The 922,746-nt window shown below is 42.4% G+C and carries 733 protein-coding genes, 18 tRNA genes, 3 rRNA genes, 2 other RNA genes and 7 pseudogenes (2 of these 763 running past the window's edge); 283 read left to right on the top strand and 480 right to left on the bottom strand.

Going from position 1 to position 922,746, the window contains the following annotated elements; translation table 11 throughout:
* From AK824_RS05235 to AK824_RS05225, 3 genes are all read left to right on the top strand, one after another.
* Positions 1-109: the end of an ATP-binding protein gene (locus AK824_RS05235; protein ID WP_057759427.1), read on the top strand. Its footprint begins 2,732 nt before the window's first position; 109 of the gene's 2,841 nt are visible here — the last part of the coding sequence; the start codon falls outside the window, past its left edge; it ends in the stop codon at positions 107-109.
* 227 nt (positions 110-336) lie between these two features.
* Positions 337-1,479 carry a helix-turn-helix transcriptional regulator gene (locus tag AK824_RS05230; protein WP_057759425.1) on the top strand — a complete coding sequence of 381 codons (1,143 nt, stop codon included), beginning with the start codon at positions 337-339 and terminating at the stop codon, positions 1,477-1,479.
* Between the two features lie 97 nt (positions 1,480-1,576).
* Positions 1,577-2,224: a TerD family protein gene (locus AK824_RS05225; protein WP_057759423.1), complete on the top strand. Its 648-nt coding sequence runs from the start codon at positions 1,577-1,579 to the stop codon at positions 2,222-2,224.
* A 127-nt stretch (positions 2,225-2,351) separates the two neighbouring features.
* On the opposite strand, the gene AK824_RS05220 is transcribed toward AK824_RS05225, so the two are convergent.
* Positions 2,352-3,335 carry an ion transporter gene (locus AK824_RS05220; protein ID WP_057759421.1) on the bottom strand — a complete coding sequence of 328 codons (984 nt, stop codon included), beginning with the start codon at positions 3,333-3,335 and terminating at the stop codon, positions 2,352-2,354.
* Positions 3,336-4,048: 713 nt separating this feature from the next.
* On the opposite strand from AK824_RS05220, the gene AK824_RS05215 reads away from it, so the two are divergent.
* The gene (locus AK824_RS05215; RefSeq protein ID WP_057759419.1) at positions 4,049-4,675 is read left to right on the top strand and encodes an OmpW/AlkL family protein; all 627 of its coding nucleotides are present in this window, start codon (positions 4,049-4,051) and stop codon (positions 4,673-4,675) included.
* Between the two features lie 196 nt (positions 4,676-4,871).
* Here AK824_RS05215 and AK824_RS05210 read toward each other — a convergent pair whose 3' ends face one another.
* Both AK824_RS05210 and aceE read right to left on the bottom strand, forming a co-directional pair.
* A complete protein-coding gene (locus tag AK824_RS05210; protein WP_057759417.1) occupies positions 4,872-6,599 on the bottom strand; it encodes a 2-oxo acid dehydrogenase subunit E2 in 1,728 nt (575 codons plus the stop codon).
* Positions 6,600-6,627: 28 nt separating this feature from the next.
* On the bottom strand, positions 6,628-9,438 hold the full coding sequence (gene aceE, locus AK824_RS05205; protein ID WP_057759415.1) for a pyruvate dehydrogenase (acetyl-transferring), homodimeric type: 2,811 nt from the start codon (positions 9,436-9,438) through the stop codon (positions 6,628-6,630).
* A gap of 582 nt (positions 9,439-10,020) precedes the next feature.
* Between aceE and AK824_RS05200 the strand changes: the two genes are divergently transcribed.
* From AK824_RS05200 to AK824_RS05180, 5 genes are all read left to right on the top strand, one after another.
* The gene (locus tag AK824_RS05200; RefSeq protein WP_057759413.1) at positions 10,021-12,039 is read left to right on the top strand and encodes a hypothetical protein; all 2,019 of its coding nucleotides are present in this window, start codon (positions 10,021-10,023) and stop codon (positions 12,037-12,039) included.
* Positions 12,040-12,288: 249 nt separating this feature from the next.
* Entirely contained in the window at positions 12,289-12,753 is a 465-nt protein-coding gene (locus AK824_RS05195) for a hypothetical protein (protein ID WP_057759411.1), read from the top strand.
* A gap of 74 nt (positions 12,754-12,827) precedes the next feature.
* Positions 12,828-14,873 carry a hypothetical protein gene (locus AK824_RS05190; RefSeq protein ID WP_057759410.1) on the top strand — a complete coding sequence of 682 codons (2,046 nt, stop codon included), beginning with the start codon at positions 12,828-12,830 and terminating at the stop codon, positions 14,871-14,873.
* A 118-nt stretch (positions 14,874-14,991) separates the two neighbouring features.
* Positions 14,992-20,319 (top strand): SdrD B-like domain-containing protein, encoded by a 5,328-nt coding sequence (locus AK824_RS05185; RefSeq protein WP_057759408.1) that lies wholly within the window; start codon positions 14,992-14,994, stop codon positions 20,317-20,319.
* Between the two features lie 155 nt (positions 20,320-20,474).
* Positions 20,475-21,251 carry a hypothetical protein gene (locus AK824_RS05180; protein ID WP_057759406.1) on the top strand — a complete coding sequence of 259 codons (777 nt, stop codon included), beginning with the start codon at positions 20,475-20,477 and terminating at the stop codon, positions 21,249-21,251.
* Between the two features lie 116 nt (positions 21,252-21,367).
* On the opposite strand, the gene AK824_RS05175 is transcribed toward AK824_RS05180, so the two are convergent.
* From AK824_RS05175 to glpK, 4 genes are all read right to left on the bottom strand, one after another.
* Positions 21,368-22,060 (bottom strand): TetR/AcrR family transcriptional regulator, encoded by a 693-nt coding sequence (locus AK824_RS05175; RefSeq protein WP_057759404.1) that lies wholly within the window; start codon positions 22,058-22,060, stop codon positions 21,368-21,370.
* Between the two features lie 237 nt (positions 22,061-22,297).
* Entirely contained in the window at positions 22,298-23,320 is a 1,023-nt protein-coding gene (locus AK824_RS05170; protein ID WP_057759403.1) for an endonuclease/exonuclease/phosphatase family protein, read from the bottom strand.
* 266 nt (positions 23,321-23,586) lie between these two features.
* Entirely contained in the window at positions 23,587-24,099 is a 513-nt protein-coding gene (locus AK824_RS05165; RefSeq protein WP_057759401.1) for a hypothetical protein, read from the bottom strand.
* Between the two features lie 254 nt (positions 24,100-24,353).
* Positions 24,354-25,964, bottom strand: coding sequence for a glycerol kinase GlpK (gene glpK / locus AK824_RS05160; RefSeq protein WP_057759399.1), 1,611 nt, complete (start codon positions 25,962-25,964; stop codon positions 24,354-24,356).
* Positions 25,965-26,670: 706 nt separating this feature from the next.
* Here glpK and AK824_RS05155 point away from each other — a divergent pair.
* The 5 genes from AK824_RS05155 (at position 26,671) to AK824_RS05135 (ending at position 33,047) form a co-directional block, all read left to right on the top strand.
* Entirely contained in the window at positions 26,671-28,329 is a 1,659-nt protein-coding gene (locus AK824_RS05155; protein WP_057759397.1) for a TolC family protein, read from the top strand.
* Between the two features lie 102 nt (positions 28,330-28,431).
* Entirely contained in the window at positions 28,432-29,298 is an 867-nt protein-coding gene (locus AK824_RS05150) for a YihY/virulence factor BrkB family protein (protein WP_057759396.1), read from the top strand.
* A gap of 48 nt (positions 29,299-29,346) precedes the next feature.
* On the top strand, positions 29,347-30,546 hold the full coding sequence (locus tag AK824_RS05145) for an HlyD family secretion protein (RefSeq protein WP_082624575.1): 1,200 nt from the start codon (positions 29,347-29,349) through the stop codon (positions 30,544-30,546).
* Positions 30,547-30,549: 3 nt separating this feature from the next.
* A complete protein-coding gene (locus AK824_RS05140; RefSeq protein WP_057759394.1) occupies positions 30,550-31,857 on the top strand; it encodes an ABC transporter permease in 1,308 nt (435 codons plus the stop codon).
* Positions 31,857-33,047, top strand: a complete 1,191-nt coding sequence (locus AK824_RS05135; protein ID WP_057759392.1) for an ABC transporter permease — start codon at positions 31,857-31,859, stop codon at positions 33,045-33,047. The genes AK824_RS05140 and AK824_RS05135 overlap by 1 nt, the downstream gene beginning before the upstream one ends.
* A gap of 92 nt (positions 33,048-33,139) precedes the next feature.
* On the opposite strand, the gene sthA is transcribed toward AK824_RS05135, so the two are convergent.
* The 3 genes from sthA to AK824_RS05120 form a co-directional block, all read right to left on the bottom strand.
* Complete coding sequence (gene sthA / locus AK824_RS05130) at positions 33,140-34,789, bottom strand: Si-specific NAD(P)(+) transhydrogenase (RefSeq protein WP_057759390.1); 1,650 nt, start codon at positions 34,787-34,789, stop codon at positions 33,140-33,142.
* Positions 34,790-34,889: 100 nt separating this feature from the next.
* A complete protein-coding gene (locus AK824_RS05125) occupies positions 34,890-35,291 on the bottom strand; it encodes a DUF4377 domain-containing protein (protein ID WP_057759388.1) in 402 nt (133 codons plus the stop codon).
* 129 nt (positions 35,292-35,420) lie between these two features.
* Positions 35,421-36,317: a posphoenolpyruvate synthetase regulatory kinase/phosphorylase PpsR gene (locus tag AK824_RS05120; protein ID WP_057759387.1), complete on the bottom strand. Its 897-nt coding sequence runs from the start codon at positions 36,315-36,317 to the stop codon at positions 35,421-35,423.
* A 714-nt stretch (positions 36,318-37,031) separates the two neighbouring features.
* Between AK824_RS05120 and ppsA the strand changes: the two genes are divergently transcribed.
* The 8 genes from ppsA to AK824_RS05080 all read left to right on the top strand — a co-directional run bounded on the left by ppsA (position 37,032) and on the right by AK824_RS05080 (position 45,651).
* The gene (gene ppsA / locus AK824_RS05115; RefSeq protein ID WP_057759384.1) at positions 37,032-39,416 is read left to right on the top strand and encodes a phosphoenolpyruvate synthase; all 2,385 of its coding nucleotides are present in this window, start codon (positions 37,032-37,034) and stop codon (positions 39,414-39,416) included.
* Positions 39,417-39,530: 114 nt separating this feature from the next.
* Positions 39,531-40,511 carry an RDD family protein gene (locus AK824_RS05110; RefSeq protein WP_057759382.1) on the top strand — a complete coding sequence of 327 codons (981 nt, stop codon included), beginning with the start codon at positions 39,531-39,533 and terminating at the stop codon, positions 40,509-40,511.
* A 291-nt stretch (positions 40,512-40,802) separates the two neighbouring features.
* On the top strand, positions 40,803-41,207 hold the full coding sequence (rpsF, locus tag AK824_RS05105) for a 30S ribosomal protein S6 (protein WP_057759380.1): 405 nt from the start codon (positions 40,803-40,805) through the stop codon (positions 41,205-41,207).
* Positions 41,208-41,223: 16 nt separating this feature from the next.
* Positions 41,224-41,454 (top strand): 30S ribosomal protein S18, encoded by a 231-nt coding sequence (gene rpsR, locus AK824_RS05100; RefSeq protein WP_010198808.1) that lies wholly within the window; start codon positions 41,224-41,226, stop codon positions 41,452-41,454.
* A gap of 20 nt (positions 41,455-41,474) precedes the next feature.
* Positions 41,475-41,981 (top strand): 50S ribosomal protein L9, encoded by a 507-nt coding sequence (gene rplI, locus AK824_RS05095; RefSeq protein WP_057759378.1) that lies wholly within the window; start codon positions 41,475-41,477, stop codon positions 41,979-41,981.
* Between the two features lie 354 nt (positions 41,982-42,335).
* On the top strand, positions 42,336-42,575 hold the full coding sequence (locus AK824_RS05090) for a hypothetical protein (RefSeq protein WP_057759376.1): 240 nt from the start codon (positions 42,336-42,338) through the stop codon (positions 42,573-42,575).
* Positions 42,576-43,046: 471 nt separating this feature from the next.
* Positions 43,047-44,402 carry a GntP family permease gene (locus AK824_RS05085; protein WP_134292465.1) on the top strand — a complete coding sequence of 452 codons (1,356 nt, stop codon included), beginning with the start codon at positions 43,047-43,049 and terminating at the stop codon, positions 44,400-44,402.
* 112 nt (positions 44,403-44,514) lie between these two features.
* Positions 44,515-45,651 (top strand): glycerate kinase, encoded by a 1,137-nt coding sequence (locus AK824_RS05080; RefSeq protein ID WP_057759372.1) that lies wholly within the window; start codon positions 44,515-44,517, stop codon positions 45,649-45,651.
* Between the two features lie 111 nt (positions 45,652-45,762).
* Here the strand turns inward: AK824_RS05080 and AK824_RS05075 are convergent, their stop codons facing one another.
* Positions 45,763-46,632, bottom strand: coding sequence for a LysR family transcriptional regulator (locus tag AK824_RS05075; RefSeq protein ID WP_057759370.1), 870 nt, complete (start codon positions 46,630-46,632; stop codon positions 45,763-45,765).
* Positions 46,633-46,738: 106 nt separating this feature from the next.
* On the opposite strand from AK824_RS05075, the gene AK824_RS05070 reads away from it, so the two are divergent.
* Positions 46,739-47,239 carry a lactoylglutathione lyase family protein gene (locus AK824_RS05070; RefSeq protein WP_057759368.1) on the top strand — a complete coding sequence of 167 codons (501 nt, stop codon included), beginning with the start codon at positions 46,739-46,741 and terminating at the stop codon, positions 47,237-47,239.
* A 210-nt stretch (positions 47,240-47,449) separates the two neighbouring features.
* On the top strand, positions 47,450-48,262 hold the full coding sequence (locus AK824_RS05065) for an enoyl-CoA hydratase (protein ID WP_057759366.1): 813 nt from the start codon (positions 47,450-47,452) through the stop codon (positions 48,260-48,262).
* Positions 48,263-48,449: 187 nt separating this feature from the next.
* On the opposite strand, the gene AK824_RS05060 is transcribed toward AK824_RS05065, so the two are convergent.
* From AK824_RS05060 to AK824_RS05050, 3 genes are all read right to left on the bottom strand, one after another.
* A complete protein-coding gene (locus AK824_RS05060) occupies positions 48,450-48,788 on the bottom strand; it encodes a RidA family protein (protein ID WP_055124581.1) in 339 nt (112 codons plus the stop codon).
* Between the two features lie 163 nt (positions 48,789-48,951).
* Positions 48,952-50,199, bottom strand: a complete 1,248-nt coding sequence (locus tag AK824_RS05055; protein WP_057759364.1) for an NAD(P)/FAD-dependent oxidoreductase — start codon at positions 50,197-50,199, stop codon at positions 48,952-48,954.
* A 343-nt stretch (positions 50,200-50,542) separates the two neighbouring features.
* Positions 50,543-52,747, bottom strand: a complete 2,205-nt coding sequence (locus AK824_RS05050) for an ATP-dependent helicase (protein ID WP_057759362.1) — start codon at positions 52,745-52,747, stop codon at positions 50,543-50,545.
* Between the two features lie 454 nt (positions 52,748-53,201).
* Here AK824_RS05050 and ychF point away from each other — a divergent pair, with 454 nt between their 5' ends.
* From ychF to AK824_RS05030, 4 genes are all read left to right on the top strand, one after another.
* On the top strand, positions 53,202-54,293 hold the full coding sequence (ychF, locus tag AK824_RS05045) for a redox-regulated ATPase YchF (RefSeq protein ID WP_057759361.1): 1,092 nt from the start codon (positions 53,202-53,204) through the stop codon (positions 54,291-54,293).
* Positions 54,294-54,479: 186 nt separating this feature from the next.
* Positions 54,480-55,016: a hypothetical protein gene (locus AK824_RS13625; RefSeq protein WP_057759359.1), complete on the top strand. Its 537-nt coding sequence runs from the start codon at positions 54,480-54,482 to the stop codon at positions 55,014-55,016.
* A gap of 62 nt (positions 55,017-55,078) precedes the next feature.
* A complete protein-coding gene (locus AK824_RS05035) occupies positions 55,079-56,494 on the top strand; it encodes a deoxyguanosinetriphosphate triphosphohydrolase (RefSeq protein ID WP_057759358.1) in 1,416 nt (471 codons plus the stop codon).
* A gap of 104 nt (positions 56,495-56,598) precedes the next feature.
* On the top strand, positions 56,599-57,279 hold the full coding sequence (locus AK824_RS05030; RefSeq protein WP_057759356.1) for a TetR family transcriptional regulator: 681 nt from the start codon (positions 56,599-56,601) through the stop codon (positions 57,277-57,279).
* Between the two features lie 22 nt (positions 57,280-57,301).
* On the opposite strand, the gene gspK is transcribed toward AK824_RS05030, so the two are convergent.
* From gspK to tsaA, 8 genes are all read right to left on the bottom strand, one after another.
* Positions 57,302-58,369 carry a type II secretion system minor pseudopilin GspK gene (gene gspK / locus AK824_RS05025; RefSeq protein WP_057759354.1) on the bottom strand — a complete coding sequence of 356 codons (1,068 nt, stop codon included), beginning with the start codon at positions 58,367-58,369 and terminating at the stop codon, positions 57,302-57,304.
* A 48-nt stretch (positions 58,370-58,417) separates the two neighbouring features.
* Entirely contained in the window at positions 58,418-59,281 is an 864-nt protein-coding gene (gene gspJ / locus AK824_RS05020; protein WP_057759353.1) for a type II secretion system minor pseudopilin GspJ, read from the bottom strand.
* Positions 59,278-59,748, bottom strand: coding sequence for a type II secretion system minor pseudopilin GspI (gene gspI / locus AK824_RS05015; protein ID WP_227511207.1), 471 nt, complete (start codon positions 59,746-59,748; stop codon positions 59,278-59,280). The genes gspJ and gspI overlap by 4 nt, the downstream gene beginning before the upstream one ends.
* Before the next feature lie 38 nt (positions 59,749-59,786).
* Positions 59,787-60,416: a prepilin-type cleavage/methylation domain-containing protein gene (locus tag AK824_RS05010; protein WP_264753498.1), complete on the bottom strand. Its 630-nt coding sequence runs from the start codon at positions 60,414-60,416 to the stop codon at positions 59,787-59,789.
* A 375-nt stretch (positions 60,417-60,791) separates the two neighbouring features.
* Positions 60,792-61,475: a TetR/AcrR family transcriptional regulator gene (locus AK824_RS05005; RefSeq protein WP_057759351.1), complete on the bottom strand. Its 684-nt coding sequence runs from the start codon at positions 61,473-61,475 to the stop codon at positions 60,792-60,794.
* Positions 61,476-61,708: 233 nt separating this feature from the next.
* Positions 61,709-62,497 (bottom strand): TatD family hydrolase, encoded by a 789-nt coding sequence (locus tag AK824_RS05000; RefSeq protein ID WP_057759350.1) that lies wholly within the window; start codon positions 62,495-62,497, stop codon positions 61,709-61,711.
* Between the two features lie 160 nt (positions 62,498-62,657).
* On the bottom strand, positions 62,658-64,445 hold the full coding sequence (locus AK824_RS04995; RefSeq protein WP_057759348.1) for a type IV pilus assembly ATPase TfpB: 1,788 nt from the start codon (positions 64,443-64,445) through the stop codon (positions 62,658-62,660).
* A 59-nt stretch (positions 64,446-64,504) separates the two neighbouring features.
* Positions 64,505-65,362, bottom strand: coding sequence for a tRNA (N6-threonylcarbamoyladenosine(37)-N6)-methyltransferase TrmO (tsaA, locus tag AK824_RS04990; protein WP_057759346.1), 858 nt, complete (start codon positions 65,360-65,362; stop codon positions 64,505-64,507).
* 426 nt (positions 65,363-65,788) lie between these two features.
* On the opposite strand from tsaA, the gene AK824_RS04985 reads away from it, so the two are divergent.
* Both AK824_RS04985 and AK824_RS04980 read left to right on the top strand, forming a co-directional pair.
* A complete protein-coding gene (locus AK824_RS04985; RefSeq protein ID WP_057759345.1) occupies positions 65,789-66,562 on the top strand; it encodes a ferredoxin--NADP reductase in 774 nt (257 codons plus the stop codon).
* A gap of 152 nt (positions 66,563-66,714) precedes the next feature.
* Positions 66,715-66,801: transfer RNA gene (locus AK824_RS04980), tRNA-Leu, on the top strand.
* A gap of 83 nt (positions 66,802-66,884) precedes the next feature.
* Here the strand turns inward: AK824_RS04980 and AK824_RS04975 are convergent.
* Complete coding sequence (locus tag AK824_RS04975) at positions 66,885-67,130, bottom strand: hypothetical protein (protein WP_057759343.1); 246 nt, start codon at positions 67,128-67,130, stop codon at positions 66,885-66,887.
* Between the two features lie 506 nt (positions 67,131-67,636).
* Between AK824_RS04975 and dinB the strand changes: the two genes are divergently transcribed.
* The 7 genes from dinB (at position 67,637) to infA (ending at position 76,153) form a co-directional block, all read left to right on the top strand.
* A complete protein-coding gene (gene dinB / locus AK824_RS04970; RefSeq protein ID WP_057759342.1) occupies positions 67,637-68,722 on the top strand; it encodes a DNA polymerase IV in 1,086 nt (361 codons plus the stop codon).
* Between the two features lie 170 nt (positions 68,723-68,892).
* Positions 68,893-70,095 carry a tRNA preQ1(34) S-adenosylmethionine ribosyltransferase-isomerase QueA gene (gene queA / locus AK824_RS04965; protein ID WP_057759340.1) on the top strand — a complete coding sequence of 401 codons (1,203 nt, stop codon included), beginning with the start codon at positions 68,893-68,895 and terminating at the stop codon, positions 70,093-70,095.
* A gap of 110 nt (positions 70,096-70,205) precedes the next feature.
* Positions 70,206-71,960 carry a type IV pilus assembly protein FimV gene (locus AK824_RS04960; protein WP_057759338.1) on the top strand — a complete coding sequence of 585 codons (1,755 nt, stop codon included), beginning with the start codon at positions 70,206-70,208 and terminating at the stop codon, positions 71,958-71,960.
* Between the two features lie 51 nt (positions 71,961-72,011).
* Positions 72,012-73,670 carry a FimV/HubP family polar landmark protein gene (locus AK824_RS04955; RefSeq protein WP_057759336.1) on the top strand — a complete coding sequence of 553 codons (1,659 nt, stop codon included), beginning with the start codon at positions 72,012-72,014 and terminating at the stop codon, positions 73,668-73,670.
* Positions 73,671-73,833: 163 nt separating this feature from the next.
* On the top strand, positions 73,834-74,934 hold the full coding sequence (locus tag AK824_RS04950) for an asparaginase (RefSeq protein WP_197411818.1): 1,101 nt from the start codon (positions 73,834-73,836) through the stop codon (positions 74,932-74,934).
* 43 nt (positions 74,935-74,977) lie between these two features.
* Positions 74,978-75,811 (top strand): tRNA pseudouridine(38-40) synthase TruA, encoded by an 834-nt coding sequence (gene truA, locus AK824_RS04945; RefSeq protein WP_057759331.1) that lies wholly within the window; start codon positions 74,978-74,980, stop codon positions 75,809-75,811.
* 120 nt (positions 75,812-75,931) lie between these two features.
* Positions 75,932-76,153, top strand: coding sequence for a translation initiation factor IF-1 (gene infA / locus AK824_RS04940; RefSeq protein ID WP_021814850.1), 222 nt, complete (start codon positions 75,932-75,934; stop codon positions 76,151-76,153).
* A gap of 260 nt (positions 76,154-76,413) precedes the next feature.
* Here infA and AK824_RS04935 read toward each other — a convergent pair whose 3' ends face one another.
* The 5 genes from AK824_RS04935 to leuC form a co-directional block, all read right to left on the bottom strand.
* Positions 76,414-77,535: a L,D-transpeptidase family protein gene (locus AK824_RS04935; protein ID WP_057759329.1), complete on the bottom strand. Its 1,122-nt coding sequence runs from the start codon at positions 77,533-77,535 to the stop codon at positions 76,414-76,416.
* Positions 77,536-77,907: 372 nt separating this feature from the next.
* Complete coding sequence (gene leuB / locus AK824_RS04930; RefSeq protein WP_057759326.1) at positions 77,908-79,011, bottom strand: 3-isopropylmalate dehydrogenase; 1,104 nt, start codon at positions 79,009-79,011, stop codon at positions 77,908-77,910.
* 62 nt (positions 79,012-79,073) lie between these two features.
* Positions 79,074-79,793 (bottom strand): hypothetical protein, encoded by a 720-nt coding sequence (locus AK824_RS04925; RefSeq protein ID WP_057759324.1) that lies wholly within the window; start codon positions 79,791-79,793, stop codon positions 79,074-79,076.
* Positions 79,794-79,929: 136 nt separating this feature from the next.
* Positions 79,930-80,580 (bottom strand): 3-isopropylmalate dehydratase small subunit, encoded by a 651-nt coding sequence (gene leuD, locus AK824_RS04920; RefSeq protein WP_057759322.1) that lies wholly within the window; start codon positions 80,578-80,580, stop codon positions 79,930-79,932.
* A gap of 141 nt (positions 80,581-80,721) precedes the next feature.
* Complete coding sequence (gene leuC, locus AK824_RS04915) at positions 80,722-82,140, bottom strand: 3-isopropylmalate dehydratase large subunit (protein ID WP_057759320.1); 1,419 nt, start codon at positions 82,138-82,140, stop codon at positions 80,722-80,724.
* A 375-nt stretch (positions 82,141-82,515) separates the two neighbouring features.
* Between leuC and AK824_RS04910 the strand changes: the two genes are divergently transcribed.
* Complete coding sequence (locus AK824_RS04910) at positions 82,516-83,388, top strand: LysR family transcriptional regulator (protein WP_057759318.1); 873 nt, start codon at positions 82,516-82,518, stop codon at positions 83,386-83,388.
* Between the two features lie 458 nt (positions 83,389-83,846).
* Positions 83,847-85,346, top strand: coding sequence for a sodium/proline symporter PutP (putP, locus tag AK824_RS04905; protein WP_057759315.1), 1,500 nt, complete (start codon positions 83,847-83,849; stop codon positions 85,344-85,346).
* Positions 85,347-85,940: 594 nt separating this feature from the next.
* Here putP and AK824_RS04900 read toward each other — a convergent pair.
* From AK824_RS04900 to AK824_RS04890, 3 genes are all read right to left on the bottom strand, one after another.
* Positions 85,941-87,365 (bottom strand): outer membrane protein transport protein, encoded by a 1,425-nt coding sequence (locus AK824_RS04900; protein ID WP_057759313.1) that lies wholly within the window; start codon positions 87,363-87,365, stop codon positions 85,941-85,943.
* A gap of 375 nt (positions 87,366-87,740) precedes the next feature.
* Positions 87,741-89,240, bottom strand: a complete 1,500-nt coding sequence (locus tag AK824_RS04895) for an outer membrane protein transport protein (protein ID WP_057759311.1) — start codon at positions 89,238-89,240, stop codon at positions 87,741-87,743.
* Positions 89,241-89,459: 219 nt separating this feature from the next.
* Positions 89,460-89,717: a SlyX family protein gene (locus AK824_RS04890; RefSeq protein ID WP_057759309.1), complete on the bottom strand. Its 258-nt coding sequence runs from the start codon at positions 89,715-89,717 to the stop codon at positions 89,460-89,462.
* 240 nt (positions 89,718-89,957) lie between these two features.
* Between AK824_RS04890 and AK824_RS04885 the strand changes: the two genes are divergently transcribed.
* From AK824_RS04885 to AK824_RS04860, 6 genes are all read left to right on the top strand, one after another.
* The gene (locus AK824_RS04885; protein WP_057759307.1) at positions 89,958-91,901 is read left to right on the top strand and encodes an ATP-binding cassette domain-containing protein; all 1,944 of its coding nucleotides are present in this window, start codon (positions 89,958-89,960) and stop codon (positions 91,899-91,901) included.
* Positions 91,902-92,422: 521 nt separating this feature from the next.
* Entirely contained in the window at positions 92,423-93,007 is a 585-nt protein-coding gene (gene petA / locus AK824_RS04880; protein ID WP_057759305.1) for a ubiquinol-cytochrome c reductase iron-sulfur subunit, read from the top strand.
* A gap of 7 nt (positions 93,008-93,014) precedes the next feature.
* Positions 93,015-94,235 (top strand): cytochrome b, encoded by a 1,221-nt coding sequence (locus AK824_RS04875; protein ID WP_371531454.1) that lies wholly within the window; start codon positions 93,015-93,017, stop codon positions 94,233-94,235.
* Positions 94,235-94,948, top strand: coding sequence for a cytochrome c1 (locus tag AK824_RS04870; RefSeq protein ID WP_057759301.1), 714 nt, complete (start codon positions 94,235-94,237; stop codon positions 94,946-94,948). Before AK824_RS04875 ends, AK824_RS04870 begins: the two co-directional genes overlap by 1 nt.
* Before the next feature lie 195 nt (positions 94,949-95,143).
* Positions 95,144-95,758 carry a glutathione S-transferase N-terminal domain-containing protein gene (locus AK824_RS04865; RefSeq protein WP_057759299.1) on the top strand — a complete coding sequence of 205 codons (615 nt, stop codon included), beginning with the start codon at positions 95,144-95,146 and terminating at the stop codon, positions 95,756-95,758.
* Between the two features lie 133 nt (positions 95,759-95,891).
* Complete coding sequence (locus AK824_RS04860) at positions 95,892-96,329, top strand: ClpXP protease specificity-enhancing factor (protein WP_057759297.1); 438 nt, start codon at positions 95,892-95,894, stop codon at positions 96,327-96,329.
* Between the two features lie 149 nt (positions 96,330-96,478).
* Here AK824_RS04860 and dcd read toward each other — a convergent pair whose 3' ends face one another.
* The 6 genes from dcd to AK824_RS04830 form a co-directional block, all read right to left on the bottom strand.
* The gene (gene dcd, locus AK824_RS04855; protein ID WP_057759295.1) at positions 96,479-97,054 is read right to left on the bottom strand and encodes a dCTP deaminase; all 576 of its coding nucleotides are present in this window, start codon (positions 97,052-97,054) and stop codon (positions 96,479-96,481) included.
* A gap of 134 nt (positions 97,055-97,188) precedes the next feature.
* A complete protein-coding gene (apbC, locus tag AK824_RS04850) occupies positions 97,189-98,412 on the bottom strand; it encodes an iron-sulfur cluster carrier protein ApbC (RefSeq protein ID WP_057759293.1) in 1,224 nt (407 codons plus the stop codon).
* A 196-nt stretch (positions 98,413-98,608) separates the two neighbouring features.
* Positions 98,609-99,409 (bottom strand): 3-hydroxybutyrate dehydrogenase, encoded by an 801-nt coding sequence (locus AK824_RS04845; RefSeq protein ID WP_057759291.1) that lies wholly within the window; start codon positions 99,407-99,409, stop codon positions 98,609-98,611.
* 141 nt (positions 99,410-99,550) lie between these two features.
* Positions 99,551-100,180 (bottom strand): 3-oxoacid CoA-transferase subunit B, encoded by a 630-nt coding sequence (locus AK824_RS04840; RefSeq protein WP_057759289.1) that lies wholly within the window; start codon positions 100,178-100,180, stop codon positions 99,551-99,553.
* 141 nt (positions 100,181-100,321) lie between these two features.
* The gene (locus AK824_RS04835) at positions 100,322-101,035 is read right to left on the bottom strand and encodes a CoA transferase subunit A (RefSeq protein ID WP_057759287.1); all 714 of its coding nucleotides are present in this window, start codon (positions 101,033-101,035) and stop codon (positions 100,322-100,324) included.
* A gap of 255 nt (positions 101,036-101,290) precedes the next feature.
* Positions 101,291-102,631 carry a short-chain fatty acid transporter gene (locus AK824_RS04830; RefSeq protein WP_057759285.1) on the bottom strand — a complete coding sequence of 447 codons (1,341 nt, stop codon included), beginning with the start codon at positions 102,629-102,631 and terminating at the stop codon, positions 101,291-101,293.
* A 410-nt stretch (positions 102,632-103,041) separates the two neighbouring features.
* Between AK824_RS04830 and AK824_RS04825 the strand changes: the two genes are divergently transcribed.
* A complete protein-coding gene (locus tag AK824_RS04825; RefSeq protein ID WP_057759283.1) occupies positions 103,042-104,457 on the top strand; it encodes a GntP family permease in 1,416 nt (471 codons plus the stop codon).
* A gap of 346 nt (positions 104,458-104,803) precedes the next feature.
* Positions 104,804-106,903, top strand: a complete 2,100-nt coding sequence (gene metG / locus AK824_RS04820; RefSeq protein ID WP_057759281.1) for a methionine--tRNA ligase — start codon at positions 104,804-104,806, stop codon at positions 106,901-106,903.
* Positions 106,904-106,997: 94 nt separating this feature from the next.
* On the opposite strand, the gene AK824_RS04815 is transcribed toward metG, so the two are convergent.
* Positions 106,998-107,399, bottom strand: a complete 402-nt coding sequence (locus tag AK824_RS04815; protein ID WP_057759279.1) for a hypothetical protein — start codon at positions 107,397-107,399, stop codon at positions 106,998-107,000.
* A 603-nt stretch (positions 107,400-108,002) separates the two neighbouring features.
* Here AK824_RS04815 and AK824_RS04810 point away from each other — a divergent pair.
* From AK824_RS04810 to AK824_RS04770, 10 genes are all read left to right on the top strand, one after another.
* Complete coding sequence (locus AK824_RS04810; protein WP_057759277.1) at positions 108,003-109,052, top strand: ABC transporter substrate-binding protein; 1,050 nt, start codon at positions 108,003-108,005, stop codon at positions 109,050-109,052.
* Positions 109,053-109,129: 77 nt separating this feature from the next.
* Positions 109,130-110,170 carry an ABC transporter substrate-binding protein gene (locus AK824_RS04805; protein WP_057759276.1) on the top strand — a complete coding sequence of 347 codons (1,041 nt, stop codon included), beginning with the start codon at positions 109,130-109,132 and terminating at the stop codon, positions 110,168-110,170.
* 442 nt (positions 110,171-110,612) lie between these two features.
* Positions 110,613-111,512, top strand: a complete 900-nt coding sequence (locus AK824_RS04800) for an ABC transporter permease (RefSeq protein WP_057759273.1) — start codon at positions 110,613-110,615, stop codon at positions 111,510-111,512.
* 64 nt (positions 111,513-111,576) lie between these two features.
* A complete protein-coding gene (locus AK824_RS04795; protein ID WP_057759272.1) occupies positions 111,577-112,371 on the top strand; it encodes an ABC transporter ATP-binding protein in 795 nt (264 codons plus the stop codon).
* Positions 112,372-112,587: 216 nt separating this feature from the next.
* On the top strand, positions 112,588-114,909 hold the full coding sequence (locus AK824_RS04790) for an FdhF/YdeP family oxidoreductase (protein WP_057759270.1): 2,322 nt from the start codon (positions 112,588-112,590) through the stop codon (positions 114,907-114,909).
* A gap of 94 nt (positions 114,910-115,003) precedes the next feature.
* The gene (fdhD, locus tag AK824_RS04785; protein WP_227511206.1) at positions 115,004-116,086 is read left to right on the top strand and encodes a formate dehydrogenase accessory sulfurtransferase FdhD; all 1,083 of its coding nucleotides are present in this window, start codon (positions 115,004-115,006) and stop codon (positions 116,084-116,086) included.
* A 784-nt stretch (positions 116,087-116,870) separates the two neighbouring features.
* Positions 116,871-118,520 (top strand): sodium:solute symporter family protein, encoded by a 1,650-nt coding sequence (locus AK824_RS04780; protein WP_319823146.1) that lies wholly within the window; start codon positions 116,871-116,873, stop codon positions 118,518-118,520.
* Between the two features lie 84 nt (positions 118,521-118,604).
* Complete coding sequence (locus tag AK824_RS13690) at positions 118,605-118,739, top strand: putative transporter small subunit (protein ID WP_211181310.1); 135 nt, start codon at positions 118,605-118,607, stop codon at positions 118,737-118,739.
* Between the two features lie 181 nt (positions 118,740-118,920).
* Positions 118,921-118,994, top strand: a tRNA-Cys gene (locus AK824_RS04775).
* 124 nt (positions 118,995-119,118) lie between these two features.
* Positions 119,119-119,205: transfer RNA gene (locus AK824_RS04770), tRNA-Leu, on the top strand.
* A 281-nt stretch (positions 119,206-119,486) separates the two neighbouring features.
* Here the strand turns inward: AK824_RS04770 and AK824_RS04765 are convergent.
* The 3 genes from AK824_RS04765 to AK824_RS04760 form a co-directional block, all read right to left on the bottom strand.
* On the bottom strand, positions 119,487-121,115 hold the full coding sequence (locus AK824_RS04765; protein ID WP_057759266.1) for a long-chain-fatty-acid--CoA ligase: 1,629 nt from the start codon (positions 121,113-121,115) through the stop codon (positions 119,487-119,489).
* Positions 121,116-121,407: 292 nt separating this feature from the next.
* Positions 121,408-121,766: a transfer-messenger RNA gene (gene ssrA, locus AK824_RS13415) on the bottom strand.
* 85 nt (positions 121,767-121,851) lie between these two features.
* A complete protein-coding gene (locus AK824_RS04760) occupies positions 121,852-122,523 on the bottom strand; it encodes an alpha/beta hydrolase (protein WP_057759264.1) in 672 nt (223 codons plus the stop codon).
* A gap of 412 nt (positions 122,524-122,935) precedes the next feature.
* Here AK824_RS04760 and AK824_RS04755 point away from each other — a divergent pair, with 412 nt between their 5' ends.
* The 4 genes from AK824_RS04755 (at position 122,936) to AK824_RS04740 (ending at position 127,551) form a co-directional block, all read left to right on the top strand.
* Positions 122,936-124,306, top strand: coding sequence for a glycerophosphodiester phosphodiesterase family protein (locus AK824_RS04755; protein WP_057759263.1), 1,371 nt, complete (start codon positions 122,936-122,938; stop codon positions 124,304-124,306).
* A gap of 231 nt (positions 124,307-124,537) precedes the next feature.
* On the top strand, positions 124,538-125,317 hold the full coding sequence (locus tag AK824_RS04750; protein ID WP_057759261.1) for a response regulator: 780 nt from the start codon (positions 124,538-124,540) through the stop codon (positions 125,315-125,317).
* A gap of 16 nt (positions 125,318-125,333) precedes the next feature.
* Entirely contained in the window at positions 125,334-127,115 is a 1,782-nt protein-coding gene (gene creC / locus AK824_RS04745) for a two-component system sensor histidine kinase CreC (RefSeq protein WP_057759259.1), read from the top strand.
* A 235-nt stretch (positions 127,116-127,350) separates the two neighbouring features.
* A complete protein-coding gene (locus tag AK824_RS04740; RefSeq protein WP_057759257.1) occupies positions 127,351-127,551 on the top strand; it encodes a hypothetical protein in 201 nt (66 codons plus the stop codon).
* 134 nt (positions 127,552-127,685) lie between these two features.
* Here AK824_RS04740 and aroC read toward each other — a convergent pair whose 3' ends face one another.
* Together aroC and prmB are read right to left on the bottom strand one after the other, a co-directional pair.
* Complete coding sequence (gene aroC, locus AK824_RS04735) at positions 127,686-128,789, bottom strand: chorismate synthase (protein ID WP_057759255.1); 1,104 nt, start codon at positions 128,787-128,789, stop codon at positions 127,686-127,688.
* A 144-nt stretch (positions 128,790-128,933) separates the two neighbouring features.
* On the bottom strand, positions 128,934-130,106 hold the full coding sequence (prmB, locus tag AK824_RS04730; RefSeq protein WP_057759254.1) for a 50S ribosomal protein L3 N(5)-glutamine methyltransferase: 1,173 nt from the start codon (positions 130,104-130,106) through the stop codon (positions 128,934-128,936).
* Between the two features lie 340 nt (positions 130,107-130,446).
* Between prmB and AK824_RS04720 the strand changes: the two genes are divergently transcribed.
* Positions 130,447-131,850 carry a L,D-transpeptidase family protein gene (locus AK824_RS04720; protein WP_227511205.1) on the top strand — a complete coding sequence of 468 codons (1,404 nt, stop codon included), beginning with the start codon at positions 130,447-130,449 and terminating at the stop codon, positions 131,848-131,850.
* 155 nt (positions 131,851-132,005) lie between these two features.
* Here AK824_RS04720 and AK824_RS04715 read toward each other — a convergent pair whose 3' ends face one another.
* Positions 132,006-132,218 (bottom strand): hypothetical protein, encoded by a 213-nt coding sequence (locus AK824_RS04715; protein WP_057759250.1) that lies wholly within the window; start codon positions 132,216-132,218, stop codon positions 132,006-132,008.
* Between the two features lie 276 nt (positions 132,219-132,494).
* Between AK824_RS04715 and AK824_RS13410 the strand changes: the two genes are divergently transcribed.
* The 5 genes and pseudogenes from AK824_RS13410 (at position 132,495) to AK824_RS04690 (ending at position 139,866) form a co-directional block, all read left to right on the top strand.
* Positions 132,495-134,246 (top strand): DUF389 domain-containing protein, encoded by a 1,752-nt coding sequence (locus AK824_RS13410; protein WP_082624573.1) that lies wholly within the window; start codon positions 132,495-132,497, stop codon positions 134,244-134,246.
* Between the two features lie 154 nt (positions 134,247-134,400).
* Positions 134,401-137,073 (top strand): alanine--tRNA ligase, encoded by a 2,673-nt coding sequence (gene alaS / locus AK824_RS04705; RefSeq protein ID WP_057759248.1) that lies wholly within the window; start codon positions 134,401-134,403, stop codon positions 137,071-137,073.
* A gap of 362 nt (positions 137,074-137,435) precedes the next feature.
* Positions 137,436-138,722, top strand: a complete 1,287-nt coding sequence (locus AK824_RS04700) for an aspartate kinase (RefSeq protein ID WP_057759246.1) — start codon at positions 137,436-137,438, stop codon at positions 138,720-138,722.
* A gap of 422 nt (positions 138,723-139,144) precedes the next feature.
* Positions 139,145-139,312 (top strand): annotated as a pseudogene (csrA, locus tag AK824_RS04695) (carbon storage regulator CsrA); the annotation flags it as partial.
* A gap of 179 nt (positions 139,313-139,491) precedes the next feature.
* A complete protein-coding gene (locus tag AK824_RS04690; RefSeq protein WP_057759243.1) occupies positions 139,492-139,866 on the top strand; it encodes a HopJ type III effector protein in 375 nt (124 codons plus the stop codon).
* Between the two features lie 108 nt (positions 139,867-139,974).
* On the opposite strand, the gene AK824_RS04685 is transcribed toward AK824_RS04690, so the two are convergent.
* Positions 139,975-140,286 (bottom strand): YeaC family protein, encoded by a 312-nt coding sequence (locus tag AK824_RS04685; protein WP_057759241.1) that lies wholly within the window; start codon positions 140,284-140,286, stop codon positions 139,975-139,977.
* Between the two features lie 55 nt (positions 140,287-140,341).
* Positions 140,342-141,250, bottom strand: coding sequence for an NAD(+) kinase (locus tag AK824_RS04680; RefSeq protein ID WP_057762401.1), 909 nt, complete (start codon positions 141,248-141,250; stop codon positions 140,342-140,344).
* Positions 141,251-141,665: 415 nt separating this feature from the next.
* On the opposite strand from AK824_RS04680, the gene AK824_RS04675 reads away from it, so the two are divergent.
* Complete coding sequence (locus tag AK824_RS04675; protein ID WP_057759239.1) at positions 141,666-142,388, top strand: Bax inhibitor-1/YccA family protein; 723 nt, start codon at positions 141,666-141,668, stop codon at positions 142,386-142,388.
* Between the two features lie 119 nt (positions 142,389-142,507).
* Here AK824_RS04675 and AK824_RS04670 read toward each other — a convergent pair whose 3' ends face one another.
* Positions 142,508-145,303 (bottom strand): heavy metal translocating P-type ATPase, encoded by a 2,796-nt coding sequence (locus AK824_RS04670; RefSeq protein ID WP_057759237.1) that lies wholly within the window; start codon positions 145,301-145,303, stop codon positions 142,508-142,510.
* A gap of 437 nt (positions 145,304-145,740) precedes the next feature.
* On the opposite strand from AK824_RS04670, the gene mrcB reads away from it, so the two are divergent.
* The 6 genes from mrcB to purH all read left to right on the top strand — a co-directional run bounded on the left by mrcB (position 145,741) and on the right by purH (position 153,917).
* Positions 145,741-148,245 carry a penicillin-binding protein 1B gene (gene mrcB, locus AK824_RS04665; RefSeq protein WP_057759235.1) on the top strand — a complete coding sequence of 835 codons (2,505 nt, stop codon included), beginning with the start codon at positions 145,741-145,743 and terminating at the stop codon, positions 148,243-148,245.
* Between the two features lie 80 nt (positions 148,246-148,325).
* Complete coding sequence (locus tag AK824_RS04660; protein WP_227511204.1) at positions 148,326-149,138, top strand: tetratricopeptide repeat protein; 813 nt, start codon at positions 148,326-148,328, stop codon at positions 149,136-149,138.
* Positions 149,139-149,272: 134 nt separating this feature from the next.
* The gene (gene prmA / locus AK824_RS04655; protein ID WP_057759233.1) at positions 149,273-150,199 is read left to right on the top strand and encodes a 50S ribosomal protein L11 methyltransferase; all 927 of its coding nucleotides are present in this window, start codon (positions 149,273-149,275) and stop codon (positions 150,197-150,199) included.
* 172 nt (positions 150,200-150,371) lie between these two features.
* A complete protein-coding gene (locus tag AK824_RS04650; protein WP_057759232.1) occupies positions 150,372-151,646 on the top strand; it encodes a DUF3426 domain-containing protein in 1,275 nt (424 codons plus the stop codon).
* Between the two features lie 178 nt (positions 151,647-151,824).
* Positions 151,825-152,187, top strand: coding sequence for a DNA-binding transcriptional regulator Fis (gene fis / locus AK824_RS13800; RefSeq protein ID WP_057759230.1), 363 nt, complete (start codon positions 151,825-151,827; stop codon positions 152,185-152,187).
* Between the two features lie 149 nt (positions 152,188-152,336).
* Complete coding sequence (gene purH / locus AK824_RS04640; RefSeq protein WP_057759228.1) at positions 152,337-153,917, top strand: bifunctional phosphoribosylaminoimidazolecarboxamide formyltransferase/IMP cyclohydrolase; 1,581 nt, start codon at positions 152,337-152,339, stop codon at positions 153,915-153,917.
* A 192-nt stretch (positions 153,918-154,109) separates the two neighbouring features.
* Here purH and AK824_RS04635 read toward each other — a convergent pair whose 3' ends face one another.
* Together AK824_RS04635 and AK824_RS04630 are read right to left on the bottom strand one after the other, a co-directional pair.
* Complete coding sequence (locus AK824_RS04635; protein WP_057759225.1) at positions 154,110-155,984, bottom strand: SurA N-terminal domain-containing protein; 1,875 nt, start codon at positions 155,982-155,984, stop codon at positions 154,110-154,112.
* 351 nt (positions 155,985-156,335) lie between these two features.
* The gene (locus tag AK824_RS04630; protein WP_045445077.1) at positions 156,336-156,608 is read right to left on the bottom strand and encodes an HU family DNA-binding protein; all 273 of its coding nucleotides are present in this window, start codon (positions 156,606-156,608) and stop codon (positions 156,336-156,338) included.
* Positions 156,609-157,132: 524 nt separating this feature from the next.
* Between AK824_RS04630 and AK824_RS04625 the strand changes: the two genes are divergently transcribed.
* The 8 genes from AK824_RS04625 to fdx all read left to right on the top strand — a co-directional run bounded on the left by AK824_RS04625 (position 157,133) and on the right by fdx (position 164,288).
* A complete protein-coding gene (locus AK824_RS04625; RefSeq protein ID WP_057759224.1) occupies positions 157,133-157,777 on the top strand; it encodes a hypothetical protein in 645 nt (214 codons plus the stop codon).
* A gap of 395 nt (positions 157,778-158,172) precedes the next feature.
* Positions 158,173-158,682 (top strand): Rrf2 family transcriptional regulator, encoded by a 510-nt coding sequence (locus tag AK824_RS04620; protein ID WP_057759222.1) that lies wholly within the window; start codon positions 158,173-158,175, stop codon positions 158,680-158,682.
* Positions 158,679-159,905, top strand: coding sequence for an IscS subfamily cysteine desulfurase (locus tag AK824_RS04615; protein ID WP_057759220.1), 1,227 nt, complete (start codon positions 158,679-158,681; stop codon positions 159,903-159,905). The genes AK824_RS04620 and AK824_RS04615 overlap by 4 nt, the downstream gene beginning before the upstream one ends.
* Positions 159,906-160,057: 152 nt before the next feature.
* Entirely contained in the window at positions 160,058-160,468 is a 411-nt protein-coding gene (iscU, locus tag AK824_RS04610) for a Fe-S cluster assembly scaffold IscU (protein ID WP_057759218.1), read from the top strand.
* Between the two features lie 227 nt (positions 160,469-160,695).
* Complete coding sequence (gene iscA, locus AK824_RS04605; protein ID WP_021814983.1) at positions 160,696-161,016, top strand: iron-sulfur cluster assembly protein IscA; 321 nt, start codon at positions 160,696-160,698, stop codon at positions 161,014-161,016.
* A 175-nt stretch (positions 161,017-161,191) separates the two neighbouring features.
* Positions 161,192-161,773, top strand: coding sequence for a Fe-S protein assembly co-chaperone HscB (gene hscB / locus AK824_RS04600; protein WP_057759216.1), 582 nt, complete (start codon positions 161,192-161,194; stop codon positions 161,771-161,773).
* Between the two features lie 209 nt (positions 161,774-161,982).
* Positions 161,983-163,863, top strand: a complete 1,881-nt coding sequence (gene hscA, locus AK824_RS04595; RefSeq protein ID WP_057759214.1) for a Fe-S protein assembly chaperone HscA — start codon at positions 161,983-161,985, stop codon at positions 163,861-163,863.
* An 86-nt stretch (positions 163,864-163,949) separates the two neighbouring features.
* Complete coding sequence (gene fdx, locus AK824_RS04590; protein ID WP_057759211.1) at positions 163,950-164,288, top strand: ISC system 2Fe-2S type ferredoxin; 339 nt, start codon at positions 163,950-163,952, stop codon at positions 164,286-164,288.
* Between the two features lie 97 nt (positions 164,289-164,385).
* Here the strand turns inward: fdx and AK824_RS04585 are convergent, their stop codons facing one another.
* From AK824_RS04585 to AK824_RS04565, 5 genes are all read right to left on the bottom strand, one after another.
* Entirely contained in the window at positions 164,386-165,807 is a 1,422-nt protein-coding gene (locus tag AK824_RS04585; RefSeq protein WP_057759209.1) for an adenylate/guanylate cyclase domain-containing protein, read from the bottom strand.
* Positions 165,808-166,117: 310 nt separating this feature from the next.
* The gene (locus tag AK824_RS04580; protein ID WP_057759208.1) at positions 166,118-166,549 is read right to left on the bottom strand and encodes an HIT domain-containing protein; all 432 of its coding nucleotides are present in this window, start codon (positions 166,547-166,549) and stop codon (positions 166,118-166,120) included.
* 150 nt (positions 166,550-166,699) lie between these two features.
* Positions 166,700-170,410, bottom strand: coding sequence for a transcription-repair coupling factor (gene mfd, locus AK824_RS04575; protein WP_057759206.1), 3,711 nt, complete (start codon positions 170,408-170,410; stop codon positions 166,700-166,702).
* A 217-nt stretch (positions 170,411-170,627) separates the two neighbouring features.
* Positions 170,628-171,164, bottom strand: a complete 537-nt coding sequence (rraA, locus tag AK824_RS04570) for a ribonuclease E activity regulator RraA (RefSeq protein WP_082624572.1) — start codon at positions 171,162-171,164, stop codon at positions 170,628-170,630.
* A gap of 213 nt (positions 171,165-171,377) precedes the next feature.
* Positions 171,378-172,079 (bottom strand): NAD-dependent epimerase/dehydratase family protein, encoded by a 702-nt coding sequence (locus AK824_RS04565; protein ID WP_057759204.1) that lies wholly within the window; start codon positions 172,077-172,079, stop codon positions 171,378-171,380.
* 464 nt (positions 172,080-172,543) lie between these two features.
* Between AK824_RS04565 and rpsT the strand changes: the two genes are divergently transcribed.
* Entirely contained in the window at positions 172,544-172,810 is a 267-nt protein-coding gene (gene rpsT / locus AK824_RS04560; protein ID WP_010200097.1) for a 30S ribosomal protein S20, read from the top strand.
* A 155-nt stretch (positions 172,811-172,965) separates the two neighbouring features.
* On the opposite strand, the gene AK824_RS04555 is transcribed toward rpsT, so the two are convergent.
* The 19 genes from AK824_RS04555 to AK824_RS04465 form a co-directional block, all read right to left on the bottom strand.
* Positions 172,966-173,802: a histidine phosphatase family protein gene (locus AK824_RS04555; RefSeq protein ID WP_057759202.1), complete on the bottom strand. Its 837-nt coding sequence runs from the start codon at positions 173,800-173,802 to the stop codon at positions 172,966-172,968.
* A 156-nt stretch (positions 173,803-173,958) separates the two neighbouring features.
* A complete protein-coding gene (locus AK824_RS04550; RefSeq protein WP_227511203.1) occupies positions 173,959-174,756 on the bottom strand; it encodes a metallophosphoesterase in 798 nt (265 codons plus the stop codon).
* 225 nt (positions 174,757-174,981) lie between these two features.
* Positions 174,982-175,680, bottom strand: coding sequence for an orotidine-5'-phosphate decarboxylase (gene pyrF, locus AK824_RS04545; RefSeq protein WP_057759199.1), 699 nt, complete (start codon positions 175,678-175,680; stop codon positions 174,982-174,984).
* Positions 175,681-175,784: 104 nt separating this feature from the next.
* Entirely contained in the window at positions 175,785-176,192 is a 408-nt protein-coding gene (locus AK824_RS04540; RefSeq protein ID WP_057759197.1) for a lipopolysaccharide assembly protein LapA domain-containing protein, read from the bottom strand.
* A gap of 62 nt (positions 176,193-176,254) precedes the next feature.
* Complete coding sequence (locus AK824_RS04535) at positions 176,255-176,560, bottom strand: integration host factor subunit beta (protein ID WP_057759195.1); 306 nt, start codon at positions 176,558-176,560, stop codon at positions 176,255-176,257.
* A gap of 324 nt (positions 176,561-176,884) precedes the next feature.
* Positions 176,885-178,573: a 30S ribosomal protein S1 gene (rpsA, locus tag AK824_RS04530; RefSeq protein ID WP_057759193.1), complete on the bottom strand. Its 1,689-nt coding sequence runs from the start codon at positions 178,571-178,573 to the stop codon at positions 176,885-176,887.
* Positions 178,574-178,880: 307 nt separating this feature from the next.
* Positions 178,881-179,648, bottom strand: coding sequence for a (d)CMP kinase (gene cmk, locus AK824_RS04525; RefSeq protein ID WP_057759191.1), 768 nt, complete (start codon positions 179,646-179,648; stop codon positions 178,881-178,883).
* A 189-nt stretch (positions 179,649-179,837) separates the two neighbouring features.
* Positions 179,838-180,362 carry a tRNA adenosine(34) deaminase TadA gene (tadA, locus tag AK824_RS04520; RefSeq protein ID WP_057762394.1) on the bottom strand — a complete coding sequence of 175 codons (525 nt, stop codon included), beginning with the start codon at positions 180,360-180,362 and terminating at the stop codon, positions 179,838-179,840.
* A 27-nt stretch (positions 180,363-180,389) separates the two neighbouring features.
* Entirely contained in the window at positions 180,390-181,127 is a 738-nt protein-coding gene (locus tag AK824_RS04515; protein ID WP_057759189.1) for a uracil-DNA glycosylase, read from the bottom strand.
* Positions 181,128-181,306: 179 nt separating this feature from the next.
* A complete protein-coding gene (clpA, locus tag AK824_RS04510) occupies positions 181,307-183,838 on the bottom strand; it encodes an ATP-dependent Clp protease ATP-binding subunit ClpA (RefSeq protein ID WP_057759187.1) in 2,532 nt (843 codons plus the stop codon).
* 636 nt (positions 183,839-184,474) lie between these two features.
* The gene (locus AK824_RS04505) at positions 184,475-184,870 is read right to left on the bottom strand and encodes an ATP-dependent Clp protease adaptor ClpS (RefSeq protein ID WP_101206289.1); all 396 of its coding nucleotides are present in this window, start codon (positions 184,868-184,870) and stop codon (positions 184,475-184,477) included.
* A gap of 163 nt (positions 184,871-185,033) precedes the next feature.
* Positions 185,034-185,915, bottom strand: coding sequence for a hypothetical protein (locus AK824_RS04500; RefSeq protein WP_057759183.1), 882 nt, complete (start codon positions 185,913-185,915; stop codon positions 185,034-185,036).
* Positions 185,916-186,018: 103 nt separating this feature from the next.
* Positions 186,019-187,086 carry an N-acetyl-gamma-glutamyl-phosphate reductase gene (gene argC / locus AK824_RS04495; RefSeq protein WP_057759181.1) on the bottom strand — a complete coding sequence of 356 codons (1,068 nt, stop codon included), beginning with the start codon at positions 187,084-187,086 and terminating at the stop codon, positions 186,019-186,021.
* 120 nt (positions 187,087-187,206) lie between these two features.
* Positions 187,207-188,343 carry a uroporphyrinogen decarboxylase gene (gene hemE / locus AK824_RS04490; RefSeq protein WP_057759179.1) on the bottom strand — a complete coding sequence of 379 codons (1,137 nt, stop codon included), beginning with the start codon at positions 188,341-188,343 and terminating at the stop codon, positions 187,207-187,209.
* 92 nt (positions 188,344-188,435) lie between these two features.
* Positions 188,436-189,608, bottom strand: coding sequence for a glutamate 5-kinase (gene proB, locus AK824_RS04485; protein WP_057759177.1), 1,173 nt, complete (start codon positions 189,606-189,608; stop codon positions 188,436-188,438).
* Positions 189,609-189,686: 78 nt separating this feature from the next.
* On the bottom strand, positions 189,687-190,892 hold the full coding sequence (gene cgtA, locus AK824_RS04480) for an Obg family GTPase CgtA (RefSeq protein ID WP_057759175.1): 1,206 nt from the start codon (positions 190,890-190,892) through the stop codon (positions 189,687-189,689).
* Positions 190,893-191,182: 290 nt separating this feature from the next.
* Complete coding sequence (locus tag AK824_RS04475; RefSeq protein ID WP_057759173.1) at positions 191,183-192,625, bottom strand: glyceraldehyde-3-phosphate dehydrogenase; 1,443 nt, start codon at positions 192,623-192,625, stop codon at positions 191,183-191,185.
* 344 nt (positions 192,626-192,969) lie between these two features.
* A complete protein-coding gene (locus AK824_RS04470; protein WP_057759172.1) occupies positions 192,970-194,202 on the bottom strand; it encodes a lipocalin family protein in 1,233 nt (410 codons plus the stop codon).
* 449 nt (positions 194,203-194,651) lie between these two features.
* A complete protein-coding gene (locus tag AK824_RS04465) occupies positions 194,652-195,797 on the bottom strand; it encodes an NUDIX domain-containing protein (RefSeq protein WP_057759170.1) in 1,146 nt (381 codons plus the stop codon).
* 298 nt (positions 195,798-196,095) lie between these two features.
* Here AK824_RS04465 and hemP point away from each other — a divergent pair, with 298 nt between their 5' ends.
* Positions 196,096-196,254, top strand: a complete 159-nt coding sequence (hemP, locus tag AK824_RS13405; RefSeq protein WP_227672156.1) for a hemin uptake protein HemP — start codon at positions 196,096-196,098, stop codon at positions 196,252-196,254.
* 323 nt (positions 196,255-196,577) lie between these two features.
* Here the strand turns inward: hemP and AK824_RS04460 are convergent, their stop codons facing one another.
* Complete coding sequence (locus AK824_RS04460) at positions 196,578-201,572, bottom strand: translocation/assembly module TamB domain-containing protein (protein WP_057759168.1); 4,995 nt, start codon at positions 201,570-201,572, stop codon at positions 196,578-196,580.
* 102 nt (positions 201,573-201,674) lie between these two features.
* The gene (locus tag AK824_RS04455) at positions 201,675-205,235 is read right to left on the bottom strand and encodes an autotransporter assembly complex protein TamA (RefSeq protein WP_057759166.1); all 3,561 of its coding nucleotides are present in this window, start codon (positions 205,233-205,235) and stop codon (positions 201,675-201,677) included.
* A 483-nt stretch (positions 205,236-205,718) separates the two neighbouring features.
* On the opposite strand from AK824_RS04455, the gene AK824_RS04450 reads away from it, so the two are divergent.
* The 7 genes from AK824_RS04450 to AK824_RS13505 all read left to right on the top strand — a co-directional run bounded on the left by AK824_RS04450 (position 205,719) and on the right by AK824_RS13505 (position 215,272).
* Positions 205,719-207,050: an MFS transporter gene (locus AK824_RS04450; protein ID WP_057759165.1), complete on the top strand. Its 1,332-nt coding sequence runs from the start codon at positions 205,719-205,721 to the stop codon at positions 207,048-207,050.
* Between the two features lie 246 nt (positions 207,051-207,296).
* Positions 207,297-207,941 carry a 2-polyprenyl-3-methyl-6-methoxy-1,4-benzoquinone monooxygenase gene (gene coq7 / locus AK824_RS04445; RefSeq protein WP_057759163.1) on the top strand — a complete coding sequence of 215 codons (645 nt, stop codon included), beginning with the start codon at positions 207,297-207,299 and terminating at the stop codon, positions 207,939-207,941.
* Positions 207,942-208,198: 257 nt separating this feature from the next.
* Positions 208,199-209,323, top strand: coding sequence for a tetratricopeptide repeat protein (locus AK824_RS04440; protein WP_057759161.1), 1,125 nt, complete (start codon positions 208,199-208,201; stop codon positions 209,321-209,323).
* 295 nt (positions 209,324-209,618) lie between these two features.
* Entirely contained in the window at positions 209,619-212,096 is a 2,478-nt protein-coding gene (locus tag AK824_RS04435) for an esterase/lipase family protein (RefSeq protein ID WP_057759159.1), read from the top strand.
* Positions 212,097-212,547: 451 nt separating this feature from the next.
* Entirely contained in the window at positions 212,548-214,044 is a 1,497-nt protein-coding gene (locus AK824_RS04430; RefSeq protein WP_057759158.1) for a cytochrome ubiquinol oxidase subunit I, read from the top strand.
* Positions 214,044-215,060, top strand: coding sequence for a cytochrome d ubiquinol oxidase subunit II (cydB, locus tag AK824_RS04425; RefSeq protein ID WP_057759155.1), 1,017 nt, complete (start codon positions 214,044-214,046; stop codon positions 215,058-215,060). Before AK824_RS04430 ends, cydB begins: the two co-directional genes overlap by 1 nt.
* 95 nt (positions 215,061-215,155) lie before the next feature.
* A complete protein-coding gene (locus AK824_RS13505) occupies positions 215,156-215,272 on the top strand; it encodes a DUF2474 domain-containing protein (RefSeq protein WP_101206161.1) in 117 nt (38 codons plus the stop codon).
* Positions 215,273-215,454: 182 nt separating this feature from the next.
* On the opposite strand, the gene murU is transcribed toward AK824_RS13505, so the two are convergent.
* Both murU and AK824_RS04415 read right to left on the bottom strand, forming a co-directional pair.
* Entirely contained in the window at positions 215,455-216,192 is a 738-nt protein-coding gene (gene murU / locus AK824_RS04420; RefSeq protein WP_057759154.1) for an N-acetylmuramate alpha-1-phosphate uridylyltransferase MurU, read from the bottom strand.
* 46 nt (positions 216,193-216,238) lie between these two features.
* Positions 216,239-217,342, bottom strand: a complete 1,104-nt coding sequence (locus AK824_RS04415) for an aminoglycoside phosphotransferase family protein (RefSeq protein WP_227511202.1) — start codon at positions 217,340-217,342, stop codon at positions 216,239-216,241.
* A gap of 381 nt (positions 217,343-217,723) precedes the next feature.
* On the opposite strand from AK824_RS04415, the gene lptD reads away from it, so the two are divergent.
* Both lptD and AK824_RS04405 read left to right on the top strand, forming a co-directional pair.
* Entirely contained in the window at positions 217,724-220,807 is a 3,084-nt protein-coding gene (gene lptD / locus AK824_RS04410) for an LPS assembly protein LptD (RefSeq protein WP_057759150.1), read from the top strand.
* Positions 220,808-220,963: 156 nt separating this feature from the next.
* Positions 220,964-222,355, top strand: coding sequence for a peptidylprolyl isomerase (locus AK824_RS04405; protein ID WP_057759148.1), 1,392 nt, complete (start codon positions 220,964-220,966; stop codon positions 222,353-222,355).
* 473 nt (positions 222,356-222,828) lie between these two features.
* On the opposite strand, the gene AK824_RS04400 is transcribed toward AK824_RS04405, so the two are convergent.
* A complete protein-coding gene (locus AK824_RS04400) occupies positions 222,829-223,959 on the bottom strand; it encodes an endonuclease/exonuclease/phosphatase family protein (protein WP_057759146.1) in 1,131 nt (376 codons plus the stop codon).
* Positions 223,960-224,372: 413 nt separating this feature from the next.
* Between AK824_RS04400 and asd the strand changes: the two genes are divergently transcribed.
* The gene (gene asd, locus AK824_RS04395) at positions 224,373-225,506 is read left to right on the top strand and encodes an aspartate-semialdehyde dehydrogenase (RefSeq protein WP_057759144.1); all 1,134 of its coding nucleotides are present in this window, start codon (positions 224,373-224,375) and stop codon (positions 225,504-225,506) included.
* A 60-nt stretch (positions 225,507-225,566) separates the two neighbouring features.
* Here the strand turns inward: asd and AK824_RS04390 are convergent, their stop codons facing one another.
* On the bottom strand, positions 225,567-226,220 hold the full coding sequence (locus tag AK824_RS04390; protein ID WP_057759142.1) for an SOUL family heme-binding protein: 654 nt from the start codon (positions 226,218-226,220) through the stop codon (positions 225,567-225,569).
* A 360-nt stretch (positions 226,221-226,580) separates the two neighbouring features.
* On the opposite strand from AK824_RS04390, the gene tgt reads away from it, so the two are divergent.
* On the top strand, positions 226,581-227,732 hold the full coding sequence (tgt, locus tag AK824_RS04385) for a tRNA guanosine(34) transglycosylase Tgt (protein WP_057759140.1): 1,152 nt from the start codon (positions 226,581-226,583) through the stop codon (positions 227,730-227,732).
* 140 nt (positions 227,733-227,872) lie between these two features.
* Here tgt and AK824_RS04380 read toward each other — a convergent pair whose 3' ends face one another.
* The 12 genes from AK824_RS04380 to rimO form a co-directional block, all read right to left on the bottom strand.
* Positions 227,873-229,225, bottom strand: coding sequence for a sodium-dependent transporter (locus tag AK824_RS04380; RefSeq protein WP_057759137.1), 1,353 nt, complete (start codon positions 229,223-229,225; stop codon positions 227,873-227,875).
* Positions 229,226-229,543: 318 nt separating this feature from the next.
* Positions 229,544-230,323 carry an acyl-ACP--UDP-N-acetylglucosamine O-acyltransferase gene (gene lpxA / locus AK824_RS04375; protein WP_057759135.1) on the bottom strand — a complete coding sequence of 260 codons (780 nt, stop codon included), beginning with the start codon at positions 230,321-230,323 and terminating at the stop codon, positions 229,544-229,546.
* Between the two features lie 173 nt (positions 230,324-230,496).
* Complete coding sequence (fabZ, locus tag AK824_RS04370; protein WP_057759133.1) at positions 230,497-231,033, bottom strand: 3-hydroxyacyl-ACP dehydratase FabZ; 537 nt, start codon at positions 231,031-231,033, stop codon at positions 230,497-230,499.
* A 52-nt stretch (positions 231,034-231,085) separates the two neighbouring features.
* A complete protein-coding gene (lpxD, locus tag AK824_RS04365; protein ID WP_057759131.1) occupies positions 231,086-232,102 on the bottom strand; it encodes a UDP-3-O-(3-hydroxymyristoyl)glucosamine N-acyltransferase in 1,017 nt (338 codons plus the stop codon).
* A gap of 146 nt (positions 232,103-232,248) precedes the next feature.
* Positions 232,249-234,648, bottom strand: coding sequence for an outer membrane protein assembly factor BamA (bamA, locus tag AK824_RS04360; RefSeq protein WP_057759129.1), 2,400 nt, complete (start codon positions 234,646-234,648; stop codon positions 232,249-232,251).
* Positions 234,649-234,910: 262 nt separating this feature from the next.
* Positions 234,911-236,287, bottom strand: a complete 1,377-nt coding sequence (gene rseP / locus AK824_RS04355; RefSeq protein ID WP_057759128.1) for an RIP metalloprotease RseP — start codon at positions 236,285-236,287, stop codon at positions 234,911-234,913.
* Positions 236,288-236,383: 96 nt separating this feature from the next.
* Positions 236,384-237,592, bottom strand: a complete 1,209-nt coding sequence (gene ispC, locus AK824_RS04350) for a 1-deoxy-D-xylulose-5-phosphate reductoisomerase (protein ID WP_082624570.1) — start codon at positions 237,590-237,592, stop codon at positions 236,384-236,386.
* 58 nt (positions 237,593-237,650) lie between these two features.
* The gene (locus tag AK824_RS04345; RefSeq protein ID WP_057759126.1) at positions 237,651-238,460 is read right to left on the bottom strand and encodes a phosphatidate cytidylyltransferase; all 810 of its coding nucleotides are present in this window, start codon (positions 238,458-238,460) and stop codon (positions 237,651-237,653) included.
* A 189-nt stretch (positions 238,461-238,649) separates the two neighbouring features.
* The gene (gene uppS / locus AK824_RS04340; protein WP_057759124.1) at positions 238,650-239,408 is read right to left on the bottom strand and encodes a polyprenyl diphosphate synthase; all 759 of its coding nucleotides are present in this window, start codon (positions 239,406-239,408) and stop codon (positions 238,650-238,652) included.
* Between the two features lie 379 nt (positions 239,409-239,787).
* Positions 239,788-240,342 carry a ribosome recycling factor gene (frr, locus tag AK824_RS04335; RefSeq protein WP_057759123.1) on the bottom strand — a complete coding sequence of 185 codons (555 nt, stop codon included), beginning with the start codon at positions 240,340-240,342 and terminating at the stop codon, positions 239,788-239,790.
* 112 nt (positions 240,343-240,454) lie between these two features.
* Positions 240,455-241,180 (bottom strand): UMP kinase, encoded by a 726-nt coding sequence (gene pyrH, locus AK824_RS04330; protein ID WP_057759121.1) that lies wholly within the window; start codon positions 241,178-241,180, stop codon positions 240,455-240,457.
* A gap of 172 nt (positions 241,181-241,352) precedes the next feature.
* On the bottom strand, positions 241,353-242,939 hold the full coding sequence (rimO, locus tag AK824_RS04325; RefSeq protein ID WP_057759118.1) for a 30S ribosomal protein S12 methylthiotransferase RimO: 1,587 nt from the start codon (positions 242,937-242,939) through the stop codon (positions 241,353-241,355).
* Between the two features lie 135 nt (positions 242,940-243,074).
* On the opposite strand from rimO, the gene AK824_RS04320 reads away from it, so the two are divergent.
* The 3 genes from AK824_RS04320 to AK824_RS04310 all read left to right on the top strand — a co-directional run bounded on the left by AK824_RS04320 (position 243,075) and on the right by AK824_RS04310 (position 246,622).
* Positions 243,075-244,439, top strand: a complete 1,365-nt coding sequence (locus AK824_RS04320; RefSeq protein ID WP_057759116.1) for a two-component system sensor histidine kinase NtrB — start codon at positions 243,075-243,077, stop codon at positions 244,437-244,439.
* A 98-nt stretch (positions 244,440-244,537) separates the two neighbouring features.
* Positions 244,538-246,319: a sigma 54-interacting transcriptional regulator gene (locus AK824_RS04315; protein ID WP_057759114.1), complete on the top strand. Its 1,782-nt coding sequence runs from the start codon at positions 244,538-244,540 to the stop codon at positions 246,317-246,319.
* A gap of 218 nt (positions 246,320-246,537) precedes the next feature.
* A tRNA-Leu gene (locus AK824_RS04310) sits at positions 246,538-246,622 on the top strand.
* 213 nt (positions 246,623-246,835) lie between these two features.
* Here the strand turns inward: AK824_RS04310 and AK824_RS04305 are convergent.
* The 3 genes from AK824_RS04305 to AK824_RS04295 form a co-directional block, all read right to left on the bottom strand.
* On the bottom strand, positions 246,836-247,234 hold the full coding sequence (locus tag AK824_RS04305; RefSeq protein WP_057759112.1) for a ribbon-helix-helix domain-containing protein: 399 nt from the start codon (positions 247,232-247,234) through the stop codon (positions 246,836-246,838).
* 59 nt (positions 247,235-247,293) lie between these two features.
* A complete protein-coding gene (locus AK824_RS04300) occupies positions 247,294-247,854 on the bottom strand; it encodes a DJ-1/PfpI family protein (protein WP_277350412.1) in 561 nt (186 codons plus the stop codon).
* 176 nt (positions 247,855-248,030) lie between these two features.
* Complete coding sequence (locus tag AK824_RS04295; protein ID WP_057759108.1) at positions 248,031-249,047, bottom strand: serine/threonine protein kinase; 1,017 nt, start codon at positions 249,045-249,047, stop codon at positions 248,031-248,033.
* Positions 249,048-249,255: 208 nt separating this feature from the next.
* Between AK824_RS04295 and AK824_RS04290 the strand changes: the two genes are divergently transcribed.
* On the top strand, positions 249,256-250,227 hold the full coding sequence (locus AK824_RS04290) for an ATP-binding protein (RefSeq protein ID WP_057759106.1): 972 nt from the start codon (positions 249,256-249,258) through the stop codon (positions 250,225-250,227).
* Positions 250,228-250,267: 40 nt separating this feature from the next.
* On the opposite strand, the gene AK824_RS04285 is transcribed toward AK824_RS04290, so the two are convergent.
* The 7 genes from AK824_RS04285 to AK824_RS13400 form a co-directional block, all read right to left on the bottom strand.
* Positions 250,268-251,392: a ribonuclease Z gene (locus AK824_RS04285; RefSeq protein WP_057759105.1), complete on the bottom strand. Its 1,125-nt coding sequence runs from the start codon at positions 251,390-251,392 to the stop codon at positions 250,268-250,270.
* Between the two features lie 103 nt (positions 251,393-251,495).
* Complete coding sequence (locus AK824_RS04280) at positions 251,496-251,807, bottom strand: hypothetical protein (RefSeq protein WP_057759103.1); 312 nt, start codon at positions 251,805-251,807, stop codon at positions 251,496-251,498.
* 94 nt (positions 251,808-251,901) lie between these two features.
* Positions 251,902-252,570 carry a glutathione S-transferase gene (locus tag AK824_RS04275; RefSeq protein ID WP_057759100.1) on the bottom strand — a complete coding sequence of 223 codons (669 nt, stop codon included), beginning with the start codon at positions 252,568-252,570 and terminating at the stop codon, positions 251,902-251,904.
* Positions 252,571-252,764: 194 nt separating this feature from the next.
* Positions 252,765-253,835 carry an EamA family transporter RarD gene (rarD, locus tag AK824_RS04270; protein ID WP_057759099.1) on the bottom strand — a complete coding sequence of 357 codons (1,071 nt, stop codon included), beginning with the start codon at positions 253,833-253,835 and terminating at the stop codon, positions 252,765-252,767.
* Between the two features lie 240 nt (positions 253,836-254,075).
* Positions 254,076-255,146, bottom strand: a complete 1,071-nt coding sequence (rarD, locus tag AK824_RS04265; RefSeq protein WP_057759097.1) for an EamA family transporter RarD — start codon at positions 255,144-255,146, stop codon at positions 254,076-254,078.
* A gap of 176 nt (positions 255,147-255,322) precedes the next feature.
* Complete coding sequence (gene gyrA / locus AK824_RS04260; protein WP_057759095.1) at positions 255,323-258,115, bottom strand: DNA gyrase subunit A; 2,793 nt, start codon at positions 258,113-258,115, stop codon at positions 255,323-255,325.
* A gap of 292 nt (positions 258,116-258,407) precedes the next feature.
* A complete protein-coding gene (locus AK824_RS13400; RefSeq protein ID WP_082624569.1) occupies positions 258,408-258,587 on the bottom strand; it encodes a YdcA family protein in 180 nt (59 codons plus the stop codon).
* Positions 258,588-259,056: 469 nt separating this feature from the next.
* On the opposite strand from AK824_RS13400, the gene AK824_RS04255 reads away from it, so the two are divergent.
* Positions 259,057-259,338, top strand: a complete 282-nt coding sequence (locus tag AK824_RS04255) for a hypothetical protein (protein ID WP_057759093.1) — start codon at positions 259,057-259,059, stop codon at positions 259,336-259,338.
* 55 nt (positions 259,339-259,393) lie between these two features.
* Entirely contained in the window at positions 259,394-260,239 is an 846-nt protein-coding gene (locus AK824_RS04250) for a methyltransferase domain-containing protein (protein ID WP_057759091.1), read from the top strand.
* Between the two features lie 33 nt (positions 260,240-260,272).
* On the opposite strand, the gene AK824_RS04245 is transcribed toward AK824_RS04250, so the two are convergent.
* The 7 genes from AK824_RS04245 to AK824_RS04215 form a co-directional block, all read right to left on the bottom strand.
* Positions 260,273-261,598, bottom strand: a complete 1,326-nt coding sequence (locus tag AK824_RS04245; protein ID WP_197411817.1) for an ABC transporter ATP-binding protein — start codon at positions 261,596-261,598, stop codon at positions 260,273-260,275.
* A 124-nt stretch (positions 261,599-261,722) separates the two neighbouring features.
* Positions 261,723-263,399, bottom strand: a complete 1,677-nt coding sequence (locus AK824_RS04240; RefSeq protein ID WP_057759089.1) for an ABC transporter permease — start codon at positions 263,397-263,399, stop codon at positions 261,723-261,725.
* Between the two features lie 199 nt (positions 263,400-263,598).
* Entirely contained in the window at positions 263,599-264,723 is a 1,125-nt protein-coding gene (locus AK824_RS04235; protein ID WP_057759087.1) for an extracellular solute-binding protein, read from the bottom strand.
* A gap of 263 nt (positions 264,724-264,986) precedes the next feature.
* The gene (locus AK824_RS04230) at positions 264,987-265,709 is read right to left on the bottom strand and encodes a 16S rRNA (uracil(1498)-N(3))-methyltransferase (protein WP_057759086.1); all 723 of its coding nucleotides are present in this window, start codon (positions 265,707-265,709) and stop codon (positions 264,987-264,989) included.
* Positions 265,706-267,262, bottom strand: a complete 1,557-nt coding sequence (locus AK824_RS04225) for a 3-deoxy-D-manno-octulosonic acid transferase (protein ID WP_057759083.1) — start codon at positions 267,260-267,262, stop codon at positions 265,706-265,708. The genes AK824_RS04230 and AK824_RS04225 overlap by 4 nt, the downstream gene beginning before the upstream one ends.
* A 132-nt stretch (positions 267,263-267,394) precedes the next feature.
* Positions 267,395-268,894: a tetratricopeptide repeat protein gene (locus tag AK824_RS04220; protein WP_057759081.1), complete on the bottom strand. Its 1,500-nt coding sequence runs from the start codon at positions 268,892-268,894 to the stop codon at positions 267,395-267,397.
* A gap of 119 nt (positions 268,895-269,013) precedes the next feature.
* Entirely contained in the window at positions 269,014-270,651 is a 1,638-nt protein-coding gene (locus tag AK824_RS04215) for a cardiolipin synthase (protein WP_057759079.1), read from the bottom strand.
* Positions 270,652-270,934: 283 nt separating this feature from the next.
* Here AK824_RS04215 and AK824_RS04210 point away from each other — a divergent pair.
* From AK824_RS04210 to AK824_RS04195, 3 genes are all read left to right on the top strand, one after another.
* A tRNA-Val gene (locus tag AK824_RS04210) sits at positions 270,935-271,010 on the top strand.
* A 37-nt stretch (positions 271,011-271,047) separates the two neighbouring features.
* Positions 271,048-271,124 (top strand) — tRNA-Asp (locus tag AK824_RS04205).
* 457 nt (positions 271,125-271,581) lie between these two features.
* The gene (locus AK824_RS04195; RefSeq protein WP_057759076.1) at positions 271,582-272,064 is read left to right on the top strand and encodes a hypothetical protein; all 483 of its coding nucleotides are present in this window, start codon (positions 271,582-271,584) and stop codon (positions 272,062-272,064) included.
* Positions 272,065-272,279: 215 nt separating this feature from the next.
* On the opposite strand, the gene modB is transcribed toward AK824_RS04195, so the two are convergent.
* The 12 genes from modB to surE all read right to left on the bottom strand — a co-directional run bounded on the left by modB (position 272,280) and on the right by surE (position 282,863).
* On the bottom strand, positions 272,280-272,981 hold the full coding sequence (gene modB, locus AK824_RS04190) for a molybdate ABC transporter permease subunit (RefSeq protein ID WP_057759074.1): 702 nt from the start codon (positions 272,979-272,981) through the stop codon (positions 272,280-272,282).
* 46 nt (positions 272,982-273,027) lie between these two features.
* Complete coding sequence (modA, locus tag AK824_RS04185; RefSeq protein WP_057759072.1) at positions 273,028-273,900, bottom strand: molybdate ABC transporter substrate-binding protein; 873 nt, start codon at positions 273,898-273,900, stop codon at positions 273,028-273,030.
* On the bottom strand, positions 273,893-274,384 hold the full coding sequence (locus AK824_RS04180; protein ID WP_057759070.1) for a molybdenum cofactor biosynthesis protein MoaE: 492 nt from the start codon (positions 274,382-274,384) through the stop codon (positions 273,893-273,895). Before AK824_RS04180 ends, modA begins: the two co-directional genes overlap by 8 nt.
* 77 nt (positions 274,385-274,461) lie before the next feature.
* Complete coding sequence (locus tag AK824_RS04175) at positions 274,462-274,743, bottom strand: MoaD/ThiS family protein (protein ID WP_057759069.1); 282 nt, start codon at positions 274,741-274,743, stop codon at positions 274,462-274,464.
* Between the two features lie 97 nt (positions 274,744-274,840).
* Complete coding sequence (gene moaC / locus AK824_RS04170; RefSeq protein WP_057759067.1) at positions 274,841-275,347, bottom strand: cyclic pyranopterin monophosphate synthase MoaC; 507 nt, start codon at positions 275,345-275,347, stop codon at positions 274,841-274,843.
* A 30-nt stretch (positions 275,348-275,377) separates the two neighbouring features.
* A complete protein-coding gene (locus tag AK824_RS04165) occupies positions 275,378-276,091 on the bottom strand; it encodes a molybdenum cofactor guanylyltransferase (RefSeq protein WP_057759065.1) in 714 nt (237 codons plus the stop codon).
* A gap of 56 nt (positions 276,092-276,147) precedes the next feature.
* Positions 276,148-276,678, bottom strand: a complete 531-nt coding sequence (gene moaB, locus AK824_RS04160; protein ID WP_057759063.1) for a molybdenum cofactor biosynthesis protein B — start codon at positions 276,676-276,678, stop codon at positions 276,148-276,150.
* Between the two features lie 129 nt (positions 276,679-276,807).
* Entirely contained in the window at positions 276,808-277,920 is a 1,113-nt protein-coding gene (moaA, locus tag AK824_RS04155; protein ID WP_057759061.1) for a GTP 3',8-cyclase MoaA, read from the bottom strand.
* Between the two features lie 130 nt (positions 277,921-278,050).
* Positions 278,051-279,346 (bottom strand): molybdopterin molybdotransferase MoeA, encoded by a 1,296-nt coding sequence (gene glp / locus AK824_RS04150; protein WP_057759059.1) that lies wholly within the window; start codon positions 279,344-279,346, stop codon positions 278,051-278,053.
* Positions 279,347-279,752: 406 nt separating this feature from the next.
* Positions 279,753-281,051: a lytic murein transglycosylase gene (locus AK824_RS04145; protein WP_057759057.1), complete on the bottom strand. Its 1,299-nt coding sequence runs from the start codon at positions 281,049-281,051 to the stop codon at positions 279,753-279,755.
* Positions 281,052-281,120: 69 nt separating this feature from the next.
* Positions 281,121-281,909 carry a peptidoglycan DD-metalloendopeptidase family protein gene (locus tag AK824_RS04140; RefSeq protein ID WP_057759055.1) on the bottom strand — a complete coding sequence of 263 codons (789 nt, stop codon included), beginning with the start codon at positions 281,907-281,909 and terminating at the stop codon, positions 281,121-281,123.
* A 135-nt stretch (positions 281,910-282,044) separates the two neighbouring features.
* A complete protein-coding gene (gene surE / locus AK824_RS04135) occupies positions 282,045-282,863 on the bottom strand; it encodes a 5'/3'-nucleotidase SurE (protein WP_057759053.1) in 819 nt (272 codons plus the stop codon).
* Positions 282,864-283,402: 539 nt separating this feature from the next.
* Between surE and AK824_RS04130 the strand changes: the two genes are divergently transcribed.
* Together AK824_RS04130 and AK824_RS04125 are read left to right on the top strand one after the other, a co-directional pair.
* Positions 283,403-283,837 carry an MCR_0457 family protein gene (locus tag AK824_RS04130; RefSeq protein ID WP_057759051.1) on the top strand — a complete coding sequence of 145 codons (435 nt, stop codon included), beginning with the start codon at positions 283,403-283,405 and terminating at the stop codon, positions 283,835-283,837.
* A 500-nt stretch (positions 283,838-284,337) separates the two neighbouring features.
* Positions 284,338-285,504 (top strand): D-alanyl-D-alanine carboxypeptidase family protein, encoded by a 1,167-nt coding sequence (locus AK824_RS04125; protein ID WP_057759049.1) that lies wholly within the window; start codon positions 284,338-284,340, stop codon positions 285,502-285,504.
* A gap of 191 nt (positions 285,505-285,695) precedes the next feature.
* Here AK824_RS04125 and AK824_RS04120 read toward each other — a convergent pair whose 3' ends face one another.
* The 12 genes from AK824_RS04120 to AK824_RS04065 all read right to left on the bottom strand — a co-directional run bounded on the left by AK824_RS04120 (position 285,696) and on the right by AK824_RS04065 (position 301,667).
* On the bottom strand, positions 285,696-287,660 hold the full coding sequence (locus tag AK824_RS04120) for a sensor histidine kinase (RefSeq protein ID WP_057759048.1): 1,965 nt from the start codon (positions 287,658-287,660) through the stop codon (positions 285,696-285,698).
* Positions 287,661-287,865: 205 nt separating this feature from the next.
* On the bottom strand, positions 287,866-289,287 hold the full coding sequence (der, locus tag AK824_RS04115; protein WP_057759046.1) for a ribosome biogenesis GTPase Der: 1,422 nt from the start codon (positions 289,285-289,287) through the stop codon (positions 287,866-287,868).
* 393 nt (positions 289,288-289,680) lie between these two features.
* The gene (gene bamB / locus AK824_RS04110; protein ID WP_057759044.1) at positions 289,681-290,889 is read right to left on the bottom strand and encodes an outer membrane protein assembly factor BamB; all 1,209 of its coding nucleotides are present in this window, start codon (positions 290,887-290,889) and stop codon (positions 289,681-289,683) included.
* A 146-nt stretch (positions 290,890-291,035) separates the two neighbouring features.
* Complete coding sequence (locus AK824_RS04105; protein WP_057759043.1) at positions 291,036-291,830, bottom strand: YfgM family protein; 795 nt, start codon at positions 291,828-291,830, stop codon at positions 291,036-291,038.
* A gap of 70 nt (positions 291,831-291,900) precedes the next feature.
* Complete coding sequence (hisS, locus tag AK824_RS04100; protein ID WP_057759041.1) at positions 291,901-293,190, bottom strand: histidine--tRNA ligase; 1,290 nt, start codon at positions 293,188-293,190, stop codon at positions 291,901-291,903.
* A gap of 123 nt (positions 293,191-293,313) precedes the next feature.
* The gene (gene ispG, locus AK824_RS04095) at positions 293,314-294,429 is read right to left on the bottom strand and encodes a flavodoxin-dependent (E)-4-hydroxy-3-methylbut-2-enyl-diphosphate synthase (protein WP_057759039.1); all 1,116 of its coding nucleotides are present in this window, start codon (positions 294,427-294,429) and stop codon (positions 293,314-293,316) included.
* Between the two features lie 158 nt (positions 294,430-294,587).
* Positions 294,588-295,400, bottom strand: coding sequence for a helix-turn-helix domain-containing protein (locus AK824_RS04090; RefSeq protein ID WP_057759037.1), 813 nt, complete (start codon positions 295,398-295,400; stop codon positions 294,588-294,590).
* Complete coding sequence (pilW, locus tag AK824_RS04085) at positions 295,397-296,332, bottom strand: type IV pilus biogenesis/stability protein PilW (RefSeq protein ID WP_227511201.1); 936 nt, start codon at positions 296,330-296,332, stop codon at positions 295,397-295,399. Before pilW ends, AK824_RS04090 begins: the two co-directional genes overlap by 4 nt.
* Before the next feature lie 210 nt (positions 296,333-296,542).
* Positions 296,543-297,772 (bottom strand): dual-specificity RNA methyltransferase RlmN, encoded by a 1,230-nt coding sequence (rlmN, locus tag AK824_RS04080; protein ID WP_057759033.1) that lies wholly within the window; start codon positions 297,770-297,772, stop codon positions 296,543-296,545.
* Positions 297,773-298,116: 344 nt separating this feature from the next.
* On the bottom strand, positions 298,117-298,548 hold the full coding sequence (gene ndk, locus AK824_RS04075) for a nucleoside-diphosphate kinase (protein WP_057759031.1): 432 nt from the start codon (positions 298,546-298,548) through the stop codon (positions 298,117-298,119).
* Between the two features lie 331 nt (positions 298,549-298,879).
* Positions 298,880-300,169 (bottom strand): adenylosuccinate synthase, encoded by a 1,290-nt coding sequence (locus AK824_RS04070; RefSeq protein WP_057759029.1) that lies wholly within the window; start codon positions 300,167-300,169, stop codon positions 298,880-298,882.
* A gap of 199 nt (positions 300,170-300,368) precedes the next feature.
* Entirely contained in the window at positions 300,369-301,667 is a 1,299-nt protein-coding gene (locus AK824_RS04065; protein ID WP_057759027.1) for an ATP phosphoribosyltransferase regulatory subunit, read from the bottom strand.
* 488 nt (positions 301,668-302,155) lie between these two features.
* Between AK824_RS04065 and AK824_RS04060 the strand changes: the two genes are divergently transcribed.
* Both AK824_RS04060 and corA read left to right on the top strand, forming a co-directional pair.
* A complete protein-coding gene (locus AK824_RS04060) occupies positions 302,156-302,545 on the top strand; it encodes a DUF2237 family protein (RefSeq protein ID WP_057759025.1) in 390 nt (129 codons plus the stop codon).
* A gap of 145 nt (positions 302,546-302,690) precedes the next feature.
* A complete protein-coding gene (gene corA, locus AK824_RS04055) occupies positions 302,691-303,845 on the top strand; it encodes a magnesium/cobalt transporter CorA (protein ID WP_413772214.1) in 1,155 nt (384 codons plus the stop codon).
* A 79-nt stretch (positions 303,846-303,924) separates the two neighbouring features.
* Here the strand turns inward: corA and AK824_RS04050 are convergent, their stop codons facing one another.
* The 16 genes from AK824_RS04050 to AK824_RS03975 form a co-directional block, all read right to left on the bottom strand.
* Positions 303,925-304,443 carry a phosphate-starvation-inducible protein PsiE gene (locus AK824_RS04050; RefSeq protein WP_057759021.1) on the bottom strand — a complete coding sequence of 173 codons (519 nt, stop codon included), beginning with the start codon at positions 304,441-304,443 and terminating at the stop codon, positions 303,925-303,927.
* Positions 304,444-304,542: 99 nt separating this feature from the next.
* The gene (gene folD / locus AK824_RS04045; RefSeq protein WP_057759018.1) at positions 304,543-305,421 is read right to left on the bottom strand and encodes a bifunctional methylenetetrahydrofolate dehydrogenase/methenyltetrahydrofolate cyclohydrolase FolD; all 879 of its coding nucleotides are present in this window, start codon (positions 305,419-305,421) and stop codon (positions 304,543-304,545) included.
* A 278-nt stretch (positions 305,422-305,699) separates the two neighbouring features.
* Complete coding sequence (locus tag AK824_RS04040; RefSeq protein WP_057759016.1) at positions 305,700-306,899, bottom strand: DegT/DnrJ/EryC1/StrS family aminotransferase; 1,200 nt, start codon at positions 306,897-306,899, stop codon at positions 305,700-305,702.
* A 145-nt stretch (positions 306,900-307,044) separates the two neighbouring features.
* Complete coding sequence (locus AK824_RS04035) at positions 307,045-307,656, bottom strand: sugar transferase (protein ID WP_057759014.1); 612 nt, start codon at positions 307,654-307,656, stop codon at positions 307,045-307,047.
* A gap of 3 nt (positions 307,657-307,659) precedes the next feature.
* Positions 307,660-308,802 (bottom strand): glycosyltransferase, encoded by a 1,143-nt coding sequence (locus AK824_RS04030; protein WP_057759012.1) that lies wholly within the window; start codon positions 308,800-308,802, stop codon positions 307,660-307,662.
* A gap of 32 nt (positions 308,803-308,834) precedes the next feature.
* Entirely contained in the window at positions 308,835-309,698 is an 864-nt protein-coding gene (locus tag AK824_RS04025) for a glycosyltransferase family 2 protein (RefSeq protein WP_057759010.1), read from the bottom strand.
* Positions 309,698-310,738 (bottom strand): EpsG family protein, encoded by a 1,041-nt coding sequence (locus tag AK824_RS04020; RefSeq protein WP_057759008.1) that lies wholly within the window; start codon positions 310,736-310,738, stop codon positions 309,698-309,700. Before AK824_RS04020 ends, AK824_RS04025 begins: the two co-directional genes overlap by 1 nt.
* Positions 310,739-310,777: 39 nt before the next feature.
* Positions 310,778-311,890, bottom strand: a complete 1,113-nt coding sequence (locus tag AK824_RS04015; protein ID WP_227511200.1) for a glycosyltransferase — start codon at positions 311,888-311,890, stop codon at positions 310,778-310,780.
* Between the two features lie 5 nt (positions 311,891-311,895).
* Complete coding sequence (locus AK824_RS04010) at positions 311,896-312,942, bottom strand: glycosyltransferase family 2 protein (RefSeq protein WP_057759006.1); 1,047 nt, start codon at positions 312,940-312,942, stop codon at positions 311,896-311,898.
* Positions 312,939-314,021, bottom strand: a complete 1,083-nt coding sequence (locus AK824_RS04005) for a polysaccharide pyruvyl transferase family protein (protein ID WP_057759004.1) — start codon at positions 314,019-314,021, stop codon at positions 312,939-312,941. The genes AK824_RS04010 and AK824_RS04005 overlap by 4 nt, the downstream gene beginning before the upstream one ends.
* 12 nt (positions 314,022-314,033) lie before the next feature.
* On the bottom strand, positions 314,034-315,224 hold the full coding sequence (locus AK824_RS04000) for a hypothetical protein (RefSeq protein ID WP_057759002.1): 1,191 nt from the start codon (positions 315,222-315,224) through the stop codon (positions 314,034-314,036).
* Positions 315,217-316,233: a glycosyltransferase family 2 protein gene (locus AK824_RS03995; protein ID WP_057759000.1), complete on the bottom strand. Its 1,017-nt coding sequence runs from the start codon at positions 316,231-316,233 to the stop codon at positions 315,217-315,219. The genes AK824_RS04000 and AK824_RS03995 overlap by 8 nt, the downstream gene beginning before the upstream one ends.
* A gap of 69 nt (positions 316,234-316,302) precedes the next feature.
* Complete coding sequence (locus tag AK824_RS03990) at positions 316,303-317,619, bottom strand: lipopolysaccharide biosynthesis protein (RefSeq protein ID WP_057758998.1); 1,317 nt, start codon at positions 317,617-317,619, stop codon at positions 316,303-316,305.
* A 142-nt stretch (positions 317,620-317,761) separates the two neighbouring features.
* On the bottom strand, positions 317,762-319,771 hold the full coding sequence (locus AK824_RS03985; RefSeq protein WP_057758996.1) for a polysaccharide biosynthesis protein: 2,010 nt from the start codon (positions 319,769-319,771) through the stop codon (positions 317,762-317,764).
* Positions 319,772-319,829: 58 nt separating this feature from the next.
* Complete coding sequence (locus tag AK824_RS03980; protein WP_057758994.1) at positions 319,830-322,091, bottom strand: polysaccharide biosynthesis tyrosine autokinase; 2,262 nt, start codon at positions 322,089-322,091, stop codon at positions 319,830-319,832.
* Positions 322,092-322,289: 198 nt separating this feature from the next.
* Entirely contained in the window at positions 322,290-323,336 is a 1,047-nt protein-coding gene (locus tag AK824_RS03975; protein WP_227511199.1) for a polysaccharide biosynthesis/export family protein, read from the bottom strand.
* Positions 323,337-323,965: 629 nt separating this feature from the next.
* Here AK824_RS03975 and rluB point away from each other — a divergent pair.
* A complete protein-coding gene (gene rluB, locus AK824_RS03970) occupies positions 323,966-324,892 on the top strand; it encodes a 23S rRNA pseudouridine(2605) synthase RluB (RefSeq protein WP_057758992.1) in 927 nt (308 codons plus the stop codon).
* Positions 324,893-325,047: 155 nt separating this feature from the next.
* Here rluB and AK824_RS03965 read toward each other — a convergent pair whose 3' ends face one another.
* The 3 genes from AK824_RS03965 to AK824_RS03955 form a co-directional block, all read right to left on the bottom strand.
* The gene (locus tag AK824_RS03965; protein ID WP_057758990.1) at positions 325,048-325,599 is read right to left on the bottom strand and encodes a hypothetical protein; all 552 of its coding nucleotides are present in this window, start codon (positions 325,597-325,599) and stop codon (positions 325,048-325,050) included.
* Positions 325,600-325,639: 40 nt separating this feature from the next.
* Positions 325,640-326,320, bottom strand: coding sequence for a hypothetical protein (locus AK824_RS03960; RefSeq protein ID WP_057758988.1), 681 nt, complete (start codon positions 326,318-326,320; stop codon positions 325,640-325,642).
* Between the two features lie 173 nt (positions 326,321-326,493).
* Positions 326,494-327,243 carry a hypothetical protein gene (locus tag AK824_RS03955; RefSeq protein WP_227511198.1) on the bottom strand — a complete coding sequence of 250 codons (750 nt, stop codon included), beginning with the start codon at positions 327,241-327,243 and terminating at the stop codon, positions 326,494-326,496.
* A gap of 225 nt (positions 327,244-327,468) precedes the next feature.
* Between AK824_RS03955 and AK824_RS13395 the strand changes: the two are divergent.
* A pseudogene (locus AK824_RS13395) lies at positions 327,469-327,944 on the top strand (transposase); the annotation flags it as partial.
* Between the two features lie 348 nt (positions 327,945-328,292).
* On the opposite strand, the gene AK824_RS13795 reads toward AK824_RS13395, so the two are convergent.
* On the bottom strand, positions 328,293-328,616 hold the full coding sequence (locus AK824_RS13795) for a 4-fold beta flower protein (protein ID WP_413772213.1): 324 nt from the start codon (positions 328,614-328,616) through the stop codon (positions 328,293-328,295).
* A 190-nt stretch (positions 328,617-328,806) separates the two neighbouring features.
* A complete protein-coding gene (locus AK824_RS03945) occupies positions 328,807-329,508 on the bottom strand; it encodes a hypothetical protein (protein ID WP_057758982.1) in 702 nt (233 codons plus the stop codon).
* A gap of 110 nt (positions 329,509-329,618) precedes the next feature.
* On the opposite strand from AK824_RS03945, the pseudogene AK824_RS03940 reads away from it, so the two are divergent.
* Positions 329,619-329,804, top strand: a pseudogene (locus AK824_RS03940) (IS110 family transposase); the annotation flags it as partial.
* Between the two features lie 182 nt (positions 329,805-329,986).
* On the opposite strand, the gene AK824_RS03935 reads toward AK824_RS03940, so the two are convergent.
* From AK824_RS03935 to AK824_RS13790, 3 genes are all read right to left on the bottom strand, one after another.
* Positions 329,987-330,766: a hypothetical protein gene (locus AK824_RS03935; protein ID WP_057758978.1), complete on the bottom strand. Its 780-nt coding sequence runs from the start codon at positions 330,764-330,766 to the stop codon at positions 329,987-329,989.
* Positions 330,767-331,182: 416 nt separating this feature from the next.
* Complete coding sequence (locus tag AK824_RS03930; RefSeq protein WP_057758976.1) at positions 331,183-331,533, bottom strand: apurinic/apyrimidinic endonuclease family protein; 351 nt, start codon at positions 331,531-331,533, stop codon at positions 331,183-331,185.
* A complete protein-coding gene (locus AK824_RS13790) occupies positions 331,484-331,645 on the bottom strand; it encodes a mannonate dehydratase (protein ID WP_413772212.1) in 162 nt (53 codons plus the stop codon). Before AK824_RS13790 ends, AK824_RS03930 begins: the two co-directional genes overlap by 50 nt.
* 39 nt (positions 331,646-331,684) lie before the next feature.
* Between AK824_RS13790 and AK824_RS03925 the strand changes: the two genes are divergently transcribed.
* Positions 331,685-332,287: a LysE/ArgO family amino acid transporter gene (locus tag AK824_RS03925; protein WP_057758974.1), complete on the top strand. Its 603-nt coding sequence runs from the start codon at positions 331,685-331,687 to the stop codon at positions 332,285-332,287.
* Between the two features lie 116 nt (positions 332,288-332,403).
* On the opposite strand, the gene AK824_RS03920 is transcribed toward AK824_RS03925, so the two are convergent.
* From AK824_RS03920 to AK824_RS03910, 3 genes are all read right to left on the bottom strand, one after another.
* A complete protein-coding gene (locus AK824_RS03920) occupies positions 332,404-333,045 on the bottom strand; it encodes a MarC family protein (RefSeq protein ID WP_082624565.1) in 642 nt (213 codons plus the stop codon).
* 310 nt (positions 333,046-333,355) lie between these two features.
* Positions 333,356-334,216, bottom strand: a complete 861-nt coding sequence (nadC, locus tag AK824_RS03915; protein WP_057758973.1) for a carboxylating nicotinate-nucleotide diphosphorylase — start codon at positions 334,214-334,216, stop codon at positions 333,356-333,358.
* A 161-nt stretch (positions 334,217-334,377) separates the two neighbouring features.
* The gene (locus tag AK824_RS03910; RefSeq protein ID WP_057758971.1) at positions 334,378-335,409 is read right to left on the bottom strand and encodes an NUDIX hydrolase; all 1,032 of its coding nucleotides are present in this window, start codon (positions 335,407-335,409) and stop codon (positions 334,378-334,380) included.
* A gap of 360 nt (positions 335,410-335,769) precedes the next feature.
* On the opposite strand from AK824_RS03910, the gene nadA reads away from it, so the two are divergent.
* The 3 genes from nadA to AK824_RS03895 all read left to right on the top strand — a co-directional run bounded on the left by nadA (position 335,770) and on the right by AK824_RS03895 (position 339,905).
* On the top strand, positions 335,770-336,909 hold the full coding sequence (gene nadA, locus AK824_RS03905) for a quinolinate synthase NadA (protein ID WP_057758969.1): 1,140 nt from the start codon (positions 335,770-335,772) through the stop codon (positions 336,907-336,909).
* Between the two features lie 70 nt (positions 336,910-336,979).
* Entirely contained in the window at positions 336,980-338,890 is a 1,911-nt protein-coding gene (gene nadB, locus AK824_RS03900) for an L-aspartate oxidase (RefSeq protein ID WP_156410682.1), read from the top strand.
* Positions 338,891-339,011: 121 nt separating this feature from the next.
* On the top strand, positions 339,012-339,905 hold the full coding sequence (locus AK824_RS03895; RefSeq protein ID WP_057758965.1) for a phosphatidate cytidylyltransferase: 894 nt from the start codon (positions 339,012-339,014) through the stop codon (positions 339,903-339,905).
* Positions 339,906-339,940: 35 nt separating this feature from the next.
* Here AK824_RS03895 and AK824_RS03890 read toward each other — a convergent pair whose 3' ends face one another.
* Genes AK824_RS03890 through AK824_RS03880 form a run of 3 tightly spaced genes read right to left on the bottom strand, consistent with a single transcriptional unit; the run spans position 339,941 to position 344,655 of the window.
* Positions 339,941-340,756, bottom strand: coding sequence for an SDR family NAD(P)-dependent oxidoreductase (locus tag AK824_RS03890; RefSeq protein WP_057758963.1), 816 nt, complete (start codon positions 340,754-340,756; stop codon positions 339,941-339,943).
* The gene (locus AK824_RS03885; RefSeq protein WP_057758961.1) at positions 340,753-341,943 is read right to left on the bottom strand and encodes a patatin-like phospholipase family protein; all 1,191 of its coding nucleotides are present in this window, start codon (positions 341,941-341,943) and stop codon (positions 340,753-340,755) included. Before AK824_RS03885 ends, AK824_RS03890 begins: the two co-directional genes overlap by 4 nt.
* A gap of 3 nt (positions 341,944-341,946) precedes the next feature.
* Complete coding sequence (locus AK824_RS03880) at positions 341,947-344,655, bottom strand: alpha/beta fold hydrolase (RefSeq protein ID WP_057758959.1); 2,709 nt, start codon at positions 344,653-344,655, stop codon at positions 341,947-341,949.
* A 265-nt stretch (positions 344,656-344,920) separates the two neighbouring features.
* On the opposite strand from AK824_RS03880, the gene AK824_RS03875 reads away from it, so the two are divergent.
* Entirely contained in the window at positions 344,921-345,832 is a 912-nt protein-coding gene (locus AK824_RS03875; RefSeq protein ID WP_057758957.1) for a LysO family transporter, read from the top strand.
* Between the two features lie 3 nt (positions 345,833-345,835).
* Here the strand turns inward: AK824_RS03875 and AK824_RS03870 are convergent, their stop codons facing one another.
* Together AK824_RS03870 and AK824_RS03865 are read right to left on the bottom strand one after the other, a co-directional pair.
* Positions 345,836-347,119, bottom strand: coding sequence for an FAD-dependent monooxygenase (locus AK824_RS03870; protein ID WP_057758955.1), 1,284 nt, complete (start codon positions 347,117-347,119; stop codon positions 345,836-345,838).
* Between the two features lie 166 nt (positions 347,120-347,285).
* Positions 347,286-348,614 carry a UbiH/UbiF/VisC/COQ6 family ubiquinone biosynthesis hydroxylase gene (locus AK824_RS03865; RefSeq protein WP_082624564.1) on the bottom strand — a complete coding sequence of 443 codons (1,329 nt, stop codon included), beginning with the start codon at positions 348,612-348,614 and terminating at the stop codon, positions 347,286-347,288.
* Positions 348,615-349,231: 617 nt separating this feature from the next.
* Between AK824_RS03865 and AK824_RS03860 the strand changes: the two genes are divergently transcribed.
* Together AK824_RS03860 and ybeY are read left to right on the top strand one after the other, a co-directional pair.
* Complete coding sequence (locus AK824_RS03860) at positions 349,232-350,335, top strand: PhoH family protein (protein ID WP_179798643.1); 1,104 nt, start codon at positions 349,232-349,234, stop codon at positions 350,333-350,335.
* A 316-nt stretch (positions 350,336-350,651) separates the two neighbouring features.
* Complete coding sequence (ybeY, locus tag AK824_RS03855; protein ID WP_057758951.1) at positions 350,652-351,251, top strand: rRNA maturation RNase YbeY; 600 nt, start codon at positions 350,652-350,654, stop codon at positions 351,249-351,251.
* A 161-nt stretch (positions 351,252-351,412) separates the two neighbouring features.
* Here ybeY and AK824_RS03850 read toward each other — a convergent pair whose 3' ends face one another.
* Both AK824_RS03850 and AK824_RS03845 read right to left on the bottom strand, forming a co-directional pair.
* Entirely contained in the window at positions 351,413-352,303 is an 891-nt protein-coding gene (locus AK824_RS03850; protein ID WP_057758949.1) for a mechanosensitive ion channel family protein, read from the bottom strand.
* Positions 352,304-352,482: 179 nt separating this feature from the next.
* Positions 352,483-353,370 (bottom strand): TonB family protein, encoded by an 888-nt coding sequence (locus AK824_RS03845; RefSeq protein WP_057758947.1) that lies wholly within the window; start codon positions 353,368-353,370, stop codon positions 352,483-352,485.
* 581 nt (positions 353,371-353,951) lie between these two features.
* On the opposite strand from AK824_RS03845, the gene AK824_RS03840 reads away from it, so the two are divergent.
* A complete protein-coding gene (locus AK824_RS03840; RefSeq protein ID WP_227511197.1) occupies positions 353,952-354,731 on the top strand; it encodes a hypothetical protein in 780 nt (259 codons plus the stop codon).
* A gap of 108 nt (positions 354,732-354,839) precedes the next feature.
* On the opposite strand, the gene AK824_RS03835 is transcribed toward AK824_RS03840, so the two are convergent.
* The 14 genes from AK824_RS03835 to ndhC form a co-directional block, all read right to left on the bottom strand.
* Positions 354,840-355,670 carry a ferredoxin--NADP reductase gene (locus AK824_RS03835; protein ID WP_413772211.1) on the bottom strand — a complete coding sequence of 277 codons (831 nt, stop codon included), beginning with the start codon at positions 355,668-355,670 and terminating at the stop codon, positions 354,840-354,842.
* Positions 355,671-355,861: 191 nt separating this feature from the next.
* Positions 355,862-357,340, bottom strand: coding sequence for an NADH-quinone oxidoreductase subunit N (locus AK824_RS03830; RefSeq protein WP_057758941.1), 1,479 nt, complete (start codon positions 357,338-357,340; stop codon positions 355,862-355,864).
* Positions 357,341-357,343: 3 nt separating this feature from the next.
* Entirely contained in the window at positions 357,344-358,969 is a 1,626-nt protein-coding gene (gene nuoM, locus AK824_RS03825) for an NADH-quinone oxidoreductase subunit M (protein ID WP_057758939.1), read from the bottom strand.
* A 2-nt stretch (positions 358,970-358,971) separates the two neighbouring features.
* Positions 358,972-360,846, bottom strand: a complete 1,875-nt coding sequence (nuoL, locus tag AK824_RS03820) for an NADH-quinone oxidoreductase subunit L (protein ID WP_057758937.1) — start codon at positions 360,844-360,846, stop codon at positions 358,972-358,974.
* 4 nt (positions 360,847-360,850) lie between these two features.
* A complete protein-coding gene (gene nuoK / locus AK824_RS03815) occupies positions 360,851-361,159 on the bottom strand; it encodes an NADH-quinone oxidoreductase subunit NuoK (protein ID WP_025653102.1) in 309 nt (102 codons plus the stop codon).
* Between the two features lie 98 nt (positions 361,160-361,257).
* Positions 361,258-362,001, bottom strand: coding sequence for an NADH-quinone oxidoreductase subunit J (nuoJ, locus tag AK824_RS03810; protein ID WP_057758935.1), 744 nt, complete (start codon positions 361,999-362,001; stop codon positions 361,258-361,260).
* A complete protein-coding gene (gene nuoI / locus AK824_RS03805; protein ID WP_010198902.1) occupies positions 361,998-362,546 on the bottom strand; it encodes an NADH-quinone oxidoreductase subunit NuoI in 549 nt (182 codons plus the stop codon). Before nuoI ends, nuoJ begins: the two co-directional genes overlap by 4 nt.
* 58 nt (positions 362,547-362,604) lie before the next feature.
* A complete protein-coding gene (gene nuoH / locus AK824_RS03800; protein WP_179798733.1) occupies positions 362,605-363,597 on the bottom strand; it encodes an NADH-quinone oxidoreductase subunit NuoH in 993 nt (330 codons plus the stop codon).
* A 52-nt stretch (positions 363,598-363,649) separates the two neighbouring features.
* Positions 363,650-366,730, bottom strand: a complete 3,081-nt coding sequence (gene nuoG, locus AK824_RS03795; protein ID WP_057758931.1) for an NADH-quinone oxidoreductase subunit NuoG — start codon at positions 366,728-366,730, stop codon at positions 363,650-363,652.
* A gap of 10 nt (positions 366,731-366,740) precedes the next feature.
* Positions 366,741-368,165: an NADH-quinone oxidoreductase subunit NuoF gene (nuoF, locus tag AK824_RS03790; RefSeq protein WP_057758929.1), complete on the bottom strand. Its 1,425-nt coding sequence runs from the start codon at positions 368,163-368,165 to the stop codon at positions 366,741-366,743.
* The gene (nuoE, locus tag AK824_RS03785) at positions 368,162-368,671 is read right to left on the bottom strand and encodes an NADH-quinone oxidoreductase subunit NuoE (RefSeq protein WP_057758927.1); all 510 of its coding nucleotides are present in this window, start codon (positions 368,669-368,671) and stop codon (positions 368,162-368,164) included. Before nuoE ends, nuoF begins: the two co-directional genes overlap by 4 nt.
* Positions 368,672-368,818: 147 nt before the next feature.
* Positions 368,819-370,594 carry an NADH-quinone oxidoreductase subunit C/D gene (gene nuoC, locus AK824_RS03780; RefSeq protein ID WP_057758925.1) on the bottom strand — a complete coding sequence of 592 codons (1,776 nt, stop codon included), beginning with the start codon at positions 370,592-370,594 and terminating at the stop codon, positions 368,819-368,821.
* A 152-nt stretch (positions 370,595-370,746) separates the two neighbouring features.
* On the bottom strand, positions 370,747-371,415 hold the full coding sequence (locus AK824_RS03775) for a NuoB/complex I 20 kDa subunit family protein (protein WP_057758923.1): 669 nt from the start codon (positions 371,413-371,415) through the stop codon (positions 370,747-370,749).
* A 175-nt stretch (positions 371,416-371,590) separates the two neighbouring features.
* Complete coding sequence (gene ndhC / locus AK824_RS03770; RefSeq protein ID WP_057758921.1) at positions 371,591-372,214, bottom strand: NADH-quinone oxidoreductase subunit A; 624 nt, start codon at positions 372,212-372,214, stop codon at positions 371,591-371,593.
* A gap of 828 nt (positions 372,215-373,042) precedes the next feature.
* Between ndhC and AK824_RS03765 the strand changes: the two genes are divergently transcribed.
* The 5 genes from AK824_RS03765 to argB all read left to right on the top strand — a co-directional run bounded on the left by AK824_RS03765 (position 373,043) and on the right by argB (position 380,205).
* The gene (locus AK824_RS03765; protein WP_057758919.1) at positions 373,043-375,076 is read left to right on the top strand and encodes a UvrD-helicase domain-containing protein; all 2,034 of its coding nucleotides are present in this window, start codon (positions 373,043-373,045) and stop codon (positions 375,074-375,076) included.
* A 150-nt stretch (positions 375,077-375,226) separates the two neighbouring features.
* The gene (gene mgtE / locus AK824_RS03760; RefSeq protein ID WP_057758917.1) at positions 375,227-376,630 is read left to right on the top strand and encodes a magnesium transporter; all 1,404 of its coding nucleotides are present in this window, start codon (positions 375,227-375,229) and stop codon (positions 376,628-376,630) included.
* A 190-nt stretch (positions 376,631-376,820) separates the two neighbouring features.
* Positions 376,821-377,285 (top strand): dUTP diphosphatase, encoded by a 465-nt coding sequence (gene dut, locus AK824_RS03755; RefSeq protein ID WP_057758916.1) that lies wholly within the window; start codon positions 376,821-376,823, stop codon positions 377,283-377,285.
* Positions 377,286-377,422: 137 nt separating this feature from the next.
* Complete coding sequence (locus AK824_RS03750) at positions 377,423-379,216, top strand: phosphohexomutase domain-containing protein (RefSeq protein ID WP_057758914.1); 1,794 nt, start codon at positions 377,423-377,425, stop codon at positions 379,214-379,216.
* Between the two features lie 77 nt (positions 379,217-379,293).
* Complete coding sequence (argB, locus tag AK824_RS03745) at positions 379,294-380,205, top strand: acetylglutamate kinase (protein ID WP_057758912.1); 912 nt, start codon at positions 379,294-379,296, stop codon at positions 380,203-380,205.
* Between the two features lie 126 nt (positions 380,206-380,331).
* Here the strand turns inward: argB and AK824_RS03740 are convergent, their stop codons facing one another.
* Positions 380,332-380,703 carry an arsenate reductase gene (locus tag AK824_RS03740; RefSeq protein WP_057758910.1) on the bottom strand — a complete coding sequence of 124 codons (372 nt, stop codon included), beginning with the start codon at positions 380,701-380,703 and terminating at the stop codon, positions 380,332-380,334.
* A 211-nt stretch (positions 380,704-380,914) separates the two neighbouring features.
* Here AK824_RS03740 and leuS point away from each other — a divergent pair, with 211 nt between their 5' ends.
* The 7 genes from leuS (at position 380,915) to AK824_RS03705 (ending at position 390,054) form a co-directional block, all read left to right on the top strand.
* Positions 380,915-383,602 (top strand): leucine--tRNA ligase, encoded by a 2,688-nt coding sequence (gene leuS / locus AK824_RS03735; protein WP_057758908.1) that lies wholly within the window; start codon positions 380,915-380,917, stop codon positions 383,600-383,602.
* A 66-nt stretch (positions 383,603-383,668) separates the two neighbouring features.
* Positions 383,669-384,385 carry an LPS-assembly lipoprotein LptE gene (locus AK824_RS03730; RefSeq protein ID WP_082624563.1) on the top strand — a complete coding sequence of 239 codons (717 nt, stop codon included), beginning with the start codon at positions 383,669-383,671 and terminating at the stop codon, positions 384,383-384,385.
* 153 nt (positions 384,386-384,538) lie between these two features.
* Positions 384,539-385,639: a DNA polymerase III subunit delta gene (locus tag AK824_RS03725; RefSeq protein WP_057758906.1), complete on the top strand. Its 1,101-nt coding sequence runs from the start codon at positions 384,539-384,541 to the stop codon at positions 385,637-385,639.
* A gap of 365 nt (positions 385,640-386,004) precedes the next feature.
* Positions 386,005-387,330, top strand: coding sequence for an efflux RND transporter periplasmic adaptor subunit (locus AK824_RS03720; protein ID WP_057758904.1), 1,326 nt, complete (start codon positions 386,005-386,007; stop codon positions 387,328-387,330).
* A gap of 269 nt (positions 387,331-387,599) precedes the next feature.
* Positions 387,600-389,549, top strand: coding sequence for a MacB family efflux pump subunit (locus tag AK824_RS03715; protein ID WP_057762377.1), 1,950 nt, complete (start codon positions 387,600-387,602; stop codon positions 389,547-389,549).
* Between the two features lie 194 nt (positions 389,550-389,743).
* A tRNA-Lys gene (locus AK824_RS03710) sits at positions 389,744-389,819 on the top strand.
* A gap of 159 nt (positions 389,820-389,978) precedes the next feature.
* Positions 389,979-390,054, top strand: a tRNA-Lys gene (locus AK824_RS03705).
* Positions 390,055-390,156: 102 nt separating this feature from the next.
* Here AK824_RS03705 and AK824_RS03700 read toward each other — a convergent pair.
* Positions 390,157-390,945: an MBL fold metallo-hydrolase gene (locus tag AK824_RS03700; protein WP_057758902.1), complete on the bottom strand. Its 789-nt coding sequence runs from the start codon at positions 390,943-390,945 to the stop codon at positions 390,157-390,159.
* 333 nt (positions 390,946-391,278) lie between these two features.
* On the bottom strand, positions 391,279-393,366 hold the full coding sequence (locus AK824_RS03695; protein WP_057758900.1) for a catalase: 2,088 nt from the start codon (positions 393,364-393,366) through the stop codon (positions 391,279-391,281).
* A gap of 560 nt (positions 393,367-393,926) precedes the next feature.
* On the opposite strand from AK824_RS03695, the gene AK824_RS03690 reads away from it, so the two are divergent.
* Positions 393,927-394,718, top strand: coding sequence for a dienelactone hydrolase family protein (locus AK824_RS03690; RefSeq protein WP_057758898.1), 792 nt, complete (start codon positions 393,927-393,929; stop codon positions 394,716-394,718).
* Between the two features lie 128 nt (positions 394,719-394,846).
* Here the strand turns inward: AK824_RS03690 and AK824_RS03685 are convergent, their stop codons facing one another.
* The 3 genes from AK824_RS03685 to AK824_RS03675 form a co-directional block, all read right to left on the bottom strand.
* Entirely contained in the window at positions 394,847-395,536 is a 690-nt protein-coding gene (locus AK824_RS03685; RefSeq protein ID WP_057758896.1) for a DUF938 domain-containing protein, read from the bottom strand.
* Between the two features lie 99 nt (positions 395,537-395,635).
* Complete coding sequence (locus AK824_RS03680) at positions 395,636-396,100, bottom strand: flavodoxin family protein (protein WP_057758894.1); 465 nt, start codon at positions 396,098-396,100, stop codon at positions 395,636-395,638.
* 1 nt (position 396,101) lies between these two features.
* Positions 396,102-396,515: an OsmC family protein gene (locus AK824_RS03675; protein ID WP_057758892.1), complete on the bottom strand. Its 414-nt coding sequence runs from the start codon at positions 396,513-396,515 to the stop codon at positions 396,102-396,104.
* 121 nt (positions 396,516-396,636) lie between these two features.
* Here AK824_RS03675 and AK824_RS03670 point away from each other — a divergent pair, with 121 nt between their 5' ends.
* Positions 396,637-398,355 (top strand): hypothetical protein, encoded by a 1,719-nt coding sequence (locus AK824_RS03670; RefSeq protein ID WP_057758891.1) that lies wholly within the window; start codon positions 396,637-396,639, stop codon positions 398,353-398,355.
* A gap of 378 nt (positions 398,356-398,733) precedes the next feature.
* Here the strand turns inward: AK824_RS03670 and rrf are convergent.
* The 7 genes from rrf to AK824_RS03635 all read right to left on the bottom strand — a co-directional run bounded on the left by rrf (position 398,734) and on the right by AK824_RS03635 (position 406,614).
* A 5S ribosomal RNA gene (gene rrf, locus AK824_RS03665) occupies positions 398,734-398,847 on the bottom strand.
* A gap of 184 nt (positions 398,848-399,031) precedes the next feature.
* A 23S ribosomal RNA gene (locus tag AK824_RS03660) occupies positions 399,032-401,887 on the bottom strand.
* A 347-nt stretch (positions 401,888-402,234) separates the two neighbouring features.
* A tRNA-Ala gene (locus tag AK824_RS03655) sits at positions 402,235-402,310 on the bottom strand.
* 9 nt (positions 402,311-402,319) lie between these two features.
* Positions 402,320-402,396, bottom strand: a tRNA-Ile gene (locus AK824_RS03650).
* A gap of 75 nt (positions 402,397-402,471) precedes the next feature.
* Positions 402,472-404,010: ribosomal RNA gene (locus tag AK824_RS03645) — 16S ribosomal RNA — on the bottom strand.
* The 16S, 23S and 5S rRNA genes sit together here with 2 tRNA genes alongside, the layout of an rRNA operon.
* Positions 404,011-404,785: 775 nt before the next feature.
* Positions 404,786-405,700 (bottom strand): CDP-diacylglycerol--serine O-phosphatidyltransferase, encoded by a 915-nt coding sequence (pssA, locus tag AK824_RS03640; RefSeq protein ID WP_227511196.1) that lies wholly within the window; start codon positions 405,698-405,700, stop codon positions 404,786-404,788.
* A 26-nt stretch (positions 405,701-405,726) separates the two neighbouring features.
* On the bottom strand, positions 405,727-406,614 hold the full coding sequence (locus AK824_RS03635; RefSeq protein WP_057758888.1) for a 23S rRNA (adenine(2030)-N(6))-methyltransferase RlmJ: 888 nt from the start codon (positions 406,612-406,614) through the stop codon (positions 405,727-405,729).
* A gap of 141 nt (positions 406,615-406,755) precedes the next feature.
* On the opposite strand from AK824_RS03635, the gene AK824_RS03630 reads away from it, so the two are divergent.
* Both AK824_RS03630 and dapE read left to right on the top strand, forming a co-directional pair.
* Entirely contained in the window at positions 406,756-407,511 is a 756-nt protein-coding gene (locus AK824_RS03630) for a 2OG-Fe(II) oxygenase (protein ID WP_057758886.1), read from the top strand.
* A gap of 62 nt (positions 407,512-407,573) precedes the next feature.
* Entirely contained in the window at positions 407,574-408,791 is a 1,218-nt protein-coding gene (gene dapE, locus AK824_RS03625) for a succinyl-diaminopimelate desuccinylase (protein ID WP_057758884.1), read from the top strand.
* 141 nt (positions 408,792-408,932) lie between these two features.
* Here dapE and AK824_RS03620 read toward each other — a convergent pair whose 3' ends face one another.
* From AK824_RS03620 to AK824_RS03595, 6 genes are all read right to left on the bottom strand, one after another.
* Positions 408,933-409,436, bottom strand: a complete 504-nt coding sequence (locus tag AK824_RS03620; RefSeq protein ID WP_057758882.1) for a GyrI-like domain-containing protein — start codon at positions 409,434-409,436, stop codon at positions 408,933-408,935.
* 65 nt (positions 409,437-409,501) lie between these two features.
* Positions 409,502-409,711 carry a Fe-S cluster assembly protein IscX gene (gene iscX / locus AK824_RS03615; protein ID WP_021812734.1) on the bottom strand — a complete coding sequence of 70 codons (210 nt, stop codon included), beginning with the start codon at positions 409,709-409,711 and terminating at the stop codon, positions 409,502-409,504.
* Positions 409,712-409,886: 175 nt separating this feature from the next.
* A complete protein-coding gene (locus AK824_RS03610; RefSeq protein WP_057758881.1) occupies positions 409,887-410,423 on the bottom strand; it encodes an acyl-CoA thioesterase in 537 nt (178 codons plus the stop codon).
* 279 nt (positions 410,424-410,702) lie between these two features.
* Positions 410,703-412,103 carry an NAD(P)(+) transhydrogenase (Re/Si-specific) subunit beta gene (locus AK824_RS03605; RefSeq protein WP_057758879.1) on the bottom strand — a complete coding sequence of 467 codons (1,401 nt, stop codon included), beginning with the start codon at positions 412,101-412,103 and terminating at the stop codon, positions 410,703-410,705.
* A complete protein-coding gene (locus tag AK824_RS03600; protein WP_197411832.1) occupies positions 412,100-412,438 on the bottom strand; it encodes a proton-translocating transhydrogenase family protein in 339 nt (112 codons plus the stop codon). The genes AK824_RS03605 and AK824_RS03600 overlap by 4 nt, the downstream gene beginning before the upstream one ends.
* Positions 412,439-412,553: 115 nt before the next feature.
* A complete protein-coding gene (locus tag AK824_RS03595; protein WP_057758875.1) occupies positions 412,554-413,705 on the bottom strand; it encodes a Re/Si-specific NAD(P)(+) transhydrogenase subunit alpha in 1,152 nt (383 codons plus the stop codon).
* A gap of 497 nt (positions 413,706-414,202) precedes the next feature.
* On the opposite strand from AK824_RS03595, the gene yaaA reads away from it, so the two are divergent.
* On the top strand, positions 414,203-415,015 hold the full coding sequence (gene yaaA, locus AK824_RS03590) for a peroxide stress protein YaaA (protein ID WP_057758873.1): 813 nt from the start codon (positions 414,203-414,205) through the stop codon (positions 415,013-415,015).
* 94 nt (positions 415,016-415,109) lie between these two features.
* On the opposite strand, the gene AK824_RS03585 is transcribed toward yaaA, so the two are convergent.
* From AK824_RS03585 to AK824_RS03570, 4 genes are all read right to left on the bottom strand, one after another.
* A complete protein-coding gene (locus AK824_RS03585; protein WP_057758871.1) occupies positions 415,110-416,723 on the bottom strand; it encodes a glucosamine inositolphosphorylceramide transferase family protein in 1,614 nt (537 codons plus the stop codon).
* A 485-nt stretch (positions 416,724-417,208) separates the two neighbouring features.
* Complete coding sequence (locus AK824_RS03580) at positions 417,209-417,799, bottom strand: glutathione S-transferase family protein (protein WP_057758869.1); 591 nt, start codon at positions 417,797-417,799, stop codon at positions 417,209-417,211.
* A gap of 103 nt (positions 417,800-417,902) precedes the next feature.
* Positions 417,903-419,081, bottom strand: a complete 1,179-nt coding sequence (locus AK824_RS03575) for an aromatic amino acid transaminase (RefSeq protein WP_197411815.1) — start codon at positions 419,079-419,081, stop codon at positions 417,903-417,905.
* An 18-nt stretch (positions 419,082-419,099) separates the two neighbouring features.
* Positions 419,100-420,017 carry a DMT family transporter gene (locus AK824_RS03570; protein ID WP_227511195.1) on the bottom strand — a complete coding sequence of 306 codons (918 nt, stop codon included), beginning with the start codon at positions 420,015-420,017 and terminating at the stop codon, positions 419,100-419,102.
* A 147-nt stretch (positions 420,018-420,164) separates the two neighbouring features.
* Here AK824_RS03570 and AK824_RS03565 point away from each other — a divergent pair, with 147 nt between their 5' ends.
* Positions 420,165-420,620 carry an Lrp/AsnC family transcriptional regulator gene (locus AK824_RS03565; RefSeq protein ID WP_057758867.1) on the top strand — a complete coding sequence of 152 codons (456 nt, stop codon included), beginning with the start codon at positions 420,165-420,167 and terminating at the stop codon, positions 420,618-420,620.
* Positions 420,621-420,901: 281 nt separating this feature from the next.
* Here AK824_RS03565 and AK824_RS03560 read toward each other — a convergent pair whose 3' ends face one another.
* From AK824_RS03560 to groES, 4 genes are all read right to left on the bottom strand, one after another.
* On the bottom strand, positions 420,902-421,273 hold the full coding sequence (locus AK824_RS03560) for a hypothetical protein (RefSeq protein ID WP_057758865.1): 372 nt from the start codon (positions 421,271-421,273) through the stop codon (positions 420,902-420,904).
* Between the two features lie 202 nt (positions 421,274-421,475).
* Positions 421,476-421,715 carry a hypothetical protein gene (locus AK824_RS03555; protein WP_156410680.1) on the bottom strand — a complete coding sequence of 80 codons (240 nt, stop codon included), beginning with the start codon at positions 421,713-421,715 and terminating at the stop codon, positions 421,476-421,478.
* A gap of 596 nt (positions 421,716-422,311) precedes the next feature.
* The gene (gene groL, locus AK824_RS03550; protein ID WP_057758862.1) at positions 422,312-423,961 is read right to left on the bottom strand and encodes a chaperonin GroEL; all 1,650 of its coding nucleotides are present in this window, start codon (positions 423,959-423,961) and stop codon (positions 422,312-422,314) included.
* A gap of 123 nt (positions 423,962-424,084) precedes the next feature.
* Entirely contained in the window at positions 424,085-424,375 is a 291-nt protein-coding gene (groES, locus tag AK824_RS03545) for a co-chaperone GroES (RefSeq protein ID WP_057758860.1), read from the bottom strand.
* Positions 424,376-424,850: 475 nt separating this feature from the next.
* On the opposite strand from groES, the gene AK824_RS03540 reads away from it, so the two are divergent.
* Entirely contained in the window at positions 424,851-425,630 is a 780-nt protein-coding gene (locus AK824_RS03540; RefSeq protein WP_057758858.1) for a DUF3108 domain-containing protein, read from the top strand.
* A 109-nt stretch (positions 425,631-425,739) separates the two neighbouring features.
* On the opposite strand, the gene AK824_RS03535 is transcribed toward AK824_RS03540, so the two are convergent.
* Together AK824_RS03535 and wrbA are read right to left on the bottom strand one after the other, a co-directional pair.
* Complete coding sequence (locus AK824_RS03535) at positions 425,740-426,189, bottom strand: hypothetical protein (protein WP_057758856.1); 450 nt, start codon at positions 426,187-426,189, stop codon at positions 425,740-425,742.
* Between the two features lie 154 nt (positions 426,190-426,343).
* The gene (gene wrbA, locus AK824_RS03530) at positions 426,344-426,961 is read right to left on the bottom strand and encodes an NAD(P)H:quinone oxidoreductase (protein WP_057758854.1); all 618 of its coding nucleotides are present in this window, start codon (positions 426,959-426,961) and stop codon (positions 426,344-426,346) included.
* A 256-nt stretch (positions 426,962-427,217) separates the two neighbouring features.
* Here wrbA and AK824_RS03525 point away from each other — a divergent pair, with 256 nt between their 5' ends.
* From AK824_RS03525 to AK824_RS03515, 3 genes are all read left to right on the top strand, one after another.
* Complete coding sequence (locus tag AK824_RS03525) at positions 427,218-428,801, top strand: YihY/virulence factor BrkB family protein (RefSeq protein ID WP_082624561.1); 1,584 nt, start codon at positions 427,218-427,220, stop codon at positions 428,799-428,801.
* Positions 428,794-430,410 (top strand): DUF2254 domain-containing protein, encoded by a 1,617-nt coding sequence (locus tag AK824_RS03520; RefSeq protein ID WP_057758850.1) that lies wholly within the window; start codon positions 428,794-428,796, stop codon positions 430,408-430,410. Before AK824_RS03525 ends, AK824_RS03520 begins: the two co-directional genes overlap by 8 nt.
* A 154-nt stretch (positions 430,411-430,564) precedes the next feature.
* Positions 430,565-431,839, top strand: a complete 1,275-nt coding sequence (locus tag AK824_RS03515; protein WP_057758849.1) for a cation:proton antiporter — start codon at positions 430,565-430,567, stop codon at positions 431,837-431,839.
* Between the two features lie 78 nt (positions 431,840-431,917).
* Here AK824_RS03515 and AK824_RS03510 read toward each other — a convergent pair whose 3' ends face one another.
* The 3 genes from AK824_RS03510 to AK824_RS03500 are packed head-to-tail and all read right to left on the bottom strand — an operon-like array spanning position 431,918 to position 434,802.
* Positions 431,918-432,403: a DUF2127 domain-containing protein gene (locus tag AK824_RS03510; RefSeq protein ID WP_404693884.1), complete on the bottom strand. Its 486-nt coding sequence runs from the start codon at positions 432,401-432,403 to the stop codon at positions 431,918-431,920.
* Between the two features lie 55 nt (positions 432,404-432,458).
* Positions 432,459-433,670 (bottom strand): dihydroorotase, encoded by a 1,212-nt coding sequence (locus tag AK824_RS03505; protein WP_197411813.1) that lies wholly within the window; start codon positions 433,668-433,670, stop codon positions 432,459-432,461.
* Between the two features lie 58 nt (positions 433,671-433,728).
* The gene (locus tag AK824_RS03500; RefSeq protein WP_057758845.1) at positions 433,729-434,802 is read right to left on the bottom strand and encodes an aspartate carbamoyltransferase catalytic subunit; all 1,074 of its coding nucleotides are present in this window, start codon (positions 434,800-434,802) and stop codon (positions 433,729-433,731) included.
* 389 nt (positions 434,803-435,191) lie between these two features.
* On the opposite strand from AK824_RS03500, the gene AK824_RS03495 reads away from it, so the two are divergent.
* Both AK824_RS03495 and AK824_RS03490 read left to right on the top strand, forming a co-directional pair.
* Complete coding sequence (locus tag AK824_RS03495) at positions 435,192-436,175, top strand: class 1 fructose-bisphosphatase (protein WP_057758843.1); 984 nt, start codon at positions 435,192-435,194, stop codon at positions 436,173-436,175.
* A 102-nt stretch (positions 436,176-436,277) separates the two neighbouring features.
* Positions 436,278-437,072: a TrmH family RNA methyltransferase gene (locus tag AK824_RS03490; protein WP_057758841.1), complete on the top strand. Its 795-nt coding sequence runs from the start codon at positions 436,278-436,280 to the stop codon at positions 437,070-437,072.
* A 206-nt stretch (positions 437,073-437,278) separates the two neighbouring features.
* Here the strand turns inward: AK824_RS03490 and AK824_RS03485 are convergent, their stop codons facing one another.
* The 8 genes from AK824_RS03485 to AK824_RS03450 form a co-directional block, all read right to left on the bottom strand.
* A complete protein-coding gene (locus AK824_RS03485; RefSeq protein ID WP_057758839.1) occupies positions 437,279-438,211 on the bottom strand; it encodes an electron transfer flavoprotein subunit alpha/FixB family protein in 933 nt (310 codons plus the stop codon).
* A 167-nt stretch (positions 438,212-438,378) separates the two neighbouring features.
* Complete coding sequence (locus tag AK824_RS03480; RefSeq protein WP_057758837.1) at positions 438,379-439,128, bottom strand: electron transfer flavoprotein subunit beta/FixA family protein; 750 nt, start codon at positions 439,126-439,128, stop codon at positions 438,379-438,381.
* A 450-nt stretch (positions 439,129-439,578) separates the two neighbouring features.
* Entirely contained in the window at positions 439,579-440,148 is a 570-nt protein-coding gene (locus AK824_RS03475; RefSeq protein WP_057758836.1) for a DUF421 domain-containing protein, read from the bottom strand.
* Between the two features lie 267 nt (positions 440,149-440,415).
* The gene (locus AK824_RS03470) at positions 440,416-440,628 is read right to left on the bottom strand and encodes a cold-shock protein (RefSeq protein WP_057758834.1); all 213 of its coding nucleotides are present in this window, start codon (positions 440,626-440,628) and stop codon (positions 440,416-440,418) included.
* 362 nt (positions 440,629-440,990) lie between these two features.
* A complete protein-coding gene (locus AK824_RS03465; protein ID WP_057758832.1) occupies positions 440,991-441,422 on the bottom strand; it encodes a hypothetical protein in 432 nt (143 codons plus the stop codon).
* Positions 441,423-441,719: 297 nt separating this feature from the next.
* Entirely contained in the window at positions 441,720-442,736 is a 1,017-nt protein-coding gene (ilvC, locus tag AK824_RS03460; RefSeq protein ID WP_057758830.1) for a ketol-acid reductoisomerase, read from the bottom strand.
* 134 nt (positions 442,737-442,870) lie between these two features.
* Positions 442,871-443,368, bottom strand: coding sequence for an acetolactate synthase small subunit (gene ilvN, locus AK824_RS03455; protein ID WP_057758828.1), 498 nt, complete (start codon positions 443,366-443,368; stop codon positions 442,871-442,873).
* Positions 443,368-445,080, bottom strand: coding sequence for an acetolactate synthase 3 large subunit (locus AK824_RS03450; protein ID WP_197411831.1), 1,713 nt, complete (start codon positions 445,078-445,080; stop codon positions 443,368-443,370). Before AK824_RS03450 ends, ilvN begins: the two co-directional genes overlap by 1 nt.
* Before the next feature lie 989 nt (positions 445,081-446,069).
* Between AK824_RS03450 and AK824_RS03445 the strand changes: the two genes are divergently transcribed.
* On the top strand, positions 446,070-446,567 hold the full coding sequence (locus tag AK824_RS03445) for a DUF4124 domain-containing protein (RefSeq protein WP_057758824.1): 498 nt from the start codon (positions 446,070-446,072) through the stop codon (positions 446,565-446,567).
* A gap of 22 nt (positions 446,568-446,589) precedes the next feature.
* Here AK824_RS03445 and AK824_RS03440 read toward each other — a convergent pair whose 3' ends face one another.
* Positions 446,590-448,413, bottom strand: a complete 1,824-nt coding sequence (locus AK824_RS03440; RefSeq protein ID WP_057758822.1) for an NAD(P)H-hydrate dehydratase — start codon at positions 448,411-448,413, stop codon at positions 446,590-446,592.
* Positions 448,414-448,658: 245 nt separating this feature from the next.
* Here AK824_RS03440 and queG point away from each other — a divergent pair, with 245 nt between their 5' ends.
* Positions 448,659-449,816 carry a tRNA epoxyqueuosine(34) reductase QueG gene (gene queG / locus AK824_RS03435; RefSeq protein WP_057758820.1) on the top strand — a complete coding sequence of 386 codons (1,158 nt, stop codon included), beginning with the start codon at positions 448,659-448,661 and terminating at the stop codon, positions 449,814-449,816.
* Positions 449,817-449,961: 145 nt separating this feature from the next.
* Here queG and lysM read toward each other — a convergent pair whose 3' ends face one another.
* The 6 genes from lysM to AK824_RS03405 form a co-directional block, all read right to left on the bottom strand.
* Positions 449,962-450,471, bottom strand: coding sequence for a peptidoglycan-binding protein LysM (gene lysM, locus AK824_RS03430; protein WP_057758817.1), 510 nt, complete (start codon positions 450,469-450,471; stop codon positions 449,962-449,964).
* A gap of 282 nt (positions 450,472-450,753) precedes the next feature.
* Complete coding sequence (acpP, locus tag AK824_RS03425) at positions 450,754-450,990, bottom strand: acyl carrier protein (protein WP_057758815.1); 237 nt, start codon at positions 450,988-450,990, stop codon at positions 450,754-450,756.
* A gap of 271 nt (positions 450,991-451,261) precedes the next feature.
* The gene (fabG, locus tag AK824_RS03420; RefSeq protein ID WP_057758813.1) at positions 451,262-451,990 is read right to left on the bottom strand and encodes a 3-oxoacyl-ACP reductase FabG; all 729 of its coding nucleotides are present in this window, start codon (positions 451,988-451,990) and stop codon (positions 451,262-451,264) included.
* Positions 451,987-452,955, bottom strand: coding sequence for an ACP S-malonyltransferase (gene fabD / locus AK824_RS03415; protein ID WP_057758811.1), 969 nt, complete (start codon positions 452,953-452,955; stop codon positions 451,987-451,989). Before fabD ends, fabG begins: the two co-directional genes overlap by 4 nt.
* Before the next feature lie 425 nt (positions 452,956-453,380).
* Complete coding sequence (gene rpmF, locus AK824_RS03410; protein WP_057758809.1) at positions 453,381-453,563, bottom strand: 50S ribosomal protein L32; 183 nt, start codon at positions 453,561-453,563, stop codon at positions 453,381-453,383.
* 318 nt (positions 453,564-453,881) lie between these two features.
* Positions 453,882-454,475: a YceD family protein gene (locus AK824_RS03405; RefSeq protein WP_057758807.1), complete on the bottom strand. Its 594-nt coding sequence runs from the start codon at positions 454,473-454,475 to the stop codon at positions 453,882-453,884.
* A 182-nt stretch (positions 454,476-454,657) separates the two neighbouring features.
* Here AK824_RS03405 and AK824_RS13785 point away from each other — a divergent pair, with 182 nt between their 5' ends.
* Entirely contained in the window at positions 454,658-455,086 is a 429-nt protein-coding gene (locus AK824_RS13785) for an elongation factor P hydroxylase (RefSeq protein WP_057758805.1), read from the top strand.
* A gap of 751 nt (positions 455,087-455,837) precedes the next feature.
* On the opposite strand, the gene AK824_RS03395 is transcribed toward AK824_RS13785, so the two are convergent.
* Together AK824_RS03395 and AK824_RS03390 are read right to left on the bottom strand one after the other, a co-directional pair.
* A complete protein-coding gene (locus tag AK824_RS03395; RefSeq protein ID WP_057758803.1) occupies positions 455,838-456,086 on the bottom strand; it encodes an antitoxin VbhA family protein in 249 nt (82 codons plus the stop codon).
* A 128-nt stretch (positions 456,087-456,214) separates the two neighbouring features.
* On the bottom strand, positions 456,215-457,507 hold the full coding sequence (locus AK824_RS03390) for a hypothetical protein (protein WP_057758801.1): 1,293 nt from the start codon (positions 457,505-457,507) through the stop codon (positions 456,215-456,217).
* 84 nt (positions 457,508-457,591) lie between these two features.
* On the opposite strand from AK824_RS03390, the gene AK824_RS03385 reads away from it, so the two are divergent.
* Complete coding sequence (locus AK824_RS03385; RefSeq protein ID WP_057758799.1) at positions 457,592-457,801, top strand: helix-turn-helix domain-containing protein; 210 nt, start codon at positions 457,592-457,594, stop codon at positions 457,799-457,801.
* A 37-nt stretch (positions 457,802-457,838) separates the two neighbouring features.
* On the opposite strand, the gene AK824_RS13385 is transcribed toward AK824_RS03385, so the two are convergent.
* The 8 genes from AK824_RS13385 to AK824_RS03350 form a co-directional block, all read right to left on the bottom strand.
* Positions 457,839-457,997 carry a transposase gene (locus AK824_RS13385; RefSeq protein ID WP_224737862.1) on the bottom strand — a complete coding sequence of 53 codons (159 nt, stop codon included), beginning with the start codon at positions 457,995-457,997 and terminating at the stop codon, positions 457,839-457,841.
* Positions 457,998-458,430: 433 nt separating this feature from the next.
* A complete protein-coding gene (locus AK824_RS03380; RefSeq protein ID WP_057758797.1) occupies positions 458,431-459,267 on the bottom strand; it encodes a cation efflux transmembrane domain-containing protein in 837 nt (278 codons plus the stop codon).
* Between the two features lie 233 nt (positions 459,268-459,500).
* Entirely contained in the window at positions 459,501-460,208 is a 708-nt protein-coding gene (lspA, locus tag AK824_RS03375) for a signal peptidase II (protein ID WP_057758795.1), read from the bottom strand.
* A gap of 141 nt (positions 460,209-460,349) precedes the next feature.
* Entirely contained in the window at positions 460,350-461,630 is a 1,281-nt protein-coding gene (gene ccmI / locus AK824_RS03370) for a c-type cytochrome biogenesis protein CcmI (protein ID WP_057758757.1), read from the bottom strand.
* On the bottom strand, positions 461,627-462,109 hold the full coding sequence (locus tag AK824_RS03365) for a cytochrome c-type biogenesis protein (RefSeq protein ID WP_406947853.1): 483 nt from the start codon (positions 462,107-462,109) through the stop codon (positions 461,627-461,629). The genes ccmI (AK824_RS03370) and AK824_RS03365 overlap by 4 nt, the downstream gene beginning before the upstream one ends.
* Before the next feature lie 83 nt (positions 462,110-462,192).
* Positions 462,193-462,855, bottom strand: coding sequence for a DsbE family thiol:disulfide interchange protein (locus tag AK824_RS03360; RefSeq protein WP_082624556.1), 663 nt, complete (start codon positions 462,853-462,855; stop codon positions 462,193-462,195).
* Positions 462,856-464,904, bottom strand: coding sequence for a heme lyase CcmF/NrfE family subunit (locus AK824_RS03355; protein ID WP_057758754.1), 2,049 nt, complete (start codon positions 464,902-464,904; stop codon positions 462,856-462,858).
* A gap of 121 nt (positions 464,905-465,025) precedes the next feature.
* Entirely contained in the window at positions 465,026-467,227 is a 2,202-nt protein-coding gene (locus tag AK824_RS03350; RefSeq protein ID WP_057758752.1) for a heavy metal translocating P-type ATPase, read from the bottom strand.
* Positions 467,228-467,369: 142 nt separating this feature from the next.
* Between AK824_RS03350 and cadR (AK824_RS03345) the strand changes: the two genes are divergently transcribed.
* A complete protein-coding gene (gene cadR / locus AK824_RS03345; RefSeq protein ID WP_007394845.1) occupies positions 467,370-467,780 on the top strand; it encodes a Cd(II)/Pb(II)-responsive transcriptional regulator in 411 nt (136 codons plus the stop codon).
* 147 nt (positions 467,781-467,927) lie between these two features.
* Here cadR (AK824_RS03345) and AK824_RS03340 read toward each other — a convergent pair whose 3' ends face one another.
* Both AK824_RS03340 and AK824_RS03335 read right to left on the bottom strand, forming a co-directional pair.
* On the bottom strand, positions 467,928-468,650 hold the full coding sequence (locus AK824_RS03340) for a CHAP domain-containing protein (RefSeq protein WP_057758750.1): 723 nt from the start codon (positions 468,648-468,650) through the stop codon (positions 467,928-467,930).
* 796 nt (positions 468,651-469,446) lie between these two features.
* Complete coding sequence (locus tag AK824_RS03335) at positions 469,447-470,091, bottom strand: DUF411 domain-containing protein (RefSeq protein ID WP_057758748.1); 645 nt, start codon at positions 470,089-470,091, stop codon at positions 469,447-469,449.
* 239 nt (positions 470,092-470,330) lie between these two features.
* On the opposite strand from AK824_RS03335, the gene lnt (AK824_RS03330) reads away from it, so the two are divergent.
* Positions 470,331-471,899 (top strand): apolipoprotein N-acyltransferase, encoded by a 1,569-nt coding sequence (lnt, locus tag AK824_RS03330; RefSeq protein ID WP_057758793.1) that lies wholly within the window; start codon positions 470,331-470,333, stop codon positions 471,897-471,899.
* Positions 471,900-472,064: 165 nt separating this feature from the next.
* Here the strand turns inward: lnt (AK824_RS03330) and AK824_RS03325 are convergent, their stop codons facing one another.
* From AK824_RS03325 to AK824_RS03310, 5 genes are all read right to left on the bottom strand, one after another.
* Complete coding sequence (locus tag AK824_RS03325; RefSeq protein WP_082624560.1) at positions 472,065-473,012, bottom strand: cation diffusion facilitator family transporter; 948 nt, start codon at positions 473,010-473,012, stop codon at positions 472,065-472,067.
* 1,470 nt (positions 473,013-474,482) lie between these two features.
* On the bottom strand, positions 474,483-475,493 hold the full coding sequence (locus AK824_RS03320) for a DNA-binding protein (protein ID WP_057758791.1): 1,011 nt from the start codon (positions 475,491-475,493) through the stop codon (positions 474,483-474,485).
* A 281-nt stretch (positions 475,494-475,774) separates the two neighbouring features.
* The gene (locus AK824_RS03315; protein ID WP_057758789.1) at positions 475,775-477,013 is read right to left on the bottom strand and encodes a replication initiation protein; all 1,239 of its coding nucleotides are present in this window, start codon (positions 477,011-477,013) and stop codon (positions 475,775-475,777) included.
* 393 nt (positions 477,014-477,406) lie between these two features.
* Positions 477,407-477,571 carry a hypothetical protein gene (locus AK824_RS13500; RefSeq protein WP_156410678.1) on the bottom strand — a complete coding sequence of 55 codons (165 nt, stop codon included), beginning with the start codon at positions 477,569-477,571 and terminating at the stop codon, positions 477,407-477,409.
* A 204-nt stretch (positions 477,572-477,775) separates the two neighbouring features.
* On the bottom strand, positions 477,776-478,117 hold the full coding sequence (locus AK824_RS03310; RefSeq protein WP_057758786.1) for a hypothetical protein: 342 nt from the start codon (positions 478,115-478,117) through the stop codon (positions 477,776-477,778).
* Positions 478,118-478,378: 261 nt separating this feature from the next.
* Here AK824_RS03310 and AK824_RS03305 point away from each other — a divergent pair, with 261 nt between their 5' ends.
* Together AK824_RS03305 and AK824_RS03300 are read left to right on the top strand one after the other, a co-directional pair.
* The gene (locus AK824_RS03305; RefSeq protein ID WP_197411812.1) at positions 478,379-481,015 is read left to right on the top strand and encodes a MobA/MobL family protein; all 2,637 of its coding nucleotides are present in this window, start codon (positions 478,379-478,381) and stop codon (positions 481,013-481,015) included.
* Positions 481,016-481,045: 30 nt separating this feature from the next.
* Entirely contained in the window at positions 481,046-482,002 is a 957-nt protein-coding gene (locus AK824_RS03300; protein WP_057758783.1) for a hypothetical protein, read from the top strand.
* Between the two features lie 187 nt (positions 482,003-482,189).
* Here AK824_RS03300 and AK824_RS03295 read toward each other — a convergent pair whose 3' ends face one another.
* Entirely contained in the window at positions 482,190-482,465 is a 276-nt protein-coding gene (locus AK824_RS03295; RefSeq protein ID WP_057758781.1) for a hypothetical protein, read from the bottom strand.
* Between the two features lie 155 nt (positions 482,466-482,620).
* On the bottom strand, positions 482,621-482,845 hold the full coding sequence (locus AK824_RS03290) for a helix-turn-helix domain-containing protein (protein WP_057758779.1): 225 nt from the start codon (positions 482,843-482,845) through the stop codon (positions 482,621-482,623).
* A 412-nt stretch (positions 482,846-483,257) separates the two neighbouring features.
* Here AK824_RS03290 and parA point away from each other — a divergent pair, with 412 nt between their 5' ends.
* From parA to AK824_RS03255, 7 genes are all read left to right on the top strand, one after another.
* Complete coding sequence (parA, locus tag AK824_RS03285; RefSeq protein ID WP_057758778.1) at positions 483,258-483,896, top strand: ParA family partition ATPase; 639 nt, start codon at positions 483,258-483,260, stop codon at positions 483,894-483,896.
* On the top strand, positions 483,897-484,109 hold the full coding sequence (locus tag AK824_RS03280) for a hypothetical protein (protein WP_156410677.1): 213 nt from the start codon (positions 483,897-483,899) through the stop codon (positions 484,107-484,109).
* Between the two features lie 378 nt (positions 484,110-484,487).
* Positions 484,488-486,077, top strand: a complete 1,590-nt coding sequence (locus AK824_RS03275; protein ID WP_057758774.1) for a class I SAM-dependent DNA methyltransferase — start codon at positions 484,488-484,490, stop codon at positions 486,075-486,077.
* Positions 486,067-487,380, top strand: coding sequence for a restriction endonuclease subunit S (locus AK824_RS03270; protein WP_082624558.1), 1,314 nt, complete (start codon positions 486,067-486,069; stop codon positions 487,378-487,380). The genes AK824_RS03275 and AK824_RS03270 overlap by 11 nt, the downstream gene beginning before the upstream one ends.
* Positions 487,381-487,432: 52 nt before the next feature.
* A complete protein-coding gene (locus AK824_RS03265) occupies positions 487,433-488,281 on the top strand; it encodes a hypothetical protein (RefSeq protein WP_057758772.1) in 849 nt (282 codons plus the stop codon).
* A 77-nt stretch (positions 488,282-488,358) separates the two neighbouring features.
* A complete protein-coding gene (locus AK824_RS03260; protein WP_057758770.1) occupies positions 488,359-491,541 on the top strand; it encodes a type I restriction endonuclease subunit R in 3,183 nt (1,060 codons plus the stop codon).
* A 71-nt stretch (positions 491,542-491,612) separates the two neighbouring features.
* Positions 491,613-493,808, top strand: a complete 2,196-nt coding sequence (locus AK824_RS03255) for an AAA family ATPase (RefSeq protein ID WP_057758768.1) — start codon at positions 491,613-491,615, stop codon at positions 493,806-493,808.
* 106 nt (positions 493,809-493,914) lie between these two features.
* Here the strand turns inward: AK824_RS03255 and AK824_RS13620 are convergent, their stop codons facing one another.
* A complete protein-coding gene (locus AK824_RS13620) occupies positions 493,915-494,151 on the bottom strand; it encodes a recombinase family protein (protein WP_057758766.1) in 237 nt (78 codons plus the stop codon).
* A 275-nt stretch (positions 494,152-494,426) separates the two neighbouring features.
* Here AK824_RS13620 and AK824_RS03245 point away from each other — a divergent pair, with 275 nt between their 5' ends.
* Both AK824_RS03245 and AK824_RS03240 read left to right on the top strand, forming a co-directional pair.
* On the top strand, positions 494,427-495,023 hold the full coding sequence (locus AK824_RS03245; protein ID WP_057758764.1) for a recombinase family protein: 597 nt from the start codon (positions 494,427-494,429) through the stop codon (positions 495,021-495,023).
* A 214-nt stretch (positions 495,024-495,237) separates the two neighbouring features.
* Positions 495,238-496,821, top strand: a complete 1,584-nt coding sequence (locus tag AK824_RS03240; protein ID WP_082624557.1) for a Fic family protein — start codon at positions 495,238-495,240, stop codon at positions 496,819-496,821.
* A gap of 284 nt (positions 496,822-497,105) precedes the next feature.
* Here AK824_RS03240 and AK824_RS03235 read toward each other — a convergent pair.
* The 8 genes and pseudogenes from AK824_RS03235 to AK824_RS03200 all read right to left on the bottom strand — a co-directional run.
* A pseudogene (locus AK824_RS03235) lies at positions 497,106-497,636 on the bottom strand (recombinase family protein); the annotation flags it as partial.
* Positions 497,637-497,987: 351 nt separating this feature from the next.
* Positions 497,988-498,320, bottom strand: coding sequence for a YnfA family protein (locus AK824_RS03230; protein ID WP_057762360.1), 333 nt, complete (start codon positions 498,318-498,320; stop codon positions 497,988-497,990).
* A 781-nt stretch (positions 498,321-499,101) separates the two neighbouring features.
* A complete protein-coding gene (gene lspA / locus AK824_RS03225) occupies positions 499,102-499,809 on the bottom strand; it encodes a signal peptidase II (protein WP_057758759.1) in 708 nt (235 codons plus the stop codon).
* A 141-nt stretch (positions 499,810-499,950) separates the two neighbouring features.
* Positions 499,951-501,231, bottom strand: coding sequence for a c-type cytochrome biogenesis protein CcmI (ccmI, locus tag AK824_RS03220; RefSeq protein ID WP_057758757.1), 1,281 nt, complete (start codon positions 501,229-501,231; stop codon positions 499,951-499,953).
* A complete protein-coding gene (locus AK824_RS03215; protein WP_406947853.1) occupies positions 501,228-501,710 on the bottom strand; it encodes a cytochrome c-type biogenesis protein in 483 nt (160 codons plus the stop codon). Before AK824_RS03215 ends, ccmI (AK824_RS03220) begins: the two co-directional genes overlap by 4 nt.
* Positions 501,711-501,793: 83 nt before the next feature.
* Complete coding sequence (locus AK824_RS03210; RefSeq protein ID WP_082624556.1) at positions 501,794-502,456, bottom strand: DsbE family thiol:disulfide interchange protein; 663 nt, start codon at positions 502,454-502,456, stop codon at positions 501,794-501,796.
* Positions 502,457-504,505, bottom strand: coding sequence for a heme lyase CcmF/NrfE family subunit (locus AK824_RS03205; protein WP_057758754.1), 2,049 nt, complete (start codon positions 504,503-504,505; stop codon positions 502,457-502,459).
* A 121-nt stretch (positions 504,506-504,626) separates the two neighbouring features.
* Complete coding sequence (locus AK824_RS03200; RefSeq protein WP_057758752.1) at positions 504,627-506,828, bottom strand: heavy metal translocating P-type ATPase; 2,202 nt, start codon at positions 506,826-506,828, stop codon at positions 504,627-504,629.
* A gap of 142 nt (positions 506,829-506,970) precedes the next feature.
* Here AK824_RS03200 and cadR (AK824_RS03195) point away from each other — a divergent pair, with 142 nt between their 5' ends.
* On the top strand, positions 506,971-507,381 hold the full coding sequence (gene cadR, locus AK824_RS03195; protein ID WP_007394845.1) for a Cd(II)/Pb(II)-responsive transcriptional regulator: 411 nt from the start codon (positions 506,971-506,973) through the stop codon (positions 507,379-507,381).
* 147 nt (positions 507,382-507,528) lie between these two features.
* Here cadR (AK824_RS03195) and AK824_RS03190 read toward each other — a convergent pair whose 3' ends face one another.
* A complete protein-coding gene (locus AK824_RS03190; protein WP_057758750.1) occupies positions 507,529-508,251 on the bottom strand; it encodes a CHAP domain-containing protein in 723 nt (240 codons plus the stop codon).
* A gap of 796 nt (positions 508,252-509,047) precedes the next feature.
* Entirely contained in the window at positions 509,048-509,692 is a 645-nt protein-coding gene (locus AK824_RS03185; protein ID WP_057758748.1) for a DUF411 domain-containing protein, read from the bottom strand.
* Positions 509,693-509,931: 239 nt separating this feature from the next.
* Between AK824_RS03185 and lnt (AK824_RS03180) the strand changes: the two genes are divergently transcribed.
* Entirely contained in the window at positions 509,932-511,500 is a 1,569-nt protein-coding gene (lnt, locus tag AK824_RS03180) for an apolipoprotein N-acyltransferase (RefSeq protein WP_057758746.1), read from the top strand.
* 140 nt (positions 511,501-511,640) lie between these two features.
* Here lnt (AK824_RS03180) and AK824_RS03175 read toward each other — a convergent pair.
* Positions 511,641-512,865: pseudogene (locus AK824_RS03175) on the bottom strand (IS3 family transposase).
* A gap of 217 nt (positions 512,866-513,082) precedes the next feature.
* On the opposite strand from AK824_RS03175, the gene AK824_RS03165 reads away from it, so the two are divergent.
* Positions 513,083-513,964: an IS982 family transposase gene (locus AK824_RS03165; RefSeq protein ID WP_057758743.1), complete on the top strand. Its 882-nt coding sequence runs from the start codon at positions 513,083-513,085 to the stop codon at positions 513,962-513,964.
* Positions 513,965-514,077: 113 nt separating this feature from the next.
* Positions 514,078-516,237 (top strand): cytochrome c biogenesis protein CcdA, encoded by a 2,160-nt coding sequence (locus tag AK824_RS03160; RefSeq protein ID WP_057758740.1) that lies wholly within the window; start codon positions 514,078-514,080, stop codon positions 516,235-516,237.
* 300 nt (positions 516,238-516,537) lie between these two features.
* On the opposite strand, the pseudogene AK824_RS13375 reads toward AK824_RS03160, so the two are convergent.
* A pseudogene (locus AK824_RS13375) lies at positions 516,538-517,286 on the bottom strand (IS5 family transposase).
* Between the two features lie 106 nt (positions 517,287-517,392).
* On the bottom strand, positions 517,393-518,337 hold the full coding sequence (locus tag AK824_RS03145) for an Arc family DNA-binding protein (RefSeq protein WP_057758737.1): 945 nt from the start codon (positions 518,335-518,337) through the stop codon (positions 517,393-517,395).
* Between the two features lie 267 nt (positions 518,338-518,604).
* On the opposite strand from AK824_RS03145, the gene AK824_RS03140 reads away from it, so the two are divergent.
* The 7 genes and pseudogenes from AK824_RS03140 to AK824_RS03115 all read left to right on the top strand — a co-directional run bounded on the left by AK824_RS03140 (position 518,605) and on the right by AK824_RS03115 (position 526,672).
* Positions 518,605-520,041, top strand: a complete 1,437-nt coding sequence (locus AK824_RS03140) for a tyrosine-type recombinase/integrase (RefSeq protein WP_057758735.1) — start codon at positions 518,605-518,607, stop codon at positions 520,039-520,041.
* Positions 520,034-521,995, top strand: coding sequence for a hypothetical protein (locus AK824_RS03135; RefSeq protein ID WP_057758733.1), 1,962 nt, complete (start codon positions 520,034-520,036; stop codon positions 521,993-521,995). Before AK824_RS03140 ends, AK824_RS03135 begins: the two co-directional genes overlap by 8 nt.
* Positions 521,992-524,031 (top strand): hypothetical protein, encoded by a 2,040-nt coding sequence (locus AK824_RS03130; protein ID WP_057758731.1) that lies wholly within the window; start codon positions 521,992-521,994, stop codon positions 524,029-524,031. The genes AK824_RS03135 and AK824_RS03130 overlap by 4 nt, the downstream gene beginning before the upstream one ends.
* 1 nt (position 524,032) lies before the next feature.
* Positions 524,033-524,452 (top strand): hypothetical protein, encoded by a 420-nt coding sequence (locus AK824_RS03125; RefSeq protein WP_057758729.1) that lies wholly within the window; start codon positions 524,033-524,035, stop codon positions 524,450-524,452.
* A gap of 103 nt (positions 524,453-524,555) precedes the next feature.
* On the top strand, positions 524,556-525,053 hold the full coding sequence (locus AK824_RS03120) for an elongation factor P hydroxylase (protein ID WP_057758727.1): 498 nt from the start codon (positions 524,556-524,558) through the stop codon (positions 525,051-525,053).
* 409 nt (positions 525,054-525,462) lie between these two features.
* Positions 525,463-525,819: pseudogene (locus AK824_RS13370) on the top strand (elongation factor P hydroxylase); the annotation flags it as partial.
* Between the two features lie 232 nt (positions 525,820-526,051).
* Positions 526,052-526,672 carry an L-threonylcarbamoyladenylate synthase gene (locus AK824_RS03115; RefSeq protein ID WP_057758725.1) on the top strand — a complete coding sequence of 207 codons (621 nt, stop codon included), beginning with the start codon at positions 526,052-526,054 and terminating at the stop codon, positions 526,670-526,672.
* 110 nt (positions 526,673-526,782) lie between these two features.
* Here the strand turns inward: AK824_RS03115 and rplQ are convergent, their stop codons facing one another.
* The 33 genes from rplQ to AK824_RS02950 form a co-directional block, all read right to left on the bottom strand.
* Positions 526,783-527,142 (bottom strand): 50S ribosomal protein L17, encoded by a 360-nt coding sequence (rplQ, locus tag AK824_RS03110; RefSeq protein WP_021813387.1) that lies wholly within the window; start codon positions 527,140-527,142, stop codon positions 526,783-526,785.
* A 19-nt stretch (positions 527,143-527,161) separates the two neighbouring features.
* The gene (locus AK824_RS03105) at positions 527,162-528,169 is read right to left on the bottom strand and encodes a DNA-directed RNA polymerase subunit alpha (protein WP_021813386.1); all 1,008 of its coding nucleotides are present in this window, start codon (positions 528,167-528,169) and stop codon (positions 527,162-527,164) included.
* Positions 528,170-528,249: 80 nt separating this feature from the next.
* Positions 528,250-528,891 carry a 30S ribosomal protein S4 gene (rpsD, locus tag AK824_RS03100; protein ID WP_057758723.1) on the bottom strand — a complete coding sequence of 214 codons (642 nt, stop codon included), beginning with the start codon at positions 528,889-528,891 and terminating at the stop codon, positions 528,250-528,252.
* A gap of 48 nt (positions 528,892-528,939) precedes the next feature.
* Complete coding sequence (rpsK, locus tag AK824_RS03095; RefSeq protein WP_010196728.1) at positions 528,940-529,329, bottom strand: 30S ribosomal protein S11; 390 nt, start codon at positions 529,327-529,329, stop codon at positions 528,940-528,942.
* A 20-nt stretch (positions 529,330-529,349) separates the two neighbouring features.
* Positions 529,350-529,706, bottom strand: coding sequence for a 30S ribosomal protein S13 (gene rpsM, locus AK824_RS03090; RefSeq protein WP_021813384.1), 357 nt, complete (start codon positions 529,704-529,706; stop codon positions 529,350-529,352).
* A gap of 247 nt (positions 529,707-529,953) precedes the next feature.
* Complete coding sequence (rpmJ, locus tag AK824_RS03085) at positions 529,954-530,070, bottom strand: 50S ribosomal protein L36 (RefSeq protein WP_010196721.1); 117 nt, start codon at positions 530,068-530,070, stop codon at positions 529,954-529,956.
* Positions 530,071-530,101: 31 nt separating this feature from the next.
* Positions 530,102-531,433, bottom strand: coding sequence for a preprotein translocase subunit SecY (gene secY, locus AK824_RS03080; RefSeq protein WP_166739245.1), 1,332 nt, complete (start codon positions 531,431-531,433; stop codon positions 530,102-530,104).
* A gap of 19 nt (positions 531,434-531,452) precedes the next feature.
* Positions 531,453-531,893 (bottom strand): 50S ribosomal protein L15, encoded by a 441-nt coding sequence (rplO, locus tag AK824_RS03075; RefSeq protein ID WP_057758719.1) that lies wholly within the window; start codon positions 531,891-531,893, stop codon positions 531,453-531,455.
* Positions 531,893-532,072 carry a 50S ribosomal protein L30 gene (gene rpmD / locus AK824_RS03070; RefSeq protein ID WP_057758718.1) on the bottom strand — a complete coding sequence of 60 codons (180 nt, stop codon included), beginning with the start codon at positions 532,070-532,072 and terminating at the stop codon, positions 531,893-531,895. The genes rplO and rpmD overlap by 1 nt, the downstream gene beginning before the upstream one ends.
* A 20-nt stretch (positions 532,073-532,092) precedes the next feature.
* The gene (gene rpsE / locus AK824_RS03065; protein ID WP_057758716.1) at positions 532,093-532,608 is read right to left on the bottom strand and encodes a 30S ribosomal protein S5; all 516 of its coding nucleotides are present in this window, start codon (positions 532,606-532,608) and stop codon (positions 532,093-532,095) included.
* A gap of 2 nt (positions 532,609-532,610) precedes the next feature.
* The gene (gene rplR / locus AK824_RS03060) at positions 532,611-532,961 is read right to left on the bottom strand and encodes a 50S ribosomal protein L18 (RefSeq protein ID WP_057758713.1); all 351 of its coding nucleotides are present in this window, start codon (positions 532,959-532,961) and stop codon (positions 532,611-532,613) included.
* 11 nt (positions 532,962-532,972) lie between these two features.
* Positions 532,973-533,506, bottom strand: a complete 534-nt coding sequence (gene rplF, locus AK824_RS03055) for a 50S ribosomal protein L6 (RefSeq protein WP_057758710.1) — start codon at positions 533,504-533,506, stop codon at positions 532,973-532,975.
* 176 nt (positions 533,507-533,682) lie between these two features.
* Positions 533,683-534,081, bottom strand: coding sequence for a 30S ribosomal protein S8 (gene rpsH / locus AK824_RS03050; RefSeq protein ID WP_057758708.1), 399 nt, complete (start codon positions 534,079-534,081; stop codon positions 533,683-533,685).
* An 11-nt stretch (positions 534,082-534,092) separates the two neighbouring features.
* Positions 534,093-534,398 (bottom strand): 30S ribosomal protein S14, encoded by a 306-nt coding sequence (rpsN, locus tag AK824_RS03045; protein ID WP_010196705.1) that lies wholly within the window; start codon positions 534,396-534,398, stop codon positions 534,093-534,095.
* Positions 534,399-534,410: 12 nt separating this feature from the next.
* Positions 534,411-534,947: a 50S ribosomal protein L5 gene (gene rplE, locus AK824_RS03040; protein WP_057758706.1), complete on the bottom strand. Its 537-nt coding sequence runs from the start codon at positions 534,945-534,947 to the stop codon at positions 534,411-534,413.
* 21 nt (positions 534,948-534,968) lie between these two features.
* Positions 534,969-535,286, bottom strand: a complete 318-nt coding sequence (rplX, locus tag AK824_RS03035; RefSeq protein ID WP_011279796.1) for a 50S ribosomal protein L24 — start codon at positions 535,284-535,286, stop codon at positions 534,969-534,971.
* An 8-nt stretch (positions 535,287-535,294) separates the two neighbouring features.
* Entirely contained in the window at positions 535,295-535,663 is a 369-nt protein-coding gene (gene rplN, locus AK824_RS03030; RefSeq protein ID WP_010196702.1) for a 50S ribosomal protein L14, read from the bottom strand.
* 183 nt (positions 535,664-535,846) lie between these two features.
* Entirely contained in the window at positions 535,847-536,122 is a 276-nt protein-coding gene (gene rpsQ, locus AK824_RS03025) for a 30S ribosomal protein S17 (protein ID WP_021813375.1), read from the bottom strand.
* Entirely contained in the window at positions 536,119-536,316 is a 198-nt protein-coding gene (gene rpmC / locus AK824_RS03020; RefSeq protein WP_025644397.1) for a 50S ribosomal protein L29, read from the bottom strand. Before rpmC ends, rpsQ begins: the two co-directional genes overlap by 4 nt.
* Positions 536,316-536,729, bottom strand: a complete 414-nt coding sequence (gene rplP / locus AK824_RS03015; RefSeq protein WP_025644399.1) for a 50S ribosomal protein L16 — start codon at positions 536,727-536,729, stop codon at positions 536,316-536,318. The genes rpmC and rplP overlap by 1 nt, the downstream gene beginning before the upstream one ends.
* Positions 536,730-536,732: 3 nt before the next feature.
* On the bottom strand, positions 536,733-537,455 hold the full coding sequence (gene rpsC, locus AK824_RS03010; RefSeq protein ID WP_057758704.1) for a 30S ribosomal protein S3: 723 nt from the start codon (positions 537,453-537,455) through the stop codon (positions 536,733-536,735).
* A 3-nt stretch (positions 537,456-537,458) separates the two neighbouring features.
* Positions 537,459-537,788, bottom strand: coding sequence for a 50S ribosomal protein L22 (rplV, locus tag AK824_RS03005; RefSeq protein WP_021813373.1), 330 nt, complete (start codon positions 537,786-537,788; stop codon positions 537,459-537,461).
* A gap of 10 nt (positions 537,789-537,798) precedes the next feature.
* Positions 537,799-538,074 carry a 30S ribosomal protein S19 gene (gene rpsS / locus AK824_RS03000; RefSeq protein ID WP_010196682.1) on the bottom strand — a complete coding sequence of 92 codons (276 nt, stop codon included), beginning with the start codon at positions 538,072-538,074 and terminating at the stop codon, positions 537,799-537,801.
* Between the two features lie 12 nt (positions 538,075-538,086).
* Complete coding sequence (gene rplB / locus AK824_RS02995) at positions 538,087-538,914, bottom strand: 50S ribosomal protein L2 (protein WP_057758702.1); 828 nt, start codon at positions 538,912-538,914, stop codon at positions 538,087-538,089.
* Between the two features lie 11 nt (positions 538,915-538,925).
* Positions 538,926-539,276 (bottom strand): 50S ribosomal protein L23, encoded by a 351-nt coding sequence (gene rplW, locus AK824_RS02990; protein ID WP_057758700.1) that lies wholly within the window; start codon positions 539,274-539,276, stop codon positions 538,926-538,928.
* Positions 539,273-539,875, bottom strand: coding sequence for a 50S ribosomal protein L4 (gene rplD, locus AK824_RS02985; protein WP_057758698.1), 603 nt, complete (start codon positions 539,873-539,875; stop codon positions 539,273-539,275). Before rplD ends, rplW begins: the two co-directional genes overlap by 4 nt.
* Before the next feature lie 14 nt (positions 539,876-539,889).
* Positions 539,890-540,528 (bottom strand): 50S ribosomal protein L3, encoded by a 639-nt coding sequence (gene rplC, locus AK824_RS02980; protein WP_057758696.1) that lies wholly within the window; start codon positions 540,526-540,528, stop codon positions 539,890-539,892.
* Between the two features lie 49 nt (positions 540,529-540,577).
* On the bottom strand, positions 540,578-540,889 hold the full coding sequence (rpsJ, locus tag AK824_RS02975; RefSeq protein ID WP_010196670.1) for a 30S ribosomal protein S10: 312 nt from the start codon (positions 540,887-540,889) through the stop codon (positions 540,578-540,580).
* A gap of 410 nt (positions 540,890-541,299) precedes the next feature.
* Positions 541,300-542,901 carry an Rne/Rng family ribonuclease gene (locus AK824_RS02970; RefSeq protein ID WP_057758694.1) on the bottom strand — a complete coding sequence of 534 codons (1,602 nt, stop codon included), beginning with the start codon at positions 542,899-542,901 and terminating at the stop codon, positions 541,300-541,302.
* Positions 542,902-543,021: 120 nt separating this feature from the next.
* Positions 543,022-543,705: a Maf family protein gene (locus AK824_RS02965; protein ID WP_057758691.1), complete on the bottom strand. Its 684-nt coding sequence runs from the start codon at positions 543,703-543,705 to the stop codon at positions 543,022-543,024.
* Between the two features lie 105 nt (positions 543,706-543,810).
* Positions 543,811-544,296, bottom strand: coding sequence for a rod shape-determining protein MreD (mreD, locus tag AK824_RS02960; protein ID WP_057758689.1), 486 nt, complete (start codon positions 544,294-544,296; stop codon positions 543,811-543,813).
* A gap of 118 nt (positions 544,297-544,414) precedes the next feature.
* Complete coding sequence (gene mreC / locus AK824_RS02955) at positions 544,415-545,275, bottom strand: rod shape-determining protein MreC (RefSeq protein ID WP_057758687.1); 861 nt, start codon at positions 545,273-545,275, stop codon at positions 544,415-544,417.
* A 313-nt stretch (positions 545,276-545,588) separates the two neighbouring features.
* Positions 545,589-546,617 (bottom strand): rod shape-determining protein, encoded by a 1,029-nt coding sequence (locus AK824_RS02950; protein WP_082624553.1) that lies wholly within the window; start codon positions 546,615-546,617, stop codon positions 545,589-545,591.
* Between the two features lie 706 nt (positions 546,618-547,323).
* Here AK824_RS02950 and gatC point away from each other — a divergent pair.
* From gatC to AK824_RS13740, 6 genes are all read left to right on the top strand, one after another.
* On the top strand, positions 547,324-547,638 hold the full coding sequence (gene gatC / locus AK824_RS02945; RefSeq protein ID WP_057758683.1) for an Asp-tRNA(Asn)/Glu-tRNA(Gln) amidotransferase subunit GatC: 315 nt from the start codon (positions 547,324-547,326) through the stop codon (positions 547,636-547,638).
* Between the two features lie 81 nt (positions 547,639-547,719).
* Positions 547,720-549,216: an Asp-tRNA(Asn)/Glu-tRNA(Gln) amidotransferase subunit GatA gene (gene gatA / locus AK824_RS02940; RefSeq protein ID WP_057758680.1), complete on the top strand. Its 1,497-nt coding sequence runs from the start codon at positions 547,720-547,722 to the stop codon at positions 549,214-549,216.
* Positions 549,216-550,742 (top strand): Asp-tRNA(Asn)/Glu-tRNA(Gln) amidotransferase subunit GatB, encoded by a 1,527-nt coding sequence (gene gatB, locus AK824_RS02935; RefSeq protein WP_057758678.1) that lies wholly within the window; start codon positions 549,216-549,218, stop codon positions 550,740-550,742. Before gatA ends, gatB begins: the two co-directional genes overlap by 1 nt.
* A gap of 114 nt (positions 550,743-550,856) precedes the next feature.
* Positions 550,857-550,933, top strand: a tRNA-Pro gene (locus tag AK824_RS02930).
* Positions 550,934-551,090: 157 nt separating this feature from the next.
* Positions 551,091-552,326, top strand: coding sequence for a tyrosine-type recombinase/integrase (locus AK824_RS02925; RefSeq protein WP_057758676.1), 1,236 nt, complete (start codon positions 551,091-551,093; stop codon positions 552,324-552,326).
* Positions 552,327-552,421: 95 nt separating this feature from the next.
* Complete coding sequence (locus AK824_RS13740) at positions 552,422-552,553, top strand: hypothetical protein (RefSeq protein WP_264753490.1); 132 nt, start codon at positions 552,422-552,424, stop codon at positions 552,551-552,553.
* 49 nt (positions 552,554-552,602) lie between these two features.
* Here AK824_RS13740 and AK824_RS02915 read toward each other — a convergent pair whose 3' ends face one another.
* The 8 genes from AK824_RS02915 to AK824_RS02880 form a co-directional block, all read right to left on the bottom strand.
* A complete protein-coding gene (locus tag AK824_RS02915; protein ID WP_057758674.1) occupies positions 552,603-553,091 on the bottom strand; it encodes a DNA phosphorothioation-associated protein 4 in 489 nt (162 codons plus the stop codon).
* A complete protein-coding gene (locus AK824_RS02910) occupies positions 553,088-555,121 on the bottom strand; it encodes an AAA family ATPase (RefSeq protein WP_057758672.1) in 2,034 nt (677 codons plus the stop codon). The genes AK824_RS02915 and AK824_RS02910 overlap by 4 nt, the downstream gene beginning before the upstream one ends.
* Positions 555,122-555,340: a hypothetical protein gene (locus AK824_RS02905; RefSeq protein WP_057758670.1), complete on the bottom strand. Its 219-nt coding sequence runs from the start codon at positions 555,338-555,340 to the stop codon at positions 555,122-555,124.
* Positions 555,333-557,495 (bottom strand): DEAD/DEAH box helicase family protein, encoded by a 2,163-nt coding sequence (locus AK824_RS02900; RefSeq protein ID WP_057758668.1) that lies wholly within the window; start codon positions 557,493-557,495, stop codon positions 555,333-555,335. The genes AK824_RS02905 and AK824_RS02900 overlap by 8 nt, the downstream gene beginning before the upstream one ends.
* Before the next feature lie 64 nt (positions 557,496-557,559).
* Complete coding sequence (locus AK824_RS02895; protein ID WP_057758666.1) at positions 557,560-559,761, bottom strand: DUF262 domain-containing HNH endonuclease family protein; 2,202 nt, start codon at positions 559,759-559,761, stop codon at positions 557,560-557,562.
* Positions 559,762-559,851: 90 nt separating this feature from the next.
* On the bottom strand, positions 559,852-560,688 hold the full coding sequence (locus AK824_RS02890) for a phosphoadenosine phosphosulfate reductase domain-containing protein (protein ID WP_057758664.1): 837 nt from the start codon (positions 560,686-560,688) through the stop codon (positions 559,852-559,854).
* Entirely contained in the window at positions 560,688-564,056 is a 3,369-nt protein-coding gene (locus tag AK824_RS02885; RefSeq protein ID WP_057758662.1) for a hypothetical protein, read from the bottom strand. Before AK824_RS02885 ends, AK824_RS02890 begins: the two co-directional genes overlap by 1 nt.
* A gap of 60 nt (positions 564,057-564,116) precedes the next feature.
* Positions 564,117-565,124 carry a DUF4007 family protein gene (locus AK824_RS02880; RefSeq protein WP_057758660.1) on the bottom strand — a complete coding sequence of 336 codons (1,008 nt, stop codon included), beginning with the start codon at positions 565,122-565,124 and terminating at the stop codon, positions 564,117-564,119.
* Between the two features lie 154 nt (positions 565,125-565,278).
* Between AK824_RS02880 and AK824_RS02875 the strand changes: the two genes are divergently transcribed.
* Positions 565,279-566,436 carry a cysteine desulfurase family protein gene (locus AK824_RS02875; protein ID WP_227511194.1) on the top strand — a complete coding sequence of 386 codons (1,158 nt, stop codon included), beginning with the start codon at positions 565,279-565,281 and terminating at the stop codon, positions 566,434-566,436.
* A gap of 46 nt (positions 566,437-566,482) precedes the next feature.
* Here AK824_RS02875 and AK824_RS02870 read toward each other — a convergent pair whose 3' ends face one another.
* The 4 genes from AK824_RS02870 to AK824_RS02855 all read right to left on the bottom strand — a co-directional run bounded on the left by AK824_RS02870 (position 566,483) and on the right by AK824_RS02855 (position 573,124).
* Positions 566,483-569,734, bottom strand: a complete 3,252-nt coding sequence (locus AK824_RS02870) for a site-specific integrase (RefSeq protein WP_057758657.1) — start codon at positions 569,732-569,734, stop codon at positions 566,483-566,485.
* A complete protein-coding gene (locus tag AK824_RS02865) occupies positions 569,727-572,051 on the bottom strand; it encodes a hypothetical protein (RefSeq protein WP_057758655.1) in 2,325 nt (774 codons plus the stop codon). The genes AK824_RS02870 and AK824_RS02865 overlap by 8 nt, the downstream gene beginning before the upstream one ends.
* On the bottom strand, positions 572,051-572,608 hold the full coding sequence (locus AK824_RS02860) for a hypothetical protein (protein WP_057758653.1): 558 nt from the start codon (positions 572,606-572,608) through the stop codon (positions 572,051-572,053). The genes AK824_RS02865 and AK824_RS02860 overlap by 1 nt, the downstream gene beginning before the upstream one ends.
* Before the next feature lie 204 nt (positions 572,609-572,812).
* The gene (locus AK824_RS02855; RefSeq protein ID WP_057758651.1) at positions 572,813-573,124 is read right to left on the bottom strand and encodes a hypothetical protein; all 312 of its coding nucleotides are present in this window, start codon (positions 573,122-573,124) and stop codon (positions 572,813-572,815) included.
* 129 nt (positions 573,125-573,253) lie between these two features.
* On the opposite strand from AK824_RS02855, the gene AK824_RS02850 reads away from it, so the two are divergent.
* Positions 573,254-574,717, top strand: coding sequence for a hypothetical protein (locus tag AK824_RS02850; RefSeq protein WP_057758649.1), 1,464 nt, complete (start codon positions 573,254-573,256; stop codon positions 574,715-574,717).
* 142 nt (positions 574,718-574,859) lie between these two features.
* On the opposite strand, the gene AK824_RS02845 is transcribed toward AK824_RS02850, so the two are convergent.
* Positions 574,860-575,138, bottom strand: coding sequence for a hypothetical protein (locus AK824_RS02845; protein WP_057758647.1), 279 nt, complete (start codon positions 575,136-575,138; stop codon positions 574,860-574,862).
* A 241-nt stretch (positions 575,139-575,379) separates the two neighbouring features.
* Here AK824_RS02845 and AK824_RS02840 point away from each other — a divergent pair, with 241 nt between their 5' ends.
* The 5 genes from AK824_RS02840 (at position 575,380) to AK824_RS02820 (ending at position 581,130) form a co-directional block, all read left to right on the top strand.
* Complete coding sequence (locus AK824_RS02840; RefSeq protein ID WP_057758645.1) at positions 575,380-575,607, top strand: helix-turn-helix domain-containing protein; 228 nt, start codon at positions 575,380-575,382, stop codon at positions 575,605-575,607.
* Between the two features lie 249 nt (positions 575,608-575,856).
* A complete protein-coding gene (locus AK824_RS02835) occupies positions 575,857-576,702 on the top strand; it encodes a hypothetical protein (RefSeq protein WP_057758643.1) in 846 nt (281 codons plus the stop codon).
* Between the two features lie 119 nt (positions 576,703-576,821).
* Entirely contained in the window at positions 576,822-577,127 is a 306-nt protein-coding gene (locus tag AK824_RS02830; RefSeq protein ID WP_057758641.1) for a helix-turn-helix transcriptional regulator, read from the top strand.
* 1 nt (position 577,128) lies between these two features.
* Positions 577,129-579,888: a hypothetical protein gene (locus AK824_RS02825; RefSeq protein WP_057758639.1), complete on the top strand. Its 2,760-nt coding sequence runs from the start codon at positions 577,129-577,131 to the stop codon at positions 579,886-579,888.
* 639 nt (positions 579,889-580,527) lie between these two features.
* Positions 580,528-581,130: a hypothetical protein gene (locus AK824_RS02820; RefSeq protein WP_057758637.1), complete on the top strand. Its 603-nt coding sequence runs from the start codon at positions 580,528-580,530 to the stop codon at positions 581,128-581,130.
* A gap of 13 nt (positions 581,131-581,143) precedes the next feature.
* Here AK824_RS02820 and AK824_RS13495 read toward each other — a convergent pair whose 3' ends face one another.
* Both AK824_RS13495 and AK824_RS13490 read right to left on the bottom strand, forming a co-directional pair.
* Positions 581,144-581,284, bottom strand: a complete 141-nt coding sequence (locus tag AK824_RS13495) for a hypothetical protein (RefSeq protein ID WP_156410676.1) — start codon at positions 581,282-581,284, stop codon at positions 581,144-581,146.
* Between the two features lie 27 nt (positions 581,285-581,311).
* Positions 581,312-581,467 (bottom strand): hypothetical protein, encoded by a 156-nt coding sequence (locus AK824_RS13490; protein ID WP_156410675.1) that lies wholly within the window; start codon positions 581,465-581,467, stop codon positions 581,312-581,314.
* 575 nt (positions 581,468-582,042) lie between these two features.
* Here AK824_RS13490 and AK824_RS02815 point away from each other — a divergent pair.
* Positions 582,043-582,774: a hypothetical protein gene (locus tag AK824_RS02815; protein WP_057758634.1), complete on the top strand. Its 732-nt coding sequence runs from the start codon at positions 582,043-582,045 to the stop codon at positions 582,772-582,774.
* A 436-nt stretch (positions 582,775-583,210) separates the two neighbouring features.
* The gene (locus AK824_RS02805) at positions 583,211-584,188 is read left to right on the top strand and encodes a DUF1853 family protein (protein ID WP_057758630.1); all 978 of its coding nucleotides are present in this window, start codon (positions 583,211-583,213) and stop codon (positions 584,186-584,188) included.
* Between the two features lie 81 nt (positions 584,189-584,269).
* Here the strand turns inward: AK824_RS02805 and AK824_RS02800 are convergent, their stop codons facing one another.
* The 7 genes from AK824_RS02800 to AK824_RS02770 form a co-directional block, all read right to left on the bottom strand.
* Positions 584,270-584,812, bottom strand: coding sequence for a DUF2726 domain-containing protein (locus tag AK824_RS02800; protein ID WP_057758628.1), 543 nt, complete (start codon positions 584,810-584,812; stop codon positions 584,270-584,272).
* Positions 584,813-585,063: 251 nt separating this feature from the next.
* Positions 585,064-586,269 carry an SPOR and LysM peptidoglycan-binding domain-containing protein gene (locus tag AK824_RS02795; RefSeq protein ID WP_057758625.1) on the bottom strand — a complete coding sequence of 402 codons (1,206 nt, stop codon included), beginning with the start codon at positions 586,267-586,269 and terminating at the stop codon, positions 585,064-585,066.
* Positions 586,270-586,527: 258 nt separating this feature from the next.
* Positions 586,528-587,901 (bottom strand): bifunctional tetrahydrofolate synthase/dihydrofolate synthase, encoded by a 1,374-nt coding sequence (gene folC / locus AK824_RS02790; RefSeq protein WP_057758623.1) that lies wholly within the window; start codon positions 587,899-587,901, stop codon positions 586,528-586,530.
* A gap of 199 nt (positions 587,902-588,100) precedes the next feature.
* Positions 588,101-589,048, bottom strand: coding sequence for an acetyl-CoA carboxylase, carboxyltransferase subunit beta (gene accD, locus AK824_RS02785; RefSeq protein WP_180952657.1), 948 nt, complete (start codon positions 589,046-589,048; stop codon positions 588,101-588,103).
* A 413-nt stretch (positions 589,049-589,461) separates the two neighbouring features.
* Positions 589,462-590,286, bottom strand: coding sequence for a tryptophan synthase subunit alpha (gene trpA / locus AK824_RS02780; protein WP_057758621.1), 825 nt, complete (start codon positions 590,284-590,286; stop codon positions 589,462-589,464).
* A 142-nt stretch (positions 590,287-590,428) separates the two neighbouring features.
* Positions 590,429-591,703, bottom strand: coding sequence for a tryptophan synthase subunit beta (gene trpB, locus AK824_RS02775; protein ID WP_057758619.1), 1,275 nt, complete (start codon positions 591,701-591,703; stop codon positions 590,429-590,431).
* A gap of 160 nt (positions 591,704-591,863) precedes the next feature.
* The gene (locus AK824_RS02770; RefSeq protein ID WP_057758618.1) at positions 591,864-592,535 is read right to left on the bottom strand and encodes a phosphoribosylanthranilate isomerase; all 672 of its coding nucleotides are present in this window, start codon (positions 592,533-592,535) and stop codon (positions 591,864-591,866) included.
* Positions 592,536-592,736: 201 nt separating this feature from the next.
* On the opposite strand from AK824_RS02770, the gene AK824_RS02765 reads away from it, so the two are divergent.
* Complete coding sequence (locus tag AK824_RS02765) at positions 592,737-594,359, top strand: cryptochrome/photolyase family protein (protein WP_057758616.1); 1,623 nt, start codon at positions 592,737-592,739, stop codon at positions 594,357-594,359.
* Between the two features lie 21 nt (positions 594,360-594,380).
* Here AK824_RS02765 and AK824_RS02760 read toward each other — a convergent pair whose 3' ends face one another.
* Positions 594,381-595,121 carry a DUF4230 domain-containing protein gene (locus AK824_RS02760; protein ID WP_057758614.1) on the bottom strand — a complete coding sequence of 247 codons (741 nt, stop codon included), beginning with the start codon at positions 595,119-595,121 and terminating at the stop codon, positions 594,381-594,383.
* Positions 595,122-595,714: 593 nt separating this feature from the next.
* Between AK824_RS02760 and AK824_RS02755 the strand changes: the two genes are divergently transcribed.
* Complete coding sequence (locus AK824_RS02755; protein WP_057758612.1) at positions 595,715-597,433, top strand: proline--tRNA ligase; 1,719 nt, start codon at positions 595,715-595,717, stop codon at positions 597,431-597,433.
* A gap of 98 nt (positions 597,434-597,531) precedes the next feature.
* On the opposite strand, the gene queF is transcribed toward AK824_RS02755, so the two are convergent.
* The 4 genes from queF to AK824_RS02735 all read right to left on the bottom strand — a co-directional run bounded on the left by queF (position 597,532) and on the right by AK824_RS02735 (position 601,225).
* The gene (gene queF, locus AK824_RS02750) at positions 597,532-598,416 is read right to left on the bottom strand and encodes an NADPH-dependent 7-cyano-7-deazaguanine reductase QueF (protein ID WP_057758610.1); all 885 of its coding nucleotides are present in this window, start codon (positions 598,414-598,416) and stop codon (positions 597,532-597,534) included.
* Between the two features lie 65 nt (positions 598,417-598,481).
* Complete coding sequence (locus AK824_RS02745) at positions 598,482-599,255, bottom strand: ABC transporter permease (RefSeq protein WP_057762348.1); 774 nt, start codon at positions 599,253-599,255, stop codon at positions 598,482-598,484.
* 29 nt (positions 599,256-599,284) lie between these two features.
* A complete protein-coding gene (locus AK824_RS02740; RefSeq protein ID WP_057758608.1) occupies positions 599,285-600,247 on the bottom strand; it encodes an ABC transporter ATP-binding protein in 963 nt (320 codons plus the stop codon).
* A gap of 321 nt (positions 600,248-600,568) precedes the next feature.
* A complete protein-coding gene (locus AK824_RS02735) occupies positions 600,569-601,225 on the bottom strand; it encodes a c-type cytochrome (RefSeq protein WP_057758606.1) in 657 nt (218 codons plus the stop codon).
* Between the two features lie 352 nt (positions 601,226-601,577).
* On the opposite strand from AK824_RS02735, the gene AK824_RS02730 reads away from it, so the two are divergent.
* Positions 601,578-601,654 (top strand) — tRNA-Arg (locus tag AK824_RS02730).
* Between the two features lie 418 nt (positions 601,655-602,072).
* Here AK824_RS02730 and AK824_RS02725 read toward each other — a convergent pair.
* Positions 602,073-602,801, bottom strand: coding sequence for a hypothetical protein (locus AK824_RS02725; protein ID WP_156410674.1), 729 nt, complete (start codon positions 602,799-602,801; stop codon positions 602,073-602,075).
* Positions 602,707-609,018, bottom strand: coding sequence for a P-loop domain-containing protein (locus AK824_RS02720; RefSeq protein ID WP_057758602.1), 6,312 nt, complete (start codon positions 609,016-609,018; stop codon positions 602,707-602,709). Before AK824_RS02720 ends, AK824_RS02725 begins: the two co-directional genes overlap by 95 nt.
* Before the next feature lie 266 nt (positions 609,019-609,284).
* Here AK824_RS02720 and AK824_RS02715 point away from each other — a divergent pair, with 266 nt between their 5' ends.
* The 4 genes from AK824_RS02715 to qatD are packed head-to-tail and all read left to right on the top strand — an operon-like array spanning position 609,285 to position 613,817.
* The gene (locus AK824_RS02715; RefSeq protein WP_057758600.1) at positions 609,285-611,042 is read left to right on the top strand and encodes a KAP family P-loop NTPase fold protein; all 1,758 of its coding nucleotides are present in this window, start codon (positions 609,285-609,287) and stop codon (positions 611,040-611,042) included.
* A 2-nt stretch (positions 611,043-611,044) separates the two neighbouring features.
* A complete protein-coding gene (locus AK824_RS02710) occupies positions 611,045-611,794 on the top strand; it encodes a hypothetical protein (RefSeq protein ID WP_057758598.1) in 750 nt (249 codons plus the stop codon).
* Positions 611,791-613,089, top strand: coding sequence for a Qat anti-phage system QueC-like protein QatC (gene qatC / locus AK824_RS02705; RefSeq protein WP_057758596.1), 1,299 nt, complete (start codon positions 611,791-611,793; stop codon positions 613,087-613,089). The genes AK824_RS02710 and qatC overlap by 4 nt, the downstream gene beginning before the upstream one ends.
* Positions 613,086-613,817, top strand: coding sequence for a Qat anti-phage system TatD family nuclease QatD (gene qatD, locus AK824_RS02700; protein WP_057758594.1), 732 nt, complete (start codon positions 613,086-613,088; stop codon positions 613,815-613,817). The genes qatC and qatD overlap by 4 nt, the downstream gene beginning before the upstream one ends.
* 464 nt (positions 613,818-614,281) lie before the next feature.
* Here the strand turns inward: qatD and AK824_RS02690 are convergent, their stop codons facing one another.
* Together AK824_RS02690 and AK824_RS02685 are read right to left on the bottom strand one after the other, a co-directional pair.
* Positions 614,282-614,560, bottom strand: coding sequence for a hypothetical protein (locus tag AK824_RS02690; protein WP_057758591.1), 279 nt, complete (start codon positions 614,558-614,560; stop codon positions 614,282-614,284).
* A 225-nt stretch (positions 614,561-614,785) separates the two neighbouring features.
* Positions 614,786-614,938: a helix-turn-helix domain-containing protein gene (locus tag AK824_RS02685; RefSeq protein WP_244656560.1), complete on the bottom strand. Its 153-nt coding sequence runs from the start codon at positions 614,936-614,938 to the stop codon at positions 614,786-614,788.
* Between the two features lie 193 nt (positions 614,939-615,131).
* Here AK824_RS02685 and AK824_RS02680 point away from each other — a divergent pair, with 193 nt between their 5' ends.
* The 5 genes from AK824_RS02680 to AK824_RS02660 all read left to right on the top strand — a co-directional run bounded on the left by AK824_RS02680 (position 615,132) and on the right by AK824_RS02660 (position 622,836).
* On the top strand, positions 615,132-615,347 hold the full coding sequence (locus AK824_RS02680) for a hypothetical protein (RefSeq protein WP_021813684.1): 216 nt from the start codon (positions 615,132-615,134) through the stop codon (positions 615,345-615,347).
* Between the two features lie 2 nt (positions 615,348-615,349).
* Complete coding sequence (locus tag AK824_RS02675) at positions 615,350-616,525, top strand: site-specific integrase (protein WP_057758589.1); 1,176 nt, start codon at positions 615,350-615,352, stop codon at positions 616,523-616,525.
* Positions 616,526-616,643: 118 nt separating this feature from the next.
* Complete coding sequence (locus AK824_RS02670) at positions 616,644-619,181, top strand: hypothetical protein (protein WP_057758587.1); 2,538 nt, start codon at positions 616,644-616,646, stop codon at positions 619,179-619,181.
* Positions 619,181-622,246, top strand: a complete 3,066-nt coding sequence (locus tag AK824_RS02665) for a site-specific integrase (protein ID WP_057758585.1) — start codon at positions 619,181-619,183, stop codon at positions 622,244-622,246. Before AK824_RS02670 ends, AK824_RS02665 begins: the two co-directional genes overlap by 1 nt.
* On the top strand, positions 622,243-622,836 hold the full coding sequence (locus AK824_RS02660) for a hypothetical protein (RefSeq protein WP_057758583.1): 594 nt from the start codon (positions 622,243-622,245) through the stop codon (positions 622,834-622,836). The genes AK824_RS02665 and AK824_RS02660 overlap by 4 nt, the downstream gene beginning before the upstream one ends.
* A 209-nt stretch (positions 622,837-623,045) precedes the next feature.
* Here AK824_RS02660 and AK824_RS02655 read toward each other — a convergent pair whose 3' ends face one another.
* The gene (locus tag AK824_RS02655; RefSeq protein WP_025652669.1) at positions 623,046-623,435 is read right to left on the bottom strand and encodes a DUF6122 family protein; all 390 of its coding nucleotides are present in this window, start codon (positions 623,433-623,435) and stop codon (positions 623,046-623,048) included.
* Positions 623,436-623,846: 411 nt separating this feature from the next.
* Here AK824_RS02655 and AK824_RS02650 point away from each other — a divergent pair, with 411 nt between their 5' ends.
* Complete coding sequence (locus AK824_RS02650) at positions 623,847-624,182, top strand: hypothetical protein (RefSeq protein ID WP_227511193.1); 336 nt, start codon at positions 623,847-623,849, stop codon at positions 624,180-624,182.
* 40 nt (positions 624,183-624,222) lie between these two features.
* Here the strand turns inward: AK824_RS02650 and AK824_RS02645 are convergent, their stop codons facing one another.
* The 13 genes from AK824_RS02645 to AK824_RS02585 form a co-directional block, all read right to left on the bottom strand.
* On the bottom strand, positions 624,223-625,515 hold the full coding sequence (locus tag AK824_RS02645; RefSeq protein ID WP_057758581.1) for an ATP-grasp domain-containing protein: 1,293 nt from the start codon (positions 625,513-625,515) through the stop codon (positions 624,223-624,225).
* 136 nt (positions 625,516-625,651) lie between these two features.
* Positions 625,652-626,476, bottom strand: coding sequence for a twin-arginine translocase subunit TatC (tatC, locus tag AK824_RS02640; protein ID WP_057758579.1), 825 nt, complete (start codon positions 626,474-626,476; stop codon positions 625,652-625,654).
* On the bottom strand, positions 626,473-626,859 hold the full coding sequence (gene tatB, locus AK824_RS02635; RefSeq protein ID WP_057758577.1) for a Sec-independent protein translocase protein TatB: 387 nt from the start codon (positions 626,857-626,859) through the stop codon (positions 626,473-626,475). Before tatB ends, tatC begins: the two co-directional genes overlap by 4 nt.
* Before the next feature lie 55 nt (positions 626,860-626,914).
* Positions 626,915-627,199 carry a Sec-independent protein translocase subunit TatA gene (tatA, locus tag AK824_RS02630; RefSeq protein WP_057758575.1) on the bottom strand — a complete coding sequence of 95 codons (285 nt, stop codon included), beginning with the start codon at positions 627,197-627,199 and terminating at the stop codon, positions 626,915-626,917.
* A gap of 77 nt (positions 627,200-627,276) precedes the next feature.
* Positions 627,277-629,595 (bottom strand): copper-transporting P-type ATPase, encoded by a 2,319-nt coding sequence (locus AK824_RS02625; RefSeq protein ID WP_227511225.1) that lies wholly within the window; start codon positions 629,593-629,595, stop codon positions 627,277-627,279.
* A gap of 287 nt (positions 629,596-629,882) precedes the next feature.
* A complete protein-coding gene (locus AK824_RS02620; protein ID WP_057758573.1) occupies positions 629,883-630,161 on the bottom strand; it encodes a DUF5676 family membrane protein in 279 nt (92 codons plus the stop codon).
* A gap of 431 nt (positions 630,162-630,592) precedes the next feature.
* Positions 630,593-631,078, bottom strand: coding sequence for a DUF305 domain-containing protein (locus AK824_RS02615; RefSeq protein ID WP_057758571.1), 486 nt, complete (start codon positions 631,076-631,078; stop codon positions 630,593-630,595).
* Positions 631,079-631,105: 27 nt separating this feature from the next.
* Positions 631,106-632,284, bottom strand: a complete 1,179-nt coding sequence (locus AK824_RS02610; protein ID WP_057758568.1) for a copper resistance protein B — start codon at positions 632,282-632,284, stop codon at positions 631,106-631,108.
* Between the two features lie 25 nt (positions 632,285-632,309).
* Complete coding sequence (locus AK824_RS02605; protein ID WP_057758566.1) at positions 632,310-634,010, bottom strand: copper resistance system multicopper oxidase; 1,701 nt, start codon at positions 634,008-634,010, stop codon at positions 632,310-632,312.
* A 98-nt stretch (positions 634,011-634,108) separates the two neighbouring features.
* Positions 634,109-634,756: a DUF411 domain-containing protein gene (locus tag AK824_RS02600; RefSeq protein WP_057758564.1), complete on the bottom strand. Its 648-nt coding sequence runs from the start codon at positions 634,754-634,756 to the stop codon at positions 634,109-634,111.
* A gap of 139 nt (positions 634,757-634,895) precedes the next feature.
* Complete coding sequence (locus AK824_RS02595) at positions 634,896-635,489, bottom strand: c-type cytochrome (RefSeq protein ID WP_057758561.1); 594 nt, start codon at positions 635,487-635,489, stop codon at positions 634,896-634,898.
* A 90-nt stretch (positions 635,490-635,579) separates the two neighbouring features.
* A complete protein-coding gene (locus AK824_RS02590) occupies positions 635,580-635,858 on the bottom strand; it encodes a hypothetical protein (RefSeq protein ID WP_057758559.1) in 279 nt (92 codons plus the stop codon).
* A 176-nt stretch (positions 635,859-636,034) separates the two neighbouring features.
* The gene (locus AK824_RS02585; RefSeq protein WP_057758557.1) at positions 636,035-636,319 is read right to left on the bottom strand and encodes a hypothetical protein; all 285 of its coding nucleotides are present in this window, start codon (positions 636,317-636,319) and stop codon (positions 636,035-636,037) included.
* A gap of 243 nt (positions 636,320-636,562) precedes the next feature.
* Between AK824_RS02585 and AK824_RS02580 the strand changes: the two genes are divergently transcribed.
* Positions 636,563-637,282: a heavy metal response regulator transcription factor gene (locus AK824_RS02580; protein WP_057758555.1), complete on the top strand. Its 720-nt coding sequence runs from the start codon at positions 636,563-636,565 to the stop codon at positions 637,280-637,282.
* Position 637,283: 1 nt separating this feature from the next.
* Positions 637,284-638,753 carry an ATP-binding protein gene (locus AK824_RS02575; protein WP_057758553.1) on the top strand — a complete coding sequence of 490 codons (1,470 nt, stop codon included), beginning with the start codon at positions 637,284-637,286 and terminating at the stop codon, positions 638,751-638,753.
* Positions 638,754-639,378: 625 nt separating this feature from the next.
* Here AK824_RS02575 and AK824_RS02570 read toward each other — a convergent pair.
* Positions 639,379-639,741: a hypothetical protein gene (locus tag AK824_RS02570; RefSeq protein ID WP_057758551.1), complete on the bottom strand. Its 363-nt coding sequence runs from the start codon at positions 639,739-639,741 to the stop codon at positions 639,379-639,381.
* A 35-nt stretch (positions 639,742-639,776) separates the two neighbouring features.
* Here AK824_RS02570 and AK824_RS02565 point away from each other — a divergent pair, with 35 nt between their 5' ends.
* Complete coding sequence (locus tag AK824_RS02565) at positions 639,777-640,577, top strand: NAD-dependent deacylase (RefSeq protein ID WP_057758549.1); 801 nt, start codon at positions 639,777-639,779, stop codon at positions 640,575-640,577.
* 102 nt (positions 640,578-640,679) lie between these two features.
* Here AK824_RS02565 and AK824_RS02560 read toward each other — a convergent pair whose 3' ends face one another.
* The 4 genes from AK824_RS02560 to AK824_RS02545 all read right to left on the bottom strand — a co-directional run bounded on the left by AK824_RS02560 (position 640,680) and on the right by AK824_RS02545 (position 644,417).
* Positions 640,680-641,678 (bottom strand): adenosine deaminase, encoded by a 999-nt coding sequence (locus tag AK824_RS02560; RefSeq protein WP_057758547.1) that lies wholly within the window; start codon positions 641,676-641,678, stop codon positions 640,680-640,682.
* Positions 641,679-641,880: 202 nt separating this feature from the next.
* Positions 641,881-642,405: a TPM domain-containing protein gene (locus AK824_RS02555; RefSeq protein ID WP_057758545.1), complete on the bottom strand. Its 525-nt coding sequence runs from the start codon at positions 642,403-642,405 to the stop codon at positions 641,881-641,883.
* A gap of 71 nt (positions 642,406-642,476) precedes the next feature.
* Positions 642,477-643,661, bottom strand: coding sequence for a TPM domain-containing protein (locus AK824_RS02550; protein ID WP_057758543.1), 1,185 nt, complete (start codon positions 643,659-643,661; stop codon positions 642,477-642,479).
* A 123-nt stretch (positions 643,662-643,784) separates the two neighbouring features.
* On the bottom strand, positions 643,785-644,417 hold the full coding sequence (locus AK824_RS02545) for a LemA family protein (protein ID WP_057758539.1): 633 nt from the start codon (positions 644,415-644,417) through the stop codon (positions 643,785-643,787).
* Positions 644,418-645,373: 956 nt separating this feature from the next.
* On the opposite strand from AK824_RS02545, the gene AK824_RS02540 reads away from it, so the two are divergent.
* Positions 645,374-646,921: an alanine/glycine:cation symporter family protein gene (locus AK824_RS02540; protein ID WP_057758537.1), complete on the top strand. Its 1,548-nt coding sequence runs from the start codon at positions 645,374-645,376 to the stop codon at positions 646,919-646,921.
* Positions 646,922-647,328: 407 nt separating this feature from the next.
* Here the strand turns inward: AK824_RS02540 and AK824_RS02535 are convergent, their stop codons facing one another.
* Together AK824_RS02535 and AK824_RS02530 are read right to left on the bottom strand one after the other, a co-directional pair.
* A complete protein-coding gene (locus AK824_RS02535; protein ID WP_057758535.1) occupies positions 647,329-647,934 on the bottom strand; it encodes a fasciclin domain-containing protein in 606 nt (201 codons plus the stop codon).
* 422 nt (positions 647,935-648,356) lie between these two features.
* The gene (locus tag AK824_RS02530) at positions 648,357-648,911 is read right to left on the bottom strand and encodes a fasciclin domain-containing protein (protein WP_057758533.1); all 555 of its coding nucleotides are present in this window, start codon (positions 648,909-648,911) and stop codon (positions 648,357-648,359) included.
* Positions 648,912-649,483: 572 nt separating this feature from the next.
* Here AK824_RS02530 and metH point away from each other — a divergent pair.
* The 3 genes from metH (at position 649,484) to AK824_RS02515 (ending at position 655,805) form a co-directional block, all read left to right on the top strand.
* Entirely contained in the window at positions 649,484-653,287 is a 3,804-nt protein-coding gene (gene metH, locus AK824_RS02525) for a methionine synthase (protein ID WP_057758531.1), read from the top strand.
* Positions 653,288-653,486: 199 nt separating this feature from the next.
* On the top strand, positions 653,487-654,416 hold the full coding sequence (locus AK824_RS02520; protein WP_057758529.1) for a bile acid:sodium symporter family protein: 930 nt from the start codon (positions 653,487-653,489) through the stop codon (positions 654,414-654,416).
* A gap of 561 nt (positions 654,417-654,977) precedes the next feature.
* Positions 654,978-655,805: an LptM family lipoprotein gene (locus tag AK824_RS02515; protein WP_057758527.1), complete on the top strand. Its 828-nt coding sequence runs from the start codon at positions 654,978-654,980 to the stop codon at positions 655,803-655,805.
* Between the two features lie 247 nt (positions 655,806-656,052).
* Here AK824_RS02515 and AK824_RS13360 read toward each other — a convergent pair whose 3' ends face one another.
* From AK824_RS13360 to AK824_RS02495, 6 genes are all read right to left on the bottom strand, one after another.
* Complete coding sequence (locus AK824_RS13360; RefSeq protein WP_082624552.1) at positions 656,053-656,199, bottom strand: DUF2256 domain-containing protein; 147 nt, start codon at positions 656,197-656,199, stop codon at positions 656,053-656,055.
* 45 nt (positions 656,200-656,244) lie between these two features.
* The gene (locus AK824_RS13355; RefSeq protein ID WP_082624551.1) at positions 656,245-656,406 is read right to left on the bottom strand and encodes a DUF2256 domain-containing protein; all 162 of its coding nucleotides are present in this window, start codon (positions 656,404-656,406) and stop codon (positions 656,245-656,247) included.
* A 68-nt stretch (positions 656,407-656,474) separates the two neighbouring features.
* Positions 656,475-657,437 (bottom strand): Xaa-Pro aminopeptidase, encoded by a 963-nt coding sequence (locus AK824_RS02510; RefSeq protein ID WP_227511192.1) that lies wholly within the window; start codon positions 657,435-657,437, stop codon positions 656,475-656,477.
* A 363-nt stretch (positions 657,438-657,800) separates the two neighbouring features.
* Positions 657,801-658,286, bottom strand: coding sequence for an META domain-containing protein (locus AK824_RS02505; RefSeq protein WP_057758523.1), 486 nt, complete (start codon positions 658,284-658,286; stop codon positions 657,801-657,803).
* A 357-nt stretch (positions 658,287-658,643) separates the two neighbouring features.
* Entirely contained in the window at positions 658,644-659,750 is a 1,107-nt protein-coding gene (locus tag AK824_RS02500; RefSeq protein ID WP_057758521.1) for a lipase secretion chaperone, read from the bottom strand.
* A gap of 46 nt (positions 659,751-659,796) precedes the next feature.
* Positions 659,797-660,873, bottom strand: coding sequence for an esterase/lipase family protein (locus tag AK824_RS02495; protein WP_057758519.1), 1,077 nt, complete (start codon positions 660,871-660,873; stop codon positions 659,797-659,799).
* 298 nt (positions 660,874-661,171) lie between these two features.
* Between AK824_RS02495 and map the strand changes: the two genes are divergently transcribed.
* On the top strand, positions 661,172-661,963 hold the full coding sequence (gene map / locus AK824_RS02490; RefSeq protein ID WP_390178040.1) for a type I methionyl aminopeptidase: 792 nt from the start codon (positions 661,172-661,174) through the stop codon (positions 661,961-661,963).
* A 239-nt stretch (positions 661,964-662,202) separates the two neighbouring features.
* Entirely contained in the window at positions 662,203-664,959 is a 2,757-nt protein-coding gene (glnD, locus tag AK824_RS02485) for a [protein-PII] uridylyltransferase (RefSeq protein ID WP_057758515.1), read from the top strand.
* Positions 664,960-665,040: 81 nt separating this feature from the next.
* Here the strand turns inward: glnD and AK824_RS02480 are convergent, their stop codons facing one another.
* Positions 665,041-665,712, bottom strand: a complete 672-nt coding sequence (locus AK824_RS02480) for a hypothetical protein (RefSeq protein ID WP_057758513.1) — start codon at positions 665,710-665,712, stop codon at positions 665,041-665,043.
* 261 nt (positions 665,713-665,973) lie between these two features.
* On the opposite strand from AK824_RS02480, the gene dapC reads away from it, so the two are divergent.
* From dapC to AK824_RS02440, 8 genes are all read left to right on the top strand, one after another.
* Entirely contained in the window at positions 665,974-667,203 is a 1,230-nt protein-coding gene (gene dapC, locus AK824_RS02475) for a succinyldiaminopimelate transaminase (protein ID WP_057758511.1), read from the top strand.
* A gap of 153 nt (positions 667,204-667,356) precedes the next feature.
* Positions 667,357-669,306, top strand: coding sequence for a DUF294 nucleotidyltransferase-like domain-containing protein (locus tag AK824_RS02470; protein WP_057758508.1), 1,950 nt, complete (start codon positions 667,357-667,359; stop codon positions 669,304-669,306).
* A gap of 82 nt (positions 669,307-669,388) precedes the next feature.
* The gene (locus tag AK824_RS02465) at positions 669,389-669,994 is read left to right on the top strand and encodes a 3'-5' exonuclease (protein WP_197411811.1); all 606 of its coding nucleotides are present in this window, start codon (positions 669,389-669,391) and stop codon (positions 669,992-669,994) included.
* A 323-nt stretch (positions 669,995-670,317) separates the two neighbouring features.
* Positions 670,318-672,360, top strand: a complete 2,043-nt coding sequence (locus tag AK824_RS02460; RefSeq protein WP_082624550.1) for a D-alanyl-D-alanine carboxypeptidase/D-alanyl-D-alanine-endopeptidase — start codon at positions 670,318-670,320, stop codon at positions 672,358-672,360.
* Positions 672,361-672,429: 69 nt separating this feature from the next.
* On the top strand, positions 672,430-672,915 hold the full coding sequence (locus AK824_RS02455) for an ABZJ_00895 family protein (RefSeq protein ID WP_057758504.1): 486 nt from the start codon (positions 672,430-672,432) through the stop codon (positions 672,913-672,915).
* Positions 672,916-673,100: 185 nt separating this feature from the next.
* On the top strand, positions 673,101-673,637 hold the full coding sequence (locus AK824_RS02450; RefSeq protein ID WP_057758503.1) for a DUF421 domain-containing protein: 537 nt from the start codon (positions 673,101-673,103) through the stop codon (positions 673,635-673,637).
* An 85-nt stretch (positions 673,638-673,722) separates the two neighbouring features.
* The gene (gene rlmH, locus AK824_RS02445) at positions 673,723-674,211 is read left to right on the top strand and encodes a 23S rRNA (pseudouridine(1915)-N(3))-methyltransferase RlmH (protein ID WP_057758501.1); all 489 of its coding nucleotides are present in this window, start codon (positions 673,723-673,725) and stop codon (positions 674,209-674,211) included.
* A gap of 83 nt (positions 674,212-674,294) precedes the next feature.
* Complete coding sequence (locus tag AK824_RS02440; protein WP_082624549.1) at positions 674,295-675,185, top strand: DODA-type extradiol aromatic ring-opening family dioxygenase; 891 nt, start codon at positions 674,295-674,297, stop codon at positions 675,183-675,185.
* Positions 675,186-675,220: 35 nt separating this feature from the next.
* On the opposite strand, the gene AK824_RS02435 is transcribed toward AK824_RS02440, so the two are convergent.
* Positions 675,221-676,714, bottom strand: a complete 1,494-nt coding sequence (locus AK824_RS02435) for an amidase (RefSeq protein WP_057758499.1) — start codon at positions 676,712-676,714, stop codon at positions 675,221-675,223.
* Between the two features lie 324 nt (positions 676,715-677,038).
* The gene (locus AK824_RS02430; protein ID WP_197411810.1) at positions 677,039-680,407 is read right to left on the bottom strand and encodes a DNA translocase FtsK; all 3,369 of its coding nucleotides are present in this window, start codon (positions 680,405-680,407) and stop codon (positions 677,039-677,041) included.
* A gap of 547 nt (positions 680,408-680,954) precedes the next feature.
* Here AK824_RS02430 and trxB point away from each other — a divergent pair.
* The 3 genes from trxB to AK824_RS02415 are packed head-to-tail and all read left to right on the top strand — an operon-like array spanning position 680,955 to position 683,249.
* Complete coding sequence (gene trxB, locus AK824_RS02425; RefSeq protein ID WP_057758497.1) at positions 680,955-681,977, top strand: thioredoxin-disulfide reductase; 1,023 nt, start codon at positions 680,955-680,957, stop codon at positions 681,975-681,977.
* Positions 681,978-682,784 (top strand): leucyl/phenylalanyl-tRNA--protein transferase, encoded by an 807-nt coding sequence (gene aat, locus AK824_RS02420; RefSeq protein ID WP_057758495.1) that lies wholly within the window; start codon positions 681,978-681,980, stop codon positions 682,782-682,784. It abuts the gene before it with no gap.
* A gap of 30 nt (positions 682,785-682,814) precedes the next feature.
* Positions 682,815-683,249 (top strand): MerR family transcriptional regulator, encoded by a 435-nt coding sequence (locus AK824_RS02415; protein ID WP_057758493.1) that lies wholly within the window; start codon positions 682,815-682,817, stop codon positions 683,247-683,249.
* A gap of 94 nt (positions 683,250-683,343) precedes the next feature.
* Here the strand turns inward: AK824_RS02415 and rimI are convergent, their stop codons facing one another.
* From rimI to AK824_RS02355, 12 genes are all read right to left on the bottom strand, one after another.
* Positions 683,344-683,838 (bottom strand): ribosomal protein S18-alanine N-acetyltransferase, encoded by a 495-nt coding sequence (rimI, locus tag AK824_RS02410; RefSeq protein ID WP_057758490.1) that lies wholly within the window; start codon positions 683,836-683,838, stop codon positions 683,344-683,346.
* 194 nt (positions 683,839-684,032) lie between these two features.
* On the bottom strand, positions 684,033-685,223 hold the full coding sequence (gene tuf, locus AK824_RS02405; RefSeq protein ID WP_057758488.1) for an elongation factor Tu: 1,191 nt from the start codon (positions 685,221-685,223) through the stop codon (positions 684,033-684,035).
* A gap of 278 nt (positions 685,224-685,501) precedes the next feature.
* Complete coding sequence (locus tag AK824_RS02400; protein ID WP_057758486.1) at positions 685,502-685,819, bottom strand: DUF6122 family protein; 318 nt, start codon at positions 685,817-685,819, stop codon at positions 685,502-685,504.
* Positions 685,820-686,028: 209 nt separating this feature from the next.
* Positions 686,029-686,103 (bottom strand) — tRNA-Thr (locus tag AK824_RS02395).
* Between the two features lie 103 nt (positions 686,104-686,206).
* Positions 686,207-686,280, bottom strand: a tRNA-Gly gene (locus AK824_RS02390).
* An 84-nt stretch (positions 686,281-686,364) separates the two neighbouring features.
* Positions 686,365-686,448: transfer RNA gene (locus AK824_RS02385), tRNA-Tyr, on the bottom strand.
* 67 nt (positions 686,449-686,515) lie between these two features.
* Positions 686,516-686,591: transfer RNA gene (locus AK824_RS02380), tRNA-Thr, on the bottom strand.
* Between the two features lie 192 nt (positions 686,592-686,783).
* Complete coding sequence (gene trpE / locus AK824_RS02375) at positions 686,784-688,280, bottom strand: anthranilate synthase component I (RefSeq protein ID WP_057758483.1); 1,497 nt, start codon at positions 688,278-688,280, stop codon at positions 686,784-686,786.
* A 174-nt stretch (positions 688,281-688,454) separates the two neighbouring features.
* Positions 688,455-689,678: an FHA domain-containing protein gene (locus AK824_RS02370; protein WP_057758480.1), complete on the bottom strand. Its 1,224-nt coding sequence runs from the start codon at positions 689,676-689,678 to the stop codon at positions 688,455-688,457.
* A gap of 157 nt (positions 689,679-689,835) precedes the next feature.
* The gene (locus AK824_RS02365; RefSeq protein ID WP_057758479.1) at positions 689,836-690,687 is read right to left on the bottom strand and encodes a DUF3298 and DUF4163 domain-containing protein; all 852 of its coding nucleotides are present in this window, start codon (positions 690,685-690,687) and stop codon (positions 689,836-689,838) included.
* Positions 690,688-690,889: 202 nt separating this feature from the next.
* Entirely contained in the window at positions 690,890-692,485 is a 1,596-nt protein-coding gene (locus AK824_RS02360; protein ID WP_057758477.1) for a peptide chain release factor 3, read from the bottom strand.
* Between the two features lie 205 nt (positions 692,486-692,690).
* Positions 692,691-693,593, bottom strand: coding sequence for a hypothetical protein (locus AK824_RS02355; protein WP_057758475.1), 903 nt, complete (start codon positions 693,591-693,593; stop codon positions 692,691-692,693).
* Between the two features lie 268 nt (positions 693,594-693,861).
* Here AK824_RS02355 and AK824_RS02350 point away from each other — a divergent pair, with 268 nt between their 5' ends.
* The 4 genes from AK824_RS02350 to AK824_RS02335 all read left to right on the top strand — a co-directional run bounded on the left by AK824_RS02350 (position 693,862) and on the right by AK824_RS02335 (position 699,008).
* Positions 693,862-694,275: an Ohr family peroxiredoxin gene (locus tag AK824_RS02350; protein WP_057758473.1), complete on the top strand. Its 414-nt coding sequence runs from the start codon at positions 693,862-693,864 to the stop codon at positions 694,273-694,275.
* A gap of 267 nt (positions 694,276-694,542) precedes the next feature.
* A complete protein-coding gene (gene polA, locus AK824_RS02345) occupies positions 694,543-697,521 on the top strand; it encodes a DNA polymerase I (RefSeq protein ID WP_057758471.1) in 2,979 nt (992 codons plus the stop codon).
* Between the two features lie 364 nt (positions 697,522-697,885).
* A complete protein-coding gene (locus AK824_RS02340; protein ID WP_227511191.1) occupies positions 697,886-698,344 on the top strand; it encodes a hypothetical protein in 459 nt (152 codons plus the stop codon).
* Positions 698,345-698,633: 289 nt separating this feature from the next.
* Entirely contained in the window at positions 698,634-699,008 is a 375-nt protein-coding gene (locus tag AK824_RS02335) for a hypothetical protein (RefSeq protein ID WP_057758467.1), read from the top strand.
* A gap of 114 nt (positions 699,009-699,122) precedes the next feature.
* Here the strand turns inward: AK824_RS02335 and hemH are convergent, their stop codons facing one another.
* A complete protein-coding gene (gene hemH, locus AK824_RS02330; RefSeq protein WP_057758466.1) occupies positions 699,123-700,142 on the bottom strand; it encodes a ferrochelatase in 1,020 nt (339 codons plus the stop codon).
* A 489-nt stretch (positions 700,143-700,631) separates the two neighbouring features.
* Here hemH and metX point away from each other — a divergent pair, with 489 nt between their 5' ends.
* The 4 genes from metX (at position 700,632) to AK824_RS02310 (ending at position 704,884) form a co-directional block, all read left to right on the top strand.
* Positions 700,632-701,981, top strand: a complete 1,350-nt coding sequence (gene metX, locus AK824_RS02325) for a homoserine O-acetyltransferase MetX (protein ID WP_057762339.1) — start codon at positions 700,632-700,634, stop codon at positions 701,979-701,981.
* Positions 701,978-702,586 (top strand): methionine biosynthesis protein MetW, encoded by a 609-nt coding sequence (metW, locus tag AK824_RS02320; protein WP_057758464.1) that lies wholly within the window; start codon positions 701,978-701,980, stop codon positions 702,584-702,586. The genes metX and metW overlap by 4 nt, the downstream gene beginning before the upstream one ends.
* A 413-nt stretch (positions 702,587-702,999) precedes the next feature.
* Positions 703,000-703,581 (top strand): tetratricopeptide repeat protein, encoded by a 582-nt coding sequence (locus AK824_RS02315; protein ID WP_057758462.1) that lies wholly within the window; start codon positions 703,000-703,002, stop codon positions 703,579-703,581.
* A gap of 304 nt (positions 703,582-703,885) precedes the next feature.
* Positions 703,886-704,884, top strand: coding sequence for an oxygen-dependent tRNA uridine(34) hydroxylase TrhO (locus tag AK824_RS02310; protein ID WP_057762337.1), 999 nt, complete (start codon positions 703,886-703,888; stop codon positions 704,882-704,884).
* A gap of 149 nt (positions 704,885-705,033) precedes the next feature.
* Here AK824_RS02310 and serA read toward each other — a convergent pair whose 3' ends face one another.
* Positions 705,034-706,260 (bottom strand): phosphoglycerate dehydrogenase, encoded by a 1,227-nt coding sequence (gene serA, locus AK824_RS02305; RefSeq protein WP_057758460.1) that lies wholly within the window; start codon positions 706,258-706,260, stop codon positions 705,034-705,036.
* 336 nt (positions 706,261-706,596) lie between these two features.
* On the opposite strand from serA, the gene AK824_RS02300 reads away from it, so the two are divergent.
* Positions 706,597-708,033 carry an FAD-binding oxidoreductase gene (locus AK824_RS02300; protein ID WP_057758458.1) on the top strand — a complete coding sequence of 479 codons (1,437 nt, stop codon included), beginning with the start codon at positions 706,597-706,599 and terminating at the stop codon, positions 708,031-708,033.
* Between the two features lie 91 nt (positions 708,034-708,124).
* On the opposite strand, the gene AK824_RS02295 is transcribed toward AK824_RS02300, so the two are convergent.
* Positions 708,125-708,754, bottom strand: coding sequence for a BLUF domain-containing protein (locus tag AK824_RS02295; RefSeq protein WP_057758456.1), 630 nt, complete (start codon positions 708,752-708,754; stop codon positions 708,125-708,127).
* 537 nt (positions 708,755-709,291) lie between these two features.
* Between AK824_RS02295 and AK824_RS02290 the strand changes: the two genes are divergently transcribed.
* The 4 genes from AK824_RS02290 to lspA (AK824_RS02275) all read left to right on the top strand — a co-directional run bounded on the left by AK824_RS02290 (position 709,292) and on the right by lspA (AK824_RS02275) (position 715,615).
* Positions 709,292-710,929 (top strand): carbon-nitrogen hydrolase family protein, encoded by a 1,638-nt coding sequence (locus tag AK824_RS02290; protein WP_057758454.1) that lies wholly within the window; start codon positions 709,292-709,294, stop codon positions 710,927-710,929.
* A 176-nt stretch (positions 710,930-711,105) separates the two neighbouring features.
* Positions 711,106-711,654, top strand: a complete 549-nt coding sequence (locus tag AK824_RS02285; protein WP_057758452.1) for a protein disulfide oxidoreductase — start codon at positions 711,106-711,108, stop codon at positions 711,652-711,654.
* Between the two features lie 450 nt (positions 711,655-712,104).
* Entirely contained in the window at positions 712,105-714,966 is a 2,862-nt protein-coding gene (ileS, locus tag AK824_RS02280) for an isoleucine--tRNA ligase (protein WP_057758450.1), read from the top strand.
* Entirely contained in the window at positions 714,959-715,615 is a 657-nt protein-coding gene (lspA, locus tag AK824_RS02275) for a signal peptidase II (RefSeq protein WP_082624546.1), read from the top strand. The genes ileS and lspA (AK824_RS02275) overlap by 8 nt, the downstream gene beginning before the upstream one ends.
* A 138-nt stretch (positions 715,616-715,753) precedes the next feature.
* Here the strand turns inward: lspA (AK824_RS02275) and AK824_RS02270 are convergent, their stop codons facing one another.
* Complete coding sequence (locus tag AK824_RS02270) at positions 715,754-716,422, bottom strand: DUF1294 domain-containing protein (protein WP_227511190.1); 669 nt, start codon at positions 716,420-716,422, stop codon at positions 715,754-715,756.
* Between the two features lie 183 nt (positions 716,423-716,605).
* On the opposite strand from AK824_RS02270, the gene AK824_RS02265 reads away from it, so the two are divergent.
* Both AK824_RS02265 and AK824_RS02260 read left to right on the top strand, forming a co-directional pair.
* A complete protein-coding gene (locus AK824_RS02265; RefSeq protein ID WP_057758447.1) occupies positions 716,606-717,103 on the top strand; it encodes an FKBP-type peptidyl-prolyl cis-trans isomerase in 498 nt (165 codons plus the stop codon).
* Between the two features lie 101 nt (positions 717,104-717,204).
* A complete protein-coding gene (locus AK824_RS02260) occupies positions 717,205-718,245 on the top strand; it encodes an aldo/keto reductase (protein ID WP_057758445.1) in 1,041 nt (346 codons plus the stop codon).
* Positions 718,246-718,418: 173 nt separating this feature from the next.
* Here the strand turns inward: AK824_RS02260 and AK824_RS02255 are convergent, their stop codons facing one another.
* On the bottom strand, positions 718,419-719,219 hold the full coding sequence (locus AK824_RS02255; protein ID WP_057758444.1) for a lysophospholipid acyltransferase family protein: 801 nt from the start codon (positions 719,217-719,219) through the stop codon (positions 718,419-718,421).
* A gap of 306 nt (positions 719,220-719,525) precedes the next feature.
* Between AK824_RS02255 and hflX the strand changes: the two genes are divergently transcribed.
* The 4 genes from hflX to AK824_RS02235 all read left to right on the top strand — a co-directional run bounded on the left by hflX (position 719,526) and on the right by AK824_RS02235 (position 723,762).
* On the top strand, positions 719,526-720,953 hold the full coding sequence (gene hflX / locus AK824_RS02250) for a ribosome rescue GTPase HflX (RefSeq protein WP_057758442.1): 1,428 nt from the start codon (positions 719,526-719,528) through the stop codon (positions 720,951-720,953).
* 376 nt (positions 720,954-721,329) lie between these two features.
* Complete coding sequence (locus AK824_RS02245) at positions 721,330-721,764, top strand: hypothetical protein (protein WP_057758440.1); 435 nt, start codon at positions 721,330-721,332, stop codon at positions 721,762-721,764.
* 16 nt (positions 721,765-721,780) lie between these two features.
* Positions 721,781-722,470: an LrgB family protein gene (locus AK824_RS02240; RefSeq protein WP_057758438.1), complete on the top strand. Its 690-nt coding sequence runs from the start codon at positions 721,781-721,783 to the stop codon at positions 722,468-722,470.
* A 485-nt stretch (positions 722,471-722,955) separates the two neighbouring features.
* Positions 722,956-723,762, top strand: a complete 807-nt coding sequence (locus AK824_RS02235; protein ID WP_057758436.1) for a lytic transglycosylase domain-containing protein — start codon at positions 722,956-722,958, stop codon at positions 723,760-723,762.
* Between the two features lie 156 nt (positions 723,763-723,918).
* Here the strand turns inward: AK824_RS02235 and tsf are convergent, their stop codons facing one another.
* The 10 genes from tsf to AK824_RS02185 form a co-directional block, all read right to left on the bottom strand.
* Entirely contained in the window at positions 723,919-724,800 is an 882-nt protein-coding gene (gene tsf, locus AK824_RS02230) for a translation elongation factor Ts (protein ID WP_057758434.1), read from the bottom strand.
* A 360-nt stretch (positions 724,801-725,160) separates the two neighbouring features.
* Positions 725,161-725,952, bottom strand: a complete 792-nt coding sequence (rpsB, locus tag AK824_RS02225; RefSeq protein WP_057758431.1) for a 30S ribosomal protein S2 — start codon at positions 725,950-725,952, stop codon at positions 725,161-725,163.
* Positions 725,953-726,415: 463 nt separating this feature from the next.
* Positions 726,416-726,865, bottom strand: coding sequence for a chemotaxis protein CheX (locus AK824_RS02220; RefSeq protein ID WP_057758429.1), 450 nt, complete (start codon positions 726,863-726,865; stop codon positions 726,416-726,418).
* Between the two features lie 35 nt (positions 726,866-726,900).
* Positions 726,901-727,350, bottom strand: a complete 450-nt coding sequence (locus AK824_RS02215; protein ID WP_057758427.1) for a chemotaxis protein CheX — start codon at positions 727,348-727,350, stop codon at positions 726,901-726,903.
* 30 nt (positions 727,351-727,380) lie between these two features.
* A complete protein-coding gene (locus AK824_RS02210; protein WP_057758425.1) occupies positions 727,381-727,743 on the bottom strand; it encodes a response regulator in 363 nt (120 codons plus the stop codon).
* Positions 727,744-727,804: 61 nt separating this feature from the next.
* Positions 727,805-729,985, bottom strand: a complete 2,181-nt coding sequence (locus tag AK824_RS02205; protein WP_057758423.1) for an ATP-binding protein — start codon at positions 729,983-729,985, stop codon at positions 727,805-727,807.
* A 12-nt stretch (positions 729,986-729,997) separates the two neighbouring features.
* On the bottom strand, positions 729,998-730,867 hold the full coding sequence (locus tag AK824_RS02200) for a transporter substrate-binding domain-containing protein (protein WP_057758421.1): 870 nt from the start codon (positions 730,865-730,867) through the stop codon (positions 729,998-730,000).
* Between the two features lie 359 nt (positions 730,868-731,226).
* On the bottom strand, positions 731,227-732,486 hold the full coding sequence (locus tag AK824_RS02195) for a multidrug effflux MFS transporter (RefSeq protein WP_057758419.1): 1,260 nt from the start codon (positions 732,484-732,486) through the stop codon (positions 731,227-731,229).
* A 355-nt stretch (positions 732,487-732,841) separates the two neighbouring features.
* Positions 732,842-733,654 carry a crotonase/enoyl-CoA hydratase family protein gene (locus AK824_RS02190; protein WP_057758418.1) on the bottom strand — a complete coding sequence of 271 codons (813 nt, stop codon included), beginning with the start codon at positions 733,652-733,654 and terminating at the stop codon, positions 732,842-732,844.
* Positions 733,655-733,877: 223 nt separating this feature from the next.
* A complete protein-coding gene (locus AK824_RS02185; RefSeq protein ID WP_057758416.1) occupies positions 733,878-737,507 on the bottom strand; it encodes an ATP-binding protein in 3,630 nt (1,209 codons plus the stop codon).
* A gap of 592 nt (positions 737,508-738,099) precedes the next feature.
* Between AK824_RS02185 and cysM the strand changes: the two genes are divergently transcribed.
* The 6 genes from cysM (at position 738,100) to AK824_RS02155 (ending at position 746,360) form a co-directional block, all read left to right on the top strand.
* Positions 738,100-739,071 carry a cysteine synthase CysM gene (cysM, locus tag AK824_RS02180; RefSeq protein WP_057758414.1) on the top strand — a complete coding sequence of 324 codons (972 nt, stop codon included), beginning with the start codon at positions 738,100-738,102 and terminating at the stop codon, positions 739,069-739,071.
* 142 nt (positions 739,072-739,213) lie between these two features.
* Positions 739,214-740,038 (top strand): 3'-5' exonuclease, encoded by an 825-nt coding sequence (locus tag AK824_RS02175; protein WP_057758412.1) that lies wholly within the window; start codon positions 739,214-739,216, stop codon positions 740,036-740,038.
* A gap of 61 nt (positions 740,039-740,099) precedes the next feature.
* The gene (gene rlmD, locus AK824_RS02170) at positions 740,100-741,671 is read left to right on the top strand and encodes a 23S rRNA (uracil(1939)-C(5))-methyltransferase RlmD (protein ID WP_413772205.1); all 1,572 of its coding nucleotides are present in this window, start codon (positions 740,100-740,102) and stop codon (positions 741,669-741,671) included.
* 423 nt (positions 741,672-742,094) lie between these two features.
* Positions 742,095-744,632 (top strand): RelA/SpoT family protein, encoded by a 2,538-nt coding sequence (locus AK824_RS02165; RefSeq protein WP_057758410.1) that lies wholly within the window; start codon positions 742,095-742,097, stop codon positions 744,630-744,632.
* 55 nt (positions 744,633-744,687) lie between these two features.
* Positions 744,688-745,629 (top strand): bifunctional DNA-formamidopyrimidine glycosylase/DNA-(apurinic or apyrimidinic site) lyase, encoded by a 942-nt coding sequence (mutM, locus tag AK824_RS02160; RefSeq protein WP_057758408.1) that lies wholly within the window; start codon positions 744,688-744,690, stop codon positions 745,627-745,629.
* A gap of 290 nt (positions 745,630-745,919) precedes the next feature.
* Positions 745,920-746,360 (top strand): hypothetical protein, encoded by a 441-nt coding sequence (locus AK824_RS02155; protein WP_057758406.1) that lies wholly within the window; start codon positions 745,920-745,922, stop codon positions 746,358-746,360.
* Positions 746,361-746,471: 111 nt separating this feature from the next.
* Here AK824_RS02155 and mscL read toward each other — a convergent pair whose 3' ends face one another.
* From mscL to AK824_RS02140, 3 genes are all read right to left on the bottom strand, one after another.
* Positions 746,472-746,927 (bottom strand): large conductance mechanosensitive channel protein MscL, encoded by a 456-nt coding sequence (mscL, locus tag AK824_RS02150; RefSeq protein WP_057758404.1) that lies wholly within the window; start codon positions 746,925-746,927, stop codon positions 746,472-746,474.
* A gap of 280 nt (positions 746,928-747,207) precedes the next feature.
* On the bottom strand, positions 747,208-749,058 hold the full coding sequence (gene typA, locus AK824_RS02145) for a translational GTPase TypA (RefSeq protein WP_057758402.1): 1,851 nt from the start codon (positions 749,056-749,058) through the stop codon (positions 747,208-747,210).
* 349 nt (positions 749,059-749,407) lie between these two features.
* The gene (locus AK824_RS02140) at positions 749,408-750,703 is read right to left on the bottom strand and encodes an OmpA family protein (RefSeq protein WP_057758400.1); all 1,296 of its coding nucleotides are present in this window, start codon (positions 750,701-750,703) and stop codon (positions 749,408-749,410) included.
* 584 nt (positions 750,704-751,287) lie between these two features.
* On the opposite strand from AK824_RS02140, the gene AK824_RS02135 reads away from it, so the two are divergent.
* Positions 751,288-752,016, top strand: coding sequence for a GspH/FimT family pseudopilin (locus tag AK824_RS02135; RefSeq protein ID WP_082624545.1), 729 nt, complete (start codon positions 751,288-751,290; stop codon positions 752,014-752,016).
* Between the two features lie 20 nt (positions 752,017-752,036).
* On the opposite strand, the gene AK824_RS02130 is transcribed toward AK824_RS02135, so the two are convergent.
* The 19 genes from AK824_RS02130 to coaD all read right to left on the bottom strand — a co-directional run bounded on the left by AK824_RS02130 (position 752,037) and on the right by coaD (position 771,840).
* Entirely contained in the window at positions 752,037-752,810 is a 774-nt protein-coding gene (locus tag AK824_RS02130; RefSeq protein WP_057758398.1) for a pyridoxine 5'-phosphate synthase, read from the bottom strand.
* A gap of 67 nt (positions 752,811-752,877) precedes the next feature.
* Positions 752,878-753,669 (bottom strand): DNA repair protein RecO, encoded by a 792-nt coding sequence (gene recO / locus AK824_RS02125; protein ID WP_057758396.1) that lies wholly within the window; start codon positions 753,667-753,669, stop codon positions 752,878-752,880.
* 63 nt (positions 753,670-753,732) lie between these two features.
* Positions 753,733-754,698: a GTPase Era gene (era, locus tag AK824_RS02120; RefSeq protein WP_057762330.1), complete on the bottom strand. Its 966-nt coding sequence runs from the start codon at positions 754,696-754,698 to the stop codon at positions 753,733-753,735.
* A 346-nt stretch (positions 754,699-755,044) separates the two neighbouring features.
* A complete protein-coding gene (rnc, locus tag AK824_RS02115) occupies positions 755,045-755,842 on the bottom strand; it encodes a ribonuclease III (RefSeq protein WP_057758394.1) in 798 nt (265 codons plus the stop codon).
* 102 nt (positions 755,843-755,944) lie between these two features.
* Complete coding sequence (locus tag AK824_RS02110; RefSeq protein WP_227511189.1) at positions 755,945-756,337, bottom strand: DUF4845 domain-containing protein; 393 nt, start codon at positions 756,335-756,337, stop codon at positions 755,945-755,947.
* A gap of 131 nt (positions 756,338-756,468) precedes the next feature.
* A complete protein-coding gene (lepB, locus tag AK824_RS02105; RefSeq protein ID WP_057758390.1) occupies positions 756,469-757,371 on the bottom strand; it encodes a signal peptidase I in 903 nt (300 codons plus the stop codon).
* A gap of 102 nt (positions 757,372-757,473) precedes the next feature.
* Positions 757,474-759,273: a translation elongation factor 4 gene (gene lepA / locus AK824_RS02100; protein ID WP_057758388.1), complete on the bottom strand. Its 1,800-nt coding sequence runs from the start codon at positions 759,271-759,273 to the stop codon at positions 757,474-757,476.
* A 359-nt stretch (positions 759,274-759,632) separates the two neighbouring features.
* Positions 759,633-760,874 carry a capsule biosynthesis protein gene (locus AK824_RS02095; RefSeq protein WP_057758386.1) on the bottom strand — a complete coding sequence of 414 codons (1,242 nt, stop codon included), beginning with the start codon at positions 760,872-760,874 and terminating at the stop codon, positions 759,633-759,635.
* A 145-nt stretch (positions 760,875-761,019) separates the two neighbouring features.
* Positions 761,020-763,506, bottom strand: coding sequence for a capsular polysaccharide biosynthesis protein (locus AK824_RS02090; RefSeq protein WP_057758384.1), 2,487 nt, complete (start codon positions 763,504-763,506; stop codon positions 761,020-761,022).
* A gap of 75 nt (positions 763,507-763,581) precedes the next feature.
* Positions 763,582-765,354: a polysaccharide biosynthesis/export family protein gene (locus AK824_RS02085; protein WP_057758382.1), complete on the bottom strand. Its 1,773-nt coding sequence runs from the start codon at positions 765,352-765,354 to the stop codon at positions 763,582-763,584.
* A gap of 55 nt (positions 765,355-765,409) precedes the next feature.
* Positions 765,410-766,525 carry a KpsE/RkpR family capsule polysaccharide export protein gene (locus tag AK824_RS02080; RefSeq protein ID WP_057758380.1) on the bottom strand — a complete coding sequence of 372 codons (1,116 nt, stop codon included), beginning with the start codon at positions 766,523-766,525 and terminating at the stop codon, positions 765,410-765,412.
* Positions 766,494-767,165 carry an ABC transporter ATP-binding protein gene (locus AK824_RS02075; RefSeq protein ID WP_057758378.1) on the bottom strand — a complete coding sequence of 224 codons (672 nt, stop codon included), beginning with the start codon at positions 767,163-767,165 and terminating at the stop codon, positions 766,494-766,496. Before AK824_RS02075 ends, AK824_RS02080 begins: the two co-directional genes overlap by 32 nt.
* 14 nt (positions 767,166-767,179) lie before the next feature.
* Positions 767,180-767,992 (bottom strand): ABC transporter permease, encoded by an 813-nt coding sequence (locus AK824_RS02070; protein ID WP_057758376.1) that lies wholly within the window; start codon positions 767,990-767,992, stop codon positions 767,180-767,182.
* A 226-nt stretch (positions 767,993-768,218) separates the two neighbouring features.
* Positions 768,219-768,295 (bottom strand) — tRNA-Met (locus AK824_RS02065).
* A gap of 121 nt (positions 768,296-768,416) precedes the next feature.
* Positions 768,417-768,783, bottom strand: an RNA gene (gene rnpB, locus AK824_RS13210) — RNase P RNA component class A.
* A gap of 74 nt (positions 768,784-768,857) precedes the next feature.
* Entirely contained in the window at positions 768,858-769,586 is a 729-nt protein-coding gene (bioD, locus tag AK824_RS02060; protein ID WP_057758374.1) for a dethiobiotin synthase, read from the bottom strand.
* Positions 769,583-770,917: an adenosylmethionine--8-amino-7-oxononanoate transaminase gene (gene bioA / locus AK824_RS02055; RefSeq protein ID WP_057762328.1), complete on the bottom strand. Its 1,335-nt coding sequence runs from the start codon at positions 770,915-770,917 to the stop codon at positions 769,583-769,585. The genes bioD and bioA overlap by 4 nt, the downstream gene beginning before the upstream one ends.
* Before the next feature lie 61 nt (positions 770,918-770,978).
* Positions 770,979-771,227, bottom strand: a complete 249-nt coding sequence (locus tag AK824_RS02050) for a YfhL family 4Fe-4S dicluster ferredoxin (protein WP_045453660.1) — start codon at positions 771,225-771,227, stop codon at positions 770,979-770,981.
* A gap of 94 nt (positions 771,228-771,321) precedes the next feature.
* Positions 771,322-771,840, bottom strand: a complete 519-nt coding sequence (gene coaD, locus AK824_RS02045; RefSeq protein WP_057758372.1) for a pantetheine-phosphate adenylyltransferase — start codon at positions 771,838-771,840, stop codon at positions 771,322-771,324.
* 251 nt (positions 771,841-772,091) lie between these two features.
* Between coaD and smpB the strand changes: the two genes are divergently transcribed.
* A complete protein-coding gene (gene smpB, locus AK824_RS02040) occupies positions 772,092-772,568 on the top strand; it encodes an SsrA-binding protein SmpB (RefSeq protein ID WP_057758370.1) in 477 nt (158 codons plus the stop codon).
* Between the two features lie 140 nt (positions 772,569-772,708).
* Here the strand turns inward: smpB and rarD (AK824_RS02035) are convergent, their stop codons facing one another.
* Entirely contained in the window at positions 772,709-773,731 is a 1,023-nt protein-coding gene (rarD, locus tag AK824_RS02035) for an EamA family transporter RarD (RefSeq protein WP_227511188.1), read from the bottom strand.
* Between the two features lie 242 nt (positions 773,732-773,973).
* Between rarD (AK824_RS02035) and AK824_RS02030 the strand changes: the two genes are divergently transcribed.
* The gene (locus tag AK824_RS02030; RefSeq protein WP_057758367.1) at positions 773,974-774,441 is read left to right on the top strand and encodes an Lrp/AsnC family transcriptional regulator; all 468 of its coding nucleotides are present in this window, start codon (positions 773,974-773,976) and stop codon (positions 774,439-774,441) included.
* A 164-nt stretch (positions 774,442-774,605) separates the two neighbouring features.
* Positions 774,606-775,370, top strand: coding sequence for a YidX family protein (locus AK824_RS02025; protein WP_082624543.1), 765 nt, complete (start codon positions 774,606-774,608; stop codon positions 775,368-775,370).
* Positions 775,371-775,527: 157 nt separating this feature from the next.
* Here the strand turns inward: AK824_RS02025 and AK824_RS02020 are convergent, their stop codons facing one another.
* Both AK824_RS02020 and AK824_RS02015 read right to left on the bottom strand, forming a co-directional pair.
* Positions 775,528-776,160, bottom strand: a complete 633-nt coding sequence (locus AK824_RS02020) for a hypothetical protein (RefSeq protein ID WP_057758365.1) — start codon at positions 776,158-776,160, stop codon at positions 775,528-775,530.
* 10 nt (positions 776,161-776,170) lie between these two features.
* On the bottom strand, positions 776,171-777,457 hold the full coding sequence (locus AK824_RS02015) for an ammonium transporter (RefSeq protein ID WP_057762321.1): 1,287 nt from the start codon (positions 777,455-777,457) through the stop codon (positions 776,171-776,173).
* A 612-nt stretch (positions 777,458-778,069) separates the two neighbouring features.
* Between AK824_RS02015 and AK824_RS02010 the strand changes: the two genes are divergently transcribed.
* The 3 genes from AK824_RS02010 (at position 778,070) to AK824_RS02000 (ending at position 782,254) form a co-directional block, all read left to right on the top strand.
* On the top strand, positions 778,070-780,532 hold the full coding sequence (locus tag AK824_RS02010; RefSeq protein ID WP_057758363.1) for a YgiQ family radical SAM protein: 2,463 nt from the start codon (positions 778,070-778,072) through the stop codon (positions 780,530-780,532).
* A 328-nt stretch (positions 780,533-780,860) separates the two neighbouring features.
* Entirely contained in the window at positions 780,861-781,271 is a 411-nt protein-coding gene (locus tag AK824_RS02005) for a hypothetical protein (protein WP_057758360.1), read from the top strand.
* 419 nt (positions 781,272-781,690) lie between these two features.
* Entirely contained in the window at positions 781,691-782,254 is a 564-nt protein-coding gene (locus tag AK824_RS02000; protein ID WP_227511186.1) for a hypothetical protein, read from the top strand.
* A gap of 109 nt (positions 782,255-782,363) precedes the next feature.
* Here the strand turns inward: AK824_RS02000 and AK824_RS01995 are convergent, their stop codons facing one another.
* The 7 genes from AK824_RS01995 to AK824_RS01965 form a co-directional block, all read right to left on the bottom strand.
* Complete coding sequence (locus tag AK824_RS01995; protein ID WP_057758358.1) at positions 782,364-784,628, bottom strand: DUF2971 domain-containing protein; 2,265 nt, start codon at positions 784,626-784,628, stop codon at positions 782,364-782,366.
* The gene (gene ligA / locus AK824_RS01990; protein WP_057762317.1) at positions 784,618-786,624 is read right to left on the bottom strand and encodes an NAD-dependent DNA ligase LigA; all 2,007 of its coding nucleotides are present in this window, start codon (positions 786,622-786,624) and stop codon (positions 784,618-784,620) included. The genes AK824_RS01995 and ligA overlap by 11 nt, the downstream gene beginning before the upstream one ends.
* A 376-nt stretch (positions 786,625-787,000) precedes the next feature.
* The gene (locus tag AK824_RS01985) at positions 787,001-788,017 is read right to left on the bottom strand and encodes a cell division protein ZipA (protein ID WP_057758356.1); all 1,017 of its coding nucleotides are present in this window, start codon (positions 788,015-788,017) and stop codon (positions 787,001-787,003) included.
* Between the two features lie 215 nt (positions 788,018-788,232).
* On the bottom strand, positions 788,233-792,195 hold the full coding sequence (locus AK824_RS01980; RefSeq protein ID WP_057758354.1) for an AAA family ATPase: 3,963 nt from the start codon (positions 792,193-792,195) through the stop codon (positions 788,233-788,235).
* 66 nt (positions 792,196-792,261) lie between these two features.
* Complete coding sequence (locus AK824_RS01975; protein WP_057758352.1) at positions 792,262-793,203, bottom strand: hypothetical protein; 942 nt, start codon at positions 793,201-793,203, stop codon at positions 792,262-792,264.
* 36 nt (positions 793,204-793,239) lie between these two features.
* A complete protein-coding gene (locus AK824_RS01970; protein WP_057758350.1) occupies positions 793,240-794,181 on the bottom strand; it encodes an STM4504/CBY_0614 family protein in 942 nt (313 codons plus the stop codon).
* Positions 794,182-794,227: 46 nt separating this feature from the next.
* Positions 794,228-795,031 carry a sulfite exporter TauE/SafE family protein gene (locus tag AK824_RS01965; RefSeq protein WP_057762316.1) on the bottom strand — a complete coding sequence of 268 codons (804 nt, stop codon included), beginning with the start codon at positions 795,029-795,031 and terminating at the stop codon, positions 794,228-794,230.
* Between the two features lie 175 nt (positions 795,032-795,206).
* Between AK824_RS01965 and AK824_RS01960 the strand changes: the two genes are divergently transcribed.
* Positions 795,207-796,196 carry a biotin--[acetyl-CoA-carboxylase] ligase gene (locus tag AK824_RS01960; protein ID WP_057758348.1) on the top strand — a complete coding sequence of 330 codons (990 nt, stop codon included), beginning with the start codon at positions 795,207-795,209 and terminating at the stop codon, positions 796,194-796,196.
* Between the two features lie 59 nt (positions 796,197-796,255).
* The gene (locus AK824_RS01955; protein WP_057758347.1) at positions 796,256-796,984 is read left to right on the top strand and encodes a pantothenate kinase; all 729 of its coding nucleotides are present in this window, start codon (positions 796,256-796,258) and stop codon (positions 796,982-796,984) included.
* Positions 796,985-797,095: 111 nt separating this feature from the next.
* Here AK824_RS01955 and AK824_RS01950 read toward each other — a convergent pair whose 3' ends face one another.
* The 12 genes from AK824_RS01950 to AK824_RS01895 all read right to left on the bottom strand — a co-directional run bounded on the left by AK824_RS01950 (position 797,096) and on the right by AK824_RS01895 (position 812,219).
* The gene (locus AK824_RS01950) at positions 797,096-798,283 is read right to left on the bottom strand and encodes an isovaleryl-CoA dehydrogenase (RefSeq protein WP_057758345.1); all 1,188 of its coding nucleotides are present in this window, start codon (positions 798,281-798,283) and stop codon (positions 797,096-797,098) included.
* Between the two features lie 41 nt (positions 798,284-798,324).
* A complete protein-coding gene (locus tag AK824_RS01945; RefSeq protein ID WP_057758343.1) occupies positions 798,325-799,245 on the bottom strand; it encodes a hydroxymethylglutaryl-CoA lyase in 921 nt (306 codons plus the stop codon).
* Positions 799,246-799,304: 59 nt separating this feature from the next.
* Complete coding sequence (locus AK824_RS01940; protein WP_057758341.1) at positions 799,305-801,404, bottom strand: acetyl/propionyl/methylcrotonyl-CoA carboxylase subunit alpha; 2,100 nt, start codon at positions 801,402-801,404, stop codon at positions 799,305-799,307.
* Between the two features lie 77 nt (positions 801,405-801,481).
* Complete coding sequence (locus tag AK824_RS01935; protein WP_057758339.1) at positions 801,482-802,291, bottom strand: enoyl-CoA hydratase/isomerase family protein; 810 nt, start codon at positions 802,289-802,291, stop codon at positions 801,482-801,484.
* Between the two features lie 162 nt (positions 802,292-802,453).
* A complete protein-coding gene (locus AK824_RS01930) occupies positions 802,454-804,064 on the bottom strand; it encodes a carboxyl transferase domain-containing protein (protein WP_057758338.1) in 1,611 nt (536 codons plus the stop codon).
* A gap of 240 nt (positions 804,065-804,304) precedes the next feature.
* Positions 804,305-806,080 (bottom strand): AMP-binding protein, encoded by a 1,776-nt coding sequence (locus tag AK824_RS01925; protein WP_057758336.1) that lies wholly within the window; start codon positions 806,078-806,080, stop codon positions 804,305-804,307.
* Between the two features lie 366 nt (positions 806,081-806,446).
* Positions 806,447-807,703, bottom strand: a complete 1,257-nt coding sequence (locus AK824_RS01920) for an FAD-dependent oxidoreductase (protein ID WP_057758334.1) — start codon at positions 807,701-807,703, stop codon at positions 806,447-806,449.
* A gap of 99 nt (positions 807,704-807,802) precedes the next feature.
* The gene (locus AK824_RS01915; RefSeq protein WP_057758332.1) at positions 807,803-808,411 is read right to left on the bottom strand and encodes a DJ-1/PfpI family protein; all 609 of its coding nucleotides are present in this window, start codon (positions 808,409-808,411) and stop codon (positions 807,803-807,805) included.
* Between the two features lie 403 nt (positions 808,412-808,814).
* Entirely contained in the window at positions 808,815-809,546 is a 732-nt protein-coding gene (locus tag AK824_RS01910; RefSeq protein WP_057762314.1) for an amino acid ABC transporter ATP-binding protein, read from the bottom strand.
* Positions 809,547-809,736: 190 nt separating this feature from the next.
* On the bottom strand, positions 809,737-810,405 hold the full coding sequence (locus tag AK824_RS01905) for an ABC transporter permease subunit (RefSeq protein WP_057758330.1): 669 nt from the start codon (positions 810,403-810,405) through the stop codon (positions 809,737-809,739).
* Positions 810,402-811,148, bottom strand: a complete 747-nt coding sequence (locus tag AK824_RS01900; RefSeq protein WP_057758328.1) for an amino acid ABC transporter permease — start codon at positions 811,146-811,148, stop codon at positions 810,402-810,404. The genes AK824_RS01905 and AK824_RS01900 overlap by 4 nt, the downstream gene beginning before the upstream one ends.
* 96 nt (positions 811,149-811,244) lie before the next feature.
* The gene (locus AK824_RS01895) at positions 811,245-812,219 is read right to left on the bottom strand and encodes a glutamate/aspartate ABC transporter substrate-binding protein (RefSeq protein ID WP_197411808.1); all 975 of its coding nucleotides are present in this window, start codon (positions 812,217-812,219) and stop codon (positions 811,245-811,247) included.
* A 376-nt stretch (positions 812,220-812,595) separates the two neighbouring features.
* Here AK824_RS01895 and AK824_RS01890 point away from each other — a divergent pair, with 376 nt between their 5' ends.
* Complete coding sequence (locus AK824_RS01890; RefSeq protein WP_057758325.1) at positions 812,596-813,576, top strand: Hsp33 family molecular chaperone HslO; 981 nt, start codon at positions 812,596-812,598, stop codon at positions 813,574-813,576.
* 122 nt (positions 813,577-813,698) lie between these two features.
* Here the strand turns inward: AK824_RS01890 and AK824_RS01885 are convergent, their stop codons facing one another.
* The 11 genes from AK824_RS01885 to AK824_RS01835 form a co-directional block, all read right to left on the bottom strand.
* Positions 813,699-814,391 carry a hypothetical protein gene (locus AK824_RS01885; RefSeq protein ID WP_156410673.1) on the bottom strand — a complete coding sequence of 231 codons (693 nt, stop codon included), beginning with the start codon at positions 814,389-814,391 and terminating at the stop codon, positions 813,699-813,701.
* A gap of 18 nt (positions 814,392-814,409) precedes the next feature.
* Entirely contained in the window at positions 814,410-815,903 is a 1,494-nt protein-coding gene (locus tag AK824_RS01880) for a PGAP1-like alpha/beta domain-containing protein (RefSeq protein ID WP_082624539.1), read from the bottom strand.
* Positions 815,904-816,139: 236 nt separating this feature from the next.
* Positions 816,140-818,356, bottom strand: coding sequence for a PhoX family protein (locus AK824_RS01875; RefSeq protein WP_057758320.1), 2,217 nt, complete (start codon positions 818,354-818,356; stop codon positions 816,140-816,142).
* A 295-nt stretch (positions 818,357-818,651) separates the two neighbouring features.
* Positions 818,652-819,281: a fumarylacetoacetate hydrolase family protein gene (locus AK824_RS01870; RefSeq protein ID WP_057762310.1), complete on the bottom strand. Its 630-nt coding sequence runs from the start codon at positions 819,279-819,281 to the stop codon at positions 818,652-818,654.
* A gap of 223 nt (positions 819,282-819,504) precedes the next feature.
* A complete protein-coding gene (locus AK824_RS01865) occupies positions 819,505-820,230 on the bottom strand; it encodes an ABC transporter permease (RefSeq protein WP_057758319.1) in 726 nt (241 codons plus the stop codon).
* 12 nt (positions 820,231-820,242) lie between these two features.
* A complete protein-coding gene (locus tag AK824_RS01860; protein ID WP_057758316.1) occupies positions 820,243-820,977 on the bottom strand; it encodes an ABC transporter permease in 735 nt (244 codons plus the stop codon).
* Between the two features lie 436 nt (positions 820,978-821,413).
* Positions 821,414-822,373 carry an ABC transporter substrate-binding protein gene (locus AK824_RS01855; protein WP_082624537.1) on the bottom strand — a complete coding sequence of 320 codons (960 nt, stop codon included), beginning with the start codon at positions 822,371-822,373 and terminating at the stop codon, positions 821,414-821,416.
* Positions 822,374-822,445: 72 nt separating this feature from the next.
* Positions 822,446-823,342 (bottom strand): transporter substrate-binding domain-containing protein, encoded by an 897-nt coding sequence (locus AK824_RS01850; protein ID WP_057758314.1) that lies wholly within the window; start codon positions 823,340-823,342, stop codon positions 822,446-822,448.
* 152 nt (positions 823,343-823,494) lie between these two features.
* The gene (locus tag AK824_RS01845) at positions 823,495-824,295 is read right to left on the bottom strand and encodes a transporter substrate-binding domain-containing protein (RefSeq protein ID WP_179799075.1); all 801 of its coding nucleotides are present in this window, start codon (positions 824,293-824,295) and stop codon (positions 823,495-823,497) included.
* 330 nt (positions 824,296-824,625) lie between these two features.
* A complete protein-coding gene (locus tag AK824_RS01840; protein WP_057758311.1) occupies positions 824,626-825,423 on the bottom strand; it encodes an ABC transporter ATP-binding protein in 798 nt (265 codons plus the stop codon).
* Positions 825,424-825,771: 348 nt separating this feature from the next.
* Positions 825,772-826,077 carry a hypothetical protein gene (locus tag AK824_RS01835; protein ID WP_057758309.1) on the bottom strand — a complete coding sequence of 102 codons (306 nt, stop codon included), beginning with the start codon at positions 826,075-826,077 and terminating at the stop codon, positions 825,772-825,774.
* 431 nt (positions 826,078-826,508) lie between these two features.
* Here AK824_RS01835 and AK824_RS01830 point away from each other — a divergent pair, with 431 nt between their 5' ends.
* The 4 genes from AK824_RS01830 to gltS all read left to right on the top strand — a co-directional run bounded on the left by AK824_RS01830 (position 826,509) and on the right by gltS (position 830,548).
* Positions 826,509-827,810: a glutamate-5-semialdehyde dehydrogenase gene (locus AK824_RS01830; RefSeq protein ID WP_057758307.1), complete on the top strand. Its 1,302-nt coding sequence runs from the start codon at positions 826,509-826,511 to the stop codon at positions 827,808-827,810.
* A 121-nt stretch (positions 827,811-827,931) separates the two neighbouring features.
* Complete coding sequence (locus AK824_RS13735; RefSeq protein WP_057758305.1) at positions 827,932-828,684, top strand: ribonuclease domain-containing protein; 753 nt, start codon at positions 827,932-827,934, stop codon at positions 828,682-828,684.
* Between the two features lies 1 nt (position 828,685).
* A complete protein-coding gene (locus tag AK824_RS01820) occupies positions 828,686-829,135 on the top strand; it encodes a barstar family protein (RefSeq protein WP_227511185.1) in 450 nt (149 codons plus the stop codon).
* 138 nt (positions 829,136-829,273) lie between these two features.
* On the top strand, positions 829,274-830,548 hold the full coding sequence (gene gltS, locus AK824_RS01815; protein ID WP_057758303.1) for a sodium/glutamate symporter: 1,275 nt from the start codon (positions 829,274-829,276) through the stop codon (positions 830,546-830,548).
* Between the two features lie 115 nt (positions 830,549-830,663).
* Here the strand turns inward: gltS and AK824_RS01810 are convergent, their stop codons facing one another.
* The 6 genes from AK824_RS01810 to AK824_RS01785 form a co-directional block, all read right to left on the bottom strand.
* Positions 830,664-831,749, bottom strand: coding sequence for a helix-turn-helix domain-containing protein (locus AK824_RS01810; RefSeq protein ID WP_057758301.1), 1,086 nt, complete (start codon positions 831,747-831,749; stop codon positions 830,664-830,666).
* A complete protein-coding gene (locus AK824_RS01805; protein ID WP_057758299.1) occupies positions 831,727-832,410 on the bottom strand; it encodes a hypothetical protein in 684 nt (227 codons plus the stop codon). Before AK824_RS01805 ends, AK824_RS01810 begins: the two co-directional genes overlap by 23 nt.
* Positions 832,411-832,737: 327 nt before the next feature.
* On the bottom strand, positions 832,738-834,273 hold the full coding sequence (locus tag AK824_RS01800; protein WP_057758297.1) for an alanine/glycine:cation symporter family protein: 1,536 nt from the start codon (positions 834,271-834,273) through the stop codon (positions 832,738-832,740).
* Positions 834,274-834,683: 410 nt separating this feature from the next.
* Positions 834,684-835,940, bottom strand: a complete 1,257-nt coding sequence (glyA, locus tag AK824_RS01795; RefSeq protein WP_057758295.1) for a serine hydroxymethyltransferase — start codon at positions 835,938-835,940, stop codon at positions 834,684-834,686.
* A gap of 551 nt (positions 835,941-836,491) precedes the next feature.
* Positions 836,492-836,992 (bottom strand): chorismate--pyruvate lyase family protein, encoded by a 501-nt coding sequence (locus AK824_RS01790; protein ID WP_057758294.1) that lies wholly within the window; start codon positions 836,990-836,992, stop codon positions 836,492-836,494.
* Between the two features lie 86 nt (positions 836,993-837,078).
* Complete coding sequence (locus tag AK824_RS01785) at positions 837,079-838,413, bottom strand: GNAT family N-acetyltransferase (protein WP_057758292.1); 1,335 nt, start codon at positions 838,411-838,413, stop codon at positions 837,079-837,081.
* Between the two features lie 607 nt (positions 838,414-839,020).
* Here AK824_RS01785 and AK824_RS01780 point away from each other — a divergent pair.
* Complete coding sequence (locus AK824_RS01780) at positions 839,021-841,240, top strand: NADP-dependent isocitrate dehydrogenase (protein ID WP_057758290.1); 2,220 nt, start codon at positions 839,021-839,023, stop codon at positions 841,238-841,240.
* Between the two features lie 233 nt (positions 841,241-841,473).
* Here the strand turns inward: AK824_RS01780 and icd are convergent, their stop codons facing one another.
* On the bottom strand, positions 841,474-842,733 hold the full coding sequence (icd, locus tag AK824_RS01775; protein WP_057758288.1) for an NADP-dependent isocitrate dehydrogenase: 1,260 nt from the start codon (positions 842,731-842,733) through the stop codon (positions 841,474-841,476).
* A gap of 438 nt (positions 842,734-843,171) precedes the next feature.
* On the opposite strand from icd, the gene AK824_RS01770 reads away from it, so the two are divergent.
* A complete protein-coding gene (locus AK824_RS01770; protein ID WP_057758286.1) occupies positions 843,172-843,786 on the top strand; it encodes a pseudouridine synthase in 615 nt (204 codons plus the stop codon).
* A 213-nt stretch (positions 843,787-843,999) separates the two neighbouring features.
* A complete protein-coding gene (locus tag AK824_RS01765) occupies positions 844,000-844,830 on the top strand; it encodes a CopM family metallochaperone (RefSeq protein WP_057758285.1) in 831 nt (276 codons plus the stop codon).
* A gap of 191 nt (positions 844,831-845,021) precedes the next feature.
* On the opposite strand, the gene AK824_RS01760 is transcribed toward AK824_RS01765, so the two are convergent.
* On the bottom strand, positions 845,022-847,052 hold the full coding sequence (locus tag AK824_RS01760) for a M61 family metallopeptidase (RefSeq protein WP_082624536.1): 2,031 nt from the start codon (positions 847,050-847,052) through the stop codon (positions 845,022-845,024).
* A gap of 324 nt (positions 847,053-847,376) precedes the next feature.
* Between AK824_RS01760 and AK824_RS01755 the strand changes: the two genes are divergently transcribed.
* On the top strand, positions 847,377-847,862 hold the full coding sequence (locus tag AK824_RS01755; protein ID WP_057758283.1) for an FKBP-type peptidyl-prolyl cis-trans isomerase: 486 nt from the start codon (positions 847,377-847,379) through the stop codon (positions 847,860-847,862).
* Positions 847,863-848,368: 506 nt separating this feature from the next.
* Here AK824_RS01755 and AK824_RS01750 read toward each other — a convergent pair.
* On the bottom strand, positions 848,369-850,579 hold the full coding sequence (locus AK824_RS01750) for a carboxy terminal-processing peptidase (RefSeq protein ID WP_057758281.1): 2,211 nt from the start codon (positions 850,577-850,579) through the stop codon (positions 848,369-848,371).
* A 456-nt stretch (positions 850,580-851,035) separates the two neighbouring features.
* On the opposite strand from AK824_RS01750, the gene nagZ reads away from it, so the two are divergent.
* Positions 851,036-852,115, top strand: coding sequence for a beta-N-acetylhexosaminidase (gene nagZ / locus AK824_RS01745; RefSeq protein WP_057758279.1), 1,080 nt, complete (start codon positions 851,036-851,038; stop codon positions 852,113-852,115).
* A 109-nt stretch (positions 852,116-852,224) separates the two neighbouring features.
* Here the strand turns inward: nagZ and AK824_RS01740 are convergent, their stop codons facing one another.
* Both AK824_RS01740 and AK824_RS01735 read right to left on the bottom strand, forming a co-directional pair.
* Positions 852,225-853,823 carry an OmpA family protein gene (locus AK824_RS01740; protein ID WP_057758278.1) on the bottom strand — a complete coding sequence of 533 codons (1,599 nt, stop codon included), beginning with the start codon at positions 853,821-853,823 and terminating at the stop codon, positions 852,225-852,227.
* 301 nt (positions 853,824-854,124) lie between these two features.
* On the bottom strand, positions 854,125-855,768 hold the full coding sequence (locus tag AK824_RS01735; RefSeq protein ID WP_057758275.1) for a hypothetical protein: 1,644 nt from the start codon (positions 855,766-855,768) through the stop codon (positions 854,125-854,127).
* A 415-nt stretch (positions 855,769-856,183) separates the two neighbouring features.
* Between AK824_RS01735 and AK824_RS01730 the strand changes: the two genes are divergently transcribed.
* From AK824_RS01730 to AK824_RS01705, 6 genes are all read left to right on the top strand, one after another.
* Positions 856,184-856,792, top strand: coding sequence for a rhomboid family intramembrane serine protease (locus AK824_RS01730; RefSeq protein WP_057758273.1), 609 nt, complete (start codon positions 856,184-856,186; stop codon positions 856,790-856,792).
* Between the two features lie 103 nt (positions 856,793-856,895).
* The gene (locus tag AK824_RS01725) at positions 856,896-857,852 is read left to right on the top strand and encodes a metallophosphoesterase (protein ID WP_057758271.1); all 957 of its coding nucleotides are present in this window, start codon (positions 856,896-856,898) and stop codon (positions 857,850-857,852) included.
* A gap of 107 nt (positions 857,853-857,959) precedes the next feature.
* A complete protein-coding gene (gene purE, locus AK824_RS01720) occupies positions 857,960-858,511 on the top strand; it encodes a 5-(carboxyamino)imidazole ribonucleotide mutase (protein WP_082624535.1) in 552 nt (183 codons plus the stop codon).
* A gap of 197 nt (positions 858,512-858,708) precedes the next feature.
* Complete coding sequence (locus AK824_RS01715) at positions 858,709-860,085, top strand: 5-(carboxyamino)imidazole ribonucleotide synthase (protein WP_057758269.1); 1,377 nt, start codon at positions 858,709-858,711, stop codon at positions 860,083-860,085.
* On the top strand, positions 860,085-860,534 hold the full coding sequence (locus AK824_RS01710) for a YaiI/YqxD family protein (RefSeq protein ID WP_057758267.1): 450 nt from the start codon (positions 860,085-860,087) through the stop codon (positions 860,532-860,534). The genes AK824_RS01715 and AK824_RS01710 overlap by 1 nt, the downstream gene beginning before the upstream one ends.
* 235 nt (positions 860,535-860,769) lie before the next feature.
* Positions 860,770-861,411: an NAD(P)H-binding protein gene (locus AK824_RS01705; protein ID WP_057758265.1), complete on the top strand. Its 642-nt coding sequence runs from the start codon at positions 860,770-860,772 to the stop codon at positions 861,409-861,411.
* 157 nt (positions 861,412-861,568) lie between these two features.
* Here AK824_RS01705 and epmA read toward each other — a convergent pair whose 3' ends face one another.
* The 3 genes from epmA to AK824_RS01690 form a co-directional block, all read right to left on the bottom strand.
* Positions 861,569-862,597: an EF-P lysine aminoacylase EpmA gene (epmA, locus tag AK824_RS01700; protein ID WP_057758263.1), complete on the bottom strand. Its 1,029-nt coding sequence runs from the start codon at positions 862,595-862,597 to the stop codon at positions 861,569-861,571.
* A 50-nt stretch (positions 862,598-862,647) separates the two neighbouring features.
* Positions 862,648-863,757, bottom strand: coding sequence for a 4-phosphoerythronate dehydrogenase (locus AK824_RS01695; protein WP_057762299.1), 1,110 nt, complete (start codon positions 863,755-863,757; stop codon positions 862,648-862,650).
* A gap of 280 nt (positions 863,758-864,037) precedes the next feature.
* The gene (locus AK824_RS01690) at positions 864,038-865,165 is read right to left on the bottom strand and encodes an AI-2E family transporter (protein ID WP_057758261.1); all 1,128 of its coding nucleotides are present in this window, start codon (positions 865,163-865,165) and stop codon (positions 864,038-864,040) included.
* A gap of 875 nt (positions 865,166-866,040) precedes the next feature.
* Between AK824_RS01690 and AK824_RS01685 the strand changes: the two genes are divergently transcribed.
* Positions 866,041-867,732 (top strand): NAD+ synthase, encoded by a 1,692-nt coding sequence (locus AK824_RS01685; RefSeq protein WP_057758259.1) that lies wholly within the window; start codon positions 866,041-866,043, stop codon positions 867,730-867,732.
* A gap of 213 nt (positions 867,733-867,945) precedes the next feature.
* Complete coding sequence (locus tag AK824_RS01680; protein WP_057758257.1) at positions 867,946-869,220, top strand: polyamine export protein PaeA; 1,275 nt, start codon at positions 867,946-867,948, stop codon at positions 869,218-869,220.
* A gap of 151 nt (positions 869,221-869,371) precedes the next feature.
* Here the strand turns inward: AK824_RS01680 and AK824_RS01675 are convergent, their stop codons facing one another.
* Entirely contained in the window at positions 869,372-870,088 is a 717-nt protein-coding gene (locus AK824_RS01675) for a YggS family pyridoxal phosphate-dependent enzyme (RefSeq protein WP_057758255.1), read from the bottom strand.
* Positions 870,089-870,441: 353 nt separating this feature from the next.
* On the opposite strand from AK824_RS01675, the gene AK824_RS01670 reads away from it, so the two are divergent.
* Complete coding sequence (locus tag AK824_RS01670; protein WP_057758253.1) at positions 870,442-871,497, top strand: type IV pilus twitching motility protein PilT; 1,056 nt, start codon at positions 870,442-870,444, stop codon at positions 871,495-871,497.
* Positions 871,498-871,642: 145 nt separating this feature from the next.
* On the top strand, positions 871,643-872,764 hold the full coding sequence (locus AK824_RS01665) for a PilT/PilU family type 4a pilus ATPase (RefSeq protein WP_057758251.1): 1,122 nt from the start codon (positions 871,643-871,645) through the stop codon (positions 872,762-872,764).
* A 127-nt stretch (positions 872,765-872,891) separates the two neighbouring features.
* Here the strand turns inward: AK824_RS01665 and fur are convergent, their stop codons facing one another.
* Entirely contained in the window at positions 872,892-873,326 is a 435-nt protein-coding gene (gene fur / locus AK824_RS01660) for a ferric iron uptake transcriptional regulator (protein WP_057758249.1), read from the bottom strand.
* A gap of 317 nt (positions 873,327-873,643) precedes the next feature.
* Here fur and AK824_RS01655 point away from each other — a divergent pair, with 317 nt between their 5' ends.
* The gene (locus tag AK824_RS01655) at positions 873,644-874,063 is read left to right on the top strand and encodes an outer membrane protein assembly factor BamE (RefSeq protein ID WP_057758247.1); all 420 of its coding nucleotides are present in this window, start codon (positions 873,644-873,646) and stop codon (positions 874,061-874,063) included.
* A gap of 34 nt (positions 874,064-874,097) precedes the next feature.
* On the opposite strand, the gene AK824_RS01650 is transcribed toward AK824_RS01655, so the two are convergent.
* The 4 genes from AK824_RS01650 to AK824_RS01635 all read right to left on the bottom strand — a co-directional run bounded on the left by AK824_RS01650 (position 874,098) and on the right by AK824_RS01635 (position 877,267).
* Positions 874,098-874,469, bottom strand: coding sequence for an RnfH family protein (locus AK824_RS01650; RefSeq protein WP_227511184.1), 372 nt, complete (start codon positions 874,467-874,469; stop codon positions 874,098-874,100).
* Entirely contained in the window at positions 874,457-875,590 is a 1,134-nt protein-coding gene (locus tag AK824_RS01645; RefSeq protein ID WP_057758243.1) for a hypothetical protein, read from the bottom strand. The genes AK824_RS01650 and AK824_RS01645 overlap by 13 nt, the downstream gene beginning before the upstream one ends.
* Positions 875,591-875,944: 354 nt before the next feature.
* Positions 875,945-876,613, bottom strand: coding sequence for a c-type cytochrome (locus AK824_RS01640; protein WP_057758241.1), 669 nt, complete (start codon positions 876,611-876,613; stop codon positions 875,945-875,947).
* Between the two features lie 318 nt (positions 876,614-876,931).
* A complete protein-coding gene (locus tag AK824_RS01635) occupies positions 876,932-877,267 on the bottom strand; it encodes a c-type cytochrome (RefSeq protein WP_057758239.1) in 336 nt (111 codons plus the stop codon).
* A 404-nt stretch (positions 877,268-877,671) separates the two neighbouring features.
* On the opposite strand from AK824_RS01635, the gene yihA reads away from it, so the two are divergent.
* Entirely contained in the window at positions 877,672-878,457 is a 786-nt protein-coding gene (gene yihA, locus AK824_RS01630) for a ribosome biogenesis GTP-binding protein YihA/YsxC (RefSeq protein ID WP_082624534.1), read from the top strand.
* A gap of 125 nt (positions 878,458-878,582) precedes the next feature.
* Here yihA and AK824_RS01625 read toward each other — a convergent pair whose 3' ends face one another.
* Together AK824_RS01625 and AK824_RS01620 are read right to left on the bottom strand one after the other, a co-directional pair.
* A complete protein-coding gene (locus AK824_RS01625) occupies positions 878,583-879,290 on the bottom strand; it encodes an HAD family hydrolase (RefSeq protein WP_057758237.1) in 708 nt (235 codons plus the stop codon).
* Positions 879,291-879,423: 133 nt separating this feature from the next.
* A complete protein-coding gene (locus AK824_RS01620) occupies positions 879,424-880,434 on the bottom strand; it encodes an RluA family pseudouridine synthase (RefSeq protein ID WP_057758235.1) in 1,011 nt (336 codons plus the stop codon).
* A 1,188-nt stretch (positions 880,435-881,622) separates the two neighbouring features.
* Between AK824_RS01620 and AK824_RS01615 the strand changes: the two genes are divergently transcribed.
* On the top strand, positions 881,623-885,789 hold the full coding sequence (locus AK824_RS01615; RefSeq protein WP_057758233.1) for an Rne/Rng family ribonuclease: 4,167 nt from the start codon (positions 881,623-881,625) through the stop codon (positions 885,787-885,789).
* Between the two features lie 116 nt (positions 885,790-885,905).
* Here AK824_RS01615 and AK824_RS01610 read toward each other — a convergent pair whose 3' ends face one another.
* Positions 885,906-886,847, bottom strand: a complete 942-nt coding sequence (locus tag AK824_RS01610) for a DUF808 domain-containing protein (RefSeq protein WP_057758232.1) — start codon at positions 886,845-886,847, stop codon at positions 885,906-885,908.
* A 405-nt stretch (positions 886,848-887,252) separates the two neighbouring features.
* Between AK824_RS01610 and AK824_RS01605 the strand changes: the two genes are divergently transcribed.
* The 5 genes from AK824_RS01605 (at position 887,253) to AK824_RS01585 (ending at position 893,248) form a co-directional block, all read left to right on the top strand.
* Positions 887,253-888,107 (top strand): DsbC family protein, encoded by an 855-nt coding sequence (locus AK824_RS01605; RefSeq protein ID WP_057758230.1) that lies wholly within the window; start codon positions 887,253-887,255, stop codon positions 888,105-888,107.
* A 448-nt stretch (positions 888,108-888,555) separates the two neighbouring features.
* Entirely contained in the window at positions 888,556-889,896 is a 1,341-nt protein-coding gene (locus AK824_RS01600; RefSeq protein ID WP_057758228.1) for a homoserine dehydrogenase, read from the top strand.
* A gap of 109 nt (positions 889,897-890,005) precedes the next feature.
* Positions 890,006-891,187: a thiolase family protein gene (locus AK824_RS01595; protein WP_057758226.1), complete on the top strand. Its 1,182-nt coding sequence runs from the start codon at positions 890,006-890,008 to the stop codon at positions 891,185-891,187.
* A gap of 398 nt (positions 891,188-891,585) precedes the next feature.
* Positions 891,586-892,434, top strand: coding sequence for a DUF2382 domain-containing protein (locus tag AK824_RS01590; RefSeq protein WP_057758224.1), 849 nt, complete (start codon positions 891,586-891,588; stop codon positions 892,432-892,434).
* A gap of 247 nt (positions 892,435-892,681) precedes the next feature.
* Complete coding sequence (locus AK824_RS01585) at positions 892,682-893,248, top strand: YsnF/AvaK domain-containing protein (RefSeq protein WP_082624533.1); 567 nt, start codon at positions 892,682-892,684, stop codon at positions 893,246-893,248.
* A gap of 124 nt (positions 893,249-893,372) precedes the next feature.
* Here the strand turns inward: AK824_RS01585 and AK824_RS01580 are convergent, their stop codons facing one another.
* Positions 893,373-893,906: a hypothetical protein gene (locus AK824_RS01580; RefSeq protein WP_057758222.1), complete on the bottom strand. Its 534-nt coding sequence runs from the start codon at positions 893,904-893,906 to the stop codon at positions 893,373-893,375.
* A gap of 241 nt (positions 893,907-894,147) precedes the next feature.
* The gene (gene secA / locus AK824_RS01575) at positions 894,148-896,949 is read right to left on the bottom strand and encodes a preprotein translocase subunit SecA (RefSeq protein ID WP_057758220.1); all 2,802 of its coding nucleotides are present in this window, start codon (positions 896,947-896,949) and stop codon (positions 894,148-894,150) included.
* 454 nt (positions 896,950-897,403) lie between these two features.
* On the opposite strand from secA, the gene mutS reads away from it, so the two are divergent.
* Positions 897,404-900,490 (top strand): DNA mismatch repair protein MutS, encoded by a 3,087-nt coding sequence (gene mutS, locus AK824_RS01570; RefSeq protein ID WP_057758218.1) that lies wholly within the window; start codon positions 897,404-897,406, stop codon positions 900,488-900,490.
* 97 nt (positions 900,491-900,587) lie between these two features.
* On the top strand, positions 900,588-900,911 hold the full coding sequence (gene fdxA, locus AK824_RS01565; protein ID WP_057758216.1) for a ferredoxin FdxA: 324 nt from the start codon (positions 900,588-900,590) through the stop codon (positions 900,909-900,911).
* A gap of 140 nt (positions 900,912-901,051) precedes the next feature.
* Here the strand turns inward: fdxA and AK824_RS01560 are convergent, their stop codons facing one another.
* The 19 genes from AK824_RS01560 to AK824_RS01470 form a co-directional block, all read right to left on the bottom strand.
* Positions 901,052-901,564 carry a pilin gene (locus AK824_RS01560; protein ID WP_057758214.1) on the bottom strand — a complete coding sequence of 171 codons (513 nt, stop codon included), beginning with the start codon at positions 901,562-901,564 and terminating at the stop codon, positions 901,052-901,054.
* A 166-nt stretch (positions 901,565-901,730) separates the two neighbouring features.
* Positions 901,731-902,474: a TfpX/TfpZ family type IV pilin accessory protein gene (gene tfpZ / locus AK824_RS01555; RefSeq protein ID WP_057758213.1), complete on the bottom strand. Its 744-nt coding sequence runs from the start codon at positions 902,472-902,474 to the stop codon at positions 901,731-901,733.
* Positions 902,475-902,636: 162 nt separating this feature from the next.
* Complete coding sequence (locus AK824_RS01550) at positions 902,637-903,155, bottom strand: pilin (protein WP_057758210.1); 519 nt, start codon at positions 903,153-903,155, stop codon at positions 902,637-902,639.
* Between the two features lie 351 nt (positions 903,156-903,506).
* Positions 903,507-904,040 (bottom strand): type IV pilin protein, encoded by a 534-nt coding sequence (locus AK824_RS01545; RefSeq protein ID WP_082624532.1) that lies wholly within the window; start codon positions 904,038-904,040, stop codon positions 903,507-903,509.
* Positions 904,034-904,534: a type IV pilin protein gene (locus tag AK824_RS01540; protein WP_057758209.1), complete on the bottom strand. Its 501-nt coding sequence runs from the start codon at positions 904,532-904,534 to the stop codon at positions 904,034-904,036. The genes AK824_RS01545 and AK824_RS01540 overlap by 7 nt, the downstream gene beginning before the upstream one ends.
* Position 904,535: 1 nt before the next feature.
* On the bottom strand, positions 904,536-908,636 hold the full coding sequence (locus AK824_RS01535) for a pilus assembly protein (protein ID WP_057758207.1): 4,101 nt from the start codon (positions 908,634-908,636) through the stop codon (positions 904,536-904,538).
* A gap of 83 nt (positions 908,637-908,719) precedes the next feature.
* Entirely contained in the window at positions 908,720-909,508 is a 789-nt protein-coding gene (locus AK824_RS01530; protein WP_156410672.1) for a pilus assembly PilX family protein, read from the bottom strand.
* A complete protein-coding gene (locus AK824_RS01525; RefSeq protein WP_057758203.1) occupies positions 909,505-910,596 on the bottom strand; it encodes a PilW family protein in 1,092 nt (363 codons plus the stop codon). The genes AK824_RS01530 and AK824_RS01525 overlap by 4 nt, the downstream gene beginning before the upstream one ends.
* A 1-nt stretch (position 910,597) precedes the next feature.
* A complete protein-coding gene (pilV, locus tag AK824_RS01520) occupies positions 910,598-911,188 on the bottom strand; it encodes a type IV pilus modification protein PilV (RefSeq protein ID WP_057758201.1) in 591 nt (196 codons plus the stop codon).
* The gene (locus AK824_RS01515) at positions 911,188-911,703 is read right to left on the bottom strand and encodes a pilus assembly FimT family protein (protein WP_057758199.1); all 516 of its coding nucleotides are present in this window, start codon (positions 911,701-911,703) and stop codon (positions 911,188-911,190) included. Before AK824_RS01515 ends, pilV begins: the two co-directional genes overlap by 1 nt.
* 272 nt (positions 911,704-911,975) lie before the next feature.
* Positions 911,976-912,821, bottom strand: a complete 846-nt coding sequence (locus tag AK824_RS13660; RefSeq protein WP_057758198.1) for a ComF family protein — start codon at positions 912,819-912,821, stop codon at positions 911,976-911,978.
* A 41-nt stretch (positions 912,822-912,862) separates the two neighbouring features.
* Positions 912,863-914,311 carry a phospholipase A gene (locus AK824_RS01505; protein WP_057758196.1) on the bottom strand — a complete coding sequence of 483 codons (1,449 nt, stop codon included), beginning with the start codon at positions 914,309-914,311 and terminating at the stop codon, positions 912,863-912,865.
* 385 nt (positions 914,312-914,696) lie between these two features.
* Positions 914,697-916,826, bottom strand: a complete 2,130-nt coding sequence (dsbD, locus tag AK824_RS01500) for a protein-disulfide reductase DsbD (RefSeq protein ID WP_057758194.1) — start codon at positions 916,824-916,826, stop codon at positions 914,697-914,699.
* A gap of 47 nt (positions 916,827-916,873) precedes the next feature.
* Complete coding sequence (locus AK824_RS01495) at positions 916,874-917,422, bottom strand: protein-disulfide reductase DsbD N-terminal domain-containing protein (protein WP_057758192.1); 549 nt, start codon at positions 917,420-917,422, stop codon at positions 916,874-916,876.
* A 245-nt stretch (positions 917,423-917,667) separates the two neighbouring features.
* Entirely contained in the window at positions 917,668-918,105 is a 438-nt protein-coding gene (gspG, locus tag AK824_RS01490) for a type II secretion system major pseudopilin GspG (protein WP_057762293.1), read from the bottom strand.
* Between the two features lie 540 nt (positions 918,106-918,645).
* Complete coding sequence (gspF, locus tag AK824_RS01485) at positions 918,646-919,848, bottom strand: type II secretion system inner membrane protein GspF (RefSeq protein WP_057758190.1); 1,203 nt, start codon at positions 919,846-919,848, stop codon at positions 918,646-918,648.
* An 83-nt stretch (positions 919,849-919,931) separates the two neighbouring features.
* A complete protein-coding gene (locus AK824_RS01480) occupies positions 919,932-920,993 on the bottom strand; it encodes a hypothetical protein (RefSeq protein WP_057758188.1) in 1,062 nt (353 codons plus the stop codon).
* A gap of 310 nt (positions 920,994-921,303) precedes the next feature.
* Complete coding sequence (locus tag AK824_RS01475) at positions 921,304-922,239, bottom strand: AraC family transcriptional regulator (protein ID WP_057758186.1); 936 nt, start codon at positions 922,237-922,239, stop codon at positions 921,304-921,306.
* A 445-nt stretch (positions 922,240-922,684) separates the two neighbouring features.
* Positions 922,685-922,746 (bottom strand) — tRNA-His (locus AK824_RS01470) (it continues 14 nt past the right edge of the window).

Below are 922,746 nucleotides of genomic sequence, written 5' to 3'. Positions count from 1 at the left end.
AAGTGATAAGAAAGGTAGCGAGGAAAGTAACAAGCAAAGCGATGCTAAGCCTATTGATGACACCCTAAACGATAGCGAGACAACAGCTATCGATGAAGATGGCAATTAAAATTTGAACGGTATTGCTGATACGCACGCACATTGCTGTTCGACTAGATTCATTATTATGTCTATGGCTAGATCGAGCAGCAACCATCGAATAGCAACTATTAAATAAACATAAGCATGCATGAACGTCGCTAGACGCTACGCTGCTTTTCTGCGATGATTAACGGTTCCTGATCGAGCAAAATCATGCCAGAAACCGACTTGTAACTTCATAAAGGGTATCTCTTAATGACTGTACATCCTACTGATGCTGATAACATCCAAGCTCAGTCCAATCCTAGTGAGCAGGCAGGTGCGCTTGCAGCTGTAGACACTGGTACCTCAAAAGAGGCCAATGCCGACAATATTAGTGACAATCGACATGGTGCGGCAACGACTGCTCGGCAATGGCAAGTACTATCACAACTGCAGCGCAATCGCTGGGTAGGTACCACGCATATTTATGAGCAGCTGATGATGGCAGGCTTTGATATCAGTCTACGTACTGTCCAACGCGATTTGAACGCCCTTGCCAAACGCTTCCCTATCGAAAAAAACAATGCCAATCCTCAAGGTTGGCGCTGGAAAGAAGACGCCCCATTACAAAGTTTGCCGCATATGAACTTATCACAAGCGGTTGCTTTTAATATGGTCGAGGCCAATCTGACCCAGCTATTGCCACCTGTTATCTTAGATGAATTATTTCCTTGGTTTGACTTAGCACGACGACAGCTCAAAAACAGCAAAGTGACCCACTCTTGGATAGACAGAGTGCGTATCGAGCCTGCCACGCAGCCGCTTATTGCACCAGATATAGATTTGGACAGTAAAGACAATATTTACCACGCGCTATTTTATCAACTACAGATTCATGCTTGTTATACTCGTAGCAACAAATTACAAGCCAGCGAATATATCCTAAATCCAATCGCAATTATCCAGCGCGGCGTGATTATCTATCTGCTGGCAACTCGTACTGACGACCCAGAAGCCACCATTCGCACCTTTGCCTTACATCGTTTTGATAGTGTTGAGATTCTCGAAACCGCTGCAAAAACGCCAGAAAACTTTCAACTCGATACCTATTTGGATGAAGGCAGCATGGGTTTTAGTCACCCACTGTTTGGCGAATTGGATGAACGTGGCAAGAACACTGCTGTTGAGCTTAGGTTCACTAGGCAAGCAGGTAAAAGTCTGACCGAAAGTAAACTTAATGACGATCAAACCGTGACGCTAAATGAGGATAACACCCTTACTGTAAAAGCCACTGTTAACTTGACCTCACAGCTGGTTTGGTGGCTACGTGGATTTGGTAGTGGGTTATTAGATGCTAAGCCTGAGCTGCTCTATCAAGCAGTATTAGATAAGTCTTCGACAGCAATCAATGAGTGACATCACTGACCTGAGATAGGCTAACATCCGCACGCCTTAAGTAAGCAGACACCAAATCTAGATAACGGTTAGAAACTAAGAATAAAAAAGGAAAGTTATGTCGACCACTGCCCCATCACCACTGTTGTCAGATAGTTTACGAGGACTGGGACTAGACGCAGGAACATTGTTCTTTGCGCTCAATTATGAATTTACCAAAATTGAGCCAAAAGGCATGTTTAAGCGCTTTAAGAAAAATCAAAGCGCGATGGATATTGATTTGGCTTGTGTGTTATATGATGATAACTGCGTCATCAGTGACATCGTTTGGTTTAAACAATTACGAGATAAAGCTGAATCGGTCAAGCATCAAGGTGATAGCTTAAATGGTAAGGATCGCGGTGAACAAGCCATGTATCTTGCCCCACTTGATCAAGAGCAAATCAGATTGGAGCTTGAGAAAATCCCCGCTCATATTACTCATATTGGTTTAATCGCCAATTCATACCACGGTCATTCGTTCTCTAGAGTGAAAAAAGGCGAGATTCATCTGAGTGACGATGAAGGAAACCGTTGTTTTGAAGTCAACCTTAAGCAGCTCCCACGCGACTGCACCACGCTATGGGTAGCACATTTGCGTCGATCTGTTGACGACTGGCACTTAACGTTGCAAAACTTGCCACTTACTGCAGAAGGTCTAGCAGATGCGGCACAAGAAGTGGCTCATGAGTTAGCACGTGCACTGCCCATTCCTCAGGGTATATGAGAGCAACTGGTCATCGAATATAAAAGAGGTCTTGTGCTATGTAAACACAAGACCTCTTTTTATGGTCAAAATATTAACTACGATTAACTGCTAAAAACCTATCTCTCATAAATCATTTAATACTTGCCTATAAAACTTCACCGCAATGCGGACAGAAGTTCTTTTGGCGCGTTTCAACTTCTTTTTCACGTCGTTCAAGCTCTTGCTCTCGCAGTACCTGTAAGACGATATTTTGTGCCTGCTCTTTATCTAAGCCTAGCTCTCGACGAATTTTATCAATCATCATCTGATTCTGTACCAGATCAAAATCGCTATCAATTAACTGCTCACGAAAATGCTGTTCAAGCTCCTCGCGGCGCTGAGCCAACTCATTTGCTAGTCCTGTCGCTAGAATACCAGCCGGTAGGGCTGCAAGACCCACACCCAATATCGTAATGACCGCACCCAATATTTTGCCCGCATTAGTAATTGGCGTGACATCTCCATAGCCTACGGTTGTCAGTGTCACTACAGCCCACCACATCGCTTTAGGTATAGACTCAAACTCGTCTGGCTGTGCATGATTCTCCACCAGATAAATACCGCTAGAGGCAGTCACAATCATAATAATAAGAATAAAGATAACAGCCTGAAATGAGCCTCGCTCCTTGCTAATCACGACTAGCAAGATACGCATTGAGGCAAAATAACGCGTCAATTTTAGGATTCGAAATAAACGTAAAATACGTAAGAAGCGCAAATCAATGTTAACAAAGAAATTTAAAAAGGCGGGCACGATGGCTACTAAATCAATCAATGCGGATGGGCTTCTAAGCCAATCCCATCGCTGTTTCCACGTTGTATTGTCAGGCTTTGCTTCAGCCACACTCCACAGACGCAATAAGTATTCAATAGAGAAAACAACGATAGAGAAGTTTTCGAATAAGGTAAAGTAATCTTGATAAGGGTAATACCACTGATCGACAGACTCTGCTATCACAGCTGCTACGTTAGTCATAATCAGAAAGATAAGAAAATAATCAACGTAACGGCTAAATAACGTGTCATGTTCTTCATTTTGTAAAATATCATAAACAAAATGACGCAAGCGCCGTATAGATTGGAATAACATGCCAGCCCTATGCGGTGAAATACCGATTTGATATTAGTAGAATAAAACAACAGTCAAACAATAAAAACCAAACTTTCATCACAGCACATAGGAGATATTTGCAGCAATCATCCGTGATTTTTATCAGAAACGCTTCATTTGGTACTGACCTGTTCATTATCAGCCATGACTAGCGGCTATACAAAATGCAGATAATAAATATAGACCGATACCAGCAGTATAAACACAATTAGTAGGATAGAGAACCTTAAGAACTGTTCGTCAGCACGAAGCTGCTGGCTAATATCTTGCGCAGGTATCAAAAACAAGTGACATTCAGGACAACAAGAGTCTACCTGATTCAGTATTTTCATCGTACGCGCATTCGTACAGCGTAGAGGAGAGTTACTGCAATAGCCAAGCATAATATATTGCACCTCTTGTTGAATCATAAATAAGAGATACCGACTTACGTCAATGACACTTACTTAAAAAGCAGCTTTTGTTGTGTTTAATTATAGACTGTAGACAATTGAATTACACGTAAATGTAATTTATTGCAGAAATATTGCTAATTTGCATTCAAAACCTTACCAGTAATAATGATTTTCGTATTATAATAGAGATTAAATGTTACAGATTAGACTTTAATCATGACATTATGTATCAGTAGCTAATGCCATCCCTCATTAGCAAACTGCTGATAATTTTTTATTACGTTAAGGAATGAAATGATGAAACTACAATCCCTAGTTTTAGCAACTGCTGCTGCACTTACAATGACAACTGCTTTTGCAGTCCCTGCTGGTACTTGGTCTGTTGCTGCTGGCGCACATTATGTTGATCCTAAAAGCGACAACGGTACTCTAGATAACGGTTTATCTGTTGATGTTGATGGCGATGTACGTCCAACTATCAGTGGTGAGTACTTCATCGCTAACAACGTTGGTGTTGAACTGCTAGCCGCTATTCCATTCCATCATGACATCACTCTAAAAAATGGTGATACTACTATTGATGCAGAAACTCAGCACCTACCACCTACTCTATCTGTACAGTATCACTTCGATGGCTATGATCTGCCTATGAATGTGAAGCCTTTTGTTGGTGTTGGTGTAAACTACACAACATTTTTCAAAGAAAGAATCTACCTTGGTAACGGTAATGATTTAGAGCTTGATGATAGCGTTGGTGTAGCTGGCCATGTTGGTCTTGATATTCCTTTTGCTCCTACCGAAGCTTTCCGTATCGATGCCCGTTATATGGACATCAAAACAGATGCAAGCCTAAACGGTACTGATATTGGTGAAGTTGATATCAGCCCTTGGGTATATGGCGTAGCATTCGTTAAACAGTTCTAAATTAGTAAAGATACCATGCGTAATAAGAGCCAGCTTGATAGCTGGCTTTTTTGTGCCTATTAACTATGGTTACTACTATCTGTCTACACTAGCTACTAGGCAATTATTTATAAAAATAGCTAATAACCTGTAAGAACAAATAATCTCCATAAAAAAAGACCACCCGTGGGCAGTCTTTTTTTATTGCTAGCTAGCTTTAGATCAAAATACGACGTGGGTCTGCTAGTAACGTTGCGATATAACGAGTAAATACAGCAGCATCTGCGCCATTGATCACACGGTGGTCATAAGACAAAGACAGTGGCAGCATCAAACGTGGCTCAAAGCTTTGTTTTTTAGCATCCCAACGTGGCTGCATACTTGCTTCAGAGACACCTAAAATACCAACTTGTGGCCAGTTAACTAATGGCGTAAATGCCGTACCACCCAAGTTACCTTGGCTCGATATGGTAAAGCTCGCCCCTTGCAAATCTTTGGTACTGAGCTTTTTATCACGAGCTTTTACAGCAAGCTCGCCAATTTCAATCGCAATTTGCTTCAGACCTTTATCTTGTACGTTTTTGATAACCGGTACAATAAGACCATCATCAGTTGCCACTGCGATACCCATATTAACACTTTTGCGCAATATAACTTGAGTATTGTCATCGCTCAAATGACTGTTGAATCGTGGGTGCTGGGTCAACGCGTAAGCAGTAGCTTTAACCACGAATGCCAAGATAGTAAAGCCAACACCTTCTGCTTTCATGCTACCTTTTAACTCACCACGTAGTTTTTCAGTCTCAGTGATATCAGACAGATCAAACTGCGTTACTTGCGGTAGCAAAGTATTGTAGTTGAGCTGTGGTATTGAGACTTTCTGTAAGCGGCTGAGGTCTTGTGTTTCTGTCTCACCCCAGATCTCAGCGTTACTCATGTCAGGCAGTTTCGGTAGACCTGAGCTAACAGGATTGCCGCTCACAGGTGCCGCTTTCTGCTTGGTTAGACTGTTTTTAACATGTGCAAACAAGTCTTCTTTTAGAATACGATCGTTTAGAGCTGAACCATTCACTTGTGTGATATCAACACCTAACTGACGGGCTAGTTTGCGAACGGCAGGACCTGCATACACATCAACCAATTTTTCATTGACCTGTGCTTCAGTTAACTTACCCTCTGTTTTGCTAGCAGCTGTATCAGTATTGGTTGGTTTGGCAGCTTGTTTTGGCTCACCAGAGGTTTTAGCAGCTGGTTTATCTTCTGCTTTGGCGGGTTCTGACTCTTGTGGCTTAGGAGCTTCAGATTCACTATCACTAGCATCATCTGTACTACTTGCCATGATGACGATGAAGTCCTGACCATTAGCAACCATATCACCTGCTTCGACCAAGATTTTTTCAATCTTACCAGCAACTGGCGCTGGCACTTCAACCGAAGCTTTGTCTGATTCGATTAACAAAATCGACTGCTCAGCGCTAACAGTATCACCAACGCTCACCATAATTTCAGAAACCTGTGCTTCATCAACACCTAAATCAGGTAATGCATGAGTAGTTGCTTTACCAGCATTAGCGGCTGGCTTGGCAGCAGACTCTGATTGCTTTGACTCAGTTGTAGCAGGCTCAGGTTTTGATTCTGGCTCGGCATCAGTATCGTCTGTGCTGTTTGACTCTTGCTCTTCAGCAGCAGCATTGTCATCATTGCTTTCTGCGCTATCATCTGCGCTTTCAAGCTCAATTAGTACCATACCTTCACTAACTTGATCACCGATAGCAACACTAATCTTAGTCACTTTACCAGCAGCAGAGCTTGGTACTTCAACCGATGCTTTGTCAGATTCTAATAATACGATGTTGTCGTCTTTTGCGATGACATCACCAACTTCTACCATAATCTCGCTGACTTCGGCGCTATCCACACCTAAATCGGGGGCTTCAATGTCCATGATTTATTTCCTCGTCTTATGGTTATTATTATTTGACATCTTTATCATCAAGTACATTTGCATCTGCTTGATCTTCAGCACGACCTTCATTACTGATTTCATCATCGTCTTCAGCGATAAACTCAGGTACAGGATTTGGATTTACATTACCTGGTGCTGGTGCATCTGGAGACTGGTCATAGTAAGACTGCTGTTGCCACGCAGGTGGATGATCCACATCGATACCTAAGCTTGAAATCGCGTCTTTAACCAAACGCATCTCAACTTCGCCTTCATCGGCTAGGCGTTTAAGCGTTGCCACAACGATATGCGCCGCATCGACGTTGAAGAAACTACGTAGGTTTTCGCGCGTATCAGAACGGCCATAACCATCGGTACCCAGAGTCGTGTAAGGACGATTGTCTGGTAACCAAGCACGAATCTGCTCTGAGTAGTTACGCATATAATCTGTCGCTGCAACCACGATACCTTCGTGTGGTGCTAACTGCTCGGTAACCCAAGGCACTTTCTCTTCATCCATTGGATGTAGACGGTTGTAATCGTCACAAACCATACCATCACGAGTCAGCTCATTAAAGCTGGTTACGCTCCAGACGTTAGAAGTAATATTAAACTCGTCTTTTAGTATCTGTGATGCTTTTTGTACTTCGCGTAAGATAACACCAGAACCTAATAGCTGTACTTGTGTTGAGCCATTGTCCTCTAACAAGTACATACCACGTTTGATACCTTCCTCGCTTCCTTCTGGCATAGCAGGTTGCTCGTAGTTTTCATTCATCAACGTCAAGTAATAGTAAACGCGCTCGCCTTCACCATACATACGGCGTAGACCATCATGCATAACCACAGCTAGCTCATAACCAAAGCAAGGATCATAGCTGACACAGTTTGGCACGACATTGAATAGAATCTGTGAATGACCATCTTGATGCTGTAAGCCTTCGCCATTAAGCGTTGTACGACCAGCGGTTGCGCCTAACAAGAAGCCTTGTGCTTGACAATCACCTGCCGCCCAAGCCAAATCACCCACACGTTGGAAGCCGAACATTGAGTAGTAAATATACATCGGAATCATCGGTAGCGCGTTGACAGAATAACTGGTTGCCAATGCAATCCAAGTACTCATTGCGCCTGCTTCGTTGATACCTTCTTCTAACATGTGACCATCGATGGCTTCTTTATAGCCCATCAATGCTTCACTGTCTTCTGGCGTATATTTTTGGCCAACAGCTGAGTAAATGCCCAACTGACGGAACATACCTTCTAGACCGAAAGTACGCGCTTCGTCAGGTACAATTGGTACAACGCGATCTTGAATGTCTTTGTTTTTAAGCATCGCAGATAGTAAGCGTACAAATACCATTGTCGTAGACTGCTCTTTACCATTGCTGCCTTTTAATACCCGATCAAACATTGATAATTCAGGGATATTCAGTGGGATGTGACCACTACGGCGGTTTGGTAGATGACCACCTAACGACTCACGACGACCTTTAAGATACTTCATCTCCGCTGAGCCTTCTTCAGGGCGGTAGAATGGTAGAGTCTCTAGCTGCTCATCAGTAAATGGCAAATCAAAACGATCACGGAAATACATCAATGCTTCTTGATCAAGCTTTTTGACCTGATGCGATTTGTTGACCGCTTGGGTTTGAGCAGACAAACCGTAGCCTTTAACGGTTTTAACCAAGATGACCGTCGGTTGACCTTTGGTTTTCATCGCTTCACTAAAGGCTGCATAAACTTTAACTGGATCATGACCACCACGGTTCAGACGTGAAATCTCTTCATCAGTCAACGCATCTGCCATTTCTTCTAGCTCTGGATATTTACCAAAGAACTCTTTGCGAGTAAATTCAGGCGTACGCGCTTCATATAACTGATACTCACCATCCACCACTTCTTCCATACGTTGTTTAAGTACACCCGTATGGTCTTTACCAAGTAATGAATCCCAGTTGCCACCCCAGATGACTTTGATAACTCGCCAGCCTGCACCGCGGAATACTGACTCTAATTCTTGAATGATTTTGCCGTTACCACGGACTGGACCATCAAGACGCTGCAAGTTACAGTTAACTACCCATATTAGGTTGTCCAACTTCTCACGACCGGCAAGAGAAATTGCGCCTAAGCTTTCTGGCTCATCCGTCTCGCCATCACCTAAGAACGTCCAAATCTTACGGCCTTCTTTTTCTAGCAATCCACGGTTTTCCATATAGCGATGTACATGGGCATGATAGATAGACATAATCGGACCCAAACCCATCGATACCGTTGGGAACTGCCAGTAATCAGGCATGAGATATGGATGCGGATAGCTTGATAGACCTTTACCACCCACTTCTCGACGGAAGTTGTCAAGTTGATCTTCGGTCAAACGACCTTCTAAATAAGAACGGGCATAGATACCTGGTGCTGAGTGACCTTGATAATAGATCATGTCACCACCGAAGTGATCGCTAGCGGCACGGAAGAAATGGTTAAAACCTGTTTCATAAAGTGTCGCACTAGAGGCGAATGTCGCTAAGTGACCACCCAAATCATCGTCGTTTTTATTGGCACGCATAACCATGGCAAGTGCGTTGTAGCGAATTAGCGCACGTATCTTACGCTCCATGCCCAGATCGCCTGGGTACATTGGCTCATCTTCAACAGCGATACTATTGACGTAAGCGGTGTCTAATCTGTTGAACGGGAGACCTTCTTGAACTGCCATATTGTATAAGGCTTTTAGGAGAAACTGAGCACGGTCCTTGTCTGCGTGTTTAACCACAGACTCAAAGGCTGCTAGCCATTCCTGAGTTTCGGTGCTATCAGCATCCTTATAATAATTCATTCTTGTTAATCCTTTTATATCAGTCATACCTACCTAGTGGCAGGGCTTCATTGAAAAATGCATGATGAGAGATTGGTTTACTTATGACATCCTTGCTACGTCCAAGCATTCCATTGTTTTGTGCGATGATATACTGCTCGATTATAAAAATAGTATTACTTTTATCAACGGATGCGTTAAATCAACACATCCGCTAAGTCGTTATAATGCTATGACTATCTATTCAATCATTAATTACTATGACATTCCATTATAAGCGTTTACGCACTAGTTGTTTATGGCTGTAGAGAAATGATGGAATAACAAGTATTTTTTAAATAAATAATGATTAGTTGTTAGGTAAATATTATTAACCATTATTCCATTGATACCAAGATTTTAGTAATAGGTAGACGAAATTTACTTTCCGTAGTAGTAGATATCTGCTTTTCTAATTAATAAAAACACCAATCGAAAATACACTTCTTGTTACTCATACCCCATAAATAGACATTCGTCTCATTTGTGTATATTAATTGTGATTTAAGTATTATTCTTATTATAAGATTATACGTATATTCTATCCTTGTTCTCGGAGCTATTATGAACCCGTCTATTATACCATCGACTCTAAAGTCAAGAGGAACGCGTTGGATAGCTCTACCATCCTTGTTAATACTGTTACCTAATTATTTAGCTTTTGCAGCACTAGCTTGTGATGCTGGCTTTATAGCTGATAACTTTTCTGCTGCTGACTATGAAAGATTAGCTCCTATTTCAGTGACACCTAATCCTAGAATCAATCAAACTATAGACGGTACAGGTACTGAAAGCTACTTGATTGCATCAAATTCACTAGTTACTAATGGGTCCTTAAGTCCAGGATCAACAAATATTTATCAAATATCCCAATCTGATAATGTTCCATTATTTCAGTTCACTCAGGACTACGCTACTAAGGAAACAACACGTACTGTCTCTTATACTTTTAATAATAAATTTACTAACCAATCTCAAGCTTTAGATAAACTCAGCTTAAGCATTTATGATATAGATACTAATCTTTATGGTTATGACTCCCAAAGAAATGCATATTTTAGATGGTTTGATCAAGTGACAATAACTGGAATAACCAGTACAGGAAAAATATCTCCTATTCTGCAATCAAAAGGTAGCGGAATAACTGATTCTGCGCCCTATCGTCAAAAAGTTACAGCAAGCAGTATTGCATGTAGTGGTTTAGACGAGAACTGTAAAGTTTCAGTATCTTTCGATAAACCTGTAATTGGTGTGGAGGTGGTTTATGGAAACAATACTGATCTGAATTACACTAATAATGGAGTTGCTAATAACGACCCTAGCGCGCAAATTGTTAAAATTAAATTTGATAATTACTGTTATCAACCGCAGCCGCGTCTAACATATACAAAAGCACTTTCGACTTCTCGTAAAACGAATACGGATCAATTTACTGTTCAGATTAAAGACAATGCAGATAATTCGGTAGTTACGAGTGGCATTACTTCTGTTACTACAACGGGATCGAATAACACTGTCACGACTGGCACAGGTACTACAGGAACTTTCAAAGTTAATCCTACCAAGACCTATACATTGACAGAAGCAGTCTCAGGATCGACGAATTTAGCAGACTATACTGCCTTATATGCATGTAGAAAATCAGATGGTACATCCGTTAACAGTTTAGACCCAAAAAACCTCAATCTGACTTACGGAGATAACTGGACGTGTACGATCACGAACGGTAGACCTAATTATGTATTCTCAGGTACAGTATTTAACGATAACGGTAAAATCGTAAATCCAAATAAAGACGACGTATCAGACAAATATCTAAATAATAGCCTTTACTTTAACGGTAAGTATGATTCAGGAACCGAATCTGGCATTCCCTTTACTACAGGTCATACTATCACTTTGAATAAATGCGTAAGCGATAGTGGTACGTTTTCAGCTCAGACGGTAAATATTGGTAATAATGGAACCTATAGTTTTAGCTTGACGCCAGCACAAGTAGGTAGCTATACAAGACTCTGCGTTACTCAGAATGAGCCTAGCAACTATGAATATACTGTCGACACTACGAGCAATTTACGACAAATAGATATTACCAATAGTAAATATAATTACCCTAACAATGATTTCGGTGACGTTGTTCAAGAAAATGCTGCATTGGTATTAATCAAAAGTCAGTATGTCCATGACTGTAGTCTAAATAACCTTACCACAATTGGTGTTAATTACGACGGTAGTGCTAGCAGTGCGTACAGTACAAAGCCAATATCTGATATTATCCCAGGACAATGTATCGCCTATAGAATTGAAGCTATAAATCGCGGTAATGTTTCCCTAGCAGATATTATTATCAAAGATATACTACAGAGTAAAAACGACTCTAATAATTCGTTGGTTACCTCTACCCTAGTCAATCCAACACCTATTGGTGAAAATAGTGGCACTCCATCATTTGCAACAAATTCAGTATCTGTTGGTAAAAACGGTACAGTTACCACCAATACTTTTTCTTTAGGTACTACCACCGCCACTCGTCGTGAAGCCATTCGTTTTAATACTAAATATGGTAATACCATTAGTAACTAAACACCTGTTTATCAAATCGACAAACATTCAATCAAGCCCTGTCTAGCTAGACAGGGCTTTTACCGTTTGTATACTCCAAAATGCCAGTTGTCATTTTTGTGATGATTAATTGTATTAATTACGTGAAAATAGAAAAAAGGGAGAGAGGTGCCTTCTAAAAGCCCTACAGGTATTAGATTTCAGGCTACTCAATCACAACTTACAAGCTTAGCTTTTTGCTAAAAGTAATAGTCCAAGAAAGGATTTTATATGAAACGTTTCAAACTTTTACACAGCATTTTATTAGCCACCGTTGCTTCTACTTGTTTGTTGAATGTCGCCCATGCTGATGATGCTTTGAAAATGGAATTGACGGCTGACAAAGTAACCAAAAATGCAGATGGTAAAACTGTTTATTCGGCAGTAAGCACTGCGCCAGCAGGCACTGTAATCCAATACAAAGCGAATTATACAAATACCATCAACAAAGACATTAACGACTTGATGGTGACACTACCTATCCCTGCAAACATGACATTCACTGGTGAGGCATACCCTGCAAGTGCACAGGCCAGCACTGATGGTAAGAACTATGCTGATATGCCTCTCATGCGTAAGGTGAATGGCAAGATGGTTCAAGTTCCATACTCTGATTACCGTACTTTACGCTGGAATATCAAGTTATTACCAGCTAAGAAATCAGCTGCTGTGGCTTTAAACACCACTGTGAACTAATTTAGCAGATATTAAGTAATTTTTAACGTTTCAATTCTTAACTCGACTTTTCACTATCAATCTTGGAGTACTACATGAAATCAAATACCTTTAACCATAGCCTGTTAGCTGTTGGTGTCGCTGCAGTAATGGGCATCTCTACAGGCGCTATGGCCGAAACTAAAACAGCCAAAGGTGCAGTCGTTATTAATAACACTGCAAAAGCCAGCTATAGTGTAGATGGTGTTGCTCAGAACGAAGTTGAATCAAACAAAGTTACGGTCAACGTATCTGAAACTGGTTCTTTCTCATTAATTGCACAAAATGCAGATGGCAATCCTGGTGATGATTTAAACGCTGGCTTAGTAGTGGTTCCTACTGGCGTGGCTCAGTTTACCCATCGCTTAGAAAACTTAGGTAACCTGACTGATACCTATACTATGGCATTAACTAACAAGACTGACGATACGAAAAACTTTGATCTTGCTGCTACTAAAGTAACTTATGTTGTTTATAAAGACAACGGTACCGTGGTTAGAACTGTTGCCGACATAACAGGTACTGCCTTTACTAACACTGCCATTGTTCTAGAAAAAGATGAGTACGCAGTCATTACGGTCAATGGTAAAACAACTGCCAATGTAGGCGGTGATACTCAGAATTTGACCCTAACGGCTAAGAGTACATATCTAGCTAATAAAGGAACAGCTGCTGAAGCTACGGCTACCAATACTGATGAATCAATCACTAAATTACCAGTATTTAGTATTGTAAAATCAGTTTCACAGACGCTAGATATCAATAACCCTGACGCTACTGCAGAGTATACGATTACGGTTAAGAACGATAACTCAGTGACCTATGCTGCTGATGCTGTTGGTATCAAAATTATTGACAACTTACCAGAAGGTTTAAAGCTAGTAACGAGCTCTTTGACAGCAGCTAGCATTACAACTACTGGTTCTGCAACCAAAGGAACTATTGCTCAAAACAATAAAGGCTTTGGTTCAAGTGCTACGATTGATGGTTTCGAGATTACTGGTGTTAACCTTCCAGTAGGTCAGACTATTACGATTAAATTCAAAGTACAAAAAGATGCTGACGAGACACTAGCGAAAAGTACGGTCAACCATGTAAACATCGAAGCACCTTTGGGCGGTGGCAGTAACGTGACTGTTATCGATAGTACTGATGGCACCAATGGTGGCGAAAACACAAACACTTATTATCCAAGCGGCGCTGACACCGAAAACGAGAATGGTACTGCTCCAAGTACACCAGGTGGTGACTCAACTCAGCCATTAACATCTAATCAACGTGCAGTAACGTTAACAGGTCCAACCACTAGAGAAGTGCCAAATACTTCGACGGCAGCTACTCAAGCGGTACATCAAACAGTCATTACCAACACTGGTCGCGAAACTGAAGGCGCTAATGCTGGCGAGCTGAAATTTAAGATCGAAGATGTTGGTCTTAATGCCAATGTAGAACCTTCTAAGACTGGCAATATTACACTCGTTTATGACAAAGACGGTGACCCAGCTACTACTAATGATCGTACGACTGCTACCCTGCCATACAACGAAACTGGTGAATATGATATCAAATCTGCCTTCCCAGCAGGTATAGCACCTAAAGGCACTGTAACCATCAGCTACAACGTTGTATCAACAGCTGCTGTAACTGATACTACTGAAAACACTAAGGTTACTTTGATTCCAGGCGGTACCGATAAGCCTGTAGCTCCTGCTCCTGTTGTTGACACCACCAGTGTTAAAGGTGTGGCATTGGTTAAGAGCCAAGCGCTAGATGCTACTTGTAGCGGCAATGTTGCTGACAGTGCATTCAGTTCTTCTACTACTGCACTAGAAGCAGAGCCTGGACAATGTGTCGTTTATAAAATCGTAGCGACCAACACATTTTCAAGCTATCCCGTTACTAACTTAGTGATCTCGGATTTACTGTCTAACTTCTCAGCAGGTGCTACGGTTCAGACTATTTCTCCAACTACCCTAACTGGTACAGGCAGTACCGTTACTGTTGCAGCTAACAACAATAACACGTCGATTAATACAACAGTAAATCCGCTAGCAGCTACTAATACGGCTACACTAAAATTCTCAATCAAAATCAAACCATAATTAATCTACAAGCATTCTAGAATGCTTGTAGTTATACCCTCTAGCTTGAATTGTGCACATATTATTCAAGCTAGAGACTTATTACTCCCTTTGTGTTTTATTGGATAAGCGACCTATTATGACATCTACTGTAATCAATACGTCTAAAAGCATCACATTGTGTACAGCGAAGATTTCAGCGCTGTCATTTGCAATGTTGCTTATGCAATCAAATACCGCATCTGCTGCAACTGATTCATTGGTCCAGCTGATCAATAATACTGCTCAGGCCAGCTATAATGTTGACAGTGAGACCAGTACGACTATCAGTACTGACTCAAACCAAGTACAAGTAAAAGCTTCAAATTTACCTGAATATGGTATCAGTTTGACTCAACATGCTTTACGCACAGTCATGCCTAATACACAGGTAAGTTGGGTCAACGTACTAAGTAACACCAGCTATAGTGATCAGACTGTCGAGCTGACACTTGCTATATCGCCAACTGTCTCTAATTTAAAGGTCTATCAAGATCTTAATAATAATGGAGAAGTGGATTCAGAAGATCGACAAATCATGCTCGATAACCTGAGCGCTCAGATCAAACTTGGTCAGAGTGAGAGTATTCAGCTTATCGTACAGGCACTATCAGATGCCAATGGTGAAGATGGCGATACTGCCGACGTAAAGATTGGCGCTATCATATTAGAAGATCCATCAATAGCAGCTGTTGAAGCAATTGACAGACTGCTTATCATCGAGCCTGAAATCAAATTTACAACTCCTCAATTTGATGGCACCAAAGTCGACTCGCAAATCGGTGACAACGTTTATATTGATGCCAGTTACGCGCAGTGTAACGTGCAATCTGATAAACCTGATCAAGTATGGATTACTGTTAAGTCGCCGATGACTGGTGATACTTACTCTTTGAAAGGCATCGAGACTGGAAACAACACAGGTAAGTATCACTTATCTGCACCAACACAGAATAATGCCAATGCTATTGACGATAAACTGATTCAGACATTGGTCGACGATACGTTGACTGCTGATTTCACAGCTTGTATCGATCCTTCTGTTGGCACAGGTGCTGATCAGCTACCAAATGGTAGCGATCTTACTGTACGTGTCGATAATCTGAGCTCTCAAGTAAACATCATCGATAATAATGCAAGCCTAGTCGTCACTAAAGAAAGCGATGTCAAAACTGCAGAGCTTGGTGATTATGTCAGCTATACCATCGATATTACCAATAACGGCAAATCTACTGCTTATGATGTACAACTAAAAGATGCCTTACCGCGTGGCTTTGACTACGTTGAGAATAGTGTGCGTGTTAGTCCAACGACTAATACTGATATCAATCAAGCACAGACTACCGAGTTTAAAGCTGATGGTAAATACCAGGTATTGAGCCTAGGAAACATGGCAGTTAACGAAAGTAAAAAAGTTACTTATCGTGTGCTCATCGGTGCGTCATCGCTAGGCGGCGATGGTATTAACCGCGCCACCGCAGTTGCTAGAAATGATCAAGGTCAAAGCGTCGGCTCAAGAGAAGCGCAGTGGAAGATTGATGTAGAGCGCGGCGTGATGAATACTGATGGTATTATCGTCGGTAAGGTCTATCACGATGTCAACCGCGACGGCATTCAGCAAAAAGAAGACGGCGAACTTGGTGTCGCTGGTGTACGTATCTATATGGAGAACGGCAACTTCATCGTGACTGATCCTGAAGGTAAATATAATTTCTATGGTATCAGTGCCAAAACACACGTACTAAAGGTCGATCGTACTACTATTCCTAGAGAAACTGAGCTGGTTACCCAAAGCAATCGCAATGCTGGTGATGCCGGTAGTCGTTTTGTTGATTTGAAATACGGCGAATTACATCGTGCGGATTTTGCAATCGTTGGTGGCATGGCAGATAGCACTGAGCGCTTAAACGCTGAATTAATTGCTCGTAGCAAATTAGTAGAATCTAAAAATGACACGTTAGAGCAAGCGGTAAAAACCGAGCTGACTTTAGATCCTGACTATGATACCGATACTACCGATAATGTAGAGGCTAGTGGTTGTAACATCAATGGTGACTTAGACCTTGGTAATAGCTGTGATTCGGCTATCGTTAATGACATGGTCAATCCAGCAGATAGCCGTGTTGATATGACAGTAACAACTGTTGCTCCGCCAGTAGAAAAAGAGCTTGAAGAATACTTAAAAGAAGTGGCGAGTAATGATGTTGCCTTCATCAACCTAAACGAAGGTCAGCAGCTTAGCACTTATAAACAAATGGTACAGGTTCAGGCACCACTAGGCTCAACTTTCACCTTGTATGCCAATGGCAAGCCAGTATCAGAACAAAAAATAGGTAAAACTGCTGAGCAAGAAAAACAGAATGTAACGGCTTTCGATTACTATGCTGTTGATTTACAGCGCGGCAAGAACACTTTACGCGGTGTTGCGACTGATATAAATGGACAGGTCATCTCTGAGCAGACGATCAAGGTATTAACTCCTGATAGCCTACAAACTATCGACTACCGTACTCAAGCACAGTTAGTTCCAGCTGATGGTATTAGTGAGTACCAAATCGTCATCAGCCTAAAAGATCGTGATGGTCGTCCATATATTGCATCAACTCCGATTACTATCGATACAAATATCGGTCGAGTCAATCTAAAAGATAGCAGTCAAGATAAAGCAGGCACTCAAGTAATCGTATCTGGTGGTGAACTATTAATACCCGTAACTGCACCTAGCGTACCAGGTAAGGGCGAGCTAGTAATTGACACTGGTAGTAGCAAACAAATCATTCCGTTACAGTTCACCGCTCAACTACGTCCACTACTTGCTGTTGGTATTGTAGAAGGTGCTATTTCACTAAAAGACTTTGATGGTAGCAGCATTACCGATGCTCAAGGTGCATTTGAGCAAGAGCTAAATGACTTTGCTGGTAATGATGATTACACAGCTTCTGGTCGTGCCGCGATGTTCCTCAAAGGAAAAGTACGTGGCGACTATCTGCTAACGCTTGCATATGATAGTGATAAAAAAGGCGAGCGTTTGTTCCGTGATATCGAGCCTGGCGAATATTATCCTGTCTATGGTGACTCATCAGCTAAAGGCTTCGATGCACAATCTACTAGCAAGCTTTACGTGCGCCTTGATAAAGGTCGCTCGTTCGCTATGTATGGTGATTTGAAAACGCAAATTGATAACGATGAAGGTATCAAGCTTGGTCAATACAACCGTACATTAACTGGCCTAAAGACTCAATTTGAAGATAGCAATACTCGTGTTACTGCCTTTTTAGCAGAGACCAGTACTAGCCAACGGGTAAATGAGACTCGAGGTTTAGGCATTTCAGGCCCATATCCATTGGCTGAGAACTTCGATGCGGTATTAGAAAACTCTGAAACGGTTGAAGTTATTACTCGTGACGCCAACAACCCTGGGCTTATTATCAATCGTGAGACGCTTACTCGCTTTGCTGATTATGAGATTGACCCCATCAGCCGCAGCTTATTCTTAACTGCACCGATTGCTAGTCAAGATATCGAAGGCAACCCTATCTATATCCGTGTCACTGTAGAAGTTGATGAAGGCGGTGAAGATTACTTCGTCGGTGGTATTGCAGCGAAGCAGCAACTAACGGATAAAGTCGCCATCGGTGGTAGCTATGTGAATAGCGATGACCCATTGAATAAAGAAGAGTTGGCTAGTGTTAATAGTGTTGTTAAATTCAATGATAAGCTAAAGCTGGTCGCAGAATATGCGATGAACAAAGCTGAGAACCCAAATTTTCAGTCAAGTAATCAAATCAACGCGACAGAATTGACTGATAGTGATGTTGAAGGTAACGCACTACGTATTGAGCTTGATTTTGATAATAAGAAAAATACACGAGCTAAAGCTTATTATAATGATGCTGACGAAGGTTTTGTCACTGGTGCATCACCGCTTACGGCTGGACGTACTGAGTCTGGTGTAGAGGTTACTCATACTCTAAATGATAAGCAGACTGCTCTTAAGTTAGAAGGCATACGCACAGAAGAGCATACTACTGACGCTAGCCGCGAAGGTGTGCAAGCAAGCGTTGAGCATCGTTTAAGTGAAAACATCGTTGGTGAAATTGGGGTTCGTTATTACAAACAAGACGCAACTGCTGCCTCACGTAATACTCAAGCCGCGACAGACGTTGTAGATATTACAGATGACACTTTGTTTAATGATGACATCATCAATCAGTCAGCGTTGAGCAGCGTTAGTAACGCTGAAGAAGACATTGAAGGTACGACTGTTCGTGCTCGTATTACCTCTCGTCTACCTAAGTTAAATAACAGCTTGGTATTTGCAGAGTATGAGCAAGATATCGAAAACAGCTCACGTAATGCAACTTCTATCGGTGGTGAGACAGCACTTGGGGACTTAGGTCGTCTATACGCTCGTCATGATTTGATCAACAGCCTATCTGGTACTTATGGTCTGGATGATACAGATGAGCGTCAACGTACCACTGTTGGCTTTGACGCGACTTACATGAAAGATGGTAAGGTTTATAGCGAATACCGCATGCGCGATGCCATTAGTGCACGTGAGGCAGAAGCAGCCATCGGTCTAAAAAACAAGTGGTATATTCAAGAAGGGCTAACCTTAAACACTTTATTTGAGCGTGTCGAGTCTCTGGAAGGTGAAGAAAGTAACACTGCGACAGCAGCAGGTATCGGTGTTGAATATCTTGCCAAAGAGAATTATAAAGCATCAGGACGTTTTGAAAAACGTTGGGGTGAAACAAGTGATACGCTACTTGGTAGTGCTGGTATCGCCTATCGCTATACTGATGAGATTACCTTTTTAGCCAAAGATATCTATTCACGCACTGACTATAGTGATGGCGATCGCACTATCAATCGTTTTCAGCTAGGTGCTGCGTATCGTGACTACGATAGCAATCAGTTAGATATGCTTGCAAAATTCGAATATCGTTTGGATGATAATAATACTGGCGATGACGCTTATCAAAAAGACACCATGATTTGGTCATGGAATGGTAATTACCATCCTACGCGTCCGCTAACCTTGTCTGGACGTTATGCTGGTAAGTATACAGAATACGAAGCAGACAGCTTAACCAGCGATAACACGGCTCACGCTGTTTATGGCCGCGGTCTTTATGACATCAGTGAGCGCTGGGATATTGGATTACAAGCAGGTACTTACTGGAATGATCAGGCAAATGACTTGGCTTATATGCTTGGTGCAGAAGTGGGTTATAGCCCAATGACCAACCTTTGGTTATCACTTGGTTATAACTTCATGGGCTTTGAAGATGAAGATATTGCTTATGACGACAGTACTCAGCAAGGTGCTTACTTTAGATTGCGCTTTAAGTTCGATGAAGACTTATTTGAACGTGAAGACCCACGTAAGAACCAACGTCTGAGCAGCAACTCTGCATTTTAATTGTTTGATACTAATGATACTGTCGTAAGTACAACCTTATGACAGTATCATGATTGTCTTATGACAAATTATTTTGTCATTCAATAAACAATTAGGTCAGCCCTAGTAATGGTAAATAATACCAACGTTTATTACCTTAACATAAGGTTTACACCATGTTTGATTCAGCCATCAAAGCAGCACCTTTCAAGCGCTCAGTATACGTTACACTATCAGCTTTATTCTCGTTAACCTTTATGCAGCCAGCTTTAGCTAAGAGTGAGACTATCCAAGTGGCTAACTCAACTAGCATGGCTAAATACTGCCGTGATGATAGTCAGACTCAAGCACGCTCTTATAGATATCAAAGCGAACAACAACGCCTATTAAATTGTATGGTCACGCAATTAAAACCTTATCAGCAAAAAGGCAAGACAGCAGCTCAACAGTATTTCGCTTATAAAGCGCAAGCGTGGTTGAACTATGCCATTCATCAAGACAGTATGAATAGCCGCTCATCCGCAGGTCAAGTTGCGTTAGAAATGGCAGAGCCTATATTGCAAGCGCTAGATAATGACACGGTACAAGACTTGGGCCTGCATCAAGATATTCCGTCTACCTCTGCCTTGATGCGTCCTGATCTATGGGCAACTTTAAGCGCGCTTAAAGACGGTGATGGCATAGCGTCAGCACCACGTGAGATAGCATTTAGTGAAGTGGCTTTGATTTGGGCTGCGACCAATCAATGCGCACGAGGCTGGCGCGAATCTGGTATGCATTTTCGCATGGCTGATCGCTGGCTTGAACAAGCTCGCGAAGCTTACGTCAATACTAATAACTCACAGACCAATGTAGCGCTAGAGAAGTCAATAGTCAGTTATCATAAGCAGTACTCGCCTTTAGACGCGAGCGATGATACTTGCCGTGGACAAGATTTGACATCTAACCGTTAGAATAATTGCTGTTTTATTAAGAATATGACTTTCTATTACTTCAAATCTTATACTAAAAATTAGACGCGAAAAAGCCGACATATTTGTCGGCTTTTTTATGTTTAAAGTAAGCTCAATTATCGGTTTTTACGTGGCAACTTTTCTGGTAGGTAACAACGTAAATAAGCAATAAATGCTGTATTTGCTTCTTGGATATACTCTTCAGTAATACTCTGATGACGGCGATAAGACAACGTAAAGATAGCATTTACGATGCTATAAGCAATCAACAAGGTATCTTGGATATCATGGAAGTTTGGCATCTCATAACGCTCTGACAAACGCTTATAGACCAGATCAACAATTTGATGATCCATATCTTCACCAAAACTGTCACCTTCAAAATCGGGTGTATTGGTGTCATAGATAAGCTTGGCTTTGGTCTCATCATTATGGAATATCGTAATACAACGATCGATAAGCGCCGTTAAATACCCTTGCCATCTGTCATAGTTGCCAATATCAACCGTCTCTACCATCTCTAATATTTCAATCGCATTCAAAAAACGCAATGCTAAAAATATTGCTTCAATATTAGGGAAGAAATGGTAAGCAGAAGCTCTTGGTATGCCCGCTTCTTCACACACAGCCGCTAACGTAATATCGTTAATAGCATGTGTTTCGCTCAACTTTTTGGCACCAGCCAATAGTTTTTGACGACGTGCACGACCTTGCTGGCTAGTAAACTTAAACTTATTAGGTACAAGCTTCTTTGCCAATTCCGAATCTACCAACACATCTTCGATCTTTTCGTCTTTGTTATCACTCATTGTAAATCTCTTAATGTTACGCCCTATTTTATAAATATAATCTTCATCGAATAGTAATTATCCTCAAATCAAGGATAGTTGCCTGTTGGCTAAAATATAAAGCCTATATGGTCACTACTATATTCAATGCAGAGGCATCATAAACGCTTGCACATTATCAAGCAAGGGACATGAATAGGTTGAAAAATAATACTACGATCAGCAATTTAATAGAGCTAACCGTCTAATTTTATAAAGTTAATCATTGAGTTTTATTTTCGCCCTTATAATACCATGATCAGTGACTCTATCGGCATAGTCCCACTTCAAATGATCATTAAAATAATCGACCCGTTCAACATAACCGAGCGAAAACTTACTATCAGACAAAAACTCTTCTGAGACAAATAACTGGTCGATAACTTCTGGCATGCCTTGATATATATGGGTATAGGCAACATCCTTCATCCAGCCATATCGTGCTTGAATACGAGCAGCATCAAAAAGTGCGACATCACGCATACTTTTATCATAATTAACCTCCCCAGTTTCTGTCATCAACTGAGTAGTCACGCTACCTGTGACATCATTCATATCGCCCAATAGAATCAATGGTTCACGGGTATGTTGCAATCGCTCTATAATAGACATACGGATAGAGGCCGCTTCTGCCGCGCGCATACATAAACTACGAAGCTTGGCGCGAACTCGAATATTCGGATCGTCCATGTCTTCTAATAGGTCACCATTTTCGTCACGTAAGAAAAAAGCACGTTTGCTTTTTAGGTGCGCTGTAATAATTGTAATGGGCTGCCCGTACGCGTCAACACGTAATACTAATGGAGGACGGTTGAAGCGTTGATAAGGACCAATATCAGGTACATCAATAATGGCTTTTGGTGCTATACCTTTTAGCAAACTGGTTTCTAACTGCTCAAATCGGCTGATAATACCGACAGCAGGTGTATTCTGTGCACCCATGCCTTTGGTGTATATACTCGCGCTATCGTTACTGGCAAGTGGAATGACCGCATGTTCGGGCTTGAAACCTAGTGAAACAGCCAGCGCCTCTAATGCATCACTATCCCAAACCTCTTGTACTGCGATAATGTCAGCATGCGCTTTAGCCAATAAATCTGTAAGACCTCGCAGCTTATGTTCATAGGTTTTATCGTTATAAGCTGGCGCATTTTCATAATAAGTTCGATTAGGGTTCGCAAAGTTCAGCAAGTTTGCCGTTGCGATATAAAACTGTTTATTGCCTTCAGTGTTATTACTCATATATTCCCCATCGCTCTCATTATTATAGTACATAATATTCACGTATGTGTATACGCTGCAAATTTTATGCCTAAAAAAACTCCCAAAGTTAAACCTTGGAAGTTTTAAAATAGCATAAATATTAATAAATAGATTTACTAATAGAATTAGGCATACAATTAATCTATTTTAAGTAATGGTATAGCAATCTCTGACATTAGCTAATTACTAAATGCATTGATTGCCGAGCCGTTTGCCTAAACGTCTTATTAGTTACTTAAACTCTCTTATGATACGCGGTTCCATGCATCACGTGATGCTTGACGCGCTTCGTTCCATTCCATACGAGACTCACCTTTTACTTCGTGCCATGAACGCTCTAAATCTGCTTCATGATCTTCAAAACGAGCATCTACTGGATAACGAGCACGGTTCGCATAACCAACTGCATATGCTGGATGCAAATCACGGTCGAAATCGTATTCTTCTCTATGGTAATCGGCGTTTGCATACTCTGCACGCCAGTACGCTTCTTCGTGAGTTGGGTCAATGGCTTCTGCTGCTGCGTGACCTGCACCGCCACCAACGATAGCACCAATAGCACCACCAATTAGCGTACCTAATGGGCCTGCCATTGTGCCGATAGCTGCACCTGCTGCTGCGCCGCCTACACCGCCGATACCTGTACCTACTGGATGCGAGCCTGGCTCACCGGTAATGATGTCTGCGTTTAAATCTTCTTTTGTCTCTTTTGACATATGTTTTACTTCACTGCGATCGATAGCATCATGGTTACTCATAGTATTGTCCTTAAATTATTTATTATTTATTATTTATTGAATTATTTATCTGCTAAAAACTAGCGGTCTTACTAAATCCAATTGAAGTATAAAAATTTATAGGTAAAGACAGATAGGCAGATTTTGTAAACTGTGTCCGTATTGCGATTATCTTGCGTTACAGCCTGTATCTTTATCACACTTGTGTACGGCAGCCTCATACTTTGAGTAATTATAAATGTACGATCACAATAAATTTACTAAGTAAATCAATCTTATAACGGCATCAGGGACCTTTTGATAGCCTGTTGCCATTTAACAAGATGTCGCTCACGAGTATCAGTCGACATACTTGGTTCAAACACGCGATCTACCTGCCATGAAGCTTTCATGGTCGATTCGTCATATAGCCCAGTTTTCAGTCCTGCGAGGAGTGCTGCGCCCTTTGCCGTAATCTCTGTATCTCTAGGACGTAATACTGGAACACCTAACAAATCTGCTTGGAACTGCATGAGTAAATCGTTATTTGCAGCGCCGCCATCTACTCTCAGCTCAGTCAAAGGATGAGGGCTGTCCTTTTGCATAGCGATAAGCACATCATAGGTTTGATAAGCAACGGCCTCCAATGCAGCGCGTGCAATATGTGCCTTAGTAGTGCCACGGCTCATACCAGTGATGCTAGCGCTAATATCCGAACGCCAGTAAGGCGCGCCCAATCCAGTAAAAGCAGGTAATAGAACGACATCTTCGCTACTGTTTACTTGACGGGCTAAGTCTTCGACGTCACTACTCTGCTGAATCATACCCAAATTATCACGCAGCCATTGAACGATAGCCCCTGCCATAAAGACACTGCCCTCTAGGGCATAAGTGACTTCCTTTTTGGGCGGTTGTAGCATGCGTTTGCCTGACTGTACGATTTGGTCAAATGATAAATTGTCCGGACGAATTGGTGACGTTTTACGTTGCCATGCGATGGTGGTTAGCAGCTTATGCTCACTCAATTTTGGCTGTTGGCCAATATTCATTAGCATAAAGCAGCCTGTACCATAAGTGTTTTTGGCCATGCCTGCATCAAGACAACCTTGTCCAAAGAGCGCTGCTTGCTGATCACCCAATACTGCTTGAATGGGTATTTGCTTTGCAAACAGGCCTTTTTTGGTTTTGCCAAAATCGCCGTCGGACGGTAGTACTTTAGGCAATATATGCATAGGTATAGCAAAACGGTCACAAAGTGTCTCTGACCATGCCAGCTTATGGATATCGAATAACAATGTACGAGAAGCATTGGTCACATCAATGACATGTTCACCGCCTGTGAGCTTATAAATCAGCCAACTATCAATCGTGCCGACCGCTATCTCACCTCTGCTGGCTCGTACACTCAGCTTCGAGTTGTTTTCGAGTAACCAAGCAATCTTACTGGCACTAAAATACGGATCTAAACGCAGACCTGTAATACGCTGTACTTCATGTGCCATATTGACGCTATCAATGCTCTGATGCACAGGGTCATTCATGCTATTGGTAGCGCTTTCAGCAGCAAGCGTCTTACAGTAATTTGCGGTACGCCTGTCTTGCCAAATGATGGCAGGAGCCAGTGGCTTGCCAGTTTGCTTATCCCACATCACAATCGACTCACGCTGATTGGTAATCGCGATACTGGTAACGTCAGTGGCAAGCAACCCTGCCCGATTAATAACATCATGTGCACAGCTAATCTGAGTTTGCCAGATCTGCTGTGCATCTTGTTCAACGAATCCAGCTCTTGGTGTTTGCAGCGTCGTTGGCTGTTGTACCATTTTGATAGGACGCGCATGATCATCGTACAATATCGCTCGACTCGATGTGGTCCCTTGATCCAACGCTAAAATATATCCTGCCATGACTCACCCTCTACTGATGTTATTTATTCTATTTGATAGCCATTTAGCGACTATTCATTGACTGCTACTTATTAATTGCTATTGATTGACTGATGCTTATTGAGCGCTTTCTATTCGTTAATTACTGCCTAAATGCTTTAACAATAAAATTAAAAACAAAATCGGTGGTGTTCTAAAAAGTATGCTGGCGATAAAAGTCAATACGAAATCTATGCTAAGTTCTCTGATTCTATAGGGCTTTCAAGGCTTCAAAAATTGTTCAAATTTTAATCAGCATACTTTTTGACACACCATCACAAAATCTATTTAAAAATAAATTGCTTGAATTGAAAACGTCTTGTTGGCTATGTTGTTACTTATAAACAGATATTTAAAAATTAAATCAATCCTCTATCATACCGCTACTGGTCGCACAATAGAAAACGGCAAAATACTGAGCATTGACCCGTCACCATTGTGGCTCTACAGTGTACCTCTTATGACGAATGACCGCTTGTTAGCACTTTTAATATAGACGTATTTTTATATTAGAATATGAATGATTTATTTAAGCATCATTCTTTCGCTAGCTAGCAAATAGTCTATAATAGTTCAGCAACTTTATATGTCCTGAGCTCAGCAACTTTATATCCTGAGCAATGAAACCTATCGGTGCTGTTCCTTATTTTATAATACCTTACATTCTAATTAATGGCTTATGTGACTTATGAAATTCATTTTATCAGCGCTACCGACTGCTATGATGACAGTTGCAGTCATGAGCGTGCCTGTCATGACTTACGCGAGCACTGACGCTGACAGTATAGAAGCGTCAGATGATGTTACACCAGTGGCTGTGACACAAATCATAGATGCTGATAGTCCAACTGAGAATGATAAACCAGCTGTCGCGCCTTTTCTTACAGTACCAAACCCTAATAAGGCTAAATCGCAGGCACTGTCTACGCTTGTGGACCCTATTACACATAAAGCAGTCGATAACAGCTACGCACTAGACGTCTCAAGCTTTTTGAGCTTAGAGCAAGCGCAGAAGCTTCTGGTACAAGTATCACCTAAAATTGCTGCCAATCAAGCAGCGATTGCTGCTAGCGAATACCAAACTGACGCGCTCAGAACCATCGAAAATCCGCTCGTATTTGCTCGAGTATCTGCCAGTGCCTATCATTTAGATGAGGATATAGATTTATCTTCTCTCAGAAGCGGTATCGTCAACGAAGTAAACAACGGGGTAGATAACATAGTCCCTCCGACAGCAGACCTACCAGACTTTGGTGAGCTGGTCGGTGAGCGTATTCCCGACTCCTATAACCTCAAGCGCTCAGGCTCTACGTCGGGTGCAGGACTTGGAGTCGTTTGGCCTATTTATACTGCTGGACGTACAGACGCATTGACTGGTGCCTCGGATGCACGTACGCAAGAAGCGATAGCTGATAGTGTACTGGATAAAAATGAGCTTTATAATACGTTAATTGAGCGTTATTTTAAGGCACAGTTAGCGATTATCGCCGCTTACTTACGAGAAGACGCTTATGATACATTACAGCAGACCGACCATATGGCCGAGCGTCTGTTTGAAGAAGGTTTTATCTCACGTGTCGATAGACTAGAAGCACAGTCTGCGCTTGCGGATGCCAAAAGTGAATCCGTCAATGCCAATAATGACGCGCGCCTAGCTATGATTGCGCTACAGCGTCTACTACGTACCGACTATCGCATCAAGCCAACCACACCGTTGTTTGTCTCTAGTCGCCCTCTACCAGATGTGAGCTACTTTCAGGACTTGGCACTAAACAACCATCCTGGACTGCAAAAAGTCGCAGCCAAGCGGGCACAGGCTCAGCAGTTACATGCGCTATCAGATACGGGCTACAAGCCTACGGTATTGCTATACGGTTATGGTCAGGTGGAGAAAGATCCAAGCTGGGTCGCTGGTATATCTGCCAGTTGGAAGCTATGGGGCGGACTCGATAAAACCGCATCATTAGCATCCAGTAATGCCAAAATTCGTCAGGCCGATCTCTCTGAGATTGAAGTCAGTGACAATTTATTGCTACTGGTAGAAAAAAATTGGCACGATGTCAATAATGCTCAATCACGCTATCAGGCATTGCAAAGCAATGTTGATTTGGCAGCAGAAGTATTACGACTACGACGCTTAGGATTACAAGAAGGTGTAAATACCACCGTTGACGTAGTGCAAGCACAAACGCAATCGCTGAAGGCACGCACCGAGCAAGCACAGGCTGCTAATGACTATGTACAGTCACTGGCTGCCCTTATGCAAAGCTGTGGTACGCCACTTGCTTTTAATGCTTATCTCAATGCCGCTGACATTCAATTGCCTACTTTATATACTGAGCAATGATGTGATATGAGAAACCATAAGTCGTGCTGATAAACGCTTTGTATTACCATAAAGCCGATATCGAAAATACTATTACCAACCCTATTACGAACAGCTGCTTTTATGAAAAAATTGACCTCTAAATCGATAAAAAACTGGCTACAGACGTTACTAGAAACGTGGCGTATTGCCAATAATTCTAACGTTTGGGCGCATTGCGCAAGCGTAGGTTTCTTTGGATTCTTATCAATTTTTCCAGTGATGGCTGTGTTTGTACTGCTTTATGGTCTTGCGTTTTCTCCTGCCGAGATGCAAGAACAAATCGCGCTTTTGAGTCAATTTATACCTGATACAGTATATGAAGTACTCAACTCCCGTCTGAGCGAGTTGGTTTCTACGACTACGTCTGCCCTGACTTTCAGCTTGCTTATATCGTCCTTGCTCGCACTTTATGCGGGCTCCAAAGGTATCAAATCTTTAATTATTCTTATTAATCTTGCGTTTCATATCACTCAGGAGCGTAGTTTTGTACAAAGCACGATTCGCGCAGTTGGTTTGACCTTTGCAGCAGTAGTCGTATTGATTATCGCAGTCTCTTCTATCGCGATTATTCCTTTGGGAGCCGCCTACTTTCCTTTCCCTCAGATAGCTAAGACGATTGCGCTTTGGAGCAGGTGGCCCATATTGACAGGTATCATATTCTTAAGCTTTTTAGGTCTTTATCGTCTAGCCCCAAATCGTGATGCTGTTGCCCTCAAAAAATTGATGCCGGGCGCTGCGTTAGCAACGGTTTTATGGATTATATTGTCCATTTTTTTTTCAATTTATGTGCAAAATTTTAATAATTATAGTGCTGAGTTTGGCGCGCTTTCAGCTGCCGTGGTCATTATGCTATGGCTCTATTATTCAGCATTTATCGTCGCCCTTGGTGCTATTTTTAATGCTGAAACTATAGACAACGCCAAGCCTTATGCGTTTCGAGTGTACTAGTAATAAACCCTTTATTTTCAACTTTGTTGCTTTAGGAATCTCATTGTCATGACAGAATTACCACGCGAATCAGACGACTCAAATAAATCAGCTGATGCAACCGAGTCAGTGACCTCTCAAGATACACAAAATTCAGTCGATCCTGTAGAAGACGTGTCTGATATTAAACCAGAGCAACCGACACCTACTTATAATCGTGACGCCTCTAAAACTGACAAATCTGCACGTATGAAAAAAGGATTACTTGCACTATTCATACTGATTGTCCTTGGTACGATTGCGTACGGCTTATACAAAAGTAACGCGCATAGCGAGCCAGAAGTTATTACGCTGCAAGGACAAATGCAGATGCAGCAAACGTCTATCGCTGCAAAAGTACCAGGGCGTATTGCCCAGATTATGGTAACAGAGGGTGATACGGTAACGGCAGGTCAGCAACTGGTTGAGATGGATTCGCCTGAGATTAATGCCAAGATTAATCAAGCACGTGCTGGTAAGCAAATCGCACAAAGTCAATTAGATAAAGCAGAAAATGGTGCGCGCCCGCAAGAAATCGCCCAAGCAAAAGCCGCTTGGCAAGCTAATAAAGCGGCGTCTGACTTAGCAGAAAACACCTATCAGCGTGTCAATCGCCTTTACGAAGAAGGTTTGATGGCGCGACAAAAGCGCGATGAAGCATATGCGCAATATCTTGCTACTCAAGACCAAACCGAAGCAGCCCGCTTGCAGTATGATTTGGCACTAGAAGGCGCACGTACTGAAGATAAGTCAGCGGCCACTGCACAAGTCGCACAGGTCGATGCAAAACTCGATGAAGCGCTAGTAGCAAAAGAGGAAGCGAACCTAAGAAGTCCTATCGCTGGTATCGTTGACAATGTCATTGTGAGTGCTGGAGAAGTCATCGGTCAAGGGGTTCCGCTTTTGACGTTGGTGGATACCAATGACCAATGGGTAGTACTTAACGTCACTGAGTCTTACTTAAATCAATTTGCTATTGGTCAGACATTTACCGGTACTATCCCAGCGCTGTCATCAGCGGATAAGTCTTATACGAAACAGTTTACCGTCTATGCGACATCGACCTTATCAGACTTTGCCACTTGGCGTCCGACCAATAACGATGATGGTTTTGATGTGCGCACTTTTGAGGTGAAGGCACGACCATCTAAGCCCGATGCTCGTATCCGCTCAGGTATGAGTGTAGTCGTACGTATCAACCCTACTCCTGTCAATCAGAACCAAGAGTAAGCCATGCACTTGACTAAGTTAAGTGAGGCTTTTTTACGCAGTGCAGCCTACGAGCGCCGTTTTTTGGCAAAAAACCATTGGGACTTTAGCATGGTGGTATGGATACCACTGGCAACGGTGCTGCTAATATGGTGGATATTTTCACAGACTCAAATTACCGATTTGCCTATCGGAGTCATCGATCAAGACAATAGCGCTGTTGCCAATACTGCCGTCCGTTACTTAGAGGCCAGTCCTACTTTGACAGTCAGACAGCTGTATTACTCCCAAGCGGATGCAGAGGCTGCGATTTTACAGCGTGACATTTACGCTGTTATCATTATCCCAGAGGACTTTTCTCGTAATATATTATCGAGCCAGCCTGCTCCGTTGACTCTACAAGTCAATGCACAGTACGGTACGCACTCCGGTATTATTCAGGCAGGTGTCCAAGCGGTCGCTAGTACATTATCCGCAGGTGTAGAGATCAAACGATTGGTTAAACAAGGCGTAGCACCATCACAAGCGATGACGGCTTACGCGCCTATCAGTGTGCAGCGTATTAGCTTATTCAATGCTGCGACCAATTATCAGCAGTTTTTGGCATCGACCGTCATACCTGCCTTATTACATATATTGGCGATGGTCATTGGTGCAACTACGATTGGCCGCGAGTTACGTGATAAGAATATCGGTCGCTGGTACCGTTTTATTGATACAGGAAAGCCTAATCTAACGTTACCCAGAGCCTCAGAAACATCATCTTCGCTATCAACCAAACAAAATAGCAGCGATAACAAAGCATCATCGAATGCAAAAATGCCCAATTCGGTCAGCCTATCAGTATTGGTCTTTGGTCTATTGGGTAAATACTTTTGGCCAATACTGGCATATAGCTTGTGGTCAGCGTTGATATTGTGGCTTGTAACGTCGAACCAAAATATAAGCATTGGGTCAATCATCGCAGTATATATCGGCCTATTGTGTTTGATGATACTGTCATTCTGGCTTGGTGCTATTTTTACTTTGAACTCCTTTTCACTGCGTATGGGTTTGTCAACCACTGGTTTTATTTCAGCGCCTTCTTATGCCTTTGCTGGTGTGACCTTTCCATATATTGCGATTAGTGATAGCGCGCAATACTGGTCAAATGCATTGCCACTGACACATTACCTCAAGCTACACATTGCTCAATTGCAAATGCAAGCGCCTATTGCTATCTCTGTGCCTATTGTCTACGGTCTGGCGCTTGCCACTATCATCGCCATGCTACTGACAGCCCTATTGACCAAACGCGCATTGGCGCATCCTGAACGTTGGGGAGCACGCTAATGTCTGCACAATCAAACAATACACACTCAAAAACCAAATCAACGATCACTCCGGCTTCACAAAGCTTTTGGAGCAGCTTTACTCAAACTCTCAAAGACGTCTTTGGCGATAAAGGCGTACTTTTGATGTTGATTATTGCTCCTATTATCTATGGGTTTTTCTATCCTTGGCCTTACTCATCTGAGGTAGTCAACCATGTGCCAGTAGGTATCATTGATTATGACAACAGCAACTTATCGGGTACTCTCGTTCGCTATGCGAGTGCTAGCCCATATTTAGATACTGAACGATTTATCAATGAGCAGGCTGCCAAAGAAGCCATATGGTCAGATCGAATTGCAGGCTATATGGTGATTCCAACTGGTCTTGAAGAACAAGTTCAGTCCGGAGAGCAAGCACACGTCAGTGTACTGGGTAATGGTGGTTATTTTATTTTAAATAAAAACGTCCAATTGGGATTCTCTCAAGCAGTAGGTACGGTATCGGCAGGTATCAAGGTAAAGAAAAGCATTGCGAAAGGCGCTTATGCATCTACCGCAGCGCAGAACACGCAAGCTGTACCGCTACGGATTATGCCATTGTATAACCAAACCGAAGGCTATGGTGCTTATGTCGTACCAGCTGTCTCTGTTATCATTTTACAGCAGACACTTTTAATGGCGACTGCGATGCTGATTGGCACATGGTATGAGCAGCGCCGTCACAGTACCAGTATACGTGGCTGGCTAGGACGTATCGGAGCGCTAAGCTCACTTAGTTTTATCGTTGGCTGCTTTTATTATGGGTGGGCGTTTGAGCTACATCATTATCCACGTGGACAAAACATGCTTGGTACGCTGCTGTTTTTGGCACTATTTTGTCCGACAGTCGCAACGCTCGGCTGCGTGCTCGGATTATGGTTCCGGCAGCGTGAGCGCAGTATGCAGATATTAATTTTTATCTCCTTACCGATATTCTTCTTAAGCGGCTATCCTTGGCCAGCAGACCAATTGCCTCAAGTACTACAAGTCATACGTTGGCTAGTACCGACCACGCCTGCAATCAATACCTCTGTGCAGCTTAACCAAATGGGTGCCAGTGTTTCTCAAGTCGCTGTAGGATTTTATGCGTTGGCTGGCTTATGGTTGCTCTATTTTGTTTTATTGCTATTTTTACGCAAGCGTATTCCGCAAAGAAAAGCCTATTTATAAATCTTCAAATTAATCAAATCTATGAGCATAAAAAAAGCGCCTGCTAATAGTAGTAGGCGCTTTTTTATTTATACGATATAAATAGCGGTGGTTTAAAACACTCGGTTCAAACCATTCAATGCCGCCACACGATACGCTTCTGCCATCGTTGGATAGTTAAAGGTCGTATTTACAAAGTACTCAAGCGTATTGTTGCTCTTACACTTCATCACTGCTTGACCGATGTGGATAATCTCTGAAGCGTGGTTACCGTAGCAATGGATACCTAGAATTTCTAACGTATCACGATGGAACAATATTTTTAATACGCCCGAACGTTCACCAATGATTTGGGCACGTGCCAGATGTTTAAAGAATGCCTGACCCACTTCATACGGAACTTTTTCATCCGTGAGCTCTTGCTCTGTCTTACCGATACAAGAGATTTCAGGAATCGTATAAATACCAGTCGGTACACTAGATACTGGCTCAGCATCACTATCACCAACCATAAAGGCAGCGGCACAGCGACCTTGGTCATAGGCAGCAGAAGCTAGTGATGGCCAACCGATTACGTCACCAGCAGCATAGATATTGTCGACGTCCGTACAGTAAGTGTCATCTACTTTTAACTGACCACGGCCGTTTGCTTTTAGTCCAATGGCTTCTAAGTTTAAGCCTTCGGTGTTACCTGAGCGACCATTTGACCAAAGAATGGCATCAGATTTGATGCGCTTGCCGCTCTTTAGGTGCAAGACTACATAATCATCATGAGTCTCAAGATGATCAATCTCTTCGTTACTACGGATAAGCACACCGAACTGTCTAAAGTCATGCGCGATGGCATCACTGATTTCGCTGTCTAAGTAGTTGAGCAACTGATCTTGGTTATTGATCAAATCAACTTTGTAGCCAAGACCAGTAAAGATAGACGCGTACTCACAACCAATCACCCCTGCACCATAAATGATAATTTTTTTAACCACATAATCCATTTGCAAGATTTTGTCAGAGTCAAAAACGCGTGGATGGTTAAAGTCTAAAATCTCAGGACGGTAAGGACGACTACCGACAGTAATGATGGCTTTATTGAAAGTGATGGTTTCGTAAACATTTTCATCGACTTCAATACGTAGTGTGTGAGCGTCAATGAAACTTGCCCAACCTTGAATGACTTCGATACGGTTGCGCTCATAAAAACGTGTGTGGGTACTGACTTGACGACGGATAACTTGACGCGCCTTAGCCAGTACTTCATTTAGTGGTACTTGCTTATATTCCATCGCCTTGGTAAACATTGGATCGCGGCGGAAATTAATCAAGTTAAATACAGATTGGCGCAGTGCTTTACTTGGAATTGTACCGACGTGAGTAGAGTTACCGCCTACTTGATCACGTGGATCGACAACGACCACTCTTTTACCAGACTTGGTCAGCTTCATAGCAGCGGCTTCACCGGCAGGGCCCGCCCCTAAAACAACGGCATCATACTCATACTCATGATCGTCACTTTTTAGACGACGAGAGTCTTTGGTAAAGCCAGATTTAATATCGATTCGTGTGTCATCGAGCGGATTCACTAGGTCTGGATGATGCATGACATCATCGGTCACTTGCTCGTGGGTCTGCTCTATTTTTTCTTTTTTGTTCTTACCTTCGGTATGTTCAGGGCTTGGCACGTGTCCGCTAGATTTATTTGATACTTCGGTATGAATATCTTTACCAGTATCGTTGGTCTCGTCGCTTGCACTTTTACTTACCATGATGTCCTCTTTATATTTATTTATCGAGTAAATGTTTGAGATATAAATGAATCAATATATAGCTGAGTTAGTATCATGTAGATAAATGAATACCGCCCTACTAAGGCATGCCCACCATACGTTGTGACAATATGTTTTGCAATGTCCAATGACCAGTGGCGCTCTGTTGCCCTTCATCAATCTGCGGGCGGGCGCTAATGATGTACTCTGTACCAAGGGCTGGTTTGAAATCGTCGATCCAGTCATAAGGAATCTGGAATACGCTACCGTCTTTAGACTTAGCAAGTAGGCACTGCATTGGCAGTTCTGAGGCACAGGCCACACGGTTTGGCATGACGGTCAGTGTCTGTGCTTCACCCAATACGATACTTGGAATATAGCGCGGCTCAGATACTGGATCCTTTGCAAATGGTGATGTTTGACAAGCACTCAGTAAAATCGCTGCACTGATTAAACCTGCCAGCAACAACGATGGCTTTATAGATTGATAGGCTGAAATCATAATATTCTCTATATGATAATTATCTAGGATGAAATGATGTATGTTTATTAGTGTTTTTTGCGCATTTATTAAAGCTGCCTGAACACTTATTAATACCGATTGAACAGAGACTGTTTAAGCTGACATTCATTATCCAATACGGCGTTTGAGACCTGTCATCTGCAAAATACGCGTGGCAATCTCTTCAACAGACATCTCTGATACATCTAAGCTTGGGATACCGTGCGTGATATAAATACCCTGAATCGCGCGCTGCTCTTGCTGGCATTGCTGATAGCTAGAATAACGACTGCCTGCACGGCGCTCTTGACGGATTTTTACTAAGCGATCAGTATCGATGAGTAAACCAAACAGCTTGTCTTTGTGCTCACGTAATGCTTTTGGCAACTGATTGTCGTACAAGTCATCTTCGGTTAAAGGATAGTTAGCCGCTCGAATACCGAATTGTAATGCTAAGTATAAAGAAGTCGGCGTCTTACCAGAGCGCGACACACCAACCAAAATAATATCGGCTGCATTATAGTGACGAGTACGCGCGCCATCGTCATTGTCTAAAGCAAAGTGAACTGCATCGATACGCTCTTTATAGGTTTCAGAATCGACATCATCATGTGCATGCCCTGAATGACCATCTGGCTCCACACCAGTCTCTTCTGCAACACGGCCAATCAGACCTTCATACATATCCAAGTTACAGCTGTGTGCTGAGTTGATCTTTTCACGAATCTCAGGATTAACGATCGTATCGAAAACCAATGGCAACGATCCATCGCGCTGATACGCCATATTGATTTGTTCAACCGCATCTTCTGCACGCTCTAAGCTATCGACATATGGCAATACTCTTGTCTCAAAGGGAACTGAGGCAAACTGACTTAAAATAGCGCGTCCAAGTGTCTCAGCCGTAATAGCTGTGCCATCTGAGATAAAAAACGCCGTTCTAATGGCTTGTGAGCTGTCCAAGTTTAGCGCGTGGCGATTTTGGATAGTGGACTTAACTTGTTCAGATAGATTGCTTGAGTACATATCGTTGACACCTCGGTTGAAAACTCAATAGTGACCTTCATTTAGTTTTTGGTATAGATCTTAGTAATAATTCAGACTTGGCAATCGTTTATCAGTTATTGACTATTAATAGTATTGCTTTGACCATCTGACAGCGTGACTTTTACTTGGCTTCTTATAGTCGCCTTTATAACTCGTATAACTAGGCTTTATAACCGCCTTCTTAAAACGAGCCTTTTTCAGTACCTATACTGCACATTTACCATGCAATGTGCATCAACTATCTATGCGCTACATTATACGCATATTAGCCTCTTAATAGAAATCAATGTTACAGGCGTATACTTAGCACCAACATTGTTTTTCATCTTGTCACCATAGTTAATTCACCTTTCATTGAGGTATTTTTTTATGCTTCTTCTATTATGCTTTGTTTATACAGATACATAAGATTGAAACATAAATTATAGAAATACTCTAAATGTGGCTTATTGGAATGTATCTATTTTATGCAGTAATTGGCTTCTGTAAGCGCATAACATCGTCACTAACGATGATGTTTTTCATCTGAGTAAATACGAAACTTGAGAGGACTGGCCCTAATTTATGTAGCAAACCCCACAATTTGTATATTTTTAACAAGTTTTTTGGTGAAAACCCTCGAAATTGTCCTAATATGGCGGTATAATTCACCGTTATAATCTTTACTAAATAACCTTATTTTCTGGAGTTATCATGGCAGCGCAATCTACAGCACTTGTAATCAATCTTGATCAGCTAGGAAAAGACGACATCGAAATGGTTGGTGGTAAGAACGCTTCGCTTGGCGAAATGATCAGCCATCTTTCTGATTTAGGCGTTAGTGTTCCAGGCGGCTTTGCCACCACTTCAAATGCATTCAACCGCTTTTTGACTGAAACAGGCTTGCTTGACAAAATCAACAGCGAGCTAAAAACACTAGACGTAAACGATGTTAATAAGCTTGCGGCGACTGGTAAAAAGATTCGTACTTGGATTATTGAACAAGAACTGCCAAAAGATCTTGAGCAAGAAGTACGTCAATCATTTGAAACCATGAGTGGCGGCGAAGACATCGCTGTTGCTGTACGTTCTTCTGCCACTGCTGAAGATTTGCCAGATGCGTCATTTGCCGGTCAACAAGAAACCTTCTTGAACATTCGCGGTATTGATAACGTCCTAATTGCTATTAAAGAAGTATTTGCCTCTCTATATAACGACCGTGCAATCTCTTACCGTGTACACAAAGGTTTTGAGCACGAAGGCGTTGCACTATCTGCTGCCGTACAACGTATGGTACGTTCAGAGACTGGTGCTGCTGGTGTTATGTTCACGCTAGATACCGAAAGCGGCTTTGATCAAGTGGTATTCATCACCTCAAGCTACGGTCTAGGTGAAATGGTTGTACAGGGTGCGGTTAACCCAGATGAGTTCTATATCTCTAAGAAATTGCTAGCAAACGGTAAGCCATCAGTTATCCGCCGTAACCTAGGTAGCAAGCATAAGAAAATGGTTTATGGTGATGAAGGCAGCACTGCTAAATCAGTTAAAACTGTCGATGTTGAAAAACAAGATCGCATGCAGTTCTCTCTATCGACTGAAGAGCTAACCTCACTTGCCAAGCAAGCGGTAACGATCGAACAGCATTATGGCCAAGCGATGGATATCGAGTGGGCAAAAGACGGCGATACTAACGAAATCTTTATCGTTCAAGCACGTCCTGAGACTGTTAAGAGCCGTCAAGACAGCAACGTAATGGAACGTTATGTCATCGACACGACTGGCGCAAAAGTATTGTGTGAAGGTCGTTCAATCGGTCAACGTATCGGTTCAGGTAAAGTGCGTATCGTTAGCAACCTAAACGAGATGGACAAAGTAGAAGAAGGCGACGTACTCGTATCAGACATGACTGATCCGGATTGGGAACCAGTTATGAAGCGCGCTTCTGCTATCATCACCAACCGTGGTGGTCGTACTTGTCACGCTGCTATTATCGCGCGTGAGCTAGGTGTGCCAGCTATCGTTGGTTGTGGTAACGCAACTGAGCTATTGGTTGATGGTCAAGACGTAACTGCTTCTTGTGCTGAAGGTGACACTGGTTTCATTTATGAAAGCCAGATTGATTTTGAAGTACAGACTAACTCTGTTGAATCTATGCCAGAGCTAGCATTCAAAGTGATGATGAACGTTGGTAACCCAGATCGCGCATTCTCATTTACCCAAATGCCAAACGAAGGTATCGGTCTTGCACGTCTAGAGTTCATCATCAACCGTATGATTGGTGTGCATCCAAAAGCTTTGCTAAACATGAACAGCTTGCCACGTGAAATTGCGCAAGCAATCCAAGAGCGTATCGCAGGCTATGCATCACCTGTTGACTTCTATGTTGATAAATTGGTCGAAGGTATCTCAACGCTAGCTGTTGCCTTTATGGATCAGCCAGTGATCGTTCGTATGTCAGATTTCAAATCAAACGAATACGCTAACCTGCTTGGTGGTAAATTATACGAGCCATCAGAAGAAAACCCAATGCTTGGTTTCCGTGGTGCTAGCCGTTATGTGTCTGATAACTTCCGTGACTGTTTTGAGCTTGAGTGTAAAGCACTAAAACGTGTACGTGATGACATGGGCTTGACCAATGTTGAGATCATGATTCCATTCGTACGTACTACTGACGAAGCAGCACAAGTGATTGAGTTACTTGAAAAGAATGGTCTAAAACGTGGCGAAAATGGTCTACGCGTCATCATGATGTGTGAGTTACCAACCAACGCCCTATTAGCAGAAGAGTTTTTAGAATACTTCGATGGTTTCTCAATCGGTTCTAACGATTTGACTCAGTTGACCCTTGGTCTTGACCGTGACTCAGGTATCGTCTCGCATCTATTTGATGAGCGTGATCCTGCTGTTAAGAAACTATTGTCTATGGCTATCGAAGCTTGCCGTAAGCAAAACAAATACGTCGGTATCTGTGGTCAAGGTCCATCAGACCATCCAGATCTAGCGTTTTGGTTAATGGAGCAAGGTATCAGCTCAGTGTCATTGAACCCTGACTCAGTACTAGATACTTGGTTCTTCTTAGCTGGTGAAGAAGCGAAGTAAACCGCTACGTTTAGTCACAGCGGTCATTCACACAGTCATTAAAGATACCACTATTAGGGTCTATTTGATTTTTTCAAATAGACCCTAATATAATGTCCTAAGACATGACTAACTATGCAGGCAATTATGCAGATTTTCCTTGCTCGAAATAACGTACAAGCTGGCCCATATCAGTTGGAGCAGCTGAATATCATGCTGGCATCTGGTGAAGTGTTGCTTGATGATTTGATGTGGCATGAAGGCTTAGCTCAGTGGCAGCGCGTAGGTGATCTTACCAATAACCAAACGGTTTATCGCCCGACCAGTGCTAATACGCCTGAAGTAAACGACTCTATCATCAATAACGTGACTGTCTTCCTTGAAGATACCAATAAAGCGAAAGATGATAAGTCAGTATCATTAGACAGACTATATGGCAAGCCTGAACGTCCTAAAAACGTGAAAGCCGATATGACGACCAATCGTCATCAAACGCCGCACAACAATGTCTCATTAAACAAGTCTACTCTCAAAAAGGCTGTTGCAGACAATGATAAAGTCGTTGGCAACGTGGTACTTGCGCCAATCATGTCACGCGTATTGGCGACTGCATTGAATGGCCTACTTTATATATTGGCCATACTGCCGCTAGTAATGGCATTGACTAAGATGGATGTGGACTATACCAAGTTCCAAAACATTCAAGATATGGACGCCGCCTATCAATATTCAATGACGCTGATGGAAAGTCTTCCTAGTAGCACATTGATGATGTCACAGGTGATGGTTTTTGGGCTATTTGCCTTGCAATTGGTATTTATTACCATGCGTGGTCAATCGCTAGGCAAGCTGATCACTGGTATTCGTGTTGTGGATCAAACCACGCATCGCCTACCTTCATTTATTAAGCTTATCGGTACACGTACGTTATTGTTATTTATTATCTATAACTTACTGTTTTCGTTTACCAGCTTTTTAGGTTTTGTGATTATTGCTATTCATTACTACATGGCGTCTAAAAGCCCTGAAAATATTGGTTGGCATGACAAGCTTGCCAAAACCTTAGTGGTTAAAGCAGACAGTAGCCAACTGGTAAAAAAGTCAAAATCTGAATAACAGTATTTTGGTTTAGTTAGTGGTTTTATAGCTCGTTATACTCAAAAAAGCTGCGTACTATCGCGGCTTTTTTATTTAGCAAAGCTAATTTAGCCTCTTTTTATATTTTATTGGCAGTAGCTTGGTGATTAACCTTTGTGTTAGTTGCAGAGTACTGTTATAATACGGCGCTTTATAAACTAAGCTTATTCTTGATTGTTTTTTATAAAATATGACTAGAATTGGGCTTACCTTATAAATCTCCTTGCTATTAACATAGGGTTAATAGCTACTAATCCGTAAGGAGTCATAATGCGACATTACGAACTGGTGTTACTTGTACACCCAGACCAAAGCGACCAAGTGGTCGGCATGGTTGAGCGCTACATCAAGTTAGTTCAAGACAACAACGGTGTTATCCATCGTCTAGAAGATTGGGGCCGTCGTCAACTGGCTTATCCAATCAACAAGATTCACAAAGCTCATTACGTTCTTTTCAACATTGAAACTGACGGTGAAACTTTAGCTGAACTTGAAGAATTATTCCGTTATAACGACGCGATCATTCGTAGTCTAGTTATGCGCCGTGACGAAGCTGTCACTGAAGAGTCGCAGTTAGCCAAGAATGCCGATGAAAAACGCGCACGCAAAGCAACTACTCGTCGTCCAGACAATCGTGAAAACGATAGTGACGACAACGACAACAGTGAAGACTAATTAAAGGAGAATACTCATGGCACGTTTCTATCGCCGTCGCAAATTCTGCCGTTTCACTGCTGAAGGCATCACTCACATCGACTATAAAGATGTTGAATTGCTAAAACAGTACATTAGTGATAATGGTAAAATCGTACCAAGCCGTATTACTGGTACATCTACTAAATATCAGCGTCAATTAGCGACTGCTATCAAGCAAGCTCGTTACTTATCGCTACTTCCATACACTGATAACCATCAAGGTTAACCGCTAACTAGGAATGACTCATGCAAATTATTTTGTTACAGCGTATCGTCAACCTTGGTAAACTCGGTGAAACTGTCGATGTAAAACCAGGTTACGGACGTAACTTTCTTATCCCTCAGGGCAAAGCACTACCTGCTACTAAAGCTAACATTGAAAAGTTTGAAGCACGTCGTGCTGAACTTGAAGCTGAAGAAGCAAAAGAGATCGCTGTTGCTCAAGAGCGTGCTGATGCATTGACTGACGTTAATGTTATCATGCGTGCTAAATCAGGTGACGAAGGCAAGCTATTCGGCTCTATCGGTACTCGCGATATCGCTGAAGCATTGACTAACTCAGGTCTAGAAGTAGACCGTGCTGAAATCAAGCTACCTGAAGGCACTCTACGTCAAGTTGGCGAATACAATGTTGATATTCAGCTACACCATGACGTTACTGCTAGCATCTTAGTTACTATTCTTTCTGAAGATGGTAACAACGAAGATTCAGCTGACGAAGAAGCTGCTGAAGAAGACTATTCTGAAGAGTAATCTTCCATGTAGTTAGACTCAGTCTGTAGAAAGCCAGCAACTTAGGTTGCTGGCTTTTTTACGTGCGTCATTTTTGACATTAAAGTCTATGTATTTAGACTATTTATATCGCTAACTTTCACTCCTTTATCTCGATAAATTAGGATTTTATATATTCCTAAACAGCTTAGGATTCTCAAAAAATCTATTGCTATGATAGCGGTGTTATCTATGCAATGTTGTAGTAACTAAATGCAACAACTACTTTAAAAACGCTATACCAAACAACAAGATACTGCCTATATAATCATCTTTATTACTATTAGCAGAATTGATAATCTACTGCTATTTAATATACTAATAGGGCGCAAGAACATGAAAGACAATAATAACATTCATACTAATGACAAGCTTATCTGTACTCAAGGTAATGCATACTACTCTGAAGGTGAGGTGTATACAGTTGGCAGAATAGTCAATGACAAATACTTTCAGCTACTGACCAGTGGCAATGATGATCATTGGTATGCTACGTTGGATGATCAGGGCATTTATGTCAGCTTTGATACTGCAACTGCTACCAATAACAAAGCTTTTTTTGATAAGATTGCCTAACTGTAAATACCGGTACTTCTTAGAATACCTATCTCAAAAATAATTGTTACTCAGGTAGGTAAACATTGCTTAGACAAAAACTGGTCAATTATAAATGGCCAGTTTTTTTTGGTTTGAAGTATTAGCAATTGCTAGTTATAAAAGTATTTCCACACACGTCTTCGACGTTTTATTACTAACTTCTCTCATTTCAAAATTAAGTATCTCTTGATTTTTTGTCAACAGCGCCAACTATTTAACGAATCTATTTCCTAGCGGCGTCTATTTGCTATAAAATATGCCCCTTTAAAATTTCGTATCGTTAGTGATGCAGATAGTTGGTTCGATATCGTTTAAATGTAGACATGGTAAAAGCCTGTGAAAGTACTACGCAAAGTAGACTTAGCACGCTATATACCGTGTTTAATCTCGATATAATTGACTATATTGGCATTGGTAATCAATTAAGATATAAACCATATTGAGACAGTGATGATTGTATTTTGGCTTGTGCTGACCATTCTTTTTATTATTTTCGCTACCGCAAAATTAAAGTGGCATCCCTTTTTAGTGTTGATTTTATCCGCTTTTTTGGTCGCGCTATTTTATCAAGTACCGCTTAATACGGTCGCCAAAACGATTTCTGATGGTTTCGGTGGTATCTTAGGCTATATCGGTCTTGTGATTGTATTTGGTACGATTATTGGCTTAATCCTTGAAAAAACGGGTGCTGCTATCGTAATGGCAGAGTCAGTCATTAAAGTATTGGGGCCACGCTTCCCTACTTTGACCATGTCTATCGTCGGTGCAGTCGTTTCTATACCTGTATTTTGTGACTCTGGCTATATTATCTTGAACTCTCTAAAAGAGTCTTTAGCTGAGCGCTTACATGTATCAAGTGTCGCGATGAGCATTGCCTTGGCCACTGGTCTATACGCTACCCACACCTTTGTCCCGCCTACGCCAGGCCCAATCGCAGCGGCAGGTAACTTAGGTCTAGAGTCAAACCTAGGTTTGGTCATCATGGTCGGTGTGGTCGTGACAGCAGTTGCGGTACTGGCTGGGTGGTGGTGGTCTAATCGCTTTCTTAATGCCACTCCTGACAATATCAATGCGGCAGATGCTCCAGCAGCAATGCCTGAAGGAATGAAAACTCGTGATGATTACAGTCACTTGCCTTCAGCGACAATGGCGTTTTTACCGATTATCGTTCCTATCATATTAATCTGCCTATCTTCGGTTGCTAATTTCCCAAGCGCACCATTTGGCAGTAGCATGGTAGCGGAGATTTTAATATTCATTGGTAACCCATTGACTGCGTTACTTATCGGTTTGTTCTTATCATTTTTCTTAATTAAATCAAGCCAAAAAACACAAGAAATCAGCGACAGTATCTCGCAAGGTTTGGTAGTAGCAGCCCCTATTCTGTTGATCACTGGTGCTGGTGGCGCGTTTGGTGCCATGCTAAAAGTTACGCCAATCGGTGATTACTTAGGTTCGACGCTATCTGCTTTGGGTTTAGGCATTTTCATGCCATTTATCGTCTCTGCTGCGCTAAAAACAGCACAAGGCTCAACCACAGTCGCATTGGTTACGACTTCTGCTATGGTTGCCCCACTATTGAGCCAGATTGGCCTAGACAGCGAGCTTGGGCGCGTGTTCTGCGTGATGGCAATCGGTGCCGGTGCCATGACCATTTCACATGCCAATGACAGCTTCTTTTGGATTGTTAGCCAGTTTAGTCGCATGAGCGTGGCACAAGCGTACAAAGCTCATTCAATGGCCACTGGTATCCAAGGTGTGACTAGCATCGTATTTATCTGGTTGTTGACTCTAGTGTTTATCTAGTTCATGAAATTGGGTATTTCTATATACGTTTATTTGATGATCGTTAAATAAACGTTTTAAAACATGACATTATCGCAATGATCGTGTCATTAAGATATTCAAAGAGAGCCGTATGAAAATTTTGATCGCCCCTGACTCATTTAAAGAAAGTTTAGAAGCACTTGATGTTTGCCACGCCATTCAATCTGGCTTTAGTCAAGTGTTTCCAGATGCTGACTATAAGCTGTTGCCAATGGCCGATGGCGGTGAAGGTACCTCTGCGGTATTGTCTTATGTATTGGGCGGGCGCTGGAAAGAAGTCAGAGTACATGACCCATTGATGAGACCGATTACGGCAAAGTATCTGTTATTGCCCGACGCGACTGCTGTTATCGAAGTGGCTCAAGCGTGCGGATTGCACCTACTGACAGCTGATGAGCGTAATCCTGTTATTGCGAGCAGTTATGGCGTTGGGGAGCTGATCGAAGATGCGTTAGCAGAAGGTGCTAAGCGTATCGTTATCGGTCTAGGTGGTAGCGCAACCAATGATGCAGGCCTTGGCATGCTAATGGCGCTAGGCATAACATTTCATGACATCAATGATAGCCTACTCACTCATGGTGGTGGCGCACTTGCCAGCTTACATAAGCTCGATAATACAAACCTTCATGCAAGGATATCAGACACAGTATTTGAAGTTGCTTGTGATGTGACCAATCCATTATGCGGTCTGCTGGGTGCAAGCGCAGTATTTGGCCCACAAAAAGGCGCTTGTCCAGAGCAAGTAAATACCTTGGACAAGGCACTCAGTCACTTTGCTACCCTATGTGGACAGCATGGCTATGAAGACTGTCAATACGTTGAAGGCGCTGGCGCTGCTGGCGGTCTTGGCTATGCGATGATGACGTTCTTTCAAGCTCAGCTAAAGTCAGGCTTTGATACGGTTGCCGAAGTGGCTCACCTGTCACAGCATATCGCAGAGGCAGATCTTGTCATCACTGGCGAAGGCAAGCTCGATGCACAAACGGCCATGGGTAAAGTGGCAGGCGGTATTAGCCAAATCGCTAAGGCTAGCCGTACACCTGTCATCGCTATCTGCGGCAGTGTCGATGGACTAAAACCTGCTCAGACCAGCCAGTTCGATGTGGTCATGCCAAGTATCCAAAAGGTAGACACGATTGATAACGTGTTAGGCTCTGCTTATAACAATATTGAGACGACTGCTGCTAATATCGCTGCAAGTATCAAACTTGGGCAGACTTTAAAATAGACGCAATCTTTTATAGTCGCAATCTATCAATGAACCTCTCCTGTTAAATACACAGCTATTGAACTTTCAATTAACCCTTCATTAGCTGTGCATTTATCATTCTCAACATATCTATAGCCATTTTTTTACTTCATCGATGACCGTATGCATTCTATTAGAGAGTGTCTGCTGTCTTCTAACTGCTAGATATAGCGTTTCGCTAACGGCAACTGGTAAATGATGACTGCTAATCAGTTCAGGCTTTGGATAAGCAGCCACGGCATGGGCTGGCAAAACAGTAAAACCTATTCCCCTGCTGACGGGCTCTAAGATTAACCCTATCTGATTCGAAAAGCCTTTTTTCTCAAAATCATTGATATGCTGGAATTGTTCATAATTGGCAGTCAGTAGCATGCCTGCATGATGGGCGCCATCTGGATGATCGATAAACCCAAGCTCGATAAGCTGCTCCCAGCTAGGCTCTGCTGTAGCCGCAGGAGTTACTAGTATCAATGCTTCTTGCGCCATAGACTTGCAGCTAACTGTTTCATCGTCTGAGATATCTGTCATAAAGCCGATATCAATCTCGTGATTAGCCAGTGCCTGCTCAATATCAGAATTGGGAGCAAAACGGTAGTCAATCACTAGCTTTGGATGCTGCTGCTGTAGTGTCAAAAGCTGCGGATACAGTTTAAGTCCCACACTACCCGGTGACATCAACCGTACCAATCCTTCGTAAGGTGGATCTTCACCGATACGCTGTTCTAAATTTGATAATCGCTGCAATATCTCGCCTGCTTCTTTATAAAGCTGCTCCCCTGCATTGGTCAATGAAAACTGCTTTCCTTGACGAATCAACAAGTCCGTATCTAGTTGCTCCTCTAACTTACTTATGTGTTGGCTCACACCGGACTGCGTCATATATAGACGTTCAGCTGTGCGCGTAAAGTGTCCAACTTCAGCAAGCGTGCAAAAGGTGCGTAACCATGTGATATTTATCATTACTTTTCATAATTATTTATATAATATTTGATAATTTTACATAATGACGGTGCATTTGTATACTGGCTCCACGTTAAAGAAAACGCACATCAAACAGGAGCACAATATGAACAACGTTTATCCAAGAAGCTTTTCGCACATCGGTCTTTCAGTCCCTGACCTAGATGCAGCCGTAAAATTCTATACTGAAGTGATGGGTTGGTACACCATCATGGAACCAACTGAGATTGTCGAAGATGACAGTGCCATTGGTGAGATGTGTACCGAAGTATTCGGTGCAGGTTGGGGCAGCTTCCGTATCGCTCACCTATCTACTGGTGACCGTATCGGTGTTGAGATTTTTGAATTCAAAAATCAAGAAAACCCTGAAAACAACTTTGAATATTGGAAAACAGGTATCTTTCACTTCTGCGTTCAAGATCCAAATGTTGAAGAGTTGGCTGAGCGTATGGTTGCCGCAGGTGGTAAGAAGCGTATGGAAAAACCACGTTACTACTACCCTGGCGAAAAACCTTATCGCATGATTTATATGGAAGACCCGTTCGGTAACATCGTTGAAATTTATAGCCACAGCTACGAGCTTATCTATAGCGAAGGCGCATACTAGTTTCAGTATAAATACAGCTTAGTATAAATTTAACCTAGTATAGATTTAGCTTATATCTGACTGAAAAACCAATAGCGTACTCATCATCTGAGTGCGCTATTTTTTTGTGCGCTTTCTATGTGTTCCATCTATTGTATAGAATATGAGCCATGCTACTATTTAGTCAGCTATATATAAAACTATAAACCAACCCATTATCAAGGATGATAAATGACTCAATCTGACGTTATTTTAGACATAGATGACCTTTTGGTTATTAGAGAAGACAATAAAGAAAGTGGCGTCGTCACGCTCACCTTAAACCAACCCAAGCAATTTAATGCGTTGTCCGTTGAAGTACTGTCTGCCATGCAAACAGAGCTAGACAGTATCTCTCAAGACGATACAATCAGAGTGGTGGTTATTCAAGCGACAGGCAAGGCGTTTTGTGCTGGTCATAATCTAAAACAAATGCGCGCACACTCAGATGAAGCATTTCATCGTGCGCTATTTCAGCAATGTAGCCAAATGATGCTAACCATTAATCAGATGCCGCAAGTCGTCATCGCAAAAGTACAAGGTATTGCCACAGCAGCAGGATGTCAGCTGGTCGCAGCTTGTGACCTAGCCATTGCCGCTGATGATGCAAAGTTCGCTACCTCTGGAATAAACGTTGGACTTTTCTGCTCTACACCTGCCGTTGCTATCAGTCGCAATCTACCTCGTAAACAAGCGTTTGAGATGCTAATCACAGGTGAGTTCATCGATGCGCATACTGCTTTGCAATATGGATTGATCAATCGAGTCGCAGCAGCAGAGCAACTAAATCAAACACTACAATCATTGATAACGGCAATTACTATCAAGTCTCCGGTGGCAGTAAAAACTGGCAAAGATATGTTTTATAAGCAGCTGGGTATGAACATCGAAGACGCGTATGACTATGCCAGTGAAGTAATGACGGGCAATATGATGGCAGACGATGTGGGTGAAGGGATTGATGCTTTTATTGAGAAGCGCCAAGCGGTATGGAAGGGGTGTTAGTACCTATGACACTAATCACTGTATTGCTTAGCTGACGTCACATAGCGCAGGCTTTATCTAGAAAGTTAACACGCGCTTTTTCGATAATTAAATTTGCTTATTACCAAGCACAAAAAAGGCCACGATATCACTATCATGGCCTTTTTTATTTCTATTTCTACTTGATACAGATACTACGAGCCATTTATTACTCAGCAGCGATAGCGATCATTTCAACCAATAGCTCAGGACGTGCCAATGCTGACTCACCACAAGCGCGAGCCGGTGGCTGAATACCTTCAAACCACTGGTCATAAACTTCATTCATAGCAGCAAAGTCAGCCATGTCTTTGATCCAAACCGTGACTGATAGTAGCTTTGATTTGTCACTGCCTACCTCTTCTAGCAACGTTTGGATTTTTTCTAGACAAGTCAATGTTTGCGCTTTGATATCGTCTTCTGCATTACCTACCTGACCACACAAATAGATAGTTTGGTTATGGATTACGGTTTTGCTCATACGTTGATTGCTGTGTAGCTTCTTAATCATGTCTATACCTTTCATTTATTAATTTAAGTCTGTGCTAACTATAGTCAATCCACTATAAAAGCGTTACAGCGTTAACCTCGCTTGAAGTATGACATATACATCTGCACTCGGTTGCCTTGTACCGCTCTTAAATTGGATCAACTATATATCAGATACGCGCTTAGTTAGAAAAACGCTGGGCACTAAATGGTGCAAGATCGACCAATGTAGGCTTATCGTGGATCATCTCTTCAACCAGACGACCTGTCATTGGCCCTAAAGTGAAGCCTTGATGACTGTGACCAAATGCAAACCATAGTTTGTCATGCTTGTCAGCAGGACCGATTACTGGCTTCATATCAGGCATACAAGGACGAGAGCCCGCCCATGCTTCACTCTCAACCGCATCTTCTAGTGGCAAGATTTTTTTCGCCAGCTTCAATACGGTTTTTAACTGACCAAAGTTCTTTGGCGCATTCATTGTGGTCATCTCAGCACCAGTAGTGATACGGATACCCTGCTGCATCGGCCCCATCACAAAGCCTTTGTCCATATCAAACATACTATGATGAATTGTATTCTTTTCTGTCACTTTGAAATGCTGATGATAGCCGCGCATTGGGAATAGTGGTAAGTTATAGCCAAGTGGTTTAATCAAATCATTAGACCATGGGCCTGCTGCGATAACCAATTTATCACTATAGTAGGTATCGTTATCAGTGATAACTTTCCAACCTTCGGCTTCTTGAACGATTTCTTTTACATCGCTTTCTTTGATCGTACCCTGCATATCTTGGAAGTTTTTCGCATAAGCTTTTACGAGCGAGCTTGGGTTTGATACTTGCCAAGAGTTTTTCCAATGAATCGCGCCAACGAAACCTTCAAAATTGGCACTAGGTTCCATTGCCTTTAGTTCTTCAAGGTTTAGGACGTTATGCTCAACACCTTGATTACGTGCGTCGATAGCTGATACTTGCGCTTCTTTAAACGTCTCTTCTGAGCGATGCAACTGCAACCAACCATCACGAGTAATGAGCTCGTCAGCACCAGAAGCGCTAATCATGGTTTGGTGCTCACTAGTACAATGCTCAATCAGCGTCTGCCACTCTGATTCGATCTTTTTGACTGAAGCTGGCGTAGAGTATTTCCAGTACTGAAGCAGCGCTTGGTGATAACGCAAAATGGCCGGAATACGATAGCGAATATCGGTACCTTGGTTTGGCAACACTCTGATCATTTCTGTCAGCTGACGAGGAAAAGGATGTGTATGAATGGCTTCGCGCTGAATCAATCCTGCATTGCCATATGAGGTCTCTGACCCTGGCAATTTTTTGTCTAACAATAATACATTTGAGTTATTTTTTTGTAGATGCCACGCGATTGACGTGCCAACCATACCTGCACCGATAACGATAACTTCGTAGCGCATAACCTATCCTTTTCTTAGGGTGTTAATACAGAGTATCAAATATAAGGGTCTAACAGAATTAGGTGGTAATAGTAACGCATTAGGATAAATTTGAAACCCTTATCTGATAAATATTTTCGCGTCACATACTTTTGGTTATGGGGTTTTTGAGAAGGTATTTTTGATAGGAATAATACTAGCCTTGAGCAATAATATAGCAACAATTTTAGTGAGAATCGCGGCAAGTTATCTGATGTTTTTAGTTATAAAACGTTCAAGTATTCGGAAGCTCACTTATCTATATTACTGCATAGCCTTATTAGCTTATGTTTAATTGATTGGATAATCAACTAAACTTGAAGTATTACCACCAAATGGGGTCATCATCTTCTATCATGGTCCGTCTTGTCGTTTCAACCGTTACCTCATCCGCAGATAGCTCAGCGATAAAACGTGACGGCTTATCAAAATATCCAGAATAACTAGAAAAGTAGTTTGGTGCTGTCAGATACAACTGTGTCTTTGCACGACTACAGGCAACATAAAACAGCTTACGCTCTTCTTCTAATGCTTCAAAGTCATCCAAAGAACGATGATGTGGCGTGATGCCATCTACTAAAGAATTCACAAATACTACTGGCCACTCAAGCCCTTTAGCACTATGAATGGTCGAGATAGTAACTTTGTCATTGCTACTGTCTTGTCCATTATCCGAATTGCTCATCACGGCAACTGAATCATTAGGTGGGTCTAAAGCGAGATTTTCTAAAAAACTATCAAGGCTTGTGTGCTCTGTCGCTAAGTTCTTTAGCACCCGAAAGTCTTCGGTACGCTCACGCCAATTATCTTCGATAAGCTTTAACACTGGGATATAAAACTCAAGAATATGTTCAATAGCTGTCTCGACCGATTCAGCTTGCTGTGCCTTGGCAAGCGCATGATATAGAGGCTCTAACTGATCGCTCTTTTTTGCAAAGGGTGCGGCCAGTAAGGATTCAAATGCATTATTGTCAGCAGTAATAGCTTGGGTTAAGCGCGTCGCCGTCACTGCACCCACCCCTTTAAACAAGGTTAAAATACGATGCCAAGCAATCGTGTCATTTGGGTTATAGAGTATTTTGACAAAGGCCAACACATCTTTGATATGTCGTCTTTCAATGAACTTGATACCACCCACCACGATAAAGGGAATGTTGCGCGCCATAAATTCTAGCTGTACGTAATTGGACTGAAATGATGTACGGCATAATACCGCAAAGTCGTTGTAGTCATACTCTGGCTTTAGCGCGACGATCTTATCAGTGATATAGCCCGCTTCTTTTGGCTCATCACTGAGTCGTCGAAATACTGGTTTGTGTCCTTCTATCGGCGCATCAGAATACAGCTGCTTTTGATAGCCTAGCGTGATTTGCGCGGACAAAGCATTGATATAATTTAAAACGGACGGTGAGCTGCGATAATTTTGCTCAAGCTTAATAAGTTTGGCATGAGGATAAGTCTCACCGAACAGCAAAATGTTTTCGTAATTGGCACCGCGAAACGCGTAAATACTTTGATTGTCGTCACCAACTACCATCAGCGATACCGACTCAGGCTCACATATTAAGTCAATTAGTTGCTTTTGTGGAATATTGGTGTCTTGATACTCATCAACCATAATATAGCGGTATTGGCTTTGCAGCAGCTGTCGAAAAGTGTCATTGGTCTTCAAATGGCGTACGACTTGGCTAATTATGTCATCAAAATCATATAAGTGATTGGCGCGCTTGTACTCATGAAAGTCAACTGCCAGCTGCTCGATGATAGGAATATGCACGGCGATATCTGGGTAGTTACTTTCGATTAAGTCGCGAATATGTATACGTCTGTTTCTAGACGTCGATATGATATTTTGCAGCGTTTTTTTGCGTGGAAAGGCTTGTGGCTTGGTTTGAGCAGGATACTTTTTTTCTTTATGCACCAAGTCGATAGCATCCTCACTATCGCCAGTATCCAAAATCGTAAACCTTGGATTGATACCGAGCAGCCCTGAATATTGTCGTAGTAACATATTACAAAACGAGTGAAAAGTACCACTAGTGATGCTATTTAATGCTTTATCAGTTGGCAGCTTATCCTCAGCCAGCTCTTCATCTGATAGCTTTTGATTTGAAAGACTGCTTGCTAGCAAGGACTTAGCTCTATCTTTTATCTCATTCGCGGCTTTACGCGTAAAAGTCAGTAGCAAAATCTCTTTAGGCGACACTCCGTTTTCTAATAGATAACTGGTACGATAGGTCAAAGTTTTGGTCTTGCCCGAACCTGCACCAGCAATGACCAATACTTTGCCATCGATCGTAGTCGCTGCCATTAGCTGATCGGGATTTAGCTCACTGGCATAATCGACCTTTAACCCCAACCCGCTATCTAGTCTCTGCTTTAATAACTTAAGGTTTGTCGGCTCAGCCGTATCAATTAAATTTGCCTCTAGTTTTTTAATAGCCTGCTCAAGTCGAGACAGTTTAGGCTTCATCTCAAGAAAGTTTTGCGGGTATTTATAGTGGCGTGTGTCAAAAATCGAGGTTGTCATTATTGGATATTGCCTTACATTGTGTTTTGGAGCGAGCTGATTGTTTGAAAAAAATTAAACCAACCAGCAGATTGCACTTACTGTTTGTGAGCCTGATGCCACTATTTACCTATGATAACTTACTATAGCAAAAAATACTGAATACCAAATCGAACACCGCTTATCTAAATAAAAAGCAACCAATCGTATTCACTTTTCAGCTTTTAACATATCTGACATATCCTAACCTTAGTAGAAACACACCTGCCATCGCTGAGTAAAAACCTAAGCATATACCGTAACAACCTCACCCCTATTCCGGTAAATTTGTTACAATGTGCCCAATTTTGATTTACTATTTGACTAATATTTCAAACAAGCTGAGTTTTAGATGAACTCAGTTTTATTCTGACTAAATATCAAGTCTTATATTAGCTCAGTACCAACTATTTTATTAATACATTGAGAGACTGTTATGGGTTTTAATTGCGGCATCGTCGGCCTACCAAACGTGGGTAAATCCACCTTGTTTAATGCGTTGACCAAAGCGGGTATCGCCGCTGAAAACTTTCCGTTTTGTACCAAAGATCCCAACACCGGTATCGTACCAGTACCTGATCCACGCCTAAAGAAACTGGCTGATATCGTTAATCCTGAACGCGTATTACCAACGACGATGGAGTTTGTAGACATCGCAGGTTTGGTGGCAGGCGCGTCAAAAGGCGAAGGCATGGGCAACCAGTTCCTAGCCAATATTCGTGAGACCGATGCGATTGCTCACGTCGTTCGCTGTTTTGATGATGACAACGTGGTACACGTTGATGGCCGCGTTAGCCCGATTGATGATATTGAAACCATCAATACTGAACTGGCATTGGCAGATTTGGAAGCGGTTGAGCGCGCCATTCTTAACTTGACCAAAAAAGCCAAAGGCGGTGACAAAGACGCGAGCGCCATGCTGGATGTGTTCAAAAAGATTGAGCCATTATTAGCAGAAGGCAAAGCGGCGCGCGCGGCCAACCTAGACGCTGATGAGAAAAAACTCATCCGCAGCTACGGCCTCATCACTCTAAAGCCAACCATGTATATTGCTAACGTTGCTGAAGATGGTTTTGAAAACAATCCATATCTCGACGCTGTTCGTGATTACGCGACTGGCGAAGAATCTATCGTTATTGCCCTATGCAACCAAATCGAAGCTGAAATTGCCCAGCTTGATGAAGAAGACAAAAAAGACTTTTTGGCTGAAATGGACATGGAAGAGGCCGGGCTTGATCAAGTAATCCGCGGTGGTTATGACTTACTTGATATGCAGACTTACTTCACCGCTGGTGTTAAAGAAGTACGTGCATGGACCGTCGCTATTGGCGCTACTGCCCCGCAAGCCGCTGGCGTGATTCACACGGACTTTGAGCGCGGCTTTATTCGTGCCGAAGTCATCGCTTATGATGATTTTATCGAATACAACGGTGAAAAAGGCGCTGCCGCCGCTGGTAAGTCACGCCTAGAAGGCAAAACTTATATCGTTCAAGATGGCGATGTCATGCACTTTAGATTTAACGTGTAGCTTTAGCTAGTCAATACTGCCTGATAGCTAATCAGCCGATGTTGGATATTTTCCAGCATCGGCTTTATTTTATCAGCTTATTGTTATAATATAACATATCTTTATTTTACTTATTTGAGGGCTTATATTTTGACTGACTTTTTCTCTTTTTCCAAATTTGCAAGTGCTGCTATAGTAGGCAGTGTTATGGCAGTTTCGTTGTTAGGATGCCAGCCAAAAACAGACGGTGAGCCAGCAGCATCTGAAGACGTGACAACCGTAGACAGTCATGCAGAGCACGACGAACATGCCCATGAGGGGCATGACCACGAAGCCCATGATGATATGGAACACGATCATGAAGGACATGACCATGAAAGTCATAATGACATGGACGTTCACGAAGGACATGATCATGCGGGTCACGACCATTCTGAGCACGCTAGCAACAGCACACCATTTTCTTGTGAGCCTACTGCTACTATCGGCGTATACTATCATACCGATGCCACACCGCAGACCGCGCACCTACTTATTGACGGTATCGAATACGATTTGACAGCCGCCTCTGGTAGCGACGCCCTTACTGACAAAACCATCTATACGAGTGATATTGGATTAGATGACACTCATGGCATTATATGGCAAGTGGATGGTGACAACGCAACCTTGCTAAACAAAACACTAAATAGTGATGTGTCTATCGAAGAGGAAGACGTTCTTTTTGATTGCCAGAAGTCTTAGTAGCTGTACCAAGGGCGCTATTTTGTTATGCTAGAGGCTCCCTTGGTTTCGGATGTTCCAATATGCTAAGTACACCAACCTCTTTACCGTCCCCTACCACACAATGGTCACATCTCCTCAACTCACAGCGTCTTGGTGCTTCCAAAAAATTTAACGCCAATACCAGTACTCGTTCTCAGTTTCACAAAGACTATGACAGACTGGTATTTTCTCACTCTTTTCGCCAGTTAAATCAGAAAACCCAAGTCCATCCATTGACCAATCAGCTCGGTATTCATACGCGCCTGACTCACTCGCTAGAAGTGTCTTCTATCGGTCGCTCTTTGGGAATGATGTCTGCCGAAAAAATTCATGACGCATTAGGTAGCGGTTTGCCAGCGGGAGTTTCACCAGCAGATGTCGGTGTGATCGTACAAGCGGCTTGTCTCGCTCATGATATTGGAAATCCGCCTTTTGGCCACGCTGGAGAGTATGCGATTCGTGATTGGTTTAGGCAGCCTGAACCGCAAGCGATTTTGCAAAATTTAAGCAGCAACGAGCGACTAGACTTACTGGCATACGAGGGTAATGCTCAAGGGTTTCGCCTATTGGCACGTAATGAGCATCATCCTGACAAGGGTGGTATGCGGCTCACCTGTGCCACGCTAGGCGCATTTATGAAATATCCATGGTTGGCGACTCACAGCAACGATGTCAATGACAACCATTATAACGTGCAGAAATTTGGCTGCTTTTATAGCGAGGCTTCTCAGTTAGAAGAGTTAGCTGCGTGTTTACATTTGCCACGCTCAGAGCAACATGATGGCTTTGCGCGCCATCCATTGGCTTATCTGCTAGAAGCGGCAGATGATATCTGTTATGCGCTAATCGATTTAGAAGATGGCATCAATCTGAATATGCTAACCTATAGCGAAGTCGCTACGATATTTTATGAGCTAATTGGTGAACGTCCGAGCAGTGTAAACCTACCAGCGCATATGTCTGTCAGACAAAGCCTCGCCTCCCTTCGGGCACGAGCCATGATGCGTTTGGTCAATACCGTCACCGATGCCTTTGTAGCCAACAGTGATGCATTACTAGCTGGTACACTTCAAGGCAGTCTGTTTGCGCATTGCGATACCAGCGTACAGAATGGTATCAATCAAGCTAAGCAACTGGCACGAGAAAAAATATTTAATCATCCGAGCAAAGTAAGAATGGAGCTGATGGCCAATCAGTGCTTGCATAGCCTATTGAATGCCTTTATGCCACTCGCTTGGACAGGGTCGCAATCTGCTACTATGCAGCCGCCGATGTCTTTTGAGCAGCAACGTCTGTTAAGATTACTACAGCCCCATCTTGACGAACATCGCCGCATCTTGTCTGACGATATCTATCATAATGTTTTAAATATTTTGGATTTTATTACAGGTATGAATGACCATGAAGCTTATCGACTGGCGCAAGAATTGCAGGGTCATTGGGGCACAGTGGTTTAAAAGACCAGTACAGGTTTAGTAAATTAACACGAATGACGTATTTCAGTCGTATTTATGCGTTGAAATGAGTATGATAAACACCTACCGGACAATTTTGAAATATTATGAGCAGTCGCGAACAAAAAAAACTTCAAACTCGGCACGCCTTTTTTAATGCTGTGCTCGATTTATGTATGACAGGGCAATCTTTTAGCTCTATCAGTCTCAGACAAGTAACACGCGAGGTTGGCGTTGTGCCGACTGCGTTTTATCGCCATTTTGATGATATGGAGTCACTCGGGCGCGCTTTGGTCATTGAGGAATTGGGCGGTACGTTAGCCACGTTAAGTGATAGCCTGCAGATTGGGCGCAAACGTAGCTTTGATCGTCAAATCGCAAAAAGTATTCAGCTATTCTTGTATATGGTCAGCGATCAGCCTTATTACTGGCAGTTCTTGGTCAGTGAGCGTTATGGTGGGTCAGAAGCAGTACGAAAAGCCATCAATGAGTTGATTAAGATACATGCTCAAGGGTTGGCCGACGACTTAGCGTTGCAGCCAGCGTTTACCCATATCAATGCTTATGACCGTCGCCTATTAGCTGAGGCTGGCGTAAATATGTTCTTCTCTTGGATTATTGATTGGCTAGAGCTGACCTATACAGAAGATCATGATGATGAGATTGATCTAAACGAAATCGAAGAAAACAAGCAGCTAATGCTACATAACTGTACTCGTCAAGCACAGATGCTTTTTTACGGGGCTTATAATTGGAAGTCTAGCGAAGAAACACGCCTAAAAGACTAAATGTTGCTCTCAATACCATCCGCTAAAAGCTCGGACGAAATGCCCATAGTCGCTGTGTTACTACTTTGACTTCCTTGGGCATTTTACCGTCTACCCCACTACTATTAGCGGCCTGATTATCATTAGCTGTCTGACTATTATTAACTGCCTGATTATTATCAACGACGGTTTTACTAATCAAAACAGTGGCAAAACGCTCTCTAGCTTGACCGACAGTTGCATTATCAGTCGCTGTGATAAGTGCCATAAATGCTTGGCTATCAACGGCGAGCATGGGTGTTAAAGCCTTTCGCTGCTCATCATTTACACTGCCAAATATCGGTAATTGCCATACTGCATCAATAGACGTCAGCGCCTGCTGTGCGCGCATATCTACCAGTGATTGCATCTGTTGGCTGTTGGCACCATCCATTAGTGCGGCTAACAATACAGGACTGGCAGTATTGATATTAATAGGCACATAATAAGGCACCGCGGTAAGATAAGGCCGTAGTACTGCTAGAGTTTCAGCACTCACCCCTTTCACTTCTAGAAGCTGATCGATACTGACAAAAGGCTGATTTGGCAGAGCATCTGTTGCTACAGCGTTTGACTGCTGCGCATATACCGTACTTTCATCACCACCATCTTGATATACCTCGCCGTCTGCATCTTGCCAATCAAGTATAGCAATAGCGATATCAGGCTCTAGATTTAGTTGCGTGAGTAGTCGTTGGAATACTGCTAAAGCAGTGGTGTTGGCCGTCCCATCTTGATACAAGTTATTAATGTTAAAACGACCAGACTCATCGCGTAGCTCGACGCTGACACTGTGACTAGCCAATGTATAAGGTGGTATAGGCTGCGCCCAGATATCTTGCGCACTATCCGTATCATTGAGGTTGCTATCAGCGCGAATCATCGTCACTGCTAACTGTTGACCTGCATCGATATCTTGCAGCAACTGATTTTGATCGAATAACAGACCACTACGCCTAATTGCAATTTTTTGGCTAGCAAGCATCGACCCTGCAACCACAGTAATACTCACTACCAATAATAAGATAGTCAGCAGTGCAACACCGCGTTGAGAGTTCGCAGTCATCGACATACATAGCCTTTGTTATTGAGCAATTGATGCATTTTAACTACTACCTTCTCAATTATTCGTTCCTAAATTGCTATTATCCGCACTGCTATTATTGTCACTACCATCACTACCGCTGTTGTCATTATTAGCATTATCATTGCTGCTACTATCTGTATTATTGGCTGTGCTTTGACTATTGCTATGCGATATCGGTTGCGGGGCGAGTGCCCATTGCCAAGTGATTGGCATGTCTTGGTATGTAAAGCTAACCGCGACTCCTTTCGGTAATAAAACAGCTGTGGGCTTAGGACTCGCTGTATTCGCTGATTGTCTCACCGCGGTATTTGTACTACTGCCACTGTTAGCGTCATCGCTCGGAAACCTGGTACTTAGCTCTGGTAGATATGCTTGCCAGCTTCCTGCTGTGACACCTTCGAGCAATACGCTGTCTAGGCTGACGCTGTCACGCCCGCCTTCCATACTGGTATACTGGCGACGTATCAAACGCTCATCCGCAAAAATATATTCGATACGTTGGAGGCTATTGCTATTCTGATATCGTGGATCAGGATCGGCGAAGCGTACAAAGCTGATATGCTCGCCATCTAAACTCATAAAGGGCTCAGGCGCTATTTCGTTTATTTGCTCGCTTGATTGAGAACTGTTATTCGCGTTTGTACTGTCGCTTGGACTGTTATTCGCTGCACTGACACTCTGGGTAGTAGCCGCTTGATAAGGGATGATTTGACCCATGTCTTGCTGTAATTGCAAATAGGCGTACTGCAGGACAGCCAGATTGTCAGCATGAAATTGCGCGCGCTCACGAGCACGGTTGACCCCATCAAATACCTGCCAGCCTGCAACGGCTAGCATCGCAAATATTGCCATGGCAACCATTAGCTCAAGTAATGTGAAACCACGCTGATGTCTCACAGACCGCCCCCTGCCTGCTCGCTATTACCTGTTGTGCTTAGACCACTTAAATCCAGACTGCCCGTATCTTGCTCAGCATTACTTAGCATCACAGTGATATCAGTGACCGAGGTGCGAGTCTGTCCATCTATAATAGGCGCAACTGCGATATTTACTTCTTTTAAGGCAGGTGTGATGGCGTCACCGACTGTCATTGCTATTTGCCAATCACGCCCTTGAGCATTAACGGTTTGGGTACGGTTGGCTGTCAGCCACGTCTCTTGAATACGTAAATCAGCGGCGGCATTTTGAGCGACAAAGTGGGCAAGCGTACGAGTACGCAATATATCAACTGAGCTCAGATATGCACTACTGGCACGGCTCGCCGCGACTGCTACCACTGCCAAAATAGCCAGAGCAACCATCACTTCGATAAGGGTAAAGCCGCTCTCGCACCTAGGCTTGAGTGATATAGCTTTTGATGACATAGGCTGGTTTGTCATAGGAGGTTTATATAATTCAGTCACTATAACCCCTGTCCGATTCGCATGCTACCATCTGGCATTATCGTAATCACCTCGCCCACTAAACGCGAATCGTGAAGTACTTCAATGGTGACGGGCGCTGCTTGTCCTGTACCAAACCATAATACTTGGGGTACGTTTTGATCGCTAAACCAAGGCTGTAACGTTTGGGTTCGTCCCGTATTCTGTAAACCGCTAGAATCCAAACTTTGAAATCTAATACTTACGCCACTAGGCAGTTCAGGCAAGCTAACACCTGACTCAACCTCCCAACTTGGCGTTGGTTTTTGCTCATCAGTAGAGCCTGATAGACCAGCAACCTCTGCCGACAGCTCCATAGCATTTTTAGGCTGACTGTCGGCGCTATCTGACATCATCTCTGTTGTCTGGTACGCGACATATGGATTTGATAATGTAACGATGACCGGCTCTACCTGCCCCTGCTTATCTGCCTGCATACGCAAACCCATCGGCTGCATACGTTCAGCCGATAATAGGCGAACGTAACTCAATGAATCGGTCAGATGCTCATAAAAAGCGCGGTTTTTGCGGGATTCACTGCTACCGACAGACAAACTCATTATGCCAGCAAATATAGACAAGATAACCACTACCACCACGATTTCTACCAATGTAAAACCAGTTTGTGTTCGACTATTTATTGATAAAACAGATGATAAGTGACGGGTATCACTTAGTATGGAGGCGCAGCTGCGACAATGGTCTGTAGGTCTTGTATCTAAGCAGCTTGACTGAGACGTTTGACTAATTAGAGTAAAAGAGCAAGTAGCCGCTGAACTGGACTGAGTCTTGACAGTGACCGGCATATTGCACCTATAAGCCCAATTTTAATTGTCGCAGAATAAGAAAGGGTTTTGAAGAATATTAGAAGATACGTGAATTCATACTGCAATTCGTGCTGCAATAGTAAGCATTACAACACGATTTATTAAAACCAAAAAAGGTTCACAACCCAAAAATTACTTGCTACTTTATTAATAACTACTTTAGTAGTTGGTATTACGGTGCTCTTCTGATTCAGTATCGATTTGCTCTACCAGCTCTTGCATATCTTCATCCATGACCTCTTCATCGTCAGCAGGATAATGACTTGGCAACTCTAGCACTTGCTGAACAAAGGCGTAACGCAGCGTATCACGGCGACCTAAATAGCGTTGGTAAAAGCTTGAGTTTAAGAGCCCTGCACCGCCCTGACCAATCGCCCAAATAGACGATAGATAATCACGAGTACTCAAATTACTGTGCTCATCTTTTAGGTATGCGCTAATAATATCAATCAAACGCTTCATGCGCTGGCGACGGATATCATATAACTCACCAAACAAACGATTGAGCCCAGTCACTGATGCTGCCAGACGCTCTTCAATTTGGTTCAATAGCATGGCTTTTTGCGGATTGAATAACTGCTGAAAAATCATACGGGCGACACCTGCCGACGGGCAGTCATCAATACGGTTAATCTCAAACAATTGCTCTTCGTAACGAATAATAATACGCAGATAAAGCTCATCTTTACTGGAGAAATGCTTGTACAGGGTGCCTTTAGCCAAATCGAGCTGATCTGCCAAACTGTCTAAAGTGATATCACCATCGCCTGACTCAAGTAGCAATTGTTCTGCCATCGCTAAGATGTTCTCTTCTCGTGCCTTGAACTGGTGCTGACGACTCATAATCTCTCCTAAAACATGACAAGATTAAGCATATGACCATCAATTATGTGCGTACATTTGGCAATGAGCGTATAAAACTATACAAGAACTGCTGAAATACCATAAAAGGGATATGCTTATATTTACAAATAGTCATTGATAATCATATAGTTACATTTAGCAATTCAAATACTAAAGGGGATTGAACTATAAGACTATCACATAAATGACTGACTGGTCATAGCATAACCATTTTAGCGATACTGTGCCAGTAAATTTTCAAAGTTTTTTGCAGTTAATGCTCCAACCTCGTTACTATCACAACCATACATATCTGCGATAAAGCTCGCGACATAGGGTACGTAGGCGGGCTCATTGGGACGACCACGCTTAGGCACAGGCGCCAAATATGGACTGTCGGTCTCAATCAAGATTCTGTCTCTAGGCATATGCCTTGCAGCATCTTGGATATTTTGGGCACTTTTAAAGCTAACAATGCCTGAGAAGGAGATATAAAACCCCAAATCTAAAGCACGTTTTGCGGTCTCCCAATCTTCAGTGAAGCAATGAATAATACCATGCTCAGCGCCTTCACTCTTTAAGATATCGATCGTATCTTCTTTTGCGTCACGCATGTGTATGACAAGCGGTTTTTTTAGTTGCTGACTTGCATGGATATGACGTGCAAGACTGGCTTGCTGCTCTTTTTTATTTTCTATAGACCAGTAGTAATCTAGCCCTGTCTCGCCTATTGCCCATACATGGTCTTTATCAGCAGTTTCTATTAAACGCTCAACCGTCGCTGATTTCAGTACATCGATATCTTCACAAGGATGGATTCCTACACTCATTCCTAGATTTAGCGTCTCGTCGCCATAGGTGCTAACAATATTAGCAATCTCGTCATATTCTGCAAAATCACACATAATCGCCATCGCACGGGTAACATTAGCAGTTTTCATGGCGTCAATCGCACCAGATAATTTACCATCGTATTTCGTCAAATCTAAACGGTTGAGGTGACAATGAGTATCTGTAAACATAAATAATCTCGTTGTTAAAAACTTTCTCAATTAAAAGTCTGGGAATTAAAAATTTGAATCTTATTTGCATTGATTGCTGTGAAGGAAGCTGTTTTCAAGTGGCATCATATTTCCCACTATTAAAAAGCTATTCACCAATCCATGTCCTAATACCATGAGACTAATTAAGAGGCACGACTCGCATCACCTCTTCTATGGTTGTCACACCTTCACTAATACGTTTTGCACCTGATAAACGTAATGGCTGTAGACCTTCGCGATAGGCTTGTTGTTTGAGTACATCTAAGTTTGTATCGGCTGCGACCAGTTTTTTTAATTCGTTAGACAATGGCATAATCTCGTATAGGCCGACTCGTCCCTGATAACCAGTGTGTCGACAATGCTCGCAGCCTTGAGCCATATAAATTTGTGCTGGGGCAGGCGCGCGCCAAGGCTGTACCAACTCCTGCCATTGGATGGCAACCTCGCTGTCTGGCACAACGTCTACCGCTTTTTTGCAATGCGGGCATAGCGTACGTAACAAGCGCTGTGCCATTACGCCTAAGATAGTCGCTGATGTCAAAAATGGTTGAATACCCAAATCATGCAAACGAGTGATTGAACTTGGCGCATCGTTAGTATGTAGTGTCGAGAGCACCAAATGCCCTGTCAATGAGGCTTGTACTGCCATATTGGCTGTTTCAGCATCGCGAATCTCCCCCACCATAATGATGTCAGGATCTTGACGCATCAAAGAGCGAATGCCGTCAGCAAAGTTTAAATCAACGCCTGGATTTACTTGCATTTGGTTAAATGCAGGTTCAATCATTTCAATAGGATCTTCAATGGTACAGACATTGACTTGTTCAGTCGCTAACTGCTTGAGGGTACTATATAAGGTCGTGGTCTTACCCGAACCTGTAGGCCCAGTGACCAAAATAATCCCGTTTGGATGAGCAGTCAATTCATGCCACGTTTCAAGCTGTTTGCCGGATAGACCAAGCTGAGCGAAGGAGCGCACCAGTACTTCAGGATCGAACACCCGCATGACCAGCTTTTCACCAAAAGCGGTTGGCATAGTCGATAAACGAAGCTCTGTCTCTAACCCCTTCGGCGTTCGCGTCTTCAAACGACCATCTTGTGGTTTGCGCTTTTCTGCAACATTCAGCCGACCTAAAATTTTGATACGGGCAGTCACCGCAACAATGATTGCCAGTGGCATCTCATACACTGTATGCAACACACCATCAATACGAAAACGTACCTTACCTGTCTCACGACGTGGCTCTAAATGGATATCACTAGCTCGTTGCTCAAAGGCATATTGCAACAGCCAATCAACAACTCTAACAATATGCTGGTCATTGGCATCAGGATTAGTATTGTCACCCAATTGCAATAATGCTTCGACATTGGTCACATCGGCAGCTGCACGCTTATGGACACTATTTGCGCCTGCAATCGCTTGGGTGACTTGATAGAACTCTTGACGGTAACGTTTGATCTGCTCAGGATTGATATAGACCGTACGATAGCTTTTTGATTTGATCAATTTTTCAATACTTGAGTGCCAGTCAGTATAAAAAGGCTGATCTGTTCCGATAATCACTTCGTCTACAGCGACCTCAATCGGTAGAATATGCTGTGAACGTGCATATTCAAATGACATCAATTGTGTGACCGCAGGGACATCAACTTTTAGAGGGTCAATACGAACGAGAGTCATATCTGCTTTAGCCGCCAACCACTGGTTGAGCCAAGCCAAAGTTAATTTATTTTCAGCGCTAATGTCCGTCGCATGGCCATTAGGCAAGCCGAATTCACTAATCGTTAGCAAAGGGTGCTGCGCTTTGTCGCGACGGCTAGTAATGACTAGGTTATAGCCGCGTTGGTCAATCACTTTATCTGCCAATAGCTCATCTAGACACCAACGCAAATCAATCACTATCGAGTACTGTTGAGCAGACATATCTATCTTCTTCTATTATTTTAAAATGTGTTGTCAAAAACGATACCAATGCAAGCCAGCTACACCGTAACCACAGCGATTATCTGTAGCTGTCCTGATTCTATCAACTGAAAACTTACATCAACGGATTTATAACGCATAACAAATGGCGTAGCGATCTCTGTCCGTCGATAAGCTGGACGCGGGTCTTGGGCAATTAGCTCTCTGATAATACTCATATCTGAGGCTATCAATTGATTTTGTATACGATGAATCGTAGACGCAACTGTCGCACTGTTCGACCCAGTATTTGCGTCTTTAATACTTGTATCATTGTTATTAGCATCACTAGGCTCGCCTACGCTTACTAGCATCATAAACTGTTCGTTAGCAGCATCGGTCACAGTCACAGTTAATAACTCTGGAGCAGTTGGTGCAAAACCACTCTCTGCCTGAATCAGTGCATCACTATAGGCCACATATGGCTTTATATCGACGATTGGCGTGCCGTCTATCATATCAGCACCTTCGATAATCAATAATACACGACCTTGAACTATTTTGACTTGCTCGAGCTTGACAACAGACAGGCCTAGTCCTGAAGGACGATACATACTGCGACTGGCAAACACCCCTATTCTTTGATTACCACCCAATCTTGGTGGGCGTACTTGAGCGCGAAAACGAGTACTGGTTTCATTGTTATTTTTATATCGATAATTATGATGAAACTGCCAATTCACCCATATATGACTAAACTTATCCAAACCATCAAATGCAGCTGGCGTATCATATGGCGCTAACATCTCAATGACACTAGTCAGAGCAACCAGGTTTGGCTGGCGCGGCGCACCAAATTTTTGTGACAGCGGCGCACGGTGATAGCCAATGACAGGAGCTTGATGGTAGTTATCTAACAGGGGATTCTCATTAAGCATATACCAACTCCAGTAATACAAAACTGTCTTGATAAAGCAGTTTTGCCAAATGATACAAAATTACTCACTAACGATATTCCATTTTATCATGCTAGACAATCACTGCTAGACGGATTTTTATTTTAAAGTTTGGTATTATGAGCAAGAAATTTGATGAGAGTCATTTACATTTGGGCGATATGACCAGTAATGCTGTCATCGTTGACGCAAATTTACTATGTCTAATGACTTAATATTTGGCTATATATAAGCTGATAAACCAGCTGTACTGCGCTTATCCATCATTTACTCGTTCATAAAAATAGCAGTTTCGACAACGATCAAAAGACTGATACGTTTTTATAATGTTCAATTTAACATTGAAAATTCTGATTTAATACTTATTCAAACTTAACACACAAATAACAACTTATTAACGAGGACTTTATGTCAAAACTTCGCACCGAAACGGTCACAGAGGTTCATCACTGGAATGACTCTCTATTTAGTATCAAAACCACTCGTGACGATGGCTTGCGCTTTCGTAATGGCGAATTTGCGATGATTGGACTTGTTGTTGATGGCAAGCCACTATTACGCGCTTATTCAATTGCTAGCCCTAACTATGAAGATCATTTAGAATTCTTTTCTATTAAAGTTCAAGATGGTCCATTAACTTCGCGCTTACAGCATATCAAAGTAGGTGATGAGCTGTTAGTCAGTAAAAAACCAACGGGCACACTAGTATTGGACGATCTGCTACCAGGTAAGAACCTTTACATGCTCTCTACTGGTACTGGCCTTGCTCCTTTCTTGTCACTAGCACGTGATCCTGAAGTGTATGAGCGTTTTGACAAAATCATCTTAGTACATGGCGTACGTCATGTTCATGATTTGGCTTACCGTGAAATGTTTGAAAATGAGCTGCCTAATGATGAAATCTTTGGTGAATGGTATCGCGAAAAATTCATCTATTATCCAACCGTTACGCGTGAAGAGTTTAGAAACCAAGGTCGTGTCACTGATTTGATGAAATCAGGCAAATTGTTTGAAGATATTGGTTTACCGCCAATGAATAAGGATGATGACCGTGTCATGCTTTGTGGCAGTATGCCGTTTAATGCTGAGGTTTCTGCCATTTTAGATAACTTTGGCTTGACTGTTTCACCACGTATGGGTGTGCAAGCAGATTACGCAGTTGAGCGTGCCTTTGTCGGCTAGAATGATGCTATTTAGCATCATTAGAACAAATGAAAAATTGTATAAAATAATACTTGACGCATGTAAATAGGCTGCTATAATACGCAGCCTATACAGTCAACACTGTAGCCCAATTAGATAGTATTTAGTCAATAGCTATTATCACCTAACATGCCAGTGTGATGGAATTGGTAGACATGACGGATTCAAAATCCGTTGCCTTTAAAAGCGTGTCGGTTCGAGTCCGACCACTGGTACCATTATTTAGTACAAATTAGCCTCCTTTATCGGAGGTTTTTTTGTGCTTATTATTTATATTTGTTTTAATAAATTCCTAGCTTGTTTATATCGATACTTCAAATGGCATGACAGCGCTTATCTTAATCGGTACCGCATAACTCCATGGCATGCCAGCACTACAATAAAAATATCCATCATTAAACGATACGATATAAGCGGTAAAATCATTACCACACTGATCCATCATCGCTTGTTCATCGCTTTCATCACACACTGCGCACCATATATTTTCATCACCGCGCGCTAACATTGCTCTTGTCAAATCGCTCCCTTTTAATTCATGACTCATCATCAGCTCCTTAATTATCTTGAACTTTCTCATTACTATTTTTTTAGAAAGTTAATTTACCAGTATTCAATTCATAAGTTTGGTATGAGCTATAAACAATGTCTTATCAGGTAAATACAATTCCTATAAAAGACCATTTATTACTTTCATAACTATTGATTATCGTGGTTAATATATTGTAAAACGATAGCATTAGAACTGTAACATACAACTATAATATTCATGATGGAAGGCGATAATATTCAGACAGGCGGTATGGAAAATCTGAAAAACTTAAGGTATGTACCATACAGAACATCTATTAGTAAACATATGTTAAATAAATTGAATTTATTAGTGTTTTAACGCCATATATCTCTGACTATTAACCTTACACTATATTTAATTATTGATATATAAATTATTCAGATATTGCCATATTTTTATGGTTCTATATTCGAAAAACCCCTTTACCGTTTAATAATCGATACTAAAATAAAAGTATTGAGTGATGTAAAATATTAACCATGAAAACTCCTACAGCGTCCAGTCCACGTAAAATCATTCATATAGATATGGATGCGTTTTATGCCAGTGTAGAACAACGTGACTTCCCAGAATTACGGGGCAAGCCACTAGTGGTTGGTGGAGATCCAAATGGTCGCGGTGTTGTAGCAGCGGCTAGCTATGAGGTACGTCAGTTTGGGGTGCGCTCAGCCATGTCTTGTTATGAGGCTCGCAAACGTTGTCCAGAAGTCATATTTGTCAGACCACGTTTTGAAGTATATCGAGCTGTTAGCAGCGATATTCGCAATATCATGTACAGCTTAACGCCTCATGTTGAGCCATTATCGCTAGATGAAGCTTATCTTGATGTCACTGGTCTTACCGTACATAAAGGCTCAGCAACATTGATGGCCAACTGGTTAAGAGCACAAATATTACAACATACAGAATTGACCGCGTCTGCTGGCGTGTCCTTCAACAAAATGTTGGCCAAGATTGCCTCTGATATCAATAAGCCTAACGGCACCGCTATTATCACGCCAGAAGACGCTGATGCTTTTATCAGCACACTACCTATTGAACGATTTCATGGGATAGGTAAAGCAACGGCAAGACGATTACATGCAATGGGCGTGACTAACGGTGCTGATCTACGCCGTATGTCAGCCGAAGTATTGATTGATGAGTTTGGTAAGCGAGGACAGTTTTATCATGATATCGCTCATGGTCGGGATGAACGCGCTGTCAAATCTGAGCGCTTGCATAAGTCTGTTGGTTCGGAGACTACTTTTAGAGAAAACCTAAACGATGACACGGCGTTACGTGTACAAATCTATGAACAAAACGCGGATGCCTTCGCGCAACTGCACAAAAAAAATCTCGTCGCTCATACTATAACGCTCAAGGTTAAGTATGCTGACTTTACTCAGATTACCCGTACACACACGCTAACCACCGCTTTTAGTAGTGCTGAATCTGCTCATTACTGGTTAGACAAGTTATTCTTAGATATTCCGCGCCAGCTCCCTATCCGATTAGTCGGGGTCACTTTTTCGTCATTGACACCTGCAGCTCAACTATTGCCTCAATTAAATTTATTTGAGTAAAATAAGTGAAAGCTAACGTGATAAACATTAGGACAGTTAAATATTTTTGCTTAGGCTATTTAAGTAATTCAAATATATTTTGTGCACTTTGGCTACTTAGTAAAGCAACCTTTTATAGCAGTATTTCTGCTACAATTATGCCAAAATTTCTATCCATTTAAAGACTGATTATGACCAACGCTCACACTGCATCTTCCGATTCTAATGCCCCGCTTGATACCAATAACAATAGTGACGTCTTAGATTATCTAAGCGTGGAAGATTACGACTATGACCTACCAGATCGTTTGATTGCGCGATATCCATTAGCGCAGCGTTCTGCTTCAAAACTTTTGTACTTGCCTGCTCACACTGACACAAATGCTACGCCTGTAGAAGACTGTTTGTTTTCTGAATTGCCTGAATTATTAAACGCTGGAGACCTTATTGTATTTAATGATACAAAGGTAATGAAGGCACGTCTATTTGGTCAAAAAGATACTGGCGGTAAACTTGAGGTTTTAATTGAGCGATTGGTTACTGTTTCAGACTTAGATATAACAACACTGCATTTAGAAGATTCAGATAATGAGTCAGTCAACCAAGAACATATTGCCCTTTGCCATGTAAAAGCCAGTAAAGCACTAAAACTTGGTCAACGCTTTCAACTTGCCGATCGTCATATGAGTGGCGCGATGATTGGCCGTCAGGACAACTTGTTTATTTTAGCCTTTAATGCACCAATTTTGCCTGATTTAGAAATTTATGGTGAGCTACCTATCCCGCCCTACTTTGAACGTCATGCTGACGATACTGATAATACTCGTTATCAAACGGTGTTTCATGATCCTGCTAAGCTTGCAAGTGTCGCTGCACCGACAGCAAGTTTGCATTTCGATGAATTGGTGCTTAATAAACTTTCAGAAAAAGGCATCAATACTGCTTTTGTGACATTGCATGTTGGCGCTGGTACCTTTGCACCAGTTAAAACAGACAACCTACTCAATCATACTATGCACAGTGAGTATGCACATCTACCACAAGCAACTGCTGAGCTGATTAATAAAACGCATGCAAATGGTAATAAGGTCATCGCGATTGGTACCACAGTGACTCGCGTCCTTGAAACGGCGTATCAAAAAACGGCTATCAATGGGCAAGCACTCTCTAGCTGGTCAGGCGACACGGACATCTTTATTTATCCAGGATTTAAATTTGGTGTCATTGATCGACTGTTAACAAACTTTCATTTACCCAAATCGACGTTGCTAATGTTGGTATCAGCTTTTTCTGGCAAAGCATCGATTGAACATGCCTATCAACATGCTATTAAAAAAGAATATCGATTCTTTAGTTATGGTGATGCTATGTTACTTGACAAGAAAATAAGCTGAACATTAAATAAACATTTATGCATTGGACGCAACAGTTGTGAAATAAACTGGTAAACTAAACCGTACTTTGTTATAACAGCAAAGATAACTTATTTTGTAAAGGACTGCTCATGTCTTGTCATTTATCTCGTCGCTTGACTCCTGTACATCGCGCGGTATCGATGGCATTACTTTATTCTGTAGGTTTGGCCGCTATTATTCCAAGCGCGCAAGCGGCAACTATCGGTAAGACAGTCGTTAGTTCAGCTCAGCATGAACCGTTGAGCGCAAGTATCGTGGTTACTGACATACGAGCGGCTGACTTTTCAGCGAGCTTGGCCAATCCAGTCATCTATCAACAGATGGGATTGACGCCGACTGACTCAATGCAGGTGCGCTTTCAAGCAACTTCAGCGACCAGTGGTCAGGTATTAATCAGCACATCACAGCCTGTATCCAAGCCTTTTGCTGATTTGGTGTTATCGATCAATGACAATGGGCAGCAAAATGTCGTACCAAAAACATTATTAATGCCGTTAAACGATAGTCTACCGATTAATAATGCTTCCAAAAATAGTGTCAAAGGCACTCAGAAACTAAATTTACCAAGTGTTTCTGCAAGCACTGCAAAACCGTTGACCGTAAGAAAAGGTGCACCGCCGCCACTAATATCGGTATCTAACGCTGCTGCAAATAAACCAGCTCTAGCAAACATAGCAGCAGTTGACCCCTCTATTTCTAGATCAGTGTCTAGCATACAGGCACCAACAGTGACAGCTACTTCGCGGACTAGCAACCTTACTTACGCGCCTAGTCGTCTTGATAATGGGCATTTAAATAGCGACTCTAATATAAAAAATTCTAGCAGTAATGCAAAGAAGACTGATAACGGACTTAGTTCAGCGAACCGTTTAGATAGCAGTTTCTTAAATGCAAACAACGCTGAAACTACGAAAGCTGTCATCAATGACAGCGCCAAAGCAAGTATTAAAAACACTCCTATCTTAGATAAAGTATTAATTGATAAACCACTCGACACTCTAGATATTCAAGTCACACGGCAGATACAGCCGAGTCGTAAAAAAACAGACGCTGACGCATCACCCGTATTGACTCCGACTACTAGAATCTTAGCAAGCAGTACTGAGAAAAATGATACTAGCGTCTTGGCTGCTTCTACTGACAATACAACGTTGAAAACTACTAATAACACTATTAATAGTGCGCCTTCAAATGATAGAGCAACAGATAGCTCGACAATCAATCAATACCAAGTACAACGTAACGATAGCCTATGGATTATTGCCCAACAGATCGCGCAAGAAAATAACCTAGATACTTCCATCGTGATGAAGCAAATTCAGTCACAAAACCCTGATGCCTTTATCAATAGAGACGCCGATCAATTAAAAGCAGATGCTAAGCTTATTTTGCCCAGTTATGATGTCATACCATCGCAAAAAAACTTAGAAGCGGCTATCGATGCACAAAGACAATATATTCGCAGAGCAAATACAGCGGCGATGCAAAAAACAGCTCAAAGACCTTTTAAGAAACCCTCTATAAGTACGCAAGCGGTCAAGCGCCCTGAAAAAGCCACGACAACTAAAACACAAACTTTATCAAAAGCACAATTTTCTGTGCTTGCGCCCGGGCGAGACGGTAATGCAGATGGCACTCAAGCAAAAGCAGCATCAAATACAGGGAATGGTTTGAGTACAGATATATTAGCGACACTCCAGGCATCGCGGCAACAAGCAGCATCACAGGCTCAACGATTATCAAGTACGAGTAGCACTCTTAGTAGCTATACTAAAAAAATTCAATTACAAAACCAAAAATTGGCTGAGCTACAGGCTCGTCTCGAAAAATTACGCAATCAATAATTGCCTAACTGACTCATACACTAAATTGTGATCACAGGCGTAGGAATAACTATGGACAATATGCTATATATCATCGCTGGATTGGCGCTTATTCTGTTAGTGGCTGCTTTATTCTTGCGCAAAAACAAGGCGCAGAAATCGTCATCATCATCGCCTATTAGTGCAAGAAAAGGTACGCCTACTCCATCACAAAAAGTAGATTATGGTACTCCTACCCACACTAATGTCAGCAATAGCCATAAATTTGACCATATCACTATTGCACAGCGTTTTATGGATCAGCAGCGCTATGACAAGGCGATCGAAACCATTAAACGTGGTTTAAGTGAGAAACCTCATAACAGTGCATTGTCTCTGAAACTACTCAGCATATACGCGACGATAAACCAGCCAGAAGATTTTAATAATATTTATGAGTCTATAAGAGCCCATAATGATAGTCAGACTATCGCTCAAGCAGACGAGATAAGAAATCTATCTTTTGATGAATTAGAACCTGCCGCTGTGCAAACTCTAGCCCCGGACAATGCCAAAGACGATTTTGGCGCTATCGACTTCGATTTGCCTATTAGTCAGAATGATAGTACTAATACAGTAGATCACCAGTCAATTGAAGAAAGTAATAACGCAAACGATAACGCAATAAATGAGCCTATCGATAGCTTAGAAGTGTCAAACGAAATTGACGATATTAATCCTACTACCGAAACTTCGAATGATAGCTTTGATCTGACCCTCAGCGATTTAGAGAACGATTTCGCTGCGCCTAATGCGACCAGTGAAACGCCAGTCACACCATTGGACAATGTAGATAACGACATTTTAGAGAGCTCTGCTAACGATAATGTTAGTAATAACGAAGATAACGATCTTAGTGACTTTGAGTTTGACTTTGATTCATTTGATTATACTTCGAATGAATCATCTATAGACACTAACCTCTTACATGATAACAATGAAAAAGCACTACCAGAAGAAGATTTCATCTTAGACTTCGATGATTTAGCAGCCGACTCAGACAAAGACAATATCGTCACTAATGACGTATCTATGGATTCAGAACAACACTCTGTTGATACTATTCAAAGCGGGGCAGATGACTTTGCTTTATCTTTGGACAGTCTAGATACATTAGATGACATCGATACTATCTCCAATGATGACCTATCAACGACTGAAAACGACAGTGATTTCGACAATTTTATTCTGGAAAATACTGCTTTTGGAAATAATGCTTCTGAGAGTATGACCCTTGAAGAAGATAACTTTTCAGATATTAATCTTGAGGAACCATTACTCAATGATGATATCGAGGTTAGCGATGTTGAAGAATCGAATATCGCACCTGCTGCACCATTGAGATTTGACGACAATACACTGATAGACGATGATTTCAATATTGACGATGCTGATTCTCTATTTGACGCTCCGTCGACCACTATTCCAGCCTCTACAGCTGCGCCAGTTGAGAGCGACACTCCTGTCGCGCCTCAAGAGACTGAATCGGCAGAAGATTTTTCATCACGTTTCGCAGCAGATTTTGATTTCGTAAAGTCACTAGACAGTAATCAAGTAACGTTAGACTTGGCAGATCAATATCTACAACTGGGTGAATATGACAGTGCAAAGCGTCTACTCAATGAGGTGATAGCTCAAGGTAATAGTGAACAGAAACAGCAAGCACAGTTACTACTTGAACGTACTGCGTAGTTAATCGTCTAGTCTCTTATCAGCAAGTACTTCCTAATCACGGGATGCTTGCTGATTTTTTTTGCATTTAACTCTAATACTATCTATTATTGAACCCTTTAGCCATCGTTGCTCAATTCTCCAGCACCTCTTTTCTTCCATACTTGTTTACTGTGTTGATACTATGCCATCTTCTGTTATGCTCAAAAATCTATCCGATCCTATTCAACTGATTTATGCTGGTGGTACCTTTGGTAGCTATGGCAGACCTTTAGCGCCATTATCAGCAGAAGTGTTTTTGCCTACTATACAAAAACTTTTATCTGCCCAAGACAGTACGAATAACTTACCGACAGTCTCATGGTTAGAAAACACCCTGATCAAAGACAGCAGCCAACTTACTCCTAGCGACTTTACCCATTTCTATCAACTACTCCTGAATGCTTATGCCAAAGGTGATAGACGCTTTGTACTCATTACTGGCACGGATACGTTGAGTTACTTAGGCGCATTTTTAGCAGAAGCGTTTGCAGGTAGTGATATTTGTATTGTTCTGACCGCAAGTATGCGCCCATTATTAGACAGTGAAATATTACACTCCTATAACATCGATGAACATAGCGATGCTTGGGGCAATCTCAACGACTCATTAAAACTAGCCGCTGCTGGTGAGTCAGGCGTGAAGATTAGTTTTGGCGGGGAAGCATGGCCTGCTCAAACGGTACAAAAAATTCACAGTCATGATCTGATGGCATTTACTGGTCATTCTCGCGCCGCTTACCCAGCCAATAGCTATATAAAAAATCTACCTGACACTCGTAGACAGCATTGGCTCGATGACCAACAAGACTTGCTATCCAGTATTAAAACACGCGCTGAAAACGCGAGTGTTCATGCGCTATATTGCCTACCTAACGATGTTTCGATGATAAACAACCAGCTACAAGCTTTATTGTCGCAGCCACCATGTGGCATCATTCTATTAGGGTTTGGCGCCGGTAACATCCCTTATTCAGCTACACTAGCAGAGACACTGACCCTTGCTCATGAGCGTGGACATATGGTGATATCAGCCAGTCAATGTCCGTTTGGCGGCGTCAGCGATAGCTATGCGGCGGGCAGTTGGCAGTACGAGCATCATGTCATTGCTGGTGGACGTTTGACCATACCTGCTATTTATGCCCGATTACTATGGTTGTTACTTCGCTATGATAGTCCTGCCAGACGCAGACAGCGTTGGTTGAATAATGTCAATCAAACCGGCACTACCATCAAAAAGCGATAAGCGACTTTTAATTAATTCCCATTTTATAAGTTTAGAAACCATAATGTCTGAGACTGAAATTATTGAAACTGAACCAACCTATACTTTAGCGATTGCCATTGAGTTCTTAGGAACTCATTATCATGGCTGGCAACGACAACGAGAGGTTTTGGGTGTACAAGAAGCCTTAGAGACAGCTATCGGCAAAGTTGCCAATGAGCCTGTAGAAGTCATCGCAGCTGGGCGTACTGATGCCAGCGTCCATGCGAGTAATATGATTGCCCATTTTACGACTCATGCGTATCGCCCAACTCATAACTGGTTACGCGGTGTGAACAGCCTACTTCCCGATGATATTGCTCTACGCTGGATACAACCTATGCCAGCTGATTTTCACGCGCGTTTTGGTGCTATTGCTCGTCGCTATCGTTATATTACGCTCAACCAAGCACAGCGTCCTGCCATACTAAATCATCAAGTAACTCATATCTACGAACCGCTTGATTTGAAAGCCATGCAGCAAGCAGCAGCTGATATCGTCGGTACACATGATTTTAGCAGTTACCGTGCTGCGGCCTGTCAGTCCAATCAGCCAGTGCGTACGATTAGCCATGCCAACCTTTTTGCTCATGGTCAATTTATCGTTTTCGATATACAAGCAGATGGGTTTTTACATCATATGGTTCGCAATTTGATGGGCACATTGTATGCCATTGGTAGACATGAGCTAGAGCCAGCAGATTTTTTGAAGATTTTGCATAAGAAAGATAGAACGATTGCACCGCCAACTGCTTCAGGTAATGGATTGTATTTTATCAATGCTTATTATCCTGAGCGTTTTCAAAGCTTATTGCCAAATGCACCGTTAACGCCTGTCTGGTTAAATTTGCCTGATTAAGCGTTATAGTTTGGCATACATATCACTTACATGCTGTCAAGTCAAAAGCAGGTTCGTATTGCTTTAATCCGCTAACTTACGTATAATATGGGCTTATTTTTTAATTGATTGATACAAATTATGGCAAAAGACGATATTATTGAATTTGAAGGCGAAGTCATTGATACCCTTCCTAATACTTTGTTCAAAGTTCGTTTAGAAAACGGGCACGAAATCATCGCGCATATCTCTGGTAAGATGCGTAAGCATTATATTCGTATCTTGACAGGTGATAAGGTTAAAGTTGAAATGACGCCTTATGACCTATCTAAAGGACGTATCACCTACCGTGGTAAAAACTAAATACTGACTGACCAATATGGTTATGAAAGTATTAGCATTGGTAAGATACAGCCAATAGCCGAATAGCTACGTTATCGCTGATAGCTGATATGACGCTTGGGTAGTGAAACTGATAATAATAATGAAAATGCTAATCTACTCATTATTGCCTATCAATATTTTAGTTATTTAGTATTGACTGTTTCTACTTACCACAGAAAATACCGCTAGATTTTAGCGGTATTTTTTTGTCCATTTTTTATGATTTAGTACTGCCGTGTCTAACTAAACTCGACAGTTGCGCCATTTTTTATTACTCCAAGCAGACTAAGCGCATCCCAATTGGTCAAACGCACACAACCTGCTGATGCTTGACGACTGATACGAGCAGGATCTGGTGATCCATGAATGCCATAAGTTGGTTTACTAAGCCCAATCCATACCGAGCCTACTGGATTGTTGGGACCTGGTGGAATGATAGACTTGCTACCGTCATTGGCCGTATAAGTATAGTTGGGCTCGTGCACCTTTACCTTAACAGTATGCGTACCTGTTGGTGATGGTGTCGCTATACTACCCACTGTCGTCGGATAGCTAGCAATCAAGTTATTGTTATCATCATAAGCGTAGAGTGTCTCAGTGGCTTTATCAGCGACAACGCGATGCACAGGCTTAGTGTTAGGATTGCCAGGGTTGTATACCGTGATAATTTCACCCGCAGTAAAACTGGCATCAAGATTAAGCGATTTTAAATATTTCTCACTAATATGAAACTTCTCTGCCAATGCCTCAGTAATGCTTTCGTAGTACATTCCCTCAAGCTTAGATTTGGCAACAGAATCAGCAGGTATGGTTGTGGTTTTGACATTCACGTCTGCTTCAGTAAGCTGATAACTGACTAGTACTGGTTGAGTCGTAAGCTTCTCATTCTTGGTCAGCGCTTGCCACGTCTCAGCATTTAGCGTATCGGTTACGTCTAAACCATTTGCTTTTTGAAATGCCTGCATGGCTTTGCGAGTATTTTTGCCCCAGTACCCATCGACAGGCCCTACTCCATTATGATGCCAGTTTAATAGAGCCTGCAGCTTTGTTCCTATATTACGATCGATCTCTGCATCCGCCGTCCAAGTGACATTGTTTACTTTTTTTGCATTGTCAGATAGGTTCTCAGTTGTGTACTTAATCGTAGGTAGTAGCTTATTCAATGAAGTCGCGACTTTACTATCTCCTGTTAACTTTTGACTTACGCCATTAGTAACCGGACTGACTTCTGCCGGAGCTTTGACGCTATTACTTGAGCTCACACTATCTGTTGTCTCTGCTGCGATGCTTTGCCCCATGAATAGTAAGCTAGAGAGACTAACCACTGTCAATGCTTTACTGATTCTTGTTAGTTGATACATGTAACACTCCTCATTTAATAAATTCTATTATTATTTTCAGTTTTCAAATACTACAGTTTTTTGGATTTTTAGAACTTACCTCTGTCATCTAAGTTTTTACTATTATATTTTTGCTAAAAGTAAAAGATTTTAAGTCTTTTACGAGTCATCAATATTGTCATATTACCTTGTGAGCATATAACAGCTTTGTGTTAAAAGGAGCTTTGTTGTACAGCGTCTCTGTTAATAAGGCGCTTATGAATAAGCTTGGCTAACAGATAAACGATAAACGATAAAAAACCCATAAGCCACTTATTAGCTTATGGGTATATAACACGCAAAATGAGACTGTGGAAAATGCTATATAGGAATAGCCTTTCAGCGCAAGTTAACTTATATCAGTTTGGCCAAGACCGCTTGACCCATTTCTTTACAGCCTACCTGCTTAAGTCCAGCTTCACTGCTATCTAGAATATCAAGCGTACGTAAACCATCATCAAGCACATCACTGACTGCCTGTTCAATTGCTTGTGCCGCATCTTCTTGCTTAAAGGTATAACGCAGCATCATAGCAACAGATAAGATAGTCGCTAATGGGTTGGCTTTATCTTGTCCTGCGATATCAGGTGCTGAACCATGACACGGCTCATACATGCCCTTACCTGACTCATCTAAGCTCGCTGATGGCAACATCCCGATTGATCCTGTTAACATCGCAGCTTCATCAGATAGGATATCGCCAAACATATTACCTGTCACCATAACATCGAACTGCTTAGGATCTTTAATCAACTGCATGCAAGCATTGTCAGCATACATATGTGATAACGCCACATCGCTATAGTCAGCTTGCTGCATCTCGATCATCGTCTGTTTCCACAGCTCGGTGACTTCTAATACATTGGCTTTATCAACTGAACATACCTTAGCTGCTGTGCCTGCTGCTTGCGCACGCGTTTTTGCCAATTCAAAGGCAACTTTACCAATGCGCTGAATCTCACTTGTGCTATACACCATCGTGTTATAGCCTTGCTGCTCACCATTTTCTAGTGTGCGGATACCACGAGGCTCACCGAAATAGATACCGCCTGTCAGTTCACGAACGATCAATAGATCTAAACCTGAGATAATTTCAGGTTTGATACTTGAGGCATTAGCCAACTGTGGGTAGAGCTTGGCTACGCGTAGGTTGGCAAATAAACCAAGCTCACCGCGGATTTTCAATAGACCACGCTCAGGACGTTTGCTACGCTCGATCGCATCCCATTTAGGACCACCGACCGCACCTAGCAATACGGCATCTGCGGCGCGAGCACGTGCCAATGTCTCATCTGGCAAAGGCTCACCAGTTGCATCAATAGCCACACCGCCAATCAATCCAGACTCAAGCGTTAAATCAAGTGAAAACTTATCATTGACAGCTTTGAGCACGTCAATGGCTTGGGTCATAATTTCAGGGCCAATACCATCACCCGCTAATGTTAAAATCGTTGCCATACTGATCCTTTTGGAATGTTTTTATTGGTTGGTTATATTTTTGAGCTTTTTATACTCATATTTTATGCTGCCATTTTTTTGGCTTTGGGTGCTGATGTTACTGCTTTGGCCATCCCCGTCTCTACAAACTCGCCTTGATGCTCAGCGTCTAGTTGCTTACAGAATCGGCGCTGTACTTTAGTACCTTGCAATAGCTCAATACATAAAGGCTCAGGTGATGCTGTGTCTAATAGACTGCCTGATTTTTCGCTGTTCTTCTTTTGATAAGCGCGTAGCTGATAAGTACCCGCTTCAGTAAAGTCATGAATCATCGCAAAACGTTCAACATAGCCCATGTTATTTTCTGGATAAAAATTCACATGGACCTCGTGTTTGGCAGGCATGACCCGTGCATAGTAGTTGGTCAATCCTGGCATACTGGAAGGCGCTAACGGCACAACTTTTATGGCATTTTTATTGACGAGTGGTGTCATATCCACATTCATCGATGTTTTTGCTATACCTTCTTGACGTGGTAAAGCTGTCATAATCTGAGGATTGGTTGGCTCGTGACTGTTGGGCGCAATAATGAGTGTTTTATCTATCTGCACAATTTCGCAATGATATGTACCCACACAGGCAATATTTACCTCACCAGCGATAGGTTTAATTTTACCTACCCATGCTTCAGCACTCTCTGCCTCATTTATTTTTTGATAGCCCGTCAATAGCTGACAGCCTGACAATAATAAGCTTGCAGCAACAATTGTACTTGTCCATAGAGCATAACGTTTTGTATTCATAATGGCGGCTACTATTCAAGAGAGATAATAAAATGTAGTGAAAAACTATTCTTCATTTTAGACAGTTCACCGCCATAACTCAACGCTGCGTTGCGACTACTCATATTTTATTAGCAGTAGATTATAGAATGACCTTCTACGCTCTTACGTCGTTAAATATCCACGGTGTTTTTTGCATCATTTGTTGCTCATAATCTTTAATAGCATCACTTTGTTGCAAGGTTAGACCAATATCATCCAGTCCGTTTAACAAGCAATGTTTGCGAAAGGCATCTACTTCAAAAGCATACTCTTCACCAGTTGGTGTAATAACGACTTGACGCTCAAGATCAGCGGTCAATTCATAGCCTTCGTTATCAAAAGTCGCCTTCATTAACGTATCTACAATCGCTTCATCCAACACAATCGGCAACATGCCATTTTTGAAACAGTTATTGTAGAAAATATCTGCAAAGCTAGGCGCAATTACCGTACGGAAACCATACTCTGATAACGCCCAAGGTGCATGCTCACGACTAGAGCCACAGCCAAAGTTTCTACGTGCTAGTAAGATAGTAGCACCTTGATAACGTGGTTTGTTTAATACAAAATCTGGATTGATGACTCGTGTGCTATTGTCTTGACCAGGATAGCCTTCGTCAAGATAGCGCCAATCGTCAAATAGATTCACGCCAAAACCTGTACGTTTAATAGACTTCAAAAACTGTTTTGCGATAATTTGGTCGGTATCGACGTTTGCGCGATCTAACGGGCAAACGATACCTGTTTGGGTGTTATAAGCTTGCATAAAATTTCCTATCAATTATATTTTTGCTGGCTGATGATCTTGATAAGCGTATTAAACAGTAAATAATTTTTACCATCTTTGACACCATGCTCATATATTTATCGTTCATACAAGCATGATGTCAGCTACTTATTATCAGACTTAAAACGTACGAACGTCTACAAAATGACCTGCCAACGCGGCGGCAGCTGCCATTGCTGGGCTTACCAAATGCGTACGACCACCATTACCCTGACGACCTTCAAAATTACGATTCGACGTTGAGGCACAGTGCTCTTGTGGCTCAAGTTTGTCTGCATTCATTGCCAGACACATTGAGCAGCCCGGCTCACGCCATTCAAAACCAGCTTCGGTAAATAACGTATCCAAGCCTTCAGCCTCTGCTTGCAACTTCACCTGTCCAGAACCTGCAACAACGATCGCTTCTTTTACGTTATCAGCAACTTTGCGACCTTTGATTACCGCTGCCGCATCACGTAAATCTTCGATACGTGAATTGGTACATGAACCAATAAATATACGGTCAAGTTGAATATCCGTAATTTTCTGACCAGCTTCTAACCCCATATAAGTATAAGCGCGTAACCAGCCCTCTTCTTGAGCTTCATCAATGGCTTGATCTGGTGTTGGCACAGATTGCGTGATATCTACCACCATTTCAGGCGATGTACCCCAAGACACCTGCGGTGCGATCTGACTACCGTCGATTTCTACCACAGTATCAAATACCGCGTCATCGTCTGAATATAGTGTACGCCAGTAGGCTTCTGCTTGTTCCCATTGTGCTTCGCTTGGCGCATATGGACGACCTTTGACATAATCAATTGTCGTGTCATCAACCGCAACCATACCGACACGCGCGCCTGCCTCAATCGCCATGTTACAGACGGTCATACGACCTTCCATACTCATGTCTTCGAACACTTGACCTGCAAACTCAATCGCGTGTCCTGTTCCACCTGCTGTACCGATCTTTGCAATAATAGCTAACACCACATCTTTTGAAGTGACGCCAGCACCAAGTTGACCAGTGACGCGGATTTGCATATTTTTTGATTTCTTCTGAATCAAACACTGCGTTGCCAATACATGCTCAACTTCAGAGGTTCCGATACCATGAGCCAAGCAACCAAGTGCTCCGTGGGTTGCTGTATGCGAGTCACCGCAAACAACTGTCATACCTGGCAAGACCAAACCTTGCTCAGGACCGACCACGTGCAAAATTCCTTGACGGGCATCATTAATAGTAAATTCAGCAATATCAAACTTGGTGCAGTTATCGTCCAAAGTGACAACCTGCAAGCGTGATACCTTGTCTTTAATCCCAGGCACCCCTTCTAGGCGCTCTTTGGTGACAGTCGGCACATTGTGATCTGGACTGGCAATATTAGCCGATAAACGCCATGGCGCTCTGTTTGCCAACTCCAACCCTTCAAATGCTTGCGGACTCGTCACTTCGTGCAACAGGTGGCGGTCGATATAAATCAGGCTCGAACCATCGTCGCGCTTAGTGACTTCGTGAGCGTTCCAAAGTTTGTCATATAACGTTTGACCAGCCATGTTGCTATCCTTTATAGGTTACTAATTACTTAATTTTTTAATTACTTGCACATTGCCAAGCTAAGATTCTATGTAAATGCTATGTCTATCTATAGTGTTTAATAATTACTGTCGTATCTAAGATTTAAATATTATTTCTTTATGAGACCCGACATATGACTAAAATTAACGCTTAAAATACGTTTTAAAAGGCAAATAGCCAATTTTTTAGAATAAATATGTCACAATATGCCTCGATGTCTTGTGATTATAGCAGGCAAATCCTATAATAATAATTGATGATTTTTAACCAGACGCAAACTTTTATTTCTAATACGTTGTGATTGGGTCAGCCAACTTTTATTTATAGCTCATAAAGTAGCTAAGGACATTCGTTTGAACACCACAAACTTGACGACATTCGTTACCGTTATGCACACTGGCAGTATCTCAGGCGCCGCGGAAAAGCTGTTTATCACGCAGCCTGCTGTCAGTAAACGTATCAAAAACTTAGAAGACGAGTTTAACATTACCTTGTTTGATACGGTAGGACGCGGGATTGTACCTACTCAAGCGGCTAGTGAAATGCTACCTCATGCCAAACGTTGGCTAGAGGACTATGAGAACTTTAAAATCAACTTACAGCATTCTCAGCATATCGTCTCTGGCAAGTTAGTCATTGGTACTAGCCATCATATTGGCCTACATCATTTAGCACCTGTCCTGAAACACTTCATTCAAGCTTATCCAGCTGTTCAGTTAGAAGTACACTTCGTAGATTCTGAAAAAGCGCACAAAGCAGTACTAGATGGTGATTTGTCTTTAGCCTTTGTTACGCTTCCACCTGTCTATGATAAGCGGCTAACCTACCATACGCTATGGTCAGATCCTCTCTACTTCATGACTGGTACGCTATCAGCGTTGGCAACCAAATCGAATGTCACTTTAGAGCAGTTGGCCCGATATCCTGCTATCTTACCGTCTGCCAACACCTTTACCAGTCAAATTACTTTGGCCGAATTTGCCAAGCACAATCTAAAGCCTTATGCCACGATGAGTACCAACCCGCTTGAGTCTATTCGTATGCTGGTGTCTGTCGGTCTTGGCTGGTCAGTGCTACCTCAAACGATGGTCAGCCAAGATTTGGAACGTATTGATATGGCAGACAATATTGAGCTACAGCGTTATCTAGGTGTGGTCATTAATCCGAAGCTTACACAGTCTAGCAGTGTCACTGCGCTCTTAGATTTACTGGCTCCTATTGAATAAGACTCGCTGGATATAATAATATATAAATTCAACCTATTCGCATTTGTATCTCTCATGCGTTATAATACGCTTGACGTTGTTTGTATAACAAAAATTTACCACAAGGACACTGATAGTCATATATTGAATACTTCTAGTAAGATATGATGGTTAACAGTAGGTTTAATGGTTTTGATTGATTGTGTAAGTTGCTAATACTCATATACAAATAGCAGATGCGAGCAATAACAATAGATAAGTGGAATGCGAAATTCCCATTGTTCTCTATCTCTATATGAGTGCTAGCCATAGAACAACATCAATCATATATAACTACAGAAGATACTGAAAAAAGCCATTATGTCTTAATTAATGGCTTTTTTTGTCTTTAAATATTGTTTTGGACATCGCCTTGTAGGACAGAACTTTTATAGTTAAAAAATAATTACAGCCAACCATGTTGGTTAAGGACAATTTATATGAACGGAGTTTCTAGTGGCGTGCTGATATCACTCGGCGCCTATTTCTTAGTGATGATTGGGATTGGTGTTTACGCTTATTTTAAGCAAGCCAATGATACTGAAGGCTATATGTTAGGGGGTCGTAACTTAGGCCCAGCAGTAACCGCACTTTCTGCAGGTGCATCAGACATGTCAGGTTGGTTGCTACTTGGCTTACCTGGTTATATGTTTGCCGATGGTGTGGTTAGTATTTGGATCGCGCTAGGTTTGACATTAGGTGCATTATTAAACTATCTCATCGTAGCACCTCGCCTTCGTGTTTATACCGAAGTGGCTGACAACGCTATTACCCTACCCGATTATTTTGCCAACCGCTTTGAAGACAAGTCGCATATGCTGCGCGTCATCTCAGCATTAGTCATCATTCTATTCTTTACCGTCTATACCGCTGCAAGTCTTGTCGGTGGTGGTAAACTCTTCGAAAGCTCACTCAACCTATCGTATAGTACTGGCCTATGGGTTACTGCTGGTGTAGTTGTGGCTTATACGTTATTCGGTGGTTTCTTAGCGGTATCTATGACCGATTTCGTACAGGGTGTCATCATGCTGTTTGCCATGGTGATCGTACCTGTCGTTGCCTTTACTGATCTTGGTGGTATTTCAGCTACTACAGAAGCGGTTAGAAATATCGACCCTACCCTTTTAGACGTTACTAGCGGTATGAGTGTCATCGGTATTATCTCACTCATGGCATGGGGCTTAGGTTACTTTGGCCAGCCGCATATTATCGTACGTTTTATGGCGATTCGTTCAGTGAGAGATGTACCGACCGCACGTAACATCGGTATGAGCTGGATGGTTGTGAGTCTTGTGGGTTCACTAATGACTGGTTTTGCTGGTCGTGCTTATGTACAAAAAACTGCGATGACACTGGACGATCCTGAGACTATCTTTTTAGTATTCACTCAGTTCTTGTTCCACCCATTGGTTTCAGGTTTCCTATTAGCAGCTATTTTAGCGGCAATTATGAGTACTATCTCATCGCAGTTATTGGTTGTATCAAGCTCTCTAACCAAAGATGTATACAAACTATTCTTTGATAAAGACGCACCAGAAGCTCGTCAGGTATTGGTTGGTCGTATCTCAGTAATCATCGTTGCTATCGTTGCCATTATGCTAGCATCTAACCCAGATAGCTCAGTATTGAACTTGGTTTCTAATGCATGGGCAGGATTTGGTGCTGCGTTTGGTCCATTGGTTATCTTCAGCTTAACATGGCGTGGTATGAACCGTAATGGTGCTGTTGCTGGTATGGTTGTTGGTGCGTTGACTGTTATCCTATGGATTTATGGTCCTTTCCAAGTTGATGGTATGGCACTAAATAGCTGGTTATACGCTATCGTTCCAGGCTTTATCTTAAGTACTATCGCTATCTTTGCCGTTAGTATTATGACTGGTGGTCCAAGACCTTCAGTTTCTGCTAAGTACAAAGAGATGGAGCTAAACTTAAACAAATAAGTTTACATAAAATCTTAAGTTTATCGTTATAAAAAAACCTCGTCACTAGTGGCGAGGTTTTTTTATAAGTAATGATTTAATATATGCAATCTACTACAGTATCAAACCAAGAGAAATTATGGCGAGTGAGATAGGAGTATGGACAAAGATAGTAGTACTTGATAGTCCTGTGATGAGTATATTAAGCCAGATTGCCCTAGCCTACTTAACAGGCCAACTGCTGCCCACTTTTACGAAATAGACTTTATTAATGCAACTACTTCTCTTTAGCATTGTATTTTACTATCTGTTCATACGTATACATCGTTGTACACCTTGAGTATATTATGCTGTTATTAACAGCTTATTTACTAAATATTTGATTAGGTATAAGTGCGTATCTACTCTTAAGCCGAAGAATATGTGTTGTTTATGGACACGAAACTAAACTAGGCAAATAAAATATAGATATGCTATATAAATTAATACTATATAGATAGCCTTTGCTGTTGTACCTATATTTGAGCACTAACAATCAAATATAGATAGAAAGCCCATCAAAAAAGCGACCTATTGTAGGCCGCTTTTTTATTGTTTAGCAGTTATATAGAAAGATTATTTCCCTTGATAAGACAGCTTCACACCAGCGATATAACCATCATTGTCTTCAAAATCAGCGACGATTTTGCCTGTTGGTAATTGACCTTGGGCATCACCGAACCATAGGTATTTACCACCTACAGATACTGCCCAGTTTTCCGTGACATTATATTTGGCACCAAGACCAACACTATAATAGCCTTCGACCGGTCCTAACGAAGTTACAGGGTTACCAGCACCACTATCCCAACCAACGGTACCACTTACTGCCAATGCTGGCGCTAAACGCTTTGCCAATCCCAGCTCTACTTGCCACTGGTCATCTTTGTATTCCACCAAGTTTAATCCATCAGGACCATAACTGATTTTACTAGTATCGTTATAAAGTGGTGGTGTAATAATGAAATCACTCCACGGTACCCAGCGTACTTTTGCTGTTGCTAATGTTGTAGGGTTGATACCTGTTTGGAAATCAAAGTTGACTGATTTAGGAGTAGTAATTTCGTATTTGCTGTTTCTATTTGCTGCTGCAGCCGCTTGTTCTGGAGTAGCTCCTGCTGCTGTAGCTCTAATAGCGACTAACGGATATGACTCAGATATTTGTATATCATGATCGATTTCAGAACGATAAGTTAAAGCAGCTTTTAATGCGATTTCAGGCTTACTATAAGCAATACCTGCTATATAACCATAGTCCATATCAGGATTGCTGTTTGACGTGTAACCGCTAGCAGGGCCATAAGCTAAACCGCGTAATTTGGTTTCAGACTGAGTACGCTGTGCAACTGGACCACCATAAATTTGGAAGTTTTTGTTGGCACCAAACTTCATACCCAAAATCCCTGTTAGGCTTTGGCTACGAACTTCTACATTAGTATTTTCGCCCGCGGTACCTGCTTCAGCTTGTGCTACTGCTACTGCTCCACGCAATCCATCTAACTGAGCCTGCTGTGCCGGAGTTAAAACACCCGCTGTTTCTCCTGCAGCCAGAGCACCAATTCCAGCCTGTGCCGCTGCAAGACTTGGCGCTGCGCCATTAGTAATAGAAGCAATAGAAGCGTCAACATCTCCTTGTGAGACGAAGTTACTTTGAGTATATTCAGCAGCTGCGCCGAAAGGCTCGTCGTATAGAATACCTACACTAAAAGTATCGTTAATGTCTGCTTTTACGCCATAGCGGAAGAAATCGTAAGACTCAGCGATATCACCTGTCTTATCACCACGTACATAATCATTTTGAGAAGGGTTAGTGTTAGCACTATCATAACCACTTACATCAGCATCAATATAAGTATAGACGGCTTCTGCATAGGTACCATCTTGAAAGAAAGCAGTGACATCTTGGCCTGAACGATCAAGACCAGCAGCATTAGTCATGCTAGCGACAGAGAGAGTAGCGATTGCTACTGCAAGGGTTTTCAAGTGAAAGGTAGTGCGCATTGTGTATCTCCAACGGTCCTTGTTGTATTACTACTTCGATAAACAATATATAGCATTGCTGCGCTTAACATTGAAAGTATCAAAGTCGTGTCCTAAGTTGAATACTAATAGCTTTTTGACACTAAAACAACAATTAAAGTGCTTTATTTCTCAATTATGACTGAACAGTACAAATAAGATATAAATGAAACAATTCCGTTTACTTCTACTTTTAGATATGAATTTCTTAAAAAATATTTGTTCACAGGAGAGTTTTTCTTCAGGATAAAACGGGTTCACTATGACTATAATACTGCCTATAAAAAAAGCGACCCTTAAAGGATCGCTTTTTTATCAATAGTATTTAAAATATTTGCTATATAACTAAGCTGTGAATTACTGAGCTTGGTAAGAGACTTTTACACCAAGTACAAATCCGTCGTTACTTTCAAAGTCACTCACAATAGCTTTCGTTGGAATCTGACCTTCTGCATCACCAAACCATAGATACTTACCACCGGCAGATACGGCCCAGTTCTCAGTAACGTTGTATTTAGCGCCTAAGCCTGCACTATAGTAGCCTTCGATAGGACCCAATGAAGTTACAGGGTTGCCAGCACCACTATCCCAACCGACAGTACCACTTACTGCCAATGCTGGCGCTAAGCGTTTAGCCAGACCTAACTCTACTTGCCATTGGTCATCATCATAGCTGACTAAAGATAAACCTTTATCATCATTAGTTGCTTGCTTACTTACTTCATTATAAAGTGGTGGAACGATTGCAAAATCACTCCATGGTACCCAGCGCACTTTTGCAGTCGCTAAGGTTGTAGGGTTGATACCAGTTTGGAAATCGAAGTTAACTGATTTAGGCGTAGTGATATCTAGCGTGTTACCTTGATTCGCTTCACCACCTAGCGCTGCTACTACTGGATATATTTCATCGATATTTGAGCTGTGATCAATTTCAGAACGATAGGTCAAAGCCGCCTTTAGAGCGATTTCAGGCTTACTGTAAGATACACCTGCGATATAGCCATAGTCGGTATCAGAGCTAATATGAGCGGTATAGCCTGTAGCAGCACTGTAAGCACTACCACGAAGACTTACATCAGCTTTGATACGCTGGACAACAGGACCACCGTACACCTGAAATTCTTTGTTTTGACCAAACTTAGCACCTAGGATACCTGTGATGCTTTCGCTACGGACTTCAACATTTGTACCTTCATCATTCGCAAGGCGGCCATCCGCAAAGCCTTCTAATTGCTCAAGTTGATTTAACTGCGCTTGACCTGCTGCTAGCTGCGTTTCGCCAGCGGCGATACCTGCTAAACCAGCATTAATCTGTGGACGCAGTGCAGACTCAAGTGCTGGGTTTTGATTAACAGCTGCTTGAGCTTGTCTTACTTGCTCTCTAACTGCATTTAAACGAGTTTCAGCAGCAGTTAACTGGTTTTGAGTACCTTCAACTAAACCTTTCAACTCTTCTACATTATTAACGCCTAATCCACCTAGACGCGATGCAATAATATTATTAACAGCATCAGTTGGTGCGCCTACAAAGTTATTATTTCCAGTGTAATCAGCGGCAGCACCGAAAGGCTCATCATATAAAATACCAACACTGAATGTATCGTTGATATCTGTTTTTACACCATAACGGAAAAAGTCATAAGATTCTGCGATGTCATCGATTTTATTACCTGAAGTATCTTTACCAGTAACATCAGCATCGATATAAGTGTAGACAGCTTCTGCATACGTGCCATCTTGTAGGAATGCGGTAATATCTTGGCCTGAGCGATCAAGGCCAGCAGCACTAGCGACGCTAACAACAGAAAGAGTAGCAACAGCTACTGCAAGAGTTTTTAAATGAAAGGTGTGGCGCATTTTATATCTCCAAACATCCGCATTGTTTTACTGTTTTACCTAATTTTCATAGATAAGCAGTATCCGAGGTGGAAGATAGTAAAGATTTTTTAACACTAAAACAACTACAAAAACACATTATTTCTATGTTATGACCATATAGTCATCAGAGAGTATCTATATATAAAAGCGCGTATATATTTTCCACTATTAAAGGCTTTTCTTTTCAAATCTTACTTATTAATAATGTGGTGGTCTGTCTGCCATTACATCGAACGGTGCAATACCACTTTCCGTATCCTGACCCTCGATTTGTTTATAAATAAGCTGTAGTTGACGTTGCAACGTATGAATATCTCTGTCTTGTCGCGTAATTACGTCATCCAGTCGTTCGACCGTTACTTCAAGATGCGCGAGGCTCATTTGTAAATCGATTACTTGGGCTTGCAAATCATTTTGAATATCAGAAGTATCATCTGTAATTTTAGGTTGGTTCATATTTTTCTCTAAATTATAGTAAGTATTAAATTGAAAGGATGGATTATTAAAGGGTTTGAAGGGTACCGTAAATTAGCGATAAACCTACAAACATAGTCATGGAATAGGAGCCGTTAGTAAAAGCAATAAATAGTACTGATAAAACTATTTACTCGCACTACAGTAACGCGGTGGCATGTTATACTGCAGGCAATTTTGCAACAACCCCTACCTCACTATTATATAAGCTTAAGATACTCTATGGCACTGATTCATTTAAAAGACATTCACTTAGCCTTTGGCGTCGCGCCTGTTCTTGATGGTATTGATTTTTCTATCAATACAGGCGAGCGTGTGTGCTTGATTGGCCGCAACGGCGAAGGTAAATCCACTTTGTTTAAACTGATCAATGGCTCATTGCAGCCTGACAGTGGCGAGATTATTACCAACAGTAGCATGCGTGTAGCGATGCTAGAGCAAGACGTTCCTGAGACTAGCGGTCGCATATTAGACATCGTTATGGGCGGCAGTCGTCGCACGGCTGATTTGCTCATTAACTATAATAAGCAAGTCGATATGTGCGCGAATGGCGATATGGATGCCTGTGAGCATATGGCGACCCTACAGCATGATATCGATGCGGTACATGGCTGGGACTTAGAACGCGATGCCATGCGTCTGATTACGACCATGGGCCTTAATCCAGAAGACGACTTATCATCCCTATCTGGTGGTCGTAAACGCCGCGTGTTACTTGCTCGTGCGCTAGTTACTAAGCCTGATGTGCTACTACTAGATGAGCCAACCAACCATTTGGATGTCGAAAGTATCGAATGGTTAGAGCGCTTTTTGCTTGATTGGCAAGGTTTGACGTTGTTGTTCGTGACTCATGATAGAGCATTCGTTAATAAACTTTCGACTCGCATTATTGAGCTTGACCGTGGCCAATTGACCAGCTATGACGTGACGCAAGGCGAAGGTGGCTACGCGCGCTATCAAGAGCTAAAAGAGCTACAGTTACAAGCTGAAGAAAAGAACAATGCCAACTTTGATAAAAAACTGGCACAAGAAGAAGTTTGGATTCGCCAAGGTATCAAAGCACGTCGTACCCGTAACGAAGGCCGCGTCCGTGAACTAAAAGCCTTACGTGAAGAGCGTAGCGAGCGCCGTGAGCAAGTGGGCAATGTAAACATCACCATGGGTCAAGGCGAGAAAAGCGGTAAGCTTGTCTGTAAAGTCAAAAACTTACATCTTGAGTATGACGGTAACGTACTAGTAGATGATTTTACGACCACTATTATGCGTGGCGATAAGATTGGTATTGTCGGCCCTAACGGTGCTGGTAAAACTACTCTTATTAAAGCCCTACTCGACATGTCTGATGATGAAGTGACCAAGTCTGGTAGTGTCGAATTAGGTACTAATCTGAAAATCGCATTCTTCGATCAGTTGCGTGATCAATTGGATCTTGAAGCGAGCGTTGCGCAAAACGTTTCGGAAGGCTCTGACTTTGTCGAAGTTGGCGGTCGCAAGACACATATCATGAGCTATTTGCAAGACTTCTTGTTTGCACCAGAGCGTGCACGTACGCCTGTCAAAGCCTTATCAGGTGGTGAGCGTAACCGTGTATTACTGGCCAAGCAGTTATTAAAACCTGCCAACATTTTGGTACTTGATGAGCCAACCAACGACTTGGACATGGCGACACTTGAGCTATTAGAAGAGTCAGTCGCTAGCTTTGGTGGTACGATTTTGCTGATCAGTCATGATCGTTCATTCATGGACAATGTCGTTACCTCTACGTGGGTGTTTGGCGAAGATGAAGATGGTAAAGGAGTGGTCAATGAGTATGTAGGTGGTTATCAAGAGTACCTCGTACAAAAGAACCGCGAAGAAGCATCCCGTGCTGCCAAAGCACCTGCCAACAACGCAGCTAGTAACAAAGCGACAAACAAGTCTGGCACAGCAGCGAAACCAAATAAGGCAGCCAAAAAGCTTAATTATAATGATCAACGCGAACTGGACAACTTGCCGAAAGAAATTGCTGCACTCGAAGCCGAACAAGCTCAATTACAAGAAAAGCTGGCCGATGGCTCTTGGTTCAATACTGACTTTGATGCGGCGACAGCTGCTAGTGAACGTCTTTTAACCATCGAAGATGAGATGATGCACAAGCTTGAACGTTGGAGTGAGCTTGAAGGCTAGTATTGGCAACTCTCTAGCTGAGTTTATTGGAATATCGCATGTGTACTTTGCATTGCGTATTTCGATAAACAAGTTTCTGATAGCCTGACAAAACCTTATTAATTATTATGAAGACATCACCACTTTATTATATAGAGTGGTGATATTTGTTTTACAGCAACTTACAAAGTAGTTAGATGGTGAAAGTTAGTGAACATTACCTTAATTTCAAGTATCATTCGCTATTGCTGAAAATCCTTATTATTTATAAGGTCATCACATCATAATCCTTGTTAAAGCAAAGTTAGCGTTAAGCGTTGATAATCCAACTGTTTTGGTTTGATTGTCATATTCAACCTTCTAATATGTCCTATTGAGGTTGCTTTATTTTTAACGCAATAATTTATTTTATCACCGAAATAGCTTAGAATAGCAACAATTAGCAAAATTAGGCACAGCTAAAGTGGCTTGATATTGTATATTTTCTAAGCCACAAACCCAGTGTGGGATAATCCCATTTCATTCACCTGGAGGAAGTATTAATGAGCCAAGCCGAAGGCGTTAATGTACAACGCCGTAGAGTTCTTATTGCCTCAACTGCCGCGATTGGTGCAGCTGGGGTAGCTGCCGTGGCGACACCTTTTGTCCGTTCTTGGTACCCAAGCGCTAAAGCTGAGGCTGCAGGGGCTGCAGTGACCCAAGATATTGGTTCTATCGAAGATGGACAAATGATCGTCGTCAAATACCGTGGTAAACCTATTTATGTGGTTAAGCGCACCGAAGACATGGTTGCAGGACTAGAGTCAGTCAAACCTCTATTATCTGACCCTGAGTCTGATGCGTCTCTACAACCTGAATATTGCAAAAATCCTACTCGCTCTTTAGATCCAACCGTATTGGTTGTCGAAGGCGTTTGCACACATTTGGGCTGTGCACCAAACTACCGTCCTGATGTGGGCGCGGTGGATTTAGGTGGTAATGATTGGTACGGCGGATTTTTCTGTCCGTGTCACGGGTCAAAATATGACTTAGCAGGTCGCGTGTATAGCGGCGTCCCTGCACCACTTAATTTACCCGTTCCAGAATATGGTATGGATGGTACCATCTTGACGGTTGGGGAGGCTTAATATGAGTATGGGTAAAAAGTTAATGCATTGGGTGGACGCGCGTTTTCCAGCGACCGAAACCTATGAATACCATATGTCAAAGTACTACGCACCAAAGAACTTTAACTTCTGGTACTTCTTTGGCGTGCTATCAATGATTGTATTGGTCAACCAATTGGTGACTGGTATATGGCTTACCATGATGTACAACCCAAGTGCCGAAGGGGCATTTGCGTCTGTTGAATACATCATGCGTGACGTAAAAGGTGGTTGGCTCATTCGCTATATGCACTCAACCGGCGCATCTGCGTTTTTCGTCGTTGTATACCTGCATATGTTTAGAGCCTTGCTATATGGTTCATACCAAAAACCTCGTGAGCTTATCTGGCTCATCGGTATGGGTATCTACCTAGCACTTATGGCAGAAGGTTTCTTCGGTTACCTACTACCTTGGGGCAACATGTCATTCTGGGGTGCTCAGGTTATCTTGAACTTACCTGCAGCGCTACCAGTGATTGGTGATGGGCTTGCTGAATGGGTACGTGGTGACTATATCATCTCTGGTATTACCCTAAACCGTTTCTTTGCTCTACACGTTGTTGCTATTCCATTAGTACTCGTGGGCCTAGTATTTATGCATATTGTGGCGTTGCACCATGTGGGTTCGAACAACCCTGATGGCATCGACATCAAAAAGCTAAAAGACAAAAATGGTGTACCTTTAGACGGTATCGAATTCCATCCGTACTACACCGTGCATGACATGGTTGGTATCGTAGTATTCTTTATCTGTTTCTTTGCAGTGGTATTCTTCTTCCCAGAAGGCGGCGGTTTCTTCCTTGAGCCACCAAACTTTGAGACAGCGAACTCACTGAAAACACCAGCGCATATTGCACCAGTATGGTACTACACGCCTTTCTACGCTATCTTGCGTGCGGTTCCTGATAAGCTTGGTGGTGTTATCGCAATGGGTGCTGCAATTGCTGTATTGTTCTTGATTCCATGGCTTGATAGATCGCCTGTACGCTCTATGCGTTATAAAGGTATCTTGTCTAAAATCGCGCTTACTGTATTTGCTATTAGCTTTGTTGTATTGGGCTACTTAGGTGCGACGCCTGCTACCCCAACGGCAACTATCATGGCTCGTGTATTCACGATTCTATATTTCTTGTTCTTCTTACTGATGCCGTTCTACACTGCTATTGAGAAGTGTAAACAGCCACCAGAACGCGTTACCGGAGGTCACTAATGAGCACGCTAATTAAATCCCTAGCTGGTCTAGGCTTGGGCGCGGCATTGACGTTGACTGCTGGTACTGCAATGGCTGAAGGTAGTGGCTGTGGTACGTTCACTAATGCTGATGGCGTTGTTGAACATCTGGCTTGTAGTACTGCTCCTATTGATTTTACCAATAAGGGCTCGCTACAAAACGGTGCAAAAATCTTTATGAACTATTGCGCTGGGTGTCACTCAGCTAAGTACGTTCGTCACTCACGCATTGCCAAAGATTTAGAGATACCGCCTGAGTTGGTTGAAAAATATTTGATGGTTACTACCGATCAAATCGGTGACCACATTACTGCTGAAATCGATCCTGAAATTCAAGCATCTTGGTTTGGCGCAGCGCCTCCTGATTTATCACTTGAGACACGTCTGCGTGGCGACGACTGGGTATATACTTACTTACTGTCGTTCTATGAAGATCCAAGCCGTCCTTGGGGTGCAAACAACTTAGTACTGGCCAATGCAGCGATGCCTCACGTATTGCATAACATGCAAGAAGAGTTGAGCCAGGAAGAGTTTGAATCTGAAGTTGGTGACTTGGTTAACTTTATGGCGTGGATGGGCGAACCTGCTCGCCATGACCGTCAAGTGATTGGTTTCTTTGTAATTCTATTCTTATTAGTACTGCTCATCCCAGTTTACTTATTGAATAAAGAATTCTGGAAAGATGTTAAATAAGTCATAGTTAGCAGACCGTTCTGAGAATTAAAAAAGGCACTACTCCGGTAGTGCTTTTTTGTGCCTTGATATAGAGCATAAATACTAGATAAGCCGGAAAATAAGTCGCTCAGCGCTAATGTTTACGTACACTACCTTGATAAACGTTGCGAGTTTGTTTACGATGACAACCTTCACTATTAACATTAGGCTTTCATGATTGATGCGAATGACATTCCAAGTAGTCAGCTAATTTTGTATGCTGATGACGGCTACGACAGTCATGTGGTACGCCTATTACTTGAAGAAAAAAAGCTCGCTTACTATTTGTCTCGCTTACATTCTGAGCGCCCTGAAGATTTGACTGAGCTAAACCCCTATCATACCTTGCCTGTATTACAGCAGCGTGAGATTGCGCTTTATGAGATTAATGTCATTTTTGAGTACCTTGAAGAGCGTTATCACACAAATAAATTGCTCCCTGAGACACCGCAAGAGCGTGCACAGTTTCGCCAATTGGCTTGGCGCATTCAACGTGATTGGTTAGTACTAGGCAAGCGCTTGCTGACACATCCAGATAGCTTTAATAAAGCACAAGCTGCCATTGCCAAAAAACAGCTCAGTGACTCGTTGATCACTCTGTCACCGCTGTTCGCTCATAAGCCTTATTTTATGGCTGATGAGTTTGGCTGGTGTGACGTGTTATTAGCACCATTATTATGGCGATTAGATGAGATGGGTATTGAGCTGCCACGTGCCATTAGCCGTCCATTGTTTGAATACCAGACGAGAGTGTTTGAACGCAGTAGCTTCCAAAAAAGTGTGCGTTGATTAGACAAGTATCAAAAGCTGTCCTAAAATAAAGTATAAATAAGATAAACGTTAATTAGGATTTGTCATTTGATAAATTGCTAAACGAGATATTTTTCAATTATTAAAAATTATTAGTATAGGAAATCATTAGATGAGCGAAACTACCTCTATTACACCTACCCGCCCTTATATGGTACGCGCACTATATCAATGGATAGAAGACAACGCTCTGACACCATACTTGATGGTCGATGCTACCGCTGACAATGTGCAAATACCAACCGAACATGTGCAAGACGGTCGTATCGTATTAAATATCGCCAGCCGTGCTACGGGTAACATGAGTATGGAAAATGACTATATTCATTTTAGTGCGCGCTTCGGTGGTGTATCACAAGAAATCTGGGTACCGCTTACTGCGGTGATGGGGATTTATGCTAAAGAGAACTCGCAAGGGATGTTCTTTGATCCAAAAGAGTATGACAACTATCAGCCAGAAGACGACTCAGCGCCAATGTCTAACAACAGCGCTATTAAAACCCCTAAACCAAAGCGCGATAATAAAGCAGGTTTAAAGGTCTTAAAGTAAAAAGCCTTGAAATAAATAGAACCTTAAACCAATTCTATTTAACACAATAAAAAAGCTAGCCATATTTAATATGACTAGCTTTTTTATTAACTATTTAAAGGCTTATTAACTTTCTATAACTGATAAGCTTTTAAATGGACGCTTACTGATTAGGTTCTTGGCAGTGTCACACCGCGTTGACCTTGGTATTTGCCACCGCGGTCTTTGTAGCTGGTCTCACAGACATCATCAGCATCGCTTTGGAAAAACAACATTTGCGCCACACCTTCGCCAGCGTAAATACGTGCTGGTAGATTGGTCGTATTACTAAACTCTAAAGTAACGTGCCCTTCCCACTCAGGCTCAAGCGGCGTTACGTTGACAATAATACCGCAGCGCGCGTAAGTTGACTTACCTAGGCAAATAGTCAATACATCACGTGGAATACGGAAGTACTCCATAGTACGTGCTAAAGCAAACGAGTTAGGTGGAATGATGCACTCATCACCAACGATATCGATAAAGCTTTTATCATCGAAGTTTTTGGGATCAACGACCACTGAGTGTACGTTGGTGAATACTTTAAACTCAGGGGCACAGCGCACGTCATAACCATAGCTTGAGGTGCCGTAGCTCACCAAACGCTCGCCTGCATCGTTGAAGCGCACTTGACCCGCCTCAAATGGTTCAATCATGCCATGCTCTTCGGCCATTTTACGAATCCAGCGGTCAGACTTGATAGACATTGTTGTTCCTTAGCAAATATTTAATAGCGACGATTATACGGAATTGACGGCTGAATTTATAGCGTGATGGCTGTTTTATCCTACATTGGTTTTAGACTAGCTAAGCAACCAGCACCCTATTCAATCATTAGATACTAGAAAATCCGCTTATCATCGACAGGCTTTGCAAATTTATTGATATTGGTTTCGATATTTTTGGCAATATCTAGATAATATTGTGCAAACTCATCATCAGCTAAGACGCTTGGCACACCTTTATCCACTTGTGCACGAATGCCACTGGCAAGTGGTAGCTGACCCAATAGTGGTACCTGATATTGCTCAGCGATAAACTCACCGCCACCCGTACCAAAAATAGCTTCAGTATGATTACAGTTACTACAAGTGTGTAGCGCCATATTTTCAACGACACCAAGCACAGGGATATTGGTTTTGTTAAACATCTCGATGCCTTTTTGAGCATCAAGTAGTGCAACATGCTGCGGCGTTGTGACAACAACAGCGCCCGTGACTGGTATGCGCTGTGCCAAGGTCAGCTGTATATCTCCTGTACCTGGCGGCATATCTATCACTAAATAATCTAGCTGCGGCCAGTTGGTTTGATTATAAAGTTGCATCAATGCACCCGTTGCCTTCGGTCCACGCCATGCAACAGGGGTATTATCTCCATCAAGCAAGCTACCGATAGAGAGCATTGCCATACCATGCGCATCGACCGGTACGAATTGCTCGTTTTCTAGTTGCGGCTTCACATCAGCAACGCCTAGCATCGTTGGCATACTAGGACCATAGATATCGGCATCTAGCACACCAACTCGATTGCCAAGCTTCTGTAGTGCTAAGGCGATATTGACCGTGGTGGTCGATTTACCAACACCGCCTTTACCTGATGCCACAACAATAATATGACGGATACGAGGATGCGCGGCCAACGATGCTTGCGTAGGTGCAGCTTTCGTAATCGGTGGCTCAGCGTTAGTGTTACTAGCATTGTTATTAGCGCCAGATGAAGGCTGAGACTCCATCGCATTGGTTGTCTTTGGCATCTGCTTTGGTAAGCTTGAACCTGAACCTTTTTCTGGCGCAGGCAGACGCACATTCATATGAATCGTGGTAATACCATGCGGATGTAGCAACTGCCCAAGCTCCTGCTGGATAACTTCAAGGTTACTATCTTTTGGCAAACGCAGGTCTAACGTAAGTGCTTCGCCATCACGCTCAAGCCCTGTGACCATCGTGGCAATACTGACAGCACCTATTTCATATCCAAGTAGGACTTTGTCAACGGCGCTATCACGCTCTGCCTGCTGCTGAGGCGTTTCGGTTTTTGTGGTTTTTTTCTTCATAAAGTTAAACATAGCTACTATTATGGCCTATACAAGTGGGTAGATCTGGCAAATTGCTCAAGCCGTCTCGTTGCGCATATTACAACCGATAACGTTAATGAGTATATTAGCCAAACCTTCTATCGTGACAGTGTAGCTGAATTGGACTCATAAAAAAACCACAACGCCAGTAGGTCTGAGGTTGTGGTATATGCAAATTGTACATATATTAATTCATAAACCAACCATGACTGGCAACGATAGATTGTCCAGTGAATACATTGGTTGGGAAAGCCGCCAAAAATAGTGCCAATTGGGCAATGTCTTCTACTGTCGTAAACTCTTTATCTACGGTATTGACCAGCATAATATCGTTAATAACCGACTCTTCACTGATGCCCTTTTCAGCTGCTTGCTCTGGGATTTGTTTTTCGACCAACGGCGTTTTGACAAACCCTGGGCAAATCACATGCGAGCGTACTTTGTGCGCTGCACCTTCTTTGGCCAATACACGGCACAGTCCTAGTAGTCCATGCTTAGCAGTCACGTAAGGGGCTTTATACAATGAAGCTTCATGTGAGTGCGCAGAGCCCATATAAATAACTGTGCCGCCCTTATCACCTTTATACATGTGCTTAATCGCAGCTTTGGTGGTCAAAAAAGCGCCATCTAAGTGGATATTAAGCATTTTTTTCCAATCGCTGAAGGCCATTTTATCAATAGGGTCAATGATCTGAATACCAGCATTAGAGACCAGAATATCAATACTACCAAAGGTATCAACTAGCTGCTGTACACCATCGTTTACCGCCTCTTCTGAGGTAACATCCATGGCAATCGCGAGAGCACGTCCACCAGCAGATTCAATCGCATCAACGGTTTTCTGTGCTGCTTCAAGGTTGATATCGGCAATACCAACCGCTGCGCCTGCTTTTGCATAAGTTTCAGCGATGTCACGTCCGATACCACTTGCAGAGCCAGTGACCAATGCTACTTTGCCTGTCAAATCTTGTTCTAATTGGGTCGCCATACATATTCCTTATCATGATCTAAAATATTATTAGTTTTTATGAAATTGAACTGAACAAATACGCCACTATAATCATAGTGGCGTATTTATTTGCGGGATAAAACATATTAATCTTAGGACAGTCACTTTACTGTACAAAGTTTACTGAATAATACTTACTGGTGTTTTTTCTTGTAGTTCGTCAAAGCTCACACCATCTGCTAATTCAACCAGTTTTAGGCCTTCATCAGTAACGTCTAATACAGCAAGCTCAGTGATGATACGATCAACCACGCCTTTACCCGTCAATGGTAGCTCACAGTTTGCCAAGATTTTTGGATCGCCGTGCTTATTTACCTGCTCCATCAATACAATCACACGCTGTACGCCTGCGACCAAATCCATCGCCCCGCCCATACCTTTGACCATCTTTTTGGGAATCATCCAGTTGGCAAGGTCGCCTTTTTCTGACACTTCCATTGCACCCAATATGGCCAAGTTGACATGACCACCACGAATCATTGAGAAAGACTCTGAGCTACTAAAATAGCTAGCACCAGCTTCTGCGGTTACTGTTTGCTTGCCAGCGTTAATCAAGTCCGCATCAACGTTTTCTGCTGTAGGGAACTCACCAATACCTAGCAGGCCATTCTCTGATTGTAGCCATACGTCCACGCCTTCAGGAATGTAGTTGGCGACCAACGTTGGGAGACCGATGCCTAGGTTCACATAGTAGCCATCTTGTAGCTCTTTTGCAGCGCGTTGCGCCATTTGCTCTCTTGTCCATGCCATGCTGATTTCCTTATTTTTTGCGATATTCTATTTTTATTCATTTAGACAGCCAATTATTTAATCAATTGGCTGTCTAAACTATTATCAATCTAAAGTTAACTATTGATTTCACGTACGATCAAGCGTCGACCACGTTTCTATTTACGCGCCTTCTACAGCTTTAGTCGTGGTCTTTTCGATACGTTTTTCAGGGCTAGCATTCAATACAATACGCTGAACGAAGATACCTGGTAGATGCACTTCGTCTGGATCAAACGTACCGGTTTCGACGATTTCTTCGACTTCAACAATTGTGATTTTACCGGCCATCGCGCAGTCTGGGTTAAAGTTACGAGCGGTTTTATTAAAGATTAGGTTGCCCGCTTTGTCAGCTTTTTGCGCTTTAATTAGAGCGACATCCGCGCGTAAGGAATGCTCTAGCACATAAGTACGACCATCAAAATCACGAGTTTCTTTACCTTCAGCAACTAATGTACCTACGCCTGTTGCGGTATAAAACGCAGGAATACCAGCGCCGCCTGAGCGCAGCTTTTCAGCCAATGTCCCTTGCGGCGTCAATTCAACCTCTAGCTCGCCTGCCAAATATTGGCGCTCAAATTCTTTGTTTTCACCCACATATGACGAAATCATTTTTTTGATTTGGCGTGTCTGTAGCAATAGCCCTAGACCGAAGTCATCGACACCGGCGTTGTTACTGATACAAGTCAGCTCTTTAACTTTGCTGTCACGCAGCGCTTCGATTAATGCTTCTGGAATACCGCATAGTCCGAAGCCACCGATCGCGAGCGTTTGCCCATCACTGACGACGCCTTTTAGCGCTTCTTCGGCACTGTTATATACTTTTGACTGACTCATGCTTGTCTCCTATGACTGTTATTTATATTTTTAATCCGTGCATAAACTAATGCTGAATTAAGTGTCTCAATTATCCGTTTGATTGTTATAAAAATTAAGAACTAATAGCGAAAATGAACCACGCTAATTTTTCTTTTGCGCGTTATAACCTTGTATAGTCAATTCAATTTAAAAATAGTACAAGGCAACCGAGTGTAGATGTATATTAAATACTTCAAGCGAGGTTAACGCAGTAATATTTTTACAGTGGAATGACTATACCAATAGCCAAAACACACTCATGATAATAGCACCCGATACTGCCAGTACGATCAAGCAGTAGCCCATGATAGCGCGTGCATCCAAACCTGCGATACCTAGTAATGGCAAGGCCCAAAACGGCTGAATCATATTGGTCCATGCGTCACCCCATGCTATCGCCATCGCAGTAATGGCTGGACTAACACCTAGCTCAATACCAGCAGGAATCATAACAGGGCCCTGTACCGCAAACTGTCCACCGCCCGACGGTACAAAGACGTTGACCAAGCCAGCACTTAAAAAGGCAAAAATCGGAAAGCTGTCTGCAGAAGCTGAATTGACAAAAAACTCGGTCACTTGCGTACTGATAGAGATGCCATCTGCATTTGCACCTGTCATGATGCCCATGATACCGCCGTAGAACGGGAACAATAGCACAATACCTGTGATGCCACCTATCCCTGAGTGTACGGCGCGATAATAACGCTCTAGCGTGCCATGCGATAGCAAACCTATGAATAAGAATAGCCCAATGACGATGTTTAGCCCTAGATTAAAACCGTTACTACCAAACTCGCTGATATAGTACATCAGTGCTAAGGCCAATAAGATGACAGCGATAATACGGCTATCATCTAGCTTTTGTGCAGGCGTGTCTCTTTGGGGTGCGACGTAGAGCTCTTCTTTGATCAGTTTAGGATCAATAACCGTAGGGTTTTTAGGATGCATAAAGCGATTGACGAGTGGCAAAATAACGATGAGCAAACCTACTAGCAGCATGTTGTAGCCTGCAAATACCGTTTGAGACAAAGGTACCGCTTCCGTCATAGTGTTGCCTGACAACGTCAGGAGCGTATCACCACCCGAGCTAAGTGTCAGCGGTATCGAACCTGAAAAGCCACCATGCCAAATTACAAAACCTGAATAGGCGGCAGCGACCAATAGCGGATAGTCGACGTTAGCGACTTTTCTGGCCAGTGCCTTTGCAAAGATTGCCCCGATGATTAAACCAAAGCCCCAGTTTATCCATGAGCCAACTAGTCCAACCAAGGTTGATACGATAATGGCAGTCGTAGGAGAGTGGACTCTACTAGCAAGACTGTCCAATAAGCGCTGAATAAATGGAGCGCTAGCAAATGCATAACCCGTCACTAAGACCAACGCCATTTGCATGGCAAAGCTATGCAGTGACCATAGTCCGTTGCCCCAGTGCCCAGCCATAGCAATCATGTTTTGACCAGTAGTAGCCAGTCCTACAGCAAACGCGATAAGAGTCAAAACGATCGAAAATACGAATGGGGATGGTAGATAGCGATTGACTAACTGCACGCTCATATTAGTGATGGCACTAAACATATTCACATTCCTTGTAAATTTAATGTTTGGTTTTAAGAATTGTTATTAGCGCCTTGTTGAACGCTTATCAGATCTAAGTGCGGTTATTGCCACCACATCTGATATAGGGCAGGCATTATATTTTATATTGGTATTCATAACAATACATTCTATCTCGCTATATCATGCGTGAAACACTTGTGCTAACTTAACATATTATTTTCGTAGCGACTAGAAAATAACCATCAGCGCATGTGAGTCAACGCTGTGCAGGAGTTAAATTGTCGAAATATTAGTGACTATGAGTGTATAAGTCTAGATTTATGTTTGATAAAACAGACGAAATAGGCTTATTTTGATTAATTTTATTGACCTATATCGACAAGCACGGCATACTCGCTGCCTTATTTTTTTTGCCAAGGAGGGCCGTCATGTTTAGTACACTTGCTATTGTCATTACCCTATTATTACTCATGTTCTTTGCTTATCGCGGTTATTCTGTGCTGATCCTAGCACCCATTATGGCGACACTAGCAGTCTTACTGTCAGGTGACTTCTTAAGCACCATTCCCGCTTATACCGATGTCTTTATGGGCGCGTTGAGTGGATTCTTACTTAAATTCTTCCCGATATTCTTGCTAGGCGCACTATTTGGACGCCTAATGGCAGACTCTGGCGCAGCAACTGCCATTGCCAATACGGTCGTCGAAAAACTCGGTGCTAGCAAAGCCATCCTTGCGGTGATTTTGGTCTGTGCTATTTTGACCTATGGCGGCGTATCGTTGTTCGTTGTGGCTTTTGCCATCTATCCAATTGCCAAAGACTTGTTTAGAGCGGCAGATATTCCAAAGCGTTTGATTCCAGCAGCGATTGCCCTAGGGTCATTTACGTTTACGATGACTGCACTGCCAGGCACGCCAGCTATCCAAAACGCTATTCCAATTCCTTACTACAACACCAACGTATTTGCCGCGCCTATTTTGGGTATCATCGGTGGTACGATCACGTTTGTCTGTGGTTGGATGTGGCTTCAGTCACGCGCCAGAAAAGCTAATGCAGCAGGCGAAGGTTATGGTCAGCATGACGAAGAAGATGTAGGCGGCGTTGGCGCAACGGCAAAAGAAGCTGAGGTATTAAACACTCACCACACTTCTTTTACCATTGCGATGATTCCACTTGTATTGGTCATTGGCTTAAACGCTATATTGACCTATATGGTTTTCCCATCGATAGATTTCAGCAGTCTACAAACTCAGTTCCCAGACTTGAATGTCGCAGGCTCCCTTGGGTTATGGTCAATTATTATCTCATTGGTCGTGGCTTGTGTGGTGTTAATTTTGCTCCGTATCGGACATTGGAATAACCTACAAAAAACCATTAACCGTGGTACTTATGATTCTATGTTGCCGATTTTTAATACCGCATCAGAAGTGGGTTACGGCGCGGTTATCGCGTCGCTCGCAGGCTTCCTGATCATTCGTGATAGCATCCTAAACTTAAACCCTGACAACCCTCTGATCTCAGAAGCAGTCGCTATGACTACGCTTGCTGGTATCACAGGTTCATCGTCTGGCGGTTTGAGTATTGCGCTGTCGACATTAGGTGAAGATTATCTAAGAATGGCGGTCAATGCCGGTATCGACCCTGAGCTAATGCACCGCGTAGCCGTCATGGCGGCAGGTGGTCTCGATACGCTTCCGCACAGTGGCGCTGTCATCACCTTGCTAGCGATTTGTGGTTTGACCCATAAGCAGTCTTATTTGAACTTGGCGATGGTTACGATGGTCATCCCATTGATCGCTGTGGTTGCTGTTATTATTTTAGGTACGATGTTTGGTTCATTTTAAGGTAGCTTAGTCATTCGTTAGTACTAACGACTGCTATCTAAGCGAATAATGGACAAATAAAAAACCCACTTAGCATACTGTTTGGTGGGTTTTTTATGGTTGATTGATACCTAATCTATAACGACCAAATTCAATGTAGGGCTATTGTTTGTGGTTAATAAATGCCTGCCAAATGAGAAGTAATTACCAAGGAATATCACAAAATTATCTGAATTACGGTATCATAGGCGCACTTTTTGATTTTTTATTATTTTTAGAAGTTTTTAGCATTAACGATGTCGCATCTATGAGCGATGAGCCGCTTGAGATGTTCGATAATTAACCCGTTTATATAAAAATATAGGTGATGAAAGTGCGTGAGATTCTAGTAACCAGTGCGCTGCCCTACGCCAATGGCTATATCCATTTGGGGCATCTTGTAGAATATATTCAGACTGACATTTGGGTACGTGCGATGAAAGCGCAAGGCCATCAGGTCACCTATGTCTGCGCGGATGATGCACACGGTACGGCAATCATGCTCAAAGCAGAAGCCAACGGCGTAACACCAGAAGAGCAAATTGCCTCAGTCAAAGCCTCACATGAAGCAGATTTTTCAAAGTTCCTGATCAATTTTGATAATTATCACAGCACCCATTCAGAAGAAAACCAGCAGTTCTCTGAGCTGATTTATCGTCGTCTCAATGATGCTGGTCATATCAGCACAAAAGACGTCGAGCAGCTATTTGATCCTGAAAAGCAACTATTTCTAGCCGATCGTTTTGTCAAAGGTACTTGTCCAGAGTGTGACTCACCAGACCAGTACGGTGATAACTGCGAAGTATGCGGTACCACTTATGACGCAACGGACCTAAAAGACCCGCATTCGACATTGTCTGATGCAACGCCAGTGCTCAAAACCTCTAAGCATTATTTCTTTGATTTGCCAGAGTTTGAGCAGTTCTTACAGGACTGGACGCGCAGTGACAACCGTCTACAAACATCAGTCGCTAACAAACTTCAAGAATGGTTTGAGGCAGGACTTGCCAGCTGGGATATCTCGCGTGATGCACCCTATTTCGGCTTCCAAATTCCAGATACTCCAAGCGATGAGCCAGACAAATACTTTTACGTATGGCTAGATGCACCAGTTGGCTACATGGCAAGCTTTAAAAACCTATGTGATAAGCGTGCAGGGACAGACCAAGCACTTGACTTTGACCGCTACTGGGCACAAGAAAACGAGCATAAAACTGAGGTTTATCACTTTATCGGCAAAGACATCGTTTACTTCCATGCCTTGTTTTGGCCAGCCATGCTAGCTGGTAGCGAATACCGTACACCGACTGGTGTTTTTGCCCATGGCTTCTTGATGGTCAATGGCGAAAAAATGAGTAAGTCACGCGGTACTTTTATCAAGGCCGAGACTTACGCAGAGCATTTACATCCTGAATACCTGCGTTATTACTTCGCCAGCAAACTGTCTGATAAAGTTGAAGACATCAACTTAGATTTAGAAGACTTTATGCAGAAGGTAAACTCTGACTTGGTTGGTAAAGTCGTCAATATCGCCAGTCGTAGTGCAGGGTTCTTGGTTAAGAAGTACGACGGTATGCTGTCAGAAGTTTGCGTCGAGTCAGAGCTATTAGAAGACATCACCAAAACGGGCGATGAGATTGCAGCTGCTTATGAGAATCGTGAATTCTCACGTGCTATGCGTTTAATCATGCAATGTGCGGACAAGGCCAATGAATATATCGATGCCAAAAAACCATGGTCATTAGCAAAATTGGAAGGTACTGAGCAAGAGGTTCAAGACGTCTGCTCGGTCGCTATCAATATTTTCCGTCAATTGATGGTCTATCTTGCGCCAGTATTACCTGAGCTGACTAATAATGCTAAAGAATTTTTGAACCTTGATGATTTAAGTTTTGCCAGTCGTAATGAGTGGTTACTAGGTCATAAAATCAATAAGTTCAAACCACTGATGCAACGTATCGAAGAAAAAGATATTGAAGCAATGGTAGAAGATTCTAAAGCATCCTTAACTCAAGCAGATGCTCCTGCTGTGCCTGACAATAGCAAGCCTGCCGCAAACGAAAAAGCACCTGCAATAAATGCAGATGCTGAGCAAACTGACTATATTGGTATCGAAGACTTTGCCAAAGTCGAGATGAAAGTCGCACACGTTTTAGAGTGTAACCATGTAGAAGGTGCTGATAAGTTACTACAGTTCACGCTAGATGTTGGTGAAGACAAGCCACGTAACGTATTTAGCGGTATTCGTAAGTTCTATGAGCCTGAGCAATTGATTAATAAGAAGGTTATTTGCGTGACCAACCTTGCCCCGCGCAAGATGAAATTTGGCGTATCAGAAGGCATGGTATTGTCAACTGGCGAACCAAAGACAGGCTTAACTGTCGTTACCTTACCGGATGCTTGTGTTGTTGGTGACGTACTGGCATAACGGTTATTTTTAGGATTAAAAAATGAAAAAGATGCCCTAAGTGGCATCTTTTTTTATGGTTGATTTAGCAAATAACTAAAAACCAAGCCGTAACTTATCTGCTCAAAATATCGATAATCTGCAATGTATCATTGATCACCGTCACAATATTATTCTCTGGCGTACGAATACGAACATAACGGTCATCATAACGGTCTAAAACGACAGAACGGTCATAATCCCTTCTATCAATCTTGCCGACTACTCTATAACCGTATCTATCAAGATCACGCTTGAACGAAGCATTCGGGCTAGCATTGCGATAAGCGTTGATACTTGGGTGGGCGTTGCCGCTATGCTTATAGTTTTTACTGATATGGGCAGAGTTGCCTTTGCTATTACCATGTCCATTACCGTGCCCGTTTCCATGACCATCTTTTGCCATAGCAGGCAATCCAATCAAAGAAGTGGCGGTGATACCGGCGATGGTTAATAATTTAAGATTAGCTGTGTTCATAATATTATCCTTAAAATAGTCATTCGAAAAAGTTAGATAAGTTATAGCACTATTTCATATCCACTATGGCAGCACAATGTCATCAAAATGACTGGATTATCTTTAGAATTATCATGTTTCTCGTATAAAAATTAGCTTACGTTAATTATGAAGTGAGTACGTAATAGATGCGTTGCTAGGATGTAAGCGTTTTGCATATGGTTTGAGCAAACAAAAGTACCCTAGCGGCATCCGTTATATTCAGATCTACATAAGAGCTCCAATACATCACGCGTCTTAATAAGATAAAAAGAAGTGATGATTTTTTTATTATCCATCACCATGACCGCTACACATTAATTTCTTATTGCGATAACTTACATTACTGTCATAATATGAACATAATAATCGATGGAACGATTACTTTATTTAATTGTTAGCCTGCTATCTCAGCATCAACATAGCATTGACTTGGCTAATCTGCATTCTTCAATATCATGGCAAAAAACCAAAGTACACCAAACAGATGAGTAAAATGACTACTATATAAATTAGTAGGCTCAGTCAGTCTGGCCGTATTTACTTAGTTTTTGCGATTGATATAACCTATGAGTTAACCTAATAATGACTATCGCTTCTACTCTACGCTTAAGCTTATATGGCGTTGCTCTTAGTGCCATTAGCACACTTGGACTAATCGGCTGCTCAAACTCCTCTACCGAGACCGCAGCGACTGCTGAAAATAGCACGGCTACAGACAAACCTGCCAAATCAATTGCCATTACTCAAATCGTTGAGCATCCATCATTAGATGATATGCGCCGCGGTATTATTGATGAGTTGGCTGATAACGGTTATGTCGAAGGTCAAAACCTAACTGTTAACTTTCAAAGTGCGCAAGGAAACACAGCGACCGCAGGACAGATTGCCAAGCAATTTGCAGGAGACAATCCTGATGCGATCGTAGCAATCTCAACACCTTCTGCGCAGTCAGTGGTAGCCGCGACCACCACTATCCCTATTATCTACACTGCTGTGTCAGATCCGCTAGGTGCCAAACTCATCACAGCAGATGGCAAGCCTTTTCAAAGCAATTTGACTGGACTATCAAGCCAACTACCGCTAGAGCCGCAGTTGGATTTGTTACAGCAGATAAAACCTGACTTAAAGACCATCGGTTATGTCTATAGCCCAGGTGAGGCAAACTCAGTATCATTGCGTGAGAACCTAAAACAAGCTTTGCCAGCAAGAGGTCTGTCCCTATTAGACATTCCTGCCAACCGTCCAACGGATATCGGTATGGCGACGCGCAGTTTGCAAGGACGTGCAGATATCATCTATACCTCATTTGACAACAATGTTGCCTCTGCCTTTGAGGCCATGACCCAAGCAGCAAATGAGCTAAAGTTACCGATTATCGCGTCTGATGAATTCAGTGTAAAACGCGGTGCGACTGCTGCGCTTGGTGTTAATGACTATGATTTTGGTCGTACCACTGGCAAGATGGTATATCGCGTATTAAACGGCGAAGCGGTCAATACTATCAAACCTGAAGTCATGAATGATCTGACTTTATATGTCAGTCCTAAGCACGCCAAAACACAAGGTGTCAGCTTGTCAGCAGAGTTACTAAAAAACGCCATCAATGTTGATATTGATGCCGAAACCAAATAAAAAGTAGTAAGCTATCTATTAGCTTGTCAATTATTTATGTAGTGTACGGACACACTATTATTTTAGGAGTAAGACCCATGTTGTCTCAAAATCGTTTTGGTCGTTTTAATTTCGGTAAGGCTCTATTATTAGGCGGTGTATGTACTGCTATCTTGACTGGTTGTAACCAATCAGCGCAAGATGATGGCTCCACGGATGCTGCCGCTACCGGTGATTCAGCGACAGCTATGAAGACCGTTGCGATTACCGCTATCGTCGAACATCCAGCGCTTGATGATGTACGTAAAGGTGTCATTGACGAGTTAAACGAAGCGGGATTTAAAGACGGTGAAAACTTAACCGTTAACTTCCAAAGCGCGCAAGGAAACACTGCTACTGCTGGTCAGATTGCCAAGCAATTTGTCGCTGATGCACCAGATGTTATCGTCGCTATCGCAACACCGTCTGCGCAGTCTGTTGCCGCTTCTACTAGCAGCATTCCATTGGTATTCTCAGCAGTTACTGACCCAGTAGCAGCAAAACTGGTACCTAAGCTAGATGGCTCTGGCACCAACGTTACAGGCGCATCAGACGCCCTACCATATGAGCCACAGATTGATTTGATGCGTCAAATCATTCCATCATTAAAGAACGTCGGTTATGTCTATAGCCCAGGTGAAGTCAACTCAACGATTATCTTAAAAAATCTAAAAGAGAAGCTAACACCACTAGGTATCAATGTACTAGAAGCGCCTGCACAGCGTAGTAACGACATCGCGATGGCAGCGCGTAGTCTCGAAGGTAAGGTCGATATGATCTACACGTCAACTGACAACAACGTGGTATCAGCGTACGAGTCACTTTATCAAATCGCCAAACAAAGTAAGATTCCTCTAATTGCCTCAGACACTAGCTCAGTTGAGCGCGGTGCTGTTGCTGCTCTAGGCGTGAACTACTATGAGCTTGGCCGTGAAACTGGTAAAATTGTCGTACGTATCTTAAACGGTGAAAAAGCAGGCGCTATCCCTGTTTACACTCCACAAGCCCTTGATCTATACGTCAGTCCAAAACATGCTAAAGAAGAAGGCATCACGCTGCCACAAGCGGTTATCGATAAAGCTAAAGAAGTGGTAGAATAACGCACCTTTATATTTGGCTCAAAATAGCAGGTATAAATAGGATAGCGACACTACTTAATACTGTGTTGTCTACCTTAAAATATACGGCTAATAATTAAACAAGAAACCCAGCTATGAGTCATTAGGCTGGGCTTCTTGTCTAAACAGAGTCTTTTTTGGAAGCATGTTTAATAGTGCTGTATTTGTCTGGTAATTTATCTGATACTTGTTAAGTAGAGGATAGGTCTATTGATTGCATTGCAGTGCCTTTAACCATCGCTTCAAACCAAGGTAGCTTATGATCGTTGTTAATCGTGATATGTTTTGGTTTACCCTAACCGCAGATTGCTTAATCTGTTAAATTCACCGCTTAGCTGTTTAGCAGGTAGATGATTTTGGCAATTGCCATTTACTTATCTTAGTACCATACGCTAGACACTTGGTTATGACTTACTGATCTCTTATGTCTTTAATTGCTTTTTTTGGTGCGCTTGAAAGTGGTCTGATTTATGGCCTAGTAGCACTCGGTGTGCTTATCTCATTTCGTACGCTCGACTTCCCTGATTTGACCGCTGACGGTAGTTTTCCGTTAGGTGGCGCAGTCGCTGGTATTTCTATCATCGCTGGTATCAACCCATGGTTGGCCTGTGCTTTTGGGATGTTAGCAGGTTCAGTCGCTGGTATCGTCACTGCGTGGTTGCATGTCAAACTTGGCATCTTGCAGCTGCTTGCCAGTATTTTGGTCATGGTTGCCTTATATTCTGTCAACCTACGCATCATGGGCGCGCCAAACCTACCTCTTCTTGGTGAAACCACAGTGTTTAGCACCTTAGTGACCGATGGTAATGGTTATTGGATGCGCTGCCTGATTATTGGTGTCGTTATCGCAGCTGCCATGTTATTTTTGAACTGGTTCTATAGCACTGAGACAGGTCTGTCGATGCGTGCTACTGGCTCAAACCTAAGAATGGCACAGGCCCAAGGTATCAATACCTCATGGATGACCATCATCGGTATGGCGATTTCTAACGGTTTGATTGCTCTAGCAGGTGCGCTGTTTGTCCAGACTCAGGGTGGCGCGGACATCTCCATTGGTATCGGTACGATCGTCATTGGTCTAGCAGCAGTCATCATCGGTGAGACAATCATTCCTGCCAAACGTATTTGGCTGATTACCTTTGCCGTTGTTGTCGGCGCGGTATTGTACAAACTGTTTATTCAGGTTGCACTATCAAGCGATACACTACGTAGCATCGGCTTTGGTCCACAGGATTTGAACTTGATTACCGCATTGCTCGTGGTATTAGCCTTGGTATTGCCAAAAGCGAAAACCAAGTTTTTATCACGCAAAGTTCGCGCCTAATGACAGTCAAAGCAGGTATTTATAATACTTGCGATGCTTGAAGAGACAATAAGGAATAACGACTATGATGCAAGCCACCGATTTACGGTTGACCTTTAACCCAGGCACGCCTATCGAAAACCCTGCCCTACGTGGTATCAGTTTAAATATCGCTGATGGTGAATTTGTCACTGTCATCGGTACCAATGGCGCAGGTAAATCTACTTTTTTGAACGCAGTAAGCGGTACGACGCGCGTTGATAGTGGCTCAATCTTGCTAAATGGCATTGATGTGACCAAAAAATCTGCCCATCAACGCGCGCATTGGGTTGCTCGTGTCTTTCAGGATCCGATGGCCGGCACTTGTGAAGCGCTAACGATTGAAGAAAATATGGCTTTGGCCTACAAACGCGGCGGTAATCGCGGTCTAAAATTTGCATTGAACCAGAACAACCGTGATTTGTTCCGAGAAAAACTATCCGTTTTAAAATTAGGTCTAGAAAATCGTCTAACCGACCGTATGGGTCTACTCTCTGGTGGTCAACGTCAAGCGGTAAGTCTGCTAATGGCATCATTGCAGCCCTCTAAAATCTTGTTGCTTGATGAGCATACTGCAGCTCTCGATCCTAAGACTGCGGCATTTGTCTTAGAATTAACTGATAAGATTGTCACGGACAATAAGCTGACTACGATGATGGTTACCCACTCTATGCAACAAGCATTGGCACATGGTACACGCACCGTTATGCTGCACCAAGGTCAAGTCGTGTTGGATGTGGCTGGTGACATTCGCAAAGGCATGACTGTACATGACCTGCTCGATATGTTCGAGCAGACACGTGGTGAAAAAGTTGAAGACGATAGTCTGATTTTAAGCTAAGTTTTTGAGCTAATACCGCTAATGACTTACGATTTATAAATTTGTACCTGTCGGATATAACCATTTTCGACAACCTCAAAAACCTTCAAGAGAATTGATTTTTCTTGGAGGTTTTTTGTTATCTATAGTTAATGATCATATGAACTTTTTACTGACCATTATATAGTTGTCGTCTATCAAAGCTTCGCTGTTGTCACTTACTATATGAGGTCTGTCATGCGCAAAATTCCTATTTATTCCCACCCTGCTGCTGGTTGGCCTGCGCTGATCTCATCTACCCAAAAGCTAATGGACTATAAGACGTTTTTGCGCGGCGGTATAAGTGTATTTAAAAGCAATCAGCCACAAGGCGGATTTGACTGCCCAGGCTGTGCTTGGCCTGACCATAAGTCACACAAAGCCATCGATGTTTGCGAGAACGGTATTAAAGTCATTGCCAGTGAAACCATGACCCATAAAGCAGATGCCGAGTTTTTTGCAAGGCATACTGTTACTGAACTACAGGGCTGGACTGGTTACGAGCTTGAGCACAGTGGTCGTTTATCAGAGCCGATGTATTACGATGCGGCGCAAGATCGCTATGTGCCTATCCCTTGGGAAGCTGCTTATAGCCTGATCGCTGAGCAGTTAGGACAGCTAGATTCACCTGATGAGGCATTATTTTATACGTCAGGCCGTGTGACTAATGAGCCTGCCTTCTTATTTCAGTTATTTGTACGCTGCTTTGGTACCAATAATTTGCCTGATTGCTCAAATATGTGTCACGAGCCAACCTCAGTAATGCTAAGCAGACAGCTAGGTATTGGTAAAGCGACCGTGATGCTAGAAGATTTCGAGCAGGCCAAGCTGATATTGATGTTTGGGCAAAACCCAGCGACTAACCATCCACGTATGCTAGAGATGCTCGCCCATGCGCATGAGCAAGGCTGTCGAATCATCTCAATCAACCCGATGCGTGAGCAAGGCCTGAGTAAATTTAGGAATCCGCAAAAACCAACACACATGGCAGCTGGTCAAAGCGCTGACATGGTCGATGACGTTATTCAAATTCAAATCGGCGGTGATGCAGCGTTATTGACGGGCATTGCCAAATGGTTGATCGAAAACGATAAAATCAATCATGAGTTTATTACCACTCATACTTCAGGATTTGAACCTATAAAACAGTGGCTAACAGAGCAATCATGGTCAGATATCACACTTGGCTGCGGTATTTCTCAGACAGATATTATCAATCTCGCTGAGTTAGTAGCTGATAGTCCAGCAACGATTTGCACTTGGGGCATGGGCATTACTCAGCATGTGCAAGGTGATGACAATGTCGCGATGATTACCAATTTGCTCCTGCTGATGGGTATGATTGGTATCGACGGCGCCGGTGCATCCCCAGTACGTGGACACTCCAACGTACAGGGCGATCGCACCATGGGTATCCATGAGCGTCCTAGCAAAAGCTTACTAGACAGTTTAGAGCGTGTGTTTGAGCATCCTATGCCGCAAGAGCATGGCTACGATGTCGTTACAGGTGCCAAGGCTCTTATCGCAGGTAAATTAAAAGTCTTTATGGGTATGGGCGGTAACTACGCCGTAGCTGCCCCTGATACCAGTGCTATTGAGCAAGCCTTAACCAATACTCAGCTTAATATATTTGTCGGTACCAAGCTTAATGAGACTATGCTATACCCCGGTGCAAACAATTTGATCCTGCCCTGCCTAGGTCGTACCGAACGTATTGTCACCACAAAGGGTGAGCAGTTTGCCACTATCGAAGACTCTATGTGTCAGATCGTACCAACTCAGGGCAAGCTCAAACCTGTTAGTGATACTCTAAAATCTGAAGCTCAAATCGTAGCGGATATTGCGACTCATGTACTCGGCGCCGACTCGTCTATTCCTTGGCTTGCGATGAGTGAAGATTTCGATATTATTCGAGACTATATCGCTCAAGCGATTAATGGATTTGAAGACTTTAATCAGCGTATTCGCACCTCTGAGCGTGGCTTTCATTTGTATCATGCAGCGCGTCATCGTGTATGGAATACCGAAAGCGGCAAAGCCCAGTTTGAAGTGCCACAATATCCGATTACTTTTGTCGCTGCACAAATGGCAGCTGCAAATGATATCGATGACCATGCAGATACAGCACAAAAGATTTGGCAATTGACCAGTGTCCGCAGCCATGACCAATTCAACACTATGATTTTTGGGTTTAAAGATCGCTATCGTCAAACGGATCGTCGTGACGTGCTGTTCATGCATCCCGATGAGATAAGCCGTTTAGGTTGGCAAAAAGGTGACCGTGTTATGGTCACTCGCCAGCGTGCTAAAGATAGCCTAGAGCAACCACGCGTATTAGGCCCATTGGTATTGAGCGAGATGGATATTGCCTCTAACGCTGTTGCCGCTTACTATCCTGAATGCAATGACCTCTTTGATTTAGAGACACATGCGCCAGACTCTCATATCCCAGCGTACAAATCGACCACCGTCGTTTTAGAGCGCGTAGAGGCAAGCACGCCGCTAGCTACGCCTGCGTAAATCATACTGCGAAGAGCCAATGAGAATGATATTTTCATTGGCTCTCCCTCTAGATGACCATAAGCACGCTCATAATTTTAGGCCATGATAAACCGTGATAACCATTGAAAATAATGCTGAGCAAAGTGAGGCTCTTATCGACCCCGCTATGATAGATAATTCAACTAGCACTAAGATAGTTACACCTGAGCTGCCTAACGATGATAGGGTGTCAGAGACACCACTTGCTCGTAGCCACTTAGCACAAAAACATCATTACCCATCAATTAGTAGTGGCCCTAATCATGACTCTCACCTTCAAATCGAGCCTCAGACCACCAGCTTAGTAGTCGAAGCTGTGGTCTCTATCATCATTAATGGGATTCATTATGCTGTGCTGATGGCCAGTCCACATCAGCTAGAGTATTTGGCTGTTGGTTTTTTATTTAGCGAAGGCTTAATTCAATACAGTCACGAGTTACTCGATTGGGAAGTGACTCACCTTGCAGATATCGCTAGCTACCAGCAGTTCGCTCAAGATTCGAATGATGAAAGTCTTGACTCAGTATCAATTGAGCAAAGCTTAGAACAATTTCAAGACTACGATATCTATGTCGTGGAGTTGGTATTGAGCCAACGCTGCCATCAACGTATCCAAGCACAGAAACGTCAGCTAGCAGGGCGTACAGGCTGCGGTATGTGCGGTATTACTGGATTAACACAAGCTTTGCCTGATTTAAGTGCTTACTCTCAAAGCAGTCTACAGTCCGACCATAATCAATCGACAAGCAACGATAGTGCTAAGACGACTGTTCCAAGTCTTGACTACCTATTGGCACTGCGTCAACAAGTGGATGCTGCGCAGCATACACATCAACTGACAGGTGCAGTACACGCCGCAGCAACGATACATAATCAGCAGCTATACTTATTTGAGGATGTAGGCCGCCATAATGCACTCGATAAACTTATCGGTTGGCAATTACGCCAGAAAGCAGACGTTAGCTGTGTGCTTATGACTTCGCGTCTCTCTATTGAGCTGGTTCAAAAGTCCATTCGAAGTCAAATCCCGTGGCTAGTTGGCATGTCAGCACCCACCAGTACAGCGGTGCGCGTGGCTAAGCGTTACGGACTTGGATTGGCTGGATTTTTACGTGATAACCGAGTCACTTACTATACCAAACAAGATAATATATAAAAACTCACTTCTACTTGTTCATTTAGAGCACCCGTCTATCGCCCATCATCTATTTCTTTCTAATGAAAAATTCAGCTAATCATTTGTAGTTATAATTTAGCTCATAGCGATATATCACTCGATACTTTTCATAATAAATCCCTATCTTTCAATGCTTTATTGAACATCTTATTAAATCTCTTTAAATAACTACTTATATGTCATCTGCGGTCATTGTCTGGTAAATCTCGGATAATATTTGAGGTTAATGACATAATAGGTTACTCTTATCCCGCAAATATGTTACAGGCACTTAACAAATATGTAGTTTTATTTATTAATGCCGCTTAGTAACACATCAATCGCAATAGATGAGTAGAGATTTCTCAGCTATTGTTTATTACAGCTGATAAGGCTGTCTAAATCGAGTTCGGGTCATTTTATCATGGCTTAGTGCTTATTCGTAATTCCGCTATAGACACTCATCACATGAGTTTTCTTTAGCATGTAGCTACCTTTGTGTATGCCTATTAATAGCGTGATGGTTTACCCATTAACTGACGCCTATTGAAAGTAGTCCCTGTCTTTTTGATTTGACAGTATCTGTCTCATTAAGATTTGGGCGTAACACTTAGCATTTGCTTACCACTGCAGTTGGTATTTTCGCTATTTATATTAGCCACATACGTTCGGTATGAGGACTGTGTAGGCTATGCTGTATTCCTAATGGTTTGGTATCTTTCATTTTTGCTGAACTTTATTCATCAACTAACAATTGCGAGGTCTGAGTTTGAAAACTGAGTCATTGTTCCAATTTTCATCATTAACGATTATTTTATTATTATTAGCATTTTATGGCGGCACCTATTTACTGTCCTTATTAATCAAAAAAGATAAAGAGACCACTTCTGGATTTATGGTCGCAGGTCACGGTGTTGGCTTTGGTATGGGTGCAGCCAGCATGACCGCCACTTGGATTTGGGCAGCCTCATTTTACGCTGCGGCTACCTCTGGCTATAAGTACGGCGTATCAGGGCCGATACATTATGGCTTTTGGGGTGCATTGATGATTTTATTCATCTACCCTTTTGGTATGCGCTTTCGTGAATTGGCACCAGATGGCCATACACTAGGTGAACTGATTCATGCCCGCCACGGTTCATCAAGCCAATTAATCTTAGCCATATCCAATATTATGGGCAGTTTAATTAGCTTGATGGTCAACTTTACCGCTGCTGGGGCATTGGTGTCAGTCCTGTCGCCATTATCGTTCCAAACAGGGGTAATGATCGCAGGTATCGGTGTCCTGAGTTATACATTGACATCAGGGTTTCGAGCATCTGTCTTTACGGATTTCGCCCAGTTGGTCGCTCTAATGGCCATTGGCATTGTCATTATTCCCGCCGTGTTATTTGGCATGGGTGGCCCTGAGGTTATGGTCAGCGGGCTGTCGAACCTGACGTTAGAGCAGCAGAACTTTTTCTCCTCTGAGGCATTCTTTCAACAAGGTGCGCCCTACTTCGTCGCTGTATTAGCATATGCTATCGGTAATCAAACCATCACTCAGCGCCTATTTGCGATTGATAAAACTAAGATTAAAGCGACGTTTATCACTGCTACAGTCGGCTATGCTGGTATCGTTATTGGTCTTGGAATGATTGGACTAATGGCTGTGACGATTGGCGTGGAGCCACTCGATGGCAATATGAATAACCTCATTCCTCAAATGGTCAGTACTTATCTGCATCCTGTCTTTATCGCCTTATTCTTTATCTTAGTGATTGGGTCGTTGTCCTCGACCGCTGACTCAGATTTATCAGCGCTATCAACCATTATGATGGCGGATGTCTACGGTAAAAATATCGCCAAAAAAGGCCATGTTAAACCTAAAACAATGATGCTAATTGGTCGCGGCACGATGATTGTTGCGACAGCAGCTGGACTAATTTTTGCGAGCTTTAAGCTTGATATTCTCGTCATGCTAGTATTTGTTGGTGCACTATGGGGGGCTATTGTCTTCCCTGTTATCGCCAGTGTGTTTTGGAATCGCGTCACCAACACTGCCTTTACCTCAGCAGTTATCGTCGGACTACTCTTATTTTGCGTTGCCCGTTTCGAATTACTCCCAATCACTGGTGTCACTGCCCTATTCTTTGAAATACTGGCTAGTGTCGGTGCAGCCGTCGTTATTGGTCTAATGGTCTTTGGGTTCTTAGGTCGTAAGATTGGCATGGTCGCCGCAGTTATCACGCTAGTGCTGATGCTTATCTTCGCTACTGGCTTCTTACGTCAATATATGGTCCTGCTAGCCTCTCTAACAGCTTACGGCGCTAGTACCGTCGTCTGTGTGATTATCAGCCTGATGGGAGACGAACACTTCGACTTCGACTTAATTAAGCAGCGTGTGGGCAATTACGATAAAAAGTCGGAAATCCCATCGTCACTTAAATCTTAAATCAAAGTCGCTTTATCCAAGTGCCGATTGGCCAGAAGTATTTGGCTAATCGCTACTTACTTAGCGATATTATAAGGAGATATCATGGACAACGTTTTTATCTACGGCTTATATATCTTAATTTGGCCCGCCATTACTCTTGGCGTACTCGTATTAATTTGCACGGCCACTTATCGTGATGTGAAAAGTGCCAAACGTGACAATAGAGATATTGTTTAGCATATTATATTTTAAACCATCATCATTAAACGCTGGTTTACTGACGGCTTGAAAAAGCCTATTAATAGTATAAACGCTCCTAAATTGGGGTTAAATATAGACAAGATAATAAATAAGCTGTTTTTAACGAAAAAAGGACTTGTAATTTACTATATTTTTGCTAATATAGGCGACCTTGATTGGCTGGATGGCAGAGTGGTCATGCAGCGGACTGCAACTCCGTTAACGCCGGTTCGATTCCGACTCCAGCCTCCAATTATTTATTAACTTTACGTTAATTTTGGCTTGCATTATTATCACAACCGATTATAATAGCGACCACTTATCTAGTAACTAGATGGTCTATCAGCTAGTTTACATCTTAGATAAAACAAGTTTTGCCCGGGTGGTGAAATTGGTAGACACAAGGGATTTAAAATCCCTCGCTAGCAATAGCGTGCCGGTTCAAGTCCGGCTCCGGGTACCATTACATAGTCCTATACTATCTTATAGAACAGCTAAAGCCCCTGATATCAGGGGCTTTGTTGTATCTGGCGTTCTATACTGTCCTGCTCTATCTATCCCAATCTATGCATCTGATGTACATGAATCTCTTAGTGCTCATTTAAAATAATCATGACGAGCGATATAGATGACGAGCATCTCAAACGCCCTACTCACCTATACCACTATTCTTAGAGAAATCTAACTAGACTACAAACTTGATTTTGCAAGTAGCATTGTCAATTTTTGCTTTTAACAGCTAAATCAGCTATCCAACAATACGTTGCCATAGTCATCACGCAAATCCTTTTTGACCATTTTCCCAGCGCCATTTAGCACGATATTATCTACAAATATGACTTTATCGGGTATTTGCCAGCTGGCAATTTTACCTTCGTAAAAGCTCAGTACTTGCGACTCATCAATTTCTGAATCTGGTTCTTTTACCACAATCAATACTGGACGCTCGCTCCATTTTTTATGCTTTGCCGCAATAGCGGCCGCCATTCTTATCTGCGGATGGGCGACTGCGATGTTTTCAAGCTCTACTGACGATATCCACTCTCCACCAGATTTAATCAAATCTTTTGAGCGATCCCGAATATTCATATAGCCATCGGCATCAATAGTTGCAATATCACCTGTGTCGAACCAACCATCTTCAGTTATCGCATCAGGATTTTCTGTGTAATAATCGTTGATGATCCAGTGTCCTTTGATCTGTAGACGACCTTGAGACATACCATCTTCTTCAACTTGCTGTAGCGGCTCATCAGTATCTATGAGACGTAGCTGAACGCCGTAGGGTGGACGACCTTGAGAGTTACGCAACTCATTAATCTCATCTTTACTCAGCGATTTATGCTTGGCTTTTATTTGATTCATCGTTCCAAGTGGGCTGGTTTCTGTCATGCCCCAACCATGCACCGCATCGCAGTTAAAGTCTTCTCTGAACGTTTTGATTACTGATGGTGGGCATGCGGCTCCTCCGACGATAGTACGCGTCATGCTATCAAGCTTACTACCTCTGGCTTTGGCAGCGGTTAATAGGCTTTGCCAGATTGTTGGAACCCCTAGAGCAACCGTAACATGACAATCATCAATGAGAGATACTAGGCTGTCACCATCGAGATTTGGACCAGGAAGTATGAGAGAGCAGCCAGTCAGGGCAGCTGCATAAGGTGTGCCCCACGCATTGACATGGAACATCGGTACTACGGGTAACAAAACGTCTTGTGCAGAGAGCGCGGAGACATCAGGCATGCACAATGCCATCGCATGCAGCACAGAAGAGCGATGCGTATATAAAATTCCTTTAGGGTTACCGGTAGTTCCTGAGGTGTAGCATAAAGAGCTGGCTGTTGCTTCATCGAATTGGGGCCAGTCAAAGTCAGTCGAGTTTTCTGCTAATAGCTCATCAAAGAACAGTACATTAGGCAGCTTTTCGACGATACTATCATCTCGATCACTTAGACAAATGAAGTGTTCAACACCTTTGATATGCTCTTTGATTGCAATAATTAGCGGTAGGAAAGTAGTATCAAAAAACAGTACTCGATCATCAGCGTCATTGATAATGTAGCTAAGCTGCTCGGGGAACAAACGTGGATTGATAGTATGGCAAACCATGCCACTACCTGAAATCGCATACCAAGCTTCTAAGTGCCGACGATTATTCCAAGCCAAAGTTGCTATGCGTTCTGATGATTTAAGTCCCAGTGTAGCCAACGCATTGGCCAATCGTTTTGAGTTATCTGAGACAGTACGCCAATTGGTATGAGTCATCTGTCCGTCGACTTCTTTAGACAAAACTGCCGTATCACCATGATAACGGGCAGCGTGTTCGATTAGACCACTGATCAGCAATGGCTGATACATCATTTTTCCCAACATAATACATTCCCTGTAGTTATTTGAAAGTCCGCTTATTCTTGCTACTGCATCGCCTGATGCGAAGAATAGGCCTCAACTAAGAATAATCAGAATTATTCTTTAAGACAAGTTAATATTATGTTCTCAATAGGCAACAAAAAATTGTGATTCAACTTTAAAGACCTAATAATTACTCTATATAAATATTTTTTATATTCTCATTAAAAGTTCATCAGCATCATGACTCGTTTAATTAACCATAAAATTTAGACAAAAAAAATCCGACCACCTAAGTGATCGGATTTTTAATGTTTGGTGGAGATGGCGGGAGTTGAACCCGCGTCCGCCAGCATTACGCTCATGAATCTACATGTTTAGTTTCTGTCTTTAGTTTTAATCCGCACCGATCCGACAGTCAGGATGGATTGGACGATTCTCTACTTTTGAACCCAAGCAATTGAGACAATCACTTGTGGCGAGCCTACATGCGGACGCTTCAACTTAGTTAACCAACTGTAGGTGATCAGCAACTAAGTAAGCAGGGTTTAAGCTGCTAGAGCGTAAGTTTCGTCGTTTGCGACTATAACAATATATGTTTGATTAACGAGAGGACATACACTCTCGACATGCATCATTGAGTTTCATCACCAGCGTCGAAGCCAGAACATCCCCAATAAGACTGGCTATTATATATGAGATATCGGTTAGGTTTCAACCTATAAGTAGCCTGCATTACATTACGTTACAGCTTAATAATTTACGCCAAAACAGTGTTTAACCATTTGCCGATATTTTGAATCTGCGGCATGCAGACTTGATGTGCCATCGGATACGTATTGTAAGAAACATTATAGTCCTTTGCCGACAATAACTGCTGGGCTTGCTCACCTAGGATGACAGGCACGACTGGATCATGTGAACCATGCTCAATCAAAATCGGCATGTCTTTGTTAGCAGCACTATACTCAATATTGTCATTGGTTGCTAAGTACGTAGAGAGCGTCATCAAGCCAGCCAAACGTTCTGGATAGCCAAGTACCAAATGATACGCAACTGCCCCGCCCTGCGAAAACCCTGCGATGACGATATGCTCTGGTAGCACGCCGCGCTCTATCTCACGACTGATCAAATCTTGTATTTGCTGAGCAGAATCTTCAATCTGAGCCACATCTACTTTACGCTCTAGACTCATCTCTATGATGTCGTACCATGCTGGCATCACCATGCCGCCATTTACTGTGACTGGGCGTTTAGGTGCATGTGGGAAGATAAAACGTACTGCCATATCATCAGCCAACCCAAGCTGCGGTACCACTGGCTCAAAATCATGACCGCTAGCACCTAAGCCATGTAGCCAAATCACTGCGCGATCTATCTTTTTTTGAGAGGGATTGTGCTCAACGACGACTGCATCTAAATAATTACTCATAGTTATCCTTAATAATGTAGTGAGATATGCCTTAAGCATTTCTATATTTTTTGCCAAAATAACGTGTGTGTCATTATATCGTCAATATCATCTGTTAGTTTGAGAGTATGGTCAATAGTGAGGTACTAAATGGACAATAGCAAAAATGTGAACAGTATAAGAAGACACGTATGATTTTACGACCGATAAGCTCAATACTATCAAGCTTAAAACTATAAAGCTCAAATACTGTCAGCTGTCTATTCTTTAGTACATGTGCCTACAATTGTATCCCTATTAATGCTAAGTTCTTACAAGAATGCATGACCCTTAGCTTCTTTTGGCAAGTAGCAACCAATAGTCAAACGTTAATTTTTCAATTCCTATTCATACGTCCGATGGGATTTTTTATAATTTTGCAGGAACATTTTACATGACAATTTCTAATAAATCAGCGCTTGAGCTGAGTAAGCAGACGCCGGCTAAGGTTAATAAGATTAATATCGCCTTACCTTTAACGCTAATCAGCTCATTATTGATAGTAGGCTGCACTACCGATAGCCGCTCAACGCTCACATCAAAAGCCCCTTTATCGACAGCGCAACCGCAATCACAGCCACAATCGCCCTCACCTGTCGCATATACCTATGGAGTGCGTCCGTTTTATCTGATAAATGATATGGATGATGGACCACTAAAAGAAGAGCTACAGGCGTGCAGAGGGCAACTGCCAAGTAAGACCGACTTCTCTATTGCGCATCGAGGTGCGCCATTACAGTTGCCTGAACATACTTATGATAGCTACGTGGCATCAGCACAAATGGGTGCTGGCATCTTGGAATGTGATGTCGCTTTTACCAATGACGGTGAGCTTGTCTGTCGTCACGCCCAGAACGATTTGCACACCACTACTAATATATTAGCCACGCCGCTCGCCAACCAATGCACCGTACCGCCCATATTGGATGCTAAAGGCAAACTTACCAATGCCGATAGTATCGAATGTCGCACCTCAGATATCAGTGCCGCTCAGTTTAAAACCTTGACGGGTAAGATGGATGCTGCCAATAAAAAAGCAACCAGCCTTAATGAATACATGAATGCGACTGCGCCTTGGCGAACGGACTTATACTCGCAAAATGGCAAAGTGTTAACTTTAAAAGAGCATATCGCGTTGGCACGCAAGCTAGGTATGAAGCACACGCCTGAGTTAAAAGCACCCGCCGTGACCATGCCGTTTAATGGCTATCGTTTGAACGACTACCGTCAACAGCTGATAGATACTTATGAGGAAGCGGGCGTGCCTGCAAGCGATATATTTGCCCAGTCATTTAATATAGAAGATCTTGATTACTGGATCAAAAACGAGCCAGCTTATGGGGCTAATGCCGTTTATCTAATCGATGACAGTAATGAGACCGCTGACGATAAAACATTTGATAAAGATGACGCAGCCACATGGAAGCACTCATTGGCTGATATCAAAGCACGCGGCATTAACACCATTGCCCCAGCACTTTGGTTGTTAGTCACTACTGATGGTAAGGGAAATATGCAACCATCAGAATACGCAAAACAAGCCAAAGCCAATGGTCTAAAAATCATTACTTGGTCGATAGAGCGTTCAGGGCCATTAACCGATGGTGGCGATTGGTACTATAGCGGTCTTGGTGATGCTATCAACAATGATGGTGATATAATGAATTATATTGACGTACTAGCGCAAGACGTCGGTGTCCAAGGTATTTTCTCAGATTGGCCCGCTACGGTAAGCTACTATGCCAACTGCAAAGGTCTTAAATAGATTTATGCTTAGTCTATTAATAGATAATTACGCTTAATCTTCGTTACCAAGGCCAGCTTATTTATTGAGCTGGCCTTTTTTTAAATGCATTAAAATAATTACATCGCACACTATCTACTGAGCACCCTACTTTTCCATTAACTTTTCACACCATTCGACTCGTAGCAGCAAGAGCAGTCTGCTGTTTTGTGCTACGATAATTTATTAAGCTTATAAGACGATGTAGAAACTATGACCCATATTTTACTGGTAGAAGATGATCCTGCGATCGCGATGTCACTCAAGGTCACCTGCAAGCGCGAAGGATGGCAGATAACTTGGTTGGATAATGCCAGTAGCGTGTTACCCATGTTGCATAGTTATGAAGCACAAGATCTATCGGCGATCATTATGGATGTCGGTCTGCCAGATGGTGACGGCTTGAGTCTATGTCAGCAAATACGTCATACGCCTGATATCGACGCCTTAAAAGATTTGCCTATCGTGTTTTTAACTGCACGTAGCGATGAAGTCGATCGGATTTTGGGATTAGAGATGGGCGGCGATGATTATTGCGCCAAACCCTTTAGTCCACGTGAATTGGTCGCGCGTTTAAAAGCCATTTGGCGACGTGAACAGCTGATTCAACAGTCAGGCTCTCATACCATAAACTCAGATAACAGTACGGATAATACTTCCTCGAATAACCTATCAGGACAAGCGTTAACGTTTGAGAACCAATCTGGCGTTTGGCATTATCAACCGCTGAACTATTCATTAACGTGGCAAGAGCAAAAGCTTGAACTTAGCAATACAGAACGCAAAATTTTGCTGACACTATTACAAGCGCCGCAGCAAGTCTTTAGCCGTGAGCAATTGCTTAGCGCAGTAAGCGACTATCCTGACCACCGCTTGGCGCGAACTATAGACAGTCATATCAAGTCAATTCGTAAACAGCTTGCTATGGTAGATGCTAATGTCGATGTAATCCATACGCATCGCGGACTGGGTTACGCATTATGTCCCGCTTAACAGTGGCTGCTAGTTTATGAATAATAAAACCAATCCTGCTGAAAATGATATTCATAACGACCAAAGCAATTGGTATGCCAAACTGCATCCTATTGGTACTGCTCAGCAAGCTCCCAAACGCAAACGACTGCTCAATTTAAGTATATTTTTTAGGATTTGGCTTGCAGTCGCTTTGGTACTCATCATATGCGGCGTGGTCGTGTTTACTCAGTTGTTTGGCTACGTCAAGCCAACCGCGCAGCAGGTCATTGAAGACACTCTCCTAGACACTAGCAAACTGTTAGCAGCCAGTCTACAGGTGCCGTTATCTACAGGACAGTTATATGACGAGGAATATCAAGCGCAACTTGATGCTGCATTTATCGGCATGCCAGCGATGGACGAAACGCTAAGTCCTATCGATCAAACCAAAAGCTACAGTAGCTTTCGCGTATATGTGACAGACAGTAGCGGCATAGTCATTTATGACTCATTACCCAAACCTGATAATAATGAAGGGCAAAACTATGGACGCTGGAATGATGTTTATCTCACCTTAAAGGGACAATACGGCGCAAGAAGCACGCTGCGAGATTATCAGCGGCGCGATGGTTCAGTCATGTATGTGGCTCAGCCCATCAAAAATCCGTCTGGAGATATCATCGGTGTGGTCAGTGTCGGTAAGCCTGTCGCTAGCGTATTGCCTTATTTAGATGACACGCGTAACCGCATGCTCATCACCTCACTACTTATCAGTATCGCCGCCCTTATACTGGCAGGTCTAGTAGCATGGTGGCTTAAGCAGAGCATTACCTTGGTGACTCAATATACCAGTGCATTGGCAGAAGACACCAAAAAGCCCTATTTTTATCTGGGTCATGAATTAAATAGCCTGACAGATACCATCGAGACCATGAAGCATCGATTGGAAAATCGTGCTTATGTCACCGATTATGTCCATACTTTGACCCATGAGCTGAAAAGCCCTTTGACCGCCATACGTGCCAGTAGCGAGCTGTTAGAGGACGATGGATTGGATAGCAATAAACTGGATAATGAAGATCGGCAGATGCTTATTGAAACGGTTGGTGAGCAAAGCGTAAAAATGCAACAGCTCATCGACCGACTTCTGTTGCTGGCTAAAGTAGAACAGCCTACCTTTAAGCTCAACCGACAACTGACTCCCCTATTACCGTTATTGCAAAGTTTGATCAGAGATAATACGGCCAAGCAGCAACAGCAGAATCTATACCCTATCGATATATATATTGATAATAAGAATGTGACCAACATTGCAAACTTGCCAGCAGAAATATTGGCAGCGACCAGCGTGTATGCTGACCAGTTTTGGTTAATACAAGTACTGCAAAATGTGCTTGATAATGCGATACACTTTGCAAATCGTACCGTTGAGATTTCATTACATAGCACTGCTCGAACCGTCACTATCGATATATTCAATGATGGTAAGCTACTACCCGAATATGCTGTCGCAAAAGCATTTGAGCGTTACTTTAGCTTATCTCATCAAAGCCAACCCTCAGCTCAAGCAACGGAACAAACAACGAATCGCACAGACAGCAATGATCTATATACAGAGTCGGCAGATCCGACGACTGAGCCGAGGCAGACTGACCATAGTAGTAATACGCTTAAAAAAGGCACTGGCCTTGGTCTAACACTAGTGAAGCAAGTAATTGAACATCATGGTGGTCAGGTAGCCATCAATAATGTCCATGCCAATGATGATAAAGCCGCTGATACTGGTAAAAATCAGCGTTCTGGTGTAATGGTTAGTATTACCCTGCCCTTAGCTTGAGAATAATAACTTATAGTCGATTCAATTTAAGAGTAGTACAAGGCAACCGAGTGCAGATGTATATGTGATACTTCAAGAGAGGTTAACGCTGTAATACTTTTATAGTGGAATGACTATATAATAGTTCATCAACTTTCCATCATGACTACACAGGATTTCTACTTCTTTATTTTACGATAGCACTAGGATCTATTGAACCATCAAATTCGTAAAGCAAATTAGGAGTAGAAAATCTATGTCATATCAATTAACTGATAACCCTATCATCAATAATCTAATCGGCCTTAGCCGTCATCACTGCGCACAAACTTTATTGAGCCAAGGCGTCGATAGTATCGAGTTTGGTCATTGGTTAGCGGTGCCTAGTCAGCGGTTATTGTTGGTGTTTAGGCATCAGCAATGTGTGGCTATCGATGAATATCAACTGGCAGCCTAAAACCTTGCTAGCTCAACGCACTGATTGTATTTAGGTAATGTCTGTATTTTATTGGGACATAAAAAAGCCCTTTATTATTTCTAGTGTTAAATCACTGGAAGCAATAAAGAGCTGATTTCTCTACGACAAAAATACTAAGTAATCGATTGTACTGGCGGCTTTACATCCGCGTTCTGACCACGGTGACGCAGATAGTGATCGAGTACTACAATCGCTAGCATCGCTTCGGCAATGGGCGTAGCACGCACACCCACGCAAGGATCATGACGACCCTTAGTCAGCATATCGACCGCTTCACCTTGGATGTTAATGCTCTTGCCAGCAGTAGTAATACTAGACGTTGGTTTTAGCGCGATACTGACACGGATATCTTGACCTGATGAAATACCGCCCAAGACACCACCAGCATGGTTGGCTGCAAACCCATCTGGGGTCAGCTCATCACGAGCGCTATGTCCGAATTGACCTGCCACTGCCATACCATCACCAATCTCGACCCCTTTAACCGCATTGATACTCATCATTGCATGAGCGATATCGGCATCTAAACGATCAAACACTGGCTCGCCTAAGCCTACTGGCACACCGCTTGCAATGATATCAAGGCGTGCACCGCAACTGGTGCCTTCGCGGCGTAAGTTATCAATCAATGTCTCAAAACGACCAATTGCTTCTTTGTCGGCACAAAAGAACGGATTGCTATTTACAAACTCCCAATCGATTTGGCTTGGGTCTAAGACATTGCTATGCTCATTGCCGATTTGGGTAACGTGACCACGGATTTGTACGCCCAGACGTTCTTGCAAGTATTTCTTGGCGATAGCACCGGCAGCCACTCGCATAGCCGTCTCACGCGCTGACGAGCGACCACCACCACGATAGTCACGGAAGCCATATTTCATACTGTAAGTATAGTCAGCGTGTCCAGGACGGAAGGTATCTTTGATATCGCTATAGTCTTTTGATTTTTGATTGGTATTGCGAATCAATAGACCGATGGATGTCCCTGTGGTTTTGCCTTCAAATACGCCAGAGATAATCTCAACTTCATCAGACTCACGGCGCTGGGTTGAATACTTAGACGTACCTGGTTTACGACGATCCAAATCAACTTGTAAATCGTCTGCAGATAACACCAAACCTGGTGGTACGCCATCAACGATGGCCATAAGACCTGCGCCATGTGACTCACCGCAAGTGGTGACCGTAAAAACCTGCCCAATACTATTGCCTGCCATAACTGTCCTTAAACAAGTAAACGCTACTGATGACTATTTGACCAATCACTCATGGCTGTTGCTTGTATTGCTTGCCATGAGTGATTGTATTGTTGCTCATAGTTTCGGCTAGTGTAGCCGACGCCCATTCAAGCTAATATTTATCTATCTAAGACTATCTAATAGCTGAACATAAGAGGCAAACAATTGACGATTTGAGACTAGCTCATCATAGGTAATAGCAAAGACACCATGCCCGCCATGTGCAAACTTCAACCAATCAAATTGAATTTCAGGATAGGCTTGTTTTAGCGCCCATTCGCTGTCACCCACTTCACAGATCAGCAACCCATCTGGGCTAAGGTAATCTGGCGCTTCAAATAAGATACGATGTACCAAATCTAAGCCATCTTGACCCGCTGCTAGTGCATGCTCAGGCTCATATAAGAACTCAGGCGGCAAATCTGCCATGATAGCGGCGTCCACATATGGTGGATTGGTGACGATAAGCTCATACTGGTTCTCAGCAGGTATCTTGGCAAACAAATCAGACTCGATTACGTTCACTTGATGACCAAGGTCATGATGATCGACGTTGACCATTGCCACTTCTAATGCGCCTTTATCGATATCAACAGCATCGACCAACGCATCAACGAAACGGGTAGCAAGCGCGATAGCGATACAACCAGAGCCAGTACACAAGTCTAAGATACGCTCAGGCTGCGACAACTGCTTCACATCCAAGCCATGGTCATAAAATACCGCTGACTTTTCATTCGGGCTGACACCCAGTGGTTTGGCCAATTCGGTAACTTCAAAGTACGGATGGAACTGCTGACGAATCAACTCTGCAATCGGTGAACGAGGGATAAGAACACGCTCATCAACATAAAAAGGCAAATCGCAGAAGTACGATAAGTTAATCAAATAACTTAGTGGTTTACGCTCAGCGATACGCTCTTCTAACAGCCCTAGTACCAACTGCTTCTCAGACGTGGTCAGACGACAATCTAAAATCTGCTCATTGGCAGACCAATCGAGAGACAAGGAGTGTAAGACAATGGCTGACGCTTCTGCAAACTCATCGGTCGTGCCTTGTGCAACAACGACATCATAATTACGCAGCTGCGTGACTGAAAAACGAATAAAGTCGCGAATACTGACGAGCTGCTCACGTGCTTCGTTTAGCTCTGCATGTAAGTTAGCAAATTCATCGTGCTCACCAAGAAGTCCAGTCTCTAAATCATACTCCATCTCACCGTCTAAGCCCTCAGACTCATCATTGAAGTATTGGTTTTGAAACTCTTCTGCACTCATTGTTTGGTCTTCTGACATATCGCACCTTGTGGATTAACTGCTAGCGGGTTAAATTGCTTTTTGCTAAAAATCGTTATATTAAATAAAATTCAGTCATACATTATAGACGTAAACCTCTAGTAGCGCCAATAACTGTCATTTTTACTTGCACAAAAAATAGTGCGAATAATGAACAGTTTGCGTAAGAATCGAGCACGACGCCATACACACCTTGGTTAAATTATTACCCAACTGTAGCGAATACGTCAGCAGTTGACGTTTGGCAAGTCTTAAATGCAAAAAGATGTGTCAAAAGTTTGCGATGCAATCAAATTATGCGCATAATAGCCGCATTAGTAGCAACCACAAGTGACTCAATATGATGAAAATAAAGCCAATTATTACTGCCATATCTATCGCAGCTGTAAGTGCTAGTGTAGCGGCACTTGCTGCACCTGCCGATAGTACTCGCACATTGCCAGTACGCACGGCTGACGCTACGCCAGGTCTTGCCAAAAAGGTTAGCCTTAATGTGCAAGAGAACCGTAGTCGCTCAGATGGCGCTGCTACTGTACAGTTAAATACAGAGAAAGCGAAACCAGTCGACAGCATGAACCAGCTTATCAATAATAAGCAAGAAGCCAGTCAAAACGTGCCAGCCCCAGCTGCTGACAATATGAGTGCAGCAGAACTGACGCGCAAAGATGAGCAAGCTGACCGCAATGATGACATTAGTGAAGGTCAAGCCGTTGCTGCGCCTAGCGATCTATCATCTATCGACTCTTCTGATCCACTCGCTTTTGAGTTACCAGAGAGTGAGAAGCGTCAAGACTTTAGCGACGATCCAACCATCAAAAACATCGAAGACAAAGATGGTAAGAAACATACAACGCTGAACTTGTCGAACTATGCTAAGCAAGTGAATGGTGCTGTCTGGTCACCTAATATGAAAGTCAACTCAGCGATGACGATCAAGATGCAGGCGCTGCTCGATTGGAACCATGCTTCTCCTGGTCCTATCGATGGCGGTTGGGGTATGAATAGCAAAAAAGCCCTTGTTAACTTCCAAACGATGAAAGGCTTGCCAGCGACTGGTAAAATGGACCAAAAAACTTGGGATGCTTTGGTTAAAAATATCCCTGCGAACAAACCTGTATTGGTCACTTATACGTTGACCGCAGACGATATCAATACCAATTTTGCGACTACCCCTTCTGGTTCAGAAGCGAAGTCAAAAATGAAGGGTCTTTATTATCAAGATATTAAAGAGATGCTAGGTGAACGTTTCCATATGGATGTACGTTACTTAGACAAACTCAACAAAAATAAAAAGTACGCTGTTGGCGAGACTATCACAGTGCTAAATACTCGTGACAAGCTGAACCAACGTATCAATCGCGTGGTTGCCAACAAAGCCGACAAAACGTTGTATGCCTATAATGGTGACAAATTGGTTGCTACTTATCCGACGACCGTTGGTAGCGATGCCACACCGTCTCCAAAAGGTACGTTCAAAATTATCAATAAAGTGAAAATGCCTTGGTATAAATCAACCGTCGGTGAAGGCGCTCAAAAGAAAGTTCATATGATAGCACCAGGACCAAACAACCCAGTCGGTGTCGTTTGGATGGGATTATCTAAGCCATCTTACGGTTTACATGGCTCACCAGTACCTGAAGGTATCAGCCGTCAAGGCTCAGCAGGTTGTGTTCGTTTGACCAACTGGGATGTGTTAGAAGTATATGCCAATATTGAGAATGGCGCAGTTGTCGAACTTCAATAAATAGAACCTTATTAAATGTAGCTTCGCTGCTAGTTAGCAAATAATTTTAATGATGACAAAAAAGACCTCAATATTGAGGTCTTTTTTTGTTTATTGATAGGCGGTTCCACTTCACATCGATAACACTGCTTGTCTTTATGTTTTACTGTTCGCCTTTATGTCTTATAGCCTTCCTCATTCCCAGTAATACTGCCAATTTTTTTGGTAAAGAATAACCCTGCAGGTATCGAAGCTAAAACACCCAATCCAACCGCTATCTGAATATGAAATATCTCATCGAACCCTGTAATGAGAGCACCAATCATAAAAAGTCCGATAGTCACGGTAGCTGTCATTGAGTAAATGACAGAAAATAATGGCCAGTTCATAAGTTATTCCTTATCTTTATTGTGGATATAATATATTTAACCTTAATTCCACAAAAAAAGTAAGTATTTACCGTGAACCCTTGTAGCATCTATATTAAATGACTTTAGAATAAAAACCATGCTATTATTAAGGTTTTCGACTTAATCATAAGAAACATCAGTTCTTACTCCCATCTTCTCTCAATTCTTTTTTATAATTTTTAAGAATCTCCTATATCTTTATCTATTTATCATTACAATAATGACTTTCTCTATCTACTAAGAACGCTATCTGCTATGTCCTCATCTGAAAAAAATACTGCGTCTAACTCAGTGGATCAAAACGATTCACCAAACACTACTGACGCCTCTCACAATCAAGACGCGACAATTGATCCAGTAGTTGATGATGCCGCTGTAGACAATGATGAAAGCGAAGACAATCAACACAAGCAATCGACTGATACAGATGGCGAAATAGACGCCGAAGTAGACACTGAATGTGCGCAGCCGCCTGACGCTGAGATAACGATGGAAACCATCAGTGACGATGTGGTCGTAGCAACATTGGAATCGACAGAACCTGAGTCACAATCAAATACTGAAGCGTCTGAGATTGCAGAGTCAGAAACTATAGAAGCGAAAGAAAAGTCCGATTTCTTCCAGTCGGATACGGCTGAAACAACAGGAAAAGGTGCTCGAGACGATAGTGACGCGGAGGTAACGGTAGAAGCAGAAGACAACTATGCCGATGACCCTGCTGATGGCACAAACATCGCAGCACAGTCATCAGATAACAAAATAGCCAATCAACAAAAAACAAAAAATGAATCTAGTCACGATGATGACAATCAAGAGAATAATTCAGAAGATAAAAGTCAAAGTAAAGACACCGATGTAGAAGACAGCGACGCTCAAAAGTCTCAAGGTGAAAATGACGAAGATGAGGTTCAAGAGGAAAAAGAAGCCAAACTTGAGTCTTATAAGCAGTTTGTCGCCGAGCAATTTAGCAATCAAAAGGTAGATTACCCAGAAGTACGGGTTAGGATTGAGGCGAACGCGCTGCCTAGCAAGATGTACTTCATCATGAACATTTTGTCTGCCATCATTGCCAGTTATGGGCTAGTGACCAATTCAGCAGCCGTAGTCATCGGAGCGATGTTAGTTGCGATGATGCTAGGCCCTATCACTGGTATAGCGCTAGCGATTATCGATCACCGTATGCCCTTACTGCGTAAGTCGCTTTTTACCGTCATTATCGGTGTCTCGCTGGTGGTATTGGTCGGCTTTATCGTTGGTTGGCTACATAAAGACCAACCGCTAACCGCAGAAATCCTATCACGTACCCAGCCCACCTCTATGGACTTAATGATTGCCTTAGCAGGTGGTACGGCTGGTGCTTATGCGATGGTATCTCCGCATCTCTCGGTTGCTGTTGTTGGCGTTGCAGTTGCCACAGCCTTAGTACCACCACTGGCAGCTAGTGGTATCTTACTCGCCAATGGTGAGATGCAACTCGGGCTTGGCGCGCTGTTATTGGCAGCGACTAACATCCTTGCTATCCAGTTTACCAATGCGCTTGTCTTATGGGTCTTAGGGTTTCGTCGTTTGGTCGATGACGATTATAAATCCAATACCTATCTGACTTTTTTGCAGCGTAACGCGGTGACTTTATTACTACTTGGCGGCTTAGGTGCCTATTTGACCATCAATCTACAGACCAATGCCAAGCAGCAAGTATTTGAGAGTAATGTCAAAGAAACCATTAACAACTACTTTATCGACCAAGGCAATGTATTGACCAATACACAGTTTGATACCTCAGAAGAAAACCAAGTGGTGCGGGCAATCGTGCGTGGAGAGACTTTGCCGAGCTCATATGACGTACGCCAGATTGAGACACTCATCACTAATGATATGGCAGAGAATTTCCCAGAGTACTTGCCAATCAAGCTTCAACTACGTTATCTGCCCGTACAAGTAATCGAGTCCAATCCAACGACGCAAGACAAATTGGATGAAACTGATGCGGCAATTTTGACCAATTAGTTTGCATACTCTACACATTAGGCGATGACTAGCACACGTATAATAACCTAGTAGTTGTAACTCTTGTACCAAGAGCTTGGGCGTTTGTGCTAAAATCGCTTGCAAAATTATTTTATGTCATTTACTCAATTCTATCCGTCAGTAAGGAGCCGCTGTGAGCCAGCCATTTCGCTCAGCCGATATTCGCCAAGCCTTTATCGATTTTTTCATAAGCAAGCAGCACACCCAAGTTTCATCGTCTAGCTTGATTCCACACAATGATCCGACATTGCTATTTACCAATGCCGGTATGAATCAGTTTAAAGAGACCTTTTTGGGTATGGAACCACGTGACTATACACGTGCAGTAACCTCTCAAAAGTGTGTACGTGCTGGCGGCAAACATAATGATTTGGATAATGTCGGCTATACCGCCCGTCATCATACTTTCTTTGAAATGCTTGGCAACTTCTCATTTGGTGATTATTTCAAGCAAGCAGGCATCGAGTATATCTGGGAATTTCTAACCTCAGATAAGTGGTTAGCGATTGATAAAGATCGTCTCTACGTTACTATCTATGAAACTGATGACGAAGCTTTTGAGATTTGGAATAAAAACATTGGCATTCCAAGTGAGCGCATCATTCGTATTGGTGATAACAAAGGTGCTCCTTACGCTTCTGATAACTTTTGGACGATGGGTGATACTGGTCCTTGTGGCCCTTGTACCGAGGTCTTTTATGATCATGGTGCCGATATCGAAGGCGGCCTGCCAGGTACCCCAGAAGAAGACGGTGATCGCTATATTGAGATTTGGAACTGCGTATTCATGCAGTTCAATCGTCAAAAAGACGGCACGCTGTTACCACTGCCAGCACCTAGCGTCGATACAGGCATGGGGCTTGAGCGTATTAGCGCCATCATGCAAAACGTTCATGGCAACTACGAGATCGATTTGTTTGTCCATTTGATGGATGCAGCAGCTGACATCTTAGAGATCAATAATGAGCAACAATCATCACTAAAAGTCATCGCCGACCATATTCGTGCGGTAGCATTTTTGATTGCTGATGGTGTCACGCCAAGTAATGAAGGTCGCGGCTATGTATTGCGCCGTGTCATTCGTCGTGCGGTACGTCATGGCAACAAACTTGGCGCTGATAGTGAGTTCTTCTATAAAATGGTTGCGCCACTCGTCGCTGAAATGGGCAGTGCTTATCCTGAGCTACAAGACAAACAAAGCGTCATCGAAAGTGCCATTCAAAAAGAAGAAGCACAGTTTGCTAAAACATTGGCACAAGGCTTACGTTTACTTGCCAGCGAACTTGAAGGCTTACAAGATGGTGATACGCTATCTGGTGAAGCGGCATTTAAGCTTTATGATACCTATGGTTTCCCACTTGACTTGACCGCCGATATCACTCGTGAGCGTGGTATTGCTATTGATGAAGCCGAATTTGATGAGCATATGCAGGCACAACGTGAGCGTGCGCGTGATGCTGGCAAGTTTGACGTCGATTATAGCAGTGTCATCCAAGTAGAAACGCCAACGACATTTATTGGCTATGAGCAGCTTGAAGAAGACGGCGTGACTATTGATGCACTTTATCAAGACGGCAACCCAGCAGACAGCTTAACAGAAGGCATGGAAGGTGTTGTGGTATTGGATCGCACCCCATTTTATGCTGAAGGTGGTGGTCAAGTTGGTGAGCTTGGTGAAATTCGTACAGCATCTGGCGTCTTTGAAGTACAAGATACCAAAAAATCTGGTCAGGCGATTATCCATTATGGTGTCGTAACCATGGGCGATATCAGTACTAAGCAAACCGCTGAAGCGCAAGTACTGTCTAGCATTCGTACAGCCAGTGCCAAAAACCATTCGGCCACTCACCTATTGCATGCAGCGTTAAGAGAAGTGCTAGGCGATGCGGTCACGCAAAAAGGCTCACTAGTTTCAAGCGAAGTACTACGTTTTGACTTTGCTTATGACAAACCTGTTAGCGCCGCTGAAATCATGCGTGTCGAACGTCTCGTTAATGAGCAAATTCAAGCCAACACCCCTGCCCGTATCGAGCACATGTCGATTGACGAAGCGATGAACCAAGGCGCTATGGCACTGTTTGGTGAAAAGTATGGCAGTGACGTTCGAGTCCTAACCATGGGTACAGACCGTATCATCGATGGTCAGCGCAAGCCTTTCTCTATCGAGCTATGCGGTGGCTTGCACGTACAGCGTACGGGCGATATCGGTGTGCTAAAAATCACCAGTGAGTCTGGTATTGCGGCTGGCATCCGCCGAGTTGAAGCTGTCACTGGCATGAACGCGGTCAAAAATATTCAGCAAAGCGAGCAACAACTGAGCGAGTTGGCAAGTCAGCTGAAAGTAAAACGTCCTGAAGTGGCGCAGCGCGTCCGTACTATGGCTGATAAGCAACGTGAACTAGAAAAACAACTAGAGCGCTTGCAGCAAAAAATCGCCAGTGCCCAAGCAGCCAACTTGCTTGATGATGTACAAACGATCGCAGGTACGCCAGTTCTTATCAGTACTTTAAGCGGTATCGATGGTAAATCCATCCGTACGCTGATGGACGATATCAAATCAAAACTGCCTGATAGTGTGATTGTATTGATTGGTGATAAAGACGACCAATTAGCACTCGCAGCAAGCGTCGCAAAATCTGTCACTGCCAAAGTGAAGGCTGGTGATATTATTCGTCATTTGGCAGGTGAGCTTGGTGGTAAAGGTGGCGGTAAGCCTGACTACGCACAAGGCGGCGCACCGAAGTCTGGCAATAGTACAGCGGTTATCAGCGCTCTACCTGCTTGGATTGAAACCCAGCTAAGCTAAGCTAAGCTAGCGAATATTAAACTCGCGAATATACTGGTATAGCGCGTCACAATGTACCTTATATTTATCACATAGCTTTGCTCTACTACGCATAGAATACGTGATTGGTTATAACTACTATAACCAATCGCCATACATCTAAGCGCTCCTGAGGCTTAAAGTTATGCGGTAGATATGGTATAAAGGTCAACGTTTGGGCATATTGTTCATTCCATAAGGTTGATACATACCATTAGAAGAATGAAAGACCTAAAGGCATAACTCTTATCATCTGGCTTTATCTATACAAGCATTGACGAGCATCACATTGACTCTCATCAATGACAATAAAAAGTCATTATTGAATAAATAGGTAGATTTTTATGGCGTTAATAGTACAGAAATACGGCGGCACCTCGATGGGTAGTATCGACCGCATCAAAAACGTCGCCAAACGAGTCAAACGCTGGCATGACAATGGTCACCAAGTGGTCGTCGTGGTCTCAGCCATGAGCGGCGAAACCAACCGTTTGATTGATCTAGCTCGCCAAATTAGCACGCAGCCTGATCCTCGCGAATACGATCAAATGGTCTCAACAGGTGAGCAGGTTTCTATCTCACTCCTCGCTATGGCCATTAAAGAGCTTGGTATTGGTGCCCGTTCAATGACTGGTCGCCAAGTCGCAATTAAAACCGACAATGCCCATAACAAAGCCCGTATCGAAAGCATCGATGACAAAAACATACGCGAGCAATTAGATGCTGGCAATATCGTTATTGTGGCAGGTTTCCAAGGTATCGACGAAGAAGGCAACGCGACCACATTAGGACGCGGCGGTTCTGATACCACAGGTGTGGCGATTGCTGCAGCCTTAGGCGCTGACGAGTGTCAAATTTATACCGATGTCGATGGCGTTTATACCACTGACCCTCGTGTAACCTCAAAAGCCAAAAAACTTGAAAAAATTACGTTTGAAGAAATGCTTGAAATGGCCAGTCTTGGCTCTAAGATTCTACAGATTCGCTCAGTAGAATTCGCTGGCAAGTACGGTGTACCACTACGCGTACTGTCTAGCTTTGATGAAAACACAGACGGTAGCTTTGACCAAGAATTTCAAGACAACGTGGGTACCCTAATTACGATAGACGAAGGAGACAATATGGAACAGGCAATCATCTCAGGTATCGCGTTCAACAGAGACGAAGCAAAAATCTTGGTACGCGGCGTGCCTGACCATCCTGGTATCGCCTCTGCTATCTTAAGCCCAATTGGTCGTGCCAATATCGAAATCGATATGATTGTACAAAATCTTTCGGATAACGGTACTACTGATTTTACTTTCACGGTTAACCGCACTGATTTAGATAAGACACTAAAAGTGCTTAACGAAGAAGTAAAAGATGAAATTGGTGCTAAAGAAATATTAGGCAATAGTGAAGTTGTTAAAGTGTCATTGGTTGGTGTTGGCATGCGCTCACACGCAGGTGTCGCTAGCCTTATGTTCCAAACGCTAGCTGAAAACAACATCAATATCCAAATGATTTCAACCAGCGAAATCAAAGTGTCGGTTTTGATTCAAGATCAACACCTAGAAAAAGCCGTTAAGTCATTGCACACGGCATTTGGTCTAGATCGTGAAGACGGTGAAAGCAAAATCGCTGGGCTATAAGACATAAAAACTGTTAAAATATAGCATTAGCATTGATGGTTATCTATTAACCGCTATTAATGATTTATATAATATGTAAATAAATAGCGTTTGAATTAATAGCGTTTGAATTAATAGTATCTAAATAAAAACAGTACTTAAATAAAATAGGATCTTTTTAGGTCCTATTTTTATTTTTTAGCATAGTTGAAATGAGCATTTACCTAATAGTTTTGTGAAAAACCGTGACAGTATCTGTTATGCCGCCTATAATGGGGCTTTCATTTGGGCTAAATGAGTCTACCTATCATTACCGCTATTGGCACGATATCGAGCATCGTGATAATGGTTATATTGCATGTTTGGTGCTGCGGTGATGTTCTGCAATTGAGAAGTAATCTGATGAGTAATAATTTGTTGATGCGACATAAGGAGTGTGACGCATGTTAATTTTGACACGCCGCGTGGGCGAAACGCTAATGATTGGCGACGAAGTAAGTGTGACGGTTCTAGGCGTCAAAGGCAATCAAGTACGTATCGGTGTAAACGCACCTAAAGATATTGCAGTACACCGCGAAGAGATTTATCAACGTATTCAGCATGAGCGTTCTGTACAGTCGCAAATGCAGCATCTTGAGCAAGGCAACTTTTCGCCTTCGTTTGATGACGAAGACTACTTTAATCGCTAAGCTAGCTAAATTATAATGCTGAACGCTCAACGGCTACTATCATCATTGAGCACACATAAATATTATATTGTTTTTTTAATCTGCTCTGAGGTCATTTATTTATGAGTATCCGCCAATCAGATGTATCGGCATTACTTAATGGTTTGAACAAAAAAGCCATTGGATTCAATGATGTCATCAGCTTTATCGATGATTTTTATCGCTATGCGCCTGCTCCTTTCGTAAATGGAATGGTACATAATGCAGCCGGTGAGAACGAAGGTAGCGCAAAGATTTTTGGTTTTGCTAAACACCATGGCCTGAACCAATTGGACACGCTTAAACTATTTGGCGAACATTATGCCAAGGTACAAGCAACGCCTAACGGTACCGATCATGCCAATATCCGCAATTTTTTACATTGGGGCTGGCAAGGATTTTTGATGCAAAAGAACCCGCTAACGGTCCGTCCTAGTGTCGATACGACTGCTATTTAATCATTTATAATGATTTAATTATTGGTAAAGTAAAAAAAGCCACGCTATATAGCGTGGCTTTTTTATGATAATTTTTTTTATAATAACTATTATAGACTTCTTATAAACCTATTTATCACGGAACTTAACAGGCTGTACCGCGCCTTTAGGATTCGGCATATTAGGGTAGTGATGCTCATGCTCGACATCACATTCAGCACCAACGACAGAGCCATCGTCTTTTACGGGTTTATGAATATAACCTGTACGCTCGGCTGGCGGCAGATGCTCATGTTCCCATACCATTACAGCTTGCATACAAGTCTCACGCTGCTCAGCGGTAATCTTACGACCATCAGGCCATTTACCTAGCTCAATCGCCATACGAAACTTATCAACCACTTCGGGCGTTAGACTTGCTAGTATTGTTTGTTTATCCATCTTGCCTACTCTCCACTACCATTTTTTGTATCATATTTTGGTCTAATAGATACGCTTATTCATCGTCTATAATATCATCATCGACATCAAGACTGAATTCTTCGGCATGTACGTTCCAGTGCAGCTTTGTACGGCAGGCCTCATAAAAGTCAAACCCAGGTGGGTGCAACAAGGTAAGCTTATCAGGATGCTTACGAATATGTAGGCGCTGCTCTTGCTCAAGTGGCACGCTTGGCTTACCATCTGCACTCACCATCGGTTGAGTACGATTGTCTTCGTGGATACGAATACAGACCTCACTATTACCGCTGACCACAATCGGTCTGCTAGATAACGTATGGGGATGCATTGGCACCAGACAAATAGCGTCCATACTCGGATGAATGATTGGACCGCCACCTGATAAGGCGTAAGCGGTAGAGCCAGTCGGTGTTGCCGCTATTAAGCCATCACTATGCTGTCTATAAACGTCATGTCCATCAATTTTCATCTGAAAATCAATCATATGTACGGATTTACCGGCGTGCAGTACGATGTCGTTCAGCGCCATATCTTCATGGATAATTTTTCGCCCTTCTCGTATCTCCATCGTCAATAAGAACCGATGGTCCAGTTGATAGTCTCCCATCAATACTTGGCGTAACTTAAAGGCAGCTTCATCAGGTTTTACATCTGCTAAGAACCCTAAACGACCACGGTTAACCCCTAATACAGGTACACGGTAGCGTGCTAGCGCCTCAGCGGCATGTAGTATCGAACCATCACCGCCAACCACAATAACCAAGTCACAAATCTCACCAATCAAACCTCGTTTGACGATTTTGACTCTTTCTATATCTGTGAGGTCAAGCGTTGGCAAATTGGCCGTTTGTACGTCCATTATTAACGTCAAATTCATATCATTGACGGTTTGGGCAATCTGTACCAAGCTTTGAGTGACACTACGTTTACCAGCACGGCCCATTAGACCAATACGCCTAAAAGCGGGGTTTTTAATAGCGTGGAATAGCTCTGATTCATGTAAGTGTGGCAATCTTGCTGACTGCGCTGAGTTTTCCATAAAACGACTCGGTATAACGGTGAAGTACAAGGTAATGATAGCGATAAATGCGCGCTTAGACTAGCATGTTTATGAATTATCGTTGTTAACTGTCGTAACTGACCCCATATAAAAGCTATCGAATGTTTTACTTAGTCAGATCTCTCTGTTCAGTTTTTCAATTAGCGTATTGAGCGATACTGTAGCCCGATGCGCTAGCCAATGAGCAGCCTGAGGTTGCACCGCAGCAGTTGTCACGCAAACACAGTTGACAATAATGGCGGTTTTGCTAAAGTAACTAACATCACTATTTTTATATTTTATTATTAAGGACTTATGTATGGCCAATCCTATTGTCAGTCGCGCAGAACTTGCGATCGGCGGTAACCCAATGACGGTCAAGGGCGTAATTCAAAAGACCAGCTTGTTACTTGGTTTATCAGCTATTACTGGAGTGGGCTTTTTCTTTTATGCGCTTATGGCAGGTTTATCGCAAGGTTTTATTACGATGGCAGCCTTTGGTAGCATGATTGCTGCGTTTGTTCTGGCTCTTTTTATTACCTTCAAGCCGCAAAAAGCCAAGACTTTGGCAGTGCCTTACGCCTTGTTAGAAGGTATCTTTTTGGGCGGTATCTCATTATTTTTCATGAGAATGTATCCAACAGTACCAGTCACTGCAATGTGCGCAACTTTCGTCACAGCTGCGGTTATGCTTGGGTTATATCGTTCAGGTTTAGTTAAGGTTACTGAAAAGTTCCGCTCTATCGTGACCTCGGCGGTTATTGCCATCATGCTTGTCTATGTAGCACAGTGGGTACTTTCTCTAGCGTTTGGCTCATCACTACCGTTCCTATTTGAAGGTGGCGCTATCGCTATTGGCTTTAGCTTATTTGTCATCGTTATCGCGTCTTTCACCTTGCTATTAGATTTCGATAATATTGATCGCGGTGTTGCGATGGGTGTTTCTGAAGATTACGAGTGGTTGTTCAGTATTGGTATTCTTGCGACCCTAGTGTGGATGTATATCGAATTTATGCGTCTGCTAAGCTATCTGCAAGACTAATTTTAATAGCTATCTAACAGTATCTCTGTATAGAAAAAACCGCCTTCCATCAAATGGAAGGCGGTTTTTTTGTGAGCAAATTTCACAGGCTTGTTTATATTAAATGCTTTTTAAAGAGACTAAGCACGTTTTAAGCGCAATGCATTTAATACGACAAATAGCGAACTGAGCGACATACCAATCGCAGCAAGCCAAGGTGGTACATAACCTAAAGCCGCTGGTATCAGAACAATACTGTTGTAAGCAAGCGCCCAGCGGAAATTTTGCTTAATGATACGTTCCGTTTTATCAGAGATGCGTTTTGCGGCGGTGATGGCTTCGATTTGTCCATTTAAGATAATACTGTCACTGGATACTTGTGCTAAGTCTGCCGCACCTGCAATCGAGGTCGACACATCTGCCGCTGCTAACACTGGTGCATCATTGATTCCATCACCCACCATCAGTACGACCGCACCGTTAGCTTGCAACTGCTGAATATGATTGACTTTGTCAGTGGGTGATAGTCCGTTGTATGCAGCTTGCATACCTAAACTCTCAGCCATGACTAGCGCTTGCGGGCTTGGGTCACCTGTCAACATAACAGTCTCGATACCTAGTCCTTTGAGTGTATCGAGCATCGACTGCGCACTATCACGTACCTTGTCATTGAAATAAAAACATGCCAGCGCCTGCCATTTTTTGCTATCAGTATTTTGATAAGACAATATTACTGCTGAGCTGGCTCGTTGCGCTACTAGATCGATGGTTAAATCATCGTTTACATCTATATCATTGGCGCTATTATCTGTTCTGTCTAACGCAAAGTCTTTATGACCGATTCGATATACAGTACCATCAATCATCGCTTCTACACCGCCTGCTGGATAATGCTGTACGGCTTGCGTCGATGGCAGGTGTAACTGATAGGCTGCCGTCAGTAACGCGTGGGCAATTGGATGGCGACTCCCTACTTCTAATGCAGCTGCAATGGCCAGTAGTGTATCTTTTTGCGCTATTAATGATAAATTGTCAGTTTCGGTCTGGCTTTTTGATGTGATTAATTCGATATTTAATAGATTTGGCTTACCATAAGTCAGCGTGCCCGTCTTATCAAAGGCCACGTGCGTGATTTCAGCTAGCGTTTGTAGTGTATGTCCACGCGTCGTCAAAAAACCATAGCTTGCCAGACGATTGGTTGAGACGGTCAAGGCAATCGGCGTCGCCAATGACAATGCACACGGACAAGTAGCCACTAAGACTGCCACGGTTGCCCAAATAGCTTGGCTTGGATCAACGATATACCAGCCGATAAATACTAAGACGGATAAAACCAAAATACGTGCCACAAACCAACGTGCCAGCTTATCTGCTTGCTGCGCCAATTTGGGCTTTTCGCTCATGGCACGATTCATCAATCGATCAATTAAGCCTATCTGGCTGTCTTTTGGCAAGGCGGTGACGAGCATTTCGAACGGCTGGCTATCGTTTTGTGCACCACCGACGATATAATCGCCTTGAGATTTCATGATTAAATCACCTTCGCCCGTCAGTAGACTTTGTGACACCGTTGCAGTAGAACTTAGCAAGATACCGTCACTAATAATCTCAGAGCCCGCTTCAACCAAAATGATGTCGCCCACTTGTAAGCTATGAGCGGTGACCATTTGCTTTGACTCTATATCGTCTTCTGCTTGTGATAGCGCATTCTGTTGGTTGCGTGACTGCTGCCAGTCTTGAGCGATACGTGATGTGAGCTGATAAACATTGGCGTCCATACGCTGCATAAAATCAGGCATGACTTCAGCCGCGTCTGATGCCTTCTGAGCCTCATCTTCGATAGCTTCATTTTGTTGATATTCATTTTCTTTCAGCAGTTGTAAAATATGCTCGGCAGCTGATTTGTCTTCAGCGACTTTTTGCACCAGTACTGGTTCAACCACGACCAAATCATTAGCCATAGTCGCGGCTTTTAGACGTGCATTGTGCTCGATATAACGCCCTGCCAACAAAAAGAAAATAAACATACTGACCGAGTCATAATACGTCTCCCCTTGCCCAGTGATGGTAGCGTAGAGACTGGCAAAGAAAGTAATAATCAACGCAAGACTGACGGGCACATCCATATTGACTTGGCGCGCACGAATTGCTGACCATGCAGAGGTAAAAAAAGGAATACCAGCATAGAAAAATACAGGCGTACTCACAAATAAAGACACCCAACGTAAAAAATCACGCTGAAATATCAACATGTCGCTATACTCGCCAAAATAAAGCGCAACGGCATACATCATCGCTTGCATCGAACCTAGTGCAGCAATGCCGAGACGCAATAGCATTTGATTATTATGACGTGCCAGCATGGCTTCATGAGTATCTTGCCGATAAGGCTTGGCTTCGTAGCCGATTTCGTTGATGACCGCTAAAATACGACTGATGGGTAATTTGTTTTCATCCCAAATGACCCGCATGCGCTGGTTGGTCAAATTTACCTGACATTTACCAATACCTTCTAACTCATCGAGACGCGACTCAATCAGCCAAGTACAGGCAGCACAGCGTAAGTTATTAACAGACAGCTCTGCTACTGACATGCCATCTTGCGCGTAAACGAACTGTGATTTTATCTCGTCATGATCGTAGACCTCGAGACGCGTCAGCTGAGTTGGCAAACTTGCCGTGCGATTAATCTCTGAACGGTCAAGATAATATTGTTCAAGACCAGCCTCTACAATGCTTTGGGCAGCTAATTGGCAGCCCATACAACACATCTCTCGTGACTGACCTAATATCTCAGCATAAAACGGTGGCTGAGGTACGGGGTCACCGCAGTGGAAACAGTGGTCAGCTAGCGGGAGCACTAAGCCTTCGATGATAGATGTGTCTTCATAAGAATGATTGGTAGCAGATGATACTGATGATGGGATACTAGACATAGTCGCGCTTACTTCCTTTGACAGGCTTGCTTAAAATGCACTCATTTAAAGCAAACTTGTTCGTATTGACTGTACTGTACGTCATGCAATAGAGCCGTTTTTAATCATATAAATATCACTACCATTAGTAGCATAGTATTAATAACAAACGGCTAATAGCAAACAATTAGCAACAGCGAATTCATACAAAATACATCGTGAGGACAATCGTAAATTGTTATCTTATATGGCGTTTATCTACCAGATTGAAAGTGACTGACGCTTTCTTACAAGTATCGGTATTTTAATAGAGATTATACTATAAGCCATCGCTATGAGCAGTATCATCGCTCATGGCCTACGACCAATAAATGCCCGCGTTGACGATGATAGATTGAAAAATTTGTCAATTTGCGTCATTATGAGGCAGTTTTTTATCCAAAAATGGTGCGACATCCGTGCAAAAACCTAATTACAAGTTACCAAATACCAAGTTATCAGCGTCATCTAAGTCTGCTATGCACACGCTACCCTCGCAGCAGCGCGGCTTGGTCTTTAGTAGTCTGCTATTAATTATCATCATCGCAGGCATGGTGCTATTGGCGCTATATTTGATCAAACTTGATCGCACCATTACTCATAAATTTGAGGGCAAGCGCTGGGACATTCCAGCCAAAGTGTATTCGCAGCCGCTTGAGCTGTATCAAGGCGCCAATGTCGATAGAGACACAATGAAGACATGGCTGGAGTTGCTTAACTATCAAAGCAACAAAGCTTATGACCGCACGGGTACTTATCACCGAACAGGCAATACTTACTTCATTCACACGCGCGGCTTTACGTATAGCGCCAATGATAAAGATGCCGAGCAAGTCATCAAAATGACGATTTCTGGTAATAAAGTAGAGTCTATCCAAAGTACTCTGCCTGCCAAAAGCGGTATCATTCGTCTAGAGCCTGTCAATATCGGTGGTATCTATCCCGACAGTAATGAAGATCGGATGGTTGTGTCTTTGGACGAAGTGCCTCAGCCGTTGATTGATGCCCTTATCGCTACCGAAGATCGCGCGTTTTATGAGCACAAAGGGGTATCGGTACGTGGTATCGCCCGTGCCGTAATAAATAACTTTACTGGTGGTGCCAGACAAGGTGGTTCGACCATCACCCAGCAGCTGATCAAAAACTTTTACCTCAATTCAGATCGCACTATCAAACGCAAAGCCAATGAAGCATTGATGGCCGTGCTACTTGAGCTGCATTACAGCAAAGATGAGATTTTACAGACCTATTTGAATGAGATTTATCTGGGTCAAAATGGCAATCGCTCTATCAATGGTTTTGGTTTGGCATCACAGTTTTATTTTGACAAACCTCTTAATGAGCTGCGCTTAGATCAGCAAGCGATGCTAGTTGGTATGGCAAAAGGTCCAAGTATCTATAACCCACGTCGCAATCCAAACGATTCAAAAGCACGCCGTGACGTGGTACTTAACAACATGCTGACCATGGGCACACTGAGCCAGGAAGACTACGACAAAGCCTTAAAGCAACCGCTTGGCATCGTGGATAAGCCTGCTGAAGGCAAAAGCCAGTTCCCTGACTTCTTAGATATTGTTAAACGTGAGCTAAATACCGTTTATTATTCTGACGACCTCAAGAACGAAGGTCTGATTATTATCAGTACCCTAGACCCTATCGCTCAATTGGCAGCAGATAAAGCCGTTGATAGAAAACTTGGTGAACTGCGCCGTAATAGTAGCAAAACTAAGGATTTACAAGGCGCGTTAGTGAGTGCCAATCCTGAGACTGGCGAGCTAGTGTCTGTCGTGGGTAGTGGTAGTGAATTTACAGGGTTTAACCGCGCAGTAGATGCCAAACGCCAAGTCGGCTCACTGCTGAAGCCTATCATTTATATGACTGCGCTTGAGAGCGGTCGTTATAATTTGGCCAGTTCAGTAGATGACTCCCCTATTACGGTCAATCTAAACGACGGTACTGACTGGAACCCTAAAAACTACGACAACCGTGATCATGGCTATGTACCATTTACCACGGCACTGTCTCAATCCTACAACCAAGCAGCAGTACGCTTAGGTATGGAGTTCGGCGTTAATACCTTTGCTAAGCAATTACAGCGCATGGGTATCAAAGAAAAAATCCCACCTTACCCATCAGCATTATTAGGCTCAGTTAATTTGAGTCCGATGGATATGCTTGGTATTTACCAAGTATTTGCCACTGGTGGTTTTCGCACGCCTATTCATAGTATTCGTACGGTCATTGATGATCGCGGCCGTATCTTACAGCGTACTGGGCTTAACACTCAGCGCAGTATTCCACCTGAAACCAACTTTTTGACCAACTATGCATTACAGCAAGTCGTCTCAAATGGTACGGCTAGACGTGCGCAATCACTCGGCAATAATTTAAACCTAGCAGGAAAAACGGGTACGACAAACGACTACCGCGATGCTTGGTTTGCAGGCTATAGTGGTAACTATGTGAGTGTCGTTTGGGTTGGCCGTGATGATAATAAACCGATTGGTTTGAGTGGTGGTACTGGTGCCTTACCAGTTTGGGTAGATTATATGAAACGCCTAAAACTGACTCCAGTTGCCCTACCAGAGCCAGAAGGTATCGAGTGGTTATGGTTAGAGAATAACTCAGGTAAACTGTCTAATGAACGCTGTGCCAACGCTCGCTACCTACCAGTAATGTCAGCTCATCTACCAGAAGAAGCCAGCAGTTGTGCGCTAAGCCTGTATCAGCAAGATCGTGCTCGTGAACAGACACAGTTCCAAAATCAGCAAGGTGATATCAATCAACAACGTCGCCGCGAAGGTTTAGAGATTCCGAATGGCGAAGCTGTTGAATCTGAGGGTGCAGAAGGTAGCAGCGAGCAAAGTGAAGGTGATGACAACCGTGCTGATACTTGGTATGACCGCGCTGTTGAATGGTTCTAGCTGTTGAATGGTTCTAGCTATTGAATGGTTCTAATAGTGTTTTTGATATTTAGCTTTTAATATTTAAAAAAGGTTTTAACATGATGGTGTCATCTTTACGGACAACTACTTCAGTAAAACAAACCATAGTGCTATGGCGCAATAAAATTACGTCAAGCAATACCTTACTTGCAGGCAGTGCGATCGTTGGCATGCTAAGCCTAAGTGCCTGTCAAACAGCACCTAGCACGTCGACTACAGTGCAAACCACGCCTGTTCAAACATTACCAACGTCACAACCGACCGTGCCATCAACGACAACTGCTCCAGCGCATATCACGGAAGCAAATGATCAAAGCAACTATCCAACCGAGCCTTACGATGCGGTTGAACAGTCCGAAACACCAAATCCGTTAACGCAAGAAACCCCTGTATTTACGCCTCCTGCTCCAGAAGTGATGCAGCCTGATCCTGTTATCATTGCGCCTTCTCGTAACGACTATATAATCTCTGAACCATCAGCACCGTCGCATAATGAGCTACTGGAGCACGCTAGAAGAAACTCGCAGCAACGTACTCAACAATCTGCCAGCAACAATAGTAATCTGCCTGCATTTCGCAATTTGATGCAAGTAGGTATCAGTCAATTGAAAGCGGGCAATCTAACCAATGCAGAAAGCAGCTTTACCCGTGCGCAGCGTCTAGCGCCCAAGTCATCGGCGGTATACTTCTATTTGGCACAAGTAGCATTAAAAAAGAACCAACCCCGTAAGGCAGAAGCGATGGCACGGCGTGGTCTTAGCGTCTCTCAAGACAGTAATCGTAGACGAGCACTATGGCAGGTTATATTGCAATCAGGACAAGCTCAGGGTAACTCACGCGTGGTCAATGAAGCAAAACAAGCATTGCGCTAATAACCGAGTATTTGTACCTCTTAGATTTATTAGTTAAAACATCTATATACATTATTCATTTCATTGTATGTAGACTTATCTCGGGCATTCCCTAACACCTACACTTATTTTTATTTCCGCTTAAGGTTATCTTTATGGCATGGCAACAACTGCATTTACAATGTGAAAAATCAAACGTCGACTTGGCTGAAGCGCTTTTATTAGAGGCAGGTGCATTATCAATCGCTTTAGACGATGCTGGCGATCAACCTCTGTTTGAGCCACTTCCAGGTGAATCACCGCTGTGGGATGAGGTGATACTAACAGGGCTATTTGATGCGACTACTGATGCTGGCAGTCGTCAAGCGGTTGAGCAATTGAGTCATGAAATTGCTGCACAAGTACAGGCTACTCGTATTTGGCTAACGGCTGTTGATGATAAGGACTGGGAACGCGAGTGGATGAGCAACTATCATCCTATCGAATGTGCTAATGACCTATGGATTGTACCTGACTGGCTAACGCCGCCTAACCCTGAAGCCACCAATATCATTATGGACCCAGGTTTGGCATTTGGTACTGGCTATCATGCTACGACTCGCCTGTGCCTAGACTGGCTAACAGAGCAAGACCTAACAGATAAAGTGGTTATCGATTATGGTTGTGGTTCAGGCATTCTAGGGATTGCTGCTTTGCTTTTAGGTGCACGTCAGGTATATGCAGTCGACATCGACCCACAGGCAGTACTTGCTACCAATCAGAATGCGGTACGCAATAATGTAGGCGATCGTTTGCAGGCATTTTTGCCAGAAGAATTTACAGATTACTGCTCGCAACATGACGTTTTGCCTGTAAAAGTGATCGTTGCTAATATTTTAGCGAAGCCGCTTATTGGTTTAGCACCTTACTTTGCGACACTCATTGCGCCAAAGGGCCGTATCGTATTAGCAGGTCTGATTGAGTCGCAAACCGAGCAAGTCACTGAAGCTTATCAGCCATATTTTGCATTGGATCCTAAGCATGCTTTTACTGCACAAGAAGACCAACATTGGCAGCGTTTATCAGGTACATTTACTAGCTAGCAACATTTAATTACATCTGTTACGATAGAGGGCAGTCAAATGTTATGTGTTTGACGCCACTCTGTCTTTGCCTACAATTCATCGAAATTAAATAAGTAAAATGCGTATTGTGGGCAGCTATTGGTGAGTGGCTAAGCGGTATTGATAACCATACTTTTTTGGATTCGCCTCTATGACCACGCCAATAAAAACCCAATGCCCCCATTGCCAAGCTTGCTATAGCGTTAAACAAACTCAACTAAATCAAGTCAATGCTACCATCAGCTGTGATCGGTGCCAGCAAAGTTTTTTGGTCAATAAACATCTTGTGGTAAATTCTGAGGTCATTCAAAAACCAACACCACAAAAAAATATTCCTGCTCAACAAAAAGCTCAAACTCAACCAATTTCGAACGAGCAAAAAACGTCTACTAATAGTAATCAGCATAAACCTCAAAATGTGCCAAATCGCCCTACATCTTCAATCAGTAAGAAAAAATCATCTGATACTTTGATTCATGACGACTTAATCTATGATGATATGGATATAGACGAGCCAGAAGAAGACGTTCAAGAGTATGACTCTTTAGATAATATGGATGCATGGTTAACCCAAGCCAGTAATACCAGTCCTAGCGCAGCAACCACAGAAAAACCAAAAGCGCCCTCTTCTAAAGAAACTATCAAAACCTCTAATCCATCAACAAAGAAACCATCTGCCAATACAATATCAGCATCAGCATCAGCATCAGCATCAACACAGAACATGCTCAGCTCGGCAGCGGCCAATGATATTCATGCCAATGTTGAGAGTAGTGATAACAATTCATGGCTACAAAAACTATTAGAAGAACAAAATCAAGACAAAGAAACACCACCAGACGATACAGACTTATCACAGCTTCTATCCGATATGGGAGTGCCCGTTAAAGATGAAGACCCTGCTGCCGACGATCGTTTAAGAAAAACACAGCTACTGTTTGCACCAACCCAAACGACACGTTCAATTGCATCACTATTATGGATATTAGGTTGTTTGGTCTTAGCACTGCTACTCGCAGCTCAGTATGTTATTTTTAACTTAGAAAATTTAGTCAAAAACCCAGCCTATGCTCAGCGTCTCCAATCGATCTGCTCTGTCGCTGCCTGCAGCTTGCCTAGTGCGGACTTATCAGCCCTTACCATCAGCAATACCTTTCATAGAAGCAGTCAGATTAAAACTGCTGGCACATTTAGCGATATAGGCGCTACTCTAAGTAACGGCAGCTCGCAAGCACAACTATACCCAAATGTAAAAATAAGCGTTTACGGTAGAAATGAGCTTATTGGAGAGTTTATTGCAGATCCAAACGATTATTTATTAGGCAAGCAAAGTCAGTTAGCTACCAACACCGATAGACAGCTATTATTTACTATCCCTGTTGCTAACGCGCAAATTCGCGACATTACTATGACCGCTCTTTATTAAATTAGGGTGTCATATATAGATAAGCGTGAGTAGAAAACACACCGTAAATTCACTTTCAATTAAACCGTGATAGCCAAGATAACGATGAATCTATCAGCGCTAGGCGATATTAATTTGATATACTATGGTTCTGACCCCTCACAATCAGAACTTTTCTTCATCTCAAGGATATTATTTTATGGCACCTCATGCACAGCATAATGCCAATCATTTTGCTAAAAGCTCTGAGCACCCTGCCGATTATAATAAAGACGAATACCAATCACCTACGCACGGCTTTGATTTTGCTAGTCAACACTATACAAATAGTGCGCAGCAACCTCTACGGGTTCATGTAGAGCGTGTGGTACGTCAGTACTTTGCGATGCTAGGAGATGAGATGCCCACTGATTTGTATGAGCTGATTTTGAAGCAAGTCGAAGAGCCTCTCTTATCTGTCGTCCTAGAAAAAACAAGAGGCAACCAAACCAAATGTGCTCAGATATTAGGCCTAAATCGAGGCACTTTGCGCAAAAAAATGAAAACCTATGATTTAATGTAACATTGTTATATGAGCTTACCCATCATCATTGACTATCATTATGTATGGCAATTAAATGTTCGTCGCTTTATCTATCATGATACGGCATATCGTTGTCATCATCACCTTGCCAGACGTTTACGTCAGGCTTTTTTTATGGAAAATTTCTTATGAGTACAACCCCACTTGCCCTACTATCGGTCTCCGATAAGTCTAATATCGTCGAGTTTGCTCAAGGCCTTCTCAAAGCAGGTTTTGGTTTATTATCTACTGGCGGTACTTATCGTCTGCTCACAGAAAACAATGTCGACGTGACTGAAGTATCAGATTACACAGGCTTTCCTGAAATGATGGATGGCCGTGTTAAAACGCTGCATCCTAAGATTCATGGTGGCATCCTAGGACGCCGCGGTACAGATGATGCAGTAATGAGTGATCATGCCATCGAACGTATCGACTTAGTCGTCGTGAACTTATATCCGTTTGCTGAAACGATCGCACGTGCTGACGTGACTATGAACGACGCTATCGAAAACATTGATATTGGCGGTCCTACCATGGTGCGTTCAGCAGCGAAAAACCACGCTCATGTAGGTATCGTCACTGATCCAGCTGATTATGACCGTGTACTTAACGCCTTAGATGGTGGCACCGAACTGACAACTGCTTTACGTTATGATTTGGCAGTAAAGGCGTTTGAGCATACGGCACAGTACGATGGTATGATTGCAAACTTCTTAGGTAGCCGTGTCAACGAAACTCAAGAACCAGAAAACTTCCCACGTACATTCAATGTACAGCTTGAAAAAGCACAAGACCTACGCTACGGTGAAAACCCGCATCAAAACGCGGCTTTCTATACTGAAAACCAGCTTTTAAAAAGCAAACAAGCCTCAATCGCGACAGCTAAGCAATTACAAGGCAAAGCATTGTCTTATAACAACATCGCTGATACCGATGCTGCGCTTGAGTGCGTTAAAGCTTTCAGCACGCCTGCTTGCGTTATCGTTAAGCATGCCAACCCTTGCGGTGTCGCGGTTGATAATGACCAAGTAGCGGCTTATCGTACTGCTTTTAGCACCGATCCTGAATCGTCTTTTGGCGGTATCATCGCATTCAACCGTCCGTTAACGCTTGCTGCTGCAAAAGCCATTATCGACAATCAGTTTGTAGAAGTAATCATTGCACCTAGTATCGAAGACGGTGTACTTGAAGCGACAGCTACTAAGAAAAACGTACGCGTATTGGTATGCGGCGAGCTACCAGCACCAGATCAGCGCGATATCCAACTTGACTATAAGCGCGTTAACGGTGGCTTACTGGTACAAGAGCAAGACCTTGGTTTAATCACGGCTAACGACCTAAAAATCGTCACTGATGTACAACCAACTGAAGCGCAAGTGGCAGATCTACTGTTCAGCTGGAACGTGGCAAAATACGTCAAATCTAATGCCATTGTCTATGCAAAAGGCCAACGTACTATCGGTGTTGGCGCAGGCCAAATGAGCCGCGTTAACTCAGCACGTATTGCTGCTATTAAAGCAGAGCATGCTGGACTAGCAACTGAAGGTGCTGTTATGGCATCAGATGCGTTCTTCCCTTTCCGTGATGGCATCGACAATGCTGCTGAAGTAGGTATCTCTGCTATCATTCAGCCAGGTGGTTCTATGCGTGATGATGAAACTATTGCTGCTGCTAATGAGCATGGTATCGCGATGGTATTTACTAGCATGCGCCATTTCCGCCATTAAACAATCACCTATTGATTTAAGACTGGGATTAGTCACAGCAATTGTATTTGTCACTGCGACTAATTTCCAGCTTCTACAATATTCGTGATAGTTGTCGTTAACTCATTATCCAAAAAAAAGCCACTGTATTAATTGATACAGTGGCTTTTTTACGTCTAAAAATAAGAATAAGAATAATAAACTAGCAAATACTTAGCGTCCTTGTGCATTTGCCATGTTGCTTTCATTAATCTCAACCGTGTACACCATACGTAGATAGTCTAAATAGTCTTGCAACTGGTCTTGGCCTAAATTGTCACGGATAATACTGGCTGTTTGCGCTCGTTGCATATCAGACAGTGGTGACTGCTGCTCAGTTTTAATACGGTCTCCAACCAGTAGCGTTGCACCCATCTCAGTCTCACTAGCAATCGCAACGACGCCATTATCAGCGGCTTGCTGACTAAAGGCCAATCCACGCTCTTTGTCTGTTAGCTGCGTCGTTTGACGGTTAATCTCACCCAGTGCTTGGAAACTTACCGATTGCTTACTTATATCAGCTAGCGTCTTGATACCAGCAGCCAATGCTTTAGCATCTTTTAAAGCTAATGCTGTCGCTTTCTGCTGACGGAGTATTTGAGTGATTCTTGGGGTTGCATTTGCTAGAGCAAGCGTCTTAGTAGGACGATAATTGCTTGGCTGTAACCATACAGTACCGTTGCCAACTTCCACGCCTGACGTTACCGCTTGATCTTGAATAGTAAACTCATCAAAGGCCTGTTTAACGACTGCTGGTTGCGGCAGTGCTGATTTATTATTCACTTTACGATAATCTTTAATACGCTTGAGGCTGACATTTTCTTGCTGTGCAATATCTTCGATACTGAAACCATCTGCTGCCAAATCATTGATTGATGTCACTTTATCAGCATAGATTTCCTGACGTTTATATTCTTTTGCTTTCGCAGTCAGCTCTTCACGCATACTGTCTAGACTTGGAACCTTTTTGCCATTGTCTTCAGTGACCGTAAATATCTGATAACCAAAGCTAGTCTTGATAGGTGCAGTCACATCACCAACGCTTAACCCTTCTAGTGCCTTTTGTACAGTATCCGCGTCACTGCCAAACACTGACGGATTAAAGCGTCCGATATCACCACCTGTTTCACCTGATGGATCATCCGACTCTGCTTTAGCAAGTGCAGCAAAAGCTTCACCTTTATTCAGACGGGCTTTAACTTTATCGGCTCGTGTCTTAGCATCTTTACCAGTAAATAGAATCTGACTAACTTTACGCTCATCAGTAGCCGAAATGCTCTGCTTGTATGCTTCGTATTGCTGCTGTAACTCTTCTGTGGTTACCTCATCAACCTTAATAGTTTGCGGGCTAAGCTGGATATAAGCCAAGTCAACCATCGCTGCACTTTTCAATGTGTCTTTGTTAGCATCATAATATGATTGAATGTCTGCTTTGCTAAGCTTAACTTTGTCAGCATAGTCTTGCCAATTAAAGCGATGTACCCAAACATTGCGTGATTCAAGTTGCAAGTCAATCAATTGACTGACCGCTTGCATAGGGTAGACAGCAGTACCAACGATACTAGCGTTTAGTTGATCCAAGCTTAACTGATTGCGAAATTCTGCAAATAGCTGGTTTTTGGTCATGCCGCGCTGACGCAAGAAGTTTGAGAACTGATCGTTTGAAAAGTTACCCTCTGCATCTTGGAATATTTCTTCTTGACGCAGCAAACGATTGATCGTGTCATCAGACACTGTCATACCAAGCTTACCTGCTTGCTGCTCTAACAACGTACGGTCGATTAAACCCTTTAATACTTGCTCATGAAGCACATCTTCATTCAACAAGCTGGCATCTTCGACTTGCTCTAGCACTTCAGAACGACGGCTATTGACAGCAGTTTGATACTCGGACAGTCCTACGCTTGCCTCACCTACCTGCGCAATCTGGTTGGGATCGACGTTGCCGCCAAAATAGCTTTCGACACCCAAGAGAGCGAGCGGCGATAGGCATAAAATCAATAAAATGCGACCTGGCCAGCTTTTTAAGAAATCGCGCAATTTATCCATAGTTATCTCTGCTTTATTAACCTATATTGATGAAAAACCATTGTAATACTGTTAGGAGCTGTTAAGGGCAACCTGCCAACATCAGTACTATTTAAGCTAGCAATGGTAAGAGTAAGAGCGTATGCATTTTATAGTAAAAAACAAAATTTACTAAAGAAATCTGACTTAAATGACACACCTATCGCGCGCCCTATGATACGTGATTTTTCATGCAGACTCAAAATATTCACGACGCATGATACAAACTATAGCGATAAAAAAAGCACCTAAATATTAGGTGCTCTCTTCGATGGCTAGCTCATTACTTCAGCTATAGACCACCGACTATAGTTTTATGCTTAAAAAATCGGCTTAGTTCAAGCGCTCTTTTAAGTTTTTACCAGCTTTGAAGCTTGGTACTTTGCTTGCTGGAATGCTTAGCTCTTCGCCAGTCTTAGGGTTACGACCAGTGCGTGCTTTGCGATCTTTTACACTGAAAGTACCAAAGCCAACTAATGAGATGCTATCGCCAGCTTCTAGCGCTTCGCCAACACTTTCCATAACAGCGTTTAGTGCATCACCAGCTTGGGTTTTATTTAGACCACTTTTGTCTGCGATGCTATCAATTAATTCTGACTTATTCATAAAATTTCCTTCAAGTTTAAGGGGGTAATAAATGCTCACGCCAAGTATTGTATCGCTCTCATGGTGCTTACGCAATAAAAACTACCTAACTGGCGCATTAACAGGTTCTTCTTTGTTATCGTCTTTATATCAAGGCAGCATAAGGAGCGCAAGCGATTTTACATATTTTTGTGCTCTACACTACGTATTTGACACCTAATGTTACGCAAAGCGTTAGGAATTTCTATATAAGTGACTCTGCATAACTGAGACGATTGGCTTTCCTATTTTCTACGCTTTGATAGATTTGTCAATTGCTGTCTATGCATTGCTATGCATTAAGTTTGTATATTGCTGGTCATAAATAAGAGTGTCTTTATTGACTGCTAAATTGTAATGTAATAGTTTAGCCACTACAGAAACTAGCGTTACTTTTTATTATAAAGACGTTACTATAAGCAAAATATCACTGCAAGTCTTGGGCAAATACAGACTTCTGTGTGCTTAATATCTAAAACTTGCTAAATAAAAAACGGATTACTTACATGAAGCGTTCTACGTTGTCTCACTCTTTTCTTAATATCATTTTAGTATTTATCGAGTCGGCGCTGACATTATTGTTACGTTTGGATCCTGAATTGCGCAAGGCCGCTTATCCGCTTGCCAAGCAAGGTACTGTGGTGGCGCTTCGCCTGTATTTACCGCATGTAGAAGTATTTGCCACGTTTAGTACCAAAGGTGTGTTACTAGATGCTCAACTGCCGATCGGTCGTAGTGAGCCTGACGTGGTTATCAATGCCTACAGCATTCAAGTTATCAACGCCATCACGACTCATGATAGCGAAACCACTGAAAAGCTACAGATGCGCGGTGAATCGATTCAAGTACAACTGGTCAAACAGTTTATTATGCAACTTGGGCTTGGTAGCTTGATCCAAGGTCTGATCAAAAAGATAAAGGGTGGCAAGACTAAAACCAAACCTACAGAAGCTGATTTGGAAGAAAAAAAGAACAACTACAAACTGCGTATTAAAGAGCAGCAAACACAGATTAATACCTTGACCATTAAAAACCGTGAACTTGAAACAACCGTGAGAGAGCTTCAGAGCAAGCAAAAAACGTTGATGATTGTCACTGTTGTTGCGCTTGTCATTATGATCGGTTCAATCGTCGCACTATCGATGAATTAGTTTTGGTTCGCTGAATTACTTATAAATAAGCGTTCAATGTTTTCTATAGATATTGAACGCTTATTTTTTACTTCATTAAATATATTTGTAGCAGACGAATTAAGCTACTTATGTCTCACTCATATATCTCTTCTAAACATCATTGTTTTTATCAATTACAGCAATAAGCTTGATTAACCATTGAACCACACTTTAATCTTGACTAAATTACTCGGGATTAAGTATAATTACCTTAATCGTTGCACACATCGGGTTAATCATCTGTTGTTCAATAACGATAAGACAAAACTTAGCTGACGTATGATTGGTTGCTCTCTTTATCTTATGAGTGCTGATTCAAACCTTTGGCTAAGATCGTTGTTAAACATAAATGACATCAAGTTTGGAGATAACACATGCGTTTGACTACTCGGGGCAGATACGCTGTTACCGCATTATTAGATTTGGCATTACAGACCAGCCAACAAGACAGTGCTGTATCATTATCCGATATCGCCAAACGGCAATCGATTTCAATCTCGTATCTTGAACAGTTATTTTCTAAACTCCGCAAACGCGGCCTTGTCACGAGTATTCGCGGTGCTGCAGGTGGTTACCACCTAGCTAAACCATTGAATGAGATAGATGTGATGAGCATCATATCTGCGGTTGATGAGTCAGTAAATGCGATGCAGTGTGAAGGACGCGGTGACTGTCAAGGTGGTACAATGTGCCTAACTCACGATCTGTGGTGTGCACTATCAAATCATATCGAACAGTACTTGAAAAATATAACATTAGCGCAATTATTAGATATGGAAAATGTGCAGTCAGTCTCAGAGCGTCAGCACACCTCTACAAAAGATATTTCCATAAAAGACATTAATACTATTACTCTATCGAACAGCGAGGCAAACCCAGCATGAGCCAACATAACAACCTTATATACTTAGATTATGCCGCCACTACCCCAGTTGCTAAATCAGTAGCTGCTAAAATGAGCGAGTATTTGACTGTAGATGGTGTCTTTGGTAACCCAGCTTCACGCTCACATGGTTACGGCTGGCAAGCGGAAGAAGCAGTAGAAACTGCTCGTGGTCAAGTTGCTGAAGTTATCAACGCTGATCCACGCGAAATCGTATTTACTTCTGGCGCGACTGAGTCTGACAACCTAGCCATTAAAGGTGCAGCACATTTTTATCAGTCTCGTGGTAAACATATCATTACCAGTAAAATTGAGCACAAAGCTGTATTAGATACCTGCCGTGAGCTTGAGCAAGAAGGTTTTGAGATTACGTATCTTGAGCCACAGCCAAGCACAGGTCTTATCCTGCCAGAGCAAGTAAAAGAAGCACTGCGTGATGATACGATTTTAGTATCACTTATGATGGTGAACAATGAGCTTGGTACTATTACTGATGTTGCAGCGATTGGTGAAATCACTCGCGAAGCTGGTGTGGTTTTCCATGTTGATGGCGCACAGTCTGTTGGTAAAGTAAAAATCAATCTTGAAGAAATGAAAATTGATTTGATGAGCTTCTCAGGTCATAAAGCATACGGCCCTAAAGGTATCGGCGCATTGTTTGTTCGTCGTAAGCCGCGTATTCGCTTGAAAGCTGAGCAACATGGCGGTGGTCATGAGCGCGGTATGCGTTCAGGTACTCTACCAACGCATCAGATCGTTGGTCTAGGTGCAGCATTTGCTTTAGCTAATGAAAGCTATGAAGCCGACCATGCACATGCAGCAAAATTGCGTCAAAAGCTTTGGGATGGCCTACAAGATATTGAAGAGATTTACTTAAATGGTGATCTTGAGAATAGCGTACCAAACATTGTAAACATTAGCTTTAACTTCGTTGAAGGTGAGTCATTGATGATGTCACTTAAGGACTTAGCGGTATCATCAGGTTCAGCCTGTACCTCAGCAACGCTTGAGCCATCGTACGTACTACGTGCAATCGGTCGTCCAGATGAATTGGCACATAGCTCAATCCGTTTCAGCTTCGGCCGTTATACCACTGACGAAGACATCGATACTGTTATCAAACAGATGCATGAAGCTGTTGACAAATTACGTGCTCTATCACCACTTTGGGATATGTACCAAGAAGGTGTTGATCTAAACTCAGTCGAGTGGGCTGAGCATTAATTTCTAATATAGCTTTTTAGTATAGCTAGCAATATATTTATTAAACGATTGATCAGACAATTAAATTAAGCGTTTGACCCCAATTATCGATGAGTAGTTAGACACTTAAAGTTGATAAACGACTACTCATCATCTAACTAGGAGAAAACCCCATGGCCTATAGTGACCAAGTTATTGATCATTACGAAAACCCACGCAACGTTGGTAATCTTGATAAAAACGCCAAAAACGTTGGTACCGGTATGGTCGGTGCCCCAGCATGTGGCGATGTAATGCGTCTTCAGATCCAAGTCGACGATAATGGTATTATCGAAGATGCGCGTTTCAAGACTTATGGCTGCGGTTCAGCGATTGCTTCAAGCTCGCTTGTTACTGAGTGGCTAAAAGGCAAAAGTTTGGATCAAGCTGGCGAAATCAAAAACAACGATATCGCTCAAGAGCTAGCATTACCACCAGTAAAAGTGCATTGCTCTGTACTTGCAGAAGATGCCATTAAAGCCGCTATTAGCGACTATAAAGGTAAGCATGGCGTAGCCGCTCCAGCAGAAGAAGCTGCGATCTAAGCTAGGCTAAACCTGCTAGCGTATGCGCTACGTTGTACTAGCAACGCTAAAGTAGCAATGTGTAACCGCTACTGACGCTAAAGAGGTGACAATGACACTTATGTAATTGTCACCTTTTGTTTTCTAATAGTCGTAAGCCTACACTTTTGGCAATCTTGTAATTCTGGTTGTCAGTTTATCTAGATTTTTTTATTGATATTTATGATTAATAGTCAATGGGAGTTGGCATGATTGAAATGACAGAACGCGCCGCTCAGCATGTTCGAGACTTTTTGGACAATCGCGGCAAAGGCGAAGGCATTCGAGTTGGTATCCGTACAGCGGGTTGCTCGGGCTTGGCTTACGTTTTAGAGTTTGTAGATACCCCTGATGAAAACGACACGCGTTATGAAAGTCGCGGCGTTAGCATCTTTATTGATCCTAAAAGCCTCGTATATTTAGACGGCTTGTTGATGGATTACGAAAAAGAAGGTTTAAACGAAGGCTTTAAATTTACCAATCCTAACCAAAAAGGTGAATGTGGTTGCGGTGAGTCGTTCACAGTTTGATGGTTCAATGACTGAAAAATAATAGATTTATGCTTCAGCAAGCTTTCATAATAACAGTGCAGTATCTCTGCTATCGCTATGGAAAATGGCTAATTTACTTAGGTAGCCAAGCGATTGAGATCTTCTTAGCTAGGTTATGACTTCAAAAATAAATAAAAAAGCAAGGCATCAGATTATGACAGATATTACTTCAGAACCACAGTTTGATAACTTCTTTGCCCTATTTGAGCAGCCTGTACAATTTGAAATTAGCCAAAGCAGTCTAGAGCAACGTTTGCGCTTGCTGCAAAAACGCTATCATCCTGATAATGTCGCCAAAAATCAGATCGATATGGTTCAAGCACAGTTGCAGTCTGAAAAAGTATCAGCTTTAATCAATCAAGCGTATCAAACACTAAGCGCTCCTGATAGTCGTGCTGGTTATTTATTAGACATGGCAGATCAAGCACAAAACATAGAGCACTCAATCGCAGATTTAGATTTTTTGGAAGATGCGATGCAGATGCGTATGGATCTAGATGATGCTATCGAAGACAAAGATCTGTCAGCCTTGCAGCAATTACATCCTCAAATTACAAATCGTCTAGCAAATCAATCTGAACGCTTCAATAATGCTTATCAAAATCAAGATTGGCAAACAGCGATTGACGCGACACAGAAACTGAAATTTTTAGTTAAGCTAAATGCTGATGTGACAACTGGGCTTGATGATGTTGCAAATTCATCGCATTCAGATGACGATGACTTATACGTTTAAACATCTGTGGTTATGGCTCTCACTAACAAGCTAAATTCTATATATTTGGTTAAAATAGTGACCGTGTTACCGTATAATCTTTGAGTCTAAGCGCATCAAACTGTCAGAATCCGTATTCCATGGAATGAGATTACCGACGTTAAGCTCTCTTGCTGCATATACTATATTTGCTCCATTTCACTTATTCATTTTATCTCTGAGTTATTCTTATGTCTTTAATGCAAATTGCTGAACCCAATCAAAGCGCTCAACCTCACCAACATAAATTTGGCTTGGGCATCGACCTTGGTACTACACGCTCATTGGTTGCTGTGGTGCGTTCAGGTAAGGCACAAGTCTTAGAGGCAGGTTCAGCGACAGATACATTATTACCGTCTGTTGTCTATTATCCAGCGACTGGTACGCCATTGGTTGGCTATGACGCCCTAGCGCATTTAGCGGATGATCCAAAAAATACGATCGTCTCGGCTAAGCGTTTTATGGGTCGTAGTCAAGCTGATATAAAATTTTCTCATCCTTATGAGCTGTCTGGTAACAAAAACGATATGCCCGCCTTTGTAACGGCTCAAGGCGAGGTTTCTCCTGTTGCAGTATCAGCGCGTATCTTAGCCGCTCTTGAGCAACGTGCAGCAAGCGCTTTACCTGCAGATAGCATTGAAGGTGCCGTGCTTACGGTTCCCGCTTATTTTGATGAAGCACAGCGTCAAGCAACCAAAGATGCCGCTCAAGCAGCGGGTATCAATGTACTTCGCTTACTCAATGAACCAACAGCGGCGGCAGTCGCCTATGGTCTTGACCAATCATCAGAAGACAGTAAAAAAGAAAGCTATTACTTAATCTATGATTTGGGCGGTGGTACTTTTGACGTCTCTATCTTAAAACTTACCGATGGTGTCTTTGAAGTATTGGCAACTGGTGGTAATAGCGCCCTAGGCGGTGATGATATTGATCGTCTTATTACCAATTGGATCATTAAACAATTAAATATCAATCCAAAAGATGTAAGCCTACATGACAAATCAATACTAGCTCAACAAGCCAAAGCTTATAAACAAGCGCTGACTGATGCTGAACAAGTAGATACCAGTGTGGTTGTCAATGGTCAGTCTTACCAAGGCGTATTAAGCCGTACAGATGTGCTAACTATCGTAGAGCCTGTTAGTCGCCGTACGCTAAGTGTATGCGAACAAGTACTACGCGATGCCAAGTTATCTACTACAGATCTAGATGAAGTTATCTTAGTGGGCGGTTCTACTCGTATGCCTGCCGTACAGAAAGTTGTGACTGAATTTTTTGCTAAGCAGCCACTTTGTCGCCTGAATCCAGATGAAGTCGTTGCCTTAGGTGCTGCCCAAACTGCTCATCAATTGGTTAATGGCGATAGTGAAAACAATTTATTGTTATTGGACGTGACGCCACTATCATTAGGTCTTGAGACCATGGGTGGTTTGGTTGAAGTACTTATCCCACGCAATACGCCTATCCCTGTGAAGAAACGTCAAGTGTTTACCACTTATCAAGATGGTCAAACAGGCATGGTGATTCACGTGGTACAAGGTGAGCGCGAAACAGTAGAAAACTGTCGCTCTCTTGGACGTTTTGAGCTGTATGGTATCCCGCCAATGAAAGCTGGGTTTGCTCGTATCGAAGTTACCTTTAGCATCGATGCCAACGGTCAGCTTACTGTCAGTGCGCAAGAAACTACGACCAAAACAGAAAGTAAAATCGAGATTGTGCCTTCTTATGGTCTATCAGATGAGCAAAAAGAACAGTTGCTTGTTGCAGGGTTTAAACACGCAGAAGAAGACAAAAATGCGCGTTCTTTAATTGAGACAAAAGTAGAAGCGGAACGTGAAGTACTTGCCCTAGAGTCGGCACTTAACGAATTTGCAGCATTGCTATCTGTTGAAGAACAACAATCACTAGCAGAGCATATACAAGCGCTACGTAACTCTCTTAGCACTGATGACTTAGCGCTTATTGAAACGCAACAAGCTCAGCTCAAGCCACATAGCGATGCCTTTGCCGCACGTATTATGAATCAAAGCGTCAAGACCAGTATGGCAGGTACTAGTGCCAAAGACTGGTAATAAATACATCGACATATATAGCTTAGCTAACATATTAAGCTAACTTCTAATATTTTTTAAATTGATTAGCATCGGACAGATAATTTATGCCAAAAGTTACCGTACTACCCCACCACGAAATTTGCCCTGAAGGCGCAGAAGTTGAACTACAAGCTGGTGAAAACTTATGCAAAGCACTATTAGAAAAAGGCATCAAAATTGAGCATGCTTGTGAGATGTCAAAAGCTTGTACCACATGTCATGTTGTAGTACGCAAGGGTTTCAACAGTTTGGATGAGATGGATGATATCGAGGCGGATCTGCTTGATCGTGCTTGGGGACTAGAGCCTGATTCACGTTTATCTTGTCAGGTCATGCTTGATGATGATGACTTGACCATCGAGGTCCCTAAATATACCCTTAACCATGCTAAAGAAAATCATTAAACACTGATAATACTTCCTAGTTAAGATTGAAAAAGGCTAGCTATGTAATAGCTGGCCTTTTTCTATATATGATTTTAAGACGATAGACTTGAAACGCTTACTTGCGATTAGCATCTTCACGCTTACTTTCTGCAGCTATGCCCTTTACTACTTTTTCTTCCTCTTGCTCGATACGTTCCAGCGCAAAATTTAAACGAGCTCTAATATCTTGATAATCATTGTCTTTCATATCTTTAAAGTTCAAATGCAAATTGAAACCAGGCAATGTATGGTCAACCCATTTAGACAAATGACCTGTACTGGCACTAGGATCGAGTACTTGCCATGCATCGACCTTTTCATCAATACCTTTCAAGCAAAATGCGGCAACGTGCTCGCATTCATAGTTATGGCATATATAATCGTAAGTGCTTTCACTGACCAATATCTGATCTTTGCCCGCACAGGACTCAAGCCTAGAAGCTAGGTTGGCTTCTTTGCCAATGATGGTATAGCTTAATCGACTATTACTACCAAAATTACCAACGTGACAGTAACCAGTGGTGATACCAACACGTATATATAAGCCTTCAAACCCCATTAACCGCCATTTCTGGCGTAAGGTACGCATTTCTCGGCGCATATCAATTGCCATCGCCACACAATCTAGGGCATCTTGACGCGAGCCGCGGCTATTCGGTTCACCAAAGAAACACACCATGCCATCACCAATGAACTTATCAAGCACTGCACCATGTTTGTCAGCGATCGACGTCATGCAATGCATATAAGTATTGAGAATATCTGCCAAATTATCAGAACTTAGACTATCAGATAGCTCGGTAAAGCCGACAATATCTGAAAACATGATAGTTATTTTTGCGCGTTTATTAGAAACACTAACGGGGCTATCCGATTTGACAATAGGCTCCCAAATTTGTGGTGGTACAAAACGGGTAAGCTTATTGATCACTGATACCATGGTGCTTAGGCGTCCTCCTGCCTTATAAGCAGAAGCCTTATAACCAATGTATTCTTGATACATACGCCAGAACTGATACAAAATAACGCCTAAACTTGCCACCATTACTATCAATGGTAATAAGCCTTCATCAAAATCCATACTATTCGCATTTAAGACTGTGCTAACGTAAAAAAACGCAATTATCGTTACGACAGATACAGATAACAGTCTGAGGTGATTCTCAGGTCGGCTAAGAATGATACGTACACCAATTAAGGCAGCCAAGCTGATTGATATGACTGTACAGCATTGTAGCGAGCCAATGACAACCGATAATAGAATAATAACGATGTTAGACGTCCAAAAGCTGGTCTGGCGTCGATAATTGTATATCAGGATCAGGAGACTTGGCAATGTAATAATAACCAATAGTGCCATTGAGATAGGACGGAAGTCGTAATATATAGCACGCAAAACAACCGTCAGTATTAAAACGAACACTTCTGGATAATCGAAACGACAAACTCCAGCATCTTTCAGCGGCAACCTTGATTTTAGTGTCTCTGAGAAGGTCATATGAGTTTCACTTAAATGTTTCGAGCGATATGAGAGACAAGGATATATCACACTAGCACATGTGCATCATTTACCCTTATGACGATTTATCATAAGATATATCTAATAATATATTATACTTTCGAAATAAGTTTAAACAAGGTTACTGATGACTACAAGGCGACCTTTTATCTAGTTTATTCCCTCCTTTACACTTTTATTCAAATTTAAATAAAAAGAGAGACCAGATACATTTAAGTATTTGGCCTCCCTTTTTGCATATAGAATTTAGGTTCAAGCTATTCTTATTAAATGCAGGATAGAATGATAATTACATTTGCCAGTCAAACGGCATTTGGTGATGACCACGTAATGCCATCATTAATGTTTGCTGCATTTGCGCCAACACTTCTTTAGTATATGGAACAGCTGGCACACCCCATACTGGGTTTGGCCATTGCATGTCATTTTGATAACGGACAATATGATGGAAATGAAGCTGTGGCACTTGATTACCAAGAGCGGCCACATTCATTTTATCGGCTTGAAAGGTTTTGGCTAACTGGCTCGATAACCAGCTGGACTCACGCAAGAACTGCGTTTGGTCTGCCTCAGACAGCTCATATAACTCTTTGATACCGGATACACGCGGCACCAATATAAGCCAAGGAAATTGGCAGTCATTGATTAAACGACAAGTGGATAATGGAAAATCCCCCACTAAAAAACTATCAGCAGCAAGTTTATGATGAAGTTGGAACATAATGACGGTTCTCTTGTTGTTTAATGCAAATAAAATACAGAAAGTTAAAAAGTTAGTTTGGCTATTTTATCAGTTATCGGGTTGATAAAATAGCACCATGATTTATTGCCTTAGTATGACTACCTAGCCTACTTGATATCCAGCTATGTACTAAGCAGGCTCTGTCACCATGTGCTCGCTAAAATAGCGCAGCAGCTCTTGTATGACCGTCACACGCTGTTGCGGTGTGGCTAACTTATCGCTATTTTGGTAACGGATACCAGATGCGCCATTCATACGATAATGCTGACCATTTGATTGGATCAATTTAATAATCGCTAACGCATCAACTGGAGTATCTGGCGCAAATTCCAGTGTCATACTACTACTGTTGGCATCGATTTTGTTGATCTTCAGTGGCTCTGCTTGTAAACGTAACCCATGAATGGCGAATAGCTGCTTGGTTTGATCTGGAAGTGCCCCAAAGCGGTCTATCATTTCCGTACGAATATCCGTCAATGCCTCTTTATCATCGGTATTGCTAATACGCTTGTAGAACAATAAGCGCTGATGCACGTCATGTAGATACTCCTCTGGAATGAGAGCAGAGCTGTGTAGATTGATTTCACTGGTCAACGACAACGGTGTATTTAAATCAGGTTCCTTGCCAGCTTTGATGGCTTTAGTCGCACGCTCAAGCATATCCATGTATAAACTAAAGCCAATCGCCTGCATATTACCACTTTGCTGCTTACCTAATATCTCCCCTGCACCGCGAATCTCTAAATCCTCACTTGCCAGCATAAAGCCTGCACCTAAAGTATTGGCACGCTCAATCGCATGCAAACGGCGCTTGGCATCACCTTTGAGGCCTTTCAGAGAAGGCACTAATAAGTAGCAATACGCTTGGTGGTGACTGCGTCCTACTCGGCCTCTCAGCTGATGCAATTGCGCAAGACCAAACTTATCTGCACGCTCAATGATGATCGTATTGGCATTGGGCACATCAATACCCGTTTCGATAATGGTAGAACAAACCAACACATTGAATTTTTTATGATAAAACTGCTGCATGATCTGCTCAAGTTGGCGCTCTTGCATTTGCCCATGAGCTACTCCTACTCGTGCTTCTGGCACTAGGTCACGAATGGTCTCTGCCATACGCTCAATACTGGCAACATCATTATGTAGAAGATAGACCTGCCCACCACGCAGAAGCTCACGCAATATGGCTTCTTTCATCAAGGCTTCTGTCTTTTGCATTACAAAGGTTTTGATGGCAAGTCGTCGTGCAGGTGGCGTGGCGATAATCGACATATCACGCATACCTGAGAGCGCCATATTTAGCGTTCTAGGGATCGGAGTCGCCGTCATAGACATGCTATCGACATCTGTCTGAATAGCCTTGATACGCTCTTTATGACGTACTCCAAAGCGATGCTCTTCATCCACAATCATCAGTCCAAGGTTGGCAAACTTCACATCTGGTTGTAGCAGTTTATGGGTACCAATGACGATGTCCACTTTACCAGCGGCCAAATCAGCCAATACCATTTCTTGATGTTTTTTGCCGCCAAAGCGCGATAGGCTTTCAATGCGAACTGGCCAATCGGCAAAACGATCGCGGAAATTGTCTTCATGCTGACCGGCAAGTAATGTGGTAGGCACCAGTACGGCAACCTGATAACCAGCACTAACGGCAATAAACGCGGCTCGCATCGCGACTTCTGTTTTACCAAAACCAACGTCGCCACAAATAAGACGATCCATCGGTTGGTTTTGTCTCATATCTTCCATAACCGCATGAATGGCGTTGGCCTGGTCAGCGGTTTCTTCAAAGGCAAACTGGCTAGCGAATAGCTCATACTGTGATGGGTCTATCTTGAAATGAATGCCAACTTTGGCCTCACGTCTTGCCTGCATATTGAGTAGTTCAGCAGCGACGTCATGAATTTGCTCTAATGCTTTTTGCTTGGCTCGGTCCCATTTACCACTACCAATCTTATGTAGCGGTGCTAAGGCTGGATCACCGCCACTATAGCGACTAATCATTTGCAGATTGGCCACTGGCACGTAGATACTAGCGTCATCAGAATATTTTAAATGGATAAATTCTTGCTCACCATCGCCCACATCTAAGGTAATCAAGCCATTATAACGACCGATACCATGCTCAATATGTACCACTGGACTGCCATCTGTTATCTCAGTAACGCTCTTGACTAAGAACTCTTCTGATACCCCGCTTTGGCGACGACGGCGCGTCTGTAAGACTTGACGACCAAACAGCTGTGTTTCGCTAATCAGTACCAAACGCTCAGGCACATAGACACCGCGCTCAATTGGCGCTACGGTCAGACCGACATGCGGTAGATGACTGTTATTAATAGCGCTGGTTTTATCTGCGGCTAGAAAGGCTTCAAAGCTATCGTACGCCTTGATATCAATCTTACCTTTAAACAGCTCAATGAGAATCTCGCGACGGCCTGCGGTTTCTGCAACGATCAGTACGGGTGTTGAAGTCTTTGATTGCGTATCCAAGAAATCGAGCAATTCAGATAATGGTTCAGACTTTTGATGATTGACTGCTAACTGTGGCGGTTCTTCAGCACTTAATGTCACCAGTCCTTGTTGTTTAGTGACACTCAATGGTAATGGTATTTGTGAGTCGTCTATACTTTCTGACCCTACCACATCATTCATCATAGCCAGTTCATCACGAGCACTTAATATTACTCTTGGATACTGGTTTAGTTGCTCGTTAAGCGCGTTAGATAATAGATACAGCATTGCTGGCTCTACGATAGGCTTATCAATATCATGTCGACGTTCTTCGTAGCGACGCTGGATTTGTGACCAGTAATCGGCTTGTTTTTCATTGATTAATTCATCGGTGATAAACAACGCATCGCTTGGTAAATAGGAAAATAAACTACTCTCCGCCTCCCAGTCTTTTAAGTCAAAAAATAGCGGCTGATAATACTCTAATCCGCTACTAGCAATTCCTGCCATTACGTCTTTGTGCAGCTCAGACTTACGGCTACTGGTATTAGGGAACAGCGCAGCAAAGTTCGTGCGAAACGTCTCACGCCCTTCGTCAAGTGGGAACTCTTTGGCAGGCAAAATTTGAAATTGGTCGATAGGTTTAGAGATATCTGGCATCTTATGCAGTAGTGACAATGACTCTTTTGCCATACTGGTATCGTTGCCCGTTAACATCGCTTTAAGATCGTCAGGGGTCAATGTACGCTGCGTTTGAGGATGAAAAAAGCGAATCGTTTCGATTTCATCATCGAACAAGTCTAAACGTAGCGGAAAAGGCTGACCCATGGCAAAAATATCAATAATACTGCCACGTACTGCAAACTCACCTGGCTCAAAGACATTTTCAACCGCTCGATAACCAGCCTTTGCCAGTAGCCCTCGTTGAGTATTGATATCAAATCGATCGCCAACACTCAAATCAAAATGCTGTCCAATCAACCAGCTTGGCGGTGCGACACGATGCATGAGGGCTTGTATTGAAATAAGTAGCACGCCCGTTTTTGGCATATCCGTCAACAGATTGATGCGTTCACTGACGATGTCTTGATGCGGAGATAGCTCATCATAAGTCAGTGTCTCCCAGTCAGGGAACACATAAGCATCGACTCCGCAAAATGCCAGCTCAGTCTCTATCTGATTGAGTTGATTTTGGTCACGTGCCACCACGACTTTTAGGCGCTCGGCAACATTCCACATAGGTGTTTGCACCAAGCTTGCCAACCATAAGCTGCTGACCGCACCATGGACAGGCGCTAGCCAACGCCGCTCGGCATTTTGGATAGGAAACAACTGCTGGTTAATAGGGTCAAACGCGTCAGTCAAAGCAGTAATAGGCATAAAGAATAGGATCAAAGTTAAGGAGTCAGAAAGCTATTATACGAATATTTGAGCAATTACCAAAACTTATGCCGTAACGGTTTGTCACTTAAGAGTTTACCCATTAATGAGTAAGTGTTAACAACGATTATTGCGCTTTAACTGTCATTACATAACAAAAAACCCCAACTGATAAGCTGAGGTTTTCATTTTTGCTAATCAAGCCAAGCCTAAAACTTCAGCTGATAAGTGGTTTATCGCTAGCAATAATGCCATTATTATCAGCATAAACGAACATACCCGAGTTCAACGTTAAGTCACCGAAGCTGATTTCGATATCTATTTGACCTTCATCACGGCGAGTTGATTTGCGCGGGATACAACCAAGCGCCATCACGCCAAGATCCATCTCTGCCATGTCATCAACATCGCGGACACAACCATATACAATAACCCCAGCCCAGCCATTATCGATAGCCGATTGTGCAATCATATCGCCTAGCAATGCACAGCGCATAGAGCCGCCACCATCAACAACCAATACTTTGCCATTGCCTTCTTTATCTTTGCCATCGCTATTCAACAGTGACTTAACACGGCTATTGTCTTCAAAGCACTTAACCGTCACGATTTCGCCGCAGAATCTGTCTTTTGCACCAAACTGACGGAATGACTTACCTTCGATATTTGGCAAGCATACTTGCGACTCAGGATTGGCATCCAATAGATCACAAGTGACAAAATTTTCTCTATCCATTTGTATCGATTCTGACATTGCTCCTGCTCCTTGTTTTAGTGATTCAACTGACTGGTATTTCAATACTTATTGATGCTTTGATAATAGTTATTTTGATGCTTTGATAATAGTTATTTTATTTTTTACTCTTGTACTATGGTTTTGATGCAAACTTGTTCTGACACAATTAACAATCGGTATCTGTAGCTTTCCAGTTTTGAGACTGAATCTGTCACTAGAAAAACTGTCCTTTTATTTTTTGACCCGAGTCATCGCTAGCATCTGCTTATTTTCGATAATGTCGATATGCTTAATTTGAGGTTCAGTACGATATTTACTACGATGGTAAATATCATGAGCACTCATGGCCATAGCACTGGCAACGCGTTTAGCAGAAATAGGATGTAACGATAGCGACTCTGACACGAGCGGCGAGATGAGTTTAAAGGCTTTTTGACCAATGCTCTCAAGCGGACGACCTTTATGTTTACCAAGTAATAATGAAGGGCGGAAGACGACCAATTGGCCAAAATCTAATGCCATAACAGCCTGCTCTGTCTCAGCCTTGACTCGATTGTATAAAAAACGACTGTCAATATCCGCATTCATTGAGGAGAGTAAAAAGAAATTCTCTACCCCTTTATCACGACATAACTTGGCAAAATTTACGTTATAGTCTCGATCTACCTTGCGAAAAGCCTCATCACTACCAGCCTGTTTTTTTGTCGTACCCAAACAACTAAAAGCATCCGTGGTTCGATCTGCACCAACGCTTGCAAACACTTCAGAGAGATTATCAAAATCATTGATTTGATAAAAACGCATGCTGGCATTAATGTAGCGTGGTGGGCGGCGGGCAATCACAATCAATGTGTCATAAAGCTCACTCAGTTGCTTTACCAAATGCTGCCCTACTAACCCCGTTGCGCCAATCACAATTGCTTTTCGCTGCATACCCTATCCACTTATATAACATTAGATGAACTATATTGATGAGAAAATACCTATATCAAGGCCTATCGTTAGAATATCATACCTAAATTCCTCAATAACTGACGCTATTATATAGGATATATTGTAAGAGATTTTATCAACCCTCTATGTCTGTCAGCGCTTACTATTGATTTAGTTACTAGAATGACCCAAATTCGATGATATTACGTAACTTCTTTAAGCATTAATCATCAAATATATTGTCCTTAGTTCAATAATTTGCTAAGATAATCGGCTTTACACGTCAACGCTGTTTAATTATTCCAAACAGCTCTGACGCTTACGATGATCTATTCATATTAGATACTTTAATATCAGACATCGACATCATATTTGACGAGACGGCTGCTCGTCACCGATGATTGTTAAACCCATTATTGCAATCAACATTCATATTTTTATCTATCTTTATCAAGGAGATACGCGTGGCTAATACTGCACAAGCTCGTAAACGCGCCCGTCAAAACACCAAACGTCGTCAGAACTCTGCGTCACAACGCTCTATGGTTCGTACTTACTTAAAACGTGTTGATGCGGCTATCGCAGCTAAAGATTATGACGCGGCTACCGAAGCTTACAAAAAAGCGGTACCAGTTCTTGATCGTATGGCTGACAAAGGTATTATTCATAAGAATAAAGCTGCTCGTCGTAAGAGCCGCCTAAACAAAACAATCAAAGGCCTACAAGCTTAAGATTTGTATTGGTTAGACCGCATTTCGCTTTTACAGCGTAATGACTAAAACCTTGTCACTGGTTCTAATACCGTGGCAAGGTTTTTTTATGCCTATTCAAAACGTATTCAATGAACAGCTTCCCTATCAAATCATTTCAATGTATAAACAAAACATTAATTCCACTGCACTTCTGGCGGCAATAGCAACTTGCTAGGATGGTAGCCAGCTGCACGATAACCGTCTAATAATGAACTAATCGGCCGAGTATATACCTGACCCCGCCAAATAAAATGCGCGCTTGCTTGATCAAATGGCTTATCATCAAACCATAAGAACACGCCTTCCATCATCTTTGGCCAATCATTCCAATCAATCTCTACCACATCGAACATAACGGCTAAGAATGCAGATAACAACGTATCATGACTCACAGCGAGCATCAGATGGCCGTGCTGCGGCTGATTCTGGTAAAAAAGCGACAGAATATCCAGACCGCCTTGATAGGTGTTTTTGGTCCCTTCGAGATTTCCTTGCAAAAAGCGATTAATAAAGTTCAGGACGCCAATCTCTTTGAACACAGGGTTGGCTATTTCAGGCTCGGTGACGAGACTGCCAGGCTCAACTAACAATGATTGATGCGTAATGTCACGCCGTAGTCCTGCCCCCTCTTGCATCAGCTGCGCGGTATCGATACAACGCCCAATGGGGCTAGAGATACTATCGACGTCGAGAGAATATGGTAGATGACCTGATAACCACCGACCCCAAGACTTTGCCAGTATGCGACCTTTAGGAGTCAAAGGTAACTGATAGCTGGCAAAACCATTACCATCAGAGCGCTCGCGTAAAGAGTGCCTGGTAAATAGAATCAGCCGCTTATTTTCAGGCAATAGGCTGACGGAGGAAATCATGCTATCTGGTAGGTGCGAAGGTGCAGGCGCGCTTGGGGTGTGACTCGCGAGCTTGTCAGCAGATATTTTGGACAGGGTGTTATTTAGATATTTACTCATGACAGCAAGCCTAGCAGATTTCTTATCAGGAATGAACCACAGACAAATCTAGTTGCAATATATCTTATAAATACCTTCACTCTTTCAAAAAACACTTTATTTAAAAGAGTCTATACCTAAAATAAATGAAGATTTGCCAGATATATACATGCGTTCCTAGCCAATATCAATGACTTTGTCCCACGCGAACTCTAGTGCGGTACTACTGACCTCATTAGGATAGGCTCGTGGATTGACAATCACTCGCGTATTACCAATTTTATAATCAAATGCTTCATGAGTATGTCCGTGTACCCATAGCATCGGCGCCCAATCCTCGTGCATCCATCCTGACAGATCACTGACGAAAGCCGCATTACTCGGTAGATTGGCATATTTTTCAGACACCGATAACGCACTGACGCTGTGATGACTCATGACTACTGTTTTTTTACCAAGTTTATGAGATTCCATCAAAGCTTGCTGTAGCCACTGACGATGCTCAGCATGAATCTGCATAGATACTTCAGGCGAAAACAGTTCGTTGCCTGCGTAAATCTGCTTATAGTCACGCATAAAATGCCTAGCAGCAGCCATAGTGTCTTCATTAGCATGATACTGATAGTCGGTCCAGAGCGTACAACCTAAAAGGCGTATATCACCGATATCGATATGCTGACATTGTAAGACGCGAACCCCTTTTTTAGACGCAGTATCATAGTTATCCCAAGTTGCCAGTTTATGGTCAAAGCTCAATACGTCTTCATCAAAGTATTCATGATTACCAGCGATAGTAATCAAGGGAACTTCTAAGCGCGCCGCTTGTTCTTGCAGCCACGGCATACCTTTATCGCTATTAGCAGTATCCCCTGCTACCAATACTAAATCTGCATCGGTTTTAGGAATATGTCCAACGGGGTGCGATTGACGTGCATAACTATCAATATGTAAGTCACTCAATATCTGTAATTTCATATTATCCAACATCACTTAGTGGCGTTATTATTAAAAATCTAATTAGCGATAAACGCTCATAGCAGTACTACTGATATTTAGCTAAATGAGCGTTTTTAATATAGTTATTATATTTTAGAACGGTTGTAATAATAAATTTAAGTAGTGTAGCAGCTTTTTCTATACCATCAAAAAGTAAAAAGACAGCCATTTAGGCTGTCTTTTTTTCTTAACGTCTATTCAAACTTAAATACTTTGAAGTATTGTCTGTAGTTTAGCAGCAGGGTCTGAAGCTTGAGTGATTGAACGACCAATGACTAAATAATCAGAACCATCTATTAGCGCCTGACTTGGTGTACAGATACGTTTTTGATCATCTGCATTATCTTCAGCTAGACGTATACCAGGCGTCACCAGTTTAAAATCCTGACCACATAATGCTTTAAGTGCCTTTGCTTCTTGAGCCGAGCACACCACCCCATCTAGACCAGATTGCTTAGTCAGTTGTGCTAGTCGGCTGACTTGGGTATCTAAGCTATCAGTGATGCCTGTCTGCATCAACGCTTCACTATCCATAGAGGTCAATACGGTAACTGCGATAAGCAAGGTATCAAGATCTCTATCTAGCAAGCGCTGTTTTGCCAACGACATGGCTTCTAGACCTGCGCTAGCATGGACATTCACCATCCAGACACCAAGTTCAGCGGCAGCCAATACTGCTTGAGCAGTGGTATTCGGAATGTCATGAAATTTTAAGTCTAAAAACACTTCGAAATCACGGTGATGTAGTGCTTTGATGATATCAGGACCACAACGGGTAAATAGCTCTTTACCGACTTTCAATCGACATTGGGATGGATCTAACTGATCAGCTAGCGCCAAAGACGCCTCTACCGTCATATTGTCTAGAGCAACGACAACTGGAGAGTTAATTACATTATTCATGGTTTTACCATATATTTTGAAGTTATCAAAGTATTGTATTTAAGGTCAGTACTGCGTTCGTTAAGCTATCACCTAGCAGATCACCTAAAATATCACTTAACGACTTAATCTCGTCTACGCTTAGACAGAGTAGAGCCTTCAGTTAGGCTAGTTGCGTCACTACTTTGCACATTGGCAGCAGAAGCACCATAAACAGCTTCATCTACTGTTGGCGCGCTTGCTTGACGATCGATAACTGTATGGGCTTGAGTCAATTGCTCTTGTAGATTTGCATTTGCTTTTTGCAGACGTGAGATTTCCCACTTATTCTGTAGCACACGAAAGATAAGCAATGCCAGTAAAATACCAATAACAATACCTAGCATCAAACACAAAATAAGTAGCAACCCTAGATTCATCGTAGGTGCTTGTGAAAACAGTAGGTTGACTCCGACCTCAGTATTATTTGCCAATACCAAACCAAGTGAATAGGCAAAGCTCAAAAACAGCAATACAAATAGTAGAAAGCGCATGAGACAGTTACCTCAGTTTGGAGTGATAAATTTTGACGGTTTGATAGCCAGTGCTGGTTTAACTAACCGTTTGCTACCGTATCGTTTACTGCTTCGCGTAAGGCCTTACCTGGCTTAAAATGTGGAATCGCTTTAGCCGGCACAGGTACGCTTTCACCTGTCTTAGGATTACGTCCCATACGGGCACGGCGATGATGTAGACAAAAACTACCGAATCCGCGAACTTCGACTCGGCCATCATTGGCTAAAGTATGGGTCATCAAGTTTAAGATTTCACGCACTGCGTCATCAACCACGGTATCTGCCATGTTGTCACAGTTTGCACTCAAATTACTGATAAATTCGGATTTGTTAATCGCTTGCTGCATTATTACGCTTGCCTTGTTGATTGATGGATAAGCTGATGATAAGTCAACGCTCTATAGTACGTAAATGCGTTTGGATAATTAAACTATATATACTGAATCTTTGAAAACTAACATTCAGAATCGTATTATAACTGTAAAAAGCTTATAACTATCATCTCGTTACTCAATGGTGCAAATGATAGCGGATATTAGCGTAAATGGGAATAAGAGTTTGCCCATTTGGCTAAAAACCTCTATTACTAACTGTGTTAATAAAATCTAATCATAAAAAAAAGCGACCGAAGTCGCTTTTTTCATATTACTTTTATATCAATAGTTTGCAGCTTACTGCATTTGCTCTTTGATCAAATCACCAATAGTTTTTGGCTGTGCATCAGAACCTGGAGCAGCAGTAGTGTTCGTGCTACCAAGATCTTTAATCGCTTGACGCTCTTCAGCTTCGTCTTTCGCTTTGATAGACAAGTTGATGTTGCGTGTTTTACGATCAACACTGATGATTTTCGCTTCAACGTCATCACCAACAGTCAGATGCTTAGTTGCATCTTCAACGCGGTCACGTTGGATTTCAGAAGCACGTAGATAAGCTTCAACTTCGTCAGCAAGTTCGATAGTAGCACCTTTAGCGTCTACTTCTTTTACTTTACCATTAACGATAGCACCACGGTCATTGTTGACTAGGTATTCGTTGAATGGATCAGAGCTTAACTGCTTAACGCCTAGGCTGATACGGTTGGCTTCTGCATCTACAGACAATACCATTGCTTCAACGGTGTCACCTTTGTTGTAGTTACGAATAGCATCTTCGCCAGTTTCGTTCCAAGAGATATCAGATAGATGAACAAGACCATCAATACCGCCGTCTAGACCGATAAAGATACCGAAGTCAGTGATTGATTTGATAGTACCAGTGATTTTATCACCGCGCTCATGTTTCTTATCAAACTCATCCCATGGGTTAGCTAGAGTTTGTTTGATACCTAGGCTGATACGACGACGTTCTTCATCGATATCAAGAATCATTACTTCAACTTCATCGCCCACTTGAACAACTTTAGATGGGTGGATGTTTTTGTTGGTATGATCCATTTCTGATACGTGTACTAGACCTTCGATACCTTCAGAAATCTCAGCGAAACAACCATAGTCAGTCAAGTTGGTTACGCGAGCTTTTACAACACTACCTACTGGGTAAGTGCCGCCAACATTATCCCAAGGATCAGTACCAAGTTGTTTTAGACCTAGGCTAACGCGATTGCGTTCACGGTCAAACTTCAATACTTTAACTTTTAGGTCTTGGCCAACTTCAACAACTTCAGATGGATGCTTGATACGGCGCCATGCCATGTCAGTGATGTGCAATAGACCATCAATACCACCTAGATCAACGAACGCGCCGTAATCAGTAAGGTTCTTAACGATACCTTCGATCTCGATGCCTTCTTCAAGCTTGTTCAATAGCTCTTCGCGCTCAGCTGAGTTTTCAGCTTCCATAACTGCACGGCGGCTAACAACAACGTTGTTACGTTTTTGGTCAAGTTTGATGACTTTGAATTCTAGCTCTTTGCCTTCAAGATGCGTTGTATCACGGATAGGACGTACATCTACCAATGAACCTGGTAAGAACGCGCGTACTGAACCGATATCTACAGTGAAACCGCCTTTAACTTTGCTTGAGATAATACCTTTAACGATTTCATCGTTATCAGCGATTTTTTCAAGGAAGTTCCAAGTTTCAACACGTTTAGCTTTCTCACGTGACAGCAAGGTTTGACCCATGCCGTTATCAACCGCTTCAACTACGACATCAACGCTATCGCCAACTTCAACTTCAAGTTCGCCTTCTTCGCTTAAAAACTCTTCACGAGCGACGATACCTTCAGATTTAAGACCAGTATCTACTGTGATCCAATCACTATCGATGGCCACAACAGCACCTGTAATAACCGAGCCACGCTCGATATCTAGGCCCTGCTCTTCAATGCTCGCTTCAAATAGTTCAGCAAATGATTCCATTATGTCTACCTTTGTATAGCCGTATCCTGTCCAGCACAGTACGGATCAAATTTATGATTGTATAGAACGAAATACTGGTTTTATATCCCATGCAATCATATAAAAAAACGTTTGTTGATAGCGAGCTCATCGTGATTAAAACTGACTAACAACAACTGTCTTATATCGAATGCAATACTCCAAACAAAATAGATTTTTCTTACTGCTTTAATAAAATTCAACTTAACCGTATTATTTTATACTAAAACAATGATTAATAGGAAACTTTTTAGTACTTAATATGTTGTTTTTACTAGCTATTAAATAACTAACTGGTGAAAAACACACCTTTATCTTGGCAATGCTTTTTGACCTGCTCATATACAGCATCAGCATTAAGCGCTGAACTATCAAGCAATAAAGCATCTGCCGCAGGCTTCGATGGCGCTGTACTGCGATTTTCATCACGATCATCACGCTCTTTTATCGTCGCTAAAATCGCCTCAAAATCTGCTGTTTGACCAGCGTTCAGTAACTGAGTCACACGGCGCTCTGCACGTGCTTCAGCACTGGCTGTCAAAAATACTTTAACATCAGCATCTGGAAAAACGACCGTACCCATATCGCGACCATCAGCAACCAAACCTGAACGAGTGGCCATATCTTGTTGTAGCTTGAGCAATGCTTGGCGAACCTGTGGAAAGACAGCTATCTGTGATGCATAGCCTCCAACCATTTCATTGCGTACTTGCTCACCTACTGCTTGTCCATTAACAATGATATCTACACGTCCTGAGTCATTGTTTGGTACAAACGCTATCTCCAAGCTTTCAGTTAATGTTAATACACCATCTTCGTCAATTGGTTGGCTGGCATCTGCGCTGATTAAACCCGCTTCAAAGGCTTTTAGCCCAACAATTCTATAAAGCGCACCAGAGTCTAATAACTGATAGCCTAACACTTGTGCTAGACGCCATGTAACCGTGCCTTTACCAGCGCCACTAGGACCATCGATACAAATAACAGGATAGCGCACTGATGAGGTGTGGCTATTCTCTGTATTGAGTAAAACATTATCAGGTGTAGAACTAGTCATAATACTTACTCAATAATATGCGTTACTTATATCGCTTATCGTATGTTATTAATAAAACAATATTTATTCGTATGTCAAGTCTTTAATAGCCCATTAAGATGAGTGCTATCAAATAGGGCAATATTATAGCAAAAAATCATCGTGACCACTAGCACCAAGACTGATATCTTGTTTATTAGTATTTTGAATTTACATAGTGGCCTTATTCTTTTTTGCCGCTTGCCTACGCTCACGAAAAAATGTCTTTAGTATTTGACTGCTATGCTCCCTGCATAATCCATTATAGGCTTGAATACTATGGTTGTAAAAAGGTTGTAATGATAGGTCCATTTGACTACCAACCATACCAGCACGCGGTTCACTCGCTGCATACACCAACTTGTTTACACGCGCATGGATTAATGCACCGATACACATCGTACACGGCTCTAGAGTGACGTATAAAGTAGTCTGTAGCGGCAGTCGATAATTTTCTAAACGCGTACAAGCGTCTCTCAATGCAACTATCTCTGCATGAGCAGTAGCATCATGGCTACTAATTGGTTGATTAAATCCTTGACCGATAATCTGCTGATCATATACCAATACCGCACCTACCGGTACCTCTCCTCGTTCAGCACCTTGCTTAGCAAGTTCAATTGCTTGTTGCATCCATTTAATATCCTCAGCTAACCAAAAGGTGCTGGCCTGAATATTTAAAGGTTGATACGGCATTAAGCTTATATTCTGTATATTTTGCATTTATTGTGGTAATTGCCAGTCAATTGGAGTTTGGCCATACTGCGCCAAATAGTCATTTGTTTTAGAAAAAGGTTTAGTGCCAAAGAAGCCGCCACGATTTGCTGCCAGTGGTGATGGATGTACCGCTGTCAGAATCAAATGCTTATCCGTATCGATATACTTACCTTTCTTCTGGGCTTTACTACCCCATAAAATAAACACGGTATGCTTTGTCTGTTCATTGACGGCATCGATGACAGCATCAGTAAACTGCTCCCAGCCCTTATTCTGATGACTGTTTGGCTCGCCTTCTCGTACAGTCAGTGAGCTATTGAGTAGTAGAACGCCTTGCTGTGCCCAGTATGTCAAATCACCATGCGCCGAAGGGCGAATACCAATATCATCTGCCATTTCTTTAAGCAAGTTATTCAATGATGGTGGCTTAGGAATGGCTTTAGGAACAGAAAATGATAACCCCATAGCCTGACCTGGACGATGATAAGGATCTTGGCCCAAGATTACCACTTTGACTTGTGATAGCGGCGTAAGGTTCAGCGCATTGAACATCAATGGTGCAGGCGGATAGATACTATCATCCGACTGATAGGCTTCCTTCAAAAATGCGCGTAGATTGTCCATATTCTCAGACGTTAATTCATCTGCTAATGCCATTTTCCAATCTTCTGGTAAACGGACATTGTCTAAAATCGCTTGTTTTTGTTCTGGAGTCTTGGTTGTCGGTTCATCAAATAGTTCCATAGTGTGTCCTTTTTATACTTGTTATCTTGTTATAAATTCCATAGCTTTGTTAAAGCCAGTTTACTGTAAATAATCATACTAACAAAAAACGATGTGTACTTTGTTGATGAATTATAGCAATAAAAAAACGGCTACCGCAGTAATACGGTAGCCGTTTTTGTGATATCAACATCAGTAACTTAGCTAGCTAGAGACTCAGAATCAGGATGCGGTTCATGAGTTTCAACAACTGTCAGAATAATACGGCTGTCAGCTGAGCCTTTGTCTGATACCTTATCAAGCTTCATCGTATCATTCTCTTGAGAATCATCGACTTTAGGCTCTAAGGTCAGATGCACGACACCGCCATTGACCAAATCACCAAACAAAATCATACTTGCCAATGGTTTTTTGATTTCATCTTGAATCAGACGCTGCATTGGACGTGCACCCATTAGACGGTCATAGCCTTTATCCGCCAAGTAATCACGTACATCATCATCAATCTCTAACGTTACTTGCTTATCATCAAGCTGTACTTGTAATTCAACCAAGAACTTATCGACAACTGATACAACAACTGACGTATCTAGAGGGTTGAACTGAATTATAGCGTCTAAGCGATTACGGAACTCTGGCGTGAAGACACGTTTCAGTGATTCTGTATTATCACGACTATGGTCTTGTTGAGTAAAGCCCATTGACGAGCGACTGATACTATCAGCACCAACGTTCGTTGTCATAATAACGATGACTTGCTTAAAGATTGCTACACGACCATTGTTATCGGTCAATGTACCATGATCCATTACTTGTAGTAACAAGTTGAAGACATCTGGATGCGCCTTTTCAATCTCATCAAGCAACAACACACAATGTGGATGCTGATTGATTTTTTCGGTGAGCAAACCACCTTGATCATAGCCAACATAACCTGGAGGCGCGCCAATCAAGCGTGATGCCGTGTGCGCTTCCATGTACTCTGACATATCAAAGCGTACCAATTCTACACCTAACAGGTTCGCTAGCTGACGTGATACTTCTGTTTTACCCACACCAGTTGGACCTGCAAACATAAATGAACCGATTGGCTTATCTGGCGCTTTTAATCCTGCACGTGATAGCTTGATAGCATCGGCCAACGTAGCAATCGCCTCATCTTGACCAAATACCAAGTGCTTTAGATCTCGATCTAAGTGTTCAAGGATACTCTTGTCATCACTCGATACAGATTTGGGTGGAATACGTGCTAGTTTAGCAATAATAGCTTCAATATCAGCCACATCGATTTTCATCGGTGGCTTTTGACCTTTTGATAATTTCACACCATCTGCTGATTTAGCACTATCGCTTGCTTTCGCAGTCGCTGCTTCATCCTGCATTTCATTATCTGTATCGCCATCGATATCAGCATCAATCTGCGCATCAAAATCTTGCTCTAAATCAGCAATGAAACTTTCTTCCGCTTCGATATCATCGACATCAGGCACCACACCTAAGCGCTTATATGCACCTGCTTCGTCAATCACGTCAATAGCTTTGTCAGGTAAAAAACGCTCATGAATATGTTTGGCTGATAACTGTACCGCTGTGACCAACGCTTCATCCGTATACTCAACATTATGGAATTCTTCATAACGAGGTTTCAGACCGCGTAAGATATCGATGGTGTCATCCACACTAGGTTCTTTAACATCGATTTTTTGGAAACGACGCGACAATGCATGATCTTTTTCAAATACTTGGCGATACTCAGTAAAGGTCGTTGAACCAATACAACGCAGCTCACCGTTAGCAAGCGCTGGCTTGATAAGATTCGATACATCCATATTGCTGCTCATAGATGAACCAGCACCAATAATCATATGAATTTCATCGATAAAAAGAATAGCATTTGGTTTTTTCTTTAACGCATCAAGCAATGACTTCATGCGTTTTTCAAAGTCACCGCGATACTTAGTTCCCGCAATCAGTGAACCAATATCTAGGCTATAAATCACGCAACCATTAAGGGGCTTTGGTGCTTTGTCGTTAATAATTAACCATGCTAAACCTTCAGCGATAGAGGTTTTACCGACACCAGGCTCACCTACTAGCAATGGGTTATTTTTACGACGACGGCACAGTACTTGGGCAGCACGTTCAATTTCAGAAGCACGTCCAATCAAAGGATCGGTTTTACCTTCAGCAGCTCGCTGGTTTAGATTGGTCGCAAATTCAACTAAGGGATCTTTACTGGTCTTTTCAGAAGCACTACGACGCTCAGTGCCTGCAGAACCGCGTGATTCAGAAGGCTCTTCTTTATCTTGGCCGTGTGATAAATACTGGGTTAACTCAAGGCGACTGATGCCTTGTTTTTTAAGCAGGTAGACAGCATAGGTATCATGTTCTGAAAACATAGAGACCAAAATATCAGACCCTTCCACCAGACGACCACCACCGATCGACTGCACGTGAAAAATAGCACGTTGCAAGATACGATCAAAGCTTTGAGTCGGCTGCGGTGACTGTTCTGTATCAGCATCGATAGTTGGCGTGTGTTTATTAATATAAACCTCAAGCTCAGTACGCAACGCCGAGACATTAGCATTACAAGCAGTCAACGTATTGGCAGCATGAGTGTTTTCTAATAAGGCCAAAAGCAAGTGTTCAACAGTGAGATACTCATGCGATTTTTGGCGCGCAAGCGTCATTGCTAAACGTAGAGAAACTTCAAGATGACGACTTAACATAACAACTTCCTACGGTTATATCTATCTTTATAATTGATAGTTTTATGAATGAGTTAGTAAGTAAATCAGGGCGGTAGATGAATTGTTCAAGGGCTATATTCGTATTATTAGAAGTCATGAATAAATGAGGTAAGCGGTAGACTATTGATTAAATACTATAATCTCGCTATCAGCCAACAGTAATCACAACTATCCATGGCCGCTTTTCTTTATATCAACACGATACTTCGACGGAGTCAATCTATTAACACAGACTAAAATGTATCAAAGCGTGCTACAAGCTAGTAGCGACAACCTTAATAACGAATATTAAATGTTGAAAAACTGATTAGATAGAAAGAGAGATTGATATTTGAAAAGCTAGAAATGACGTGGTTTTAGCAAATTCAACGGAGATACTTAGTCTAAAACTATTGGACAGGCTGTTTAGTAGATAGGGTTATTCGCTATAGAAATCAACACTATATGAATAATAAAAATATTTTAAAAGGCAAAGTTCATTTATAAGAAGGGTGACTGAAAAGTCAAAAAAGCTCACTATAAAGGTGAGCTTTAATATAGATTACTTAAAAGTACAAAATATTAGATAAAGTTTTAATAGAGCCATATATCAGTATAAGAAATTAATAAATTGCTCTACTCGCCTTGGTGTGGTTCGATTTGGGTCAATAACGGATAACCTTCACGATGGGCCAGACTATTTACTTTTTTGGCCTTAGTCTCGGCGATATCTTTGGGATAAATGCCAGCAATACCTTTGCTGCTATTATGAATAGTCAGCATAATCTCGACCGCAGAATCCATACTATGACGAAATTCTGACTGCAATATGTATACAACAAACTCCATCGGCGTGTAGTTGTCATTGTACATAACGACCGCATACATGGGCGGTTTTGCTACTTCAGGCTCTGCGACCAATACATCTGCTTGCGGTGACGTTTCACCATCGGTATCACCGTCTTGTGCACGATGAGCAGGCATATTGGGAAAGTGCCAATCAGCAACCGTTGGCGTGGCTTGTGATATCATTTTTTTCATCATAATCAAAATATAATTATAAGGTAAGTTTAAGATAGAGAATGTTAAGGCAGGCGATAAGGCATGGTATAAAGCACAACTACTAATTAGGGCTGTTGTGCTTCGGTTTCAACCACAGCATCGTCACTGAGTATTTCATTAAGACATGAGGTAATTAAGGTACGATAGGACTTTCATCAACTTCTGGTAAATCTAGGAGCGATGGTAACATGTTATCCACACTATCACCGAGCTTCCAGTCATACAACTGCTCTACTTTCTGACCACCAGCTTGCAAAGTCAGTTTGGCTTGCAATGGTCTAAAGCCTGATGGCATTACAAAGCGACCACGTATCCGAACGATGCCTTCGATCATATGGTATGCAGGGTCAAGTGGCACTTCTACAAGATCATCATTGTTAAGTAACGTCAATACAGGCCTTAAGCGTTTGGCTTGACCATCGCTACCGAGCATCCCAATATCAAAACCATACTCAAAAGCATTTTCAGGTAGTGGCGAAATTTTGGCACCTAATACCTGTAAAGGCATACCACCTTTCTCACGGATGACATCTGAATATAGCTCGTTGAGCTGTGATACTTGCTTATTTTCTACTGTTAATTCTTGCTGGCTTTCACGCAGTTCTTTCAAATTAGCTAAACTGATAGCCAGTTCTTGTTTGGCAGTTGCCGCTTGGTTATTGGCTATCTTATTGCTAAGGCGCAAGTCTTCTAGTGCTTGTGTCGCTTCAGTGCTATCGATGATTGCTTGCTTGGCTTCTGTTTCCATCGAATGAAGGCCACGTTGGTAACCAAGCTTATGACCGAATACTAGCCCAACCACTGCTGTCACTAGGACTGCCACTACAAATAGTGCTAATACCAATGTAGAAGCGCCGCGTTGTGAGCTAGCAATACCACTTATAGGGATATTGTTATTAGGAACATTATTATTTCTAAAGGAATGCTGTTTGCGCTCCAAGCTAGGTATAACCGAGTCTTTGCACGATAGACGTGCTGGCTGTGAGCAAAAGCGTAGTACGAGCTGAACACGCATTTAGACAGTATCTCTTAAGGGTAAGGGCAAGTCATTATAGCCGAATTTATAATCAATACCTAGCACCGTAAATGTGAATGATTGGAATATGAAGTCGTTGATATTAAGGAACAATCGGTGCAAAGTTCAGTCCCATTGACTCATCAAAACCGAACATCACATTCATGTTTTGCACAGCCTGCCCAGCAGCACCTTTGACTAAGTTATCTTGAACAACGATAACTGTTAGCTCAGCACGCTCATTATCCTGATGTACCGCAATGCGTAGACGGTTACTAGCGCGAACACTGCGCGTATCTGGATAAAGGCCTTTTGGCATGACATCAATAAACAACTCTGACGCATAGCTATTTTCAAATGCTTGCTGCCAATCGATAGTAGCACCTGCGTCAGTCAGCTCCATATGAATAGAGCTTAGCATGCCACGAATCATCGGTACCAAATGCGGCAAAAAGCGAATACGGTGCGCGAACTGACTGTCTAATAACTGTGCCACACCCTGCTCAATCTCTGGTAAATGACGATGGCCTTCGACGCTATAAGCTTTAAAGCTATCCGTCGTCTCAGCATAGTTAAGCGCAAGTGATGCTTGACGACCTGCGCCAGATACACCAGATTTTGCATCGATAACGATACGAGACTCGATCAAACGCTCTGCTTGCTTATTCTGAGCTTCGATAATTGGTTTTAGACCCAAAATTGCAGTGGTTGGATAACAGCCTGGGTTGCCTACTAATAACGCATTTGCAAGCTTGTCACGATTGATTTCTGGTAGGCCGTAGACTGCTGTTTTCAACAGTTCAGGACAAGCATGTGACTGTTTGTACCAGTGCTCAAAGTCAGTTAGTGACTGCAAACGAAAATCAGCAGCCAAATCGATGACCTTAACCCCAGCTTGTGTAAGCGCTTCAGCTTGCTTCATTGCAACACCATGCGGAGTCGCAAAAAACACAATATCACATTTCTGCAATGCGGCAAGCGTATTATCACCCAAGTCGCTAAAAACGATGTCAGATACACCGCGTAAGCTTGGGAAGATTTCATCAGCACGAGTGCCAGCTTCGCTACGAGAAGTTAATAAATCAATAGAAACCTCAGGATGAGCAGATAATAAGCGAATGAGCTCAATACCCGTATAGCCTGTACCACCGACGATCGCTGCTGAAATCATAAAACACCCTTTTCTTGGTAAATACTAAATACGCACTGATAGATTCTATGTTTGCCTGTAATGCGTGCAATTCTACAAATACAGAACAAAGACAGAATCAGTCTCTAAATATTCTGACTCTTAAATTTTATAATCGTGTACTGCATCCACAAACACTTTGGCATTGTCAGGGTTAACCCACTGGGTGATACCGTGACCTAAGTTTGCTATGTAACCAGTCTTTTCACCATCAGCGTAAGCACGGTCCAGCATCGCATTGACTTCAGAACGAATTGTCGCAGGCGAGCCATATAACGTCGCTGGATCTAAGTTACCTTGGATAGCCTTGCTGCTTTGGAGTTTTTTATGCTTTTTGGTCAACTGACGCTGACTTTCAGTCAATACTTTACGTGCACGATCAATCGGCATCGTCCAGTCCAGACCTAACACATCTGCTTCGCTGTCAGCCTGAATATCAAGCCATAACCCACCACCTTTAGTGAATAGCACTACAGGTACTTGTGGATGACGTTCCTTTAGTTCAGCGACAATACGTTTATTATAAATGTGTGAGAATTCGATAAATTGACGATGACCTAACGCTCCGCCCCAACTATCGAATATCTGTACAATTTGGGCACCAGCGACGATTTGAGCATCTAAATAGTCAATAACTGACGTCGCCAGCTTATCTAATAACTGATGTAAAAAATCAGGGTTACTATACAAGAAGCCTTTGGTATAACGATAATCCTTCGAGCTGCCGCCTTCTATCATATAAGTAGCTAACGTCCACGGACTACCAGAAAAACCGAATAATGGAACTTGACCATTCAATGCTTTACGAATACTGGTTACAGCACGCATGACATAATCTAGAGAGTCGTTTGGCTCAAGCACTGGCAATCTATCAAGATCTGCTTGCGTACGAATAGGATGCTTAAATTTAGGACCTTCACCTGTTTCGAAATACAAGCCCAATCCCATCGCATCAGGGATAGTTAAAATATCACTAAACAAAATAGCGGCATCTAAATCATAGCGGCGCAATGGCTGTAGAGTTACTTCAGTAGCGCGGGCTGTATCTTTGCACAGGCTCATAAAGTCACCCGCTTCAGCACGAGTGGCCTTATATTCTGGCAAATAGCGACCAGCTTGGCGCATCATCCATACCGGTGTGGTATCGATGGGCTCAAAACGTAATGCACGTAGCAATCTATCATTTTTTAAAGATGCAAACTGTTGCTGAACCGAGTTACTACCGTCTGAAGCACTCATGTACAAATCTCCAAAACAGCACAATATCCATATTTATAAATGGATATTGTACTGGATAAAATAAGTTGAATAAAAAAGGTTATATGAAAGCGCTATACAGTTAATGCAAGGTTGTCGCGGTGTACCATGACGACACGTTCTTCGCTACTGCCAAAGATCTTATCGAACTGTTCGGTACGCTCACGAGCGACGCGGCGCGCATCATTCGATGAGAAGTTTACCTGCCCAACGGCAATACGCTCACCTGTATCTTGATGGATGATTTCTACCACATCACCTTCATCAAATCCGCCCTGCACTTCTACAACACCCACTGGCAATAAACTTCTATTGTGCTCAGTTAATGCTCTTGCAGCACCTGCATCAACGACCAAGCTACCTGACATACGTAGATGCGCAGCTAGCCACTGTTTACGCGCGATAATTTTATCTTCGTCATTAGTCGTCAGTAACGTACCTACAGCTTCACCTGATACCACACGAGTGATAACGTCATCGATAGCACCGCTGACGATAACGGTAGGACAGCCACCCATTGCCGCAAGGCGTCCAGCACGGATTTTGGTCAACATACCACCGCGTCCAAGCTTGCCGCCGTCTCCTGCAATATCAAATAAATAATCAGCCATTGCACGTTCTTGACGAATCATCTTAGCATCAGGATTATCACGTGGGTTATCAGTGAAGACGCCTTCTTGATCGGTTAAGATAATGTACAAATCAGCATTAACCATCGCGGCTGCCATCGCACCCAAGGTATCGTTATCGCCAAATTTAATCTCATCAATCGTGATGGTATCGTTCTCGTTGATAACAGGTAGTACGCGCCACTCTAATAACTGTGTCAGCGCACCAGTGGTATTGAGATAACGACTACGATTAGACAAGTCATCATGAGTTAGAAGAAGCTGCGAGCTTTGAATACCATGCTGAATCAAAGCTGACCACCATGTTTCAATCAACCCCATTTGACCAATAGAAGCACAGGCCTGTAGTGCTGCTAGTTTTTTGGGACGTTCCTCAAGGTTCATACGTACTACACCTTCAGCAACGGCACCTGATGATACTAGCAGTACCTCAACGCCTTTTTTGTGCAGCTTAGCAATTTGCTTTGCCCACTCATATATGGCAGTACGATCCAGCCCTCGACCGTTATTGGTTAATAATGATGAACCAATTTTGACAATAACGCGCTGAATATCAAAGTTGCGAGTTTGCTTAACAAATCTTGCTTCTTCCATCGTGTTTGCTATGTCATCTGCCATATAAACTCCTTTTTTTCATATAAATTGATTGTAGGGATTAAATTCACAATTCAAGTATAACTGCTCAAGCATACTAGCTTAAGGAACGTACATTACCTCAACGCCATCGTCATCATCGTCGTCAAAATCAGACGCATCCAAGCCTTCACGTGCTGCTTTACGAGCCGCACGATATGCTTCACGCTGTGCTTCAGTGTTCAGACGTACTTCAGCTTCTAAACGCTCAAAACGTTCTTTTTGTGCTTCAGCGAAGATAGGATCTTCTATTTCACGCTCACGCTCAAGTTCGATATCATTCATTAGATGATATTTGACCGCATCAACGCCTTCACCAGTTAGCGTTGCCGTACGGAAGACCATACCAGTCCAACCAAGCTCTGCGACGATATGAGTACAAAGCGCATTCAAATCTTCATCATTGACCTGATCGATTTTGTTTAATACCAGAATCTGCGGCAAGTTGGCCAATTCAGGAGAAAAACGCTCAAGCTCGTTTAAAATAACACGGGCATTCTCGACTGGGTCGCTGCCATCAACAGGCTTAACATCAACTAAGTGTAGCAGACGACGCGTACGCGCAACATGCTTCAAGAAGCGAATACCAAGTCCGGCGCCTTCTGATGCACCTTCAATAAGGCCAGGAATATCTGCCATCACAAATGAGCGATGACGACCAATATCGACCACACCCAAGTTTGGTACTAGGGTAGTAAACGGATAATCAGCCACTTTTGGTCTAGCAGCAGAGACTTGACGGATAAAGGTCGATTTACCAGCATTAGGCAAACCAATCAAACCAACATCAGCCACTACTTTTAGCTCAAACTTAAGAACTTTTAGCTCGCCTTCAAAACCTGACGTCGCTTTACGCGGCGCTTGGTTGGTCGAGCTTTTGAAATGGGTATTACCCAGACCACCATCGCCACCTTTGGCAATCAGTAGTGTCTGGCCAATCTCAATCAAATCGCCCAATACTTCGTCTGTCTCGGTATCAACTACCGTGGTACCAACTGGTACTGGCAAATAAAGATCATCAGACCCTTTACCTGAACAGTTTCTACTATGGCCGTTCTCAGCACGCATGGCGTCATGACGACGCGTATAACGATAGTCAACTAGGGTGTTGGTGTTGTCTTCTGCAATGACATATACATCTCCGCCCTTGCCGCCATCACCACCATCAGGTCCACCACGTGGGACATACTTTTCTCGGCGAAAACTGGCGATTCCGTTACCACCGTCACCTGCTTTTACCGTTACGACGGCTTCATCAATAAATCGCATCTTACGTTCCTTAATTCACAATCCAGCTTATAAACTGGTTACAACCAACGGTTGTATTTTGGGGTTTTGCTATGTTGTTGCGTCGCAACGAGCACTATATAAATACTACTTTTACTTAGTGCCCATTATGACAATAACACCCGATAATCAATCGGACTATCGGGTGTTTAAGTATGACAGTTAAAATCCTACCAAGATATTCAAAGTAGCATCTGCTATAGCGTCATTCTTGTGACACGATAGCACTACTATACTTGGTATGACGTTATTGCTCTACTGTATTTAGTAATCTATGCTGGAATCTGAGCGTAGCTGATTCCGGCCATTTGCGTCGCCAAACGCAATACCTGAGTACTATAACCTACTTCGTTGTCATACCAAACATATACGATAGCTTGGTTGTCAGTCAAGATAGTAGCTTGAGCATCGATGATACCCACATGAGTCGTACCAACAAAGTCAGTTGATACCGCTTCTGTAGAATCTGTATAAGCAATCTGCGACTGCCAAGTGCTGCTGTTAGCCATTTTACGCAAGAATTCATTTAACGCATCAGCGCTGGCTGGAGCAGTTTTCAGATTCACGTTCAAGATTGCTAAGCTGACGTTTGGTGTTGGTACACGAATAGCGTTACCCGTTAGCTTACCGTTTAATTCTGGCAATGCTTTACCAACAGCTTTTGCAGCACCAGTACTAGTGATAACCATGTTCATCACCGCACTACGACCACGGCGGTCTGCTTTATGATAGTTATCAACCAAATTCTGATCATTGGTAAATGAGTGAATAGTCTCTACATGACCATTTACAATACCATACTCATCATTCAATACATTCAGCGTTGGCGTAATCGCATTGGTCGTACAGCTAGCAGCACTAACGATCGTATCGTCACCAACGGTATCATTATTTACACCATAAACGACGTTTTTGATATCGCCGCCTGCAGGTGCTGTTAATAGTACTTTTTTCACGCCAGTAGACTGTAAATGCTTCCCAAGGCCCGCTTCATCTTTCCAGATACCTGTGTTATCGATAACAAGAGCATTATCGATACCATAAGCAGTATAGTCGATTTCGCTTGGGTCTTTGGCATAGATAACTTGTACAAAACGACCATTAACGATCATGCCGTTGTTATCGTCGTCAATGCTGATGCCGCCTAAGAATCTACCATGGATTGAGTCACGCTCAAGCAATGAGATACGTTTAGCCAAGTCACCAGCAGCGGCTGGACGTACAACGATCGCTTTTAGTTGTAGACCTTTTGCACTTGACGCTTGTGACAATAGCAGACGAGTCAAAATACGACCGATACGGCCAAAACCATACAGTACAACATCTGTCGCGCCATTTACAGCACCAGCATTGTTGATAGACTGTAGAGCGGTCTGTAAGTCAGTATCATTAGCAATCAATTGACCAACATCAATACGAGTGGCTTGGATATCAGTGTTTTCTGAGATAACTTTTACCATCGCTAGAGTATCAGCGATATCGATAGCTTGGGCACCATGATCGCGTAGTGCTACTTTTTGATGCAAAGCAAGTATTTGACCAACTGAGGTAGAGTCTAGCGTTTCGCCAAACAAAGTCACTTGTACGTCTTGCTTGTTATAGAGCTTGTTTAGTAGCCCCATAAGCTCAATCGCTTGTTGCTCTTGATTGTTGTAGTTGTTCAAGTGGTCTTGATGTAATTGGCGTAAGGTATCAGCGTTGCTCACGAGAAACATCCTTATGGTCAGTAATGTATGATCAATAAAATATGAAGAAGTGTAAAATAGATAGGTTGTGTATGCTCTAAATGGCGACTCTAATATGATAATCAACCACTATCAATACGGGTTATTGACGCTAGAGTATTTGAATCGCCTAGATTTTAGCCTAAAACGCCTCATTTTGCCAGTAGTAACCGATTAGCTAGCGTGCATAATAGGTTTCATTCTCTTATATAGTTCTTATATATAACTAGTAATAAAAACAAAGGCAGCTATATATGCTGCCTTATTCGAGACGTAATGAAATAATAATCGCTATAGGGCTCAATTAACTGAAGCAGTAAATTCAGTTACATCTATTATGGCGCTAGATTCACCGTTTGGTTGCTCTGCGACGTCAATGTGAACTCTTTTAAGTCATAACCTTGCTGCTGAGCGATTTGACGATATTTAGTATACGTTTCCTGACTGATATTTGGTGAGCGTGCTAGTAACCATAAATATTTTTTATCAGGTGTCCCTACTAGCGCGGTTTTGTAGTCTGCATCACGTGCCAGCACCCAATAGTCAGCACGGCCGACTGGAATCCAGCGAATCCACTTCGGTAAGAACGTCACTTTTAGTTTGCTGCCGCTTTCATCGGCTGGCTTAGCCAAACCTTCTGCCACAATACCCGAACCGTCCTCGCTCACACACTTATTAGTAACCATGATTCCTGAGCCATCATCTTTTTGAGCATAATTAGCAGTAACATCACCAGCACATTTGCGCTGGAAATACATCGGCAAACGGCCAATCTCATACCAAGTACCTGCATAGGTATTTAGATCTACACTATCTACGGTAGTTGGTGTGCTTGCAGATTTATGAATGATATCGCTTGGCTTAACCGATAGCACATCAGTCGTGGTCTTCTCGCTCATCGTGTCATCAGACATGCCATTAGTTGCCGTGTTATTAGTTGCCATGTTCACAGGCGGCGTGGCCGCATAGGCTGAGAACGCTGCTAACGGTATAATAATCGCTAAGGCAATGCCTGTATGTTTGATCAGTCCATTCATAAATATGCGCTCCGGTATTTTTTTGTAAGATGAATTGTTTGTTGATGCATCACTCATTTGCTCAGCGTCGATGGCGTGTTCAGAACTACTGTTTAGATTATCTATTTGATCCTCTAACAGTCCCGACATCAATGGCTCATCTTCATTTAGCTTTTGTGGCTGCTTATTTTGCGCTGACTTATAGCCAGATGATTTGTAGCCACTAGCCACATCATGATTGTCCTCATTGCTATTTTTTAGATCTTTGCTTAGTTCATTGTTACTCATAGCTGACTCTTTTGCCCTAAGGCTTTTGTCGGCGCTTTTGTATCCAAAATAGCTGTCTTGCGAAGACGTGTCTTTTGCCAGATGGTGCGAATATTCGCCATTCGAGCTGTCGTGATTATAGCTAGCATCGTTACTAGCTTGGTTTGTCTGTTGCGTGTCGTCGCCATATTCATTGTCATTGAGCGATTGCTTAGGCTGCTGAAGTTGAGAACCAGCTGCCTGTGAATCAGTCCATGCTGACTCAGGTAACTTATTGGTTTTCATAGGAGTACCATTCTTAAATAGTGATTGTTAAAAACGCTTTATGTACGGCATCTATTTGGTCTCGTTTTCTAAAAACCATTTGCTTTGGTATAAATTATTCGTGCAAAACTTGACTCTACAAAAGCTTTTTTATTATTGTATTTTGAACATCACTTTTGATCAGTCACTCGTCTATAGAAATAAGATCAACGTATCGTAGATATGCAATATATATTAAGGACAACTGGACTATTAAAACAGTAGTGCAATGTAGGAAAACGCAACGGCTTGTAAGTAACTATGGGGTTTGAGTGTTGTTTGAACACATCATAACCACACAGTTACTTACTGGATAACTAAGTTAAAAATCAGTTATTTGAACTTACTAAGCTTAATACGCAAGTTTAATACGGGTCACATTCAGGCAAATGGAACTATAGATTGTAGATAGCTTTCTTGAGTCATGCGGATTATATAAACTGACGAATGCCTGCCACACTGATACCGCCATACTGCAATGCTTGATTGAGCATAGCAGGTTCTAGCCCGCCTAACCCAATGACAGGCATATCAGCTAACTCTGCTAACTCTGACCATGCTTCCCAACCAAGCGGTACGTCATTAGGATGCGTTTGGGTAGCGAGTACAGGCGATACGAAAGCACCAATCACTGGTGGTAATGCGTTCTGTATGCGCATGCTGGCAAGTTGATTGGCTGCTGTTATGCTCGCGATGTCATGACAGCTGACGATAAGCGGATGGTCTTTAGATAACGACTGTATAAGAGCTGTAGAACTGCCATCCTCATCAAAGCATTGCATCAGTGCCGTTTGTGTTAAATGCTTAGCAATTATCCGCTGGCCAGTTTCTGTCTCATTAGCAGTTAGTGAGTCCTCTACATCTAAAGGTTGTTCTTTATCATTAGGTAAAATCGCTAAAATATCTGGGCGTACCGTCATCAATTGCTCAGCAAGATGTTTAGAATTTGCGTCCTTCAAGCGGATATATACCCATGACTCTGATGCTAGATTTTCTTGATGATGCTGTAGCCATGCTGCCGCTGCATCAGTGTGTGTGCCGAAATGTGCTAGAGGATAAGTAATCGCTATCTTCGATGGGAGTTTCAACCATTCAAGGATTGTCTTATTAGCAGCGGGCAGATGATACTCTCCTGCCAAAAGCTGTGATTTGCTTACCCAAGTCAGTGCCTGCCCTTCTAAACCTTGTTCACAGTGTCTATGCTGCTCGTACTGCTCTGCTGTCAGCTCAATCTTATAAACCTGTAAGCTGACCTGCTTATCGCCATAATCATGATGCAAACGCCCAAGCTTAACGACAGTACTATTATGAAGCAGGATACCTGTCTCTTCAGCTACCTCTCTTATCAACGCCTGCGCTGCTGACTCATTCGCTTCTATCTTTCCACCGACGAACTCGTAACGATTTCCCTGATGCTGAGTAGCATCTCGAAACCCAAGCAAATACTGGTCTTTATAATGAATGACAGCCACTGCAACATTTACGATATTTACGATGCTTGGTTTGTTAGTTTTCGCTTTACTGTCTTTCTTACTTTCTGGCTTGGTTTCTGATTGTTGATCTGACCCGTTCGACATACTTATATCCTTTATTTCGGTGTTTACTCTGATTATTTTTGATAATTTAATAGTTTTTATAGGCTAGATGATTCAGTTAAATTTATTACCTAACCTACTAATTTATATAGATAAAATTTTTATTCTAGATAGTTTATGACAGCGAAATTAGATAAGTTTACATAATAACTGCATTTTATTTTATCAATTGCCTTGCAAATTTATCAAATCTAAATGATAATTATTATCGTTAAAAACAATTACGCTATGGTTAGCCAATTTTTAAGCCACTTCTTCTCAAAAGGAATTTACTATGAGCATGGTCATCTCTCGTTATTTAAACTGTCGTGAAAACCGTTTACCTACTCTGCAATCACAACATCTATTTGCATTGACTAAAGAGGTACGTATCGAGCATGAAGGCGAAGAGTATCGACTACGCCTAACTCGCAATAATCGCTTGATTCTAACCAAGTAACTTCTATTTCAGTGACACCTATTTCAATGCTTCTATAAAAAAACGCCTTCATTATGAGGCGTTTTTTTATAGGCTATCTAACTTAGAAATAATTTCAAAAGCTTTCTCAGTTGAAATCAACTAGAAAGCAGTTGTCTTACTAGGGCGTGTCCTCATTTTAAAGATGGTGATAAAAATGAGATAAATTGCAGTCAAACAAGGAAAATAGCGCAGATAATATCGAGATATTAGTCAGCTATTTGACGCCATTTGGCAAGATTTAGCCATTTTTAACCCATTTAGATAACTATCGATTGAATTGAGGACATGCCCTAATAAACAATTTAGAACTGCCAACTATAGACCACATCTACTGCATTTTCCGCTGCTGAGCTTGCTTCCACATAGATACGGCGTGTCAATTGATAACGAACAGAAAGACTGTTTTGCGCATTAAAAACACCCACACCATAGCGAATGTACAAATCAGGGGTAACGTAACCTGTAACGTTGACATTAGTATCTTCGCTGCTACCTGAAGCATCGACTGTCAGGCTCTGCAAACCGAACGCTTGCCCGATTTGATTGGTCAGGCTACGAGTGCCACTCAGACCGAAGCTTAAACCAGCAGCAGCCAGATTATTGGTCACTTGCGATTTAAACCCTTGCTCACTGATTTGCGTCGCACTCTTATTATCGATGCGACCTGTCACCAACGCGTTCATAGCTTGTTGCTGGGTCAGTCCTGCATTGTTAAAGACGATAATATTGGGGCTTTCAGTCGTTCCTTTGACACGCAGACCGACTGTTTTGCCATTAATTGTTTTTGCCGCTTCAATACTCAAGCTCGGCTTCATCACATCGCCATTGAAACGCACTTGACCATAATTCAGCTCTAGGCTTTGGCCAAAGGCATTGATATTGGTACGGCGTGAGACCTGTACAACACCTCTGGCACGCATGATACCTGTACCATTCTGCGTAACATTAATCGCACCTGCCAATGGAATGACGGCGCCAAAACCACGGAAGTTGATATCATCGCCCAAATCAACACCGATATCAGCATTGATTGACCAAGGTTTTGAGATAGCCAGTACTTCATCGATATTACCAATCAAACGACGATCTAGTACCACTGCATCTTCAGTTTGAGTGATGATATCTTCGCTGGCTTCAGGCGGACGAATGGTCGCAGACGGCACACTGATCGCCCCTTTTATATCAACATAACGGTCGCCTGGGCGCACGATAATATCGATATCAGGATCAATTTCAGCAACCAGTAATGGCGGCTGAGTAATGACTAGGCCTTCACCGACGATACTTAATTTGGCCTGCAGTTTTTGCTGCCAATTGACTGTCCCTGACAATTCACCTTCACCTGTACCACTATTGAATGTGCCATCAATGGTCGCTTGCGTGCCGCGTATTTTGGCTGCCGCATTTACTTTGGACAGATTTACTGGCAAATCAAGCATGGCTATACGGCCGTCAGAGAGTTTTACGTCGCCATAGAACTGCGGTTTGGTTAAAGTACCACCTAGGCCACCCGCCATTGTGACGTTACCTCTTAGGACGCGCATACCAGGGAAGAAAGGCTTAAATATCGCAAGATCAAGCTCGTTCAGCACCAGTGCCCCAGAAATTGGTTTAGGGTCTTTATAAGGATCGACGATCACCTCAGCATAGCCACGCGCACCGCGTCCAGTATTGATATCGGTACGCAGCTTGATACCCTCAGGCACAGACAGAGCAATGAGAGAGACACGCTTGTATGGCAAGGTCATTGATGTGCTCTCGCCATCTTGAACAAGGCCAATTTTGCCATTGTCTGAGTATAGCGTGGTATTGATAGTTGGCGGACGACCACGTTGCCATCCGACGATTGCTTTACCATTAATCTTGCCATTCCAGTCAATATCTTCTGGCAAGAACACTGAGAATAACGATGTATCTAAATTCTGCAACGCTACATTGACTTCACCTTGGTCCGGCGATGCCACTAGTTTTTCTCGTAGACAGAGCTTGCCAGTTTGATCCGTGGCCTGCCAACAGTGAGCGGCAAGCTGTACTTTTAGATCACGATTCTCACCACCCTGATTATAAGGTAAATTCACAATCAGCTGTGCAGGTTGCAATTGATTCAAAGTCGCATACTTAGATTTGATGCGGCCTTTTCCAATGACACCTGACCAACTTAGCCTGTCTCGATCAAAACCACCTTTTAGCCTAGCACCGACATCGAGTTGCTTATTGGCCACATTTAGATCGACCACATGAGACTTTTCGGTACCATTAAAGGACGCTTTAACACTATCGAAACTTTGACCAGCAGCATCTAGACCTTCAGCCGTCACTATTAACTGGCTTGGGCTATTGGCTAAGTTGACCAGCTTGCCACGTACACGGCCTTGACGCAATATAAAGCCAGGTAGCGCGAGTCGCTCACCGACCAAATCAATATAAATAGTAGGCAGTGCTTGACCAGCTGGTTGAGACAGCGTGGCACCGCCCGTGACTTTACCAGCTAGTTGGCTAGATAGTTGATCTAGACTGGTGATATTAATTTTGGTTTGTAGCTGTTTGGCATTGCCGTTAGCCGTGACATAGTTGTCACCCCAACGCAGCACCAGATTATTAGCGTTTAAGCTATCAATCAAAGCATTCACTTGCTTATATTGTGCTTGGGCATCTTGGGTCTGAAGTTGTTTGAAGTAACTTGCTAAATCTTTAGGCAAACGCATCTTCGCTGAGAGACTGCCTTTGGCACTCAGTTGCTGCCCTTTTAGCATGCCATTCAGATTGACTTGTTTAATATTGACGATCTGCTGCGTGTCACTCCAGCGGCCATCTGTATCAATCGTACCAGTGATAAGGCTTGGGGTATCTTTTAGGAAGTAGCCAATGTTAAAACGATCCATCACTGCGTTGATATCCCATGCAACGCCTTGACGCACGTCAACAGTACCGCTGGCATCGATACTACCTGCCGCACCCACATGACGGAAACGATTGATACGGATTAGCTGACTGTCACCACTGGCTTCTATATTCAGCTTACCTGCTGGCAATTGCTCGGCATCCAATATGCCGTTAAAATTTACGGCAAAGCGCTGCAAGGTACCTGCAGTGTTTTTGCTGTTTTTTGGCGCATTTTGCCATTCGCCACTGGTTTTTAGATCGCCTGTGATTATTGCTGGATTATTAGGTAAAAAATAACCCAAGTTGAACTGATCAAAACGACCATCTATATTCCAGCCGATATTTTTACGTAAGTCGATAACCCCTTTAGCATCAACTGCGCCCGCTTCACCCTTATAGTTCAGCTTACGAATACTAATCAGCTTTGGCGTACCCGCAGCATCGATAGACAGACGGCCTTGTGGTACATCTGCTGTATCAATCCGACCATCAAAACGCGCATCAAATACCGACAGCTCACCACCTACGATATCGACACTGGCATCACCAGCACCGGTAATACCGATAGCACGATCTGCTTGTGTCGCATCGAGCTGTGCTTGCATATCGGTATCGTTTAAAGTAATCACATGACGTTGACCGCTAACACCATTTTTAGTGATATTTAGCAGTCGACCACGCGCGCTTATACGACCTGTTAGGCGCTCAAGCGGTAAATCGCTACGATATTTCTTAGGAAGTAGACCTTTGGTACTGGCATCAATCTGCCATGTCAGTGGACGCTGTTTGCTCGCTAACTGAATCTGCCCTGTGCCGGATAAGTCTCCTACGATGCCGTTATAATTAAGACGATTGATATCAATGACATCACCAGCCTTACGTATACGCAGATCATAGTTACCCTTGGGGGCAGCATTTAGCTCATTGATAACGGCATTGGCATCGACTGATAAGGTCGAACCACGAACGATGACGTCTACCTGCCCACTAGGACTGTCGATATTGCCAATATTGGGTACGTTACGGCGGGTTAAGTTTTTCCAGTTAGCATCAATATACCAAGGCGCGACTTGCTTGGACTTGGCAGAGGTTTTACCGCGAACCATATTGGCATTGATGTGCTCACCATCGCGCTGACGCAAATCTGCATCGATCTGCGTATTACCAGTGGTATTCTGCTGCTGATAACGCAGTGACAGTCTACCGTTTAGAGTTTGCGGCGCATAAGCTTTGAAGTCAGTATACTCAGCCGGAATAGCTTGGCGAATATCAAAGTTGCTACCCGTCGCACGCACTGTGGCTTCAAAACTGTCTTTCCAATCTAAAATACCTTGCAACGCCAAACGTCCCGCTGGCACGTCAGCATCTAGGCGATCTATACGTAGCTGACTATTGGCGATAACGGCGCGGCCTTGGTAATGACCTGATGGAATGTCTTTGGCGGTCAATTCAGTATTGATACGCAATCGTATTTCAGAGATGACACCAGAAGCTGTGGCCGTACCACTTTGTAGGCGAATGTTTTGACTATCTGCATAAGGGATAAGAATATCATCCCACTGTAGTTTTGCATCAAACGGTGCACCCGCATCTAACCCTTGTACGACAAAGTCGCCTCTCACATCGCTATCGTTATAACGACTACGTACTTTACCAACAGTACGTTTAAGCGTTCCTGTTGCGGAGATATTCAATGGGTCGATATAGGCTTTTTCAAGGGCGCTGACTTCCGCAATCGCACTCAAATCTAGTGGATAGTCGCCCTGTAAGTCAATCTCTCCTTGTAAGGCACTGACTTTCACAATATCAGCGTACTGCAAGTCACCACGGCCAACGGTCACCGTACTACCTACCCACGTCAGGTCACGCGCCGTAATATCTTGAATAACGATAGGATCTTTGGTTACTTGCTTATAGGTGATTTTCTTAATTTTTGCTTGATCAAAACGCAAGTTTACTGGCAACTTTAAAGTTTTATAATCAAACGGCTCACCAGTCGGCGGTTTTTTATTGATAATCTCTATGGTCTGGATGTCTGCATCACTTAAATGCACTTCTTTTGCAAATACTGCGCGCCAGCCTATTTTCACATAGGCTTTATCTACCAATATCTCAAGATCTTCAGTCGCTTCAATATCGATATCGGTGACCCAAATACCATCGCGCAAGTTGCCGCGTCCGTATTTGAAGTCAATACCTGTTTCAACACTGATTTTTTCTAATATAAACTTCGTACCAGCGTCAGTCCCTGCCGCATAAAAGAATATGGCAAACATAATCGCCAGTACGATAAGCACCAATACCAGCAGTTTGAGCAGAAATGACAACGGATACCAACGCCTAACGGCACGGGCATCACGCTGTGCTGGATCTTCATCTGGAGCATTATTAGGCGGGGTATTTTCTGTCAGCATGACACTCAACTACGTTAAAAAATGAAGACCAGCAATCGGTACGATAAGTAATGATTAGAACATTTGGAGCTACTAAACAGTTGGAACTACTACATTAAGCGATTATAACGGTGAACCAATAAAGAAGTGCAGTCGTACTGGAATACTTTCCTCAGTCACGCCAGCAGCCACATCGACGCGCACCATTCCTACAGGCGATGCCCAGCGGATACCGACACCAACGCCGACTTTTGTCTCAGTATCAAAATCTTTGTCATAGGCATTACCGACATCAGTAAAGAATGCGCCACGGAAACCTGGTTTAAACTCATAGTTATACTCAGCGCTACCGACCGCTAGTACTTGCCCGCCCGTTAGATAGCCTTTATCTAGTGGTGACAAGCTCTCATAGTCATAACCGCGGATACTCTGATCGCCACCTGCAAAGAAACGCAACTTATAAGGCACATCGTAAAAATCATCCGCCCAAATATAACCGGCATTGGCACTACCTAATACCTGATGCTTCTTGTCTTCGCCAAAGCTATAGATACCACTAACGCCTGCGCGAATAATCGCCATATCGGTATCACTGAATGCGCTATCAGTGCCAGCCTCGATTGAGTAGTACTGGCGCATACCTTGCGTTGGATTGGTAGCATTGTCAGTATCTGTTTTATTCATACCATAGCCAAACAATAACGCGCGCTGTTTCGGACTTGAAGAGGTAAAGCGGATAGGCAGATCATCTAGCGCTGCACCATCAACCCCCGTTTCAAGCTCATCCAAGCGGTAACGTACAGAGTAACTACGATTCCAACCAGTATCACTACGGATATTACGTGCCAAAGCTGCCTTCAGCGTTGTGGTCGACAGATCGAAGTTGCCTTCGCCTTGGTCAATCACTTCCTCTTCATAAGTAAGACGTGCATCTAGCTTATCATTGAGCGGATGCTTCCATGGTCGACTGGCATACACAGCCACGTTTTTGCTGATTCTCGATACTTCTGTTTCTGCACCCGCTTGATAACCTTGGCGATTGAGCAAGTTATAGTCTATTTTTGCGGTAGCGCGAACGCCTGTATCTGTTCCATAACCCAGACCAACTTGAGCATCACGTGGTTTATCCGCATATACAAACACATATAAAGGTACTTTTTTGCTTTCTGCGACATCTTGCGGCGTTTTACGTCCTGCTAGCGTTGGCGGTACAAAGTTTTCGTCAGCGATCAGACTCTTTTCGTCAGGGAATATCTTTTGGGCAACATTACTAATTGAGTCACTGATTTTGCCCAATAGATTATCGGCTTCCTGATCTTTTTCATCCAATACACGATCATTCGGCAAGCTACTTAACCGCTCTGCTTTTTGTCTGATGGCTTGCAGCTTATCAAGTGTCGCTTCATCCGCCTCAAAATCAATAGCTGCGATATCCGCTTCATTGACCGTCGCGCCGCTGTTAGCACTCAGAGCATTATCGCTCTCTGCACCTATGTCGCTATTATCATTGACCGTATCTTCTGTGCTAGCAGTGACATTTAAGGCAGCTGCGCCATCATTGCTACTCAGATCTGCAATGCCATCATTGTCTACATTGTTAATGTCGTCATCTAATGTGTCGTTACCCTCGGTAGCAGCATTGTCAAACGCTAAGGTACCAGCTTCACTACTATCAGTTGGTGGTAGTATCGACTCGACGTTGACCGTATTAAAGTAACGAGTTGCCGATAAGTCGTTACTGAACTTCGTGACTGCTGGACGATAAAACGGCTCACCCGGCGTAAAGCCATAAAGCTGTTGCAATAGTGAAAGCTCTACTGGTAGCTTGTCGGGGTCTTGGGTCAGCGTATTGGTTTCTTTGTCGTAGGTAAAAAACACCACATCGTCAAACTCGTAACGATCACCTGTGTTGTAAACCAATGAGACATCCGCTTTGTTATCAGGCAAGATGATATCAACAGATTTGTTCAGCCAGTACTGGTCGAAATAGCCATAGGTATTGCTCAAGGCCTCTAACGCCGCTTTACTGCTCTTATAGACACGATGATTAAAAATATCACCTTCTTGCGGTGGCAAGTCTGCCTCAAGCGATGCAAACTCTTCTTGCTCACTGCCCTCACCGCGAATCTCAATAATACGGCTATCTACCAGTACCGGCTCGCCTAGCTCTTCAATCACAACATTAACTGTGTCACGGTCAGGTTGGGTCAAACGCATCTCAACCTCATAGTAACCAACGGCTTTAGCAGCATTCTGTGCTGTTTCGCGCAAACGTGGCAATGCCGCAGTAAAGTCAATAACCGACTGAACGGAAGTATCATCTAGTGCTGCTTTAATGTTTTTCATTGGCTGAATATCATTATCAGCCTCAATCAGCTGAGCCTTACCATTAGGAGAGTCTTCAGCAGATACTTGCTCTAGATAAATAGCGGTTTCTACATTTGGCAAAGCTACCACGCCACCGTCATTAAAAAAGCGATTGTAGAGACGCGTCACGATATTACCTCTATTGCGCGCGCGTGGGCGTGGTCTATTGGCTTGTTCTATACTTTGATCGACGGCCTGAGTATCATTCTGATAATCTGGTAGGTAGTCATTCGGATTGATAATATCTGTCGTCGTACCTTCTACATTGGCAGGCACATTCGTAACAGTTATCACCTCATCACTACTATCATCAGTCGTCAGACCATTTTCATTCTTAACAATAGCTTCATTACTAACGACATCTTCATTGCTAACAGCGCCACTTACCTCAATCGGACGTGACATCCCTTCAGCTGTGCTCGCCTGTTCTTGCGTTGTTTCATTTCTACCCAACGTATCAAGATTGCTAGGCGCGGGCAAGTTTGTCGCATCTAGCTCTACATCGAGACCAATTGGTGATGTTGTGTCATCTAACGTAGCGATTGGCGCATCAAAGTCACTGTCATTATTGCTAATATTGATACTATCAATGTCTTGAGCATTCTGCGCATCCATTGCCGCTAGCTCACGATCGATCTGCTCAGGGGTCATCATTTGATAACCCTGCTGCTGAATCTCGGTTGCTTGTTGCAACAGGTCATCATTAGAAGCGATTGATTGAGCGTTATTGGGATTATATGAAGTACTTGGACTATCAGTGAAAGTTTCTAGATTTTGAGTGTTTTTGTTTTGAGAAGTTGCGTTTTGAGCATTGGCATTTTGCGTCGTCGAGTTTTTAGAGCCTGACTTTGTCGAGTTAGGTTTCTTAATGCCCAAGCTCTGTTCGCTATAGTCGTCCAATACTGACTGATCGATGATGCCTTGCTCTACTGCTTTTTTTAGACGTAGCGCATCTAGAGCCATATCTAGCTGAGTGTCGTCATCTGACAATGTAGCTGACTGCTTTATAGATGCTTGCTCATTAGCAGCTTGACTATTGTTATTCTGGTTACTAAACGTTTGACTGCTATCAGTTTGGTCAGCAGCAGATGAGTTGGTGATAGCCGTATTGTTTGCATTATTAATGGTATCTGCCATTGCCGCAGGTGTCATACCGAACAAACTGGTCGCAAGCGCAGTGCACAGTGCAGAGCGTCTGAAATTTTTACGCGGCGCTGCTGGATATGTACTTGGATTATTACTATCGTTTTGGATTATGGCTGTGTCACGCTGCATCATTAGACCCTTGCATGCTCGAGTTGAAGGCTGCTTTATCATCTTTACGTCCTATCAGCTCACGCGGCACAATCTTATCAACGATAACGATCGTCAAGTCTGACCGGTGAATAAACTTATAGCAGTTATCTGGAATTAATGGTTTACTACTTTCATTTCGTGACTGGTTATCTATAGTGTCGGCTTTAGCACTGTGTGTCTATCGCCTTGTAGGTCTACTAGCTTAGAAAAGGCTACTAGTTTATAGATAGTGTTGATGAGTAGTAGCCTTTGTTGTCACTACTATTTATACCCTAAAACGCAATCACATAAAATTTATAAATCATAACTTAGTTAAATATCGAATCATAGCGTTGACTGCATGTATTTTCACCGAAGCCTTGCTATTATACGGCTTAATATTGATAAAACCTATGCTATATCTTGATATAGTTTTTAATAAAATTTACGATTATTATCATAAAAAAATTGTCGTTCAGCGCCGCTATTTTCTCTATCAGTCGCGATTTATCTGTAGGAATGTCCATGTCCAACCAGTTTCAGTTATTCAAGCGCCGTCGTTTTAGCGCTATGTTTTTCACCCAGTTTTTGGGCGCATTCAATGACAATATTTTTAAGCAGGCGCTCATACTGGTGCTGACTTATACTGCCGCCAGTAAATTGGGTGTAGAGGTCAGCATCCTTAATAACTTGGCCGCCATGTTATTCATCCTACCCTACTTTTTGTTTTCTGCTTTGGCAGGACAGATTGCTGATAAGTATGAAAAATCAAAGCTTACGCAGTTTATTAAACTCCTTGAGCTGGTCATTATGGCGGTTGCTGCGGTAGGCTTTGTCTTTGAATGGTATGCACTGCTGTTTGTCGCGTTGTTTTTGATGGGTACCCATTCGACTTTCTTTGGACCGATTAAATACGCTTATCTGCCACAAGCGATGAAAGAAGATGAGTTGGTCGGCGCCAACGGCCTTTTTCAGATGGGTACTTCGCTGGCTATTTTAGTCGGTATGATTGTCGCTGGTATTTTGACTCAGCTATCACAATCATTATATTGGATTAGTGCCACAGTGTTGGTTGTCGCTGTTTTAGGATATCTAGCTGCGCGCTATATCCCTACTATGCCAGCGATGCAGCCTGACCTGAAGATTAACTGGAATATTATTACAACCAGCTTGGCCACGGTTCGTTACTTATACTCTTTGCCTTTTTTGTTCTTTATCATTCTTGGTAACAGCTGGTTTTGGTTTTATGGGGCGACGTTTTTGACCCAAGTGCCAGAGTTCAGCAAGGTGATTTTGCTTGGTGATGAGTCAGTCGTTATTTTCTTACTCACATTGTTTTCTGTTGGCGTGTCAATCGGTTCGGTGCTGTGCAAAACATTGACCAAAAACAAAGTCAGCTTGCGTCTATTGCCTTTTGGTATTGCTGGATTAAGTATCTTTGCTATTGATTTGTATTTTTCACTTTCAGGTTTAGATATAAATGTGAATAATGACACATTACTTGGCATCGGTGATTTGTTTAATATAAGTGGTAGCTGGCGTGTCTTCGCGGATTTATTCTTATTAGGTTTCAGCGGTGGTTTGTATATCGTACCGCTATATGCTTCTATGCAAGCCTACGCACCTAAGAGTCATCGAGCACGCATCGTAGGTGCGAATAACATCTTTAACGCGATATTTATGGTCACATCAGCCATTTTTGCGATTGTTATCTTAAACGTCTTAGGGTTTACGCTACCGCAGCTATTTTTGGTGACAGGGCTATTGAATATAGTGTTTGGTGCATTTTTATACATTAAACTCAATAAACATATTAAGCATGCCGTTATCCAAACCAACGATGGTATAGCGCCGTAAATATGGTTAGCGCCGTAAATAAGTTTGGCTCCATAAATACAGTCTAATGTTGCGCTGATGGTTTCGTAGTTATGATAGCTATAGTAGTTTGCCCACTATCTATAGATTATTTATGGGCTATCTAGACAGTAATATTCGAGCCAATAATTTGGATTGTTTGTTATAGTAATACGCATTATGCCGTTGCTTTTGGACGGTAACATACTTTATTTTATTGACAGTTTTTAACACCATCAGGAGTGAGTTATGACCCTGCGTCCTTTATCTAAAATTGACCAGTTGTTACTTGGGGTCGATAAGGCATTACGAGCTGTCGTGCCACATTCTAATCCAAGCACGCGTCCGTTGCCCGTCAGTAGCGATGAGATTCCTGAGCTGACCATCACAGAGGCTCGGCACGTCTCAGGTCTTATGCGTATCAATCATACAGGTGAAGTATGTGCGCAAGGTCTATACCATGGCCAAGCGTTTGCTGCGAAAGATAGTGGTGTCAAACAAGCCATGCAACAATCGGCCGAAGAAGAAGTCGATCATTTGGTCTGGTGCGAGACTCGTCTAAGCGAACTTGGTAGCCATGCCAGCGTATTTACACCGCTTTGGTACGGTATGTCTTTTGGACTCGGTGCAGTCGCAGGCGCGATCTCCAATGAGTTTAGTCTAGGGTTTGTAGCAGAGACAGAAGCGCAGGTCAGCGAGCATCTACAGGATCATATCAAGCAGTTACCTGAACATGATCAGCGCTCAAAAGAAATATTGGCACAAATGGATAAAGAGGAGCTGCACCATCGTGAGCTAGCACTTGCAAGTGGCGGTGCTGCCCTGTCTCCGGCAGTACGTCGGACCATGCGATGGATGGCAAATCGCATGAAAGATACCGCTTATCACTTATAGCTTATAGCTTATAGCTTATAGCTTATGGTTACAGGTACTGTGGTTAGCTACTGTTGTCGATTTTCTTACTAATTAATAGCTGCACAGATTTACGTAGGTTTGCTTAATTCTAGCGATTAACAATCCTACCACAGATAGCGTAAAGCTTAATTTGCTACGGTATTAAAAATTTGTACGATTTTGCAGCAATGCGCTATTTATATTACCGTCCAATCAATGAATAACAACCAAATAAATTAAACAAGGTAACGATTTTTATGAAAGCGATTCTCTCTAGTAGCCACTCTATTAAGTCACCGAAGTTTGCGACATTGACCGCCATGGCTGCAACCTGTGCCATGCTGTTATCTGCACCTGTGAATGCAGAAGAAACTGATGCCGCTGCAACGGCTGTACCTAGTGCGATGGACTCAAGCAAACGTGTGATTCGTCTTGCTCGTCCTAATGCAGCTATCAGTCCTGCTCAAGCCAATGCCGCACAAACAAGCCTGCCAGCAACACCTGCGAGCAACAGCCAGCCGACTAATGCGCAAACCACTAACATGCAACTAAGCGGCACTCTGCAAAACAATGCATCTGTTAGCACTGCTCAACCTCAAACACCGCAAATGATGTCGCCTGCTGCTGCACCTGTTATGAACGGCACTACTCGTGTCTATGAGCCTGGTCCAATGACAGCTACTGGTATCGACTTGCGTAGCGGACAACTTCCGAACATTCCTACACCGCAAGTACAGCTCTCAGACATGAGCTTTGTGAAAACCGTACTGATTCCACAACAAAAAGGGCTAGGTACTGATAAGCTTGATGTTAGCTTATTAGATGACTTCATCGCTGATGTATCCCCTAATGCGCGTCACTATCCACCAAACTTCCCTAACCGCTCACAGCGCCATTACACACGTGAGAAAATCAAAGTATTAGCGGATTGGATCGAGCCATATGCTAAGTCGCCAAATGCTTCTTATGATGTGTTGCTTCGTGCTGCTAAGCTAAACGGCATGGGTCGCAATCTAGATTTGGGTTCAGACTACACGGTACGTGGTGGTCAGTATGTCGATCGCGCTATCAAGCTGCAACCTGATAGTGGTGAGGCTAACTTCCTATACGGCATGATGCTATCAGAAGGTGGCGGCTTCAAAGAAGGTCAAAAATATCTAGACCGAGCTGTCGCTTTAGGGTACACCGAAGCAGAACAAAGCTTAGCACAGTCAGATCTACTCAGTGACCGCCGTGCTAATGCGTTAGAACGCTTACGTCGTCTTGAAGGGCAATACCCTAACAACACTGTCATTCCTCAACAAATCAAACTCGTTGAAGAAGGTAAGTTCTACATTTGGGATATTCCTGCCCCTGACATCAGTGTAAAACCAGGTGCATAGATATTCTGTACTTGTTGAGATTAGCTATTGAGGGTTTGATTCATAAGATATTTGTTTAATAAGACCCTCAATAGATAAATCTTTAATAAATAATCTAAGCTTCACATACCAAGCGCTTTTGTTTTATATATAAGACAAAAGCGTTTTTTTCGACTAGTAGAAACCCTTTCGTTTTAAAACATGCTTTTGTAGAACTGCAAATGAATAGTCTAACGCCAAAAGTTGCGCTACACTCATTATCAACTGCTACTTTCATTATTGATATTCTCATAACTACCGTTTATTGGACTGACTTATGACTTTCGCTGGCTTTAGCAAACAGACAGTAATGCACACTAATAGAAAAGCCCTGCCCATTACTTCACTTATGCTTTTGGCGGCAGCAGTATTGCTACCAGCGTGTAGTACGGTGACGGTCGATAAACAAGCATCGGCCAAGACCATCTCAGCGCAGCGCGGCAATATTGTCACTGACAATGCGCTAAGCAGCGATACAGCATCTGCTTTGCTATCAGCAGGACTGAATGAGCAAGCCTGTATGCAGCAATTTGACTTATGCTTGACTCAGCTCTCTGATAGTATGCTTAACAGGCACTATCGGCCTGCCTTAGCTATTTTTGCAGAACTGCACTATGCAAAAGCGCGTCAACTATCTGATTCAAAAAACTGTCGTAATGCGCTTGCACGCCCGCCACTTGATCCGTATTACGCCAATGCGCCTTTAAGTGATGATGACGCCAAAACGCAGCAAAAAGAGACTGACCTGTGTTTAACCGATTATCAAGCAAGATTGTTTGATGCCGTCAAATACAGCTACACCTATCTGTTTTATGACAGTTTAACCCATGACTTTGAAGGTGCAGAGCAAAATAGCAATAACACTCGTGCGCAAAACCGTATTCCGAATGACAATGATATCCAAACCCAAGATATTTATAACGCTGCTAGCAATGACGTTATTACTCAAATTTATCAATCGACTGAAAACGCCAATAAATTGATGGGTGATACAACAGTAGAGTATTTGCCGATAACTTCTACCAAGCGTGATAACACGGATGAAGCAGCAATTGCCAATCGACCACCACTAAAGGGCAAAGCAACAGACCAAGTCAAAGTCATGAAAGTGACCGTAGATGACTACAATCTTGATATTTATTTGCCAAACGAAAACAACTATCTGCAAAACGCTCATAAACAAACTTCCGCCTTGGCAGACTTATCATCTACTTATGAGCTGCGACTCTCCGGTCTAAATTCTGTGAGTAAGCGTCCCGGTTTAGGCATCAGCTTGGTGGCATCGTTGGATGATCGCTACACCACCACAATCCGTCAGTTGTTGGTTGCCTCCTTATCTGGTCGGCTAACAAATGAAAATAAAAACACCGACGATAGTGAGCCAAGCTCACGTATTTATCCGACGGGACATCTTTTACTAACTGGATTGATTAAGCCAGACGGTGATAGCGTATTAGACGCACTGAGCAGTCGTAAGCTTGATATTCATTTATATAACCCGTACCAAACCGAATCCGTCAATATCCTCAACGATGACTACCCACTGGCAGCTAACTTTTCCGCGGGATATGGCTTATGGCTATCAGAAAACCAGTTAGATGGTGTGGGTTATTTAAACTTGATTACGCGCCAGCCAGATGCTCAGCTGCCCAAACTATTCATGCTCGAGCCTTATGACCCTGATAAGCGCGTGTTGATTATGTTGCACGGGCTAGCCTCTAGTCCCGCCACATGGGTCAATCTGACCAACGATATTCTTAATGATGACAAGCTGCGTGATAATTACCAAGTTTGGCAAATATTCTATCCAACCAATCTGCCTATTTTAGAAAATCGTTATCAGATTCAGCAGTTAATCAACAGCACCTACCAGCAAACTGATCCCAATGGACAAAATCGTGCCAGTCGAAATAGTGTGATTATCAGTCATAGCATGGGTGCCATCGTCGCTCGCATGATGCTATCTGATGAAAATTTAGTCGATGATTTAGATAAGCTCAATGACAAAGACATACTCTCTAGCAATGAGAAACAGCAAATCCGTAACGCGCTTAAGACTTCTTTTGGCGAAGATGAGTTAAAGGAGCGTTTTGAGCTACAGGCGTTGCCGCAAGTAGACACTGCTGTTTTTCTATCTGCACCTTTCCGTGGTACCGATTATGCAGATCGTTGGTTCACCCGTGCACTACGCCGCATCGTTTACTTACCTGTAGGTCTGGTCAAAACATTCACGGATAACTTAGCGACCATTGCCACACAAGGCGACTTGGCACAAAACCCACTGGGCGCCTTATATTTGCAGAACGGTGCCAGCCAGTTAAGTGACAAGTCTTCTTTTATAGAGTTAACCAAAGACATCACTATGAATGAGCGGATCACTTACCATTCAATCATTGCCAATAACGATGCCGATATCACTAAAGGACTGGCACAAACGCAACCAAACGGTGCCAAAATTGATTTGTCTCAAGCAGTAGAAGACAACTCTGGAAATGAAACAGCGAGCGTTGATGTGAGTGACAATACTGAGACATCACAGCTACCACCCGAGCCGCTTGTTGCCGCTGTGACAGTCAATGATGATATCAGTCAAGCACTGACCGAGCGTTTGTCAGATGGTATCGTTCCTTATAATAGTGCCCATCTCGATGGTGCTGCGTCTGAAACCATTATTAATGGCGGTCATAGTATCCAGACCAATCCGCAGACCATTTTGACGTTGCGAAGGATTTTGCATAAGCAGCTACAAGAATGATGTAGATTTTTGTTATTTCACAAGGTTTTTGACGTATAAATCGTAACCTTTAAATATCAGTTATAGCTTTCATATAAGCAGTATGTTCACGCATACTGCTTTGTTTTTAATAATATTAATTTTATTTTTCAATGTTTGAATTATGTTATTTTGATGACTCTTAGGTCTGCAACTGACAGATTGGGTTGCTTGCGTGTATATCTAGGTGAGCGCATAATATATCTATAGCACATGACAGTAATATGTAAATTTATAAGGACATAAATTATTCAATTCAGCTAAACAGTGAGTCGCAAACTTAGCCACAATTTATGTCTAATGGAGCTAAGTCCACGTCACTGAGCTATTGCCCGTAATGCTTGCCACTTTGATCGATGGATAGTTACGGACAGTTACTTGAGCGTTGTATGGAAGTCAGCGCTATTCAGCTAACAGATGAGAGTAACCGTTTATGTTCGCTACATTTATGATTGACCAGCTCGATGCGCTGACACTCGCTCGTATCCAATTCGCTTTTGTTGTCTCGTTTCATATTGTCTTTCCTGCATTCTCTATCGGGCTTGCCAGCTGGCTTGCCGTACTAGAATTTCGTTGGTTAAGAACTGGCAAACCTATCTATGCTGAGGTCTATAAGCACTGGGTCAAGATATTTGCCGTAGTCTTCGGTCTAGGTGTGGTATCAGGCGTGGTGATGTCCTACCAGTTCGGTACCAACTGGGCAGTATTCTCAGATAAAGCTGGCAACGTCATAGGCCCACTACTTGCCTATGAGGTATTGACCGCGTTTTTCTTAGAAGCCTCCTTTTTGGGTATTATGCTATTTGGCTGGGGCCGTGTAAGCAAACGCATGCATTTTACCGCCACTGCCATTGTTGCCATTGGTACACTGATATCAGCTACTTGGATTTTGTCGGCTAACAGTTTTATGCAAACCCCTCAAGGTTTTATGGTGGGTGCAGACGGCCTACTTTATCCGACCAACTGGCTTGAGATTATATTCAATCCCTCATTCCCTTACCGTTTCGCACATATGGTGACGGCGGCGTTCTTAACCACTGCCTTTGTCATTGGCGGTATCGGTGCCTACTATATCCAGTCCAAAAAACACGCCGAGCACCGTCAGCATGGTCGTGTCATGCTAGGTATGGCAATGATTATGGCCATCTTTGTGGCACCAGCACAGGTGTTGATCGGTGATGAGCATGGTTTGAATACGCTTGAGCATCAGCCAGCCAAAGTGGCTGCGATGGAAGGTATTTGGGAAGATGAGCGCGGTGCCGCATTGCGTCTCTTTGCGATTCCTGACCAAGAAAACCAAACCAATAAATACGAAGTAAAAATCCCTTATGTGACCGGTTTGATCCTAACCCACTCGTTAGATGGTGAAGTTAAAGGGCTCAAAAACTGGGCACCAGAAGATCAACCGCACGTCATTATTGTGTTTTGGGCGTTCCGTATTATGGTCGCTATTGGTATGTTGATGGTACTGGTCGGTTTATTTAGTGCCTATAAATACTTCAAAAAACAGCAATTCAATCCCGAAAGTGTCTGGTTTCACCGTGCGTGGATGATGATGACACCGCTTGGTTTTATCGCTTTATTATCAGGTTGGTTCGTAACCGAGACAGGACGTCAGCCTTGGACAGTTTATGGGGTTATTCGTACTGCTGAAAGTATGTCTCCGCTTGCAGCACAGCAAGTAGCGACGACATTGATTGGCTTTATTGTACTGTACATATTCGTCTTTGGTGCAGGCAGTTTTTATATCTTACGCTTGATTGCTCAAGGGCCGAAACCTTATACAGATCCTGCAGAAGATAATTTCTACGAGCACTCAGTAACCGAGAGCCAAGGCCGCGCGTTAAGCGGTGATAGTAATCCTGCCAAAGGTACTGAAGAAGGCTTAGATGAGCCTGCAAATGATGTCGATGATGGAGGATTACGCTAATGTTTAACTTCGGTGATGTATTAGATTTACCTCTCATTTGGGGCGGTTTGATTGCTTTGTCTGTCTTTGTCTATGTACTGCTTGATGGCTTTGATTTGGGCTGCGGTATTTTGTTCCCATTTGCAGGCTCAGATAAAAACCGTAGCCGCATGATGAACTCTATCGCCCCATTTTGGGATGGTAACGAGACATGGCTAGTGCTAGGTGGTGGTGGTTTATTCGCAGCATTCCCTGTTGCGTATGGCATCATCATGACAGGCCTATATTTACCAGTAACTGCCATGTTGTTCGGTCTCATCATGCGCGGCGTGGCGTTTGAGTTTCGCTTCAAATCGTCTTCGCGCCGACATGTATGGGATACCTTTTTCTTTGTCGGTTCAGTCGTCGCCACTTTCTCTCAAGGCATTATGCTTGGGGCGTTAGTACAAGGGTTAGAAGCCAGTAATCGTCTATATACTGGTGGCCCATTTGATTGGCTCACGCCCTTCTCGATTGTGTGCGGATTTGCCATGATTATCGGCTATGCCTTACTTGGTTCAACGTGGCTTATCATAAAAACAGAACACACGCTGCAAGTGTGGGCGCGCCAAGTTTCTAGATGGATGCTTACTGCATTACTAGTGGCGATGGTTGTGGTCACAGCGTTTATGTACTTCTCAGACATCGATGCGTTAGAAGGATGGTTTAGTTTCCCAGATTTGTTATACCTTGCTCCTATGCCTATCATTGTCATGCTCTTATTCTTTATCATGCGTAAAGACTTAAAAACAGAGCGTGAGTATCGTCCATTTTTGCTAACGGTTGCTCTATTCTTAATGGGTTATATTGGGGTTTGTTTCGCCCTATTCCCTTATATCGTACCGTATCAAATGACGATTTATGAGGCTGCTGCTGCCGATACCTCATTATCATTTATGCTGATTGGCGCATGTATCATGTTACCGATTATCTTGAGCTATACAGCATTTGCTTACTATACCTTCAAAGGTAAATCTGATCACAATCCGATGTACTAGTCGCTAATCGCGGCGGGCAACGGATCAGCTAAAGAGGATGGCTATCATCGTTTATAGATGGTAGTCACACTTCATACGCTAGTCAGGAGATTTCTATGAAAAAGTTCAGTAAAAAACAATCGCAATGGGCATGGTTCGTGGGTCTATATTTGGCAGGGTTTTTAGTGGTGTTTACCATTGCTCAGCTAATTAAACTGGCCATGGGTGTTTAGTGTCATTACTTACTCATACGATTGAGTGCTAGTTAGTTAGCTAATAAATAGCTTGATAGATGCTAAATTTGCATTTTTGTCTTGCAAATATCCTCTTTAAATATGTCGTAAAAAATAATTCTATATGCATAAAAAAAGCAGCGTTGAATAATCGACGCTGCTTTTTATTTATCTTAAATTTATCAGTTTGGTTTACCTGCATGCTCGATATCATTCTGTTCGATAAACTGATTGACCTGTGTTAGACGCTCTGGTGTTCCCACGTCTATCCAATTATCTGTCGTCACTTCAGCGGTAATCTGAAACTTTATCATTGCCTGCTTTAGTAGTGGTGCCAATGCAGCAGGCTGTCCTGATACCAGTCCCTCTACCAATTTTGGTGACATTACGCTAATACCCGCGAAGGTATACTTATCTGCATCGCCTACCGGCTGCTCACTAGCAAGACCGTTATTGATAGCGAAATCACCGCCATTATTGTGCTCTGGATTATCAATCAACAACAAATGCGCGCGCTGATCCGCTCCCAATGTATAGTCTGTTAATTGAGAGAAGTCATAGGTAGTCCAGACGTCAGAATTGACCAGAATAAACGGCTCATCTTTTAGTTTACCTGATTGTAATGCCTGAAAAATGCCGCCTGCGGTCTCAAGTGGTTCATCGTCTTCTACTGACCAATGCAGCTTTACGCCATACTGTGAACCGTCACCTAAGCTGTCCATTAGCTTATCTGCCAACCATGAGGCATTGACTGTGATATCAGTAATGCCTGCTGCTTGTAGTGCTTTAATGTGCCATACAATAAGCGGTTGACCTGCGACTTCAACCAAAGGCTTGGGCGTCTCAAGCGTTAATGGACGTAGGCGTGTGCCCTTGCCAGCTGCCAAAATCATGGCTTGTGTAATCGTAGAGGTAGACATCTGCGCTCCTATCTTTATCATTTAAATTAATTTAGCTGAGCGTCATCTATGCTGAAGCAAACTTCTCTTTATAAGCAGGTAGCACTGCCTCTTGTAGCCATTGGTTAAACGGTATAATTGATTGTTTTAGTTCATCATTGCCATATTCGGCAAGCCAGTTTAATTCAATAATCAAATCACGCATGACTTTAGGAATATCCGCCAAATAGCGGTCTTTGCCATCACGCTCAGACAAACGGATAAAAATCCCTAATACCTTTAAGTGACGTTGTACGCCTATGACATTCACATCGTTTTCAAACTGCACCGCGCTATCAGCAGTGGTTAGTGATTCTTGTTTTTGTAGCTGCCAAAAGTCATCAATCCATGCAGATATTTGGCTCTCTGGCCATTCAACATAAGCATCGCGGACTAACGACACTAAATCATAAACATACGAGCCAATGACAGCATCTTGAAAATCAATCACACCCAACTTTGATTTATCTGCTTGATCTTGCATAAGGTTGCGGCTGTGATAATCACGATGTACCACTACTTGTGGCTGTCGCAAAATCTCATTCATTAACGCTGTTTTTAGGTTTCCCCAAACTTGCTCATTTAGCGCTATACCAATATAAGGCATAAACCATTCGCTAAATAAATCCATCTCACGGTCTAGTAGTGCTGTGTCATAATCTGGCAGCTGATGTTGCGACTTTGCCGTTTCTACTGGTACCGTTTGTAGCGCCACTAATGTCTGCATTGCTAGCTGATAGTAGTCATTGATTTGGTCTGCGGTGGCATCGACAAGCAAATGGGCAAACTCTACTGTGCCAAAATCTTGTAATACCAAAAATCCTTTTTCCACATTTTGTGCAGTCAGAGTCGGCACGTTGACAGCAGGCGCCATCAGCTTAGCAACATTGATAAACTGCAGCATCGCATCTTGCTCGTCAGCGGAGTCCATGACGATATAATGCTTATTGGCACTATTATCTGACTCTGATAGTTCGATACGATGATATCGGCGGGCACTAGCGTCACCAGGTAAGCTATCTAGACTAAAGGTTTGATCTAAAAATACTTGCTGTAACCATTGTTCTAATTGCTGTTGGCGGTTGTTATTTTCATCGATCATATCAGTCTCTAAAGTCGTTTTGTCAGTCATATTGGGCATTGCTGGTTAAATATAAGTCATAAATAATTAAAGTAGTGATAAGTCTGACAAATACTTGCTAAAATAGCGATATGTGTCGGTGCTCTACAAGCTGTCACAGACGTATTGCTATATCATTCAATACTTGATGTCGGATAGAATCGCTATCGCTACTTAAAAATCAGCATGGCTATATTATAAATTTTGGTAAATAGTGTAGCTGATTTGGTTTTTTTTGACTATGATTAGTCGTCATTATATATAAAACATCCGAATTTTTGAGAATACATTAGTCATATTTTAGTTGCTCGTTCACTGCTTTATATCGTTCGGTGATACCGTTACTAAACTCAGTCATGCAATCCAATAAGCTCTGCAATCATAGGTGTGCCCTTGTTATATTCTCCGCTTTACCAAAGCATCCGCTTGATCTTATTTGGTGCCTTAGGCTTGTCTAGCCTAACTGTCAGTGCTGCCATTGGTGATGCCAATACGCAAAAAACTGAACCACTAACTACGGATAGTACAGGCAGCTATGTTTCTAATAGTGTGGCGACTGACGCCAATAGTATTAGTCGTACTCAAAGTAATGATGGCTATCAAGAAGCAGATATTCTAAATGACAGCTATCCAGACGATGCTAATTCTGCTAATACGAATAACGCTACTTTATCGAATGATACTGCGTTAAATAGCAGATTCTCTGAAAACAATGACCTAGATATTACAGAGATTAATGAGGCTGCTGACTCTGAAGCTTTTAGCAATGAAGTTTCTAATGCTAGTAATTTAAATACAGAAACTAGCAACCAACCAAGCAGTGATACACCAGATAGCAATGCCTTTGTCCCTAAAGCGATAACAACAGATAATGGCAAGCTAGATCTTAATGATGAGAGTATTCAAGCCAGCTTAATGCGCTTAGCAGAGTTTTATGAGCTAACACCAGATACCGATGCTTCAACATTAAACAATGACACTATCAGCACTGAAGCAAACAATACTCATAATAATGCCATGCCTGCCGCACAGACGATTCCAAAGGTCGGTAGAGATTTACGTCTACTGCCAAATGCCGTGGACAGTGCCCAGCGCTGTGAAGGTCAATGGGTATATCCGCAGAGTAACCCTAATTATCAACGTGCTGTGAATGAAGCTGGTACGGCAAACGGACAACCAGCACCAAATGTGGCTAGCGTTCCGAACAATCAAGCCCCTTTATTTACTGAGTCTGATTACGGTTATTACAATAACGTGAACTACGCTGAGCTCTCAGGCAATGTAAAAATTGATCAAGGTACTCAGCATATCGAAGCAGAAAAAGTCATGATTGACTTGAGCAATGGCGTTGCAGCTGCTCAAGGCAAAGTCATGTTTACAGATAATGCGACTGGACAGCGTACAAGCAATGCAGCGACAAACAACGTTTCTACAAAGAGCGGCCAAGCCAGCTTTAATGATAGAGCGGCACAAAGCGGCCTAATTGGCGTTGCAGACAGCTTGAATTACAATACTGAGACTGGTCAGTCAACAGCCAATGATGTGGCATTTGCTAGTGTTGGACTACAAGCGCACGGCTATGCCAAACGCTTAAACAAACCGAACGAGAGTGAATACGAGCTGGATCAGGTGATGTTTAGTACCTGTCCACCTACCAACCGTAAATGGCAGTTTGAAGCCAAAAGTATCGATCTAAATACTGATACAGGGCGCGGCGAAGCGTATAACACTACTTTCCGTGTGGCTGACATACCCGTATTTTATCTCCCCTATTTTAACTTCCCAATCGACAGTCGCCGTAGTAGTGGGTTTTTATTACCAAGTGCCAGTGTCAGTAGTGAAAGCGGTCTTGAAGTTGATATCCCGTATTATTTCAACTTAGCACCTAACTATGATGCCACCCTTAACACGCATATTTATACTGACCGTAACCCGATGCTATCAGGTGAGTTCCGTTATCTGACTGAGAATTATGGGGAAGGTATTTTAAACGGTTCATACTTACCAAATGATAAAGAGTATGACGACGAAGATCGTACCAGCTTGTTTTATGACCACACTTGGTCGTCGAAAAGCATTCCACGATTAAGCGCTGACGCTGAATACAACTATGTATCAGATGCCGATTACCTGAATGATTTTGATACGTTGGGCTTGTCAGACAGCACCATAAACTTGCCACGTCGTGCCCGCGTCAATTACTACAATGATTATGTCGATGGTGAACTAAAAGTAGAAACCTTCCAGACTCTAGATGCATTCACTGATAGCGGTGAGGCGTTAGAAGACAAAGACAAACCGTACTCACGTTTGCCACAGCTCAAATTAAATTATCGCCTGCCGTGGGCCGAGCGCTTCGATATCACTGGTATTCATGATTCTGCATACTTCAAGAAGTCTATCGATGATGGCTCTGAAAACGAAAAAAGTGGCGCACGTATTTATAATAAACTGAGCGCCGCCTATCCGATGGAGACCTCTTGGGGTTATATCAAACCTAAGCTGAGCTTGCAGCATCTATATACGTCATATGATGAAGATAGCTTAGAAGATAATCAGCTTAGTGAAGAAGATGGCAGTCAGTCGGTTTTTGTTCCGCAAGCCAGTATCGATGCAGGTCTACACTTCTATCAAGCGGGCTCACCATTTGGTGCGTTTGACGATACGATGGGCGGCTATCGTTTACTTAGTCCACGCGTAAAATATACGTATTCACCGTATAAGAACCAAAACGATATTCCTAACTTTAATACACGTATTGCCTCTATTAACTATGAGCAGCTGTTTTCGGACAGTTGGTTTTTAGGTCATGATCGCTTGCAGGATTTGCACTCTATTACGCCTGGCGTCAATTATCGTTACATCGATGCAACGGGTGTGACACGTTTTGATGGTAGCATTGCAGAACAGTTCTATCTAGATGATGGACGTGTGACACTTGATGACGATCAGCCAGTATTTACCTCGTCTTCTTCAGGAATGGTATGGGATACCAGCACTCAACCTTACAATAATTTTTGGGTTGATGTCAGCGGTGCCTTAACCAGTAATTATGATTTGAACTACATTACGACTGAGCTGCGTTATCAGCCATCAGACAACAGCTTATTTAATGTGGGTTATGTTAAGCGTCAGCGTGATGACAATACCGATCAGTTGCCATTATCGGCGTTTACCGCTTCCGCTGTTTTCCCTATTAATAACAGCTGGCGTATATTGGCTCAGGGTCAGTACGATTATAATCGTAACAAGATGCTTGATTCACTCATTGGTGTTGATTACGAAGATTGCTGTTTCGGCTTTGCTGTTTATGGTCGCCGCTATTACAATGACCTAAACGTAAAAGACGAGCCAACACAAGCTATTATGGCAGAAGTTAGATTAAATGGTCTTGGCAGCGGTAGTAGCCGCTTGACACGATTGCTTGCTGATAAGATTTTGGGCTTTGAACCTGTACAGACGGCATGGAAAGACTAACCAGTTTTTTGCTAGATTAGAATTATTTACGTAAATATTTATAAGACACTATTTGAACCCCTATTATGGGAAACGCTGTCGAATATTTTATTATTAAGAGTATTGGATAGAGTTGACCGACTACCATCCGATGCAATGACATTGATGAGGAGCATCATGAGATTTTTTTCTTTACGTCAGACTAGCAGAGCAGTATTGCTATCTATGGCAGGCCTTACGCTTACGTTAAGTGCCAACGCTGCTACTGTAAAACCTGCAGCAGCTCAAGCTTCTACTTCTGCTGCGCAAAACTCAGTTGATCGCTTAACGCCAGCCAATAGCACAGACGGTATTATTGCCCTAGTTAATGAAAATGCTATCTTAAAAAGCGAACTGGTTGATGCTATCGAGCAAACTCAAGCACGTGCAAAAGCTGCTGGAGAGCCTATCGCAAACTCAGCACAACTACAGTCTGAAGTGTTAAACGCGCTTATTTTGCGTGAACTACAACTGTCTATGGTCAAACGCGCGGGACTGCCTGCCGATGAAGCAGAAATCAATCAACGTCTTGGTCAAATTGCTCAAGCTGAAGGCCTCAATAGCATCGCAGCATTGCAGCAACGTCTAGATGCCGCACAACCTGGTAGTTATGCCAATCTACGTGCCAAACTGATCGAAGAGGCTTCTATCCAAGCGCTACAGCAGCGTCAAATTACTCGCCGAGTACGTATTAGCGAGCAAGACATTGATGCATTTTTGGCCTCACCTGAAGCCAAACGTCTGAACCAAAGCGAATATCAAACCATTCACGTACGTGTGCCTTATATAGATGACTATAGTCGCCTATCGGCCGCTCAACGTGAAGAAGCATTAAAAGTTGCTCAAGCATTACGCACGCGTTTGCTTGAGCCAAATGTCAACGTCGCTGAAGCTGTTGCTGCTAGCCAAGGAAGCTATCCGATTCCATTGCAAGGTGGAGATATGGGCTTTCACAAGGCAGCTTCTTTACCGACAGAGCTATCTAGCAAAATTACCAAGTTAGACGTTGGTACCGTAAGCGAGCCATTATTGACTCCTGAAGGTATTGATATCATCAAGCTTGCTGATAAAAAAGCCAGCAATACAATGCTGATACCACAGTGGCATACTCGCCATATCTTAGTTAAAGTCGATGATTTACAGACTGATGCGCTTGCTGAACAAAAAATTAATGATCTATACGAGCAGCTTCGTGGCGGCGCTGACTTTGCTAGCTTAGCCTCAACGTATTCAGACGATCCAGGTTCTGCGGGACGTGGCGGCGACCTTGATTGGGTTAGCGAAGAAGATATGGTTGGTCCATTTGAAGCCACAATGAAAAATACGGCAGTTGGCGACTACTCTGCGCCATTTAAGACACAGTTTGGTTGGCATATCCTAAAAGTTGATGGTAAGCGCGATCAAGATATTAGCGAGCAATATCGTCGCAATATGGCACGTCAAGCATTGTATCAACGCCTAGCACCACAAGCTCAAGAAGACTGGTTACAAGAGCTACGTGCTGGCGCTTATATTCAGATACTTGGCTAATATGTTGCAATAAGCTAATAGTATTAAGTTAGCTATAATATTGAATCGATTTAAATAAAGAAGGGTATATGCAATGGCATATACCCTTCTTTTGTTTGCGCAGTTAAATATTTAACTGGAGGCTTTAAAAAATCTCAAAGTTAAGCATTCTAAACTTTACCAAATCAAAATCCATACAAAGAAAAACCCCGAACCTAGGGCGATTGGTTCAGGGTTTCAATACTTCGTGTTATTGTTATTATCTCTCTTCCGTGCTGACTCATCCTAAGTCATTTAACAGTATTATATAAGACAGCGGGCTGACCTGTGCTTTTATTGATACTGTCTCAACACTACATCCATGCGTATCCTTGTGTTGATGGATGTATTATAGGCCAATGAATTTGGTGCCGATAGAAGCTAAAGACTCTATTTTGCGTAAGCATATGCTTACATTATCTCTATACATTACAGCTAATAAACGGCCTCTTTTATCAACCAAAACTGCGCTGTTCTTGTCTGTGCTCTTCTGACACTTTTTCGCCTTCTTTCTTGCCTTCTTCGATTTTGTTGTCAGTTTCTTGGATATCTTCTGCTTGTGCAGTAGGCGCATTGCCTTCTTGCTTGCTTGCCTCTTCTGGCTCATATTGCAAGGTAGTCATCACAGGGAAATGATCAGATCCTACGGATGGCATACGCTGAATATCAACTACCGTAAAGCAGGCACTATGAAAAATATGATCTAAAGCCCAACGCAGAAATGGATATTTAACATGAAAGGTATTAATGAAATGTCGACCAATACGAGGATCTAACAGACCAGAAATACGTTGAAAGCGACGCGTGGTTTTTGACCATGCGACATCATTAAGATCACCTGCCAGTATCGCCGTTTGGTCGTTTTCTTTTATGTGTTTACCTACCATGAGCAGCTCAGCATCACGCGTGGTGGACTTATCAGCTTCAGTTGGACTAGGCGGCATAGGATGCAAGCAATATAACCAAATGGCGCGGCCTCCTTGCAAACGCAATTGAGTATGTATAGACGGTATATCATCTATCATCAAATACTTAACTTCAGGATCAATTAGCTCAAGCTTAGAATACAAGTGCATGCCATATAGATTATCTAGTGGCACTTTCACGGTGTAGGGATAGTCAGACTCGACTTGCTGTAAGGCTTGCTCCCATTTCTTGTCACTCTCTAATGTAATTAAGATATCAGGCTGCTTTTGCTTAACCAAATCGACCAGTTTTTGCGTTTCGTCATTGGGCGTCAATACGTTTGATACCATGATTTTTATTTGATGCGCTTGCCCTTCTGGCTTATCTTTTGCCTTTTGAACTTCTTTTTTCCACAGCTTAGTATATGGCAGTACCATTCTCAGCTGAAATGCTAACGTACCACTCAGCACAACAAACAATAGCCACTGCCCTAATTCCCACTCTGAGGAAAACACTAACATGCCAAACCAAGCGATAATACCAAGCACCATTATTTGAATGCGTGGAAACTCAACACCGCGCACCCACCAGTTATCCAGCGGCAACCAGCCCCAGATTGTGACAAAGGCGATGAATCCTGCTAGGCCTTGTAAGGCGTAATATAATAGTGAGAGATCCATAAGTAGGTACTAACCGTTGATTAAAGAGTCGATAGAGCTGATGATGTATATTGATTAAGCTTTAATTCACCTGACATCAAATAACTAACGTCGAGTAATTACGTTTGAGACTTACTTTAGCATTTCAGAAGATTCTCGCCTACTGGTGAGTCTCAATTATGCGACAACTATCATAAAACGTTACAATATTGGCTCATTCAATGTAATGCATGATTTATTAAACACTATATTTTTGAGGTCGCAAGATAGCCAAGTACCTCTTCAATAGTAATAACTTAAAGTTATAGTCGACATAGTTAATAGTGTATGGAAAACGACCAAATAATAGCCAAAACGCCTTGCTTTTTCGCGCCATTCACGGCATTGTTATCGGTTGACGATGCAACAAATAATTGTAAATAGGATTGAACTTCATGAGTGATTTAACAGTAGGTTTGGTAGGCTGGCGCGGTATGGTAGGGTCAGTATTAATACAACGTATGCAGGAAGAAAATGACTTCAATGGTATTACACCGGTGTTTTTTTCTACCAGTAATGCTGGTGGTGATGCACCAAAATTCGATGGTATTGAAACCGGCCAACTAAAAGACGCTCATGATATTGAAGCACTTGCTGCTTGTGATGTCGTTATTACTTGCCAAGGTGGTGACTATACGTCAAAAGTCCATCAACCATTGCGTGATAGCGGTTGGAACGGCTATTGGGTTGATGCGGCAAGTACCTTACGTATGAAAGATGACAGCATCATCATTCTTGATCCAGTCAACCGTAACGTTATTGATAGTGCCCTAGCCAATGGCAAAAAAGACTTCATCGGTGGTAACTGTACCGTATCATTGATGTTGATGGCTATCGGTGAGCTGTTTAATAAAGGCTGGGTCGAATGGGTCAGCGCGATGACATATCAAGCTGCTAGTGGCTCTGGCGCAAACAACATGCGTGAGCTCATCAATGGCATGGGTGTGTTACGTGATGCCGTCCAAGACGAATTGGCTGACTCTGCTAGTGCTATTCTTGAGATTGATAAAAAAATCGCTCAGACTCAGCGCTCAGCAGACTTCCCTACACAATACTTCGGTGTACCACTGGCAGGTAGCTTGATTCCTTATATCGATGCTCAGCTAGAAAACAAACAGTCAAAAGAAGAATGGAAAGGCGGCGTCGAGACCAATAAGATCTTGGGTAATGATGAAGCCAGTACGATTCCTATTGATGGGATGTGTGTACGCGTCGGTGCCATGCGTTGTCATGCGCAAGGTCTAACAATCAAGCTGAAAAAAGACATTCCTCTAGAAGAAATCGAAGCTGCACTCAAAAACAGTGGCAACGAGTGGTTGGATTTGGTCGAAGATGACAAAGAAACTACTATGAATCGCCTAACGCCAGTAGCCGTGACTGGCACCTTAACTGTTGCTCTAGGTCGCTTGCGTAAGCTTAATATGGGCCCTGAATATTTAGGTGCTTTTACCGTTGGCGATCAGTTGTTATGGGGCGCAGCAGAACCATTACGTCGTATGCTTAATATCATCCGTGAGCAAAACGTCTAATTCAGATACCTTATATTAAACACGAAAAAGACAGCGATTGCTGTCTTTTTTTATGGGCTGTTATTGCTTAGATTGATACGCAATCATCACCTCATTACGACGTAAAAATGGTGGCGTCCAAGGCGGGTTATAACGTGCCAATTCAGGCTCGCCTGTAGGTCTCAGATTTTGGTCTTGCATCCATGTTTGCAGCGCTTCGGTTTTTTCCGCTACTTTATCTTCTCCTGCGAGCCAAGAGAACTTAATCACACCGTACGTCTGTGCAGGCACTTCTATAATCTCAACGTTTGGATTATTCGGCTTAGGCAGTGTTTGCATCGTATATTTACTAGGCATCGTAAATTGCACGCGCCACTTACCATCGTCTTGTTGCATACTGACTGGTGCTGTCATGGCAATTTTTTGTGACTCATTATCACTTTCTTTATTATCAGCTTGCATCGTGACAGGTGCTGTCATACTAATTTTACTACTGTCTCCACTTGGTGCTGTGTTATTACCAAAAATATAGTCCGCTAAAACCTTAAATCCTTCACGACTTGCTGAGTCTTGGTCACCACTCACCCACGTTTGCGCCACTAGCTGCTCATCATAACGACGCAGCTCAAAGTCATCTACTTGCGTCAACACTGTATATTTCGGCTCTTCGGTAGCCATAGCCCCTCCTGATATTAATAATGAACCACTCAATAATAAGTAAGCTGTCTTTTTCATATAATGTCTCCAGCATCTAAAAGCATGGTGTGGCAATGATTATCACCTCACCTGTATAACCTCTACTGTATCAACAGACCTTTAGCACTGTCTGTGTCTTTTGGCGTGCTATCTGTGTTTTTTGGTTATAGTAAAGCGGCATTGACCAAGGTATATATTGCACGTATATCGATAACACCTAATATCTATAGTTAAAAAACGCTAAAACGGATACAAGGCAGCCAACTGAAAATTGGACAAATAGTACATTTAGGGAGGGTAACGCCGTAGCAGTTCAGTGATTCTCTGACTATATGTCCAAAAAACCGCTAACAATGCTATAATTAGCGCCATTTTCATAGCTTAAATAGCGGTTATCATATGCAATTTGTCTTACATAAAACGGCCAGCGGTGCAACGCGTGCACGCCGTGGTACGGTTCATCTCAATCATGGCGACGTGCAAACGCCTGCTTTTATGCCTGTTGGTACTTATGGTACGGTCAAAGGCATGCTGCCACGTGATATCGAAGCCATCGGTGCTGATATTATTTTGGGCAACACCTTCCATTTATGGTTACGTCCGGGTACTGAAGTCATTGATAAGTTTGGTGGCCTGCATAAATTTATGCATTGGGACAAGCCTATCTTGACCGATTCGGGCGGTTTCCAAGTATTCAGCCTCGGCGCAATGCGTAAAATTACCGAAGAAGGCGTAAATTTTAAATCTCCTATCGATGGCGCAAAGGTATTTCTCTCACCAGAAAAATCTATGCAAATTCAGTACAGCTTGAACTCAGACATCGTCATGCAGTTCGATGAGTGTACGCCTTATCCAGCCACTCATGACGAAGCGAAAAAGTCGTTAGAGTTATCATTACGTTGGGGACAACGCTGTATCGATGAGCACAACAGACTGGGCAGCACCAACGCATTATTCGGTATTGTACAAGGCAGTATGTATCCTGATTTGCGTCAGCAATCACTTGAAGGCCTGTTAGAGATCGGCTTTGATGGTTATGCTATTGGCGGTCTTTCGGTTGGCGAGCCTAAAGAAGAGATGATAGATGTCCTAGACTACCTGCCTGATGATATGCCAGCAGATAAGCCACGCTATCTTATGGGGGTTGGTAAGCCTGAGGATTTAGTTGAAGGCGTACGCCGCGGTGTGGATATGTTCGACTGTGTGATGCCAACGCGTAACGCGCGTAACGGTCATTACTTTGTGACGGGCGATGCAGACAATGCTGGTGTGGTACGTATTCGTAATAGCCAATATCGCAACGATGAAGGCCCATTAGATCCTGAGTGCGACTGCTATACTTGCCAAAACTTTAGCCGCGCTTATCTGTACCATCTTAACAAGTGTAAAGAGATGCTAGGTGCTCAGTTAGCGACCATTCATAATTTACGCTATTACCAACGTTTAATGCAGGGTATCAGAGATGCTATCGAGCAAGATAAATTTGATGAGTTTGTCAGCGAGTTTTATGCCAAACGCGGTCAAACAGTTCCTGAGTTAAACTTGCGTTAATCCTGTTTAACATTCACGACCGTATAATGATATCTGTTGAAATAAAAAAGGGCTTAAGAATAATCTTAAGCCCTTTTTCTATGCTGCTTCTATCACTAATGACTATCAGCTAATGATTAATATAGAGTCTATTTTGACTACTATCCCATCAATGACGTCACAAATACTACAATAACAGCGATTGGCGCGATGAATTTTGCAACGATTTGCCACAGCTGCCATGTACCATTGGATAAACCAAGCTCTTGCTGAATGTTACGTTGATCCATTTTCCAACCAACAAATACAATTGCAGCCAGACCTGTTAGAGGCAATAGGAACTTACTAGTAAGCTTATCTAATGCATCAAAGATACCGTTACCCATGATAGTAAAGTCAGACCATAGATTGAACGATAGCAATGCTGCAATACCTAACAACCAGATTACTGTGCTTGCCACGATAGTAGATACAGTACGACTCATCGACGTACGCTCTTCTAACAACTCAACGGTTGGCTCAAGTAACGAGATAGATGAGGTAATAGCGGCAAAGGTAATAAGCAAGAAGAACAATGCACCAATAATGGTACCCGCACCCATGCTACCGAAAGCAATTGGCAAGCTCACAAAGATAAGACCAGGACCTGATGCAGGATCTAGACCATTGCTAAAGATGATTGGGAAGATGGCAAGACCAGCAGCCAACGCAATAACCGTATCCAAAATAACAACAGTACGTGCTGTTTTTAGCAAGTTCACTTCACGGCCCAAATACGAACCATAAGCAACCATGATACCCATACCAATTGATAGGGTGAAGAATGCATGACCTAATGCTGCAAGCATAACATCAGCCGTTAGTTTGCTAAGATCTGGCGTAAATAAGTAAGCAACTGCTTCACCGAATCCACCGTTCATTACGTTGTAACCAACGATAACGAACAGAATCACACCCAATAATGGCATTAAAATCTTAGCTGTTTTTTCGATACCACTTGTCACACCAATACCAACGATGACAGCGGTTAAAATCATAAATACCGTATGCCAAATCGTCAATGTACCAGCTGATGCAAGCATAGCATCAAAGGTTGCAGCAACAGAATCACTGTCTTGACCAGCAAAGCTACCTGTTGCAACTTTAGTGATATAGTTAAGCGCCCAACCACCGATCACACTATAGAACGATAGAATTAAGAAGCCACCTAAGATACCAGTAGCACCAATAATACCCCAACTACGTGACTTACCTTCATTCGCTGCTACGTCTGCAAAAGTATTGACTGGGTTTTTTTGACCACGTCGACCAATTAACCATTCAGCAACTAATATCGGAAAACCGACCAGCGCGATACAGAACAAATAAGCAATAACGAAAGCTGAACCACCGCTTTCGCCAACCATGTATGGAAATTTCCATATGTTTCCTAAACCAACTGCTGAGCCTACTGCTGCCAATACGAAGCCAAAGCTTGAGCTCCATTGGGCATGTTCTTGTTTATTGATAGCCATTTTTTCCGTCCTCGTGCTTCAATTAACGTTACTGATAATCTTCCTTGATCAACATAAATAGTCAGCCTTACCATTGGACTATTTAGTAAACGCTTCGATGTGAAACGCCCAGCAACATTAAGAAAGAATTGATTACAATATCGTAAACGCTCAGTTTCTGCTAAGCGACCAAAAAAGTCAAGTGCTCATAAATATAAAAAGCCATAACAAATAGTTATGGCTTCTACGTAATTCGCCTTCATTCCATAAGAATTTAGCTTATTAAAAGTATCAAACTCATCATTAATCGAGTTATGCTTTAATCGTGTTATGCTTTCTTTAGCGTACAACACCGCGGCTACTATTTTGTAATGAATCAATAAGTAGCTGAATTTTTGGCTCTTTAGCCAATAGCTCACTATGTAAGACTTCCAACGCTTGTGCAGTGGTCAAACCTGATCTGAAAATCGTACGATACGCTTGACGTAATACATTAATGGTTTCTTTTGACCAACCTTTACGGCGCATACCTTCGATATTAAGTCCATGAGCCTTTGCTGGATTGCCAGATACCATCGTAAATGCAGCCACATCTTTTAAAATAAGGCTTGCTCCGCCAATCAAGCTATAATCATCTACTGTACAAAACTGATGAATACCTGAGTTACCACCGATGATTGTATGGTCGCCAATAGTCACATGCCCCGCTACACCAACATTATTAGCCAGTACGTTATGATCGCCAATGACACAATCATGTGCGACATGGGTGTTTACCATCAGTAGATTATGACTGCCGATTTTAGTCAGCTCGCCGTCTTGGGCTGTACCGCGATGTAAGCTACAGGCCTCACGAATCGTATTGTGATCGCCGATTTCAAGCCAAGTACGCTCGCCTGCATACTTCAAATCTTGAGGATCTTCACCGATACTTGCAAATTGATAAAACTCATTGTGTTGACCAATACGAGTCAGCTTAGTCACTACCACATGTCTATGCAAAACCGTATGCGCACCAATTGATACTTCATCACCAACGATACAATAGGGCCCGATGATAGCAGTCTCGTCAATCTGCGCGGACGGTGAGATGAGTGCTGTAGGATGAATCTGACTCATAAGATGGGCCCTTGTATCATTTGATGCGAGTAAATAATAAAAAAGTATCGCTATTTCAGTGTTACTAACGAAGCTAATACCAGTTGCGTTGTTAAGTTTACATATTGCTGTTTATTGCAGTGATAGTGAGCGATTTCAATATCGCTCTTTGTACAGTATGGCTTATTAAAAACTTAAGCACCCTTTGTGTTAGCAGGTTTTTGCTGCTCTTGACGTGCAATCATAATTTGCGCACTAGCCGCCAATTCATCTTCGACATGGACAGTACAATCAAACTTATAGATACCATGTCTTTGCATCACAGTTTTTGCGCGAATGATAAGCTGATCACCAGGAATCACACGGCGTTTAAAACGGACTTTATCCACACCTGCAAATAGATAGAGGTAACCGTCTTCTGCCGTCAGTCCTGCACTGATAAAACCAAGCACCCCTGACACCTGCGCCATTGACTCTACCATCAATACACCTGGCATAATCGGCTCATCAGGAAAGTGACCGTTAAAAAACTCTTCATTAATAGTCACGTTTTTGATACCAGTAATACACTCGCCTGGCGTACAAGCTACAATACGATCTACCAGCATAAAAGGATAACGATGCGGTAAGTAATGCTTAATCGTATGATACGTCAATGGTAGCGTAAGACCTTGCTCAGCCAAGCTTTTAACGTCTTCATCAGTTGGGATATCTATATTGTTATTGCTCATAATGACGCTTCCTTGCTGTGTTTTGAATATCTATTATTTGTTTGTGTTTGCATTAGTTATTGCCTAGCTGACGAAAACGTACAGCCGCACGTCGCCAATTAGCAGTCGGCATTGCAGCAGTACCAGATGAATATGAGCCAGCGGTTTTAATGGATTTGGTTACCATGGTCATGCCGGACAAAACAACATCGTCTGTAATCTCGATATGCCCTGTGATACCGACAGCGCCGCCTATTATACAGCGCTTCCCTATCGTAGTACTACCCGCAATGCCAGTTTGAGCAGCGATAGCAGTACCGTCACCGATACGGACGTTATGGGCAACTTGTACCAAATTATCAATAATCACGTGATTGCCAATAACGGTATCATCGATAGCGCCACGATCGATACACGTCTGGCTACCAACTCGCACATAATCACCAATAATGACACGGCCTAACTGGGCTATACGCTCCCAACCTGTGTTACTAGGATCTTTAGTAGGAGCAAACCCGAACCCTTCAGATCCAATGCTGACCCCTGCATGCAATCTAACATGATTGCCAATGACACACTCAGGCCCGACAACGACTTGCGACTTAATCACACAGTCGGTACCTATACTAGTATTGGCCTCAACCACGACATGAGCATCGAGTGAGCTGCGCGCTCCTATTTGTACATTGTCACCAATCACGCAAAAAGGGCCGATATTGACTTGCTCGCCAATCACAGCACTGTCTGCAATCACAGCACTAGGATGAATCCCGTTAGATAAAGAATGACGTGCAAACAGCTGACTGGCACTGGCGTAAGCCAAGTATGGATTTGAGACGACTAGCGCTATCGCTGAGGTAGGCACTTGGTCACGATATGCTTCCGTTACCAACACCGCGCCTGCGTCACTGCTAGCCAAGCTAGAGATATAGTGAGGATCTGCCAAAAAGCTTAACTGCTGCTGACTGGCTGTCGTCAAACTACCGACGCTACTGAGTGGTTGACACAATTGCTCAGTATCAATCTCGGCCTTATTAATAATAGGCTGACGCTGCTCAATTCGAGTAATGAGTTGCTCAATCGTTATCATAATGACTATTAATAAAATATGGTTATAAATGAAACGGTCGCCAAAATAACAATGCGTTTTGACGACCTACTAAGCTCTAATGATATTTCCGTCTATTTGAGACAATCTTTAAAACTGCTCAAATAGATGAGAAAAATGTCACTAATTTAGAATGTGTTACCAATCTGGAACTGGACTTTTTCAGTCTCATCGCCTTCTTTGTCACCAAATGGCACCGCGTAGCTCAGTGAGATTGGACCAATTGGCGTATACCAAGTGATACCAGCACCCGCACTGTAGCGGAAGTCATTATCTTGGGTCAGTAATGGAACATCTGAATCGTTAAAAGTGCGATCTTCTTTATCAGAGGTATCAAAGACCTGACCACCTTCAGCAAACAATACTGGACGTACCTGATCTGCCCAATCGCCTTTAAACGGCATTGGCAAAATCAATTCAGCACCAAACGTTGCTAGTGCATTACCACCAACCTCTTCTGCGGTAAAGGTTTGGTTGTCTGGATCATTGACTGCATCAAGATAAACTTGTGATTTAGGTCCTAGAGTAGATGATTCATAACCACGTACTGAGCCATAACCACCAGCATAGAAGTTTTCATAGAACGGCAAATCATTACCATAACCAAGCTTAGTATAACCACGCGCGATCACGTCTTTATAAATAGGGTAATATATATTGCCGCTATAAGTTAGCTTTTGATAGTTAGCATCGCCAAGACCGATGGTTGCATCAATCGCATGGCTCATCCCTTTAGTAGGGAATACTGGACGGTCTAAAGTGCTGTAGTCCCAACCAAACAATAGATTGTAAGTCTGATAATCATTCTTGAAGGTGGCAACACCATCAGTATCAACTTCAGGCGTTTTTGTACCGCCCTCGTCTAGAATTTCTTGAACATTAGATATACCTAGGTAACGACCACCACGAACCTTTGTGTTGTCTACATTTAGACCAGCACTCAGACGTTTGGTTTCATCAATAGGATAACTATAGTTCAACGTCGCACCATATGAATCGGTCACATAGTTACTAACATTATCGTCATCATATTTGGTTTTACGATAATAACCGCTGATACCTTGAGAAACGCCGTTTTCTGTAAAGTACGGATCGGTATAACCTAGACTATAAGAGTCACGTGTTTCTGAGCGAGAAAGTGCAGCCTTGACACGGTTACCTGTACCCATAAAGTTGTTCTGGGTCAAATCCAATTGGAAAGTCACACCGCCACTCTGTGAGTAACCAGCTGCAACCGTTGAACTACCAGAAGGCTGTTCTTCAACCATATAGTTTACATCAACTTGATCTGGCTGGTTGGGTACTGGCTTAACATCGACAGTGACATTTTTAAAGAAGCCTGTACGCATCAAACGCGTGCGTGACAGCTGAATTTTGTCATTAGAAGACAGCGTACCTTCTAACTGACGCATTTCACGACGTAATACTTCGTCTTGCGTTTTGATATTACCCGTAAAGTTGATCCGGCGAACATAAATAGGACGTGCAGGGTCGATATAGTAATCGACATCGACCATTTTAGTATCGTCATTGATACGTGGTACTGGTCTGATTTGGGCTAAGTAGTAGCCTTCGTTGCCATAGCGTCTCTTAAGAGAAGCAGTGGTTTCGTCTAGTTTTGCTTGCGAGTATTTTTCATTAGATGCAAAGCTAACCAGCTCTTTTAGCTCACTGTTCTCAAAGGTAGGTTTACCTAAAAAGTTCACTTCGCCAAACTGGTATTGCTCGCCTTCGCTTAGGCTGACTTCGATAAACACACTACTTTTGTCTTCACTGATATTTAATACGGCATTATCAACTGAAAAACGCACATAACCATCGTTCTGATATAGTGCCTTTAAACTCTCTAGACTAGCGGCCAGTTTTTCTTGAGCGTAACGATCAGACTTAGACAGTAGACGCGTCCATGAAGATTCTTTTACCGCGAAAACGTCTTTGATCTCTTCATCACTAAAGTGTTTGTTACCAATGATATTGATATCGACAACTTTAGCAGGCTTGCCTTCTACGAAGCGCACGTCAAGTTTCACACGGTTACCATCAAGGACTGTTTGATCTACTTCGATATTGCTATTGTAGTAACCTTGGCTAATATATTGCTGTTGTAGCTCATTGGCCACGCCTTGCAAAGTAGACTGTTTAAGTACGTCGCCAGCAGACAGCCCAGCATTCTTCAGTCCCTGCTCAAGCCCTTCTTTTGGAATGAGCTTGTTACCTTCAAAGGTTACTTCAGCAATCGTTGGACGCTCAATGACATCAAACCTTAGCTTGCCACCTTCGACACGGCTTTGAATATCAGCAAAGTTCTCAGTTGCATATAGCGCCTTAATACTGGCAGCTAAGCTACTATCATTCACCGTATCGCCTACCGTAACAGGTAAGACCGGATAGAGGCTATCAGGGGTTAGGCGTTGTAAGCCATTAAAACCGATGTCAGTTACTACAAATTCTGCAGCCTGTACTGGCATACTCATCATCGCTACAACTAACGGCAACCCAGCCGCGCTCATAATTAAAGGCGTACGCATAAACACTATCCGTCAATAAAAAAATTGCTTAAGTTAAGTTAAAAGGCACGTATTGTCTAACCCGTGCGCACAAGGTTATAAACCCATGCAAGGGTAACTCAGAACACTTTATATAAATTGCATCACAAAATAAACTAAAAATTACGATTAGTACAGAGGCTGCGACACAGAGTAGCATGCCTATCATAACAATAATCAACCTATAATAGGCGTAAAACCATTAGTATATCGTGCTTTATCAGCCATATTGCTCATCAGCCGATCAAAATAGCCGGCTGATGTCATTACCAATTGCTAACACCATGAAACCTGCCAGTAAGAGTAAACCGATATTTAGACCGACCATTTGCACACCTTCAGACAGTGGCTTACCGCGAATCAGCTCGATAAAATGATAGACTATATGACCACCATCTAATACTGGAATCGGCAAAAGGTTTAAGACGGCAAGACTTAAGCTAATAAGCGCCGCTGTCGATAATACCATCTGCCAACTGATATCAAAGCTTTGCTTGGCGACTTTGGCAATGGTAATTGGCCCTGATAGATTGTCTAAACCAATCATACCGGACAGCATTTTTCCCATCGAGCTTACGGTCATTACTGCGAGCTGCTCAGTCTTTTCAAATGACTTCACTAACGACTCACTAGGACCATAGACCACGGTGGTCTTATAATCGTCAGGGATAACAATCTCAGTCTGATCCACCATTGCACCAATCTGTCCGTAATCATTACCCAAGTTGTCTTTTTTGCCTTGAGGCATAATCTGCAACTGTACTGACTTATCATCACGCAACACCGTAAAGTTCAATAGCGTTTCAGGATTATCACGAATGATACGCGTGGCAGTAATCCAATCTTCGATTGACTCATTATTAATAGCAGTAATGCGGTCGCCAACCTTTAGACCTTGGCGGCTAGCGGCACCATCGGGAGCCAAACCACCTACAATCGGCGCAATCTGCGGCTGCCACGGCAACATACCAAAGCTGGTCAATGCGTCTTTGCCTTGAGCCTCGCCTTGCATAAACTGCGTAACTGGTGCTTGATAGGTCTTAGTCGACTGATCGGTTTGGGCATCTGACTGCAAGGTAATGCTGACATTATCCGTCTCACCCATACGTCCTGCAAGGCGATAGTTAATACCTTCCCATGTCTGCACATCATGTCCATCAATCGCAACGATCTTATCGCCGACTGGCAGCTGTGCCATTGCAGCAGGCGTATCTGGTAGTACCTGACCAATCTTAGTCGCCAACTGCTCAGATGGGGTCATAAATAGTACCCAAAATAGCGCGATAGCGATGACAAAATTCATGATAGGGCCAGCTGCAACGATAGCAATTTTCTTGAGCGGATGCTGCCGATTAAACGCAAGGTGCTGCTCATCTTTTGCGACATTACCTTCACGCTCATCCAGCATTTTTACATAACCGCCGAGTGGCAATGCTGAGATACGATAATCAATACCGCTCTTTTTGCTGGTCCAACCAAAAACTTTAGGACCAAAACCGATAGAGTACGTTAGCACTTTGACACCGCAAAGCCGCGCCACAATATAATGTCCCCACTCGTGTAAGGCAATAAGCGGGCCCAAGACAAATATGGCGGCAAGAAGTGTTAGTAAAAACGTCATGATTTTTTCTCAGTATTGTCTCTCAGCATTTTTATTAACATCTTCACTAATATCGTTTATCAATGTCATGTATCAGCTAAGAGACGCTTGCTACGATTATGTCAGCTTTGCTACCAACTTATCAGTCAGGTGGCGTGCAATCTTATCGATTGCCAATATATCTTCTATGTCAGCAGTTTCGTTCAATGGTGGCAGCTGTATGTCATTTAAGGCTTGTTCGTTGATATTAGCAATATCAGTCAAACGAATTTTCCCATCGAGGAACGCCGCTACTGCAATTTCGTTTGCTGCATTAAGCACAATTGTGGCTTGCGTTCCAGCTTGCATGGCTTGGCGAGCCAAACGCAGGCAGGCGAATTTTTGTAGATCAGGCTCAATAAACTCCAAACCACTAAGTGCAAATAAGTCTAACGGCTGTGAGCCACTATCCATCCGTTCAGGATAGCTCAGCGCGTGCGCAATGGGCGTTTTCATGTCTGGACTGCCCAGCTGTGCTAAAAAGCTGCCATCGCTATATTCTACCATTGAGTGAATGATACTTTGTGGATGAATGACCACATTTATCTTATCTTCAGGCAAATCAAATAAATGACAGGCTTCTATCAGCTCAAGCCCCTTGTTCATCATCGTCGCCGAATCGACAGATATTTTTTGACCCATTGACCAATTCGGGTGTTTGACCGCTTCTGCGACGCTTGCCTGCTGCATTTGCTCAAACGACTGCTGCAAAAATGGCCCACCAGAGGCTGTTAACCACAATTTGCGGACACCATGATTTGGCTGATGGATTTGCGTATTGTCTTGCTGAATAGCGAGTGGCAAGCATTGAAAAATGGCATTGTGTTCAGAATCGAGCGGCAGTAAAGTGGCTTTGTGCGTCTTGACCGCATCGATCATGACCCTACCTGCCATGACTAAGGCTTCTTTGTTGGCCAATAAGATACGCTTACCTGCACGTGCTGCTGCTAATGTAGATGGTAGCCCTGACGCCCCTACAATCGCTGCTACCACCGTATCAGTCTGTGAGTCAGTGGCAATATCTACCAATCCTGCCTCACCCCCTACGACATCACTATCAATCCCTGCTGCTTTAAGTCTGTTAGCAAAATCATCCACGGCTGACGTCGGCACACTGACGCGTTTCGGCAAAAACTGCTGACAAAGCGTAAATAGCTTGTCTAAGCGATGATAGCCTGATAAAGCATAGACTTCGTAGGTGTGCGGTTGCGCCGCCAATATTGCTAAGGTGCTATCGCCAATCGAGCCTGTCGCGCCTAATACGGCGATGCGTTGCGTCATAACCATCAATGCCCATGATACGTAAAAATAATGAAAATAGAATATCGTCTGTTAACTATAAACCTTATACCACTATCAAACCAAGCTGCTGTATCGCCCAAAAACCAAGGGCAAATATTGGTGTGGCAGACAGCAGCGAATCAATACGATCAAGGATACCACCGTGACCTGGCAAGATAGTGCCTGAATCTTTCACATCAGCACGGCGCTTGAGCATCGACTCAAACAAGTCTCCAAGTACAGAGGCAAGAATAGTGATGGCCGATAACGCTACAAATGCGATTAACGGTACACCGGTCAGCTGTAATTTAAAGACGCTAATGGCTACCACAACTAACAGCCCTGTGACGAGGCCACCAGCCAACCCTTCCATGCTCTTATTGGGTGAGACATTAGGTGCCATTTTTCGGCGACCAAGCTTGCGTCCAACGAAATATGCGCCACTATCTGCACACCATACTAATAAGAACACATACAGCAGCCACCATGCCGACAGTTGCCAGAGATAGAACATCGCCGTGATAGATGCTGTCAAAATAACCGCGCCCATCATTGCCAATTGGTTGCCGTACCATCTTGTTTGTGTTGGGAAAACTCGAACCCAAGACAGCGCCATCAGCCATATTACTAATGAAGCCACCCACCAAAACAACCAAGTTACCTTGAACATCAGTGAGAATATAGTAAGCGCTAAAATCAATAGAACGAATACCACAGGCTGGCGCCACTTAGGCATTAATTTGGCCCATTCATGAGCGGCGATAACGACCCCAATGGCCAACAGTGGTGCAAATAAAATAGGCGTTTGGCTCGCAAACATTGCAATACCAACGATAATAACGAGAACAATTGCCGTCTTAATTCGTTGCCACATACTTATCGAGCCTTATAATAATGAAGAACAGATGGTCAAAAAATGCATTATAGCAGCTAACTAACGATGGCCTAGTGATAGCATTCAATACTCATTCAAGCCGTTTATCATTGCATAAACCAACACTATTGACCAGTTATACAATACCAACTGAACTGAACCGACTAAATTTATCTATCAACTCGCTGCTCAGTGACCTTGCTGCTCTATTACTACTTGCTCGCTGGTTTTGCCAAAGCGACGTTGACGTTTAGCAAACTCTGCGATCATCGAAGCCAACTCTTCTGCTGTAAAATTCGGCCATAATGTAGGAGTGAAGAACAGCTCAGCATAGGCAGATTGCCACAATAAGAAATTAGAAATACGATACTCGCCGCCCGTACGTACCAGCATATCTACTGCTGGGGTATCGGCTAATTGTACGTAGTTACCTAATAACTCTTCGCTGACATTTTCGGCTTTTAACTTGCCAGCTTGCACTTGTTGAGCCAGCTGTTGTGCTGCATTTGCAATATCCCACTGCCCACCGTAACTAATCGCAATCACCAGCGTCATCGCATCAAACTCCGCCGTTTTTTCTTCTGCGTCAGCCATTAGCGTTTGTAATGACTCACTGAGTTGACTGCGGTCACCGATGAAACGCAAGCGAATACGATACTCATTCATGCGCGGCATTTGCTCATGAATCGTCGATGTGAGTAGCTGCATCAACAATGCTACTTCACTAGGCGGTCTCTGCCAATTTTCGCTCGAAAACGCAAATACGGTCAACACTTCAATGCCTGTATTGACACAATACTCAACGATAGGATCGAGCGCGTCTTTGCCAGCCACATGTCCTTGACCGTGGCCCAAATCATTGGCCTTACCATAGCGATTATTACCATCCATAATGATGGCGATATGACGAGGAAGAATAGCGGGCGCCAAAACGGCTGAAGTGGACATAGGCGAACTTGCTTATTGTTAAGGTAAAATAATAATAACGTGTGCAACGGCGATTAAAAAGCGCCATTTATATAATTCACTAACTTATCACAATTGCGTCGTTAGTTTTTAGTGCTCAGAATGCGATGGACACAGCTCAAGCAATCACACCTTTAGATATGGCTTGATATAGTTGATTCAGTTTAAAAAAGAGACAAGGCAACCGAGTGCAGATGTAACTGTGATACGTCAAGCGAGGTTAGCGCTGTCACTCTTTTATAGAGGATTGACTATATCAGTCTACATAATAATAAACAGCCAATAGCTATAAAGTATTGGCTGCTCAATTACAGATAATCTTCCGAACTGATTCTTGCTATAAATGGCAAGTATACCAGTATTAAACTTCCATCAAATCGCTTTCTTTCTTACTCAAGCGAGCATCGATCGTTTCGATATATTTGTCAGTGATTTTTTGAATATCATCACTAGCGCGGCGCTCATCATCTTCTGAGATTTCTTTTTCTTTTGCCAAATCTTTGATGTCATTCATCATGTCACGGCGAATATTGCGGATAGAAACGCGGCTGCTCTCAGCTTCACCACGTGCAAGCTTTTGCATATCGCGACGAGTATCTTCTGTCAATGCTGGCATCGGCACACGAATCACATCAGCAGACATTGGGTTTAGACCCAAATCTGCTTCACGAATGGCCTTATCTACTGCTTGCACCATCGTACGGTCAAACGGTTGAACCAGTAAGGTACGTGAATCTTCAACGTTCACGCTTGCCACTTGGTTCAATGGTGTATCAGAACCGTAGTAGCTGACCATCACACCTGACAACATACCTGGATGCGCACGGCCAGTACGAACTTTGCTGAAAGTGCTTTCAAGCGCTTCCAACGTTTTTTGCATGCGTGCTTCGCCGTCTTGCTTAATCTCTTTAATCATTGTGTATCCTTATTTATCGTTACCGACAAATCTTTTATTTGCTATTGGGATATTAATTATTTATTGCTAATCGTTAGCTATTTACTGACGTTAGTTGCCAGTATCGCATCAATTAATGAAAAACTCGTGTGCCTTCATTTTCACCCATGATGACATTCAATAATGCATTAGGCTTAGTCATATCAAACACTTGTAGCGGTACGTTATGCTCACGGCACAATGCGATAGCCGTTAAATCCATGACGCCTAGCTTTTGCTCTAGTACCTCATCAAAAGTCAGACCATCATATTTGACTGCATCGTCATGCAGACTTGGGTCTTTGTCATAAACGCCATCGACCTTAGTCGCTTTTAAAATTAAACCAGCTTCGATCTCGATACCGCGCAAACAAGCAGCGGTGTCAGTGGTAAAGAATGGGTTGCCTGTTCCGGCAACAAAGATACAAACTTCGCCGTTTTTAAGATAACGAATGGCATTACGACTGCTATAGCTTTCAGTGACTTCACCAATTGGCAATGCAGACATCAAGCGAGTTTTTATGTTGCGACGCTCAAGCGCATCACGCATTGCCAGTCCGTTCATAACGGTCGCTAGCATGCCCATCTGATCACCAGTAACACGGCCAACGAGACCTTCTTTTTGTAACTGTGCACCGCGATATAAATTACCACCGCCGACCACGATACCCACTTGGACACCAAGTCCACGCAAGTGAGCGATAGACAAGCTCATTTTATCAAGCACTTCGGTATCGATACCCATGTCTTTACTACCAGCTAAGGCTTCACCGGAGAGTTTCAGCAAGATACGAGCGTAACGCGGGTTTTTGTCAGACATGAGGTCACCTTGTTATCATGAAATTATAAAGAAAATTATCGGTAAAATACAAATCGAGTTTGCCCACAACGCCACACTTACAGCTAAGCGTATTAAAAAGGCTAAATTGCGCTAATTGTAGCAAAAACTGCCCGCCATTGGGCAATTTTCACTCGCATATCTTATTGGATATCTAGCCTTGATAACTGGCGAACAGATCATATTCGCTAGCATCATCGATAGTCACTGTTAAGAACTGCCCTACTTTAACTTGAGTGTTGATGTCATCAACATAGACATGACCATCAATTTCAGGTGCATCAGCATAGCTACGGCAAATAGCAATATTTTCATCGCTATCAATTTCATCGACTAATACCGTTAAGGTTTTGCCGACTTTTTCCTGTAGCTTTTGCGCTGAAATATCTTGCTGTAGCGCCATTAAACGCTCATAACGAGACTGCTTGATGTCTTCAGGGACATGGTCAGGCAAGTCGTTGGCCACTGCGCCTTCTACTTCTGAATAAGTGAATGCGCCCACGCGATCGAGACGTGCTTCAACCAGCCAATCAAGCAAGCACTGAAAATCTTCTTCTGTCTCGCCAGGGAAGCCAACCACAAAGGTCGAACGAATGACGATATCAGGACAGATATCACGCCACGCTTTGATACGGGCCAAGGTGTTTTCGCTATGCGCAGGACGTTTCATCGCTTTTAGGATGCGATGGCTAGCATGCTGGAACGGAATGTCCAGATAAGGCAGTAGTTTCTTCTCACCCATCAACTCAACGACTTTGTCTACATGTGGATACGGATAGACATAATGCAAGCGAACCCAAATGCCCAAATCGTTCAATGCTTGGCATAAGTCATAAAACTTAGACTTGAGCGGCATGCCATTCCAAAAGCTGGTCTTGTACTTTAGGTCAAGTCCATATGCCGAGGTATCTTGCGAGATAATAAGCAATTCTTTCACGCCAGCTTTTTTGAGCGCCAGTGCTTCGTTCATCACATTATCAATCGGGCGCGATACCAAATCACCGCGCAAGCTTGGGATAATGCAGAACGTACAACGGTGATTACAGCCTTCTGATATTTTTAGATAAGCATAATGGCTTGGGGTCAGTTTGATACCCGCTTCATTAATCAAATCTATTTTTGGATCATAGTTGGCGTCCTGACTGCGATTAGGCTTTGGCACATGCTGCGCCACTGCCGTAATCACTTCGTCATAAGCATGCGCGCCCGTCACTGCTAGTACAGCTGGATGCATCTCACGGATTTTGTCCGCTTCTTTACCTAAGCAACCAGTAACAATCACTTTACCATTTTTGCTAATGGCCTCGCCGATCGCATCAAGCGACTCTTGTACTGCTGATTCAATGAAGCCGCAAGTGTTTACCACGACCAAGTCAGCACCATCATAATCACTGGCTACTTGATAGCCATCACGGCTTAGCTCAGTGATAATACGCTCACTATCTACCAATGCTTTTGGACAACCTAGTGACACAAAACCAATCTTTGGCGCTGCACTAACTGGCATCGTAGCAGTCGCATTGGCAGTCGTTACATCGCTGCTTTGGGCTACACTACGGTTTTGGTTGTGGTTGGCTTTATGATGGTAAGGTTGTTTAGCATCTGTTTGACTGACATCTGCCTGACTCTGCGCTTGAACTATGGTAGGCGCGGCAGGATTGAAGATAGTGGCAGTGTCTTTTACGGCAGATAGAGGAGCTGTTGCTGTCGTATTCACTGACTCGGTAGAAGTTTTGGACATGGCTGACCTTGCTAGAGATAAATTGGCTGAGCGCATTGTACGTTTTTTTTGCAAAAATCACCAGTTTTGCCGCTCTATAGTCTTGATTTGTGGTTAAATATTATCTCAAGCATCTGACTTTTTTGGGCACTACTGATGAACGCTGATTTTATAACCGCCAAAACAACCCCTGACCTCGCATTTATATCTCAGCATTTATTCACCGCTATTTTATGGGTCAACGATGAGCTATCAATCACGCGGTTGAATGCTCAAGCCGAGCAGCTACTTGCCATTAGTAGCGGCAGATTAATCAATCAATCCATCTTGACACTGCTAGCACCTGATGAGTTAAAGACTAAAGATACGGTATCTATAGATAATGATAGTAATGATACAAATGAAAATGAGCCTTCGAGCGAGCCAGCTTACTCTTTGACCGAGCGCTTTGTGCAAGCGCAAAACTATCAGCAGCCTTTTATCGACCATGATCACATTATCAAAACACCGCTAAATGGTAATTTATCATTGTCAGTCGACTATAGTGTCACGCCAGTCATCTATGAACAGCAGCCTTATTTTATTATCGAGATGTGGGGCAAAGATCGGCAAAGTCGTATCTCTGAGGAGCAGCGCCAACAACAGCAGTATACAGTTGCCCGTCATATGCTACGCTCGGTAGCGCACGAAATAAAAAACCCTCTTGCTGGTATTCGCGGGGCAGCCCAGCTGTTGCAACGGCAGTTTATTAAATTCAGCGACGCATCTACTACTAGCGCCTCTAGTGTTGATAATGCTTTGACAACTACCAACGCTGACACGCAGCATGATTTGCAAAAAATGAATCAAAAGCTGCGTAACTATACGGACATTATTATTTCAGAGACTGATCGGTTAACCCATCTTATTGGGCAGCTTCTGGGTTCCAATCAACTGCCAAACTGGCAAACGCTTAATATCCATGAGCCTCTAGAGCATGTCTTAACCTTAGTGACCAATCAGTATCCACAGGTAGTGTTACAGCGTGATTATGATTTATCATTGCCAGAGTTGTGTGCAGATAAGGATCAGCTGATTCAAGTGTTTTTAAACCTTATTAACAATGCTTGTGAGTCGATGACTGAGTTCGAACAAACGCTACAACAAAATAAAATCTCAGAGTCTCAAGAATCCTCACAATCTGCCATACAAACTGAGGGCAATTCTGACTATCAACCGACATTGCATATTCAAACGCGGGTTGCTTTTCAGCATACAATCGTCGGACAGCAGCACAAGCAAGTGATGCAAATTACTATTACTGATAATGGCTCAGGCATTGATCCAGCCTTGATTGGTCAAATATTTTTCCCAATGGTCACTAGCCGTGCAGCCGGTACAGGTCTTGGATTATCCATCGTCCAAGATATTATCAGTCATCATCATGGTATGATTGAAGTGAGCTCGACAAAAGAACAAGAGGACAAGCAAACCCGATTTACGCTATACCTACCATTTACTCAACCCATCACTGAGACATAAAACAAATTATGAATTTATGAATTAAAGGCTGCTAAGTTTCATAACGCCAACTCCCAATCCCTAACTTACCATCAATAATTGCTGATTAGGCCCAATACATGACTGAATATAGCGACGACCTCCAACCTAAAAGCGATGATCAATCAACACAATCACAAATAGTAACTGTGAATAATGCACCCAGCGACCACCCTGCAACATTGTGGTTAATCGATGACGATGCAGCCCTACGTATGGTGTTGGCCGACACGTTTGAAGATGCTGGATTGACCGTTATCAGTTTTACTCAAGCACAAGCAGCATGGACTCGCCTTAATGATGTGTTAAAACAGCAAGAGTCAGCCGAGCAATTACCAGACGTCATACTGACCGATATTCGTATGCCAATGATGGATGGATTGTCTTTTAGTGACTGGGTTCATCAGCATTTCCCTAAAATGCCAATCGTAATTATGACTGCACACTCAGACCTAACCTCTGCTATCAATAGCTATCAGACTGGTGCTTTTGAATACCTGCCCAAGCCTTTCGACTTAGATGATGCGGTTGCAACGGTTTATAAAGCCATCAATTATCAGCCTAATTTAGAAACAACGACCGTTTCCCTTTTAGATGAATCCAATACCAATATAACGTCTGACACGTCTACTGAAAACTTGCTAAAACCTAAAGTAGCACCTGCTAGTAAGACAACCAAAGACAATAAGAGCAAAGGTGCCGCCGTAACCAAAGATAATGGTAACCCTAGCGGCATCATTGGACAATCTCCAGCCATGCAAACGGTGTTTCGTGCCATTGGCAGGTTGGCACAATCTCCCATTTCCGTCTTAATCACTGGTGAGTCTGGAACAGGTAAAGAGTTGGTGGCCAGTGCATTGCACCAACACTCTCCGCGTAAACAGCAACCGTTTATTGCACTTAATATGGCAGCCATACCACACGACTTGATCGAGTCCGAACTATTTGGTCATGAAAAAGGTGCGTTCACTGGTGCAATGACGATGCGTCAAGGCCGTTTTGAACAGGCAGACGGCGGTACTCTATTTTTAGATGAAATCGGTGACATGCCTTTTAGCACTCAGACACGGCTGTTACGCGTACTGGCCAACGGTGAGTTTTATCGTGTTGGTGGTCAGCAGCCAATCAAGGTCGACGTGCGTATCATCGCAGCCACTCATCAAAACTTAGAAGAGCTGGTAAAACAGAGCCGATTCCGCGAAGACTTATTTTATCGCCTCAATGTTATTAGGCTACCCCTACCACCACTACGTACACGCCCTGAAGACATTCCTGCATTAGCCCTCTACTTTATGCAGTCTGCCGCAGAGCAAATGAATACCACCCCGAAGCATCTACATCCTGCCGCATTACAAATTATGCAGACGTTTGACTGGCGTGGTAACGTGCGCCAATTAGAAAACGTCTGTTTATGGCTCACGGTGATGGCCACTGGTGATACGGTGATGGCGACAGATTTGCCACCAGAGCTACTTGAAAACATCTCACCTAATACGGTGCTTTATGAAGAGCACGGCGCAGCAGAACAGGAGACTCAAAAGCATTTGGTACAAAATGGCGATGTATTAAATGGCAGTTCATTAAACAGTCATCAAAATGAGCGAAGTAGCCCGTTGCCTAAAAACCAAAGTTGGCAGCAAGCATTGGCTAATTGGGCTGAGCAGTCGTTAAGCACGGGTGAAACTGATATTTTGCAAACAGCAACCCCTGAGTTTGAGCGCGTTTTATTAACTGCAGCACTCAATCATAGTGGCGGTAAAAAGATAGAAGCCGCGAGCTTACTTGGTTGGGGACGCAATACTCTGACACGCAAATTGCAGCAATTGGATATCTCTGCCCCGAGAGTACCAACTAAAGAATAAAGAAACGCATAAAACACGATAATAAATTATTATTAATATCAATTACTTAAAATTAATATCGGAAATAAATGATAAATAATTAAAAATAATTGCAAATAGGGGTTGCCAAACAATTAAAACTCTATATAATAGCCAACCACTGAGACGCACTACCGAATCAGTTAACTGTCTAGATAGCGTTTGAGTTTAATCGCTTTTGATGATAGAGTAACGAAAATGGGGCTGTGGCGGAATTGGTAGACGCACCAGATTTAGGTTCTGGCGCCGCAAGGTGTGAGAGTTCGAGTCTCTCCAGCCCCACCATTTTCGGATAGTACATCTTAGACCAAATATCAAAACCTGCTTTTTAGCAGGTTTTTTTGTGTCTGAAATTTGGTTTTAAAACTATAAAGTATCTTGTTAAAAGCATTAATCTACTTTTCCACCCTTCCTAAATCTTTTAGCACTTCCTCCATACTCTGATAGTGCCTCTCCACCCGCTTTACCAATATTTGCATGTACTCGCCATAGACAGAACTAATTAATAGAAAGGTTTCCCTCATTATCATTGAATAATGCATTACGTTGATTTTTACGGAGGGTTTCACGTTGAATGATATTTTTGGCATCGACTTTTTCTAAAGGTAATCTTGTTTCGCGGGAAAGATCACCATCGGCTATTAAGGATAAATAACGAGAACAACACACTCTTAAAAAAGAGGTGAAATTGCCAATATCATGATCAGCATCGAGAGATTCAAGGTATAGCTTAGTGATCAATTGATTAACCGTCATTTGATCACGAAATGACAACTCTTCTAATATATCCCAAAAAAACACCTCTAAACGAATTGAAGTGACAACTCCCTGAATGCGAAGCGATTTGGTTTTAGAGCTCCACAAGCTATCGTCAGCACTAATAAAAAGTTGGCACATATATATATCCTCTCTCGATACTGGGGTCTATTGAACGTTCAACAGACCCGAATTAATGCTTATAGCAAAGCAACAAACTGCTTTAGCATCGCTGGGTGGGCAGGCCATGCAGGTGCCGTTACCAGTTGGCCATCTGTAATAGCGCCATCCATAGGTAACTTGACATACTCAGCGCCAGCCATTTCTATTTCTGGCTGACACGCAGGATAAGCAGATACTTTTTTACCCTTCAATACGCCAGCAGCTGTCAGCATTTGTGGCCCATGACAAACTGAGGCAATCGGTTTATCAGTATTTGCGAAATGCTGAATCATCGCAATGACCTTAGCATTCAAGCGCAAGTATTCTGGTGCACGTCCACCTGGCAAATACAAAGCATCGTAATCTTCTACATTGATATCAGCAAAAGACGCATTAAGGACAAAATTATGACCGCGTTTTTCGGTATAAGTTTGATCACCTTCGAAGTCGTGTATTGAGGTAGCAATGCTATCACCTGCCACTTTATCTGGGCAGACCGCATCAACCTCATGCCCCATCGCTAGTAGCGCTTGGAACGGAACCATGTTTTCATAGTCTTCAACAAAATCACCGGTAATGATAAGTACTTTAGCCATGATATTCTCACTGTATTGTAATAAAACATTGTAATGAAATACGGGAACCCAAATCAATTTATAGCAACTTCGCTTAAAATGAGCCTGAATATCCATTCAAACATAAAAGACAACGACTAGGTAACATGTGAATACTACAAACAATCACTTTTTAAAATAAAATAATAAATTCAGCTATTTTATAATAACTTTAAATCTATCAAAACATCATCCATACTCCGATACCGTCTCTCTACCCGCTTCGCCAATGCCTTATCGACCATACATTGATAACGACTATATTCTGATGACAGCTTTAGAATAGGTTGTTGGCAATGCTGAATCGCCCACGCTTTTGATTTATCATGGCTGTCGGCATTTACCTGAAACGGGCGTTTCCCTGTTAGTATCTCAACCATCATTACGCCAAACGCGTAGATATCACTTTGTATAGTTGCCTTCTGTCCTTGCCAGCGCTCAGGTGCGAGATATGCTGGTGTGCCAGCAGGATTTGGTTGGCTATTAGCCACCGTCATACGTTGTGCTAAAGCAAAATCAGTGAGTAATAATCTAGGAGGCAGACTATTGCTCATAGTATCTGCCGACCACTCATCGTCAGAACCTTTAATCAAAATATTGCTGGGCTTGATATCATTATGTAGCCAGCCAGCCTGATGCAAATTGGCTATCAAGTATGCAGACTTCATGATGAAATGATGCTTTTGTTGCATCGTCAATGAGTGCTGATTTCGATCACTCAACTGTCCTGCCAAGCTACCATTAGAGTAATAAGGCATAACTACTATCACGAGCTGTTGAGACGACTCTAGTATTTGAACGTCCACGCAATGATGAGCCAATAGCGGCGGTGCGATAGCATTATCTTTGATTTTCGATGAAGCATTTACAGCAGCTAAAATATCCGCTTCATGAGTTAAATCGGCAGCAATAGGATAAGCACCATCACTCAACTGCCATTTAATCATCACGCTACCAAATTGCGAATGCTGGGCACGTGTTAGTCCTTGGAAGTAAGTCTTGTCGATATGTTGCGTTTTGATATCTTGCGTTTGTTCTGTGCTTTGCTGAGCAATACGTTGATGTACTATCTCCCTAAAATATTGTGCGTCCAGTTCTTGGGTAATAGTGGACAATAGCTGCACCGCCTGCGCTTGCAAAGCTTGCGTAATAGATGGATTACTGGCACTATTTTCCATGGTATTGTTTCTCATAATATAGTGAGATTATTGCCTTCCCATTCGTATCATTTCCAAAGATAATAATAGCGCGAATAATGATTACAAGTACTACGATCAATAGGTACTAAGATTAATAGGCACTAAGATTGTAGGTACTGAAATTTCAGCAGCGTTAATTGTATTTTTGGGTATGGTATTAAAGACAACCTTAATTGCTAGAGCCACTATGTCCCAACCAACTATCCCGACCACGTCATCTGATCAGCCTACTTATGCCCTACCCGCACCTTTGTTAGACTTACTCAGTCAGTACTTACAAGAGCGAGTCACACCAACTATTGAAATCGACCCGAGCCAGCTTGCTTATCGCTGGGTTGGTGGTCGCACTGGTCACCTGCAGCCTTTGTCGGTCAACCTGTTTTTGAGCTTAGATGACTTGCATGGTATCGATACGCAAAAGTCGAAACTGGTACAAAACACCCGTCAGTTTATTAAAGGTTATCCTGCTAACCATGTATTGATGTCAGGCACCCGAGGTGCTGGTAAGTCATCATTGATTCGCGCTTTGCTACAAGCCCATCATAGTGAAGGCTTACGTATTATTGAGGTTGCCCGCGATGATCTGCAAGTATTGGATAAGATCCGTGCTGCTATTAATGCCCTACCAGCAGATTGTCATTGCCGCTATATCGTATACTGTGATGACCTCGCTTTTAATGGTCAAGACGAAAGCTATCGTGCGCTAAAGAGCGTGCTCGATGGCTCGCTAGACTCTGAGCAAGACAAACTACTGGTCTACGCCACCAGTAATCGCCGTCGCTTGCTACCGCAGATGATGAAAGACAATGTCGATATTTATAATGGGCAGACGGATGAAGTCAATCCTTATGAGGCTATTGATGAGACCGTGTCATTATCAGATCGGTTCGGTTTGTCCCTCACCTTCCATCCTATGGATCAGCAGACTTATCTGCAAATCGTTCAGCACTATCTGAATTTAGAGCAGCAAAAAATCTCAGCTGATATGGATAGTGATGCTAAGGACATTTTGGAAAGTCAGTCTATGCCTGATAAGATTAGAAAGGATGCGCTACGTTGGGCCTCAGAACGTGGCGGTCGCTCAGGACGAGTTGCTTACCAGTTCAGCCGTTTTTGGAGTGGTGAAACACAATTGGCTATCGAAGACAGTAAGCGCTAGGTCGTATTTAATACTAAATCATATCTAAGCTTAACGATGTCTAATCACTGCGTGCAGAGCCTATATACTGCACGCGGTTGTCCACTCGATCGTCTGCTAAATCGGTAGCCCCATCAACTGTATATTGAGCAAAATCTTCTGCCAGCCATAGATTGCCTTGATAGACACTTTGCGCATCTAAGCGAATATATGCCATATTTGGCGTTTCGCTATCTGGATTATCAAAGTTCTGATAGCGAGCGCTAAAGTGGGTCAAAATGATGTTTTTCAGGTTCATCTTTTGCGCGAATGTGCCCACCACATGCGCACTGCTATGCATTAGGTCATAGTCAGGGTTTCTGGCTTGAATAGCCATCATGACCTCATGCGTATAAGTGGCTTCATGCACCAATAAATCCGCATCGACAACGGCTTCGCTTAACAAATTTGGCGTATCATTGTCTCCTGCCACCACTATTCGCGTCCGCTGTATTTCCTCATCAACATAGTCTACTGAGTGCAATTGCCTATTATCCTCAGTCGTGACATCTTCGCCTTGCTGTAACTTGCCCCATAGTGCACTTGCTGGAATACCATCTGCCACAAGCTTATCTGTATTAAGGAGGAGGAGGCTAATAGTCTGAGTAATACCAAAACCATGAGAAGCGACTCGATGTGATAGCCGCGTGATATCAATCTCAAGCTGATGTTGGTCGCTTAAGCTAATGTTAACTTTGTTCGTATCACCCTGCTCAGCTAACACCTCTTCAATCGCTATAAAATCGAGAGCGAAAGGTAGATACAGCTCTGTAGTAGCGGTAATAGCTTCAAGCAAAGTAACAATCGCTTTTGGAGCAATCAAAGTTAATGGCTCACGGCGTCCTGACATAGCAGCGCTTGCTAATAGCCCTGGTAGACCATAGCAATGGTCGCCATGCACATGAGTGATGCAAATAGCAGCCAGTTGATGCAATGAGAGTTTGGTATGTAGCAACTGCTGCTGCGTGCCTTCACCGCAATCAATTAGTACCCATGGACGCGACTTCTTACTCTGATTATTCTGTTGACGACTTCCTTGCTGTACGCCAGAGGTATGTGGATTCAGACACTCTATTGCCAGTGCAGTCACATTACGCTGTTTGGTCGGTACACCTGCAGAGGTACCCAAAAAGGTTAGCTTTAGCATAATGATGCCTTTTATTTATCAGGAGTACTGGCTCAGACTTACGAGAGTACCTCTTCATTCTCAAACGATAACAGAAATAAGATAAACGAAGAGTATGCTCTAGCTACGACAGTTGGCATATCATGGTCTTTTGACCTTCAACCATTTGTCCACCATTGGCGGTGCACTCATTTACCATATTTGATTCGTAAGATTTCCAGCCACCATAAAAGCTCGCCGCACACAGAATGACCACTAGAATTTTCTGTGACCACGACTTGATAGAGACTTGTTGGCTATTAATCTGTTGTCTATTATTTTCTTGCATACTGGTATCTTGCTTATTAAGTAATGTTTGAGTTACTGACTGGTTGTCATTTTTATCTAGGCTATCTTGTTTCAGATGGTCTTTATTCGAAGTGTTTAGTTCTGTCATAACATTATCCTAAAAAAGGCTTTGTTTATTCATAAACAAAGCCTTTGGTCTACATGGCTACTTAAGCGTTGAGATATAATTATACCAGTATCCTCTAAAAATTCAGACGGCCGCCCTTTTTTTCTGCTCGCTTAAAGGCATCTCGTTCTTCGCAGCGTTTGAGCCAGTTCAAAAGATTGGTATATTTACTCTGATCTAGACCTGCACCAGCATTGGCACCCAAGACTGCAAGATGCATTTGAATATCAGCGGCGCTAAATTCACTACCTGCAAACCAGTGATTTTCATGTAGATGACGCTCCATCATATCTAGCATCTTCTCCAAGCCGCTACTGATCATGTTTTTTTCAATCTGACCTTGGATTTTTTTGCTGATAGGTTTGATTAGCATTGGCGACTGAGACACCACTTTTGTGAATACCAAGCGCATGACCAACAGTGGCATCAATGAAGCCTCTGCAAAGTGTAACCAAAACGTATAGGCTTCCCACGCTGCTTCGTTATTATCATCAGGTTTGAACTGCTTTTCTTTATCATAGTGCTTAATTAAATATTCAATGATAAACCCTGACTCAATCAGCACACGATCGTCCGCTTCTAATATCGGTGCATTACCAATCGGATGCACTTGCTTTAAGCTATCAGGAGCACGGTATGCCTTGTTGCGCTCATAGCAAGTCAGTTTATAATCGGCGCCGAGCTCTTCCAACAGCCAGATAATACGAAACGAGCGCGAGTTTGCTAAATGATGAAGATGTAACATAAACCGTCCTAGTTATATATTGTAGTAAATCAGCCATAATACCTTAGATATAGCGCCATACGTTCACTCAATCGTGGCCCTACTGCTCTCGATAATAGCGTAATTTCTACTTGTTTAATACTATGAGTTGGCAGACATACTGGAAAACAATGCCTACCGAATCGATACTATCTCAGACGGTGTACTTTTCAACATTAATCTAAATGTAATGCTTCAATCTTGCGCGTCATTTTATCTATCTTTTGCTGATATTTTTTGATCTGGCGGAATCGATGCGCGATTAGCACGCCTTTGATACGGCGATTTTTCAGGCGACGACGTGGTGGAAAACTGCCTACTTGTGGCTCATTGTAGCCATGTAAGCGGTCTTCACGTTTACGTGCCATATAGCCCAATGCGCTATCAGCAATCATAATCAGCAGTGCGATAAAAATCATGCTGTACATCAGCATGGAGCCACCATCATGTAAGTTACGGTCTAAAATTGCGATTGAGAATATGAACAAGAATATTGGCTCAAGGTAGCACAAAGTCCCAAACAGCGAGACAGGCAGCTTCTGACTGGCCACCATCGTCAGTGACATCGCAGCGGTACTGATAATCCCTAATAATGGCAATAGATACCAAAGCTTGTGGTTGGTGATTGCTACTTCAAAACCACCATTCATATACAGTGCGACCAATACCACTGGCAACAACAATACAAGGTCTGAAATCAGACCAGTAATAGGCGGCACGGCCAACTTACGACGCAGTAGATAATAAGGAGGATAACCCAAGCAAACAAACAAAGTCGCCCAAGAAATAGCGCCATACTCAAAAATATCGTAAGCAATACCGAGACCTGCACATACGATAGCAGCCCACTGAAGTAAGCTCATGTCTTCGTTGTAAAAGAACCTGCCGACAACGATCATAATCATCGGATATAGGAAGTAACCCAACGTTACCTCAAGTCCCAAGCCGTTGACTGGCGCCCACATAAATATCCAAATTTGCGCGCCCAAAATCGGTGTGGGTAGTATAAATAAAAACCACTCTTTTGCGTTCTTTAGTGTTTTTAAATAATCAAAAATGTGCTGCCACTGCTTTAGTACGCTGACCAGCAGTACTAGACTAAAAAACATTGTCAGCACGCGCCACGAAGCGACTTGCGTACCTGATAATGGTTGCAGCAGTAGACCAAATAAGAACAGCAATGAGTATAAAAAATTTGCAGCGACAGCAGTGATTGTACCCTGCGAGGTTTGGTTAGTAGTCAGCATCACAACAGCCTTTAAAGATTGGGGCACATCCATGGCAATTTTTAAAAAAAACAAAAGCCTCAGACGAGAACGTCTGAGGCTTTTGCATATAAGGTCGTCGCGCAATCTAAGTTGAACGCTTTTGATGTACTAGGCTTACATCATGGTCGGCATTATGTCAAAGTCAGAATGAATAAGCAATGCCACTGTTCATCTAGTGTCTAAACTTTTAAATTGAGTAAATTTAATGCAGGTAAGTGCTTATTTTGCATCAAGTTGTTCAATTTTTTGCTGTATCTTATCCATCTTTTTTTGGTAACGACGAATCTTACGAAAACGATGGGCTTTTAACACGCCATCGATACGCTGATTGATAAAATGACGACGCGGTGGAAAGCCGCCAATCTGAAGCTCTCTATAGCCATGCAAGCGGTCATTACGCTGACGAACGAGATAACCTTTTATGCTATCGACCATCATGACCAGTAGCGCAAGCGTAATCATGCCGTACATAAAGAGTGAACCACCTTCTTCAAGGCTTTGACTCAAAATAGTAATAGACAATACGAATAACAGCATTGGCTCGATATAACTTAATGCCCCAAACAGTGATACTGGCAACTTGCTACTGGCAATCATCGTCAGCGACATCGCAAGCGCACTAAAAGCACCAAGCAGCGGCAATAGATACCAGAACTTCACGTCTTGCGCCGCAACATCAAAACCACCCGTCATATAAAGCACGATCAGCACGACTGGTGTCAACAGCGTCAAATCAAACAATAACCCTGTAATAGGCGGTACAGAAAGGGTGCGCCGTAGCAGATAATACGGCGGATAACCCAAGCATACAAACAGTGTCACCCAAGAGACCGAACCATACTGGACAATATCGTAGCCGATGCCGAGCGCTGCAAATATCGCGGCAGCCCACTGCAAGATGCTCATATACTCATGATAAAAGAATCGACCAAGCACAATCATCACTAGCGGCAATAAAAAATAGCCCAACGTAACATCGAGACCAAACCCATTGACCGGCGCCCACATAAACAACCAAATCTGTCCACCTAGGATTGGCGCAGGCAGTATAAATATTAACCATTCCTTGACTGTCTTTAGCGTCTTTATATAATCAAAAACACGTTGCCACTGCTTAGTCAAACTGACCAATATCACCAAACTGAGCAACATCATGAGCACACGCCATGATGCTACCTGCGTCCCTGTTAAGGGCAGCATAAACAGTCCAAACAAAAACATCATCGAGAATAAAAAGCTCGATGATACCGAAGCAACCGTTCCCTGAAAAGTTTGATTGGTCGTGAGCATAACAACAGCCTTAAAAAATAGAACCTTATTTACAGTATTGAAAAAATGAGAGTTAAAAAACAAAAGCCTCCGACGATAACGTCAGAGGCTTTTTTCTAGAAAAATGCTAAGAGACTAGACTCAAAAGCTAATTACCAAGACTATTACTCGTCATCGTCTTATGCATAGTTAGTCTATTATAGATTGTCACTTGGTTTATGATCGTTTGCAATATCAATCACATCGTCGACGTCGGTAGTTGCAGTATTGTCAGTTGTCGCATCAATATCTATCTGCTCCTGACCTTCCACCTCAAACGTACCGTCTTCTCTCATGGCATCGATAAGCTCATCATCGCTCTCTTCGTGCTCAACACGCGCCATGGCAACCAGTTTTTCATCTTTTGACAGACGAATCAATGTTACGCCTTGTGTATTACGACCAGAGCTAGCGACATGCTCAACTGGGGTACGAACCAATGTGCCTTTATCAGAGATTAAGATAATATCATCAGTAGAGTCAACCTTGGTCGCTCGTACTAGTGCGCCGTTACGCTCACTGGTCTTGATAGCGATCACACCGCCGCCGCCACGATTTTGTGTATTGAACTCATCGATGAAGGTACGTTTACCAAAGCCGTTTTCACAAGCAATCAAGATTTCACGTACATCATCTTCGATAACGACTAATGATTTGATGAATTCATCAGTAGCCAGACGCATACCGCGCACGCCTTTAGCTGTACGGCCCATCGCACGCGCATCATTCTCATCGAAACGAATGGCTTTACCACTTGAAGCAAACAACATCACTTCTTGGCTACCATTAGTAATGCGAGCGCTGACCAATTTATCACCGTCTTCTAATCCAACTGCAATCAAACCGTTCGAGCGAATATTAGCAAACTGCTTCAGCTCTACCCGCTTCACTGTACCGTTGGCCGTGGCAAAGAATACAAAAGGCGGCTCTGCTTGGTTGCTATCTTCTACCGAATCGTCATCATTGCTTACTTCTGACACTTCACTTACTACTGATGTATCTTCCACAATTTTTGGAATTGGTAGTATGGTTGTAACGGTTTCGTCGCTATTTAGGCCAATTAGATTGACCAATGGACGACCACGAGCACCGCGACTGGCAATCGGCACTTCAAACCCGCGTAAGCTAAAGACACGTCCACTATCAGTGAAACACAGTACCGTAGAATGCGTTGATGTCACGACTAAATGATCGATTACATCATCTTCTTTCATTGCCGTGGCAGACTTACCTTTACCGCCGCGTTTCTGTGCAACATAGTCATCAATCGGCTGAGTTTTGGCGTAGCCAGTACGCGATACCGTCATGACGACCGTTTGCTCAGGGATAAGGTCTTCACGACTAAAGTCCATACGTGAATCGATGATATCGGTACGGCGCTCGTCACCAAAGTTATCACGAATCTCAATCATCTCATTAGAGATAATCGCCATCAGCTTATCAAAATCGCCAAGGATAGACTCTAAGTGTGCGATTTCACGCAGTAAGTCTTGGTATTCTTCGGTCAATTTATCTTGCTCAAGACCAGTCAAACGATGCAGTTGCATATCTAAAATCGCATTGACCTGCTCAAGTGACAAGCGATAGCGCTCTTCGCCTTCGATCAGACCAAACGGCGCTTTAGGATCTTCGCCATCGATAAACTCAGGACGTACTGATTGACTACCAGCAGCTGTGAGCATCGCAACGACGCTACCTGAACCCCATGTATTATTTAATAGACTTTCACGTGCTAGGCCACGGTTTGCAGAAGCTTTAATCGTCGCAATAATTTCGTCGATATTGGCTAGAGCAACCGTTAGACCTTCTAGCAAATGACCACGAACGCGGGCTTTGTTCAATTCATAAATCGTACGGCGGGTCACCACTTCTTGACGATGACGGACAAATGCAGCGATAAGCTGACGCAAGGTCAATAGTTTTGGCTGGCCATTATCGAGTGCCACCATATTGATACTAAAGCTAGACTCTAGCGGCGTTTGTAGAAATAGGTTATTGACAATAACTTCAGCCGTCTCACCGCGACGCAAATCAATAGCGATACGCATACCGTCTTTATCAGACTCATCACGAATCTCGCTAATGCCTTCGATTTTTTTATCGCGGACTAGCTCTGCGATACGCTCAATCAGCTTGGCTTTGTTAGCTTGATAAGGTACTTCGGTAAATACGATGCGCTCACGATCGCGGTTGACGCCAGAATTGCTCATCGGCTCGATATGATAACGACCACGAATATGCAAACGGCCTTTACCCGTACGATAAGCATCTAAAATGCCCGCGCGGCCATAGATAATACCGCCCGTAGGGAAATCAGGACCTGAGATATGCGACATCAGCTCTTCAGCTGAAACTTGTGGATTTTCAGCATAGGCCAAACAAGCATTGATCACTTCGGTCAAATTATGGGGGGCCATATTGGTCGCCATACCAACGGCAATACCCGTCGCACCATTGACCAATAGGTTAGGAATACGCGCTGGCATTACGCTTGGCATGCGCTCAGAGCCGTCGTAGTTGTCTTCCCAATCGACCGTATCTTTGTCCAAATCAGCAAGCATTTGGTGGGTCAGCTTGGTCATACGTACTTCGGTATAACGCATCGCTGCCGGAGGATCATCATCGATCGAACCAAAGTTACCTTGACCATCAACCATTGGATAGCGCAAGCTGAAATCCTGCGCCATACGTACGATGGCATCATAGACGGCACTATCGCCATGTGGATGGTACTTACCGATAACATCACCGACCACACGTGCTGATTTTTTGTACGGTTTATTATAATCGTTTGATAGCACGTGCATGGCATACATCACGCGGCGGTGTACAGGTTTGAACCCATCACGCACATCAGGCAGCGCACGCGAGACGATCACGCTCATCGCATAATCCAAATACGACTGCTTTAGTTCATCTACGATGCCAATAGGACTGACCGATTCGCTCATATACACTCCTTCACTCACATTTTTTTCTAACGTTGACACATCGCTTATGGCACCCATAGATCATATAAAAATACTGCCACATAAATGGGCAGTCATGACCAAAATAGACACCATAAAAAAACACTGCTACACGTGCAAAACAATAGGAAAATAGCGATAGTTTTAATGTTTAATAAAAGAAGCTATTTTAGCACAAATTTGCTGATTTAGGGGGTTCTGACTGCCATTAAAATCAAGCTAGACGGTTCATTCACAGTGATATTTTGAATTATCCGTACACGCTAAAATAATTCTAATGGCAGGTTTTTTTTGATTGGCTGATTTTGCCATTTTTACAGACGAACTTACCATCTGCTGAGCAATGAGATACCCCGCCCATTTTTCCTGAACAAGGCGTATTTCGAGCTTGGGCTTGGCTCATAGATGTGAAGGTAAATACTAGGGCGAGTAGCGCTGTGCTGATTGGTTTCATTGTTTATTCTCCGTATCTGATGGATATTAAATAGAAAAATACTATACTTATTAGCTACAGCTCGACAAGATTTATTTTGACTAACTGAGTGGATACTTATATTTCTATCTACAATTCAACATGACATTTAATTTAACGCTAAAATCTTTAATATAGAGCTCATACGTGGTTTGCATATAAGCTTTATTGGCCAAATAACTAGGATGCTTAGAATACTTAACCAATACAACAACATCTAAAACTGTCTCTAACATGAACTGATTGTTTTTATGAATACACTGTCTTCATAAGCAGACTGTATTTCAACATCATGATGTTTTCAAAATCATATTATTTTAATGAGCACATGGTGATTTAAACCACTTTGATGCAGCTATTTTTTGAGTGATACTGGACAAAAAAATTCTAAACGCTACACTACCTCATCTTTTATAGCACTTACATAACGACCTAACAGGCTACTATTACTATGGATATCATTCTTGCAATTGTTTGGATTTTAGCAATGGTGCTATACAGCTTTTCGAGCGATTACGTTGCTAGCTTTCCTAACCATAACAATCGCGCTGTCCCTTATGTCCGTTGGGGAGCACTTTTAGTCGCTATGGCTTTATCAGCATACTTGTCAAAAGCCTATCAAGAAAATCTACAAGGCAATGGTATGTGGGTGTTTGTTATCGTGGTATTTGTCGTTATTGTATTAGCGAAATTCGTTTTTAAATGGGTAATTAACAGACGTTTGAAACGCTAGTTCATACTGAATAGTTTTATTAATTTGACCCTCTTAATTATTGATCTAAATACCTATGACAATTAAACATCAAGATAGCCAGCCTGACTCAAACCTTTCTATACCAGCAGAAGACAAACGAGCAGATCGTAGCTTCGATGCCATTGCCGATCATTTCGAAAAAAAGGTCTATGGTGGTTTAAAAGGCGAGATTCGATTGGCTGTACTACGCCGTGATATTTTTGAATATAGTTCACAGATGAGTGAGGCGCTTGGGCGACCTTTACGTATCTTGGATGTGGGTGCAGGGCTTGCGCAAATTGCGATAGAACTTGCTGCTCAAGGTCATAGCGTAGTCATCAATGACATATCAGCGAATATGCTTGAGAAGGCGAAAGCGAGCGCAGAAAAAATTGATAAAAAGCTAGACATCACTTGGTATGTTTGCCCTTATCAAGCGCTTGAGGAAAAACTGGCCCAGACAGAGAAGTTTGATTTGATTATGTCGCACGCGCTACTTGAATGGTTGGCAGAACCATCGGCGGTCATGGACTTTTTTGATAAGCACTTAATAGATGGTGGCGCGCTATCCGTCTGCTTCTATAATCCTGCAAGCTTTGATTATCGTAACCTTATCATGGGAAATTTTAATCTACTCGATAATACAAACTATAAGGCAGACAATAAGAAAAGTCTAACCCCTAACCATCCCGTGGCCAAAGAAGAAGTCGAGTCGTGGCTCAAAGCGCATAATTATCAGACGGTACGTAGCAGTGGATTACGAGTATTTCATGACTATGCGCCGCTCAAACGTGGCGGTCATAACGATCCAGATGCAGTGATTAGAATGGAGTTACGCTACTCACAGTTAGAGCCGTACAAAGGGCTTGGGCGTTACTTACACATTTTGGCTAAACGGTAAATTCATAAGATTGCCCAAGAATGATGAAGGCTACTAAACCTCTTCATCCATTCTCGATGATCTATCATATTCTGACCAAGTAGTGGCATTGATGTCTTTTTCATCGAAGACTACGACATGCTCTAGCAACGGTAGAATGCCAATATGCGAGCCGATTGCATGATTATGATGGCTCGCAACCAAGGATAAGACAGTCTGTCCGTCATCTAACTGCAATCGGTACAAATAGTTGGCACCGCGAAACACACGCCCGATAACTAAAGCTGTCTGCGTACTATCATCATCATGAATGATGTCATCAGGGCGCACGAGTACTTTGATCGGTGTGCCATTTGGATAATCATACGCGCAATATTGTGGTTGTCCTGATTCATCATAGACTTCCATGCGACGATAGATATTCCCTAGCGCCGTCTCAACATGACCTTCTTTGATAATGCCGTCTATCATAGCGCCTTCGCCTACGAACTCTGCAACAAAAGGACTGACAGGCTCATGATACAGCTCGCTTGGTCGCGCCCACTGAACCAATCGTCCTTTATCCATTACCCCTACTTTATCCGCTAGCGCAAACGCTTCATTTTGATCATGAGTGACCAAAATCGCGGTGGTATTGGTACGCTTGAGAATATCACGGACATTCATTGCTAGTGATTCACGCAGTACTACATCTAGATTAGAGAACGGCTCGTCAAGTAATAGTAGTTTTGGTTTTGGGGCGAGCGCTCTTGCGAGAGCCACGCGTTGCTGCTGACCCCCAGAAAGCTCATTTGGGCGTTTGTCTGCATGTTCAGTTAATTCAACTAAGCTTAGCATCTCAGCCACACGGGCTTTTTTGTCAGCAGTTGACCATTTATTGAGACCAAAGGCGATGTTCTTTGCCACGCTTAAATGACCAAAAAGAGCATAGTCTTGAAATACCATGCCCATGCCACGCTTGGCTGGCGCCACTGCAAATGATTGACGAGCTGTCTTTTCAGTTAGGCGCTGATTATTTAGATAGATAGTGCCGCCACGACTTTGCTCCAATCCTGCAATAGCTCGAAGTGCTGTAGTCTTCCCGCAGCCGCTATAACCTAAGAAGCAACCAATCTCGCCTTGTTCTAGCATCAATGATAGGCCATTGACAACGATAGTATCATCATAGCCTACGATGAGATTTTGCACACTAAAATAAGGATCTGTCGCGATATGTTTCTCAGTATTTTGTTGTGAGGTATTGCTTTGTTCTGCAGTTTTATTCGGCTGAACTGGATTGATTCTATTTTGTGACAGTGGTGATTTTGCTACAGGCATGTGATTAGCCCGAGCCTTTTCTGACTTAGAATTTGTAGAGTCGTTCATTGAATCAGTGTACATAGACGGTACCAGTTCGCTATTAGTAAGTAAAACCATCGATAAAACAGAGCAAATTATAATATAACTGACACTACGAGTGTGCTGTTAAACTTATGCCAAATTATTGCTATTAGCTTCGTTGCTATTAGCTATGTTTGTCGCTTTGACGCAGTAATATCCAGACAGGGAGCAATCCAACCAGTACGATTAGCAAACTCGGCAATGCGGCTCGTCCCCACATACCTTCGCTCGTCATTTCAAACACTCGTACTGCAAGCGTATCCCAGCCTTGACGCCGTGTCATCAGCGTAATGGGCATCTCTTTCATCACTTCGACAAAACCCATCAATAATGCAGTCAATACACCAGGGCTAAGTACAGGCAGCATCACATGACGCCAACGCTGATAAGGACTGTCGCTAAGTAATTTTGCAGCAGCTTCTTGATTAACTGTCAATCGTTGCAACTGTCTGTCAACAGGCTGAAAACTCACCGTCATAAAACGTGTCGATAGCGCCAGTAGCATAACAATGACACTGCCAGAGAACACTTGCTGTGAGGTGATACCAAACGCAATCATTTGATTATCAAGCCACGCAATAGGTATAAATATCCCTACCGCCAACACAGTCCCCGGTACGACATAGCCCAAATTGGCTAAAGTGGTCATTAGCTTAGTCGATTTATCAGGATACTGCCGTTTGATCCACGCAATAATAATGGCCAAAAAGGCGATAAACAGCGTGGTCATACTAGCAATCATGAGGCTGTTGGTGACAAAATCAATGTAACGCGCATCAAAATCTTGGCGAAAATTCAGTGCTGTCCAATAGATAAGCTGCAAAAAAGGTATTAAAAAGGCAACTAAAAAGATCAGCGTACACAGCAGTGTCATTGCGAGTTTGGCAGGTTTGCTAGCGTCAAAGCGCTGGCTGCTACCTTGGGTAAGTGAGCTACCACGCTTCGCTTGCCAATACTGCTCAAACAATACCACGATAAATATCACACCAATGAGCAAGGCTGCTAGCTGAGCCGCTGTGGTTAGACTAAAGAAACCAAACCACGCCTTATAAATGGCGGTAGTAAAAGTATCGACATTGAATACGGATACTGCACCGAAATCTGCTAAGGTTTCCATACTAGCTAGCAACAAGCCGCCAATGATCCACGGTAATGCTTGCGGTAGCGCCAACCGAAAAAATACACGGCTACGACTCAAACCTAGCATTTGCCCCGCTTCTATCGCTCGTCTGCCTTGTGATAAAAATGCCTGACGCGCGAGCAAGTATACGTAGGGGTAAAACGCCAACGATAATACCAAGCCTGCGCCCCATACATTCCTTATCGACGGTATAGCAGTACTGATACCAGAATCGCGTAAAGCTGTCTGTAGCGGCCCACTAAAATCAACAATGCCGATAGTGACAAATGCCAACACATAAGCAGGGATGGCAAGTGGCAACATCAATGCCCACGAAAAAAAACGCTGGCCAGGGAAACGATACATACTAGTAACCCAAGCCAGAGCAGTACCAATAGTGCCCGAAACGACAGTCACCATTAGCAATAAAATCGCCGTGTTTTTGAGCACTTGCGGCAGTACATAGTCTGCCATATGTGTCCAAATCTCTGCCACTGGCTGAGTCCACGACAGCAGCACGATTAAAATCGGTACTAGCATAAACAACGAAATCAGCCCTAAGACTGATTTCGAGATAATACGTTTACGAAGGGCGTGGTCTTGGCTGACAGTCTGCTGGTCGTTAACACCGTCATTGACAGTATCATTTTGACTAACAGACGCATCTGGCGTTGTGATCATATTATCATTACCGTGTCATACGTATAGAGACCTTGTAAGCTTGTACCAACCTCAAAAATCGTCATTACCTGAATAACTGATCTGTAACGACTAACCTTTGAACCTATTCTTTAAAAGCTGTTGTTTAAAAGCCGTGCTTTGAGAACTATTGTCTAAAAGTTATGATTTTAAGATTGGTATCAGTATTACTGGCGATCCCTTATTTATAACCCGCTTTATCCATCATTTGGATAGCTTGAGTTTGTAGTTCACCGAATTTCTGTACATTGATATCGTCTTTTTTGAACTCGCCCCATGATCTGAGCATGTCTGACTCATCGATACCTACTTTTACTGGGAATTCTTTGTCAGAGCTAGCATAGAGACCTTGTGCCTCATCAGATGACAACCACTCTATCAGTTTAAGCGTACCATCTGGATTGTCCGAACCTGCAACCACGCCAGCGCCTGAGATGTTTACGTGCGTACCAGTCGTATCTTGGTTTGCCCAAAATATCTTAACAGGGAAGTTTGGTTTTTCGTCCAACAAACGACCATAGTAGTAGCTATTAGCAATACCCACTTCACACTGACCAGCAGCGATAGCTTCTAGCATCGCAACGTCATCACTGAACACGTCAGTCGCTAGGTTATCAACCCACCCTTTAATAACCGCTTCGGTCTTCTCTTCGCCCAAATGCTCCATCATGCTAGCAACAAGCGATTGGTTATAAACCTTCTTAGAGGTGCGTAAGCATAGTTTGCCTTTCCATTTTGGATCGGCCAAATCTGCATAAGTAGACAACTGGTCGGCAGTGACTTTGTTTGGATCATAAAAGATAGTACGTGCACGTAGTGACAGACCTGTCCACTGACCTTTTGGATCACGGTATTTTGCAGGGACGTTAGCTTCTAATACAGTAGACGATACTGGCTGTAATAGGCCTTGCTCTGCAGCCTGCCATAAGTTACCAGCATCAACGGTCAATAGCATATCAGCAGGAGTATTCTGGCCTTCAGCTTTTAGACGCGCCATCAAAGGCCCAGTTTGATCTGTAACCAGTTCAACTTTTACACCTGTTTGCTCAGTATAGCGATCTAACAATGGCTTAATTAGCTGCTCATTACGTGATGAGTAGATAGTAATTGTCTGACCATCAGCAGTCGTAGCTTCGTCAGTTGCTGCTTGCTGCTCAGCACCTGTTTCTGTTGACTCTACTTCTACGCTCTCTTCTGTGGTTGAAGAATTACTACAACCTGCCAAACCCAACATCATGCCAAATACGGCTGCAGGTAAGATAAGCTTCGTAGAGGTTAGATTCGCGCTGATAGCGTTCAATGACATGGTTTTCCCCATAGTAATGCTATAAAAAAGTAAGATGTATAGTGAGACAAAATAACAGTGATTATAACGATGACTTGCTAAGCGTTAGCAGTAATCAGGCCATAATATATCAAAGCAACATACTAATGGAAGTGAGATTAATTATCAATACATTTGTTTAACTGGTAAATATACCTGTGATTAGTCTTGAACATTGATTTTTAAGAACTATTTTTCACCAGTTCTTTCAATAATTTGGTCTAGCGACGCGTTTTAGTGTCCATCTAAAGCAACCATTGCCCTAAGATCGCATTGACCGCAGCTTCTGTACGTAAGATACGAGAGCCTATATGTACAGGCGTGCAGCCTTGAGCTGACAACAGCTCTATCTCATAATCAATCCAGCCACCTTCAGCGCCTATGCAGACTATACTCGGTAGCTGTCGTGATGGTTGCTGTTGTAAAAACTCAGAAAAAGACTGCTGACTATAAGGATGCGCGACAATCGCTCGACTGTTCATTAGGCTTGCCAGTGTGTCTTCAACAAATGGCTTAAAACGTTTTTGTAGCGTAATACTAGGAACGATTGTATCGATGCTTTGCTGTAGGCCTTCTAATACAAACTCGTCTATCCGCTCAAGCATTGGGCTTTGCCAATAACTTTTTTGGGTACGGTAACTATTTATAAGAATGATATCGCGTACACCAAGCGCTGTCATATCCATAATTAAACGCCGTAGCACTTTAGGACGCGGTAACGCCAAAATAACAGTCAAATCCAATTTGGCTGGCGGCACAGTATTGAGCTGGACGTTACCTAGCTGAATGCTGTCAGAGGTAATATCTTCGATAACAGCCGTACCAAGGTTACCGCCTATTTGGCCAATTTTAAGCGTATCACCGACTTTTGCGTCTAGCACTTTAGTCACATGGCTGACTTGAGACAAGGCATCGATTTTTGCTGCGTTTGCTGAGAAATTTTCAGCGGGCAATAATATACAGTTCATAAGCTATCTTGGTTAGAAGACATCTCGATTGCGTCTTCAATCATAGTAAATTGGCGGGTCAATACCGCTTGCTGCTGTATCGTCATTTGCTCGCCAGCCTGCCCTGCCCCTGCAGCCAATGACAAATTGCTCAGCCAAGTCGCCAACTGCGTATAGATACTCACAGCGTCTTCACGGTTATAAGCTGTTTTCTTACGAGAAGTTTTTTTGTTCGCCTTTAACTGATCATCACTGACTATCTGTGCATCTGTACTACTTGCGCGATTTGACTCGATTTGACAATAAAAATCATTACTTGGCTGATATAAAGCGCCTACGCTAGCCAATTTGTCTATCACGCTTTGGCACGACTGAGTGTAACGCCCCATTAGTACAGGCGTGGCCACACTAGAAGGCTCCACTGGATTATGCCCGCCAATATCTACCAGTGAGCCGCCCACAAATGCTACATTTGCCAATGTATACCAAGTCATCATCTCACCCATGCTATCTGCTAGATAGACTTGCGTATCTGCACCAATTGCTTCCCCCTCACTGCGCCGAGCCATATTTAACCCAGTTTTCTGAATGAGTTCTGCTACTGCATCAAAACGCTCAGGATGCCTAGGGACGATAACAAGCAACGTATCTGCTAATGTGGCTTGCGACAGTAGTTGCTGCTGCAATGACAACGCTGCTGCCTCTTCGCCATCATGAGTACTCGCAGCTACCCACACAGGACGATCTGCTATACCAAAATCTGCTCGCAGATCAGCTTTCTTACTATAAATACGGTTATCTTCTACCGCTTGGTCATCAGTTTTGGACGCATTGATTACCCACTTTAATGAGCCTGCCACGCGAATTTGGGCGCTACTAGCCCCTAGCTGCCTAAAGCGTTTAGCAGAGTCGCTGTCTTGCGCAATAATTAAGGAGAGGTTTTTCATCATGCTGGCGCTAACTGCACCAATTTTTTGATAGCTCTGAAAAGAAGAAGCAGATAGTCGACCGTTGACTAGGATACTTGGAATACAGTGCTGGGATAATTTGGTCAAGATATTTGCCCATAACTCTGTTTCTACAAACAGTGCAGCGATAGGCTGTACATGCGTTAAGAAAGTCTCGATAACAGCAGGGCTGTCGACTGGCACATAGCTATGACTCATCTGACCTTGAGCTATCTGTTCTGCGAAACGACTGGCGCCACGAGCAAAACCTGTCTGAGTCGTATTGGTCAACCATATCTGATAGCCATTAGCCAATAACATATCTAATAAAGGCGCGACCGTATTGGTTTCGCCTAATGAGACTGCGTGGCACCAAATTACCCCTTTATCGCTATCAGCACTGACCACTGGACGCGGTGGATACTGCTTACCAAAACGCTGATCGATTTCCTGTTGATAGTTGTCGTTTTTATGAGATCGACGCCATACTTGTAGATGGTATAATGGCTTTAGCAGCCCAATAAGAGACTGATAATATAAAGGTGTCTCGTGTACCGCTCGACTAGGCGATGATACAGGGTCAATTGGATTTGTAGAGTGGTCAGACGGGGTATTAGATGATGGCATGGAACAGCCCAAATTAGTTATAAATCAAACAATAAAAGGGTAAAGGTAGAGCGCGCTAATTCTACCTGAATTTAAGCTGTAACAATAAGCTTTTAAAAAGTTACTGAGTAAATAGTTATCAGATAACGATTGTTAAATAATGATTATTATCAATAAAGCGACTGCGATGATTGCGCCAATTAACAGCTGATAACGCTTGGTGCTATGCTGCTCTTGCTTCTGTGTGGTCAGCAGCATTTCTGCTTGCTGCCATTGCTGCACTAAATTGGCCGCTTCTGCATGACCATTATCTGCCGCTTGCTCTAACCAGTATCTACCGCTATCTATATCTTGAGATACCCCTACTCCTTGGTAGTACATTTTACTGAGTAGACGCTGAGCACGGCTGTCATTTTTGCTGGCGGCTTGATTGATCCATTCTACGCCAGATTTTTTTTGGTTATCGCTGTCCGCTGTCAAACCTTCATCTAACAACTCATACATGGCCAAACGTAGCATAGCCGCTGTATTACCATTTTCAGCAGCCGCTTGTAGTATTAGAAGCGCTTTGTTTTTTGCCGTGTTGTGATCATTTGAAAATATAACTTGGCGACGAGGCTTGTTCTGCTTGGCAATATGCTGCTCGAACTGATCCAGTACTTTGCGTGCTTGCAGATACTGGACATCACCAGTTGGTTGTGGCACCGTTATCTCATCTAATTCTATAAGCAGTTGCGTAAACATCTCTGGCGTTGATGTATTCTTTACAGATGACGTAGGCTTGGCTGTTGGCTTCATTACTTTAGTCAGCTCAGGCTTTATTGGACTCTCAGACTCAGGAGGTACTACGCTTGCTTGCAACTCAGGTACAGTGTCAGACATAGCAGATGGAGCTGCGAGACTTTCACTATCAGTTACAACTATATTGGCTTGGTTACGCTCAGCTCCTATCGACACTTCCTCTGGCTTGTTAAGAGGAGCATTTAATTGACTAGTACCGACATGCGTATTTAAATCTACGCTCGGAACAATGCTTTCAGTGATTTGATGAGTCGTTGCTTTATGCGCTGTTAATTCAGGCACTGAATGAACGTCGTTACTTAAAATAGTTGGTAGTCTAAGGCTAACCGCTTGATATAACCCACTATCTACTTGCCCGCCTTGTACTGCGTCAAACTGCCGATCAATATGACCAAACAGACGCAGCCCTATTGGCTCTAGTGCAAAAAATAAGCGCTCTTTAACCCCACCATTATCATAACCAACAGCCATATGCTGATAAAAATCATCGGTGATCAACGTTAGCTCAGGGTAACGTTTACGCAGCTCAAACTGACCATACCAATGTGGCTTGCTTTGCCACTCCTGCGCCAATACACGACCGGCATAAAACGCCAAAAATACCATAAAATTACGATAGCGTTCATCGACCAGCAGCATCGTCTCATCCCATATACCGCTCTTAATCATATCTCGGCGTACTTGAGACAATAGCGTATCGATACGCTGTAAACTCTCAAGCGAATCGTCTAGCGTACAAGCGCGCAGCTCAGTTTCGTAGGCGATACCGCCTGCAATAGAACGCCCAGCCAAGAAGTCTTGCCAGTAGCCTTCTGCAATATAGTCCAGTGGCGTTAAAGGTGATGCAGACATAAACGGGAGTGACCTCTTTACAGATAGATAAACCAAAAAAGCATAGGCTATAAGATTGCTACTATTACTAAAATAATAGAACGGTACTGGTAGATTACCTTACCTTAAAAGTTCGAGTGCTACAATAAAGGACTGAACAAGCGCACGACATTGTCAAACAAGCGTTTTGATCCGTGACGCTGTTGCCACTCATCACTATCTAGGATTCGGCAGTTTTCTAAATAGACTTCCTGACAGTCCGCTACTTGGGCGACCATTTCTGGCGTATAAATCGCCAAACTGACTTCCATATTTAAATAAAAGCTGCGCATATCAATATTGACGGTGCCAAATAGACAGTAGTCATCATCGATAACCACTGTTTTTGTGTGTAGCAAACCACCTCTAAACAAGGCAATCGTTACTCCAGCATCCAACAACTCTTGATAATAAGCCTGAGAGGCATGCTGTACCAGAAACGAGTCAACCTTTTCAGGAACAATAATCGTCACATCAACGCCGCGCTTAGCCGCTATCGTCAGCGCACCCGATAGGGACTCATCAGGGACAAAGTAAGGTGTGGTAATACGGATGCGCTTATTGGCACGATGAATCACAGTAACTAACGTATTGTAAATCACATGAGCCGTTAGCTGCGGTGCTGAAGGTATTAGCTGCGCCAAGACTTTGTCCACGACAGGCATCTTTGGTACGACAATCGAAGTGGCACCTACATCTGGCTGCTCATGATCATCAATCGTATCCGCCAATACCTTCACTCGGCTATTTAGATCATTGATGGTCGGATGCATCACATATAACTTACGAGTGTAGTTATTAACCCGCTGATGCAGCTCAGCAAGATTGTCATTACTTTCAGCACCGATGTCGGTAACAATTACCTTGGCCATCGCTGTATTGATACTAATTGAGTGCTGGCTAGTCGTTCGTAGCGCCACATCAATCCATTGACCGACATTTTTGTTTTGCTTAAAAAACCTTGGATCAACCAAATTAAAGCTGCCGATATAGCCAATATGTTCATCGATAACCACCATTTTACGATGATTGCGCAAATCAGAACGTTTAAATAATGTCTTAAACAACCCTACTGGCAATGACTGATGGACATAAACCCCTGCTTTTTCTAATTTGCGGTGCACGCTACTATTAATAAAGCTAAAGCTGCCCACACTATCAGCCAATATATGACACTCTACGCCGCGCTGAGCCGCTACAGACAGCGCCTCTATGACTTCTAACACCTGTCCTTTTGGATAGACAATATAAAACTCCATGAGAACAATACGCTGGGCGGCATGAATATCTTCAATCAAACGTTGAAAAATAGAAGCGGGATCCGTCAACAACTGCATTTGATGATTGGGAAATACGCCAAACCCTGTCCAGCGCGTTCCTATTTGGCTAACACCGCGGTAGTTGGCTGGTAATAAGTCCTGCCCTTTGTCAAAAATCAGATGCTCACGCCGTGCCATATCGTTCATCAAGATGCTGGCTTGATCTACGCGTTCACGATAGCGCCGTCCAATCATCGGCTCACCGAGCAGGATGTAAGCCACAAAACCAAATACTGGCAACGTGTAAAGCACAGCTACCCAAGCAATAGACACGCCAATATTGCGCTGCACAGAAACCACTCGCAGCGTCATTACTATCATAAGTACAATATGCAGCACCAGACCTAGACCCGCTAGGTCTCCCCAGGTCCAGCTCGTAAAAGTATCTTTAATAGTAAAAGTGTTTATATTGGCCTCCATCAACCGTGTTCAACGAATAAAGCATCCATAGTATAGTAGCTTTTCACCGCCAAACAACAAATAATGATAATAAGTGTATTTTTAGAAATGCTATATAATACATAGCTTTGAGTGCTATTTTTGATAGATTACAAGTCCGATTTATAATTATTTTCTAAAAACATTAAAATAATATTTGACACCCAACTGTAAATCTATATAATACACACCCACAGCAACGGAGCTTAGTGACAAACTTAAGAGCTCAGTTGATGTTGAATAAATTGCCTAGCAATTGTTCGAAGGGTGATTAGCTCAGTTGGTAGAGCGTCTGCCTTACACGCAGAATGTCGGCGGTTCGAATCCGTCATCACCCACCACTTCTTAGCAAGTGGCTAAACAAGCTAAGAGACCTAAGCAGCGGTAGTTCAGTTGGTTAGAATACCGGCCTGTCACGCCGGGGGTCGCGGGTTCGAGTCCCGTCCGCTGCGCCATATTTAAAACGAATTTAAACTGTTAAGTTTAAGCAAGTTTCGCCTCAAGCATTAGATTGTTTGGGGTTTTTTTGTGTCTATAAAACAACTCATTATTATAGCTTTCATGCTTTATGTCTTCTCGTTAGAAGTAGCTTATTCCTTATTATGATATACGACTTAAAATAATTAACAGACGCCTTATCTTGAAGAATGAGCGACTTCTTTAGCTTAACGTGGCAAAATGATAATTTGAGCACAGCTAATAAAACCTCCCAAACTTTAATCGCTATAACATACATAATGTTGATTAATGCAATAACAACAGGCTTATTAACAAGTGCAACAGATTCGTTAGGTATAGCACTATCAACAACTATAGCTATATTGTTTAGCAGTGTAGTCTCAATTAATACTATGATGATAAATACAGCACATACTGGTAGATTCAATTGATAAAAGTACTCAAAGGACAGCTATGTTCTGGATATATACATTACTCTTGTTGATGGTTCTAGTTGGTATTTACACTATCTCTGCACTGATTTTCGATTTTTACATACTAATCAATGCTAGAAGAATTTGGGCTGAGGTAGTAGAAGTTAATACTATTGAAAAATCAGTCTCAGGGCTAGAAGATTACAGTTTATTTACTTTGAGGATAAAGTATTCTTATACCGTAAATAGCAAAGAATATACTTCTACTAGTATCAATGCTTTTTTTGATTTTACTAGAGAAAGTAAAACGGATATTTTAGAAAATATAAAAATTACTGACAATCATATAAAAATTTACGTATTAAAATCATTTCCACAAATATCTATGACAAGCCCTCTCAAAGTAAACAAGAAAATCTTAGCTATTGCTATAACTATAGGTATCATCCTTCCAAGCATTTTGAGTTATCTTCTCATAGAGAACCAAACTATTTTTGATATATTATCAAGTGTTCTTAATTAGACTAACGTTAATACATGAAGAATTGTATTTTATTGGAAACGATAGTCATAGATGCATAAGGGCTCTCTCTGGGAGAGAAGTTTTTGATACATAATGATCTGAGTTATGAAGCTTACATTAGATTCTTGCTAAAATCCCTATTGTGGGTAGGACTCATATTTTTATTAATTGTTGGTTGATTATTATCATAGATACAATAGGCGCATGTTTCAGTGCTATGGACGTTGACTTATTCGGCTCACACTAGCGATTAACGCTACCATCACTACACCCATAATAATCAAAATACCAGACATCATGTGCGCTGCTTCATAATTGAGGGCCTCTACTTGCTCATATATAGCAATTGATACTACTTTAGTTTCGCCTGAGATACTGCCGCCTATCATCAGTACAACCCCAAACTCGCCAATGGTATGAGCAAAGCTCACCAAACTGCCCAAAATAATACCCACGCGCGCTTGTGGTAAAGCCACTTTCATAAAACGCCGCATACGACTGGGCTCTAAAAGATGAGCGACTTCCGTGACACTTTGCGGAATGCGCAAAAACTGTGCATAGACAGGCTGTATATAAAAAGGCAATGAGTAAATAATGGAACCAATGACCAGACCTTCAAAGGTAAAAATCAACGGGCTAATATTATGTTCACTCAACCATTTACCGATACCCACACTAGGACTGAGCAGTAACAGTAGATAAAAACCAATCACGGTAGGTGGTAGCACCAGAGGCATCGCAATGATGCCCATAAGCAGTACCTTAAGACGTCCTATTGCTTTTATACGACTCGGCTTAGCCAACCAGTAAGCGATAGGCGTTGCAAATAGCAATAGACATAAGGTAGTCACGCAAGCGAGCTTGATGCTCACCCAAAATGGACTGAGCATATCTGACATAAGAGACTGGTCGATCATATAATGTCACTGCTCGTTCTATGATGAGAGGGGTTAGTCTAACGTATTACTGGACGGCCAGATAGCCTGCTTGTAAGAAGTGCTGCTGCCCTGCTTTTGAGCGCAGATAATCGGTGAATTTTGCTGCTGGGGCTGTGTTATTGATAATTATGCCATCTTGTAAGATAGCTGGATAAGACGCTGGCAGCAAAGTAATAAATTGCTCAGGCTTGGCTTTAATCGCAACAAGCTGAGACTGTGCTACAAACCCATAGTCCACACTACCCGTATGCGCATATTGAAATGCTTGACCGATATTCTCTGACTGTATCAAACTTTTTTGAGCATTTAACTTACTATACATGTCTTGTGATTGCAGATAGGCTTTTGCAGACGCACCATAAGGAGCAAGGTCAGGGTTCGCAATAGCTACCTTGCTGTCCTGAGTAAAGTCAGCACTGATAAACACATCACCCAGCGATGTTGGCGTAAAATTGTTTAAAGGTTTGGTGACACTATAGAGTGCTAACTGACCTCTGGTATACGTAAAAGGCTTGGTTAGCTTACGCTCTTTACTAGTAACATCAGCTGAATTTTCATCAGCCAATTTAGCAGGGAAATCTTGATTGGCAGACAAGAATATATCATACGGTGCCCCTGCTTTGATTTGCGCATATAACTTGCCAGAAGAGGCATAAGTAACTTCAATATCTGAGATACTTGAAATATTTTGGGCAGATGAGCTGCTATCATCCTGATAGCTATCAATGATACTAGGGAGTACATCAGACAAGTTAGCAGCCGCAGCAATACGCAAAGTCTGGGCTGGTTCAGTGGTATCAGCAGCAAGCGCCGTATTGGCCTCTTTATCCTGCGTACAAGCACTTAATGCCAATAGCAAACACGCAGAGGTACTAATAGCAGCTAGAGGACTACCCATTGTTGCTGAGCCATTTAGACGAGTCGTCTTCGTAATACTCTTGCTTCCACACAGGAATGTCGGCTTTGATGGTATCTAATATCCAGCGGCAGGCATCAAATGCTGGACAACGGTGCGCTGACACTACCCCAACCCACACAGCCACATCGCCAATTTCTAGCGCACCGATACGATGTATCGCAACAGCATGCGTAATTTCAAAACGCTTTTTGGCTTCTTCTATAATGGCGCGGCCTTGATTGATGGCCAAATCCTCATAACCATAATAGGTAAGACGATCAACGCTCGTAGCGTTATTATGATTGCGCACTCGCCCTTCAAAACAAACAAACGCACCGCAGCTGTCATTATCTAACGTACTTTTTAGCCTATCTTCGTCTATAGCAATATCTAGTAGCGCAAAACCATCACGCTCAGCGATAAGGTAAGCTTCGTCAGCACTACGTTTGATGCTCATTGAATGATCGTGGACGTTGTCGGTCATTTTTCTTCTCTATTTATTATTTTTTCTTTGTAACCACTGAATAGCCACTGACAAAATGGACACTAGTAAACGCTTGTCTAACCACCAGCGACTGGCGTGATGAAAACTACGCTATCACCATCATTTATCTGGTCAGTCCATTTAGCAAAGTAGTCATTTACTGCGACTCGTAGCTCCGACTGTGGACGGCTAAAGCGATGCTTTTGACTAAGTTGTTCGTATAGTTCAGTTAGTGACGTATCCTGTTGCACGCTTACTGTCTCTTGCTGACAATTGGCCTCGTCAGCCAAACTGGCAAAATACATGACGTTAATATTCATCGTTGATTCGATATTAGTTGTCATATCGATAGCACTCATAAACCTCTCCATCTTATGCAAGCTTCCTTGCTTAGCATTTAGCACATTTTTATTAACTGATTAATTAATTGACGACGCACTCTGCAATGTTGTCACTTTAAGCATGACTGTAGTCTGATTTACCACCTGTCTTTTTGACCAGATGAATATCATCTATAACGATGTCATGCGATAGTGCTTTAGTCATATCATAGATAGTTAAGCAGGCAACACTAACCGCTGTTAACGCTTCCATCTCCACCCCTGTCTTATGCGTAACCTTGACTACCGCACTGACCGTGAGGCTGCTGAGCGCGTCGTTGTACTTAAAGCTTAAGCCTATCTTGTCTAGCGGTAGTGGATGGCAAAGCGGTATAAGATCATGAGTGCGTTTGGCCGCCATGATACCAGCGATATGAGCTGTTTGCGTGATGCTACCTTTTTTGGTCATACCATCAGCCGCTTTAATTTGCGCATAAATCTCACTAGGAAAGCGTACTTGACCAGTGGCATTGGCTTCTCGCGTCGTTGCTGTCTTACCACTGACATCGACCATGGTAATATCACCATCACTGTCTAAGTGAGATAAAGTAGATTGCTGATTTATCTGAACGCTGTCACTCATTTATATAACCTTTCTTATGTGATATTTTTATTATTTTGGTAGAGCAGCACATGCCTGCTTGAAATCTTTAGGCGTATTAAAGTTGGTCAAATTTTGCCACTCTTTGCTAAATGATACAGCTTGCACTAATGGCTGAATAAACTGCATTACTCTACGCTGTCTGCTATCTATATAGTCTTTCAAATCAGGCTCGATACTTAACTGATACAGCCCTAATAATGGATATAAGTGACCGTCATCTTTTAGGCAAATTACTTTTTTATCAGCAGCAAGGCTTATTTCACATTGTAATTTCTGCCACAAGTCAGTTGCTGGTATTAAGCTATCACAGCTAATAACCAGTAACCACGATGCTTGTGCGTTTTTTGATACGCCTGAATCATTCAAATCGTTCAAATCGCTCAATGTTTGTAAGGCTGATTCGATAGCGACCAATGCGCCGCCAGTTGTGATCTGCCCATCATGTTCATTAGAGTCAACATCAGTACCATAATCAGCAATATGAATAATAGGCGAATTGGTTTTTTCTAAATGGACATCTAAACCAGTTTGAAAGCCGCGACCATTATCTGCAACCAATATAGGAACCTGTAACTTGCTCGCATGACAAACATGATAGTCTAGCAGCTGCTCACCTGACGGTAGTGTCAGCATCGCCTTAGCCGCTCCCATACGTCTAGATGCACCGCCTGCCAAAATAACCACACCTGCCAAACCATCCAGATTATTTGAGCAGTTTTTCATTTACCATTACCTGTCAGGCTTAATTGTATATCACTCATAGCTCAATTATTTATAACTCAATCATGGCTAGGGTTTTGTGCCAAAAAATGCGGCACAAAATTGCATGGACGAGTACGACTGTCAAACTGATCTTTTAAGATATTTTCCCAACCCGTACGGCAAGCACCAGAAGAGCCTGGTAGACAGAATATACCCGTACCATTGGCCATACCAGCAACTGCTCGCGATTGTACGGTAGACATACCGATTTCATCTTTTGAGATTAAACGGAACATTTCACCAAAGCCATCGATTGATTTATCAAACAGTACACTCACAGCTTCTGGCATGCTATCTCTGATGAAGAACCCTGTGCCGCCAGTGGTAATAACCGCATGAACGCCTGGACTAGCAATCCAACCACTAATGACTGCGCGAATCTGGTAAATATCGTCGGTGATTAATTGACGATCTGCTAAATGATGACCTGCTTCGGTCAAGCTGTCTACTAAGTACTGGCCTGACGTATCTTCTGCCAACGTACGGCTATCAGAAACAGTCAATACAGCAATATTAAGAGGTGTAAATTGTGCAGCAGGCTTACTCATAAATAATCCTTTATAGATGTCATTTTATAATTGTATTAAATATCCGTTGTATCAAAAAAAGCTATATTGAAAAACGATTGCATTGAAAAACAGTCTCTATCAGCGTCATGATTGCAGACTTGGAATATCTTAACCACCGATTATCGATAGATTGTGCATGATGCCACTGTTAGAGTCATGCAGATGATGATGCTCAGGCTTGATTGGCATAAAGCTATGTAAAGTGTTTACCAGTCCTTGGATATCGTCTTGCTGTAAGTATGGACGGATATCGTAGTTGCCTTGGTCAAACAGACACAAATGCACCTTGCCTTGGCTGCTTACGCGCAAGCGGTTACAGGTATCACAGAAGTGCGCCGCATATGGGGCAATCATACCGATACGACCGACATATTCAGGGTGGCTATACTCTACTGCTGGGCCATCGGCACTACCGCGCTCGTGCGGCTGCCAACCATTCTCTAACAAGTAATCAGTGATAATATCAGACTGGGCATGCTGAGCAAAAAACAAATCGCTATTATCACTGGTCTGCATAAATTCAATAAAGCGATAGGTCACTTGTCTGTCTTTGACATAGTCGATCGCCGTGATTAAGTTCTCAAAAGCAGTCTCTGCCATCAAGACACTATTTATTTTCAGTTTGATATCAGTCGTTTCTAACAACGTATCCATGTCAGCCAATATCTGCGGCAAGGTATCAAAGCCTGTCATTTTATGAAAGGTAGCAGCATCGAAGCTGTCCATACTGATATTGAGCTGATCAAGTCCAGCAGCTTGCCAGTTAGCTATATGTTTACCCAATTTATAACCGTTACTGGTCATCGCAACTGTCTCAATACCGTCAGTCTGCTTAATCGTTTCGATGATTTCGACAACATCACGACGAATAGAGGGCTCACCACCTGTAATTCTAACTTTTTTGGTACCTACTTGAGCAAAGCCGCGCACCAAGGTTGCAATTTCAGAGATACTCAGTTCATCATCAGGGCGCTTACCTTGATAGCCATTTGGCAGGCAATACTCACAGCGAAAATTACAGAAGTCAGTAATAGATAGACGCAAGTAAGTCAGACGCCGTGCAAACCCATCGGTTAGCGGCTGGTGATAGTCACTCATCTGTTCAGCGGGCACGACTAAGGAAGGCTCTATGTAGCCATCAGATAATGCCGGTGCCAAGCTTGGTGAATACAGTTGCGGACTGTCTATTTTGTGTTTGTCATCTATGTTGTCATCAATCATATGTTACTGCCATCAGTACTGCTTACTATAAGCACTACTTTGTTATTCGTGTTTAGCATACCAGTGTAAGGTTATAGGGTTGCTCTTTAGCTTTATGCGACCACCTTACAATAAATTGGCAAACGATGAATTAGCGATGTAGCCAAGGAAACGGTTGTACAACGACGTCATTACCAGCTGCTACGTTCCCACTGTCTTTGTCCAATACAATAAAGCAATTGGCGCGGCTCAGCTGTTTGATTCTATGTGACTGCTGTCTTGAGAAACACTCAACTTGATAATGACCTGTCTCATCTCGTGACAATACGCCACGCTGAAAGTCTTTGCGACCGGGAGATTTTCTGATATCACTGATAAGTTTGGCTTTGATCGTTAGCGGCATCGGCTGCTCTGACACGTTAGCACCTGACATTTGCCACAATGCAGGTATCACAAATTGTAGCGTACCCACGACCGTAGAAAGCGGATTGCCCGGTAGGCCAAAATACAGTACTGGCTTATCGAGATTTTTATTCAATTCACCAAATACAAAAGGCTTACCAGGTTTCATCGCTACTTTATAATGGTTAATCTGACCTAATGTTTCGATCACAGTGGTCAAAAAATCATAGTCACCAACTGAGACACCTGCTGTCGATATCAGTACATCACAGTCCTGCATGGCCTCATTGACTGCGATAGTTGTCTGCTCTAGGTTATCAGGAATAATGCCATAATCACGAATAATGATAGGCAGATCTGATAGCAAGCTTTTGAGCGTTGGAGTATTAGAATTATATATTTGGGCTAGGCTTTGTAGCTCATTGCCAATAGCCACGAGCTCATCACCTGTTGCCAATACGCCTACGACAAGCGGTTGGAACACGTTCACTTGGCTAATACCAAGGTTGGCGAGTAAGCTAATATCTGCAGAATTGAGTCGTTTACCGATTTTCAAAACGGCTTCACCGGACTCAATCTCCTCGCCTTTTGAGCGGATATTATCATCAACTTTGGCGGTTTGCGTGAGCGTGATGTTGTAAGGTCGAGATTTATCAACGGTCGCTTTGATATCTGCAAAGTTTGTATTCTCTTGCATAATGACCGTATCACAGCAATATGGCACGACTGCACCCGTAAAAATACGTACCCCTTGCCCTGCCGCTGTCTCACCAGTATAAGCACTGCCAGCTTGCGACTCACCAACGATTCCGATAGTACTGCTTTCTGATAACTCACTACCTTTGGCAATCGCATAACCATCCATTGCAGATAGGTTTTGTCGCGGCACATCAAAAGGCGAAGCAATATCTTGAGCCAGTATATGATTTAGACTGTCTAGCAACTCTAGAGTGTTAACGGCTCTTTTTTGTAGTGGAAAGTCAGTAATATGATAATTATCTATCCGTTGCTGTATCGCAGCTTGTAATTCTTCCATGGTAATCATAAGGTCACGCTCTTTCTGTCGTTCTAATTATTTATAATCGAAACTGTTATTAAAAATGGTCATTAAAAACTGTCACTTAAAACTCTGAGTAAAAGTCATCGTTAAAAAACACATTATCTAGAGTCTATCATTCAAAGTATCAACTTTCTTGTATTAACCTTGTCCTGATAAGTTTTGAATAAAGCCAGATTACACTGGTCTTAATATTTGATATTTATTGCATTGTCCATGGTGTTAAAGACGTCAGCAAAATCAGACATAGATTGAGACAAAAAAAGCACCTTGGCAAGGTGCTTTTTGTAGAACAAAGTAAATTATCGTTTGATGACTAGTGACTAATTCATAATGGCTAAGTAAGATTAAAAAGAGCCACTTTTATACAGTGTATAAATACCGTCAGTTTACCTCACCATCCAGCCAATGAAGACGCACTGTTTTGAGTAATGAAGCCATCTGGTGTTTGGCCGTTATCTGCTTGCCAGCGCTGGAATGCCATACGAGTATTGGTACCCACGATACCATCAGCACCTTTGGTATCATAACCCATACTAGTCAACCGACGCTGTAGGTTAGTCACTTGCGTGGTCGATAATGGACGCTCATAACGAGGCCAAGATTTTTGCAAACCGCTTTGTCCATTAATCGTTTTGCCTAGCAGACTAACGCCCAATGCATAACTTGATGAGTTGTTATAGACTTTAATCACATCGAAGTTTGGGCTCAGCAATAATACTGGACCGTCTTTACCAGCGGGTAACCATAGCTCCATCTGAGTATTGGCATCTAAGTAAACGTCCGCTATCGTATCGACACCCATCGCAGCCCATCTAGCGGCAGGTTGTTTGCTACCAACCACTGAGTAATCAAACGAGGCTGGCACCGTTGCTTCATAAAACGGTGCTAAGCCACGAACCCAACCTGAGTTACTAAGATAGTTGGCCGTCGAGGCTAGCGCATCACCAGTCGCCCAAGGATTACGATGTCCATTACCATCACCATCAACCCCTTGTTTGAGCCAAGTCTCAGGGATAAACTGGGTTTGTCCCATACCACCTGCCCAAGAACCGTCCAACTGTGACCATGATACGTCACCGCGTTGTAGCAAGGTCGCTAACGATAGCAACTGCGTTTCAGCGAATTCTTGACGACGACCATCATAGGCAAGGCTGGCAAGCGAACTTGGCAAATCACTATTACCGGTTACAGCACCGTACGATGACTCCATACCCCATATCGCAGCGATAATCTCTGCATTAACTCCATACTGAGACTCTAGCTGAGACAAATAAGCACGCTGCTCAGCAAATTTGCGTTTACCTACACTGACGCGTCCACTTGATACCGCAGAATCTACGTATTCCCATGGCATCTTAGAAAACTCGGGCTGACCTGAATCTAATGAGATGACTTGCTGATTTAGATAAGCAGAGTCAAGCAATCGACCAATCACTTGGGCATCATAGCCTGACGATATGGCCCGCATAGAAAAGTCTGACTTCCAATCAGAAAAGCTACTGTAGCTAGGCTTTGGCGCAGGCTGCGGTTTTACGACTGGCGCAGGTGTTGGTTTGACCTGAACGGTTTGAGTTTGAGTAATCTCAACGCCGCCTTGACGAACAGGCTTACTTTGCATTGCCTGCTGGCTTGTACACCCGACCATCACTAACGCTGGCACAAAGGCGAGGTATTGCTTTTTTAATCTCATAAAAAATCTCAAACATGAATAAATAAAATGGCGCACAGTGGCCAAGCTATCCGTAGCTATTATTTAAGTCTAACGCCCAAGTACGCTACGTGGGTCAATAGGATTACCATTTAAGCGAACCTGAAACTCTAAGCCTACCTCGTTGGTCTGACCACTGCTGCCCATACTGGCAATGCGTTGGCCACGCTGTACTGTATCACCCTCTTGCACTAATAATTGGCTATTGTGCGCGTAGGCTGTGATGTAGTTATCACTATGACGAATCATAATTAGATTGCCATACTCTGGCAGACCGTTGCCTGAGTAAAGCACAGTTCCTGATTGGCTGGCAAGTACTGGATCACCAACTTTACCCGCAAACCACATTCCCATATTGCCTGCAGCAGGGTCAATGTTACGAGTTACTGGGTTGCGCGTAGGATAATCATAACCAGAGGTCGAGTTGGCAGTGGCTTCATACGCTGGTGTTTGAGATTGGGTCACAGGTGGCGTATAAGTTGGTTGCGTTTGAACTGGAGCACTGTAGCTATTGTTACTTGCAGTGGTGGCCGCATTGCCTTGCCATAGTTTGAGCCATTGGCCACTATAGATGGTATATTTACTATCTAGATTATTCATTGCTCCGATTTGACGGTAGTTCAGACGATAGCGCGCTGCAATCTGGCTGACCGTATCGCCGCGTTGTACACGGTGATAGTTAGGGACGCCTTGCGCGTTAGTAATAATCTTAGGACCTGCTTGGTTTGCTGACTGATACGTGGGCTTCGTTGCACAGCCGACGACAGATAGAGTAGCGACTGCCATAGTACCAATCAAAGCGGCTTTAACAAGGTGCGATCCAGCTATGATTTTTTTCATACAAGGTTCCTATTCTTTGTGTTGCTCATTCATTGTTTAATCATTCAAAAGCGCTTAATGTCATACAAGAGTCTTTTGATATTCTCATAACACGTTAGTGTCTAATAAGCCGGTATGGATTATATCTTATAGAATTTATAGCGCGAGTGTTGATAATCTATCTAGCGCTGCCGTTGGCGTATGATGTAGGCGTACTGGTGACAAACTGACATACCCTGCCGCTACGGCCTGATAATCTGTCATCATATCCTGATTCGCTTGTAACGCATCGATTGACGTCTCTGATGATCGCTCATTTTTACCTTTTCGTAGAGACAACCAATATGCATCTCGGCCGCGTGGGTCTATCATATGGCGTACTGGCTGAGCAGCTTGCTTATGGCCTAGCGAGGTTATTTTTCGACCCTTGATATCATCGGCATGCTGCACATCAGGAATATTAACGTTTAATACATGATAGGGCAAACTTTTAAGCATCTCTAAAATCGAAGTCTCAGTAAGCAGTTTGACGATTTCATGTGCGGCCACTTGATAGTCACTGGCTGATTCTTGCCCGCCGTTTTTGACACCCCCGCCTACCAAAGACGTTGCTATAGCAGGAATACCAGATAGTTGCGCGGTCAATGCAGCACCGAACGTACCAGAGAACATCACATCTTGTCCCAAGTTAGCCCCTGAGTTAATGCCTGTAATCACGCAGTCAAAGTCACTATCACGATATAACTCATGCAGTGCCAAATAAACACAATCAGCTGGTGAACCATTTACCGCTACAAATCCAGAAGGCAGCTGATGCGTATGCAGTGGTCTTGAGACACTCAGCGCACTCGCATAGCCGCTTTGTTCATCGTTCGGGGCGACGACCACCACTTCACCAATAGTCGATAATGCCTGAGATAGTGCCAATAATCCTGGCGCATACACACCGTCATCGTTACTAATTAAAAATCTCATTTCTGCTCAGTATATGGTTAATATTTTATTGCCGATTTTTCTACATCTCTATTTGATAATTCTGCTATCGTGCCATATCTGTTCAAGATAGCCATCAAAGAACGATGCCCATATCTAAAATGAAAACATGATACTCTAATTCTTCAATGACATGACGTCTCAGTCTAGAGAAAAAGAATCATTTTGATAGCATGAGCGATTATAACTGAATAATATAAAGACACGAACCCTGTCATTAGCAAAGTATCATGCTCTTCTTATGCTGATAATTATACGATGAAAGTAGCGTAACAAGATCTGTATCAAACGAATAACAACCAGTAGATTAAGCATCGCGTTACAATACGCAACACCCCACAACAATACAAACCGATGTACTGATACTGAAGTAACGTCATTAGGGTATGCTACTGATATGTTGCTAAAAAATGGTTTTGGCTCACAAGATATCTACACATAAATCAATATTTTATGTGACTTTTGTTTTTTTACCGATTAACATATGACCATTAAATAAAGACGAGCGAGTGTAATACTGAATGAATAAACAATCGATATTATCTATAGCTTCTGTGATAGCAAATACTGCCTCAAAAGTTGGGATTGCAGGACTGATAACGTCTGTTGCTATGCTGTCTCAAGCTTCTAATGCTGCAAATAACTCTGGCACTACCATTCCGCTAGACATGTCTGGCATTAACATTACTAAGCACGAAATTGCGGTGATGCAAGTACTATCAGAGATATGCCCACCAATGCTAAATGGTAAGCAAAAACAGCGGTTCTATAAGTCGTACACCGTACAGCTGCATGAGCTAATGCCTTCTCTAGAAGATCCAAAAGCGGCTATTCAATACTTATCTACACAGCAAGACTATCGCCAGATACTACAAGGTATTCGTAGTTGGACGATGGGATTCTCAAAGCAAGAAAACAAAGCACTATGTGAAGATTTGGCAAATGCAGATTACTAGAAGACTCGTTAGTTTGACTCAACGACTAACGTCATCTACTTAACTTGTTAATAATATTGGTATCAATGATAATAAAATAAAAGCTATGTACTCTTTATAACATCGGTTAAGCAAATATTATCAACTGATTGTTTAGGTATCTGTAGCATCAAAGCTTGCTGTCACTTTACTTGTTATTCACAAGCAGTGCAGCAGGCTTTTTTGTGAGCGTTAAATTTTTATTACAGAGACTGGTCAGATGATAGTCAGAACAAATATATGATAGGCCTTCATTTTTCTTTTCAAACTTGCCTTATTTTTGCATTTATTGATTCCCCATCGGTAGTCATTTTGCTAAGATAAGGCGTTAATTTTATGTCTATTGTGTAGGCGTTACTATTTTCATCGATACATTATTTTAAACACTGCATTTAAGACATGCTGCTTAAAATAATGTATGGAAATAGGTACAAAACATAAGCGATAGATACATTTGGTTCCATGATGCGGTGTAATGATATATGACAGTAAAGCGTGTAAAAAATCAGCTGATACAGCTGGTAGTTGGTGTAAGTATCTCGATGAGTGCAGTAATGGCAAACGCAGCCATTCAACCACCTGAAATGGACAATACTGCCTATGTGTTGATGGACTATAACACTGGCGAAATTCTGGCTCAAAAGAACGCCAATGAGGCGCTGCCGCCAGCATCTCTGACTAAGATGATGACCAGTTATATCATTGAGCAACGCTTAGCATCAGGCGACTTGAAAGAAGATGAACAGGTATTGATGAGTCCAAACGCGTGGTGCCGTGGTAGTAGCAGCCAATCTTGTATGTATGTGCCTGTGAACAAAACCGCCAGCGTCATCGATATGCTACGCGGTATTATCATTCAATCAGGTAATGATGCATCAAAAGCCATGGCTGAACATATTGCTGGTAGCGAAGCCTCGTTTGCAATCTTGATGAACGAACAAGCGCAAAAAATTGGCATGGAGAACTCTAACTTTGTCAATGCTACCGGTATGCCTGACGAAGGTCATTTAGCATCTGCTTTGGATTTGTCTAAACTTGCTCGCGCTATTATCAAAAACAGCGGCGACTACTATAGTATCTACGCAGAAAAAGAGTTTACGTATAACGGTATTACCCAAGGTAACCGTAATGCTCTACTGATTACCGACCCAACTGTTGATGGCTTAAAAACTGGCCACACTGATGCGGCAGGCTACTGCTTGGTTGCATCGAGCAACCGCGAAGGCATGCGTCTAATCTCTGTCATTATGGGTACCAAGAGCCAACAAGCTCGCGCTGATCAGTCACGCGAACTACTTAACTGGGGTTTCGGTCACTTTACAACGGTTACCAAGGCGCCTGCTGGACAGTTCGTTAGTAAGCTTCCAGTATGGTTTGGAGAAGCTGACGAGGTAGAACTGGCCACTGGCGACAACTTGCAAATCCTAACCAGCAAAACACAGAAAAACAAAATCACCACAGTGGTCGACATTCCTGAGAGCTTAGAAGCACCGATCAAGAAAGGTCAGGAAGTCGGTAAAATGATGGCTGTAATCGATGGTAAAGCGGTAGCCTCAGTTCCTATCATAGCAACCAATGATATCGAACAGTCAGGCTTTATGAGCCGTACGTGGGAACATATCGTACGCTGGGTAAAGAACCTTCTCTAAGAGAAACTTTTAAAAAGCAATTCTAGCTAAAAACTGTTTAAAAAAAGACGCCTCAAAATGGGCGTCTTTTTTCTTTTTATGCTTACTTTAATTCAACAGTGCTTCGATACTGACAAGTCGAAAATATGAGAAATGCTACCTAGCAAAATAAACCCAACTAGGAGCACAGATCTAGTAGAACCGTACTATGTCTAAACCAACCATTGTTTTAATAAGTCGCTTAACGCTTTGTCCTTATAAGTAGCAATATGGCAATAATCGACACCAGCTGCTTTTAAACCATACTCAAAACTGCCTACATAGCGCGCCCGATGCTGCGGATACCAATATACCAATAACGCACGATGCTCGCTCTTACTACCCTCATCGCTTTCATATTGACGGATACGTTTGGCTAGCATCGCGGCTTTTTCTGGGAAAACATCTTCAGCAAACATCACTATGTCAACTTTCTGCTTACGCATCTCCTCTATGACGAGTTGGTTACCTTGACGACAAATAATCGTAGCCCCTAGGTATTCCAGTTCCTCTAACAATGAGCCTGTCTCATGATAGTAATAATAAGTAATCGTCAGACCAGACAATAAGCGCTGCTGTTTTGATTGCTGTTGATTGGGCATCGCTATGGTCAGCGTAAACTGTGTACCTACGCCAAGCACACTATCCACATCAATAGTAGCACCCATAAGCTGAGCCATTTGTCTAACGATTGGCAAGCCAACCCCTGAGCCTTCATACTGGCGAGTTTGCGACGAATCCACCTGAAAGAACGGATTAAATATATCGTCTAGGTGCTCATTATCGATACCAATACCCGTATCTTTCACGCTAATCTGCCAGCGATTACTCTTATTAAAATGTGTCAGTTGCGACGTAATCGTAACTTTTCCAACAGGCGTGAACTTAATCGCATTATTGAGCAGTATCGATAGTATCTGATGTATTTTTTCTGAATCACCATATAGGCTATAGTCTATATGGTGAATATTACTAATCAGCTCTAGCCCTTTTTGAGTAGCTGTATTTTCAAACTTAGCTAACAGATCAGCGATTAACTGTAATGGGTTAAACTCATTTTTATGAATTCTTATCTGGCCTTTTTGAATCTGGTTCAACTGTATAATATGATCTAACGACAATACCAATTTATCACTGCCGCTACTGATAATCTCTACCGCGTCTTTTTGCTCTCTGTTTAGCGCCTCATGATCCAATAGTTGTAAACCACCTACAATTGCATTCAACGACGTTTTTAACTCATGAGAAATCATGCTTTGAAAGTTATGCAACTGTACATCAAGTGACACATCTTTATTGTGCAATTGCTGTTCAAAGGCCGCAAGGGTTTCATAACCTTGCCGTGCTTCTTGTAAACGATTGAATAACACAATTAATGCTTTTTTGATTTGGGTTAGCTCTTGAAAATTGAATTGCTGCGGAATGACTGGCAGTTGCTCTAGATTTGCGTTGTCTATGACAATGTCACAAATATCGGTCAATGTTTCGATATCTCTGACTGGCCAATTAAGCTTTCTAAAAATGTATAAGGCAAATATAACAATCATTACCACTGTTGTTAGCCATAACCACAGGATATTTTGGAACCAATGTAAACGTAGCAACTCTGCGTCCATCGTAATATTAATATAACCAATCAATGTGCTATTTTCGGTCGCTGTATCAGTCGTCTCATCTGGCGCTGACGATTCGCTCATAATGTTTGATAAAGTCATTGCCAAATGTTGATTGGAATCAGACTTATTGGATGCCACAATACTGGCATCAAGGTCTTTACTAATCACTGGATAGTTGAAACTGACCGTATGCGCAAATAAAGCATTTTTCCAATCAGCAAGCGACTGGTCTATATCTTCAATTGGCTCAGAGGTGGAATAGAAAACAATACTCTGAATAGTCGGCTCATTCTCTAACAAGATATTGACTTGTTCAGCCACAACATCTGCCCCATCTGCAGTCGATGCGCTAGTCGTTAGTAGCGATGCCAATTGTTGAATATGCTGTTCTTTTTCTTGATAGTGATGCACTAAACCATAAAGAAAAGGCAATAAAAAACCTGCCAGCACTGCCAATACGACAGCTTGTATGACAGAACGCCAGATAAGTACGGGGATGGTTTGAGACGAACGGTTGTTCATATCACTCTACTGAGTCGCGTGCAGCTTTCATTTATAGTACAGGTATTTTAAAGATGTGATAAGTAAAACATTTGAGTATTTTTTGAAACTAAGATAGCTATTTATAAGCCCAAACTATAGCGTATTAATAGAAAAATGTCATCGCGCTATCGAACGCGATGACATTAATCATAAAGCTAAAAATATAAAGCCTAAAACACTAGGATTAACGAGGCTTTTTATCTTTGGTAGTAAATTTCTGTGATCTATTACGCTCACGTTGACGCAATTGCTGAGCTTTAGCTTTAGTCGGCGTGTCGCTCTTATTCGCATATGGATTGTCGTTTTGCTTCAAGATAACGTTAAGCGGTGTGCCTTCTAGCTTAAACACTTGACGGAATTGGTTCTCTAGATAACGCTGATAGCTTTTAGGAAGCGCACTGGTTTGGTTACCATGAATAACAATAACGGGTGGATTGTGGCCACCAATATGCGCATAACGTAACTTGATACGACGACCAGCAACGGTTGGTGGCGGATTGGCCGTTACCGCATCTTGCAAAATCTGGGTCAAACGGTTGGTTGATACTTCAAACATCGAAGATTTATACGCACGTAAAATAGACGGATATAAATTACCGACACCTGTACCATGCAGTGCTGAAATCAAATGTATTTTTACATAAGGAATAAAGCTAAAACGGCGATCCATCTCAAGCTTGATATAGTCTCTTTGATCTTGCGTTAGACCATCCCATTTATTGATTGCAACGACCAACGCTCGTCCGGCGTCAAGCGCATAACCAATCATATGCAAATCTTGATCTACAATACCTTCGTGAGCATCAATGACAATCACAGTTACGTTAGAATCTTCAATCGCTTGCAAGGTCTTGATGACAGAGAATTTTTCTACTTTTTCATCGATTTTACCACGGCGACGTACACCAGCAGTGTCGATCAAGACATAGTCGCGACCTTCACGCTGATAAGGAATATAAATACTATCGCGCGTTGTGCCTGGCATATCAAATACCACTACTCGATCTTCGCCAAGCAGGCGGTTTACGAGCGTCGATTTACCAACGTTTGGACGACCGATAATAGCAAGCTTTAAGCCTCTTGGCTCTACTATATTTTCTTGCTCAGGCATATCAGCCGTTAGTACTTCAAGCAAGTTGCCGACACCGCGACCATGACTGGCTGCCATCGGATACGGTTCGCCCAATCCTAGTGCATAAAACTCGGCAGGTGCTGCATCATGTACGCCATCGACTTTATTGGCAACAACATAGACAGGCTTGCCTAATGTATGCAAGAATTTACCAATTTCAGCATCAGCGCCAATCATACCGGCACGAGCGTCAACGACGAATACGATGATATCTGCTTCATGGATTGCTGTATGCGACTGCTCAGACATATAGTCATCAATATTACCGCTACCGTCATCAGCTTCACCGATACCACCCGTATCTACAACGATAAAAGATTTGTCTTCATAAGTTGCATCACCGTACTGACGGTCACGAGTCAATCCTGAAAGGTCAGCGACCAATGCCTGTCGACTTTTTGTGAACTGATTAAATAAGGTGGATTTACCGACGTTTGGACGACCAATTAAGGCGACCACAGGCTTGATACTCATGGGTTACTCTCAGTGAAAGGCACAATGACGGGCAGTACAGTTATTCTTATAACCAGTGACATAACAATAGTAATAGATATGCTGCAATTGACCGTGAATTAAAATGAATGATAGAACAATAGCAAAAATAATAGATGGCTATTTTACGATTAAAAATAGTATATAGGATGGCTTCATTATACCTATTATACATAAATAAGTAGTATATATGGATAGCACATCGGTCGCATAGAGTACGCTAAAGCCTATGTTTAAACAAGCAATTTACACAAGGCACTAAACGCTGACTAATCAGCGTTTGTGTTTTATAAATGATAATCAAGAATAGGCTTAAAAACTATAGTGAAATATTACACTTCATTAATTACCGATAATCACTTATCTATATAGTTATTAGCGCACTAATTGCCAGATGGCAACTTGTCCTGACGTACTTTGAGTCATTAAACGGCTACCTTGGACTTGCAAGTTGGTCAACGCACCTTTTGTCTCTACACGACTAACGATGCTACCCGTAGCAGGGTTAAACAAATGCACTACGCCATCGAAATCACCAATGGCGATATAGTTGCCAATCATCACAGGATTAGTGAGATCACGATAAGCCAATTCGTCACTTTCCCATAGCGTCTCGCCACTGTTGCGATCATAAGCAACTACTTTACCATCTAGACTGGTAGCAATGACTTGCTGAGTATTTACCGCCAATGATTTGAGACTCGCAATTTCATTGACGAACATTACCTGACGCGAGGCCAAATCAATCCCTAATAGCTGACCACTATAGCTGATCGCAAATAACTGATTTTTATCTACGATAGGTTTGCCATCGACATCGCTCATGCGCTCAACTTCACTACTACCAGCACCTACGCCAACACGTCTTGACCATAGCGGAAGACCGTTATCGACAGTAATTGCGTGAAGACGACCATCAGCTGTGGCTAAAAGTGCTGTCTCATTATCTAATAAAGTTGGCGCAGCGCTACCGCGAACGCTGATAGCAGGTACTTGAGTTGCGAACTGCCATACTGGCTGTCCAGTTTGCAGCGACAGACCATGTAAGAAACCATCATTCGCTGATAATACCACACGATTATTGGTAATCAGTGCTGGCGTCAAAACCGAACCTGATAGCTGCTGCTGCCAACGCTTTGCACCAGTCGTGCTATCGAACGCCATAACCTTGCCACCACGAGTACTAACGATAGCTGTCTGACTCAATGCATCTACTGCAACACCGCCAGTGATTTGGTCGTCAACATTGATTGACCATACGCGCTCACCTGCACTATTAAACCCTGACAGTTCACCACCGCGTGATGCAGTAACGATTTGACTATTAGCATAGCCAACTTGCAAATCTAGCGGATCTTTTTTGCTGGCTTTTTTATTGCCAACATCGGTACTAAATACAGGCTGTAGTACGCTAATCGGCTGAGCGATTTGTACCAATTTTACCGGATCATTAACCACAGGCTTAATACCGCGATTACATCCAATCACTGCCGTGCTCATTACTGCCAGTACGGCCACATGCATGACTGTCTTTTTGATAGTCTTGGTGTTTAACATTTTGCTAGAGCGAATAGATTGAGTCATTGTATGTTCTCACTACAGATAAATTATTATTAATTGGTAAATTGGCCAACGGCAAATTAGTAATCATTAGGTTATATTAAAAAAGAGCTTTGGCTGATTACCAACTCTCAATACTATACTACTGACTTAATATCTAGCCTACTGACTTACTGTCCTGCTTCGGCAGCGACTTCGTTCGAGACATCCATCACTAGCGATGGCTCAGGAGCAGATGGCTCTTGAATAAGACTGGTTTGCTCAGCAATCGGCTCAGCCGTGATACCTAAGCTTTCCATCTTTAATGCCAATACTGCACGCGTTTCTTGACGGCTACGTAATAGCTCCCACGCATTACTATAAGATTTAATCGCTGAATCTTTATTGTCTTGCGCTAAGTAAATATCCCCTAGTAGCTCCTGCTGACTTGCTTCAAACGAGCTTGGCATGTCATTGTTTGCTTCTGACAGGGCAGCATCTGTATCGCCTGCGGCCAATAACGTTTTTGCATAGCGTAAACGAGTAATCGCTTCTAGACCAGCATCACCCAAATCGATGGCCAATGCTTTTTTGAATGTCTCAGTCGCTGCTGCAAAATCATCATTGTCTACTTGTTGACGTGCTTTTATCATTAGCGCTTGCCATGCATAAACTGACTCACCGTGCGTACTGACTAAAGTATCAATATCTTTGTCTAGTTGGCCACGACTTTGGGTAAGTGCTTCTTGAGCCTCTGCTTCTAAATCTGGGTTTTGCGAGGCCAATTTAACCTCTTCGTTTAGCTGCTGAATATCAGCATATTGATCGGCGGCGACGGTATCTACTCGCGCATGGTTGTTTTGCCAGTATGTCCAACCAAAGTAGGCGGCCAGTGCTAACAAAATCGCAGTAACGATATAACTACCATATTGCTTTAACGCTTGCATGGAGTTATCTGCATTTGGCGAATTAGGTGTCAGAGCCATATATATTTACCTGATAAAATTTACATTAAATTGCTGGTGCGACAAACAAAGCTGATTAGTCAAAAATTGACTAGCCACGAGAAAAGTTATCTTTATTTGATAACCAATCTTGGGCGACCGTCTTTTGCTCACCTGTCTGCATGTCTTTAATACTAATCGTATGATCATCCAGCTCTTGCTGGGCGATGATGACTGTCAATGCCGCGCCTGACTTGTCTGCCTTCTTCATTTGCGCTTTTAGACTCGTGGCACTGGCCATCTTTACTCGTACATCTGGACGACTGTGACGTAAGTTCTGTGCATAGCTTATACCAGCACTATATACCTCAGGATGGGCCACAACGAATACATCACAAGCAGGTATGTCAGCAATCGGCGCTACCGCTTCTATCAGTAATAATAGACGCTCAAGCCCCATTGCAAAACCAACACCAGGCTCAGATTTTACTGGTTTACTACCATCTGTACCGATTGATTTTAACTGCCCTACTAGCCCGTCATAACGACCACCCGCACACACAGTAGCTTGGCTTCCAAGCTTGTCCGTTACCCATTCAAATACCGTTTTATTGTAATAATCAAGGCCACGTACTAAGTGCGGATTGATTTCAAAATCAATATTAAGTGCAGTCAGATAGGCTTTGACTTGCTCAAAATGCGCCACACTCTCTTCACCCAAGAAGTCAGCAAGCTTTGGCGCATCTGCCAATACTGCTTGCGTACTCGCTTCTTTGCTATCTAAGATACGTAAAGGGTTAGTCGTTAAACGACGTTTGCTGTCTTCGTCTAGCTGGTCTTTTTTATCAGTCAAATAAGTAACCAATGCTTCGCGATAAGCATAACGCTCATCCAGCTCACCCAAACTGTTTAGTTGCAAACGCATCTCATTGTTAAGACCTAGCTCTTGCCACATCAGATGAGTCATCGCAATCAGTTCAGCATCAGCATCTGGTAGTGCACTACCGAAGCTCTCGACACCTAACTGATGAAACTGACGATAGCGGCCTTTTTGCGGACGCTCGTAGCGGAACATCGGACCGATGTACCAAAGCTTAGGCGTGTCCCCACGTAGCAAGTTGTGCTCGATAACTGCGCGTACTGCTCCAGCTGTGCCTTCAGGACGTAGCGCTAACGGCGTTGGCGGCTCAGATTTATCAGTAAAGCTGTACATTTCTTTTTCGACGATGTCAGTCGCGCCGCCAATAGCACGGGCAAACAGATCCGTTTGTTCAACGATTGGCAAGCGAATATGCTCGTAACCGTACCTACCAAGCACATCAGCCAATATCGCTTCTAAATGCAACCACTTTGCTGATTGGTCAGGCAAAATATCATTAAAACCTTTGATAGCTTTGATCATGGTACGGTCGTATCCTTAAATGTTTAACAGGTATTCTATTATTGTTTTCTATGCACTCAAATAAGCGCTATATGTGATTGACACTGTGACGATATGGCCTAACGTATCAATCTATTCTATGACTTATTTTACGCGAATGATTTCATTTTCACGTTTTTTTGCCAAGTCTTCTGCATGGGCGCGAACCATACCTTCTATTTCATCAACCAAATTGCCTGTATCGATAAGGTGGCTTTTTTCACCCATACGATACACCAGTGATCTAGGGGCAGCACCAACGATACCGATATCGGCCTCTTTTGCCTCTCCTGGACCATTCACCTTGCAGCCGATCACGGATAAATTCATCGGTTCACGAATATCTTCTAAGCGCGACTCTAACGCTGTCATTACTTTAATTACATCAAACTCTTGACGCGAGCAGCTTGGACAGGCGATAAAGTTTACGCCATTCGAACGAATATTAAGCGATTTTAAGATATCAAAACCAATCTTAATCTCTTCTTCAGGCTCGGCGGCCAATGAGATACGAATGGTATCGCCAATACCATCTAGCAATAATCCACCTAGCGCAATAGCAGATTTAACAGCGCCCGTACGGTAGACACCCGCTTCCGTCACGCCCAAATGTAATGGATTATCAATTTGCGCTGATATTAAACGATAAGCATCCAGTGTCAAAAACACGTTACTGGCTTTGACAGATACTTTGTACTGGTCAAAATTAAGACGCTCTAAAATGTCGATATGGCGCATTGCCGATTCAAGCATTGCCTCGCCAGTTGGCTCAGTATACTTACGCTGTATGTCTTTTTCTAAAGAGCCAGCGTTGACGCCAATACGAATAGGAATATTATGATACTTGGCACAAGCGACCACTTCACGTACTTTGGCATCGCTACCAATGTTACCGGGATTGATACGTAAGCAGTCAGCGCCCGCTTCAGCAACGGCCAAAGCGATTTTATGATCAAAATGCACGTCAGCGATCAAAGGCACGCTTACCAGTTTGCGAATTTCACCAAAGGCTTTGACCGTATCCATCGTTGGCGTTGATACGCGCATCAAATCTGCACCTGCTTCGACACAACGCTCGATTTGAGCGACCGTTGCTGCTACATCACAGGTGTCAGTGTTGGTCATGCTCTGTACGCTAATTGGTGCATCACCACCAACCGCGACATCACCGACATAGATTTTTTTGGTCAGACGACGATTAATAGGCGATGGCATTGACATACATAAATCCTTGAATCAAAAATAGAAAAGCCCTAGGCCTTTGTACATATAATATAAACCAGCTAAATCAGCCTACACATATTCGCTTTATTCAAACACATGGATGCTTCATCCAAACATATGAGTGCTTTATTTAAATTTGGCGCTTATGCAACTGACTATGGTGCCAATTCAAAAGTAGCTTGCTTATCTGTTGCATACGTCTCTAACGCAACTGGTTGTTGATTGAGCATCAAGCTAACATTGTCGATATTATCAATCTGCACATTAAACGGTGGCATACCTGACAAGTCATAATTACCTGCAGACTGAGAGCCATTTATTAGACTGTTTCCAGAAGCATCCGTGATACTAACCACAGCGTCGCTTGTCAATACAAGGTTTAGGGTAGCAGTCGTTGCAGCATCACCTAGATTCAATGCAGAGCCAGAAGCACCAACGCCACTTGCATCACTATTGATGGCGGCACCTTGCGCTTGCTCTATCGCTGACATGTCTTCAACAGCTGATACAGGCTCTTGTGTGTTTTCTTTGCTAGCGTTACTCACCATGCGGAATAGGAACACCGCCAAGATAATCAATCCGATAACGCCTATGATCAATAGTGGGTTAAAGCGGATGCGGTTGTGAGTATCACGCTGCAAAGTCCCCATTGGGCGTAGTGGCGTATCGATATTGCTGGTTGATTTGGCCTTTAGCTCATTAGGATAGGCAGCATCGAAGCTACTAGCGATTTTTGCTGAATCTAAGCCCAAATATTTGGCATAGTTAATCGCAAAACCACGAGCAAATGCAGCCTGTGGTAGCTCAGCGAAGTTTTCGCTTTCTAAGGCCTCCAAATGACGCTTTAGAATGAACAGCTCAGCCGCCGCTGCTTCTAAAGTTACTTGCTTGTTTTTACGGGCTTGCTGCAACACGGCACCAAATGATCCCTGAGCGTTAGATTGAGTGTTAGATGATGGGGTGATCATTTCCATGGTGCCTCTGGATTGTTAAGCCAAGTCTTAAGTTGTTTTGCTTCATCACTTAGCGGATAAGCGGATAAAAGCTGCTGTGCCAATTGCTGGCGCGTTGTTATATTATTTTGTGCTGCTGCAAGCTTGATACCTTGTAAGAGCAAGCGCGGGCTAATACCCTGCCCCTGCACCAATATCAGCGTCTCATCATACAGTCTCTGTGCCTGAGGTACACGCTGTTGGTCGAGCAGCAAATCTACCAATTCGATATGAGCAATGATGCTATTACGATTGCCATCAAGTGCCCGTAAAAATGCTTTTGAAGCGGCACTATCATCACCTAACTGTAGATAAGTACGACCTAGGTTTTCTAGCGCGCCAATACGGCCTTCATAGCCTAGCGACGCCCCTGCAATCTCAAACTGTTCTGCTGCTTCACGGTAGCGCTTCGTCTGTGACAGATACACGCCATAATTATTGTGTGCTTGTACAAAGTCTTTATCTAGCGCGATTGCTTTTTTGAAGTACTCATCAGCTTTGGCTAGATTGATACGGCTGCCTTCTTGCTGCAACAAAACGCCCATCATATCATAGGCTGGCGCATAACGGCTATCGGCAGCAAAGGCTTTTTCGAGCTGCTGCTGCGCGGTATCTAGCTCATTTTTTCGGATGTATTGCGCGGCAAGTGAGGTACGTACACGGGCGATTTCCTGCTGATCTAAATTTCGATCGTTGCTAGCGCGCGTAGATGTTTGATAAGGAGAGTTGCCTAGCAAATCATTAGTCGGGGTGGTCTGACAGCCACTTAATACAAGGACGCCAAATACTGCCGACAGCACTGCACGCTTTGGCAAAGCGGTTTGGGCAGCACTAATACTCGACTGCTTATAAAATTTAGAAAATGATTTTTGATATTTGAACTGACAAGAATTTTTAGAAGTCATCATAGCCGCCATCATAAAACTGGGATTCAATGCGTTCGATCTTCGAGGCCTCAGTTTAATAGATTTAACCCCTATAAGTACAATTTAGTTGTTATTAATTGCCACGTTCTGCAATCTTGACAGTCATTGCTACATTTTCTTACCATTGCGACAGACAAAAGACAGCTAAAACGCTATACCAGTCATATATAACGCTTATTCTCTCAAAGACTACTAAACACTTTCACGATCTTTAATGCTCTGCTGCCATGCGGCTGAGCGTCTAGTACGATCCGCCACTTGTCCAACCAATTGGCCACAAGCAGCATCGATGTCATCACCACGGGTTTGACGAATGGTACAAACAAAACCTGCTTCGCTCAATATATTACTAAACGCATGAATACGGTTGTTGCTTGATTTGTCATACGGTGCATGTGGGAATGGGTTGAACGGAATAAGGTTAATCTTACTTGGTAACCCTTCTAATAACGCAACCAACTGATGGGCATGCTCATTACTGTCATTGACGCCATCAAGCATCACATATTCAATCGTAACGTGCTTCTTATGACGTGGATTGACATCATAGACATAGTTTTTTGCCGCTGCAATCAGCTCTTCTAACGGATATTTTTTATTAATTGGTACCAGCTCGTTACGCAGCTCATCATTTGGTGCATGCAGTGAAATAGCCAATGCCACATCGATGTCTTGTGCTAGCTGATACATTTTCGGAACGACACCAGAAGTCGATAACGTGACGCGACGCTTTGACAGTCCATAAGCATGATCGCTTAGCATCAACTCCATTGAACCTACGACAGGTTTATAGTTCAATAGCGGCTCACCCATGCCCATCATCACCACGTTGGTGACGTTATTTTCCCATAGGCTATGGTCGACGTTTTCTAAACTTTCATTTTCATCTGTCATATATGACGCATTAGCGACCCATAACTGACCGATAATTTCAGCCGCACTTAAGTCACGCTCAAACCCTTGCTTGCCCGTACTACAGAAGCTACAGTCTAGTGCACAGCCTACTTGAGAAGACACGCATAATGTCTTACGGCCATTTAACTTGCTATCATCTGCAGGGATAAGCACCGTCTCAACCAACGAGCCGCCGGTGACTTCAAATACCCATTTACGCGTACCATCATCACTATATTGACGATGAATCACTTTGGGCGGTACCACACAAGCATTAAGCGATAACTTATCTCGTAATGACTTACTCAAATTGGTCATTTGCTCAAAATCTGTCACGCCATGCTGATAAATCCATTTAATCACTTGAGTTGAGCGGAATGGTTTTTCGCCAATACTCTTGAAGTAATCAGCCAGTTGCGCTTGCGTCATACCCAATAGATTGGTTTTGGCATGTGCCTCATCTACTAGCTTGATGCTATCAGTAATCTTAGCAGGTACGTGCTGAGTAGGTGCTTGAACAGTTGACATAATAGGTAACCTTTTTGCAGGAGCTTAGATAAGCGGTGCAATTATTTATATGGGCTTTGCCATACATACGTGAGTGCATGAGCAATCCGCTATGAGCGCAGTTTTCTAAATTGACAAAAACATGCTGATAAGGGATTGATAACGCTAGTTAAAACTAATAATGAGGGAAACGTCGGACAATTTCAATCTAGATTGCGCTATTATAATCGAAGTTGCCTGTTGGCAAATAGCTAAAACGATTTATAGCGAAAACGGCCTATACCCATAAGATATAAGCCGTCTTGCACAACCAATTATTAACAATCAATATGCTAAATAATAGCTGACATTAATAACCGCTGCTATTAACGCGTACGTGCACAAACTTCATCATCGCTGAAGAAGTAGCTGATTTCACGTGCTGCTGATTCAGCTGAATCTGAACCATGTACTGCGTTTTCGTCGATGCTGCTAGCGAAGTCTGCACGGATAGTGCCTTCAGCAGCTTCTTTTGGGTTAGTTGCACCCATGATTTCACGATGTTGAGCGATAGCGTTTTCGCCTTCTAATACTGATACCAATACTGGACCTGACATCATGAAAGATTTTAGGTCATTGTAAAATGGACGCTCAGCGTGCTCAGCATAAAAACCGCCTGCTTTTTCATCATCAAGTTGTAGCATTTTAGCTGCAACGATTTTTAGACCAGCTTGTTCAAAACGGCTATAGATAGCGCCGATGTGGTTGCCAGCAACTGCGTCAGGTTTGATGATAGATAAAGTACGTTCGTTAGCCATGAGAAGCTCCTAATAAATGATAAATTCAATAAAATATGAAAAATTAATGCGTTGTTTTAGCTTTAGCCACAATGTTGACTTGGACTGTTTTACACAACTCATGGTATATCAGTGTATAACCATAAGCGCCAACATCGGATTGCTGCCTATTATAATGATTAAGGCCATAAATGATAGGGTTAATTTATGACCATACCTTGCATAAAAGTAAATTTATTGTGCATTAGTCGTTGATAATGCTATAAGTTCTAACAAAAGCAAAAACCCCAACGCTCAGCATCGGGGTTTTTTATTAATACTCAAAACTATTTAATCAAGTTTGTAGTACAAATTAAGCGTCGTACGGATCGCGCAATACGATAGTCTCTTCGCGATCAGGACCAGTTGAGATAATATCAACTGGGCAACCAATCAATGCTTCGATACGCTTGATGTATTTTTTAGCGTTTTCTGGAAGCTCATCATAGTTCGTAATACCAACCGTAGACTCGCTCCAGCCTTGCATTGTTTCGTACTTAGGCGTGACTGACTCGTAGAATTCAGCATCATGCGCGCCTGCACACTCAGTTTCAGGTAGGTTATAACCCACACCGATTAGCAATTCTTCAAGACCATCTAGTACGTCAAGCTTGGTCAAGCAAATACCTGACATAGAGTTAAGTACTACTGCACGGCGTAATGCTTCTGCATCGAACCAACCACAGCGACGGGCACGACCAGTGGTCGCACCAAACTCATGACCGACTTTGGCTAAGTGAGCACCAACATCATCGAACAATTCAGTTGGGAATGGACCACTACCAACGCGCGTAGTGTACGCTTTGGTGATACCAAGTACATAGTCTAAATACAATGGACCGATACCTGTACCCGTTGATACACCGCCAGCTGTTACGCTTGAGCTAGTTACAAACGGATAAGTACCATGGTCGATATCAAGTAGCGTGCCTTGAGCACCTTCAAACATTAGGTTTTTGCCAGCCAGACGTAACTGATTTAGGTCTTCAGTTACATCAGTAACCATACCTTTAATCTCTTCTTTCCACTCTTTACAAAGCTTAAGTGTCTCATCAAAATCAATCGCTTCAACTTTATAATACTCAGTCAGTTGGAAGTTGTGATATTCGATTAGGTTACGTAGCTTTTCTTCTAGATCTTCACGGAACAAATCAGCAAGTTTAATCGCACGACGTGCTACTTTGTCTTCGTATGCAGGACCGATACCGCGACCTGTTGTACCGATTTTACCAGAACCACGCTTGGCTTCACGAGCTTGGTCAAGTGCCACGTGATAAGGCATGATAAGTGGGCAATTAGGAGAGATACGTAAACGCTCACGTACTGGTACGTTGTTGTCTTCTAGCTCTTTCATTTCCTTTAGTAATGCGTCAGGTGCTAACACCACGCCATTACCGATAAAGCAAGTGACGCCTTCACGCAAGATACCTGATGGAATCAAATGCAAGACAGTGGTTTTGCCATCGACAACCAACGTGTGACCAGCATTATGACCGCCTTGGAAGCGGGCTACTGCTGAGGCTTTTTCGGTAAGTAAATCAACGATTTTACCCTTACCTTCGTCGCCCCATTGGCTACCCAAAACTACAACATTCTTACCCATGATCAATCCTTACCTTTATGTATTGAGGTGTGTGCAATAAAAGCTGAAAATTAAAATGATTTTCTTAGCTATATCTTTTTATCTAAGTGATTTATGAAATAGAAACACTGAGATATCTAACGAATAATTTTGCGTTCTCGTAATCTGTACTGAATAATCTTGGCTACGTGCGCCGCGTGCGCCATTCAATAGCCTACTGTCAAACAGTTTGTAGCTGCCACTGACTGTCATCAGCCATGCTCAGACGATGCGTCACATCATCTGGACTGTCCTGTGCATCTAACGGCATAGTGACGCGATAGCCTTGCTGACGTAGACTCTCTACTTGTTGCATTAGCGTCTGCATCTCATCTGTGTTTGCATTAGACAAAGCAGCAAAATCAACCAAGACAACGGTTGGCGCATCTAACTGTGTATGGGCCAACAATCGGCTGACATCCATACTAAAACCCGTAGCTGCACGTAACGCTTGTGTCTGGCTTTGCATACCATCAAAACGACCACCACGTACTAGTGGCTGCGTTTCGCTATTGATATAACCATTGAAGACGATGCCAGTATGATAGTGATAGCCTGATAGCTCAGTCACATCAATACTGACTGGGCACTGCCATTGGTCTTGTAGATAGTTTTTCAAACGCTGTAGCTCATCAATTGCCGTTGCGATTTGGCTGTCTTGCTGCGCCGCATCTGATAATTTGGCTAATAGGTTTGCGATATCGTGACCAAAGCGTGCCAACACATAAAAATCATCACCCATTGGCAAAGCGCGACAAACACGCTTGAGCTCTGGTAAGTTTTTATTGGCATATAAGTACATCAATTGCTCAGTATCACTGTCTGACAATTCAGCCAATTCAGCCAAACGTTTGAATATCGCTACGTGACCCAAATCGATATGAAGCGCTGCACTCATATTGAGTTTGTTTACCATCGTAAATAGCACGTCTATCAGCTCAATATCTGCCGCTAGTGACGCACAGCCAAATATCTCAGCACCCAACTGTAGCGGCGTACGAGAGCCAAACAGTCCTGATGGCAAGGTATGAATCACATCACCAACGTAGCAATAACGCGCAATACCCGTACCACCATGATGCGCATCTATACGCAAAATCTGCGGGGTGATGTCAGCGCGCACGCCCATTAGGCGACCAGTCAACTGATCGATAATTTTAAAGGTTTGACGTTTCAGATCTTCTGATGCATCACTTAGCAAAGACTCAGTAAACTCGATCATCGGTGGACAAACCAGCTGATAACCATGAGTAATAAGCTGCTCGATTAACTGATGTCTAAGCACTTCTTGCTTATGCGCATCTTCAAACAGGACATCAACCACCCCATCAGGCAATAGCCAACTATTGGCAACATCACTGCCAAAGTTACTCAAATATGGCATACGATTGGGTGCAGCACTGTTTTCGGCAGGCTGAGACACTGTTTCATTGGTAGAGTTTGGCTGGTCAGGTTTTGCAGAATCAGAACTAACAGACACAATAAATCCTTGTTTGGCGTATCGCTTACCAAAAACGCGGTACTGATGCGGTACTTAAAGGGTGATTTGCCGGGTATTGACGCTGTGTGTGTTTATTTTTAACGCGCAACATCATTGACCCAATTATTTATAAACAAACCAGGTAACCCCAAAAGGGTGAATAATAAGTATAATTTAGAATGATAAGACGAGTATCTTTATGCGCTAAAAAATTGCGACAAATAATCAAGGCACTTTATGCTTTAGTTTAGCATAGCACTCAAGGTTCGCCTAGTGACAATTAGCCACAATCACTATCTAATTACAGTTCAATTGCCGCTTATGAGCTTAGCAGATGTAACAGTCATCATTGATATATTTGGCTCAATATTGGGCGAATAGCCAAGAGGTTTATTTTTTGTTAACCATAAGATAATGAGCGTGATTACGGCAGCGTCTTCGGCACAGACTCATGATACACTAACACATATTTTTATCTCGGAAGCCTTATGTCATCTGATTACCACCCAAACCCTGCCATCAACCAAACCAATGTCTTAGGCACCGCACTTGCCAGCTGTTGTTTCGATCCCATTACTGGCTATTATCGCAATGGTTTTTGTCATACTGGCAACCATGATGTCGGTCAACATACCGTCTGCGCCAAGATGACCAGTGAATTTTTAAACTTCTCTGCCAGTCGCGGTAACGACCTAATTACCCCACTACCTGAATACAACTTTCCTGGTCTCAAACCTGGTGACTACTGGTGCATCTGCGCGCTACGTTGGGTTGAAGCATTGGACTTCGATATTGCACCGCAAATCAAGTTAGAAGCGTGTCACGAGAGCCTATTGGCATTGGTAGATATCGATACGCTAAAAAGCTATGCCCTATAGATAGTATTGGCACACGATAAAACCTTAGCAGCGTTCACAGTATATTTGGATTATTGAAGTTTTTTATTATATGACAGGAAAGTATATGGAAAATGATAATAATCAATTGATTAAAAAAACGGCTCATATTGCCCCTGATTCCAATATGAATCATATCTATGCCAATATGAATGACAAGCATCTCTATTTGGACGATGATGATAGCTATATTTATGGTGATGTGGACGCCACTACTGAAGATACTATTGAGACCATGACGGTCTACGATCCTGACTCTGAACGCTATGAAGATATTGATTCATCAAGTGCAGGTGAAGTGGTCAATTGCTACGCTTACTCACGTAAAACAGGTGAGAACCTTAATAGAGTGGCGCTCAATGATGTAAGTCGTACTCTAGGGAACAACGGTCAATTTATTTGGCTTGGGCTATATGATCCAAGCTTAGAAACCATGGTTAAAGTAAAAGAAGCCTTTGACCTGCATGAGCTAGCAATTGAAGATGCCTTTGCTGATCATCAACGTGCCAAGGTCGAAAACTACGATAATGACATGGTCTTTGTGGTGCTACGTACGGCTAAGCTAGAAGACAATGTCATTCGTTATGGTACTACTGCGATATTTATGGGTAAAAACTACCTCATTACAATTCGCAATGGCCCGTCAAACTCTTATGCACCTGTCCGTGAGCACTGCCATCGTCGCCCTGAAAAGTTACGCATGGGCCCTATCTTTGTACTGCATGCTATCCTCGATTTTATCGTTGATAACTATATGCCGATTACCGATCGATTGGGCCGTTACTTGCGCGAGCAAGAACGCTACGTATTTACTTCTGAGTTTGATAAAGGTACGCTAAAAAACCTCTACGAGCTTAAATCGCAACTGGTACATATGCGTGCCATTATCTTACCTGTGCAAGACATCTGTAGCTTTTTTATCAATCATAAAAAAAGTGAGATTGTCTCTGGGTTTTCTCAAGCCGCTAAGCCTTACTTTCGCGATGTTAACGATCACCTGTTGCACTCACTAGATGCTATTAATGGTCTCAATGAAATGCTAAGCGTGGTGATGAATACCTATATGGCGATGGTCAATATGGGTCAGAATGAAGTGGTGCGTAAGCTCGCTGCATGGGCAGGTATTTTAGCAGTACCGACAGCTATCGCTGGTATCTATGGCATGAACTTTGACTTTATGCCTGAGCTGCATTGGAAGTACTCTTACCTTATCATTATGGCCATTATTATCGCCTTATGTAGCTATCTGTACTATAACTTTAAAAGATTGAAATGGTTGTAATGCCAAACGTTAGGCATAAAAAAGAGCAACCACTGGTCGCTCTTTTTTTATGTTGCTATCTTTTTGTATTGCTATCTAATTATTCACGGCGATGCTTAGTATGGCTATCAGGCGCTTGAGCATTATCAGGCAATAGTGCTTTAACCGTTAGGTTTGCATGCTGCTTATCAAGATTGTCTTCTGGGCGACCAAACGTTTTTGCTGTCCAAGTCAGGATTACAATAGAGCCGCTTAATAGCATGATGGCCACGGAAATTGTCGCTAGCAGCCATAAATGGAAATAGTCTGAAACAGCCTGCACATCAACCACCAAATGTCGTGACAAGGCCGTTATGGCAATAAATATCAAAAACTGTACTGGCAGTCGGTGGGTTTTAAAGTAGATACCTATCATAGCCAGTAGCTCAAGGTAAATAAATAACATTAATATGTCTTTTAGATCCGCTGAACCCTTTTGGACAATATAAATAAACTCTTTACCTGCAGTCCAAACTACCACTACACTGATTAGAAATAAAATAACGTAATGACAGACATCGACAAACTCTCTACCAATACTTTGTAGTCGCTCATGAACACCTACGTTTTTTTTAGCCATGTTTAGGTCCTATCAACTGAAATGTGGTTGATTTAGCCTGAGTTTATGTTACCTCAGGCCCCTTATATATCGGCAATCAGTATTCGTATAACTATCTTTTTAGCCTTTATTCAAACCCGCTGATTTTTCAGCAGCATCGACCGTTTGGCGAATAAGCGTGTTGATAGTCATCGGGCCAACGCCGCCTGGTACTGGTGTATAGGCGCTAGCAATGTTTTCCATGCCTTTCATTTCGATATCACCAACACCGCCATCATCTGTTGGATGGAACCCTGCATCAACAACAACCGCTCCTGCTTTGATCCACTCCGCTTTAATCAGCTCAGGTACGCCTACCGCACCAACCACGATATCTGCACGCTTAATATGCGCTGCCAAATCTTGAGTTCTTGAATGGCAGATCGTTACCGTACAGTTAGCATTCAATAGCATCATCGCCATTGGCTTACCTAAGATAGCACTACGTCCTACGACCACTGCTTCTTTACCTGATAGCTCGATATCATGATGCTCTAACAAATGCATAATGCCCTGCGGTGTGCATGAGCCATAAGCTGACTGCTGCATCGCCATACGACCAAAACCAAGACAAGTCACACCATCAACGTCTTTTGCTAAGTCAATCTGCTCAAAACAAGCACGCTCATCGATATGCTCAGGAACAGGATGCTGTAGCAAAATGCCGTGTACATCTGGATTACTATTTAGCTCATCTATCTTTGCCATGAGCTGCTCAGTGGTCGTAGCACTTGGCATCTCAACGCGTATAGAGTCCATGCCAACACGCTTGCAAGCGTTGCCTTTCATACGAACATAAGTAGCAGAGGCTGGATCGTCACCAACCAATATCGTCGCTAAGCTTGGGGTGCGGCCAGTCTTTTCCTTAATCGTATCTACGCGCGTGCGCAGATCCTGTTCTATTTGTTTGGCAAGTGCTTTGCCGTCCAAAACGGTGGCGGATTCTTGGGCAGTAGACATAGTAACTCCAATAGAGGGTACGATATAAAAAAATAAAGACAGCGCGCGCAAATACTTTGCATGCCTGTCCTTTGCTTCGTCAATCTTTGACTAAGAGTAATATTGTACCTGTGTACGCTACAAAATCCTAGCGTAAGATAAAGCCAGCACACTGGTAATTTTTTATAATAAGTCAATTAAACGGTATTAAGTATATATAGGCAAATGTATCTTATGCTTTCAATAAAAATAGCGTCGACTGAGGGATGCATTTTTAAAAATAATCATTAATTATCGTCTTATTCGTCCATCGAACCAAACACACTATCGATCGCCTGTATTGTCAGTTCAATTTCAGCCGCCGTAAGCGTAGGATGCACCAAAAACATGAGACTACTCTCTCCTAGCTGCTTTGCCATTGGCAATCTAATACTTGGACGCAACCCAGTATTATCAAAGGCCTTCTCCAAATAGACCTCTGACGCAGATCCAGAGAAGCAAGGCACACCTTGATTGTTAATTACTTCAATAATGCGGTCACGTGTCCAGCCATCAGGTAGATTATCGGACTGCACATAGACATATAATTTATAGTAAGCATGGTTCGTATTGGAGAACTGCGCTAAATGTTCTAGTCTTGGCACACAAAGGTAGCCTTTGGACTCCCATTTACTACATGCCTTTAGTATGGCTTGCGCATTAGCAGTCCGTTTGGCTGTCCACTCACTCATTTTCTCCAGTTGAATACGCCCCAAAACGCCTTGCATCTCAGTCATACGCCAATTGGTGCCAAAGCTTTCATGTAGCCAGTTGTAGCCAGGTGATTGTTCCGTTTCATAGACTGCCGCATAGCTCTTACCATGATCCTTATACGCCCACATTTTTCGCCATAGCAGTTCGCTATCGGTGGTGACCATACCGCCCTCACCTCCTGTGGTCATAATTTTATCTTGGCAAAAACTCCATGCCCCAACATGACCAATACTGCCCACGCTTCGCCCTTTATATCGTGCGCCATGAGCTTGCGCGCAATCTTCAATAACATATAGGTCACGCTCATCTGCCAGTGCCATAATACTGTCCATATCACATGGCCATCCAGCTAGATGGACGCACACGATACCTTTGGTTTTATCACTCAGTACAGCGGTGATGGTTTCAGCAGTGATATTACCAGTTGCTTCATCAACATCTGCAAAGATGGGAGTCGCACCTGCATTAACGATTGATGAAATACTAGCGATAAAGGTACGCGGTGTGACAATGACCTCATCACCTGCACCTATATCGAGTGCTTGTAACGCGACATCCAATGCTAGGGTACCATTACCCAACGCTATTGCGTACTTACTACCTACCCAGTCAGCAAACTCTCGCTCAAACTGACGACATTCTTCGCCTGTCCAATAATTGACTTTATTAGATAGTAGCACTCGACTGACAGCGTCAGCCTCATGTTGCGTAAATTTTGGCCAAGGTGAAAAAGGGGTATTTAGCATATGTTCCTCTATGGTACTTATGTCTAATGTTGTGTCACGCTCTACGATAAACTGCTCACTCTGTTATTAATCTTACTATCTATCATGACTTTTTTGATGCCTAATGTCTTTTGATTAACTGTATTGTTATCAGCAAAGAGTATTTTTAAAGCATTTCTTCATTAATACTATTGCCCATGAATTTACTCATAGTTGCTTCGCCCTCAGCACTAATGCCATCTTTGATAATGACCTTTTTCACTGTTTTAAATAAAATCTTAATATCCAACCACAGCGACTGATTGTCCACATACCATGTATCCAATGCAAACCTCTCATCCCACCCAATAGCGTTGCGACCATTGACTTGAGCATATCCTGTAATACCTGGGCGGACATTGTGTCGGCGCGCTTGTTCATCATTATATAAGGGCAGATATTCCATTAATAATGGTCGCGGGCCCACTAGACTCATATCGCCTTTTATGACATTCCAAAGCTCAGGTAACTCATCAAGGCTGGTGTTACGCAGCGCTTTACCAAACGATGTCAATCGCTCGCCATCTTCTAAAGGGTTGCCATCTGCGTCTATATCATCCTTCATTGAGCGAAATTTTACCATCTCAAATGGCTTGCCATACAGACCTGGACGAATCTGACGAAATAGAACAGGCGCACCAAGATTCTTACTCACCTTATATGCAGTTGCAACATAGACAGGAGATAGCACTGCTAACGCTGTCGTTGCACATACAATGTCAAATAGTCGTTTTATCATCTGTTAGGCCTTATTTGTCTGGTGTAGATAAAAATCCAAATAACTCTGCCATAGTTCTTTTTGTTCGAAGTTCTGAATCGCCCAAGCTCTTGCTTTAGGATACTTATCTTTAAAATTGATATCAGTGATTGCTTGCTTGATGGCTTCTGTCACGATCACAGTGTCTTTTAACTGGAACTTTTGACCGCTGATATCTTGTTTTACACTATCTTTTACACCAACCACATCATAGGCAAACGTTGGCACACCGCAACTAGCCGCTTCGATAGCAACATTCCCAAAACCCTCTCGGTAGCTTAAAAATAGATGCAAATCAGCACACTGAATTACCTCTTCTACTTTCGGATTGGCTGGTATATATACGCCCTTACCTTCTCTCATTATTCTATCAACGACCGACTTGCCGATGTCATCTTCGAAGTCTCCGATGAACATAAAGTGAATATTCTCTGATTTAAGGCTTTCAGATATCTCACCAATATCTTTTAGGCCTTTGTCTTCACAAATTCTACCGACAACACAAATTACAAAAGCGTCTACAGGCACTCTATACTGTTGTCTTAATTTTTGTTTTTCCATCTGCTCTACCGGTCTGAGCACATCAATATCAATACCGTTAAATGAACCATTATCGATGACACGTGCCTTATTTTTTTTCAGGAGATTCTCTGACAAGCACACATTTACTAAAGAATCAGAAACGAATAGAACCTCATGAGAAAGACCAAAGCTAAGTTGATCAAGACCCTGAAAAACGCGCTTCTTTAGGCCTGAAAAATTCTCATAGGCTCGTCCCACACTAAAGGCAACTCTTCTCTTTTGCATAGTGAGTGTGCTGGCTATGCTTCCTAACAATAAAGCCTTTGGTGTTAAATAAATCACAATATCAAATCGTCTAGTCAACAGGTAACGAGTTAATAGCACTAATGACTTGGCATCTTGTAGCACAGAAGGCTTGCGCTGAAAATTTAAATCAACCACTTCTCCTAGATTACGTGCACGTAAAATATCTAGCTGCTCCCTACTGCCGCCACAGATTACCGTAATCTCAAAGTTTGAAGAGTCTCTAATATATTCAAGCTGATTGCGATATAACACATTAAAAGAAACGGCGTCCGTCATAATAAAGCATATTTTTGGTTTCATTTAAGCACCTCATTATTACTTCATTGATAAATTTATTCAGCAACCAAACTATTAACAACTGCTTGATGGCTTTCTTGGAGTTCTTCGGACATCGTTATTTTGTTTCTTTTATTGGCTATCTTTTGCAAGAGCCCTAGCGAGTCTAATAACCTTACCGCACCGATTTTTGCTTCTAACTTAGCACTGTCGACGATATTGGTTTTTTTATATTCACTATATGTCGTAAGACTATCTTTGTAAGATCGAACGATTTTTGCTAATGACAGATTGCCCTCTTCTCTATAGTAATAGAGCAAGTCTGGGAGCACGGCTAAGCGCAAATCCTGTTTGGATATGGCTCTACACCACAGGTCATAATCTTCAGACCTTGGATAATTCTCATTGTATCTATTACGCTCATACCAACTTTTTTTTGCCAAAATAGACGCATGGACAATAGGATATGCAGTCTCCACACTCTCAAATCCTGCATATAAATCGTCTACATGACGACAGCCATACACCTTGTTTTGAGCATCAATAGATACTACGCCAGTAGACACCAAGTCATAACTGGGATTATTCTCTAGAAAATTTATTTGTATAGCTAATCTATCTGGATGAATGAGATCGTCAGCATCCATACGAGCAATGTAATCATATTTTGATTCATCAATAAGCTGGTTCAGACGAGCAGGCAGTTTCTTGTTGTAACCATCAGATATCACTCTTATTCTGCTATCAACCTTTTCAAATTGTTTGGCTATTGCTAGCGAGTTGTCTGTAGAACCATCATCTATCAAAATAAGCTCCCACAGCTCGTGTGTCTGCGCCCATATCGACTTTATAGCTGTCGCCAAATAGGCTTCAGCGTTATAGATAGGAATGCCAATTGAGATATAAGCGTGACCTTTCATCAGAACACCTCAAACATAGGATTGATAATATAAGGACTCAGGTCGCTGAACTTTGATGTCGTCAAGATGAAATACGCAAGGAAGATAAATACACTGATGATATAGACATAAATGTTATTTATCTTTTTCAAAACCACAGGCAGTAACAAAACCAAAGTCCATGTAAAATACGAAATGATTCTTTGCGGGCCTGAAGCACTAGTACCTAACAGCGCTAGTGGTATGACAAAAACCACGCCTGATGCATAAAACATCAATAGCTGTTGAAAGCTCTTGTCTCTGATTTTATATACATAGCTCGCAATAATGATGAGAAGCATGAGCACTGTGTAAAACCCAAGTGTCAAAAATCCGCCTGACTCTTCAGAGACTTTTGCATAATCTTCATATCGATCATTAGTAGATGAAATATAAGATACGAGTAACCTACTAACGAATAACGACCCGAAAAACGTCGCAAGTATTTTATAAGCTGGCTTCACTCTCAAATTTACAATGAAATAAAATGGAATGATAAATAAAGCCGTGATATGAAAAAATGATGCAATGGCACATATTAATAGATAAGGAAAAAGCCGTTTCTCTAGCAAATAAGGAATGGCCAACGTAAACAAAGCCATTGCAATTCCTTGACGCAATCCATTGAATGAAAAGGTATAGACGCCTAGCGTAATGAACAGAAATACAGAGAGCCAATAGTTCACACTGTATCTTTTGATGATTTTTAAATAGCAATAGACGATAACCAAGCTGGTGATAATCAGTAGCCAAAAATAGTTATTTGTCACATGCAGTAATGAATACTCAAATAACTGGTAGCCGTACTCAACATCTTCATTGAATCTAAAGGACTCAGGACTCAATTTGTTATTAAAGTTTCTGGTATAGTTTGCAGTATCCGTACCGACCCAATAGCTACGACCGCCTGCGAACAGCGCTAAAGTAATTAAAGGCAGCCAAAAAGACGTACGATTGAGAGATTTTTTCTCCAGTACTATCCAGAAAACAACAAGGCTAAGGACCAACAGATAAGGAAGCATTTAACCCTCTATAAAGTAGCTGAATATTAAGTAAAAGCCTTATCGCATATTCAAATACATTTGCGTTAACTTCTGCGAATTGGTCGCGGCGCTAAAGCCATGTAGATTTAGCGCCTTTGTTATTTCTGCTTCATTGGATATTGGAGGCTGAAAACTCAACAAACTATCCACCCAAACATTGGCTGACTGTATAGGTAAAAAACATACAAGTCCAAGTCCCAAGTCTACTTCAGGTGATACTTGATCAGAAACCAATGCCATAAGTCCTACTGTTTGGCTTTCTACTAAGACCACTGGAAAACCCTCATGCAGGGATGGCATAATCATACAGTCAGCACTGGCCATTAACTCAGTAATATCAGTACGCATACCCAAAAACTTAATATTATCCTCTAGGGCTTGCTCTTTCACTTGTCGTCTTAACTGATCTTCCAATGGACCTTGTCCAACGATATATAAAGTAAAATCGATTTGACGTTTTTTCAGCTGCTCAGCGATTTCTAAAGAAAACTGATGATTTTTAACCTCATTGAGACGACCAACTTGGATAATCTTTAATTCTTTATATCCAAGACTTTTAGCATCAAACTCCTGATCGATATAATGCCGTGATTGGTTAGCGACTGTCATCATCTTCTGTATATCAACAGCATTGGGCAATAGCCACACATCTTTCGTAGTACCAAATAGGTAATTTGCAGCATGGTCACCGCAGCTGATTCTCTCAGTAGCCAAGGTACGATTGGTAATTAATGCCCATTGCTCATATATTTTTTTAATAATATTAGTTTTACCATTACTGGTGCTATGAGAGTGCGAAATGCGATGCGGCACGCCAGCACCTTTAGCAGCCAACAGATGAAAAGCATTGTTTAATAGCATATGAGCATGAACGATTCGATAATCAGGCTGCTGTTTAAGGAATTTTTTAAGTTTGAGCATGCGCGTTAATGAATGATTAGCTAAAATTGGTATAATTCTACCTCCCAACGCTGTTATCTCAGCGTCATAGTCGCCGATCTCGTCGGTAAAAGTGACAAAATCAAACTGAATCTGGCGATGATCTATATGACGATATAAATTCATAAGCATGGTCTCTGCCCCAGCACGATCCATTTTGCCTACTATGTGCAGCACTCTTCGGATAGTCATATCATTTACCTTTTAAGAAACATAAAGCCAACTTTGCTTCTCTTAACTATTTCCAATTTGCTTCCTTTTAAACTTGTTTCTCTCTCTAGTGCTTTACGAAGCACCTGCATTATAGGTAGCGCGATTTGGCTTGGCATACGTGCTATATTGCTGATCACTATATTTCTTAACGTCAAATTGTTCTGATAACCTTTTAATCGTAGCGCTTTATCTGCTTTTTTAGCTTGTGCTAATGCCCTTATTAAATACTCATTATCTATACGGGTGAGAATGCTCCAATGACTCTGTCTGGTCTTATCGGCAAGTATTTTTTTAACGTCATCCGCTTGATAGTCTTCTACTAGACTCATGACTTGTGAATGAATAATAAATAGGTCTAATAGCTTTTTATCTGTTGAACCCGTAATCGACGTGCCTCGCTGTCTATACAGGTAAAAATTAATAGGCAACTGATATCTAACCTTAGTAGATAAGCCAAGATGCCAATGGAAAGGCCAATCCTCGTAATACAAACCCACTGGAAAACTTAAAGCAGCTGCTTGCACGACACTGGATTTAATAAATTTTAGCCACGCAAAATGCGGTAGGCTGAAATACGAATCTTCTATCTTGGTTGTCTCGGATACCAAGCTAGCAGCTGGATACGGTAGTTCATTCTCTGCTGCTCCCTCTCTAAACGGTGCAAAACCATATGTCACTACTTCTGCATTGGTAGTAAGAGCACAATCTACACAAGCTGCCACTAAGCGAGTATCTACAATGTCGTCAGAATCAACAAACATCATATAGTCGCCTATCGCAGAATTAATGCCAGTATTGCGAGCAGCAGAAAGACCGCTGTTTTTATTATGTTGAATGACTCTTATACGCTTATCTGTGAGATGTAAGGCAAGCGCTTGTTTTGAATTATCAGTAGAGCAATCTTCAACGACAATAATTTCAATATTTTTATACGTTTGCTGCTTGATAGATTCTAAGCACGCGTCGATATATAACGCGACGTTGTATACTGGCACGATAATGCTCACCAATGGCTCTGCTAGGCTAGTCATGTAATCACCACCGATTTTTCTAACTCATGGTATTCATTGATATGAACGGGTGACTCAGTCATGGTGCCATGAGACAGGGATAGCAGTTTGTCGATATGTTTCGAAATCTCAGCAACCTCATCTAATTCTAAAAACACAAGTCTTGGATGATTACGTAACCAGTCTGATTGCGTTTGCCTTATCTTATGATTGGAGTTCGGCAATACCAAGCAAGGTGTACCCGATAGTAAACATAAAATCATGCCATGTAGGCGGTCAGTCACGACCAATTTTGCAGCACGAAACTGGCTAAGCTTGTCAGTCAGTAATTTTTTGCAATGTGCTTCGTCCAATTGAGAGCCGCCAGCATGGGTATCTGTCTTTTCAATATAATAGCCAGTATCTGCTAAGGCTTTATCTATAAAACCGTATTGTTCAGTGGAGAGAGCTGCTTCCTTGTCATCTCGTAAGCATCGCAGAATAGTTGAAGACTCTACGTCATTTGTCGTCCCAAGTATTGCTGCGTTTGCACTCATAACGATATCTGGCACAAGACCAACATGGACATTGCTATACTCGGCAAAAATCTTGATAAGTTTGGTCGCTGTCATCGACTCTCTAGCGAAAATGTGTATATCTGGATGCTTGGCGTAGACGTTTACGATACGATGCAATGCTCGTTTAGACTTAGCAGAATCACTCCAATCCAAGGTCTGAGGAAAACATACAACGCGATTCTTAGGAAATGTATTGATAACTAATTGGCGCAGCTCCTCAATATCAGGATACGAGCTACCCATATTGCCTCCCCCAATAATAGTGACAATATCTCTGTGTTGTATTTGTTGTTTAATCGAATTAAGCACCAATCTGGTTTGACTAATAGGAACACTAACAACTTCATAATCAGTCGTCACATGTTGCAAGTATTGCTTTTGAGCATAAGAGATAGCGATATCACCAATATTGCCGTAGTCAGCCGCCAGAAAAATGAAGCATCGATTACTACTAGGTAAGGGCAAATCTCGCGCGCCCATATAAGTAACTAAGTGTTTTTTTAGTCTAAGTGGTATGAGCTTTTTTATGGCGGTAGTATTCATTTTGACACTCCCTTATTTATTTCTCATTAACATCTTTTTTACCCACATGCGACGCTTTGACCCAAAAGGAAATAACCCACTCAATTTTGGAGATGATTTACGTTTGAGTACTTTTTCAATGTACGGAAGCCACTCAAGACCCCTGCCCGTTTCAATTATTTCTTGACGAATTAGAGACCAGTCTATGCGTACAGCGTCACTTTTCAGAACCATGAACCTGAAAAGTGACGAATCTATCGGGGTGTCAAAACAAGCAGGATTATCAACACCTGCAAGTAAGAGATTCAGTCGAGTTCGTACACATTTTTCACAGTGACCGCAGTTTTTATCATGCTTATTGCCAGCCCAGCAGACACGTAGGTTTCGTATGCCTATAGACCAACTTGAAAGAATGATTAACTTCTCAGATCGACGAAACCCTGCACCATCATGAATAATTCTAAAATTACCACAGCTCAATAATGGATCTGTTATGGGATGCGATCCCCATGGAGTAAGTAATACATCATAAGAATCGCCACTACCGATGAGTCCAATTCCTGCATATCGTTTCAATCCACATAGAACGGAAGCAATGGCAGCCGCGTGATATTCCTCCCAATCGATAGACCATAATGCTCGAACATTTGTCTTAACGGGCAGTAGATCAACGTTAATATCAGAAAGTACTTGGGTCGCTATCTCCACAGCACTATTAAAACCTTCTGTATCATCTAAGGGTATATCAAAGCCATGCACAAAAACCCCTGCCTTAATATCTCGCGTGGCATATCCTGCTCTGCCTGTCGCATGACGATAAGCGGTAAATTGAGCATCCACGCCACCAGAAAATGCAGCAATCGCACTCTCTACTTGTAAGTCTTGATCTCTAATACGATCAACTTGTATATCAATCAAAAAATAACGCTCTGGCAACCATTTACTCCAGACATACTGTAGTTCTGTCAGATTGGCTAATAGCTCGTGGGACACACTGCCATGAACTCGAATAGCCGCACGTAGCTGCATCGCAGGCAACAATGTGGCTAACAAATAAGAGTCGCAATCGTCATCTTCCGGCATTGGTAGATTCATAGGATATGCAAACCACAACTCTTGCTCAGTGACACTTTCACCCATGGTTGTTTGTTGCAGCAAACAAGAACGAGTCTGTCCATTTTCGTCACTTTTTAAAGCCTGAGGAAACAAATCAATATTAAACATGTCTTTTTACCTTTGCTTTAGACCAAGACAGCTGCAAAAAAGCCAATGTCAACACATACCAACGTCGTGAAAAACATGAAATCAAAATACGAATACCGCGTGCTGGGTGCCGTTGATAGTAATGTGGCAAACAGTTCTGATAAACGAAAGACTGGCGTATTTTTATCAACTCCGCATGGCGTTTTCTCATCTGAATATGAGCCAAATTATTGAGTAAATATGGCAGCATATGCTCGATATAACTACGTGCGAAATCTGATAGCAGTATTTGCCTCTCAGTAGCACTGATAGACCAGTCATGTATCCTGACTCTAGCGTTATAGTCTGCTTCAATAGACTCTAGTAGCCCTGGCTTATATTGCAAACTCGTCATCGAAGTGGCATTTTCATAGTAGTTATATGGACAGTCGGGTATGACAGATAAATGGTTCGCTTTACCCAAGCACTCAATATTAAAAATACTGTCTTCACCAAGTTTTATGTCACAATTAAACCGTAAATCCGCTATCAGTCTTTTGCTATAAACCTTGGTAGTTACATACCAATATATATTTCTATTCTCTGTCACTCTCAGCTGTAGCATTTTAATGTCTTGCCGTGAATATTCTGCTGTAATGTTACGGCGCTCGAGCACATCGCCATCTAACATTATGCGATTATGACCAAACGCCAACATCTCAATATCCCGATTAACCGTTTGTGCAATGACAAAGTCAAAATACCAATCATCGATAGTGTCGTCCGCATCTATAAAAACGATGTAGTCGCCGATTGCGATATCAAGCCCAGTATTACGAGCATCTGCTACACCCCCATTTTTTTGATATTGCACCGTAATCCATGTCTTATCACTTTCCCACTTGTGCAATAACCTAGCAGTTTCATCATTAGAACCATCATCAATAATGATCAATTCAATCTCATGGTTCTTTTTTGCAACGTCAACACTACCAATACAACGATCAATAGTGGCAGCGGCATTAAACGCGGCGATAATAACTGAAATCATAGTGAGCCTCTTGAGTTGAGACTTCTAGTGCATATCCTTTGTGCCATTCAACGCAGTCAAAATACTTACCTACTGCGGCACTTCATGAACATGAACAAGACGCCGAAAAGCGACATAAATGATAGATAAACTAAGCAATACCCCAACAAATGAGAACAGAGCAATGGCTACCATATCCGACTCAAAAACGTAAAAACCTATATACAGCGCTGCAGCACGAAATATCACTGCAAACACTTCTCTAATCAAAAGAAAGCGTTGCAAACGTAATGCTGGCAATGCCGCAGTACTCGCACCTGATACCAAGCTGGTCAAAAGCCAAATAGAAAGCCACTGCGAATAACTACCTGCTAATGCCCACTCTGCGCCAAATACTAAAGAAAAAAGATAATCGCCAAAAACGAACACTGTACCGAAGGGAACAATACCAACCACCAATAGAATTACCGTTACTTTTAATAAAAATTGATAAGCCTCTGATGACTTTGCTGTGATCGCACGCGTAATCTTAGGATAAAAAACCTCTCCAACAGCTTGCCCTAATAACATCGCTGGTGCGCCGAGCACAAGAACAGCCAACGAATACTGCCCAGCAGAAGAAGCACTAAATAGTGATGCTAACAAGATGGTTGGTAGCCCTACTGAAGCAGCATTGAGCATACTTTGCGGCATGCGATATATGGCAAAGTCACGCTGCGATATAGCGGCGTTACGAATACCAACCGTGCCAAACCAGTCTCGGATATTTAATACACCAATCCTAGGCACCCGAAGCATCTGCATCATAAAATTCGTAAGCTGTCCTGCTATCGTTAATAAAATAAGCAACATACCAGAGGGGGCCAATACGCCACCTATCAACTTACTGGTATCTGTCACAAGCTTGCTCTCTACATAAGCACGAGCCTTGGCTTTAAACAAACCTACTCTGATAGCAGACTGATCAGCAACAGATAGAAACGCGCCGGCCAATAGCGTCAACGGTATGAGATACAACATGTATGGTGCACTTTCCATACCCGTCCATCGTGCCAAATAAACATTGCCGAAATAGACAGCGATAAACGCTATAGCTGCTATAAACAAACTGAGCAATACAGACAATCTGATAATGGCAGCGGCATCCTCGTCACTATCAGGCATCACAATGGCATTGGCATAACCCATGGTCGCAATCGGAGTAATAATACTGATGATTGCGGCAAATGCGGCAGCGATACCAAAATCTTCAGGACTATATAATCTGGTGAGAAACGGCATAAAGACCATAGCGATTGCCTGACCAGCAGCAATACCGCCTCCAACCATGGCCACATCTCTTACAAAGTGACTGGTTTTCAATCGACTGATTACGCTCTGTATCGATAAAAATACTTCAGAGGTCATTACTCATCATCCAATTTGGTATGTCACAGCATTTATATAAATCACCATATCCTAAACAATCTTACCAATAAGTGGTTTCATCATCTTTTCAATATTAACCTTGTCACCGCTATTTAATATCCTTACCTAGTAACACTACTACTCAACCAATCACCTCTAACTGCTCTACATCTTTCTTTGTGACATCAGCTTCATCACCTTCTCGATAGCCTTCAACGAAGGTCCTAAACTGTTCTTTCAACCACTCAGTATCGTGCCGCTTTGATCTTTCGATAAACTCAAACAAGATAGCTTCGATGTCTTCCAATGGAAAACTATGCTCCATTGCTTGCATAATGAGTGGATGAAACGTGGTCTCTATGTTGTCGGCACCAATGATTAACTCTTCATAGAGTTTTTCACCTGGTCTCAATCCAGTAAATACAATTTCGATATCACCATTAGGGTTGCTCGCATCTTTTAGCTCACACCCTGTCAGACGAATCATACGTTTTGCAAGATCCACAATTTTGACGGGTGCACCCATATCAAGTACAAATACTTCACCGCCGAACGCCATGGCCCCTGCTTGGATAACCAAACTGGCCGCTTCTGGTATGGTCATAAAGTAGCGCGTGATGTCTGGATGGGTGATGGTAATCGGACCACCCTGCTCAATTTGTCTGGTAAAAAGTGGCACTACGGAGCCTGATGAACCCAAGACATTGCCGAAACGCACCATACTAAAACACGTATGACTGTTGCTTTGGCTCAATCCTTGGCAGACAAGCTCAGCCAAGCGTTTAGAGGCTCCCATCACGTTGGTCGGTCGCACTGCTTTGTCAGTAGAGATCAATACAAATGTATCAACGTGAGCTTTTATTGCGGCACAGGCACAATGATAGGTACCTTTAGTATTGTTGATTGTGCCTTCAAATGGATTGGACTCGACAATCGGTACATGTTTGTATGCTGCAGCGTGATAAATCGTTTTTATATGGTATTTTTCGAATATATTGATTAATTTTTTTTCGTTAGCCACGCTTCCAATGATGCTAACAATCTCGATATCTTGATACTCAATATCACTAATGACATTACTAGCGATGAGGCTTCTAAGCTCTTGATCGATCGTGTACAAAGCATATTCAGACTGCTCGTATAACACCAAACATGCAGGTTTATTTTTCATGATTTGTCTGCATAACTCACTACCAATAGAGCCGCCTGCCCCTGTCACGAGTACGTTTTTACCCATAATGTTTTTTTGAAGCAGCTCAGCAACTGGTTCGACAGTCTCTCTTTCAAGCACATCTAATATATCAACCGGACGTATATGGCTGACTGTTACGATCTCATCAGCAAGCTCTCGTAAGCTCGGTAAATCTTTTAATTTGACAGAAACACCTGACAGGCTATCCATAATCTGTTTTTTACGACCACGGCTCATAGAAGGCATTGCCAAAATCACTTGCGCGACATTTAATTTTTCTATTAACCAAGGCAACGCATGAGCAGCATATATTTTTTTACCATGTAGATAAGCCCCTATCAGCTGCGGATCATCATCGATATATGCCACTACATTGTATTTATGAGAATGTCTCAAGCTCTCTAATAGCTCTCTACCAGCCGATCCTGCGCCATAAATAATCACGTTATCACAGCAACTATCTAGGCGACCTTGATTGTCTGGTTTCTGTAGTCGATTCAGTAACCCACGAATCATTAGCCGACTGTTCCACAACCAAATAAAGAATAAGAATAGGAATATGATTGGCGCTGAGCGCGGCATCATTGACATTGGGTTCACGTAAATGATGAACTGATAAACGATAATAAGTAATAAAAATAACTGTAATACTCGACCCATCGCCGCATCGAAAAATCCTCTGGAGGCGCCTCTATAAAAGCCAATCAAATATAAACTGACGACAGGTATCAATGCATAAAAAGCTAATACCGTAAAACCAGTTTGATCATCGACATAACCCTGACGCAATGCCAATGCCGCTACCAAGCAAAGGACAGCAACCGAAAAATCGATACCAAATAAGATAGAGCATTTCGCAAAGCGTGGTAAGGCTAATAAAAACAGCGTCATACGCTTCGACCATCGATTGAGATCGCTTGGCGTTTGATAAGCATTGTTAGACTCTGTTTTTATAAACATAAGATCCACCTACTTAAGTTATGACGCTCGTTTGCCATGGACAATGAACAGTCACTAACTATGAATTGTGTCCATAAGCATAATGGTAGTGATAGCTGTACCTATTCAGAATACTTTGCTGTATGTCATTTAAGATGATGCCATCGACTTGTACGTTTGCTTTACTCATCTGTTTGATGGCATAGACTAGCTGGCCTTCTACTGAATGATCAAATTTGGTAACGATCAGTACTTTGTCTGCGTGCTGTGCCAACACCATGGCGTCTGATGCAGCCAATATAGGAGGCGCATCAATAACGATATAGTCGTACTTCGTTTTGAGCGTTGCCATCAAATGATTAAACCTCTCTCCTATCAATAACGAAGTCGGATTATGCGACGGTCGTCCCCGCGATATAAGGTCAATATGCTCCATACCAGTCGGCTGAATAAAGCTTTCAAGGTTTAACTTAGCCATGTCGGTATCTAATCGAGGCTCATTAACTGTTAGAGAGCTATCTTTATCCTGCAGTAAGTAGTCTGTGAGACCACTGTCTGGACTCATACTAAACATTTTGTGCAGCTCTCCTAAACGCATATCTCCATCGATAATCAGCACTTTTTTATCAAGCTGTGCAAATACCTCAGATAAATTAGCCGTAATAAAAGATTTACCGACACCCGGGCTTTCTCCAGTGATTAATATGGTCTGAGCGGACTTTTCATCTGCCGCCTTCGTCGTCTTACCGAATAAAAGGTTTGTCCGTAAATTTTTAATTGCTTCATAGCTCAAGCCGTTGTGATCAACATGAGCAAGCATCCGACCTATATTTTTTTTGTTCCTACCTAGCTTAGATATCGAGGTCGAACGTGGAATCGTTGCAATAACAGGAACTCCCGTTTTAGACTCTAGATGTTCTGGGTCTTTTACAACATTTCTAATTAAGTTTCTGATTAGAACCAGCATTACCCCCAGTACAGTACCTACGAGTAGCGCCAGCAGCATAATTTGGAATTTGTTTGGCGCAATGGCATCGAAGGTATTGGTCGGTCTATCTAGTATACGGGCATAACCAACCTGACCAGCTCTAACGATTTTTAGTTGCTCATAGTTTTTGAGCAGCGTGAGGTAAATCTCTCTATTAATGGCTGTATCTTCCGATAACTTTAAGAACTCTCGCTGTATTTCAGGCAGTCCTGCAACGGTGCTACCTATCGCTCCTATTCGACTGTTGAGGACTTTTAGTTGCTCATTTATCTGGATGACGAGTGGGTGTTCATTGGTATAGTAAGTCGTTAGATCTGCTCTCTTTAATTTGAGATCATTGAGCTGCTCATCGATTCGAGACTTTTCATTCAACAACAGCTCAGCTTCCTTACCTACATCGATGGTGCCGTGCTTTTTACGAAACTCATTGAACTGAGCTTCAGAGGCATCTAATTTTTCTTTTAATGCTGGAATCTGTGTTTCCATGAAAGCCAATGTTTTGGTCGTTTCTTCCGTACCACGAGATTGGTTTTGATCGATATAAGACTGGACTATTTGATCAAGTGTGGTCGTGATTTGCTGTTGGTTTGTACCTGTCATCGACAGCTGAATAATGTTGGTTTTATCGCCTTTTTCTTCCACAGACAAGGCGCTGTTAATCGCGTCTGTCGTGGTCTTTAAGGTCTGCTGAGTGACGCCAATAGGATAACCGTCTGCAGGTAGCTCAGTCACTGTAATATTAATCTCACCGTTTACCCCATTGAACTGATGCGGCTGACCCAATTGTCCTTTGAAATCATCTAATCCATTGCTCAGGACAAATCCTGTGTCAGACTGTGATAGCGTAAAAGATTGGTTTAAATATGCTGGTGACACATCGAACTGATTAATTTGAACCGAACCGTTTTTTGTGCTCAAAGACACACCATCATTTGTGTTCAACTGAGTGTTAATGCGGTCGTTTGTTATTTTATCGAGATAGCCAATATTAGGATCGGTCAGTTTGATGTCTAGATGTAGCATATCGACGACTGGCTCTAGTATCATCCGAGACCGTATGAGCTCGGCTTCTGCCTCAGCTTTGCTCACTTCTTCTCCGACCAACTCTGAGATGTTTGCACCAAGCGCATCGACTCCTTGGGAGTTTTCTTCAATTTGAATCAGCGCATCAGACTTGAAGGTCGGATTAATATAACGTGTATAGAAAAATCCTATTAAGAGTCCGATTGCTGCCATAAGCGCTATGACTTTCCAGCCACGCAACAAAACCAAAACCAGCGCCGTTAAGTCGATGTTGTCATTGTCGTTGTCACCCTTAGGTGTCGATAGGTCTTTTGAATCTATATTATTCATAACCATATACCCATTATTCAATGTTAATCGCTTAATAGCTTTCGCTTAGCTTCAAGTCCCTAACTGCCCTTGACTGCAGTTAGATTACTCTCTGCCTCATCGCACCTTATAAAATCTATCACTCTACTTCCTATTCTTATTTCAATTAATCTCAGTATTGAAATTCGAAGCACATCCAGTATTTTCACTAGCTATCATTTATAACCCTGATATCACGTTGATGGCAGAGGTTGATGGTAGTATCGCGCTAATCACACGATTCCAGCGAGCCAAGCCTGTTGGATCCACATAAAGAATGTCATTGGCTTGCATGTCAAAGCGACTGGCTAATGCCAAGCTTGTGATACTCTGCATATCGACGTAATAAATATTGGTGTACTGGTACTTAGGGTTGTCGCGCACGATATATACTTTGGCTGCATTAGCCGTATTGGAATTTAGTCCATTTGACTCGCCCAATACATGCGCTAAGCTCAGCCCCTGTTCTGGAATCGCAACTGGCTCAATTTTGCCAAATTCACCCAATACGTAGACCTTATTGCGGCTTTGGCTATTGACGTGAATAGAGTCACCATTCCGCAGATAGATTTGATTGGCAGACAGTCCCATTTTATGTAGTGACTGCACTCCTAAGCGATAGCTGTTGCCCTGACGATTTAGCACAATGTTATTTGAATCGCCTGTCTCAGTGGTACCACCTGCCATAGAGATAGCCCCATATACCGACACTGGCACATCAGCAATAGCAAACTCACCAGACTGCTTCACCGCACCATCTACGAAAAACTTGCTGCCACGGTAATTGATGATTTTGACTTGAGGATCTGAGTACTTGAGATAACGTTGTAACTTGCTTTGCAACGTAGCGGTGAACTGCGGCACGCTCAGCCCACTGGCTTGAACTCTACCTATTAATGGAAACTGTATATACCCTTGTTGATCTACCGTTAAGCTAGCAGTTGACGCATTAATATCTGGATAATTGGTAAGGATGATATTCAGCACATCCCCTTTCGCAATGCCGTAATTGACTCGTCCAGAGGTTTTGATCAAATGAGAGAGATCTTGAGTCACAGTAGGCGGCGCTGTACGCGGTAAAGTTGCCAAACTTAAAGGCTGAATATGAAATTGAAGACCGTTTTCTGCAGTAAAGGTGCCAGATTCAGGAAGATTTCCTGACTGAAGTCCTGAGTTGATCGTACAGCCACTAAACAACCCCATTAGAAATAAGCAAAATATGCTCATTACCAAGAAGCGTTTGTGTACAAAAATGAAATATTTATTAACCATAACAGTTACTCATATTTATATTTGTGAATCAAACCAAGAAACCTCACCACAGCATTTATATTCGTAAAAAAGAATATATTTAATAAATATACACCTAAACTATATTCAGTGCAATAAATATAATCTGTCATAAAATAATTAAGTGACTATTTTGCAATTGCTTATCAAGCCCTTTATTTGCGGCTAATTACGAAAATTGATATCAACTTTTAGATTATTTAGCGATAAAAAAATGCAAGTGAAAACAGCTTCATCATAAATAAAATTTTTATTTTTAATTTGAAGAAATCTAACTTAATGAAGGCTTGTTTCGATTGCATTTATGATTGGAACTATCCTTTTAATGCCGAAGTAGTGTAAGTGTTTGTATCTATGTATTAACTTATATAGTTAGTCATTGAGAGTCTCCGAGTCTATATTTCGTATACGACTAATAAACTTTTATTGATTAGCATCATGTTTGTTTATGCATTAATAACCAGTAAGGTATTGGTTTACGTGCTAAATTTGTTAAAATAGCGTAGAATAGTCAATCCGATTTTTTACATTGAGAAATGTAAACCCACCGACTCAAGGATATTATGATGAAAGACGAAAAATTACAGAAAGCACTCGCCCGTATGGGACTTGGTTCACGCCGCCAAATGGAAGAAGTCATCAAATCTGGCCGCGTAACGGTTAATAACGGTCCTGCGACCATCGGTGATCGCGTCTCGCAAGGTGATGAGATTCGTGTTGATGGCCGTCAAATCAAATACACTTCTGAAAATGAGAAGCGTCGCCGTGTTATCGCTTACTACAAGCCTGAAGGCGAAGTTTGTTCGGCTAAAGATCCAGAAGGTCGCCCAACTGTTTTTGAACGCTTGCCAAAGCTAACGCATGACCGCTGGGTAATGGTTGGACGCTTGGACATCAACTCAACTGGCCTATTGTTATTTACTAATGATGGTGAAATGGCGCATCGCTTGATGCATCCATCTGGTGAAGTCACGCGTGAATATGCGGTACGTGTATTGGGTGAAGTAACGCCTGATATCGCCCGTGCATTGACTGCTGGCGTCATGCTAGAAGATGGCCTTGCCAAATTTGAAGACATCAAAGAAGGCGGCGGCGAAGGCGTCAACAAGTGGTATCACGTCCAGCTAAAAGAAGGCCGAAACCGCGAAGTACGTCGTTTATTTGAATCACAAGGTCTAAAAGTTAGTCGTCTATTACGTACACGCTATGGCACGATTGTTCTACCAAAAGAGCTACGTACTGGCCGTTTCTTAGAGCTTGATAAAAAAGAAATCAACACGTTGACGGATTTGGTCAGCTTACGCCCACGTTATGGCACGGGTCTACATGGCGCAGCCAAAGAAAAACAAGAACGTATCAGAAACAAGCCGCTTAAAGCGCGTCGCACTGACACTCGTAACGATAACCGCAATAGCAGCGCGAAACCTAAAAGTAGCGCTAGCCCTGCTAGCCGCGGTACACGCAACACCCGTGATCGCAATGATAAGCGCTAGTTAAATTGCTTTAACATTATTCTAAGTCTTAAATAGATTTGGGATAAACATAAAAAAGCGGTCAATGATAAATAGTCATTGACCGCTTTTTTTGTGTCTTTTTATAGGCTTCACAGTTTACAAGCGTCACAGTTGCTCAGTATAGATATAGCGGCTCAGCTATCGTGACTATTAATATAGTGCTTCATGACTCGCAGCTCTTGTAGCTGTTCCTCATCCATTTGCGCCAGTAATTTATCTAAACGCTGCTCGATATTATCTAAAACACTCTGCAATAACTCATTAGCTTCCAATCTCTTGTCGTTATTTCCATTCTTGGCATTTATATTTGTTAATTGGTAATGAGTAGCTAGCATTTCGGGTAACCGTGTTTGCAGCATTTTATTCAACACAAACTGCGCTTCTGTTATCGCTGGTGTCTTATGTTGAGCATGTAATGCTGCTTGATAAGCGTAATAGCTGCTTACTTTTTCATCGATACGTTTTAGCTGACGAAGTTGCTGCTCTGACAATGTTTTTAAGTGCTGTTTATTTAACGTTAACTGCTGCAAGCTTAATGTGGCTAATGACAAGGGCGCATCGTAATCCTGATACGTGAGCACGCCAGGTGAGATACCGACAGCTTTATGAAAAGCCTGCCAGCCTTTTCTACCTAGATAAAAGGTAGTGACGGTCGTTACAATACCGATGCCTATTAAGATACTCATATACGCTTGCTCTTTACCCTTTCACCATTCAACTTTGTATTTATAACTTAATATCTTTAGCGCTCACATTTTCACCAGTTGGGCTTTCAATCGCTTGGATATCTACATTACTGCTCGCATTTCTACTGGCAGTGCTAGTGCTATCGGGCTTTTGAAACTCTGTGTTGCTAGTAGGATTGTCAAAACGTTTTTGGAGATAGCGATTGGTCGCGAGTAGCTTTTGACCGTCTTGATGATATGACGCGTTGAGCAGGTCATCGAACTGTGTGTTAATTGTCTTAAGCACGTCTAACAAGGCTTCTTTGCCCGTGACATTAGAATGCTTAATTTTGGTAGTGTCAGCAAGCGCACTATCCGTCACATCTAAATCATGTAAGCGGCGATAGTCAGCCACTGCTTGTGGCACGTGCCTATCCATTAAGTTTTGAATCATAATATAAGTTTCGTTGACAGTATCTTTATCATCAATTTTGCCATCATTATTGGTATCGCCATACATGACACGCAGCTTTTCACCCTTTGTATTAATTTGCTCCAGAGCAGTTTTAACGTCGACAGGTAGGCTTTTTTCAGGTATATAACCCAGTTGCGGAATCGCCTTATATTCGAGCATTTTGGGTGCTGTGACTTTTTTAATGCCACGATAACCTAGATATAACCCAGCTGCTGGCAACAGCCCATACAAAACAAACATTACGAACATCGCAGTCATTTGGGTCATTATATTGTCCTTATTACTTATCAGAATGTCGTAGCTGATTTCTTATGGTTGTTATTATTAAACAAAAAAATAAGGCTCTATTAAAGCCCTATATTGTTATGCACCGGGTCGATTGTGTTTTTTGATAATACTTAACCTTTGCAAGTGTTCAAAAAAACATCATTAAAGAACATTTAATTTTGCGTACGGCTCTTAACATAACGATGGGTTGAGGCAAGGCGGTTCAAAACTGTCTGATGCAACTCATCCAATAACTCGTCAAGCTCATAGTCAATCTCTAAAAACAAATCTGTCAGCATATCACCGGCCGTCATCTTGCCCTGCACCATATTATTTTTGGTGCGATGCGGACTAAAGCGTTGTAGCTGCTCATAATGATGCAATGCCTCAGGGATACTTTCGGACACCAATTTATCGATGACGAACTGACGCTCATTATGCTGCTGCTGTTGCTGTTCGTTCAGCTCACTACTCCACTCACGGTAACGCTTTAGCTTACCGTTGATACGGTCTAGTATCGCAACGGCTTCAATAGGCATGGCATTTAGGGTGGCCTCATCAACCACATCAACAAGCTCAGTCATAATCGGACAACGTCCATGTTTGAGATACCACAAGGTATCTGGGTCAAAAGGCGGTCTATTGGTTGGGCGCATTTGAGCACGATTACTCAGATAGCGATCGGTCAAAGGCGTGGATGATTGGCTATCACTCACTTGTGCCAACGCATCACATATGCGGTTTACACGTTCAGGCGGAGTCAGTGTAGAACGCTCATGTACTGCGTGATTGCTATCACTCTTGGCAGCAGCATCCCGTTCATGATTGACACTCATCTCCTGAGCATTCTTTGCTGCCAATGTCGGTAGGTCATCTTGAGCTTGCCCAAATGACTGTAGCATTCTTGTCAAACTGACTACCATGACTTGCTCTGCCCCTCGTCTATTACACTCACATTGTGCGCATATTGCATACATTCATTCAATAGCGTATCTTAGCAGGTTTTTGCTGGCCTGCCAGTAAGCAAAATGTCACCATTCCTACTCTCGACTTTCACTCTTTAGATGCTAAGCGACCCATTTTTTATGTTAGATGTTAATTTCAGAATATCGGGAATTTCTTGAGACTTCGTCAAATTACTTAATTGAGTTTTTAAAGCTAAAACACGCTTTGTCAGTATCAAAAGTGAAGAGCAACAAGCCGTTTTATGTTTACATCGCATTAGGCAAGGCGCTATAAAAGACAGAACCGCACGTATCAATCGATTACGGGGGAAAAAGCTGTTGTAGCGACCGTTAATGACGCTAAGCATTTTAATACCAGCAGATCATTTGCTGCATGGATTGGTTTAGTTCCACGGCAATATTCAACAGGCGGAAAAGCGCACCTTGGGCGAATTAGCAAGCGCGGTGAAAAACATATTCGCACTTCACTTATTCATGGCGCACGAGCGGTTATTGCTAACTGTAAAAACAAAATCAACCGTACGAGTATGTGGGTAAAAGACCTTGTTGAACGACGAGGGTTCAAACGAGCCACTGTTGCGCTGGCCGCTAAAAACGCCCGTCTAATATGGGCACTATTACACTCAGAAAAAGAGTATCAAGCTAACTATGTGAAATGATTTTTTAAAGTAGTTAAACTAAAAGGTTAATACCACCGAGTCTGTGCATTAGCAATTGACGGTAACACCGAGAGCAAAAAAGCCTGTTTGATCGGGAAGAGATTATTAATTAATACTCTGTTTAACGAATGAGGCATTGCTCAAGCGCAAATCATCAGGGCGATAGCGTAACAAAGCTAATAAACGCCGAATGTAGAGCTACTGTCAGCTCTTCTTGTTGTCAGAAATGCTATTGCTTGACAAAGGGGAGTCCATGTAGCCTCGTTAAGCGGATAAAAATGGTTGGTTATAATCGCGAAGCGATGGCAAACTGTTATTTTTCCGTTTAAGCAACTTGTTATGCGTTGTTTACTGAGCTAGCCATTGTTGCCATGTTAGTTGAGACCAGCCACCAACAGGAGCTATAGGCCTCACTGGTCTAACGGGACGTACAGGCCTCACTGGTCTAACGGGACGTACAGATCTAACAGCTCGCACAGGCCTTATTGGGCGTACAGTTCCACGAATATCACTTATAGGACTCCACACAAGCGGTTTACCGTTTTGATCTAAGCAAGTTGCGACATCAATAGGCCCTAGCCAGTTTCCGGTCTCAGCAGACCAAGCATGATTATTTGAAATATAAGCAACCCAGTTCATATCAAGATCAAAGATATGTGCATCTAATCTCATCCAGCCAACTAGTTCACAATTTTGGTTAAAAAGCGGTTCCATAATTTTCCTTTTAATATAAACATTTAATAGATACAGGGACTTGCTGTATTAATATCAAGCCGATTAGCGGTAAACGCATAACGTCGCGCTCTGCGGCAAGTTTGAAGCGCAGCGGAAAATTTGTCTGGCAGCAGCGCCTTGTTATAAATTATTCCTCCACTGTCAGGTAAAGAGTCTCGCCGTTGTTGATTTGGGCATTAACTGTTGCCCCTTTACCCAATTCTTGTATTAGTTTGATTTTTGTTGCACCTTCATGAAAAGCAAACGAGTTGTATTCCTCTTCTGGAACAGAACCTAAATACTTTCCATCAATAAGAACTTTTAGTGGCCGGCTTGTTCTGTTAATTATCTGTGTAAAAGCTCCTGTATTTTGGAGTCCACTACCTACTTCAAAATCTGGCGAAAACCTTCCACGAACATTGCCTACTGTTCTTGGACGAGGAGGCTTTGGTTCTGGCTCGGGATCGGCAATTGGCTCTCCGGGATTTGGTGTGCTTGGATCAGTAACTCTAGCTATCCGATAAAAATATTCCTTCTCAAAACCATCAACCTCTATTTCATCCAAAAATCTATTTGCTCTCTCATTTTCGCTGAACAACATGAAAGCCCTAACGACAGATTCTATGTCATTGGGTTGAATTTGATCGGGCTTGTAGTCTAAAACCATTTCGGCAGCAGCTTCCACCATGTCAAATCCACTGCTGACCGATTTCTTGAAACTATTTGTGAAATTTGCTTTAGCTGCTTCAGAAAGCAAGTTTAGAGCATCTTCGTGACCCAAGTGATGATATTTAATTAGCGTTTCCCTATTGTCGCTTATCTTAACTTTATCTTTTAAAAATGTAGTCACAACATTCCTCCTTATGATTTATAACGAATGATATGGACTCCTCACTCAGCACATTTTTACCAATGTGCCATAGTGAAGTTGATTATAAGCTTCAAATATGAGGAGTCCATATGTCTGTAATTAAAGCTGTTGGCATTGATTTAGCCAAGTTAGTGTTTAGTATTCACGCTATTGATGAGCATGACAAGTGCAAATTTCGCAAAACTGTTAAACGAAACAACCTATTAGTTGAAATAGCTGAATTACCACCGTGTATTATTGGTATGGAAGCCTGCTCTGGCGCGCATTACTGGGCGATAGCGTAACAAAGCTAATAAACACCAAATGTAGAGCTGCTGTCAGATCTTCTTGTTGTTAGAAATGCTATTGCTTGACAAAGGGGAGTCCATGTAGCCCTAATAATATGCAAATAATTGTTGGATAAAATTAGCGGCGAAAGAGCAAAACCAACTGTTTTTTGTCCTTGTTTAACAGCTCATTATATTTTCTTTAAGTGTTTATCTATTAGATTGACAACTAAATTAGCTGAGGCTCCTTTAATTATTTTGTCTGAATCGTAGTGTTCTAAGCCTATTCCTGCAAATTTAAAAAAATCACTCAATAAAGGAGTATCACTATTAATGTTTTTTGAAACATGAAATAAAGCACCTCCACTCATTCCTTTAAGAGAATATGCCTTCTCTTTGTAGCCTTCCTTTTCATAATCAACCTTTTTATCATCGAAATGAGCAGAGATCTCACGTTCAGTTATGTTGGCAACTTCCATACCTATCAGTAAATAGTTAGCATTTGTCCACTTTAATCTACCATCTTCAAAGGTACTAATATCTTGAACAACATGATCTGTAGTAGCTTTAGTACGATGGTATTTTTGTTTTGCTTTCTTCTTAGGAAATCCTAGCCAACCTACTGCTTCGTCTTTAAAATCAGTAGTAATTTCCTTAGTATCTAAGTCAAAGTAATTTTTGTGCTCAAAAGGTCCAGTAGTACGACAAATAACCAAATCATTATCTCTATCTATCGTATAATCTTTGGATACCTCACCTAATGAAGTAAACCTACCATATGTTAACAAAAAACCAATATTTTTTAGCGTCGCCTCACATAATGGCAGAGCATGAGCTGCAAAAACACAAAAGTACTCATTATTTCTCTTGATGAATGTAGTTGTAGATGAAAAATCAAACCCGCCTAATTTATCTTTAATAAACAAAGGATGTACATGCCTTTGAGCCATTATTTTGAATTTTTCGTACATTTTGAATTCGCCTATGCAGCTTTGAAAACATAATAACTTTATCAGAGGACACTCTTCCTATTTTAGCGCGAAAACGTCCTTATTTTGTGAACTTCTATTATTAGCAAATAGTGTAAGTTATTAACAGTTATAAACATTATGCTTATATAAAAATTTAAAAAAGAGGAAAGTTTCCTCTTATTCTCAATAAGTTAATAACCACTCACTTAAACGACCATGATCAAGGCGCATTGGAATTGGCATCACTATGTCATGCATTTTTCCTCATTAAGTAATCCATCAATAGGCTAACCATATCATTATCGCAATCAAGGTTCTCATCTGCATAAAACGAGCCATTGTCCTCACGAACAACATTTCTTAAATGCACAAAGTGAATTTAAGACCCAAACTAAACAGCCATATCGACCAAATTGTTATCCGCGCGCGCCAAAGTTGTTCACGGTTGCCACCAGCTCAGCAACTTGTACCATTTCCTGTAAAAAAGCAGATAAATTTTCTCTAAGGCCTTGTTCACCTAGCTCTATAAATTCAGCAATTGCAGCCCTAATCGACTCATGTATATATGACCCTTCGCCACTAGGCGGCACTGCCATTGTGCTTTGTTCGATTAAATTAATTTGCGCGTCATTCATCGTGTTAAAATGAGCATACTCTTGCTCAATAAGCGTTTCACTATAGCTTTTTTTTAGCATCTGGGCGCGCAAGAAAAAAATGTCATACGCTACAAAATCGATCGAATCGAAATGCAGAATCTGTATGTTCAAGCACATAACCTAAGTTTGTGCATATCCAGTCAACAGCGGGCATAAAGTTATAACACACTGCACCAATGTCTACCTTACCAACATTTATTCTTGATTGTTTATAATTTTCTATCAGTTGTTGGTCATTACCGTTACGCGTTTTAATATCATTATGAATGCTCCCGATTATATTTCTGGTTTCCTACTTGGGCTATCTCTCATCATTGCTATTGGCTCTCAAAACGCCTTTGTACTCAAACAAGGTCTCAAACGCGAGCACATATTTTTTGTTTGTTTATTTTGTGCGGTGAGCGATGCGTTTTTAATATCAGGAGGTGTTGGTGGTTTTGGTGCAGTTACGGCTCGCTATCCTCACGTTATAGATATCGCAAAAATAGCAGGCGTTATATTTTTATTAGGATACGGCTTACAGAGTTTGTATGCCAGCGTACATGTGTCACATGCTTTGACTGTCGAAGGGCAAGTCGTCACTAGCTTAAAAAAAGCCTTGTTACTATGCTTTGGCTTTACTTGGCTAAACCCACACGTCTATCTAGACACCTTGGTACTCGTCGGCATGGTCTCTACGGGTGCAAGTAGTAAATTGACGTTTGCCGCAGGTGCAATTAGCGCTTCGTTCTTTTTCTTCTTTGCGCTTGGATATGGTGCGCGATTACTCAGACCTCTATTTGAGAAGCCTAAGGCATGGAACATACTGGATGCTTTGGTAGGGTTACTGATGCTGTATCTGGCGTGGCATTTGTATCAAAGCTGATAGAGGTATGACTGAGAAATGATAGATAAGCTGAGTGTTGAATAAACTGAATGACGTCGATATCCGCTAACCACTGTATAAATATATATGGTTAGCGGTAATATTGTATTGGTCATTTACATCAAGCTAGGAAAGAGCGTACGCAGTCCATTAACGATAATCTCGATAGAAACGGCGGCCAATAGCATACCCATGATTCGACTCATGATGTTCAAGCCAGTATCGCCTAGTAAGCGACTGATTCGACCTGCCGCCATCAATGCCAAATAGCAAAACAGACTGATGAATAAGCCAGCAATCAAGATGGCAGATACCTGCAAAATACCTGATACTTGTGAAGAATAAATGATAACTGTAGAGATACCACCAGGCCCAATCATCATCGGAATCGCAAGAGGAACCACGGCAGCTGCCATTGAAACTGGCGCATCTTTTACATGATCAACATCGAAGTTTTCTTGATCAGGTTTAACAGGATTACCCTCTCCATTCATCATATTTAGGGCAATTAAAAACACCAATATACCGCCTGCCAACTGGAACGAGCCGATAGAAATACCAAGGGTTTTTAACAGCGTCTCACCTGCAATCGTGAAAAAGCTGATGGTGATAAAAATGGTCAGACAAGCAACGCGCGCGACCTTGCGTCGATTGTTCATCGAATAGCCGCGAGTCAAATCTAAAAATAACGTCAATGCGCTAAATGGATTGATCAATACCATAAAGGCTAGGATTATCTTGATAATTTCAGTATTCACTGAGCGCTCGCTTGTCTATTGATACTGCTTGTGCAAAAAGATAAATTCATCGTGCGAGTGCAACGATGACCCAATAGGCAACTAAAAATAGCATTGTAGCATAGGCAGATAAGCTAATAAAATCATTAACTTTGCGCCGTTACGCCTACATGTCACCTTAGTAAAGCTTCAGTGTAAAAACAAGCATTTAACAGATTATCAGCACAAGTAATTAATATAAATTACCATTGTATTAACTCGTTGATAGTCCTTTCGATAAAATCGAGCGCTTGTAGCACTATTAACCTTTAGCACGTCTGCACTTATGCACTTATGCACTAAAATCCAGCCCAATATCCAAGGCTGTAGTACTGTGCGTCAAATAACCCATCGCGATAAAATCAACCCCCGTACTTGCCGCCGCTTGTACCGTTTCAGGCGTAATACCACCTGAGGCTTCAGTCTTTGCTCGACCCTTACACATAGTAACCGCTTGCGACAATGTTTCAGGCGACATATTGTCCAATAGTACTAAACTCACACCTGCATCGAGCGCTTGCTTTAATTGCTCTAGTGTATCGACTTCGACCTCAATAGGAATCAGATGCCCAGCAAATTTCTGTGCTTGCTGAATGGCTGTTTTTATATCACCCGCAATGGCGATATGATTGTCTTTGATTAAAATCGCATCATCCAACCCCAAGCGATGATTACGTCCGCCGCCGCAGCGTACGGCGTATTTTTGTATAATACGTAAGCCTGGAATGGTCTTGCGTGTACAAGTAATCTGCGCAGGATATTGGGCCACGCTATCGACAATCTGACGGGTCGCTGTCGCAATACCGCTGAGATGGGTCATAAAGTTCAGTGCCGTGCGTTCTGCTGTCAATAAGTGACGCGCGTTACCTTTTACGGTCGCTAACACTGCGCCAGCCTCTACTGTTTCGCCATCCTGTACTTGTGCAATAAACTCAATTTGTGCATCGACTAAGGCAAAAGACAAACGTGCCAAATCGATACCACATATCACGCCTGCTTGCCGCGCCTTGATCTGTAGCTGCGCTTGCATATCGGCTGGGATAGTAGCTTGTGAGGTTACATCACCACGCCTACCCAAATCTTCAGTTAGTGCATTCTCAACCAATGGTTTAAGCAATACGTCATCCAATGCTGGCTCTTGTTCAATTGTCATCTTTGACCCTTATCTAGGCATGATATTGATAGAAACTGCTCGTTATTTAAACTCAAAATGAGCATAAATATAGCGTAAAGTTAGCGGCCCTGCAAGGAAAGGTGACAAATTTTTCGTTTTACTAGCCATTTCAAGTACGAGAGATTATTGGATGCTCATCATTATTTGCGCTTAGGAAGTTTGCTATCCATCAATAAACTCTGTAACTCAATATCATGGCGGAAGCGATATAGTTTGGCAGGACGACCGCGCTGAGCAGTACTACTCTCTCCTGTCTCCATTACTAGATTTTGTGAATCAAGCAATCGACGAAAATTTTGCTTGTGCAAGCGTACTCCTGATAGTGCTTCAATACTCTGCTGCAACTGCGATAAGGTAAAGACGTCTGGCATCAGCCCAAAAATAAGCGGTCTATATTCAATTTTCGCGCGCAGTCTTGAGATAGCAGTAGCAATCACGCGACGGTGATCATAATACATGGGTACACCTATGCGTTGTGACCAGTCCTCTGGCAAGGTAACAGCTTGATAGTTAGGCGGATAATTAGGGGCTTCAGGGATTAAACCTGCTTCATAAAGCATTTCATAACGTAGTAGTACATGCTCTGCAATCCATTCTCTACTTTCATTATCGTGTTCGTTGACGGATTGACTGTTAGTGAGTTTACCACTTGCTAAAAACGCTTCGTTTAGTCCCCAACATAAGCCAATACGCTGACGCCTGCGCTGTTGGACAATCGAGTCGTTGGCAGTATTGGCCCATTCGAGTAGCGCAGGCACGATAAAGTCCATAATAATACTAGGCATACCGTCCAAATGATTTTCCCATGGGAAATAGTCGTACCAATCTCGCCAGAGTGCTTTGCTTTGGAGTGCCTGCGTTTGCGTCTCTTGTACCAAACCTAAATAACTCACATACACCAACGCATGACCGTCGATGTTACGCCTGTTAGTATCGACAAAGGTATATAACTGCTCCAAGTATCCGAGCGGTTGTTGTGTTTGCTCCTCTACCCACTGACGTACGCCCGCTTGCAACGAGCGATGTAGCGGCATAAGCGGCCCATTTGGCAACAGCTTGCCTTGGTCAACGGTTAGAACGCGCGCGATATGATCGGTGATAGCGACCAATACGGCGACCACTTCTGTCGTGCCGCTACCTTGCTGGTGCGCATGTGAATAAGACAACGTCATGGCTTTGGGAATTATCCTTTTTCTCTGAAATGTGAAAGGCTACTGGGGTTAATAGCTATGGTATGACTTAGTATAGCTCGAATCTAAAACTATCATAGTCTGTGGTTGTAAGTATGAAAAATCAATGGCGATAAATAGTCATAAGAGGCATGAATTAGCATCATTTCTAAGCTTAGTACGGCTTAACTGCACGTCATTTCGGGCACTAAAAACCAATCTTTTGACTTATTGAGTATAAAAAACCACTTGTAATTATGCTCAAAATGAGCATAATTAAGACAACTTATAAATTTGTTATGTCCAATTACCCATTTTTTAGCACACACATTTATCGTTATCGCACCAACAAAGGCTGCCATTATGAAAAAATATCCTTACGACGCACCTATCATGAGTACGGACAATCGCATCGCCACTCAGATGAACATTGAATATGCCAAGGCTAAAATGCCAGCAGACTTGCCTCACGCTGAACGCATCGTGATTGAAGAAAATATCAAGAAGCTACTGAAAGAGAATAATGCCGTACTGGTAGCACACTACTATGTCGACCCTTTTATCCAAGACTTGGCATTTGCAACCGGTGGCTGCGTCGGTGACTCACTTGAAATGGCTCGGTTTGGACAAGCTCATAGCGCCCAAACATTGGTTGTCGCTGGTGTGCGCTTTATGGGTGAATCAGCAAAAATATTGAGCATGGAAAAGACTGTCCTCATGCCAGATTTGGAAGCCGAATGTTCGCTTGATTTGGGCTGTCCTGCTGATGAGTTTTCAGCATTTTGTGATGCTCATCCTGAACGTACTGTCGTCGTCTACGCCAATACCAGCGCCGCGGTAAAAGCGAGAGCTGATTGGGTGGTCACCTCATCTGTCGGTATCGACATCGTTCGTCACTTACATGCCCAAGGCGAGCCTATTATTTGGGGGCCTGATCGCCATTTGGGCAAATACATCGCTCGTGAGACTGGCGCCGATATGCTGCTGTGGCAAGGGTCTTGCCTCGTGCATAACGAATTTAAAGCTACTGAGTTAATGCAATTAAAAGAGAAACATCCAGAGGCCAAAGTCTTGGTGCATCCTGAGTCACCTGATAGCGTGGTAGCACTCGCTGATGTGGTCGGCTCGACTAGCAAGCTTTTGCAATCAACGTATGAGATGGATGCTGATACCTTTATCGTCGCTACTGATTTGGGCATATTGCACGAGATGCAAAAACGCTCGCCAAACAAGCGCTTTTTGGCCGCACCAACTGCTGGTGAGAGTGCAAGCTGTAAGAGCTGTGCGTTTTGTCCTTGGATGGCAATGAACGGTCTAAAAGGTATTGAGCAGTGCTTAACCAATCAAAGCGGTGAAGTACTAATGACACCTGAGTTAGCGACTGCAGCAAAAAAACCATTACAACGGATGCTCGATTTTGCTGAAGCACAAAAGCAACGCGTAGCCGCCAGTGGCGACATTGTAAAAGACCGTGCGCTGTTCGCTAACGTTGGGGCAGCCTAGCATGAGTCAGTCGCATTCAGTTGATTGTTCCAACACCACTCGCTATAAAAATAACAGGAGCAGCAGTGATATGAGTAATATTATAAAAACTGATGTTCTTATTATTGGAGCTGGTCTGGCAGGTTTGAGCACCGCGCTATCTCTGCCAAAATCGCTGAATATCACTGTTTTAAGCAAAGCGGCACTTGAGGTGTGCTCAAGTCACTACGCTCAAGGTGGTATCGCAGCTAGCTTAGACAAAGCAGACTCTGTGACTGAGCATGTCGCTGATACCTTAATCGCTGGCGCAGGATTGTGTGCGACGGACAATACTGCCCGTATCTTGGGTGCAGGACAGCAAGCGGTGCAGTGGCTATGCGAGCAAGGTGTGCCATTTACTCAAACCACTCTAATTAAAGAAAATGATAATACACCTGATTTTGCAGTCTTAAAAACCAGTGACTTACACTTGACCAAAGAAGGCGGTCATGGCTGTAGACGTGTGGCTCATGCGGATGATGCAACGGGTCGACACGTTATGGACGCATTAAACATCAAAGCACAGACTGCGGCCAATATCACTATCTTGCCTTATCATGAAGCATTAGAGTTACTGACTTCACCTATGATTAGCAGCTCTTTTTTTAGCATGGACGATAGCGAGATTAGACATTGCCGAGGGGCGCTGGTCTTTGATCATATCAATGAGCGCCAACTCACCATTTATAGTGCGGCTGTTGTACTCGCTAGTGGTGGCTTGGGCCAACTATTTAAGCGTGCCAGCGCACCTAACGTTTGTGTCGGTGATGGCGTTATCATGGCATGGCAGGCAGGTTGCCGCTTAGCAAATTTAGAATTTATTCAATTTCACCCAACGGGTCTGGCATTAGATGACAGCAGCTTTTTGATATCTGAAGCGTTACGCGGTGAAGGTGGGCGACTGTATTGCCCACAGACTGGTGCGCGCTTTATGTTAGACATTGATGAGCGCGCTGAATTGGCGCCACGCGATATCGTCGCTCGAGCAATAGCCAATCAGATTAGTAGTAACGGACTTGGCTATGTACATCTTGATGTCAGTCACTTGCCAGCCGCATTTATACAAGCGCATTTCCCACAGATTTATCAGACGCTGCTAGCACTCGGTATCGATATGACGACAGACCCTATTCCGGTCGCTCCGACTGCCCACTATAGTTGTGGCGGCGTGGTGACTGATGCCAATGGATTGACCGATATTGCAGGGCTGTATGCAGCAGGTGAAGTTGCTTATACAGGGCTGCACGGGGCCAACCGTTTAGCAAGCAATTCATTGTTGGAGTGTGTGGTGGTTGGTCGCAACATCGCCGCCAACTTACCTCATTATTTAACAAAATTGGAAAACTTAAAGAACTTAGAAGCTTTAGAGAAAACGGCTGAAACTTTAGAAAAAATGGCACAGCCACATACGACTGCCTCTTATGAACTGCATCAGTTGGCTGCCGATATTTGGCAATATCCGACATTAGAAAACACACAATTTGTTATCTTGCTATCTTCCAAGCAGTCATCACTCCCAATTTATAAGGTCGATAAGGCGTTTCATTCTGACGTAGATATTGCAGAGATAACTATAGCGTTGAAAGCTCTTTTGACAGCCAATATGGGCATCACACGTAGCGATGAAAAATTAGAGCAAGCATTGCGACAAATTGAGCAGTGGCAAGAGTCAATCGAACATACTGAGATCATGCTATCTGATACGAGTAGTAAAGCTCCTACTACTGACAGTGAGCTTGCCATTTTTCAATTGGTGAGGCAATTAGCGTTAGCAACGATGATTGTTCAATCGGCTTATCAGCGTTTTGAAAGTCGCGGTGGGCATTACCGTGAGGATTATCCTAACTTAGCTGAAACACCTTTTACCAGTATCATTTTGCCACGGAGAGACGCTACGCTTAACTCCTTTTCTCACAATATAGAAGACGAGCGTTATCCGATACCTGTTACTGACCATATTTAAGCGTACGACAGATAATAGCCAAACCAATCAAGGGCGATATCTAACACTATAGTTAAAGAAGCATTTAAGCTATCATTATGGATAGGCTTAAAATATTACCTCTTCTTTGAGTGTCCACGGTATGGCTTCTGATATTGTGTTTGTGATTGCCCTGATGATAATTGTCAGCTTGGCTTGGAGTGTGCTTGCCGTACCTCGTCTGCGCAAACGCTTGCCAAAAATCTACCTAATAGCCCGCTCGTGGTGGTTGATGCTAACCGCGCTCTGCACTTGCTATGTGATTGCAAAAATAAAGAACGATACGCAAGGTTCTCATTTGCAAGTATATCCCTATCAATGGCTGCTCATTTTATTTTTTATATTAATTGGTTTACGCGGTAGCTACGAGATTAAACGTCTATGGTGTTTACGCAGTAAAGCCGTACTCATTCATAAACTCCAAGCGCAAGGCTTACAGCCAAGTACTTTCCTGCTAGCGAAAACCTCTCTCAACTCGACTCAACACTATACGCGGCTTAATTACTTAGACCTGCTACTGAGTGTTGCATTCATCTCACTCATCATTAGCCTTATTGTCTTGCAGCAATTGACCTGGCAACGCGAACAACATGGTGTTTTACTCTTCGTATTATTCGCCAGTCAGTTTAATGATATTGCCCAATACCTATGTGGGCGACTGCTTGGACGTAAGCTGTTTAAACGAGGTCTAGCACCGACTATTAGCCCGAATAAAAGCATTGAAGGTGCTATCTTTGGCAGTTTAGTTGCGGCAATCTTGGCAGCAGTATTAGGTCTTTGGCTCACTCCTTTTGATTGGTGGGTCTGTCTATTAGCTGCCTATGGCTTAGCTGTGAGCGGTATATTTGGAGACTTATTAGAATCAGCCTTTAAGCGCCAACATGGGGTAAAAGATACCGGAACGATGCTCGCTGGTCATGGTGGGGTATTAGATCGGATAGACAGTTTGCTGATTGGAGTGCCAGTATTTACCCTACTCTACTGGTTGTTTGGTTAAATACAATCAAAGCACAGATAGCAGAGTCATCTATGCTATCTGGCTTTATCCAGTTTACTCCGCAATATCCAATTGAGCACAGGCTTAGGTAAATGATTTAAGGCACTCGTGATATAGCGCATCGAGCGTGGAAATATCGCCAGTTCTACATCATCGTCAATCGCTTGCATAATATGATGAACCGCTGTCTTCGTGCTCATGATAAATGGCTTATGGCTAGCATCGCCATCGTTTAAATCACACAATGCTTGGGTATCAATATAGCCTGAGGCAATACAGTTCACTTGGATATCATAAGGTATAAGTGCTGCTCGATAAGCACTAGCTGTAGCAATCATTGCGCGTTTGCTTTTTGCATAAAGGCTGGCATAAGGATAATCCATCGTACCTGCGATAGAGGCAATACAAATAAGGCTAGGTCTCTCACTTCCAATCAAATCCAACTCCTGATATTGCTGCTTTAACTGGCTGCTTGCCCATCTAAAAACTTGCTCAAATGCTTGTAAATTAATTGCTAGCATTTGATCGCTGTCGGCTTGGTTCAACTGATGGACACGCTCATTAGTATAACTGCCAGCACTATAAATTAGCCTTTGGAAACTGACACCTGACAAACCATCTAATAACTTTTGCGTTTGACCCGAGTCAGTTAAGTCGCATGCATAGGTCACGATAGCAGGATGCTGGCTGTTGATATCGGCTATCTTTGCTGCGCTACTTCCGACAACGCTTACTTGCCAGCCAAGCATCTGATGATGCAACGCCAAAGCTAAGCCAATGCCACTTGTCCCACCAACGATAATAATATGCGGCGTATAGGTTTCGGCGATATCTTCTACGAGAGTCTTCATAATTTATGCTGCTGTATATAACTGGCCGTACGCTGATAGCCATATTGCCATTGCGCCTGCATTTGCTGCACAAAACCATCATAGTCAGCGTGTATAAGCTCAACAGTCATTTGCTTTATATTAAAACGCTTTTGCACATTTTGCCCTACCAGCTGCTGCTCGTTATCGGCAAATGGTAACCAATGTAGCTGACGGTCATTATTATTAGTATGCGATGGCTCTATCATTGGTTGATAGCCGTGTACTGCTTCTAATCGCTCATTGGGATCAAAACCGAAAACGCGCTGAATCGCGGGAGCAGCCAACCATGCGTCATAACCTGCCTTGGTCTCGGCAAATACGCTGTTACCCAACTGACAGGCTAGCTCAATCGGTGTCAGATTGATCACACCTCCCAAGCACCAGCCAAGCTCTGTGATATGTGTGGGCGGTAGATAGTACATGTCAGCCATAGACGCGCGGATCACTGGGGCAAAATCCCATTGTGTTTGTACCTTTACAGACGGGTGTATGCGTCCGTTTGCAAATATATGCGCTGGTGACGTTATTTGCTCTTCAGCCAGACCTGATACGAAATTTGGTAAATTTGCTAAGCACGGCGGCGCAAATAATAACTCTTGCAGTGCGAATTTCTCATTATACAACCCCTTAGCAGGTGCTTGATACAGGCGGCTAGCAATGATTGCTATCTCTGGCGTTGCTTTATCAGTATTGCCACTATCATTATTACTGGCAGCGAACCGCGACAGCTCATCTAGCCAATACTGCTCGTTATCGATACGAAACATCGCTAACTGCTGTAACTCATTTAACAGTCGCTCGTAGCTGTCTGCTTGACGTTGTCCTTGTCCATTATCCCTTTGCTTTGATAACCGCCAACGCTTAAGTGCGCTCGTCATATAGCGCAGCTTTAGACGTTTATTGGCTTCATCTGGCGCGACATGTCTGATGGCAGTGATGACATGATACAACTCACGGCTGCACATCGACGCTTGCAAATCCTTGGGGTCAGGCGCAAGTTGTACTAAGTAAGCAGACAAACTCCCACCGCAAGTACCAACGATAATGTCTGGCGTCAAATCATGCGCTGCTAGTGCTGCATAACTGCCCAAATAATAACCAAAACGTGAACCGCCCCCTGAAAACAGCTGAACACGCTCATAAGGTTTAACCTGCTGATTATTCATCTATTACTCGTCATCAGTTGATACAGTTTTAAGCGCTAACGAGACGGTAAAGATACCAAAGCGATCGATACGCATTTTGACTTTCTTAAAGCCTGCCCGCTCAACCAATTGATCCATTTCCGCCTGCGAACGGCAACGCATCACCCAACTACTGCCACGGTGATTGTTTAGTGTTTTACTGATAAATTCCTGTTCAGGGTGCCAAGGTTGGTTGGTATAAATCAGATAACCACCTGATTTTAAACTGTCATAAATACCTGCCAAAGCCGTCGCTGGTAGCGTATTATCAGAGAATAGTTCAAATAACCCAGAGGCAATAGCGAGATCTGATTTTTTAGTATTGGCGCTAGTATCATTTGTATTTGCATCAATATAACTGGCAGGATCAAAGGCGTCCTTTTGACTGGTCACGACTCGACTGACCATGGCCAAACGCTCCGCCTTTGCTTGCAATGCCTGTATATTATGTATTTCATAATCACGCAGCTCAGCATACAAATCTGTAAACTCTGTCAGCAGATCAAATGCATAAAAACCATGTCCACTAGCGATATCTAACAGTTTTGGTTGGTATGATTTATTGCTGCTTTGGTTTTTATCTTCGATATCTGCGAGTGCTAAGCGTGCCAATTCCAATATGTGCTCGCGGCGAATACGAATACCTTGCCAGCCAATATTATTTAAATAAAACTTATCGACTGCCTGTCCAAATTTATTCTGACCGCTGGGCTTATTGTAATAGACATGATCCAGCGAATGACCTGAATCAAATCCATGCTCCAGCCCTGTGGCAATCGCATCGCTGACATGACCGAACTTTTGCATCGCAAAACGGGTAATTGCAAAGTTTGGATTGAATGGTTTAATCGCCAAACGATCCACTTTATCCTTACTGGCACTGTTTAAGTGAGCGGTACTCAAATCAGGGGCTTGGACTGGTGTGCTAAATACTTGCTCAGCAAACTCAATACAGTCCGCGAATACATCGGCTTTATTTGTCTCATGAAAAATTGCATGATAGCTGTCTGGATACAGCTGCCAGCGTTTGATCGGTGTATTAATCGCCTCATAGAATTTCCGCTCAGCCTGCTTATCGACCACATAATCCTTGCCCGCACATAAGACAAACGTCGGTACGGTGATAGCACCAGCATCATCGAGTAGACGCTGACCAGTTGCATGGGTATCGATGAGCAAGTCGGTCGAGATACTGTTGGATATTAACGGATCATCATTGTAAGCCTGCTGCGCGTCTTTATCATGGGTCAGTACTTGTGCTTTAACATAGCTGCTGACACGGGACATCAGGCCCAGCGTACGTGCTACCTTCAATGACGGTATGGCAAAGGGCAGATACAGACGAATACTGAGCGCAGGCGTGCCAAGTATCATCCCGCGAATATTAGGCGCATAATCATGTACCCATGCTGCTGCCAATACCGCGCCGATACTACTAGCGACAATCAATGTATCTTCGATAGCAATGCCTGTTCGCCCCATCACCAGTTGTACAAAACTTTCTAAATCTCGCTCAAGCTCGGTAACGCTCTCAGCATGATCTTTGATGCCGCCTGAACGCCCATTACCGCGCGCATCCCAAGCAAACACCTGATAGCCAGCTGTTGCAAACTGCTCTCCCAGCTCTGCTAATCGTCCCGAATGCTCATGCCCTCGGTGCAATAAAATAACTTGGCGTAACGGCTGACTGGCTTGCTTGATAGTTGATTTTTTCATGTCTTCTAAAGGCATCGTTAGCCAATAGCGATAATAAATAGCCGTGCCGTCGTAAGCGTTATAACAGCTTTCACCATTGATGATTTTAGATGCAGGCAAGTCAAAACCAACACTGGCCTGTTCTTCGAATTTTTGACTATCAACGGTTGTGGTTGGCATTTCTTTGAACTCCAATGGGCGAGCGTTATCAGTAGAAGTATTTGGCAAAACAACAGTAAGAGATAGTGAGTTGTTTGTTGACTCACCCAGTACGGATCGCAGCTGAGGTGGGTTGTGCATCAAGTATAACTCTGTCATATAACGTAGTCGATTGAGACAAGTCTTTACTAGCATTATCTCTGTTAATATAAATAATTGACTTATTCTGATAGCAGGTAAAGCCATCTGCCCTTTAATACTTACTGGCGCTTTGACTCTAATGCCCATAAACGCACCAAGCATACCTAATAAGAAGGCACGATCGCTTTTGCCCAAAGGCCCTTGATTAGCACGAACACCTAACATGGTATTACTAGTAACGCCTAACAGCTCGGTGCCAATACTAAGGGCGATCAGAGCAATGATATGATGTTGAGAAGTTAATATGTTCGTTGGCAAATTGGCTATTAACGTCTGCCGCTCTTTATCATTGATATAATGGGTCAGAATATGAGGGGTCAGGCTCGCTAATAGCGCCGTATCGGCAACCATATCACCTACCTCGTTTAACATTGCTCCTAGCGTTGATGCCTGCCCATGCTCACGCGCCATCATGCCATCGATGGCATTGAGTGCCATACGTACAAACAATGATGATGGTAATAAAAGCCACAGCCGCTGCTGTTCAGCCGTTGGTTTGGCAATGATATAGGCAGTACCGATACTTAATAAAACAGCGGATACTGTCACTTGATTAGCAGTAATATTTTGCTCAACCAGCGCATTACTTATCGGGCGTAGTTGATTTTGAAACTGAGTTTTGAGCTGATATAGCGACATGGGTCTAGCCAAATATTTTCAGTACTTTAATGTAGCAACAAAAGTTTGTAAGGTAAAGAATTACAAAGCACTCAAAAACGTTCAAACATTTCGAAAAAGATATTTATTATCATCATTATAAGCGTCCAGTTTTTTCCATTTTAGTCAACAACGACCAATGATTTGCAATGAATCTCAGTGGCTCATATCAATACTGTTAACCTTATATGGTACAATCTTCAGCTTCTTAAAAACGCCTTATTAAAAATGCTGCGAGCCCTTTATCATGGAAAGCCTAGTCACCCTTGTTCTGGTATTAATGCCAATGTTTATTGGCTTTGCCATTCCGTCTAACCCTACTATGACAAAATTGGCCGACAAAGGTCTATCATATCTAGTATTTATCATCCTAGCGTTGATCGGTATTGAGCTGTCTCAGGTAGAAGGCCTGGGTAATCAGCTGGGTGAAATTGCGCTGTATGTCACTGTATTATCAATACTGACGATTGGTTCAGGATTGTTTGCGCTTATGCTGTTTGACCATCTGCGTCCATGGCATGCCAAAAAACCAAGTGTAAAATCTAAAGAGCATCGGGTGAGCATTCGAGGTAGCTTGGCGCAAGTGGTTTGTGTGGTGATTGGGATGGTGATTGGCTATTTCTTGCCTGCTGATTATATGCCGCCTGAAAACTCTATGACCGTCATGCTGATGATTTTAATTTTACTGGTTGGTATAGGCTTAAAAGGCTCGGGCATCACCTTAAAAGAAGTATTACTCAATAAACGCGGCGTAGAAATGAGTGTCATCTTTACGCTAGCGGTATTGGCAGGCGGGCTTATTTTCGCGCTACTATTTACGGATGTGTCATGGACGAAAGGCTTAGCACTATCGTCAGGGTTTGGTTGGTACTCGCTGTCAGCAATTGTCATGACCGATGCTTATGGCGCGGTTTGGGGCAGTGTCGCGTTGTTTAATGACTTGGTACGTGAGTTCTTTGCATTAATCTTTATTCCGGTATTTATGCGCAAATACCCTTCTGCCGCGGTTGGGCTTGGCGGCGCGACCAGCTTAGACTTTACCTTGCCTATCATTCAACAGTCAGGTGGTCTAAAAGTCGTGCCACTAGCGATTAGCTTTGGGTTTTTGATCAATATTGTCTCACCAGTGCTGATGGTGTTCTTTTCGACGCTTGGGTAGCTCCTACACCCCACTCGCCTGCTTCGCAAATAAACGCATCAATGGCTTTATTTTACCGACGCGGTACATGCCTTCATTACGAATTTGCTGCACAGGACGCAATTGGGCAAGCGACCCTGCAAATAGCCAATTAAGCGCAGAAAAGCTATGCATCATTAGGCTATTATGCGGACGGCGCGAACGCTCATAATGACGTAGCGTTTGATTACTTCCCCAAAGCGTACCGCCACTACGGGTAAAGTCATGCTTTAGCTGCTCACATAATACTTGCACGTCCAGCATACCGAGGTTCAACCCTTGACCCGCCAGCGGATGTACGCCATGAGCTGCATCGCCAATAAGTACCAAGTTATCAGCGACGTAGCTTTTCGCTTGCTGTGCCGCTAATGGAAAACTAGCGATAGACTCAATCTGATTAATCGCTCCCAGCTCGTAATTGCTGGCAGCTGCTAACTTATCAGCAATAAAACGGTCTTCTTCCTCTATCAATGCTAATGCCTGATTGCGCGGCAATGTCCATACGATCGACTGCCAATGCTGCGGGCTTGCCTTATCAACATCGGTTATATCTGCTAATGGCAATAGTGCCAGTGTACCCGTCGGTAACATAGCTTGACGTGCCGTTGCCTGATGCGGTCTCTCAGTCTGAATCGCACAGCAAATCGCGGTTTGATTATAGTCAAGTGTATCTACGCCAATCCCTGCTTGCTGACGGACAAATGAACCGCGCCCATCAGCACCAACTAATAGACGTGTATCAATCGCTTCGCCATTGTCTAGAGTTACACGGTAGCCTTGCTGCGCACCCAGCCAGTCCATATTGACAACTTTGTGACCAGCGATGAGAGTCAGATAGTCACTGAAATCAGCTTCGTGCAAGCGTTGCCATAATGCGTACTCGATAACAGCAGGCTCTACCATACTACCTAATAACGTAGATTCATGAGTTTTACTACTACTATCCTCGGCGCTGCTATCTTCACTTTCGCCAAATAATAACTCACCCATACCATTTAGCTGCCATACCTGCATTTGCGAGTAATCTGCTTTGCGCTTAGAGACGGCAATATGTTGCCAAGCGCCAATATCCTTAAGCAAATTAATACTAGCCATACTGAGTGCATAGACACGTGCATCACGTTTGCTGAGTACATGTTGCCAAGCTGACTCATCACGCTCAGGACGGGCATCGATCAACGTCACTGGCATTTTTTCCTGTGCCAGCTTTAGAGCAAGCGTTGCCCCAACGATACCGCTACCGATAATCAGCGTATGGTTGTTTTTCATAAGGTGTCTCTCAATATTGCTCAATATTAGAATGATGATTATCAATCTTAATTACATATAGTTGATTCAGTTTAAAAGAGAGGCAAGGCAACCGAGTGCAGATGTATAGGCAATACTTCAAGCGAGGTTAACGCTGTCACTCTTTTAAAGAGGATTAGCTATAGCGCTATGATTTTAGACCCATCGCATAAGTGGCGACTAATGGCTTGATATTTGGCAATTTATCAAAGGCCAATAGCGCCATATTTCGCGCCAGCTTAATCGCTGGGTTAGGATGCGTGAAGCCATGTACTACCGCATCACAAAAACGAATCACTCGCTTCTGGTCAGTTTGACGTGCTTTTTCATAACGTTTTAATAGCTGTGCATCACCAATATCTGCGCCTTTGAGTACTTGTGCATTTAGCATTTGTGCCAGCACATGTGCATCTCGCATACAGAGATTAAAGCCTTGACCAGCGACAGGGTGTAAGGTATGAGCGGCATTGCCCATAATGACGCAGCGCCCTTCTACTTGTTTATTCGCTAGTACGCGGGTCAATGGATAGGCGCCGCGGCGACCAGCAGCGGTGAACTTGCCAGCGCGTTGACCGAAAGCTTGTTGTAACGTCTGCAAGAAATGGGCGTCGTCTTCCAGATATCTGGTTTCTTCACCTGTTGGGCATACCCATACCACAGAGCGCCTGTAACCTAGTTGATACTCATCGTTGCCATCGCCCTCTGGGTCAGTCAGTGGGAGCACGGCAAGCGGGCCAGCTGGACTAAAACGCTCAATCGCTGCATGCTCGTGTGGCGTATCTGTCTCTACTACGCCGACGATGGCCGTTTGCTGATAGTCATACGTAGTTGTACCAATATCTAGTAATTGGCGTACTGTAGAGTCGCGCCCATCACAAGCGACTAATACGCTAGCTCGTAGCTGCTGCTCGTTTTCGGCTTCATCGTTGTAATTAAAGCTAAGTATCACACTATCGGCCTGCTGCTGGACAGTTGTCACATTGGCATTATCTATCAAGGTAATCAATGGCGCTTGCTGTGCGGCTAATAAAAGTTTACGACCCAGCCAAGCGTTTTCGATGACTTGCCCAAATGACTCGACCTTTTCCTCTGCTTTATTCAGCTGCGCGCGCCCAAAACTGCCTTGCTCACTAATCTGTACAGTGTCGATACGGCAGGCATGGCTTTGTAACTCATCCCACAGTCCAATCTCTTGATATATCTGTACCGTGCGCCGCGATAATGCTGTATTGCGACTGTCTAAATAATGGCTGCGAGTACTGTCATCCGTTGGACTGATGGTTGGATAGCTGTTTTTTTCTAATAAGGTGCTCGCAATACCGTGATGGGCCAATAGCAATGCAAAAGACAAACCAACATGACCACCACCTGCGATAAGCACTTGCTGGTCAGTTATCGCTTCTTTGTTTTTAGAGATGCTGTCGAACTTTTTAGGTATGCTGTCAGAATTGGATAAATGTGAATCAGTATCTTGCATCGTTATTTTCCTAGTATAATTTTTTGGACAAGCAATTTACTAATGATAGATAGCCGCTCGTCACTGACGTTATTTTATAATTTTTATCATGTCGCTGCTGTTATTAGATGGATTGTAGCAAACTATGGTATCGCCCATAGATTACCACAAATTGTCTATTCTGCCGTGGTCTTAACCGTAGACAAATCGTTTCTTTACTCTCATCATAAACGAGGTTTATATTCATAAAACTCAAAAACTTCAATCTTATTAAAGCGCCATCATAAGATGGGTAGCGATGAATTATATAGAACTGATAGCAACATCGAATCAATCTATAGAAAATCGCTGTAGAGTTGCAATCCGCATACAAAAACAGCGCTATCTATCTGATGTATGGCTTGAAATTTAAAAATTCTCTACCATAATAAAGGCAAGACTTTTCATTACTTTCATTACTTTCATTACTTTCATTTACTACCTTCCACAAAAACAACAATAATATCGCCGTCATTTTTATCATCTATAATCTTTTTATCATCTAAACACTGTAACGCCACTAACTATTTTATCTCTGCAACCCGCCACGCAATTAAAACCAAACCATAGCGTCGGGTACACAATAAAAGGATAATCGCTTGACTGATTCCATGAGCCGCCGTATAAAGTTTGAATCATTGACCCCAGCACAGCTAAAAACCGTGCTTGGCGAATATAACAATCATATGAAATATATCCAAGAACGCCTCGATATTAAAATCATGCAGCGCCAAGGCGATTTTTGCCTGAGTGGCGATGTGACCAATGTCGAACGCGGTGAACGTATTATCTACAAAATGGTAGATGAAGCACAGAACACCAAAGACATCAGTGCAGAAGAGCTGCATCTCATCATCCAATCTAGCCTCTCTCGTGATGAAGACATCGAAGAAGACGAACAAGATCACGATGATATGGAATATGATGAAGACTTGGATGAGGCTAGCGAGTTTACGCCCATCAGTTTACGTACGCGTAAGGGTCGCATCGTTCCGCGTGGCGGCAACCAACAGCGCTATGTAAAAAACGTCCTTAGCTCTGACGTGTCATTTGGTATTGGGCCAGCTGGTACAGGTAAAACGTATCTAGCGGTGGCGTGTGCCGTCGATATGCTTGAGCGTAATGAGATTGAGCGTATTTTGCTAGTGCGTCCAGCGGTAGAAGCTGGCGAAAAACTGGGCTTTTTGCCAGGTGATTTGACCCAAAAGATCGATCCGTACTTACGCCCGCTATATGACGCACTCTATGAGATGATAGGCTTTGAGAAAGTCGGTAAAATGATTGAGCGTCAGATTATCGAAGTGGCACCGCTTGCCTATATGCGCGGTCGTACTCTGAATAACTCGTTTGTTATTCTCGATGAAGCGCAAAATACCACGCCTGAACAGATGAAAATGTTTTTGACCCGTTTGGGCTTTGGCTCACGTGCTGTCATCACTGGTGACATTACTCAGGTGGATTTGCCACGTGGACACAAATCAGGCTTGGCCCAAGCAATGGATATTCTAAAGGATATCGAAGAGATTCATATCACAAAGTTTGATTCAAAAGACGTGGTACGACATCAATTGGTACAGCAAATTGTTGAAGCCTATGATGTATTTGATGAAGAGCAAATGGCGTTAGAAGAAAAACGTAAGTTTGAACGTATTAAAGAACAAGAGCGTAGACAAGCCGTCGCTAATGCAGCAGCCAATCTTTAATAATCAAGCTAATCACTGAATTACAGTCATTTGCTATAAGCATTTATCTTGCATCAGAAAACCGGATTACTCAAAGTAGTCCGGTTTTTTCTTACCAACAGTTTATTGACTTTAACTTTTTCGCTACTAGTCGCCTACCAGTCACTTAGCTATAGTAGCCTCTATATATTCTATACATAGGCCTCTATTTATTAGTCAAAAACTTAGCAATGAGAGATAATAATTAAGCTACTTTTATGATAAAAAACTGACAAATAAACAACGTAGACGATGCAGCCTTAAAAACGCATTTATTTATAATAAAAAGGACAGCAATATGAGCCAACCTGACAATACTAATTTCGATGACAAGATTGCTAGCAACCATGCTAGCTTAGCAGCACTTGATATCAGTGCGACCGACAGTATTGAAGATGAAATATTAGATACTTTTTATAATCGCGAGCATTTACTGTCAGTCATGATGGCGACTTTAGATTATATAGATGGTCGTATTAATAATGGTCTGACCTTATCCTATTTTGCAGATATTGATCCTGAGCTTTGGCAGGAAAAGTCTAAAACATTGGATATATATATCACTGATGACGTCGAAGGTCGTGCTCTAAATCTAGAAGCACGCGGCAAGGACTATGCGACCAATATTTTGTCTTATCCAAGCGAATTACCTGCGGCCGTCATTGAGCTGATGCCAACATTGCCTCTTGGAGAGCTAATTATCTGTCATGAAGTGATGGTACGTGAAGCGGCTGAACAGGACAAAACAGTGGCGCAGCACATCAGCCATTTGTTAGTGCATGGCGTGCTACACCTACTAGGTTTTGATCATGAGCTTGGACAAGCTGAACAAGATGAGATGGAAACGTTTGAGATTGCCATTCTAAAAAATCTTGCGCTGCCAAATCCTTATTTATGATCGTGATAGCTGATTGTTAATTTTGCTTAAACTATAGACGACTCAATGTAATGTGGATACAAAAAAGCCAAGTAAAAGTACTATAAGTAATAGGCTAAGCGAGACTGACACCGTATCCAATTTATAGAGGATTAGCTATATTAATTCACAGGCTTCACATTCTAGGCATTATTATCTTTGTCTAAAGAAGACAATGGCGCTGGTGTCTGGTCTTTGTTGCCCATCAACATATCCAACCCTTTAACATGTACACTGCGCTGCGGGAATGGAATATCAATTTTGTTGTCATCAAGAGCGTATTTGAACTGCTCTAGTAAGTCGCACTGCATGCTCCACCAGTCATCGTTGGTAGTCCAAACATTAAGCGTCAGATCAACTGAGTTGTCGCCCAAGTTAGTAACGCGCACAATAGGCGCTGGATCAGCGAATGACAACGGATTATCAGTAGCCAGTTTGATCATAATATCTTTGGCAGTTTTGATGTCAGCGTCATAACCAATACCAAGGGTAATATCAACACGGCGATTAGGCAGTGAGCTATAGTTGATAGTCGCACTAGTGGTGATATCACCGTTCGGAATAATAATATCGTGATTGGTAGTGGTGGTCAGGTGCGTATTAATGAGGTTGATTTCTCTGACCGTCCCTGTGTGACCCAATATCTGTACATAATCACCGCGTACAAAAGGGCGGAACGTCACAATCATAATACCAGCGGCAAAATTTGACAGCTGGTCTTTTAGTGACAAACCAACGGCAACAGCAGCACCACCTAAGATTGCGACGACAGATGTAGTCTGTACACCGACTTTGCTAAGGGCAGCCAAGATTACTACGACCAGTAGCACGCCATACAATAGACGGCTTAAAAAGCTAGCAACTGTCGCATCTAAGTGACTACGCGTCATCAATCGATCAGAAAAAGCAACTGCCTTTTTGGCAAGCCAACGTCCCACAATAAATATAAGTATTGCTAAAGCGACTTTGATGACCAGCTCTAGGGCGTTGCTCGTTAAGGTAGCGACATCTACGGTAAAACCTAAAAATTCCATACTGACTCTTTATTTTATAGCTGTGTGTTATGAACTTGGGTATCTGTAATGATAAAAAATAGTGCGTTAAGCGTTATTCTTAACAATTGTATCTTCGGTGACATTTTTTCAGCAACTTTATTTTCAGTAGCTTTTTTCTTAGCATCGGTCTTCTTAGTGCTTAAATACGTTAACCTTACTTAGTACGTTACTTCGACTGTATCACTATAGCGGTAAGTACGTATCAAGCGCAGCTCGACAATATCGCTCATGTCTTCGGTGAACTGACCAAAGGGTGCTGCTTGTCGTACCGACTGCTTGGCCGCTTCATCCAATATCGTAGAGTTCGAGCTTTCAAGCAGTCGAATGGCTTTGATATTGCCGTCGTTACTGATGATAACCATAAGCCGTACTTCACCCGTAATGCCTTGGACACGCGCTTGCACAGGATAATGCAAGTTGCCCACTCGCTCGACATGCTCGCGGAATGTATTGATATAGTCTGCTGCCGCACCCCGTGTGGTCGAGTTGCTATCCATCGTCACGACTTTGGATTTGGTCGCATAGACCTGCTGACGCTGAGATAGCTGAGCTTCTAAGGTTGCAATCTGCTTACGTAGCCGCTCTTCTTGCGCCATCGCATCATCTTGCGCTTGCTCGCTGTCATTATCCGACTCTACAGTAGCCTGACGCCAACTTAACGTCGTGCGCAGATAACTCTCTTGATAACGCTGCTGACGCACTTTACGCTGTAAGTTAACGATGTCTTGAGTCTCACTCATTTGCTCAGCAGACATTGCACTTAACTGATTGTTCTCTTGTCTGAGCTGCTCTTCTATTGTACCGCCGCCCTCTTGTGAAGAGTTGGCAATAAAGTGCGCATCTTCATTGCGCTGCATATTGTCGGTCAGTACCTTTGCCACATCTTGCATCATAGCAGCTGGGTCTTTTCCTATAGAAAAGCTAATCCCGAAAATAATCAGCACATGAATAGCCACCGCAATAACAATAGCAACAGGCAAACTTATATCACGCTTGGGCGCTTGCGCGGAAAAATGATAGCTCTGTGAGTCTTTTATATAGGCCACAATGAATCTCAGCTTGTGAGCACATCAGTACAAAGCACTATTTAACAAGTGTTGTAACGATAGGCATGATTTATACTGGCGCTATCATAACATGACATAGAATTATGTCGCCAGTATAAGCACTGAGACGGCATTTTGACATCTGCCATAAAGTATTGGTAACCTTATCCGCTGATTGAAAAACATGCATTTGAGAATATATAAGGCAGACGAAACACTGTCTATACCAAATGAATTGCTATAAAACGCATGTGTTCATTTTGAAGCCACTGTATTTGTTATATACTGCTTTAGCACAATAGAATTAGTAGCATGATACTTTGCAACAATCAGAACTGTGCATCGTATTAATTAGACAAAGTAGATAATCAAGCAGCACAATAAGTGCAGATTTACTGTGCACTAGTATCAGAGGTCAGTTTTTCGCTTTTGCTACCTATCAGTATAAAAATTACTAATGGTCGTAGATATTCAGAAATTATAGATGATTAGCTTTCGTTCAAATTAATGATAGCCTGCAAAGTTTGTTTAGCCATTTTTACGTCACCGATTGAATGACGCGCCCTATAAGGATAATAAGTTTGAGTGACTTTGATAACGTGAATAATTCAGACAATTTTGATGAGTTCTTCGAGAGTATTGGCTATCGTTTTGACGAGTCATTCGGCAGTGGTTGGGAGCGTATCGCCCAATCGGTTAAAGATATCTATAATAAGACGACGGACAAGTTCGAAGATGAGTTGTCATTACCAGTGGCACAGACTTACGTTAACGATGCATTACAAACATTCGTCACCGACAATGTAAAAGCCATTTTAGAGCTACGCGTCGAGATGCATGATGATTGGTTTCGTTTGTACTGCACTGTCAATGCAGGCGGCATCTATGCCGAGGTAGCAAGTAACTTTAGCCTAATTCATGTTCAACTCGATCGCAATGTGCAACGATTTGTATTTGGTCAGCAGACATATACTGACATACTTAACTTACGCTGCGAATCTTTCATTAAACGTCAAGGCGTCAAACTGGCGATTTGGTTTTATCATAGCGTCCTCAAAAAAGACCCTTTGGGCTTTATTCTGTCGTACGTTAATATTGCTCGCGCAAAAGACGAAGTGATTTATCTCGATATCCATCGTTGGTTAAAAAACAACAAGAAAATCATGAGTACCTTGCATAAGGTACAGATAAATTATGGCGAGCTAGAAGAAGAGCAAATGATTTTGAAGGCTCAAATCAACTATCGTGATTTACTGGCGGCCAGCAGTAACGAAGATATCATCGGTGATGATGATGATCCTGAATTGATGCAAGGCCCTATTAACCCTGTAGACGATGCGACTGAGCCAAGCCAAGAGTAAGTCGCTAATGCTTTATCCCATAAGACAATGGTTCATCCCATAAAAAAACGCTGCATCTTAGAGGTTATTGACCTTGTAGATGCAGCGTTTTTTTATTAAAGTCATCAACTACCAGTAGTTCTCTACGGCAATATTACCCTCACCGCGGCGATTCATTATCAGTCCCAATGTCTTTAATGCCTCTTTAGTATCTTCTACCATGTCTGGGTTGCCACATAGCATGACATGCGTACTATCAATATCTAATGCGATACCCGCACGCGCTTGTAACGTACCTTCTAGCAGTAGCTTCGGCAGACGCTCTGACAATGCACCTTCAACAGGCTCACGAGTGACGATTGGGATAAAGATAAGCTTTGCTGGATTATCAACCAGTGTACCGAAGTCTTCTTGTAGGCTCTCGATTTTCTCAACGTACGCAAGTTCATCGAGCGAACGGGCACTATAAGCCAATACAATGTGCTCGTAATCTTCCCATGTCTTTAAATCTTGTAGCATTGACAAAAACGGTGCTAAACCAGTGCCTGTTGCCAGCAACCATAAGTCTTTTGGCAGTGGTTTTTGGTAACGTGCTAACGTCAAAAACCCAAATGGCATGGTGTTGAGCAGCAGTTCATCACCCACTTGTAAATGCTGCAATTGCGAGGTAAATGCACCATCAGGAATCACGATAGAGAAAAACTCTATCACCTCATCAAAGGGCGAAGAGACTATCGAATACGCGCGAAAGACATCTTCATTCAATGCGGTATCAGCAGTTTCATCACTTGCATCAGTTTGCTGGTAATATTTTAATTGACTAGGATTGACGCCCAAGCGTACAAACTGCCCCGCTGTAAACTTAAAACTATCGGGACGACTGACGGTAAAGCTAAATAAATTTGGCGTCCATGTGGTTGTACTGAGCACCGTTACGGTTTGAATATTATCACTCATAATTATTCGTCACTTATACTTTATTAAACTGTATTTTTATAAGATACCTTTGATAGGCAAAAGAAGATAAATACCAAAATGGTAAGCATAAAAAAAGATGCGCCAAGCTTATCATAAAGCTGGCGCATCTTGGTTTTTTAACCGTAACAACAGATAGATCGCAGCGACTTATCTGCCGTATTAACTCAGCAACATTACCAAATACGAGCCAAACTTGCCCACTCAATCATACTATTTGGCAAGATACCAAAGAATAGAATAATCGCCGTCACAGCAATGACCATAATACCACCGGTACGAATACCCCACTGCCCAGACACATCAAACTCGATGAACTGCTTAGGACGTTTGAACAGCGTGAGTAACACACGTAAGTAGTAGAATAGACCAATCGCACTGCCTAAGATAATCATCGCAGCCAAGAACCAGTTGGTGCCTTGTACCGCAGCTAAGATAGCAAATAGCTTAGTGATAAAGCCTGCCGTCAACGGAATACCAGCCAATGACAACATCATGATAGTCATGACAGCAGTCAATACTGGACGGCGCCAGAATAGCCCTTGATAATGCGTCAACTCATCGGCTTCACCAGATAAGCGATACGGACTCGACATCAACGTCACTACGCCAAAGGCACCGATAGAGGTAAAGGCATAAACCGCCATATACATACTAGAGATACTATCAGCGGCCGAGCCAATGCTAACAATCACGATCATCACATAACCCATATGGGCAATAGATGAGTAACCGAGTAGACGTTTCAGGCTGGTTTGACGTACTGCCAACAAGTTACCTACCAAGATAGATAAAGTTGCCATGACCATTAATAGCATCTGCACTGATGGCAATGCCAGCAAAGCGGTATCGATTAAGAAACGTACGGCCAGTGCCATCATCGCCACTTTTGATACTGATGCTAAAAAGGTAGCGATAGGCGCTGGAGCACCTTCGTAAACATCTGGCGTCCACATATGGAAAGGAGCAGCCGAGAGTTTAAAGGCGATACCAAACATCATCATTGCCGCGCCTAATATCAGTAGTGGCGACTCAAAGATATTGCCTAGCACCATGCTGATTGGCTTAAATGCTAGTGAGCCTACTTCTGCATAGATAAAAGCCATACCCATCAGCAACGTCGCTGATGCAGTCGCCGACAATACCAAATACTTCAGTCCCGACTCAAGTGACTGGTTGCGCATATAAGTATAAGCGAGCAAACCATATAGTGGTACTGACAGCATCTCTAGGCTCATAAAGAATGACGCCATATGCTGCGCGCTTACCATGAGTAATGCACCAATGGTCGATAGCAGCATGAGCAAGTACAGCTCTTCTTTGTTATCTTTGAGGTTGGCCAGATACGCATAAGACAGCGTACAGCAAGCCAAAGCACAGATAAAAATCACCACCATATTAAACTGAGCAAAGTTATCTATAACAAATAGTTGCTCAGCGTTTGGCGCGATAGATCCGCTGTCAATCACACCGATCATTTGCCCGATAAGGGTAAATAGACCGATGTTTAAGCCTGCCACCGTAATCGTACCAGTGACCATGTGCGAGCGTTTAAAGGTAATCGCGATCATAACCGTCAGTACCGTAATCACTACGGCGATAATCGGCGCGTAAGGCAACAATCCTATCAAATCATTCATCGTAATATCATTCATGACTTAACGTGCCTCCATTACATCAAGTAGCTGCGACGCATCTACCTGTGTCACTTGACTGTATATATATGCGTTATTGATCCACTGCATAGCGTGACTTGAGGTATCAAGAAATGGCTGTGGGTAAAGTCCTAGCCATACCAAACCAGCGGCTAACATCAGTAGTAATGACAGCTCGCGCTTGCCCAAATCTTTTAGTTTACGTGTCGGTAAGCCATGTGACTTAGTCTCTCGCTCTGCCAATGCGGCGATATTGTTTTCACCAAATAGTGCGCGATGAATCAAAATCAACGAGTAAAGACCTGCTAATACCAAACTGAATGTTGCAAAAATAACGAATACTGGATACTGAGCAAATGAGCCAAATAAAATCATGAACTCGCCAATGAAGTTACCCGTACCAGGAATACCTAGCAGCGCAGCACAGAAGAACATCAATATCGGTGCGTAGTAGCGGAACTGTCCCCACATACCACCCATCAAAGTCAAATCGCGTGTATGCAGACGCTCATATAGCTGTCCTGCCATGATGAATAGTGCGGCTGAACTCAAGCCATGAGCAAGCATCTGAATCATCAGACCTTGTAAGCTGAGTAATGTACCAGCATAGATTGCCAGTACCACAAAACCCATGTGCGAGATACTGGTATACGCCAGCAAACGCTTCATGTCAGTCTGCATAAATGCAAGCCATGCACCGTAAAAGATACCAATTGTACCTAGGGTAATCGCTATCGGCGCAAACTCTTGTGACGCTGCTGGAAATAGCGGCAACACAAAACGAATCAAGCCATATGCAGCAGTCTTAATTAGTACACCTGCCAAATCCACTGAACCTGCCGTTGGTGCTTGCGCATGCGCATCTGGCAACCAACCGTGGAAAGGAATGATTGGCAACTTCACCGCAAAGCCAATGAAAAAGCACAGCATGATTGGATATTCCCAGCCGCCAAGTGACGTACCGAGCAAGTCATTATAGTTAAAGCTTACTACCCCTTTTTGGGCGTAGCTGATAATGACCAATACCAAAATACCGATGAGCATGATAAGCCCAGACGCTTGGGTATAGATAAAGAACTTGGTTGCGGCGTATTCTTTGGTTTTGCCAACTACATCATGACCCCAAATCGCGATCAAGAAATATATCGGAACCAGCATCATCTCCCAAAAGAAGAAGAATAAGAATAGGTCAATGGCTAAGAAAACACCGATGACGCCGCCCAAACTCCATAGCAAGTTTAGGTGGAAAAAGCCAACACGGCGCTGAATCTCATTCCACGAACAGGCAACGGCAGCCACACCAAGCAAGCCTGTCAAGGCTACCATCATCAGTGACAAACCATCTAGCGCTAAGTGAAAGCTAATACCAAAACTTGGTATCCACGGCACACTAAACTCTGCTACCCAAGGCACTGCAGCATCTGGCGCAATGACCTGCTTACTCATACCGCTAAAATCACCTTGCTGCCAAAGTACTAATGACAAAGCAAAGGTCAACATCATACCGATCAAGGCAATCCAGCGCGGCAGACGTTTATTAAATCGCTCTACCAACCAGCATAGCAACCCTGCAATAAAGGGAATTGCGATTAATGCTGGTAGCATCCACGTTTGTTGTAACTCAATCATCTTTACACCACCGTCATCATTACCAGCACCAGCAATACAGCCATACCCAAGCCAAAGCTTGTGGCATAACCTCGAAGAGACCCTGTTTGCGTCGCAGACAATACTTTATTACCTGCTGAGGCCAGCTTAGGTAACAGCAACCACGTTTTATCAATAGGGTCGGCTTTTAATAAGCGGCCGATGAACAAAAAGGGTTTTACGAAAATCACATCATATAGCGCATCGAAGCCTAGGCCATGGTAGCACCAGTGATATAGCGCCCCACCAATACGTGAGCGCTTAAAACTAGTGAGCAAGCGACCTTTATTGACGACATATAACAGTGCGGCCAATATTAAACCTGCTGCCATGGCACCCATCGCGATATATTCTGCGGTGTGCTTAGCATGTGCTTGACCTGCGACTTCTAATAGATGACCAACGCTCTCTGGCAATACACCATCTAATGGCGGTGTAATCCAAGCACCAACGGCTGTAGATAACACTAGCAATACCGTCAAAGGCAACCAGTACGATACCCCTGATAGCTTATGCGCATGGGTTTTCTCTTCGCCAAAGAAGATAATCCAAATCATACGGAATGTATAAATCGCGGTTAAGAATGCGCCGAATACACCCATATAAAATAGTACTAAGTGACCTGTAGCATAAGTTTCCCAAAGAATCGCTTCTTTAGAATAAAAACCAACGGTAACCCAAGGTATGGCAGCGAGTGCACCGCCACCGACGATATAACACCAAAACACCAATGGGATCTTTTTGCGCAGGCCGCCCATCTTAAAGATATCTTGCTCATGATGTACCGCAAGGATAACCGCACCTGACGATAAGAACAGTAATGCTTTGAAAAAAGCATGGGTCATTAGATGGAAGATCGCGCCTTGCCATGCCCCAACGCCAAGCGCCAAAAACATATAGCCGATTTGACTCATGGTTGAATACGCAAGGATACGTTTGATGTCTGTTTGTGCCAGCGCACAGAATCCAGCAACGACCAGAGTCAATGCACCCACGCCGCCAACCCAATACAATAAGATACCTGGGGTCAGCTCAAACAAAGGATGTAGACGGGCGATCAAATAAACGCCTGCTGTGACCATCGTTGCTGCGTGAATCAATGCCGATACTGGTGTTGGACCTGCCATCGCATCAGCAAGCCATGTATGTAGTGGCAACTGCGCTGATTTACCCATCGCGCCGCCGACCAACATCATCGTGGTAAGCATCATCGTTGGGTTATTCACATCGAATACTTCTGGCGCGCGCGTAATAATCTCTTGAATATTAAGCGTACCGAACTCGCGGAATAATAGAAACAAACCAAAGGCTAAGAACACATCACCGACACGCGTAACGGTAAAGGCTTTCATCGCCGCGCGGCCGTTGGCTCTGTCGTGGTAATAATAACCAATTAATAGGTAAGAACAAATACCTACGCCTTCCCAACCGAGATAAAGCAAAAACAAGTCGTCTGCTAGCACCAGTAAAAGCATACTGGCCACGAACAAGTTCATATAGCTAAAGAAACGGGCAAAGCCAGTGTCGCCTTTCATATACCAAGCGGCAAACATATGAATCAAAAAGCCAATGCCAGTGATCACGCCCGTCATAGTCAGTGCTAAGCCATCAAAGCTCAATCCAAAGTTTGGCGCAAAGTCGCCCACTTGGAACCATGTCCACAGCGGAACCTGTACGACCGTTCCAGCTGGATTGGTGGTCAAAAAGGTATAGCTAACCACCAGCGTACATAATGCTGATAGCAACATGCTACCTACGCCAACAATCGCTGCGACCGTCTCTGATAATTTGTCACGCATAAAGGCTAAAATCAAAAAGCCAATGAGCGGGAATATAAAGGTTAATGGTAATAAACTCATGACATCATCCTTTCATCTCATTGGCGCTATCGACATCGAGATGCCCACGCTGATGATAAAAACGCAATAATATTGCCAGACCAATTGACGCTTCAGCCGCAGCCAAGGTCAAAATAAAGATAAACATAATTTGTCCGTCTGGATCGACCCAGCGACTACCTGCCACTACAAATGCTAGTGCTGCCGCATTCATCATGATCTCAAGACTCATTAGCATAAACAGGAAGTTACGTCGTACCATGACGCCGCACAGACCGATGGCAAATAAAATACCTGCCAAAATCAGTCCATGGCTCATGGGTATCATACCCAGTACATTTTGCGCCTCGGCAACTGGCTGTACTAAGCCTGCCACCTCATGGGCAAACGGCACGTTTGACACATCTTGTGCCACGCTTGCTGCTAGTACCATTAGTCTGACTCCTTGCGCGTAACTTTATTCGCACCTACTTGACTGCCTGCCCTCGTGCCTACCTTCATACCAACATAGTCATGCGGGTCAACATCTTTATATTCATAAGGCTTAGCCATTTCTACGCCATCATGCTGTGTAAGCGTACTATCATTGTCGTATTGTTTGATACTGCCTACACTTGGCTTGAAGTTTTGGCTATCGTTACCGATGACCTCATCGTCGACTGTCTCTTTACCTAAATGATAAGCGGCGACCAAGGCTGCCAATAATAGTAATGCTGCTACTTCAACCAACATAATGTATTTGGTAAATAACACCGTACCGACTGCTTTGGCAGAGATAGTCGTGCCACCCATCATGACCGCTTCATCGTGATTGAGACCAATCATCGCATAGAGCACAACGGCAATGATTATCGTCAATCCTGTTGGTATTGCCCAAGTGCCGGCATCGAGCCAACGCTCTTCGCGCTCGTCATTGCTCATGCCCAAATTAAGCATCATAATGACAAAGACAAATAGCACCATAATGGCACCAGCATAAACAACAATCTCTAGCGCACCCGCAAACGGCGCACCTAATACAAAAAATATCCCAGCAATTGCCAGCAACGATACAATCATCGATAAGATAGCATGCACTGGATTGGCCTGAGTCACTACGCGCAGACTGGCAAATACTGCCACTGCTGCAAGCGAATAAAACCCAGCCAGTTCAGGATGGTTCAAAATATTCATCATGGTAGCAAGCTCCTTAGATCAATCGGTGCAGACTCATTTTGTGCTGCGCCTTTTGGTTTATCTGCTACCGCCATACCTGTCACACGATAATAGTTATAATCAGGGTATTTACCTGGTCCTGAAATGAGCAAATGCTCTTTTTCGTAGACCAAATCTTGGCGCTTATATTCACCCAGCTCAAAATCTGGGGTCATTTGAATCGCTGTCGTTGGACAGGCCTCTTCACACAATCCACAAAAAATACAGCGTGAGAAGTTAATACGGAAAAACTCTGGATACCAGCGTCCATCTTCACGCTCGGCTTTTTGTAATGAGATACACCCTACCGGACATGCCACCGCACACAAGTTACAAGCGACACAGCGCTCGTCTCCATCAGGATCACGCGTTAGGACAATACGTCCACGAAAACGCGGCGGTACAGGTACCGGCTCTTCAGGATAAAGGATGGTGTCACGCGGTCTGAGCGCATGACTATTGACCATCCACATGCTGCGGACAATGGTAAATATACCAATGACGGTCTTTTTTATGGTAGTAAACATGGGATTATTATCCTTATCAGCTTTACCCTAGTTCATCAGTGATGGCTACTAGTAATGACTATAACGTTGGAGAAAAGATCAAAATGACCGCAGCAGTAATCAACAGATTGATCAAGGTTACGGGCAGACATACTTTCCAGCCAAAGTTCATCACCTGATCATAACGCGGACGCATGAGTGAGCCTCGAGCCAAAACAAACATGGTCATAAAGAACAGCGTTTTAATCATGAACCAAAAAGCTGGTGGAATAAATGGAATATCTAAATTGAACGGCGCAAGCCAACCGCCAAAGAACAAGCAAGTCATCAAGGCAGAAATTAAGACAACGTTGACATACTCACCAATGAAGAACATACCGAACTTCATGCCAGAATATTCGACATGATAGCCTTCAGCCAGCTCTTGCTCTGCTTCTGGTTGGTCAAATGGATGTCTATGCGTAACGGCCACACCAGCCACGACAAAGGTCAAAAAGCCAAAGAACTGCGGGATGATATACCAGCCGTCTGCTTGTGCTTCGACAATAGCACGCAAGTTAAATGAGCCTGTTAGCGCAACAACGCCCATCAACGACAAGCCTAAAAACACTTCGTAACTGATCGTTTGTGCAGCTGAGCGCAAACCACCGAGTAGCGAGAATTTGTTGGCAGACGCCCAACCACCGAACATCACCGCATAGACAGCAATACCAGCCATGGCAAAGAAAAACAGAATACCGATATCCCAATCAACCACGCCAAGCGTTGGCGAGATAGGAATAATGGCGAATGAAGCCAAGGCAGTAAACATTGCGACTGCAGGTGCCAAGGTGAACATAAACTTATCAGTAAAGTTTGGTGTCCAATCTTCTTTAAAGAAGATCTTTAGCATATCGGCGACTAACTGTAACGAACCAAAAGGCCCGACACGGTTTGGACCGTAACGATCTTGCCATAAGGCCAGCATGCGGCGCTCATAGATAATCATCATTGCGGCAACCAATACTACGACCAAAAAGATGACTAGCGATTGACCCACCAAAAACAGAATAGACCAAGTATCAAAGCTCATGCTATTGGCCAAAAAGCTTGGCACATCAGGGATAATACGGGTAACTTGCATATTACACCTCCTGTGTGGTGGTCGGCGCTGCGTTTATTTGCGCAGTATCGTTTTTGTTCATCATGTCGTTAGCCATGCTACCCATCATCGTTACTGGTGCATCTACTTTACGCACCGATGCTGGCATTGATGGGTGAATGATACTCACCTGCCCAACGGGGTAACCGATACAGCCTTCTGCCAAATAACCGACCAGCTGTACTGGCAAGGTGATTTGTTGCTTGTCAATCTCAATCGCCAAGTAATCACCAGCAGCGATACTCCAGTCTTTGGCATCATCTATACCGATACGCCATGCAGCAACAGGTAGTTGCTCTGCGACGATAGGGCTACGTGATGCCATCATTGAGCTGGCATAGATATTATGAATCGGTACCAGTTTTGCTTGGCCTTGCTGCAAGTCAGTTGTATTCGAAGACATCGCTTCTGGCGCCACATATTGACGAGTGGCTAGGCGCTCTAGCTGGTCGAACAAACGCACACCTGGATCACCATTTTTCAAATGACCGCCGACTTTGTCTTGGTATTTGTTCCACGCTTGCGGTGAATTCCAACCTGCCGTATTGGCAAAAGGAATCATCGAGCTTGGCGTTTCTTTACCGCTATAACCTTCCATTGAGAAGGTCAGACCAGTGTCCAAATCTTTCGGCTGCATTGGCTCGTGCACTGAGATTGGCGCACGCATAGCAGTACGACCTGAATAACGACGCGGTTGACGCGCGATTTTCAGACCCGTTATACGGTAATCAGCATTAGGCGCAGCGCCTTTGATACCTGCAAGTTTAGGATGCGTTACGATCAACGCATTAATGACATCATCTAGCTGCGTCCAGTCGACATCACGACCTTCAATGCTGCTATGCACAGCATGTATCCAGCGCCAGCCTTCTTTAATACTGCTCATCGGATGGTAGTATTCGTTATCGTAAACTTGGAAGAAGCGCTGCGCACGACCTTCAGCTGATATCAATGTACCATCTGCTTCTGCAAAGCTCGCCGCTGGCAATACAATATCGACGTCTTTATGCCAATCAAGGAGCTGATGATCTAATGCAATGACCGTTTTATCAGTCAGTAGCTGCGTCAATTTATTGGCATCAATCGCATCTGTTAGCTGGTTTTCTGCAACCACAACCACATCGTAATCAGTCGCTAGCAGTTCTTCAACTGACTGACCGCCAAGCATACAAACGCCTATGCTATTGGCATCAGGAACCGTTAGGTAGATACCTGCTTGTACTTGATACTTGTTATTCACTTCTTTTAATTCAAGGTTTTCAGCAGGCTCACGCTCGACATCATCCTGCGCTTCTGTATTCACGCCCGTTTCAGGTTTGTTTGGCTTAGCAGATAAATCTTGGTCTTCTTCAGGCTGGTCATTAGCCGCTTTCGCTTGCGCTGCCTGTACTTTGGCATTATGTGCCTCAACCTGCTGCTGCTCAGTCGCTTTAATTGCTGCACGTTTTTGGGTCAACGCTTGGGTAATCTGTGCTGCTGCTTCTATCAATGCGGTAGAAGACAAGCTGCTACCCGAAACAACTAACGGCTTATCAGCTTGAATCAGGTCATAAGCAATTTGCTGCGCCAACGCTTGCATACCGTCAGTTTCAGTACTTGCATTAGCATCTTGTGCAGCTGCTTGTGGATCTGCTATGTCTGCTAAATCATCAGCGAAATTAGCAATTTCATCAGCAACTTTGAAGCCAAGCTTAGTGATGTCTTCAGGTGTCGCCACTACGCTTACTTTACTGATATCTTCTAGCTTAGTTTGCGTTACATCGATGACATAGACTGGGCTTAGCGCATCTTGAGCAATACGCTTAACAGGTTCAGCAAGCCAAGGTTGCGTTTGCAGCGCCGCTGCCATTTTCAAGCCTTCATTTTTTGCCGCTTGACGTACTGACAGCGCGACACGTGATGAAGTTTGCGTGATATCTTCACCTAATACGAGCACTGCATCATGCGTTTCGATATCAGTCATGCTAGGGTTATAAATGCCTTCAGTGCTGAGCACTTCGATACATTTATTGACCAGTGCTTGCTGCTGATGGTTCAGACCTGTTGAAAAGTTATCAAAGCCGACCAGATTTTTTAGCGCAAAGTTAGTTTCTAAACTGGCACGCGGTGAGCCAATCCCGATGACTTTTTTATCTTTGATACGTTTGATGGTTTCATCAAGTGCGTAGTCAATATTGATTTTGACATGCTTATCATTGATACGTTCAAGCGCTTGAGTTGGACGATCATCACGATTCACATAGCCATAACCAAAACGGCCACGGTCACATAAGAAATAACGGTTTACTTCGCCGTTATAGCGGTTTTCGATACGGCGCAATTCACCATAACGCTCGCCCGGTGAGATATTACAACCAGCTGAGCAACCATGACAGATGCTTGGCGCATACTGCATGTCCCATTTACGGTTGTAGCGCTCAGAGTGAGTCTTGTCGGTAAATACACCGGTTGGGCAAACTTCGGTTAAGTTGCCTGAAAATTCGCTTTCAAACTGACCGTCTTTATCACGGCCAAAGTAAACGCGATTGTTTGAGCCATAAACGCCCAAATCTTCGCCGCCCGCGTAGTCTTTATAAAAACGTACACAGCGATAGCAAGCGATACAACGGTTCATCTCATGGGCGATGAATGGACCAAGCTCTTGGTTATGATGCGTGCGTTTGGTAAAGCGATAACGACGACGGCTATGACCTGACATATAGGTCATGTCCTGCAAATGACAATGTCCGCCCTCTTCACAAGTTGGACAGTCATGCGGATGGTTGGTCATGAGTAGCTCAACCATCGACTTACGGAATGCTTTGGCTTCATCGTCAGTCACAGAGATGTACATATCATCGCCAGGAGCGACCATACATGACATTACGAGGCGACCACGACCTGCTTCCATATCGTCTTTATTCTGGAATTGCTTAACCGCGCACTGACGGCACGAGCCTACTGAGCCTAGGGCTGGATGATAACAAAAATACGGCACATCAATGCCGAGTGATAAGCAGGCTTGTAGCAAGTTGTCTGCGCTATCTACTTCGACAGTGGTTCCATCAATATGTATGACTGCCATGCCGCTCTCCTTATTTCACTACTGGCTGTTGGTTGGCTGCAGCATCAATAACATCGACACCAACCGCCTGCGCGATTTTTTGATCAAACTCTGGACGGAAATATTTAATCGCACTCATTAGTGGTTCCATCGCACCTGGGGCATGCGCACAGAATGTTTTACCAATCCATAAGTCACGCGTGAGGCCCTCTAGTTTTTCTACATCGCCCACTTGCCCTTCACCATCATTGATGGCGGTAAGCAGTTTAACGCCCCATGGCAGACCATCACGGCATGGTGTACACCAACCGCACGACTCACGCTGAAAGAAAATCTCAAGGTTGCGCAGTAATGGCACCATGTCTTGTGATTCATCGACGACCATAATCAGACCAGTACCCATACGGCTACCAGCGTTTTGAATGGTGTCAAAATCCACCACCACATCCAAATGTTCTGCGGTCAAAAAGTCAGTCGAGGCGCCGCCCGGTAGCCAAGCTTTCAGTGTTCTACCATCTTTCATACCACCCGCTAAATCTTCAATGATTTCGCGTGCCGTATAACCAAACGGTAATTCCCAAAGGCCTGGATCATTGACCAATCCTGAGCAGCCAAATAGTTTGGTGCCCGGCGTTTTGCTTTTGCCTTTGATTTCAGATAACGACTGATACCACTCAACGCCATGATTCAAAATCGCTGGCATGTTACACAGAGTTTCAACGTTGTTGACAACGGTTGGACGACCCCATGCACCAGAAATTTGCGGAAACGGTGGTTTGGTACGTGGGTTAGCGCGGCGTCCTTCTAAACAGTTGATTAACGCTGTTTCTTCACCGCAGATATAACGTCCAGCGCCCGTATGCACATGCAGATTAAAACTAAAATCTGAGCCTAAAATATTATCGCCCATGAGATTGTTGGCCAAGCACTCTTCGATAGCAGCGACCAAACGCTCAGCGGCCAAGATATACTCACCGCGGATAAAAATATAACCGTCAGTGGCACCAATCGCATGAGCGGTAATTAGCATACCTTCGATCAGCTGAAACGGCAGACGCTCCATGAGCAGACGGTCTTTGAATGTGCCCGGCTCCATTTCATCAGCATTACAGATGAGATAACGCGGCAAACCATCCGGCGGTGACATAAACGACCATTTAAGACCAGCATTAAAACCTGCACCGCCGCGTCCTCGAACATTGGCCGCTTTAATCATATTGCCAACGTCTTTAGGCGATTTGGATAGGGCTTCTTTTAGACCCGTAAAGCCTTTTAGAGACTCATAAGTGGCTAAATCAAGCACGGCATCATGATGCGCTAAACGCCACGTCAAAGGCTTGGTTTCGCTAGTGGCTGTCGCTTTATCACCATAGATTGGAACACGCTGTGCATTTAGCTGGCTTGGCGCTTGGCCTTGACCGCGACGAGCAATTTGCTCTGAAATCGTTAAACTCATGCGTATAGCTCCAATAATTGCGCGACCTCAGATGGCTGGACAGGGCCGTAAGTGTCTTCATCAATCAGTACCGCTGGTCCCTTATCACAGTTGCCCAAGCAGCAAATTGGCAATAGGGTAAAACGTCCATCAGCAGTAGTTTGACCGTACTCAATACCTAGCTGTGATCTAATCTCAGCTGACAACGCCTCATAACCTGTCAAATAACACGCCACAGAGTCACATATGAGAATCACATGGCGACCGACAGGCTGGCGATAAATACGGTTAAAAAAAGTCGCAACCCCATCCATGTCTGACATCGGAATGTCTAAGATGTTGGCAATGGCGTTTGCTTGCGCATCATCGACCCAGCCATTGCGCTTTTGCACGATTTTTAGTGCATCTAACGAGGCAGCACGCGCCTGTGGGTAATGGTGCATAAACTCATGAATGGCAGCGATTTCATCACTGGTGAGAATGCTTTCCACATCTACTTTTGGCATTTTGTCGGAAACAATTTTCATAATCTTCTGTCTTTCCTCACTCATCCTGCTCTATCACAAGCCAATATCAGTCTGATTAAAACTGTGGTTATATTGACAAGTAACAGCATTTTGGTGTGCCATCAGGCAATAATATATTGATGAACAAATACTTTTGAAGCAGCGGCTCTAACGATCACAATCCGCCATCACAATATCAATCGATGCTAGGTACATAATGGCATCAGAAACCAGCGAGCCATTGATGACCGATGGCATCTGTTGCAAATGCGCAAATGTCGGCGTACGAATACGGGTGCGATAGCTCATCGTGGCCTTGTCTGAGGTGATGTAATAGCTGTTCAGACCTTTAGTCGCCTCAACAATCGTTGTACATTCGCCCGCTGGCATCACAGGACCCCAAGATACTGAGATAAAGTGATTAATCAGCGTTTCGATATCATTTAGCGTACGGTCTTTCGGCGGTGGTACGGCCAGTGGATGATCCGCTTTGTAAGGGCCTTGTGGCATATTATCCATACATTGACGGATAATACGCAATGACTGACGCATCTCTTCGACTTTGACCATACAGCGATCATACGCATCACCATTGTAGCCAACTGGCACTTCAAAATCGTAATTCTCATAGCCCATGTATGGACGCGCTTTACGCAAGTCGAAGTCAACGCCTGTCGCGCGCAGACCAGCGCCAGTCACGCCCCAAGCAAGTGCTTGCTTAGCATTATATTGAGCAACACCTTGGGTACGGCCTTTGAGCACGCTGTTTTGCAATGCTGCTTTGACATATTCGTCCAAGCGTTTTGGCATCCAATCTAAGAACTCACGCACCAAGCGCTGCCAGCCACGTGGCAAATCAGCAGCTGTACCGCCGATACGGAACCAAGCGGGATGCATGCGATAGCCAGTCACGGCTTCGATAACGTCATAGGCCTTTTGGCGATCGGTAAACATATAGAATACTGGGGTCATACCGCCCGCATCCTGAATGAACGTACCGACAAATAGTAAGTTATTGGTAATACGGAAAAACTCGCTCATCATTACGCGGATGGTTTCAGCGCGCGGTGGAATAGTAATTCCAGCAAGCTTTTCGACCGACATGATGTACGGCAGCTCATTCATCACACCGCCGAGATAATCAATACGGTCGGTATAAGGAATAAATGAGTGCCATGTTTGACGCTCAGCCATTTTTTCTGCGCCGCGATGGTGATAGCCGATATCAGGGATACAGTCGACGACTTCTTCACCATCAAGCTGTAATACCAAACGGAAGGCACCGTGAGCAGATGGATGGTTAGGACCGATGTTCAAGAACATAAAGTCTTCATCACGACCTGAACGCTTCATGCCCCACTCTTCTGGGACAAAACGTAGGTTTTCTTGCTCGTATTGTTGCTTGGCGGTATTCAAGAAATACGGGGTAAATTCAGTCGCCCGCGCATGATACTCTTTACGCAGTGGATGACCTTCCCAGTATTTTGGCAATAAAATACGGGTCAAATGCGGATGACCTGTAAAGACGATACCGAACATGTCCCACACTTCGCGCTCATACCAGTTGGCATTTGGCCAAATATTGGTGGCGCTCGGTACATTGACATCGTCTTCGCTCAGCGCAACCTTGATACGTACATCACTATTGCGCTCAAGCGACATCAAGTGATAAAACACCGTAAAGTCACTGTCAGGCAAACCCGCGCGATGCTGGCGTAAACGCTCATCTATCGCTGATAAGTCAAATAGCATGACATACGGCTTAGGCAGTTTGCGCAAGAATAAGAGAATGTCTAATAAATCAGCACGCGCCACCCAAACCGTTGGAATCTCATCCACAGTCTGCTGCACGACAAATTTACCAGCATACTTTTGCTCCAGCTCTGTGATGACTGCTGGGACGGGCTTGATCTTAGGATCTATGTTTTCGACTACCGTGACCATGAATGATGTATTCCTTCATTAATCATAACTGAACTATGTTAGTCATAACCGAACTATGTCAACCATAACTGAGCTATGTTAATCATAACCGAACTATGATAAGCGCATAAAATATTGAAACTGTTGCTACAAGTCTAAATGCTGTTTGAAACTTAGATGCTGTCTGGGCTACGCAAGTTTTTGACAGCGATACGATCTGCCTGCTTACGGTCACGCTCAGGCGTCATTTGCGGCTGATAGACACCTTGCTCATTGACATGGATACCTAACGGGCGACGCTCTTTAGTAATAGATTCTTGTAACAACATCAAACCCTGAATAAGCGCTTCTGGACGCGGCGGACAACCTGGCACGTAGACATCAACAGGGATAATCTTATCGACGCCTTGTACAACAGAGTAGATATCGTACATGCCGCCCGAGTTGGCACAGGCACCCATAGAGATAACCCATTTTGGCTCAAGCATTTGCTCATATAGGCGCTGAATAACAGGGGCCATTTTGACAAAACAAGTACCAGCGACGATCATGACGTCCGCCTGACGAGGCGAGGCACGAATAACCTCTGCCCCAAAACGTGACAAATCATGAACAGCGGTTAAGGTAGTAGCGTATTCAACATAACAGCAAGAAGTACCAAAGTTAAATGGCCAAAGTGAGTTCTTACGCCCCCAGTTTGCTGTTGAATGAACGAGGTCTTCGAGACGACCCATAAAGACGTTTTTATTCACTTCATCTTCGATAGGATCGTTGACCGTTTGACTGGTCTGTGCAGGATAGGTATCTGCATCGGGGTTGGCTTTTGTTAATGTGTATTTCATAACATACAACCTTCATATTAGGTTTGGCGTGGCAATCATCTTGCTCACGCTGTCACCATAACTTTTATGATAAATAAGTGGCTAATCATCAGCGATCATTAATACAAACAGAACTGACGCCTTTATGCTTTGCTGCTCGTCTTTGCAAACGCTATAAGCTGAGCATCAACTGCTATTAACGTTCAGTTTTGTCCTGCTGAGCAGACGTCGAAAAATCCACAGAAGTAACGTTACCCGTGGTATTAATATGATCGATGTTTTGTAGATGACGACGATTGGTCTCAATATTGTTTGAGACATTGATTTGACCGGATGACTGCGCGGGCACTTTACCTGTCGGATCGACCATTAGCTCATGAGCACCATCAAACTTGGTGATGTCTGCTAAATTAAAGCCTGCAGGCGCCGCATATAAGCGTGCTTTTTTGCGTAGCTTGTCAGCAGGTGCCCAGTTCATCGCACCCAAGCTCAGCTCATAAATCAAACCGATAATCAGAATAGTGATAAACGTGCCAGCGGCGGCAAAGCCAAGCCAGCCCGCCTCGCGTACTGACACAGCATAAGCGTAGAGATATAGCGCCTCTAAATCAAAAATCACAAAGAAGATTGCGACCAAATAAAATTTGGCAGACAAACGAATACGGGCGTTGCCAGATCCGACAACACCCGCTTCAAATACTTCTTCCTTTTGTGAGCCTTGAGAGCGACCGCCAAGTAAGCGCGGTACGACCAGCATAAAGACAACTAGCCCAATGGCGGCTAAGATAAAAGCAATGGCTGACCAATTAAAAGCAGACATGATAATACGTGCTCCTCACCCAATCGAGTGTTAGACACAGCGCAAGCACTGACCCACTTAGGCCATGTTGCGACAGGTATAACGCAGACGAAAACACAAAGTGACTTTATTTAAGTAATTGTCACTGCACTTCAGCAACTGTCACTGTGTTTAAGTAACTGTCATTGAGTCACATGTTAGGTATTTTGCTGGTAACAACCAATTATCAAGCTTATTGACGACGATGTCAGACGTGACCAACTGTAGAGATTCCGGTATGCGCGCGGATAAAGGCTGGTCGCCCAACGCATCTTCTAACAACGTAAGATCAACGTATTAAATCAATATCATATCTGACTGCTTACTTAATTGATTTAATAGCTCATTACACGTGGTCAACAATGACGTGACAACTGGCATAAATTATTTACGTACTATACGCATATCAGTGCCTAAAAGCTAGTTTTTAACTGTATTGAACGGTCACTTTCTGTGTAAAAAAAATGTGTTTTTTTTACTATGAATTATGATATAGACCTTACCTTATATTAACCCCAAATCCGTACTTTTGGCTACGAGCAAACACTGCCACGCTATTTGTCAAAAATCAAGTGTCTGAATACCTCACTTTCATCACCCAAGTCCTCCCCCAAAGTGAGTATTTTTGCTTTATAATGACCCACCAGATTTTTATGATATGCCATCATCAAACCTTAAATTCTATTATTCTTATAATAAAGATTATTAAAATATCGCAACGATACGAATTTTGATGATGCGCGCTGCGTTTATCTATCTTTTTCATATCAGCGCTACCCTCTTTTTTGCTTTTGTCTTACAGGTCACGTTATGAGTCAACTCAATCCCAAACAACAAGAAGCCATGCTCTACGTATCTGGTCCATTACTTGTACTTGCAGGTGCTGGCTCCGGTAAAACCTCTGTGATTACTCGTAAGATTGCTTACCTAATCCAAGAGTGTGACATGCCAGCTGAGCGTATCACCGCCGTGACCTTTACCAATAAAGCAGCACGTGAAATGAAGGCGCGAGTTAGCAAACTGCTACCAAGCGAAAAAATGCGCGGGTTAACGGTATCGACCTTTCACCAATTTGGTCTACAATTTTTGCGCTATGAGCTGATTCATACCCCGCTAAAAGGCAATTTTTCTATCATGGATAGCGATGACAGTAAGCGCCTCTTGATGGAGCTGATGATGCGCGACAACTTGAGTGGCGCTGAAAGTCGCGAGTTGGTCGGTAAAGCCATCAAAATGATTTCCGATTGGAAAAATGACTTGGTCGAGCCTGATAATGCGATGGAAACGCTAGACGATCCAGAAGACATGATTTTTGCGACGCTGTATGCGCTTTATGAGCGTAACTTACGTGCTTATAATGCGGTCGATTTTGATGACTTGATTGTCTTGCCAACCAAGATATTACGTGAAAACAGAGAGCTGCGAGACAAATGGCAAAACCGTATTCGTTATCTATTGGTCGATGAGTATCAAGATACCAATACAGCGCAGTATGAGATGATTAAATACTTGGTCGGACCGCAAGGTCGCTTTACCGTAGTTGGCGATGATGACCAATCTATCTATGCGTGGCGCGGGGCAAAGCCCGAAAACATGGCACTGCTCAAAGAAGATTTTCCAAAACTGAAAATCGTTATGCTTGAGCAAAATTACCGCTCAACCACGCGTATTTTGACCTCTGCCAACGCCGTTATTCTAAATAACGAGCATTTATTTGAGAAAAAACTGTGGTCAGATAAAGGTCAAGGCGAAAAAATCCGCATCATTAATTGCCGTAATGACGACGATGAGTCTGAGCGCGTCGCCAAAGAAATCGTCACCCATAAGCTGCGTTTTGGTAATGAGTGGGAGCAGTATGCAGTACTCTACCGCAGTAACTTTCAGGCACGTATGCTAGAGGCACAATTGCGCCAGCTACAAGTGCCCTATAAGTTATCGGGCGGTCAATCATTCTTTGCGCGTAGTGAAATCAAAGACATCATGGGCTATCTACGCCTGATTTTGAACCCCGAAGATGACAGCGCATTCTTGCGTATTATCAATACACCTAAGCGCGGTATGGGACCAGCAACGCTAGAAAAACTCGGTTTGTTTGCGCAAGAGCACAGCATATCGTTACTGGCATCTTGTACCCACGCTGGTCTGACTCATGTATTGCCATCAAAGGCTTATGGTACGATAAAAGAGTTTGGTGAATTCATCGAGCACTATACGCGTGAGCTGGATCAACACCCAGACCCTGTGCCGATCGTACGCCAGATGATTGATGAGACGGGTTACATTGATTTTGTCCGTAGCGATGCCAAAACGCCGCAACAAGAAAAAAACCGTATTGATAATATTGATATGCTGTACACCAGTATTCAGTCGTTGATTAATCGCGCTGAAGAAGACGAAGATCGCACGATTGATACCATCATTCGTAAGCTGGTTTTGCTTGATATGCTCGAACAGCAACAAGAAGAAGAGAACACTAACAAAGTCAACTTGATGACCTTACATGCGGCAAAAGGTTTGGAGTTTGATTTTGTTTATATCATGGGGCTTGAGGAAGAGATGCTACCGCATCGCAACTCTATTATGAGTGAGACAGTCGAAGAAGAGCGCCGTCTGATGTACGTGGGCATTACTCGTGCACGCCGTGAGCTGACATTGACGCTCGCGACCCAACGCCGTGCTGGTGGTCAGATGCGCGTTACCTCAGAATCAAGATTTTTGGATGAGCTACCTGAGGATCATATTGACTGGCCTGCCAAAGCGAAAAAGAAAAAAGCGACCAAAGACCCAGAAGCCGTCGCTGATGAATATCTGGCCAATATTCGAGCGTTATTGGGTAAGCGTTAATCTTAATCAAAACATTTAAGCATCTGAGTAATAAACACTTAAGTAAAACGCTCAAGAGAACACGCTTTAGACTGCGTAAAAAACGATTGTTATAATCGTTATTGTTCTTTATATACTGTAAAAAATTGACTGTAAAAACTTGGAACACTTATGCCTACCCCGACGCCCAATCAGGAACGAACTGCCATGCTGTCAGGAGACTATAATTCGGCCGAATATAGTGCCGAATATAAGCTTCTGTATCTGCAGGGCTTGGTTGCTGATAAAGCATACGAGGCCATTACTGAGTTTTTGGAAAAGCAGTCCGAATATGAGATTGCCAACCTACTAGAATCCTTCCCAACTCAAAACCGTCTGTTGATTTGGGCGCAAGTGCCAGAGCATATCAAAGGTGAAGTGCTTGCCGAGCTAGATGTCGATACACGCCAGCCATTGATGGAGAACATTTCTTCTCAAGAAATATCCTTGTTTACCCAAGACCTTGATGCTCAAGATATCTCTGAGATTTTGGATACTGTCACTGAGAGCGTACGTACCTCGGTTATGGCAACGCTGGACGAAGAGACGCGGGTTCAAGTCAATAAGCTTGATACTTATGCTGATTGGGAAGTTGGTAGCTATATGGATCCCGATATTATCCAGATAAGGGATGATATCTATTTGACGGATGTGCAAGAGTGGCTGCGTGAAAACGACGACCTGCTCGATGACGAGAGCCAAGAGCTGCTCGTTGTCGATCAAAGCCAGCAATTACTGGGACTACTGAGTCTAGTAGATTTAATCAAGCATAAACAAAATACATTGGTCTCGGAGCTGATTGATACCGCCATTACAATTAATGATCGCTTGGATATTCAAGATGCCGCCGCGATTTTTCGTTCAGAAGATATTCGCTTTGCCCCCGTAATCAATAGCCATGGCGAGCTGGTTGGTCAACTAAACGGTGAAGACATCATGGAGATTATCCAAGATGATGTAGACAGCACCATGAAAAACCTTGCTGGTGTTAGCCAAGATGAAGAGTTGTTTGCCCCCATCCTAACCAGTGCTAAAAGCCGTAGCGTTTGGCTAGGTATCAATTTATGTACTGCCTTATTGGCCGCAGCAGTGATTGGACAGTTTGAAGAAGTACTAGCACAAGTCGTGGCGCTAGCGATATTGATGCCAGTAGTCGCCAGTATGGGCGGTATTGCTGGCTCGCAAACGCTGACGGTTGTTATCCGCGGGATGGCGATGGGTCAAATCGGTGGTTCGAACCGTGTCTGGCTGTTGAATAAAGAGCTGTGGGTAGGTGCGATAAACGGTATCATCTGGGCGATAATTATGGCGTTTATTGCTCAGTTATGGTTTCATGATATTAAGATCAGTGCCGTCATCGGTTTTGCCATTGCAATCAACATGACTGCAGCTAATGTCTCGGGGATCAGTATACCGCTGATGCTAAAACGAATGAATATCGACCCGGCTCTATCTGCTTCAGTTATCTTAACGACCGTCACGGATATCGTCGGCTTTATGTCCTTTTTAGGATTGGCTAGCGTATTGATACTTTAGTTAAATGCTGAATTGCTGAATTGCTGAATTGCTGAATTGCTGAATTGCTGAATTGCTGAATTGCTGAATAATTAAAATATAGAATTGTTATTTGTATAAAAATTTCGAATAAGATTTATTTAAACCTTAGTTCAGGGCCCTAGTTTAAAATCATAATTTAAAAACCATCAAATCGTTAAGTGAGTGTGTTATGCAAGCTGTACAAGTTAAAGTGGTAAACCCTAAAATTACTGAAGATAAAGCGTTTTCTCTACCAACTCGTGCCACTGATGGCAGTGCAGGTATTGATTTGCGCGCTTGTATCGATGAGCCATTAACGATACAAGCAGGTGAAACCCATTTAATTGGCACAGGCCTTGCGGTTTATATCCAAGACCCTAACTATGCAGGTATGATTTTACCGCGTTCAGGTCTTGGTCATAAGCACGGTATCGTCTTGGGTAACTTGGTTGGGTTAATCGATGCCGACTATCAAGGCGAGCTGATGGTTAGTATTTGGAACCGCAGTGGGGATGACTTTGTTCTTAATGTAGCTGAGCGTATGGCACAGTACATCGTGGTACCTGTTGCGCGTCCTGAGTTTGAAGTGGTTGCAGAATTCAGTGATGAAAGCGTACGCGGTGCGGGCGGGTTTGGACACTCAGGTCGCCAATAGTAGCTATTTTTTTGGTCAATTTTTCTGACAACTTTTTAGATAGCGTTTAAGGTTTTGCTTAAGCTATATCTAAAACCTTGCGCTATTCATTTTTATTTATCATTGAACATCTATCACGGTTATAAGGAGAATAAGCAATGCCACCTTTCGCGGCGCAACAATCCTTATTCCGTGCTTATGATATTCGCGGCGCCAACCAGTATTTTACTAGCAGTTTTATACAAGCGTTAGGCGATGCGTTTGCTACTCTCTATAATACGCAAGATAGCCAACCGTCTCTAAATATCAATGCTAGTACCTCTGTTGAGACTAAGCAGAATGTTGTCGTTATTGGTTATGATATGCGCATTGGTAGTGAGGCTATTGCACGTACGCTCTCTACTGTAATAGCTCAGCAGAGTTTACGTGTAATTCAACTAGGTCTGGTTACTACGCCGATGATGGCATTTTGGGCAGCGCAATATCAAGGCCATGGCATAGTTGCAACAGCGAGCCATTCTGCCAAAGACATACTAGGCATCAAATGGTTGGTGAATAACAAGTCCCCTAGTAGCTCAGAAATAAAGACGCTTTATCATCAGCTAACCGCTCATCATAGTTGTCACGCTTATCCCGATAATCAAGCTAACAACCCTATCTTGCATTCAGAAAACATTGATAATAACTACGACTCAAAATTATCAATTGATTTGCTTGAGCAACTACCTACTCATCAAGTAGCAAGCGTTTATATTGATGCTATTGAGCGGGTATTTGATCAACTGCTTCAGCATAATCACTCGTTAACTGAGGCCAGTCAGAGAAATACTCATAAGCTTGATTTGGTCATAGTCATTGACTGTATGCATGGCGCAACTGGGCGTATTGCTCAACGCTTGTTTGAACGTTTTTGCCGACATGTTATTTTTCTCAATGATACACCAGATGGTAATTTCCCCCTTGGTAATCCAGACCCTACCGAACCAAACCGCCTAAACGAATTGCAGCGAGCCGTTGTTTTGCACGCAGCAGATATAGGCTTGGCGTTTGATGGCGATGGTGATCGTTTAATGATCGTTGATAACAACGGCAAAATAGTTACGCCCGATCATTTGCTCTATTTATTGGCACGTATTGCTATTACTGAGCACCCTAACTCTCTTAGCGACTCTTTATTAGCATCTGAAGTTCTTTTCGATATTAAGTGCGCCCATCATTTACCAAGACTGTTATCTGAGCTTGGTACTACACCTGTGATTAGCAAGACTGGCAGCAGCTTTATGCGCCAGCAAGTACAGCATCCTGACAATCAGATTGTCTTCGCTGGTGAATTATCAGGGCATTTCATCTTTAATGACAGCCGCTTTATCCCTTATGATGATGCGATGTATGCCGCATTACGGTTGCTACATTGGCTTGACCAAACTCATAATAATATTAATGATAAAAAACCACTAGCAGATATCATCCAAAGCTTGCCCACTATAGTCAGTACTGCTGACCATTATTTGCCAATGCCGCAGACGACTACTACCGACTGCTCTCTCGTAGAGCAATTAACGAGATTTTGTCATTATTTGCAGCATCTAGTAGATATGTCTACTCATACTGACTCTTCATCTAGTCAGCAGCGAAAGAACCCTTGCTTGCCCGCCACAACATGCAAGTCATCAGCGTGTACTTGCGCTACTGCGAAGGCGCAAATAGCATTAAAACAGAGGCATGAATTATTACCTGTAGGAACCAAGCTGAGCTGTATCGATGGTGTGCGTTTAGATTTTGCGCATGGCTTTGGCGTACTGCGTCAATCAAATACCAGTAATAGCCTGACCGCGCGCTTTGCGGGTGACAGTATAGATGACCTAAAAGATATTCAGGCAACATTTGCCGCTTTATGCCGACCATTTAACGCAGCGCTAGCAGAACAGATTCTTGCTATTCCTGCGGAGTAGCCTCATAAAACATATCACTGTCTCATTAGACATAATAGAAAAACAATCAATTTAAAACCGGCCCTTAGGAGTTTGTAATGACGCTTAATTTAGATGATGCCAAAAACACCGCTGAAGTATTGACCACTGCTCTACCCTATATCCAGCGTTTTGTTGATAAACTCATCGTCGTAAAATACGGTGGCAATGCCATGACCGACCCTGAGCTTGAGAGCTCATTTGCTCGCGATATCGTTTTGCTAAAAACCGTCGGTATGCATCCAGTAGTCGTACATGGTGGTGGCCCACAAGTTGACAACCTCCTAAAAGAGCTCGGACGTCAATCAGACCGTATCGATGGCATGCGTGTCACTGACAAAAGCACCATGGATATCGTAGAGATGGTCTTGGGTGGTAGCGTCAACAAATCGATTGTTAGCTTGATTAACAAACATGGCGGTCGCGCGATCGGTCTTACAGGTAAAGATGCCAACTTGATTCAAGCAAAAAAACTGATGATGGAAAAAATTGGCGCAGATGGTATCGCTGTACCAGTTGATTTAGGATTCGTCGGTGATGTGGTCAGTGTTAATAAAGACGTGATTAATATGCTCATTGCCTCAGATTTTATCCCCGTTATCGCACCACTTGGCGTTGACGCTGAAGGTAACACCTACAACATTAATGCTGACCTAGTCGCGGGTAAAGTAGCGGAGTTTTTACAAGCAGAGAAACTGATGCTATTAACCAATATCAAAGGCGTATTGGGCCGTGATGGCGAAGTGGTGACTGGACTCACGCCAAAGAAAGTCGATAGCTTAATCGAAGATGGCACTATCTCAGGCGGCATGATTCCTAAGATTCAATGTGCACTTGATGCGGTACGTAGCGGCGTCAAAAGTGCGGTAATCGTTGATGGCCGTGTTCCTCATGCGACCTTACTTGAGATTTTTACCAACGAAGGGGTTGGTACGCTCATTAGTCGTGAGATAGACTCATCGTTGAGCTAGAAAAATATAGCAATACTAGATTAAAAAAGCTAAGTGTAAAAAAGCCCGAGTTGATATAAGCGCTCGGGCTTTTTTGTGCAGTTTTATCTTTAATAATGAGACTGGCTTAATTTTTATAGCTCAAATTTACGAAAAAACTTTATCAAACTCCGTTTCATCGAAGCCGCATAGTAATACTGCTTGATCTTTATCTGCCGACTGACCTTCTACAATCGGACGTTTAATCATACTGGTGTTTTCCACGAGTAAACCTATCGCGGTGTCTACACTAGCATCAGCTGCTTGCTTTTGACTGTCGTCTAGCTTGCGCCATGTCGTACCACGCTTATTGAGCACTTTTTCGATACCTAGCTCATTTACCCAGCGCTGTACTGTTTCTTTATTGATACCTTGTTTCTTATAATCATGAAAATCATAGCTGACATCTAAATCGTCTAGCTTAGTGAACGCTTTTTTCATCGTGCTACAAGACTTGATACCGTAAATGGTGATGGTCATGATAAATCCTCATAAATATTCATTAATTTGTCTATTATACCTAAGGCTGACTAGATATAGAGAATGCATTACTTTTAATCGTCAAACCTAGTAAGCAACTGCATCATATCGTCGCAATTTTCGCCAAATTACGCTATGCTATGGCATTGTCAAATTCCACCTATTTTGATCAGTATCAAACAAATCAGTATCAACCAATTTCGAGCCGACTATGAGCAATGCCGTGACAGCAGACCAAACAGAAAACAACTATTATAACCCACAAGCGATAGAAGCCGCGCAGCAAACCAAATGGGCCACTGACAAGCGCTTTGAAGTAAGCAATGAGCCAAGCGACAAGCCAAGTCGTTACATGCTGTCGATGTTCCCTTATCCAAGTGGCAAGCTGCATATGGGCCACGTACGTAACTATACGATTTCTGACGTATTGAGCCGTTATTATCGTCTCAAGGGCTATGAAGTCATGCAGCCAATGGGCTGGGATGGTTTTGGCTTGCCAGCTGAAAACGCAGCAATTGCCAATCAAACGCCACCTGCGGCATGGACATTTGCCAATATTGACAGTATGCGTGCGCAGCTTAAATTACTAGGCCTGTCTATTGACTGGTCACGTGAGTTTGCTACTTGTAGCCCTGAGTATTATCAGTGGGAGCAGTGGTTATTTTTGCAATTGTACAAAAAAGGCCTAGTCTACAAAAAGCTATCGACGGTCAACTGGGATCCTGTTGACAACACTGTCTTAGCAAACGAGCAAGTCATCGATGGTAAAGGCTGGCGTAGTGGTGCTGCGGTCGAAAAACGCGACATCCCAATGTATTACTTCAACATCACTGACTATGCTGATGAGCTATTGGATGATTTGGATCAACTAGAAGGTCACTGGCCATCTGAAGTCCTGACCATGCAGCGTAACTGGATTGGTCGTAGTGCTGGTATGGAAGTGCACTTCCCTTATGAGCTTGCTGGTGAAGAAAACACCTTAGATGTGTTCACCACTCGTCCTGATACGTTGATGGGTGTGACTTATGTCGCTGTTGCCGCAGAGCATCCACTTGCACAGTATGCTTCTGAGCAAGATGACGCAATCGCTCAATTCTGTGCGCTTTGTAAAAAAGGCTCAGTAGCTGAAGCAGATTTGGCCAAAGCTGAAAAAATCGGTATGGATACAGGTCTAACCGTCACTCATCCTCTAACTGGTGAGGAAGTGCCAGTTTGGGTCGCTAACTATGTACTGATGAGCTACGGCTCAGGTGCGGTCATGGCGGTACCAGCTCATGATGAGCGTGATTATGAATTTGCGGTGAAGTACAACCTACCGATCAAGCGAGTCATCAATGTGCCTGACGGTTATTTTGACGAGCTAAAAGCAGATGCCAAAGCGAACGATAGTGAAGTGAATCTTGCTTATACCGAGCGCAATACCTTGGTTAATTCAGGTGAGTTTGACGGTCTAGACTTTGAGCAAGCGTTTGAAGCCATGCTAGCCAAGCTTGAGCCAAAAGAGCTGGCTAAGAAAAAGATCCAGTATCGCCTACGTGATTGGGGGGTTTCTCGCCAGCGCTATTGGGGCTGCCCTATCCCAATGATCAATTGTGAGCATTGTGGTACGGTGCCTGTTGAAGAGCAAGACCTACCAGTTGTATTGCCAACCGACGTCGTACCTGATGGTCGAGGTAATCCACTTAAAAATATACCAGAATTTGTTAATACTACTTGTCCTAAATGTGGCAACCCTGCTGAGCGTGAGACCGATACCTTTGACACATTCGTAGAGTCAAGCTGGTACTATGCACGTTTTGCTAGCCCAAATGACGCACAAAACATGGTCAACAAGTCTGCTGCTAACAAATGGTTGCCAGTCGATCAATACGTTGGCGGTGTCGAGCATGCGGTGATGCATCTATTGTATGCACGCTTCTTCCACAAGCTGATGCGCGACGAAAACTTAGTCACAGGCGACGAGCCATTTGCCAATCTAATGACCCAAGGCATGGTGCTTGCTGGTACGTTCTACCGCGTCAATGCGGATGGCAGTACGACCTACTACTTTGCAGAAGATATCGATATTGACTTCAACGAACGCGGTCAACCCATTAAAGCTATCTTGAAGTCAGACGGCCAGCCAGTGACGATTGGTAAAATCGAAAAAATGTCGAAGTCAAAGAACAACGGCGTAGATCCACAGCTAACCATTGATAAATATGGTGCTGATACGGTTCGTCTATATACGCTATTTACTGCGCCTGCGGATCAAACGCTTGAATGGTCAGATGACGCGCTAAAAGGCCCTTATAACTTTGTGAAAAAAGTATGGCGCATTGCAACCGACCACATGCAAGCGCTAACAGCCGCTAATATCAGCATTGATACGCTTAACAGTGCTACATTGAACACAGACGGTCTAAGCAAAGAAGCCAAAAACTTACGCCGTAAAACGCACGAAACAATTGCTAAGATTGATAGTGATTTGGGTGATCGTCTGGCATTGAACACGCCAGTATCAAGCCTGATGGAGCTTGCCAATGAGCTGACTGGCTTTAACGCGAGTAATGAGCAAGAGCTACACGTCAAACACGAAGCATTGACCAATCTGCTGATTATGCTATCTGTATACGCGCCGCACGTTGGCGAGCATCTGCTTGAGCAGTTGGGTCTTGATACTTTAACGTTGGACTACCCAACCGTGGACGAAAGTGCGCTGGTACAGGACATGATCACGATGGTGGTACAGGTCAATGGTAAAATGCGTGGTAAGATGGATGTCGCACCGAACAGCGATCCTGAGCAGCTAAAAGAGCAAGCTCGCACCATGGAAAGCGTGGCAAAATTCATCACAGGCGAGATCAAAAAAGAAATCGTCGTTCCTAACAAACTGGTTAACATCGTGGTTGTAGGCTGAGGTATCTTGAGCTAAGTATTTTAGGCTTAGTGCTCTAAGCCTTCTTATCATATGAGGATAGCGTTTATGTCATACAAGCATCGAGCCGAGCAGGCGCAACCAGAATTAAGCGCACATAGCCTAGCTAACAAAAAGTCCCATGGCCAAAAGCTCGGAGCAGTATTACTTGCCACGCTGCCAATGTTCACCGTGGTAGGTGCAGCGGCAACTCTTAGCGGCTGCGGCTTTCAGCTGCGTGGCTACGACTCAGCGATGCTGCTTGACGTCGAAAAAACAGCGGTCATTATCGAAGACAATCGCACCTCATTCCCGCTGAAACTACCATTGACGCGGCGCCTAAAGACGTTAGGTGTCGACGTTATTGATAATATGAGCTCGGAAGCAGTTGCTCGTAATAACCAACAGGCAGGGGCTGAGTCTATTGCCGCTATCGACATCCGTAATGTACGTTTTAAGCGTTACGAATTGGTTGGCGTATTAACAGAGATTCGCTTGGTACTATCAGCAGATGTCAGCTATCAAACGATGGAAAATGGTAAGCCTGTAACACTGAGCAACCCCATTCAAGTCGAGCGAAGCTATCAGTACAACGAAGCATCTGTTAGTACTGACGATCAGCAAGGCGATCAGACTCGCGATTGGCTCTATGATACTTTAGCTCGCCGTATCACTGACCAGTATGTCGCAATCTCGCTTCCAAAAGTCGCACCTGCTGCCAAACCATCTGTGCAGATGAATAAAGGTGTGACACCAACCGTTGTCGTCGTACCACAACCGGAATAGTTAGTCGTTCTGATTATCAAACGATACCATTTCTAGAAGAATGAGTAGCAAACTAAGCGAGCGTAAGTACTAGTAAACTCGGCTAGCTTGACACTGCTGATCATATTTTTGGAATTGGTATTACCTGCTCATCAACCTGTGTAACACCACGCTATGCAAGATACTTTCATAAAAGCCTATCCAAAACTACTGCAGCCTTCCGTTGCGGTAGCCGGCTTGTGGCTGGCGCACGGTGACGAGCCACTGCTGAGTCAATGGTTAATAGATGCGCTGCGTCCACACTGGCGCGCACAGAACTATGCAATCAAACGTATAGAGCTAATTTCCGTCAAGAGCTGGCAAGAAGTACTGTCAGAGCTTGGCAGTCAGTCTCTATTCGATGATGCCAGTGCCTTAATCGTGACGGGTAACCATAAACCTGACAAAGCAGTTATCGCCGAGCTGGAACATTTTGCGGTCGAGGCACAAGCTGGCACACACGGTCATAGTGTGTTGTGGCTCACACCTAAGCAAGACAAACGCAGCCAGAGCAGCAAATGGTTTGCTCCTTTTGCGCAATACGGCAATGTCATCGATTGCAATTTATACAATGAGCAGCAGCGCCAACAGCTACTACAAATACAAGCTCAGAAGTTTGGCTTACGACTGTCTCAAGAAGCGTGGCAGCTACTCATGTCACACACTGAGCATCATTTGCTAAGTGCTTATCAAACCCTATGGCGGTTGTCTTATCTGTTTGCACCGCAGCTAGTTGCTAATAACAGTACTAGTGAAGATAGTGCTAATGACAATAGCACCGAACAATCTAATAGCTTTTCACAACCTGCGAATAATGTGGCATTGGATATTGCAGACCTACAAGCAGCGTTGGTCAGCGATGCTCAATTTAGCGTGTTTGATTTATCTGATGCGATGCTCGCGGGTAATAGTACGCAGGTCGCCAAAATCATGTTTCAGCTAAAGTCGACCGATGAGCCCACTACTTTAGTACTCTGGGCTATTAGCAAAGACATGCGTCAAATCATTCAACTTATGGATGGTCAAGACCCGCAAGCATTAGGCATTTGGCGTAGTAAACAAGGATTGTATCAACAAGCCTGCCGCCGTCAGTCAAAACAACAAACGAGCGAATGGCCTGCCTTGCTTTACCGCTGTGACCAAGCTATTAAAGGACTTATTCGTCAGCCAGCATGGGAGCTATTATTACAAGCAGCACTAGAGCTCGCAGGTAAGCGTTTATTTGCGATGCGCTAAGACTGAACCGCTTCTCACCACCTTTTATTGTTTCTCTTATTAACAAGTTATCCACTTCTTCTCTTACTGATTTATACGTTTTTCTTACTGATTTATACGTTTTTCTTACTGATTTATACGTTTTTCTTACTGATTTATACGTTTTTCTTACTGATTTATACATTTAAACGCTATAAATCCAGATTCTACTACCCTATCTTGTTCTCCTATAATCTCCGTTTTATTGATTGTTAGTAAGCGTCTCTTTTCTGTACCTAACTCTATTCTTGGCTACCTTAACCTTTCGTAAACTAATTTCCATTCCCTTTTGTAGATGAAGTCTCTACTATATCTAGACTTGATTTAATTGTGATTGGATTGTTGTCATGCGCAAAATAAGTAAAAAGTCTGCTATAAAATGGGGTGTCATCACCTTAATTATCGTAGCATTAGGGGCTTTGGCCTATACTTTTTTGAAACCAGAAGAAACCACACCTAACTACCTAACCGCAACCGTTGAAGTCGGTGATATTGAAAACAATGTCATGGCGTCTGGTAAAGTAAAAGCGTTAAATACCGTCGATGTAGGGGCACAGGTATCTGGTGAAGTAAAACGCCTGTACGTTGAAGTCGGTGACGAAGTCAAACAAGGCGATTTGATTGCGCAGATTGATCAAGTGACTCAGAAGAACAGCCTGAGCAATGAACAAGCCAGTCTTGAACAAAGCGAAGCCGCGCTACAAAGTGCGCAAGCAGAATCGTTAAGCAAACAAGCCAGTCTGAAAAGTGCCTATGCCGATCTTGCCAGCCGTCAGTCTGAGCTCAAACAAGCACAGTCTGATTTTGCACGCTTGCAAGACTTAGTCGCTATCGATGCTATCTCGCAGCAAGAATACGACACGCAAGCGACCAGTGTTGAGACCGCAAAAGCAGCCGTTGCCAATGCGCGTGCGGCTATCGATACAGCAAAAGCTGCAATTGCGACCACTGAAGCCAATATCAACAGTCAGCAAGCAGCATTACGCAAATCACGAACCAACGTCAGTACTGCTGAAGAAGATTTGAGCTATACCACGATTCGCGCCCCGATATCAGGTACCGTTGTTTCTATTACCACTGAGCAAGGCACTACGGTTAACGCCAATCAAACGGCACCAACATTGGTGACGCTAGCAGATTTATCGACCGTACGTATTAATGCGCAAATCTCGGAAGCTGACGTTATCAATGTCAGTGCTGGTATGCCTGCTTATTTCAATATTATCGGTAATCCAGATCAGCAGTATGATGCAACGTTGACTGCTATCGAGCCTGCCCCAGAGCAAATCAGTAGCACCAGCTCAACAGACGCTGCGATCTATTATGTCGGCTACGTAGAAGTGCCGAACCCTGACCGCTTATTCCGCATTGATATGACCGCGCAGATTTATATCATCGTCAATGAAGCCAAAAACGCCCTGTTAGTACCTTCAACAGTGATACAAGAAAAACGATCTAAAGGTAAAGAAAAAGGCAAAGCAGCCACTGGCAAGTTTGTACGTGTACTAAAAGAGGATGGAACCGTAGAAGAGCGTACTGTAGAAGTCGGTATCGATAACCGAGTAAATGCGCAAATCTTAAGCGGTTTGAAAGAAGGGGAAGAAGTAATCATCAGTGAAGAAAGCGGTAAGAAATCAGGTAGCGGCCGTATCCCTGGTGGACCTCGAATGTAACTTGCTCTTTGACTATGTTGAATAAAAAAGGGCTTGTTAAACATAGCAGCCCTTTCATAACAACACTATAACGCTTATTAGCCTTTATTAAAGACACTGCTATGACTATATCTCAATCTCCTAAACCGTCGACTGAAGATAGCTCTGAAAGTAGCACGGCTCAAAACTTAGGGTCACACATTTCTGCTACCCCTTCAAACAACTCAGATAACTTAAATAATCCGGCAAAAACCAATACCGTTAATCACCCTGCACCAGGCAAGCCTATTATGGAGTTGTCTGGCATTATCAGAGAGTTCCCTGCTGGTGAGCAAACCATTCGTGTCTTGCATGACATCAATCTAACCATCAATCAAGGTGAGATGGTTGCTATCATTGGACAATCAGGCTCTGGTAAGTCCACCTTGATGAATATCTTAGGCTGTCTAGATCAAGCCACTGCTGGCGATTATAAGATTTATGGTCAATCTGCCCGTAAGCTTGATGCCGATCAATTGGCTGAGCTGCGCCGTGAGCATTTTGGTTTTATTTTTCAGCGCTATCATTTGCTTGGTGATATTAGTGCCAAAGACAACGTCGCCGTCCCTGCCGTGTATGCAGGCATGGATACCGAGGCACGCACCAATCGTGCTGAAAAGCTACTAACTGACCTCGGCCTTGGCAATAAGGTCAACAACCGTCCCAATCAGCTCTCAGGTGGACAGCAACAGCGCGTTTCTGTTGCTCGTGCACTGATGAATGGTGGTGACGTGATCTTGGCAGATGAGCCAACGGGTGCCCTAGATAGTAAATCTGGCGAAGACGTCATGGCGATTTTGCATGACCTCAGCGCACAAGGTCATACCATTATCATGGTCACTCATGATCCAAAGCTGGCGGCACAAGCGGAGCGTGTGATTGAGCTAAAAGACGGCTATGTCATCGCTGACTATCAAACTGAGCATTATAAGCACACCGACAAAAAACCAGAGTCTATCCTTGGCGAGCACCGTAAAAGTGCCTTTGGTAGCTTTATTGATCGACTGCTTGAAGCGTTTAAAATGTCTTTGCTTGCCATGCGTGCGCATAAGATGCGTACCCTACTGACTATGCTCGGCATTATCATCGGTATCGCTGCGGTTGTATCTATCGTAGGTCTTGGACAAGGCTCTCAGCAGCAAATCCTAGCCAATATCAGCTCGTTAGGTACTAATACCATTACCGTCAATGATGGCTACCCTAGAGGCGACCCTAGACGCCGCTATAACGATGACAATTTGACGCCAGAAGATGCAGAAGCGGTCGGCAATCAGCCCTATATTATCAGCGTTAGCCCTCAGGTAAATGCTAACTCTAGCGTGCGCTATCGTAGTATACAAGAGGACGCTACCGTCAACGGCGTTGGCGAAGACTATCTAACCGTCACTGGTGAGACATTGGCATTGGGCCAAGGGTTTGATGCAAAAAGCGTCACATTACGTAGTCAAGATATCATCATCGATGACAATGCTAAGCAGACCTTTTTCTCAGATATTGATAATCCTATCGGTGAAGTGATACTGGTTGGTAGTGTGCCTGGGCGCGTGATTGGCGTCCTCGAAGAGAGTGATGGTGGCTTTGGCCCCAGTGTGACGACGCCTACTATCTATATGCCTTATACGACGGTGATGTCGCGCGTCACGGGTAGTACCAATATCGACCGCTTTGTAGCGTTGTTAGATGACAGTATCTCTTCTAGCGCCGCAGAGACGGCCATCTCTGACTTAATAGAGAGTCGCCATGGTAAAGATGACTTTGAGTTGCGCAATTCAGACTCTATCCGTCAAACGATCGAGTCGACGACGGGCACGATGACCCTGCTTATTTCATCAGTCGCGGTTATTTCATTGATCGTCGGCGGTATTGGGGTCATGAACATCATGCTAGTCTCTGTCACCGAACGTACCAACGAGATTGGCGTACGTATGGCAGTGGGCGCGCGTCAGAGCGATATCATGCAGCAGTTCCTCATTGAGGCCGTTTTGGTCTGTATTTTAGGGGGACTGATTGGTATCGGACTGGCCTTTGCCATTGGTGAGCTGATTAATAGTGTGGGCGGTGATAATTTCAAAGTTATCTATTCATCAACCTCTATTATTGCCGCTTTTGTTTGTTCGACGTTAATTGGTGTGGTATTTGGATTCTTGCCAGCACGTAATGCTGCCAAATTAGATCCTGTTGAAGCACTTTCTCGAGACTAATAATCGATTATTGACTCGCTTTAGCCAGAAATAGAGCAGTCAATATCGATATAATGGCAAAAATTTAAATAAACTGGAATAAATTGGCAATTTTATAAGAGAATTACACTTTTTTTATCATGTGGGGTTGTAATTGTCATAATAATATATATAATGTGCTCTCACGTTTAGGGATACAAACACTTTAAACGTTAGGGCTGTTAGCTCAGTTGGTAGAGCAGTTGACTTTTAATCAATTGGTCCCGCGTTCGAGTCGCGGACAGCCCACCATATTTAGTTTAATCTTTATTAATCGTTCTGCCCTATCCGGTAGTAGACTGATAAAGATAAGTTTAAAAGACATCATTAAGATGTTTAGTTTTAGAAAGTTCTTTAGTTAGAATTTTCTCTTGCAGAGTTAAAAAGCATCGCTTTTTTATATACTCTTCAGGGCTGTTAGCTCAGTTGGTAGAGCAGTTGACTTTTAATCAATTGGTCCCGCGTTCGAGTCGCGGACAGCCCACCATATTTAGAAAGCCCAGTTACTATCTTAGTAACTGGGCTTTTTTTCGTCTGGGCTTTTTAAACGTTGTTTTTTAGCTATTAGTTTCTTAACTTTTATATACCTCTATTTATTATGCTTGCGTTTAAACAGTCGAAAGTTATCTCTCTTGCGCCATAGTAGTTTATGTCTGATCGTATCTTTGATGGTACGTGGATGCTTGGGCGCATGAGCGATAAACTCATCAAACTCTGCCTCACTCATCGCCAGCTCTCGACCATGTGCCATCATCACCATTGACGGTTGCAATGCCCTGATTTTTTTTAACGATTGGACATAGTCTTTAGGGTAATAGACAGGAAATGGCGCTACAAACTTGTGGCGCAACTTAATGATTAAATCAGCAGTGTATACTTCGCGACTGGGCAGGTGAAACAATGATAAATCACGATCCGTATGACCTGGCGTCTCTAATACTTGCCATTCATCGAACTTTGGCACAAGCTCACCATCTGTGACGGTGATATCCGGTTTCAGACTTGCCGAGTAATATAGGTTTTTAAATGGTTTACCTTGACGTCTGGCCACATAATATCCTAGATGTATATCTACGAAGTGCATCGTGTGCCCGCCAATACCGCTATACCACTGCTTTTTTTCATCCGCTGAGACAATCAGACAGCCAGTCTTTTCTCGAAATTTATTCGCACCGCCTGCATGATCCGGATGCATATGCGTGACCACTACTACTTTTAGGTCGGTGATGGGTCGTTTTAACGTTGTCTTAATATAGTCGAGCACCATCGGTACATCAGCACGGCAGCAACCATCTAACAGCATTATTTTATCTGGATATAATGCCAGATAACTACTTTGAATATATCCTTCTAAACGTACAATTTCACATAGACTCATTGGTGTTCCCTACCTCATTCGTCATTATTATTGTGAGGCTTTTGTTCAGTTTTATAGCCAATCTTTAGTATAGCGCCCGTCACGATAAATAAAACGACTTTGAGTGAACGCTTGTGACTATATACAAGAGTAATGCGACATACAGAGACGATGCGGCTAATAACTAACCATAGACAACTCACTATTAATAACCGGATGTACGGTTCTATCCATGCCATGACAATTCTTACTTTATTAGCAAAAAGCAAAAACCCAGCACTTAGGCTGGGTTTAAGGAGATATTTAGTATCTTATTTATCATTTTAGATAATTCGTAAATTACCTACTTATCGACTATGCAAGATCACGAACCTTTGGCTCACGTTCCCATAGACGAGACTTAGCATTGCTGATAAAGGCATCTAGCTCAGCCAATGGCGTCACAAACTCATCTTTTTCAACTGGTAGTTTACTTAAGATAAATTCATCAGTCGCACCGCAATATGCGATGGCTTTGCAATGATTGTACGCATCGTTAAACCAATCTAATGCTGAGCTGTCTTTTGCGAGCTTTTTAGCTTGGTCAGGCATGATGATACTAACGACGGCATCAAACATCACTGACGGACCACCAGCAAGGCGCTCATCAGCTTGTATGCGTGTACCATCATCCAATACGACTTCTTTGTTAGGCGCTACAATCTTGACGCTAGCACCTTGCGCTTTAGCAGCATCTTCGAACTTCTTAACTTCACTACTATTAGAACCTTCTGCAACCAAAATACCAATCATACGACCTTTTAGGCTATCAGGCGTTAGGCCAATAGTTTGTACCGCTTTAGAGGTTCCCAAGTCTTGCACCGGTGCAGCTGCGTCAGCTGGCTCTGGTAGTTCCATACCCAGTGCCGTTGCTACGCGATTGGCCAAGTCTTCGTCAATATGAATCAAATGGCTAAGCATACGCGTACGCACATGGGCTGTATCTACTTTACCTAGCTCAAACGCATAAGCGGTTGCAATATGGGCTTGCTCAGTTGCTGTCTGACTACGGTAGAACATACGTGGCTGGCTATAATGATCGGCAAAGCTCTCGTCACGTACGCGGCCTTTTACACCATCATCTAGTTGCTCATGGAATGAGTTAAAGCCACGTTTAGCGCTTTCACGAGGACGAGTTGGATCTAGGCTTTGTGGCTCATAGAGTACACGCGTCTTTGGCACTTGCATCTGCATATGACCATCTTGCTGATTGTTAGCAAACGGACATTTTGGCGCATTAATAGGAATCTGGGCAAAGTTTGGCGAGCCTAGACGTGATAGCTGAGTGTCTAGATAACTGAACAAACGACCTTGTAATAATGGGTCATTACTGAAATCAACACCCGGTGGCAGATGCGATGGGCAGAATGCTACTTGCTCAGTCTCTGCAAAGAAATTATCTGGATAGCGGTTCAATACCATCTTACCCACGACTTTCACTGGCACCAATTCTTCTGGAATCAGTTTGGTCGCATCGAGATGGTCAAATGGGAATTCGTTGGCTTCTTCTTCAGTAAATAACTGTACGCCAAACTCCCACTCAGGATAGTCACCGTTGTTGATTGACTCAAACAAGTCGCGGCGATGATAGTCAGGATCAGCACCTGAGATTTTCACTGCCTCATCCCATGTGGTTGACTGTACGCCCAATACTGGCTTCCAATGGAAACGTACAAAGGTACTCTTACCGTCTTTATTGATTAAGCGATAGCTATGAATACCAAAGCCTTCCATCATGCGTAGGCTACGTGGTAAACCGCGATCACTCATCAGCCAAATTAGATTGTGCATGGTTTCAGGACTTAATGAGACAAAATCCCAAAACGTATCATGAGCAGAAGCTGCTTGCGGGAAACCACGATCTGGTTCTGGTTTTACCGCATGGATCAAATCTGGAAACTTCATCGCATCTTGGATAAAGAAGATTGGCATGTTGTTACCAACGATGTCCCAGTTACCTTCTTCCGTATACATTTTCACAGCGAAACCGCGCACATCACGTGGCGTATCTTTTGAACCTTTGTTACCTGCTACCGTTGAGAAACGCGTAAATAATGGCGTTTGCTTACCTGTTTCGGTCAACACTTTGGCAGTCGTATATTCTTCTAGTGACTCTGTCAGCTCAAAATAACCATGTGCTGCGCTACCACGAGCATGGACGATACGCTCAGGGATGCGCTCATGGTCAAAATGATTGATTTTTTCACGTAATACAAAATCCTCTAACAGCGTCGGTCCACGTGAACCTGCTTTTAGAGAGTTTTGGTTATCAGCGATTGCCACACCTTGTTGAGTGGTTAATACTTTAGTGTCGTCACCTGCGCGCTGATGGGTTTCACCACCATTGCCACGTTCCGTATTCATGTCTTTGGCGGGGTCCGTATGATCGATATTATTATTCATAAAAAGTCCTAGCTAATAGATTGAGAGTGCTCTTTTAAATCACTAAAAGAGTGCCTACACAGGTTTGATATCCTTTGAGATAGTGGTGACTTCATCTGTCATTTATTTATCTGTGTTTTCAGCATTGCCGAGCGTTAAATTGATACCGCACTAAAATTCGTAAAGGAATAATAGGCTTAGGACTTATACTACCCAAAAAATAAGTCAAATATAGTTGCGTATATAGTAAACCTTGTTGATGTTTGGTTAAGGTCTATAGACGCTATAAACCAACTACTTTAGATAGTTTTAAAGGTGCATAAACGTTAACAATAGAATCTTGTAATGTAGTTATTCTTTAAGGTATGCTTTTTATGCAGTACTAGAGACTATTGATAAATAAATTGGCAGGGTTTTAGCCTTATATTTATCTTTTTTATATCATTGGATTCAGATAATTTCGATACAAGAGAACCGAGCGCAAGTTATACATTGGTATGGTTAGCGAGGATGACGATGTAGCGGGTTTATATGGGTTTGACGATGCGACTATTTCTTATATAACTATAAGGCTACCTACCATGTTACCAACTCTAAGCTCCCCAACTAAAAAACCTTATCACTCATTGCTAGTAGGCGCGTCAATGGGTCTAATGGCATTAACGTTCAGTCAAACGGCTGCTGCTATCACGACCAAAAACGTGACCTATACGGTCGATGATAAAGCGTACGAAGGCTATTACGCCAAGGCAGATAAGCCAAACGCACCTTTTATCTTATTAATTCATGATTGGGATGGTCTAACTGACTATGAGCGCAAACGTGCTGATATGTTAGCGGCTGAAGGCTACAACGTATTGGCGGCCGATATGTTTGGACAAGGCATTCGCCCTACTTCTATCGAAGAAAACAAACGCCTAACTGGGGAGCTATATGATGACCGTAATAAAATGCGTCGCATATTGGCAGGGGCATTAACGGCAGGACAACTACAAGGCAATGATGTGCGCAAAGGCACGACCATGGGTTATTGTTTCGGCGGTACGGCCGCGTTAGAGCTAGCACGCTCAGGTTTTGAGCAAAAAGCCTTTGTACCCTTCCACGGTGCCTTTGATATTCCAACCGGTCAAAGTTATGACAACACTACGGGGGAAATCCTAGTATTTCACGGTTCTGCTGACCAATCTGTCTCGCTTGAGAGCTTTGCCACTTTGGGCAAGACATTAGAAGCAGCCAAAGTCCCTCACGAAATGGTTACCTACAGCGGTGCGCCACATGCCTTTAGCGTATTTGGCAGCGATAGATATGACGCTCGCGCCGATCAGCGCTCTTGGAAACGCTACTTGGATTTTTTAGCAGAAGAATATAAATAACCTAGCAGCACAAGTTGAATAAGTAATAATATAAGCAATCCCAAACAAAAAGACACCTTAATAAGATCTAATAATGATCCATTAAGGTGTCTTTTTATTTATTCAGTTTTTGCTAACGCTTTAAAAAATTAGCGCTTCTGAAATACCAGTAGTTGATTATTAGCAGGCATCGCATACGTTTTAGAAAGTTGTAAATGATGAGCATTTGCTAAACTAACGACATCTTCTTTATCGCGAATGCCACTATCAGGATTACCTGCTCTCAACATCGCATCAAATCGCTGATTACCTTCACTGGTATATTTGCCATTTTCGTTAAATGGGCCATAGACAATCAACTTACCGTCCACAGGTAACGCATCACCAGCCAATGCAATTAATCGCTCGACCAAAGCCCAGCTAATAATATGCAAAGTATTGGCCGTAAATATCACATCATAAGGTTTGTCTACATAACTGCTATTTAAATGACCACTATCTAAATGACTACTAACAGGTACTGAGTCATGCGCCAAATCAAACGCTAATGGTGAATATAGATTGGGTGCAGGATACGCATTGTGCCAAGCAATGATATGACGGTGATTACTAGTGACATCGCTAGTTTGCCACTGTATCTCGGGCAGATTAGGCGCAAAGTAAACACTATGCTGCCCCGTTCCAGAGCCAACTTCTAATACATGACTAAAGCCTTGTAGCTCCGTTTGAAGTACTTCTAGAATAGGCTGTTTATTATTTTCACACGCTTGAGAAAACGGCAATGCAGAAATATCTACTTTATTATTTGGATTATCACTCTCCAGATTATCGTCATGCATCACCATCCTCCCAAACCGTCTATTATGCTCTCAGTATTGATAGCAGTATATTAACAAGCACTGTCTATATTGCCCTAGTGACTACCAAACAACTCACAACTAGTAGATACCCGCCTCTACCCCAGCGGCAAGCGTCATAGCAAGCTCTTCTACTTGCTCAGCAAAGCTATCTTGCCAATCGCCTTGTAGTATCAACGCCTCTTGAATCCATGACCAACGTAACCCCGTTGTAATCGTTTTGAGCGCGAGCTTGGTACCTGTACCATCATGCCCTGCGCGTATATATACCGCAAATGGCATGCCTTGCTTTTCTTCTAGCACTGGATAGTAGCAACGATCAAAAAAGTCCTTGGTCAGCCCTGCCATATACGCCAGATTTTCGGTCGTACCTAGCAGTAACGCATCAGCAGCCAACACGTCTTCAGGCTGCGTATCCTGCGGTGATTTCAAAATGACAGTGATATCTATATCAGGATGATTGGCACCGTCATAAGCTGCCTGCGCCAATTTCTGAGTATTAGGCGATGGCGCATGAGCGACGATGAGTAAAGTCTTAGTGGACATATTAGGCTTCTGTGCCATTGTTAAATACTAGATTTTGAGTAATCGCAGGATCCAAGCTATTGCCTACTGGGCAGGTCAACGCAGTTTTATAAAATCGCTTTAGGGTGCTCTCGTCCAATGCTTTTGAAAAATTGACCACGACATGTATTTCACTCACACGCCTTGGTTTGGCAGCCATGACTTTGGTGACCTCTGCGGTCGTACCTGAAATATCGATATCCATCGCTTCGGCTTTGATGCCAATAATTGTTAAGATACAACTGCCCAAACTGGTCGCTAGCAAATCCGTCGGTGAAAACGCTTCGCCCTTACCATGATTGTCCGTCGGCGCATCAGTGATAATTTGATTATTCGACTGCAAATGGATAGCTTGGGTGCGTAAATTGCCTTGGTAGGTTACTTTTGAGGTGGTCATAATCTTGCCTTAGTTTATTAAACTAGCTCCCTGAGAAATAAAGATGCTGTGATAGTTATTTGATAGATGATAAGATAGCGAGCATTTGTGCAAACATTAGTTCTGTAAAGGAAATAGTAATATGTATGTGTATGAGCTCTCAGAATACCAAGTTTATCAATTAAAATCGATAGACCCAGCATTAGGTGGTAACTGGAAAACCATTCTTATCAGTATTTTGCCGCAGCTCGATATACCCAGTCGTAAAAGTGTGTACGAAAAAATATTATCAAAAAGGAACATTAGCCCAAATTTTACTTATATTATTCCAGATGATTTGAGAAGTTTGTTATCTAAAACAGCAATTCGTCATCGAGAGCTAAAAGCAATTGCTATACAGATGTTGAAATTTATTGAGTCCAAGCCGGATTCATATGATGCTATTGAACTTGCTGATAAAGTAGAGGCGATGATCGATTATCTTAACCGTATTGATATAGGTGATCATATTTTAGACCAAAAAAGTCGTGAAAGTATAAAAAAAGCATTTTTGTACGATTTAGCATTTTGGATCGATAATGTAAATCTTATAGTACAACCTGGTATAAGGCACTTAAATACTGATATCGTAAAAACATACTTTAAAGAAGTATTTATTAAGCAAAAGATTCAGGGGCGAGACTTTCGCGCATGGGATTCTACTGATATAGACTTTCAGGAACAAGACAAATTACCCGATATTATAAAAAGAGAGGCAAAGCGTAAAAAGTTCTTTGTCATTGAAAGTGAGCGTTACTGGTTTTTAATAGGTATTGCCGACAAATCAAGACAAAATCCTTATTCTATTAAACGTTTTTTACATGAAGATGGCGGTAGTAATGATTTATTTGTATATCTGACACACGTTGTCATTAGAAAAGAGCTTATAGATGAAGAACGTTATATACGACACGTTAAATACTGTACAAGTCGACTATACACTTTGGATGCTGGTGTATCAGACACAATCATCAAATTTATAGCAGAAGCACAACATCTCTGTAAGACACAAATTATACCTCTACTCAAAAAAGAATTGAAAAAAGACGGCGAAGAGACAGAGTATCATATCAGTAAGCGTATGAATGACTATGAGCACCAAATCACAATTTCGATTTTGAATAAATTACCTAATATAATTAATAATGCAGTCACTGATAGTGATGATCGATACTATTTATTTTATTATTTGACTAAAATTTTTAATAAACTTATAGATAATCTCCAAAACTTTCAATTAAGACCTATCGCTACATACTCTTCTAATGTAGAAATTATGATTGCCAGGCTAATTAGTTTCAAATATTTTCTAGATACGATTTATGATTCATTAGAGGATAAAAAATTTGAGATTAAAAATTTCACTAATGCTTCTAAAGAAATAATTGCAATTGTTAAGGAAGCTTTCGATAGTACTGAACAGAACCTGATAAAGTTGAATCAATTAGAAGAAAAATTAAAATTTTATCTTGAAACTAAGGAAAATGGTAGTATTTGGCAAAAAATAAAGGTCGGTTTCCCACCAAATTATACTTTAGAAGATGTGGAACATTCAAAAAATGAAGCGAAAAATGAGTTTTTTCTGTCCATAATAAATTTAGCTAAAAAACATAATGATAATATTGTTTACGTAGAATTTGACTGCAATGAAATCTTAAATGAATACTATCGTCACTATGCCATTGCTAATGAAAAAATGGCAATAGCACGACTACCAAAAGTACTACGATTACCTGAAGATAAGAAAACATTTAATATTCAAAAGACTAATGAAGCAATTCATCACAACGTATTTATATTCGACAAGAAACATGTATCATGATCTGTTATTTTATATATTTTCTAGACAAATTTTTCGTATAAGAGTCTTATTTGACTATCATAGGGAAAGTTCATGAACTCAATTACTAGTAGCTTTTCAGCACCAATCTACAGACGAAGAAAAGCCCTCATCGCGTGAGCATTGGGGGCTTTATCTAGAATAGAGAGCTGACGAACGAGAAAAGCGCCATTAAGGCAAAGCAAGAGCTATCTACAGGCATAGCCTTCCGTCTTGCGCTACGGACGACTTTCTCCCAGACAGTCGTTACTCCTTGCTCACCCTTAAATAGGCATTGTTACGTAAGTCACTAGAAATAAAAGATAGACACAAAGAAAATCCCCCGACAAGCTAATGTCGGGGGATTTATCTAGAATAGAGAGCTGACGATGACCTACTCTCACATGGGCGAACCACACTACCATTGGCGCTACGATGTTTCACTTCTGAGTTCGGGAAGGGATCAGGTGGGGCCATCGCGCTATTGTCGTCAGCAAAGGGGGTTAGATATGAGTCTGTTGTTGTTTTTATTGACATCAAGTTTGAGCTTGTTGTCGATCAACTTGTAACCTAACTGAATCAAGGTTAAAGGTGATATCGAAATGTTCTGTCTGTTTCTATAGCCTGAGCTATACAAGATAGATTAATTAGACTTGTATACAAACCACTTGGGTGTTGTATGGTCAAGCCAAACGAGCAATTAGTACAGGTTAGCTACACGCATCGCTGCGCTTCCACACCCTGCCTATCAACGTCCTAGTCTTGAACGGCTCTTTAGGGAAATCTAATCTTGAGGTGGGCTTCCCGCTTAGATGCTTTCAGCGGTTATCCCATCCGAACGTAGCTACCGGGCAATGCCACTGGCGTGACAACCCGAACACCAGAGGTTCGTCCACTCTGGTCCTCTCGTACTAGGAGCAGATCCTCTCAAATTTCCAACGCCCACGGTAGATAGGGACCGAACTGTCTCACGACGTTCTAAACCCAGCTCGCGTACCTCTTTAAATGGCGAACAGCCATACCCTTAGGACCTGCTTCAGCCCTAGGATGAGATGAGCCGACATCGAGGTGCCAAACACCGCCGTCGATATGAACTCTTGGGCGGTATCAGCCTGTTATCCCCAGAGTACCTTTTATCCGTTGAGCGATGGCCCTTCCATACAGAACCACCGGATCACTAAGACCTACTTTCGTACCTGCTCGACTTGTGGGTCTCGCAGTTAAGCGCGCTTTTGCCTTTATACTCTACGACCGATTTCCGACCGGTCTGAGCGCACCTTCGTACTCCTCCGTTACTCTTTAGGAGGAGACCGCCCCAGTCAAACTACCCACCATACATTGTCCTCGGTATTGTTATACCTGAGTTAGAACCCCAACATGACCAGGGTGGTATTTCAAGATTGGCTCCACCGAGACTAGCGTCTCGGCTTCAAAGCCTCCCACCTATCCTGCACAAGTCAGGTCAAAGTTCAATGTAAAGCTGTAGTAAAGGTTCACGGGGTCTTTCCGTCTAGCCGCGGGTACACAGCATCTTCACTGCGATTTCGATTTCACTGAGTCTCTGCTGGAGACAGCGCTGCCATCATTATGTCATTCGTGCAGGTCGGAACTTACCCGACAAGGAATTTCGCTACCTTAGGACCGTTATAGTTACGGCCGCCGTTTACTGGGGCTTCGATCAAGAGCTTCGCTTACGCTAACCCCATCAATTAACCTTCCAGCACCGGGCAGACATCACACCCTATACGTCCACTTTCGTGTTTGCAGAGTGCTGTGTTTTTAATAAACAGTTGCAGCAGCCTGGTATCTGCGACTGCCAACAGCTCAAGGAGCAAGTCCTATCACCATCAACAGCGTACCTTCTCCCGAAGTTACGGTACCATTTTGCCTAGTTCCTTCAGCAGAGTTCTCTCAAGCGCCTTGGTATTCTCTACCTGATCACCTGTGTCGGTTTAGGGTACGATTCGTTTATAACTATTGCTTAGAAGCTTTTCCTGGAAGCATGGTATTTGCCACTTCGCTGTACAAGTACAGCTTGCTATCAGATCTCGGTATAGAATAGCCCGGATTTACCTAAGCTATAAACCTACATCCTTTCACCTGGACAACCAACGCCAGGCTGACATAACCTTCTCCGTCCCTCCATCGCATTATAAACAAGTATCGGAATATTAACCGATTTCCCATCGACTACGCCTTTCGGCCTCGCCTTAGGGGTCGACTCACCCAGCCCCGATTAACGTTGGACTGGAACCCTTGATCTTCCGGCGTGCGAGCTTTTCACTCGCATTATCGTTACTCACGTCAGCATTCGCTCTTGTGATACCTCCAGCATGCTTTACAACACACCTTCACAGGCTTACACAACGCTCCCCTACCACTTGAAAACAAATTCAAATCCGCAGCTTCGGCTCCTAGTTTGAGCCCCGTTACATCTTCCGCGCGGGCCGACTCGACTAGTGAGCTATTACGCTTTCTTTAAAGGATGGCTGCTTCTAAGCCAACCTCCTAGCTGTCTATGCCTTCCCACCTCGTTTCCCACTTAACTAGGAATTTGGGGCCTTAGCTGGCGGTCTGGGTTGTTTCCCTCTCCACGATGGACGTTAGCACCCACCGTGTGTCTCCCGGATATCACTCATCGGTATTCGGAGTTTGCATCGGTTTGGTAAGTCGGTATGACCCCCTAGCCGAAACAGTGCTCTACCCCCAATGGTGTTCGTCCGAGGCGCTACCTAAATAGCTTTCGGGGAGAACCAGCTATCACCGAGTTTGATTAGCCTTTCACCCCTATCCACAAGTCATCCCCTGGCTTTTCAACGACAGTGGGTTCGGTCCTCCGGTGCCTGTTACGGCACTTTCAACCTGCTCATGGATAGATCACTCGGTTTCGGGTCTATACCCTGCAACTAAACGCCCTATTAAGACTCGGTTTCCCTACGGCTCCCCTAAACGGTTAACCTTGCTACAGAATATAAGTCGCTGACCCATTATACAAAAGGTACGCGGTCACCCAACAAGTGGGCTCCCACTGCTTGTACGCACACGGTTTCAGGTTCTATTTCACTCCCCTCACAGGGGTTCTTTTCGCCTTTCCCTCACGGTACTGGTTCACTATCGGTCAGTCAGGAGTATTTAGCCTTGGAGGATGGTCCCCCCATCTTCAAACAGGATTTCTCGTGCCCCGCTCTACTTAATATGTTAACTCTAATGTTTCGAATACAGGACTATCACCTACTACGGTCAGCTTTCCCACGCTGTTCTTCTACATTAGAATTAATCGGCTTCTCCCCGTTCGCTCGCCGCTACTAGGGGAATCTCAATTGATGTCTATTCCTAAGGGTACTGAGATGTTTCACTTCCCCTCGTTCGCTTCCTAATAAATTAGGATACCTACCTTATGGTAAGTGGGTTTCCCCATTCAGAAATCTCCGGATCACAGGATATTGCCGCCTCCCCGAAGCTTATCGCAGGCTGTCACGTCTTTCATCGCCTCTGACTGCCAAGGCATCCACCATGTGCGCTTCATTACTTGACCATACAACCCCAAGTAGTCTTTCGACTTCTAAGTGTCATACAATCTAATTATGATAACGATATCACCTATGTTTATACGCTTGATTCAGTTCTCTTTACTTTTTTTAATAACTCACCCCTGGGATAACAACTGATGTCGTTAAGAGGCGAGTTATTAAGGTTAGGAAGTGCGCGTGAACACGCTCATCCTAACCCAGACTCATATCTATGTTTTTAAATAGTCTCTATGCTCTCGTCGAGTCACAGATTCTGTATAAAACAGAAAGAAGTAATCAATTAAAATCACTTGTTTCTATTTAATACCTATTTATTTATTGGCATCTAAAGCTTACTTAACCGTCTTAGTAGTGGTGGAGCCAAACGGAGTCGAACCGTTGACCTCCTGCGTGCAAGGCAGGCGCTCTACCAACTGAGCTATGGCCCCATTGTAAAATGGTGGGTCTAGGTGGACTTGAACCACCGACCCCCGCGTTATCAACACGGTGCTCTAACCAGCTGAGCTACAGACCCTAATACGTTTTTTAAAAACGTAAGCTTAAACTAAAGAACAACTTGTTGTGAATTCTTGCTGACCGAATGCGTCTATAAGGAGGTGATCCAGCCGCAGGTTCCCCTACGGCTACCTTGTTACGACTTCACCCCAGTCATCAACCACACCGTGGTGAACGCCTCCCCGAAGGTTAAGCTATCCACTTCTGGTGCAATCAACTCCCATGGTGTGACGGGCGGTGTGTACAAGGCCCGGGAACGTATTCACCGCGGCATTCTGATCCGCGATTACTAGCGATTCCTACTTCATGGAGTCGAGTTGCAGACTCCAATCTGGACTACGATAGGCTTTTTGAGATTCGCATCACATCGCTGTGTAGCTGCCCTCTGTACCTACCATTGTAGCACGTGTGTAGCCCTGGTCGTAAGGGCCATGATGACTTGACGTCGTCCCCGCCTTCCTCCAGTTTGTCACTGGCAGTATCCTTAGAGTTCCCGGCTTAACCCGCTGGTAACTAAGGACAAGGGTTGCGCTCGTTGCGGGACTTAACCCAACATCTCACGACACGAGCTGACGACAGCCATGCAGCACCTGTATTCTAATTCCCGAAGGCACTCCCGCATCTCTGCAGGATTCTAGATATGTCAAGACCAGGTAAGGTTCTTCGCGTTGCATCGAATTAAACCACATGCTCCACCGCTTGTGCGGGCCCCCGTCAATTCATTTGAGTTTTAACCTTGCGGCCGTACTCCCCAGGCGGTCTACTTATTGCGTTAGCTGCGTCACTAAGTCCTCAAGGGACCCAACGACTAGTAGACATCGTTTACGGCGTGGACTACCAGGGTATCTAATCCTGTTTGCTACCCACGCTTTCGAGCCTCAGTGTCAGTATGATGCCAGGAAGCTGCCTTCGCCATCGGTATTCCTTCAGATCTCTACGCATTTCACCGCTACACCTGAAATTCTACTTCCCTCTCACCTACTCTAGCCTAACAGTTTCAGATGCAGTTCCCAGGTTGAGCCCGGGGATTTCACATCTGACTTATCAAGCCACCTACGCTCGCTTTACGCCCAGTAATTCCGATTAACGCTTGCACCCTCTGTATTACCGCGGCTGCTGGCACAGAGTTAGCCGGTGCTTATTCTGCAGCTAATGTCATCGTCTCCGGGTATTAACCGAAGAGTCTTCTTCACTGCTTAAAGTGCTTTACAACCAAAAGGCCTTCTTCACACACGCGGCATGGCTGGATCAGGGTTTCCCCCATTGTCCAATATTCCCCACTGCTGCCTCCCGTAGGAGTCCGGGCCGTGTCTCAGTCCCGGTGTGGCTGATCATCCTCTCAGACCAGCTACAGATCGTCGCCATGGTAGGCCTTTACCCCACCATCTAGCTAATCCGACTTAGGCTCATCTAATAGCGAGAGCAGTAAACTGCCCCCTTTCTCCCGTAGGTCGTATGCGGTATTAATACGAGTTTCCCCGTGCTATCCCCCACTACTAGGTAGATTCCTAAGTATTACTCACCCGTCCGCCGCTCGACGCCTGGTAGCAAGCTACCATCGTTTCCGCTCGACTTGCATGTGTTAAGCCTGCCGCCAGCGTTCAATCTGAGCCATGATCAAACTCTTCAGTTTAATCTTGCTATGAAGCTCTTTAAAGAAGCTTCTAAACTTGGCTCATCTAATCTGGCAAAATCGCTAAAAATTATGTTCGTAATGAATTAACTTTGAGTTTTTCTGCTGTCTTAAATGATAATTTTTATAGTTAATAATCTTTCCGAAAAGAAAAGATAGTCAACTTTATTTTTTAGCATTCTGAATCAGCAAAAATCCACACAAGTTGTTCTTTAGTTATGCTTTTAAATAATGTCTGACACTGTCGTCCAGTGCTAGTATTTCAAACTAAATAAGTCAGCCAATGTGGCTTATCCTATTTAGCGAGCTGACCATCATATCATGTTTTAATAGTCTGTCAACTTCTTTTTTTAATTTGTTTCAACAAGTTAACTGGGTTATTAATGTGTAATCTACACACTAGCTACTTCCAGCTCGTCTTGATGAGGTGCGTATTATAGACGCTATATTTATTTAGTCAAGAAGTATTTTCTATTTAATTTAAACAATCTGCATCATTCAAATCAGTAACCCACTTCCCTTTCGACTGGGTGGCATTATACGGAGTTTTAAATAGAAAACAAGGAAACTCTATAAATAATCTTGGTTATTTTCTATTAGTGATATCGTATTAACTTAACCCATTGTTATCGCTATCAAACTTTAAATACTGTCTTTTATATTTGTAGATTAATCTTGTTTACAGTGGCTGACGTCCTTCAGCAGTATATAGAGCGCATAAAAAAAGGAACTTACCTGACGGTAAGTTCCTTTATATAAAATCTAAATACAGTATCTAGCTTTTCACTTTCGTTTTAATCGTAGTCACGATACCTGATAGTGCATAGATAATACCAATCGCTAATATACCAACGGGTATATCATAGAGCACGATGCTCATGACTAACACCCCAATGATAAGCACTACAAAAGGTACTTTCTTTTTGTCAAATTCTTTAAAGCTATAGTATTTGACATTGCTGACCATTAGTAGACCGCAAGTCACGACCCAAGCTGCAAACAGTAGCATGACGGCTGTATCGTATTGACCAATCCACTCGTTATGATCGACTGCAACCATTACAGCGGACGTCACCAATATAGCAGCAAGCGGACTGGCTAAGCCAACAAAGTACTTTTTATCGACAATACCAACCTGAACGTTAAAACGTGCAAGGCGAAAAGCAGCACAAGCGGTAAAGACAAAAGCACAGCCAATACCGATACGACCCAAAGGCTCTAAAGCAAAGCTATAAATCAGAATAGCAGGGGCAACACCAAATGCTAGCATATCTGCTAAAGAGTCATATTGCTCACCAAATGGACTTTGCGCATTGAGCATACGTGCGACACGTCCATCTGCGCCATCAAGAATAGCGGATAAGAAGATAGCCAAAGCTGCCTTATAGAACTCGCCTTGGGTACTCGCCAAAATCGAGTAGAAGCCTGACAATAGCGATAAAGTAGTGATCAGATTGGGTGCCAAATAGACACCGCGACTAACCACTCGCTTACCTTCGGCTACTTCAGCTTCAATCACCTCAAATGTCAAACCATCATAGCTATCGTTATCCGCTAGGCGGATATTAAACTCATGCTCATCGATAAACGGTGGCTGAGTCGCTGCATTATCTTGCAGCGAGCCGTCGTTTAGCGATGAGTTATTCAAAGGTGCATTATTCGGCTGGCCGATAGGTGGCTGAGTCGTCATCTTAATATCCTTATTGGCCGTTATTGCTATTCGCCGACAAGCCAGCGCACATTGGTCGCACTATCAGGCGTCAAGTTTGGCGCGTCTTCTACTTTTAGTACTGGCTGTAAGAAACGTAATATCTCACGCGCATGATTATCAAACTGCCATGGCGGATTGATAACCAGTAGACCTGTACCGTTCAGACCAACCGCAACATCATTAGGATAAATGTTTAGCTCACAAACCAGCTGACGTCTCATTTCAGTACGTTTGAGCTTTTTATAGAAGAGCTCTACGGCTTCGATGTTCTTGATTGGGAACCAAAGCGCATAAGTTCCTTGTGGCCATTTGTTATAAGCCGCGACTAATAAGTCGATAAGGCGCGTAAAATCTTTGTGCTCTTGCTCATAAGGGGGATCAAGGAAAATCAAACCGCGCTTTTCTTTTGGCGGAATAACAGCGGTAATACCTTCAAAAGCATCACGATGCTGGATACCAATTGGCAACTTATGTAGCTGATAGTTCAACGCATCGTATTCAGTCGCTTTGGCTTCAAAAGCCTCAGCACGCACGCCAGCATCAGGCTTTTTAGCTGCGGTTTTTTCGACGTGATGGGCCACCCACCATGGCGAACCAGGGTAGACTTTATTGTCGTAAGTGAATTTGGCTTGCTTAATGCCTTCCATATAATCTTTGACAGCAGCTGGGGCTTTTTCGGTATCTGCTTTTAGAAAAGCTTGAATACCGCCTTTGGCCTCACCTGTTTTGCGCGCTTCTTCACTGCTTAGTGAATACAGTCCACGACCGCCATAAGCGTCAAGCACATAAAAAGGTTTGTTTTTCTGCCCCAGTTGATTAAGCAGTTGTACCAATAAAATGTGTTTAACCACATCAGCAAAGTTACCAGCGTGGTAGGCGTGTTTATAGTTCATAATCTCAAAAGTTTAAATAAGAAAAATTGCATCTATGGTAGCATAGGCAGAGTAAAAGATAATGTGGTTTTAGTAAGTGCTTTCAATAAAAACGCATTGAATGACGGTATATTGACAGCTGATTGATAATAATGAGATGAAATGACGCAGATTATTAGCAACTTGAGCACGACAGCGTTGGTCGTTGATCATCCGATAGGTCAGGATAATCCACCATTACTGCTGCCAGATACTCATAATGATAGCCAAGAAATTCCTACTCAGCACGTATTGCAGATCTCTGACTTTGCGGTGGACTGGGAAGATAAGCTGACGAATAAACAGCTTGATACCTTTGTCACTGACGGCTGGCTCATTATTGATGATGTATTCAATAGTACTGCCTTATTAGCACTACAAGCAGAAAGCGGTTTTATTGACTATCGTGATGCAGAGCTGACCGCTGGTGTTCGCATCAGTGATATACGCGGTGATAGAATACGCTGGATTACTGAAAACTTTTTTGCAGGTTATTACTATCTACAAAGTATCAATGCTTTGGCCTCGCTATTCAATCGTAGTTTGTTTGCTGGTATTCGCCATAGTGAAGCGCATTATGCGTGTTATCCGACTGGCTTTGGCTATCAATGGCACAGTGACAACCCTGCTGGACGTGATGAACGGGTTATCTCAGCAGTGTTTTATCTCAATGATGATTGGGAAACAACTGACGGCGGTGCGCTAGAAGTCGTGGATAAACATGGTGTTCATCATGAAGTTATGCCAGTTGCCAATAGACTAATCATTTTTGATAGCGATTTACGTCATCAAGTACAAACTGCACATCGTCAACGCTACTCTATTGCTACTTGGATGCGCCGTGACGGTCTTGTACCCTTTGTCGAAGTAGCCGTTTAGCATTTATCCTCTACTCTTTATTTATATTTACCATTTCAATTTATTATACAAAAGGCTTATTCATGTCTGACTCTCATAACCAATCAAGCGCGTCTCAACAAACGACTCATCAGCAAGAAACCTTAGATTTAAGTATTGCACTGTTAGAGCGCCCTTCAGTGACGCCCGATGACGATGGTTGCCAAGATATGTTGTCAGCACGGTTAGAGCAGTCAGGCTTTGATTGCGAGTTTATGTATTTCGGTGATAGAAAACAAAGTGGCGAACATGCCGAAGTTAAAAACTTATGGGCACGCCGCGGTACTACCGATCCAGTTATTTGTTTTGCTGGACATACTGATGTCGTGCCAACGGGTGACGAAAAAAACTGGACCTATCCTCCGTTTACCCCGGCCATCGCTGATGGGTATTTATGGGCACGCGGTGCCGCCGATATGAAAACTGGTATTGCAGCTTTTACTGTCGCAGCCGAACGTTTCGTCGCCAATCATCCTGAGCACAATGGCTCTATTGCTTTTTTAATTACTTCAGATGAAGAAGGCCCGTCAATTAATGGTACGGTCAAAGTAATCGAGACCCTAGAAGCGCGTCAAGAAAAAATCACTTACTGTCTCGTTGGCGAGCCATCAAGTACCGATACGTTAGGCGATATCATCAAAAACGGTCGTCGTGGCTCATTGGGCGCAGAGCTTACCGTTACAGGTAAACAAGGCCATGTCGCCTATCCACATCTAGCATCTAATCCAATTCATGCGGCGATGTCTGCCCTTGCTGAACTGACGTCTACCGCATGGGACAATGGCAATGACTACTTCCCAGCCACATCATTGCAAATATCAAATATCAACGGTGGCACAGGCGCAACCAATGTCATTCCTGAAACGCTAAACGTGGTCTTTAACTTCCGTTTTTCGACAGAAACGACTGAGGATGAACTAAAGGCAAAAACGCATGCTATCTTTGATAAGCACTTTGCCAACAGTAAAGCGAGCTATGATATTCATTGGAAATTATCTGGTCAGCCGTTTTTGACCCCTGAAGGAAAACTGGTTTCGGCCTGTCAGAACGCTATTAAAAAAGTAACCGATATTGATACGACATTATCTACTTCTGGCGGTACATCTGATGGACGCTTTATTGCACCGACAGGCGCCCAAGTTGTCGAGCTTGGCGTACGTAATGCGACGATTCATCAAGTGGATGAAAAAGTAGAAGTCGATGACCTAGGAAAGCTTGCGCAGATTTACGAAGGCATTTTGGAAAATTTGTTGCTAGATTAAATGTAGTATTAATTGCGCCTGTCTAATTGATGACATCTGCCCAAAGAAAAAGCGCTACCTAGTTTAGGTTAGCGCTTTTTTTGTCATTGTTTTATCGACAATAGCTTGATCGGCTTAAATTATTTAAGCCAATTACTAGCTCTACTCAATACCAATATAGACATCAACTTGACCGTATTCTAAGTTACCACCGATATAACGCTCAAAGTCTACATTAAAAGTGCGGGTATGCTCGCAATCTGGCGCATTGAAATATTCCCAAGCACTTTCCCAGGCATTCATCACAGTATTAGGCATATAACCTTCTTCAGAAAATACCAAGTACTTTCCTGCAGGAATATCAACCGTCACTACATTACTAGCATTGGCCACATTGTCGCTTTCTGACTGAGCATCTTGCTCGCTGGCTACTTTCCAACTGGCCACAACGTCAAACGCTCCTGCTAGATCATCGCTTTCGTAGTTGTGATAGACACCATAAATGTCTTCACCTTCAGGAAGTTCACCCGCATAATTTTGGTAGAACTTTTGCCATAATCTGCCCAGTTTGGCAGTGTTATGGCTTATCTCAGCGTTGTTGGTGGTACGAACGCTGATACCGCGACAAGCTATCGCTTCTGGTAGCTCTTTAATTTGTGAGGTCATGATGCGGCCTTTTCTATCTGTTTATTTAGTTTTCTGTTTATGGCAATGCTGGCAGATCGAGTCAATTAATCTGCTTCATCAATCCAGTTCATTTGAATGGCTTCTAAGATACCTTCATTTGATTTTTGTGGATCATCATCAAAGCCTTCAAGCTCAGTTACCCAGCGATGCAAATCAGTAAAACGAATATACTGTGGATCTGTTTCTGGGAATTTTTCATAAAGCTCAATCGCGATATCTAAGCTGTCTGTCCATTTTAATTTTTGTGGTGTCATAACGGTACCTTTTTTTAGTCGTTTTGAGAATCATCATATTAAAAACGATGCCATCGTCCTAATACTGACGACTTGATGGGCTCTATCCTACCAAAATTCAGCAAATGATTATAGCCAAGTTATTTTACGATGCTGTTTTTCAAGACTGGGTTTCAAGACTGTTTTGTGATGTGGCTTAGGCTGACTTAGTCGATTTTACCGCGACTTGATGCTCATTCCATGTGTTAATGGTATCCGTCAAATGCTCGCCCATCATATCTAATACTTCTGGTGTGCGCATACCTTTGTTATCTGTAAAAACAAACTTAGTCATACCAACGCCCATCAGCTGATTTTTGACAAAAAACCGATGCTCAAAATACACATATTTATGATCCCATCCTGCGACTGCACTGCTAAGCGTCATTTTATCCAAAAATTTAATTTGCTTAAGATAAATCATCTCTTGCATGGCAATCACCCAATTGAGCGACTTTATGCCTTTTTGGTGACAGCACGCCTTTACCCAGCGTGTCACGTTTAGCTCAATAAATGATAAATAACGATAATTGGGTAAATGATCGCGAAATCCCATATCGTGGGGCAAAATTCGATAATGACGGACGGTCGGTGCAGTCAATGTCTCTAGACTGATAGTTTCACTCGTCGATTGATGCTTGAGCTGTTGCTTAAGCAAGTTAACCATAATAAAAAAACGCAGTAACATGTTCATAAATCTTTCTCTTATTTCGTCGTATTTATAATTGGTAATCGTCTAACGTTGAGGCTGTTCAGATGGGTTAAAAGGTTAATCAGGCGCAAATCGTATACTGAGTAGATAAAGCACAGTTAATATTATGATTATTAAAAACTCACCGTAATTGGAAATAACCTCAGTCTATAGTCGGCTCATAAATGCCGCCCACTTTAACGCAAAAAAAGCCACCTCAGTGACTTTCTTTATCTAAAAACTTATCTGTAAATAATCATGGTTAAAAACATAGCTTAGAGATTAATGACCGCCGCCATTGATAGTACGTACCATCTCTTCTACCATTTTCTTGGCATCACCAAAGATCATCATGGTCTTGTCCATGTAGAACAAGCTGTTATCAAGACCTGCATAACCGGTACTCATTGAACGCTTGATGACCATGACCGTCTGGGCTTTGCTGACTTCTAGAATCGGCATACCGAAGATTGGAGAAGTAGGATCATCTTTCGCAGATGGGTTCACAACGTCGTTTGCACCGATAACCAATACCACATCTGTACTTGCAAAGTCTGAGTTAATCTCGTCCATTTCTAAAATATCATCATAAGGTACATCAGCTTCAGCCAATAGGACGTTCATATGACCTGGCATACGACCAGCAACTGGATGAATGGCAAAACGAACATTCACGCCTTCTTCTTTTAACAACTCATATAGCTCTTTTACTGCATTCTGTGCACGGCCCTGTGCCATACCATAACCTGGTACGATGACCACGCTACTAGCATTAGACATAAGGAATCCTGCATCTTCTGCTGAGCCGGCTTTGTAGTTCTTCGGTGCCCCATCATCGCCACCTGCGGCCACAGCTGATGTGCCCATGCCACCAAACAAGACATTAAGTAGTGAGCGGTTCATGGCCTTACACATGATGTAAGACAAGATCGCACCTGATGAACCGACTAGAGAACCTGCGATAATCAGCATTGAGTTACCGAGTGTGAAACCAATGCCTGCTGCTGCCCAACCTGAGAATGAGTTCAATAGCGATACAACTACTGGCATATCACCGCCGCCAATTGGCGCAATCCACATCCAACCGAAGATAGCGGCAATCACTGCCATCGCATAAAATGCTGGTAGTGAGTCAGTGACGAAATACACCCCACCGAACCCAATCATCGCAATGAATAATAGCGCTTGGACCGGTTTTACCCAGCTACCAACCAATGTTTTCGCCCAGCTTTTCGCTGCCAATTTACCAAAGGCAAAGACTGAAGCTGAGAACGTAATCGCACCGATGAAGCAACCGATAAATAGCTCGATGCGAGCAACAGCGCCATGCTGCTGTTCAGTGTGTAATACCGTCGCAAGTGCAATCGCAACCGCTGCCAAACCAACGAATGAATGCATTAAAGCAACCGTTTCTGGCATTTGCGTCATCGCGACTGTTTTCGCTTTCCACATACCAACGAGGGCACCTAACACCATCGCCCCGATGATCAACCAAAGCACAGGGCCTTCTGCTAAAAAAAAGGTTGTCACAACGGCAATTGCCATCGCTGCCATACCAAAACGGTTACCACGAATCGCTGTCTTTGGACTAGATAAACCACGTAACGTTAAAACAAAGAGGATAGCGCCGACTAGATAGAACCAATCTGCATTTGATGCAATCATTGCTGAGAAGTCGTTCATGCATCACCTCCGGCATCATTGGTTGCTACTGGTGCTTTTTTTACTTTCGGTTTGAACATCGCAAGCATACGCTCAGTCACGGCAAAGCCACCAAAAATATTGATACTGGCTAAAAATACTGCGAAGGCACCAAGTAAACTGGTCGGTGTAAACATTGAACCATCAATCGTGACGGTCTGTAGCATCGCACCCACGATGACGATACTTGATAAAGCGTTGGTTACTGCCATCAATGGCGTATGTAATGCAGGGGTAACGCCCCAAACCACGTAGTATCCGACAAAAATAGCGAGCACAAATACAGTGAAAATCGCTACAAATGGTGTGCTACTCATGGCCGCACCGGCTGGCGCTGCAGCTAAAATAGTGGCAATCATCTAATCCTCCTAAAAATTTATTCATTACTGGCAAATGTGTAGTGACAAAATATGTGGTAATAGACTGTTCAAACTAGCGTTTGGCCAGTCGTACCTGACTGTCATGTGTCACTGCCAGTGCGCCCTGAATCTCGTCTTCCATGTCTAAGTTAAGTGCCAAGCTAGCCGATGCGTCATCGCCAGCAGGTGCAATCAATGTCGTAATAAAGTTAACAAGGTTATTGGCATACAAATCTGAAGACTGTGCGGCTAGCATAGATGGGATATTGGCGGCACCAACGATACGTACGCCGTTGTCTGTGGTGATGGTTTCGTTAGGCACACTGCCTTCGACGTTACCACCAGTACCGGCCGCCATATCGATCAGTACGGAACCTGCTTTCATTTTGGCAAGCGTTGCGCCATATACCAAACGCGGTGCGTTACGACCAGGAATCTGCGCCGTGGTAATAACGATGTCAGCGTTGCTCAATGCTTTGTCCACGACAGCTGCTTGATCTTTGACATATTGCTCTGATGGCGTCCATGCATAACCACCGGTAGACTTAGCTGTTTCAGCCTCCTCTGCGCTCATCGGTACATCAAGCCATTTACCACCGAGTGACTCCACTTGCTCGCGAGCAGTCGGACGTAAGTCACTGGCTTCTACTACTGCACCCAGACGCTTTGCTGTCGCAATCGCTTGTAGACCTGCAACACCAACACCTAGGATAACGACTTTGGCTGGCTTAACCGTACCCGCTGAAGTCATAAACATCGGGAAAGGACGCGAATACTCATTGGCCGCTAGCAATACGGCTTTATAACCAGCAAGGTTGGCTTGTGATGACAATACATCCATATTTTGTGCACGTGACAGTGTGCGAGGCAATAACTCCATCGCAAATACTGTCGCGCCTTTGGCTGCATAAGTGTCAAGCTGAGTGTTGCGATACGGGTCGAGCATGCCAATGACAATCTGACCAGACGACAAGCTTTCAATGGCTTCCGCTGGTAGGTCATTGACGGTGGTAATAATCTTAGACTGGGTAATCACCTCGGTGCGACTACTGGCAATGTCGGCGCCCGCAGCCTGATACAACTCATCAGCATAGTACGCTGCTTGACCTGCACCTGACTGAATGACGACTTCAAACCCAAGTTTACGCAATTTTTTGACTGCGTCTGGGGTTATGGCTACACGGCTCTCGCTCGTGATATCTGCACTGATTACACCGATTTTCATACCGTCTCCTTACTTACGTCCAATGACTATATTTACGTCTCACGACTACCTTTAATACCCTCAACGCACATCTAAAAAGCACAGGGGACAAAAACCTTTGATCATGATTAATCCATTACAGCGACCAAAGGTTATAAATTTAATAAATGATAGCTACTTTACCATCATGCCTTTTTATTATAGAGATATCGTTCGTCAAATTTCATTGTCTAATGATGACCCACAAGTAAAATAAAAATTTAGGTATTTAGGCCATTGGCATACTTTTTGTTGGTATATTAAAGCCTTTTATTTTTCTAAAAAATGCTTATCCCTTATAAGGAAAGGGCTACCTCCGTTTACTTCCTAATTCTAAATCTGTTATTTTATTAAAAATATAACGTCAATAAACATAAAATAAGCAAGGTTAAGTCAAGTTCCACCCATGCATACCGTATAATAAGAATACTTGACACTCGAAAAAACCCGTCATCGATTCATTATAATAAGGAATAACCATGTATTTTTTGCTCTCCCCTGCCAAATCCCTGAACGAAACAGACGCTATACCATTAAATTTAGGCAACTACTATAGTCAGCCCGAGCTAATCGAACGCTCACAAGAACTGATGAAAGTACTGAAGTCAAAAGAGCCCGTTGACCTACAAGAGCTAATGAGTATATCTGACGATCTGGCTCAGCTTAATGCCACGCGCAATCAACAATGGCATTGGAGCGAAGAGCAACCGTTTAATAATGATGACTCTGATAATGCCGCCAAGCCTGCAGGCTATTTATTCGATGGTGATGTCTATACTGGGCTTGATATGTATCATATGGACAAAGATACCGCTACTTATATCAATGAGCACTTAGGCATTTTGTCTGGATTGTATGGAGTACTAAAGCCGCTCGATCTGATCCAGCCTTATCGTTTAGAGATGGGCACCAAGCTGAAAAATGAGCGCGGTGACAATCTTTATGAGTTTTGGGGCGAGGAAGTCACTAATGTTATCAATGCGCGTATGGCTGACAGCGATGACAAAACATTGGTTAATTTGGCTTCTAATGAATACTTTAAGGCGGTAAAGAAAAAAGCACTGAAGGCAGATATCATTACGCCACGATTTGAAGACGAGAAAAATGGTCAATATAAAGTGATTAGCTTTTATGCCAAAAAAGCACGTGGACTAATGGTGAAATATGCAGCAGATAACAAGCTGACCAATGCTGAGCAGCTAAAGCAGTTTGACTTGGCAGGATATTATTACTGCATCGAGGCGTCTGATGATAAGACTTGGACGTTTAGAAGAGATGCGGTGGATCAGTAGCTTGATATAATACGAGTCAAAATTATAAAAAACCCATCATAAGCCGAAACTTATGATGGGTTTTTTATTTTCCAACCACTAAAAATTTTAGGTCCTATACTCTAAAGCGCAACTTATCCCTTGAAACATCCAGTACTACTGTTTCATTATAAACATTATAGGTATGGAGACGATCAATGTCAGTCTCCCAATTCGGCTCAATATAACGTACAAAGGTTTCTTTATAAGAGGTCGGTGTCAACTCTTCTACTAGATATAGAGCGACCCTACGCCCATATCTAAGAGTGCCATCCTGAGCAGTACGAAAGAGCTGACCGTTTTTTTGGAATAATGCGCCTGCTAATCGAGATCCACGCACATCAATCTTTAGAGGCGCCGAGGGATGAATGGTCCAATTATCTGCTTGCAGCTTGTCAGACGTATAAATATACAACTCTAAATCCATAGTGAATGCTGAAATTGAACCGTGAGTTGTAAAAAGATACCATAATCCATTATGCTCAATCACGGCGCTATCTACTGCCTGAACGTCTGAAACTAATTCATGAACTTTTTCCCACTTACACGGAAAATCTGTCGCTTTTAATAAGCTAATACAATTGGTTTTTGCAGCCTCTGGAATCATATAGACAGCATCTTCATACTCGAATACATTGGGAAAGCTTAAGTGTGTGCTAATACCCAAATCAGCTTGTCCTGAACCAATCACTTGATGGCTTTCATTCAGCTCTATCCACTCTATTCGACCAATATTCTCTTTGTAGTTCAAGCTTTCAAAAAATATGTAACGTCTTGAGTCGCGTTCAATATAAAAAGGATCGGCCCAAAAACATCCCTTTTCAGGTAGTATCTCCGTGTATGTTTGTATCGGCTGATCAATAGAACCAATAAAAATACTCCAGTTGTTTAGATACAGACTCTTATAAAATCTTTTTATCATGTAGTTTTTTAGAAAATTCTGTAAATGTCGTATGGCCGTTAACTGTGGAGGCGTTTTATAAAGTGTGCGATCGTTAATTAAATTAATAGAATCTCCACTTTCGACGCCAATTTTATTTTTACGGAAGTACCAATACAGTATTGATGCTGCAACTCCTTTTAACTTATCCTCAGTCAAATTATAGTCCCAGTAAAACAAACTGCCATAACCTCTACCTACCACTTTGTGTACATCATGGTCCTTACTCAATAATTGCAGCGTCACGACACTATTTTCCCATTGCTCAGCAAATTGCCAATACAACGCAGGCCCGCCTCGCTGTATTCTTTCATCACCATAATGAAGTAAGAGAATGCCATGCTTCGTAACGCCTAGCGCTTTCCCTATTAAGGTTTGAAAATCCATACTCAGTAGGTAATCTAAATCTGTTGCCTGCAGTCTTCTAATCACTGAGTCTTCAATTTCATCATTGGATTTATCCTGTCTTGGTATTGATGTAACGACAGGCATTTTGCCATTGGGAACTAAATCATGAATAGAATAACGCTTGGTAGTCTTTTTAGCGTGAGAAAGAATAGAAAATAACTTTTGATTGATAGAAGGTATAATCTTGGATATATGAGAGGGATTAGATTGGTGTTCTGCACTTCGTTGGATAGCAATACAGACCTCAACTATACCTTCATCTACTAGAGACTTTAATGGCATAAATTTGTGCCATGCTAATGTTTCATCTTCTACAAAGATTCCAAGCCTAATCTTCTTCATCGTGATCACATTAAATGGCACACGATATTTTGCGCATTCTAACCCGCAACACGTGTCCAAACTCCTTTTAATTGAATTGTCACTCCATTATATATTCAAATAATAACATATATAGTAGTACATGTTAAAATAAACTCACCATCAAAATTAGACGCAAAAAAGCCCTGCTATCTTTCGATAGCAGAACTTCTAGTAGTCAAATAGACTTTATGACAAAATCATACTTTTAGCGGAAAGCGATTTATCGAGAAAGGTAAGAAAATGGTCAATATCAAGTGGAGTGCTAAGCAGCTAAAGCAGTTTAACTTGGCAGGCTATTACTATTGTGCAGAAGCGTCTGATGACAAGACATGGACGTTTAAAAGAGACGGATCAAGCCAGCAGCTTGATATAAAAACTATATTTACTACAATCCCTAGAAGTCACTAGAAGCATTGCATTCAGTGCTTGTAACTCACTCATTAGATATCCTTTAGTTGAACGAATTATAACAACCCTTCTTGTATCATCATTTCTTGTATCGAGGCACGGTTTAGCATGGCTTGATAGTGTGCATTTAGGTGTGTCCAATCCTGTGCTCGACTCGCATATCGCTGACTCCAGTGAGCAATCATAAATAAATGAAAATCAGCTCCACTTAATTTATCGCCTAACAACCATGGACCATTACTAGCTAACTCCTTTTCAACAATATCCCAACAGTGGGTTAGCACATCATTCGCTTTATCTTTCACTTGCTGCAAATTGTGCTTGCCACTGATGTACTGCTCGGGATGTGCCCAGCGATTAGCGGCTTCTTGTAGTGTAGAAGACATCCAAAATAAATACTGGTAATAGACACCGCGCTTAGGACATCCTGTGTCAGGTGCTAGCCCAGACTCTGGGTGCTGATCTAACACATACATTAAAATTGCCGCAGATTCATAAATAACCTGTCCTTTATGCACTAACGTAGGTACTTTGCCATTTGGATTAATGGCTAGATATTTAGCTGATTTTTGCATGTTTTTAGACAGGTCTATTTCTATCATTTCATAAGACACGCCTAGCTCCTCAAAGACAGCATGGGTGGCCATATTGGCACCACCCTTGTCCCAATATAAAGTATAAATAGTCGTGTCCTTTTTGCTGTGGCGATTAGTGGATAAAACCATTGTACTGAGTTATAAAGATTATTCTCTAACGTGAAATAATCGATATGATAGCGTCAGCCAGTTGGGGAATTTCCGTCATTTTCAAACCTGCAATATTGATTCTGCCATTTGGCATGCCGTAAATCGCGAACTCATCTTGCAATATCAGCATTTGATTTTCTGTTAGCGGCAATAGAGAAAACATGCCTTTTTGGTGCGAGATGTCCAAAAACTCTGCAGGTGCACCTCTACCTTTTAATGCTGCGCCTAATGCTTGGCGAATAGTATCTACCCTACTACGGTAGCTTGCCAGCTCGACTAGCCAAGCGTCTGGTTTGTCTAGCAAATAAGAAGCCACTGCGGCACCGTGATTGGGCGGCATGGAGTAGTTGGCACGTGTGATGGTTTCTAAAAGTGTCTGTATATCTGCATGACGCTCATGGTTCGTCGTTACCACCGAGGCAATACCTGTACGCTCGTTGTATAGTCCCATGTTTTTTGAACAGCTGGCAGCGATAAATGCAAAGTCAGCGTCTTCGATCATTAAACGAAGCCCTGCAGCATCGCTATCAGGATCATCTCCAAAACCTTGATACGCCATATCAATGAATGGGACAATATTTTTCTGTTTACACTTATCAGAAAAAAGTTGCCACTGCTCTAAAGAAGGATCTATACCGGTAGGGTTGTGGCAGCACGCATGTAATAACAGAACGTCTCCCTCTTTTGCTTTTTCTAGCGCGGCAAAACACGCATCAATATCTAATTGACCATTTTTATTTTGCCACGGATACGTATCAACCGTTAACCCCGCACCTTCCATCAGCGGACGATGATTGATATAACCAGGGTTACTGATCCAAACGGTTGAATCTGGAGAGAGCGTGGCGATTAAGTCAGCGATGAGTCGTAACGCACCTGACGCCCCAACCGTCTGAATTGTGCATTGGTTCTTTAGACTTGGACTGTCACCCAATACAAATTTTGCCATTTGCTGGTTAAAATTAGCGTTACCCGATAACATGCCATAAGCCTTTGAATGAGCTTCATGAGCAAGATGTATCTCTGCGTCTTGCACGGTTTTCATCACAGGCGTATTACCATGCTCGTCTCGATAGACACCAACCAATAGATCTATTTTATGTTTGCGTTGGTCAGCGCGAAACCTACCTAACAATGCCCACAGTGGATCGCCATTGATAACAGGCATATTATCTAACATCATGATACTTCCTTAATTAGTTTATGTCGTTCGATTGGACAAGATGACACCAATGGTACTGAGTACGATGCCGCATATCATAATGACTGATAGAGACTCACTGAGTATCAGCGTAGCCAGTATAGCGGTTAATCCTGGTGACAAAGAGCCAAGTAATAAGGTACGAATGGAGCCTAGCTGTTTGACAGCATAAGAAAACGCAATGGTTGATACCACCCCTACACCAAGTCCTTGTACTAGGATAAATGGAAGCGCTTCATCAAAAGATACAGAACCTATATTTGTCTCTACGATACCAGACAGAACCATCACTAATGTCAGAAAGAACGAGGTATAAGAAAGCACGATAGCGATAGTTATTGGACTCAATTTGGTGCTTTTTAACCCTAAGGTATAACCCGCCCAAATCAGGCTTGCCATCAACAGTAACCCCACACCGTACAGCAGACTATTAGGTATTGACTGTGCACGCCCGCCAATCATAGTAGCGATACCGAAGAGAATGAGGATTAATGCGGCAAATTTCCTCAATGATATTCGCTGACGATAAAAAATAAAAGACAATATTGCGGCAAAGAAGACTGGCGTACCTGTCAAAATAGTACCAACGTAAGCTGCTGGTACTGTACTTGCACCAAAAGCGGCTAATAAAAGAAAAGGCACGCCACCAAGTAAAACGAACAGGATATCTGGCAGTCTTATGTTTTTGATTTCATGCCAACTAGAGAGTACCCAAGGAGTCAATAAGACCAGCGGTACACTAAAGCGAATGAGCATGACATCCGCAATAGTTAGCGACGATGCTCCAACCGCTCGCACAGTCAACGCAAAGCCTGACCAAATCAATAATACAACGCTCATCGCCACATAGCCTTTGGTTAGTGGCGACATTACAAACAAAGGATTTTTGCGCGATGAGGGATGGAATATCGTATTCATAGTCGTGTCTTATGCTGCTATACAAAGACCAATTATCGATTAAAATACGCGCTTTTATCTCTATTTATTCATTGCAATTTTGCAAATATTTGGTGGATAATGCTAACTAAATAAAAATTATTGGCTTAAAAAGCCAAAAGGTAAATTATGGACAAAATCGATCGCCATATCTTGGAAGTGCTCCAAAAAGAAGCGCGCTTATCTACAGCCGAACTGTCCGAACGTATAGGGCTGTCGCCGTCTCCTTGCGCGCGACGCCTCAAACGTTTGGAAGATGAAGGTTATATAGAGAACTATCAGGCAAACGTAAATAAAGCCAAAGCGGGTATTGCGATGAGTTTCTTTGTGGAGGTCAGTCTCAACAGCCACCAAGAAGAATCTATCGCAGCTTTCGAACGTGCTCTGTCCAATATGGACGAGGTGATTAATGGACATGTGGTATCGGGTTCTTATGATTATTTATTAGAAGTAGTGAGCCCCAATCTCGATGGTTATGAGCGGTTCACACGTAAGTTACACAAGCTTGCTAGCGTAAAAGATATACACACTCATTTATCGGTGAGAAAGGTAATCAATAAGACAACTTTACCTATTTTTGTTTGAGATTCTTTTATACCGACTAAGAGAATAATGTCCCGCTCAATCACCCGTGAGTAGCAAGACCCATAATGAGTTCATTTAAATTTGACAGAATATTGCTATGATAAAAAGTCTTGATAGTACGACGTGGACGTTTAGACGAGATACAGCGGATGAATAGAGTATTTGATGAGCTTTAACTATAACGCCCTAATATAGGAGATATTACTAGGGCTTTATTTTAGAGGGATAAGTAAGTCATTCATAGTAAGTAGCTTATTAACAATAGATTTGTATTCACCGTATTATAGGGAAATCTCAACTTCTATTTTGATTGGTCGTTTTAAATGGATAGTAACTGTTATATTAATAGAAGCTGCTTCTGGTGGCTCATTGTCCAAAGCGCCGTCAACGATGTGAGCGATTTTCATTGCCTCTACTTCTTTAAGTTCAAAGCCGTTTGCTTTGGCACCTCTCATCACTTTTTCATAAATTTCTTTTTCGCTCGTGTAGCGCTCTTTATTGTTAAATGATAACTGCATAACTTTAGAATAGGCAACGCTAGACATCTCCATCGGCTTTTGCATTTTAAATCCATCTAAACTAGGATCAGCTGAACTACTAGCAGAAGCCAACACTAGGGCTGATGCTACCATCGCAATCGATAAAATCTTCATTTTAAATTCCTTTTAAGTTAATTTATTCCTTCTAAGTTAAAACGCTGTTAGCGAATATATTCGCTATATCAACTATATCCTAATAAATTATTAATTGAAAATTTAAATTGATGTTACTAATACTAAAAAACCCTACTAATTTTAGTAGGGTTTTTTAGTATTAGTGATTGGAAGCTCATAGATACGATATATTAGAGTAGAATTAATTACTACTCTCTTCAGTCATGTCAGCACATCCTTTTCTACTGTATTGCGTTGAAACAGCTTCATATTTACCTTTCAAAAGAGCATAGTTAGACTGTAGTGTACCGTCCCCTCCCTCTAAAAAGAAAAGTGCAGGCCAAAACAGCACCAATCCAACACCCATCTGCCATGCGTCAGCTGAGGCCTCTTTATCTACTTGGCCAGTAATAGTGGCCACTCTCTGCGATATATCTCTCATTTCATTTTCGAGAGCAGTACAACTAAGGCTAGCATATTCGTTTGGCGACACGTAGGTTATAGGAATCTTCCGTAGATTTACTAGCGCAGCCACTCATAATTAAAGCTGTAACCATTACTACTAAAATGGCAGGTGAGTTAATGTTCAATAAATACTCCTTTTCTTAAATATATTAACTGTAAACATATAAAGTAAAAAATAGTTTAGTTTTAACAGTGTGCATTATATACAAATAGCAATATTTATGTAACATTTATTGATTTGCTGTATGAAATTTTCGATATAAAGATAAGAGTAGCTAATTTGGAATTTATTTAGTAAATCATGAAAATATTGAACTCCAACAAGTTAGTATATTGATTTTAATATTATCTGAGAATAAAACTTTCCAATAAACCAAACACAAAAAAGCCCTGCTATCTTTCGATAACAGAGCTTTTAATAGTTCAAACGCTTTCACAAAAATACTTACAACTCTAGTGAAAAACGCTTTATGAGTTGACTAAAGCAGTACGACTAGGCAACCGAGTGAAGATTGTACTGATAGTACATCGAGCGAGGTTAACAACGTCGTACAAAGTTAGTCGAGGCATATATTACATCATGCCGCCCATTCCACCCATACCGCCCATTCCAGCACCGCCGCCCATAGCAGCCATACCATCATCGCTCTGCGGTAAATCAGTAATCATGGCTTCAGTAGTAAGCATAAGACCAGCAACAGACGCCGCGTTCTCTAGTGCTGAACGAGATACTTTAGCTGGATCAAGGATACCCATCTCAAGCATATCACCGTATTCACCAGAGGCAGCATTGTAGCCGTAGTTACCAGTGCCATTTTTTACTGCATTTACGACAACTGATGCTTCTTCGCCAGCGTTGGTGACGATTTGACGTAATGGTGCTTCCATCGCGCGGCGTAGGATGTTGATACCTGCGTCTTGGTCATCGTTGTCGCCTTTTAGCTCAGACAATGCATTCATCGCACGAACTAATGCAACACCGCCGCCAGGTACAACGCCTTCTTCAACCGCGGCACGAGTCGCATGTAGCGCATCATCAACACGGTCTTTCTTCTCTTTCATTTCGGTTTCAGTTGCTGCACCGACCTTGATTACTGCTACGCCGCCTGCCAATTTCGCAACGCGTTCTTGTAGCTTTTCTTTGTCATAATCAGAAGTAGATTCAGCGATCTGACGGTTGATAGACTCAACACGGTTTTCGATGTCAGCTTTGTTACCAGCGCCATCAACAATTACAGTATTTTCTTTACCGACAGTCACTTTTTTCGCCGTACCCAATTGCTCTAGAGTAGCAGTCTCTAGGCTCAGACCAATCTCTTCAGAAATTACTGTACCGCCCGTTAGTGTTGCGATGTCTTCTAGCATGGCTTTACGACGATCGCCAAAACCTGGTGCTTTAACGGCACAAGTTTTCAAGCCGCCACGCATGTTGTTTACAACTAGGGTTGCCAATGCTTCGTTTTCTACGTCTTCAGCGATGATAAGCAATGGCTTGCTTTGCTGCATCACTTGCTCCAGTAATGGCACGATCTCACGGATGTTGCTAATTTTTTTGTCAACCAATAGGATGTATGGGTTTTCAAATTCAGCAGTCAGGCTGTCTTGCTTGTTTGCAAAGTACGGGCTGATGTAACCACGGTCAAACTGCATACCTTCAACAACTTCTAGAGTATCTTCAAAGCTTGAACCTTCTTCAACAGTGATAACACCTTGCTTACCAACTTTTTGCATCGCTTGCGAGATTAGCTCACCGATTTTGGTGTCTGAGTTAGCAGAGATAGAACCTACTTGCGCGATGGCTTTTTCGTCATCAGCTGGTGTTGATAGGTTATGGATTTCTTTAACCGCTTCACGAACAGCTTTGTCGATACCGCGCTTAAGATCCATCGGGTTCATGCCAGCAGCCACTGACTTCATGCCTTCTTGCAAGATTGACTGAGCCAATACAGTCGCAGTTGTTGTACCATCACCAGCGACATCGTTAGTGCGACTAGCCACTTCACGTACCAGCTGTGCACCCATGTTTTCAAATTTGTTTTCTAGCTCGATTTCTTTGGCAACTGAAACACCATCTTTAGTAATGGTAGGTGCGCCAAATGATTTATCGATAACAACGTTACGACCTTTAGGACCTAGTGTTACACGTACTGCATTTGCTAGAACGTTTACGCCGTCCATCATTTGTTTACGGGCATCAATGCCGAATTTTACGTCTTTTGCCATGTTAAATTACTCCACTATTATAAGTATGAGAATACAATTGATTGATTTGATAGTTGCTTATCAAAAGCGATTATTAGAAACTGCTATCAAAATGTGCTGAGTATAAAATAATACTCAAAAGGATTAACCTTCTAGCACACCCAATACATCAGACTCTTTCATAATCAATAGTTCTTCACCGTCAACCTTTACGGTTTGACCAGCATATTGACCGAACAAAACTTTGTCGCCAGCTTTTACATCTAACGCACGAGTTTCACCGTTGTCACGAACTTGACCATTACCAACTGCAAGCACTTCACCTTGTGAAGGTTTCTCTTGTGCTGAACCAGGAAGCAAGATACCACCAGCTGTCTTTGTTTCTTCTTCTATGCGGCGGACGACAATACGGTCATGTAAAGGACGAATGTTCATCGATATGACTCCAAAAGTTGGTTAATAAAATTAAGGGTTTATTTGAATTAATGGTCTCAATACCAGTATCTATAGGGAACACTGCCAAAAACAACGCTTTATAGATAAGCCTTGAGCTTGTAACAAAAAGTGGGGGCAAGGTGAGTTCGGTTCAAGTGTAAAGCCCAAAAATTTACAAGATTATTTTGCAAAAATTGATCAATCAACATCTCATATCGATGCCTTACGTTTAATAGAGTCGATATGCTAATCAAATGAAGAACAAAAAGTAGGGATATTTAAAAATATTAGTGAGCTGAATTTATATTTTGTCCAAGGCCAAATTAACTATAGAAACATTTGCTACAAGCACTACACGAAGCGGTATGACACCACGCTTGAAAATGTAACAGCGTATGACCATTATAGGTCTGGTAAACATAATAAGAACGAACAAAAATTGCTATATCGGCAATAAATTAATGAAGGGGTATCTATGAGTTTTTCATCAATGTACAAAAATTCATCAAGCGACAATGTTGATAATGCTAATAACGCAAAACGCAGTCCATCTAAATTTTTATCTGCCTTAGTGACAGGCATCAGTATCTCTACTGTTGGAGCTTTGAGTATGACCGCACCTACCCTTGCCAGCGCAAAAACTGTCCAACCATCAACTGCCGATTATAGTTTTACCGTTGAGGACAAATACAAAGGCACAGCAACTCGTACGCTAAGCAAATCTGGTAATACGTGGAAATATAACGTTAAGGCTCGTGTCGCTGGTGTGGCTAGCGCCTCGCAAAACAGCACTTTTACACTTAATGGTAATAATGTCAGTCCCACGCAGGCAAGCACTACGTACAAACTACTTGGCATGGGTCGCACACATAAACTAGACTTCAACCCAAGCAGCAAAAAAGTCACCAGTAACTATAAGGGCAAGTCGACGACTATGAATATGTCGCAACAAGCCTTTGATGACTTGAGCCTTGAGGTACAGATTCGTCAGGATTTATTAAACGGTAAATTCTCTGGTAATTATTACATGGCAAAAAAAGATAAAATCGAGAAGACGCCGTTTAAAAAATCAGGCAGTACTAAGATTACCGTACCAGCGGGTACCTTTGATACAGTACGTGTTGACCGCGTCCACGATGATGATAGCCGCTCTACCAGCTTTTGGTTAGCCCCAAGCTTGGACTATATGCCAGTTAAAGTTAGCCAAATTAACGATGGTAAGAAAATGGATTTAGAATTAACTAAGATTAATTAATCTACTTATCTTGAAAGTTATAAACAAAAAAGCGGCGCTCCAGATGGGACGCCGCTTTTTTATGGTTTTAGATTGATAGGTATAATTTATTAGGCTTCAGGCAAGTTCATTATTGACGAGGTTTCTTCACAACGTTATTCATCGAAGGCAAACGTTTAAGCAAAATAAATAGCCAAACATTGATGGCAAGCAATAGTAAAAAATCCACTAAATACACAGCAATTTCTGCCCAGCTACTGCCATATATACGAGTAAACAGCACCACGCCACTCGCACCCAAATATACTAGGGTAAACATACTGCTTATCAACAATGCATAAGGGGAACGACCGCGCAATATCCATGGCGTCAGAATCAATGCTGGCACTAGCCATAATGCCTGCCAAGCAATACCGCCAACGATATCAGGGCTACTAGGATTAAAGATACTAATAAAAATAGGCAATCCGAGTAGTCTATAAACGAGCCAAATTAACCACGTAACCTTCAAGCGCTGTGCAATAGGTGCGATAGGCTTAACCGTTTTAAGAGGCTTTGTATGAGAGCGGGTTATGGCCATTAGATATTTTGATTTCCTAAATGAATAATATACTGCTGAACATGAATAAGTAGCTCTTTATTATAACCACTTGTTTATAACCGAGTGGTTATAAGCACTCAATCATAGACTTTGAGACTCAGACGCTTTTAGACAGCAGGTTTATAAAAGTTGCTTATCGGCCCCAATTAGCCTGTGCTAATGCAGCTGCCGTAATCGCTAAACGGCGACCCTGCGCAATACCCAAATCTCGCTCGTCAGCAGATATTGGCTGATCATGCGATGCACCGCTGACATGGCTGGCACCGTAAGGCGTACCGCCGCGATGCGTACGGTTCAGTGCTGGCTCTGCATAGGGCACACCTACGATGACCATACCGTGATGCATCAGCGGCAACATCATCGTCAACAATGTCGTTTCTTGGCCACCATGCATGGAACCTGTCGCCGTAAATACTGAGGCTGGTTTGTTTTGTAGGTTCCCTGCCAGCCATAAAGTCACGGTATTATCCCAAAAATACTTCATGGGTGCGGCCATATTACCAAAGTGCGTTGGGCTACCAAGCGCTAGACCGCTACAGTCTTTTAGATCGTCCATCGTACAATACAAATCACCTTCATCAGGTATCGCAGGCTTACTGGACGTGGTTTCAGGTGCCACTGTCGGCACCGTACGGATACGAGCAGTCATGCCAGCATCTTCAATACCTTGAGCGATAGCATATGCTAATGTCTTAGTCGTACCGTAATTAGAATAATAAAGCACCAAAACATAAGGGTCGGTCTGACTCATTAGCAAAGCTTCCTTATAAAATCGTTAGGCATACTAGCCACCAAAAATGCGGCGAAATATATGACTAACTGGCATTGTAGAATATGTGCACATTATGCCCGAGTCATTCACTGTCATGCAAATAACCATGATTGATAACCTGACTTATATTGTATCTGATGTGCTACGCGGTGCATTTTGACACAATTAAACCGCAGATGATAACCGTTCATCTTTGTTACACTATTGTCACTCTTACTTTTGCTTAATGGTCGACATGGAAAAATTATCTCAAAAACTCCCGTTTTTACAGCAGCGCTGGTTTCAGTTTTTACGGTTTTTGACTCGGCATTTTTTTGAAGATAATTGCCAGCAAAAGGCGGCTTCGCTGACATACACCACTATGCTGTCGATCGTACCAGTATTAACGGTATTACTGATGATTTTGTCATCTGTACCAGCACTTGCATCGGTTAGAGCTCAGATTTATGACGTCATTTATAGCAATCTATTGCCGCAATCGAGCATGCAAGTTAGTGAGTACATTAATAGCTTTGCTGAAAAGTCATCTAACCTAACCATTATCGGTGCCATGATTTTATTCTTTACGACTATCATGACCTTGACCACTATCGAGCGTGCGTTTAACCAAATCTGGCGAGTAGAAGATCGCTCTGGTGGCATCAAAAGCATGCTGCGTTATTGGACCATTGTTACGTTGGGACCTTTGGTATTGGGTACCGCTTTTATCGCTTCCAGTACCGTACAGAGTCTGAGCTTTCTCAATCGTCAAATTGCAGGCTACGGTATCGACTGGAGCTTTTGGGTACAAATGGCATCGATTGGTATTACGATGGCGGGCTTTATCGGTATGTACTGGTTTATTCCAAAGGCGCGCGTACCAGCAAAAAATGCAGCCATCGCTGGCGTGTTTGTGGCCATTGTCTTTGAATTAATGAAGCATCTGTTTGGTACAGTGATGGCTAACTTTACCAGCTACGAAGCGATTTATGGCGCTTTTGCTGCATTGCCTATCTTTCTACTATGGATTTATCTGTCGTGGAATTTGATTTTATTAGGCGTTGAAATCAGCTATACCTTGACCATTTTTGAGACAGAAGAAGTCTACCCTCGTCACCCGTTACTCAGCTTGTTAGACATGTTGAATTTGGTTTATACCCACCACTTAAAAGGTGAAGCTGTTAGCGAGCAAGCACTGCGTAATGTCTTAGGTCGCAAAGAGCTGCCAAAATGGTATACCTATATCAACTACCTACAAGACAGCAATCTGATTACCATGACAGATGATGACGACTATGTACTCAAAAGAGACCTGAGTAGGATGACGTTATGGGACTTTTATCGTACCTTGCCCTACCCACTTCCTATCAAAGACGAGCTGGATGAGATGAAATTGGAAGGTCAAAAGCCTTGGCTAAGTTTATTGGTAAAACGCTTTGAAAACACCGAAGCGTATGCCAAACAGCAACTGCATCTGCCGCTAAATGCTATTTTTGCCAATAGCGAACCGCGGAAACAATCTACTAGCAAGCATGGCGATGACCATAAATTATTTAGAAAAACCTCTGCCGCAACTGAAAACGTACAACGACATGAAAATCTAAATAGACATGGTGAGAGTGCTTACAACGGTAATGATCCAAATCTAGAAGCCTCACCACACCTAGAGCCTATGGCTTACGACAAAGACAGTGATATTGAATATGACGATCACGACAATGAAGCCATCATACCTTTAGGGACTAGTGAGAGTCATGCTGAGACAGATATGACCAGACGTATGCACAAAAACGCTATTATTACAGAAGCAGATAACCCTAAGGCTCAACACAGTGAATAAAAATGATGGAGACAGCATCTGGACACGTACGATCAATGCAGGTCAAAACAGGCTTAAGCAGTTCACTAATTTGTGGTCAATACAAACGCTGACTGACTTGCCTGATCGTTTAAATAACTTGTGGCAATGGCTGATTGGCTCTTATTGGTTTATTCCAACCGCTTGCGTCATCGTGGGTATTTTACTTGCTCCTTTGCTAGTCGCGATTGATCAGCATTTTGATCGTGAAACCGTAAAAGAGATCTCCTTTGCCTTTACTGGTGATGACGAGGCTGCGCGCGCTATTATGACCGCCATTGCTGGTGCGGTACTGGGCGTGGCAGGTACGACGTTTTCAATTACAATCGCCGTCCTGTCGATGGCATCTTCACAATTTGGTCCAAGACTACTACGTAACTTTTTGACCGACACTCCAAATCAGTTTGTCCTTGGCGCTTTTATCGGTACATTTAGCTATAGCTTACTGGTACTAAAGTCTATCCATAAGTCTGACGTAGCTTTTGGTGTGCCGCAATTGGCAGTGACCTTTGCCATTATCATGGCGATTATCTGTGCGCTGCTCTTGGTTTATTTTGTACAGCATATGGTGCATGCCATTCAAGCGTCACATGTTATTCAAAATGCTAGCAACGATGCGATTGCAAACATTTACTATTGGTATAACGATCGATGTGATATTCAACATCAACGCGATGCTGAGCACCATGATATCGAGCAGTTCCAAAACTGGCCTGCTATGCCGATTTATTCACCAAATTCAGGTTATCTACAGCAGATTTATCTTGAGTCATTGATTGCGCTGTCACAAGATTATGGTGGCGTAGTACAAATGCATGTTAACCTCGGTAATTACGTCACTGACAAAAACGTCATTGGTTACTTTTATCAGCGGCCTGCGTCTCATCCAAATAATCGCCAAAGGACAGCGACCCCGCATCTGGCAATAATACCGCGAGCGCCTGATGGACTGTTTTGGCAACGTCTTGCAGGCTGCCTGCGGCTTGAGCAACGATTGGCGCACTCTAACGACATCGCCTATAGCCTAGGTCAGATGACAGAGATTGCTGTACGCGCCTTATCCCCTGGTATCAATGACCCAAAGACTGCGGTCAATTGCGTCCAGTCTCTCACCAGCTGTCTTAGTATCATGATGCGTCGCCAGCCACCGAGCCCTTATCATTTTCACATACCGCAATCAGATACTGACGATAGCTCTGAAACTACTATCAAACAGAAGCGTCTGGCCATATTGGCACTAGTCACTCATATTCCAAAGATTTCTGACTTTATCAATGTATCACTTGGTGAGATACGTCGTTATGCAGCTGCTGACCTAATGGTCTTAAAAGCACTATGTCAGGCAATGGTCAATTTGAACTATGCACGAGTAAACAGCGCACAGCAGCAAACGCTATTACATGAATTGCATCTGATTCAGCGAGCTGGTGAAGAGAATTTAAATTATCAAGAATTGGTTGATGATTTGGTCGCTATGTGCGAACAAGCCAAGCAATTTATCCTTGATAAGGATGCTCAGCACAAACATTTTAATTACGTGAGTGATTTTGAAGCCGATATTCGTCAAGCGTTACAGACACAGTCTAGTTAATGACATGACTAATTAACTGTTTAAATAGATGGCCATATCAGCCCTGATAAACACATTATTTATAATCACAACACCTATAGCTAACAACACTTATAACGTCCCTATAAGCCCTGCGCTTTAGATACTTTTTATATTTATATGAGACCTACTTTTTATGGCATCTGCAACCAGCCTCACCATTCTAGAAATCAGCGCCATATTTTTGTCGATTACTGCTTCGTTAACTTATATTAATCACCGTTTTATTGGTTTGCCGACCACTATCGGTGTCATGGTCATCTCTATCTTATTGTCAATCGGCGCGATATTTTTGGGCTTCTTAGGGTTTGATCAGCTGATTGATTACGAAGTCAGTTTATTGGAGCAACTTGATTTTACCGAAGTACTCTTAGACGGTATGCTATCAATGTTGCTATTTGCAGGCGCATTACACGTCAATATTGGTGACTTAAGACGCTACAAGTTACCTATCGGCATCCTTGCTGGTCTTGGTACTATCATATCGGCGATGCTTATTGCGACTGCGATTTATTTTATGTTGCCGCTCTTCGGTTTCGGCCTGCCGTTTCTCTGGTGCCTGTTATTTGGTGCGCTTATCTCCCCTACCGATCCTATTGCTGTCATGGGTATCCTGTCGTCAGCAGGTGCTCCAAAGAGCATCGAGACCGTCATCGCTGGCGAGTCATTGTTCAATGATGGGATCGGCGTGGTTATCTTCGTTTTATTGCTAGGGATTTTATCTAGCGGTGATATCCCTACTGCCAACTACGTCGCACATACTTTGGCGGTTGAAGCTGGTGGCGGCGTTGTATTCGGACTAGTACTTGGTGCGATTTTGTATTACCTGCTCAAAAGCATTGATAGCTATCAAGAAGAGGTGCTATTAACATTAGCAGGCGTCATCGGTGGCTATGCGCTGGCCAGTCATTGGCATTTATCAGGGCCACTCGCCATGGTCATGATGGGTCTGATGGTCGGTAACCGTGGTCGCGAGCTAGCCATGAGTGATAAAACACGGCACTATATTGATTTGTTCTGGGAATTGATTGATGAGATTTTAAACGCTATTTTGTTTGTACTTATTGGTCTAGAAGTGGTGATGATTGCTTATTCAGGCAATTTATTTATTGCGAGTGGTTTGACTATTTTGATCGCGCTTGTTGCCCGGTTTATCGTGGTAGGCATGACGACAAAAACCTTTCATCGTCAGCTTGATTTGCCTACAGGCGCATGGAAAGTCCTGACGTGGGGCGGCTTACGCGGTGGTATCTCGGTCGCGTTAGTATTACAGCTACCGATCGGGGCTGAACGAGAGATTCTATTGGCACTCACTTATGCGGTGGTGATTTTCTCCATCTTGGTACAAGGTTTAAGCGTCGGTAAAGTCGCTAAAAGCATTCGTAAGGATGAAAAAACAGTAGACGTATAAACGAAAAATATATCAGGCACAAAAAATCCAGCATCAGATACTTGTCTTATGCTGGATTTTCTAACTTAAATTTAAACGTTATATCAAGCCCTTTCGTTTCATATTACGATAAACCACAATAATAATAAGCAGATTAGAAACCAGTATCCCAAGCTTAAACCAGTCAAAAGGGCTAACGATCAGATAGTAAATTTCTATAGGGATAAATACCCCGTAGCCTAATACCCCAAACCAATACGCCCATGTTTTGTCATGCCATAAGCCATAGGCTTCGAGGAAACGCAAACTGGCATAAGCAAATATCAATAATAAAAACATCGGCCAGTTTTTGCTTGCCTGCTGAGCAATACGTACGGCACTATCGATTTGCGGGGCAAGCATATGGCCGAAACTGCGCTGCCAAGTAACCGTTGCGGTCGTCAGCCAATGCTCAAGATTGGTATGCCACCACCATAATGCCCCTGCTCCTAGTAACGCACCAACACCTTTGACTACCTCATAAATGGCCACTGCTTTGATAGACTCACTCGCCGTACTGCGCAATTTTTCTTGCTGACCATTCATGGTAACCCCTTTATCCTTCGAGGATGGCGGCAGACGGTCATCCTGTCGGGGCAAATTAGCCAAAGAATGTCTCCACAACACGTCCTTGCAACTGCTGATTGAAAAACGGCGTGTTCTTACCATTCGATAGCATAGATTGCGCGGTTACTTGCCACTCAAGGTTAGGATCGACCAATACTGCACCGCCGATAGCTTCATACTGCTCACTAATACCTGCGATTTTTGCAGGATTCAGGCAAATTTTATCTACTAATTGCGAGAGTGTTAATACCTCGTCATTTACCAGCTGACAAGCCAGCGCCATAAATGTATCGAAGTTTGAGATACCTGGCGTACTCTCAGCAAATGGTGCTTTTTTGGCGGTGCTATTTAGTGGCTCGTGATGACTACAGATAGCATCAATAGTGCCATCTTTTAATCCGCGGCGGATTGCCTGCTGATCGGTATTACTACGCAGTGGTGGTAACACATATGCCTGAGCATTAAAGCCTTCAAGATTGTCATCAGTTAGATAAAGCTGATGCATTGCAACGTCGCAAGTCACTGGCAAGCCTTTATCTTTTGCCCAGCGCATGAGCTCGATAGAAGACTTACATGATAACTGACTAAAATGAGCAGCGATTCCGGTCTCTTCAACCATCAGTAGCTGCGTAGACAATGCAACCGTTTCCGCAATCCAAGGAATCCCTTGCAGACCATGATAAGAAGCAATATAGCCCTCATGTGCCACGCCATCTCCAGACAGACTTGGCTCGTCAGGATAAAAGAATACTTTCATACCAAAAGTCGCCGCGTATTCTAGTGTACGTAGCAATACTAAGTCATTACGAAAAGGTCTACGCGCATTAGATACCGCAATACAGCCGCCCTTTTTAAGCCCTGCGATATTAGATGGTCGTTCGCCCTCTAACCCTGTGGTCAATGCACCCAAAATATGCAAGTAAATCCCGCCATCACTCAAGGCTCGCTCACGTAAACCTTTTAATAGTGAGCCATTTTCTAAAATAGGATTGGTGTCAGGCGGTGTGACTACATGCAAGAATCCATTACCACGAGCTGCGCTGCCTTCTGATTTTAGCGTACCGTGTTGCTGTTGGCCTGGTTCACGCAAGCGCGCGCACAGATCTACCAAAGGTGGTAGCAACCACATCTCACGGCCAGATTCAAGTGTAGATAGTCTTTCTGTTGCAGTTTGTGGCAATGCATCTTTAAATGCTTCTGGTAAATGGTCAAGAATGGGTGCATCCGTATTAAGCATGGTAGACATAACGTTATTACCGTATCAATAAAATTAAATAAATGAGAATAAGTCGCTCGGCAGCCTATTACTTGCCAGCCGCTTGATGAGCACGCTGACCTTCCATCGCAAGTGACAAGACTGCCATGCGAATGGCAATACCGTTATTTACCTGCTTTAAGATAACGGATTGCGCGCCATCAGCCACACTAGAGGCAATCTCAACACCGCGGTTCATTGGCCCTGGATGCATCACTAATGCATCAGGCTTAGCGAGAGCTACCCGCTCTGGCGTAATCCCATAATGCTTATAGTATTCACTTGAGGATGCCAAGAGCGGCGAACCGATACGCTCATTTTGTATTCTTAATCCCATGATCACATCACAGTCAGTGACACACTCGTCCATGTTTTCATATACTTGCACACCGAAACGCTCAATGCCTTTAGGCAGTAAAGTGCGCGGCGCACAAACACGGATGTCTGTCACACCTAGCGTTTGCAGTGCACTGATATCAGAGCGTGCCACGCGTGAATGCTTAATATCACCAACGATTGCGATAGACAACTCTTCAAACGGGCGCGGAGCTTCACGGTGAATGGTCAACATGTCGAGCATTCCTTGAGTAGGATGCGCATGCCAGCCATCACCACCGTTGATAATAGCAATATCAGGCGTCACCTCTGTCGCCATAAAATGTGCAGCACCTGATGCTGAATGGCGTACTACAAAGATATCCGCGGTCATTGCCTGTAGATTCCACAGCGTGTCGCGCAGACTCTCGCCTTTTTTGGTACTAGAACGTTCGATATCGATATTGAGTACATTGGCACCCAAGCGTTTTTCTGCCACCTCGAATGTCGTCCGCGTACGAGTCGATGGTTCAAAGAACAAATTCATAACCGTATAGCCGTCTAACTCAGGACGATTGATTAGCTGTCCGTTTTCATCAAAGAAAGTCTCTGCTTTTGCGATAATAGCTTTGAGCTGTGCTTTATTAAGACCTTCAACACCCAAGAAATGCCTGATACTGCCATCGGTGTTGAGCTGCGGACGACTCAATGACGTATTGAGCCTTTGATGAATCGTACTGGGATCAAATTTTGCATAATCAGTCGGTGAGACTGGTTGTGTAGCGCTACTATCGATAGAATTTGACATAATGGCGAGTCTTTATTGTGGGTTTATATGAGTCTATAGTAATCACTTATTCATCTTTGTTCGATCATTTATCACTGATAGGCATAGATACAAAGGACATTTTGACGCTTATTTGCTACAATTTACCGTAATCAAATTCGACCGAAAAATAGCCTCAGCAGACAATCAGAAAGCGTGAGTAGACATGCTGTATTCTCATAGAGAATAATTCTGACAAAACTATAAATGAATAACAATAGATATAGTGTAGCCGATTTTGTGGTCGGGACAAAGATGCCGTATTAGCTATTTAAGAATTTACCTATTTCAGGTGTGCTCAATGCCACCTACTTCTTTACTTTGACACCTATCCATTCTTTTACTTTCCATACCCTTTATTAGGAAGCCTTATGACGACCTTAGCAGACTATCTAAACCAACATGCCACTAGCCCTGCACTCAATAACGTGATTACCACTGTTACTGATGTCGGTAAGACAATTTCACAGCTACTCAGAAAAGGCGCTTTAGCAGACATTTTGGGCGAAGCGGGTAATCAAAACGTCCAAGGCGAAGATCAGAAAAAGCTCGACGTACTGGCCAATGACTTATTGCTAGATGCATTGGCAAAAAATGCAAATTGTGCTGGTGTTGCCTCAGAAGAGCTCGATGATGCCACCCCTGCTAATAACGATGGTAGCCTATTAGTTTTGTTTGACCCATTGGATGGCTCATCAAATATCGACATCAATATGGCAGTAGGTACGATTTTTTCTGTTCTGCCGTATGAGCGTCAAGGTCAAACCAGTGAGAACAGCGACTATCTACAGGCAGGTAACAAACAACTAGCGGCTGGTTATCTGCTATATGGCACTTCTACTGTCCTAGCGCTAACCATCGCTGATAAAGTTGTGATGTTTAGCCTAGATCCAGAGACTTCTGACTATGTGCTGATAGAAGACAATGTTCAAATCGATGCCGATACGAGCGAGTATGCTATCAATAGCTCAAATTATCGCTACTGGCGCGCACCGATGCAACAGTACATCGATGAGCTTATCGCTGGTGAGACTGGGGTACGTGGACGCGATTTCAATACGCGCTGGGTAGCCGCTATGGTTGGTGACGTCCATCGCATTTTATGCCGCGGTGGTCTGTTCACTTATCCGTTTGATACCAAATACGCTCACAAAGCGGGTAAACTACGCTTGATGTATGAAGCCAACCCAATGAGCTTATTGATTGAGCGCGCGGGTGGAGGCGCAACAGACGCCGTCAACCGTATCCTAGATATCGAACCGACTGATATTCATCAACGTGTCCCTGTGGTACTCGGTAGTAAAAACGAAGTCAATTATGTGAAAGACTTACACGTAAATTATTCTGAAAAATAATTGATTGACGCACCTGTTAAGAGTAGCCAGCAGAATACTAAATTAATAGGCATTGTGCTGGTTATTTAAACAACTCCTTTACTCTTCTCTAAGCGATCCACTATGGTATTAAATCCCACCGAGCTGATTACCTCAGATAAGAACACAACTGTGAAGCTTGTAAAAGCACTGTTGACCCAAGCACGCCAACGTAAGAAGAACGGTCAGACAGTCATAGAAGGTGTCCATTTGATAGATGCTGCGCTGCGTAGTGACTATCCTTTCGTCCAGATACTACTGTCTGAGTCAGCGCATAGCAACCCTGAAGTTCAGCAGGTACTCACTCGCCTGCCCACTTATACACCTATCCTCACTTTGTCAGACTCACTCTATGAGAGTATTCGTAGCTTGGGTACTGGTATCGATATCATGGCGATAATCAAAGTACCAACGCCTAGTCTATCGATGATCGATGAAGACTGCTTAATCTTGAACGACGTGCAGGATAGTGGGAATGTTGGTACGCTACTACGTACAGCAGCAGCCGTCGGTATCCGCAATATTCTATGTACCAGTGCGACCGCTCAAGCTTGGTCTCCCAAGACACTACGAGCAGGTATGGGTGCACAGTTTGCACTGACTATCTATGAAGGCTTGAGTACGCAAGATATTTTGGATCAAGTACAAGTGCCGCTTTTGGCGACTAGCTCACACACAGATACTATCATTTACGAGCACGATTTATCTGCGCCTGCGGCCTGGATTATGGGTCATGAAGGTCAAGGCGTTAGCGATGAGCTAATGCAATGTGCCACACCGATAGCATTACCGCAGCCAAATGGTCAAGAGAGCTTAAATGTAGCGATTGCAGGGTCTTTATGTCTGTATGAGACCTTACGCCAAAGACAATACTCTTAGCATGCATTTATAACTGTTATTAAAACCCTATCTATCAAGCATAAAAAAACCCACTACCAATTGATAGTGGGTTTTTTATTATCTGTCTACTACTGATATAGTCAAAGAAGTCTAAAACGGATACAAGGCAGCCGACTGCAGACTATACAAGTAGTACATCTAAGGAGGGTAACGCCATAGCCGTTTAGTAGTTCTGTGAATATATATTAAACTTTGCTAGTAAGCTCAGGTAATGCTTCGAACAAATCAGCTTCTAAGAAGTAATCAGCAACGCTAGCGATAGGTGCTTCTGGGTCATTGTTGATAGCAACGATGACTTTAGAATCTTTCATACCAGCCAAATGCTGAATCGCGCCTGAGATACCAGCTGCGATATATAGCTGCGGTGCAACGATTTTACCCGTTTGACCGACCTGCATATCGTTTGGTACATATCCTGCGTCAACAGCGGCCCGTGATGCACCAACAGCAGCGCCTAGCTTATCAGCCAATGGCTCAATGTACTTGGTGAAGTTTTCACCGTTTGCCAAGGCACGACCACCAGAAACAACAATACCAGCTGATGTCAATTCTGGACGATCAGACTTAGCCATTTCTTCGTTAACGAAGCTAGCTTTACCAGTTTCTTGTACGTTGTCGATAGTTTCAACAGTAGCTGAACCGCCTTCGCTTGCCACTGGGTCAAACGCAGTAGTACGTACTGTTAGTACCACTTTATCTTCTGTTGTTTTTACTGTCGCTGTCGCATTCCCTGCATAGATAGGACGCTCAAACGTTTGCGCATCTACTACACCTGAGATTTCAGACAACATGCTGACGTCAAGTAACGCAGCAACGCGTGGCATAAAGTTTTTACCAGTCGTAGTCGCAGCCGCTAGGATATGGCTGTAATCACCAGCGATATCAGCAACCAATAGCGCCACGTTACCTGCCAATTGATGCTCATAAGCAGCGTTGTCAGCCAATAGTACTTTAGTCACGCCTTCTGCTTTTGCCGCTTCATCAGCAACAGCTTGGCTACCACTACCAGCAACCAATACATGGATATCATCACCCATTTGTTTAGCAGCAGCGATGGTGTTTAAAGTTGCCTTTTTTAGACTGGCATTGTCATGTTCTGCATATACCAAAATTGCCATGGTTTTAGTCCTTTATATATTCGTATTATCTATTCATGCGGTTGTTTGTGTACAAAGCTATTTGAGCAACTATCATTTAGTATGAAATAAAGCAGTCAAACTTATAGCCTTCAAATTCTTAACCTTGTACAGGATATGCCGTAACGAAGTATCCAATCATTAAAACATTAAATGACTTTCGCTTCGTTTCTTAGCTTATCGACCAACTCATCAACTGACCCTACTGTAATACCAGCTTTACGGTCAGCAGGTGGCACGACTTTAATAATTTCTTGCTTAGATGTCATATCAACACCGAAATCTGCTGGCGTTTTCTCATCAAGTGGCTTTTTCTTCGCTTTCATGATGTTAGGCAATTTAGCATAACGTGGCTCATTCAAACGTAGATCAGTCGTGATGACCGCTGGCAAATCAAGTGCAACAGTTTGTAGGCCGCCATCGATTTCGCGCGTTACGTTTACTTTGTCGCCTTCAACTTTCACTTCTGATGCAAACGTACCCTGACCGATACCCATCAATGCTGCTAGCATCTGACCAGTTTGGTTGTTGTCATCATCAATCGCTTGCTTACCTAATAAAATAATATCAGTGCTTTCAGCTTCGGCGATACTTTTTAGAATCTTAGCAACTTGTAATGGATATGGTTTTTCGTCACTTACTACTAACACACCACGGTCAGCACCTAGCGCTAGGGCTGCACGAATCTGCTCTTGTGACTCTTTTGGTCCGATTGAAGCAACAATGATCTCATCAATGACGCCAGCTTCTTTTAAACGCACCGCTTCTTCTACTGCGATTTCATCAAAAGGGTTGATTGACATTTTAGTGTTTGATAAGTCAACGCCAGAGTTGTCGGCTTTTACACGAACTTTTACGTTATAATCAATGACACGCTTGACCGCTACTAATGCTTTCATACGTTCCTCGTTTATTAATGTTATGAGTTAAAAATTGTCAGTTAAGAACCAAAGGTTCGTTGTGGTTCAAATTGTCGTTCAAAATACTGCTCAAGGTTATTACTACATCAACAGAATATAGTTAACTAAGAAAGATGAGCCAATATCTAAGAGCATATTAGCATTGTATCTCTTACTAATGAAATCTGCTAAAGCTAAGCCAACCGTTATTATCAGACCTATGTATCTTGCGTCAGCAGGCAGATAAGGTCAAGACAACGCCGTGAATAATGCGTCATAAATTTGTCAACACTCTATAATAAATAGTCTATAAGCACATCGTTTCAAGATTTTTATGGTTCAACAGCTCAAAATGCTCATACCCTTTATAGCATTCTAAGCCTCAGCTTTACTTAATATTTTGTTATTATTTATCTCTTCAAAGTTAACGGATGAGAATAGTTAGGCAAGCTAGACCTGCGAATTACCATTCTTACTAGCACCAAGCAATAATTCACTATCACGTATATCATCAAATAAAGACCAATCAGGTTCAACGTCATTATTCTTAATGACACTCATATCACCTGTCGTCTCCATAATCACTGCAAACACTTCTGTTTTCGCTTTGATACCATTTTTACGTAGCACTTCCTGCACATCGCTGGTACTAAGGTTGGCTTCTTTTAAGTTGTCTTCTAGATATTCACCATGAGCCATTAGGATAATAGCTTGATTGTCTATCAGTGCTTTTAGCGGTTTTATCTTACGTCTGATAACGGAAATAACGCCCTGAATCAAAAATAGCACTGCAACAGCAAACAATCCTTGAAATAGAGAGGGCTTATCTGACAATACCGTCGACGCCAATATACTACCGATACCCACCGTCATTGCAAAATCATGGCTTGATAACTTGGAAAAACTGCGTAAACCCATCAATCGAGTAAACAACATCAGCCCTACATAAAAGCCTATAGCAGATAAAGAAATCCCGAGCACCTGTTGCCAGTCAATTAAAAGCCAATTTTCCCACTTCATAATACAACCTTATCTATTACATCTTTATTAAATTATTGTTCGTTATTACCTGATGATGTTGATTGTCAAAATCAATAGCGCCTTACATTAGCAACACTTTGTCATACCAGAAAAGTCCCATAAAAAAAGCAACCTGATAAGAGGTTGCTTCTTTTTAAAGTCGATACAGTATTTTTATTGTTTTAACAAACAAAGTAATCAATGCATATTGATAATCTTATTGTCATTAAGCTTACTGACAAGCAGTTAACTTAACGATGAATGAGATTAGATAGCTTCGATTTGCTCAGCTTGTGGGCCTTTCTTGCCATCACCTAAGATGAAAGACACTTTTTGGCCTTCGGCTAGAGTTTTGAAACCGTTACCTTGGATAGCGCTGTAGTGAGCGAATACGTCTTGTCCGCCGTTGTCTTGAGCGATAAAACCAAAACCTTTAGCTTCATTAAACCACTTTACAGTGCCTTCAACTTTATCTGACATAAATTTTCCTGACTCTTTAACTGTTGGCGAGACTTGTGTCATCACCGATTAATTGATATATACCCTAATATTTTCTGCTAGATGCGGCGGCCAAAATACTAAATAATCTTAAAGAAAATCTGGATTTTTTGCCTCAAATATTTTGAGTACAGTCTGATTATAACAGTTTTCCATGGTAGGAACAGTCTAAATTGCTGATTTTTGTAAATAAATACTAACCATTGTTACAAGCTAACATCGATAGTAATCAGTCTCATATCTTATTGATATAAAATAGTTTTTATTTATAGACGTACTACAAACTCATTAGTAAACCACTAATGAAATAAGTCAACATAGATGATAGTAAGTTGGAAGATTAGTTACTGCAATGGTGATGTCGGTAGCCATGCTGAACTCAATACGAGCAAACATAACGCAAAAAACACCAATGAAAATGACTGACTATAGGCAATATACTTGGCTGGAATGACCAAATCTTTAGGAGAGTCAGGGATGCCTTTGCGTTTCAGTAGCTTGGTACCATATATCCAGCCAAAGGTCGTGTATATGCCATATGCTGCAGGCACTGCGATAGCTAACGGGGTCAAATCAATAACGTATAAAATTACCACCGATATGAAGAACCATATAGTATCTAACAATGAACTGACTTTGAAGAATTTAGATTGAGGCAGTTTACCGTCGGTCTGTTTGAGCATCTCCCCTTCTATCCAAATTAAAACTGCTACCACAGCGCTAAGAGTAATATATACGAATTGCGGCGTTAGCCAGTCTGAATAAGATATTTGCACAGCATACAACCTATTATCTATAGAAAGTGAGAATGAAGCATCCGCCCGATTCAATTACTTAGAAACGGGTAAGAACAATGATGAATGTTAATCGCAAAGGCACTTTGGCCAATGTTAAGGTGCCTGCTTATATTGGGTAGCAATTACTGGTTTTCAACCGATAACCCAGATTCAAATCAAAGCGAAAAGTATCTCTCAAATACTTTGCATAAAAAAACCCATGCTATCAAGTGATAACACGGGCTATTTAATCTAAATCAGATTTTTATCTGAATAAGACTTTCATTTGTATAAAACTTAGTTTTTGTCTTTATCGATGATTTTGTTACCACCGATCCATGGCATCATGCCACGTAGCTTAGCACCAGTGATTTCGATTTGATGATCAGCGTTGTTACGACGACGCGCAGTCATTGATGGGTAGTTGGTTGCACCTTCAGAGATGAACATCTTCGCGTATTCACCAGACTGGATGCGTTTTAGTGCATTACGCATGGCTTCACGTGACTGCTCATTGATAACTTCAGGGCCAGTAACATATTCGCCGTATTCAGCGTTGTTACTGATTGAGTAGTTCATGTCAGCGATGCCGCCTTCATACATCAAGTCAACGATAAGCTTTAGCTCATGTAGACATTCGAAATAAGCCATTTCTGGTGCATAGCCCGCTTCTGTTAGTGTCTCAAAGCCCATTTTAACTAGCTCTACTGCGCCACCACAAAGTACGGCTTGCTCACCGAATAGATCTGTCTCAGTCTCATCTTTGAACGTTGTTTCGATGATACCTGAACGACCACCACCAACGCCAGCAGCATACGACAATGCTAACTGCTTGGCTTGACCAGAAGCGTCTTGATAGATAGCGATAAGATCAGGGATACCGCCGCCTTTAGCGAACTCTGAACGTACAGTATGACCTGGTGCTTTTGGTGCAACCATGATGACATCAAGATCGCTACGTGGTACCACTTGGTTGTAATGAATCGCGAAACCATGAGCGAAAGCTAGTGTAGCGCCTTCTTTGATGTTTGGCTCGATCACATCATTATAAAGCTCTTTTTGGAACTCATCAGGCGTCAAAATCATGATAACGTCAGCAGCTTTTACCGCTTCTTCTACTTCAGCAACTTTTAGACCAGCATTTTCAGCTTTTTTCCATGAACTTGAGTTTGCACGTAGACCAACAGTTACATCGACGTCTGAATCTTGTAGGTTAAGCGCGTGTGCATGGCCTTGTGAACCATAACCGATAATGGCAACTTTTTTACCTTGGATAATAGATAGGTCACAATCTTTGTCATAATAAACGTTCATAAATAGAGTCCTTGTTCTCAATCATGGCTTGCCATGGATAGTAAACGCTTATGCTGTAGTCAATATAATGACTAAGATAAGCGCTTTGTTGATTAGATAAATAACTATTGGTTTACACTGGTTTTGATAAATAATTAAATGCTTAGTGTTTTTTCACCGCGGGCAATACCGATAACACCTGAGCGAACCACTTCCATAATGCGCTCACGGCCAATCACATCGATAAAACCATCAAGTTTGGCTTTGTCACCCACGATTTGAATCGTATATAAGTTAGAATTTACATCGACGATTTGTGCGCGGAAAATGTCTGCGCTACGTTTAATCTCTTCACGCACACCGCCTGTTGCGCGGACTTTGATGAGCATCAATTCACGCTCAACGTGTACGTTCTCCGTCAGATTAAGCACTTTAACCACTTCAATCAATTTATGCAATTGTTTGGTGATCTGCTCAATTCTTTCAGGTGACGTAATGGTCGTAACTGTTAGACGTGAAATACTTGGATCATCAGTAGGCGCGACGTTCAAAGTTTCGATATTGTAGCCACGTTGTGAGAACAAGCCGACTAACCGCGACAACGAACCCGCTTCGTTTTCCATCAATACCGAAATCAGATGTTGTTGTTGCATTAGGTACGCTCCCCTTTTGTTAACCACATATCACGCATGGCCTGTCCAGCGATTTGCATTGGATATACATGCTCATTACGATCGACGTAAACATCGATAAATACCAGTTTGTCTTTCATCGCCATTGCTTCAGCCAATTGTGCTTCCATGGTTGCAGGGTCAGTAATTTTGATACCGACATGACCATAGCTTTCAGCCAATTTGACAAAATCTGGTAAGGAGTTCATATAAGACTGGGCATGACGACCTTCATACAGCATATCTTGCCACTGCTTCACCATACCAAGCTGCGCATTGTTAATGTTCAGAATTTTAACTGGTAAGTTATATTGCAAGCAGGTCGATAGCTCTTGGATATTCATCTGAATAGAGCCTTCACCAGTAATACAAACCACATCACGCTCAGGATTGGCAAGTTTGGCAGCCATTGCATACGGCAGACCAACCCCCATGGTACCAAGACCACCTGAATTCAGCCATTGACGTGGCTCATTGTAAGTATAGTAAAGTGCCGCAAACATCTGATGCTGACCGACGTCACTTGTGATAATAGCATTACTGTTAGTCACTTTATCTAGAGCTTGTACGACACTTTGTGGCTTAATGCCATTATCTGTGCTGGTGTCATAACGTAAGCCATGACGCTTACGCCACTCATTAATTTGTGACCACCAATCGAGCAATGCGTGCTGCTCTAACTGCTTGTCTTGACCAACAATCTCTAGCATGTCCGTTAAGACCGACTTCACATCGCCTACGATAGGAATGTGCGCAAGAATCGTTTTTGAGATCGACGCAGGATCGATATCGATATGAATGATGGTTGCATTAGGGCAGAATTTTTTAACGTTATTGGTCACACGATCATCGAAACGCGCACCGACAGCTAAAATCACATCAGCATGATGCATACTCATATTGGCTTCGTAAGTACCGTGCATGCCAAGCATACCTAAGAACTGACGATCAGAGCCAGGGAATGTACCAAGACCCATCAAGGTGTTGGTCACTGGTAAATTCAAGCGATGCGCAAGATCTGTTAACTCTTCGTGCGCATTGCTCCAAATCACACCGCCGCCTGCATATACAACAGGGCGCTGCGCTGCTAATAGCGTTTCAATGGCTTTTTTGATTTGACCGCTATGGCCTTTGAGTGAAGGCTGATAAGAGCGTATAAATACTTCTTCTGGATATTCGTAAGCAAATTTTTCGCTAGGCGCAGTCATGTCTTTTGGTACATCAATGACGACAGGGCCTGGGCGACCAGTCTGGGCAATATAAAATGCCTTTTTTACAATCATTGGAATTTCGCTAGCATGACGTACCTGAAAGCTATGCTTAACAATAGGACGTGATACGCCTACCATATCTGTTTCTTGGAAAGCATCTTCACCGATTAGGCTGCTTGGCACCTGACCTGCGATTACAACCATTGGTACAGAGTCCATAAAGGCAGTAGCAATAGCTGTCACGGTATTGGTAGCACCAGGGCCTGAGGTTGCTAATACAACACCCGTATTGCCAGTTACTCGCGAATAAGCATCGGCCATGTGGCCCGCTGCTTGCTCGTGACGTACTAAGATGTGCTCAATATTTTCTTGCTGAAACAGCGCATCATAAATGTGTAAGACCGCGCCACCTGGATAGCCAAAGATGTATTCGACACCTTCATCAGTCAGTGCTTGCACCAGCATTTCAGCGCCCGATAGCATCACAGGCTGTGCACTACCTTCTGCAAGACGTTGTTGCTTTTGTTCAAAATTTTTGGCGGCATTACCCGTTTGGGTATGTCCCGTCATGTTCGGACTTTGCGTGGTTTGCGTCACTGTCATCACCTTTTTTTGCGGCGAGAATTTGCGGGATTCTATGAGTAAAAATAATTACTTACCGTCGTTATTTTCACTTACTGAATGATCGCTAATTCTTGTCCATATCAAGAATATCTGCCTAATAGGTTTAATCAAAACTGTCTCATAGGACAATACTAATCAAACATAGCAGTGTATTTTAGGTCAGCTTTGTGATGGATGTTTATCGATATACAGTGACAAGATGCGAGTGCATCTATAAAAGAAGACGCTTATTATTGAGGTTCGATACTAGCAAGTACCTATTGTGACTTTATTCGTGTGACTTTATTTGTACAGATGCATCGATATATACAAGCAAAAAACTTCATAACCAATGCTAAATTATAAGATCTTTAGAACTTACAATCGGCTTTGGGGAAATCTCTTAACCGCGTACTATATCGCGTTTGATACAACTGCTAAAAACACATTTAGCACATTCAAAATAATAAGTTTATCTTAGTCATTGTAGACAGATAAGTCCGGAGACAATGTATTGCTATCAATAGTGTTCGTTTTGCCACTATGCTTGCTATATCATTATCACAAAGGAAATAAAACTGCGTAAGCTACCGATAAGTAACTTGTAGTTCTCTTTCTCAAGTGCCACGGCAACATTGTAAAAGCCGCTCACTGACCAATCAACTGCTATTATATTCAATGGTTTGCGAGTTATTGTCAAGAAAAACTTCTAAAGCCTATCCCAAACTATTAGTTATTAAATAATATACATTGATAAGTATTATTTGCTAGAATCGATAGTCGATACATTATTACTACCAATAAAACGTTCAAGTGTTATATTTACACCCATATACATTTGATTTTTATTAAATAAGAGGATTGCTACTATGGCATATGCGTCTAAGATAAATACCGCTGCCAAACTGTTGATGAGTATTGCGTGTATGCTAATGCTGTCCATGAATGCCAGTCAGGCCATTCAAGTTTATAAATCCATTGGGGCACATGGTGAAGTAAAATATAGCCAACATGCGCCCCAAGTCGGTAAAAATATCGAACTGATTGAGTTTCGTAGTGACGGTAGACAGAACAACGCAGGACAAATGGCAGGGAAAACAGATCCTAACCAAAGCAGCAATGCTCAAACGGCAGAAGAACAACGAGTAGCAGCACTTGAAGCACGTATTAAAGAACAAGAAGCTCAGGCTAATGCTCAGCGCTGCCAATCATTGCGTAATAACTTGACCAACTTAAATGTAGGCGGCCGTATCTATGAGATGGATGCCAACGGTAAACGTCAGTATCTAGATGGTCGTGAGATTGAGCTTAAGCGCGAGCGCGTACAGCAAGCGATTACACAGTATTGCTCTAACCCTTCTACCTAGCTAGACCTAATAAAAGCACAGATCAAACTATCATAAGCTGCATGACGTGACGAATGGCTGCTGGCATATCTTGAGCTTGTAGCCCTCGTTGCCCTACTAGCAATATATTGGTGTCGCTATTCGCTTGATTGACTAATACATCTCCTGCAAACCCATGTATAAGAACTGCTTGATGTAAGCTACGCGCCTCTGCTGATAAGTCTTGCTGTGCCAATAGTCCAGCGGTCACCCCAGATAGCACATCACCCATGCCAGCGGTTGCCATGCCAGCATTCCCTACATCACAGACGTATATTTGATCTTTTCCCTCTTCTTGTTCTAGCACTAGCGATCCTGCCCCTTTTAACACCCAGTTACCACCGTACATTGCGGCACACTGTTTTATAGCTTGCAGTCTATTGGACTCAATCTTACTTATCTTTTGATCAAGTAGTCTAGCTGCTTCCCCACTATGCGGCGTCAAGCAAACCCTATGATTAGTACTGTGTTCTCGTAGCTTTGTTATTAGCTCATGATTGTCCATGTGCAGTGATGCCAAGTGATAAAGACCATCTGCATCAATCACAATTGATTTTTCATTCTCTATAGCAGCTTGTACATAATCAATAAATAATGCATTGGCTTTTTCGTCACGGCCAAGTCCCATCCCAATGGCAACGACACTGGCTTGCTTGATTAAATCTTTTACGCCGCTGGCGTCATGTAGATTAATGGTCATCGCATCTGGCAATGAGGTCAATAGTGACCCATGAAAAGCCTCATGGCAGGCAACCGTTATTTTACCGGCACCTGTCGCCATCGTACTGGCCGCAGACAGTATGGCAGCACCGCCCATACCTTGAGAGCCATCAACGCGATTTCCACCAATAATTAGCACATGACCATAGCTACCTTTATAGCTGTTCTGGCGACGTGGCTTCATACTATGCGCAGCCGTCAGCAGCGTGGCAACTGGCTCAAATACTTGACTGGCATTCTTCTCAACTATCGTGTGATTGCTGGCTGTTTGGTGAAGCGCCATTTGATAAGGTATCAACGGTATATCGACTACGTCTCCGCTATAGTCTGTACCATCTTTAGTATGCAGACCAAACTTACGCGCAATCAAACATAGAGTCACGTCAGCTTGTATTGCTATTCGCTCGAATACCTCACCGGTAGAGGCCACTAACCCACTCGGAACATCAACTGCAATTGTTAGTGCGTTATTTTGCTGAGTAAAGTTATTAAAAGCGTTAATAGCTGCTTTATAGGATCCCTCTGGTGCACGATCTAAGCCAATACCAAATAATGCATCGATATAAACATCAGCTAGCAAGTTTATTTTATCCGCATCATCGTGACTAATAATATCTTCAAACAGTTGATAGTGACAACTGCTCGCTAAAGCTATCTGTAATGCCTTTGTCGCGTCCGTTATATTTCCACTGTCGCTATCTTTATCTCTAGGAGTTTTAGAAGTTACTGATTGATCATCGATAATCAAATCATCTTTACTAAAGCCAACCGTCATTACTTCCACTTGCCAACCAACTTGCTGTAAATAATGAGCGATGAGCCAGCCATCACCACCATTGTTACCTTTCCCTACCCAGATACTTGCTCGACGTGGATGAGCACTACGGTGATAAACGTTAGTATTAGCAGAGTGGCTAGTACTGACGGTTTTTCGCTCATAAATCTGCTCTATTTGCTGTGTCATTTGCCAAGCGGCTTGTTTCATCAAACCAAAACTATCGTACCCCTCTGCAAACCAAGCCTGCTCCATCGCATAAATCTGCTCACTACTATATAGCGCAATAGGTTTTGTATTTTTTATAGGTGACAAATTGGTATTATTTCTCATAACTTATCCTTGGTGTTTCTACTCATTTTTTATTTTATCTAAATTTGGTTGCTCATTTCTCATATCAGCTTAGCAAAAGCTTACCTCGACTTATGTATCAATATGAATGTGAGTTTATTTTCTTTTATACTTGCACTCATTGCTCACTGGCTTATCATAGCGGTATTTACATTATCTCTGATTGTCAGATATGAATAATCTGATTAAAACAAACGAGAAAACCATCTAATAAGCACCTACTCTCTATGCCTACTGATAAAAACAGAATTACCATTACCAATCCAACTGTATTTGCAACTACAGCTGATGTTAAGCAGTGGATCAAAGCACAAGCACAAGCACTAGGATTTGCTGATTGTGGTTTTTTATCTGTGCATCATCCTTTGTTTACTCAGCAGATTGAACAACTACAGAAGTGGCTAGATAAAGGTTATGAGGGTCAACTGCAGTTTATGCATAATAATCATGATCTGCGCGCTCATCCTGATCAGCTAGTAGAAGGCGCAAAGACCATCATCAGCGTACGTATGGATTATCTAACTCAATCACCGACGCCGCGTGCTGTGACTGATAATGATCATCCCAATAAAGGCATCATCGCGCGTTATGCAAGAGGGCGTGACTACCATAAAACGATGCGTAGCCGTTTAAAGCAATTGGCTTTGAAGATAGAAACAATGCTCCCTGAATGGCAACATTTGGATATCGGTTCAGAAAAAGAATTTGTGTTTAGACCTTTTAGCGATTCGGCGCCTATCTTTGAGCGGCCGATTGCAGATGCAGCAGGTCTCGGTTGGACAGGTAAACATACACTACTTATAAATAAGCAAGCTGGCTCATTTTTTGTACTCGGTGAGCTATTTTTGAGCCTTGAGCTGCCCGATGACAAACCGGTCAAGGAGCATTGCGGTAGTTGTAGCGCTTGTATTGACATATGCCCTACTCAAGCAATTATAGCGCCCCATGAGCTCAACGCCTCTGCTTGTATCTCCTATTTAACTATCGAGCATGATGGCGTCATCGATACCAAATATAGACGCGCAATTGGCAATCGGGTCTTTGGCTGTGATGATTGTCAGTTAATCTGTCCATGGAATCGTTATGCCAATCTAACTACTGTTGATGACTTCGCATCAAGGCACGGATTGGATAATAGTAGCTTGCTTGAACTATGGCAGTGGCAAGAAGCCGACTTTATGAAGAACACTCAAGGTAGCCCGCTTAGACGCACCGGCTATGTGAATTTTTTACGTAATATCGCTATCGGACTTGGCAATGCTAATGCTAGCTTAGAAGTGGTCGAACAGTTAAAGTCCAAATTGGCTTTACATGGTGACATGCTAGATGAGCATATCGAATGGGCTCTAACTGAGCAGCATAATAAGCTAGGCTTAACCAATTAACCAATCCCTTTATGACTATCAAATATCCCTGAAATAAAATAGTTATTTGAAATGTACAATACAAAAAAACCTCTTAATAATAAGAGGTTTTTTTTATTAGAATATCATATTTAAAATATTATTTTTCTATACGCTTCTTTTAGCATTATGGCTTAGGAATGCGTAGTACTTGACCTGGATAGATTTTATCTGGATCAGATAACATTGGTTTGTTTGCTTCGAATATCTTCATATAATCGCCAGATGAACCATAAACTTCTTTAGCAATCTTAGACAAACTGTCACCAGACTTCACCGTATACATCGTAGATTCAGGCGCATCTTCTTCGATATCGATATTATCAATAACTTTTGCAACGTTTTGCACATTACCGATAGCGATAATGGCTTTTTCACGATCAGCTTGAGTTTTGGCATTACCGCTAATTTCTGCAGTATCTGTAGATCCATTATATTTAATTTTTAGGTTACTGATGTTGAGGTTTTGCTGCTGAATACGGCGCAACAAAATATTGGCAACTGATTGTGCACTCGGCTCACTGCTTTGTACTGGTGTATTGGCATCTGCTTTCGTTTCTGTCTTAGCATCATGCTTTTCGTCATCACGGTTAAAAATCTTATCACCGATATCTTTTGCAAAGCTAAACATACCCATATATCTACTCCTTGAAATATTATTATTTGTCATTCTTTTAATGAAACGCGCAATCAAACAATATTTTAAATGTCTAACTGGCATCTTTTTCTACGACTTACTATTATGAGTATAGATAAAGTGAGTCGATGTAGATAGTAATAGTATGTTGAATAATGTTGAATTGACGTAGTCAATGTTAAATTCGATTGCTGTGTTTAAAAATAATAATCACGCGCCCATAAAAAAACCGCCTATCTAATCAGATAAGCGGCATTATAAATGTGCTAAATAAGTAGCAGATTATAGTTGGGCTTGTACGTAATCGATTGCTTTTTGAACAGTAGTCAACTCTGCAGAATCTTCATCAGGAATAGTGATACCAAAATCACTTTCAAATGACATAACCAATTCAACTAGGTCTAAAGAATCTGCACCTAGGTCTTCCATGAATGAAGCATCGTTGTTGATGTCTTCAACATTCATACCTAGTTGCTCAGCTACTGCTGCTTTTACTCTTAGCTCGATATCATTACTCATGTAGATCACTCCGTTATCATCTATTATTTTTAATAAACTGCTATATCGCCTTATTTAAACGCTATAGCATGGTATATAAAATGCGTTTGCCAGACTAGCAATGCTGTCTGAGTACTCTATGACATGTTATACAGTCTGTCTGATGTCTAATAAAGCCCTGTTATCATACAGGGCTTTGACTCAAAAGTATCCGTCATTATAGCACCCTTTATTATAGTTTACACTCGTTCACACAGTTTTTTATTATAACTATGTAACGCTCGTATATTGACTACATATACATGCCGCCATTGACAGGAATGACAGCCCCTGTAATATAGCTGGCCTCGTCGCTAGCCAAGAAATGTACCGCTGCAGCGATGTCTTCTGGCTGACCAAGACGGCTGATAGGTACAGCATCTAACATAGAGTTCAATAGGCGCTCATCAAGCTCATCTGTCATATCCGTTTCGATCAAGCCTGGTGCCACACAGTTGATGGTCACTTGGCGTGAACCAATCTCACGTGCAAGCGTACGGCTAAACCCTTCTACGCCAGCTTTGGTCGCCGCATAGTTAGATTGGCCTGCATTGCCCATTTGAGCGACGACAGAGGTAATGTTGATAATACGACCACGGCGTGCTTTCATCATACCGCGTACAGCACGTTTACTCATGCGATATACTGACGTCAAATTGGTATCGATAACATTTTCCCAATCTTCATCTTTCATGCGCATCAGTAGGCCATCTTGGGTAATACCTGCATTGTTAACCAATACTTGTACCGCACCATAGACGCTTTCAATCTCTTCAAACAGTTTGTCAATTTGAGCAGTATCACGTACGTCTAAAACACGACCAATACCACCAGTATCATGAAGGTAGTCATCGATAAGCTCAGCGCCCTTTTCAGTGGTCGCAGTTCCAATAACAAAATGTCCTTCTTTAGCAAAACGCTTGGCCACTGCCTTGCCAATACCTCGGCTAGCGCCAGTTACTAATGTAATCGTACGGCTCATGATAACACCTCCAATAATTTTTCTAGACGGGCAGGCTTGTCAGTAGGATAGCTGGCGATTGGCTGCGCCTGACGCTTCGCCAAATTGCTCAGTACATTACCACTGCCGCATTCGATTAAGATATTGATTTGCTTGTCAGCTAACTCTTGCATGGTTTTTGACCACAGTACTGGCTCGCTCAGCTGTTCGGTCAATGCTTGCTTGATACCGACCGCACTGGTTTCAACGCGTGCATAGCGATTTTGTATAACAGGAATGGTTGCCTGATCAAACTTGATACCCGCTAGTATCTCAGTCAATGCATTGCTGGCAGGTTCCATAAGTGCGCAATGAGACGGCACACTCACTTTTAGAGGAACAGATTTTTTGCCCGTGTTTTTGACTTTATCAATAACAGCATTAACACCAGCAGCGTTACCCGAGATAACCACTTGTCCTGGACTATTGAAATTGGCTGCACCGACTACTGCATCTTCGACGTGTTCGGTTGCTTGTTCACACAGGTTTTCGACTCGGTTGTCTTCTAGTCCTAATACTGCAGCCATAGCAGTATCGACACCTACAACGGCCTCTTGCATTAACTGACCGCGCTTATGTACTAAAGTGACTGCATCACCAAGCGATATCACATTGGCAGCACACAGGGCACTGTACTCGCCTAGAGAGTGACCAGCTAGATAACAAGGCGTCTCTTCTATTTTTTGTTGTAGGACACGCCAAATAGCAATACTAGCTGTCAAAAGCGCAGGCTGAGTATATTGGGTTTGATTGAGTTTTTCTTCGTCCTGACAGATTGCCCACAAATCCTCACCAAGCGCATCACTCGCTTCGGTAAATGTATCACGTATCTCTGGATAGATTTCGGCAAGCTCACTCGTCATTGCGACTGCTTGAGATCCTTGTCCAGGAAAAATGACCGCGATACGAGCGGGTTGCTTTTTTACCATATCGGGTACAGAAGCCATAACCAATATTCCTTATCTGATTAGAAATATCCCTAAAAACAATGGGGTGTATTATATTATTAGATGTTATACAAAGCCGCTACTTCAAGTATTTATGTAAGAAAACGGATTGTCAGTAAACTATACACTGACAAACACTATTATCATAGCGGATGCAAACCAAACAGCAAGAGTAACGCTGCTCAAATTAAAGGAGCAGATTATATCAGCACATTTTTAAATCTACTAAAAATAACAAGCGAATTAAGCAATAAGCCTAGTTATAAATAACAAAAAGCCAAGTTATCCAGCCACATAATATATGATAGCGAAATAACTTGGCTTTTTTTAACTCAAAGCTTATTGACTAATAATAACTAGGCAAAAACAATAATAGTCACCAGTACTATTATCATCTTCGCCTAAGCTATCATAGAGCCAATGTCTTAGGCGTCTTGGCTGACTTTGAACAGTTGACGACCACGGTAGAAACCATCTTTAGTCATGTGATGACGACGATGTTTTTCACCAGTAGTAGCATCTACGCTTAGTTCAGCAATTTCCATACGGTGATGTGAACGGCGCATGTCACGACGAGAACGGCTTTTACGACTTTTTTGAACAGCCATGATATAGCTCCTATACTTAAAAGGGATAAGCTTGAAATTCAGCTTAAGTCGATACTGACAGAGGCTATATAATCACAACAACCTAAGTCTTAAGCATCATTAGTTAAATAGATTGCCACTCACATAAAGCACTGACCAAGGCTGAATTTTATAAAAAATTTACCCAGTCAGTTTCTATCAGCAAGCAACAGGTTGCTCGAATGCAATAAACCGGACATTATACGCATGTTTATTAAATTAATAAAGCCCTGCCTCGCACTCTTCTGTACAAAGCTGATAAAAGGTTTTTTAAATGCATCGATTAGATAATTTTGGCGCTTATAGTTTACCTTTTAGTGAGGCTAAAGCAGCAAAAGGATTTTCACCTTCCTCTTCTTCTGGTATCTCACCAAACTGCTCAACAGACATCTCACAATCGTCATGCTTTGGCGCCATTGGGGTCTTGAGCAAGATCTCGTCTTCTACCAACTTCTTAAATGGTAACAGACGCTCTGGCGATTGCTCGGTGACGATTTCATCCAGTAATAAATAATCTTGTTCATCTTTAACTAGGCGAACCTGACTATCGTTTTCTAGTAGCGCGATGTCATAATCATCAGATAAGTCTATCGCGATTGGTTGTAAGCAGCGCTGACAAGTTAGCCAAACATCACCTGTCAAAGTAAATGCTAAATGCAAGACGTTGTTGCGACGATACAAGTTAGCGTTGAGCTGTATGTCTGACTGCTCATGTTCAGTACTCAAAGTAGTAGCAAGACGAACAAACGAGCTTGGCTTGACCTCTCCTGACCATTCGTAACCAGTGTCTGCCCACTTATCTAAGGAGATGTGCTCAGGCATGCCAGTAGATACAGGCGCTTTTTTATTGTCAGCGTTAGGTGCTGACGGTTTAGTTTCTGGAGTGCTTGACATGCGCGGCCTCATTCATAAAAACGGTGTATAATATTGCCTGCCATACTAACGGAAAGTGCCATATTCTGCTAGCGCTAGTATGTTAAGATTTTTTGATAATAAATTTGTTTAAGCTCTTTTACTACTTACCTTTTTACCTAAAGTTTTTTGTCTTTAGTATTTATTAAATCAATGTCTTCTCTATGAATCTATCCGATAATAAAATGAATTTTTCTGATTTACTTTCTTCTACTGAAGCAAGTTCATTGCTGCAACAGCTTACTCAGTTAGGGAGTCATACTGAAAATTCATCTAGCAATATACTCTCTTATGATAAAAATGAGTATTTAAACGAATGCAGAAGTCAGTGGCAAGAATTGTCTAGTACTCAATCTGACGATACTCATACAGCAGAATTGGTATTTGATAGCGAACGATTAACTACCGATTGGCTCATACAGTTATTTAATACTTTATTCGCTGATCAGCAAGTTATATTGGTTCGTAGCAATGATGAACCCGAATATTTTCCAGCTCAAAATAATGAACCCGCTCGAATTGAATTCGCTCATGGATTTTTTGCCAGTGCTCTGCATGAACTGCACACATCTCCTTATAGGTTGACATGCTAGAAACCTCTTATTCTAATAGTGTACATCGCTATATTATTTGTAGGCATCTAAATTAAAACTATCACTTCGGTGATTATTACAACCTATCAGAACAAATCACTTTTACCTATCCAAAAGATAATGGTCGTTCTATCAATTAGGTATCATAACAATTAAGTTTTTCAGGTATCTTTCACATCTTCAGAAGCATTCTTTCTAATATCATCCTATCTAAGCTATAAACGCGGACATGATGCGCTTCGCTACGTCTATCTATTAATGGTTACTTTTGATCAATCGTACCATCCTCTAATCCAGTAGATTTTATCTATGTCAGATAGGTAGAAGTAAAAGTAGTTTTCTGCTATTCATGTTTATCATTAACGTCTTTGCACATAGTATTGTCAGTTGCAAGATATCGAATCATATGAACACGGATATAATGATGGTAATATTAAAGCACGCGAGTGTAGATAGAAGCAGACCCAAGGATGTAATTCACCACGGTGATATTAGGTCTTAATGCTTATCTATTCACTAAGCGAATAAGCTGACTAGCTATAGCATTATTATGTTTGTGGGCAGAATAGTTATTCTTTATTTCGGAGATGGCTGGACGAGAGTTAGTGATACTGGACTAGTAATCTTACATAGGTGAAATGATTTGATAAATATGATTGAATAGCACAATTAATTATGTTTCATCTTTCGATACTGGCTGTGAAAAGCAATACTATAATAGCTTAGCAACGTCGGGCTCAAACTATAAGAGCTAATTATCTTCGAGCGCTATCTTAGTATAGTGAGCATGTAGCAAAGCTTTTACTTCCTTGCTAGTTGCAATTTTACCTTCCTCAAAGTCTTGAAAGATGTGCTGAGTATCTGGGTTAATAGGAATATTATCGACTGCGAAGCTGCCCAAAGTATCAAAGTTAATGCGGCGGCGCTTTTCTATTTCTTGTTTGCTAACGAGGATAGGACGATCATCGGTAATCGATGCTTCAAATTTAGAATCTTCCATACTAGCTCCTATCAGTAGTAATAAAATTGTTCAGCAAGTCAGATAGTCTTCTATCTAGACAATCTTTCTCTCATTGCTATGTCTTATTCGGCTGATTTAATTGTATTAGTGATTTAGACATCGGTAAATCATGATTGTTTAATATCAAGAGCTATTGTGACTGAATAATTCGTACTTCTAGCATCTCCTAGAGTTGCGTAACTTACTTGCTCTAAAGTTTTTTGGGACCTATATGGGCTGAATAGCTCATCAAGAGTATGGTGAAAACCACCATCATCTACTGCAAATACATAATCAAAAAATATTTTGGCCATTGCAGACTGAGGGTGGCTAGCATCGCGAAAAGATTTATTGTGACTCCAACTACCACTGTATATTTTATTGAATACTCTCTCTATATTACCAGAAACAGAATTTGAAGCATGTTTTCGAGTAATACCTGGTTTTTGCACGTATGCAGCAGCATTTTCCACAGACTTCCAAATGATATAATGCATGGTTGATACAGAGCATTCAGCTAAACATGATCTGAGAATACTAATTAGCTTTTCGCCAATAGGCGGTGCTAGATAGTTCAATCTTGACCTAGTAATCAGGTAGCTTAAACACTCTCCTAGCTGTAACTTTTCACACCAGTTCTTAAATTGATCATTCGCTACTAGAGCACTGGTATTTTTCTGAGATTTAGCGTTTATCAAGATTTTAGTAAGATTCTCAATACTATAAGCAAACTCAAAGATCGCTTGATAGAAATCTATCTCTAGCTCTTTTTCTTCGTTGATAGTTACGTATTCGTAGCTATTTTCAGAAGCGAGTATGAGCAGATTTCGGTTAAAAAGATGCTGTAGTATCTCTTCATCTAATTTAGAGAACGGTGATAAAGGTAATGATAAATTGTCACGTAGAGAGACTGTATTCCTTATATTATCTGCCCCTAGGCTCTCTACAGTCGCTGCGAGTAGAAGTTTATCCACATCGTTAAGCTCAGTGACTGAAGGAATACTGCTTAATTGAATGCTTCGGCATTGATTGATGTACTCTAGAGCGGTCTGTCTCTTTTCTTCTGCTAAACGGTCTTGTTTAAGACGATACTCTAAGTACTCTTGATCCATTCTTTTTTCAAGCGCCGCCCTGCAATCATCACACCGCCATCTAATAAGATCCAATCGAGTTAGCTGTGAGCGAGTATAGCAAATCTTAGTTGTACCGCAGTCTATGCATTGGCAGTCTAGTACGACAAGATGAGCATTTATTTTAACGATACTAGGTATATCCTGATGCTTAACATCAAACTCTTGACCTATTTCTTTACAGGTATATATAAAACCACTTCGTTTATCGCCTTCTCTTAACCAGTACCTCTCACAGATCAGCTTATTAGTTTCTGTTATATCTGGCTGATACTCTAGTTTTGTTTTCATACTCACCTCATAATACCGACTATATCCCGTGGATATTATAGCCCACCACTGTGAGTATTGCTATTTTTAGCAGTGGTTGGTGAGATGAAGACAGATGAACGCATGATAGCCTTTGGAAAGCGTATCCGTGATGTGCGCAGAAGCAAAGGAATATCTCAAGAAGTGCTGGCAGAGATAGCAGATATTGATCGAAGTTATATGGGAAATATCGAGCGTGGAGAGAAGAATGTCACTCTCAAAAAGGCCTATGATATTTGCGATGCATTGGATATAGATATTAAGGATCTAGTCTAAATTGTTCGATTCATAATAATATGATAGTTAACTATAGTCAGTCTAGAATAAAAGAGATACAACCCATATCATGAAACAGCTTAGGTAGATTATTCTCCATCCAGCCTTGACGTAGAAATTTTGCCTGTGCCCACTTCTTTTCAATGGGATTTAGATCAGGGCTGTAGGGTGGCAACCAAAGAATACGAGAGACCATCCCAGATTCTGTGTAACTGACGTTTAGATTAAATACTTACACAAAATTTAGGAAGGTCTCTGAAAATTAACCACCTGACACAACTCGTCACCTACTAACAGATCTTGGCGGTCATAAAAGTTGCCCCAACGCTTATAATTATTATCCGTTCTCGACTCAGGGTTATAAGTAATGGCGATGTAGGTTTGAATTTTATTAGTGTCCTAAATTAGTTGACCACCACCAGATTCTTATCAAAGACTTCATCATCTATTATTCGCCAAACGGCAACTTGCTGATGGTCTTTGGTGGTGACTAGATTTAAAGTTTGTTCAATCATTGCTTGAGGTCTCATATCCTTATGATGTTTATTTGCTTCAAACCCAGTTACTTTACACTTAGCGGTTTAATTAAGCTACTTACTTGAGCTATTTGCTTCAGTTATTAGGCTTGGCTACTTACTCAACTTCAATATTCTAAAGGCGCCCTGAATAACTAAAGCAAATACGATGCTACCAATAATCAAATCAGGCGTACTAGAGTGTAACCAATTAACCAAAATCCCTGCAACAATTACCCCTAAATTGATAATCACATCGTTTGAAGTGAAAATCATACTGGCTTGCATATGGGCTTCTTCTCCTTCTTTGCTTTTCGATTTTTGTAGTAAATAGAGGCAAATCAAGTTTGCAATTAGCGCAAGAATCGATATGACTATCATGGTAGAAAAGTCAGGTAACTGCTCATTGCCAAAGAAACGTCTTAGTACTTCTAAAAAACCAAGAATCGCTAGCGTAATTTGAAAATATCCGGCAATTCTAGCAATCCGTTTTTTCTTAATGACCGTTCCACCGACCGCAAATAAGCTAATTCCGTACACCAAGCTATCTGCTAACATATCTAAGCTGTCGGCGACCAACCCCATCGAACGAGAAATCAGTCCCGTGCTCATTTCAATAATAAAGAAAGCAAAGTTAATGACCAGCACTATCCATAGTAGCTTTCTTTGCTCAGCATCTTTTTTGTGACTAGAGTCAGCATCAATTTTAAAATTATTGTTGGGATCAGAGGGGTCAATGGTTTCGGTCGAGAGTAGGGTGTCTCCTAATTTTAGGTCATGAATAGCAGTCTCTATCCCTTCTATATTGTCATGATGAAACACAGTTAATTGACGGTTAGGAATGTCGAACTCAAGATGTTCAATATTCGAGTGGCCCTCTAATTTCATTCGGATTAGGTTTTCCTCCGAAGGGCAGTCCATCTTCGATATTTTAAAAGTTGTTTTATTCATAGTTACATTTATATCCGGGTGGTGGTTCAAAAAGTAGGCTGAAAAAAAACAGGCTGAGAAATTGATAAATAGTGAAATGCAAATGACACTATACATCAAATGCCCAGCCTGTCTAAGTAACATTACCTTCCAGTTCACATTTTATAAACATACTCAAGTATAAAAAGTATTTTTCCGTATAGAGTGAATACGACGCTAGTTCATTTTGTTTGTGATAATCGGCATCAATGTGCTTATTTATTACGCTTACTTTCTAAAAATATCATGTCAATTATAATCAATGCGACACCGACACAGACACCTATATCTGCAACATTGAAAAGAGGATAATTCCAGACATCAGCATAATGCACATGGATAAAGTCAACCACTTTACCAATTCTTAAACGATCGATTAAGTTGCCAATCGCACCACCAAGCATTAAGGCCAACCCCATAGATAATAGCTTGGCTGCACGTGGCGCTTTGATTAAATAAACCGTTAAAAAGATAGCCATTACAAAAGCTACGCCTGAGAAAAACCATTTCTGCCAACCGCCAGCGTTGGCTAAAAAGCTAAATGCTGCCCCATAGTTATAAGCGAGTGTCCAGTTGAGAAATGGTTCAATGACCGGTACGGGGTCATTGAACGCTAATGTGGTTTGGGCCAACCACTTAGTCCATTGATCAAGTATTAATACCATTATCGCCAACAAATACCAGATAAAAGCGCGACTGCCATTGGCAACCATTTTTGGTATTTTGTCCAACTTATCTTTAGGTGTTATTGAGTTGCCTGAAGTCACGTACATAGCTTTAGGCGTATGATTTATGGTTTTAGAGTCAATCGATTGATGAGTACTACTCACAGCTATAGGTACCTTCTTGTCAGCAATATTAGTACTAGCCGATTCAACGCTATTCAATTTAGTACTATCTAATCTGTCGGTAGATTCAGTCATAGTTGTTTCCTTTATCTATGTTTATACAATGAACAATGTTAAACGTATATGTTTTTGGTATACGATTATTAATCGCGCCACTTTCATAAACGGCTCCACTTACCGCTCTGGTATTATGAAACTTACGGTAATAATTTTTTATTAGGGAATCTGTTGATTGATTTCAACATTAACCTGAGTCTGTTCAGCGCTAATCACTATAGGATTACCCGATAAGTCGCCTGACTCTGCTATGGCATTACCGCTATGACTAATACGAGCAACGACTGCTAACTGAGTTTTGTCACTACGAGCTGAATTTAACGTGCGATCTGGCATCATCGCATCAAGATTGCTTAAACGGATACTGGCCTCACCTTGCTTAATAACACTAATGGGTAAACGTTTGGCGGCAAACGGTGGACCTCCTTTAACGTCACGTATCGCAACAAACAACACATCATCAGCTTTCACTAACGGTAATAAATTAGCGTTAATGTTCACTGTCACGTCAATACCTTCTAGCGCTTGCTTTTCTTGCGTGCTAACGTAGTTGCTTAACTCATCTAAGCTTGCTAAAGCTTTAGTATGATCACCTGGTTTGGCCACAATGCTGCCTTGTAAGCGTTTAATCCAACCTTGCGCTTGGGCAAAGTTACTACTACGAGTCTCACCCATTGCCATGAGCATTTGAGCCCGTTCATGCTGCGGATTCTTAGCTAATATAGCTTGTAATACACGGCGAATATTGGCGTCTAACTGACCTTCATTAACAAAAAAGCTAGTCTGAGCATAAGTGGTGGCGATTTCTTCATTTTCAGGAGCTAAACGATAGGCACGAGATAAGGCTTCCAGCGCAGAATCAGTTGCCTCCATAGATAAGAAAAGCTCGGATAGGCGCATCCAGCGATTAGGATCATCAGCATTACGATGAACATTGGTTTGCATGGCGCTAATCAGTTGACGACCATCTTCAAACGCCCATGATGGCGGCTTGTCAATTTTAGCTGTCAATAGGTCGTCAGCCACTTGTCCTACTTTGTCCTCAGCTGTCCACAAATCAAACACGGGCGTACGATTACCTATTAGTAAATACGCCATTGCAGCCAATATTGGGATCCAAGCTGCGACAATTAAACTGCTTTTGACATCAGGGGTGACCATAGGTGTTATCTGACGCTGCGCATCTAATAGCTGACGCTCCAGTTCCAGCTTTTGATTTTGATAATGGCTATTATTAATAGTACCGCTGTCTTTATCTGTTTGTAGCTCAGCTAAACGTTCGCGAAATACTGCAACATTAATATCTAGCAGTTGATTGTCTATTGGTTTGGACTGCAAACGCGGTGCTCGTAGCCATGGCATAATAGCAATCAGCGAAAATATAAGAGCAATCAGCAAGCTTAGAGTTACAAATAAGCCAAAAGTAGAAAATAGAGTCATTTTTTGTCCTCTAGGCTAGTAATGTCGTGGTCGACACTCTCAGCTTGCGATAATAGACGATCAAGCTCAGCCTTTTCCGTAGAGGTCAAGGCAGCAGTACTGTTCACTGTAACGCCGTTTTGGCCACGGGCGACAACTTGGCGGCGTTTACTTTGCCAAAACCAACCAACAATTAAGACGAGCAATAATAGTGGTGGAAAAAACCATAGGATCCATGTCGATGGTCGCATAGGCGGCTTGTAGCTAATAAAGTCACCGTAGCGCTCTTGCATATAGGCGCGTATTTCAGCATCACTACGTCTATCTTTAATTAAATCATAGACTTTTTGCTTTAGATCCTGTGCAATCGGTGCATCAGAGGCTGCAAGGTTTTGATTTTGGCATTTTGGGCAGCGAAACTCTTCTATTAATCCACGATACTGAGCTTCTTGCTGTGGTGAATCAAAATCGTATACGTCAATAGCTGCGTTTGCCGTCATGTTAAGCAGACACGCTAGTATTAAGCTTGCTAGTTTTAAAATTATATTGAGTTTTATTTGAGGAGCTCTTATTCGAGTAACGTTCATTTGCACATCTCCTCAACCTGAATGAGATCAGGGCTATCGTTGTTCTTATTAGCCTCATTAAGTACGGTCAGGCACGGCTTAACACGCTGTTGCCAATTGGCTTCATTAATCTCACCAACAATATGCTGACGAATGATGCCATCTCCATCCACAACAAAGGTTTCGGGCGCACCAGTTATGCCTAAGTCTAGAGCAAACTGACCCAATGAATCCTGAATAGACATAGAAAATGGATCACCGCCTCGGTTTAAGTAACTGAGCGCATTACCAATCTCATCCTTATAATTCACACCAACGATATCAACGCCGCGCTCTTCTAGTTGCATTAAAAACGGATGCTCAATAACGCAAGTTGGACACCATGAGCCCCAAACATTAAGTAAGAACGGCTTATCCGGCAAATTATCATTGGTGATAGTACGGGTAGTATCTGCTAATACCGGCAGCTCAAAGGTAGGAACCGGACGCTCAAGAGCGGTATTGGTCACAATGTCTGTTGGTTTACCTAAGCGCATGTACAATATAACTACCAAACCAAAAAAGAGGATAAGCGGAATTAAGAACCATAGCTTCATCTGCTTTTTTTTCATTGCCTTTGGGTTACGCTGCTTACTGTTTTGGCTATCTTTTTGCTCAGGAGTGTTATTCGACATAGTCATTTATTTCTCCTTTAGTGTCGACATCGTCGATGCTGAGATTGCCTGCTCAATAGCTACCTCATTGACTCCATCAGTAGCCAAACTACCAGTAACTAGCAACGGAGCTTTAACTTTTTTGATGCGGTATCGTTTATCAAGCATACTAATTAATCCACCTAGAGCCATGATAATTGCCCCTAACCAAATCCAGCGAATTAATGGTTTTACATAAATCCTTAATGCCCATTGGTTACTACCATCGGCAATAGGTTCGCCCAGTGCGACATAAACATCGCGCATAAGACTGGGGTCAATAGCGGCTTCAGTCGTTGGCATCGTGCTGATAATATAAGTACGCTTTTCTGGAGTCAGTTTCGCCACTTCACGACCGTCTTTGGATACCACGACTTGCGCTTGCGTTGCATCAAAGTTACTACCCTTTATTTCAAAAAATTCAGTTACTTCAAAATCGTAACCTTGAACATTGACTGTATCGCCAATACCCATTGCTACGTCACGCTCAATACTCAGGCTACTAGTAAAGGCTATGCCAATGACAGCAACCAATACGCCAATATGAGCAGTCTGTTGACCCCAATAGCTCAGACGCAACTGCCGCAAACCGTTAAAAAGATTAGGCGCATTCTTAGTTTTATCTTTAAAATCAACTGCCATCCATAGCAGTGCCCAAAAGCTAACGGCTAAAGTCACACCAATATTAAGCATAGACGATGGATTAACAAAGTAAGTAATAATGGCGGCTAATACTAAGCTACTAACGGCGATGACCATGCCTATACCCAGTAGTGGACGGGTGTCTTTTTTCCAGCGAATATTTGAGCCCATACCCATAGCTATTAATAACAGCCACGTTAAAGGTACAAATAATGCATTAAAATAAGGAGGGCCAACGGACACTTGTCCTAAACCAAAAGCATCAGCGATAATAGGGTAAAGGGTGCCGAGCAGCACCACTAAGGTTGCAATCAAAATGATGGCGTTGTTGATCACTAAAAAGGACTCACGTGAAATCAGCTGATATTGACTTTCAACGGTTAAACGCCAACCTCGAACGGCAAACATTAATAGACCACTACCGATGATAATGCCAAGAATAGCTAAGATAACCAAACCACGCGTCGGATCAGCGGCAAACGAATGCACTGAGGTAAGGACTCCAGAGCGTACCAGGAACGTGCCAAGCAAGCTTAAGGCAAAGGCGAAAATAGCCAGCATGATGGTCCATGCTTTAAACACCCCGCGCTTTTCAGTGACTGCTAATGAATGCAGCAATGCTAAGCCGACAAGCCAAGGCATAAACGAGGCATTCTCTACCGGATCCCAAAACCACCAACCGCCCCAGCCAAGCTCGTAGTAGGCCCACCACGAGCCCAGTGCAATACCAATGGTCAAAAATCCCCAAGCCGCGAGCGCCCATGGACGTGACCAGCGTGTCCAAGCAGCATCTAAACGCCCTTCCCACAATGCCGCCATACAAAATGCAAAAGGTACTACCATACCCACATAGCCCATATATAACATGGGCGGATGAATAATCAGACCGAAATCTTGTAGGACAGGATTTAAATCAGCGCCATCGACCGCTAGATTGGGTAAGGTACGCTCAAACGGTGACGAGGTAAATATCAGCATCGTTAGCATCATTAACTGTACACCGGCCAAAATAACTAATACCCGCGCACGCATTGATAACGGCAAGCCGCGACTAAAGTATGATACCAGTGCACACCATGTGGCCATGATGGTCATCCATAGCAGCAAAGAGCCCTCGTGTCCGCCCCATGTCGCCGATAACTTATAGTACCAAGGCAACAGCGTATTAGAATGCTGCGCGACGTAACTGAGGCTAAAATCATTATAATAAAAACCTGCTATCAAAGCGCCAAATGACGTTATCATGGCGGCAAACTGTGCCCAAGCTAGGCTAGGGGCTAGTCGTTGCCAAGCAACTTGGTTACGAATAACACCAATAGTTGGCAGAATTACCTGCAATAACGCCAATACAAAAGCGGTAAGCAAGGCAAAATAGCCCAATTCTGTAATCAACATACGGTCTAACCTTATTTACTCTAATGCGGTTGCAGTTTACTGTGGCGGTGGAATTTTTATTATTAGAACCCACCCCTGAAATCTGCTGCTATCTCTAGTTTTTAATTGATTTCGAAGGGTTTTATTTAACTACTTTAGGCGGATTTACCAGTGGAGGCGCGCCTTTAAAGCGCAGTAAACGTAACGCATTAAGAGTAACGAGCACTGTTGCTCCAGCATCAGCTAGAACCGCAATCCATAGTCCAGTAATGCCGAATACGGTCGTGATCAGAAAGACGCCTTTGAGACCTAAAGCGAAAATGACGTTCTGATGAATGTTGCGCATGGTGGCACGTGAAAGTGCGATGAGATGAGCCATGTCCGTGACACGACTTTTTAATAATGCGATATCGGCCGTCTCAATGGCCACATCGGTACCACCACCCATCGCGATGCCAACATCGGCAGTTGCTAGCGCTGGCGCATCGTTAATACCATCACCAACCATCGCTATTTTGCGGTTGTTCTTCATTTCGTTAAGCAGGCGCAGTTTGTCCTCAGGCAACAGCTCAGCTTCCCATTCCACGTCTAAATTACTGGCAAGTGCTTGAGCGGTTAAGCGGTTGTCGCCTGTTAGCATGACGGAGCGCAAACCCATCGCTTTGAGCTGAGCCACACCTTCATGAGCGTCGTCTCGTAATTCGTCTCTTAGCGCGATTAATCCAAGCACTTCACGGTTTTGCTCATCGAAAAGAACAGAGACGGTCTTACCCTCATTTTGCAGCGCCTCGATTTGCGCCTGTTGTGTGAATGAAATCAATGCCTCATCGGCTGCGTAAACAGGCGAACCGATAGCTAGCGCGCGCTCCGCGACAGTTGCGTGTACCGCTTTACCGGCAGTTGCAGAAGCATTGGAGGCCACAGGTATGACCACTTTAGCAGCTTCAGCATGACTGACAATGGCTTCAGCAAGCGGGTGACTAGAACCAATCTCCACACTGGCAAAAAGCGCCAATATCTCATCTTGACCTTGAGAATTCTGACCTTGAATACTTGAGTCCTCTTGTGTAAAGGCAACAACATCGGTCACGCATGGTTTGCCTTCAGTTAAAGTGCCTGTCTTGTCAAAAGCGACCGTCTTCACTTGGCCGATAGTTTCTAAAGCACTACCGCCTTTGATCAGCAAGCCACGGCGCGCACCAACAGCAAGACCAGAGGCGATGGCAGCGGGTGTTGATAGTACAAGAGCACAGGGACAGGCAATCAATAATAAGGCTAGACCTCGATATAACCAAGTTGACCAATCTCCACCCATGGCTAACGGTGGAATGATAATAATTAGTGCGGCAATAGCCATCACTGCCGGTGTGTAATAGCGACTGAATTTCTCAATAAAACGGGCAGTGGGTGCTTTGGAGGCTTGGGCTTGCTCTACCAGCTCAATAATGCGCGAAATGGTGTTATCGGCGGCTGTCTTTTCTACGCGCACTTGGAGCACACCATCGATGTTAATTGACCCTGCAAATACATTGTCACCCATCGTCTTGGCAACAGGAACAGACTCTCCCGTCACGGGCGAATCATCAAGGCTGGACGCACCTTGAACAATGGAACCATCAGCAGATACCCTATCTCCAGGACGCACCAGCACAAGGTCATTCACTTGTAATGAAGTCGCTGGAACGTTACGCTGCCCACCTTGAGCATCAAGTAAAATTGCACTTTTCGGAACCAGCGATGATAAGGCTCTGATGCCAGCGCGAGCGCGATCAGCAGCGATACTCTCAAACAGTTCACCGATTGAGAACAAAAAGACAACTGCTGCGGCCTCTTCAGCTTCACCAATGATAAGTGCGCCAAGCACGGCGACGGACATCAGCGTTTCAATTGAAAAGAATGAACCTGTTTTAGCCAGTGCTAAGGCTTTGCGCGCAAATGGAAAAACGCCTACAATCACAGCGATGGCAAACACCCATATCCCATAAGCGGGCAACAGTAGTGACAGTGCATAAGCGCTGCCCATCAAAATACCGAGGCCAACAACCTGTTTGCCTTTTTGAGTTTGCCACCATTGCTTATCCTGCGGAGCCATCTGATTGTCGCTGTCAATATCAATAGCCGATACAGTTTGTTGACCAGTATTGGCAGAGATGCCGAACCCTAGGCTTTTGATTGTTTTTTCGATATCACTAGCCTGAGTCGGCGCACCAGGGGCTAAATTTAGCTCTAGCGTTTCTGTAGCGAAATTCAGCTGAACATCAGAAACCCCAGGCATACGTTTCAAAGCTGTTTCAATCTTGCCGATGCAACTGGCACAGTCCATACCTTCAATATGATATTTCATAATAATTTACCCTTTGAATAATGATATTATGAACCCTATAGTGGCTTTAGAGTCAAGGTTATTTATCTACAGTTTCGTAATTTTAATTTCTCTAGCGCTAGTCTTTACAGCCACTTTAATTATTTAAATCGTAGAGGTTGTTATGACAATCAAAATTGGTGAGCTCGCTAAACGCACAGGTGCCACAGTAGAAACCATTCGCTATTATGAAAAAGAGCGTTTATTACCCGAGCCTTTTCGTAGCGAAGGGAATTATCGTTTATATAATGAAGAGCACATTGAGCGTCTACAATTTATCCTACATTGCCGTACGCTCGATATGGCTTTAGATGATGTGCGAATCTTACTTGAATACTGGGAGTCGCCTGACAAGGACTGCGGCGATGTGAATAACTTGCTAGATGAGCACATTCATGCTGTGGAAATACGAATGGAAGAACTGATGCACTTAAAGCATCACTTGACCGTTTTGCGCCAGAAATGTGCAAGTAGTGCACCAGCGTCATCATGTGGCATTTTAAACGCGCTTGTCGATAACTCCTGTCATGAGTAATGATATCAGTAGTGTTCATTTCTGACGGATCAAATCATGAAAGGTTAAATACGCCCTGATGTTAAGCACAAAAAAACCCAGCAATGATATTAAGATCACTACTGGGTTGGAGGAAATAACAACTATGTTGTGCTGACTTAGAAAGTCTTATTTATCATTCATAGCAAGGTAGATATTACGATCTGATGCGGATGCGTCATCCACGTATTTTGAATCGCGCCATGTCGTATAAGCATAGACACCACTGTATGGGCTGATGCTGTTCTGACGGAAATCAGAAATCCAATTTTCGCCATCAAATATTTGGATATGGCCATGCGGGCGCTTTGATGAGCGATCATAGACAATAACATCACCTACTTGGGTTGGCATATCATTACTGATTTTGCTAAAACCTGCTTTATCAAGCGTGCCACGAGTGGCGTACTGATAGGCTGAAGGATTGGGTGTAAATTCATAACCAGCTGATTGTAGTGCTTTACGTACGTAACGGGCACAATATCCAGAGCTGCCAGATAAAGCCACTTTTGAGGCGCGAGCAGCAGCGATAGCGGGGGCTGAATTGCTGTCAGGAACCTTATTGACTTGCTGCTGTTGTTTTTCAGCGTATAAGCGGCTGTTTAATGATGAAAGCTGATTCTCTTTTTGCTTGGCCTGCGCACTTAGGTTGCTAATTGCTTGACTAATTTCATCATTATTAGAAACATAAGCACCACTTTTGGTGCTATAGATGTTTTTTGATGAACCGTAGTTTGATGCCACAGAAGTATTGGTGATGGTATTATTTGTTTGAGAGATTGTGATAGCAGCACCACTCGTTTGTGCTATGCCCATACCCAGTACTGACAAAATCAATAAAGCCTGTTTCATAAATCTAATACCTACGGTTAATTCAAAATCGTCTGTTATCAACAACAGCGCAGTCAATTAAATCTCAATAACTCAAGTATATATATGTCATAGTGACTGATACTTCTGCTGCATATTATTCATATAAAAAATGATTATTGGCGATCACAGCTCATTGAAGTCTTACGAAGCTGTTACAAATCAAGCTGCTGACCAAAACACAAAGCCGACTTTAGCATAGGCTGTTTAGCCTGTCATCCCCCTTAAAAACCCCAAAAATACTTTTTTGATGTCGAAAAAATTGCTAATATCCCACATTTTACAATGTAAGTTTGTGTAACATGTACAGAATATAGCTGACTAGATTGACCACAATTTCTACTGTTTTATAAGCAAAAAAACGTCTGAGGGTTAAATCTATAATTTAGATTTAACCCTCAGACGTTTTTCTATTGGATGAAGTAATTACCCTATATAGGGTCTAACTAATTATTAAGATAATATAATAATTTATAATATTAATATAGATGCTAATTCCCTACTAGCTTATGTAATATTACGTAATTGTTTCGATACATCCTGTATATTCTTGTATTAACCCTTAGTCATTTATCTATTTTAAGGGTTAATAACCGATAAATTCGCTTACATTGTCATCAAAAGTTACAAATTCAAAGTTATTTTTAATTTTAAAGTCGCAATAGCTAATGAATTTTTTGATGAAGAATCATTTTATAAGCAATAGAACAGTCTTATACCTACCTCATTTACTTTTAACGCTAACACTATAATCAAAGTATTCTTAACTGCTAACACACTATAATTGCTGCTCTACCGATTCAATATCAGCATAAACTTGGGTCGTCCCGTCTTTATTGAGTTGCATAACCTGATAGGGCATGAATTTATTTTGATACTCCATACCCGGGCTACCAACAGGCATGCCAGGTACGGCAAGACCCATAGCTTGTACTGGCGGATTTTCTAAAAACTGCGCCATATATTTAGCGGGTACATGACCTTCAAAGACGTAACCATCAGTAGTGACTACAGTATGGCAAGAACGCATTTCATTTGGAACGCTGTAGCGCTCTTTAAATACGGCTAAGTCCGCAACATCTTGCGCGGTTGCACTTAGACCATTATCTTCTGCATGACTTATCCATTCTTTACAGCAGCCGCAATTGGCATCTTTATAGACAGTGGCTGAGACGTTTTTTAGTAGGTCTGGTTTATTTACTGATGTCATCATAGAAGTATTTATAACGTTTGGTTCAGCTGTCTTCGGAACAGTCACTACATCTTCAGTTGATGCCGATGTTGTGCTTGCATCAGATACGCCACTACTCGGTTGGCTACAAGCAAATAGTGATGAGGCGGCAAGTAATACTAACGTACTACGCAACCCCTTAGACAGATAACGATTGAATATAAGACTGGATTTTATTTTTAAGGGGGTCATAGTGCTCTCTCATGTACTGTAGATATTGTGAGCTATAGAAGGTCAAGTAACACTTCATATCGTTTGGTAATGTAGCATAATAACCCATTAAACGGAGTACATAAATTCATCCATTGAGCAGTGCAGGCTGGTATCATAAGCAGTTTTTATTTTAAAATACTGCCTGTAGTATTAACGGCTCTATCTAAGTTTTGGATTTTGATTAAAAATTCAAGGCTCATAATTTTGGATAATTTGCGATGCGCCTGTCTACTATTAATCTACAAAAGCGTTTGAGTACTCACTCAAATCAATTACCGCTATGGTTTACGCTAGTAGCAGCATGGCTTGCAGGGGCTATTTTTTTATTTGCGCTAGCGCCTCATGGGTTCTGGCCGCTAGCAATAGTGTCACCAGCGATTTTATATGCGCTGTTGGTACCAAATATGAGTGGTCGTCGCGCTTTTATTATCGGTGAAGCTTACGGTATGGGGCTATGGTGCGTCGGCGGCTTTTGGCTCTATACTGCCATCCATGATTATAGCGATACTCCAACGTGGCTCGCATTGATTATGATTGGATTGATGGGTCTCGGTATGGGACTGTTTCATGGATTTTTAGCACTAGTCTTTAACCGTATGGTAGGCAAACAACCCTTTTCATTTGCTGCTCTTTGGGTGCTACAAGAATGGTTAAAAACTTGGTTATTCACAGGCTTTCCGTGGCTGTTTGTTGGTTATGCATTTACTGAAGAGTATTGGTTATCGTCCTTAGCACCCGTTGCTGGTGTTTTTGCCGTCTCTTTTGTTGCCATACTATTGGCTGCAAGTTTAGTAGAGCTACTGCTTCGGCGCAGTAGTTATGCCGTCGTTTCTGTACTGTTATTAGCCATTAGCACATCATTATGGCTGGTCAATCCGCAATGGACAAAACCTAAGGGCACACCTGATCTGTCAGTGTCATTGATTCAAGGTAATATTTCACAAGATATAAAGTGGCTGACGCAATATCAATTAGAAACGCTAAAGATTTATGCGAAGTTAACACGCACTGAGTGGGGACGTGATGTGGTGGTGTGGCCTGAATCATCTATTCCGATGTTTCAGGATGAGGCTGCGGGCTTTATTAGTGAAATGATAGAAATGGCCAATGCGACCAATACGACATGGATAACTGGTATCCCTTATAAGGATAAAGCGGCATTCAATGCCAGTACGGATAAGTATCCCCCATTTTACAATAGCGTGATTGCTCGAGGTGTAGAAGCGGAAGGCCTATACAAGAAGCAGCGTCTAGTGCCTTTTGGAGAGTATATTCCATTTGAAGGCGTGCTCGATATTTTCCCAAGTTTGGCCGGTAGTCAGGATATTAAGAGCTATAGTCGTGGTAGTGATCAGCAGTCACCGCTAAAGGTGCGTGGACACAATATAGGGACGGCTATCTGTTATGAGGTAGCTTATCCAGATACCACGCGTAAAAATGCCATCGATACTGACTTTTTGTTGACCGTCTCTAACGATGCTTGGTTTGGCACTTCAGCAGGACCATTGCAACATTTGCAAATGGTACAAATGCGCGCGCTTGAGAACGGGCGCTGGTTTATTCGAGCGACCAATACTGGTGTTACCGCTATTATCAACCATAAAGGTCGTATTGTAAAACGCGCACCGCAGTTTGAGCGTACTGTACTACGTGGTGAGATACAGGCACGGGTTGGTAACACGCCCTTTATGCTTATGGGAAATTACCCTATCTTGATAATAATAACCCTGTTATTACTACTAAGCTATTTTGGCAAAGGTCTAACCACACTTAGAAGACGAGGGTAATAGTAAACTTAATCATAATAATTTAATCAGTGTAAGTTTTTTATTTTTTCTAGGTAACATCCTAACGCACGTAAATATAAAAGTTTTAAACTATTGATCACATAAGAATTGATTGAAAAAATTATGTCGACATAAGGCACGCGCCTCATACTTAAAAAAAGATAGCTATATACGGTCTATCATCTTTTTGTTGATACTTTCATTTAATGCACGCGATTTTTGATTGTCATCTGCCTTAGTACCAAATTCAATAGTTGCATGTTGTATATTCTGATGCGCCAAATCTTCCTTGATGTTTTCTTTCATAGTAATAGTCTCTTTAAACGTTATGTCGGTCTTCGGTACAATATGAACTGTAAGAGCATTCTCAGTGGTACTCAAAGCCCAGATATGTAAATGATGAAAGTTTTGAATAAAATTATAGCTCTCTAAGATAGCAGTGATTTTACTGAGATCAACATTTTGAGGTACTCCGTCGATAGCAAGCTTGATACTCTCTTTTAGTAGACCCCAAGTCGATAACAGTATAACGACTGAAATAATCAAGCTAACTAGAGGATCAACGATATTCCAACTTGTATAGTAAATAATAATGCCCGAGATAACGACACCTACAGAGACCAATGCATCTACCATTAGATGCAAGAAAGCACCTTTGACATTAATATCGTCTTTTTGACCTTTGTAGAATGCAAAAGCAGAAACAGTATTTATAAATACGCCTATTAGAGCTGTAATAATAATAACTTTTCCTGCAACTTCCGGTATGGTATCAAATCGACCCAAGGCCTCATACGCAATACCTATAACTATTGTAACTAACAATATGGCGTTAATAAGAGACGCCATTATAGAAGCTTTTTTGTAGCCATAGGTATAAAGCGTAGTAGATGCTTTCTGTGCTAATTTCATTCCAATTAACGAGATTATTAAACTGGCAACATCACTTAAGTTGTGGCTAGCGTCTGCGATTAAAGCTAATGAATTAGTTGAGTAGCCCACTATAAACTCGATGAGCGTAAATGCAGAATTTAGACCAATCCCAATATAAAAAGCTTTATTCATATCTTTAGGGTTTGGAGCTTGATGACTGTGGTTATCTGAATTACTCATAATTTACCCTTGTTTAGGTTGCTGCATTTTATTAAAGGTAGAAAATAAGTTTATTGCATATTTTCTATATTGCACAGTCAATATTGCTCTAATACCGTAGACACACTTATTTTTATCAATAAACTGAACCACAACTTGATTGTGTGTCCTATCTCTCCTTGGGCGAAAAAAGCGGATTTTACTGTAATCTAACTGGCTTACGTAAGCTTCTTGTTCTCATGTTCAAGCTCTTTAGTATGTGTAGCTTAGTCTTGAATGTTGGTTAGTATAGTTTCATTAGTGCGCTTTTTATGACATGACCACATAAAGGTGTAATCGTTTAATGCTTCAATCAGCATGCGAACGGCGCGTTCTTTAATCTCAGGAGTGTAAGTTTGTCTTTTAATTATCGTATTCTCTCAGAAAGATGATTTACCGCTTCTTAACAGCGCGTGTAAAACCTTGCATCTGACGACTAAGGCGGTCTTAATAGTAAACTACCTCAGTATTGTCAGAAACTTAACGTCTTGTGAGAATGTACTAAGTACTAATTGCTAACTTCAAAATAATTGAAATGCTTACGCTAAATGACGACAAAAAAAGCCTAAGCAATTTAACGAAGAATCAGATATTAAAAACCTAATCTGTATGACAAACAAAAAAATGCCTCTGGGAGTTGACTCCCAGAGGCATTTAGTTTTAAATGTAGATAACGGTTACAGTGTGCGTCAACACCCTGTAACGAACAAATAAGCACACAGACTGCGTTATTTGAACAGCATTAAATGCCCGTTTAGGGTCATTTTATCCAAAATCTGCTCTCATATCAACTCTATTTGCTATACATTTTAAAAACTGCTTGTTCGCTCGTTACATTTTCGTGCTGCTCTCTCTGTACCCGTTACCCGTCAAATGGGTGGCAGGCCTCGGTGACGACTGCGTTTGACATAAGGGTGAGCTCCCTACAGGGGTGACTAGACAAAGGATCAGAGCAACGCAATGAGTGGTTACTTGTGCATATCGTAGCGGTACATTGGGCGAACGCCCTTGCTAGCGTATGACAGTACAGTAGCGGTTATGAGCGTGTCTAGGCGGTGCTATCAGCCGTAATCATAACAGCCGTAGCTTGATACAGTGATACGGTCTTGATGACGCGATGGGCGATGAAGTCGGCATGACTAATCACATCAAATTCAAGGGATGCACTAAAGTGTTTGTGAGCATTATTATTATACTCATAATTGCTTTAGGGTGAGTGTTCCTTGAAATCTGCTCAAGGCTCCAAAATCAGCATAATTTTCACTTAGGCTAATTTAAGTAGTATATAGCCCACTAGGCTATATACTATAAGAATCTAGAGAAAAATTTAGAATATTTATTATACAACCATCATTTATTCAGTGAGTCGACATTGTCATGGTTGATTCATAAGCTTAGTGTGAATAGAACGGGATTGACTTAGTTATTGTTAATAGGCCTCTATTACTAAGTTTAACTGATACTTTTAGTGTTAATTGTCTCTCGCATCTTTTCAATCTCTGCAGTCAATGAGCTACTCTTTTCCTGTTCTGATTGATAGTTAACTGAAAGCTCATCATACCGCTCACTCAATGCAGTGTACTCTGTACTAAGCAAAGTTCTCTCATGATTTAACGTGTCGTGTTGCTTAATCAGTAGCTGATGATCTGCTTCAATCTTAGCTTGCTTTTGAGTCAGCCGCTCATTGATCCCTGATAACTTATTACGTTCAGCGGTTATCGCTTTTAATTCTCCTTTTACCTCTGCTGTAAGGTTCATTATTTGGTTGTGCTCAGTAGTCACTGTTTTTAGCTCAACCTTGACTGCTTCAAGCTCTGTCTTCACACGTGTGATCTCTGCTTTATCGCTATTAGCAGTGGCTTCAAGCGTGGCCACCTTCGATATGTTGGCACTCAGCTCTTTTGACTGTTGATCAAAGCTGCTACGCAGGTCAGCAAGTTGAGCCTGAGCTGCAGCTGTTTTAGCTCGTTCAAGCTCCAGCTGGTGCTGAGTATCACTGAGTGTCTGCGTCAGCATATCCCGTTCAGCAGTCACTTGAGCCGCGGTGATAGCCGTTGCCTCTGCAGTTGCTGTGACCTCATCGAGCTGTTCTAACAAATCAGTCTGCTCACTCTCTAGTGTCTTAACCGCGTCTTGAGCCTCGTCTGTCTCAGCTTGCAACTTGGTTTTAATATTCTCTAGAGCCTCCCGTTCTCTAACCAGACGATCATTGGCAATATCAATGGCCGTTTGCCACATATCCGCGCCAAGCGTTTGTAAACGTTCAGCAATGCCACTTGGTAGCTCAACCTGTCTTAGCTGCTCTTCTTGTTGGTTATCCTGACGCCAAGACTTCATGGCTTCACTGATGGTCGTAAATGATCCACCACCCAGCGCCTTACGTACTTCTGCTAAAGTAGGTTTGATATCTTGTTCGTGCAGTTGATCAGCGGTAGCATGAATTTGCTGTGTAGTAATGGCCACAATTATTGTCCTTAATTTTGTATGAGTAAATATGTAGCGTTTGTATTATGTTGTATATAGTATAATACAATATACAACATAATACAATATAAGATATAAAAAAACCTCAAGCAATCTTGAGGTCATAATCGTTAGATTATGGCTAACAATCAATTAAGTACTCCTCTAGCGCATTATTATCATTTATTAATGATTAGCGCTGGTTTTTTTAGAGAATCATAGTGTCTTAATACTGCCAAGGCTAGCACCTAACCACCCAGCAATAGGATGTTTTTGTCAGTCTACGTATATTCTAAATAATCACGAATAGGACATTTATTGAAAACTGAAGAATCCGTCTTTAGTCTTTTGACCATCTCAATTGCCCACTCTGCCTCATTTTGGCCTGCTAGACTGGTGGAGCTGACCAGATGGTTATAATTGGCTATAAATTCTTTATTCAGAACAATGCGTTTTAATTGTGCGTCGCTTAGACCTTTAATTGAAAAAGGATTCAGATCACTCTTCAATGCTTTTGACTGCTTAGCCTCTACCTTGGCTTGACTGCTATCTTCAAAACTAAACACAATCTCACTCACCACCCGCCCTTTTTTCTTTTGAGCGTAGGTTATACGGTAAGGCGTGTGCGTATGAATATCACTGATAGCTTTATCTAATACATAACGTTTGAAATCAATATTCCTACCATAGCTATCAACGCAATTAAATTTTTCACGTAAATAGTCAACGGTATACGCCTTTTCTTTGTATTTTTGGAACATACAACTGGCAATCAGCTCAAATAAAATCATGCCATAACTACCAAGATTAATAATCCAATGTCGCTCCCATTTGGTAAATGGATTTTCACGATCGAATACTGATAGCATCTCAATCACTGTATCGGCCAGTATAATTTCTAACTGTCCCTCGTTTTCCTTATATTCGCACTGAACAAGCCAAGACACTCCAGTTCTATGCGTCCGTTCATTATTCTTAAAGTTCCAAAAAAAGAATGCTTTGTGCAGCATGCTATTAGCAACTTCTGCCAAGGTACGGTAAATACTTTTTTTGCCTAAATTATATTCACGGGCAAACTCTAGCGCATTAACCACAAACATTCGTTTTCTGGCATCAGGGTCTTTTTCTACATGCTTACGTACTAAGGGCGATAAAAACATAATCAGACGCCGCTCATTCAAGTCCAAATCTGAAATGGCATTTAATAAACGGTTTTGCATCACCAGCCATTTGTCACTGTAAATTGGTTTGGGCTTACTCTCAACTTGACTGACATTCTGTAATGGTTTGATTTCTTTAACGTCTGAGGTAATCAAATCAAAATTAAAATCAAATTTTGATTCTATGACAGGTTCAATAATAAGGATAGTGGCACCATTATCACCCACTGTCCTTCTTACATGAGCGGTAAGTTCATCGCGCTCTTGTTCGCTTAAATTTTTATCTACTTTGACCGTATAAGACTCGCCTATAGACTCTCGTAGGTTATTTTGGAACTGTGCCATCTCATTTTTATTCATATCGTAATATTTCGCTAGATTAATGCTTATGGGGAATAATAAACAATATTAGTGGAATTTACAAATTTACTTTCCACTAATACCGCTTAAACTTCCACCTTTAACCGCTTAAACTTCCACCTTTAACCGCCTAAACTTCCACCTTTAACCGCCTAAACTTCCACTATATAAAAATATTTTTCCGCTGTAGACCAAGTGAAGTAAGTGTCTGTGCCGATTTTCACCTTCAGGACAAAAGCTTTTAAAAATTATTAAAAAATAAGAAATATATTTTTGTTTTAAGTAATAGGAAAATAGGCAAAAAAACCGACGAATTTGAAATAATAATATGAGCTACCAACTGCTTTTAAAATTATTTAGTAGCTCAACCAGCTGTTGTCCGCTTACTTGATATTAATCCTCACTTTCATAGTGCGAATCAAGAGTCGACCTCTGGAAATCTTCAAAAGCACGATCAAAGATCTTTTGAATGTCTGCATCTGTCATTTTGGACAAAGCTGGTTTCATGTTTTCAGTCGCATTTTTTGTAGATAATTTGTCTTCATTTTCAGTAGCCATTATCGATACCTCTGTAAATACATCTCAAATCGTTGCTAGAAAGCCTAAAAAGCACCCTTATACGCATTCTATGCTCTGTTCTATACACTGATAGCTAAATATATTTTAAAGCGCTTAAAACAGCTAAAAATCGCCTTCTAACATTTTACTAATTAGAAGACGATTCAGTTGTACGGATGAATAGGCTATTGCTAACAGTAACAGTTATTGCGCTGCTGATTTGTCATCAAACAATGAACCGTACTCACTGTCTTGATTGTCTTTATTCGAAGTAAAACTGCTTGATACCATCTTAGCCTCACCTTGCATCTTATGAGCAATTGACTTTAAAAACTCACGGTGCTTTTTCAAACGGACATACTTTTCATTATCGTGTGCGTCTAAAAAAATGGCTTGCAGTTCATGATTGTCATCATCGTCTAATGCGTTGGCCAACCACTCCCCCAATATTTTATGTGCTTCAAGCCTGTCCTGATCAATCTCTTTTTTAAGAGCCTGCAATTGCTTAATCTTATTTGCGAATAAATCATCTGATATTACTGACATTACTTCATCCTTTTTTAGCCAACTATGATAGAGTTGATCCTAGCAGTACATACACAGGTATGCAAGGTAGTAAAATACACAAGACCACATCGTTTCGTGGGCGCAGTAGTATTTTAACCCTCTGTTAAGAGCGAACTTAGGAGTTTATGTAAAAAAGGCCCACAAGGGGCGCTATTTTTTTACATAAACTCCGTCGTTCGGCAGGGGGCGAACCCCCTACAACCCCCAAAAAATCATCTCTCAATGTTGGGTTTTTTTGCTATGAATAATAAAGGGTTTCATCTGTCAGTTAGCGCCGTTAGTAAGGCGAAAAATCATAGCGTGGTGGCAAAGTCGGCTTATAATTCTGGCTCAAAACTGGCTGATGAGCAGTCAGGAGTCGTCCACGATTACACCAGTAAAGCTAAAGACAAAATCTTAAATTTAGTGGACAGTGATGGTACTAAATACACGCAAGTTATTGAGAAAAATGTGATGCATACGGCGTTGATAACGCCAACTCTTGCTGGGGATCTAGCAGTGACACGTGAGGGTTTTTGGAATGATATCGAACGCATTGAGACTCGTAAAAACGCTCAATTAGGTACTGAGATTGATGTGATGTTTCCTGATGGGATCACCGCTGATCAGCGTATAGTTTTGGCCGAGCGCTACGCTCAAACCTTATCTGATCGCTATAACGTGCTTGTCGATGTAGCCATTCATCGGCCACACAGTCACGAGAAACATGTGGGGGAGGTTGAAGTGGTTGAGCTGACCAGTCGTAACTTTCATGCCCATATTTTACTCTCAAGCCGTGAGATAGTAGCGGATGTTGAGGGTTATGCTTTATCAGCACGCAAGAATTGGTTGCAGTGGTCAACGGAGGAGCGTTTATCTAAGGGGTTAAACGGGCGCGGCGATGAGCTTAAATATCAACGCACCCTTTGGGCGGATATGGCCAATGAGCTACTGCCTGAGAATAAAACCATTAGTGAGAAATCCTACCGTGAGCTGGGCATCAGTCGTTTACCAAAAATGAAACTGGGTAAGTCACTATATAAGGATATTCTCAAAGGCAATCGTTCAGTGATTCATGAGTACAACGAGACGATTGATGAGATCAATGCTTACATTGAAAAAAATGGTCTGGTAATTGAGTATGACGACAAGGGACGTATTGACCTAGAAAGCAATGAACAAGAGGTTAACGGCGTCACAATACATTATAAAAAGCGTAAACCCTTTGCGCGAATTGAGCTCAGTAATATCCGCTTTGTAGATCCTGCCGCTGAACTTGAACCCGCTATTCCTAAAAATAAGAGTCAGACGCATAGTGATGCGGCCAATGATCACGCACTTGATGAGCTTTTAGCAATCTCAGCCAACTTTGTGAGTCAAAAAAAGATGGTACGCAGCGCCTTATTTTCAACCATTGATGCGCTGCATGAAGAGTTAGCGCACCAGTCTAAACAGATTATTACCATTGATAAAAACATTAAGAGTACCCAGCGGTTCACCGAGGAGGTGGGACAGGATTTTAGCGAGCCCCGCCAAAAAATGATTGAGCTTGCCCAGAAAATACATACGACAGAGCAAAGTGAGGCACTGAAAACGGCTTTAGTGTTGGTTGATCAATTTAGACAAGATGACACCCTACAAACAGGCCGCGCTGTTAGCCGCCTTGAAGAGCAGCTGTCACAGATTGATAAAACGATGCTGAACAATAAAACGGTTTTAAAAGAGCTTATTCCCCTTAACAATCGAGTTATTGATGATCATAAGGCGCTTAAGGCCACCCTAAAACCGTTTGCCGCAACGCTGAATAAGCTGGCTACTGACTTTAAATCGCTTGATGAGATTGATGTTGAAAAAACTGAGCTGCAGCAGCACTGGCGCGAGGCGTTTGAGGATTTGCAGGCGATCGAGGTAACGAGCAACCTTGACACCTATCATAAGTTCGCGGCACTGGCAGATCTTGATGTTGAGCGTTTTAAAGCGCTTGAGCAAGAGCGTGAGGCGCTGCGTGCTCTTAAAGCGGTAGAGATAGATGATACCGCTGAGGCACGTTTGCAGATGCTTGTATCTGATGTAAAGACATTTAAAACCGCCAATAATGAAGACATCAAACAATTAAAGCTGCAAATCAATACCAGTCAAAAAACCTATCAGCGCCTATCGCCGTTTTATGAGCAGCGTATTGCCCTTCTTGATCAAAGTGAAGCGGTGATTGTGCAAGATGATAACTTATACGATGAGATTACCCGTACCAAGACCACTCAATTGAACGCAGATCGGCTTGATGACTGGCGTACTCGTACCATGGCGCTCCAATACCAGCTCAACAAAGCGCGTGAGCAAGCCGAAACTGAGAACAAAGCTAGGCGTGAGCGAGAGGAAGCAGAGAAGCGGCGGCAAGAAAAACAACAAAAAGAGCAAGATGCTACTGCCCTTGCGCGTACCCGACAGGCAGAAGTCAAGGCGTATCAGAGCAGGTTTGATAATATGCTGGTACGGGTTAAAGACCGTATTGATAAGATCGACTTTAAAGCGATTGATACTACTGCCACTGTGATAGAGGCGGCTGAAAAGTTAGCTGCTGAGGCCCTCGTTTTAAAAACGCTTCAGCATACTGATAACGTCACCGCGTTGCAAAAGCGTTTGCGAGACACGGATGCAGAACGGGTGATGATAGACAGAGATACGTCGGTACAGACACTATTACAAGCGCTCGGCACGCTTCCTAGCGACCGTCATAAAATTGATACTATAAACGCGCTTAATGAGCGTTTTGAGCAGGTTCCTGACATCCGCGTGGGCACGCAAAATTTAGCGCAAATCTTGGCCGCACAAGTGCTGGATATAGACAATGCTATTCAAGAAAAAGCGCGCCATTACTCGTCACCACGCCCATTTTAGTTGTGATGATTACAATAATGAGTACTTACTATGAATAAAAATGACCGCACTGAGCAAGACATACACGATCAACTTGTTAACCTAGTGACTTCATTGACTCCGGTCATTGGGGCCTTGCGTGAGCTGATTAAGCGAGCCGATGATGCGGTAGCGAGGCGGCTTGAGCGTTCGCTTAGCGGTATTGATAGCAAGGTGAATGAGGTGTCTTCTGCCATTGAAGAATTAGGTAGTAGCGCAAGCACGACTTCGCAGGCATTGAGTCAGTATCAAGAACTCGTGTTAAAGCAGCTACAAGCGGCAGTGACTGCTTTTACTGACAATGAGATGCCGCGTCGTTATGATGACAAAATAGCAGGCATCATCACCGATATGAAACAGCAGATTGATACGGCTGTAGAGTTGGTCGTTACTGCTAAAAACGACAGCATAGAGGTACAAGTGAGTACCATGCAAGCGGTGGCTGACAAGCTTGGCGCAAGCGCTGACAATCTAGCCCTATTCACCAATCAGTACCAAGCTGGTCATAAGCAGATTATTGAAGACATTGAGACCTTTGAGACCACCACCAAAACGCGGATTGAGCAGGTTGAGGGTAGAGCTAGTAAAGACTTGGACAAAATTCATAAGTCCATTGAGACTATGAGTATTAAAAGGATTGCAGCCGTTGTCGCAGCGGGTACGATGGCTGTGATAATAAGTTTGGTGGCCCTGGTATTTTGGTATGTGCCAAGCTTTGATGAGATTGCAGAGATGAGATACCAGCAAGCAGAGCTACAGCGCGGCATCGATGAGCTTGAAACGGGGTGGAAGCAGGCATTTGATAACGCTCAAAGTCAGCAGATTATTTTGGCTTGTGATGTTAATGAAGCGCAGCCTGATGCAATCAGCTGGTGCGTTAGAGCAGACAGCAAAAGTGTTTTGAGAGATGAGAGAGGCTTTGTTTATTATAAAATAGCTGGGGTGCCGCGTGCAGAGCCGACTGAGTAAAGGCATATGGTAACAGTAAGCCATATTGCCCAAAAGTGCGTCTTCTGAGACATATAAGACTGAAAAAAGCTTGTTTGATTGTCGTTATCTTTGTCTATATCAAGAAGCCAGATAATGACACTTTATCTGGCTTTAAGGATTATTGTTTCTTGTTAAACAAGAAGTCTGTAAATATAAGCTAAAGCCATTACGCTGCTTGGTCAGTGTGAGCTGTGACCAACTCTATAAAAGCAGTTTCAAGGGTGCTTAACGCATGATCGTCAACGATAAGACCGTCATCTAGCTGTCGTTGCACCCAGACATAAACCGCTTCATCATTATAAAGAATGGGGTCAACACCAAGTAGGGTTGCCAGCTGTAAGCCTTGCTGTATTTGTAAGCTTAATAACAGCTGAGAGGCTAACGTTTTAGTCTGTTCACTAAACCATGTGCAGCTATTGAGCCGAGATAGATTGTTATTCATTGGTATTCTCCTATAGATCATTATATGCATATAATAAATAAAATGACTTACTACAGGTCAAATTATACCTATATTTTAATCTATTGCAAGAGAAAATAACCTTCTGTAGGTCTTTTTATTCGTTTAAAGACAATCACAGCTCATGACAACGTTATTTATGCTGGTGACTCACTGCTGTCCTCATTTATGATTTCGTATAAATCACCAACATTGATTCTAAGATAAGTACATAAAGACTCGATGACATCTAGATCAACACGGGTGGCTTCTTCATGATACATGCGAGTAATGGTGCCACGATTGATGCCAGTATCTCTTGAGATATCGGCAATTTTAAGGCGTCTTTCACCCATGATGGTCGATAAGTGACACTTCACCATAGTGGTTCCCTCATTCATATTAGTGGTTTTTGATTGGTGAGCGGATTATAACGAATATGAGCGGCTAAAGTATTGCTTTTAGTAGCTCATATTGATACTTGATAGCTACACTTTATATGTTAGCAGTCAGTTTACTGGGGCATCTCAGTCTTTGATAAATTTATGCATTTTTATGAATATTATTCACATAGAAATTCAGTCGATATCAAAGATATAGTTATTTTTTAAAAATGTTGCTATTCATCTAACTATTGAGTAAAGTCTTAATAATACTCAAATACTCAAATACTCAAATACTCAAATACTCAAATACTCAAATACTCAAATACTCAAATACTCAAATACTCAAATACTCAAATACTCAAATACTCAAATACTCAAATACTCAAATACTCAAACTTAGGATTGCTCTATGAAAGTCATTGCTGTGTTGAATCAAAAAGGAGGCAGTGGCAAGACAACTATTGCCACTCAATTAGCTCGTGGCTTGCAGCTGCAAGGACATAGTGTATTGCTAGTAGATAGTGATCAGCAGGGCAGTGCACGGGATTGGCGAGCTGTAGATGAAGATAATCCAGTACCAGTGATAGGTCTCGATAGACCTACGCTTGATAAAGATCTAAAAAACGTCTCTGATAAAGAGTATGTGGTGATTGATGGTTCACCACAAGCAACTAGTTTGGCTTTATCTGCAATTAAGGCGGCTGATTTTGTATTAATTCCTGTACAGCCTAGCCCATACGATGTCTGGGCGACTAGCGATTTAGTAGACTTAGTAAAGCAGCGTATAGAGATGACTGACGGTAAACTAAAAGCAGCCTTTGTAGTGTCTAGGGCAATTCAGAATACTAATATTGGTAAGGATGTGGCTTCAGTTTTACTAGAGTACGGTCTACCTGTGTTAGATAGTAGAATTATGCAACGTGTAAGTTATCCAAATAGCGCAGCATTAGGCAAGACCGTGTTTGATACTGAGTCAGTGAATAGTAATGCGGTACAAGAAATGACAGCATTGGTTAATGAAATTAAAACATTCTTTGATAAGGAGTAAATGATGAGCTTAGCAGCAGGTCGTCCCAGCAAGAAGGTAAAAGATGAGTTATCTTTGTCAGACGTGACCGATAGTCCTCAAAAAACGGCACGAGTAAACTTTAACATTGACAAAGATAAGTATATTGCATTCAAAAAGTTTGCGCTTGATAACCGAAAGACAGTGACTGAGCTATTAACTGAAATGATTGAAGAAAAGTTGGTTGAGCGATAGGCATAAAAAATCCGATTTTTTATGCCTATAAAAAGGATATGTATAAAAAACTCAAAAAACTATACATATTATCGGATTTTAGGGCTGATTTTTGACAACTCCCATTCAGCCAGAATTTTTCATAGTGACAGACTAATAACGAGTATTGTTACCCTTGATTTGTTACTGTTAATCTATACGTAGTTGCGCTATCTATGCGCTATTTAGAAACTATCTTTTACTGCCTAACCTGTAGAAAGATTGTACTTCTTACAGGTTAGATTTGTTTTAGTCCGATATTTCTACAGGTTAGCTTTATAAATACCTATTAAAACAACTGGCTAACTGAATTCAAACTTTAACTAATACTGCCCCTCAGAACATAGAGAACAAAAAAACATGGCTAAAACACCTGCAAATAAGAACGACACTATAAAAGACGGTCGCTTTGAAGAAGCCCTTTGGGATGCTGCCAACAAGCTACGAGGTAGTGTTGAATCCTCAGAATATAAGCATATCGTCCTTAGCCTGATTTTCTTAAAATTCATCAGTGATACTTTTGAGCAGCAGCGCCAAAAGCTTATTGATACGGGCTATGAAAAGCATATCGACATGGTGCAAGCCTATACCAAAGACAACGTATTCTATTTGCCTGAGGAGAGCCGCTGGAGCTTCATTCAGCAGAATGCCAAGCAAGAAGACATCGCGCTTAAAATCGATACGGCGCTTAGCACCATTGAAAAGACCAACCAATCATTGAAAGGTGCATTGCCTGATAACTACTTCTCGCGTCTTGGCTTAACGGCCAGTAAGCTTGCCGCCTTGATTGATGTGGTCAATAACATCGACACTATTGGTAATCCAGAAGAAGACACGGTAGGGCGCGTGTATGAGTATTTCTTGGGTAAGTTTGCCGCAACTGAAGGTAAAGGCGGTGGTGAGTTCTATACGCCTAAGTCGGTGGTCAATCTGATTGCAGAAATGGTTGAGCCGTATCAAGGCAAAATCTATGATCCCTGCTGCGGTTCAGGCGGTATGTTCGTCCAGTCCATCAAGTTCATCGAGAGTCATCACGGCAATACCAAAGACGTGTCTATCTATGGGCAAGAGTACACCAGCACGACCTATAAGCTCGCTAAGATGAACCTTGCCATTCGTGGTATCTCTAGCAACTTGGGTGATGTGGCTGCTGATACGTTCTTTAAGGATCAGCACGAAGACCTAAAAGCTGACTTCATTATGGCGAACCCACCTTTTAACCAAAAGGATTGGCGCGCCTCTGATGAGCTGGTTGATGATCCACGCTGGGCAGGCTATCCGACACCGCCGACGGGCAATGCCAACTATGCATGGATATTGCACATGATATCCAAGCTATCTGAGCACGGTACAGCAGGTTTCGTACTGGCCAATGGTTCGATGTCTACTACTACCAGTGGTGAGGGTGATATACGCGAGCAAATCATTAAAAACGATCTTGTTGATTGTATGATTGCGCTACCGGGTCAGTTGTTTTATACCACGACCATTCCGGTGTGCTTATGGTTCATCAGTAAAGACAAAGCCGCCAAATCTGTTGATAGCCAAGCACGTGGGCTGCGTAATCGTAGCGGTGAAACGCTATTCATTGATGCCCGTAATATCGGTGCGATGATTGATAGGACGCATAAAGAGTTCTCTACTGATGATATTGAGGCGATTGCTAAGACGTATCATGCATGGCGCGGTGAGGCGGAAGCTGGCGGTTATGAAGCCTATAGCGATGAGGCAGGTTACTGTAAATCAGCCAGTCTGGAAGATATCAAAGCCAATGATTATGTACTTACTCCGGGGCGTTATGTCGGTGCTGCGGCAATCGAAGATGATGGCATTCCGTTTGAGACTAAAATGCTGGAGCTAAGCCAAACGCTATATGCACAGATGCGAGAGTCTGAAAAGTTAGATGCAACTATTCGTCAGAACTTGGAGGTGTTGGGTTATGGCGAATGATTGGGAAGTAGTTTCATTAGTAGAGCATTGTAAAAAAATTGGTAGTGGTGCAACGCCTAGGGGTGGGAGTAGCGTTTATCTCGAAGAAGGTGAAATCACACTAATAAGAAGCCAAAATGTTTATAACGAAGGTTTTAAAAGAGATGGTTTGGTCTTTATAACGGAAGAAGCTGCTGAAAAACTGAAAAACGTTATCGTGGAAGAAAATGATATTTTGCTAAATATCACTGGTGACTCGGTTGCTAGGGTTTGCATGGTCGACAATCAGGTCTTACCTGCCAGAGTTAATCAGCATGTTTCAATAATTAGACCTAAAGAAAGCTCGTTTAATCCTTCATATCTAAGGTATCAACTAGTATCACCGCAAGTACAACAATTACTATTAAATTATGCAAGTGCAGGTGCAACTCGACATGCTTTAACTAAAAGCATGATAGAAAATTTAGGTATTCCTAAACCAGATTTAGATACTCAAAACAATATTGCTCATATCCTTGGTTCTTTAGACGACAAAATCGAGCTAAACCGACAAATGAACGAAACGCTAGAGGCCATGGCGCAGACGTTGTTTAAGAGCTGGTTTGTTGATTTTGATCCAGTGATTGATAACGCGCTCGCAGCTGGTAATGCCATTCCTGATGAATTTATCGAACGTGCTGAGCAGCGTAAAGCGATTAAGGAAAAAGACAGTTCAGATATTCAGGCATTATTCCCTGATGAATTTGAATTTACGGAAGAAATGGGCTGGATTCCGAAGGGTTGGGAAGCTGGTTCCTTAGATAATATGTTTGAATTGCAAAGGGGTTTTGATTTACCAAAGACAAAACGCACTGATGGACTTTACCCATTAATGGCAGCTAGCGGTCAAGATGGCACTCATGATGAGTATAAAGTTAAAGGGCCTGGTGTGATAACAGGGAGAAGTGGAAAACTTGGAGTTGTAAGTTTTGTAAATGCTAATTACTGGCCGCTTAATACTACTTTGTGGGTAAAAAATTATAACCAATCAAACCCATACCATGCTTATTTCTTTTTGCAGACATTGGATTTAGAAAAATATAATTCTGGTTCAGCTGTACCTTCCCTAAATAGAAATAATGTCCATAACTTAGCTCAGATACTGCCATCAAAAATAGTTTTAGATAAGTTTCAGGAAGTTGTTAAAAGTAGTTTCGCAAAAATAGCTGAAAACAACACTGGTATCGAAACTGTTGCCAAGCTCCGTGACACCCTTTTACCCAAGTTAATGTCGGGCGAGCTACGCATTCCAGATGCTGAAGCACTTGTGGATGAAGCTATATAGCTTTTGATAGTAAACGTTTATCCCAAAAATATAATCATTAATGGAGTTCAAGATGAAGAAGCTTTTACTTAGTTTGGTGCTTAGTTTAGGTGCTTTATCAGTAACTCCTGCAATGGCTGCCGCTCCTGCTTTCTCTGCCAGTCAAATGGCTCAGGTCAAAATCAAGGACTTGAGCTTTAAAGAAGTCATGCGTGAGTTCTATAGTGGTCGTATGGGTTATGAGTTTATTGATGATGAATATATTGAGTCGATGCCAAATATTGGTTTAGACAGTATTGATAGCGATGGAGAGAGAACAGTTGCTCTAATGCATCCGGTATTGCCTTATAAAAATGTAGCAGGTGAGCCACGTTATTTGGCCATCATCGAAAAAGTGCAAGTCAATAATGGTTCATTGGTTTCTTGCCATGTTTGTGGTGCAACAGCTGATTTATACAGTTTTCAAAAGCTAAGTAACGGCCAGTTTCAATTGGTAAGTAAAACACCAAAGGACGTGGAGTTTTCTACTAGCTGGGGGCGAGTTGGACTTTATGCCGAAGATATTCAGAACGGCCTACAGCCGTTGGGGAAAAACCTAATGGGCAGTATATTTATGAATAGTTATACCTCTACTGGAACAACGGATACCTGGTGGGATGTCCTATATTTATCTGAAAATGCATTTATTGATGTATATACATTAGGTGATGCTGGTTCAAGTAATGCTGGGAATTATGAGGAAGACTCACCTCTGTACTACAGCTATGATGTTGCTTTTAAAGTCATGCCTGAAAACACTACTTATTATCCTATTAAATTGACTTATAAAGGCGATAAACCTACTGACGACTATGAGCGTATCAATAGTGTCAATTACAGCAAGATCGTGAAGTTCAATCCGGTGAAAAAGGCTTATGAATAATTTAGCTTTGGTTTAGCCGTGAACTGGCGTATTAATCGTTGATAAAGATAATATAGACTAATAAAAAGGACTTATAGTTGAAATTCACCGAAGACCGACTTGAACAAGCCATTGTCGAGCTACTAGCATCTGAGGGCTATCCACATACGGTTGGCGAAGCACTCGACCGTAATCCTGACGATGTGCTGATTAAGCCTGATCTTCGACAGTTTCTAGCCACCCGTTATAAAGATGACTTGATCACAGAATATGAGATTGAGTCCATCATTCATAAGCTTGAGTACCTTCCTGCGTCTGATCTGTACGATACCAACAAAGCCATCATGAAGTTTGTCGCTGACGGTTTTTTTCTGAAGCGTGAGGACTATACCCAAAAAGACCTATACATCCAGCTCATCGATTATGAAGCACTCGATAACAATCGCTTTCGTATCGTCAATCAAATGGAGATACAAGGCTTTGAGCTGCGTATTCCTGATGGCATTCTTTATATCAACGGCTTACCACTGGTAGTGTTTGAGTTTAAGAGCAGCATTCGTGAAGATGCCACCATGTTTGATGCCTATACCCAGCTGACCACCCGTTATAAGCGCGATATTCCAGAGCTGTTTAAATACAATGCCCTATGTGTCATCAGTGATGGGGTCAACTCAAAGATGGGCTCGTTCTTTGCCCCGTATGAGTTCTACTACTCTTGGCGCAAAGTCACTGGCGATGAGAAATTAGAGAAAGACGGCATCCATTCCTTACTGAGCATGATGAGCGGATTATTTGATAAAGCGCGTTTGCTCGATGTCATCCGCAATTTTATCTATGTGCCTGACAAATCCAGCAAGGAAGAAAAAATCGTTTGTCGTTACCCGCAGTATTATGCAGCCACCAAACTGTTTGATAATATTAAACGTCATATGAAAGTGCTTGATGCAAACGGCAAGTTTGACGAGAGCGATGCTTTACGAGATGGAAAGGGCGGTACGTACTTTGGCGCCACTGGCTGTGGTAAGAGCTATACCATGCTGTTTCTAGCGCGTCTGCTGATGCGCGACGTTGAGCTTGGCAGTCCAACCATTATTTTAATCACTGATCGCACTGATTTAGACGGTCAGCTGTCTGAAACCTTTACCAATGCTAAGACCTATATCGGTGATGAGAATATCATCAGTGTGGAAAGTCGAGCGCATCTACGCGAACAGTTAAAAGGTCGCAGAAGTGGCGGTGTGTTTTTGACCACCATCCATAAGTTCACTGAAGATTTAGCGTTGCTGACTGAGCGTACCAACGTCATTTGTATCTCAGATGAAGCACACCGTAGCCAGATTAATCTTCAGCAGAAGATTACCGTCACTGAAGACGGTGTCAAGAAGAGCTACGGCTTCGCTAAGTACCTGCATGATTCATTGCCCAATGCCACTTACGTTGGCTTCACAGGTACGCCGATTGATGCCACCCTTGATGTCTTCGGTCCAGTCATTGATAGCTATACCATGGTTGAGTCAGTATTCGATGAAATCACGGTGCGTATTGTCTATGAAGGTCGCGCTGCCAAGGTGCTACTCGATAGCAAGCAGCTTGACGAAGTAGAGAAATACTATCAAGAAAGTGCAGATGCTGGCACCAATGAGTATCAGATAGAGAAAAGCAAAAAAGCCATGGCGAGTATGTCCACCATACTTGGTGACCCTGACCGCATCCGTGCCATTGCTGAAGACTTTGTGACACATTATGAAGCGCGAGTAGAAGAGGGCACAACGCAAAAAGGTAAGGCGATGTTTGTCTGTAGCAGCCGGGAAGCTGCCTATCAGTTATATAAAGACATTATAGAGCTGCGTCCTGAATGGAACGAAGTAAAAGCATGTGAGGAAGGCTCAACCTTGTCAGAGAGTGATAAGAAAAATGTCATGCCCATGGAGCGCGTCAAGATGATCATGACTCGTAACAAGGATGATGAAAAAGGCATGTGGGACAATCTGGGTAATAAAGACTACCGCAAAGAGCTTGATCGTCAGTTTAAGAACGGCAAATCTAACTTTAAGATCGCCATCGTCGTCGACATGTGGCTCACAGGCTTTGACGTACCCTTTCTCGATACCATCTACATTGATAAACCCTTACAAAAGCACAGCCTGATTCAGACTATCTCACGGGTCAACCGTAAGTTTGAAGGCAAAGAAAGCGGGTTAGTCGTTGATTATATCGGCATCAAAAAGCAGATGAACCAAGCGCTCTCACATTACACCAGTGGTCAGGTTCAAAACCTAGACGATATTCAAAAGTCAGTCGTGGTGGTCAAAGACCATTTGGATCTACTAGATACCGTCTATCATAAGTTCGACTCTAGCCTATATTTTAACGGCACGCCATTAGAGCAGCTGAACTGCTTAAATGCGGCGGCTGACTTTGCGCTGCAATCTAAGAAGCTAGAGAAGCGTTTTATGGACTTGGCCAAGCGTCTGAAGTCTGCCTATGATATTTGTGTGGGTAGTGAAGCACTCACAAAGGCGCACAAAGATAAGATTCATTACTACCTAGCCATTCGTACCATTATCTTTAAAATCACTACTGGCGGTGCACCTGACGTTGAGCAGATGAACCAAAAGGTACGTGACCTGGTCAAAGACGCGCTGATGAGTGATGGCGTTGAAGAGATCTTTAAGCTGGGTGATAACACTGACGGTGAAATTGATATCTTCGATGAAGACTACTTAGCCAAGCTTGAAGTGATTAAGCAGCCCAACACCAAGCTAGAGCTACTACAGCAGCTACTCGCTAAAGCCATTGGTGAGCTTAAAAAGACCAACAAGGTGAAGGGCGTTGATTTCAGTAAGAAGATGAATGCTTTGGTTGAGAAGTATAACGACCGTGACGAACAAGACATACTGCGCGCTGAAGTCATTGGTGATTTCTCTGATGAGATCATCAAGCTGTATAACGAGCTACGGGTTGAGATGGCGTCGTTTGGTGAGATGGGTATCGACTTTGAAGAAAAAGCGTTTTATGACATTCTGCTATCATTGGCGCATAAGTACGATTTCACTTATCCAGAGGACAAGCTGATTGAGCTGTCTAAAGAAGTGAAAAAGCTCATCGATGAGAAGGCTAAATACACTGACTGGAACAAGCGTGATGACATCAAAGCTGAGCTACAGTTTGATTTGATGGTATTGCTCGATGAATGGGGCTATCCACCTGTAGATTCCAAAGAGGTCTACAAAGAGATATTTGAGCAGGCTGAGAACTTTAAGAGGCATCGGGTGGTTTAGTTATATTTACACGAATTTAGTATACTTTTATTTATCAAAATACACTAAGACCTTTCTATACGGATAGCGTTATGATCGAAAGTTTCCAAGTAAAAAATATTGCTACCTACAATGAGTCAGGCATTAGTTGTAATGATTTAGGTAAGATTAACTTTATATATGGAACCAATGGAAGTGGAAAAACCACTCTTTCTAATCTATTAAGAACTCGTTCTCCCAACTGTACAATAAGATGGTTGTCAGATAGACCCCTTGATATTCATGTTTATAATAAGGATTTTAAAGAGAAAAATATACTCAATAATGCCAGCTTGAACGGGGTGTTTACAATTGGTGAGGACGATATAGATAACGAAAAATTGATCTTAAAAAAACAAAATGAAGTTGAAGGTTTAGAAAAAGTAAGTTTCGGACTAGGAAAAAGCTTAGCAGATAAGAAAAAAGACTTACTAGATTTAAAGAAAGAGGTCGTTGATGCTGTCTGGTTTGATAGCGGAGAGTTGAGAAAAAATGCTTTAAAAAGCCCACTATCGGGATATCTTGGGAAGAAAGAGGATTTTTTTGCGAAAAGTTTGATCGAATTGGGTGGCACAGCAGCACTCCTAGATTTGAAGGAATTAGAAGAACAGTCAGAGACTCTTTATGGCAAGGCTCCTTCGTCTTTGCCAAAGATTATAAGCCCTTCATCAGGGCTAGATCAGGTAGAGAACAATGATATTTGGAAAGAGATCATTGTAGGAAAAGGTGACATTAACATATCAGCACTGATAGAAAGTTTGAATATCAGCTCTTGGGTACGTGAAGGATCGACCTATCTCCAAGATAATGTGGAAACATGTCCATTCTGTCAAAAGGACACAATAGACCATAATTTCAGAGAAGATATTCACAGTTATTTTGATAACAACTACACAATCAAAGAAAATCTATTAAAGTCTTTGCAAAATGCATATACCAGCTACTCAGATAAGTTGCTCAATTCATTCCAACAGATAGCCGACGCTCACAAAGTTAAAACCTCCTATGCTTTCGATTCGGTTTCGTTTGAACGGTTTATGGCTCAACTTAGAACTAAAATCCAATTAAATATAAACCTTATAGCTAGCAAGTTAGAGAAACCTAACAGGGTTATCGACATAGATGTCACTATGACTGAAATCGGGCAACTACAGAAAATTATTAATGAAGCAAATAGCCTGATTGATAAACAAAACGCATTGGTTTCAAGATTAGGTGCTTCAAAAGCAGAACTAGTAAGAAATTCTTGGCGATACATAGCTGAACTAAATAAGGATAATCTAAAGAAATATAATAGGGAGAGTAAAAATGCTAATAGTGCTATTAGGAGTATTAATGAGCGTCTAGCGACGACGGAAGCTAACATTAAGAAAATAAATAGAGAGATAGCACAACTATCTCAGAAAAAGACGAATACTAAAAAAACAATTGATGATATAAACAGCTCTTTGAGTTACTTCGGGTTTACGGGATTTTCTATAGTGGAAAGTCCAGATAGTAACAAACACTATCAATTAAAGAGAAATGATGGTTCTATTGCTAATGAAACGTTGAGTGAAGGTGAAGTTTCTTTTATAACTTTTCTTTATTTTTATCATCTTTGCAAAGGTGGATCGACAGAAAGTACGATAAATTCAAACCGAGTGATCGTTATTGATGACCCTATATCAAGCTTAGATAGTAACATCCTATTTGTTGTTAGTAGCTTAGTAAAAGATATCATTTACGATATAAACAATGATAGCAACCACAAGATAAAACAACTAATAGTCCTGACTCATAATGTATATTTTCATAAAGAAATTTCCTATACAAGTAACAAACTAAAAGCCAGCTGTAGAGCTAACTTCTGGAATCTTAGAAAAGTTGGAAATGTTACGAGCATAAAAAACTATTATAATAAAAACCCTATAAAAAGCTCTTATGAGCTTTTATGGCAAGAGTTAAGAGAAGATTCAACGTCTCAAACAACACTTCAAAATTCTATGCGACGTATCATTGAAAATTATTTCAAGATCCTTGGAGGGATTGAGGATAATGACATTTTGGCATGCTTCTCATGTACTCACGAGCAATTGATTTGTAGATCTCTTATATGTTGGGTTAATGATGGATCTCACTGTATACCAGACGACTTGTACGTTGATGACCAAAGCTCAACTATAGATGAATACAAACGCATATTTAAAGATATCTTCAAGCATACTAACCATCTTGCACATTATGAAATGATGGTAAGAGAAAAATGAATTTGAGTATTTGAGTATTTGAGTATTTGAGTATTTGAGTATTTGAGTATTTGAGTATTTGAGTATTTGAGTATCATTCCGTTTCTTTAGCTACAACAACTATCAGTTAACGCGAGCACTTAGCCGTAATTTGTATTTCAGAATAGCTATGCCCAAATTTTAGGAGACTAGCGATAATCTTACGCTTCCCGGTATCTTTCCTACGTCCTGAGTATTTACCCTCTGTCTTAACACGAGCAATACCTTGCATCTGACGGTTACGCCGATCTTTATAGTTCTTTCTAGCAATATCAACGAAAATATCAAGCACCATTGAGGTGATGGCTTGCAATACGCTAGTCATAAACTCAGTATTGTTTGCAGGCTACAAGGCCATATATGAAGTCGGCAGCTCTTTTGATACTGCCGCTAGCTTTTTCTCAGACAGGATTTTTTAAGATGTCCCAGTCATACTGATTTAAAAGTGCTAAGCGGTCTACCATTAGTCTATACCCAAAACATAAAACCTCTAAACGATAATCTATCTATCATTTGACTTATCTTAGCAATTAAACGATAGTAATATCCTGATATTATCAATGAACATTAATTATCAAGTCTAAGTAATAGAGGGGCGTTATGACCGTTCGTATTTATGTGAGAGCCAGCACTAAGGATCAAGACGCTACTAGAGCATTAGTAGATTTGGTTGCCTTCAGTAGCCGCTATGGTGATAGCTATGTTGATTACGTTGAGCACTTCAGTGGTACAAAGCTCGATAGACCAGTATTAGCTAAGTTGCTAAAGGACGCCGAGCAAGGCGATATTTTATTGGTTGAAAGCGTAGATAGATTAAGCAGACTATCTCAAGTTGATTTTTCGATTCTAAAGCAGCGTATCAAAGATAAGGGCTTACGATTGGTGGTGGCTGATCTACCAACCACACATACGATGAGTGACGGTATGACAGGTGAGATCCTAAAAGTGATTAACGATATGCTGATCGATTTATTAGCGACCATGGCAAAGCTTGATAATGACAAGCGTAGAGAGCGCATTAAACAAGGATTGGCCAACAGTGGCTATAAACCCACTGGTAAGAAAGCCAATACCGCAAAACACAATCGTATTAAAGAATTGGCCAGTCAAAACAATATGACAAAAGAAGAGATCGCTAAGGCGGTTGGTGTTGGCGTAGCTACTGTTTATCGTGTCTTAAAGCAGGTTAATAGTTGAGGTATTTTAAATATCGACCTATATTTTCTGTTTGTATTTTCAGACGCTAATGTTTGTAGGCAATTGATTCAACATGCTCTTTTGTCTTAATCTAAAGGTATCGCAATGTCATACGAAAATCGTTTTAATGCAATAATGCTTCATTATAATCATTATATTGCATTCATAATTGTTTTTGCGCAAAATGGCTTATCTATAATCGCTTGAGCCACTCATGATGAATACCCCTACCTCAGATCCTATTGGCGCAGCATGGCTTGTCCGCTATGCCAGTATTGAGCTGGTTTCCCCTTTATATGTCAGCAGCAGTATCGGTGGACGCAGACAAACCTATAAAGACGGTGACGTCATTCATAACGCTTATCAGGAAACCGCGCGTCCACTGGACACTATCATTGCGCACTTACAGTTTCACATGCGTCATGAAGTACTGAATTTAGAGTTACTGGTTCGTCTATTTGAGCAGGTAGGTGCTGATGACGTACAAGCATGGGTAAACGCTGAGCCGACAGGCAGCTATGCCCGTAGAATGGCTTTCTTATATGAATGGCTCATGGATAAGCGTTTAGAGGTACCAAGTAATATAGGTGGTAACTATGTGGATGCTTTAGATGCTAAGAAATTGGTTACTTCAAGTCCTTCGCAGGTCATCAAGAACGCTCGCTGGCGTATCAATGACAATCTAGCAGGAACCCGTCATTTCTGTCCGATGCTGGTGAAAACAGAGGCCTTTACGCAAGCAGCTACACTTGATATTGCCACGATGGTTGACAAACTTAACGATGAATTTGGGCAAGACTTACTGATGCGCGCCTCCGTATGGATGACACTAAGAGAGAGTAAAGCCAGCTTTACTATAGAAGGTGAGGGAAAAGAGTTAAAACGTATTGAACGTTTTGCCGATGTGATGGCGCGGCGTACCGGCACCGGTAACATTCCGCTTGATCCTGAATCACTAGCCGAGCTGCAACAAGAGATACTCGGTAGCAAAACGGTTATCCAGCAGTATGGTGTCCGTCAATCACCAGTTTTTGTCTCGCATACTCAGGTCAATGGCTTTAAAGAAATTGTGCACTATATCGCGCCACCAGCTGATGACATTGCTAATAAGCTAGAAGGGTTACAGGTATTTATGGAAAAGACTGAGGGACAATCAGCACTGATGCGTAGTGCTGTTGTCTCCTTTTCCTTTGTGTATATTCATCCGCTAGCGGATGGCAATGGCCGTGTACATCGCTTCTTAATTAATGATGTCCTCAGGCGAGACCAGGTCATTCATGAGCCGATTATCCTACCTATATCACAAGCCATTGCTGAACACCCCTCAGACCGTCATGCCTATGATAAGATTTTAGACCGTGTCTCTGTGCCGCTTATGAAGCAAATCCGTGATCATTACAGCTTTGATAAACAGGCGGTTACTTACCCCGATGGTATTCGCTCAAACTTAAATTTTGAAAACACTCACCTCATTCAACCTGCATGGTGCTTTATGGAACTAACGCCTCACGTTCAGTATTTATCAAGACTAATTGCTCATGTTATTGAAAAAGAGATGCACAACGAGTCACAGTACCTAAGAAAGCATGACCATGCACGACTGGCGATAAAAGAGGTTGTTGAGATGCCCAACAGCTATGCCGATAGAATCATTCGCAGCATGCTACAGAATAAGGGTGCTAAAAGTAATAAGCTATTGAAGGATTATCCATTTTTAACAAATGATGAGGTTTGGGACGATATTTTCTCTGTGGTTGTAGAAACCTTTAAAGATGAAGCAGATGGTTTGAATAGTTAGAACAAACCCTGCTATACGCAGGAAAGTCTGCCTTGACAATCAAGCTCAAGTTAGTATCAGTATCATCGTTGCGATAATGATTCGTTTATAAAAGATTCGGCTAAAATACTGTAACCTGAAACGTAATCAATATTTTTCTTGATCCTATTTAAGCTAATAAACTACTAAAAATAGAATATGTTAAAGGAACTTTGATAACAGCCCACTTTTATTTGACAAGGATTATTACAGATCCTCAAAATAATTTTGAGTATTTGAGTATTTGAGTATTTGAGTATTTGAGTAGCTATAACAGCTATCAGCTGACGCGAGCACTTAGCTGTAGCTTGTATTTCAGAATAACTATGTCCAGATTTCAGAAAGCTAGCGATAATCTTACGCTTCTCGGTATCTTTCCTACGTCCTGAATATTTGCTTTCTACCTTAGCACGAGCAATACCTTGCATTTGACGGTTACGTCGATCTTCATAGTTCTTTCTAGCAATAGCAGCGAGCATATCAAGCATCATCGAATTGATGGCCTGTAATACGCTGCTCATAAATTCAGTGCTGCTATCAGATTGAGGAGTTATATAAGAGGTCGGTAGCTCTTTTGATACTACCGCCAGTTTCTTTTCTAATAGCATTCTTTTGAGAGTATCCCAATCAGCTTGGTTCAAATGTGCTAAGCGGTCAATCTGCTCAACCAAAATTATATTGCCTTCATGGGCGTCATCAATCAGTTACATTAACTGTGGACGTATTAAAGTTGCGCCTGACTCGTTTTCAACATAGAAGGCGGCAATTTTGTGACCATGATCAGTAGCAAACTGTATAAGCTCATTTTTGGCACGCTTGGCATCTTATTCTTTGATAAACGCTCGTAGATACGCTCTTATAAACATAAATACGTACAATAGTCTGTTATAAGCATCTCCATTACAGCAGTCTATTTTAAGTCGTCTATTAATCGGTTTTTGATGCCTTTTAGATGGTCCCCTTGGAGTATGCTTAAATAGAACCAGTGAAAACTGACTTTTTCTACCAACGTCGTTTGTCATAACCTCTGTTATGGCGACTGGGCAAGCCCAGGTTCTGCCACTCTGATTGGTGCTGGCCGCAGTGCTAGAGAGAATGTACCAGCCATAGTGGAGTTTTTAGTACGTGATGGTTAAAACAACCGTATTCTATGTATTGCGAGGTGCAAACATAATAATAGCCATGCCTAGAAGTGCCACTGCTGTACCTAATATGTCCCATGTCGTTGGTCGAATACCATCAACAGCCCATAACCAAAGAATTGCCATTGTTACATACACACCACCGTAGGCGGCATAAACTCTGCCAACGGCGGTTGGATGTAAAGTCAGTAGCCATACAAAAGCAACCAAACTAAGCGCACTAGGGACAAGCAGCCATATTGACTTACCCTCTCTCAGCCATAAGTATGGCAAATAGCAACCTATAATCTCTGCTAGAGCAGTAACGGCAAAAAGCCCTACTGTTTTTAATTCAAACAAAAAACCTACCACTTTAATTATTCATAATTTAGCACTATAGTTTATCATCTCACTGTAAAAAATATCCTCAAAAAATATACTGCTATATACAATATAAGCTATTTTTATCAATAACCTATACCCTAGAATAATAGGAAATCCATTGCAATGACAAAACCTGTTTGGTCTTTAAACAAGATGGGTTTGTCAACAGGATGTAAGATAAATTGGAAAAGTGAGTAGAGTGTTAGATTATTCATACTGGGTCTAAATTAAAATTTTATGGTGATTAATTTATGCTCAATGTTATTTAATGGTGGCTTGTGATTTAATTAAGAAAAGTAACCTTGAGTAATAAAATACGTTTGTAGCAGGGCTTGTTCTAAGCTCCTTTACTTCCACTTGTCTATAAATTATTTTTTAGTAAACGATCGGATATAAACGTGCCAAACGGTAAGAGTGAGCCGAGTACGCCCGCAGGTATTGCTCAAAGAAGCATTTTCATTTTGAGAGCTGAGCCTATAAGTATATAGCTTTGTACAGAGCTTTGAATTACTGGTTTTTGTCATCTACCACTTAGCACGTCACGTCTTCGTCTAGCCACTTCAAAATCATTCTGCGTTCACTCGCATACAATTATGCATTGGGTTTTAGTACATAGAATGAGAGAGTGTTTGTATTAATCATACATCACATTCCAGTTCGCATTTTTATAAACACACTTGAGTATAAATAGTATCTTTCCGTATAAAGCAGCTATGACGCTAGTTCTTTTTATTTGTACTGATCAACATTTACATGTTTATTCATTACGCTTACTTTCCAAAAACATCATATCAATTATAATCAACGCTACACCGACACAGACACCTATATCCGCAACATTAAAAATAGGATAATTCCAGACATCAGCATAGTGCACATGAATAAAGTCGACCACTTTACCGAGTCTTAAACGATCGGTTAGGTTACCAATTGCGCCGCCAAGCACTAATGCTAAACCCATAGATAATAGCTTGGCTTTGCGTGGTGCTTTGATTAAATAAACCGTCAAAAAAATAGCCATTATCAATGCTATACCTGAGAAAAACCACTTCTGCCAACCACCAGCATCGGCTAAAAAGCTAAATGCTGCTCCATAGTTATAAGCAAGTGTCCAGTTGAGGAATGGTTCAATAACCGGTACAGGATTATTAAAAGTTAACTTGGTTTCGGCCAACCACTTAGTCCATTGATCAAGTATTAATACCATTATCGCCAACAAATACCAGATAAAAGCGCGACTGCCATTGGCAACCATTTTTGGCATTTTATCCAACTTACCTTTAGGTGTTATCGAGTTGCCTGAAGTTACGTACATAGCTTTAGGCGTGTGATTCATAGTTTTAGAGTCAATTGATTGATGTGTACTACTCACAGCTATAGGTACTTTATTGTCAGCAATATTAGTACTAGCCGATTCAACGCTATTCAATTTAGTACTATCTAATCTGTCGGTAGATTCAGTCATAGTTGTTTTCTTTATCTGTGTTTATACAATGAACAATGTTAAACGTATATGTTTTTAGTATACGACTATTAATAGCGTCACTTTTAAAAACTGCTCCACTTACCGCTATGGTATTATGAAACTTACGGTAATAATTTTTTATTAGGGAATCTGTTGATTGATTTCAACATTAACCTGAGTCTGTTCAGCGCTAATCACTATAGGATTACCCGATAAGTCGCCTGACTCTGCTATGGCATTACCGCTATGACTAATACGAGCAACGACTGCTAACTGAGTTTTGTCACTACGAGCTGAATTTAACGTGCGATCTGGCATCATCGCATCAAGATTGCTTAAACGGATACTGGCCTCACCTTGCTTAATAACACTAATGGGTAAACGTTTGGCGGCAAACGGTGGACCTCCTTTAACGTCACGTATCGCAACAAACAACACATCATCAGCTTTCACTAACGGTAATAAATTAGCGTTAATGTTCACTGTCACGTCAATACCTTCTAGCGCTTGCTTTTCTTGCGTGCTAACGTAGTTGCTTAACTCATCTAAGCTTGCTAAAGCTTTAGTATGATCACCTGGTTTGGCCACAATGCTGCCTTGTAAGCGTTTAATCCAACCTTGCGCTTGGGCAAAGTTACTACTACGAGTCTCACCCATTGCCATGAGCATTTGAGCCCGTTCATGCTGCGGATTCTTAGCTAATATAGCTTGTAATACACGGCGAATATTGGCGTCTAACTGACCTTCATTAACAAAAAAGCTAGTCTGAGCATAAGTGGTGGCGATTTCTTCATTTTCAGGAGCTAAACGATAGGCACGAGATAAGGCTTCCAGCGCAGAATCAGTTGCCTCCATAGATAAGAAAAGCTCGGATAGGCGCATCCAGCGATTAGGATCATCAGCATTACGATGAACATTGGTTTGCATGGCGCTAATCAGTTGACGACCATCTTCAAACGCCCATGATGGCGGCTTGTCAATTTTAGCTGTCAATAGGTCGTCAGCCACTTGTCCTACTTTGTCCTCAGCTGTCCACAAATCAAACACGGGCGTACGATTACCTATTAGTAAATACGCCATTGCAGCCAATATTGGGATCCAAGCTGCGACAATTAAACTGCTTTTGACATCAGGGGTGACCATAGGTGTTATCTGACGCTGCGCATCTAATAGCTGACGCTCCAGTTCCAGCTTTTGATTTTGATAATGGCTATTATTAATAGTACCGCTGTCTTTATCTGTTTGTAGCTCAGCTAAACGTTCGCGAAATACTGCAACATTAATATCTAGCAGTTGATTGTCTATTGGTTTGGACTGCAAACGCGGTGCTCGTAGCCATGGCATAATAGCAATCAGCGAAAATATAAGAGCAATCAGCAAGCTTAGAGTTACAAATAAGCCAAAAGTAGAAAATAGAGTCATTTTTTGTCCTCTAGGCTAGTAATGTCGTGGTCGACACTCTCAGCTTGCGATAATAGACGATCAAGCTCAGCCTTTTCCGTAGAGGTCAAGGCAGCAGTACTGTTCACTGTAACGCCGTTTTGGCCACGGGCGACAACTTGGCGGCGTTTACTTTGCCAAAACCAACCAACAATTAAGACGAGCAATAATAGTGGTGGAAAAAACCATAGGATCCATGTCGATGGTCGCATAGGCGGCTTGTAGCTAATAAAGTCACCGTAGCGCTCTTGCATATAGGCGCGTATTTCAGCATCACTACGTCTATCTTTAATTAAATCATAGACTTTTTGCTTTAGATCCTGTGCAATCGGTGCATCAGAGGCTGCAAGGTTTTGATTTTGGCATTTTGGGCAGCGAAACTCTTCTATTAATCCACGATACTGAGCTTCTTGCTGTGGTGAATCAAAATCGTATACGTCAATAGCTGCGTTTGCCGTCATGTTAAGCAGACACGCTAGTATTAAGCTTGCTAGTTTTAAAATTATATTGAGTTTTATTTGAGGAGCTCTTATTCGAGTAACGTTCATTTGCACATCTCCTCAACCTGAATGAGATCAGGGCTATCGTTGTTCTTATTAGCCTCATTAAGTACGGTCAGGCACGGCTTAACACGCTGTTGCCAATTGGCTTCATTAATCTCACCAACAATATGCTGACGAATGATGCCATCTCCATCCACAACAAAGGTTTCGGGCGCACCAGTTATGCCTAAGTCTAGAGCAAACTGACCCAATGAATCCTGAATAGACATAGAAAATGGATCACCGCCTCGGTTTAAGTAACTGAGCGCATTACCAATCTCATCCTTATAATTCACACCAACGATATCAACGCCGCGCTCTTCTAGTTGCATTAAAAACGGATGCTCAATAACGCAAGTTGGACACCATGAGCCCCAAACATTAAGTAAGAACGGCTTATCCGGCAAATTATCATTGGTGATAGTACGGGTAGTATCTGCTAATACCGGCAGCTCAAAGGTAGGAACCGGACGCTCAAGAGCGGTATTGGTCACAATGTCTGTTGGTTTACCTAAGCGCATGTACAATATAACTACCAAACCAAAAAAGAGGATAAGCGGAATTAAGAACCATAGCTTCATCTGCTTTTTTTTCATTGCCTTTGGGTTACGCTGCTTACTGTTTTGGCTATCTTTTTGCTCAGGAGTGTTATTCGACATAGTCATTTATTTCTCCTTTAGTGTCGACATCGTCGATGCTGAGATTGCCTGCTCAATAGCTACCTCATTGACTCCATCAGTAGCCAAACTACCAGTAACTAGCAACGGAGCTTTAACTTTTTTGATGCGGTATCGTTTATCAAGCATACTAATTAATCCACCTAGAGCCATGATAATTGCCCCTAACCAAATCCAGCGAATTAATGGTTTTACATAAATCCTTAATGCCCATTGGTTACTACCATCGGCAATAGGTTCGCCCAGTGCGACATAAACATCGCGCATAAGACTGGGGTCAATAGCGGCTTCAGTCGTTGGCATCGTGCTGATAATATAAGTACGCTTTTCTGGAGTCAGTTTCGCCACTTCACGACCGTCTTTGGATACCACGACTTGCGCTTGCGTTGCATCAAAGTTACTACCCTTTATTTCAAAAAATTCAGTTACTTCAAAATCGTAACCTTGAACATTGACTGTATCGCCAATACCCATTGCTACGTCACGCTCAATACTCAGGCTACTAGTAAAGGCTATGCCAATGACAGCAACCAATACGCCAATATGAGCAGTCTGTTGACCCCAATAGCTCAGACGCAACTGCCGCAAACCGTTAAAAAGATTAGGCGCATTCTTAGTTTTATCTTTAAAATCAACTGCCATCCATAGCAGTGCCCAAAAGCTAACGGCTAAAGTCACACCAATATTAAGCATAGACGATGGATTAACAAAGTAAGTAATAATGGCGGCTAATACTAAGCTACTAACGGCGATGACCATGCCTATACCCAGTAGTGGACGGGTGTCTTTTTTCCAGCGAATATTTGAGCCCATACCCATAGCTATTAATAACAGCCACGTTAAAGGTACAAATAATGCATTAAAATAAGGAGGGCCAACGGACACTTGTCCTAAACCAAAAGCATCAGCGATAATAGGGTAAAGGGTGCCGAGCAGCACCACTAAGGTTGCAATCAAAATGATGGCGTTGTTGATCACTAAAAAGGACTCACGTGAAATCAGCTGATATTGACTTTCAACGGTTAAACGCCAACCTCGAACGGCAAACATTAATAGACCACTACCGATGATAATGCCAAGAATAGCTAAGATAACCAAACCACGCGTCGGATCAGCGGCAAACGAATGCACTGAGGTAAGGACTCCAGAGCGTACCAGGAACGTGCCAAGCAAGCTTAAGGCAAAGGCGAAAATAGCCAGCATGATGGTCCATGCTTTAAACACCCCGCGCTTTTCAGTGACTGCTAATGAATGCAGCAATGCTAAGCCGACAAGCCAAGGCATAAACGAGGCATTCTCTACCGGATCCCAAAACCACCAACCGCCCCAGCCAAGCTCGTAGTAGGCCCACCACGAGCCCAGTGCAATACCAATGGTCAAAAATCCCCAAGCCGCGAGCGCCCATGGACGTGACCAGCGTGTCCAAGCAGCATCTAAACGCCCTTCCCACAATGCCGCCATACAAAATGCAAAAGGTACTACCATACCCACATAGCCCATATATAACATGGGCGGATGAATAATCAGACCGAAATCTTGTAGGACAGGATTTAAATCAGCGCCATCGACCGCTAGATTGGGTAAGGTACGCTCAAACGGTGACGAGGTAAATATCAGCATCGTTAGCATCATTAACTGTACACCGGCCAAAATAACTAATACCCGCGCACGCATTGATAACGGCAAGCCGCGACTAAAGTATGATACCAGTGCACACCATGTGGCCATGATGGTCATCCATAGCAGCAAAGAGCCCTCGTGTCCGCCCCATGTCGCCGATAACTTATAGTACCAAGGCAACAGCGTATTAGAATGCTGCGCGACGTAACTGAGGCTAAAATCATTATAATAAAAACCTGCTATCAAAGCGCCAAATGACGTTATCATGGCGGCAAACTGTGCCCAAGCTAGGCTAGGGGCTAGTCGTTGCCAAGCAACTTGGTTACGAATAACACCAATAGTTGGCAGAATTACCTGCAATAACGCCAATACAAAAGCGGTAAGCAAGGCAAAATAGCCCAATTCTGTAATCAACATACGGTCTAACCTTATTTACTCTAATGCGGTTGCAGTTTACTGTGGCGGTGGAATTTTTATTATTAGAACCCACCCCTGAAATCTGCTGCTATCTCTAGTTTTTAATTGATTTCGAAGGGTTTTATTTAACTACTTTAGGCGGATTTACCAGTGGAGGCGCGCCTTTAAAGCGCAGTAAACGTAACGCATTAAGAGTAACGAGCACTGTTGCTCCAGCATCAGCTAGAACCGCAATCCATAGTCCAGTAATGCCGAATACGGTCGTGATCAGAAAGACGCCTTTGAGACCTAAAGCGAAAATGACGTTCTGATGAATGTTGCGCATGGTGGCACGTGAAAGTGCGATGAGATGAGCCATGTCCGTGACACGACTTTTTAATAATGCGATATCGGCCGTCTCAATGGCCACATCGGTACCACCACCCATCGCGATGCCAACATCGGCAGTTGCTAGCGCTGGCGCATCGTTAATACCATCACCAACCATCGCTATTTTGCGGTTGTTCTTCATTTCGTTAAGCAGGCGCAGTTTGTCCTCAGGCAACAGCTCAGCTTCCCATTCCACGTCTAAATTACTGGCAAGTGCTTGAGCGGTTAAGCGGTTGTCGCCTGTTAGCATGACGGAGCGCAAACCCATCGCTTTGAGCTGAGCCACACCTTCATGAGCGTCGTCTCGTAATTCGTCTCTTAGCGCGATTAATCCAAGCACTTCACGGTTTTGCTCATCGAAAAGAACAGAGACGGTCTTACCCTCATTTTGCAGCGCCTCGATTTGCGCCTGTTGTGTGAATGAAATCAATGCCTCATCGGCTGCGTAAACAGGCGAACCGATAGCTAGCGCGCGCTCCGCGACAGTTGCGTGTACCGCTTTACCGGCAGTTGCAGAAGCATTGGAGGCCACAGGTATGACCACTTTAGCAGCTTCAGCATGACTGACAATGGCTTCAGCAAGCGGGTGACTAGAACCAATCTCCACACTGGCAAAAAGCGCCAATATCTCATCTTGACCTTGAGAATTCTGACCTTGAATACTTGAGTCCTCTTGTGTAAAGGCAACAACATCGGTCACGCATGGTTTGCCTTCAGTTAAAGTGCCTGTCTTGTCAAAAGCGACCGTCTTCACTTGGCCGATAGTTTCTAAAGCACTACCGCCTTTGATCAGCAAGCCACGGCGCGCACCAACAGCAAGACCAGAGGCGATGGCAGCGGGTGTTGATAGTACAAGAGCACAGGGACAGGCAATCAATAATAAGGCTAGACCTCGATATAACCAAGTTGACCAATCTCCACCCATGGCTAACGGTGGAATGATAATAATTAGTGCGGCAATAGCCATCACTGCCGGTGTGTAATAGCGACTGAATTTCTCAATAAAACGGGCAGTGGGTGCTTTGGAGGCTTGGGCTTGCTCTACCAGCTCAATAATGCGCGAAATGGTGTTATCGGCGGCTGTCTTTTCTACGCGCACTTGGAGCACACCATCGATGTTAATTGACCCTGCAAATACATTGTCACCCATCGTCTTGGCAACAGGAACAGACTCTCCCGTCACGGGCGAATCATCAAGGCTGGACGCACCTTGAACAATGGAACCATCAGCAGATACCCTATCTCCAGGACGCACCAGCACAAGGTCATTCACTTGTAATGAAGTCGCTGGAACGTTACGCTGCCCACCTTGAGCATCAAGTAAAATTGCACTTTTCGGAACCAGCGATGATAAGGCTCTGATGCCAGCGCGAGCGCGATCAGCAGCGATACTCTCAAACAGTTCACCGATTGAGAACAAAAAGACAACTGCTGCGGCCTCTTCAGCTTCACCAATGATAAGTGCGCCAAGCACGGCGACGGACATCAGCGTTTCAATTGAAAAGAATGAACCTGTTTTAGCCAGTGCTAAGGCTTTGCGCGCAAATGGAAAAACGCCTACAATCACAGCGATGGCAAACACCCATATCCCATAAGCGGGCAACAGTAGTGACAGTGCATAAGCGCTGCCCATCAAAATACCGAGGCCAACAACCTGTTTGCCTTTTTGAGTTTGCCACCATTGCTTATCCTGCGGAGCCATCTGATTGTCGCTGTCAATATCAATAGCCGATACAGTTTGTTGACCAGTATTGGCAGAGATGCCGAACCCTAGGCTTTTGATTGTTTTTTCGATATCACTAGCCTGAGTCGGCGCACCAGGGGCTAAATTTAGCTCTAGCGTTTCTGTAGCGAAATTCAGCTGAACATCAGAAACCCCAGGCATACGTTTCAAAGCTGTTTCAATCTTGCCGATGCAACTGGCACAGTCCATACCTTCAATATGATATTTCATAATAATTTACCCTTTGAATAATGATATTATGAACCCTATAGTGGCTTTAGAGTCAAGGTTATTTATCTACAGTTTCGTAATTTTAATTTCTCTAGCGCTAGTCTTTACAGCCACTTTAATTATTTAAATCGTAGAGGTTGTTATGACAATCAAAATTGGTGAGCTCGCTAAACGCACAGGTGCCACAGTAGAAACCATTCGCTATTATGAAAAAGAGCGTTTATTACCCGAGCCTTTTCGTAGCGAAGGGAATTATCGTTTATATAATGAAGAGCACATTGAGCGTCTACAATTTATCCTACATTGCCGTACGCTCGATATGGCTTTAGATGATGTGCGAATCTTACTTGAATACTGGGAGTCGCCTGACAAGGACTGCGGCGATGTGAATAACTTGCTAGATGAGCACATTCATGCTGTGGAAATACGAATGGAAGAACTGATGCACTTAAAGCATCACTTGACCGTTTTGCGCCAGAAATGTGCAAGTAGTGCACCAGCGTCATCATGTGGCATTTTAAACGCGCTTGTCGATAACTCCTGTCATGAGTAATGATATCAGTAGTGTTCATTTCTGACGGATCAAATCATGAAAGGTTAAATACGCCCTGATGTTAAGCACAAAAAAACCCAGCAATGATATTAAGATCACTACTGGGTTGGAGGAAATAACAACTATGTTGTGCTGACTTAGAAAGTCTTATTTATCATTCATAGCAAGGTAGATATTACGATCTGATGCGGATGCGTCATCCACGTATTTTGAATCGCGCCATGTCGTATAAGCATAGACACCACTGTATGGGCTGATGCTGTTCTGACGGAAATCAGAAATCCAATTTTCGCCATCAAATATTTGGATATGGCCATGCGGGCGCTTTGATGAGCGATCATAGACAATAACATCACCTACTTGGGTTGGCATATCATTACTGATTTTGCTAAAACCTGCTTTATCAAGCGTGCCACGAGTGGCGTACTGATAGGCTGAAGGATTGGGTGTAAATTCATAACCAGCTGATTGTAGTGCTTTACGTACGTAACGGGCACAATATCCAGAGCTGCCAGATAAAGCCACTTTTGAGGCGCGAGCAGCAGCGATAGCGGGGGCTGAATTGCTGTCAGGAACCTTATTGACTTGCTGCTGTTGTTTTTCAGCGTATAAGCGGCTGTTTAATGATGAAAGCTGATTCTCTTTTTGCTTGGCCTGCGCACTTAGGTTGCTAATTGCTTGACTAATTTCATCATTATTAGAAACATAAGCACCACTTTTGGTGCTATAGATGTTTTTTGATGAACCGTAGTTTGATGCCACAGAAGTATTGGTGATGGTATTATTTGTTTGAGAGATTGTGATAGCAGCACCACTCGTTTGTGCTATGCCCATACCCAGTACTGACAAAATCAATAAAGCCTGTTTCATAAATCTAATACCTACGGTTAATTCAAAATCGTCTGTTATCAACAACAGCGCAGTCAATTAAATCTCAATAACTCAAGTATATATATGTCATAGTGACTGATACTTCTGCTGCATATTATTCATATAAAAAATGATTATTGGCGATCACAGCTCATTGAAGTCTTACGAAGCTGTTACAAATCAAGCTGCTGACCAAAACACAAAGCCGACTTTAGCATAGGCTGTTTAGCCTGTCATCCCCCTTAAAAACCCCAAAAATACTTTTTTGATGTCGAAAAAATTGCTAATATCCCACATTTTACAATGTAAGTTTGTGTAACATGTACAGAATATAGCTGACTAGATTGACCACAATTTCTACTGTTTTATAAGCAAAAAAACGTCTGAGGGTTAAATCTATAATTTAGATTTAACCCTCAGACGTTTTTCTATTGGATGAAGTAATTACCCTATATAGGGTCTAACTAATTATTAAGATAATATAATAATTTATAATATTAATATAGATGCTAATTCCCTACTAGCTTATGTAATATTACGTAATTGTTTCGATACATCCTGTATATTCTTGTATTAACCCTTAGTCATTTATCTATTTTAAGGGTTAATAACCGATAAATTCGCTTACATTGTCATCAAAAGTTACAAATTCAAAGTTATTTTTAATTTTAAAGTCGCAATAGCTAATGAATTTTTTGATGAAGAATCATTTTATAAGCAATAGAACAGTCTTATACCTACCTCATTTACTTTTAACGCTAACACTATAATCAAAGTATTCTTAACTGCTAACACACTATAATTGCTGCTCTACCGATTCAATATCAGCATAAACTTGGGTCGTCCCGTCTTTATTGAGTTGCATAACCTGATAGGGCATGAATTTATTTTGATACTCCATACCCGGGCTACCAACAGGCATGCCAGGTACGGCAAGACCCATAGCTTGTACTGGCGGATTTTCTAAAAACTGCGCCATATATTTAGCGGGTACATGACCTTCAAAGACGTAACCATCAGTAGTGACTACAGTATGGCAAGAACGCATTTCATTTGGAACGCTGTAGCGCTCTTTAAATACGGCTAAGTCCGCAACATCTTGCGCGGTTGCACTTAGACCATTATCTTCTGCATGACTTATCCATTCTTTACAGCAGCCGCAATTGGCATCTTTATAGACAGTGGCTGAGACGTTTTTTAGTAGGTCTGGTTTATTTACTGATGTCATCATAGAAGTATTTATAACGTTTGGTTCAGCTGTCTTCGGAACAGTCACTACATCTTCAGTTGATGCCGATGTTGTGCTTGCATCAGATACGCCACTACTCGGTTGGCTACAAGCAAATAGTGATGAGGCGGCAAGTAATACTAACGTACTACGCAACCCCTTAGACAGATAACGATTGAATATAAGACTGGATTTTATTTTTAAGGGGGTCATAGTGCTCTCTCATGTACTGTAGATATTGTGAGCTATAGAAGGTCAAGTAACACTTCATATCGTTTGGTAATGTAGCATAATAACCCATTAAACGGAGTACATAAATTCATCCATTGAGCAGTGCAGGCTGGTATCATAAGCAGTTTTTATTTTAAAATACTGCCTGTAGTATTAACGGCTCTATCTAAGTTTTGGATTTTGATTAAAAATTCAAGGCTCATAATTTTGGATAATTTGCGATGCGCCTGTCTACTATTAATCTACAAAAGCGTTTGAGTACTCACTCAAATCAATTACCGCTATGGTTTACGCTAGTAGCAGCATGGCTTGCAGGGGCTATTTTTTTATTTGCGCTAGCGCCTCATGGGTTCTGGCCGCTAGCAATAGTGTCACCAGCGATTTTATATGCGCTGTTGGTACCAAATATGAGTGGTCGTCGCGCTTTTATTATCGGTGAAGCTTACGGTATGGGGCTATGGTGCGTCGGCGGCTTTTGGCTCTATACTGCCATCCATGATTATAGCGATACTCCAACGTGGCTCGCATTGATTATGATTGGATTGATGGGTCTCGGTATGGGACTGTTTCATGGATTTTTAGCACTAGTCTTTAACCGTATGGTAGGCAAACAACCCTTTTCATTTGCTGCTCTTTGGGTGCTACAAGAATGGTTAAAAACTTGGTTATTCACAGGCTTTCCGTGGCTGTTTGTTGGTTATGCATTTACTGAAGAGTATTGGTTATCGTCCTTAGCACCCGTTGCTGGTGTTTTTTCCGTCTCTTTTGTTGCCATACTATTGGCTGCAAGTTTAGTAGAGCTACTGCTTCGGCGCAGTAGTTATGCCATCGTTTCTGTACTGTTATTAGCCATTAGCACATCATTATGGCTGGTCAATCCGCAATGGACAAAACCTAAGGGCACACCTGATCTGTCAGTGTCATTGATTCAAGGTAATATTTCACAAGATATAAAGTGGCTGACTAAGTATCAAGTAGAAACGCTAAAGATTTATGCGAAGTTAACACGCACTGAGTGGGGACGTGATGTTGTGGTGTGGCCTGAATCATCTATTCCTATGTTTCAGGATGAGGCTGCGGGCTTTATTAGTGAAATGATAGAAATGGCTAATGCGACCAATACGACATGGATAACTGGTATCCCTTATAAGGATAAAGCGGCATTCAATGCCAGTACGGATAAGTATCCCCCATTTTACAATAGCGTGATTGCTCGAGGTGTAGAAGCGGAAGGCCTATACAAGAAGCAGCGTCTAGTGCCTTTTGGAGAGTATATTCCATTTGAAGGCGTGCTCGATATTTTCCCAAGTTTGGCCGGTAGTCAGGATATTAAGAACTATAGTCGTGGTAGTGATCAGCAGTCACCTCTAAAGGTGCGTGGACACAATATAGGGACGGCTATCTGTTATGAGGTAGCTTATCCAGATACCACGCGTAAAAATGCCATCGATACTGAATTTTTGTTGACCGTCTCTAACGATGCCTGGTTTGGCACTTCAGCAGGACCATTGCAACATTTGCAAATGGTACAAATGCGCGCGCTTGAGAACGGGCGCTGGTTTATTCGAGCGACCAATACTGGTGTTACCGCTATCATTAACCATAAAGGTCGTATTGTAAAACGCGCACCGCAGTTTGAGCGTACTGTACTACGTGGTGAGATACAGGCACGGGTTGGTAACACGCCCTTTATGCTTATGGGAAATTATCCTATCTTGATAATAATAACCTTGTTATTACTACTAAGCTATTTTGGCAAAGGTCTAACCACACTTAGAAGACGAGGGTAATAGTAAACTTAATCATAATAATTTAATCAGTGTAAGTTTTTTATTTTTTCTAGGTAACATCCTAACGCACGTAAATATAAAAGTTTTAAACTATTGACCCCTGCCGTCAAATCCGTATACATAAACTTGGGAGATTTTAATTACGCAGCCTGACGATAATAATCAAACCACACCTGTCTTGGCGATTGATAGCCCAAACCCTTTTGAATCCTCGTCTGATTGTAGTACAGCTCGATATAACTGATAATATCATTGATGGCTGTGAACCTTGTTTTATAGTCTTGATGATATACCAGCTCATTCTTTAATGTGCCCCAGAAGCTTTCTATCGGAGCGTTATCGAAACAGTTGCCTTTGCCGCTCATTGAGCCTATAAATTGATGCTGCTTAATGGTCTTGTGGTAGGCGTGACTGCAATACTGACTGCCTCTGTCTGAATGAACGATTAGCCCTTTGCTTGGACGTTTATTCTTGATGGCCATATTTAGTGCTTTGCAAACTAAATCTGCGGTCATACGCTTGTTAATAGCGTAACCGACAAGCTCTTTGGTGTATAAGTCTTTGACCCCTGCTAAGTACAGCCAACCCTCATTCGTCCAGATATAGGTGATGTCGCTGACCCACGACTCGTTAGGGCGCTTAGCATCAAACTTCTGATCCAGTACGTTTGGATAGACCAGCTTGTTGTGATTGGAGTCGGTGGTGACTTTAAAGCGCTTATGACGACGACATTTAATGCCGTGTTGCTCTTTGATGCTTCTTACCATATACAGGCTAATGTTATGGCCTTGCTCGCTTAGATGAGCATGCAGTCGATCTGCGCCATAACGTTCTTTCGTTTCATTGTGAGCCGCTTTAACCAGTAATTCAGACTGGTTGCGATGTATCTGTTGGTCGCTGAGATCACGACTTAGCCAGTCGTAATAGCTTGATGGCTTAACCCTTAACACACGGCACATAGTGGTGATGCGAAAGAGGAACTGGTTGTCTTTGATAAAGGCGTACCTGACTAGCTGTTTCTCGCGAAGTACGCCGTCGCCAACTCGAGCATAGCTCTCCCCTTGCGTCGGGGCGAAGCAGTGCTTCGCTTTATCCCTCCTCATTTAGTATTTCGCGTTCCTCTTCAGCCACTTTGAGCTGCCGCTTGAGCTGCTTTATTTCTTGAAGAGCACTCATAAGATCAGGATCGTATTGCTTTGTGCCGACAAGCTTGCCTTGATTGGCTTTGTTATGCCAATTTGATAGCGTTTGCATGGCAATGCCAAGCTGCTTTGCAGTGGCTGAGATATTGCCATTATTGTCTGATATCTTCTTGACGGCCTCGGCTTTAAATTCGTCACTGTAGGTTCTTACTTTCTTGGTCATGGTAAACTCCTGTCAATACGCTTAGTTTACCAAGTTTATCTCTACGGTTTCTTCAGCATAGCTCACCATGATTTTGTATCCCTTAATAGTATATTGTAGTATGTTGTATATAATATAACCCCAGTTCGGGATAAGGGCTCAAAAAAAAATAAAAAAAGAAGTCCGAAGTTGCTAAAGTAAGTTTACCAAGACAAACTTCACAACAAGGACTTCTTACATGGACAACCTAACCGAACTATACTGCCATATTGACGACTTTTATCAGCAATTCAAACCTGAGTTTGACGCTCATTTAATCGCAACGGGACACCAAAGGTTAAGAGCATGCCAGATAAGTGTAGCAGAGATTATGACCATCTTGATACTGTTTCATCAATTACGTTATCGACAGTTTAAGGCGTTTTACTACCATCACATGCTTGGCATGATGAAACGGGAGTTTCCAAATCTGCCGAGCTACTCGCGATTTATAGAGCTTATACCGCGCAGTATCATACCACTGTGCAGCTACTTGCAAAGCATGATGGGCGACTGTACGGGTATCAGCTATATTGATTCAACCAAGATAGCAGTTTGTCATAACAAGCGTATCTACCGTCATAAAGTCTTTAAGGGACTTGCAACCCGAGGCAAAAGCAGCATGGGCTGGTTCTATGGCTTTAAGCTGCACGCCATTATCAATCATAAGGGCGAGCTTGTATCTGTTAAAGTCACTGCGGGTAATACGGATGACAGAGTGCCTGTTAAGGATATGGCAACGCCGTTATTTGGTAAGCTGTTTGGTGATAGAGGATACATCAGTAAAGCACTAAACGCGTGGCTCACAAAACACAGTGATACTAGGCTGATAACGAAACTTCGGCGTAATATGAAACCCCAATTACTTGAGCCTATGGATGAGGCACTACTCAATCATCGCTCTTTGGTTGAAACGGTGTTTGGGGAGCTTAAAAACTTGTGTCAGATTGAGCATTCACGCCATCGTAGTGTCACGGGGTTTATCACAAACTTGCTGTCAGGTTTAATTGCTTATTGCTGGTTTCCCTATAAACCCACCATCAAAAATATGCCTCAGCAGGGACAGGTAGCAACATTGTAAATAGTATCAATGAGTTATAATGTGGCTTATCCCGAACTGGGGTTGTAAATAGACAAGTCCATACAGACAGTGAATTGGTCAATTCGAATATTGGAAATAATAGGTAGCCCTTCATGTCCCTTAAGAGCGCAGAAAAGTCTCCGTCATTAACGCAAAATAAATCGTCGAAAAAATCTTATCTGTTGGCGTTCGCTTTCAGCGCGGGTTCATTATTGACAGGGCTAGCAGCGACTGGGCTGACGGCCGTGCCAGTGGCATCGCAAGCGGCAGGATTGGGCGATTTATTTAGCAGTGATAAAAGCGCGACCCAACCGAAATTTTTGCCTGTTGATGAAGCGTTTCAGGTCAGTAGCAGTAGTAAACCTGTCAATAATGGCACGCGCTTAGCCATTAACTTTGACATTACGCCTGAGCACTATGTTTATAAAGACCAAATTAAGCTAACGTTGCCTGCTGGCGTGAGCGCTGCACCTTTTAGCTTTAGCCAAAAGCCTATCTCCATAGATGATCCGACCTTTGGTCAAGTATTGGTCTTTGACCAAGCCAATATGGTTGCTAGCACCGTTTTGAGCAGTAGTAATGGCAAGGCGATAAATAATGCCGCTGTAACGATAGGTTGGCAAGGCTGTGCCAAAGCAGGACTTTGTTATCCACCGGAGAAAATAAAAACCACGGTCAAAATTGCTGCGTCACAATCGGCAGCCAATAGTTCAAGTAGCACTGCTACAGTTTCTGCGAGCAATAACAGCAATGCAGAAACTGCGCAAGCATCTACAGAGGCGACTGATACTGATCGTCTTGCTACAGAGCAAACTACGCCAGATGACGAGGTGATTGATTACGCTTTGTTAGATGATGAAGCATTAGATGCAGAGCTTGGTACTAGCAATACCATCTCTGGTGCCGATGAAGAAGTTGTAGGCGACAATGTCACAAGTAATATGCCAGCAAACGATAGCGCTACAACTGCAACAAACAATACCGTTGTCGTTGATAACGCCATTAATAGTGACCCTTTTGGCTTAGCTTCGCATCCGTGGTTGGCATTGGTGTTATTGTTCTTGGCAGGGTTGGTCTTGGCATTGACGCCATGCGTGTTACCGATGCTACCGATTGTTGCCAATATCGTCGCGCGTGAAGACAATCCAACGGTAAAACGCGGTGTTATTTTAACGACCAGCTACGCTATTGGTGTTGCCATCGCTTATGGTATTTTAGGCGCGGTCATTGCGGTATTTGGCGAATCGTTAGGCATTATCGGTTGGCTACAAAATCCGATTATTTTAATTGGGTTTGCCATCGTTTTTGTCTTATTAGCCCTTTATATGTTGGGCGTATTTAGCATTCGTCTGCCGAGATTTATCAGTAGTAAAATGCAGGGTCTAAGCCAAGCGGGGGATAGCAAACTTGGTAGTACGGGTGGCAGTTTAATTGCGGGATTCTTATCGGCGCTCGTGGTATCGCCATGCGTTTCGGCACCCTTATTTGGGGCGCTGCTTGCTGTATCAACGATTGGAAGTCCGCTCCTTGGCTTTGCCGCTTTATTTATGCTCGGTTTTGGTTTATCGGCGCCGCTTATCTTAATTGGCGCGACCCAAGGTAAAATCATGCCAAAAGCAGGCGAGTGGATGAATTGGGTCAAGCAGGGCTTTGCTTTGTTGCTTTTTGCCGTGGCATTGTTATTAATTGAACGCGTCTTTATCTCGCCTGTGATGCTGATGGTTTGGGCGCTGTGGTTTATGGTCGTGGCGATGTGGGCGTGGAGCTGGCTAGGCAAAGGTCGGATGCTGACCCAAGCGCTAGGCTTAATCGCTGGTATTTGGGCGACGTGTTTAATCGTCGGCGCCGCATTGGGCAATGACGACAGCTTGCATCCGCTCGCGTCATTAAGCGCCGCGCCGGTGATGCAGACGACTGCTGATCAACCAGCCATGAGTAATGCAACAGATAAAACTGTTACTACGCTTGCTGAGTTAGATGCCATTGTCGCCGCCAATCCTAAAGTGCTGGTCGATGTCACCGCCGAATGGTGTATTGCATGCCGGATTATGGAGAAAAACTTATTTCATAATCGCCCTGCGCAAATGCAAGATTGGCAATTGGTCAGACTTGATATCACGGAGACTACGGCTGATTCAAAAGCAATCTTAGCGCGTTATAAACTATTTGGTCCGCCAGCATTGCTGTATTATCAAGACGGGCAATTGGTCAATCAGCAAGTGGGTGAAATCGGGCGCGCAGCGTTTGAGCAAACCTTAACCGCGCTAAATTAATCGTTTAAATGTAGATAAATTCCACATCATTTCTACCCATTAAAAAGACAACGTCCTTTGATAATAGGACGTTGTCTTTTTCAATCTTACTAAATAGCCTTTTTAACATAGACGCTAAATCCTTGGTTTAGCATTATTTATTACTACTTACCTTATTATTTACATCAGTATTTGCTCGCAATAACGCTAGTATAGTGCCCTTATTTTCATTACAATAAAGCAACATTGCTAAAGGCGCATTACCACGAGTAATGGCTACCTTGCACGTCCATATTTATTGATTTTCTTTAGGGCGTGTCATCAATTAAGCCAAACGACACAAGAAACTAAGTGAATGGCACTAAGGAAATGACTGGCTAACTTATCATAGCGAGTGGCAATCGCACGATACTGCTTAATCTTGGCAAAGAAGTTCTCTATTAGGTGCCTCGCTTTATAAAGCTCTTTATCGAAGTCTCTTGGCTGCAGCCGATGACACTTAGATGGTATAACTGCATTACCTTGCACTGCTTTAATCGGTTCAATAACGCGGGCATCAGCATCGTAAGCTTTATCGGCAAGCCACGTTTGGCTAATACTGACATCAAGCAATTCATCTGAGCCACACAGGTCATGAGCTGCCCCACCTGTTAGATAAAAGCCAGTAGGATTGCCTAATGCATCTGTTCGAGTATGTATTTTAGTCTTCAGTCCACCTTTGCTGCGTCCAATGGCTTGATCCCTTTTTTTCCAGCACTGTGCTGGTGGGCTTTAACAATCGTGGCATCTAGCATGGCATATTCGTCATCGGATTGTTCAGAGAGTTGATTAAAAACCTGCTTCCATACGCCTTTTTTTGACCAGCGACTAAAACGAGTATGAATCACTCTGAAGTCGCCAAAGCGTTCAGGTAGGTCACGCCAAGGTATGCCGGTCTTGTAACGGTACAGAACCGCTTCTACGAACAAGCGGTTATCCTTTGCAGTAACACCAACGTCACTTGGTTTACCAGGTAGAATGTCTTTAATTCTCTCCCATTGGTCATCACGTAGGGCATGTCGTCTTGTCATAGTCATTGAGCTCAAATTCCTAAATACGATCTAAGTATAGCTTATTCTGAAATATCTATGCTAATTGATGACACGCCCTAGTATGGCATACTTATTTTATCTCAAATTACTTTATAGATATTTTAGATAAAATCTCATGTCCACTAATATAAAGTTCATTAGACATGCACATCTCACTCCATCCTTTCCAGTAACTATTAGCTTTCTTTGAATACATTGACCTATCCCAAATATCTTCAATCCAAGAATTGTGACGATACTTATCAATTACTTTGATCGGATTTTGTTTGGCCCAAATTAATTCGTTAAAGTCTGGTTCTGAAACTATTGCTCCTCTGATCTTTGAGATATGGTACTTACAAAGATACTTTAATGTTAAGGATAGGAGCGCTCTGTCTTCAGAGCCACCTATACCTACTTTGTCACTGACATGCACACGAGAGTCTAGAACCAAACCATGCCAACTATCGTAATGCTTGATAATAACTAGTTCACCGTTTTCAGTATTGTTCCGAGCAAACCAGACCAACTTAACCTCATCTTCATTATTACCTTTTAATAAGCTTCTAGCATTCTCTTCAATATCATAACCAAACTCAAATGTTTCTTTTGCGAAAGGCCTTCCTTCATCATGAACGAGCCAATTCTTTTGGCATCCAAAGTATGTGGCTAATTTTTCTAATTCGTTAAACGATGGCTCTTTTCGCCCTTCAAACCAATCCTCAGTAACGCCCACACTATTGTATCCCAGGGCCTCAGCAACTCTAGAAATACTTGGGGTATGAAAACTATCAGTTGCCTTAGCTTCACTCAAGAGGAAATTTAGTTTGCCAGATAGTAGATTTAAGCGATCGCTACGTAAATGAGCATCAAAAAAACTCTTTAAATCGTCGATAGCTTCGATATAACTTCCTTCTTGACCTTCAAAAGATTTTTCTAGTCGATACTGTGCCTCGGCATTAATTGAACGTCCACTAACTTTTGAGGCATCGGAGATCAGGGCTTTCAATTCAGTAGGAATTCTTAAATTAAACTGCACATTTTTTGACATTTTAAAGCCCAAATAGAATATTGAATTTAAAACAAATAATATTACCATAAGGAACTTGCGGCAATGATAGCATAATGCTATCATATTATGTAACAAACCCTAAAGAGGTAAATACATGTCAAATCAGAAGGTTCAGATGAACGTCCGGGTACCTAAAGAACTTAAGAATTTTGCCATAAATGATGCAAAGAACCAGTTCCATTCGTTATCTCAATATATAGAAAAGCTTATGTTTAAAGCCAAAGAACTCAGTGAACTAGAAAAGAGATGAAACCTTCTCTTAAAGACCTTTTTGACTCTAATGCAAAAGTAATTTATCTAAGACGGTTTAGATTGCAGAATGCAAATTGGTCAAAGACTGCTCAGGCTAATGATTACGATTACACTTTTAGCTCTTTAGCTAACTCAGATTATCACTTCAGAATGCCTGTTATCATTCAATCAGATGGTTTACCTTGGAAAATAGGTAACCTATATCTCATGGGACAACTAGACACTCCTGCGCTTTCAAATATGAAAACGTTATCCGCAAGAGCTATCCACCTAAAATACTATCTACAGTACCTAGAACATAGTAACCAACACTTTTTAGACTTACCTACCCAGTATCAGCAAAGAGTTCCTCGCAAATTCAAAGCTTTTTTACAGGCTGTAATAGAACAGCACGACTTTAGCTCTCAATACATTAATAACATTCTGTCCTCTGTTGCTCATTTCTATAATTATATACAGCATCAATCATTCGTATCTCAGTCTGATATAGAGAATAAGCCCTTTAGAGAAAGGAAGGTTTCTATACCTATTCATAATAATGTAGGAATAATGAGGAATATTAGTGTTATTACAAATGATCTCAAGCTAAGAAGCAGCAGAAAACCCTTACCATCACTAGGTAAGTTGAGAGATGGAGGCAGTCTGCGTCCTTTAAGCTCTGAAGAACAAGAAATTATTTTCAGGGCATTTGATAAAAACTATGCGTCAATAGAGTTAGAGCTAATGATAAGAATAGCTCTCGGAACAGGAGCTAGACAACAAAGCGTATGCACTCTCTCTATTGCTTGTATCAAAACTGCTCTCCACTACTTAGAACAAAATGCTGATTCAAATTATGCCGTGATAAATACTGGATATAAATACAGAACAGATTCAAAGGGTGGGCGACTAAACCGCTTAATGTTTTCACGTAACCTAATTGATCATTTAGCAACATATATAGATTGCGAAAGAGCGGAACATAGAAGACAAAATATAAACAGCTTTTATGCAAATACTGACGATAACTATGTGTTTTTAACTCGAACTGGAAACCCCTATTTAACTGCTGAAAGAGAAATTATAGATCGTAATCGTAACAACCCTAAACCAGTTTGGAACACTGAAGCGCCCGTTATGGTACCTAAAAACGGCCAATCTTTAAGAAATGAATTAAAAAAATTCATTTCCAAGGTTCAAAAATTTGAACCAAGTCTTCAAAATTTTTCATTCCATGATTTGCGTGCTACCTATGGGATGAATATCGTAAGAAACCTTAGAGCTAAGGAATACCCTGATTCTAAGATATTTGATCATGTCAGACAAAGGTTAAACCATAGAAGCCTAACAACCACTGAGGCCTATCTAAAATTCGACTCGGAAGTAAAAGAATTCAATGATATACAAGATACGTTCGGCGTAACATTTGATAAGGGCGAATATAATGTCTAATTCTTTCAATGACAGGCAGCTTATTGAGATAAGCACTAAGCAAATAGAAGATATCGTTGATCCTCAATACACAGTAATTGTAGGTTCAAGAGCTGATGGTGTGTCCTTTAAAGTCGATATTGGTAGAGTCTGCTATACCAATAGAGAGAACGATTCTGGTCATTCCCGAGATAAAACTAAGAGCTATATTACGGGCCTAGTTGATGAATCAACATTGTCTATAGAACGTGTAGAATGGTTGAGAAGGTACCTTAGGGAAATCCTTCAAAAAGGGTTGAGAGATGAAACGGTGCGAGGTTACCTTCATAATTTAAGATATTTTTTTGATTTTTGTGATTTTGAAGGCTCTAAGCCTCTTACTTTAGATGATTTAGCATCTAATTATAAATATTATCAAATTAATCTCTATCAAAAGGCGCGTTTAAGTGGTGCAAAATCTATAAGCACTACAACTCTTTATGACAAGCTAAATACTGCAAGAGATTTCATAAAAATCGCTTATAACTTATCTGATATCGATATACTTAGTATTATTCCCAAGCATCGTCATATGGGGCATAACAGTAAAGAAAGAGACTCCTCATTAGAAGACTTCAAAAACTTCTTACAAACCTGCATTACATACTTTAATGAATTCTCATACGCCATATTAAATAAAATCTACCCTATACCTATTACTTTAGCAAAATCATCAAGTAATGATTATTATTGGGATTCAACTAGAAAATATGGCATAAAGAAACTACCTAATTGCTTCTACAATAGTGGTGAACCCTTACCCTTTAATGAGGTAAAAAATGCTTTATCAAATTATTATAATTGTGAGCATACTAAGAAAGATTTCTATAAAAACACATTAATAAACAACAGAAATACATGGATCAATGAGAATTTAGACTCTAGAAAAATTTATGCTTATAACCTATGTACATATTGCTTTTATTACATTTACCTTTCTTTCACTGCTGCTAATATACAACCCACACTTGATTTGAAAATATCTGATTTAAATTTGGAAAACCTTGGCTTATCAACTTTTGCTAAAAAACATAAATATCGAGCAGGTAGACAGATTGAATTTTCCGCTCCTTCTCACTTAAAACGTTATCTCATACAGTATTTGAAACTTAGAGAGTGGGTTGATAACCTTCATCTTCCTGGAGACTGTCAAGAATACTTGTTTATGCGTATTGGAGAACATCGTCAATTAAAGCGTTTTGCACGTAGCTCTGTCAGTTCTATTGACGACAATACTCCACTTTTTAAAGGGGTTAAAAGGGTTACTGCTAGAGACATTAGAAACCTATGTGCGGAATACTACATAAAACATTCTAAAGGAAATTTGTCATTAGTAGCTAGGAAGTTGAATAACTCTTTAACTACAGTAGCTAAATCTTACACTTCGATCGATATTGAGTCTCAAGCAATAGAGATGAATCATTATCACGAAAAAATGATTACCGCAGTTCTTAGGTCTAATCGAACTAATGAACAAACTATATCTATCAAGACTTCAACTAACTATGATACGGAGAAAATACCAGCAGGATCTTGTTCTAACCTATCAGATAATGATCCTGTTAAGGCATTGGGCTTTAATAATGAAGCCCCCAACCCTTCCTGTGCTACATTTGAAAGTTGTTTGTTCTGTGAATTTTTTGCAATTCATATAGATTTTGAAGATATACATAAACTATTAAGTTTGAAGGAGGCTCTACTAAAGTCTTCTATGATTCGTGATGATCCTGAATATCATCTTCTCTCTATAGAACCATCACTATTTAGAATTGACGAGATTATCAATATTCTTAAAGGAAAAGATAATAGAGTAATTGAACTCGTTGATGATGCTGAACAAAAAATAAAAATGCAAATTTATAATGAGTATTGGGATGAGCATATAAATTTTCTCACTGTAGCCTCAGAATCTAACAGAAAAAGCTTAAGTTTATGACCAAGACAATGATGCGTGAACCCCTCGTTAAAGAGATACAACCAATATCTAAAGACCTAATCGAAAACCCATCATCTGGTTTGATTGTAACGCTTTCCAAGAGTGGAGATGCTTTATCATTATTCTCTGATGATATTTGGGACTATAGTGCTACTAGCAATTCACATAGAACTATTAATTTTAGAACTAAAATTCGGAACCTATCCTCATCTATTAATACCGACGGCAAAAAATTCAAATCAGCAGTTAAGTTTTTGAAGGTATTTACTCTCAATTGGAATTGTGAGATGAATGGATGTTCTATGTCAAAATTGAATAGTGATATAGTCGCTATATCCTTCCTAATTAGTTACTGTGTAAACAATAATATTGACTTTAATAATATATTTACTGACAGTAGTGCAATCGACTTCCTAGTAACTAATAGTTCGACGGAGAAACAAATAGGTTTGCATTTAGGCAAGATACAAAGATTTATTGATACAGCATCTGTTTTAAATCAAAGTAATTTTTGGTGTAACATGCAACCTTCAAAAGAATTTTCAAGCAAACTAAGAAAGACTAGAAAATCTTTCCCTGAGACTTCTCAAAGTCTTCAAACCATGATCATTCCTTCACGTATTTATCAGAACCTGCTAAAAGATACCATTGAAAGTTTGCAGGTTTTTAATAAGCACGCTGAGCAGATCTCATATGTTTTTTCTGCACGTACTAAAGTAAGAGATGAAGCATTAAGATTAGATCAGAGTGTACCTATGAGTAAGCTTACTAAATCACAAAAAAGCTTAATCAGATTTTATTGGCAAACTGCTTTGAAGACAGATACAAAGCTAACTAAGATTTTAGCAGAATTAACAGATTTAAACATCATCAAGAATGCTAATTGGTTAAGTTTAACAATCAGCTTAGGTCAAATACAGATGAAAAGCGCTTTTGTTATAGCTGCGTTTACAGGTATGCGTAAAAATGAATTACTATCTATCCCTTTCAACGGGCTAAGACATATTCATTCCGATACTGGGAATATACCTGTAGTATGGTCAACTACAACAAAATTGGAAAGTAATGGAGTACCAAGATTTACAAAATGGGTAACAGGTTCAATTGTTGAAGAAGCTTTTGAAGCAGCTAAATTTATCACTCAAGGAGCTTTGAACTGGTCTGCTAATAAGAGTCAGGTGGCAGAAGATGAGAGTAAGTTACCGTTGTTTTTTTCAATTGAAAATGGGAAATCTGGAAAGCCTCATCCGCATTTTGATTATGCAACAACTGCCTTAAATAGCAACCTCATTCAAAAAATAATGTCATCAGAGCACTTATTAATTTCAGAACAAGACTTAAAGGAAGTCAGTCAATTTTTATACGGCGATGAAATATCTAATAATATTAAATTAGGTAAGCCTTGGCCTTTAGGCTTTCATCAGTTTAGACGCTCCTTAGCCGTGTATGCTGCTTCTAGTGGTTATGTTTCATATCCTACTCTTAAATCCCAGCTAAAACATATAAGCATGATGATGACAGTCTATTACACGGACTCAAACTCTAGAGCGATAAATATTTTAGGCAACGGCCCTGAAGTCAAAGCTATGCAAAAGGAATGGCAGGAGGCCCAAGCAAGAGTAGAGTCAGATAATTTGCATGAATTGTTAGATAGCAGGGTGACACTAACTGGTGCAGCTGGTAAAAATCTACAAAAAAGAAAAGTAGAGAATAAGCTTCCTAAGTTCTTAGATAATAGAAATAGTACTAAGAAAGCAGTCAAAAATGGCAAAATTCGTTATCGATCTACTTTAGTTGGCGGATGTATGTCTATTAAACCTTGTGATAAAGGTGCTGGTGTATTGGCATCTGCTTGTATTAGCTGTGAAAATGCGGTGTTTTCACCAGAATCCAAAAGTATTTTGCTACAAACTAAAGATTTTTATAAGTCTCAACTCACTTTAGATATTCCAAAGCGTGTTCATCATGAATACGAAGTGAGTATTAAAAAAATAGACAGTCTTCTTTCAGTATTAGAAGTAAATCAAGAGAAATAACATGAAAACTAGCCAGGCAGAACAGGCTTATTGGGATGCTTTGAATCGTCTACAAGATGGTACAGCCAAAATTGTCAATACAAAGTCATCACGGTTTAAGTTTACTAGAGACGCTGTAGGTAGAGAGGCAGGTAAAGGAAAAGGGTATGTCCGTAATGAGAGATATCCAGAACTTTGCGAAGCAATAACAAAAGCGGAAGAAGAACGCAAAAATCGTGCTCAAGAAAAACCTAATACTTCTACTAAGTTAAAACATGAAAAAGAGCTCAAAATCAAAGCTAATTTGAAATACGACATGATAAAAGAAGAATATGACATTATAATGCAAGATTATCTTAACATTCTAAGACAGAATTTTGAACTTCAAAGAGAGTTAGCAGATTCTCCACATATAAGATTAGTGAAAAGATCTAATAAATAGCTTAATCTTGTTCCTGTTTAGCTCAAATACAATCTATGAATAAAGCCTCTCTAAAGCTTTATTTCTCATATTACGGCTATTAAGATGCCTTAAAAGTATTCCTATGAATGACGATCATTTGTGTAACAAACTAAAAATTTTATTTGAACATCTTTTTCCTACTCTAACCATAATTGGTGGAGTAGATGAACCCTACTATGAAGCGCCAAAAGCAGATACAAATGCGAAGATCTTTTTTAAAGAAAACTACCCAAGAAGCCTATTACATGAAATTGCTCATTACTGTTTGGCAGGGCAAAAACGACGCAAATTAGATGACTATGGTTACTGGTATACTGAATGTGGTAGAACAAGTGAAGAGCAAGAGCTATTTCAATTGGTTGAAGCAAGACCTCAAGGCTTAGAAAAGGCTATGTGTGAAGCTATAGGTATACATTTTTCACCTAGCTTTGATGATTTTTCAGGTCGACCGATATCAGAGGTGTTTCTAAAAAACTTAGAAGTTAATTATCAAGAGATGATTACGAATCCTCCTCCTACGGCTAGAATAGCTTTAGAAACATTAATGCATACAGATTTTTCTACGTTAAGGGATAATTAGTTTATTAACTACATATTGCAAATTCATACTTACTTAATTTTAAAATTTCAAAGCAGTCATGTGAAGTATATTCATCAGGCTACTATTCAGCCGATGATAACTATAGTAAATATTCTAGCCTTCCCAATTTTATTGAAAAAACAAAGAATATCTACTAAGAGAAGAACCAACAAAAAGTCCCGATCTATTCATCAAAAATAAAATATTGATATGTCTCGATTGTATATACACGGCTAATATAAGCTTCTTAGTGCTTTGAAAAGTGATAATTCCAATGACTCACTTAATGTACAATATCTCCTTTTATGAGGAATATTGTACATTTTTTTATCAAGAAGCTGATTTTACATCATTACAATTACTTCTTTATCAATCAATAACTTAGTAATGTACATTTATAGTTAAGAGTTTACTAGAAATCAGCCATTGGTGCGTAGCTGGCGACGCTCGTAGACAACTATCTGACTTTGGCTACTGGTATGCCCCAGATGGACGATCGGCGGCGCAGCAGCAGGCATTTGAGCGTGTAGAAATCAAACCTCAAGCATTAGAGTGTCTATTTACCTTGGCGTGTGGACGAAATTTCCAAGTCTCACAAGATAACTTGTTTGCCGACTTCGACACCAGTAGTAGTACCTTTGCTATTGATGTCTATCAGCAAGTAAAAAGCTATATAGCCAAACCTCATACTCTGCCGCGTGACGCTAAGACTTTACTGATTGCCTTACTTAGCGCTTGCACTTCTTCATCTGAGATAAGTGCTTAATTCAAATTACTAAGCGTTCCTACTTATTAACGATTCTCTACGGTTGGTAACGCCTTGCCACTAAACTTATATCTGCTTTAAGCTATACTGATAACTGGAGTGGTATTTTAAAAATATCAATCTGCTTTAGTTCTAGAATAGTTTTTCTAATATATCTAGTAATTGAAATAAATCTAATTAATGAAAAAACTGTCTCAATTAAAAACCAATAATTATAAAATAAGGAACCATTATGGAAGTCTTCTATATTCATCCCGATAATCCGCAGCCACGCCTCATTGAGCAAGCCGCTGACCTATTGCGCAGAGATCAGTTAATTATTTACCCAACTGATACCAGTTATGCTTTTGGTTGCCGTTTGGGCGCAAAGGATGCCCTAGCTAAGCTTAAGCAAATCCGCGAACTCGATGATAAGCATCAATTTACCTTACTGTGCCGCGACCTAAGCGAAATTGCCAATTATGCAACCGTTGATAATATGCAATTTAAACAGCTGAAAGCCCACACACCTGCCCCAATTACTTTTATTCTTACTGCCACCAAAGACGTACCCAAGAAACTGGCGCATGCAAAGAAAAAAACCATTGGTATTCGTGTGCCTAGTAACCCTATTGCTCAAGCACTATTAAAAGCGATGGATGAACCTATCTTAACCAGCTCACTGATTTTGCCTAATCAAGACGATATTTTGGATGACCCATTTGAGATTGAAGACTTACTAGGCAACCAAATCGATGGTCTCATCAATGCAGGTATAAAGACGACCAAGCTTACTACTATCGTAGATATGACTAGCAGCGTTCCTGAAATTATCAGGCAAGGTGCTGCCAATGTCGATTCGTTATTACTCTAAACAGCTAGGTATTGCTTTAAACAGCTACTAGTATATTTAGTCAAATTTAAGACAAAAAAAAGCTCCAATTGCATTGGAGCTTTTTTATGGAATATGTCTTAGGTGTAAAACTAGTCACGATCAACCAATTCTACATAAGCCATTGGCGCATTGTCACCATCACGGTAACCGCATTTTACGATACGCAAATAACCACCTGGACGCGTTTGGTAACGAGGACCTAACGTGCCAAATAATTTGCCTACCATAGCTTTGCTACGCATACGGCTGAATGCTAAACGACGGTTAGCAACGCTGTCTTCTTTAGCCATAGTGATCAATGGCTCGGCAACGCGACGTAGTTCTTTAGCTTTTGGTAAAGTTGTTTTGATCAGTTCATGCTCAAATAATGAGTTAGTCATGTTCTGAAACATTGCCTTACGATGACTGCCGGTACGACCCAGCTTGACTCCACTCTTACGATGGCGCATAGTCAAAAATCCTTAAAGTTTAACGGCTACGATAAGAAAAGCGATCATCAACACGTAAATCAGCTGGTGGCCAGTTATCTAGGCGCATACCGAGCTCTAAATCTTTAGACGCTAATACGTCCTTGATTTCTGTCAATGATTTCTTACCAAGATTTGGGGTTTTTAGAAGTTCAGTCTCTGAACGCTGTACCAAATCACCGATATAGTAAATGTTTTCAGCTTTCAAGCAGTTGGCTGAGCGAACCGTTAGTTCAAGATCGTCCACAGGGCGTAATAGCACCGGATCAACCTCTTCTTTCTCTTTCACAGGCTCAGGCGCTTCTTCAGCTTCTAGGTCAACAAAGATAGAAATCTGTTGTTGTAAAATAGTGGCTGCTTTACGAATTGCTTCTTCTGGATCTATAGTGCCATTAGTTTCAAGCTCAATGATAAGACGATCAAGATCAGTACGCTGCTCTACACGAGCGTTCTCAACCTGATAAGCAACACGAAGCACAGGACTAAAACTTGCATCAAGCTTTAAGCGTCCAATTGCTTTAGTATCACCATCTTCACGGCGCTGGTTTGCTGGCTCATATCCACGACCCATCACTACACGCAAACGCATCTTAAGATGACCACGATCGCTCAATGTACCCAATACCAATTCTGGATTGATGATGTCAACATTGTGCGGCAACGCGATGTCTGCAGCAGTAATAGTGCCTGGACCTTGTTTATCCAAGGTCAAAAATACTTCATTTTGGTCATGAAGCGTAATTGCTAAGCCTTTTAGGTTCAAAAGCAAATCAAGTACGTCTTCTTGCAGGCCTTCAAGCGTTGAGTATTCATGGTCAACACCATCAATCTCAGCTTCAATGACTGCAGCACCAGGTAATGAAGATAACAAGATGCGACGTAGAGCATTACCTAGGGTATGCCCAAAGCCGCGTTCTAACGGTTCGAGCGTGACTTTCGCAATCGTTTCGTTAACCGTATCCACATTAATGGCATTCGGCGTTAGAAACTCAGTTGCATTTAGCATCATGATGTCACCTCGATTTATTAAACTGGTTTAATTAACGTTAATTGCTCAATGCCATTTTCATAACATTGAGCATTACGTCATTACTTAGAGTATAGCTCAACGATCAAGCTTTCGTTGATTTCAGCAGGTAGATCAATACGATCAGGCGCATGTTTAAACGTGCCTTGTAGTTTGCTGTGGTCAACATCAAGCCATTCTGGAATACCACGTTGTGTCGCTAATTCGATAGCGTTTTTAATACGTAGCTGTTCGCGAGATTTCTCTTGGATAGCGATGACATCACCATCTTGAAGCTGAATTGAAGGAATGTTCACACGAACAAACTCATCACGGCCAGCTTTTTTTACCATAACAGTACGATGACTGACTAGCTGACGTGCTTCTGCGCGAGTTGAGCCAAAGCCCATGCGATATACAACGTTATCTAGACGGCTCTCAAGCATTGCTAGTAGGTTTTCACCAGTAGCGCCACGCTTACGAGCAGCTTCTTTATAGTAGTTCGCGAATTGACGCTCTAGTACACCATAAATACGCTTAACTTTTTGCTTTTCACGCAACTGTAGAGCATATTCTGAGGTCTTGTTACGGCTTACGCCATGTTGACCTGGTGGACGACCAGCTTTCTTCGTTTTTACGTCATACGGTTTAACGCCAGATTTAAGGCCTAAATCCGTACCTTCACGACGTGATAATTTCAGTTTTGGTCCAATATAGCGGGCCATTGTTATGTCTCCTATAAGCTTTTAGTATAAAAAGCTTCGTCTTTAATATTAGACGCGGCGCTTTTTCGGCGCACGGCAACCATTGTGTGGGATTGGGGTTACATCAGAGATGCTGTTAACTTTATAACCCAATGCACCTAGTGCTCTTACCGCAGACTCACGACCCGGTCCTGGTCCTTTGACCAAAACATCGATATTCTTAACACCATATTCTTGGGCCGCTTTACCAGCGACTTCAGCTGCAACCTGAGCTGCAAATGGTGTAGATTTACGTGAACCACGGAAGCCTTGTCCACCTGAAGTGGCCCAAGCCAATGCATTACCTTGACGATCGGTAATCGTAACAATGGTGTTATTAAAAGACGCATGGATATGGGCAATGCCCTCCGATACTGAACGACGAGCCACCTTTTTGCGACTGCGAGTGTCTTTTGCCATCTTTTAGCTTCCTAAGTTAATTATCTTTTGAGAGGGCGTGTCGGACCCTTGCGAGTACGAGCGTTGTTCTTGGTGTTCTGACCTCTAACTGGTAGGTTACGACGATGACGGATGCCACGGTAACAACCAAGATCAACTAAACGCTTGATGTTCATTGAAACTTCACGACGAAGGTCACCTTCGGTCATGTAGTTTGCAACTTGTGCACGGATAGCATCTAACTGTGTATCATCTAACTGACTGACTTTAGTAGTAGGGGCGATGCCAACTGCTTCTAAGATTTTCTGAGCAGTGGTACGACCTACACCAAAGATGTAAGTTAGTGAAATAACAGCATGCTTATTATCCGGAATGTTTACGCCGGCAATACGAGCCATTGATTTCTCTCCATTAAAGAAAAATAAGCGTTATCTAGCGATAAGGCTTTACTCTTCAGATTTGTTGCTGTTAATACTAGAGCTTTTATAGTCATTATCGATGTTTCGACTATAAGTCTGCTCATCGATTCTATTATAAAAGATTTTGTATAAACACGGCAAGTGGCGGATGATATCGCATCCGCCGTTATTTTTCAAGTATTAATTTAATTAGCAACGAAAACTAGATGTTTTCTAATACTAAAGATTAACCTTGACGTTGCTTGTGGCGAGGTTCTGCTGTACAAATAATATGTACACGGCCTTTACGGCGCACAACTTTACAGCTACCACAAATCTTTTTAACTGATGCTTGAACTTTCATAGCATGCTCCTTGAAATATCGTACCGCTCATTTAAGGTTGAGTGGGCGATTGAATTAACGTCTGATCATGATATTGATGGGTCATCAAATGCGCTTGAATCTGCGAGATGAAGTCCATTACCACAACCACCATAATCAGTAAAGACGTACCACCGAGTTGAAACGGCACACCAAACGATGACTGGACGACCATTGGCATTAAACAAATAACCGTCATATACATCGCGCCAATAAAGGTCAGTCGGTTTAATACATGATCGAGGTAACGCTGAGTTTGTTGTCCTGGGCGAATACCTGGGATATACGCACCACTACGTTTAAGGTTCTCTGCTACTTCACGCGGACTAAATACCAATGCCGTATAAAAATAACAGAAGAAAATAATCATTGCGCCAAACAGTACTAAATATAGCGGCTGTCCTGGAGACAGTACCAATGCCATATTTTGAAGTATTTTCTGTACAAAGGTAGGATCAGTCGATTGACCAACCCACTGCCCTAAACTTGCAGGAAACAATAACAAAGAACTGGCAAAAATAGCGGGGATAACCCCTGCCATATTTAGCTTAAGCGGCAAATGTGATTGCTGCTGGGCATAAATTTTGCGACCTTGTTGCTGTTTTTGAGCATAGTTCACAGGAACACGGCGTTGAGCACGTTCAATATAAACGATACCCGCAGTAACCGCGATACCTAGCAGTACAAAAATAAATAGCACAATCAAGTTCATCTGACCTTGATTGACCTGTTCAATAGACTGCGAAATCATACCTGGCGTACCAGCCACAATACTCGCAAAAATGAGCATTGAAATACCATTACCTACGCCACGTTCTGTAATCTGCTCACCAAGCCACATTAAGAACATTGCGCCTGCTACTAAAGAAGTAACAGCTGGAATATAAAAGGTAAGACCAGTAGATAAAGTAAGGTTTTGGCTGATTAAGCCGGCACACATTCCTAATGACTGTACTAGTGCTAAAGCAAGCGTTCCCTGACGGGTGTACTTGTTTAGCTTGCGTCGTCCCGCTTCACCTTCTTTTTTGAGGGCTTCAAGCGATGGCAATACTGCAGACATCATCTGTACGATAATCGATGCTGAGATATATGGCATAATGCCAAGTGCCATGATGGACATACGCTCTAGCGCACCACCTGAGAACATATTAAACATGCTCAGAATGGTGTTTTCGTTGCGCGAAAACAGATCAGCCAAGTTAACTGGGTTGATACCCGGAACTGGAATATGTGACCCTAAACGATAAACAATCAATGCGCCGATTAAAAATAATAAACGCGTCCATAGCTCATCATACTTACGTATAAATGCGAATGGATTAAGCGGTATACCAGCCGATGACATTGATTGTTTTGACACGTTACTACTCCTCGATGCTACCACCAGCAGCTTCGATAGCTTGCTTAGCACCTTTAGTCACTTTAATACCTTTGAAAGTATAAGCTTTAGTGACTTCGCCTGATAGCATTACACGAGCACGTTTCATATCGTGACGAATAAGGTTAGCAGCTTTAAGTGTTTCAAGGCTAACTACATCGCCTTCAATTTTATTCAGTTCAGAAAGACGTACTTCAGCAGTCTTCATAGCCAGTTTACTGGTAAAACCAAATTTTGGTAGACGGCGATATAGAGGCATCTGACCACCTTCAAATCCTGAGCGAATGCTAGAACCTGAACGAGATTTCTGACCTTTTACACCACGACCACCAGTCTTACCAAGACCTGAACCGATACCACGACCACGACGTTGGGCAGTTTTCTTTGCGCCAACACCTGGTGATAATTCATTTAATCTAAGACCCATTACGCTTCCTCCACTTTTACCATGTAGTTAACGCGATTGACCATACCACGAGTCGAAGGAGTATCTTCTACTACTACAGTATGATTAATACGGCGTAAACCCAATCCTTTCAAGCTCGCTTTGTGGCTCTTTAGGCGATGGGCACCCGATTTAAATTGAGTGACTTTCATTTTTTTCATCGTAACTCACCTAGTCTAAGTTAACCCAAGATTTCGTCTACAGATTTACCACGTTTAGCTGCCATCTTCTCTGGAGTTGACATATCACGTAAACCGTTAAACGTTGCGCGAACAACGTTAGCAGTATTGGTAGAACCATAACATTTAGTCAAAACATCTTTGACACCAGCAACTTCTAATACAGCACGCATTGCGCCACCAGCGATTACGCCAGTACCTTCAGATGCAGGTTGCATATAGACTTTACTAGCACCATGACGTGCTTTGATTGGATGATGCAAAGTTGCATCATTTAGCTCAACAGTAATCATATTACGTTTGGCAGCTTCTAGTGCTTTTTGGATAGCAGCTGGCACTTCACGTGCTTTACCACGACCAAAACCTACACGACCGTTGCCATCGCCCACTACAGTCAATGCAGTGAAAGAGAAAATACGACCACCTTTAACAACTTTCGCTACGCGATCAACGGTAACTAAGCGTTCTACTAGACCGTCAGTCTGTTCATTTTTATCATTTTTATCATTTCTAGCCATGATTAAAACTCCAATCCGTTTTCGCGAGCAGCTTCTGCTAAAGCTTTAACTCGACCATGATATTTGAAACCACTACGGTCAAAGGCAACTTTAGTAATGCCAGCTGCTTTTGCGCGTTCTGCGATCATTTGGCCTACAGACGTTGCTGAATCAGCATTACCAGTCGCGCCTGAACGCAAGCTGCTGTCTAAGGTAGATGCCTGAGCAATCACTTCACCACCATTTGGAGAGATAATCTGGGCATAAATATGTTTTGACGTGCGGTTAACCGTTAAGCGATGAACGCCTAAGAAACGGATATGCGCGCGTGTTTTCTTAGCTCGACGCAGACGAGCTGCTTTTTTATCAAACATTTCAACTCACCTTATTTTTTCTTAGCTTCTTTGCGAATCACATGCTCGTCACTATAACGAATACCTTTACCTTTGTAAGGCTCAGGTGGGCGGAAACCACGGATGTTGGCGGCTGCTTGACCAAGCTGCTGTTTATTGTTTGATTTCAAAACAATTTCAGTTTGCGTTGGCGTTTCAGCTGATACACCTTCAGGTAACGTATACTCTACTGGATGAGAATAACCAACGTTCAAGGTTACTTTGTTACCAGTAACTTGCGCGCGATAACCAACACCAATCAACTGAAGACGTCTTTCAAAGCCTTCGTTTACGCCAGTAACATAGTTGTTAACAAGAGCGCGCATGGTGCCAGTGTGCATCATAGCTTCTTTTGAATCGACTGTAGGTGAGAAAATGATAGCATCATCTTCCTGTTTCAGCTCGACCAATTCATGCAGGCGTAAAGACATAGAACCGTTCTTGCCTTTAACTTCGACCTGCCGATCGTTCAAAGTAACGCTTACGCCGTTTGGCAGCGTCACTGGGGCTTTAGCCACACGAGACATAGGAATATTCCTTAAAAAATTTAACTTCTTTATATTAGCGAAAAAACTAACAGGCTAAAAAGCGTGTTAGTTTAGCATAGTTGACTGTGTTAGACATCTATCAATTCAAAATAATTTAATATTACTCAATCAATAGAAGCCTAACAACCATCAAATAGACTTCATCGTCGTATAGCTTACGCTACAAATGCGACGATTTCACCACCGATACCAGCAGCGCGTGCAGCACGATCGCTCATGATACCTTGGCTAGTAGATACGATAGCAACACCCATACCTTGCTTAACAGTAGGGATTTCGTCTTTACCGCGGAACTGGCGAAGACCAGGGCGGCTGTAACGTTGGATAGTTTCGATGACAGCACGGCCTTCGAAATATTTCAATTCAATAGTAAGGGTTGCTTTGTTGTTTTCTTGCTCAGTAACAACGGCGCTCGCCACATAACCTTCGCTAACTAATAAATCAGCAATTGATTTACGTAATTTAGAGCTCGGCATTGCTACCGATACTTTGTTAGCCATTTGTGCGTTACGGATACGGGTTAGCATATCCCCAACGGTATCTTGCATACTCATATAGTTACTCCTTACCAGCTTGCTTTACGAACACCAGGCACATCGCCTTGCATGACACGCTCACGCAGCATATTGCGTGACAAGCCAAACTTGCGGAAGTAACCGTGAGGACGACCGGTGATAGCACAACGATTACGCAGACGTACTGGTGATGAGTTGCGTGGAAGAGCTTGTAGCTCTAACATCGCTTCCATACGAGTTTCGTCACTTGCAGTCATATCACTGATAGTTTCTTTTAGCTTGATACGCTTTTCAGCATATTTAGCAACCATTTTTTCGCGCTTTAATTCGCGGTTAATCATGCTCTTCTTTGCCATAACGTCTTTACCTTATTTAAATGGGAAGCCGAATGCTTTAAGCAACGCACGACCTTCTTCATCAGATTGAGCTGACGTGGTGATTGTCACATCCATACCACGGATACGATCAATCTTGTCAAAATCTACTTCTGGGAATACGATTTGTTCTTTGATACCCAATGAGTAGTTACCACGTCCGTCAAAGGCTTTAGGTGAAAAACCGCGGAAATCACGAATACGAGGAATTGCAATGGCAACGAGACGATCTAAAAATTCGTACATTTGCTCACCGCGTAGCGTTACTTTACAGCCAATTGGCCATTCTTCACGAATCTTAAAGCCAGCAACTGATTTACGCGCTTTGGTGACAACAGGTTTTTGACCAGCAATCGCAGTCATATCAGCTACAGCACCTTCCAACAATTTCTTGTCTTGAGACGCGCCGCCTACACCCATGTTAAGTGTGATTTTAGTGATTTTAGGCACTTGCATCACATTGTCCAAACCAAGATCTTCTTTGATTTGCTGCTTTAATTTATCGTTATATAAAGATTTTAATCTTGCCATTACCATTACACCCTTAGTGTCTTACGCAGTCGCCACTACTTCACCGTTTGAACGATAGACGCGTTGTTTCTTGCCGTCTTCGCCAAACTGATAAGTAATACGGTCTGCTTTTTGGGTTTGCGCATTTAAGATTGCGACATTTGAGATATGCAGAAAAGCTTCTTGCTTAAGAATGCCACCTTCAACACCAGTTGCCTGATTTGGCTTCTGATGTTTAGTAACAATATTAATGCCTTCAACTTTAATACGATCGTTTTTTACAGCTTGCACAGTACCTTGCTTGCCTTTGTCTTTCCCAGCAATCACGATAACTGTATCGCCTTTACGTAATTTTGACATGGATTACCTCACAATACTTCTGGTGCTAGTGATACAATTTTCATAAACTGATCACCACGTAGTTCACGAGTTACCGGTCCAAAAATACGAGTTGCAATCGGCGCTTTGTTTTGGTTCAACAATACCGCAGCATTGTCGTCAAAACGTAACACAGAACCATCTGGACGACGAACGCCTTTTTTGGTACGTACAACTACTGCATTCATCACGTCGCCTTTTTTAACACGACCACGAGGAATGGCTTCTTTAACCGTTACTTTAATAATGTCGCCAACTGATGCATAACGACGATGAGAACCACCCAGTACTTTAATGCACTGAACTCGCCTTGCACCGCTATTGTCTGCAACTTCCAGCATTGACTCAACCTGAATCATAGCGTTACTCCACACGTATGAGCAATAAAAACCAGTTGCTGCCGCTAGCACAGAATGAGTAGGACGGCATTTTAATATAAATAACCGCGACTTACTCTTAATGTGAGTGATATACGCTCGGCGCAATCAGCATCCTTAAAAAGGCGGCTATTTTAACAGCTTCTGGCTTTTAATGCAATTTACTTAGATTTTTTCTACTTTTTCAACCACATCAACTAAAGTCCAAGACTTAGTTTTTGAGATTGGACGCGTTTCTTTGATGCGGACAAGGTCGCCTTGTTGGCAAACGTTATTCTCATCATGAGCTTTGATTTTCGTAGAACGACGAAGCTGCTTGCCATACAAAGGATGACGAACCAGACGCTCAATCAAAACTGTGATGGACTTGTCCATCTTGTCGCTGACAACTCGTCCTGTCAATACGCTAGCATTGGTAGCTGTTTGATTGTTATCGCTCATGAGTCGCCTCGTTGTTTCTCGTTAATCAAAGTCTGAAGCTGGGCAATCGTGCGACGATTGGCTCTAACTTCATGGGTATTACCCAACTGACCAGTTGCTTTAGCCATACGAATACGGAAAGCATCAAGTTGCTTTTCATCAAGTAACTGGGTCAGTTCTTCTAATGATTTATCACGTAATTCACTGATCTTCATTACATTATCGTCCGCTTAACAATGGTAGTTTTAAAGGGCAATTTTGCTGCAGCGAGCGTTAATGCATCACGAGCAAGCTCTTCAGATACCCCTTCAATTTCATATAGCACTTTACCAGGTTTGATTTCGCATACCCAATATTCTACTGGACCTTTACCTTTACCCATACGTACTTCTAATGGTTTGTTGGTAATTGGTTTGTCAGGGAATACACGAATCCAAATCTTACCGCCACGCTTAATTTTACGAGTGATGGTACGACGTGCTGCTTCGATTTGACGAGCTGTCATACGACCACGCGTCAATGATTTTAGACCAATTTGTCCGAATGCAACGGTGCTTCCACGATGAGCTAGCCCAGTGTTACGACCTTTGTGCATTTTACGAAACTTGGTACGTTTTGGCTGTAACATAGTTTAACCTCTGTCTGAGTTTCGACGGTTTCCACGACCACGGCGTTTTGGCGCACGAGTCTGCTCTTCTTTGACGGGATTATATACACTGTTCATACCGTCAAGGATTTCGCCACGGAAAATCCAAACTTTAACACCGATGGTGCCGTAAGTTGTCTCTGCACGAATTGACGAGTAGTCAATATCAGCACGGAGTGTATGCAATGGCACACGACCTTCACGGTACCATTCACTACGAGCAATCTCAGCACCGCCTAAACGGCCAGACAGCTCAACCTTGATACCTTTAGCACCAGAACGCATGCTGTTCTGTACCGCGCGTTTCATCGCACGACGGAACATAACACGACGCTCAAGCTGGCTACCAATGCCGTCTGCTACCAAACGTGCATCAAGGTCAGGTGACGTGATTTCTTCAATGTTGACCTGAGCAGGTACGCCCATAATTTTGGTCAATTCTTTTTGAAGTCTTTCGATATCTTCGCCTTTCTTACCGATAACAATACCAGGACGCGCAGTGGCGATGGTAATCTTAGCAGCGCCAGTAGGACGCTCGATCATGATGTTGCTGATCATAGCGTTATCTAGCTTTTTGCGTAGATATTCACGAACTTGAATGTCGTTGATTAGGTATTCTGAGTATTGTTTAGGGTTAGCATACCAGTTTGCGTTATGCTTTTTTACAACACCAAGACGAATTCCGATTGGATGTACTTTTTGACCCATAACTTATTCTCCTACCTTTATAGTGATGTGACAAGTACGCTTGCTGATACGATCAGCACGGCCTTTGGCACGTGGTAGGATACGTTTTAGCGTAATGCCTTCATCAACATAGATAGTAGCGACTTTTAGGTCGTCAATATCTAAGCCGTGATTATGTTCGGCATTGGCGATGGCTGAGTTAAGGCATTTCTTAACAAACACAGCGCCTTTTTTATTGCTATACGTTAGGATATCCAAAGCACGCTCAATAGATTTGCCACGAACTTCATCAGCAACGAGTCTAACTTTTTGTGCCGATATGGCGGCACCGCGTAATTTTGCAGTTACTTCCATGGTAAGCACCTTATCTCTTAGCTTTTTTGTCAATGCCGTGACCACGATACGTACGAGTCGGGGCAAATTCACCTAGTTTATGACCAACCATCTGCTCGCTCACGATAACCGGTACATGAGTACGGCCGTTGTGAACAGATAAAGTTAGGCCAACCATTTGTGGCAGAATCATCGAGCGGCGCGACCAAGTCTTAATTGGCTTGCGTGAGTTGGTGTCTAATGCATTCTCAACTTTAGCAAACAAGTGCGCGTCTATGAATGGACCTTTTTTCAATGAACGAGGCATGAAATTCTTCCTTTATTTCTTCTTGGCGCGACGGCGGATGATCATGTTGTCAGTACGCTTATTGTGACGCGTTTTAAGTCCTTTAGACTTCTGACCCCAAGGGCTGGTTGGATGGCGACCTTTGTTACGACCTTCACCACCACCGTGTGGGTGATCAACCGGGTTCATAGCGACACCACGAACAGAAGGACGAACACCACGCCAACGTGAAGCACCGGCTTTACCAAGTGATTTCAAGTTGTTTTCAGTGTTAGAAACTTCACCAATAACAGCGCGACAATTTACGTGTACACGGCGAGTTTCGCCAGAACGCATACGTAGAATAGCATAAACACCGTCACGACCTAGTAACTGAACGCTAGCACCCGCAGAACGAGCCATCTGTGCACCTTTACCGATTTTAAGCTCGATATTGTGAATCACAGTACCCAATGGGATGTTTTTTAGCGGTAAGCAGTTACCTGGACGAATTGGAGAAGTCTCGCCTGACATTACTGTATCACCAACTACTTGTTTCTTAGCAGCGATAATGTAACGACGTTCGCCATCAGCATACTTAAGTAGAGCAATATGAGCAGTACGGTTAGGATCGTATTCAATACGCTCTACCGTTGCTGGGATATTGTCTTTAGTACGTTTGAAATCGATAATGCGATAATGTTGCTTATGACCACCGCCAATGTGACGAGTAGTAATGCGGCCATTATTGTTACGACCACCTGACTTGCTTTTTGATTCTAGAAGTGCTGCAAACGGACGACCTTTGTACAGGTGTGGATGCACTACTTTTTCAACAAAACGACGGCCTGGTGATGTTGGCTTTGCTCTTACGATAGGCATGAGTGTAATCCTTATTCGTTATTCGCTGTTTCACTAGTAGAATCAGTAGTATTCGCTACTTCTTCACCAGCATCAGCCATTTGTACATCTTGACCAGCTTTTAAGGTAACATAGGCTTTTTTGTAGTCGTTACGACGGCCGATGCTTTTACCAAAACGCTTTGTCTTACCTTTAACATTCAAAGTGTTTACTTTAGTGACTTCAACACCTTCAAACATCAACTCAACTGCTTTCTTGACTTCAAGCTTAGTAGCATTAGAATCAATTTTAAATACCTGCACACCAAGTGAGTCGCCAAGCATTTGAGATTTTTCTGAGAATACAGGCCCTCTTAAGACCTGATAAAGTCTTGCGTTATTCATGCTAGTGCTTCCTCAAATTGTTTCGCAGCTTCAACTGACATGATCACTTTATCAAATGCGATCAAGCTCACTGGGTCCACTTCATTTGTACCAAGTACATTGACGTGTGGAATGTTGCGAGCAGCTAAGTATAAGTTTTCATCAACTTCTTTAGTAACGATTAGTGCACGAGGTGCATTCAAATCGTTCAACTTAGCAATCAGTTCTTTGGTTTTCGGCCCAGAAACGCTCAACTCTTCTACCAAAATCAGACGCTCTTGACGAATCAATTCTGCTAGGATGCACTGCATCGCACCGCGATACATTTTACGGTTTACTTTCTGTGACCAATCTTGTGGTTTTGCAGCGAATGCACGACCACCTGAACGCCAGATTGGGCTACGAATAGAACCCGCACGAGCGCGACCAGTACCTTTTTGGCGCCATGGCTTAATACCACCGCCAGAAACTTCGGCACGTGTTTTTTGTGCGCGTGTACCTTGGCGAGCACCAGCTAAATAAGCGGTGACGACTTGATGCACTAGTGCTTCGTTGAATTCACGACCAAATGCCGTATCAGAAAGCTCAACCGCCGCACCTGTAACTGTTTTTAAATCCACGTTAATCCCCTTGCTTAGGCTTTGACTGACGGACGTACGATAACATCGCCACCGGTGGCACCTGGGATAGCACCCTTGATGACAAGTAACCCTTTTTCGGCATCAACCGAAATCACTTCTAGGCCTTGAACGGTAACACGTTTGTTACCCATCTGACCCGCCATCTTCTTGCCTTTGAATACTTTACCTGGTGACTGGTTTTGACCAGTTGAACCATGCGCACGATGAGACACTGAGTTACCATGAGTAGCATCTTGCATACTAAAGTTGTGACGCTTAACAGGGCCTTGAAAACCTTTACCTTTGCTCTGTCCTGTCACATCAACCATCTGACCTTGTTCGAACAAGTCAGCTAGAATCTCGCCACCAATCTCACGACCTTCAAGATCGCTTTCGTTGGCACGGAATTCCCAAACACCACGGCCAGCTTTAACACCAGCTTTAGCGAAGTGACCCTTTTGTGCAGCTGTTACGCGGCTGTCACGACGAGTACCTGTGGTAATTTGGATGGCTTGATAACCATCTACATCAGTATTTTTTACTTGAGTAATGCGGTTTGCATCGACCTCAACAACTGTTACAGGGATAGATGCGCCTGTTTCAGTGAAGACACGGGTCATGCCGCACTTTTTACCGACTAAACCGATCGCCATTTTAGACCTCTTTATATCTTATATTAATGGGTTGGGTGTTTAATGTGCATTAACCCAAAGCAATTTGAACGTCAACACCCGCCGCTAAATCTAATTTCATTAGCGCATCCACAGTTTTGTCAGTTGGTTGAACGATATCAACCATACGCTTATGAGTACGGATTTCGTACTGGTCACGAGCGTCTTTGTTAACGTGTGGTGAGGTTAGAACGTTGAAGCGCTCAATGCGAGTCGGCAACGGTACAGGACCACAAACTTGCGCACCGGTGCGCTTTGCAGTATCAACAATCTCTTGTGCAGATTGATCAATCAGACGATGATCAAAAGACTTAAGACGGATACGGATTCTCTGGTTAGCCATGCCAGCAAGCTCCTAATATGTGCCTTTGTCATTCTTGCGTCGCAAGACCATGATCAAAAGCAGTTTGGTTAAATATTCACTTAAAGCGGCCTTCTGTTCTTAACCAGAATGAGTTCTTTATCCGAACTTATAGCGTGCCAAAAGCAAAATAGTTTAAAGCCCCGCCAACCCTCCTATTAATTGGAAAGTAGCAAAGGCATAATGAAATAGTGCTAGAAACGATGCTCTAGCTGTCATAGCGCCAGCTTTTTTTATTCAGCTGCGCATATATAATTCAGTGGTGTATATTATACATAGTATTTCAGGTATTGCAAGAGCAATCTCTAGTATCATTAGAGATGCTCCTTCTTAGACTGGTTACTAACCATACAAACATTTTCATCTAAAACTATCATTTGTTTTAAATAATATTAATCTAAAACAATATCATACTGCTCTTGGGTGTATAGATTCTCTACATCAAAAGTAATGACTCTGCCCAGTAGATACTCTAAATCAGCTACTGTGTCGGACTCTGTTGTAAGCAGTAAATCAATGACTGCCGCATGAGCCACCACTGTGAACTTTTTGGGAGAATTATAAGTGCGTGCGCAGCGCATAATTTCGCGGAAAATCTCAAAGCAAACCGTCTCTGCGGTTTTGACGAACCCACGACCTTGACAAGTTGAGCACGGCTCACACAGCTGCTGGCCCAATGATTCACGCGTGCGCTTGCGTGTCATCTCTACTAGTCCAAGCTCACTAACCTGCGTAATCTTGGTTTTTGCATAATCTTGAGTAAGCTGTGCCTGTAAGCTCTCTAGCACGTCATCTTTATGCTGTTGCTCAAGCATATCGATAAAATCTAGAATAATAATGCCGCCTAGATTACGTAAGCGCAACTGTCGAGCGATAGCATGTGTAGCTTCTAGATTAGTCTTATAAACCGTATCCTCTAATGAGCGACCGCCTACAAAAGAGCCTGTATTGACATCAATCGTGGTCATTGCTTCGGTTTGATCGATAATCAGATAACCGCCAGACTTGAGATCGACACGGCGCTTTAGTGCGTCACGTAAGTCATCTTCTACACGGTGTACATCGAATAGCGACTGCTCAGCAGTGTAATGCACGATACGATCATAGACGAAGGGAACAAACTCTTTGGCAAAGTATCTGACTTGCTCATAAATCTGCGTATTATCAATGATGACTTTTTCGGTATCAGCGTGAACTAAATCACGAATAGAACGTAATGGTAATGACAGTTCTTGATAGATCAGTTCTGAGCTCTGATGATGATTAATCTCTTGGCGACGAGCACAGATAGTACGCCACAGCTGCAATAGGTAATAGATGTCCTCTTCTAGCTTATCGACAGGCACACGCTCAGCAGCGGTACGGGCAATCAGTCCACCTTTTAGATTGACCGTCTGCATCAGGCTACTAAGCTCAGTCTTTAATCGGCTACGCTCTTCTTCGCCATCGATACGCTGCGATATGCCAATATGATCACTCGATGGCAAATATACTAGATAACGTGATGGTAGTGAAATGTTGGTCGTTAGACGAGCACCTTTACTCCCCAACTGATCTTTGGTTACCTGTACCAAAATACGCTGACTTTCATGCAAGCGATGCTGAATCAATGTTTTAGACGCTGGTACGATCTCCGTACTTTGCGCACTGACAATAGGCGGCGTCACAGCCAAGCTATCAGCAGAAGCCTTGGCAGTCGCATCGTCCTCATTTATCTCGTGCTTAGTGGCCTTAGCCGCTTTGTTTTTTTCTGCAACCGGGCGTGGTTCACGCTGCATATCGTTGACATGTAGAAATGCGGTCCGTGATTGACCAATATCTACGAAGGCTGCCTGCATACCAGGAAGGACACGTACGACCGTCCCCAGATAGATATTGCCGACCAACCCCAGTTTGTGATGTCGTTCAATATAAATCTCGCCCAAAATACCATTGTCTAAAACCGCAACACGGGATTCCATTGGACTAATATTAATCAGCAGCTCTTCGGACATAGTTTTTTCTCTTATCTCTCAGCTTTCTTATTAGACGGTCATCGCCTATTAGATTGACAGTGTAACAAATGCGCCTTGCTCTTGCCCATTACCCTACCGTGTCATTATGTGCATATCCCATTATAACGGGTTGACTGTGTCCACACCGCCTTCTGTCATTTCCTTGATTAGTGCCAGCGTTTGCGCCAGTGGCAGACCAACGACATTGGTATAGCTACCATTAATACGACTGACCCACGCAGCACCCAGTCCTTGAATACCATACCCACCTGCTTTATCAGCAGGTTCGCCACTATCCCAGTAATCGCTCATCATCTGTGTCGTCAGTGGTATAAAAGTCACTTCCGTACGTTCAGTGATTCGCTGCTGGTTAATAATTTGTAAGGAATGTGTAGGTTCTGATGGGCTTCGTTCTGCTATAGGCAATAGCTGTACTTGAGTCGCTTGAACGGCAGTCCATACTTCGTGGACGTTATCAGACATACGCTGCCACATACTATATGCGTGCTCGCGATCGATAGGCTTGACCAAGACTGTCTTACCATCCGACAGCACGCCAATGGTATCAGAAGTCAAAACAATAAACGGTGATGTAAGGCTATCGTGATTTGCTTGAGATGTGTCGCTTAATTGTTGTATCGCGGCATCGGCTTTGGTTTCGACCATGCGTTCGATATAGTCTGTTGGCGACTCATTATCTAACGGCGTCTCATCAATATCTACGCTCAAGATAGTAAAGTCTAGTTGCGCTCTTTCTAGTAGCTCACGACGACGCGGAGAGCCAGATGCCAAAACGATATCCATCGATTTTCTCTTCATTTATCAATTTATGATGTTTACGGTCATACAGTATTGTGGACAGAGCAAGCTAAGCTTTTAAACAAAGTAATCTTAATAACTGATGATTTATTAACGCGAAAACTTGCGCAAAGCAAACAGCACGAGTGGCCAGCTAATGATACTCATAAACAATGACAAAGCCGACTGGGCGACAAAGACGTTTTGAATAAACATCTGTAGTATCCATAGATTTAACTGAAAGACAATTAGCCCTAGACTAGCAATTAACCACGCACTAACGGTATTCAACTGTCTGACATAGATACTGGTAATTTTGATAACCAGTGCAACCACAACAGCGGCGAAAGCTTGCTGCCCTAAATGGGTATCCATCAATAAATCAGCAATCAGTCCAACCGTAAATGCGGTAAAAATGCCGACATAGCGCGGCTGAAACAGCAACCAATAGATCAGCACCATGATCATGACCATGGGACGCAATGTTGCCATGCTTGGGCTTAATGGATAGACATTGAGTGATGATGCAGCGATGAAACTTAGAACAATCACAACTATCAATAGTACCGTGGCATTCTCAGAATCAGGATACGACATGGGTACTTACCTTAGCGAGTGTTTGATGGTTGCGGTTATATTGTTGATTGGATATTGGCAAGGTGAATACCATAATTGAACAGCTTTAAAACATTACTACTGTGACTTACGTCGTTATCTATGGAGCAGTAGCAGCAGCATTGTTCTCGTTTAGCAGCTTGTCTTGAAGTATTAATACATAGGCATTATCAATAAAGTTAGCTGCTGGAGTAACTTCGATCGTTCTAAAGTTGTCGGTTTGCTCGTCTTTGACATGCGCGATACGCCCGACTCGATAACCTGCCGGAATACGTCCGCCCAATCCTGACGACACTAGCTCATCACCTACTCGCACATCTGACGTCTTGAAGACGTAATTGAGACTCAATGAAGATGGGATGCCTTGGCCTGTAACGATGGCACGCTGACCGGTACGCTTGACAGTGACCGCAACTGACTGTTGCTCATCTGTAATCAACAACAGACGGCTAGTATTTGGATAGACATTGATAATCTGTCCTAATACACCGTCTTCATCGATGACTGTTTGCCCAACTTGTACGCCGTCCTGCTCACCTTTATTAAGCACGACAATTTGTCTGAGCAAATTGGTATCTGTACCGATGACTTGCGCCAAATTAAGGTCGAACTGCTCGGGCTTGGTGGTAGATAAGATACCTTGCAGACGTGCGTTCTGCGCCAAAATATAATCTTGCTGTTGTAGCTTGGCATGCGCGTGTATCAATTGCGACTTTAGCTGCATATTTTCGCGACGCAATGCTTCTTTCGATTGTAGACTACCACCTGCCCAATGCTTGGCGTAGCTTGGCAATAGAGACAGCTCATAGATTGGCTGCATGGCGGCATGACTGGTGCTACGTACTGGCTTAAACCAATCAGAGTTTTTGCTATCAAACCACATCAAAATTAAGGCTGCTATCAATACGATAACAGTCTTACGAAGTGATAGCGGCTGGCGAGCAAAAATACTTGGAGTCATAAGTCGTCTGATTTAAGGATTCTAAAATGAACAATAGCACTTATTTACAGCATGAGTGTTTATCGAGGATATTGGGTTCTAGCATAAATGAATGCAATTAAAGGTAGCACAATCGGCTACCTTTAATTTTATATATAGTCAATTTTCTATAAATTGGATACGGTGTCAGTCTCGCTCAGCCTAATACTTGTAGTACTTTCGCTCGGCTTCTTTGTATCCAAATTATATTGAACCGACTATATTTATAGTTTTATCATTCACATAAATCATCATATATTGCCAAGACTATATAGCAATTAAGGATAAAGATGATTTAAACAAAAATCATGTTTAAACTTTTGTTATTGATGAAATCAAGCGCGATACCACCACCGCGACTAACGCAGGTTAGTGGGTCTTCTGCTACCGTCACTGGTAAACCGGTCTCTTGAGAGATAAGTTTATCTAAGTCACGTAATAGTGCACCGCCACCTGTCAATACAATGCCACGCTCAGCGATATCTGATGACAATTCTGGCGGAGTCTGCTCAAGTGCTACTTTTACAGCGCTAACAATACCGCTCAATGGATCAGTCAATGCTTTTTGCACTTCTTCTGAATTGACAGTAAAGGTCTTTGGCACACCCTCTGCCATGCTACGACCACGAACCTCTACTTCTAGTTGGCTGTCTTCATTCAATGCAGAACCGACTTCTTTTTTGATACGCTCAGCGGTCGTCTCACCGATGACACAACCATGCGTACGGCGTACATGGGTGATGATCGCTTCATCAAACATATCGCCACCGATACGAATCGACTCAGCATATACGCAACCAGATAGGGCGATAACAGCAATCTCAGTTGTACCACCACCGATATCCACCACCATAGAACCACTGGCTTCATGAACTGGCATACCAGCACCGATAGCAGCAGCCATCGGCTCTTCTAGCAATAGTACTTTGCTCGCACCTGCTGATGATACTGCCTCACGAATCGCCTTGCGCTCAACTAGAGTAGACTTACATGGTACACAAACCACGACGTTAGGCTGTGCCATAAAGCGCTTGGCTTTTACTTTAGCGATAAAGTGCTTAAGCATTTTTTGCGTCACTTCAAAATCAGCAATCACACCGTCTTTTAAAGGGCGAATCGCTGTGATGTTCGCAGGCGTACGACCTAACATCTGCTTGGCATCGATACCAACAGCGGCGACGGTCGGGTTCTGAGTACGATTGCTTCGTAACGCGACCACCGTAGGCTCGTCAAGCACGACGCCTTTATTAGGAATAAAAATTAGGGTGTTCGCAGTACCGAGGTCGATAGCGATATTATTTGATAAAAATCCAAACAGGTTCATGACTAATATATCCAGCGTCTTACGAATGAGGCGAATGAGATTGACTGAGGTGTTACTCGTCAGTGTTGAGCAGGTCGTCGTTAAACATTACTTGTGGCATCAGTTAATCATCCCAACAAGTCAAAATCCAAACAATAATGATGAAATGAAAAAACTGAGCTAAATTATACCGATTTAGCTCAAAAAAAACATAGATATTTGCATCAGTAAGTAAGGATTTTTGTCTTAGACGCCAAAAGTTGTTACAAAGTTTGAAATAGTAGTGAATATCGTTCAACTCAATGAAACATCATTTAATCTGATAACTAACAAGGCTCTACAGGCAGATGAATGTTTTGCTTAATAGCAGATGCATACTGTAACGTATTTTAGAAGCTAATTGGAGAGCAATTGAGGAACAATGATGAATTAGGGGGTCAGTTTTGCAATTCTCTGTAAATCATTGTGTCTTAATTGGCATTATGGCTTGGCTGGCACCATATCTTATTTAATATTACGTTTTTATCAATTCAGTCTCTTGGTTGAGATTGTGCATCAATCAAGCGTCATGCTCTGTAAACTTGAGTCAGATGCTTTATAATAAGCCCACTTACTATTTGTTTATATTTTAGTTGTTTATATTTTAGTTGTTTATATTTTAGCGCTTACGTATTTTCCTTTTCGTAATCAACTACTCTAACAAAAACTGTCCTTAACTGGAGAAACTATGTCTCAGCAGCCAGCAACGTCTGACAGCAACGTCAGCCGTGAAGAAATCCTAGAAGTTGCCAACCTTGCCCGCTTAGGTGTCGATGAAAGTACAGCCGATAGCTATGCTGATGATATCAGTAAAGTATTAAAACTGATGAATACGCTATCTAACGTTGATACCACAGACATCAAGCCACTAGCCAATATCCATGAAGCTTGCCAAGAGTTGCGTGCTGATGTGGCAAAACACGATATCAATCGTGAGCGTAATCAATCAGTTGCGCCTGCCGTAGAAGAAGGCTTATATCTAGTGCCTCAGGTGATTGAATAATAGTGGCTGAATAACACAATTACGCATTTGCCATTACCTCATTTTATTTTATGCTATTAACATTTTGACGGACGACACCTTATGTCTGAACTTCATTTATTAAGTACCGAGCAGCTCATTACTGGCTTGCAAAACAAACAATTTAGCAGCGCGGAATTAACTGAACACTACATCAAGCGTATCGATGCGCTAGACAGTAAGATTAACAGCTTTATCACTCATACTTCTGAGACAGCACGCGCACAAGCAAAAGCGGCAGACGAGTTGCGGGCACAGGGCGACCAACGTCCACTACTTGGCGTACCAATGGCGCATAAAGACATCTTTTGTACCCAGGGCGTACTGACCACTTGTGGCTCAAAGATGCTACATAACTTTGTCTCACCATATGACGCGACTATCGTTTCTAACATCGACAAAGCTGGCATGATTAGCTTAGGTAAGCTCAATATGGATGAGTTTGCGATGGGCTCAGACAACAGTAGCTCTTACTACGGTACGGTACAGAACCCTTGGAACCTAGAGCGCGTCCCTGGTGGCTCGTCAGGTGGTAGTGCTGCCGCCGTTGCCGCAGGTTTTGTTCCTGTTGCTACCGGTAGTGATACGGGTGGCTCTATTCGTCAGCCTGCCTCATTCTGTGGCCTAACAGGTATCAAACCTACTTATGGCCGTGTGTCACGTTTTGGTATGATTGCCTACGCTTCAAGTTTGGATCAAGCTGGTAGCATGGGACGCAGCGCTAAAGATTGCGCTTACCTACTACAACCAATGATTGGTCACGATCCACGCGATGCAACTTCTATCAAGTACGAGATGCCTGACTACGTACAAGACATCAATGATGCCCAAGCTGCTGCTGGTGATAAGCCATTTGAAGGTCTTCGTATTGGTGTGGCCAAAGAATACTTCGGCACAGGGCTTGATAGCGAAGTTGAGCAAGCAGCACGTGCCGCGCTCAAGAAATACGAAGAGCTGGGTGCAACGATTGTAGAAGTGAACATCACTGATCCTGAGATCACGCTTGCCACTTACTATATGCTAGCGCCTGCTGAAGCATCATCGAACCTATCACGCTTCGATGGCGTACGTTTTGGCTATCGCTGTGAGAATCCAACTGACCTGATTGATCTATATACACGTTCACGCTCTGAAGGCTTTGGCCCTGAAGTACAGCGCCGTATCTTGACAGGGACTTATGCGCTATCGGCTGGCTACTTCGATGCTTACTATACAAAAGCACAGAAGATTCGCCGCTTAATCGTCAAAGACTTCGATGAAGCATTTGCTAGCTGTGATGTGATTGCTAGCCCAACTGCACCGACTGCGGCTTATAAGCTTAGTGAAGACCTAGATCCTGCAACGATGTATTTAGGTGACGTTTATACCATCGCGGTCAACCTAGCAGGTCTACCTGCCCTCAGTCAGCCAGTTGGTTTGACGACAGAAGGCCTACCTATTGGCTTGCAATTGATCGGTAAGCACTGGCAAGAGAGTCAACTGCTCACGACAGCGCATCTGTTCCAGCAGCACACTGATCATCACCTACAACACTCTACCATCGCAAAGGAGACGGTATAATGAGTACAGCTACTACTGATAACAATGCCGTCCGTGAACACGCCGTGCGTAAAGAGCTATTTGTCGATGGCTATGAAGTGGTCATCGGTATCGAGATTCACTGTCAGCTAAATACGGAAAGTAAGATTTTCTCAAGTGCGCCGACTGATTTTGGTCATGAGCCAAACAGCCAAGCAAGCATCGTCGATTTGGGTTTACCTGGCGTATTACCAGTGCTAAATGCTGGTGTGGTCGATCGCGCGCTAAAATTCGGTATCGGTGTCAATGCTGAGCTGGGTCTATTTAATACGTTTGACCGTAAAAACTACTTTTACCCTGACTTGCCTAAAGGCTATCAAATCACCCAGATGGCTAATCCTATCGTAGGCGTTGGCTATATCGATGTCGTGGTCAACGAAGGCGAAAAGAACGAATATCCGAAACGTATGGGTATTACTCGCGCGCATCTAGAAGAAGACGCGGGTAAATCTGTCCATGACGCAGTCGACGGTATGACTGGCGTGGATTTGAACCGTGCTGGTACGCCGCTGATAGAAATCGTCTCTGAGCCGGATATGCGCTCAGCTCACGAAGCACTTGCTTATATCAAAGCCATTCATCAGCTAGTCACTTGGCTAGGTATCTCAGACGCAGTGATGGCCGAAGGCTCATTCCGCTGTGACTGTAACGTCTCTGTGCGCAAGCCAGGTGCTGATCTCGGTACGCGTACTGAGCTAAAGAACCTAAACTCGTTCCGCTTTATCGAACGTGCTATCAATCGTGAAATCGAACGTCAAATCGATATCCTAGAAGATGGCGGCAAAGTCGTACAAGCAACGATGCTATATGATCCAGAGCGCGACGAAACTCGTGTGATGCGTACCAAAGAAGACGCCAACGACTATCGCTATTTCCCTGATCCTGACCTGCTACCTGTCCGTATCGAGCAGCATACGGTTGATGCGATTAAAGCGGCGATGCCTGAGCTACCTGTGGCACGTCGTGCACGCTTCGAAGAAGCACTTGGTCTATCAGAATATGATGCTCGTATCCTCACTGGTAGTCGTCAAATTGCTGACTACTTCGAAGATGTAGTGGCTGAAATCGGTCAGCAAGATGCCAAAATGGCTGGCAACTGGGTCATGGGTGACTTACTCGGCGCCCTGAACAAAGATGACACCGACATCATCGACTCCCCTATCAGCGCCAAACAATTGGCTGGCATGCTTAAGCGTATCAAAGATGACACACTATCTGGCAAATTGGCCAAAAAAGTCTTTAGTGCTCTATATGAGCGTGAAGGCGGCGATGGCGATGATGCAGCAGATAAAATCATCAAAGACAAAGGCCTCAAGCAAGAGACCGATACTGGTGCTATCAAAGCGATGGTCGAAGAAGTCATCGCAAAAAATGAAGCGATGGTCGAAGAATATCGCGGCGGTAAAGAAAAAGCCTTTAACGGTCTGGTCGGTCAGGTCATGAAAGCCAGTCGCGGTAGTGCTAACCCACAGCAAGTGAACCAAATTCTAAAAGAATTATTGGGTTGATATTGGCTGCTAAGCGATTATACTGACTATGCTATGCAGAATAATATTGTAGAGTTTGGCTGCTATAAATAGCCCTTGCAATATACATAATTTTGCGTAAAATAGTCAGTCACTCGGGGCGTAGCGCAGTCTGGTAGCGCACTACACTGGGGGTGTAGTGGTCGCAGGTTCAAATCCTGCCGTTCCGACCAAACACGATATTAGGGCAGACCGTCATTGACCGTCTGCCCTTTTATTTGCAAGCCATTCAGCTGAATTAGCCTTTTTTGAAGGCATTTGTTATCCGTTACAGAACGTAGTAATCCGTCTAAAATGTTGGTATTATCGTTGGTATCATACGATACCATAATGGATAATACCAACATGAGTCTAAATAATACACAGATAAAAAATCTTAAGCCTACCCAAAAAGCAATAGACTCAAAACGACCTGATAAACATAGTGATGGTCAAGGGTTACAATTATGGGTGCGTTATACAGGCGTTAAGTCATGGATCAGCGCCTACCGCTGGCAAGGCAAACAGCAAACCCTTACTATCGGTACTTACCCAGTAATGAGCCTACAAAGTGCACGCCAGCGCAATCTTGAGATCAAAAGATTAATAGTTGATGGCATTAACCCAAAAGACGATAAGAAAAAAACACGAGCAGAAAATGACGGATCAAAGGCTTTCGATACGATAGCTCAGTGTTGGCATAATGACCGTAAAGCACATATAGCACCTACTACCCATAGCCGTGACTACTCACAATATCAGCGCGATATTAAGCCCGTCATTGGTCATATGAATATAAATGAGATAACTGCGCCTGATGTTTTAGCTATTGGTAAAGCTATCGAAGCTAGGGGCGCTAGTGATATGGCAAGACGCGCAATACGTCAAACAGGGCAAGTCTTTAAACAAGCCATACGTGAGGGCTTAACCAACCTCAACCCAGCCGACGACCTAACTGAAGCACTAAAACCGCATAAGGTAAAGCACCATAGTCGCATCACAAGCCAGCAACTACCAAAGCTACTACAAGACATTAACGCCTATGATGGTGATGTACTGGTGAAGCTAGGCCTATGGTTTATGTGCTATACGTTTGTGAGAACGCAGGAATTACGCTTTATGGAATGGAGCGAGATAGACTATAAAGACAAGTTATGGCGCATACCTGCCGATAAAATGAAAATGGATAGACCGCATTTAGTGCCGCTTACACCGCAAACAATGGCGATCTTAGAGCAAATCAAGACGCTAGGCTTTTCGGACAAGTATGTCTTCTTTAATCCATCGACGCGTAAGCCATACAGTACCAATGCTTTTATTACTGCCCTATGGCGCATGGGCTATAAAGGCAGAATGACAGGGCACGGATTTCGCGGACTTGCCAGCACTACCTTACATGAACAAGAGTTTATGCACGAAGCTATAGAGCTACAGCTGGCACATGAAAAAGAAAACAAAATAAGCAAAGCCTACAATGGAGCTCAACACTTGCCTTATCGTACCGACATGATGCATCAATGGGCTAATTATATTGATGATGCGTTTGCTGGCAAGACTGAAGTTAGGATAGATGATTCAAAAGTGTAAGATGGTTGAGACATATGTGTTTAAGTAAACAAAAATATTGAGCCTTTCCTAAAAACTGTGTAACAGCTTATAATCTCCTAACAGGAGAATAATCAATGACTAACCAAAATGACATTAAGAAACTGGCCGAGCAAATGGCTGGTAGCATGAGCAGCTTTGATGATATCAAAGACTACCAAAGCTGCTCATGCAATCCTTTATCGATACCGCTCTTGAAGCTGACATGAAAGATCATCTCGGCTACCCAAAGCATGAAAAGATGGAAAATTCTCTCATTCAGAAATCCACATCTAAGTCATCATTACTGATACCTTGTTCCAAACCTTCTTGACTCTTCATATACTCCCAAATTTTAGCTTCTAGAGTTTCAACTCTACTGTTATCTGTGGGGTTGCTTCTAAACCAGTCTTGAATAATATCCAACCCGCCATTACAGTAATCTTCAAAGATTTTAATTGAGTCAGATAGGTTGGGATCCTTTAAACAGGTAGCATTTTTATTTTCCATCAATGCTAATAAATATATAAAGCCGTCGTCTTCAGTATTATAATATGTTCCTAACGTTATCGATATTTTATCGCCTGATAAAGATAATCTCTTATTATAAGCATAACCAATCATTGCAGCGAAAATCATAAGATCCTTGTTGTAGGTAAAGATTGCTGTCTCTTTATCCTCAACCAGATTATGAATTAAATTTTCATGTCTTCTTTCACGATTAACATTTAACCCTCGCCAATCGGTTTTATTATTCCGTCCCATCATACTTTCACCTCCTCAATAACTGTTCTATCGATGCCACAGTCATAACGTACGGTATCAACCTTATTCCCTTTGACAAATATAGGATTAAGCTCCTTGCTCCCTTGAGAAGATGCTACTTCTGCAACTAGATTATATTCTTTGCCTACTCTTTCTCTGATATTTTCTTCTACTGTACCCTCCCAATGACTAGAGGATAATAAGAAAACAACCTGCTCAACCGACTCAGGAATAGATTTAGCCATATTACCTTTATAAGTATTATCAAGAACACCAAAAGGAGCATCAATAACGAAAGGTGCTATGACCCCTGGAGTTAGGATTTCACCTTGAGCATTTTTTCTTGTAGCAGCCAGCTGAATTAAGCTAGATATAAAGGTCAGACTCAATAAAAGCTGTTGGCCATCACTCATTGCTACATTTCTATTTTGATTATCAATGAGACGAATATTAAATGTCTCTTTATCTATTTTAGCCTTAAAGTCCTGTCGAACGTATAAATCTAAAGTGTCATTAATTAGCTTTGAAAGTTCGTTAAAACTGCTTTCTTCTGCCTTTTGAAGTGTATTAATTAACAAAGACTCCACTTCATTAAGTATGTCTAGTGACTCTTGATAAATATCAATCCCTGTTGATTGAGCTTGCAATTGATTGATTTTACTTTGTGTCGCATCAATAGATCTTTTCAACCTGTCCGTTTCTACCTCTAACCGACCTTGAGTTCGATATTCAGTATCTTTATGCTGCTGGTGTGACTTCCTTTGGTTCTCTAAGCTAACAATCTCGTCAATATTAAACTCTGTCATTCTCAATGATATTTCTTCAAGCTCTCGCTTTGTGTCCTCCAAATTATTATGAAGCTGAATTAAGTCGTTTTGATTGGCTAATAAATGACCTTTAGCACCTTCATTCTTCGTTTGAATTGACTTGAGTGTTTCACGTGCTCGAATTACTCTATTACCCTGATCAGGATCTGCAGCACTCTTCAACAACTTACTAATATTATTGTAAGCTTCGGAATTGTCATGAATAGGAGCGCCACAAATACACGCATGTTCTTCAAGTATCTGTCTAACTAGATTCTCATTATATGGTGCTGGTATCGTTCCCTTAAACTCTTCTTCATTAATAAAGTCTAAAGCTTGAGATGCCAGTTTTTTCGCAAAGACATGCGCGCCGTACATTTTAATAAGTCTAACCTTTTCAACCTCTTTACCCTTAATTCTTTGTATGAGAATGCTTTTTTGCTTATCGAGTTTGGCGCGATTTTGATGGTTCTGTTTAACCACGGTGCTATTACTGTTTGCTAACTTTTCATCAATATCTAAAATTAGTTGCTCATACATTCCTATATTTTTATCACAAAGGCCCAAACGTGAGTCCTTAGCAATTTTTTCTTGCTCTAATTTTGATATTTCCTCACTAAGCTTAGCTAATTCCGAACCTTTATTTCTTGTAGCCACTTCTTTTCGATAATCTTTTTTGATATCACCAAGGTCATCAATTGCTTGCTGAGCTGTTTTAAACCCTAGTATATTCTGAATAGCCTCTTTAACTTCTCTGTTATGTCCTACTTTAGCTTTTGTAAAGCTGCCTACCCCTTCTCCTTGGAAGAAGAAGTACTCAGACATCTCTTTCGGAAGTATCGAGTTTATGAACAACTCAGGATCATTAATTGGTTTAACACCAGTCTCGAAGTCGTCCCTAGTCATTTTAAAGTAATTTTTACTTATATCGTTATAACCTCGCTCACAATAAAAATATTCACTATCCTCCTCGAATTCGATAGCAACATAATAGGTATTATCCCCGTCATCGTGAGCATAGTTATTTAGTAAATTATCTTTCTGACTAAAGTTAAGAGTCGTTTCTTCGAAAAAGCACCATTTGATAGCATTCAGCAAAGCTGTTTTACCAACTCCATTTTCAGCATGGATTAGAGTGATATTTTTTTTTGCATCGGTAGAAAACTCTATTGATTGCTCGCCATGGAACTGCCTGAAGTTTTTCATCTTTAAAGAAATTATCTTCACTTATGCCCCCAGATTACTTTTGAAATTACCAGATTTTCTAGCTTCTTCAATAAAGTCTTTTATGTTTTTTTTACGTTGCGCTGGCTTTTGATCAGAGTATAGATACTTTCTTTCCTCATTAAGTATCTTGCGGGTTAACTGTCTCAAAGGAGTCTCAAGTTCCTTTTCAACTAGCTTATTAGCTTCTTCAAACATTTCTCTTATATTATTATTAGACACGCAAAACCTCCAATTCCTGTAGATGTGACTCAATCTCTATTTTATTTGTTGCAAGTAATGAAAAATCTCTTACTCTTTCTAGCTCTGACTCATAAAGCTTCTTTCCGAAAATGGATTTGCTATATGGGCAAGGTAATACTACAAAGTCATGTATTGTGGCTTTAGTTTTACCTGGAAACTTTCTCAAGACTCTTCCCCTACGCTGAACGTACTGTCTGGGGTTTTTCGTACTTGCTAGAATATAAGCAGTACTACAGGCAGGGACATCAATTCCTTCATCAAGAACTTTCATCGCTATTAAGGCATCAACTCTTCGTTGCTTAAACAAATGTAATAACTCATCTCTTTCTCTTTTAGTTGTCTTACCTGTAAATTGAGCTGTTTTCCAATCGTTATCTCTCAAAGTTTTTGTAACTTGATCAATGATAATATTGTCCTCAGAGTCTTTACCTTCACCAACATAAAATAAAGTGAGTTTACGTTTTTCTTTAGATATATTGGAAGTTATATCTCTCAACTTGAATATCTTGTTTTCCGCACTTCCTAACAAACGACTTCTTTTTGAAGTGAGGGTAACCATTTTTTCACGATTATCTTTTGACAGGTTACCACCTGAATTAATCATTATTTTTCTAATGCTTTCAGATAGCTGGTCATACTCCTCTTGTTCAACCTCAGTCAAATGAATTGGAATAATGTGATAATCATAAGGGGTTAATACCTCATCTAGAATTGCATCTTCGAGACTGTATTCATGAACTATGGCTTGGTAATAACTCAAGATATTATCCATTGCATCATTGCCGAATGGACTTTCTAACATATCGTCATCATCATTGAATGGTGTGGCAGATAGACCTAGTTTGAAAGCTGCATCTGGCAATAGCGAACGAGTTTGGTTTGCACCATGTCTATGACATTCATCACCTATGAACATTAAACTATTCAAGTTAATATCTTTTATCGCTTTTTGAAAATGATCTGAACATAGTGTTTTATTAACAACTAAAATACAGACGAACTTTGAGCTCCCAAATTCAACTAATTGCAAGTTTCTCGCCAAAGAACCCTCCCATTTAGACCTACTGTCGAAGCACTGAATAGGAGTTATATTAAACAGCTTAAGTTCTTTCACCCATTGCTTTGCCAAATCTATGTAAGGCACACTAATCATTACGATTAGTGACTGATCTTGTTTTTGTTTTGCCTCAAACATCTTCGTTAAAGCGTATATTGACGTTATTGTCTTACCTGAGCCAGTTGCATGCTTAAGAATTCCTGTAAATTGATTAGCTCGCCAGCTGTTCAAAGCTTCTCGTTGATGCGGCCTTATATCAAACTTATGAGTACCTAAGTATTCAGGAACTTTAGGCAAGGCACTCTGAGATAAAGAAATACCATCTTCTAAATTATCATCAAGTTGCAATAAAATTTTTTCAAAATCCAGTCTATTATTTTTAGACTGTTTAATTTGGCTGATTATATAATCAGCTATACGCTCATATTGCTTTGAGACTACGTCAAGAACAACTATATCTTCTCTATTGCCCTCCCAAAGTTGTTCGAAAGACCTTATATAGTTTTTACCGTAATCTTCGAAAACGGTTTCCTGCCAACTCTTATATACACTTACGGATTCAGCATTAATATGTTCAAATAGAGCAGAAGGGGTCTCATTTGCAGACCCTTGAAAGACTACGCAGTTGTCTTCTTCATCATAAACAACCCCTATCTTTTCATGAAACATACCTTTCGGTCGAACAGCAAATTTAATTTCCAGCCTTTTCGAGGCGACTAGATAAGCTAAGACCTGCAACCTACCTGTATTAGCTTCCGTGCCATCCATCATTTCAATCAGCTTATTAATATAATGCTCGGTCAACACCTGACGACTTTCCATCGTTTCATGTAATATAGCCTCATATTCGTCTTTCTCTAGTGGCTCGCCAATAATTAATCGCATGCGGCCATTATTTCTAACTAAACTACTTAGTCCTTTGAGATTACAAGACAAAATCTCTGACGAAAAAAAACCAACTGCTCTATCGTAGCGTATAGCAGACGATAGTAACGGTCGGTAAAAGTCAGTGAATAAATTATCTTCACCAGTACGATAAACAGGTTTTAGATTCAAATCTTGAAATGATGGACCCATGCTATACTCTTAATTCAAACCTATAAAATTTAGAAACAAGCTCTTAGTAGTATACGTTCTAATTTCAACTCACAACTTGTTTGAACATATCAATTAAAAATTCCTTGCGTTCTTCAAAGAAACCTTCAGTCGGTATATAAAAATCTAAACTATCAGTAGATGGTACTTTGTTCTCTTCAAATAATTTTCTAGTCTGAGTTAAAATAAAATGATTTTCTAAGCCCGCTTTCTCAAAAAATTTAAAACTTTCCATAACAGGTTGGTTAGATTTATCACGATTCTGAGCTCCTGGCAAAGGCATCATATTGCCTAACTCATTTACAAACCTCTCTCTATCTATATGCTTAAAATATTTATTTTCTGCTAAAAAGTTAACTTTAATAGGCTCAATATGGTCAAGCTGCATTTCAGCCACATCTGCTTGGCTTATGGTATTTGCAATAGTAGATGTTGTTAACTTCATTGTAGATCTATTTAGACTCATTTTAATTAGTCTTGCAAAAAGAATTCGAATAGAAAGTGTATTCTTACTGCTAGAGGTATATCTCCAACTTCTTAGCCAGCTTTCAAATTCATTATTTAGCTGACTGTTTAGCTCAACACTAATACTACATATACTAACTTTAGAAGAGCTTAAAAAATGCTGATTTATTAATGAAATAGCAAAACTACGAGGAGCTTTGTAGTCTTTAGCCATAATAGCAACTTTCCACAAACTCTTGGACTGAGTAGTACATGTATTATGCAGATCAATATATTTTAGACCACTACCTGGGTGATTTATTTTTAAAAGCTCCTCTAAAACATTTTTGGCTTTAGATATTTCAAAGTCTGGACTAATAGACTCAATGTTCCTGAAAATAAAGTTTGTTAGCCCTAAAAGTACACCAAACTGATCTTTTGCGTAGAGTAAATGTACAGTTTTATAAATTTCTGATGTTTCTGTACTATATTCTGCTTGCAAGGCAACTAGATCCTTTTTTTGGTATTTTAAGGAAAAAATCTCCATAAGTTTCTTACAAGTTAGAAAAACATTAAAATCTTTAGCTATCTTATATTGGTCATAACGGTTGTTCGAATCATACATGTTAAAGTAATTTTTTAGAGCATCCCTAAAACCTTTTGAGTTGTCATGTTTTATACTTTCTGATCCAGTAATATATCCAACAGCTAAAAAAGTAATAAGTTTCTTTTCGTAGTCTTGAGTCTTATTAAATATTTCATTGACCCACTTATCATCTAGCTCCTGTAATACCCTATCTTTCTCTTCTTCACCAACTTTTGAATCACTTTTTAAAACGTAATTCTTATAAAACTCATTCTTTATTAAATCTAAGTCTTCTAGAGCTAGAGCTCTATCATTCAATACTTCGAACAACGTATAGGCATCATCAGGATTACCGGTTTGAACAATACAAACTTTTACATCATCTATAAACTCTGAGATTATATCTTTAAAACTTATAGCCATTTGTATTGACTTAATATGAGAGGGAGACTTAATCTCAGAGTTAGTTTTATTCTTAATACTCTCAAATATAGTTCTTATTGAGTTTACATATGTTTGCTCATTAGTTGAATAAGGTATTTGGTCCTCATCTAAATCTGTTGAGAAGTTTATATCTTTTTCGTTTTCCAAGTTAATATCAAGTGCACACATTACTTTTATAAGTGAAGTATTGAATGAGCTTCTATCGTATTGGAGGTTTAGGGTTCTATTACATAATAGGCTACGAATTTCTGTCATTGAGAAATATTTATTAAATGTTTCGATAGCAGCATCAAGATTTCCATTGCTCAGCTCGTCTATGATTATATTTTTTATCTTGCTTAAGCCTGATAATGAAGTAGGACTGCTATCATCAGAATCTAGAAGTATAACGTGCTGTAGGCTACCTAACATTTCATCATAGAGTGTAATAAAACGCATTGCATAGCCTTGGTATTTTAGTGTTGATAATACCAATGATCGAAGAGTCATCAGGCTTACGAAATTTGCCAAAAACAATGTTGTAAATCTTTGTTGACCATCGATTAAGTCATGAGGTTGATCAGTATGTATCACTGTTACAATTGATCCACAGAAATAATCACTATTTTCTTCATGATTAAACCAATCGGTAATTAGTTTCTCAACATTCTCTGGAGCCCACTTGTATGGTCTTTGATAGTGCGGAACTTTTAAGGGGTACTGCTTATTGCTATTGTCATTAATAATACGTCCCATCTCTTTAAACTTTCTAATTTCAGCACCTTTAAGATCCATACTTTTCGCCCATAAAAAAACTGTTAACTTATATTACACAAGTTAACAGTTTAGAACATTACAATTAATAGTCAATATTATTCGATAGTTTTACTTATGACACATAACACAAACCTTGCCTTGACCATAGATATCATCCATATCCAGTTCAGGCTCGCCATCCGGACGAAGCGGATTAACTTTGATCCGCTTCTTCATTTTAGCAAGCCTCTTCTCATGATCAGCTCTAATTTCAGCCACTCGTTTGGGTCGACTTAACTCTTCTAATGACTCACGTTCAGACCAAGTGAATGGAGACTGGTTAGCTAACGCCTCTTTTTCATATGCCATAGCTTCCTTGAAAGCTTCAGGATGACGTTCTAAAAGCCCTACCCACTCTATTTTTCTTTGGAAAAAGCAGAATGTGCAGCCACTTCGAGTACGCCATTCATAATAGGCTGGCAAACCAACACCTGAGTTCTCTAAGATATCCATCACGCCAGCCTTGTCGACACCATCTTCTCGAAAAGGTAGTTCAACAATTAGTTTTTCATCACTTGAGTCGTAGCCAGTACGGTACGGTTCATCAGAACGAATGGCAACATAGGAGCGCACCTCATACCCTTCATCTAAAAAGCCTTGAACCCAGTCCTGAAATGGCTTTAATTTCATTTTGATTGTACACCACCGTGCTTGCGGTGATGGTAGGTAGTCATTATGTTGAGTCAACCAAAAATCAAAATTTCTATCCGGATTAATATATTGAATTGGTTTACCTAAGTACCCTTCTAAATAAGATAGGTATTCATATACTTCATCAAGCTCTTTACCGGTATCAGTAAAAAAGTAGTCGATATCTAGTTCTGGGTAGTTATCACGCATATAAATAGCTAATGCCGCACTATCTTTGCCGCCAGAAATTCCTAATACATGTTTAACCTTATCCATTACGATTCCTCTTTTTCATCTATTGAGTCATCTTCGAAGCTTTCTAATAACTTCGCAATTACTGCAACTCTGTCATTTAAGTCTAAGCCGCTTTCTTTTAGAGACTGAGCAATTTCTTTAGCCCTGCTTGTGACTTCCTCAATATTCTTAGAGGTAATATGAGCTTCACGCACTTGGCTAGTAGTAGAGCTTGGTGACTTAGTAATAATACCTACTTTTTGCCTATCTGGACTTGAGTTCACATCAGCGTTAACCTCTGCTTCTAAAAATTGGAAGCTATACGCAGCGATTTGCTGTAGGGCTCTTGTAATATCTTGGTCAATCCACTTTTTAGCGGGTTTATTGCCAGCTAATAGGCTAATTAAGCTCTCAGAATCATTCATTGAGCCATTGTACTTAACCAGGCGTGCGATGTAAGCGTCTAGCAAGTAATCCCCTGAACGGCCAAACAATGCTTCAGAACGTTTATTAATCTCAGCGAATGGATTTAGCTCTTCATACTTGACCTTTAAGAAGTCTAAAAGCTTAGTGTTTATTTCACTCACTAGAGTTGGATACTTATAATCCATCTCATATAAACCTTGAATGATTTTCTCTACCTTCTGCTCATCATTATCACGAGCATTGAAAAACCTAGGTAGGTCATCAAATAAAAGCTGATTAGGATCATTGGCTTGCTTTAAGATATTACGAAGCTGCTTAGTTTTCACAGACAGCTCATTAGTACGCTGTATCCAAGGGTGCATGTTAAAGAAAACACTGACTAAAGCTTGAGCAATAGGCAGGGGCTCGTCTTCAATCTTAGATTTTAAGCGAGAACCAAACTCCTCTTCTAATCGATCTCTTAGAACATGAATCCAAGACTGTGTACCTTCTAGGAAGGAAACCTCTCGAACGCCTACTTCCTTTGGCACTTTAATTAAGTATTCAGCTAATAAGTATTGGACCGTAGGCTTATACTCTCCATTGATATAGTTAGCTAAATCGCTATGTCTTGATAATATGTAGGCGATATATAGAATATCATGTAGACCAGCTTTAATACCGTATGGCGCTTCTGACCATGCATCATATATCTGTTGAGCAGAAACGAGCTCACCCTCGCTTTTCGAAATAACCTCATCAGCTCGCCTCCAAACAGCCTTAAGTCGTTCATTTGATGGTTCAGAAAAATAATAATTCTCTCCATCTTCTGATACATGTAGACCATTTTTTACAATAACAGACTCATATACGCCTTTTTCAGGTGGGAATTTCTCTATCCCAAGGCTAGGCTCATCGCTATTCTCAATCATACGCTTTAATAACTCTCGAATAGCACCTTTGGCACTTGGAGAGGGTTTATTACGATTAACAAGCTCATTATTACACTCAAAGTATTTGCTTACATAATAATCAGCAATAGATGAGGCAAGTGATGATAATTTGAATCTGTTGAGTAAAACTCCTTTTTCTACAAGATGTTTGCTGTACCATTTCGAGTTACTTAAGCTCTTGTCCAGCACTCTATTTAGCGCATCTTCAACTTCAACTAGACGCCCCTCTGTCTCTTGCCGAGCGATTTTATCGTTTAGAAGTCGCTCTTCATTTTTCAAAATATTGCTAAGTGCAATTTTATCTTTAAGCATATCAATGATAGTGGTATGGCTATCAAGGACAGCAATTACAATGTGATTAAACTCATCAGAGCTTGATACAGTTTCACAAACTTCTAAAGCTAGCTTTAATTCGTCATCGTTTTTTGGGATTAATAAACAATAATAACCCACTAAAGAAGCATCAACTTCCTGTTGTAGTTTAAGCAATGTGTCTTTTATTGAGTCTGTAGCAGGTAATAACTTAACCTGCATCCAGCGCAGGCTTCCTATGAGCTGATAATGAGCTTTAGCAACAACTGGCTCAAACTGCTCCAAGTGCTCAAATGGGAGTGTATTGATGTCTTGTAGCTGCTCTTTAATCGCATCAGTTAGGTTAAAATCACTACCTTCACTTAACATGTAAGACTGAGTAAACTTACGATAAAAGATAATAGATGCTGATTCTAACGCTGATACAACACCTTCAAGCTCTTTATCATTAGCCGCAAGTATGCCCTTAAGTAACTCAGGACTTGCATGAATACCAGTTCCATCTGCAAAGATGCTTATTAGTGAAACAGTCTTAATCAGTTTCACTGCCATCTCACCATTCAACTCTTCATAGCGATTAACAGCCATTTGAGACAATAGCCACTGCTTACCGTACTCTGAAGCTTGAATAGTGCTATTTAGGTTGCTATCTAAATAATCCCAGAACATTTCTGGTGTGAAAACAGTAAAGCTATCTAGTTTAGTATTTTTAATATAATAGCCAAAACCGTTAGGCTCGGCTGACATTAAAAATGAGAAAATACTACGCTGGTTTTGACCGAAGTTTTTCTTAGACAACTGACATACCAGTATTGCAACTAATGGATGCAACGGGAATACATTCGTTAGCAGCTCAGTCATTTTCTCTGAGTCAGTCTTACGGTTGCTTGCAATGTTATTAACTACGGTATCGACTTGGCTCGAAAATTTAGTGTTAGCTCGAATATCCAATAAGTCTGAGTCATTTACCTCAATTACCTGACTGATTAAATGAATTTGCTCGTCAACTGATAATGTCACAGCACAATCAACAAAACGACCTTGGATCTTAAGCCACTCGTCATGTGTTTTAGCGGTTGCTTGGCGTGCATACGCCATAAATGACTGATGCAGTACGCCAATGAATAGCATCTTACCCTGAGTGCGGCTTACAAACTCTGCAAGCTGCTGGAGAAAGTAAATATCTTCTGGGCGGCTGCTCTTAGCAGCACCATCAAATACCTTACCTAGCTCATCGATAAAAATCAGTAAACGCTGATTTTTATCAATGCGGCTTTCAAGAGCTTGTAAAATATCTTCTGTAGTCGCACTATTTTTTAAGTCCAAGGCTTCAATGAACAACCGCTCTGGTGCAGTAGTCTGACCAATTAAGTTTAAGACATGCCATTGATGCTGTTCAGGGCTGAAATGCTTAATAATTAATTCTTTATTCTTATCACTTAGTTTGGCTCTAGCTGCTTCAACAACCTGGGGATTACTATTAATTAAAGCTTGTAAGAAAATAGCGAGACTCGATTTACCTGATCCATAAGGACCCGTCCAAGTAAATGCGGCCTGCCCTGATTGCTCTATGTGCTGCATCATTTTAATAATGGTTTGCTCATAGGATATTGGACAATAAAAGTTTTCGAGGGCCTCTAAATTGCCATGGTCATAAGTAATGTTAACCGAACGCTGAAAAAACTCATTTCTTTCAATGGCGTCAACAAGATAGGTTTCTGATTGCTGAGTAGTATTCATAGTTTCAAATGACTCTATTATTAGTTATAAAATACAGTTAATTATTATTTTGTGATTTTATTATCGACTATAATCTTCGTCTTTCATAAAGCGTATACTTTGCTCTAATATATCGTCTAAATCACTGTCATCAGTAACCTGAAACTGTCTAATACCTGCAGACTGTGTCCAAGCTAAAGAGTAGTCTGAGTCTTGCAACTGCTCAGCGAATCCAATAATAGCCTCCTCATCTAACATAAACACTCGACCTGGCGAGCACTCATCAAGGGTACACATTTCTAAAGAGAGAGTATCTGCAGCCCCATTATGTACTTTCCAAAAGTTAATGAGAGCATATACAAACACATGCAATGTTAGAGAGTTCTTCTCACCTCTTAACGCCCTAATACTTTGTTTGCTAACACGGGTTAAAAGATCTAGTTCAACGAGAGGACCCTCTAAGGTACTTTCGAAATCTTCATTGGCCTTGCGACGTTTTGTCGTATAATTTTGGATAAAGCATTCAATATCACGCTTTATAGTAGACTCTGATGGGACTGATAGATTATGATCTCTCATAAACTCTTTCAAAAGTCTCGCAAAGTCCTCTCTTGTGAGTTCCGACTTTGTATTGATATTAAAGAACCAGTAATAACTTATTAAGTTAGGGTTCGTTACTAGGCAGTGGTGAAGTAACCAGATAGTCGATGGTGATTCTAAGTAAGGGTCAAGTCCATTATCGCTAAGAAAATTTTCAGCATTATAAAAGCTGTTAACATGCTTAGTTGCGTCTATATTGTTATGATCAGAGAATTGATCGGCACCTAATCCCTTATGGGTATTTTTGTAAGCACTATCCTCTCTATAAAGCATAGCGGTATGAGTCGACCAAAATCTCATAGCATTAAGCATATTCTTACCTACGCCAAAATCTGCAATAGCAGTATCCTGAGAGAATACATTGTTGACATCAGGCTGAGCTTCAATCTGATCGTATGCCTTTTTTATCCATCCATACCGTAAAGGAAATGTATCGTGACCAGAAAGTGTAGGTTTAATATTTTTAATCAAAGAGGCAAAATAACGCATAAAATTTTATCAACCCAGTTTATTTATATAATATAAGCATTTCTTCATTGGGAGAACTCTCCAATGAAGATTATTGTATCATGATAATATAGTTATGTAAGATTAAAAACGATAATAATATTCAATATAAATACTTGGGATGTTTATAATTTCTATGAAAAACATATACTTAGATTACAACTCACATACTCCATGCGATACTTTAGTCGTTGAAGCAATGAATGAATTATGGACTCAGCCTGGTAATCCCCACTCAGTTAACCATGCTTTTGGATGGTCTAAAGAACAAGTTATTAAAGATGCTTTGGAGAGTTTTTCAGAAATTTATGATTGTTTTGAGGATGAGCTTATATTTACGTCGGGTGCAACTGAAGCTAATAACTTAGCAATTACCGCAGGTATCAAGATTGCTAAAGGTCTAAAGCCGAATGCTAACACTATTTTAACCAGTTATTTAGAACATAAGTCTGTATTAGCTCCCCTAGAGCTTATCTCTAAAAAACTGAATTTAAACCTGGTATATATAGACTTAAATGATAACGGTAAAATTAACCTCGAAAATCTTGAGCATCACTTATATCACAATGATGTACTCTGGGTATCTTGCGCCATGACAAATGGAGTTATCGGTACAAACCAACCTATTAGCACTATCTCTGAGATATGCAACCAGAACAATGTCTTTCTTCACGTAGATGCCTCACAAGCAGGCTACTTACCTATCAGCTGCTTGGATCTAGATGTGGATTTCCTGACTTTATCTGCTCACAAAATATATGGCCCTTCGGGAATTGGTCTACTTTACTCCAAACACTTACAAAACCCTGACTTTGAGCCTATGATTGTGGGTGGCGGACAGCAAGATGGACTACGAGCTGGAACTCTCGCTACTCCTTTAATAATCGGCTTTCAAAAAGCGGCTGAGATAATGTGCGAGAATAAAGAGGTAGAAGCTGAATCGCTCAAGCAGCTACGCCAAATACTCCTCGAAAACTTAAGCAAAAAACTTGATGTTGAAGTTATTGGAGATGCTGAGAGCCGCCATCCAGGAAACTTATATCTTGCAATATCAGGTGTAGATAGTGTTCAGTTATTGAACAACCTACAACCCCATCTTGCCTTTTCTCTTAGCTCAGCTTGTGATGGGTTGAATCGGGAATACCCTCCACTTTTAAAAGCAATAGGTATAAATAAAGAAAAAGCTGAAACGACATTACGAATTTGTGTGGGTCGTATGACTACTGAAGCAGAAGTTACACAAGCAGCAAATATGATTGTTAGTACTGCGCATAAAGTAAATAAAATGACTTGATAATTAATGTTGGGGTTCTACCAGAATCTGAGATGGGCTCCTCCTCTTAGTTAGCTACTAATACCATCAACAAATATCCTAAGTACTTGATCACGCCTGATGAAGCATAATAGTCTTTAGTTAAAGCCATATTATTCTCTGACCTCTTACGCTTTTTCTGTACAACCCTTACCTCATAGCCATGAAAACTCTCACGAGCACCGACACGTATTGAGCTGTTCAGACTCAAGTTTTTTTTAACATCACTTACAAGTTGCTCGCTATATGCCCTAACCTGCCAATGACTGGCATCAATAAGCTGACAACCTACTAGCATAAAACTCTGTAGCATCTTCAGCTGGATTTCCTTAATACCAAAATGAATCGATGAGTTATTTAAGTTATGTTTATATGCAAATATCTCAACAAACATTCTCAACTTCTCAGGATCCTTTATAGACATCTGATATGCTCTATCTAATGCTCTAATTATTATTTCCTGGTTTTTACTACCTTTAGGCCTACCTAGTAATAGCCTGTCGTCATCGAACACCACACTAGCGCGCAGATATAAACATTTAGATTCATTTAGACTTATACCATGTCTAATAGCAACTTCAGGTAACAGCTTATCTCGAGAGTTTTCTTTTAACTCCTGCAGCTCCTCTAAAAAACCTATGACGTCCGCATATTTAGGATGAATGAAAATTGAATTTGCATTCATCCTAAATTCATTCAAATTACCGTTTAACAGTTGCTGGCTAGCATTGCTATTAGGTTCATCTGCATCCTTAAATAATGGTATTTTATTAACAGCTATTTTTTTAAGTAAATATGGCCTTATCTTATCTAACTGCACCGTCTTTGTCGTTGCATCATAAGCAGTTTTGTCTTGTCTATAGATAGCAGAGTAACCAAGTCCAGTTATTAACTCTAAAACTGTTATAGGTAGCTTCAAGCAAGCGTTACTCAGCCGCTCCCCTGCCAGCAGATGAGCAGTATGAATATAATGCTCAAATGTTGTGTCACATGTTAAATGCCCTGCAATGCTTGCCAGCCCAAACCAGGCGCCCTGCTCTTTATGATAGCCAAGGACGCCTTTTATTACTTTTTCGCACTGCTCATTATCGTAATCAGTCATCACCTGTGCCAATGGCGACTTACCTAGTACTAACGCCAGCTGACTAATCGCAGTATGCCTAAAGCTGTGAAATGTTAAGTCGTGCTCTTCTAGCAATCTATCCCAGATTAACTTCATAAGATTACTAAAAAATACACTGGGTAACGGCTGATAACCTGAACCTTGAGAAAATAAGTAACGACGCTTCAGTCTTTTCTGCTGATGATATAACTGAGTAAATTGTTCTAGCTCGTCTTTTTTAAGCAGGCAGTTAATCGGTATAAGGCGGCTTGCGCTGCTACTTTTCAATCTCCGATAGCGATTTGGTCTTAACCATATTTGCGGCTGTTCTATTCGTTGTCCATGCTCATCAATATAGATGTCCGCTATATCATTAACTTTAACACCGGTAAGTTCTTTAATTCGCATTCCTGTCCGATACGCAAGACTTAAGACTACTAAGCAAAGGTTTTTCTGCTCATAGTCTAAATCTGAGGTGCCGAGATACTCTTTCATCGCATGATATATTCGAGGTGATATCATGTTCGCTTTCACAACCTGACGCTTATTACCCCACGGAAAATATACATATGGGGCATCACAAAACTCTTTTTGATAATCATGGAAAGCTCGTAGTCTGCCGTAAGTAAACTTCTGAGTATCTTTAAGCTTATATAAACTTGAAACTTTGTTTTTCTCTACAATCTCAATAGTTGAGCTGTCAATAATACTTTGACTTAATACATCGTCTGCATAGATAGCTAAATCACCATCCGTATCTAGATTGTCTTCATTAAAAACTGAGTCTTTGTGCAAAATAGATTGCTTTCTTCCATCCTTAATCTTACTTTGAATGATCTCCTCATATACAACTTCAAAGTCCTCGTTAGACCATTCATCAAGATTTTCATCCATTGTTAGCATCAGCCAATCACGACCAATACATCCTAAATATTTACTGATGGTATCTAGTCTATTATTACTATCACTCAACAAGCTCTTTACCCACCCTAAAAGACGCGTGGCATTAGGTTGAGTAAACTCCTGCCGCAACAGCTCTATTTGCATAACAGCTGGGGCTTTACTGCCCTTAAGGGCATCTTGAACTTCTTTAATCAGATTTTTACTAAAGCTTGGATATTCCCTACTGTTGGTACTTTTTTTGTCTGATCCTGAAAAGCTTGCTACAAATAACTCTGACCAAGTGAGCGGCTGTGGGTTTGATTTAATCACCTCTTGATTATAATTAATAAGCTTATTTGTAGTTAAGCCAGTCGTTTTAATTTTTCCGTGTCTAACAATAGACAGCGCACTATCTATATCGGCACCCTTCATCTGCCGCCAGTGATAGTCAGCGTATTTTATTAATTGCGATAGATGCGGTTTACTTTTATCTTTATTTTGTAGTTTTAGCTTCTTACAAATATCACTAATAATGGTTTCAAACGATTTCACACCTTCTCTATTCAGCTTTTTATCTTTCAGCGCATATAGAACGCAAAATGTCATATCGTCAGGTATGTACTCTACATAGCGCTCTAAGCTTGTAGTAGATACATCCTTTAAAATATGACCTTGCGTATGAGAACAACCATAATTGTCATCATCAATACTTAATAAAATTAGCGCTAAACTCTCGCCGATGATACCTGAACCTGGCAATTTATCAGTTGCTGGTAGTTGCAATTGATATATCTCACGTTCGCCTAGGAGCCATTGATACAGTGCTTTTAACACATCTACATCATTCAATCCTCCATACATCACGCTACAGTAGAGCGCTGACTCAATCAAATCATTATTTGAAAACCTTTTTTTTCGTTGCCATATTTCAATCATTTGCTGGCTAGCAAGGCTTACTTGAGCACCATTTATCATCCAATCATAGGATATTGTTAAATGATCACGCTCTGCTATTACTGGCACAACCGGTTCATCTAAATTCAATCTATGTAATTTGTTATAACTTCGAATAAACTCTAAAAATCCTTGTCTGGCTAAGTAATAGCTGTGCGCAGTATCAAAATGCACCTCAAGTATGCTACCAATGGTTTGATAGTATTCAGTTAGGTCTTTTCCTGTGGGTATGTGATTATCATCAACATACGAAGCTATCAAAACCTTAGCCTCATTTTTGATAGCTTCATGACTTTTACTTTTATTTTCTTCTCTTAACTGATGGGCAACGGCATTATCCATATATATTCACCTCAACTTGTCGTAGGTTAAGCTGAATAGCAACTTTATCTAAGTCAGTGGATAACTCTTTTAGCTCATTAATGGATAATGACGACATTGAATGCATAGCCTCCTGATCTGGATGTTCATGACCATATAAGGCGCAGATCAAATGCTCAGTAGACCTATTCGTTAGCAGTGAACGTAATTGATGTCTTAGCCAATTATCTTGGTGACTAAAAAAATGTTTTATCTGATAGCGAACCTTACTAGGCGTGATACCGGTAAACCCTTTAGGATTTTGGCTAAATAGCTGAATGATGGGCTGACTAGAGTTTAAAATATTATTTATAGGAAATTGATCATTGGGATATATAGAATTATGCATGACCGCAAATTGCTTGATATATTCAATATAGTTTTGAATGGCTGTGATTAAGAAATCACTAAGAGGAATAAGCCTTCCCTGCCCTTGCCCATGACGCTCTTCTTTATCCGACACCCATAACAGCCCCTGCCTAAAATCAAACTGATTTAAAAGCCCAGGCGCATGCTTTACAGGTCTAATCCCAGTCTGAATAAAGATGATGTGCCATAGCCAGACGCCATAAGCATTAAACTGCTCAATATAACGGTCCTGCCTTATGCTTACGTTCCGCTTTAATCGACCGTTATAACTCTCAGCTGCCTCAGCAAGCTCATCAAAAAACTTTTGACAAATATCAGTATTCAAAGTCATGTCAGTACCGATATATTTTTTATACCGATTGCTTTTCGTACTAGACATACTAAGCTGTCGCAGCTCACCTTGGCTATCCGCAGTACAGTATTTGGTCAATAGCTGTATAGCGCTGTAGTAGGTCTTCTCTAAGCTTATCGTCTCAATACTAGTGTAATACAAGGGCGAGCTGTGTTTCACATCAACCCCAGTAATCATGTCGGCATGTAAAGGCTCTTGCAGCTCATTCTTTATAACTGTATATAAACAAGCGTCAATATGCTGATTCGATAACACTGGTAGCTCTAGTTGCACTTTTAAGCTTGCCAGCACTTCAGACACTTCATCGCTATCCACCAAAAACTTATTTTCAATAACTGCTTGCAGTCTAGCTGGCAGAGGTAATTTAAATTCATTGTCATGACTTTGACGATGTGGCAATAAGTGACTTCTACGATTCGAAGTTACGTTAATAGTATTACTCATAGCATAACTATCAGCAGCCGACCCACTCTCATAACCCAACCACTTGCGCTGACTTTTATCCAGTTCTAACTCATAAATCACGTCTTGAATCTTCCGACCACTTAATAGTGATAGTAATATGACCGCATAAATCTGACGCTGCTTATAACTGACAATAATAAAAAGCTGCCACACCCGAGCAAATAGCATCTGATAGCTCAGTAGACTTAGTTGACGTAGATTAGTAGGAAAATGAAACTGATTACGGCGGGCGTGTCGATAGTTGTTTTTTAGCTTCCATTGCTGCAACTCAGAGGATTTAGCGGTTGTACTGGAAGGCTTAAAATCATTATCTAAGAGCGCAGGCGGGTCATCATCAGCAATATTTTCAGCGTCCGCCACGTTATCATTTTTATGGGATATGCCAAATATTGTGACTCGTAGTGGCTCATCAGCACTATCAAGGTATCGCTTATTAGCGTGTTCTTTACTAAGCTCATTGTTTTGTGAGTTGGTATAAGTTTTACCTACAAACGCTTTGTTCTCTGCAACCACTTCATAGGCAAGTCTTATTTGACCAATTTTACCAGCCAACTTTTGATTAACCACTTTTCCTGACTCTTCATCATCTCTTATCTGGGCTTCATATTGACGTAAAACCGCTAGTACATTTGTCAGTGAAGTATATTGTGCATGGATATCAATCAGTTTTATAACAATCTTAGATTGTGGATTATTGTCTTTTAAGCCCATCCTTAGACGCACACTTAGCTGACTGACTTTGGCGGAGTGGTCATCCTTACGTATAGCAATCATAATAATTATTTGCAGATATGCACTCATAAACTGCCATGCTTCATCATCACTACGTGCTTGACCATACCTCTGGCAAAACAAGACCAGCATATAAGTGACTGCCCAATCTTCAATCTTTTTCTCTTTGACGATTTTCCTGGCAATAGCTTCACATTCAGACGATTCAAATAATGGTATATCTATTTTGTCATACTCACCAATATGTAGGCAGAAGCTTGGATTAATATCAAGAGTATTAATAATCAGACTCTGTATTTTTATACAGTACGGTGAATCAAGTGGCACTAGATGATCTAAAACCCTCTGTAATTCGCTGTTATCAAATTGCTTTATATTCATTAGGGTGCACCACTCAACCAGCTCATGCTTTGAGGAATACCTAGAACTCGCTCTTCTATTGCAAACTTACATTGGCGATATTCATAACTACTCTGGCTAATACCTGCAAAATGGCAATAGTCCTTTACCGTCAGTTGCTTAATTTCCATTAGCTGACATATAACACTTTGAGGTGCAGTACGTTTAAGCGCTTTAAACAAATCAGGATGGTGAATACCTTTCAAGAATATCAAGTCTATAACCTCCATCCATGCGAGCTGCTGAACATCTTTAATACTTTCAGGGATGATTAAACATGGGTAATCACTCTCGAGCCTTAAGGCCTGATCGACTCTTTGGAAATCATTAAAGAAATAGAAAGCACCGTCTCCTCCATCAACCAAGCGAAGTGGTGGACGGTAGAAGTTATTCAAAAACTTCGTATTGATATAAGTAGTCTTAGGTCTCAATCTCTGCCAAATACATAAAGCAGCTCTAGCATACGGATGTACATACAAATCATCCTTACTAGGATTAGCAAGTTTCTGCCTAACCTTAAGTTTATTATTTTTCATCATATACATAATAATAGTGAATATAATTCATGTTATCCAATAATCACTTAGGTGTCAAATGCTTTAGTGTTGTGGGGCTTAATATCGTAAAATAATTAGTATTATTAAGCAGTTAGTATTATTTTAGGCATAAAAAAACCTCTTGAAGCTATAAAGAATATAGCTTCAAGAGGTTATTAATTTTCATACTTTTATTAGGTGAGAAGGTTAAACTTGGGGTTTACGCTCTTCATTTTTATCCCTAACGATTTTGGCTAATTCACTGGCTTCACGATCTAAGGCAGTTTTCAACACAGCTACTTTGTTGACTTTAATTTTCTTTTGCTTAGCATGGAGATCAGCAGCCCTATCTAACTCAACTTGCTTATTTAAATCAGGCAATAACTCTGGAGTTACATATCCGTACTCATCGTTAAGAGTGTTCATTATTTCATTTGGTGAAAGCCCCGTTTCTTCTGCAAGGACCGAGACGCTCTTAGCCAAGCTACGTTGTAAGTTACGTTGTACAATATTTGACATATTATTTACCTCTTTATTAGACATTTTAGTTGTTTAGGCAACTAGCAAAAACTAACCTGTTGCTCTGGTGTAGATATTAAAACAATACTACGATCTAAAAAGCAGAAAAAATTAATAAGTGAGAAACTTATGGCATCAGAAAGTCAAGAAAAGTTATTAGTGACAAACAAAGATGAGTTGCGCCGAAGGCATAAAGGGAACTATGAAGCAGTGGCTAATGGGGAGATTTATCTCTTACCATATGAAGTATCGTTACGCTCTAAGAGTGACTCATTCTTTTTATCCCTATCAAACTATGACTTTCTAAAAAGTACTGATATTGATGGACAATTAACGCTTAAAGGGCTTAAACAAGAATTACGGGTGTTGGATGATGAGAAAAGTAATAGTGATTTTTGGAAAAACCTTAATGACTCAGCACTGAAGACGCACTTGAACACAATTTTGGGTCTATATAGAGGTAATAAAAAGGATAAGGATTGGCGCCGAACCTACTTAAAGCAAACAAAAGAAACAGATATTGATAAACCATATCATAATGATATGCTCAAATGTCTTTATCTTTTAGCTCATCTACATAAGGCAAGTCCGACATTTATCCGCCAATTAGCTTTGGTTAATGATGCTTGGTCTACAGATTTAAGAGTATACTACCCTCGTAAAGACTTCGTATTTAGCGAAGAATACGGGGGGTACTTAGCGGAGCTTTATAGTAATATGCTTTATCATCAACCTAACGAGGTACGTAAAGTTTTAAAAAATCTTGATCGCCTAATTGATAAGATGGTGGAACTTCCGGAAGGAATATTTCGAGATATTTTAGATAGACGTAGCGCAGACAATGACAGTCCCAGTCTCAAAATTCTAAAATATAATCAAATTTCAAGCATTACGCACCACCAGGCTTTGCAACGTTATTTGACTGATAAAATAACAGGTGCCTTTTATGATGATTCCTTCGATTGTCTAAAGAATAGAGACAATCATGGGTTAGCGAATGAGAGACATTATTGGCTAGTAGCAGCTCAATGTCTACGATTGAAACTAAGAAATTCTATGACTAAAAAAGGAGATTATTGGTACTCTGATGGTAATCAATCCATATCTCAACAAGACGTGGATTATCTCATTAGTTTACATGCTAATGCGTTAGCAGCTGACGCCTTACAAGACTTAAAATTAGAAAGCCCAGGCTCTAAAAGTGGCAAGAAGGATACATCTCTACCAGCTGCTATTCGAAAAATGGCCGAACAGAATCCGCAAACAGTCAATGAAATATTAGAAGCGCCTGCACTAGATGTTGCTAACATCCCAGAAGTTTATGCTAAATACATGTTGTACCGAACTCAATATGCTGAATTATACCGTGAACAAAGACACTTAGAGTTTATTAAGAACATGAGACCTGACCCGAAGGTAGAAAAAGTACTTAGCTATATTAAAGGAAATAATTTAGCTCAAATACATGCTGACGTTAATGAAATCGAACAAATAATAAAGGGAATGAACATTTCTCAAGGAAATATGGATAATATAGAAGATGTTACAATCGTTTTTGAATATGGAATGCATGAGTTGCCGAAACGAGAGTGATTATGCTTAGTACCTAGGAGAAAATACCTAGTGTTTCGTTAGAGCAGTCTAAATCAGATAGAATCTGTACAATACTTATAACAGACTCAATTAACAAAAAAACGATGTCTTATTGAATAGACTATTGTAAACAGACTAATCCTTAATATACAGGCAAGCTGTCATAAAGTCTGATTTTTAACTCTTGACACTTTTCATTGAACGTATCACCTTTCAAGTTAATTAGCTGGTTTTGTACCCAAATTCGTATCGCCATATGATTGTTGAAGCAACTATCAATCTCTAGAAAATTCGATAGAGATGTTCCGATGGGAATAGACAGCTCACAAATGAGATGGTTAGCAATGCGATTAGCTTCATCATCAATACTGCCCGTTGGTTTTAACTCTTTACGTAGTTCTTCATAACTAATATTTAGCATAATACTACTCTCATTTTCTAATTAACCTTAAAATATATAATAAGTAGATCTTGCTAGTATCTTTTGTCTATTTGTAGTTATAGCAAATATAGGCATTTCGGCAATGAAAGACACCTATGGCATAATAGTTATTTAGTCGATTAATTGTTAATAGCTAGCATTACTTCATCACTACTTACCATACTTTAAATCATATTATTATCACTAGCAAGCATTTTATTATCACTTTAGGGACTTATTAATGATTAAACTCAATCTTCCTGTCTTATTTGCTAAAAAAGGATTGCGTGTTGCAGATGCAGATAGAATGTCTAAACTAGGCAGGTCCACTCTCTATAGAATGTACAATAATGAAGTGACACGTATCGATTTTGAGACGCTTAATGAGCTATGCAAGTTATTAGACTGTAAACCAGGTGATATTATTCTATATAAAGAGGATGATCCAAGCGGAAATAATGAACGATAGCTATTGAGAATCATTGCTATAAAACATTCTCTCAAAAGAGGTAATCTCTCGAACAATAGTGAATTAGTCTTTCTCCTGATGATGAGGCTAACGAAATACTAATACGTGAGGCAGCAAATCTAAACCCTTTACTCTAAAAGCAGTTAAGACTTTTAATCTGGCATAGGAGTGTTAAATTTGGGATTGGAATATATTATTAGTAGTAGTATCTATTTATCCCTACGAAATAAATTATAAGGCAATAATCATATGAATATCTTCGACTTAAAAGAATACTTAAGCATCGATGAAATGATCACATATATGGATCTTTATAATTTTGGTGAGGTAAGTAAGGAGAATGCTATCACTTTAGTCAAAGACTTAGTTAGAGAGGGTAAGCTGAGTTTAGCTATTTGGTATAAGGGTCAGTTTGTTCATGAATTAACAACAGCTTATCAGGATAAAGTAGGCAAAGTAACCACTGAAATTGAATATGAAAAATGTTTTTTAAATAATAATTATATATTAATTAATGATGAATATATTTTAAGTTTACTTGCAAAACCTGGAGCAGAACAAGCTAGTTTGCAAATCAAGGACTTTCCCGAAGAAAAGCTTTATTTTAAGTTTACTGCAAAAGAGATGAATGACTACTACAATCAAAAAGATTCTATTATGGAAATAGATATTCCTTATTCATCTTTCCTGATAGATAGAGCAGACTATGTCCTAGAGATAGATGACATTAGAATTACTAAAGATAGCCTAGATAAATTAATAAATAAGCCTGATACTCAGCAACAGTTAATAGATAAAGATCAGAAAATTTCTGAGTTGGAAGAGCGATTAGCAAAGACAGAAATTGAGTTGGCTAATCAGACAGTAAATGCCGATGAAGAATTGCACCCGAAGACTCTAAAAGCAGTAACTTGCATATTAAATGTATTATTTCATAAAGCTCAATTGGATATTACCGCACATCAGGGTACGACTAACGCAAGAATAGTTAGCTCATCAAAAGATCTTAATGCAAAGATAACAAAAAAGCCTGTCAGTTATTGGATCAAACAAGTTCAACAATTGAGAATTGAAACACAAAAAAATAATAACTAAAAAACAGGGGTATATCACGGTTATATACCCTTATAAGCCTCCTGCCCTTACTCATACAATAGCTTCACGTTAGCCGTAACAAACCGTTATAGCTCAATTCACTACGTGGAGCTCTATAAATGAATAAGCAACAAGAAACCAAATCAGCAGCTGCTCTTAAAGTAGATAGTAAGCAAAAAATGATGCCTACCACTACCCTTCCATTAGAAGGCATGAGCCGGGCTAGCACGATTTTACCTCTATTACCTTTCGGCAGCACTACCCTATGGCAATGGTCAAAAAATGGAAAGTTCCCTACACCAGTTAAATTATCTCCAACTATTACTGCATGGCGTAATCGTGACGTATTGAATTGGCTTGAGCAATGGCACCTTGATGAATCTGAAATTAACAATTCTGTTAATAACGAAGTGGGTGGGTGCTAATATGATAGATATTAAAAATACCCCTGACGCGGCAAACGTAGGGGCATTAGTAAAGCATGAACAATTCAATACTAAAATCAGAGCAGACTTCAGTATTGTTACGAGTATAACACCAAAGACGCTAACTAAGAAGCGGACGCTAGTCGCTAATGGTGACATGATAACCGATACCGTAGCGCAAATGACCAAAGGCAAAGCGGTAAACGTCAGTACTAATAGCGTTCAGCAAGTGGCTAATATATTGGACAGCCTAGAACATAATCAGGCGGTAACATGGGGCATTCATGCCGGCGTGAATAATGAAACGCTGCTACTAAGTAGTAAAATTTATGAGGAGCAAGGCAGACCAGACAACACATTAACTCGCACAAACAAACATTATAGATGGGGCAATCATGGCGGCGTCATGATGCTTGATTGTGATGATAAAACACTATCTAAAGCTAACTTTATCAAAGCCGTTAATGATGTCATACCACTTGATAACATACCTTACATATGGCGCCCCAGCTCGAGTAGCTATATCTATAACGGCAATGAACAGATGAACGGCTTAACAGGCCAAAGACTTTATGTTTTTGTGACTGATGCAAGCGACATAGCACGCGCTGGCAAGATATTGTTCGAACGTCTATGGCTTAATGGTCATGGTTATTATGAGATCAGCAAAGCAGGCAGCTACTTATCACGATCACCTATTGATGTCGCCGTATTTCAGCCTAGCCGCCTAGACTTTGCCGCTGGCTCGCATTGCATTAAACCGTTAGAGCAGCGAGCAGTGGCAACAGAATGCTATGAAGGGCAGCCACTTGATACAAAGGCCGCATTACCTGAACTGACAACCAAACAGCAAAAAACACTAGCCGAAATGAAGATACAAGCTAAAGCGCCTTATGCTGATGAAGTGGTAAAGATACGGACAGTATTCAGCCATGATAAAGCTATTGCTAACCTAACTAAGCAAGGCATTACAGAGCCTACAGACGACCAGCTAACAGCCGCAAAGAATAATGTCTTACGTGCCCTCAATATGGACGTATTAGCCGGCGACTTTATTATCACATTGGCAGACGGTAAACAGATAAGCATAGGTGATGCTTTAGATAATCCAGAACACTATCACGGGGCAATCACTAAAGACCCATTAGAGCCTGACTATAATAATTATAGCAACACAGGCAAACTATATATTCAAGGCCAAAGTCCGCGCCTATTCAGTCAAGCACATGGTGGTAAAACATATAAGTTGATAAAGCAACCCCACCGGCTTGAGCACGTTGCTGGCAAGACGTCAGACACCACATTAAAAACGCTTAGAATAATGCAAGCCTCGCCAGATTATTATGATATGGGGGACCAATTAGTAAGTATTAGAGACGGCAATATATTACGGTTTAGTGAATCTTTATTAGAGCATGAGTTAGGCGTTATAAATCAGTATTGGCAGTGGCAAAAAACTGGAAGGACAATGCATGAGCGGCTGATTGATCCGCCAACGAAGGTCATTAAGCAAATACTATCAATGCATAAGCACAGGAACCTAAAACCGCTTAATGCTGTTATAAGCGCGCCGACAATCACCCATGACAACCATATAGTAAGTAAACAGGGTTATGATAAAAGTACAAAGCTATATCTTGATTGCTTAGATCACGGCGTTAGCGTAGCAGCATTAGTAAGTGAGCAGGAGGCTATAGCCGCATACTATGAGTTAATGAAACCGTTTAGTACTTTTGACTTTGCAGACGATATAAGCCGCAGCGTAGCATTATCCGCCGTACTAACAGCGATAACACGCACCACGCAAGCAACCGCGCCGGCGTTCGCCTTTGATGCACCCAAACAAGGCAGCGGTAAGACCTACTTTTGTGAGTGTTTAGGATTACTTGCAACTGGTACAGCCCCAGCTATGACACCAAGCATTGAAAAGAACGAGGACGAAATACGCAAAACCTTATTATCTATGGTCATAGAAGGACGGCGTTTTATTATCTGGGATAATATCATGGGACATTTTAACAGCGCGACGATGGCATCATTTTTAACGTCTGAACGCTTTAGTGGACGCATACTAGGCATGAGCCAAAGTGTAGAAGTAGCACACCGCGCCATGCTTTTATTGACGGGTAACAATATAACCTTAGTGGGCGATATGCCGCGCCGTGTTTTAACTTGCCGTTTTGATACCGGTATAGAGAACCCCACACAAGCCCAGCGCGATCTATCCGCCATTAACGGACTGAAACCAGCCACATACATAGAGTGTAACCGGTACAAGCTAGCCACCGCCGCTATAACCTTAATACGTGGCTACCTTCAAAGTAATGAACACCGCGCCGGCGGTATGGCTAAAGATAGGTTGCCTAGTTTTGAGGACTGGGACACCGTAGCACGCCAGCCGGTACTATGGTTATCTACACAAGTAGAAGGACTGACAGACCCTAAACGCTCGATTGATAAAAACATGGAGAAAGACCCAGAACATGAAGCGTTAAGCGAGTTACTAGCATGCATTTATAAATGGCGAAGTAATATAATATTTAATGCTAGGGAGTTGTACGATCAAGCCTTAATTCATACTCAAATAGATAATAATTTACAAGAAATATTATTAGACTTAAACGGCGGTAAGTCATTGAGCAGCCGATCAGTAGGCGCAATGCTAAAGTTTAGGCATGGGCGCATTGCAAACGGTTTAAAATTGGAACTATCCAAAGCCAGTACTAAGGGAAATAGCTTTAAAGTAACAAAGCTTGTATGACTTATGGTTAAGCATTAACAAACGTAGATATGAGCCAAGCATTAGATTGTTTGGCTTTTTATTTGAGATCATTAATAACCAAAAAAGGTAGGAGTAATAGGACTAGTAGAACTGTATAACCCTAATGGTTTTAAAAATTACTATAATAATAGAGTGTATATTATATATAAGTGAGGTGAAATGCCCCTACTACTGCTACTTGTCCTACCTTTATTAGTGCCTATCCACCCGACATCAGAAAATAGCACTTGAATGATCTATTATAAGTCTATTGAGCTAAATTTATATTAAGTGGTGAATACTCCAAATTAAGGGGACTAGAATATCAAATTTAGATAGACTTTGATTTAATTAAAAAGCTTTAGAACAATTTCTATATCAAGCTTTTTGACCCCTGCTTTCAAATCCGTACAGTTAAACTTGGGATATTTTAATTAGGTGATGTACTTAATATTGGGGTTTGAATTAGACTATATATTGGGCTGTTGCTATATAGGAAAATAAAGCCTGAAGCGCAGAATCCTCTCTAGTATCTTAATATAAAACCCGCTCACTATTAACGGGTTTTATATTAAGTATCATTTTTAAGCTTTACTGTCAGTATGTGCAATAATAATCGTCAAACGTTAGGAAGTACTTATGCAAGAGTTACTACAGTTACCACTGCAAATACAAGCTACATTGGTCGCAGGTTATTTAGGTTACGTAATATTAAAACGTGACTATAGAAAAACTGAAAAACTTACTGATGTTTGGATGTTCGTATTACTCCTTGGTTTACCAACTGCTCTCACCGTCCAACTATGGGAGTCAAATTGGGCTTATCTAGCGGTGCTGTCTGGACCAATTATTGCTTATTTATGGTTGAAATTTGCTGACTATAAATGGACTGATTTTTTGTACAAAAGCAAAGTTAGTCATAATATGAATACAGGTGACGTTTGGAAAACGCTATCTTCTCATAAAGGCGTAGCGGCAACTCAAATAAAATTAGTGCATAAAAATGGTAATCAATATTTATGTAGTAGTACAATGCAGTTTTTTGGAGATGTGTTTGCCCCATTTATTATGGACGAAGATGGTATTGCCTTTTATGTTACCGACACTAAAGGCAAAGAGGATGTAGACTGGACAGAAGTGGGACAGGTTAAACTAGAACCAGAATTTGGTAGTATGATTACTTACTTTCCTCGTGCCGATATAGAGTTTTTAGAAATGAGATATACAACAAAATTAAAATAAAGTTAGTAAAGAACTATTTATGTGGGTTATGCGGTGGTTTTGGTGGTGGTCTATGTGATGCTGGACGTTGTCCATTATCGCTTAGTGGCCAGCCACCTCGGTCTGATTTTTTGTCACCGTTGGAACTTGAACCACTGTTATTTGGATTGGCCATATTCATTTCCTGATACTTTAAAGAAGTTTATTTGTGTGGATTATGTGGTGGTTTCGGTGGCTTGCTAGTTGATTCCGGGTTTTGTCCGATTGCGGCATCACCTATAGAACCACGAATTTTTCCGCCTTGGTCTGATATTTCTTTGCGATCTGAATTCGTACTACCGTTACTTGGATTGCCCATAGTTACATCCTAATATTTATGAAGAAAATGTCTGTAAGTAACATCAAATGTAAAGCCTTAACTTAAGCCCGCCACCTAATATAAAACCGCTATAGCTTACATTATAGTGGGTTCTTTATGTTTGGAATCAATATTTAAGAAATTAGTGATCATAACTCAGAGGGTTACATGAATATTAAAATCATAAATTAATGTGCGTAAAGAAAATAATTACAAAGTAAAATCTAACAAAGCTAAAAACAGTATCACTAAAAATTATTGTTGGTATTATTGTTGGTATCGTTAAACTTTAATAAAATAAAACCTATACAAAATAACTCATACAGTCTTCACTTTACTTCCTGCCGTTCCGACCAGATATATTAAAAGAGTCAGTAACTTAGGTTGCTGGCTCTTTTTTTTGGCTTAAATTTGGTACATGTCTATAATAAGTATTTATACTAAGAAAATACATTTGTTCAAGTTGGACAGATAATGATTTTGCAAGGTTAAGACCTAAAAGCCAGTTATTCACAAACCTTTTGGCTGTCACTGCCTTGCATCTATTTTGATTTAAGGGTGTAGGGGTGTGAAATGTGAACGATTTAGACAAAGAACGACTCAATAACGACTTATATGCAACCATTAGAAATACTATCTTAGAAGTAACAAACCTTAAAATTACATGGGCAGCATTTGGGGATAGGAATTACTTTAGTGATGAAACATTGAATGATGCTTTTATGGCGTCAAAAGACTATGATTTAGTGAATAACACTATTTATCCATATGTGAAATACTACTTTGATACTAATATTGATGATGTGGATTTCTCCTCCTATGAAGCATCTAGTACAAGCCTAAATATCATAACAACAAACATTTTACTAAAAGCTATAGATGATGGTCTAGATAAGCTAGGTAGTAGAAAAAAGAGTGATACTAACTCTTATATGTTCATGGTTGTTTTTATGTTAGCTATGAGACAAGCGGCAATAATAGCTTTTGATAAGTCTCATTACTATACAGCTATGAAGTTTTATAAAAGACTTGTAGGAGCGTTAGACTTAACAGCAGATGTATGCATACACGAAAAGAATAAATTGTCCTTTGAAAGTAGAAAAAAAGCCAATACTAGATGGGGTGAGCATAACCAAAAAAGGGCTGAAAAAAAACGACAGTATCTAAAAATCATGAGAGACAATAGATTTACCACTTTTGCTGAAACAGCCGAATATATAAAGCAAAACATAGAAACAGACAAGACCCCATCTTATGACACTATCAAGCGATGGTTAAGCCAAGCCAATAAAGGCGATTTTTCATAACCTATCATACTGTGGTATGCGTGCATACAACACGCTATGCAGGCATACCCTGCTCTATACATGCATAAGTATTTAGCTACAACCACACAACCTATAATATAAATCCATGAACCGTTACGCACCATAGTGTAACGACATAACATGGAGCTAGACAATGACCCAAAAAAACTATAACTTTCTCAATTCAGAGCAGCAACCATCGCACAACGCGCCTAATAATATATTAAAACGGCTACTGCCAATACTTAAAACAATACTCAGTATTTTACTACCTTACTTGCTATCACCGCCTGATATCAGCTTTCATATCCATCACATTAGTATCATATTTTAACGCTAAAAAACTGAGCAATGCCCTAGCGGATACTTGTCATCTATAGACTTTTATAGAGCGAGCCGTTAGGGTAAATGCTACACCTTCACACTGGTTTATCCTATGTCCGAGCCTGTCAATCAGCCCATATTTAATCGCCGTATAGATAATGCACCTTGGGAACGTTACCGCCGACCCTATGTGCGCGATTTAGCTTATGTACTGGCATGCCCCAATGCTTTAACACAATGGCTAGACTTTGCGCCGCATCAAACTACACATACCGTTACCGTGCATAGCGCGCAATTTTGGCAGACGCAGTTTGAAGCGTATGAGCAACGATTAGCAGAGCTAGACACCACTGCCGCCTATCAAGAGCTGACTCGCTATTTACTCAAACGCCCAAGTCCCAATCGACTGGGATTTCATTTTGAGGGCTTACTGTCATTTTGGTTAGAGGATGGGTTCGCACGCAAGCTGCATCCATATGAGACACTGGCTAGCAATGTGCAGCTCTATAATGGCAAGCAGACGACTGGTGAGCTTGATTTGATTTTGTATAACCATGCAGAACAGCTAATTGAACATTGGGAGCTAGCCATTAAGTTTTTTATGGGGTCAGCACCTTTTGAGCCTGTGAATTGGGTTGGGATTAATTCCAATGATAATCTACAGCGCAAAATGACACACATGCAAACCAAGCAGTTTCGAGCGGTGTGGGTAGATACAGAAAATCATGGACAGGTAAAAATCGATAAGCGTTATGGCGTGATCAAAGGGCGATTCTTTTTACCGATCAACACAGCTGGTTGTGGTGATTATGATTGGCCATATTGGCTAACGCCGAGTTTTCCAATACATGAGTGGTGTGATAAGAGAGACATGGCAGGTCTTGCAACGATTGACACTACAGCTTTGCGAGCCGCGCATTATATTGAATGGTTCACCAAGCGCGACTTTTATGATGAGCGAAATACTTATGATGGTCATCAGCAACCGATAGTTTGGTCAGATAACGAGCTACCTAAAACAGGTTTATATTTTGAAGGTAATCGACCAATCGTTATTTACCCAAGGCAATCAGACCAACTCGATGAATAAATTTAGCTAACCTAAGCTTTTAAGATGAAACTGCTTAGATAATGTTTTAGCCTTAATAATCAAACAGCTTTCACAGAATGCTTAATAACTCTCAATCACTTGCATTAGCTCATATCTAAGCATATCGGCACTCGGCATACGCTCAGCGTGGAAACGCACCATCGCAATACCTGCACTGGCAAGCGCTTTGTCTTTTTTGTCATCCGCTTTTTGACGGGCTTTGCTACTATGCGTCCAGTCATCAAGCTCGATAGCGACCAAGGTAGTCTGAGCATCGACATCCACAATCACATAGTCAACGCTCTGACGACAAATACGATTGAACCAAAAGCTACGCTCTGATGTCTCGCTACTATTGGCCTCAATGATCCGTGACAGCTGTACTTGGACAAATATGTGATACTCCGGCAGCGCATTTTTTAACTTATTAAAAAATATCACTTCCGTATCGGTCATGATTGGCATCGGCGCAAATGGCCAAATAGCCAACTCATCACCGCGCACAGGTTTTGGATCTGGCTCAACGACAGGGCGTTTTGTCAGTAGTGTTGGTAGCAGCTTCGGTAACGTAATCAGCCCCAAAAACCCAACGGCCAATATTAAAAATATAACACCAAACGACATGTTTCTACCTTATACAATATGAGAGTGATGGGCTACTTGTCATTATTAATAGCAATGAACAATGCGCCGACCACGACAAGGCAACCTATATAGGCTGACAGGTTATACAACAACGGATTATAAAAATGGCGCTCATCTTAACCAAGGCGGCGCCAATCAGCAATCTATAAAACAAAAAACACGACAGTATTTGTCGTGTTTTTATATAAAGTAGTTAAAAGCCGAATCGAGACCGTTAGAAACGCTCTAGCTTAACGCCAGTAAAGCACCCAAGCGCTGGTCGTATTTACTTTAGGGTCACTATTGATTTTATCTTTTAGTGCCAATGCTGCGACTTTGCCACGTTCAGGCCCAACTACGACACGGACACCGCGGCTAGTTGCACTCGTCTTAACTTGATAACCTGCTGCTCGGAACTTTTTCGCTAACTCATCCGCTTTGGCTTGGTCATTTGCTAAAGCTACTTGCACTCCAAAGCTACCCTTAGCGTCTGTTTCTTTGACTTCTTTACGCGCTTCACTCAGTTTTTGCTGCGCTTCACGTTTTGCATCGGCAGATTTCTTCGCCAGCGCCTCTTCTTGCTGGCGCTTCTTCTCACGCGCTTGTTCGGCTGCCGCCGCTTCACGCTCTAAACGCTGTACCTGTTTGCTCGATGGGATGGTGATACTTTGACCCAGTTGTAGCGCTGCCGATGGAGATAGGTTGTTGGCTTGAGCCAATACTTCTACAGGCATGTTATATTGTCTTGCCAGTTTGATGAGTCCATCACCTTTCTTAATTTGGTATTCAGAAGGCGATTTTGGTGGCTCGTTTTTAGCCGCTTCCGCTGCTTCTCTTTTTCTCTCAGCCGCTGCTTGGGCTTCAGCCTGCTTTTTTGCTTCGGCTAGTTTCTCTGCCTCCGCTTGTTTTTTACTCTCAGCAAGTTTTTTAGCGGCTGCTTGCTCTTTTATAGCAGCTTGCCTTTGGGCTTCTTGTTGCTCTTGAGCCGCTTTTTGCTTCTCGGCTTCGCTAGACTTTGTAGTATCAGTAGTAGACTCACTATCAGTACGAGGCTGAACCGTTAAATCTGTCGTAACGTCTTTTGTAGACTCTGTACTGCTGGTGTCATCAATAGCTGGCGCACTATTATCGACATATTGCTGGCTCTCAGCACGTGCCTTAGCCAATGCTTCTGCCTCAGCAACTTCCTGCTCTGTCAAAAACTCTTTTGCACGTTTTTCTTGCTCTGCGACACGGGCTGCACGTTCTTTTTGCTTTTGCGCAAGGATACGTTTTTCTGTTTCGATATCAGTTGTGAGCGGCTGCGGAGACTCTTGCTCCGAGCTTGATTTATCGACCATCGCTGATATCGGCTCTGGTTGGTCGCTATCGCCAATCTGTTGCACCATGGCGTATAGCATCACGCTACCGCCGATAATCATCCCAATGCCCAATAAGGCTTGTCTCGAAAAGTTCATCCGTTTACGTCTCTTAGTTGGTAATAAGGTTGATTGAGCGGCGCAGCGACTATCTCAAAGCAGTATATCTAATCGCTTTAATCATGATCTCTTACCGCCAGTTACTGTCAGTTAATGCCATCAGAGTTCAAAATTTGTGCCGACCATCTTCTACTAGTCTGGCAAATCATTTTGATTATAAAGCATATTTTTCATGCTGTCTGCTATCAGGCTACGACTAAGATTAACATTAAACAGGCACTACTTTAACTTAAATTATCATACGCTAAGGGCACTTAATGCTTCCCCAATCGTATGAAACGAGCCACATACGACGATAAGGTCTTGCGGTTGGCTTGCCTCTATCACTGCATGGGTCGCTGTATGCAAACCATCGAACGCATATATATTGGTTCTATCAACATATTTGACCAAAACAGCTTGCAGCTGTTCAGTAGTCGCGGCACGAGGGTAGTCAATCTCAGCGATAAACCAGTCACTAATCGGTAAGCCTGCTTGAGTTAAGCGCTGCACAACCTTATCAATATCTTTGTCACCTAACATAGAAAATAGCATTTTTATCTTTGGTGTAGGGATATTCGCTGAGCTATCTTGATTACTTTGCTTGGCTACATGCTGCTGCCAAAACGGTAATAGCTGTGCTAATAAGAACTCAACGCCTTGCTCATTATGCGCCACATCAAATAACCAATGGCGGCTATGGCTCTCACGATAATCGAAGCGACCAGCTAATTTGACAGTTTGTAGTGCTTGCTCAATGGCCTTGATACCGACATCTAATGGACTTGCTAATACTGCTGATAGTGCATTGGCCGTGTTAGTCAACGATAGCGCAGGACGTGGTAACTGCAAGGTAACCGCTGCATTACTATATTGCCAAGTCGTTGAATCAATATCGCGGTAGCTAAAATCTTGTCCAATCTGATAACAAGTTGCCTGCTGGGTATCGATGGCTTGTTGCACGCTGGATGGCATTTCAGTAGCACCATAAATCAGAGGAATGCCGTTGCGCAAGATACCTGCTTTTTCGCGACCAATATCCTCGACATTATCACCCAACCAGTCAACATGATCGATACCAATATTGGTAATAACTGCCATGTCAGGATCAATGATATTGACCACATCTAGTCGTCCACCCAATCCTACTTCTAAGACCCACACGTCACAGTCTGCTTCAGCGAATATCAATAGCGCTGCTAGTGTGGTCATCTCAAAGAACGACAACGTCAACTCGCACTGTAAGCGTGCCGCCTCTACTTTGCTAAAAGCCTCAATCAGGGTCTGGTCGCTGACCATCTCGCCATTGATACGCACACGCTCATTAAAAGCGCTAAGATGTGGCGACTGATATAGTGCCGTCTTGTAGCCTGCGGCTTTACACATTTCGGCGATGACAGCGGTTGTAGAACCTTTGCCATTGGTACCTGCTACAGTAAATACATAAGCGTCATCTTTCGCTGATTGCACCACGCCTAACGCTTCTGCAACAGGCAATACACGTGACAATCCCATATCGATTGCAGATACATGAATCTGCTGCATATAATCGAGCCACTCAGTTAGGCTAGAACTTTCATTAGGACTATGGGCGTTGGGGCTGCGAAGGTCAGATGCTAAAAGGTCAGACATGGATAAAACCTATATAAAATTTAATAAGAGATAAAAATATATGTGTTAGCTAAAACCAAAAATAGCACTTACCGTGCAATGACGATAAATGCTATTAGGGGTCTTGCATATGCAGTAGATGTTAGCACGCAGCTAAGTCTTTATGCACTCAATAAATAATTCATTATACTGAGTCATTTACCTTATTGAGCATCTCATTTTACTGAGCATCTACATTTGGTACGCGGCATAGTTTTGCAAGTAGACGATAGATTGTATCGATTAGCTGATGACGATGTACCACTTCATCCACCACACCATGCTCTAATAAGAACTCAGCGCGCTGGAATGGCTCTTCTAACGTCTCACGTACAGTCTGCTCAATCACGCGCTTACCAGCAAAGCCAATCATCGCTTTTGGTTCTGCTAGATGTATATCACCCAGCATCGCCAGTGATGCAGTTACGCCGCCGTATACCGGATTGGTCAATACCACAATGTAAGGAATCCCAGCGATTCTTAGACGCTCAATCGCTGCTGCCGTGCGTGCCATTTGCATCAATGACAATAGACCTTCTTGCATACGTGCACCGCCAGAAGCAGCAAAGCAAACCAAAGGTACTTTTTGCTCTAGCGCCTTTTCAGCTGCTTGGACGAAACGATCGCCAACGACTGAACCCATTGACCCGCCCATAAAACGGAAGTCAAAAGCACAGGCGACGATATCAAGGTTACGCAGTTTGCCATACATAGCAACCAACGCCTCAGACTCACCTGTTTTTTCTTGTGCTTCACTCATACGCGCAGGATATGGCTTACTATCCACAAAGCTCAATGGATCTTTTGCCGTAAATTCTTGTCCTGTCTCGCCGTCCACTTGATCAAGTAACCAGTTCAAACGCTCACGAGCACTCATCGGTAAATGATGATCGCAATGCGGGCACACATAGCAGTTAAAAATCAGCGCTGTGTTGGTAATCATCGAATGACAATTGCTACACTTAGTTGACGGTTCAGTCTCTACCGCAGACAGTGGCGCAGTCAAATGCTGTTTGATGCCTGGAATAGGACGGTTAAACCATGACTGCCTATCCGTATTGCTGTTTGGCGCGGCTTTAGCAGTATTGTTATCGGGTTTTGTTATTGTATCAGTCATATTATTTGCCATCATAAAAGGCTTATTGACAAGTTTGCTCATTCGCTTGTCATTGAGAGTTTAATGGTTGTCTAAACAAAACGTCTAATACAGTCATAACATGAGCAGTCATGCGACATATTGATAAATAAATCTCGTATGTCGGTAATTTGATTATGCGCTTGTTGATAGATAATGTATTTGCCAATCAAAGTGACGAATAAACCACTGCTATCAGACACCATATAATAGTGATGTTAGTTTACACTCGTAAACTAATTTTAGCAAAGTCATTTAGTATTGTCTTCACGTAAAGCTTTTAAGTAAAGTCTTAGGTAAACAATAGCTGCAATTTGACTTTGCCGTCTCAAATAACTATTTCTTCAAATAACTATTTCTTCAAATAACTATTTCTTCAAGTAACAATAATATGGAAGCAATAGCTATTAAGCACTTAAGCTGTCTAATGCTGCACGTAGCTCATCCATTTTTGCCATGATGTTCTGCTGTGCATTCGCAACCGCCGCAGTATCGTTGGCATCAATATCGGCAAAATTCTGTACCAAGGCACTACCGACGATAACACCATCTGCATGAGTACCGATCGCTTTTGCAGAAGCACCATCACGGATACCGAAGCCGACGCATACTGGCAAGTCTGTTTCTGCTTTGATTGCTTGTACTTGAGTTGCTACATCGTCAGTATCTAACGTGGCTGAGCCAGTCACACCTTTTAGTGATACATAATAAATATAGCCGCCACAATGAGTCAATACTTGCTCACGGCGCTCAGGCAAAGTTGTTGGCGATAGCAAGAAAATCTCATTCATCGAATGATCAGTCAAATGCTGAGTGAAGCTACCCGCCTCTGCTGGCGGCAAATCTACCATCAACAAGCCATCAACGCCTGACTGCTCACATAGCGCGACAAAGTTGTCATAGCCGATGATTTCAACAGGATTTAGATAACCCATTAGGATGATTGGCGTTTGTGTATCTGTTTGACGAAACTCTGCGACCATCTTTAGTGCGTCACGAGTACTCGTCCCTGCTGCTAATGCACGCTCGCCAGCCAACGCTACAGTTGGACCATCGGCCATTGGATCAGAGAATGGTAAACCGACTTCGATCATATCGGCGCCGTGTTTCACTAAGTCGTGCAATAGACCTATCGTAGTGGTCGGATTAGGATCGCCTGCCATTACATAAGGAATCAGGGCTTTTTTATTTTGTGATTTTAAGGTTTCAAAGGTACTTTCAATTCTGGTCATAGTGGTCTCTTAATTGTTATAAACTGGCTTGTTTGACCTTTCATTTAATAATCTATATTGAACAATAAAAGGTCAAACAATTTTTCTTATAAAGAAGAATCTAGTAACTTATAAATTTGATAACTTATAAAGATATTCGTTACTACAACTCAATCCCTTCTGCTTTCATCACTGAATGCAGATCCTTGTCACCGCGACCTGACATATTAACGATAATTGTCTGATCAGGGGTCATGGTTTTAGCCAGTTTCAATGCATAAGCGACAGCATGAGCAGTTTCAAGTGCAGGGATGATGCCTTCTTTGCGCGTGGCTTCATGAAAGCCTTCTAACGCTTCTTTGTCAGTACAGCCGACATACTCAACACGCTTCATGTCTTTTAGGAAGCTATGCTCTGGACCGACACCAGGATAATCAAGACCCGCTGAGATAGAATGCGTCTCTTGAATCTGGCCATCATCATCTGCCATTAGGTAAGTACGGTTACCATGCAGCACGCCGATACGACCAGCCGCCAACGGTGCTGAGTGACGACCTGACTCGATACCATCGCCTGTTGCTTCAACACCATACATCTTAACTTCAGTATCGTTCAAGAAGTCAAAGAACAAACCAATAGCGTTTGAGCCACCGCCAACACAAGCAACCAATGCATCAGGCATTTTTCCTGTTTTTTCTAAATGCTGAATACGTGCTTCTTTACCGATAATCGCTTGAAAATCACGAACCAATAGCGGATAAGGATGTGGGCCTGCTACAGTACCGATAATGTAATAGGTACTATCGACATTGGTCACCCAATCACGCATGGCTTCGTTCATGGCATCTTTGAGAGTGCGTGAGCCAGAAGTGACAGGCACAACTGTCGCGCCAAGCAAGCGCATACGATAGACGTTCATTTTTTGACGCTCGACATCGTCAGCACCCATATAGACGATACACTCTAGCCCTAAGCGTGCAGCAATCGTTGCCGTCGCGACGCCATGCTGTCCTGCACCAGTCTCAGCGATGATACGTTTTTTGCCACACATTTTGGCAAGCAGCGCCTGACCAATGGTGTTATTTACTTTATGAGCGCCTGTATGGTTTAGATCTTCACGTTTGAAGTAAATTTGCGCACCGCCAATCTCATCACTCAAACGCTTAGCATGATACAGTGGCGTTGGACGACCGACATAATTGACCAAATCGTTGTGATACTCTTCCCAGAATGCTGGGTCTGCTTTTACTTTGGTATAAAGCGTTTCTAGCTCTTCTAGGGCAGCCATTAGCGTCTCAGAGACAAAACGCCCCCCATGTACACCGAAATGACCGCGTGCATCAGGATACTGGTTAAAGTCCTGTACGTTTTCAGGGTTAGTAAAAGTATTTACAGATTGTGCGGTAGCAGATAAATCTTTGTTCTCGACATGACTCATGATAATTCCTACTGTAATAAGTGGTATTTTTTAAATAACTTTAGATAAATAGAGGGAAAATAATAAAAAGGATAACAATCTAATCAGATTTAAGCAGAAAAATCGGAATAACGATCAACTAAACAGATTACGTATAGCAAATAGCTAGATACAAACCCACTTAGATGGCGCCAGTGACCGTAGCGTTTTGCCATCGATCGCGTTTGACCGCTTTCATAAAGGCACGCATTTTGGCAGCGTCTTTTTTACCTTTATCAACCTCAATGCCACCACTCACATCGACGCCATAAATAGGCAAATCTAATGTAGCGGCAACATTGTCGACATCGAGTCCACCGGCCAAAACGATTGGTAGTGCGCTGTCATGTGGAATGAGACTCCAGTCAAAACGTGCGCCAGTACCGCCATACTTATGCTGATGATAAGCATCCAATAAAATACTACTGGCACCTGCGGTTGCAAACTGGTTAATCTGAGCGCGGACACTATCGAGGGTGTCTTGCTCTGTATTGATACGCAATGCTTTGATCCAGCGTTTATTGACCATACCTGCCAGCTGTTGGCATTGCTCAGGCGTTTCATCACCATGGAACTGGATAATATCAAAAGAGACGTTGCTTGCTAAGTTAATCAGCTCATCTTTAGGCATATTGACTACCAGTGCCACCACGCTGACAAAAGCAGGTACGGCAGCGCTCAGGGTTTGCGCCTGCTCTATCGTGACCGCACGTGGACTTGGTGGATAAAACACCAAACCCACTGCATCTGCACCTAGCTGTGCCGCCGTCTGTATATCACTAAGCTGAGTAAACCCGCAAAACTTAACGTGCATTTTGTGACCTTGCGTTTCATGGTGCTGAATATGACACCGATTATAGCGGCATCAGATAGGTTCAAGCTAAAGATAAATCGTTAGATGTGATGAGGTTTTGTTAACCAAACGGCAAAGCCATTGCATCCAAAAACTTATCCTAGCATACTTTTATCCTTAGTTTTGTTTATGATTGCGATTGATTAATATAGGGATACTTTGATGTCTAAGACTGCACAGACAGCCGCTACTGATACTGATACTGGCGACAATGCTACTAGCAAAAATCCAGCACATTACTTGATGTGGTTTCGCCGTGACCTGCGTATCCATGACAATACTGCTTTAGCAGCGCTTTGCGAACGTGCAAAAGAAGACAACGCTTCAGTGTCTGCCGTATTCTTTTTAACCCCTGAGCAGTGGCAAGCGCACGATACATCCCTTGTACAAGTCGATCATATTGCTCGCACGCTGCCTATTCTAGCAAAGGAATTACAATCGCAATTGAATATCACCTTAACAGTACAACTCTGCCCAAGCTTTACTGACTGTATAGAGGCGCTCACGACTTTATGCAATGACAATGAAATCAGCTGCATCATGGCCAATCACGAGTACGAAGGCAATGAGATTGATCGTGATGAGCAGTTAAGCAAACAACTTGCAAAAAACGGTATCGAGTTCGTCCGCTGGCATGACCAATGCATTTTGCCACCGCAAACTATCACGACCAATGATGGCGATAGTATGTATAAGGTCTTCACCCCGTTTTATAAAAAATGGCGACATACGTTGGACGTCAGCACCATCCAAATGCACGAAGCATCCGCAGTGGATAGCGATTATAAAATCAAACTACCATCATCGCAAACGTTTGCCAATACAATCGACGATATCGAAGCACTAAGTGGAGAGATGCTGAGTGACTACCAGCAGACATTAGAAAAGAACGAGTCATTACAACATGTCGATATGACAGCTCAGCTTGACCAAGCAAGAGACGCCTATCCTGCAGGTGAGTCTGCCGCTTGCCAGCGTCTAGAAGCATTCGTCGATGATGATATTAATAATTATGATGTAAGCCGTGACGTCCCCCATTTGCACGCAACCAGCCAGCTATCGGCTTACCTCACTATAGGCTCTATCAGTCCTAGATTCTGCTATCTACAGGCGAGCACAGTACAAGAAAAGCTACACGGTAATGACGGTGATAATGAAGACATCAATCGCTGGATAAGCGAGCTTGCATGGCGAGATTTTTATCGGCATGTGCTGGTCGAAAAGCCAAACCTGATTCGTCATAAAGCGTATAAAGAAGAGACTGATACCAAGATTAACTGGTCGTATAACACTAATGATTTTGAGACATGGTGCACTGGTAAGACAGGCGTGCCGCTCGTAGATGCAGCAATGCGTTGCCTGAATGCGACAGGGTTTATGCATAATCGCCTGCGAATGGTCACCGCGATGTTTTTGACGAAGGATTTATTGATTGATTGGCGCTTGGGTGAGCGCTACTTTATGCAGCAGCTCATAGATGGCGATTTTGCGTCCAACAACGGCGGCTGGCAGTGGAGCGCATCGACAGGTACTGACTCAGCGCCCTACTTCCGTATTATGAACCCCTTTAGCCAAGCCAATACGCACGATTCTAAAGCTCTGTTTATTAAAACTTGGCTACCAGAGTTAAAAGATATTCCTAACAGTATCTTGCACAACGAAGATAAGATGCGTAAAGAATTGGCAAAAGGTGGTAAGTTTGCCGATGTTGACTACCCTGCACCGATGGTCGAGCATAAATCAGCACGCAAGCTGGCTATTGCCGAATTTAAAAAAGAAGCTTAATTTTAGAAAACAACTGGCAGACTAGCTATTGATAGTGACTGGCAACTGACACGCGCCTGCGCCCTGAGTGCTAACCGTCACTACCGCTCCTGTGAGTGCAAATAGCTGCTCCAATTGTGTTTGCGCATTTTGCAGTGCCATATTCATGACATCACCTCGGCAGGCACGCTCAAGCACTTCTTTCTTTGCCATAATCTGTGCTTGTGCCAATATCTTAGGATCGACTTGCATCATCCCAAAAGCCCCCGTCTGCCAGTCATAAATCTCGATATCATCTAAATATACTGAAAATACTTCTGTGGGCGGCAAAGTAATATTGATTTGCGGCATAGAGGCAACTGATGAGTTGGGGTCAACTACTTGCTCTTCATCCTCATCAGCTTGAGTAGGTTGCACCACTTGTACCATCTCAGGTGTTAGTGCACTCAGATCAACGCCTGCCTCTACGCGACCATGAGCGATAAACAATGCCTTTTGCTCATCTTGCCATAGTTTCATCCAGCTCCCGGGTCGCTCGCTCGTAATCACGGTATCGACACTAAATGCGACGGTATGTAAGCGATTTAACTGCTGAATTTGCGTAACCACGCCTTCGCGAGTAATCGTTTCTATCGGCGCTTCTTCTGGTTTGTTTTGCGCACTATAAATAGCAAAAACAATCGCTGCTAGACCGATAAGTAATATCACCCACGACATTGTCGCAATAGGACGTTTCGAAGACTTTTGAGTGGCATTAGCGTTATTCATATCAGGATTATTCATAGAAGCTACCTTTATAATGTTGCATCGTTTGGTAAGGCTAAGAGCATTGTAAAAATGGAACAGATGCTTAGTCTATAAATGCGACTATTGTGCAGTAACTTCAAGTAATGGCTACCATTCCTCTACATAACTTTATCTATAAACCTCTACGCAATCATCTCAATAAATTGTCTCTCAAGTAAACAGTGCTTTCGCTATAAAATCATATGAATAGCTCAATTATTTACCCCTTATTGAATCCTTTGCATCACGTTCGGTCTGAAAAGACAAAAAGTCATTGCGTCTTAGGCGAACTTTACCTAACATAGTCAGATTGTATGAATAAAATATCAGTCTTAAAGCATTTATCAGGGTTTTGACCTGAATATATTGCATTTTTGGCATATTGATACATCAAATCAAATTTGCCTCTCTTTTATGAGAGTGGTTTTTACTGATTTGCTTTGTATATAAGCAGGTTGGTAACTAGGAAATACCCTAGATTATTGCTAAGTGATAAAGGTAAGCTTGCGGCGGCAATGAAACGATTAGCCATACGCTCAACATCCTACTATTTCTTATTTTTTTATCGTTGATAAGGTTACGCTTTATTTATGAAAGCCAGTCAATTTTTATTTGCCACACTAAAAGAAACCCCAAGTGATGCCGACATCGCCTCAAGCCAATTGATGGTGCGTGCTGGTCTTATCCGCAAGATTGCTTCTGGATTGTATATTTGGTTGCCTATGGGTCTGCGCGTCTTGCAAAAGGTCGAACGTATTGTTCGTGAAGAGATGCAAAACGTCGGTGCACAAGAAGTGCTTATGCCGATGACTCAGCCTGCTGAACTTTGGCAGACGACCGGACGTTTTGATGATTATGGTCCTGAGCTATTGCGCTTCAAAGACCGTCATGATCGCGACTTTGTACTTGGTCCAACGCACGAAGAAGTCATCACCAATCTAGCACAAGGTGAGCTGCGTAGTTATAAACAACTACCGATTACGTTCTTTCAGATTCAAGGTAAATTCCGTGACGAGATTCGTCCACGCTTCGGTGTGATGCGCGCACGTGAATTCACCATGAAAGATGCCTACTCTTTCCATGTGGATCAAGCCTCATTGGCCAAGACTTACCATGATATGTATGATGCTTATACACGCATCTTTACCCGCTTGGGCTTAGACTTCCGTGCAGTACAAGCAGATACAGGCTCTATCGGTGGTTTTGCTTCACATGAGTTCCATGTCTTGGCAGATAGCGGCGAGGACGATATTGCGTTTTCGGACTCATCTGACTATGCAGCCAATGTAGAGCTAGCAGAATCTGTCAGCACTGCTGAGCGTCAACCACCGAAAATGGAGCGTGAAGACGTTCTGACCGAAGGCATGACCAGCTGCAAAATGGTTGCTGAACACTTGGACATCCCGTTAGAAACGACGGTTAAAACTTTGATCGTTCATGGTCATACTGAGAATGATGAGCCACAACTGATTGCTATCGTATTGCGCGGCGACCACCAGCTCAACACTATTAAAGCTGAGAAAATCGAAGAAGCCAACGTACCATTGACATTAGCATCTGACGAAGAGCTAAAAGCAGCAGGTCTGCACAAAGGCTATATCGGCGTTAATTTAGATATGCCTGTATTCGTTGATCGTTCAGCAGCTGCGTTGTCAGATTTTGTTTGCGGTGCCAATGAAGTGAACAAACATACTATCGGTATGAACTGGGCACGTGATACTCGCATTACTCGCATCGTTGATGTGCGCAATGTACAAGAAGGCGACCCGTCTCCTGATGGTAAAGGCAGCCTGAAAATCAAACGCGGTATCGAAGTCGGTCATATCTTCCAGTTGGGTGATAAATACTCACAAGCGATGAACTGTACGGTTTCTGGCGAAGATGGCAAACCTGTCACCTTGATGATGGGCTGTTATGGTATTGGTGTTAGCCGTATCATTGCCGCTGCTATCGAGCAGAACAATGATGGAAACGGCATCATGTGGCCAAAAACACCAACGGTTGATGATTCAATCGCTCCTTTTGAAGTCGCTATCATCCCGATGAAGTCTAAAGAAGAGACGGTCATGCAGACGGCAACCGCCTTGTATGAAGAGTTGAAAGCTCAAGGCATCAACGTACTACTGGACGATCGTAACGAGCGCCCAGGCGTTAAGTTTGCTGATCTTGAATTGATTGGTATACCGCATCGTATCGTCGTTTCTGATCGCAACTTGGCGGAAGACAAGTACGAGTACGTCAATCGCCGTGAAGCCGAAAAGCAAATGCTGAGCCGTGAAGAAGTCATGGCAAAAGTAAGCGGTAAATAGTCTTGTAAATAAAGACTATATAACAAAAAGCGCCTATCTCACATGATGAGATAGGCGCTTTTTTATTGGCTTAAGATTGATGTATTTTTAGCGAGAACTTACTGGCGAATCAAACGGCTTGGCGTAGGCAATAAACTGATATCACTAACACGGCAAGGATTGATATCGATACCACCACGGCGCGTATACCACGCCCGTACTATTAGCTCGCTTGGCTGATAATACTGGCTCAAATCAGCAAATATCTGCTCAACACACTGCTCATGGAAGCCATTATGCTGACGGAAGCTCAATATATAGCGCAGCATGTTTGCATTATTGAAAGGCTTATCAGTCGTAATCGATACGGCCAACGTACCCCAATCTGGTTGATTAGTCACTGGGCAGTTACTGCGCAGTAGATTGGAATAAAAGGTATACGGCTGCGTACCATCACTTGCCATGCTTTTACTACTCGCCTCTACTTCGCTAGCACTTAGCAATGACGCATCAGGATGTTCCGTTAATGCAACTTTATCCGTGTTGCCTGCCAATGCTTCATCAATACAAACACCCTCAGGCTGAGCAATCAATAATGCTGTTTCGTTACCATTTATATCATCGTTTAAACCAAATAACGCTACCTGTACATCTGCTTGCAAGCAAGCTGACAAGTCTTTCGCAATCAACGCTTGTACGTCATTCCAACTGGCAAACTCGGTAAAGTTAATGCTATTCAAATATAACTTAAGCGATTTTGATTCTACGATAAACGGTGAGCTAGCAGGAATACTAAAGCGTGCAATCGCTACTTGCGAGATACCTTGCGGATTTAACCAAGATATCTCAAAGGCCTGCCACCAATCGACACCGACGGTTAACTTGTCGTCTTGCCAACCAATCGCATCACGCCCCATGCTGCGCGCAATCGGATATAGCGTCTCTGGGCTATACTCAGTTGGATAGTCTGTGGTTTGCTCACCCAAGATACCGTGAATACTCATCTGTCTTCCTAATATTAAACCGTTTAAAATTTGCTCTAAATAATATACTTAGTGAATAATACATACTACAAACGTACACGCGAACCGTTACTTAGCAAGCGATAAGCGATGGTATAGAATATCGCACAGAACACAAAAATAGCCGCCATCGAATACCAAACGTTGACATCAGAGTAGCCAAGAATACCGTAACGGAATGAGTTGACCATATAGACGATAGGGTTCAATAGCGAGATATTTTGCCAAAATGGCGACAAATTCTCCATCGAATAAAACACACCGCCAAGATAGGTCAATGGTGTCAATACGAAGCTTGGTATAATAGAGATATCATCAAACGAGCGTGCAAATACCGCATTGATAAAGCCGCCTAATGAAAACAAGATAGACGTGCCAAGTACGGTAAATACGGTCACAAATAAATGCTCGATACCAAGATCGGTAAAGAACAGCGCCACTATCGAGACAATCACACCGATAGCCAATCCACGGAAGATACCACCACTGATATAACCCATCAAAATAGCATGCTTGGATACGGGCGAGACCAAAAGCTCTTCGATACTAGACGTGAACTTAGCACTAAAAAAGCTTGAGACCACGTTAGAGTAACTGTTGGTAATGATCGACATCATGATCAAACCAGGCACGATAAACTGCATGTAAGGCACGCCGCCCATCTCACCCACACGCGAGCCAATCATTTTACCAAAGATGACAAAATACAAACTCATCGTGATAACTGGCGGTAGTAATGTCTGCGGCCAGATACGTAAAATACGGCGTACTTCTTTGAACCAAATAGTACGAAACGCAATCCACTTCTTACTCAATGACATGGTTTTATTATGATCGACTAGTTCCTGACTCATAATCCCGCCTCCTTCATGCTGTCTGCACTCTGAATGTTTTTGTCCACCAAGCGCATAAATAACTCTTCTAGTCGGTTGGCTTTATTGCGCATACTCGCCACACTGATACCTTTCTCAGACAACTGATCAAAGACACCGTTTAGTGACTCACCTTCTGTCAAGGTAACTTCTAGCGTTTGCTCATCTGGTTGCGAGACCCCTGTAACTCCTGTCAGAGCCAACTGCTCAGTGAGCGGCGTATCCAAATCAAATACAAACGTCTCTACCGACAACTGCGCCAGTAGCTCTTTCATTTCCGTATTGATTCGAATTTCACCGTGATCCAAGATCGCAATGCGTTTACATAATTGCTCAGCTTCTTCGAGATAATGAGTAGTCAGAATAATAGTGGTGTTTTCTTCGATATTAATCTGCTGCATAAATTCCCACATCGAGCGGCGAAGCTCAATATCGACACCCGCCGTTGGCTCATCGAGAATTAATAGCTTTGGTTTATGAATTAAGGCACGGGCAATCATCAAACGGCGTTTCATACCACCAGATAGTTCACGTGATTTACTGTCGCGTTTATCCCATAATCCCAGCGCTGTTAACAGTCTCTTTGCGCGTGGTTTGGCTTCTTTTGCAGGAATACCAAAATAACCCGCTTGCGTAATCAGGATATCTTCGACTTTTTCGAACATATTAAAGTTAAATTCTTGCGGTACAACACCAAGGTATTGCTTAGCAATCGAAGGGTTCTCTAATAGGTCTGTGCCGAAAATATGAACGCTACCGGTGGTTGGTTTAAACAATGAGCTAATAATACCAATCATGGTAGATTTGCCTGCGCCGTTTGGCCCAAGTAACGCAAAGAACCCACCTTGTGGTACCGTTAAATCAACCCCTTTTAATGCCGAAAACCCATTGTCGTAGGTCTTGGATAGATTTTTTATGGAGAGTGCTGGTGCATCAGACATGAAGACCTCTTTATTTGTTATCAATTTATATAAAATGCGATTTTAGAATAATAGGCCGTGTTGAACATTCGACTATCATTAGCATATAGGCAAAAGCCGTATAAGAATGTTCAACACACTCTACTATCTAAAGGTGACAATGTACGTACGGTAATAAACGAACTAATCTCATAAAATGAGGCTACTCATAACGAATTTCAACTGCCTTATATTCGAAGTACCATATTAATAATACTCATCATGAAAAAGCGCCTATCTCATCACTGAAATAGGCGCTTTATAGATAACTATCGTAAAAGCTTGGAAGGTAATCAAGAAAGATTAGCTTGCTTCTGCGACCATATAATCTACGGCATTTTGAACTTCTTCATCAGGAATATCCGCGCCACCTTTAGCAGGCATCGCATTGAAACCATTGATAGCATGGGTATATAGCGTATCTTTACCTTTTGCGATACGTGGACCCCAAGCGCCAGCATCACCAAAGATAGGAGAGCCTAGCAAGCCTGCTGTATGACAAGTATGGCATACGGCGTTATATACCGCTTTACCGTCACGAGGACCGTCGCCAGCAGCTGGGCCAGATGAGCGTGCCGTTACGTCACAAGCTTCACCATCTTCAAAACAGATATTGGCAACAGGTTGGATACGCGCGATCAGATTAGGATACAAAGCAATTAGCTTCTGTACTTGCGGCGTATCTTGTGGAATTGGCTCTTCATCAGCGGCAGGCGCTGCAGCGGCAGTTTCTTCGCCTTCTGCTGGAGCGGCTTCGTCAGTGGACGCAGCACCATCTGTCGTATCTGCAGCAGCTTGGGTATCGTCACCTAGCGTTTCAGGAGCAGCTTCTACGACCTCTTGGCCTTCTGCTACGTCTGACGCAGTTACAGGAGTGTCTACAACATCTTCAGCTTGGCTCACCGCGATACTAGCGATTCCTAGAATGGCAGCTGCCGATAACATAACTACTTTTCTCATTCGTCACGTTCTCTTATTACGTATACAAGGACTAGCACGGCTCGGACATTCTGTCTGTCCTCCTTTGACGACCTCTAAGTCTTCAATAGCAGACAGCCATCCCGCGTGCCAGCGCACTTGCAATCGGTGATTATAAATATGAATTCTCCCCAACATTATAAGGGAAAAGGCAGGTAAATTGCCATGCTTGTTTAATGACTTGGCTGTTTTTTCTTAAAAAACCTCAATCGCGACTGTCATTTATTGGCTTTATGCTTTTTATTTGTTAGACTAAGCGGTCTTTATTTCTAGACACCTTATGCTAATTATCATGCGCATCTAAGCGTGACAGTCAGACATATCGTTATCGTATGCGCTCGTAGCTCAGTTGGATAGAGTATCGGTCTCCGAAGCCGAGGGTCGTGGGTTCGATTCCCGCCGAGCGCACCACTATTTATAGCTTAAGTTTTGTTCAAATATCACCTCAAGCATTATATTGTTTGAGGCTTTTTTATGTCTGAAAATTTCTTTGAAGTATTTATTTATAAGGGTTAGTAGTTATATATTCATCAACTCTTAAGAGGCTGTCCACTCTCTAATGATATAATCACGATAAGTTTGCATGCATGTACTCTACCTTTTGAAAATCGGTGACCAAGTACTCGGTGACCAAACGGTGACCATTTTGTGACCAAGGTTGTTGAAAATTGGTTGTGGTAACGGAGCCCTATAATTTATGCTTATTGACAAGTTCAGTAGCTTAAAATTTAAGAATCAAACTCAGTTCGAGATAAAAAATAAAAACGTCCTATCAGTTCATCCGTAATCATTTTTTTAGTTTGAATACAAAATGGTATGGCCTACAATTTCAAAGGTTCGTGACTGATTGGTTCTTTCCCAAGTCAGATATTTCATCCTCAATAGCCCCCATAATACTTTCACTTAATGATTTAAACTCTTTCATAGTTGCAAGCTTACCTCTCAAAGACTCTATTTTATCTTGGTTTGTTATCGACTCATCTTCATCTGGATAAAGAAACTTAAATTTGATAACAGGGTCTTCTAAAAGCTGGCTTATTTCAGTGAGCCAATTCTTGGTATCTTCATCTATAGTTTCTTTGATAGCTTGATTAATACAAAAATAGATAAGAATACGTGCATTCTTATCTAAAACCTTCGTCATCTTAAGCCAACTATTCAAATCGTTTCCATCCTTACCTGAAGATAACTGGGCAAATGGGTTAGATAAGTATCTATTATTTTGATTACTAGGATTTAGCGAATTCAATGTTTCTAAAACGGGCTCAAGATTTTCAAATGGGCGTTTACCATCAGGAAATGAAGAATGTCTTTCCCAAAGTTTAAGTATAGTGTCAAAGCACTCTTGCTTAGTATCCTCATTATCAGTTTGTTCAGCTAATAATATTTTTTCAGCAATATAGTTACACATCCATGCTGTTATTTCGTCAACTTCATCGTCTTTAAAATTATTAATTAATCGCTTACCTAAGTTGATAACGCTTTGTTGCGTCTCTAAGCTTTCCATCTGCAGATAAGAAGAAGGTTTTGCTATAGGGTGGGATATATCCAATGTCATCGTCTTTGCTCCGAATATTATATGAGTCTTTATATGTTCTTTTGATATTCACTTGAATAGCAATTTCTACATTCATTTTCTTACATATTAGAGTTAATAAATCTAGGGACGCTAATGCCTGATTACCATTCCTCATATAATCGTCATTATGACTTGGCTTATCTTCGCTCCAACATCTGCTTTGTAAACATACCCTATCATCAAGTTGCCAGTCTTTCATATCATTGCTATAAGTACAATGAATTACCTCTTTAATAGAGGAATGTAGTTTAAATTGCTGTATCCTTCTGACACCACCAAGAAATGGATCCATAGAGCCAACACCGTACCTTTCCTCATCTAACTCAAGTAGTTTTACTGCTATAAACACTTTGTCGTCATGTTCATTATCAATCGAGCAAAAGTCATAGAGGAAGCATTCGTGGACATAGTTCTCGTGATTGATAGTCGTGTTTAATAAGGACTGACTGAAACGATTGGGTACTAATATACTTTTGAATGAGACCCGTTCGATTCTACTATTTTCAACCTCTTCCCATTCACCTTCTACATTCAACCAAGTGCTATTACCTTGAGTGCTAACCAGCAAATCAATAAAATCATTCTCTTTTATTTGCCATTGCCATTCTTTATTAGCATTTTCAAGCACCCAGTCTCTTCTCTCGATAGGCATGTAATCTCTGTTTTCTGATAACAATTTGAGATTATCATCTAGTAATAAATGCCTATCTAACCACTCTAACCAAGATGATTTTTCGTGATAGCTGACCTGAACAACTGGCATAGCTTTAATCAATTTTGAAGCTACCGCAAACATCAAATGATAAGAGATATAAAAACTATAACTATCAATATCCGGATAACTACCATCTCTACCATGCATATCATACTGACGTGAATGGCTGTTTAGCTTTTTCCACAGATTTTTCCTGCTATCGTTTATCCACTTGCCATCAAGCACCATACCCCATTCATTAAATAAAACATCCTTTGCTACGTCTTTTATTTGTTTTAATGAAATTCCAAATACTCTACCGAGCGGTGGAAGCCACGATTTATCAAAATCATATCCAAAATAGAATTCAGGTAAGTCATTGAAATTTTGGTTTTGATGCCAAGGTGAATCGGCAGAATAGCTATATTCTTCACCAGTAATAGCGGAGATTTGAGAAACAGCTATTTGATTAATATGATTAAAAGTGGATTCATCAAAACTGTTGGGGATACTTCCATAAATTTGCAAGCATATTTGTTTGGCATAATACTGAAATAGAATGCCTTTGCTGTCATCAAGGGCTATGGCGACAAACTCTTCTTTGTGTTTTAGTAAAGGAGTTGCACTAATATGAACACAGCGAGTTAGAGCAACTAGTAAATATAATTTTGCATGTAATGCATAAAAGTCATAGGCTGGTGGAATGAAAATATCTAACACACCGTTAGATAGACAGTCCATCAGTAAGTCTATTTCCTCATAACATTTCAATTGATATAATCGTATTACTGCATGTACAGCTCGCCAGCGCTCCTCTACAAAAGGGGACCCCAAGTTTGCATAGATATAATTAACTATTGCTTGCTCTATGCTGGTAGGTAATAAAAACTCATCCTTCCATGCCCCGTCTGCATATGCTGAATCGATGTACCTCTCAAAACGACAGAGACCGAAATCTACCAAGTCTTTAGCTTCTGCAACAGTTAGTTGTGATGCATAATAACGCGCAAACTGGAAAAGTGAACCTGCGTCTTCAACCAATCCAGTTTCAGACAAACCCTTCGTTGCTCCTAAACGAATAGCTTCTTGAGAAGCCTCGTTGAGAATAAAGCAATCTAAGTACTTTGGATCATATCTATTATTTAAAGTAAAACTACTAGGGAATCTTGAAGCTAGGTGACTTATCAACACAGACCAGTGATTAAATAAAGCGGGGCGAGTTTTCCATTGTTCGGGCATTGCTTCGAAAGCGTCCTTAATACCATGAAAGCTCAATTCTTCTGAGTTAACAACTATATCTAAAAAAACTAATGACTTTCTAGAGCTTACCTGTTCAAAGCAGCCTTGCCAAAAATAATCATCATACTGTCTAGACCTTCTATTGTCTTTAAAAGTAATAAAAGCTTCTCTAAAGCCATTTTTTGTTAGAATATCTACATGGCCATAGCATTTTAGCCAGTTCTGAGTTTTTTCGCTGTTATCTTTCTTTTTAGCGAGATTAACAATAGGCACTATATTAGAAACACTTTCCTTATCAACCCCGACTAATCTTTCTAAATTATTTAATTCATTATTGCTTAAATTGTACTGGCTCGCTATATTTTCGATGGTCTTCCAATCTCTACCAACACGGCCCTTCACTCTTAAATCTCTAATCACATGATCAAGCATAGTATGCTGAATCTGCTTATCAGGCATAATAGCAGCGATCTTATCGAAAAAATCTACCAAACTACTATCAAAACTGAATGCTGTGAATGCCCATAAGATAACCGGATTAACCTCTCTAATATCTAGAACACCATTTACGAGGTTTGAAATACCGCGCCATCCAACATCACGCTCTTTCCATCTGTTTGCTATTGCCAACATTGTTAAAGGCGATATCTTTAAGCAAGTAGAGAATATTTGTCTCTCATCCCAATAGTTTTGTCCTGTATCAGAATCACCAATTAGCTCTGCCACACACATATAACGATGGGCAAGCTTTGGACTATATAGTTTGTCTTCAACGCTACGTTGGGCTATAGCAGATATTGCTTCCCATCGATCGACCACTTCATTACCAAAATTTGTAGCTTTTTTTAATCCTGTATCAAAATAGACGGCAGCATTTTCTAGATCAATAGCCAAAATAGATCTAGAAAAATTTAAATAGTTATCAGAATGAGATTCTGGCGATTCTTCGTGATCAAATTTGTGCAATATCTGCTCTAATTTGTTTTCAAATATATCAACTAATTCACTAAGTTTAGGATGATGGCAACTAGCTCTGACAAAATAAAAATTATCTTTAAAACTACATTTAATTGAATCACTTTTCACTTGCTTAATGAATATATCTACTATTGATTGTTCTTTACTAAATAATAGAATATCGAATTTGACATTGGTCGCTAAATAAGCTTTAGGATCATAGTCTTGATAGCGATCAGAATGTTGTTTAATAAAAGTCTCTGTAGTTTGTCCTATAAAACCTACACTAGTAATATCTGCTCCAACAAGTGTTTTTACCCTTAAAGTATACAGTGGTAAAAACTCATTGATTAGAGCACAGCTATCTTTAAACTCCTTTTCTGACTCGTAGCCTTTTTTATTATCCCTTTGAAAGCATTTTTTGATAAAGGCTTCATGATCTATCTTAAAGCTATTTTGAAAACTTGCTTGTAAGGATAAAAAACGTAAGAAATTCTCTACTTCGTCCCCATGAGCTCTTATTTCTGAAAGAGCATATAAATATGGTAGTTTATAATAGTAATTTAGTCCTCTTCGAATATTTTTTACAAATAGCTTCTGAATAAGGCAAGCTTCAAAGAATGATAGGAAGGTATGATTAGAATAAGAAGCTCTGTGATAGCTATATTCACTAGATACTTCAAGTCGTGTTTTAGGATTAATAACGATATTAAGACACCGTGTCAGACATTCCCGTGGTGGTGTTATACCTACTTGCATAAGTACTTCAGTCGCTGCAAGCACAAAGCTAGCGTTATCTTTTCCATAAACTGCCATTTGAGCTACAGTAGCAATATCACCTCTATCAATTAACCTTTTAAGAAACCGTAAACCTATACGATAAATCGTCTCTGGTGGTTTCCACCCCACAATAAAATCCACACTATCCTTGCTTCCAAAAATATTAAAATGTGCTGAAGCAAGCTCTACAATATCAATATCTTCAAGCTCTTCATCAAAGAAGTCATCGTGCTCTTTGTTATTGCTATCTCTTTTTTCGAAATAACGGTGCAGAAAGTGTTCAGCAGAACGCAGGTAAACTGTAGCCTGTCCTTTTGAATCAGGTAAGCTTGCGAGTAATGACGCCGAATACACTAACTCAGAACCTTGCCATTTTCCTCTTATCACCTTTTTGTGGGCTAGCTCCGTTATTCTGCCTTCTGATAGGTTTTGAGTGACTAAATCAATATTATTTTTGAATACTTCATTTTGCCGTTCATTAGTAGCAATTTCTTCACCCGCTAATAATGCGAGTTTAGTAGCGTCATGAATACGATTAACTTTTAACGAGGCTTTAAAAGCATATTGTAGACGTGTGATCTTAATTAGGCTCTTATCGTATGGACTGCCTTCAGGTAGGTATTTATCAGACAGTGCCAATGCCACTAATTCATCATACCTTCCGGACTTATGAAGTAATACGGGTAAAGCTTCAGCGATATACGGGCTGATGGTATCAAGTTGCTTGATAGCATCTACATAGTTTGATATTTGAGCATTGGTTGCACTAAAGTTATCCTGAAACCATTTTTCAGTAGGCTCGTCCCGAAACTGAACAGCGTGGTCTGTCAGCCATAAAGGACGCCCTAAATCTGCTACAAAGCTTTTTACTAAGTCCACTGGAACCTGTGCAATAGTGGCTAATACGGATAAAGGAATAAAAGGTGGTAATGTTGCCAGTCCTATACAAATGCTATCGATGTCCTGTCTATAAACTAACGGGAATTTGTCTTTCAAATCGCTCATAGCTTCTTTTAATTGTCTTTCTATTAAGTCCTCAACAGTTATGATTGCCGAGTTAAAAGATAAGAGTAATTCATGTAATGACTCATACCGTAAAGCCAATGCATTGGCTTGCACTCGAGGGTTACCCCCTGTCAAACTATTAAACTCTTCTACTTGTGCTATATCTACATCAGCATAATATTGTTGAAGGTTTTTTAGCGTTTCTTTAGTAGTAAAGGATGATAGCTCTAGTGGTACGATAGAGCTTGGTGGATCAAGTAGCTCCAGCCTTTCAGGCCTACAGGTAAAAATTAACCGACAGTTATCTGGCACATCTTCCTTTAAAAGCTGATTAGCAAAGCAACTTTCATTGAACTCATCTGCCGCCATCATAGCGTTGTCCACAGCATCAAATACGATTACCAGTAATGCTTGAGGATGATCGGCTGTTAAGTTACTGCAGACTTCATTTATCCTGTCTAGAAACTGAAGAATCCAATGTTCATCAGGCTCATTTCTAGTGGGAATAATTTGTAGACAATACCCAGCTTTGGCTAATTCATTAATAACCTGCGTCATTGCATCTTTGACAGTATGGCGTTTCTCGCTAGTTTTACGATAACCACCGTTGCCAAAGCAATCATAAGCAATCACTATGTTAGGCATAGGTAAAATATTAACTAAATTACTGCTTAGAATTGACTTGCCTACACCCCCTGATGCCGTGATGATAGTATGAGTAGTAGTAGATTGAATACTATTAATTATGGCATCTTGCTGTTGCCGAGGAACATAATTATTTGGAAGGGCTTCAAATTTTGGCGGAGCAGGAAATAAGTCATTAATATCAGTAATATTAAACGCTTCAAGAATGTTCTCTTTTTTTACTATATTTCTCTTATTCGGTTCTAAACGCTCCCAAACTGTTGCTACCAACAAACGCTCCATATCAGTAACGTTCTTTGATATCCAAATTCTAGATAGCTCTTCATGAATATCTTGCTTTTGTACGTTAAAATTGCCTTCGATATCATGTAAGTTAAGATGTGAACAAAAATCTTTCAATTTTGTTTCACTAAGCTTGGTATATCTTTTTATAGTGTTGACGAATGCTTTATCTGCTGGAATGCCATGGGCAAGACTACTAATATTTTTTTTAAAGTTAGGACATATTTTTCTATTGGTTGTTACAGTGAATTTATAGCTTTGAAAATGATTACTATTTACGGAGTCCACATATCTTTGGGAAAACCCAATAATAGTGTCTCTCAGGTCAGATATCTTAAAGTCTTCATCGGCTCTAACAGTAGAGTGTTTCAACTGAAAGTATTCTACCGACTTTTCACCATTAGCTGACTCCCTATACTCGGCCAAATCAACAACATTTTCACCACCCTGACTATAATCGTCAGAGCCTTCTATCGTAATATGAGTCAAATCCGTATCGAAATCTAATAGCTTTAAGCAGCGTTTGACAGCCCAGCGATAATGAAATATATCACCAGCTCTTGAAAAGTTAATCGATGTTGCATTCTGATTCATAGGAAATGGTTCGTTTAATGTAATAGTTAAAACAATTTAAGAGGTATTTCATGATTTGCAGATTACTATTTCAATTTAAATATACCAATACCTCACAAAAATTGATAGGTACAAGCCATCTCATACGTCAAGTACTGTCGCATCTAGCTAAATCAAAACTAAAAAATATCTAATAACACTCAAAAACTACCATATTCATTCAATTTTAGATATACACAATAGTTTATAATTATTGTTTATAAAATTATATAAATGAGATAAAAAATATGTGGTCTGACGTTGAATCAAGTGAAGATTATCTTAATTTTGGTGAAGTATCGGATCTTGCGGTTGATATTTTATCTGCTAAAAATATGCTTCCTATTTCAATTGGAATTTTCGGTAACTGGGGAGCGGGAAAGTCTTCGCTTCTCAAGCTTATTGAAACTAAACTTGAAGATGACGAGCAGGATTATATCGTAATAAATTTTGATGCATGGCTTTATCAAGGTTTCGATGATGCAAGAGCCGCCCTTCTAGAAGTAATAGCTACAAGACTTTTAGAAGAAGCTGAAGGAGATAAAGACTTAGTAGAGAAAGGTAAAGGTTTACTTAAGCGAGTGAATATTTTTAGAGTATTAGGGCTAGCTGCAGAAGGTGCTGCACTATTTGCTGGTGTTCCTACAGCAGGACTTCTTGCGAGAGGAGTTAATGCTATTAGTAATGCAACCGATGGAGTTCAAGACGAGGATGAGTATACAGAAGGTCGTGCTGTAGTAGCGGATGTGAAAAATGAGTTTGATAAAACGATAAAACCTAAAGAAGCTAAAACTCCTCCTCAACAAATCCATGCTTTTAGAACAGAATATGAAGAAATATTAGATGCATTGAATAAGCCTGTTGTTATTATTATTGATAATTTAGATCGCTGTTTGCCTGCTAATGCAATCCACACACTTGAAGCTATTCGATTGTTTTTGTTCCTTAAAAACACAGCTTTTATAATTGCTGCTGATGAAGAAATGATTAAATCTTCAGTTGCTGAGCATTTCAAAGGCAGTTCAGATAGACACCAGCTTGATTACATAGATAAACTCATTCAAGTGCCTATCCGCGTGCCCAAAGCTGGTATGAGAGAGATTCGTTCTTACTTATTTATGCTATATGCTATTGAAGCTGGAATCGACTCTACTGAACTAAGTAATCTTAGACAGGGATTAGAAGCTGCTCTACAACAGTCTTGGAAAGATGATCCTATCACTAGAAATGATGCATTAGCTCTGCTCGGATTTACTGAGGATAACGAGTTAGCAAAATCATTTGAACGAGCAGACCGTATTGCTCCAATATTAGCTAACTCACCAATTATTCATGGAAACCCAAGAACTGTAAAAAGATTGCTAAATGTAATAAAAATGCGTGTTAAAACTGCGCAGCGGCGTGACATGCCGATTAACGAAGCTATTATTACTAAACTAGTAATATTCGAAAGATGTGCTGGAGCAGCTGCAACTAAGGAATTCTATAGTGCAATTGATAAAGAGAAAGGTAAACCTAATTTTCTTAAAGCTTTAGAAGACAAAAATGAATCAGTATCTCTACCAGAGTCACTAAATCAACGACGCGATTTCATTAACGAGTGGTGTTTACTTGAGCCTAAGCTAAGTGAAATCGATCTAAGACCAGCAATTTATTTATCTCGTGAGACTATACCACTAGGTAGTTATGTAACTGGTTTGTCTCCAATAGGTAGAGTCGCATTAGAATCTTTAAGTAAGACTAAGAAAGTATCATCTCCAGCTGCTAAGAAAAGTCTAGAAGAGCTTGTAATAGAAGAGCAGGTTCCCGTTATGGAAGGCCTTATTAGTCATTTAAGAAATGTTTCTGATTGGAATGCGCAGCCAGAAGGATTCGCAGGAGCTTTTATACTTGCAGAATACTCTTCAGAAGCTGCAAAAGTTTTTGTTAGATATTTAAATGGGCTAAATGAAAATCCGCCTTGGATGAACATGATGTTGAAAAGTCAATCTTGGTATAAGGAATAATAATGGGAACTTCACAATCTAGTCCAGGTCCAAGCGGCAACTCACCACTAGTACCTCCTTGGGCTGATGATAGTCCTGACCAAATTCTTCCTGAACCATCAGATCGTCGATATGTTGGATACAGACAAGCCTTAGGTAGAGCAGTTTCCAATGGAAGTCGTTCTGACTTAAGAATAGCGATAGGACATTACGCAAGAAAATCTAATGGACGTAATGAAACGGCAGTAAGACGCATGGGCAGCGCAACTCAGGCTGGTACACAACTTTTTGGATTACTCATTGGAGGAGGTGGAACAACCGATTCGATAGTCGACTTGAATGGTTTGACTGGGCTTCCTTGTGATACTGCTATATCAATTATTACTCAAGCACTTTTAACAGACGATGGTGATTCTGAAAAAATTAGATCTGCTATGAATCAGGCTTTAGCAGAAGCCTTAGAGGGTATTGAAACCTTTGATCCTTTGAGTATTACTGATGATATCATCATCCATACTATGATCAATTATCTCTCGGAAGTTATATTTTTACAAATGATGATGGACTCAAACAAAGCGTTTGATAAAGCAGAGACTCCTACCCAAGCTATTAACATGGAGAATATGCTTAATGATTTAGTTTGTGTAACTGTAGATTTGCATATGGCTAATAAATTTCCAAGCAATATTCAGTCAATTAGCCAAGCTCAAATAAAAGATATTCAAAGACAAACAATTAAAGATGTTTGGACTGAATGGGAGAATTACGTATGACAGAATTAGTGTTTCATCATGATTGGCATCAACTCCCTATAGCTAACGACTCACTAATACCTGTTCAATTATACGGAATTGATGGAAAGCATTCTCGTAGTGATATTGGTGTAATAGGCAATCCAATTATTGACAAAATTCAGCGCCTAGGTGTTCAAATAAGTAATAAGGCAATAGATTTTTTATCAATTGCCTTAGCTGTTACTGCTGCTGATACGTTTGTATTACGTTCAGAAAGTGCAGACGGATGGACACGGCAGCTCTCACTCACAATTCCGCTTTGTGAGCCAGAAAATTGGATACATCTAAAAGAGGATTTAGAGAGAGCCTTACATTTTTTAAGTGGAGATATGTGGAGTGTAAATCTTACAGGAGGTGGCTATGAACCTCCTATTCCCCATGGTAAAAGATTTAAGCTGGTTAAACTAGATGGACTTGACTGCGTAAGTTTATTCTCAGGAGGATTAGATTCAGCTATTGGGGTAATAGGTTTACTCAGTGATGGGAATAAGCCGTTGTTAGTTAGTCATGCTTATAAAGGCGATAAATCTCATCAAGAAGACATAAACCAAATTCTGTCGGGCGAGTACTCACGTTTTGAAGTAAACGCATATCCTCTTAGTGCCAATGGTGAAACAGATATAACGATGCGCACTCGCAGTATAAACTTTTTAGCTTTTGCAGTTGTGGGAGCAAGCGCTCTACAGCAAAGTAACAGTTTACAGAATGTTGATTTATACGTACCTGAAAATGGGTTTATTTCCCTAAATGCGCCTCTTACACCTAGACGTATTGGTACGTTAAGTACAAGAACAACCCATCCTCACTTTATTAAAAGTATTCAGAGTATTTTTGATCAAGTTGGTATTGAATGTACTATCATTAACCCCTATCAGTTCAAAACTAAGGGTCAAATGGTTTTGGAATGTCAAGATAGAACGCTACTTGCAAACTTAGTAAATAAAACAGTCTCTTGTAGCCATTGGAAACGTAAGAATCAACAGTGTGGAACTTGTGTGCCTTGTATTATTCGTAAAGCATCTCTGCACACAGGAGGTATTCAAGAAAATATAACTTATTTTAAAACACTTACTAATGCACTATCTGATCCTGACCATCGGGATGATGTTATGGCGATGTTAATTGCTGTAGCACAAAAAGAGCGTAAGAATATTAGCACTTGGGTTCTAAATAGTGGGCCTTTACCTGAAAACGAGCTAGCAGATTATAAGACTGTGTTTACTCAAGGTCTTAATGAAGTTAAGCTATATTTCGAATCAGAAGGTATTTTATGAAGATAGATATGCATTGTCATTTGGATCTATATCAAAACCCATTTGAAGTAGCTAAAGAATGTGACGATAAAGGCATATATTTATTATCAGTAACTACGACTCCCAAAGCATGGGAAGGAACCAAATTATTAGCACATGGCAGTTCTCGTATTAGAACAGCTTTGGGGCTACATCCCCAACTTGCTCATCATCGAGCACACGAAATTGAGCTTTTCGATGCTCTACTACCTGAAGCTAAGTATATCGGTGAGATTGGTCTTGATGGAGGAACTAACTTCAAAAAGCATTGGGACATTCAGTTGAAAGTTTTTCGCCATATCCTAAAGAGTTCGCACAATTCTGGTGGTCGGATTATGAGTATTCATAGTATAAAGAGTGCCTCTGAAGTTCTAGATGAGTTAAAAAGCATTGATGGCATTCCTTTACTTCACTGGTTTACAGGTACTCAAGGACAGCTTAAAAGAGCGATTAATATGGGTTGTTGGTTCACCGTTGGTCCTGCAATGCTTAATACTAAAAAAGGGCAAGCTTTGGTATCAATGATGCCAAAAGATCGGATTCTTACTGAAACGGATGGCCCGTTTGCAAAGTTTAATAGAAAGTCTCTAATGCCATGGGATAGTGATATTGCTACTAAGCAGTTATCTGAATTGTGGCACATACCTGTTGCCTTAGTTCGTGAACAGTTAGAAATGAATCTAAAACATCTAGTAAAGCTTAATCATTAATCAGAGCAAGCCTCAACTCTTCCCCCTCGTTTCGATATATCTATAAATAAATCACATTTGCAAAAAAACCAGAGAGCATTAGCAATCTGGTTATCAAGTACATTTCAAATTGTTACCTGCCAACTGTAAGCTGCCCGCCAGAAAAACTAATACATGATTCGCAGAACCAAGATGATTGTTTTCTGATATAAGGTATATCCGCTGGTACATCAAGTTGATAAGGCCGTCCACAGTACTCACAGTGCACATCATCTAAGTAAGCTTGGCACTCCGCTAATACACCAAACAAAATATGATAATCAACACTATACTGTCTACAGAGCGTTTCTATATGCTCTACATACCGTCCATCATGCCCGTATGCCCAATAGTCTTCACATAGTTGTATGTCGGACTGATCTGCATTGGCGCTAAAAATAAGTTTTAAGCTCATGGTTATCTCCAAACCAAATAGTTAACGTTGATCACAACGAATAAGGAATATCGTAGTGATTCATAATGTCCAAAAATTTGGTCTCAAGATTCGTTAATGCATAATGATTTAGCGCTAACCCCTCATTGAGCTCACGTTGAACCCATATCCTAACCGCTTCATCATTGTAGAAAAGGGGGTTAACGCCTAGCATTCTTGCTAACTGCGAGCCCTGTTGTATTTGCAGGTTTACCATAAGCTTGGTAGATAGCGATATCGCTTCGGCGCTTAACCAGATTGAAGCATGCGGTGACTTAATAAATGTGTTCATGTATAACCTCCTGTAGATTAATATTTCTTTCTGTTAGTCGTAATGACTTCCTACAGATTGAATTATACATACATTTTGAGCTGATGCAAATCAAAATGACCTTCTATAGAGCTTTTTATTACTTAATAGAACATTTAACTCATTTGAGAAACTATATTGCTGCGTATTATTTGGTGTAATAACTGATAAGCGCAGCACTATCTTGAATTTTAAAAGGAGGAAAGTTTATTCTTCTTCCTTAACTAGCTCATAAAGGTCGCCCACTTCAATATCCAAATATAAGCATAGCTTTTCTACTACCTCTAGATCCACTCTGGTCGCTTCTTCGTTATACATACGTGTGATTGTGCCTCTGTTGACATCTGTATCTCTAGACACATCGGCAATCTTAAGTCTTTTTTCGCCCATAATTCTAGATAAATTACATTTCACCATAACCTCCCCCATAATAAAATAACCTACTGTAGATAAAAATGTCTTGCAAAAGATGATTTTTAGTGTAAATTATGTTCTATAGCAGGTCATAAAGCTATTAGATAATAACACTTTAATCTTTAGTAAGGATTTTACTATGAGTTATACCTATTTAACAACCGAAGAGCTGTCACAACGTATTAAATATGACAGCAAGACAATACGCAATCAACTTAAGGATGCGGTATTCATTGAGGGCGTTCATTACATCAAACCATTTGGAGGTAGAAAAATTCTTTTCATATGGCAAAAGATTGAAGAGTTAATGCTGACAGGCTACGACGATAACATTCCATTTGCAGCGGGAGCGTAATCATGGCGAGTATCAATAGCCGTAATGGCAACCTATATGTAGATTTTCGATACATAGGCCAACGTTGTAGAGAGCAAACCTTACTGGCAGACACTAAGCCTAATCGAAAGCGTCTAGAAAATTTCGTTAGTAAAATGCAAGCAGAGATTCAATTAGGTAGTTTTCGATATGAAAACTATTTTCCACAGAGTAAAAAGCTTGAGCAGTTTCAAAGCTTAGAGCTCATGAGATCAACGAATAGCCATAAGGACTCAAGCTCAGGATTTGATTGCTTTAGCAGAGTTTGGTTAGAGGAAAAAAAACCGGAATGGCGGTGCTCTCAGATAACTAATGTAGAAAACATACTTAAGATTTATCTACTTCCCCATTTTGGCAATGTGCCACTAAATACCATAAACAAAGCTAAAATAATGGCTTTTCGGGGTAATCTAGTCAAGGAAGGAAATAGTGGACGACTTTTATCAGCATCTCGAATCAACCACATTATGACGCCATTACGTATGGTGATTACCGAAGCATCTGAGCGTTTTGATTTTGAGAACCCTTGGAAGAATATAAAGCCACTAAGTGTACCTAAAAGTAATGTTAGTCCTTTTACCTTAGAGGAAGTCATGCTCATCATTGACAACGTCAGAGTAGACTATAAGCCATATTTCACAGTACGGTTTTTTACAGGCATGCGTACAGGTGAAATTGACGGTTTACCGTGGAAAAATATTGACTTTGAACGTAGACAAATCGTTATTGATCAAGCAATTGTTGGAGGTGTTATAGGTGACACTAAAACTTCCGGCTCTAATCGTATTATCCACATGAATCAACTGGTTTACGATGCATTGATTGAGCAGCAGAGCTTCACTAAACATCGAAGTGAGTTTGTGTTTAGTACAAAAGCAGGTACTCCTTTGAGTCATCGCAATGTGACAAAGAGAGTTTGGTATCCGTTATTGCGATATCTGGAGCTTGATATACGTAATCCCTATCAAAGTAGACATACGGCTGCCACTCTTTGGCTTGCTGCAGGCGAGTCTCCTGAATGGATTGCTGCGCAAATGGGTCATAGCAGCACTACAATGTTATTCACAGTGTATTCACGTTATGTGCCCAATCTAACTCGTCAGGATGGGAGTGCTTTAGATAAGCTACTGATAGAGCGAGGTATAATACAAAATCCATGAAAATACCTATGTTTAACAAAAAGACATCCAAATAGATGTCTTTTTTCGATTTTAATGCTGGATGCTTTACATTAATGAAGCTACAGTTATTTGAATGACTTGTAACGGTAGCAGCATAATGGCTAATAAAGATAGTAACTCTACAAATATTAAGGATTGGTTGAAGCTAAATCTCCTTGATTTCGCTAATGGCAATGATCTTGAAATATTACTTATCGAGCTAAAATTTTTAAAAGATACCTTACCTGAGCAATTTAGATCAGAATTGAAAGATGAGTATCGAACATTGTCTGAATGGATAAAAACATTAGATGTGAATAGTAATTTGACGAAGACGCATGAATTACAGATATACGAAAATGGAATTGCTCATAAAGTATTTTTAGAAAATATTAGAAAGCCTCATCTGCATTTAAAAGATCTCTATCTAATTACCTTTTTAATCCATCGAGCAGACTCGTCTAAAATAAATACTATCCGTGCTGTCTACTTTTTTCTATGTTTAAGGATGGTTGAGTTAACTGACTATGATAGTCGAATTGAAACTACGCTCGATGAATGCAGATTTTTAACGAACAAAACTCGTGAATTTTTAGTTCCGTTTTTACCTGATGTAACAGAATTGAAAAGCCTAAAGGATATTGAGGAGTTTCTTATTAATGCTCAACAAAACGATAGCTACACTAGATGGCTTGATGAGCGGCCCCTAACTTTTGATTTTGAAATACAGAAGTACAAGAATAGATTATTAAGTAAAGAGACATCTCTATCATCTGTTGAAGCTCAATTTGAAATCAATGAACGTATAGCTAAATACCTTTACGAATATATCTTACCAATCGAAAACTATTTCAAAAATGACTCCGGCATTACTCGCGTGACGACTGAGACTCATAAGATTATAAGTATCTTACAGGATAAAGATGATATCACTGGCAATACTGTTAGCGATCTCACCTACATATCAGAAAATGCTAGCGAAGCAAATGGATTTGAAGACCAAGAACGCCAAGACGATGAAGAGCAATCGTTTGAGCAGGTTAATTTCGAGCAACCTACAAACTACTATCTAGATAAAATCAGAGCTGAACAACAAGTTAACTGTAGACATCAACGGACTTTAAGTCAGGTAACTGATGTAAATGTTGCACATGCTGATGAAGTACAGATTTTAGTCACATATTTACTCAATAGTCTGATGAGTTTAGATATCAGAAGTATAAATGCTGACAACAATGATGAACAAGGTACTTTAAACATTGAATATGATCTAGACCATCAAACTTCTTTATATCTACTAATAATTTTATTGACAGGTAGATCTGAACTACTTATCTCAGAAGATTTGAGGGAGAGTTATTTATGCTATCGGTATCCACTAGAGTTTGCACCTACTCGTAGTAAAGTTCAAGAAAACTGGGATTCTAAACTATGCGCAGATAATACATCTACTCTCAATCTTTTCTACCCTATTGCAGTTGGCAATATATATTCTCATCTTTTACGTAACATAAGCACAAAGGTTTTGGAGGAGGTCAAACAAAAGGCCAGTGAGGCTCTAAAGGCTATAAATAAGAAGAGCAAAACTAGATTAACTTTTAATAAAGTTAAGAACTATTTAGAACACTACCTCATACAGAGTGGTCGAGATCAAGCTTTAGTTAATGTTCTAATTAGCAAACCAATACACCATTCTTCAGCACTTCCTTACTTTAATGTTAGCCAGCTAGATTTATTCTTATGCCAATATGATTTTAATGATCATTTGTATGATATAGCATTTAATACAGTCAGCGATGAATCCAAATGTAATGAAGAATATCAATTTTTTGAATTACCTGACGAAAGAGTTACAGGATATTGGGATAAACAAATAGGTAGTGTTTTAGCCATAAGAGAAAGCCGCTTAACATCTATAGTTAGCGATTTAATCACTCAGATCAATTCTGCCCTTTGGGATAAAAAAACTCTCAATCCTAGATCTATAGTTGACCTACATAATATTTTTACTGATTATTTATATGTTCTGCTCTCGGTCTCAAGCGGTTATCGTCCCGTACGTGAACCTTTTGGTAGGCTTGTAGATATAGATGTTAGAACTAAAAAATATTTTATTAGCGACAAGGAAAACCGTCAACATACTCGAGGCAGATATATTTATCTACCTGATATAGCAAATCAACAGATTGAGCAGTACATCAAGTATTTAAAGAGTAATGCCTTTATTTTAAATAGTCTGGGTAATAGTCTAGGTGATATTTACTCAGATATTCTTGACAGTAATATTGGCCTTATTACTTATCTAAAGCTGGATGAAAAAACTAACACTATTACTGAAGTTAGTCTTACCAAAACATTTATTCACGGAAGACTGTCTAAAATTTTAGATCTCCCATCAAACTGGCATCGTCACTTTATACGATCTTATAAAAGCCTAGAAGTTGGAATCTTTTCTGCTAAGCCTAACTCATCATTATCTAATAGCTTCGGTCACGATGTAATTGGCGCTTGGATGGGTCACGCTGATGAGCTTGGTTTTGACTACTACGATAAGCACAGTGGACTTAGAAGGAGCGAGTTGCGCCGATTCTCTGATGAGCTTAATGGAATAATTAAATATAACGGCTTTAAAGTCATAAGTTTGGAGACTAGATAATGGCTCAGCGTAAATCAGCTATTGACCAGCGTTCAGAAAATAGACATAAGGAAACCTCGAAGCGTAAAAACTTATCCAAACGACTGGTCAAAGAGTCTATAGATTTTGACCAAATTATTGCCTCAAGTGATCCTCAAACAATATTTAATGCTATGTGGGAGCAGCTTGATAAGAGATTATCAGAAAACAAACACTTTCAGGGCTATCTTAGTTATGTAGAAGGATATAACGAAGCAGTAAACTGCTGTCAAAACTATATTGAAGATAAGGACATTGCTATTGGCTTTCCAAAGCTTATCGTTACCTCATACCGTCCAAAGTCCTTTAGAAATAAAGTGACCTTTTCTGAAAAAAAGCAAATATTAGATTTTTATTTATATTGGATGGATAGTATAGCTAGCAAAGCTTACGAGATTACTATCACAGATTTGATGCTATCACTGATTTTCCACAGTGCTATATTGAGAAAGCCAGTATTGCAAACGATTATATCTTGCATCAGTGACAAATCATTAACTATAGAAAGCATATTTGAACTGCCTGTAGTAACTCTCATTATTGACGACAATAGCTATCATACTAATACTTATAGCAATTCAAAAGCGGTGCATGAGGTAAAAGTCTTTTTATCGCCATTAACGAGCTATTTGATCAAGCTCTATGTCAAAGGGAATGAAACTAGAAAATTAAAGTCTAGTACTGATGTTCAAAATCTTTATCAAATGTTAAAGATGACAAAATCTCTTAGCCAAAATCACCTATCTATGACTTTAGAAGAGTTTTTGATAGGTGCGGTCTATGTTTTAGAAGATTATCTATTTTTAGATCTGCCAGAACATACTTGGTATCTACTACTTGGTTTGGAGACGACATATGGCCTGTCAATAGCTAACTGGCAGTCTTTAATCTTTAGCATATCTCATAAGCCCACTACTAAGATAGCTATTAACATTGAGTGTCACAAAGATGTCGCAGTGGAACCTAAAAAAGGCAATCCTACCATTACCGTTGAGATTGCAAAGCTATTGAAAACGACTAAAGATGGAAAAACCTCAATGGCTAGATTCACAATTGGTCTCAAGCAGCTATATGAACGTTTATTAACGAACAACGCTCCTTTGAGTGAGCTTGCAATCGTAGGTTGGTTACTGACGAAAACAGTGACTAGTAAAAAGGTAAGCAGCATGCGGACTCATAGCGGTGGTATTACGAATCGCTGGTTATCATTAACTCAAGGTGTTGCATTTGAGGATCATACTGAAGAGGATTATATTCAACTTTATAGCGAACTTATCGAACTTGGTAAGTCTAAAGACGCTCAAAATGCTATTGCCACTAATATTGATGAGATACATGCATATTTAGTTAATCATCATGGCATTGAACCTATTGCACCTTTTTCATCTACCAAGCGAGCGCATCATAGGACAGGCTATCTTTCAGAAACCATGTTTCAGGCTATTCTTAATAATGCTGACAATCTTGAAATGACTAAGGATGAAATAGAAGCGGTGAAGCTCGCTTTGATTTTAGGGCAGCGCTGTGGACTCAGGATAGGTGAAATAGTTAAGATTAGATTAAAAGATGTGGCTATAACTTCAGCTTATCTAGAAGTGCGTAATAATAAATATGGTAATAATAAAACGAGTTCTGCCTTAAGACGGACATTGTTAGAACAACTTTTAACAAATTCAGAAATGTCGTTTTTCAAGAGAGTCGAGCTTAGGCGTAGTAAAAGTAAAGGGGATACCTTAATCGCTAATCAAGCTGGTATGGCTTATCGTGCCAGTGATTTATCAAAAACCATATCTCAGTTAATTAAAACTACAACAGGACTTTCTCATCTCACGACCCATCATTTAAGACATAGCTTCTTAACTAATTTTCAATTAATGTCATTTTTGTATGATAAAGCTAATGCTTTTAATGGGCATCAATGCTCTCAAACTTTAAAAGACTTATTACCTTATGACGAAGACAAGTCTTGTAAAATATTGGCTTATATTGAGACATCCCTACAATACAAAAAAATATATGCCTTAGCTGGAGTAGCTGGACATGCCAGTCCTAGCACTACTTTTGACTCTTATGTGCATTTGACTGACATTCAGATTGGATTGCTACTTTGGCACATGGATTACCAGTTGACGGCTAAACACTATAAATTACTAAGCGTTCCTAGACGTAGGGAAAAGCTGTTAGGTGCTACACCTACTGCAATTAATTATTATTTGCTTAACAAGCTCAAACTTAAACCACTGCCTAAACCAAAACATAGTGAACTACTAAAGACAGAAGATAAAACATCTACAAAGCCAAAAAGATATTCATTCGATGAAGTCCGTCAGACTCTTGAGGTACATGATAAGGAAGAAGATTTCAAGGAAAAAATGGATATTTATAAGCTTGATCAAAATACTTTTGAAATATGGCTTAATAACGCTCAGCAGTTGCAAGATCACCCTTCTTTTAAAACCATACATGGTAATTCAAGATTATTCGCGCCTGATGATAATATGAGCTTATTACCGGTATTCGACAGGTATGTCGAAGATAACAACATACTCATGCAGATGACCAATAAATTTCGTGACTTATATAAGATAGAAAAAAGACGAGAATCTATGCTTCAGTTTATAGCGCATACGCTTATGAACTCCCAATACCATAAAAATCATATTAGTTTTGATCAAGCATTAGATCTATATAGCTATATACAAGTATTAGGACAACTAGTCTTTAAAAAAAATATTAATTTAAAAATATACCATTATGCACAAGCTAGCGATGATGATAAAGAGCAATGGAAGCCTGTGATGAAATTACTTGCCTCATCTCAAATAAAAAAGTGCAATGTAGCTGATAAATTAAACGGCAAGATATACAAAAAGCAGATCCGTGCTGAATTATCACTATCTAGCCAAACTGAGCAGACTAGGCTTAATAATAGAGAGAAATCAAATCTCCCAATCAAGCAATGGACCGTTAGAACTTTACAAATTTTCTGTCATTACGCTTTCATTATGATAGGGCAAAGAATTAATTTAGGAGATCACAAGCCATGAATCTGTCAGCAAAGTCTATCAGCATTAATAGTAGCACTAAAATTAGTCTTCATCCGTTGGCTAGCCAACTAACTAAGCTAATAGTGAAAGCCTACTTAAGTGGTGGTCAAGAAGCCTATATTAAATCTATGCAGACTAAGTTTGATTGTTATAACAGTTTACCTATTCATAATGTATCGTTAGTAAATAAGGATGTGAATGAGTATTTACTCATTGGTGGTTGTTTTTCACCTGTATTTAACCTCAAAGATATTAATAACAACAATACTATTTTCTTAAGTTATAAAACCTCTAAAAAAGACTCTAAGCCTGAGCATAAGAAACAAGTTAAGAAAGAATTTGATCAGGATGTGATTGACTTTATATACATGGACTTTATCCGAGCAATATCAATACTCTCGTTAGCTAAACCTGGGCTTATGTATCCAAGCCTTAAAACAATAATGCAAGAGTATAAAAGTCAGATATGGAGTGAAATATTCAATAGGGAATCAAAAACCCCAAAAGATTACATTTTATTAAATAACGTCGCCGATCTGCTTGATACAACACGTGGCACATTGAATAGTCATACTAAACTAAAGAAGTAGCGGTTAATTCTTTCCGCTATGCCTGATTAGAAACAGAGCTATCTCACTAAGCTTAGAGTAACAAGCTAGACAACCTTAATCCTCGAATTGGAACACAAGCGATCTAATGCGAGGACTTATTCAGGATTGGATAGCGATATATCTACTTCTAGGAGTCATTAAAGAGATGATTTATGAGAGAGATACAAAGGGATGTAGTCACAACCGTATTAAAACTTAATAGCTCTGCCTAACCACGCTACCAACTCACGGGCAGGAGCCTGACTCAAACACTGTGGACAATTAATATAGGTCATTATACAGTCATTTAAATCAGTCAACATATGCAGTAATAACCCTAAACCAATTATCTTATAGGGCTTTGGTAGAAACAACATGCCCGCATATACTGCCATCGCATAATAAGTATGTAGCGGATGGAAATTAATACTACAACGATTGGGCGAAAAGATAGGTGTCGCTAGCAGATGATCTAAATCAACTAGCATGGTTGCTATTAGGATCAAATAAACTCGCTTATAGTCACTACGAAAAAACATATAGGCGATAATCAACGGCATGCCAAAATGTAGAAAATAATGGATAACGGTTTGACTCATCGCTTTTTCCGAACTAAGAGGGTGTTTTAAAAATTGTTCTAAGAGTATCATACACGATCTGAGGTATACCTTCACACCTGAAAGGCAAGCACGAATCCACCACCTGACGTACGGAAGTTAGTCACCTGACCTTAATAAACACGCGCAGCAAGTAACATACTAATCTGCCGTTGGGAGACGCCAGTAAGCGGCGTTTCGGTCTGGTAATAACGAACGAGTAAACATGGAACTGCATTTATTGCTATGGCTATTTTTGGAGGAATGATGACTCTTGCAAACCTATCCCGCCGAGCAGCGACATCAGCAGTGCTTGCCCTAATGATATGGAGCGTAAGTTTCTTTCTCCATTTTTTTTGGGAGATGGCACAGGTACCGTTCTTCTCCGGTATGGCCGAAGCGAGACACTGGGACGTGGTCTGGCTTTGTACGCGTGCGACCGTCGGTGATGCCAATATTGCTTTTGGCGCCTACGTGCTTGCGGCGTTATTTGTAAAAGATTGGCTTTGGATTGCAAAGCCGTGGCGTCTGTCGACTTTATCGATATACCTTGGCGTTGGCCTGACCGTAACAATACTCTTTGAATACTGGGCAACTGGCGCTGGCCAAAGGTGGAATTATAGTGGGCTGATGCCTGATGTTCCGTTATTAAGCATAGGTGCGTTGCCGCTCGTTCAGTGGGTGGTCATTCCGATACTGTTAATCTACACTGTCAAGTGGATGTTCCTAGGTTGGCAGATATCCAATTAATAGAGGTTAGCATTAAGAGCAGTTGGTGCTATTTAGCTCATTACACCTGAAAGACGGGCGCAAACCCACCTCCTGGTGTACGGAAATTAGTCGTCTGACCTTGATACACACGCGCCGCAGGTAGTAGCAGTTGTCCGTCATACGTATAAAGACGTATATCCACCTTTCTCGTTGTTACAGTGTCATCAATTTTTATTGATCGCTCTCCTGCAGGAACAAAGGTCTGTACGATATAATCCTCATCAAGAATGTTCTCAAAAACGCGTCGAGTCAGCTTGCTACCGCGATAGACCCCTTTGCTTCCATGACCAGCAACTGGCTTAAAAAACAGCTGTCGCCGAGTACGCCACAACGCTGCTGCCTCGTCTTTTGATACAAGCTTAGTCTTTGGTATCGACTTTTCAAGGTACCTCGCTGCAGCCTCATCTAGACCCCAAGCGCGCAATGTCTGCGAATCGGATAGCAAGGTCAGGTTTTGCTTATTGGCCAACATAGCATGTACATGGGGATTGGGTGTCACCACCACAGCACCCTCTAGATAAGCACTTTTAAGCACGGCGTGGTTAGGGTTTTCAAATGCAAAGTCGACCAGACGATTGTATATCATATCGATTTTCTGTCCATGGGCTGTCAGAGCACCATCGACATAGTCGAGTTCAGAGGGATCTAGTATCACAGTGTCAACGCCCTTAGCTTGGAGCAGTTGACGTGCTAACTGGAACTCCAAAAACATGAACTGATTCTTAGGGTCATTATCGATAATAGCTATGCGATTAGGCATGGCAGTAGCTGATTGTCGCTGCCACTCTTGTATGAACATGCTAGTGACAGCTTCTTCAAACCCATCAAGCATTTTAGTAATATCAGCACTTTGCTCAGAAGGGTGGCAGCATTGTTTTTGTGCACGGGCAAGTGCTACGTTTAAAAATGCGCCTCCAGCGTTAGTATTGATCTCAATAAGTTGAGGGCCATCGCTACCTAAGTGAAAGTCATAACCCATAAAGGCTCCTATTGGCCCTGGATCGAAAGCAGCAATTTTGGGTGCCCATGACAATACTTGCTGTTGGTAAGATGGAAGTTTAGCAGCCGACTCAATAGCTGCGACGATTCGCACCATTGTCTCTATCTCTGTTTTAGGGACGAACACTGGTGTTGCTGAAAAAAGCTTATTAAGCTCGTTCGCTCCTATTGGATTGTTTCTAGTTTCCATTAATTGATCTTGAAGGCTTGTATTGAGCGCTTTACGATTGAGAGTAATGCAGTAGCACTCTTGATTCAGTTGATTTGCAAGACCGTCATTAGTTTCTTCGTTGTTGCTGGTTAAGTGTTCCATTTAAACCTCGTCGTTAAGTAGAGTGCTTACGCTGACATACTCTAGTAAACAGCAAAAAACAAAAGGGGTATTTGGCGTTTTTACGATGATGCTAGTTGCTTTTTAATGTCTCACTTCCTGAGTCTAAAGCGGTGCTTCATTCCTCTTTGATTAACATTTTTGCTAAGAATAAACCCAACTCAAACAATAGCCACATAGGAATCGCTAGCAAGAGCATGGATATGCCATCAGGCGGTGTTACTACCGCTGCAACCGCAAAGCAGCCGACAATGATATAACGACGCTTGTCTGCTAAACTCTGAGTAGAAACGATTCCAACCATTATCAGTAGTAAGGTAACCACTGGAATCTCAAAAGTCAGTCCAAACACCATAAACAACTTGAGGGCAAAGCTCAGATAGCTATCAATATCGGTCATCGGTATAACGTTCTGCGGCGCGAATAGGATAAAAAATTTCAATACACCTTTGAGCACGACAAAGTAGGCAAAAGCAACCCCCGTATAAAATAGAAATATCGAAGACAACAGCACAGGAATAGCAATTTTCTTCTCTTTCTTATATAAGCCAGCGGCGACAAACGACCAAATTTGATACAGGATATAAGGCATCGCTAAAAATGCAGCGACAAAAACCGTTAAGCGAATGGGTGCCATAAAGTTTGACGTTATATCAGTGGCAATCATGGTCGAATTGATGGGTAACTGCGCCACTAATGGGTCTGATAAAAGATTATAGAGCTCTCGTGAAAACCCTACCAATGCTAAGAATATAATCAAGACGGCCACGCATATTTTGATGAGATGCTTGCGTAGTTCAATCAAGTGTTCAGTGATAGGCATATCACTGAGCGTACCTAACCTATCTCCAGACTCATTATTCTGTGTTGTATCTGTTGGCGCCTCAAGTTCCGTAGCAGCGATTTTTTCTTGTCGACTTTTTCGCTTTTTAAATAGGCTCACTGATCCGCCTCCTGTTTAATGAACGAGGAGGAAGTATTCGGTTGATGCTCTTTATCATAAGAGGTGATTGGTTGATGTGAAGCGTCTAAGCTTTGGTTCTGCGACTGCTCAAATTTTTGCATACTACCGCGCATCTCTGCTAGTTCACGCTTCATATCTGACTCAGTCTGACGAATTTTTGCAAGCTCATTTTGCATTTGTTGGCGCGTTTCAGCCAGATCAAGCTCAGCTTCTATTTCAGACTGTAGAGTGGATACTGTACGGCGCAGTTTGGCATACCATTGCCCAGCCGTACGCGCGGCCTGCGGCAGTTTTTCTGGGCCCAATACGATTAAAGCAATGATGCCAAACAAGAGTAACTCGGAAAACCCGATATCAAACATAACAGTCACATATATTAAAAGACTATTTAGTGCCGCTATTTATAAGCGGCTCGCTTCATACTTTGTGCTGATCATCAGTGGTGACAGGGCTGATTTCTGTATCATCAGCCTGAGCCCCTACCTGTGTATTTAAATCATTACTTGCAACTGGACTACTATTTTCATGGTCAAGTGCACGATTATTGCGAGCATGCTCGGTTTCTTCATCTTTGACTGCTTCTTTAAAACCCTTTACTGCACCGCCTAAATCTTTACCAGCATTTTTAAGCTTAGCGGTGCCAAATACGACCACCACCACAACCAATAAAATCAGCCAATGTGTAATAGAAAAACTACCCATAACGATATCCTTATTTTTAAATTCTAATAAAACCCGTATTGGGCATTACGTTTTGACAATTTTTCCTAACATTCATATCACAAGTCTAACCTACGTAGTCTAAGCGCGTTAACAATCACCGAGAATGACGACAAGCTCATAGCTGCCGCTGCTATCATTGGACTAAGTAGAAGCCCAAATACGGGATAGAGCACACCTGCGGCAATTGGGACACCAAGTGCATTGTAAATAAAGGCAAAAAACAGGTTCTGTCTGATATTGCGCATGGTGGCGTGGCTAAGCTTATAAGCTTTAGCAATACCCATTAAATCACCTTTTAGCAGGGTAATACCCGCACTCTCCATCGCCACATCTGTTCCTGTACCCATAGCGATACCAACATTCGCCTGCGCTAGTGCGGGCGCATCGTTGATACCGTCACCTGCCATTGCTACCAATTTACCGCTATCTTGCATCTCTTTGACGATACGGTTTTTGTCCTCTGGTGAGACGTCGGCATGGACTTCATCGATACCTAATTTATTGGCGACTGCCTGCGCGGTTTTTTCGTTATCACCCGTTAGCATGACGACTTTTAGTCCCGCGTCATGAAGCAGTGAAATAGCCTCTTTGGTGCTTGGTTTAATAGGGTCAGCAACTGAAATAATACCAGCAGCTTTACCATCTATAGCCACAAACATGACTGTTTCACCGTCTTTTCTACGGACATCAGCTTTAGTAGATAAATCCTGATCGAAGCTGTTTAAACGCTCCATAAGCTTAGAGTTACCAATAGCGATGTTCTTACCATCGACCACGGCTTGTACGCCTTCGCCAGTAGTCGAATTAAAGTCAGTAGCTTTAGGAATAATGAGTGATCTTTCTTGAGCCGCTCTAACGATAGCTTCTGCCAAAGGATGCTCGCTTGCACTTTCTACTGCGGCTACCAATGCGAGGAACTCGTCTTCATCTTGACCTACCTGCGCGTCAATTGCAGTAAGCTCGGGCTTACCAGCGGTCAGTGTTCCGGTCTTGTCGACGACAATAGTATCGACTTTTTCCATACTCTCTAACGCTTCAGCATTTTTGATGAGGACGCCGTTTTGTGCGCCTTTGCCAGTACCAACCATGATTGACATCGGCGTCGCCAGACCAAGGGCACAAGGACAGGCAATAATCAGTACCGCAATCGCATTAACCAAAGCATAAGCCATAGCGGGCTCAGGGCCGAATATCGCCCAGACAATAAAGGTAATGACGGAGCAGATAAGCACGATCGGTACGAACCACCCAGCTACCTTATCTACCAATTTCTGTATAGGTGCGCGGCTACGCTGAGCTTCGGCAACCATTTGTACAATTTTGGATAATACCGAATCTGCTCCAACATTGACCGCTTCGACCAATAGCGTTCCAGTGCCATTCACCGTACCGCCAGTAACCGTATCTCCTTGTGCTTTTGATACAGGGATTGGCTCACCCGTTACCATTGATTCATCAACATTACTATTGCCATCGATCACTGTACCATCTACGGGTAGTTTCTCACCCGGTTTAACCCGTAGCTTATCGCCAGTGACGACCTCATCAAGCGAGACTTCGACTTCGTTGCCATTTTCATCGACACGTCTTGCAGTCGGCGGTGCGAGCTCAAGCAATGCTCGAATCGCGCCTGAAGTTTGACTTCTGGCTTTGAGCTCTAATACTTGACCCAAAAGTACTAAGGTTACAATGACAGCTGCCGCTTCGTAATACACACCGACTTGACCATTAGCGTCTCTGAAACTGTCTGGGAAAATATTGGGAAAAAAGGTCGCGACAATACTAAAAATATAAGCAGCGCCTACGCCTATCGCAATCAAAGTAAACATATTGAGATTGCGGCTTTTTATAGACTGCCAACCACGGACAAAAAACGGGGCGGCGCCCCAAAGCACGACAGGGGTCGCAAGCACTAACTCAGCCCATTGTAAGATCTGTGAGGAGATACCATACTGACTGAAATTAACTACGTTTACGTCAAACATACCGCTCATCACATATATTAATAGCGGTACAGTCAGTACTGTACAAACCCAGAATCGACGAGTCATATCATCGAGCTCTGAGGTATCTTCTTCACCGATAGTAAGCGTTTCAGGCTCAAGTGCCATGCCGCATATTGGACAGCCACTATTCTCAACATCTCTGACTTCAGGGTGCATAGGACAGGTGTAGACCGTGCCATCATAATCAGCAGGAACTTTGTCGTATTTACCGCCTTTGATAGATTTTACATCAGTGCTGTTAGAAGTATCCGCTCCATGACCATGGCAACTTGCATGACTGTCTTCATCAACAACCTCGTCTTCAGGTTTAAGGAACATGCCGCATATCGGACAATCGCTCTTTTCAGTATCCCTGACCTCAGGATGCATAGGACAGGTATAAACGGTTCCGCTATAGCCAGTTGGCACCTTATCGTAAGTGGTATCTTTATTAGGTTCTATGCCTGTATTCACTGTACCGTCACAGCAATCATGGTCTTCGCTGTCCGAAGTATTTTTCGTCGTATCGTGTTTCATGACTATGTTCCCGTTATTGATTGCAATGATAGTTTAGGTCTAAGTCACCAGCTTTTGATCCCATCCAAGATTAGCGCACTGTCCGTCGTTCTCAGCATAGCTGACCTATCTGAGCCGAAGATTCAATGGCTACGCTAGACTCATCCTGCTTTAGCAAACCAGCGATATAGCGGTACAAACACAATCGCAAAATACCAACCATAAAGATAGGATTCGACAAATCCAATTAGGAAACCTGACCATGTCAGCCATTCAAAACCAGGTAGCAGCGGTGCCCAAGCCTCATGCATGCTTATCTGCTCAGGTGCGAGTAGGCCAAAGCCTATGCACAAGAGATAGCTAATGAGCAGAAACAGAGAAACGCTATTGCCCACAGGACCAATTCTTAAAGTATTCGCTTTTGAATTCAATTCGTTCATCTTGACTCTCCTTGGTGGATGCTATACACCGCTTTCGTCACCACCAAACAACGGTATGGTATATGACCCGAGCATCCGAGCCAGAAAGCTTTGCGCAATAATTATAGAAAATTACATCAGCAGAGCATTAAAACCGGTCGTCAAACAGTCTCCATATACTTGATGCAAGTACGTCGCAGCACCGCCAGCTGACGGGTAAGCGTTAGAGATTTTGATATAGGAGTAAGCACTAAAAGAGACAACAATTGCAGCAGCCAGAAGGCCAGTAGGGAAAGTGAACCATGCATACTCAGCCTTTTATTGCTTTTTCATGAGCAATGTTTTGATTCTGTAGTGAAAGTAGCTTTGAATAAAAAGACCTATATGCTTAAGTCTATCATTTGATAGACCATTATTTTATTTGTTTAAAATATTCCTATCAGTATAGATCGTTATTCAAGCTCATCAATCAATTGCTTCATCTCAGCGATTTCACGCTTTTGCGCTTTAATAATATCGTCAGCAAGCTTTTGTACACGCGGATCTTCAATATCAGCGCGACTACTAGTGAGAATGGCAATCGAGTGATGCGGTATCATCGCTTGCATCCAATCGACTTGATCGACAGTTGCTTGTGATCTAACACCCCAAATACCAACAGCAAACATCAATACGCTTAGACCATAGATCATTAAATTGACTTTGGTCTTCTTATACATATTCGTCATAAATGCCAACATGACCACTGCCATACCGGCACCCATGTAGAGCGCCATGTAAGCTCGGGTTTCACTAAAATAAATATGATCCCATTCATAAGTATTGAAATACATCATGATGTACATCACAATCGTAGACGTCACAATCATCAGAGTGAACTTTACATAAGGGTTCATGCCCTGTTGATGATTCATGCTGTTTTGATCTGAAGCATTCATAGTATATCCCCTATTGTTTTAATAATATTAAAACCAGAATTTAACCCCCGCAGTCAAACTACTACTATCAACCGATTCATCTTCTTGACGTCGTTGACCACGAGCCTTGCCAAGCGCTGTCTCATAACTAACACCCACATAAGGAGCTAGCTGGCGACTGAACGTCTCGTAAGTCAGCCTAACCTCGGTTTCCATCTCATTAAAGCCTTTGGTAATACCATTATCATGGTCATCTTTACTAAAGGCAGTTAATCCCACCTCCGGTATGACCACCCAATGCTGATCTAAACGCCATTCGTACTCTGCCCCTAAATCAAGACGAAGTTGACCATCGGTATATAAGTAGGCTCTCGCATCTGTTTCAATAAAATAAGGCGCGGTGCCGACAATACCTGCCATCACCGCCGCGTTATCATTTTCAGTATCGTAAGCAACACCAGCTTCACCATTCCAGAAAATGCTCAGTGGTTTCCAATAAGCAAGCGAGCTCAAGCTATCGATTTCTTTATCATCTTTAGTCTGAGCACTACCTTCGGTACGTAGTCTTATACGATTGCTATCAGTACCATACCAACCCGTCGCCTCAAAGTTGATTTGGTCTTCATCAAACTGATAGCCCAAGTCGTCTACTGACACTCCCCATAATGGCATGCTGCCCATCATCATTGGCTTACCATACTGTCCGTAGGGAACCCCATTTGAATAGTCTGGACTGCGAGCATCGGCTGGTGGCTGCCCACCTTGCATCCCTGACATATCCATGCCACTGTGATCCATACCAGACATATCACCCGACATATCCATGCCACTGTGATCCATATCAGACATATCGCCCGACATGTCCATACCACTGTGATCCATACCAGACATATCACCAGACATATCCATGCCGCTGTGATCCATACCAGACATATCACCTGACATATCCATGCTGCTATGATCCATATCAGACATATCGCCCGACATGTCCATACCACTGTGATCCATACCAGACATATCACCAGACATATTCATGCCGCTGTGATCCATACCAGACATATCACCTGACATATCCATGCTGCTATGATCCATACCAGACATATCACCTGACATATCCATGCTGCTATGATCCATATCAGGCATCTCAGCAGCTGTTGCAAAAGAGGATGTGAGCAAGACTAGCGATGACAAACCAATGAATGGCAGATTTTTCTTAGATATTTTCATAATAAGCCTCATATTTGAAGGTTTGTTAAACGACGGCAACTTCTCGGAACATACCGGCTTCCATGTGATAAAGCAGATGGCAATGCCATGCCCATCGTCCAAATTCACCCGTCACATCGAAGCTAATCTTTTGCGCAGGCTGCACCACAATCGTATGTTTACGTACCTGAAAGTCTCCAGATAGCGTGCGCAAATCACTCCACATTCCATGCAGATGCATCGGGTGATTCATCATCGTGTCATTGACTAAGGTGATACGAACGCGCTCGTTTGGCTTAATATTGACAGGCGTTGCATCCTTAAACATGACACCATCTAGAGCCCAAATATAGCGCTCCATGTTACCCGTTAAATGTAGCTCGATCTCTCGGGTAGGCTTACGCTGCTCTGCAAATATGGCCTCATCGACAGAGCGCAGCTGACTATAATTCAGCACCTCTCGATTGATATTGCGCAGATTAATACCGGGATCATCGAGGTTCATACGTGGACTGTCGACACGCATATCAGATTTAAAGTCATACTCGGTCTTAGCATGCTTTGCTTTGTAGCCTTTGTCACCCATCGCACCCATCATATCGGCCATGGTTAGCCATTCGATCTTATCCATAGCAGGTATTGCAGCACGTGCACCTTTTTTGGTTGCAAGCGTGGTCGCGACATAGCCCGAACGATCGATATTTTGGGCAAATATGGTATGCGCGTCTTGAGTCGGCGTGACAATGACGTCATAAGTCTCAGCAACGCCAATACGAAAATCATCAATATCGACGGGTGCGACATCATTGCCATCCGTTGAGACGACGGTCATCTTCAGACCTGGTATACGCACATCAAATATCGTCTGTGCTGAGCCATTGATAAAGCGTAGTTTGACGGGCTGTCCCGCTTTCACTAGTTGTGTCCAATTGGCTGCTGTGGTCTTACCATTCATCAGATAGGTAAAGGTTTTTTCACCAGACAAATCCGTGAAATCTGTCGGCATCATGCGCATCTGATTCCACATTTTGCGCTTGTCATGAGCAGCTTCTAGATTTGTTGCTGCAATATCGGCCAGCAGCTTTTTGAAGTCTGGTAGATGATAATTGTCAAAGTCTGCACGCTGCTTTAAAAGCTTCAAGAGATTATGCGGATCGCGGTGCGTCCAATCACTCAGCACGATAACGTGGTCTTCCTCGATTGGATGACGTTCGCGACCTTTAGGCTCAATAACGATAGCGCCGAGCATACCAGTTTGTTCTTGGAACCCGCTGTGTGAGTGATACCAATAAGTGCCTGATTGCACCAGTTTGAATGTATAGGTAAAGGTACTGTTCGCAGGAATACCATCAAAGCTAATACCTGGCACACCGTCCATCTCAAATGGAACGAGCAAACCATGCCAATGGATAGAGGTTGATTCATCCATCTGATTATGAACACGTATCACTACGGTATCGCCTTCACGCATCTTTAGCGTTGGCGCTGGCAGCGAGTCATTGATGAGTGTCGCCATGCTCTTTTTACCGTTCACAATAGCGGACTGTTTACTGACGTATAAGTCAAACTCTGTACCGGTTAGGATGGGTACGATATGGTCAGCTTTATCACTGTTGACGGCTATATTTTGTTGACCTTTACCGAGCGCACTATTGGCAATAGACGGCAGCGTAGATAGCATGGATGCCCCTAACAAAGTAGAAGATCCTGTTAAGAAACGCCTGCGATTGAACATATTCTTGTTCATAATAATTTACCTAACTTAATCCGTGAAATGGGAGTTGAGTTCATATAACTGTTGGCTCATTAATAGAACAGAATGAGCTATGTAAAGTGTTAATCAAACTAGATTTGCTGCTGCGGTGAGTCAATGGTTGCATAAATGGCTGTTGAGCCATCTTTGTTAAGCTGCATCACTTTATATGGCATAAATTTATCTTGATATTCCATACCAGGGCTACCAACTGGCATACCAGGTACTGCAAGACCAATGGCATCACTTGGCGGACTCTTTAGAAACTGCGCCATATATTTGGCAGGGACATGGCCTTCAAATACGTAGCCGTCAGTAGTGACAGCGGTATGACAAGAGCGCATCTGCTGCGGTACGCTGTAGCGCTCTTTAAACAAGGACAAATCTTCGACGTTCTGTGCGGTTGCATTTAGGCCATGACCTTCGGCATAACCGACCCACTCTTTACAGCAACCACAATTGGCATCTTTATAGACGGTGGCTGACACATTTCGCAAAATAGTTGATTGGGTATCTGAATGAGCACTGACAGGTATTATTTCGGCTTGTGGTTGCTCTACTAGAGCGGTTTTTTGCGTAGCGGTAGTTGGCTCAGTCGCTGGTTTTGAGTCAGCAGTAGTCGCGTTAGGTTGACTACAAGCGGCTATCGTTAACGATAATGGCAATACCACAATCGCTGAGAGCACACGGCCAGATATCAGATTATGTTCATTAATAAATCTATTAGTATAGCGTCTCATAAAACCACTCCTGAGCGTCTGTCTGACGATCACATTTATAAAAATTAAAGCCGTAACACTGACCAAAGTAGTACTGGTAAAGCTTAAAACTCAAATCGCAAAAGGAAGCACTATTAAGCACTGCATCTTTTACGAAAAATCAATGTTGCATTCCGGATCCATCACCTGACATATCCATCTCACCATCAAATGACATGCCCAACATATCATCGTCTATCCTAGTCGTTAGCATGGTGTACTGGTTTTCATTTAATTCAGGTAACGATCTGATAAAAGCGACCATTGCCCACATTCTATCATCATCGTGCGAAGCGCCCCATGCTGGCATACCTGATGCCATAATACCGTGTTTAATGGCCCAAAAGGCTTGCTGAGCACCGGCATCGGTCTTATAGCGTTCAACCAATTCAGTATTGGTAAAATTGGGCGGCTTTGGATATAAACTTGCACTAAAATCAGTACTTTCTACCCCAGGAGATAAGTGACAGCCTGCACACATATCTTTATAGTCTGCCCCGCCCGAGCTGATCATTTCTGTCTTTTCTAGGTTTGGAACAGCAATGTCCTTACTAGCATTTGCTATTGAACGCGTACGTGCCGTTTCTAAAAAATTGTAAACCAGCGGACTATGGGCTTGATCAGCACCGATATTTATCACGCCACTAGTCACCACAATAAAAATACCTGTAATAGCGACAAAGACAGTAAGCAGTATCCCTAGTAAAAACTTCATAGTTTTGTCCTAAAAATCCATTTTTGTTAATACCCAATTACTGCTCGACAAAACCATCTAACAATAATATTGAATTTCTACGATCAATGTCTAAGAATCACTTTTACTAGTAACACAGTGCTTTTGGTACATCGCTTTCATTTTGCTCATGTTGGTCATCATGGCTTTCATAGCAGGATCCTTCATATCCATTTTACTATGATCCATTTTGCCCATCATTTGCATGTGCTTTTCCATTTTTTCACAGTTCATCTGATCTTTTTCAGCATGCATTTTTGGGTCATGTGCCAAAGCTGACGTTGAAACGACTAATGCAATAGCTGTTGCTACGATTGATTTAGACAGTGGTATTGATTTGAATAGTGACATGGTAAATCCTTATTTTATTTGGTATGAAGTCGAAAAACTTTAAAATATTAAGTTACTTTAAAGCATACTTTATTGATTCTGACAGAGAGATGACAGCAAGATTACAATTCTGTCATCTTGCTATTTATGGTTTTTAATATTGTCATCAATCCTTTAGTATGACATCAGAGCTGATATTACTTATCGCTACCATATTGGTTAATGAAGTATTTTTCAGACTGTAGATGTTGATCTTTGTGTTCGACCTCACAAGCCACTCTAGCATCGATATAGCTTTTCATTTGGGCGCTAGAAATCTGAGCATCGTTATGATCCAAGTTTTTTGCAAAGTCAGTAACAGCGTCACAGTTATCGATGATGGACGTACTTAGATCCGTAGTATGCGCGTTAGCAGTGGTAATACCGATAAGTACAGATACCGACAGCAGTACTACTTTTTTGAATGAGCCGTGAATTTTCATATAAAGCCTCTTTTGTAAGTTGTTAGGTGTTTGAGTTATTAGGTCATTAAATTAATGACCTGTAAAAATAATTCATAGCTGCTAGATATTAGGAACGAGCCACTATGTTTCATTCATATAGATTAGCAAAAGAAGACTGACAATCTGATTACGAGCACATGACATTTTTGTCAGTTACAAAACGTTTTTGTCATCTATATTGATTAGGATGTCAAATAATCATAATCGTATTGAGGGGTTACTATGAAAATACTACTGGTAGAAGATGAGTTGAAACTAGGCGAGTATATAAAAAAAGGCTTAACGGAAACTGGTTTTATTGTTGATCATCACCTAACAGGCCTAGATGGCTATCATGCATTGATGACAGAAGAGTTTAGCGTGATCCTAATGGATGTGATGCTGCCTGATGTTAGTGGATTTGAGCTGGTGCGCAATTACCGAGCAGCGGGTAAGCAAACACCTGTGCTCTTTCTAACGGCAAAAGATGACTTAAGCGATAAAATAAAAGGGATTGAGATTGGAGGCGATGATTATTTGACTAAGCCTTTTGCGTTTGCAGAATTGATCGTCAGAATAAAGAGTCTGTTACGACGCGCCAATCAAGCCGATTATCAAAGTACGATCCTGCAAATAGCAGATCTCAAGATGGATGTTGCCAAGCGCACGGTACATAGAGGCAGCAAGCCTATTAAGCTCACGGCAAAAGAGTTTTCCTTACTACAGTTTTTATTAGAGCGCCGAGGTGAAGTGCTACCACGTACCGTGATCGCCTCCCAAGTATGGGATGTGAATTTTGATAACGATACCAATGTGATTGATGTGGCGATAAGGCGTCTGCGTATAAAAATAGACGATGGTCATGAGGCAAAGCTCATTCATACTGTGCGTGGAATGGGCTATCGCTTAGAGGCGATGGCTACTGAGGTCCAAAGTGATGCGGACGGAGACGATTCTAAATAGCATGAACCATACACTCAGAAACCGGCGCTGGTCACTGCTATGGCGAACGATTTCCTTATTGACAGTCTTCGTTATTATCTCTCAGGTCATCATCTATGCGTGGGTGCAGCGCTCTGTGAGTGGACACTTTGAGCAAATGGACTCAGAGATTATCACCCATGCGGCTTTTAATCTGCGTAAACGCATGGTTAGTGTTAACGAGCCCATAGAACCATTCACAGTGTCAAAGTCCCAATCACTCATTGATGACAATCACTTGCATTCCTCTTGGCTGGATTATGATTTAAAAACCTTAGTAGCAGATAAAAAAGGCAAGTTATTATCCAGTGACCCCAGTAGTTTCATTCATAATTTGCCAGCCGATTTTAGCTTGTTATCACTATGGCAGGAACATCACGATCAGCAGTTTATGATCAAGATAAACAATAGGCATTACCGAGCCATTATTATTCCAAATCAAGAGATTTTGGCGTTTATTGCCCTACCTACCAATGTGCATCATCAATATCTTATCCAGTTTAATCGCCAGCTGAGCTTGATACTCACAGCCATCACCTTGCTGTTGGTTTCAGTAGCGGCATTAAGTGTGTATTGGGGGTTTGCGCCTCTGGCCACTATCGTCCAAAAAATGAAAGGCATAAACCTGCAAAGGTTAGACGAAAGAGTGTCGGTTGGCGATATGCCGTTAGAGCTGCGACCACTAGCAGAGTCTTATAATTCGATGATGGTCAAGCTTGAAAGTAACTTTGAATCATTATCACGGTTTTCAGACAATATCGCTCATGAGCTACGTACGCCAATAGCGACGCTGAGTACACAAACGCAGGTCATGTTAACTAAGCCAAGAGAAGGCGACGAATACATTGAGCAGCTACATCATCAGCATGATACGTTAGAGCAGCTGTCGGCCATGATAAACAATATGCTGCTACTGGCAAAAACCCAAAAAGGATTAAGTGACTCGCAAATCAGTCACGTGGATACGGATAGTTTAATCACCAAGCTTGTTGATTACTATGAAATGATTGCAGAAGATCGAGGGATAACTTTTGAGAAATCAGGTGATTTTGAAATGGTGTTGGGTGATGAAGGCTTATTGCAACGGCTGTTTGCCAACCTGATATCAAATGCCATTTATTATGCAGCTAGTGATAGTACTATCATGATATCCGCTACCATCCTCACCTCAACCACCTCACTTAATGTGACTAAAGACGAGGTTCGACCCTCAAAGCAGCAACGGTTAAGGATAACGATAACCAATCGTTTAGACAAACCATTAGATCAGAAAGAGGCTGATAAATTATTCGAGCGATTCTATCGTCATGATAAGACTAGTCATAAGTACGCAGGTACAGGATTGGGATTGTCTATCGTGCAGGCCATCGCTAATGCCCATAAAGGTAAAGTCAGTATTACTATCAAAGATGAGTGTTTTTTTGAGGTTACTGTAGGATTATTGATGGCTTAACAAGGTAAATCAAAAGAAGATAAACTCAAAACGTTGTTGTCAAAAACTCAATATCAGAGTATTTGCAAGTGTAGTCCAGAACCGTTTCTTCAATGCATTCGAAAAATCGTTAAGATCTAAACTACGGCTGAAATACCTGACTATTTTTTCGAAATTATAGCAGCCCATTTCTACAGTAATTTATTCCAATATTACTTTGATGAGTTAATAATTCGCTTAATCAGTAATTTCTGAAAAAGTTAAGTATAAAATACGTACATTAATACTATAAAAAATGATTGAATTCTATACTTAACTAGTGACCAAAATTGATATCAATGTTGCTATAAAATACTTTAAAATACGCTAAACGTCATGGCATAAAATTCTTCCTATCCCTTTATTTATAACGTATAGTAGGTTTATATACATCAAAGTCATTTAACGAAATATGGTGGTTCTAGCCTCCGAAGCCGAGGGTCGTGGGTTCGATTCCCGCCGAGCGCACCAATCATATTGTTTATAACCTCGCTCTACCCTTCCCTTAGTACTATCTTAAACTTCCTATACTTATTAAACTTACACTTCAAAATGTTTGCGGTTTTTCTGTGCTTGTATACTTCTGAGGCTCTCACCTATATAGAATTTACTCTGCGTCCTGCAAGTTAGCTGTTAGCTGAGCACGGCTAGGTATACGGTGATAATTAATCACGGGCACATCACCCAAACGGCGCTGACCCTCAGCAATCTTTTTATCAATCGTAATCATCGCAATTTTTTTATCTTGTTTACTGACGAGCAAATGATTTGCCTTACGTGTGACTCGATAATCAGCAAAATGCTGTTTTAATATCGCTGATGTTTTTTGCAGCGCATCATTCGGTGTTGCATTTTTTGATTTTGCGCCGCTATGCTTTTCGCCTACTTTTGCGCCGCGCGATTTTGCCACGAACCATAAAACTGCGATGACAGCGAACAATATGACAAGCCACCAAATTCCGTCTATCATAAGTAAAAACATCCATTATTAGCAAGGGTTGGCTCATGTTAGCAGAATTATCACCAGCGTTAATAGCAGAAGTAAAACTTGCAGCACAACTACTGGCGTCGAAACAGCGTATTTGCATTCTGACTGGGGCTGGCATTTCAGCAGAAAGCGGTATCCCAACGTTTCGAGATAAGCAAACAGGGCTGTGGGAGAACTACGGAGTCGAAGACTTGGTAACCCCTGAAGCGTTTACTCGTGATCCCAAGCTGGTGTGGTCATGGTATCAGTGGCGTCGGCAAATGGTCGCAGATAAAGCGCCAAATCCTGCCCATCATGCGTTGGCTCAGTGGCAGTATCATGCGCAAACCTCCGATCAGCAGGTGACACTCATCACCCAAAATGTCGATGATTTGCACGAGCATGCTGGTAGCGCGGTGACTCACCTGCATGGTCATCTGTGGCGTAACCGCTGTAGTCAGTGTGAGATACCTTATCAAGATCAATCGAGAGCATCGTACGATAATCGAGGCACCATGAGCTTTGATGAATCACTGCTTAGCTGTCCACATTGCGACGGTTACATCAGACCAGATATTGTTTGGTTTGGCGAAGCTCTACCTGTACAGGCATGGCAAACTGCCGAAGATGCTGCAGCTAATTGCGAAGTGTTTATCAGTATCGGTACCTCAAGCTTGGTCTATCCTGCTGCTGGATTATCACAGCTAGCCAAACAAAATGGCGCACAAGTTATTGAGATAAACCCTGACCCCACACCAAATACTATCGTCGATATCACATTAGTAGAAAAGGCTGGAATCGTTTTGCCACTGCTTATAGCAGAGATTACTACTTTATAAACGCTACTACTTATAAACATTGCTGCATGACAGACAATAAAAATGGCTTAACGATTTATATAAACCGTTAAGCCTTCGCTACTAAAAATAAGCTCGTTAAAGTTATTTCAATGCAAGATCAACTCTCGCCAAGTAAGCTTCTTTTAACTCGTCACTGATAAATGCCGATTTAAACGAGTTTTTTACCAAAGTAATAACATCGTCTTCCGTAATCGGTAGATTTTCATATAGATTGATAAAGTTTTGATTCACGTAGCCTTTGAAATACGCTGGATCATCTGAGTTAACGCTGATATTTAGACCGTAATCTAAAAGCTCTTTGATATTGTGCTCTTTATAAGTCTCAAAGACTTTTAGCTCGATATTTGAATTCGGGCAAACGGTCAATGGCATTTGCTCATCTTTGAGTCTTTGCATCAACTCTGGGCTTTTTATAGACTGCACACCATGATCGATTCTATTAATATTCAGTAAGTCTAGCGCTTCGTAGATGTACGAAAAGTCAGCTTCCTCGCCTGCATGAGCGACCAACTTAAAGCCTTCTTCTTTGGCTTTTTGGAAGACTTCTTTGAATTTCGATGGTGGGTTACCCAACTCTGATGAATCAAGACCAATACCGATGATGTCGTCTTTATACTTTAGTGCTTGCTCTAATGTCTCAAACGCTTCTGCTTGCGATAAATGACGCAAGAAACACATGATGATGCATGATGTAATACCATATTTTGCTTTAGCATCTGCAAGTGCTTCTTTGATACCTGTGATGACCGCTTCAAAAGGCACGCCGCGTTCGGTATGCGTCTGCGGATCAAAGAATATCTCTGTGTGAATGACATTGTCTTCGACACATTTAAGAATATATTCCCATGTCAAATCATAGAAATCATCTTTGGTCAGTAAAACATTTGCGCCGGCATAGTAAATATCTAAAAAACTTTGAAGATTGTTAAAGTTATAGGCGGCGCGCACGTCTTCTACGCTGTCATAAGGTATCTCTACATTGTTCTTTTTGGCCAATCTAAACATCAGCTCAGGCTCTAGCGAACCTTCGATATGTAGATGAAGTTCAGCTTTCGGTAGTTTCTTTATTAATTCAATCATAGTATTCCAATAATGGCGTTATCGAGACAAGCTATAGTAAATGTTGCACAGTAGGATAATCAAACTGTATATATAAGGCGTTATCTGTCCCAAAAGAGTTATTTTAACACTAAAAGCATATCGCCTAAAACAAAACCCTTTGACCGTATAGATAAGCTACTTATAAAGGCAACCTTCTTAATAAGACCATACAAGGCGCAAACTACTTTAAAAACACCACTGTATCAGACAGCTCATTGCCTTCTGGATCATGCTCTAGATGATAGTATTGACGTAATACCTGCCCCACTTCATCTAGCAGTTCAGCCAAGCTCTCTTCTGTCTTTTGGGTAGCGATACCAGATACTGCCTTTTCACACATTGCACTCCATACCGTTGGACTAACGTGAGCGCTGATACCTCGGTCTGCGACAATCTCTAGTTTACGCTCGCATATATTGACATAGATCAAGACGCCCGTGTTTTCTTCAGTATCCCAGACGCGATATTCGCTAAACAAATCAATCGCACGCTCACGGCAGTTCATGCGATAAGCTTCTTGGATAGGCAGATGGTTTTCTACAATCAAAAACACCTCACCACGATGCCCACGTTCGGCTCGTGTCACAGCATCTGTTAGACGCGCCTTGGATTCTGTTGTTAGCCACTTACTATGTAATAAAGGGACGAACAAAACTTGGCGCCACCAGCGGGCAAAACTGGGGTTTGAAGCGTTGTCTTCTACCATTATATTATTTCCTCAAGTACGTCGTTTTCGATGGTTATGTAGAGTTTATTTTGTTTGAGTGTGTGGAATACTTACCACGAGCCACCTGCCCCGCCGCCGCCGAAACCACCGCCGCCACCGCCAAAGCTGCCTCCTCCGAAACCACCACCGCCAAAGCTGCCTCCACTGCCGCCGCCCATACCGGGTAAGAAGATCATGCCGCCTCTGCGCCCACCTTTACCGCCGCCGCCTTTTCCACCACCACCGCCGCGTGAGATCAAAAACATCCAGATGAATATCGCCATAATCAGCGTCATAAAGAAACCGCCGCCTAATGCCATTGAACCTGCAAAAAACCCGCCAGCGGTAATGATAGAACCAAATACTCGGCCCAATATATTCGTAATAAAGCTACCAAAAATCATCGCCATAATAAATAAGAAAATAGGTGACGGCAACTCGTCTGAGCTTTGCTGCGCAGTACGTTCTGCGGCTTGCGCATCAGCACGGGCTAAAACTTCAGGATCAGCAGTTAGGCGTGTTTTAAGCGCTTCAACGCCAGCTATTATCCCTGCACCATAGTTATTTTGCTTAAATAACGGCGTGATATCTTCTCGAATAACACGGTTAACCGCCGCATCAGGTAAGACACCTTCTAATCCATAACCCGTTAAGATATACATATCACGGTCATTGACAGCGACGACAATCAGCAGACCATCATCGATAGCTTCATCACCCAATTCCCACTTCTCAGCAACTTGCAATGCATAATCAAATATTGGTACGCCATTGGTAGTCGGTACGATAACCACTGCTGCTTGTGCTAATCCCTGCTGATAAATACTTTGAAGCTGAGCCTCTAGACGTAGCTTCTCTTGAGGATTTAGGATACTGGCCTGATCAACGACTGGTTCATTGAGTATCAACTTATCAGCGTCAACACCCTCGGCACTGGAGCGTACAGGTGGCTGAGCGGTTGTTTGGGCATTGGCTGTACCATTTGCTGTGCTTTGGTTATCTGCGTTTTGATTGATAGCGTCGTTGCCGAGCACCGCTTCATTGATAGCATCGTTATTTAACACAGCATCATTGATTGCTTCGTTAGACTCGCCTGCTTTAGCAACGGCTACCAACTCTTCGACACTACGGTTTTGCAGATTCGAGGTGCTATCTGTCGCCACCGCTGTATCATTGGGTGCAGCGTGCAATGCAGGCACGCTGACGACACCTAACGTAAACAGTAATGCTGATAAGATTGCTTTTGAATTATTCATCTAATCTATACCACCTCAGATAACATCTTTACCAATTGATAGACTCTAACTAATCATTGTCAAACCATTAGCTAAATGAACAGAGCTGCCTATGCTGCTCTGTCGTCAAGTTAATTCTAAATTTTATTCAGCAGACTTTTCTGTAGAGTCGCCAAAATCAACACTTGGTGCGGTTGAAATCGCTTCTTCATTGGCCACACTAAAGTTGGGCTTAGTATCCATCCCAAATACTTTTGCAGTGATGTTGGTTGGGAACTGACGTACCGTTGTATTGTATCCCTGCACTTCTTGGATATAACGGTTACGAGCCACAGCAATACGGTTCTCAGTACCTTCTAACTGTGCTTGCAGGTCTTGAAACAGTGCATCTGATTTTAGATCTGGATAACGCTCAGATACTGCCATCAAACGTGACAAGGCACCTGTCATCTGCTCTTGCGCTGCTGCATAACGCTCCATCGCTTCTGGATCATTAAGCACTTCTGGCGTTACCGTGATACCACCTGCACGTGAGCGAGCTTCTGCCACTTGGGTGAAGACTTCCTGCTCTTGCTCGGCGTATTGCTGTACGACTTTGACTAAGTTTGGCACCAAATCAGAACGGCGCTGATACTGGTTGACCACTTCTGACCATGAAGCAGTGACCTGCTCATCTTGTGCTTGCAGGTTGTTGTAGCCACAGCCGCTTAGACCAACCGTAGAAGTTGTCAATAAAGCGGCTAGCAACATCGGCTTCATAATAGATTTACGCGTCATTGTTGATTCTCCTAATAATGATAAATAACAAATATCCAGTACTACGTTTTTAATATTTTTAAGTTTTCTTGGTATTCATACGGCAGTCATACGCTCTATATATTGTATATCTGCGCATCACTCTATCAGCATGATATCAAAAGAAGTTGTCCTAATGATGGCGTTATATACGGCTTTTTACAATTGACCGTTACCAAAACACAACCGCATAGCGTCAACGATAACGCGTTTTTATCATGATAGATGTAGAGCAAAAATCTAGCAGTCTAGCGCTATCAGAATAAATGTTATGAAAGTACAAACAATTATTTATATATTATCTAAATCTTGCTAATGTATCTGCTAAATAGAATACGAATATATCTACCGTCTATAAAGAAATTTCTAGTAATTAGTACAAAAATATGGCAAATTGCAGTTACGTAGCCGTACGGTTTGAATACATTTGGTAGTGGACTTATAGTTTGATTAGTATTAGCGAGTTGTTAATTTCTTAATAAAAACATCAATTAACTGTCAAATTATCGCTAAATACTGTCAATTCGCCATACCAGTCATGGATTCATTCAAGACAGCTCATAGTAAGTTGAATACCATCATGGTGATGGATATTTAATTATATAACCGCCTGTTTTATCCGCCGGTTAACTTATGACTCATCTGATGTATAACATGATGATAGAAGACCGCAGTAGTTGAGGTTGTAGAATAATAGTAAACGCAGCTGATATTTATATTGTCAGTGATAAGCGCTATGCAAATAGTCCGTATTACTGACGAGATACGCGGGTAAATACAGACAACTACAGTCCATTCTTGGTGGCCAAGCACATGAGACTTAGACAACAAATAAGTCGATGCAGAGACTTTAACTGCTTAACTTAAATAAGTAAGTTAACCAGTTAGTTTACTCCTAGCAAACAGTGCCACCTTGAGACAGTACTAGGAACATAAATATGGAAGGTTTAGTTAACTTAGTAAATGGAATTATCTGGAGCCCAGCGCTGATTTATCTCTGCTTGGGTGCCGGTCTGTTCTATTCCATTATGACGCGCTTTGTACAAGTACGTCTATTCGGTGAGATGATCAAACTCCTATTCACTGGTAAATCTAGTGCACAGGGTATCTCATCATTTCAGGCACTTGCCGTCTCACTCGCCGGTCGTGTGGGTATGGGTAACATCGCTGGGGTAGCTGCTGCTATCGGCTTCGGTGGCCCAGGTGCCGTTTTCTGGATGTGGATCGTAGCCTTCCTAGGCGCATCTACAGCCTATGTCGAATCTACTCTTGCTCAGATTTACAAAGAAAAAGATGTGGTAACTGGCGAGTATCGCGGTGGCCCAGCTTATTACTTTGAACGTGCCCTTGGTCAAAAGTGGTACGGCATCCTCTTCGCAATCGCTTCTATTTTATCATGTGGTATGTTCTTACCTGGTGTACAGGCGAACGGTGTTATCAGTGCATTTGCACAGGTAATGGGCGAAGGTACGATCATGAACGTTGCAGGCCTAGAAGTTGGCTCTATGCGTTTGGTCGGCTTGGCTATCATCTTAGTGGTGCTAGGTATCATCATCTTCGGTGGTATTAAGCGTATTGCAACCTTTACTGAGTTTGCAGTACCTTTCATGGCATTAGGTTATATTGCCCTAGCGCTAATCATCATGTTCAGCAACTTCAGCTTGATTCCAGATGTATTTGGTATGATCGTTGGTGATGCATTCACTGCACAAGCAGGTTTTGGTGCTGCTATCGGTTGGGGTGTGAAACGTGGTATCTACTCTAACGAAGCTGGTCAGGGTACAGGTCCTCACGCTGCTGCTGCTGCTGAAGTTGAACATCCATCACAGCAAGGTCTCGTTCAGGCATTCTCAGTATATGTTGATACATTACTAGTATGTTCTGCTACTGCATTCATGATCTTGTCTACTGGTATGTACAACATTCAAGGTACGCTACCAGATGGTCAGTTCATCGTACAAAACGTTGCTGCTACTACTGAAATCAATGCTCCTGCGTTCACGCAAATGGCAATGGAATCTGTATACGGTACGTTTGGTAATGCCTTTATCGCAATCGCTGTATTCTTCTTTGCCTTTACAACAATTCTGGCTTACTACTACATCGCTGAAGTAAACGTCGCTTACTTAACACGCTTTCTTGGTCGTAGTGCGAACAGAACTGGTTTATTCCTAGTGAAAGTGCTTATCATGGCGATGGTTGCTTATGGTGGTCTAAACTCAGCTGGTTATATCTGGGCAATCGGTGATATCGGTGTTGGTCTTATGGCTTGGCTTAACATTGTTGGTATTCTTGTCATCTTTATCGTGGCTCGTCCAACACTTACTATGCTTAAAGACTATGAAGCTCAGCGCAAAGCTGGCGTCACTCGCTATAGTTTTGATCCTGCTAAATTCGGTATCAAAAACGCACCGTATTGGGAAGAGCGTCATCTAGCACAGCAAAAAAGCATGAACGCTGATCCATTACGTAAAGATAAAATGTAAGACAATTTAGTAAGATTGCTATTTAACCTTATTGAATAAATAAAAAGCCCTAGACCATGTTCTCGGGCTTTTTTGTTTGGATATTTTTCTACACTGCTACAGAATAGCTTACCGAGAAAATATCAAAATTCACGTTCATACAATCTAGTTGAATACCTTGAAAATACCTTTTTATCTCTCAAAGTTAACCTATATTCGACACAACATATAACTGGCATTTTGTATTTTGGTTGTCCTCTTTATAGAGCTCGTTTTAGCATTAGACTAATTTATATTAAGTCGTCGTACCAGTATAGGTAAGCCACAGTTCCCCTATTCTTAATTTATAGACATAAAAAAGCCTAGCACGATGACTAGGCTTTCTTTGACTAACTTGTAGATTCAAAACCTACAAATTAAGAAATAGCTTATTCAGGCATTAACACTGCATCGATAGTGTGAACCACACCATTGGTTGCCATGATATCTGTACCAGTGATATTTGCTGTGTTACCAGTAGCATCAGTAATTACGTTGTCTTCACTGATAGTAATGGTTTTACCGTTCGCCGTTTCAATCTCAGTACCGTATGGGATATCAGCTGCTTTAACTTCCATTGCTAGTACATGGTAAGGAAGGACAGTTTTTAGCAAATCTGTATTGGCCAACAACTCTTCTTTAGTCACGCCTAGTTTTTCTAATACTGGCGCAAACGCATCATCAGTTGGGGCAAATACAGTATGCTTAGTTTCTTCCATTAGCATAGTATCAAGACCAGCAGCCTGTAGCGCAGCGGTTAAGATAGTTAGGTTTTCATTTTCTGCTGCGATTTCAGCGATAGTTTGAGTCGCTTCCATGTCCATTTCGGCCATTGGTTCTGCTTCAACAGCTTCTGTCTCAGCAACTGGCTCAACTGCCATTTCTTCAGTGGCTTCTGGTTCAGTTGGCTCTGCAACAGTTTCAGTGTCGTTACACGCTGCTAGTGACATGGCTGCGGTTACAACTGCGATAGATAACAAGTTCTTCTTTAACATAGGTAATTCCTTTTTGGAGAAGTAATTGATTGAGGGATTTATTTAAATTAATAACTTTCGATAAATATAATGGTGACCAATGATTGATAAATGTATCAATTACTTAGTCATACTATTTGGTCCGTTATATTGATAGTTCTCAGTCTAACTGTTTAATTTTTAAATGGTATTTACTTAGGTAGCAACACTGTATCAATCACGTATATAGCATTGTTTGCTTGTATATCAGTTATTGCGATATTTAAGACAAAATGCCGTTGATTTACTACTTTTATATGTCTTTTTTAAAATTCCAATATAAACAGAAACTTATACAGATAAAGCTCTAAAGTCTAAAACAGCCATTGTCTGATAATAAAATCATCACAAACAATGGCTGTTTAGTCTTGCAATAAATACAGTTGATATGCCTCAGCTAATACTTATTTAGGCAATAATACTCTATCGATTACATGGACAACACCATTGTTGGCAGCGATATCAGTCTTCACGATATTCGTTGTGCGACCGTTTTCATCCATTAATTTGCCTTCTTTAGTTACCATCAACGTGTCTTTGCTAGCGGTCATTACGTTACCAGGCTTCACATCTTTGGCATACATAGCCATATCGCCAGCGACTACGTGATAACCTAATACTTTGGTTAATAGTGGCTTGTTGGCAAATAACTGTGCTTTAGTCATACCGGTTTCTTGCAATGCTTGCATAAAGGCGGCATTGGTCGGTGCAAATACCGTATAGTGAGCATTAGGGTCAGACAACATATCGACTAGACCTGCTGCTTGTACCGCTTCTACCAATACTGAAAAATCAGGATTGCTTTGCGCAATTTGTACAACATTCATCTTAGCCATACTCTGACTGTGCATTGGTGCTTTCATATCACCCGTCTTCGCTGGCATCATGTTATTACAAGCACTTAGACCTGCGATTGAGATAGCCAATGTACCGATGGTGGCAATTTTAGTAAGTTTCATAACATTTTCCTTAATGATTTGAATTTCTTTGACGTTGGTATTGTTTCAACTATGATATTACTGTCTTACAGATCATCCTGCCTACTAATGCCATTTGCTCACCATACCGTACTGCTAATACTGATACTCTTGGTGCCAGTTATTGATAATAAGTGAGCCTATATTTATAAGTAGGACTTACTAAGACCTTGTATTTCTGAAATTAAATTAACATGTAAGCAATCTTTATCAACCTGACTTTGCGCAATTTTTTGTGGTATGGGTGTAAATTTTGTCTGACTTCTGAACGTTTCCGTTGGCTTTCATTTGCAAAAGAAAAGCTTTATGTAAGCCCTTAGCGAAATGATATTCATTTGTGCGTATCTGCTTTATGAAATAGACTCTAATACCTTACTTTACCACTTAGCTCTCCTCTCATTTATCTATTGCCAAAGAGGAATATGCAGTATCCCTATGTAGCAAACTTTTCATGCTAAAATAATGCAAATTTGCGGTCCTCTTCGTGAGACTCTGCACGCTACTGGTTTGTTATTCCTTCTTTTTTTAATAATTACGATATAAGCAGCACACCTATGATTTCAACGACGACCTCACCAACCGATTCTCATACCGATACCGCCTCTAGTTCCTCATCCGCTAATGACTTTATATTAACGCCACCTGCTGTATTTCCATTTAAAGAGCAGCAGCTAACCGCACGTGCACGTATCACTGAGCAGATGGCATCACGCATTTTGATGTTAGACGGTGCGATGGGTACGCAGATTCAGACCTATAAACTAGAAGAAGCGGATTATCGTGGTGAGCGTTTTGCTGATATCGACCAAGATGTACGCGGCAACAACGACCTGCTGGTACTGACTCAGCCGCACATGATTAAAGACATTCATCACGATCATCTGTTGGCTGGTGCAGATATCATCGAGACCAATACCTTTAACGGTACGCGTCTGTCGATGGCTGACTATGACATGCAGTACTTGGTACCCGAGCTGAATAAAACAGCAGCCAAGATTGCGCGCGAGGCGGCTGATGAATTTACCGCCAAGACGCCTGAGAAGCCGCGGTTTGTCGCAGGTGTCGTGGGCCCAACCTCACGCACGTGCTCGATATCACCTGATGTCAATGACCCTGCCTTTCGTAACATTACCTTTGATGAATTGGTACTCAACTACCGTGAAGCGACCTTATGCCTAATAGAAGGCGGCGTCGATATCATCTTGATTGAGACGATCTTTGATACGCTCAATGCCAAGGCGGCGATATTTGCGATTACTGGTGTGTTCGACGATATCGGCTTTGAGCTGCCAATTATGATTTCGGGTACGATTACCGATGCGTCAGGTCGCACGCTGTCTGGTCAAACGGCCGAGGCGTTTTATAACTCTATCCGCCATGCCAAGCCTCTATCTGTTGGCTTTAACTGTGCGCTAGGTGCTGATGCGCTGCGCCCACATATTCAGACATTGTCAAACATCGCTGATACTTATGTCTCTGCGCATCCAAACGCTGGCCTGCCCAATGAGTTTGGTGAGTATGATGAAACCGCTGAAGAAACGGCTGCCCTACTCGAAGGATTTGCCAAAGCGGGTATCTTAAATATCGTGGGCGGCTGCTGTGGTACGACGCCTGAGCATATCCGTCAAATTGCTAAAGTCGTGGCGAATTATCCACCGCGTGTTATCCCTGAGATAGCACCTGCCTGCCGCTTGTCAGGACTCGAACCATTTACAATCAACTCTGATAGCTTGTTTGTCAATGTCGGTGAGCGTACCAACGTTACAGGCTCTAAAAAATTCCTACGTTTGATTAAAACCGAAGCCTATACCGAAGCACTCGATGTCGCTCGCGATCAGGTAGAAGGCGGCGCGCAAATCGTCGATATCAATATGGACGAAGGTATGCTCGATTCCAAGCAGGCGATGATTCACTTCGTCAATTTGGTTTCAGGTGAGCCAGATATCAGCCGTGTACCACTGATGATTGACTCGTCTAAATGGGACATAATCGAAGAAGGCCTAAAGCGTACGCAGGGTAAATCGGTCGTCAACTCTATCTCGTTAAAAGAAGGTCACGCTGAGTTCGTTGAGCGTGCCAAATTATGCATGCGTTATGGTGCCGCGATTATCGTTATGGCATTCGATGAAGACGGACAGGCTGACACTTACGAGCGCAAGATTGAAATATCTAAACGCAGCTATGACGTGCTGGTCAACGAAGTAGGCTTCCCGTCAGAAGACATTATCTTTGACCCCAATATCTTTGCCGTTGCCACGGGTATCACCGAGCACAATAACTATGGCGCTGACTTTATCAATGCCACACGTTGGATTACGGAAAACCTACCGAACGCGATGGTCTCGGGCGGCGTATCCAATGTCTCGTTTAGTTTCCGTGGTAACCCAATCCGTGAAGCGATCAACTCTGTATTCTTATACCACGCGATCAAAAACGGTCTGACCATGGGTATCGTCAACCCAGCCATGCTTGAGCTGTACGATGATATTCCAAAGGAAGCCCGTGACGCTATCGAAGATGTCATGCTCAACCGCAATCAAGGTGAAACTGGTCAAGATGCGACTGAACGTCTAATGACGGTTGCTGAAAACTACCAAGATGGCGGCAAGAAAAAAGACAGTACTGTCGATATGAGCTGGCGCGAAGGCACGGTAGAAGAACGTATCGCCCACGCACTGGTCAAAGGCGTGACGACCTTTATCGAAGCGGATACCAAAGAAGCATGGGAAAAGTATCCTAAACCGCTAGAAGTCATCGAAGGGCCACTCATGGACGGTATGAATATCGTCGGTGATCTATTCGGTGCTGGTAAAATGTTTCTACCGCAAGTCGTGAAATCTGCTCGTGTAATGAAGCAATCTGTCGCGTGGCTAAACCCGTATATCGAAGCGGAGAAAGTCGAAGGCGAAGTCAAAGGTAAAATCCTAATGGCAACCGTAAAAGGCGACGTGCATGATATCGGCAAAAACATCGTCGGCGTGGTGCTGGGCTGTAACGGCTATGATATTGTCGATCTGGGCGTGATGGTGCCATGTGAAAAAATCCTCGATACTGCCATCGCAGAAAAAGTCGACATCATCGGTCTATCTGGTCTGATTACCCCAAGTCTCGATGAAATGGTCTATGTCGCCAAGCAAATGCAAGAGCGCGGCATGACACTACCATTGATGATCGGCGGTGCAACGACCTCGAAAGCGCATACTGCCGTCAAGGTCGAGCCGCAATATCAAAATGATGGCGTCATCTATGTATCGGACGCTTCGCGCTCAGTCGGCGTGGTGACCAAATTGCTATCAAAAGAGCACCGTCAAGCGCTCATCGATGAGACCCGTGAAGAATATATCAAGGTACGTGAGCGTCTGGCTAAGCGTCAACCAAAAGCCGCCAAAGTCACCTATGCCGAATCGGTCAAGATTGGCTTTCAGTACGACTGGGAAACTTATGTACCACCAGTGCCGAATAAACTGGGACAAGTGATATTGGATGACTATCCAATCGCCAACCTACTGCCTTATATTGACTGGACACCATTCTTTATCTCTTGGGGTCTGACCGGTAAATACCCAAAAATATTGCAAGATGATGTGGTCGGTGAAGCAGCTCGCGATCTGTTTGAAAATGCAGAAGAGCTGCTACAAAAGATGATTGATGAGAAATCAATCGTAGCGAAAGGGGTGTTTAAACTGATGCCCGCGCGCCGTACTGGTGCAGATACGGTCACCGTCTATGACAATGCGCCTGCTGATGGCGGTAAACCGACCTACCAATTTGAGCATTTACGTCAGCAAAGCGATAAAGCCAGTGGCAAGCCAAACTTTAGCTTGGCAGACTTTATCTCGCCATCAGAGACGCATACCGATCACTTGGGCGGCTTTACTGTCTCCATCGTCGGTACAGAAGCACTGGTTGAGCAATACAAAGCGGCAGGCGATGACTACAATGCCATTATGGTACAGGCGCTATCTGACCGTTTAGCCGAAGCCTTTGCCGAGCATCTACATGAACTCATCCGTAAAGAGTATTGGGGCTATCAGCCGACTGAGTCACTCACCAATGATGAGATGATTAAAGAAAAGTATGTTGGTATCCGCCCTGCACCTGGCTACCCTGCTTGCCCTGAGCATACGGAAAAAGGTAAGTTGTTTGACTGGCTCGGTACGGTCGATGCTATCGGTACAACGCTAACTGAAAGCTATGCGATGTGGCCTGCGTCATCGGTCAGCGGATTCTATTACTCGCATCCTGATAGTGAGTACTTCAACGTCGGTAAAATCAGTCGTGACCAGTTAGAAAGTTATGCTGAGCGTAAAGGCTGGGATATGAAGACTGCTGAGAAATGGTTAAATCCGAACTTGTAGTCGATTGGCTAATCAAGTTATAGAAACTTGATAGTTATTTTTTGGCTTACTCATTTAATATGGGTAAGCCATTTTTTATGGCAGACTATTTTGCCCACCATCAGCAAACTTATCGCTACGTTCATAGCAAAATACTTTTATCATTTACTGACAAGAACCATGCTAGATTATTGTCTACTTTATTATTTTGAGACAGGCTATGAATCAGATTGCATTACTTTCTAGTTGGATTGGCAAAACTTTTGCAATTTGGGCATTGGTCAGTGCTGTTTTGGGATTTATTTTTCCTGAATTTTTTGCCTCGTTGGCTTTTTTAATCGTTCCCATACTTGGCATCATTATGTTTGGAATGGGCATGACGCTCAAAACGGAAGATTTCCTAGAGATTGTAAAACGACCCAAACCTGTATTGGTAGGGCTATTAGCGCAGTTTATGCTCATGCCACTCATTGCTTACCTATTGACGGTCATTTTCAACCTTGATCCTTTAATCGCAGTTGGTGTTATCTTGGTTGGCTGTTGCCCTGGCGGTACGTCTAGTAACGTGATTACGTTCTTAGCCAAAGGTGATGTCGCTTTGAGTGTGGCGATTACCTCTATCTCTACCCTGCTTGCGCCTTTTTTGACCCCGATTCTATTAAATGTTTTTGCGGGGCAGCTGATTGATATCGATTTGGCCAGTATGATGATGACCATTACTAAAATCGTCATCTTGCCTATCTTATTGGGTGTTATCTTTCATAAATTTTTGGGTAAAAAGATCGAGTTCGTCACCGAGGTATTACCGATGGTGTCGGTATTGGGTATCTCTATCATCATCGCGGCAGTGGTTGCCGTGTCTAAAGCAACCATCTTAGATAGTGGTGCTATCGTCTTTATCGTCGTTGCCTTGCACAATATGACGGGTTATACCTTGGGATATGTAATCGCTCGCTTGTCTGGATTTACGGAGAGACAACGTCGCGCGATTATGGTGGAAGTGGGCATGCAAAACTCTGGTCTAGGCGCTGCCCTTGCAGCGACTTATTTCAACCCTGTCGCGGCCTTACCGAGTGCAATCTTTAGCGTGTGGCATAACTTTAGTGGTGCGTTGGTTGCGAATATTTTTGCTAAGAGAGATGCTAAGTAACTGGTGATAAACTCAGTCGTGATCAATTAGAAATTCATACTGAGCGTGAAAGTTAGAGTATAAAAACTGCTAAAGAATAGTTGAAACCCAATTTGTAGTAACTAACTTTCTTACGTTTAAATCGATTTCAAAAAATATATGTAGCTATGACGTTTAAATATACCGTCTCCTTTATCTCTTTCATTCAGTAGAAATGCAGTCAATAAAGGAGACGGCGTTTAATTATATATCTGCCAATTTTTTAAATAGATACTTTTATTGTTCACTATCTTCCAGTAACAGTATCTCGAAAAAGCTCTTCGAACCTTTAATACTTTGACCTTTTCGCTAATAAATTTACTTTTTACAGCTTCTTCTCGCTTTTACACTCTTTTTATTTCATAACCAACCTCTCCATTTTACTCATTTAGAAAATACTTTTTGGATTGGATTAACTGAAAAATGTTTGTTATATTCATAAATACTGATTTATATATTCTTTAATTAACATAATAAGGAGATGCAAGGCACTGACTTTCAGCTGAGTGAGATTTTATATTTTTAAATCAAGGAGAGATAAAAATGAAATCATTTAAACTAGCATTATTAGCCATGACAACAGCACTGATTTTACAGGGATGTGGTAGTGACTCTGATTCTGATGAATCACCGACGTCGCAACCTGATCAACCAGATGTTACACAACCTGATCAGCCCAATATTGATACTGAAATCGTCGGCATGTGGAGTAGCGACGATACCGCTAGTGGAGAGTTATCAACTATTATATTCATGGATGATGGGACTTATATACAGACCCAAGTCGATAGTAGCCAATCAACCAGTGAAGCTGGAAATGGTATGGAATTAGGCAGTTATAGCGTCAGTAGTACAGAAGGCAAACTAACCGCTACGCCTATCTTTGATAAAAACGGTACCTCTGGATTATCAGATTCTGTCATGCGTTATGCTCAGGTATCTAACGGTAAATTTATCCTGAAAGTAGATGAAAACGGAAATGGCATCATTGATAGTAACGAAAGCTATCGTTTCTCAGAAACTAAGTCTGAAAGTATTTTAGGACCTTGGGATTTCGATGATGCTGATGACAACGAGCTACTGGGCTTAGCATTCTTAGAAAACGGTACTTATATCTACTTGCAAGTTGACGAGGATAGGTCAGTCGATAATTCCGAAAATGGTATGGAATGGGGTAACTACACTGTTGATGCTGTTACTGGTCAATTAACTACTACAATAATTTATGATGGCAATGCGGGGACTGGATTATCAGAACCACGCACGCGTTACGCTCGAGTAACAGGTAATACTGCCCTTACTATTGAAGTGGACGATAACCAAGACGATGTCATAGACTATGAAGAGATGTTTAAATTCTCAAGACCCTAATCCAACAGTGTAATAGCCACTGATAGCCAATAAAAACGTTAGAGTTATTCTCTATTTTCTAGTGAGAATGACTTTAGTCTTTTTAGGCAAAAGTATTTATAAGTAAACGACCTATATCTCATCTTCTGTAAATTAGACGACGGTGTCGAATGGAAGAAGTACTTATGAAAGAACATTACTAATAATAAGCCATCAACTTAATAAAGCTTCAGCCAATCTATGATCGGCTGAAGCTTTATATTTTGGTCTATTCATCTTTTGCTTTCCCTCGCCGACACTTCTCAGAACAATAAATCACCTGCTCCCAGTCTTTCTCCCACTTTTTACGCCACGTAAACGGGCGCTGGCAGACGGGGCAGGTTTTTTGCGGTAGGTTTACTTTTTTATGTGCCATTATTTGCTCCCATCTACTTCTAACTATTTGTGTTGTGGTAACATCTTACTTCTGATGATCTAGCCCTTCATATTTTTTCACCCGTCGGCATTGGTCGGAGCAATAGACCATGCTCTCCCAGTTTTTATCTAGCTTCTTAGTCCAGCTAAACTCGCGCTCGCAGACAGGGCAAAGTTTTTTGCGGACGTTCTTCTTTTTGTGCGCCATACGTTGTTATCCTCAGATTTATCTTATTTTTGAATTAAATATTAGAATTTCAATATACATTTAATACATTAACGACCCCATATCGGTGAACGCATGACTCCACCATTTTGTCCACTAATGGCATAGCTGGTATTGCCTGACAGCGAATGGATAACTAGACTACCACCATTTTGGCTTGCTGCTTGCCCGCCCACACTCAAGCGGCGAGTTGGATAGACGGCGTAATTGCCAGAGGGAGATAGACGTGCAGGCTCATCAAGCCCTGTTTCTGCCAGGTTGACCACTTGCCCAGTCATCAAGGTCATGACAGCCGCCTTGCGACCATTTAGATAAGCCATACGCTGACCATCTAAGCTAAGCTGAGGACTGGCCACATACCCATTTGTTGATACAGCTGTCGCATTACCCGTAGCGAAGTCATAACGATAAATTCGTGGTCGTCCAGCACGGACTTTATCACTGGTATAGACAAAGCTCTTGCCGTCAGCAGCGTAACTTGGCTGTACCTCTGTACTCGGCAGAGTCGTTAACTGCTGAGTATTGCCATCACTCAGACGCATCTTATAGATATCAGCATTACCACCAACAGTAGAGCTATAAAGCAAATCTTGACCATCGGGTGAAAATGACGCTGACATATTGCTGCCTTCAGCATTTACCACTAGGTTGCGCGTATTGCTACTACGATCATAAATATAAATTTTGGGATGCTCACGCGGGGCTTGTTTGCTATAGGCAAGCAGCTGTCCGTCTGTCGACCATGCTGGCGCATAGATATATCCATTAAGCTGATCGATGAGCTGACGATTGCTACCGTCAGGACGAATACTATAGAGTGTCGATACTTTCGCCGTACCTACGCCCTGCTCTTCTATATAGGCAATATATCCTTGGCGATCAATCACTGGCATACGTGCAGTCAGCGGACTGGTCTCAACTGTACTGATTGGCTTTTTTACTGAGGTATTAGGTAATGTCTGGCAACCGGTAAGCACAGCAAATACGCCGATGGCAATAGGTGCTTTTATCATTAGTCTATCTATGTTTGATTTAGATAGACTCCCTTTACATATGGTTGTTTTATTTATGGCAGTTTTCAGCATAGCGTCATATCCAACAGAGCTTGATGATAAAAGTCTTATAAATATCTAAAAAAGCGATCGTTATCGACATAAATTCAGAGCCATCACCATCAATTAAAAAAATCAAAGATATTACAGAAACATTACTCTAGTGTAACCTAAACTGGACTAAATTTTGGATAAAAAAATGCCCCACTTGATAGCGAGGCATTTTGCGTTTTAAGAAGAGCAACTTCACATGAGTAACTTCAAACGAGCAACTCTAATTGCTTAAGTTCACGAACCAGTCAAACTGTTTACTCAATCATTAAGCTATTTTGTAACGGCTTTAAAATAAGCGACTTGATCATCATTTTTAATGGTCAAAATAGGCACATTGTTGGCATTCTTACTAAGACTATATTTACCTTTGACAGTAGCTAAGGCAGCAGTATCAAAGCTGGCTTGCGGTTCAGGACATGCCATCATAGTACTGATGCCGTTTTTAATCTCGACTTCACCATTTGCAACGCTATATCCAGCGCCCATGTTATTGCAGGTATTCATAAATGCCACGTAATCTCTACCGTTATCATTCATAAAATTCAACGTTAACGGCTTGGCTGGGTCAAAAAACAGCTGAGTCACTTTATCGCCATTGCTGCGTTTGGCATCAACGAGCTGCCAGTTATGCGCTTGCAAGACATCTGCATTGATTGGCTGACTAACTGGCGCAGGTAAACTCGTCGTCTGGCAACCCGCAGCAAGCGTACCAACTGCCAATGTCGCGGCCATCATTACTTTACTCATGTTCTTCATATCAATTCCTCGCTTTATTGCATCCGATACTTTTACTAGACATTTTATCTGTATGAGTGATCAGCGCTAATAGACAGGCGGTAAGCGCTAATAGACATAGTAAAAGCTCAGATTTATTATGATTCATTTATTGTTTTATTTAATGCTCTAAACAATGGCAATATTGTGCATGACTCACAGGGAGGTGTCATCATAAACTGGGTAGTTATTCGGAATGCATTTTGTACTACTTTGCAAATGTCTAGCTACTTGCTCTTGCCAGTACCTAAATGAGCTGCTAACTATAATTTTGCTAACTCTATCTATTCGTATCAACGATGATTATTGATGGTTATTAACGGTCACTATTGACGGTAATTAGGGATTATTCACGGCTTGCTGTCGTTGCAATGCCGCATAACCATCTAGACGCTTACGCTCAGTGTCATTAAATAGTTGCTGTTCAAGCTGATTGATTTGAATTTGCGCTTGGGCGGCATCGACACCTTGACTTAATAAGCGATTTTTTTGAGTTTTATACTGGGTGAAGCGTTGGTCAAAATTCGCGTCTTCTTGATCTACTTGTGCCAGCCTTTCTGCTGCTGGTGCGCCTACTAGCTCTCGGCGCATATTATATAACTCCTCGGGCGTTGCACCGCGAGCTTTCATCTGTTCAGTGCGAGTCATCAACTCGCTAATATTGGCTTGTTGCATGATATTGCTTTTAGTAGCATTATCTGGCAATCGACTGATATAGTCCTGACGGGCAGCTTGTTTCTGTGCATCAGACATCTGCTTATTTTGGTCAATTCTGACCATCTCTATACTATAATTATCGTAATCATCCTCTGCGCCAAAAAATGCTGTGATGGTTGGCTTGTCAAAATACTGCTGTCGTAGATTAGCGATATCTTGTTTTTGTTGGGCAACTGCATTCAAGTCCAGCTCACCACTTTTGGTCGCCTGTAATTGCAGATTACCATAGCGCTTTTCTATCTCAGGAAGTGCTTTAAGGTAAGCAACATATTGATTAAAAATAGTGACCGCTTGGCTAGCGGCAGGCTCTGGTGTGTGATGGCGAATATAACTCTCCACACGGGCAAATATAACCGCTTCCTCTTCCTCACCTAGGGCGGATAAAAAATAATCAAACAAACGCCGCAGACCTTCAGTAACGACCAACTGTTTATTTTCATCGATGATGATTTCACCATCAATTTGGGTGCCCTTTAATGAGCGTGGTAAATTTTCTAATCCTGTGACAAATTGAGACCGGCTGGGTGTCATTGTAGTTTTCACGACTTGTCCCGCAGCCAGCTCAGTTGTCACTGACTCGTTAGTCTCATTATCAGAGACGGAGGATTTGATTGAAGCTGAATTTACATCGTTACTAGGCTTGAACCACAAAATAACCGCCGCTGTGGCAATGATAACCACGACGATGATAGCAATTGTTGCATAGGCTGAACGGCGGTTATTTGACATAAATGATATTTCTCAATCAATGAGTATTATTATTTTGTAGTTCAGCTTATAGGTTGGCGTTTTTCAGACGGTTTACCTGGGTACGATAGATAGATTTTGGCTCAGACTCTCCCCATGCCGTCAGACCCAAGACTTGATCGGCGGAATCCAAATGGTTCATTCTATAATTATCACGAATCACATAGCCAAGACGACTTGAGCAAGCAGATACCAATCCATCATTAGACTCACCTGCAAACGGTACGCCCGTTGCGGCCAATAGGTAATCGCTAGGGTCAAGTGCGCTCGTTATTTGCCCAACGCCGCTAAATGAATAATACTTGATGCCATTGACCGCAGTACTAGTCGGTTGACCACAATAGTTTTTGGGCATTGCTGCAGGAAATTTGGCATTGAACTTAGCAGCACCATCGGTCGATAGAGCCACGAGCGCTTGCCAGCCATCTTGTTGTTGAATTTGATTGAAACTGATACCTGACCCAATATCTGTGAAGCCACCAATCAGATTAAACACGCCTGATACTAGCTGGGTGGTGACATTAGATGGCTGTCCAGAAGTATTATTTGGCTCAAGGACATCTTTAACAAAATCAGCGGTTTTTGATCCTTGCTCTGGACTTGATACCGCGGTTACTGAAGCCACGTACTTTGGCGCGACGCCAGCGACATAACGGATATCTATACCGCCCTGACTGTGTCCAAACAAATTGACTTTAGATTCACCTGAAATCGCGGCAATGGTCTTGACCTGTTGTAGCAGTTGCTCACCTCGAACTTCGCTGTTATTGACCGCTGACGTTTTGGTGGTATATACCTCTGAGCCACCTTTCATCAAGTCTTCTGGAATCCCATTAAAATAGTCAATGACTCCAAATAGCGTTGTGAAGCCGCCAAGCCCGTGTGCTAAGACGACCGGATATTGAGTTTTAGTGTAACTAGAAGTGAAATATTTACTGTCCACCAACTTGCAACCGTTAGCATTGGCACAATTATAGTATTGTCCTGCAGCTTGAGCAGAAGTGGTTTGCATGGTCATTAGAAGCACACCAGCACTGATTGAACCCAGTATTGGTAACAATGTTTTCGGTGTGAGAGCTGCACGAATGTACAAAGAAAGCGTCATAACAACATCCTTGTTATCATTGATTTGGTTATTTTTACTGCACAACTACAGTAAAAATTGCTGCTAATTCCGTTAGCAGGCAAAATTACATTACTTATATATCCTGCAACATTCAACTAATTTGTCAAAATATGAATATATTAGTCTGACTAATGAGTCATATAAGCCCTTACCAAGCTGTAAAGCAATTATTTTCAATGATAATGATAGGTACACTATCACTTAACGTAAAAGTGTCACTAGTACGTTTATGGTATAATCTATCTACAATGAACCCATAATTATAAGATATACGATGATGACTAAAAAATCCCTTATCCAGTCTCCAGAAGCCATAGAAAAAATGCGTGTGGCCGGTAAACTCGCTAGTGATGTCCTTGTCATGCTCGACGAGCATGTCAAAGTGGGCGTCAGTACCGAAGCACTTAATCAGATTGCCCATGACTATATTGTTAATGTGCAGCAGGCTATCCCTGCCCCACTTAATTATAATGGTTTTCCAAAATCTATCTGTACCTCAGTCAACCATGTTGTCTGTCACGGTATCCCAACTGAAAACAAGCTGCTGAAAGATGGTGATATTATCAACATCGACGTGACTGTTATCAAAGACGGTTACTATGGCGATACCTCAAAAATGTGGATCGTCGGCAACGGCTCTATCATGGCACAGCGTATTTGCAAAGTGGCACAAGACGCCCTTTACGCAGGTATGAGCGTGGTTAAAAACGGTGCACGCCTAGGTGATGTCGGCGCTGCTATTCAGGCCGTTGTCGAGCCCGAGCGCTTTAGTATCGTTCGCGAGTTCTGTGGTCATGGTATCAGTGATGAATTCCACCATGAGCCACAAGTCATGCACTATGGCAAAAAGGGCACTGGTTTTGAGCTAAAAACAGGTATGACGTTTACCATCGAGCCTATGATTAACCAAGGCACGTGGCAGACTAAGATTTTGCCAGATGAGTGGACGGCGATTACTAAAGACCGCAAATTGTCTGCTCAATGGGAGCACACCATGGTCGTAACAGACAATGGCTGTGAGGTATTTACTACTCGCCCCGAAGAAGATTTAAGTTTTTTGACGCAGTAGTACAATCAAAGATCGCTTAGGCGGTCTTTTTTTTGGTCTTTAATTAGGGCATATTGAGTATTGTGCTTATAGGCGCTTTGTCTTTATACTCAGATGACCTGATAACTTTTATTGATATATTTATCAGCATCTTTATTGATACATGCTATTCGTAATTTTTATTAGCCATCAGCACATTAGTTGCTCAATAGCGCTCAGCTCAAACGTTCTATTTCTAAACTCTTAACTGGATAACACTCATGTTTAATTGTGATATCGCCTCTGTTGATTTGACGCCTTTACCAATACTACCAAGTGAGGTGGCGACAGACTCACCCCCACTGTCAGCCAAAAATGTGACAGACAAGAACCTACTTGGCATTCCTGAATGGTTGGCCCAGATCAACGACGATATCAGCCGCTCACTAGAACGCGGCACCAATATTCGCCAACTGGTTGCAGCACGCGCTTGCGCTATCGACAGCCTATTGATTGCATTATTCAAATGGTTTGAGTTAGATAAGACTGAGTTGGCATTTTTTGCGACTGGTGGCTACGGGCGCGGTGAACTATCGCTCTACTCAGACATCGATATTTTGCTCCTGGCTCCTGGTGAAATAGGTACTGATGCCAGTAGTAAAATCGATAAACTGGTCGCTCTACTATGGGATATAGGACTAGAGCCTGCGCTCTCTGTACGTAGTGTCAATGATGCGCTAGAGGCCGCGCTTGATCATACGATTGCCAGTTCTCAGCTAGAGGCTCGACTCCTAATCGGTAATGAAACATTGCAAGACATGCCTGCTCAAATCGTCAATAAACAGTGGTCTCCACGCGCATTTTTTGATGTAAAAATGGAAGAATCCAAAGCGCGTTATTTGCAGCACAATGCCACCGAGTACAATCTTGAACCCAATATCAAAACAGCGCCGGGCGGGCTACGTGATATCCATATCATCGGCTGGGTCACCAAGCGTTATTTTCGCGTGAGCAAGCTATATGATTTAGTGCAACAGAATTTTTTGACCGAAAAAGAATTTGATGAGTTGAGCTTTGCCGAAGGATATTTATGGCAAATTCGACATTACTTGCATGTACTGACGGGCCGTAATGAAAACAAGCTGTTGTTTGATTATCAGCGTGAGATTGCCCAGCTAATGGGCTACGAGACCCAACCTGATGACCAGCCTAATGCTGCGGTCGAACGGTTTATGCGCGACTATTATCGCTGTGCAATGCAGATATCAACGCTGTCTGAGATGCTGACCAATCATTATTATGAAACGATCATAGAGCCGCAGCTGCCTGACGATGAACGTCCAAAAAAACAACCTATAAATGCGCGATTCAACCGTATTGGCAACCAGATTGCCATCGCACATCATCGAGTTTTTGCACAGCACCCAGAGTCTATCTTAGAGATGTTTTTATTGATGGGTCAGCATGGCATCGATAAAGTTCGTACCCATACCCTGCGCGCACTCAAAATTGCCGCACGCGGCATCGATCAGATATATAGAGACAACCCTACTCACAAAGCGCTGTTTTTATCGAATCTAAAAGAACAGAACTACCTATTTCATCGTCTACGCACCATGAATCGCTATGGAGTATTGGGTAACTATATTCCTGCTTTTGCGCAAGTTACTGGCCTCATGCAATATGACTTGTTTCATCGATATACTGTAGATGCGCATACCTTGTTTTTGATTAGAATTTTGCACCGATTTACAGATCCGGCCTTTCAAGAAGAGTTTCCGTTGGTCAGCTCTATCTTTCAACGTATCGAACGTAAAGAGATTTTGGTGCTGGCAGCAATGTTCCATGATATCGCTAAGGGCCGTGGCGGCGATCACAGTGAGCTTGGTCAAACAGAATCGATTGAGTTTTGCTTATCGCATGGTATGAGCTTGGCGGATGCGAACTTAGTTGGTTGGCTCACGCGCTATCACCTTCTCATGTCGATTACTGCACAGAAAAAAGATATCTCAGACCCTGAAGTAGTGACTATTTTCTCTGATCTCATCGGTAACGTGACTCATCTAAACCATCTGTATGTACTGACGGTGGCTGATATGAATGCGACCAACCCACAGCTATGGAACAGCTGGCGGGCGACTCTCATGAAACAGCTATACTCACAAACTCGGCGCATCTTGCGCGCTGATATCGATGCGCCTACCAATCGTCAAGATATGATTAGTGCCACACGCAAGCAAGCGTTAACGATGCTAGATAATGTCAATAACCAGCACATGAACCGCGATGAAGTATTGCGTCTATGGGATGACTTGGGCGATGAGTATTTCTTGCGAGAGATTGCAGAAGATATCTTATGGCATACTGAAGCTATCTTGAATCACCCACCGATTGGACTGGCTTCTAATGCTGACAGTCCACCATTGGTCGTTTTGCGTGAGCATCGCGAATTGGCACTTGATGCAGTACAGGTATTTGTTTATACCCAAGATCAAATGAACCTATTTGCCGTTACCATGGCAGTATTTGATCAGATGAATCTTGATGTTTTAGATGCACGTATTATCACAGCGACCCGTGACTTTGCTTTGGATTCTTATGTATTGCTAGATCCTAGTGGCACATTGCTGGTCGATGAGGAGAGCCAACAAGAGCTAAAACAACGCTTAATTGACTCGTTTCAAGACCCTACCGTACTTAAACTGACGAACAAGCGTATGCCGCGTCAGTTAAAACACTTTGAAGTAAAAACGGTGATTAACTTTGAATTCAATGAAGCATCAGATCAGCACATCTTGAGCTTAGAAACGCTTGATCAGCCAGGGCTATTGGCGCGAGTTGGCCAAGTATTTCTGCAAGAGCAAATCGAAGTACATGCTGCGCGTATTACCACTCTAGGTGAGCGTGCAGAGGATATGTTTTATATCAGTGATCAAAATGATAAGCCACTATCACCTGATAGACTTGAAGCATTAAAGGCAGCGTTGTTAGCCAGTCTTACCGTTCAGAAAGAGCATAATAGCGTAATATATTTTTGATACGGCTAGATAGTTTTGGTTAGCCATTATTTTGAATATTAACTAGCAAAAGTAGTCTGATAGTCATCATAGAAGTACGTTTTATAACGTACTTCTATAGGTTATCTCGCTAGCATGTTCGTTCAGTTCATCATCAGCAAGCTCTGGCGGCAAAACCCCTACTTCAGGTGGCTGCTGCTCCATGATTAATCGTCCAGCATCGACTTCTTTTTGTAGCAAACACTGCAAGCTTGCTAGGTGAAACTGGCCATCTAGATAATCATCTAAGGCTTCCAAAGAGATAGGTGATTTGGCGTGTACATCAGGATACAGGCTATCCTCTGCCAAAATAATCATCTCGTTGAGTGCCTCTTCGCGCATCAGCTCGTCATTATCTATCTTGCGCTGCAGTTTATTTGCCAACTGGCCTTTAGCAGCAAGGGCGCTGACAAAAAATAGGGTCTGTATCACAAACAAAGAGACGTATTGCCATAGCGGTAATGAGATACCAAATATATTATTGAGCAGCATCAAGGCCATTGCCACTACCACGTAGCCGACCAATTGCCACAACAGCCACATAATTAGGCTGTTTTCGCCATACCAAAACATTTTCTTTTCTTGACGCTCGATCAGTTGCTGGCGCGCTTGCCACCAGTTCTGTTCACGCTCTTTGAGCAGCTTATACAGGTTCGAGCGCTGCAAACTGTTATCAAGTTTTTCATTATTGATATCTTTAGCGATGAGATCATCATTATTTAGCACACTAGACATATCAAACTATCCTTAAAACGATCTACCACGTTTGTGATGTAGTCATTTTTTATATTGTTATAGGTTATACATTATGAAAGGTTCAAAAGACTTTTTGGCGACTACCTATTTGGTAGTCATACAACGAATAGCTTACGCTTGGTAAATGCCTATTCACGATATAAGAAGAAAAGGACAAAAAATTAGAGAAGTGCTACACTGCTCTAATGTAAATTTTCTTTATAACTTTATTATTAATTGTCTATTATAGTTATCACACTTATGAATCACAACTTAAAGCATCTCCATCCTTATCCATTCGCAAAGATGGCAACATTGCTTGCTGATAGCAAGCCTGCCAACGGTTACAGTGAAATAAAGCTCGGTATTGGTGAGCCAAAACATGAGCCCCCTGCATTTGTGCTGGACGTCCTACACGAAAACTTGGACAAAATAAGTCGTTATCCAACCACAAACGGTATGTTTGAGCTACGTCAAACCATCGCCCACTGGTTAGAGAAGCGGTTTTTTCTAAATCATGTCGATGCCAATACTCAAGTATTACCCGTGATGGGCACACGAGAAGCGATTTTTAGTTTTGTACAAGCGGTCGTTGATCATGATGTAGCTGACAAAGAGAGCAATGCTCCAGCGTCTAACACATCGCCTACGGTTGTCATGCCCAACCCGTTTTATCAGATATATGAAGGTGCGGCGATACTGGCACAGGCAACGCCTTACTTTGTCCCTTGTACATCAGCTAATGACTACAAAGGTGACTATCGCGCGGTACCAAAAGACGTTTGGACTCGTACGCAGCTATTGTTTGTCTGTAGTCCAAACAATCCAACAGGCTCAGTCATGACAATGGATGATTGGGAATACCTCGTTCGTCTGTCAGATCAGTACGGTTTTATTATTGCTAGTGACGAGTGTTATAGCGAACTGTATTTTGATACAGCACCGATTGGATTGCTCCAAGCTTGTGCTGCTCTCGGTCGCCGTGATTTCAAAAACTGTATCGTGTTCCACTCTTTATCTAAACGTTCAAACTTACCGGGTTTACGCTCTGGATTTGTGGCTGGTGATGCCAAAATTTTGCAGGCTTATTTGCAATATCGTACTTACCAAGGTTGTGCGATGCCGATACCTCATCAGCTGGCCTCTATCGCTGCATGGCAAGACGAAAAACACGTCGCTCATAATCGAGCGCTATACCAAGAGAAATTTGCCCTATGGATGTCTGAGCTTGGGGAATTGCTAGAGTTACGCATGCCTGATGCTGGATTTTACTTCTGGGTCAAAGTACCTGAACAGTTCGGCGGTGATGATGAAATCTTTGTCAAAGCGTTGTATGAGCAAGCTAATATTCATGCATTGGCAGGGCGCTATTTGTCACGTGAAGTTGATGGTCATAATCCTGGACAAGGTTATGTGCGTATCGCTCTGGTCGCGAGTGTCGATGAGAGCCGAGAAGCAATCAGTCGTATCCGCAAACTATTAGGTGCTTAAAGCTAATTAGAAAAATCTAATGTAGCTGGAATAAATGTCGCAGTAGCAAAAAGCCTCCAATAACCACAATATAGCTAGGGTTATTGGAGGCTTTTTGTTTTATTAATGCTATAGTAAAGTCTCTGCCGAAAATATGCCATCAAGGATGATGCCATGCCCCATCTTGATTTTAGCCAACCGCCCTTCGACGTATTGAGCTTAGCCGAGCGTCAAAGCATTAGAAAAAACACCCAAATACGCTACCTTGCCAAAAATGAAAGCTTGCCTGCAGGAGAATTGCAATGTCTGTATGTGGTCATCAAAGGGCAAATCGAGCAATCATTAGATGGTGAATTTGTCGCGTCCTATGTAGGTAGCAATCACGCTGATGGTCTGAACAATAATGATTGGTTTGATAGTCGCCGCCTGCCTGAATCACTTCCCAAGGACAATCAGCTAGAGCATGAAAGTACGTCCATACAACCCTATCAATTCCGAGCTAATGAAGAGACCTTACTGCTCCAAGTCAATGGCACCGCTATCGATAAAATCAGTGCACAAAATCATTTGGTACGCCAAATGCTATCAGACAAGCTGCCTGAAAGATTAAAAGCATTGCGCCAACGACGTCATAACAAAACGCTAGATCCTGCCAGCTATACCAACCAACAAGAAGTACAGCAAATTATGCTGCAACCAGTGATAGATGTTCATCTATTACCAGTCCATATCGTCGATGCCAATGATAGCTTGTACGAAGCGGCCCGCATCATGACCAAAGCTGGATTGAAACATGTGCTGGTCCGACCGCTACATGGCTTAAGTGGCTCACAAACAGCGCAACATGAGACAAAATTACTTTTAGGGATTTTGACCGATACTGATATTTGTCGCGCGGTAAGTGACAGAAAAGATCCAGCTATCACCCCTTGCCAGCGCTATGCTAATTTTAATCTACGTACCATCAAAGCCAGTGATGAGATTGGCGATGCGCTGCTGACCATGACTCGCTATCGTATTCATAGACTGCCAGTCATCGATAAGAGTGGCAATGTCGTCGGAGTACTTGGGCAAAGCGATATGCTCGCTCATATTGGTCATCATTCGCAGCTGATTAGTATTCAAATCGAACAGGCACAAGACTTATCGAGCCTAGATACCGCTGTTGAGCTGATCGGGCGCTATATTCGTGCACAGCATCACAATGGTGTCAAAATCGGTAATATCAGTCGTATGGTACAGACGCTAAATGCGCAGGTGTTTACCAAGCTATGGCAGCTAATCGTACCTGATGAAGTGATGGCCAATACCTGCCTTATCGTTATGGGTTCAGAAGGTCGCGGTGAGCAAATCATGCGTACCGATCAGGACAACGCTCTCATCATTCGCGATGGCTATACACACCCTGATTTAGCACAGTTCACTGATACTTTTAATAGCCATTTAGCAACGCTTGGCTACCCACTGTGTGATGGCAATATTATGATGAGCAATCCTATGTGGCGACAACCGCTCAAGCCATTCACTGCACAAATTAACCTATGGTTTAGAAACTCCGACCCGATGCATGGTATTTACTTGTCTGCGATACTAGATGCTGAATACGTCTGCGGCGATGAGTCACTGCTTACTCAAGTACGTCAGCACTTAGAACTTGCTCATCAACAAGCAGATCCTATGTTTGTCAGGCAGTTTGCGCGGGCAGCGCTACAGTTTGGTGATGTTAATCAATGGTGGCAGAAGTTTGTCCCTTTACTAAGTGGTAAATCAGCATCACCTGATATCGACCTAAAAAAAGCCGGTATTTTTCCCTTGGTGCATGGTATCCGTACCTTAGCATTAGAAAATAATGTGCTCGATGTGCCTAGTACTAAGGCGCGTTTAAAGGGCTTGGTGCAGGTTGATGCTATGACCCAAGAGCGCGCCGATACTTTGCTAGAAGCCTTGGAGTTTTTTATGGCGCAGCGCTTATCTGTGGCCCTCTCAACCGACGATAAGCATGCACGGCAAGTGGATCCAACGACTTTGACCGCACTTGAACGTGACCTACTCAAAGAGTGTCTGGCCGTAGTCAAAAGCTTCAAAAACCAATTGCGTCAACACTATCAACTAGAAATCGCGTGAATGTGGCAGTCTTAATATAGAGGCTTCATAAATACAGAAATTTTGTAAGTACAAAAACAACATAGATGGATGAGCAATCAATATGAGCTGGTTACAGCAGTTATTTTGCGCTTGGCAAAAGACGCAATTGCAGCGTCCAGAGTTGGCCTCAATGTTTACGACACCTTCGGCTGAACAGTGGGTAGCGATTGACTGCGAAATGACAGGGCTGAACCCCAAGAAGCATCACCTGCTGTCTGTAGCAGCGATACATATTAATGGCAATATCATCGACACGGGTAATGGCATGCATTTAGTTTGCAGACCTCCTGTCATGCCAGACCGCGACACTATTGTCATTCATGGCTTGCGTACCGCCGATGTTGAACATGGCATGAGTTACGATGACATGTTGGCACTACTACTACCATTCATAGGTAATCGACCAATCGTTGGATTCTGCACACAGCTAGACATGGTTTTTTTAAATCCATTGGTCAAACGCTATATGGGAACGTCTCTACCAAACGAAGTCATAGATTTGCGTCATCTGCACAGTCGGCGTATCAGTGGTCACACACAAGGGCTTTCTGGACAAGCCCAACATCTAAATCGCATATTAGCCCATTACAATATTCCTGAACTGGGCGCGCATGATGCTTATAACGATGCTGTTATGACGGCGATGGCTTTTTTACATGTGCGTTAGCAGCAAGTCATGCTCTCAGTTCAATCTATAGTTAGAGTTAGTTATCTAAATAAGGGCGTTATTATCGCTAGGGCGTGTCCTCATTTTGAAAATGGTGATAAAAATGAGATAAACGGCAGCCAAACAAGGAAAGGAGTACAGATAATATCGGGATATCAGCCAGCTACTTGACGCAGTCTGGCAAAGATTTGGCCGTTTTCAGCCCATTTAGAGTTTACTGTTCAGATTGATGTCACGCCCTAAAATTGTACTGCTGACATCGTGTGCGAAAACAGCAACTCATGTTACCATAGGCTGTTTTTGCCACCTGATGAAAGATGCTCATGCGATACCCTTCTAAACGCCGTCATTACTCTACTGCTGCAACCAAAATCACCACGCTTTGTCGTCATTTTCGACTGCTAAACCAACCTAATAAACGTCTATCTAGGTTAGCGTTATTGGCAGCAGTTATAGTAGCGCCAATACATGCACAAGCCGTGTTACCAGCAGCTATTCAAAAAGCCTTGGCGCGTGCCGACTTGACAGAAGCGGATATCAGTATCGTTATTACCCCTGTAGGTGACAAAACTGCCAGCCGTCTGCCGACTCCTATTCAAGTCATTGATAGTGATGAATCTGACAGCCAATCTGCAACTACTATAGTATCTGAGCACCCAACTACAGACGCCTCTACAGATATAAGTACCAGCGACCTGAGCCACCAGAGCGCGTTAATTACCATAGAGCAGCGCACCATTGAGAAGCACGAGCAAAAAATACATGCTTATACCGATGACCCTTATACTTATCAGAGCGTAGAGAGCATTCCAACAGTTATCCCTGACGAACATCAGCGTACGCTTGATCAGAATACCAAAGCCCAAGATACTGCAGGCAATAATAAAACCTCTATAAAGATTTCATTTTCGCCTTTGCTGGATCACCAGTCTGACATCCCTCGTACGCCTGCCAGCACCATGAAACTCGTGCCTAGCTTTATCGCTTTGGACACTTTAGGGGCGGATTTTGTGTGGCATACACGGGTTTATCACACAGGTATTGTCATCGGCAACCGTCTACATGGTGACTTGATTATTCAAGGTAGTGGCGACCCAAAAATGACCCACGAGCGCTTAAAACAGTTGCTGTATAAAGTGCAAGCATCCGGTATTCGTCATATCAATGGTGACATCGTCATCGACAGCGCTGTTTTTAATAATGTTAGTAAAGACCCTGCCGCCTTCGACAACTCACCGCTACGTCCCTATAACGCTAGCCCTGATGGGTTTTTGGTTAACTTTAGCACCATTGGTATCAAAACTTATCCTCAAGATAACGGCCAAGCAAGCGTGACCTATAAGCCGCGGTTAGCCAATTATCAGCTACCTGCTAAAATCAATACCCGTGCAGCCAGTTGTGGGCAAGCAAGCTATAGCCTAGCACCGCAGTGGCAAAACACGCAGCTTGTGTTAAATGCCAGTCTGCCCGAGAGCTGCGGTGAGCATGTCTTTTACGTGGCATATCCTAATGCCAAAGAGTTTGCTGCACACGTCATCGCTGCCAAATGGCAATCATTAGGGAATACTTTAAGTGGACAGGTCATATCGCAAGAAACACCTTACGATATGACCAAAACGACAAAACGAGCGCACGGGCTTACGGCTATCGCGATGTCTCCTCTACCTATGGTCAGCTATCCGTCGTTGAATTTAACGGAGCAGATTCATGACATTAACCACTTCTCAAACAATGTCATGGCTGAGCAAGTGGCGCTATCTATAGGCGCTTACGATAAAGAAAGGCTGACTCAATCAATACCTGCTAGCACAACTGCGACTAGTCCAGGCAGTCATGAAGCCAGTGCTAGTAATGAGATGGATAATAAAGTAGCGGCTGTTAAATCTAGTGGCAAAAAGGCGGATAGCTTATATCAGTTTGGCAAACCTACTACGACAGACTATCCTGCAGCCTTACAAACCATCAATCAATGGTGGCAAACCAACCTCAGTACGCCACCGCCACATTTGACCAACGGCTCAGGACTTTGCCGCGAGTGTACTATCACCGCCGCCAACCTAAGCGAGCTACTGACTTACGCTTATAGTCGACCAAATTTTGATGCCTATTTCGATTCGTTAGGTGTCGCTGGGGTTAGTGGCACTATTGCCGCTCATAGCGATCGCTTGCCTGAATCTGCAGCCACTGGCCGCGCATGGATAAAAACTGGCACGTTAAATAACGTCACTTCAATGGCAGGTTACGTCAAAGGGCTGTCAGGACAGGATTATGTTGTCGTCGGTATAATCAATACTGATCAAGCATTAAATCCTTATGCAGCAAGGCCTGTATTAGATGCCATGCTCGACTGGGCGGCACAGCGTTGATATTTTAATTAACGCTTTAAGACGTTGTATCATCCATACTCTATTTTTTACCTTTATAAAGGTTAGCTTATGTCACGCCAGACAACCAGTCTCAACAAACCCCAGACACTTGTACAAGTGCAGCCTAAACTGGCTCGATATGTTGGTTTTTTTGCGATTGGATACACGCTTGCCAGTACCATATTTATGATGATACAGACCAAACTTGCGCTCAATCCCCAACTGGTCATGGTGGTTTCTATTATCGTGGGTGCTTACATCGCTGTCAGTAAATTTATCAAACATCAGAAGCGAGCATTAGCGCGAGATGAGATTAATAAATTGATGTTTGGTGGGGTTGTGATTGTTTGGATGCTGACTGTTATTTATTTTTCAGCCATCTGGTTTTGGCTGTTTGATACGATAAGCCGTGAGGTATTGTTTGAGATGGCGATGCAGCGTCCACTACCTTTGCTTTCATCACTAATGCTGATGCTGGTTCTCACTCTAGTCAGTGCGCGAATCAGTCTATGGTCTATCAATCGATTATTAGACCCTATACGCAAATCAACGTAAGTACAAACCATCATCTACAAGGTGCTACAAAGTTTTCCCCTGCTAATGCGTAAAATCCGTTAGGCTAAGTTTAGGACGTGTCATTATTTTAAGAATAGTACTAAAAATGAGACAAAGTAAGACGCGCCCTAGTAAGTAGTATTTTAGCGATGACTTGTTTTACCTTTATAATAGGAGCGAACATTATGGACATGATCTTTTTTGACAACATAGACAAGCTTGGTCGTATTGTTTTGACGACTGTTATGGTTTACGTGTTGATTGTGACAGTCACCAAAGTCTCTGGCAAACGCTCAACATCGCAGCTCAACAACTTCGATTGGATCGTGACGGTCATGATCGGCTCGTTAGGTGCCAGTACAATTTTGCTCAAGGACATTCCCTTTGTTGAAGGGGTTTCGTCTATTTTAGTACTGTACCTATTGCAATTTTTGGTGACCAAATATGCGTCTGTGTCACCGCAATTTAGTAACTTTATTTTATCAGAGCCACGTATCGTTTTTTATCAAGGGCAGTTTTTGTCAGACGCCATGCGTGATGAGCGCTTGACGCGTCAGGAAATCGAATGTGCCATGCGTACTGAAGGGATTAATAGCTTTGATGATGTCGAAGCCATTGTTTTTGAGTCTGATGCAAAGCTGACTGTCATTCCAAAGCCAAGCCAAGCGGACGATCAAAGCGCAAGTAGCAACGTATCAGAGACGATTAATCCTCTGATGTAAATTGCAGACAATGAAGAACGAGCGATACAACTATTAAGAACACACCCTAGTAAGCTTGAATTCAATTATCGAGATGGTAAGTATTATGAAAGTAAGGATTTTGACCGTTGGCAATAAAATGCCTAGCTGGGTACAGACGGGTTTTGACGAATATTACAAACGCATTCAACCGATGCTAAGCACAGAAATTGTCGAAATTGCGGCAGCCAAGCGGGCAAAAAACCCTTCAGATGCTAATTTGGCACAGTACCGTGAGCAAGAAGGTCAGGCCATACTGGCCGCTCATAATGCATCAAGCCGCGAGCAATTATGGGTACTAGATGTTAAAGGCAAGATGATTTCGACCGAAGGACTGGCTGATAAACTCGCTGATGGCATGCTACAAGGCGATGATATTGCCTTGGTCATCGGCGGCGCAGATGGCGTCTCACCAGAAGTATTGGCAAAGGCCGATGCAAAATTATCACTATCAGCACTGACATTGCCGCATCCGCTAGTACGCGTCGTACTTATGGAACAATTGTATCGCGCGATGAGTATCAATAATAACCACCCTTATCACCGTGGTAATTAAATAAAATACTAATCTATTTTTTGATTTGAAACATCAACCCTAAAATAGATTGAAAAACTGGCGCACGCCCTAATAAATGCAACATGAAATATCCAAAACGTGCGACACCCAACGCCTCTAAGACCTCTCATCAACGTGATGACCATCATAGTGTGCAGACGCCTATCACAGCGGCTGCCGCATGGGAAAATACGTCTGATGTAGCGACGAATACATCTAAGCTACCAGCGCTCTTTATTTCGCATGGCGCGCCTACGCTTGCAATTGAGCAGTCTGCGACGACCAGTGCACTGGCACGTATCGGTCAAAACTTACCTAAGCCACGAGCCATCGTCATTATGTCAGCGCATTGGCAGTCAGCAAAGCTAGAGATTAGCAGTAATCCACAGCCAAAGACGTGGCATGACTTTTCAGGATTTTCGCCTGAACTTTACGACATTCAGTATCCTGCTATAGGCCAACCAGCGCTGGCTGAGACACTTGCTCAGCAGCTGACCGCACGTGGTATCACTTGTAGTGTCAATCCAGTACGTGCCTGTGATCATGGTGTGTGGGCACCGCTCAGACACCTGTACCCAGAAGCCGATGTGCCTATCGTACAGATATCATTGCCGCAGCATTATGACAGTATTGCCTGCTATCAGTTAGGCGCGCAGTTAGCACATTTACGTGATGAGCAAATCCTCGTCATCGGTTCAGGTAACATTACGCATAATTTGCAAGCATTGCGCTGGGAAGCTGACAGCATCGATCAAGCAGCCAAAACGTTTAAGCAGTGGTTGTTGCAGCAGCTCAAAATAGACATTCCCACGGCGCTCGACTGGCAGCAGTACCCAGACTACAAGGACATTCATCCAAGTGATGAGCACTTGCTACCGCTGTTTTTTGCATTAGGTACTGGTCAGCGCGTCTCTGTCGTTCATCAAAGTATGGCTCATCATAGTTTGGGTATGGATATCTATCGTTTTGACTGATTGAGTGCGACCAATGCGAACACTAAAATTTAACCCTACTTCTCAAAAGCGTGTTTGGTAAATAAACCTGCACGCTCCATCTCGCCCGCCACACTGAATAATGTTGCTTCATCATTCATGCGCCCGATTAACTGCATACCAATCGGTAGGCCTTTTTTGCTCATACCGACTGGTACTGACATCGCGGGTAACCCTGTAACATTACCCAATAGCGTAAAACCCATCTTACCTAATACAGGGGCACTGAGCTTTTCTATCATGCCTGAGCTAAAGGCGTATCTACCCATATTAAAGCCCTTGTTAAGCACCTCGGCGCTACGCATCATCATCTCATCCATACGGCTAGGCGGTAGTACACCATGCTTTACCGCAGGTGTGGGCACAGTCGGGCACAAAATCATGTCGTAGTCTTCTAGCAATAGACCCGTCTGATACTGGCTATGATGCCAGCCATGTTTGGCATGTGCCAAATCAACCGCTGACAATGAGCGCCCAAGCAGCGCCATATTATAAGTTTGCGGCTCTAGGTTTTTGATGTGATCAGCCCCAAACTCACGCTCGATATTATCAATCGTAAAAGCAGTATGCGCGCAGACTACAACGATAAAGTCATGCCAAAACTGCTCGATATTGATGTTTGGCTCGGCTGGTACTACTTCATGACCCATAGACTCTAATTGCTTAGCCGTTTGGTCAAGTACCGCCAGCACCTCTTTGTCCACTGTCGTATTGGCTATCAAAGGCTGCTGATGCAAAGCAATTTTTAGCTTTCGCGGTGCCCGCATTGCCGCTTGCAAAAAAGTGCCGTCTGGCGGAGCTATAACATAAGGGGCACCAATCTCTGCTCCACTAGTGGCATCTAGCATCGCTGCACTATCGCGCACTGAACGCGTAATCACATGGTCAGCCACGGCGCCTTCCCAGCCTTCACCAAGATTAGGGCCCATTGGATTACGTCCGCGGCTTGGCTTTAACCCAAACGTACCGCACCAAGCAGATGGAAAACGTATCGAGCCGCCACCATCACCGCCGCCTGCCATTGGTACAATACCGCTCGCAACTGCTGCTGCACTGCCCCCTGACGAGCCGCCAGAACTGTAGCCTTTTTTAAAAGGATTGTGAGTAGCACCATGCGCTTTTGGCTCAGTAGTGATAATCAAACCAAACTCAGGCGTGTTAGTCTTGCCAAAGGTGTTGACCCCTGTCGCTTTCATCCGTTTGACGATTTCGCTGTCTTTTTCTGAAATGATATTGACACTGCGGCTACCCATTGTAATCGGCTCGTCAGCGAAGCTAAATGACAAATCTTTTAGTAAATACGGCACGCCAGTAAATACACCTGAAGGCAAACCCGTCTGCGCAGCATTGTATGCACGCTCATCAAAACGATGCACAATAGCGTTTAGCTTAGGGTTGATTTGATTGGCTTGATGGACAGCAGCATCTAGCAATTCCTTTGCGCTGACCTCACCTGAATTAACCAATGCTGCTAAGGCGAGCCCATCATACTGAGTATATTCTTTAAACATAACTAACCTTCCTTGGAGAGTAACTTTATTAAGACTATGTAGCACTCATATTTTCTAAAACTGATGACTATTTTTTCATCAACTCTTGTCAGTTTAGTATAAAAAACCGTGCCTGATATTTCATAAACGGACTCGTTAGTCATCTGGTCGATTTCGGCAACCAATGAACCAGTATGCGAATCTGCTCTTCAAGCCCTAGAACGTATTTAATAGTAAAAGCTTACTTCTAAACCTACAATTTATGAAAGTATTATCAAGTTTTTTCCATAAAAAAACGAGCCATTCTCATGACTCGCTTTTTCGTTATCAACTTAATAATTAATCCTACATCAACAGTTCACGTTTGCCACTTTTGCCCATCGAGCTGACCAATCCAGCTTCTTCCATAGAGTCGACAATACGCGCAGCACGGTTATAGCCGATGCTGAATTTACGCTGAATGCTTGAAGCAGAAACTTTACGTGTTTCCATGATAAAGGCCACGGCATCATTATATAAATCATCATCTTCACCAGAGGCATTGGCTGTACTACCACCGCCTGGGCTAGATAATTCAAAGTTGCCTGCCATATTATCAATATAATCAGGGGCGCCGCGCTCACGCCACGCATCACAGACACGGTTAACTTCTTCGTCACTAACGTAAGCACCATGCACACGATCTGGCTCGATTTGCCCTGGCCCTAAGAACAACATATCGCCGTTACCTAGCATGTCCTCAGCACCGCCACTATCCAAAATCGTACGTGAATCGACTTTTGAGTTGACTCGTAGTGCTGCACGCACTGGGATGTTGGCTTTAATCAGACCCGTAATAACATCGACTGACGGACGCTGAGTCGCTAGCATTAAGTGAATACCAGCAGCTCGTGATTTTTGCGCCAAACGTGTGATGAGCTCTTCGGCTTGTTTACCGACCTGCATAATCATATCGGCAAACTCATCCGCGACAATGACAATCATCGGTAGTGTTTTTAGCTTAGGTGCTTGGCTAATACTTACGCTGTCATTCGGACGCCATAGAGGATCGAGCATGGGATTGCCTGACTTCTCCGCCGCGATCACTTTCTTGTTGAACTCATTGAGCTTACGAACTTTTAGCAAACTCATCAGCTGATAGCGACGTTCCATCTCAGCCACACACCATGACAAGCTACTGGCCGCTTCCGTCATATCGGTAACTACTGGCGTTAACAGATGCGGAATATCATTATAGTTAGCAAGCTCTAACTGCTTTGGATCAATCAAAATAAGACGCAGCTCATTAGGTGTATATTTGAGTAGCATCGATAGTAGCATCGAGTTGACCAATACTGATTTACCAGAACCTGTGGTACCAGCGACGAGCATATGCGGTGCACGCGCAAGGTCAGTAATGATTGGGTTGCCACCGATGTCTTTGCCCATCGCCATGCTAATCTGCGCTTTAGGATCTTTGAACGTTTCGGTGTTGAGCAGTTCAATCAAACGTACCATTTCACGTTTCTTGTTAGGTACTTCGATACCGATATACGGTTTACCCGGAATCACTTCGACCACACGCAAAGAAGCCATCGATAGTGAGCGCGCCAAGTCACGCGAGATACCTGTGACTTTACTGGCTTTTACCCCAGCAGCTAGCTCCACTTCAAAACGAGTGACCACAGGCCCTGGAATCGCATTGACCACCGAGGCTTTGACATTGAATTCTTGTAGTTTAATTTCCAATAACTCAGACAATTGCTCAAGCTCAGCAATCGTATAACTGGGCTTGCGGTCAGGATCAGGCTTGTCTAGTATCGACACCTCTGGAATAGGCGTTAGACTGCTGCGATAAGCGGCGGTTTGCATCGAGCGTGACTTTTGGCTAAAGGCTGCATCATCACTGATATGCGGCATAACTGGCACAGTCATATCGTCAGAAAGACTGTCATCGTCTGGCATCATATCAGTGATATGGTTGCTGCTATCTCCTTCTGGAACAGCAAAACTGACGGATGGTTTGGCAGGCGTTATAGGTTGCATACTAGCAACAGGACTGGCCGCCTCCACAGTAGGTGCTGCTTTTGGATTGGCAGGAGGCGTATTGGTTGGTGTCATGTCTGAAACGTCTGACAAATCTGACAATGCAGGCTCAGTCTCTACTGTTACCGGAGCAACTTCAGGCTCAGAGACTACTGCTGTCTTTTCAGTATGTGGCAACTCTACAGGCGTATCAGACAGTTGATTGGCTGAATCCTGTACAAAACTAATAGGCTCTTCTACGATAGGTTCTGGCGTCTTCTCTGGTACTATTGGCTCAGCTGCTACGGTTTCCTGAACAGGCTTAGAGTCTTCAGACGTTTCTACAATAGACTCTGTAGGTTCTGATATATCAGCATGCTCTGCCAACCATGCTTCTGCTAATTTATCTACTTCCGCAGTCTCATGTGTCATAGAGATTTTAGGCTCAGCAGGTTCAATGACTGGTTGACTGGCCAAATCGCTGTGCACTGACTCATCAACTGATGGCTGAGCTAGTGATTCTTTATCGTGTATATCTGGTTGAGCAACCGCTTCTGTCGTGGTAGTGGTCACAGTAGCAGGTACTGTTTTTTCTAACGATGCTGTGGTACTAGTACCCGTTTGGGAATAGTTAGGTACAGGCATAGCCGAGCTGCTCATGCCGCTGGCACTGTAAGCCATTTGCTCACTTGCTAGTAAGTCATCGACCGTATTGGCATCATTCCACGCAAAGCTTGGCTCAACTTTGCGAGCAATAGATGCAGTCAAGTTTGAGGCTAATGGCTGGACTGCATTGTCGGCTGTATTATCAGTAGAGCTATTAAGCGAGCCTGTATCGCTATCTACCTGCTCACCTTTTGAGCTATTAGGTGTCGCCGCTGCTTTTGCTGCGATGACAGAGGCTTTGACACTATCGGCCAATCCTGATGTTGCCAAAAAGTCTGACAATACACTACCGAAACGTCCACTACTGCTGACGTCTTGAGCACCGCTAGTATTTTCCGCAGACTGCAACTCAAGTGGCAGTTGCTCATGCTCTACTTTTTTATCTACCGATTTTTCTAAGTTCTGGATAACCTCTTCTGATGTACTACTCGGTTCAGTAGCGTCGATAGCATCCTGACTTTTTACACCTGAACCAAGCCACGATAGCGCCCGAACCCTTTGATATATCGTCATCCAATGGATATTAAAGGCAAACGTAGCGGTAATCACAACAAATACTGCTAAGAAAACCACACTCCCCCACTGCGATAGCAGCTGTGCCAAACGCGCCTGTAACTCTAGCCCGATAATGCCACCAGCGACGCCTTCAAGACCGATTGCGTCAGGGTTCGTGACTTGTTGAACTAGAGAGACCAATTGTGCAAATAATGCGCTAGCACTTAATAGTAAAAACACATAAGCGACCAATCGCATGAGCCAAAACGTTGGCTTGTTTTCCCACCAAATCAGAATAGATTCATAAACTACAAATGCTAAAAACCACCAAGCACCAAACCCAAAAAAGCTGTAAAGCAAATCGGACAACCATGCGCCTGCCTCGCCGCCCATGTTATTAATCGTGGTCATATCACTACTGATGTGCGACCAGCTAGGATCGTTGCCTGTATAAGTCATCAAAATGACAAACAGATAAACGGCCAGTATTAACCCAAGGAGGGTAAACATTCCCTTTTTTAAATACTCAATAAGCGGTGCTGATATCACGTAAGATCTGCCTTGTTATTAATACTAAATGGTCGCCAATGCATGACTAAGCCTAATCATGCTGACATAAAGTGTTGACATAAATGTACCGAGCGAAGTGTTGGTTTGGCGTGTGCCGATCATAGAGCCTTGAAACAACCGTTATCGCTTGGCTCCTACTACACTTGGCATAACTTCTTATAATAACAAATACATAGGTGCAGTGGCGACAGTCTTCTCAAGAAAGCGTGTAAGAAAGTAAACCAGTAGACAATTTGCGCAAGAAAACAGCTGGTTAGCGAAACACGAGTGGCAAAATATGGCTAGCTGTATTGCCTAAATTCTATAAAATAGTCTCTGTTTTCGCACTTATGTTCCAAAGTTATTTATTCTTTGATTCTAATGATACCTGTGTTTGTTTTAGCAAACTTGCACTTTGTGCGCTGTGCCCTTATGTTATTATCACACAGCAATTAGAAGAAGCATATTTGTAGTCATTTTTGATATTCGTCTTTTATTATATTTATAACTTACATTTTTAATTCGTATATTTAGCAAGGAACAACTCATGGCAACTGACACTACTGCTCCACGTCACGAAAAGCTCATTATTTTAGGCTCAGGCCCTGCTGGCTACTCTGCCGCAGTCTATGCAGCACGCGCTAACCTTAAGCCAGTTATGGTTACTGGTATGGAAGTCGGTGGACAATTAACCACCACTACTGAAGTCGATAACTGGCCAGGCGATGCGCATGATTTGACAGGCCCTGCATTGATGGAACGGATGAAAGCGCATGCTGAGCGTTTCGGTACTGAACTGGTCTATGATCATATCAACGAAGTAAACCTAAATGAGCGTCCTTTTCAATTGACAGGTAACAACGGTAGCTATACTTGTGACGCGCTCATTATCTCAACTGGCGCCTCTGCACAGTACTTGGGACTAGAATCAGAGACTAAGTTCAGAGGGCTTGGCGTATCAGCCTGCGCCACTTGTGATGGTTTCTTTTATAAAAACCAAAAAGTTGCGGTGATTGGTGGTGGTAATACAGCGGTTGAAGAAGCTTTGTACTTATCTAATATTGCGTCTGAGGTGACCTTAGTGCATCGCCGTGACAGCCTACGCTCTGAAAAAATTCTGCAAGACAAGCTATTTGAAAAAGCCAAAAATGGTAATGTCAAAATCGAATGGAACCATCAAGTAAAAGAAGTGGTCGGTGATGACATGGGCGTCAATGGCGTCGTCATCGAATCAATGATTGATGGCAGTACCAAACAACTAGATACAATGGGTATGTTTGTCGCTATTGGTCATAAGCCAAACACTGACTTGTTTAAAGGTCAGTTGGATATGAAAGATGGCTATCTAATCGTTAATAGTGGCTTGAATGGTAATGCTACTCAGACCAGTATCGAAGGTGTGTTTGCCGCAGGTGACGTAGCAGATCACGTTTACCGTCAAGCTATCACTTCTGCTGGCACTGGCTGTATGGCTGCGCTGGATGCTGAAAAGTACTTGGATGCACTGGGCGAAACCGTCGCTCGTGATCACACTTACGATTCAACACTAACTGCAGATAAAGAAGCCTAAATGGGCAACTTTACTCAACAGCACGATAAACACATTACGCCTGAGACTTTAAAAAGTCTTGGGCGTTATGACTTTCCTGATCCCGTTTCTATCGACCCTGATGGTATTGGCATCGTCGCTATGGGCGGTGACCTAGCACCTGAAACGCTGATATCAGCCTACGCTCAGGGGCTATTTCCTTGGTTTAACGAAAATGAGCCTATTGCTTGGTGGTGCCCTGAGCCGCGTTGTGTAATCGTTCCTTCGGCCTATCAACCGAGCAAGTCTCTACGTAAGCAAGCAAATCGCGAACGTTGGCAAGTAACGCTTAATCAAGCTTTTGACGATGTCATACATGCCTGTAGCTTACCGCGCAGTGATGGCCTTAATGACAATCATCCCGAAGGTGAGCATACTTGGATTCATGATGAGATGATCGAAGCCTATACCATATTGCATGCGCAAGGCTTTGCTCATAGCATTGAAGTTTGGGACGAGGCAGGTCAACTGATTGGCGGATTATACGGGTTAAAAATAAACGGCATCTATTTTGGTGAATCAATGTTTCACCGAGCCTCTAATGCGTCAAAGCTAGCGTTTTGGGGTCTGATGCGCTTATGTGAACAAAGTGATGTCGCACTCGTCGACTGTCAGCTACCGAACGATCATTTAATGAGCTTAGGTGCCACTACCTTACCGCGTGCTGACTTTCTGACTCAGTTAGACAACCTAATTGGCAGCCAGTCTGTGCTATGGCAAAAGCACTCTCATAAATCGTTATCCGTATCGCTACTGGATAGCGAGTCGCCGTGGCAACTAGAGTTATGATTATCATAGCGAAAAAAATAAGAGGTTATTATGGCACTTGATACATCGTTTCTGTTGATTGGAGAGCTAGCAGCAAAGGCCAATACAACTAAAGATACGGTTCGCCATTACGAGCAATTAGGCCTGCTAAAATCTCGCAAGCGTCAGGCAGGCTCACGTTTATATACCGAATTTCATCCAGAGTGTATCGAACGCATAGAGCTGATCAAAAGCGCACAAGCTATTGGCTTTACGCTTACTGAAATCAAAAACAGTCTGAATGATTATTATGATGGTCACTTGGATATTGATTCGCAGCTTTTACTCACTCAGCAAAAGCTAGAACAAGTTAAAAAACAACAAGCCAATATCAGCATAATGGTGGAGTTACTGAGCGAACGCTTGGATATTTTAGGTCGAATGAAAGCCGATAGTGACTATCAGCTTGATGTGGAAGTCTGTAAAAAGAAAATTCCTTTACAATAAAGTTTAAATCTTAGTTAATTCTGCTTTTATATCGTAGCTGCTATAGCCACCTTTATTATAATCGCTTATTTTTTATTAAGATTTATTTTCTTTATTAAATATAATTATGCTGCATGATTAATGCATCGACTGCTGGTTTATGTGGCACTTTATAATAGCCTTTGCGTCTATGAATGACGCTAAACGCTTGTTGCTCGTATAACGCTATCGCCGCTGTATTATCTGCACGTACCTCTAACAAAAGACTTTCGACCTGATTAAGCTGTAACAGTTCATGCAACCTATTCAATACCTGTGAAGCAATGCCTTGGCGTTGGTACTTTGGATCAGTTCCGATACGCAACACCTCTGCTTGCTCAAAAGTCATTTGATATAAGCAATAACCAACTATCTCACGATGAGATACACCCTCCTCTTTCTCTTGATCATAAGCAATCAATAGGCAAATACTGTCCTGCTCAAGTAACTCAGTCAATGTTCTCTGGTTCCAAGCATCATCTGGTTGCACCATCGCTTCTATATTAGCGACAGTTTGAATAAGGTTTTCGAGTTCTACTGCATTCGTTGGTAGTGCTTCTATCACAAACATGACGTTCCTTTTACACGATTATTATTAGGCTGTTTTTATTATTATATTATGCTTAGATGATATATATAGAGCTTGCCATACATTCATGTAGATCAGTAATTATACAATCAATATTTCCCAACAAAAAAAGGCCACCCTAGATAGGATGGCCTTTTTTATGACTAATTCATAAGCTCATTGCTGAGACTTAATGATTAGTTCAATACGTTAGCAACAACACCAGCGCCTACAGTACGGCCGCCTTCACGAATAGCGAAGCGAAGACCTTTGTCCATAGCGATTGGGTGGATAAGCTCTACGCCCATCTCAACGTTATCACCAGGCATTACCATTTCAGTACCGTCTTGTAATTGGATTGCGCCAGTTACGTCAGTAGTACGGAAGTAGAACTGTGGACGATAGCCGTTTAGGAATGGTGTGTGACGACCACCCTCTTCTTTTGACAATACATATACTTCAGCGTCAAACTTGGTGTGAGGAGTGATTGAACCTGGCTTAGCTAGTACTTGGCCACGTTGTACGTCTTCACGCTTAGTACCACGTAGTAGTACGCCACAGTTTTCGCCTGCACGACCTTCGTCAAGCAGTTTACGGAACATCTCTACACCAGTACAAGTGGTTTTTTGAGTGTCACGGATACCAACGATTTCGATCTCGTCGCCAACTTTAACGATACCAGATTCAACACGACCTGTTACTACAGTACCACGACCTGAGATTGAGAATACGTCTTCGATTGGCATTAGGAATGCTTTGTCGATGTCACGCTCTGGCTCTGGGATGTAGGTGTCTAGTACGTTTAGTAGTTCTACAACAGCTGGTTGGCCGTATTTTTCTTCTGAGCCTTTTAGGGCTTCAGTAGCAGAACCTTTAACGATAGGAGTGTCGTCGCCTGGGAAGTCATAGTCGTTCAATAATTCACGAACTTCCATTTCTACTAGCTCTAACAATTCTTCGTCATCAACCATGTCACATTTGTTCATGAATACGATGATGTACGGTACGCCAACCTGACGTGAAAGCAAGATGTGCTCACGAGTCTGTGGCATTGGGCCGTCAGTTGCAGATACGACTAGGATTGCGCCGTCCATCTGTGCCGCACCAGTGATCATGTTTTTAACATAATCGGCGTGACCTGGGCAATCTACGTGTGCGTAGTGACGGCTATCTGTGTCATATTCTACGTGTGAGGTGTTGATTGTGATACCACGTGCTTTTTCTTCTGGTGCTGAGTCAATAGACGCGTAGTCTTTGGCTTCGCCACCAGAGGTGATTGCAGCTACGGTTGCGATTGCAGCGGTAAGGGTTGTTTTACCATGGTCAACGTGTCCGATTGTACCGACGTTGACGTGTGGCTTGTTACGTTCAAACTTGGCCTTTGCCATGGGTATTTCCTCTTTTTTTGGTGAATGATCAATAAAAAGCTGTTTAATGGCTCATAATAGAATTAAATCATCATAAACCTAGCTATCAACCGCACGAACCACTGCTTAAACAATGCTCCGAACTAATTCTTGTATCCGTTATTATACGCTGACTTGTCTTAAATAGTCATACATCTCTCAATCGAAATCAACTTCTCTCTAACTAGTAGATATAAAGCTCAATTGATTATAACCTTTCTTATAACCGTATAATTATCTTGATATGCAAGGTCGCGATGTTAGCTGACCGACATCATCAAACAATCCGTAAAATCCGTTAACATATGGAACAGCAATCCAATTCCAATGATATTAAAAGGCTTACGAAGAAAGAGTAAAACAAAATACACTAGCATCGCATAATAAGTATGTAGCGGATGAAAATTAATGCTACATCTATTTGCCTGAAATATTGGGTTTGCTACCAGATGGTCTATATCAACCAGCATGGTCGCAAGCAAAATCAGATATGCTTTTTTCCACTCTTTTCTAAAAAACGCAATAGCAATAAAAAGAGGAAAACCAAAGTGCAAAAAATAATGTATTAATGTCTGCATACTGACCTATTAGTTTTAGTCTTCTCTATATAAGACCATCAAAACCAATATTTATTAATATACTGACAGCACTAAAAGGCAACACCTCAGTGTCACCTTTGAATCATTGTCTACCGCACTACTGTTATATATTTCAATATTCTATAATTTCGATATCGACGCAAAGTTACATAAATAGCAAAACAAGCATAAAAGGTATAAAAAATAAATGGAGCTCATATCGAGAATTGAACTCGAGACCTCTCCCTTACCAAGGGAGTGCTCTACCGCTGAGCTATATGAGCGTATATTGAAACCTTTGAACTGCACTAAAAAAAATATCACGATGCAGCAATAATTACTGACTCTCGTGATGATTTATTGTTATGCTTTGCGATGGTGTATATATGGAGCGGGTGGCGGGAATCGAACCCGCGTCATTAGCTTGGAAGGCTAAGGTGTTACCATTATACCACACCCGCATTTACTCTTATTCAGGATAACTCTAATCGAGAGTTATGAGATATAGAGAGTATGCTTGGCGCTATGACAAACTTTAGAAAATATGGTGGTGGGGGAAGGATTCGAACCTTCGAAGCTTTCGCGACAGATTTACAGTCTGTTGGGTTTGACCGCTCCCCAACCCCACCTTAGGCTGCTTTGAACAAAAATGACTTACATTTAAGACAAATTCATAAAAAGCTACTTTAAGAGAGATGGTGCCGACTGCCGGGATCGAACTGGCGACCTACTGATTACAAGTCAGTTGCTCTACCAACTGAGCTAAGTCGGCTTGTTCTCTTAAAGTGGTGGCTATTCTATCAAATTTTTTGAGATGCGCAAGTACTTTTTCATCTTTTTTTAAATTAATTTGATATAAATATTTAAGTCACTGATTAAGCTGGTTTTTTTATAAATAAAAATATGGCAATAAATTGGCTTTTTACTTGCAGCCTTTATTTTTGCCACATCACTGGCTATTTAATTAGCGAATACGCAAGCCATTACAGGCCATTTCTACCGCTTTGACTAATGCCAATGCTTTTTTATTGGTTTCATCCCATTTTTTTTCTGGTACAGAATCAGCAACAACCCCTGCTCCGGCTTGAATATGTATCTCACCACGGCGCATCACCGCAGTACGGATAGCAATGGCCGTGTCCATATTACCATTCCAACCTAAATAACCAACTGAACCACCAAATACTGTTCGACGTACTGGTTCTATCTCATCGATGATTTGCATGGCGCGGATTTTGGGTGCACCCGATAGCGTACCAGCTGGGAAAGTGGCACAAAATACATCTAGTGCATCTTTGTCAGCTCGTATCGTACCCTCAACGTTAGATGCGATATGCATCACTTGTGAGTAGCGCTCTATAAACATCTTTTCTGTGACTTTGACACTGCCATACTCGCAAACGCGGCCAATATCATTGCGACCCAAATCAATGAGCATCAAATGCTCGGCTGTCTCCTTTTCATCATTTAGCAGCTCTTGCTCAAGCGCTAGGTCTTCAGCCTCATCTTGGCCACGTTGCCGTGTCCCTGCCAGCGGTCTTACCGTCACCTTGCCATTTTCGATACGAGATAAGATTTCAGGAGAAGCGCCGATAATATCAAAGCGTTTGTGATCGTCGAGTGTATAGCCATGCACCAAAAACAGATATGGTGATGGGTTTAGGTAGCGAAGCGCACGATAGACGGCTAGAGAGTCACCTGTATAGTCCGCTGTCAAGCGCTGCGCTGGCACTACCTGCATAACGTCACCAGCGGCAATGTAATCTTTTATTTTATTGACATCGCTACAGTATTTTTCGGCACCTGTTTGCGATATAAATTTAGGCGTAGGCTTTACAGGTGCGCGCAAGTTAGACGGTTCTGCTAGCTTTTCCTCGATTTGTTCTAGCTCACGGATAGCTGAACTATAGCCATCTTCAGACTGACAATCAGCATAAACGATGATTGATAGCGTATTCTCTAAATTATCAAATACAATCACGCTCATCGAAAGCATCAGCCACATATCTGGCATCGACATTGGATTGGGCGCATCAGATAAGCCGACACTTTGCTCAATAATACGTACCATATCGTATCCAAAGTAACCGACTAGACCGCCGCTAAAGCTCGGCATCGTCGGCACATCTTCAGCGGTTGGCATATGATATTGCGCCATCAGCTCACGCAGGTAATCAAAGGGATTCTCTACTGACTCTGTATCGATATGCTCGTTTCGTTTGGTCGTAATATTGCCATCAGCGTACTGCAAAATCAGATCACTACCCAATCCAATCATGGAGTATCGTGCCCAGCGCTCACCGCCTACTACAGACTCAAACAGATAGGCAGAGCCGTTTAGATCACGTACTTTGGAGAATACAGATACGGGAGTCTGCGCATCCATCAGACGCTTTTTTACTAGCGGTGCGTGACTAAAGCCTCTATCTCTAAAAGCTTGGTATTCTTCAAAAGTCATCATAATAGCGCTCTCTTAGCACCTTATAGGCAATAACAAAACTATAAGCTGCTCTATAAAATATAGCGCCAATATTCGCTAAAATATCGACGCTATAATGAGTCATTTGTTTAAAAAATGGTACGCACACAAGGGCCTCTGTCAAAAATTACGACAAAGACCTAGTGTAGAGTTGAATTATGCACCGCCCATATTAAACAACCATAAGGCCAAACCGATAATTAGAATGGTCACAAATACCCATATAAACCAGCCGCCGCTCGCTTTTTTCTCTACATGACCTGCATGAGCAGGGTTGCTGATTTCTTGATCCATCGCATTATTGCCTTCGGTACCAAGATCGCGCGCCTGCCCTAAATTAGCCGTGCCTGAAAACTGTGCACTAGCTGCCTGTTTGGCTTTTAAAACTTCAGGGTCAGCTTCTTCTTGTAACTCTGTTTTTGTCGTTTTGTCGTGTTCGTCTTGGACTGCTGGCTCTTCATGCATTACTGGCTCTTCATGCACTGCTGGCTGCTCTTCTACCACTGGCGCGCTATCAGTAGATGCTGCATGTGATGACTCTGTAGACGTCACAGCTTCTGTTTGGGTTGCTGTTGGTACAGATGTGTCATCTACCCCTTCTGTGGCAACTGGCGTTTCTTCTACTGGCGTAGGCGATGCCGCATCCGCGTCAGACAGTACTTCATCAATCCCTGTTTCTTTGACAACTGGCTCTGTAGCAACGGCTTCTTCAGTAACTGGTTCTTCAACAGCTGGTTCTTCAACAGCCGGTTCAACGGTTTCGTGCGTAGGGGTTACTGATTCTTCGGTCATATCTGAGCCGGCATCTACAGATAAAGATTCTACAGGTACAGTATCATCTGTAGCAGGCAACATTTCTTCGATGCCAGTCTCTTTGATCACTGGCTCATTAACTGTTTGCTCTATGATCGGCTCTTCCTCAAGAACGCTTTCCTCAATTATCTGCTCTTCAGTCACAGGCTCACTAGCAGTAGTTTCCAGCACGGCAGCTGTGTCAGCATTTTCATGTGCATCTGCTACTAACTCCTCTGTGGTCACTGGCGCAGCAGATGCCTGTACTTGAAAGCTAAAACTTGCAAAGCCAAGCGTATCATTTGCTTTGAGATGACTAGATTCATTACCTGCAATACGTTGCTCATTAATAAACGTACCATTAGAAGAGTCTAAGTCTTTTACGTACAGCTGACCGTCTAACACACTGAGTACCGCGTGATTGCGAGAAACCTGCTTGCTACCTAGGACTACGTCGTTATCACTACCACGACCTATAGATAAGCTATCACTAACCGTCAGTGTTAGGTCACCTAGCGCTTCGGTCAATGCATTCAGCTGCCAAGTTGTACTTGCTGCCGTATTCGTACTTTCTGTCTCGTTTGTCATGTTATAACTCCTTATTTTTCTATTGAATATCCAATGATGCTAAAAATAATAACTCTAAAATATTACTGCCAATTTATGATAAGTATTGTCGCTATTTCTTTAATGATATTTGCCTAGTACGGTTTATTAAGTACTTTCCTCAAACACCATACAGTATTTACTTTGGTATAAAGTGAGGTTTTATAACTTTGTCGAGCTTGTTATAGGGGATATTAAGGACAGGCATACCGTAAGCGTATGGACCGATAGAATAATGCTGATAACGAATGCTAACGCCTGTATCTGTCAAAGTCACATTATTGAACAACGTAAATGGCCAGTTTTTCTCATAACTGCTCACATCTTCAGCAACCGTTTTAACCCATCCTTTATACGCATCATAGGCAAGTGCCTCAAAACGAGGTTTTTTACCTGAGATAAGCATGTCGTCAAGCGTGACTTGCTTTTTGGTACTTGGGTCAAATACTAGGTACTCGCTATAAGGCATGCCGTGTGCACCGCCCGTATAGACATAGGAACTAATCTCAAACAGTTCAAACTCATCGACATGACCTAGATAATTGGGCGTTACCATCAGATTATAACCCCACGACACATCATCAGGCATATCTTGGAATTGCGAGCTCACAAAGCTATCAAGAGCATCTTTAACTTCTTTTTCGCTGATTTTACCCTTAATAGGTGCTGACTCTGTCATCTGACTATTGGCGACTAAGTTATCGATACGGGCATTGGTAATCTCATCTATCCAGTTTTGACTGCTTTTAAGATATTTAACTTCAATCTCTGGACAGTTATCACGCTTGTCACACGTCTCTTGTATATTACTGGGTAGTTGATACGGTAGATATTCCGTGCTGCTAATAAAGCTTCCTGCATTTACCGACATACTAACGGCACTTAACAATAGGCTGCCAGTCAACATAGCAATTGAACTTCTCTGGCTTATCTTTATCGAAAATAGATCAGCCGATATAGATTTATCATCAGTTTGAGTCGTAGTGTGCATATGTCCTCTTTTACAAATATAAAATGCCATTTAATATTCTACCGTAACAATTGCAATGTATTGTAGGAAGACTGTTCACGTTTTTGAGGTGGTGTAAGCGAACGGTTATCTGATTCTTACTATTTAAGTCATAAATACAGGCAATAAAAAAGACACGGCTGGCGTGTCTTAATCAATAAACGATATGAGCGTATAAATAAATTTAATGTTCGCGAGTGCTACTAAAAGTCACTTCTGGATAGCGGTCTTGCATCAGCTGTAGATTAACCCGTGATGGCGCAAGATAGGTTAGATAACCGCCCCCATCTAATGATAATTGGTCATGGGCTTTTTTCTTGAACTTCGCCAATGCTACTTCATCATCGCAATGAATCCAGCGTACCGTAGCTATCGATACTGGCTCAAAAGTACATTGAACTTTGTACTCTTCTTTTAGACGATGCGCGACCACCTCAAACTGTAGGACACCGACCGCACCCAAAACCAAATCATTGTTAATCTGCGGCATAAAGACCTGCGTTGCACCCTCTTCACTTAACTGCTGCAGGCCTTTTTGCAGGGCTTTTGATTTGAGCGGATCTTTTAGTACCACACGGCGGAACAATTCAGGGGCGAAATGCGGAATACCCGTAAAGCTTAACTCTTCGCCCTCAGTGAAGCTATCACCGATAGAGATGGTGCCATGGTTATGCAAACCAATGATATCACCCGGATAGGCTTCTTCTAGTGCCTCGCGGTCACCTGCTAAAAAGGTCAAAGCATCGGCAATACGTACGTCTTTACCCAGACGCACATGCTTCATTTTCATGCCCTTTTCGTACTTACCAGAGCACACTCTCAAGAACGCAATACGGTCACGGTGACGCGGATCCATATTGGCCTGAATCTTAAAGACAAAGCCCGTAAAATCTGTCTCGGTGGCTGATACTTCACGCTCAGTCGTTGGATGGGCTTTTGGCGGCGGTGCATATTTAACCAAGGTATCAAGTACCATGTTTACCCCAAAGTTACCCAATGCCGTGCCAAACAATACTGGCGTCATCTCGCCAGCCAAAAATGCTTCAACACTGAACTCTTCTAGCGCCATCTGTACCAGCTCAAGCGACTCTTCGAAAGCGTCAAACATCAACTGTCCTAGACGCTCACGGATATCTGGATAATCGTAGCCTTCACGAGTCTCAGAAACCGTCATCTTGCCGCCATTACCTTTTTCATAAAAGTAAGTTTTATTTTCAGTCAAATGATAGACGCCAATGAAGTCTTGACCCATACCGATAGGCCAAGTCACTGGAATACATTTGATTTTTAGAACGGCTTCGATTTCGCTAAGCAACTCAAGCGGCTCACGAATCTGACGATCTAGCTTGTTGACGAATGAGATGATAGGTGTATCGCGCATACGACACACTTCCATCAGCTTGATGGTTCGTTCTTCCACACCTTTTGCACCATCGACCATCATCAGCGCACTATCTACTGCGGTCAAAGTACGGTAAGTATCTTCACTAAAGTCGGCGTGACCTGGGGTATCTAGTAGGTTGACCATATGGTCTTTATACGGAAACTGCATGACAGACGTCGTAATCGAGATACCACGCTCTTGCTCCATGCTCATCCAATCTGAGGTTGCATGACGATCCGTCTTACGGCCTTTTACTTCGCCCACTACCTGAATCGCTTGACCCCACAACAGGAGTTTTTCGGTCATGGTGGTCTTACCAGCATCGGGATGCGAGATAATGGCAAAGGTGCGGCGCTTAGCAACTTCTTTGTTTAATTTCTTTGGATCTACGCTCATAATTTTCAGCTTCAACAGTTATGTGATTTAGAAGTGACTCTAAATAAATAAAATAAATAATGGGCGTATTGTAGCGGATTTAGCATCAGGGTGCAGAATTAGCGTATAAAAAAACACGCTCCGTTATTTCAACGAAGCGTGTTTTTGGGCTTTTAAATTGCGATCGTCATGCTTAATTAGCACGACTAATAGTCATCCATTCATCTCAATAGTAGCGTTCTATTTGCTCAGCCAAGAAGTCGCCAGCTACCTCATTGACGATTGTACAATCAACTACGTCAAAACGACTGTCTGTGTTCGGGTCGGTGCTACCCTTGGCGACATAGTTTGCTTCATAAACGTCCTTTCCGTACTCAACACCGCTATATTCATAAGCAGGCTGATCATCATACTCAAAAAACATAACTTGCGCGGCTTGTTGCTGATTGCCTACGCCCACTCCGAACTGAGAGGTTCTATGATCCCTATCTGCACTAAAGCGAGTTTTGGCCACTTCAATCCACCTTTCTATTGAAGCGTAACCAGTCTTGTTTTTCTCATTAAATGCCAAAAACGAACGCTCGCTGGTTACCACAGGGATATAACAAACCGACCCTTCAGGAAAAGCAACATTGGTCGGAATTTCAGAATAGTTGTTTAAGTCGGTAATAATACCGTATCTATTGTTCACGTTTGTACTAGCAACATAGCTGTTCGCACGCAGCCCTGATAAGTTAAGCGTCTTATAAGTGGTTTGGTAGTCTAGCTGGTTGTTGGTATTTTTTTCATAAATGGGGCGTTTGACCGTCCGACCATTAACCTCGATGTCTTTATTTTCAAGTCGACCTTCGAAATCATCTGCTAGCACGGTTCTGTCTAAATCATTCAGGCTTTGATTGCTATAACTGTTGATGAGATTGGTTGTTTTGATCTCGCGCGCACCAGTACGATACGTTTCATCAATTCGCGCAATTGCCGTAGCATTGGCTTTGCTATCGTAACTATTAGCAAAGCTTGTCAATGTAATCTTGCTACTAGCCGTCCCATAAGCGCCGTCTTCTTCTTCGCACCCTATCAAAGCAAGCGTCGTCAAAAAGCAAACACTAGGTATCGCAATCCATCTATTCATCAAACAATGTCCTTATGATTCAGATTTCTATTATCCGTACTGATAACGTATATATGGCTCATTACCGCTATTGTACCTCTTTGGCGACTGTACGATAAGCTTGTAAATCTAGAAACGAATAAAACTGTGCGCAAAATCTCATTTACAAACTAGCAGTATATATTTACTCTCTATGCACTGAGCTGCGTGAGCGATTTGTTATGCTAGGTTTCATATTAAGACTTACCACTCAACTATAAACATAAAAACTCACAACAAAGGATGTGTCATGAAATCTCTATATTCTACCAAATCTACTGTTACTGGCGGTCGCATGGGTACAGCAACCTTAAGCGATAGTGATCTTGAAATCAATATGGTACCACCAGGCGGTAATGAAAAAGGTAATAATCCTGAGCAATTGCTCGCTATGGGTTATGGTGCTTGTTTTGATGGCGCTTTAGGCGTAGTCAAAAAAATGGAAAGCGCAACATTTGGCTCAACTGTTGAGACCTCTGTAGATCTATTACAAGGTGACAACCACGAATATAAGCTTGCCGTAAAAATTCACGTCATCGCTGATAATACAGATTTATCTGCTGACGAGATCCAAAAATTGGTCGAAAAAGCGCATGAAGTATGCCCATATTCGAAAGCGACCAGCGGTAACATCGATGTTGAAGTCTCTTCAGAAGTAAAATAACGCATTCAAAGACTCGTTATCAACGTCTATTAAATGACAAGTAGTCGATAGTCATCCAATACCAAAAGAACTCAGATTATCTGGGTTCTTTTTTTGTTTTTAGCAATTTGTTTGTCCTAGACATAAAATATCGAAAACTCCAATATAGATTTCAATAAAAAAGAACACGATAGAACATCTCGTAACGGTTAAGCAGTTCGGCACGCGCTAATTTTATCGTTATAATAAGCGTATATATTTTTATCTAATAGCTGATAAGTGACTTTTATGACTGATGACATAGCTGACAATACCACCGATAACGACCACAACTCTCACCAAGCGCTTGACCCCAAAGCATTACCGAACTTCGATAGCATGCCTAACGTGGCGCTGATGGATACCAGTCATGTAGACAAAGATCAGCCGCCTTTTATTTTGGTTGATGGTTCCTATTATCTGTTCCGCACTTATCACGCCTTGCCAAAAACCATGCAAAACTCGCAGGGCTTAATCACCAATGCGATACGCGGTACACTCAACGCACTACTAAAGCTGATGCGTCGCTATCACCCTACTCATATGGCTGTTTGCTTCGATACCAAATCACCGACTTTTCGCCATCATATGTCTGCTGATTACAAGGCTGCTCGTCCGCCCATCGATGTCGAGCTAGTAGAGCAAATCCCTTATATTCATCGTTTGGTCACTGCATTGGGTATTCCACTGTTGCGTATCGAGGGTGCAGAAGCGGACGATATCATCGGTACACTTGCCCATCGTGCTGTCGAGCAAGGCCATCATGTGGTCATCTCAACAGGTGATAAAGACATGATGCAGCTGGTCAACGACTGTGTGATACTGGAAGACAGCTTTACAGGTAAAGTCACGGATACACCAGCGGTAATCGACAAGTTTGGTATCAATCCAAATCAAATGATCGATTTCTTAACGCTAATGGGTGATGCCTCTGACGGTATTAAAGGCGTACCTGGTATCGGTAAAAAGACCGCTAAAGACCTACTTGTTGAGTATGGTGATATCGAAAACATGCTTAAGCATATTGGCTTTATCAAAGGTCGTGGGGCGAAGGGTCTGATTGAGCATGCTGACGATATTCCTTTTAACAGAAAGCTTGCTACTATCGTCACTAACTTAGCCATCGGTCAAGATTGGAATGATCTAAAAATCAATACCGATCCTTGTGCGCATATAGATGAATTGCGCGACTTATATAATGAGCTTGAGTTTAGAAATGAGCTGGCATCACTCGATCACCCAAATCACCCTGCCAATGGTTCTAAAAGTGTTGTTGATAGCCAAGCCTATACTGAATCACAGGCGCAGGTGGCAAAATCGCTCCAATCCACCAAGAGCGACAACATCAAAGACAGCGCTAATCATGATAAAGCATGGCACACTGTACTCGATGAGCCAGCGTTTGATAGCTTGGTCGAGTTGTTAGAAGCTGCTCCGCATTTTGTCATTGATACCGAAACCACTAGCGTTCATTGGCGTGATGCACAAATTGTTGGTTTATCCTTTGCGTTGCAAGCACACGAAGCGTATTACATTCCTCTTACGCATAGCCTAGAAGGTGATGAGCTAATAGCCAAGCAGCTTGATCGTGATACGGTATTAGCTCGCTTAAAACCTGTCTTAGAGAACCCAAATATCGGTAAAATCGGTCAGCATCTAAAGTACGATGCGCACATCCTCGCTCACTACGATATCGACCTAGTTGGCGCCATACATGAGCAGCCAAATAACTGGGCAATGGATACGATGCTTGCCAGCTATGTCATCAATGCGGCAGCTGCTCGCCACGGTATGGATGATTTGGCACGTCATTATTTGCAGACGCAAACCATCAGCTTTGAAGATGTGGCAGGTAAAGGCGCTAAGCAAGTTACTTTTGATCAAGTGGCTATCGATATCGCGAGCGATTATGCTTGTGAAGATGCTGATATCACCTATCAATTATTTGACGTGTTCAGCGTTGAGCTGGCTAATGATGCCAATAATGCCAAATTACTACACGAGCTAGAAATTCCAACGGCAGAGATACTTTGCCAAATGGAAGCGCATGGTATTTTGATTAAACGCTCCTTTTTAAACGAACTATCAAAACGCTTCGATGAAGAAATTATAGCCTTAGAAAAACGCGCCTATGAAGTGGCAGGTGAAGAGTTTAACTTAGGCTCTCCTAAGCAGCTCGGTGAGATGCTGTTTGAAAAGCTAGGCGTTGCTGGTGGCAAAAAAACCAAGTCTGGTCAATACTCAACTGGTGAGGCGGTACTATCAAAAATCGATCATCCATTGGTTGATATTACGCTAGAGTATCGTGGATTATCTAAGCTCAAAAGTACTTATACTGATGCGCTTGATAATGTCGCGGATAGCGAAACCGATCGCGTGCATACTAGCTACCATCAGGCATTAACGAGCACTGGGCGTTTGTCATCGACAGATCCTAACTTACAAAACATCCCCATTCGTACGGCGACTGGTCGCTTAATTCGTCAAGCCTTTATCGCCCCAAAAGGTCGCGTTATTTTAGCCGCCGATTATTCACAAATTGAATTGCGTTTAATGGCGCATTTCTCAGGTGATAAAAACCTAACCCATGCCTTTAACGAAGGGTTAGATATTCACGCGGCCACCGCTGCCGAAGTACTTGGTAAAGATGTTGCAGACGTCACCTCAACCGAACGTCGTAATGCTAAAGCCATCAACTTTGGTTTGCTATACGGGATGAGTGCCTTTGGACTTGCCAAGCAGCTACAGATGAGCCGCGGCGAAGCACAAGACTATATCGATATGTACTTTGAGCGCTATCCAGGTGTCAAAAACTATATGATCAATACGCGTGCAAGTGCTTATGAACAAGGCTATGTCGAGACGATATTGGGCCGTAAGCTCTATACGCCTGATATCAATCATAGTAATCGTATGGTCAAGCAAGGTGCTGAGCGCGCGGCGATTAACGCGCCACTACAAGGCTCTGCTGCCGATTTAATCAAGCTTGCCATGATTGCGGTTGATCAAGTATTGCCAAAAGAGCAGGCTAAAATGCTGCTACAGGTTCACGATGAACTGGTGTTCGAAGTGGATGCCGATAAAGTAGACGAAGTTAGCCAGCTGATTACTGATGCTATGCAAGATGTATTGACGACTACAGCAGTAGAAAAAGGCTGGAATGTCGACTTTGCAGTGCCTTTATTAGTCGAGACCGATAGCGGTCAAAACTGGGATGAGGCACATTAATCACTCACTGCCACTTAATCAAGAGTGCAAGGTATGATTATCGATGTACCTTGCAAATATGAGAGTTTTTGATAACTGATACTACAATAAGTCATTATATATTGTTTATATTAACAATCACTTATGACCAGTTAGTTATATTTCATAACAATAATATCTGGGTACGGGGTTTATAATAGGTCATCTGTTAAACCCTAACTATTCGATATTTTTGCTTTAAAGTGAGCCTTTGGGTTCACTTTTTTGTTTTTAACACATTCTTTTTGATACGCAGGAGTCATTTATCTTGAGTTCAGATGGCATCATCGAAATCCCTGGCATTATACTTTTGATAATATGCCTATTGCGCAGTTCACAATATGTTATGAAAAGTCATGTCAAACAAATTAAGGCTTTTTGGCTAGCAGCAGTACTTATATTTGTCGCTGTCATTCGTCGAGAGTTGAACTATCTACCAGACTTACTGGTTCCAAGCGATTTTTTGATGCTTGGTCAGTCTTATGACTGGTGGGAGGACAGCGTCCTTACCGTTATTTATCTCGTCGCGCTTGGTTTGCTGGTCTACTCAAGGCATTACCTATGGGCAGTGCTAAAAAACGTGCCAGTTTCACTCTATCTTAGCGTTACTGTACTGGCTATCATTCAGTACATGGGCGAGAACGCTATTATGTTCCCACATACATTTGGTGAAATTGTCGAAGAGCTGGCTGAAACTGCCATTTATGGTATTGCCTTGACCTATTTATGGCGATTTAAACTGGCTGACTATCAGTCATGTCTAGTACAGAAGTTAAATTACAAGTTCGACCACGCCAATAATTAACACTATAAGTTTTATTTCTTATGTAGCGACTTTGCTATCTTACAAAGATTTAGCACAAATTTTATAAATAATTACGGCTACTCATTTTGAGTAGCCGTTTTATGTTCTAATTATCGTCTTACATTTTTTGAACATCCTGTCACACCTTACTACTAGTGAAAAGTTGAATAAGCGTACAAACTGAGAAGCATATTATTTACATTGCAATGAGCGATGACTTTAACAAGTCAGCGCGATATTTTTATTTTTAATGATGGCGACATCTAATAACTACAATAAGGAATTATTCATGGAAAACTCAAAAAACCCACTACCAGAAAAGATGGATCATATTGACGGTAATCGTCGTGACAATAATGACAGCGTCGATAACTTAGATAACACCAATCAGGATGAACAAGACAACCAATTGGTCGATTTGGACAATCCTATGCTGCATACTATTGATAACGATGATGTGATTGATAATAGTGCGGGATTCAACAATTCAGAAGTCGGTAGTGATGCGACCCAAGGACTAACACCTGCGCATCGTCAAAATATCGATGAGTCTCGTGTCGATGAGATTTTGGTTCAAGACAACCTTGATGACAGCGATTATCCAGATGCGATGGATATTGTGGATAGAGAAGCGGCCGAACGTAGCAACGATGATGATTTTTAGAACTTAATACGATTGTTGATCTACCTCTCTAAACCAAAAAAGCACGCTTAACTATATTAAGCGTGCTTTTTTGGTTTTACTATTCAACTTACTGAAACAGCGACTCTCGATTGTCTAAACCCAGCCCCCTAACGTGCCAGCCCAACCTTTTACTAGAGGCAAGCTCAACGCTTCAAGCAATTCAATATGTGTCTCATCAAGGTTTAATGCAGGAATATAATGATACTCTTGCCCGCCAGCATTAAGGAAGTTGTCACGGTTTTCAATGGCTAGCTCCTCTAATGTTTCTAGACAATCTGCTGAAAACGCTGGACTGATCACCTGTACCGAGCGCACACCTGACTGACCCCAATCTTCCAACACCACATCGGTATATGGCTTGACCCACTCCTGCTTACCAAAGCGTGACTGAAAACTGATAATCCATTCGTCATCGTTCAGGCCAAGTTCATGTGCCACTTGCGCAGCGGTACATTTACAACGTTTAGGATAAGGATCGCCTTTATCAGCATAAGGCTGCGGAATACCATGAAAACTAAACATCAATTTTTCAGGCTTGCCATGCTTCTCTTGAAAACGGCGAATAGAGTTGGCCAATGCTTGAATATATAGCGGATGGGCAAAGTAGTCTTTGACAATCGTATAATTTGGCAAATTGCGTTGCTTGAGCGTCCACTTCGTCAGCGCATCATATACCGCACCGCCTGAAGAGGCAGAGTACTGCGGAAACAATGGCAGTATAACAAAGTGATCAACCCCCTCACCACGTAGCGCATCCATGACGTCAGGCAAACCAGGATTACCATAGCTCATCGCAGGATGCACAGAGACACGAAATGGTGCCACACTATTAGCCAAACGTGGTTCTAATAGCTCAACTTGGCTTTTTAGTATTTTACGAATCGGTGAGTCACCTTCCCAGATACTGGCGTAAGCCTTTGCTACGCGCTTAGGACGACTTGGCAAGACAAATAGATTCAGAATAATAGCCCATAGGAATTTGGGAATCTCAATCACTCGTGGGTCTGACAAAAACTGTTTGAGGTAGCGACGTACGGCAGGTGCCGTTGGCTCATCTGGTGTACCAAGATTCACTAACAAAACGGCAATACGTGGGGGCAATTTAGGTTTCATAGCAGCACTTTATTAGCAGTAAGTTATTAAGGGTGAGGTCAAAATAATAAGAGACGATACTGTTAAGACACAGTTGAATGAACACCTTATTAGTGTAGCATTTTATCCATTAATGGCGCGGGCTAAAAGCGCCCCTATACAATTTGATACGCAGTTGCTATTTATTAACTCTTGATTACTTGATGCTAGCGACTTGTTCATTATTTGCCTATGGCGAATTTTACATACAAACTATGATCGATACGCTCGAAAGCCGCGCTCGACGGTTGTACTCCAACGCGCATCACCATACAATAGGCAGGCCCAGTTTATAAAAACCGTGTAGGTAAAATAGCCTGTTAACAACGTGCCATTTTGCTTTTATTTTATTGATGATTGTAGTCTTGCGAGGTAGCTTTGAACGCACGCTCTGATAATACCAGTGAACAGCATCCTAATTCACAACCTCACCCTAATAGCTCAGCCAATACTGACAGTGCTGTAGGGTCTGTGGGTATCGTTACGCCTCAGAATTTTCATTTTGCTGAGCCCTTAACGTTAGAATGCAACCGTACCCTACCCTCGTTTGACTTGATGGTAGAGACTTACGGTACGCTCAATAGCGACAAATCAAATGCAATTCTGATTTGCCACGCGTTATCGGGCAATCATCATGCAGCTGGCTTCCATAGCGCTGATGACAAAAAAGCAGGCTGGTGGGACAATATGATTGGCCCTAATAAAGCGATTGATACCAATCAGTTCTATGTAGTATGTGTCAATAATATCGGCAGCTGTTTTGGTTCAACAGGGCCTACCACTATTAACCCTGATAGCGTTGGTTCGGACAGCCTTGATGCAAATAGTAGCAATGAGCCACAAGTGTATGGCCCTGATTTCCCGCTGATCACGATTAAAGACTGGGTAAAAACCCAAGCAATGCTCTCAGATCGTCTAGGCATTGACGTTTGGCACGCCATTGTCGGCGGCTCAATGGGCGGTATGCAAGCGCTACAATGGTCTGTTGATTATCCAGAGCGATTAAAGCGCTGTGTGGTTATCGCCAGTACGCCAAAGCTATCTGCTCAAAATATCGCCTTTAACGAAGTAGCGCGCCAATCTATATTATCCGATCCTGACTTTAAAGATGGTCGCTATATACAAGAAGGCACTTACCCTCGCCGCGGACTAATATTAGCGCGTATGGTTGGACATATTACCTATTTAACTGATGACGCGATGAAAGCAAAATTTGGTCGTGATTTAAAATCTGGCAAATTTATGTACGGCTACGATGTCGAGTTTCAGGTCGAAAGCTACCTACGCTATCAAGGCGAGCGCTTTAGTGAAAACTTCGATGCCAATACCTATCTGCTCATGACCAAAGCCTTAGATTACTTTGATCCGACGCGCGACTATCCAATACGCGACTATCCATCAACGGTAGCAAAAGATACTACAGAGTCGACAGTGCAAATAGAAGACTCAATCGCGGCCTCAGTCGAGTCTAGCAAAGCCAATGCACAGAATGAGCTAGAAGATGCAGTAGCGACGATTGAAGATATTGAGTCTGATCGTCAGCAAGAGCTTTCTGCGCTCAAAGCGGCCTTTGCCCATACACAATGCCAGTATCTGGTCGTATCATTTACCACTGACTGGCGTTTTGCACCTGAGCGCTCGCAAGAGATTGTCGATGCACTGATGGCCACTGGCAAACCAGTCAGTTATATCAATATTGACGCGCCGCACGGACATGATTCTTTCTTGTTTGATATTCCTCGCTACATGGGTGCGGTTAAAGGATTTTTGACTGCGCCATTTATCACCCCTAGCCGCCCAGTCACAGGAGAGCGCTCATGAGAATGGATCATCAACTGGCAGAGCGCTGGATTGCGCCACAAGCACATGTACTGGACTTAGGTTGTGGTAATGGCGAGCTGCTTGCCCACTTACAACAGAAACTAGGCGTGACAGGTTACGGACTAGAGATTGATGAAGACAAAATCAATGAGGCGATTGGTAATGGCTTGTCAATTGTCGAGCAGGACCTGAACGATGGTCTAGCGCGCTTTGCTGATAACAGCTTTGATACGGTCGTCATGGCACGTGCCCTACAAGCAGTAAAAGCACCTGACGAGTTGTTGCTTGATATGCTGAGAGTCGCTCGTGAAGCAGTCATTACCTTCCCTAACTTTGCGCATTGGCAAAACCGCATTCATTTAGGGCTTAAAGGTATGATGCCTGTCTCTGAAGCGCTGCCTTACGAATGGTACAACACGCCAAACATTCACCTATGTACTTTCAAAGATTTTGAGCTGTTATGTGCGCAGCATGATATTCATATTATTAATCGTTTTGCGGTTAGTGATTCTGAAAAAGGTCATACACCTTTGATGAAGGCGTTAATTAGGCAAGCACCTAATTTATTAGCAGACGTCGCTATCTACCGAGTGACCAAGAAATAACCGATAAATCATCAGCTATCTTTATATTTTATAGACTGCTAAACAGTGCTGTACGTACTGGCATTAACCTTAATAGATTGTTAACTTAATATAAGTTTTTAGTAACTGTCTGATTTTGTTAGGGACAATCAAGTACAAACGTCTATGAGACCTTGTAATTAGTATTTGAGTTTCGTAAGTTTGGGTGTTAAGCTAGCAAAATATTGTCAGCCGCCCCACTATTACGACCGTTTGTCTAATCAGTTAGGGTGAAATCTCTGTTCTAGAGATGACAACCCACTTTTGCTAATGATTAGGTAAGTTCATATCGCAAGATTCCACCTAATTGTTATCGCCGTCTGACTGTCTTTAGCGAGACAATGTTTAGCGGTACAATTTTTTTTGCTTATTAACTGCCTAATTTTGGAGCTGCTATGAAATTATTAAAAGCTGCGTTGTTTACTGCATTATTTTCTTGTGCTGGTTTAGCCAATGCTGAGTTAATATCAAACGTACCGCTTGATACCTCTCGTTTTGAACTTATGCCTGTGAGCGAGTTGTCTAGTCGTGCCGCCCAAGGTAACGATCACGCTCAGTTCTATCTGGCCAAGCGCTTACAAAAAGGTGAAGGTATTGCGCAAAATACCCAACAAGCAATCCAGTGGTATACAAAAGCGGCTCAGCAAGGCGTTGCCCCTGCTCAGCTGAATCTTGCCATCATGTATTTGCGCGGCGAAGGTGTACAGCCTAACTTGCAACAAGCCCGTCTTTGGTTAGAAAAAGCTGCAATGCGTGGCGATAACCGTGCCAGTTACACGCTTGCACTATTGGATGAAAAGCAAAAAAATCTGGTCGATGCCTATAAATGGTATGACTTGGCTGCCCGTGATGGCATGCTAGATGAAAAAGTCCGTAACAAAGCGCGCGGTAAAATTGGTCAGTTGGCATTGAACCTATCAAGTGATGATATCGCCAGTGCTCGTAGCAAAGCGGATACTTGGTTCCAGAGTAAGTAATATCTAGTTTTCGTATTACGAATTGAATATGAAAAAAGCTCAGTATTTTACTGGGCTTTTTTGTTTTTTATAGCAGCAAGCCAAGTAATACAAACTATTCAAAACACTACCAAAATTTGCTACACTACGCGCGCATTAATCAATTCCACAATTGAGATAATGTTATATACTTATCTATTTTTTTATTACCAACGCACTAGGTTTGCGACCTAGCCAGCAGGAGAAAGACATGAGCACCTCTCAAGATAGTAATATCAAAGAAACCGCGATAACTGACAACAATTCAGCCCCTGTATACGATAGTGTGACTAATAATATCGTCGTTGCCGCACTATATAAGTTCACGCGCTTTGCTAATTTTGAGCAATATCGTGAGCCTATCCTAAACACTATGCTCGATAACGATGTAAAAGGCACGTTGTTACTTGCAAGCGAAGGCATTAACGGTACGATTTCTGGTACGCGTCAAGGTATCGATACTGTTCTTGACTACCTGCGTAGTATTGAGGCGATTGGTACGTTTACCTTCAAAGAGTCCTATACTGATGCACAGCCTTTTTATCGCACTAAGGTGAAGCTGAAAAAAGAAATCGTTACTATGGGTGTAGAGAATATCGATCCATTGGAATCGGTTGGTCGTTATGTAAAACCAAGCGAGTGGAATGCGTTAATTTCAGATCCTGAAGTCACCTTGATCGATACGCGTAACGATTATGAAGTGCAAATCGGCACCTTCCAAAATGCAGTCAACCCAAACACTGAAACTTTCCGTGAGTTTCCAGAATACGTCTCAAAAGAGCTAGATCCAACCAAGCATAAAAAAGTTGCAATGTTCTGTACGGGTGGTATTCGCTGCGAGAAGTCGACTGCCTATTTACGCGAGCAAGGGTTTGAAGAGGTCTATCATCTAGAAGGCGGCATCCTAAAATACCTTGAAGAAGTCCCTGCCAGTGACTCTATGTGGCAAGGCGATTGCTTTGTTTTTGATAATCGAGTTTCGGTCAATCACAACTTAGAAAAAGGCAGCTACGAGCAGTGTTTTGCTTGCCGTATGCCGATCACCGCTGAGGAGATGCAAAGCCCCGCCTATATCAAAGGCGAGTCATGCCCACACTGTATCGACAAAGCGACCGACGAGCAAAAAGCCCGTTTCCGTGAGCGTGAGCACCAAATGCAGCTAGCCAAGAAGCGTGGCGAAGCCCATATCGGTAGTGATGTAATGGATGTAATCGAAAAACGTAAAGCCGCTAAGACGGAAGCTCGTTTACAAGCGGAAGCTGCAAATAACGCCAAAGCCAACTAAACTTAGCATTAGTACAATAAAAAAGAAGTGAAACAAAAAAGAGAGGCTCTAATCAATAGAACCTCTCTTTTTTTATGACAAATCTTCAATGCGTATCAAAACTAATAGCACCGATATAGTTAATCCAATTTGAAAGCGGATTGACTATATTAAAATAAGATACGTACGCGGATAGTCTCTTCTACATCTTTTAATTGGTCTAGTGCAGCGGTCGAATCATTGTAATCGACATCCATCACTAGATAACCAACATCACCTTCTGTCATCAGGCTCTGTGCTAGGATGTTGATGCCAGCTTCAGCAAATAGGCGGTTAATCTGAGACAGTACGCCTGGCACGTTTTTGTGAATGTGTAGTAGACGATGCGAGTTTTCTTTGAACGGAATAGAAACTTCTGGGAAGTTCACAGCCGTCGCCGTATCACCTTGGTCAGAGTATCTAACAAACTTATCTGCTACTTCTAGTCCGATATTGGCCTGTGCTTCTTGTGTTGAACCACCGATATGCGGCGTCAAAATCACATTGTCAAACTTACGTAGTGGTGACTCAAACTCTTCGTCAGCTGATTTTGGCTCTTTCGGGAACACATCGATAGCTGCGCCCAAGATTTTACCAGACTCAAGCGCATCCGCTAGATCATCAATCTCAACACACGTACCGCGAGCCGCATTGATAAAGTAGCTGCCTTCTTTCATCTGAGCGAACTGCTCAGCTTTCATCATATAGCGAGTGCTTGGTACATCAGGTACATGCAATGTCACGATATCAGCCGTTGATAATAGCTCTTCTAAGCTACCAACTTGTACCGCGTTACCTAGTGGCAATTTGGTCACAGCATCATGATAAATGACTTTCATACCGAAGCTTTCTGCCAAAACAGACAGCTGCGAGCCGATAGAGCCATAACCGACGATACCGATAGTCTTGCCGCGCACTTCGTGTGAGTTGGTCGCAGACTTGCCCCAGCCGCCGCGATGTACAGTTGCATTTTTTTCAGGAATACCGCGGTACAGCATAATGGCTTCTGCCAATACTAGCTCAGCTACCGAACGAGTGTTCGAGAATGGCGCGTTAAAGACAGGGATACCAAGATCACGAGCGGCGTCTAGATCTACTTGGTTGGTACCAATACAAAAGCAACCAATGCCGATAAGCTTGTGTGCGTGCTCAAGTACTTCACGCGTCAGCTGAGTGCGTGAACGAATACCGATAAAGTGAGCATCTTTGATCTTTTCAATCAGCTCGTCTTGATCTAAGGCGTGACTGATATTCTCGATGTTGTGGTAACCAGCTCCTTCCAATACTTTTAGGGCATTGTCATGTAGACCTTCAAGCAATAAAAACCGGATTTTGTCTTTTTGTAGTGATAACGCCATATGAGAACTGTCCTATAATTGTTTTATAAGATTACCTGTTGGATAATCTATGATGGATGAAACGAAAACAGTCCCGATATCTTACACAAAATTTGAGGTCGATGTTAGCAGATTAGATGAATTATTGGTTATCAAGCCTGAAAAATTTTTATGCTATAGTGAATTATTCTGTTTGAAACCGCTCGAATCAATTATTTATTACTTACCTCTTCTTATAGGTAAAAATTATCACCCACTTATTACTTCTACGAGCTGACTCACCACTGAATTTATATTTATTTCGCTATATAATAAGCAGTCCCAGCATCGTGCTTACGCCAATATTGAGATTTGACCATGACGCCAACTACCGCTCAGAACACATCCGAAACCAATGCCGTGCAAACCATCTTGAGCACGCTCACTGATAACCATGACTTCGACCCGACCCAAATCAAAACCGATGCTGAAAGTCTAGAGCATTGGGGTAAAGACTGGACCAAGCACTTTGCCCCTGCTGCTGCTGCCATCGTCTTTCCAAAGACCACTGAACAAGTACAGACTATCGTACTCCTTGCCAATGAGCACAACGTCGTCCTCACCCCAAGTGGTGGTCGTACTGGTTTATCTGCTGGTGCCGTGGCTGCTAATGGCGAGATAGTCATTAGCATGGATAAAATGAACCAGATCGGACAGTTCTATCCTGCCGATCGAATAGTTGAAGTCGAAGCCGGTGTGGTCACCCAACAGTTGCAAGAATTCGCTGAATCAAAAGACCTATACTACCCTGTCGACTTTGCCTCAGCAGGCTCTAGTCAAATCGGTGGCAACATTGGCACCAATGCTGGTGGTATCAAAGTCATTCGCTATGGCATGACTCGTCAATGGATCATGGGGCTAACTGTCGTCACGGGTAAAGGCGATATCTTGCATCTCAATCGCGGCATGGTAAAGAACGCCACCGGTTATGACCTGCGCCAACTATTCATCGGTAGTGAAGGTACGCTTGGCCTTGTCACTCATGCGCAAATCAAACTTGAGCGTCAGCCACAAGATTTAAACGTCATGGTGCTTGGCATGGACAGCTTTAATGACGTCATGAACGTACTCTCTGCCTTTCAAGCACAGATTGATTTGACGGCATTTGAGTTCTTTGACGATGTAGCCATTGATAAGCTGATGGCACATGGTCAAGTACAAGAACCCTTTGAATCACGTACCAAGTTCTATACGCTATTAGAGTTTGAAGCGCCTTATGAGCCAATCATGGACAAAGCCATGGCCATATTTGAGCATTGTATGGAGCAAGGTTGGGTCGTCGATGGGGTGATGAGTCAAAATCTCACACAGGCTGAAGAGCTGTGGAAGCTACGTGAGTATATCTCAGAGACCATCTCAGTATTTACCCCTTATAAAAACGATGTCTCGGTGCTAATAAGTCACGTACCGACCTTTATCGAAGAGATTGATAGTATTGTAAGCACTAATTATCCAGATTTTGAAGTCTGTTGGTTCGGTCATATCGGTGATGGTAATTTGCATCTGAATATATTAAAACCTGAAAACATGAGCAAAGATGATTTCTTTGCTGAGTGTCAGGTCGTCAATAAATATGTGTTTGAGACAGTGCAGAAATATGGCGGTTCAGTATCTGCTGAGCATGGGGTTGGTATGACGAAGAAGCCGTACTTACACTATAGCCGCAGTGAGACTGAAATCAATTACTTACGAGACATCAAAAAAGTCTTTGATCCAAACAATATCATGAACCGTGGTAAGATTTTTGATATGTGATTAGATGTTCAACAGTTATCTCAAATAAAAAGACGCTAACCCGAGAGGCTAGCGTCTTTTTTATTACTTTATAATTCGCAAAAACTACGATTTATAAATACAACAGTATCAGCGCAACGACCAGTAATATGCTCAAAAACCCTTGAATAATCAGAAATGCCTGATGCGGTGCCGCGATATGACGCAACATATTACCCAATGCATTATAAGTAATACCTGCCGCCTTAATATGGGGTGGACTATCGAAAGTTTTAATGATTTGCAAAAACTGTTCAGTCCGATCAGACGACCAGCCGTGCGGCGCAAATGGTAAAAACGGAGATAATTGTACGGCCTGTGTTTTGGTCGCGGGCGACCACAACCAACGCTCTAAAAACAGCAAGCGCATACGCCAGTCGGCAAAGCTGCGATGATTGATGACTTGTAATAGCAACACTTCTACATTTTTATGACGACTATCGACGAAGATTCGCTCTTGCAGATTAAATACGTCTGACTTTTTGCCTTCAATACATTGCAGGAAGTGACCATTACCGTAGCATAGCGTGCCTGTGATGTTATGCTGCTGATTGTAGTTACGTGCATGACCTTCTACTTCATCAAAGATAGAGGTGCTTAGACGCGAGCCAAGAGTCAGCGTACTGACATAAACCAACTGAACCAAAGCGGAGTCATCTATGTCATCCCACTTCATGATTCTATTGGTATGATTTAAAGGCATAATAAAATAATCCTAAGAAGCCGATGAGATACGGCTAAACGAAACAAGCAACACAATACTATGCCTGAGTTGAAACAAAAAATTGACTCACAAAAACGTAGCAAATATTTACTACGTGAGACTGTTATTACCATTACAGCTTGCTATGATAACAAGCAAAACAAAAGGTGCTGATAGATATTATTTAGATTCTATATTGAAATAATAAATAGCAAGAAAGTCGCAGGTACAATGATAATGCAGAGTTGTGCGCTTATCGATGTTTACAAACCCTATAGGTATAGAGTGATATAGAATGCGGCGTTTGCTATCCTTTAGCCCTCTACGTTAGTCGAAACAAGCACCAAACATAATGAGTAAAACAGTCTAAGATATCAACATAACCTATTGTAAATACGGCAATAAATTATTGTAACGACAATATCTTCCTATTGGAATGTTTTTATTACTTTTTTGCACAAAAATCGGTACATCAATGTGCCATGACACCATTATGTGATACCACTACATTCAATAGCTATTTAAAACAGGAAACTTATGAGTAAGATGGAAAAATTAGATGATTTTCACCTCACGATTGCTGAGATTAAGAAAAAAGATTATCCACAATTAAAAGCATTGATGGATCGTGTCTATGTAAACTTGGGTGGCGCTTGGTCAAAGACAACCATTCATACTTTGATTGACGCTTTTCCGGAAGGTCAGATTGCCTTGTTTGATCATGATCAGCTGATTGGTATCGTGCTCTCCATGCGCGTTGACTATGCCAAGTTTTCAAACCCGCATACCTATGATGATTTAATTGGACAAAAAGAAATCATCAGAGACAATCCAGAAGGTGATGCCATTTACGGTTTGGATGCGCTCATCGACCCTGATTATCGCGGCTACCGCCTCGGTCGTCGTCTGTATGACGCACGTAAAGAGCTGTGCCGACAGTTAAACTTCCGCGCTATCTTAGCTGGCGGACGCATACCTAACTATCATAACCATAAAGATCTGACTCCAGGCGAATATATTGATGCCGTTGAAAGCCGTGAGATTCACGATTCAGCTTTGTCGTTCCAGTTGTCTAATGGCTTTATCGTTAAACGTATTTTGACCGCTTATCTGCCAGATGATAAGCAATCAAAAGGCTTTGCTACCTTGCTTGAGTGGGCAAATATCTATTATGAGCCCAAAGACTATAAGCCTAATACTCGCAAGTCTGAAGTACGTATTGGTGGTATTCAGTGGCAAATGCGTGAAGTCGAATCACCTGAAGAATTACTACAACAGGTTGAGTTCTTTGTCGATATCATGGCTGACTACAACTCAGACTTTGCTTGTTTACCTGAGTTTTTCAATGCGCCATTGATGGGTCTATGTGAAGAAACCGATCAAAATATTGCCATTCGATTTTTGGCGGGTTATACCGAGTGGTTCAAAAATGAAATCTCGCATTTAGCCGTCAGTTATAACGTCAACGTCATTACCGGTTCGATGCCGTTACTGGACGAAGACGATACCTTATACAACGTCAGCTATCTGTGCCGCCGTGATGGTACAGTTGAAGAGCAACGCAAAATTCATATTACTCCCCATGAGCGCAGCGCTTGGGTAATCGAAGGTGGCGATGAAGTCAAAGTATTCGACACAGATGCGGGTCGTATCGGTATCTTGGTCTGCTACGATGTTGAGTTCCCTGAGCTTGCACGTCTGATGGCACTTGATGACATGGATATCTTGTTTGTGCCCTTCTGGACTGATACCAAAAACGGCTATCTACGTGTCCGCCACTGCGCACAAGCCCGTGCTATCGAAAACGAATGCTATGTGATGATTTGTGGTTCAGTGGGCAACTTACCGCAAGTTGAGAGTTTGGATATTCAGTACGCTCAATCGTCGATTTTTTCACCGTCAGACTTTGCGTTCCCTCATGATGCAATCATGGCAGAAACCACTGCCAACACTGAGATGGTATTCTTCTCTGATGTAAACTTGGACAAGCTGACTCACGTTCGTCATGAAGGCTCAGTACATAACTTAATCGACCGCCGTGATGATTTGTTCAGCTTAAAGTGGAAGCGCAAAGCCAAAGTGCCAGCGAGCAAGTTAAGTGATGCAGAACGCCGTGAGAATTCAGGCAGCGTGCTTATTGGTGATCCATTACAAAACCGAGCCCAAAAGCCATAATAGGTTGACGTCGCACACTTATAGTAGACTTTACAAATAATACGGCTGATTTTCAGCCGTTTATTTTTATCTACTGTCTACTCTTAGTGCAGTGGTCATATAGGCAATCACGATAAAATAAGCAGTGACGATAAGCCATCATCTGAAAATAACTTGTAAACTAAAAAGCGGATGTCATGACGACTGATATTGAGCAAAAAGAAGTAAAGCCAAAGAAGAAGCCGAAGCCGAAGATATTTTCGATACTTAAAACGATAATGTTATACGGTCTCATGTTTATCGTGATCTATAGCGTGGTCAATTGGTGGCGACAGCCTATCATGCCTGCCAATCCTCAGTTACAACTGACCGATTATCAAGGGCGAACTATCGACTTGGCAGCGATGAGTCATGAGCGGCCTACGCTGGTATACTTTTGGGGTACGTGGTGTTCAGTCTGCAGCTTTACCTCACCCACCATTAATAAGTTAGCAGCAGATAATTATCCCGTGGTCACTGTTGCCGTACAGTCAGGCTCAAATCAAGAGCTACGCAGCTACCTCGATCAACATCGGTTTGATTTCACCACCATAAATGATCAACAAGGCAATATCTTTGCAGATTGGCAAGGACAAGTCACACCGTCCTATGTGGTATTAGAGAATGGCGAGATGACACAAGGACTAACAGGGATTCAGCCTTTATGGTCATTGAAACTGCGCTTATGGTTAGCATCTGTTTTTTAGCACTTGAATCGTACTTTATGTTTCAATAAATCATTATGTAAGGAGATTATAGCTACGTCCGTGCTGAGGATATACAACACAGATAAACAATTGATATTGGACAAAATTGGGTCGACCTCGCACAGCTCTTTTTACCCTACCCTTTTTGTCATATAATAGCTGCCGATCTAAATATTTTTTTGAATTATTTTTACTAGCATATTTTATGTTGCAATCGTCTCGTTACCATTTATTATTGACGTAACTATTTACCGACTAATGAGCGACAATGGGTATTTATTGACATGATGGTTGATAAACCGACTATGATGAGCAATATACCTACTATTAGTAATTAAGCATTATCAACACCGCGTGACCCTCAGTACTATATTGAACTACATTGAACATCGAGCCTTGTATCCGGTTTTGAACCGACACACAAACCTACCTTTTAAAAAGATACCTTCTATGACTGATAAAAGCACTGACACACCAAGCCAAGATTACAAAGACACGCTGAACCTTGCGGATACGCCATTCGCGATGCGCGCAAACCTTGCCAAACGCGAGCCAGATTGGCTTGCTGCTTGGGAAGCAGATGACGTGTACGGTAAAATTCGTCAGGCGCGTGCTGGTGCAACCAAGTATATTTTGCACGATGGCCCTCCATACGCCAACGGTCAGATTCACTTGGGTCACGCGGTCAATAAAGTACTAAAAGACATTATTGTAAAATCAAAAACCTTGTCGGGATTTGATGCGCCTTATGTCCCTGGTTGGGATTGTCATGGTCTGCCAATCGAACAAAAAGTCGAAGCTAAGGTTGGTAAAGTGGGTCAAAAAGTGTCTGCTACCGAATTTCGTGGTCTATGCCGCGAATATGCGAGTACTCAGATTGAATTGCAAAAAGCAGACTTCAAGCGTTTAGGCGTGTTTGGTGATTGGGACAATCCTTATCTGACCATGAACTTCCATCAAGAAGCCAACATCGTGCGTGCGCTTGCCAAGATCTATGACAATGGTCATGTGACTCGCGGTATGAAGCCAGTTAACTGGTGCTTGGACTGTAGCTCTGCCCTAGCAGAAGCAGAAGTAGAATATCAAGACAAAGTCTCTGACGCGATCTATGTCAGCTTTGATGTGCTCGGTACGGACAAAGTGACCGCATTGGCAGATATCGCAGATAACATCGCTGCTGTTATTTGGACAACTACGCCATGGACACTACCTGCCAACCAAGCTATCTCAGTACATCCAGAGCATAACTATAGCGTGGTCGCTACTGAAAAAGGCAATCTGTTACTCGCAGCGGATCTTGTCGAAACTGCGTTGAACGAACTTAAACTAGAAAATAACGGCATCCTAGCAACTGTATCAGGCAGCGAGCTTGAAGGCTTACATGCCCAGCATCCACTGATTGAAGACCGTCAAGTACTGCTCATCTTGGGCGATCATGTGACTACTGATAGTGGTACTGGTCTGGTACATACTGCACCTGGTCACGGTCTAGACGATTATATCGTTGGTCTAAAATACAACTTACCAGTAGAAAACCCAGTAAGCGGTACTGGCGTTTATTTAGATAGCGCTGCTGTATTTGCCGGCGAGCACATCTATAAAGCAAATCCAAAAATCATCGCTGCACTACATGACAATGGCCACTTAATCAGCCATACCAAAATTGAGCATAGCTATCCGCATTGCTGGCGTCATAAGTCGCCAATTATTTTCCGTGCTACGCCTCAGTGGTTTATCAATATGGAAACCAAAGGCTTACGTGCTCGCGCGCTTGCTGATATTCCTACAGTCAACTGGACCCCAGCGTGGGGACAAAACCGTATCGAATCAATGATGACGGGTCGTCCTGATTGGTGTATCTCACGTCAGCGTACGTGGGGCGTACCGATTACTTTCTTTACGCATAAAGAAACAGGCGAGCTGCATCCAAACACGCTTGAGCTGATGGAAGTCGCAGCACAAAAAATCAATGAAGGCGGCGTAGAAGCGTGGTTTGATGCTAGCTGTGAAGATTTCTTAGGCAGTGAAGCCGCTGACTATGACAAAGCAACTGACACGTTGGACGTTTGGTTTGACTCAGGAACGACGCATTTTGCGGTACTTGATCAGCGTGATGAATTGACCAATCCAGCTGATATGTATCTAGAAGGCTCTGACCAGCATCGCGGCTGGTTCCAGACTTCACTACTGACGTCAGAAGCGATGTATGAGCGTCCACCGTTTAAGCAAGTATTGACGCATGGTTTTGTGGTCGATGAAAACGGTCGCAAGATGAGTAAGTCACTTGGCAATATCATCACCCCGCAAGAAGAAATCAACAAAACGGGCGCGGATATGCTGCGTCTATGGATTGCCTCAAGTGACTATCGTTATGAGATGAGCGCGGGTAAGACGGTCTTTAAAGGTGCGATCGATATGTATCGCCGTATCCGTAATACCCTGCGTTTCTTGCTTGCCAATACTGATGACTTCAATCCAGCGACTGATAGCATTGATATCAATGAATTGGTTAGCCTTGATAAATTCATCATTGAGCGCGCACAAACCGTACAAGCGCAAATCATTAGCGCTTACGATGCAATGGACTTTCACCAAGTCACTCAGCACGTGACGGCGTTTTGCTCGCAAGACTTGGGTAGCTTCTATCTAGATATTATCAAGGATCGTCAGTACACCACGCAGGCGGATGGACAACCTCGTCGCTCTGCGCAGACGGCTATCTACCATATCACTCATGCATTGATTCGCTGGATCACACCGATCTTGTCATTCACGGCGCAAGAGGCATGGGAAGTACTGAACCAACGTGAGGCTGATAAAGGTGGCTATGTATTCACTCAGGAATGGTATGAGTTCCCAGCGTTTGAGCTAAGTGCTATCAGCAACGATGACTGGCAGCGCATTATGCTTGCCAAAGATATGGTAAACAAGCATATCGAAACTGCACGTGGCGAAAAAATCATCAATGCCAACTTATCTGCCGATGTGAGCCTATACGCTGACGGTACTATGTATGAAAGTCTAGCTAAGCTTGATGAAGAACTGCGCTTTGTACTCATTACTAGCAACGCAGAACTAAAGCCAATGAGCGAAGCGCCTGCTGATAGCATCACACAGATAGCAGAAGCGACCGATACCAATACCGAAGAGGCTGTAGATTTAGTGGTACAAGTTAGCGCGGCTACTGGTACTAAGTGCGTACGCTGCTGGCACATTCGTGATGACATCGGTACAGATAGCGCACACCCTGAGCTATGCGCGCGCTGCGTAACCAATGTCAGTGGCGATGGCGAGGTGCGTCACTATGCCTAACCCAACAGACTCACCTGAAAGCCAGCATGACCAGCAGCCGCAGGTGAAGGTTGACCATTCGCCTAAGCCTGCTCATGCAACTACGGGTAGCTCGACTACACCTAGAAGTCGCCTGACCAAGTCAACAAATAAGACACCAAAGCTGGTGGCCAATGGTAGTCGTGCTTTTGTATGGTATATATTGGCATTGGTTGTTGTCATTATCGATCAGTGGACCAAGTGGCTGGCAGAAACCAAACTGACCTTTCATGATCCAGTGCCAGTAATTGAGCCATTTCTCAATTGGACATTGGCTTATAACTACGGCGCGGCATTTAGCTTTTTGGCAGATGCTGGCGGTTGGCAGAAGTGGTTTTTTTCAGGACTGGCGTTACTAATGTCGCTATTTCTAATCATCTATCTGATTAAAGCACCGCGCAAAGCCACACTGTTATCTTTTGGTCTAGCCTTAGTATTGGGCGGTGCAGTTGGTAATTTAATCGACCGCTTATTACATGGTCATGTGATTGATTTTATCCATGTGCATTATGCTGATGTTTGGCATTATCCGATTTTTAATATCGCGGATATCGGTATATCTATCGGTGTACTATTGATTGTCATTGATATGCTATTTTTGGAAAAAAAGCGTGAAATGCCACGGTCATAACCGTCTATAGCTAGAGATATTAATGCAATTTATAAACGAAAAAGGTGGGTTACGTAGTCGTAACCCACCTTTTTTTATCGATCGTTTTAGTGCTTTCGTCATATACGTAGCAATACTGCTAATCGTGAATGCTATTATTTATAGAAACTCTGATAGTAAATCAGTGACAGTCTCTAACCCACCACCTGCTAATAAAAATAGCAACCCTGCCATATTCACAACGACGGTCAAATAATAAGTCACTCGAAACTCGGGTTTTTGTGATTTGTGACGCAGATACGTTTGAGCCAATAGCGCGCCTACCCAACCGCCAAGCGCGCTTAGTATATGCAGTGTAGACTCAGGCGTACGCCAGTCGCCACTTTGCGCAGCAGCTTTGTCTTTGGCATACATGCCATAAGTAATAATCCCTAGCACGACGTACCAGCCTACCACTAGCCAGCTTAGTTTATCTGTCGCTGCTAATAAAGCTAAGACACCATAAAAAGCCAGTCCAAGAAACGAACGTTTCTTTTGACCTGCTTCAAACTCTGCCTGATGGCTACGCTTCTGATTGCGCTGACGGATCTGCTGATTTTTTTGTGCCATTTTTTGCTGTACAAACCCAAGCTCTTGTACTTGCGTGGCTCGCTTGCGTCCTTCCGCATCCTGTCCAATGCTAAAGACCACTGCCTCACCGATATTAGGACGGCGCTGAGCCTTAAACTCACTTATATGAAAGAAGACAGACTCGCCTGCTTCAGTTTCAATAAAGCCAAACCCTTTATCGTCCTGCCATTTTTTGACAGTGCCTTGTTGTTTATTCACTACCGACACCTCATATCTTTTAGAATTGCCAATTATAGTACACCATCTGCGTTACATTATTGACGCTTACATCTGGTCTTAGATGGCTTATTATTTCTTACACTATAATACTGCAATTAAAGAAACTGTAATCCAACGCATTATTTTCTATTCTTTTATTCTAGCAACCGATGGCTTTTTATTATGACTCAATCTCAATTTATTAATCCAAACGAAGACACTCGTATCGCTCATGGTAGCCTTGTGAAGTTACACTTTGAAGTTTCACTAGAGAACGGCACCATCATTGACTCAACCTTTAATCGTGATGCACCTGTGTCTTTGACCATTGGTGATGAGAGCTTGTTACCTGGCTTTGAGCAAGTACTAATGAATCTACGCGCCGGTGACACTCGTACCGCACACCTTGAGCCAGAGCAAGCTTTTGGCGAGTGGAATCCTGAAAACATCCAACATTTTAGCCGTACTCAGTTTGCTCTAGTCGCTGACAATCCAGAAATTGGTATGATGGTTGAGTTCGAAGACAAAGGCAAAAATACGCTGCCGGGTACGATTAGCGCCATCGATGAAGACCAAGTCGAAGTAGACTTTAACCACCCACTGGCAGGACAAGACGTATTATTCAAAGTAAAAATCTTTAAAGTCACACCGCCCGGTGTCACAGGCATCAAGTTAATGTAGTCATTTAAAAACTATCAAAAACTCGTTAGACATTAACTAAGATAAAAGCTCGCGACGATAAAAATTAATATCGATGAAAAAAAATCAAAAGGGAGACTTATATGCAGTATCAAACGTTACCGCAACTCGATGAAAAAGTATCTAAAATCTGTCTAGGCACGATGACATGGGGACAGCAAAATACTGAGTCCGAAGCACATGAGCAAATGGACATGGCACTCAGTGAAGGTGTGAATTTTTGGGATACCGCCGAGATGTACCCGTCACCACCAGATAAAGACAAACAAGGCGATACTGAACGCTTTATGGGCACTTGGTTTAACAAGACCAAACAACGTGACAAAGTCATTCTTGCCAGCAAAATATCACCAATGAACTTTTTGCGTGATGGACAAACGCGCTTTAACGCACAGCATATCAGCAGCGCTATCGATGGTAATTTGGAACGTCTACAAACAGACTATATTGATATCTATCAGCTGCATTGGCCAGAGCGTCAAGCGAATTTCTTTGGTCAGCGCGGCTATGATGAAGAGATGGCGGCACAGTCATTAGACGATTTAACCCCATTTTTAGAGACTATTCAGGCCTTAAATGATGAGATCAAAAAAGGTCGTATTCGTGCTTATGGTCTATCGAATGATACCGCGTGGGGACTGATGCGCTATCTATGGGAAGCAGATAAGAATGGCCTAATTCCACCACTTACCGTGCAAAACCCATATAGCCTATTGAACCGCTTATATGAAGTTGGTATGGCTGAGATAGCCCATCGTGAAAACGTTGGTCTACTTGCGTATTCTCCGCTTGGTTTTGGTGTATTGTCTGGCAAATACCTTGATGGTAAACGTCCTACTGGCGCACGTCTGACCATGTATGATCGTTTCGGTCGTTATGTAAATGAGCAGGCCAAATCAGCCACTGAACAATATGCCAAGATAGCTGCTGATGCAGGTTTGGACATGGCGCAGATGTCATTGGCTTTTGTAAACTCTCGTCACTTTGTCACCAGCAACATTATTGGGGCAACGACGACCGAGCAACTCAAATCAAACATCGACAGTGTCAATGTGGAGCTAACAGAAGATGTATTAGAGGCGATTGAAGCAGTGCATACACAGCAGCCGAATCCATCGCCATAGTTGATATTTTATAGAGACTGGATGTTAATAGAGCCTACTGAATAAATAATATTAAGTTCTCTCTATTAATTCTCCTATAAAAAAGGGCGCAAATCGTTTCGATTTGCGCCCTTTTATTAACTGGCTGAGATTAACTACAATAGCTCAACTCTAACTAGTTCAACTGTAAGTAATCAGTCTTCAACTGGTGCGCTAAGGACTCTTGAGTGCAGCTCAGCCAATCCTTCGTTCATGCGTGCTTGCAATAAATTGGTCAGCTCGCTTTTGTTACGACCTTCTGGATCTATAGGCGCGAGTGGCAATACATAAGCGGTCACGTTTTTGCTATCGAGCACTTTTTTCATGCTTTCTTTCATCGTAAGCTTACCATAATATGGCAATGCGTCGCTTAATGTGCCGTCTTTGTTGACATAAGCGATGATGATCGGTCTGATAGGCACATCAGCATCTATGGCTGCTTGCAACAATGTTCCATGAATGCGCTTTACTTTTTTACCACTGGTAGTGGTCGCCTCAGGGAAGAAAATAATCGAAAATCCTTTGGCTAAAAAGTCAGCAATCTGCGCCGATACTGAGCTTGCATCACCGGAGCCACGCTCGATGAAAAGCGTCCCTGCGGCATGAGCAAGTTTGCCAAATACAGGCCATTCACCGATTTCAGCCTTGGATAAAAAGAACGCTGGGCTTACAGTACCAACGACAGGGATATCCATCCATGACACATGATTCGATACCCACAAGCCATGGAACTGCTCTACAGGTTCCACTTCTACCACTTTTACCCCAAAAGAGCCTGCCATCTTGCGGCAGAATGTCTGGATATAGCGCGGTAGGGTTTCGCGTGGTGGCTGCTTAAATGCACCGATACGCTTTGCCGCGCGTATGCCGCCGACCATGGTCGTGGTCATACCAGCAACCTGTCTGCCTCGGCTCAACTGTCGTCTGAGTGAAAAGCTTGATTTAGCTTGGCTCATCTTCGCCCTCATGATTAAATAACGGGTGTTTAATAGTCAAAAAACGAGCCCAGTATAACAAAGTTCGCACACTCAGTGATAGATTGTTCACTCAGTGAGTGCTGACTTTTATACAAACGGGTAATAAAGCAGATTTATAAAAAATTATCCGCAGCAAACGCTGTAACATAAAACCATCGCTAATTATGCTAATACGCTTTAATATCAAGTGATAAGACCATATATAGATAATCATATAAACGCTACGTCAAAGCTTATTGAGCTGATTATAGCCAGACATTTACTTTATTAAATAGGTGATACTCTTTGGATTATTTTGAAAGACATGAAGGTGGCGAACGCGCCATTTTAGTACATTTAGACATCCGCCAAATTCAAGATCCTGATGATCTTAGTGAATTTGAGCTGTTGGCTGATTCAGCAGGTGCCGATCGTTTGGCATTAGTCACTGGATCACGCTCACGCCCTGACGCAAAATACTTCGTTGGTAGCGGAAAAGCAGAAGAAATCGCAGAACTAGTGCGCGAACACGAAGCCGATATCGTACTGTTTAACCACAGCCTGTCGCCATCACAAGAGCGTAATATCGAAGCGCTAGTGAAATGCCGCGTGTTGGATCGTACTGGTTTAATTTTGGATATTTTTGCGCAGCGTGCCCGTACCTACGAAGGTAAGCTGCAAGTAGAGCTGGCTCAGCTTAACCATCTATCAACACGTCTGGTACGTGGTTGGACGCATTTGGAACGTCAAAAAGGTGGTATTGGTCTGCGTGGACCGGGTGAAACCCAGCTTGAGACCGATCGCCGTCTACTACAGACTCGCGTCAACCAGCTAAAGAGCAAGCTAGAAAAAGTCCGTCAAACCCGTGCGCAAGGCCGCGCTCGTCGCCAAAAATCTGATGTACCGACCATCTCGCTGGTCGGCTACACCAATGCGGGCAAATCTACTTTGTTCAATCGTTTGGTCGATGAAAACATCTACGCTGCTGACAAACTATTTGCGACGCTAGACCCTACTCTGCGCCGTTTAGACTGGCAGGGAGTTGGTCGTGTCGTCTTAGTCGATACAGTTGGTTTTGTCCGTCATCTGCCGCATGAGCTGGTTGAGTCTTTTCATGCAACCCTAGAAGAAACGTTAGAAGCAGACTTGTTATTGCACGTCATTGATTCCTCTAGCGAAGACATGCACGAGCAGATTCAAGCGGTCAAAGAGGTATTGGCAGAAATCGATAACGATGTACCTGTGCTCAATGTCTACAACAAGATTGATCTGACTGATGAGCCTGCACATATCGGCTATGCTAGCGAAGGTCAGCCAAACCGCGTCTATGTCTCTTCTAGACAGAATCTCGGTATGGAAGAGCTAACGCTTGCCGTACAGCAACTGCTGACAGGTAAACTGACGACGTTTGATTTGACCTTGCCGTATGATGCTGGACAGTTCAAAAACACTCTATATGAATTGGGTGTTATTGAAGAAGAAAGTTACGACGATACAGGTCGTGAATGTCTGACAATTCGTTTGCCAAGTGACCGTCTAAGACAGCTACTGGGTCAAGCTAACTTGAAACCTATCGATGTGTTGCCACTTGCACAAGCAACATTGCTGATGCCAGTACTCGAAGAGTTTGAGAAGGTTGATGACGTTGAAGAGCCAACCATGACAGAGGCTGAAGAAAAAGCGTTTGACGAGTTTGATGCATTACACTCAGAAACAGCTGATTCAGAAAAATAATCGTTGTTTCTGTCAAATAAGAACTATTGTTAAAGTGAGTCATTTGCGGCAGTAATTGAATGAACTTTTGATTCATACTGTTCGACCACAGACCCTCATATAGTACGTTAAAATAGAATAGACGATATCCATTGATATCGTCTATTTTTTTTGGATATGACGAGTCACGGTGCATAGGCTTTATTAGTTGCCTCACTCTCTATATAATCGCCTGTTATACATTCAACAAATATTGATAGATAGCGTTAATCTCTCGAAAGTGAATCATTGCTACCATCAGTATGCATAGCATCATTTTCTACGTTGTGTTCTTGGTGCGATCATATACTTTGTTTTGTACACCATCCATTTATATCTGACTTGGCCAGAATTGCTTATGAAGCCTGCTCACTCTCCCCATCTCCCACTATGGCTTGCGTTAATTCTAACGTTGACCATGGTCATCGTTGTTCGAGAAACGGCGGTTGTTCTCTGTCAAATGGCAGGCATCGAAAAAGCGGCCAATATTGTCGGCTTGGTTGCGATGTTTGTTATTTTGATGGCCTGGCGACTGCTCAAGGGGTTACCGAGCTGGCTCACACAGGCCAGTAATACGTTACTAGTCGATAGTGGTTTTGCCTTCTTACCCGTTTCTGCTGGTGCAGGCTTGTTGCTATTTGCTCTAGGAGATGAGCTATTGGGTGTGATGATAACGATGATTGTGAGTACGCTCATACCACTGTGGGGACTAGCATTATTGGCCAATCGCTGGCTCAATCACGCTGCAAACACTGATAGTACGACTACCACTGAGCAAAAGGGACAGCCGTGAGCTGCGGAGAGATATTATGACTTTTGACAGCGTATTTATGGCAACCCTAGCCGCAATATTATTGACATTAGCAGCACATGTAATTGCACGTGTATTGGCACGTAAATTATCATGGCTACCGATGGTCATTACCGCACTTGTTCTAGTACTTGTTTTCCTATTTGTACTGCAATGGGATTACAACAACTATTACAGCGCGGCAAAACCTGTATTTGACCATCTGTTAGGATATGTGACAGTACTCTTGGCTGTGCCACTGGCGGCGATGAACTTTAAAGGCTTACCAGTCAAAAAGCTCACTTTAATTGTCGCTATTGCTAGCGTCGTTGGCGCATTATTGCCTATGTCACTGGCTTACTTATTTTCACTCAGCCATGAGACCCTATTGGCTTTCGCTACCCGTTCTGTGACTACGCCGATTGGCCTGAGTGTCGCAGATTTAATCAAAGCACCACTGGCAATGGCTAACCTAATTATCATCGTCTCAGGTCTAATAGGTGGTACGGTCGCGCGCTTTTTGTTCCGCGGTATCAATGACAACCGAGCCAAAGGTCTAGCACTGGGGTTAGCAGCTCACGCGTTTGGAACAGTAGAGGCATGGCAAATCAGTCATACAGCAGGACGTTATGCTGCATTTGGATTGGCAGTGAACGGGTTAGTTACCGCAGTTTGGGTGCCTATCTTTATCAGTGCTATCGGTATCTAGTCGTAACTAGAACCCTACCTAAACTATTCTTATATTTTTAAAAACCTAACCATTAATAGGCTTATCTACTATTAGTTTGAAATTAAAAATCACCTCGACTATTCAGATGTCATTATTATTTCTTAAAAAATTGAGATACTTTATTTATCTGAATTCATAAACGAAAAAACCGACTACGGATGGCTCATAAAGTAGCCCAGAAAATTTAGCATATTGATTTACCTAAGATTATTTAACAATGAAAATCTGATTTTACAACTTAGTTTGTCAATCTGATGCGCCAAAAAGTTATTATATGTTATAGTAAGCAACTATTATTTTTTGTATCTATTGCAAGTGGTTCCTTATTGAAAGTGATAATTGCTCAGCTGCTGTCGTCACAGTAGGCTAAATACTTCTGCAAAATCAGTAACCGCTTAAGCGCCTAAATCAACGCATATATAGGCAAAACAATTTGCTGTTATTCGATAAAAAGTGACTTTACTATGATAAATACGGCTACTTCAATGACTCGCTGCTTATCTTCCCTTTTACTAAGTGCCATTGCTCTTTCGACCTTTTCTGTCGCTGCCAATGCAGGCAATATGTATATTTATAAAGACAAAGGTGGACAAGTACTGTTGACCAACGTCAATCCTAGTGGAAATTTTGATAAGTTTACGAAAAAAGTAAAAGTAACTTATTATAAAGACTCTAAGATGTATGACGGAAGTAGCGATAGCTATGGTAGCAGCGCCGCTAGCAATAGCGGAAGTCGCAACTCTTACGACAGCTACATTCGTGCGTCCGCTGAGCGCAATGGTGTTGACCCTGCCCTAATGAAAGCGATGATGCATACTGAATCAGCTTTCAATCCAAATGCACGTTCACCAGTAGGCGCACAAGGTCTGATGCAGTTGATGCCAGCAACTGCGCGCCGCTTCAATGTGAGCAACCCTTGGAACCCTGCAGATAATATCGAAGGATCAGCCAAATATATCGCGTGGCTCATGCGCCGCTTCAATAACAATGTCGAACATGCTGTCGCAGGCTACAATGCGGGCGAAGGCAATGTCGATAAATATGGTGGCATCCCTCCATTCAAAGAAACACGTAACTATGTTCAAAGAGTGATGAGCCGTTATCATAGCTTGTATAAGAACGATGCAGGACTGTTTGGTGCGAGTATCAGTGCTAACAATCAAACCAGTAGCACCAGTACCAGTAATGGCTTACAAAATGTCAGTTACGGCACCAGCAGCAATGTGAATAGTGCCAGCTATGCCAACTCAGCCTATGCTGCTTTACGCTAAGCCAGTCACCTAAAAATCAGACATAAAAAAGCCCATTAACGAATTAATGGGCTTTTTTATGTTTGGATGCTTTATATCTTGATGCATTAAGAGTAATAAAGCCAAACTGTGAGCCACAATTAAAGACTCACAGCCTGATCCAATACTATTTGGTACTTACTTGTTGGCAGCCTGAGTTGCAGCAACTTCAGCAGCGAAGTCTTCTTGCTTCTTCTCGATGCCTTCACCAACTTCTAGACGTTTGAAACCAAGTACTTTTACGCCTTCAGCTTTTAGGACTTCACCAACTTTTTTGTCGTTGTCCATAACGTATGGCTGACGTAGTAAAGTTACTTCGTCTAGGTACTTACGTAGGCCACCTTCGATCATTTTTTCAACGATGTTGTCAGGCTTGCCAGACTCACGAGCTTTTGCTTCGATGATGTCTTTTTCGCGTGCCAATACGTCAGCAGCAACATCTTCGTCATCTACAGCAACAGGGTTGAATGCAGCGATATGCATAGCAAGGTTTTTACCAGTGTCAGCGTCGCCGCCTTCAAAAGATACAACTACACCGATACGTAGACCATGACGGTATGCAGCGATGTTAGCACCTTCAAGTGTTTCAACACGGCGAATCTGGATGTTTTCACCGATTTTCTGTACTAGTGATACACGTGCTTCTTCAACAGTCTGACCTTCGCCATAAGACAATTCAGAGATAGCAGCAACGTCAGTTACGTTGTTTTCTAGTGCAAGGTTAGCAACTTTTTCTGCAAATGCAGTGAAGCTGTCATCTTTTGCAACGAAGTCAGTCTGGCAGTTAACTTCTAACAAGAATGCTTTGTTTTCGCCTTGAGCGATGATGATAGCGCCGTCAGCTGCGATGTTACCTGCTTTTTTAGCTGCTTTAGCTTGACCAGATTTACGTAGGTTATCAATGGCAACTTCAACATCACCGTTTGATTCTTCTAACGCTTTTTTACATTCCATCATGCCAAGACCAGTACGGTCACGCAATTCTTTTACCATTTTGGCAGATACTTTTACTTCTGTCATAAGAGTCACCTTAGTATAGTTATGTATAGGAGTGCTGTATTTCTATTCGATATCTTAGTATTACTTAAAATCTAACAGACAGCTCGTTTTGAACGATTACTAATATAGCCATCAATGATGTCAAACAAATAACATCTCTACAATATAGCGATATGACCAGTAGGAGCGATAATACTCGCCCAATAGCTACTCGCTTATACGCATGGCATTATTAATAAGGCTTTATTCAATAACAAGGCATGACGAGTAAAACTACATCATGCCTATTATGAGCTTATACGCTGTTCAAAACATTATATGGATGCTGATAGATACACTATCAAGACATCCTTACAAAGTTAAACTTTTTAAGTCAGCTACTTATTCTGCTGGAGTTGCAGCAGCTTCTTCTGCAGCTGGCGCTTCTTCAGTTGCAGCAGGTGCTTGCTCAGCTTTACCACCAGCTTGAGTTTGTGCGTATTCTTTACCAGCGATGATAGCATCAGCCATAGAAGTTACGTACAAAGTCACAGCACGGATAGCATCATCGTTAGCTGGGATGATGTAGTCAACGTTGTCTGGGCTAGAGTTAGTATCAACGATACCGATAACTGGGATACCCAAGTTCTTGGCTTCTTTAATAGCGATAGCTTCGTGATCTACGTCTACTACGAAGATAGCGTCAGGTAGGCCGCCCATGTCTTTGATACCACCTAGTGAACGCTCAAGTTTTTCCATATCGCGAGTACGCTCTAGCGCTTCACGCTTAGTTAGCTTAGCGAAAGTACCGTCTTCTGCTTGCTTTTCTAGCTCTTTTAGACGGTTGATTGACTGGCGTAGTGTTTTCCAGTTAGTCAACATACCACCTAACCAGCGATGGTCAACGTATGGCATGCCAGCGCGAGCTGCTTGCTCACGTACGATACCGCTTGCAGCGCGTTTAGTACCAACAAATAATACTTTGTTTTTCTTAGCAGCTAGGCCGTTTACGTAAGTCAACGCTTCGTTGAACGCTTTTACGGTGTGCTCTAAGTTGATGATATGGATTTTGTTACGTGCGCCAAAGATGTATGGACCCATTTTTGGGTTCCAAAAACGTGTTTGGTGACCAAAGTGAGCGCCTGCTTGTAGTAAGTCGCGCATTTCGATTTTGGTTGGATTCTTTGTAGCCATGAGAATATATCCTATTGGTTGGGTTATGCCTCCACATCACAAAAACAGCCTATTTAGCGACACGCATCTGCTACCAGTTAGTTTTCATTAGTAAAGCACTAACAGATCACAAATTAATCAAGTCGCCAAACACCCAGCAATTTTTTGCCATGATGTGTGTGTCATTGGTTGGTTTAAAAAAGAAGCTATCGCTAGATTGAAGCAAATGCCCGAATCTAAACTATAAAGTGAATTATAAAAAATAGCTGCGCTGTATTTTATCACATAACGCCTCAGAATCTCCAGCAGTTTGTTCGTAGCGTATCAATAAGATAAAAACAAACTATGGCGATAATAAAACAAAAAAAGCGACACAATTGCATCGCTTTTTTTATGATTATCTTTTTAATAGCTATTTTTCAAGCAAGGTTACCGCCGTCACTCTTTTATAATTATCACTCGTTTATAGAGCATTGACTATAACTTATGCAATGCAAATACCGATGACTGCTTTGTAACCACGCCACGTAAATGGTGTGATATAGCTTTGACGGTCTTTAGGTAAATAAGACACGCTTGGCGCACTCTCAACAATGTGCGGCGGCGAGATAATAAACTCTGAACCAAACTCTGTCCGAGCGTTACCTGAGATTGTATTGGCCATTTCACCCAACAAATCTTTCATCATCGTGATTGAAGAGTCAGGCTCGCCCATCACTTTGATGACTTCTCGCAACATCACGCTTGGTGCACTGACATAGACGCAGCCTTCCAAAGGCCCTGATATCTTAATGACACCGCTATAATCAAAGCCAATCGCACTTTTGTTGTTGTTCAAGTAAGGGGTATCAATTGACACTTCCGAGCCATCGATTTGCGCAAAAAACGCATTGATCGAGCTTAGAAACACACCCAATTTTTCTACTTTAACCATAATATATTAATATCCATCTGTATTACGTGGCAGCATTAATCTTGCAAACAAACCACAATCTCGCCTACTTGAGAATGCCAAGTGATGGGGATGATAAAAGAACGCTCATCGTTCGGCAATACAATACTTTGCGGCGCACCTTTGAACACAAATGGTACAGAGATATGAAACTCTGAGCCAAACTCTTTACGTGCATTGCCTGCGATTGTATTGGCCACTTCCCCAGCCAGATCTACATAGTTCTCTTCGCTTTTATCGGTTTCGCCCATGCTGTCTAAGATTGAAGACAACAAGTCACGCGTCGCCGAAAAATACACCACGCCTTTTTGGCCACCAGATATACCAATCACGCCCGTATAATCGTGGACTTTTGGCTGTTTGTTTTCTAGTAAGTAAGGAGTGTCGGCAATAAGCTCTTCTCCACCAAACTGGTCAAAATAATTACTAATAATACTTAAAAAAATCTGTAGCTTTTGCTCTTTCATAATGACATCTGCTTTGGTCGATGAATGGTATTAGTCTTGCATCAGCTCATACAAAGACTCTACAAGCTCCTCTTCCGAAAAAGGCTTGCACAAAAAGCCGCTGGCACCTAACGACAGTGCTTCAATACCTGTGGCTTTGTCAGATAACGCTGATACCACTAAAATGCGTACTTCAGGATCAATCGCGATGATTTTTTCAATACATTCTAGCCCATCCATTTGTGGCATGGTTAGGTCCATGGTGATCACATCAGGACGATGGACATTGAACTTTTCGATGGCTTGAACACCGCTGGTCGCTGTCGCAACCAACATGAACTTTCCTGAATCGTATGCGCGCTGAATACGGTTTCTAATAATATTTGAATCATCAACAATCATTAACTTATGCATAACTTATCTACTACCTTTAATGAAGTGCTTGTCGTCCCTGACAATATAATTACTATTTTGATTAAGCTTTAGGTAAAGTAATGACAAACCGTGTCATCTGACCCAGCTCGCTATTTACGTTAAGCTTGCCATCATACTCTTTTACTTTTGCTTTGATGATATCAAGTCCAACACCGCGACCACCATCTTCATCTGCGTGCTCTTTGGTAGAGAATCCAGAAGAGAACAGCTGTTTGAGCAAGTCGCCTTTACTAAGCTGATTTGCCTCTTCCGTACCGAAACGACCTTCTTTAATCAGCTTATTACGGATGCTGTCGTAGTTGATGCCTTGTCCGTCGTCTTGCACAACCAACATAAAGTTTGAACCGTTGTCCTGCACTTCCAAATCAATGGTCCCAATGTCAGTTTTGCCAGCAGTGTGACGCACACTTGGCGACTCGATACCATGTACTACCGCATTACGCAGCAACTGAATACTGATTTCTTTGATTGGCTTTGCAAGATGCGCCGGAATGCTCGTTTGGGTCAGCGTCGTACTTTTTAGCTGTACTTGCTTGCCCTGTCTTGCAGCAATCTCTTTTGTAAATTCATTGTAAAAAGACAATAAATCGTCATCTGCTTCATTGTCTAAGTCGATATCTAGCCCACCATCGAAGTCAGCATTGCTAGCTGCATGATCTGCTACTGGATTTTGAGTAGCGACTGGTGCTTGTACGGTTGACGCCTTAGCTGCTGACGGTGCTGAGCGGTTGATACGCTCACCCAACGTCGCAATCGTGTTCGATAAGCTAAGCAAATCATCCAAATGTACTGCCAATGGCAAGAAGTCATTACCAGACAACTGACCTTGGTTTTGTAATGCATGTAACTTGTCTTCAGCATCAGAAGCAATCTTTGTAAAGCTATGTAGTTTTAGTGCTGATGCTTCACCTTTTAAGCTATGCATTTCACGATAAATAGCTTTCAATTTGCCTTCAAGCTCGTATTGTGAGCTACCAGGATTTTTCAAGATATTATTCATTTTCTCGATATGCGCTTGTGTATTACCAATAAACTCATTAATAATCTTTGGATTCACATTCAAGATAGTCGTTAACATCTCAATCTGCATATCGTTTTGTGAACGCTCTTTTTCTAGGCGCTGTTCTAAGTAGACTGCATCTGATACATCGTTCACGTTGACCAAGATACGGGCAATGTCTTTATTGTCATAAACACGTGAGAATTTAAAATCTAAGAAGCGGTTATCAAGATTTTTGTCTTCAGACAAATTATGCAGCATGACTTTATTTAATGGGTTAAGTGAATCTACCAGTTTTTCTTTAACGCGAGGGTTATAGAGCTGCTCAATAAACTGCTGGGTGGTCTTAAGGTCTTTATCAGAGATACGACCACGTAAGACATTGGTAAAGTTTTCCCCTGCCAAGCGATCAGAGCCAATGATATTATTCAGCGCTCGAGAATGCTGTTGACCAATATTCAAGTCTTTATCAAGTAGGAAAAGACCTGTATTTACCGTTTCCATAATCTCTTGCGTTTCTTGGCGAGCGGCAAGTGCTTCAGCATCCGTCTCACGTAGACGACGTACAAAGAAGAATACGAAGATTAGGAAGTAGGTAAAGATAGCGGCAACACCAAGTACCTGAATAAGACGAATGGTAGTTGCTTGACGTTGTGCACTATCGAACACGTCTTTTGTCAAATTATCCAAAGAATCGTTAATAAACAAACTTGATGTCTTCGCCTGTTCAACGGCCTGCGTCAATTCATCAGCAGAAGGTACCATGATATTATCAGCATCTTTTAGATATGTTTGAATCTTAGGCTCTAGCGCTTCCCATTGCTCATTGGCCGCAGCAATATTGGTTTGTGCTTGACTATCAATTTTTGGCAAGTCATAGCTATTACCTTCTGCATCTGTAATTGTACTGCCTTGCTCAATAGCAGCAATCGAGCTGGTGATTAGCGCAGTATTTTGTTCTAAACGGCTTAGCACTCGTTGTATGTGCGGAGAGTTAGTATCCTCACCATAACTACTGTCTAAATCGAAAAGATCTTTAATTACTGCCTGTGCACTGTTTGCAACTTGGTTAGTTTGGTCAATTAAAGCTGTGTTTCGTTCTAATAAATTTGAGGTATAAAACGTGAACGCAAGCAAAGCACCGATTAGAGATAAAAATAGTGCAATTGAAATAATCAGACCTTGATAGCGCTTATTGTCGACATTAGGTACGGTTGCCATCTTCAGAATTCCTTAGTTCAATTGCTTAGTATTGGTGTCAGAATCACTTTCTTCAGCAGGGTCAGCTTCACCCAACCAGCGCGCCTCAATTTCTTTAAATGTCCCTTTTTCTTTTAGTTTGGCAATACCTTCATTAACCGTTTTGATAAGCTGAGTATTTTCTTTTGCCATGAGCACCACTTGTTGGGCTGAAGGTGCATCTGCAGCTTCATAGGGTACAATTTTCACTTTATGCTCAGGATAGCCTTTGACGATATATTGCAAGACTGGCATATCGTACAAGAAGACATCCGTATTACCTTGAACCAAATCCTGATACGCCAAAAATGCTGTAGGTCTCGAAATTAGCTCCACTGAACTACCCATCTCTTTTAGTGTGTCTTCTTCTTTAGAGCCTTCTAACGTACCTGCTTTTAGACCTTTTATATCGTTTAAGCCTTTTATATCGAACTTACCTTCCAAATACATGATAGTAGCTGGGTTGAAAAAGTATGGTGTTGATAGACCATATCTCACTGCCCGATCGTCTTTGTAAGAAATACCAGAAATCGCTAGATCACGCTTTCCTGTTTCGACGCTATCGAACATGTCTTGCCAAGTTTCCTTATAAAACTCGACTTTGAACCCCTGCTCTTCACCAATAGCACGAATTGAATCAACATCAGTGCCCTGCATATTGCCATAGTCATCTTGGAACGAAAAAGGCGGCAAATCACCAGTCATGGCAACTTTCAATGTTGGCGCTGTATCAGGTAGCTTACTCACAAAGCTATCTGTATTTTCCTTTACTGGGGCGCTTGCATTTTCTTGAGTAGCAGAATTACCACAGCCAAATAGGCCCACACTCAATAAAATCGGTAACGCTCGATATAACTGCTTCATAATCTATCCTTGAAACCTAACGTTGTTTTACATTTTAATTAATTGACATTCTAGCAAGGTTAAGCAATGTCTATACATATTAACTTACAGAAAGTTACGTTAGATAGTACTTGCCTAATTTCATGATTGCAATAATTATGTTTGGTCATTATTTAAGGTAAACCCTATATAGCAAAGGCTGCATATAATCGTAAATAACATATACTCGTTCATAATCAATAAATTCCATCATATAAAACGCCTATAAAATTTAATTTGGCTTTGAATAAAAATAAATAGAGCGCACAAAAAAGCACTTATACGCTGTGAACGTATAAGTGCTTTTTTTAAAATACAGTTAACTTAAAATAGAGACACTTTTACTCTGCGTCGTCCAAATTGAGATTACGGTCTATCTTCCAAATCAAGAAAGAACCGAAACTCATTAGTGAGAACAGAGCAATACCGACCTTGAGGACTGGATTGACTGGAAATAAGTTCAATAACAAGCCGCCGAAGATACCGACGGAAAACATTAGCGAGCCTTGTAGTGCACTTGCCATACCAGCACGGCGTTTCTGAAAAGCGAGCGCAATTGCAGAAGCATTGGGCTGGGTCAGACCCAGTCCTGCGATACAAAAGAAAATACAAGCCAGCACCAGTGGTAGCCAAGCATCCGTCCCTAAAAGCAAGCCAATCACAAATAGCACACCCGCAGAGACAACCTGCATCATCGCCCCAAATCGCAAAATACTTAGTATTCGAAAGCGATTGGTAAGCCATTGGTTTAACTGAGTCAAACCTACAAAACCCGCCGCATTCATTCCGAACAACCAAGCGAAATGTGTCGCTGAGACGCCATAAGTATCCATAATTAGCTCTGAAGCCGAGCTGATATAGACAAACATTGCTCCCATTAACAATCCACCACCAATTGCTGGATAGTTAAAGGTCGGGTCTTTTAATAAATCCCAATATTGACTGAGCACTTCTCTTGCAGGGCGTACGTTACGATTTTCTTCGGTCAAAGTTTCAAAAAAGAAAAACTTGGTAAGTAGCAAGTTTAGAGCGCCAAATGCAGCTAAGAACCAAAAGATAGAGTGCCAATCAAAAAACTGTAAGAATAGCGCGCCAAGCGATGGTGCCAATATGGGTGCTAAGCCCATCACTAAAATCATGATGGAAAAAGCTTTCGCCGTTTGTTTGGCAGTGAGGCGATCTCGAATTGCGGCACGAGTAACTACTGCACCGACGCACGCGCCCAATGCTTGTAAAGTACGGCCTGCAAAAAGCACGTACTCATTGTCAGTAGTCGCACAAAGAATAGAAGCGATGACATATAGCGTCATACCTATATATAAGGGTTTGACACGGCCGACACGATCACTAAAAGGTCCGTAAAATAGCTGTCCAAATACCAAGCCTAAAAAGTATGCAGGAACGGAGTTGGCCATAAAGGCCGTTGAAACACCGAAATCATCTGCCATCGATGGCAGTGCTGGCAGATACATATCAATCGATAATGGTCCTACTGCAACCATCAGCCCAAGCATCATAATCCATGCAACAGGCAAATCAGCAGAGCGCACTCGCTCAGAAGCGATAGGTTTGTTTGGAAGGGAGGGTTTTGAAGCAGACATATTTAGACCGTTTTATATAGTGGCTATTATTTTTAATATTTTATTTTTCGACGTTTAATTGCTTGCACGTATTGCTAGGTAGGCTTTCGTTATTTTACTGGCTTATCCAGTAATCAAAATGAACATCTTTAACGACAATAGTGCATCTTTACCCACATTGGTGCAAGCAGACAATGCTATATCGTGCTATCTGCTTGCATTTCAATGGCTATAAGACAATGGCGAAACAACCGTTAACAATTAAAACTCGTCGAAAGAAATTATCAAAATATGTCTGGCATTCTTAAGTAGCAACCTTTTCTATTAGAGTGAATCAAAAGAAAATAACACTAGAAAATTTACTGGTAGCAAAATTTTAGCGGAATTGACGTCTACCAAATAAGGTGCTGGCCTGCTTTGCTTTTCTGAGGGCAAGCTTACGATTACGACCAAGCATCATTTTAAGCTGCCATGCTTTTTCTTTATATAAAGTCTTAGCAGGTTGATCATACATCGCATTTATCACGCGTTTGCTTGCTAGCACCGCATCAGGAGAGCGCTCTGCAAACTCGGCAGCAAGTTTTTGTGCCTGTTCAAGAGGCGCTTCATTACAGTGACTAATCAAGCCTAACTCTTTGCCTTCATTAGCATCGATGATACGAGCGCTCATGGCGAGCTCTTTTAGAGTGTCTTCTCGTAGGACCCCAAATGCTGATTGGGTCAGTCCCATGTCTGGCACTAAACCCCACTTAGCTTCCATAATAGATAATTGACAATCAGGATGGCTGATACGTACGTCACAAGCCAACGCCAACTGTAACCCAGCGCCGATACAGTATCCTTCTAACACCGCTATGACAGGTACTGGTAGATCACGCCATACCAAGCATACTCGTTGGAACGCACTTTGCCATGGCTTAATCAGCTCCCAAAGCGCAAATGCTGTGTTTTTTGGATGATTTAAGTCTCCTAAATCAATACCTGCACAAAACGTCGCCTCTGCCCCATTTAGAATGACCGCGCGTATGGTTCTGTCTTTGCTAATACGACCTGCCAGCTTAATCAGCTCATTGATTACCTGAAAGCTCATGGCATTTTTTTTATGTGGACGATTTAAGGTAACCGTCAGTATGTTGTCTGTAATACTAACTTGTAAGGTCTCATACTGGTAACTTGCAATCACGTTCATAACAACCCTTATTAATGAATAAAACAACTATGGTGCTGATATTCACAATATTAGCAGGCTTGTCTTTGTTGTACCGTAGTAATAACTGACTGCCACGATACTATAGTCAGTTTCATATACAGCAGACACAGACTGTCTAGCTGAGAGCAATAAGCAAATCTAATAAGGTTACTTATCGCTCTCTGAACCTGAATGATTTTATCTATTTTACCTTACCGTCAACTTATATCATTTTCCACGTCATGTCATTTTCGCTCAAGCGATGATAATTAAGCTGCGGATAAGAAGATAAATCTACTTTTTGCAAGTTGTCTAGCGCCGTTAATAATGCCTCATAATATGGCTCAATCATTGCAAACTGCACAGGTGTCGTATGCTGTACATTCAGCAGACACTTATCTTCCAAATCTTGGCTAGCCTGACGCAATTGTGGTACACCTGTATATCGACTCCCACCCAATATACGATGGGCAATTTGTGCCAGCATGTTGCGGTCATGCGCTTCCCATGCCTGAATAAGCGCCTGCTTTTCATCATTGATAGTATCGATCATCATGATAATAAGCTTGGCCGCCAATTCAGGTTTGTTCGCTGAACGAGTGAGCGCATCTTGCCAATCCAAAATGTTTGAAGTATCACTTTTGCTTATATTGTTATTACTAAGGTCATTATTGATTTGCTCGTGTAAAGTCGTATTATCGTGAGCTGTTCTATCTTGCAAGCTTTGGTCTTGAGGGCTTTTATCTTGAGAGTTGTCGATAGATTTTGTTGGTGATTGTAGTAGTGGCGACTGACCTTGTTTTTGTAGACGTAAGCTTTCATAGCGCGGCTGAATATCACGCGCAGTATCTCGTCTATAGCCTTCACGAGGCTGGCTATCGCGCAAATAATCATCACGGATTTTTTTCAGGGATAGTGGACGGGTAATTTTTGGCTCGCTACTGACAGAAGTACTATTACGATCTACCCCGTCTCCTCTTATTATTGGATAAGTATCGGTTGAGTCATCTGAAGACATACCTGAACTGGCTTGAGTCTCTTGCCCATTTACATTGTTAGAGAGCAAGTCGTTCGATAAATCATTATCGTTAATTGAGTAACCGCGCAGTGAGTCTATAGCAGTTAGTTCAGCCTCTGATGAGTCGGTAGCCCGTACATTAGCATCCTGTACATTAGCACCTTGTAAGTTATCACCCTGTAAGTCAGGATGCTGTAAGCCAAAGCTCTGCAAATCTGTATCAGGCAGCGCGGTCAATTGTGGTGTAGTACTCTTGCGACCAAGCCATTTCTGTAACACTTGCAATAACTGAGGTTGGCTAATCGGTTTGCCGACATAGTCATTGATACCGCTGGCTATAAGTTTGTCACGTTCATCTGCCAACCCATGAGCTGTCAGAGCGATAATAGGGATACGACTATCCGCATTTTCGATATTTCGAATCTGCTTAGCTGCCTCATGACCTGACATACGCGGCATTTGAATATCCATAAAGATCAAATCAATATTGTCTTTGTCTTGCGTAGCTGCTTTATCGTCAGCGCTCGTGTCCTCATGATAGAACGCGCTGTTTGTTTTCTTGTTTATCTCATCACGTGTTTCTGCTTTAGAGAGTTGCGTTTTATTCGATAGGCTTTGCTTATCGCTCTTGGCAGTTTTGATGTTTTTGGTTTGTTGTTTACTGATAATCTCAATAGCATCAAATCCACTGCTCGCAGTGACTACCTGAATCCCTAGCTCGCTCAATAGAGCATCAAGCACTAGTAAATTAGGCAAATGGTCGTCAACTGCCAGTACCGTGACCCCTTTCCAGCGTGGTTCTTGCAGGCTTTGCGGCGTACTACGGCTTTGAGTATCGAGCATTGCATACAGCTGTCTTTTGTCTAATGGCTCATACAGTATGTTGGCATGATAGCGGTTTAGTAGCGCTTGATCGGCCGCCACTTGGTAGCCAAACACAGCAAGCTTGCCTTGATAATGCAGACGAATTTGCTTAAGAAGCGCCATCATATCGTCTTGAGTGTCATCATCAACGATGACCCAATCCCAATAATTACCGTGCTCTTTTAGTGACTCCAGTACACCCGGTAATGAGTTGGCTTGGGTTAGCTTAATCGGTAAGTATTGCAAGCTTGCTTTGAGCACTTGTATTGAGGCGGTATGATTAATCCAGACCAACACGTTAAACTCATCGGTTTCGCTCGCAAGCGGCGCCAAAACTGGTAGCTCAATGGTCTGACCAGTTGCTGCTTCTAGCACATCGACATGAGCTGGCATACGGAACCAAAACGTCGCACCTTGGTTGGCAATATTTTCTTGAGCATTATCATGAAATCCAATATCACCGCCCATCAAGCGCGTCAACTGTTTGGAGATGACCAGACCCAACCCTGTACCACCATACTGACGCGTGATTGATGGATCGCCTTGGCTAAAGCTTTGGAACAGCATTTTTTGATCTGCCAGAGAAATGCCTTTGCCGCTATCTTGCACGCTAATCATCAGATAATTATCACGGTGATCATCTAAGCTCACACGCACCACCACATCACCACTATCCGTAAACTTAATGGCATTACCAACGATATTGGTCAATACTTGCTTAAGACGTAACGCATCGCCATTGATACGCATCGGCACATCATTGTAAAACAGCACTGCCATGCGCAAACCCTTCTCCGCAGAGACAGGAGATAGCATATCGACCACATCATAAATGGTATCATAGAGATCAAATTCATGGCGATCCAGTACCAACTTGCCTGCCTCAATTTTAGAAAAATCTAAGACGTCATTTACCAAAGCGAGCAAGTGTGCTGAGGACTTACGTATGGTCTGTACATACAAGTCCTGCTCAGGATTGAGCTCTCCATGGCGTGCCAGCAAATTAATAAAACCATCGATACTGTTCAATGGTGTACGCAGTTCATGACTGATATTGGCTAAAAACGCAGATTTTGCTTGGCTGGTTGAAATCGCTGCATCACGTGCATTTCGAATAGAAATGTTTTGCATCTCCATCTCATCAAATGCCAACCGTAAATCATCCTCAGTTTGCTCGGCATGGTCTTTGAGCTCTTGAAAGCTTCTATGTAAGCGGCGCAATGTTCTGACCAGATCTTGCTGTAATAAATTCAGCTCGCCATCTGACTCTACTGGTACAGGTTGGTATAAATTATCAACATGGGTACGTTGCAACTGCAACCGCAGCTCATAAATGGGGGCAATCCAACGTTTCGAATAAATATTTAGGCTCAGTAGTAGAATCAAGATAGTAAATAAACCAGTAATCACTAACGCCATCGCAATACGGTAGCGTGCAATGTAGAGCGGCTCATTATCCATATCGACGAGCAACCATAATGTCTGCCCTTCAAACTCTCCCAATACACTGCCATACGCTGTGCCTACAGGCGTTGGACGTTGTGACAAAAAGCTTGCGGAATCACTGATTAGCGGCCATTCTTCATTGAGGCCATAACCGACTGTTGCCAGTATTTGATTGCCTTCATTAATAATAGCAATGCGCTGTACATGCTGCTCGGACTGCATACGTCCAAGCTTATCTTGGATACCCTCTAGCGTCGTCATTGCCGCTTGCTGGGTCCTCTCAGCACTACTCCCTACTTGCTGGCGCTCTTGTTCTAGCAGCTCAGGAATCAGTTCAGCTATGACTGGCGTATAACGAATAAGTACCGCTTCAGCCAATACTTCTTGCTCCGAGTCGCTCGCTCGCATGGTTTCGTGAAATACCAAAATGCCGCCAACTGCTGCCAACACACAGATAGGCAAAAACACCAGTATGATCAGCTGACCATAAGCACTACTGGTATCGAAACGTTTTTTATATGCCATGCTAGGTCTACTCTCTACTAAGATTCTTGCCGTGAATTTTTGTGATAACGTCAGTATTCGTGTTACTTGCAGCGTGTCATATCAAAGCATCTGGGTAAGGCGCTACTCTTAATGAAACTATTAATCGTTAATAAATTAACTGATTTTGACGGGCCAACTACTATACAGCTCAAGATTATCTTAACAGGATTCTATAAGTACTGGTTAGGCATTCCATGTGATGAATAACGTTATAATTAGAGTACCAACCACTCTGTGTCAAAGAAAAAATGGCTTTAAGCTATCAACTCTACTTTTACAACCTTCAATGTAACATTGACATTGACCTGATACAGTGACTATTAATCCTTGATGCGATAAGCGCAGCTGAAAACAAAATGATATAATAAAGCCACTTTTTATTTACCACAATATATCGCTCATAGTCATAACATATGAGAGCGCACTCTAATGCCTTTCGTTTTTAGCTCGCTTATCACCGTAAACCTATAACCCAAGCGACTGTCTAAAATTATGATCAAACAATAAAAACAACGCTTCCATCAAAAACAAGCCATTAAAAACATATTTAAAAAATAGAAAAGGATACTTTATGTCCACTACGGCCATGTCAAATGCTAACTTTATTACTCAAATCACTACCCTCGCTGACTGCGTTGGTCAAACACCATTGGTGAAACTTCAACGTCTGCCTGAGCAAGAGCACATTGCCAATGGCGCCACAGTATTAGCTAAGCTTGAAGGTAATAATCCAGCGGGCTCTGTAAAGGATCGTCCTGCTTTTAATATGATTTATCAAGCAGAACAGCGCGGTGATATCAAGCCTGGTGATATGTTGATTGAAGCTACTAGTGGCAATACTGGTATTGCATTAGCCATGGTCGCTGCGATGCGTGGCTACCCAATAACGTTGCTGATGCCAACCAACTCTACCCAAGAGCGTAAAGATGCCATGATCGCTTATGGCGCAACGCTGATTGAAGTAGACGAAGGTATGGAAGCTGCGCGTGATTTGGCATTGCAGATGCAAGCAGATGGCAAAGGGGTTGTATTGGATCAGTTTAATAATCCTGATAATAGCCAAGCACATTACCTGACTACAGGCCCTGAGCTATGGGCACAGACCGAAGGTAAAATTACACATTTTATTAGCTCGATGGGCACGACAGGTACGATTACTGGTGTATCACGTTACTTAAAAGAGCAAAATCCAGACGTCAAAATCATCGGACTACAGCCTGACGAAGAAGCTTCGATTGCTGGCATTCGCCGTTGGCCTGCTGCCTATATGCCAGGTATTTTTGATGCAGACTTGATTGATGAAGTGATGGATATCGATCAGCGTATTGCCGAAGTCTATATGCGTAAATTGGCGAAGACTGAAGGTATTTTTGCTGGGGTATCTTCGGGCGCAGCTGCATGGGCAGCGACCCAAGTGGCAAAAGAAAATCCTAATGCTGTTATTGCCTTTATTGTCTGCGATCGTGGCGATCGTTATTTATCAACGGGTTTATATAACGTTGACGATAGCAATACGGATAACAGCAGCGCAGAAGTTAATTAATGTATAAGAAATACCATTTAGTATCGTTAATTTAAAAAAAGTGCAAAACGACCAAGTGCAGATGTAATACTTCAAGCAAGGTCAATGCTGTTATTCTTTTATAATGAATTAACTATAAGCTCATAAATAGTCAGGATTATCTATGTCACAAGCGCTACCATCCGACCCTATCTTGGTTTTTGATATCGAGACTGTCGCCGATGTCGATGCAGCACGCCGTATCTATCCGCAATTGGCCGATCTCAACGATGCAGATGCCTTAAGCGCGCTGACAGCGATACGTACACAAGAGGCAGGGCATGATTTTATGCGCTTGCCACTACAGCGTATTGTCTGTATCTCAGCTCTGTATATCAAAGATGGTAAGTTATCGCTATTTTCTTTGACTGCCGATAAATTTAGTGAAAAAGAAATCCTAGCCAAGTTCTTTAGAGCATTTAACGACATTGAGACACTGCCGCAACTTATTAGCTGGAATGGCTCAGGCTTTGACATACCTGTACTGATATATCGTGCCATGCAATATGATTTGTCAGCACCATGGCTGTTCGAAGAAGGCGAGCGTATTAAAAACATGCGCTTTGATAACTATGTTAATCGTTTTCATACACGTCATCTAGACTTGATGGATCGGTTTAGCCAGTATGGTGCTAGTCGCCGCGAAGCCATGGATATCGTCGCAAGTCTGTACGGATTACCCGGTAAAACTGACGTGGATGGAAGCATGGTTGGCGCGCTTGTTAGTAGCGGTGACTGGCAGACCCTATCTATATACTGTGAGTCTGATGTTATGAACACTTGGCTTATTTATTTACGCTGGTTACGTCTAACAGGACAGTTGTCTTCACAAGATTTTGATGCTTGGCAGCAGCAGAGCTATGACTATCTGGCAAAGTATACCCAAGCTGACGGTAGTCCGCGACATCAAGAGTTTATCGCTGACTGGTCATCGGCACCCGAATTATAGAATCCGCATTATTAGTAGTTTTTATTCCCCTCTTCTAGTTATTTATTATTAAGGCAGGTTTATGCAACCCACCGATTCAAAAACATCTACAGCATCTGATATGGCAGCGCAAAGCAGTAACGCTCAAACGAATGAAGCTCAAACCAACGACACCCAAACGATTGTCATTCCGCCTAGTAAGAAAAAATCAAAGCCATCATCAAAGACACGTCGTCGTCTAAAAGATGCAGAGCCAATACCATTCAATATTGATGGCTTGTCACATGATGGTCGCGGTGTTGCTGTCTATGGTAACGGTTTTGACGTTGCTGAAGGCCATGCTGAAGACAAGCATGGTAAAAAAATCTTTGTTAGCTTTGCTTTACCCGGTGAAAGCGCCTTAGTGAAAATAACTAATAGCCGTGCTAGCTTTGAAGAAGGCGATGCCATTAGTATCACTTCCAACCCAAACCCTGAACGTGCTGTACCACCCTGCCCGCATTTCGGTACTTGCGGCGGTTGTAACTTGCAGCACTGGCAGCCAGATGGTCAAATAAACTTTAAACAGTCAGTACTGGCTGAAATGCTGATGCACCAAGCAAATGCAGAACCTGACAATTGGCTCCCTCCTGTGGTCGGTGATCGTCTTGGTTATCGTACCAAAGCACGTTTGGGCGTGCGCTATGTCGTCAAAAAAGAAACCGCGCTTGTCGGCTTCCGCGAGCGTTCAAGTAACTTCTTGGCAGAGCTAAATGAATGTCATATCTTAGATCCGCGTATTGGGTTTGAGATTGAAAACCTAAAAACACTTATTAGCACCTTAGAGAGCCGTGACAAGATTGCTCAGCTTGAGCTTGCCATGGGTGAGCAACTGCCAGAACTACCTGATGGTAATCAGCCAGTCGCGCTCATCGTACGTAATTTAGAACCGTTGTCAGACGCTGATATAGACAAACTAAAAGTGTTTTTCGCGGCGCGTAATTGGCAGCTATATTTGCAGTCGAAAGGCGTTGATAGCATCCAACGTATTGCGTTGACAGACGCTGATGATTTGAGCGAGCAATTTGGGCGTTTATATTATCAATTGCCAGAGTATGACCTGACTTTTGAATTTATCCCTACTGACTTTACTCAAGTAAATCTATCGGTGAACCGTCAGATGACCAAGCTTGCCTGTGACTTATTGGATTTAAAAGCAGGCGAACGCGTACTAGATTTATTCAGTGGTTTGGGTAACTTTAGTTTGCCACTAGCGCGTCTCGTTGGCGAGACAGGCTCAGTAGTCGGTGTCGAAGGCAGTGAGGCCATGACCGCACGTGCTGCTGACAACGCTCGTCGCAACGGTATCAACAATACTGAGTTTTATAGTCAAGATTTGACTCAAGACTGTACTGATAAGCCATGGGCCAACCAAGGTTTTGATGCACTGTTGATTGATCCACCGCGCTCTGGTGCTTGGGAGATTATGCAATATTTGCCAAAATTTAATGCTGAGCGCATTGTTTATGTCTCTTGTAATCCAGCGACCCTTGCCCGTGATACAAAAGCATTGTTAGAACAAGGCTATCGTCTGACTCATGCTGGCGTGATGGATATGTTCTGCCATACGGGTCATGTTGAATCTATCGCTCGCTTTGAAAAAGTAGCGGTTTAACATTGTTAATCTTCAAAAATGATTAATAGTTAATAACAACTGATAGTTAAACCTGATTAAAGAGACAATTAAGCGCTATTACAATTATCTAAAATGACTCAAGGCTTTAATAAGTTTGTGCTAATAAATAGCCATTATTTAGCGTAATTGACCACAGCCATACAGAGGCTCGCTTGATTTGTCACTTTAAAATGAGATAATAGTAAACAATCTTCCTATGTTTTTGATGATGTTTCCAATCGCTACATAGCAAGCATTTGCACTCATAGCTTTATATATTTTACGCGCATTTTATAGCTGCTAAAAATAACATTTTTAGCAGTTGTATTGGTTTATAGCTGACACTTTATGGATCGTTAATTCAGAGTGTGTGCATAGTAGATGAGGTTATAATCAATTCAAAATAGCTAAGAGGAGTCGGCTATGGTAAAAATTCGTGAAGGATTACCGCTGGTGGATGGACAGACCACGCAGGCCGATAGTGCAACACTTGCGGCGCAACTGGTGGCGAGCCAACGCTCTCACCAGTCAGCCAATAGCTATGCCCAAATTCCCCTCGACATCAAATACCAGTTGGCAACTCACAAGCTACATACTACTTTTGATCGCTCAGCTGCACACACTTATCATTTGCATGACCCTCACACTGAAGACGAGTATTTAGATGATACCAATACGCTATCAAACAAAGAGCTTGAGGCGGTCGACTTAGACCAAGCCAATATCGACGTACCGACTTGGCTAGATAATGTGGCCAAGCGTATTGGACAAGAGTCAGTACCCAACCTAAGTGCAGCTTGCGAGTTTATTCGCAGTCACATGAATACCAGTGAATCTGAGCGCTCAGGCGCTTATGTGACCGGTATTGGCATGACCGATATCTTGACCTATCTTTACCAAGATGAAGACGCATTAGTCGCGGCCATGCTGTATCGCAGTGCGCGCAAATCAATCATCAGTCTCGCTGAAGTTGAAAAAAACTTTGGTCCAGATATTTTGACGCTTGTGAAAGACACCCTTGCAATGGGTAAGCTGTCGGAGATTATTGAGAGTAACAAGCGCTTAGAAGACCATTTCGTCAATAATCAACGTGATCAGCTATCAAATATTTATAGCATGCTCATCTCTGTTACTAACGATGTGCGCGTAGTCCTTATAAAACTGGCTGAACGTACTTTCGCCATGCGTGAGTTGACGTTTTCTAGGCCAGAGCGTCAAACTCGTGTGGCGCGTGAGGTCATGACTATTTATGCACCATTAGCGCATCGCCTAGGTATCGCACAGCTAAAATGGGAGCTCGAAGATCTAGCTTTCCGTTATCTTGCGCCTGATCGCTATAAAGAAATTGCTAAGCTGCTGTCAGAAAAACGTAGCGAACGCGAGTCCTATATTCAGCGCGTACAAGACAAATTAAATGAATCATTAGCAGACGCCAGTATCGAAGGCGAAGTATCTGGGCGCGTCAAACATATCTACTCTATTTATCGAAAAATGAAGCTTAAAGGTTTATCGTTCGATCAGCTTTATGACATTCGCGCCTTACGTGTCTTGGTTAATAGCCCTTCTGACTGTTATCACGTTTTAGGCCTAGTACATGGCTTATGGCGTTATATTCCTGAGCAGTTTGATGACTATATTACTAACCCTAAGTCCAATGGTTATCGCTCGCTACATACTGCTGTAATTGCGGAAAACAAATCACTCGAAGTCCAAATTCGTACTCATGAGATGCACTTTGAGGCCGAACTTGGCATGTGCGCGCACGTTAATTACAAAGAAGGGCTAAAGAACAAAAAAGACAATTATCTGAACCAAAGAATCAGCTCATTACGCCAATTATTATCTATCAATAATGAAACACGCAATCAGCCACGCTCAGCTGTGGTAGCGGGCGAAGAGATAGACGATATCGAGTTTGACGAAGAAGAGCAACTCGTTGATTTTGATGAACTAGAACGTATTTATATCTTTAGCCGTGATGGTGATATTACCGAACTACCAAAAGGCGCGACCGTTCTCGATTTTGCCTACTATGTGCATACTCAAGTTGGCAACCGTGCGCAGGCAGCCCGCGTCAATCAGCGCTATGTGCCACTGACGTATCAGTTGAAAACAGGTGAGCAAGTTGAGATTATCACCAAGGCATCTCGTGAGCCCAATCGCGATTGGTTGGTAGCATCCTTAGGTTATATTCATACCAACCGTGCCCGTTCAAAACTGCGCCAGTGGTTTAATAAGCAAGACCGTGATAAGAACATTGAAATAGGTCGCCAAATGCTCAGCAAAGAGCTTGAGCGCCTATCTGTTCATCCTAATAGTATTGATTTAAACGACTATATTCAGCATTTTCATGTCAATACGACCGACGACATTATCGTGGGGCTGGTGACAGGTGACATTGGTCTGAATCAATTGACCAGTCATATCTCACGTCAGCTGCATCTTGAACCTGAGATACCACCAGAGAGCTTTGTACCGCATGTAGATAACCGAGATACAGGTAAGCTCGATGCGTATAAAATTCACATTGATGGTTTGGATAATATCGAAATCAATTTGGCAGGTTGTTGCCATCCTGTGCATGGTGAACCGATAGCTGGCTACATCACTTTATCGCGTGGCGTTAGCGTGCATAATCGAGGCTGCCCAGAGTACTTACGTCTGGTCGAGCGCGATCCTGAGCGCAAGATAGAAGCCGCTTGGCAAGTACAGACTGGTCGTTATCAGCCCGTTGATATTCATGTCGAAGCATATGACAGACGCGGTTTGCTACGTGATTTGACACAGATAATTGATAAAGAAAACGTCAATATTCGCCAAGTTCAAACACTGAGTAACGACGACAATATTGCTTTTTTAAAGTTCCATATTGAAGTCTCAGGTTTAGCGCATCTATCTAAGCTGCTCGCAAAATTAGAGCAGCAACACGGTATTTTGCACGCGCGCCGTGCAGTCGTGTAAATAAAACGTTAAGTCAGTCGTTGTTTATTCCATAATAGAGTTGTCAAAAAATACTATGCCTGAATTACCTGAAGTAGAAACCACTAAAGCCAGTCTTGCTCCATTGTTGGGGCAACAGGTAATTGATGTTAAAGTATTTCAACCAAAGCTGCGCTGGATGATGCCAGATAACTTGGACGAGCTGGTTAATTACACATTGGAGAGTGTCGAGCGCCGAGCAAAGTATCTGATTCTTAGTTTTTTGCCAGTAGCTGCACAAAATAACGCTCCCATGTCAGCTAGCAAGGTTGAACCACGTCAGCTTCTTATCCACTTAGGAATGTCAGGTAGCTTACAGCAGCACAGCTATGGTACTGATAAGCGTAAACATGATCATCTGGTTGTTGTTTTTAATGATACTGCTAATAATAAGTCTCAGCTACACTATTACGATCCGAGACGCTTTGGTTCAGTACTATGGCATGAAGATTACGGCAATAAACTACTAGACCATCTAGGTCCTGAGCCACTTTCAAAAGATTTTACCGCAGACTATTTATACAGCTTAATCCAGCGTATAGATTTATCTAGTCAAGATAGCAATGAGTCATCGTCAGATGTTACTAAAACGAATAAGCGACTAAAATCCATCTCCCGAGCGATTAAATCTGTCATCATGGAACAAGAAGTCGTAGTTGGGGTTGGCAATATCTATGCGACTGAAAGTCTGTACTTATCCGGCATCCACCCTGCTACACCAGCCAATCAACTTTCATACGATCAGATTGTCATTTTAGTTAATCATATTAAAGAAATTTTAAAGAAAGCGATAAAATTAGGCGGATCAACACTACGAGATTTCACAGTAGCAAGTGGTCAAACTGGTTACTTTCAACAAACTTTAAATGTGTATGGTAGACAAGGAGAGAGCTGTCTACATTGTAGTACGACGCTAGAAAACATCAAGCTTACTGGTAGAGCCAGTGTTTATTGTCCAAATTGTCAGCCGTTAAAATAGCTAATAAATGATATCTATTTGCTTGTGATATATTTAGATTAAATGAAACTAATATCTAGACAGAATATTTATTTTTAAAAGTATCAAATACTGTCAGAGTTATAACTAGATTATTCTCATTTTTGTTGCTTATTAGCGCGCATCTTGCTTTAATAGTGCTAGCGCTTACATAAATAGTGCGTATCATTTATTTTTCTGTAATATTTAGCCTAACTATTGTTGCCGCAAGATTCCTGTGTGAAGATAGCAGCAGCCATTAATCATACTACTATGAGTTTCAGGATATCATTATGACTGTTAAAGCAAAAACTCAACGCACAGTTAAGCAGAGATTTTTTACTGTATTGGCAACTTTAGGATTGGTAGCTGCGACTATTCAGCCTACTTTTGCAGCTATAGAAATTGATGAAACTGATTTCGGTCCTTCATACGAGACGATGGTAGTCGATACGATTGTTGGTAAGCCACTGCAACTCGTGAATGCTGTGGCTGGTACGGCAGCTTATATCGTAAGCCTACCTTTCTCACTTATTGGTGGTAATGCAGATCAAGCACAGCAGAAACTATTTGTTGAACCTTGGGATGCGATGGGACGTTGTTTAGGCTGTACAGTTGCTGAAGACAACTATTATAAGTCTCAAGTTGTTGATAAGAACGTGGTACGTATCGTTGTCGATCAACCATCAGAAATTCTAATTAATACCAATGACTATGTAGTGGTCACTCCGTAACAATTTGCTTTTAGTAGGCACATCAAATAGTTCACAAGAATGACTGTGACTATTTCATAGCAAAAAGGCTAACGAGAAGTTAGCCTTTTTTATTGTCAACAAGTCGATAATTTATTTCGTAATACTAGTATTACTTAATTTAGCACTGATTTCACGTAGCAATTTCACTTCCTCTGATGGCTCTTCTACTGCTTCTTCTATAACTTCCTCTACTTCTTCAGCACGGCGCATTTTATTGACACCTCTAACCATCATAAAGATGATGAAAGCTAAAATTAAGAAGTTAATAAGTACGGTAATAAAACTACCGTAAGCCAATACAGGTACACCTGCCTCTTTGAGCGCATCATAAGTCATAGCAATACCATCAGGTGCATCGCCTAAAACTAAGAACATGTTTTCAAAATTAATCTCGCCGCCAAAAATAAAAGCGACAATCGGCATAATAATATCATCTACCAAAGATTTTGTAATGGTAGCAAAAGCCCCGCCGATGATGACACCGACTGCCAAATCCATCACGTTACCCTTGACAGCGAACTCTTTAAACTCTGAAACCATACTCATTGTTTTTTCCTCAAAATTTATCTACAAACCAATAGATATTTATATAATTAGTGTCACATCTAGCTTTCATGTTAATAACTGAATACATTAATGCCACTATTCATTCTGTCTGTATTTTTCCAAGATTACAACACAAAAAAAAGCAGTATAAAGTGAACCACTAATAGCTCACCTTATACTGCTCAATTTTTGAATCACTTAGTGCCAGTAAAACTACTGATACTAAGTGTTTGCGTCAAACATCAATATCATGAATTACTCAGTAACTCACTTATTGATATTAAGCACCTTTCTTACCACGGCCGTGACGCTTACGCTCACTTTCAGTCAAGTAGCGTTTACGAATACGTACCGCTTTTGGCGTTACTTCGACTAGCTCATCGTCTTGAATAAATTCAAGCGCTTGCTCAAGAGTGAACTTCACTGCTGGCGTCAACGTCAGTGCCTCATCAGTACCACTAGCACGTACGTTGGTTAACTGTTTAGCAGTCGTTGGGTTAACAGTCATATCATCGTTACGAGAGTTAAGACCAACAATCATACCTTCATAAACTTCAAGCTGTGGCTCAGCAAACAACTTACCGCGTTTCTGTAGGTTAAATAGAGCAAAACCTAGGCAAGTACCATTTGCCATAGAAACCAATACGCCGTTAGAACGGCCACCAACATCACCGATCTTCTGTGGACCGTAATGTGAGAAGCTCGAGGTCATGATACCACTACCTGAAGTCAGGGTTAGGAACTCAGAACGGAAACCGATCAAGCCACGCGCTGGTATGGTCGCCTCGATACGCATACGGCCTTTACCGTCCAACTCCATGTTAGTCATTTCGCCTTTGCGTAGACCAACTTGCTCCATGATAGAACCTTGATGCTCTTCTTCGATATCGAAGACAACGTTTTCATACGGCTCTTGTAACTTACCATCAACTTCTTTAACGATAACTTCTGGACCAGAAACACCTAGCTCAAAACCTTCACGGCGCATGTTTTCGATAAGTACTGATAAATGAAGCTCACCACGGCCTGATACTTTAAATTTGTCAGGAGACTCAGTGTCTTCTACACGCAATGCTACGTTGTGAATTAACTCACGCTCAAGACGCTCACGAATGTTACGTGAAGTCACAAACTTACCTTCACGACCAGCAAATGGTGAGTTATTTACCTGGAAGTTCATAGATACTGTAGGTTGATCTACCGTCAGTGCTGGTAGTGCTTCAACGTTGTTAGGATCACAAATAGTATCAGAGATGTTTAGCGCATCGATACCTGTGATACAAACGATATCACCTGCTTGCGCATCTTCAACATCAATACGATCAAGACCATGGTAACCCATGATTTTTAGGATACGGCCGTTACGCGTTTTGCCATGCTTATCAATCACAGTCACTGGCGTGTTAAGTTTAACTTTACCACGCTGAATACGGCCAATACCGATTACACCAACAAAGCTGTTGTAATCAAGGCTTGAGATTTGCATACGGAACGGAGCGTCAGCATCAACCTGTGGAGGCTGAACAACGTCAACGATAGTTTTGAACAATGGGGTCATGTCATCAGCTAAATCATCTGCTTCTAGACCTGCAATACCGTTCAATGCTGAAGCATAAACAACTGGGAAATCAAGCTGCTCATCGTTTGCACCTAGGTTGTCAAACAAATCAAAGATTTGATCCATTACCCAATCAGGACGTGAGCCAGGACGATCGATTTTGTTAATAACAACGATCGGCTTTAGACCTTGTTCGAATGCTTTTTGCGTCACAAAACGAGTCTGAGGCATTGGGCCATCAACAGCGTCAACAACCAAAAGTACGCAGTCAACCATAGACATTACACGCTCAACTTCACCACCGAAATCGGCGTGACCTGGGGTATCAACAATGTTGATACGGTATTCAGTTTCTGAAGTTTTATCTGTCCAGCGGATAGCTGTGTTTTTAGCCAAAATGGTAATACCACGTTCTTGCTCAATATCACCTGAGTCCATTGCACGCTCAGCAATGTTTGCACGGTCGCCAAAAGTACCAGACTGATGTAATAACTTATCAACCAAAGTTGTCTTACCGTGGTCAACGTGGGCAATAATTGCAATGTTACGCAGGTGTTTGATATCGTTCGCCATATAAAATGCTCGTTTCGTCTTAAAAAAATGCAGTAGCAGTAAGCGCTGCTGAATAAACTTTCATCATCAATCAGATAGATATTGAATCTAAGATGACGCAAAAAATAATGCTATCAAATAAAAAAGTTCAATACAATCAAACATCTATACTGACGAATTCATCATACAGATTGCTATGCTAATGTACATACTGTTAATTTACAGAATGTTTGGGTGGCTAGTATAACATTATTGATTCATAAATTTATGTAATAACTCACTTTTCTCAATACATAAATAAAAAAAAGCCACCCATTGGGTGGCTTTTTTTGTAACTGTATATTTTACTATACGGTTATTTTGCTAATACTTACTGAACAACCATATCTTTAGTTTGTTCAACAGTCATTGTTTTGTCACCAGTGATGATGGCATAAACACGACGGTTCATAGCACGACCTTCTTCAGTGTCGTTTGAAGCGATTGGGTTGTTGTAACCATAGCCTACAGTTGATAGACGGTTTGGAGCGATACCGAATTCGTTAGTTAGCATAGATTTAACAGCAACGGCACGAGCTTCAGATAGACGTTGGTTATAACGTGCTGAAGGACCAGTCTTAGAAGCATGACCTTCTACACGAGCTGTAGAGTTAGGATACTCACGCATCTTCTCTGCTACTTTAGCGATTTCTGGCTTGTACTGGTTTTTGATAGCTGACTTGTCGTTATCAAAGAATACACGTAGTTCCATTTTCAGTTCGTCAGTAATGTCTACTGGTACTGGGCAACCGCGCTCATCAACTACAACGTTCATTGGAGTGCCTGGGCATGCATCGATGCTATCAGGTACGCCATCACCGTCAGAATCAAGATCAGCTTCAACAACAACTACTGGAGTGTTGTCAACTACTGGCTCTTGCATAGGTGGTACTGCTACTGTAGGTGCTAAATGGCCACCTAGTACTACTTCTAGACCGGCCAAAGCCATGCCTTCCCACCAGTTGTTGTCAAAGTTATGAATCGCACGAGCTTCACCACGTAGGCTTAGCGCGTCATTGATGCGATACATAGCACCTAGACCTAGGTTACCGATAGTGTCTTTAGAGTTTGATACTTCAGTACCAGCAGCAACGGTATCGCCATTGCTATTAACATAAGACTCTTGGTTCTCTACTTTGATTTTAGACTGACCAGCACCTACTAGTACGTATGGCTTAAGTGCGCTATCAGTGTAACCAGTAAATTCTTCGGTACCGATCAAGAAGTTACCAGAAATCATTTCTTGTTCAATATCAAAGCGGTTAACGCCGGCATCAGCTGAATCTTCAGAAGCTTCGCCGTTTGCGTCAGATACACCATATTCTACTTGGAACTGAGTAGAAGGAGTAAGTTCGATACCTAAAGCTGCACCAGTGTATAGGCTGCTTTCTTTGGCTACGCCACCATTGCTGTTACCACGGCTACCATCACCGATAACATCGCCGTTAGCGTTTTCATACAAGTTTTTACCAGTAGTAAGAACTTCACGCTGTTTGTCAGAGGTATCACTGAATTCTTCAGTCATGTGATAACCAAGTAACAATGGGCTAATAGTAACACCAGCGTTAGCTGCCATCGGTGCAGCCGCTACAGCAACAAGGGCTAGAGCTATTTTGTTCAATTTCATGGACTTCCTCCAAAGGATAATTTTAGTGATGCATTAAGCAAAACCGATTCTCAAGACGTACTAAGATAGACATCTCTTACGCATTTTAAGTTACAAAGCAAAACCAATTAAGGAGTAGCTTAGCGATTATTAATTCAGTTTACAACTTTTTTCGTTAACGAGCTACACATTATTACACGATAATGTTGTAACTAAAACACAATAAACAGTCTAAGTTACCCAGAACTAACACACCTTACGCTTCTTATCTTTTACACATCAGTTTGCGATAGATGAATAGTCTAATGATAGCTATTTTCTTGAAGCATTTTATTACAATTAGAATTTTTTTTCTATTGCTAATGTCGTTCTTTCACTAATTGAAACATTTTTTGACAGTCGCTATATATTACATATATATTGTAAAAAACCAATATTCTTCTGAAAATCAAGTGATTAGATGTTGTATGTGTTTTATATACAGTGGAATAAGAGAAAGTTTAAAGAATTTGGACAATTGGTTTGCTTAAAAGATAATCAACACAAGGATGTGTGAGACGTTGTTTTTTACCTGAATGACAAACAGCTATAGGATGTAGCGCATTATGAACTTACTTAGTAAGGTACTGGCCCATTATAAGAGAATAGTCATTTTCACCTTTTGTTTACCTATTTGTAGAAAAGGCAGGTATAAAATTGATAATTTCTTAGCTATTGCATCTAGGTTATTCAATAAACTATTGAAGTTAGTCAGTTATAGGAAATCATCCCTTCAGAACAATAATATTTTAAATGCTAAGCAATCAAATGGCTTTACTCTCGTTGAGCTAACTGTGACGACAATGGTATTAGGAATTATCGCAGCTATTGCAGCGCCAAGTATCTTAACGCACTTAGCACGAATGGAAGCCCAACGGGTCAAGCATCAGTTAGAGAACACTTTATCCTTAGCAAAGGCCGAAAGTTATATAAGTCGGCAGGATGTCTTGGTTTGTTTATCGAATGATGCACAGCAATGTCATAGGAACAGCGATAAAACGCTTCTGCTATTCGTAGATAAAAATAACAATAATCATTTTGATTCTCAAGTAGATACCTTATTAACACAGCAATCCTTAAACCTAAGATATAGTACAGTGAAATTAAGAGTTGGCGGTAGGCGTCACTATACTAAATTTTGGGGTGATAGTGGCAGACCGCGAGGACACTTCGGCCATATAAAATACTGCCCTACCTCTTCTTATAACAAGTCAATGTACCAAATCTCTTTTAACCAATCTGGCATCGTCAAACACAAACTTAATGCAGACCACCCTACGAAATGTAGCGGTTAATAAATACCATATATGTAAACCTATTTATACATGGCCTCTTTCATCATTGTTACAGCGCTTTCTAGTCCTACAAATACGGCATCTGCAATAAGTGCATGACCGATATTTAATTCATATATACCATCAATCTTTGCAATGGCATTCACATTGTCACACGTTAAACCATGACCTGCGTTAATAAGCAATTTATCGTCTAGGCTCTGTGCTGTAGCTACTGCTTGTTCGATTCTTTTCAGTTCAGCTAACTGTGCGTCGGTATCATTCGCTAAGCCAGCTTCGGCATAAGCACCAGTGTGCAATTCTATCGCGTCCGTACCACACTCTATCGCGGCTGCAATCTGCTTGTCATCAGGATCAATAAACAAAGAAACCTTAATATTAGAATCTTGTAGCTTATGAACATACTCTTTTAGAGACGTGACTTGCCCTGCAACATCAAGACCACCTTCTGTCGTTAACTCTGCCCGCTTTTCAGGTACTAAACATACCCAAAAAGGTTTAACTTCGCAGGCAATTGCAAGCATCTCATCCGTTGCTGCCATCTCTAGGTTCATTCTGGTCGACAACTGCCCTGCCATTTCATAAACATCTGCATCTTGTATATGACGACGATCTTCACGCAGATGTATAGTGATACCGTCTGCCCCCGCCTTTTCGCACAATAATGCAGCAGCCAAAGGACTTGGATAACTCACACCACGCGCTTGACGCAATGTTGCCACGTGATCAATATTCACGCCTAACAAAGGTTTTTTTGAATTGTTTTCAGATGAGGTAGATACAGAGATACTCATAAAAAATCCTTTGGCCAATTCAGCCTAACTTATATAGTTGATACTACGATGATATTTGAGAATGCAGTTATTGATAACGCTGCTGCTGCTGCCATAACAGACGGCTTTGTAGCGGCTGATAGTCAAGTAAATGATCAATAAGATGTCGATGCAGTTTTGACCAATGGCTCAGCGTTTGCTCAGTAATACCTAAACGTGCCATTTCTATGATATCCGCACCCTTAAAAACAGTCTGTCCAGACTCACTGGCTAAATGCTCAGACTCTTCATTATGTACTAATACAGGGAGCAAACCTACATCCGGTAAAAAGCGGTAAGTACAATCATACTCGATGGGATCTTCAACGTTGTCATGCGTTAACGTTAAAGTGAATCCTAATTCGGTAAATAGATACTGCTCAAACTGACGTAGACAGAGACGAAGCTCGCTATTACTTAAGGGCTGCTTGAGTTGTTGTAGACTGATTTGATAATGCTGCCACAATACTGGCATTGGGTCTTCAGTAGGTAACAGCCGCCACAGAATCTCGTTTATATATAGTGCGGCATACTGATGTTGACCGCTGATATTGGCGTAAGGTACGGCCTCTAAGACAGCGGGTTTACTGTCTTTTTGAACACTGTCTTTTTGAACACTGTCAGCTTGAGTATTATATTGCGAGGCAATATTAATTTGACTAAAGGTTTTTAAGTCGCGCTTACCAGTAGCAAAAAGCTGTAATGGCATAAATAGTGGCGCACCTTTTTTCCCAACACCATGTATCACACCATGTTGTTGAGAAAAAAGATAATACAAAGCTCGCTTTTCTTGATAAGGGCGCTGATGTAACAAATACCCGACGAGCGCTTCATTACGCATTTTTTATTACCTAAATAGCTAAAAGGCAGACAGTGCTTTTGAAGCGTTCGTTCTTAACCGCTATCAATAGCCCAAACTGGTCAACGCACGCTCGTCATCAGACCAACCACGTTTCACTTTGACCCACAAAGTTAACATGATTTTTTTACCGAACAACTGCTCCATATCTTTACGAGCATCCATACCAACTTGTTTGATACGCTGACCTTTATCACCGATAACGATGGCTTTTTGGCCACCACGTTCAACATATATAGTCGCATCGATGAAAGTACAAGCTTTGCGTGGACGCCCTGTTTTTGGATCAGTATGTGCAGGTTCGTCTTTAAACTCATCAATCTGTACGGTTAAATCATATGGCACTTCATCACCCGCACTACGCATGATTTTTTCGCGAATGATTTCACTTGCCAAAAATCGCTCAGAGCGATCTGTGATTTGTTCTGTATCGTAAATAGGCGCAGCGACTGGTAAATGTGAAGCAATCACTTCTTGCAAACGATCTAAGTTTTGATTTTTTAGTGCAGATACAGGAACGATATCAGCAAAATCGAAACTATCGTTGAAAGTTTCGATAAGTGGTAGCACGCTGCCTTTATCTTTTAGAGTATCTGACTTATTGATAACCAATACGACTGTTAAATTGGTCTCACCGAGCTTTTGCAAGGTCAATAAATCATCGTCACGCCATTGATCTGAATCAACAACAAACAGTACTAAATCCACATCTACTAACGCCGATACCGCCGCTTTATTCATACGTTCATTGATAGCGCGTACTTCGTTACGGTGAATACCTGGTGTATCAACAAACACCGCTTGCATTTCATGGTTTGACAAAATGCCATGAATACGATGACGGGTAGTTTGCGGTTTACGTGAGGTGATAGACAGCTTTTGACCCAATAAGTGATTCATCAAAGTTGACTTGCCCACATTTGGACGTCCAACAATAGCGACATAACCTGCTCTAAAATCATCAGCCATACGGGCATTGCCACTTGGTGCAAAAAATTCTTCAATTGCCATATCATTGTCTAATGCAATATCTTCTGCATCAATAGCATGAATCTCTTCGGTAACTTTGATATTGTTTTGGCTTGACTCAATATCTGTATTCTCACTCAAATTTTGGGTGCTATCTTCATTGTTTGATGGCAAATCAGTATGATTGCTCATAAGTTAATCCTATAGGGTTTGTGACTAGCTGAACAGTCGTTGATGCTAAATTTATTCAGTCACCATTGAAAACGGGCTAGAAACATTTAAAGTTTTAAAATAAATAATATGTGAGGTAGTTTTAATGTATGTTTTGCAAGCTATAAACCAATCTAAGCTAATATTCTGCATCTAAAAATGCATTAATAGACATCGGCTATACACGTTTTTTGGCAGATCCTGGCAATTTATGTAATTGATTAATCATAAGCTCTGCTGCTTTCTGTTCAGCGATACGGCGGCTCTCACCAGATTCAGTAATATCAGGACAGTTATTGATATTTACATGGCAACGTACAACGAAAATTTGATGCGGTGCATTACCACGCGTTTCCATGAGCTCGTAATTAGGCAAGTCAAACTGTTTAGATTGTAGCCACTCTTGTAACCGACTCTTGGCATCCTTCAACGCTTTTTGGTCATTGACATTATCAATCAGATCACCATACCAAGAGAGAACACATTTACGAGTAATATCCATATCTTGACTGTCTAAATAGATAGCACCAATCAGAGACTCTACAGCATCCGCCAGTATAGAAGCACGATTGCGACCACCACCTTTGCGCTCACCTACTCCTAATATAAGATGGTTAGATAACTCCAAGTTTTGGGCGATAATTACCAACGACTCTTGGCGCACCAACGTCGCACGCATACGCGTTAAGCGCCCTTCGTTTTGACTAGGATAACGATGATATAAAGCTTCACCCACAATCATCCCCAACAGTGCATCACCTAAAAACTCTAAGCGCTCATAGTTTTTTTTACTATCAAATGAGCGATGCGTTAACGCAAGTTTAGGTAGGCTCAAGTCATTGAACTCATAGCCTAACTTACGCGTTAATACTGCTAACCGCTGAATAAATTCTGAGCTAACAACAAGCGTGTCAACAGACGTACTATTTTTTTGGGAAGTAGGAACCGCTTGGGAATGGTGCGAAGTTGGTTTCATGCGTGGTTTGTGGTTATCCCTTCTGCTTGACAGATTTAGTTTAATAATATTATTTGATATATTTTATGAAATAATGAATGTGCTATGTCGTACTATGATGGCTTACTCTGCTGTTGCCATCTCGATGTTACCTTCGAAACGGTTCACGATGTCGACATTGCTAAAAAAGTTATTAGTCACTGCATATTCTTTATAGATAGCCAATTGACCTATTTTTTTATCGGTAAAGGTAAATACATCTTCTGCCTTGGTATCATAGTCAGCATTGATAGATAACTGTTTGTTGACACGTTCAACGAATTGCTTAGCTGTTTCGTTATTACTATTGGCTTCTTTTAGCTGTGCACTTAATACCTTGGTCAATTGGTAGTCACCAATTTGAGCTGGTACGATAGCTACTGTCAATTTAGTCGCAATACCCAAAAGCATAATAATGAGAACAATGTTTGTCACACTGGCGCCGCGCTGCGTAGCCAAACCAGATAATTGCTGCATTATAAGATCCTTCTAAAGATAAACGACTATTTCGAATAAGTGTATAAATAATAAATAGCTATTTATTAGATAGCAATGATATTAGCATAAAACTATTATAGATAAATTAATCGCTAAGCAATCACATTGCCTTAATTGATAGTACCATTACGCTCAAAGGTCGGTAGGTTAAGACCAGGTGGTTTATGCATCCAGATATAAACAGCTTTACCTGCTAGGTTTTCATCCGGAACGAAGCCCCAAAATCTACCATCTGCACTGCGATCTCGGTTATCACCCATCACAAAATACTGACCTTCTGGTACGTCAATGCGCCACTCAGTACCTTCTGATTCCACCACTTCTGGTGATTGTTGTTGCAAAAATGGCGCATACTGTGAACTGTTCATGCCATCTAAATAGCGCACGAGGTGCTTATTGTCACCTTGTATTTCTTCGAAATATTGTGCCGCGTCTTCTTCTTGTTGACCCATTGCAGAAGCACTCTCTTCGGTCAGTACTTGACCTGGACCAACTTGACCTGGTAAGTATAGCTGTGAAGTCAATTCAGCATTTGCCGCGAAATCTACAGACTTAGTCTCAACAGGTACGTCATTGATAGACAGCGTGCCTTGGCTATAACTTACGCTATCGCCAGGCAAACCAATAACGCGTTTAATATAATAAATGCTCGGGTTTTCAGGATAGCGAAACACTGCTACATCGCCATGCTCAGGTTCACCAGTATCTAGTACCTTATTATAAGTTAGCGGCAGGCGCACGCCATATGCATACTTATTGACGGCAATAAAGTCACCCGTATATAGCGTTGGCACCATAGACGATGATGGGATATTAAAAGGCTCAATTAAAAATGAGCGTACTATCAATACCACTGCTAACACAGGAAAAAAGTCATAAGCCCAACGAACTAGTAAGCCTTCTTGACCTCGACCACGAGTTTTGCGCTGTTTGAGCGCTAGCTTATCTAACAGCCAAACAATTCCTAGGACTATAGTTAACGGCACTAAAATTAAATTAAAATCAAAATCCATACCAAATTGCCTATTAACGAGCGGCTTATCTAACACCTTTACGATAAGACTCACTACATTTGACTGTTATCTACAATGACTATCTTAGGTTACGTTTAGCGATTAGCTATCAACTTGCAACACAGCTAAGAAGGCTTCTTGTGGAATTTCCACGTTACCTACTTGCTTCATACGTTTTTTACCAGCTTTTTGCTTGGACAATAGCTTTTTCTTACGTGAAACATCGCCACCATAGCATTTTGCTAATACGTCTTTACGCATGGCTTTTACCGTACTACGACCAATGATTTGGCTACCGATAGCTGCTTGAATGGCGACATCAAACATTTGACGTGGAATCAGCTCTTTCATCTTAGTAACTAGAGCATTACCACGATAACGTGATTGGGTTTCGTGCACGATCATCGCTAAGGCATCGACTTTATCGCCATTGATTAGTACATCAACTCTTACTAGCTTGTCAGCTTGATAGCGCTCGAAGTTATAATCAAGCGATGCAAAGCCACGTGAAACCGACTTCAGACGATCAAAGAAATCCATGACAACTTCGCCCATTGGAATATCAAATATCAGCTGTACTTGTCGACCCATAAAACGCATATCAACCTGAACGCCGCGACGCTCAATACATAGCGTCATTACATTGCCTAAGAACTCTTGCGGTACCAAAATTTGACAGCGGGCAATTGGCTCACGGAACTCTTCAATGTTGTTTGGCTCAGGTAGATGTGAGGGGTTATCTACATAGATTACATCACCGTTCTTTTTCTCAATTTCGTAAATAACTGAGGGTGCCGTCGTGATCAAATCTAGATCATATTCACGCTCTAGACGCTCTTGGATAATCTCCATATGTAGCATACCCAAGAAGCCACAGCGGAAACCAAAGCCAAGCGCATCCGACGTATCTGGCTCAAAAAACAGCGAAGCGTCATTGATTTGCAGTTTTTGCAAAGCTTCACGGAATTTTTCAAAATCACTCGAATCCACTGGAAACATACCAGAATAGACTTGTGGCGTGACTTGTTTAAAGCCTGGGATACGATCCACATCAGGGGTCTTAGCATGAGTCATAGTATCGCCTACTGGTGCTCCGGCAATATCCTTAATACCCGCAATAACAAAGCCTACTTCCCCTGCTTCTAAAACACCCGTATCTACAGGTTTAGGGGTAAAGACACCAATCGAGCCAACTAGATGTGCCTCTTGAGTCGATTTGATATATAACTTGTCACCTTTACGTATAGTACCTTCACGCACACGTACCAATGAGACCACGCCCAAATAATTATCGAACCAAGAGTCAATAATTAGTGCTTGCAGTGGTGCTTCACGATCACCAGTTGGTGCCGGAATAAACTCTACTAGCGCTTCTAGCAGCTTATCAACACCCAGACCAGATTTGGCTGATACTCGCGGTGCATCAACGGCATCGATACCGATAATATCTTCAATTTCTTGAATGACGCGCTCAGGCTCAACTTGCGGCAAATCAATCTTATTTAACACCGCCATGACTTCTAAGCCTTGATCAACGGCTGTATAGCAATTGGCCACTGACTGCGCTTCTACGCCTTGAGCGGCATCAACAACCAACAGCGCACCTTCACAAGCTGCTAATGAACGCGAAACTTCATATGAGAAGTCAACGTGGCCCGGGGTATCAATAAAGTTAAGCTGATAGCGCTCACCATTTGGATGATCATAAAACAGTGTTACTGACTGTGCTTTGATAGTGATACCGCGCTCACGCTCAATATCCATTGAGTCGAGCACCTGCGCCTGCATCTCGCGATCTTGCAAGGCACCGCACATTTGAATAAAACGATCGGCAAGCGTCGACTTACCATGATCAATGTGGGCAATGATTGAAAAGTTACGAATATTGGCTAATGCAGTCACAAAGCGCCTACTAAATTAAGGGTGATAGAATAATAAAACTAAAAAATAAATATTGTCAGATACAATTGATAAGATGCTTGTACTTCTTTGAAGGTCAGCCGTTATAACAAGCCGATTGGGCTAATACTACCGTCTAAAATCCATAGCCAAGCACATTAACTCTTATGCGCAGACATAAAAGAGTATTCTAGCAGTTTTCCACTGCAAAGTAAGGCGATTTTGTTAGAAGAGATGTGACTTACAGATGAAATGACCAGCTAAAAAAGGATAACGCAACAATCGTTACACTTGTTGAACTTCGTTTCTTTATATAGATACCATTATAGTTACTATGACTTCTTAGAAAGAAAAATAAATAACTAGGGTAAATTGGTTTTAGACATATCTACGTCTGTCGTTTCACTGCCAATTTGGTACAGATACTTATACATCCATGGCGATCTGCCATAAAAAGCACCATTTATTTGAGTTTGCTCTATCAGGTACTCACGAAATCTCAAATAAAATTCATTATCTGGGCCCTTAGGCTGCTGCCAAAAATCATCAAGCGGCTTTTGATCTGTTAGCTTAGGAATATCGTAAATTGCACGACCCATAACCTTAGTGGGTTTTTTATGATAAACCGACTGCAAGCCTGTCGTACTGTTAATAGTCACCATGCCAATACTATATTTCATCAAAGTTGGCAGGTGCATATCACAACCATAGAAAACACGATGAGATACTTGATAGCGCTCAGCTAGGCTAGCTACCAGCTCCCGATAGTCTCTATGACCACGATCCAACGGATGATGCTTAAACACGAGTAACTGTTTTTGCTTAGCAAAATTTGCAAAGCTTGCGATAGACTCGTCAATGAACTGTACCACATCACGATAATCACTATGATGGGTAATCTGTGAGTCATTATGTACTTGTAAACTAATCAAAAAGTAATTGTTATTTTCTTGCTTGGTCAGTCTATTTTGCAGGTGTTTATCTGGCAAATATCCTCGTAGCTTCCGCCACGGTGCTTTTAACCAAGCGATGGCCTCTTGCCAAGCGGTCATGCCACGATAATGCGAATAATGTGGATAACGGCTTTTATAAAGCCAAGCAATAATGTAATAGACGATGGCCGCGATACTGAGGCGATAAAATCGATTATGTGTGTATAGAGGCTGATCATTGGCTTTCTTAAGTGCTTTAATCTCAGCAGTGTTTAGACGTGAATAGCCATTAATCCCATGTTCTTGCAAGGTAATGTAATCAGGACGCAAGTACCCCTCTTCAAAGACAAAGAATGAAATACCCAGCTTCTCACTAACACACGCTGCTTGAGTATGATGCGGTCGACAATCGCCAAAGCATACAATCGCATCAATGGCATTTTCTTTAATGAACGCCTGCAACCAAGAGGAAAATTGCGCTAACGTATTGGTATATTCGTAAGTATTGTCGTGATGATAAAAAAAGGCATCGCCTGCATTAAAATTGATTTTGCTTACTTTAATATCTTGAGTCTGCAAGAATGACGAAAAGCGATTAAAAAACCCACCCATTTTTCCTTGTAGTAGCAAGACGTGTCGATGAGTAAGCAAATGAGACATCGAAGCTGCCATAATACAGGGCTACCATTAAATGAGAAAATAAGAGATAAAAATGAGAAAGGTTATGCAACCATGTGAAAACACATAGCGTAAAAGTGATTATACCGAAAAAGCACCTATTTGTCGCAATGCAATTATACGGTGCTACTCTGGTAAATTAACGAGACGTTTTACGCAATTTCTGCTGCCATCGATGACGCTGCTGCATAAAACGCATAGTCGCGTGACGTTTCAATTTTGTAGATAAAGGCAAGGCCACAGTCTTAGATGAACTATTTAAAGTACTAGCCATTTCAGATTGCGATTCTTCATTACTCGCAAGCAGCTGTGAGTCTTTGAGAGGATACAAATAATCAATCACCTGCTCTACTTGTGCTAATCCATAGCCATCAGGTAGACGATACAACGGGTAGCATATAAGTGCGCCATATATTAGCTGTTCAAGAGACAAAGACATGTCTCGTTGACGTCTTTTTAGGTAAGTCGCTTTCGGTAATGACTGCTCGTCAATATCTGTGGTTAACCCCCACCCTGCATAAAACGGCAATCCATAACAGGTAACGTCCAACCCTCGCAGCAACGCTTCAAAACCAGTCAGTGAGCTGATCGTATGAACCTCATCCACCCATTCTAAGCAATCAGGCATCGCAGTATCGTAGGCAACCGCTTGAACTTGTCGTAGATGGGCTTCTGATACTTTACCTGCTCGCAATCCTGCTTCAACATCGGGATGCGGCTTATAAATCAAATAAGCGTCTGGGTTATCTTGTCGTACACGTTCGATCAGACCACTGTTTGTCTTTATTGTGGAGCCGCAGTACTGTACTGACAAATCGTCCTCTACCTGACCGATAATGAGAACGCGTCGTCTTCCAGATATTTTGGCATCCTGCATCCACGAGTTATTTTGAATACTAGAAACATCTATACCAACCCCAACATTGTATTTACTTACCCGCTGATTCAGCAGTTTGTCTTGCAGTTTGTTTACGCGAAGACGCTGTTCAGAACTCAGTGGCTGACAATTTTGCAGCAATGTTTCTAAGTCTGAAGGCTGGGTCGCATCGTAATAAATACCTTGCTTATCTATCACAACAGACAGTGGTGCCAATAAAGTAGCACCTAAACCATTTGATCGGATAAACCCATCTTCCATACAATAAATAGCTGGCATATCTAAAATTTGCTCAACAAGTTTACTCTGTAGTTTCTTCTGTACTTGCTGACGTTTGGCCAAACCCCATACCAATAAAGGTTGGCTGAAATTGACACGGAAATGGTCTGGATGTAACAGGTTTTTTAGACGTGGCTTTGGTTTAACGAATAATGTCGTACGCGGTAGGTCTGCAAAGGCTCTGACAAATGGTAGCTTCCAACGACTAAATTCATATACTGTCAAATCGCCTTCAAGGCGCACTTGCCATCGCCGATTGGTCACTAGCCATTCGATGGCTGCATCGATATCACAAGCTTGTTTCGTTGCTGGATCTACATAACGACTGTAATCAATATAAGCACTATAAAACAATGTTGCTAACGTCGTTTTAAGCGTTTTATGTGACGTCGCAGGAAACATTGCTGAGTTTGACAAATCTCTATTACTGAGAAGTGTCTCAGCTGACTCTAAACGACGTTTCTGAACTGATCTAAGTAAATTTCTAGGTGCATTAGTGTCATCGGTCAGCCCCCAACCACTATACCAGCTGACTCCAAAGCAATGTACTTTTTTACCTAGCATTAATGCTTCAAAGCCCATATGTGAGCTGACGGTATAGACCTCACTTACTTGTTTAAGAAGCTCAATAGGATTGAGAGACTCTGTCAATAACCTAACATTTTTAGGCAGTTTTAAGTTGGATAAATAGCCTGATTTTGACGCAGGATGAGCCTTTATCCAAATATGGGCGTTAGGATGGTTGCGACATGCAGATTTTAGCATTTTCTTAAATTGACGTTTATTCGCACCAGCACCTTTAACAGAGGCATCACCTGCTACTTGGTCAATCAATAGGATATGTGATTGTGAAGCGTTTTCTTTTTCGCTAATATTTTCTTCATTAATCAATTTATCCAACGACGGACAATCAACCATTGAATTATATTTACTCAGTTTTTCTTCGCATATACGTGCCATCAGATGACGAGCACGTGCCTCGTCCACTGCGCGGTTACTGCTAGTACTCTTGGTGTGCTCAATAATCAACTGCTCGAGGCGGGAGTGGTGCGTCATATCAAAGTAGATGCCAATGTCATCGACAACCACGCTTAAGCCATGGCGACTACTAATACCTGAATCCAATGAACGCAAAAATCCATCTTCAATACTTAAAGTATTCAGGTCCTGACGGGTGGCAGCTTTATCAGCTCGTTGGAAACTTTTCTTGTGCCCCCATCCAATAAATGCCTCAGGTTGTGGTTTTTTCTTGCGATTTATCAGGCTTTGTTGCAAGCCTGACCAAGGATACCAGCGCTGAATATCAGCTTGCAACACTTGCGAGAGTAGCAAGTTATTGCGGCACATACCTTTACCAACTACTGCCAGTTGCTTTGGCGGTGATTGGTACTGTGACGATGGCGAAAGTAGCGCATGATCAGAGGTAGACATAGTAGATACCTTGACTTCATTCGCTACTTCTTTTGCCATATCTTTAATACCTTTACTCGTTAATTTTGGTTAAATCTGTTCGACAGTCATCATTGAGTCATGACTAGCTAACCGTTATAGATCTAAAACAACCTTGGCAGCAATTGCTAACTGATAAACAATCTGTGATAGACCGCGCGCAATCTCCACACGCTTAGTTTTAACTTTCGGTAATACCATAATCTCGTCACCTTGCTGGATACGATACGCAGTATTGACCACTTGGCTCGCTCCATTTTGATGAATAATTAAGATATCTTTTGTATCAGCGTTATCAGAGAAACCACCAGAATTAGCCACATAGTCTCCAACGGTATAGTCAGGATTAAAGGTAAGTGCTCCTTGTGCTCGTACTTGACCATTGACTGTAATGACTGACGTTTGTGCTGGTATCTCAATGATGTCGCCTTGTTGCAGAATAATATCCTGCCACGAATTTGGCACAACGACGATTTGACCATCCGTCTGAACATTACGAGCTTTGGCAACGAACTGCTTAACCAATGCTGCATCATCTTGACGCAATGCGGCTTCTTCACGAGTCGTCGACTGGGTAGCAAGCGTTAGCTCTTCTAGACGATCAAGCGATTCATTAATCATGCGTTTTTGTTGTTCAGCAACAGATTCACGATAGATAGTGAGATGCGTCAGTTTCGCCAGTGGACTCGGCTGTAATTGAGGGACGATATCTTTTAGACGCGCGCCATATGGCACAACCATCGCACCATTACCAGTATGTGCACCTTTTACCTGCACAGCGATGGTACCTGCGTAACGATCTGACGTTACTACCATTTGATCGCCGTTATAAACAGGAACGTTTTGGGCTTCACTTAATGAGTAGTACTCCGCCGTTTGTGCACGTCCTGCACTGCGAGTGATACTGACATTAGTAGCATTGGCTGCCGGATTAGACACTTGCAACACATCACCAATAGTCAGATCATTCACATCAAACTCAAAGGTATATTCGTTTTGAACTTGACCGCTTACCACAAATGTCTTTTTCTGTGGTGCCACGGTAATGACATCACCATCACGGAATGAAAATGCCTGTAATTTACCTGCTAGCAAAAAGTCATATAAATTGACTTGCTGTAGCATTTGACCGTTACGTTTGATTTGAATGTCAATATAACTGCCGCGCGTTGGGTCAACGCCGCCTGCTCTATCTAAATAAGACAATACCGAGTCTGCTGCTAGACCACCGTAATAGCCCGGCTGTTTAACAAAACCTGTGACGAACACCTTAACGGGTTGCGCCTGCTCTAATGAAGCATAAACCCCTACATTCGAGCGATAGATACGACTGACGGCACTTTTGACCACGTTTTGTAAGCTGCCATTTTGCACACCAGAGACGCGTACTGGTCCAACATTCGGTAAGAAAATATTACCTTGTGGATCGACGGTCATGGTAGCAGCGTACTGATAAGCGCCCCACATTCTTACTTGGACGTTATCACCAGGGTTAATCACATAACTATCATTAAAGGTAGAGCCTGAAGTCGTCGAAAATGCCCCACGGAACAATTGCTCACCGAACATCATATCTTGAGTTTTGATATCTTGATAAGGACGCGTAGTATTGATAACTGACTGGCTTGGTAAACTTGCTGCGTTAACCGCTTCTTGAGTCGTTGCTTGCCCTGGCACTGCCCCAGCAAATGCTTGGGTAGACACGTTAATATTGCTCTGGTTCTGAGATTGACTCATGTTATTGTTGCTTGTGCCAAAGCCTGAACCTGATATTTGATCTGCATAACTGCTTGCAGCTGTTGCAGACATACTAGTCGCCGCCATTGCCAAGCTTGTCGCTATCACGATAGAACGTGGTTTCATATTCATGAGTTATATTCCTTTCCTGATCTATCGATCATTACTGATATCTGGTTTTTCAAGATTAGCTGCGGTGATCACGGACAACTGCCATTACCAAACGCACAAATCCGTATAGCATTAAGAGCAACGCAAGCGATGTCCAAATTAGATACGCTTGGCGCGGATATGTTGCATCTTCTGCTTCATAGGGAGTCGAGATTACAATCAAGTTTTTCATTTTCTTGAATGCTTCTAGTCTTGATTTCTCAAGCGATGACAACGACAGTTTATACAACTCGGTAGCAAAATCCACATCTGCCTTGATGGTCTCAAACTGTACCGCCTGACGGTTTAATTTGGTTGTATTTGGTGATGTCAATTTAGTTTGTTCTTGAGTGATTTGCTCTTCAACAGCCTTTATCTGGCTTCTTAGTGAAACCACTTGCGGCGCATCCGGATTTAGATAACTGAGTAACTGACGCTCTTCAGTACGCAACGAGCTTAATTGCGCTTGCAAGCTGCCAATTAACTGATTGACGATTTGCGCATTGGCTTGTGGGTCATAGATTTCGTTTTCATTCTGATAGTTTAACAACTGCTCTTTGGCATCGTTTAAACGCTCTTCTGATTCGTCTAACTGAGTTTCTGCAAACGCCAATTGATCACGAGCCACTTCTTGTGAAATGCGGTTCACAAAACGCTCAGACTCACCTAAGATAGCTTTGTTCAGCTCAAAAGCATACTTTGAGTCAAAGCCTTCTGTTGATACTGAAAGCACATAGCTCTGCTCGTCAAGATCAATGTGAACCCGTTTCTTGAAGTATTCAAGCAAATCTTCTTGGGTCGCATCAGGATCGATTTCATAAATAGGGTCTGAACCATCAACATAGTAAGCTTCACGGAACTTAAATTTGTTATCGAGTCGCTTCACCATATCATTCGACAGAATATATTCCGTCAAATAGGTCGCATCTTCTTTACTGGTACTATTTACGCCCAATAGAGCTGATATGCCACCTCCAGAAGATACGTTAGTATCACTGACTTGTTTGACCACTACATCTGCAGTCGAAACGAAGCGCGGATGCGCCAGTGTCATTACATAGTATATAACGAGCAACCAAGGAAGGATGACCAAGCCGATAAACAGCGAGAAGTTAATTATCTTACTTTTTTGCTTTGTGGATATGCTTTTCATAAACCTCAATCGCTTCTGTTGTATCGTCAAACACGTGTGCTGTTTGATCCATTAGTACAATACCAATATCGCAGTTTCGTTTGATATCACCAATATTGTGCGACACTATTAAAAATCCTGCTTGTGCGCGGCGGGCCGCTAAAATCTCTTCACTACGCTTACGGAATGCTGCATCACCAACGGCACCTGCTTCATCGAGCATATAGTAATCAAAATCAAAGGCCAAGCTTAAACCGAACGTTAAGCGTGCTTTCATTCCTGATGAATAGCTTTTTACTGGCATATCAAAATAACTGCCAATATCAGCAAACTCTTCAACAAAACGAATTTTTTCATCAATATAAGGGCCGCTTGAATATAAGCGGCAAACAAATCGGACATTTTGACGACCTGTTAAGCTACCCTGAAAACCACCTGCCACCCCAACTGGCCAAGAAATAGTCGAGTTGGTAATAATCTCTCCATGATCTGGCTTATCTAGTCCACATATAATGCGTAACAGTGTTGATTTCCCAGCACCATTACGACCAAGCAAGCCCACACTTTTTTTATCACCAATAGTCAGATTCAAATCTTTGAATAGATAATGCCGACCTTGTTTGGTCATAAATGATTTAGAGACGTTCCTAATTTCAATCATTCATTTACCTGCTATTACTTTGAACGAATAAGGTCTTTTTCGACTGCTTTATACATCAATAAACCTAGAAAATTAACACCTACCATCCACTTTAAAAAATATCCCATATCAATATGATATGCAGGATAAGTAGGAGATAGTGCATTTCTCATTAGCTCAATATTATGGACAAATGGAATATATAACAAATAAGTTAGATATGGCTCAGGAATAATATGAATGGAATACATAATTCCAGATACAAAGTATAAAATAGTAAAAATCAAGCCAATAACTTTGCTAATTTCACCACCATAATAACCAACCACCATCATTATCATTGCTAGCCCAAAACCAAATATAAACAGGGTTAGCCAGCAAAATAACACCACGTGAAGATTAGCAAAACTAATAGGAATACCGATAAAAGCCAGTATGGTTAGTAATAGTACAAATGTAAAAAAGTAAATCACTAACTCTAGAAATGAACGTGCAATAATGACATCAATATGACGTACCGAACGGTACATTAGAAGACCTTGATTGGCTTCTACTGCCCCTAGTGATCGTGTTGCTATTGTACTCATCATACGAAATGGTACTAAACCTGCAACCAAAAATAGCATGTAATCCATTCCAGGCAACACACGAGTCATAATAGCGCCAAATATTATTAAGTAAATGGCAACTTGAAACATGATTTCTAAAGGCGCCCAAAGGTAGCCTAAACGATATCCACCAAAGCGAGTCTGTAGCTCGCGCATGATCAGTGCATGAAATGCTGCACCCATGACTTTAAGGCCACTGCGATGCTTGATAGGACGATAAGGAGGTAGTTGTACAGACATGGCGTTACAGGACTTTACCGAAAACAGCCCCTATGATAAGTAAGCGCGACATAAGTTACAAGAATTAATCTGTATACAGACAGATAAACCTATGATTTAGTAAGAAATCTGTAAGTAAATCACACTTAAAAATCTATGTATCAATTACTTCTAGTTTATAAAAACATTTATTTTGGGCAAAAAAAAACCAATCTCGATAGATTGGTTTTTTTAGTACTGCTATATATGGTGGCGATGAAGAGACTTGAACTCTTGACCTCACGATTATGAGTCATGCGCTCTAACCAGCTGAGCTACATCGCCGTTTTAGGCTGCACATTATGCCCAAGCTGTTGACTGCCGTCAACCCCTAATGGACATTTTTTGCAAAAAAATGAATGTAATTCAGATTAATTGCAACGATTACTACCACAAACAATAAAAAAGGTTTGGTAAACCGATAAGCCGGGTTCTGTCGTGGACGATCATTCCTCTAGGCGTATCATCGCTAATACGCTCAAGCAACCTACCCGCATCGAACGCGGGCCGCGCCATGCCGATGCCTATTTGGTCTTGCTACGCGTGGAGTTTACCATGCCGTGAAATGTTGCCATTCACGCGGTGCGCTCTTACCGCACCCTTTCACCCTTACCGATAATACCCTAAGATACTAAAGGCGGTCTACTCTCTGCTGCACTGGTCGTCAAGTTACCCTGCCCAGCCGTTAGCTGGCACGCTGCCCTATGTAGCCCGGACTTTCCTCCCCTGCTCATCTGTTGCCAGTGTGCAGCGGCGATCGCCTAGTCTACCAAGCGCGCTAGTATAGCAAACTTATGAGGGCCTGCGAATGTCTTTTGGATTTATTTTCAAAGACGGCACAAATAACTTAGATAAAATCTTTTGGTAAAGACAAACAACAGTCGCTCGATATTGTATCGGTTCTAGCAACTTCTATATATGGGAGCTGCAACCAATGCGCTTTAGGGTAATGGCGAGCCAAATAGGCTTGCAAAAAATCAATAGTGCTGTTTGCAATTTCAGCATCCGTTTGCTCAGCGTCATCATGAATATGATTATAAATTATACTATGCACCGTTAATCCGCGCGATTTTATGGCTTCTAAACTCAGTAACGTATGATTAATACTACCTAACCGACCGGAGGTGACCAAGACAATAGGATAGTCTTGCTCCGCAATATAATCTAAGGTCAATAATTCAGTAGTAATGGGAACCAACAAGCCACCCGCCCCTTCGAGCAACACCACATCATAATCGGATTGCAGTGCTTTGGTAGAACGCGTAATAACATCAGGGTCAAGCGGTTCATTCGCGAGTGCAGCAGACAGATGCGGTGACGCAGGCTTCTCATAGCGATAAGGACAGGTGGTAAAATCTAAATCACAATGTTGCAGCGAAATCTTCATCAGCTTGCGGTGGCTCAAGATATCATCTGCAATGCCTAGCTCGCCATTTGCTTGTTTACTAATGCCCGTTTGCACTAGTTTTTGAGTGATTACATTTACGCCTTGCTGCATCAACGCTTTGGCAAGCAGTCCAGTAGCATAGGTTTTACCGATATCGGTATCAATGCCAGATACAAATAGCACGCTCATAGCTGACCTCGGCTTTCTAAATACGTACGCACCACTTTTAGTAGCACTTGGCATAAGGTAGTTAGCTCGTCATCAGTAATCACATAAGGTGGCATGATGTACACCAGCTTGCCAAACGGTCTGACCCAAATACCATTATCAATCAATAAAGATTGAAAAATAGGCATATCGACCGCGTCATGCAACTCAATCACAGCAACTGCGCCCAAACAACGCACCTCGGCAACACCTTCTAATAACATGGCAGGCGCTAACTGCTGTTCCATAATGCGTTGCATATTTGCGGTACGCGCTTCAATATCATAAGACAGGATCAAATCAATCGATGCACACGCAACCGCACAAGCCAGTGGATTGCCCATAAAGGTTGGGCCATGCATCAGCGCTGGATAATCACTATTATGAATGGTATCGGCAATATGACGGGTACACAAAGTTGCCGCAAAGGTCATATAGCCACCCGTCAGCGCTTTGCCAATGGTCATGATATCAGGGCTGATGCAAGCATGTTCACACGCAAATAATTTACCACTACGTCCAAACCCAGTGGCAATTTCATCGGCAATCAAGAGCACATCATGCTCATCACACAGTTGACGCAGCAATTGTAGATATTCAGGACTATAAAAACGCATTCCGCCTGCGCCCTGAATAATTGGCTCAATGATAAATCCCGCCAGCTGCGCACCATACTCGACAAAAAACTGAGCTAATGATTCATGCTCATCTAGGGTCAATGCGCGATCTAAGCCAAGCGGCGGTGCTGGAACAAAATGCTGCATCGGTAATTGCTTGCCATACAGGCTGTGCATACCATTAACAGGATCGCAGACACTCATGGCATGCCACGTGTCTCCGTAATACCCTGAATGGGTTGACGCAAACTGCTGCTTGAATGGACGCTTAGCAGCCACTTGATATTGCAATGCCATTTTTAGTGCCACTTCTACGGCAATACTGCCACTATCTGCATAAAAAATCGCATCAAGTCCAGCAGGTACAATATCGAGTAGCTTTTTGCCAAGATCGATCGCTGGCTGATGGGTCAACCCACCAAACATCACATGCGCCATTTTACTCAACTGCTGGGTCAGCGCTTCGTTTAGCTTGGGATGATTGTAGCCATGGACGCTCGCCCACCATGACGACATGCCATCGATCAGGCGTGTGCCGTCTTCAGTGATGATATAAATGCCTTCAGCGCGATCGATTACGATATTAGAATAAGTGGGTGGCAGGCTGGCATATGGATGCCAAAGATGTCGCTGATCGAACTCACTTGCTACTTGAATTGGTTTGGTGGTTGTTGTTTGCGTGGTTGTTGTTTCCATGGTCATCGTGGTGTCCCCAAAACGTTGTAAATCCAAACGTCATCAATCGCTTATCAATGTTTTATTGACCCGTAATTCGCTTGTATTTAGACAATAAATCACTCTCTGTTTCGACATGATCAGGATCATGAGGGATACAGTCAACTGGACAGATCACCACGCACTGCGGCTCGTCAAAGTGTCCGACACATTCTGTGCATAAATCTGGGTCGATGACATAGATATCATCGCCTTCTGAGATGGCCTCATTGGGACAAGCGGGCTCACATACATCACAGTTGATGCACTCATCAGTGATTAATAGTGCCATAAACTGCTCCTTATATTTTAATCGTCTCACGCGTAACTGGTCTCTCTTTGCCATTTTGGCAAGTCCTACTAGCAAACCGTTTAGTCAGTATCTACTATTCGATATTTAATTTTTTATCGAAAGCTTGTAAGACACAGGGCGGGACGAATTTATTAACATCACCGCCAAGCTTGGCAATCTCACGAATCATGGTAGACGAGATAAACGAGTAGTTCTGAGATGGGGTCAAAAATACTGCTTCAAAGTTTTCGTCTAGCTCGCGGTTCATATTTGCCAGTTGAAACTCGTACTCAAAATCTGACATCGCACGTAATCCACGCAACACTGCCGTAGCGTGCTTTTCGCGCATGAAATCGACAAGCAACCCTTCAAAGCCAATCACAGATACTTGCGGTAAGTCTGCAAATACGGTTTCGACCAAGGCGACCCGCTCTTCAAAATTGAACAGGGGTTTTTTATGATGCCCTGAGGCAACCGCGATTACGACCTCATCAAATAGCTTGACGGCGCGTGTAACCAGATCCACATGACCATTGGTAATAGGATCAAAAGTGCCAGGATATAGGATTTTGGTATGTAGCTTTGAGGAGTTAGAAGAAATAGAGTGGCTCATAGCATGACTGATATAATCGGTGATATTAGGCCATATGCTAGCAAATTTTGCTCAAACTTAATACTTATCTGCTACATTTGTCCTAACAGCTGATTTACCTTTTCATCAGAGGCTTTGATACAATAGGCAGTTCGACTCATCCATCTCATAATCGAAATAAAAAACAAGACCAGTTATTGGATTAGGATGAGGAATTAGTGGGACTGATTAAATAAGGAGCCTGTGTTTTAGGTCACCCTTATGGAGAGATTATGTCAAAAAAATCAAAAAAGCCAGATAATCAGATTTGCGCCAATAAAAAGGCGCGTCATGAGTATTTTATCGAAGAAACCTTTGAGGCAGGACTGGCATTACAAGGTTGGGAAGTCAAAGCCATTCGCGCAGGAAAAATGACCATTACTGAAGCGTACGTCATATTCCGCAATAACGAAGCATTCTTGTTTGGTGCGCACATTCAGCCATTGCTATCGAGCTCAACGCACGTTAGTCCAGACAGTATTCGTACTCGTAAACTGCTGCTGAACCGTCGTGAGATCGAAAAACTATCTGGGGCAATCAACCAGAAAGGTTATGCTTGCGTACCGCTATCTTGCTACTGGAAAAACTCACTGGTGAAATGCCAAATTGGCCTAGCCTTGGGTAAAAAGCAACATGATAAGCGTAAAACACTAAAAGATCGTGACTGGGAACGTGATAAGCAGCGCGGTTTCAAACAGCATTTAGATTAAGCATTTTTTAATCTATATAAGAAAGGACGACTCAAGATTTACTGAGCCGTCCTTTTTTGTTGTCTACGATATCTATAAATATTATCGCCCAGCTTTAGCTACCAATAATAACTCATACAAGCATTTAGCAATCCATTCTATTATGCAATTTGCTCTTCTAGAGACAATGCTGTCTTTCTACTAGGCTGACGTAATTGCCTAACACCATGAGCAATCAAACACCCAATACCTAACCAAATCAGACCGTAGCTATAGATCATCGCTGACTCAAATGGGTTGCCTAGTACGGTCACTGCCAAAATAAATAGCAACGCAGGTTCCAAATAGCTCATCATGCCATAGACGTTGACTGGTAGCATTTGACTGGCGTCAATATTGGTCTTCATCGCCAAGACACTGAGCACACCTAAACCTATTAGCATCATGATAAAGAAACCAGATCCGCTAACCAATGCCAAACTGTTTGGGGCAAAGAAGAACAAGTAAGCCAGCGCAAAGGGCGCAAATATCGTCAAATCAACCAATAATCCAGTTACTGCGCCAATTCCCTGCAGTCGGCGTAAAATGTAGTAAATAGGATACGTACCGCATACCCATAGCGTCGCCCAAGAGACACTTTGCGTACGGATAACTTCACTACCCACACCCAATGCAGCAAAGGCCACTGCCAACCATTGCAAACGGCTGAGTTTTTCGCCAAAGAGGACACAACCAAACACCACCATCATTAATGGGAATAAGAAGTACCCCATCGCGGTTTGCACACCTTGCCCATTCACTGGCGCCCACATAAATAACCAAAATTGACTGAGAAATATCGGTGTAGGTAGTAGCAGCCAAGCCCATTGCTTAGCGCCTTTGAGCACTTTTAACTTATCAATGTGCAATCCCAGACGCCCACTTACCATTAAGTATCCGACCAACGCTGCCCACATCGCGAGCATGCGCCAGATAAAAACCTGCGTCCCTGATAATGGCGACAAAAAACTGCTATACGCATAGAGTACGCCAAATAGCACATTGGACAATATGGCAAAAGACACCCCTAATATCAGAGTGCGTTGTTGTGCGCTACCTGTCGTCCAAATTGTAAGTAGTGGCAAACGTGCAGCAGTCGTTGCTAGGGTATTGGCGAATACATTGGAGAGCATTGAGATAGACATAATAAGCACCGTAGCTATTAATAGATGATAAAAAACCAATTGCTAGCTCTTTTTTTAAAGCAGTTCTGATTGGTATGGTCTATTTTACTAGGGTACTTTGATATATTATCTCTATATAGATGTACTTATGAATAAAAATATCAAATATGTACCATACAAATGATTATTTTCTTATATTAGTATTTTTAGTGATAATAATTATAAAAATCGATAGAAAACTCTGCTATTAAGGATGTCCTGATATGAGCCATACTTTAGATAATATTGATAAAGCTATTTTGAACTTGCTACAAGATGATGCGACTCTACCGCTCAAAACTGTTGCGGAGCGAGTGCATGTATCCATTGCGACGGCGCAGCGGCGTATACAAGCGCTAATAGATAGTGACGTGATTACCAAACAAGTAGCCATCGTCAATCCTGAAAAAGTGGGTTATGGCCTGACAGCCGTAGTGATGATAGAAATGGAGCGCTCTAACACCTCAATGCAGCACCGGTTTGAGCGCCTAATGGATGCGCAATCACGAATCATGAGCTGCTATGAAGTATCGGGTGATTTTGACTTTATGCTCATGGTCAATGCCAAAAATATGAGCGACTATCATCAGTTTACTCGCAGCTTACTGACTTACGAAAATAATGTGCGCAATTTCAAAAGCCAGTTTGTGATGAACTTTACTAAGAGTGGAACTAAAATTACCCTAGATTAATTATAATTAATACGTCTCAGCTGAAATTGCCTATCATATGACAATGGATGATAAGTAGCTAAATTACATATAAACACTGTACGATATTCACCAGACATCCGAGAAGAAATAAAAACTCGATAGTTAATTTCGTAAGCACATCTATTAGACAAGGAAGCCTAATCATGACTGACCATACAAACGCTGATAACAAGAATTTGAAAGCGTCACTAAAACTGTTAAACCGAAAACCATTAAATTCAAAAAAAGTAATAGCAAGCGCTCTGTTTGCCACGGTACTAGCTAGCTCAGGCTGTGCGACCAGCTCACTATTAGACAATAGCGGACACGTCACCACAAACACGACGAAGCAAATTCTATCTGAAGATCAAATTATTGCCTTTGGTCGCCCTGCTCAAGCGTTACCAAAAATGCCAAACGCGTCAATGGTTATCGTAGGAGAAAAGAACAGCTACGTCCTCACCCAAGGTGGGACAGAAATGGTGAACTTACTGAGTAATCTGTCTCAAAAAAACATTCAAGTGGATAACGACATGAGCTTTCATGTACCCAAGAACGATGGGTACTTCCAAGGTGAGATGAAACTGTCTTATGCCAAATTAAAAGATGAGTTTGGGCGCTCAGACTATCAGTTCTTTTTGCAAAATAACGGTAAAGAGTGCACCTCAGCGAGCGATCAACGTATCAATGCTCAGCGTTTTTGTTTTAGCGTTCCTGTCAAAGGCGCTATCTATCCGCAAGTTAGTAACTTAGGTTTGATTCAGTCAAACTATCGCGCACTGACTAAACCATATACGGTGAGTTTTTATACACAAACTCAGCAGGATGTCGTCACTCGTAGCGGTCCAAATGGCGCACAAAAGCTAGTACTGCTACCCTTTGCCCTCGCCTTTGACGTGGTTACTTTCCCACTTCAGCTATTGGACTAGATAGCTAAATACTATTAGACCGCTCATCGACTAGTATCAAGTTTCAAGGTACGCCATGAAAGCTACATCTTGAAAGCTACGTTATAAAAGCCCCTTTATATAAGGCACGTTATCAAAAGGTATTTCGTACCCAACCGTAACGTGCCGACTTAATATTTTAGAATAACTTTTCGACCAGTGTTTTCGGATAGCTCTGTTTCGCCTTCTCTGCCGCTCGAAACATCATCTCATCTGCTTCGACAGGGCCTGCAACATCGCATAAGCATACATAAGCCAGCTGCATCAAATTATTTAATAGGTGCTCATTGTCAGGTACGGACGGACGATTGCCTTCCAAAAATTGACTAATGTTAAGACTATGCCCTTTGAAGGTGCGTTCTTGCGAAACAGTTTGGTGCATGGTCAGAAATAGGTTACGACTTTCTGTTTCTGATAGCTGACTGCGCAGTGCTTCTATGACGGTATAAAATGCCAGAACCAACTCAGAGACAGGGACTGGCGCTTTTATTGCTTCATTATGGCTATTGTGACTGTCAGACTCAATTGTCTGCTGACTGTCGGCTTGCAACGTAGCCCAAAAGCCTTTCCTAATATCAGACTTATAAGCTTGCAGCTCAGGATAGCGCCGTGTCGCATCCAAGACGCACTGCTGCATCATTTTCACAGAGACCGTTGAGTATCGCTGCCACTGTGATTTGAGCAGCCGCACCTCTTCAGGATGTAGATAATCGGCAAGCACTTCTGCCATTGCAGTCACAGCTTGGTCTACGGATTGAGTATCAATGTTCATCAGCTCTCTCCTATAAATGCCGCTCGGTTAAACTCTTGGAATCAAACATTTGCTTCTGGAACTCAGGGTAACCAAGCTCTGCATGCTCGGTATAATCAAGGCCACGCTGCTCATGTAAGCGGCTTGCTTTTAACCCAAAGCTTAAATCGATAAGCTTATACATCACTAGACCTAATCCCAACCCCCAACCTAACGCCACGCCGACGCCTAGCGCTTGTACGCCAAGCCGTGATAAGTTAAACAAATCTCCTGTATAAAACAATCCTGCAGCGAGCGTACCCCATGCCCCGCCAAAGCCATGTACTGCCACTGCCGAGACCACATCGTCTACTTTGAATTTTAATAATGCTTGCGACGATAAGATATAAACCACGGAAGCAACCGCACCGATAATAATGGCAAAGACAGGAGTCGTAGTCGCACAACCTGCGGTAATCGATACCAGACCAATCAGACTGGCATTGACACTATCGCTAAGCAAAATGGCTTTGTTAAGCGATCGGGAGATAAGCATATAGCTTACCACCGCACTGACTGCAGCGACAAAAGTATTGACTGCGATTAGACCAATATTGCCCGTGATAGACAATGTCGATCCAGCATTAAAGCCGAACCAGCCAAACCATAGGATAAATCCGCCTAACGCCAGCAACGTCATGTTATGCCCTGCGATGAGTCTTGGCGTGCCATCAGGTGCAAAGCGGCCTAATCTTGGGCCAATGACCAAGATGCCTGCCAATGCCAACCAACCACCGATAGAATGCACAACAGTAGACCCAGCAAAATCAATAAAGCCAAGTTCAGCGAGCCAACCAGTACCGCCAAAATAACCACCCCATACCCAGCTGGCAAACACAGGATAGATAAACAAACAAATCAAACATGCGGCGACCGCATAGCCGATGAACGAAACACGCTCTGCCATTGCACCACTAGCAATCGTCACCGCTGTCGCTGCAAACATCATCTGAAAGAACATCAATGCCCAGTCCATATTGGACAACGCGACTGGCATAAAATGATCCGTACCGACAAATCCGGAGTGATTGTTACCCATCATTAGCCCAAAACCCACCAAGTAGAACGCTAGACCGCCGATACACATATCGGTATAGTTTTTCATCATCACGTTTACCGCATTTTTCGCACGTACCGATCCGCTTTCAAGTAGAGCAAAACCTGCCTGCATAAAGAACACCAATACCCCGCCCCAGATAATCCAAGCGATATTTTGATATTCGAGCAGCTGTGCTACTGTCAATGTGTCGGTCCCAGCGGCTTGGGCGCTACCCATCATTGCAAACGATAATGTACTTAGCACCAGCCTATTACTTAACGATAGTTTTAATGGTTGTAATAGTTTTAATAATGTCTTTATCGTGTCCAGTCCAACAGATGATGTTCTCATTTTATCTCCAAACACTTATCTAGCCGTTCAAATTTTATCGGTGCACTATTTTTACTCATTAATGCACACAAATAAGCCCTAACAAGTGTGGAGCAAAACCTGTGCCAAAATCTACTATTAGGAATTAAAGAAAGTCATAAATATAAGAAAACAAATGACCAGTATCAGCCAAATCGGTATTTTGATAGTTATGCTTGCGACGATGTAGTTATAAATTGAACCAGGGTAGAGAATGATTGTTAGAAGGAAGTTTTATAGAGCTGATAATACGACCGTCCTGCCTAGGCTGTTTTTGCTATTATTTTTCTGTGCGGATAGCTTACTTTGCATGAGCAGTTTATCTCACGCTATCAATAACTTATCGGCAATCGCCCCTCATAGAATAGGTCGCATAGTGAAGGCGATTCATGTTAAAATGAGCGCTTTTAAATTCGCCTTTATTATCATTGGGTAATAAGGGCTGTATTTTTAGTGCCATTTTTCTAATTAACAGGTCCGCCCATGTCTGCCGATACCATCGCCCGCACTGCCTTTAAACAAGGCACCAAGCCACTTTATGATTATGACAAACACTGGGCGAGCTGCTACGAGCCGGCGCCTTATCTACCGATGAGCCGCAAAGAAATGGACGATTTGGGCTGGGATGCTTGTGACGTTATCATCATCTCAGGTGATGCCTATGTTGATCATCCAAGCTTTGGTATGGCGATTATCGGTCGCTTGCTTGAGTCGCAAGGCTTCCGTGTTGGTATCATTGCTCAGCCAGATTGGAAGAGCAAAGACGCCTTTATGGAATTAGGCAAACCTGTCTATGCGTACGGCGTGACCGCGGGCAACATGGACAGCATGATCAACCGCTATACCGCCGATCGCAAAATCCGTAGCGATGATGCTTACTCTCCGGGCAACGTGGCAAACAAACGCCCTGACCGTGCAGCTATCGTCTATAGCCAGCGCTGCCGTGAAGCCTATCCTGATGTGCCTATTATCTTAGGCGGCATTGAAGGCAGTCTACGCCGTATCGCTCATTATGATTATTGGTCAGACAAAGTCCGCCGTAGTATCCTGCTGGATGCGCGTGCTGATGTCTTATTATATGGTAATGCTGAGCGTGCGATCGTCGATGTGGTACATGGTCTGTCTAAAGGCTATAGCTTTGAGCAGATGAGTAAATTGCGCGGTACGGCTTACTTATTGACCCCGACTCGTCGTCATTGGCAAGAAGACATGACCGAGGTTGCGAGTAACGATGTCGATACCGTTGGCCGTGTCGATCCAATCATCAACCCTTATGTAATGACCGAAGACGTTGATAGCTGTTCAATTGAGCAGAGCAAACCATCGGACTCGCCTGTTGGCCAAGCCATGCCTTCATCTATGTCATCGCAATATCAGGGTTTTGTCGCTGAGCCAGTTGCCAATAAAGTCATCAACGCTGAACAAGTCGACGAAGAGACGCAAGTGGTGCAAATGCGCGGCTTTGATAAGCCAATGACCGCACGTAAGCATAAGCTAAAAATGCCACCACGTGAAAAAACCGTCATTCGTCTGCCTGACTACGAGCATGTCAAATCTGACCCTGTGCTTTATGCTCATGCAAGTCGTATCCTGCATCTAGAAACCAATCCAGGTAACGCCCGTGCGCTCGTGCAGCGTCATAGTAGCGGTGCTGGTAACTCGCATACCTCTATCGACGTTTGGCTCAATCCACCACCGGTGCCACTCTCAACTGAAGAGATGGATTATGTGTTTGACTTGCCGTATGCACGCCTGCCGCATCCAAGCTACGGCGATGCGCGCATCCCTGCTTATGACATGATTAAATTTTCGGTCAATATCATGCGCGGCTGTTTTGGTGGTTGTACCTTCTGCTCTATCACTGAGCACGAAGGGCGTATTATCCAGAGCCGTTCAGAAGATTCAATCTTGCGTGAAGTGGAAGCCATTCGAGATACCGCACCGAACTTTACTGGCGTGATATCTGACCTTGGTGGCCCGACTGCCAATATGTATCGCCTCAGCTGTAAAGATGAAACGATTGAGAAGAACTGCCGTAAGCCTTCTTGTGTCTATCCTGACGTCTGCGAAAACTTGATCACCGATCACAGTAATTTGACCAAACTGTATCGCAAAGCGCGTGATATCAAAGGTGTGAAAAAAATCCTGATTGCTTCAGGCTTGCGTTATGACTTGGCAGTAAAAGATCCTGAATACGTCAAAGAGTTGGTCAGTCATCATGTCGGTGGCTATCTAAAGATTGCGCCTGAGCACTCTGAAGAAGGCGTGCTATCGAAGATGATGAAGCCGGGCATGGGCAGCTATGACAAATTTAAAGCCATGTTTGAGCAGTACAGCCAAGAAGCGGGTAAAGAGCAATATCTGATTCCTTACTTCATCGCTGCCCATCCGGGTACCAAAGATGAAGATATGATGAACCTTGCGCTTTGGCTCAAAAGTAATGGCTATCGTGCTGACCAAGTACAGGCGTTTTATCCAAGCCCAATGGCGACCGCGACTACCATGTATCATACGCACAAAGATCCGCTACATAAGGTCAGCCGTGATGAAGGTGACATGGATATCGTCAAGTCTGGCAAGCAGCGCAAACTGCATAAAGCGTTCTTACGCTATCATGATCCAAAAAACTGGGTACTACTACGTAAAGCCTTACAAGACATGGGTCGTAGTGACTTGATTGGTAAAAACCGTGGTTGCTTGATTCCACCATTTAACGCCAGTTTAGAAGGGCGTGATGCCGCGCAAGATACTTATCAGTCAGCGCGCAAAAAGAATAGCCGTGTTGGCAATGACTCAGTGAAGCGCAGTAATGGCTCGTCAAACAACAGTGCGTCAGCTAAAGGTGCAGCGGGTAAAAATGCTGTCGGTAAAAACAGTAAGAAGAAAGTGAGTAAAGGCAATTTCCAGACTCAGCATACTGGTCTGCCACCACGTAAAACCAAGTAGTGTCATAGCAGGTAGTGTTTATAGTATAAAAGTGCATGCTCAATATAGAGCGTGTTAAGTAAAACAAAAGAGCGTCTATCAGCCACTCGTTGATAGACGCTTTTTTATGCGCTGATTTTATAGTTGCGCATCTCAGAATTAATACGACTTACTTTTCACCCTGTCGCAAATTGCAAGTTACATTAGACAGCGGTTGGGTAACGAAGCTAACAGGTAACGAACAATTTCTAACATTGAAATGGTTCTTTTTCGCTACTATAACCCTCATATGCTAAACGCATCATTAAGAACAAGTAAATGACATCAGCGAAAAGCTTTGGAGAGCACTATGAAAATGATAACTAAAATTGCGACTACCCTACCAGTCCTTGCCCTATTGAGCGCTTGTGCTACTACCGCACCAACTACCCCAGATGCAACTGATACGCCAGTTCCAGAAAAAGTAACCGCTGCCTATGATCGTATGGCACCAGCACCATACACCTGTACCGATGACAGCAAAATCATGGCAAAGCAATCTATCAATAAAGAACAAGTGATGCTCAACGTCACCTTGCCAAAAGTAAACTGGGCCGAGCAGCCAATCATCCTAAACGGTAAAGTAAAAGGCGAAGTCGCAAGCTATGTAAATGACTCAAACCCAGAAGTCGTCTATGCATGGCACATGAAAGGTGACAAAGGTATCTTTGCGATGAAATGGGCTGACGGTAAAGAATATCAAGTAAACTGCCAAATCTAATCAGTTAAAGATACGCTCATATCGTAATAGACAAAAAGCAGTCATCACATAGTGGCTGCTTTTTTATGCGTGTTCGTTTGATACGCGTATAAAGATGGCTATAAAAATCAGTATCAGATAGATAGTTGTATAGTCAGTTCAATATAATTTCGATGCAAGGAAACCGAGTGCAAGTTATACATTAGTACGCTTAGCGAGGATGAAGATGTAGCGGATTTATATAGACTTGACTATATAGTTGATTCAATTTAAAAGTAGTATAAGGCAGCCGAGTGCAGATATAACTGTGATACTTCAAGCGAGCTTAACGCTGTCATTCTTTTATAGAGGATTAAGCTATATCGAAATTTGCCATCTAATGTATTTCGCTAGAGAAGCATAAAGAAAGCTGTCAAAATAGCAGGTAGAGCAAATCAATCATGACCAACAATCAAAAGGGTAACTCGATGGCAAAGCGTCTGATAAGTATGATGGTAATTGCAACGGCAAGCATGTGGGCGCTGACAGGCTGCGATAACGCTACCGATTCTGTCGATGCCACTGAGCAAACTGCGGAGGCAGCAGCAGATCCATCCGCACCAGCAGCCGACACCATCGACTGGTCACTGGTAGATAGCGGTGAAAAGCCTGCTGACCCTACCAATTATAAGTATCCGTTTGCCATCGACAGTCAAAATGTCCGAGACTATGCAGATTACTTCAAAGTGGACGCTGCGACCGCGCAGCATAATCTGACGGTGAGCATGGCAAGTAACGAAGCACTATCTAAAGCCTTGGATCAGCTTAGCGAAACCTATGTCTCGCACGAGCTAACCGATGGTAATGAAATGACGCTTATCATCCATACCACGCCTGATGTCGCTGCCAGTCGCTATGACTATGTACTGTCTGATGACTTTGCTAAAGGACTGGTGCTGCCTATCGTGATTCAGCCAGATGGTAAGAAAGGTGATGTGAAAGCGCATGGTGAGATGGCGGAGTAGAAAGTTGACATATATATGGATGATGACCTATACAGGAATAAATGGCCATAGAATGTGAGTCAACATCCATACTATTTATGATTTTTCGTAAGAAAATAACTGGCAATAGCTATCGAAATACATTACCTGATACCTCAACTGGTACGTCAACATCTTTTAGAGTGTGGTCGAAGTATCGTTTATGGTGAAGCGCAGCAGGAGCTATATAAATTTTATCGAGATGGTCTTTAACGCTAGGTTCATACTCGACATATAGAAAACTCCCATACTCCATTATCACTTCAGGTCTATCGATTGAAGTAATATAAATCATCCTACACTCTTGCTCTTCACGAAATGCTGAATGTTTGATTAAATACTTCAAAGGTAGAAGTATTTCTTCAGTAAACCCTATTAGCTCCTCAGCTTTAGAAGCATCAAGGTTCACTCTTATGCTATCAATTTCTTGCTCTACTTCTTTATAAATAACTTTAAGCGTTTCATAGCCTTTTTCGAACTTGCTAGTTATGTTATCTATATATTTTTCATAGAGTTTCCACTCATATTCGGCTTGAAGTCTCTTAGTACCATTTACAACTATAACTTTATCACCAAATTCTCTGAAAAATGTTAAGCGATTACGTTGTGCTAAATGGAAATATTCTGAAGTTGGGTCTAAGTATACACACCTCATAACAGGCCGTTTCAACACCTCTTTACTTTTCTCTCCATCTTCAAGTTTTGTACTATTTAGATTTGTATTATTTTTATTTGGATCACTTATATTCTCACTCGTATCTCTACCGATAGAAAGATGAGAAATACCTCCTATGAAATTTTCAGACTGAAAAAAATCTTTTCTGAATACCAAGCTCATTCCAGAAGCTTCTTTGTCCTTTTCTTTACCATATAATCTAAACTGATTTAAACTGTCATTGTTAAAAGTAAAGCAGCTAATAAAAGCATGAGATCTTTCATTAAAATCTAGTGGATAAAACTCATTACTCTTAATTTCTTTTAATTTTCTAACAAGCAACTGACCTTCGCTAGGATCATTAACATTATTTATTGTGTTGAGTCTAAAAAGGCTTGGAGATCTTTTTTTCTTATTATCACCTATTAGTAAATTAGATGTATATGTCGAAGTATAATGAGCAAGCTTCCTCTCAAATGGCTTCTCCTCATTATCATACTTATTAAAATCCAAGGTTAGAATTTTAATTATATTTAATACTGTATTTAATAATTTTAATGCACTTAGACCAAAGCTTTCTGTTTCTAAAGAATTCAATATTTCGCAAATCCTTATATAACATTGAGCTTCATATGGGAACATTTTTCTTGCTAATTCAAAAGAGGTTTTAGCAGCGCTATAGTCTGTAAGAGGGCTATAACTAATTAATATTCCTCCTATAGCATACTGTGCGTTACCGAACGCCTCTATATCATTATCACTTTTGATGTTGCGAAATGCTCTCAAAGCACCTTCTATGTCATCATTGTTATTTAATAAAAAGCCAATATTGAATTGCGCTTTAGCATATGCTTCAGCATCATCTGTAAGCTTAATAAGCTGTAACTCTACAATTGCTGCTTTATTGTACTTAAACCCTATTAGAAAACTTGCAATTCTAAACTGTGCCTTGGCATATGCTTCTGAATCGTCTGAACGTTCAACGTTGCACCATGCTAGCAATCCATCTGAATAATTCCCTTTTTCTGCCAATGTACTTCCAATTCTTAGTTGAGCTTTGGCATATGCTTCTGAGTTATCAAGTTTATCAATACTGTGCCAGACCAGTAACGCTTCTTTGATTTCATTAATTTCTAGCAAATTACTACCAATATTAAATTGTGCTTGACCATATAGCTTTGGATCATCTAAGCGCTCTATATTGTTCCATGCAGATATTGCTCCTTCAATATCACCAATTTCTTCTAGATAAAAACCTATATCAAACTGAGCTTCAATATATGCCTGTATATTATCGGAACGCTTAATAGCACTCCATACGGATAGAGCTTCTTTAGTATCACTGCGTTCATATGAAACAAAACCAATATAGTATTGGGTAGCTGCATATACTTTTGGATCATCAGAATGTTTTATATTTTTCCAAACTTTCAATGCGCTATTTGTCTGTCCTTCATTTTCTAGTATCTCACCTATGGTATATTGAGCAGCTGCATATAAAGCTGAGCTATGTGAGCGTTGAATATTAGAAAAAGTGTTTAAGGCTTCTTCAATATTTTCACCTCTTATGAATATTGCGCCAAGGTTGAACTGTGCCTGTGCAAAAAGCGCATTTCCATGCTTCTCAGGCGTAATACTCCGCAACTCCTCAATCTCTTTTAGAGTCGCTTCGTCCAAACCTTCTAAATCATTAGTACTCATACCCTACCCCCCCAACCAACTCTAAAAACTCATCTTCACCCACCACTTTCACACCCAATTTTTCTGCTTTGGTCAGTTTAGAGCCAGCCTTATCCCCTGCCAGTAGCGCAGTCGTTTTTGCTGAGATGCTGCCTGAGACTTTTGCACCCAGCGCTTGTAGTTTGGCTTTGGCTTCATCACGCGCCATGCTATCGAGCGCACCCGTGATGACCCACGTCTGCCCATCAAGTGGCAAGTCTCCAGCAGCTTTTTGCTCGACCTTATCCCAATAGACACCCGCTTCAAGCAATGAATTAATCACTTCAATATTATGCGGCGCACGGAAGAACTCGTAAGCCAGCTCGGCGGTAATAGTACCAACGTCAGGGGTTTTAATTAGGGTTTCGATACTGGCTGCCATTAGGCTATCGAGGTCACCAAATTGCTGTGCAAAGTTCTGCGCCGTACCCTCGCCCACACCGCGAATACCGAGTGCATAAATGAAGCGAGCCAATGTCGCATGCTTGCTAGCTTCGATAGCGTTGATGATATTTTGTACCGATTTTTCACCCAGTTTCTCAAAGGTGACCATCTCATCTGCATGATTGTGCAACTGATAGATATCAGCGACCGTTTTGACCAGACCATGCTCAAAGAAGCTAATCAGCCAACTCGCACCAAGCCCGTCGATATCCATGGCACGGCGTGAGACAAAGTGAATAAGCGCTTCTTGCTGCTGCGCTGGGCAAAACAATCCGCCCGTACAGCGTGCCAATGCTTCATCTTCTGGCAAGACGACAGGAGAGTCGCAGACAGGGCAAGTCGAAGGTAGCGTGACTGGCTCGCTATCGGCTGGGCGCTGATCGTGCCAGACACGAGTGACTTTTGGGATGACATCACCCGCCCGATGGACGCTGACCGTGTCGCCTGCACGCACATCTAAACGCTGAATCTCACCGAAGTTATGCAGGGTGACATTGCTGACGGTAACGCCGCCGACTTTGACCGGTTCAAGCTTACCGACTGGCGTGATTTGACCCGTACGGCCGACTTGCCACTCGATATCATTTAGACGTGTCATCACCGTTTCGGCAGGGAATTTATAGGCAGTCGCCCAGCGCGGCTCGCGAGATAAAAACCCAAGCTGCTGCTGTAACGCAAGGCTGTTTACCTTAATCACCATGCCATCGATTTCAAATGGCAGATCGCTACGCCCTTTTATCACTGACTCATAATAGGTCTGCGCGGCGCGTGGATTTGCCACCACTTCTACGGCGCTGACCGTAAATCCAAGCTCAGTAAGCCATGCCAACGCCCCTGATTGGGTATCGATAGTATCTGGCAAACCCTGATTGACCGAATAGCCGTAAAATGCCAGTGGACGACTGGCTGCTATAGCTGGATCTAACTGACGTAAACTACCAGCAGCGGCATTACGTGGATTAGCAAAGGTTTTACCCTCATTCTCTTCTGCCAATCGATTAAGACGCTCAAACCCTGCCTTTGGCATCAATACCTCACCGCGTACTTCTAGCAACTCAATATCAGCAGCATCGGCTATCCATAGTGGCAAGTTACGAATGGTTTTGGCGTTTTGGGTAATATCTTCGCCTGTTTGCCCATCACCGCGCGTGACCGCTTGGACAAATTTACCATGCTCATACTTCAGTGAGACCGCCAGTCCATCGAGCTTTAGCTCCATCTCGTATTCAGGATTTTGCTGCGAGTCGCTGAGGCGATCATTGACACGGCGCATAAAATCGCGCAAATCATCATATTCAAAGACATTGCCTAGAGACAGCATCGGAATATCATGCGTAACTTGGGTAAAAGCCGATAGCGGCATATCGCCGACTTGATTAATTGGGCTATCCGGCTGCACCAAATCTGGATATTCTTCTTCGATCTCAAGCAACGAGCGACGTAATTGGTCGTATTCGCTGTCTTCTAGAATTGGATTATCGAGCACATAATAGGCATAGTTATGCGTCTTAATCGCTTCAATAAGCGCACGCATTTTTGAGACAATCTCTGCACTATTATTGGTACTACTGTCAGTCGAACTAGATACATTAGATTTGGCAGGTGCTTGGTTTTCTACTTGAGCAGATGGATTTTTAGAATTATTTGATGAGGTAGAGTCAGTCATAGTCGGCGTCTTTTTTGCAATTCAAGATGTCGATATGATAACAAGTTTGCAGGAAGCTCGGTATAGTCAATCCTATATAAATCAGATACTGTGTTAGGCTCGCTCAGTCTACTATCTATGGTTAGAATTTTGCAGAAACTATAGCTCATTAAAAAAGGCAAATAACGTTAATCGCTATTTGCCCTTTCTATGATTTCTGATATTAGTCAGCTTTTAACTTTCGTAGCTTTTGGCTTTCAAACCGTTAACCTTCGTAATCACGAACTTGGTTACGCAGCTGCTGCTTGTATTCAGGCGTGATTGGTTCGTTCTCTTCATCAAGCATAATCGCGTCAAGGTCGCTTGCCATCATATAAGCAATGCTCATCATGCTATCGAAGCTACGCACGGCCTGTGGATGCGGCAATGATAAGAATACGACGACGCCGTTATAAGTGTTGGTCGCCACACTATGCGGATCAAATGGCGCAATACCACTATCGGTAATGCCCATCATGCTAAACCACAACATACCAGTGCCGTCTTTTTGCTCATAGCGATGGAACATATTCATCGCACCATAGCGTAGACCATATTTATCAATCAATGCTAGCAGGTCACGACCACGGATAATCGCCGCTGGACGGTCACGATATTGGTGCGGCAAGATGGTGATGTTGATATTGTCTTTAGCATTGATCAAGGGGCCGTTTTGCGCGTCATCACCTGACTCTGATAGATGCTGATCCAGTATCGGGCTGTTGTCATCGAAGCTTGGCTCTTCTGCCGTATCAATGGTTGGCATCAGGCTATCGGTCGCTGACATTAGGCTAGAGAACGCATCAGGCTCTTGCTCGATATGCATCTGATCTGCGACTTCTACAAACTCAGCACTGTCGGCACGGCGTTGCTCTTCTTGCCAGCGCGCGTAGTCGGCTTCATCGATGACGTCATGATCGTCAGCTGCTACATGGTCACGATCAGCCGTTAGTTGAGCATCAACGTTGGTATGCGCTTGCGTCAATGGATCTTCTTCAACGACGGCATCCAAGTAGCTACGATCTGGACCGATGCTCGTCTCGCCTGCGACCGTATCATCAAGATCTGGCTGATCGACGATATTGCGCTCGTGACGCGGTATGATCGGAATACCATTTTTATCATAATTGACCGCAGCAGCTTCGGTAGCACCGCGGCGCTTAAAGCTACGAATGACCATAAACAGCCCTGCGAGCACGATAAACGCGGCAATGGCAATCAATATAAACTGAATAACGGTCATGATAAATACATCCTAGTATATATAACAAAAGGGAATACACAAACGAGCATAAATGGCAATATTCTAGCATGGCTGACCTATATCGTCACCACATTGTGTACTTTATAACCAGTATGCTGGACTGAGGTCAAGCTTATTTGCATTTATGCCAATTGATTGATTATATTTGCATCGCACTGATTCTCATAGCACTTTTAGTAACAACTACTTCACGCTTAGCTCTCTACGTAACGCGCGGCTTCATCGAGCGACACACTGACTAGTGTAGAAATACCTGCACTTGGCATGGTAATACCTTTTAGCTCATCAGCAATTTGCATCGTCAGTTTATTATGGCTGATAAAAATAAACTGTAAATCATCTGCTAGCTCATGAATGAGGCTGGTAAAGCGCGCGACGTTGGCATCATCAAGCGGTGCATCGACCTCGTCAAGCACACAGAACGGTGCAGGGTGCTGCTTAAATATCGCAAAAATCAAGCTCAGCGCGGTAAGGGTTTTTTCACCGCCCGATAGTACCGCTAAGCGACTATTACGTTTGCCCTTCGGCTGCGCCATTAAGGTAAGCCCTGCCCGCCACTGCTCTGACTTTGGCGTATTGGCTGGCATCTCGTCGGTGTTCAACGTCAGGCTGGCTTGTCCACCGCCAAAGACTTTTGCAAATAAATTGGCCAGCTCCTTATTGACCGCATCAAGCGTCTGCATAAACAGCGTTTTAGTCGTCTCATCAATAGAGGCAATCGCTTCGGTCAATGTCTGCATACTGGCCGCAATATCTGCCGTCTGCTGTGCGAGTGGATCTAGGCGTTCGTTCACTTCGGCCAACTCTGCGACCGCTGCTAAATTAACTGGCCCAATCTTGCTCAATTGCTGGGTTAACTTGGCGCGCTCAGATTCAAGCTCAGCGATTTTGTCTGGACGGACGCGGCGATCATGAGCGATGAAATCTGCTAGCAAGTTTGAGACGCTCATGCTTTGTTGCGGTTGCTCTGCTTGCGCTTTATATTTATGACTTACACGATAATAAGCATCTAAAGCGCTCTGCGTGTGTGCGCTAGCATCCTCTAACCGTGCCGCGCTTAATGCCAACTCAGTAGCATGACGGGCAAGCTCGCTTTGCTGCGTTTGCAATGTATTTTGCAACGTATCAAATGCTGTCTGCTGCTCAGCGTACGTTTGTTTTAGTGCTGTTAGCGCAGTATCACGCTCGTTCAATAGCACTTGCTGCTCATCGCGCGTTACCTGTGCAGACTGTAGCGCTGCTTGTAGCTCTGGCAACTTGGCCTGCTGCTGCTCGTGATGCATCTGTAGACTCTGCTCATTCTCTAACGACTTGTCATGTTGCTCAGTCGCACGAGCCAGACTGCTAACGCTATGCTCCAAGCGCATCTCATACTGCTGAATACGCAGTTGCAATGCTTGCCAAGCGTCATCATCAGCTTGACGCGCGCGGTTTAGCTCGCTGCGCTCAGCTTGCAGTTGCTGAGTTGTCGCTCGTGCCTCTGCTATGTGCGGGTTAAGCGTAACGATCTCGCTTTCAATATGCTGTTGTTCTTGCTCAAGGGTTTGTTGCTCTTGCGCCAGTTCTTGCTTTTCTTGCTCAAGCGTTGCTTTATCAGCGTTCAGGCGTTGGCTATCTGCTTGTAAACGCTCGGCATTGGCTCGCTCGGTCGTCAGTTGCTGCTGGTATTGATGCTTATCACGGGTTAACTGCTCAACTTGCGCGCGCGTTTCTTCTAAGCTAACTAACAACGCATCATAATCGCGCTGATTTTTTGCAATAGACTTTTGCTGATCTTGTATTTTGGTTTCAAACTCATCAAGCAAGTCTTCTAATGCTTGTAGACGCGTACGCTGTTGCAGGCACTGCGTGAGGAATTGGCTATTGCTATCGTTTTGCTCATCCTGTGCACCAGCGAATTTGCTTAAATTAATCGTTCCATGACGACTGATCAGCCAACCATCTACGGTAAGCAAAACAGCGGACGATGGTAATGACTTTAGAACATCGGTAAGTGTATCAATTTCATGCTGCTGACTGGTCTCATGCTGCCCCGTATATATATAGCACTGCTGCCATAGCGAGAGTAGCGGCTGAGTAATCAACTGCGATAATGGCAATACTTTATCAGTTAAGCTATCTGGCAATTCGCTGACAAAGTCATGGTCACTGATGCCATTTTGCGCAGTAGGTAACCATAAGCTATGACCCGTCTCTACTAGAGTTTTATCATTTGCACTGGCAGGCATATTTTGTGCCGTTTGATAAGTCAGTAAATCTACAACGTCATGCTCAAGTGCTTGCCATAGGTTATTAGCTTGTTGAGAAATGCCGTTAGCATTATTAACGTCTGATTGCTTGATTTGATTAGCTTGATTAGCTTGATTAGCTTGTTGGTTAGCAACCAGCACATGGCTATCTAGCCATAATGCTAGGATACTATCGAGTAGCGGCGCATACTCCTGCCCCTTCGCACTTAGCTCAATTTGCTCACGTAGCGTTGCAATGGCTATCGGCTGATGATATATGCCATCGCTATCTGCATTATCTGTCGCGGTAGATTGAGTCTTTTCTGATTGCTGTTGTATAGGTTTTGGATGCAATATCTGATGCAGGGTATCGTATTCGCCTGCCAGTAGCGCATGACGCTTTTCATCATCGCTCAACTCACTCTGTTGTGCGTTTAGTCTCTGCTGCAAACTATGCGCTTGCGGTTGTATCTCGGACAAGCGTTCATCGACGGCTTCGCGTTGACGCTCAACTTGCTGCAACTGCGTGCTTAGCTCAGTGACTTGCTGTTCTAGCACGTGATTGAGATCTTGCACCTTATTTATCTTACTCACATCAGTACTGTCAGATGCAGATGGCGCTATAGACTGCTGTAATTGCAGCCACAGTTTTTGCCAGTTTTGCTCGCGGCGTTGCCATTTATCATAGCTTTGCTGATGGCGCTTTTGTGCTTGGATATTAATCGCCTGCTGCTGCTCAAGCGTGCGAGCCTTGTCTTGCAAGCGTGACAGATTGTTTTGCGCTTCGTGCCACGCGCGTTGTAGTGGCTGCTCATTGCGCTTATAGTTATTGCGTTTATCTGTCAGCTCAATAAGCTGCGGACGTAACGCTTCTAACGCTTGATTCTGCTCAGCTTGTTCAGCTTTTAGGCGTTCGATATCAACGAGTGATTGCGCACGCTGCTGAGCCAAGCCAGACAGTTGCTGCTCAATAGTAACCAGCTGTGACTTAGCATCACTTAACTTATGTTCCGCTTGTTGATAGCCGAGCTGCTGCTGATAGTGAGTGCTTTGGGCATCGTCTTTGAGCCATTGCTCTTGATTGATACGAGCAGTGAGCTTGTCTTGCTGAGCTTTGAGCGTGTCGTAGTCAGCCTGTAGTGACGCCACCTCCGTAGCACTACGTTCATGCGCTACTTTCTGCTGTTGATGCGTTTGCTTGGCTTGATAGAGCTGCTGAATAGCGAGCTGCTGCTCGATATCAGCTAGTGTTAATGCCAACTCCTCGTAACGCTGCGCACTAGCCGCCTGTTTAGACAGTGATTTTTGTTGGCGTAGTAATTCGCTTTGCATATCGTGCAGGCGCGCTAGATTGTCTTTTGTTTTCTCTAACTTCTTTTGCGTTTCTTCACGGCGAGCCTGATAGCGTGAGACACCTGCCGCCTCTTCGATAAACTCACGCAGCTGCACAGGACTAGATTCAACGATACGCCCAATCATGCCTTGCTCAATCACCGCATAGCTACGTGCACCCAGCCCTGTACCTAAAAACACATCGACCACATCACGGCGACGGCAACGCGTGCCATTGATAAAATAATCTGAGCGTCCATCTTTATTTACCTGACGGCGAACCGATAGCTCTTGGTACAAGTTAAACTCGTGGCGAATACCAGTCTGTTCATCTTGAGTATGCTCAAAGGTTAGCTCGACACTGGCAACGCTTTTTGCTGTTTTATCTTGCGTACCTGCGAAGATAACATCACTCATCGCCCCGCCGCGTAACTGCTTGGCTGAGGTCTCGCCTAGCACCCAGCGGATAGCATCAATCACATTGGATTTGCCACAGCCGTTCGGCCCGACGATGGCGGTGATACCATGACGAAAAGTAAAAGTGGTTGGATTGGCAAAGGATTTGAAGCCTGCCAGCTTTAGAGATTTTAAACGCATGAAGAGTCAATAAACTTAGCAAAAACAGGCGGCTATTCTACCTGAAATTGTAGTAGGTTTTTAGGGTTAAACGGCTAACTGCATAAACGATTTTGATTCAAGGCTTTGATGGAACCCTCGTAACAGTTTTTGCTCCACTTGGCAGACCTTATTTTCTGCTAAGTAGCGATTATTAAACTCGATAAAGGCTGACCAAGAGATACTTGCTACTTCTAAATGATCGACTATCTCTAACAGCTCTGGTCTTAGTAGATGCTGATACTTCCTCGGTCTTTTGTGACAGAGAGCCAGCTCCCGATCTACGAGCGTTTGCTTGTTTTGCTTTAGCGCGTCACCACCGATAAATAACAGTAAAAACTTTGCCCCTTTATCGATAAAGCCTTTTTCTAGTAAATGCTCATACATCAAGCAATACTTTAGGATTTGGTCTGGGTTTTTCCGACCAGCGAGTTTTAATTCATTTGCTATCAGCACATTCGCCTGATGGTTATAGGCCAAGTTGTCCATGTGCATTGCTTTTAGCTCTGTACTGTTTTCAAACATACCGCTATTACCATGTGTCGACCATGACCCACTTGGCTCAAAGCTAATAAATTGCTGATAAAACAAATCCAAGTAGACATCACTGCACAAACTCAAAAAAATATCGAATTCTTTCTTAAGATAGTCTTCAGAAAAAAACGTTACGCGACGCACGGCTTCTCTCACATTACAAATACCCATCGTTTGCGTTGAATACGTCTCTAGCTGCTCAGTTTCATTCATTTTTGTATTGAGCTTTTTGATGACTGATTGCTCAATCTCTTCTATATTTTTATCCTTTAACTCTGGGTGGGCCGCCCACTCAATGATTTGGCGTACGTATTGCTTTTTAGTGATGCCTAAAATGCGCTGCGGCTCCCATGCCAAAAACTCTACCATATTAGAGAGACCTGTCGTCCATGATAACTGGTCTTTTAGATGATTCATTGAGCCGAAAACACGGCGGTATTTTTCTGCAGCTTTCATACTAAGAATGTCTCATGGTTTACATACTAGGTTTATTCAATTTAACGTTTCTTCTGCTTTGATTAAAAATACAATCGTAGATGCTGTCATGTGTAGCACATACTGAATAAGGTGTTCAGGAATTTCTATCTCATCATTACCTTTGCCATGACCACTAAGTTTATTTCGAGGTGTACCTATGCTTGAGGTAAGCATATTACCTAATGAATTAAAATGATCAGTCCAAAATTTTGGTATCAACTCATTACTTAGACAACAATCAATAAGCCTCTTTGAAGCATCTTTTTTGCCATATTCCCAATCATGTTTATCTAGTATGATTTTCATGGTACTTTCAAATGCTTTAAGACAATCTGTTAGAGCGGCATCGTAGCGACCATGACGATAATGTTCGTGGGCTTTTAGAAACTCTTCTTGAGCCCCTCTGTATGTAGGGTTACTTAATAACTGTAAAGCGGGTTTAACCGCTTCAGCATGAATAAACTCAGAGTCCACTCTAATGATTTGACCGTTTTCATATTGATAACCTACACCATGTTCGCGGAAACGTTGGTTCAATTCATTGATAGCTTCGTCAATGTTTATAGAAACCTTATACCTATATTCTCTAGCGAAGCTTGAAATAGTTTGCGTCATCAACTCTATAATACTTAGAGCTTGTTCAATATTATCCTCACTTAAAAAATAGCTAGAGATACTTTCAAAGTAGGTAATGTAAATTTCATCATTGCTATCTTCTTCATTTAGTTTAAATACACCTATTTCTTTGCATAGACTCTTGTAGCATTTTTTCAAATATTCACGATTTAAACTGCTAGGATTCCAACCACCGCCAGAATAGTCCGCTTCTATTGTTTCATCCCATAAGTGAATTATTTGGACTTTTAGTTTATTTGGTAATTCATCGTATTGATAAAAATCAGGATATTCGCCTCGAATTCTTTTCTGCCTTTTATGGAATAAGTCAGTAATAGCCATATCGAACCCTCAATTTATTATTAGTAACTACCTCGCTACACCAAAACTAAATCACACCCAATCCACTCAATAACAACTGCCCTCCAGCAAATATTAATAATATGCCAAACGCGCGCTTAAGCATTAATGCGGGCAATACATGAGCGAGCTTGGCGCCCACTTTTGCCATAGCAAAGCTAGCGACTGAAATAAACAAGAATCCTGTGACATGGACAAATCCTATCGTGCCCTCGGGCAGATTGACCACGTCTTGACCGAACCAAGCAAAGCCCGCTGCCCCAGCCAAGGCAATTGGTAGACCGCATGCTGCTGATGTGCCGACCGATTGCTTCATCGGTAGCCCCGCCCAGTTCAAAAACGGTACCGTCAAGCTGCCACCGCCAATCCCAAAGATAGACGACGCCATACCAATCCCCGTACCGGCACCAAACTGCACACCAGCTGCTGGCAATGATTTGCCTGTTTGCTCTTTATTAGAAAAGAACAGCATTTTTAAGGCGACCAATAGCGCACCGAAACCAATGATAGCCTGTAGTGCCTGTCCATCAATCATATCCGCGATACCAGCGCCGACCAAACTACCGATGACCAACCCAAGCGCCATCTTGCGCCATACTTCCCAGCGCACGCCGCCGCGCTTGTTATGTGCCGTCAGTGAGCTGATCGAGGTCACAACGATGGTCGCCAGTGACGTCCCGATGGCCAAGTGGGTGATTACTTCTGGCGAAAAGTCATATGCGGTAAAAATCCAAACCAATGCGGGCACGATAATCATGCCACCGCCGACGCCAAACAAGCCCGCGCTGACACCGGCAAACGCGCCTGCAATCACAAACCACACATATAACATCATAGAACGAACCTTTTATAATACTGACTGGCACTATAGTACTCACTAGCGCTTAGGCGTGCTTAATTGTATTTGCCAAATCTCAACGCGACCTTTATGCTGTTTACTCGGTACTGTCTGACCGCAATAATCGCTCAGTATATCAAAGTTTCCTTTAACCACATCGACTAAACTTATGCCGCCACTCACTAGTTTTCCTCCCTATTTATCCGAGCTCAATCACCGTCATGTGGCTAGTAGCGCCTCGACCAATAGCGAGCTGATAGAAGCCTTGCAAAATGGGTCGTTAGATGTCGCCACCGTACACGTTTTGACCGCGGAAACCCAAAGCGCAGGTCGTGGTCAGCACGGGCGCTCGTGGCAATCACCGCGCGGCAATGTCTATCTGTCGCTATATCATCCTGTGCATATGCCAATCAGTGGCTTATTATCGCTCATCATTGGCCTTGAACTGGCAAAAATGCCCGTCATTCAAACACTGAACGAGCAACTGCAAGCGCAGGGACTGACACCAATCGGTGTAAAATGGGCAAATGACTTGGGGTTTTATCAGCAAGCTCAGAGCCAATCTAAAGAGCTATCTAAAGAACAATCCATAACGGACAGCTCGGTATTAGATTCCGTATTGAATAGTGATGTAGCGAATCAGTGCACGCTACCCTTTAATAAACTGGCTGGGATTTTGATAGAACCAGTGACTAAAGCTGGTAGGTTGGTCGGTGTGGTGCTAGGTATTGGCTTAAACGTACAAGCAGCACCAAAGCTCACCACGCAAACGTCAGAGGGTATGAGCTACCAAGCGATTAGCTTACAAGATATTAATGAGATGCTGCCTTTAGAGACACAACCTGCGAGCCTACCAGACCTACCAATGCTCTATCAGCAGATGTGCAAAGCATTGATGGCGGCGATGACACGCTTTGAGCATTTGGGCATAGAGCAGCCAACGGGTCATACTTATTACTTAGATAGTTTTTTGGAGCAGTTTGCGACGATGGATGCGCTATCAGGTCTGCACTTACGCGTTACGCAAGACTATAATAATGAAGAAAAAGTCGTGACGGGAATCGCTTGTGGTGTCGACACACATGGCTGTTTGCAATTACGCCAAGATAGCGGTAAGATTTCTACGCTTTTTACTGGACGCATCGACGTTATTTATTAGGCTTAGACAACTATATTGATGAACCTCATCATTAACGAGCACTATATAAAGGGACTTTTATGCTCTGGCTTGATCTTGGAAATACCCGCCTAAAATACTGGCTAACCGATGATATCGGACAAATAGTCGCGCATGATGCTAAGCAGCACCTGCAAGCACCTGCCGAACTACTTATGGGTCTGACCGATCGCTTTGAGCGTTACGCGCCTGACTTTATTGGTATCTCATCAGTATTGGGTGATAACCTTAATGCCAAAGTATCAGAGACGCTCAGTCGGCTTAATATTCCGTTTGAGTTTGTCCATGTCGATGCGGCGCACGCGCTGATGAAAAGTGCTTATAATGATCAGCAGCTCGGCTGTGATCGTTGGCTACAGATGCTGGGCGCGGTCGATAAGAAAAAACGCCAGTGTGTGATTGGTTGCGGTACAGCGGTGACTATTGATTTGATTGATCATGCTGAGCATTTGGGTGGTTATATTTTCCCCAGCATCTACCTGCAACGTGAATCACTGTTCTCTGGTACTAAGCAAATCACTATCTCGAACGGTACTTTTGATAGCGTTAGTCAGGGCTTGACCACTCAAGACGCGGTGCATCGAGGGATTTTGCTCTCTATCGTCGGTGCGATCAATGAGATTAGCCATCGTCACCCTAATTTTGAACTGATTATGACAGGTGGTGATGCAGCCATTATCTCGCAGCACATTAATCGCCCAGTACGCCTGCGTGATGATTTGCTATTGAACGGTTTGGCAAGATACTTTGATTATCGCAATAAGCCTTAACCGCTTATGGATAATTCAGTTCGACGTTGACACAAAAAAAGCAGCACGTTTTGAACGTACTGCTTTTTTATTTTACTGTCAGAAAGTAGCTAACGTATTGCTAGCTACTTCTTATTTGGTCTCGTTAAACAGCTCGCGACCGACTAGCATACGGCGAATTTCACTGGTACCTGCGCCAATTTCATATAGTTTAGCATCGCGCCAGTAGCGACCAAGTGGATACTCATTGGTGTAGCCATTACCACCAAATATTTGAATGCCCTCGCCTGCCATCCATGTGGCTTTTTCGGCACACCATAGAATCACACTGGCGCAATCTTTACGCACTTCTCGACTATGACCCGCACCACGCGCGTCCAACATATCGAGGTTTTTCCCGACAGTATATAAGAAGCTACGACCGGCTTGTAGTATCGTATACATGTCCGCAACTTTACCTTGGATAAGCTGGAACTCACCAATCGCTTGACCAAACTGTTTGCGGTCATGGATATAAGGCACGACATTGTCCATTACTGCTTGCATGATACCGATAGGACCTGCAGCCAACACGGCGCGCTCATAATCTAGGCCACTCATCAGCACCTTGACGCCTTCATTGAGACCGCCCAAGATATTTTCACTTGGTACTTTTACATTATTAAAAGTCATCTCACCAGTATGGCTACCACGCATGCCGAGCTTATCTAGCTTTTGCGCTGTACCGAAACCTTCCATACCTTTTTCAACGATAAAGGCCGTCATGCCTTTTGCACCCAATTCAGGATTGGTCTTGGCATAGACTACCATTACGTCAGCATCAGGACCATTAGTAATCCACATCTTGCTACCGTTCAAAATATAGCTGCCGTCTTTTTCTTCTGCTTTTAGTTTCATACTAACGACGTCTGAGCCAGCCCCTGTCTCACTCATTGCCAAAGCACCGATGAATTCACCGCTGATTAGCTTTGGCAGATATTTCTGCTTTTGTTCCTCAGAGCCATTACGTTTGATTTGATTGATACATAGATTAGAGTGTGCGCCATAGCTCAGTGCTACCGATGCCGAAGCACGGCTAATCTCTTCCATCGCGACCATGTGAGCAACGTAGCCCATGTTGGAGCCACCATATTCTTCAGGAACGGTAATACCATGTAGACCGAGGTCACCCATCTTCTGCCATAAATCCATTGGGAATTCATCGCTGCTATCAATCTCAGCAGCACGTGGAGCGATCTCGTTTGCTGCAAACTGCTGTACGACGTCACGTAGGGCGTCGATATCTTCGCCAAGTTGAAAATTTAATCCAGGTAAACTCATAACTATTCCTTGTTTTTAGTATTTAATTTTTACGATAATTTTTAAGACTTACGTTTATTGATTAGAGCACGTGCTACATTTGAGCCATTTGGTCGCTTTAAAAATTCACTGATACGCTCGCCTGCCACGACCAATTTATCCAAATCGATACCTGTGCTGATACCCATACCATGCAACATATACACCACATCTTCGGTGGCGACATTGCCCGTTGCGCCTTTGGCATACGGACAACCGCCCAAGCCAGCGACGGAAGTATCAAACTCACTGACACCCATTTGTAGTGCGGCTAGCGTATTGCTTAATGCTTGACCATAAGTGTCATGAAAATGACCCGATAGCATAGAGATATCAGCATATTCTAATGCAGCTTGTAATGCTCGTTGTACTTTGAGCGGTGTACCCACACCGATCGTATCGGCAATTCCAACCTGCTCTGAACCAATCTCAATCAACCGCTTGGTCACATACGCTACTTGGCTTGGGTCAATGTCACCTTCATAAGGACAACCAACCGTACAAGAAATCACGCCACGTACCTTTATGCCTTGTGCTTTTGCTGCCGCAGCCACTGGTGCAAAACGCTCAATACTCTCATCAATACTACAGTTGATATTTTTTTGACTAAAGGTTTCACTCGCTGAGCCAAAGATGACGATTTCATCAGGGCGATGTACGATAGCATTTTCAAAGCCGCGCATATTGGGCACCAGTACCGAGTAGCAAACGTCCTTCTGCCGCATAGGCGCTAGCGCGTCAAGCAACACGCTATTATCGCCCATTTGTGGCACCCACTTTGGCGAGACAAAACTGGTCGCCTCTAATTTTTTGATACCCGCCGCAATCAAGTCATTGATAAGCGTTTGCTTAACCTCAGTCGGTACCGTCGTTGACTCGTTTTGCAAGCCATCACGCGGACTGACATCAACGATGGTGACATGGCTTGGATACGAATGGCTCATACTTGTCGTCCTTTCTGTTATTTGCCCTTCTATAAGGGTTTTTTATTAGGCTTCGTCAGCTATGCGCTTTCGCTATCGATACGCAATAGCTCATCACCATCAGCGACCAAATCACCTGCTGCAAATAATAGCTCTGCTACCACACCATCCGTCGGAGCGGTAATGGTGTGTTCAATTTTCATGGCTTCTATGACGGCAAGTGGCTCACCTTTTTTCACAGTATCGCCAACAGCTACTTTGAATGCAACTACTTGTCCTGGCATTGGTGACTTTAAACTGCCAATCGCTGCTGTGTCTTCGCCCACATGTGCCATTACGTCGACAAGCGTAATTTCATCACGTCCGCTATCTGTGAATACGTAGACTGTCTCGTTATTCACCCAGCTTTGGGCACTGATACGTGCACCATCTAACCATAAGGTATGATTGTGCGCGTCATTGCTATCATAGCTGATCTGACCTTCATAAACCGTTTCGGTCTGAGCCGCTACATTGATATTGCTATCATCCTGCGTATTCGCGATTTCTTTACCAATGACAAGCGTAAAGCTACTGAGATTATCGCCGCCTTTTTTGCTATCAGCACAACTCGCATTATGCCAATTACTGATGCGAGCGCTGTAGGCTTGCTCATCATAAACCAAGCTAAACGAACGAGTATAATCGCTATAAGCACGGAAACCCGTTGGCTGGTTGAATGGATCTGAGCCCTGAGTAGTCGCCTCACTCGCAAGCTGCTGCGCAATAGCTGTCACCACAAGCGTCGATAATTCAAGAGGGTGCTGATCAAAAAGCTTATCCTGCTCACGCTCTATCAAGGCTGTATCAAGATTGGCTTTGCTAAATGAATCGGTATTTAAAATATAACGCAAAAATGCCACGTTATTTGGCAGACCAACGATACGCGTCTGTGCCAATGCACGATCAAGTCTCGCTAACGCTTGCTCGCGCGTAGGAGCATGGACGATAAGCTTGGCAATCATAGAGTCGTAAAAAGGACTGATCACATCACCCTCACGTACGCCATCGTCAATACGCACATCGGTAATGTTAAAGGTACTATGCTCAGGCTTTTGATAAGTGAACAACGTACCTGTCGCTGGCAAGAAATTGTTGTCAGGGTTTTCGGCACAGATACGCGCTTCAATTGCATGACCGTTGATAGCCAGATCGTCTTGCGTTTTTGGCAATGGCTGACCCGCAGCAACCAACAGCTGCCACTCGACCAAATCGACACCAGTAATGGCCTCACTGACTGGATGCTCAACCTGCAAGCGCGTGTTCATTTCCATAAAATAAAAATTCATAGAGTCTTCACGCTGCTCAACGATGAATTCAACCGTACCTGCACCAACGTAATCAACCGCACGAGCCGCTTCGATTGCCGCGGTGCCCATCGCTTCACGCATGGCAGTATCGACACCGGGCGCTGGCGCTTCTTCTAATACTTTTTGATGGCGACGCTGTACTGAGCAATCACGCTCAAACAGATGCACATAATTACCATGCGTATCACCGAATACTTGGATTTCGATATGACGTGGTTTTAGCGCATACTTTTCGACCAATACTTGATCATTGCCAAAACTGGTAATCGCTTCACGGCGACATGAGTCGAGCAAATCAATAAAATCGCTGCTTTTTTCAACGATACGCATGCCTTTACCGCCGCCACCTGCACTGGCTTTAATCAAGACAGGATAGCCAATGTCATCTGCCTGCTGTTGCAAAAACTGTGCGTCTTGGTTATCACCATGATAGCCCGGTATCAGCGGCACGCCAGCCGATTCCATCAAGCGCTTAGACTCAGACTTGCCGCCCATAGCACGGATAGCATCCGCCGATGGGCCAATAAACACCAAGCCAGCATCTTGGCAAGCCTGTGCAAAATCAGCATTTTCACTCAAAAACCCATATCCTGGATGGATTGCTTGGGCGCCAGTTTCAAGCGCTATCGCAATAATAGCATCGCCTTTTAGATAACTGTCTTTTGGTGCCGAACCACCTAAATAGATTGCTTCATCACAGACAGCCACATGCTTAGCACTGCGGTCCGCATCAGAGTAAACAGCAACGGTACTGACGCCAAGACGCTTAGCAGTCGCGGCCACTCGGCAAGCAATTTCACCACGGTTGGCGATTAGAATTTTAGAAAACATAACTATCCCTGTGTCTTGTCGTTATTATTTGACGTCTTGTCTATTTGCCCATTTGCCTATCATTGTTCTACTACTAGTTAGTCTGCCATTAGCCAATCAGGTTTACGCTTTTGCAAAAACGCTTGTACACCCTCTTTACCTTGTGTTGATGAGCGGATATCAGCGATACCTTTGACCGTGTCAGCGATCAGCTCATCAGTAATAGGTGCACCAGCGATATTGTGTAATAGCTGTTTGCAAGTTTTGACCGCATCTGGACTATTTTTGACGACCTTATTACAGAATGCAGCCACTTCATCGGCCAGCCATTCTTCGCTAACACGCTCATGGATAAATCCAAGCTGACGCGCCTTTTTGGCATCAAATACCTCAGCACTTAAGAAATAACGCTGCGAGGCTCTAGCACCTAGCGCTCGGATAACATAAGGACTGATAGTGGCAGGTGCCAACCCCAAACGCACTTCACTGAGGCAGAAATTGGCAATTTTAACGGCGATGGCTACGTCACAAGCAGCGACCAGACCCATACCACCTGCATAAACATCGCCTTGAATAGCCGCAACTGTTGGCTTAGGGCATTCATAAATAGTCTTAAGCATTTGCGCCAATTTGTCAGCATCCGCTATATTCTCTTCATAGCTATAATCCGCCATGGCACGCATCCAATTGAGGTCAGCGCCTGCACAAAATGCCTTACCAGCAGCGGCTAGCACAATGACACGTACCTCATCATCAGCACCAAGTGTATTGAACGCATCGGTTAGCTCAGCAATCATTTCATCGTTAAAGGCATTACGTATCTCAGGACGATTTAAGGTCACTGTTGCCACATGCTGCTCCACTTTAACCAGTAGGCTTTTATAATTTTTATTACTGTCTTTTTGCATAACTTTCTCTATATTTTTTATGTAAATTCTTAAATAAACTCTTAGTCAATCCACAATATTAATACAAGGAAACCAAGTGCAAAGACTAAGCGTAGATGTACAAACCGTACTTTAAATGAGGTTAACGCAGTAGTCGCTTATTATGGGAAGACTTTAGAACGCTTACATTCTAAAGACACCAAATGTCGTCTCTTCAATCGGCGCGTTATATGCAGCGCTTAGACCTAAAGCCAATACATTACGAGTATCAGCAGGATCAATTACGCCATCATCCCACATGCGCGCGGTAGCATAATACGGATGACCTTGCTCTTCGTACATTTCACGTATTGGCGCTTTAAATGCGGCTTCGTCTTCATCACTCCACGCTTCGCCTTTGCGATCAAAGTTATCACGTTTGACCGTTGCCAGTACTGACGCTGCTTGCTCACCGCCCATGACAGAGATACGCGCATTTGGCCACATCCATAAGAAGCGCGGGCTGTAAGCGCGGCCACACATACCGTAGTTACCAGCGCCGAACGAACCACCGACGATAACGGTGAACTTTGGCACTTTTGCATTAGCCACAGCCATTACCATTTTGGCACCATGACGAGCGATACCTTCGTTCTCGTATTTGCGGCCAACCATAAAGCCAGTAATATTCTGCAGGAATACTAATGGGATTTTGCGTTTACAGCACAGTTCGATGAAGTGCGTACCTTTTTGCGCTGACTCACTGAACAAGATACCGTTATTGGCAATAATACCAACAGGCATCCCTTCGATATGGGCAAACCCGCACACTAGCGTCGTACCAAAGCGCGCTTTAAACTCATCAAAGGCACTGTCATCAACAATACGCGCGATGATTTCTCTGATATCAAATGGCTTGCGCTTGTCCGTTGGAATCACACCGTACAATTCTTTAGCATCATAACGTGGCGGACGTGGTGTAATTTGATTAGGAATATTTTTTGTAGGACGATTGAGATGACTGACGATATTACGAGCGATTGATAACGCATGAGTGTCGTTTTGCGCTAAATGATCGACCACGCCTGACAGTCGGGTATGCACATCACCACCGCCCAAATCCTCTGCGGTAACCTCTTCACCTGTTGCGGCTTTGACCAGTGGCGGCCCACCCAAAAAGATGGTGCCTTGCTCTTTGACAATAATAGATTCATCGCTCATGGCAGGCACATACGCACCGCCAGCCGTACAGCTACCCATAACCACAGCAATCTGTGGTATGCCTGCCGCACTCAGATTTGCTTGATTAAAAAAGATACGCCCGAAATGCTCTTTATCAGGGAATACATCATCTTGATTCGGTAAGTTTGCACCACCTGAATCAACCAGATACACACATGGCAGATGATTTTCTTGCGCAATCTCTTGGGCACGTAGATGCTTTTTGACCGTCATTGGATAGTACGTGCCGCCTTTTACCGTGGCATCATTACAGACAATCATACACTCGATACCATTGATACGGCCGATACCTGCAATTACGCCAGCCGCTGGAATCTCTTCGCCATACATATCATGTGCAGCCATTGGTGCCACTTCTAGGAACGGCGTGCCTACATCCAATAAACGCTCGACCCGCTCGCGTGGTAACAGCTTACCACGCGCTAGATGCTTGGCACGTGCGCGCTCTGAGCCACCTTGGGCAACTTTACGCAAGTGTACATACAGGTCATCGACTATCTCTTGCATCGCGGCACTGTTTTGCTGAAAATCGCTTGAGTTTGGACTCAGTTTACTGGTTATGATAGCGCTCATGATATCCCTTTTTTTCTTATACATAGATAGATACGTAGATGTGAGTAGCTTTTTATATAAATGATACTAACTGCTATTTTTAAGCGTTGCTCACATATAGTCGATTCAATTTAAAAGTAGTACAAGGCAACCGAGTGCAGATGTATGTGTGATACTTCAAGCGAGGTTAACGCTGTAATACTTTTACAGTGAAATGAATATGGTTAGTCTTTTGTTTTTTAGAGCAGATAAGTAAGCTTACTACAAACCCAACTCTTCTTTCATTTGCTCAATGATTTTATATTTTTGAATTTTTCCAGTGATGGTCATTGGATATTCAGTCACAAAGCGATAGTAAGTCGGCACTTTATAATGAGCGATATGCTCGCTACAGAACTCGCGTACTTCTTGTTCAGTCAAGCAGCCAGGCTCTTTCGGAATAATCCACGCCGCGAGTACTTCACCATAACGCTCATCTGGTATACCCACGATTTGTACATCACGAATCTTTGGATGACGATAGAGATAATTTTCAATTTCTACCGGATAGATATTTTCGCCGCCGCGAATCACCATGTCTTTACTACGGCCAACGATTTTTACGTAGCCGTCTTCATCCATTGTGGCCAAGTCACCCGTATGCATCCAACCATCTTGGATCGCTTCACGCGTTTTGAAGCGGCTGCCCCAATAGCCCTTCATCACTGAATAACCTCGTGTAAGCAATTCACCTGTCTCACCCAGCGGGACAATTTCACCTGTTTCTGTATCAACGACTTTCACCTCAAGTGCAGACTGTACCAGTCCTACCGTCGAGACCTGTTTATCAAGTGGCGTGTGCTCATTGGTCTGGCAAGATACAGGACTGGTCTCTGTCATACCATAGGCAATAGTGACTTCGCTCATATGCATCTTATCGATGACACTGCGCATAACTTCAATCGGACAGCTAGAGCCAGCCATGATGCCAGTACGTAAGGTAGACAAATCAAAGCTTTCAAATTCAGGATGGTCAAGCTCTGCGATAAACATCGTTGGCACGCCGTGCAGACCTGTACACTTTTCTTCTTCGACTGCCTGTAATACGGTCAATGGCTCAAAGCCATCATTTGGATATACGATACAACCGCCATGCGTGAGAATCGCTAGATTACCAAGCACCATACCAAAACAATGATACAAGGGTACTGGAATACACAGCCTATCCTCTTCGGTAAGGTTCATGGCCTCACCAATGAAATAGCCGTTGTTAAGGATGTTACGATGGCTTAAGGTAGCGCCTTTTGGTGTACCTGTCGTACCACTGGTGAACTGTACATTGATGGCATCGGTGTTCTTAAGCTGAGCTTGGCGCTCGGCAACACGGGGATCGTTGGCATCGCCCTCGCTCATCCACGCAGAGAACTTTTGCATAAAGCCGAATGTCTCGTCCGACTCTGGCTCATCAATCCAGATGATGCGTTCAATCGTCGGAATCTCGACCAAATCAAGCTGAGTGTAGTCTTTGTGGTAAATCTCAGGACATAGCTCACGGATTAAACTGGCGTAGTCACTGGTTTTGAAATGGCGCATCAGTACGAGCGCTGAGCAGCCCAATTTATTTAAAGCATACTGCAGCTCAAAGGTGCGGTAGGCAGGATTGATATTAACGAGGATAACGCCGACTTTTGCTGTGGCCAATTGCATGAGCAACCACTCAGCATTGTTATGTGACCAAATGCCGATGCGATCGCCAATCTCTAGTCCCATCTCAATCATACTACTGGCTAGCTGATTCACTTGCTGCTGTAGCTCACGATATGTCCAGCGGATATTTTGATGGCGAACGACCAGTGCTTCGCGCTCAGGATATTTAGAAACAATAGCATCAAAAAAGTCACCGATTGTCGCTTCGATCAGCGGTACATCAGGACCTTTATCATAGCTTTGAGTAAGTGGTGCATTAGCTGAGCGTGCGCCCATATTGATACTAGGAATGTTGTTTAAAATAGTGTCGAAGTCAACGCGAGTCGAATCGAAATCAGAAGTTTGAGTCATAACGAGTCCTTTCGTTTTACTTTTTATATTATTTATAAATAGCACTTATTGATAGCCTGCGTGCAAACCTTCTTCCTTGGGCAGGTCTTACATAGCATTCAGCTACTATAACGCCATCAATGAAAGCCTGTCAACAATATCAATACAGTATGTATCATTTAATTAGATAATCTACCTTTCTATTTATTAAAAGGTAACATAGAATCATGGCAAATATTTGACATAAAAAAGCCAGCCGCATCATAAGCAATGGGCTGGCTCAATCATCAATACTGTCGTTTAACTAAGTCCTCTGGAAAGCATCTAATAAAGGACATCACTTATAAATGAGAATCCAATATTTTTTAAAAAACGGTATCACAATCGTTATGCTTTAGGAACTGCAGGCGCTTTAATCGTTACTGTTGCGCTAACGGCTTCATTATCATCGATCAAATCCATGATTAGCTCATCATCGCTTTCAGTCTTTACTTGCCAATTACCCGCTGCTTGCGGTACACCCGTCACCATCACAGAGATGGCTTTGTTCTTCAGGCGAATCATCGGCGGCTTATGATCATAGCCACTATGCTCATGACCTAAGATATCATCAGCGATAGTCGCAGCCTGCGCGCGTAATGGCGCAACATAACGACAAGCCACCCCGTTGATAGACATACAGTCGCCGATGGCATAGATATTCGCTGCATTGGTACGTAACGTCGCTGCATCCACCACGATACCTGTACGGCGATCGAATTCCACACCAGCCGCCGCAGGTAATTGCTCATCGACTGTCAGACCTGTACTGGCAATCACATGATCTACAATCAGTGGTTCGAGCGGCTGAGTATCAGCGTTGTCTGCATCCGATGATAATGGGGCATAGTCTACTTGTAGTTTCTCGCCATCTTCGCTGTCATTATTATTGTCATCGTCATTAACACGAGCGACAGCTGATACTTGATAACCACCTAAGAATTGAATACCCTGCGACTCGATCGCTTTGGCGATACGTGCGGTCGCTTTGGCTGGTAGCATCTGTGAAAGCGGTGCATCATTTAAATCAATGAGCGTTACTTTATGACCAGCTTTAAGCAGGTCTTCTGCGATTTCTGTACCCACCATACCAGCACCAACGATCGCAACATGTTGGCTACCTGTTGCTAGCTTTTCTTGTAGCTGACTAAAGCGCTCGATATGATTGACATGCCAGACCAAATCTTGAGGCAGACTTTTAGGAAAGATAGGGTGCGCGCCCATCGCCAACACCATTTTCGCATAGCCGATAGTCGTCAGCGTATCATCTGACTGCGCAGTAGAGCGCACCTGTACAGTTTGGCTCACTGGATCAATATCTGTCACTTGCGTATTGGCTAGCAATGTCACTTCTGCTGTGTTCGCAGCCTCGCTACCAGATGCCCGTACCAAATCTGATGCTCGTTTGTTTTGGCTGATTGCCATCGTCAACATCGGCTTATGATAACGGTCGCCACTATCAGCCGTGATTAATGTGATTGGAATCTCTGTGTCTTTGGCACGAATGGCATCAATGACATGCCAGCCTGCCAGTCCTGCACCAATAATAACGACACCTTTTTTTGATGCTGTGCTCGTTGCTACAGATGGATTTTCTACGCTCATATAAACTCCAAGATAGTTTATGAATTATTTTAATTATCAAAAATATTGACCGCTATTGTATCAGTAAACAGCCATTCACTCACCTATCTAACAATTCACTTAGTCAATATCGAACTCCATGCGATGTGCTGTTGCACGCATGGTTTCACTATCTATTAATTTTTCTATACAGTATAGACTTGCATAGATGCCTGCACTTATCCCCGCTGATGTGATAATGTTACCAGTATCATCACTAGCATCTACAAAACGCGTATGCGAGATCACATCGATATCAGGATAGGATGCTAAATTATCCAAATCCATCCAGTGCGTGGTTGCTGACTTACCAGTTAGCAAACCTGCCTTAGCCAACAGCAACGCTCCTGTACACACTGAAAGCGTCAGCTCTGCTAAACTTGCTTGAGTGATAATCCAGTCAATTACCACCTTATTATATATTTCTGTTTTTTCGGCACCGTATCCACCGGGGACGATTAATACATCAATGTCTGGATGATTGGCAAAACTATAGTCAGGAATGACTTGTAGACCGTTTCTAGCAGATATCGTTGCTTGATGCTCAGCAATAGTGATAACGTCAAAGTACTTATCATCACTAGAACTGGCAGCATTTTCAGCCAACGAAAACACCTCAAAAGGTCCTGCAAAATCTAATACTTCTACTTCATTGAACAGTAGTATGCCGACGGTTCGTTTTAGCGTCATATTCAATCCTAATTAAGTTGATCGCAGTAAATAAAATTAAACTCATCTATATTATGACTACTATCTTTTCAAATTTATTTGATTAATCAGATGAGACATTCCATTTGCCTTTGCCGTTTGCAACCTCGCTAATCCTACGACTATTCTCGCTCTATCTTCAGCGGCTTTATAGTCTCAAAGCTATCTTATTCAAATTCCTTTTGTGTGAATATCATAGGCTCTAAATCGTTTTTCAAATAGCTATACAAAAAAGGCTAAATACAAAGCGCCCTATTAAAGATAGCGTTTAACTGTCTTTAATAAGGCGCTTTGTATAATCATTAGCAGTGGAAAGAAAAGTAAGCTTTAGAACACGTATTCATATTAGCAACACTGCTATAAACAATCGTAAATCAAAATGTCTTTAATGATTTAAAATCTTCGATAAGAACATCTGCGCACGGTCACTTTTCGCGCCTTCAAAAAACTCATCCTTACTACAGTTTTCTACGATATGCCCTTCATCCATAAAGATAATACGATTGGCTACCTGACTGGCAAAGCCCATTTCATGCGTCACGCACATCATGGTCATACCGTCACGAGTCAGCTCGACCATTACATCTAGCACCTCTTGAATCATCTCAGGATCAAGCGCGGAGGTTGGTTCATCGAATAGCATTGCCACTGGATCCATGGCCAACGCTCGTGCAATCGCAACACGCTGCTGCTGACCACCAGAGAGCTCCGCTGGGTATTTCGCCGCTTGTACTGTCAGACCAACACGGTCTAGATAGGCCATCGCTTTTTGTTTGGCCTCAGACTCTTTACGGCCCAACACTTTGATTTGTGCCACGGTCAAATTATCAATAATAGTCAAATGTGGAAACAACTCAAAATGCTGAAACACCATGCCGACACGGCTGCGTAACTTGGGCAAGTTGGTCTTTGGATCACCGACAGAGATACCATTGACCATGATGTCACCCTTTTGAAAAGGCTCAAGTCCATTAACTGTCTTAATCAATGTCGACTTACCACTACCCGATGGACCACAAACGACAACAACATCACCTTTATGTACATGCGCCGTACAGTCAGTCAGTACTTGAAAGTCTCCATACCATTTACTGACATTAGATATCTCGATGACCATCTCATCACTAGCATGACCACTATTGGTAACCAGCCCGCCAAAGGCATTTAAGTACGTATCAGCATTGCTCATCACTGGCTCCTAACCACATTATTTTCGATAATCATTATTTAAAAAAGGTAAATCAAACGCTCAATCCAAGCTCTCAACACTCAAAAGCGCAAGCCATAGCCGTATCAAAATAACTATATTAAAACCGCAAACGCTTTTGTAATTGTTGTACGCCAATAGAGGCACTTAAGCTAATCACAAAATAGACAGCACCAGCACCTAAGATATACGGCGTGAGTAAGCCCATTAGCTCACCGCGCACGTAGGCTGCGCGGAAAAAGTCTGTCAAACCAATCGCAAATACCAGTGTCGTATCTTGGAATAAAATAATACACTGCTGCAAAATCAGTGGCAGCATCTTACGAAAGGCTTGTGGCAAGATGACCAGACGCATGGTCTGCCCATAAGTCATACCGAGCGCTTTTGCTGCATTGACCTGCCCGCTACCAATCGATTGAATACCAGCACGCACTACTTCTGAGAAATAAGCCGCCTCAAACATCATAAATGCGACCACACAAGAGGCAAACGCAGCATCGAGTTGCAGGTACTTACCCGCTACCCAAAGATAAATCATCGGTACGGCAAAATAAAACCATAGCAGTACCAGTAGTAGTGGTACGGAGCGGAAGTAATTGACGTATAGCTTTGCTGGAATCTCAAGCGCTTTGATACCTGACAAACGCATCAATGCCAGTACAGTTCCTAAACTGATACCGCCCAAAATAGCCAAAAACAGCACTTTTAAGGTGGTAAGCATGCCACTCATCAAACCAGGATAGGCTGTTGCCAATTCGGTCATATTCATTTCTGACCTCCCGCAATAAGCCCAGGCACACGCAATTTACGTTCAATCAACCCCATAATAGCGATCAAGGATAGATTGAAAACCAAATAAATAATCGTTGCATAAGTATATATCTCGATACTATTTTGAGTGTATTCGCTGATGGTTTTGGTTTGGCTAATCAGCTCCATTACCCCCACTAGCGAGGCCACAGAGGCGTTTTTGAAGCAGTTAGTCAGCTCAGAGCTGAGCGGTGGCAAGATAATACGAAATGCTTGCGGTAGCAGTACTTCTTTATAGACTTGTGGAATGCTAAACCCTAATGCATAGGCCGCATTAATCTGTCCATCTGGTAATGACTCAATACCTGTCCGTACCTGTTCCACGATACGAGCAGCGGTAAATAGGCCAAGACCAATACTGGCTGACAACATGGCTGAGGTATTCGGAGACAAATCCTTATACCACCATTCTTGTATCGTCGGCGTGAGCCAGCCAGGGGCGATATAAAACCAAAAGAACAGTTGAACAAGCAGTGGAATATTACGAAAAAATGTCACATAAGCCGTACCGATTGCACGAGCGGTCTTGTTGGGCAAAGTACGCATGATACCGAAGATAGTACCGACGACCATTGCAATGGCCCATGCGATACTGCCAATCAATAGCAGCCAGCCAAGACCAGTGATCATCCAATGGATATAGAGCTCGTTGCCAATACCAGTCTGCTCAAAGAGCACACCCCAGTTCCAGCTATAATTCATGGTTGTCTCTCCGAGCAACGATTGATAAGCCTATACGTCAAATAAAATACTGGCTATCTGAACGTACAGGCAAGCTATGTTGAGGGACAATGAGCGTTACTGCGCTGCTGCTTCTTTAGGCTGAGCGCTGTCATGCGGATTGGCAATCAAGGCCTTTAAGTTGTCTGACATCTCAAAGTTTAGATTGACGTTCTTTGGTGGGATTGGGTTCAAGAACCACTTGTCATAAATGCTATTGATTTCGCCTGAACTAAAGACATTAGCAAGTGCTTCATCGACCACAGCTTTGAATTCAGGATCATCTTTGCGCATCATACAGCCATAGATTTCAAACGATTGCGGCGTACCGACAATGACCCATTCATCAGGATTTTTTGCTTTGGCTTTTTCGCCAGCAAGCAGCACATCATCCATCATAAAGGCATCAGCGCGGCCATTTTCTAGCATTAGGAAGCCTTCGCCATGATCTTTTGCTGAGATGATATTGGTACCCATTTTATTATCATCATTGTACTGACGGATATAACGCTCTGAAGTCGTTCCTGCTGTCGTTACCAAGGTTTTGCCTTTTAGGTCTTCAAAATCTTGAATACCAGAGTCTTTTTTGGTCAACAGACGCGTACCAATTTCAAAGAAACCATTAGAGAATGCAACTTGCTTTTGACGTTCTTCGTTATTGGTTGTTGAACCACACTCAAAATCTACCGTGCCGTTTTGTACCAATGGGATACGAGTCTGCGAAGTGATTAGGTTATAGCGAACGTTAAGGTCTGGCATGTTTAGCTTTTGCTTAACTGCTTCAACCACTTTCATTTCCAAGTCGTGTGCATAGCCAATCGGTTGGTTAGGATCATCAGCGATATAAGAGAAAGGAATAGAGGAATCACGGTGACCGACGACAATAGTGCCAGAGTCTTTGATTTTCTGTAGCGTACCGTTGGTCGTGATTTCTGTCGTCGCTGCATCATCTGCTGGCGCATCAGTGCTGGTCTGGCTACTGTTATTACATCCCGCTAAGCCTAATGCCATAACAGCAGCTAAAGTCAACGGTTTGGAAAATGAGTATGTCATGAAATACATCCTTTTATCGCAAGATTTAGTGAGTGCTTGGACGACATAGGTCTGATTGACCAGACTGCCCCGCATCCGTACGGTTGTTGCTGTTGTTTATCACAATGCAACTTAATGTTACTGTACAACAAATTTGCAGTAGAGGGTGAATTTTTTTTGAGAGAGTTCATATTTATGAATATGTTTATATTCTAACTATAAAATGTTGGCTCATAGCGGCTATCTACTCAGAACTTTGTACAAACAGCTGCTTGGTTGTTTAAGCTAATTATTGTCAATTGTTACTCATAATCATCAAAACAGTCTGCTAAGTGAGATTGATAAATCGGCAGTAATCCCCATAAAGCAAACAACTTCTCTATACTACAAATGACTTATGACTCAAGATATCCAAGTCCCAAATACGGACAGCCAAACTACTGGCAACCATGGCAGCAACGACATTCGCCAACGTTTCTTCGTTGAAGACTCACCCGTGCGCGGTGATGTGGTACGCCTATCACGCAGCTATGCGAGCACAATTGCGCAAAAGCCCTACCCTGAAGCCATCAAACGCTTATTGGGTGAGATGCTGACTGCAGCAAGTTTGCTAATCAGTACGGTCAAAATCAACGGTCGCCTATCTATTCAGTTGCAGTCATCAGACAGTGACAGCTTACTAAACTGGGCAATGGCAGAATGCGATCAAGACGGTATCATTCGTGCGCTTGCTAGCTGGAAAGGCGAGACGGATGAGCAAGTACAAGCGTGGGACAATATGACCCATGCCAAAGAAGCGTTTGCTGAGCTTGGTGCGATGGGACAAGGCGTATTGTTTATCAATATTCAGCCTGATGGCGGTGAGCCATACCAAGGTATCGTTGAGCGTAGCCATGACAATCTAGCGGATTGCTTAGCGCATTATCAAAAGCAATCAGCCCAGATTCCAACGTTGATTAACTTGGCATCTGACGGCTTGCAAGCCGGAGGTATCTTGGTACAAATGCTACCGCGTACTGCTGAAGAAACGTCTGAAGTTGAGCAAAACCAAGATGCGGGTATCGACGATGATTTATGGACGCGCTTGTCTGTATTGACGCGCACGGTAAAAGCAGAAGAACTAACGACACTGGATGCTAACGAAATACTTTATCGTTTGTATCACGAAGAAAACATCGTTGCCCCTGAGCCTGCCCCTCTATCATTTGGTTGCACTTGCTCACGCGAGAAGTGCGAGATGGCAATCGAACAAATCGGCGAAGCGGAAGCGTTAGATATCGTCGAAGAGCAAGGCGGTACATTTGAGATGGATTGCGGATTCTGCGGTGAAGTCTATAAATTTAATAAAGATGATGTAGCAGCGATATTTGCTGAGTAGTTTTTCTTACTTGCTATAAATCTGTCTTTATAGAAATACAAAAACCCCTCAAGTGTGACGCTTGAGGGGTTTTATTTTTGGAGTCTTAAAAAACGTATGACTATTTTGACGTTGAACTATCTTTAATCTTGACGCCATTTTTTCATATAATCGATCGCCATGGTGTTGATTGCCTGCCAGTCAGCTAAATGATTTTTTGAAAACTGAAGTCTTACATAGTTATTGTACTCAGGGTACATGTACTCCATTTGGCACATTCTATCTTGGTCTTCATCAACTGTAGGCATACAGCGAATCATAAAAGGTGAGTTTAGATCAATATTTCCTATATAGTATATAAAGGGACTATCGCCTGACCCAATATATGCTTCTAGTTCATAATTGTCTTTATCCAAATCTCTATTCTCTTCTTGCTTGATACTATTTATTCTAGTCGGTATATCAGCACCTTCAATTTTTGAATTTCTAGCTGCCCAGTAAAACTCTATAATATTATTGTCATAATCAAAGACATTTGGATTTTTATCACTATTATTAAGGCCACGACCGCTAGGCCAAAAGAAATAACCATGACCCATATCTGTCTCAAAACTGGCATAACTACCCGTATCTGGTCTGACAATATGGTTTAAGGGAATGAGATAATTGTCACCATCTACATTTACTTCAATTTGAGCGTTAGGATCGTATATATTTGGCTTTGCACAACTAATGACTATGAGTGCGCCACCTAATAGCAAGGACACATTTCTCAGTAGCACTTTCTGAAATGATAAAAACGTAATTGCGCAGTATAGATAACGTAAATAACTCAAAATGATACCCACCACTCTCTACACCGCCACATCCAAACTTCTAGGATAAGAGTGTATGCGCGGACGTCCAGCATAGTCACTTCGTCCATTATCTAGCAGCCACTCAACGACTTGCTCACGCACTCGTCTACTATGGATTAAGTTCATATGATTCACCCCATAAAACACTGCTTTGTGACCATCTGGCACAAACAAAGCATGCTCAGCGTCATCCTCGCCCAACGCTGAAGCCACCGATACCAAACTGTCTCCTAGCAAATCAGTCACCTTAGAATCATAATGCGTCTCAAGCAAAGCACTGGCGACAAAGTAAGTCTTGATACCACTTGGCAACCGTGCAGGGTGGCGAAAGTCTTGTGGTAGGACACTACGTCCTTCTAATGCTTTCCAGTCTGCATCACGAATACTGCCATGACGTAGATCAATGATACCGGCACTGCGCATATCCCCGAGCTTGGCCAGTGAGCCTGCAAACGGCAACTTGGCAATGATGTCTTGTACATAATTACCGATACGCTCAAGCACTGCCCCATGATGCGGCGAACCTAGCGTGATGAGATTGCCCACGCGTTTTATCCAATCTAGGCGGTCTTGCTCGCCATAAAACAGTGCACTGCGAGAAACCAAGCCGCCCATACTATGTCCGACCAGATCTATCTGACTGATATTTGGGTTATCATCGACCAGCGTTTGTAGCAATTGAGAGAACTTACGGCCGCTACGAGAGATACGGCGACCTGTATTGTAATCTAAATACAGCACCGTGGTATCAGGCTGGCTGACATGAATGGCCTCGCCTAAATCATTACCTGCTTGTGCTTGCCAGCTTAAATGACTCATACATAAACCATGGCACAAAATAACGATACGGCCTGATAGCGTCTCACTTTGTGGCTTGCCATCTTGAGTGTATAGCATCATCGGAATGGCGAGCGCATTTTGATTATTGACCAGATGGTCACCCATGACACCATTAAGTACATTCACCAGTTTTTTTAGTGAGTCTGGTAGTGGCTGCACTGACTTTTGGAGAATCAGGTTTTTGTATATGCGTAGTACAGACGCCAGATTATTACCGACCATTTGCATGACATGACGTATCGTGCCATAGATACGTCCAGTAAATCCGCGCGACCATTTATTTAAATGTTTGTCATTGAAGCGGCCTAGCGGACGCAAGATAACTTCACGGTGAATGGCTTCTACGATTTCTGTAATCTCAACCACACCCATGGTGGCAAGCTGCGCCAATCCTTCAAAAAAATCAGCCAAAGATACAGGTGTTTTGTTGATTTCATCACTGTCATCCGAATCTGCTAGTAGCTTGACCAGCTCATCCATATCAATGGCTTCGAGTTGGTCGATTTGCTCATATAGATGACTGTGTAGCGGTACACTCGCATCTGGGACAAAATGCGCATCGAGCTCATGATGAGTACGAGTATAGCTACTATCGTTTTGAGCGTCGCTGTCACTAACACTGTCGTTATAAAACACCTTTGAACTGCTCATAATATTTGCACATTCAGCGAAAAAAGTAATGGTCTATATTATCCTGTAACGGCAGCAAATAGAAGTGAATGGTTTGACTTTAGAGCGCGATGACGACTAGCAGAGCCAGATTACTGATAGACGGTCTATTTAACCATCAAATCAATATAATAATAAAAAATCCCAAGCCTTAACTTGGGATTCTTATGGTCGTGAGCATTTTGGTTATTTCTATTATTCGCTTACAGCTTATCTATCTATGTCGTGCTATCAGCCGTATCAAATGATTCTGCCAGTATGACATCACCATCTTCGCGAGTAATCATCACAGTCGCTGAGCGAGGTATACTACCGCCAGCGACAGCGCCCCATGTGTTGCCAGGATGCTGAATGTTGATAAACAGCGTCTTAAAATCTGGTGCCATGGTGATACCTGTTACTTCGCATCCTTCAGGACCGACAAAGAATCGTTTGATATTGTCATTGCTAGCAGATGTGCCGACTCGGGTTGACTGCCCTGCCGATGTGGTCGTCATCGACCCATCACTGACCTTACCCGGCAGAGCCGCAAGCAACATACAGCTACTGGTATCGGTGTAAGCGCCGTCGTCTGTCTGAATCCATAAGACACCGCGTGGGTCGAAATATAGCCCATCAGGTGAAGAAAAGTCATTATTGTCATTTAATTGAGAAAGGTTTTCTGCTGATAAATCACTTGGCGCACCAAACAGATAAATGTCCCACTCAAAGCTCGTTGCGGCATGGTCACCGCCTGCTTCTGCCCAGCGAATAATGTGACCATTGTCATTACCAAGCGCTTTTCCGTTTGATTGATAGCTACGCGGATTGGAAGCTGAGACAGGCTGGTCGTCACGTACGCCGCGATATTTATTATTGGTCAATGTCACATAGACATCACCCGTCATAGGGCTGACCGATACCCATTCAGGTCGATCCATCTTAGTAGCACCAGCAGCATCGGCAGCTGCACGAGCAAAGACCAATACTTCATCCTGCCCATTAAATGGCAATACGCTGTTGAAAGCATCTAATCCGTTTTGACCATGGACGAGAGCTTTCCACTCACCGCTACCATCTTCGTTAAATACCGCCACGTATAGCGTGCCGTCATTCAGATATTTGTCACCTGCTTTTAGTCCGCCGCCGATGTCCGAGTTTGACCACATCGCTTTGGAGACAAACTTATAAATGTACTCCCCTCGGGCGTCATCACCCATGTAGAACACCACTGGCTTGCCTTGCTCAACAGGAGCATACGCGCAGTTTTCATGAGCGAATCGGCCCAGTGCAGTGCGTTTCTGCGGTATAGAGTTTTGGTCAAATGGGTCAATTTCAGTAATATAACCGAAAGTGTTAAAGCCATAGCGATAATCTTCCGCAGCACTGGCACCGACTGCGGTCATATCCCAACGTGAGAACTCGTCTGCTATCTTGGCATCCTTTGCCTCTGGGGTATGCCATAAATACTCCCAACCTGGGAAGTCCTCCACCGCACCGTAGCGCTCGCGAGCATAGTTATCACCAGCGCTCAATTGACTGGCATCTTGACCACGGGCAAACACACCCAAAAAGTTCTCTTCGGTAGTCAGATAAGTACCCCAAGGTGACAGACCTGCGCCGCAGTTGTTATTGATACCGCGAGTCTGATAGCCTGTCGGATCAAACTTGGTCTTGACCAGAGCAGAACCTGCCACAGGGCCAGCCAATTGTGCTGTAGTACTACTGGTGATACGGCGATTGTATTTAGAGTCAGGTACCATCTCATAACCCATACCATCTGCGCGGCGAGTTAACTCAACCACCGAGACGCCATGACAGTTGACTTCACGACGGACGTCGCTTGCGAGACGACGTTTTTGAAAAATAGGCGCAGCATCGTTATCTTGAGTGACGTAATAGCCAAATGGGCTAAGCTCACTGCTATTAACGTATTCATGATTCATGACTAGCAAGCTGTTTTCTGACGCTTTAGCATCGTAAGCGTTACCGTTTTTGCCAAAGAACCACATCCCATCATGGTTGTCACCCATACGCCATTCAAATGACTCTGCTGATTGCTCGCGATTGTCCTTCCAATCCTCGATACCAGAGTTCAGCGGCGTACCAAGCGGTAATATCATCTCTGCCTTGTAGCCTGCTGCTACGGTCATCGTATCAGCTGTTGAATGCGCGACTGCTTCAAACTTTAGGGTATCAGGACGCTTTAGATCACCTTGTGCAGGGATAGCGGCATTATCGTCATTACCAACAATACTGCTATCGTCGTCTTCACTACAACCGACCAAAGGTAATGCGCCAAAAAATGCAGCAGCCGTCAACCCTGTGCCACCTTTTAGGATACTACGGCGGTTCAATCGACGATTGATAATCGTCTGAAAGTCAGTATTATTAGTAGGATTTGAGTCTTCAACCACTTCGTGGGCAAGCGTTCGCTCATTGTTCAATAATGTCATTATCAGTCACCTTGCTATTAGGCTAGATTGGCAGAGAGTTGATCGCGGCTTTATAATTACGACCACAAAAATACGAATTCCGCTTAAGTCTACTCAACCTTTATGACAGTACGCTGAACAATAGGTGACAAACTGATGACAATCGACTGTACTAATGATTCTTGAGAAAAAAATAATTTGAAGATAGAATTGTTTGGCAGTTAGCAAATTTAAAAAATAAATATAAAGGCTTAAAAGCAAAAACCCCAAGCAATTGCTCAGGGTTTTTAATATGCGTTTGTTATTGCAATCAAGCTTACTCTACTTGTGATACCCACTCATGAGCACCTAGTTTTAGTTTAAGCTGATCGCCTGCTTGCAACACACCAACGCCGCTTGGCGTACCAGTCATAATTACATCCCCTGCTTGCAAGCTAAAGGCATGACTGATATTGACCAGCAATTCATAGACAGGAAATAGCATTAAGGCACTATCGCCATCTTGCGTTAATTTATCATTGATAGACAGCTGATACTGTACACTCTGCAGATTGCCAAACGCTTGCGGGTCGACCCAATCAGCAAGGACGCAAGCTCCGTCAAAACACTTAGCACGCTCCCACGGATGACCTTTTTCTTTTAGCTTGCTTTGCAAATCACGTAAGGTCAAATCCAGTCCCAATGTCACGCCACCAATCGCTTGCTGAGCCTGCTCAATCGTCGCCCTAGATAAATCAGCTGATAACTGAATACATAGCTCGGCCTCGTAGTGAGTCTCGCCAAACAGCTCTGGACTTGGGCGAACCACATCACCACGGATAGAGACCACTGAAGACGCAGGCTTCATAAACAGTATCGGCGTGGTTGGTACTTCATTGCCCAACTCTGCAGCATGGGCCGCATAGTTGCGACCAACACAGACAACTTTACCAATAGAAGCACGCAATCTTTCATTATGATTGATAGCGCCCTGCTCGGCATTGACACCAGCTGCAATGGCGTTCGCTAATGACTCGTGTGGCGATTGGCTCATACTAAACTCTCCCTGTAAATGATGGCTATTTTATCAGCAGTCCATACTATATTGTCTACAGTGACTTTGACGATTTTTAGTTGCTAACTGCTAACTGCTAACTGCTAACTGCTAACTGCTAACTGCTAACTGCTAACTATGGAATCGTATTGGTCACCACATCTGGCGGTACATAACTGGCGTGGCGGTTCATACGCTTTTCAAACATTCTAAAGCTAAACAAGATAACCCACGACAGCAATAGATAGACGATACCAGCGGCAAAGAATAGCTCCATCAAGGTATAGGTACGCGCACTAATCGTACGAGCAACACCTGTGATATCCATCAATGCAATAGTCGAAGCTAGCGCACTACCTTTTAGCATAAAGATAACTTCGTTACTGTATGCTGGAATCACAATACCAAATGCGCGCGGCAGCGTAACCCGTGTTAGCTTTTGCCATTTTGACATGCCAAGCGCATCAGCAGCTTCAAGCTCTCCAATCGGAATCGTCTGAATCGCACCGCGTATAATCTCTGCTAGATAAGCACTGGTATTGAGGGTAAAGGCGATGATGGCACACCAATATGCTTGGCTAAGCACTGGCTCCCATAAGAACGAATCGCGTACGGCCTCAAATTGACCCAAACCGTAATAAATCAGGAATATCTGTACCAGCAGCGGCGTACCACGGAAAAAGAAGATATACAGAAACGGTAGTATCTGTACCACCCAATTCTTAGACAGTCGTAATAACGCCAAAACCAAACCAAACAGCAATCCAATCACACCTGAAAACAAAACCAGCTGTACGGTCAATACCGCGCCGCCTAGTAAATCAGGGATATGGTCAAAAATGACCTGCCAATTCCAATCCATAGTATCTCTCCTCTACCCTATGGTCGATTGACTGTGAGTGGATTGACGGCTTATCTTTTTGGCATAGCGTGCCGCAGGATTGGCGCGCCACTCAAGCCACATCATAAAGCCAGTAATCAACATGGTCAGACCCAAATAAATAATCGCTGCTGCCATATAAAAGGTAAATGGCTGCTGTGTAGACTGTGCCGCACGCGATGACTGATACATGATGTCTTTGAGACCCACGACCGATACCAATGCGGTATCTTTGAGTAGTACCAGAAATAAATTTCCCAAACCTGGTAAAGCAATCTGCCACACTTGCGGCAAAGTGATGCGATAAAAAGTCTGAAAAGGACGCATACCAATTGCTTGCGCAGCCTCTCGCTGCCCTACTGGAATCTCTTGAATGGACATGCGAAAAATCTCAGTCGCATATGCACCAAAAGCAATAGACAGTGCCATGACACCACCCCAAAAAGCGCTAATCTCGACATAGTCGTTATAGCCGAACTTTTTGAGGATGCTCATCAATAAGATAGAGCCGCCATAGTAAATAAAGAGCACCAATAGCAGCTCAGGAATACCGCGCATTGTCGCAGTATAGACAGTCGCAAGTTTACGCAGCAACCAGATATTGGACATCTTTGCGGTTGCGCCGAGCAAGCCTAGAGCCAGACCAATGATTAAACTGGTCACAGCTAGCTGTATGGTGACGGTAGCGCCGCTCAATAAAAGCGCGCCAAATCCTTGTAAGTCAAACACGATTATCCACTCAGTCTCTTTATATTAGCAATTTGCAAAATATGAGTTAAAAGAATCAGCATCAATAGCTGAACGCGGCAAAACACCGTATTTTATACCCAATCAATAGGGATGGTCGGCGTCAAAAAATGACGTCAGAAGAATACGATTAATGCTGCGATAATTGACACAGTAGAAATGAGCGCTGATTTTATCATATTCACTCGCCGTGATGTTAATACTGACGCGTAAAAGCTGCGCCTAAACCGTACTTAAACAGACACTTGCCTCTAGAGACATACAATAAGCCGACTAAATTTGAGCAAAATTGGTAGGCGGCTATTATGTATATTCGTTGCTATAACGGCAAATAAAAAAGGACATCACCATGATGGCGATATCCTTTTATTGATCAAAACAATATTTTTTGACTGCTATCTTTAATTGCTGTTAGCTATTAACTAGCGTTTTCTGTCGCTGGTTGCTCGCTAATGTCTGCATCTGTATCTATTTCCGCACCTGTATTTGCGTCTTCATCAACTGTGCTCGTTGCAGACGCTGGTACCGCAAAGTACTTTTGGTTGATTTTATCGTAAGTACCGTTTGCTTTTATATTAGCAAGAGACTGATTGATCTTTGCTTGTAGCGGATCGCCTGGGCGTACTGCTATCGCAAAGTTATCATTGATATTGATCTCATCACCTTTGAGCGCATATTTGCTACCAGCATTTGAGCTCAGCCATTCTATCGCAGGCAGCTTATCAGAAATCATCGCATCGACACGGTTTGAACCGAGATCCAAAAACGCATTGCTCAACGTATCATAAAGCTTCATATCGGCTTTTGGATACGTGTCTTCTAGCCACTGCGATGAAATGGTTGAACGCTGTGCAGCAATAGAATGCGAGTCGATATCACTGTTGTTACTAGGGTCAAAGCTGCTGTCTTTTTTGGCCAAAAAAACCAAGGCATTGCTAAAGTACGGATCGGTGAAGCTCACCTGCTCCGAACGCTCTGGAGTAACGGACATCGCGGCCACGATTGCATCGTACTTACCCGCTTTCAGACCAGGGATAATACCGTCCCAGTCCTGCGCTACAATCTCACAGGTCACCTGCATATCCGCACAGAGTGCATTTGCTATCTCAACATCAAAACCACCCAGTGTCCCATCGGCATTGGTATAGTTAAAAGGTGCATAGGCCCCTTCTGTCCCGATGCGTAATACATCACCTGTAGAGGCTGACGTTGTTTCGGTAGCCTTTGGATTGGTATCAGCCGCACTCTCTTGGTTATTGCTACAGCCAGCAATGGTAAAGGCCGTCGCTAATGCAAGCAGTGACATAGACAGACGACTGGCTACAGTAATGTTAGATTTGCCAGTCGTGGCACAGATTGGGGCACAATGGTTGCTCATAATCATCCTTGGTTTTTTCTTGAGTAAACAACACGTCTTCAAACAACAGCAGTCAAACTGCTAGATATCGTATTAGTTAGCTGGCGCTTCTTCTTCAGCGACCATTACTTCTTCGACACTATCAGTTGTTGCCACCGCTTTTTGTGCTGCAGCCGTTGAGCTAGTACCGAAATAGCTACCTGTGATTTGATCGTAGGTGCCGTTGTCTTTTAGCTCAGCCAATGCCGCATTGAACTTAGCAATTAACGGATCGCCTTTACGGAAAGCAATACCCATTGCGTCATCATTGGTGCTGATTTCTTCACCTTTAACTTCGTAGCCTTTGCCTGCGTCTGTTTTTAACCAGTCAATACCTGTGACTTTGTCAGACATCATACCGCGCACGCGACCTGAGGTTAGATCTAGATAAGCATTGTCTTGCGTATCATATAACTTGATATCAGCATCTGCATGCTCGTCTTGTAGGTATTGCGAGGCAACAGTTGAGCGCTGTGACGCAATTGGTAGACCTGTTAGCGACTCAACGCTTAAGTCATCACCTTTTTTGCCGATCAAGATGATACCGCTATGGAAGTAAGGGTCACTGAAATCAACCACTTCTTTACGCTCAGGCGTGATCGACATACCTGCGATAGCTGCATCAAATTTCTGTGCGTTAAGCCCTGGAATCAAACCATCCCAATCTTGAGAGATGACTTCACACTCAGCTTTCATCTGTGCACATAGTGCGTCAACCAGCTCAATCTCGTAACCAATCAGCTTGCCATCTGCATCGGTATAACTAAAAGGCTTATAGCTTGATTCTGTCGCAATTTTGATATTTAAAGGCGCTTCAGTAGCGGTATCAGTTTCAGCATTTTCTGCTGGTGCTGAGCTATTGTTACAACCTACCAGCATTAGCATTGCTGCGCTAAGCGGTGCTAGCCACAGTGCTTTTTTGCTCATTGATGATGTCATTGAAATTGTCATAAGTTTTATTCCTTAATATATTTACCAGCTGTATCGTCAATCACTGCTTGCTGATTTATGCTTATAAACACCGTTTATTTAAAACATGCTTGGTTTTAAGCATTACTCGCATCAAACGTTACTTGTTCTAAGCATAAATCTTCAGTGAGTCATTATTGACCAAAGTTCATCTGCTCAAGACGTGCAAGCTCACCGTTACTACGGATTTCGCTTAATGCTTTGTCAAAGTCAGCTTTGAGTGAGTCACCTTTACGTACAGCAATGGCAATATTGTCATCGTTATCAATTTCATCACCAACGATACCGAAGCCCGCTGCGTTTTCTGCTAACCATGATTTGGCAGAAACTTTTTCAGCCAATACCGCATCGCTACGACCAGATTTTAGATCTAGATAGGCATTGTCATAGTTGTCATACAACTGAACGGTGTTGCCTTCTTTGCCTTCGTAGTTATCCTGTAGATAAGCACCTGGCGTAGTAGAGCGTTGACCGCCAAGCGTTGCGTCTTTAATCGCCATAGGATCAAAACCACCATCCGTATTGGTTAGCCATACCATTGTATTGGCAAAGTACGGCTCGCTGAAATCAACTTTTTCTTGACGCTCAGCGGTGATAGACATACCTGCGATCACAGCATCATATTTCTGTGCCAATAGACCTGGGATAATACCGTCCCAATCCTGTGCAACGATTTCACACTTGGCTTGCATTTGATCACACAAAGCGTTGGCAACATCGATATCAAAACCTGCCAAGCTGCCGTCAGCGTTGGTGTAGTTGAATGGAGGGTAAGCGCCTTCGGTAGCGATACGAATGGTTTTACCAGTGGTTTCTGCTGCAGGGGCGTCAGCGTTGGTATCGGTTGTTTCATCGGCAGGTTGGCTACAAGCGCTCAACATCAATGCAGCAGTAACGGTCATTGATGACCACAATAGGCGAGAATTCGACATCATACGTTCCTTAAATTCTGATGGGTTTTACATAAGTTTTTGACAGGATTTTCTGACTTAGGGTTCTGATATTTTGTTCTCTGACGTCCCTGCCAGACAAGCAATATAGATAGCAGAATAACAGACAGCCACGAGACGTGACGGCCTATAAACCTTTTGATAATACCTGAGTAAAATATCAAAAACAAACGTTTTGCATACTCACAGTTATCATTGGGCAATAAACAGTCAACAATGGTTACGTTACAGTGATTTTACATTTGGTAGGGTAAATAGTGGCAAGCGTGTTGCCACCATTTGTATTAGACATGACATTAAGCAAAAAACTAATAATTAAGTAGGACGGTGCGATGCCATAAAGTCTTTGACGCGCTCAGAGGTAGGGTTATCAAAGACTTGCTCAGGTGTGCCAATTTCTTCAACCACACCTTGATGTAAAAAGACGACTTTGCTTGATACTTCACGGGCAAAGCGCATTTCGTGAGTAACGATAAGCATCGTACGTCCCTCTTCTGCTAGCTCGCGCATTACCGCAAGCACTTCGTTGACCAGTTCAGGATCTAGCGCAGAGGTTGGTTCATCAAATAGTAGAACTTGTGGCTGCATAGCAAGTGCACGAGCAATGGCGACACGCTGACGCTGACCACCAGATAAGTTGGCAGGATAAGCGTCTTTTTTGTCGAGCAGGCCGACTTTATCGAGCAGCTTTTCTGCATCGCTAATTGCTTGGTCTTTTTTAATCTTTAAGACCTGTGTTGGCCCTTCAATGATGTTTTGTAAAATCGTCTTATGCGGCCACAAGTTAAAGTTTTGAAAGACAAATCCCACACGAGCGCGCAAGCTTTCTAGCTGCTTTACGTCTGCTGCTTGTAGCTCACCTGATTTGGCAGGTTTTAGCATCAGCTCTTCGTTACCGATCAAGATACGACCATGATTGGGGTTTTCAAGAAGATTAATACAACGCAGCAACGTCGACTTACCTGAGCCAGATGAGCCCAAAATAGAGATAACATCGCCATCATAGGCAGTCAGGGATACCCCTTTTAATACCTCTAATGAGCCGTAGCTTTTATGGATGTCTTGTAAGTCTAGGGCGATAGGCCGAGTCGGGTTTTTTGCAGTATCAAGCATGGTTCAGCAGACTTCCAATAAATATGAGTGAAAACACGAATAAAATAAGAGCTATATCTATATATAGTACAAGCATCTAGATGCATTATCGTAATATGCCTGATGAGGCAAAGAGAAAAATGCCATATTGTCTCTTATTACGCAGTAAAAAGGCAAATATTGTATTTAACCAACGGGTTAATCAGCTTCTAACAAACTACGAGTACAAAAAAGCCCAGACTGCATTTATCGCTCTGGGCTTTATTTTATCACTTTAGAATACGAGACGTTGCGTTATCTGATAACTGCCTATTTATAGTATGTGCTTAGTACATTTAATATATCGCTAGTACATTCTATAATATGCGATTAGTACGTCGATACATGCTCTGAGTCTTCAGTACCATCCATCATATCCGCATCTTCTGCTGTCGCCACTGCCACATCATCGTTATTGGTAACGTCCATACCCTCATCATCGGCACTAGCAACGGCCACATCGTCATTGTCGCTCGCTGTTGCACTTTCTTCTACAGAGGTTTGGGCGTCTACAGTAGTATCAGCGTCAGTTTCCATCGGTGTATCGTCTTTTTTGCTACAAGCACCTAATGCCAGAGCGCCTGCTACCAAGCCAACCGTTAACCAGTTTTTATAAGTTGTATTTTTCGTAGCCATGTTCGTTCTCCATCACTCATCATAATAAGATTAAGTACTATCTACTGATAGCCTTGCTGTTTTAATGCTTACTATACTGAGGATATCTCGCAGCTACCTTAGTATTTACAGCGCAATTCTGTTAAAAACACGTAAAGATATAGTGTAGTACTGATAACGCGCTTATCTTAAATAAATACTGCTTAGCATGAGCAATATAACTTTGAATAAGCCCCTACAAGAGCGTTGCAAAGCGGATTCTGTTCACAAAATCATCTTTACTATCGTCTCAATCTGCTCTATGTTAAATAGCATAATGACCTACCGCTATTTCAGTAGGCATTCAAAACTTCTTTTTTTGCGACATTTTTCGCCTTTTTAGGTACTTTTACCTATATAAAATTGGGCGCTTTTAGTTATAAAAAACCTGTATCACATAAGGAAAATAATTTATGAGTCAATCGAATACTACGGATATTACGACCTATATGCAGTCTGTCGGCAAGCAAGCACGAGCCGCTTCTCGCGCGCTGGCTGCTGCCAACACTGGCGATAAAAATTCAGCATTATTAGCCATTCATGATGAGCTGGTCAATGCCAAACAAGACATCTTGGCTGCCAATAAAATCGATATGGACAACGGTCAAAAAAACAATCTTGATAGTGCACTCCTCGATCGCCTGGAGCTAAACGAAGCACGATTTAACGGTATGCTACAAGGTCTTAAAGACGTCGCTGGCCTTCCTGATCCAATCGGTGAAGTCACTGACATGACCTACCAGCCATCAGGGATTCATTTGGGCAAAATGCGGGTGCCACTTGGTGTAGTCGGTATGATTTATGAGTCGCGCCCTAATGTGACTTTAGAGGCCGCATCACTGGCACTCAAATCAGGTAACGCCATTATCTTGCGCGGTGGTTCTGAAGCCTTTGAATCTAATCAAGCCATTGCCAAATGTATCATTAAAGCTCTTAGCCATACTGATCTATCGGAACATAGCGTGCAAGTGCTACAAACGACCGATCGTGCAGCCGTTGGTGAGCTGATTACCATGACTGAATATGTCGATGTCATCGTGCCACGTGGCGGTAAAGGTCTGATTGCGCGTATCAGCAACGATGCCAAAGTACCTGTAATTAAGCATTTAGATGGTAACTGCCATACCTTTATTGATAGTGATGCGGATCCTGAGATTGCGATTAAAGTCAGTGTCAATGCCAAAACACATCGCTACGGCACTTGTAATACGATGGAGACGCTACTGGTCGATGAAGCAGTCGCTAATGAGCTGTTACCTAAAATAGCAGAGGCCATCGTCGCTGCTGATGACGCAATGCAACTACGCCTTGATGACAAATCGCAAGCTATCCTAAATGAAAATGCTAAGCTTAAAGGTCATCTATCAGCTGCCACTTCTGAGGATTGGGATACTGAGTATTTAGCTCCTATCCTAGCGGTAAAAGTGGTCGCAGGTATTGATGAGGCAATTGAGCATATCAATACGCACGGCAGCCATCATACCGATGTCATCATCACTGATAACTATACCAAATCGCAACGCTTCATCCGTGAAGTGGACTCGGCCAGCGTCATGATTAACGCCTCTAGCCGTTTTGCTGATGGTTTTGAATACGGTCTCGGTGCTGAAATTGGTATTTCAACGGACAAAATCCATGCGCGTGGCCCTGTCGGTCTCGAAGGTCTGACTTCACAAAAATGGATCGTTTATGGTCATGGCGAAACCCGTGCTTAATCATACTAGCATCGACTATCGAAACGAGTAATCAGAAACGTCAGCAATTATGCTGGCGTTTCTTCGTTTGAATCATAAGTATTTTAATTAAGGCATTTAAATTATAGGGAGCGGTACGACCATGCAAAGTGGCAAGATTAAGCACTGGAACGAAGATAAAGGCTATGGCTTTATCGATGTAGACAATCAAAGTGAAGATGTGTTCTTTCATATTAGCAAAGCACGACTGGCGAAGCCTATAACGGTTGGTCAAAGTGTCTACTTTAACAGTGCCCGTAACGACAAAAACCAATTGAGAGCCACTGAAGTGACCTCGTCTTCATTGAGCCTTGACCAAGATACTGCATCAGATGTTCCAAGCTATACACCTACTAACGCTAATAGAAATAGCCATCATAGCACTCGTAACTCAAATCGTAGCAGTCAAAACAGCAGACCAAATAAAAGAAGCTTAGGCTCTACGCTATTTAGCCTCATCGCTATCATCGCCGTCGCTTTCTATTTTTTCGGCGATTTAAATTCGACATTGCTTGCTGATAGTATCGAGCCGACAACGGTATCGCAAGACGTCACTAATAATACGAGCCAAACCACTACTGCTGGTATAACGGGTGATGCACAGGTTGATAATACGATTGCGCTTATTCAGCAAGGCGGCCCGTTTCCGTATCCAAATAAAGATGGTACGACGTTTTATAATCGTGAAGGCAGACTACCCGCCCAGTCACAAGGCTACTACCGCGAATATACCGTACCCACCCCTGGTGTGTCTCACCGCGGCGCACGGCGTATCGTCACAGGTGGTAACCCGCCTACTGTCTATTACTTGACTGTCGATCACTATGATAGCTTCCAAAGACTACAGGTGCCTTAATGTGAAACAAGCGAATATGAAACAAGCGAATACGGACAAAGCCGATATGAATCGAGACAGTACGAACCAAGCCATTCACTACGTTAATCAAAGCCACGTGAAGCAAGACCACATTAACCAAAACGGTACAGCACTGGGTACTAGCATTCCTGCGCAGGCTGTTACTATAGCCGTAGGTGACACGCTCGAAAAAACTGAGCTATTGACGAGTTTAGGCAAGGCTTGTGACTTTCCTAGTTATTTTTCACACAACTGGGACAGTGCATGGGATTGTCTAACAGACAGTGAGGCAATTCATTTAAGGCTGGATTTGACAGACGTCAAAAGGATAAACACTGAGGACTTCAATGTCTTTAAAAGCATCATTGAGGATGCCTTTAGAGAATTTGGCAAACCACAATTGTGGGTCATCGTGCCATCTGAGGATGAAGCTTATGCGTTAGAAAATTAGTCATTAAAAGCCTATATATTGCAAGCTTGACCGCCGATAGTCACCGATAATTATTCGTCATCATAGAAACCTGAATTCGAGATAAAGCCATATTTATCCCGAATTCAGGTTAATTTATTTTATAGAAAGGATTAACCTATGGAGATTACCTTAAACGGTTATTACACCCTGATATTGGCCACCTTAGTGCTGCTGCTTGGGCGGTTTTTGGTGCGGAGGGTCAAGTTTTTAGAGGACTTTAATATTCCAGAACCGGTTGCTGGTGGTTTGGTCGCGGCGATTGTTGTCTATGCTCTCAATATGGTTTGGGGATATAGTTTTAACTTTCATCAAGGGCTGCAGACCGCCACCATGTTGATGTTCTTTGCGTCCATCGGTCTGAGCGCTGATTTTAGTCGATTAAAAGCAGGCGGCACACCATTACTAATTTTTACTATCGTTGTTTCAGTGTTTATTGTATTGCAGGACGTCGTTGGTGTGGCCATGGCAAGTGCATTGGGACTTGATCCTTTGCTCGGTCTAGTGACAGGGTCTATCGCTCTAACGGGTGGTCATGGTACAGCAGGCGCTTGGGGCATTACGTTAGAACAAGACTACGGCGTGGTCGGTGCGACGACGCTTGGTATTGCGGTTGCTACTTATGGTTTGGTCGCGGGTGGTATCGTTGGCGGTCCTGTTGCCCGTCGCTTGATTAATCGACTTGGACTAAAACCAACGCCAGCCAACCCTGATCCTAGCGATATCGAAAAAGTTGCTGGTGCACAATCGTTATATAGCACCAAACATGATGAAGAGTCTGCAGGTAGTAATAAAGATATCTTTGAAAGACCTGATAGCATGCGCTTTATCACCGCTTCTTCTACTATCGAAACCTTGGCACTATTCGCAGGTGCTTTGGCTTTTGCCGATGTGATGGCCATCGTTGCTGAAGGTACATGGTTTGAGCTGCCTACTTTCGTATGGGCACTGGCAGGCGGCGTCATCATTCGCAATGTGCTGACGATGGTCTTCAATTTTGATATGTTTGACCGCTCAATTGATGTACTTGGTAATGCGTCTTTAAGCCTATTTTTAGCGATGGCTTTATTGTCTTTAAAACTTTGGCAATTAACCGATTTGGCAGGCCCTGTATTAGTCATATTGGTTGTACAGACTATCATTATGATTATCTACGTCTACCTCATTACCTTTAAAATTATGGGTAAAGACTACGACGCAGCTGTATTATCAGCGGGCCATTGTGGTTTTGGTATGGGTGCGACACCGACAGCGATTGCGAACATGCAGGCAGTCACTGATCGTTACCTACCTTCACCTAAAGCATTCTTGATTGTGCCAATGGTAGGTGCGTTCTTTGTTGATATCGTCAATGCCACGATATTGCAGATTTTTACGAAGTTGCCGTTTATGTAGGCTACTTAGTAGAAAGTTAGACTGATTTAATGTGAATAAGCCCCGATTATATTTTTATAATCGGGGCTTTATTTTGTGCAATGATAATAATACTAATTAGAGTATTGTTCGTGTATTAGCGCGCTATAAGACTTGGCATAAACATTAAATTGGTTACTTCATCTAGAGGTAATTTCAATTCTTTAGCAAAGGATTTTACGCCCAAACCTTCCTTAGCTAACACTGGCATTATCTTTTCAAATATTAAAGATTTTTCTCTAGGAATAGGCTGAGGCTCTTCCTTTCTATACCCCCTTATTGAAGCTTCCTCCATAAGTTTTCTATACTGCCATTCTGTAATAAGATTAACTTTATGTAGTCTAAATATTAAGCTAACAGCGGAGACTGACCACCTACTTTTTAGTTCAATGATGTCCTCTATAGTTATATAGTTAGGAATAGCATTTGCAACACTTGCCTTTGGCATCAAGAATGCAGAAGCAAAATTATCAGCTTCCTGTTCAGCAACTCGACTAGGAGATAATGAAACGTCAATAGAGTCATCGAAAGGTGAAGCATGCTTGTGCAGTAGTAAATGTCCTAATTCGTGGGCAGCGTCAAACCGACTACGTTCTGCTGACTTTCTATTATTAAGAAAAATAAATGGCAAGCCATCTTTCCAAAAAGAAAAAGCATCCACATCTAGAGTATTTTCTGACAATGAAAAAACACGAACACCTTTTGATTCTAATAGATGTATCAAATTACCTATCTTCTTACTTCCAAGCGCCCAATGCTCTCTAATTGTCTCTGCTGCTATCTCAGGATCACAACCTCTTAAATCTATAAAATCTTGTTTAGGAAGTTCAAAATTGTCTTGTATGTAATTATTGACGATGAGACTAAGTCGTCCAGCAGATATAGCAGCATCTCTTTGTGCAGCTGTCATTTTACTTAATGCACGAAATGAAACTGTCTCAGTAGATATTTCATCAATATCATCTTCAAAGAAGAACTGTGCAGGATAACTAAGAACTTGCGATATTTTCTTCAAAGACTCACTAGAAGGCGGGTTGTTGATACCATCTTTCTCGTATTTAGATATCGTTTTTGAAGACAACCCTGTTTGCTCAGCAAGCCTCCTATATGTCATCTTGCGTCTTAGTCTTGCAATTTTAAATCTATCAGGATTGAACTCTTTATCCACTCTTTCTAGGCACATCAAAATCAATCCCTACAGTTGAGTCTTCTTCACTCGTTACGGATGTAAATTTAGGCTTATTCGAAATATCAATAGGTGACAAAATAATTCGCTTTTTATAGCCAGAAATAATTCTATTCTCTATCTTTGTAGGCAGTAATAGCTCAAATCTAATTTCTTCCTTCCTCTCGTCAATATGAAAAAGAAGTAACCACGTTTGATTTGGATCAGTAGATTCTTCAGTAATAGAGTTTGCGTCAAATAAGTCATCACAAGAAGTGAATAAATCTAAATTATCACTCATCAGAACATTATAGCCCGAACCTTTTTGATTTTTAGGTTTTGGCTCTTTATCTTTAATACCAGTATTCTTATTGCCTGAATTAACAATAATTGTAATTTTTCTAAGTGGGCTTTTAATACCTTCAATACCATTACTCTCGAAAGGCACTCCCCAACTATGTTCTAACGCCTTTAGCCTTAATTCTTTCACAGCATAATTCCAAGCATTGTACCCTGCTGCTGATTTTGTGGAAAAACTATTGTCTTCACGTTGGTAAGCTCTAAATGCTGCATCTACTGCCTTCTCAAACACTTCATAAGGAAGACCAATTTTTTTGAAATCACTATCATCCTTAGGTTCATTTGACTGGGTGATATGTTCAACTTTATAAGCGTGCATTTTTCTTCCTTTATCAATATTAGTTCCACTATTTTAACCTCAAATGAGGGAGAAAAACAAGAACTAACTACTTTTTAAGTGTGTATGTATGCAACCACTAAATACAAAGTATATATTTGAAATTTTGTACGTAAGCAATAAAAAACCACCTAACAAAAGCTATGGGGTTTTCTTGTATAAACAGGCAACTCTTTACAGATTGCTTCTATCTAAAACTTAATAGCTATCTAGCAAATAACAAATACTAGACATCGAAAAGCCCGCCAAGAATCATCTTGGCGGGCTTTTTTAATTATCAAGTTATAATAGAGTGTTCAATCAAACCCATTATTTATACTTTTTAATTTCACCACTTTTCACACGAGCTATGAAAGAATTAACCTCTCTTTTCACAATTGGCATCAAGAAGTACAGACCGATGATGTTAAAGATAGCCATAGCGAACAGAGCCGCATCTGAGAAGTCGATAACGAAGCTAAACTGTACGATGGTACCGATAACAACGAAGATTAAGAAGATAAGTTTGTATATCATCTCGCCGCCTTTACCTTCACCGAAAAGGTAAGTCCAAGCTTTTAGACCATAATATGACCATGAAATCATCGTTGAGAAAGCAAACAACAATACCGCGACAGCTAGGAAATACTGGAAGATAGGCGCCGTTTCCATAAAGGCTGCACGGGTTAGATCCACACCAGTCAGCGCTTGGGTTTGTAAGTTTGCGGCAGTGTTCACCCCAGAGATAGTAATAACAAGCGCCGTCATCGTACAGATAACAACCGTATCAATAAAAGGCTCTAATAGCGCTACTAGACCTTCAGTAGCAGGCTCTTTAGTTTTTACTGCTGAGTGAGCAATAGCGGCTGAACCAACACCCGCTTCGTTAGAGAAAGTTGCACGTTTTAAACCTTGAATCAATGCGCCAATAAAGCCACCAGCCACACCAGCACCAGTGAAGGCACCCGAGAAAATCTCGCCAAATGCAGTACCGATATGATTAAAGTTAGCAATCAGTACGATTACCGCCATAGTAATGTATAACAAAGCCATAAAAGGTACGACTTTTTCGGTAACGGTTGCGATGCGCGGCATACCACCAATGATAACCATACCGACTAAAAACGCTAAGCCAATACCAAAGAATACACTGTAATCCGTTGGAATGCTAAAAGTAGAGCTCATGACTGCAAAGGCTTGGTTACCCTGAAACATGTTACCGGCACCAAAGGTCGCCAATATACACATGAGTGCAAAACCAACAGCCAGAAACTTACCTAATCCGCCCATACCACGTTCAGCCATACCGCGACTTAGGTAGTACATAGGGCCACCTGATACGACGCCAGATGGTAGTACCGTACGGTATTTGACACCTAACGTACATTCTACAAACTTAGTCGCCATACCGAATAGGCCGACCATAATCATCCAAAAGGTAGCGCCAGGTCCACCAATAGCAAGTGCTGCACCAACGCCTGCGATATTACCAAGACCAACAGTACCTGATAACGCAGTAGCTAAGGCTTGAAAGTGGCTTACCTCGCCTTCTTCTTTATTAGCGGGATTGGGATCGGTATATTTGCCTCTGACAATATCTAGAGACAAGCCTATTTGTCGAAACTGAATAAATCCAAAGTAAAGGGTGAATACGAGTGCGGCAACTAATAACCAACCCACAATGAGTGGGAAGCTGACGTCTCCAAGAGGTACTGAAAAGAAAATAAGGTCGACGAACCAGCCAAATATATTGGACATAAAGCCATCGAGACCTGCTCCAAATGCTGCTAAACCTGATTGTTCTGCTGCTTGCGCAAGAGTCGTGCTGAGTAATAGCATCGTTGCGACTAAAGATTGTTTTTTCATGTAAATCCCTCTATTGAAAATAATATTTATATAATTATTCAATCAATTACAGCGATACTAATACAAAGTGTAACTATTTATTATAATTTGTATTAGTATTATTACTAAATGTTCAATACTGACTATATACTAATATTTTTGTATAAACAAAGGGATTTACACATTTTTCTTCATTAAATATCGACTTAACTCTTTAAAACCAATAGGAAAACTTAGTCAAGCTCACTGCATTTATCGAAAAATGTCGGTAATAATTTTCAAGTTAAACAACAGACTGAAATATAATTAAAAAGAGCTAAATAGCACTACCAATACATGTTTGCGTTAAATTCTCTAATATTTATAAAGAGCAATAACAAAAAAACCGCTAAGCAAAAGCTTAGCGGTTTTTTTTATTACCATTCTAAAGTTTACTGATTTTTAGCATAGACTGGTAATTCTGCACAGATAGCTTCTACTTTAGCACGTACTTCAGTAGCAACCGCTTCATCACCGCGACTGTCTAGTACGTCACAGATCCAACCTGCCAATTCACCCGCTTGTGCTTCGTTAAAACCGCGAGTAGTAATCGCTGGCGTACCGATACGGATACCAGAAGTCACGAATGGTGATTTTGGATCGTTTGGTACAGCGTTTTTGTTGACAGTGATGTGTGCTTCACCAAGCCATTTGTCCGCTTCTTTACCCGTCATTTCTTGCTTAACGAGGCTGATCAGCATTAGATGGTTTTCAGTACCACCAGAGATGACTTCATAGCCGCGCTCTTGAACCACTTTTGCCATTGCTTGCGCATTTTTCACTACTTGCTGCTGATACGTTTTAAAGTTATCTTCTAACGCTTCTTTAAAGCAAACCGCTTTTGCAGCGATAACATGCATCAACGGGCCACCTTGGTTGCCTGGGAATACGGCTGAGTTTAGCTTTTTAGCCAGTACTTCATCACGTGCCAAAATCATACCTGAGCGTGGGCCACGTAGGGTTTTGTGCGTAGTCGTTGTAACTACATCAGCGAAAGGTACTGGGTTTGGATAAACACCGCCAGCAACTAAGCCTGCAACGTGAGCCATATCGACCAATAGATACGCGCCTACTTCATCCGCGATGTCACGGAAACGCTGCCAATCAACTACTTGTGAATATGCTGAGAAACCCGCGATGATCATTTTTGGCTTATGCTCACGCGCCAAGCTCTCTACTTGGTCATAATCAATAAGGCCAGTGCCATCTACCAATCCGTATTGTACGGCATTGTAGTTCAAACCTGAGAAGTTGATGTGTGCGCCATGCGTCAAGTGACCACCAGCGTCTAAGCTCATGCCTAGTACAGTGTCATTTGCTTCTAGCAATGCTAAAAATACGGCTGAGTTTGCTTGGCTACCAGAATGCGGCTGAACGTTCACATACTCTGCACCGAACAACTCTTTAGCACGGTCAATAGCTAGTTGCTCAACTACGTCCACATGCTCACAACCACCATAGTAACGCTTGCCAGGATAGCCTTCTGCGTATTTGTTGGTAAGGTCAGTACCTTGTGCTTCCATCACTGCTTGTGAGCAGTAATTTTCAGAGGCGATAAGCTCGATGTGGTTTTCTTGACGAACGCTTTCTGCGGCCATCGCTTCAGCAAGTACTGGATCAAAATCTTTGATAGAAATATCTTTAAACATAGTGATGTCCTAAGTAGTGACTGTCATTAAAAAACGTCATTGAAAAGAAGCTTATAGCCTGCCCACAATAAAACAACTACTGCGTCAACGTCGCTGAAGTACGATTAATACCCTTACACGCTGTTTTTCTGCAGTCTGTTTTATGGTATGACCATTATTGTGAATGGAGTCTATTAGCAAAGATTGAAATAAGAATAAATACAGGCGACTCACCTGTTATTAACTTGACTGATTCGTCAATAAAATCGATGTACATTTGCATCAATATCATCGCGAAACATTAAGTGTAACATGAAAATTTGTGCTGTGAGCGCAAAAAAACCTCACCTTAAGATGAGCGAATTAAATGACTATATAACACAGATAAATAGCCAATAAAATAAAGGATTTACCCGCTGAATTTTTTCTCTTGCCTGCACTTTTATGCTGTTTTAGGCATAAAATATTTTTAAGCGTCGCTAGATATAGTCGATTCACTTTAAAAGTAGTACAAGGCAGCCGAGTGTAGATGTATATTAAATACCTCAAGCAAGGTTAACCTAGTAATATTTTTATAGGTCGCTAGTTAAAAACGCAGGTAAGAACGTTTCACTAATCATAAGCGTGCGACCATACCAGTCATAACACGTTTGTCGTTGCCAACCGTCACTGGTATGACTGATAAAACGCTCATTTGGCAAGGTACGTCGACGCTTAAATAACACGTAACCGATAGGTGTGTTCTTCAAATGCTGCAGACGACGAGACTGACCTTTTAAACTGTTTAAAGGAAAGATGCTCTGTGCTTGCACCCATGGCATGTCATCATTACCATATAGCTGCACTTCCCGTATCCATGCCAGCATTGGACGATTTAGCATCATGCCTCGTACACCCAGCTGCTTTTTTTGACCTAAAGACAGCGAACGATAGCCTTCAAAGCTGCGTTTTACGCGCAGCGGCTGCCCCGCCTTCTCTTCTAATATCGCAGTGAGAGAGCCTTCAGCATTGAGCCAAGGTATGAGTTCAGTAGGAGGTAGGCCACTGGTAGAACTAAAAGAATTGCTGGTCATAGTTTATGGCTAGTATTTTTTAGAGAGTATTTAACAGTTAAAAGGTGCTTGCAAATAGAAGCAGAGTTAATTAAAGCTGATTACTGCTATGAGTCACTGCCATCAAATTCAGGCATATTGTCTGCATTAAAAGGCAAGGCCTCAAAGGCCTGCTGACGATACTGCGCCATATGCATCCGATCTCTGGCACAAAAATCGCCAATCGCTGGTACAAAACGCGGATCATAGATACGATGGATAGAATGTGTCGTGGTTGGGATAAAACCACGTACTAGCTTATGCTCGCCTTGCGTGCCTGGGTCAAAAGACATCAACCCTTGCTCAATAGCAAACTCAATACCTTGGTAGTAGCACAGCTCAAAATGCAAGCTGTCATATTCACCTAGCGCACCCCAATAACGACCATATAAGGTAGCATTATTATCGACATCAGCCTTGTCACCATCAACATTGTCGCTATCAGGTCTGTCATATAAGAACAAACTACTCGCGATAATCTCACCACTGGCGTCGAGTGCTTGTGCAAGCATTATATGCTCAGGCATGCTCGCTGCCAATGCCATAAAAAAGTCTATCGTCAAATAAGGCTGCTGTCCGCGTACTGCATAGGTCATCGCATAACAGTGATAAAAAGCCTTCCAATCAGCGTCGCTAATAGCATCACCGCACTTTCGCTGGCAGCTAATGCCTTGCTCGGCAACTTTACGGCGCTCAGCCCGAATGGTTTTACGCTTTTTAGCTTTTAAAGTCATCAAAAAAGCATCGAAATCTGCAAATGGCTTACTGTCATTAAGCAAGTCTTTGTTTTGCCATAAGAACTGGCAACCTTGACGCTCAAATATCGGTAGCTCAATAACAGCTGACTCTACGCCACTTTCTTGAGCCGCTATGGCAAGCTCTACATCAATTTCAGTTGGCATAGATGTAGTGGCATTAGAGGCCAGCTCAGGTGTCACAAACAGTCCATGCCAGCTTGAGGCGCCCACTTGTTGAGCAATATCATCGATACCTGCGATGGCCGTTCTGAGGATATCTTCATTTAAGGTTTCACCTTTTGCCAACCAAACCCTTTGACCAGTAATCGGTGTATATGGTGCGCTAGTGACCAGTCGCGGATAATAGTCAACGCCATAGCGCGCATAAGCTTCAGCCCATGCATGATCAAATACAAACTCACCGCGATGATGACCTTTTATAAATACTGGCATCACCGCGACTGGTTGCAGTGCGGCATCCTCAGCCTCATCGTCGACACGATGTACCAAAATAAATATTGGTAGCCACCCTGCCTGCTCACCAATTGCTCCAGTGTCAGTCAGCGCTTGCCAAAAAGCAAATGACATAAAAGGGGTATCTGACGTCTGCCACTCTGTTTGGCTCTGCCAGCTGGTATCATTAATCAGCGCATACTCTAAACTCATATTCACCGTCACTATTATAATCGCGATATATTTATCGATAACCAATCTATTGATGACCTAGACTAGCAAATTTTTACGTCATTGCTGTCACAATTTGCAAAAACTTATCCGTACCCAATAAAAAACCACCAACGATAACGCGGGTGGTTTGTACGACTGCGCTCATGGGCGGTGAGATCAATATAAAACGTCATGAAAAAACAGTAGTTGTATGGAAAAGATGATATCGAAGCCGATGACTGGTAGAATAAGGTTGTTATTAGCTTAGTATAATTCGAAACCATAGGATACGAGCTAAAACAGTATACTTAGTTCATGGTATACGATTGACATCCTATCGGATTTATAGTGGATTGATTATAATGTAGCGTCAGTGATTCACTTTTAGGCGATTTTGCACCGACCGTTAACGTGTTGCCTTTAAATGCTTTTTTCATGAATATTATTAAAAGAAAATGTCTGACCTGTCTTAAAAATTTCTAAGAAGCTACATATGAAGTACTTGTTCTAACCATATCATGGATTATTGCATAGTATCATTGACGCATATTCAACACTATATTTGAGCTTTATTATTAACTACAGCCTAAAGGAAGATCTAACTAAAATGTCAAAAATTATTTATACAAAAACTGACGAAGCCCCAGCGCTGGCGACTCTGTCGTTCTTACCGATTGTCGAAGCATTCACTAAAACAGCAGGCGTTGAAGTTGAAACCAGCGACATCTCTGTTGCAGCGCGTATATTGGCTGAATTCCCTGAATACTTGACCGAAGAGCAACGTGTTCCTGACAACTTAGCTGAGCTAGGTCGTCTGACTCAAGATCCAAACACCAATATCATCAAACTGCCAAACATCAGTGCTTCTGTACAGCAGTTAAAAGCCGCTATCAAAGAGCTACAGAGCAAAGGCTATGCTATCCCTAACTTCCCAGAAGATCCACAAACTGACGAAGAAAAAGAGCTACGCAAGCGCTATGGCAAAAGCTTAGGCAGTTCAGTGAACCCAGTACTCCGTGAAGGTAACTCAGATCGCCGTGCTCCTAAAGCAGTTAAAAACTATGCACGCAAGCACCCACACTCTATGGGTGAATGGAAGCAATGGTCAAGCACGCACGTATCACACATGCATGGCGGCGACTTCTACGATGGCGAGCAATCTATGACATTAGATAAAGCTCGTACGGTACGTATGGAGTTGTTACTTGATGACGGTACTCAAAAAGTATTAAAGCCTAAACTTGCTTTGCTTGATAAAGAAGTCATCGATCTGATGGTCATGAGCAAAAAAGCACTATTAGAGTTTTATGAGCGTGAAATGGAAGATTGCCGCGAAGCTGGTATCTTGTTCTCATTGCACGTAAAAGCAACCATGATGAAAGTCTCGCATCCTATCGTCTTTGGTCATGCGGTTAGAATCTACTACAAAGAGGCTTTCGAGAAACATGGCGCTTTCTTTGATGAGCTAGGTATCAACGTCAACAACGGTATGGCAGATTTATACGACAAGATCTCAACGCTACCAGCTTCAAAGCGTGAAGAGATTGAGCGCGATCTACATGCGTGTCAAGAGCATCGCCCACGTCTGGCCATGGTTGACTCTTCAAAAGGTATCACCAACTTCCATTCACCAAGTGATGTCATCGTTGATGCTTCTATGCCAGCAATGATTCGTTCAGGCGGTAAAATGTGGGGTGCTGATGGCAAAATGTATGACTGTAAAGCCGTCATGCCAGAGTCTACCTTTGCGCGTATTTACCAAGAAATGATCAACTTCTGCAAATGGCATGGTAACTTTGATCCAAAAACCATGGGTACCGTTCCTAACGTTGGCCTAATGGCTCAAAAAGCTGAAGAATATGGCTCGCATGACAAGACTTTTGAGTCTAGCGATGCTGGTATTGCACGTATCGTCGATATTGATACTGATGAAGTACTACTCGAAAAACGCGTTGAGAAAGGTGATATCTGGCGCATGTGTCAGACTAAAGATGATCCTATCCAAGACTGGGTAAAACTTGCTGTACGCCGTGCTCGTGAATCAAATACGCCTGTTATCTTCTGGTTAGACCCATACCGCCCACATGAAAACGAGCTAATCAAAAAAGTCAGAACGTATCTAAAAGATCATGATACTACTGGCTTGCATATCGAGATTATGTCTCAGGTTCGTGCGATGCGTTATACCCTAGAGCGCGTTGCTCGTGGTCTAGATACTATCTCTGCGACTGGTAACATCCTACGCGATTACCTAACTGACTTGTTCCCTATCCTAGAGCTAGGTACTAGTGCCAAAATGCTATCAGTTGTACCACTAATGAAAGGCGGCGGTTTGTTTGAAACTGGTGCTGGTGGTTCTGCACCGAAGCACGTTGAGCAGCTGACAGAAGAAAACCATCTACGTTGGGATTCACTTGGTGAGTTCTTGGCATTGACGGTATCGTTGGAGCATCTTGCAAACAACGACAACAATGCTAAGGCTCAAATCTTGGCAGACACGCTAGATACAGCAACAGAAAAACTGCTACTAAACGATAAGTCGCCATCACGTAAAACTGGCGAGCTCGACAACCGTGGCAGCCATTTCTATCTAGCAATGTACTGGGCTGAAGAGCTTGCAGCGCAAGATAAAGATAGCGAGCTAAAAGCGCAATTTACACCATTCGCGCAAAAGCTAAAAGAGAACGAAGCAGCCATCGTTAAAGAGCTTAACCAAGCTCAAGGCAAGCCAGTAGATATCAAAGGCTACTACTATGCTGATGAAGAATTGGCTAAGAAAGCAATGCGTCCAAGCGCTTTGTTTAACGAGACATTAGCATCGCTATAATTTTAAGCGATTGCTCTTAGACATTAAGCCTAATTGCCTTTGGGTTTTATACTCAGAAGTGATTAAGCGAGTTTAAGTCTTAGTAAAAAACACCTCAACCGTCTTCGAACGTTGGGGTGTTTTTTTGTGTTTTATAAAATCTTTATAAAGAGTGAAATAAAAAAAGCCACCTGTATAATCAGGCGGCTTTTTGTACATAACAATAAAATAGAATGCTGAGAGCTTAAGTGGTCTTAGGCTTCCATATGCTTAATAATCGCCTTACCAAACTCAGAAGTACTCAGTAAGGTAGCATCTGGCATCAGGCGCTCAAAATCATAGGTGACTGTTTTATTGGCAATCGCCCCTTGGATACCGCTAATGACAAGATCAGCTGCTTCCGTCCAGCCCATATCACGAAGCATCATCTCAGCAGACAATATCAGTGAGCCTGGATTTACTTTATTCTGACCAGCGTACTTGGGCGCAGTACCGTGCGTCGCTTCATAAACAGCGATCGCGCCGCCTTTGTTTGCACCAGGCGCGATACCAATACCGCCTACTTCAGCGGCCAATGCATCAGAGATATAGTCACCGTTCAGATTAAGCGTTGCTACTACAGAATAATCTGCAGGACGCATCAAAATCTGCTGCAAAAACGCATCAGCGATGACGTCTTTAATAATAATATCGTTACCCGTTTTCGGATTTTTCATGGTCATCCATGGACCGCCATCTAATAACTCTGCACCAAAACGCTCTGCCGCTAGCTCATAACCCCAATCCTTAAATGCGCCTTCAGTGAACTTCATGATATTGCCTTTATGCACTAGAGTCACATTTGGCAAATCATTATCAATGGCATGCTGAATCGCTTTACGTACGAGTCGCTGTGAACCTTCTTTTGAGACAGGCTTGATACCGATGCCGCAGTCTTCAGGGAAGCGAATACTAGTTACCCCCATCTCATCTCTTAAGAAATTGATAACTTTTTTGGCATCGTCGCTGCCCGCTTTCCACTCGATACCCGTGTAGATATCTTCTGTGTTTTCACGGAAGATAACCATATTCGTTAGCTCTGGATGCTGCACTGGACTTGGCACGCCCTCAAACCAGCGCACGGGGCGTTGACAGACATACAGGTCGAGGTTTTGGCGCACTGCGACGTTTAATGAGCTAAAGCCACCACCCACTGGCGTAGTCAATGGACCCTTGATACTAATGACATAGTCTTTTAGAATCTCTAGCGTCTCGCTTGGCAAATAGTCGCCGTCATATACTTTCGCTGCTTTTTCACCAAGATACGTCTCCATCCAAATGATAGACTTCTTGCCGTGATACGCTTTATCAACCGCAGCATTGACTACTTTTATCATGACAGGCGTGATATCTACACCGATTCCATCACTTTCCACAAACGGAATAATCGGATGATTGGAAACATTTAATGTTAAATCTGCGTTTACAGTCACTTTTTCACCGTCTCTTGGCACGATAACCTTATCATATGACATCGATGATACTCCTTGGTTGTATATTGGACGTCGCAAGCGAACTAGACACTTTGTTATGCTAACCGTTTTATTATAGTTTTAACGCTCTGAGCGCTTATCGGTTAAGCAAAGCCTTTATGAGTACGCCACTTGCGGCATTGATTTGAACAATATGAAAGATAGCTTTAAGCTAAAAAAATTAAAATAGAGACCCAAACAATGATTGCCGCTTGCAGATAGTAGATTTTTCTATATCAGAAATATAAATACCACTATCAGAATACGGATTTAGGATAACAGCAAATTTATACAAGCGCTGTCCTACTTTTGTAGCAGGTCATGTGGCATACAGCACATTAAATATATCGCCTTTAGTCTTGTTGCTTAATACTAGCTCTGCATTACAAAACATACGCTACAATGATCCATTAATCATCTAAAACTAGGAAACACCGTTTTATGTCTACGTCTAGTCTCATCTTATTCAACAAGCCTTACGGCGTACAAAGTCAGTTTAGAGATGACAGTAACAACGACCACGCCACCCTATCGCAATACTTTACTGACAAGGCTTTGCGAGTTGCTGGTAGGCTAGATGCCACTTCGGAGGGCTTGCTGATTTTGACCGATGATGGTCGCGTTAATAAAGCAATTACTCATCCGCCAAAAGCCAATGCAGGGCGCAAACAAGGTAAGACTTACTTAGTGCAAGTAGAAGGAATTCCTACTGCTGAGCAACTCAATAAGCTTAAACGTGGCGTGGTTTTAAAAGACGGTAAAACGCTACCTGCCGAGGTCAAACATGTCAGTGAAAGTGAGCTACCGATGGTGCTCTGGCAGCGCAATCCACCAATACGTGAGCGTAAAAGTGTACCGGACTCATGGCTGATACTAACAATATATGAAGGGAAAAATCGCCAAGTCAGACGTATGACAGCGCACGTCGGTCTGCCTTGTCTGCGTTTGATACGTTGGTCAGTGGCAGGATTTGAGCTAGGTGATTTAGCTGTTGGAGAGTTTGTACGCGTTCATCTAAATAGCGAACATTGTCGTCAGCTAGGTATTTCTAGCTAGTTTAGATGGTTTTAAGTTTATATATTGTTGGTTAATTCACACTGTTTAGTTGTTTAGCCACGAATATAAAGCTCTGACACTAATATATTACGACCTGTTAAACATAGTGTCTCGAATGGGTAAGGTTTATCTGCTAACATTCAGCACGTAATTGATTATGTATAATAGGTATTATCCATTTATCGTTTGGTTTTTTCACAATAGGGATATGTCATGATTGCTTCTCGTCGTTTTCTTTCGTTGGTCACTAGCATTTCTGCGGCGCTTTTATTGAGCGCCTGTCAGCCAACGACTGAGGACAACCAATCAAATCCTGTAGAAGAAACCTCACCGCCAGTGACTGAGATGCCACATGCTGAGCATGACGGTATGGCAGACGACACTCTAACAAATGACAGCGATAACAGTGTCAATGATGAGTCTCAAATGAGTGACATGCTCAGAGACTATACGAGATCGATGACTAGAATGTATGACGAGATGATGATTGGGATGGGTTATAACGATCCTGATACCGCTTTTGCTAAAGGCATGTTGGGACATCATCGCGGCGCGGTAGATATGGCAAAAATAGAGCTGAAGTATGGTACTGACGAAGCGATGCGCCAGCTTGCTCAAGATGTCATTACGGCACAGCAAACTGAAATCGATGTCTTAAACAAATGGTTAGCTAGCCATCCTGATGCTGCCAAACCTAAGCCAAATACTATGGCGATGCAGCAAGCATATGCTAAAAGCATGGAAAATATGCATGGCAAAATGACTTTGGGCGTGTCTGATCCTGTACCTGATATGGCATTTGCACGCGGCATGCTACCGCATCATATTGCCGCTGTTGATATGGCAAAAGTTCAGCTCGAATATGGGACAGATGAAGAAATGCGTCAGTTGGCGCAAGATGTCATTGATAACCAGCAAACTGAAATTGATGTGATGAAAAACTGGATTGCTGCGCTTGAGGCTGCAAGTAGCAACGATGACGATAGCTCTGTAGATGAAAATATTGAGCCTGAAACTACCGTTAATAAGAATCTAGATAGCTGAGATAATAAAGCTAAAGAGCAGTAAACGTATATCTTCTTGCCAACCTCTGACCTATCGAGCATTTAAGTTGCTTGGACATATCTACAATATTATAGATTATAAAAACCTTCTTCTAAGCATGAATGCTCGGAAGAGGGTTTTTTATATGGAGGGGTTTTTCGTATGGAAAGGTATTTTATATAGCATCGAGGCTATCGCTTCATAACATTGAGCCATGTCTCCCAACCTGCCTCACCTTTTAATGGCTCATTATCATTCTCTAGAGTCTTATCTCCTTTTGCTAAGCGTAGGCTTACTTTGTGAGGAGGTACTGCTCCAGTCATGCCAGTTGTCTCATCTCGCAGCTTAACTTTAGTTGTCGTTTCGGGTTGAATCTGAACACACATTAGCTCATCACGGCGGAACAAATAACATTCAACAGGATGCGCTGTATTAACCAAAGTGGTAAGTTGTTTCGTATCTGCTTTGATACCGTCAATCGCGATAATAACGTCATGCGCTGAGATACCAGCTCTGGCAGCAACGCTATCTCGCATCACACGATTTACCTTGAGTCCAGCTGGCGTTTCGTTACATCGCATACCCCAAGGCACATGCTTGTCAGCCGTTTCTTTGGTATTCGCCTGTATTTTGACACCGTTTGCCACTAGCAACGCTTCAATTGGCAGCTCTTCTACCCCATTGACATAACGGCGTTCAAAATCTTCCCATTCTGCTAGCGGCATAAACTGCTCAATGACGGAGCCCATGTCAGCACTACTGATACCAATCCGCTTACTGTCGTTCTGCTTGGCCTGAGTATAAAAAGCTTTGACCACATCAAACAAACGATAACGACCATCACTATTTTTGAGTAAGATTAGGTCTAGACATAAAGCTACCAACGCGCCTTTATTATAGTAGCTGATACCCGCATTGCCTGTATTTTCATCGGTACGATACAGTTTAATCCAAGCATCAAAGCTCGACTCTGCCACGCTTTGATTGCCACGCCCTGGGGTTTGATAGTAGCGATTGATTTGCTCGGCTAGCAGTCGCAGATAATTGGCTTTATCAATCACGCCTGATGCTTGCAACATAAAATCATCGATATAAGACGTAAACCCTTCGAATACCCAAAGTAATGGCGTAAATGCTTCACGACGCAAATCGACATCGATCATGACATCAGGACGCACCGTCTTCACCCACCATGAGTGAAAATACTCATGGCTACATAAGCCTAAAAATCGCTGATAATCTGTACTTGGTAACTTTGGCTCATTAGTGCTGGGTAAGTCATTGCGCGGGGTGATAAGGCTAGTAGAGTTGATATGCTCAAGCCCACCATAGTCTTGACCACTGGCAAAGGTCATAAAGGTATAATCGTCAAATGGCGCATCGCCTAACCAATCTACGTAGGTCTGACAAATCTGAGTAATATCCTGCTGTAATCGACCTAGGTTAGCATTCTGCTTACCTGATAGGTAAAAGCTATGATGTAGCGTCTGATGCTCATTATCGTTAATAATAAAATCAAACTTTTCTTGTTCTGCGATTTCGAATGGATAATCAATCAGCTCGTGATAATTGGCTGCCTGTAACTTATAGATGTGCTGACGGTTCGCTTGCTGACGGCCTTTTTGCTGTTGATCAATCTGCAGGTGCGTAGTGTCCAACCCACAAGCCAACAGTACTTTGCTACTTTCTTTGTCTGCAAAAAATGTCTCAGGAACGATTAAGCTAACTTGGGCAGGTGCTTGCTCTTGCCCTTCGACGGCGAGCGCAAGTGAGGTGAAATTACCGTAAAGTCGTTGCTGATCGACGTAGGCCGTACGCACGGATAAATCATAGCAATAGACTTCGTACTCGACGATGACCGTCTGCCCTGCTTGCATCGCTGGCAGCTGCCATGTGTTTTTGTCAATTTTTTGCGCGCGATAAGTCTCTGGTTGCTTGTCACTATCCGCTGTTTGAGCTTCTATTACTTGATAGTGTACCGCAGTGATGTTTCGGGCAAACTCACGCATCAGATAACTGCCTGGTATCCATGCTGGTAACCAAAGCTGCGGCGCATCGGATACTGCTGTAAAGCTCAGTGACACATCGACCAAATGCTCGTAGAAACGAGCAAAACCAAATTGATAGCTTATATCAGCTATCGTTTTAGCCTTAGTAGCATCGTGATTGGTTGAAACATTGCTCACTGGTTGTTTAGTAGTGGTATTGGCAAATGCAGTCATCGTATCTCTCGTCCTTATTTTTATAATTATGCTAGAAGTCCTGCTCTAAAAAAGCAACTCCTAAACCATGAATAGCCAATAGCTATGCATTAACTATAGAAAATAGCAGTTATTATTGTAAATTGTGGCATTAATTGGCATTTTTTATGTTTTTTGCCTTGAAAGTTATGTGGGCCATCTCAATTAAAGATGCTAACTGCTAAAGTTACTTTAATAAACTGATGATAATTGACTAATGACGTGGCCTTTTGGCTTGCAGATTGGCTTTTTTAGGTTTATTGCAACCGTATTTAATTTTTTACATAGATATATTTAGGATATTTTATGACTACTATCGCAAAAGACACTGCCGTCAAATTCAATTACACACTAAAAGACGACGAAGGCAATATCCTTGACCAGTCACCAGAAGGTCAGCCACTTGCTTATCTACATGGTCACAGCAACATTATCCCAGGCCTAGAAGCACAATTAGAAGGTAAGTCTGCTGGCGAAAAAGTTAATGCAGTCGTTGAACCTGCTGATGGCTACGGCGAATATCAAGAGCAAGCAGTACAGCACGTACCACGTGACAACTTCCAAGGCGTTGACGACATTCAGCCTGGTATGCAGTTCCAGTCAGAAGCTGGCGGCCAAGTAATGTTGGTTACCGTAACTGCTGTAAACGATCAAGAAGTTACTGTTGATGCAAACCATCCATTGGCTGGTAAGCGTTTGACATTTGATGTTGAAATCCAAGAAGTACGTGCAGCAACTGAAGACGAACTAAACCATGGCCATGTACATGGTGCAGGTGGCGTTGAGCACTAATCTCTTCTAGAGTATAGTGAAAATATTTAGAGGATAAGTTATTAAATTTATTCTCTAATATAAAAGGCCAGTAGCCGATAAGGTTGCTGGCCTTTTTTTATGTTTATCTCATGGTAAGTTTCGAATTAATATAAATATGCTCAACTTGCATACGATCTATTTAAAAAATCCACTATAAAAATTATTAATATCCAGACGTAACAAAGCCGCATAACGACAAGCGTCATGCGGCTTTTATTACCAACCATCCATGTTAGCGTTACGTGATACCTAATCCCTGGGCATCTCATAACTGACAGGCATCCAGCCTTATCATCCTTAATCAGCAAACTACTTATCCCTAGTGCGACCTTTAAGATACCAATCCCTAGTATCAATGAACCGTTTCGTTCAATCGTGCCGTACAGTTATAGTCGCAGATTAACCCTTCGTTGGTAAGAGGTCTAAACGTCAATCTATGTAAGCATATGCTTACATAGATTACGTAACGTTATAATAACTTCACATTATAGCTTCTCTTCAGGGCTAAGCATCGTCTTAGGTTCAGCGCTGAGCATAAGGTAAGCTGCCTCATTGATAAACGCTTCATCCTCTGGTAATTCCGGACGTTCAGCGGCTTTCATACGGCTACGCTCTTCAAATTTTGCGTCCATCGCTGCTTGATAAGTGTTCCAGTTAGAGTACGGACGCTCGCCAGTTGCGATAAGGCGTTTGTTTTCTGCTTCTAATGATCGTTTCTCAATTAGCTGCATTTTGGCTCGGCGGCTATTGATATCTAAACGAACAGGTTTCTTTTCATCATCCATGTTACGAATATCATTTAGCGTCGAAAGATAAGTAAACTGTGGGTCTTTTTGTTGGCGAATCTTAGACTGCTGATTGAGCGTCGCCAATGTATCACTGGTAAACTTCCCTTCAGGCTTATACGGCGCCGTTCTGATAGTGTCCCAAGGCAATGCTTTTTTCTGAGCTCGCTCGCCAAAGGTTGCATCATCATAGATATTAACTAGCTCAACATCTGGTACGACACCTTTATTTTGCGTACTACCGCCAGTAACACGATAAAATTTACGCTGAGTCAAGGTAGCAGAGCCTAAAGCTAAGCTATCGAGCTGAATCTGTGCCGAGCCTTTACCAGTTGTCGTACTACCAACTACTAATCCGCGACCATAGTCTTGAATAGCAGCGGCAAAGATTTCACTGGCTGAGGCTGATGCTAAGTTGGTAATGACCGCCATTTTGCCATCATACAATTGCTCGCCGCCATCGTTGTCACGGTATACTTGAATGTTGCCACGATTATCACGAATCTGTACCAGTGGTCCGCTCTTGATAAAGAAACCTAACATCTTGGCAACTTCATCCAATGAGCCACCAGGGTTGTTGCGCAAATCAACCACTAGGCCATCGATATTTTGTTTATTCAACTCTTTTAACGCTTTTTCAGTATCGATACTGACGCTACGATAGTCTTCACCATTGCGACGTGCACGATAGTTTAAATAAAAGCTTGGTATCTCAAGTACGCCAATACGCTTTGGTGTCTTATCAATATTAGGACGCTGCACTTCTACCACTCGCTGAGTGACGCCTGACTCTTCTTGCTGAATAATATCTCGTACTACCGTGACTGTACGGGCGCTAGCATCTGGGGTATTAGGTTGACGTAGTTTCAGTGTGACCGATGTACCGCGTTTTCCGCGAATCAAGCTGACAATTTCACGCGTTGACCAGCCAACCACGTCCGTCATGGTTTCGCCATCTTTTGCGATACCAACGATCAAATCATTGGGCTTGATTTGACCTGACTTAGCGGCTGGACCACCATCGACCAAAGTCACAATACGGGTATAGTCCGGATTTTTGCGATCTGGACGAATAGAGACACCAATGCCTTCTAACTGAAGACTAGACTGGATTTGTAGTTCAGTCGCTTGAATCGGTGCATAGTAATTACTGTGCGGATCATAGGTCAGCATCGCCGTATTTAAGATGGTTTCCATGATTTCATCATCTTTGAGGCGTTTAAACTGCTCTTGTTGACGCGATAAACGATTTTGCAAAATCTCATTTGGCGTACGCTCATCGTTACGTACCAAGTCTTGTCCACGTGTGATATCTGGGTTGCTTAAAAATACTTTCTCTTTGGCTTTTTCGTCTTCTTGACCGAGGGTAATGCTCATCAACTGAAACTTTAGCTGACGTTCCCAGTAATCACGCTGCTCTTTTTTGGTTTTAAAATGGCCTAGTTTTTCGCGATCAAGAATGATTGTGTCGTTACCTGTCAGATCAATGTCTGTTTTGAGCATCTTGGTTGCCATCGCAAAGTACTCGTTTGAGCGTTTGCGGTAACGATCATACACCTCTACCCCTGCAGATAGATCACCTTGTTTTAGGCGAGCGCCAAAATCTTCAGCGTGTTTTTTCTTCAGCTCATCGACATCAGATTGCAAAAACAACGTATGGTTTGGGTCAAGGCTATCGATATACATTGATAGGATTTCGCTACCGGTCTTGCTATCTAAAGGCTGATTAAGATAATGACTGCGATCCAGCAAGGCGGCTACTTGACGGGTGGTGACCTTTTGCTCAGGGGTCTGAACGAAACTTCCCGTATTGGTCTCGGCGACTGCAGTACCGTAGCTTTGGGTCAAGATAATACCGGCGATGCCCACTGACGCTGCACTGAGTAACCACTGTGCTGGTTGTTTTTTCATCATATGTACCTAGTTATTTGAAGTTAATAGTATTGGGTAATTCATCAGAATTAGAAATGCTCGAATCTGTTATGACCTATAAATGCTGTGTTTTTTATTCTTATACTTTATGCATCATTAAATACTGATATATAGTCAAAAATCAATCAATATTATCATGCGCATAAATACTGAACTGTCTCAAACTGTATAAGCAATCTTACACGCTACACCTGTACATACCAAACTTTCTATCACTTTTATCATACATAGTAATTGAGGGCTATCAACATCGATTTGATGACTGAATTTGATGGCTATTAGCAAATTGATTTGACCCCAATAATCTGCCACATTATGCTCAATTAATAATAACTGTCATAATAAGATATCTGAACAATGACTGCTAAGCGATAAGACAGGTATAGTCAGTCACCCTCATAATATAACCATATATAAAATAATAAGGAACACGCGATGTACGGCGTTTTAATGATAGATATCGATAGTACCGCTTTGACCGCTGAAGATGTCAGCTTGATTAAACAAGCACAGGTCGGCGGAGTAATATTGTTTGGTCGTAACGTCACAGATGCGGCCCAAGTCAGAGCACTGTGCGACGATATACGTTATCACAATCAAGACATACTTATCGGTGTGGACCAAGAAGGTGGACGAGTCGCGAGGCTACGTGAAGGTTTCACGCCCTTGCCTGCTATGGGTCGACTGGGTAAGCTATTCAATCAAGACCCAAGTCAAGCACTTAGCTGCGCCTACGATTGCGGTTATCTAATGGCAGCTGAAGTGCTGGCTGTAGGAATCGATTTGAGCTTTGCACCCGTATTGGATAGAGATGGTATTAGCCAAGTTATCGGTGATCGCAGCTTTCATCATGAGACGCAAGCTATCACTGCGCTTGCAACACAGTTTATGCGCGGTATGAAAGCGGCTGGCATGGCCACTACTGGCAAGCATTTCCCTGGTCATGGCGCTATCGCTCCTGACTCGCACGTATCGGAAGCCATCGATACGCGCAGCTTAGATGAGATTATCAATAGCGACATGCAACCTTTTGCTCAAACACTACATAGTCTGGACGCTCTTATGCCAGCACATGTGATATTTTCGCAAGTAGACGACAAGCCAGCAGGATTCTCCAAAATTTGGCTACAAGATATCATTCGAGATGAGCTTAAATTTGACGGGGTACTTTTCTCTGATGACTTATCGATGGCAGGTGCGAAGGCGGCTGGTGATGTCAGTGCTCGCGTAAAAGCGGCAATTGATGCTGGTTGTGATATTGCCCTCGTGTGCAATGACCGTGTGGCTGCTCATGAGGCTGCTAAAGCTGCGCAAGATCTGCCTTACCCTAACCAGCAACGTATCAAAACCATGCGCGGCAACATCCCAACATGGCAAGGCGATCTTGAATTTACTTGCCAGCAATTTGAATACTGGCAGCAAGCCAAGCAAAATGTTACTCAGACTTTTTTTAATGCCCAAGCTGATGATCAGACTGCTAAAGAATCAACAGATCCTACTCTGTATAAACAATAGCTTACTTAACTATCATCGAGCAGCATACAAAAAACCGCACCTTTATAAGATGCGGTTTTTGTCATTTAACTACTACTGCGTAGCTATAATCAAAATAAGAACAAATAGATTAATTGGTTGGGTCTACCGCAGTACCTTGGGTAGCATCATCGCCATCTGGTAACAAATCATCGTTGTTACTATCTAATGGGTTCATATCTGGATCTAGCGAATCACTGTTTATCATCATGCCATTATTTGCGCTGACCACTTCATCATTGACCATAAATTCAATACGGCGATTGCGGAAGCGACCTTGTTCGGTTGAATTGTCCGCGATTGGTTCTGATTCGCCCATGCCTTTGGTAGTTAGTTTACTGGCATCAACTCCCTTAGATACTAGATACGCTTTCACTGACTCAGCACGCTCCTGAGACAGCTCCATATTATAGGTATCAGAGGCTTGACTGTCCGTATGACCGACAATCATCAGCTTCATATCAGATACGTTATTGATGATTTCTGCAGCACGGTCTAGCAGCGCTTTATTGACTTCAGGTATAACCGCTTCATCTACTTGGAAATTAATCACCTGAATACTCAAAGCGCGAGCAACATCACGTGGATCTGGGTTTTCACCTAGATTGGTCATCGCCACATCTGCAGCAGCCAGACTGTCATCAATCTCACCTTGTAAATCTAATGGACCTTCAGCTTGTACGGTCATAGCAGGAGCAGCTGCTTGTAAATCAGCAACTAACTTGCCCAACGCAGCTTTATCAGGAGCGTTGACAGTAATGTTATCGCCTTTGATAACCATGCTCGCGTTCGGTACATTTTTGATAATTGGTAATATCGTTGCCAATTGAGCGGATGCTGGCATATCTACTGCAAAGTTATCATCAACGTCAGCACGGCATTTATTGGCTTCATCACCAAATGCACCAGTCAAAGCATTCATAACATTGGTTTGTAAGGTCTCATCACCTACACTCATACGACAAGCATACAGCTCGCTATTTTCACCAGTTGCGATACTTAGTGATGCAGGCTCAATTGCGCCTGCAACCCCTAATGCCTCATTACCTTGTGCCCCTTGCTGCACTGTAGCCGCTGGCGTTGCTACAGGTTCAGGGTTTTCTTGACAGCCTCTGAGTAGAGCCCAAGCCAATGCACCCAAGATAATCAAACCAATAATAGGTAACAGCGCTTTCATAAAGCTTTCTTTTGGCTCTTCTTCTTTTTGTAGTGGCGCTGTACTGGTCGTATCAGAAATTGGTGTGCCAGCCGTAGTAGAAGTGGCAGCGACTGCACTAGCAGGCAAAACAGTACCCGCCCATGCAGGGATATGATGCTGGTAACTGTTCAGATTGTCATTCAAAAATTGCGGAACAGGCGTAGTACCAGCTAAGCTTTTGATTTCATGAAAAGCCAATGGCGCTGCCATCGCAATCAAACCACGTGAGGCCGTTGCATCGACATTATGTTTGCCTGCTAATTCGCGAGAGATTTGGTCGCGGTGTGCGCCTTCTGTCCATACACGGTCATAAAAAGCATTATCATCACGGGCAATATTTTCATTGGCAAAGCGACTAAAAGTATCGTTGTCTGCAAGACGAGCAGCAAAAATGGCATAAAACTGTTCTAGTAGATTTTTCTTAGCTGGGCTACGGTCATCTTCCAATACGGCTGGGCTGACGGTGCGTGTCAAATGGCTAATAATATCCATAATATGGCTCTCCCCTTAATTTTTATTTATATCATTCGTTCGCTCAAAAAGCAGCTATATCATTCTTTTGTATTCAATCGTTATAGTATTAGGTAATCATGATAGCGATAAATCCATCAAACTACTTTGTTTGGTTTTGATTATTATAAAATTCTTAAGCTACTATTCACAGTCTGTACGTTGTTGTGCAAATGATACAGTAAGTAATGTTTCGGTTGGCACACGTAACTATAGCCAAGCTACATGAAAAGATAGGCCATATAAAAAGACACGCCATATGAAACAGCGTGCCTTATAAAAACTACCTAATTTGAGCTGGTTCAGCAACGATGACTGTGTTTGCCATCTCATCCACTTCTGAAGGTGAAAAAGGGCCTGGCGGTCTGGTCGTTTGATTATTCGAAGGAAAGTTGTTGGGAATATTGCTCGCGCCATTAGTAGGCAGATTGTTGGGAGCATTATTAAAGCTATTATTGTTAGGCAAAGGAATTGGTATCACACGATCTCCAGTATCATCATCTGATGCTTGGTATTCGCCAGAGTTACTATTTAACCCATTATTATTGTATTGATTATTAATCCCCGCCCCATCATCTACAAACTGATTATTTGCGTTTGCCATGTTGTTCGTAGCATCACCAATGTTGCTATTATCAGGCAACGGCAGTGGCGCTGTACTCTCGACTACCATCGCTGGTACTAAGTTGCGTATTTCTGTGACCAGTTTTTGCAGCAGCATATTGTCTGGCGCCTCCAGTGTGAGACGGTCATTTTGCACATGTAAACGTGCAAATGGTGTTGATCTAAGCATCGTCAATACATTGGGCAGTATTTCGGCAGGCATATTAGCGATTGTGGTTGCTACCCCATCCTGTATGTTTAATTCACAAATACTTGCCTGCTCACCAAAGCTTGTATTAAGCGCCTGTTGCAACGTGCTTTGCAATGCAGCATCGCCAACGGTCGCGCTACAAGTGTACAAGTTGCCGCCATTGTCTACACCAACAATAAGCTCAACAGGAGCCGTTGTTGGTACAGGAGGCACGGGCGCTGGCGGTAGTTCAACAGGTGCCGTGGCCACAGGCTCTACTGGTATTTCATTATTGGGTTTCACTAACAATGCCCATGCTGCTAGGGCAAGCGCAGCCAAAGCTACTATTAATAAAAACACACGTATTAGTAGATCGTTTCGTTGATTGCGAGTGCGCACTTGTGCACGCTTTAAGTTACTATTCTCTGCCAAATGGTAGGCTGCCGGATTGGCATGAATAGCATCACTATTGGCAATCGTATCGTTATCTAACGCTTCAGTGTTTGCGCGCTCAGCAGTTGATATTTGCTCTATACTTTCTGCATCAGTGTTCTTTATTGGTTTGTCTATGCTAGCTATGCCAGTATCTAAAGTAGAATCGTCAAGTCTATTCGATATGTCGTCACTTACTGGCACCTGTACTGGCACATTATTATTATCTGAACCAAAGCCTGTTTGTATTTGCTGACTAACGCCTTGAGGAGCCGTAATCACAACTGCTGCCCAGATAGGTAAATATGGTCGTAAAGCAGCCTGCTTTTCTTGTAAGAATGCTGGCAAAAACTGCCCATTGGCCAATACTTTTAGTTCACGATATGCCAATGGTGCGGCACTAATTAATAATTGCTTAGTTGTCTGTTCATCAATGTGATGGGCAGCTGACAATTCTTGGACGATCGTTTTTTGCAGGCTTTTATCTTGCCATATTTGTTCAAATAAAGGGCTGTCATTATTGCTGCTAGTAATTACGTGATCAGTACGCAGCAACTGTGAGTAAACCTGTGGCACAGCTAGACGCGCAGCCAAAACAGCATAAAACTGCTCAAGTAGACTGACATAGGCGACATTATTGCTGTCATCATTACCCATTACAGCTGGGGTTACCGTTTGTTCTAGCCGGTCAATAATGTTCATATTTCACTGCCTCTATCAGCCTTATTTGAATGTGCAAAAACTAAGCACTTATTTTATTTTCGTCAATGTCATTTGTGTATTTTGCTTCTTTGTCTAAAAGATTCATTGCAGCGCGGATGAATGAACACTACTCTCGTCTTTAACCTTGCTTTAAAAGTTTCACTTATGTTGCATGGTACACTGCTACATTATTCACTATAACCGCATAAAAAAGCATCGTTTTGTCACACAATAGGTATTCGCGTTATCGCAACTACTGTTAGTATTAGTCTATTGCTAATGGTTAGTACTTAATACGGATCAGACGTCAAACTTACTTTTTAATCAGCCGTAACGCTTAGGCTTTGAATATTGTCATTTGTAGCTTGTCATTTGTAACATTGTCACATATCAGGCACGGCCTAAGGATTTTCCTTTGTTAAACCATACGACGCTTATTATCATTATTACCGTTATTGTCAGCTTATTGGCTTGGCAAAACAAGACGCTATTTAATCGATTGATTTTTTACCCGCCAGCAGTTAACAATGGGCAATGGGATCGCTTTGTGACCCACGGCTTTATTCATGCTGATAGTATGCATTTGCTCTTCAACATGTTTACTTTGTATTTCTTTGGGCGTGCTATCGAAGGACTATATCAGCCGTTTTTATTCGGCTACGGTTTTGTGGTCTTTTATGTGTTGGCAATTATCGTTGCCATGATTCCAAGTTACGTGAAAAATAAGAACAACGCCAGTTATTTGAGTCTAGGCGCATCAGGCGGCGTATCAGCTGTGCTGTTTGCTTTTATTCTGTTAGCACCATGGGAGAGAATTTATCTTTTTGCCGTAGTTCCTATTCCTGCGATACTATTTGCCGTGGCTTATATATTTTATAGTATCTATGCGGATCGACGCGGTGGTTCAAACATCAACCATATGGCTCATATGTGGGGCGGCGCATTTGGCGTTATCGCTACGATTGTTTTGGAACCAAAAGTACTACCGCATTTTATCAATGCGTTGCTATCACCGGGATTTTAGACATTTTTACGTATAGTAAAGCTATCACTTAAAAGACAGCTATACTTTATAAATACTATTTTGCGCACGTTATATTTCTACATTTGAGATTTATTAATACATTATGATTATAGATATTATCGGTGATATACATGGTTATGCAGACAAACTGGTCGGTCTGCTGCATCAGTTAGGCTATGAGCATAACGGTCAGCATTTCGTGCCACCGACAGGTCACAGGGCTTTGTTCATCGGCGATTTGATCGATCGTGGTTCGCAGCAACTAGCTACACTGGAAATTGTCTTTGCAATGCTAGATGCTGATGTGGCCGATGCAGTAATGGGCAACCATGAATATAATGCGTTGGCATATGCCACGCGCGATCCTGATAATACTAGCCAGTATTTACGCTCGCACAATGATATCCACAGACGCCAACACGAGGCGTTTTTAGCAGAGATACCATTTGGCTCAGAGCAACATGAGTACTGGTTGCAGCGTTTATACGAAATTCCATTATGGATTGAGACCGACTATGCGTGTTTTGTGCATGCTTGCTGGGATACAGATAGCATGGCGATACTAAAGCCCCTTCTGACTGACGATAACTGTTTGACTCCGGCAGGTCTAATCGAAACAGCTAAAGAAGATACCATTGCCTTTGACGCTTTAGAGCGAGTGTTAAAAGGGGTTGAAACAGGTTTACCTGAAGGTATTGTGATGGTAGATAAAGAAGGTACCGAGCGTACACGAGTGCGAGTACGTTGGTGGCTCGATGAGCTAAATACACGTACCCTGCGCGAAGTGTCTCGTGCTCCATCGTCCGCATTGGCACAAATACCGCCTGACGCACTGGCTGAAAATATTGAGTTCGCGCTAAAAACTCATAAACCTGTGTTCGTCGGGCATTATTGGCTCACTGGTACACCTGAGCCACTCAGTCCACAAGTTGCCTGTACCGACTACTCTGCAGCAGTGGATAGCGGTTATTTGACCTGCTACCAGTTAGATACCGAACAACCATTACCATTGACGGCCAATCACTTTATTCAGCATTATCACGATGAAAAACATATATAAAATCGTGATATCAATGCAATTAGCGCCATACAAGTATTAAAAGTCAAACTTGGCTTTACGAGTGTAGCAAAACTTTTGTATGATGGTCTTTTTGAGGATATCCAATCATGAGCACCACGAATACTGCTGCTAACCAGAACGGTCCAATCACCTCCCCTGCTGGTCAGCCAAAAGTCGGCATTATCATGGGTTCGCAGTCTGACTGGGCAACTATGAGTGCTGCTGCGCAATTGCTTGCAGACTTTGACATTGCTTTTGATTGTGAAGTTGTCTCTGCACACCGTACGCCTGACAGATTATTTGATTATGCCAAAAGCGCAAAAGATAATGGTCTACAAGTGATCATCGCTGGTGCAGGCGGTGCCGCTCATCTGCCGGGTATGTGTGCCAGTCAAACGCCGCTACCTGTTTTTGGTGTCCCTGTAAAGTCATCTATGCTGAGCGGTTGGGATAGTTTACTGTCTATCGTACAAATGCCAAAAGGCGTCGCTGTTGGTACTTTGGCGATTGGTGCTGCTGGTGCCTATAACGCTGCCCTACTTGCAATTCAAGTATTGGCATTGCATGATGATACGATTGCTACTAAGCTCGATCAGATGCGCCAGTCTCAGACTGAGACTATTCTTGCTAGCCCAACACCAGGTATTATTAATCCTTAAGTAAATATAAATCGATCAGCTTTTATAGCAGAGTCTTCTAGATTGAAGGCTTAACAATTGAAGCTATCACTGTATATTTTTAAGCAATTCCGATTAGAGATAAGGTGCATACAGTGCACCTTTTCCTATTTTCACCCATTGAGTTTTAAATTTTAATAGCCCAAACACCTTATTCACTTTTATTCAAAGAGCCTGCCATGACTACAGCAAACGCTTATCCTGTTACCCAAACCATTCGTACCATCGGTATTTTAGGCGGTGGTCAGCTTGGTATGATGCTTGCCGAAGCCGCTATTCCATTGGGTTACCAATGCGTATTCTTAGAAGACAATCTAGAATGCCCTGCCAGCTTGTACGGTCGTGTCTTTCATAGCGATCAATTAGAAGACTTTATCGCAGCAGCGGATGTCTTTACGTTAGAGTTTGAAAACACGCCAACGTCTACGGTCGAGCAGCTGGTTAGCTTGTCAAAATCTGGCAGCAAGCAAGGCATGTTCCCACCACTGATTGCGCTTGATATCGCCCAAGATCGTCTAAAAGAAAAGCAGATGTTCAACACGCTTGATATCGCAACCGTGCCATTTATGGAAGTCAATTCTGAAACTGAGCTCAAGCACGCTTGTAAAGAATTGGGCCTGCCTATCGTTCTAAAAACCAGCCGAGGTGGTTACGATGGCAAAGGACAGTTCGTCATCAAGCAAGACAGTGATATTAAAACTGCTTGGCTAGATTTAAAAGACGCCGTCAGTGGTAAAGGGTCACTTACGCCAACACCTGCGCCGTTAATTGCTGAAGGTTTTATTAACTTTAGTCGTGAAGTGTCTATCATTGCAGCAAGAGCGCAAAACGGTCAGGTACGCTGTTACGATTTGGTCGAAAACCATCATCACAACGGTATATTAGCCAAGACTCAAGCACCTGCTGTTGGCACGAGTCACCTGTTTCAACAAGCAACAGACGCCATTACCAAAGTCATGAACCATTTGGACTATGTCGGCGTCATGGCGCTTGAATTGTTTGTCACCAAAGATGCTCGTGGTCATAACGCGATACTAGCAAATGAGATCGCACCACGGGTACACAATTCCGGACATTGGAGTATCGAAGGCGCTATTACCAGTCAGTTTGAGAATCATATCCGTGCTGTGGTTAACTTGCCATTAGGCGATACAGATAACGTGCATCCTGCGATTATGGTAAATGTGCTGGGTCAATATCCCGATATCAGTGCAGTGCTAAACATCGATGGCGCTCATTACCATAGCTATCATAAGGCTGAGCGTGACGATCGCAAGATTGCTCATATCACCTTGATGCCTAATGACGTGACTGATTTAGAACCTGCTATGGCAAAACTGGTTGCTATCTTGCCAAACAAGGTTGGTCTAGATAAAGAGTATGCAAGTGTAGATACTCAGCCTAGTAAAGCAGATGTCGATGCTAAGAGTAATGCTAAAAACAGTACTCAGAACAGTGTTCAAAGCGATGCCACAGCTGATGAACTAGACAATAAAGACAGCCAAACAGATAGCCTGACTACTCCTTCATCAAAATCTGAGAAGGCCAAGAAATAATGCAGATATGGGTGGACGCAGATTCGGTACCATTAATTGCCAAAGATTTGATTATTAAAACGGCTGAACGTACCAAGACCATGGCCATATTTGTGGCCAATCAGCCGATTAAGCTACGCAAGTCACTCCTACTTGTTATGACTGTCGTACCGTCAGGGTTCGACAAAGCTGACGATTATATCGTTGAGCAGATACAGGCTGGTGACTTGGCTATCACTAGCGATATCCCCTTAGCCAATGATATTTTGGATAAAGGTGGTATGGTACTGACAACGCGCGGCTTAGTCTATGATAAGAACAACATCAAGCAAAAGCTCAATATGCGCGACTTTATGGATACTATGCGCGGTACTGGTGTCCTAGAGCTGCAGGAAATGAGCGGTCAAAAACCCTACGGCGATCGAGATAAAAAAGCCTTTGCTGACGGTCTCAATCGCTTAGTTCGTTAGTGCTTTTTATCGTTCTATCTGACGCCTACTCATCCTGTCTTCTATTAAGTAACATTATCTAGCCAACGTTTACTTCCTTGCAAACGGTATACACTCTATAACCAAACACTATTTAATTAGCACGCTTTATAACGAAGCGTGCTACCTATCTTTGTTACTCTATATTCGGTTTTTAAGATAAATAAACTTACTGAATAATTCAAACAATAGCATTCAAATAAAAATAGGAATGATTATGAAAATTTTAGTCGTTGGTGCAAGTGGTCGAGTGGGCGGTGATTTGGTTAAGCAGTTATTGGCTGATGATCATCAAGTTATTGGCACGACTCGTCAGAAAGAAAAGTTATTTGATAATGACAATTACACCCAGCTAGATTTAGACATTACAGCCAGCAAAGACTCTATTGAAAAACAATTGGATCAAGATATCGAGGCCGTTTACTTTGTTGCAGGATCTGGTGGCAAAAACGTCTTAGAAGTTGACTTGCACGGTGCCGTAAAAACGATGCAAGCGGCACAAGATAAAGGCATTAAACGTTATATTATGCTGAGCTCGGTCTTCTCATTAGAAACTGAAAAATGGGATGAAAACCCTGGTATTGCAGACTTAAAAGAATACTATATCTCTAAACACTACGCCGATCATTGGTTAGTGAACAACAGCTCACTGGATTACACTATTGTACAGCCAGGCGCACTAAAAGAACGCGCAGGTACTGGTAAAATTACTATTAATGATACCAGCTCTGGTGAGAATGCCATCGAAGATGTAGCGACAACATTGGCTGCTGTACTCACAGCGGATAACACCATAGGTAAGGTATTCAATCTACACAATGGTGATATCGATATCAATGAAGCAGTTGCTACCGTATAAATAAGTTTAGTATTACCAAAATTGGTTGTGTCTGCTAAATTTTAGAAACAGCCAATACAAAAGGTCATTGTCGATTCGCCAATATCTAATTGGTAAATCGATAACGACCTTTTTATTACGTATTTAGATTACAACTAATCTAAAGAAGCTCATTCAATTATGCTTGCCCACTGGGAAAAGGAATGACTTCTTCCAAGCTGCTTGCACCTGTCAACACCATTAGCAATCTATCCATACCGACTGCGATACCGCTACATGGCATCAAATCATTGGAGGCAGCTAATAGATGCTCATCGATTGGCATTTGAGGTAGATTATGACGCGCACGTAATTGATTGTCTTGTTCAAAACGGTCGCGCAACGCTTGACCATCTGCTAGCTCATCATAAGCATTGGCGATCTCAATGCCGTTAATGTATAGCTCGAAACGTTTCGCAATTTTATTACCGTCTTTGTCCATAGCTGTCTTCGCTAATGCAGCGGTCGCAGGTGGATACTCTATAATCAATGTCGGCAAATCATGACCTAGGTTTGGCTCTACGGCATGACTGAATAACAAATCCAACCAGCTTTGGCGACGGTTTTCTTCGCTATCATCAGCATTATTAAAGTCAAATCCTGTCAAACCCATATCTTCTGCCACAGCTTGCAATGCAGTTAAACTCGCTGTCAACGGATGTATACCCACAAAGTCCATAAAGGCATCGACATAGCGATAATGACTCATCACAATTGAATGACCATAAAGTGCCTCTAACAACTCATTAAGTTCAGTTGCCATCTCGTCCAGACTATAATTCGGTTGATACCATTCAAGCATCGTAAATTCAATATTATGACGCGTGCCTATTTCGTTATCACGAAAGACAGGACAAATCTGATAAATAGATACTTGCCAGCTGGCTAATAAACGCTTCATCGCAAACTCAGGCGAGGTATGCAAATAATAAGTGCGCGGACGGTCCTGATAGGTCACATGAGCTGCTACAGACTGCAAAAAAGTGTCTGTATTGCCTGCTTGGGATAATAGCGGTGTTTGCACTTCCAGCACTTGTCGACTGGTAAAAAACTGACGAATATTGCTGACGAATTGCGCGCGTTGTTGTGCCATCGCAAGTGTCATGGTTGGTGCGTAGCTAGGCTTAGAAGTAATAGGGTGCGAAGAAATGTTATTTGCTTGAGTCATTGGGCTCTACTGCGACTGATGAATAATTGGTTGCTCAGTATCTTGTTTAATTAAAACTGCCACTCACGGCGCAAGTGGTAATCACGTCTCAGACCGTCGAAGTCAGCACCATTTACTTGCCCATCCACTGCTTTATTTCGCAACGAGGTATCATCTTGCATGATGTCATAAAACTTTGGCAGTCTATCTGGATATGATTTTAATTCAGACCATAAGAACATATTTAGCGGTAGCAGATTGGACATAGATTGAGCTGGAGGTATTGCTAATTTTTTACACAGTGCATCATAAATGATTTGTGTGCCACGCAGCTTACCTTCTAGCGTATAGCCAGCGATATGCGGTGTGGCAATAGCAAGCTTAGATAGCAAGCTTGCTGCAATCTCTGGCTCATGCTCAAACACATCTAGCACCACTTGACGTCCAGTATGCTCAATATCTGCTTTAAGTGCGCTTTCCTCGATTACAGGCCCACGTGCACTATTAATCAGCATCGTATCGGCAGGCATCATTGCTAAGGCAGCTACGTTGATAAGGTGACGTGTTGGGTAATCACTACCTTTAGGATTCGTCGCATTCTTTTCATTGGTCAAAGGCACATGCAGACTAACCACATCACTTTGGCTAAGTACCTGCTCCAAGCTAGCATTATTAGTTTTAGAGGTTGGTAACAAGGGATCATAACCTAGCACCTGCCAACCCAAATCATAGGCATATTGAGCAAGTGTACTACCGATATTACCAAGACCAATAATACCTAAGGTTAATGATGCCGACTGCTGCCAATACTGCGGACGCAAAGTGAAAACAGCCGTCAATACATATTGAGCCACAGAATACTTGCTACAACCAGCCGCATTGGCGAAAGTGATATTGCGAGACGTTAGATAATCTTGATCTACATGGTCGGTCCCAATAGTCGCAGACCCAACAAACTGCACACTGTTATTGTCAATCAATAGCGCTTCATTTACTTTCGTCACCGAGCGTATTAACAAAACATCTGGCTGCACATCGGCAAGTAGCGCGGCATCAATATCTCGACCAGCGACAGTGATAATGTCAACCGTATGCTCAGTCAGCTGACCAAGCGTAGCGTCATTAAAAAAATCATTCAGACTGGCGATGTTGCTGTCCGCTAAAATAGTGATATTTTTAATTGTACTTAATTTATCAGTCTTATTATTCGTCGATTCTGCCATATTTTTATTTGTCATTACTCATCGTCTCTATCGATAATTTTTTACATCATATTTTCTAGGGCGTGTCTTCATTTCAAAAATGGAGATAAAAATGAGATAAATTGCCGTTAAACAAGAAAAATAGCGTAGATAATATCAGGATATTAAATAGCTATTTGACGATGTTTGGCAAAATTTAGCCATTTTTAGCCCATTTAGATGGCCATCGGGTGAATTGAAGATACGCCCTAATGACTCATTATTCTGGTTCATGGACAGGATCTATCGCACGAGGGTCAGAAAGCATCACCTCTTGCTGAGCAAATATCTCATTCTTATGCTGAGATATCCACTCGCGCCATACCGCAAGCCCGATAGCCAATACGACAGGCCCAATAAACAAACCGACAAAACCAAACGCTGTTAGGCCACCTAATACACCAATAAAAATAATAATAAAAGGAATTTTGGTCGCGCCGCTAATAACGATAGGACGAATCAAGTTATCCACCCAGCTAATTACTAATACACCCCATAGCGCTAGGCCAATACCTTCTGCAGTATGTCCTTGACTCAATAGCCAAATCGATACACCGCCCCAAACAAATGGCGTACCAAAGGGAATCAAGGCAATAATGAAAGTAACGATGGTTAATAAGATAGGACTTGGTGCACCAGCGAAGTAATAGCCGATACCTGCCAATAAAGCCTGAGCCAATGCCGTCAGCCCGATGCCGTATACCACCGCACGCGTAGTTGTACCCACAGAATCGATGTAGCCGTCGATGCGATTGCCGATGATATTGCGCAGCGCTTGGCGAATCTGCCGAACCAGACTGGTGCCATCACGATAAAAAAAGAAGAGCGTCATTAACGCCATACCGAGTTTGGCCAAACTACTGAACACCACATCAAATGCTATTTTGCCATAATATAAATGCGACTGAACCCAAATGCGAAAAGCTTCTAGCGTCCCTTCTGGGTTTTTGTTGATGCGCCACAGTACGTCCTTGACTTGCTGACCGATGATAGGCAAATCTTTGAGGGAGTCAGGCACATCTAAGTAACCTACCTTGATACGATAAATCAAGTTACTGATTAGACTCAAGGCTTCTTGCTGCAAGATAAATACACCGATGACCAGTGGCACGCCTATTATCAGTGAGATACTCACCGTCATAATAGCGGCGCTAAAGTCTGGGCTCAGCTTTACCTTTTCATGGAAGAAATTATAGATAGGAAAAGTTACATAGGCCAAAATCGCTGCCCACAGCGCTGGCACAATAAAGAACTGCACCACTTGAAAACACAATACGAACAGCACCACTAGCAACGTAATTGCTAATAAGCGCTGAATAATAAATTCTTTTGTCCAGTTTTCAATCATAGCGTATAAACCAAAAGCGGACAGCAAACGATAATTTTGCTGGCGAGTTTATAAATGTGTGATGAATATCAGCTCTTAGACACTGTCTGTAAGCCATATCCATTAGCGAGAGTTGCGAATCATACAAAAAAGCATTGTGTCGGACTTATATTGCTACAGACTTATAAATTCACATGAAGATTAAGTAATATAACAGTCAAATAGTATGACTGTGTTCAGCTCCATACTACAAATTCATAGCCATTTATTATCATAGACAACACAATAAAAATGCAGTTAGCACACTTTATTATGCAATAAAGCGTGTGAATTATATAACGCGTTGTTGTAATCTTTACTTACAACTTTGTCTATGCAAGCTTACTAGATGACGACGATAATGACTAGCGCATAATGCATGAATTTAGTGTGCAAAAATGATGTATTGAAAACTGCTTTTATGTTCAGCTTTGAAACTGTTATCTTATAAGGGAATCCACTGGTGCGTTCTATTTGTCGCGACAATTGATGTTATACTAAAGCAATTATTTTAAGCTTTTCAGTGTAGTTAAGTTTATTTGCACATATTTATTTACATCGTTGTACAGACATCGAATCCTCTGAGCCAGATTTTAACACCCGCTTATATCGTCTTCTTTTAGACTATCATAAGTTCTAATTTTAGGGTGTCGCTATCACTTAGAGTAAGTTACTTGAGCAAAATCATAAGTCTTTTATAAAGTCTTATACGAGATTTAGACTCAGCATATCAGCTCAATATTTGAGCTTGATATGCCAGAGTGCAGTTTTGAGTTAATTTCGGATTTACTTTGATTTTATTTGAAATCAATACAGACACACCAAATTTTAATAATATATCGATAGGAACAATAACAATGTCAAAAGACACTGATAACCCCAACTCTAACACCTCAAACGAAGCCATTAAGACCAATAAACCACAAGATACTGTCACTTTTGCCCTAGCTCAATCACATTTTTTGGTCGGTGATATCGCAACCAACGTCGAAAAAATGCGTACCCTAGCACTACAAGCACGCGAACAAGGTGCTGACGTAATCGTATTCCCAGAGTTAGCGCTGTTAGGCTACCCTCCACAAGATTTGTTGCTACGTCCAAGCTTATCAGGTCGCGTTAAAAGCGCTTTGTCTACTTTGAGTGATATCGATGATATCGTCATGATTGTCGGCTATCCGCATGTCGATCATCACGGTACTTTTAACTCTGCTGCCATCCTGCATAATGGTCATCAAAAAGGCTTTTATCATAAGCAAATTTTGCCAAATTATGGCGTGTTTGATGAGCGTCGCTACTTCGATAAAGGTCGCAATCAAGTTTTATTTGACTATAAAGGCATTACTATCGGTCTGCTTATCTGTGAAGACTTGTGGGAAAAAGGTCCTATCTCTGAGCTTAAAAAACAAGGTGCTGATTTAATCGTAAGCTTAAATGCCTCGCCTTTTGAGATTGAAAAACAAGACAATCGCAAAACTATGCTAGCCAAGCGTAGCCGTGAAAACAAGCTACCTATCGTCTATGTCAACGCAGTGGGCGGGCAAGACGATCTCGTGTTTGATGGTGGCTCTATGGCTGTACAAGCTGACGGCAGCATTGCTCATGAAGCGCCGCGCTTTATGAATCAATTACTATTAGCCACGTTAGATGTAAAAACTGCTAAGTTTAACGAGCAGACCAAAGCGCCTCTAACCTTGAGCCGCGAGTCTGAAATGTATCAGGCGTTAGTCGTCGGTCTACGCGACTATGTCAATCATTCAGGATTCTCTGGCATTATTGTCGGGTTGTCAGGTGGTATTGACTCAGCATTGACGCTCTGTATTGCTGTTGATGCGTTAGGCGCTGACAAGGTATATGCAGTCATGATGCCATACGAATACACCTCTCAAATCAGTCTAGAAGATGCTCAAGCACAGGCGCGCCGCTTAAATGTTTCTTATACCGTCTGCCCTATTTTTGACGCTGTCGAAGGTATCCGTCATACGCTAGCACCGTTATTCAATAAGTCGCCAGCGGACACTACTGAAGAAAACATCCAAGCGCGCGCGCGCGGTGTTATTTTGATGGCCTTGTCCAATAAATTCGGTCATTTAGTTATCACGACTGGTAACAAGTCAGAATTGGCAGTGGGTTACTCTACACTATATGGCGACATGGCTGGTGGCTTTGACGTACTAAAAGACGTATATAAGTCTCAAGTTTATAAATTGGCAAGCTATCGTAACCGTTTAGAGGATACGCCGGTTATTCCTGAGCGCGTTATTACTCGTCCGCCATCAGCTGAATTACGTCCAGATCAAAAAGATCAAGACAGCTTACCTGACTACGATGTGTTAGATGGTATCTTGACATCATATATCGATGAAGATATGGGCTATCAAGAAATTATTGATAAAGGCTTCGATGCTGAGATGGTCGCCAAAGTCATCAAAATGGTAGACAACAGCGAATACAAACGCTTGCAATCTCCTATCGGTACTAAGATTAGCCATAAAGCTTTCGGACGTGAGCGCCGTTATCCATTGGTCAATAAGTGGTCAATCAAAGGTTAATTACTAGATACCTCTCAACTCTTACTATCTATAAGTTGAGAGGTACTAGTTAGCCAGTTTTACAAGATATCGAATTTTTTACTATTAGCTGGGTGCTTGCCCAGCTTTTTTGGTTTTTATTCACCAAAAATTTTTACACCTAGCCCGATTCTTTTCCAAACAGCTTTACCAACTATTTTGCCTCAATTATCTTTATTTTTTTTCGAGTACGTCATGAGTTTGCTAACCGCTAGTGTCTTTCTTCTTTTACTGCTTGCCTTAAGCACCTTTGTCTCTGCTGCTGAGATTGCCATCGCCGCAGGACGCAAAATCAAGCTCCAAATTATGGCAAAAGAAGGCGATGTTCGCGCACTTGATGTCCTCAATATGCAGGAGCACCCTGGTAGTTTTATCACCGTCGTACAAATAGTGTTAAATGCGGTCGCTATTTCAGCTGGTGCCGTGGGTGAATCGGCCATCAGCCCTTATCTCGAGCAGTTATTGAATAGTGAAACGATAGCATCGGTTATATCATTTGTACTTATTACGAGTTTGTTTTCACTACTTGCTGATCTAATGCCTAGGCGTTTAGCCATGTCAAATGCAGAGACGATAGCGGTACGGCTTGTACGCCCGATGATGTTGTTAATATTTATACTAAAGCCCATTATATGGGTGTTCGATGGGGCTGCAAATATCCTGTTTAAACTTTTTGGCATCTCAACCATACGTCAAGATGATATGACACCAGAAGATATTTATGCAGTGATGGATGCAGGTGCCGAAGCGGGTGTACTAAAGAAGCAAGAGCATCACTTGATCGAAAACATCTTTGATATGCAAGAGCGTACCGTCACCTCAGTAATGAACCCTCGAGAAAATATCGTTTACTTTGATACCAAGACAAGTACCGAAGAAGTCGTGAATATCATGATTGAGCAGCCACACAATAAATTTCTGGTCTGCCATGATGACGATTTAGAACATATCGTTGGCTATGTGGAATCTCGTAGCTTTTTAGCTTTGGTTTTGAACCAACAAGAAGTTAGCCTGACAAACAAGACTCTATTAAAACCAGCACTTTTCGTGCCTGATACGTTGTCTTTGTTTGAAGTATTAGAGATGTTTAAATCCACTGGCGCTGATTTTGCGGTCATCGTGAATGAATATGCCCTAGTCGTTGGTGTTATCACCTTAAAAGACGTGATGAGCATTGTGATGGGTGAGTTGGTAACGCTAGAAGAACAACCTATTGTCCAGCGCACTGACAACTCGTGGCTAATCGATGGCATGACCCCTATCGAAGATGTAATTCGTGCATTAGATATCGTCGACCTACCACGCAGTCAAAATTACGAGACTATCAGTGGATTTATGATGTATATGCTTCGAAAAATCCCTAAAAAGACTGATACGATTGAGTATGCCAATTATCGATTTGAGATTATTGCGACTGATAATCTTAAAATCACACAGATGCTAGTAACTAAATTAGAAGATGTCATTTAATTTACTAGCTATAGTCAATCCACTATAAAAGCGTTACAGCGTTAACCTCGCTTGAAGTATCACATATACATCTGCACTCGGTTGCCTTGTACCGCTCTTAAATTGGATCAACTATAGTTAAAGAATGCTTAATTAGCCTATTCACATTGCTTTAAGCACGCTGACCAAAGATAGCGGTGCCGACACGTACCATCGTTGTACCGTTTTCTATCGCTTCTGCCATATCACCACTCATACCCATACTAAGCGTATCCCAGCTATCTAGCTCTGGATGGTCAGCTTTAACCTCTTCAAACAACTGCTTAGTTCGAGCAAAGGCATCCGTATTTGCCTTAGCAGGAATAATCATCAGACCACGTAGCTGCAAACGCTCGTAGCCTTTGATCGCTGTTATTAGCTCTGGCAATTGGGCTGGCAGGCATCCTGACTTGCTATCTTCGTTATCGATATTTAACTGAATCAACACATTCAATGGTGGCAGGTCAGCTGGTCGTTGGTCATTTAACCGTTTAGCGATGATATCGCGCTCAACCGTTTGCACCCAATCAAAGTGCTCTGCAATGTCACGTGTCTTATTACGTTGAATACTACCGATATAATGCCAAACGATACTCTCGCCTACAGGTTGAGCTTTAAGAGTAGTAATTTTTTCGATGGCTTCTTGTAGATAGTTTTCACCAAAATCACGCTGTCCCTGCTTTGCTAAAGTTGCAATCATATCGGCAGGTTTCGTTTTCGAAACAGCCAGCAGCATAATATTGTCAACCTGTCTGTCAGCATGATCACACGCTTGCTTCAACTGTTTACTAACTTGCTGCCAGTTATCGATAAGTGTCACTTCATCAATATTGCCATTCATTTCCTTCATGCTCTGCCCTTATTGCTTAATTAATTTTTTGAGATTTTTTCTGCAATTTTTATTATAAAAAAACACAACTATCCGATTTTTAAAAGTAAATTAGAAATAGTTCCTATAAAAATTATTTTAAAACGATCCAGTTCTATTTTTTCTTAATTTAGTAGATGGTTAAATACGTACAGTCTTGTTATGATATTGTTACATGCTTTAACATATGCTGCTGAATATGCTAGTGATGGTAAAGACCTGTACTGGTGAGCTTTTTATCATCTCTTATTATACTAAGGCTATCGATAAATAGTTTACCACGTACTTTTATAGTGTTTTGTCTTACCTAGACTAAGTAATAGGAATATCAAATTATGGCTGAAAAAAATAACCTTAATATCGAAGACTTGCTGCGCTTTACGGTTAAGCATAAGGCGTCAGATTTACATATTTCAGCGGGTATGCCGGCAATGATACGTGTTGATGGTGAAATGACTCGTATCAATATGCCAGAGATGACCCATCAGGTCGTGCATCAGCTTATTTATGACATTATGAATGATAAGCAACGTGCTGACTTTGAGGAGTTTTTTGAAACGGATTTTTCTTTTGAAATTCCTAATCTAGCACGTTTTCGTGTCAACGCTTTTAATCAAAACCGCGGTGCAGGCGCTGTATTTCGTACCATTCCTTCTAAAGTATTAACGATGGAAGACTTAGGTATGGGCGATGTCTTTAGACGCGTTTCAGACTTTAAGCGTGGTGTGGTATTGGTCACGGGCCCAACCGGCTCAGGTAAATCGACAACACTTGCGGCGATGATTGATTATATTAACGAAAGCCGTAAAGAGCATATTTTAACTATCGAAGACCCGATTGAATTTGTGCATCAATCTAAGAAAAGCTTGATCAATCAACGTGAAGTACACCGTGATACTTTAGGTTTTGAGCCAGCATTGCGCTCTGCCCTACGTGAAGATCCCGATGTTATTTTGGTTGGTGAGCTACGTGACCTTGAGACTATCCGTTTGGCATTGACGGCAGCAGAGACCGGTCACTTAGTGTTCGGTACCTTGCATACCAGCTCAGCGGCTAAAACGATTGACCGTGTTATTGATGTATTCCCAGCTGCTGAAAAAGACATGATCCGCGCGATGTTGTCAGAATCATTGCAAGCTGTGATTTCACAGACCCTGTTACGTCGTCAAGCAGGGGGACGTATAGCCGCTCATGAAATCATGATAGGTACCCCTGCTATTCGTAACTTGATACGTGAGAACAAAATCGCTCAGATGTACTCTGCCATCCAAACAGGTGCAGGCGATGGCATGATTACCCTTGATCAAACGTTAAAGAACTTGGTAAGTAAGGGAACCATTAGTAAAGATGTTGCACGTCCTTATGCCAAGCAACCTGAGGCATTTTTGTAGTACTGATAGATAGTACTGACAGACAGTATTGACAGATACCACTAAAAATAATAAACAAATTATGGTCTCTGTAATTACTTTCTTACTTTTTATTGACGTATTTGAAATATAATTTTAATTGACTTACATCTGGTACAGGTGCGATATGGACATTGATAAACTATTACAATTAATGATCAGCAAAAATGGCTCTGACCTTTTTATTACTGCTGACGTAGCACCTTCCATGAAAGTGAATGGAAAAATTTTACCTGTCGGTAGGACACCTTTGAGTGCTGAGCAAACCTTGAGATTGGTCAAAGGTGTAATGACGCCAAGCCAGCAAAAAGAGTTTGAAGAAACCAACGAGTGTCAATTTGCTATCTCTGATGAAGCGCAGCAAGCACGCTTTCGAGTCAGTGCATTTGTACAACGCGACATGGCAGGAATGATTTTACGAAAAATTGAAAACAACATTCCAACAGTTGAAGAATTACGTTTACCGCCAGCGCTGAAAGAATTGGCCATGAAAAAACGCGGTATTGTTCTATTAGTTGGCGCAACGGGTACAGGTAAATCTACTACCCTTGCGGCAATGATAGGACATCGCAATCAAAACTCTCATGGTCATATCATCACGATAGAAGACCCTATTGAATTTGTCCATAAGCATCGCGGCTGTATTATTACCCAACGTGAAGTTGGTATCGACACCCATTCATTTGAAGCAGGCTTAAAAAACACGCTACGTCAAGCACCCGATGTCATCTTAATCGGCGAGATTCGTAACCGTGAAGTCATGAACTACGCTATTCAGTACGCAGAAACTGGCCATCTAGTGTTTGCAACTTTGCACGCAAACAACGCTAACCAAGCAATTGATCGTATCATTCACTTTTTTGAAACCAATCGCCATAATCAGTTGTTTATGGACTTGTCGTTGAACCTGCAAGCTATTATCGCGCAGCAACTTATTCCCACGCCTGACGGTAAAGGACGACGCGCTGCTATCGAAATTTTGCTAAATTCGCAGCTGATCAGTGACTATATCCGTAAAGGGGAAGTCCATGAAATCAAAGATGTGATGACACGCTCACGAGACAGTGGTATGCAAACCTTTGATCAGGCGCTTTTTGATTTGTACGAACAAGGAGAGATAACGTATAAAGAAGCGATTCTACATGCCGACTCTCCTAACGATCTACGCCTCAAAATTAAGCTCAGTAGCAAAAACGGTAAAGCTAATTTAGATGAAGGTGCTGATAGTTTATCGTTAGATGTTAGCTAAATTATTGCGCTTTCTACGCATAATAGACATATAAAAGAAGCCCTCGTTATTTATAACGAGGGCTTCTTTTATTGTTCGATATCGTAGTACTTATAGAAATAAGCGTTTCTACTTATACGCTAGACAATTACTTCGCGCTGTCTCTACACGCTTGATCTGCGCAAATGCCATATAGCACGAGAGAATGCCCAGACAGTTTAAAGCCATGTTTTTCTGCTACTTTCAATTGCTCTTCTTCGATGACTTCATTATGAAACTCTATAATCTTGCCACACACATCACAAACTAGGTGATCGTGATGCTCTTCTTGGGTAATCTCAAATACAGATAGATTGTTTTCGAAGTTATGACGCTCAACAATACCTGCTTGTTCAAACTGTGTTAGGACACGATAGACAGTGGCAAGACCTACGTCTTCACCTTGCTCGATAAGCGCCTTATACACTTCTTCTGCACTCATGTGATGCAGCTCTGCGCTTTCTAATAGCTCTAAAATTTTGATACGAGGTAACGTGACCTTGAGTCCTGCTCTACGTAAATCTTGATTGGTAAAAGAAGCCATAATATCCCTTTTGACTGTAACAGCCTTAACAAATAGAAAATATGAGATAAATAATCAGCAAAGATTATTTTTATTTAATATAAAGTAAATGATTAATAATAAACTGATGAAACTTATGCAGACATCTCTCTTATTATTTTCTAAATATCGAGATGCAAGCCTATGAATTTAAAATATAATTAATCTAACTATTCAGATTGTGTTTGGTAAATAATGTCGTAAGTGGTAGGCAATTGCAAGTAAATGACGTATCATTTGTCCAAGATTGTCGGTCAGACTGGTACGACCTAACGCTGGCCACACCTAATTCATTTCTTATGAGTCATCTTACCATGATAAAGACATTAAATTTCCGTCCGTTAAGCCACACAAGCGCATTACGTAAGATCGTTATCACCAGTATGCTTAGCGCTACTGTTGCTATGTCTGGCTGCTCATTATTGAGTGTTTATAAGATTGATTTGCCGCAAGGCACAGCGATTACGCAAACCCAAGCTCAAAAGCTAAAAGTGGGTATGAATCAAAACCAAGTTCTTTATACTCTTGGTAGCCCTGCGATTCGAGATACTCTTGAGCCTAAACGCTGGGATTATATCTATGACTACAAAGCAGGCACTGAAGGTAGCCGCAAAGGCATCGCAGATGTCAAAAACGCTAGCCAGCATTTAGTTGTTTACTTTGATGATAATGGTTTGGTCACGCGCATCGAAGGTATTGAGAGTCTGCCAGCGTCATAGTTAGCGAAACCTATTAGCTTAGATAGTTAATGGTTTAGCTACGAGATTTATTTTTGCGCTGAGACATAGGATCAGCGCTTAAACTGCGATATACCTCGATACGATCAAAAGGCTGTAGCAAATAGCTTAATGGCTGTTTCTGTGCATAAATACCCACATGCCAACGTTTCGCAGTTGGCGTGGTGACATCTATTACTTGCTCACACCACTCTGCCAGTTCTGCAAACTTTTCAAGCCATCCCGCTTGCGCCAATGCCTCATACAAACTAGTACCTTGTCTAACCTGCAAAGCTAGGTAATGCTGGCGCTGCTCATCTTCAGCATACGCCAGATATACGGTCATTAAATTAGCTTGAGTAAACTGTGGCACACTGCTGTCACGACCTTCGACTGTTAGCTCAACCACTGCATCACCCAACCTATCAGTGCTAGCAGTAATGCTAATGGTACGACTAAACGTATCGCCACTCGCCACAAGTTATAAACTGCTTCATTGCTGAAATTTAGTGACTTACGTAGATGGCTAATCTTCATCTGCCAACCCGCAAATACTGATAATAGTAGTACAGCAATGCTACTAATAATGACCAAGATGCCAACTAACCATGCTGTCGGAATCGCAACCACTAATAATAACGCTACAGCAAAAGTGATTATCAAACTAACTAATAATCCAAACTTATGCGTTAACTGCTGCGTGCTGTAATGAAGCAAGTAACTGGCTACAAATAACACCCCGCTCCAATATAACAGTTGTCCAATCGGCGGTAGCGACATACCACTAGTAAATAAAGCCACTACTCCTATCAGCAGTTGCAACACCCAAATCGGTAACACTAACTTGGTTGCACGGTACTCACGAGTAGCTGCTCTGTTTTTTACTTGCTGATGGTTTGCTTCTACCGCTGTGACTGTCTGCTTACTCACCAAGTTCTGACCGAACCAGTATAATCCTGTACCCGCACCGACACTCACTAACGCTAACGCGACTGCGCGTGCCCATTCCGTCAAACTGACATCAGTCATAGCAAAACCAGCACTTGGCACACCGTTTGCGAACCCTAGCAGCAACCCTATTACCATCAAACCCAAACCAATAGGTAGAGGAGTGACACCTAGCAAGCTTAAAAGTACTGCAATTACCATTAGTCCTGCAGCCACTGCGAAGCTAGGCACATCGGGTACGCTATTTAGCTCAGTTAATGCAGACAATATACTTGTACTTGCACCAGATATAACCAACGCTGCAATCACTATAGAAACCAGCGCCGCTAACCAACCAAAGCTACGCCATATCGGACTGACATCTGCTTCACGAGTGAGCTTTTGCATACCCGCTAGAGGGCCTTCAACGCTACGATAGGCCAATGCTATCTCAGCATAAATAACTGGCAGCGCAACCAATACCATGGCTAATAGCCACAACAGCCAAAAGTCGATCTCACCAATTGACGCAGGTGCAAACCAACGAAATAGCAATAACGGTAGTAGCGCCGCGATAAAATAAGAAGCATAACGGATCATCATAATTTCAATCCAAACGATCTAATACCATTTACAAAAACTGGACTAGCAAACAAAACAAGTGCAAGTACCACGCATGGTAGACTGAACATGTTTAACACGGCTAACCATATTTTGAAAATTGGTATAAAGTGAATAACGATAATTTATAATTATACAGAGCAACGACTGGCTTCTGTAAATGAATTCAGCTAAATACTGTCTTAATATAAGGGACAAACAGTTATAAAAAAACCCCGAAATCGGGGTTTAGTCATTCAGATATAATCAATATGCGATTCAGTACTCAGTGGCTTTACTTACTGGCCTTTTATGTAAAGCAAAGCATGTATCAGATATTGAATTAGTGCGACTCAATTAGTGAATAGCACTTACATAATCTGACAGGATACGAATGTCACGATCTGATAGTTTCGATGCAACCGTTTGCATCATACCCATCTCGCCTTCTTTGGCTGCATCATTGACTCGTTTTTGATCATCGCTATCGATATCATCAACACGTCCAGCGGCACGGAATAGTTTTAGCTGAGTAGCAATATACTGAGCGTGCTGTCCGCCTAGCTTTGGAAATGCAGCCCAAGTATTACCTGCAGCATCTGGACCATGACAGCCAGCACAGCCAATGACACCGCGCGACTTATCGCCGCCCAAGAATAGCTTAGTCGCTTCTTGGTTGGTTGCAGGATTGCCGTAGCCGACGTCCCAAGGCGCTTGACTGGCATAGTAACCTGCTACGTTTGCTAGGTCTTGTTGAGACAGGTTAGCAACTTGTGACTGCATAATACCGTTTTTGCGATAACCTGCTTTAAAGTTGACTAGCTGTTTATATAGGTACTTTACGTTTTGGCCGCCAAGGTTTGGCTGTGCAGGAACAATGCTGACGCCATTAAGACCATGACAAGCGGCACAAACGGTTTCTGCAACTTTTTGACCTGCATTGACGTCATATTCAGGAACAATAATAGCAGCTTGTACGCTGAAACTTGCAACGCATAAGCTGGCAGCAGCGATTAACTTTTTCATTGATACAAATCCTACTAGCTCGGCGTAAGCATTATTTAGAGTGATTGCACTGGTAAGATACCTGATATAGCCGCCTCTTTAATCATGAGAATGGCGTATATTCTAAGGTCTTGGACACAAGCAGTCTGAAAGTACTTACTAACATCAGGGTTTATTTTCGATTATTATAGCAAGACTTTGTATCATTTGCCTACTTAATCATAGTATCCATCAGTTTTCTGGCAACACAATATACAATATGACGCAAAAACAAAAAGCGCAGATAGGTTGTTAACCCAGCGCTTTATTTTATATATTTAAATTATATTTATAAGTCGATTATTTGCTCATATATTCGATAAGTTTACGATAGTCGTCATCACTACATTTGTCGCAAAGACCACCTGCTGGCATCTGCGGCATCCCACCTTTAACAGACTTGATAAGCGTCGGCATACTTTTTTGTTTAATCAGCTGTTGCCACTTGGCACTATCACCTTTTTTGATGGCATTTAACGCCCCACTATCGTGACAGGCTGCACATGAGTTATTATAGGTAGTGGCGATATCCGCCGCACCTGCGCTGCTAATCATAATGCCACTTAATAATAGTGCAGCACTGCTAGCCGTTATGGCGCGATAACTCGTGCTAAGAAGTTTACTGATTGAAAACATAGAGCACCTCCTCGTGATATTTCACGTGTCTCATCAATCGTTCTATTAAACATCCTTCATTAAACATTGTAACAATATATGTCATATAAACATAGAGAATTTGGATATGGCTTTGTTAAAGCTGAGAACTTGTCTTAATGACTGACCAACTTTAATGTTATCCTACTATTTATATGATGCTAATCGCAGTTATTTCAATAAGTAAGACGCGGAATAGTATAGAATAGCCAGTAATATTAAATAGCTACTTTTATGATTTGCACATAACTGTATTGATAAAGAACTGCCTTTTAACTTGGTTTACCTATTGCTTGACCACTTACTTGACCGCACCGATGACTTGAATCATCAGCTGACTAAAATTTTATAATCGCATCCAATTTTTTAAGATTAATGAGCCATTTATGAGTACCCCGTTTAACGATGTCGCCGCTGAACATGCCTTGTTCAATACCAAATCTCGTCAGAAAATTCAGCAAACTGAGTTTATGATGTCAGCACCTACTTTTCGTCTCTGTCCGCCTGACATGGGATTGGAAGTCGCTTTTGCAGGTCGCTCAAACGCTGGCAAATCATCAGCCATCAACGCCTTAACCAATCAGCGTCAATTGGCTCGCTCGTCTAAGACACCAGGACGCACGCAGATGATTAACTTTTTTAGTATCGGTGATACTGACAGACGTTTGGTCGATTTGCCTGGTTACGGCTATGCAGCTGTTCCGCTAGAGATGAAAAAAGAATGGCAGGTTGAGCTAGAAGAATACTTGGTATCACGCTCAAGCCTTGCAGGTCTGGTATTGATGACAGATATTCGTCATCCGCTTAAGTTTTTTGATGAGCAGATGCTACACTGGGCAAACGATGGTGAACTACCAGTACACATTCTGCTAACTAAAGCAGATAAACTGAAGTACGGTGCTTCTAAAAACGCCCTCCTTGAGACTCGTAAACGCCTGAAAAAACTGGGCTTAAACTGTACCATTCAGTTGTTTTCGGCTCTCAGAAAAGAAGGTCTCGATGAGTTGGCTGGGATAATGGGCAACTGGTATGAGTATCAGCTTGATGCAGACAAAATCATTGAATCATCTTTTGCGTTGCTAGAAGGCGCTGAGTTAGAAGACGCTATTGAAAAAGATAGCGCTGAAAAAGACAGCTCTCAAAAAGAAGGCGCTCAAAACGAAAGCAAATAGCTATCATAGTTTTCCATAAAAAAAGGGTTTATCGCTATTACGATAAACCCTTTTTTATTGCCTGTTTATTCACTCATTATTATCATCGGTATGTTATAAAAATAATGAGGGTTATAAAAGTAGCTCTACCCGCATAGCAAATCCACTAGCGCTTGTGGAGTACCAACCTGATAGGTTGGATTTTGCTCCGCAAGCTCTGCACTCGTTGCCGTACCATAGTTCACCGCTATACTGGTCATGCCCAATGCTTTTGCCATTTGAATGTCATAGATACTGTCACCGATAAACACAGCATCAGAAACCTGCTGCTGCGTGTACTCCAAGATATCGGTTAACATCTGCGGATCAGGTTTAGAGCCTGACTCATCAGCACAACGCGTAATCGTAAAATAATCATGGCTATCTGAGGCATCTAATACACGATCTAGCCCTTTTCTTTTTTTACCCGTTGCTACGGCGAGCGTTTTGCCCTGCTGTTGCAACGTTTGCAACATATGATCTATCGGCTCAAATAGCGGCGTACTGTGACTATTGGTAATATAGTACTCTGCATAGGTTTGCTGAATCTCAAGCAGTTGCGCATCGTTTGCCTGCGGATATAAAATCTTGATGCCATTCATTAAGCTCAGACCAATGATATCTTTTACGGCTTTATCAGTCGTCTCAAACCCGTGTGCTTCCCCAGCCACATGCATAGACTCAACGATTAGACCGATTGAATCCATTAGCGTGCCGTCCCAATCAAATATAATCAATGTCTTGTCAGACAGATTGTGTTCTACCGATAGTTGAGCATTTATAACACACTCTGAAGTTGTAGCTGGTTTGGTCATGGATTTACCTTAATGAATATCAATAATAAATAGCAGATACTAAAACGTCACGGTGGCTTATTCGTAAAAATAAGATATCGTGACGTTTAGAAAAATACAAAAATAGTTTGGCTTAAGAATTGATTTTGAAAAACTATTCAGGCAATTTCGTTGTTTCTGGTAGCCAATCTGCCATATCGTCTGGCAATGGCGCAGTAATGGTCTTGTAGCCTGGAATATCTAAGCGCCATGCATGTAAACACAGACGATGTACGCCTGATTTGTCATGAACGTTATATTTGTCATCACCCAAGATGGCATGACCGATATGCGCTAAATGCACACGGATTTGATGAGTGCGACCCGTCAATGGCTTGGCTTCAATTAAGCTGACTGGCTGACTATTAATCGTAAAGCGATCATGAATAATAATATCAGTCTGGCTTTCTTTCGCTTGTGGGTCTTGGCTATCTACTTTCACTCGGCGCTCACCACTAGCAAGCGTATAACGTAGCAATGGTGCATTGACACGCTGTTCATTAAGCGCAGGTTGTCCTTTGGCTAGACACAGGTAGTGCTTTTGAATGGTCTTGTCTACCAAGTGCTGCTGCAACACTTTGAGCGTTGAGCGTTTTTTGGAAATCATCAGTAACCCTGATGTGTCTTTGTCGATGCGATGGATAAGCTCTAGGTATTTTTTACCCGTCACTTCACGCATGGCTTCGATAACTCCAAAGTCCAAGCCGCTACCGCCATGCACAGCGATACCAGAGGGCTTATTCAGCACTAGCAAACCATCATCTTCATAGACCACGCGCGCCAGTAAGCTTTTGGCAAACTCGGTACTAATAATTGGTTTTTCGCGCGTTGCCAGTTCTACAGGGGCGATACGTACCACATCTTCACGCTGCACTCTATCGTGTGCTTTGCAGCGTTTATTATTGACACGTATTTCATCTGAGCGAATCATTTTGTAGATATGTGACTTTGGCAAACCTTTTAAACGGTTTAACAAAAAATTATCCAAACGTTGATCGTGTTGATGGCGCGTTACTTCGAGGTAGTTCACCTTACCGAAGTTGCTAATCTCATCGTCAGCGCTTTGTGGGCGTGTTTTGCTATTAAAAATAGCAGGGGCTTCATGGGTAGTAGCGTCGTCAGTCATTTTTGAGTTTGTCATTTTTAGTTAGGTATTTACACAAAGATTTGCTATAGTTTAGCATGTTGAGCGACAATTAAGCAGAGGCGACAGCAATAATCATTGTTGTTACAAATAGTTGACCACCATTTTATTGCCTGTTAGTTTTCTACTACTTGCCAGTAAAGCGGTTGACACTATTTATCCTGCTGACCTGACACGTTTCATCTGATTTTAGGGCGCATTTTTATTTAGAGGTATTACTTACCAAATATAGCCCTACAAATTAAAAATACTGTACTGAATCTTATTCGGTACCATAAAATAAATAGTGACACTAAATACCATCGCGTTAATCACTCTGATAATAAATCAGCTTATTAACCGATTACAACACAACACTGACTCACTAATTGCATGACAACGACCGTACTCGATAATCAATCATTATTTAATGACTATTTATCTGATGGTTCTTTATGCCAGCATAGTTGAGCAAGTATGGGTAGTTTAGCGTTAGGATCGAAAAGTATATCGATAGCTGCCTAAGTATTGGTGGTCAAACAGATGACGATAACAATGTAAATACGATACCACGCTGACAAGCTGGTCCATTACTCTGTTTGCCAAGTACGCCCCGCTGATAACAAAAGCTGCGACACCTAAGCTTGAGACACCCAAGATATTATTGACGTTATACAAAGAACGATAAACAAAGAGTAACCAATTGCTTCACCTGAATAAACAACCGCTGAATGACACCACTATATAGTAGTAATCATGACCGCGATATTATTGTTAGACTTTGATGGATGAATGGCAACAGCACCACGCCTTTTTAATATCAGTATTTTTTAGAGACGTAACTGACCCTCGCCCACGCTTACAACGTGCGCTGAAATCACTACCAATAGAACGTACTGAGAATAAGAGCGCTTTGACTCGCTGACCCAATCATATATGTACCAAGTTTACTGATGATAAAATATAAGTACCATAGCCTTACACCCTATATTACTGATATTAATCTGAGCGCCGCTCATTACTTCAGGTAAAAAAGAAGCCGTTGAAAAAGCCCATGTGCTTTATGAAACCCACGATTTACGTTCTACCGTTAATGAACATCTACACACGCTAATCACAATATTAGCCACACTTGCCACTATGTCCTAAAGACTGTCTTATCGTTGCCATGCGTACTCATAGGATACAAATATGAAACGCATTTTGATCAACGCCACTCAAAACGAAGAGATTCGTGTCGCCTTATGTAAAGGCAACCATCTGTACGATTTCGACCTCGAAAACCGTACTCGCGAGCAAAAAAAATCTAACATCTACAAAGGTCATGTGACCCGTGTCGAGCCATCGCTTGAAGCAGTATTTGTCGAATACGGTTCTCAGCGCCAAGGATTTTTGCCAATTCGTGAAATCTCTGCTGAATACTTAAGCGGCAACCCACGTGACGAAAACATCAAAAAACTGATCAAAGAAGGCGACGAGCTAATCGTCCAAGTCGAAAAAGAAGAGCGTGGTAACAAAGGCGCTGCCCTATCGACGTATGTGTCATTAGCCGGTCGCTATCTGGTATTGATGCCAAACAATCCTCGTGGCGGTGGTATCTCACGTCAAATCTCGGGCAAACTGCGCGAAGATATGAAGCGTATGCTGAGCAACCTTGATTTACCAAAAGGCATGAGTGTCATCATCCGTACTGCTGGTATTGGTAAAACGCAAGAAGACTTGCAGCACGATTTAAATCACTTGCTCAACATTTGGCAAGCCATTCAAGAACAAAACCAAAAATACCCATCACCGCGCTTAGTTCACCAAGAAGCTGGTGTTGTCACTCGTGCTGTCCGTGATTATCTGCGTGATGATATCGCTGAGATTTGGATTGATAACGAAAACGCTTACATTGAAGCGGCTGGGTTTATCGATGCGGTAATGCCAAAACAAGCCGAAAAGCTACGCAAATATACCGATTATGAACCGATGTTTTCGCGCTTCAATATCGAAAAGCAAATCGAGACCGCTTATCAGCGTGAAGTTCGTCTGCCCTCAGGTGGTTCAATCGTTATTGACCAAACAGAAGCACTGGTCTCTATCGACATTAACTCAGCTAAGTCAACCAAAGGTTCAGATGTTGCTGAGACCGCTTACCATACCAACTTAGAAGCAGCCGATGAGATTGCTCGTCAGCTTCGTTTGCGTGATATGGGTGGTTTGATCGTTATTGATTTCATCGACATGAATGACAACAAGCACCAAAAAGAAGTAGAAAAACGTCTCATCGACGCGACCAAATACGATCGTGCACGCGTTCAATTTGGTGATATTTCTAAGTTCGGTCTAATGGAAATGAGCCGTCAGCGTCTACGTCCTTCGTTAGAAGAATCAACTGGCTATATCTGCCCACGTTGTCATGGCAACGGTATGATTCGTGACTTGCGTTCATTGTCGCTATCTATCATGCGTCAAATTGAGCAAATCGCCCTTAAAGAACGTCAAGGTGAAGTACAGGCAGAAGTCCCGACTGACATCGCAGCATTCTTATTAAATGAGAAGCGCGATAGCTTGGTTTATCTTGAGCAAGACAGTGGCACGCGTATCACTATTTTGCCACACGCGCATTTAGAATCACCAAACTTCAAGCTTCACTTCAACCGTGATGGCTTTGCACCATCGAGCTATGAGCGTATCACTGATACTCAGCAACAAGAGCACAGTGACCTTGGCTACAACGTTGACTGGCAGACTGCTGAAAAAGAGCGTCCTGAACAGCAACCTACTCGCCAACCTCGTAAAACTGCAGATGATAAACAGAGCCGCTCAAACACGCAGTCGAATGCAACTACGCAAGCACAGAACGATACGGTAAATCATAGCAATGATCGTCGTAATCATAAAAACACCAACGACGTGTCGCCTGCACCTGCACCGCAAGCCAATAAAAACGTTAGTGTTGCCGCCCCAGTAGCACCGCAAACACAGAGTGTTGAAACTACTGCTCAACCAAAAGCCGTTGCGTGGTTATCAAACCTATTTGCTCAAGCACCGCAAGCTACTACAACACCTAGTGTCAGTAGCCGAGATGCCGCTGAAGCAATCGAAGCGCTAGTAAATACTGGCGCGCAAAGCTTAGGCTCGTTTGGACAAGTGGATAGCAATGCATTGAATAGTGCAGCTGCAACTAGTGAGCAGCCAACTCAGCAAAGCAACAGTCAGAAAAATGACAGCCAACAGTCAGATAACAACGCTAATCGTCAACAAGCGCGTCGTAATGACAGCGATACTGACGACAACAGCAATGAAGACAGAAGAAGACGTAAGCCGCGTAAGTCTAGATCTTCTAAGCCGCGTCAAAGAAAAGAGACAGCTGACGAGAATACTGGCAACGTAAACAGTAGTTCAGACAGTGCTGGCTCAAGCAGTGCTAACTCAAATAATGCTGATGACAAATCGTCTGATACTCAAGACCAAAGACAGCAAGACAAGCGTCAGAACGATAACAGACGCACGAACGATCGAAATCGTAATAACCGCCAAGATAGCAATCAACAGAGCAACAATCGTAACGCAAGCGAGCGCAGTGATGCTGATAACGAAAACAGCTCTAAAGCAGATGAGCAAACTCGTACTAAGCGTAAATCGCATAGCCAACGCGGCTCACGCGGTAAGCTAGAGCGCGGTGAGACACTAACGGCTGACAGCGTTAAGCAGGGCAAACAGCAGAACGCTAGAAACAACGATGCTGCCAGTAGCAAAAATCAACATAGTGCACGTCGCAATCAAGACCCTAACGAGGTCGTGCTACAGGTCAATGAAGCGCCAACTGAGCTAAAAGCGCCTGAAGTGGTTCATCTATCTTTAGATGATAGCAAAGCTACACAGGCCAAAACTCAGCCTAGTGAGAAACAAAGCGCGACAAATAACGTAGCAAAAGATGAGCGTTCAAACGAAACAGCTGCTCAAAAACCTACTGATAAGCATAGTAGCAATGAGCAGAACACTGATAAGCAAAACACCAGTGCGCCGAACGCTGATAAGAAAAGCGATAACGAAAAAAATACGGTGGAAACCAAAGCTAATCAGGTAAATGATGATAAGCGTGCAACTACCGAACAAGCTAAGGTGCAAAACGATGTTCCTAAGCATGAGCAGGCTACTGAAGAGAAAAAAGCACCTGTAGTTGTAGAAGCTCAATCGACCTCTACGAGTAACACCGAAAGTAAAGCGGAAGCTCCAACGTTGGTAACTGCTGATGCTGAAAAAGCTACAGAGACTCCAAAACAGCAGGAAACCAAGACTGCTGAACATATGAGTAAGAGTGATGAAGCTCAAAATACTCAGGTTGACAGTAATAGTGCAAGCACAAGTAATGTGAGTAACTCAGCACTTGAGCTAACCCATGAAGCACTATTTGGCACACGTTATGTGACTGCTGAGAAATTTGGGCAAGCGAGTAACGATCCACGTGTAGTACTCGCTCAGCAAGCCGCGCAAGCGGACAAGCCAGCTGCTACTAATGTGCCAGCAATACGTGGCACGGTTGGTGAGTTTATTCGTACCACATTACCAGAGGCGCAAACGCGCTTAGCAGAAGAAGGCATTATCAACTGCTTTATCGCGACTATTGCGTTGCATAATGAGCAATCTCAGAATGCTCATAATAGTTCTGATGCTGCTAGCCAGAGCTTTGACTTTAGCAACTATGGCTATCAACCATTGGCTGCCGACTACCTCGCACGCTTTGAATCGATGACCCAAGCGGTCAGTCAATTTGCAGCATCGCAAGGTAAGACAGACATTGAGCCACGTGCTATCACTAAGCGTGCTAGCAACGATCCACGCGGTCAGCACCCTGATTATCAGGAACCAGCTATATTGAGCGTGCCTGCTGAACAAGCTATCGTCGAGCAAACCGAAACTGATAACGAAGTCGATGCGCATGACGTTGAAGCAACTGCCCTCGCCAATCAGGCTCAAACTGATGATATCAGTGCTGATAGTGAGCAATTGCTAGAAGTCGAACGTGCTCAGTCAGAAGCTAAGAATGCAGAAGTCGAAACCTCTACAGAGCAAACTGTCAATGAGGTAGAAGATGCTGCAGAGACTGAGCAGACGACTGACTCGGCAGTAGAAGAATCTACTAAAGAAGCTAGCAAAGAAGACAGTCAGGCAGCTAAGTCTAAAACGACCATAGCCAGTTATAAAAACATGATCGAAAATGTGGCTGAGCAATTGCTACCACAGACCGGTATGTTTAATCTGACTACGCCAAAAGTACCAAAGGCGCGCAGTCGTAAGCCTAAGACGGATCACAAAAAGCCGACGCAGGCTGAAAAGCTCGCATCTGATGATGTAGACAGCGACAGCTAGTCATATAAGCTCAAATGTAAAAGCCCCAAAGCTATTCGTAGCTTTGGGGCTTTTTATTTTGATACAGTCAAACTTACTTGCTAATTCAAACGAGAGACAATAGAAAGCAGATAAGCTTAGTGCGCAGAAGACGCTGTGTCATCTTTACCACGGATTTTACCAATAGTAGTAACAATAGCAACCACAATAGCGCCAACAATCAGTCCGACCAATCCATTTAACAATGACGCGGTTAACCCTTCAAATACCCCAGTAAGATGGGCAATGTCTTCTACACTGTGATGCAAAAAGCCGATACCGTGAACGATAATACCGCCGCCCACCAAGAACATCGCAATCGTGCCCGCTATAGATAAAAACTTCATAAGCTTTGGCGCAGCTGCAAGCATAAACTCGCCAAACTTGCGCTTACTATCACCTGCTTGTGAGTTTTCAATCAAATGCAGACCCGCATCATCAATCTTTACGATGCCTGCAACTAAGCCGTAAATACCGACGGTCACGACAGCAGCCACTATCGAAAGTACGATGCCTTTTTGGACAATATCGCCACCAGCTGCTGTAATTGCGCCTAAAGAGATAACAATAATCTCAGCTGATAAGATAAAGTCTGTACGTATGGCACCTTTGATTTTGTCCTTTTCAAACGCGACCAAATCTACCGACTCATCTGCGTTGGCTTTTAAACGAGCATTTTGCTCTTCATCATGAGGCAACAACTTCGGCCAAAACTTGTGAATGACCTTCTCAGCCCCTTCATAACTGAGGTATAACCCTCCGATCATCAATAGCGGAGTAATCAACCACGGTATAAAATAACTGATCAATAGCGCCGCTGGTACTAAAATCACTTTGTTCACGGCAGAGCCTTTGGCAACTGCCCAAATGACGGGGAGCTCACGATTTGGCTTAACCCCTGTGACCTGCTCGGCATTGAGTGCTAAATCATCACCAACTAAGCCCGCGGTTTTTTTGGCGGCAACTTTGGTCATGACGCTCACGTCATCCATTAAGACGCTGATGTCATCGAGTAAGGTTAATAAACTGGCACCTGCCATGTGTGCTCCTTAAAGCAAATTTGTTAAAGTAAGTCGTTCTCAAATAGTTTATACAACGCATTTTATATAGATTTTTATAAAAACAATGCGATTAGCCTTAGACTACAAGTTCAAGCAACTATGTTAAATAGCACAAATGTATCTTGTTTTTTGAATTTATGTTGATAGCTATTCTTTAAAGTTGGCTTTATTGATACTTCTTGGCAGCCTTCCCTTTGCTATTATTTGGCGTAAATATGGTAATATGAAGGCTATTACTACCTATCTTTTATTATCAATAAGTTATAAAAACTTCTTCAATGTTAGACCTTTAAAACACTGCCAAGACACATTACTATATAGAAAAGTTTATAGCGCTTTTTATAACGAACTCATGATTAGGCGCGACGCCTATAGGAAACCCGTATGCCGTTCCCCACTATCAAAAATACCACCTTGCGTAATCCTCTTTCTCGTACCGTTCTATCTCGTTTTATGATGAGTGCGCTGTTAGTTGGTATTGCTGCTGGCTGCTCAAACAATGCCGCTGATGCAACCAGCAATACCAGCGTTGTAAATGCTGCACAGACAAATACCACTGCTACTAATCCCTCAGCTGATAATGATGCAACCGTGGTGAAAGCGTTACAGGCGAATCTAAAAAGCTCTGGTATCGAGGAAACTATTGTCTCAGCTGTACCGACAGATATGGATGGTATTTATTGGGTGACCGCTGAAGGTCTACCTTCTTTCTTTACTGATAAAGCTGGCAAGCATATTATTCAAGGTCAGATCATCGCTGTGGGTGATGCCGCTCCGGTTGATATCAGTGCCGCTCTAGTTGCTACGACAGCACAAGAAGCGCTAAAAGCCGTCGATAAAAAAGACATGGTGATTTATCCAGCAAAAGGCGAAACCAAAGCCGTTATTTATGCCTTTACCGATGCAGATTGTGGCTACTGTCGCAAACTACATTCAGAAATGGATGATATCAATGCGCGTGGTATCGAGGTTCGTTATCTGGCATGGCCACGCAGTCAAGAGTCTGTACCAAAGATGGAGGCGATCTGGTGTAGTCAGGATCGTAAAGCTGCGATGGATCAAGCAAAAATCGGTGCCAATGTACAAGCCCCTAGCTGTACCAACCCTGTACAAGAACATATGGCTCTAGGCTCAAGACTTGGTGTGCGCGGTACGCCTGCGGTGTTTACCGAAACAGGACAACAAGTAGGCGGCTACTTACCTGCAGCAGAATTGGCACAAGCAGTAGGCGCTAACTAATAATATGAGTTACCAGTATTAATCACTCATATTAGAGTGACTAATATTGGCAATCAAGCATAAATGACATATACATATGCCAAACAAGATTGAAGCTACCACTTTTTTATAATTGTCAGCTGATATAACCTTGATGACGTTGTCTTTGTAATCTTAGCCTTTATGACATCAACCTTCAGAACATCGGCTTTTATGGTATTAGCCTTTATAAAATCGGCTTTTATGAGATTGTATAGACGTCACAATGCCTTGTCGGTATGATACGATAAAGCGCGATGCAAAATGAGCAACACCCTTTTTATTTGAGCTTTTTTTATTCAACTATGATGAAGTAGATAGGCAGGCAGTACCAGGCAATGCGCACAGACATTCTGTTTGATGTCGCAGACTCATTTGACACTGTCACCGCTTATACTGACTTCATTGTATTTAACCTCTTGAGGATACTGTGAGTAATTCCATCAAACTAGCGATACTTGGTCTGGGCACCGTCGGAACGGGCGTGATCAATCTGATCAATGACAATTTAAATGAGCTAAAACGCCGTAGCGGACGCGACATTATTATTACCGAAGTCGGTACGCGTCGTCAGCGTGATGATATCGATACCAATATCATGCAAAACAGCGATCTGATGGCAATTGCCGCAAGCGATAATGTCGATATTGTTATCGAAGTGATTGGTGGTACTACCTTAGCCAAAGACGTCATTATGCAGGCCATTAAAAACGGCAAGCATGTGGTTACGGCAAACAAGGCACTACTCGCTGAACACGGTAATGAGATTTTTGCCTTAGCTGAAGAAAACAATGTGCATGTTGCTTATGAAGCAGCGGTAGCAGGCGGTATTCCAATTATCAAGGTAATGCGTGAAGCATTGGCTGCCAACAAAATCGACTGGCTCGCGGGTATCATCAACGGTACTGGTAACTTTATCATGACCGAAATGCGTGATAAGGGTCGCCCATTTGCCGACGTATTAAGCGAAGCACAAGAGTTGGGTTATGCAGAGGCTGACCCTACTTTTGATGTTGAAGGTATTGATGCTGCTCATAAATTGGCGCTACTCGCCTCTATCGCTTTTGGTATTCCGCTACAGTTTGATAAAGTTTACTGCGAAGGTATCACTGGTATTACCCTGCAAGACGTAAACTATGCCGAAGAGCTTGGCTACCGTATCAAGCATTTAGGGTTTGCCGTACGCCGTGATAGTGAAAATGATGGTGACGCAGGGGTTGAATTACGCGTACATCCAACACTTATTCCACAAGATGCGCTATTAGCGAACGTCAATGGTGTGAAAAATGCAGTATTGGTCAACTCACATCCGCTAGGCCAGACGCTCTATTGCGGCGATGGTGCTGGTGCTGGTGCAACCGCTTCTGCAGTGATGGCCGACGTCATGGATTTGGTTCGTGTATTGGGTAGCAAAGACCGCGACGATCAGAGCAACACTGGACATCATGTCCCGCATTTAGCATTTATCCCTGACCAGCTATCAGACACGCCTATATTGCGTGCTGATCAGATGGTAACTGGATACTATTTGCGTGTGCATGCCTATGATAGCCCAGGCGTATTGGCAGATATCACACGCATCCTAAGTGATGCTGGTATCAATATTGATGCAATCTTGCAAAAGCCTGCACATAAAGTAGGTCAAGTGCCGGTGATTATTCTGACGCTACCTGTGGTCGAGAGTCAGATGAATCTTGCTATCGAAAAAATTGAAAAGTTAGAGACCATTACTGATAAAGTAGTACGCATACGATTAGATGAGCTAGCATAAACCACATACTGAAGAAGACAGATGCTTATAATATAAGCAAAAGCTAGCCAATCGGCATCTGATTTCTTGGTAGATACTTAATCAAAACGCACAACAAGGAATAATAACGATGTCAAATGATGCAATTGTAATCCTAAACGGCGCACGTACACCAATGGGTGGCTTTCAAGGCGCACTAAAAGACATGAGTGCTACCGAGCTGGGTGCCGCCGCTATCAAAGCTGCCGTCGAACGCTCAGGTGTTAGCGCTGACAGTGTTGATGAAGTCATTATGGGTTGTATCTTGACGGCAGGTCTGGGTCAAGGTCCTGCTCGTCAAGCCATGCGTAAAGCAGGTCTACCAGATGCGACTGGTGCTGTCACTATTAATAAGCTTTGTGGTTCAGGTCTAAAAGCCGTCATGCAAGCACACGATGGTATCAAAGCGGGTAGCTTCAACGTCGCTGTTGCAGGTGGCATGGAGTCAATGACCAATGCACCGTATATCATGCCAGGTTCACGTGGCGGCTATCGTATGGGTCATAAAGAAGTCAAAGACCATATGTTCTTAGATGGCCTAGAAGATGCTGATACTGGTAAGCTAATGGGTATGTTTGCTCAAGAAATGGCCGATGAAAAAGGCTATACACGCGAGCAAATGGATGAGTTTGCTATTGAATCATTGAACCGTGCGCTGACTGCTATCAAAGACAATCATTTTAAAGATGAGATTGAGCCTGTTACGTTTGCCACTCGCAAAGGCGAGCAAACTGTTGATACCGATGAGCAACCTGCCCTTGCTAATGCTGATCGCATTCCTACTTTACGTCCAGCATTTGCTAAAGACGGTACAATCACTGCCGCAAACGCCAGCTCAATCTCAGACGGTGCTGCAGCAGTCGTAGTAATGAAAGAGTCACAAGCGAAAGCTGAAGGCCTAGACTATCAAGCTCGCATTGTTGCTACTGCCTCAAACTCACGTCACCCAAGCGAATTTACTATTGCGCCAATCGGTGCCATTGAAAAAGTACTATCAAGTGCTGGTTGGTCAGTAGATGACGTAGATCTATGGGAAATCAACGAAGCCTTTGCGATGGTTACTATGGCTGCGATGGACGAGCTGAAACTTGACCATGCTAAAGTAAATATCGAAGGCGGTGCATGTGCCCTTGGTCATCCTGTAGGCTGTTCAGGTGCTCGTATTCTGATTACGCTTATCAACTCTCTAAAACGTACTGGTGGCAAAAAAGGCATCGCAACACTATGTATCGGTGGTGGTGAAGCGGTAGCCGTAGCTATTGAACTTGCTTAAATAAAGCAGGTTTAACTGACTTAAAGTAAGTTAGCTAAATAATACTTAGATAAGTATTGTTCATTGAGAGACCGCATTGCTAAGGGTAATGCGGTTTTTTTGTGTCTTTTTTCTTTCGATAAATGTTGAATATTACTCTATGTAAAGACTCGTTAACTTCTACCCCCTCCTATGTTATGCCACTTACAGCCTATTACACGCAATTACTGCAAGTGCACACTTTGCTACCTTGCTCATATATCTCATCAAAAAACACGGTGTTAGGATAGCTACAAGTTGATAGGGAAGCTATTCATGTGGCTTACCATTAACTGTAATAAATATGGTATTACTAAAAATTAATAACAACATCAACCATTACATTATAAAAAATAAACTCGCGAAAAAGGAAGATAACAATGAGTCAACTAATCCGTTTAAAAGATATTCAAGCTACTCATCAAGACTTAATTGGTGATGATTATTATGATCCAACGCACAAAACTGCTTACGGTATCAATGAAGAAAAAATTGGTAAGATTGAAGGTGCCCTAGTAGAAGATACCACTGGTCGTATTCGTTACTTAATTGTAGACGCAGGTGGCTGGTTTAGTTCAAAAGAAGTATTGGTACCAGCAGGTTTAGCCCGTATCGTTGGTGATGATGTCTTCTTTGATAGTTTGACCAAAACGCAAGTAGAAGCCATGGAAGTATACGATCACGACTATCAGTATAGCTATAAAGAGCAGTACGAAAGAGATCGTCAAGCATTTACTGCTGATACACTCCCTGTAGAAGATCGCGTTGATATTGCAGATCACTCTTATGATGCACCAAATACGTTAGAGCTATTAGAAGAGCGTCTGACAGTCAACAAAGACCGTATCGTTGCTGGGCTAGTAAAAGTAGGTAAGCATGTCGTCACTGAAGAGCGTAATGTCGATGTAGACTTAGAAGAAGAGCATGCCAATATTCAGCGTACTAGCGTAGATCGTCCAACAGACCGTCGAATCGGCGACCTCGATGCTACTGAAACAGTTGAAGTCGAACTACAGGCCGAACGTGCTCGCGTCAGCAAAGAAACCTATGTTTCTGAAGAGGTAAATGTCGGTAAAACGACCGATCACCATACCGAAACCCTAATTGAGACCATTCAACGTGAAGAGCTAGATGTTGATGGCAACGGCAACGTGGTTGACCGTGAGGGTAACTTAGTAGACCGTGATGGTATCACAGCAGAAGATGTACGCCGTGCTCGCGGCATGTAATATGCTAATAAGTCATAGTTTAACGACGTAAGCTTCCTATACCGTCAGTTAAATATGATGATAGTAAGTAGCTAAGCTCATATGTTTAGCCATTAAGATCAGAGCATGTCTCTGGTCTTTTTTGTATTCATAACATGAGCGAATGGTTTATAGTATTCAATGTAGCTAGTTAATATATGTGGTTAATTAACATATAACGTTTGAAATTATTAGAAATTCATCATTTTATAATTATAAAGGAATAATAATGACTACTGAAAATGGAAACAGCCTTTACCAAGATAACTTGGATAAGGAACAAAATATCTCAACGAAACAGACGAATAATACCGTCAATGTTGGCCACTTAGAACTATTAGAAGAACGTCCTGTGATTAACAAAGAACGCTTGGACGTAGGTAAAGTGACCGTTACCAAGCATTCACGTACTAAAACTGTCGAAGTGCCAATTGAGTTGGTAGAAGAATATATCACCATTCGTACTGAGTACCATGACGCGGAGAGCCAAGATTTACTCTCTGGTAATTACGATGACAAAGACATATTGCGCCACGTCGAGCCTTCTTTGGATAGTAAGGCCGTAGTAACTATTAATGGTAAACAAATAGAGATTGGCGATGAACCGATCGATATTGTGCTATCTCGCCAAGTGGCTACTATTACCAAAGATACCTACGCTATCCAAGACATCGAAATCAATAAAAGCACTCATGTACATACTGACAGCATTCAAGTAGAGCTCAAGCATGAAGAGTTAGATGTGACTGAAGAAGGTCTATTGGCTCATGGTTCTGATACAACTCCGTTAAAATAAGTGCTGATAGTTTAGACACTATGAAATCGTATGATTGATAAAGATTATTTCACAATATGAAAAAGCAACGCTATCCTAGCGTTGCTTTTTTAATGCTTATTAACTGCTAAGTATTGAAGACCAACTATGAGGCTTCATTACACTCGAATGTATTAACATTTGACTCATCTGCACCAGCAGTACGCATAACGCCAGTTTTACGAGCTTCGTGCCCTACGCGCCATTGTGTGAAGCCTTGACCACCATCAATTGCGGTCGCCACTTCAAACACTTCAGGATTACTACCTTCATTGGTCTGGTTCAACGTTACTGTACCCATGTCGGTTGCGACAACAACTTGATTGGCATCTTCTTTATAAGTCGCCTCAACTTTTAGTTCAGGTGTACATAGATATGACATCTGCATGACGGCACTGTTTACTGAAGCAGTAGTATCACCTTCTACTTCGTTAAGTGAAGCGTCTTCGGTACCGACGACGACATCACTAGGTTCAGCAGGCTCCGCTGACATTGGAACAGACTCTTCTGTATTAGCACCGTCTTCCATTCCCGACTCTGGCTCTGCCTGTTGCTGACAAGCACTGACCGTCAAGGCGCCAGCCAACAAACCTGATAAAACTACTGAGCTGCGTACTTTTTTTAAGAATTCTACACTCATGACACTCTCCCAAATAAATATGTTAAACACTATAGCGTGTCCATAAATTCACGCCTATGCTGAATTTGTAAGTAATCAATACAAAGTGTTTGTTGGTCTTAGTCTAGCAAATTTTAAGTTTGCATAAGTTATCTAACAGATATAAAAAAGCCCTTATCTACTTAAGTTAAGGGCTTTTTTAGGTAAGAGCTTGCTTTAATAGCAGTTCAGTAAATAGCTAATGACTTGCTATGATTAACGACTAGATTTTACCATGACACTGCTTGTATTTAAGACCTGATCCACAAGGACACGCTGCATTACGACTGATATTCATACCTGCATATGGGTTTGGTTCATTAGCATTACTACCGTTACCTGCTATAGCAGCACCAACGCCAGCTGCGGCAGCACCGCTATTTAGATTGCGGCTTTGTGGTTGCGGCTGAGCAGCTGAACCACTCGCATTGCTATCCAGGTTATCTACATCATCATGTTCAAACTGCATTTGCATATGGGCAGCATTCTCACGTTGCTGAATCTCTAATGCTTCCAGTTCTTCCTTGGTTGGAATATGAACACGTGATAAGTCTTGTACAGTCTCAGACTTAATTGCACCAAGCATCATTTGGAACAATTCAAACGACTCACGCTTGTATTCCTGCTCAGGGTTTTTCTGTGCATAACCACGTAAATGAATCCCTTTACGTAGCTGATCCATCTGCGTTAAGTGCTCTTTCCAATGCTTATCTAGACTCTGTAGCATGAAATGACGCTCAAGCTGAGCGGCGTCTTTTTCACCCATCTGCTCACGGCGACTGTGATAACGATCTATCGCCGTTTGAACGATTTTCTCACGCAGCCCTTCTTCATCCAGACGACGATCTTCATCCAACCAATCGTTAATCGGCATCGAGATTTTGAATTCGTCTTCTAATTCGTCTTCTAAGCCGTCAATATTCCACTGATCATCAATAGAGCCAGGCGGAATAAACTGATTGATCATTGCGTTATACACTTCATGATGCATCACTTCGATGGCTTCTAATAAGTCCATTTCTGCTAATAAATCATCGCGCTGACCATAGATAACTTTACGCTGCTCATTGGCAACATCATCATACTTCAATAGGTTTTTACGGGCATCAAAATCGCGACTCTCAACTTTACCTTGCGCGTTTTCGATCGATTTAGAAACCATTTTATGTTCGATGGCTTCATCTTCTTTGAGGCCCATCGCACGCATCATATTGACCACGCGATCGCCTGCGAAGATACGCATCAGATCATCTTCAAGCGATAAGAAAAAGCGTGACATACCAGGGTCGCCTTGACGACCAGCACGACCACGTAGCTGGTTATCAATACGGCGTGACTCATGGCGCTCAGAGCCGATGATATGTAAACCACCAGCTGCTACGACTTGGTCATGTTTGACTTGCCATTGAGATTTTAGACGCTGCATCTCTTCTGGGCTCACCGCATCGATATCTTCGATAAACGACTGCCAGTTACCACCGAGGATAATATCAGTACCACGGCCTGCCATGTTGGTGGCTATCGTGACTGACTTTGGACTACCTGCCTGTGCAATAATTTCTGCTTCACGCTCATGCTGTTTGGCGTTTAGGACATTATGCTTGACGCCTTCTTGGTCGAGCAAGTAAGACAATTCTTCACTAGCTTCAATCGTCGCTGTACCAACCAGTACTGGCGCACCCTTGGCTTGAATTTCTTTAATTTCGCGAATGATGCCTTTGTATTTGCCTAACTTGGTTAGGAAAATTTGGTCATCCATATCGATACGAGCAATCGGCTCATGCGTTGGAATCACGATGACATCTAGATCGTAAGTAGATTTGAATTCGGCAGCTTCAGTATCAGCAGTACCCGTCATACCAGACAGTTTGTCATACAGACGGAAATAGTTCTGGAATGTCGTCGTTGCAAGCGTTTGGTTCTCTGCTTGGATCTCAACGTTTTCTTTCGCTTCTACTGCTTGATGCAAGCCTTCTGACCAGCGACGACCCGGCATGGTACGGCCTGTATTTTCATCAACGATGACCACTTCGCCTTCATCGACGATATAGTGAACGTTTTTGACAAACACGTGATGCGCACGGATGGCAGCTTGAACGTGAGCCAAAAGTGGCAAACGACTTGGGCTATATAAGCTTTCGTTTTCACCCAGCTCACCCACTTCGATTAAGAAGCGCTCGATTTTTTCGTAGCCTTTTTCGCTGATCTCAATTTGGCGATTTTTTTCATCGATCCAGAAGTCTTCTTCTTCGTTATTCTTGTTTGCTTCTTCGTCTTTTGAACGAATCAGCACAGGAATAATCGTATTAATCAACGCGTACATGCGTGAAGAATCTTCAGCTTGACCCGAAATGATAAGCGGCGTACGAGCCTCATCAATCAAGATTGAGTCAATTTCATCGATAATACAAAAGTTTAGCGGGCGCTGTTTTTTCTCAGCAAGACTAAAGACCATGTTATCGCGCAGATAATCGAAACCGTATTCGTTATTGGTACCATAGGTAATGTCGGCTTGATAAGCTTCGATTTTTTCTTGTGGCGGCTGCTGTGAGTAAATTACACCAACAGTCATACCCAAAAACCCAAACAACGGACGGTTTAGCTCAGCATCACGTGCGGCCAAATAATCGTTGACCGTGACCAGATGAACCCCTTTACCGCTGATAGCGTTTAGGTACATGGCCAAGGTTCCCATTAGGGTTTTACCTTCACCAGTTTTCATCTCAGCGATTTTGCCTTCGTGCAAGGTGATACCGCCGATCAGCTGCACGTCATAGTGACGCATGCCGTTGACACGTAATGATGCTTCGCGGCAGACAGCAAATGCCTCTGGCAATAATGCATCTAAGCTTTCGCCTTTTTGATGGCGCGCTTTAAATTCTTCAGTTTTTTGTTGTAGTTGCTCATCAGACAGGGCTTGTATTTCAGCCTCTCGTGCGTTGATCTTGCTGACCACTTTACGCATGCGTTTTAATTCGCGGTCATTTTTAGTGCCAACCACACTGCCTATAATCTTTGATAACATAATTTTTTGACCTATGGAATATTCGATAATTAGTGCGCATTAGCCAAAGCTTAGCTCTCTGCCTTGTCATCACCCGACTAAGTACTACCTAATTTAGTATCGCCCAATTAAGTGTGCCGTCATTATATATGGTTATGACGCTGATGGATACAAGGGCAGCGAGTAGATATTTGCCACAGTAAAAACCTAGTAGGACGTGTTAAAATAGCGAATACCTTGTTAAATTTCTTAGCTTTTTCAGCGTCTTTATAATTTGTCATAGTTCGATTTTTATACGTTTGCTACCACTGCATCTTGGTTCAAAATTTGTCGTTGAGCCATTTATCTATAAGTAACTGGCTTATTGCTAAAGCCAAAGCTATATATCAAACTCATATATAAGAAAAATAACCCTTTAGTATCTCTATCACAAAATACTCATTACCACTCATTAAAGCACTATAAGAGACTCTGCATGACCGTAAAGCCATCTGTACAAAATCAGTCATCAAATCCCAATTCATCAGAAAAACCCTTATCAAAACAAGAGACCTCTGACTGCTTAAGTATAGGCGATGAAGTCTATAACCTAGCAGATCATACGCCGATGATGGTGCAATATCTAACCATGAAAGCCAACTATCCACAAGCATTGCTCTTGTACCGGATGGGTGACTTTTATGAGCTGTTCTTTGACGATGCTAAGCGTGCGGCGCAAATACTAGATATCACACTAACGCGCCGTGGTACGGATAAAGCAGGCAACACGATAGCCATGGCAGGTGTACCCTTCCATGCAGCCGATAGCTATATGGCACGCCTAATCGCGGCTGGGCAAACGGTCGTCGTCTGTGAACAAATTGACGAGTCGACAACGACCAATGCTGGCAGTGCTAACAATAAGTCCAATGTCCCTGCGATGGGCGACAAGCAAAAGAAAGACAAAAGCAAATCTGCTGCTGGTAGCATCATGCGCCGCGAAGTGGTTAAAACGCTTACCGCAGGTACTATTACCGATGATGCGTTAATTGCCCCCAATCATACGCCGACTGTGGTTGCCATCGATATTGCGACTATGAAAACGCAAGACAATAGCCAGACGTTACAAGCAGCTATTAGTCAGATGGATTTGGCTGCAGGTACACTGACTACCCAGACACTGATAGCGGACAAAAACGATATAGATGGTCTGCAAACTCAAATGCTTACTGTATTAGCACGTTTTGCGCCTAGTGAATGCATCATTAGTGAAGCACTTATTGATGGCGTTGGCGGCAGCATTAGTGGCACTGATTCAGAGTGGCTACTGTGGTTACGACAAAATCTGGACTGCCCTATTATAGAGGTGGCTGCCAACGATTTTCATCGTGAGCATGCTAGTGACACGCTTTGTCAGCAGTTCGAAGTCCAGCGTCTCGATGGGTTGGGCATTCATGAGGCTCCACTTGCGCAAACCAGCTGCGCTGCGCTTATCCACTATGCGCGTCAAACTCAGCAACGCCACGTACCTCAAGTCAACCAACTCATTGTCGAGTACAGCGATGATTATTTGATTATCGATGCTAATAGCCAGCAAAACCTTGAGTTATTTAGTCCAGTCAGTAGTAGTGGTACTTCCCTAATATCCGTACTCAACCATTGCCAAACACCAATGGGCAAGCGACTGCTCGTACAGCAAATGAAGCGTCCACTGCGTCAGCATGCGCGCATCGATATGCGTCTAGACGCGATAACGTCCCTATTGAATGCGGATGGTAATTCAAATCAAAATTCAGGAAATAGCTCACTGGTCACCAGTTTACGCGATACGCTAAACACCATTGGCGATATTGAGCGAATCAGCAGTCGCATCGGACTGATGAGTGCCAAACCTCGTGATTTACGCAAGCTTGCCGATGGTATCGCTAGCAGCGCCCAGCTTACCACTCTGCTGACAGCGTCAGGTATCAGCCATGAAGACGCTGGTCTATTGCCGATGTTGATGCAGCAATTGCCCGCTCAACTGCCAGCCGTTCAATCTGTCGCTGAGTTAATCGAGCGCGCTATTGTCATTGAGCCACCTGCACATATCCGTGATGGTGGTATGTTGGCAGCGGGCTATGATGACGAGTTCGACCGCCTCACTCATCTCCATGACAACATTCAAGTGACATTGGACGAAATGGTAGAGCGAGCGCGTCAAGATAACCAACTACCGAGTCTAAAAGTAGGCTTTAATAAAGTCAGTGGCTTTTACTTTGAACTGCCCAAGATGCAGGCGAAAAATGCCCCTGCTCACTTTATTCGTCGGCAAACGCTCAAGAGTAGTGAGCGTTTTATTACTGATGAATTAAAAGAAGTCGAGACGGAGTATTTAAGCGCCCAGTCTCTGGCATTGGCTCGCGAAAAGCAGCTTTACCAAGCGCTGCTCAACCAACTAAGCGAAAACTTGGCTGAGTTACAACAGCTGAGTGCTGCGATTGCTCAAATTGATGTCCTGAGTAATTGGGCGCAGCTTGCGACGACTTACCATTGGCAACGCCCAGTTATGGGAGTAGATTCAGAAAACCAGAGCAAATCTATAGCCAAAAATCAGACCCATATTGATATCCGCCAAGGTCGTCATGTCGTGGTCGAAGCGGCGTTAAATCAAGCGAATGCGAACAATCGGAACGGTGTTGCATCAAGTACAAACCATTTTGTCGCGAACGACTGCGTACTGGGTAGTGCTCATGCTGATGAAGGACACTCTGAAAGACTACTCCTCATCACTGGTCCTAATATGGGTGGTAAGTCTACCTATATGCGCCAGACCGCGCTGATTGTACTGCTCGCTCATTGCGGCAGCTTTGTACCCGCTGAGCATGCACATATTGGTGATATTGACCGAATATTTACCCGTATCGGCTCCGCGGATGATTTAGCTGGTGGCAAATCCACTTTTATGGTTGAGATGATAGAGACAGCCAATATTTTAAACCAAGCAACGAACAAATCACTGGTATTAATGGATGAGGTCGGACGCGGTACTGCCACTACTGATGGTCTGGCTATCGCTCATGCTTGTGTCAACCGTCTAGTCGAGATCGGGTGCCTGACACTATTTGCCACTCATTATTTTGAGCTGACGCAATTGGGACAGACAAGTGACGAGATTCGTAACGTCCATGTCGCCGCCAGTGAAATCGATGGTCAGTTACTTCTCCTTCATCAAATCAAGGAAGGCGCAGCAAGCTCTAGTTTTGGATTGCACGTCGCCAAAATGGCGGGTATCCCCGCACAAGTATTAAATGATGCCAAACGTTACTTGATAGACAATCTAAAAGCAGAAAATGAAAAAACTATTGATGATAAAAATGACTTAGCTAAGTCAGTAACGGATAAACAGCGAGAGTCTAACAACGATGTTGTTTTAGAATCACAAAGTAGTTACGCGATACAATCACCAAATGTAGCGGATAATCTAAAGCAAAATCAGTTATTTAGCATAGAGGACGAACTAAGCGCCATTGATCCTGATAGCCTGACCCCTAAACAAGCGCACGATTTAATCTATCATTTGAAGAAAATCATTAGTCATTAAAGGGAATTGTCAAATTGTAGTAAAGGCGCTAAAATACGCTTTATTTTCGACTATTCTATTTAGCCAAAAGCCAAATCAATAACAGGTAGACATTACTATGACCTTTGTCGTTACAGATAACTGCATTCTTTGCAAATACACCGACTGTGTAGAAGTCTGTCCTGTGGACTGCTTTTATGAAGGCCCAAACTTCCTTGTCATCGATCCTGATGAGTGTATCGATTGCGCACTATGTGAACCTGAATGTCCAGCCAATGCGATCTTTTCAGAAGACGAAGTGCCCAAAGGACAAGAGATGTTCACTCAGCTCAATGAAGAGCTGGCGCAAAAATGGCCAAACATCACTGAGATGAAAGGACAAATGCCAGAAGCTGAAAAGTGGGACGGCGTAGAAGGTAAGATTCAGTATTTAGAGAAGTAGTTCATAGTTTGAAAAAGTATTTTATACACAAAAAGGCTGAAGCAGTTGCTTCAGCCTTTTTTATTACGCTGTTTATTAGTAGACCTTTCAAACTAGATTATGGTTCGCGTACCCTCTTCTCTAGTGCTATTATCGAATAACTAATAAGTTCCTCGACATGAGCTGGGTAAATACTTGGCTGGAATAGTCGTGCCATCTGCTACTGAACCACAACGCCAACCTGCAATAGTTTTACCACCATCAGTGATACCCTCTAAAGCATTGCTACCAGTTTGGATAGGGGCTAGTGTCAAAGTATTCGTTGTGCTAGTTACTGTAGATAAGTTTGCCTCGTCAGCCAAAACAGTAATGGTCCCATTGCTACTTACTGTGACGCTTTTTACATACTGGGTCGCAGTGAATTCATCACAAGCATTGGGTAAAATGCTAGAGACATTAGCTGCTGAAGAGGACTGTACTGCAGCTACTACTGACGTACGACAAGCAGAGGCTGCTAACATTACCTCTGATGATTTGGCTTTAACTGTATAGTCTTGATAAGCAGGTAATACGATTGCAGCAAGAATGCCAATAACAGCAATTGCTATCATCAAATCTATTAGAGCGAATCCCGGTTGAGTTTCAAAATATCGATTAGATTTAGATGATAACATAATAACGACAAACTCTTTAACGAATGGTATTCTAACATTGCACAGGATATGCCAGCCTCATAATTTATACATTTTTTGGCTTATGTTTTAGTCGAATCTGACGTCAATTAAATATTAAATTTGACTTTATAATGAAAATTAAATTGTTATTGAAAAAATGATGTTATTACCAAGGGCGTAAATCGACAATTTTTATAATTCTTCCTTGATTCTCTATATCTATAAGTACGGTCATATCAACGGCTTTAGCTTTTAGTGGTATAAAACTATTTGCCAGTGGATACCTCTTTAATATTCTTGTCACCTCTATCGAGTCATTGTAATTGTTTAATAAGGCAACATCTTGGCTATTTTTTATTATCAAAGGCTTAGCCAAGTCAAAATCATTATAAAATTTAGGTCTTTGAGCTGGGCTAATATTATATTGGGTCTCTTTGAGTATAGAGTCTAACTGCTCAGACTCATTAAGTTGGCTTAAATCAACATAAATATATTCTGGACCAAACCTTGGCCAATTATGTTTTTGCTTATCCTCCTCGATAATATCATTTACTCTAACCAGCTCAAACCTATCAGCTACATAAGCGATCCAAACAGGACGCGCTTCATACATTGAATACAAGCCGTAGCATAGAGCACTTAATTGAACCAGTATAATAACCACTAAATCTGTACGTAAAGTTTTTTTGTTCTTTTTATAAATGACGAAGGTTAATATTGGACCTAGTACCAAGTCTACTACTAGTATCATTACAAATAGTTTACTGGCATCCGTTGCTTTAAATAACGGTGCGGGATACCAAAGTAGCTGGACCAATAGATAAGCTGCCAAAACTAGCACTATACTAAAAGCAAAATGAATGAAAAATGCTTTTAACTTATCTCGCAACACATCTACTTTGGAATACATAATAGTCTCACCTTAGAATTGGTATAATATCTTGATATCAACGATGAACCATAAATTATTATTACTACAGCTATTTCGCTATCCATAAAAAAGCCAAACATAATGTTTGGCTTTTTTATATCCATCAGATTAAATAAGGAAGTTAATCCTACTTAATTTTGATTACTCACCGCGGCAAGAACCTGGTAGGTATTTAGGGCTTATAGTACCTGGACCACATACCCAAGCATTTACCGTAGTTCCTAAATCGTCTGCATCCATAGTATCGCCAGCAGCATTTTTAGGAGTCAATGTGAAAGTTTTTTCAGCAGCATCACCTAAATCTTCTGCATCAGTAGTTGTCACAGTAATAACACCTGTGTTATTAGTTTCCACTAATGCGGTGTATTTAGTAGATGGAGCCGCGTCTATCGCTTCAACCGCATCTTGTCCCTCTCCTGACGCTTCTACTGCTTCTATACCGACTTCACAGCCCCACTCATTAGCTGCTGGTAAGCTACTAGCTGATTGATATACTTCTGTAACTGTCGTGCGACAGGTAGAAGCTGCTAATACTGGTTCAGTAATTTTTGCACGAACCGTATAATCTTGATAAGCAGGAAGGGCTACCGCTGCCAAGATACCGATAATAGCGATAACAATCATTAGTTCGATTAGGGTAAAACCTTTTTGAGCGTTCATAGACTTGTCCTTTTGGATAATATGGCAATAGAATTACTATCTAACTGCCAGCTATAAATATAATGTTTCTCTTATTATAACTGTTGCAGATACTATGCCAACTTTTTTTAATATACTAAAAAAATATTAGACTCTTTTTAAATTGAACCCTTAGTATTTATCGCCTCTAGATTTTAGCTAGTCATCAATTGATCAATCTTGATATTTTCTACCGACTTCATGACATAAAAGCATCAAGCTAGAAAATGATATTGCTAATTCATTGCTGAAAATTGTCAGTTTATGTGAGTTATGAACGATATACGTAATGGCAGCTGACGTTTTTTGTCAAGTAACCTGAATACTGAGCACTTATTGCCACTCATCGCCCATACCACATTTACTACCTCGACATTTTTGCCCAGCACTAGACAAGGTGAGCGTGCCATCACCCGCCATACGTTGACCTGAGACTGGTATTGCTCTAATCGTCCAGTCACGCCCTCCTAGTGTATCAGTACTTGTATTCCAACTTTCTCCGCCCAGTATGCCTGTACCTATGGTAACTGTATAGAGTGCTGTTCCCGAGCTAGGAAAACTTACACTACCGTCGGTAGCAGGATTACTTGAAAATATAGAGGAGAGTGGCACTCTATCATAGCGCTTATAGTTGATCTTATTGGACTCAACACGGCTGGCTATCTGCTGCATTTCGCTCATCATATCAGCACGATTGGTTCGCTCAATATATCCTTGATAACTCGGGTAAGCAATGGCTGCCAAAACACCGATGATAGCTACTACAATCATTAACTCTATCAGCGTAAAGCCTCCTTGACGCATTGTCTGAGTAGATGAGTACCGATCTAGGACGAGCTTTTTCGTCTCTACTGACAACGTTACCATACCGTCGCTCCTGCACAATCTGCTTCTGTGATATCAAAATCACTATTGCTTGAGCAGCGTAACCCTTGGCTTGAAAGCAAGAAGCTATCGGCCCCTACTAGATCGATGGGCGTTGCCATCATTACCCAGTTATTAGCACGTCCTGTCCCTTGATGCAGTGTATTAAAGGTAGCAGGCGTACCTGAGATATGACCGAGTTTGATATTGTATCTTGGATTAGCCGCAGGGAAACTTATAAGGCCTGTACTATCGCTAATGGTATCCGAGCGAGGCTTGAATCCACGATAAGTTAGCGCCTTTGCACGCCATTGCTCAAGCTCAACGGACAAGGATAGCATTTTTCGTTGTACGTCTGCTTCAGCATTGCGAATGACATAAGCACGATAGCTTGGTATGGCAACGGCAGCCAATATAGAGATGATGGCAACTACAACCATCATCTCTATCAACGTGAAGCCTGTCTGTCTGGTCGAGTGGCTACTCTTAGACAACATATCAATGTTCCATCCAGCTGAGTGGATTAATACGTTTATCTGTATTAATACCTCCATCTACGCCACAACTTGGTCCGACACATTCATTAAATATATCGTCGGCGTTACCGCAATTACCATCTGGGCAGATGAGATCAGGCTCACAGTCTTCGCCTTCACAGCGGTTTACAAGGCTCGAAAATACAGATGTATCGTTATATTGACTGACAATATTATCGACGATACCTGATCCTGCAACGAAAGTTGAGCGTGGTGTATCTGCATCTTCTGAGCAGCTACCATAAGGTAGACAGGTGCGCTCTCTCTGAGTTGAGCCCTTGACACCTGCACTACACGCTTGGATATCTTGTCCTGCGTCAGGGTTGTATGTTGAGGATATTAATACACTAGCGATAGCATCTGGCTCATTAAACATCTTGAGCTTGTATCTGCTAGTAGATACTTCGCCATCATCCCAGTAAATGAAAGGCATATACCAACCTTGTACTACGTTATCAGTCATGTTCTGTCTAATACCAGTATCGCCTCTATCTGTATCAGTAAACGTGAGCTGTTGAAGATTATTACCGGTTATGTCATCATCAGAACCATCAACCTTAATGACTGGGGTACGCAAACTGATCGTGGAGGCCGCATCACTACTGTAATCAAACAAATCTCTACGACCCATATCTTTGTCGATAACGGTATACAGCGCATCCGGTGTATTTCTCTCTGCTGATACTGGGCTACTACGATCGCCCGTCCCTACCGTTATCATTGTCTGTACACCTGAATATGTACCCTTGTTGCCAGCCGCATCTTCATAGTCATATTTCCCATTATAAAACGTAATCAATGGGCGCTCATAGATGCGAGGAGGTGCATCTCCGTCCGATGCTTGGTCACTGACATCGAGTACTTTTACTACACGGTCTACTTTAAAGTTCACAGTATCTTTATTATTATTGATATCGGCGCGCCATACTTGTCCACCTAGATCGGCAAAGTATATAGAGTCGGTTAGGCCATCATAGTTACGGTCTATTGCTCTTACTTGTGTCACAATACTGTGTTTTAGATCAGCAGCTTTAGAGTATTGTAACGAGGTACTACGAGCGGTGTAGTTTGCTGAATCATCTTGGTTACTTGTCCACCATAGTAATTTACCACTATCAGTAGCAGAGGTTTTTATCGTCTCTTCATTATTCTCTTCGTCTATCTGAACTTTACCCATTTGTACCATATACATGGCATTACCTTGAGCTTTTGATTTATCTGCGCAACTTTCACTACTTGCATTATTGCCTAGTTTAAATTGTGGATCTTCATAACAGTCATCATAACCACCTGGTAAGAAGCTAACCATCACACGCTCGCCACCGCTCTTTACATAGCCAAGGGTCGGTTTGCCCCATGTCTGGCCCATGCGTGCATAGGCTTGTTGTTCGAGTGTTATGTTATCGGTTGTACCGTTTTTAGTGCCACTCAACGCCACTGTCGTAGCACCCTTCCGACGATTGGCGTAGTTGGAGCCTACACTGTAGATCATCTCAGGTTTATCAACATCGGTAACATCTAAAGCGTAATACATAGACCCGCCCATACGCAATCCGCCTAGCGCAAAGCTTTGCGCCGCTTCATAAGTATTGGTCGTTGTTTTCTCTTCTTCGTCAATCTTTGACTTGGTCGTGTACGATACATAAGTCAACCAAGGCGCATCGACACCATACGGATAGCTACCGTCTACAGCAGTACGATTCACATTATTCGCTAGAGCGTCTGGCTGCAAATCAAGGATTTGCTTGGGCACAAAAGTAAATGTCTCTTGACCTGTGCTGTCGTCTAGCATATGCAGCGCACCGTCCATAGAGCCATAGATGATATAGTCTTTACGAGTGCTGATGTCGAACTGTCCAGAGGCATCAACCTCTACCGATTGAGTGATCAGCTGCGGTATAGAGTGAAGCACGCCACCGACGTTTTTTAGATCTTTATTTTGTGGCGCGCTTAGCGCTGTACCATCTGTAACAGTGTCAGTTACGCTGTAACCCATGAACTTAAGCAATGCAAGTTTTTTATCGTTATTGTTTTCAGTTTCGTCAGTTAAGGAGGCAAAATTGACTGGCTTTTGGTCAGTGACTTTGAGATTGGTCAAGCTATTGCCGGTATCGACGAATACATTTCTATCACCCACTATAGGTGCATTGGCGTTTTCGAATATCTGTTGATACGCACCACCAACTTGCGGTAATCCACCATCAGGCCTTATGGTATCAGGACGTTCGATACCAATCGTATTCCAAATATCGTGAGTATTTTTGGCAAACAAGCCCGTATTATCTTCGAAGACAAAATCACCATCATCACCTGTTAGCGTACCATTTACGACATTGTACTTTTTGAGGTTACCATTCCATAGTCGTTGTGATCCAGGGACTGGATCGAGAATCGGCAGATAAGCAAATTTGCGTGATTTTAAGCCGCCCAAACTATCGAGCGGTACAGACATTGTCCCCGAAGATATTGAATCAATTTCAGTATTACCAACCTCTTCAATAAATGTCTTAACGCTAGCCGCAATATCTTCTGGTTCTTGAGTATAGTAAAACCCACCTTCACCAAAGCCTTGACCTTTTTCGCCAAGCTTACATAGGTTTTGAGCGTCTACGCTCGTGACATTCGGGTGGTCGCACTGATAAACATCGACTGTCTCGACCGTATCATTTTGACGAGTAATGGTTTGAGTAACTTTCCCTTGCTGGGCTAACTGTTTATATACATCTCCAAAACCTACTGTCGCTGTAGCAATAGGTACGCTCTTGATGTTGGATTCGTTATATAGCGTTTTAGCGTACTGCCCTATCAGCTCCCATGCTGGCTTGCCTACAAAGACGGGAGGGCTGAACTGATCGTCATAGCCATTCTCATTTTGTGCTCCCCTAGAGGGAAGCTGAGGATTGCTAATAGGAAAGGAGCTGGCTCTTAAGCTTGTAGTTATTAGACTTTTAGTATTATTTTCGTCATAAACATTATTTGGTTCCCCATCAGTCAAGAAATACACACCATAACCATCACACTGACTCGGACCATCAATAGGTGAATCATAGGTTAAAAGATCCTCTTTCTTGGCTGTATCTACTGATCTATTAAAACCACTTGTAGGATTCGCTCCCACTTCTCTTGTAACTGCTTTATAATAGAAAGTAAAAATTCCATCTCGAGTATATACTATATTATTTTTGCTTAGATCAGGACCTCCTAACAAACCAAAGTTAATATTACCTAGATTTCTATCATTACCTTGCGACCTTCTAAAAGAATTACCTATACAATCAGAATATTTATCACCATTATCTGAATATATATCCGAGCTGATACTCACACAATCATAATACAATGTGTATTTTCTATTGCTGTAGCGATATTCTAAAACACCTACCATTTCATATACGGTTTCAGTCTCCGTTGTCTGAGTATTCGTTCCTAGCATATAGGCACCCGCTTCAGCATAGGCATTGGCTATTGGGGTATAAGCTGTTGGTTCAAGATCTTTGATAACATCAAGTAGCAACTTTCTATTATCAAGCGTCAAATCTGCTATTGGGGCATTGATGAGTCCGCCACCATTTCCATATCCTCCAAAGAAACTTCCTAGACCAATCCTATACTTGTCTAGCTCAACGTTCGGTCCAAAGCCTTTTTCCTCATCTTTAGGATTGGCAAGCAAAGGAATAAGCGCCCTTTTTAAACGCGACATCCGATCAAAATAAGGTTGACGGTTTTTGTAAGCATAATCAACTTCATAGGTCACCGACTGACTCGTTGGATTACCTTCATCATCGAAAATAACTTGAGTCAAACTATCATTATAAATGCGGTCTCTCGATGATATTTCTGGATAGTCCCTTGCGACACTCACAGCTCCCATACTAAATGAGTTGTCTAACATCATCATAATGGACGCATTGCCGTAGGTTGCCCCTTGATATATTTCACGATCAGAGGTGTGCCCTGCACTCGTTGCCATACAGCCTATTATGACCGTCGATAATAGCTTTACAGACCAGTCTGATACATTACGGTAGGAGGTATTGTCTACATTGCTTGGTAATATTTTCATGATGGTTACCCATATCCGTGAATTGTTAGAAAGTAACAACTTATACCTAGTCTGTATTGCTCTAAGATATAAAATAGGTGGTACTAACTGCCAGAGATACACTCGACACCCACAGGCTGATTTAGATAGATTTGCTGCTGCGTCTGAAATGGAGTGTCAAGTGCGGTTAGGCAGCTATCTACCGTATCCGTACCTGTACGCGGCTTCTCAAGACAACTTGCTATAGAAGACAGTGATGCTTGAGACAATGCTGGTACGACTGAAGTAACATAGCCAATAAATGTCGTACATTCGATAGTTGTATTGCCGCCATTTTCTGGTGTGTCGAAGTTATTAGAAAATGTGCCTACGACTTCTCTATCAAGAATGCCTTCATTATCAGTTGCTACGGGCGCTACAAAGGTCATCTGGGTAATCACTCGACCTTCGCTAACATAATCGTTATCATCACTTGGATCACAGTAGCCGTTTTTTCTACTGTTCAATAACCCACCATCTTTATTGAGCTCACTAATCTCCAGAATACTAAAGAGCCTAGTACTTCGCGGCCTTACACAAAAGCTTACCTCATGTCCTTCTCTTTGTGTCGCTGACATATAGCCTTTGAGCGTATCAACATTACCACGGCGCTCACTTAAAATGCGGTCTTCTTTTTCTACTTTCATAAACGCGGCATCATTGGCTTGAAATAAGAGTTTATTTACTTGATCTGCCGTTGCCACTCTCAGATCTGTAGTGCTTTGTCTGACCGCAATTGTACCTACTATCATGATTAATATGAGTACAAACAACACTACGATAAGCACCGCACCTGACTGAGTACTAGGACTAAGAGATGAGCTAGGATAGCTCATAAAAGGTCGTTTCATCATAATCCACCTCTGGCATTGCGTAGTAGTATCATACTCTCATAGACACTGCGTAGGTAGGTAGGACCTGCAATAGTATCTGTGTCAAGTTTCGTATTCGCTACATCGAGTATATCAAAGCTCAATTCGCTGTTAGACTGCTGGGTTGCTGTTGGATTGTCCGATCGCGATAAGATACCTATCTGTAAGCTTACAATACGCTGGTCTGAGTCCAAGCTACTAGGTGCTGGAATTGGCATATAAGCAATATTTGCTCGATCAGGGTAAGTAGCAAACCCTATACTATCTGATACGCCAAATAGCACTCTGAAATAATCGACATTGGGTATGATTATCGTGCCATCACCAGATAGATTATTGTTTTGAGAATCACCTTCAGAATCAGTATAGCTTGCAATATCAAGACCTGTACTACTTCCAGCAGTACTCTCATTATATTCGTAAATAGCCGAAGCACATGCCAGACCCAATGTATTTGGTGTTATTGTCTTATCCAGACGTACAAAGTAGCGTTCAATCACATAAAAGCCTTCTGGTATTGCAGCGCCTTCACAGTCGAACAAGTCTTCTCTACCTGATTGATATTGAATGGTCAACTGATCACTATTATCTACACTCACATTGCTGCTACTATTAGCAGATTCATTGCTAGACAATAAACTTGCTGGTATCGCTTTACCATCTAACACCAGACCTGATAAATTACCGTTTAACCAATTATCTGAAGTATCTTCGGGGGCTTCTGGTGCAGTAAGTACCACACCGCCTTGCGGCGTTAGGTGATTCATAAAGAATTCATCATAAGCATCAGTCGATTTAGCACCATAGTTAGTGCGTCTTAAGTTTTTTTGCATTTCAGAGAAGCCAAAAATAGCATTATCTTGAATTTGTGAGCTTGCTTCTTGACGACGACTATTAACTGAGCTGGTATAGAATACTTGTAATGCAGCAGCTGAGACAAGTAAACCAAGTACCAAGGCAATCATTAGTTCAACTAAAGTAAAACCCTCATCCTTTCTTGACACTAATATGCTTTTAGAAGGTATAACGACAGTATCCGACAAGACAAGCTGATAAATTTTTGTATTCATCTCATATCTCCATCATCATACACGTCGCTTTAGCATGATAATTCCCGCCAGCTGCCTCTACAGAATCATCTTCACCGACTACTCGTTCGGTCAGACAGTCGGTCTCACCATCTGTACCAATAGTAGGTGTTGTTTCTCCCCACGCAGAAATTAGACAATAAGAGAACATAATATTGTCTGCTGCATCTGTACCTGTTCCCCCAGTATTAGGGCAAGGATGCATCTGAATTTGAAAATCGTAACCCTGTAATTTGGATTTAAGGTTGTAGCTTTCTACTGCTGCTAGTTGCTCTGGACTACACAGTTCTGTAGCTAACCCATCCAAACCACATTTTTCACCAGGGGCGCTTGATGAAGCATACGGTTCATTAAAACTTTCTTCGTATGTTTCAATAGCAGATGGGTTTGCATGAATTTTTTCTGCTATATTTCGCATCATGACTAATGATTGAGAGCGCTCAAATGATTCGTTAGTAGCTTGAATAGCTCTTCCCTGTAATGCAGTATAGCCTAGCACGGCTACCGTTAGTAACAATAGCGCGACCATCACCTCAATTAGCCCTACACCTTTCTGCGTAGATTTCGCTACCATCAGCAGCCCCCAGTGTTTGTAGTATTGATATTAGCAATTTTATTCACACGTACCTGACCAAGTGTTTCGTTGGTAGAGCCACTATCGCATATGGAATACAATATTTCGTCGTCACCTGCAATTAATTTATTTGGCTGAAAGACAACAGTAGTTACTGTTGCAGGTGTGATACTTACGACACTCTGTTCACTAATATTATGGCTAGAGATATTGGTACTAGATGTATTGGTAATACCGGTGTGCAAGTCAATCTTCTTACTAGTACCGGAAGTCTCGTATCGTACGGTTATATTCTGACGACGAATAATACTTTCAGCTTTGGCTTCTTTTAGAGCACTCTCTATTATAGAAGCCGTTGACTTAACCCGCTGGTTGGCAAGCTGTGTACTGATACTTGGTGCAGCAATACTTACAATGATAGCCAGTACCGCAATCGTCACCATGAGCTCAATTAAGGTAAAACCTGAATGAGCTACCCGTATGTTGGGTTGTCGATTATTCACAGATGCATTCACATCAAATCCCTATTTAGCACTGTTAATGTCTGTCTCTTATCAGTCTTTGTTTTAAAGCAACTAAAATCCGGTATCGGTTTTGCTGATAATTTTATAGTTAATCTAACTAATAACATGCAATTTTTGTTCCACAATATTCTGTTGAGTTTATATACAAAACGACAAAAATCCCTATTCAGTGTATCAACAACTATATACGTATTTAATAATATATCCTGAAGGTAAAGAATTAGCAATATATTAATGATTTCAAACAGATAGCTTAATTAATGCTATTGACTACCATGCGCTAAAGCATATGCTGAGATATGATAGTTGCTATTACGTTGAGCATTTATCGTATTTGAATGGTCAGGTCTGATAAATGCTCGTGCTAGTGCCTGCAGGCTTGCACCTGTTGTAGAGACATCATCGAACAATAGTAAGCGTTTTACAGGAGGGCTCTGTGAGAGCGCGAAAGCATCATCTAGGTTACTTAGACGTTCAGCACGTGTCAGGCCCTGCTGACTCATCGTATCGTCAATACGCTGAACACCGTGCCACAACGGAATGTTCCAGTGTTTTGATAGTTGCGCAGATAAGATACTAACAGGATCAAAACCTCGTTTTGCTAGGCGTTTATCGGTGGTCGGCATAGCGACAATTACACTGTTGTGCTGATGACAGCCATGCGGACGTGGCAGCTGGCGTATCACATGTAGCAACAGAGGTAGCTTGGTCATGTCTTCATGGTGCTTAAACGCCCAAATTGCTTGGCGTATTGGATAGTCATAATAAGTAGATGCTTGTATGGATAGCGCCTTACCAAAAGCGATATCAACGTTAAAAGGGTCTGGGAGCCACGCGATACTATGATGACAGTGAGTACAAAGTAAGCCACTGCTCAGACGAAGTCCGATCTGATGAGTACGAGTAAGTAAAGCGTCGCTAGTTACCAATGCGAGCTTAGATTTTGTACTCTCATATTTTGAGCTTAGTGAGTGATTAGCGTTAGATAGCGCATGATGCGGTATTAGCTTAGATGCTGGTGTACTACGGTAAATACGGCATAGCTGGCAGCGTCTATCTATATACTCTGCCAGCCACAGTCCAGTTTGATACGGTGCTAAGTTGTGCATAGATTATTTATCATCATAATGCATGATAAGGCTCTGCTATATTAAAGACCTTTCCAATCGTTAAGCACAATACCAAAGCCGATAGAAGTGTTTTCATGATTATAATCGACAATAGACTCGCCATACCCTTGGAACAGCTGCACCATACCATTGACGTTTTCTGACAACGGATAGATATAATCGATTTGTGCCGCGCCTTTATTAGTGCTTGGATTGTAACGCAAAGTACCACTAACGCTCTGTTTGTCTGGCAAATCATATAAGAATTTGATATCGCCATAACCCATGTAATCTTCGATATCTGGGTTATCGTCATCGCTACTGCTATCACCATTCACTCGAGCCCATAGACGCGGTATGACTGACAGCTTACCCCACTCGGCCCCTGCCATCAGATAAGCACGGTTCCACGAACGTGATAATGGATCATCTTGTCCATTAGAATGGTGTACAGCACCTGCGCCTAACATGCGTAAACGTCCACCGAAAGGTAGATCTGCCGTTACAGGCTGAGTCAAAAATATTTCAGGTTGATAATCGGTAGCACGAAATGGTCGTGAATTGTCTTCATTATAAACCTGCCAATGTGATTCTTGGGTATAGCCAAACCATAGATCAGCACTGGTATCAAACAAATCTTCTGCGACTTTTGTTTTTAGAGATAATTGGAATTTTAGCTCAGTTTCGCGTATATCATTAGAATCAAAAGGATCTGTTTCTTGTGATGGTGTGCTTGGATTCAAATTGGGATCGAAGGTATAAAATAATGGCAACAGGTATGTCGGTCGATATGGTCTGACCGTCCAAGTACCACGCTCACTATTTTTGTCTAGGTCATAAGATAGACTGAGTGGCGAGAATTTTTCGATGTCTGTTTGAGTGACACCAACATTTTCTAAAATCTGTGCCTCGCTATTCGTTTCAGCATCTACTTCTACGTTGCCATTTGCCTTCAATTTGCTGGCAGCTGTTTGCTGATTGGTCATCAAGATGGTATCTGCATCTTCAACTGTCGTCCCACTCATTGCCGTTTGAGACTCAGCCAATATCACTTTTGGATTACCTGAGACCGTACTTTGAAAGGTTTTTGCCAAATCAATTGGTTGTTTAGTTGAGGTATAGCTTGGTGTCTTACCTTGTTCAGCCACTTTATCAAAACAAGCGAGGCGAGCAGCACTAGACTGGACTTGAGTACATTCAGAAAACAGCTTGGCTTGCTGAGCAATAAATTCTTTGCTAATTATTTTGCCATTTTGTGTACCCACATCAGAAGATATCGCACTGTTATCGAGACTCTGTGATAGGTCAAGACCCTCGTATTCAAACGCAGCTTCGGGTGCTGGCAGTTCATTATAGGTTTGAGAGTCATCAGCAGCTTGTACTTGTATCGTGGTACAACTCAACGCAAGCGCAACTGCAATACGAAGAGGCATATGTGCATTCTGGTAAGACGGCTGTTGGTGACGCTGAGTAATGGTATGGGCAAACATAAGTGTCCTTTATCTAACTAGCATTAGCGCTAGCAGAGTATATGAGGTAATTAATATGGCCATTAGCGTTATCGCTAAAATAGAATTGACTGAGGCTATCAGCTAATCGCAGATATTAGGAGCGGAAAAAATGACAATTAGCGCCCCTGCTGCATTGTTTCCTTATTGTAATGAAAATATAAGCACGATACTAGCTTTATCGATAGTTAAAATAAGCGCCTATCAATATAATCACTTATATAACAAATACTTACTAAATATTCTATAGTATGGATTTAATAGTACTAAAAAAGCCAGCATACTTTTCTTAGTATACTGGCCTTCTTAATATTCTTAAGAATTTTCGAAATATTACACTGGTTTCTTAAGTGTTCATTGTTAAATGTTAGTTGTTCAACGCCGATAATGTTTGCTCGAATTCTGAGCGACCAATCTCACCAACTTGCTGATTTACTAGCTGACCATCAATATAATACAGTAGCGCTGGTGGACCAAAGAGTTGGTAACGAGACAACACAGCTTTTGAGTCTGCTGTCGTCTCAGTGATATCAAGCTTCACTAATTGCCAATCTTGCATCTGCACTGGACGATTGTGAAACAGGTTCTTGTCCATAATGCGGCACTCAATACACCACTCTGCTGTCAAATCGACAATGACATTCGGATTGGCTGCGACAATGGTATCTAGCTCTGCAAGCGTCGTGATCGTCTTATCAGTGGTGCTATCACTATTCACTGGTTGACCAGACGTTGACTGTACCATCATCGGTGCTGCACCCAATGACGCTAGTGGATGTAAGCTATCATCATTACCCAATGCAGCGCCAACTATTAAACATGTTGCCCAAATACCAGCGATAAGGCTTAATGCTTGGGTCAGCATACGACCTTTACCTAGCCAACTCCATGCCCATGTTGCCACGACCATAAACCATAACGCCCATACCATCAGCATGATTGGCGATATAAAGACGCGCTCAATCAATAGCAGTGCCACGGCAAACAGTAGTAAAGCAAAGCCTTGCTTGACCCAATTCATCCACTCGCCTGCCTTTGGCATAATCTTGCCTTGAGTAGCACCGATTAGGATAAGCGGCGCTGATAACCCAAAACCCAGCATGAATAAAGCAGCAAAGCCGAGCAACGGACTACCAATGGTAGAGACCGCCAATAATGCCCCAAATAATGGCGCAGAAACACAAGGTGACACGACTAGCGCTGATAAAAACCCAGCGATTAAACTGCCGCCTGTACTACCAAGCTTACTGTCACCTGCTTGGCTTAAGCCTTGCATCTTTCGACTGATCGCTTGTGGTAATCGCACACTAAAAAGACCTAACATGTATAGTGCGAGAAGTATAAAAACAATAGCAAAGCTAATGAGAATAATTGGATTCTGCAGCCAACCTATAATACCTAAAGACTCACCGAATACTGCAATGACAGCGCCCAAAATGCCATAAGCAGTCGCTACCCCAATCGCGTAACTGGTGGTCAAGATGACACCACGTTTGACCGTTGGGTTTTGTTCGCGGGCTACAATGTTGGCCACAATAGGCAGCATCGGTAGGACGCAAGGCGTCAAAGCTAAGCCTAAGCCTGCTAAAAACAATAGTACTAATGCCAGCCAAGGGTGAGAAGCCAAACCAAAAGGATCGCTATCAACGAAACTGTTGTTCAAGGTACTTCCGCTATTGGCCGTCTCGCCTGTTACGCTGCTATTTGCTGCAGAAATCGTATTCATCGCTGCACTACTATCTAAAGAATCATACTCTACAGCGCTGTCATCAATGAGATCATAGTCAATAGCACCATCGTCTGTCAGTGCTTGCGCTTCATCAGGCAAAGTATTATCAAGAGCTGTTGAGCTTACTTCCTCTAGTTTCGTCGTAGCACTATTCTCTAAATCGGTCGAGCTCGCAGTACTCTCACTATCTGCTGATACCTGCGTCGATGCAGCTGCAATATCGACAGCCGTATTAATCTTTTCAGGTGGATAGCACAGCCCTGCTTTTGCACAGCCTTGCCAGCCGACAACGATAGCGGCACTATCTATATTCTTGCCACTATTGTTTGTCAGTGTTGTGGTAGCGACCATATTCGCTTGGTCAAATACCAGTACCTTGCCAAATGTTGGATCATCTATCGAATATGGTGTCTGGCTAAAGGTAAAAGGTGCAGCCGTTACGCCAGCGGGTAGCGTAAGCTTAATTTGCTTTTTATAGACGTAATGTTCAGGAGTGATATCAAAATTAACAGATAACCGCGTACCTGCTTTGACAGGGGTACTACCCGTACTCACCTGAAACGCTTGATCTACTGGCAAAAACTTTGACTTCGATGAGCTTTCACTACTACCGAAAAGGTCGCCTAACCCTGCCGCCTGTACTGTTGATGTCGTTGACAAACCTGTCAACAATGAGCCACTAGCGATGACAAGCGCTAAGATATGGGATTTTTTCGAATGAGTAGATACGCTAAATGATGAGGACTTTAGTGATGTCTTGATGGACATGAATGGCTACCTATTATTACCGATATTTTAATCAACCTACTCGCTATTTATTTGCGGGTCGCAGCAATGTCTATCTTGGTTTTAACTTTTTCTGGTGGATAGCATAGCCCAGCCGTTGCACACCCTTGCCAACCAATAATAACAGGCGCGTTTTTGGCGCCCTTACCATTACTCGTCGTCAGTGTCGTGGTTGCAATGACGCTTCTTTGAGTAAATACAGGAACCTGACCAAAGGTCGGATCATTGATGGATATTGGTGCTTGATTGAAAGTGAACGGCGTAGCGCTTATTCCTTTAGGGAAGCTCAACGTAAGCTTATCCTTATAGACATAATGCCCTGGCGTGATTTCAAAACTGATCGACAGCCGTGTGCCTTTGGAAGTCGCTTTAGTATTACTGACCACCTGAAAGGCTTCATCCACTGGTAAGAACTTTGATTTTGCCGAGGAGCTATTTTTAAATAAGTCATTTAACCCTGCTGCTTGTACACTGATCGATGTCATTGACAGAACCGTTACTAATGAAGTGCTTGCAACGGTTAGAACCAATTTATAAAGGTTTTTAGAAAAGTATTTATTAGACTGTTGGATCGACATAGATGATTACCTTTAATTGCAGTTTGCGATGACTGTTTTGCTGAGCGCCTAGATATATTTATAGCACTGACTATCAAACTTGTACTGAACAGTAGGAAATTTATCTACTGATAAAAAATATCAACCAATAAGGGAATATTGGTTGATATTTATAAATTGTTGAAAGTGCATCAATGAACGAATGTTTCATTCTACAAAGCTATATCAGTATCAGAATTTGTTCACTATACGGCTGTTATTAAGCTTTATAGCTGAGCATAAAGATCCGCATCTTGACCTTCACCACCTTGTTGACCATCAGCACCTAATGAAAACAAATCGTAAGGTCGCCCTTCACTACCTGGTGCAACATACTGCATCTCATTTTCCCAGCCATCGGTTGGATAGCCACCTTTAATATACCCACCTTCAGGATAGTTTTTTGCATCAGCAGGCGGTGTCGTAAGCGCCTCTAATCCTTGAGCGGTCGTCGGATAGCGTGAATTATCAACCTTATACATATCTAACGCATTTGAGACAGTGGCAAGCGCCGTTTCAGTTGTTTTAACACGGGCCTTATCACTTTGACCAACTACTTTTGGTACCACTAATCCAGCAAGAATGGCTAGGATCACAATAACGACCATAATTTCGATAAGAGTGAATCCTGCTTGACCAGACTTTCTCGCCACACTACGCTGCATAGCTGAAGAAACAGTCTTTTGGTCATTTACAACATTCGGATGGGATTGCATATCCTGAATAGCACTTTTTGGCGTCATATTTACTTGGAGTTTGTCAGTCATAGTCATCGCTTTGGTCATCACAGTTATGTAAATAGTAAAAGTGGCGTTCTATCATGGCTCTCATTAATGATATATCAATGAGCTCTGAAACTATTGTCACTATAAACCATGGTTTTATTTTTATCCAGCGCTGTACCTAGTTTGGGTTTGGGTTTGGGTTTGGGTTTGCTATTTTAGCCAAAGCCAAATGTTAGCTGACTCTACATGTATGACTATTAAACCGTGCTTACTATAGCGCGGCGCTGGTGTTTGCCATAGCAAAAATAGCGTTCGTTCAACAATATACAACAGTAAGCAAACCTTAAGAAAGCTATTCCAAGGCTTAGCAAGCAAGTGAGGTGATATGAGTAGAGTGAAAGAGAGTTAAAATAGAAATTTTGAAATAGGAAAGCTGTCTGTATATGAATAGCACAATGAATCATCGGCTAGCGAATGAGCCTAGCCTGCTAAATCGTTCATATTGACAATAGGTAGCATAACCGCCATTACAATAATCATGACTACTACGCCCATTAGCACTAGCATTAGAGGTTCAAGTAATGATAATAAGGTGCTGATAAAATTGGTTGCTTCTGCCTCCTGCATATTGGCAGCACGGCTGAGCATATTTTCAAGCTCGCCTGAGTTCTCTCCACTTTTTATCATCTGTACCATCATCGGTGGAAAGTAAGTAGATTTCTCTAGCTGGCTAGACAAGCTAGAGCCTTCTGTGACCCTATCAGCCGCAGTGATAATGGTTTTTTGGATATGCAAATTAGTCGTGACCGCAGCACCGATATGTAATGCCTCAATTAAAGGCACTCCTGAGCGTACTAGTATCGCAAGGGTACTGGCAAAACGTGCGGCATTCAGACCTTTGGACAATCTAGCTAGTATCGGTAATCTTAGTACCACGCTATCAATCGTTAATTTACCTGCTTGCGTTTGGGCGAAACGGTAGAATAAAAATGCGGTACTTGCCAATACCAATAGTATTAGCCACCACCATTGAGTAATGATATTCGATAGCGTGAGCACGATTTGAGTAATTAGAGGCAGCGCTTGCTCAGACTGTTCAAAGACTTTAACAATTTTGGGCACGACGAAGCTCATCAGCCCCATAATTACCGCAATTGCCATTACCATTAGGACAATTGGATAGACCATGGCCCCTTGGATTTTCTTTTGGAGCGCAAAACGGTTTTCGGTGTAGTCTGCTAGCTGATTGAGGATAAGGTCGAGGTGACCAGATTTTTCGCCTGCGGCAATCGTAGCGATGTATAACGGCGGAAAGCTAGCGGCTTGTTGCAGGGCACGTGCTAAGCTGAGCCCTTCCAAGACATGTGAGCGCACTGCAAGCATTAAGGATTTGATATGAGTCTTTGGAGATTGCTTAGCAACCGCTGCCAAGGTTTCCTCAAGTGGGATACCCGCTGCCAATAATACAGACAACTGACGTGTCAGCAATGCCAACTCGTATGCAGACGGTTTTTTATAGCGGTTTTTGCTCTGACTCTGTCTGTCATTGACCGGGTTGACTTCAACGGGCGTCCATTGCTTATCACGCAATTGCTGGCGAATTTGCCGCGCAGAATCCCCCTCTAGCAAGCCTTTTTGAACAACACCGTGGTCATCAAGCGCTTTGAAATGATAGGCAGGCATGGCAGCAGATATCCTAAGAGGCTTACAGGTAGATAGTTATGATTTATGACTTAATAGAATTCTATTAATTTGACATTCTACGCTTAAAAAAGTGGCGTTGAGTCATTACTATCAGGCATCAAACCTTGTAATAACAAGACATCCAAATGCTGCTGCTGTAGTTTTTTATCAAAGTCATTGACCTCAGCGATTAGCATTCTTTCAATACGTTTATCACTCGCAAAAACACTCAAGCGCGCACAGATGACAGCCAACTGATAAATGCGTTTTTTGCAATAACCGTCAAGACCTTGTAATAGCCTAACCATATGCGGGGTTTCAAGACTGGCGTAATCATAGTCAGCCACGACTTGCTGGCCAAGAGCTGTGACGCCATAAGTAATCGACAAGTGAGCACAATAATAACAGCTGAATAAATAACCAACCACATGGCCGATATAATAGCCTCGATCGTAAGTAAAACTACTCACGCCAAAGTGCCCAAGCACATAACTATTGAGGCTACCTTGGTCGCGAATTGGCTTGCTGTGCTTTAACTTACCGACCGTAGCAAAGCACAATGGATTGCGGCCATCTTGAGTCGTCAGCTGCCAACCGGCAGGCTGCTGTGCAGGCATATGACGCACGATATCTGCAATAATATCATCGACCACATGCAGCTGCTGCCAGAGTCTTTCGAGCGTATCCGTATCCATCAAACCACGTTTATCGAGCTGCTGCGCAAGTAAATATTGCTGATATTCTGCGAATTGCGGCTTCAGGGTTTGTACTAAATAAGTAGGACGCGTATTGGCAGATGCCATATATAACAGTCGAGTACGCTCATGCTGAGCACGATAAAGGGCAACACGCTGCGTAGCGACATTGGTTTCTTGAGCCGCAGGTTTTGCAGATACTGTAAGACTATCGGATGACTCAGATATTACTGCTTCAGCTGCTACCGCCTCGATATCTGACAAAGTAAACATCGTCAATAACGCCGCCTTATCAGGTGTCTCTACTGGCTCATTTTTCGGCGCATCTTTGCTGACATGCGGGTTATCTATAGCAGTGTTTTTATTAACATTACTTTCTATTTTAGCAGTTGCAGCAGCCTCTTGTTGGCCATTGCTTCCTGCATTTAGCTTTGCGGTCGGTTCAGTCATAACATACCATCAGCAGCGAAAATAAACATCGTCTCGTTCCTTTTATACACCTATCATATAAGGACATATAACGCGTTATAATACCAACGCTTTTGTCTCGACGACTCATCAACCCATAGTACCTGAACACAGACTCAATGTCAGCTGCCCTTAACTAAAATAGCCATAGCAAGTTACCAAGGGCCTTATAGATATGAGTGACTCAACATCTACAAATAACAAGTATTCACAAATTAAAAAAGCGCCAAGGACATGTAAATGACCTTAGCGCTTATCGTCGAGATTCTATTTAAATAAACAGAAACTAGAGCTATGCAAGATTGTTCTGTCGATACTGCTGACGGTACGCTTTTGGCGAGACACCATACACACGTTTAAATGCTTGACTAAAAGTTGAATCTGAAGCATAACCCACCATTTCGCTGATACGGCTAATACTATTTTGCTGTAAGCGTAAATAGCGAGCCGCCAATCGTAAGCGGTAATCGATCAGATACGTCAGTGGCGGCATACCAACGATATCTTTAAAACGCTGTGCAAAGCTGGAACGCGACATTCCTGCTACTTCGGCAAGTTGATGAATGGTCCAGCTTTCACTCGGTGCCCCATGCATCGCGGCTAGTGCCTTGGTCAAAAACGGATCCTTCATGGCTTTGAGCCAGTTTTCTGTGGCTTCAGGCAAGCTTTCGATATAGACGCGCAAACACTCAATCATCATGATGCTTGCCCAGTGATTGATTACGGCCGTTTTACCCATACGCTCGCGCTCAGCTTCTAGTGTTAGCAGCTTTATCTCTACATCGATCACTTCAAAACGACCGTCAGCAGCATCATTGAGTTCAGGCAAGATCGGTGGCAGTACCGACAACAGAGGATTAATCATCTCTTTGTCGTACTTACATTCGATCAGTATCAAAGATGAATTGGGGTCGCCATCACCATCGATATCAAGTGTACGCTCAGGGCAATTGCTCAATAGTTCATCAAGCGACTCAGCGACATCACCATGGTGATTAAGTGCGTAACTCACATGCTTGTGCGCATTCGGAATCATGATCATGTCGCCAGCGCGAGCTTCTCGTAGACCATTACCAACATCAATACAAAAACCGCCAGACATTACTAAGTAAAATAAAATGGTGTCTTTTCTAGTAATAGAATAAGACCAATTGCCAGTGCCATTTAGACGATAATACTTAGTCTCAAATAAATGCACGTTTTGCAGCAATACACTCAGTGCGTCCATCAATCAATTCCTCAATAATGCAGATTAATAACGATTCATCTTAAAAAAATAATAGTATTCTTAACAACAATTTCTGTCAGTTTCCTCTATGCCAATACTCGCCCCAATAAATAATTTTTATTAAATACAATGGATGGGACAACACTTAAGCATAATGCATTATTTAAAATGTCATGTCTATTTACTTATTAGAATTACTAAACAATAATAGAGGAGACACAGTCACGCTAGGCCTTAAGGAAAACCTACAGGAAGTATTGATAAAAATTTGGGGGATTATCTAATATTGAAGATGCTATCAAACTCTATCTGTTTAATCTTATAAAGGTAATATAGAGATAAAATCGAATAGGCATAAAAAAATCGCCATCAAGGGCGAGTGCTATTACTGATATATTTTTAAATTAAGATATGATTTGTATGTAGATACATACAGAATAAAATATGGGGCGACTGATGGGACTCGAACCCACGACAACCGAGATCACAACCCGGGGCTCTACCAAC

Origin of the sequence: Psychrobacter sp. P11G3 (assembly GCF_001435845.1) — a bacterium.
GTDB lineage: Bacteria > Pseudomonadota > Gammaproteobacteria > Pseudomonadales > Moraxellaceae > Psychrobacter.
Note: the sequence above shows the minus strand (reverse complement) of the source record. Positions and strands in the feature narration are given on the sequence as shown.

Excerpts from the sequence above, each read along its gene's own strand:
- AK824_RS05230 (WP_057759425.1), top strand. The coding sequence starts at position 337 with ATGACTGTACATCCTACTGATGCTGATAACATCCAAGCTCAGTCCAAT.
- AK824_RS05225 (WP_057759423.1), top strand. The coding sequence starts at position 1,577 with ATGTCGACCACTGCCCCATCACCACTGTTGTCAGATAGTTTACGAGGA.
- AK824_RS05220 (WP_057759421.1), bottom strand. The coding sequence starts at position 3,335 with ATGTTATTCCAATCTATACGGCGCTTGCGTCATTTTGTTTATGATATT.
- AK824_RS05215 (WP_057759419.1), top strand. The coding sequence starts at position 4,049 with ATGAAACTACAATCCCTAGTTTTAGCAACTGCTGCTGCACTTACAATG.
- AK824_RS05210 (WP_057759417.1), bottom strand. The coding sequence starts at position 6,599 with ATGGACATTGAAGCCCCCGATTTAGGTGTGGATAGCGCCGAAGTCAGC.
- aceE (WP_057759415.1), bottom strand. The coding sequence starts at position 9,438 with ATGAATTATTATAAGGATGCTGATAGCACCGAAACTCAGGAATGGCTA.
- AK824_RS05200 (WP_057759413.1), top strand. The coding sequence starts at position 10,021 with ATGAACCCGTCTATTATACCATCGACTCTAAAGTCAAGAGGAACGCGT.
- AK824_RS05195 (WP_057759411.1), top strand. The coding sequence starts at position 12,289 with ATGAAACGTTTCAAACTTTTACACAGCATTTTATTAGCCACCGTTGCT.
- AK824_RS05190 (WP_057759410.1), top strand. The coding sequence starts at position 12,828 with ATGAAATCAAATACCTTTAACCATAGCCTGTTAGCTGTTGGTGTCGCT.
- AK824_RS05185 (WP_057759408.1), top strand. The coding sequence starts at position 14,992 with ATGACATCTACTGTAATCAATACGTCTAAAAGCATCACATTGTGTACA.
- AK824_RS05180 (WP_057759406.1), top strand. The coding sequence starts at position 20,475 with ATGTTTGATTCAGCCATCAAAGCAGCACCTTTCAAGCGCTCAGTATAC.
- AK824_RS05175 (WP_057759404.1), bottom strand. The coding sequence starts at position 22,060 with ATGAGTGATAACAAAGACGAAAAGATCGAAGATGTGTTGGTAGATTCG.
- AK824_RS05170 (WP_057759403.1), bottom strand. The coding sequence starts at position 23,320 with ATGAGTAATAACACTGAAGGCAATAAACAGTTTTATATCGCAACGGCA.
- AK824_RS05165 (WP_057759401.1), bottom strand. The coding sequence starts at position 24,099 with ATGAGTAACCATGATGCTATCGATCGCAGTGAAGTAAAACATATGTCA.
- glpK (WP_057759399.1), bottom strand. The coding sequence starts at position 25,964 with ATGGCAGGATATATTTTAGCGTTGGATCAAGGGACCACATCGAGTCGA.
- AK824_RS05155 (WP_057759397.1), top strand. The coding sequence starts at position 26,671 with ATGAAATTCATTTTATCAGCGCTACCGACTGCTATGATGACAGTTGCA.
- AK824_RS05150 (WP_057759396.1), top strand. The coding sequence starts at position 28,432 with ATGAAAAAATTGACCTCTAAATCGATAAAAAACTGGCTACAGACGTTA.
- AK824_RS05145 (WP_082624575.1), top strand. The coding sequence starts at position 29,347 with ATGACAGAATTACCACGCGAATCAGACGACTCAAATAAATCAGCTGAT.
- AK824_RS05140 (WP_057759394.1), top strand. The coding sequence starts at position 30,550 with ATGCACTTGACTAAGTTAAGTGAGGCTTTTTTACGCAGTGCAGCCTAC.
- AK824_RS05135 (WP_057759392.1), top strand. The coding sequence starts at position 31,857 with ATGTCTGCACAATCAAACAATACACACTCAAAAACCAAATCAACGATC.
- sthA (WP_057759390.1), bottom strand. The coding sequence starts at position 34,789 with ATGGTAAGTAAAAGTGCAAGCGACGAGACCAACGATACTGGTAAAGAT.
- AK824_RS05125 (WP_057759388.1), bottom strand. The coding sequence starts at position 35,291 with ATGATTTCAGCCTATCAATCTATAAAGCCATCGTTGTTGCTGGCAGGT.
- AK824_RS05120 (WP_057759387.1), bottom strand. The coding sequence starts at position 36,317 with ATGTACTCAAGCAATCTATCTGAACAAGTTAAGTCCACTATCCAAAAT.
- ppsA (WP_057759384.1), top strand. The coding sequence starts at position 37,032 with ATGGCAGCGCAATCTACAGCACTTGTAATCAATCTTGATCAGCTAGGA.
- AK824_RS05110 (WP_057759382.1), top strand. The coding sequence starts at position 39,531 with ATGCAGGCAATTATGCAGATTTTCCTTGCTCGAAATAACGTACAAGCT.
- rpsF (WP_057759380.1), top strand. The coding sequence starts at position 40,803 with ATGCGACATTACGAACTGGTGTTACTTGTACACCCAGACCAAAGCGAC.
- rpsR (WP_010198808.1), top strand. The coding sequence starts at position 41,224 with ATGGCACGTTTCTATCGCCGTCGCAAATTCTGCCGTTTCACTGCTGAA.
- rplI (WP_057759378.1), top strand. The coding sequence starts at position 41,475 with ATGCAAATTATTTTGTTACAGCGTATCGTCAACCTTGGTAAACTCGGT.
- AK824_RS05090 (WP_057759376.1), top strand. The coding sequence starts at position 42,336 with ATGAAAGACAATAATAACATTCATACTAATGACAAGCTTATCTGTACT.
- AK824_RS05085 (WP_134292465.1), top strand. The coding sequence starts at position 43,047 with ATGATTGTATTTTGGCTTGTGCTGACCATTCTTTTTATTATTTTCGCT.
- AK824_RS05080 (WP_057759372.1), top strand. The coding sequence starts at position 44,515 with ATGAAAATTTTGATCGCCCCTGACTCATTTAAAGAAAGTTTAGAAGCA.
- AK824_RS05075 (WP_057759370.1), bottom strand. The coding sequence starts at position 46,632 with ATGATAAATATCACATGGTTACGCACCTTTTGCACGCTTGCTGAAGTT.
- AK824_RS05070 (WP_057759368.1), top strand. The coding sequence starts at position 46,739 with ATGAACAACGTTTATCCAAGAAGCTTTTCGCACATCGGTCTTTCAGTC.
- AK824_RS05065 (WP_057759366.1), top strand. The coding sequence starts at position 47,450 with ATGACTCAATCTGACGTTATTTTAGACATAGATGACCTTTTGGTTATT.
- AK824_RS05055 (WP_057759364.1), bottom strand. The coding sequence starts at position 50,199 with ATGCGCTACGAAGTTATCGTTATCGGTGCAGGTATGGTTGGCACGTCA.
- AK824_RS05050 (WP_057759362.1), bottom strand. The coding sequence starts at position 52,747 with ATGACAACCTCGATTTTTGACACACGCCACTATAAATACCCGCAAAAC.
- ychF (WP_057759361.1), top strand. The coding sequence starts at position 53,202 with ATGGGTTTTAATTGCGGCATCGTCGGCCTACCAAACGTGGGTAAATCC.
- AK824_RS13625 (WP_057759359.1), top strand. The coding sequence starts at position 54,480 with ATGGCAGTTTCGTTGTTAGGATGCCAGCCAAAAACAGACGGTGAGCCA.
- AK824_RS05035 (WP_057759358.1), top strand. The coding sequence starts at position 55,079 with ATGCTAAGTACACCAACCTCTTTACCGTCCCCTACCACACAATGGTCA.
- AK824_RS05030 (WP_057759356.1), top strand. The coding sequence starts at position 56,599 with ATGAGCAGTCGCGAACAAAAAAAACTTCAAACTCGGCACGCCTTTTTT.
- gspK (WP_057759354.1), bottom strand. The coding sequence starts at position 58,369 with ATGTCGATGACTGCGAACTCTCAACGCGGTGTTGCACTGCTGACTATC.
- gspI (WP_227511207.1), bottom strand. The coding sequence starts at position 59,748 with ATGTCATCAAAAGCTATATCACTCAAGCCTAGGTGCGAGAGCGGCTTT.
- AK824_RS05005 (WP_057759351.1), bottom strand. The coding sequence starts at position 61,475 with ATGAGTCGTCAGCACCAGTTCAAGGCACGAGAAGAGAACATCTTAGCG.
- AK824_RS05000 (WP_057759350.1), bottom strand. The coding sequence starts at position 62,497 with ATGTTTACAGATACTCATTGTCACCTCAACCGTTTAGATTTGACGAAA.
- AK824_RS04995 (WP_057759348.1), bottom strand. The coding sequence starts at position 64,445 with ATGTCTGCTCAACAGTACTCGATAGTGATTGATTTGCGTTGGTGTCTA.
- tsaA (WP_057759346.1), bottom strand. The coding sequence starts at position 65,362 with ATGCTTAATGAGAATCCCCTGTTAGATAACTACCATCAAGCTCCTGTC.
- AK824_RS04985 (WP_057759345.1), top strand. The coding sequence starts at position 65,789 with ATGTCAAAACTTCGCACCGAAACGGTCACAGAGGTTCATCACTGGAAT.
- AK824_RS04975 (WP_057759343.1), bottom strand. The coding sequence starts at position 67,130 with ATGAGTCATGAATTAAAAGGGAGCGATTTGACAAGAGCAATGTTAGCG.
- dinB (WP_057759342.1), top strand. The coding sequence starts at position 67,637 with ATGAAAACTCCTACAGCGTCCAGTCCACGTAAAATCATTCATATAGAT.
- queA (WP_057759340.1), top strand. The coding sequence starts at position 68,893 with ATGACCAACGCTCACACTGCATCTTCCGATTCTAATGCCCCGCTTGAT.
- AK824_RS04960 (WP_057759338.1), top strand. The coding sequence starts at position 70,206 with ATGTCTTGTCATTTATCTCGTCGCTTGACTCCTGTACATCGCGCGGTA.
- AK824_RS04955 (WP_057759336.1), top strand. The coding sequence starts at position 72,012 with ATGGACAATATGCTATATATCATCGCTGGATTGGCGCTTATTCTGTTA.
- AK824_RS04950 (WP_197411818.1), top strand. The coding sequence starts at position 73,834 with ATGCCATCTTCTGTTATGCTCAAAAATCTATCCGATCCTATTCAACTG.
- truA (WP_057759331.1), top strand. The coding sequence starts at position 74,978 with ATGTCTGAGACTGAAATTATTGAAACTGAACCAACCTATACTTTAGCG.
- infA (WP_021814850.1), top strand. The coding sequence starts at position 75,932 with ATGGCAAAAGACGATATTATTGAATTTGAAGGCGAAGTCATTGATACC.
- AK824_RS04935 (WP_057759329.1), bottom strand. The coding sequence starts at position 77,535 with ATGTATCAACTAACAAGAATCAGTAAAGCATTGACAGTGGTTAGTCTC.
- leuB (WP_057759326.1), bottom strand. The coding sequence starts at position 79,011 with ATGGCAACGATTTTAACATTAGCGGGTGATGGTATTGGCCCTGAAATT.
- AK824_RS04925 (WP_057759324.1), bottom strand. The coding sequence starts at position 79,793 with ATGAATACAAAACGTTATGCTCTATGGACAAGTACAATTGTTGCTGCA.
- leuD (WP_057759322.1), bottom strand. The coding sequence starts at position 80,580 with ATGCAAGCTTATAACACCCAAACAGGTATCGTTTGCCCGTTAGATCGC.
- leuC (WP_057759320.1), bottom strand. The coding sequence starts at position 82,140 with ATGGCTGGTCAAACGTTATATGACAAACTTTGGAACGCTCACGAAGTC.
- putP (WP_057759315.1), top strand. The coding sequence starts at position 83,847 with ATGAACGGAGTTTCTAGTGGCGTGCTGATATCACTCGGCGCCTATTTC.
- AK824_RS04900 (WP_057759313.1), bottom strand. The coding sequence starts at position 87,365 with ATGCGCACTACCTTTCACTTGAAAACCCTTGCAGTAGCAATCGCTACT.
- AK824_RS04895 (WP_057759311.1), bottom strand. The coding sequence starts at position 89,240 with ATGCGCCACACCTTTCATTTAAAAACTCTTGCAGTAGCTGTTGCTACT.
- AK824_RS04890 (WP_057759309.1), bottom strand. The coding sequence starts at position 89,717 with ATGAACCAACCTAAAATTACAGATGATACTTCTGATATTCAAAATGAT.
- AK824_RS04885 (WP_057759307.1), top strand. The coding sequence starts at position 89,958 with ATGGCACTGATTCATTTAAAAGACATTCACTTAGCCTTTGGCGTCGCG.
- petA (WP_057759305.1), top strand. The coding sequence starts at position 92,423 with ATGAGCCAAGCCGAAGGCGTTAATGTACAACGCCGTAGAGTTCTTATT.
- AK824_RS04875 (WP_371531454.1), top strand. The coding sequence starts at position 93,015 with ATGGGTAAAAAGTTAATGCATTGGGTGGACGCGCGTTTTCCAGCGACC.
- AK824_RS04870 (WP_057759301.1), top strand. The coding sequence starts at position 94,235 with ATGAGCACGCTAATTAAATCCCTAGCTGGTCTAGGCTTGGGCGCGGCA.
- AK824_RS04865 (WP_057759299.1), top strand. The coding sequence starts at position 95,144 with ATGATTGATGCGAATGACATTCCAAGTAGTCAGCTAATTTTGTATGCT.
- AK824_RS04860 (WP_057759297.1), top strand. The coding sequence starts at position 95,892 with ATGAGCGAAACTACCTCTATTACACCTACCCGCCCTTATATGGTACGC.
- dcd (WP_057759295.1), bottom strand. The coding sequence starts at position 97,054 with ATGTCTATCAAGTCTGACCGCTGGATTCGTAAAATGGCCGAAGAGCAT.
- apbC (WP_057759293.1), bottom strand. The coding sequence starts at position 98,412 with ATGTTTAACTTTATGAAGAAAAAAACCACAAAAACCGAAACGCCTCAG.
- AK824_RS04845 (WP_057759291.1), bottom strand. The coding sequence starts at position 99,409 with ATGGCGACCCAATTAGAACAAGATTTGACAGGCAAAGTAGCATTGGTC.
- AK824_RS04840 (WP_057759289.1), bottom strand. The coding sequence starts at position 100,180 with ATGGCATGGACAAGAGAGCAAATGGCGCAACGCGCTGCAAAAGAGCTA.
- AK824_RS04835 (WP_057759287.1), bottom strand. The coding sequence starts at position 101,035 with ATGAGTCAGTCAAAAGTATATAACAGTGCCGAAGAAGCGCTAAAAGGC.
- AK824_RS04830 (WP_057759285.1), bottom strand. The coding sequence starts at position 102,631 with ATGTTTAGTGCCATCACTAATATGAGCGTGCAGTTAGTCAATCGCTAT.
- AK824_RS04825 (WP_057759283.1), top strand. The coding sequence starts at position 103,042 with ATGTTTAGTACACTTGCTATTGTCATTACCCTATTATTACTCATGTTC.
- metG (WP_057759281.1), top strand. The coding sequence starts at position 104,804 with ATGAAAGTGCGTGAGATTCTAGTAACCAGTGCGCTGCCCTACGCCAAT.
- AK824_RS04815 (WP_057759279.1), bottom strand. The coding sequence starts at position 107,399 with ATGAACACAGCTAATCTTAAATTATTAACCATCGCCGGTATCACCGCC.
- AK824_RS04810 (WP_057759277.1), top strand. The coding sequence starts at position 108,003 with ATGACTATCGCTTCTACTCTACGCTTAAGCTTATATGGCGTTGCTCTT.
- AK824_RS04805 (WP_057759276.1), top strand. The coding sequence starts at position 109,130 with ATGTTGTCTCAAAATCGTTTTGGTCGTTTTAATTTCGGTAAGGCTCTA.
- AK824_RS04800 (WP_057759273.1), top strand. The coding sequence starts at position 110,613 with ATGTCTTTAATTGCTTTTTTTGGTGCGCTTGAAAGTGGTCTGATTTAT.
- AK824_RS04795 (WP_057759272.1), top strand. The coding sequence starts at position 111,577 with ATGATGCAAGCCACCGATTTACGGTTGACCTTTAACCCAGGCACGCCT.
- AK824_RS04790 (WP_057759270.1), top strand. The coding sequence starts at position 112,588 with ATGCGCAAAATTCCTATTTATTCCCACCCTGCTGCTGGTTGGCCTGCG.
- AK824_RS13690 (WP_211181310.1), top strand. The coding sequence starts at position 118,605 with ATGGACAACGTTTTTATCTACGGCTTATATATCTTAATTTGGCCCGCC.
- AK824_RS04765 (WP_057759266.1), bottom strand. The coding sequence starts at position 121,115 with ATGTTGGGAAAAATGATGTATCAGCCATTGCTGATCAGTGGTCTAATC.
- AK824_RS04760 (WP_057759264.1), bottom strand. The coding sequence starts at position 122,523 with ATGAGTAATTATTTAGATGCAGTCGTCGTTGAGCACAATCCCTCTCAA.
- AK824_RS04755 (WP_057759263.1), top strand. The coding sequence starts at position 122,936 with ATGACAATTTCTAATAAATCAGCGCTTGAGCTGAGTAAGCAGACGCCG.
- AK824_RS04750 (WP_057759261.1), top strand. The coding sequence starts at position 124,538 with ATGACCCATATTTTACTGGTAGAAGATGATCCTGCGATCGCGATGTCA.
- creC (WP_057759259.1), top strand. The coding sequence starts at position 125,334 with ATGAATAATAAAACCAATCCTGCTGAAAATGATATTCATAACGACCAA.
- AK824_RS04740 (WP_057759257.1), top strand. The coding sequence starts at position 127,351 with ATGTCATATCAATTAACTGATAACCCTATCATCAATAATCTAATCGGC.
- aroC (WP_057759255.1), bottom strand. The coding sequence starts at position 128,789 with ATGGCAGGCAATAGTATTGGGCAGGTTTTTACGGTCACCACTTGCGGT.
- prmB (WP_057759254.1), bottom strand. The coding sequence starts at position 130,106 with ATGTCAGAAGACCAAACAATGAGTGCAGAAGAGTTTCAAAACCAATAC.
- AK824_RS04720 (WP_227511205.1), top strand. The coding sequence starts at position 130,447 with ATGATGAAAATAAAGCCAATTATTACTGCCATATCTATCGCAGCTGTA.
- AK824_RS04715 (WP_057759250.1), bottom strand. The coding sequence starts at position 132,218 with ATGAACTGGCCATTATTTTCTGTCATTTACTCAATGACAGCTACCGTG.
- AK824_RS13410 (WP_082624573.1), top strand. The coding sequence starts at position 132,495 with ATGTCCTCATCTGAAAAAAATACTGCGTCTAACTCAGTGGATCAAAAC.
- AK824_RS04700 (WP_057759246.1), top strand. The coding sequence starts at position 137,436 with ATGGCGTTAATAGTACAGAAATACGGCGGCACCTCGATGGGTAGTATC.
- AK824_RS04690 (WP_057759243.1), top strand. The coding sequence starts at position 139,492 with ATGAGTATCCGCCAATCAGATGTATCGGCATTACTTAATGGTTTGAAC.
- AK824_RS04685 (WP_057759241.1), bottom strand. The coding sequence starts at position 140,286 with ATGGATAAACAAACAATACTAGCAAGTCTAACGCCCGAAGTGGTTGAT.
- AK824_RS04680 (WP_057762401.1), bottom strand. The coding sequence starts at position 141,250 with ATGGGCCGTGCTGGTAAACGTAGTGTCACTCAAAGCTTGGTACAGATT.
- AK824_RS04675 (WP_057759239.1), top strand. The coding sequence starts at position 141,666 with ATGGCCAATCCTATTGTCAGTCGCGCAGAACTTGCGATCGGCGGTAAC.
- AK824_RS04670 (WP_057759237.1), bottom strand. The coding sequence starts at position 145,303 with ATGTCTAGTATCCCATCATCAGTATCATCTGCTACCAATCATTCTTAT.
- AK824_RS04660 (WP_227511204.1), top strand. The coding sequence starts at position 148,326 with ATGATGGTGTCATCTTTACGGACAACTACTTCAGTAAAACAAACCATA.
- prmA (WP_057759233.1), top strand. The coding sequence starts at position 149,273 with ATGGCATGGCAACAACTGCATTTACAATGTGAAAAATCAAACGTCGAC.
- AK824_RS04650 (WP_057759232.1), top strand. The coding sequence starts at position 150,372 with ATGACCACGCCAATAAAAACCCAATGCCCCCATTGCCAAGCTTGCTAT.
- fis (WP_057759230.1), top strand. The coding sequence starts at position 151,825 with ATGGCACCTCATGCACAGCATAATGCCAATCATTTTGCTAAAAGCTCT.
- purH (WP_057759228.1), top strand. The coding sequence starts at position 152,337 with ATGAGTACAACCCCACTTGCCCTACTATCGGTCTCCGATAAGTCTAAT.
- AK824_RS04635 (WP_057759225.1), bottom strand. The coding sequence starts at position 155,984 with ATGGATAAATTGCGCGATTTCTTAAAAAGCTGGCCAGGTCGCATTTTA.
- AK824_RS04630 (WP_045445077.1), bottom strand. The coding sequence starts at position 156,608 with ATGAATAAGTCAGAATTAATTGATAGCATCGCAGACAAAAGTGGTCTA.
- AK824_RS04625 (WP_057759224.1), top strand. The coding sequence starts at position 157,133 with ATGAAGCGTTCTACGTTGTCTCACTCTTTTCTTAATATCATTTTAGTA.
- AK824_RS04620 (WP_057759222.1), top strand. The coding sequence starts at position 158,173 with ATGCGTTTGACTACTCGGGGCAGATACGCTGTTACCGCATTATTAGAT.
- AK824_RS04615 (WP_057759220.1), top strand. The coding sequence starts at position 158,679 with ATGAGCCAACATAACAACCTTATATACTTAGATTATGCCGCCACTACC.
- iscU (WP_057759218.1), top strand. The coding sequence starts at position 160,058 with ATGGCCTATAGTGACCAAGTTATTGATCATTACGAAAACCCACGCAAC.
- iscA (WP_021814983.1), top strand. The coding sequence starts at position 160,696 with ATGATTGAAATGACAGAACGCGCCGCTCAGCATGTTCGAGACTTTTTG.
- hscB (WP_057759216.1), top strand. The coding sequence starts at position 161,192 with ATGACAGATATTACTTCAGAACCACAGTTTGATAACTTCTTTGCCCTA.
- hscA (WP_057759214.1), top strand. The coding sequence starts at position 161,983 with ATGTCTTTAATGCAAATTGCTGAACCCAATCAAAGCGCTCAACCTCAC.
- fdx (WP_057759211.1), top strand. The coding sequence starts at position 163,950 with ATGCCAAAAGTTACCGTACTACCCCACCACGAAATTTGCCCTGAAGGC.
- AK824_RS04585 (WP_057759209.1), bottom strand. The coding sequence starts at position 165,807 with ATGACCTTCTCAGAGACACTAAAATCAAGGTTGCCGCTGAAAGATGCT.
- AK824_RS04580 (WP_057759208.1), bottom strand. The coding sequence starts at position 166,549 with ATGTTCCAACTTCATCATAAACTTGCTGCTGATAGTTTTTTAGTGGGG.
- mfd (WP_057759206.1), bottom strand. The coding sequence starts at position 170,410 with ATGCCTATTACTGCTTTGACTGACGCGTTTGACCCTATTAACCAGCAG.
- rraA (WP_082624572.1), bottom strand. The coding sequence starts at position 171,164 with ATGTCAGAATCGATACAAATGGATAGAGAAAATTTTGTCACTTGTGAT.
- AK824_RS04565 (WP_057759204.1), bottom strand. The coding sequence starts at position 172,079 with ATGCAGCGAAAAGCAATTGTGATTGGCGCAACGGGGTTAGTAGGGCAG.
- AK824_RS04555 (WP_057759202.1), bottom strand. The coding sequence starts at position 173,802 with ATGAGTAAATATCTAAATAACACCCTGTCCAAAATATCTGCTGACAAG.
- AK824_RS04550 (WP_227511203.1), bottom strand. The coding sequence starts at position 174,756 with ATGAAATTACAGATATTGAGTGACTTACATATTGATAGTTATGCACGT.
- pyrF (WP_057759199.1), bottom strand. The coding sequence starts at position 175,680 with ATGAATAATGTAATTAACTCTCCAGTTGTCGTTGCTCTAGACAATATG.
- AK824_RS04540 (WP_057759197.1), bottom strand. The coding sequence starts at position 176,192 with ATGCGCTTTCTACTATTTGTATTGCTGTTTTTGAGCTTTGCCTATTCA.
- AK824_RS04535 (WP_057759195.1), bottom strand. The coding sequence starts at position 176,560 with ATGCAGCAAGCGATTAACAAATCCGAATTTATCAGTAATTTGAGTGCA.
- rpsA (WP_057759193.1), bottom strand. The coding sequence starts at position 178,573 with ATGGAATCATTTGCTGAACTATTTGAAGCGAGCATTGAAGAGCAGGGC.
- cmk (WP_057759191.1), bottom strand. The coding sequence starts at position 179,648 with ATGACTAGTTCTACACCTGATAATGTTTTACTCAATACAGAGAATAGC.
- tadA (WP_057762394.1), bottom strand. The coding sequence starts at position 180,362 with ATGCCGTATCAACCTTTAAATATTCAGGCCAGCACCTTTTGGTTAGCT.
- AK824_RS04515 (WP_057759189.1), bottom strand. The coding sequence starts at position 181,127 with ATGGAACTATTTGATGAACCGACAACCAAGACTCCAGAACAAAAACAA.
- clpA (WP_057759187.1), bottom strand. The coding sequence starts at position 183,838 with ATGTTAAGTCGTCATCTTGAAGTTTCTCTACGTTTAGCAATGACGCTT.
- AK824_RS04505 (WP_101206289.1), bottom strand. The coding sequence starts at position 184,870 with ATGATATCACAAGCCACGCCAACGGTTGCTGATTGGCACTTTCCCAAT.
- AK824_RS04500 (WP_057759183.1), bottom strand. The coding sequence starts at position 185,915 with ATGCGTGTTCAGCTCGTACTACGCTTTTGCTCACAGCCAGCACGTCTA.
- argC (WP_057759181.1), bottom strand. The coding sequence starts at position 187,086 with ATGATTTCAGCAGCGATCGTCGGTGGTACAGGCTATACGGGTATTGAG.
- hemE (WP_057759179.1), bottom strand. The coding sequence starts at position 188,343 with ATGAGTGCTTCAGACGGTAGTAACTCGGTTCAGCAACAGTTTGCATCT.
- proB (WP_057759177.1), bottom strand. The coding sequence starts at position 189,608 with ATGGCAGATGACATAGCAAACACGATGGAAGAAGCAAGATTTGTTAAG.
- cgtA (WP_057759175.1), bottom strand. The coding sequence starts at position 190,892 with ATGCGATTTATTGATGAAGCCGTCGTAACGGTAAAAGCAGGTGACGGT.
- AK824_RS04475 (WP_057759173.1), bottom strand. The coding sequence starts at position 192,625 with ATGTTTCTCGTGAGCAACGCTGATACCTTACGCCAATTACATCAAGAC.
- AK824_RS04470 (WP_057759172.1), bottom strand. The coding sequence starts at position 194,202 with ATGAAAACCAATAAGTTACCTGAGTCAGCATGGACTGATTCACAGGCA.
- AK824_RS04465 (WP_057759170.1), bottom strand. The coding sequence starts at position 195,797 with ATGTCGAACGGGTCAGATCAACAATCAGAAACCAAGCCAGAAAGTAAG.
- hemP (WP_227672156.1), top strand. The coding sequence starts at position 196,096 with ATGGTCATCTCTCGTTATTTAAACTGTCGTGAAAACCGTTTACCTACT.
- AK824_RS04460 (WP_057759168.1), bottom strand. The coding sequence starts at position 201,572 with ATGCTGACAGAAAATACCCCGCCTAATAATGCTCCAGATGAAGATCCA.
- AK824_RS04455 (WP_057759166.1), bottom strand. The coding sequence starts at position 205,235 with ATGATAAAGCAGCCTTCAACTCGAGCATGCAAGGGTCTAATGATGCAG.
- AK824_RS04450 (WP_057759165.1), top strand. The coding sequence starts at position 205,719 with ATGTCCAACCAGTTTCAGTTATTCAAGCGCCGTCGTTTTAGCGCTATG.
- coq7 (WP_057759163.1), top strand. The coding sequence starts at position 207,297 with ATGACCCTGCGTCCTTTATCTAAAATTGACCAGTTGTTACTTGGGGTC.
- AK824_RS04440 (WP_057759161.1), top strand. The coding sequence starts at position 208,199 with ATGAAAGCGATTCTCTCTAGTAGCCACTCTATTAAGTCACCGAAGTTT.
- AK824_RS04435 (WP_057759159.1), top strand. The coding sequence starts at position 209,619 with ATGACTTTCGCTGGCTTTAGCAAACAGACAGTAATGCACACTAATAGA.
- AK824_RS04430 (WP_057759158.1), top strand. The coding sequence starts at position 212,548 with ATGTTCGCTACATTTATGATTGACCAGCTCGATGCGCTGACACTCGCT.
- cydB (WP_057759155.1), top strand. The coding sequence starts at position 214,044 with ATGTTTAACTTCGGTGATGTATTAGATTTACCTCTCATTTGGGGCGGT.
- AK824_RS13505 (WP_101206161.1), top strand. The coding sequence starts at position 215,156 with ATGAAAAAGTTCAGTAAAAAACAATCGCAATGGGCATGGTTCGTGGGT.
- murU (WP_057759154.1), bottom strand. The coding sequence starts at position 216,192 with ATGTCTACCTCTACGATTACACAAGCCATGATTTTGGCAGCTGGCAAG.
- AK824_RS04415 (WP_227511202.1), bottom strand. The coding sequence starts at position 217,342 with ATGACTGACAAAACGACTTTAGAGACTGATATGATCGATGAAAATAAC.
- AK824_RS04405 (WP_057759148.1), top strand. The coding sequence starts at position 220,964 with ATGAGATTTTTTTCTTTACGTCAGACTAGCAGAGCAGTATTGCTATCT.
- AK824_RS04400 (WP_057759146.1), bottom strand. The coding sequence starts at position 223,959 with ATGGATCTCTCACTATTATATTACGCCTTACAAGGCCTAGCAGGATTC.
- asd (WP_057759144.1), top strand. The coding sequence starts at position 224,373 with ATGAGTGATTTAACAGTAGGTTTGGTAGGCTGGCGCGGTATGGTAGGG.
- AK824_RS04390 (WP_057759142.1), bottom strand. The coding sequence starts at position 226,220 with ATGAAAAAGACAGCTTACTTATTATTGAGTGGTTCATTATTAATATCA.
- tgt (WP_057759140.1), top strand. The coding sequence starts at position 226,581 with ATGCAATTTGTCTTACATAAAACGGCCAGCGGTGCAACGCGTGCACGC.
- AK824_RS04380 (WP_057759137.1), bottom strand. The coding sequence starts at position 229,225 with ATGGCTATCAATAAACAAGAACATGCCCAATGGAGCTCAAGCTTTGGC.
- lpxA (WP_057759135.1), bottom strand. The coding sequence starts at position 230,323 with ATGAGTCAGATTCATCCTACAGCACTCATCTCACCGTCCGCGCAGATT.
- fabZ (WP_057759133.1), bottom strand. The coding sequence starts at position 231,033 with ATGAGCAATAACAATATAGATATCCCAACTGATGAAGACGTTAAAAGC.
- lpxD (WP_057759131.1), bottom strand. The coding sequence starts at position 232,102 with ATGATAACGATTGAGCAACTCATTACTCGAATTGAGCAGCGTCAGCCT.
- bamA (WP_057759129.1), bottom strand. The coding sequence starts at position 234,648 with ATGCGTACGCCTTTAATTATGAGCGCGGCTGGGTTGCCGTTAGTTGTA.
- rseP (WP_057759128.1), bottom strand. The coding sequence starts at position 236,287 with ATGACGTTTTTACTAACACTTCTTGCCGCCATATTTGTCTTGGGCCCG.
- ispC (WP_082624570.1), bottom strand. The coding sequence starts at position 237,592 with ATGGTTATGACGCAACGCATCGCCGTATTAGGCGCGACAGGCTCGATT.
- AK824_RS04345 (WP_057759126.1), bottom strand. The coding sequence starts at position 238,460 with ATGTGGCAACGAATTAAGACGGCAATTGTTCTCGTTATTATCGTTGGT.
- uppS (WP_057759124.1), bottom strand. The coding sequence starts at position 239,408 with ATGTCCACTTCAGCCGTTTTGGCGCCCGCTATTCTTCCTCGTCATATC.
- frr (WP_057759123.1), bottom strand. The coding sequence starts at position 240,342 with ATGATTAAAGAGATTAAGCAAGACGGCGAAGCACGCATGCAAAAAACG.
- pyrH (WP_057759121.1), bottom strand. The coding sequence starts at position 241,180 with ATGTCTGACAAAAACCCGCGTTACGCTCGTATCTTGCTGAAACTCTCC.
- rimO (WP_057759118.1), bottom strand. The coding sequence starts at position 242,939 with ATGTCCAAAACTTCTACCGAGTCAGTGAATACGACAGCAACAGCTCCT.
- AK824_RS04320 (WP_057759116.1), top strand. The coding sequence starts at position 243,075 with ATGAACGCTGATTTTATAACCGCCAAAACAACCCCTGACCTCGCATTT.
- AK824_RS04315 (WP_057759114.1), top strand. The coding sequence starts at position 244,538 with ATGACTGAATATAGCGACGACCTCCAACCTAAAAGCGATGATCAATCA.
- AK824_RS04305 (WP_057759112.1), bottom strand. The coding sequence starts at position 247,234 with ATGTGCCAACTTTTTATTAGTGCTGACGATAGCTTGTGGAGCTCTAAA.
- AK824_RS04295 (WP_057759108.1), bottom strand. The coding sequence starts at position 249,047 with ATGGAAAATAGTGCCAGTAATCCATCTATTACGCAAGCTTTGCAAGCG.
- AK824_RS04290 (WP_057759106.1), top strand. The coding sequence starts at position 249,256 with ATGTCCCAACCAACTATCCCGACCACGTCATCTGATCAGCCTACTTAT.
- AK824_RS04285 (WP_057759105.1), bottom strand. The coding sequence starts at position 251,392 with ATGCTAAAGCTAACCTTTTTGGGTACCTCTGCAGGTGTACCGACCAAA.
- AK824_RS04280 (WP_057759103.1), bottom strand. The coding sequence starts at position 251,807 with ATGACAGAACTAAACACTTCGAATAAAGACCATCTGAAACAAGATAGC.
- AK824_RS04275 (WP_057759100.1), bottom strand. The coding sequence starts at position 252,570 with ATGTTACATCTTCATCATTTAGCAAACTCGCGCTCGTTTCGTATTATC.
- rarD (WP_057759099.1), bottom strand. The coding sequence starts at position 253,835 with ATGCTGACTACTAACCAAACCTCGCAGGGTACAATCACTGCTGTCGCT.
- rarD (WP_057759097.1), bottom strand. The coding sequence starts at position 255,146 with ATGCTCACGACCAATCAAACTTTTCAGGGAACGGTTGCTTCGGTATCA.
- gyrA (WP_057759095.1), bottom strand. The coding sequence starts at position 258,115 with ATGAGCGAATCGGTCAGTCCTATTGGCATCGTAGATGAACTAAAGCAG.
- AK824_RS13400 (WP_082624569.1), bottom strand. The coding sequence starts at position 258,587 with ATGAAACCAATCAGCACAGCGCTACTCGCCCTAGTATTTACCTTCACA.
- AK824_RS04255 (WP_057759093.1), top strand. The coding sequence starts at position 259,057 with ATGGATATCATTCTTGCAATTGTTTGGATTTTAGCAATGGTGCTATAC.
- AK824_RS04250 (WP_057759091.1), top strand. The coding sequence starts at position 259,394 with ATGACAATTAAACATCAAGATAGCCAGCCTGACTCAAACCTTTCTATA.
- AK824_RS04245 (WP_197411817.1), bottom strand. The coding sequence starts at position 261,598 with ATGTACACTGATTCAATGAACGACTCTACAAATTCTAAGTCAGAAAAG.
- AK824_RS04240 (WP_057759089.1), bottom strand. The coding sequence starts at position 263,399 with ATGATCACAACGCCAGATGCGTCTGTTAGTCAAAATGATACTGTCAAT.
- AK824_RS04235 (WP_057759087.1), bottom strand. The coding sequence starts at position 264,723 with ATGTCATTGAACGCTATCAGCGCGAATCTAACCTCTACGAAGCTTATC.
- AK824_RS04230 (WP_057759086.1), bottom strand. The coding sequence starts at position 265,709 with ATGAACTGTATATTATTGCCCGCTGAAAATTTCTCAGCAAACGCAGCA.
- AK824_RS04225 (WP_057759083.1), bottom strand. The coding sequence starts at position 267,262 with ATGCCATCATCTAATACCCCGTCTGACCACTCTACAAATCCAATTGAC.
- AK824_RS04220 (WP_057759081.1), bottom strand. The coding sequence starts at position 268,894 with ATGTCTGCATCACCTTTAACGCCACTGGACTATATTGCAGAAGGCTAC.
- AK824_RS04215 (WP_057759079.1), bottom strand. The coding sequence starts at position 270,651 with ATGGAGGCCAATATAAACACTTTTACTATTAAAGATACTTTTACGAGC.
- AK824_RS04195 (WP_057759076.1), top strand. The coding sequence starts at position 271,582 with ATGTTCTGGATATATACATTACTCTTGTTGATGGTTCTAGTTGGTATT.
- modB (WP_057759074.1), bottom strand. The coding sequence starts at position 272,981 with ATGATCGACCAGTCTCTTATGTCAGATATGCTCAGTCCATTTTGGGTG.
- modA (WP_057759072.1), bottom strand. The coding sequence starts at position 273,900 with ATGGGTAGTCCTCTAGCTGCTATTAGTACCTCTGCGTGTTTGCTATTG.
- AK824_RS04180 (WP_057759070.1), bottom strand. The coding sequence starts at position 274,384 with ATGACCGACAACGTCCACGATCATTCAATGAGCATCAAACGTAGTGCT.
- AK824_RS04175 (WP_057759069.1), bottom strand. The coding sequence starts at position 274,743 with ATGAGTGCTATCGATATGACAACTAATATCGAATCAACGATGAATATT.
- moaC (WP_057759067.1), bottom strand. The coding sequence starts at position 275,347 with ATGAGTGACAGCGTTCAGATAAATCAGCAATCTACTTTATCTCACTTA.
- AK824_RS04165 (WP_057759065.1), bottom strand. The coding sequence starts at position 276,091 with ATGAAAAACTGCTCAAATAATCTGGATGGTTTGGCAGGTGTGGTTATT.
- moaB (WP_057759063.1), bottom strand. The coding sequence starts at position 276,678 with ATGAGTAAGCCTGCTGCACAATTTACACCTCTTAATATTGCTGTATTG.
- moaA (WP_057759061.1), bottom strand. The coding sequence starts at position 277,920 with ATGATTGATGACAACATAGATGACAAACACAAAATAGACAGTCCGCAA.
- glp (WP_057759059.1), bottom strand. The coding sequence starts at position 279,346 with ATGATTACCATGGAAGAATTACAAGCTGCGATACAGCAACGGATAGAT.
- AK824_RS04145 (WP_057759057.1), bottom strand. The coding sequence starts at position 281,051 with ATGAGATTAAAAAAGCAATACCTCGCCTTTGTGCCAGCGTTAGTGATG.
- AK824_RS04140 (WP_057759055.1), bottom strand. The coding sequence starts at position 281,909 with ATGAAAAAAATCATAGCTGGATCGCACCTTGTTAAAGCCGCTTTGATT.
- surE (WP_057759053.1), bottom strand. The coding sequence starts at position 282,863 with ATGAGATTTTTAATTAGTAACGATGACGGTGTGTATGCGCCAGGATTA.
- AK824_RS04130 (WP_057759051.1), top strand. The coding sequence starts at position 283,403 with ATGAATAAACAATCGATATTATCTATAGCTTCTGTGATAGCAAATACT.
- AK824_RS04125 (WP_057759049.1), top strand. The coding sequence starts at position 284,338 with ATGACAGTAAAGCGTGTAAAAAATCAGCTGATACAGCTGGTAGTTGGT.
- AK824_RS04120 (WP_057759048.1), bottom strand. The coding sequence starts at position 287,660 with ATGAACAACCGTTCGTCTCAAACCATCCCCGTACTTATCTGGCGTTCT.
- der (WP_057759046.1), bottom strand. The coding sequence starts at position 289,287 with ATGAGTATCAAGCCTGTGGTCGCCTTAATTGGTCGTCCAAACGTCGGT.
- bamB (WP_057759044.1), bottom strand. The coding sequence starts at position 290,889 with ATGACTCAATCTATTCGCTCTAGCAAAATGTTAAACACCAAGACTATC.
- AK824_RS04105 (WP_057759043.1), bottom strand. The coding sequence starts at position 291,830 with ATGGCTCTGACACCTAATTCGCCAAATGCAGATAACTCCATGCAAGCG.
- hisS (WP_057759041.1), bottom strand. The coding sequence starts at position 293,190 with ATGATCAAAGCTATCAAAGGTTTTAATGATATTTTGCCTGACCAATCA.
- ispG (WP_057759039.1), bottom strand. The coding sequence starts at position 294,429 with ATGTCAATGCCATCGCCTATTAATCGTCGTCTGACCAAAAAAATCTAT.
- AK824_RS04090 (WP_057759037.1), bottom strand. The coding sequence starts at position 295,400 with ATGATCACCCCATCATCTAACACTCAATCTAACGCTCAGGGATCATTT.
- pilW (WP_227511201.1), bottom strand. The coding sequence starts at position 296,332 with ATGATGACTTCTAAAAATTCTTGTCAGTTCAAATATCAAAAATCATTT.
- rlmN (WP_057759033.1), bottom strand. The coding sequence starts at position 297,772 with ATGTCAACTGTTCAAGCACCTACTCAGCACGTACCTGCTAAGATTACT.
- ndk (WP_057759031.1), bottom strand. The coding sequence starts at position 298,548 with ATGGCTAACGAACGTACTTTATCTATCATCAAACCTGACGCAGTTGCT.
- AK824_RS04070 (WP_057759029.1), bottom strand. The coding sequence starts at position 300,169 with ATGGGTAAGAATGTTGTAGTTTTGGGTAGCCAATGGGGCGACGAAGGT.
- AK824_RS04060 (WP_057759025.1), top strand. The coding sequence starts at position 302,156 with ATGTCATCTGATTACCACCCAAACCCTGCCATCAACCAAACCAATGTC.
- corA (WP_413772214.1), top strand. The coding sequence starts at position 302,691 with ATGAATCATATCTATGCCAATATGAATGACAAGCATCTCTATTTGGAC.
- AK824_RS04050 (WP_057759021.1), bottom strand. The coding sequence starts at position 304,443 with ATGGCTAAAAAAAACGTAGGTGTTCATGAGCGACTACAAAGTATTGGT.
- folD (WP_057759018.1), bottom strand. The coding sequence starts at position 305,421 with ATGTCTACTGCCCAAGAATCCGCCACCGTTTTGGACGGCAAAGCACTT.
- AK824_RS04040 (WP_057759016.1), bottom strand. The coding sequence starts at position 306,899 with ATGCTAAATACCCCTTTTTCACCTTGGCCAAAATTTACGCAACATGAG.
- AK824_RS04035 (WP_057759014.1), bottom strand. The coding sequence starts at position 307,656 with ATGATAAAACGACTATTTGACATTGTATGTGCAACGACAGCGTTAGCA.
- AK824_RS04030 (WP_057759012.1), bottom strand. The coding sequence starts at position 308,802 with ATGAAACCAAAAATATGCTTTATTATGACGGACGCCGTTTCTTTTAAT.
- AK824_RS04025 (WP_057759010.1), bottom strand. The coding sequence starts at position 309,698 with ATGAAAGGTCACGCTTATATCTCAATTGGCATTCCTATCTATAACGCT.
- AK824_RS04020 (WP_057759008.1), bottom strand. The coding sequence starts at position 310,738 with ATGCTTCCTTATCTGTTGGTCCTTAGCCTTGTTGTTTTCTGGATAGTA.
- AK824_RS04015 (WP_227511200.1), bottom strand. The coding sequence starts at position 311,890 with ATGACTATCCGAAGAGTGCTGCACATAGTAGGCAAAATGGATCGTGCT.
- AK824_RS04010 (WP_057759006.1), bottom strand. The coding sequence starts at position 312,942 with ATGACTAGCCTAGCAGAGCCATTGGTGAGCATTATCGTGCCAGTATAC.
- AK824_RS04005 (WP_057759004.1), bottom strand. The coding sequence starts at position 314,021 with ATGAATACTACCGCCATAAAAAAGCTCATACCACTTAGACTAAAAAAA.
- AK824_RS04000 (WP_057759002.1), bottom strand. The coding sequence starts at position 315,224 with ATGTTTAATATTGATTTGTTTCCTCAGGCTTTAAAAAGTGACGAAAAT.
- AK824_RS03995 (WP_057759000.1), bottom strand. The coding sequence starts at position 316,233 with ATGATTTCAGTTATTATCGCCGCGTTTAATGCCGCTGCCACTATTGAT.
- AK824_RS03990 (WP_057758998.1), bottom strand. The coding sequence starts at position 317,619 with ATGACCTCTGAAGTATTTTTATCGATACAGAGCGTAATCAGTCGATTG.
- AK824_RS03985 (WP_057758996.1), bottom strand. The coding sequence starts at position 319,771 with ATGTTTATAAAAACAGAGTCTAACAATGCTTATCAAACGCCAAGCGAT.
- AK824_RS03980 (WP_057758994.1), bottom strand. The coding sequence starts at position 322,091 with ATGAATAATATAGATTCAAAAGACCTATCGACACCTAAGGGTGACAAC.
- AK824_RS03975 (WP_227511199.1), bottom strand. The coding sequence starts at position 323,336 with ATGAGCATATTTTGCTTATTTCTAATGGGGTTGTTTAGTGGCTGTACG.
- rluB (WP_057758992.1), top strand. The coding sequence starts at position 323,966 with ATGAAAGACGAAAAATTACAGAAAGCACTCGCCCGTATGGGACTTGGT.
- AK824_RS03965 (WP_057758990.1), bottom strand. The coding sequence starts at position 325,599 with ATGAGTATCTTAATAGGCATCGGTATTGTAACGACCGTCACTACCTTT.
- AK824_RS03960 (WP_057758988.1), bottom strand. The coding sequence starts at position 326,320 with ATGACCCAAATGACTGCGATGTTCGTAATGTTTGTTTTGTATGGGCTG.
- AK824_RS03955 (WP_227511198.1), bottom strand. The coding sequence starts at position 327,243 with ATGGTAGTCAGTTTGACAAGAATGCTACAGTCATTTGGGCAAGCTCAA.
- AK824_RS13795 (WP_413772213.1), bottom strand. The coding sequence starts at position 328,616 with ATGAGATTAGATGCACATATCTTTGATCTTGATATGAACTGGGTTGCT.
- AK824_RS03935 (WP_057758978.1), bottom strand. The coding sequence starts at position 330,766 with ATGTACGAAAAATTCAAAATAATGGCTCAAAGGCATGTACATCCTTTG.
- AK824_RS03925 (WP_057758974.1), top strand. The coding sequence starts at position 331,685 with ATGAATGCTCCCGATTATATTTCTGGTTTCCTACTTGGGCTATCTCTC.
- nadC (WP_057758973.1), bottom strand. The coding sequence starts at position 334,216 with ATGACAATTGAACAAGAGCCAGCATTGGATGACGTATTGCTTAAACCA.
- AK824_RS03910 (WP_057758971.1), bottom strand. The coding sequence starts at position 335,409 with ATGACGTTGTCTTATTCACATGCGCACCAGCAAGGTAGCGGCACGACA.
- nadA (WP_057758969.1), top strand. The coding sequence starts at position 335,770 with ATGAAAAAATATCCTTACGACGCACCTATCATGAGTACGGACAATCGC.
- nadB (WP_156410682.1), top strand. The coding sequence starts at position 336,980 with ATGAGTAATATTATAAAAACTGATGTTCTTATTATTGGAGCTGGTCTG.
- AK824_RS03895 (WP_057758965.1), top strand. The coding sequence starts at position 339,012 with ATGGCTTCTGATATTGTGTTTGTGATTGCCCTGATGATAATTGTCAGC.
- AK824_RS03890 (WP_057758963.1), bottom strand. The coding sequence starts at position 340,756 with ATGAAGACTCTCGTAGAAGATATCGCCGAAACCTATACGCCGCATATT.
- AK824_RS03885 (WP_057758961.1), bottom strand. The coding sequence starts at position 341,943 with ATGAATAATCAGCAGGTTAAACCTTATGAGCGTGTTCAGCTGTTTTCA.
- AK824_RS03880 (WP_057758959.1), bottom strand. The coding sequence starts at position 344,655 with ATGTCGCTATATCAGCTCAAAACTCAGTTTCAAAATCAACTACGCCCG.
- AK824_RS03875 (WP_057758957.1), top strand. The coding sequence starts at position 344,921 with ATGGAAAGCCTAGTCACCCTTGTTCTGGTATTAATGCCAATGTTTATT.
- AK824_RS03870 (WP_057758955.1), bottom strand. The coding sequence starts at position 347,119 with ATGAAAAACAACCATACGCTGATTATCGGTAGCGGTATCGTTGGGGCA.
- AK824_RS03865 (WP_082624564.1), bottom strand. The coding sequence starts at position 348,614 with ATGCAAGATACTGATTCACATTTATCCAATTCTGACAGCATACCTAAA.
- ybeY (WP_057758951.1), top strand. The coding sequence starts at position 350,652 with ATGAGCCAACCTGACAATACTAATTTCGATGACAAGATTGCTAGCAAC.
- AK824_RS03850 (WP_057758949.1), bottom strand. The coding sequence starts at position 352,303 with ATGGAATTTTTAGGTTTTACCGTAGATGTCGCTACCTTAACGAGCAAC.
- AK824_RS03830 (WP_057758941.1), bottom strand. The coding sequence starts at position 357,340 with ATGAATGATATTACGATGAATGATTTGATAGGATTGTTGCCTTACGCG.
- nuoM (WP_057758939.1), bottom strand. The coding sequence starts at position 358,969 with ATGATTGAGTTACAACAAACGTGGATGCTACCAGCATTAATCGCAATT.
- nuoL (WP_057758937.1), bottom strand. The coding sequence starts at position 360,846 with ATGAGTTTATTACCATTAACCTTTATATTCCCGCTCATTGGCTTTTTG.
- nuoJ (WP_057758935.1), bottom strand. The coding sequence starts at position 362,001 with ATGATGAATATTTTGAACCATCCTGAACTGGCTGGGTTTTATTCGCTT.
- nuoI (WP_010198902.1), bottom strand. The coding sequence starts at position 362,546 with ATGTTTACTACCATAAAAAAGACCGTCATTGGTATATTTACCATTGTC.
- nuoH (WP_179798733.1), bottom strand. The coding sequence starts at position 363,597 with ATGAGCTTTGATACTTGGTCTATTCTGTTTTTGGTGGGTCAATCGCTA.
- nuoG (WP_057758931.1), bottom strand. The coding sequence starts at position 366,730 with ATGGCAGTCATACATATTGATGGAACCACTGTCGAAGTAGATAGCGCA.
- nuoF (WP_057758929.1), bottom strand. The coding sequence starts at position 368,165 with ATGAGTTTAACGATTTCAGAGCAAATTGCTCGTCGCGGTCAAGGCCAA.
- nuoE (WP_057758927.1), bottom strand. The coding sequence starts at position 368,671 with ATGAAAATTGTTTCCGACAAAATGCCAAAAGTAGATGTGGAAAGCATT.
- nuoC (WP_057758925.1), bottom strand. The coding sequence starts at position 370,594 with ATGGTCACGGTAGTCGAAAACATAGATCCTAAGATCAAGCCCGTCCCA.
- AK824_RS03775 (WP_057758923.1), bottom strand. The coding sequence starts at position 371,415 with ATGAAATACACATTAACAAAAGCCAACCCCGATGCAGATACCTATCCT.
- ndhC (WP_057758921.1), bottom strand. The coding sequence starts at position 372,214 with ATGTCTGCTTTTAATTGGTCAGCCATTGCTTTTATCTTAGCCGCCATT.
- AK824_RS03765 (WP_057758919.1), top strand. The coding sequence starts at position 373,043 with ATGAGTCAACTCAATCCCAAACAACAAGAAGCCATGCTCTACGTATCT.
- mgtE (WP_057758917.1), top strand. The coding sequence starts at position 375,227 with ATGCCTACCCCGACGCCCAATCAGGAACGAACTGCCATGCTGTCAGGA.
- dut (WP_057758916.1), top strand. The coding sequence starts at position 376,821 with ATGCAAGCTGTACAAGTTAAAGTGGTAAACCCTAAAATTACTGAAGAT.
- AK824_RS03750 (WP_057758914.1), top strand. The coding sequence starts at position 377,423 with ATGCCACCTTTCGCGGCGCAACAATCCTTATTCCGTGCTTATGATATT.
- argB (WP_057758912.1), top strand. The coding sequence starts at position 379,294 with ATGACGCTTAATTTAGATGATGCCAAAAACACCGCTGAAGTATTGACC.
- AK824_RS03740 (WP_057758910.1), bottom strand. The coding sequence starts at position 380,703 with ATGACCATCACCATTTACGGTATCAAGTCTTGTAGCACGATGAAAAAA.
- leuS (WP_057758908.1), top strand. The coding sequence starts at position 380,915 with ATGAGCAATGCCGTGACAGCAGACCAAACAGAAAACAACTATTATAAC.
- AK824_RS03730 (WP_082624563.1), top strand. The coding sequence starts at position 383,669 with ATGTCATACAAGCATCGAGCCGAGCAGGCGCAACCAGAATTAAGCGCA.
- AK824_RS03725 (WP_057758906.1), top strand. The coding sequence starts at position 384,539 with ATGCAAGATACTTTCATAAAAGCCTATCCAAAACTACTGCAGCCTTCC.
- AK824_RS03720 (WP_057758904.1), top strand. The coding sequence starts at position 386,005 with ATGCGCAAAATAAGTAAAAAGTCTGCTATAAAATGGGGTGTCATCACC.
- AK824_RS03715 (WP_057762377.1), top strand. The coding sequence starts at position 387,600 with ATGGAGTTGTCTGGCATTATCAGAGAGTTCCCTGCTGGTGAGCAAACC.
- AK824_RS03700 (WP_057758902.1), bottom strand. The coding sequence starts at position 390,945 with ATGAGTCTATGTGAAATTGTACGTTTAGAAGGATATATTCAAAGTAGT.
- AK824_RS03695 (WP_057758900.1), bottom strand. The coding sequence starts at position 393,366 with ATGAATAATAATATCGATCATACGGACCCCGCCAAAGACATGAATACG.
- AK824_RS03690 (WP_057758898.1), top strand. The coding sequence starts at position 393,927 with ATGTTACCAACTCTAAGCTCCCCAACTAAAAAACCTTATCACTCATTG.
- AK824_RS03685 (WP_057758896.1), bottom strand. The coding sequence starts at position 395,536 with ATGCATGACGATAATCTGGAGAGTGATAATCCAAATAATAAAGTAGAT.
- AK824_RS03680 (WP_057758894.1), bottom strand. The coding sequence starts at position 396,100 with ATGTCCACTAAGACTTTACTCATCGTCGCTCATGCGCCATCGCCTAAT.
- AK824_RS03675 (WP_057758892.1), bottom strand. The coding sequence starts at position 396,515 with ATGACCACCTCAAAAGTAACCTACCAAGGCAATTTACGCACCCAAGCT.
- AK824_RS03670 (WP_057758891.1), top strand. The coding sequence starts at position 396,637 with ATGTATGTGTATGAGCTCTCAGAATACCAAGTTTATCAATTAAAATCG.
- pssA (WP_227511196.1), bottom strand. The coding sequence starts at position 405,700 with ATGACGACTCAGCCACCTATCGGCCAGCCGAATAATGCACCTTTGAAT.
- AK824_RS03635 (WP_057758888.1), bottom strand. The coding sequence starts at position 406,614 with ATGAACTATAAACACGCCTACCACGCTGGTAACTTTGCTGATGTGGTT.
- AK824_RS03630 (WP_057758886.1), top strand. The coding sequence starts at position 406,756 with ATGACGCAGATTATTAGCAACTTGAGCACGACAGCGTTGGTCGTTGAT.
- dapE (WP_057758884.1), top strand. The coding sequence starts at position 407,574 with ATGTCTGACTCTCATAACCAATCAAGCGCGTCTCAACAAACGACTCAT.
- AK824_RS03620 (WP_057758882.1), bottom strand. The coding sequence starts at position 409,436 with ATGACCTCACAAATTAAAGAGCTACCAGAAGCGATAGCTTGTCGCGGT.
- iscX (WP_021812734.1), bottom strand. The coding sequence starts at position 409,711 with ATGACACCACAAAAATTAAAATGGACAGACAGCTTAGATATCGCGATT.
- AK824_RS03610 (WP_057758881.1), bottom strand. The coding sequence starts at position 410,423 with ATGAACATGTTACTGCGTTTTTTTATTATGGTTAACTTGCTTAAGCAA.
- AK824_RS03605 (WP_057758879.1), bottom strand. The coding sequence starts at position 412,103 with ATGAACGACTTCTCAGCAATGATTGCATCAAATGCAGATTGGTTCTAT.
- AK824_RS03600 (WP_197411832.1), bottom strand. The coding sequence starts at position 412,438 with ATGAGTAGCACACCATTTGTAGCGATTTTCACTGTATTTGTGCTCGCT.
- AK824_RS03595 (WP_057758875.1), bottom strand. The coding sequence starts at position 413,705 with ATGAAAATCGGTGTAATCAGTGCAGATATCACGAGCGAGAGCCGTGTA.
- yaaA (WP_057758873.1), top strand. The coding sequence starts at position 414,203 with ATGTATTTTTTGCTCTCCCCTGCCAAATCCCTGAACGAAACAGACGCT.
- AK824_RS03585 (WP_057758871.1), bottom strand. The coding sequence starts at position 416,723 with ATGAAGAAGATTAGGCTTGGAATCTTTGTAGAAGATGAAACATTAGCA.
- AK824_RS03580 (WP_057758869.1), bottom strand. The coding sequence starts at position 417,799 with ATGGCCACCCATGCTGTCTTTGAGGAGCTAGGCGTGTCTTATGAAATG.
- AK824_RS03575 (WP_197411815.1), bottom strand. The coding sequence starts at position 419,081 with ATGATGTTAGATAATATGCCTGTTATCAATGGCGATCCACTGTGGGCA.
- AK824_RS03570 (WP_227511195.1), bottom strand. The coding sequence starts at position 420,017 with ATGAATACGATATTCCATCCCTCATCGCGCAAAAATCCTTTGTTTGTA.
- AK824_RS03565 (WP_057758867.1), top strand. The coding sequence starts at position 420,165 with ATGGACAAAATCGATCGCCATATCTTGGAAGTGCTCCAAAAAGAAGCG.
- AK824_RS03560 (WP_057758865.1), bottom strand. The coding sequence starts at position 421,273 with ATGAAGATTTTATCGATTGCGATGGTAGCATCAGCCCTAGTGTTGGCT.
- AK824_RS03555 (WP_156410680.1), bottom strand. The coding sequence starts at position 421,715 with ATGAGAGATATATCGCAGAGAGTGGCCACTATTACTGGCCAAGTAGAT.
- groL (WP_057758862.1), bottom strand. The coding sequence starts at position 423,961 with ATGGCAAAAGACGTAAAATTCGGCATTGATGCCCGTAAACAAATGATG.
- groES (WP_057758860.1), bottom strand. The coding sequence starts at position 424,375 with ATGAACATTCGTCCTTTACATGACCGTATTGTCGTCCGCCGCATAGAA.
- AK824_RS03540 (WP_057758858.1), top strand. The coding sequence starts at position 424,851 with ATGAGTTTTTCATCAATGTACAAAAATTCATCAAGCGACAATGTTGAT.
- AK824_RS03535 (WP_057758856.1), bottom strand. The coding sequence starts at position 426,189 with ATGGCCATAACCCGCTCTCATACAAAGCCTCTTAAAACGGTTAAGCCT.
- wrbA (WP_057758854.1), bottom strand. The coding sequence starts at position 426,961 with ATGAGTCAGACCGACCCTTATGTTTTGGTGCTTTATTATTCTAATTAC.
- AK824_RS03525 (WP_082624561.1), top strand. The coding sequence starts at position 427,218 with ATGGAAAAATTATCTCAAAAACTCCCGTTTTTACAGCAGCGCTGGTTT.
- AK824_RS03515 (WP_057758849.1), top strand. The coding sequence starts at position 430,565 with ATGGCATCTGCAACCAGCCTCACCATTCTAGAAATCAGCGCCATATTT.
- AK824_RS03510 (WP_404693884.1), bottom strand. The coding sequence starts at position 432,403 with ATGAATGGTCAGCAAGAAAAATTGCGCAGTACGGCGAGTGAGTCTATC.
- AK824_RS03505 (WP_197411813.1), bottom strand. The coding sequence starts at position 433,670 with ATGTCTACCATGCTTAATACGGATGCACCCATTCTTGACCATTTACCA.
- AK824_RS03500 (WP_057758845.1), bottom strand. The coding sequence starts at position 434,802 with ATGTCAAATTCTATCGATAGTAGCGCTACACAACCAGTCTCACCGACT.
- AK824_RS03495 (WP_057758843.1), top strand. The coding sequence starts at position 435,192 with ATGACGACCTTAGCAGACTATCTAAACCAACATGCCACTAGCCCTGCA.
- AK824_RS03490 (WP_057758841.1), top strand. The coding sequence starts at position 436,278 with ATGGTATTAAATCCCACCGAGCTGATTACCTCAGATAAGAACACAACT.
- AK824_RS03485 (WP_057758839.1), bottom strand. The coding sequence starts at position 438,211 with ATGGCAATTTTGGTATATGCAGAACATGACAATGCCAGTCTAAAAAAG.
- AK824_RS03480 (WP_057758837.1), bottom strand. The coding sequence starts at position 439,128 with ATGAAAGCATTAGTAGCGGTCAAGCGTGTCATTGATTATAACGTAAAA.
- AK824_RS03475 (WP_057758836.1), bottom strand. The coding sequence starts at position 440,148 with ATGAAGTGGGAAAATTGGCTTTTAATTGACTGGCAACAGGTGCTCGGG.
- AK824_RS03470 (WP_057758834.1), bottom strand. The coding sequence starts at position 440,628 with ATGTCAGATAAAGTTGAAGGCACTGTAAAGTGGTTTAATGAAGCTAAA.
- ilvC (WP_057758830.1), bottom strand. The coding sequence starts at position 442,736 with ATGAACGTTTATTATGACAAAGATTGTGACCTATCTATTATCCAAGGT.
- ilvN (WP_057758828.1), bottom strand. The coding sequence starts at position 443,368 with ATGCAACAACAACATCTGATTTCGGTATTGATGGAAAACGAAGCGGGT.
- AK824_RS03450 (WP_197411831.1), bottom strand. The coding sequence starts at position 445,080 with ATGCTATCGGGCGCTGAAATGCTGGTGCAAGCACTGACTGATGAAGGT.
- AK824_RS03445 (WP_057758824.1), top strand. The coding sequence starts at position 446,070 with ATGGCATATGCGTCTAAGATAAATACCGCTGCCAAACTGTTGATGAGT.
- AK824_RS03440 (WP_057758822.1), bottom strand. The coding sequence starts at position 448,413 with ATGAGAAATAATACCAATTTGTCACCTATAAAAAATACAAAACCTATT.
- queG (WP_057758820.1), top strand. The coding sequence starts at position 448,659 with ATGCCTACTGATAAAAACAGAATTACCATTACCAATCCAACTGTATTT.
- lysM (WP_057758817.1), bottom strand. The coding sequence starts at position 450,471 with ATGGGTATGTTTAGCTTTGCAAAAGATATCGGTGATAAGATTTTTAAC.
- acpP (WP_057758815.1), bottom strand. The coding sequence starts at position 450,990 with ATGAGTAATGATATCGAGCTAAGAGTAAAAGCAGCAGTAGCTGAGCAA.
- fabG (WP_057758813.1), bottom strand. The coding sequence starts at position 451,990 with ATGAGCCGTACGATTACATTAGTAACTGGCGCTAGCCGAGGTATTGGC.
- fabD (WP_057758811.1), bottom strand. The coding sequence starts at position 452,955 with ATGGCTTCTGTACCCGATATGGTAAAAAAGCAACCCGCTCGTATCGCG.
- rpmF (WP_057758809.1), bottom strand. The coding sequence starts at position 453,563 with ATGGCTGTTCAAAAAAGTCGTAAAAGCCGTTCTCGTCGTGACATGCGC.
- AK824_RS03405 (WP_057758807.1), bottom strand. The coding sequence starts at position 454,475 with ATGTCAAGCACTCCAGAAACTAAACCGTCAGCACCTAACGCTGACAAT.
- AK824_RS13785 (WP_057758805.1), top strand. The coding sequence starts at position 454,658 with ATGAATCTATCCGATAATAAAATGAATTTTTCTGATTTACTTTCTTCT.
- AK824_RS03395 (WP_057758803.1), bottom strand. The coding sequence starts at position 456,086 with ATGGAAGATTCTAAATTTGAAGCATCGATTACCGATGATCGTCCTATC.
- AK824_RS03390 (WP_057758801.1), bottom strand. The coding sequence starts at position 457,507 with ATGAAAACAAAACTAGAGTATCAGCCAGATATAACAGAAACTAATAAG.
- AK824_RS03385 (WP_057758799.1), top strand. The coding sequence starts at position 457,592 with ATGAAGACAGATGAACGCATGATAGCCTTTGGAAAGCGTATCCGTGAT.
- AK824_RS13385 (WP_224737862.1), bottom strand. The coding sequence starts at position 457,997 with ATGGTCTCTCGTATTCTTTGGTTGCCACCCTACAGCCCTGATCTAAAT.
- AK824_RS03380 (WP_057758797.1), bottom strand. The coding sequence starts at position 459,267 with ATGAATAAAACAACTTTTAAAATATCGAAGATGGACTGCCCTTCGGAG.
- lspA (WP_057758795.1), bottom strand. The coding sequence starts at position 460,208 with ATGACTGAATCTACCGACAGATTAGATAGTACTAAATTGAATAGCGTT.
- ccmI (WP_057758757.1), bottom strand. The coding sequence starts at position 461,630 with ATGACTCTATTTTCTACTTTTGGCTTATTTGTAACTCTAAGCTTGCTG.
- AK824_RS03365 (WP_406947853.1), bottom strand. The coding sequence starts at position 462,109 with ATGACGGCAAACGCAGCTATTGACGTATACGATTTTGATTCACCACAG.
- AK824_RS03360 (WP_082624556.1), bottom strand. The coding sequence starts at position 462,855 with ATGACTATGTCGAATAACACTCCTGAGCAAAAAGATAGCCAAAACAGT.
- AK824_RS03355 (WP_057758754.1), bottom strand. The coding sequence starts at position 464,904 with ATGTTGATTACAGAATTGGGCTATTTTGCCTTGCTTACCGCTTTTGTA.
- AK824_RS03350 (WP_057758752.1), bottom strand. The coding sequence starts at position 467,227 with ATGAAATATCATATTGAAGGTATGGACTGTGCCAGTTGCATCGGCAAG.
- cadR (WP_007394845.1), top strand. The coding sequence starts at position 467,370 with ATGACAATCAAAATTGGTGAGCTCGCTAAACGCACAGGTGCCACAGTA.
- AK824_RS03340 (WP_057758750.1), bottom strand. The coding sequence starts at position 468,650 with ATGAAACAGGCTTTATTGATTTTGTCAGTACTGGGTATGGGCATAGCA.
- AK824_RS03335 (WP_057758748.1), bottom strand. The coding sequence starts at position 470,091 with ATGACCCCCTTAAAAATAAAATCCAGTCTTATATTCAATCGTTATCTG.
- lnt (WP_057758793.1), top strand. The coding sequence starts at position 470,331 with ATGCGCCTGTCTACTATTAATCTACAAAAGCGTTTGAGTACTCACTCA.
- AK824_RS03325 (WP_082624560.1), bottom strand. The coding sequence starts at position 473,012 with ATGAGTAATTCAGATAACCACAGTCATCAAGCTCCAAACCCTAAAGAT.
- AK824_RS03315 (WP_057758789.1), bottom strand. The coding sequence starts at position 477,013 with ATGAATAAAAATGAGATGGCACAGTTCCAAAATAACCTACGAGAGTCT.
- AK824_RS13500 (WP_156410678.1), bottom strand. The coding sequence starts at position 477,571 with ATGGCTACTGAAAATGAAGACAAATTATCTACAAAAAATGCGACTGAA.
- AK824_RS03310 (WP_057758786.1), bottom strand. The coding sequence starts at position 478,117 with ATGTCAGTAATATCAGATGATTTATTCGCAAATAAGATTAAGCAATTG.
- AK824_RS03305 (WP_197411812.1), top strand. The coding sequence starts at position 478,379 with ATGAATAATAAAGGGTTTCATCTGTCAGTTAGCGCCGTTAGTAAGGCG.
- AK824_RS03300 (WP_057758783.1), top strand. The coding sequence starts at position 481,046 with ATGAATAAAAATGACCGCACTGAGCAAGACATACACGATCAACTTGTT.
- AK824_RS03295 (WP_057758781.1), bottom strand. The coding sequence starts at position 482,465 with ATGAATAACAATCTATCTCGGCTCAATAGCTGCACATGGTTTAGTGAA.
- AK824_RS03290 (WP_057758779.1), bottom strand. The coding sequence starts at position 482,845 with ATGGTGAAGTGTCACTTATCGACCATCATGGGTGAAAGACGCCTTAAA.
- parA (WP_057758778.1), top strand. The coding sequence starts at position 483,258 with ATGAAAGTCATTGCTGTGTTGAATCAAAAAGGAGGCAGTGGCAAGACA.
- AK824_RS03280 (WP_156410677.1), top strand. The coding sequence starts at position 483,897 with ATGATGAGCTTAGCAGCAGGTCGTCCCAGCAAGAAGGTAAAAGATGAG.
- AK824_RS03275 (WP_057758774.1), top strand. The coding sequence starts at position 484,488 with ATGGCTAAAACACCTGCAAATAAGAACGACACTATAAAAGACGGTCGC.
- AK824_RS03270 (WP_082624558.1), top strand. The coding sequence starts at position 486,067 with ATGGCGAATGATTGGGAAGTAGTTTCATTAGTAGAGCATTGTAAAAAA.
- AK824_RS03265 (WP_057758772.1), top strand. The coding sequence starts at position 487,433 with ATGAAGAAGCTTTTACTTAGTTTGGTGCTTAGTTTAGGTGCTTTATCA.
- AK824_RS03255 (WP_057758768.1), top strand. The coding sequence starts at position 491,613 with ATGATCGAAAGTTTCCAAGTAAAAAATATTGCTACCTACAATGAGTCA.
- AK824_RS13620 (WP_057758766.1), bottom strand. The coding sequence starts at position 494,151 with ATGACTAGCGTATTGCAAGCCATCACCTCAATGGTGCTTGATATTTTC.
- AK824_RS03245 (WP_057758764.1), top strand. The coding sequence starts at position 494,427 with ATGACCGTTCGTATTTATGTGAGAGCCAGCACTAAGGATCAAGACGCT.
- AK824_RS03240 (WP_082624557.1), top strand. The coding sequence starts at position 495,238 with ATGATGAATACCCCTACCTCAGATCCTATTGGCGCAGCATGGCTTGTC.
- lspA (WP_057758759.1), bottom strand. The coding sequence starts at position 499,809 with ATGACTGAATCTACCGACAGATTAGATAGTACTAAATTGAATAGCGTT.
- ccmI (WP_057758757.1), bottom strand. The coding sequence starts at position 501,231 with ATGACTCTATTTTCTACTTTTGGCTTATTTGTAACTCTAAGCTTGCTG.
- AK824_RS03215 (WP_406947853.1), bottom strand. The coding sequence starts at position 501,710 with ATGACGGCAAACGCAGCTATTGACGTATACGATTTTGATTCACCACAG.
- AK824_RS03210 (WP_082624556.1), bottom strand. The coding sequence starts at position 502,456 with ATGACTATGTCGAATAACACTCCTGAGCAAAAAGATAGCCAAAACAGT.
- AK824_RS03205 (WP_057758754.1), bottom strand. The coding sequence starts at position 504,505 with ATGTTGATTACAGAATTGGGCTATTTTGCCTTGCTTACCGCTTTTGTA.
- AK824_RS03200 (WP_057758752.1), bottom strand. The coding sequence starts at position 506,828 with ATGAAATATCATATTGAAGGTATGGACTGTGCCAGTTGCATCGGCAAG.
- cadR (WP_007394845.1), top strand. The coding sequence starts at position 506,971 with ATGACAATCAAAATTGGTGAGCTCGCTAAACGCACAGGTGCCACAGTA.
- AK824_RS03190 (WP_057758750.1), bottom strand. The coding sequence starts at position 508,251 with ATGAAACAGGCTTTATTGATTTTGTCAGTACTGGGTATGGGCATAGCA.
- AK824_RS03185 (WP_057758748.1), bottom strand. The coding sequence starts at position 509,692 with ATGACCCCCTTAAAAATAAAATCCAGTCTTATATTCAATCGTTATCTG.
- lnt (WP_057758746.1), top strand. The coding sequence starts at position 509,932 with ATGCGCCTGTCTACTATTAATCTACAAAAGCGTTTGAGTACTCACTCA.
- AK824_RS03165 (WP_057758743.1), top strand. The coding sequence starts at position 513,083 with ATGGACAACCTAACCGAACTATACTGCCATATTGACGACTTTTATCAG.
- AK824_RS03160 (WP_057758740.1), top strand. The coding sequence starts at position 514,078 with ATGTCCCTTAAGAGCGCAGAAAAGTCTCCGTCATTAACGCAAAATAAA.
- AK824_RS03145 (WP_057758737.1), bottom strand. The coding sequence starts at position 518,337 with ATGTCAAAAAATGTGCAGTTTAATTTAAGAATTCCTACTGAATTGAAA.
- AK824_RS03140 (WP_057758735.1), top strand. The coding sequence starts at position 518,605 with ATGAAACCTTCTCTTAAAGACCTTTTTGACTCTAATGCAAAAGTAATT.
- AK824_RS03135 (WP_057758733.1), top strand. The coding sequence starts at position 520,034 with ATGTCTAATTCTTTCAATGACAGGCAGCTTATTGAGATAAGCACTAAG.
- AK824_RS03130 (WP_057758731.1), top strand. The coding sequence starts at position 521,992 with ATGACCAAGACAATGATGCGTGAACCCCTCGTTAAAGAGATACAACCA.
- AK824_RS03125 (WP_057758729.1), top strand. The coding sequence starts at position 524,033 with ATGAAAACTAGCCAGGCAGAACAGGCTTATTGGGATGCTTTGAATCGT.
- AK824_RS03120 (WP_057758727.1), top strand. The coding sequence starts at position 524,556 with ATGAATGACGATCATTTGTGTAACAAACTAAAAATTTTATTTGAACAT.
- AK824_RS03115 (WP_057758725.1), top strand. The coding sequence starts at position 526,052 with ATGGAAGTCTTCTATATTCATCCCGATAATCCGCAGCCACGCCTCATT.
- rplQ (WP_021813387.1), bottom strand. The coding sequence starts at position 527,142 with ATGCGCCATCGTAAGAGTGGAGTCAAGCTGGGTCGTACCGGCAGTCAT.
- AK824_RS03105 (WP_021813386.1), bottom strand. The coding sequence starts at position 528,169 with ATGATGCTAAATGCAACTGAGTTTCTAACGCCGAATGCCATTAATGTG.
- rpsD (WP_057758723.1), bottom strand. The coding sequence starts at position 528,891 with ATGGCCCGCTATATTGGACCAAAACTGAAATTATCACGTCGTGAAGGT.
- rpsK (WP_010196728.1), bottom strand. The coding sequence starts at position 529,329 with ATGGCAAAAGACACTCGCAGTCGCAAAAAGGTGGCTCGTCGTTCAGTA.
- rpsM (WP_021813384.1), bottom strand. The coding sequence starts at position 529,706 with ATGGCTCGTATTGCCGGCGTAAACATTCCGGATAATAAGCATGCTGTT.
- rpmJ (WP_010196721.1), bottom strand. The coding sequence starts at position 530,070 with ATGAAAGTTCAAGCATCAGTTAAAAAGATTTGTGGTAGCTGTAAAGTT.
- secY (WP_166739245.1), bottom strand. The coding sequence starts at position 531,433 with ATGTCATCGGCTGGTATACCGCTTAATCCATTCGCATTTATACGTAAG.
- rplO (WP_057758719.1), bottom strand. The coding sequence starts at position 531,893 with ATGGGTCTTAGATTAAATGAATTATCACCAGGTGTTGGCGCAAAGAAA.
- rpmD (WP_057758718.1), bottom strand. The coding sequence starts at position 532,072 with ATGAAAAAAATGAAAGTCACTCAATTTAAATCGGGTGCCCATCGCCTA.
- rpsE (WP_057758716.1), bottom strand. The coding sequence starts at position 532,608 with ATGGCTAGAAATGATAAAAATGATAAAAATGAACAGACTGACGGTCTA.
- rplR (WP_057758713.1), bottom strand. The coding sequence starts at position 532,961 with ATGTTTGATAAAAAAGCAGCTCGTCTGCGTCGAGCTAAGAAAACACGC.
- rplF (WP_057758710.1), bottom strand. The coding sequence starts at position 533,506 with ATGTCTCGTGTGGCTAAAGCCCCAGTGACGCTGCCAAACGGCGTAAGC.
- rpsH (WP_057758708.1), bottom strand. The coding sequence starts at position 534,081 with ATGAGTATGCAAGATACCGTTGGGGATATGCTAACCCGTATCCGTAAC.
- rpsN (WP_010196705.1), bottom strand. The coding sequence starts at position 534,398 with ATGGCAAAGAAGAGCATGATTAACCGCGAATTAAAGCGCGAAAAAATG.
- rplE (WP_057758706.1), bottom strand. The coding sequence starts at position 534,947 with ATGGCAAGATTAAAATCTTTATATAACGATAAATTAAAGCAGCAAATC.
- rplX (WP_011279796.1), bottom strand. The coding sequence starts at position 535,286 with ATGTCAAAATTACGTAAAGGCGATACAGTTATCGTGATTGCTGGGAAA.
- rplN (WP_010196702.1), bottom strand. The coding sequence starts at position 535,663 with ATGATTCAGGTTGAGTCAATGCTGGAAGTTGCAGACAATAGCGGTGCA.
- rpsQ (WP_021813375.1), bottom strand. The coding sequence starts at position 536,122 with ATGAGCGATAACAATCAAACAGCTACCAATGCTAGCGTATTGACAGGA.
- rpmC (WP_025644397.1), bottom strand. The coding sequence starts at position 536,316 with ATGAAGATCAGTGAATTACGTGATAAATCATTAGAAGAACTGACCCAG.
- rplP (WP_025644399.1), bottom strand. The coding sequence starts at position 536,729 with ATGTTACAGCCAAAACGTACCAAGTTTCGTAAAATGCACAAAGGTCGT.
- rpsC (WP_057758704.1), bottom strand. The coding sequence starts at position 537,455 with ATGGGTCAAAAAGTACATCCAATCGGAATTCGTCTTGGTGTTGTAAAA.
- rplV (WP_021813373.1), bottom strand. The coding sequence starts at position 537,788 with ATGGAAGTAACTGCAAAATTACGCGGTGCCGCCATATCGGCACAAAAA.
- rpsS (WP_010196682.1), bottom strand. The coding sequence starts at position 538,074 with ATGCCTCGTTCATTGAAAAAAGGTCCATTCATAGACGCGCACTTGTTT.
- rplB (WP_057758702.1), bottom strand. The coding sequence starts at position 538,914 with ATGCCTATCGTAAGAGCAAAGCCAACATCACCAGGCCGTCGTTTTGTT.
- rplW (WP_057758700.1), bottom strand. The coding sequence starts at position 539,276 with ATGAATAACGCAAGACTTTATCAGGTCTTAAGAGGGCCTGTATTCTCA.
- rplC (WP_057758696.1), bottom strand. The coding sequence starts at position 540,528 with ATGGCGATCGGTTTAGTCGGTAAAAAGTGCGGCATGACCCGTGTCTTC.
- rpsJ (WP_010196670.1), bottom strand. The coding sequence starts at position 540,889 with ATGGCTAACCAGAGAATCCGTATCCGTCTTAAGTCTTTTGATCATCGT.
- AK824_RS02970 (WP_057758694.1), bottom strand. The coding sequence starts at position 542,901 with ATGTCCGAAGAGCTGCTGATTAATATTAGTCCAATGGAATCCCGTGTT.
- AK824_RS02965 (WP_057758691.1), bottom strand. The coding sequence starts at position 543,705 with ATGGATATCGTTTTGGCATCTGGCTCTCCGCGTCGTCGTGAGCTACTA.
- mreD (WP_057758689.1), bottom strand. The coding sequence starts at position 544,296 with ATGTCGTATCCTGATTCTGAGAATGCCACGGTACTATTGATAGTTGTG.
- mreC (WP_057758687.1), bottom strand. The coding sequence starts at position 545,275 with ATGACTCCAAGTATTTTTGCTCGCCAGCCGCTATCACTTCGTAAGACT.
- AK824_RS02950 (WP_082624553.1), bottom strand. The coding sequence starts at position 546,617 with ATGAACCTGTTTGGATTTTTATCAAATAATATCGCTATCGACCTCGGT.
- gatC (WP_057758683.1), top strand. The coding sequence starts at position 547,324 with ATGTCTCAGCAGCCAGCAACGTCTGACAGCAACGTCAGCCGTGAAGAA.
- gatA (WP_057758680.1), top strand. The coding sequence starts at position 547,720 with ATGTCTGAACTTCATTTATTAAGTACCGAGCAGCTCATTACTGGCTTG.
- gatB (WP_057758678.1), top strand. The coding sequence starts at position 549,216 with ATGAGTACAGCTACTACTGATAACAATGCCGTCCGTGAACACGCCGTG.
- AK824_RS02925 (WP_057758676.1), top strand. The coding sequence starts at position 551,091 with ATGGATAATACCAACATGAGTCTAAATAATACACAGATAAAAAATCTT.
- AK824_RS13740 (WP_264753490.1), top strand. The coding sequence starts at position 552,422 with ATGACTAACCAAAATGACATTAAGAAACTGGCCGAGCAAATGGCTGGT.
- AK824_RS02915 (WP_057758674.1), bottom strand. The coding sequence starts at position 553,091 with ATGATGGGACGGAATAATAAAACCGATTGGCGAGGGTTAAATGTTAAT.
- AK824_RS02900 (WP_057758668.1), bottom strand. The coding sequence starts at position 557,495 with ATGGGTCCATCATTTCAAGATTTGAATCTAAAACCTGTTTATCGTACT.
- AK824_RS02895 (WP_057758666.1), bottom strand. The coding sequence starts at position 559,761 with ATGGATCTTAAAGGTGCTGAAATTAGAAAGTTTAAAGAGATGGGACGT.
- AK824_RS02890 (WP_057758664.1), bottom strand. The coding sequence starts at position 560,688 with ATGGATAAGGTTAAACATGTATTAGGAATTTCTGGCGGCAAAGATAGT.
- AK824_RS02885 (WP_057758662.1), bottom strand. The coding sequence starts at position 564,056 with ATGAATACTACTCAGCAATCAGAAACCTATCTTGTTGACGCCATTGAA.
- AK824_RS02880 (WP_057758660.1), bottom strand. The coding sequence starts at position 565,124 with ATGCGTTATTTTGCCTCTTTGATTAAAAATATTAAACCTACACTTTCT.
- AK824_RS02875 (WP_227511194.1), top strand. The coding sequence starts at position 565,279 with ATGAAAAACATATACTTAGATTACAACTCACATACTCCATGCGATACT.
- AK824_RS02870 (WP_057758657.1), bottom strand. The coding sequence starts at position 569,734 with ATGGATAATGCCGTTGCCCATCAGTTAAGAGAAGAAAATAAAAGTAAA.
- AK824_RS02865 (WP_057758655.1), bottom strand. The coding sequence starts at position 572,051 with ATGAATATAAAGCAATTTGATAACAGCGAATTACAGAGGGTTTTAGAT.
- AK824_RS02860 (WP_057758653.1), bottom strand. The coding sequence starts at position 572,608 with ATGATGAAAAATAATAAACTTAAGGTTAGGCAGAAACTTGCTAATCCT.
- AK824_RS02855 (WP_057758651.1), bottom strand. The coding sequence starts at position 573,124 with ATGTCAAATATTGTACAACGTAACTTACAACGTAGCTTGGCTAAGAGC.
- AK824_RS02850 (WP_057758649.1), top strand. The coding sequence starts at position 573,254 with ATGGCATCAGAAAGTCAAGAAAAGTTATTAGTGACAAACAAAGATGAG.
- AK824_RS02845 (WP_057758647.1), bottom strand. The coding sequence starts at position 575,138 with ATGCTAAATATTAGTTATGAAGAACTACGTAAAGAGTTAAAACCAACG.
- AK824_RS02840 (WP_057758645.1), top strand. The coding sequence starts at position 575,380 with ATGATTAAACTCAATCTTCCTGTCTTATTTGCTAAAAAAGGATTGCGT.
- AK824_RS02835 (WP_057758643.1), top strand. The coding sequence starts at position 575,857 with ATGAATATCTTCGACTTAAAAGAATACTTAAGCATCGATGAAATGATC.
- AK824_RS02830 (WP_057758641.1), top strand. The coding sequence starts at position 576,822 with ATGAATAAGCAACAAGAAACCAAATCAGCAGCTGCTCTTAAAGTAGAT.
- AK824_RS02825 (WP_057758639.1), top strand. The coding sequence starts at position 577,129 with ATGATAGATATTAAAAATACCCCTGACGCGGCAAACGTAGGGGCATTA.
- AK824_RS02820 (WP_057758637.1), top strand. The coding sequence starts at position 580,528 with ATGCAAGAGTTACTACAGTTACCACTGCAAATACAAGCTACATTGGTC.
- AK824_RS13495 (WP_156410676.1), bottom strand. The coding sequence starts at position 581,284 with ATGGCCAATCCAAATAACAGTGGTTCAAGTTCCAACGGTGACAAAAAA.
- AK824_RS13490 (WP_156410675.1), bottom strand. The coding sequence starts at position 581,467 with ATGGGCAATCCAAGTAACGGTAGTACGAATTCAGATCGCAAAGAAATA.
- AK824_RS02805 (WP_057758630.1), top strand. The coding sequence starts at position 583,211 with ATGTCCGAGCCTGTCAATCAGCCCATATTTAATCGCCGTATAGATAAT.
- AK824_RS02800 (WP_057758628.1), bottom strand. The coding sequence starts at position 584,812 with ATGTCGTTTGGTGTTATATTTTTAATATTGGCCGTTGGGTTTTTGGGG.
- AK824_RS02795 (WP_057758625.1), bottom strand. The coding sequence starts at position 586,269 with ATGAACTTTTCGAGACAAGCCTTATTGGGCATTGGGATGATTATCGGC.
- folC (WP_057758623.1), bottom strand. The coding sequence starts at position 587,901 with ATGTCTGACCTTTTAGCATCTGACCTTCGCAGCCCCAACGCCCATAGT.
- accD (WP_180952657.1), bottom strand. The coding sequence starts at position 589,048 with ATGGCAAATAATATGACTGATACAATAACAAAACCCGATAACAATACT.
- trpA (WP_057758621.1), bottom strand. The coding sequence starts at position 590,286 with ATGACCAGAATTGAAAGTACCTTTGAAACCTTAAAATCACAAAATAAA.
- trpB (WP_057758619.1), bottom strand. The coding sequence starts at position 591,703 with ATGAGTCATGTCGAGAACAAAGATTTATCTGCTACCGCACAATCTGTA.
- AK824_RS02770 (WP_057758618.1), bottom strand. The coding sequence starts at position 592,535 with ATGCACGTTAAGTTTTGCGGGTTTACTCAGCTTAGTGATATACAGACG.
- AK824_RS02765 (WP_057758616.1), top strand. The coding sequence starts at position 592,737 with ATGTCTAAGACTGCACAGACAGCCGCTACTGATACTGATACTGGCGAC.
- AK824_RS02760 (WP_057758614.1), bottom strand. The coding sequence starts at position 595,121 with ATGAATAATCCTGATATGAATAACGCTAATGCCACTCAAAAGTCTTCG.
- AK824_RS02755 (WP_057758612.1), top strand. The coding sequence starts at position 595,715 with ATGAAAGCCAGTCAATTTTTATTTGCCACACTAAAAGAAACCCCAAGT.
- queF (WP_057758610.1), bottom strand. The coding sequence starts at position 598,416 with ATGAGTATTCACGGTATCTTGGGTGAGCAAACCACAGACTATCCAACT.
- AK824_RS02745 (WP_057762348.1), bottom strand. The coding sequence starts at position 599,255 with ATGTCATTGAGTAAGAAGTGGATTGCGTTTCGTACTATTTGGTTCAAA.
- AK824_RS02740 (WP_057758608.1), bottom strand. The coding sequence starts at position 600,247 with ATGTCTGATGCACCAGCACTCTCCATAAAAAATCTATCCAAGACCTAC.
- AK824_RS02735 (WP_057758606.1), bottom strand. The coding sequence starts at position 601,225 with ATGAGAAAAGTAGTTATGTTATCGGCAGCTGCCATTCTAGGAATCGCT.
- AK824_RS02725 (WP_156410674.1), bottom strand. The coding sequence starts at position 602,801 with ATGACATTGGATATATCCCACCCTATAGCAAAACCTTCTTCTTATCTG.
- AK824_RS02720 (WP_057758602.1), bottom strand. The coding sequence starts at position 609,018 with ATGAATCAGAATGCAACATCGATTAACTTTTCAAGAGCTGGTGATATA.
- AK824_RS02715 (WP_057758600.1), top strand. The coding sequence starts at position 609,285 with ATGTGGTCTGACGTTGAATCAAGTGAAGATTATCTTAATTTTGGTGAA.
- AK824_RS02710 (WP_057758598.1), top strand. The coding sequence starts at position 611,045 with ATGGGAACTTCACAATCTAGTCCAGGTCCAAGCGGCAACTCACCACTA.
- qatC (WP_057758596.1), top strand. The coding sequence starts at position 611,791 with ATGACAGAATTAGTGTTTCATCATGATTGGCATCAACTCCCTATAGCT.
- qatD (WP_057758594.1), top strand. The coding sequence starts at position 613,086 with ATGAAGATAGATATGCATTGTCATTTGGATCTATATCAAAACCCATTT.
- AK824_RS02690 (WP_057758591.1), bottom strand. The coding sequence starts at position 614,560 with ATGAACACATTTATTAAGTCACCGCATGCTTCAATCTGGTTAAGCGCC.
- AK824_RS02680 (WP_021813684.1), top strand. The coding sequence starts at position 615,132 with ATGAGTTATACCTATTTAACAACCGAAGAGCTGTCACAACGTATTAAA.
- AK824_RS02675 (WP_057758589.1), top strand. The coding sequence starts at position 615,350 with ATGGCGAGTATCAATAGCCGTAATGGCAACCTATATGTAGATTTTCGA.
- AK824_RS02670 (WP_057758587.1), top strand. The coding sequence starts at position 616,644 with ATGGCTAATAAAGATAGTAACTCTACAAATATTAAGGATTGGTTGAAG.
- AK824_RS02665 (WP_057758585.1), top strand. The coding sequence starts at position 619,181 with ATGGCTCAGCGTAAATCAGCTATTGACCAGCGTTCAGAAAATAGACAT.
- AK824_RS02660 (WP_057758583.1), top strand. The coding sequence starts at position 622,243 with ATGAATCTGTCAGCAAAGTCTATCAGCATTAATAGTAGCACTAAAATT.
- AK824_RS02655 (WP_025652669.1), bottom strand. The coding sequence starts at position 623,435 with ATGAGTCAAACCGTTATCCATTATTTTCTACATTTTGGCATGCCGTTG.
- AK824_RS02645 (WP_057758581.1), bottom strand. The coding sequence starts at position 625,515 with ATGGAACACTTAACCAGCAACAACGAAGAAACTAATGACGGTCTTGCA.
- tatB (WP_057758577.1), bottom strand. The coding sequence starts at position 626,859 with ATGTTTGATATCGGGTTTTCCGAGTTACTCTTGTTTGGCATCATTGCT.
- tatA (WP_057758575.1), bottom strand. The coding sequence starts at position 627,199 with ATGGGTAGTTTTTCTATTACACATTGGCTGATTTTATTGGTTGTGGTG.
- AK824_RS02625 (WP_227511225.1), bottom strand. The coding sequence starts at position 629,595 with ATGCATCCTGAGGTCAGGGATACTGAAAAGAGCGATTGTCCGATATGC.
- AK824_RS02620 (WP_057758573.1), bottom strand. The coding sequence starts at position 630,161 with ATGAACGAATTGAATTCAAAAGCGAATACTTTAAGAATTGGTCCTGTG.
- AK824_RS02615 (WP_057758571.1), bottom strand. The coding sequence starts at position 631,078 with ATGAATGCTTCAGATCAAAACAGCATGAATCATCAACAGGGCATGAAC.
- AK824_RS02610 (WP_057758568.1), bottom strand. The coding sequence starts at position 632,284 with ATGAAAATATCTAAGAAAAATCTGCCATTCATTGGTTTGTCATCGCTA.
- AK824_RS02605 (WP_057758566.1), bottom strand. The coding sequence starts at position 634,010 with ATGAACAAGAATATGTTCAATCGCAGGCGTTTCTTAACAGGATCTTCT.
- AK824_RS02600 (WP_057758564.1), bottom strand. The coding sequence starts at position 634,756 with ATGAGACGCTATACTAATAGATTTATTAATGAACATAATCTGATATCT.
- AK824_RS02595 (WP_057758561.1), bottom strand. The coding sequence starts at position 635,489 with ATGAAGTTTTTACTAGGGATACTGCTTACTGTCTTTGTCGCTATTACA.
- AK824_RS02590 (WP_057758559.1), bottom strand. The coding sequence starts at position 635,858 with ATGTCACTATTCAAATCAATACCACTGTCTAAATCAATCGTAGCAACA.
- AK824_RS02585 (WP_057758557.1), bottom strand. The coding sequence starts at position 636,319 with ATGAAAATTCACGGCTCATTCAAAAAAGTAGTACTGCTGTCGGTATCT.
- AK824_RS02580 (WP_057758555.1), top strand. The coding sequence starts at position 636,563 with ATGAAAATACTACTGGTAGAAGATGAGTTGAAACTAGGCGAGTATATA.
- AK824_RS02575 (WP_057758553.1), top strand. The coding sequence starts at position 637,284 with ATGAACCATACACTCAGAAACCGGCGCTGGTCACTGCTATGGCGAACG.
- AK824_RS02570 (WP_057758551.1), bottom strand. The coding sequence starts at position 639,741 with ATGATAGACGGAATTTGGTGGCTTGTCATATTGTTCGCTGTCATCGCA.
- AK824_RS02565 (WP_057758549.1), top strand. The coding sequence starts at position 639,777 with ATGTTAGCAGAATTATCACCAGCGTTAATAGCAGAAGTAAAACTTGCA.
- AK824_RS02560 (WP_057758547.1), bottom strand. The coding sequence starts at position 641,678 with ATGATTGAATTAATAAAGAAACTACCGAAAGCTGAACTTCATCTACAT.
- AK824_RS02555 (WP_057758545.1), bottom strand. The coding sequence starts at position 642,405 with ATGGTAGAAGACAACGCTTCAAACCCCAGTTTTGCCCGCTGGTGGCGC.
- AK824_RS02550 (WP_057758543.1), bottom strand. The coding sequence starts at position 643,661 with ATGAATAATTCAAAAGCAATCTTATCAGCATTACTGTTTACGTTAGGT.
- AK824_RS02545 (WP_057758539.1), bottom strand. The coding sequence starts at position 644,417 with ATGACGCGTAAATCTATTATGAAGCCGATGTTGCTAGCCGCTTTATTG.
- AK824_RS02540 (WP_057758537.1), top strand. The coding sequence starts at position 645,374 with ATGGAAGGTTTAGTTAACTTAGTAAATGGAATTATCTGGAGCCCAGCG.
- AK824_RS02535 (WP_057758535.1), bottom strand. The coding sequence starts at position 647,934 with ATGTTAAAGAAGAACTTGTTATCTATCGCAGTTGTAACCGCAGCCATG.
- AK824_RS02530 (WP_057758533.1), bottom strand. The coding sequence starts at position 648,911 with ATGAAACTTACTAAAATTGCCACCATCGGTACATTGGCTATCTCAATC.
- metH (WP_057758531.1), top strand. The coding sequence starts at position 649,484 with ATGATTTCAACGACGACCTCACCAACCGATTCTCATACCGATACCGCC.
- AK824_RS02520 (WP_057758529.1), top strand. The coding sequence starts at position 653,487 with ATGAATCAGATTGCATTACTTTCTAGTTGGATTGGCAAAACTTTTGCA.
- AK824_RS02515 (WP_057758527.1), top strand. The coding sequence starts at position 654,978 with ATGAAATCATTTAAACTAGCATTATTAGCCATGACAACAGCACTGATT.
- AK824_RS13360 (WP_082624552.1), bottom strand. The coding sequence starts at position 656,199 with ATGGCACATAAAAAAGTAAACCTACCGCAAAAAACCTGCCCCGTCTGC.
- AK824_RS13355 (WP_082624551.1), bottom strand. The coding sequence starts at position 656,406 with ATGGCGCACAAAAAGAAGAACGTCCGCAAAAAACTTTGCCCTGTCTGC.
- AK824_RS02510 (WP_227511192.1), bottom strand. The coding sequence starts at position 657,437 with ATGATAAAAGCACCTATTGCCATCGGCGTATTTGCTGTGCTTACCGGT.
- AK824_RS02505 (WP_057758523.1), bottom strand. The coding sequence starts at position 658,286 with ATGAAGAACATGAGTAAAGTAATGATGGCCGCGACATTGGCAGTTGGT.
- AK824_RS02500 (WP_057758521.1), bottom strand. The coding sequence starts at position 659,750 with ATGTCAAATAACCGCCGTTCAGCCTATGCAACAATTGCTATCATCGTC.
- AK824_RS02495 (WP_057758519.1), bottom strand. The coding sequence starts at position 660,873 with ATGACGCTTTCTTTGTACATTCGTGCAGCTCTCACACCGAAAACATTG.
- map (WP_390178040.1), top strand. The coding sequence starts at position 661,172 with ATGACTAAAAAATCCCTTATCCAGTCTCCAGAAGCCATAGAAAAAATG.
- glnD (WP_057758515.1), top strand. The coding sequence starts at position 662,203 with ATGTTTAATTGTGATATCGCCTCTGTTGATTTGACGCCTTTACCAATA.
- AK824_RS02480 (WP_057758513.1), bottom strand. The coding sequence starts at position 665,712 with ATGTCTAGTGTGCTAAATAATGATGATCTCATCGCTAAAGATATCAAT.
- dapC (WP_057758511.1), top strand. The coding sequence starts at position 665,974 with ATGAATCACAACTTAAAGCATCTCCATCCTTATCCATTCGCAAAGATG.
- AK824_RS02470 (WP_057758508.1), top strand. The coding sequence starts at position 667,357 with ATGCCCCATCTTGATTTTAGCCAACCGCCCTTCGACGTATTGAGCTTA.
- AK824_RS02465 (WP_197411811.1), top strand. The coding sequence starts at position 669,389 with ATGAGCTGGTTACAGCAGTTATTTTGCGCTTGGCAAAAGACGCAATTG.
- AK824_RS02460 (WP_082624550.1), top strand. The coding sequence starts at position 670,318 with ATGCGATACCCTTCTAAACGCCGTCATTACTCTACTGCTGCAACCAAA.
- AK824_RS02455 (WP_057758504.1), top strand. The coding sequence starts at position 672,430 with ATGTCACGCCAGACAACCAGTCTCAACAAACCCCAGACACTTGTACAA.
- AK824_RS02450 (WP_057758503.1), top strand. The coding sequence starts at position 673,101 with ATGGACATGATCTTTTTTGACAACATAGACAAGCTTGGTCGTATTGTT.
- rlmH (WP_057758501.1), top strand. The coding sequence starts at position 673,723 with ATGAAAGTAAGGATTTTGACCGTTGGCAATAAAATGCCTAGCTGGGTA.
- AK824_RS02440 (WP_082624549.1), top strand. The coding sequence starts at position 674,295 with ATGAAATATCCAAAACGTGCGACACCCAACGCCTCTAAGACCTCTCAT.
- AK824_RS02435 (WP_057758499.1), bottom strand. The coding sequence starts at position 676,714 with ATGTTTAAAGAATATACTCAGTATGATGGGCTCGCCTTAGCAGCATTG.
- trxB (WP_057758497.1), top strand. The coding sequence starts at position 680,955 with ATGGCAACTGACACTACTGCTCCACGTCACGAAAAGCTCATTATTTTA.
- aat (WP_057758495.1), top strand. The coding sequence starts at position 681,978 with ATGGGCAACTTTACTCAACAGCACGATAAACACATTACGCCTGAGACT.
- AK824_RS02415 (WP_057758493.1), top strand. The coding sequence starts at position 682,815 with ATGGCACTTGATACATCGTTTCTGTTGATTGGAGAGCTAGCAGCAAAG.
- rimI (WP_057758490.1), bottom strand. The coding sequence starts at position 683,838 with ATGTTTGTGATAGAAGCACTACCAACGAATGCAGTAGAACTCGAAAAC.
- tuf (WP_057758488.1), bottom strand. The coding sequence starts at position 685,223 with ATGGCAAAGGCCAAGTTTGAACGTAACAAGCCACACGTCAACGTCGGT.
- AK824_RS02400 (WP_057758486.1), bottom strand. The coding sequence starts at position 685,819 with ATGCAGACATTAATACATTATTTTTTGCACTTTGGTTTTCCTCTTTTT.
- trpE (WP_057758483.1), bottom strand. The coding sequence starts at position 688,280 with ATGATGACTTTTGAAGAATACCAAGCTTTTAGAGATAGAGGCTTTAGT.
- AK824_RS02370 (WP_057758480.1), bottom strand. The coding sequence starts at position 689,678 with ATGACAAACGAGACAGAAAGTACGAATACGGCAGCAAGTACAACTTGG.
- AK824_RS02365 (WP_057758479.1), bottom strand. The coding sequence starts at position 690,687 with ATGCACACTACGACTCAAACTGATGATAAATCTATATCGGCTGATCTA.
- AK824_RS02360 (WP_057758477.1), bottom strand. The coding sequence starts at position 692,485 with ATGAGCGTAGATCCAAAGAAATTAAACAAAGAAGTTGCTAAGCGCCGC.
- AK824_RS02355 (WP_057758475.1), bottom strand. The coding sequence starts at position 693,593 with ATGAATAGATGGATTGCGATACCTAGTGTTTGCTTTTTGACGACGCTT.
- AK824_RS02350 (WP_057758473.1), top strand. The coding sequence starts at position 693,862 with ATGAAATCTCTATATTCTACCAAATCTACTGTTACTGGCGGTCGCATG.
- polA (WP_057758471.1), top strand. The coding sequence starts at position 694,543 with ATGACTGATGACATAGCTGACAATACCACCGATAACGACCACAACTCT.
- AK824_RS02340 (WP_227511191.1), top strand. The coding sequence starts at position 697,886 with ATGAAAAGTCATGTCAAACAAATTAAGGCTTTTTGGCTAGCAGCAGTA.
- AK824_RS02335 (WP_057758467.1), top strand. The coding sequence starts at position 698,634 with ATGGAAAACTCAAAAAACCCACTACCAGAAAAGATGGATCATATTGAC.
- hemH (WP_057758466.1), bottom strand. The coding sequence starts at position 700,142 with ATGAAACCTAAATTGCCCCCACGTATTGCCGTTTTGTTAGTGAATCTT.
- metW (WP_057758464.1), top strand. The coding sequence starts at position 701,978 with ATGAGAATGGATCATCAACTGGCAGAGCGCTGGATTGCGCCACAAGCA.
- AK824_RS02315 (WP_057758462.1), top strand. The coding sequence starts at position 703,000 with ATGAAATTATTAAAAGCTGCGTTGTTTACTGCATTATTTTCTTGTGCT.
- serA (WP_057758460.1), bottom strand. The coding sequence starts at position 706,260 with ATGGCGTTATCACTACAAAAAGACAAAATCCGGTTTTTATTGCTTGAA.
- AK824_RS02300 (WP_057758458.1), top strand. The coding sequence starts at position 706,597 with ATGACGCCAACTACCGCTCAGAACACATCCGAAACCAATGCCGTGCAA.
- AK824_RS02295 (WP_057758456.1), bottom strand. The coding sequence starts at position 708,754 with ATGCCTTTAAATCATACCAATAGAATCATGAAGTGGGATGACATAGAT.
- AK824_RS02290 (WP_057758454.1), top strand. The coding sequence starts at position 709,292 with ATGAGTAAGATGGAAAAATTAGATGATTTTCACCTCACGATTGCTGAG.
- AK824_RS02285 (WP_057758452.1), top strand. The coding sequence starts at position 711,106 with ATGACGACTGATATTGAGCAAAAAGAAGTAAAGCCAAAGAAGAAGCCG.
- ileS (WP_057758450.1), top strand. The coding sequence starts at position 712,105 with ATGACTGATAAAAGCACTGACACACCAAGCCAAGATTACAAAGACACG.
- lspA (WP_082624546.1), top strand. The coding sequence starts at position 714,959 with ATGCCTAACCCAACAGACTCACCTGAAAGCCAGCATGACCAGCAGCCG.
- AK824_RS02265 (WP_057758447.1), top strand. The coding sequence starts at position 716,606 with ATGACTCAATCTCAATTTATTAATCCAAACGAAGACACTCGTATCGCT.
- AK824_RS02260 (WP_057758445.1), top strand. The coding sequence starts at position 717,205 with ATGCAGTATCAAACGTTACCGCAACTCGATGAAAAAGTATCTAAAATC.
- AK824_RS02255 (WP_057758444.1), bottom strand. The coding sequence starts at position 719,219 with ATGAGCCAAGCTAAATCAAGCTTTTCACTCAGACGACAGTTGAGCCGA.
- AK824_RS02245 (WP_057758440.1), top strand. The coding sequence starts at position 721,330 with ATGAAGCCTGCTCACTCTCCCCATCTCCCACTATGGCTTGCGTTAATT.
- AK824_RS02240 (WP_057758438.1), top strand. The coding sequence starts at position 721,781 with ATGACTTTTGACAGCGTATTTATGGCAACCCTAGCCGCAATATTATTG.
- AK824_RS02235 (WP_057758436.1), top strand. The coding sequence starts at position 722,956 with ATGATAAATACGGCTACTTCAATGACTCGCTGCTTATCTTCCCTTTTA.
- tsf (WP_057758434.1), bottom strand. The coding sequence starts at position 724,800 with ATGACAGAAGTAAAAGTATCTGCCAAAATGGTAAAAGAATTGCGTGAC.
- rpsB (WP_057758431.1), bottom strand. The coding sequence starts at position 725,952 with ATGGCTACAAAGAATCCAACCAAAATCGAAATGCGCGACTTACTACAA.
- AK824_RS02220 (WP_057758429.1), bottom strand. The coding sequence starts at position 726,865 with ATGGTTAAAGTAGAAAAATTGGGTGTGTTTCTAAGCTCGATCAATGCG.
- AK824_RS02215 (WP_057758427.1), bottom strand. The coding sequence starts at position 727,350 with ATGAAAGAGCAAAAGCTACAGATTTTTTTAAGTATTATTAGTAATTAT.
- AK824_RS02210 (WP_057758425.1), bottom strand. The coding sequence starts at position 727,743 with ATGCATAAGTTAATGATTGTTGATGATTCAAATATTATTAGAAACCGT.
- AK824_RS02205 (WP_057758423.1), bottom strand. The coding sequence starts at position 729,985 with ATGGCAACCGTACCTAATGTCGACAATAAGCGCTATCAAGGTCTGATT.
- AK824_RS02200 (WP_057758421.1), bottom strand. The coding sequence starts at position 730,867 with ATGAAGCAGTTATATCGAGCGTTACCGATTTTATTGAGTGTGGGCCTA.
- AK824_RS02195 (WP_057758419.1), bottom strand. The coding sequence starts at position 732,486 with ATGTCTGCTTCAAAACCCTCCCTTCCAAACAAACCTATCGCTTCTGAG.
- AK824_RS02190 (WP_057758418.1), bottom strand. The coding sequence starts at position 733,654 with ATGAACGTGATTGCAAGTTACCAGTATGAGACCTTACAAGTTAGTATT.
- AK824_RS02185 (WP_057758416.1), bottom strand. The coding sequence starts at position 737,507 with ATGGCATATAAAAAACGTTTCGATACCAGTAGTGCTTATGGTCAGCTG.
- cysM (WP_057758414.1), top strand. The coding sequence starts at position 738,100 with ATGTCCACTACGGCCATGTCAAATGCTAACTTTATTACTCAAATCACT.
- AK824_RS02175 (WP_057758412.1), top strand. The coding sequence starts at position 739,214 with ATGTCACAAGCGCTACCATCCGACCCTATCTTGGTTTTTGATATCGAG.
- rlmD (WP_413772205.1), top strand. The coding sequence starts at position 740,100 with ATGCAACCCACCGATTCAAAAACATCTACAGCATCTGATATGGCAGCG.
- AK824_RS02165 (WP_057758410.1), top strand. The coding sequence starts at position 742,095 with ATGGTAAAAATTCGTGAAGGATTACCGCTGGTGGATGGACAGACCACG.
- mutM (WP_057758408.1), top strand. The coding sequence starts at position 744,688 with ATGCCTGAATTACCTGAAGTAGAAACCACTAAAGCCAGTCTTGCTCCA.
- AK824_RS02155 (WP_057758406.1), top strand. The coding sequence starts at position 745,920 with ATGACTGTTAAAGCAAAAACTCAACGCACAGTTAAGCAGAGATTTTTT.
- mscL (WP_057758404.1), bottom strand. The coding sequence starts at position 746,927 with ATGAGTATGGTTTCAGAGTTTAAAGAGTTCGCTGTCAAGGGTAACGTG.
- typA (WP_057758402.1), bottom strand. The coding sequence starts at position 749,058 with ATGGCGAACGATATCAAACACCTGCGTAACATTGCAATTATTGCCCAC.
- AK824_RS02140 (WP_057758400.1), bottom strand. The coding sequence starts at position 750,703 with ATGAAATTGAACAAAATAGCTCTAGCCCTTGTTGCTGTAGCGGCTGCA.
- AK824_RS02135 (WP_082624545.1), top strand. The coding sequence starts at position 751,288 with ATGAACTTACTTAGTAAGGTACTGGCCCATTATAAGAGAATAGTCATT.
- AK824_RS02130 (WP_057758398.1), bottom strand. The coding sequence starts at position 752,810 with ATGAGTATCTCTGTATCTACCTCATCTGAAAACAATTCAAAAAAACCT.
- recO (WP_057758396.1), bottom strand. The coding sequence starts at position 753,669 with ATGCGTAATGAAGCGCTCGTCGGGTATTTGTTACATCAGCGCCCTTAT.
- era (WP_057762330.1), bottom strand. The coding sequence starts at position 754,698 with ATGGCAATTGAAGAATTTTTTGCACCAAGTGGCAATGCCCGTATGGCT.
- rnc (WP_057758394.1), bottom strand. The coding sequence starts at position 755,842 with ATGAAACCAACTTCGCACCATTCCCAAGCGGTTCCTACTTCCCAAAAA.
- AK824_RS02110 (WP_227511189.1), bottom strand. The coding sequence starts at position 756,337 with ATGCAGCAATTATCTGGTTTGGCTACGCAGCGCGGCGCCAGTGTGACA.
- lepB (WP_057758390.1), bottom strand. The coding sequence starts at position 757,371 with ATGGATTTTGATTTTAATTTAATTTTAGTGCCGTTAACTATAGTCCTA.
- AK824_RS02095 (WP_057758386.1), bottom strand. The coding sequence starts at position 760,874 with ATGGCAGCTTCGATGTCTCATTTGCTTACTCATCGACACGTCTTGCTA.
- AK824_RS02090 (WP_057758384.1), bottom strand. The coding sequence starts at position 763,506 with ATGGCAAAAGAAGTAGCGAATGAAGTCAAGGTATCTACTATGTCTACC.
- AK824_RS02085 (WP_057758382.1), bottom strand. The coding sequence starts at position 765,354 with ATGAATATGAAACCACGTTCTATCGTGATAGCGACAAGCTTGGCAATG.
- AK824_RS02080 (WP_057758380.1), bottom strand. The coding sequence starts at position 766,525 with ATGAAAAGCATATCCACAAAGCAAAAAAGTAAGATAATTAACTTCTCG.
- AK824_RS02075 (WP_057758378.1), bottom strand. The coding sequence starts at position 767,165 with ATGATTGAAATTAGGAACGTCTCTAAATCATTTATGACCAAACAAGGT.
- AK824_RS02070 (WP_057758376.1), bottom strand. The coding sequence starts at position 767,992 with ATGTCTGTACAACTACCTCCTTATCGTCCTATCAAGCATCGCAGTGGC.
- bioD (WP_057758374.1), bottom strand. The coding sequence starts at position 769,586 with ATGAGCGTGCTATTTGTATCTGGCATTGATACCGATATCGGTAAAACC.
- bioA (WP_057762328.1), bottom strand. The coding sequence starts at position 770,917 with ATGGAAACAACAACCACGCAAACAACAACCACCAAACCAATTCAAGTA.
- AK824_RS02050 (WP_045453660.1), bottom strand. The coding sequence starts at position 771,227 with ATGGCACTATTAATCACTGATGAGTGCATCAACTGTGATGTATGTGAG.
- coaD (WP_057758372.1), bottom strand. The coding sequence starts at position 771,840 with ATGAGCCACTCTATTTCTTCTAACTCCTCAAAGCTACATACCAAAATC.
- smpB (WP_057758370.1), top strand. The coding sequence starts at position 772,092 with ATGTCAAAAAAATCAAAAAAGCCAGATAATCAGATTTGCGCCAATAAA.
- rarD (WP_227511188.1), bottom strand. The coding sequence starts at position 773,731 with ATGTCTATCTCAATGCTCTCCAATGTATTCGCCAATACCCTAGCAACG.
- AK824_RS02030 (WP_057758367.1), top strand. The coding sequence starts at position 773,974 with ATGAGCCATACTTTAGATAATATTGATAAAGCTATTTTGAACTTGCTA.
- AK824_RS02025 (WP_082624543.1), top strand. The coding sequence starts at position 774,606 with ATGACTGACCATACAAACGCTGATAACAAGAATTTGAAAGCGTCACTA.
- AK824_RS02020 (WP_057758365.1), bottom strand. The coding sequence starts at position 776,160 with ATGAACATTGATACTCAATCCGTAGACCAAGCTGTGACTGCAATGGCA.
- AK824_RS02015 (WP_057762321.1), bottom strand. The coding sequence starts at position 777,457 with ATGATGGGTAGCGCCCAAGCCGCTGGGACCGACACATTGACAGTAGCA.
- AK824_RS02010 (WP_057758363.1), top strand. The coding sequence starts at position 778,070 with ATGTCTGCCGATACCATCGCCCGCACTGCCTTTAAACAAGGCACCAAG.
- AK824_RS02005 (WP_057758360.1), top strand. The coding sequence starts at position 780,861 with ATGAAAATGATAACTAAAATTGCGACTACCCTACCAGTCCTTGCCCTA.
- AK824_RS02000 (WP_227511186.1), top strand. The coding sequence starts at position 781,691 with ATGACCAACAATCAAAAGGGTAACTCGATGGCAAAGCGTCTGATAAGT.
- AK824_RS01995 (WP_057758358.1), bottom strand. The coding sequence starts at position 784,628 with ATGAGTACTAATGATTTAGAAGGTTTGGACGAAGCGACTCTAAAAGAG.
- ligA (WP_057762317.1), bottom strand. The coding sequence starts at position 786,624 with ATGCGTGCGCTTATTGAAGCGATTAAGACGCATAACTATGCCTATTAT.
- AK824_RS01985 (WP_057758356.1), bottom strand. The coding sequence starts at position 788,017 with ATGACCGTTATTCAGTTTATATTGATTGCCATTGCCGCGTTTATCGTG.
- AK824_RS01980 (WP_057758354.1), bottom strand. The coding sequence starts at position 792,195 with ATGCGTTTAAAATCTCTAAAGCTGGCAGGCTTCAAATCCTTTGCCAAT.
- AK824_RS01975 (WP_057758352.1), bottom strand. The coding sequence starts at position 793,203 with ATGAAAGCTGCAGAAAAATACCGCCGTGTTTTCGGCTCAATGAATCAT.
- AK824_RS01970 (WP_057758350.1), bottom strand. The coding sequence starts at position 794,181 with ATGGCTATTACTGACTTATTCCATAAAAGGCAGAAAAGAATTCGAGGC.
- AK824_RS01965 (WP_057762316.1), bottom strand. The coding sequence starts at position 795,031 with ATGTTATATGTGTGGTTTGTGATTGCAGGCGCGTTTGCCGGTGTCAGC.
- AK824_RS01960 (WP_057758348.1), top strand. The coding sequence starts at position 795,207 with ATGCCGCCACTCACTAGTTTTCCTCCCTATTTATCCGAGCTCAATCAC.
- AK824_RS01955 (WP_057758347.1), top strand. The coding sequence starts at position 796,256 with ATGCTCTGGCTTGATCTTGGAAATACCCGCCTAAAATACTGGCTAACC.
- AK824_RS01950 (WP_057758345.1), bottom strand. The coding sequence starts at position 798,283 with ATGAGTTTACCTGGATTAAATTTTCAACTTGGCGAAGATATCGACGCC.
- AK824_RS01945 (WP_057758343.1), bottom strand. The coding sequence starts at position 799,245 with ATGAGCCATTCGTATCCAAGCCATGTCACCATCGTTGATGTCAGTCCG.
- AK824_RS01940 (WP_057758341.1), bottom strand. The coding sequence starts at position 801,404 with ATGTTTTCTAAAATTCTAATCGCCAACCGTGGTGAAATTGCTTGCCGA.
- AK824_RS01935 (WP_057758339.1), bottom strand. The coding sequence starts at position 802,291 with ATGCAAAAAGACAGTAATAAAAATTATAAAAGCCTACTGGTTAAAGTG.
- AK824_RS01930 (WP_057758338.1), bottom strand. The coding sequence starts at position 804,064 with ATGAGCGCTATCATAACCAGTAAACTGAGTCCAAACTCAAGCGATTTT.
- AK824_RS01925 (WP_057758336.1), bottom strand. The coding sequence starts at position 806,080 with ATGACTCAAACTTCTGATTTCGATTCGACTCGCGTTGACTTCGACACT.
- AK824_RS01920 (WP_057758334.1), bottom strand. The coding sequence starts at position 807,703 with ATGAGCGTAGAAAATCCATCTGTAGCAACGAGCACAGCATCAAAAAAA.
- AK824_RS01915 (WP_057758332.1), bottom strand. The coding sequence starts at position 808,411 with ATGACGCTAAAACGAACCGTCGGCATACTACTGTTCAATGAAGTAGAA.
- AK824_RS01910 (WP_057762314.1), bottom strand. The coding sequence starts at position 809,546 with ATGGTCATCGAGATATCTAATGTCAGTAAATGGTATGGAGACTTTCAA.
- AK824_RS01905 (WP_057758330.1), bottom strand. The coding sequence starts at position 810,405 with ATGAATATGACCGAATTGGCAACAGCCTATCCTGGTTTGATGAGTGGC.
- AK824_RS01900 (WP_057758328.1), bottom strand. The coding sequence starts at position 811,148 with ATGAATTATAGCTGGAACTGGGGTGTGCTCTTTGAGCAGACTGGTATT.
- AK824_RS01895 (WP_197411808.1), bottom strand. The coding sequence starts at position 812,219 with ATGACATACTCATTTTCCAAACCGTTGACTTTAGCTGCTGTTATGGCA.
- AK824_RS01890 (WP_057758325.1), top strand. The coding sequence starts at position 812,596 with ATGACTCAAGATATCCAAGTCCCAAATACGGACAGCCAAACTACTGGC.
- AK824_RS01880 (WP_082624539.1), bottom strand. The coding sequence starts at position 815,903 with ATGAGCAGTTCAAAGGTGTTTTATAACGACAGTGTTAGTGACAGCGAC.
- AK824_RS01875 (WP_057758320.1), bottom strand. The coding sequence starts at position 818,356 with ATGACATTATTGAACAATGAGCGAACGCTTGCCCACGAAGTGGTTGAA.
- AK824_RS01865 (WP_057758319.1), bottom strand. The coding sequence starts at position 820,230 with ATGGATTGGAATTGGCAGGTCATTTTTGACCATATCCCTGATTTACTA.
- AK824_RS01855 (WP_082624537.1), bottom strand. The coding sequence starts at position 822,373 with ATGAGCAACCATTGTGCCCCAATCTGTGCCACGACTGGCAAATCTAAC.
- AK824_RS01850 (WP_057758314.1), bottom strand. The coding sequence starts at position 823,342 with ATGACAATTTCAATGACATCATCAATGAGCAAAAAAGCACTGTGGCTA.
- AK824_RS01845 (WP_179799075.1), bottom strand. The coding sequence starts at position 824,295 with ATGATGTCGAATTCTCGCCTATTGTGGTCATCAATGACCGTTACTGCT.
- AK824_RS01840 (WP_057758311.1), bottom strand. The coding sequence starts at position 825,423 with ATGCTTGATACTGCAAAAAACCCGACTCGGCCTATCGCCCTAGACTTA.
- AK824_RS01835 (WP_057758309.1), bottom strand. The coding sequence starts at position 826,077 with ATGGCTACGAAAAATACAACTTATAAAAACTGGTTAACGGTTGGCTTG.
- AK824_RS01830 (WP_057758307.1), top strand. The coding sequence starts at position 826,509 with ATGAGTCAATCGAATACTACGGATATTACGACCTATATGCAGTCTGTC.
- AK824_RS13735 (WP_057758305.1), top strand. The coding sequence starts at position 827,932 with ATGCAAAGTGGCAAGATTAAGCACTGGAACGAAGATAAAGGCTATGGC.
- gltS (WP_057758303.1), top strand. The coding sequence starts at position 829,274 with ATGGAGATTACCTTAAACGGTTATTACACCCTGATATTGGCCACCTTA.
- AK824_RS01810 (WP_057758301.1), bottom strand. The coding sequence starts at position 831,749 with ATGTGCCTAGAAAGAGTGGATAAAGAGTTCAATCCTGATAGATTTAAA.
- AK824_RS01805 (WP_057758299.1), bottom strand. The coding sequence starts at position 832,410 with ATGCACGCTTATAAAGTTGAACATATCACCCAGTCAAATGAACCTAAG.
- AK824_RS01800 (WP_057758297.1), bottom strand. The coding sequence starts at position 834,273 with ATGAAAAAACAATCTTTAGTCGCAACGATGCTATTACTCAGCACGACT.
- glyA (WP_057758295.1), bottom strand. The coding sequence starts at position 835,940 with ATGTTTAAAGATATTTCTATCAAAGATTTTGATCCAGTACTTGCTGAA.
- AK824_RS01790 (WP_057758294.1), bottom strand. The coding sequence starts at position 836,992 with ATGACCAGCAATTCTTTTAGTTCTACCAGTGGCCTACCTCCTACTGAA.
- AK824_RS01785 (WP_057758292.1), bottom strand. The coding sequence starts at position 838,413 with ATGAGTTTAGAGTATGCGCTGATTAATGATACCAGCTGGCAGAGCCAA.
- AK824_RS01780 (WP_057758290.1), top strand. The coding sequence starts at position 839,021 with ATGTCAAAAATTATTTATACAAAAACTGACGAAGCCCCAGCGCTGGCG.
- icd (WP_057758288.1), bottom strand. The coding sequence starts at position 842,733 with ATGTCATATGATAAGGTTATCGTGCCAAGAGACGGTGAAAAAGTGACT.
- AK824_RS01770 (WP_057758286.1), top strand. The coding sequence starts at position 843,172 with ATGTCTACGTCTAGTCTCATCTTATTCAACAAGCCTTACGGCGTACAA.
- AK824_RS01765 (WP_057758285.1), top strand. The coding sequence starts at position 844,000 with ATGATTGCTTCTCGTCGTTTTCTTTCGTTGGTCACTAGCATTTCTGCG.
- AK824_RS01760 (WP_082624536.1), bottom strand. The coding sequence starts at position 847,052 with ATGACTGCATTTGCCAATACCACTACTAAACAACCAGTGAGCAATGTT.
- AK824_RS01755 (WP_057758283.1), top strand. The coding sequence starts at position 847,377 with ATGACTACTATCGCAAAAGACACTGCCGTCAAATTCAATTACACACTA.
- AK824_RS01750 (WP_057758281.1), bottom strand. The coding sequence starts at position 850,579 with ATGAAAAAACAACCAGCACAGTGGTTACTCAGTGCAGCGTCAGTGGGC.
- nagZ (WP_057758279.1), top strand. The coding sequence starts at position 851,036 with ATGTACGGCGTTTTAATGATAGATATCGATAGTACCGCTTTGACCGCT.
- AK824_RS01740 (WP_057758278.1), bottom strand. The coding sequence starts at position 853,823 with ATGGATATTATTAGCCATTTGACACGCACCGTCAGCCCAGCCGTATTG.
- AK824_RS01735 (WP_057758275.1), bottom strand. The coding sequence starts at position 855,768 with ATGAACATTATTGACCGGCTAGAACAAACGGTAACCCCAGCTGTAATG.
- AK824_RS01725 (WP_057758271.1), top strand. The coding sequence starts at position 856,896 with ATGATTATAGATATTATCGGTGATATACATGGTTATGCAGACAAACTG.
- purE (WP_082624535.1), top strand. The coding sequence starts at position 857,960 with ATGAGCACCACGAATACTGCTGCTAACCAGAACGGTCCAATCACCTCC.
- AK824_RS01715 (WP_057758269.1), top strand. The coding sequence starts at position 858,709 with ATGACTACAGCAAACGCTTATCCTGTTACCCAAACCATTCGTACCATC.
- AK824_RS01710 (WP_057758267.1), top strand. The coding sequence starts at position 860,085 with ATGCAGATATGGGTGGACGCAGATTCGGTACCATTAATTGCCAAAGAT.
- AK824_RS01705 (WP_057758265.1), top strand. The coding sequence starts at position 860,770 with ATGAAAATTTTAGTCGTTGGTGCAAGTGGTCGAGTGGGCGGTGATTTG.
- epmA (WP_057758263.1), bottom strand. The coding sequence starts at position 862,597 with ATGACTCAAGCAAATAACATTTCTTCGCACCCTATTACTTCTAAGCCT.
- AK824_RS01690 (WP_057758261.1), bottom strand. The coding sequence starts at position 865,165 with ATGATTGAAAACTGGACAAAAGAATTTATTATTCAGCGCTTATTAGCA.
- AK824_RS01685 (WP_057758259.1), top strand. The coding sequence starts at position 866,041 with ATGTCAAAAGACACTGATAACCCCAACTCTAACACCTCAAACGAAGCC.
- AK824_RS01680 (WP_057758257.1), top strand. The coding sequence starts at position 867,946 with ATGAGTTTGCTAACCGCTAGTGTCTTTCTTCTTTTACTGCTTGCCTTA.
- AK824_RS01675 (WP_057758255.1), bottom strand. The coding sequence starts at position 870,088 with ATGAAGGAAATGAATGGCAATATTGATGAAGTGACACTTATCGATAAC.
- AK824_RS01670 (WP_057758253.1), top strand. The coding sequence starts at position 870,442 with ATGGCTGAAAAAAATAACCTTAATATCGAAGACTTGCTGCGCTTTACG.
- AK824_RS01665 (WP_057758251.1), top strand. The coding sequence starts at position 871,643 with ATGGACATTGATAAACTATTACAATTAATGATCAGCAAAAATGGCTCT.
- fur (WP_057758249.1), bottom strand. The coding sequence starts at position 873,326 with ATGGCTTCTTTTACCAATCAAGATTTACGTAGAGCAGGACTCAAGGTC.
- AK824_RS01655 (WP_057758247.1), top strand. The coding sequence starts at position 873,644 with ATGAGTCATCTTACCATGATAAAGACATTAAATTTCCGTCCGTTAAGC.
- AK824_RS01645 (WP_057758243.1), bottom strand. The coding sequence starts at position 875,590 with ATGATGATCCGTTATGCTTCTTATTTTATCGCGGCGCTACTACCGTTA.
- AK824_RS01640 (WP_057758241.1), bottom strand. The coding sequence starts at position 876,613 with ATGAAAAAGTTAATCGCTGCTGCCAGCTTATGCGTTGCAAGTTTCAGC.
- AK824_RS01635 (WP_057758239.1), bottom strand. The coding sequence starts at position 877,267 with ATGTTTTCAATCAGTAAACTTCTTAGCACGAGTTATCGCGCCATAACG.
- yihA (WP_082624534.1), top strand. The coding sequence starts at position 877,672 with ATGAGTACCCCGTTTAACGATGTCGCCGCTGAACATGCCTTGTTCAAT.
- AK824_RS01625 (WP_057758237.1), bottom strand. The coding sequence starts at position 879,290 with ATGACCAAACCAGCTACAACTTCAGAGTGTGTTATAAATGCTCAACTA.
- AK824_RS01620 (WP_057758235.1), bottom strand. The coding sequence starts at position 880,434 with ATGACTGACGACGCTACTACCCATGAAGCCCCTGCTATTTTTAATAGC.
- AK824_RS01615 (WP_057758233.1), top strand. The coding sequence starts at position 881,623 with ATGAAACGCATTTTGATCAACGCCACTCAAAACGAAGAGATTCGTGTC.
- AK824_RS01610 (WP_057758232.1), bottom strand. The coding sequence starts at position 886,847 with ATGGCAGGTGCCAGTTTATTAACCTTACTCGATGACATCAGCGTCTTA.
- AK824_RS01605 (WP_057758230.1), top strand. The coding sequence starts at position 887,253 with ATGCCGTTCCCCACTATCAAAAATACCACCTTGCGTAATCCTCTTTCT.
- AK824_RS01595 (WP_057758226.1), top strand. The coding sequence starts at position 890,006 with ATGTCAAATGATGCAATTGTAATCCTAAACGGCGCACGTACACCAATG.
- AK824_RS01590 (WP_057758224.1), top strand. The coding sequence starts at position 891,586 with ATGAGTCAACTAATCCGTTTAAAAGATATTCAAGCTACTCATCAAGAC.
- AK824_RS01585 (WP_082624533.1), top strand. The coding sequence starts at position 892,682 with ATGACTACTGAAAATGGAAACAGCCTTTACCAAGATAACTTGGATAAG.
- AK824_RS01580 (WP_057758222.1), bottom strand. The coding sequence starts at position 893,906 with ATGAGTGTAGAATTCTTAAAAAAAGTACGCAGCTCAGTAGTTTTATCA.
- secA (WP_057758220.1), bottom strand. The coding sequence starts at position 896,949 with ATGTTATCAAAGATTATAGGCAGTGTGGTTGGCACTAAAAATGACCGC.
- mutS (WP_057758218.1), top strand. The coding sequence starts at position 897,404 with ATGACCGTAAAGCCATCTGTACAAAATCAGTCATCAAATCCCAATTCA.
- fdxA (WP_057758216.1), top strand. The coding sequence starts at position 900,588 with ATGACCTTTGTCGTTACAGATAACTGCATTCTTTGCAAATACACCGAC.
- AK824_RS01560 (WP_057758214.1), bottom strand. The coding sequence starts at position 901,564 with ATGTTATCATCTAAATCTAATCGATATTTTGAAACTCAACCGGGATTC.
- tfpZ (WP_057758213.1), bottom strand. The coding sequence starts at position 902,474 with ATGTATTCCAAAGTAGATGTGTTGCGAGATAAGTTAAAAGCATTTTTC.
- AK824_RS01550 (WP_057758210.1), bottom strand. The coding sequence starts at position 903,155 with ATGAACGCTCAAAAAGGTTTTACCCTAATCGAACTAATGATTGTTATC.
- AK824_RS01545 (WP_082624532.1), bottom strand. The coding sequence starts at position 904,040 with ATGGTAACGTTGTCAGTAGAGACGAAAAAGCTCGTCCTAGATCGGTAC.
- AK824_RS01540 (WP_057758209.1), bottom strand. The coding sequence starts at position 904,534 with ATGTTGTCTAAGAGTAGCCACTCGACCAGACAGACAGGCTTCACGTTG.
- AK824_RS01535 (WP_057758207.1), bottom strand. The coding sequence starts at position 908,636 with ATGAAAATATTACCAAGCAATGTAGACAATACCTCCTACCGTAATGTA.
- AK824_RS01530 (WP_156410672.1), bottom strand. The coding sequence starts at position 909,508 with ATGATGAAACGACCTTTTATGAGCTATCCTAGCTCATCTCTTAGTCCT.
- AK824_RS01525 (WP_057758203.1), bottom strand. The coding sequence starts at position 910,596 with ATGAATACAAAAATTTATCAGCTTGTCTTGTCGGATACTGTCGTTATA.
- pilV (WP_057758201.1), bottom strand. The coding sequence starts at position 911,188 with ATGGTAGCGAAATCTACGCAGAAAGGTGTAGGGCTAATTGAGGTGATG.
- AK824_RS13660 (WP_057758198.1), bottom strand. The coding sequence starts at position 912,821 with ATGCACAACTTAGCACCGTATCAAACTGGACTGTGGCTGGCAGAGTAT.
- AK824_RS01505 (WP_057758196.1), bottom strand. The coding sequence starts at position 914,311 with ATGTTTGCCCATACCATTACTCAGCGTCACCAACAGCCGTCTTACCAG.
- dsbD (WP_057758194.1), bottom strand. The coding sequence starts at position 916,826 with ATGTCCATCAAGACATCACTAAAGTCCTCATCATTTAGCGTATCTACT.
- AK824_RS01495 (WP_057758192.1), bottom strand. The coding sequence starts at position 917,422 with ATGTCGATCCAACAGTCTAATAAATACTTTTCTAAAAACCTTTATAAA.
- gspG (WP_057762293.1), bottom strand. The coding sequence starts at position 918,105 with ATGCAGCGTAGTGTGGCGAGAAAGTCTGGTCAAGCAGGATTCACTCTT.
- gspF (WP_057758190.1), bottom strand. The coding sequence starts at position 919,848 with ATGCCTGCCTATCATTTCAAAGCGCTTGATGACCACGGTGTTGTTCAA.
- AK824_RS01480 (WP_057758188.1), bottom strand. The coding sequence starts at position 920,993 with ATGACTGAACCGACCGCAAAGCTAAATGCAGGAAGCAATGGCCAACAA.
- AK824_RS01475 (WP_057758186.1), bottom strand. The coding sequence starts at position 922,239 with ATGGACGCACTGAGTGTATTGCTGCAAAACGTGCATTTATTTGAGACT.